Raw genomic sequence first — 922,746 nt, 5'->3', positions numbered from 1 at the left:
GAAGTTGTTCTGAATGTCAATAACTCCAACAAAGTCAGTTTTATTTCTTTCAATTACTTCAATTACTTCTCCTTCAGGACGTTTCCCTTTTCTTCTATTATAAACGTAAACTTTTACTTTATCTTTATCTAGTGCACGATTTAAATTATTTGTGGGGATAAAAACATCTTCTGTAAAATCAGGACAAATAAAATATGCTGTTTTACGACTTGTCATATCAATCGTACCTTCGTAATAATCCTGACTAATTGCTTTGATTAAATATTTACCTGGTTCTGATTCTACAATCTTATTTTGAGAAGCCAGAATCTTTAAATCTTTTATAATTTGGTTACGACTTTTAGTATCGTCTAGTTCGAGCTTCGCTCCTATTTGTTTGTAATTAAATGGTTTATTAGCATGTTGCGATAAAATTTTTATAATCTTACTTGAGAAATCTTTCTCATTCTTTATCGGTTTTCTAATTTTCTTACTCATATATCTTTTCTTATAAGGTTTAAAATTACAAAGAAGATATCAGATAATACTTTTTAGGGTACATTTTATTAAAAATATAACTTTCAAAGGGAGATATTTATTGATTTTCAAAGGTCATTTGTAATTAGCATACTTAAATTACTGTTAGCTACAAATTTTTAATAATGCTCATTTCGTATCTTTACGAAAAGACCTTTATGGAAAGCTTTAAAACTATTGCTACATTCAATTATCTGCACGAAACAGTCGTTCTAAAACACTTACTAGAACAAGAAGACATTCCATACTACCTGGAGAACGAAATGACCTTATCGGTGGCTCCTTTTTACTCAGCAGCTTTGGGCGGGATCAAACTCAATGTTCATCCAGAGGATTTCGAAAGAGTTCAGGAAATTCTTGACAACCTCAATAATCCACTTTCAATCGTATAAATTCAAATTCTCAATTTTTTTTTCTTTTCAATTTTTCAAAGTTGTCAACATATATTATATATTAAAAAAAGAAAAATTTAAATTTAATTAATTTTTGGTTGTTATTATAGTGTGTTAATATGTCATATAAATTTATTTTTAAAAGCATTGAAATGAAGTTTCTCTTAGTTATATAGAGTTATTAACATACTTATATTTTGTTAAAGGATTAATTTCTAAGACTTTTTAGATTTTAATTAACATTGGTTAACAACCTAAAATGAATTCATTTTGTAGATAACTTCATATGTTGATATTTGTTGAAAATGTACTTTTTGATATTGATAACTTTTCTAAAAATTCACCAAACTTTATTAGGTTATTAAGTTCCAGTTTTGGATTAGGTTTTTTTATGACACAACCAAAAAAAACTTCTAATTTTCTTTCTGTAGTTATTAACAAAAGATGTTAATTTAAAGTTAACTGAATATCAACGAATTAGCTTTTGCTATTAACAATATAAAATTTTAACAAAAAAGATGTTTATTTTTCATTGATTACTAGATACTTATAGCGTTGTTAATAATGTTAATAAGTGTTAAGTTTTTGATATGAAGTGAGTTATATATTAAGCTTTTTCTAATACAAATTTCATCAATAATTATCAATTACTAAAACTATGTTTTTAAAAGTTATTAAGTAAAAAATTAGGGAAAATTAGGGAAATTTGTGGCAACCATTTATTTATTAGTTAAATTTGCCCTACACAACTTAATATAACTTAATAATGAAAATTTCAATAGGAAACGATCACGCAGGACCAGAATATAAAAAAGCAATTGTTGCTATGCTTAAAGCAAAAGGACATGAGGTAACTAACTATGGTACAGATTCTGAGGATTCTGTAGATTATCCAGATTTTGGTCATCCTGTTGCTACAGATATATCTGAAGGTAAGGCAGATTTTGGAATTGTTATTTGCGGAAGCGGAAACGGAATTGCAATGACTGTTAATAAACACCCGAAAGTAAGAGCTGGCTTATGTTGGACTAAGGAGATTGCTTATTTAACTCGTTTACACAACGATGCTAATATTATTAGTATTCCAGCGCGTTTTACATCGATTCCACAAGCAGTAGAAATAGTTGAAACGTTTTTAAATACTGAATTTGAAGGTGGAAGACACCAAAATAGAGTAAATAAGATTGCTTGTCAGTAAAAAGTTCAAAAAAACGGGTGCTTCGCACCAATAAAATAGTAAGTCGGGCGGATTTTTAAATTCATCCGGCTTTTTCGTTTAAAAATATTTAGATATAATAGCTTCATAAATAGGTAATTATAGAGTTATTAACAACGAAAAAACTATACTATTTATTAATGGATTCTATATTTAAAACTGCATTTTTTTAGATTGTGATTATCAAGGACAGTTTAACTATTTTAATATAAAATATGATTTAGTTATTTGATAAATAAGTATTTATGGAGTTATTAACAACATAAAAAGAATACTACTGATTAATGGATTCTATGTTTAAAACAGCACTTTTTAGATTTTAATTATCTAGGAGAGTTCTTCCATTTATTATAAAAGAAGGTTTAGTAATTTTATGTTTATAGAATACCATTGTTAATAATGAATATTGCAGATGTAGTATTGGTAAATTCTTAAAAATGTTGAATTTAATTGTTTGATAAATAGCTATTTGTGGAGTTGTTAACAATGGAAATAACAACACTTTTTATTACTAGATTTGGTTAACAAAATAGTACTTTTTGATTGTGATTATCAAGGACAGTTCTTCTATTTATTATAAAAGAAGGTTTAGTTGTTAATACATAAACAATAGTATTGTTTATAATGTACATATTAGAAGTAGTACTACTAAATAATTAAAAATGTTAGTTTTAATTGTTTGATAAATAGTTATTTATGGAGTTGTTAACAATGTGAAAACAACATTCTTTATTAAAGGATTTGATTAAAACAACACATTTTTTTGATTGCAATTATAAAGTCAGCATTACTATTTAAAGAAAATAATATAGAGTATTTAATGACGGAAGAAAGTTTGCTTGTTTTATGTTTGAAGAATAGCATTACTAATAAGAATCTAACAAAAAAACTAGAAGTAAATTTTTTTAAAATGTTAGATTTAATTATTTGATTAATAGTTATTTGTGGAGTTGTTAACAACGTAAGAACAAACTATTTATTGGTACTTACCATAAACCAAGCAAGAGTTTCGGCATCACAGTAATAAAAAAAGAAAAGGGATGCAATCACTATCTGGAGGAGAATAATACCTGCATACTTTATCATAAAAGAAGGTTTACTCGTTTTATGTCTAAACAATAGCATTGCTAATAATAAACCAACAGAACCGCTAAGAGCAGTTATTGAAAACAGCATATTTTCGGATATTCTACGTTTATGTTTAACAGCTAAATATTTATCGTATCCGGCTAAGATAAAAGCAATACTATTTACAACAAAAAAATACACTAATAAAACTTTCATTGGCTTAAAATTAAAAACAAAGATATTATTTTAGTCCCATCAAAATTTAGGGAAAGAATATAAATAATGTAATTCATAATCAATGAGTCCAGTACAATTATTTGAGCAAAAAAAAGTAAGAAGCCATTATGATGCTGAAAAGGAAATTTGGTATTTCTCGGTAATTGATGTGATTGAGATTTTAACTGGAACTGATAGACCTAGAAAATATTGGGCAGATTTAAAAAATAAACTTTTAAAAGAGGGAAGTGAAGTGTCCGATAAAATCGGACAGTTGAAAATGGAAGCAGCAGATGGTAAACAAAGAATTACAGATGTCGCTGATACTAAACAGCTTTTACGATTAATTCAATCTATTCCTTCTCCAAAAGCAGAACCTTTTAAGCAATGGTTGGCTAAAGTAGGTTATGAAAGAATTCAAGAATTGGCTGATCCGGCTCAAAGTTTAGATCGCGCTCGTGAAAATTGGCAAAATTTAGGACGAAGCGAGAAATGGATTCAACAACGAATGACAGGGCAGGAGACTCGTAATAAATTGACTGATTACTGGAAAGAATCCGGAGTAGAAAAAGTGAACGAATTTGCGATGCTTACAAATATTATTCATCAGGAATGGACTGGATTATCTGTAAAGAAGCATAAGGAAGTAAAAGGATTAGAATCTCAAAATTTAAGAGACCATATGTCTGAAGCAGAACTAATTTTTACCGCTTTAGCAGAACTTTCTACTCGACAAATTGCTGAAAGTGATGAAGCAAAAGGACTTATAGAAAATGCGAAAGCAAGCAAAAAAGGAGGAGCTATTGCCAAAAATGCGCGTATAGCTTTAGAAGATAAAACAGGGAAAAGTGTAGTAACAGGAGAAAACTTTTTGCCTCCGGATAAAAAAAAGCTAAAGTAAATTAGAATTAAAAAATTTAGTTCAATTTTGATAACGTTAAACCAATAAATAACTAAAACCATTGCAAACTTTGTAAAACACTTTGCATCTTTGTGGTTAAAATTAAATAAGAATGACTAATATTCAATTCATTGCTAAGTCTGTTCAAACAGCAGCGATTAACATTCAAAACACAGTTAAATTATTAGAGGAAGATTGTACAATTCCGTTTATTTCAAGATATCGAAAAGATACTACAGGAAATCTTGACGAAGTTGTAATTGAGCAAATTGCAAAACTGCAAAAAGAATACGAAGTTATTGTAAAACGTAAAGAAGCGGTTTTAAAATCGATAGAAGAACAAAAATTGCTTACCCCAGAATTAAAACAAAAAATAGAACAAAGTTTTGATTTACAAGAGATAGAGGATTTTTATCTTCCGTTTAAAAAGAAGAAAAAAACAAAAGCCGATGTAGCGCGTGAAAATGGTCTTGAACCGTTGGCAAAAATCATTATGTCGCAAGGTAATGATGATGTTGATTTTATTTCGACTCAATATATTAATGACAATGTTATAAACGAAGAAGCTGCTTTGCAAGGAGCTCGTGATATCATTGCCGAATGGATTAACGAAAATATTTACGTTCGTAAGCAATTACGTAGATTATACCAACGTAAATCGACAATAGTGACCAAGGTTGTAAAGACTAAGAAAGATGATGAAAATGCGCAAAAGTTCAATCAGTATTTCGATTGGTCAGAACCATTGACAAAAGCACCATCACACCGATTATTGGCAATGCTTCGTGCTGAAAACGAAGGATTTGTAAAAATGAAAGTCGAAGTTGATATTGACGAAGCTTATGATGTTATTGATGAACTTGTTATAAAAGGACAAAATAACACCACACCACATATACAGTTAGCGATTGAGGATAGTTATAAACGGTTGTTGAATCCTGCTATAGGAAATGAGACTTTGCAAGAGGCCAAAGCTAAAGCTGATGCTAATTCTATTCAGGTTTTTGCTAATAACTTAGGACAGTTATTGCTTGCGCCACCATTGGGCGAAAAACGAATTTTAGCTATTGATCCAGGATTTAGAAGTGGTTGTAAAGTGGTTTGTCTGGACGAAAAAGGAGATTTGTTATACAATGAAACTATTTATCCGCACGCACCACAACATGAAGATGCTATGGCGATGAAAAAAATTCGCTCGATGGTAAACTCTTATAAAATAGATGCAATTTCTATTGGTAACGGAACAGCTTCACGTGAAACAGAGTTCTTTATCAAAAAAATCGCGTTTGATAAACCAGTTCAGGTATTTATAGTTTCTGAGGCTGGAGCATCGGTATATTCGGCATCTAAAATTGCTCGTGAAGAGTTTCCTGATTATGATGTTACGGTTCGTGGATCGGTTTCTATAGGGCGACGACTTTCGGATCCATTGGCAGAATTGGTAAAAATTGATCCAAAAGCAATTGGGGTAGGACAATATCAACATGATGTTGATCAATCAAAATTAAAAGAAGAACTAGACAACACCGTAATTCGTTGTGTGAACTCGGTGGGAATAAACATAAACACGGCGAGTAAACACTTATTAAGTTATGTGAGTGGAATAGGAGAGAAGCTTGCCGAGAATATTGTACAATATCGTTCGGAAAATGGTCCTTTTGAAGATCGTAAACAATTAAAAAAAGTACCTCGTTTAGGCGATAAAGCGTATCAACAAGGAGCTGCTTTTATTAGAATTACCAATGCAAAAAATCCGCTGGATAATTCGGCAGTACATCCTGAAGCATACGGTATTGTTGAAAAGATGGCTAAAGATTTAAAACTAACAGTTAATGATCTTATTGCTAATAAAGAAAGAACAGCTTTAATAAAACCAGAGAATTATATCACGCCAGAAATTGGTTTATTAACATTAAAGGATATCATCAAAGAATTAGAAAAACCAGGCTTGGATCCTAGAAAATCGGCTAAGGTTTTTGAATTTGATCCGAATGTAAAAACGATAAAAGACGTAAAAACTGGAATGATATTACCTGGAATTGTTAATAACATCACCAACTTTGGTTGTTTTGTTGACATTGGTGTTAAAGAAAGCGGATTGGTTCACATTTCTCAACTTAAAGCTGGTTTTGTAAGTGATGTAAACGAAGTAGTAAAACTACATCAACATGTAGATGTAAAAGTGACTGAGGTTGATGAGGATAGAAAGCGTATTCAGTTAACAATGATATTATAAAACAAAAAAAATTCGAAATCCCAATATATTTATTGGGATTTCGAATTTTAAGACTTGAGAACTAAAAAGTCTATTTTTTTTCTTCTTCTTCTTTTTTATCAGCAGGTTCTTTGTTATCGTCTTTTGCAGCGTTTTTAAATTCTTTAATTCCACTACCTAAACCTTTCATTAATTCTGGAATTTTTTTACCTCCAAAAAGTAATAAAACAACTGCTAATATAACAAGGATTTCTGTAACACCTAATCTTCCCATGATTGAATAATTAATTGCCGGAGCAAATTTGTATATAATAAAAGCAAAGGTATACAGAATTAGTTAATATGAATTGGTTTTATTATAAAAAATTTATTTCTTGTTAAGTTAAATATTTAATAAAAACCTATTTTAAAGGCAGTCCTATTGCATTTTGTCCGTTTTATCAACAGTATTAATTATTATATTTGTCAATTAAAGTACCACGATGTCTGAGAAAAAATTAAAACGAATCAAGTTTAGAAAGAAATTGTTTGTCAAAAACCGTTTGGTTATTTTGAACGAAGATACTTTTGAAGAAATTTTTTCTTTCAAACTTAACCTCATGAATGTTTTTGTTGTAGCCACTCTTGGAGCAATTTTTTTAATATTAATTACAACTTTTATTATAGCATTTACTCCGTTAAGAGAATTTATACCAGGATATTCATCAACAGAATTAAAGAGAAATGCAACTGAATTAGCTCTAAAATCTGATTCATTAACGGTGGCGTTAAAGAAAAATGAAACTTATATTAAATCTATTCAAAAAGTGCTAACAGGCCAATTAGAATATGCTAAATTTAATAAAGATTCAATCTTGTCGAGTGTTGAAGTAAAAGAGGAAGATGTAAACTTAGCCCCATCCGAAGAGGAATTAAAACTGCGTGAGGAAGTGGCAAACGAAGAAAAAAAAGAAAACACTAGTTCTGTTAAAAAGAATAAAAGTGATAAAAAACAAAAGTAAAGAATGTCTATAAAATCAGTCGCTGCAAAATTATTTGCCAGCAAAATTTATAACAATACGCAGGCTTGGGCCAAAAAACCTGTCGAAACTCAAATGAAGGTTTTTAAGAGTTTGATAAATGGGGCAAAAGATACTGAGTTTGGAAAAGACCATCACTTTGATAAAATAAAAACCATTCAGGATTTTAAAAACTATGTACCTGTAAGAGATTACGAAGATTTAAAGTCATATATAGATAAAGTACGAGTAGGAGAGAAAGATATTCTCTGGAAAGGAAAACCACTTTATTTTGCTAAAACATCTGGTACAACTTCGGGAGCAAAGTATATTCCGCTTACCAAAGAATCAATGCCATATCATATTGAAGCTTCAAGAAATGCGATTTTGCATTATATTCATGAAACGGGAAATGCTGATTTTGTAGATGGTAAAATGATTTTCTTGCAAGGAAGTCCTGAATTGATAGAAAAAAACGGAATAAAACTAGGCCGCTTATCTGGTATTGCTGCTCATTTTGTGCCAAAATATCTTCAAAAAAACCGTTTACCATCATGGGAAACTAATTGTATTGAAGATTGGGAAACTAAAATTAATGCAATTGTCGGTGAAACAATAGATCAGGATATGACTATTATTTCGGGAATTCCGTCTTGGGTACAAATGTATTTTGAGCGATTAGAAGAGAAAAGCGGAAAGAAAGTAGGGGATTTGTTTAAAAACTTTAATCTCTTTATTTATGGTGGAGTTAATTACGAACCCTATCGCGCGAAGTTTGAAAACCTTATAGGAAGAAAAGTAGATAGTATTGAGTTATTTCCTGCTTCGGAAGGGTTCTTTGCTTACCAGGATTCTCAAAAATCTAAAGGAATGCTTTTATTATTGAACTCGGGAATTTTTTATGAGTTTATAAAAGCAGATGAGTTCTTTAGCGAAAATCCAAAACGATTAACAATAGGAGAGGTAGAGTTAGGTATAAATTATGTCTTGATTATATCTACAAATGCCGGGCTTTGGGGTTATAATATTGGAGATACCGTTCAGTTTACATCTTTATATCCGCATCGAATTATTGTATCGGGAAGAATCAAGCATTATATTTCGGCATTTGGAGAGCATGTTATTGGTAATGAGGTCGAAAACGCTATGAAAGAAGCCATGGAAAACACCAATATACGTATAAATGAATTTACTGTTGCACCACAAATAAATCCAGCAGAAGGATTACCATATCATGAATGGTTTGTAGAATTTGAAAATGAACCAGAAAATATGTTAACTTTCGCCGAAGCAATAGATGATTCTATGCGAAAGCAAAACATTTATTACGAGGATTTAATTACTGGAAATATTTTGCAAAAGGTTGTGATAACTAAAGTTACTAAAAATGGTTTCCAGGATTATATGAAATCTCAAGGGAAATTAGGAGGACAAAACAAAATTCCGCGACTGTCTAATAACAGAGATATAGCAGACGCATTAAAAAATGAATAAAACTTAAAAGTTTCAAAAAATATATTAAGCATGAAAGAATCAAAAAACATTTCGAGATCAAGAGCACAAGAATCATCAGCTGCTATCGAAAAAATGTACATTACAATGCGCCATTTGTTTAACAGAGGTTTTTATAAACCAATGGGAATCTCGGGCGATACATTACGTGAAGCATTATTAGCTTTACGACCAGAAATTTACGGAAATATTGCCGAAGAGAAAGTAGAACTTAACGGACTTTTATATGTTATAGAACGACTTCCGGTAGGAATTGAACAATGTCGTTTTATTAATTTAACTTCAGACGAAGGATATTCTAAATCGCATTTTCAAGCAATTGTTCCTCCAAAAAGAAGAAGAAATTGCTATAGAATCGATGAGGAGCAAATGAATGTGGAAATTACTCGCGGTCGTTCTGATATCTATGATATTTTAACGCATTTGACTTTTATCTTTATCGAATCTCATAAAATCAGAAATAGAGTTTTATTAGATGATGGAGGCGAAGTTTCACGCGATTGGTTAAAACTTGAACTTGCAGTAATGCAAACCAAAAAGTTACCACTTGTAGAGAAAGAGAAAGCAATATCGCATGTTGCAAATATCTTAGGGAGAACATTTGAAGATGTTCTTAATATCTACGATGCTTTTGGATCAGAAGCTGAACCAGACAGGTTTTTACATATCATTTACTGGTTAGGAAAATTAGCAATCGAAGAAGTTGTTGAGAATAATAAACGTACAATTACATTCAGTCCTATTTTGCGAGAGCGTTTAGGACACCATATTCACGGAGAAATCTGGGCAACAAACATCAAGGAGGTTTTAAAAGCAAATGCGCTTCTTGACCGTCCTATACATGTTATAAGTGCTAATATGCATAGTGTAATGAATTCTATCTTTGCAACACCAGTTTTAAAAACTAAGTTCAAGGACAAGTCTGATTTCTTTATTTATGAAGAATTAAGTAAATCGGGGGCAAATGCAATACGTAAAGATGTTGAAGCAATTGCCTTGAAAAATGGAATGATTTCGTTACTGGATACTTCAGGAACAAATATCGACGTACAAATATTTGATACGGCTAAGATTGATTGGGCAAAAACAGCTTTTCCAAAAGCCGATTTAGGAGATAAAAAACCAGTAATCATAGTTATGGATTATGCGTTTGGAGAACAAGCTTATGAAACAATCGATGAGTTACTAAAACCTTATAAAAAAGATACGCTACTTAACGTAAAATCGGTTTCGATTATGGGTAAAGCAGGGATTCTAGAAGGAGGAAAAGGAGATATCATGATTCCTACAGCACATATAAATGAAGGAACGGCTGATAATTACTTTTTCGAGAATGAATTAAAAGGAGCAATGTTTGAAGGAAATGATATTGCAGTTTTTGAAGGGGCAATGGTTACCGTGTTAGGAACATCATTACAAAACCGTGATTTATTAAAATTCTTCCACGAATCGACTTGGAGCGTTATTGGTCTGGAAATGGAAGGATCATATTACCAAAAAGCAATTCAATCGGCTTCAAAAATTAGAAAAAGCGTTCCGCATGATATAAAAGTTAGATATGCTTATTATGCATCAGATAACCCATTAGAAACAGGAAGTACTTTGGCTTCTGGAGGATTAGGAACAACAGGTGTAAAACCAACATATTTGATTACGATAAAAATTCTAGAGCAGATTTTTAACGTAAAATAATAACATTAGTATACAAGGGTACTTTTGTACCCTTGATAAAAACAAATTTGCGATTGATGTTATCGCAAAGATTAGATTACAATATTTTAAAGAATGTAATTTATAAATTCAATTACATTTGCCACATACAAAAAATACAATGAAAAGAATACTTATTACAGGAGCAGCAGGATTTTTAGGTTCACATCTTTGCGACCGTTTTATAAAAGAAGGTTATTATGTTATCGGAATGGATAACTTAATTACTGGTGATTTAAAAAACATCGAGCATTTATTTAAACTTGAAAGTTTCGAATTTTATCATCACGATATCACAAAATTTGTACATGTTCCTGGAGATTTAGATTATATACTACATTTTGCTTCACCAGCAAGCCCGATAGATTATTTAAAAATTCCTATTCAAACCTTAAAAGTAGGTTCATTAGGAACACATAATTTACTAGGATTGGCTCGTGTAAAACAAGCAAGAATTTTGATAGCTTCAACATCTGAGGTTTATGGAGATCCTTTGGTTCACCCACAAACAGAAGAATACTATGGTAATGTAAATACAATAGGACCACGTGGAGTTTATGATGAGGCAAAACGTTTTCAGGAATCAATAACAATGGCGTATCATACTTTTCATGGAGTAGAAACCAGAATTGTACGTATTTTTAATACCTACGGGCCAAGAATGCGACTTAATGATGGTCGTGTAATTCCTGCTTTTATCGGTCAGGCACTTCGTGGCGAAGATTTAACGATTTTTGGCGATGGTATGCAAACTCGTTCATTTTGCTATGTAGATGATCAGGTAGAAGGAATTTTCAGATTACTACACTCAGATTATGTGTATCCGGTTAATATTGGGAATCCAGATGAAATCACTATTAAAGATTTTGCTGAAGAAATTATAAAACTTACAGGAACAAACCAAAAAGTAGTTTACCATCCTTTACCAATAAACGATCCATTACAGCGCCAACCAGATACTACAAAGGCAAAAGAATTACTTGGTTGGGAAGCAAAAGTAAATCGTGCCGACGGTATGAAAATCACATATGATTATTTTAAATCACTTTCTAAAGAAGAGTTATCAAAAGAAGAACATAAAGATTTTTCAAACTATATAAGATAAATGCGGACAAAAACAGGAAGATATTCAGGTTATATCCGACCCTTTTCATATTTGATAGATTTAATTATCATCAATGTATTTGCGGTTTATATAATTGATTTTCCTGTTAATCAAATAGCATTTCCTATAGCTTTAAGCGTCGCTTGGCTGTGTATCGCAGTTCATTTAGGTTTTTATGAAGTATATCGATATACCAAAGTAATTGCAATCTTAAATTGTGCACTCAGTCAGTATGTTTTATTTAGCTTAATAACATTTGCAATAGCTTATTTTTATTCTCAAAAAATAAGCTTACCTGCAGTGATTGTATTTATTAGCGCATCTTTCCTGGTGATACTAACAATTAAGTTTTCTGTTTATTTTTTCCTAAAAAAATATAGAGTTCTTTATGGAGGTAATTCCAGACGAGTTGTTTTAATGGGAAATAGCAAAAGTGTTACCCCGCTGCAAAACTTCTTCACAGAAAATCTGGATTACGGCTATAAACTGATCCATATATTTGATATTGAAAGTGAAGAGGAAGATCATATTAATAAAATGCTGGAGTTTGTTTTAGTACATAAAATAGATGAAATGTATTGCTCGATGACCGATTTATCTCAACAACAAATGAGAGATATTATTCATTTTGCAGATAATAATTTGAAGACATTAAAATTTATTCCTGACGAAAAACAAATATTTTTCAGAAATTTCATGTTCGAATATTATGACTACATACCAGTTATAAAACTAAGAGATATTCGATTAGATGATAAATTTAATAAAGTTATTAAACGTGCTTTTGATATTGTCTTCTCCTTAACAATTTTAATTGGACTACTTTCCTGGTTAACACCAATTTTAGCCATTTTAATAAAATTAGAAACCAAAGGACCTATATTTTTTAAACAAAGACGAAACGGACTTAATAATAAAGAGTTTGATTGTTATAAGTTTAGATCAATGAAATTGAATGATGTGGCCCATTTGAATCAGATTACTAAAAATGATGTTCGGGTTACTAAACTTGGTAGATTTATGAGGAAAACCAGCATTGACGAATTACCTCAGTTTTTCAATGTTCTAAAAAACGATATGTCAGTAGTTGGGCCAAGACCGCATATGGTTAGTTATACCGAAAGATATGCCGTACAGGTTAATAAATTCATGGTACGTCATTTTGTTAAGCCAGGCATTACAGGATTAGCCCAAACGAGTGGTTTTCGTGGTGAAGTCGAAACAGATAAAGACATTATCAATCGCGTAAAATACGATATCTTTTATATGGAAAATTGGTCTATTTTATTAGATATAAAAATCATTTTTGATACCGTTTATAATACGCTAAAAGGCGATGAAAAAGCATATTAATGGATTTAGTTTCTATTTTAATCCCTACCTACAATTGCGAAAATTTCATCCGCTCTACAATACAATCAGTACTTAACCAAAGTTATTCTCATTGGGAAATTATTATTGTAGATGATGCCTCGACAGATAATACAGTAGCAATAATAAAAGAATTTGCTCAAGACGATAATCGAATAAAACTAACTGAATTAGAAAAAAATTCAGGAAATGGTTTTGCCAGAAACATAGCTTTAGATAAAGCAAATGGAAAGTATATAGCGTTTCTTGATGCTGATGATTTATGGTTTCCCTTAAAATTAGAAAAACAAATACAGTTCTTAAAAGATGAGAACTTACCTTTTACTTTTAGTTTTTATGAGTGGATTGATGAAGAGGGGAATGTTTTAAACAAAAAGATAGAAGCTCCAATAAATTTAACTTACGAAGAATTGTTCTTCTGTAATTATGTGGGGAACTTAACTGCAATTTACGATGTTGAATTTTTCGGAAAAATCAGAATAGAAGCGACTCAAAAAAGGCAAGATTGGCGCTTGTGGCTTACGATTTTAAAACAAATTAAAGAAGCAAAACCTGTCCCTGAATCATTAGCATATTATAGAATAAGAAAAGATTCTATTTCATCTTCAAAGTTCAAATTGATAAAACATAATTTTGGTGTTTACAGACGATTCCATGGGTTTAATTTTGTGGTTTCCTGTATCTATATGACTCGGTTTTTGTTCACACAATTGGTAATTAAACCAAGATATATAAAGACATATTTTTTATAATTCTTTAAGGTCGCAAATTGAGGCCTTGAAGTATTATTTTTTGTTTGAAAATTGGAGACGCAATTTGTGACCTCCAATTTTTAAATTCTTTTTTAGTAAGTCTTTGAGAAAAACTTGAAGACGCAATTTGCGACATCAAGTTTTTAAGGTCACAACTTGTAAGCTTGAAGAATAAGAGAATTATTTTTTATATCCAATTTTAACTCTTTCATTTCCGTCTTCTTTTTTCTCCGTTAATTCGTCTAGATAAGAAAAAACCAATTCAATATTTTTATCATGATTCTCTAACTTCTTTTGAATCTGTAAGATATCAACCTTAATCTCTGTGGTGTCCAAAAGCATTTGTCTCACTTTCGTGAAAATACGCATGATCTGAATATTGGTTTGAATTGCTTTATCGCTTTTTAGAACGCTTGATAACATGAGAATACCATGTTCCGTAAATGCAAAAGGTAATGTTCTACTTCCTCCCCAACTTGAAGTCGCAATTTGCGACTTCAAGTTTTCAAATTCACTTTCCGTAAGTTGAAACATGAAATCTTCTGGAAATCGAGATGAATTTCTTTTTACTTGTTCATTTAATCTTTTTGTTTGAACATCGTAAAGCATTGCTAAATCAAATGCGAGCATCACTTTTTGATTACGGATAAAGTATATTTTGTTAGAAATAGTTTCTTCAGAAAGTAAAGAATGATCGTCCATGAGTTTTTAATTAAAAAAAACAAATGTAAGATTTTATTTATATTATAAATAAGATTTAAACTGTTTTAGTTTTCCGCGATTGGTTCTTTCTAAAACTGTTTTTCGGGTAAAAGTGAAGTTTAAATTAGGTTCCAGATAAAGGGCTATTGCCTCTTCTATTTTCTGAATTTGGTTTTTATCGAGTTCATTATCACTAATATATTCTATTTCAAAAGAATCTAATTGCGTTTGTTTGATTATAAACTCTTTTACATTTCCATCGTCTTCTATGATGCTTTTGGTCACATAATAAAAGGTTAATCCCGGCGATTTTTTCCCGCTTGGTAAAATGGCAATATCATTGGTTCTACCAATCAATTGTTTTAAAATAGGCTTTTGTAATGTACTTTTTTCATCCAGAATCCCCATGTCGCCAATTTCATATCTTATAAACGGATGGGCTTTATTATATAATGATGTAATTACAACTTTGCCCTCAGTTCCATTGGGAACAGGCTGATTGTTTTCATCCAAGATTTCAACAAAAAGAGTTTCGGCATTTATTTGCCATTCCCCTTCAGGATTTTCAAAAGCAATTAAATCAAGCTCAGATGCTCCATATTCATTAACAATCGGAATCCCAAATTGTTTCTTCAAAAGAATTTTATCACTTTCAAAAAGCATTTCAGATGTTACGATACAAACTTTTAAACTAGGGCAAATATCTTTTAATATGATGTTTTTCTTTTCTAAAAACTTAGCAAACATAACAATAGAACTTGTATACCCGTTGAGGTAATCGAACTTTTTGGTTTGGAATTTTTTTAAAAAGCTTTCTAAAACGGCATCAGATAAATTAAAAATCGGAAATCGATAACGGTTGCTTAAAAAATCTTTAAAACGTTCTTTTCTGTTTCCAATAAAATCCATCGGAATCCCATAAAAACGAGCCTGATAGGAAGTATTAAAATTTATTCCGTGCCAACCAAAGCGCATAATATTCGAAGCCCAGGTTAAGGCATGGCAATATTTATCTTTGGCAAAAACAAAAGGAGTTCCGCTTGACCCAGAGGTTTTGTTGAGGTAAACGTTTTTGATAGCATAACCTTTAGACAACCTCTCAGAAAGTGGTTTTTGCAAATTCTGTTTGTTCAAAACAGGTAAGTCATTCCAATTTTTGGTATTTACAGCAACAACTAATGTTGTATAAAATGAATTGTTTTGCAAATGATAAGCAACGATTTCTTCTTTTTTATGTTGAATAAATAAAGCATGTTCCTCTTCAGAAAACTGAATAATGGTATCCAATTCAGTTTTAGCTTCCTTAATCGGAAATCCATTTATAAGAAGAGAAAGATCAAAAAGTCGAAGCATTTGGAGCATAAATTTCACCAAAAATAATATTTACCAACAACTAAAGATCAACAACCAACAACTTTTTAAAAATTAATTCTGTTTTAAGGTTAAAAGCAATTATTTTTGCACCACAACTAAATACAACTATACAATGACAATTTTACTATTGGGTTCAGGAGGAAGAGAGCATGCATTTGCATGGAAAATGATTCAAAGTCCGCTATGCGAAAAACTATTTGTTGCACCAGGAAATGCCGGAACAGCTGGTATTGCCCATAATTTAAACATTAGTCCAACAGATTTTGAAGCGATAAAAACCTTAGTAATTCAGGAAAATATAGGTATGGTTGTCGTAGGCCCAGAAGATCCATTGGTAAAAGGGATTTACGATTATTTTAAAAACGACGAAAGTTTAAAACATATTCCGGTTATCGGACCATCAAAATTAGGCGCTCAACTTGAAGGAAGTAAAGAGTTTGCCAAAGAATTCTTGATGAAACATAATATCCCAACAGCAGCTTACGATAGTTTTACTGCAGAAACTGTAGAAAAAGGATGTGAGTTTCTAGAAACGCTGCAACCTCCTTATGTTTTAAAAGCAGATGGTTTAGCAGCAGGAAAAGGAGTTTTGATTATTCAGGATCTTGAAGAGGCTAAAACCGAATTAAGAAACATGCTAGTTCATGAAAAATTTGGTGCAGCGAGTTCAAAAGTTGTTATCGAAGAGTTTCTTGATGGTATTGAACTAAGCTGTTTTGTATTAACAGATGGAAAAAGTTATAAAATCCTACCAACTGCCAAAGATTACAAACGTATTGGCGAAGGTGATACAGGATTAAATACAGGCGGAATGGGAGCAGTTTCTCCAGTTCCTTATGTTGATGCTGTTTTAATGGAAAAAATCGAAACACGCATCGTAAAACCAACAATAGAAGGTTTTCAAAAAGACGGAATCGAGTACAAAGGTTTTGTATTTATCGGATTGATAAATGTTAAGAATGAACCAATCGTTATAGAATACAATGTAAGAATGGGTGATCCGGAAACTGAAGTTGTAGTTCCTAGATTAAAAACTGATTTAGTAGAATTGTTCTTGGCTGTAGCCAATGAAAAACTAGATACAATTTCTCTAGAGGTAGATCCAAGAAGTGCTACGACAATCATGGTAGTTTCAGGGGGTTATCCAGAGGATTTTGAAAAAGGAAAAGTAATTTCTGGATTAGAAAATATTTCAGATTCTATTGTTTTCCATGCAGGAACAAAGTTGGATAACAACAATGTGGTAAGTAATGGAGGAAGAGTTTTGGCAGTGACTTCATATGGAGACAACTTCCAAGAGGCCATAAAAAAATCTTATCAAAACATAGACAAGCTAAATTTTGATAAGATGTATTTTAGAAAAGATATTGGCTTCGACTTACTTTAAAAAAGAGTGAGCCGTAGTATCTTGATTTTCTGTTCCGGCTGCATCAAAAATGCGTAATTGTTTAATCCAATATACCATTGCAGCTGCACAGATAATCATGAAAATCCAGTTAATTGTATTAGCACCAAACCATGATACAAGTTCTAATGAACGTAAAAAATCAAGTGGAGCAAATAAAATGTTTACGAATAAGTACTGTATTCCTTCAAAAAAAGTTGTCATAATTTATAAAATTATTTTGTTATTTATTGTTTTGTAACACATTGAAGTTATAAATCCCGATAATCAGAATCTTTATTTCAACTTGTTGGTTTCCTTTTTAAACAAGTATTATATTTACAGTCACAAAAGTATAAAATATCCTTATGATAACAAGTGTTTTTAAAAAATCTACACCATTAAATTATTCATTGGTCGTAATTTTAATGCTGGTTTTCTTTTTCATCTATCAATTTCAAGAAATTTCTTGGGTAAAATCGCTTATTTCAGTTTCAGAAAAAATAAGTTTATTGATAGTTGTATTAGGATCTATGTTGATAACCAACTTTGTTGTCAAGAAAAACGGACTTAGTAAAGACAATGGCTACACGATATTCTTTTATTTATTGTTATCCTTGTTTTTTCCGTCGGCACTAAATAACCCTAATGTATTACTTGCCAATTTCTTTGTGTTATTAGCTCTTCGTCGATTGTTATCATTACAATCTTTAAAATCATCTAAAGAAAAAATATTTGATGCCTCATTATGGATTCTATTGGCTTCATTGTTCCAATTTTGGTGTATTTTATTTCTTATATTGGTATTTATATCAATAATTTTTCACGTTGCAGGCGATTATAGAAACTGGATTTTACCATTTATAGCTCTTTTTACTATAGCTACACTTTTTCTATTAGTGTCATTATTGTTTAATATAGATGTAATTACGTTTTTTCAAAACCGCGCAACGCTTGATTTTAGGATTAATTATTTTACGAATAATTACCAAAATGGAGCACTATCAATCTATGTAGCAGTTGCATTGTTTTTTGTAGTTTCGTTGTTGTTAACATTATCAAACAGACCTTTATTATTGCATTCTTCATACAAAAAAATCGTTGCCTATTTCTTTATAGGGATAATTGTGTTTTTAATATCTCCTAATAAAAGCAACGATTTATTATTGTTTACAGTAGCACCTTTGGCTATTATGGGATCAAGTCATATTGAGTTTTCACAAAACAAACTAAATAACGAAATCGTATATGGAGTCTTGATTTTGTGTAGTCTATTTACCTTTTTCTCTCAATTATAGTTTATTTCCATAAGCTAAATCACCGGCATCACCCAATCCTGGAACAATATAATTTTTCTCATTTAAGTTACTATCCAAGGCAGCAATCCATAAATGGCAAGAATCTGGCAGATGTTTTTCTAGATAAGCAACACCTTCTGGAGCAGCAATTACAACAGCAAGATGCATTTCTTTTGGTGCACCATTTTGTATTAATTTCTCATATACAGCAACGATCGATTGACCAGTGGCGAGCATTGGATCGATTAATAAAACGGTTTTATTATTTATACTAGATAAGGCTTGATATTCGACCAAAATAACAAATTCAGCATCATTATTAGGATGATGTCTGCATGCCGAAACAAAACCATTTTCGGCTTCATCAAAGTAGTTCAAAAATCCAATATGTAGTGGTAATCCAGCACGTAAAATAGAACATAAAATAAGTTTGTCATCAATTTCGGTAGTGCTTTTGATACCAAGCGGTGTTTCGATTTCTACGTTTTTATAAGATAGGTCTTTACTTATTTCATACGCCATAATTTCACCAATCCGCTCAATATTTCTTCGAAAACGCATACTATCGTTTTGAACTTTTATATTTCGTATCTGACCTAAAAAATGGTTTAATACGCTGTTATTTTCGGATAAATAATGAATCTGCATGATGGTATTTTTAAATTTATTTTAAAACCTAATTTGTTATAAATAGATTTATGATTTGATATTTTTTTATAAAAGTATAAAAAGTATCTTTGTATCTATAAAATTTAAAGACATGTTTTCAAAATTAGCATATTCTGTATTCGAACAAAGTATCAAAGATTATCATAAATTTGATAATGTTGATCAGCCAATAAACAATCCATATCCTAAAGATAAATTTGAACATTTATTATATTTAAAAAACTGGATTGATACCGTACAATGGCATTTTGAAGATATTATTCGTGACCCGAATATTGACCCAGTTGCTGCACTTACTTTAAAAAGAAGGATTGATGCATCTAATCAGGAACGTACTGATATGGTGGAATATATCGATAGTTATTTTTTACAAAAATACAGCAATGTAAAAGTAAAAGACGGTGCCAAAATCAATTCTGAAAGTCCAGCATGGGCATTTGATAGATTATCTATTTTGGCTTTAAAAATTTATCATATGAATGAAGAAGCTACTCGTGCAGAAGCTTCACAAGAGCATAGAGATAAATGCCAGGAAAAATTAAACGTACTTTTAGAACAAAGAAGTGACTTATCAACTGCAATTGATGATTTGTTAACTGACATTGAGAACGGTGATAAATTCATGAAAGTGTACAAACAAATGAAAATGTACAACGACGATGATTTGAATCCTGTTTTATATCAAAATAAAAAATAATTGGCAGAATTGTCCAATAAAATTAAGCATATAGCCGTCATGAGACTCTCCGCAATGGGAGATGTTGCCATGACGGTTCCTGTTTTACGCGCTTTTGTAAAACAGTATCCTGAGGTAAAATTAACGGTAATTTCACGCCCATTCTTTAAACCATTTTTTGATGGAATTCCGAATCTGACTTTCTTTGTTTTTGATGATAAAGAACGTCATAAAGGATTTTTAGGATTAGTACGTTTATATAAAGATTTAAAAAAGCTACATATTGATGCTTTTGCCGATTTGCACAACGTTTTACGCTCTAAAGTTGTTCGTACTTTTTTCGCTTTAAGCGGAAAAAAAACTGCATTTATTGATAAAGCCCGAGAAGAGAAAAAGGCATTGATGCGAGCTGAGAATAAAATCTTCAAGCCATTGCTTACTATGTTTGAACGACACAAAAAAGTGTTTGAAGAACTAGGATTTCCATTGGATTTATCGAATCCTGTTTTCCCTACAAAACCAATTTTAAGTCAGGAAATAGTTGATTTAATCGGAAATAAGTATGAAAGATTAATAGGAATTGCCCCTTTTGCACAATACGATTCTAAGGTATATCCGCTGGATTTAATGCAGGAAGTAATAGCAAAACTAGCAGAAAATAAAAATCATACCATCTTACTTTTTGGAGGAGGAAAAAAAGAAATTGAAATTCTGGATTCATTTTCTAAACCGTATGAGAATGTTGTTAATATGGCTGGGAAAATCAAATTTCAGCAAGAATTACAACTTATTAGTAATCTAGATGTTATGCTTTCTATGGATTCAGGAAATGCACATATAGCAGCAATGCTGGGTGTAAAAGTAATTACACTTTGGGGTGCTACACATCCATACGCAGGATTTTTACCATTTAATCAGAGTTTAGAAAACGCATTAACTTCAGACCGAAATCAATATCCAAAACTACCGACTTCTGTTTACGGAAATAAAATGGTAGAAGGGTATGAGGATGCGATGAGAAGTATTTCTCCAAATGAAATTGTTCAAAAAATACAGTTAAGCATATAATCCATTTAAATCATGGAGAAAATACCCAATTGTTTTCTTTTTGTTCCTATCAGCAACAATTATAATAAAATGATTTTCTTTTTCTGTAGGCAGCAAAATGTGTTCAAAATCTTCGGTTGAATTTCTATAAACTTTATGCACCAATTGAGATTCTTTAATTTTGTGGGATAGCACTTTAGCACTTTTTAATTTGCTTACGTAAGGCCAAATATTAAAGATATTGTCAAAAACTGTTATTTCAGTCATTTTGCCAAGCATTGTTGAGCTATATTTTTTTTCAGTAAGTAACTTGGGACCTTTTTTATTTCGGTGTTTTTTAATTATAAAGTAGATACAAATAAGAGCTGTTATTACAAAAATTGCTACAAATGATAAACGAAGGAAGTGATGTATTGTCATAATATTTAATATTTAAACGTGTTGACAAATTTGATTTAGCTCTACAAATCATGTAAAACATGAGGTTGCGATTACTTTAATAACACCACTAAAATAATGAAAATTTGGCAATATTTTAATAAAAATTTGTTTTTATTGTAATTTCAGCTCTAGACAAAGATTTTCATCAAGACAATGATTGTAAACATAATTATAAAACAAAAAAAAATCCAAATCCCAATTATAAAGTTGGAGTTTGGATTTTTTTTATTTGGAATTTAATCTTTTATACGTCGTCGTAATCTACATAAATAGACTCAGAGGTAGGATGTGCTTGACAAGTAAGAATTAATCCGTCAGCGATTTCTTTATCGGTTAGGATTGAGTTCTTTTTCATCTCTGCAGTACCCGAAGTTACACGAGCAAGACAGCTACTACAAATTCCGCCTTGGCAAGAATAAGGAGCATCGATTCCTTGTTTTAATGCTGCATCAAGAATTGTTTGTTTTTGAGACATTTCAAAAGAAACTTCTTCATCGTCTACTAAAACAGTAATTTTAGAATGTCCTTCTAATGAAGTATCAATTTTATTTTCTTGTGTAGAAGAAGTAAATAATTCAAATTTTATAGCAGATTCTTTTACGTTTTTCTCTTTTAAGATTCCCGAAACGGTATTAATCATTTCTTCAGGACCGCATAAATAGAATTTATCAAATTGTAATTCTTTATGCTTGTTGTTCAACACAAAATTTACTGCCGATTTATCGATTCTACCAAACAAAGCATTTTCAACTTTAGCTTGACTATAAACATAATGTACAAATAAGCGCCCTACATATTGCAATTGTAAATCGTGTAATTCTTGGTGGAAAATAGTGTCTTCGACAGTTTTGTTTCCATAAACCAATACAAAAGAGCTTTTTGGCTCACTTTTTAAAACCGATTTTAGGATAGAAAGTACAGGAGTTATTCCGCTTCCAGCAACAAATGCTGCATAGTTTTTTTGTTTTTCTGACTCGGGTTCAAATGTAAATTTACCTTCGGGTTTACCTACTTCTAGTACATCACCAGCTTTTAATCGTGTAGTTGCAAATTGCGAAAAAACTCCGTTTTTTACGGCTTTTACAGCAATGCGTAATTCACCACTTTCTGGAGATGAACAAATAGAATAAGCACGACGAAGCTCTTTATTATCTAGTGTTAATCGTAAATTGATATATTGTCCTGCAATAAAAGTATAGTTTGATTTTAGTTCTTCAGGAACATTAAAAAGTATTGAAACAGCAGTTGCAGTTTCACGTTTTACTTCTTTTATTATTAGTTTTAGGAATGAAGGCATGATATTATTTTTTTGCAAAAGTAGCAAACAGCTATTAAATGATTGGTATTAAACAGTAATATTTTACTTTGTTTGTAACGTTTTCCTACATTTACACACTTACGTATCAAACTAAACCAAAAAAAATGATTAAAAAGTTTATTTATCTCGAATGGAAATCCTTTTCAAGGTCGGCATCATTTGGTGCCAATGTTGCATTAAAAATTGTAATAGGTTTTCTGGCAATTTATTTTTCGCTTATTTTAATTGGTGCGGGAACAGGTATTTTTTACCTGCTTAAAAAGATGAATCTTGATCCGTTATTAACTATAAATAAGTTCTTGATTTATTATTTTTTATTCGATTTAGTGATTAGGCTTTTAATGCAAGCCATTCCGGTGCTTAATATCAAACCGTTATTAACATTGTCAATCCAAAAGAAAACTATTGTTCATTTTTCACTTGGCAAAACCGTCTTATCGTTTTTCAATATCATTCATGCTTTCTTTTTTATACCTTTTACAATAGTATTATTAATAGAAGGATATGATATATTGAGTGTAATCTTTTGGCATTTAGCCATAATAGCATTAATTTATATCAATAACTTCTTGAATATTTTGTTGAGTAACATCGACAAATTGTTTGTTGTTTTTCTTGGGATAATTGTTATTTTAGGAGGACTGCAGTATTATGATTTTTTTGATATTACAAACTATGCCGTTTTGCTTTTTGATGGTTTTTATAGCATAAAAGGACTCTTTCTTATTCCAGTTTTGGTTTTGGCAGGGCTTTATTACATGACTTTTATTTATTTTAAAGATAATTTATATCTCGACGCTGGACTTTCGACTAAACATGATGTTGCTACAACCGAAAACTTAACCTGGCTTAATCAATTCGGGACATTAGGAACTTTTCTTAAAAACGATATTAAACTTATAAAGAGAAATAAAAGATCTAAGATGACTATTATTATGAGTCTTTTCTTTTTGCTTTACGGATTACTGTTTTTTAGTGCAAGTACGCACCAGCCACCAGTAATGCAAATTTTAGCAGGTATTTTTGTATCAGGAGGTTTCCTTTTTACTTTCGGGCAATTTGTACCAAGTTGGGACAGTTCATATTACCAACTCATGATGACACAAAATATTCCGTACAAAGGATATATTACTTCTAAATGGTGGTTAATAGTTATTGCAACAATTATATCGACGATTATTGCTTCATTTTATCTTTATTTTGGATGGAAAGTGTATCTCACAATTGTTGTTGGAGCCATTTATAATATTGGTGTTAATTCACATTTAGTACTCCTGGGAGGAGCATTTACAAAAACACCAATCGACTTAACATCTACAAGCGGAGCATTTGGAGATAAAAAAGCTTTTAACGTAAATGCAATGTTACTTACGTTGCCTAAAATGCTGCTACCATTGGGATTATATTGGATTGGTCTTTGGCTTGGAAATCCAAATATAGGATTAGCATTAGTTGCTATAGCAGGAATAATCGGTTTTGCTTTTAAGGATAAAGTCTTTTTGCTTATCGAAAAAAGATATAAAATCGAAAAATATTCTACTATAAGTGCTTATAAACAAAAGAACTAGAGTAATTATAAAATGTGTCAATTTGATGATTTTTATCTGACCAATAATCAAAAAAATATCAAATTAACAATTAACCAGATCAACAATTAAACATTAAAAAATGATACAAGTAAATAAACTTTCAAAGACATATAACGGAACAACAGTTTTAAAAATTGATAATCTTGAAATTCCAAAAGGGCAAAGTTTTGGGTTAGTAGGGAATAATGGTGCGGGAAAAACTACTTTTTTTAGTTTGCTATTAGATTTAATTCATCCCTCTACTGGAAATATTACAACAAATTCTATTCAGGTAAATAATGACGAAAGTTGGAAAAGTTTTACAGGTTCATTTTTGGATGAAAGCTTTTTGATAGGATATTTAACTCCCGAAGAGTATTTTTATTTTGTAGGAGATTTACGAGGACAAAATAAGGCCGATGTTGATGCATTATTACTCAAACATGAGGAATTTTTTAATGGAGAAATTCTAAAAAACAAAAAATACCTGCGAGATCTGTCTAAAGGAAATCAAAAAAAAGTAGGAATTATAGCTACACTTATTGGTAGTCCCGAAGTGATTATTTTAGACGAACCATTTGCAAATTTAGACCCAACAACAGTAAGTCGATTAAAAAAAATAATAAAAGAACTAGCTGATAATCCGAATGTTACAGTTTTAGTTTCGAGTCATGACTTACAGCACACAGTCGAAGTTTGCGACCGAATTGTTGCCTTAAATAAAGGAGAAATTGTGAAAGATATTCAAACTTCTGGAGAAACACTTCAAGAACTGGAATCGTTTTTTGCCGTTTAAATATAAATATCTCAAAAAGAAGCGTATTTTTACCAGTTATTATACTAAAAAACTTTTTTAGATGTTAAATGTTAAAAATGTTTCCCATTGAAAAACAATCGACTTAAATACATATTTCTGCTCTTATTTTTTTCCCTTTTGATAGCTTGTTCTACCAAAAGAGATACATTTTTAGCAAGAAATTCTCATGCTTTGAGTACAAAGTATAATATATTATACAACGGACAAGTAGGTTTTGATAAAGGCATGAAAGCTATAGAAGCAAATTATACAGATAATTTCTGGAAATTACTGCCTATCGAAAGAATGCAAATTAACGAAGGGAATTTGGATGAAGCAAAAACTAAAAATGCTGATTTTGAACTTGCTGAGACCAAAGCCACCAAAGCTATTCAAAAACATTCGATGAATATTGGAGGTCGGGAAAAAAATAGCCAGATAGACGAAGCATATCTTATGCTTGGTCAGGCACGTTATTATGATCAGAGGTTTTTACCAGCCCTGGATGCTTTTAATTATATTTTATATAAATACCCAACAAGTAGCAACATTAATACCGCGAGAATTTGGCGAGAGAAAACCAATATGCGTTTAGGTAATGATGAGTTGGTTATAAAAAATATCTATAAATTAATAAAAGGAGTTGCATTAAAAAAACAAGTTTATGCCGATGCAAATGCTTTATTAGCAGAAGCTTTTATCAATTTAGAACAAAAAGACAGCGCAATTACAAAACTTAAAATTGCCGAAGAGTTTACCAAAAGAAATCCTGAAAGAGCTAGATATCGTTTTATTTTAGGACAATTGTATCAGGAAACACATAAAAGAGATAGTGCGCTTTATTTTTATCAATCGGTAATTGATATGAACAGAAGAGCAGAGAGAAAGTATGTAATACATGCTTACTCAAAAAAAGCTCAGTTATTTGATTATCAAACAGGTGATAGTACCGTTTTTATTAAAACATATAATAAACTAATTGCCGATAGAGAAAATAGACCATTCCTGGATGTGATTTATTATGAAATGGGAGTTTTCTTTGATAAGCGTAAAAATGAAAAATCGGCATTAGAGTTTTATAATTCTTCATTAAAACGAAAATCCTTAGATCCATATTTAACAGCATCTACTTATCGAAACATTGGTAATATGTACTTTAAGAAAGCTAGTTATACAATGGCGGCAAAGTATTATGATAGTACTTTGGTAAAAATGGATCCTAAAACCAGAGAGTATGTTTATATCCAAAAAACGCGAAAAAATTTGGATGACGTAATAAAGTACGAAGGTATTGCAAAACGTAATGATAGTATTATAACAGTAGTTGGACTTCCAGATTCAGCCAGAGTAAAATATTTTAGAGATTATATTGCCAAGATAAAAACTGAAGACGAAGCAAAACGAATTCTCGCAGAAAAAGAAAAACAGAAACTGGCTAATATTGCACTAAACACAGGTGGAGGTGGTTTGGAAACAGTAACGGCAACGGGTGCTGTACCTGGAACTCCTGAAAAAAGTGGTATTCCAACACCGCCAACAGGAAACGAAGTTGCCAGCAATTTTTATTTCTATAACCCATCTACAGTTGCTTACGGAAAGCTACAGTTTAAAAAATTGTGGGGAAATAGAGTCTTAAATAGTAACTGGAGATTACCATCTAATAAACCAAATATGACTTCGGATGATGATAAATCGACGGATGTGGTTGTAAATGATTCTATTAAAACAGAAGCAATAGTTGAAAAGTATACTATAGATTTTTACGAAAAACAACTTCCAAAAGATAAATCGGCAATAGATAGTATTGTTAAAGAACGCAATTTTTCTTACTATCAATTAGGCATTATTTATAAAGAGAAATTCAAAGAGTATGAATTGGCTAGCAATAAGTTAGAGCAATTGTTACAGAATAACCCTGAAGAAAAATTGATTTTACCATCGATGTATAATCTCTATAAAATTTATGAGATAACAAATCCAGCGAAAGCGGCAGCGGTAAAAAATGAGATTTCTTCACGTTATCCAAATTCACGTTATGCACAAATCATAAATAACAATGGTTTAGATGAAGAATCGGCAAGCAAAGCACCTGATAAAGAATATCAGAAATGGTATAAATTATTTCAGGAAGAAAAGTATGGCGAAGTCCTAAGTAATATTGATAATTTAATTAATCAATATTCCGGAGATGAAATCGTATCAAAATACGAGCTATTAAAAGCCAATACTTTAGGTAAAGCAAAAGGATTAGTTGCTTATAAAAAAGCAATAGAAAACGTGGCTGCTAATTATCCAAATAGTGAAGAAGGAAAAAAAGCTCAAGATATTTTAACAAATCAAATTCCGTTTTTAGAGAAGCGAGTTTTTACTACAACAGATACAAAAAATTGGAAAATCCTGTATAAAATTGGTATTCAGGATGAGAAAGCAAGAAAAGCAATTGAAGATATTATTAAAAAGTTTTTTGCAGATGAAAATTTCCAAAAGCTTACTTTTTCTTTCGATAAATACGATTTAGATTCAGGATTTGTTACCGTTCATGGTTTAAGATCAGAAGTTTATGCAAATGATGTTGCTAAAGTATTAAAAGAAAATAAAAAATATAACTTGATAGAATATCCTGCAGTAATAATATCAAGTGATAATTATAGTATAGTACAAATTAATAAAAATTTAGAAGCTTATTTAGCGCCTAAAACCCCGTAATCATGTTTAATAAAGCACCCAAATTTAGCACAGAGCACTTAGGAAAAACAAATAGAATAGTTGAAGGAACTATAATAACAGGAGATATTACATCGCTAGCCGATTTTAGATTAGATGGTGAATTAATAGGGAATTTTACTTCAAAAGGAAAAATTGTAATTGGCCCAGCAAGTAAAGTTAAAGGAGATATCATTTGTCAAAACGCTGATATCGAGGGAGAATTTACAGGAAAAATCAAAGTTGTAGACCTTTTAAACGTAAAAGCCACAGCTAAAATTACCGGTGAAGTTACCATAGGAAAATTATCGGTAGAACCAGGAGCCGATTTTAGTGCGACTTGTATAATGGCAACAGATTTTAAAAGTGGAGTAAAAGAGGACACAAAAAAGATTTAAATTATTTTTTTGTGTATAGAAAAAAACAAAATAATTTTAAAAAGTTGTATAGGAGCTTTTGAGACCCCTATACAGCTTAATAGTTGTTAAGGTGTAAAAGATTTATGATCACAACCACCCCAACACCATGATATAGTGTTAGTTGCACCAGCAGGTGCATTTCCACCGTTTACTTTTTTCATCTCTAAATTAGAAAGAGTTTCTTTTTTAAATTCTAATTTTTTTGCAACTTCTTTTTTTGCAACTTCTTTTTTCATAATTTTTCTTGTTAAATTAAATAGTAAATCAAATATAGACATATAAATGAAAAAAAAAAATATTGAGCTAAAATTAATTGAAATAAAAAAAAATATTGATGAAAATTGTCACCTTATTAATGAAATAGGTTTGTTATCTGGCCTTTCTGGCTTGGCATTATTTTATTATCACTATAATAAATATTTTAATATTATTGATAAAAACAATGATGCATTTAATTGCTTATCGAGAAGTGTTGATATTATTAACGAAGGAGATTTTCAATTTTCTTATTGTTATGGTGTAGCAGGTTTGGGATGGGTTTTTGAGTATCTTCATAGAGATAATTTCTTTTTAGAATCTTATGGGGATACACTATTATCTAATCTAGATGGTTTTTTAAAAGACAATATGGATTATAATTTAGATAATAAAAATATAGATTTATTGCATGGAGCAATTGGTTATGGATTATTTTTCTTAAAAAGATACTCGGGAACTAAAAATAGAAAATTAAAACATAGATATAAGCTTTATTTAATAGAGTTAATACAAAAGATTAATTTGATGGGTGAGTTTGAAAACACTGATATAGTCAAATTTAAATCAGTTAATCCTGTAACATTTAAGGAAGGTTATAATTTAAGTTTGGCTCATGGTAATAGCAGTGTTATAAATTTTTATTCGAGATTATATAAGTTTAGAGTTTTTAGAAGTTTGGTTGAAGATGTATTAAAACAAAATGTTAATTTTATTATTTCATCATATTCTCCAGAAGCTAATTCTACTTCTTTATTTCCAGATCTAATTGATTTAAATGGTGTTAGAAATAATAATACAAGATTAGCTTGGTGTTATGGAGATTTGGGAGTTGCAATTTCGCTATGGCATGCATCTTCAGTTCTAAAAAATCCAGTTCTAAAAAACTTTTCATTAGATATTTTTAAACATGCAGCAAAACGAAGAGTTTTTGAGAATACATATATTACGGATTCAGGTTTATGCCATGGTGCATTTGGCGTCTTTCAGATTTTTAAATTTATTTATTCTAAAACTAATAATGAAATATTTAAAGAAGCTGCAGATTTTTGGTTTAAAGAGGGTTTTGAAAGAGCTATATTTGATGATGGTTTTGCAGGTTTTAAAACATGGAATGGGGCAAAAAAAGTATGGGTAAATGAGATATCCCTTTTAGAAGGCATTTCAGGAATAGGTTTGGCATTAATTTCGTTACTTTCTGAAGAAAAAATCAATTGGGATGAATGCTTATTGATTAACTAAAAATAAAGATAAAAAACAGTATAATGAAAAATTATTCTTTTATAGATACAGTAATTTTAAGAACACCACTTTTTAAAAAACAAAATAACATTGATTGGGAAAATATTAAAAATATATTTTCATTTCCCCAAAACAGAGAAGCTTTGTTTTTAGGTTCTCCAAATATTTGTAATATTTTTGAAATGTACGAGAAGGATAATACCAATATTTCCAATGAAGATATTGACAAACTCAAAAAAGCACTATATAAATATACTTCGAGATTATCAAACAGAAGCACTCCTTTTGGATTATTTTCAACTATATCAGTTGTGAAAATTGATTCAAAAACAGATATAGATATTGAAAAAAGCTCAATTCAACGAATTACTAAGTTGGATATGTTGTTTTTAGGAGTGATCAAAAATAAGCTTCTAAAACAAGAAGGTGTATTAAGTAAATTGAAATTCTTTTCGAATAATTCTATGTATAAAATTTCGAACAAATACAGATATGTAGAATATTACTATAAAGAAAATAAAATATTTCATAGAATTTCAGAGGTCGAAACTTCAGAATATCTAGATTTAATAGCAGTTAAAGCAAAGAAAGGTATAGATTATGAGGAGCTAGTTTTGACTCTACTTAATGATGACGTACCATATATTGATGCTGTTGATTTTATTAATACTTTAATTGATAATCAGTTTATATTAAGTGAGTTGGAATTTACTTTGACAGGTCAGGATTTTTTGGACAGACTTATAAAAGTATTTTCCGAAGATAGATTTCAAAATGAAGGAGGAATTGCAAATAAGGATATGTTAATTAAAATTAAAAAAGAGTTAAACTCGTTTGATCAAAACATTAATGAACCCTTAAAATATGTTGAGTTATCTGATAAATTAAAACTTCTACATGACGATATTGATATATCAAAATTGTTTCAAGTTGATTCTTTTAGAAATATTAATAAAGGCACTTTAGATACAAAGACTATAAAAACTTTAAAAACAGGAATTTCTGTTTTAAATAAATTACAAGATAAATATGAAAATGAAGAACTAAATCAATTTAAGAAAAAATTCCAGAAGAGATTCGAAAATGAAGAAATTCAATTGGTAAAGGCGTTAGATACAGATTTAGGAATTAGTTATAATGTCTCATCTACTGTAGAAGCTCCTTTATTGGATAATTTGAGAATGCTTAATATGAGAGGTGATAATTATCAGATTTCATTAGGACCTAAAAAACATTTTTTATTAAAAAAACTAATTGAAGCAACAAAGAAAAATGATTATATAATTAATTTATTAGATGATGATCTAAATAAGTTTGATGAAAACAAGGAATTTTATCCAGATACTTTTTCAGTTTTTATTAATGTTTTTAATGAAAGTGGAGTAGAAAAAATTAATATTAAATCGTTATCTGGTCCTTCAGCGAATTGTTTGATAGGAAGGTTTAGCCATCTTAATAAAAATGTTTTTGATTTATGTGATAAGATTAATGCGATTGAAGCCGATTTAAATTCTGATAAAATTGTGGCAGAAATTGTTCATTTGCCAGAAAATAGAACTGGAAATATTTTGTACCGAAGTTTTCAACGTCATTATGAGATACCTTATCTAGGAAATTCATCTTTAGATATATCAAATCAAATTGCTATTGATGATCTTTATTTATCTATAAAAAATGATAAATTTTATATTAGATCAAAAACTTTAAATAAAGAAATCCTTCCTCGCTTAAGTACTGCGCACAATTTTCCAGATAGTACTTTACCTATATATAGTTTTTTATGCGCTTTACAAAATCAGGACTGTCCTGGATTTGCTTTTGATTGGGGTGGTTTACAAAATGAATTTGATTTTTTACCTCGACTATGTTATAAAAATATAATTTTTAGCAGAGCTACATGGAATATAAATGAAAAGGATATAAAAAAATTACTTTTAGATTTAGAATCTAAAGAAACATGTAATAATTTAAAAACATATTTGTTTGAAAAAAAAATACCTGAAGTAGTTTATCTTTGTGAAGGGGATAATGAAATTCTTTTTAATTTTAAAAATGAATTAAGTTGTCAAGTGTTTTATTCTATGATAAAAGGGAAAAGAAATATTCAATTAAAAGAATTTCTCTTTAAAGAAAAGAGTGTTACTAGTGATTTTTGTAACGAATTTATCCTGTCGGCATTTAGAACTTCAAAAAATAATAATCCTAATAAAGAATTAGAGGTTTCAGAAATTGAAGAGGTAGAACGATCATTTTCAATTGGAGATGATTGGCTATATTATAAATTTTATTGCGGAGAGAAGGCAGGAGAAGAGTTATTAAAAAGAGTTATTGTACCTCTTGTTGATAAGCTTACAAAAAAAGGATTTATAAAGAAATGGTTTTTTATAAGATACAACGATGAGGATGGAAATCATATTCGAGTTAGATTTTTACTTGAAAAGAGTGAGTTTATTTTAAATTGTATTCAACATATAAAGAAATCAATTTTTAATTTTGAAAAAGAGCAACTAATTTGGAAAACAACTACAGATAAGTATGTAAGAGAGCTTGAGAGATATGGTTTTAAAACAATAGAAGAAACGGAAACTCTTTTTAATAACGATAGTATTTGTTCGTTGAATTTTATAGCAACACTTGAAGGAGATATCTCCGAAAAGAATAGATGGTTGTTTGCACTATTATCAGTTCATGAATTTTTAAACGACTTTGATTTTTCAATTAAAAATAGAATAGAGTTATTTAATTATCTTAAATCTAAATTTTCAGATGAATTTAGTATTGATAGTTCAATAAACAAAGAAATAAACAAAAAATTTTCATTATATATTGTCGACATAGAAAATTTATTAATTCATAAAGAACTAAATGAAGTAACAGTTTTTGCTTATCAGTTAATAAAAGAACGTTCAATAAAAAACAGATTACCAGTTTCTCAAATTAAATCTATAATAAACAAGCAGAAAAACGATTTAACCATAGATAATTTAATTTTGAGCTATGTACATATGATTTGTAATAGAATTTTTTTAACCAAACAACGTCAACACGAAATGGTTATATACAATTTTTTACATAAATTTTATAATAGACAATTTTTTAAAAATTAATTTCAAACAAATGGACAGTAAAAATTCTCACCATAAAAAAGAAAAAAGCTGGATCGCGCTTATTAACATTCCTATACAGATGGGGGTAATTATATTTTTATTTTCCTATCTGGGTATTTGGTTAGATGAAAAATATTCAAACGGAGGTTCTTTATGGACAATCGTTTTGTCTTTGTTTTCGGTTTTCTTAGCACTTTATAATGTCCTGCGACAAGTTAAAAATTTAAATAAATAATGAATAGAACTGTTGATTTTCTTAAGTATTTTATCCCTTTTTCGATTGTATTGTTTGTCACGCAATACTTTGTTATGCAATCTCTTTCAGATAAATTAGTTTTTTTTTACTCGGCGTGGAGTATTTATATATTTAATATTCTTGCTACTTTTTTAGTTTACCTGTTTTTAATTTTTGTCAATAAAAATTTCCCAACTTATACAGGTTTTGCTTTCCTTGGCGCAAGTTTTTTTAGAATGATGTTAGCCATTATTTTTTTAATTCCGCTAATAAAAGCTCATGTAAAAGACCCAATAATAGACTTGGGTACGTTTTTTATCCCTTATTTTTTATTTTTACTTTTTGAAACATATTTCACCGTTCGTCTAATAAATAAAAGTTAATCGCTTCATTATTAGATAAATTGACTAAAATAAATGTAATTTTAAAAATTACATCTATAAATTTTCAATTTTCAATTTAAAATGTACCTTTGCAAAAAATTTTTGGAACCTAAAATTAGATAAAGATTTAATAATGATATTTTCAAATAAACCAGTTCAGTACTTATTAGTTACTTTATTAGCTTTTTCTTCGTCGATAAATTTCGCCTCTACTCCTGTTGACAGTGTTTCAGTTAAACACGAAAACGTTGCAGTAGCAGAAGGAAAAAGTCACGCAGAAAGTGTTGGTCACGAAATAGAAAAAGAATTTAATGCTAGCGAATTGATCAATTCGCACATTGGAGATTCTCATGATTTTCATATCGCTGATTGGGATGGTCATCCTATTTCTATGAGTCTGCCAATTATTTTGTGGACTAATAATGGATTAGAAATTTTTTCATCTGCAAAATTTCACCATGATAATTCAGGTGAGCATATAGTTGATATTAATGGACAGAAATTAGTTCGTTATAAAGAGATAATTTTTTACGCTGATAAATTTGAAACAATGACAGCTGATCAGAAAAACACTGGAGCTTTTGCTTTTGATGCAAGACCTTTAGATTTCTCTATCACAAAGAATGTTTTTTCAATGTTGATGTCGGCAATTGTTTTGTTCTTCTTATTTTTTGCTGTAGCAAGATCTTACAAGAAAAACCCAAATGCACCAAAAGGATTGGCTGGATTTTTAGAGCCACTAGTTACTTATGTTAGAGACGAGATTGCAATTCCAAACATTGGACCAAAAAAATACGCAAAATATATGCCGTATCTTTTAACTATCTTTTTCTTTATTTGGATTAATAACTTAATCGGATTAATTCCTTTCTTCCCATTTAGTTCAAACTTAACAGGTAATATCTATTTTACATTTGTAATGGCATTTATTACTTTCGTAGTTACAACTTTAAGCGGAAATAAAACTTACTGGGGACACATTTTTAATACACCAGGAGTTCCTGTGTGGTTGGCTCCAATTATGATTCCTGTAGAAATTATCGGAATGCTTACTAAGCCATTTGCATTGATGATTCGTTTATTTGCAAACATCACTGCTGGTCACATTATTATCTTGAGTTTAGTTTCTTTGATTTTCATTTTCAAAAGTATTGCTATCGGACCAGTTGCTGGAGCATTCGTATTGTTCATGAGCGTATTAGAAATGTTGGTTGCTGCTTTGCAAGCGTATGTATTTACATTGCTTTCAGCATTATTTATTGGTCAGGCTGTTGAAGAGCACGATCATCATTAATTAGAGTTTTATTAATTATTAACTATATAAATTTATTATTATGGTATTAGCTGGAATCGGAGCTGGATTAGCTGTAATTGGTGCAGGTCTTGGTATTGGAAAAATTGGTGGTTCTGCAATGGACGCTATTGCTCGTCAACCAGAAGCTGCTGGAAAAATTCAGACTGCTATGATTATTGCTGCTGCACTTATTGAAGGTGTTGCTCTTTTCGCAGTAGTTGTTGCGTTAATCACAAACGCATAATTAAAATTTAAAACTTCCTGTAGCGGTTGGCTCCAGGAAGTTTTTTTAAAAAAGACAAACAATTTTTAAATATATAATGTTATGCAATTAACTTCACCAGAAAGTTTAATTTTTTGGACAACAATTATCTTTATTGTTTTCTTCATTCTTTTGGCAAAATATGCTTGGAAACCTATTTTAGGAGCGGTAAAAAGCCGTGAAGAATCTATCAATGAGGCTTTAGCATCTGCTGAAGCAGCTCGTAGAGAAATGCAAAATTTAACTGCAGATAATGAGCGTATCTTAAAAGAAGCTCGTGCAGAACGTGATGCAATGTTAAAAGAAGCTCGCGAAATGAAAGAGCAAATTATAGCTGAATCTAAAAATGAAGCTCAAGAGCAAGGTCAAAAATTGATCGCTCAAGCTAAAGCAGCTATTGAAAATGAAAAAAATGCAGCTATGGCTGAATTGAAATCTCAAGTTTCAACTTTATCATTAAGCATTGCTGAAAAATTATTGAAAGAAGAATTATCTAGCAAAGAATCTCAAACTAAATTAGTTGAGAAAATGTTAGATGACGTAAAGCTAAACTAATATTATGGCAAGTACAAGAGCAGCAATTCGTTATGCAAAAGCAATTCTAGACTTAGCAAACTCTAAAGGTGTTGCCGAAGCTGTCAATAACGACATGAAATCAATTGCTTCAACAATAGGAGCAAATGAAGAATTGAGTACCTTTATCGAAAGCCCAACTATAAAAGTTGAAGTTAAAGAGAGTGCTCTTTTAGAAGTTTTTGCAAGTGTAAATGGTGTAACCAAAGGGTTATTTCATTTATTGTTTGAAAACAAAAGATTCGAAATTCTAGGAGCAATTGCACTAGAGTACAATAAATTATTTGATGAAAGCATTGGTGTTGAAGTAGCTACGGTTACAACAGCAATTCCTATGGATGCTGCTTTAGAAGCTAAAGTATTAGCTAAAATTGCAACATTATCAGATAAAAAAATTACAATAGAAAATAATGTAGATGCTTCAATTATTGGAGGATTTATTTTAAGAATAGGCGATAAGCAATATAATGCATCTGTTGCAAACAGATTACAAGTATTAAAAAGAGAGTTAAGTAATTAGTTTTATTACACATAAAAGTGTCTAAATTATAAATTTAAGATGGCGGAAATCAAACCTGCTGAAATTTCAGCAATATTAAGAAAGCAAGTAGAAGGTTTTGAATCTGGTGCTACGCTAGAGGAAGTAGGAACGGTACTTCAAGTTGGAGATGGTATTGCTCGTATTTACGGGCTATCTAATGTACAATACGGTGAGTTAGTTGAATTTGAAAACGGACTTGAAGCTATTGTATTGAACCTTGAAGAAGACAATGTTGGTGTGGTACTTTTAGGACCATCAACAGGAATCAAAGAAGGATCAACTGCAAAAAGAACACAACGTATTGCTTCTCTTAAAGTAGGTGAGCAAATGGTAGGACGTGTAGTGAACACTCTTGGTTTTCCAATTGATGGAAAAGGACCAATCGGTGGAACATTATATGAAATGCCTTTAGAAAGAAAAGCTCCTGGAGTTATCTTCCGTCAGCCAGTAACTGAGCCATTGCAAACAGGTATTAAAGCTGTTGATGCTATGATCCCAGTTGGTCGTGGACAACGTGAGCTTGTTATTGGTGACCGTCAAACAGGTAAATCAACTGTTTGTATCGATACAATCTTAAATCAAAAAGAATTTTACGATGCAGGAAAACCTGTATTTTGTATATATGTTGCAATTGGGCAAAAAGCTTCAACTGTAGCAGGAATTGCTAAAATGTTAGAAGAAAAAGGTGCAATGGCTTATACGGTTATTGTTGCTGCAAATGCTTCTGACCCAGCTCCAATGCAAGTTTATGCTCCTTTTGCAGGTGCAGCAATTGGAGAATATTTTAGAGATTCAGGTCGTCCAGCACTTATCGTGTATGATGATTTATCTAAACAAGCTGTTGCTTACCGTGAGGTTTCTCTTTTATTAAGAAGACCACCGGGACGTGAGGCATATCCTGGAGACGTTTTCTACTTACACTCTCGTTTATTAGAGCGTGCTTGTAAAGTAATTGCAGATAATGGAATTGCTAAAAACATGAACGATTTACCAGATTCTATTAAGTCTATCGTAAAAGGTGGTGGTTCATTAACTGCTTTACCAATTATTGAGACTCAAGCTGGTGACGTTTCTGCATATATCCCAACAAACGTAATTTCGATTACAGATGGTCAGATTTTCCTTGATGGAGATTTGTTCAACTCTGGAGTTCGTCCTGCTATTAACGTAGGTATCTCAGTATCTCGTGTTGGAGGTAATGCACAAATTAAATCAATGAAAAAAGTATCAGGTACTTTAAAATTAGACCAAGCTCAATTCCGTGAATTGGAAGCGTTTGCTAAATTTGGTTCTGATCTTGATGCTGTTACTTTAAACGTAATTGAAAAAGGAAAAAGAAACGTTGAAATCTTGAAACAAGGTTTAAATGATCCTTATACAGTTGAAAACCAAGTTGCTATTATTTACGCTGGTTCTAAAAACTTATTAAGAAACGTTCCTGTAAATAAAGTAAAAGAATTTGAAGCAGATTTCTTAGCATACCTAAACAGCAAGCATAAAGACACTCTTAATGCGCTTAAAGCAGGTAAACTAGACGATAACATTACAGATGTTATTGAAAAAGTAGCAAAAGAAATTTCAGCAAAATATAACTAATAAGATAATTGGATAATTAGATAATTAGAAAGATCAAAGTGTTTTTCTAATTATCTAATTGACTGATTTTCAAATTTTCTAATTAGAAAAGATGGCAAATTTAAAGGAAATCCGTAATAGAATTACTTCCGTTTCATCTACGATGCAGATTACATCGGCGATGAAAATGGTTTCTGCTGCAAAGCTTAAGAAAGCACAAGATGCAATCACAGCGATGCGTCCTTATGCCGAGAAATTAACGGAATTATTACAAAACCTTTCTGCAACACTTGATGGTGATGTAGGAGGAGATTTTACTACACAACGTGAAGTAAAGAAAGTATTAATTGTAGCAATAACATCTAATAGAGGTTTATGTGGTGCATTTAATACCAATGTAATAAAGGAAGCAAAAGTACGTTCTGAATTTTATGCCGGAAAACAAGTTGACATTTTTGCTATAGGTAAAAAAGGAAATGATGTTTTAAGCAAAACACATTCAGTAATAGACAATAAAAGTTCAGTTTTTGATGACTTGACTTTTGATAACGTAGCTGAAATTGCTGAAATTTTAACTCAACAATTCTTAACTGGAAAGTATGATAAAATTGAATTGATTTATAATCAATTTAAAAATGCTGCGACTCAAATTGTTCAAACAGAACAGTTTTTGCCTTTGGCTCCAATAAAATCAGATGTACCAGTTTCGACAGGAGATTATATCTTTGAACCTTCGAAAGAAGAAATCGTGTTAACTTTGATTCCTAAATCATTAAAAACACAATTATACAAAGGTATTCGTGATTCATTTGCGTCTGAGCATGGTGCACGTATGACTGCAATGCACAAAGCAACGGATAATGCAACTGAGTTAAGAAATCAATTGAAATTAACTTATAACAAAGCCCGTCAAGCTGCAATTACAAACGAAATCTTAGAAATCGTTGGTGGAGCTGAGGCTTTGAAAGGATAAGAAAAATTTTTAATTTTTCAAATCTTCAAAATTGCGAGGCTTTGAAAGCATAGGAAAAATTTTTAAGTATATAAAAAGAGCCAACAATTGTTGGCTCTTTTTTTATGTCTATATTTTAGAACTTGATAGGGATAAATTTTACTTTAAGAAAAGTTCTTCTTCAATTTTTGAAAATTCTTCTTTTTCATATTCTTTGATAGCTGTATTTTTTACCAGAAAAATTTTGTCGCAGTCTTTATATAGAATTTCCAGAATATGTGAAGAAATAAGGACTATACTTTTTTGAGATAACTCTCTAATATAATTCATCAACAGATAATTAGATTCTAAATCGAGACCATTAAAAGGTTCGTCAAAAATATAAATTGGATACTCTCTTTGGAATACGGCATTCATGTAAGCCTTTTTTTTCATTCCAGTCGAAAATGTCTTGATGAGTTTATCTTGTGACACATCAAATAAATTGGTTTTATTTCCAGTTTTTAGATTTAGCAATTCTTTATAAAAATTTGAAAATTCTGTTGCAGTAAGTTCATCGTATATTGGTACTTCAGTTGGGAAAAATGCTATTTCGTTATGTTTAATGGGCAAATCAATGTAGGATATTGTTCCTTCAAAATCTATTAGAGCAGTTATAATTTTAAATAATGTAGTTTTACCTTCGCCATTTTTCCCAACAACTCCATATATTCCATTTTTTGAAATTGAAAGATTTATATCCTGTAAAACAGTTTTATTTCCAAATGCTTTCTTCTTGATATTAATCTGTAACATATTTCAAATTGTTTATTGTTTTTATAGACTTATAGTATAAATAAGGTAAAATTAAAAAAGGTATCCCGATTTGGACATTTATAATAAATAAAGCGAAAAAAATCTGTTGTAATAAACTATTACTAAAAAAAGTGTATTTAAACAAGATGCTAATTATTGGAAATAAAAAAACTAATGGTACAAACAGCAGTAAATCCCATTTTTTGAATACTAATAGACATAAAATTAAAGCTGTACTCAATAGTAAGGTGTTGTATATCGCAATTTGAATTTGCTTTAAAAGATATTTCCCAGAATCGAAAGAACTTATTTTTATATGAATTATGTTCTCTCTATTAAAGGATGGTAAACAACCAATAAAAGAAACTAAAAATAAGCTGGCAAGATTTAGATTATCATTATTGTATTGGTCTCCCATTACATTAAGGAAAATAATCAAAGGTATAAAAAGGATAAGTTTATTTTTTCTAAAGCAAATATGCCAAAATGGATCAAGTAATCTGAAGGGATACTTTATGGTTTTAAGCCCTACTTTATTTAGTAGAATCAAGAAATATAGTATTAGAAAGTGTATTATAAGAATATCCCAACGTTGGTTTATAAGATAAATAATTATAAACGGTAAGCTATATATTGTGTATTCCAGGAATAATAAAAGACGATAATTTTTATTTACCCTCAATAGCTCTATGTCCTTTCTGTTCTGATGATAAAAGGCTATTTCTAAAGTTGTTATTAAAAAGAAATAATTGTATTTTGGAAATAATTGATTTAGAAAATAAATAATAACTGCGTAAAAAGCCAAGAACAATCCTATTGCTAAATAGTCATCTTTTGGTAATATTTTTCTAAATCGGATTAGGATTAAATACTTTAATATTTTTATCATTTCTTATTTTAAAAAGCAGTCATTAAGTAAAATGTAATATTATTTTCCTGCTATAAAGGCTGCAAAATAGATAAAAAAACAAAGCCGCAAATAATCAAATACAATTATTATCCTTCAAACTCTTTTTTCCAAGCTTTTAAAATACCAGAGAAATCCCATATCTTTTTTTGGTATTTTGTTATCAAAAATATTAAAACAACAACATCAAATAATAAAAACAACAATATTATGTATAAGCTCATAGCTATTAATTTAAGTAGTATTGTGTATATATTGGTAAATCTCCGAAATTTTACATATTCATAGCATAAATTATCTATTCATAAATGCATATGTAAATCTGCCCAATTCAAAACCAATATAAGTTAATATAGCTGATATCCATAATAACCATACTATGAAATTATTGGTTTCCTCTTTGGCATAAAGAGCTATTTTATTCATATACTTTTTCATGTTTTTATAGTTTAATTAGTTAGTAGTTTGAAGAGTTGTTAATGGATGAAATTATAATATGCTTTTCCTATTACGTATCCTGCAAAATATAAACTAGCCCATAATATAACTGCTGATAGGACAATCTTAGCAAGAGTGTCAATATTTATAATATTGTTTTCGTTTTTCATCATTTATGTATTTTAAGATGGTAAAAGTTTAAATATAAGGCTATTTACCATAATTATAAAATATTTTGTAAATAAAATCCGTAAAACCTTTTAATCGATTATCAACATTATAATAACCCTTGTTTATTCCATAAATCATAATATTCTCCTTTTTGCTCTAATAAATCGATATGATTTCCTGACTCTATAATAGCACCATTTTTCATTACTAATATTGTGTTGGCATTCGCAATTGTACTCAATCGATGGGCGATTACGATTACTGTTTTTCCTTGTGATTTAAAATTATCAATAACTTCTTTTACAATTGTTTCTGAGTTGGTGTCTAGTGATGATGTTGCTTCATCCATTAATAAAACTTCGGGATTTTTGTATAAAGCCCTCGCAATTGCAATTCGCTGTTTTTGCCCTCCCGAGAGCATCGTGCCATTTTCTCCTATTTGAGTTTCAAAACCATTTGATAATTTTTCTACAAATTCGGTTATTCCTAGTTGTTTAGATAAATCCAGAACACGTTGAATATTAGGAAAAGAATCTCCTAAAGCAATATTTTCAATAATATTCCCCGAGAATAAATTGAGCTGTTGTGGAACGACACCAACAAAATTCCTCAAACTTTGATAATGGATAAACTGTGTATCATATTCCCCAATATAGATTTTACCTTCTTTTATGGGATATAAATTTTGTAGTAATGAGATTAATGTGGTTTTACCACTCCCACTTTCACCAACAATTGCTGTTGTTTCATTTTTCTTGAATATGGCATTAAAGTTTTTAAACACTTCAATTCGTGAACCATAACGGAAAGAAACGTTTTCGAATTTTATATCACCTACATTTTCTCTTTGAATTTCCGTTTTGTTTTCTGTCTCTTCCCGTTCCAGATCCATTATTTCAAAAAGTCTATCGGCAGCTATTAATGCATTTTGCGCCGTTTTGTTCATGCCTATCAAGGAGGCAACTGGTGAAGTAAAATAACCTATCAAGGCATAAAAAGAGAATAGTTCTCCAGGAGTTATGGCTCTGTCAATTACATATCCAGAACCAATCCACATTAAAATAATGGTGAAACCTGAAGCTAAAAATTGAGTAGAAGTATTTGCAAAAATCCCATTTAGCCCTGATTTGTAAGTAGTAAATAATAGTTTTACGAATTTGTTTTCTGTTTTTAGATTAGAGAACTCTTCAATACCAAATTCTTTTACTGTTCTAATGTGTGTGATACTTTCAACTAGTTGCGTTTGTAGTTCGGCAGCATTTTCCATGATGTTTCGTTCTACTTTCTTGTTGAATTTATTCAAAACAAAATAGATTGCAGCATAAAAAGGAATCACAAGTAAGATTACTAAAGCCAGTTTCCAATAATAAGTAAACATTAATGCAAATGAAAAAATAACAATAAAAATGTTTACAATCATTTCGATTGCTACTTCATTTATAAACGAACGAATTTTTACAGCATCATTTATTCTGGATGTAATTTCCCCGATTTGCATAGTGTCAAAAAAACGTTGTGGTAAATGGAGTAAATGTTTATAGTATCCTAGTATTAGTTTAGCGTCTATCAATTGCCCTGTTTTCATTACAAAAACGCTTTTCTTGGAGCCAATATAAGCTTGCAATACTATAATTGCAATCATAGAAATGCTTAATAAATTGAGTAAATTCCTATTCCCATCAACCAATACATAATCGGTTATTTTTTGGATATAAATAGACATTGCCAATCCAAGAACGGTAAACAATATTGCACCAACCAAAGCTTGAATCAAAATGGTTTTGTGTGGTTGTACCAAATGCCAAAAACGTCTTGTAGGAGAAACCTTTTCATTATATGTTTTAAAATCATCATTGGGAGCAAAGAGAATCAATACACCCGACCATACTTTTTGAAAGTCTTCGAAAGTATAAGTTTCAATTTTACCAAAACCAGGATCCATTACCATTATAGCTCCCCCATTTTTGGAGGGATTAGGAGAGGATTCGACTTTATAAATTACCACATAATGATGCAATTGTTCTTTTGTGACTATATGAGCAATGGCAGGAAGTGGGATTTTATCCAAAGAATCTATGCCGCCTTTGACGCCTTTGGCGGTGAATCCCATTTTTTCGGCAGCTTCAATAATGCCCAATACATTAGTGCCTCGTTTATCGGTATAGGCATATTGTCGAATTCTTGCTATAGGAAGATTAACTTTGTAATGGTTTCCAATAGAAGCCAAACAAGCCGCACCACAATCTTTAATATCATGTTGTTTTATTTTTATTGAAGACATATTAATTACTATTTTCTAATTGTTTTGGATTAAGCCAATCATCGATTTTATCAAATAATAAATCGAATAAGCTACGACGCGTAATAATATATCTTGTTGTTAAGGTCATTCCTTTAGAAACATTAGTTGTATAACCAGATTGTAATTGCATCATTGTTGAATCTAATGCACTGCGTACTTTAAAAAAAGCTTGGTCTCCTTGCATGGTAATATTTCTATCGATATCAATTACTTTTCCTTGCAATAAGCCCCATTGATTGTAATTAAAAGCATCCAATTGAAATTTTACTTTTTGATTCATTTTTACAAGTCCTATGTCATTTGGGGAAACATTGCTTTCTACAATAAGATGATCTGCTGCCGAAATTGATGCGATGGACTGAGAAGCATTTAAATAAGAACCTATCTGAATACCCGAAAAATTCTCAATAGTGCCAGAAATAGGCGCTAAGACAATATAATTAGTAGATTCTACATTTATTTTGGCAACAGTCCCGTTCAGGTTTTTTAATCGCTCTTCTAACTCTCTTTTTTGATTTTCCCAAGTGGCTTTTTGTTGGGTGATGTAGCTTTGTAATGCCTGATTGGCAAAACGCAATTCGTAATCGTGTTTTTCAAATTCGACTTCTGCAATGATACCTTTATCAAACAAACTTTTGTTTCGGCTAAAATTAATTTGAGCCTGAGTAACTTTACTTTGCAATTCATTTTTACGTGCTTGAAATTTAAATAAATCTTCTCGTGCAGTTGATGTTGTTAAATGGGAGGTTTTATTTTGCAATAAGAAAGAAACATCTTTAAATAATGCTGATACTGAACTCGATAAAGTGTCTTGTGTTTTTTTATCACTTTCCAGGTTCTGTTTGGAGATTTTTATAAGTGTATCACCTTTTTGTACTAGAGTATTATTTTTAAGCGACAGCCAAGTAATGCGACCACTTACTATGGTTGTTATAGGTACATTATCGGTAGTACTGCGAATAATACCGCGGCTCTGACTACTAATATCAACTTTAATAATTGGTAACAGCACCAAGAAAACTATGATCGATAAAACAAGTACCAAGTATAGGGATATACTTTTGGTTTTGTTTTTTGCAATAAGATTTTCGAGTGTGTTTATAGGGTCTGAACTGAAGTTCATGATTTAATTTGGATTGGTTTATTTATACGATAGAAAGGTAAAAACAGGACGATAGATTTCCTGTCCTTCTGATAAAAGAAAGATTATAGAGTGTTATAAATAATGTAAAGATTTGTGTATTTTTCTAAAAAAGGCCAATATTATATCCTAAAAATAGAAAGTTGTTATATTAAAGTACACATATTTTATTTGAAGCAGTATTTTTAGTTGATTTTATAAATTATGCAAATTTGACATACTGATAATGTTATAGATTATATTTTCCAGCGTTGTAATTGTCAATTATTTTTTTAGCTTTTTCATAATCATCTTCAATCACATTTAATTTTACTTTATTGAGTCCTCCAACAGGAATTCCCCAAGGATTAAAGGTTCCCATTAAAGAATTATCTTGATAGACTAAAATGTTGTGACTCTCTAAGAGACTTTTTATTATTAACGATTCGGTATAATTACCACCAAAAACGCCAATTCTTTTTTTATTTTCAATCATTGTTTACAGTTTAAAAGTTAATATGTTTTTTATATCTAGTATAATGGTAAAGTATTATTGTACAAAAGAATATGATTATATTTAAAATGTTTGGCATATTTTTTTGAAAAACTGTATTTGAAAAATTATATAAATTCAAGTAATTTGACGAAGACAATAAATTATTTATTCCAATCAAAAAGCTAACTGTAGTTAAAGTCATCAGAAATAAGTCAATAAAAGAATTAACAGCCAATTTGTAATTAATTTTAGAATAGAATGATTTGATTAAAGATATTTTTCTTCCAAAATATAAAGTTCCAAGATATTCGTTAAATGATAAATTTTCTTTTTTAATCTTTTTTTCTTCTTCTATATAGAATGAATCAGTCTGAATTTTCAATAGTATGTATACTATTCCGAGTAATATAATTTCAGAGAGTAATAGTGCCCCCCATCCTAAATGGAAAACTCTAACAAGGACATTCATTTCTCCAGATAAATCACCATTACCTGCAATATAAGTTGTTAGAATATCAAAACATCTAGCACCAAGAATAAGGATAAAAAAGTTGAAATTATTTTTCGTTAGACCCAAAGATTTCATTTTGTTGTTGTTTATGATTAAAATATAACTATTAATTTAAATAAATATTCCCCTGATTTTTTGTGCGAAAATCAGGGGAATTAATTAGTCTATTTATGGACGACCGTATTCGCCTATACCATTAGAAGATTTATATATTTCTCCTCCTAAATAAATAATTGCAAGAGCAACTGGAATAAGCCATCCACCATCAACTTCTTTTACTTCTCGAGCATTAAGCTCTACTAAATTCAAACTATCTAAATTCATAATTTGTTGGTTTTTAAAGATTAAACTTTTTTGTTTCAACAAACTGTTTCTTGAGAAATTTGCTATTGCTTTTTTACATTTCTACAAGGAGTTTGTGAATTCTAATTTTTGCTTTGCTTTTTTAAGGGTTACAATATAGCTGAATCAATCCCCATAATTGGCCAAATTATAATTTATAGAAAAATAGAGTATTCTAAAGTAACGTCTTACTAAAAAACAATCTCGTTTTCTTTTGCCAAAACTATATCAAACATCATATTGAATACAAATGGTCGTTATCGGGATTCGGGAAAACCGATATAGATTTCGGGAATTTCGTGTTAAAAAATGGGTTAACTGTATGGTTTTTAGTATTTTGTGTGTCATTCGTTAAATTCGTTATTTGTTGGTTTAATTGTACAAGTTTGCTGTATTTTTGTAAGAAAATTAAATTTAATGAAGAGCTTTATCTGGAATATAAAGGTTTTATTGTTTTTATTGCCGATAATCGTATTGGGACAAACTCCAAAAAAAGAGTATACAAAACTTTCTTATGATGAGTTGCATGATTTGTATTTTGCTAATGAAAAAGATAAAACAGTGCAACAGCAATGTGCCCAAGCTTATTTGGCTAAAGCCAATAAAGAAAACATTCCTATCCAAAAAGCCAAGGCAAATTACCAATTTGCCCTTTTGTATTATGATAGAGATGTCAGTAAAGCCATTATGTATCTGGATAGTGTGATTAAATATTCTCAAAATACAGGTCATAAATTTTTTCCTGCTGCGGCTTATTGCGAAAAAGCAGATTTACTTCAAAGGCAATTTAAGTTTAAAGAAGCTTTGAATAATTATAATTTAGCCGAAAAAATAGCGCTTAAAACAAATATCGATTACTATTATGTAGTGCGGGGATATATAGCTATTACTAAATCAGAAGATTTAGGAGATTTTAAAGAAGCACTCGATATTTATAAAGAATGTTATCGGTATTATAAAAGCAAAGATGTAAGAAATCCGAAACTTGCCAGGGATTATCTAACTGTTATTTTTGGAATAGCAGATTGTTATAAATCGTTACATAATAAAGATTCAACTACTTATTACAATAAATTAGGCTACAGAGAATCATATATAACAAAAAATGAAGAATATAAGTACCTGTTTGTTTTAAATGAGGGAGCGAACCAAGTAGAAGGAAAGAATTATAAAGTAGGTTTGGACAGTATTAATAAAGCATTGCCCAAGATGATCAAATATGATAATGTTAGTAATGTATTAGCCGCTTATTTTTATTTGGGTAAAGCCTATGAGGGCTTGGGTAAAAAAGCAATAGCTGCTGAAAATTTTATTAAGGTAGATTCTATCTATAAAGTAACAAAAGAAATAAGTACCGAATTTATAGATGGATATCCGTATTTGATTTTATATTATAAAAATTTAGGAGATAAAGAAAATCAATTAAAGTACATAACTGCCTATATGACGATAGACAGTACTTTACAGAAAAATTATAGAGAATTAAATAAGTTGGTGCATAAAGAATATGATATCCCACGTTTAATTTCCGATAAAGAAAATCTTATAGAATCTCTTGGCAAGGATAAAATAAAAACATATTGGGGTTTGTTTTTTTTATTTTTAATAACCATTGGTATGGGTGGTTTTGGTATCTATCAGTATAAACTTAAGAAGAGAGATCGTTCCCGATTTGAAAAAATAATAAATGAAACGACAGGAAAAGAGGGCAATGGAATTGAGGAAAATAAAGATAAAGAAATTAAAATAGCTGTAACAAAAATTGAAGATATTGGAATAGCTGAGGATTTAGTGAACCAGATTTTGGAAAAGCTGGATGATTTCGAAAACAAAAAAGGATATCTAGAATCGAATATTACGGTACAAATGTTGTCTACCACATTTGAGACGAATACAAAATATGTATCCAAAATAGTAAATGTGTATAAGGGAAAAACTTTTACCCAATACATAAACGATTTAAGAGTTGAGTATGCAGTAACTCAACTACAAGAAAATATGAGGTTAAGAAAATATACCATTCAGGCTCTTGCTCTGGAATTTGGTTTTAACAATGCGGAATCCTTTTCGGCTGCTTTTTATAAAAAAACAGGTATCAAACCAACTTATTTTATTAAGGAGCTCGATAATGTCACATAATAGTAAAGCTTTTATTCTTATGTTGTTATAAGAATCTACAAACTCGAAATTCCCGAATTTCGATATACACTAGGTGATTGTTTAGTAGTTTTGTAAGAGAGCTGTTCTATATTTGTAAGTAAATAATAAATATAATTTATAAAAATGAAAACGAAAAGAGAAAAAAAAGAAGTTAATAAATTTGATTTAGAAAGATTTGTAATAGCAAAATTAAAGAATCCACATTTAATTAAAGGGGGAGGAAATGGCACTGAAGGTGAGCCGGTTACTAATCCAAAATTTAAAAAATCGACAGATTATTGTAAATAGGATAAAATTATTTATACTATTTATATGTAGTTAGTTATTAACTGAAATTTAATTAAGATAAATAATGACAAAAGATAAAAAAGTTTCATTTTCGAAATTATCCAAATCGGGTAAAGTTTTAAATGTGTATAATGCGATGCAACTTGCAGAAAAAGTGAGCAAAAAGAAACGATAATAGATACCATAATAACATTAAGTATAAATAAATTGAAAAAAATTATAACATTATTAGTCATTAGTTTTTCTGGAACTATATTGGCTCAGTCTCCTGCATTGGCTCCATCAATTCCAGCAACCGATGTATATCATGGAATTGAAGTTGTTGACGAGTACAGAAATTTAGAAAACCTGGAAGACCCAGCTGTTATTGATTGGATGAAAAACCAAACGATTTATACTGAAGCAACCTTGAAAAGTATTTCTAAAAGAAATGAATTTTTAAATCGAATGCTAAACATAGATAAGAAAACAGAATTTTTTTATGGTGCTATAAATACAACTACAGATGGCACTAATTTTTATACTAAAATGCGTAATGACGAAAACTATCGAAAATTGTACTGCAAAAAAGGACTTAATGGTAAGGAACAATTACTTTTTGACCCCAAGGATTTTAAACCAGAGGATAATAAAAAATATTTAATAAGTTATTATAAGCCTACCAAAGACGGTTCTAAAGTAGTTATTGCAGTTACGGAAGGCGGAAAAGAAATTGCCGAAGTTGTTATTTTTGATGTACTAAAAAATAAGATGTTACCAGAGATTATTACCAATACCTGGCCAAGTGGAATAGGAGGAATAAGTTGGTTGCCCGACAACTCGGGAATTGTTTATGTTCATATTCCTAATATCGACATGAAATCTGATGATTTTATTATGAACACAAAGTCTGTTGTTTATAAACTTGGAAGTAACGTTAATACGATAAAAGATATTTTTTCGATATCAAATAATCCTGAATTAAAATTAGACAAGGCAGATCTTCCTATTGTAACAATTCCTCAAAAATTTAATAATTACATATTTGGACGCGTGGGTGGAGCCACCAATTATAGTGATTATTTTTATGCAAATGTGGTAGATGTTTATAATGATAAAGTGATTTGGAAACCCTTTTTTAAAAAAGAAGAAAAAATTAAAAGTTTTATAATAGACGGAAACGATGTGATTTTTATTTCAGAAAACAACAACAAAAGTCAGCTATGTAAAACATCTCTTGATTCTCCGAATTTTTCAACTCCGGAGGTTATTGTTCAGCAAATAAAAGATGAAATAATAGATGATGTTGTAAAAACAAAAGATGGATTTTTCTTTACAACAGTGAAAAATGGAGTTGTAGCAAATTTTTATTTTTATAACGGAAGAAATTATAAAAAAATAATTTTGCCAACACCTTCTGGTAAAATTTACATGCAAACCATAAGTGAAGATGTATCGGATATTTGGATTTCTTGTTCAGGATGGACTCAAAATAGAAAAAGATATAAGTACGATATTAAAACAGATACCTTAAGACCGGAAGATTTTCGTGAACAGCCAGATTATCCCGAATATAAAGATATAGTAGTAGAAGAAATAGAAATAATAACACATGACGGATTAGCTTTACCTCTAACGATTATTCACAAAAAAGGATTGGATAAAAATGGTAAAAATAGAGTAATCATGGATGGATATGGTGCTTATGGGGATTCAAACGAAGCTTATTTTAATCCATATAGTTTGTTATGGATTTTAGATGGAGGTATTTTAGTACATACGCATGTGCGAGGTGGTGGAGAAAAAGGCGATGCATGGCATAAAGGCGGTTTTAAGAAAACAAAGCCAAATACATGGGAAGATTTTATTTCGAGTGCAAAGTTTTTAATCAAGGAAAAATATACTTCTCCAGAATACTTGGGTGTAGAAGGTGTAAGTGCTGGCGGCATCTTAATAGCCAGAGCGATTACAGAAAGACCAGATTTATTTAAAGCAGCAATTATCGATGTAGGATCGATAAATGCGGTTCGTGCAGAAATTGCACCCAACGGGCCAAATAATATAAAAGAATTTGGAACTGTTGAAAATGAAGAAGAGTTTAAAGCATTGCTAGAAATGGATGCATTTCATCATATAAAGAAAGGAACAAAATATCCTGCAACCTTGATAACTGCTGGTATGAATGACCCTCGTGTAATTGCTTGGATTCCGGCTAAGTTTGCAGCCAAACTTCAAGCGAATAATTCAGGTGATAACCCTATATTTTTAAATGTAGGTATGGAAAGTGGTCATGGTGGAGATGTATCTTTTGATAAATTAAATGATAAACTTGCCGATTCTTATGCTTTTTTTTATTGGCAGTTGGGGCATCCAGATTACAAATTAAAGAAGGAATAATGTGTTTAAATCAAAAGAATGAACATTTATAAAGTTCATCATTTCTCCCAGTATGTTTTACGAACGCCTTTATTTCCTATTTCTTTTTATTTAAATGTAATAGAGAATTATTCTCAGGAAGGATTATTAGAGGCGTTTGAAAATCGGTTGGTTCGGGAAGCAATTTATATCGCATCACCCGAATTGGTATTGGCTTTAGACAAATGGAAAAAAGATTCTTCTGGTCTTTCGAACAAAAAAGAGAACGGTTTAGAGATTTCATTATTAAAATACATTGCCAGAATGTCTGCAAGGTGTACTCCTTTTGGGTTATTTGCTGGTTGTACCACAGGAAAAATAGATTCGGAAACAAATTGTATTCTTAAATCGCCAGCTAGTTTTAATCGTTTTACGCAATTTGATAGACAGTTCTGGTTAGGAATGTTGCAGGAATTTGGGAAACGAAAAGAAATTAGAAATCATCTTGTATATTATCCTAATACTTCAGTTTATACTCTTGGCGATTTCTATCGCTATGTAGAGTATAAATATGTAAATACTAAAAGGGAGCATAGTATTTCGGCACTAAGAAAATCAGAACTTTTAGAAACGGTATTGCTTCATGCAAAGTCAGGAATAAGGGTTGATGAAATGGTTTTACATCTTATCGATGATTCTTCTGAAAAGGAAGACGCATTGGCTTTTATTTACCAATTAATAGATTTTCAGTTTCTTGTAAGCGAGATTGATGGTACTATAACAGGTAAAGAGGAGTGGGATAGTGTATTTACTATTTTTAATAAAATTCCCAAATTACAACATGATAATAAACAATTGCAAATTCTTAAAAAAGGGCTTTTAAAATTAGACAAGAGCTTGATTCCTGTTGAAAACAGTTATACCGAAATAAAGGAATTAATCCAAAACATAGATTTGTCTTATGATGAAAAATATCTTTTTCAGACTGATTTAAACACAGCTACCTATGTAAATGTATTAAGCGAAAAAGTTCCAGAAAAAGTAATGCAAGCGATTCGTTTTTTAAACGGAATTCAAAATTCTAAAAAGTTTACAAATCAGACCAATTTTATAAGAAGATTTACTCAAAGATATGAATCAAAAGAAATGCCACTAACTACAGTTCTGGATACAGAAACGGGTATTGGCTATCTTCAAGATTCAGATATGAATGATGTTCATGACATATTAGAACGGTTCTCTTTTCAAGGTTCAAAACCGAAAACAGAGAATCAATCTTGGAGTGTTTATGACTATATCATAGAGAAAAAATTGCAAGAGAGTGTTGTAAAAAAAGAGAAAAGCATTCTACTTTCAGAAAAAGATTTTCCTGATTTTGATGCCAATTGGGATAATGCTCCAGCTACATTTTCGGTAATGATCGAACTTTTAAAAAATGAAGAAATTAGTATTGAATCTTCAGGAAATAGTAGTGCGGCAAAATTATTAGGACGCTTTTGTAATGGAAACAAGGGGATTCATAATTTGACAAAAGAAATTATTGAAAAAGAAACAAAATATCATTCTGATAAAATCTTGGCAGAAGTGGTACATATTCCTGAATCAAGAACAGGGAATATATTACGAAGACCATTTTTAAGAGATTATGAAATTGCCTATCTTTCTATCCCTGGTGTACCAGAAGAGAAAACAATCGATTTAAATGATTTGATGATTTCTATTAAAGAGAATAGGATTTTTTTGCGATCTAAAAAGTACAATAAAGAAGTTGTTCCTTGTTTATCTAATGCTCATGATTATTCTAATAATAAATCATTACCCATTTATCATTTTTTATGTGACTTACAAAGTCAGGATTTAAAACCTATTTATAGTTTTAATTGGGGTGTTTTGGATTTGCATTATGATTATTTCCCACGAGTATTATATAAAGACGTTATTCTTTCGAAAGCAAAATGGATGGTGGATAAAAAGGAAATAAACCAGTTTTTAAAAATGGAAGAAAGCGGTTTATTTGAAGCTTTTACAATTTGGAAGAATGAACGTAATATACCCCGACTTGTAAATTGGATTAACTCAGATAATACACTTTTACTTGATTTAGAAAAAGAGATTTGTATGAAGATGTTTTTAAAATCGGTTCAAAACTATAATAAAATTACGCTGGAAGAATTTTTGTTTACTGGTGATTCTGTTGTTAAAGATGCCAATGGAGAAGATTTTACAAATCAATTTATATTGTCATTTTACAAAGAGTAAATAGACTTTGAGAATAGAGACGCAATGGACGCGGATGATACGGATTCGCTATCGCGAAAACACGGATAAAAGCGGATTTTATTTCTGTTGTCTTTACCGCAGAGCACGCTAAGAAGAAACGCAGGGGACACAAAGCTTTGCGAACTTTGGGAAAACTCTTTTAAACTTTGCGGTTAATTTTTTGCCACAAATTATACAAATAAAAATCTGTTAAATCTTTGCGGTTAAAAAAACATAAAAATGAAAAGAGATTTTTGTTTAGGGAGTGAATGGTTGTATTATAAAATATACACAGGAGTTAAAATGACCGATATTGTTTTAGTAGAAAAACTATATCCTATTATTTCATTATTAAAAGAGAAAAATTTAATAAGTAAATGGTTTTTTATACGATATAAAGACCCTGATGAACATTTGAGGATTCGTTTTTTGCTAGCTTCACCTGATAAATTATCTGAAATAATAGCAATTCTTTATCCTGTTTTGGATGAGATGTTAGAGCAAGACATTGTTTGGAAAGTAAAAACGGGTACTTATAAAAGAGAAATTGAAAGGTATGGCCAGAACACAATGATTGATTCAGAATTACTTTTCTACCAAGACAGTGAAATGGTTTTGCAATATTTAATCTTAAAATCGGGATTTGCAAATAACAACATACCATTGCTTTTTAGTTTTTGTGCGATTGATAGTTTTCTAAATTCATTTTTGTTAACAAGTGCAGATAAACTAAAGCTAATGGATGAGTTGCAATTATCTTTTAAAGAAGAATTTAATGCCAATAAGAATCTTAAAAAAGAAATGGATAAACACTATCGAGAGTTATTTCCTGAAATGAATCGATTTTTATTTGATAAAAGTATAAATGATTATCCTGAAGTTTTTGAGTTAATACAAGAAAAACAGACTAAAGTTGATAAAGTGACTTTACAGATTAAAGAAAATCTAGAAATTTCTCTATCAAGTTTTTTAAAGAGTCACATACACATGATGGTAAATAGGCAGTATACATCCAAACAAAGAATGTATGAACTATTAATTTATGATCATTTATATCGATATTATAAAACAATAGTTCATCGACAATCTGTTCTAATTGCCCCATGAATATAGCGATACCAATTATTAATCAGTTTTTTTGATTAATTTTGGCTTCTATTTTTATATCAACATGCAATTTATAATCAAAGAACTTACTACTATTAAAGAAATGGTTGCTCAAATTGCGACCATGCAGTATTTATATCCCAATCTGGATTTGGAGAAATATGAATTATACCTATCAGAAATGGTTCCTCATAGTTATACCCAAATTGCTGTTTTTGAGGATGATGTATGTTTAGGAATTACAGGATGTTGGTCATCTACAAAGCTTTGGTCCGGAAAATATTTGGAGATAGATAATTTTGTTGTGCATCCAGATCATCGTTCTAAAGGAATCGGGAAATTACTGACGGATTATATTGAGAAAAAAGCGCTTGATTTAGGGTGTTCTAATATTGTTTTGGACGCATTTACTTCTAATTTTGCCGCACATCGTTTTTATTATAATCAAGGTTATGGCCCTAAAGGATTTCATTTTGTAAAAATATTAGATGAAAATAAGTTGACTTAATATAAAATAGCATAACATTTCCTTAATGAATCGATAAAAACGATATTAAACCAAAGAATTGGTTATTTTTGTTTTATAAATTTTATTACCACAAATATTTTGGGATTATATAAAAATCTTTTTAAACAGACAGCTATTTATGGGCTTGCGACAGTATTGCCACGAATGCTGAGTTTTTTATTAGTACGATTATACACCGGAATTTTACCAACAGCAGAGTATGGTGAGGTTTCTATCGTGTTATCGTGGATGGTTTTCTTTAACGTAGTACTTTCTTACGGGATGGAAACTGCTTTTTTTAGGTTTTATAATTCCGAACCAGATAAGAAAAATGTCATTGCGACTTCTACAATTTCTATTTTTTGGTCATCGATTATTTTTCTTTTTGCAGCATTAATTTTTAGAAATACACTTGCAACTCTTGCTGAAGTCGATGTACAGTTTGTTACCTATTCGGTTTGGATTTTAGTTTTGGACGCGTTGGTTTTAGTTCCTTTTTCTAAGCTTAGAGCCAATCAGCGACCAATGGTTTATGCAGCAATAAAAATTGGAAATGTAATAGTAAATCTTGTTCTGAATATTTTCTTCTTGATGTACTTACCTAAACTTGCGGCTGATAATCCAAATTCTGTTTGGGATAATTTATATGTAGAAAATTTCCAAATTGCTTATATTTTCATTGCTAATCTTTTGGCAAGTTTGGCAACCTTTATAGTATTGTCTCCAAATTATCTTTCGCTTGGACGAAAATTTGATCCAGTACTTTGGAGAAAAATGATGAAATATGGTTTACCAATTTTGGTGGCTGGATTAGCTTTTGCAGTTAATGAGCATTTTGATAAAATCTTACTAGGTTATTTATTGCCAGAAAACATAGCAAAGTCAGAAGTTGGAGCGTATTCAGCGTGTTATAAATTGGGTTTATTTATGGTTTTATTTGCAACAGCATTTAGATTAGGAATTGAACCTTTCTTTTTTAGCCACGCTAAAAATGCAAATGCACCTCAAACTTATGCAGTAATCACGAAATATTTTGTGATTCTTGGATCATTGATTTTGTTAGGAGTGATTGTTTTTGCAGATATTTTAAAATTACTACTGTTAGAAAATAAATCTTATTGGGAAGCTATGAAAGTAGTTCCGTTAATTATCCTGGCGAACTTTTTCTTAGGAATTTATAATAATTTATCGGTATGGTATAAACTAACTGATAAGACAAAAATTGGTGCTTACATATCAATAGTTGGAGCTATACTAACTTTAGTATTAAATTATCTTTTAATTCCGAAGTATAGTTACTATGGATCAGCAATTGCAACAATTTCGGCTTACGGAAGCATGATGCTTATTTCGTATGTTTTAGGAAACAAGTATTACCCGATACCTTATGATATGAAGAAAATTGGAGCCTATTTAGGAATTTCAATTGTATTCTCGGTTATTTCTTTTTACGGATTCAGAGAAAATTACTTTGTCGGAATTCCATTGTTCCTTCTGTTTGTTTATTTCGTTTATCATAACGAAAAGGATACGATAAAAGGAATTCTTAGCAAAAAATAACAAATTCAAGATTTACATTTAGCTTTAAAAATATAAAAATGACGATTAATATTATCAACAAATCACAACACGATTTACCTAACTACGAAACAATAGCTTCGGCAGGAATGGATTTGCGTGCTAATTTATCTGAACCAATAACATTAAAACCTTTAGAAAGAACCATAGTTAAAACGGGACTTTTTATAGAATTACCAATTGGTTACGAAGCACAAGTGCGACCAAGAAGTGGATTGGCTGCTAAAAAAGGAATCACGGTTTTAAATTCTCCAGGAACTGTAGACGCGGATTATAGAGGTGAGATAGGAGTAATTTTAGTAAATTTATCCAATGAGGCTTTTGTGATTGAAAATGGAGAAAGAATTGCACAACTTATTGTTGCCAAACATGAAAGAGCCGAATGGGTTGAAGTTAACGAACTTTCGGAAACATCAAGAGGCGAAGGAGGTTTTGGTAGTACTGGGGTGAAGTAGTTTGTAGAGATTTCAAAATTCAAAATTCCAAGTTGAAAATTCAAATTTTTTTAATTTCAACTTTAAAATTAAAAAGTTGTGAAAAAATTTGATTTACATGAAAGGCTAATTGATTTTGCAGTTCAAATTATAAAAATAACAGATAATTTAAAAGGAACAAAGGCAGGAAATCATTTATCAGGTCAGATTGTACGTTCAGGAACTTCGCCATCATTAAATTATAGTGAAGCCCAAAGTGCAGAATCTAGAAATGATTTTATTCATAAAATGTCGGTTGTGTTAAAAGAGCTTCGAGAAACACATTCATGTCTGAAAATTATTTTGAGAGCTGAATTGTATTCGAAAGAAGAATTAGATTTAAATATTGCAATAAAAGAAAATGATGAGTTAATTTCAATCTTTGTAAAAAGTTTGGAAACATCAAGAAGTAAAAACAAGTAAAATAATAAGTTTGAATATTCAACTTGGAATATTCAATTTTGAAATAAAAAAACATGAAAATAATCGTTCCAATGGCAGGTCGCGGATCAAGACTTAGACCACATACATTAACTATACCTAAACCATTAATTCCGGTTGCAGGAAAATCAATTGTACATCGTTTAGTCGAAGATATTGCTAAAATTCTTAAAGAGCCTATCGAAGAAGTTGCATTTATATTAGGTGATGAAGCTTTTTTTGGTGATGATGTCGTAGCAAGTTTAAAAGAGTTAGCAAATGGGTTAGGAGCTAAAGCATCTATCTATCGTCAGGATTTACCTTTGGGGACAGGACATGCTATTATGTGTGCCAAAGAATCTTTATCAGGGCCTACGGTAATTGCTTATGCAGATACTTTAATTAGAGCTGATTTTGAATTAGATCCAGAAGCAGATGCTGTGATTTGGGTAAAACAAGTTGAGCAACCAGAAGCATTTGGAGTAGTTAAGTTAAATGCTAATAATGAAATTACGGAGTTGGTCGAAAAACCAAAAGAGTTTGTTAGTGATCTGGCTGTTATAGGAATATATTATTTTAAAGAAGTTGAAATTCTTAAAAATGAGCTTCAAATAGTTTTGGATAATAATATCCAGAACGGTGGAGAATACCAGATTAATGACGGTATTAAAGCAATGATGGCTAACGGAAAAGTTTTTAAAACCGGTAGCGTAGATGAATGGATGGATTGTGGTAATAAAGATGTTACTGTCGAAACTAATTCCAGAATGTTAGGATTCTTGCATAATGATGGAGAACATTTAGTAGATTATGATGTGAAATTAGAAAACTCGACTATTATCCCGCCATGTTATATTGGAGAAAACGTAGTATTGAAAAATGCAACTGTAGGACCTAATGTATCTTTAGGAAAAGGATGTCATGTTATTGATAGTTCAATCAAAAATAGTTTGGTGCAAACTAATGCACAAATAAAAAACGCTAATTTAGACAATGCAATGATAGGAAATCACGTTGTTTACGATGGTAAGTTTACTAGCATTAGCATAGGAGATTATTCGGTTTTAGAATAAACAAGAAGTCAAAAAGGGTTCGTTTTTACTTTAAATGTCAATAATATAAAAATGAAAAAAAGAGTTTTAATAATTGTATTTATGGCTTTGCTTGGCAATCAGGCTTCGATAATGGCTCAAACTGAACCAGAAGATATAGCTATGGCTACCGATGAATTTCAGGACTCTTTTTATGAATCGTTATTACAAAAAGGTATCGAGAATTATGACAAAGCAATAACAGCTTTGCAAAAATGCGAGAAATTGCAACCTAATGACGCAACTGTTTATTTTGAATTAGGTAAAAACTACCTGTCTTTAAAAGATTATAGAAATGCTCAAAGTTCGTTTGAAAAAGCGGTACAGATAAATCCAAAAAACAAGTGGTTTTGGTTGGGTATTTATGATGTTTCTTACCAGACTAAAAATTATCCTTTGGCGATAGAAACGATCCAGAAGATTATTCCGTTTGATGAGGAATATAAAGATGATCTGATTTCTTTGTACATGATTACAAATCAGTGGGACAAAGCACTTGCATTGATTAATGAAATGAATGACAAGTTTGGAAAATCAAGTGAAAGAGAATTATATAAGGCACAGATTTTGTCACAAGGAAAATATCAAAATGTCGAAATAGAAAGTCTTACGGATCAGATTAAGAAAAATCCGAAAGAAGAGTCTAATTATATTGCTTTGATTTCTTTGTATGCAAAGAATAATGATGCTAATAAGGTATTGGAAATTACGCAACAATTAGAGAAAGCAATTCCAACATCGGAGTGGGCACAAGTAAGTTCTTTTAAAACGTATTTAGATCAGAATCAACCTGAAAAAGCAATCCAGGCAATGGATGTTGTTTTAAAAAATTCTAAAATAGATTCGAAAATCAAACATAGAATATTAAACGAATTTCTAATTTTTGTAGGTAAGAATCCACAATATAGTCCTGATTTGGATAAAGCGATTACTTATTTTAAGAATGACCCAGATGTAGATGTTGCAAAAGAAATAGGGAAGTTTTATCATAGCAAAAATCAATTTGATCAGGCAACTAAATATTATGAGTTGTCAGTAAATTCAGCTTCGCAAGTAGATATAGAAACAAATTTACTTTTGCTTCAAGCGTACACCGAAACTAAACAATACGAACCGATGGGAAAACGTTCGCAAGTAATGATAGAAACATTCCCAACGCAACCGCAGTTTTATTTTTATTCGGGATTGGCTAATAATCAGTTGCAACAATTTAAAAAAGCAAAAGACGTTTTAGAAATGGGGCTTGATTATGTTGTAGATGATGTAACTTTAGAAGCAAATTTTAACATTCAGTTAGGAGAAGCTTATAATGGTTTAGGAGATTTGAAGAAAAAAGAAGCGTATTTTGCGAAGGCAAATCAATTATTAAGACAAAAAAAATAAGAATCTTTTATTTTAGGTAAAAGTTCAAAACAAATAAATTCTGATGAAGAAATATCTAATGTTATTGTTACTCGTTTTTATTGTTTCGTGCAAATCGAAATCGGGTGCAGTACAAGGAAATAATACAAGCAAAGAGGAAGTAAATCCAGTTTCTGCGAATAAAATTATCGACGGACATTATAATAATAAATTACAGTTTTCGACTTTATATATTAAAGCTAGTGCAAAATATTCGGATGATAAACAAAATCAGAATGTTACGGCTGAGATAAAAATAAAAAAAGACGAACAGATTTTGGTAAGCATTCGTTTTCTTGGAATTACAATGGCAAAGGCTTTAATTACACCAAATTCGGTAAGCTATTATGAAAAAATAAGCAGCACTTATTACGATGGAGATTTTAGTAGTTTGAGCAAATGGTTAGGAACAGATTTAGATTTTAATAAAGTTCAAAATCTTTTGATAGGTGAAGCAATCGACGACTTAAAAAAAGGAAAATACACTGAAACATTAATTGACAGATTATATCGTTTGGACGAGGCAAAAGAAACGGATATTAAAAAATCATTCTTTTTTGAAGCAGATAAATTGTTATTGGAAAAAGAGCAAATTTCGCAAACTTCCAAAAATATCATGATGCAAATTGCATATGGTGAGAATAGAACTTTTGATCAGGGAATACTTCCAACAAGTATTGCAATAGAAGCGATTCAACCAAAAGGAAAAACAGAAATCAATTTAAATTACAATACAATTACATTTAATGAAGAACTTTCTTTTCCTTATAGTGTCCCAAATGGATATAAAAAAATTATAATTAAGTAAGTTTGCAAAAATATATTTTAAAGATGCCAAAATTTCTCCTAAGCCTAATTCTTATTTGCACCACTTCGTTTATGTGGGCGCAAGACTCGCAACAAGAAAAACTGGAACAACGTAAAGCTCAGATTCAACAAGAAATTAGAGATAACGAAAAAATGTTGCAGTCTGTAAAGAAGAAAGAAAAATCTGCGGTGAATGTTTTTATTGTTCAGTCTAATAAAATAAAACTTAAAGAAAAACTAATCAATACTACCGAAAAGCAAACGAAGCTTTTGAGTAATGATATGTATATCAATCAATCAAAAATTAATAAGCTTAAGAAAGAGTTAGAGATATTGAAAGCTGATTATGCTAAGATGATTCTTAAATCGTATAAAAGTCGCTCAGAACAAAGTAGAGCGATGTTCTTATTATCATCAGAGAGTTTTTTGCAAGCATATAAACGTGCACAGTATATGAAACAATATACTAATTTTAGAAAAAATCAAGGAGAAGAAATTCAGTCAAAATCACTTCAATTAGCTGATTATAATTCAAAATTAGACGGACAAAGACAGGTAAAGAAAAAAATCATTGCCGAAAATGAAAAGGAAAAAGTAGCATTAGAACAAGAAAAGAAAGAACAGCAAAAACTAGTTAACTCGATTAAGAAAGATAAAAATAAGATTATTGCTGATACGAAAAGTAAACAACAGGAATCGAAAAGAATCGACAGACAAATTGATCGTTTAATTCGTGAAGCTATTGCTGCTGCCAACCGTAAAGCTGCTGCAGAAAAAGAAAAAGAAACAGGAACAAAATCTGTTGCTGCAGTATCTGATACAAAAATTGCATTAACAGCCGAAGCTAAATTATTAGCAGCGGACTTTAAAGCTAATAGAGGTAAATTACCTTGGCCAGTAGAAAAAGGATTTGTATCATTGGGTTATGGTGATCAGCCACATCCTATTTATAATACTCTGGTAATTCATAATAGTGGTGTCGAAATCACGACAGAAGCAGGTTCAAACGCAAGAGCAGTTTTTGAAGGAGTTGTATCTAGCGTTATGGTATTATCACCAATAAACAAGGCAGTAATGATCCAACATGGAGATTACTTTACAGTATATCAAAATTTAAGTTCTGTATCTGTAAGTAAAGGAGATAAAGTAAGTATCAAACAAAATATAGGTAAGATTAGAACTAGTGGAGAAACAGGAAAAACAACCATTAAGTTCTTAATACTACAAAATACAACGTACAACAATCCGCAAAGCTGGTTGTATAATATGTAATAAAAAACGGGACATTAGTCCCGTTTTTTTATGGTTATATTTTGATTTAATCGTATTGTTCTAAAAAGTATCTTACAACATCGGTTGTTGTAACAATACCTTTAAGTTCTCCATTATCGACTACAGGTAAAGCATGGAATTCTTCTTTCACAAAAATTTCTGCTAAATCTCTTATAATTGAATCCGATGATACTGTCATAGGTTTAGATGTCATTACTTGAGGAATGGTAAGCATATCCAGGATTGCTTCATCGGCACCTTCTTGTCCTTCAAATAAAGCTCCAAATGTTAATCGGTTTATATCTGTACGACTTATAATACCAATCACTTCTTTACCTCGAACGATTGGAATGTGTCTAATGGTGTTTTTTTTCAACTTTTCGACTACCATTCTTAAGCCGTCATTTTCATTTGCAGTTACTACGGTTTTAGTCATTATATGACTAATTGGTTCTCTCTTTTTCATAATAGATGTGTTGTTATATTTCTATTAAAGGTGTAAAATATTTCTGATAAAAAACATGATTTTTATCACATTGGAGAAATGAAATCGAGGAGGAATAATTATTCCAATTTTAGGCTTTTATTAAAAAAGAGTATCGAAATTTGCACTAATGAAGATAAGAATAGAAAAATCATCTTATTGTTCATTTGAAATTGTATCGATTGAAATTTAAAAATAGTATTTTTGCACTATGGAAACAAATAGACAGAAAAAAATAGGCGGTGTCATCCAAAAGGATTTGGTTGATATTTTGCAAGGTGAAGTGAGAAAAAATGGAATTAACAATTTGATAATTTCAGTATCCAAAGTTAGCGTAACTACAGATTTATCTGTGGCAACAGTATATTTAAGTATTTTTCCTCAGGATAAAGCTAAAGAAACATTGGCAGCAATTAAGTCAAATTCAACTTTGATTAAGCATGATTTATCACAACGTGTACGTTTACAATTACGTAAAGTGCCAAACTTAGTTTTCTTTATAGATGACTCATTAGATTATATTGAGAAAATAGATAATGCATTAGCAAATAGAGATAACCCAATAGAAAATCGTGATCTTTTAGAAAAAAGAAGAAAATCATAGTTTGAACTTTCCCCTTTACATAGCCAAACGGTATATTTTTAGCAAGAGTAAAAACAATGCTATCAATATCATAAATCGTATTGCCAGCCTTGGAATTATTGTTGGTACAATGGCTTTGTTTGTGGTTTTATCCGTTTTTAGCGGATTAAAAGTATTCAGTCTTTCTTTTACAAATGAGATAGATCCTGATTTAAAAATTGAAAGTACCTACGGAAAATCATTTTTGGTTACTCCAGATCAGGAAACTCAGATTAAAAAAATTGAGGGTATCGCTTCGTACACCAAAATAATCGAAGAACGGGTTCTGTTTATTTTTAATGGAAAACAACAAGTTACCTACTTAAAAGGAGTTGATCGTAATTATCCTGTTGTAAACGATATTAGAAAAAAACTCTTTAACGGACAATGGCTAAAACCCGATACGTATCAGGTTGTTGTAGGGTATGGGATTTCTAAAAACTTTTCGATGGGAATATTGGATTTCGAAAATCCATTGCAAGTATTTGCTCCAAAACCTGGAAAGGGCGCTATCGAAAATCCTGAAGAAGCTTTTAGTAAAACCGATGTATTGCCTGTTGGGATATATTCGATAAGCGAGGATTTAGATTCTAAATATGTTTTTGCAGATTTAGGGTTGGTTCAGGAATTATTAGAATATAAGCCGAATCAGATTTCGGGAATCGAGTTTAAGTTAAAACCGAATGCAAACGAATCTAATATCGATTCGCAATTGCAAAAGATTTTCAATAATAAAGTCACTACAAAAAATAGGGCTCAACTTAATGCGTCTTTGTATAAAATGCTTAATACCGAAAACATTGCGGTATATTTAATCTTTACATTGGTGATTATAGTAGCTCTTTTTAATTTAATTGGAGCATTAATCATGATGATCTTGGATAAAAAAGGCAATCTAAAAACGCTTTTTAATCTAGGAACAGAAATCAAAGATTTGCGAAAAATATTTTTGCTACAAGGAACCTTGCTTAGTGTATTTGGAGGATTAATCGGTCTTGTTTTAGGTGTTATTTTGGTCCTATTACAACAACGATTTGAACTGATCATGATTACTGCAACGCTAGCATTTCCTGTTGTTTTTACTCTCGAAAATGTATTTATTGTTTTAGGAACTATATTTTCACTTGGATTTATAGCTTCATTTATAGCAAGTAAGCGCGTTAGCGAAAAATTGCTAGATTAGAATTTTTATTCTAAAATTAAAAATATTACTTATATTTATCGTCTTAAAAAAATACGCTATGATAGTTTCTGCCTAATCCTATTTTATTTTTTAGAATAATTAGGATGCCTTCAAATTTTTTAAGTCCAGCCAATAAATAATTGGTTCTGGACAATTTTATCATATATCCTTAATTATCATGACAGAAACAACAATACAGAAAAGTTTATTTTCTCGAATTTTCTCAACAATAAAACAAGCTATCAAAGGAGATGAATCTTTTGATTACACTTCGGGCAGTATCAAAAAAGCCGTAATTCTTCTTGCTATTCCAATGGTCTTGGAAATGCTTATGGAATCGGTTTTTGCATTGGTCGATTTATATTTTGTAGGACATCTGGAGCATAGTAGTTTTGCTATTCAGGCAGTTGGACTTACAGAGTCGGTTATTACGATTGTTTACTCAATTGCAATCGGGATTAGTATGGCTGCAACAGCAGTTGTTGCTCGTCGTATAGGCGAAAAAGATCCTGTTGCCGCAGCAAAAGCAGGAATGCAAGCCATTATTATTGCTTTTGCAATTAATAGTGTGATTAGTATTTTTGGTTTTATTTATGCCAAAGACATCTTGTTACTTATGGGCGCATCTGCAGAAGCGGCAGAATATGGTTATAAATTCACCCAAATAATGATAGGCGGAAGCTTATGTGTGATGCTTTTATTTCTTATCAACGGAATATTTCGTGGAGCAGGAAATGCTGCTATAGCCATGAAAAGTCTTTGGATTGCTAATATTTGTAATATTATTTTATGTCCGATTTTAATTAACGGACTAGGACCAATTCCTGCTTTTGGATTAGTTGGAGCCGCAATAGCAACAACTTCTGGACGAAGTATTGGTGTATTATATCAATTGTACCACTTGTTTAATGGTCGTGGGGTTTTAAAGATTATTTCATCTTACTTTATTCCAGACTTTGAGCAAATCAAGGCATTGGTAAAAATTGCTGCGCCAGGAGTATTACAATTTGTTATTGCATCTTGTAGTTGGATTTTTCTGGCACAATTGGTAGCAACAACAGGTGGAGATCATGGTTCTGCAGGATATCAAACCGCATTACGTATCATGATGTTTTTTATTCTTCCGGCTTGGGGATTAAGTAATGCTGCAGCCACTTTGGTTGGGCAAAACTTGGGTGCAAAACAAATAGAACGTGCCGAAAAATCGGTTTTTACAACCGCAAAATACAATGTCATTTTTATGGCTACAATTATGCTTATCACATTCTTTTTTGCAAAATATATAGTTTCATTTTTTACCAATGATATCCTTATCCAAAACATAGCTGTCGAAGCATTACAGATTATGAGTTCTGGATACATTTTCTACGGAATCGGGATGGTATTAATTAATACTTTTAATGGTGCTGGAGATACCTGGACACCAACATTAGTAAACTTCTTTGGGTTCTGGTTATTCCAGATTCCATTAGCCTATGTATTAGCGAAACATTTTAAAATGGGACCAACAGGAGTTTTTATTGCAATTCCGGTTGCCGAAACAGCGATAACGTTAGCAAGTATAGTACTTTACAAAAAAGGAAAATGGAAACGTACTCAGGTGTAGTAATTTTAAAAGACTAACACAGATTGCACGAATTTCCACAAATTAATCCGTGGTAATTATACAAGAATGGAAAAACGAAGAATCATTTATGATTGTAAAATAAAAAAGACCGTCAATTGGCGGTCTTTTATTTTAAAACATCTTTGTCAAAGTTTTAAACTTCTCCTTTTTTTATGCTTTTTAAACAAATTCATATCCAGCATATACTTCCTGGATTTCGTTCATTACATTAAATAATCCTTGAGGATCATCGATTGTAACTAGTTTTTGTTTGTATTCTTTAAACGAGTGGATTCCTTTAAAGTAATTGGTATAATGACGACGCATTTCTACAATTCCTAAGCGTTCGCCTTTCCACTCCATCGACCATGTAAGATGGTTTCTTGCGGCTTCTACACGATCACTAACGGTTGGAGCAGGTAAATGCTCACCAGTTTCAAAAAAGTGCTTTATTTCGTTAAAAATCCAAGGATAGCCAATTGCAGCACGACCAATCATTATACCGTCGATACCGTATTCATTTTTAAATTTCAATGCTTTTTCAGGACTATCGATATCGCCATTTCCGAAGATAGGCATTGTAATTCTAGGGTTGTTTTTTACACGAGCAATATGTGACCAGTCTGAATGGCCTTTGTACATTTGAGCACGTGTTCTTGCATGAATCGTTAGAGCTTGCACTCCAATATCTTGTAAGCGTTCGGCAACTTCATCGATATTTATCGAGTTATCATCCCAACCCAAACGGGTTTTTACAGTAACAGGCAAATTAGTACTATCAATAACAGCTTTGGTTAAACGTACCATTAAATCAACATCTTTAAGAACTCCTGCACCAGCGCCTTTACAAACTACTTTCTTTACAGGACAACCAAAATTAATATCAATTAAATCAGGATTCACGGTTGTAACAATTTTTGATGACATTGCCATCGCTTCTTCGTCTCCACCAAAAATCTGAATTCCAATAGGACGTTCGTAATCAAAAATATCCAACTTCATTCGGCTTTTAATAGCGTCACGAATTAATCCTTCCGAAGAAATAAATTCCGAATACATTAAATCGGCTCCGTGTGTTTTGCACAATCTACGGAACGGTGGATCACTCACATCTTCCATAGGAGCGAGTAGTAAAGGAAATTCGGGTAATTCTATGTTGCCAATCTTGACCATCTTCATTATTTTTTGCAAAATTACAACTTTTAGTTTAATTCCTTGCTATTTAGAGATTCAAAGGGGTAGGAGAGGTGTAAAGGCTTAGAGAAGGTTCAGAGGGACAAAGGTTCAAAGGTTTTCTATAGAGGTGCGGCAGTTTATCTCTATAAAAAGATTAAAGGGTCAAAGGTTTTAAAAAAGGATCGTATTATTTCCAATTTTAAAACCTTTGGGCCTTTGTTACTCAGAGCCCCAGAACCTTCTTTAAACCCTTGCAACTTTAGACGCACTGCGGTGCGTCTCTACGGAAAACCTCTGCGCCTTTGTTACTCAGAGCCCTAGAACCTTCTTTAAACCTTTGTGGCTTTATACGCACAGCAGTGCGTCTCTACGAAAAACCTTTGTCCCTTTGAACCTCAGAACCTTTGTCCCTCTTTTTAAGAAATCCTATTATCAAAAAAACGAATCGGCTTGCGACTCATTGGGTTAAAAACCAAAGGATTTAATATTTCTTTTGAAGTAAATTCTATTTTTGGAGTTACTCTTAATTTGGCTCTAAAGTGATCTTTAATTTCTTGCAACAATTCACTCGACTGACTTTTTACGGCAATCTTAATTAGGATTTCATCTGTTCCTAAATCATTGGTGAATATCTCAATAATATGATTTTCGATTGCATCAAAGTCACTTAAAACATCATTCATCGCTGGCGGATAAAGCGTTGTTCCTTTATATTTTATCATTTGTTTTTTACGCCCGATAACTGGACCAACACGCAAAGTATTTCTTCCGCAAGCACAAGGAGTATCATGCAACTGAACAATATCACCAGTTTTAAAACGCAATAAAGGCATGGCTTCAATCCCTAAAGTGGTAAAGGTAAGTTCACCAGCTTCGCCATTTTTTACTCGATTATTATTTTCATCAAGAACTTCTACAATGATAAGTTCGGGATGATGATGTCCTCCGTTTTGATGTTCACATTCGGTAAAAGCGGTGCTCATTTCGGTTGAGGCATAAGTCGAGAATAATTTAATATCCCACTTCTCAGTAATTTTTTTAGACAAAATATTCATCGAAAAATCTTGATTTCTCAACGACTCTCCAATACAAATAGCGCCTTTTATGCTCGAATTATTATAATCGATATTATGGCTTTCGGCATATTCCATCAGTTTTAGCAAAAATGAAGGTACAGTTATTAGGTACGAAGGATTGTATTTTAAGATAGAATCCCATTGCAATTCGGGTATTCCTGCACCAACACGGATTACACCTACTTTTAATTTTCGCAATCCCAAAAAGTAAGCTAATCCAGCCATGAACTTGCGATCAATTGTAGTCATAAGTTGTACAATATCACCTTCTTTGATTCCGGCACAGTCAAAAGAAATGGCTTCGTTGTAAGCCAATCTGTCTAAATCGGCATCGGTTAAACCAAAAGTTACAGGATCACCTAAAGTTCCCGAAGTGGTTGCGAAATCGATGATTTTATTAATAGGTACACACAAAAAATCATCGTTATTATTCTGAAGATCTTCTTTGGTAGTAACAGGTAAAAGTTGAAGATCTTCCAGTGTTTTGATAGTAGAAACATCAATGTTTTTTTTCTCAAAAAGGTCTTTATAATAAGGTGAATTCTGACTTATGTAAGTCAAAAGTTCAACTAATTTTTGTTCTTGAAAAATTTTAATTTCTTCTAAAGAACCTTTTTCTATTTCTGGAATCATCTTAATTTTCTTTTGATTTTCTTAATATATTTTTCAACTTTCTGTTTTTCAGGAAGTGTGGTAATTTCTTTTGTCAATGCTTTTTCAAAGTGATTTTGTGCCAAAGCATATTCTTTTTTCTGGTAAAAATACAATCCCACTTTGTAATAAACTACCCAGTAATCAGGGTTTAAGGATTGATATTCCTGAATAAATTCAGGTGAAATTGCGTTCTTGCTTTTTAAATAAGAATTGATTTTTTCATCTTCAATTCTGAATTTTTGATAATTTTTAAATTCGGCTGAAGCCAAAAAAGGATCTTTGGCAATATTCAATTCACTCTCAGACAAAGATACAATTGTATCTGTTTGCTCTCTGTTTTTAAATATTTTATTCAAGTCGTAACAAACAAATTCTCCCAGTTGATACGGATTGGCAGAAACCCAAACTAATTTTTCTTCGGGTTTAAAAATTATGCCATGGTGCGCCATTAATTGATTTAAGGATTTTTCGTTACCATAACCCAATTTAATATTTTCCAAACCTTCTTTGTTTCTGAGTATTTCGGATGCTTTTTTAGGATTTACTTTTGGAGTTTCTTCAAAAAGTTCCACCATTCTATCGTATCGATATTTCGAATGACTGTTTAGGATTTGGTTCTCATTTCGTTTGTCATCTTTTAAGGCGTCGCTTTGAAAATGATTAGAACAAATAAGCTGATTGTTGTTTGAGACTTCATAAACTCCAAATTTGTGTGGAGAAACTTCTATTAAAACGGCTTTGTTATCATTGGCACTTCCTACCATTATAGATTCGGAAACGAAAACGGTTGTCTTTTTTGCAATAGCAATAGCTTCATCAATGTTGGTTGCATATTGTAATATTTGGCGGGTGAGAACAGAAATAGGAGTTTTGGCAATTAGCGGGATTTTCGATTTTCCGGCATTGATGGTTACTGTTAATCCTTCCTGATTCATTCCTGAAACTGCTCCAATCATTCCCGGCCAGGTTACCATCATAAACGGATGACCTGTTTTTGGTTTTATAAAGGCTACGATTTTGTCTTTCGCGAAAGCGTCATTTACATAAAAATCGAAATTGCGACCAAGGATTAAATTCCCATCTTCAGATTTTTCTCCCCAAGCAGCAAATGAGGAACAACCTACTAATGCCAAATCTTGTAATGCGTGCCCAATATCATGAGCTGCATGCAAATACAAATTGCGTAAATATTGCGATGCGATGGCATCATAATCATGCGATGTGTATTGAGAAACGCCGTAAATTTCGGTTTGATATTCTTCGGGAACATTGAGGTATAATTTTCTGTTGTACCATTTTAAAAAGTTTCTAAGCATATTTTGCTTAAACTTTGAAGGTACTAAATCTTTAATTTTTGAGAAAAATATGAGTTCTTGCTTCTTTAAAAGAGAGTCAGTTAATGCTCCAGAGTTAAGACCAATTTGATAAGCGTCGCCTTCTACATAAAGTTCCCAAAGACCTTGTTTGTTTTTTAAAAGAGAGTTCTTTCCAACTGAAAATACCGAATCGGATTGTTTTTTTACGATAGGTAAAATGGTATCATAATCTGCGATATTGGGCTGATGATGCATTGATTTTGAAGTGCCACAGGAGAGAAACACCAACAAAAAACCGATTAAGAATACAATCAGAATTCGCTTTTTCATAATCAAAATTATTCAGAGGCTTGATTGATTTTGGTTACTAGATATTCTTTCCCAACTATTTCTGAGCAAGTAACAACGGCGCCAATAGTTACGCCCAAAACGCCATGCATATTAATACTTTGTCCTGTTAAATACAGGTTGTTAAGTTTGGTCTTAGAAGCAATAAATGATTTCATAGGATTGTTAGAATCTTTAATGTAACCATACATATTACCGTTATGTCCACCAATATAATCACGATAAGAAAGTGGAGTAGAAGTGTGTATCGATTGGATACAATCTTTTATTCCGGGAAATTTTATCTCAATCTCGTTTAAAAATTTGATTGCTTTACGGGATTTAAATTCATCATAACTTTCGCCACGATCATTCTTTTCGGCAGTCGTATTAAATGTATCTACCCAAGGTAATAAATCGTCGAATTTCATGTAGGTAATAAAAGTCATTCCATCCGCCCATTCTTCATCTTTCTTAGATGCGTTCATGGATGCCATATATGCTTTTGGCCAAGAGTTTTCGTCGTACTCATGGGCTGTCCAAACATCATTACTATTTTTAAAATGATAGTAGTTATGATTGATGTATTTAAAGGTATTTGGTTTAAAAACCAAGTATAAACTAAATGCTGAGATTACGCCTTCGAGACTTTGGATTCGGCTATAAAATGATTTTCTAAAATTTTCTTCGCCAACCATTTTTAAAGTGGTTTTTGGTTCTATGTTAGAGATAAAGTACGTTGCCGAAACTTCGGTTCCATCTTTTATTTTAACATTAGTAACATTGTTGTCTTCTACATTAAAACGAACGACTTCTTTGTATTTATGAACTTCTCCTCCGTGTTTTTTTAATTGTTTGATGAGTTGTTTTGTAATCTGACTTCCGCCATTTATACATCGCCAAGAACTCTGAATGTATGAGTTTACAGATAAAGCATGTACATAAAAAGGCGATTTGTCTTCAATGCCAGCATATAAAAAATTAGAACCAGCAAGTACGGCTCTTAATTGTTTATTTTCGGTTATCTCATCGATGGTTTGTTTGGCATTTAAGGTCAAGATTTCGCTATCGTATTTCCCTTCCCAACGCAAGTTGTATAACGGGAACGAATCGCAGGTATCTTTTATTTTTTCACAATAATTCTCTATTGCTTCTTTTTCTTCTGGGAAGTGTTTTAATAATTGGGCAACGAAGTTTTCATATCCTTGCGCATGTGGATATTCTTTGTTTTCATCTTCAAATGAGATGATATCAAAACCATCTTCATCCATTTTTTTTAGTTTCAAATTATCCATGATGCCTAGATATTTGAAATATTTATACAAATTTTGCCCTTCGCTCAGTCCTCCGATGTAGTGGATTCCTGTATCAAAAATTGTTTTATCTCTCACAAATGTTTGGAGATTTCCACCGAACTGATTATTTTTTTCGAGCACACAAACGCTATATCCTTCTTTGGCAAGAATAATAGCCGAAACAAGACCGCCTAAACCGCTTCCTACGATAACAACATCATAACGTTCTTTCATGCTATTCTTTCTTTAAGACTATAATTTTGTCTTCTTCATTTGTACAAGTATAGCCAAAATTAAGCAATGTGTCCTTTAAACTTGTGCTATTTATTAAAATAAAACAAGATGTTGTCGGAATAATTTTTTCAATAATTGAGTTGTAACTTTCATCGGAAATTAAAACAACATCATATTGTTTTTGTAATGCCACATCTAGATTTTCCAGATAATGTATGGCTCTTTTCTTAACGATATAATTGGTTTGTGCAACCTCATGTTTTTCTTCATCGGTTGTATAAGAGTCCACTTTTCGTTGTGGTTCTTGTAATGTTAATAGTAAATCGAGTTGACCATAATCATTGGTAAGATGCAAGATTTTGGCTTTAGGTTTTATGTATTTATTTAATAGATAATAGGTCTCTAAATAGGTTTTTAGATTCTTTTTTACACTATTTATTATTTCCGATTCTTTATAATCAAAACTATTGATAATTATTTTTTTGAAATAATCAGGACCTTCAAGCTGCTCTCGTACTTTATGGAATTCGGCTTTAAAGAAGGTACTTATTTGCTTTGTTCTTTCGGTATAATTTTTCCCAAAAGAAAGATTATCAGGAGTAATTCGGTCAAGAATAGAAATGGTTATTGCACTATCATATATAATGAAATCTCCTTTTGGTAATGCCTCTGAAGTACCGTGGATCAGGATAGGGATAATATCCAGATTAAAATGTTCTGCAAGATAAAATGCGCCTTTATGGAATCGTTTTACCTGATTGCTTTCAGATCTTGTTCCTTCTGGGAAAACCATTAAGGAATATCCTTCGTCTATTTTTTTTCGTAAATGTTCAAGACCTCCTTCAAGACCTTCTGATACGGGATAAAAACCTGCTTTTCTTACTGTAGCTCCAAAAATAGGAGAATTGTAAACCCAGTCGCTTACCAGATAAATGATTTTAGGGCTTAGCATTCCAACTGCCAAAATATCTAAAAAGGAAGAATGGTTGGCAATAATTACAGCTGGTTTTTCAAATTTCTCGTTATGAATATTAATTACTTTTTTGCTTACAAATGGATTTGTATATAAAACGGATTTCATGAATTTTGAAATCAGATATCGGAATCCTTTTATTTTTGTCTGCTCTTTTAGAGGAAGAATTTTCATAAATGTCAGGCAAAAAAGAGACATTAAGATTCCACCAAGACCATAGTATAAAAATGACAATACGCCATGTATAAAGGAACGAAGCTGGAATGGTGCTTTTCCGTTTTTAGGGCGATTAGACAAGAATAGCTTGAATAAAATGGGGTAGAAGATAAACGTAATGATTAGCGCTGCAAAAACCCCAATTAATGAAATTGATGAAATAGATTGTAATGCGGGATGTTTGGCAAATATCAATGCACCAATTCCTAGTATGGTTGTTATTACCGCAAGTATAATTGATGTTCTGTATATCGCAATCTCATTCTTTCCGGTTGTATATTCTTTTTGTAAGGCGCTTGTCATGAAAATACTAAAATCGACACCATGACCAAAAATCAAAGTACATACAATCATGCTGAAAATATTCAATTCGATATTAAAAATTCCCATGATACCAGCGGTTACAATTCCGGTTAATGCAATCGGAATGCAACTTATAATAACCAATTCAACTCTTCTGAAAAAGAAGAACAGAATAAGAATCACGGCGACAAAAGAATAATTTACAAGAGAATTAAAATCGGTTTTTAGTGTGCTAAAGAAAGTTTCATTCATTTGCTGGCGGTCAATTGCCAATAAACCATCTTTGGCAGAAGCCGATTTTACAAATGCGTCACGTTGTTCGGGAGCAACTTTTACTAATGTTGAGATGGTGAAAAAGCCGTTTTTCTCACTAATAAATTCCTGTAGTTGTAAGGCACTTATCTTTAAATAATCCTGATAGGTTATAGGTTTAAAGCTAGCATCAAGATGGTCAAAAAATGCGGTGTAGGTTGTGGGTTTAAACCCAAGCTTTGCACCTTCGTTTATTAATTGAGATTTTAATAGTTGCTTTTTATTGGCATCCCAAAATGAATTCCATTTATCAATTTTTTGCTTTTGCTCCTTTTGCGAAAGCATAATTCCTCCTACAGAACTATAATTTAATATTTTGTTTTCCTGTTTTTCTTTTGCAAGAGCATTAAAAAGCAAGCTGTTTTTTTGCAAAACATCTTCCATACTATTTCCGTAGGATGCCAGATAAATAGTTTTAGAAGTTAAGCTTGTTGTACTTTCTTCAAGATCTTTTTCGGCAGCTTTAATTTCTTTTGGAACAAAATTAAGTTGTGATAAATCATTATTAAAACCAACATCGTTATAAGTAAAACAACAAATGATTGTTATAAGAACACAAAAGCCAATTAAGAATTTATTGTTATGAAATGAAAAATGCGCCAATTTATCAATCACATTTTTCTTGTGTTCAAAATTGTTTTCTTTTGGTTTATACAAATGCGGAACAATGAGAAGGGAGAAAAATGCGGAAGCCATTACGATTACTGCAGCAAAAATTCCTAAGTCGTTTAAGGCATCTGATTTTACAAAAAGCAAACATAAAAATGCAACGGCAGTTGTAGAACTACTCATGATTACTGGCATCGTAATGTCTTTGTACAATGTTTTTACATCGCTATTGTGCTTGTAATGTGTTAAGATATGTATGGAATAATCTATTGTGATTCCTAAAAGAATTGAACCAATACCAAGTGAAATCGCCGAAATTCTTTCCTTGACAAAGTATAAAAATGCAACGGCAAATAAAGCGCCAAAAACTGTTGGAAGAAAAATGATTAATGGGATAAATACTTTTCGATAAAACAAAATCAAGATAAGCATTAATGTAATCATTGCAATAGTTGTAGTAAGTACAATATCACTCTTAATTTGGTTGGCATTTGCAACAGCAATAAGTGCTGATCCAAAATAACTTATCGAAGCTTTTGTTTTAAATTGTTTGTTTAAATTGTCTTTTATTGTATTAAGCTTTGCTGCAAAAATGGAGTTTTGTTCTGTTTCGCTCGAAGGCAAATTAGAAGTAATAAACAACAATAATTTCTTTTTGTCTTTGGTCATTAGAAAACCATTGTCGAGGGTAAAATCATCGCCAACATTTAATTGCTGTAATTTTTTTAGGGCTATAAATGAAATCCCTAATGGATCTTGTAATATAAAATCTTTGGTAATAAATCCCGAAGGGGAGATTATCGATTTGTAATTTCCTTGCACTGTTGCCGCAATACTATCTTGTTGCAATTTTGATTGTATGGTTGCATAATCTTTATCGTCTAGAAAAAGAGGCACATTGTTGTAAACAAAATCGATAGTTTCCTGAATGTTTTCTTCATCGATTTTTCCTTGTACAGCTGTTATATAAGGCTTGCAAGTTTTTGCAATACTATCGGTAAAAACTGCTGCCATTTCTTTTAAATCTTCATCTGTTCCGTCTTTTTCAATTTGGAAAATAACGGTGATTTTATCTGCAAAATTAAGCTGCTTTAATACTTTGGCAGTAACATCTGTTTTATCGTTTGTTGGAATAAGTTTGGTGATATCTTCTTCAAATTTAATTTTTGAAGCAAAAAATCCAAATATAAAAAGCATCGCAATTGCCAAGAAAACCGATAACGATTTTCTCTTATTTACAAATAGATGTATGGCGTAGAAATAATGATGCATGCTTATAGTTTTTTTAGCCACTGATTATACTGATTCGTACAGATTACTCCCGTTGCGAATATAATTTTCTTTAATCCTTTAATATGTGGCAAAATATTTAATTTAATTATTGGTTTTATTTTTGGGTGTACTAAACAATGTTAAAAGTAAGTAGGCTATTGATCCTAATAATAATGCCATTACGGATGCTAATACTAAACTCCCAACAACATATTGTGTTACATTCTTTGATACATCTGTAAGTGATAGTGAATCATTTAGTACCAAAGGAGCTGTATTTGTTATAAAAAGACTTCCCATTTTTAAAGATCCATATATTACTAAAGGGATGAATGGTGGGAAACTAACATTTGATGCCAAAAAAGCGATGACTTTATTAAGCTTGAATAAGGTAGCAGAGAAAAGAAGTAATATGGTCTGGAATCCCCAAAATGGTGAAATCCCAATAAAAACGCCTAATGCAATTGCTGCTGATTTTTTAAAATTAGATTCATCGCTTTCCAGAATATCTTCTAGTAGGAATTTTTTAAGTCCTTTTTTTTTAATTTTCCGAACTAAATCTCTCGGTTTAATGTAAACAAGAGCAATAAAAACCAATACGGTATTTAAGATACTGATTCGGGTAAAATCCTTGAATGGACGAAAATGTGAAACTCTTTCGAGAGGGTCATACAAAACTTTGACCGGAATGTTTTTAACCGGAATGCCTTTCCAGGCAGCACGTACAATAATCTCGATTTCAAATTCAAATTTAGGCGTGAAATGTCTCTCGGGAATTAATCGTAAAGGGTACAACCGAAATCCGGATTGTGTGTCCTGAAGTCTAATTCCTGTTTCAAACCAAAACCAGAAGTTTGAAAATTTGTTTCCGAAACTACTTTTTTTAGGTACATTTTCCTGAGTCATATTACGACTTCCAATAAGCAAGGAATTTGGTTCTTTTTGGATAGCATCTATAAACGAAGGAATATCCGAAGCAAAATGTTGTCCATCGGAATCGATTGTTATCGCATATTCGTAATTTAAAGCAATCGCTTTATTAAATCCGTTTTGCAATGCAATTCCTTTTCCTTGATTTTCGGGATGGTGAATTTGTATGAGTTCTGGAAAATTTTCTAAAATTTCTCGTGTTTTATCTGTCGATCCATCATTGACTACAATAACATCTTTGGTGTAGGTTAAAATAGAATCAAGAACTTTTGCTAACGTTTTGTGGTTGTTGTACGTGGGTACAATAACACAAAAATTAGTTTGGGCAAGTTGTTCTTCTTGAGATAAAATAGGTTCCATTTTGTGGTTTTTCTTTAACTACTTTACAGTTTGCTTTTCTTCTGCAGAAAAACTTTTAGATTGTAGGATAAAGTTCTTTAGATATTCCTTTAGCGCAGTATTTTGATCTTTATAATGTGCCAGAATAAATTTTTTGTCTTCTTTGATGTTTTTTTTATAACCCGTAATTCCAGGAACATTTTCCTGAATACTTAATCGAATCATTCTAATTTCTATCGAGTTTGGCTCTTTTACGACAGTGCTTTCTAATAATTTAGCACCTTCTTTAAAACGACTCATTTTGGCCGAAACTTTCTTCTCATATTTAGAATCCAATAGGATAGAAGCGGCTTTATATGCTACCAGAATATTTTCGTCTGTGGTCGAAATGTCATTTAGTTTTGCAGTAAAATCTTTTGCACTTGTTTCAGAACCTGAAGCTGTTGGATATATTTTCCTGATAGTTGCAAGATCTGGTGTACTTACCAGACTTACTAATAAAAATAAGGATAAAAATAATTTCATGATTAAGTCTTTTTATAAACATTGCTTAGTTTTAAAGCAACCGTTTCATTAAAATAAGTCGTGTTTTTTACTTTTACCAAACCGTCTTCGGTTGTGGTAATATCCAATTCTAAACGTAATTCGGGTGTAACTTCGGGATTAATTAGCGCCATGAATTTTACATTACTTAGCGTTTGCATCATTAGGTTACTTTTGGTAATTGTTTCCGAAAGTTCTTTTATAATTTGTATCATACATACTCCCGGCATTATCGGGTTGTCTGGAAAATGACCTTTAAAAACATCGTGTTTATCATTTACTAAAATGACAGCATCGTATTTAGAATCACTTGTGTTTTCTAATGAAAGTATTTTATAAAAGTCTTTTAAAACCATAGTTACATTTTATTTCAACCCTGTTGGGTGTAGTTAATTTTAACGTATGAAATCTATGTTTTTATACGTTAAATAAAATTTTTATGACCCGAGTGAACAGATGCTGTAATTTACACCTAACAGGTTATTTTACTTTAAATGTATAACTAATCCCAATTTGGAAAACGTTATTTAATATGATGTTATCATAGTAATCATCGTATCCGTTATCAATACCATCATATCCGTAAATATCGATTAGACCTTGTTTAAATCTTGCTTCAAAAGTTAAACCATTAGGTAAAGTATATCCAAGACCAGCAACGAAAGCAACATCAACTCCAACAGGATTGTAGTCGTATGAAGGGAAATTGTCACTTGTTTTAAAATCTACAGATGGACCACCTAATATATGAAATCCACCTCCTGCAAAATGAAATTTAGCAACTGCACCTAATGAAACATAATTTAATTCGTAGGTTACTTTACTTGATCTAAATGATCCTAATGCGTATTCACGTGCTTCTGCACCTTGTCTTGTGTAGGTTAGTTCTGGCTGAAGAGTAAAATATTTATTGAATCTTATGGCTACCAAACCACCCACATAAAAATCTGTTTTAGCGTCGCTAGATCCAAAATTGGTTAAGTTCGAAATATTTAAACCGCCACGAATTCCTGGACTTACAGTTACCTGAGCTTGTGTGTTAAGGATTCCAACAAGGAATACAACTGCGATTAAGATTAATTTTTTCATTTTTGATTTAATTTTTAATGATTCGTTTAATTTTTACTCTGATTTAAAATAATTCAGCTCTATTTTTAACTTTATATTTTGATGTAAAATCTCTATTTTTTCTGCAAAAATATTGTTTTCTGAACTAAAACTAATAGTTATTTTTTCTTTTGTTTGTGAGGCATGTACTACCTTCTCTAGTTTGTTATTTTCTTTAGATAAAAATATAAAATTATATTGCTTGCCATCTTTAGTTTGATAGATGGTATTTTCTTGATTTTCAAATGATTTTTCGATTATGTAGTCCTTTTTAAGAAGTAAACGAAAATCTTTTTTTAAGGTCGAAATAAGAATTTTTCGGTCTAATTCGGATACAATTGAGTTGACTTTAAAACTAGTTTCCGAAATTTCAAAGTCTAATAATTTATTACCAAATTCAGTTGTAAATACTACTCGATGTGTAGTATCATTTATTTTCTTGGCAATAAAAATTCCTGACAGTTCATGACCATAAACGGTTATGTTTGCTTTATAGACATAATCAATTTCGGGATTAGAAAAATAAGGAGCTTCGTAAGTCGTTTTTTCTAATGGTTTTGGAGTATAATTTTTGGTAATTTTTTGACCACAAGAAAATAAGAAAATGACTAGAAAGCAATTAATTAGTAAAAACGGAGTCGTCGATTTTTGCATTTATCACTTTATTTTTAAGTACAATTCGGGTATAATCTTCAGATGATTCAAGAAGTTTTACCTGAACAACTGTTGCATCTTCTTTATCAAAAGTCAATTCTATTTGCTTGATGTATTTCTTTAAGGTTGCATCTTTTGGAATAAATTTAGCAATATTCTGATTTTTAAATTTAAAATAACTGATGCTAAATTCCTTATCATCAAACATATCGCCACTTACACTACCTACAATAAGTTTATTGATTCGACCAAAGATTTTGCTATTTCCAATATCGACCGCACTTTTTTTGCCTTCGTCATTAATCAGGATTTTACCGTTTTTAAAAACAATACTATAATTATATGGTTTTTTGTATTGCCATTGTAATAAGCTTGGCTCTTTAAAAATCATCTTTCCAGATGTTTCAATATCCTTGGATAAAAAATCCAAATGCTTGTACTGAACGAAATCAGTACTTAATGTTTTTATTTTTTTAGAAACTACATTCACAGATTGCTTGAAAGCTGCAATTTCACTATCAGACATTTTTTGTTCTTGTGCAAACGAGTTCAAGACGAACAGGTTCAGAATTATAACGGATAAGTATATTTTAGTCTTCTTCATATGCTTTAAGATTCAAAAGTTTTTCAACCGAAATCACGGTATAATTGTTTTGCTGCAGGAACTGCAAGAACTGTTCCAAGACCAAAACCGAATGCTTGGCCGTATCGTGCAAAAGTACAATTCCGCCAGGAGAAACTCGTTTTATAATGCGATTGTAAATAATCTCTTGGTCTTTAATGCCGCCATCAAGGGATCGGATATTCCAACCAATTACTTTATGGTTGCTTATTTTTAAAGCTCTTCGTATAGATGGTGTTGTTACGCCATACGGAGGCCTGAAAAACTGTATTTTTTTTGAAGTAAATTTTTCCAGCAATACATCCGTTTTCCTCAGTTCTTCGAGTATTTTTTTAGCATTGTAAAAATCAAAAAAATCAGAATGACTATAAGAATGATTCCCTACCAAATGCCCTTCGGATAAAATACGTTCTATAATTTCGGGATGTTTCTCGATGTTTTTTCCAATGCAGAAAAAGGTAGCTTTTACATCGTGTTTTTTTAAAACATTCAGAATTTCTAATGTAGTTTCGCTTGGACCATCATCAAACGTTAATGCAATTTTCTTTTTGGTTACCGACGAATTATTGCAATAAGCCTTTACATGATAATTAGAATTTATTCGTGCCGAGTTTATCGCAGCAATACTCAACCAGATTATTCCAATGATAATAAACCACCAAATATTGATTGCGATATAAAGTTTCGAAAGAAGCAGTAAAAGCAATATGATGATAAAAAACAAAGAAGTGTTTTTATGCGTTATCATTTTGAAATTAATGTAAAACTATGGTCTTTACCGTTTAATTGATTGTACAATAAAATAGTATTATATGCTGGTTTCTCTAGTGAATTAACTCTAATCAGTTCTGGGATTGTTTGTGTTTTGATAATTTTAGAACCAACCCATAATCCAAAAGATGAAGCGGTATTGTATTCTCCACATAAATGTTTGTAATAAACCTGTGGTGTATTTGCGAAAGCATTTTCGGTTAAATTGGTATAATAAGAATCGAATTCTACATCACCATTTAAGCCTAAAACAATAGCGTCAATATCCGAAATTTCTAAATTATTCGATTTTAAGAATTCAATAATTTCAGCTTCAACTTCATTTTCTTGTAACTTGTTCTTGATTTCTACATCTAGAAGTTCAGCATAAGTAGTTTCTTTTTTTTCATTTTCTAAAACAAAAAAACTAGCTCCTTCACCACAAACATATCCTTTTGTGGTTTCGTTTAAAAGTTCGTAAGGTTCATTTCTTTCTCCTTTTATGTATCCTGCTAATTTAAAAAGTGAAATAGTATAATCTCCGTTTTCATCAACTCCACCCACTAATACTGAGTTGGCTTCGTTTCCTTCAATCTGCATTTTTGCATCCAAAAGAGCCGACTCAAATGAGATTGCGCCATTTACATAAGTAAAGTTATATCCCTTGCATTGTAATGTTAAGGCTATTTGTGCTCCAACAGTATTGTGTGTTGATTGTATAAAAGCAGTAGGAGTTAAAAACTCCTCGTTATTATCGATAATTGCTTTTAGGAATTTCTCCGAATCTTCGATGCACCCCATTCCGGTTCCGGTAATAATAGCATCGATATTCGAAATATTGGCTTCTTTTAATGCATAAGCAGAAGCTACGATTCCGTTTTTGATTCCATTAGCCATTCTTCGGCTTGCAACTGGAGAAATGAAATCTTTGTAGACAGGTTTTTTTAAAAACAAAACGTTGTCATTTTTATTCCATTCAGCATCTTCTAAAAAAACAGTATCAAATGTTTTTTGAGCTGAAAGACAACCTGTACCATTTATATATGTTTTCCTCATTTGCTTTTAGAAAATATAAGAGTAGAACAATTACCACCAAACCCGAAAGAATTTGATAATACGTGTTCGATATTTTTATGTTTTAATGTTGTTTGTGGCGTCAGATTAAATTCCTGCATTGGAGTTTCAAAGTTTAAACTTGGGAAAACCACATTGTTCTGAATAGCAAGTACGCTATAAACCGCTTCGATTGCTGCTGCTGCCGCCAGTGTATGTCCTGTAAAAGGTTTGGTTGAGCTAAAATCGGGAACAGGTTTCTGGTCGTAAATTCTAAGAATTGCTCTTCCCTCAGATAAATCATTATTGGGAGTTGCCGTTCCGTGAACATTTATATAATCGATCTCGCCAGGATTTATAGCAGCAACATCAAATGCTTTTTTCATAGCAAGATAAGCACCATCTCCATTTTCGGATGAAGCAGTTTGATGAAAAGCATCATTGGCATTGCCATAACCCGAAACACGAGCGAGAACTTTTTTGTTTTCTTTTTTTACAATTTCTTCAGATTCTAAAACTAAGAACGCAGCTGCTTCGCCTAGGTTTAATCCTTTGCGTTCATCATCAAATGGTTTATTATATCCATCAGATAATATCATTAAAGTTTTAAAACCGTTGATTGTAAATTTTGCCAAAGCATCGGTTCCACCAACAATTACCCGATCCAGTTTTCCGGTTTTTATCAATCGTGCACCAAGCATAATTGCATTTGCAGCCGAAGAACAAGCCGTACTTATTGTAGTAACCATTCCTATTAATCCGAGTTCGTCGGCAATTTTTTGAGCTACATCGCCACAATTATGACAACTAATGTATTTTTCGAGTTCGGGATTATCAAAATAATCGTAATAATATTTCTCGGTCATATCCATTCCGCCAACGCTTGTTGCCGAAATTAATCCCGTTTTATATTCATTAATTGATGTAATTCCTGCATTTGCTACAGCTTCTTTGGCAGCAATTGTACCAAGCATAGCTGTTCTCGAAAAGTTGTTTTCTTCGTCAAGTTGTAATTGAGCGATTAACTCAGCATTGGTTTTTTTTATTTCACCAACCTTAATAACATCGGCATGAACTGTCGAAATGTTTTCGATAGTTGTAATAGCAACTTTGTTATTTATTAATGAAATATAATTTTCCTCAACCGAATTTCCGATTGAAGAAATTATTCCCATACCAGTTATAGCAACTCCTTTTACCATTTTTTTAGACGACTTAGATTTTTAGACTTACTTAGACTTCTTAGATTTTCTAGATAAAAATTCATGAAAAACTAGAGGATAGTTGAATAATTTAAAAATCGAACAATTTATTATTTTAAACTTTGAAAAAGCTTCTTGAAACTATTTTAGACTTTTTAGATTTTAGACAATACTTTTATCTAATCCCGTCCCGACGTTTCGGGATCGGGATAAAAATCTAAGCCAGTCTAATCAGTCTGAAAAAGTCTATTTAGTTCTATTAGCTGTTATGTAAGCAGCCATTGATTCGATTGATTGGAAAATTACTTTTCCTTCTTTTGGGTCAACTAATTTAATTCCGTAATCTTTATCAAGAATAACAATTAATTCCAAAGCATCGATAGAGTCTAAACCTAAACCATCTCCAAACAAAGGATCATTGTCATTAATATCTTCAAGCGTAATGTCTTCAAGGTTTAAAACAGTAATAATTTTATTTTTTAATTCTAATTTTAATGCTTCCATGATTATTTATTATATAATGTTTCTATCGTTTCGTTTTGGTATTTATGATTCTCGTCTTTACCAATCAGGCAAAGAAAAGCTTTATATTCTTCATTAAAAAATTCAACCCATCCACAAAGTACCTTTTCTGCTTTATTGGTATGCAAAAGTGTATTGGCATAACTGTTCATGAATTCTGGATTGAAGGCATCAAATATAAAGAAAGAATTCTCGCTTTTTAATTGATGACGTATGCTTATTTCGCCCAAGCAAATGTTTGGCAAGGTATAAACAAAAACTGCTGGACTTGGATAATAATTTTCTTTATCAGATATAGATTCCTGATACTTTACATCGGTATCTAAACTTGATGATTTATTGGCTAAAAGTAAAGCGGTATTGTTTTCTGTTTGCTTTGCCAGTTCACTATCGTTCGGGTCCGATTCTGTTTCAGATTTCAAAAGTAATTCGGCTCCTAAAAAAGCAAGTTTGCTTAAAGAATCCATTTTGAAAAACTTAGGATAATTAATCTCAAAATTGCGATAAGCTTGTTTTGAGAAATCAGCAAATAAAGTGGGTTCTGTTTTGAATACAGAAGTTCCATTCAAAACAATTTCGTTGTTTTGGATTGTGCAATAGGATTGTATGTATGTTTTGTTTTGAGTCATTTTATTTTATATAATCTTCTGCATCATAAGCATCAATAGGAAAATCTTCTTCAGTTATCGATTTATAGAAGAAAGTTCCAATACTCATTTTTAAATCAATGTAAATTTTATTTAAATCTTCAATATTTTCTTCTTCCCAAAGAATGTCATGAAAAATATATCCAACGCTCATTGTTTTTGTATTTAGAACAATTGGATCTCCGTTTGCGCCGGAACCAATAATTAATAAATCTTTTTTATAAATTTCGTTATTCTCTTCTTCAAGATTTTCTGTTTTAATTCTGTTTATGCAATTAAAATATATACTTCCAAATTTAATTTCTTCTCTAAATGAAAATGTTTTAAAAAAAATTATCAAATCTTGAGATAAGTTTAAGTTTTCAAAAAACTCAATAGTTTTATCTGTTACTTTTATTGCATTATCTTTAAAATCAAAGTTTTTAATTTTTAAAGCTTCTTTAAAAAGTGATTCGTCTAAATTCATTTCTTTAAGTTTTGAACTTGTAAGGATTACTTGCAAGTTGGATTTCAAATTTGAACTGTTCGGAATTTCCGAACAGTTCAATCTCATTTCACTTTTTCAAAAACCACAGCCGTATTACAACCTCCAAATCCAGAAGCTGTTTTTAGGAATGTCTTGATATTTTTATCTTCGTTTTTCTCAATTACATTTATCGATTGACTTACACCTAATTCATCAAAACCTAAGGAAACAAAAAGCTTGTTTTGAAGCACAGATTCAATAGCAATAACTGTTTCTAATAATCCTGATGCGCCCAATGTATGACCATAAAAACCTTTCAGACTATTTACAGGAACTGTTCCCATTTCTAATCGGTTGAAAGCGATGGCTTCCATTTCGTCATTAAAAGATGTTGCGGTTCCGTGTGCGGAAATATAATCGATATGTTCTGGTTTTATTTGTGCTTCGTTCAGGGCATTTTGAATACTTCGGTACAAACCTTCGCCTGTTCTTGAAGGACCCGAAATATGATTGGCATCGTTTATAGAACTATCTCCTGTAACTTTTATTTTTGAATTTTTGGCTTCCGCCGAAACTAAAACTGCAGCAGCAGCTTCGCCAAGACTTACACCAGTTCTGTTTAAAGAATATGGTTTGCATGGTAAACTACTCATTGCCTGAAAAGCATTAAAGCCAGATAAAACAAATTCTGAAACTTCATCGCCAGCAACGATAAAAACGTTGTCGTAAAGTTCGCTTTGTATTAATCTTTTGGCAACCGAAACGGCCAGAATTCCAGATACACAAGCATTTGATACCACGATTGGTTGGGTTTTAAATCCAAAATAATCAGCTATTGTTTGTGCCAAAGTATGTAAATGTGCATTCTGAAAACTCTCTGGCGAATCATTTTTTAATGCAGTGATATTTCCTTTTGTTGTCGAAAGTATAAAGGCTGTCTTTGAATCTAAATCTATTTTTGAGTTTTTGACAACTGGCTCTAAAGCCAAAATCATCATTTTCTCTAATCTCGAATAGTTGGTTTCGGAACTAGCTTTCGCGAAAGCGGTATTTAGTTTCTCATCATTTATAATCGATGCATAAAAAGGATTTGGCATCAAGGACACATCTTCATGCAACTGAATACCTGATTCACCACGTAGGATAGTTTCAATGTTTGATGGAACATTAAATCCTAATGGTGTGATGCAATTGGTTTGCGTGATGTATACTGCTTTTGTCATTTTTATTGTGTTATCCTAACAGGTTTTTAAAACCTTGTAGGTATATTGTATTGATTATAATATACCTACAAGGTAAAAAAAACCTTGCAGGAAAGCTTTCCTGTGATTGTATCTTGTGTTATCTAAAAAGGCACGCAGATTTTACAGATTAAGCAGATTTACACGGATTATTTTTATTTCGTGATAATTCGTGTTTGTTTTTACTTCAATAATCCTACTTTTCTCTTCCATTCTTCATAAAAAGGAGGATTGGTAAGCATTAAATTCCCTTCTTTATTTAAAAATACCTGAGTGGTTTCGCCTGTGCAGACAATCTCATCGTTGGTATTGAAAATTCTAAATCTAAAAATTATTTTTGCGGCAGGTGTATCTACAATACTTGTTTCCACCCGAATGACATCGCCATAACGCAAAGATAATTTATGTTCGCAAATAGATTTTACAATTGGGGTTGTATAGCCACTTTCGGCAACATCCAGATAGGTAAGTTTGTGTTTACGCCCGAAAGCTTCACGACCATCTTCAAAATAAGTTATGTAATAGCCGTGCCAAACGATTCCGAGTGCATCGGTTTCGTTAAAGCGAACTCTAACTTCTTCGGTAACTGTTAATGCAATAGCTTCGTTATACTGCTCTTTTCTTCTTATCATATGCTAAGGCAATTGTTGTGGTAATTATAAAAAACAGAAATAATAAACTTATTTCCGGAATGATTTCTAAGATAGATGCGTTACGTAATAACACATCGTAAAAGGCATTTAATCCCCAGTTCATCGGTGATGATTTGGCGATGATTTGCATGATTTTTGGCATTGCAAAAACAGGAACCCAAACTCCGCCAATTGCAGCTAAGATAATAACACTTGTTGCGCCAAAGGGAGCCGATTGTTCTTGTGTCTTGGCAACGGTTCCTAATAAAATCCCAAAACCTATGGCAGCAAATCCAGAGAACAACGCAACGATACTCATTAAGAATAAATGTCCTTCGATATTAAGTGGTGGCAAACCAATTTCTGGAAACAGAAATACGGCTACAGCTACCATCATATAAAACTGAATCATACAAATTACGGAATACGTAATTGTTTTGCCCAGCATTACAACACGATTTGAAACTGGATTTGTTAATAATCGAACGAAGGTTCCTTGCGTTTTTTCTTTTACAATATTAATCGAAAGCGGAATCACAATAAAGAACATAGCAAAAAGTGTCCAAGCCGGAACGTTATGTTGTGTCGAATTTGGCAACACTTCTTTGTTGTTTACTCTAGGAACTATTTCTTTGAAAGTGATAAAACTTTTTTGTTCAAAACTAGCGCTTCCTTCTCCTAATTGTTCCTGAAAGGCGGTGTATATAGAATGTGTTTCTATTTGCGAGATCATCTTATCGATAGAGTTCATGACCGCATTCTTGAAACTCATTTGTACTGCAGGGTCAAAGTATAGTTTAACCTCCTTTTGGTTGATTATTTTAGGAGTTTCAGTCTGGGCAAGTGTATCGGTTAAACCAATGCTGCTCACTATTTTTTGTACATTCTGGTCGATTTTTGCCTGTAAATCTTTACTTAAGTTTTGCGGAATTACAATCGCCAATTGATATTTTCCTTTATAAACAGCTTCTTTGGCAACAGCCTCGGTTAAAGGAATGTTGTCGATTTGAGTTACTACAGTAAACAGGTTGCTTTTTTGCAAATTATCATAAACTGTTTTGGCTACTGAACCGTTGTCGTTATTAACCAAAAGGATTTCGATTTTGGAATCGCTTACGGTTTTAAATGTACTATCCTGAATTAAGGTTACGGTAATAACAAGTACTAGAGGCATCACAAATAAAATGATTAATCCTCCTAAATCTCTTTTCAGTAAAAGAAATTCTTTCACGACGGACATCCATAGTTTATATATCATCTCTCAGTTCTTTACCAGTTAATGAAATAAAAACGTCCTCTAGGTTTTGAGCATTTTGTGTATTCGATATTAATCCTGAGGGAGTGCCTTGAGCGTAAATTTTTCCTTGGTCAAGTATTGCAATATCACTACAAAAATCTTCCGCCTCAGATAAATGATGCGAAGTATAGATTATAGTAGTTCCGTTTTGGTTGAGGTATTTTAGGTAATCAATAATAGCATTTTTAGATTGCACATCGACACCAACTGTTGGTTCATCTAGAAATATAATTTTAGGATTGTGTAATATCCCTGCAATTAAATTGATTCTTCTTTTCATTCCTCCCGAAAAGGTTTCGATACGTTTATCTGCAAATTTCAGTAAACCCAAAAGGTCTAAAGTTTCGATTACTTTGTCTTTTAAATCCTGACCTTTTAAGCCGTACATACTCCCGAAATAATGTAAATTCTCTCTTGCGGTTAGGGTAGGATATAAGGCATATTCCTGAGGAACAACGCCGATAAATTTTTTTATTTTGGTAGCATTAGTTCCATAGGTCATTCCGTTAATTGTAAAAGAACCCGAAGTAGGCTTGACTAAACCACAGAGCATAGAAATTAATGTGGTTTTCCCAGCTCCATTTGGGCCTAATAAACCAAAAATCTGACCTTCGTTTATAGTAAGCGTTAAATCGTTCAAAGAATACATTTCTGCATTTTTGTACTTTTTAGAAAGGGATGTTATTTGAATAATGGGTTGCAAAATATATTAGCTAATTGCTTTTTTTAATTTCTTAAAGAACACTTCTTCTCTATTGGCAATGTCCAAAAGTTGGTCGGCAATAGTATTGTAAGCATCATTTTTGGCACTTCGGTTTTTGTAGATTCTTGAAGCTTCTACAGCAAAATCTCGCCATAAATCTCCAATTTGGGTCATTTCTTTCGAAAGGATTTTTAAATCTTCATTGTTTAAAATAACGGCAGCTTCTTGTAAAAAAGCAGCATATATAAAACGGAAACCTCCGCCACCAGTTCCTATCTCTTCTTGCATTCGTACCATTTGCGCCAGATAATGATTGGCTTTTTTGGTTCCGTGTTTAAGAGGCCATTTGCGTATTTTTCCCGAAACTAGTTTTATTCCTTTAACACCAATAATAGGCATTGGCGCAAGCATATCGCGACAGGTATTCTTTATTCCTTTGATAATCGCACTTTTTAAATCAATGTTCTCAGGAATATGAATCGGATAATACATTTGCCCTTTTGGAGCAAAAGCACCTTTAGCAAAACGGACTTTGTCTAAGTCGTCATGTGTAAGCGTGGTAACAGTTTCCATTACGGGGTCGCTAATAAGATAATCGGTATCGGTTTTTCCGTAAACCACTAAGTTATGAGCATTGAAATGAAAGCGATATTCGTCTGGAAAATAAGTTAGGTTGTAAACACCGACTTGTAATCCTGTTGGGATATTATTTTTTAGATTTTCATCTAAAGCTTGGCTTGCTTTGGAAACGGATGAAAACTTTTGTCTTTTTATTTTTAAATATAATCTATTGGCAACTCTCCTAAAAATTTGTCCTGGTAAGGTTCTGTAACTTATTGCAGGTGCATAATTAACTTTTATAAAAGGCAGGTACACAAAAAAAAGTCCTGAGCCAATACCAAAAACCATAGGTTCACTTAAATTTAAACCGCTGTTTTTTAGCAAATTTGAAGCTACTCCATTTTCGCAATGCGCCGATTGATGATGTGTAAAAGTAGTTTGCATTAATCTGTTTTAAAATTTTTTAATTCGGATACTGAAATCGAAAAAGCATCAGCATATTTTTGTAAAATCCGGTCATTTAGTTTTGCAAAGATAGCGGGTTTAAAATGCCTTTTTACGCGCCATTTCCACAGACCAACATAATTGGAAAGGATTAACAAATCCATTCGGTTCAATTCCATAAAATAGCAAATAGGGCTTACTTCTCCGTTTTTGACTTGCAATTTTGCATCGGCGATGCGTTCGTTTATTTCATCGATAGAATTAGAAAGTGCAATAGTTTTAGGTTCCCAACCTGTACTTAGAGCTGTAGTATAATTACCGTTTTCGTCGGTTGCATATACAAGCTCTTTCATATTGTTTTTGGTTAAATTCCCTTGGTCTTGTGGTACTTTTTCTTTTTCCATGACTTATATGAATGTTAGGATGTTAAAAGCATAAGCGATTAAAAATAAAGAGGTTAGTGTTGTTAGAAAAAAAACTAAACTTTTTCTTTTCAATATTGCGAGATATATCATTTCAAAAATGAATGCTATACAAAAGGCCATAAGTATATAAATGAGCATAAGTAAAAGACCAAGGTCTCCTACATCTCCACTATGATGGCGATTCCCTAGGGTATTTTCATAGTAGGACTTATAAATAAAAAGAGAAGATCCTATTAAAAAAATTAAAATTCCAATTCGAATTAATATATGTTTTAAACCCATTTTATTATTTAAAATTAATTATTCCGGAATCGAAACTGTCTTTTGAATGAATAAATTAATTTCACATTCCAATAGTTGTGTTTCTTCATGAAAGCTTTCGCAACTCATCGTACATAATGTATAATCGTCTCCAGCAAATTTAGAAACCAAAGTTGCTCGTGTAATTATGCTTGTGTTCACTTTTGGTAATTCGTATATTTTGAGATTTTTCAGCGTACTGATAAAACCAATAACACTTACATTTTCTTCTTTGTCAGGATTAGCAAAATATTTTTGAGCTACAATAGAAGAGCAGGTTTGCGCCACATTCTCAATTAATCCGGCTTCGATAAAAATATTCTTGTCGACAAAAATATTATCTTCTTTAATTAAAAAAATGGTTTCTACACTTTGAGCATCTATCGTAAGAATCAAATCTACCATAAGCATTGGCTCACGGTGCGGGAGATAATTTCGGATGTCTACTAGAGTGTCCATTTGTTATATTATTTAGCCAAAACGGTTTTCATTTGTCCGTTGGCAATTTCTTCGTTGTTTAAGGTCGTAACAATATCTACCAATGTTATTCCGGCAAATTCTTGTATAATAGTAATCGTCGATTGAATCTCGTCGTTTACACTAGGCAATTTCTTTATATCAATTTGCTTGATAGAACCTATATATCCTGTCGGTGCTTTTTCTTGTTTTAAGAAAAAAACATATCCTGTATGTAAAGCGACAGATTGTGCCATATGTTCTATTAATCCAGCTTCTAAAAAAATCCCGTTTTCTGAGAAAATATTTTCACTTTGAATTTTTAAGCCAGCAACCAAAGAACTTTCATCAAATGAAAACATTTTGTCTACCATTACAAAAGGGAACTTTTGTGGTAATAAATTTTCGACTGCTTCTTTATCTAGAATAGGTTTTGTCATGATTTAGCAAACCGTTAAATACGCATACGCAAATGAGAATCGTCCGCTTTCGGGAACTGATAAAAGAATGCGGTCGCCTACTTTTAATTTTCCTGAGTTCATTAATTCTTCAACAGCAAGATAAATGGATGCCGAACCTACGTTTCCAACATTAGCAAGATTCATAAACCATTTTTCATCGGCTATTCCTACATTGTTTTCTTCAAGGTTTTTCTTTAAACCTTCAACAAAAAAATGAGAAGAAACGTGAGGGATAAAATAATCAATCTGGTCTGCAGTAACGGCATTTTTTGCCATTGCTTCACTCATGCTTTTTGCGCCCTTAGCCAAGATAAATTCATCTAATAATTTTACATCTTGTTTGATAGAAAATACAGATTCGTTTAACCATTCTTCAGGAGAGTAATCACTCCAAGGTTTTATTTCGCCACTTTCAAGTTTATCTCCTCCGGCATACATGCAAGTCTCTAATTCATACGCATACGAAAAAGCTTCCATCCATTCTATTTTTAAGGAAATAGGTCCTCTTGGTTTATTTTCTAATAAAAAAGCACCAGAACCATCGGATAACATCCATCTTAAAAAATCCTTTTTAAAAGCGATTATAGGAAGTTCTTCCAGATTCTTTAAATTAGAAACTTCTGGATTATATTTTTGTGATAAGAACCATGACGAAACTTTCTCAGATCCTGTACAAACGGCATTTTTTGAATTTCCTGATTTAATAGAAAGGAAACCATATTTTAGCGAATTCATTCCTGCGCAGCAAACTCCTGATGAAGAGTTCAACTCAACCGATTTGTTCTTTAGTAATCCATGAACCATAGCTGCATGGGATGGTAAAAAAAGATCTGGTGTTGAGGTTCCGCAAGAAAGGACTTCCATATCTTGTGGAGTAAAATCGTTATCAAATAATTTTACGATAGCATTATGCGTTAGCTCCGCATTATTATGCGTGCTTTTTCCATCTTTGTCTATTGCATAATACCTACTTACAATCTTGTTATTGCGCAAAATAATACGTCTCGCTTTGGAAACGGCATCGTTGATAAGGCCCAAATAGCTTTCCATTTCATCATTTGTGACAGCTTCATTTGGCAAATATTTTGCGGCTTTTGTAATATATACTTCAAACATAATATGGGTGCTAAACTCCTTGGTAATATTGAGTTTCTTTTTTTATTTTGTTTATTTTAATAGGATATGTAATAACGTGCAATATATACACTATTGGGGATATTAACCAAATCGCGAGGAATAAATAAACATTAAATACCTTAAGGAGTATCTTTCTGTTTTTATCATTTCTGGAGATTAATCCTGACCATTTGGTAAAAATTTTATTAGCAGTTTTATCTACGGTTACCAAATAAGAACTAATACGAACGGCTGAATTTGCGATTAGTTTAGGTTGTAGGTCTTTTAAATTATTTTCTTTTAGATTTGAAGCAATAATATCTCCAAATTTTGAGGATTCCTGAATGTCTTTTTCAGATACTCCTGGTAAAGGGAAAATACCCAAATACTTTTTTTTAACTCCAGAAAACATCCATTCTACAATAGTAATCACACTTATTAAATTGCCAACACGATCTACTAAAGCTACGTTTCCAACCAAATTTGCATTGGCTTCTTTTAGTAAAACTTTAATTTTTTCCTGCGCCATAATCCACATATTTCTTGAACCACTTATGGTTACTACAGGAGTATTATTTAATATTTTATGTGCTTCGGGACTTTTTAAAAAGGAGTTAATAGGGATAGAAGGGGATAAATACCAAACTTGATAGTTTAATAAAACTAAGTCGAATTTTGTATTTAATATTTCTTCGGGAACTGGTTTTAATGCTGTTGGGATTTGCCTAAATGACTCAGGAAAAGCATCAAAAAAAGAATCTTTATCCCAAGGAAAAGGAAAAGGTTTCTCTAATTGTATTTCATGAAACGTTACTTTAAACTCGTCTGAATTCAAGAAAGGTTTCGCTATATTCCGAGCTATACTTTCGAGTTGTCCAGATTGAGAGTAATAAATAAAAAGAACATTTTTCATTTTGGTTGTGGCTTTTGGTTATGGCAAAAGTAATTAATTTTATGAAACGAATTTTCTGATTTTATCGGTTCGCTTTGTGTGAATCCAATCTGGCCAAGTCGATTCATCTTCGGCATCATAAATACGAATTTCTTGATTTTTATCTTCAATAAGTAATTCGTCGGATGTGCAATTAAGAATCAAAGCGGCGGCAGCAACTCCTGAATAGGTTGCCCCTGCAACACCATGTGATAGTGTACACGCTCCACATAAAAACAAATTTTCAATCTCGGTTTTGTTTTTATAGGAGAATGGACCAACTTGATTTAATGTTTTTTCAGTTCCATATACATTGCCTTTGGTCGAATTGATATAAAACTCATTTGTTTTTGGTGTTCCTAATTCGGCTTGAACAATATTTTGTTTTGCATTTGGGATGATTTTCTCCAGATTGTTCATCAGTTTATCAATCACTTTTTCTTTGAAAACTTTATATTCTTCATTATGATAATCTTCTAATCCGTTAAAATCTTTTAAGTTGTCATAATTTACATAAGTAACGATTTCAAAATTGTGATATCTTCCGTTAAAACTTGCTGGATCTTTAAGTGTTGTGCAACTTATAAAAACGGCAGGAAATGAATCGCCAGAATCAATGTTGTTACTCATTAGGTTTTCAAAATTTTCATCGTCGTTTTCATCTTTCATCATCCATATATTTCCCGAATCAATATTAAATTGGGTAACATCCATATCTAATGTCAGGAATAAAATTAATGAGGTTACGGAGTATTTAGTTTTCTGTAGTTTCTTAATAAGTGATTTACTTAAATGTTCTTTACCTATTAAGTTTAAATAGGTAATAGACGGATCAGCATTGGAAATAATATTTTTAGCAAAAATGGTTTCTCCGTTTTCGAGTTCAACTCCTATTGCTTTTTTATTCTCAATAATTATTCTTTTGACATTTTGCTTTATGCGAACTTCTCCACCATGTTTTTTTACTCCATTTGTCATTGCTTTTACAATACCTCCACCTCCGCCCATGGGATAAAAGCCTCCATCAAAATAATGTCCCATCACGGAACAATGTACAGGGAAACAGGCTCTATTTGGCGAAAGCCCATGATCACCACATTGTATATTAAGGACAGCTTTGAGCATTGGATCTTTTATATGCCAGCCAATTACTTTTTTTAAAGGGAATAAGGCAAACTTGCCAAAATGTTTGGTTCGGAAGGGAACTGTTATTTTCTGCCACAAACCTTTTAGTTTTGGCATTAGTTGCAATTCAAAATTTACTTTCTCGACTAAGGAAAGATATTCGGTTATGTTTTTTTCTTCTTTAGGAAAATGTGATGAAAGTGTTTTTTTGAGGTTGTCGATTCCTGCTGGTAAATCAAAAGTTTGGTTTCCGATCAGGCAATGTTCGTATGCTTTTTTATTCATTCGGAAAAACACCATATCATTGGCAATTCCTAAACCGCGGTAAAGTTCATTGGTAGATGCTCCTTTATCTATAAGACCTACATAATGTACGCCAGGACTAAAACGTTGTCCCTTTAATGTAAAGCTATGACTCCAGCCACCTGGAACATAATGTTGCTCAAGGATTAAGACTTTTTGCCCAGCTCTTGCTAAACAAATTCCTGTTGCTAAGCCGCCAACTCCTGAACCAATTATGATAGTATCAAGCTCTTTCATACTTTATTTTAAGATTTGCTAAAGTATAAAAGAATTCTTACTATATGTGCGGTGGCTTGTTTTATTTTGTGTTTTTTAATTGATTCCAAAAATCAAAATAATTGAACCATTGTAGGGGATACTTTTCAAGCATGGATTCAACGTTTTCTATGTAAGCACGTAATAACCCTTTTTCGTCACGATGTTTTACAGCAGCTTCACGAGCATATAAGTGATAATGCAAGTTTGGTTCTTTCATTACATACACAAAAACTACGGGAACTTTTAATCGGGAAGCAATTAAAAATGGTCCTGCCGGGAAATTAGCTTCTTGTCCTAATAGTTTGTCTGATAATGATTTTGTTCCTTCAAAATAACGATCTCCTGTAAAACAGATAAGTTCGTTTCTGCCCAGAGCAGCATTGATTTCGAAAATATGGGACAAATCGTCTTTTATGATAATAAACTTGACAGTTGGTTTTTGGGTAACACTTTCTAAATATTTTTTTATATCCGAATGTTCCAAGTCGGTAGTAACCAAATTGATTTGAAAATTGATATCGATTTCTCCGAAGAAATGTTCTGCAATTTCAAAATTTCCAATGTGAGCACTAATTAAAACACCACCTTTTTGTTCGGCAAGTAGTTTTTTTAGTGTTTCGATTCCATCAAATTCATAGGTAAATTGTTCTCTCATTCCGGCAGAAATGGAGACTTTATCTATTATGGTTTGTCCAAAAGTATAGTAACTTTTGAAAACCATTTTTTTGGATTTAAAATAGGAGTAGCCTAGTCTTTTATTAAAGTAATAAAAGATGGCACGATTGCTTTTTTTGAGAAAAAGGAAATAATAAGATGCGACAAAGTACAGGAGAAAGTAGGCAGATCTAACACCCGCTTTTTGTATTAAAAAAACGAATATTCTATATCCTAAAACAGTTCCTTTTGATTTGCCATCCCATTTGCTCATTAAGCAGTTTTGGCTTTTAGTTTGGTTTCGATAAGGTCATAAAAGTTTTGAAAAGTAGCAATGCCAACGAAATCAACTTCAACTAATTTTACGCCAAAATTTGATTCAATAGATACTACCAAGTCTACATAATCTAAACTATCTAGTCCTAAAGTATCTTTTAAATTAGCGTTCGGTTCAATGTCATCATTATCAACTTCAAATTCATCAACCAAAAAACCATTAATCTTTTCTATTATCTCTTGCTTATTCATTATTCTATTTAAACTTTTTAACTACGAGTGCAGAATTTGTTCCTCCGAATCCGAAGGAATTGGACAAAAATATATCAATTTTTCTATTTAACGTAGTTTTAACTAAATTTAATTTAGCTGCGGCTTCGTCTGGGTTTTCTAAATTGATGTTTGGAGCTATAAAATCATTTTGCATCATTAGTATAGAATAAATGACTTCGCTTGCACCTGCCATCCAGCATTCATGCCCTGTCATTGATTTTGTGGAACTTACATAAGGATTGCTTTTTCCAAAGATTTCAAAGATTGCTTTGGCCTCATTTTCATCTCCAACAGGAGTAGAGGTAGCATGTGCATTTATGTAGTCAATGTCCGACGCATTTAATTTTGCATCATCAAGTGCTCTTTGCATTGCTATGGCTGGACCTTCGACATTTGGAGTCGAAATATGTCCTCCATTTGATGAAAATCCGTAACCGCCAACTTCGGCAATTATAGTTGCACCACGTTTTATCGCAGATTCATAACTTTCTAAGATTAAAGTTGCTCCTCCGCCACTAGGCACTAAGCCATCACGACCAGAATCAAAAGGTCTTGATGCTTTGGTAGGATCATCATCTTCGGATGCAAAAACACCTAAACCATCAAAACTGCTCATTGCGTATTTGTTGATTTCTTGTGCTCCACCACAAATTACAATATCTTGAAATCCGCTTTTTATTAAAAAATAAGCCAGACCTATGGCGTGGGATCCACTTGCACAAGCGGCGCTTATAGTTAAATTAATACCTCTTAACTTAAAGATTGTCGAAAGGTTCATTGTAACAGTAGAGTTCATGGATTTAAAAATTGCTCCAGAACCAATTAAGGCTGTATCTTTTTTTTCTCGAACAATGTCGGTTGCATCGATAATAGCTTTAGATACGCTATCATTACCGTACATAATACCAACTTCGTTATTGTCGAAAAAAGAATCATCTATTCCAGCATTTTTCAATGCTTCGATGGTAGCCATATAAGCATATTCGGTTTCTTCACCAATGCTCATACGTTGTCTTCGGGTTAGTAGACTTTTTAAATCTGGTTTTGGAACCATACCAGTTAAGGCCGATTGAAAACCAAATTCTTTTCTCTCTGCATCAAATTGTATTCCTGATTTTCCATTGTACAAGGATTCTTTTACTTCATTTAATGAAGTTCCGATACATGAGTAAATTCCCATTCCTGTAATTACAACTCTCCTATTCATCTTCTTTTTTATAGTAATTTTTTAAGAATATATTCCACCGTTTATGTTTATAACTTCACCAGTTATATAACTTGATTTATTTGAAATCAAAAAGCTTACCAAATTTGCCACTTCTTCGGCTTCGCCAAAACGATTAACAGGAATTAATTTTAATAATTCTTTTTCGTCTAACTGGCTCGTCATATCAGTTTTTATAAATCCTGGTGCAACGGCATTTACGGTAATATTTCTTTTGGCTACTTCTTGAGCCAATGCTTTGGTAGCAGCTACAATTGCGCCTTTTGCAGCAGAATAATTGGTTTGACCAGGCGTACCTTTTACTCCCGAAACTGAAACCATATTTACAATGCGTCCGTATTTATTGCGGAGCATTTTTTGAATAAAAAATTGTGTGACATTAAAAAAACCACCTACACTTGTGTTCATAACTCCATTCCAGTCTTCTTGTGACATCCACATAAACAATCCATCTTTTGTAATTCCGGCGTTGTTTACAATTGCCTCAACGATGGCTTCAGGATTTGCATCCTGCCATTTGGTTAATACATTTTGAACTTCTTCAAAATTAGAAACATCAAATTGTATAATCTCAGCAGTTGCGCCTAATTTTATTACTTCTTCAAGTGTTTGTTCGGCAGCAATTTTGTTTGAATGATAGTTAATCAGAATGTGGTACTCTGTATCTACAGCTAATTTTTTACAAATAGCACTCCCAATTCCTCGTGAACCACCAGTTACTAATGCACATTTCATATATGTAAATTTTGTTTTTTATAGGTCATATATGGTATCGCCTTTTTATTTATTGGTCTTGGTGACACAATTTTTATTAGTCTCGATTTCATATATGTAAATTTTGTTTTTTATAGTCGATTTATGTTATCGCTTTTTTTTACTTACTGGTTTTGTAACCGGTTTTGTTTTAGTTTCTGACTTTGTTTCAGTTTTTGGTTTATCAGAGGCGATTTCACTTATAGTATTTTTTTCTTTTGTTTGCGAAAATAGTTCAGCGTTTTCAAACCATTGGTTGCCTAATACAGTTCCGTCTGGTTTAAGAAATCCCCATTTTCCTTCATTTTTTACTCTTGCTAAGCCATCTATAAAACCTTTGTCTTGTTGTACAAATAGAGCAATGACAAATCCGTTTGCCGTTATGGTATATTGAGTTGGGATTACTAGTTTTCCTGATTCATTAATAAATCCCCAGTTTTTTTCTTTTACAGGAGCTAATCCATTTGTACTAAAAACTTCGGCATCACTATAAGTTGGCGGAATAACAAATTCTGCTTTAGGGTTAATATATCCCCATTTAGATCCAATACAAACCGGAGCTAGATTTTTAGAAAAGGCTTTTGCTTTATCATATATTGGCAGAATTGCCCAACTTCCTTTTAAGTCAATGAATCCGATTTTTCCATCTTTTCTGGCATAAGTCAAATCTTGAGATTCGAAATCCCAAATTTTATCAGCACCTTCTACAGGAATAAATTTCCCACCAGATACTAATCCAAAAATTTTGTCTTTTCTGGCCCAAGCCGTGTTTTTATTATAATTACCAATTTCGGCATAAGCAGGTTCTATAACCTCTTTTCCAGCAGTATTTATAATTCCCCAATTTTTATTATTTTCTACTCTTGCAAAACCATTTTCAAAAGGTTTGATAACATCATATTTTGGTTCTAAAACAACTGCCATTTTTGAATTGATTAATCCAATTTTGTTTCCTTGTTTTATAAAAGCAACACCATCTCCAAAATCATATAATTTATCCGAAGGTGGTGCAATTTGTACCTCTCCTTTGGTATTGATGTAAACCCATTTTTTATCTTTAGATACGATACAAATCCCACTATTAAAATCTTTGGCGTTATCAAAAGTAGCTGGAATTGCCCAAGCTCCTTTAGTATCGATAAACCCCCATTTTCCATTATCTTCTACAGCAGCTAAGCCTTCAGAAAAACTTCTTGCAGTTTTGTACTGAGGTTCAATACGAAATGTTCCATCTTTAGTAAGATATCCAATTTTTCCGTTTTTCTTAACTAATGCCAGTTCTTGACTATTAACAAATTGAATGCTGCACAGCAATAAAAAAATAAGTGTTTTTTTCATGATTTTAAGATTCAAGATTAATAATGTAAAATAAAAAATTAATTATTTATCAGGTAGTCTTTTACTTTCTGAACAAAAGGATACATAACCTGATCTTCTTTAAATTTAGGTATAATTGTTCTAATATCGTCATATATTTTTTTGGTCACAGACGAGATTTGATCTTTTTGTTCTAAGTAATCAATTGCCTGAACAATAGTAATCAGCTCTATAGCCAAAACTTCAAATGAATTTTCTATCACTTTTGCAGTAATAACAGCAGCATTTGTTCCCATGCTTACAATGTCTTGATTGTCATTGTTGTTTGGGATACTGTGTACATACATTGGGTTAGACAACATTTGGTTTTCAGCAGTTGTTGAGGTTGCAGTAAACTGAACGCCTTGCATTCCGAAATTAAATCCTAATGTTCCAAGATTCACAAATGGAGGAAGGATTTCGTTTATTTTAGAATTTAATAAATAATTCAATTGACGTTCTGCAAGCATTGTAAGTTTGGTAATAACAATCTTTAACTTGTCCATTTCTAGTGAAATGTAATCGCCATGAAAATTACCTCCATGATATACATGTTTGTTTTTTACATCTATAATAGGATTGTCATTTGCCGAGTTAAACTCATCTTCTAGAATCGAACCTACATTATTGATAGTCTCTAAGATTGGACCTAGAATTTGTGGCACACATCTTAAAGAATAATACTCCTGTACTTTCTCTTTAAAGATTTCTTCGGTATTTTCTCCAGTATATAAGTGATCTTCTCTTTTACGGATTAAGGTACTGTCCGAGAGGTTTTCTCTCATTCTTGCAGCTACTTCTCGTTGTCCTTTATGACGTTTTGTTTGGTTTAATTCTTCCGAAAAATGGTCGTCATAAGCCTGTACAATTTCATTAATTGCGCATGAAAACTTTAATGACCAATCTAATAATTTATTAGCGTGATGTACATTTACTACACCTATTCCCGTCATTACTGAGGTTCCGTTTATAAGCGCAAGACCTTCTCTTATTTCTACCTGAATAGGAGTTAGGTTCTCAATTTCAAAAACCTCTTTTGTAGGTCTTCTTTCGCCTTTGTAAAAAACTTCGCCTTCACCTATTAATGTTAATGCCAAGTGAGATAACTGAACCAAATCTCCACTTGCTCCAACTCCTCCATGTTCAAAAATTAATGGAGTAATATCTTTATTTATGAATTCTTTCATTAAATGAATTACTGAAGGATGTACTCCGGAATTCCCTAAAGAAAGTGTGTTTAGTCGTGCTAGAATTGCTGCTTTTACACAAGCTGCATTTAATGGTTTTCCTGTTCCTGAAGAATGGCTTCTTATTAAATTGTATTGTAATTGAATTCGGTCTTCGTCTTTGATACGGTATTGAGCCATTGGTCCAAAACCAGTATTTACACCATAGATGACTTTGTTGCCAGAGAATTCTTTTAAGAAATCAAAGCTTTCATTTACCCGGTCTAAGACAGTTTTACTAATGTCTATTTTACTATTTCCAAAGATTATGGATTCAAATTCTTTTAAACTTAAATATTCGCCAATTGTGTTCATTTAACCCTTTTTGATTATGCTAAATTAATTTTATTTATTAAAATAAATGTAGTTATTTTGATGATGGCAAATGTAAGGCAATAATTAATAACAATTCGTATATGTTAAAGGAGTTTGTAGATGTTTTAATAATAGGAGCGGGACCCTCTGGATGCGTATCAGCAGCTTATTTACGTAAGAATAATTGTAAGATAAAGGTTGTTGAGAAAACTAAATTTCCTAGAATTGTCGTTGGTGAGAGTTTAATACCACGTGTAATGGATCATTTTGCCGAAGCAGAATTATTTGATAGTCTCAATGCAATGAACTTTGAGAAAAAGTTAGGAGCGAGATTTATAAGAGGAAATGAAATTTGTGTTTTTGATTTTTCTAATAAATTTTCTGAAGGTTGGGATTGGACCTGGCAAGTTCCCAGAGCCGATTTTGACAATACGATGGCTCAGGAATTAATTCGAAAAGGAATTGATTTAGAATTTGAGTCGGAAGTTATTGAAGTTTCTTTTGAAGGAAGCAATTCAAAAACAATTGTGAAAGATGTAAATGGAAATTTAAAAGAGATTCACGCCAAATTTATTATTGATTCTAGTGGTTACGGTAGAGTTTTACCAAGACTTCTAGATTTAGACAAGCCATCGGCTTTAGATCCGCATTCTTCTATTTTTACGCATGTAAAAGATATTAACAGACCAGAAGGTGTAGAGGGAACAATGATTTCTTTTGATGTTCTTGAAACTGAAGTTTGGTTATGGGTAATTCCTTTCTCTAACGGAAATACAAGTTTAGGAGTGGTAGGCCCTACAGATTTCATCAATTCACTTTCTGAGAATAAAGACAATGCCGAAGCATTAAAAAATGCTATTCAGCTTTCAGATTATTATATTAAAAGATTTCAGGGAACAGAGTTTTTATTCGAACCAATAAAGTTAGAAAACTATTCGCGTTCGGTAAAGAAAATGTATGGTGATGGATTTGCTTTGACAGGAAATAGTACTGAATTTTTAGATCCTGTATTTTCATCGGGAGTTGCTTTTGCTACCGAATCGGGTATGCTTGCTGCAAAACTTTATTTGAAACAATCTCAAGGAATTCCTGTAGATTGGGAAGTAGAATTTACTGAATATATGAAACGTGGAATTAATGTTTTTACCACTTACGTAAAAGAATGGTACACGGGTAATTTACAAACGTTATTCTTTCATCAGCCAGAGAACCCAGATGTAAAACGTAAAATCTGTGCTGTGCTTGCTGGATATGTTTGGGATGAAGAAAATCCATTTGTAAAAAAACACGATAATGTAATTAAAAATATGGCTTACCTCTTAAATATGGAAAGTAAGAAAAAACAAAACCCTAGTGAAAACTAGGGTTTTTGTTTTTTTTGAATCTTATTTGTATGCTTTCTTCAGAATCATTTTAGAAAGTGATTTTGCTGTTTTGGCATAACCTTCTCCAATTCTTGTTTCATTATTAAAATTATTTCCCCATTGATCTCCTGGGGCTTCTTCGCTTTTTATTTCTAATAATACATTTGATTTATTAGCTGTTTCTACAAATTTTAAATTAGTAGTAACTTTTGCTGGTTGTTTCATAATTCCTGCGTCCCAGCCCGGATAAATCCATACCGTTTGTACGATTAAAGTATATGGGGTATTTAAGCCTTCCTGAAAGTTTACGTCTTTACCAGCTTTAGATAATACAATGTTTCCTATTTCTAAAAATTTTGGAGTCCAGATTTGTTCTTTGGCAACGACCCATCTTTTGTACCAAAGATTTCCGTTTCCTTTTGCTTTTTTGTCTAAATCGACTTTGTGTTCTTCAACATATTGTGCTTCTGGTTTATTTTCTTTCATCATAGTAAAGTTGCTATAATCAAATTCGGTATTAATTTCTTTTTGGTCTTTCAAGAATTTAAAATCTCCAGATACAACTTTCATGTCTTGTGCAGACATTGCGAAAGAGAGAAATAAAAAGGCAACTATTAGTTTTTTCATTTTTTGTTTATGCTTAAACGGTTGGTTTATTAATTTTTTTAGTGCTCAAATGTAATTAAAGGTTATTTGTAAAGTGTTATTTGTCTTGTTAATTTTTAAAGTTCGCTTTTTAAAAGAACTTATTCTATTTAATAAAGAAAGGATACCATTTACAGTATCCTTTCTTTATTAATTAAGCTGTATCGTATTACCAGAACTTCACATATAGAGAGGCAATAATCAATAAAGTAATTACTATTAATACAGTTGTTTGTGGTTTTAATTTAAACATTGTAGTATCTAGCTCAAATGCTTTCGGGTTTACTTTTGGACCTGCAAAACTTATAAGAATCATTGCAAGTGTAGTAAAGCAGAAAGATAATCCCATACAAATATGGAACGGAATCTCATAAGCTCCTTTTCCGTTTGGATAAGCAGTATATAACAATGTATCGTTACCAAATAATATTGGAGCATATTCATTGAATAAAATAGATAATACAAAACCTAAAATCACACCTACAATAGCTGCGGCTCCAGTAGTTCTTTTCCAGAACATACCAAGAATAAACATGGCGAAAACTCCAGGGCTTATAAAACCAGTGTATTTTTGGATGTAGGTAAAACCTCCAACGCCACCAATTCCTAAAATATCATTCCAAGTAAATAAAACAGCCAAAAGCATTGCAGCAAAAACAGCAATTCGACCGATGTTTACTTGTTGTTTTTCACCAGCTTCTTTTTGGATATATTTTTTATGAATGTCTAGCGTATAAATAGTCGAAATACTATTTACTTTACCAGCCAATGAAGCTACAATTGCTGCGGTTAATGCAGCTACTGAGAGTCCTTTTAATCCTGTTGGTAAAAAAGTTAGTACCGCAGAGTACGCTCCATCTTTTCCGCCAACAAGTTGAGGTAAATGTCCGTTTTGATATAAAACATAAGCGGCGATACCAGGTAACATAACAATTAGAGGCATTAATAATTTTAAGAAACCAGCAAATAATATACCTGTACGAGCAGTTTGCAAATCGGCACCCAAGGCTCTTTGAGTAATGTATTGGTTACAACCCCAATAGTTAAGGTTGATAATCCAGATACCAGCTACGTAAGACAATATACCAGGGAAAGTTAAGTACTTATCTATTTCTAGTTGAGAAGAAGTTGCAGTTGGTTTTGGGATAATCATTTTAAAATGTTCTGGAGCTTCTCGCATCAAAACTTTAAAACCGGCAATTGCATTTTGACCCACGCCAAAATATTGTCCTACAGTTGTTAAAGCAATATAAGAAGTTACTAATCCGCCTATGATTAATACAGCAACCTGAATAACATCTGTGTAAGCAACAACTTTCATCCCTCCTAATGAAATTATCAAAGCAAAAAGTGCCAATCCTATCATAATAACATGAAGGTATTCTCCTCCCGCCAATCCGTTGATAGCTACAGCTCCTAGGTATAAAATAGAAGTAAGGTTTACAAAAACATACAGAAACAACCAAAAAACAGCCATAATCAAAGCTGTTGATTCATTATAACGTGTTTTTAGAAACTGAGGCATAGTGTATATCTTATTTTTAAGATAAACAGGAATAAACCATACGGCTACAATTATTAAAGTGATGGCAGCAACCCATTCGTAAGCCGCAACTGCAATTCCTAAAAAGAAACCTTCGCCGCTCATTCCGATAAACTGTTCTGCCGAAATATTTGACGCGATTAATGAAGCTCCAATTGCCCACCAAGTCAGGTTTCCTTCGGCAAGGAAATAAGCTTTGGCGTCTTTTTCGTCTTTTTTACGTTTGCGATATATAGTATAACCGTAGGTAGATACTACAATAAAGTAGATTATAAAAACCGCATAATCTGCGATGGCAAGGTTTTGGTTCATGGTTAATTGTGTTTAAGGAGGTAATTAATATAAAGTATTTCGTGGTTATAGTTATTGGTTTTTTTAAATACACTGAAATTTATAGACAGTTTTATGATGGTATTTATCTTCTTTTCTTAGTATCGAATTAGGAAAACGAGATTGATTAGGCGCATCGGGATAGTTTTGAGTTTCAAAACAAATACCGCTTAAAGCATGATAAATAACGTCTTCTTTTCCTTTTATTTCGGTGGAGCAATTACCACCTACAAAAACATGTACACTTGGCTGATCTGTATAAACCGTCATTCGCAATCTGCTTGTTGGGCTATAAAGTGCAGCGGCAATATCATTTTTAGTTTCTATTATAAATGAATTATCAATAATAGGCGGACAGTTTGCAGGAGTTCTAAAATCGAAAGGATGGTTTAAAAGATTTAAGATATTTCCTGTTGGGATATTCTCAGAGGATGTTTCTAATATTTTATCCGAGTTTACAATCATTTCTTGGTCAGTAACGCTAGAACCATGTCCGTTAAGATTAAAATAACTGTGATTCGTTAAGTTTATAATGGTATCCTGTGTCGTAGTAGCATTATATTCTAATTGTAGCTCATTGTCATCAGTTAGCGTATAGGTTAGGCTTACAGACAAATCTCCGGGATAATTTTCTTCATTTGCAGGACTTAAAAGAGTCATGGTTATTGATTGATTTTCACCTTCGGTAATTGCTTCAACTTCCCACTTTTTCTGAGCAAAACCTATAGTTCCGCCATGTATAGCATGATTGTTATTGTTTTTGTTTAAAAGATAAGTCTTATCATTTAAGGTAAAAGTTCCGTTGTTTATTCTGCCGGCATATCGTCCTATTGTTGCGCCAAAATAAGGAGCGCCAGAAAAAGAGTATGATTTTAAATATTTTTCTAAGGTATCAAAACCCAAAACCACATCTATAAGATTTCCGTTTTCAAGCGGTACGATTAAGGAAGTAATCGTTGCACCATAATCGATAATAGTGGCTTGCATGCCATTTTTATTGGTTAATTTATAGGAATGAATAGCTTCGTTGTCAGGTAATATACCAAAGAATTCTTTTGTGTTTATATCTGTAAAATGTGATTTGTGTTTTATTTTCATTATTTTTTTGTGAAAAATGAAATTCAAAAATATGTATATTATTAATGTAATCCATACCAGCACCTACCAGTTTTTTGTATATTGCATGAAAATATTATCTTTTATGAATATAATTTCTATCCAGAATAATCTAGGTATTCCTAAATACAAACAGATTATAGCTTCAATCGAGAGTAGTATTAATAAGAAAAACTTAAAGAAAGGCGATAGATTGCCATCGGTAAATAAAGTGTGTTTGGCTTTTTCTTTATCAAGAGATACTGTTTTGCAGGCTTATGATGAATTAAAAAAAAGAGGGATTATTTATGCCATACCAGGAAAGGGATATTATATTAAAAGTGTCGAAATCACAATCAAAGAGCGCGTTTTTTTACTTTTTGATGAGCTTAATAATTTTAAGGAAGATATCTATATTTCCTTTTTAAGAAATATTGGAGAAGAAGTACAAGTTGATATCTTTTTTTATTATTTCAATACAAAGGTTTTTAAGAAACTAATAAATGATAATAACGGAGCATACACTAAATATATAATTATGCCAACCGATTTGGCAGATGCAGCTTCCTGTATAAATACCCTACCAGTAAATGAAGTTTATATTTTGGATCAGACGAGTGAAGCTTTAAAAGCATATCCATCAGTTTGTCAGAATTTCCCAAAAGATATTTATGATGCATTAGTTAAGGGAAAACCTAAGCTAGATAAGTACAACAAATTAATTATGATTTTTCCAGGATTTAGAGAACCTTTAGGAATGAAAATTGGATTTCTTAATTTTTGTAATGATTTTTTATTTGAGAATGAAGTGATTACTGAGTTTAGAGAAAGAGAAATTAAAGTAGGAGAAGTATATATTATTCCTAATGACAGAGATTTGGTTCGGGTTATTGAAAAAGCAAAGCGTCAGGATTTAAAACTTGGTCACGATTTCGGAATTATCTCTTACAATGAAACACCATTAAAAAAAGTGGTAGAAAACGGGATAACAACTATTTCGACAAATTTTGAAGAAATGGGAAAAATTATGGCAAAGATGGTTTTGTCTGGAAAGAAGCAAAACATCGAAAACAAATCGTCACTGATCATGCGTAACTCATTATAATCGGAAACTCAGAAGTTGCATTTTTTAACTAATAAAAAAATATGGGATTTAAACATTTATTTAAAGCAGAAGCCAAATGGTCATCAAGTAAAAACGAGAAAGGTTTCGTTTCTAAAAATCATGAGATAATAATTGAAGGAAAGCCTGTTATGAGTGTTTCTGCGGCAAAAGCTTTTAAAGGCGACGCAGAGTTATATAACCCGGAAGATATGTTGTTAAGCAGTCTGGTTTCGTGCCACATGATGTCATATCTTTATGTATGCAGTCAAAACGGAATCGAAGTTTTGGGTTATTCTGATAATGCTGAAGCAACTCTTGAAGTGGAATTTGACGGAAGCGGACGCTTTACTGAAGTTCGATTAAATCCAAAAGTTACTATCGCTAATCCTGATAAAATTCAATTAGCATTAGAACTGCACAAAAAAGCAAATCAGTTATGTTTTATAGCTAATTCTTGTAATTTCCCAATATTGCATAATGCTAGTTGTGAAGTGGTTTAGAATGCCATATTTGAGTTTCTGAATGTTATCAGTTTTTCATCCATAAAAAAAATTAAAATCCCCGACCATGATAACAATCGGGGATTAAGCTTGGATTACTGCTTGGTTAATAGAATTACATCTTTTACGACTTGATTTGACACAGGTAAAACCTGCTCTCTATTTTCCGGACATTCTCCCGGCACGCTTAAATCACTATTAGGAATAAGAAACAGCGTGATTTGTGTGGGTGTTTTGGTATCTACAATATAAACATTACCGCTTTGTCCACATTCGGGATACCTGCCCATATAATTGGATACATAATAGGAAGCTTTTTTGTCACCAAAGTAATCGCCTTCAATTACGTACGGAGCATCATTGGGTAAATTTCGGGTGTCTTCCAGAACGGCACCGTTACTTGTGGTTATTAAATAACGAATTCGTAATTCGTCTATATAAGTACCGCCTGAAAGATCCTTTTTAAATTTGGTTATTACAAAAGTGTATTTTTTTCCATTGGTACTGCCTGTCCAGGTTCCCAAGTACTTATTGAGTAAGTTATTTACATCCTTAAGATATACCCCATCAGGAATTCCATTATCTGCATGTCTGTATTCTATTAGTTTTTCTACAGGCACTATTTGTTGTGCTTTGCAGGATAATGACACTAGTAGTATGCCTGCTAAAATTATTGCTTTTTTCATCTATCAAGAATTAAAATCCCCGACCATAAATGATCGGGGATTAAACTAGAATTATTGTTTGGTTAACAAGACTTCTTCTTTTATGACTTGATTTGACACTGGTAAGAGCTGTTCTCTCTTTTCAGGGCATTCCCCCGGCATTGTTAAATCACTATCCGGTATAAAAAACAGCTTGATTTGTGTGGGTGTCTTAGTATCTACAATATAAAGACTACCACTTTGTCCGCATTCGGGATACCTGCCCATATAGTGGGACACATAATAGGAACCTTTATCGCTCCCAAAGGCGCCAGTTTTAATTACGTAAGGAGAATCATTGGGCAAGCTTCTGGTATCTTCCAGAACCGTCCCATTACTTGTGGTTATTAAATAATGAATTCGTAATTCATCTTTAGAAATACCTAAGAAATCTTTTTTAAAATTGGATATTACAAAGGTGTAATTTTTTCCATTGGTACTGCCTGTCCAGGTCCCCAAGTATTTATTAAGTAAATTATTTACATCTTTAAGATATGCTCCATCTGGGATTCCATTATTAGCATCTCTATATTCGGCAGCCTTTTCTAAAGGTATTATTTGTTGTGCTTTGCAGGATAATGACAGTAGTAGTATGCCTGCTATAATTATTGTTTTTTTCATGTTTATTTGTTTTAACATTTTATGCCACTTAGGGCTTTGTTTACATTCATTAGTTTCCTCTCGGAGGTTCCGTCTTTGTTTATTTTATACAATTCAAGATTATTTATTTTTACGATTTCACCTAGAAATTTTAAAAACCCCAATTCTACATTATCTTTTATAAAATAAGTTTTATAAACTTCATCTAAGCTTCTCCAATTAAGATCCCTCATCTCACTTATATCGTCGGAGGTAAAACGCAACTGGTAGGTTCCCGAGCTGGACACCATGGTACCATATACCTCCATGATGGGGATCTTGTTGTTATGGGCGTTTTTTACCAAGCTTAAAAAACTACCAATATCCTGGGGCGAAAATATTTTTACAGGTGCATAAATTATAGGTTCCCCATCAGGATTCACTTCCCCCGAATCATAAGGTTCTATATGCGTGTGTATATAACCTATTATATCCGGATCTGTAGGTAAATCTAATTGGTTTTTACCTATTGCTGTAAGAGGTGTAAAAGGGCCTTTTACACTCTGGGAATATCCTGTTTCAAATTTTAGATTCGTTTTACCTCTTAGTTCGTCCATTTTGGCGATAAAATTGGCATTGGCCACTAGTTTATGAATATTGTAGCAAGGGTCGTTATTGCTCCCAGGTGCCGAGGCACTGCCGCCGCTACCACCACTTCCACCAGGATTATTTGTTTGACCACCACTTCCAGTAGTTCCTCCCCCAGCAAGCGGCGGTGTATATCTTATTATAACAGATGGGTTGTGGTTTTTTCCGCTACCACTACCCGTACTTACCAAGACTTCATTTAAGTCTATAGGTGGTGCTTTGTGCGTAATAGCGAGCGTTTTGGTATCGTCATCGGTATTAATCTCTACAGATGGGACATCATAAATGTTTTCACCATTTTCGAATCCTGCTCCTTTTACAAAACCGTCTCTTAAATCCCAGGTAATAATAAAACCAGTAAAAGTATCCAGATTTTTAAATCCGTCTATTATTTTACCTCCTCTGGGAAAAGGGAATAATTCATGAATCTGGGCGATATAGCCTTTACCCCATGGATAAATGTACAACATTTTTTCCCCCATATATTCCGGGTTTTCAATAACATCCTTCAGTGGTAGTCTTACTGCCATTGTACCGTCCTGGAGTTTAATATTGGCGGCAGATTCCCATTGGTGCTCTAATTCCTGGAATAATGGGAGAAAATTTCCTTCGGCTTTGTAATCGGTAAACCAATTTCTGGAGGCATTAATAGCCTGCTGATCTGTATCAGGTTGGGTACTGGTTTCTTCATGTGCACAATTTGTGACTAACATTGCAAAAACAAAAATAAGTAAGGTTTTTACACTTTTCTTGATTTTTTTCATGTCATAATGGTTTAGTGGTTGGTTAATAAATTAATTATAAAGGCATAATCTATGACCAATCAAACCACTACATATCTGTCAAAAGTTATTATAGCAATAGAATAAGGCAAATTAATTAATATGCGAAAATTCCATAGTGTTTTCGCTTAGTCTTGATAATTAAATGAAAGAGAATAAATTTTAATTATCAAGAAAAAACCTATATTAAAAAATAAAGACTTTGAATAAGAATTTAAAAGAGGGAGTTATAAAAGCAAAAAAAATCCGTCAAGTAGAAACTACAAGACGGATTTAATATTTTGAAATCAGATAAGATTACTCTATTTCAGAAACTCTCATGGTGTTTACCATTCCTTTATCTTTAATAGGCATTGCTGCTAGGTTGATTAAGTAATCACCTTTTACAACATATCCTTTATCTTTTACGATTTGATTTACATCGGTTACAGTATCATCAGTACTTACATCTTTGTCATAGTAGAATGATTTAACTCCCCATAAAAGACTTAATTGAGTTAAGATTCTTTTGTTAGAAGTAAATACTAAAATGTGAGCAGACGGTCTCCAAGCCGAAATTTGGAAAGCAGTATAACCACTATTTGTTAATGTGCAAATTGCTTTAGCTTTAATAACGTTAGCCATAAGCGCAGCTTGCTGACAAATTGTTTTAGTAATAAAACGTTTTGTTTTTATTTGTGGTGTGTTTTGTGGAACATGAATTAGCGGAGAGTCTTCAACAGCTTCGATAATTTGTGTCATTTTTTGGATAACCTGAACAGGATAGTTTCCTGCAGCAGTTTCTCCAGATAGCATTACAGCATCAGCACCATCCATAACAGAGTTTGCAACGTCGTTTACTTCCGCACGAGTTGGAGTTAAACTAGTAATCATAGTTTCCATCATTTGTGTTGCCACAATTACAGGAATACGAGCAGTTTTTGCTCTGCGGATTAATTCTTTTTGAACCAATGGTACTTCGTGAGCAGGAAGTTCAACTCCTAAATCTCCACGAGCAACCATTAAAGCGTCGCAATAAGCAACGATTTTATCCATATTCTCTAATGCCTCTGGCATTTCGATTTTAGCTACAATCGGAATTTTATAATCAGAATGTTTATCAATTAACTCTTGTAAGTCTTGTAAGTCACGTGGTGTTTTTACAAAAGAAAGAGCTAACCAGTCTACTTTTTGCTCAATAGCAAAAATTGCATCTGCAATATCTTTTTCTGTCAATGCAGGTAAAGATATTTTAGTATTAGGAAGGTTTACACCTTTTTTAGATTTTAATTCACCACCTTGAATAACTACAGCGGTAACTTCTGTTTTTTTATCAGTTGTAAGGATCTCAAAGATAAGTTTTCCATCATCTAATAAAATACGCTCTCCAGGATTTACATCATTTGGAAAGTTTTGGTACTTCATGAAAACTTTTTTTGCAGTACCTATAATATCTTCCGCAGTAGTAAAAGTGATTACATCGCCATCGTTTACTACAACTCCTTCTTCCATTACTCCTACACGAAGTTTAGGTCCTTGTAAATCTCCGAGTATTGCCGTGGTATAACCAAACTCTTCGTTAAGTCCTCTAATAATGTTGATTTTCTCTTTTACTCCTTCGTAATCTGCATGCGAAAAATTAACTCTAAACACATTAACACCTGCTTCGATCATGTCCTTGATGATCTCTCTAGTTCCACATGCAGGCCCAAGTGTGGCTACAATTTTGGTTTTTTTGTTTGTAAGCATTTCTATTAAAAAATTAAATTGTTTTTTGATTTTATTTTATTTGTATCAACTATATAAACCGTTGAGATGGTATCAATGGTATTTAATATTTGTTGTATTTTTAATATATCGAAAGCTTCCTCACTCTTTTCAATTTTTAAAAAATAATCAACTTTTTTAAACTCAGGTAGTAGATATACTTTTGTGGCGACCTCCATCGAAGTATCTGAAAATAAATCCTGACTGTCATTTGGTGTATTCTGAATGACTTCGTTTTTATTTTGAATTAAATCCCAATAAAGTTCTTTTTCTTCATCGTAATAATCAAATCGTGAAAAATGAGTCTCACCTTCTTTCACATTAATTTGGATTTCATTTTTACTTTTACTCAAAAGAACCGGGAAGTTTTGATTGATAAAATAAGCCAGTCGATAATCTTCCATAGAAGTATGTATGGCAATCAAATTATAATCAATTTCATCAAATTCGCCTAATTCTAATTTATGAATAGCCATTTCCTGAAAAAATAAGTTGTAAATATACTATTTCTATTGCTGGTTCAATAGTTAAGATTGGTATGTTTTTGTTAATTTATAAACGAAAACGATGTAGTTTTAAGAAAACTAGTTTTATTTCTTGTCCATTTTTTCTTGAAATGCAAAATACGCACGTTGTGATGCTTTTTCTTCTGCTTTCTTTTTGGAAGTTGCTCGCGCTCTTGCGACTACTTTATCGTCAATACTTAATTTAACGCCAAATAAACGTTCTCCACCAATGCCATTATCCTCAAAAATATCATAATGGAATATCTTTTTCTCTTTCTGACACCATTCAATAACTAAGCTTTTGTAGCTTATAACTTTTCCCTCAAGTCGGGTAATATCTACATACGGACCGATTACGCTACTTTGGATAAATTTTTCACAAAAAGAATACCCTCTGTCAAGATAAATGGCTCCAATAAGCGATTCGAAAATGTTACCATGAATGTTTTCTCCAAAGTGTTGTAAAGGCACTTTGCTTTCTATAAAACGAGCCAGATTAAGATCTTTTCCAAGTTCGTTCAAATGTTCTCTACTTACGATTTTAGAACGCATCTTGGTTAGATAACCTTCATCTCCAGCAGGAGCTTTATTAAAGAGATGTGCTGCAATTACAGCACTTAGCATTGCATCTCCAAGAAATTCTAAACGTTCGTAGTTAATAGGATTTCCGTTTTCGTCCAGTCGATTAGAAGAGCGATGAGTAAAGGCTTTCTTATAAAATTGAAGCGAAATAGGTGGAAAACCAAGGATTTTTTGAATAGAATCAAAAAAAATCCCGTCTTCTTGAGAACGGGATTTTGAAAATATTTTTTTGAAAATACTCATAAGAAAATTAGTCAACTAATTTTTTAAATAAAACACAAGCATTGTGACCTCCAAAACCAAAAGTGTTACTCATAGCAACATTTACTTCTCTTTTTTGAGGTTTGTTTAGTGTTAAATTTAATGAAGGATCTATTTTTTCATCAGCAACCGTATGATTGATTGTTGGAGGAACAATACCGTGTTGCATAGCAAGTATAGAAGCAATAGCTTCGATAGCACCAGCAGCACCAAGTAAGTGTCCAGTCATAGATTTTGTAGAGTTGATATTGATGTTTTTGGCATGATCACCAAAAACAGCACTAATCGCTTTTAATTCAGCAACATCTCCAAGTGGAGTAGATGTACCGTGCGTATTAATATGATCAACATCTTCAGGTTTCATACCAGCATCACGTAATGTGTTTTTCATTACAGCAATAACACCAAGTCCTTCTGGATGAGGTGCTGTTAAGTGGTACGCATCAGATGACATTCCGCCACCGCCAATTTCGCAATATATTTTTGCTCCACGTGCTTTAGCGTGTTCGTAATCTTCAAGTACTAATGCACCAGCTCCTTCACCTAAAACAAAACCGTCACGAGTAGCGTCAAAAGGTCTTGAAGCAGTCTCAGGGCTATCATTTCTGGTTGATAAAGCATGCATAGAGTTAAAACCTCCCATTCCTGCAATTGTAATAGCAGCTTCAGATCCACCAGAGATGATAATATCACACATTCCTAAACGAATGTAGTTAAAAGCATCAATAAGTGCATTGGCAGAAGAAGCACAAGCAGAAACAGTTGTATAATTTGGTCCCATATAACCATTTCTCATAGAAATGTGTGCAGGGGCAATATCAGCAATCATTTTAGGAATAAAAAACGGATTGAATTTTGGTGTTCCGTCTCCTTTAGCGTAGTAAATAACTTCTTCTTGAAAAGTTTCTAAACCACCAATTCCAGCTCCCCAGATAACTCCAACTCTTTCTTTGTCGACGTTGTCATCAGTAAGACCAGCATCTTTTATAGCTTCGTCACTTGCGGCAACAGCATATTGAGCAAATTTATCTAGTCTACGAGATTCTTTACGATCCATAAAATCTTCGATGTTGAAGTTTTTTACTTCACAAGCAAATTTCGTTTTATGTTTCTCTGTATCGTAATACGTTATTGGGGCAGCACCGCTTACTCCATTAATAAGCGCGTTCCAATAATCCTGGATGTTATTCCCAATAGGGGTAAGTGCGCCTAATCCTGTTACAACAACTCGCCTTAATACCATAAATAATGTGTTTTATTAGCTTTAAACAAATAAAACCCACGCTTTCTTGATTGTATTATATTACAAAAGAGCCATGGGTATTACAATATAAATATATTTTTTTGATTGAAAATCAACCCAAAATTTAAATTTTTATAAAAAATAATAACACCCGATTTCTAAAAATTCCAATTTTTTGAAATTTCAAATTCCAATCTTGGAATTTGATTTTTGATTTTTGTAATTTTTAAGAGTCGGGTGGGAATTTATTATTTTTTAGCTTCTTCGATATAAGAAATAGCTTGACCTACAGTAGCAATGTTTTCTGCTTGATCGTCTGGAATTTGGATATCAAATTCTTTTTCGAATTCCATAATAAGCTCAACAGTGTCTAATGAGTCAGCTCCTAAATCATTAGTGAAGCTTGCTTCTGTTACAACTTCGTTTTCGTCAACACCTAATTTGTCTACGATAATCGCTTTTACTCTTGATGCAATGTCTGACATAATCTTTAATTTTAGAATTTAATTTGTTGGCAAAAATAAAAAACTTTATTTTAAAACCACGATTTAGTTAATAAATGTAACACTAATTTATAAAATTAATTTCAACAAAGGGGTTCGAATGTTATTTATTTTGGTTTTTTATTCCGTTTTTTGCAAAAAATAAATCAATTCGAGTATGAAAAAAATTATTGTTTTTGCTTCAGGTTCAGGGAGTAACGCCGAAAACATAATAAAATATTTCGCTGAAACACAAATTGCAAATGTGGTTTCTGTGTTTACCAATAACGCTAATGCGAAAGTAATTGAAAGAGCCAAAAACTACCAAGTTGAGGCCCAAATTTTCACCAAAACCGAATTAATTGACGGTAATGTACTACAAAAAGTAAAATTAATTGATCCAGATTTGATCGTTTTGGCTGGATTCTTACTTCAATTCCCAAAAAACATTATCGAGGCATATCCTAATAAAATAATTAACATTCATCCTGCATTATTACCTAATTATGGAGGGAAAGGAATGTATGGAATGCACATTCACAGAGCAATAGTCGAAAATAAGGAAAAAGAGACAGGAATAAGTATTCATTATGTAAATGAGAATTATGATGAAGGAGCGATTATCTTTCAGGAAAAAGTAGCTTTGATTGATACGGATACAGCAGAAGATGTGGCTGCTAAAATCCATGAATTAGAGCAAAAACACTTTCCAGAAGTGATTGATAGATTAATTAGACTGGCTTAGACTTCTTAGATTTTTAGACTTTTAATTGGAATCATAAATTTTATTCTAGATTTAAAAAAAAGAATTGAATTGATGTTTTGTTATGAATTTTTAAGTTATCATAAATGAAGCTAATTGTTTAATGATCCAATAATCGAACAGTCTAAGAAGTCTAAAAGCGAAGCAAGTCTACTGTCTAAGTAGTCTAACAATCTAAGAAGTCTAAGTAAGTCTAGATTCTAAGTAGTCTAAAATCTAATAATCTAAGCAGTCTAAAATGAATCAACACGAAGTACATATATATACAGATGGCGCGGCTAAGGGGAATCCTGGTAATGGGGGATATGGAGTAGTTATGGAATTGGTTGGAACACCACATAAAAAGGAATATTATGAAGGATTCCGTCTAACTACAAATAACAGGATGGAACTTTTGGCAGTAATAGTAGGTTTAGAAAAACTTAAAAAACCAAATATGAAAGTTCTTGTTATTTCAGATTCAAAATATGTGGTTGATTCTGTTTTAAAAAAATGGGTTTTTGGTTGGGAAAAGAAAAAGTTTGTTGGGAGAAAAAATCCTGACTTATGGAAACGTTTTTTGGTTATTTATAGAAAACACCAAGTTGATTTTAAATGGATAAAAGGACATAATAATCATCCTCAAAATGAGCGTTGCGATGAATTGGCAGTTATGGCTTCCATGCAAAAGCAACTTTCTATAGATGCTTATTATGAAAATATAGGATCTAAAGAAGCATAAAAAAACGTGTCAGGGAAATATTTCCCTGACACGTTTTTTTTAAAGAAATTGTATTGTTTTATTCTTTGTCTAAATCTTTAGATTTATTGAAACCTACAAGTAATCCAATTCCTGCCATGGTAAAAATTGTAGATGGATAAACTGCACCATCTTGCAAAGAAGTGTACGTTGTAATTAGCAAGGCAATGAAAATTCCAATTCCGCTTCCTATTAATAAAAAGGCAAAATTTAAAATAAGGACTTTCCATATTGGTGTACTATTGTTTTTTCCTTTCATGAAAATACTGGCATCGACACCTTTTTCTATGAGAGCTAATCGTTCTCTGTTTCTGGTAGAATAAATAAGATAGACAATTCCGAATATCATTAAGAAAAGGCTAATTGGCACTAAAATTTGTGGTCCCATAATTTTTATAATTTAATTGATTGATATTCCATATGACGAGATAAGTTTAACTGAGGTTACAGATTTTGTCAAAAAAAATATTTTAACTTAGTTGTAACCTTAATGAGTTTGTTGTCGTCATATGGAATATGGATAAAGTAAATGATCAGTATTATATCAATCAGGTTCTTTTAGGGGAAACTAATATGTTTGCAGTATTAGTTGATCGTTATAAAGACATGATCTTTACTATGGCTATAAAGATGGTAAAAAATAGAGAAATAGCCGAGGAAGTTTCTCAGGATACCTTTATTAAGATTTTTAATTCCTTGAATAAGTTTAAAGGAGATTCTAAGTTTTCGACCTGGATTTATAAAATAGCCTATAACACGTGTTTGGATTATTTGAAGAAGAATAAGAAAGATGAAAATCACGTTGTTATTGATGAACTTAAAGGATATTTGATTAAAACTACTGATAATGCTTTAAGTATTTTGGAAAATCAAGAACGGAAGCAAGATATCCAGAATTGTTTAAATTTGTTACCAAGTGAAGAAAGTTTTCTATTGACACTTTTCTATTTTGACGATCAGAATTTAAATGAAATAGCTAAAATCATGGATATTAGTGTCAGTAATGTCAAAGTGAAGTTATTCCGGAGTAGAAAAAAATTAGCAGTTATTTTAAAAGAGCAATTAGAACCTGAAATATTAGATTATTATGAAAGAGAGCGATGAATATTACGAAAATTTAGTAGACAAAGTTATGGCAGAAAGTGCTTTGCAAAAGCCTTCAGCTGATTTTACTTCAAAGATCATGTCACAAATTTTAATTGCAGAGAAAAGTAAAGCTATTGTGTATAAACCACTAATTTCAAAATCTGTTTGGTTTGTAATTCTGGTATGCTTAATTGCTTTTGTCGGGTATGTAATTTTTGGTGGGAACGAAACGAAACAAAACGATTTGGTTGTAAGTGATTTGCTTTATTCTAAAATTGATAATATGACTCCTTTGTTTCAGTTTTCAAAAAACACATCTTATGCAGTTTTAATTGTAGCTTTAATGGCCTTGATTCAGATACCAGTATTGAAGAATTATTACGATAAAAGATATAGATTCTAAATCGCGTTTTTTAGGTTTTTCTGATTTATTTATTCTTATAAATGTAAGAAATAATCCAATATTTGTAAGGTGTAAGTATTTGGTTTTTAGTGTATTTGGTTGATTTATTGAGTTTCGTTTTTTATGAAAATTTTGATACGATCAATCGTTGCAACTCTGAAACTTATAAAGTATCTTTGCACCTTAATTCGAAATTCATAAAATGAATAAATTACTGATTGTCGGAACAGTTGCTTTCGATGCTATTGAAACCCCTTTTGGGAAAACAGATAAAATATTAGGTGGTGCAGCGACATATATTGGTTTGTCGGCATCGTTTTTTAACCTACAATCGGCTATTGTTTCTGTAGTTGGAGATGATTTTCCTCAAGAACATTTAGATTTATTAACTTCAAGAAATATTGATATTTCTGGACTTGAAATCGTAAAAGGTGGGAAAACTTTCTTTTGGAGCGGACTTTACCATAACGATTTGAACTCAAGAGATACATTAGCGACAGAGCTTAATGTATTGGCAGATTTTCAGCCTAAAGTTCCACAAAGCTTCAAAGATGCTGATGTTGTAATGTTAGGTAATTTACATCCTCTTGTACAAAGCAGTGTTTTAGATCAAATGGAATCAAAACCAAAATTAGTAGTTTTGGATACGATGAACTTTTGGATGGATTGCGCTTTACCAGAATTATTAGACGTTATAAAACGTGTTGATGTAATTACAATTAATGATGAAGAAGCAAGACAACTTTCTGGTGAATATTCATTAGTTAAAGCGGCTGCAAAGATTCATACTCTTGGACCAAAATATGTGGTAATCAAGAAAGGAGAACACGGAGCATTATTATTTCATGATAAAGAAGTGTTTTTTGCACCAGCATTACCTTTAGAAGATGTTTTCGATCCAACTGGAGCTGGAGATACTTTTGCAGGAGGTTTTGCAGGGTTTATTGCACAGAGTGAAAATGTTTCTTTTAAGAACATGAAAAATGCAGTAATTTATGGATCAAATTTAGCTTCATTTTGTGTAGAGAAATTTGGGACAGAAAGAATGGTTGCCTTAGATAAAAACGAAGTAGTTGCGAGATTAAAACAATTTAAGTCGCTAACTCAGTTTGACATAGAACTATAAAGAATTAAAGCCTCGTTCACGGGGCTTTTTTGATTTTGTTATTACAAAGAATAGTACAAACTACAACAACAACACACAAACACAAATACAATGAGCGACGCTTTAAAACACGAATGTGGTATAGCTTTGGTTAGACTTCTTAAACCGCTTGAATATTACAAAGAAAAATACGGAACAGCTTTTTATGGGGTACAAAAAATGTACCTTATGATGGAGAAACAGCATAACCGTGGACAAGATGGTGCTGGTTTTTCAAGCATCAAATTAGATGTTGAACCAGGACAACGATACATAAGTAGAGTTCGTTCTAATCACGCACAACCAATACAAGATGTTTTTAAACAAATAAATGAGCGTATTAATGAAGAGATGACTTTGCATCCTGAATACGCAAATGATGTTGCAAAACAAAAAGAAAATATTCCGTATATAGGAGAGTTATTTTTAGGACACGTTCGTTACGGAACTTTTGGTAAAAATAGTATCGAAAGTGTACATCCATTTTTACGTCAGAGTAACTGGATGCATCGTAATCTTATTTTGGCGGGTAACTTTAACATGACAAATGTTAAAGAACTTTTCGAAAATTTAGTAGAGCTTGGACAACATCCTAAAGAAATGGCGGATACAGTTACAGTGATGGAGAAAATTGGTCACTTTCTTGATAAAGAAGTAATGTCTTTATATCAGGATTGTAAACAAGAAGGATATTCTAAAAGAGAAGCTTCTCCAGTAATTGCAGACCGATTGGATATTGGAAAAATATTAATGCGTTCAGCTAAAAATTTAGATGGAGGATATGCAATGGCTGGTTTATTAGGTCATGGTGATGCTTTTGTTTTTAGAGATCCAGCTGGAATTCGTCCTGCTTATTTTTACCAAGATGATGAAGTAGTAGTTGTAGCTTCAGAAAGACCAGTTATTCAAACAGTTTTTAATGTTCCTTTTGAAAGCGTTCAGGAAATTGAACCAGGAAATGCATTAATCATTAAGAAAAGTGGTAAAGTTTCTATGGAAGAAATTTTAACACCAACAGTTAAAAAAGCATGTTCGTTTGAAAGAATCTACTTTTCAAGAGGTAGTGATGCTGAAATATATCAAGAACGTAAAAACTTAGGTAGATTAATTTTGCCTGCAGTTTTAAATGCAATTGATAGTGATACAGATAATACTGTTTTCTCTTATATCCCGAATACAGCAGAAACCTCTTTTTATGGTTTGGTTGAAGCAGCGCAGGATTTCTTAAATCAGAGAAAAAACAATTATATAATAGCTAATAGAAATACGCTTACTGCCGAAACGTTGCAAGAATTACTTGCTGTAAAAATACGTACAGAGAAAGTAGCTATTAAAGATGCTAAATTAAGAACCTTTATTACAGAAGATAGTAGCCGTGATGATCTTGTGGCTCACGTATATGATGTAACATATGGTGTAATAAAACCAACTGATAATTTGGTGATTATCGATGATAGTATTGTTCGTGGAACTACACTTAAAATGAGCATCATAAAAATGATGGATCGTTTAAATCCTAAACGAATTGTTATAGTATCATCGGCGCCACAAATTCGTTTCCCTGATTGTTATGGAATCGACATGGCAAAACTAGAAGGATTGGTAGCTTTTAGAGCAGCATTAGAATTATTAAAAGAGCGTAATCTATATCATATTGTAGATGAAGTATATGCTAAATGTAAAGCACAAGAAAATTATTTGGATAGTGATGTTGTAAATTATGTTACAGCAATTTACGATCCATTTGAACCACAAGAGGTTTCAGATAAAATTGCTGAAATGTTGAGTTCACCAGAAATAAAAGCCGAAGTAAAAATTATTTTCCAAACCGTAGAGGATTTACATATTGCTTGTCCTAAAAATCTAGGAGACTGGTATTTTACAGGAGATTATCCTACTCCGGGAGGAAATAGAGTGGTAAACCGCGCTTTCATGAATTTTTACGAAGGAAAAGACGCCAGAGCGTATTAAAAAGCATAACAAAAGGTTAAAAAGTGCATTTCATCGGTTTTTTTTGCCGTTTATCTTGATTGTTTGGTAAAAATGCACTGCTAACATACTTTTGAAAGACCATAACATTAGTAGGTTAAGTTTATGGTAGATTTGGGGCAAAAAGGGTGGAAGCAATTCCACCTTTTTTATTGGAATCAAGTCAAGGAGAAGGACTTAAAAAGGTCTTCTAATGATGAAATAAGTCTAATCATCGATTTTATTTGTAGTTCAACAGGAATATTTGGTATAGCTACAATGTCGACATACATTTGAAGAACCATAACATTAGTAGGTTAAGTTTATGGTAGATTTGGGGCAAAAAAGGTGGAAGAGATTCCACCTTTTTTATTTTTTATTAAGTAGAGAAAAGAATAAAGAACATAGAAAAAAGATTGCAGATTTAAGACAAAGAGAATTTAAAAAATTAAACATAAAAAAAGACGGATAGCAATTAAGCCATCCGTCTTTTTTCTTTACTCTTTTTTCTATTATCTCAAGACTATTTATCTAAAGCAAATCTTCTAGCAACTTCAGTCCAGTTAATTACACTGAAAAAAGCTTCGATATAATCAGGTCTTCTGTTTTGGTAGTTTAAATAGTAAGCATGCTCCCAAACATCCATTCCTAAAATTGGAGTTCCTTCGCAACCTACTTCTGGCATTAATGGATTGTCTTGGTTTGGTGTTCCACAAACGTCTAACTTTCCTCCTTTAAGTACGCATAACCAAGCCCATCCAGAACCGAATTGTGTTGCACCAGCTTTAGCAAACTTAGCTTTAAACTCTTCAAAAGTTCCAAAAGAAGCTTCGATAGCTGCTAATAAATCTCCTGTAGGTAATCCGCCTCCGTTTGGTGACATTACTGTCCAGAATAAATTGTGATTGTAGTATCCACCACCGTTGTTACGAACTGCAGCGTTTTTTTTATCTAAATTGATTAGGATGTTCTCGATTGTTTTTCCTTCTAAATCTGTTCCTGCAATTGCTGCATTAAGATTTGTTGTGTAAGCATTGTGATGTTTTGTATGGTGGATTTCCATTGTACGAGCATCAATATGTGGTTCTAATGCGTCATACGCATAAGGTAATTGTGGTAATTCGAAAGCCATAATATTATTGTTTTACGATTTATAATTAAATTTAATCCAAATTTATACATTTAAGTTTGGAATAGAAAATACTATTTGACTATAATCAAATTAAATTAATTGATAATCTGATTTTTTGGCACTTATGTTTTCGGGGTTTCTTACTTCCCGTTATAAGTTGTCATTGTATTTTCGAGACCAGCAGTTCCGAAGGATTTGATTATTTCAGATGCTATTTCAAGACGTTCAGGTAGTTTTGCTTTTTCGGTTTCATCCCATTCGCCTAATACATAATCTACTTGTTGACCTTTTTTAAACTCGTCGCTTATCCCAAATCTAAAACGGGTATATTGTTGCGTGTTTAAAACCAAGTTAATATTCTTAAGTCCGTTATGACCTCCATCACTTCCTTTTGGTTTAATACGAATTGTTCCGAATGAAAGGTTAAGGTCATCGGTAATTACCATAATATTTTCTAACGGAATATTTTCTTTATCCATCCAATACTTCACCGCTTTACCACTCAGGTTCATGTAAGTATTTGGTTTTAAAAGCAAAAATGTTCTTCCTTTAAATTTATATTCGGCAAGTGAACCTAGTTTTACGGTTTCGAAAGAGATGCTTTCTTTTCGTGCTAAAAAGTCGACTATTTTAAAACCTATGTTATGTCTTGTGTTTACGTATTCTGCGCCAATGTTGCCTAATCCTACGATTAAAAATTTCTTCATATAATCTGATTTCTCTTCTGTTTTTGTTGATGAAAACAGGTTTGTTATCCATTTTATCATTTTACAAAAGTAAGCTTAATTAGATAATGGGGCAATTGGATAATTAGAAAATATGATAATTAGATAGCTTCCTTTTTTGTGGGTTTGTAGCACAAAGAGTGCTAAAGGGAAGGGGTGCAGATTTAAACGAATGATTTTAACCACAAAGTGTGTTAAAATTAACGCAGAGGTCGCAAGAGGAAAAAGGGAATGTAGATTTTGGTGTTTTTAGTCAGAACCTCAGGATCTTCGCGTTTTTTTAACATTTGAAAAACCAAGCGTAATTGTTAGCCCTGATAGTAGCGGCATCCTTTTATTTTCTTTTAAAATAAAAGATATAGCGAATAGCAGGAGGTCTAGGTTGTTTGAAATCGAGAAATTTCTGCTCCTGGAAAATAAAAGGCAAAAAAAAACACCAGTTTTGCAACTGATGTTTTTTTTGTAATAGTTTGAAAAAAAATTATTTTTTCTTTCCTTTTGCTGGAGCTTTTGCAGCTTTTGCAGCTTCTTGAGCAGCTTTCATAGCAGCACGAGAAATTCTTACTTGGCAAACAACTGTGTTGTCTGGGTGCATAATTTTGTATTCTGGTGCACCAACTTTAGTAACGTATAATTTGTTACCCATTTCAAGTGGAGTAATGTCTGCTTCAACAAAATCCGGAAGGTTTTTAGGTAATGCTTTTACTTTAAGTTTACGAGTGTTTAAACGTAAAACACCTCCACCAAGAACACCTTTAGATGTACCAACAACTTTTACTGGAACTTCCATAGTGATTTCTTTGTCATCAAATAATTGAAAGAAGTCAATGTGTAAGATTTTGTCAGATACTGGGTGAACTTGAATGTCTTGTAAAATTGCATTGAATGATTTTCCTTTTCCAAGCTCAATCACAACTGTGTGTGCGTTTGGAGTGTAAACCAAGTTTTTAAATGCCATAACTTCTGCTGAGAAATGAACTGCCTGATTTCCTCCGTATAATACGCAAGGAACCAATCCAGCATTACGTAAGGCTTTAGTTGACACTTTACCCACGCTTTCTCTTTCTGATCCTTTAATTGTAATCGATTTCATTGTAAAAAAAATATAGTTATTAATAAATATTCAAATTGTTATAAGCTTTAGGCACCAGGCTTTAAGCTTTTTTTTTGTAATCGTGAAACAGCTTACGGCTTAAAACCTAAAGCATATTGCATTTTTACATTATAAATTTTCCACTAATGGAATTGTTGTGGTGCACCATGTGCATAACTTCGGCAAAAAGAGGTGCACAACTCAACACTCTTATTTTCTTTGATTCCTTTTTTAGCGGGATTGAATCTGTTACGATTAACTCGCTTAATTTAGAATTCTCTATTTTCTCATAGGCATCCCCAGAAAGAATAGCATGTGTACAAATAGCTCTAACGCTCAATGCTCCTTTTTCGATCATTAAATCGGCTGCTTTTGCTAATGTACCACCAGTATCGATCATGTCGTCTACCAATATTACGTTTCTGCCTTTTACTTCACCAATTAATTCCATGGTGTCGATTATATTGGCAACTTTTCTTTGTTTGTAACAAATCACTACATCTGATTCTAAAAATTTAGAATAAGCATAAGCTCTTTTTGAACCTCCCATATCTGGAGAAGCGATTGTTAAATTTTCCAAACCTAAACTTTCTACGTATGGTAAAAAGATTGTTGAAGCAAAAAGATGATCTACTGGTTTCTCAAAGAATCCTTGAATTTGATCTGCATGCAAATCCATTGTCATAATTCTTGTTGCTCCTGCAGCATCTAATAGATTGGCTACTAATTTAGCTCCAATCGGTACTCTTGGCTTGTCTTTTCTATCTTGTCTAGCCCAACCAAAATATGGTATTACAGCTGTAATATGTCTGGCTGATGCACGTTTTGCTGCATCAATCATAAGTAACAATTCCATCAAATTATCTGCTGTTGGAAATGTCGAACAAACAATAAATACACGTAACCCTCTGATAGACTCTTCATATGATGGCTGAAATTCACCATCGCTATAAGTTGACATTGTAACCTTACCTAACGGTATCCCGTATTGTTTTGCAATTTTTTCGGCAAGATAAACACTTTTTGAACACGCAAAAATTTTAGCTTCTGGTTCTAGGTGCGACATTATAATTTGTTGTTTTGTAGTTAGTTGTGTGTGCGTCGTTTTAACGAGGTGCAAATTTATAAAATTTATTGAACACTGAAAGGAAAATTTTAAGTATTTTGTTAGAAAATGTAAAATATTTTTATAAATTTGCACCGTGTTAAAGGAACAAGAGTTTATTATAACGATAAAAATTGTTCTATTGCGTTAAAATAATTGATTTATTAATTATTTTTTCGTCTGCTAAGCCCGGATGGCGGAATTGGTAGACGCGCTGGTCTCAAACACCTGTGGGAAACCGTGCCGGTTCGACTCCGGCTCCGGGTACATAAAAACCTCGTAATCGATTGATTACGAGGTTTTTGCATTTTAAGAGGTGGTCAAAAGGGTGGCTAATATTTTTTTAATTTGCAAAATGCATTAAAATGACAAGCCCCATTAAGTTAAAGCAACATAGAACTATCCGATTTTTCGCTCTAAGTTATTCCTTTATTCTTCTGTGTAATTTTGAGTAGCGTACTCATGAACAACCAACAATATCTAAAAAATATTAGCTAAATAACAACCATCAACATCTTTACTTTCAAAAACCATAATGAATTGCTAAAATTTAATTACTATTGTAAGATAAGAATCACAACCAGACTTTACAATATTTATCAAAATTAAAATTTCACAAAAATGTACAATACCGTACCCGAACAACTAAGAAAATTAGCAATTGAAAATGTTTTTAGCACACCTACTTATCAAAAATGTTGGCAAATCTGGCAACCAGAAATTATACGCCTTTTAGGAAATAACTGTTCTGAAAATGAAATTTTAAATTTAGGAGACAATCTTTCAAATATATTCAAGTCAACCGGCGGCGGCGGACGAGGACAAGGAGAATTGTCTGCAAGCGGAACAGCCTGGGAGTCTTTAGTTTGTTGGTATATTAATCTTTGCACAGCGGGAAGCAGAGTTGTTGCTATCAAAAAAATGAGCCTTGTCCCTAAAGCAATACAAGACGCAATAACTGTGAATTATGGTAATTTTGCATGCAACACCGAATCCGACATAACAATTATTGTCTTTCCTGATTTACCAGAATACAATACAGACATAAATCAATTAAATGTTTTAAACAATCTCGGAAATCGAATTGACCCGATTGTTAAAAATAAGTTTAACTTCGAACTAACAAATCATTTAGCAGAAAGAGATTTTAATCATTTTGAAATCGGAATTATTCAATGTAAAACAAATTGGAATGATAATGCACAAATACCAATGCTTTGGGACATGATTTATTCTGCTGGCGGATTTCGAAATAGAAATATAACAATAGGAAGAAACGGTTACAATATTCAAAACGCACAAAGTTTTAGTTATTCGTTTGTAACAGTTCCCTCAAATGCAAATACGACTTACAAACCTGATGGAGTCGCAGTTAAGAGAGTTACTAACTTGTCTGGAGGGAACTATTGGGGCAATCCAAGCGTACAAAATGTTGCTAAATCATTAAAAGAAATTTTTACAAATAATTTCAGTTCTGGTTCAAGAACTGGATTAAGAACGGATATTCGCAGTGCAATTCCTCAATTAACAGCAAACAATCCGTTATCTTATTTTGGACTTTATTGAATATTCTTCAAAATTTCTAAAGCTACAGCTCTAGCCATTAGTGGGGGAACTGCATTCCCCACTAATGTAAATTGAGGAACTTCAAATTTACGTTTATTCCCGCCCGTTGAGCGTTTTCCTTGAAACACAAAAGAATCGTCAAATGATTGAAGTCTAGCCATTTCTCGAACAGTCAATGCTCTTGGATTTGAATAATGAATATAATCATCTGCAATAGTCATAATTGTAGAACTTTGCCCTTCTGGCTTTAAAACTGTATAACTTCTTTTATCTGATTCTAGCCCAATTTCTTTCAGATTAGCCTTCGCGGATTCATAATTTCCCGATTTTAAAATAACATTCAATCTTTTAATAACTTCATCGTTTTGCTTACTCGTTTTATGATTTTGTAACGGAGCAACTAAATGAGTTAAAGTATTTTCGAGCTCTTCAAAATTTCTAACATAAAAAGGATTCTTTGCATTTGCAAATCGACTATTTAATCGACCCTTTTTTGACCATTCAGAATAACTTAAACCTTCTTTTTCATTAGGTCTACCATCAACATTCCTTTTCTGAATTAACGCTTTCATTTTTTCAGTTGAACCATTATATTGTGCTTTCAAATCAATTTTTTCATAATTAAATTTTTCATCATCATTTCCGACAAAATCTAAATCATATATTGCTTCAAAAACATTAACCTTTTCACTATGCGCTACAGTTGCAGGAACATCACTTATAAGTTTTTGATCTTTTCTACATCCAATAAACAAAACTCTTTCTCGATTTTGAGGAACCCCATAGTTTGACGCTAGCGCCACGAAGGGTTGCTCTATATTATACAGCCTAATTCTCGATAAAATAGCCTCAAATTCTTTTTCTTTATTTACCTTAATAACAAAAGAACCCAATCCTTTTACACACTCATCGAATGAATAATCAAATATTTCTAGTGCCGTGATTATCTGCTGTACATCTTCCAAAAAGTTTTTATTGGGTTTTAAATTATTGAAAGCTGTATGTATTTTTTCAATAATCGTTTCGGATTCAATTGAAGTTAAAAACGAATCAAAATCATCTGCAAAAAAATCATTATCTAAATTAGAAAATGCTTTTTCATTAATAACCCTTTTTCTAATGTATTGCAATTCTTTAACACGCTTCAAAAGATTGAATCCATGACGAATAGTACTAATATTTCTATCGGTCTTACTTGTCTTGTAGTCAACAATTTTTGGTGTCAATAGCCTAAATTTATTCTCTAAATTATTGATATAACTATTCTTTAAGCCATCCAATTCTTTGTCGGTAGATCTCTCAAATTGTAAGCGTAAATTATAACATTCTAAAATAAAGGATTTTTCAATTTCTACTTTTTTGAGTTGAGCAACGAAATGAGTCAATAGACTAAATTCTTTTAAATCTACTATTGATCTAATTTCCTGCAGAATCATTTCTTTAATCTTGCCTTGCTCTTTTGTCAAAATTCCTTTGACATTTTCCATAACAAAATACTTAGGACGAAGCTGTCTTATAACTTTTAAGTAATGTGCGAATAAATCGTCTTTTTTATCAAACTTTTTTCTTTTACCCGCCAAACTAAAACTTTGACATGGTGGACCACCACAAACAATGTCTATTTCTTTCGTACCTATTTTTTTTAAGAAATTATCTAAAAAATCCGGCTCTGTAATATCTTGGCGAAGAAATTCAGCATCTAAACCAAGTTGATAATTGTATCTAGCCAAATGTGTAAGTTCGCAATTTTCATTAATATCACTTGCTAACCTAAAATCATAATATTTGTCTCCATATTCAGCTTGAAGAAAACCTTCGCTAAAACCTCCTGCTCCTGCAAACAAATCAACAAAAGTCACTTTAGATTTTGTTTCATATTCTACCGGAAGCCCAGAAACTATATTTAAGTCCGTATTTTCTCTTCTACTACTAATCAATGAGCTTAATTTTTCTTTAATTTTTTTGTCTGTAAAATTGGTATGCAATTCAGTATCGAAATATTTCTCAACTTCTTTCTTAAGGAAGTTTAAGAATTTATTTATTGAACTATATGCTTTATCCGAGCTTTTAACTAGTTGATTTTCGATATCCCAATCGTCCTTCAATATCTTTTCTCCAGTTGCGACTTTGACTTTTGAATTTTTTGAATGCAAGACAAGATGAATAGGATATCTATTGCTTTTATCAGCTTTATCAAGGTAGAATTTTACATTTATCATTTTACGGACGTTTTTACGGATACGGACAAATCTACGGACAAAATTTAAATACGCAAGAAAAAAAAGGATTTATTTTAAAAAAAATATAACTTTCAATAAGTAAATTCAATATACACAAAAGAACAACTTATAATAGCTAAGTTTTCGTTGCGTCCGAAGCACGAATAATGAAAGCTGTGTTAAACGGAACCAATTACAAAATCTTGAACCATGGAGCTATCGCTATTTACTTATCCACGTAACTAATTATTTTAGCATAATAACTGCGTATAAACCAAGGGTTATTAATGAAAGGACAATAAATACCACTAACATCCATCTTGATAGATCTTTGAAAACTTTTTCTAAATCTTCTTTAGTTGCCAAATGTCTTGTACTATATTCTACTTCTTTATCAATTTTTGATTCGATATAAGTAGTTAAATTTTCTGCTGTTTCTTTGCCCACTTTTTCAGATAATAAAAAATAAAGCTTCGTTAGGGTTATGTTACTCATTTGTTTTACCTTTTTATGTATTAGGCAATTTTGTATGGTGCAAAAACTCAATACGCTTTCTCAATTAAACAAATTTAACTGAAAAAGCGTATTTATTTATTATCACGTTTATTCAGATTCAAGATAGTACGTTACTATTCTGTTAGTATAACGTTCGTCGTAGAAACTAAATTTAAGTGCTTGTCTTCCGTCCTTGTAGCTGACAAAAACATCTGTAAGTTCTAAAAGCTCACTTTCTTTTTCTCCTTTGTGAAATATTTCCATAGAAATAGTTTTTTTTGCCTTGTCATAAATGTAATTAAAATAATCGTCGGAAGGCTCTAAGGCATTGCTACAAATATCAGAACCATCAGCCCAAATTCCTTTGTTACCATTGTTAAATGAAAAAGTATCATCAAAACGACAATATCCACGGTCTTTTTCTTTACTCATATCAGTATTAGCAACTCCATCGTTGTCTAAATCAACAGGTAGATCTGTTATAATTGATTTAATTTTGTAAGAACCTATTAGTTTTGGCTCTAAAACATCGACTTCTTTGGTACAAGCCATTAAAGAAAATGTTATCATTAACATTCCGATTTTTCTAATATTTTTTTTCATCTTTATTATAATTGTTTAATTAATCTATTTAATTGGTATAATATCTAAGTCCAATTCCTGCAAACGGAACAAATTTTCCTAAATCTGAATTAGCATGATAATACTCGTTTACTTTTATAAAAAGCGTTGTTCTATCATTAATAAGGTAGTCAAAGTCTAATCCCGCATAAGCCCCGTAAATGAATTTTGATTCGTCCAAAATCAAACTGCCATTGCTTAAATTCATGTCTTTATTATCGTTGACTATTTCGTAGCCAAGTACTACACCGCTCCCTAAGACAATCCCGAATTTTCTGTTTTGAGTAAGATACAAGGGGACAGAATATCCCAAATTAAGTGTTATGTCGTTGTAGCCGACTCTATCATCTCCGATTTTGTATTTAGCATCGGTTACTAAAATAGATGCTGAAATTGAGTTGTCTCCGTGAATAAAGTAATTATGACTTAACATTACACCATAACCGTCCTGTGTTGCCCCAATGCCAACACCAAAAGCATTTTTGTAGGTCTGGGAATAACCTTTTGTAAAAGCTGATAGTAATAATACCCCAAGAAATAATTTAGTTTTTTTCATTTGTAATTGATTTTAATTTATAAAAATTGATTTTGAATATTTGTTTTTAGCTTGATATAATTTCTTTACATTCTGCAATGATTTTAAAGTAGTTCTCTTGCATCATGCTTTCGCTTATTGGGATTTTCTGATTGATATATTTTCCTTGTATCTCGTCTCTTAAAAATTGAGTTTTTAAAAATTCTCGAGGACTTCCTTCAGCTATAATACCGTAGAACTCTCCTTGTTCTAAATTGACTATATCACTAATTTTAACACGATTTCTTTCCTGAATGTTTTCACTAGTACCCGAACTCGTATTGCTCCCCATATGCACAAACTTTCCGCTTGTTCCATCACCTGTGCTTTTAGATGTAAATACTTCATCCTTTTTACTGAATAGATTTTGAACCATTTCGGCGGTTTTGTAATTCGTAGTTCTTCCAAAGAATTGATTTCCTAAGTTTGATATAACAACTTGAGCTTTACCTTCGCCATATTTATCTGCTAATTGAGCATAATCTTGAACTCCAAATATTGTAGCTATTTTATTGCTCCTTGCAGTAGCAGGGATTTGTTCAATATTTGGGATGAAAATTGTTGGAGCTTCGTCTAATAACACAACTGATTTTTGCTGATTCGGTTGATTCATTTGCCTAAGCGCTACTGAAATAATAAGCGAGATTGCAGGAGTGTAGACAGTAGGTAACGTACTGTCATTCCCGATACATAGAAATTGAGGGTTCTTGGGATTGTTTAAATGCAAATCAACATCGTTGCTTGAGAGAATCCAAAAGACATCAGGAGCATTAAGAATAGATAAAGCATTTTGAAGGGTCGCAAGCATTCCTGCAATTGTACGGTCTGCATTTCTATCAATAGATTCCTGTAATGCAGCTAACATACCTTTTGCTTCGGGATCTTCCGATATCTTTTGAACTAAAACATCAAATGAAGTTTGTACTATAAATGATATCAAATGTGGTAACGTACATATATCGGGATGCTTTTGTCTTAACCACCAAATAACAGATACTAAAATATTTTTGGCACTACCAAGCCAAAAATCCATTTTCTTAATTGATTCAGGCAAAAGATTATTGATAATAACCTGACTATACTCATTTGCTATGGCAATTTTGGTTAAATATTTTGGATGTATAGGATTTACTCTGTCACTCAATAAAGGATACTTAAAATCAATATTCTTGACTTTGATCGAAGTGTTTTCATAATTTAAATAAACTTTATCGGTCAATTCTGGGCTTTTGAAATCGTATAGTATTCCTGTAAAACCTTTTTCTCCAATCTGTTGAATAATAGGCTCGAAAATACTAGCCGATTTTCCTGAACCAGCTCCACCTTGAATATAAATTCCCCTGTAAGGATTATCTAGGTTTATTTCTCCTTTATTTGTTTTAAAAGTGAAGCCGTCATCTTTTTTGGACTTTTCTTTAACTTTTTTGAATTTTTCAGTTTGATTTGGTTTGATTCTATTCTTAAACTTTAATAAATAAATCGCATAAAAAATAGGAGTAATACAGATTATTGCCCCAAAATCTCCGATAAGTGTGCTTAATAATTTTCCTAACAAGGCAATCAATAAAACTATCAGGATATTGTTAATGATTGTACTGATAATTACTCTAGGGAATCGTTTTTGTTTCGCATGATAGAAAGAAATGTAAATTACTGATGGTACACTTAAAAGCACTCCAAAGTTTGCCCAAAACGGCATCTTACTTGCTACGAATTTTGAAAACAGAAACAAAAAGTTGTTATACCCATTTTGAAAGTAATTTGGCTTTAATTCTTTTAATTGAAAATTATAAGAGTCCGTCCACAAATTAGTTATAGAGAACCCAAACAAGTGGGTTTCCAAAAGCATTACACTTGACACTACAGAAATAAGAAAAATTGCTTTCAAAATTTTACCAATAATACCTACAAGTGTGTTTGCTTCTCCAATGCTAAAACCATGATCTGCCATGTTATATCGTTTTAAATGTTAATATTAATAGAATTGAAAACAGTAAGATTATTGTCAAAATCATTAAAACGTATATTCCTAATCTTTGCTTTTTGTTTTCGTTATCTTGATTATGCTGTAACTCTTGAATTTGATTTTTTTGAGCTGTAAACAGCTGATTCCAGTGCGATATGATTTCTTCAAGGCGTTCAGTTCTTGGTTGTATTTCAATTTTTTCTAGCTTTTCTATAGAAATAGAAAACTCCTGTACTAAATTTGATTGCTCTGTGACTAGCTTTTGGAGCTTATCCGTTTGTTCTGCAATAACCTCTGCTATTATTTCTATATTTTTGCTCATATTCCGAAGTCTTGTTCTAATTTTGAATAATTAATTTTTGGTTCATCATTTTTATCTTGCTCAAGTTGGATTTTATCCTCTTGAAGCTTATTTAATTCATTTGCTTTTTGTAAATTATCATTATCCGTATTCATATTAATGATTAGATTAGGAGAAACTACTTCATCAAAATGCTTTTCAAATTTTTGTTTTTCTTTAAATTCCTCCTTTGTCATCTTCGGAGTTTTTACGAATGTTTTTATTAAAGATTTGGCTGTACTTTTTACTTGGAACTCTCCAATGTTTTTAACTTGTTTTAATTCGGTTTTAAGTCCATGTTTAACTTGAATTGCAGTGCTTTTACCGATTCGACTTTTTGACATCTGCTTTCCTTGTACACGCTTCAGAGTAGTATCGAGATTATAATTTAAATCGTTTTTTAAGCCCCCTTTTATTAAATTGCTAGCTGACATAGAACGGTGTATTTCGCTAGCTTTAAAATCGTTTTTTGTCGCCTTGTCTAAAATCCTAAAACCTTGAATCTGCCCTTGTTTATTTATGGTTGGTTTTACTTCTAATCCTTTTAAATCCATTTGCTTAATCCAATTTTGAAAGCTTTGAGGGTTTTGTTTTAAAACTTCCTGATGTTTTTTATAGATTTCTGTTTTTAAACTATCAGTACCTTTTTCGATGTTTTTAATATTTTCAAACATTTTTTCTTTAGCCGAGATTAACCCTTTTTCTTTTGCAATCTCGTGGGCAATCCATTGCGCTCTTTTACCGATGTGGTTATCTGAAATTAATTTACCATTTGCTTGAACTCGGTTTGCGATAATATGTATGTGTTTATGTTCTTTTTCGGTGTGTACAAAGGCTACATACTGCTGTTTTTCTGTATCTATTCCGAGTTTATTTAAATAATCCTGAGTCATTGTTTTTAACTGCTCATCAGATAAATTTTTGCCGTCTTTTATATCGGGAGATAAAACCAAACTGAAAGTTTTGTTCGTTGCTCTTTGGTTTAAATCCTGAATCATTTTCATTTCTTCTACAATTTCTTTTGGGGAGCTACCGCAGATATTATTACGGTCAAGTTCATACCCTTTGAGGTCATTCATAACGTAGTTAGATAATGCGCCTCCGCCACTGCATGCCTTTGCGAGTCCAATCATGTCATTTTAGTTTTAATAGATGTTCCCGAATTAATTTGCTTGTTGCAATAGATTCCTCTTTTACTCCAGTAGTATCTCCTAACTTAAAAAGGTTAGAAATTCGCCTAAAATTGTCGGCGTATTTTGATAATAATTGGTAACATTCTATTTCTTCAGGAGTTAGTTTATTTGATAATTTGTAATTAAAAACTAATCCTCTCATAAGTTCAGAAACTGAAACACCACTATTTGAAGCTTTCTTTTTTATAATCAGATTTTCAATTTTTGTAACTCTGAATTTGATTAATTTGTCTTTCATTAATTCTTAATTTTTAAGATTTAGATTGAAGTTTGAGTTTCCTTTTTTGCAACCATCGGGCGCAAAACAAGATTCGTCGTTGTGGTGCAAATGCGTAGCAATTTGTGACCACAATGACACATCTTGATGATTTGGACGTTTAGAGAACCTTAAAAGATTAGGCTATAAATAGGTTGTTTTCGTAAAGTTATTTTGGAAAACCTCTTCGTTTTAGTTCTTTTTTTACGGCTCCAATGAAATATCCAGCGGAGTTTTCAATTGCTTTTTCATCGACAGTACATTGCACATCAATAATAAATTTTAAAAAGTCATCCCTCATTACATCATTAGCAAATCGAATCAATTTCTCATTGTTTTTGAGTCCCTCATTCGTGAAGTTTAGATTCTCAACCAATAAAGTTTGGATGTAAATATTTATGTTCGCTAGTTCCATTTTTTCTAATATTTAATTTCTAATTCACATATCGAAAACCACTCATTTAAGTCTTTATAGCCCTTGAATATTCCTCTACAATCAATTGAATTTTGAAAAGCTTCTTTGATAATTTCTGTGTATTTATTTCCTGTGGTATCATTATCTAAATACAATTCAATGGTTTGGTAGTTTTCTAAAACCGATAAATTTTTAGTAATCAATGCGACAGAATTTAAAATGAGATAATCCGATTGCTTCAGCTTTTTATTATCTCTGATTTGACTAAATGAGAGGTAATCAAAAAAGCCTTCGAATATTCTCAATATTTGAGATTGGTTTGAAATAATAGTGATGTCTTTTTTGCCTAAACAGATTTTCGCATACTTAGAGCGAATTTCAAAACCGCCACTTCTATTTTCAAAACCTATCGCAAAATATTTTCTATCCTTGATTGTATAATGAATCTCTTTTAAAATACTTTCTGTTTGGAATTTGGTAATCCCTCTGCTTTTTAAATATTGAATTAAAGCCAAATGCTGAACTGGAATTATTTTTTTGATATAGCTCTCATTATCTTTCTCTTTCGTTGGAGTTTCAAAAACTTGCTTTTGAAAAGAAAAAAAAGTGTCAAACTTGTCTAGATAACTCAAAGCTTCAGTAACATTAAATCCGAATTTTTCAATTACAAAGTCAATTACATTACCGCCTTTTTGTTCGCCATGGTCAAACCATCGATTAATCTTTCTATTTAGTTTAAAAGAAGCTGTTTTCTCAATCCTAAACGGACTTAGATACCAAGATTCATTTTCATTAGATTTTGTCGGCTCACAGCCTAAATTTTGAAGAACTTTTTCTATTGATATTTCTTTTGCTTGGATAGTATTCATAGCTGTAATTTTTCTAGGTTTAAAAATCTTTCAAAAAGTGATGAATTGATGACAAACTGCTTTTAGCCTTTATGTACTCTAAGAATCTTCAATCATCATCTTATCATCAATTCATCACTATTCATAATGCTTCATCATTTTTTGTCATCATTATTTTTTTTGATGACAAACTGATGACAATGTAAAAGGTTGTGAATAAAGGACTAATCTCTCTTTGTCATCAAATCATCAAAATTTTTGAATAAAAATTCTCTAGAAACAGTATAGTATCTTCCTTTACTCAAATTTTGATAAAAATCTAAATCATTTGTAATAGTGATTTTTTGATATTGATTTGAATTAGATTGTTGTTGTAGCTTCCAGTCATTGCGAATGATTTTTTTTATTTCATTAGCATCGTGTTTGATTTTGAACTTGTTTAGAAAATTCAATACATCAGAGAAACAGAACTGAATTATCTCAATATCTAAGCTATCCATGGTATTAACTAAAACACTCGCCAATTCTACTTCCAACTTACTGGAGTTGAATTTTACTAATTTCTCTAAGGCATTAGTTTTAATCTGTTGTGGGGTAAACCACATTCTAGATTTATTTTCAGTGGAAAGTTTTCGATTTGACAAAAAGTATAAAAAGGCAGGTATTTCACTTATTAGTTTATCTAAAAAATTAACATCATCAAATTCTAAAACTTCTATTTTTCTTACCCAAAACCTTGTTTCTTCTGCATCTATCTTTATGAAGTTATGTTCGTTATTCGAACACATTATAAATTTCCCAAAAAAGTAAACTTCTTTTCTATCTTTACCTTTTGATTCCATTTTACTTACGTTTGTTGTAGAGAGATATTTTATGCGCTCTGTAAGCTCATCAGTTTTAAAAAGTACTTCATCGATGCATATTAGTAGTTTTGACGACCAATCAGCATTAAAATTGCTTGCAAATGAATCATTAGTAATGTAAGTAAGATTATATTCGAAAATTTCTTTTAACCATTTTAGAAACGATGATTTTCCAGTATTCCTAAATTTGGAGACCAAACATAAAATTGGAAGTATTTGCGAGGGTTTCGAGTATAACAATTGAATGTAATCTATACCAATTTCTAGTTGCTCCCGAAATAGATGCTTCATCATAATCATACTATTAGTAATATCTCCTTCTTTAGGTATTTTACTTAGAATATGATATGTATTATAGTAATCTAAAATTCTCTTTTTGTAAAATTCTCTTCTGTTCTCAGGAAGACAAACGAACCCATCATAAATTTCTACTTGAGACAGGGCATTTTTACCATGGTCTTGTCTAATCAGCTCTGGACTCCAAGGAATAAGTATTTCAATACCTTCACCTAAATTATTGGGATACAAACTTTTCTTGTAGTAGGTCGTTCCTATTCTTAAATATTGACCTTTCAATTCGTCTTTCAATTGGTCTTTCATACACAATGAGTTTTTTGTATATTTGTGATATACAATGAGTTATTGAAGCGTTATAATTTGGCAGAATTGTGACGCTTTATTTTTTTACTATTTCTCGTGAAGATTGTTGGTTATTGCTTTTCCATAAAGAATGATAACACAGCTATTAAGCAACATTACTATAGACTTTAATAACGGATAAGCCGAATAACTGAACAAGAATAATTGGTATACAGCAAGGGTCGAGAAAATGATTAGTAGAATAACTAATCGAATGTTTTTAGTTTCCATAAAAGTTTGATTTAGATTAAAAATGAGGTAACCGGTAAACAAAACCTTATTTGTGATTATGTTTTTTGCCATATTCTAGAAGCTCTTTCTCAGAATAGAAATATCTTCCGTTATAATTGTAGTGTGGTAAATCTTTCTCTTTTCTCCAGGTAATAATAGTCGGAAGAGAAATATTTAAAAATTTGCAAGCCTCTTTTTGAGAAATTAAGTCTTCTTTCTGAGACTCATTTGAAGATTTCAAAAGTTGAAAATTCTGTACTTTATTAAGAATTATTTCTACAACCTTTTCTAAATCTTGTTTACTGTGGGAATACAATTGTACAGACATAGTTTACTTATTTTTAATTAGTATTAATGATTTTATTAACACTGTAAAATTCCAAATAAGAAAAGGCTTAAATTTTAAAATCTTTAAAATTTAAGCCTAATCAATTAAAAACAAAGTAGTTATGTTGCGTTTTTCGAGTTTTAGAAAACTCTTTTTAATCTAAATTTTAGTAGTTTTCTATTGTTTTTACCTCTACTAATTCGGGAAAGGTTTGATTTAGTAATATTGATACTTCTTTATTATTGCACCTAATTGATTTATTATTTGCAACGAGGATAGATTTTATTAATTTTATATGAGTGTAGAAAAATTTTCTGTTTTTTATTTCCGAAAAAACTAATCGTTTTCCTGATGAATTTTTAAAATTCTGACTAACAAAGCTTTGTATGTCTTTTTTTTCTATATCAGATAATTTAATATTTTTAATTCCGAATCCTTCTATTAATTTATCAATTAATTTTCCAGTATTAAAATTCCCAGTTAATCTTATTCTATTAAGCTGTCCTAAAGATTCATCCTTATTAAACTGATTTGTTTTGAATTCTGTAGAATCTGAATTTTCGATCATTTCAAATATGTCATCTACAATTAAAGAGTATAGCCCAACAGCAGAATAAATAGAGAAACTCGAAAGAGACGTCTGTAATATAAAATGATTTGTATCTAACCTATTTAAAGAATCTAATAAACTGCTCATTACTATATTTTCAATATGATAAAAGCAAGTGGTTTTATATTTTTCAATGTCATTTTTCATGAATTTCACCCAGTCATCTTCTGTGCGAAATAAAAAAGGAGTAATTCCGAGTAACATCGGATTCTCAAGTATTGATTTTCTCCCAGTCTTCGTATAATCTTCTAAATTATATATCCCAAAACTTTTTCTAATCTCTTCCTTTAATGTTTGCTCTATTAACCATAAATCAGATAATAATTCTGCCTTAAGTGCTCCTTTGTCATCGTCTGTCAAATCTAACTTATCAATATCTTTTTTCAATTCCATTTCCTCAATTGAATAGTGGAAAAATCGGTCGATCATATTATATTTTCGACCCTCACGAATAATATTTTCAATTTTGAGTTCTAAATTATTGTATCTATTTTTCATTATTATTCCATTTATCCATTTGTTCATCAGTGTACTCTTCAGTAATCTTCATATACTTATCTAAAACAGCATCCTTTTTAATGTTTGCAATCTTTTTAATTGCTTTTGGCTCCATACCAAGTAATAAAGAGTTGGTTATAAATGTCTTTCGTGCAGTATGGCTAGTAATCAACTGATATTTTGGTAAGGTATTCTGAATTTTCTTTGTTCCTACGAATCCTGTTATTGTTGTAGGTTTATCAATTCCAACTATCTGACAACATTCTTTAATGTAATCATTAAATTTTTGCATCGATATAGAGGGCAATGGTTCATAGATTGTTCCTTGATATTTATCTAATATCTCTTTAGAAAACTTATTCAGTCTTATAATGTGGTTTTGAGTTTTTGTCTTTTGAATTGAGATATTAATATGAGTTTCCGTAATATTTGCTTGATGTAACTGTGACAAATCGGAAAACCGAAGTCCAGTAAAGCAACCCATACAATAAAAGTCTTTAGTGTGGTTTAGTCTTGAATTTTCAAAGTCATAATTATACAACTGCATTAATTCATCATGCGTAAGATAAATAATATCTACATCATGCTCTATTCCTTTAAACTTCTCGAATTCTCTAAGATTGTTATAACCTTTGTCTGTACACCACTTTAAAAAGGACTTTAAAACGGCTATTATCTTTGCGAAATAGTTATTCTTAATCTTCTTCTCGAAAAAAGAATATTTCATTAATTCTTCATAAAAAAAATTATCAATTTTATTAAATGAAATATTGAACCCTGTTTCATTCTGAAAAGATTGTAAATAACCTTTTATTGTTTTCTGCGCTTTTATTGTGTTATAGGCTTTGGATAATGAACCCGACAATAAATATTCATCAAAACATTCAAAAAAATCAAATTCAGAGTTTATTTTGGTTTCTTTAGATTCATACTGCTCCAAAAAAATTTCTTTTGAGAAAGGTATCTTATTTGCCCTGAAAAAGAAAAAAACATCATTTACTTTCGATTCAATTCTTTGTAATTCATCATTAATGAATTGATAATTATTAGACTCTTCCTTTTTTAGATTAGGTTTTATTCTAGAGCCTGTCCAATAGATTTCTTTAGTACTAACACCTACATTCTTTCTTATTCTAATTCCTTCCGCTCTAACAACAAACTGAATTGGGATTAGTCCATTTGATGTTATTTTCTCTTTCCTTAGTTCAAAAATCACTTTCATTCTAGCTAAAACGGATTAAATTATAATAAAGGGTGGCTAAAAAGGTGGTTTATTTTGATTTTAAAAGTTGAAAAAACTAAGAAAAAAATCCTTTCCGCACTATATCTATCTCAAATATAGCAATAAAAAGAACACTAAAGACAGGTAAAAATAACTAAAGTATTAAAGGACTCCGGCTCCGGGTACAAAAACCTCTTTGAAAGAAGAGGTTTTTTTGGTTTTAGACAGTTTTTGATAAAGCTAATTTCATCTTTTTCGAGTTTTTTAAAGTCCATATTATAGATTTAATTTGCCCTGTTTAAAACCAATTTTTATTTTAAATAGGTTCTTTGTCAGAGATATACAAAACTTTTTAACTTTGTATTTGCAAAATATAACTAGTTATTAAAATGGAAAAAATCGAGCACATCAATTATATCAAATCACCCATTGCGGATGTTTATAAGGCATTAACAACACAAGAAGGTCTTGGTGCTGTCTGGACAGAAGAATTAATTGTTAAGCCAGAATTGGGTTTTATCAATGAGTTTGATTTTGGAGATAACGATAATACAAAAATGAAAGTGTTAGAATTAGTTCCAAACCAAAGAATACTATGGGAATGTGTAGTGTCAGATCCGGAGTGGGTCGGGACGAAGATTTCATTTGACTTAACTGAAAAAAATGGAGTAACATCGGTTGTTCTTAAACATTTTGATTGGCGCGAACTGACCGAATTTTACCAATGGTGTAATTATAATTGGGCGATGTTTTTGTTAAGTCTAAAAAGTTACTGCGAAGATGGTGAAGGAACACCTTATCAAAAAAGGAAGTTTTAGAATTTATATTATTACCGATTTTTATTTTCAGCAGTTTTAATGTCTTTATATATTGCTAATATTTCTGGATAGCTCCAATAGAAAGAGGTATTGATAGAATATCTGGCGTCGTCTTCATCGATGAATTCTAAATAATAGACATACGGTCTTCTGTTTACTTGTTCTTTCAAACTAATATCGATATTCTTAATCACGAGTATTTTCTCCCAAGTTGTATTATATCTTAAGCCTTTAAGGATTATGCTTTTGTTGTTTATTTGAATTTCATTTATAAAAATAATAGCTCTTTTATATGCTTTTATGAAGCTATACAATGCTAGGGAAAAGAATAAACATGAAATTAATAATGGTATAAGAATAGGGTAATATACTTTGTCATAATTAAACATTTCAGATCCGAAGATGCGGATAAATATTCCGGAAACAATTAATAAACCTAGACTTATTAGTGTGATAAAAAAATCTAGTCGTTCTATAAAGTGTATATGTTTGTTTCTCATAAGGAATATTGAGTTAATTGTATCGGCTAATAATTATCTGGGGAAAATGAAATTTGTTATAAAAAAAATGCCCTCGATTAAGAGAGCATTTTATATATCTATAAAATAGTGTTAAGCAACTTTTTTGATTAAATCAAACATCGGGCAACGACTACAACGCTTGTTCTCGCTTTTTTTGTATTTTTCGCAACAACTCGACTTGCAATTTTCAGCACGTTTAATTTTATCAAGGATATCTTTTTTCTTCTTTTTCTTTTTATCCTTTTTTTTGTCCTTGTCTTTAACCTTATCTTTCTTGCCCAATTTTCCTGTGAATTAAAAAACTGATACAAATATAAGTTATTTTTATATATTCTAAATAAACTTTAACTATTTTGGATTAATTGCAATAGAACTTGTAACAGTTAGTTGCTTGATGTCACGGTCGAATAAGTATAAACCACCTTTATCATCGCCAATTAAGTTAATTTTATCTAAGATAGATTTTGCAGTAGCTTCTTCTTCAATTTGTTCAGAAACGTACCATTGTAAGAAGTTATGAGTAGCATAATCTTTCTCAGAGAAAGTAATATGTACTAATTCGTTGATAGATTCCGAAACAAATAATTCATGTTTGTATAATTCTTCAAACATTTCTTTAAAAGTAGCGTAACTAGTCTTAGGAGCTTTAAGATCTGTAATTGTTGTTGCTCCTCCACGTTCGTTAACATAACGAACTAGTTTTAGCATATGTGCACGCTCTTCGTCAGACTGTGTATACATGAATTCTGCAATTCCTTCCAGTCCGTGAGCTTCTGCCCAACAAGCCATAGATAAGTAAGTTTGAGAAGATTCTGCTTCTATGCGAATTTGCTTGTTTAGCGCTGTTTCTATATTTTTTGATAACATAATCGTGAGTTTTTTGTAAAGTTAAAAAAAATTAAGCAATCCAAGGAAACCTTAATCTTTATTAGAAACAATTCAGATTCAGACTAAATACAACATCGTTTCGTTATTGCTCATAATGAGTCTTATACAACTATAGTAAGATAGAGAGTGGATCATGATTAAATAAAATTTTTGAGGCATAAAAAAAGCCCTAAAAGATTTGTCTTTTAGGGCTTGAGAGTTTATTAAAAAGAATTTATTTTACTTGGAAAGTAACTCTTCTTGCCAATCTTCTAGCTTCTTCTGAGTTTTTCTCGATAGATGTATCAGCACCTTTACCAACTACATTTAATCTTGAAGATGAAATACCAGCTTTTTCAAAAATAGTTTTTACGTTATTAGCTCTTAAGTTTGATAATTTATCGTTGTAATCTGATTTACCAACTTGATCAGCATAACCAATTATGTCAAGAGTAGTTGATGGATTTTTTCTTAAATAAGTTAAAATAACATCGATAGCTGCAGTAGAATTCTCTATTGGAGTCGATTTGTTAAAATCAAAATAAACACTGTAATATTTATCGTTGATCATTTCTTTAACAAGATCCTTTTCAGGTACTATTGGAGCAATTACTGATTTTTCTACAATTACTTGTTTCTCAGGAATTTTATTTATTTGAGTTTGAAGGTCAGCTACTTTGTTTTCTAATGCAGAAACATCAGCATCTTGAGTAAGTACAACCCAGTCAGCATGTTTTTCATTTTTACCTAAGTAAATGTTTAAACCTACTGTACCAGTAAATAAAATTCCAGAAAATGATCTTGATGACTTAATAGGTGTACCGTCAAAAGTAGCATTTTGATCTGCGATAAAACTAGTCGTGAAATCTCCTGTTAAAGCAAGTCTATTAGATAATTTAATCTGACCAGTAATACCAGCCATCACATTACCTACCCAGTCTTTATAATCAGACTTGTCGCTTTCAAATCGACCTACGCCAACTCCAGCATGTCCTAATAAACCAATTGTATTAGTCCAAGTTTCAAAATTCATAATTCTACCTAAGTTTGCAACACCTTGTAAACCGAATCTGTAATATTTAGTACTAAAATCAAGTGATTGTTTACCATCCTCAAAACTGTTGTATCCTAAATCGGCTTTTAAACCAAATTTGTTATTAAACATGTATCGAGCTCCTAAATCAACTGTAAACGGACTTATTACAGAAGTAGAATAACCAGCAGCAAAAGGACGTTGCGGTTTGTTAAAACCACCATCAAATTCTATAGACCATTTATTGTAATTATTTTCAGTTGTTTTTTCTGTTTTTGTCTGTGCATGTAAGTTCGATGCACCTATTGCAAAAGCCAGAATGATTGTAATTTTTTTCATTTTAATTTGGAATTTTAAATTTGTCCAAACAAACAAAATTATCAGAAAATTCCGTATCCTAAAGAAGGTATAAAAGTAATAAGATAAGACAAAAACAAGAATCTGTAATTTAATAAAAAAGTCAGCTATATGGCTGACCTTTAGATGTTATGGTGATTTTATTCGATTATGTGTTCATTAATTCTTGAAAATAATCTATAAACTGTCCTACATGTAAGGCATCCATTAAGCCATGATGTACATGAATAGACATAGAAATAGTTCTTTTTCCGGTTTCAGAAATCATCATTTTTCCAAAGGAAACTTTTGGGCAACTATCTGGAAAAGTATAACTTCTGGCATGAGATAGAGAAGTGAAATTGATCCAGGGAATTGCCGAAAAATGAATGAGATTATCCTCACTAAATGTTCGGGTAAAAAGTCCCGTTGTATTTTGTATACGCTCGATTTCAGATAATGCAATTTGCTCAAAGATTTTAAAATCCGGATTAAACTCAATTAAAGAGAATCCAAAAGTGCCATCTTCACGACCAATTGTTGCTGAACCATTAATGCTATCGTGTATATAAACCTGATCTTCGACAATACGATACTTAAAAGGTTCAATTGCATTTATAGCAACTAATGTTTTATGCAGATAATAAATAAAAAAAGAAGAATTTAATTTCTTCGCATTCGCGTAAGCAATCGTACAATCAATCTCGACAGTTACTCCAAAAAAGGGCTCATCCATTTGCTTGAAAAACAGAAAATGTTCTTTCCTGTTCCAAGTTTCCAGATCCAAAAGGGTTTTCATTATATTAATTTATTTACTACGTCGGTTATTTTTTCAAAAGCGAAGAAGTTTTCGTGTTCTACTTTATGACTAATCTTCTCATGTTCCCAAGTTGTATGAAACGGAATATGTACCGCATATCCTCCAATTCCTAAAACAGGTAAAACATCCGATTTTAATGAATTTCCAATCATTAAGAATTCATCAGCTTTAATATCCAAACGCTTTAATAGTTTTTCATAATCAATTTCTTGCTTGTCTGACATTACTTCGATATGGTGAAAATAGTGACCCAAACCAGAACGATGTAATTTACTATGTTGATCTTTTAAGTCACCTTTTGTAGCAACAACAAGTTTGTACTTGCCATGAAGCGCTTTTAGAGTTTCTTCAACACCATCTAGCAAATCGATTGGTTTCTCGAGCAATTCTTTTCCGTACTCAATGATTTTTCCAATAACCTCGATAGAAATCGTATTATTCGAAATTTGTATTGCTGCTTCAATCATCGAAAGGATATATCCTTTAATTCCGTAACCATATAAAGATAGATTCTGAATTTCGGTTTTAAATAATTCCTGTGATAAACCTTGATGCGAAAGATAATCTTCCATCAACACACAAAATTTTTGTTCCGTTTCCTGAAAATAAGGTTCGTTTACAAATAAAGTATCATCGGCATCAAATGCGATTACTTTAAGTTTTGATATTTTGTCTTTATGTAACATTTAAAATTTTGTTTAAAGGTTGAAGTTTTGTTCGTTTAAATTCTTTTGCCACAGATTAAATAGATTTTAAGGATTAAAAATCAATCTGCTTAATCTGCCAAATCTGCGAGAACATTTTTCGTTAAAAATTAAAAAATCCGTTTTTATCTGCGTTTTCGCTTTAGCGAATCTGTTTAATCTGCGTTCTATTTTTTTGCCACAGATTAAATGGATTTTAAAGAACTAAAAAATAATCTGCTCAATCTGCCAAATCTGCGAGAAACTTTATCGTTAAAAATTAAAATCCGTTTTTATTTGTGTTTTCGCTTTAGCGAATCTGTTTAATCTGCGTTCTATTTTTTTGCCACAGATTAAATGGATTTTAAAAAACTAAAAAATAATCTGCTCAATCTGCCAAATCTGCGAGAAACTTTATCGTTAAAAATTAAAAAATCCGTTTTTATCTGTGTTTTCGCTTTAGCGAATCTGTTTAATCCGCGTTCTACTTTCGCATCCCAATTCTAATTCTTAGAAAGCAGTTTCTTAATTGAAATAGTTTTATCGTAAAACGTAATCCGAATTCCGAATAACAAAATAATTCCACCGAAAATCATCTGTAAAGTTATTTTTTCTTCTAAGAATAACCAAGCCAATATCGAAGTTAGTACCGCCTGGCTTAATAAACTTAGAGAAACTCTTGTAGCTCGCATATGTTGAGTAGCATAACTTATCGAGAGCCAAGCACACAACTGACAAATTACAGCCTGAAGGACTAATACAAACCATCCGGTATTTGAAAATCCAGTAAAAGGCTCGTTTAAGGCATAACAAAGAATCCCCAAATAAAGACTTGAAGTCAATAAACTAATAGTCATAAATGATAAAACATCAACTTCTGTAAGGACATTTTTGCTCACCAAAAGATAAATCGAATATAAAATCCCTGATAAAACAGCTAACAGAAAAGCCTGATCAAAATTCAATTCCAGGAAAAAATTAAAACCAACTAAAGTAATCATTCCAAATAATGCTACAACAGTTCCAATCCAGAAATTAGTTGCTGGTCTTACTTTCAAAAAGAAAAAAGAGCCAATCCCAACCCAAAGAGGAGATAAATTGGTAAGCAATGAAGCTTGTGTTGCACTCGATTCTTGTATGGCAATATTCCAAACAGCAACATCAGACGAGAATAATACGCCACAAAGTGCAGCTAAAAGCACAAATTTCGTTTTTGGAAGTTTAAAACTTTTAGTGATAAGCACATAAGGTAAAAGCAATATTATAGCAAACGTCATGCGATAAAAAGCCGAAATTAATCCAGGTGCTAGTTTCAATTTAACCAATATAGGAAAAATAGATATGCAGAGTATTCCACAGATTAATGCTAATCTTGGTTTTGTAATTTTCATTTTTAAAGTTTTTCAAGCTTAGTACAATATACTTAATTAAGCTTTTAAATTATGCCTTTCGGGAAGTGTTTTTTTTGGGCAAAAATACAGCAAATTAAAATTATTTGCGATGTGTTTAAAAGTAAAAAACGCGTGAATCAATTAATAGATTCACGCGGTTAGTATTCGAAATTAAAAAGTAAGAACAGAGATAGATTTTAGTCTACAAATTTTCTTATAATATATTCTTTAGTCTTATTATCATAATAGCCCAAATAATAAGAGTCAGTTTTAAATAGTGTTTGTGAGGATACATCATTATTGTCATCAAAAAAAGTTCGAATCTTATCAAATGCTAACGGTTGTAAATCTCCTTTTATGTGATTTCCTTCATTGTCGAATAGACCTTCAACTTTAACTACTTTTTTGTTAGAATAGGAATTAAAGCTTTCCATTGTCGGGCTAAAAAACACAGCTCCAGCTATTGCACCAATAAGTCCAAATTGATTCATTGCCGCTTGACCGCCAGATTGCTGTCCTGCAGATACACCTCCAAAAGTTATCAAAGTGCTTTCTCCCATATGGTAACAAGAAATAGCAGTGTTTAAATTGTTTATTTTTCGTATAAATTGAGAGCTGTTATCCAGAGTTCTTTTTCCTCCAAAAGCTCCACCTTCCTGATAAATTTCAGAATTTTTAAAGTCGATCGGATTAGCTGCATTGGCGAAGTATTCTTTTATTATATTATCGTCTAAATCTTTTATTGTAAAATAAAACAATTCAGAAGAGGTTTTTACCTGATATAGTTTATTGTCAAAAAAGAATGAGTTAGAATTCAGAAAATAGCGCTCATTCACACCTATTGAATGTTTTTTCACCATTCTTTCAGTAGCAATAAAACGATCTAAATCAATACGAATAACTTGAGTATAGTCGATATTAGCATCAAGAGTTATTACGATTTGTTTATTATCAAAATAGCATTTTCTCTTTTTTGCAGCATCGGTTAAAGAAGTTGGATTTTTAACATTGATATTTTGCAATGTAAAAGGAATTTCAAAAGGAAGCAGGTTTTCTTCAAAAACGCCATATAAATCTGTTCTGGTATAACCATATCTAAAAAAACGAAATCCATCTAAATTGATTATTTGCTCTTTATGATTACCATCTTTGTCAAAAATATGAAGCTTGAAATTATTGCTTTTTTTGATAACGCTTAAAATATAGAAATTTTCATTTCCACTAAATTTTTGCAAAATCTTTTCATTTTTAAAAAGAAGGGTATATTGTTGCGTTATTATTTTTCGACTATTAAAGTCATACAATTGAGTAAAAATATCTTCATAATCGTTTGATGCCCAAAATAATCTTGTATTATCATTACTAATATTGTTACCAATCATATTAGAGTACATCTTAGTGTTTGGTCTTTCAGTAGAAATACTGTCTATAATTTGCATTTTTTCGTTAAGACGAATAGCTTTTACCTTTACTTTATCACTAACAAATAATGTAACTTCTTTTTTATCATCATTTATAGTCTGAAAAACATCACGGTTCTTCTTTAAATCAACAGTTGTAGAGCTTACGATTTCTTGCGAGAAAGAAGCCAAACTATTTAAAAACAAATAGGTAAGGAGTAATTTTTTAAGCATTTTTAATTTATTGGAGGTTTGATTTTTGTCTGGCTAATATCTTGTTTTTCTCTTAAATATAATTAGGTAAGAAAAGTTTTTTTTTAAAGTAAAAAACGCGTGAATCAATTAAGAAATTCACGCGTTTTATTATTTTAATCTCAGACATTAACCATTTTATTACAAGCTTTTTCTATTTGTTTATCCGAAAAAGGCTCAAGTGATTTGGCGAGCATCCGACTAGTTTTTATGCAACCAATCATTTTAGTTCTGATATCGAGATTATTCCCAATTTCAGATTCTAGAATCAACCCGAATATTTCAGTTAAATATTCGGGTTGATTTCTAAATTCACCTTCAAGCCAAAGGGCAGAAAGGAAGTTTGCCACGGATGGCATTACATCATGATGTGATAGTTTTTGATTTTCTTTTGTCATAATCGAAAATATTAAACGCACGAAACCCTCGCTTTAGATGTGACAAAATACCCGTAAGGATAGATTTCCCATTGTTTCCACAGGGACATCATGGCGAGGGAATCGCTTATGTTAACTTTTAATAAAGTTTCAGGATTGCTCCTTAAGGTATTTTGTCTAGACAAACTTACAATTATAAATTCATAGCGCAGTAAAAAAATATAAGAATATGCTTTCTTTTTTTTACATTCTCACATCTGACATTTCCCAAAAAACTAATTTATCGTTTCTCCATTTGCAGCCTCGGCATCAGGATTTACAAAAACCAATTTTCCTTCAGCATTTGTAGTCATTAAGATCATACCTTGACTTTCAACGCCACGTAAAGCTCTTGGAGCTAAGTTTGCTAACACAGTTACGCGTTTTCCAACTATTTCTTCTGGCGAAAAACTCTCAGCAATTCCCGAAACAATCGTACGAACATCAATTCCAGTATCAACTTTCAGAATCAAAAGTTTATTAGCTTTCGGCATCTTTTCCGCTTCAAGGATAGTTCCTACACGCAAATCCATTTTGGCAAAATCCTCAAACTGAATCAAATCTTTCTGAGGTTCAGGTTGCTTGTTTTCAGCAAGATTAGCAGTTTTTGTAGCTTCTAGTTTATCTATTTGTTTCTGAATTTCTTCATCTTCAATCTTAGCAAAAAGTAATTCAGCTTCACCAATCTGGTGTCCAGCAGGAATTAAATCCGAAGTTTCAGCGATGTCACTCCATTTTAGTTTGCCTTCATTCTTTAATATTCTCGATAATTTAGTAGCAGTAAAAGGCAAGAACGGTTCAGATAAAATGCTCAACGCAGCAGCAATTTGTAATGCTACATACATCTGAGTTTTTACACGTTCCGGATTGTCTTTCATAACTTTCCACGGCTCCTCATCGGCAAGATATTTATTTCCTAAACGAGCAACATTCATTAGTTCACCCAATGCTTCACGGAATCTGTAACGTTCTACCGAACTAGAAATAACAGCAGGATATGCTTTTAATTCAGCTAGAGTAGCTTCGTCAATCTCCGTTAATTCATTTGGAGTAGGAATAAAACCGTCGTAATATTTATTAGTCAAAACTACAACACGATTAATAAAGTTACCAAAAACGGCAACCAATTCGTTGTTGTTTCTAGCCTGAAAATCTTTCCAGGTAAAATCATTATCTTTAGTTTCCGGAGCATTAGCTGTCAGTGCATAACGCAAAACATCTTGCTTCTCAGGAAAATCTTCTAAATATTCGTGTAACCAAACCGCCCAGTTCTTAGAAGTCGAAAGTTTGTTTCCTTCCAAATTCAAAAACTCATTTGCAGGAACGTTGTCTGGCAAAATATAACTTCCTTCAGCTTTAAGCATTGCAGGGAAAATAATACAGTGAAAAACAATATTGTCTTTTCCAATAAAATGTACCAGTTTCGTATCTTCATCCTTCCAGTACGGTTCCCAATCTTTCCCCTCACGTGCAGCCCATTCTTTGGTAGATGAGATGTAACCGATAGGAGCATCAAACCAAACATATAATTTTTTTCCTTCAGCACCTTCCACAGGAACATCAATTCCCCAGTCAAGGTCACGCGTTACAGCACGAGGTTCAAGTCCGCCATCAACCCATGATTTTACCTGACCATAAACATTAGGTTTCCAGTCGTTTTTATGTCCAACCAAAATCCATTCCGTCAGGAAATCAGTATATCTGTCTAGAGGTAAAAACCAGTGTTTAGTCGATTTTAAAATTGGAGTTTCACCAGTAATAGTCGATTTCGGGTTAATTAAATCAGTAGCATTAAGCGTCGATCCACATTTTTCACATTGATCACCATAAGCTTCCTCATTGCCACATTTAGGACAAGTCCCAACAACAAAACGATCTGCAAGAAACTGATTCGCTTTTGCATCATATAATTGTTCCGTTACTTCTTCAATAAAATCACCTTTATCATACAACGTTCTAAAAAATTCCGAAGCCGTATCATGATGAATTTTAGCCGAAGTTCTAGAATAATTATCAAAAGAAATTCCGAAATCGATAAAAGATTTACGGATAATTCCGTCATATTTGTTAATAACCTCTTGCGGAGTAATACCTTCCTTTTTAGCTTTCATAGAAATCGCCACACCGTGCTCATCGCTTCCGCAAATAAAAGCCACATCTTTCCCCTGCATACGTAAGTAGCGAGAATAAATGTCCGATGGCACGTAAACGCCCGCCAAATGGCCAATGTGTATCGGTCCGTTCGTATAAGGTAAAGCAGCAGTAATGGTATATCTCTTAGGATTTTGTAACATAAAATTGATTTTTATTTTTCTGATAAAGCCGTAATATAAGCCGACTTTAGGTTTTATTATGATAAATTCTGTGCAAAAATAAGCAATAGAATTGAGTCCCGACGCTTCGGGATATTCTTTTTTATCAGGAGCTATTTCCAGCTATCCACTTTATCTTTACTTGCCTAAAGAAGGCAAGCAAAGGATGCCGTTCCTATCTGGGCTAGAAAACACCAAGTTTTGTATATTATAAGGATAAAGACGAAGTGTAGCAGAGTCACAAAGTAACCAAACAACAAAAGTACTAAGTCGCAAACTTGTCAGACTGAGCGGAGCCGAAGTCTCATAAAAACCTTTGCGAATCTCTGTGGAGCCTTTGCGCAACTTTGTGTAATAGCTTTTCCGCAAAGAACCTCACGAAGAATTATTTAAAAAATCTTTGCGAACCTCTGCGTAGCCTTTGTGTGACTTCGTGTAATAGCTTACCTCATAAAGTAGAATTAATTTAAACTAAGCCTTCAATCCATAAAAACCACAATCTAATGCAAATCGTTCGGAATATATTTTGCAATCTTTGATGCAAAAAAAGAAAAGAACATTATGAGCAAGACTAAACTAATAATTAATAAAAACGGATCTATCAAGATAGAAGGTGATTTCGAAATATTGGATTCAGAAGGGACAGTTTACGGATTACAAGGAAGAGCAGCATTAGGGCTTTGTCGTTGTGGATTATCTGTCAACAAACCTTTTTGTGACGGTTCACACCGTAACAACTTCGAACACGATTCAAAAGCATTCGATTTGCCACCAATGAAAACGAATTAAGAATTCTATTTTCAAAAACCTAAGAAGAAGCCCTCTCATAATTATGAGAGGGCTTCTTCTTTTTATGTACCTAATATATAAGGAGTGTTTTTACCTTATATATAGGAGAGAGTTTATGCTATAATATATAGAAGTATGTTTTTCAGGAGCTATTTCCTGCTCCCGAAGCTTCGGGACGCTCCAGTGTTGCCCTTTTTAAAGGAAAAAGGCCAAGGATTTTCCCCGATGCTTCGTGGCTATCAGGGATAGGAAGCTCAAAATCTGCTCAATCTGCTAAATCTGCGAGAAACAAGAATGCGAGAAACCCTAAGAAATCCAGCAAAACCAAGGGAAAAACAGGTCAAATGCCCTAAAGTGCCCAAAGCAGATAGAAAACAACAAAAAATAACTGACCGTAAGGAGTGTGTTATCAGAGTATTAAGAAAAGAATAAAAAATAATCAAAAAATACTCTCTAAAAAGTATTGTTTAACTGAATAAAGGTGGTAGTTTTGCACCCGCAACAACGACAAACGTTCCTTTAAATACTGACAAGCAAGACGAATCAAATTAGAAATAAAATTCTAAAAAAAGATTTAGAAAAGCTTGTGAGAATGGAAAACGGATGTTACATTTGCACCCCGCAAAACAAGCAAAGTTCCTTGAAAGATTGATAAGAAAGAAGAAAACGGAGATGAAAATTTTCCAAAAAAAAACTTCACAAATTTCTTGCCAGTTAGAAAAGACTTTTCTACTTTTGCACCCGCTTTGAGAAACAAGCGATATTAAAAAAGAAGAACACGTTCCTAGACATATTGAATTGACAGCCGTTTTGAGAGAGATCTCAAAACAACAAAATAAGAGTAATAGAATCGATAGATTTGAAAAAACCGATAGAATCATTAGTCGAATATAATATTAAAATATACGATGAAGAGTTTGATCCTGGCTCAGGATGAACGCTAGCGGCAGGCTTAACACATGCAAGTCGAGGGGTATGCTTCTTCGGGAGCAGAGACCGGCGCACGGGTGCGTAACGCGTATGCAATCTACCTTTTACAGAGGGATAGCCCAGAGAAATTTGGATTAATACCTCATAGTATAATAGTTCGGCATCGAGCAATTATTAAAGTCACAACGGTAAAAGATGAGCATGCGTCCCATTAGCTAGTTGGTAAGGTAACGGCTTACCAAGGCTACGATGGGTAGGGGTCCTGAGAGGGAGATCCCCCACACTGGTACTGAGACACGGACCAGACTCCTACGGGAGGCAGCAGTGAGGAATATTGGACAATGGGCGCAAGCCTGATCCAGCCATGCCGCGTGCAGGATGACGGTCCTATGGATTGTAAACTGCTTTTGTACAGGAAGAAACAGTTCTACGTGTAGAACCTTGACGGTACTGTAAGAATAAGGATCGGCTAACTCCGTGCCAGCAGCCGCGGTAATACGGAGGATCCAAGCGTTATCCGGAATCATTGGGTTTAAAGGGTCCGTAGGCGGTTTAATAAGTCAGTGGTGAAAGCCCATCGCTCAACGGTGGAACGGCCATTGATACTGTTAAACTTGAATTATTAGGAAGTAACTAGAATATGTAGTGTAGCGGTGAAATGCTTAGAGATTACATGGAATACCAATTGCGAAGGCAGGTTACTACTAATTGATTGACGCTGATGGACGAAAGCGTGGGTAGCGAACAGGATTAGATACCCTGGTAGTCCACGCCGTAAACGATGGATACTAGCTGTTGGGAGCAATTTCAGTGGCTAAGCGAAAGTGATAAGTATCCCACCTGGGGAGTACGTTCGCAAGAATGAAACTCAAAGGAATTGACGGGGGCCCGCACAAGCGGTGGAGCATGTGGTTTAATTCGATGATACGCGAGGAACCTTACCAAGGCTTAAATGTAGATTGACCGTTTTGGAAACAGAACTTTCGCAAGACAATTTACAAGGTGCTGCATGGTTGTCGTCAGCTCGTGCCGTGAGGTGTCAGGTTAAGTCCTATAACGAGCGCAACCCCTGTTGTTAGTTGCCAGCGAGTCATGTCGGGAACTCTAACAAGACTGCCAGTGCAAACTGTGAGGAAGGTGGGGATGACGTCAAATCATCACGGCCCTTACGCCTTGGGCTACACACGTGCTACAATGGCCGGTACAGAGAGCAGCCACTGGGCGACCAGGAGCGAATCTATAAAACCGGTCACAGTTCGGATCGGAGTCTGCAACTCGACTCCGTGAAGCTGGAATCGCTAGTAATCGGATATCAGCCATGATCCGGTGAATACGTTCCCGGGCCTTGTACACACCGCCCGTCAAGCCATGGAAGCTGGGGGTGCCTGAAGTCGGTGACCGCAAGGAGCTGCCTAGGGTAAAACTGGTAACTAGGGCTAAGTCGTAACAAGGTAGCCGTACCGGAAGGTGCGGCTGGAACACCTCCTTTCTAGAGCCCTACATGTTAGCAGCAATGCACGTTAGGGAAAGAAGACGAATTGACCTATAGGTTAAATTGAAGATTATATTACTCTGCTGTTAGTTCAAATAATACAATTAAGTAAAACAGAGTCTCGTAGCTCAGCTGGTTAGAGTACTACACTGATAATGTAGGGGTCGGCAGTTCGAGTCTGCCCGGGACTACTTTTTTAGAGTTGTGAATTGATAATTATAAATTATGAATTTAAAACAAAAGAAAAGACTGTAAACTTAAAAAAAAAAGGAAATTTTAGAAGTTGAAAGATTAAGAATGATAAAGTTCATAATTTTTAATTCACGATTTTTAATTTTTAATTAAAATGGGGGATTAGCTCAGCTGGCTAGAGCGCCTGCCTTGCACGCAGGAGGTCAACGGTTCGACTCCGTTATTCTCCACTGATTTAGTTGTCAGTTGATGGTTTAAAGTTGATGGGTTTACCTAACAACTAACAACCAGATTCGAGCAACCAAATAAAAGTTCATTGACATATTGAGATAAGAAAATAATAAAAAGTAGAAAGCATTTTTTATTGAAAGTAGTGATACAGACGATAAAGAAAACGGTCTTGATTTATCAAGACTGGTACAATAAGCAAAATAAGGGCGTATGGGGGATGCCTTGGCTCTCAGAGGCGATGAAAGGCGTGATAAGCTGCGAAAAGTTACGGGGATCGGCACACACGAATTGATCCGTAAATACCTGAATGGGGCAACCCACTATGTTGAAGACATAGTACACCGATAGGTGGGCAAACCCGCTGAACTGAAACATCTAAGTAGGCGGAGGAGAAGAAAACAAAAGTGATTCCGTAAGTAGTGGCGAGCGAACGCGGATTAGCCCAAACCAATGTTGTTACGGCAATGTTGGGGTTGTAGGACCACGACATTTCTTGCACAAAGAATTAGAATCTACTGGAAAGTAGAACCATAGAGGGTGATAGTCCCGTATAGGTAATGAGTGTAAAGGATAGTGGTATCCTGAGTAGGGCGGGGCACGTGAAACCCTGTCTGAATTTGGCGGGACCATCCGCTAAGGCTAAATACTCCTGAGAGACCGATAGTGAACCAGTACCGTGAGGGAAAGGTGAAAAGAACCGTGAATAACGGAGTGAAATAGATCCTGAAACCATACGCTTACAAGCGGTCGGAGCCCTTTCGTGGGGTGACGGCGTGCCTTTTGCATAATGAGCCTACGAGTTAACGTTGCTGGCAAGGATAAGTGGTTAAGCCACGGATCCGTAGCGAAAGCGAGTCTGAATAGGGCGCTTTAGTCAGTAGTGTTAGACGCGAAACCGTGTGATCTACCCATGGGCAGGTTGAAGCTGTGGTAACACACAGTGGAGGACCGAACCGGTTGACGTTGAAAAGTCTTCGGATGACCTGTGGGTAGGGGTGAAAGGCCAATCAAACTCGGAAATAGCTCGTACTCCCCGAAATGCATTTAGGTGCAGCGTTGTGCATAAAGTTATATAGAGGTAGAGCTACTGATTGGATGCGGGGGCTTCACCGCCTACCAATTCCTGACAAACTCCGAATGCTATATAATGTTTCACAACAGTGAGGGCTTGGGTGCTAAGGTCCAAGTCCGAGAGGGAAAGAACCCAGACCATCAGCTAAGGTCCCCAAATATATGTTAAGTTGAAAGAACGAGGTTTGTCTGCCCAGACAGCTAGGATGTTGGCTTGGAAGCAGCCATTCATTTAAAGAGTGCGTAACAGCTCACTAGTCGAGCGGACGAGCATGGATAATAATCGGGCATAAACATATTACCGAAGCTATGGATTTTGACTTAGGTCAAAGTGGTAGGGGAGCATTCTAACAGGGTTGAAGGTGTGTCGTAAGGCATGCTGGACTGGTTAGAAAAGAAAATGTAGGCATAAGTAACGATAATGCGGGCGAGAAACCCGCACACCGAAAGACTAAGGTTTCCACAGCTATGCTAATCAGCTGTGGGTTAGTCGGGACCTAAGGCGAACCCGAAAGGGACAGTCGATGGACCACGGGTTAATATTCCCGTACTACTTATTACTGTGATGGGGTGACGGAGTGATGAAAGCGCCGCGAACTGACGGAATAGTTCGTTGAAGTACCTACCTATAAGCTGCGCAGGCAAATCCACGCGGCTTGGGGAAATACGATAGTACTCGGAGACTTCGGTCAAAGAGATAGTGCGCCTAAGGGCTTCCAAGAAAAACCTCTAAACTTCAGGTAATAAGTACCCGTACCGCAAACCGACACAGGTAGTCGAGGAGAGAATCCTAAGGTGCTCGAGAGATTCATGGCTAAGGAATTAGGCAAAATAGACCTGTAACTTCGGGAGAAAGGTCGCCAGCAGCAATGCTGGCCGCAGTGAAGAGGTCCAGGCGACTGTTTATCAAAAACACAGGGCTCTGCAAAATCGTAAGATGAAGTATAGGGCCTGACACCTGCCCGGTGCTGGAAGGTTAAGAGGAGATGTTATCTTCGGAGAAGCATTGAATTGAAGCCCCAGTAAACGGCGGCCGTAACTATAACGGTCCTAAGGTAGCGAAATTCCTTGTCGGGTAAGTTCCGACCTGCACGAATGGTGTAACGATCTGGACACTGTCTCAGCCATGAGCTCGGTGAAATTGTAGTAGCGGTGAAGATGCCGCTTACCCGCAGTGGGACGAAAAGACCCTGTGCACCTTTACTATAGCTTAGTATTGACCTTGGATAAATGATGTGTAGGATAGGTTGGAGACTGTGAAGTGGCGTCGCTAGGCGTTGTGGAGTCATTGTTGAAATACAACCCTTTGTTTATCTGAGGCCTAACCCCGCTCAAGCGGGGGACATTGCTTGGTGGGTAGTTTGACTGGGGTGGTCGCCTCCAAAAGAGTAACGGAGGCTTCTAAAGGTTCCCTCAGTACGCTTGGTAACCGTGCGTAGAGTGCAATGGCATAAGGGAGCTTGACTGAGAGACATACAGGTCGATCAGGTACGAAAGTAGAGCATAGTGATCCGGTGGTTCCGCATGGAAGGGCCATCGCTCAAAGGATAAAAGGTACGCCGGGGATAACAGGCTGATCTCCCCCAAGAGCTCATATCGACGGGGGGGTTTGGCACCTCGATGTCGGCTCGTCACATCCTGGGGCTGGAGAAGGTCCCAAGGGTTGGGCTGTTCGCCCATTAAAGTGGCACGCGAGCTGGGTTCAGAACGTCGTGAGACAGTTCGGTCTCTATCTACTGTGGGCGCAAGAAATTTGAGTGGATCTGATTCTAGTACGAGAGGACCGAATTGGACAAACCTCTAGTGTATCTGTTGTTCCGCCAGGAGCACCGCAGAGTAGCTACGTTTGGAAGGGATAAGCGCTGAAAGCATATAAGCGCGAAACCCACCACAAGATGAGATTTCTTTTAAGGATCGTGGGAGATGACCACGTTGATAGGCTATAGATGTAAAGGCAGTAATGTCATAGTCGAGTAGTACTAATAATCCGTAAGCTTATGTACGCTTTTCCCCACGCTTCGGCGTGGGGGAGAAACTTTCTAAAAAATACTTTTTTCTTTATCTCAGTGTGTTAAGATATTTGCTCGACGCAGAGCAGTTGATGGTTAATAGTTGATAGTTGCTGGAGAAATCCATCAACCGCCAACCAAAAACCAACAACTAACAACCTTAAGGTGGTTATTGCGGCGGGGCTCACCTCTTCCCATCCCGAACAGAGTAGTTAAGCCCGCCTGCGCAGATGGTACTGCAGTTATGTGGGAGAGTATGTCGTCGCCTTTCTTTAAAATCCTCATCAAGTATTGATGAGGATTTTTTTTTGGCTTAACTTTTTGGGATTTTGTGAAAAGTTGTTTCGCAAAAAGCGCAAAAGAAAACACAAAGGTTCGCAAAGTTTAATCAATAGCTTTTGCGAACCTTTGCGTTTTTCTCTTTCATACTCTGCGGTTAAAACCTGAAGTATTGTTTATGCTAAAAGAGCTTAGTGTCTGGTAATTTCTGAGAAACTATTTTAAGTTTTACTAGTAAAAAATCTTTGCGAGACTCTGTGTAAACTTTGTGAAGCTTTGCGGTATAATTTTAGCGCATTTATGGAGAATAAAAATTTAAATCTTACCCCTTAATTTTATTAATCTAAGTGTTGTAGTAATGAAATTGGTTCTAATAGATATAAATTTAGAGTAAACATAATTTATTTCGCTACTAACTTGTGCTTGCTGTTTTTTCTGTAAAAATAAGTTGAGATGTAGACAATTAATAGATATGGTGAGTAAATTAGAAAAAACATAAAAGCTTTAAGTGGCCAACCAATTCCTAGCGTATTTTTTTCTAGTTCTTTTACTTTATCTAAATTTTCAAGGGCTACGTTTTTAAATCTTTCAATATCGTTCATAGCATCAAAATCAAATCCATAATAAGAAAGTAGAATCTCATTTGAAAAGCTTCCCCACCATCCTACAATTAAAACGAGAATAAAAGTTGTTATGATGCTGGTGATTAAGTATGTGATGAATATGTTTTTAGTATTTCGTTTATATATTTTATTTAATATTACGATTGGTAAAACGATTAAAATTATTATTGATATAAATGTTATTGTTTTTATTATAATCTCCATGAAGTGGCTATGTTGGTAGTTGTAGGAAAGAATTAAAAAGAAATCTGATCTGGTTTGATTTTATCTAAATATAAAGTTCGCCACGCATTGTTATAGCTGAAGATCCACCAACTAAAATATCATTTTGTCTACTCATTATTTCTATTATTGAGGATTGATTTAATTTTACGCCTTGTAGAATCTTATATTCTTTGTTTGGTTGTGTATACTTATTTTTTGTCAAAAAACCGATTAGAGGGCCTGCAGCAGTTCCAGTAGCGGCATCTTCTTCTATTCCGATTATTGGATTGAAAAATCTGGCTTCAACAATATTATCTTGATCTTCATCAGTAATAGTAAAACAATAAAAACCTTCAAATTGATGTTCTTTTGAAATTTCGATTAAAAGTTTGTTGTCAGGAGTACAGCCGTTTAATAATTGGCTATTTCTAATCGGAACCATTACGTGCGAAACTTCTGTTTGTACCACAGTTGGAACGAGCATATTAACTTCTAAATCTTCTATTTTTAAACCTAATGCTATTGCTATTTTATAAGTAGGGACTTGGTGTTTTATAATAGCTTGTTTTTGATGCATTTGTACAATAGGATATTGTGTGACTGAATCAAAACTTGCTGTTACTCGTATCGGGGCATTTTTCATGATTACAAAACGATTGTTTTCATCTTGCTCATCAAATATTGGTATTTTTTTTAATAATGCACCACAAACGGCACCTAACAAATTGTGTCCAGCTCCGTCTATCTCAAAGCCTATTGGAGTAAAAGAACGCACATTAAGAGCCTTTTGTACTTTAGAATAATAAACAAATGAAGTCTCAGAATAACCAAATTCCTTTGCAATATTTTGATAAACTTCTAAGTTTAAATTTCCATCAGTAAAAACGACAGACAAAGGGTTTCCTTTGTAACTTGTATTAGAGAATACATCTAAAACATAGTATTCTAATGCTATTCTTCCCATCATTATTTATATTTTTAAATGCTTATTTTTTTGATATGTTCGCTTGTTAAAAATACAATTATAATAATTTATATCTAGTAGATTTATTCGTCTAATTCTTTCCAGCAAATGTCTATTTCTCGTTGAACTTGTTTTTCGAGTTTAGGAAGTTCATTTGTAACCCAAAACTGGCTTTCTCTAGTCAAATAATATTTGTCTTCGTTAAGTTTAAATTTCATGGTTTCTGTAATCATCGAAATCATTTCATGGACTTCTGATGTTCCATTTGCAAAATTTGGACCGACTAAATATTTTAAAATATCCTTTTCATATTTCGGTTTGTAGTATAAAATATGAGTAACTATAGGAAAATAGAAGTAAAAATAACTATAAGTATTTGAGTGATATTGGATTTTATTAAATTCGGAGATTAAAACATCAGATTGTAAATCGGGAGTTTCAGAATTCAATTCTTTTAATAATTCAAAAGTTTTTTTAGCACTTGTAGTTAAATCCCTCATTCTTTTAAGATATGAGAATGCTTTTTCAAATTCTGAGTTTTGATTGTTTATCCAATTAAAAGCGTTCAATTTAGTATTCGATTTAATGTTATGTGGTTTGAAATATGTACTAATTTAAAACAGAATACTGTAAAGTTTATATGAGATTTTGACAGTCGAGATCTATTGTTGAATACTTATTTTTAAATTACTGAAGTTGTTGATTTTTTCAAATTCAGTCATAAAAGAATTTACTTCTAGGATACTATCATTTTCTGCTTTCAATTTAAGTAAGTTAAATTCTTCTCCGCTTATTTCTCTAAAATAAGCTTGTGTTTCCATATTAGAAGCATTTGATGGATAATTTTCGGGTATTTCTTGTGCTGTTAACTTTCTTAATATTTTAGTGTAGATTTTATTTGATAGTTCAGTTTTAGAGATAGAAATTTCAATTATTAGTTGACTGTTTCTATTTAGATAATTCTGAATTCTTTCGTAAAATTCACTTTCACAATTTTTATTGGAGTCGAATAGATTTAATTTATGAAGAAGCTGAATTTTAAAATCACCAACATTTTCATAGTCTACTAATTTGATTTTTCGAGTGTCCATTTAAATCAATGTTATATAATTTTTTTAGAACAGATATAATTCTTGTATTCTGATTGAAAGTATTTAAGATGTTATCTTGTTTTGCTAGCTTAATTCTCGTAAAGTTTAAACTCTTCGATGTCATGATATCCAAAAACTGCTATTTCAGGATGCTCATTTATTAAATTTCTTATTTTATCTAAACTGTTTAATCTTAAATCATTGTTGTCTGCCCTCATTTTGGCTAACTGATTTACGGGATGCTCACTATCATTAAGTTCTAGTCTCATGTAATATGCGTCTGCAATGTAAAACATCCATTTGTTGTCTGTTTTTATTACTACGCCACAATGTCCTGAAGTATGTCCGAAAAGTGGAACAAGAAAAATTTCTGTTTCGGTATTTGTAATGACTTTTCTAGCTTCAAATCCGAACCAATTAAAGTCGGATTTTCCATAAGTTTTAATCGTTGGATTATGTGCTAATGGTGTTTTTAAGTATCTTGGATTTTCTGAATTGAAGTTTTCATATTCTTCGATTCCTACGTGAACTGTTGCATTAGGGAAATCGGCAAGGCCTCCTATGTGGTCGTTATCGAGATGGGAAATAACGCAATCAGTAACTTTTTCAGGGTCAAGTCCTAATTCCTCGATTTGCTTTATGGCGGTTTGATTTTCGTTAAAGCTATAGCCAACAATATCTATAAGTTGTTGGCCGATTCTTTCTAATGGTTTTTGGATGTCTAAAAGCCCAATGCCAGTATCAATTAAAAAGAGTTTATCATTCTCTTCAATCAATAGGCAATGTCCACAGACATTATCGTTAACTGGTGAAACAATTTTAACACAGTTTAAATGATGTATTTTTGGCATGCGGTTAATATGAAGCGTTAACTGTTTTTATAATTAAAACACCTACTCCCTCAGTATCTCCATAAAGACTAATTGCTTTTTGTCTGTCAACAGTTGTAATCTTTAGAATTTGATTTTTTGAAAATGTAAGTTTCTTTTTTTCTAAGTCTTGATAAGTATATGTTACTCCATCTACAATAAGCATTGGCTCATTTGTAATAACTTTATTAGTAGCCATTTGTATAATAGTATCTGAAAGATAGAGTCTTTCTGTTCCTTTATCTTGTAGTTCATATCGACTTTGAGAATACATTGAGAAGGATAAAAGTGAAATAGCTGCAATAAAAATTTTTTTCATAGGTATAATATTTTAATAGAATTTGGGCGATGAATAATTTTAATTCAATGCTAAAATAGTGTTTTTTGTTACATAATAATATTGTGAATTTATATTTCTTATGAAAATGGGTTTGCGTTAGGGATAGCAGCGGATAGCCCACAGCCTGACGTAGGAAGTGCGAGGACTTGTAGTGAATAGCCCGACCCGGAGGGAAACGCCCAGTAAATTATTCCCATTCAGTTTCATATCTTTGTAAGCGGAATTAAATAAGCATAGAAATCATGGCAAAAGGACCTGAAAAAAATACCAAAAACAAGGCTTTGCATACCAAATTGCTAAACCGAAAAAAGACTAAACTTCAGGAGGAGAAAAAAGCAAAAGCATTACGTTTGAAAGCTTTGGTTACAAAAATGAATGAAAAAATGGGAAAGGACGGATTAGACGGGATATAAATCAGATTGTATTTCTTTTCTGGTTTAATTTAACTGAAATTTGCAAAACAAAATCTAAACATAAAACAAGATGGAATTCGGTAGAATAATAGTTTCTGAAACGGCAATGAATAGTGAGAATCTTCAAGATATAATTCACTCTAATATTTCGGTAATTAACTTAATGCGTGAGGAAGGTATTGATGATGACTTGATTCATGAGGATGCTTTGATGAGTTATTATTTAGATTATTACACTTCGCAATGTACAGAGGGAAATTTTGCTCAATTTGTATATAATTCGAGTTGGAATGCTGAGTTAAATGAGTTAATCGAAGAAGGTTTGGCTTTGCTTGGTGCCGAAAAACACTTGGAATTATTCCAACAACAAAGCAAAAAAGTAAAATTAATGAGCAGCGTAAAACTTAATAAATTCCTTAAAGGAAAATTAGAAGGTGTAAACCCAATAAGAGATTTGCTGAATAATGATACTTTTTATGAAATAGAAGAAAACCTGGTTACGTTGAACGCTAATTTTTTAAAATCACATCCTGATTTAGAGGTTCTTTCGGTAGATGATATGTTTGCTACTTTGGAGGAATTTGTGGGTCATGAAATTAAAAGAGCTTAAAAGAAAGTTCTTAGGTTCGGAGTAGCAAAGGTTCAAAGGGTGAGTTTGTGTGAAATGGAGTTTGTGAGAAGAGAGAAGGAAGATTTAAGATGTAAGAAGAAAGAGGGATTAGAGAACAATGATATTGTAAAGTTATCAGAATTATTTTTGGTAACTATTTGATACTTAAACTCTACTCAAGAGGACAAAGTATTGTATTTATTTCTATTTAATTAAACTTTTGGGAGTCTTTGTGTCGCCTTTGTGCAACTTTGTGATTCTTTGACTCCGCTCAGGAGGACAACAGTTTCTGGAATAATATTTTTTTATAAGTAAGAAATTACCTTTCCCTATAAACTTTGTCCCATTCTTAGCAAACATTTCCTTAAATTTGCTTCCTTAATATATAAATATACAATAGTTACAAAATTTAAGCTATGTTACAAATCGCATTTATTAGAGAAAATCAGGAAAAAGTAATCACAGCTTTGGCAAAACGAAATATCGATGCCAAAAGCGCTGTTGAAGAAGTGGTGCAACTAGATGAAAAACGTCGTGCAACTCAAGTTGAGTTGGATAACATTTTGTCTGAATCTAATAAATTATCCAAAGATATTGGCGAATTGATGAAAGCGGGTGAAAAATCTAAAGCCGCAATTTTAAAAGAGAAAACAGTTGTATTAAAAGAAAAAAGTAAAGAGTTAGCAGACAAAGCTGATGTTTTGGCTCAGGATTTAACTCAAAAATTATATGCATTGCCAAACCTTCCAGCTGATATTGTACCAGCAGGGAAAACTCCAGAAGACAATTTGAATGTTTTTGAAGAGGGTGAAATTCCAGTTTTGCATGAAGGTGCACAACCACATTGGGATTTGGTAAAAAAATATGATATTATCGATTTTGAGCTTGGTGTAAAAATAGCTGGTGCTGGATTTCCTGTTTATAAAGGAAAAGGTGCTAGATTGCAACGTGCTTTAATCAATTATTTTTTAGATAAAAATACTGCCGCAGGATATAATGAAGTGCAAGTTCCGCATTTAGTAAACGAAGCTTCAGGATATGGAACAGGACAGTTGCCAGACAAAGAAGGACAAATGTATCATTCGACTATTGACGATTTATACTTAATCCCAACTGCCGAAGTTCCTGTTACGAATTTATTCCGTGATGTTATTTTGAGCGAAAGCGAATTACCTGTTTTACATACAGCATATACGCCTTGTTTCCGTCGTGAGGCGGGTTCTTATGGAGCTCACGTACGTGGATTAAACCGTTTGCACCAATTTGACAAAGTAGAAATTGTACGTGTTGAGCATCCGGATAATTCATATAAAGCGCTTGACGGAATGGTGGAGCATGTGAAAACTATTTTGCAAGAATTAAAGTTACCTTACCGAATTTTACGTTTGTGTGGTGGTGATATGGGTTTTACAGCAGCATTGACATATGACTTTGAAGTTTTCTCTACAGCACAAGATCGTTGGTTAGAGATTAGTTCAGTTTCTAACTTCGAAACTTTTCAAGCGAACCGTTTGAAATTACGTTTTAAAGATAAAGACGGAAAAAATCAATTGGCTCATACATTAAACGGAAGCTCATTGGCTTTGCCAAGAGTACTTGCGGGAATTCTTGAAAATTACCAAACACCAGAGGGAATCGTAATTCCAGAAGTATTACGACCATACTGTGGGTTTGATATTATAGACTAATCTTTTTAGTAAACAGTATTCGGTTGCAGTTTTCAGTCCAGTTTGGAAACTGAAAACTGTTACTGAGACTGAATACTAAAACTGTAACTAAAAACCGAAGATGAAAAAGCTCTTTCTATTTATTACTTTATCATTCTCGCTATTTACATTTGCTCAAAATGAACAATTAGCGCAATATTATTACGATAAAGGTGATTTTGAAAAAGCAAAAATCAGCTATCAGGAATTGTTGGATACTAATCCTTCGAACACACAATATTTTTATCGAACTATTGATTGTTATCAACAACTACAACAGTTTGATGTAGCCGAAAAAATTATCCAAAATCGATTTAATAAGTACAAACAAGGTACTATTTTAATTGAACTGGGATATAATTTTCAATTACAAAAAAATGATGCTAAAGCCAAAAACTACTACGATCAGGCTTTAGATAAAATCTCTACAAATCCTAATGAGGTATTTGGTATTGCCAATTCTTTTGAGAAAAAAGTGTTATTGGAATATGCTTTAAAAGCGTATCAAATGGCATCGAAAATTCAGCCTAGCTTTAATTTTAATTTTCAGATTGGTTTACTCTACGGACAAATGGGTAAGACTGATATGATGATTGAAACTTTGTTGACAGAATCTAATGAAAATCAACAAAACACTCCGTTAATTCAGAGTCAGTTATCAAGGTTTATGGCAGATGCTGCCGATACAAGTTTTAACGATGCATTACGAAAAGCACTTATTTTAAGAACTCAAAAAGACCAAGATGTTTTTTGGAATCATTATTTGAGTTGGTTTTATGTGCAACAAAAAGAGTTTGCAAAAGCATTTATTCAGGAAAAAGCAATTTACAAACGTGATCCCGAATCACTTTCGAGTATTGTTAATTTGGCTCAGTTTGCGATTGATGATGAAGATCCCGAAGCAGCTCAGGAGATTTTAGCTTTTGTTCTGGAGAATACAAAAGATTTAAGTTTGCTTGTACAGGCAAATACCTATTTGTATAAAATAAAAATTGACAAAGCAACCGAAAAAGAATATCCAGTAATTAATACAGGACTCCAAGAATTGCTAACAACTTACGGCATAAGTCCTTTTACCTTATCTTTGCAATTAATTCAAGCACATTTTTTGGCTTTTGATTTAAAAAAATCGGAAGAAGCAAAAACGATTGTTAAGAATGCACTCGAATTACAACTGAATGATTATCAAAAAGCAGAGGCTAAAATGGAATTAGCTGATATTTTACTTTTTGAAGAAAAATTTAATCAGGCGTTATTGTATTATTCACAAATAGAATTGGATCTTAAAAACGATGTTATGGCGCATGAAGCGAGTTTAAAAGCTGCCAAAACGAGTTATTTTAAAACCGATTTTGTGTGGGCTTTAAAACAGTTTAAAGAGTTAAAATCGGCTAATACACAGTTGATTGCAAATGATGCTTTGGAGTATTTTTTATTGATAAATGATAATACAGTTGCCGATTCTACACAAACGGCTTTGAAGCAATTTGCAAAGGGAGACTATCTTATATATCAAAATAGAAATCAAGATGCGATAGCTCAATTTCAAAATATATTAAAAACTTTTAAAGGACAAGAAATAGAAGCCGTAACTTTGCTGCGATTAGGACAAATTTACGAAGACTTAGGCGATTATAATTCGGCTTTAAGTCAATACCAATTGATTATCGATCAACATAGTGACGGAATCTATATTGATGAAGCATTGTTCTTTTCGGCAGAAATTTACAATAAGAAATTACAGGATTTTGAAAAGGCAAAAGCCTTATATGAGAAAGTAATCTTTAACCATCAGGATAGTATTTATTTTGTAGATGCCAGAAAGAGATACAGGGAATTGCGAGGCGATACCAATTTATAGCTAGGTTTAATTGGTTATTCGTTTAACCGATTAACCGAAAAAACGATTAAACAGATAAAAATGATTATTTACAACATCACCACAAACATACATGAAAGTGTGCATAACCAATGGTTAAATTGGATGCAACAAAAACATATTCCTGAAATTTTAGCAACAGGAAAATTTTCATCTGCAAGAATAGTAAAAGTTTTAGTAGATGAAGAAATGGGAGGGATTACTTATTCTGTTCAATATGTTACTGATAGTAAGGAAACGTTAGAGAAATATTACCTTGAAGACGAACCAGCTTTCAGTCAGGAAGCATTACGATTATTTGCAGATAAAATGCTTTCTTTTAGAACAGAATTAGAGTTTATCTCGGAGCATTAAATAGATTATTTGATATTTTGGAGAGTCTAACAATCTGAAAATATAAATGGAAATTAAATTTCAAACTAAGGAACAGAGCAATAAACAACAACAAGAGGATTTCTTGAAGTTGTCTAAAACGGAAAGGGTATATAGCTTTTTTCGTTTGATGGAACGTGTGAGCAAGTTTCCTGTTAAGAATAAAGAAGATAAGAATAAAGATAATTTTCTGATTGTTATAAAATCAAAGTAGGATGCTAAAATTGTGGGATCAAAACATTAACGAGTTCATTACTTTAGCTAACAAACATCAAGTTCGAATGCTTATGGTTGGTGGGGGAGCCGTTAACTTCCATGGTTATCAAAGACATTCAGCAGATGTTGATTTTTGGATAGAAACAACAGATGAAAATTTTAAAAAATTAGTTGTTGTTTTCAATGAGATGGGGTATGAAATTACTGATTTCCCTGAAAATGTAAAAAAACAAGAACAGAATATTTCAGTGAAATTTTCTCCAATTGATTTAGATTTAGAATTAATTACCAAATTTTCGGTAAATAAAACTTTTGAAGAAGCTTACAATGACAGTGAGGAAGTAACTGTAAATGACAAAACATTTTTAAGATGGAATGTTTTATCTTTAGAAGACTTGATTACAAGTAAAATTAAAGCGAATAGAGCTAAGGATTTACTAGATATTCAACAACTTCGGGAAATTAATAAAAAATAGATTATTTGATATTTGAGTGGATTGATATTTCAAAAAACTCAATAATCTAACAATCTGATAATCTAAAATAAATGGAAAAAGTAAAAGCCAAAAAACATCTCGGACAGCATTTCCTTAAGGATGAAAGCATCGCTAAGGCAATAGCAGATACGTTAAGTTTAAAAGGATATGACGAGGTTCTGGAAATTGGACCAGGAATGGGTGTGTTAACCAAATACTTGTTAGAAAAGCCAATCAATACCTATGTTATCGAAATTGATACTGAATCGGTAACTTATCTAGATGAGAATTATCCAAAATTAAAAGATAAAATTATTTCAAAGGATTTTTTGAAGTATGATATAAATGAAGTTTTTGAGAAAAAACAATTTGCTATAATTGGGAATTTCCCATATAATATTTCTACTCAGATTGTTTTTAAAACATTAGAATATCGTGATCAGATTCCAGAATTTTCTGGAATGTTTCAAAAAGAAGTAGCACAACGTATTTGTGAAAAGAAAGGGTCTAAAGCTTATGGGATACTATCGGTTTTGGCACAGGCTTTTTATGATACCGAATACTTGTTTACGGTAGATGAGAATGTATTTATTCCGCCCCCCAAAGTAAAATCGGGAGTTATGAAAATGACCCGAAAAGAAGATTACAGTTTGCCTTGCGGCGAAAAGTTATTCTTTACAGTAGTGAAAACAGCTTTCCAGCAACGTAGGAAAACGTTACGTAACAGTTTGAAAACATTAAATTTATCAGACAAGTTAAGAGAAGACACTATCTTTGATTTACGCCCGGAACAACTAAACGTGGCAGAATTTATAGCATTAACTCAGAAAATAGAAGCCGATGGAGTTTAAAATCAGCAAAGGTCTAATACAAGAATTAGAAACACTCATTCAGAGTAAAAACGACAAGCAATTGGAAGTTTTATTGAATGATATTCACCATGCTGATATTGCCGAAATCCTGGATGAACTGGATTTTGATAAAGCAACTTACATATTTAAAGTATTAGATAGCGAAAAAACCGCTGAGATTCTTCTGGAATTAGAAGATGATTTGCGTGAGAATATATTAAGCAGGCTTTCGCCAAAAGAGATTGCCGAGGAGCTTGACGAATTAGAAACAAATGATGCTGCTGATATTATTGGTGAATTATCGAAAGATAGAAAAGCCGAAGTAATATCTGAACTTCAGGACGTAGAACATGCTAAAGGCATTGTCGATTTATTACGTTACGCCGAGAATACTGCAGGGGGAATCATGCACAAAGAGTTGGTAAAAGTCAATGAAAATTGGAATGTGCTTACTTGTGTGAAAGAAATGCGAATTCAGGCAGAAAATATTTCAAGAGTACATTCTATTTATGTAGTCGATGATGAAGATAGATTAAAAGGGCGTTTGTCGCTTAAGGATTTATTAACCACTTCTACACGAACTCCTGTTAGCGAGGTTTACATTAAGAAATTACATTATGTAGATGTAGAAACTCCCGATGTTGAAGTAGGGCGTATCATGGAAAAATATGACCTGGAAGCAATTCCTGTTGTAGATGAACTGGGACGTTTGGTAGGTCGCATTACGATTGATGATGTTATCGATGTCATAAGAGATGAAATAGAAAAAAGGGATACCGAGGACATTCAGAAATTTGGGGGTTTGGAAGCTCTTGAATTACCGTATGTAGAAACTACCCTTTTTGAAATGGTTAAAAAAAGAGCTACCTGGTTGGTGGTTCTGTTTATTGGAGAAATGTTTACTGCATCTGCAATGGGCTTTTTTGAAGGAGAAATAGAGAAAGCTGTTGTCTTGGCTTTATTTGTTCCACTTATTATTTCTAGTGGAGGTAATTCGGGATCACAAGCTGCAACACTTATTATTCGTGCAATGGCCTTAAAAGAGTTAACACTAAAAGACTGGTGGTATGTAATGAAAAAAGAAATTGCATCAGGTTTTTTATTGGGTTCTATATTAGGAATTGTTGGTTTTATAAGAATCATGATATGGCAAAAAACAGGATTGTATGAATATGGAATCCATTGGTTTTTTGTTGCACTAACGGTTTCTTTTTCTTTATTATTTATTGTATTGTGGGGAACGTTATCTGGATCGATGATACCATTTATGCTAAAAAAACTTAAGCTGGATCCAGCAACTTCATCTGCACCATTTGTAGCAACATTAGTTGATGTAACAGGATTAGTTATTTACTTTACAATTGCATCTATATTATTAAAAGGCAAGTTATTATAAAAATAAAAGCATGAATTTAAATATACTTAACCACTATATTTCATGCTCTTAGAGTCTTTTTAAGACTCAAATCTATTAAACCAAAACAACCAAAAAACTATAAATTACAACCAGAATGAAAGTACACATAATAGGAGGAGGAAACCTTGGGGTTTCTATAGCCTTAGGGATTGCAAAATTCTCAAAGAATAATCAAGTTACAATTACCAGAAGAAATACAGCTAGTATCTTGTATTTGCAAGAATTAGGAATTACAGTTTCATCAGATAATAAACATAATATACAAGAAGCAGATCTTGTTATCCTGACTATAAAGCCATATCAGGTTGATACGGTTTTGACAGAAATCCTTCCTGTGATTTTTAATAAAACAATTGCTTCGGCAGTAAGTGGTCTTGCTATTGATGTGCTTCAAAACAAAACCAATCAGGAGCATCATGTAGTACGAATCATGCCTAATATTGCAGCGCAATTTGGAGAATCGGCTACGTGTATTTCATTTACCGAAAAAGATAGAGCACAAGCGTTACCAGTTGTAACTTTATTTGAAGATTTAGGAACAGCTCCAATTATTGACGAAAAGTTAATGGATGCTGCAACTGTTTTAGGGGCTTGCGGTACAGCGTATGCTTTGCGATATATTCGTGCTTCGATGCAAGCAGGAATAGAAATAGGATTTGATTCTCAAACAGCATTGGCTATAGCGGCGCAAACCGTAAAGGGAGCAGCCAAAATGTTACTAGAGGAAAAAGTACATCCTGAACAATTAATCGATCGCGTAACAACACCACAAGGCTGTACAATTGTTGGATTGAATGAAATGGAACATAATGGTTTTAGTTCATCTCTAATTAAAGGAATCAAAACTTCTTTAAAGCAAATTAAAGGATAGTTTTAAAAATAGTGTTTTTATAAAAAAAGGACTTTCAGTTTTAACCGAAAGTCCTTTTTTGTTTTTAAGTATTCTTAATACGTTTCTTTAAAGTCAATTTTAGCCAGATGAATCCCAGTAATCCTGCAATAAATGAAGCAAGCAAAATTGCTATTTTGGAAAAATTAATGACTTCTGGATCTTTAAAAGCAAGTAGGGTTATAAATATGGACATTGTAAATCCAATTCCGCCCAGCATCCCTGCACCTATAACGTAAGACCATTTAAGTTCTTTTGGTAACGTACAAATTCCTAATGCAACACCTAAGAAAGCAAATAGAGTTATTCCTAAAGGTTTCCCAACAACTAATCCTAAAATAATTCCTAGTGTATTAGGATGACTTAAACCTTCATGCCAATCAGAGTTTATAGCAATGCACGTATTTGCCAATGCAAACAATGGTAAGATAAAAAACGCAACTGGTTTATGTAAAAAGTGCTGTAGTTTATAAGAAGAAGTTTTCTTGCCGCCATCTCCAAACGGAATTACAAAAGCAAGTAAAACACCTGTTATTGTAGCGTGAACTCCAGAATTTAGCATAAAATACCACATGATAACTCCACCAATTAAATAAACATAGAGATTGTGAACTTTCATTCGATTAAAAATAAATAACACACCTAAAACAGCAAAAGCCAAAGCTAAATATAGGAACGATATAGTTGTAGTATAGAATAACGCAATAACTACAATAGCACCCAAATCATCGATTACGGCAAGAGCAGTAAGGAATACTTTTAGAGAAGATGGAACTTTGTTTCCTAAAAGAGATAGAATTCCAATTGCAAAAGCAATGTCGGTTGCCATCGGGATTCCAGCTCCGTTTTGTGTATCAGTTCCAAAATTCAGTAATAAAAATATTCCCGCAGGAATAAGCATTCCGCCCAAAGCACCAAAAATTGGTAATGAAGCATTTTTTATACTAGTTAATTCTCCTTGATAAATTTCGCGTTCTAATTCTAATCCTATCAAAAGAAAGAAGATAGTCATCAAACCATCATTTATCCAATGTGTAATAGAATGATGTCCGATATTGGTTTCCCAAAAAGCAATATAATCGTTTTGGAAAATAGAGTTTGCTAAAAAAAGAGAAAGAATAGTTACGAAAAGTAAAATCAGACCTCCTGATTTTTCACTTTGAAAAAAGGCCTTAAATGTTTTTGTTAATTTCATTTTTATATTGTTATTTCAGTGCGAGTTCTACAGCTTTTTGCGCATGAATTGCTGCTGTATTAAATAATTTGGTTGCTGTGTATTCGTTGGTAATTAGTAGTTCAATTTCGGTACATCCTAATATAATTCCTTCGGCGCCTTGGCTTATTAAATCGGTTATTATATCTAAAAAAATAGTTCTTGAATCGGTATTTATTATTCCTTTTACCAATTCTTCATATATTATTCGATGAATTTCGACTCTTTGTTCTTGATTAGGGATTATAGTTTCTATTTTATATTTGTCGAGCAAGCGACCTTTAAAGAAATCTTGCTCCATTGTAAATGAAGTTCCTAACAATCCTATTTTTCTAAAATTTTCTGCATTAATCTTCTCAGCAGTTGCGTCGACAATATGAATTAAAGGAATTGATACGCTTTTTTCTATTTCATCAGATAATTTATGCATTGTGTTTGTGCATAATATGATAAAATCAGCTCCTGCTTTTTCTAGTTGTTGAGCCGCGTCTGACATTAATATTCCTAATTTATTCCAATTGCCTTCTTTTTGCAAAGTTGCAATTTCATTAAAATCTACTGAGTACATTACGGATTTACAGGAATGAACACCACCAAGTTTTTCTTGAACACTCCTATTTATTATTTGATAATATAAAGAAGAACTTTCCCATGACATGCCACCAATCAATCCAATTGTTTTCATAAAATCGTTTTATGCGAATTTACACATTTCTTAGCGAATTCTTTTGGTTAAAACCAAAACCCGTATTTTTTTTGTTACTTTGTTTATCTAATTTAAGTCTTAATTTCATGCCAATTAAAGTTTTACATATCGATAGCAATCACCCAATTCTTTGGGAACAATTACAGGAAGCTGGATTTGAAAATCATGCCGATTTTACTTCTACTAAAGAAGAAATTGAAGCAAAAATTCAGGATTATCAGGGAATTGTAATCAGAAGTCGTTTTAAAATCGACAAACAATTTATAGATAAAGCAACAAATTTAAAATTTATAGCACGTGTTGGGGCGGGATTAGAAAGCATAGATTGTGATTATGCTCTCTCTAAAGATATCGAACTAATTGCTGCTCCCGAGGGAAATTGTAATGCAGTTGCAGAGCATACATTAGGAATGATTCTGTCTCTTTTTAATAAACTAAATCTTGCCGATAGCGAAATACGTTCGGGACAATGGAACCGAGAAAGTAATCGTGGTTATGAACTTGACGGAAAAACAGTAGGGATTATAGGTTATGGTAATATGGGTAAAGCATTTGCAAAAAAACTTAGAGGTTTTGAGGTAGAAGTTTTATGTTATGATATTCAGGATAATGTTGGAGATAAAAATGCTAAACAAGTTTCATTAAAAGAGCTTCAAGAAAAAACCGATGTATTGAGTTTGCATATTCCGTGGACTCCAGAAACAGATAAAATGGTCGATACAGCATTTATTAATGCATTCAAAAAGCCATTATGGATAATTAACACCTCAAGAGGTAAGAACATTGTTACCGCCGATTTAGTTACCGCAATGCAATCAGGGAAAGTGCTTGGAGCTGGTTTAGATGTTTTAGAATATGAAAAATTATCTTTCGAAACACTTTTTCAGGACAAAGATACTCCCGAGGCTTTTCAGTATTTATTAGATGGTCGAAAAGTAATTTTAACACCGCATATTGCAGGTTGGACATTCGAAAGTCATGAGCGTTTAGCCCAAGTAATCGTTGATAAAATTAAAGCAGTTTGTTCATGAGTAAAAAATTTTAAGACGGATTTGTGAATTTTCTCAATAAAATTTCTATTTTTATTCATTATAAATTATTTAACTAATAAAAATGGAAAATTCAAAATCTGAAGAGTGGAACAACCCACAAATTGTAAAACCAGAAAATAAAAAAGTACTTGCCGGAGTTCTAGCAATTCTGCTAGGAGGATTAGGTATTCATAAATTTATTTTAGGGTATACTCAAGAAGGTATTATTCAGTTAGTTATCGGAGTGGTAACTTGCGGAGTTGGAGGAATAATAGGTCTTGTAGAAGGAATTATTTACTTAACTAAAACTGACGAAGAGTTTTATCAAACCTACCAAGTAGGTAAGAAAGGCTGGTTTTAAGATATAAAATCTCGATTTTTCGAGATTTTTTTTTGGCTTTCATTTTTTTAATTTTAAAAACGATAGTGCTAAAATTAATTAAAAGAAGTTATTTCTTATAATTTTTTATATTTGCAAAAAATGGAGTATCCGAAAATCCATAAATAGAGTAGGGACCAATCAAAACCAAAATTTAATAATGGATACACAAAAAGTTGATATGTTTATGATGATGAATGCAAAATATTTTGAAGGGCATCATTTAAACGCAATCAGAGAAAAACTTTTAAGTTTAGACGAAAGCCAATGGCAAAGATTACAATTAACTCAATTTAAAGATCCAACAACAGCTTTGTTGATTTCTATTTTTGCTGGTGCATACGGAATTGACCGTTTTTATATTGGCGATACAGGAATGGGAGTAGGTAAATTACTTACTTGTGGAGGTTTTATGATTTGGGCTATTGTAGATTGGTTTTTAATCCAAGGAGCTACCAAAGAAAAAAATGCAATGGCATTTAACAATACATTTTTGTAAAACATGACAAAAAACAAGCTTTATGCGTTAACTTTAATTGCTTGTTTTTTAGGGTATAGTTGGTTGTTCTTTTTTGATTTTGTATCACATTTAAATTCAGATCATGATCTTACGGTCTGTCTTTTTAAAAGAATAACCACTATTCCTTGTCCTTCTTGTGGAACTACACGAGCAGTCGACAGTTTTTTTAAAGGAAATATACTCACTTCTTTATACCTAAATCCATTCGGAATTATTGTAGCAGGAATAATGCTTATTGCTCCAGGCTGGATTGCGTTTGATTACTTCACAAAAAGACAATCTTTTTACGATTTCTACATTAAAACAGAAACAATAATTAGGACAAAAAAAGTTGCAATACTGTTGATTATTTTAGTAATTATCAATTGGATTTGGAATATAAACAAACAAATATGACCGCATTAAATAAGTTTAATTACAAACCTTATGATAGTGAGTTAGAAAGAGCATCAAATAGTTATTTGATGTCACTTGTTGCTGTGCTAGGAGGTTTGCCATTGCCAATTATGAATTTATTGGCATCCGTTTTTTTTTATTTAGGAAACAGAAAAAGTACAGCTTTTGTTAAATGGCATTGTACACAAGCATTATTGGCACAACTAGGTATGTTTTTCTTTAATACCGTAGGTTTTTGGTGGACAATCTCGATTGTTTTCAAAGAAGGTCAGTTTACCAATACATATATAGCGTATATGTTAACGATAATAGGTTTTAATCTAGTGGAGTTCATATTTACCTTATATCTGGCAAGTCAGACAAGAAAAGGAAATCATATCGAAATATACTTTTTTGCCGATATTACTAATTTAATTTGCAAGACCAATGAAAACACTATTTAGAGGACTAACCATCGTAGGAGCTTTTTTTGGTATATGGTTTTTATTAGCGCAAATAGATTATATCACTTTCTTTAAAATTGACAAAGCCAAAAGCGCTACCGAAAAAGGAGTTGGCGATATGATTTGGGATCAAATTAAAAAGACAGAAGATAGAATCGTAAATGATTCTATTACTAAAACATTAGATAAATTGCTAGATCCATTATGTAAAGAAAATGGAATTGTGCGCGATAGTCTTAAAGTTCATATTATCCAAAAAGATGAGGTAAATGCATTTGCTTTGCCAGACGGACATTTGGTAATATATTCAGGTTTAATCGAAGCTTCAAAAAATGAGCAAGCATTAATAGGTGTATTAGGACATGAAATTGCTCATATAGAGAATGACCATGTCATGAAAAAGCTATCCAAAGAAATTGGTTTCTCTGTTCTTATGTCTATTACAACAGGAAACAATGGGAGCGTAATAAAAGAAGTAATGCATACATTATCTTCTACAGCTTATGATCGTTCACTCGAGAAAGAGGCAGATATTACTAGTGTAGAATATATGCTTAAAGCAAAAGTTGACCCAGCACCATTTGCAGATTTTCTTTATGATATGTCATTTGATAAAAGTTTTGGAGGAGCTTTATCTTGGATAAGCACACATCCAGAGTCTGAGGCTAGAGCCAAATATATTTTGGAATATATAAAAGGTAAAAAACTAGAGAAGAAAATGATATTGTCTCAAAAAGAATGGGATGGTTTTAAAAAAGCGGTAAACGATTATGAAAATTAATAGCTGCTATTAGTTTTATCTAATCAAACAAAAGCAGTTTAGATAAAAACAAAAATCCCGTTTCATCGAAACGGGATTTTTGTTTTTATAAGAGTAGAGAAATTAATCGTCTTTCTCTGCAAGTTTTCTTTCTAATTCTATCTGAAATTCTTCAATAACCGGTTTCATTGTGCTTTCCGGAATGTCGGCGATACGAATGTACATTAAACCATCGATAGCATTATTAAATAAAGGGTCAACGTTAAAAGCTACAACACGCGCATTTTGTTTGATGTATTTTTTAATCAAAACAGGCAAACGTAAGTTTCCTGGTTCTAATTCGTCGATGATTTTATCAAACTTGTTTAAGTCAGATTCAGCTTCATCAAAAATAAAGTCCTTATCAGCATCTTTTAGTTTTACCTTGTATGCTTTTTTCGGGTGAATGTATTGTGCAATATAAGGATCGTAATAATTAGATTTCATAAACTCAATCATCAATGATTTAGAGAAATCAGAGAATTGATTACTAATACTTACACCACCAAGCAAATACTTATGCTCAGGATAACGCAACGTTGTATGAATGATTCCTTTCCATAATAAGAAAAGAGGCATTGGTTTTTGTTGGTATTCCTTAATAATAAATGCACGACCCATTTCGATAGATTTATGCATCATATCATGAAGTTCAGGCTCGAATCTAAAAAGGTCATTTAGATAAAAACCGTCCATTCCGTATTTAGGATAAATCTCAGAACCTAATCCCATACGGTAAGCACCAGATATTTTTTTGGCATCATCATCCCATAAAAACATATGGTGATAATATTGGTCGTATTGATCAATATCAATAGGCTCATTTGTTCCTTCACCAACCTCACGGAAGGTAATTTCGCGTAAGCGGCCGATTTCATGTAGTATATTCGGAATGTTTTTCGCTTCAGCAAAAAACACTTCGTAGTTTTTACTTTGTAATAATCTGCAATCTGTGTTTCTTAAAATTTCAACCTCTGCATTTATCTTGTTTCCATTTGCAGGAGTAACAATTTCCTTAGGACTTTTAGTAATCTTTAAGTTTGCAGTATCTAGCAATTTATGTTCCTTCTCAAAAGGATTTGCCAGCATATAAGTTTTCTTTCTTAAAAACTCCGAGTATTCTTCAAAAGATTCAAGTTCGTTTTGTTCGTTAACCGAAATAGGTTTTCCGATACGTACCTTAATAACACGATCCTTTTGAGTAAGTAACTCCGATGGTAATTTTGCTGTACGCAAAGTGTCATCTATTTTAGAAAGCCAATAGAACAATTTACTGTTTTTGGCATGAAAATAAATAGGAACAACAGGCACTTTGGCTTTTCTGATTAATTTAATCGCGCCTTCTTCCCAAGGTTTATCCACCACTAGTTTCCCGTCTTTATAAGTCGAAACTTCACCAGCAGGAAAAATCCCTAAAGGCTTTCCGTCACTTAAATGACGAAACGTTTCTTTTATTCCAACCACGCTTGATTTTGCATCCTTATGATTTTCAAAAGGATTTACAGGCATGATATATTTTTTTAACGGAACAATACGGTGTAACAGGAAGTTAGCAATAATCTTAAAATTAGGCTCTCTTTCAAGCATTAATTTTAATAATAAAATGCCATCAATACCACCAAGCGGATGGTTTGAGATAGTAATATAAGCACCGTCTTTAGGTAATCGTTTTAAATCTTCTTCCGGGATTTCGAATTTTATTTGTAAATCATCCAAAACTCCATTCAAAAAAGGGAGATCTTCTAAATGTTTATTCCTATCGTAAATCTTGTTCAAGGTCGATATCTTTAGTACCTTCATAAGGACCCAGCCAGAAAAAGTACCTAACACCCCGTACTTGTCAACATTTATTGCCTTGGCAACTTCTTTCGCGGTAACTAAACCCATGTACAATTTGTTTTTTAGAGCAGGAAACAAAGATAACAAAAAACTCTACTTTTCCTTAATTCTTATTCAAACTTTCCGCTTTTTTATTACATTTGAAATACATAAAAAAAATTGTAATGAAAATTATTTCTTATAACGTAAACGGAATTCGTGCTGCAATTTCAAAAGGATTTATCGATTGGTTACAACATGCAAATCCGGATGTTATTTGTCTTCAGGAGATTAAAGCGACAGAAGATCAAATTCCAGTAGAAGATATTACCAAAGCAGGTTACCCATATCAGTATTATTATCCAGCTACAAAAAAAGGATATAGTGGTGTTGCTATCCTTTCAAAAACAAAACCAAATAACGTTGTGTACGGAACCGGAATTCAGCACATGGATTTTGAAGGAAGAAACCTTCGAGCAGATTTCGACACTTGCTCTGTAATGAGTTTATACCTTCCGTCAGGAACCAATATTCAGCGATTGGATCATAAATTCATGTTTATGGACGATTTTCAGACATATATTAATGAGCTCAAAAAAACAACCCCAAATCTTATTATTTGCGGTGATTACAACATTTGTCACGAAGCGATAGATATACATGATCCTGTTCGTAACAAAACAGTTTCAGGATTTTTACCAGCCGAACGTGCTTGGTTAGATGGATTCATGAAAACAGGATTTATAGATAGTTTCCGCCATTTTAACAAAGAACCACACAATTATTCATGGTGGAGTTACCGCGCAGGAGCAAGAGGAAATAACAAAGGATGGAGAATCGATTATAATTTAGTTAGCGATAGCTTACAACACAAACTAAAACGTGCCGTTATATTACCAGACGCAGTACATTCTGACCATTGCCCGGTTTTAGTCGAAATCGAAGATTAATGGTATCATTATTGTTAGATACACACAAGATTTAAGCAAACTCCAGTAAAGTTTTTCTTAGGAGCTATTTACTTCGTCAGTTCGCTTCGCTCGTGTCCTGCTTTCCGCTATAAATGAAATTCACTGAACACATATGTGAAATATGAACTTAGTGAAGTAATCTTTATGTTTTTAAAGGAAAAACATAAAGGATTTCCGCTATAAATGAGAATTCACTGAACTCATATAAAAATAAAAGTATAGTGAAGTAATCAGGGCTAGATCGTGCTAATACCAATAATTAAAAAAGAATAAGAAAATCTCAAATAATAAACACCACAAAAAAATGATTAAAAAAGCTTCAATCGGATTATTGATACTTGCGCTTACAACATCGTGTGTATCCAAAAAAATATACAACGATCTGGAAACGAAATTTGCCGATTTAAAAAAAGAAAATCGTTCAATCTCCGATGAAAATGCCGAATTGCTAAAAGCAAAAAATCAATTAGAGTTAGACCGTGACGGATTAAATAAAAATCTTGCTACAACTAAAGCTGAACTAGAAAAGCAAAAAGCTGATTATGCAGCTGCACAAAACAAATTAAAAGTTTTGCAAGATTCTTATGATGCATTAGAAAAAAACAGTAATGAAGCTTTAAAAAGCAACATGAATAAAAACCGTGAGTTACTAGAACAACTAGAAGCCAAAGGAAAAGCATTAGCAGCAGAACAAGCACGTTTAGACAAAACAGCAAAACGTTTAGACGAACTAGAATCTATGATAGCGGCTAAAGAAGCTGCTATGAAAAAGCTAAAAGAAACCCTATCAAAAGCACTAAACGGATTTGAAGGAAAAGGATTGACAGTAGAACAAAAGAACGGAAAAGTATATGTTTCTATGGAAAACAAATTACTTTTTAATTCAGGAAGTTGGTCAGTAGGAACAGAAGGTAAAAAAGCAGTTGTAGAACTAGGGAAAGTATTAGGAGACAATCCAGATCTTTCAGTATTGATCGAAGGACATACAGATGATGATCCCTATGTAGGTTCAGGAGTAATTACAAACAACTGGGATTTATCGACCAAAAGAGCAACAGCAATTGTAGCAATCTTGAGCGAAAACAGCAAAATCAACAAACAAAAGTTAACTGCTGCAGGTCGTGGAGAATTCTCTCCATTGGCAAGCAACGCAACTCCAGAAGGAAAAGCTAAAAACCGTAGAATCGAAATCATCCTAACACCAAGATTAGATGAAATCGCGGAAATGTTAAATAGCATTAATTAAGTTACTAAGGAACTGAGGTTCTAAGGCACAAAGAAACAAAGGTTCAGGGTTTATACTCTGGACCTTTTTTGTTTTCTGGTTATACTACAAGGTCTTTTTTACCTTTTATAGCGTATTTACTCAATTTTATTTTCAATCAATGGCGAGGAAATTAACCGCAAAGAGAGGAAAGAGTTACGCAAGGTTCGCAAAGTTTTTAGAATCCATTTAATCATTTTAATCTGTGGCAAGAAATAAAACGAACACTTTTATATTTTATCAAATAGATTAGAGCTTAGTCAATGACTTTTAGTTTTTTTGTAACTTTGTCATTCTAAATACAATAATCATGGGACTTCCGGAATTAAAAGATAAAATAAGACTTCAACTAGATTTAGCCGATGAACGAGTGCTTCGTATTGTCTCTTCTGTTTTTGATAATTATTTAAACGAAATCGTTTCTTATGATTCAAAAGGGAATCCATTAGAGTTATCCGAATATCACAATAAAGTCGAAGAAGGATTGGATGATGTTAAATATGGCCGAATAATTTCACAAGAAGATTTGAATAAAGAAATGAAAAATTGGGATAATGAGTAATCCTAATTTGGATGTTTTTTGGACTACTAGTGCAAAAGAAGATTTAAAGGATATTTATTATTCTTTAAAAGGAAAAATTTCTTTAGAATCAGCTCAAAAAATTAGAGATGAATTGTTTGATAGTCCAAATAGAATTATTTTTTCAGAGCAATTCCAATTAGATGAATATCGGATAGATTGTAGAAGAATAGTCGTAAGAAACTATAAATTATTATATCAAATTAAAGATAACTCTGTTTTTATAATTAGAGTTTTTAATACATTTCAAAATCCATTAAAAAGTTTGAAATAGATAAAATAAGTTGAACATATAAAAGGTTTAGAGTTTTTTAACTTTGAACCTTTTTCTTTTGAAATATTGCTTTGTACCTTTGAAGCTCATTAGTAATAAACGTAGTCCCAATCCCAAAATTTAGGGACAGTATAGTAACTCAATACCTTAGCACCTTAAAAAATGAAATACACTACAATTCCCAATACCGATATTAAAGTAAGTAAAATAAACCTTGGTACGATGACTTTTGGTCAACAAAACACCGAAGCCGAAGGACACGCTCAAATGGATTATGCGCTAGAACAAGGCGTTAATTTTTTTGATACTGCCGAGATGTATTCTATTCCAGCAAGTAAAGAAACTTACGGAAGCACAGAGAAAATTATAGGAACCTGGTTTAAAAAATCAGGAAAAAGAGAAGATGTGGTTTTGGCAACCAAAATCGCTGGACCAAATGATAATTTTGGCTATATGCGTGAGAAAATAGATTTCTCACCAGCAAGTTTAAAATATGCATTAGATCAAAGTTTACAAAGATTACAAACCGATTACGTAGATATATATCAATTGCATTGGCCAGAGCGTAAAACAAATTGTTTTGGACAACGCGGACTTAAAATTCAGGACGACGCTTGGGAAGATAATATCCATGAAGTTCTACAAACTATGGAAGGTTTTATAAAAGAAGGAAAGATTAAACATGTAGGACTTTCTAATGAAAATCCTTGGGGAATCATGCGTTTTCTTGAAGAGAACAAATACAATAATTTACCAAGAGTTAAAACAATTCAAAATCCATATTCATTATTAAATCGTCTTTTCGAGAATGCTTCTGTTGAGGTTTGTATGCGAGAGAATGTAGGTTTATTAGCGTATTCGCCAATGGCTTTTGGAGTATTATCAGGTAAATTTTTATCAGGTGAGAAACATCCAAACTCAAGACTTAATTTGTTTCCACAATATACAAGATATAGTAGTGAGCAAAGTACCAAAGCAGCACGTATGTATCAGGAAATTGCTAATAAACATGGTTTAAATTTTGCACAAATGTCGTTGGCATTTGTTAATCAGCAACCATTTGTAACAAGTACTATTATCGGAGCAACTACTTTGGAGCAATTAAAAGAAAATATAGATTCTATTAACCTTACATTATCAGACGAAGTTATTGCCGAAATCAATGCGGTTCACGCTGTAATTCCTGATCCAGCACCGTAGTTAAGTTTTTAGCTTCAGTCTCAGTTTTCAGTTACTACAAACTTTTATAGCATAGATTGTCTATAAAGGAACGCGGATAACACAGATTTACAAAAGTAAAGACGCGATCCCGAAGCGTCGGGACGGATTTTTTAAAAAGACTATAAATAAAATCTGTTTTTATCTGCGTTCCATATTAAGCATTACTGGAAGATATTAAAATAAAAATCCCGATACACGTTTAATTGTATCGGGATTTTATTTTGAAAGAGATTTATAAATTTAATACCTGATCTTTAGGATATCTTACTTTATAGCTAATTCGGAATTTCTTGATTTCATTAGGCTTCATTTGTAATTGCCAAGTTAGGATTCCAGTTTCAGAATTTACTTTTGCACCATCATTTTGTAATAATTCAACTTCGATTTCTTTATTCGTAGTCAAAGGATATTGATCTTTTAATAAAAGTTCAATAGCTTCTTTCTTGTTGTTTCTTACAGTGATATCGTAAGTAAAAGTTTGTTCTTTTTTAGAAGATAAAAACTTAGTTCCCGATTTGTCGGCTACTTTTTCACGTTTTATAGATACCTTTTTGTCACGGCCCATACTTAAATTTAAAGTATCGCTGGTTTGGTTTGGTTCGATAAAAGTTTTACCTACATACATCCCTTCAAAAATGATATTGGCTTCACCTCTTAACAAATTGTATTTGCTGTAATCGGCAATTTCAGCAAGAAGAAAAGCTTCATTTTCAACTCTTGGTGCAGCATAATATTTATACGATGAAGGTAGTTTTATTTCTTTAAGAGAAACACTATGTACTTTACCATTAGATAAAATATCATAAGGAATATCAATATCAAAAGAAACATTAAGTTGGTTTTCTTCTACGGTAGTGTAATTAGAAACAGATGATTCAGTTATTACAGGTGATGGAGCAGCTGCTATTTCCATATTTGCAGAAGCATCATCATTTATTGCAACTCCTGCAACTCTTCCTTGTAGTTGATTCATTACACCTTTTTGTTTATAGCCATATGCTGCCTGAACAATATTATTATTTCTCAAGAACCAAGAACTCAATATTGGTGCCTGATTGTTTTGGTTAGGATAACCACTTGATAAAGTAAGTTTTACTTTTTTCCAATCGATACCTGTATTTTGGATTACCTGAGCTTTGTACATCATATTAATAGGCGATGTGACACTTTCGGCACGTAAATCATAAAATGGAGTCCAAGTAGCATTATTTGTTAAGTACGAAATATCTAATGGAACAGCACCTGCAACTTCATTCATAACCTGAACGATTAGTTTTCCCGATGAGGTTTTCTCTTCTTTACTTGTATCAACTTCAAGTTTATTATTTAGTTTTTGAAGTGTTTCATTAAGCTTTTGTTGCTTCTCAGTAAGTGTATTAATAGTATTGGCGATTTCGATTTGCTTGTTTTTATAATACTCAACCATTTTCATTAATTCAGTAACATTCAAACCAGAATTCACACCCGAAATTTGTTGATTTTTATCTAAAAGTTGAATTGTTTTTGTTTCAGAATTTATCGTGTTATTAACTTTCTGAAGCTCTTTCTGAACCAAAACAATACTATCTCTAACTCTTTTTAAAGCGGGAGATTTAGTATCTACTTCATATTCGGAGATATAATTATTAGTAAACTGAACCGAAAGAACAGTCACTGTCGAAGGAGTTCCTATTTGTATAGAATTTTCATTTAAGTCTACAGCTACATTTTTTATCACAATCTCGCTTGTTCCTAGCGGAAGATTAGCGCTTGCAGTTTGCGAAATTTCGGCAGCATTAAAATATACTGTTGCGGCTTTTACTTTAGCCGTTGTAAAGATTGGCTTTTGTGCAAATGCAATTGCGCCAATCAATAATAAAGCTGATGTTACTATTTTTTTTATCATGAGTTTAATATTTAAATTGTTTGTTTAGGGGAATAAGGATTACAAATAACGAAAATTTGAATGGGTTTTAATAGTAGATAACGAGAATGATTTTCTTTTTAGAGTTATCAATTATGTTTTCAACTACACCAAAAAACTTTTCATTTACCATCGGACATCCATAACTGTTACAAATAGGATTTATTTGTTCTTCAAAAGGGACATCCTTATATTTATGTAAAACCACATTTCTATCAAAAGCATTATCGTTGGTTTTGTCTAATCCGTATAACTTGTAGGCCTTCCCAAAAGTGCCTTCATACGAATACCCAATCGAGTATTTTCCTAACGAGGTAGAAAGCGAATTCTTTACGTTGCTAAATTTTAACTTTCCAGGAATTCCGGTTTCCGAACCAGATCCATGACCAACCAAACCTTTGTTAAGTAGTTTATCGTTTTTTAAATCATATATAAAAAAGCGTTTCTTGCCAGAAGCAATTCCCATATCGATAAAAAAGCCAACTTCGGTATTGTATTTCGAAGATGTGTTTACAAACTTTTTAATTTCGTTTATCTGGCTTTCTAGTTTTTCTTTAGAAGAAGATTTTGAACTAGGTGTTTTAAGATTTTCTTCTTTATGGATGCATTTAAAACTAACAGAAAAAATTCCTATAAAAATCAAAAAGAGGATACTCTTTTTCATATTCTTAAATAATTTATTTTTCACACTTTATTTATTTCTCAACAGTATATCCTTTAACTTTTGCAAGAGCAACAATCGATGTGTTTATGGCATTACCCAAATCATCTTGTTTTTTTGTCTTTTTTGCTTCGGTATCTATATAGCCTTGACGTTTTTTAGCAAGTTCGCTAATTTCCTTTTGAATATTTTCTCTTTCTTTGGTTTTTTGCGCAACAATTACTTTTAATTCGGCAGTAGATTTATTCTGAAGTTCAGCAGGCAATTCTTCTTTTTTTATTTTCGAAATAGCTGTAGCGTCATCTTTTACTTTATCAACTAAATCCCAACTATCATTTTTATAAACAGCTTTAGATTTACTCACTGCACGCTCGGCATAATTAGATGCAGAAACTCCCTGAGCATTTCTGTCTTGTTTTTCCTGATTCATTTTTTTCTCTGAGCCTTTTGAACCATAACCAATATAAGTTTTATTGATTTTTTCATTGCATTTAGTAATTTCCTCATCATAAGGAGTTACTATATAACGAACCGTTTGGTTGGAATCAATATTAAAGTATTTGCCTTTTCCGTAATCGGCACCATCTTTCCATAATTCATTTACGCCTTGAGTTTTATCACCACAATAAATAGTATTTACATAAATATCATTCTTTAAAGCATTGCTAATGGCTTCTTTATAATTAATTCCACCCTGATTAAATTCTTCGTTTCCTGCAATATAAATTAGCTTCATATTGTTGTTGTCCTTTGCCCATTTTAATTGTTTGGTCGCATCCTGAATCACAGCTCCGCAGTATTCGTTACCACCATTTGTACTTAGAGAAAACAGTTTTTCCGAAATCAAATCCAAATCGGTCGAAAGTGGTGCTATTTGTCGGATATAATTAGATTGTTTCGATAAACCGTCATTGCCATATTCATACAAAGCAATTTCGATATCGGGATTTTGTCCATTGTATTTTAAAGTTGTCAAAGTGTTTACAATATTCCAAAGACGGGATTTTGCCTGATCAATTAATCCATCCATACTACTAGAAGTATCTAATAATAATGCAACTTGTATTTTGGTTTTTTCTGCAGTTATTGGTTTTTCAATTTTAGTATTCTTCTTGAAGTTTGCATTAGTATAATTGCTATTTGCAAAAGAGAATGTAGTTGCTAAAAGCGCTGAGATAAGGATTGATGTTTTCATGATTTCCTATGTTTTAGATTGTGATTATAGACCAAACTTATAAACTTAAAGAGTTCGTTTTTTGCAGAAATGGTGAAACGGTATTTTCACTTGGTGAAACGAGTTGTAAACGGAATATAAAATACTTTACTTTACAGTATTGTTTTTGAAGGTTCTGAGGTGCTAAGAAATTAAGGCACTAAGATTTAAAAAAAGATAAAATATATGAGTCGTTTAGTAGTCGTTTTTTCTTTATTTCTGATGTTGTTACTTCCGTTTGGAGTAGTGGCACAGGATTCTCTTGCCAAGAAAAAAGCAGTGTCAATTTCCAAAATGAGCAAAGTATCTAAAGAATTACAAAAATCATTGGATGTAAATGATGAAACACAAATAGGTCAAAATTATGAGCGCCTTGCGAATGAATTCCTTAATAAAGGAGATAATGCAAAAGCCGAAGAATATTATAAAAAAGCATTAGCAAGTTATACCAAACAAAATCTTGCAGATGATAAAATACGAGTAACAAGAAGTATTGCCAAAGTACAAGAGAACCAGAAAAAGTTTGATTCGGCAATAAAAAATTATGAAGCAGCAGGGGCTATTTCAGAAGATAAAAGTGAGGAAAAAATAAACCAGAATGACGCTAACCGATTGCGTACACAAGCAAGCCCGATTACGCAAGCAGGATATGTAAATTCTAATATTGAGTTACTAAAAAAAGAGAATAAAATCGATGAGGTATCTGCGGCATATGTTCAAAAAGCGGAGAATTCTCTACAACAGCAAAATAAAATAGTTGCAATCGAGAGTTACAATAAAGCGCTCGCTTACGCAAAAGATAAACCGGAAGAAGTCATTAAGATTAAAAATGAAATAGCCAAAGTATATGCTTCGGATAATCAGTTTGAGAAAGCGATTGGTATAAACGAAAGACTTTTGGCGGAAGCCAAAACCAAACAAGATTTCACTACACAAATCAAGCAATTGCAATCTTTGGCAAAACTTTATTTTAAAAAAGAAGAACCTAAGAAAGCCATTCTGTCGCTTAAAGAAGCCTATGATTTAGCATCTAAAAATGGAAATTCTACCGAGGCAAAGAAAAGTTTGTCGGCTTTAATAGCGTATTACAAAACCAAAGGAGACGATAAAGAAAGTATTGCTTTATATGAGCAGTTCTTTAAGAATTTTGATGAATTAATTCAATCTGATACTACGCTAATCGATGCAAAAACATTTCAGGTAACCGAAGATAAAATTCGTCAGTTAGAAAAAGAAAAAAACTTAAAAGATGAATTAATTACGAAGAAAAACACCTTCAATTATTTTCTTTTAGGTTCTATATTATTGCTCTTGCTTTTATTCCTATTTATTGTAAAAGCACTGTATTCGATAAAAATTAAAAATAAAGAAATTGCTTTGCAGTCGCTCAGACGAGAAATGAATCCGCATTTTATCTTTAATAGTTTGAATAGTGTGAATCAGTTTATTTCGGAAAATAAAGAATTAGAAGCCAATAAATACCTGACCTCTTATTCTAATCTAATGCGAAATATGATGGAAAACTCCAATAAAGATTTCATCACATTAGATAAAGAAATTGAACAATTAAAGAAATACCTGGACTTAGAACATTTGCGTTTTCAGGACAAATTCGATTTTAAAATTAGTGTTAGTGAAGCCTTAGATACCGAAACTGTTTTGGTTCCCAATATGATTATTCAGCCACATCTGGAAAATGCAATTTGGCACGGATTGCGTTATCTTGATAAAAAGGGATTTTTGAATCTTAATTTTGAGTTTGTAGCCGAAAAAGTTGTGGTTACTATAGAAGATAACGGTATTGGTTTAGCCAAAAGTCGTGAACTAAAAACCAGTAATCAAAAAGCACATGAGTCTCGAGGATTAAGCAATACAAAGGAACGTATTGGTTTGCTGAACGAATTGTATAAAAAGAATATTTCTTTTGAAATTATCGAAAAAGAAATACCAGAAACAGGAACGATTGTTAGAATTGTTTTTCCGTTAATAGATAAATTATGATGACTTTCCAGAAGATAAAAAGTGTAATTGTCGAAGACGAACTTGCAGCACGGGAAGTACTCAAGAATTATTTGAGTAAATATTGTCCGCAAGTTGAGGTTATTGGCGAAGCACAGAATATAAAAGAAGCTGTTCCGTTATTGCACGAACTACAACCACAATTGGTTTTTCTGGATGTAGAAATGCCTTTCGGGAATGCTTTTGATGTTCTCGAAGCGTGCAAGGATTTACACTTTGAAACGATTTTTGTTACGGCTTTTTCCGAATATTCATTAAAGGCTTTAAACCAAAGTGCTGCTTATTATTTGCTAAAACCCATTAGTATCGAAGAACTAATTGTTGCAGTAAACAAAGTGCATCATCAGGTTATGAACAATGAAATTTTTAATAGAAACAAAATTATTGTTGAGAATTTTCATGAAACCAAACCCGAAAAGCAACAAGTAATCTTGCCAACATTAGAAGGTTTTGAAGTGGTTAAAATGGAAGAAATTGTCCGATTAAAAGGCAATGGAAACTTCACCGATTTATACCTAAATAACGGAAATAAGAAAATGGTTTGTCGATTCTTAAAGCACTTTTCCGAAATTTTACCCTTACCATTTATACGAGTTCATAAATCGCACATCATTAATATGAATTGCGTAAAAGCATATAATAAAGGCGGAATCATAACGCTAAATGATGGAGCCGAAATTGAAGTTTCCCCAACGTATAAAGAAGATTTCCTGAAAAATTTCAAGTGATTTCATGCTAGAAATGGTGATGATATGTTATCCTGTAAGGTCTTTTTTTTGACCTTGTAGGTATGATAATTAATTATGACTAGTTACTATGCTAACCTTATTTTTTGCGTCGGATTTCACTCTCGAATCAGTGAAAATCTTTTGAATTTTATCTAACTCTTTTTAAAATTATATAAATCTAGGCTTGAATTTATAACTCTTGAATTGCCTTCAGCTTCAGCTGGAGGTACAAGAATTGATTATAAATGGGCTTTAGCCAAATAGCTAAGCATTTTGGCTAAAGCCCAATACACCGATTATCATATTATACTCCAGCTAAAGCTGGAGCCAATTCAATAAATGTGAATTAGTTAACAACTATTTGTCAATATCCAACCACTTTCTTAACCCGAGACTGAAAGTCGAACAGACGAAGTAAATCTGTGGCTAATTTTATTGCTTGGTTCTAGTCACGGACAGACATATAATTAATATATAAGATACCTAACAGGTTTTTAAAACCTGTTAGGATAACAATACAGCATATTGTATGTGTTAAACTTACCTACAAGGTTTTAGAAACCTTGCAGGAATAGAAGTTATAAAGAATTTTATAGATCAAACTCATCATCTATAGACATTGAGTCGACTGGAACTGCTGTAGAATCTGGAGCTTTTATTCGCAATAGCGAGCGAGCGTTTCCAGAAATATAAACAGGGAATCTATTAATAGTATCCTCGGCAGTCAAAATACCGCGACGCAACATAATATTACTTAGGAATTTTTGATTTCTGATAGCGTAATCTTTCAAGTTTCCCTGGTCATTAAATTGATAGGTGAATTTTCTTGGACTCGGTATAATCGTAGCCAGAAATAAACATTCGTTAAGACTTAAATCTGACGGACTTTTCTGGAAATAAAAACGACTTGCTTCGCCAATTCCATATACATTTGGTCCCCATTCGATGATATTAAAATATACTTCGAGCATACGTTGTTTGCTTACTACACGATTATTTTCGAGTATATAAACCAGTAAGATTTCTTCGAGTTTGCGGGATAATGTTTTTTCTCTGGTAAGGAAAACATTCTTGATTAACTGCATACTAATCGTACTTGCACCACGAGAAAACTTCTTAGTTCGGATGTTTTTTAAAATGGACTGTTTAAAAGCTTCATTAATAAAACCACGATGAGAAAAGAAAGAAGGATCTTCGGTAGTTAAAACACATTTTTGAAGATAAGGAGAGATTTGTTCAATCGGGGTATAATTTGGATTTCCTGCACCTACTAAAATTGGTCTTTGCAGTACATTTTTTATAATAGCACGATATACAAATTCACCATTTAATTTGGTAAGGTTTGCTTCGCCATATTTGGTAATTACTAGATTTTCTTTGTTTAGTTTACTATCGAAAACTAAACTGTTCGGTTTGTTTTTGTTGAATTTAAAATCAAGTTTATAATCGAAATTTCCAGTAGCTTCCATGCCTTGAAAATGAGTAAACAAACCATCTGGTAATGAAACAATAAAATCCTGCGCTTTCATTTTAGGAATAGCAACTTTAAGAGTATAAATCGTATCCGATTGGGTATTATAGGATACATAAGGATGGAACTTTATCTTGTTTAACTGAACGGTCGATGTGCTATCTATCGAAATAAAATCAGACCCCAATAGGAAACGATAATCAAAACGGGCATTTTTTATAACAACGTCTTTGCTGGCAATTCTTGCGTGGTTAATTTTTAAATTTGTGATAGAGGAATAACCATCAATATGAAGTTCGCTTCCGTCTTTTTTAATGTTCTCAATATTCAATCGTATAGAGTCAAAACTAGCTAGCATATTAAAGCGGTCATCAATGTAAGGTACTCGAATTGCTCCTGTGTCAAGATTAAAAAAGCGGATATCGGCTTTTTTATTCCTTGGGTCAGCAAATCCTTTTATGTTCCAGCGTTGATCAAATGTGTTGGTTTGAACATGTAAATTGGTCTCGAGTTCTTTATCGACTAAAACTAATTTATTTATTGCAATTTGTGCTTTCTTACCATTATCATCAATCTTAAAAATCAAATTTTCCAACTTCATATCAGTAGGAACAAGATTTAATAATTTTGATATTATCCTATAGGCATACGCTGCATATTCTCTTTTTTCGTTTTTAGAAGTATTAGTACTGTCTTTTTTTAAGAATGCATCAAAGTTCTTGATAGTTCCCTTTTTTACTAATTGTATAAAGCCTCTGTCGATTTTTAAAGTTCCAATCTGGATATCTCCCACCAATAAATGCGATAAACTAATACTGGTTTCTATATTGTGAATATTACAAAGCGTATCAGCATTTTTTGGTACCAAGATTACATTGGTTAGTTTTATCCCCGAAAGACCATCAAAAGAAGCTGTTTTTACCGAAAACGTACTGTTGTATTCTTTGTTCATTTTATCGGAGACCTTCGCTATAGCTTTATGCAAAAGGGCATCTCTAAAAAAGTAAAATCCTAAAAAAAGTACCACTAAAACTAATGCAAGTATTAGGAATGCTTTGAATATTTTTTGTTTTGGAAACTTCATAAATTGAATTGCTATTTGAAATAATTCGGCTTCTATTATCTGAATTAGAATTATCAGTCTATAAAGAAAATAAAAATCCATTAAAGAATTGGAAAAGTTGACGCAAAAGTTTCCTTATTCAGTATGTATATTTTGATTCAATTTTGCAGTTTTTTAAATAATGTATTTTTCATAGTACAAATCTTATATATTTGCAGAGTTATTAATAATTAAAACCAGTTTAAATGAAAACTTTAAAGAAATTTATGTTTATGGCTGTTGCCATCTTTTCACTAGTAGTATCATCTTCTTGCAGCAGTGACAATTCATCAGAAGATAATGTAGAGGAAAGCACAATTGCAGAAGGGTATATTAAATTTAAATATAATGGGGTTGCTTATAATTTTAACCCTGCTATAATTACTTCAGGAAGCATAAATATAATGGGGTATGAGGGAATTGATGATACTTTTAAAAGTATTTCTATATGGCTGCCTTTGGATTTTACAACAGGAAGTCATCCAATTGTATATGATTTGTCAAATCTTACAACTACCTACCAAGCAAATTTTAGTTTTAAACCTGAAATAAATAATATTAGTGCAACATCAGGAACTGTGAATATTACGGAGAAAAGTGATAAAAAAATCGCAGGGACATTTAGTTTTTCTGGATCAAGAGATGGAAAAACATTTACAATTACCGAGGGAAGTTTTAGTGCACCAAAATTTTAGTAATTGCTTTATAAAAAAAATCTCGCTCAAAATCTTATTAAATTAAGGTTCTGAGCGAGATTTTTAAAATATAAATTATTGGATTAGCCAAAAAGAATACTGGCTACATCTTCGATTTTAGCAACAAGCTCAATTTTTATTCCTGTATTTTTTAATGCAATTTTATTGTACTTAGATACAAAAATAGTCGAAAATCCTAATTTTTCTGCTTCTTGTATGCGTTGGTCAACTCGGTTTACAGGACGAATTTCACCTGATAAACCAACTTCTCCTGCAAAACAAAAACCTTTAGTTACAGGAATATCTTCATTTGAGGATAAAATAGCTGCAACTACAGCAAGATCTATCGCAGGATCATCTACAGAAATTCCTCCGGTTACATTCAGGAATACATCTTTTGCTCCCAAGCGAAATCCTGCTCTTTTTTCTAAAACAGCCAAAATCATGTTTAATCTTTTGGCATTATATCCTGTAGTACTTCGTTGAGGTGTTCCGTAGACTGCGGTACTTACTAAGGATTGTATCTCGATCATTAACGGACGCATTCCTTCGAGTGTCGAAGCGATTGCTGTTCCTGATAATTCTTCGTCTTTGTGCGAAATTAATATTTCAGACGGATTACTTACTTCTCTTAAGCCACTTCCCAGCATTTCGTAAATTCCTAATTCGGCAGTAGATCCAAAACGGTTTTTAAGTGATCGTAAAATACGATATACATGATTTCTGTCTCCTTCAAATTGTAGAACGGTATCTACCATGTGTTCCAAAATCTTAGGACCTGCTATGTTTCCGTCTTTGGTAATATGCCCAATCAGGATAACAGGAATATTGGTTTCTTTGGCAAACTTGATTAACTCAGCAGTAGTTTCTCTAATTTGAGAAATACTTCCGGCTGTTGATTCGATATAATCCGTATGAAGCGTTTGGATAGAATCGATAATTACTATTTCGGGCTGAATGGCTTCAATTTGTTTGAAGATATTTTGTGTTTTGGTTTCGGTAAGAATGTAACAATTGTCACCATTTGGCGTGATTCTTTCGGCACGCATTTTTATTTGTTTCTGGCTTTCTTCTCCCGAAACATATAGAGTTTTATAGGGTAGTTGTAATGAAACTTGAAGTAAAAGTGTACTTTTTCCAATTCCGGGTTCTCCTCCTAAAAGAGTTAATGAACCAGGAACAATACCACCACCAAGAACACGGTTTAATTCACCATCAGTTGTGTCCATACGAACTTCCTGAGTCGAATCTATTTCGTTTATTCGTAAAGGGCGAGGAGCCTTTCCACTAGGTGTAGGTTCGCTCTTCCAAGCAACTTTTTCTTGTTTTTGGATAATTTCCTCGGCTATGGTATTCCATTCTTTGCACGAATTACATTGCCCTTGCCATTTGGAATATTGGGCGCCACAATTCTGGCAAAAAAATGTTGTTTTAACTTTTGACATTATTTCTTTTTAATAAGACCGTTCATTTCATCTATTTTGTCATACATCAAGTCTTTGTTTAATTTACCAATAGGTTCCATTTGGGAAGCGTTTTGATATTTTTTTGAAGCTCTTTTTGCATCACCCATTTTTTCATACATCAATCCTAATTCATATTCGCCTAGCATTGCTTTAGGATAGCTTGTATTGGCGATTTCGGCTAATATACCCAATTCGTCGTAAGCATTGTTTTTTAAAATAGCGGTTTCTACTGCTATATAATCATTCATTCGAACAGGCATTTCTACACCTAATGTTTTTGTGATGATATCGTATTTGTTTCTTAGATAATCTACATAACCAGATTTAAGAATAACTATTTTGTCATTATACTCAGCTAAATTTATAGGTTTGTATGCATCAAAAATTTGATTTAAAGCATTTGGAATCGAGTATAAAACCACTGAATAATAAGTCGTATTTTTAAATAAATCGTATTTGTAATTTATTAAAGGATTGTTGGCTATTTTGATGTTTTGATCTAGTTTTTGAATAGGTTCTTTTGTCTTTTTAACATCTCCATCGGCAGCCGATAGATAATAAAATAAAGGTGTTTTTAATTTAGCAAATTTTTCAGGAACACGCACTTCCATTTGAGTTGCCAATTCTGGACTCATAGAGATATAGGCATTAAACAAAGGAACTTCTTTATACAAGAAAAAATTCAAATAACCTGCAGTTACACCATGACCAGCAATAATTCGGAACGGGGCTGTGCGGTATTTTCTTTCCACTAAAGGGATTACTTCTCCCGCGACAAATTCGAAAAATTCAGCTCCTTTTTCAAAAGGTAAACCATTAATTCCGTCGAAGGTAGAATCGTCTTCGCGTTCATCATTTTTATTTTGATGAATAGCTACAATAATAACTTCTGGTAAATCATCCCAATAGGTACCATATTTTAAAGCACCACTAAATGGATCAAGAAGATATTCTCCATCGAATAAATAAAGAACTGGGTAATTTCTGGTTTTATTATTTTCGTAAGAAGCAGGTAATTCTACAGTAATGGTTCTTGTTTCTCCTAATGATGTTGAATTAATTGTTTCTGTTTTTCTTTGAGAAAAAGCTGTAATTGAAATAAAAAGAAGTAGTAGGTAAACTTTTTTCATAATTTGGGATTTCTGAAATTTTAAGATTGTTAAAATAGAGTAGCAATATAGTACTTTATTTTTCTTATTTAATACTTGTTAATTGCAAATTGGCAAAGCAATGTTGTTTAGTTGGCTTATAGATACGACAAAAATCCTTTTACAAATTTTAACTTTGAAAAAGGATGATTTTATTTGTTAAGAAATGGATTTATGTCAACGAATTGTCATTTTCATTTGGGAAAACGATCCATGGTTTGAAGGTTTTGGCTTCTTCAAACTCCAATGTTGCGTAAGAAATGATTATGATGATATCATCTTTTTGTACTTTTCTTGCTGCAGGACCATTTAGGGTTATTTCGCCCGAATTTCGTTCTCCTTTAATAGCATACGTTTCAAAACGTTCGCCATTATTGATGTTCACAATTGCTACTTTTTCACCTTCAATAATATTTGAGGCGTCTAGTAAGGCTTCGTCAATAGTAATGCTGCCAATATAATTAAGATCGGCTCCAGTTACTTTTACACGGTGTATTTTTGATTTTACTACTTGAATTTGCATGCTACAAAAGTAAATTAATTTAATGAAATAGTGTCAATCAACCTAATAGAATTAACAAATACTGCTATAAATGCGCGGTAATTTTTGTCTTTATTTTTGTGTTCTATAGGTAATAATGTAGATTCATCGGCAATTACGAAATATTCTAATTCAAACTTATCATTGTCTTTGAAGGAATTTTCTACAAATTCAATTGTTTCTTCGGGACTTTTAGTCTGAAATATTTCTTTTGCTTCGGTTAAGGTTTTGTAAATTATAGCAGCTTCCTGACGTTCATCGGGTGTTAAACGTTCGTTTCTGGAACTCATTGCTAATTGGTTTGATTCTCTAAAAATAGGACAACCAACTACATTTACAGGTAAATGGTTTTTTTCGACCATTTTCTTTACAATTTGTAATTGCTGGAAATCTTTTTCTCCAAAATAAGCGTTTGTAGGAGTGATAATCTCGAATAAACGTTTTACAATTGTACCTACACCATTAAAGTGCCCAGGTCTGAATTTTCCCTCCATTTGGTTTTCTAATCCATCAAAATCAAAGGATTGAGAAACAGTATGACCTTCGTAAATATCTTCGACAGTTGGAGCGTATAAAATTATTTTATCGCTTAATGTGCGCATTTTTTTTACATCTTCGTCTAGAGTTCGGGGGTATTTTGCTAAATCTTCTTGGTTGTTAAACTGTGTTGGATTTACAAAAATACTTACAACTGTGTCATCATTTTCGTTCAATGATCGTTGCATTAATGCTAGGTGACCTTGGTGTAAAGCGCCCATGGTTGGTACGAAACCAACACTCGAATTTTCGGTTTTAATAGTTTTTAAATAAGCTATTAAAGCAACTTTACCGTAGAAAATATGCATGGTGGTATTATTAAAATTTAGTGCAAACATAATATATTAGTTAATAACTGCATAAAATTTTGTAATTTTGCATCGTTTTTATTACCAAAAATTAAGCAAATTACTATTATGAAAGATAAGAGGATATTGTATGTATCATCTGAAGTCGTGCCTTATTTGGCTGAAAATGAGGTTTCTTTAATGTCTTATGATGTGCCAAAAATGATTAACGATCAAGGTGGACAGATAAGAATTTTCATGCCAAGATATGGGAATATCAATGAAAGAAGACACCAGTTGCACGAAGTAATCAGGCTTTCAGGCATGAATTTGGTAGTGAACGACTTAGATATGCCATTGATTATTAAGGTAGCATCTATCCCAAAGGAGAGAATTCAGGTTTACTTTATAGATAACGATGAGTATTTTAAAAGGAAAGCGACCTTTGCCGATGAAGAAGGCGTGATGTATCCAGATAATGACGAACGAGCAATTTTCTTTGCAAAAGGAGTTGTTGAAACCGTTAAGAAATTAAACTGGGTTCCAGATATTATTCATGTACATGGATGGATGGCTGCAATGTTGCCTATTTATATGAAACATTATTATAAACATGAAGCGTTATTTTCTGAAACCAAAATTGTAACGTCTGTTTATACGCAATCGTTTGATGAAACATTGGACCCTGAAATGATTAAGAAAGTAAAGTTTGATGGTATTCCACATGAAGCCGTTTCAGACTTAGAGATTCCAAATTATGAAAATATTTTAAAGGCAAGTATTCTTCATTCTGATGGAGTAATTATAGCTTCAAATAACCTATCTTCAAGTTTAACAAAATTTATAGAATCTTCGGGAAAACCTTTTTTACCTTTCGCCGCAAAAGATGCATTCGCAGAAGCGTATACAAATTTTTATAAAAACGAGATTCTTTAAAATTTAACTTTTTTATTACACATGTATAATACTTCTTTTTTTAAGAAAATACTTTTAGTTGCAAGCGTTGTTCTTTTATATTCTTGCGATAAGGATTTCAATGTTATTGGTGATGATTTAATTGGTGATAATCACTTTGATTTAGCGATATATAATTCAAATGTTGTAGCTTATAATCAACAAATATTTCCAATACAATCTAATAATTTAAATATAAATCAATTAGGGATTTATGATAATCCAGCATTTGGTATTACAACGGCTAATTTTGCTACTCAGTTGACATTAGCAGCTGTGGCTCCGGTTATTGGCGCAAGCCCAGTTGCGGATAGTATTGTGTTAAGTGTTCCATATTTTAGTCATATGACGGCGCAAAATACAGATGGAAGTAGTGTTTATAAATTGGATTCAATATATGGTCCTGATTTGTCTAAAATAAAGCTAAGTATTTATGAGTCGGGTTATTATATGGCGGATTTAGATCCAAGTAATAATTTTCAAAATAAGCAGCTTTTTTATACGAATCAAAATTCTGATTTTTATAATGCTAAAGTTGCTAGTCGTTTGAATAATGCTTCAAATCCATTGAATAATGATGCATTTGTTTTTAGTTCAAGTGAAATTAGAGAAAGTACTAGTGATGCCACTGGAAAAGTGACTGTTACAAGGAGTGCTCCAGCAATGAGATTAAAATTAGATAAAACTTATTTTGAAGATAGAATTTTAAAAGCTTCAGCATCTAATTTAGCTACAAATGATGTTTTTAAAAATTATTTCAGAGGATTATATTTTAATATTGATAAATCTGGTAGCGATCCTGGAAATATGGCAATGATGGATTTTAAGAAAGGTAAAATAACAATTTATTATAAAGCAAAGACTGTTATAACAACAGATCCAGAGGAAACAATGGAGTCAAAAACGCTTGTTCTTAATTTAACTGGTAATACTGTAAATCTTTTAAATCAAAGTAATACAAGTCCTAATTATAATACTGCAATAACTACTCCTAAAGTTACAGGTGATGATAAGCTGTATTTAAAAGGAGGAGAAGGATCAATGGCAGTGTTAGAGCTTTTTGCGCCAGGAGAGTTGGATGAAATTAGAAGTAAAGGGTGGTTGATTAATGAAGCAAATTTAGTTTTTAATATTGATTCGGATGCTATGAAGAATAGCTCAGAACCAAACAGAATTTATTTGTACGATTTTAATAATAATCGACCTATTGTTGATTATTATAATGATGGAACTCCAAGTGCTTCTACTGATGTAAAAAAAGCAAAACAGATTTTTAGTGGTATTATAAATGTTGATCCAACAAGTAAAAGAGGTACCAGTTATAAAATCAGAATTACTAATCATGTTAGAAATTTGATAAAATATAAGGATTCAACTAATGTAAAGATGGGGATAGTAGTTACAGAGGATATAAATACAATCACTTCTAATAAATTAAGGGATTCAGATAAAAAATTAACTGCTAGGCCTGAAATTCCTTTTACTGCAGCTCCGAGAGCATCCGTTTTGAATCCGTTAGGGACAATTCTTTATGGAGGAACTCCTGCGGCAGCTGATAAGAGATTGAAACTTCAGATTTACTACACGAAACCAAATTAATTTAAATAGATATGTGTGGAATTGTTGGATATATAGGATATAGAGAGGCGTATCCTATTGTAATTAAAGGACTAAAACGACTCGAATACAGAGGATATGATAGTGCTGGCGTTATGTTATATGACGGAGAAGCAGTTAAACTTTGTAAAACAAAAGGTAAAGTTTCGGATCTTGAAGCTAAGGCTAAAGATAATTTTACGACAAACGGAACTATAGGAATAGGACATACGCGTTGGGCAACACATGGTGTTCCTAACGATGTGAATTCGCATCCTCATTTGTCAAACTCAGGAGACTTGGCGATAATACATAATGGTATTATTGAAAACTATGCTCCGCTTAAAGAAGAGTTGAAAAAAAGAGGGTACATTTTTCATTCTGATACTGATACTGAAGTATTGGTGAATTTGATTGAAGATGTTCAAAAACAAGAAAATCTTAAACTAGGTAAAGCAGTTCAGGTTGCATTAAACCAAGTTGTAGGTGCTTATGCTATTGCAGTATTTGATAGAAAAAATCCAAATGAAATTGTTGCTGCCAGATTAGGTAGCCCGTTAGCAATTGGTGTTGGAGAAGGTGAATATTTTATTGCATCTGATGCTTCTCCTTTTATCGAATATACTACAAATGCAGTTTATCTGGAAGATGGTGAAATGGCTAATATCAGATTGCATAAGCCTATTAAAATCAGAAAAATTAAAGATGATTCTTTGGTTGATCCTTATATTCAAGAACTTCAAATGAATTTGGAGCAAATTGAAAAAGGAGGTTATGACCATTTCATGCTTAAAGAAATATACGAACAACCAAGCGTTATAAAAGACACGTATAGAGGAAGACTTCATGCAAATGAAGGAATTGTTCAGCTAGCAGGTGTTGAAGATAATTTGGAAAAATTTCTTAATGCTGACAGAATTATTATTGTTGCTTGTGGTACTTCATGGCATGCAGGTTTAGTTGCAGAATATATCTTTGAGGAATTTGCCCGAATTCCGGTAGAGGTTGAATATGCTTCGGAATTTAGATACCGTAATCCTATCATCAATAAAACAGATGTTGTTATTGCAATCTCTCAATCGGGAGAAACTGCAGATACAATGGCTGCTATTAAATTAGCAAAAGAACATGGGGCATTTGTATTTGGTGTTTGTAATGTTGTTGGTTCATCTATTTCTAGAGAAACTCATGCAGGTGCTTATACTCATGCAGGTCCAGAGATTGGAGTTGCGTCTACAAAAGCATTTACAACTCAAATTACTGTGTTAACAATGATTGCTTTGCGTTTAGCAAAAGCAAAAGGAACATTGTCTAATCCAGATTTTCATAGATATTTACAAGAATTAGAGCTTATACCAGACAAGGTAAAAGAAGTTTTAGAAACTAATGATGTTGCTAAAGAAATTGCAGCTGTTTTTAAAGATTCTCCAAATTGTTTGTACTTAGGAAGAGGTTATAACTTTCCTGTGGCGCTAGAAGGAGCTTTAAAGCTAAAAGAAATCTCGTATATCCATGCTGAGGGTTATCCTGCGGCAGAAATGAAGCACGGACCAATTGCTTTAATAGATGAGCAAATGCCAGTAATTGTAATTGCGCCTAAGCAAGGACATTACGATAAAATTGTAAGTAATATTCAAGAAATAAAATCCAGAAGTGGAAAAATCATCGCTGTAGTTACTAAGGGAGATACACAAGTACGTGAATTAGCGGATTATGTGATTGAAATTCCTGAAACATCAGATGCTTTATCGCCATTAATTACTACAATTCCGTTGCAACTTTTATCTTATCACATAGCAGTTATGAGAGGTTGTAATGTTGATCAACCAAGAAACTTGGCTAAGTCAGTTACTGTAGAGTAAAACAAAAAATAAAACATAAGTGTTTGAAAAAGCGAGATTTATATCTCGCTTTTTTTTATGTCAAAAAATTAAGAATTCATTTTTGTAGAATATTCAATTTTTTGTTAAAAATAATATGTATGCATAGTATATTTCAATGAGTTAGGGCTTTATAGTTGTCAAAAGTTTAAAAAACAGCAATATGAAAAATGTATTTTTGTTGCTAAAAAAATAAAGAAAATTAATTTTTTTTAACAAATTTTTAGTAATATCAAAAATATTTGTACTTTGGCAATATAAACCAACTAAATCTAACCAAATGAGAATGTATTTACTTATTCTATCATTGTTCTTCTGCGGCGTTTCTTTTGCGCAGAGTACAATTTCAGGTTCCGTTACCGATAATAAAAATCAATCGATTCCAGGGGCTAATATTAACGTTGTTGGAGAGTCCAGTAGTACCTCTACTGATTTTGACGGATCATTTACTTTAAAGTCCTCAAAAATTTTTCCTTTTACAATTAAGGTTACGGCAGTAGGCTATGAAACGAAAACGGTTAATGTTATTTCGGCTTCGCAAAAAGTTATTGTGTCGTTAGCAGAAGAAAGAACAATGTTAAACGAGATTGTAGTTTCAGCTTCGAGAACTCCAGAAAGAATTATTGAGTCGCCTGTTACAATTGAGAGAATGGGGCTTCAGGAAATAAGAAATACAACCGCTCCGTCTTTTTACGAAGGATTGGAGAATATGAAAGAGGTTATTTTTAATACTAGTAGTATTTCGTTTAAATCGGTAAATACGAGAGGTTTTGCAACTGTTGCTAATACTCGTTTTATGCAATTGGTTGATGGTATGGATAATTCATCTCCTGCATTGAACTTTGTATTAGGGAACTTAATTGGTCTAAATGATTTAGATGTTGCAAGTGTAGAGCTTTTACCTGGAGCATCGTCTGCACTTTATGGAGCTAATGCTTTTAATGGTATTTTGTTTATGAATAGTAAAAGTCCTTTTACAAATCAAGGGATTAGTACTTATTTTAAATACGGTCAAACATCTCAGGATGTTGCAGGGACAAATGATTATGTTGATTTTGGGTTTAGAGCGGCTACAGCATTTACCAAACATTTTGCACTGAAGGCAAACTTTAATTATATAAGCGCTACTGAGTGGATTGCTGATGATCAAAGAAGTATGACTGGAGGTACTATTGGTCATGCAAATAATCAAAATTATGATGGATTAAATATTTATGGAGATGAGGTAACTACGTTTCTTTCTAATGTAGGGCAGGTAAGTAGAACGGGATATCATGAAAAAGATTTAAATGATAATAAATCTAAAAGTATAAAGGCAGATTTTGCTATGCATCTTAAACCATGGGAAAGTGAAACCGAGATTATACTTCAATATAAGGTAGGTGTAGGAAGTACTATTTATCAAGGAGCAAATAGATATTCTTTGAAAAATTTCTTTATGGATCAAACCAAATTAGAAATTAAAGGAAAGAATTTTTTTGCGAGAGTTTATATGACTACAGAAGATGCTGGAGATTCGTATGATATGCGTTTTGCTGGTTGGAATGTAAATAGAGCAGCTAAATCAGATACAAACTGGTTTACAGATTATGCTAAATCATTTCAATTATCATCGGCAGTATTAGGTCTTAATGCAAATGATGCTGCAAATTATGCTAGAAATTTTGCAGATTATAACGTTTCGCCAGGTTTAGGTCTATCACCAAATATTGATCCTAATAATCCAAGTGCTCCAAGATCTGCAAGATTTGAACCAGGTTCTCCTCAGTTTAAAAGTGCATTTGCTAATGTGGTAAGTAATCCAGATTTAACACAAGGAGCTAAATTTATTGATCACTCGAAATTATATCATTCAGATGTGAATTATAATTTTAAAGACCTTATCAAATTTGCTGAAATTCAAGTTGGGGGCTCTTGGAGAGAGTATTTAATGAATTCTGAAGGAACAATTTTTACAGATTATGACGGACCTTTAAATTATAAAGAATATGGTGCTTATACGCAATTGGCAAAAAAATGGATGGATGATAGATTGAAATTTACTGGATCTGTTCGTTATGACAAAAGTCAGAATTTTAAAGGGAATATATCTCCAAGGGTAGCATTTGTATATTCAGCAGGAGTAACAAGAGTTCATAATTTTAGAGTTTCTTATCAAACAGGTTTTAGAAATCCAACAACTCAAGATCAATATATTGGTCTGGATTTAGGGCCATTTGCATTAATTGGTTCTGCTGCAGAAAATCTTGATCGTTTTACAGAAATTAGAGATGTTAGTCCTGCTGGTCAAGCTGCAGGTAATCCTGCTCAGATAGAAATGAGTGGACAAAATGCTTATCATAATGCATATACTGTAGCTTCTGTACAAGCATTTGCAGCTTCGGGAAATCCTAAAGATTTACAAGTAGCTAATATTGGTTTGGTAAAACCAGAAGAAGTGCAAGCTTTTGAGGTTGGGTATCGCTCAGTAGTAAGAGATTTTTCAATTGATCTTAATGCATATTATAATATCTATGATAATTTCATGAATACAGCTCGAGTAATTAGTCCGTATTATGGAACGGTGGGAACGGATATGACTAATCCAGCGGTATTACAAAGTTACCAAGCGTTGGCATTTGGAGATAGAAGAGTTTATCAGGTTTATACAAATACAAGTGCGCAAATTACCTCTTTTGGTGTTGGTGTTGGTTTATCTAAAAAAGTATATAAAGATTTTGAGGTTGGTGTTAACTACAACTATTCACAATTTAATTTTGATCAGTCAAAAGATCCTGGATTTGTTGCAGGTTTTAATACTCCAAAACATAGAATCAAAGGTTCGTTAGGAAATTCGAAATTATTTAAAAATTTTGGGTTTAACATGAATATAAGATGGAATACAGAGTATTTATGGGAGGCATCTTTCGCAGATGGAATGGTTCCGGAGAATACGGTATTTGATGCTCAGGTAAATTACGGAATTCCTAAGTTGAAATCGGTTATCAAGGTTGGAGCAACAAATATTTTTGGAAAAGATTATATTCAGGTTGTAGGAGCAGGTTTAATAGGGCAACAATGGTTTGCTTCATGGACAATTAACCCATAAAAATTATAGATATATAATTAAGTACTTCTTGTTGAATTAAGAAGTTTTGGGAAAATGAATATTAATGTATTAAAATAACAAATCATGATAAAAAATTTTAAATGGCTACTATTGGTTTCATTAGCCTTTGTAGCATGTAATAACGATGATGAAGATACAACGCCAGCAGAAGTTCCAGTAACACCAGGTTCGGCAGTTTTTACAAAGTATGTAGCTTTGGGGGATTCATTTGCAGCAGGATATAGTGATGGAGCCTTATTTATAAAAGGACAGGGAGGCTCTTATGCTAATATATTATCTCAGCAGTTTATTGCTGCTGGGGGTGGGGACTTTAAAACGCCGTTGACTTCGGATAATGTTGGAGGGTTGTTATTTGGGGGTGTTCCAAATCCAAAATTTCCACCAAGATTTGCAATATTAGGATTTAATCCAGATGGTACGCCAAAGATTGCGCCCGTACCATTTGCTTCCACAACTGAAGTTATGGCGCACATAACGGGACCTTTTAATAACCTGGGTGTTCCTGGGGCAAAAAGCTTTCATTTAATAGCGCCAGGATATGGTAATCCTGCAGGGTTATCTTTAGGTGCAGCAAATCCATATTTTGTTCGGTTCGCTACTGTACCAGGAACTACTATTTTGAAGGATGCTACAGATCAAAAGCCTACTTTTTTCTCTTTATTTATAGGAGGAAACGATGTTTTAAGTTATGCAACATCAGGGGGAGCAGGAAAAGATCAAAAAGGGAATCCTAATCCAGCTACTTATGGTAGTGATGATATTACGGATCCTACTGTATTTGCAAATGTGTATACAGCTTTAGTTGGAGGTTTAACGGCAGGGGGAGCTAAAGGGGTAGTAGCAAATTTACCTTACGTAAATGCATTGCCTTATTTTACAACTGTTCCTTATAATCCAGCTGCGCTAACAGCTCCTTTGGTAGCACTATTAAATTCTGGATATGCTACTTATAATGCAGGTTTGTTAACGATGGTTAAAAATAAATTGCTAACTGAAGCCGAAGCGGCTCGTCGTACAGTAAAATTTGCAGCTGGAAATGGTAATGCAGTTGTTATTGTAGATAGTTATTTGACAGATCTTAGTGCATACGGGCTTCCATCTTACAGGCAAGCTACAAAAGAAGATTTCATGGTCTTGACTTCCAGAGCATTTATAGGTACTACAGTTGGTGGAGATCCAACAAAAGTAAATGGTTTGTCGGTACCGTTGGCAGATAATTGGGTGTTGTCAAAAGATGAAGTAAAAGAAGTTAGTACAGCGACAGATGCTTATAACATAACAATTGAAGCAATCGCTAAGGAAAAAGGGTTAGCTTTTGTCGATACAAGAACTGTTATGGCAAAATTATCTAATGGAGGTCTTAATTTCGGAAATTTTAATATGACATCCGCTTATGTAACAGGAGGGGCGTTTTCGCTTGACGGAATTCATCCAAGTGCACGAGGGTACGGGTTAATTGCTAATATCTTTATAGATGCCATTAATGCAAAGTATGGTTCCACATTGCGACATGTTGATTTGTCTACTTATCCAATTCAATATCCAGCAATATTACAATAAAGCCAATTTTTTTTAGTAGGAAAGCCACCCATTTTAACAATGTGGTGGTTTTTTTATCTCCTTGTAAAGATGGACTTTTATGCAATCGATGTACTTATTTTTGTAAACTGATAAAAATATAGTATTTTTCTAAAAAAAAGTTATTGATTTTATATTTTAAAAATTATCTTTGCGCTCTGAAAAAAGAGGTATTTTCGTTAAACCTAAATAGCTATTTAATAAACACATACAGTAATGTCAAAAGTAATAGGAAAAGTTGCCCAAATCATTGGACCAGTAGTTGATGTTGTTTTCAACGGTAAAGATGTTGAACTTCCAAAAATTTATGATTCATTAGAAATCACTAAAAAAGACGGAACATTGTTAGTTCTTGAAGTACAATCTCACATCGGAGAAAATACAGTTCGTACAATATCAATGGACTCAACAGATGGTTTGAGTCGTGGATATGAAGTAGTTGGAACAGGAAACCCAATCCAAATGCCAATCGGTCCAGACGTATATGGTCGATTATTTAATGTAATCGGAGATGCAATTGATGGTTTAGGGGACTTGCCAAAAACAGGAGAAAATGGTTTGTCTATTCACAGACCAGCACCAAGATTCGAAGATCTATCAACTTCATCTGAAGTATTGTTCACAGGTATTAAAGTAATCGATTTGATTGAGCCTTACTCAAAAGGAGGAAAAATTGGATTGTTTGGTGGTGCAGGTGTTGGAAAAACAGTATTGATTCAGGAGTTGATTAACAATATCGCAAAAGGTCACGGTGGACTTTCTGTATTCGCAGGAGTAGGAGAAAGAACACGTGAAGGAAATGACTTACTTCGTGAGATGTTAGAGTCAGGTATTATTAAATACGGAGATGATTTCATGCACTCTATGGAAAATGGAGGATGGGATTTATCTAAAGTAGATATGCCAGGAATGAGAGAGTCTAAAGCTACTTTCGTTTTCGGACAAATGAATGAGCCTCCTGGAGCTCGTGCACGTGTAGCACTTTCAGGATTATCTATCGCTGAGTATTTCCGTGATGGAGCAGGAACTGATCAAGGTAAAGACGTATTGTTTTTCGTTGATAACATCTTCCGTTTTACACAAGCAGGATCTGAGGTATCGGCACTTTTAGGTCGTATGCCATCTGCGGTAGGATACCAACCAACATTAGCAACAGAAATGGGTGCAATGCAGGAACGTATTACATCTACAAACAAAGGATCTATTACATCTGTACAAGCGGTTTACGTACCTGCGGATGATTTAACTGACCCGGCTCCGGCAACTACTTTTGCTCACTTAGATGCAACAACAGTATTGTCTCGTAAAATTGCTGAGTTAGGTATTTATCCTGCGGTAGATCCATTGGATTCTACTTCTAGAATCTTGACTCCACAAATTTTAGGTGATGAACACTATGATTGTGCACAAAGAGTAAAAGAAATTCTTCAAAAATACAAACAATTACAAGATATCATCGCTATTCTAGGTATGGAAGAGTTATCAGAAGAAGATAAATTATCTGTATCAAGAGCACGTCGTGTACAACGTTTCTTATCTCAACCTTTCCATGTAGCGGAACAATTTACAGGTATTCCTGGAGTTTTGGTTGACATTAAAGATACTATCAAAGGATTTAATATGATTATTGATGGTGAGCTAGATCACCTTCCAGAAGCAGCATTTAACCTTAAAGGTTCTATTCAAGATGCTATCGAAGCTGGAGAGAAAATGTTGGCAGAAGCTTAATCTAGTTTTCAGTATTCAGTCACAGTATTCAGTACTGAGACTATTAACTGAGACTGTAAACTAAAAAAAGATGATTTTAGAAATAGTATCACCAGAAGCAAAATTATTTTCAGGAGAAGTTACTTCGGTTACACTACCAGGAGTAGATGGAAGTTTTCAAATCTTAAATAATCACGCGCCGATTGTTTCTTTGTTACAAAAAGGGACTGTGAAAATTGTAGGAACAAGTTTCAATTTCTCTAAAGAAGCAGCAGATAAATTCACGAAAGTAAATGATAAGACCTATACATTAGAAATCGTATCAGGAACAATCGAGATGAAAGACAATAAAATAATTGTTTTAGCAGACTAAGACAATTCAGAATAAAGTTGAAAAAGCCAGACATAATTTGTCTGGCTTTTTTGTTTTAGATTGATATTCATTTCTTATACGATTCCCCAAAAACCGCTAGAGATATAGGCGTTAACAGTAAATCCTGAAACAATTCCCCAAAAAATAATTCCTAAAGCACTTACAGTAAAAGCTTTTGCGAATTGAAGTTTTGTGTTTTTATTTAAAAACTTATAATAGAAAACAGTAAAATAGAGAAGCTGAAAAAGAAGAAAAAGTACTGTGGAGTAATTAGATGAAAGGTGGAATAATAAGGATATTGGTAGTATTAACAATGTGTTGATTAAAATACAAAAACCTAACATATACATTCCGGCGACTAGGTGTTCTGTGTAGTTGTAGTTTTCTTTTCTGTAAAAAAGCCAAAAGAAAAAGGCAGTAAGCGGTAAGGCCATCATGGCCATTAGATTAGAATATTTTTTTATGAAATGAAGCATTTTTTCTTTTCGTTCGTAAAGATGTATCATTTTTTCTTTCTGAGCAGGATTGGAGATGCTATTTAGTTCCTGATTTTCTTTCTGAATATCTATAGGAGGCACTTCTTTTGGGATATTAGAAATAAAAACAAATATTGCCGCAATCAGGAGGAAAAAATTAAGCGGAGGGAAATATTTTTTTCTTTTTCCGTTTATGTATTCCTTAGCTACAATTCCACTTTTCAGTGTCAAATCTCTAATTAGTTGAAAAATTCCTTTATCAGCATGTGTGAAATAATGAACAGCTTCATGAAAAACCTCATGTGAATTTATGCGATGTAAATTGGCTTTTTGGCTACATTGAGGACAATAATTAAAACTAGAATAGTGTGGGGTTTCACAGTTTTTACAAATGATTTTCATTTTTTTTTCTTTTTAATGTAATATACAGATTACAGATAGTCAGTTTGTCGTTTTAAAATTAGAGAAAAAATATTTTAATTAACAAGAATTATTTAAAATTCAAATTATAATCTGCGGGGTATATATGACTCGCTGTTTATTTAATAATGATAATCAATTTCATAACTTTGCTCTATGAAATTACCAGAAAATCTTATTCAAAAATTAGTTGTACGAAAGCAAAATAACGCACTTAGGCAATTGCCATATACTAGTGTATCAATTGATTTTACTTCCAATGACTATATTGGGTTTTCAAATTCTGTAGCAATTTTTAATAAAACACATCAATATTTGCTTGATAGCAATTGTACTAAAAACGGAGCAACTGGTTCAAGATTAATTTCTGGGAATCATTCTCTCTATAAAATCACAGAAACGTTTATAGCTCAATTTCACGAGTCAGAATCGGCTCTAATCTTTAATTCGGGTTATGATGCCAATGTTGGGTTTTTTAGTGCTGTACCACAGCGTAATGATGTTATTTTGTATGATGAATTAAGTCATGCTTCTATTCGGGACGGGATTTTGATGTCGAATGCTAAATCTTATAAATTTAATCATAATGATTTTGAAGATTTAGAAAGACTTATATTAAAACACCAAAACATTGCCATTCCGAGTGGAGACAAGGAAAAGAAGATAGTTTTAAATACGATTTATATTGTAACCGAAAGTGTTTTTTCTATGGATGGCGATTGTCCAAATCTAGAGGAATTAGTAGTATTGTCTGAAAAATATAATTGTTATCTCGTTATTGATGAAGCTCATGCTTTAGGAGTTTTTGGCGAAAAAGGCGAGGGATTAGTGCAATTTTTAGGATTACATAATCGTGTTTTTGCCAGAGTAATGACTTTTGGTAAAGGTTTAGGCTGTCATGGAGCAGCAGTTCTTGGTTCAGGAGAACTAAAAGAATACCTCGTTAACTTTGCAAGAAGTTTTATTTATACCACAGGATTATCTCCACATTCCGTAGCAACTATTTTTATTGCCTATCAGCAATTGGAAATAGAAAAAGAAACCATCGAAAAACTACGCCAAAACATCGTTTACTTCAACCAACAAAAAAAACTTCTAGGATTACAACCGATGTTTGTTCGAAGCAAATCGGCTATTCAATCAGCAATTATTCCTGGTAACGAAAATGTAAAAGAAGTTGCTAAAAAAATGCTGGATAAAGGGTTTGATGTAAAAGCAATCGTATCACCAACAGTTCCGGAAGGACAGGAAAGATTGCGTTTTTGTATTCATAGTTATAATACTTATGAAGAAATTTCGGAAGTGTTGCTTTTGCTAAGTAACGTCGTATATTAGCCCACGGATAATACAGATTCTACAGACTAACACGGATTGATTATGGCTAGCTTACTTCATAAAAAAATTACAGATTCAATTTTAAAAGCATATTATGCAGTTTACAATCAACTTGGTTATGGTTTTCTTGAGAAAGTGTATCAAAACGCAATGTACTTTGAACTAAAATCGTTGGGGTACAAAGTTGAAGCTCAAAAGCAAATTAGAGTTTATTTTAAGAGTCAATTAGTTGGAGAATATTATGCAGATTTATTAGTTGAGGACAAAGTTATAGTTGAACTCAAAGCTTGTGAATTACTTATGAATGTCCATATAGCGCAATTAATTAATTATTTGAAAGCAACCGAAATAGAAGTTGGATTACTCTTGAATTTTGGAGAAGACCCAGAATTCAAGCGAATTATATATACAAACGATAAAAAATAAACTAAAAAATCTGTGATAATCAGTTAAATCTGTGTTATCCGTGTGCCAATCTATGAAATTATTTATAACAGGAATATCCACCGATGTTGGTAAAACAATTGCTTCGGCTATAATTGTAGAAGCATTAGAGGCAGATTATTGGAAACCGATTCAAGCAGGGGATTTAGAGAATTCAGATACGGCAAAAGTTCAATCAAGAATTTCAAATAATAAGTCTCAGTTTCATAAAAATGCCTATGCTTTAAATACGCCAGCAAGTCCGCACTTGGCAGCAAAAATTGATGGTGTTACTATTGATTTAAAAGAAATAGTTGAGCCAATAAGCAATAATCATTTGGTTGTAGAAGGTGCTGGAGGACTTTTTGTTCCATTAAATGATAAAGAATTTGTTATTGATTTAATTCAGTCAGATTATAAAGTAATTGTGGTTTCGAGACATTATTTAGGAAGTATTAATCATACATTGCTGACTATTGAAGCATTGAAGAATCGAAAATTAAATATTGCAGGAATTATTTTTAGCGGAAGCGAAAACAAATCTTCTGAAACAATTATTATTAATAGCACCGGAATAAAATGTATTGGTAGAATTGATGAAGAACCCTATTTTGATCAAAACGTTATTAAGGAATATGCCGATTTATTTAGAGAAAATTTACTTGGTTTATAGAAGGAGAAAATAGAGACAAGAAACATAAGCAAGAGGATTGAGAAAAGATTGTAGATGAAAGAGGATGGAATGTAGAGGCGAGATTATGGAATAAAGAAAATAGACTTTCCTATCTTTGCTAAAATCTATAGATGTTTAGTCTTTTCTTTCTAAAATCTATTTTCTATATTCTAAATAAAATGACATTATCTGAAAAAGACAGCCAATACCTTTGGCATCCTTATACCCAACATAAAACCGCAGCAGTTCCTATCGCCATTTCTAGAGGGGAAGGCGCATTACTTTGGGACGAAAACAATAAAGAATATATAGATGCGATTGCCTCTTGGTGGGTTAACCCCTTTGGGCATAGTAATCGTTTTATTGCCGATGCGATTTACAAACAATTAACTACACTGGAACACGTTTTGTTTGGCGGTTTTACACATGAACCAGCAATTGTTCTTGGTGAAAGACTCATCGAAATTTTACCAAAGAACCAACAGAAAATATTTTTTTCAGACAATGGTTCTACAGCGGTAGAAGTTGCGATAAAAGTAGCTTTACAATATTTTTTTAATAAAGGAGAAAAACGTACTACTATTATTGCTTTTGAAAATGCTTTTCATGGAGATACCTTTGCTGCAATGGCTGCAAGTGGAATTTCATTTTATACACAAGCTTTTCAGGGGATGTTTATAGATGTTGTTCGAATTCCTGTTCCTGTAAAAGGACAAGAGCAAGTAAGTTTTGATGCTTTAAAAGAAGTAATAAGAGATAAGAATTGCGCAGGATTTATTTTTGAACCTTTGGTACAAGGAGCAGCTGGAATGGTAATGTACGAGCCAGATGCATTGGCAACTTTAATCCAGATTTGTGCAGCAAATAATGTTCTTACTATTGCCGATGAAGTTATGACGGGCTTTGGTAAAACAGGAAAAACATTTGCGATGGATTATCTGGATGAAAACCCAGATATGATATGTCTTTCGAAAGCATTAACAGGAGGAACTATCCCGATGGCTATTACGACTTTTACCCAAGAGGTTTTTGATGCGTTTTACGATGATGATATTAATAAAGCATTGTTTCATGGGCATACCTTTACGGCTAACCCTACAGGATGTGCTGCTGCTCTGGCAAGTATCGATTTGCTACAAACAGAGGAAATGCAAGCTAATATTGCGCGTATAAATAAAAGCCATTTACATTTTCAGGATAAAATAAAAAATCACTCAAAAGTTATTACAACCAGAGTTTTAGGAGTTATTTTTGCATTGGAAATAAAATCTGATTCAAAAGAAAGTTATTACGGTTCGATGAGAACGAAGCTTTATAATTTCTTTATTGATAAAGGAGTTGTTCTAAGACCAGTTGGGAATATAGTTTACATTTTGCCGCCATACATTATTAGTGATGAGCAGCTTGAAAAGGTATATTCGATTATTGAAGAAGCTCTAGAAATGGTTTGATAAATTTAGACTTCTTAGATTTTTAGACTATTAGATTAGTTAGACTTTTGGATTTAATTAATTATTAAAACCTTGCGAATTTTCGATTAAATAAAATATTGACATTGAATAAAAAAATTGCCATAACAGCCTTTTCTTCTATTTCACCTTTAGGAAATAATCCAAAAGATATTTGGGAGAATTACTTAAATAACAAACATTGTTTTACTGTACAGCAACTAGATAAGCAAGAAACTCCTGTTGCTGCACTTACTACAGATTCTAAGCAAATTGTGGAACAAGTGCGTAATTCGGACATCAAATATAAATTTCTTGATAATAGTGTTTTGTTTGCTTTGGCGGCGTCTCGAGAAGCAATAAAAAATTCAGGTTGGGATTCTGATGCTGTTTTCGGGATTAATATAGGTTCTTCTCGTGGAGCTACCGATTTATTCGAAAAACATTTTCAGGAATATTTAGAAACCGGAAAAGCACAAACATTAGCTTCTCCAACAACTACATTAGGCAATATCTCTTCTTGGATAGCGCACGATTTACAAAGTTCGGGTCCAGAAATTTCGCATTCAATAACTTGTTCAACAGCTTTACACGCTTTACTAAACGGGGTGGCATGGTTAAGAGCAGGAATGGTTGATAAATTTTTGGTTGGAGGAAGCGAAGCTCCATTAACAGATTTTACGATTGCACAAATGCGAGCTTTAAAAATTTATTCTCGGGCTGATTTGAATACCGATAAATGGCCAAATCTAGCATTCGATTTAAATAAAACTCAAAATACTATGGTTCTGGGAGAAGGGGCTGCAGTATGTTGTATTGAAGCTGGAGAAAAAGAAAACGCTATTGCTTATGTTATAGGTGTGGGATATGCTACAGAAGTTTTAGAACACAATATATCGATCTCTGCTGAAGCTACTTGTTTTCAAAAATCAATGAAAATGGCTCTGGAAGGAATTAATCCAGAAGATGTAGATGTGATTGTTATGCATGCTCCAGGAACTATAAAAGGAGATTTAACAGAATATAAAGCAATCCAAAAGATATTTGCCGAGACTAAACTTCCTCTGCTTACCACTAATAAATGGAAGATTGGACATACTTTTGGAGCTTCGGGAATATTGAGTGTAGAAATGGCAATCTTAATGATGCAACACAATACATTTATAGGAGTTCCTTTTGCGGAAGCACAACAACAAATGAAACCTATAAAAAAGGTATTGATAAATGCGGTTGGTTTTGGAGGAAATGCCGTGAGTATTTTACTCGAAAGAGCCTAATAAATATGTAGACTCTGTTAGACAAATTTTACAGATTTGATGTAAGTAATTTGATGCAGATTGTCTGTTTGAACGGAGCCGAAGATTTATCTATACTTAAATATAAAAACTACTTGACATTGGTTTCAAGTTCCTTTACTTTTTCATAAACCATATTGCTTTCAAAACCTCGGCGCAATACATAATCACAAAATTTCTTGCGTTTTTTGAGTTGATTGTTTTCGTGTAAATTATCCCAACATTTTTGCGTTAATTTTTCAAATGTTTCTAGATATTCATCATTACTAATTCCTGCAAGTGCAAGGTTGATATTGGTTGATGTAATATGACGTGCTTTAAGTTCGTTTACAATTCTTATTTTTCCCCATTGCTTTATGCGATGCTTTCCTTGTGCAAAACTACAAGCAAAACGAGTTTCATTTAGAAAGTTATCTGTAATGAGTTGTACCACAATAGAGTCTATTTCGTCTGGTGTCATTTTTAGACTATATAGCTTAGATACCACCTCGTCATGACAACGTTCCTGATAAGCACAAAAATGTTCTAGTTTTTGTAATGCTTCTTTGGGAGTACAATCCGTTTTCATATAGTCTATTGTAGTTTTAGTATTGAATAAAGAACAAATGTAAAGCTTTAATTTTTTTTCAAAAACTTGTTTTGCCTCGAAAGTCTATTTCGAAATAATCTTACTTAAAAAGACTTATGTAAATCATCTAGTAGAGATAGAGATTTTTATATCAAATTGTGATAATTGAGAGGTATTACCTTGTAATTTGTTAAATATATGATAAAACCTCAATCTTAAACGTTGTAATACATGATAATATGAACATTATATGAACTTCTTTTAGGAATTTTTAGTTAAATTTAAGAATGTATTGCATAAGTATCTTTGCCCTAATAAGTTACGTTGTATGATTTTTTTTTGAGAAAAGAATATGATGCTGATAAATCTTCAATCAGTATCAACACCTTTTCAATACCACTCATAAATATTACAAAGAGTTAATTGATTTTTTTTATCATTAAAACCTACTATTATGAGACTAAAATTATCTTTGTTTTTCGTTTTTATTATTACTTATTCGTGGTCTCAGACTACAAACACATTTTCAACTGCTGGTAGTGGTACTTTTGTTGTGCCTGCTGGTGTTACCTTGCTAACTGCAGAATGCTGGGGTGCCGGAGGTGCCGGTGGAGGTAATGATGATAGTAATTCCGCAGCTGGGGGAGGAGGAGGAGGCTACAGTAAGACTACTAGTCTTAGTGTAACTCCTGGTAGTTCAATTAATTATACTGTTGGTACTGGAGGTCTAGGGTCTAAAGCAAATGGGACTAGTGGATCAGCATCCAATTTTTTAACGGTAACTGCTAATGGAGGTGCAGGAGGAACAAGTGGAAATGGTGGAGGTGGAGCTGGTATTGGTGGTACTGGAGGAGTTGGAGCAAATTTTTCTGGAGGTAAAGGAGCAAATGGAAGTTTGGTGCTTACATTATTATTTTCAGGAGGAGGAGGAGGTAGTGCTGGTACAGCTTCAAATGGTAATGATGGATCAGCAGGTGGAGGAGGCGCTGTTGTGACTGGAGGAGGTGCCGGAGGTAATGGGGCAACACTAGCAGGTAATGGACAGGTAGGACTTCCGCCAGGAGGAGGAGGAGGAGGAGGTTTAGTTTTATTAGGCCTTGGTAATAATAATGGAGGAAATGGAGCAGCTGGACAGATAAAGGTTACCTATACTTGTCCTACTTATAATATTACAGGTGCTAGCGCAACAAATGTATGTATATCTGTAGGTACAACATCTACAGTAACAGTAACAGCGAGTGCTGCGTTATTGCCTGTTGGTAATTATGTAGTTACCTACAATAGGAGTAATCCAGTTGCTGGTGGTACAGGATTAACTGCAAATATGACTGTTAGTACGGCTGGAACTGGATTCTTTACGGCTACGGGACTAACTACAGCAGGATCTAGTACTATAACAGTTACTGCGCTTACGTCAGGATCTTGTTCATCAACGGTTAATTTTGGGGCTACATTAAGTGTAAGCGCTTTGCCTACGATAACATTAGCAGCCACTGCAGCGAGTGTTTGTTCTAGTGCTAGCGTACAAAATACCACATTAAGTTATAGCGCTACAACAAATACTCCCACAACATATAGTATTACTTGGAACGCATCACCTACAAATACTTTTGCAGCTGTGACTGATGCAGCATTACCAGCAAGTCCTATTACGATTGTTGTTCCAGCAGGTACAGTTGCGGGTACTTATACAGGCACATTAACGGTAAAAAATGCTGCGGGTTGTGTTAGTAGTTCAGGCTCATCTTTTACAGTAACCGTAAATACGACACCGACTATAACATTAGCAGCAGCTACAACAAGTGTATGTCCTAGTGCAAGTGCTCAGAATACTACATTAAGTTATAGCGCTACATCGGGCACTCCCATAACATATAGTATTACTTGGAATGCATCGCCTACAAATACTTTTGCAGCAGTAACAAATGTAGCGTTACCAGGAAGTTCTATTACCATCGCTGTTCCAGCAGGTACAGTTGCTGGTACTTATACAGGCACATTGACGGTAAAAAATGCTATTGGATGTGTTAGTAGTCCTGCCTCAACTTTTACAGTAACGGTAAATCCGACTCCAACAATAACATTAGCAGCTGCTGCGGCAAGTGTATGTCCTAGTGCGAGTGCTCAGAATACTACATTAAGTTATAGTGCTACATCAGGCACTCCCACAACATATAGTATTACTTGGAATGCATCGCCTACAAATACTTTTGCAGCAGTTACAGATGCTTCTTTACCAGCGAGTCCAATTACGATTGTTGTTCCAGCGGGTACAATTGCAGGTACTTATACAGGCACACTAACCGTGAAAACTGCAGCGGGTTGTGTTAGTAGCCCTGCCTCAACTTTTACAGTAACGGTAAATCCGACTCCAACAATAACATTAGCAGCAGCTACAACAAGTGTATGTCCTAGTGCAAGTGCTCAGAATACTACATTAAATTATAGTGCTACATCAGGCACTCCCACAACATATAGCATTACTTGGAATGCATCGCCTACAAATACTTTTGCAGCAGTGACAGATGCTTCATTACCAGCAAGTCCAATTACGATAGTTGTTCCAGCGGGTACAATTGCAGGTACTTATATAGGCACACTAACCGTAAAAACTGCAGGGGGTTGTGTTAGTAGTCCTGCCTCAACTTTTACAGTAACAGTAAATCCGACTCCAACAATAACATTAGCAGCAGCTGCGGCAACAGTTTGTTCAAGTGCAAGTGCTCAGAATACTACATTAAGTTATAGTGCTACATCAGGCACTCCCACAACATATAGCATTACTTGGAATGCATCGCCTACAAATACTTTTGCAGCAGTGACAGATGCTTCATTACCAGCAAGTCCAATTACGATAGTTGTTCCAGCGGGTACAATTGCAGGTACTTATACAGGCACACTAACGGTGAAAACTGCAGCGGGTTGTGTTAGTAGCCCTGCCTCAACTTTTACAGTAACGGTAAATCCGACTCCAACTATAACATTAGCAGCAGCTACAACAAGTGTATGTCCTAGTGCTAGTGCACAAAATACTACATTAAGTTATAGCGCTACATCGGGTACTCCCACAACGTATAGCATTACTTGGAATGGATCTCCCACAAATACTTTTGCAGCAGTTACAGATGCTACATTACCAGCAAGTCCTATTACAATTGTTGTTCCAGCAGGTACAATTGCAGGTACTTATACGGGCACACTAACCGTAAAAACTGCAGCAGGTTGTGTCAGTAGTTCAGGCTCATCTTTTACAGTAACGGTAAATCCGACTCCAACAATAACATTAGCATCATCAGCAGCTAGCGTTTGCTCAAGTGTAAGCGCCCAAAATACTACATTAAGTTATAGCGCTACATCGGGTACTCCCACAACATATAGTATTGTTTGGAATGGATCTCCCACAAATACTTTTGCAGCAGTGACAGATACTACATTACCAGCAAGTCCTATTACAATTGTTGTTCCAGCAGGTACAATTGCAGGTACTTATACGGGCACACTAACCGTAAAAACTGCAGCAGGTTGTGTCAGTAGTTCAGGCTCATCTTTTACAGTGACAGTAAATCCGACTCCAACAATAACATTAGCAGCATCAGCAGCTAGTGTCTGCTCAAGTGTAAGCGCCCAAAATACAACTTTGTCTTATAGCGCTACAACAAACAGTCCCACAACGTATAGTATCACTTGGAATGCATCACCTACAAATACTTTTGCAGCAGTGACAGATGCTACATTACCAGCAAGTCCTATTACAATTGTTGTTCCAGCAGGTACAATTGCAGGTACTTATACGGGCACACTAACCGTAAAAACTGCAGCAGGTTGTGTCAGTAGTTCAGGCTCATCTTTTACAGTGACAGTAAATCCGACTCCAACAATAACATTAGCAGCAGCTGCGGCAACAGTTTGTCCTAGCGCAAGTGCTCAGAATACTACATTAAGTTATAGCGCTACATCGGGTACTCCCACAACGTATAGCATTACTTGGAATGGATCTCCCACAAATACTTTTGCAGCAGTTACAGATGCTACATTACCAGCGAGTCCAATTACGATAGTTGTTCCAGCGGGTACAATTGCAGGTATTTATACAGGAACATTAACGGTGAAAACTGCAGCGGGTTGTGTTAGTAGTTCCGCATCAACTTTTACAGTGACAGTAAATCCGACTCCAACAATAACATTAGCAGCATCAGCAGCTAGCGTTTGCTCAAGTGTAAGCGCCCAAAATACTACATTAAGTTATAGCGCTACATCGGGTACTCCCACAACATATAGTATTGTTTGGAATGGATCTCCCACAAATACTTTTGCAGCAGTTACAGATGCTTCATTACCAGCAAGCCCTATTACGATTGTTGTTCCAGCTGGTACACTTGCGGGTACTTATACAGGCACATTAACCGTAAAAACTGCAGCAGGTTGTGTTAGTAGCCCCGCTTCAACTTTTACGGTAACGGTAAATGCAACACCAACAGCTCCAGTTATTGGAGTTATTACACCACCAACATGTGCGGTTTCTACAGGAAGTGTTGCTTTAAGCGGATTACCATCTGGTAATTGGTCAATAGTAACAAATCCAGCCACTATTACTACCACAGGTTCAGGAACAAGTACTGTTATTAGTAATCTTGCACCAAATACATATACTTTTATAGTAAGTAACTTAACAACAAGTTGTACTTCTGCAGCATCTCTTCCCGCTATAGTTCCTACTTTGGTTACTAATAGTTGGAGCGGTTCCGGATGGTCTAGTGGTACACCAACGGCAAATCAAAATATTATTTTCTCAGCAGATTATACTTCGGCAATAGGACCAGCAGGTGATTTAACTGCTTGTTCTTGTCAGGTGAATTTGACAGCTAAAGTTACAATTAAGACGGGAGCAACTTTAGCTATTACTAATTCGGTTACAGTAGCTTCTACAGCTAGTTTAAAATTCGAAGACAAGGCGAGTTTATTTCAGATAAATGATAATGCGGCAAATAGTGGCAAAATTATCTATGAACGCATTTCTCCACAGATGAAAGATCAGGATTACGTTTATTGGTCATCACCCGTATTTGGTCAAAAATTTAGTACGCTAGCATTAGGAACTTTTTCTTATTTTGCTTTTGATATTGCGACAAATAGTTGGTTACATGCAGCTGATAACATGGAAACTGGTAGAGGATACATTATAAAAGCACGTAATGCAGGTCCTTTTCCGTATGATCAAAAAGTAGTTTTTGAAGGAATTCCTAATAATGGGGCACTTACTCTTAGCACTCCAACTAAATTCGATGAGTATATTTTGGTAGGAAATCCATATCCTTCGGCTTTATTTGCAGATGATTTTTTAAGAGGAAATTCTACTATTTTAGAAGGGACTTTATATTTCTGGACGCATATTACCCCACTTGGACTTCAAGGTGGTAAATTGAATTATGCATCTGAAGATTATGCAATATATAATTTTACTGGTGGAGTTACTCATGGTCAAGGAACTGGTTCAGATTCAGGAAGTGCTCCGCCATTAGGATATATTGCGGCAGGACAGTCTTTTTTTGTTAATGCAAAAATTGGAGGTGCACAAGTAACTTTCAATAATAGTATGCGTGCTTCTGGGCAAAACGGACAATTTTACAGACCAGGCAAAACTAGAAAAGCAGCAACTATAGAAAAAAATCGAGTGTGGTTAAATCTTACGAATAAAGAAGGTGCATTTAAACAAATATTGGTAGGTTATATTGAAGGAGCAACAGATGATTATGAAAGTATGTTTGACGGAATTTCTCTAAACGGAAATACTTTTATTAATTTTTACAGTGTTCTTAAAGATAAAAAACTCAGTATTCAGGGACGTGCCATACCATTTAAAGAAACCGATTTGGTGTACTTAGGATATAGTTCAGAAATAGCTGGAGATTTTACCATTGAGATAGATGATGCAGATGGTTTATTAGCAGATCATACTATTTACCTGGAAGATAAAGTAACTGGTGTTATACAAGATTTACGCCAAAAAGGATATACGTTTACCACAGCCAAAACTGATGGTGTCGATAATCGATTTGTATTGCGATATACTAATAAAACTTTAGGTACAGGAGAGTTTGAAGCAACAGAAGATATAGTCAGAATAGCTGTTGAAAATAAAGAGATTCAAATCAATACACTTAATCAAGCTATAGATGCCGTATATGTTTATGATGCATCGGGTAAACTACTTTACCAAAAAGATAAAATAGGCAACCCTAAATTGAGAATAGAAAACTTAAAATTAAGTAATCAGGTTTTAATTGTAAAAGTTGTTCTTGATAATAAACATACCGAAACCAAGAAAGTGATTTACTAAATAAAATTTAGATTAAACTTTAAAAACCATTCCGCAAAACGGAATGGTTTTTTGTTTTTTAACAAATTTATTTAGGATGAAGAGAAAAATCAAATGGATTTAGTTTCTAGTTTAATTCTTAAATATCATCAAGTTAATAAAAAGTAAGTATTTACGTCGTTAATATGCATTTTGTCTTAAAAAAGATGCATTTCAACGGGTATTTAAGTAAAATAGCGAAAACGTATTTTCCAAAAAAAAAAATCTTGTGAGAGGTTTTTTTTTGTGCTTTATTTGGTGCGCATTAACAAAAAACAAATATTTTTTAATTTTAAATGTTTAAAAATCAAGTTATTATGATTGTTTTGGAATGTGTAAAAAGGTGTGAAATCATTTAATTAAAATCACTTTATACATAAAAACTTACAATATGTTAAAATTATTTTTTAAAACAACATAAAGTTGAAAATGAAAAAATAATAAATGCTGATTTTCTGCATGTTATTAAAAAAATATTAAGTGATGCATTGTTAAAATAAAGATTGCAAAAACACAGAATATCAAATTAATTTACAAATAATTAATATACCCAAAAAAACAATTTATAATTCTAAATCCTACTTATGAATAAAAAATTACTATTAAATGTTGATTTCTTCCTCTCTCAACATTCTTCTAAATCAATAAATAAATCAAACAGCCTTACTAAATGGTTGTGTTTGGTTTTGGTTTTAGGGGCGTTTAATCAAGTTATAGGGCAAGCAGTGTTTAATTCTAGAGCTAATGGGAATTGGAACTCAGCAACAACATGGACAAGGATAAGTGGTACCGATGGAGATGGTATACCTGATTCGAATGACAATGTGAATATTATAAGTGGGCATACAATAAATTCAGGAGCTACTCCAGCCTGTGCAGCAATAGCTATTTTAGGGACACTTAATATGGCTAACACAAATACTCTTACTGTTGGCGGAGATGTTAGTGGAAATGGAAATTGGACAGGTAATACTGTTGGTGCAGTTACGACTATTTCACTTACAGGTAATTGGTCGTTTACTGGAACTTCGGCTGGAACTGGAGCAATTACAATTTTTACAGGAACAGCAAGTCAAGCCCTAACAGGGAGAATAAGTTCTGCTAACAGTGGTACTCTTCGAATAAATAAAACAGGAGGTTCAGTGATTTTGGGAAATGCCTTGACGGTAGCTACTTTTACAAATACATTAGGTATTTTTGATGCGAATACTTATCTACTGACTGCTACGACAAATACTCTTACTGCAGGAACATTAAGAGTAGGTGCGGCAAATTGGGGTGCAAATTATTCATTCACTCCTACACCTCCAACAAATTTTACTATTGATTATTACAATGCAACACCAACAATTAATGCATCAATTACGTATCAGAATCTTACTTTTTCAGGAGCAGGTACAACAGCTAATCCTAGCAGTAATTTAACAATTCAAGGTAATTTATCCAATGTAGGTGGAGGAGTAATTGATTTTAATGATAAAAATGTTACTTTAAGTGGAGGTAATGTCCAAAGCGTTGCTGGTTTTACAACAACTGGGAATGTTGCTATGACAAAAACAGGCAACAAAGCAACATTTACAGGGGCTGTAAATGGTAGTAATTTAACGATTAATGGTTCGGGTGGTAGATTAGCTTTAGGAAATTATGTACATACTTTTACAGGTACTTGGTTAATGAGCGCAGGTACTCTTGAGGGAAATACTAGTACTTTGAAGATAGGAGGTAATATAACAGGTACTGGTGGTAGTTTTCTATCGGAGACAGGAACAGTAGATCTAAATGGTATAGGACAAACTGTTAGACAATTAGATTTTTATAATCTTATTATGTCAGGAACAGGAACAAAGACTTTTACAGCAGCTACAACTATAGGGAATAATTTAGAGATTGGTTTAGGAATAAATGCAAATTTAGGAACTTTCACCCATAAAGCTAATACGTTTACATCTGGAGGAGCAGTTCAGGATTTGGGATCTTGGGGGAGTACAAGTTCTTCTGCTGATAATAAAAACGACACCTATTTTGCAACTACTAGCGGGATTGTAAATGTCGGTAAGACATATTGCACTTTTAATTTTCCTAATGTAAACCCAATTACTAATGTGGTTTTTAAGACTATTTCGAATGCGAGTTCTGCGCTTACAAGCTCTCCGAAGTATGAAAATTATATTAATTATAAAACAAATGTTACTAGAGGACAAAGTTATCCAATAACTGTACAAGGGAATACTGATGGTAATTATTGGAACTATTATACTGTTTATTTTGATTGGAATCAAGATGGTGATTTCGTCGACTCAGGCGAAGTATTTTATATAGGAACAATTATAAATTCTAATGGTATAGATGGAAAATCAGCATCTGTGTCTATTCCTATTCCTACAAATGCTTCTCTAGGTACTACCAGAATGCGCGTAATCAGTCAATATAATAATTATAATGCGACCCCATGCTCTGCTTCTTCTAGCTATGGTCAAGTTGAGGATTATAGTGTAAACATAGAAGCTGCATGTTCAGGTACTCCTAGCCCAGGAAATACCATTGCTAGTGTAAATCCTGTTTGTCCAAATGTTCCTTTTACTTTATCTGTTGAAAATCCAACTTCAGGAGGAGCAACTTATCAGTGGGAAACTTCATTAAACGGTTCAACATGGAGAGATGCAACACCCGCTCCTGTTACAATTATAAACACAAATTTTAGCACAATACCAACTAATGCAACTACAATAGGGAATAGTACGTCTATCACTAGTGGCGAGTTAATTTTAACTTCTACAGGTGTTACAAGATATTCAGGAGGGTATGTTATTAATACTACTCCTGGTTCAAACATTACACCATTTACGGCAAGTTTTGATTATAGAATTTTTGATGGTGGTGGTGCTGATGGGATGAGTTTAAGCTATGGACCAAATATAGATTCAGGAACTGTTGGCGGTGGTGAAAAAGGAGAGGGCTCTGGTTTTATCTTACAATTAGATACTTATGATAATGTTACTGGTCAAAATACGGGTAGCATGATTCGAATTTTTTATGATGGTGTTCAGATTTTTGCAAATAGCCTTAACCCTTTTAATCTTAGAAATTCTTCATATAGAAATGCTATTTTAGCAGTTGATGCTAATGGTTCTTTATCTCTTAAAATAGCGGGTACAACAATTGTTTCAGGTCTTTCAGTGCCAAGCTATGTAGCAGCAGATAAAACAAACTGGAAATTTAAATTCTCAGCTCGTGTAGGAGATATAAATGATAAACATAGTATTAATAAAATATTTATTCAGTGTGGAGATGTTTTATCAACTAATCCTACATTTACTACTTCACAAACAGAAGCTACTTATTATCGTGCTAAGGTTGCTTGTGGTGGAGCAACGGGAACTTCTTCACCTACTCAAGTTACTATGTCATCGGTTGCAATTACAACACAGCCAGTTGCACCAGTAGCTACTTGTATTGGCAGTAATGGTACACAAACTATTTCGGTTGTAGCAACTGGAGCTGGATTAGCATATTCTTGGCGTAAAGGAGGAGTTCCAGTACCAAATGGAGGTGTAATTAGTGGTCAAGGATCAGCTACACTTACATTGACAAATCCTATAGCTGCAAATGCAGGTAGTTATGATGTTGTTATAAGTGGGGGATGCTCATCAGTAATAACATCTATTCCAGTTTCAGTAACAGTTAATACACCAGTAACAATCGGTACCCAACCAGCTGATCTAACAATTTGTGAAGGTGGAAGTGGTTCATTTGCAGTAGAAACTTCCGTTCCTAGCTCAACATATCAATGGCAATATTCATCAGATGGTAATTGGACAAACGTAGATACTGCTCAGTTACCTTATGTGTCTGGATATACAACAAAAACATTAACATTAACAAATGCACCTGTAGACTGGAATGGTAATAGAGTTAGATGCGTAGTAACTAATAGTGGTTGTTCCACTAATTCTAATGCGGTTTTGTTAACAATAAAAGCATTACCAACTCCACCAACCCAAGGAACAATTACGGCAGCAACTTGTGCAGTTCCTACAGGAAGTGTTGTATTAAGCGGATTACCTTCTGGTGATTGGACAATTGTAAGTAATCCTGCTACAGTATCAACAACAGGTACGGGTATATCTACAACAATTTCAGGACTTGCTCCTAATACTTATACATTTACAGTAAAAAGTACAACTTCAACTTGTACGTCTGTAGCATCTGCAAATGTTGTGATTCCAGGTTTAGTTACTAATACTTGGAATGGTACAGCATGGTCATGGCCTGGTGGTGCGCCAACAATAGATCAGAATGTTATTTTTACAGGAAGTTATCCTGCTCCAACTACTCCTAATGTGGATATAAATAGCTGTTCTTGTGAAATAAAACCGAATGCTAATGTTGTGATTAGATCGGGTAGTACATTAAGTGTTATCAATTCGCTTACTGTTGCTCCTACTCCTACGGCTAGTTTAACATTCAAAGATCAAGCAAGCTTGTATCAGAAAAATGATAATGCAATTAATACAGGAGTAATAACTTATGAGCGTCTTACTAAAACGATGAAAGATCAAGATTATGTCTATTGGTCATCACCAGTAGTTGGTCAGAAATTCAGTAAGCTTTCATTAGGGACTTATTCTTATTTTGCATATGATATTGCAACAGACAACTGGCTACATGCAGCTGATAATATGGAAGCAGGTAGAGGGTATATAATTAAATCACGTAATGCAGGACCATTTCCTTATAATCAAACAATTGTGTTTAATGGGACTCCTAATAATGGCGCTCTTACACTTGCTATGCCAACAATGACGGACGCATATATCTTGGTAGGAAATCCATATCCTTCGGCATTATCTGCCGATGATTTCTTACTAGCCAATAAAGATATTTTAGACGGGACGTTATATTTTTGGTCACGCATTACTGCACTAAATTATGATGGGACTAAATGGAAATACGCCTCTAATGATTATGCAACATATAATCTTACTGGTGGAGTTGTGGGAAGTCCAGCTGGCGGAAAAGCTTCTGGTTCAGGAAGTGAAAAACCATCTGGGAATATAGGAGCGGGTCAATCTTTCTTTGTTAATGCTAAAACGGGTGGAGCTAATGTTAAATTCAAGAACAGTATGCGTGTAGCAGGTAAAAACACTCAGTTTTTTAGATCTAGCAAAACTAACAAAACAACAGCTTTAGAGAAAAATAGAGTATGGTTAAATCTTACCAACAAAACAGGAGCTTTTAAACAAATGTTAGTTGGTTATATTGAAGGAGCAACAAATGATTATGAAAGTATTTATGACGGTCTTACATATAATGCTAATGCTTTTGTTAATTTTTATAGTATTGATAAAGGACAGGAGTTCGCAATTCAAGGGCGTGCGTTACCATTTAAAGAAACCGATTTAGTGCCTTTAGGATATAGTTCAACAATAGCAGATAGTTTTACTATAGGTATTGATAATGTCGATGGTTCATTTACAAGTCAGGGTATTTATTTAGAAGATAAAGTTGCTGGTATAATTCATAATTTACGCGAAACAGATTATACATTTACAACTGCAAAAGGTACTTTTAATGATCGTTTTGTGTTACGATATACCAATAAAACATTAGGTACAGGAGAATTCGAATTAGCAGAAAATGCAGTTTTAGTAGCTGTTGCAAACAAAGAAATTAAAATCAATGCTTTTAGTCAAACTATAGATAAGGTATTTATTTATGATGTATCAGGTAAATTAATTTACAAGAAAGAGAAGGTAGGAAATCCTACATTGACTATCGAAAACTTAAAATCTGCCAATCAGGTTTTAGTGGTTAAAGTTGTCCTTGATAACAAACATATCGAAACCAAGAAGGTGATTTTTTAAATACAATTTAAGTTAATTTTTAAAAACCATTCCACAAAACGGAATGGTTTTTTGTTTTTAAAAGGTTTTTTAGAATTTAATAATGTAGCGTAATATTTACAAAATAGTTAAGTTTTAATATTGTGTTTTGTTTTTTAAAGATTAGTTTAGCAATAAATTCCTACTAATTAATCATTTTAGAAATAACTTTTAAAAGAAGATTATCTTGAAAACAAAACAATATTATCTGCTGGTTTTGATAAGTTTTATATTTATTACTATTTGTAATGGGCAACAAGGGAGTGTCGATGCTACGTTTAATACCTATGATGATGGGCATTCTGGGGATGGTTTTGATAATATTGTGAGAACAATAGCCTTACAACCAGATGGGAATTTAATTGTTGGTGGAGATTATTTTAATTTTAATGGAACTTCAGCACGTTACTTATGTAGGTTAAAACCAGATGGGAGTATAGACGAGGACTTTAATATAGGTATTGGATTTAATGGAAAAGTATATGCTTCACTTATACAAAAAGATGAAAAAATAATTATCGGAGGGGCATTTACAACTTATTCGGGAATAACTTCCAATCGGTTGATTCGCTTAAATCCCGATGGATCTAAAGATAATAGTTTTAATACAAATGGAGCAGGTAGCGGAATCATATATGATATTGCACAACAACCAGATGGTAAGATTATCATAGTAGGGAGTTTTACTCAATATAATGGAGTTGTAGTTAATAGAGTCGCACGAATATTAGAAGACGGAAGTTTGGATACGTCATTTTCAACAGGCTCAGGTTCTTCAAAAAATATTACAAATATTCAAATTCAATCTGATGGAAAAATTATTCTTTCGGGGAATTTTACCGCTTTTAACGGAACAGATTCAAATCATATTGTTCGCTTAAATCCTGATGGTACTATCGATACTACTTTTAATATAGGTTCAGGTTTTAACAGCGATGTTGCAGCATTGGCATTACAGACAAATGGAAAAATTTTAGTAGGAGGGAAATTCACAAGTTATAATGAAATACCTGCAAATAGAATAATTCGGCTGAATAATGATGGAACTGTAGATTCTGATTTCTTGTCAGGAACAGCATTTAGTAATGATGGTGTTACAGTTATCAAGACAGATGCAGCAAATAATATAATGGTTGGAGGTTCTTTTACGGGAAAGTATGATGGGGCATCGGTAAATAGGTTGGTTCTTTTAAATTCTGACGGAACTATGAATTCTGATTTTGATATTGGTTCAGGACCTGCATCAGCATCAGTACTTGATTTAGCAAATAATACAGATGGTTCTTGGTTTGTTGGCGGTTCATTTGCCGTTTTTGATTCCCAGAATCAAGGAAGATTGGCTAAGATAGATTCAGAAGGAGCATTAGATATAGGATATCTTGCGGCAGGAGTTGGATTTGACAATTCGGTTTCGAAGATAATTTATTTAACAGATAATAAATCGATAGCCTTTGGTAATTTTACAAAATTCAATGGAGAATCAACCCTAAGAATTGCAGGATTGCTCGAAGATGGAGCTTTGGATGTTACATTTAATCTAAATGGAATTGGAGCAAATAATGCAATTAAAACAGCTGTTTTACAATCGGATAATAAAATAGTTTTTGCAGGAGCTTTTACAAATTATAATGGAAAAGTTTGTAGCCGAATTACCAGAATTTTACCAAGCGGTAGTATTGATGAAAGTTTTACAATGGGAACAGGATTCAATAATCAGGTATATGCATTGGCAGTACATTCAGATTCCAAAATTATTGTTGGAGGGAATTTCACGAGTTATAATGGAATGTTATCTGTAGGCAGAATCATAAGATTAAATCTCGACGGAACTATAGATACAGGTTTTGTAACAGGTTCAGGAGCCAATGCAATAATAGAAACATTGTTTGTGCAACCAGATGGAAAAATCTTGGTAGGTGGAAGATTTGATACATTTAATGGACACTTATCTCCAGGTTTAGTTCGTTTAAACTCAAACGGAAGTATAGATACTAGTTTTAGTGTAGGTAATGGTTTTGATAAATATGTTTATGCAATTGCGTTACAATCTGATGGTAAAATAATCTTAGGAGGTACTTTTTTAACATACAACGGAGTTGCCCAAAAGAGAATTACAAGATTAAATCCCGACGGAAGTTTAGATGCCACTTTTACAATTGGTACAGGGTTTAGCAATGGAGATGTTCGTAGTATTTTGGTTCAAAAGGACAACCGAATTTTGGTTGGAGGAGCATTTTCGGGAACTTATAATGGAGTGCCTTCAATGCGAATGCTTCGATTATTAAAAGATGGTTTATATGATACCTCTTTTGCTGTAAACTTAAATAGTACATTATTCAGTATGAGTTTTACACCCGATTATAAACTTCTTATAGGAGGTAATTTTAATTCAGTATCAGGAGAAACTAAACATAGGATTGCACGGTTAAAATTATGTACAGATAGTTCTAGTTGGGATGGGACAAACTGGACAAATGGATTACCATCCGAAGGTAAAGAATTAATTTTTCATGATAATTATACTTTTTCAGGACAGGTTAATGCATGTAATTGTAGTATTGATTCAGGAAAAAAAGTCACGATTCCTAAGGGAAATACTTTAGGATTAAGTTTAAATTATTCAGGATTGGGAACCTTGGTTCTAGAAGATACAGCAACTTTATATCAATTGGATGATGAGGTGGTAAATACAGGAATTGTTGAAGTAAAAAGAAAGACAACTCCCATTTTAAAGCATGATTATACCTATTGGTCATCACCAGTAGAAAATCAAAACCTATTTGATGTATCTCCAAATACAACATCTAATAATTACTATTCGTATGATGCTACAAGAATAACTTGGAATAAAGAAAATGCATCAACCAATATGATAATTGGTAAAGGCTATATTATTGAAGCTCCAGGAAATTTCTCAAAAACAACTGCGACAACTTATGAAGCCAGATTTAAAGGGAGACCTACTAATGGTAAAATTTCAGTTTTATTAGATAATCAAGTTGGTTATGATTTAATAGGTAATCCGTATCCTTCTGCGATAAATGCTGATATTTTTATATCGAAGAATAGAGAGAATGTAGATGGAACGCTTTATTTCTGGACACACAATACCCCACTTGTCAACAATGATTATAATTCTGATGATTATGCAGTATATAATTTATTAGGAGGAGTTGCAACAAGACCAGCTTTATCATCGGGAATTAATCAAACGGAACCCGATGGAGTTATTGCTTCAGGACAAGCATTTTTCTTAGGTAGTAAAGGAACAGGAAAAGTCAATTTTGATAATAGTATGCGAGTAATTGGTCGTAATTCTAAATTTTTTAAACCAAGTAAAACTCAAAAACAAGACAGAGAAAGTTCAATAGAAAGGCATCGTATTTGGTTGAATCTAACAAATAAAGAAGGAGCTTTTAAACAAATTTTATTAGGTTATATAAAAGGAGCAACCAATTCGTATGACTCTTTTTTTGATGGGGAAAATTTTAACGGAAACAAATTCGTAAATTTTTATAGTATCAAAGAGGATAAAAATTTAGTAATACAAAGCAAAGGGTTACCATTTAATGAAACAGATTCAGTACCGTTAGGTTATAGTTCAGTTATAGCAGGGAAATTTGCTATTGGTATCGACAAAGCCGATGGATTATTGACAAACCAAATAGTTTATTTAGAAGATAAATTAACGAATATAATCCATGATTTGAATAAAACAGATTATTCTTTTACTACAGAAGTAGGAACTTTTAATGACCGTTTTGTATTGAGATATACTAATGAAATATTAAGGACAGGTAAATTTGAAACATCTGAAAATAGAATTTTGGTTTCAGTTGCAAACAAAGAAATTAGAATTAATTCCTTTAGCGAAACTATCGATAAAATATTTGTTTACGATTTATCGGGCAAGAAAATTTATGAAAAAAGCAAAGTAAATTCAAATCAGCTTGAAACATCAAAAATAAATATTTCGTCACAAATGGTAATCGTTAAGATACTATTACAAAATAAAACTACAGTTGTTAAAAAGGTAATGCTTTAGCAAAAACAAAAATCCCTATTAAAACTAATTAATAGAGATTTTTTATATTTCAAATTCTGATTATTTTGCTTTACCCGAAGCTTCTAAGTTTCTTTCGATAGCATGTCCTGGTCTTGACCATTTTGGTTTTTCGCCAAGTGGAGCATATTGAGAATTTTCTGCTTCTACAGTTTCAGGTTGAGAAACTTTAGTAAAAGGTTTTTGAGGAATCAAACCTAATAAATCAAACATTTTCATGTCTTCGTGTACATCCGGATTCGGAGTAGTAAGTAATTTATCACCTGCAAAAATAGAATTTGCTCCAGCAAAAAAGCACATTGCTTGTCCTTCGCGACTCATATTAGTTCTTCCTGCTGATAAACGCACTTGAGTTTCAGGCATTATAATTCTGGTTGTAGCAACCATACGAATCATTTCCCAAATTTCAACAGGTTTTTCTTCTTCCATAGGTGTTCCTTCTACAGCGACCAATGCATTAATAGGCACCGATTCAGGTTGAGGGTTTAATGTAGAAAGTGCAACTAACATTCCAGCACGATCTTCGATACTTTCACCCATTCCTATAATTCCTCCGCTACAAACAGTAACATTAGTTTTACGAACATTTTCTATAGTTTGCAAACGGTCTTCAAAACCACGAGTTGATATAACCTCTTTATAATATTCCTCAGATGTATCTAAGTTATGGTTGTAAGCATATAAACCAGCTTCGGCCAAACGTTGTGCTTGGTTTTCGGTAATCATACCAAGAGTACAACATACCTCCATATCTAGTTTATTAATGGTACGCACCATTTCTAGAACTTGGTCAAATTCAGGTCCGTCTTTTACGTTTCTCCAGGCAGCTCCCATGCATACACGAGAAGAACCACTAGATTTAGCACGCAAAGCTTGAGCTTTTACCTGACTAACCAACATTAAATCATTTCCTTCTACTCCAGTATGGTAACGAGCAGCTTGAGGACAATAGCCACAATCTTCAGGGCAACCACCTGTTTTAATAGATAACAAAGTAGATACCTGAACTACATTTGGATCATGATTTACTCTGTGAATAGATGCTGCTTCATAAAGCAAATCCATCATTGGTTTATTGTATATGGCGATAATCTCGTCTTTCGTCCAATTGTGTTTTGTACTGTTCATCTATACGATTTTTTGATGCTCAAAAGTAATTAAATTGTTCTAATGAATCAATGCAGTATTTTAATTTCAGTCTATTAAAAGTTTTTGCGGTTGTATTTTAAGACACAATTTACGAATGTAGGTTCGCAAGGACACCCAAAAAACAGTAATTTATCCTTTTGGAATTCTCAGATTTATTAAAAAAAAAATTAAAAAAAGTACTAAAACAAATTAGTCAGCAGCATATTTATTGTTCCAATACAACATTAATAGCATGGTTACAACTACAGATGAAGCGATACCTTCAAACAATAAACAAATACAGTAGGTTGGAACAGATGGGTTACCGCCAAACATAAAAGTGGCGGATAAGGTTTTTACATACGCGTCTCCACCGCGGGCATAACTGTAAATAAGTAATCCGAGAATACTAAGTGCGACTCCAATTACAGATGTTGTCATGGCCGAAACAGCATTAGAAACAGCATTGGTTTCGCCTTCAGCAAGATTCATTTTTATAGTTCTGTTTACCCCATAAACAACAAAAGCTACGTTCAGTGCACGTAAGTAAAGTATATGAGAAAGACCTAAAACATTCATTAATAAAAAATAAACACCAATACCTAGGAATATAAGAATCCCATTGTATAATTCTTTTGAAAGTTTCATAACGATTATTTTTAAGAAGTTAATAGTATTTGGTTGATATACAGTATAATGCTTATCAAATTTACTAAAAAAATCACTATGTTGTCATTATGAATGGCAGAAATAAATTAAAGGAATTATAATTTATTTGTGAAGGCTATAGTTGTTTCTTTATCTTTTTTTAATTGTTCTTTTAAAAGGTCGAAAGAGCCAAATTTTTGTTCCTCACGAACATATTGCAATAAAGAAACGGAAATTTCTAAATCGTAAATATCTTCATCAAAATCTAAGAAATGAATTTCGATAGACTGAGCCTGACCACCCACAGTTGGGTTAAAGCCAATATTCATCATACCATAAACTACTTTTTTATTGATGATAGATTTTACAATATAGACTCCATTTTTAGGAATTAATTTGTATTCCTCCTCAATTTTTAGGTTAGCAGTAGGAAAACCAATAGTTCTGCCTAGTTGTTTTCCTTTTACAACAGTACCAGTTAGGAAATAATCATAACCTAAATATTCATTGGCAAGATTCATATCGCCATCGGTTAATGCTTTTCTTATTTTGGTTGAACTTACAGATACATCTTTTATTTCTTGTGCCGAAATTTGCTCTACTTCAAAACCATATTGCTCCCCAAATGCAATTAAATCATTAATATCAGCCGTTCTGTTTCTTCCAAAACGGTGATCGTGACCAATGATTATTTTCTGGATATGAAACTGATTTACCAAAATAGAACTCACAAAATCCTCGGCAGTTAATCTAGAAAAACTTTCGTTAAAAGGGTGAATGACAAGGTTTTCTATGCCTGTGTTTTCTAGGAGTTTTGTTTTTTCGGCAATTGTATTCAGTAATTTTATTTCTGATTTCTCCTGTAATACCATTCTAGGATGAGGGAAGAAAGTAAGAACCAAACTCTCATATTTTCCGTCCTGAGTATTTTGGGTAATCTTTTCAAGTATTTTTTTATGACCAATATGTACACCATCAAAGGTGCCAAGAGTTAGTATTGTTTTCTTGGTAGATCGAAAATCGGTTATAGAATGAAAGAGCTTCAAAGCAAATAGTTTAAGATGTTGCAAATTTATACTATCTATTTTAAATCTAATAGTAAGGAGAATTGATTTTTTATAAAGTTGGGGATGATTTTGCTAAAAAAGCTTTATTTGACGATTTTATATAATTATTTGACGATTTTATATAATTATTTGACGATTAAATCTTTTTATTCACATTAATTGAATTAATTTTGAACTTTAAATATTTCTCAACATGAAAAAAACTATACTTCTTTTATTAATTATCTTTAGTTCTGTCCAAATTCAGGCACAAAGTAACGAAATGTGGAAAAAAGTTAGTCAAAGTACCACTTCGATTACCGAGAGAGGAAATGTAAAGTCAGACGATAGAGAAAAGATTATTTATAAACTAAACGAAGTTTTTTTGAAAGAAAAACTCGCTAGTGCACAACTTAAAACTGATAAAAGAACTACAGCCGAAATTACGATTCCTAATATGGATGGTGCTTTCGAAAAATATACTGTTTGGGAATCTTCTAATTTTGATCCTCAATTACAAGCAAAATACCCAGATATTAGAGCTTACGAAGGAATAAGTAGTAAAGATAAAACAGCAAAAATTCATTTTAGTGTTTCTCCAGAAGGAATCCAGACGATGGTTTTAAGAGCTGATAATGCTTCTGAATTTATCGAACCAATTACAGAAAATAGTGGAGAATATACCCTGTTTACTGCTAAAAGCAGAGATAAAGGAAGTTTGCCATTAACATGTAAGACAAAAGATATTGTATTAAATAAAGAATTAAAAGCCAAGACAGCCAAAATAGCAGCAAACAATAAAGTATTTAAAACTCTACGATTGGCATTGTCTTGTACAGGCGAATATGCGGCTTATTTTGGAGGTACAAAAGCTAACGCATTAGCAGCAATGAATGCTACGATGACAAGAGTTAATGGTGTTTTTAATAAAGACTTGGCTTTAAGATTAATCATAATAGCCAATAATGAAGCTGTTATTTATACAAATGCAGCGACAGACCCTTATTCTGATGCAGCCACAGGAGCTAAAGGAGCTTGGAATCAAGAAGTTCAAACTACTTTAACAAATGTTATTGGCGAAAATGCGTATGATATTGGTCATTTATTTGGAGCATCAGGAGGTGGCGGTGATGCTGGTTGTATTGGTTGCGTATGTGTAGATAATTCTAAAGGAAGTGGGTTTACATCTCCATCTGATAGAAAACCACAAGGAGATACTTTTGATATTGATTTTGTGTCACATGAATTTGGGCATCAATTAGGAGCAACCCATACTTTTTCTTATGATATAGAAGGAGCAGGCGTAAATGTAGAACCGGGAAGTGGTTCTACAATCATGGGATATGCAGGAGTTACAGATGATTACGATATACAAGATCACTCCGATGATTATTTTACATATGCTAGTATTTTACAAATTCAAGAAAATCTAGCGACAAAAGTTTGTCCAGTTAGTGTGCCTATAATAAATAATCCTCCAGTGATTAATGCGGGTGCTAATTACACAATTCCAGTTAGTACCGCTTTTATTTTAAAAGGAACAGGTACTGATATTGATGGTGATTCGATTACTTATTGTTGGGAAGAAAATGATACGGCAATTACAACATCAGGAAGCCTAAGTATTGCTAGCCCAGACAAACCTGATGGTCCTTTGTTTAGATCATTTCCGCCTTCGAGTTCACCGATACGTTATATGCCAAATTTAGACCTTGTTCTTTCAGGTAAAGTAACGAGTACTTGGGAGTCGGCTCCGTCAATCTCCAGAACTTTACATTTTACATTAACAGGTCGTGATAATGCTGCTGCGGGAACTGCACAAACCAATACAGCTGCAATGATTGTAAATGTAATAAAAGATATTGGGCCATTTACAGTAACATCACAAGGCACAAATGATATTGGGTGGCTTCATGGAACGAGCCAGATTATTACTTGGGATGTAAAAAGCACGAATACTTTGCCAGGATCTGCCAATGTAAATATAAAACTTTCTACAGATGGTGGTTTAACCTTTCCGATTGTCTTAGCTGCAAATACACCCAATGATGGTTCTCAAACAGTGGATGTTCCAGAGGATGTAACAGCAACAAATTGCAGAATTTTAATTGAACCTACAGCCAATATTTATTATGCAGTAAACAGTAGATCATTTGCAATTGGTTATAAAGTTGATGCAACATGTACTTCGTATCCACTTGGAGCAGCTTTTGCAATACCTAATGCATTAGCATATACAACAAGAAATATAAATGTTCCGGCCGATGCAGGGATAGTTTTAGATGTAAATGTTTCTGTAGGATTGACACATACAAGATTGTCGGATGTAGAGATGCAACTAGTAAATCCTCAAGGAGCAATTGTACGATTGTTTAATAGAAATTGTGGAGATGTAAACGCCAGTTTGTTATTAAAGTATGATGATTGGGGAACAGCTTTAGATTGCTCAATACCTACTTTACAAACTGTAACTCCTACTGATTTGCTTAACAGTTTTAATAATAAAGATGCTGTAGGAACTTGGGCATTCAAGGTAAGAGATGCTTACGTAGGGAGAGATGGTACAATAGATTCAGGCTCAATTGAGATTTGTACAAAAAAATACACTTTGCAAACAGAAGTTATTGTTATGCCAAAGGAGCTTATAGCTTATCCTAATCCTACTAAAGGAGATCTTGAAATTGCTTTTAGATGTGAATCAACAGATGGAGTTAGAGTCTTTATATACAATGATGCGGGTAAAGAAGTTTACCGTAATACATTTGAAAGTATGGCAAATTTCAAGCAAAAAATTATACTGAATAATCGTTTAGATACAGGGATTTATTTCTTGGTTGTATATGATGGAGATAGAAAAACAGTAAAAAAGATTGGTTTCGAATAAATACTAAAGCTAATTTAAGAGTGTGCCATTGCCATGCAAACAATGCTGATTTTGGCACCTGGAATTTTTAGTAATGCACGAGAACAAGCTTCAAGTGTTGCTCCAGTTGTGATTACATCATCAATAAGTAAAAAATGCTTATCGTGTTTGTCTTCGGTAAACGAGACATCAAATATTTCTTTAAGACCTTCTGATCTTCCTAAAAGATTTTTTTTAGATTGGGTTTTAGAGTATCTGGTTCTAATCAATAAAGTATCGTTGTAATCTATTTGTAAACCTTGAGAAAGAGCGCGGCCAAATGTAGTTACTTGGTTGTAGCCTCTTTCATGAAATTTCTTTCGATGCAAAGGAACTGGAATAATCATATCAAAAGGTACATCTAGTACTAATTCTTTTAAATCCTCGACATGCCATTGGCCAAGCATAGTGCCAATATTTTCGTGCCCTTTATATTTTAAGTTATGGATGAGTTCCTGCACAATTCCTTTCTTATTAAAATAAAGAAAAGCAGAAACATGTTCGACTTCAATTTTTCCATAAAATTTTTTAAAAGCTTCGTTTTTTGGATTTAAATAATATTGGGTTAGAGGCATTTCATGTCTGCAAATGGTACAAATTATGGTTTCATTTGCCATTAAAAAAGAGTGACATCCAGCACACGCTTTTGGGAAAAACAGGTTAATAATGTAATTAAACACAAATAGAAAGAATTTAGTTACAAAAATAAAGAAATTCAGGCTTCAATCTTTGCAATTTTTCTTTTTTTTACAAGGACTTTTTATATTTTTGCATTACTATGGCAAAACAAGACGATTTATTTAAGAATGTAGTTTCGCACGCAAAAGAGTACGGATTTATTTTTCCGTCGAGCGAAATATACGATGGTTTAAGTGCAGTATATGATTACGCGCAAAACGGAGTAGAGTTAAAGAAAAACATCCGTGAATATTGGTGGAAATCAATGGTTCAGATGAATGAGAATATTGTAGGCTTAGATGCCGCAATATTAATGCATCCAACAACCTGGAAAGCTTCAGGCCACGTTGATGCCTTTAATGATCCGTTAATTGATAATAAAGATTCTAAAAAAAGATATAGAGCTGACGTTCTAGTAGAAGATTATGCTGAAAAGCTAAATCTAAAAGCTAAAAAAGAAATCGAAAAAGCGAGTGCTCGTTTTGGAGATGCTTTCAACGAACAGGAATTTGTAACTACAAATGCCAGAGTAATTGAATATTTAGCTAAAGAAAAAGAAATCAGAGAACGTTTAGGACGCTCTTTAGGTAATGGAGATTTAGAAGATGTTAAAGCTTTAATCGAAGAACTAGAAATTGCAGATCCAGAAACTGGATCTAGAAACTGGACAGATGTAAAGCAATTCAACTTAATGTTTGGTACTAAGTTAGGAGCATCTGCAGAGTCTGCAATGGACTTGTATTTACGTCCAGAAACAGCTCAGGGTATCTTTGTGAATTTCTTGAATGTACAAAAATCAGGAAGAATGAAAGTTCCTTTTGGAATTGCACAAACAGGAAAAGCGTTTAGAAATGAAATCGTTGCAAGACAATTTATTTTCCGTATGCGTGAATTTGAACAAATGGAAATGCAATTTTTTGTACGTCCAGGAGATGAAATGCAATGGTACGAGCACTGGAAAACGACACGTTTAAACTGGCATTTATCTTTAGGTTTAGGAAAAGAAAACTACCGTTTTCATGATCACGAAAAATTAGCACATTATGCTAATGCAGCTGCGGATATCGAGTTTAATTTCCCTTTTGGATTCAAAGAATTAGAAGGAATTCACTCTCGTACAGATTTTGACTTAAAAGCGCATGAAGAATTCTCTGGTAGAAAACTACAGTATTTTGATGCTGAATTAAATCAAAATTATGTTCCTTATGTGGTAGAAACTTCAGTAGGATTAGATAGAATGTTCTTAGCAGTTTTTGCAACTTCATTAAAAGAAGAAACATTAGAAGATGGTTCTACAAGAACAGTCTTGAAGCTACCAGCAGTTTTAGCACCTACAAAAGCAGCAGTTTTACCATTGGTAAAGAAAGATGGCTTGCCTGAAATTTCTAAAAAAATCATCGAAGATTTAAAATGGGATTTCAATGTTTCTTATGATGAAAAAGATGCAGTAGGAAGACGTTATAGAAGACAAGATGCATTAGGAACTCCTTTTTGTATTACAGTTGATCACCAAACTATCGAGGATCAAACAGTTACAATCCGTCATAGAGATACAATGAAACAAGATCGTGTAGCTATTGCCGATTTAAGATCAATTATCGAAAATGAAGTTTCGATGAAAAATTGGTTAATGAAAATGTAAAATAAGAATCGATTATTAGTATAATCGATAATTAAAAATAAGAAAAAAGCTTCTCATTTGAGAAGCTTTTTTTGTTTAGAAAAGGTATGTTTTAAACATGCAAAAAATAGAGATAATATATTAAAGAAGACTTTATTTTGTGCATTTCATCGGATATATTTGCACTTCGTCTTAATGTGTTAACATTTGTTTAAAATATATTAACAATAAAATCTTTAAAAAAAGGAAATATGTAAATTTAATTGCTTTATTAAAGCTAAAAATAAGATTTTATTGTTGAAATTCCAATGAAGGAGATAAATTTGCATATAATTATCAGTTCGGTTCTTGTAAAATAATACCACTAAATCTACAAAAGCATTGAAAAATTATTCATACATTATTATTGATGATAATCAAGAAAGTGTTCTAAAAACCAAGGAATTAGCAGATGGTTTTTCAGAGCTAATTTTTGTTGCTATTGCAAATACATATCAGCAAGGATTAAATTTAGTTTTGGAGCATAATCCAAATATTATATTTCTTGAGATAGATCCAAAAGATAATACAAGTAATCTTTCGTTATCATTTATAAATGAGCTTTATCATTATTTGCGGATAGTTCCTAAAGTTATTATTACAACCACCAAAAAAGATTTTGCTTTTGATGCGATTAAGTATGGCGTAATGGATTATTTGCTAAAACCACTTAAACGGGCAGATTTACTCAAAACGATTTTAAAACTAGATTGGCCTAGTTATGAGGTAAATTTAATTAGCAATCAAACCGTTCAGGATTTTAAAACCTCGCTTAAAGGAGATGCTATCGAGGTACAAAAAATAAATCAATCTTTAGTGTTATGTGTCAAATCGTATGGAGATTATCGATACATTCAAGCTAAAGATATTACCTATATTCAGGCAGATAATAATTCGACAGATATTTATTTGAATACTGGAGAAATGATAACAGCTTTTAAAACATTAAAATATTTTGAAGCTATTTTATTACACCCATTTATACGCATACACAACAGTTATATCATCAACAGAAACCATATTGCGAGGATACATACTGGGAACTCAGTTTGTTACATAAAAAACTCTACAAAAAAACTACCATTTTCTAAGACTTATAAAAGAAATGTAGAGATAATAATTGCCGAGTTTGCTAACGGAAACTATATAGAGGTCTAGCAACTAAGTATTTACACGTATTTGACCTACGTACACTACCATTTGGCAGCATTCCACCATATATGCCTTTTTACAGAGTTGAAAAGGGGATTACAGTACTAATTTTACACCATGATTTAGCAATAAGCGATCATTTAAAACGTAAAAAAATACTAACAATAAAAATCCCCAGATTATGAAAACTTCAATCACAACAATCGCATTATTTTCTTTAGCATTAGTAGCAACATCTTTTACTACTCCAGAAACAACTAAAAACATTTCATTAAATGCAAAAAGTGAGATAATACCACCTATTGATGGCGGTGGATCAGCAGGAGGAGGAAGAAAACAAGATGTTTACATCGATTTATCTATTGATGGTGGTGGATCAGCAGGAGGAGGTAGAAAACAAGATAATGGTTATATGTTAGATTTGTCAGCAACTAACAGTTATAGACAGCCTATTGATGGTGGTGGATCAGCAGGAGGAGGAAGAAAACAAGACTAGAACAAAGAGTTTATATGTAAAAAAAGGCTGTCAATTTTTTGACAGCCTTTTTTTGTGTCTATAGTTTTAGTATTTTTGATAAAAGCCAAATGTACTATTGAAAAAAATCTACCCTATATTATTGTTATTAGTTTTTGTTTTTTTGGGCTGTACCAAGAAAAGCATTGTCGACAACAATGTGACTTCCTCTGTAGATAGTTTGTCTCTTTATTTGTCATTGGCAAATGATATCAACGTGCCATTTAAGTCCAAACAAGAGTATAATAAAAAAGCGTTCAATATAATTATCAATCAAAAAGATGATTCGGTTAATAGAGTAAATTTGTTTAAAGTAGCCAATCGGTATTACAATATGAATGATTGGAATGCCTATCGGGAAACAACAAAACTCATACTAGAACGATCAAAAAGTAACCTTGATACGGTTAGTATGGCTAAGGCTTATGCTTATTTAGGAGATTACTATAGTTTTAAAACAGTTCCTGATAGTGCTTTTAGGAACTACTATAAGGCAGAGAAATTGTATATCCGGATTAATGATGACTATAATCTTGCCAGAACTTTTTTGAGTAAGGCAACTCTACAATATAACATAAGCGATTTTTTTGAGAGTGAAATAATGGTTTTTAAAGCCTTGCGGCTTTTGAAGCGTCAGAAAAAAGTAAGTTATTTATTGCATGAATCCTATAATCTTTTAGGGATTTTATACAAGGAGCGAGAAGAATATGATAAGGCTTTGGAATTTAATAATAAGGCTTTAGTTATTCTTGAAGATAAATCAATCCCATTAGATCTTCAGCTAAAAGCGACTTCGCTAAATAATATTGGCTTTGTTTATTTAAGTATGAATGATTATAAAAAAGCAAAAATATATTTTCAAAAAGGATTAGAACAAAAAAACTTATTTAAGGAAAAACTTATATTATATGCTATGTTATATGATAATTTGGCTTATTCTAAATTTAAGTTGCATGAGTCTGAAGGACTTCCAGATCTATTTTATAAATCTTTAAAAATTAGAGATAGTCTAGATCTTAAGTCAGGGGTCATATCTAGTAAAATACATTTATCTGAGTATTTTGCTTATAAAAAAGATACTTCAAAAGCAATGCAATATTGTAAAGATGCACTTAAGTTATCCCGAAATTCGAATAGATTAAGAAATACTCTTGAGGCACTTAAGCAAATGGCTCTTGTAGATCCAACAAATGCATCGGTTTATTCGAAAGAATATATACAGATAAATGAAAAAGCACAAAAAGCAGAAAGAAAGATGGGAGAAAAATTTTCCCGAATAGAATATGAAACGAATGAAATAAAAGATGAAAATACGAGTTTAAATGTTCAGAACCGAACATTGATATATGTTTTTAGTATCTGTGGTTTATTAGGACTCTTTTTTTATGTTTATTTGGCACAAAAAGCCAAAAATAGAGAGCTGCTTTTTAAACAGCAGCAGCAGATAGCCAATGAAGATATTTATAACCTGATGATTTCGCAACAAAATACAATTGAAGCTATTCGGATTAAAGAGAAAAAAAAGGTAGCCCAAGATTTACATGATGGTGTTTTAGGGCGAATGTTTGGGGTTAGGATAAGTCTAGACAGCTTAGATAAAGTAGATGATGCAGCAGCAGCTGTAAAGCGCAAAAAATATTTATCAGATTTAAAAGAAATTGAGCAAGATATTCGGGAAATTTCGCATGATTTAAATAAAGAGAAATCAGAATTGATTAATAATTTTGTAATGATTCTTGATAAGTTATTGGAAAATCAAAGAGTTACTTTTAAATCAAAATTAATCTCGAGTATTGATTCAAGTATAAGATGGGATTTGGTAAGTAACTCCATTAAAATAAATCTGTACCGAATTATTCAGGAAGCATTGCAAAATTGTAATAAATATGCACAAGCAGAAACAATAAAAATAGAGCTTAAAAATGAAGTAAATCATTTGGCGTTGTTGATAAGTGATGATGGAGTAGGATTTAATGTAAATAGAACCAAAAAAGGAATTGGTTTGCAAAATATTTTCTATCGAGTAAAAGAATGCGATGGAACCGTTGATATAAAATCTAATAAAGCGGATGGAACAGTTATAGTAATTAAAATTCCAATTGATCAAAAAATAAACCTTCAGCATAATGACAACTGATAAACCTCCAGTAGAAATAATTAAGAATAACATATTTATAGTAGATGATCATCCTTTTATAATTGAAGGGTACAAAAATGCGATTACGAGATATAATCCTAAAGAATATGAATTTTTAATTACACAGGCCAAAGATTGTAAATCGGGTTACGAGGTAATTATGGATCCTGCAACAACAAATTTTGATATTGCATTTCTAGACATTAGTATGCCCGCTTATGAAGAAATGGAAATATATTCGGGAGAAGATTTAGCAAAGCTGATTATGGAACATATGCCAAATTGTAAAATAATTTTGCTAACAATGTACACCGAATTACTTAAGATAAAAACAATCATTAGAACAATAAATCCTAGAGGATTAATCATAAAAAATGATTTAACATTTGATGAGTTGTTATTTGCTTTTGATAAAGTGATGAAAAAAAAGACTTACTATAGCCAGTCGGTTGTTGAAATGTTAGAAAAATCACCAAAAGACTCCATCGAAATTGATCAGATTGACGAACAAATTCTGTTTCATTTATCCAAAGGAACTAAAACAGACGAAATGCCACATTACATTCCTATTTCTTTGAAAGCTACAATAAGAAGAATAGAAAATTTAAAAGAATTGCTAAAAGTAACAGATGGTACAGATGATGATTTAGTACACGAAGCCAGGAACAAAGGACTTTTATAAACAGCGCTTCTATAAAATAAAAAAAGACATCTGATTAGATGTCTTTTTTTATGGATATATGTAATTATTCGCTTAAAGCATCCCATCCGCGGGCTTTTAAAGCAATTTTTGTATTAGCACGAGTTACTAGATGAATCCCTTCGCTTTCTTGTGTCATATGACCAATAATTGAGAAGTTTGGATTTGCTTTTATCTTTTCAAAATCTTCCATTGCAATAGTAAAAAGTAATTCGTAATCCTCTCCACCATTAATCGCAACAGTTGTACTATCGATATTAAATTCTTCACAAACATTTATGAATTGTGGATCTAGCGGCAATTTATCTTCATATAAGTTACAACCTACTTTAGATTGTTTGCACAAATGAATAATCTCCGATGATAATCCGTCTGAAATATCAATCATAGATGTTGGTTTAATCTCCAAGGCATGTAACAAAGTACGAACGTCTTTGCGAGCTTCAGGTTTTAATTGGCGTTCTATTAAATAAGTATAGGCATCTAAATCAGGTTGCGAATTAGGATTTACCTGAAAAACTTGTTTCTCTCTTTCTAGAACCTGTAATCCCATATATGCAGCTCCAATATCGCCAGTTACAACCAATAAATCAGTTTGTTTAGCGCCATTACGATATACGATTTCATTTTCATCGGCTTCACCAATAGCAGTAATACTAATGATTAATCCTTTTTGAGATGAGGTAGTATCACCACCAATTACATCTACATTATATTCTTTTGCAGCATGCGTGATTCCTGCAAATAATTCTTCAAGGGCTTCTAATGGAAAACGATTAGAAACAGCTACAGAAACAGTTATTTGTGTTGGTTTAGCATTCATGGCACAAATGTCTGAAATGTTTACCACCACAGCTTTGTAACCTAAATGTTTTAAAGGCATATAAGCCAAATCAAAATGCACACCTTCAATTAATAAATCGGTAGAAACGACTACTTTCTTGTCTTTAAAATCTAATACAGCAGCATCATCGCCAATACTTTTTAAAGTAGATTCTTGTGTAACATCAAAGTTTCGTGTTAAGTGCTCAATTAGTCCAAATTCGCCTAATTGCGCTATGCTGGTACGTTGTGGGTTTTTATCTTCAATCATTTTGTTACGGTACTAAATTTCTTAGGTGCAAAGGTACAAAGATGCAAAGGTTTTGACTAATTAAAAAGAAGGCCATTTACGAGAGGTATTTGTTTTAAGTAAAATTTGTTTAGCCTTTTGTGTTTTTATGTCAATATAAAGATTTTTTAAAGAAAAATAACATGTAAATTTTTTGTTATATTTTTGAATAGCAATTGTTTATGTTTATTTTTTGAAATAATTTTAAAAAATAAAATCACTACTGACAAACTGTTGTCACCGACTCGATTTACTTTTGAAGTAATAAAAAATCAAAACTTTAAAATTATGAAAACACTAGCAGCACAAGTTATTACTCCAGAAGATTTATTAAAACATTGGCAAGGTCATCGCGCATTGACACGTCATGTAATTGAAGCTTTTCCTGAAAAAGATTTCTTTGAATTTTCTATTGGCGGAATGCGTCCTTTTTCAAAATTGACAGATGAACTTTTGGCGATTGCGGCACCAGCCTTAAAAAGTATTGTAAATCGAGACAGTCAGCCTTTTAAAGAAGGAGAAGAGAAATTAATTTTTAAAGCGCAATACCTTGAAAAATGGGATGAATCTACCGATGAGATTAATAAATATTGGGAGCAATTAAAGATAGAAGATTTCAATGAGAATTTCAATTTGTTTGGACAATATGAATTTCCGATTGTTCAGAATATCTTATATTTTATCGATAATGAAGTACACCACCGCGGACAAGGGTATGTTTATCTAAGAGCATTAGGTATTGAGCCTCCTTTTTTCTGGGAAAGATAATTAGAATTAAATAATCCTTTCAATCATCAATCAAATTATATTTTCAAATCAATTCTTATTCAGAAAAACTAAAATAAATTATCATGAGCTTAAAAAAAATAATGACAAATTATGCAGACTATAATTTATGGGTAAATCAGCAATTTGTTAATTGGCTTTCTGTAAAATCAGACGAACTGCTTCATAAAGAAGTAGCTTCGAGTTATTCTAGTATTATTAAAACACTCAATCATATTTGGGCAACCGAAGAATATTGGTATTCGATAATAGCAGAGACTTCTGAATTTGATAAAAGAGAAAATACAGAATTGATAACTAAGGAAATATTTGAAGGATTAGTAAATAGATCAGCTCGTTTGTCTGAATATATCAAATCACTTTCAGAAGAAGAATTATCCAGAAAAATTAAAATTGAAAGCCCTTGGTTTCAATGTGAGTTGCCAATATGTGATTATTTATTGCAGGTTGTAAACCATGGGACGTATCATCGAGGGCAGATAGTTACAATTGGTCGCAATATTGGTATTACTGATGCATCAAATACAGATTATAATTTTTATAATGTTGTTCATGCTCAGCAATAAAAATTACGAATATTTGATATAAAAAATAAAACTCCTAAAATGAAATCTCATTTTAGGAGTTTTTTTATAAAAGTCTTTGTCTGTTAATTTCTAATAACTCTAAAGTTCGTGTTTTTAATCGCTCAGGTTCCAGAATTGTAGCGTAATCTCCAAACATTAAAAACCAACGCGGGAAACCACTTTCAATATCTCGGCACATAAAAGTCATCTCGATATTCCCATCGATTTCTTTTTCGGATATAAAACCATGATATTTCCGTTCGTGTGATAAATACCTCGCTATCTTTTTATCAATCAGAATGCGCACTTTGGTAGTTGGAATAGTTTCATTTTTATTCAAATAAGTTTCAAGAGAATCATGTTCTAATGTAAAATCTTTTTCTGTTTTTTTTATACTATGTACACGGTCTGTTCTAAACTGGCGATAATCGGTGCGCAAATGGCAATATCCTATAACATACCAATTGTTGTGATCATGAAAGATACCAACAGGTTCAATATTTCTTTCTGTAATTCCGTCTGAAGTAAAAGCTTGATAAGAAAGAATAACTTGTTTTTTTTCGGCAATACTTTCAAAAAGTAAAGCGAGCGTATTTGGAGATTTATCGTTAAAAAGTTTCTCGGTAGATTGCATTAAAACACTCGATTCAATTGTAGAAACCCAATCTTTATCGTCGCTTTTAAGCACAGATTTTAATTTATACATTGCCGAAGCATAATGATTTCCCAAAGTAGTATCAGTAAATTTTTGCATCAATTTTTCAGCAGCAATAAAGCTACTAGCTTCTTCTCGGGTAAACATAACTGGCGGTAATCGATAACCATCCATCAAAGCATAACCAACGCCAGCTTCGCTATAAATAGGAACGCCAGATGCTTCTAGAGTACGAATGTCACGGTAAATTGTTCTTAAACTTACTTCGAAACGATTGGCTAGTTCTTGTGCTTTAACAATCTTTTTAGATTGTAGCTGAATAAGAATTGCAACAATTCGGTCAAACCGTTTAGGGGATTCATCGAGCATTTTTCTTTTGAGTTTTATAGATACAGAAGTTCAAAGATACAAAGGTTTAGGCTTTGAATTTTCTGAATGATTGTATCATTTCATATATTCCAAAAGCAATTACAATTTTTCCAAAGATAAATATTAACCAACTTATAGGATTTGTTAGATAGGTTCTATTACTATCCAAAGGATTGAAAAAATCTGTAACAAGGAAAAATCTAAATAAACCAGATGTAAAATGAGAGAGATTATTCCAATTAAAAAGGTCTATTTTGTATTCATAATTTTCACAAATGAAAAAGAGAAAATAAATGATAAAACCAGTTATTAAAGTGAATTTCATTGCTCTTTTCCAATCTGTTCCGTATTCAGAAACTACATCGCTAATCCATAAAATAAATTTATCTCTTCTTAGTTGTATAGGTTCTCTTACTCTATGATTTAAGTGATCTTTGTCATTTTCAAATTCCTTTAATTTTTTTTTGATATCTTTTCTATATGCGTTAAACTCGTAGACTCTAAATCTATTATAATCAATTCTATTTTCTGCTTTTTGAAGTTGTTGTTTTATGGTTCGAATTGTCCTTCGATCGCAATCATCAATTTTTTTTATTTGAATGTCATCAAAAAAAGCTCCTTTTTCAAAATTTGTTTTGTCTATTTCAATAATATCAAAATAAGTTTCTTGAAATGAAACAAAATCATGAAATTTAATTTTTTCGAATTTTAGTTTATGGATTTTAGACTTATCAAAATCAGTGAATTTATAAAAATCACAATCAGTGAATTTTAAATCGCCATTGATTTTATTTTCAATCGATTGAAAATTTGTTGTTTTGTTAAAGGTGCAGTGACTGAAATGAGTGCTGTTATTGAATTTTGTTTCAAAAAAAGTTGAAATTGGAAAATTGCAACGATTGAAAAAAATATTATTTGCTTTTAAAGTTGCCTTATTTCCGATATATTCGAAATAATCATTAAAATCACAATTTGAAATTAATGTATCATTTAATGTAGATCTTAATATGCTAAAATGGTTTGTTGATTTTAGTCCAGTAATTTTTAAAGCACCGTCGGTAAATTGAATATTTTCAAAGTAAATATGATTTATTTTTCCACGATTAATTTTAATTGTACCTGATTTGACAATAGTAGACTTTACATTACTAGTGTCTTCAATATTTTCTTCAAAAGAAAGATCATTTATATTACAATTTCTTATTTGAAAGAGTTTGTTGTTTATTACACAAGAAATAAATGCCAAAGTATAAAGATTACATGATGAGAATATAAAGTCACATAAAAAACAGCAATTTTCAAAAATGAAAGAATTGTTTTCAGGCGTTTCTTCGTTAGGAATACCACTAAAAGTAACTCGCATTCCTTTAAAAGTGATATTTTTAAATGTTAAATTTTCATTAAGAATTGTGATTGGAAAATCTATTTCCTCATTGAAATTGATTGTTATATCATTAAAATGTTTTTCTTGAGATTTAATTCTTTTTCCAAATTCTTCTCCACTTATTTCTGCCATTTTATTTTGATTATTTCATCAAATTTAAACTAAAAAGCCCAATAACTTTCGTTATTGGGCTTTTCTATATGCTGTACTTTATTTTCTAAAACTTAGAGTAGATTTCTAAACTAGTATTAAAATTTATAAAGTAATCCAAATTTAGGTTGTGCAAAAATATTATTAAATAGGTTGATGTTTAGCTCAAAACTACTAGATGAAGATCCGTTTTCAGGATTTGCATTATTGTACGTTAAGATATCAGCCAAAGCAAATGTAGCTGCCCATTTCTTGGTAAAGAAATAGTTTAGACCTACTGTTATGTTCGCCTTAATTCCATTTGTTGTGTCTTCTACATTTAATACTTCAGTTTTAACATGGCTATACCCTAATCCAGCTTCTCCAAACACTTTAAGACGTCTGGAATCCAATTCTAAGAAATAGTATCTGGCAAATGCCCCAACACCAAATCCATTGTTTTTTCTTTCAGCTGGAGTGTCTTTATCGATTGTAGAACCAAACACATCCAAGTCTAACCCGATAGCTAAATTGTCATCAAGAAGATATCCAAATTTTGGGTTTATAGAAAATGAGTTTGACTCATCTTTTACAGTACTAACCGATACACCTCCCTCAATAAACATACTCCCTTTTTCGAACCGTACTCCTTTGGCAGTGCTAACTTCTTCTTCTACTTCTTTCTGTTGTGCGTTTGCAAAACAAAATGTAAATAACGCTACAAGTGTTGTGATTTTTGTTTTCATAATCATTGCTTTTAAATTGTTTAAATAAAATCTGATTAATTCATATATGTAAAAATAATTAAAAACTTACAAATAAATACTTAATAAAGTGAGATTTTATCCATTATTTAATTAACAATGTGTTGATGTGTAGTAGTTTAGTTAGGTTTTGTGGGCTGTAGGGATTTAAAAAGAGCATAAAAAAACCCAATAACGTTAGTTATTGGGTTCATCTATATTCTATTCTCTTTCTTCTTTTATCTAAAATAAAAAAGCTAGTCGTTCAATTTTAAAACAGCCATAAATGCTTCTTGAGGAATCTCTACGTTTCCTACCTGACGCATACGTTTTTTACCTTTTTTCTGTTTTTCAAGTAATTTACGCTTACGCGAAATATCTCCACCATAACATTTTGCAGTAACATCTTTACGTAATGCTTTTATAGTTTCACGAGAAATTACTTTTACTCCAATTGCTGCTTGAATCGGAATATCAAATTGCTGACGTGGAATTAATTCTTTTAGTTTTTCACACATTTTTTTACCAATGTGGTAAGCATTATCTACGTGAATTAAAGATGATAAAGCATCAACAATTGTAGCATTTAATAAAATATCAACTTTTACTAAGCTTGAAGTTCGCATTCCAATTGGTGCGTAATCAAACGAAGCATATCCTTTTGAAACCGTTTTAAGACGATCATAAAAATCAAATACAATTTCGGCAAGAGGCATATCAAAAGTCAACTCAACTCTTTCGGTAGTTAAATATGTTTGGTTGGTAATTAAACCACGTTTTTCTATACACAAAGACATAACATTACCTACGAAATCAGATTTGGTGATGATTGTTGCTTTGATATAAGGTTCTTCTACGTGATCTAATTTTGATGGTTCTGGTAAATCAGAAGGATTGTTTACCACAAATCCTACAGTAGGTTCTTTTTTAGTATAAGCCAGGTAAGAAACGTTAGGAACTGTAGTAATTACAGTCATATTAAACTCACGTTCTAATCTTTCCTGAATAATCTCCATGTGTAACATTCCTAAGAATCCACAACGGAAACCAAATCCTAAAGCTGCAGAACTTTCAGGTAAAAATACTAATGAAGCATCGTTCAATTGTAGTTTTTCCATCGAGTTACGTAACTCCTCATAATCTTCTGTATCTACAGGATAAATCCCAGCAAATACCATTGGTTTTACATCCTCAAAACCAGTAATCATATTAGTTGTTGGCGTTTTAGCATCCGTTAGGGTATCCCCAACTTTTACTTCTTTAGCTTCTTTAATACCAGAAATTAAATAACCAACATCGCCTGCGGAAATAACACTTTTTGGAACTTGATTTAATTTTAAAGTTCCAATTTCATCAGCAAAATATTCATTACCTGTGGCCATGAACTTAATCTTTTGCCCTTTTTTAATTTGTCCGTTTTTTACACGGAAAATAACTTCAATTCCTCTAAATGGATTGTAATGAGAGTCAAAAATCAAAGCTTGTAAAGGCTCATCGATTTCTCCTTTTGGAGGAGGAATTCTTTCGATAATTGCTGCTAATATATTTTCGACACCTAAACCTGTTTTACCAGAGGCGTGAATAATTTCTTCTAGTTTACATCCTAATAAATCTACGATATCATCGCTAACTTCTTCAGGATTTGCACTTGGTAGATCGACTTTGTTTAAGATTGGAATAATTTCCAAATCGTTTTCCAGAGCCAAATATAAATTTGAAATTGTTTGAGCTTGTATACTTTGTGCAGCATCAACAATTAAAAGCGCCCCTTCGCAGGCAGCAATTGATCGTGAAACTTCGTATGAAAAGTCAACGTGTCCGGGAGTATCAATTAAATTCAGGATATATTCCTCTCCTTTATAAGTATATTCCATCTGGATGGCGTGACTCTTTATGGTAATTCCGCGTTCACGTTCCAAGTCCATATTATCAAGCAATTGCGCTTTTTCTTCACGTGCAGTAACGGTTTGTGTTGCGCCTAGTAAGCGATCGGCAAGTGTACTTTTTCCGTGATCAATGTGTGCAATAATGCAAAAGTTACGTATATTTTTCATTTTCTTTTATATCAATTCTCTATACGAGTTTAAGTATTTTTTGTTGTGATTTTATAGTATGGCTGTGCCATACAGGCGCGTCATTAATCGGCAAAGATAATGCAAACTTTTGGATTGTAGAATCTTGATGTATTATTGTTGAATCTTTAAGAAATAAAAGATGGATTCGGCTGTTTTTTACACTCTTGAATGCTTATTCTAAAATTTAAGTTTAAAGCAAAACAAGTGTTTTTATAATCTAAGAATAATTATGATTCTTTAGTTGTCGAAGACTCTTTTTCGGCATCGCTTTTCTTTAACGTATCATACCAGTTTTCTATAGATGGATAAATAAAACCAGCTATTTTTTGTATCGGATTATAAAATATCGATTTGTCTAATGTTTCTTTTTTTGCAAAAGTATGATTGAAATTTATTTTTTCGAAAAGACTAAAAACAATACTCAAAATAAGAATCGTTTTTAGAATTCTAAAAAGACCTCCGCCTAGTTTATTAAGCCATCCCAGTTGAGCAAAATCAGCAATTCCGGTTAAAAATTTAGCTAATAAATATACTGCGATAACTACTAGAATAAAGGTTAGGATAAAAGCTGTAATCTGGATTGTATTTGGGTTCCATGAAACATGTTTCATGATAATTTCTTTCATTAAAGACGAAAATTTTATCGCTAGGTAAATCCCAAGTAATAAAGAGATAAAAGAAGCAACTTCTACAAAAAGCCCGTTTTTAATACCTTGGTATAAACCGTATGCCAATAAAACACCCAAAATCATATCGAAAAAACTCATATTCCTGTTTTTGTTTAATAAAGGCGCAAATATAGAAGAATTATCTGTTTTTTAGGTTCGGAGGTTCAGAGATGCAATCCCGTCCCGATGCCCAATGTCATTAAAGTTAAGGAAAAAAGATAAAAAGATTTAAGATTTTTGACTAACGATTTTTGATTTCAGATGTGGGAAACAGCACAAAACCAAAAATTGACAATCGTTACCCGAGCCTGAAAGAGCGAACAGGCGAAGCAATTTTTAATCTAAAATTTCTTAACCTTAATGACATTGAGAATTTAGACAAGAGAAAATCCGTGTTTATCCGTGTTTTCGCTTTAGCGAATCAGTGTCATCCGCGTTCCCTTCTAGACAATCTTTGTCGAGAATACAATTAACCATAATTAGCTAAAAAAGCTTAACTTAATGACATTGCCCGACGGTTCGGGATCGGGACTGAGGCTTTAGATGTTGATGTTTTTGATTTTTCGGGATCAATAGACGAAAGTATTGTCTTAAAATGATCCTTTTTAGAACGTTAAATCTATGGATCTATACGTTTAATTTTTTAAGGTGTTTGGATTTGAAGTCCGTATCTTTGCAAACTAAATTTTATGACTTTTGAATTTATAATTCATAATTCATAATTCACACCTATAAAAATGTCAAGAGACGCACAACTTAAAGAACGCTGGGAACAGCTTGTAAATATACTTTCCGATCAATTTTCACAAGGAGAAAACCTAGATTTAGATTCCATAATTTATTTAATTGGGGTACAAGAATTAGGGAAATTACACCGTGAATTTAAAAAAGATGAAAAATTAAACCTCATGCATATTGCTATATGTAGGTTATTAGAGCCTTATGGTTTTTATGAATTTGAGTTTTTTGATGAGGAAGGTTGGCCACATTATAAGGTAAAAGAAGAATTACCACCATTAAAAGCGGGAGAACAATCGGTTTTAATGAAAGAAGCAATTGTGAGTTACTTTTTAGAAAGAAAACTTATAGAGTAGTTTTATTAGTATTCAGTGTTCAGTCTCAGTTTTCAGCGTGTGCTAAACTGTAAACCGCGACTGAACACTGAACACTGCTACTGAAAACTAAAAAAATATGTGTAGATACGCAATGGTTTCCTATAAGCCACATTACGCTTGTTTTGATTGTCGTAAGACATTTAAAAGAAGATTGATGTGTGATATAGAAAGAGGGGAGAAATCTGTTCAGGAGGCAAAGTGTCCAGAATGCGGAGAATTAATGGCTAATATGGGACTTGATTTTGAATCACCTAAAAAAGATGATGTAAAAAAATGGGAGCATATTAAAAGTCTGTATTCAGTTGGAATTGCATTTCATTCCTGTGGTTGCAGCGGACCAGGTTATATTCCTAATTCTAAAGAAAAATTAATCGAGTATTTTGAAAACCTAAGAGATACTTATCTTAAGAATATTAATTTTTGGCGTTCAAGAACAGAGCCTACCAATAAACAGGAAAGAGAGAAAGATTATCAAAAAAATTGGCATGAATTAGGTAAGGTTTCATCTAATTCTAAAAAAGAAATTGTTAAGAATCAGGAAGGAATAACTTTTTGGTTAAATAGAGTACAGGAAATTGAAAGTAAAATAAGTTTGATAAAATAGTTATAGATTAAACTTGTTTTTGCAATAGAAAATGGATTACTACTTTAATCAAGTTTATATTTTTGTCAGGCTTACTCGTTTTATTTGTTAATATTATTACGATTTGCAAAGGAAACTTTAAACTTTAGACTTTAAACTTGAAACAAATTATGTAAATTTGTATTCTCAATTACGGAATGAAAATGATAGATAAGATAAAAGAATATATTGGGGAAGCTCAAGCTTTTTCAACTGAAAATAAGGAAGAGTTAGAAGCATTCCGCATTAAATTTCTTGGAAAAAAAGGTGTTTTAAATGATTTTTTTGCTGAATTTAAAACGGTACCAAATGACCAGAAAAAGGAATTTGGACAGGTTATAAACGCTTTAAAAACAGCTGCGGAAGATAAAGTAAAAACAATAGTTGAAGCTTTAGAAAGCAAAGAAGAAATTAAAGGTATTTACGGAGATTTAACTCGTGCTGCCGAGCCAGTAATTATTGGTTCTCGTCACCCGATATCAATCGTAAAAAACCAGATTATAGATATTTTTGCAAACATTGGTTTTAACGTTTCTGAAGGTCCGGAAATCGAAGACGATTGGCATAACTTTACGGCATTAAACCTTCCGGAATATCATCCGGCACGTGATATGCAGGATACATTTTTTATACAAACAAACCCAGATGTTTTGTTGCGTACGCATACATCATCGGTACAGGTGCGTTATATGGAAAATCATAAACCGCCTATTCGTACTATTTCTCCAGGACGTGTTTTCCGTAACGAAGCAATTTCGTCAAGATCACACTGTATCTTCCATCAGGTAGAAGGATTGTATATTGATAAAGATGTTTCATTTGCCGATTTAAAACAAACATTGCTTTATTTTACTAAAGAAATGTTCGGGAAATCAAAAATCCGTTTACGTCCGTCATACTTTCCATTTACAGAACCTAGCGCCGAGATTGATATTTATTGGGGTCTAAAAACCGAAACCGATTATCGTATCACCAAAGGAACTGGTTGGTTAGAAATTGGAGGATGTGGAATGGTAGATCCAAACGTATTGAAAAATTGTGATATCAACCCAGAAGAATATAATGGTTTTGCATTTGGTATGGGAGTAGAGCGTATTGCAATGTTGTTATACCAGATTGGTGATATTCGTATGTTTTACGAAAACGACGTTAGATTCTTAGAGCAATTTAAATCAAACATATAATTTAAGTCCAAAATTTGTAAAGTCGAAAGTTTCAAAACATGAAGCTTTCGACTTTATGACTTTATAACTTTTTACAACTATGAAAAAAGATATAATTATTCCAGAAGTAGAGAATATTTTTATGGCCGTTGTTCAGGAATGGAGCGACGATTTTATGGAGAAAGTATGGTATGCTTATCTTGTAAATGACAGTGATTTTAATATTGAAAGTGTAATGGTCGTTTCAAAAGCTTTTGGAACAATTGATGGCGAAATGAAAAAAACGTCACTTTTGCGTCATGCTTTTGTTGAGGTTCCATCGGTTTCGGTAGTAAAAATCGAAATGGTAGAAAAAAGTGTATTAGCTTTAAACAATGAGTTTATGGTTACTTTTTTTATCGGAAACACATTATACGACAAGAAATATATTTTTAAAGCACATTCTATACACGAAGATTTCTCTGAAGAAGTGCCTATCTTGTTTGTAGATGGCGTTATAGTGAAGTAGAAGGTTTTAGTTCTCAGTTGCAGTTTACAGTCTCAGTATAAAAACAGTCTCAGTTTACAGTTACAGTAAAAACAGTAAATTGGTTAGAGAATAAAATATAAGAAAAGAGTCAAGACGAAATAAATTAGTCTTGACTCTTTTTTTTATTCTTTTAAAGTAGTAGATACTCTATATTTTTTATTTTTCACCGCAAACTGAGACTGAAAACCGCGACTGTAACTAAATACTAATCCAATACATCAGTAAGTTTCTTGAAAACAGTTTTAGCATCTTTACCTTCATATAAAATAGCATAAACGGCATCGATAATTGGTGTTTTTGCACCATATCCTTGGTTTAGTTTATAGGCACTTTTGGTAGCATAATACCCTTCGGCAATCATGCTCATTTCCATCATAGCGCTTTTTACAGTATATCCTTTTCCAATCATATTTCCGAACATTCTGTTTCTCGAAAAAACAGAATATCCTGTAACTAATAAATCACCCAGATAAGCAGAGTCATTAATGTTACGTTTCATTTTATGCACTTTCTTGATGAATTTCTTCATTTCGCGAATAGCATTACTCATTATAACCGATTGAAAATTATCGCCATAACCTAAGCCATGGGCAATTCCTGCAGCAATTGCATAAATATTTTTAAGCATTGCAGCATATTCAGTACCTATAATATCATCAGATATCTTGGCCTTTATATAATTTCCAGATAAGTTCTTGGCAACAACACTAGCTTTAGTAGAATCTCCGCATGCAATTGTTAAATAAGATAATCTTTCTAGAGCAACTTCTTCGGCATGACATGGTCCTGTAATAACACCAATGTTGTAATACGGAATGTCATATTTTATATGAAAATGTTCTCCAACAATTAAACTTGTTTCAGGAACAATACCTTTAATAGCCGAGAAAATAACTTTGTTATCTAAGGAAACTGTTAATTTTTCTAATTCGGCATTTAAAAAAGCCGATGGAATAGCAAAAATAATATAATCAGCATATTCTACGGCTTCATTTATATTATTAGTAAGCTTTAATTTAGTAGTATCAAACTCTACCGAACTTAAGTAATTCGGATTGTGTTTGTATTTGTTAATGTGTTCGATAGCAGCGTCATTACGCATGTACCACGAAATTTCGGAAAGATTTACACATAACATTTTTGCAATGGCGGTTGCCCAGCTTCCACCACCAATTACTGCAAATTTTAAATTTTCGCTCATTATAATTATTAATTTTTATCAAAAGTACTAATATTATACGAATAGTACGAAAAATTCATGCTAACAAACGCTTTTGGTATGAAAAATACATATCAAAATATACAGAAACTATCTCGTTTTTTATTAGTTTAAATTCTAATACGAAAAAAATAATTATTTTTTACAAAATATACAATAAGTAGCTGATTCTTACGTTGTAGTAGTTTATGAATTAGAATTTTAGTTAAATGAATTTACAAAGAATTGAGTTAGTTAGTTTTGTTTTAGTATTGTAAAAAGGCGTCCTTAATAAGTTTTAAGAACGCCTTTTTTTAGTTTTCAGTTTTTAACTGCGACTAGTAGCTCATTTCTACAATCGATTTTACTTTATCTAAAGTAACCAATTGGTTTTCTCCTAAACCTTTCCAACCTCTTTCTTCAAAACGATTTACTATAAAGTCGGCTGTTTTATCATAGTCGTTCGTATATTGAGATAGTTTAGTATCCATTCCCATAGTATGGAAAAAGGCTACTGTTTGGTTAATTGCTTCTTTTGCAACTTCATCATCAGAACCTGTTAGGTTAAAAATACGTCTTCCGTATTGTGCTAGTTTTCCCTTTTTAGTTTCAAACATTACACGATATAAGCTAGGACCAACAATTGCCAATGTTCTTGCGTGATCGATACCATACAAAGCAGTTAATTCATGACCAATCATGTGAGTTGCCCAATCGCTCGGTACACCTTTTTGTATTAATCCGTTAAGCGCCATTGTACAGCTCCACATAAAGTTTGAAGCCAGTGGATAATCAGTAGGGTTTTCAACTACTTTTGGACCAATTTCTATTAAAGTTTGTAAAATACCTTCGGCAATTCGATCTTGTAAATATCCTTCATGAGGATAAGTTAAGTATTGCTCCATTACGTGCGTATAAGCATCTACAACACCATTTTGTAATTGTCTTTTTGGTAAAGAAGCAATAACAGTTGGGTCACAAATAGAGAATTTAGGAAATAAAGCACTACCACCAAAAGCCAATTTTTCCTGAGTAGACTCTATAGTTACTACAGCACCAGAATTCATTTCGCTTCCCGTTGCAGGCAATGTTAAAACTGTCCCGAATGGCACAGCATTTTCTTTAATCAATAAACGTTTTTGAAGGATATCAATCGGGTTTCCGTCAAAATTTACAGCTGCCGAAATAAATTTAACTCCATCAATTACAGATCCACCACCAACAGCTAGAATAAAGTCTATTTTCTCAGCTTTAATAACTGCAACAGCTTTCATCAAAGTTTCAAAATGCGGATTTGGTTCAATTCCACCAAATTCTACAATATCAAATCCTTTTAGATTATTGATTACTTGCTCGTGAATTCCGTTTTTAAAGATGCTTCCACCTCCGTAAGCCAATAATATTTTAGCCCCTTGAGGAACAAGGTCTTTTAATTTTTCTATTTGTCCTTTTCCGAAAACTAGATTTGTCGGATTGTATAATTCAAAGTTTAACATTTTTTTTGTTTTTTAGTTACTAAGATACTAAGGCGCTGAGGTTCTAAGTTTTTTTTAATCTCAGCGACTTAGCGACTCAGTATCTTAGATTCTTATTTAGTTAATTTTTTTAATAATTTCTCAGCAACCAATTTTGATGATGCTGGATTTTGTCCTGTAATTAATAATCCATCTTCAACTGCGTATGGTTCCCAGTTTGGTCCTTTAGAATAAATTGCACCATCTTTTTGTAATGCCTCTTCAAGCAAGAACGGAACTATTTTTGTTAATCCTACTGCTTCTTCTTCGGCATTAGAAAAGCCAGTAAGTTTTTTCCCTTTTACTAAAAATTCCCCATTTACCTTAACATCCTTAAGAACTCCAGGAGCGTGGCAAACAAAACTTACAGGTTTGTTTTGCGTGTAAAATGTCGTGATTAAAGCTGCAGAGTTTTTGTCTTCGGCTAGATCCCATAATGGGCCATGTCCGCCAGGATAAAATACAGCGTCATAATCAGCAGGATTTACATCTGATAATTTAATGGTGTGTTTTAATTTTTCTAATAAAACTTTATCAGCATCAAATCGTTTAGTGTCTTCTGTTGCCGATGCAGGGTCTGCACTTTTAGGATCTATAGGTGGTTGACCACCAAGTGGTGTTGCTATTGTTATCTCAACTCCTTTATCTGCAAGAGCATAATAAGGCGCTGCAAGTTCTTCTGTCCAAAATCCGGTTTTTTCGCCTGTGTTACCCAGCTTATCATGACTAGTAACAACAAATAATACTTTTTTCATATTTTTTTTATTTACTTTTTGCGCAGTAGTTTTAGCACAATTTATAGTTAATGCGATAATAACAAATAGAGCGATTTTCTTCATAATGTATTTTATTTGATACAAAATTAGAGCAATTAAGGTATTAGTAAAAATAAAATAAATTATGTTTGTGATAAATATATTTATATCATGGTTAATCTAGAATGGTACAGAACGTTTAAATCGGTATATAAAAACGGCAATTTTTCTTTGGCCGCCAAAGAGCTTTTTATTAGTCAACCCGCAGTTAGCCAGCAGATATCAATGTTAGAAGCACACGTTGGTTATAAACTCTTTAACAGAAAATCAAAAGGAGTCGAACCAACGGATTACGCTAAGTTACTTAATAATTTGATTATAGATGCGCTTGACCGTCTCGAAAACGTAGAGAATGGGTTTCGCGCAAAGGCATCCGATGCAAATCGATTAATTTCTGTTGGTATTTCTAAAAACTTGTTTGCTAGCTTAGGTAGTGTCTTAATATCTAAATTTGATTTTATCGATTTTAGTTTTAATGATAATGATACTCTTTTTGAATTAGTAGATGCCAAAAAACTTGATTTTGCAATTATTACCAAGCAATTTGATACGTTTGATACTATTCAGGAAGTTGTTGGAAAAATTAAATTAGTTATGGTTTCATCACCACAACTTGAGGTAAATGAGTTTAAGCAGAAGTTAAAAACTAAAGAATCCTCAGAAATAGAACAATGGCTTAATGAGCAAAAATGGTATAGTCATGATGCAAGAATTCCTCATGTTAAATTATTCTGGCTGCATGTTTTTAATAAAAAAAGACCTTCGATGGTTGCCAATTATATTATTCCTAATGAAAGTGAAATGCTTAGAGTACTCTCTAAAAATAGCGGAATTGGGATAACCTGGAATTGCAATGCAAAAGAATTGATTGAGGAAGGTAAACTACAGTTATTATGGGATAGTAAGGAAATGCCAAGTATTGATGTTTTCTTGTTATCAGGAAAAAACAGTAACCTGAGTCCGATTTTTGAAATTATTGCTACAGAATTAAAGTTGTTTTTTAGTAAGAGATTTTAGTCGTAATCCTTTATTTTTTATTTTTAAAAGAATAATTTTGATAACGAAACAACTTAATTTTTGAAAATGAATAATTTAAAAATAATTTTAATAATGATTGCTGTAGTCTTTATGAATAATTCATGCAGTAAGAGCGAAGATGAAGCAATAATAGATTGCTTAGGAGATTCAATTTTAATGAAATTAAAACATTCCGAAGATGAAACTGATTCTAAGAAAATTAATTATTCTATAGAATATTATGGAAGTAAAACGATAAGTTCTGTAAAATGGACTTTTGGAGATGGATCTCCTTCTGAAGTTATAAGCACTACTACGGGATCAGTAGCACATACTTACAGTGCTGCCGGAACATTTGAAGTTATAGCGGAAGTAACTATTTCCAAAGACGGAGGTAGTTGTACTACAAGCCCAAAGAAAAGTATAACGGTAAATTAAAAAAGTAGGAAGAAAACATATTTAGGAGAGTCAATTTTATAATTTATTGCAATAGCATAAATTATAAAATTGACTCTCCTTTGTTATATTTGTGTAAATTTTACGCATTAGAGTTATGATAGAAAATCAAAATATTAGAGTTGCTGTTGATGCGATTGTTTTTGGATACCAGAACAATCAATTATATGTGCTTTTAATTCAGCAAAAATTTGGAACTAAAGAATCGTATTGGGCTTTACCTGGTGGTTTAGTAAAAAATGATGAATCACTAGAACAAGCTGTAAAGCGTGAGTTAAAAGAGGAAACTAATATTACGGTAAATCACTTTGAACAATTATTTACTTTCGGTGATGATGTTTTCAGGGATCCGAGAAACAGGGTAATTTCTGTTGCTTATTTTGCATTGGTAGATCCTTCGAAGTTAAAAGTTAAAGCCGATTCTGATGCAGATAATGCACAATGGTTTCAAGTGGATGCTATTCCTGCTTTGGCATTCGACCATAATTTAATTCTAAAAAAAGCGATTGAGCGTTTAAAAGCAAAACTTACTTACGAACCAATCGGATTTGATTTGTTACCAAAAGAGTTTCTATTTTCAGAACTGGAGAATTTGTATTGTACAATCCTGGAGAAAGAAATAGACAGAAGAAATTTCAGAAAAAAGATCTTAAGTTTTGGGATTATTCAGGAAACAGATAATTTTTCGCCTAATAAAACAGGAAGACCTGCAAAATTATTTAAGTTCAATCAGCAGAAATACAATGCTTTATTGAAAGAAGGATTTCACTTTGAAATTAAGTTTGCGTAAATCTTACACAAAATAATTGTTCGTATAAATATTAAATGTATATTTGCGTATAATTAACGCAAAACAAAAAACTATGATACTTAATTTAGACCCAAATTTTACCCCTTTTACAGGACAAAAAGAAATAGATTTTAAAAGCTTTACTTTTTCTGGAGGAGAACCACATATCAAAATTAATCCTGATTTTGATGTCAATCAAAAAATAACAATCACACACAGATTAAATTCATTTAACGATTTAGGATTGTTATGCCTAGCTGTTGATGCATTAAGAAGAATGGACGTAAAAGTTATTGATTTGTTTATTCCTTATTTCCCAGCAGCAAGACAAGATCGTGTAATGATAAAAGGAGAACCATTATCTGTAAAAGTATATGCAGATATTATCAATGCAATGCAATTAAACAAAGTATTTGTCTTTGATGCACATTCTGAAGTTACGCCAGCTTTGGTAAACAATTGCGAAGTAATTCCGAATCATACTTTTATAGCAGCAGTTATTAAAACAATAGGAAACGATGTAAAATTGATTTCTCCTGATGGTGGTGCTTTGAAAAAAATCTACAAAGTTTCTGAGTTTTTAGGAGGGGTAGATGTTGTAGAATGTAGCAAAAGTCGTGATGTAAAAACAGGAAGATTGTCTGGTTTTAAAGTTTATGAAGAAGACTTAAAAGGAATGGATTGTCTTATTGTAGATGATATTTGCGATGGAGGGGGAACCTTTGTAGGATTAGCAGAAGAATTAAAAAAGAAAAACGCAGGGAAATTATATTTAGCTGTAAGCCATGGAATTTTCAATAAAGGCTTTGAAGTTTTAGATTGTTTCGATAAAATATTCACAACTAACTCTTTCAAAGATTTTGAAGGTGAAAGTGTTGAAGTGATAAAATTAGAATTATGAATAAAAATTATAGAGTAGAAATAGCAAATAAAACTTTAGAAATCATAAAGGATGGTTTTTATGAATATAAAGGGAAAAAGATTGTTATAGATAAAGAACTTGGAGAATCTATAGAAAATACGTTTACAATTGAGCCAAACGATTGGGACGCAATCTTGAAAACCCCAATTGAAAATAAGTTTGAAACAGAGATTATAACGAAAAATTGTTCTACAATTGAAGCAATTGTTCAAGAGAAAAACGGCAAAATTTGCGTCTTGAATTTTGCTTCTGCAAAAAATCCAGGCGGTGGATTTTTAGGAGGTGCTTCTGCTCAGGAAGAAAGTTTAGCTAGATCTTCAAACCTTTATGAAACACAAATCAAAGACAAAGTGATGTATGATTTTAATAGAAATCAGTCTTCATTTCTATATTCAGATTACATGATTTATAGTCCGAATGTCTTGTTTTGGAATGATGATAGCGGAAATTATTTTGAAAAACCATTAGTTGCAGACATTATCACATCACCAGCGCCAAACAAAGGCGCGATGCTGCAACATAATAGGAAAGAAGAAATTGCTGTAACAGAAGAGGTTTTTAAAAACAGAATGGATAAAGTCTTGGCAATTGCTTTAAAGCAAAAAAGTGATACAATAATTTTGGGAGCTTGGGGTTGTGGTGTTTTTAGAAATGAAACCAAAGATGTAGCACATTTGTTCAAGGAAATTATTACTGAAAAATACGCAGGTGCTTTTAAAAAAATAGTCTTTGCAATATTTGATACTTCTGAAAAAAAATCAAATTTCAAATGTTTTAAGGATACTTTTAAAAAATAAATCATGAAATACATTATAGAAAACCTAACATCGGAAAGTAAGTTTTTATTTTTCTGGGGACATCAGCCCAATAAAGACGGAAGTATTTCTAAAACTTGTTTCAGTCAGTGGTGGTTAAGTTCTTTTGAAGTTGATAAAGTAGTTTACAAAACGGCTGAACATTGGATGATGGCTAAAAAAGCCGAATTGTTTAAAGACAATGAAGTTTTACCAAAAATTATTAAAGCAAATTCTCCTGCCGAAGCTAAAAAGTTGGGAAGAGAAGTAAAGAATTATAATGAAACGCTTTGGTTAGCCGCTAGATTTGAAATTGTAAAAGAAGGTAATTATCATAAATTCAGTCAAAATGAGGAGTTGAAGACTTTTCTGTTAAATACAAAAGAGAGGGTTCTAGTAGAAGCAAGTCCTGTCGATGCAATTTGGGGAATCGGGATGGCGAGCGATCATAAAGATGTTATGAATCCTGCGAAGTGGAAAGGGTTGAATCTTTTGGGGTTTGTCTTGATGGAAGTTAGAGATGAATTGAAATAGAAGACCATGAAAGATATTCAATATATAAAAGGCGATGCAACATCTCCACAATCTGAACATAATAAGATAATTGTTCACATATGTAATGACATAGGTGGATGGGGAAAAGGGTTTGTAATGGCTATTTCAAAACGATGGAAAAAACCAGAAAATCAATATAGAGAATGGTTTAAATCGAAAGTTGATTTTGAATTGGGTAAAGTTCAATTTGTCCAAGTTGAAGAAGATCTTTGGGTTGCTAATTTAATTGGTCAGCACAAAATTAATAAGAACGAGAATGGAAATGCTCCAATAAGATACGATGCTATAGAACAAGGCTTAAAAGAAGTTACTCTTTTTGCAAACAAGAATAAAGCTAGTATTCATATGCCAAGAATTGGCTGTGGTTTAGCAGGAGGAAAGTGGGAGATGATAGAACCTATTATCTTGGAAACACTTTCTGATAATAACATAGAAGTAACAGTATATGATTTTTAGATAAAATTAAAAATCAAACTGTTTTAATTAAAACAGCACAATGAACATATTGTGTGCAAAATAAAATGAAAATAGAATTAAAAAAATATGATGAGCAAATTGCAGAATGGCCAAAATCAGGTTATCACATTATGGCTCAATATGACGAGGAGGAAATAATAGTTTATCAATCATACCGAAAAGAAATAGGGGATTTTGCAGTTGAAAATCAATTTTTTGGTGGAGAGTTTAGTCTTACTAGAATGACTTGGATTAAGCCTAATTTTCTGTGGATGATGTACAGAAACGGATGGGGAACAAAAGAAGGACAAGAAGCGGTGTTGGCAATTCATCTTAAAATTTCAGCATTCAATAGGTATTTGCAAAATGCAGTTTACTCGTCTTATGATTCATCACTTGGAATAAGTCGTGAAGAATGGCAAACGCAGGTAAAAACATCATCAATAAGATTACAATGGGATCCAGATCATGATCCTTACGGAAATAAGTTAGAGAGAAGAGCCATTCAGATTGGTTTAAGAGATGACTTTATAAAATCTTTTGCAAAAGAGGATATAGTACTAATCGAAGATATTTCAGGTTTTGTAAACGAACAATATGAATTTGTTCAGAATAAACAATTAGATTATTTGATGGTTCCCGCTGAAAGACCTTTCCTTTTTGAAGATGAAGAATTAAATAAGAAATTAAAAATTTCATAGAAATCATGAATGAAAAAATAGCAAAGAGCATTAGCAAATTCCTGAGTTTAGTACTCAGACATTCGCCAGAAACCATAAATTTAAAACTAGATGAAAATGGTTGGGCAGATGTAGAAGAATTGATTGCAAAATGTTCGAAAAATGGAAATACATTAGATTCAGAACTTCTGGATTATGTAGTAGAAAATAATGATAAAAAAAGATTTGCTTTTAATGAAGATAAAACTAAAATAAGAGCAAGTCAGGGGCATTCAATTTCGGTTGAGTTAAACCTGAATGAAGCTGAACCTTCGGAGTTTTTGTATCACGGAACAGTTGGGAAGTTTATGGATAGTATCAAAAAAGAAGGACTCCAGAAAATGAGCCGTCAACATGTACATCTTAGCCAAGATAGAGAAACAGCTATTAAAGTGGGCGGAAGAAGAGGAACTCCGCAGATTTTATCTGTTAGAAGTGGCGCAATGCACAGAGACGGATTTAAATTTTATTTGTCTGAAAATAATGTTTGGTTAACAGATGCTGTTCCTGCAAAATATATAGAGTTTTAATCATGAAAAAGACTTTGGTAATTGGAGATATTCATGGCGGATTAAAGGCTTTAATTCAACTTTTGGAGCGAACCAATATCCATGTAAATGATAGGTTGATTTTTTTGGGAGATTATGTTGATGGTTGGAGCGAATCTGCAGCGGTAATTGATTTTCTTATCGAATTGAATAAAACACATAGTTGTATATTTATTAAAGGAAATCATGATATTTGGTGTCAAGAATGGTTACAATCAGGAAAGCCAAATAGTATTTGGTTGCAACACGGAGGAACGGCGACTATAAAAAGCTATGAAAATTATGCTACTGAGAAAATAATGGAGCATTTGTTCTTTTTCGAAAGTATGAAAGATTATCATGTTGATGAGCAAAATCGCCTATTTATTCACGCAGGATTTTCATCAATGCACGGTCCAGAGAAGGAACATTATTCGAGTAATTATTCTTGGGACAGAACATTATGGGAAATGGCGTTGATAATGGATAAACGAATAAAAAAAGATTCGCTTTTATACCCCAAAAGATTATTACTTTACGAAGAAATATACATAGGTCATACACCAACATTAAATTACAATATTCAAGTTCCTATGCAAGGTTGTAATGTTTGGAATATTGATACAGGAGCTGCTTTTTACGGGAAATTATCCTGTATGGATATTGAGACAAAAACAGTTTGGCAAAGTAATATAGTTCAGGAATTATATCCGAACGAAAAAGGAAGAAATAAATAATAATAACAATAAAACCATGAACCCACTATTATTAACAGATGGTTACAAAGTTGACCACAGAAGACAATATCCAACAGGAACATCATTAGTATATTCTAACTGGACACCAAGAAAATCTAGAATCGAAGGAGTTGATGAGGTTGTATTTTTTGGATTGCAATATTTTATCAAAAAATATATTATTCAGGATTTCGATTTATACTTTTTTAAACAACCAAAAGAGGAAGTTATAAAAAAATACTCTCGTAGAATCAATAATTATTTAGGCGAAAACCAAGTTGGAACCAAACATATTGAGGATTTACATGATTTAGGTTATATACCGATGGTTTTTAAAGCATTGCCAGAAGGAGCAAGCGTTCCGGTTCGTGTGCCTATGTTTACGATGTATAATACAATCCCAGAGTTTTTTTGGTTAACAAATTATTTCGAGACATTACTTTCAGCAGTAGTTTGGTTGCCTTGTAACTCTGCAACAATTGCTAAGCAGTATAGAATTGTACTTGATAAATACGCACAAGAAACTTCATCAGTTCCAGAGTTCGTAGATTGGCAAGGACACGATTTCTCTATGAGAGGAATGGGAGGAATAGAAGCTGCGGTAACTTCATCTGCGGGACATTTATTAAGCTTTACAGGTTCTGACACAATTCCTGCAATTGATTTTCTAGAGGAATATTATAACGCTAATTCCGATGTTGAACTAGTTGCTGGATCTGTAGCAGCAACTGAACATTCTGTAATGTGTATGGGAACTACTGAGGGAGAATGCGAAACTTTTAAAAGATTGATTTGCGAAGTGTATCCTAAAGGAATTGTTTCTATCGTTTCTGACACTTGGGATTTATGGAAAGTATTAACTGATTATTTGCCTCGATTAAAAGAAGAGATTCTTTCTAGAGAAGGTAAAGTAGTAATTAGACCTGATAGTGGAGATCCTGTTGACATTATTTGTGGTAACCCAAACGGAAAGACAGAACAAGAAAAGAAAGGTGTTATTGAGTTAATCTGGGATGTTTTTGGAGGAACTATAAATAGCAAAGGATATAAAGAATTAGTACCGCAAATTGGGGCAATATATGGTGATAGTATTACTGTAGCGAGAGCCACTCAAATTTGCGAAAGATTAAAAGCCAAAGGTTTTGCTTCTACAAATGTGGTTTTAGGAATTGGATCATTTACGTACCAATACAATACCAGAGATACTTTTGGTTTTGCAATGAAAGCGACTTATGGTGAAGTAAACGGAGAAGGAAGAGCAATCTTTAAAGATCCAATTACAGATGATGGAACTAAAAAATCTGCAAAAGGATTAATGAAAATTGACCTAGTAGATGGTGTATATCAATTAACAGATAATGTTTCTTGGGAAGAAGAGGGTAAAGGGGAATTAAAAGAAGTCTTTAGAGATGGAAAATTATTAATCGACCACTCATTAACTGAGATTCGAAATAATGTAAAAAAAGAAGAGCTTGCTATAAGCTAACTAGCAAAGAATAGGCCTAAATGAAATTAACATTTAGGCTTTTTTATATAATATAAAGAGTTATATGTAATTGTTTTTTAACACATAGAAACATAGCTGTTGTACTCTCAAAAAAAGGCGTTTCACTTATTTAAAATACACAGAGCCTAGCTATGTGGAAGAAATATATTTCTTTTTGTTTTCTTTTTAACACATAAAATCTATGTTTCTATGTGTTAAATAAATTTTTAGGATTACCCCAACGTGACAATATATTTACTTCTTATAAAAATTATTGTGGTCAATATATTCCCAGACTTTCTCGGGTAATAGTGGCTGAATATTTTTTCCTTCTTTAATATTGTTACGAATAAAAGTAGAAGATATTTCTACAATTGGCGCATCTATTAAATGAATTTTAGGATGATTTTTTAGTTCTAAATTTTCTACTTCAGATGAAATTCTTGGATAAACATAAATGTCATAATCTTGTAGAATCACTTCGTAGTTCTTCCATTTATGAAGCGTTTTTAAATTGTCTTCGCCCATAATCAATGAAAATTCATGATTAGGATATCTTTCTTGTAAATGAACTAATGTATTTACAGTATAATTAGGCTGAGAGAGTTTAAACTCAATATCCGAAGGTTTTAATTTATCAAAACTATCTGTAGCCAAATGAACCATTTGTAAACGATGGTAATCGTCTAGTAATGTATCCTTCTTTTTAAGAGGGTTATGAGGTGTAACTACCATCCAAACCTGGTCTAAATCGGCATGTTCTGCCATGTGATTGGCAATGATAAGATGCCCAACATGTATGGGATTGAAAGTTCCGAAATAAAGACCAATTTTCATAAAAAAGGTAATTTTTGTTTGATAGATTAAATAGCTTTAACTACATCAGTATTTTAACTGGATGAGGTTTTGTCTTTTTTACTTTCAAATTGTTCTAAAATAATAGCTGTTAAGCTTAAAAACGACTCTTTTTACTAATGAAATTGTCTATCGAGAATTTACCACTTCCTGTTACAAAAAGAAGTAAATAAAATAATAGATATAAAATCGCCATTTCTTTAACATCGATTGGGTCAGCTCCGTGAACAACAAATACAGCAACTAACATTGTTATTATTAAAGGAATCGAAGCTAATCTTGTTGCTAAACCTATTGCAATAAGAAATGAACATACAACTTCGGCAAAAACAGCAAGACCTAAAGAAAACGTACTTCCTACTCCCAGAGGATCCGGAAATTGAATTTCACCTCCGGCTAAAAGTGTATTTAACTTTGGTAAACCATGAAAAATCATCAATGTTGCAATTGATAATCGGATTATAAGAATAATAAAATCGACTTTGTTTTCGCTTCTTTTTACCTGAAATAATCTGTTCATAATAGTACTGTTTTTTATTTTTAAAATAATTGGCGTTTATATTGCTTTTAGAGCGTGATTTTATTTATTAATAAACTCTTTTACCAGTTGGTAAGCTTCTTCTTTGGCAGTATCCAAATCGTAGTTCTTGATGATTTTATCAAATTGCGGAGCAGTTGCAAGTTCTACAGATGCTTTTGCAATACGCATATTAATTTTGTCTTCACTTTCAGTCGAGCGTTTTTTCAAACGAATTTTCAACTCATCGATACTTGGTGGTTTTACAAAAACGGCAAGAGTTTCTTCAGGAAATTTATGTTTAATACGTAATCCTCCAGAAACATCAATGTCAAAAATCACATTTTTTCCTAAAGCCCAAATGCGTTCGATTTCGCTTTTTAAAGTCCCGTAAAAGTTATCACGATATACTTCTTCCCATTCCAGAAAATTCTCGGCTTTAATATGCTTTTTAAATTCTTCTAATGAAATAAAGTAATAATCAGTTCCATGAACTTCCTCTCCGCGAGGTTCACGTGAGGCTGCTGAAATAGAAAATTCTAAGTTTAAATCTTCTTTACTTAATAAATGTCTAACAATGGTTGTTTTTCCTGAACCGGAAGGTGCTGAGAATACGATTAATTTCCCTTTTTTCATTACTTATGCTTTTGGCCTTAAGCATTACGCTTTAAGCTTTTATTTAGTATATCTTTTTTGGTTTCTAGTTTTTACAAAACATTCAAAACCTGCTCTTTAATTTTCTCTAGTTCATCTTTCATCATCACGACCAATTTTTGCATTTGAGCATGATTAGACTTAGAACCCATAGTATTGATTTCACGTCCCATTTCTTGAGTTATAAAACCTAATTTTCTACCATTGGCTTCAGTACCATCGATAGTTTGAAGGAAATAATCAAGATGATTGGTTAAGCGTACTTTTTCTTCAGTTATATCTAGTTTTTCTAGATAGTAGATAAGTTCTTGCTCAAAACGATTTTCATCAACATTTACTTTAAGTTCAGAAATTGCAGTTTGCAAACGGTCTTTAATAGCCTGAACACGTTCTGGGTCTAATGCTAAAGCATCTGTCATGTACTGACGGATATTACCTATTCGTAATTGAAATTCTTTTTCAAGAGACTCACCTTCATCTTTTCTAAAATTCAAGATGTTTTGTAAAGCTTCTTCGATTACAGTTTGAATTTGCTCCCAATCATTTTCATCAATTTCTTCACGTTCCGTTTTTAATGTATCTGGCATGCGAATAGCCATTTTCATTAATTCAGTTTCATCTGCTTCAGGATAAACTTCCTTCAGTTGGTTGATGTAAATTCTCACGATAGGAACATTTACTTTCGTAGATGTTTGTTCGGAAGTACTTTCGATAAAAATAGAAAAATCGACTTTACCTCTTTCTAGTTTCAGTGCAATCTGATTGCGTAAACCCAACTCCATTTCTCTGTAAAGTGAAGGCATTCTCACATTAAGGTCTAAACCTTTACTGTTTAACGATTTTACTTCTACAGTAATTTTTTTTGTTGGTAATTGCAAAGAAGCTTTGCCGAACCCTGTCATGGATTGTATCATATAAATTGGATATAGAGGGGCAAAGATAATGAAATATTTGGTGTATTGTTGATGATGGTTATTTGGTTAAAACCTTCATTACCTGTAAGATATTTTGTTGCGAGTTGCCAATGTATATTTTTTCGTCAATAATAAAGACAGGACGACTCAAGAAAGTATAATGTTCTAATATGTATTTCTTAAAATCGGCTTCGGTCAGGGATTTGTTTTTTAAATCCATAGATTTATATAATTGAGCCTTTTTGCTAAATAAAGCCTCGTAACTACCAGATAGTTGGTGCATTTCCTCAAGCTCAGTTTCAGTAATTGGATTTTGCTTGATGTCATGAAAAAGCAAGTCATTATCTTTAGGTAATCCTTTTATAATTTTACGACAAGTATCGCAAGAAGCGAGGTAGTATATTTTGTTCATAGTATCAAAGTTTTGAGTGCAAAGAAAATTCATTTAATATTTAAATTGTTTATTTTTATAAAAAAAAAACATAATCATGAATCAAGCATTTGAAGCAACTAGAGTAAGCAGAAATTTAATTTTACAATTTTTAGATAATTATTCATTAGAGCAATTAAACAAAGTTCCTCAGGGATTTAATAATAATATAATTTGGAATGTTGCGCATATTGTTGTTACACAGCAGCTTTTGGTTTATAAATTATCAGGGTTGCCAATGATGGTATCGGATGAGTTGGTTGCAAAATATAGAAAAGACACCAAGCCTGAAGGTGATGTATCACAAGCAGAACTTCAAGAAATTAAATCTTTGCTTTTTGAAACTATAAAGAAAACTGAAGCAGATTATAATGCTAATGCGTTTAAAACATATAATGAGTTAACAACAAGTCTTGGTTTTATCTTTAAAAATATTGAAGATGCATTGTCTTTTAACAACTACCACGAAGCACTCCATGTTGGAATCATGATGAGTATTCGAAAATTTATTTAATTTTTTCTATTGTTTCAATAGTTACAGTCATTGCTCCGGCACCTTTGTGTTTAGTGATGTCCATAAAAGCACGTTTTGATAAGTCTATTTCACGTGTTCTTACAAATGGGCCTCTATCTGTGATTTCTACAATTACAAATTTTCCATTGGCTTCGTTTGTAACTTTTACTTTAGTACCAAACGGAAGTTTTTTGTGGGCAGCAGTATATTTATTGTTGTTAAAACGACTTCCGTTTGCAGTTTTTCGACCATTAAAACGATCTGAATAATAGGAAGCGTGTGCAGATTTTTTGTAAATTTTTAATTTGGAATTTTTATCTATAGTTATAGAGTCTTTTTCTGTATTAGTAGGGGAGGCAACAGTTTTATTTTTTTGGTTTTTTAAAGTATCCTGTATTACTTTAGGATCTACTGGTTTGGTTTGACTGTTTAGATATGAAAAACCACAGCTTAAAAAAGTAATGATTAGGATAGAAAGTATGATGGTTGTTTTATTACTCATAAATTTTATTTTTAAGATGGATATACTTACACAAATAATATGCCGAAATTAAAAAAAGCCCTGTAATTAGGGCTTTATTTGTGTTTTTAGAACCATAACTTCCATGGTAATCTACTTAGAATCAGTACTAATCCTAATCCGTAAAAAATTGCAAATGTTTTGAATTTTGACTCGCTTGTAGTCAGGTTTTTATGTTTTGACCATCCGATAGTTATCAAAATGATAGCTATAATATTGATTAATGGGTGTTCTAATGATGTAAGTCTAAGGTCTGCGTTTGACATTTGTCCGAAAGCAGCTTTTCCAAGAGGAGAAACGAAATAAAGGATTAATCCGATTAGTAATTGCGTATGAGTAGCGATTAATGTAAAAAGACCAATTTTACGATCTGTTGGTGTAAAATCTTTTTTTGAGGTAAAACCAATAATTGCATTTATAACTGCAACTAATAGAAGGATTAAGACAATATAGGCCCATCCTGAGTGAAATTTTTGTATGAATTCGTACATAGAACTAAAGTTTTTTAAACAAATATAAGCAAAATTATGGCATAAAAAAACGGCATTAAGCTAAAAAGCCAATACCGTTTTTGTGAATTTTATGTTGTGATTTTTTTAGAAATCGTAACGTAAAGTAAAGTTCCAAGTTCTTCCGAAACCAAAGTATACTTGGTTTCCTGTAGCTATACCATCATATGTTTTTCCAGCTGAAGCATAAGTAGGTCCGTTTTTTCCATTAACAAAATCGTCAGCAAAAAAATTGGTTCTAGACTCTGCAATATAAATTTTGTCTAAAACGTTGTTTACGTTTAATCTAAAATTCATTGATTTATCTTTGTCTTTACCTACAAGCATTTTGTATGAGAAACCAGCATCCATTATTCCGTAATTAGGTAACTCTAATGCACCTTTATTATCTGGAGATGCAAAGTTAATAGGGCTTAATCCTGCATATAAATTATCATTATAATTGTAATTAGCATCAACAGTTACTCTTGGTAAAACTTCATAAGAAGCTCCTAAAGAAGCTGTCATTTGTGCAGCATCACCTACTTTTACTTTGTCCATGTAAACTGGAACTCCTGTGAATCCTGGAACTGGAGTGTTGTCTGCTTGGAAATATGCATTAACAGTTGCGTTACCTTTGTATTCCCAAATTCCGTAAGAGAACATTGCGTTTACTTTTAATTTATCTGTAATGTTAGAATTTGCTTCAAACTCAATTCCAGAGTGAACTTCGTTTAGTCCTAAATATTCTGTGTAAGTTGTGTTACCAACAACTCCAGGAGAATCTGGAAGTGCGTTACCTTTTAAGTATCTGTCATTCCAAGTTGTGTTGTAAACGTTTACAGTAGCATTGAAGAAACGAGAACGGAATCCGTATCCTGCTTCAAAACCAGTAATTTTTTCGTTAGTAACGTTAGGGTTTACTGTAGATTTGTTATTAGGGTAAACTGAGTTAAAGAATGGTTGTTTAGAGTAATAACCTGCATTTACATACACATTATTTTTCTCGTTAATATTGTAGTTTGCACCACCTTTTACGTTACCACCTAAGATGTTTTTATAATCTGTAGAAGATAATGGATCAGAGGTTTTGTATAAGAAATCATCTTCTCTTTGGTATCCTTGTTGAGAGATTGCTCCTTGAACAAATGCAGTTAAGTTGTCTTTAGAATACTCAAGTTGAGTAAAAGCACCATACCATCTTACATTTCCAGTACTGTTGAAAGCAATTTTCTCATAATCCTTATTTTCGAAAGGATTCCATTGAACTCTTGAGTCATAAGTTGTAGTAAGGTGTCTTCCGTCTGGTTTTAAATCGGCAACACTGTTGTCGAAGAATTCTCCACCACCTAATAAGTCATTAACTACAGTAAAGTGGTATCCTTTGTAAGTTCTAGCATCAACTCCAAAATCTAAAGTTAATGTATTGCTTAATTTTTTATTCAAGTTGATTACTGCACCATACCAGTCATGAGAGTTGATAGATGAAGTTTGAGAAATTCCAGATGTTGTGTTATAAGTATAATTAGGTGCACTTCCTGATCTACCCGTAGCTGAGCTGTTTTGGAAAACACCACCAACTTGTGTTCTTGTTTGGTCAGCTCCGTTAAAATTAACTTTACCTTGACCAGAGTTCCAAGCTTGGATTCTGTTATAATCTACCATACCATTTGGTAGTAAAAAAGCTTGGTTGTTGTAACTTAAACCTCCAATTCCACCTGTAGCACTTGCTCCAGCTCCACGTCCCCATGAAGCATAAAGTACACTTGATAATTTAGTAGTTTCGTTTATTTTGTAATCCCAGTTAATAGATGCAACTGGCTTGTGGTAGTAGTTTTTTCTGATGTTATATTTCTCACCATTCAAGTATCCTGCATCAGCATTGTATCTTGTATTTGGGTTGTCAATAGAACCGTATTTTTGATAAGTTTCGATTGTAGAAACTGTACTTCTTTGGTTGTGCCATTGTGGTGCACCAGTTACAGTAAATTGAAAATCGTGTTTGTTATCTTTTGTAGCATATCCTAAAGCTACGAAATAGTTAGTTCCTTCAAATTCAGTTCCGTTAATATATCCGTCTCCCATTGTTTGAGATAATAATACAGAAGCAGAAAGTCCGTTATCTAATTTTCCAGTATTGTAAGATCCTTGTAATTTTAAATAATTTGCATTACCAAATCCAGAAGAAAATGAACCTCCTTGTTTGATGTCAGAAGATTTAGTTACAATGTTTATTGTTCCCCCTACAGATGAAACAGCAAGTTTAGAAGAACCTAAACCTCTTTGTACCTGCATTGCAGAAGTTACATCAGAAAGTCCAGCCCAGTTACTCCAGTAAACAGTTCCACCTTCCATGTCATTAATTGGCATACCATTAACCATTACGGCAATGTTTTTTTGGTCAAATCCACGAATGTTGATTCTTGAGTCTCCGTATCCACCACCACCTTTTGTAGCGTAAACTGAAGGAGTATTTCTTAAAACCTCAGGAAATTCTTGAGTTCCTAATTTTGCTTGGATTTCTGAAGCTTTAATAGTAGAAACAGCAACAGGAGTTTTTCTGTCCTTAGCGATATCAACTACAGTACTTTTTACAACAATCTCGTCTAGTTGGTTAGAGTTTGATGTTAAAACGATAGCTCCTAAATTAACAGTTCCTCCATTAGAAACAGAAAATTTAATTGTTTTAGAGTCGTAACCTAAGTAAGAAACAACTACTTCTCCAGAGGCTACTGAAGTTGTAATAGAAAATTTACCATCAAAATCGCTTGAGCCAGCGTCTGATGACCCTTTAACTACAGCATTAGCTCCAGGTAAAGAATTAGAACCATCGGTAATTGTACCTGTGATTTTTCCTTGCGAAAATACGGTTGAAACCATCATGAACAATAGTCCCGTGAGTAACCAATTTTTCATTGTCTTCATTTGTTATTTAGTTAATTGTTTTTGGCAAAATTATAACATTTTAATCGGATAATGTTATCAAAACGTTAAGAAAATATCGTTTTGCGTAATCTCTTGAGTATTAAAGTGATTTTGTTGATTTATACTAAGGAAAATGGCATTTTTTTAAATTTTATGGATGGTTTTTTGTTAAAATATCAAAAAATAAAATCAATAAAAAGCGAGCGTATGTTAATTTTAGATAAAGCGAATAACTTGAGGATTAGTATTATAAGAAAAAGCTTATTGATTGCCAGAATCAATAAGCTTTTTGTGGATTATGTACTATAAGTTTCTAGTTCTTACTTATTCTTCAAAAAATGATTTAATAAGAAAGAGGTTGAACTATCGTGATTTTTCACTGTTTTTGTATTGATCTCATCTAATATAGAATTTGCCAATTGTTTACCTAATTCTACTCCCCATTGGTCATAGCTAAATATATTCCAGATAAGTCCCTGAACAAATATTTTGTGCTCATATAAGGCAATTAATGAACCCAGAGATTTTGGAGTTAGTTTTTGTATTAAAATAGTATTTGTTGGTTTGTTACCAGTAAATACTTTAAAAGGCAATAAGAATGCGGCTTTGTCTGCAGCAAGTCCTTGTTTGTCAAATTCAGCCTGAACTTGTGCTGCCGTTTTTCCGTGTAATAAAGCTTCGGTTTGTGCAAAGAAGTTTGACATCAATTTATTATGATGATCTTCGTTACCATATAAAGGTTCTACATATCCAATAAAATCTGTTGGGATTAATTTTGTCCCTTGGTGTATTAATTGGAAGAATGCGTGTTGCGAATTTGTTCCAGGTTCTCCCCAAATAATAGTTCCTGTTTGGTAGTTAACAGGTTTTCCGTCACGACCTACACTTTTTCCGTTGCTTTCCATTGTTGCTTGTTGCAAGTATGGAGCAAGTTTTTGTAAATATTGAGTGTAAGGAATTAGTGCTTCACTTTCGGCACCGAAAAAATTATTATACCAAACACTTAATAAAGCTAGAATTACAGGTAAGTTTTGGTCAAATTCAGCTGATTTAAAATGTTCGTCAGTTTCATTAGCACCTTCTAATAATTGGTTGTAATTATCAAAACCAACTGCTAAGCTAATGCTTAAACCAACTGCACTCCATAAGGAGAAACGTCCACCAACCCAATCCCACATCGGGAAAACATTGTCAGGATTAATTCCGAATTCAGTTACTTTTTGGATGTTAGTCGACACAGCAACAAAATGTTTTGCAATATCTTCTTGTGAAGCCGATTTTAAAAACCATTCTTTAATAGTTTCAGAATTGGTTAATGTTTCCTGAGTAGTAAAAGTTTTTGAAACAATTACAAATAATGTAGTTTCAGGGTTTAGTTTCTTAATAACTTCATTTACGTGATCACCATCTACATTAGAAACAAAATGCGTAGTTAAATGATTTTTGTAAAACTGTAATGCTTCAACTGCCATAACTGGACCAAGATCTGAACCTCCGATACCAATATTAACAATATCAGTAAAAGCTTTTCCTGTAAAACCTTTTCTTTCTCCAGAAATTACTTCATGGCTAAATTTTTTGATTTTGTTTTTTACTTCGTAAACTTCTGGAATTACATTTTCTCCGTCTACTTTTATTACAGCAGATTCTGGCGCACGTAAAGCAGTGTGTAAAACAGCTCTGTTTTCAGTTTGGTTAATTATTTCACCACCAAAATATTGAGAGATCGAGTCTTTTAATCCAATAGAATTTGCTAGCTCTAATAAAAGAGAAATAGTTTCCTGATTAATATTATTTTTAGAATAATCTAGTAAAAAGTCATTCCATTGTAAATTGAATTTTTCAACACGAGTTGCATCTTGTTGAAATAATTCTTGTATCGTAGTTTCGTGAATTGTGTTATAGTGGTTTTGTAGATTTTTCCACGCTTCAGTCCCAGTTGGGTTTGTTGTGTTTAAAGCCATTTTTTTGTCTTAATTGAAAATTTGGTTATTAAAACACAAAAATACTGAAATTAGTTTTTAATAGTGTAACGCTTCACGATTATATAACAAATAGTTACGAAAACGTTTTATGTGGCTAAATACTATTGTAATGATTATTGGATTTTAATTTTCTCCCATGATGCAACTAGATTGCCTTCTATGTTGACATCTTTAATTTCGTAATACTCAAGATTATTTTTAGATGTTTTTCTGAATAGCTTTTTAAAATCTTTGTCAATGAAATATTTATCGTTTAAAACAAAAGAGAATGATTTTATTTCTTTCCACTTAGAATCTTTTAAACTATATATCGTAATTGCTTTGTATCTACTTGCGCATGATGAATAATATTCGGCTATTTCACTTTTACCATCTTCATCAATGTCTCCAATGTTTATAATACTTGAAGGATGGCAACAATTAGAGTCGGTTAAAATTCGGGGAATGCTATTATCTGTAAAATAATAAGAATCTCCTTCTTCGCAATAATTCAATGCATGTAAAACAAAAACATAATCTTCTTTTTTGTCACCATTTAAATCTCCTAGATTATTAAGTCCTTCATTATAATATTCATCAAACATTTTCTTTTTAAGTCTAAAAGGCAAGCATTCTTTTATTTTGCTTTCAGCTTCGTATTTTGAAATGTCTAATTTGAATTTTCCTTTTAAAATAGAATCGTTGATAAATTGAATGTCATTTGATAAAACAGAATCTTTTGATATGCCATTCTTAACTGCGAATAATTGCCAATCATAAGAAATTTGATTGGGCTCTAGGAATACTTTTTTTGTTCCAGTTTTTTCAACGCCATTTTTACAAGATGTGATACTTAAAATAATAATTATAAGGAGTAGTTTTTTCATCACCAAATCTTCCACCAAGGTTTTTTGTTTACTTCAATTGTTTTCTTGGCAGTATTGATTTCTATTCTTTTTGGAGATTCCGTTTTAATTTTAGAATCATCAAAGAACATTTCGCCATTGTCGTTCATCCCAATTGGAGTTTTGGTTCTTTCTTTCCAATCGTTGGTTTGTAGTTCAGGAATTAGCGGCGAGTTTCTTTTGTCAATAAATTTCCCTCTTGCTTTTTCTGTAATTTCTTCTTCCAGGTTTGAAGATGAATTTTTAAATAGTGTTAATGAATTGTCTGGAATGTTTAAAAGAAAAACTTGTGTTTTGTCATCAATTTTCTGAATATCTAATACTTTAAAATAAGCAATAGTGTCTAATAAATAGTGACCTATCTTTGCTGAATCGGGATTGAATATTGACAAATCTTTTGCGTTAGCGCTTGCAATTAAATATCTGAAATTTCCCGAAAGCCCACCGCCAAGGGTACTCATGTCAGTAAATCCTTTTTCTTGAATTATCTGTCCGACTCTATAATTTGAAATTAAATCTTCGGGCAAATTTGTATCTCTGTAAAATAGTTTTAAACCCGAAAAAGTTTCATTATAAATTGCTTTAAGACGGACATTTTTCATTGTTTCTATTTTTTAGAGAATGTGTTTCAGTAAAAATTATATATTCCCAATACTATCCAATTCTCTCTTTAAAGGCTCTATTTGTTTTATGAAACGGGTTTTCTCATTTCCTGTTAGAGATTCTCCAGTAGGTAAATTAAGTCGAAGAGCATCTACCTGAACGCCGTTTTTCCAGAAACGATAACATACGTGAGGTCCAGTTGCAAGCCCTGTACTTCCTACTAATCCGATAGTTTGTCCTTGAGTTACACGTTGCCCACGTTTTACTAATATTCGGGACATATGTAAGTATTGAGTAGAATAAGTGCCGTTGTGTTTTACTTTTACAAAGTTTCCGTTTCCTGCTGTATATCCTGTAGCTTCAACAACTCCAGAGGCTGTGGTTGAAATAGGAGTTCCAGTTGGAGCTGCATAATCAGTTCCTTTGTGTGCTTTCCAGGTATGTTGTACCGGGTGAAACCTGTTGGCAGTAAATCTAGATGTGATTCGGCTAAATTTGATTGGCGTTTTTAAGAAGAAGTTTTTCAGTGTTTTTCCTTCGTCATCATAATATTCAACTTTTCCTGAAGTTGTATCTCTTTCAAAAGGAAAGGCATATATAATTTTGCCTTTATATTCAAAAAATGCAGCTTCAAGTTCTTCAACGCCATCATAAGTTTTGCCGTTTATAAAACGTTCTGTGAAAATTAATCCGTAGCGATCTCCTTTTTTAAGTTTGAAGAAATCGATAGACCATGAGAAAACTTTGGTGATTCGGCTTGCAAGTGCGGTTTCTACACTTTCATTTCCTAAAGTTTCTGATAAGGAGCTTTTTAAAACTCCACCTATTATTTTTCGTTTAAGAGTAACAGGTTTTACTTTTTTGTATGCTTTTGCAATACTATCGCGTAAGTCGACTACGTAGTAGCTTAATGCGTCGGGTTGATATATGAAAACTTGTAAATCGTTTGTTTTGTTTTTTGATCTAAGAAGGGTGTATGGTTTATGGTATCTAATGGTTCTTACATTAAATGAATCTTTAATTTGTTCTACAATATTATAGACTTGTTTGCTTCCAATGTTTTGTCCTTGGATAATAGTCCCAAAAGTTTCACCTTTTTCTATAGTGTCATTAACCACATTGTAGTCAGCATAATTAAACCCAAAATCAACTTTTTGTGGTTTTGGTTTGGTAATTTTAGTTTCAATTTTATCCGTTGTTTTATTACATGATATTATTAAAAATAACATTATTATAATTGCTGATACTTGTTTCAAACTCTTCTTTTTTTTATTAATTATATTTCTTTTTCATTTCCCCAATCGGCCAATTCTTCTGCACTCCATAATTCTGGAAAAAATATCCTGCGTTGGTATTTAGGATGCATGTATTTTTGCCAATCACTTCCGCCTGTTGCTTCTCCATTTCCTTTTCCGCTTTCAAGAATGTATTTTCTGGCAGTATTTAAATGTTGCATTACCCAAGTAATATTTACGGTGTGGTCATAATGGCGCATTGCTTGAACTAATACTGGGTTTTTTTGATCTTCTTCGGGAAGTTGTTTGAATTTTTGCCAAATATTTTTGGTCTTGTATTCTTTCATTTGTGTTAGAAATTGAGATTTGTATTTTTTCTCAAATTCTTGAAGTAAATATGATTTTTGACCTGTTTGATAATCTTTTCCGGCTGCTTGCCAGTATAAATGTTCAAAGCTAGTTTCTAGGTCGGTATTTGCGTCAAAGCGGTCTTTGTATCTGCGATCTGTTAAATTAATTACATCTGTTGAGGAGAATTCGACTAATCGATATTGTGCGCTCTGAAAACCACTTGCAGGAGTTAATGTATTTCTAAATTTCATATACTGCTCGACTTCCATGCCGTTTTCCATAATGCTAAATGAATTAGTTAGCATATCGAAATAACGTGTGATTCTAGAAAGGCGCTCACTAAAAAAATCAGTCTGAATATTTTCTACTTCCGAAACTTGCTCAATCTCCCAAAGAATCATCTTGAAGATTAATTCGTTTACCTGATGGTACATAATAAATACCATTTCATCAGGAAGAGTTGTTCTTTGTATTTGAAGATTTAAAAGTGCATCAGTTTGGATGTAATCCCAATACGTAATAGGTTTTGACCAAAGCAGACCTTCTAATTGTACGTCTGTTTTTTGGTTAATAGCATGGTATTTTTTATCAATTTCTTTTAAAATTGATTCTGAATTATCAGTGATATTCATTATTTTTTTACTTTAAATGGATTTTTTAATCCTTTGAATGCGTCCAAATCGGCTTTTATAGAACCAACGGCAAGATCTGCTTTTATTCGGACAGGTAATTTATTATCGTCATCTGTTATCCAGAGTGTTACGCTTTCTTTTTCTTTAAAAACTCGTCCTGATTGTACCAATGGTTTAAAAATCATTGTCGGAACGGTTCCAAATTTAGTTGTAATATCCTCACGACCTACGAATTTTAACTTAAATTTTGTTGTTTCGTCGTCAAAAAACATGTCAATTGTTATCGATTCTCCTGATTTTAGTTTGTCTATATTAGGATGGTTCCTTAAATAGTAAAAGGAGGACATAATATCTTGTACGTTTTTACCAATAACAATTGTTTTCTCTGTCTTGTGTTTGTAATCTTTTACAAGAACACGCCCATCTTGGTTAAAGAAACCTTCTTGATTCTTGGTATAGCCGCCTTCGTCTATTTTTCGTACAAACTGATATGGGTTTCCAGTTTCTTTGTCAAAATAGCTTTCATATAAATCATCTACTTTAAAGAAAAAACGAGACATTCCAGTTGTGTAACCTTTACCCACGGCATGAAACACTTTTTTGTTGTTTACAGTAGCATCTTTTATTTCGAGTGTTGCATATCCAGCATTTATGATACCATAATGAATTCTGAATTTGAACCATTCGCCTACATCAAATGAGTCTTCTTTTTGAGTATCGAAGCTAAGTGTAAGGATTACGAATATGGAGAGGATTAGTTTTTTCATAAGATTCTTTGACAATTTATAAAATAAATGCAAATTCTATTCCAAATGTATTAAAACAAAAAAACTCAGTCAAGGAATGACTGAGTTTTTATGCTATTAACTAACCAAAAAACTATAAATTATGAAATTTATATCAATTTAGGAAGGAAACCACCCCCTCCTGTTTTGCGAGTGCAAAGATAGATATAAAGACATTAAAAATAATAGTAAAAAAGTGAGTTTAACATATCATTTGCAAAAAAAGCATCGGTTTAAAGAGGATTTTTTCACATAATGCATAAAAAATGCGTTTTTACAGCGTTCCTCGCAATTCTTGTTCTCTCTCAATCGACTCAAAAAGTGCTTTAAAGTTACCAGCACCAAATCCTTTAGCTCCCATTCTTTGAATTATTTCGAAAAATAGGGTAGGGCGGTCTTGAACTGGCTTCGTGAAAATCTGTAATAGATACCCATCTTCGTCAGCGTCGACCATAATTGCTAATTTTTCAATTTCGTTGATATCTTCTTTCATCATATCCATATGAACACCTAATCTTTCAGGAATTGCCTGGTAATAAGTGTGCGGAGGGGCAGATAAAAACTCAACTCCACGCGCTTTTAATTGCGATACTGTTTTTATGATGTCATCGGTTGCGATGGCGATATGCTGAATTCCTGGTCCGCCATAGAAATCTAAATATTCTTCTATTTGAGATTTTTTCTTTCCTTCGGCTGGTTCATTGATTGGGAATTTAATTCTTCCGTTTCCGTTAGACATTACTTTACTCATCAAGGCCGAATATTCTGTTGTGATTTGTTTGTCATCAAACGATAAGAAATTTACGAATCCCATAACGTCTTCGTAGAATTTAACCCATGTGTTCATTTCATTCCATCCCACATTTCCAACCATATGGTCGATATATTTTAATCCTGTTGGTTCTGGATTATAGTCTGATTTCCATTCTTTGTAACCTGGTAAGAAAACACCATTATAGTTTTTTCTTTCTACAAAAATATGAACCGTTTCTCCGTAAGTGTAAATTCCAGAACGTACTACTTCTCCAAATTCATCTTTTTCGACAGTTGGTTCCATAAATGAACGTGCACCACGTTTCATAGTTTCTTCGTAAGCGCTTCTTGCATCTTCAACCCAAAGAGCGGCAACTTTTACACCATCACCATGTTTTTTAAGGTGTTCGTGTATTGGTGAATCTTGTGTTAAAGGGGTTGTTAAAACAAGTCTTATTTTGTCTTGTTTTAAAACGTAAGATGCTTTATCTCTTACTCCTGTTTCTAATCCTGCATAAGCTAATGATTGGTAACCAAAAGCTGTTTTGTAATAATGTGCCGATTGTTTTGCATTTCCTACGTAGAATTCTACATAATCTGTTCCTAATAACGGAAGGAAATCTTGTGCTCCTTCAAAGATTTTTTCTAATCCGTATTCTACTGATTTTACTTCTTTACTCATTGTGTTTATTTGTTTAATCGGTTAATCGCTTATTAGGAAAAACCGAAGTGTTGTTTTTAAGTTTTATTTTTTTTACCGCAAAGGGCGCTAAGTAAAAGACGCAAGGTTCGCAAAGTTTGTCATGGCGATCTTTGCGTAAAATCCTTGCGAACTTTGCGGTTAGATCTAATGGACTAACTATTCCGTCCAGGATTTGTAATACTGTCCATCATCAAGACCCATTGCTTCTTCCGTGACCATAAGTGGGCGGAAAGTATCAACCATTACGGCTAATTCATGAGTTTCTTTGTGACCAATACTACGCTCCATTGCGCCTGGTGCTGGACCATGCGGAATTCCTTTTGGGTGTAAAGTGATATGACCTTGCTCAATATTATTACGACTCATAAAATCACCATCAACATAATATAGTACTTCATCAGAATCTATATTGCTGTGATTGTATGGTGCCGGAATTGCTTTCGGGTGATAATCGTAAAGTCTTGGGCAGAATGAGCAAACGACAAAAGTTGCCGTTTCAAAAGTTTGATGTACTGGTGGCGGTTGGTGTACACGACCAGTTATAGGCTCGAAATTATGAATCGAGAATCCGTATGGGAAATTATATCCATCCCAACCCACAACATCAAAAGGATGTGTGGCATAAACCACTTCGTGAATCATGCCCTCTTTTTTGATTTTAATTAAAAAATCACCTTTTTCATCATGTGTTTCCAATTCGTTTGGCAAAATAAAATCACGCTCACAAAATGGAGAATGCTCTAAATGCTGACCTGATTGGTTTTTATAACGCTTTGGGGTATAAAAAGGAGCGAAGGATTCGACATAAAAAAGGCGGTTTTCTTCGGTCTCAAATTCTATTTGATAAATAATACCTCTCGGAATGATTAAATAATCGCCATACTCAAAAGGGATATTCCCAAGCATGGTTCTTAGTTTTCCTTTTCCTTTATGGATGAAAAGCATTTCATCGGAATCGGCATTCTTGTAGTAATATTTTCTAAGGGATTCTTTTGGAGCTGCTAAACCTATAATACAGTCTTTATTGACTAACATGGCTTTGCGGCTGTCAAGAAAATCATTTTCAGGTTTAAGTTCAAAACCTTTAAAAAGTAATGATTTTATGTTTTTTCCGATTGCAATTTTTGGTTCAACCGAATAAGAATTTAAAATTTCTTTTACTTGTGTTGGTCTGTGAACATGATAAGACAATGACGAATGTCCGTGAAAACCTTCGGTTCCAAACAATTGTTCGTAGTATAACCCTCCGTTAGGTTTTTCGAATTGGGTGTGTCTTTTTTGAGGAAAATCTCCAAGTTTATGATATAATGGCATGGCTTTTCTATTAGATAATTTTAAATTAGATAATTCGAAAAATTTGAATTGTGTGAACAGATAATCAGCTCAATATTGTGTAATTGACTAATTATCTCAATTCGGTAGTTTTATTCAGGATTTCTCTTGATAAGGAATTGAAGATACTCTAATAAACCTGTCCATTTTGTTTTCATTATAACAAATGTCGTAATTTTTATGAATCAAAATTACATATTATATTATTTATAACATAAATTTTTTCTAAAAAACTAAATTAAAACACAAAACCTATTTTAAACCATGTATAGCCTTTGGTGTTTTCAGGCGACCAGGAGTATTTTATTTCTATAGGACCTATTATTGTCTCTAAGCCATAACCTACGGCATAACCTGTGTATTTTGGTACTGAAACCCACTCGACTCCTTCAAAAATATTGTTTCCAAGGTTTGCAAAGTTGGCTGTGAAATTAATATGATTTTTTTTGAATATCTCGTAATCAAAGGTTGCTTCGGCTTTTATAAGACTGTTTCCTGCAAGACTTAAAAAGTCATATCCGTAGAAATAATTAAAATTATCTAATTTATAATAACCATATCCTCCTAAAACATAATTGAAAAATGGTACACTTGTTTGACCAAAAGTAAGTCCTGCATTAGCTTTAAAAACTACAGTTGCCTTATTGAATATGGTTTTTGCTACACCAATTTCTGCTTTTGCAGTAGAGAAAGGTTCAAAGACACTTGTGTAATTTGAGGAAAATAGATAAGATTGAATATTACCTGAAAAACCCCATCCTCTTTTAGGAAAATCTTTATTATCGAAGGTGTCATAATTCATATATCCGAATAAACTAAAGTAACTGCTTTTGTCTATGTTTGGATCTATAGCGGCTAAGGTCTTTGAGTGTATTTTTAAATATTTATATTCGACTCCTCCACCTATCAGGAATTTTTGGACAAAAAGTGTTTGAAAATAGGCTTGATTAGTTATGTCGAGAAAATCAACATTAACTAAATTAGGATCTGTACTTTTAAGAAGTGGACTACTTAGTTCTTGAGTTATATTTCGATTAAATTGTGTTAGTCTTGATTTGAACCCAAAGCTTATATTAAATCCGTTCTCGATATAATAGTCAAGATTGTATCTAAAATTATCTCCTAAAATGATATCCAATGAAGTAATGTCGTTTTTAAAGAGCGTTTTTCTGTGGGTAAGATTTACTAAAATTGCACTTTTGTAAAGTCCGTCATAATGCAAACCAAATTTTAGATAGGTTTGAGTTGGGTTTTCTTTTAAAGTTAAATTTAAGTCATCACGAGTTCCATTTGGATCTAATGAATAGGAAATTGCACTAAAGTTTTGGGTGGCATTAATATTATTGACACCTTTTAAAAGGTCACTATAAGTTATTTTTGATCCTGCCTTAAAGCGTAATTTACTTGTAATATATTCGTGAGTAAAATTTTCCAGGTGATTGCAATTTATATCTTCGATTTGCAATGTGTCTGAAGCTACTTTTAACTCAGGTTTTTTGTAATAACCTTGTTTTTCGACCAATGCTTTAATTTTTTCGTAAGTCGCAAAGGTTGCATCTTCTCCTCTTCGGATAATTTGTTCTCCTTTATCAAAAGAGATTACACCATATTCTTTAATATCTGGTTTGATATAAATATCGGTGTTTTTTATTTTTCTCTTCATCTTATCGATAGATTGAAGATTGGTTATTTGTACTAATATACGAGTAGCATCTTTCAGTTTTGTGCGATCTAATAAATCATCCTGAACATCTACACCTATGATTATATCTGCGCCTAAATTCCGAACTTCTTTTATAGGGTAATTGTTTACAACTCCACCATCTACTAGTAGTTTTCCGTCTATTTCTACAGGTGAGAATAGGGAAGGGAATGCTGCGCTGGCAATCATGGCTTGTGCCAAATTTCCTTTGTTAAGTAATACTTCTTCGCCAGTTTCGATATTGGTAGCAATACATAAAAATGGTGTTGGTAGCTGATTAAAATCGCGAATGTGTCTTACGTTTCGAGTAAGGCTGCTTAATAAATTATAGTTGTACATTCCTTTAGAAAGTGCTTCGGGAATTCCAATTTTAAAATTGCTAAAAGGTAAAATTATAGCGTATAATTCGTCGTTTCTTTTTTCGTAAAAGTTTTTGGATGATCTTGGAATGTAGTCATTTATTAAATCATCAAAATTGGTTCTCTTAAAAATTGAATCAATTTGAGATGCATTGTAACCAGATGCATAAAGTCCACCAATGATGGATCCCATACTGGTACCGCCTATATAATCGATTTTGATTCCTGCTTCTTCCAGAACTTTTAATACTCCAATATGAGCAAATCCTTTGGCTCCACCGCCACTTAATACCAAACCAATTTTTGGACGGTAAGTGGGATCATTTTTATCTTTTTTTATAGTATCCTGAGCAAATATGTTCTGAGTGAAACCTAATGTTATTAAAACAACTAATGTTTTTATGCCCCAGATGGGAATGGAAAACTGCGAGTGAAGAAAAGCTATTTTTTCTTGTAGAAAAAGAGCGACCCAAGAAGCTCCTTTTTTTGCAATAGAAAAAAAGTTTTTTAATCGAGTATTTGTAATGGACAGCTGGATGAGGCTCATAGAAATAGCTGGTTTGTTCTGTAAAAGTCGGAAATATTATCGAGCTTTATATGTCATTTTTGTTTTAATAACATTATTTCTTCAATAATATAAGGTTTTTGTTTTTGTCGAATTTCCAAACATCAGTATGCCATCGTGCACCACCTCGACAACTTGATTGAATTGTTTTTTTCTTTTTGTTTATTTGGATGTCGCAAAACTCATCACATTCTGGTCCGAAGTTTCGAGGCATTCTTAATTGTTTAAACTGGCTGCTTATTGGGTCGTAAATAAAAAGTTGAAATATGGTGTAAACTCCCATTCCGTCGTCTAGATGATAGGTAGAAAAGTCTTGATAGCCATCAAAATTATAATCTTCAATCGCAAAGTGCATTTCTCTGTCTGAAATTGAAGTTTCTATGCTATCTATAATTTGTGTTTTATTATTTTTAGAAGTGGTGATTTCTAATTTTTCGAAATCATTAACCGCTTTTATTTTTATTTGGGTGTTATCTTTTTGATTAATTTCAATATTCTTTTGACTATAACTATGGTATGAAAATAAAAGAATGATGTTTAAAAGGATTATTCTCATGGGGTTATTCTTGATTGGTGTTATTGTAAAATGTTGTTATTTTTTTTGCTTTGGATGGGCCTACAACATCTGCTATTTCTTTTTCGGTTGCCAGTTTTAATCTTTTAACACTTTTAAAATGTTGTATTAATGTAAGCATGGTTTTCTCGCCTATTCCCGGAATACTTTCTATAGAGGAATTTAATGCTGCTTTGCTACGTTTGTCACGATGAAATGTGATTCCGAATCGGTGTGCTTCGTTTCGTAATTGCTGAATTACTTTTAGGGTTTCGGATCTTTTATCTAGATATAATGGAACTGAATCTCCAGGATAAAAGAGTTCTTCGAGACGTTTGGCGATACCTATTATTGTAATTTTACCACGTAATCCGAGTTCGTCGATACTTTTTAAAGCCGATGATAATTGTCCTTTTCCTCCATCGATAATTATAAGTTGTGGCAGAGGTTCGTTTTCATCTAATAATCTTTTGTAACGGCGATATACAATCTCGGTCATAGAGGCAAAATCATCTGGACCTTCGACGGTTTTTACATTAAAATGACGATAATCTTTTTTGCTTGGTTTTCCATCTTTAAAAACCACGCAGGCTGCAACGGGATTTGTTCCTTGTATGTTGGAGTTATCAAAACATTCTATATGACGTGGCTCAACTGGCAGGCGTAAATCTTTTTGCATTTGTGCCATAATACGCTTGGTATGACGGTCGGGATCTACGATTTGTAATTGTTTGAGTTGTTCGATTCGGTAAAACTTAGCGTTTCTAATCGATAAATCCAGAATCTGTTTTTTATCGCCCAGTTGTGGAACGGTAACTTTAATGTTTTCTCCCAAATCGACTTCAAAAGGAACAATGATTTCTTTGGATAATAATTGGAAACGCTCACGCAGCTCAATTATAGCAAGTTCTAGTAATTCGGCATCGGTTTCGTCTAGTTTTTTCTTGATTTCTAAAGTATGAGAACGAATAATCGAGCCATGCGAAATTTGAAGAAAATTGACATACGCCGCGCTTTCATCTGAAACTATCGAGAACACATCGATGTTGGTAATCTTAGGATTTATAATAGTCGATCTGGATTGATAATTTTCCAGAACTTCTATTTTTTCTTTTATTTTTTGTGCTTCTTCAAATCGTAAATCTTGCGCCAATTGGGTCATATGGCGCTTAAAATCTTTCATGCTTTCTTTAAAATTTCCTTTTAGGATTTCGCGAATAGCATCGATTTGTTTTTGGTAATCTTCTAGTGTTTGTAGTCCTTCGCACGGACCTTTGCAATTACCAATATGATACTCTAAACATACTTTAAACTTACCACTATCAATGTTTGATTTACTTAAATCGAAATTACAGGTTCTAAGCGGATATAGCTCTTTTATAAGATCTAGTATTGTATGTACGGTTTTAAAACTGGTATATGGGCCAAAATATTCTGAACCATCTTTGACCATTCTGCGTGTAGAAAAAATACGCGAAAAAGGTTCTCTTTTTATGCAAATCCAAGGATAACTTTTATCATCACGCAATAATACATTGTAGCGTGGTTGTAGGGTTTTTATAAGGTTGTTTTCTAATAAAAGCGCGTCGGTTTCGGTAGGAACAACAATGTGTTTTATCGTTACAATTTTCTTTACCAAAACATTGGTTTTGGCAGTATCATGAATTTTATTGAAATAAGAAGAAACTCTTTTCTTTAAATTTTTGGCTTTGCCTACATATAATATTTTTCCATCTTTATCATAATATTGATATACGCCAGGATTATCTGGTAAAGTTTGGATTTGAAGTTCGAGAGGAGTCTGCATACAACAAATTTAAACTTTTGAGTTTGAATTTTATAATTCTTTTGAGTTTCTTCCAAAAAAAGAGCCCGTTTTTTTATAGAAAACGGGCTCTTTTTTTATTTGGAATTTTTATTTAATTGTAAAGTATTCGGTTTGTAGTAAATGCGTTCTTTCATCAAATGAGAAGTCTACATATTTTGCATCGTCTTTTTTAATAGAAACCTCTAAACTGCTTCTTCCGATTTCTTTTTTATCGGCATCAAAAGCTTTTAAAACTAGATTTCCTTTAAAATCTTTTTTAGCAATTAAGTAAATTGTTACTTTCTTTTGTTTATCAGTATCTGCTCCGTATATTTTTTCGGCTTTGCATTCCTCAAAGTTTGCTTTAAAAGTGGGTTCAGAAATCACTTTGGAGGTGTTGATGCTTTCGCTCATTCCTGAGTTTATTCCTTTTATAACATCTCCAATTCCTTTAGATGCGCTTTTGGCGGCATCTTTTCCTTGTTCTTGGAGTGCTTTTCCTGCACCTTCTATTAATTTAGATTTTACAGCAACTGCTTCGTTTCCGTCAGCTTCTGCTTCTTTCATTTTCTCTTCTTTACTCATGCAGGAAACCAGAAGGGTTAATGCGCCAAATAAAACTGCTATTTTTTTCATTTTAAATTTTGATGTGGTTAGTTGGTTAAGATTATAAGTGTTAAAGTCAAAGATATAAATTTAAAATATAATTTCTATATTTAGCTTTTATTATTGAATATGAGAAATAGTAAACCATTGGTGATTTTTGGGGAATCCATTTTACCAGGTGAAAGCAAAACCGTTAACGTCGAAATTGCTCGACTGCACACTACAACCAAATTGAACATTCCTGTTATTGTAAGACGTTCGAAGATTGAAGGGCCTGTTGTACTTTTTTCGGCAGGGATTCATGGTGACGAAATTAATGGTGTCGAAATCGTACGTCAGATAATAAGCAAGAGAATTAATCGTCCGCAAAAAGGAACTATCATTTGTATTCCGGTTATAAATATGTACGGTTTTGTAAATAAAGCGCGTGAGTTTCCTGATGGACGTGATTTAAACCGAGTTTTTCCAGGAAGTAAAAAAGGCTCTTTGGCAAGCCGTTTTGCTTATCATATTGTTACCGATGTTTTGCCAATTGTAGATTATGCTGTCGATTTTCATGCTGGTGGAGCAAGCCGTTTTAATGCACCGCAGATTAGGCTCTCTGAGAATAATCATGACTTAAAGGTTTTGGCGGATGTATTTAGCGCACCATTTACTTTGTATTCTAAAAACATTTCGGGTTCGTTTAGGAGTATCAGCGAAAAATTAAAAGTAAAAATGTTGCTTTTTGAAGGTGGAAAGTCATTAGATATTAATCATGAAATTGCTAATATTGGTATTGATGGAGTAAAGCGTTTGCTGGCTTATTTAGGAATGTTAGATTCTAATCATATTGTTACAACGCCTGAAGAACCGTCTATTTATATCGAAAAATCGGTATGGCTACGAGCTAAATGCTCAGGGTTACTACATGACTACAATACAATTGGAAAGTTTGTTAAGAAAGGAACTATTCTGGCAATTATTACCGATCCTTTTGGTAAGTTTGAAAGAAAAGTAAAAGCACCGCATGATGGGTATATTATTAATGCAAACCATTCGCCAATTGTGTACGAAGGGGATGCTATTTATCATATGTCCAAAAACAATCTAGAAGAAGATGACAACTAAAAAAGAATTGCGCTTACAAAAAAAAGGGTTGAGGAAACAACTTACTGAAACTGATATTGACGAATTGAGTTTGGTTATTGCCAATAAAGTACTTTCATTACCAATTTGGGAAAAAACTTATTTTCATATTTTTTTACCAATAGTAGAACATAAAGAAGTAAATACGGAGTTTATTTTGCATTTACTTGCTGGAAAAGACAAAGAAGTTGTAATTTCTAAAAGTGATTTTGAGACCCGAGAAATGACTCATTTCTTGCTTACAGATAATACTAAAATAAAGAAGAACGAATATAATATTCCTGAACCTGTAGATGGTCTGGAAGTTCCGTCGAGTAAAATTGATGTTGTTTTTGTTCCTCTTTTAGCGTTTGATACTTCTGGAAATAGAGTAGGATATGGAAAAGGATTCTACGATAAGTTTTTATCTGAATGTAAACCAGAAACAATTAAAATAGGTTTGTCTTTCTTTGAGGCTGAAACCGAAATTACAGATGTTTTTGAAGGGGATATAAAACTTGATTATTGTGTTACGCCTGAGAAGGTATATAAGTTTTAGGTTTTGGGTTTTTACCGCAAAGTTTATTTTGGGTCTTTTTACCGCAAAGTTCGCAAAGAAATTAGGTTTAGTTTGTGGTGTATTAAGGTTCGCAAAGTTTCTCCGTTTGTTTTTTTTTACCACAAAGTTCGCTAAGAAATTATATTTAGTTTGTGTTGAATTAAGGTTTGCAAAGTTTCTCCGTTTGTTTTTTTTTACCACAAAGTTCGCTAAGAAATTATATTTAGTTTGTGTTGAATTAAGGTTTGCAAAGTTTCTCCGTTTGGTTTTTTACCGCAAAGTTCGTAAAGAGATTATGTTTAGTTTGTGGTGAATTAAGGTTCGCAAAGTTTAAGAAAACAACATTCAATTTTAAATCGTTTATTTTCATTTGTAGAAAAAATTTAAAAAATTTTTGGCATTGAATTTGAATTGGCTCAAATTGCAGATAATTTTAACTAGTACATCCGGAATGCTAGCCATTATTTGAAAGAAAAACCAATTTACTAATTCTTAAAATTTATTTAAATGAAAAATAAACATTTTTATTTGATGGCATTCCTTGTTCTTGTTTTATTTAGTTGTTGTAAAAAACGTGAGTACAGCGATGAGGCTGCGGCCGCTGATGATGTAGTAGTTTATGATACGGAAATTCCCGAAAACATACTTCCAGATTCTAATACCGAAAGTTATGTTGGTCTTGAAGAAAATCCTTTTGAATCTCCTATAAAATCACCACTTTCTACTTTTTCTATTGATGTTGATAACGCATCTTATACCAATATCAGGCGTTTTATTAACAACGGACAAAAGGTTCCTCAAGATGCTGTTCGTGTTGAAGAAATGATGAATTTCTTTAAGTATAAATATCCACAACCAGAAGGACAAAATCCATTTTCGATTAATACAGAATTAAGCGATAGTCCTTGGAATAAAAACAGTCAATTACTAAAAATTGGTTTGCAAGGAAAAGATATTCCAATGACGAATTTACCAGCATCAAATCTTGTTTTTTTAATAGATGTTTCTGGATCTATGAGTGATGATAATAAGCTTCCGCTATTAAAAGAATCTATGAAGATTTTAGTAAAAGAACTTCGTAGTGAAGACAAAGTTTCGATTGTAGTTTATGCTGGTTCTGCGGGAGTGGTATTAACGCCAACTTCGGGAGATAATAAAGAAGAGATTTTAGATGCTTTTGATAATTTAAGCGCAGGCGGAAGTACAGCTGGTGGAGAAGGAATTGAATTGGCTTATAAGTTGGCACAACAAAACTTTATTAAGGAAGGAAATAACAGGGTTGTTATTGCTACTGATGGAGACTTTAATGTAGGCGCTTCTTCAGACATGGAGATGGAAAAACTAATTGAAGATAAAAGAAAATCGGGTGTTTTTTTAACTGTTCTTGGATTTGGAATGGGGAATTATAAAGACAGCAAAATGGAAGTTTTAGCCGATAAGGGGAATGGAAATTACGCTTATATTGATAACATTCAGGAAGCTAATCGATTTTTAGGTAAAGAATTTAAAGGTTCAATGTTTGCCATTGCAAAAGATGTAAAAATTCAGATAGAATTTAATCCTAAACATGTTCAGGCTTATCGATTAATTGGGTATGAGAACCGTAAATTAAAGCCCGAAGATTTTAAAAATGATGCAATTGATGCTGGAGAATTAGGAAGTGGCCACACGGTTACGGCATTGTATGAAATTATTCCGACAGGTGTTGAAAGTGATTATATTCCTTCTGATTTAAAATATACAAAAGTAAAATCGGACAATTCGAATTATAGTGATGAGCTTGCAACTATTAAATTTAGATACAAAAAACCAGATGGTGATAAAAGTATAGAAATGGTAAGTACTATTGATAATAAGAAAGTCTCTTTGGATAGTAGTTCTTCGGATTTTAAATTTACAACAGCAGTTGCCTGGTTTGGATTAAAATTAAGAGATTCCAAACTTATTGCGAATAGTTCTAGTGCGGATATAAAAAAGTTAGCAAAATCAGGATTAGCAAATGATGACGAAGGTTATAAAGCCGAATTTATACGATTGGTAGATGCTGTAAATTAGATAGATGTAGCAAACAAAAGAAAATCCCAAATTCAATTTTATATAATATTGAATTTGGGATTTTTATTTTTTAAACAAATGAATTATTTCACCTCTTTAACAGCCGAGGATTCTATCCAACCTTCGGTTCCATCGGTTAATTCTATTTTTTTCCAGTTTTGTAATGACTGTTTTACGTATACTTTTGCTCCTTCGTGAAGGGTGAAAATTGGTGAACCAGCTTTTTGAGGTTCGCTACGTACTTCGGCAATTTCTGCAAATACTATAGCAGGTCTTTCGTTATCAAAATGACTTTTTTCTAAAAACCCTGCTGTTAAGCTTACCAGTAAAGCAAGTAATATCAAAAACATTCCGATAAAATAAACTCTTTTAGAACGTGTAAGTTGCGAAAAATAGTACCCGATAAAGCAAAGCAAGAATGTCGATGCTATCCCTACAGAAATCCATGCCCAGATATTGTAATGATATATTCCGGTAAAGTTTCGGATGAGTTTTGCAAAACCCACTTTAGGAACTTCTTTTATTTCGTCGATTGTTAGTTTTTTAGCAAATTTTAAATTGTTTAGAGCCTCTGGATGATTAGGGTTTAATACCAAAGCTTTTTCGTAATTGTATATCGCTGGAGCTACTTTATTTAGTTTGTAATAGCAATTACCTAAATTATAATATAATTCAGCCGATTGTTTTTTATCAACTTTTATAACGTTTTCATACTCTTGTACTGCTTGCTCGTATTTTGATTCTTGGTATAAAGCATTCGCTTTATCAAAGCTATTTTGAGCAAAGAAAATTTGGGATAATAATAAGAATAGGTATAAAAGAATATTTTTCATTTTATTGATATGTAATAAGAGTTTCAACTTTGCGAACCTTAATTCAGCGTAAGCTAAATTTAATTTCTTAGCGAACTTGTATGGTTAGAAACTATATTAAACAATTTGTTTTTCTAATTCTGAAATTATCAATACAGCTTTATCAAAATCTTGCTGAATAGAAGCGCTAGATGCTGGTGCATATCGTGCAAACTCACAGTTCTCGGTTAGGCTAATGAAATTTTTAACCGATTCTGGATTTGCTTTTCGAGACAATAAAAGCTCTGTGATATTATCCTTGCTCATTTCTGAAGTTTCGATATGTAATTTGGCTTTCAGGAAATTATGCATTGCTTTTTCAAGCGCAATATAAAACGGCTCTTTGTTATTGATTTGTTTTTTAGCTTCAGATAAATATTTCTTAGCCAGTTTATTGTTCATTTTAATTCTGTTTCCAGTAATGTCACCATCAATAGCTTCTTTTTTCTTCTTAGCTAAAACTATAATTGGTACAATCAGGAATGGTAAAAACAATAGGGTATAAAACAAGTTTGATCCATAAAAATCATCGTTTACGACAGAGGTAAAATTGCTTTTTAGCTTAATATACTTGAACTGTTCTGTAGCCGATATTTTGTTTTTTGCAGTTGGGCTAGAAGCCACATTTGCATCTGATGGCGTTGGACCATCAAGAACATTCACCATGATTTCTGGAGAAGTAACTGTTTTGTAACTTCCTGTATTTAAATCAAAATACGAGAACTGCATTGGTTTTATGGCATAATTCCCTTTGTATTGTGGTATAATGGTATAGGTGTCTGATATTTTTCCAGACATTCCGCTAAGTGTTGTGCTTACCTTCTCGTCATGTACAGGGTCGTACATTTCTAGCGCATTTGGTACAACTGGTTTAGGCAGGGTAAATAATTTCATATTTCCGCTACCAGCAGCACTAACAACTAACTCCAGGCTTTCTCCGTTTTTTAACGTAGTTTTAGATGGCGTTACTTTAAAGTCGAATCGACCTACAGCGCCCGAAAATCCTTCTGGTTTGCTAGATTCTGGAAGTGCTTTTACATTGATAGTTTTAGCACCTGCCGATACGCGTTTGTTGCCATCGGTAACTACAACCTGACCAAACATATTTCTTCGGTTAGTAGGTAATTGCACATCGATATCTAACGCTAAAGGTTCAATCACTAATTTACCTGATTTTTGTGGATATAATACCGTTTTTCTAAGGACTACGTAACGATATTTTTCGCCTTTAAACATACCTTCTTCAGCAACAAGTTGTTTAATATCGATATTCTGACTCCAGAAATCATTGTATTTTGGTTTGTCTAATTCTCTCCAATTTGTGATACCGATATTATAACTGAAATACAATTTGTAAACAACAGTAATTGGTTCGTTTATATATGGGTTTGTCTTAGATATATCGGCAACTAGATATAAATTATCATCGGCAGATATTTGTTGTGGATCATTTGGATCTCTTTCTTGTGCTACTGCGGCAGTAACATTTATTTTTATAGGAGATGTTTTGTAAACCTGACCATTATATTCTATTGCAGCTTGTCTTATAACAAGGCTTCCTTTTTGGTTTGGTAATAAGAAATAGGAATACACTTTCTCGAATGAACTTCTTCCGTTTACCCATGACTGACTTACTTGCTGACTTGGTCCAGCAACAATTCTAAAACCTTCAAATGTGGGCTGAACAAAGTTATCGCCATCAACATTCATAATGAAGTCAATTCGAAGTCTTTCGTTTAAACCAAGCGTAGTTTTGCTTACTCTGGCCTCAAATTGAACTTGAGCCATAAGCCCTTGGAAACTTAATAGTAATAGAATTAAATATCTTTTCATTACCTGTTTAATCGTTTTTTTTAAATCGTTTAACTGTTTAATCGTTTAACCATTTATTGTTTGTCAAATAAACAAATAAACAGTTAAACGATTCAACTTTATTTTACCAGTCTTTTTCAGTTTTTCTAGGAGCGCCTTTAACTTTTTGACCGTTTACTTTATCCTGAATTTTCTTTTCTTCATTATTTACTGCATCAAGAAGATTTTGTAAACGTTCTTTAGAGATTCCTCCTGGTGTAGGTTTTGGTTCTCCTTTATTATCATCTTTCTTAGGGTCGCCTTTATCGTCTTTTCCGTCTTTTTTATCTTTATCAGGATCTCCCTTATCATCTTTTTTATCCTTGTCCTTATTATCTCCTTTGTCGTCTTTCTTGTCTTTTTTATCGTCCTTTTTGTCGTCTTTTTTGTCCTTGTCCTTATCTTTATTCTTGTCTTTGTTTTTATCGTTTTTAGGAGGATTTTCTTTTAGCATTTTCTTAGCCAATGCAAAGTTGTAACGTGTTTCTTCATCTGTAGGGTTGTTACGTAATGCATTTTTATAAGCTTCAACAGCTTGCCCATAATCTTTCTCTTTCATAAAAACATTACCAAGGTTGTGGAGTGCTTTGTGTTTTTGAGATGGTGTTTTGGCATTCTTTAATGCTTTTGCGTAAGCAAATTTAGCTTCGCTAGCTTGGTTTTGCTTATAAATAGCATTTCCTAAGTTATAAGGTGCAACGCTACGATTTGGGAATTTAGATTGCGAGATTCTATAATCAGCTTCGGCATCTACAAATTTATTCTGTTTATATTCTTCATTAGCTTTAGGCAACGCTTTGTCCTTTTCTTGAGCCGAAACAGCCAAAGAAAGCGTTAATAAAATATATAGAAGTAAATTTCTCATTCTAATTTTTTTGTTTTTTTGTTTCAAAAGATAACTGTGTTGAAACAATTATTTTGTTTCGTTAAATAAATTCAACTCTTTAACCCAATTTGTTTTTCTTTCTAATAAGAAAAGATCAATGAATAATAATGCAAATGCAATACCAATAAACCATTGGAATTGAGACTGAAAATCTGCCATTTGCGTAGCTTCAAATTCTGTTTTCTGAATATTATCTAAAGCATTTTTTACATAATCCAAAACTTCTTTGGTATTACTGCCATAAACATAACCACCTTTGGTTGCTTTTGCAATAGCTTTTAGCCCTTCTTGATTTAATTTTGTTATAACGACTTCATTGTTATTATCTCTTTGGAAACTCTCAACAACTCCATTTTTTTTCAATGGGATTGTAGCTCCTTTTTCGGTTCCGATACCAATAGTAATGATTTTCATTCCTAGTTTATTGGCTTCTTCGGCAGCAGCTTCGGCTCCTTCAGAGTGGTCTTCTCCATCTGAGATTAAAATCAATAGCTTACTTGTTTTGCTTTTTTCGTCAAAATAAGTTGCAGATAGTTTTATAGCTTCGTCAAGTGAGGTTCCTTGCGATGAAACCATATCTGGGGTCATGCTTTGCAAGAACATTTTGGCAACGCTATAATCGGTTGTAATTGGTAAAACTGGGAAAGCACTACCTGCATAGGCTACGATTCCTATTCGGTCGTTTCCTAGCTGATTGATAATTTGCGATACTAATTGTTTACTTTTTTCTAAACGACTTGGAGCAACATCTTCGGCAAGCATACTTTTAGAAACGTCTACTGCAAATACAATATCAATTCCCTCACGTTTTACAGTTTCCATTTTTGTTCCAATTTTCGGATTTACCAATCCTAAAATTAATGCAGCTAAAGCCAAAAGGATAACTCCTAACTTTAAAAATGGTTTAAAAACAGAATGCTCCGGAGTTAGTTTTTTTACTAAATCCAAATCTCCAAATTCGCGTTGTTTTTTTCTTTTCCAATACATATTGAAAAGAAAAAGGCACACCAAAATTGGAAGCAATATAAGAAGGTATAAATATTTTTTTTCGTCTAATTCCATTTTTAAATTCTAGTTTTCAGTTTCTAGTTTCAGCTCTCAGTTATTTACTGTGACTGTAACGGAATACTGAAATATTAAATAAAGCTTCTGTAAACAGTATTTCGTAATCCAATTTCCAATAATAGCAATAAACCAGCTAATATCACAAAAGGTCTGTATTTTTCATCGTAATCATAGAATTTTAATTCTTCGATTTCGGTTGTTTCCAGTTTATTAATCTCATTATAGATAGAAGCTAATTTTTCATTACTTGTAGCTCTAAAATATTTTCCGCCAGTTTTGTTTGCAATGGTTTTCATCATTTGCTCATCAATTTCTACTTTCATCATTCTAAACAAGAACTGACCATTTGGAGCAATTGCATAAGGAAACTCTGCCATTCCGTTAGTTCCAATACCAATTGTATATACTTTAATACCGTATTGTTTTGCAATATCTGCTGCTGTATCTGGCTCAATAAATCCAGCATTATTAACACCATCGGTCATTAATATAATAACTTTACTTTTGGCTTTGCTGTCTTTAAGTCTGTTTACGGCTGTTGCCAATCCCATTCCTATTCCAGTTCCGTCAACAAGAACATTGTCATATTTTATACTTTTAATAGCCTCAAGAATAATTGCTTTATCACTTGTTACCGGAGTTTTTGTATAAGCTTCAGATGCGTATAAAACAAGTCCAATTCTGTCGTTTGGTCTTTCGCTAACAAAGTCGGCAGCCAATTTTTTAAGCGCTTGCATACGATCTGGTTTTAAATCTCGTGCAAGCATACTTCCAGAAACGTCTATTGCCATTACAATATCAATTCCTTTTGTTGTTTTTGTCTTATTACTTACATCTACCGTTCTAGGTCTTGCTAGTGCAATTATCAAAGAGCTTAAAGCTAAAATTCTAAATACACCCAAAAAAGGTTTTAGTTTTGCTAATAATGATTCTGAAGATTTAAAACCTTGCAGTGAACTCATTTTTAATGTTGCCGATTGCTGATTTCTTTTCCAGAATAACCAAGCAATTGCAATGGGAATCAAAAGAAACAACCAGAAAAACTCAGGGTTTAAAAAAGTTATTTTATCCATTAATTAGTTGCTTTTTTTAGTTCTACAGAGTTTAATATGCGGTCTGCAATATCATTGGCATAAGTATCTCCTTCTTCGTGAAAAATCATTATTTGTTGTAATCCGCCTTCTTGGCTAAATAAAAGGATTTCGTAATACATTTTGGTACTCGATTTAGTGCCTTCATCTATACTAGAGAAAGTACCGTAACCTTTAACTCCACGAATTCCTTCTTTGGTTTCGAAATCTTCTTGTTTTACAATCATATTTCGTGCTCCTTGTGCTTCGATAGTTTTTATGGTAACTTCTAGAGATTTTGATAAATCAATTTGAGTTTCTTCCTTATATTTTAAAGTAGAAATCATCAATGAGAAATTATCAACCAAGCTTCCGTATCCAAAGGATTGCATTTCTTTAATTAACGCTAAACCTTCTTTAGGGAACATTTTAGTCAAATCCATTCTTTTTAAAACTTTTGGAGTTTCAATTAAAATGCCAGGATTTCCGTATTCACTTTTTACCCATTCTCCTTCTAATAATTCTTTAGATGGATGCCCGATAATATTATCTTTTACATAAGTAAAACCTTTGGTCGCAATAAAATAACTGGTAACAAGAACAATCAAAAACAATACAGTTGCTACTGATAAGGCAATACGTTTGTTGCGTTTTTTTAGTAACTGAAGTTTTATTTGTTTCTGTCTTTGCGCTTCGTTTAATAAAGTATCTTCCTCGACAACTACTTCTACAGGAATTGCGCTGTCTAGTGTAAGGATTGCTTTTTGAATTTTATTTCTGTCTTCGGTAATTTCAAAATCTAATGGTTTAGATTTTGCAAATTTCACTAAATCGGCTTGTTTTAATACACGCTCTAAGTTCTCGACAGTTTCTGGCGTTAATGCCATTTTTTTCTTTACTGATGCAGCTCTAATTCCTTGTATTAATTCAGATGTCGTGCTTTCCATCGCTGGAATTTCGATTGCTTCCTCGATATAATTTCTGGCAATATCAGTCAACTCGCTATAATAGGCTTTAACTTCCCCTTTTTGCCAAAGTTCTTTTTTCTCTAATGTGTTAAGCAAACTTGTTGCTTTTTCGATAGGAGTTTTATAAACTTCTTCTTCAATTTTCTTTTGCTGTCTTTTTTTGATAAACCAATATACAAAAGCACCAATTCCTAAAATTAAGGCTAGAATCAAAAGGTATTTCCACCAATCTCCAATTCCATCTTCAACTTTAGTAATGTCTTTAATGTCATACATTTTTTGTTGCAACGTATCTACTTTTACATTTGCAACTTCTACTCGAATAGAATCAGATAGGTAAGGTTTTTTATCGATGAGGATTTGAATACTAGGAATAGTATATCTTCCAGAATCAAATTGAGTTAAACCATATTTTTTAATCAATTCATAACGGTCATCTTTTTTGACAGTATCAATTGGATATGATTTAATTACCTCAAGAGGACCAATATTTTTAAGTTTAGGAAAAACAACTTTCGACTTAGAATCGACAGAAGTTTTAATTGTTAACTTAAACTCAGCTCCAATTTTATTTTTAGTAGTATCTATACTAGTCTCAATCTGTTTTTGTTGCCCAAAAACAGTTGCCGATAGCAAGAATAAAAATATGTAAAGTTTTAATTTCATTTGATTTTTTAAATTTCAGCTTTTAATCTAAAACGAATGCTTAAAATTGGAACAATGATAATACAGATTTAAGCAGATTTTATTTTTATTTTTTTCTTCGAATTATGTTTAAAATCTAATTTTCTAACAATCTAAGAAGTCTAATTAATCTAATTCTCTTATCTCGATTTAAAATAGCCTAATAATTTGGTTACATAACTTTCGTCTACGCGAGTATTTACAACACCTGCTCCCGATTTGCTAAAAGTCTCTTTAAAATAAGCTACTTTGCTATGGTAGTGTTTTTCGTAATTGGCACGTATTGTTTTGGAACCTGTATTGATTAATTGTGTTTTACCAGTTTCGGCATCAAGCATTGAAACCATTCCGATATTTGGTATTTTTTCTTCTCGAATATCATATACTCGAACACCTGTAATATCGTGTTTTTTTGATGCAATTTTCAAGGTATGTTCATAATCATCAGACATGAAATCGGAGATTACAAAAACGATGGCTTTCTTTTTTTGTGTACCTGATAAAAACTTTAATGCTTGTGCAATATCAGTTTTATGACTTTTAGGTTCAAATTCTATTAATTCGCGGATAATACGCAATACGTGAGATCTTCCTTTTTTAGGCGGAATATACAATTCGACTGTATCCGAGAATAAGATTAAACCTATTTTGTCATTATTTTGAGTTGCCGAAAAAGCCATTGTGGCTGCAATCTCGGTTACAATATCTTTTTTAAACTGATTTTTAGAACCAAAACTTTCAGAACCCGAAATATCCACCATAAGCATCATGGTAAGTTCGCGTTCTTCTTCAAAAACTTTTACGTGGGCTTCATTATAACGAGCGGTTACATTCCAATCGATAGCACGTATATCATCGCCATATTGGTACTGACGCACCTCGCTAAAAGTCATACCACGACCTTTAAATGAAGAGTGATATTCTCCCGAAAAGATATGATTACTCAATCTTTTGGTTTTGATTTCTATTTTACGTACTTTTTTTAATAGGTCTTTTGTATCCATTTTTAATTTGTTTAAAGTTTAAGAGTTTAAGGTTTCAAGTTCGATATGCGACAATTTGAAACTTTAAACATTAAACAAATTTTTAAGGTACTTCAATTTCGTTTACAATTTTATTGATGATGTCTACAGAAGTGATGTTTTCAGCCTCTGCTTCGTAAGTAATACCTACTCTGTGACGTAATACATCGTGAACAACTGCACGAACATCTTCTGGAATTACATATCCACGACGTTTAATAAAAGCATAACATTTTGCGGCATTGGCTAAGTTGATACTTCCACGAGGAGATGCTCCAAAACTGATAAGTGGTTTTAAATCAGCTAATTTGTATTTTTCTGGGTAACGCGTTGCGAAAACAATATCAAGAATATATTTTTCTATTTTCTCATCCATGTAAACTTCACGAACAGCTTCTTGTGCACGTAAAATTTGCTCAACAGAAACAACTGGATTTACTTTCTCATAACTTCCTTTTAAATTTTGGCGAATTACTAGACGCTCTTCATCCATTTTTGGATAGTCAATTACGGTTTTAAGCATAAAACGGTCAACTTGCGCTTCTGGTAGTTGGTATGTTCCTTCTTGCTCAACAGGGTTTTGAGTTGCAAGTACTAAAAACGGGCGATCTAGTTTAAAAGTAGTGTCCCCAATAGTAACTTGTTTTTCTTGCATCGCCTCCAAAAGTGCCGATTGTACTTTGGCAGGAGCACGGTTAATCTCATCGGCAAGGACGAAATTGGCAAAAATTGGTCCTTTTTTGATAGAAAATTCATTTGCCTTGATGTTGTATATCATCGTACCAACAACATCGGCAGGTAATAAATCGGGTGTAAATTGGATACGGCTAAACGAACCTTGCACTGCTTGGGAGAGTGTATTTATCGCTAATGTTTTGGCTAATCCAGGAACACCTTCTAATAAAATATGACCCTGACCTAGAAGTCCGATTAATAAACGTTCGACCATATGTTTCTGACCCACAATAACTTTGTTCATCTCCATTGTGAGAAGGTCTATAAAAGCACTTTCTCTTTCAATTTTTTCATTGATCGCTCTAATGTCTAAAGTCGTTGTATTTTCTTCCATATAAATATTTTTAAAACCTTGAATTTAATGCCTTACTTTTGAGAGTGCAAATTGAATATTTTTTGAGAAGTAAGATGTTAAAGAATGGTTAAAACTTCGACCAAAGCTCTAATTTTAAGGTTGAATTGTGATTCTATTTTTATATTTTTAAGAACTTTGATGATTATGTTTTAGAAAGCAAGATTTATTACTACAAATAATGTTATATTACCATGAGCAAAACGCTATTATCGCCTATAATTGTGGGCACTATGAATTGGGGAGTTTGGGATAAAAATCTAACTCCCAAAGAAATGGAAAACCTTATCCAAATATGTTTAGAGAATAAAATAACCACCTTTGATCACGCAGATATTTACGGTTCATATACTACCGAAGCTGATTTTGGAAAAGCATTCGCAGCAAGTAAAGTTTCAAGAGAGAAATTGCAACTGATTTCGAAGTGCGGAATCCAGATGATTGCCGAAAACAGAAACAATAAAATTAAGCATTACGACTATTCTAAAGAATATATTATTTGGTCTGTAGAAAACTCTTTGAAGAATCTTAAAACGGATTATTTAGATGTTTTTTTACTACACAGACCAAGTCCTTTAATGCAAGCCGATGAAATTGCCGAAGCTGTTGAGAAATTAAGAACTGAAGGTAAAATTGTAGATTTTGGATTGTCTAATTTTACAAGTGCACAAACGGAATTAATTCGCCAAAAAATCGATGTTAGTTTTAACCAAGTACAATTTTCGGCTACAAATTATGAGCCGATGGTTGATGGTAGCTTTGATTATATGCAAATGCACGGAATTCGTCCGATGTCATGGAATCCGCTAGGGACAGTTTTTAGAGAAGACAATAAACAAACGCGAAGATTAAAGAAATTATTGGCAACATTGGTTTCTAAATATAGCTTAGGGTCAGATACTATTTTGCTAAGTTGGATTTTAAGACATCCTGCAAAAGCTCTTCCGATAGCTGGAACAGTAAACGTAGCCAGAATTCAATCTTTAATGAAAGCGGTAGAATTAGAATTAGAAAAAGAAGATTGGTTTGCTATCTGGACAGAAAGTATGGGAGACGATGTGCCTTAATAATAGTTTTAAGTGTCAGTATTCAGTTTTCAGCAGCTATTAGTGTGAAAAAATATTTGCCATAGATTAAAAGATTAAAAATATTTTTTTAATCTGTGGCTAAAAAATAAAAAACATAGAATGAAAAAAACAGTTCTAATTACTGGTGCTACAAGTGGTATAGGTAAAGCCACGGCACAATTAATGGCAAAAAATAACTATAAAGTTATTCTTTGTGGTAGAAGACAAGATCGATTATCAGAATTAGAGAAGGAACTTTCGGAATTTACAGAAGTGCATACTTTGGCATTTGATGTTAGAGATAAAGAAGCTGTTTTGGAGCGCATTAGTTCTTTGCCAGAATCATTTTCTGTGATAGATGTTCTTATCAATAATGCAGGAAATGCGCATGGATTGGATCCAATTCAAACAGGAGATTTAGACGATTGGGATGCAATGATTGATATTAATGTAAAAGGACTTTTGTATGTTTCTAAAGCGATTATTCCGCAAATGACAGAACGAAAATCGGGACATATTATCAATATTGGTTCAACTGCAGCCAAAGAAGTTTATCCTAACGGAAATGTATATTGCGGTACAAAACACGCTGTTGATGCAATAAGTAAAGGAATGCGAATAGATCTGAATCCATACGGAATTAGAGTAGGAGCTATTCATCCAGGAATGGTTGAAACTGAGTTTAGCGAAGTACGTTTTAAAGGCGATGCAGAGAGAGCTTCAAATGTTTACAAAGGGTTTGCTCCATTGCAACCAGAAGATATTGCCGATATTATTCATTTTGTGGTTTCAAGACCTTATCATGTAAATATTGCCGATTTAGTAGTTACGTGTACAGCTCAGGCATCCTCGACTATTGTTAAAAGAAATTAATTAGATTATTAGACTAGCTAGACTTCTTAGATTTTTAGACTAATAAAAATCGTTAAATGAGATAATTGAGGTTTTAATAATTGCACTAATATGAATTAAGATGGTTTTATTTATGTTGTCTTACGATAAGACAATCGAACAATCCAGTAATCAAATAATCCAACAGTCTAAGAAGTCTAAGCTAGTCTAATAATCTAAGAAGTCTAAATAATGATTAACAAACGCCTTTTAATAAAAAACCTACTCGCTCATAATGATGAGAGTAGTTTTTATGATAAAAAAAGGCAATTGAACTTGCATTCTCGCGAAGGGAAGGCAAAGTTTTTAAAGCATATCTGTGCTTTATCAAACTCGAACCCTACTAATAATTCTTATATAGTTGTAGGTGTTGAGGACCAGGATAATGAGATTGTAGGTGATGATTTTTTTGACGACAGTCGGATTCAGAATCTGGTAAATGCTTTTCTTGAAAATCCTCCAAAAATTCAATACGAAAATGTACCTTTTCCTAATCTTCCAAAAGATAAAGTAATAGGATTGGTTACAATTAAGCCTAAAAGTAAGATTTCTTATTTTAAAAAAGGAATTCACACTATTGTTGCTAATAGTGTTTTTATTAGACGAGGAAGTAATTCGGTTCCTGTTGAAGAAAGGGAAGTGGAGAAAAATTATCAAAATACTGAAACCGTAATTGGGATAGAGAATAGTTCCCGTAATAGTATAGAGTATACGCTGGATGGTGTAATCGACTTTATGAATTTTCGACATAAAGATATGTCGCCTAAGTATAAAGTTTTTAAAGAATTATTTGTTATTTGTTGGGCTGGAGTTCCTAATAAATCTCGTGATAAAACGTTTTTGTCCCGTGTCGATATCGAGCTGATAAATGAGCAAATTAAGTTGTTTTATTCTGCTCAGGATGTAGTCACAATTACTTTTGATGAAGATAGTTTTACTATTCTCGAATACGTTCCGTTGGGCTTAAATGATAAAACAAGTTATTATCCGCTGGAACAACAAACAATTCATTTTTTTGATAATGGCTACTATAAAATAGATAGAGAAATACTTTTTCAGCCGCCGGAGTTTAATCGAAAAATGCTTTATCATATATACAACTCTAATATTGCATTGCTTGGAAAATTACAAAAAGGAGTGGCCTTGTCTAATCGTGAAATGATTGATTTGGAGAATTTACCTTCGACTTTTATGATTTGTTATCTTAATGGTTTTGAAGATGCAAAACAAAAATTAATTGATGCGAAATTACTTTTAAAGCCTTTTACTCAAGTGTATTTATCTTTTAAAGAAGCTTTACGAATCTTGAGAAAGATGAAATATGATGTTTAGTGAGGAAGGTGAATTAGGCGCTAAGGTTCTGATAAGCAAAGGTTCAAAGGTTTTTTCAGACTGCATCTAATGAAAATTTTTCATGAATGTCAATAATGTGTCTCGCAAAGGTTTTTCGTAGAGACGCACCGCAGTGCGTCTAATTCTTTGTGATTGTTTTTTTGAATTGCCTCCAGTTTTAACTGGAGGAGAAATTAAGGTTTTGTGGTTGGCTTCAGCCAAATTGTTTTCGCTTCTGTATTCAAGAATTACTTGAAAATTAAGTAATCATTTACTTTATCGTAAGGCAATAATAATTCTTTTGGACCATCTGCATACGAAGCTGCTTCATACGAATTGTAATAAAGTAGTAATCCTTCTTTAGTATAAAAAATATTTAAAGGCAGGTTGAATTTTTCATTTTCAAACATTAATCCTGTTGCATTGATGCTTCCGTTGGCAGGAATTTTATATTTGTTTCTGAATTCTTTTTCGGCGAAAGCCTTAAAATCTTTTTCGCTTTTAAATAATTGATTGTTTGTAATTGTTTTTCCTGTTTTAGGATTAAACAATAAAGAACGATATCCTTGGTAACCATGTGCGCCTCCAGTAAAGGTGTAATGGTTGATTTTTATGTTTAGAATGCTATCAGATTGATATTCTACATTACCCTCAATTTTGGCCTCCCAACCAAATTTATCTTCGGGAAATTTTTTCTGCATTTCTTCGTAAGAGCTAATAAAGGATTCAGTTAAATCATTATAATCGGTAGATTGGAATGGTTTTTCTCCAAAATAAACGATTTCTTTTAAGACAGAAAATACTTTCTTATTGATGCTATCTGCTACGATTGGAACATCTTGAGCAATCGGAACTTTTAAACTAATCTGAGGACAATTGGTTTTACAAGGTAAAGCTGATTTCTTTTCGAATGTTTGTTCTTTAAAAGAAAGTTCTTTAGTGCAACTTGTTAAAAATAAAAGGCTTACGAATAAAAAGGTATATTGTCTCATCTTGAAAAATGTTAATTAAATACAAAGGTATTAACTTGTAACTTGATTAAAATAAATTAATGGGTAAATTTGTAGAGTATTTTGGAGTCTCAAAAACATAAAGGTATGAAATTGATAAGATTTCAAGCATAAAATTATAATTAAGTAAAAACAGTGCCATATTGCACTAAAAAAATAAATATTATCTACATATGAAATTCAATACAAAAGTTATACATGGTGGTCAGCATCATGACCCAAGTACAGGAGCAGTAATGCCTCCAGTGTATCAAACATCTACGTTTATCCAAACAAGCCCAGGGCAACCTCTTGGAGATTACGAATATAGTAGAGCATCAAACCCTACAAGAAGTGCTTTGGAAAATGCCTTGGCTAGTATTGAAAACGGAACACGTGGATTAGCTTTCTCATCTGGATTAGCTGCTACTGATTGTGTTTTACGCTCATTTAAAGCTGGTGATGAAATCATTGCTATGGATGATTTATACGGAGGAACATACCGTATGTTTACACGAATTTATAAAGATTCAGGAATAAAATTTCATTTTGTAGATATGAATGATATCGCAAAATTTGAGTCTTTAATAAACGAAAATACAAAATTGGTTTGGGTAGAAACACCTACAAACCCGTTGATGAAATTGGCGGACATTCAGGAAATTGCCAAAATCACTAAAGAGAAGAAAATATTATTTGCAGTCGATAATACCTTTGCGACACCATATTTACAAAAGCCTCTTGATTTAGGAGCTGATATTGTAATGCATTCTGCTACTAAATATTTAGGTGGACACTCAGATGTTATTGCGGGAGCTTTAATTGTAAAAGATGAAGCTTTGGGTGAGCAATTACATTTTCAGCAATTTGCTACTGGAGGAACTTTAGGACCAATGGATAGTTTCTTGGTTTTAAGAGGGATTAAAACGCTTTCGCTAAGAGTACAAAGACATTGTGAGAATGGAGAAAAAGTGGTTGATTTTTTAAGTAATCATCCAAAGATAAAAACAGTTTATTATCCAGGTTTACCTAGTCATCCGTTTCATGAAATTGCTAAGAAACAAATGAAAGCTTTTGGAGGAATGGTTTCCTTTACTTTTGTTTCGGGTAAAAAAGAAGATTCGATCACTTTCTTGGAAAAATTGAAAGTTTTTACTTTGGCAGAATCTTTAGGAGGAGTAGAATCTTTGGCAAATCATCCTGCTTTAATGACTCATGCTTCTATTCCTGCGGATAAGAGAGCAGAAGTTGGAATTACAGATGATTTGGTTCGATTAAGCGTAGGTATTGAAGATGCAGAAGATTTAATTGCTGATTTGAAACAAGCTTTAGAATAATAGAAAAATAAGAGAAATAAAAAACCCCAACATTTATAAAATGTTGGGGTTTTGCTTTATGTGAAAGTTTCTAATAATCTAAGTAGTATACATAACCTAATGTAAACCAAACCTGAGAATCATTGGATTTATTTTCTGTGAATACTTTCGAATTTGGGTTCAATCCATCAATCCAATCTGAGTTGTAAAATTGAGCTCTCATTTCAAACAATAAATCGTGCATAGGAGCCATTTTAAAACGTGTTCCGATACCAGCTGTTAATGATAATACAGTTCCGCTTTCGCTAGAAAACCCGTATGGGTGTCCGTCTGAAGGAACTAAGTATTTATAAAAAGTAGTTGCAGGATCTCCTAAAGGTCCAAGAGAAGAACTTACTTTGGTGTTGTAATAACTAAACTGAATTCCTCCACTTATATAGGGACTAAAACTACCTATAGTATTTTCGTAATCATGCATTTTCATAAATGGCGAATACTCTAGTTGTGTACCAAGATTAACCAATGATGTTTTTCCGCTCATGGCTTTAAGTTGGATAACTCCTATTTTATTAGGATTGCCATTAACCGTTTCACCAAAGTGGTCTAAACTTGTTTGGTTGTATGAAATTTCAGTACGTACTTTAAAGTGTTCATTAAAATACGCTTCACGTCTTGAATTGTATGAAAAATTTAAAAAGTGTACTACACCAATACCAAAACCTGTGTTTTTGGTATTTGTAGAGTTATCATTTCTTTGGCCATAGTCTGACTTGAAAGCAGAGGGGCCAAAAATAACACCAACTTCATGAGCTAGCCTAGATTGTGCCTTGGAATTGTATGAAAAAATAAACGAAATTAATAGTGAGATTACTGTGTTTTTGAGCATTAGGTTTAAATTTCTTTTCGCGACAAAGATATAAATATCCATCACAAATCATAAAATTTTCAAAAAAAATAAAAATGCTAAGGAGTATGTTGTTTTGACATTAAAACTATAACGTTTTCGTGCAAGACATTGCGTTAAAAATATCTATTTTAAAAAATATGTATTAATAATACAATTCTACTCATAATTTATAAAATATCAAGCCCAATTTCTTTATTAGGCGTATATTTGTGGAAAATAACAAAAGGATACTTTTATGTGTGTTTTTTGTTGTTTGGTTGAGTAAATAATAAAATTAATTTATTTGATAATTTTTTTAGAAAATGAAACAAAAAATAAATGAATTTATGGCTCTTGTAGAGTCAAAAAATCCAAATGAGCCTGAATTTATTCAAGCAGTTAGAGAATTTGCTGAAACAGTAATTCCATTCATTGCTGAACAAAAAAAATATGACGGTAAGAACTTGCTTCTTAGAATCGCAGAACCAGAACGTTCTATAATTTTTAGAGTGCCGTGGGTTGACGATAAAGGAGAAATTATAGTAAATAGAGGTTTTAGAATTCAGATGAATTCGGCAATCGGACCATATAAAGGTGGAATTAGATTTCACCATACAGTAAATTTATCAGTTTTGAAATTTTTAGCTTTCGAGCAAGTTTTCAAAAATAGTTTAACGACACTTCCTATGGGAGGTGGAAAAGGAGGTTCTGATTTTGATCCTGAAGGAAAATCTGATGGTGAGATTATGCGTTTTTGTCAATCGTTTATGACCGAATTATGTCGTCATATCGGACCAGACTTAGATGTACCTGCCGGAGATATTGGTGTTGGAGCTAGAGAAATTGGATACTTATTTGGTCAATACAAAAGAATCAAAAATGAGTTTACAGGAGTTTTAACAGGTAAAGGAATCGCTTACGGTGGTTCATTAATCAGACCAGAAGCTACTGGATACGGTGTTGTATATTTTACAGACCAAATGTTACGTACTATTGGACATGAGATTAAAGGAAAAAGAGTTGCGATTTCTGGTTTCGGAAACGTTGCTTGGGGTGTAGCTTTAAAGATAAATGAATTAGGAGGGAAGTTGGTAACAATTTCTGGTCCTGATGGATATATTTATGATGAAGAAGGTATTTCTGGAGAGAAAATCGAGCATATGGTAGAAATGAGAGCAAGTGGAAATAACAGAGCAGAAATGTATGTTAAGAAATATCCAAATGCTCAATTCCATAAAGGAAAAAGCCCATGGGAAGTAAAAGTGGATATCGCTATTCCTTGTGCTACTCAAAATGAATTGAACGAAGAAGATGCTAAGAAATTAATCGCAAATGGTGTTTTATGTGTTACAGAGGCAGCAAATATGCCATGTACACTTGATGCAATAAAACAATTTGTAGGTAAGAAAGTTCTTTTTGCTCCAGGAAAGGCTGCGAATGCTGGTGGAGTTGCTGCATCTGGATTAGAGATGACGCAAAACTCAATTCGTTTGAACTGGACTAGTGAAGAAGTAGATCTTAGACTAAAAGACATAATGGTAGGAATCCATAACCAATGTAAGAAATACGGAGTTGGTGCAGATGGTTACGTAAATTATGTAAAAGGAGCTAATATTGCTGGATTTGTAAAAGTAGCAGATGCTATGCTTGCTCAAGGAGTAGTATAGTTTTTTAAATACAATTAAAATGCCTCCATTCGAATTTTCGAATCGGAGGCATTTTTTATTTATATCAGAACGAAATTCAAATACTTTCGTTTGTATTATATTTGTGGAACCAATTGTATAGGTATAGATAATGGAAAAAAAGTTTCTTTACGTTTTGTTCTTATTGCTCATGCAATTTGGTTTTGCGCAAAACAAATTATTATGGCAAGGTTATTTTTCTTATAACCAAATAAAAGATGTTTCGGGTTCTCCTACAGCAATTTATGCTGCTACAGAAAATGCATTGTTTTCTAAAAATACTGCAACAAATATTGTTAAGACAATAAATACTGTTGATGGCCTTTCTGGGCAATCTATCTCGTCTTTATATCATAGTGAATCATTTCGTAAAACACTCATTGGGTATGAAAACGGATTGATGACAGTGATTAATGAAGTTGATGGAAGTATTGTAAAAGTGGTTGATATCATAAACAAACAACTTCCTGCGAATCTTAAAAAAATTAATCATTTCATGGAATATAATGGGATGGTTTATGTTTCATGCGATTTTGGAATTGTTCAGTTTAATCTCAAGACATTGCAGTTTGGAGATACTTATTTTATTGGAGACAGTGGAGCTCAAATTAATGTAAGACAAACTACGATTTACAACGGATTTATTTATGCAGCGAGTAATAGTGGTATAAGGAAAGCTAATATTACGAATCCTAATTTAGTCGATTATATTCAATGGTCATTAGTTACTGCGGGCGATTGGTCAAGTGTAGAAACAAATGACACAAAACTGATTGCAATTAATACTTCAGGTTATATTAATAACTACGATTCAGGGTCTAATACTTTTATTGGATTTATGTCGCTCCCTCTACCGTCAAAAGATATGAGAGCTAAAAATCATAATTTATTTATAACTACAGCAAGTGCAGTTTATGTATATAATAACCAAATGGTTTTACTACGCCAGATAAATAATAGTGACGTTTCGATCACAGGATTGAGTTTTACTTGCGCAACTGCTATTGGCGACAATATCTATATTGGTACAAATGAAAGTGGACTTTTTGTTTCTACGCTTTCAGGGGCTTCTATGTTTGAAAACACTATGCCGGCGGGACCATCGCGAAATAATATTTTTGCTATTAATGTTGTGCCAAATTCACTTTGGGCCGTCTATGGGGATTACAGTGTTTCTTATAATCCATATCCATTGGATAGTTATGGAATTAGTAAATTTAATAGTGCGGGATGGTTAAATATTCCGTACGAAAAATTGTTTCAGGCTAAATCTATATCAAGAGTTATTGTTAACCCTAATAATGAAAACCAAGTATATGCGAGTTCTTTTTTTTCAGGATTATTAAAAATAGATAATGAGACTCCTTCAATTTTATATAATCAATCAAATAGCGGATTAGAGACTCTTACGTTTGTGGGGCCAAATTATATAGATGTTAGGATAAACGGGACTGCTTTCGATAAATTAGGGAATTTATGGGTGACCAATAGTTTGATTAAAAATGGATTAAAAGTATTGAGAACTAATGGGCAATGGCAAACTTTTCCTATTGGTATGGTTCTTATTAAACCTGAAGATGCTAGTTTTAGCAACGTGGCTATAGATAAGAATGGGACAAAATGGATTGGTACAAATACAGATGGCGTAATTGGTTTTAATGAAAGTACAAATACAGCCAAAAAAATTGCAGTTGGTATAGATAATGGGAATTTACCAATTACAGATGTAAGGGCAGTTGCAGTAGATGCTAAAAATCAGCTTTGGATAGGTACAACAAGGGGGCTTCGTGTTTTGAGTAATGTAAATAATTTTCAGACAGAAAATCAATTAAAAACAAACCCTATTATCATAATGGATGATGGTTTGGCTCAGGAATTACTTTACGAGCAATTTATTTCGGCAATTGTTGTAGATGGGGCAAATAATAAATGGATTGGAACCACAGATTCAGGTGTTTTTTTTGTTTCACCAAATGGTCAGGAAACTAAATATCACTTTACGATAAATAATTCGCCATTGCCAAGTAATCAGATTAGCGATATTGGTATAAACAATGTTACCGGAGAAGTTTATATTGCTACAAATAAAGGAATGGTTTCGTTTAAAGGAATCGCTACCGAAGCCAATGAAAATTTAAATAATGTATATGTATATCCAAATCCTGTACGTCCAGAATTTTCGGGAACAGTAAAAATTGCAGGATTACTAGATAAAGCCAATATTAAAATTACAGATATCGAAGGTAATCTTGTGTACGAAACAACATCCGAAGGAGGAACAATCGAATGGGATACGACTGCTTTTGGAAAATATAAAGTAGCTTCTGGTGTGTATATGATTGTTGTTTCGGCTGAAGACGGAGGAGAAACCAAAGTTAAGAAAGTAATGATAATACGATAGTTTTTAGTGTCAGTCCCAGTAATCAGTCTCAGTTTCTAAAAATCTAAGAAGTCTAAGCAAGTCTAAATAATCTAAGAAGTCTATTTTGCAAGTAAAAACCAAGGCAATTGTCATTTCGGCTATAAAATTCCAAGAAAAAAGCTTGATTGCCAAGTGTTTTACGCTTTCGCATGGATTGAAAACTTATTTTGTTAGAGATGCTTTTTCAACTCGTAAATCCAGTCAGAAAATAGCCTATTTTCAGCCATTAACTATTCTTGAGATTGAGGCTGTACATAAAAATAAAGGGACATTAGAAAATTTCAAGGAAATAAAAATTGGAACCCCTTTTCAAACCATTCATACCGATATTGTAAAAAGTACGATTGTAATGTTCTTATCCGAGATTCTGCATTACTCAATTCAGGAAGAAGAAAAGAATGAATCACTTTTTATTTTCTTAGAAACAGCTTTGTTTTGGTTGGATCAACATGATGAAATTACCAATTTCCATCTTATTTTGATGTTAGAAACTACTAAGTACCTAGGCTTCTATCCCGATGTTTCTGATGCAGATCTGCCGTTTTTCGAAATGAATGAAGGTGTTTTTACTCTTTTTCATGGGTTAAGTGCCCTAACCGAACATGAAACTAATTTGTTCAAAAAACTAATAGATTTGAAGTTTGATAATGATCAAAAAGTTTTTCATGTTATTGAACGACAACTACTCCTGAAAATCTTAATAGACTATTATAGTTTTCATTTAGATGGCTTTAAAAGGCCGAAATCACTAGAGGTTTTGAAAGAAATATTTTCTTAAAAATCGAATCCTATTTTTATATATTTGCGCTGTAATTTTTATAAAATTTTGAAGTTTTCAATCTTTTATAATTAATTTCAAGAACATTATTCATTCTTAACTATAAAATTTTAAAAAACCAAACATGAAGAAAATTACGTTTTCGATTATTTTACTTTTATTAGTCAGCTTTTCGGCTATTTCCCAAAGGAAATATGACGAAATAGTTAACACAGAGAATACCGTACAAGATATGGTACAAAATGGAATTACAGGAATTGTTGTTTTTAATGAAGGAGGAACAATAAAAGGTTTAGATCCTGAAACTAAAAAAGTTGTATGGACTTTGACCAAAGATGATTTTGGAGGTAAATCAGCATTGACTATCATAGGTGATACCGATCTTACAAAGCTTTTTGATGATAAAAGTGCTTTAACTACTGTTGCCGGAAGTCCTTATGTTGAAGCTTACATCAATAACAAGTACATTATCATCAATACTGATACTGGTAAAGTGGTTTACAACTCTTCAAAAGAATCTTTTTGGGTAACACAATCAGATTTTATTCCTGAGACAAATGAGTATTTGCTTACTTTGAAAAAAGATGGCGACATGGCAATTGCATTATTGGATATGACGACTGGCGAATTAAAATGGAATACTACTGTAGATAAAGCAAAATCATTATTTAGCTTCTCTTTTAGAGAATCAGTAAACACAAACGTTGCTAAAGTACACGGATCAGTAATTTATTATTTACTGTACGGAAAATTATATTCTTTTGACAGAGCTACCGGAAAGTTAAACTGGAAAGGTGAAGAAGATTATTCAAAATTCTTCCTGACGCAAAATGATAAAAATATTGTTGTAGTAAACAACACTGGAACTTTTTCGAATAAACAATATTTAAATGTTTTGAATACAGAAAACGGAAAAAGTATCTGGAAAGAATCAATCAAAACAAAAAGGGTTGTTTATCTTGAAGATTGGGGAACAAAATTGTTAGTAGCTCACTATAGTGGTTTTAACTTTTTTGATTTAAAAACAGGTGAAAAAATCTGGAAAAAAGATGCTCGTGGAGATGGTTTGAAAAGAGTAATTCCTATCGATCAGGATTTTTTATACGTTGCTGAGAACGAAATGATGTTGATCAATAAAGACGGAGAAAAACTTTGGAAAAAATTTATTGAAATTTCAGATGATAAAGAAGATCCGATTTATTATTTAGGTAAAGTAGGTGAAAAAGTAATGTATCTTACAGGTACTTACGGAAACATGGTTGATTATAAGACCGGAGTTAAACTTTGGAAACGTAACATCAACTTTGATAAAAACCGCCCGGTCTTACCAACTTATGATGAAGCTACAAACTCGTACTTAGTATATAATGATGAGAAGTTATATAAATTTGATCCAAGTATTAAAGACAAACCAGAGCCTTTTGCTAAAGTAAATATCAAAAAAGAAAAAGACTTAAACAGCATCGAATTATTTCCTTGGGGAGTAGTGCTTTCAGGACCAGTTGAGGTAATGGGAGTTAATATGGATGGTACAATCAAATATCACCTTACTTATACACAACCAGGAGAGTCAACAAGACGCCTTCTAAAAAGTGCTGCCATTGTAGGAAGTATCGGTTTAGGAGTTGCTGCAGGAGTAAGTGATTTTAAAGGTTCAGAAGTAACAATGACATATCGTGATTCTGGCGGAAATATGAGAACTACAGTTGTGAAGGCAGAAGATCAAACGAATAAGGATCAGGCAAATGCTTATGCAGCCGGATCTGTAGCTCTTGGTATTGTAGCTGCTAAATTTAATTCTCGTTTTAATGCAATGAAACAAAATAGAGATTACTCTTATATTTTTGCAAAAGCAGAAACAGGAGAAAAAATTCTTGTAAAAGTAAGTAAAATAGACGGTGTTGAGGTTGATAAAATTATTTTTACAAACAACAAACCGGTTTATGAAGTAGATCCTGCAACACAAAATATTTTTTATGTTTCGGATAAATCTATTCAGATCTTTAATAAAAAATAAGAAAAATAAAAACCCAAAGCCATCAGGATTTATTTCTGGTGGCTTTTTTTTTTTGCCTATGAAAAAAATATTACTCTTAGTGGCTTTGCTTGTAATTGGATCAATTCAGGCACAAGAAAAAATAAGCTCAAAAACAAAGAAATTTAAAATTCCGATAATTAGATATTCTGAATTTCCAGCTCTTGATAATGTATTAACGCAAACGGCTTTTTATCAAATGGATAAATCGCTGCAGGAAGAAGAATCTAATTTAAAGAAGGATTTTTTTAATATTGATGGATTTATAAAAGATCCTGTAAACGGAAAGCTTAAGCTTTATTTAACCTTTGCGATGCCCAGATATACAGACACTCAAATAGATAGTGTGTATGATAAGGAAAAAAATCGTTGGACTTATAATGCGCACTCTAATTATATAAATAATGTAAAATTAGATGTTAAGCTTGGCGATAAAATTATATTGACTAAGGATTTTGGAGGTTCAGATTCTTATTCGGTAAGTGTGGGAAATAGTATGGGTGCTTTGAAAGTTGTAGCCTCAGAACAGGATAAAAAAGTAAAGACAGCTGTAAAGAACTCAGATTACAGTGATGTAGGGCTTGGATTTGATAATGTTGTCTACAAAGCGGCAATAAGAATCCAGGATTTTTTAAATTATAAATTTGGATATTCAACTAGTGTAGTAAAGGAAAAATTTGAGTTTGTAACTTCAAAAGGGCATTCAGAATACGCACAAATGCTTGCTTTCGAGACAGAAATTACAGCTCAGTTGGAGAAAGTAACTCTTGAGAAAGGTTTAGACGAGAAATTACTAACGCCACATTTGCAGTATTTAGAAAGTCTGTTGGTAAAATACCCACTTTCTCCGGCAAATGAAGATATTCGTTTTATTGTCACCAACAATTTGGCTGAAACTTATTTTTTACTTGAGAATAAAGAAAAAGCCCTGAAATATGCTAATTTATTAATTGAAAATGATAAACAAGATTCGAGAGGATCTACAATTATCGAAAGAGTTAATAATGGCTATTTTGCAGATAAAAAAATAAGAAGTCATACACCTCGTTTTGCAGAACTTAAAAAATTAGGTTTAAAAATTGCCGAAGAAAAAGAAGAGTTGAGATTAGCTTTTTTTGAAAAAATCGACCGTCAGGAAGCTGATTGGAATATCGAAAAAGAAAATAGAGCGGCAGCCTTAGAAAAAAGTAAAATTCAACGAGAAAATATGCTTGATTCTATTGCATATCAATCTAATCCAGATTTGTTAGCGAAGATTATCGCTAATCTTGGTGGAAGCAATATTCTAAAAAAAGTAGAGAAAACACATTTGGTGTCTAAGTTAACTTTAGAAGAAAGTAATATACCTCACACCGAAGAAAGATGGGCGACAACGACAAATTATCTTTTGAAAAAGAAAATGCCGGAAACCTATTATGAAATCGTAAATGGACCAGAAGCATGGAGTCACAGTGATCGCGAAAGCGGAGTGGAAGCCAAATGGGCAAAATTACCAATTTACAAGTATAGTAATCTTTCTGCAAATTTGGACCCTGTGAATTTCTTAACTGCTTTTAGACTTGATTTATGGAATAAGCTGGAGCTATTGCAAGACGAAATGGTTGACGGGAAATGGTGTTATCATTTTAATTATTTCGAAAAAACATTGAACACAAGTAATAGAACCATTCCTAAAACAGATTATCATCTTTTTATTGATAAAGAGGATTTTTCGATTGTTGCAACGGAAAGAACAGAATTTGATGATGGAAATAAAAGTTTTTTTGAGCGAAAGCTTTTCAAAGATTATCGCCCTGTAGCAGCTTTAAATTCAGGAAAAATTCCGCATAAGATTAATTATGAAATTGAAGATTTTTACGGAGATACTTCCTATCAGGAAAACCGCGAAAAAGTGGAAGTAAATGCCGTTTTTGGTAATAGAATTTTTATGAAAGAAGTTTATTTCGGAAGTTTTAAATAAAGATTAATACTATTAATGACGACCGTCTTTTTTGCTAATAAAAGACTGTTATATTTTCACTTTTGTAGACACTAAGAAATATTTTCTTGAAGATTGAATCCTTAGGGTTTTCAGTTTTTGAGAAAATATTTCTGTTTAAATCAATAACTATTTTTTGATAAATGCGGAATTATAAATGTATTAACAAATTTAATTAGTGAATTGGTGGCTAAAAAAATCAAAATTCCTTACTTTCGCACTTCGATTTAAGAAAAGGATAAAATGAGCACAAAATTTACTGAATACAAAGGACTTGACTTACCTACTGTAGCGTCTGAAGTACTTGACTTTTGGAAGAAAGAAAATATATTTGAAAAGAGTGTAACTACTCGCGAAGGTGCAGTGCCTTACGTATTTTTCGAAGGTCCTCCTTCGGCAAATGGATTACCAGGAATTCACCACGTGATGGCACGTGCGATTAAAGATATTTTTTGCAGATATAAAACTCAAAAAGGTTTTCAGGTAAAAAGAAAAGCTGGTTGGGATACTCACGGACTGCCTGTAGAGTTAGGTACCGAAAAAGAACTAGGAATTACAAAAGAAGATATTGGTAAAACAATTTCTATCGAAGAATATAACGAAGCGTGTAAAAAAACCGTAATGCGTTATACCGACGTATGGAATGACTTAACTGAAAAAATGGGATATTGGGTAGATATGGAAGATCCATATGTAACTTATAAACCAAAATATATGGAGTCTGTTTGGTGGCTTTTGAAACAAATTTACGATAAAGGTTTGTTGTACAAAGGATACACAATTCAGCCTTATTCTCCAAAAGCAGGGACAGGATTGTCTTCTCACGAAGTAAATCAGCCTGGAGCTTATAGAGATGTTACAGATACTACAATTGTAGCACAATTTAAAACATTGCCAGAAACATTGCCTTCGTTTTTACAAGGTTTTGGAGATGTTCATATTTTAGCCTGGACGACAACGCCTTGGACATTACCATCGAATACCGCTTTAACAGTTGGTCCAAGAATTGACTACGTTTTGGTAAAAACTTTCAATCAATATACTTTTGAACCAATCAATGTTGTTTTGGCTAAAAATTTAGTTGGAAAACAATTCGGAAAAGGATTTTTTGCAAGCGAAGATGATGCCGATTTCGACAATGTAAAAGAAGGTGACAAAAAACTTCCGTATAAAATTTTAGCGGAAGCGAAAGGAGCTGATTTGGTTGAGATTCGTTACGAACAATTATTACCATATGTATTGCCATATCAAAATGCTGAAAATGCATTTAGAGTAATAGCAGGAGATTTTGTTACTACCGAAGACGGAACGGGTATTGTACATACCGCTCCAACTTTTGGTGCTGATGATGCTAAAGTAGCAAAAGAGGCTAAGCCTGAAGTACCGCCAATGTTGGTTCTTGACGAAACTGGAACAGCAGTTCCTTTGGTAGATTTACAAGGAAAATTTACTTCGCATTTAGGTGAACTTGCTGGTAAATATGTAAAAAACGAATATTATGATGCAGGTCAGGCGCCAGAGCGTTCTGTAGATGTTGAAATTGCTATTCGATTAAAAGAAGAAAATAAAGCCTTTAAGGTAGAGAAATATGTCCACAGTTATCCACATAGCTGGAGAACTGATGAGCCGTTATTATATTATCCACTAGATTCTTGGTTCATTAAAGTAACCGATGTAAAAGATAGAATGTTCGACCTGAACGAAACTATCAATTGGAAGCCTAAGTCTACTGGTGAAGGACGTTTTGGAAATTGGCTTAAAAATGCCAATGACTGGAACTTATCTCGTTCTAGATATTGGGGTATTCCGTTGCCAATTTGGAGAACTGAAGATAAAAAAGAAGAAATTCTTATTGGTTCTGTTGAAGAATTGTACAATGCGATTGAGAAATCTATCGAAGCAGGTTTTCAAAAAGAAAATCCGTTTAAAGGATTTGAAATCGGAAATATGTCTGAATCTAATTATGATTTAATCGATTTGCATAAAAATGTAGTCGATCAAATAACTTTAGTTTCGGCTTCAGGCCAGCCAATGAAACGTGAAAGCGATTTAATTGATGTTTGGTTTGATTCAGGGGCAATGCCTTACGCACAATGGCATTATCCTTTTGAGAATAAAGATAAAATTGACGAGAATAAAGATTTTCCAGCTGATTTTATTGCTGAAGGTGTCGATCAGACTCGTGGATGGTTTTATACGCTTCACGCAATCGGAACTTTAGTTTTTGATAAAGTAGCTTATAAAAATGTGGTTTCAAATGGCTTGGTTTTAGACAAAAATGGAATAAAAATGTCTAAGAGTAAAGGAAATACAATTGATCCTTTTAAAACCATTGCAGAATACGGTCCTGATGCCACACGTTGGTATATGATTATGAATGCAAATCCTTGGGATAATTTAAAATTTGACCTTGAGGGAATTGCTGAGGTTCGTCGTAAATTCTTCGGAACATTATATAATACCTATTCATTCTTTTCGTTGTATGCAAACATCGATGGATTTAAATATGCTGAAGCAGAAATTCCGATACACGAAAGACCAGAAATTGATCAGTGGATTATTTCTGAATTGAATACACTTATCAAAGAAGTTGATGGCTTTTATGCCGATTATGAGCCAACAAGAGCTGCTCGTGCAATTTCAGACTTTGTACAAGAGAATTTGAGCAATTGGTATGTTCGTTTATGTCGTCGTCGTTTTTGGAAAGGAGAGTACGCGCATGATAAAATAGCAGCATATCAAACACTTTATACTTGTTTGTTAACTATAAGTAAACTAAGTGCTCCAATTGCTCCATTTTTTATGGATAAGCTTTACAGAGACTTAACAACTTCAACACAGTCAGAAAATTATGACAGTGTACATTTGGCAGAGTTTCCAAAATACGTTGAAAACTTTGTTAATAAAACGTTAGAAAGCAAAATGCAGAAAGCGCAGACTATCTCATCACTTGTTTTATCACTTCGTAAGAAGGAAATGATTAAGGTACGTCAACCGTTGCAAAAGGTAATGATTCCAGTACTTGACGATAATCAACGTAGTGAAATTGAGGCAGTTTCAGAGCTTGTAAAAGCAGAAGTTAACGTGAAAGAAATCGTTCTTTTAGATGATGCTTCGGGTATTTTGGTGAAACAAATTAAGCCTAATTTTAAAGCATTAGGACCTCGATTTGGTAAAGATATGGGCTTGATTTCCAAAGAGATACAGTCTTTTACCGCGCAGCAAATCAGTCAGTTAGACAAGGAAGGTTCGTTAGATATTGTTATTGCAGGAAATAGTGTAACTTTATCATTAGAAGATGTCGAAATTACATCACAAGATATCGAAGGTTGGTTGGTTGCAAATTCAAACGGAATAACAGTTGCGCTTGATATTACGATCACGGAAGAGCTGAAAAATGAGGGTATCGCAAGAGAATTGGTTAATAGAATTCAAAACATCCGTAAAGATTCTGGATTTGAAGTAACTGATAAGATAAAGGTACAGATAAAGAGAAGTGGTATATTAGAAACTGCAATTCTTAAAAATGAAGACTATATTAAGTCTGAAACATTAACAGATAGTTTGGTTTTCTTAGACGAATTAGAAAGCGGCATAGAAATTGAATTTGATGATATAAAAACAATGATATTAATTTCAAAATAATATAAAAATGGTAGATGAAATTACAAGATACTCTGACGCTGATTTAGCTGAATTCAAAGAGATCATTTTGGGTAAAATACAAAAAGCGCAAGCAGATTTAGACTTGATTAAAAGTGCTTACATGAATGATTTAAATAACGGTACAGATGATACGTCTCCAACATTTAAAGCATTTGAAGAAGGAAGCGAAACTATGTCCAAAGAAGCAAACTCACAGTTAGCTATCAGACAAGAAAAGTTTATTCGAGATTTAAAGAATGCGTTATTTCGTGTAGAAAATAAAACATACGGAGTGTGCAAAGTAACAGGAAAGTTAATCGGAAAAGAAAGATTAAAGATTGTTCCTCATGCTACAATGAGTATTGAAGCAAAAAACTTGCAACGATAGTTTTTTAAATAAATAATAAAGCGCTCCTATTTAAGGGGCGTTTTTTTTGCGTCAAAATGAAGAGAAGTAATTTAAGTGTAAAAAAGGAAGTAGTTAAATTAAAACTGTCTTTGCGCAAGACAGTTTTAATTAAGAAAGTAATGCTGTTACGCTAGATTTTTTTCCAAATCAGTTTTGTATTTTCTTAAAACAGCTCTTGTCATTCCTAAGTTGGCTTTTGTAGAGTCTGCGACTAGATAAACCATGAATTTATTATTTGGTGAAATATCAATAATGTGAATTTGATTGGTAAGCGTAATTAAGATATCCTCGATGTCTTGTTTTAAATTTAAGGCCTTTACAGCGCTTAATTTAGCTTTAACTACTTCAAGGTTATATGCAGAAGCTAATTCGGGATCAAATGTCGAATCGATGCTTAAATTACCATAACTAAGCCCTGTTTCAATCTCGGTTACAGCTACAGCTATAAAACCATTCACATTTGTTTTCATTTCAGTTAGAAAAACATTTAAAAAGTCGTTGCTCATAATTTTTGGGGATTTATTGGTTATTAATTATTTTAAAAGACTGTTTTTGTTAAGCTGAGTGGCTAGTTCATCGATATTGCGCAGAAATAATCCGAGATTGCTACCATCATTAGAGAAAACGATGATGCTATGAGAATTGTTTATTTTATTCATTACAGCGACTCCATTGGTGGTTTTAAGGTATAATTGTTTAAGTAGTCCTTTGTCTAAGTCATTAAGGAATTTGTCGCTCATAGATAGGATTGCATCGCTCATTGCGGCAACACTGTCACTATATTCTAAGTGTAAAGAGGTGATCAATTTTCCTTTTGTACCCGATATAAGTGCCGATGTTGATTTGGTCTGAATTAAAAACTCATTTAGCATGGAAGTGATTTCATTCATTGTGTGGAGATTTGGGGAGTTGTTAAAAAATAATTGATTAAGCTAATTTAATTAAAAAATCATAGCTTTATCATGTATTATCTCGTTAATTTATTTAAGAAATATAAAATTTTTGCGTATTATTGTAAGAAAGGAATGGAGGATTAAGTAAGTATTAATTTAAGATAAAACGTTATGGCTAAAGTGTTGAAGTTTAAAGATGTGAAGTCGGATGTTGATAGTAGAATAAAGGAATTTGATAAAATAAGGGTTAAGTTGAATGTTGCCAAAGCAAAAAAGGCACAGGGTAATATTGTTAAGACTACAGATGGGAAAAAAGAAGCTAAAGGATTGTTCAATTCAATCTCAAGTTTTTTTTCTGAAGGATCTAAGCCGGTTAGAAATAACGGAAAATAATAATGAAACATTTTGTTACGAAATAATTAACGCTCCTAAGGGGGCGTTTTTTTTGATTTAATTGTTACTTTTGCGCCAATAAAAAATTATAAAATGTCACTACGAAAAGCGTATTTACTTATTTTCATTATTTTACTTATTGATCAGCTTTCTAAAATTTATATAAAAACCAACTTCGTTTTAAGTGAAGAAGTGGAAGTTTTTAAGTGGTTTAAGATTCTTTTTATTGAGAATGAAGGAATGGCTTGGGGAACAAAAATTCCAGGAGAATATGGGAAATTGATTTTAACCGTTTTTAGGATTTTTGCCGTTTTTGGTATTGGGTACTGGTTGTATGACTCTATTAAAAAACAAAGCTCAACATATTTAGTTGTCGCTATTGCTTTAATTTTGGCAGGAGCTGCAGGAAATATTATAGACTCTGTTTTTTATGGTGTAATATTCGATGACAGTTATAACAATTTAGCAACACTATTTGCTCCAGAACATTATGGAACGTGGTTTCATGGTAAAGTAGTAGATATGTTGTATTTTCCTATTTGGGAAGGAAATCTACCAACTTGGTTGCCAATATGGGGTGGACAACAATTTAAATTTTTTAATGCAATTTTTAATTTTGCCGATATGGCAATTTCTACAGGTGTAGGTATTTTAATTGTTTTTAATAAAAAAGCATTTAATAAGCACTAATTAATTTTACTTTATAGAATTTTAGTTTTTTGCAACCGAATAGTTCTCGGGATGTTTTATTTTTACAGTTCGAAAAAATTAAAAAATGCAAAGACCTTCCTTTTCTATATATGATGCATCCGCAGGTTCAGGAAAGACATATACCCTAGTTAAGGAATATCTTAAAATTATACTTTCGGCTCCTAAAAATGATGCGTATCGCAATATTCTTGCAATAACTTTTACAAATAAGGCAGTTCATGAGATGAAAAGCCGAATTGTAGGTAGCTTATCTGAGTTTGCCAAAGAAGAACCTTCCGCGAAAGCGATAGATTTAATGGAGGATTTGGCGAGGGATACTGGCCTTTCAATCATTGAATTAAAAACAAAATCACAAAATATCATTAAGCATATTATTCATAATTATGCTGCTTTTGATATTTCTACAATCGATAAATTTACCCATAAGGTTATTCGTGCTTTTGCGCATGATTTAAATTTGCCCATGACTTTTGAGGTAACTCTGGATACAGAAAACTTACTCATAGAGGCAGTCGATGCAATTATTGCACAAGCGGGACAAGATGAAACTTTGACCAAGTTGCTGATTGATTTTACGATGGAGAAAACCGACGATGATAAAAGTTGGGATGTTTCTCGTGAAATTCTTGAAACAGGAAGGTTAATCTTAAATGAAAATAATCGAAATGAGATTACTCATTTTCATGATAAATCAATTGGAGAGTTTGTCGAAATAAAAAATAAGCTAAAGGATTTGTGTAAAAATCTTGAGGAAGAAAATGCTGTTTTTGCGACTGAAGCTCTTTTGTTAATTGAGAAAAACGGAATCGATTTAAAATCTTTTTCAAGAGGAACATTTCCGAATCATCTAGAAAGTATTCGAGATGGGAAGTTTAATCCCAAGAATAAAACATTTCATGAGTTTGATGATATTGCGATTAATAAAACGGCCAAAGATAAAGCCGTAATAGAAAATATTATTCCAGAATTACTTCAAATTCTGGATAAGATTTATAAAAATTTCGAAAAGAGAGATTTCTACAAAGCATTTCTTAAAAATATTACGCCATTGTCATTGCTGAATACAGTAAGCAATGAGTTAGAAAAGATTCAGAACGAACAAAATGTTTTGTCTATTTCTGAGTTCAATGCAATTATTCATCGCGAAATCCAAAATCAACCTGCGCCTTTTATTTATGAACGTTTAGGAGAAAAATACCGTCATTTTTTTATTGATGAGTTTCAGGATACTTCCGAAATGCAATGGCAGAATTTAATTCCGCTAATCGATAATGCCCTTTCTGGGCAAGATGATTATGGAGTAAAAGGAACTTTGATGATTGTGGGAGATCCGAAACAATCAATTTATCGTTGGAGAGGAGGAAAAGCGGAGCAGTTTATTGAATTAAGTAAGGATTTAAATCCGTTTAATAATCCAGATAAGAAAATAACACATTTAGATACTAATTACAGAAGTTATAGTGAGGTTATTGAATTTAATAATAGCTTTTTTAAATTAATCTCTTCAGAGTTTGAAAATGCAGACTATAAAGATTTATATGAGAATCATAGTTATCAAAAGACAAATGCAAAGAAAGGCGGTTATGTAAATATTTCGTTTCTTCCGGTAATTGATAAAAATGAACAAATTGATGATGATGCTGCTCTGGAGAAAACTGATTTGTATGTTTTAGCGACTTTAAATACAATCCAGAAAGTACTGCGTGAAGGATTTGAGTATAAAGATATTGTTATTTTGACTCGTAAAAGAGATCAGGGTATCGCTGTAGCAAATTATCTCACAGAGCAAAATATTCCGTTATTATCATCAGAAACATTGATGATTCAGAATGCAACCGAAGTTCGATTAATTATTCATTTATTAAAGTATTTGAATAACAATGCAGACTTAGAAGCTAAAGCTAATTTTTTACATTTCTTAACTAAGAATATTGAGATTAAAAGGCCTGTTCATGACTTTATAGCCGAAGGAATGGCTGAGAGAAATGAAGCTGCTTTTGAAAAATGGTTAGAGAAATTTGATATTTCGCTTTCGTTTGAAAATATTCGAAAGAAATCACTTTATGAAGCCGTTGAAACTATCGTTTCTAAATTTGTGCGTTTGGAATATAATAATGCCTATGTGCAATATTTTCTTGATATAGTTTTGGAGCGCGATATTAGGAATCAAGCAGGTATTTCGGATTTCTTAAGTTATTGGGATAAGAATGCGGGGAAATTTAGTATTCCGTCTCCTGAGGGGAATAATGCTGTTCGTATAATGACAATTCATAAATCAAAAGGATTAGAGTTTCCAGTGGTAATTATGCCTTTTGCAGAAGAAGATTATAGTCGAAAACCAAAAGATAAGTTATGGTTAAATGCGGAGGAGTCAGACTTTGGATTGCCAAAAGTGTTAATAGATAATAGTAGTGCGGTAGCTGGTTTTGGAGAAGATGCCGCTGTTGTTTTTAATTCAAAAAAACAAGAAGAACTACTAGATAATGTAAATGTTTTATATGTTGCCTTGACTCGTGCTGAAGAACAATTATATGTTATTTCTCAGGAAATAAAGCCTAGAAAAGATGGAGAATTCCCAGGTAATATGGCATCTTTTTTTATAAAATATTTAATTAATCTTGGTGTTTATGATGAGAGTAAATTGGAATATGAATTTGGAAATTCAGTAAAATTATCTTCGGGAGATAAACATTCTTCGTTCACCAAGACGATTCTGCTAGTTTCGGAAGTTTTAAATCCAAAGAATATTAAAATTGCACAACGTGAAGCATTAATGTGGGGAACGCATCAGCAAGAAGCTATATCTTATGGGAATGTGATTCATGAAATCTTAGCGTTTGTAAAATATAAATCAGATGTTGATTTGGCGATTGTAAAAGCATTAGAAGACGGGCTAATTGTATTTGAGCAAAAAGAGATAGTTTTAAAGACGATTAAGGAAATTGTAAATCATTCAGAAATCAGTATTTGTTTTGAGGAAGGTAATAGGGTTTTAAATGAGGAAACAATAATACAGAAAGCAGGAAAGACATTGAAGCCTGATAGGGTAGTTATTACTCCAAAAGGAGAAGCTTATCTTTTGGATTATAAAACAGGTTTGAGTAATCCCAAATACATACAACAGTTACAAGAATATCAGGATGCTATTGAAAATATGGGTTTCAAAGTGTTAAAAAAAGCATTGGTGTATATAGGAACCGATATCGTTGTAGTAAATTTGTGAAAAAATTAATCAGACGTTAAAGAAAAAAATCAGGATAACTTGTTAAAGTTTAACATATTAAATAAATAAAAATGTACGGAAAAATTAAAGAGCATTTGCAGAATGAATTGCAAACTATTGAAGAAAACGGAATTTTTAAAAAAGAACGAATAATAACTTCTGCTCAAGATGCTGAAATAACAATTTCTACAGGAGAGAAGGTTTTGAATTTTTGTGCCAATAATTATTTAGGATTGTCTTCGCATCCAGAAGTGGTTCAAGCTGCAAAAGACGCTATGGATACTCATGGTTTCGGAATGTCATCTGTACGTTTTATATGTGGTACGCAAGATATTCATAAAACATTAGAGAAAAAGATTGCTGATTTTTACGGAACAGAAGATACAATTTTGTATGCAGCAGCTTTTGATGCTAATGGTGGTGTTTTTGAGCCTTTATTAGGTGAAAACGACGCGATTATTTCAGATAGTTTAAATCATGCTTCTATTATAGATGGAGTTCGTTTGTGTAAAGCAGCTCGTTATCGTTATGAAAACAGTAATATGGAAGACTTGGAGCAACAGCTAATAAAAGCGAATGCTGCGGGAGCCCGTTTTAAATTAATTGTTACTGATGGAGTGTTCTCTATGGATGGACTTGTAGCTCCATTGGATAAAATATGTGACTTAGCAGATAAATATGATGCTATGGTTATGGTTGATGAGTGTCATGCTGCTGGATTTATTGGTGCAACAGGAAAAGGTACTCTTGAGGCAAAAGGAGTAATGGGTAGGGTTGATATTATTACAGGAACACTTGGTAAAGCTTTAGGTGGAGCTATGGGAGGCTATACAACTGCTAAAAAAGAGATTGTAGAGTTGTTACGCCAAAGATCAAGGCCTTATTTGTTTTCAAACTCATTAGCGCCTGCAATTGTTGGAGCTTCGATTAAAGTATTCGAGCTTTTAGAAAAAGATACTGTATTAAGAGATAGATTAGAGTGGAATACAAATTATTTTAAAGAAGGTTTAAAGAAAGCTGGTTTTGATATAATAGATGGAGATTCGGCTATCGTTCCAGTTATGTTATATGATGCAAAATTATCGCAAAATATGGCAAATGAGCTTCTAAAGGAAGGTATTTACGTAATTGGGTTCTTTTTTCCAGTAGTTCCTAAAGAAAAAGCAAGGATAAGAGTACAGTTGTCTGCAGCTCATACGAAAGACCATTTAGACAGAGCCTTAGTGGCTTTTGTTAAAGTAGGTAAAATGTTAAAAGTTGTATAATTCCCACTTTTTACATTTCTTATTGCTTTTTTTTAACATTTCATTTTGTAGTTAAAAATTTACGCATTACTTTTGTCTATAATTAACTAAATTGTAATTAAATAAAATTAAGTATGAAACATCTTAACAAACTTTTAGTTGCTGTGATGATGGCGATGGGTTTAACTTCTCACGCACAAGACAGTAACAATCCATGGGCGATCTCTTTTGGAGTTAATGCCGTTGACACTAGAACCAGTTCTGGTGCAGGGAGTGGTTTCTTTGATCAACACTTTTCTCAGCCATTCGCAGTGAAAGACAACTGGAATATTCTTCCTTCTGTATCTTATATTAGTGTATCAAGATATGTTGGTAGTAATTTTTCTGTAGGATTGCAAGGTTCTGTGAACAAAATTGATAAATTGGTTGTTTTCAATCAGCCAAGTCTTGGAGCTTCTGATTCAAGAGGTAATACTGTGTATAATCCTGGTGACTTAATGTACTACGGAATTGATGCTACTATTAGATATAGCTTCCAAGAATTAATCAAATCTAAAGTAATCGATCCTTCGTTAACTGTAGGTGGAGGTTATACTTTCTTCGGAGATAGTAGTTTTGGTACAGTTAATCCAGGTGCTGGAGTAACTTTTTGGTTTACTGAATCTATTGGTCTTGAGCTTGCTACAAAATACAAATGGGCTGTTTCTCCTAACGAAACTAAAGCTACTGACAGATCTGTTTTCCAACACACTGCTGGTATCGTTTTCAAATTCGGAGGTAAAGATACTGACGGAGACGGAATCTACGATAAAGATGATGCTTGTCCAGATGTTGCTGGTTTAAAACAATTCAACGGATGTCCTGATACTGACGGAGACGGAATCGTTGACGCAAGTGATGCTTGTCCTACTGAATTTGGTTTAGCTGCTTTAAACGGTTGTCCTGATAGAGACGGAGACGGTGTTGCTGATAAAGATGACGCTTGTCCAGACGTATTTGGTTTAGCTGCTTTAAAAGGTTGTCCAGATGCTGACGGTGATGGTATTGCTGATAAAGATGACAAATGTCCTACTGTAGCAGGTCCTAAAGAAAACGGTGGATGTCCTTGGCCAGACGCTGATAAAGATGGTGTACTTGACAAAGATGATGATTGTCCTACTGTAGCTGGTCCAGCTAGTAACAGAGGTTGTCCAGAAGTAACTACTGCTGTATTAGATGATCTTAAAGTTCAAGCTAGAGCGGTATTCTTTGACACTGGAAAAGCTACTTTCAAAAAAGGTGATGCTCAAACTCCAGTTAGATTAGATGCTATCAAAGAAATCCTTAAAGATTATCCAAATGCTAAATTCAGCATTGAAGGACACACTGATAGTACAGGTTCTGCAAAAATTAACGATAAATTATCTCAAGAAAGAGCTGATGCTGTAATGAACGCATTAATCGCTAGAGGTGTTAATCCAGCAAACTTAACTGCTAAAGGATTCGGTTCATCTCAACCAGTAGCAAGTAACAAAACTGCTAAAGGAAGAGCTGAAAACAGAAGAACTGAAATTAGACACGTAGGTTCTAAATATGAAGGTAAATTGTAATTTACTTTTCTAAATAATTTTAAAAAGCCATTCTTAATTGAATGGCTTTTTTTATTTTTATACAATGACAGAGACTTACTTTTTAGATAAGATTGCAAAGGTTATTATTGAAAACTATTCGGGTAAATTAGCCGAAACTACAATTGTGTTGCCGAATAAAAGAGCTAAAATTTTTCTTATTGAAGCTTTAAAAAAACAAATTACCAGTACAGTTATTAGCCCAAAAATAATTAGTATAGAAGATTTTATCCAAGATATAGCTTCTGTGCGTTCAATTGATTCGATTGAATTGTTGTTTGAGTTTTATGAAGTTTACCTATCTGTTACAGAGAAACAGAATCAGCAGTCTTTTGAACTGTTTGCGAACTGGGCAAAAACACTATTACAAGATTTTAACGAGATTGACAGGTATCTGCTAGATCCTTCTCATGTTCTTTCTTATCTTAAAGACATTGAGGATATCAAAAAGTGGGGAATTGAGGTTGAAAACAAAACACAATTATTAGAGAATTATATAGATTTCTGGAAACTGCTACCTAATTATTATGAATCGCTGTATACTCATTTGTTGAATAAACAAATAGGATATCAAGGATTGATTTATAGAGAGGCTGTTAATAATATAAATCACTTTACAAATTCAGTTCCGGGGAAACATTTTGTTTTTGCAGGATTTAATGCTTTAAATGCTGCGGAAGAAAAAATTATTCAACATTTAATTGCTTCTGACCAAGCTAGGATATATTGGGATATTGATAGAGTATTCTTAAATGACCCTTATCACGATGCAGGATTGTTTGTGCGACGTTTTAAACAAGACTGGAAACATTATAAAGCAAATGATTTTGAGTGGATATTTGATGATTTTTCTCAATCTAAAAATATACAAGTTATTGGAACGCCAAAAACAATTGGGCAGGCTAAAATAACAGGTAGTATAATTGAAGAAATAATTACAAATAATCCAGGTTCTTCACTAGATAAAGTTGCTGTAGTATTAGGAGATGAAAATTTATTGATTCCGCTTTTATATGCTTTGCCTTCTACAGTTGGTGCTTTAAATATTACGATGGGTTATTCTAGTAAAAACAATCCAACTCAAATTTTAATTGCAAAGTTGTTTAAAATGCATACTAATGCATTGTCTAGAAATGGAGCGTCTTATGTTTTTTATTACAAAGATGTTTTGGATATATTAACTCATCCATTAGTCGAGCCTTTTGCAAATGTAAAAGAGTTGGTAAAAAAGATAAATCAGAATAATTATACTTTTATTACTCATTCTAAAATCGTTGAACTTAATGAAAATCCATCGGATTTATTTTTATTACTTTTTCAGAAATGGGATTCAGGTTCTGTAGCTGTTTTAAATAATATTTCTACTCTCTTACTTGTAATAAAAGAGAATTTAAGTAATGATAATGAAGAAGATAAAATAGCTAAAACATTTGTTTTTGCCATTTTTAAAGTAATCAATAAATTAATTAACTATTACTCTCAACATGGACATATCGATAAGATAGAAACGCTGTATGCTATTTATAAGCAGGTTATTGATGTTGCTGAAGTTTCATTTGAAGGAGAGCCTTTAAATGGTTTACAGATAATGGGAGTTTTAGAGAGTCGTGTACTAGATTTTGATACCGTTATAGTCACTTCTATGAATGAAGGAAAATTTCCAGCAGGAAAATCTATGAATTCGTTTATTCCTTATGATGTAAAACGCGAATTAGGTTTGCCAACTTTTAAAGAAAAAGATGCTATCTATACGTTTCATTTTTATCATTTATTGCAACGTGCTAAAAATATTTATTTACTATATAATACAGAGAGTGAAGGACTAGATGCGGGAGAAAGAAGTCGTTTTATAACACAATTAGAGGTCGAAAAAAAGCCGAAACATAATTTAACTCAGGAAATTTATAATGCAGTTTTGCCTGAAACAGCTTATCAACCTATGGTTGTTCCGAAATCTGAAGCTGTAATGACACGCTTAAAAGAAATCGCAACTGCAGGATTCTCACCGTCGGCATTAACGAGTTATATTCGAAATCCAATTCAATTTTATTTTCAAAAAATATTACGAATTCGTGAAGTTGAAGAGGTAGAAGAGAATATTGCTTTAAATACGTTAGGAACCATTATTCACGAAACGCTAAAGGCGCTTTACGAGCCTTTTATTGGAAAGTTTATTTCAGAAAGTGATATTGCTAATTGTTTCAAGTTGTTAGATGATGAAGTATTGAAACAGTTTAAGTTAGTTTACAAAGAGGGAGAGATTAAAAAAGGACGTAACCTTTTAGCTTTTGAAGTTGCTAAGCGTAATGTTTCTAATTTCTTAAAAGTTGAGCTTGATAGTATTAAAGATGGTGATGCGATTAAGATTTTGGCAATCGAAGAAACTTTCGAAAGAACATTAACGCATCCAAGTTTGCCATTTCCGGTTTTAATAAAAGGAAATGTTGATAGAATTGAACAACGTAACGGAATACTTAGAATTATAGATTATAAAACTGGCAAGGTCGAAAAAGCAAATGTTGTTCTTAAGAATTGGGACGGACTTACAGCAGATATAAAAAACGACAAAATTATTCAGGTTTTAGCGTATGCTTTTATGTATGAGAATAATGCCAAAGGATTGCCTATTGAAGCAGGAATCATTTCTTTTAAGAATTTAAAATCAGGGTTTTTACCTTTTGGCTTTAAAGAAGAAAAGGATGTTAATATGATTATTAACAATGAAATAATGCATAGTTATTTGGAGCAAATCGTGTTATTGCTCAATGAAATATTGGATATTACAATTCCTTTTGAAGAGAAAATAATATGAGAATAATTAAGAAGTTAGGGAATGCTTTTGAGTTTTTTAAAGGTACAATAGCGATTAATCTGGCTGTTAGTATCTTGCCTTTGCTTTTTGGAGGATTGCTTCTCTTTAATTATTCGGTTGTGAGTTTTGGTTTTGCCATAAGTTTAGCGGTAAAAGAAATTAATTCTAAAAATGAGTATTTATTTTATTTCAATAATGGACTTTCCAAGGGTGTTCTTTGGTTTTATTCTTGGTGCTTTAATTTTATTCTTTTAATATCTGGAATTCTCATTTTTAATCTAATAAATAGATTATTTTGAAAAGACATATTTTAGAAATAGATAGTGTTAAAAAGTCTTTTGGGGAGAAAATTATTCTTTCCGATGTCTATTTGCAATGCGAAACAAATGATATTATTGGGCTTCTGGGAAGAAATGGCTCAGGTAAATCTACTTTTCTTAAAATTATTTTCGGAGTTATACCTGCGGATTTTAAGTTTGTAAGAATTGATGGAGTTATGAAAACCAAGACCAGGGAATTAATGAGTGAAATAAGTTATTTGAGTCAAGATAATTTTATTCCTAATGTTTTTTCTGTTAAAAAAGCAATTCGACTTTCGATTGCAAAAGAAAGGATTGATACGTTTTGTAATGACGAAATGATACAGGTGATAACCGACAAAAAGATTGCTCATTTATCAGGAGGAGAATTGCGTTATCTCGAAATAAAACTTGTATTAGAAAATTCTTCAAAGTTTGTATTACTCGACGAACCTTATAACGGATTATCTCCTTTGATGATTGAAAAAGTAAATCAATTAATTATCATGAATTCGTCTAAAAAGGGAATCATAATATCCGACCATAATTACAGAAATGTAATTAGTATTTCGACAAGATTGGTTTTAATCAAAGATGGAAAATTGAATCATCTAAAAGATAAAAACGAACTGATCGAAAAAGGATATTTAAGTCCTGAAATGATTTAAAACCCTTTAAAAAAATCTAATAATACAGTAGTTAATTCTGTTTCATTCTCTATGGAACTCATGTGTCCATCAGGAAAAGTAACAAGAGATACATTTGTATTTTCTATTTGCTGAATACTTTCTTCGTAGTTTAAAACAGGGTCTTTTTCTCCTAAAATTAATAACATCGGGAAAAGATTAGTATGTAGAATAATTTCCTTGTCTTTTCTTATTTTCATTCCTTCTAAGGATGCAATTATCCCTTGAAGAGGCGTTTTTAAGGCTTCTTCTTTTACGAGTTCTATATTCGTAGCAAGTCTTTCTCTATTGTTTTCGCTAAATAAATTTCCAATAGCTAAACCTATAAATGCGGCATAGTTTTGTTTAACGGCTTTAATAGCTCGATTTCGATTTAGCTTTCGTTCAGCACTATCAGGTTTAGATGTAGAATTTAATAAAACCAACCCTTCTATCTTTTCGGTATATAATTCGGCGAAAGCCAAAGCAACATATCCGCCCATAGAATGTCCTATAAAAATAGCTTTATTAATATTAAGATGAGATAAAACTTCATTAACTACATCGGCATTATCCTCCATGGTGTGAACGTAACCTAGAGGCTCAGTTTTTCCATGACCCAATAAATCAATAGTAATAACACGGTAATTTTTAGAGAATGCATCAACATAGTGGTTCCACATCGTTTTGTTTTCCAAAAAACCATGAAGTAGAACTATAGCAGTTCCTTTTCCTGTGTCTGAATAAGAAATATTGGTATTTTTAAAAAGAATATTTTTCATTATTATCGTTTGTACAAAAATAGTATTTTGAATGTTAATCGCGCAAAACAATATATTTTTGTTTTTTTTTGCATGAAATTGACTATTAAGTAAAATGTTTTTTTAACTAATCAGTTTTTTTAGTCTGTTTCTTTCATCTTGCATACATTATAAAATTGATTAGCTTTGTGAATTATAATAATTAACTTACAAACATATGAAGTCAATTTTACTTTCTGCCTTTTTTCTGCTTAATATTCAATTGGCCTTTTGTCAATGGGAGAATTTAAATACTGGATTAACGGATGATTTGTCAGGAGTCGTTTTTCTAGGAGATAACGGATTGGTGTCTGGAACACATGGACTCTATTATACTACTACTGGAGGTCATGGAGCAGCTAGTTGGAAAAAAATTGAGATAACAGATAATGCTGATAATACTACGATATATAAAAACACTAATTTTACGCATTGTTTTTCAGATACAAGTGGTTCAGTTTCTACTGGGTTTGTTTTTGCCTGTGGACAGAATACTTTGACCAAACAAGCAATTATTATGAAAATTGAGTTGCCATCACTTAAATATGAAATTATATATATTGGCGATACAAACTCAAAATTAAATCAAATTACCTATTCCTATTATAACAGATCGTATGTTGCAGTAGGTGAAAATGGATTAATTGTTACTTTTGCATCAACGGGTATTGTAAAAGCAAAAAATATTAGCGCTGATAATTTTTCTTCTGTTAGTTTTTATGACCAAAGGTGTAAGATAGCTACTACTGGCAAAATATTGTATTTTGAGTATTTTGATTCTAATTATCGTTATGAGGAAATATTAACGCCTGACTCTGATATTAAAGCAATAGCTTATGGCACTGGAAGGTTTAGTAATGGAGTAACTTTTTGTGCTGGAAATAGATTTTCACGATATGATATTTATAATTCGCTTAGTAATAATCACACCAACTTTTATAATGGGCCTTTGAATGCAAAATGTATTTCTGCTAGTTCAGATAGCGAGTATGTGGGAACGGATCATGGGATTTATTATGTTGCAAATAGCCAGGCTCTTGAATGGCAATCTACATCTTCAAATTATGGCATAAATTGTTTTTGGAAACAAATGGCAAATGAAGCTTTATATGCATGTGGAAATTCTGGTGTTATATTAAAAACCAGTAATGGAGGGGGAACAAGGGTTCCTTATGTAAGTATTTCAGAAACGATAGGTGGCTGTGTTGGAGGGACTGTATTTGTAAAGCCTATTACGGGATCTGTTAAAAGTTGTCAATGGTATGTAGATAATGTTAAGGTTGATTCGGCATGTGGTAATTTGTTATATGATTTTAAAACGGTTGGCAATCATGATATTAGGTATTCAGTTACGAATTTTTACGGAGTTGAATCTTCCGATGTTAAAACCATTTATATTAGTCCAATTCCAGCAATTAATTTACCAGTCAGTATCAGTGATAATATTTTGTGCAAAAGTGAACCGATAACTATTCAAATCCAAAATTCTGAGGCAGATGTTGTTTATACACTACGAAGTGGTGCTACCCGTTTTGGAACAAGTGGTCCTGGGAACGGACAAACTATTTCTTTTATAAGTAATCAAATAACTGAATCTGGAGATTATTTTTTAGAAGCTAAAAATAGAAACGCTGATTGTGTTGTAAGTTTTACCGATAGATTTCACATTACGGTAGAACATACAAAAGCAGAATTTCATAAAGATTTAATAAATGCTAAACCAAATGAAACTACTGTATTTTATCAAAAAGCTATAGATGCACAAAACTATAAATGGGATTTTGCGCCAAATGCCTCACTGGTGACTTCAAATGGAGTACAAGAGAACGTAAGTTTCTCAAAAGAGGGAGATACAAAAATTGATTTCGAAGTCTGGTCAAATAATGGTTGCTACGATAAAATAAAAAAAGAAGGACCTTTTATTTATGATGATCCTGGAAATTCGAATAAGTGCTGGGCTCTGATTAATGATGGGGTAGATTCTGAATGGAATGGATATGAATATGAAGGTAATAATGGATTAACACCAACAGACGACGGTTTTTTGGTTTCTGGAGGATTTAATGACCAGATATTTGATTCTAAAATTGGAGTAAAACCTAATTATAAAAATAAAAAAGGGGGCTTTCTAACAAAATATGATAGAAACGGAGTTTTAAAATGGATTGTTAGCACAGAACATGACCCTAGAATTCGCGAAAGAGATATCATATATTCTTCTGTAGTAGATCATGATGGGAACATATATATATGCGGTACTCATGAAGGTATATTTATAGATAATAAGGGCGAAAGAATAAAAGTAAGCCCAGTAATCGGCTCAAGTAGTAATATTGGCTATATCATTAAACTGGATAAGCAGGGAAAAATAATTTGGAAATTAAATAGCACTGTCGGTGGTCCTTTGGCAAAAAAACTTTATATCGACAAAGAGAATAATTTAGTCACAACAATTCAACTAAATTATGTTTATGAGGATAAATTTCAATTGTATTTTAACGGTAAGCCTTCAACCGTCATTAATCAAAAGCAAGTAACGTCGCAAGCAGATAACTTAACAATGTTAAAAATATCACCTGCGGGATCAGTAATTTGGTATGCAGGAATTACGATTAGACACGTAAATGGTGCAGGAATTGTTGATGTTGGATTTGATAAAGATAATAATATTTGCGTAGGAGGAAATTATGAGTTTGACGCAGACTTTTACTCCGCAGGTAATACGACAACACCCGAGGTTCTGAAACGTTTTGAGGGATATGGGGCTAAAATGTTTTTGGTTAAATACAATAAAGAAGGGATTTTGCAATGGAAAGTGAGAAGTAACACGAAAGATGCCTTTTTTAATGGCGTCTCTATGAGCTCAATGGTTACAGATGAAAACGGAGGTAGTTATATCACTGGAGGTAATGAATGCGATACTGCAAAAGCTGTTCATTTCTTTGAAAATAGCGATGGAACAATAACTCAAAAAAGTATTGGCGGCTTTTTTTTAGCAAAAGTTAATTCTCTAGGAAAATGTGAATGGATAACGGGAAGTCAATATGCCAGCGGTAGAGGGGCTAAAATGATTAGGGATAAAGACAAATTGCATATTATTGGAGGTATTTCTGGTACTGGTTCTTTTATTACATCTAATGGACAGAGTTATGATTTATCGATGAGTAGTTATGATTTCTTTTTGGCGACTTATGATTTATCAGGGAATTTAAAAAAGATAACTGCCAATGGAGACAATAAAAATCATGTTAATGTGCCTTACATGGAAATGTTTGATTTTTTCAAGGCTGAGGACGAATCATTTTATTTATCTAGTAATTTAAGAGCAAACAATTACAGTAGCTTTGGCAACGTATTAAGTACCAATGGCATCGATGGAACAGTTATACATTTTAATGAGAATTGTGGAATTGTTAAGTATGAAACTACGTTGTCAACGGAGGATTTTGATCAAAATTCAAAAGCTGTTATTTATCCTAATCCAACTTCGGGTAAAATTTCAGTTGATTTAAAAAATTATAGCGGAAATGTAATTGTACAGATATACGACGTAAATGGAAAAAAAATAAGTGAAGAAAAAGCTGTTGATTTAACGAAACTTGATTTGACATTAAATGGTAGTCAAGGATTATACTTTGTAAAAATTAAAGCTGGTGAAAATATACAAACCTTTAAAGTCCTTAAACAATAAATAATATCTAATAGTAATAAAAGCAAAACGGCTAACATTTCTGAAAGCCGTTTGTCTTTATTATAAAATGAACTGAATTAAACGTTCATTAAGCTTTCTATTTCATCAGCTTCGATAGGAATATTGCGCATTAAATTAAATGGTTCTCCAGTTTCTTGGATTACAACATTATCTTCTAATCGAATACCAAAACCTTCAGCAGGAATGTAAATTCCAGGTTCAACAGTAAAAACCATATTAGCTTTCATCGGTTCGTGTAATAATCCGTAATCATGTGTGTCCAATCCCATGTGGTGAGAAGTACCGTGCATGAAATATTTTTTATACGCTGGCCAATCAGGGTTTTCGTTTTGTACATCGGCTTTGTCTATTAGTTTTAAATCTAATAATTCCGAAGTCATTATTTTTCCAACCTCTACATGATATTGTTTCCAAAGTGTTCCAGGAGTAAGCATTTTTGTAGCCTCATTTTTCACACGTAAAACAGCATTATAAACCGCTTTTTGGCGAGCCGAGAATGTACCTGAAACCGGGATAGTACGCGACATATCGCTAGAATAATTAGCATATTCGGCAGCAACATCCAGCAAGATTAAATCTCCAGCTTTACATTGTTGATTGTTCTCGATATAATGTAAAACATTTGCATTATTTCCAGAAGCAATAATCGGAGTATAAGCAAAACCTTTAGAACGATTACGAATAAATTCGTGAATAAGCTCTGCTTCGATTTCATACTCGGTTACATTAGGTTTTACAAAAGACAATAATCTTCGGAAACCTTTTTCGGTAATATTACAAGCATGTTGAATCAAATCGATTTCTTCGCTTTCTTTTACCGAACGAATACGTTGTAATATAGGGTTACTTTTTGCAACCTGATGCGCTGGATATCTTTCCTTCCACCATTTTACAAAACGAGCTTCACGAGTTTCAGTTTCAACAGTTGCACGATAATGCTCATTAGTATTAATGTACATAGTATCGGCATAAGTCATCATTTCGTTCAGAATCTTATGAAAATCTTGTAACCAATAAACGGTTTTAATTCCCGAAACTTCAAATGCGCGTTGTTTAGTAAGTTTTTCCCCTTCCCAAACAGCAATATGGTCATTGGTTTCTTTTAAAAATAAAATCTCACGCTGATTTTCGTATGGAGCATCTGGAAAAAGCAACAAGACACTTTCTTCCTGATCTACACCACTTAAGTAAAAAATGTCTCTATGTTGAGCAAAAGGTAATGTACTATCGGCGCTAACTGGGTAAATATCATTTGAATTAAAAACCGCGACACTATTAGGCTTCATTTGAGCCATGAATTTTTCGCGATTTTTTATAAAAAGAGAGCTGTTTATTTGATGATATTTCATATTAATTTAGTTTTATACTTTGAATACTCAAAAATACTAATTTTAGAAATACTAGATAGATTTGATTTATTAAAATTTTCTTATTTATCTATACAATATTCACACAAACTTGTCTTTCTGAGGAACGAAGACACGAGCGATAGCGAATTGGCGAAGCAATCTCCACAAGGCACTCACACAAAGCATCTCCAGATTGTCGAGCTACTCGCGAAGATTTCTCCTCTGTCGAAATGACAATATTGAGAAAATCTTAGTAACTCAGAACCTTAGAATCTTAATAATGGCGTGTCCCTCCGGGTCGGGCTTTCGGCTATATCTTTTATTCCGCTATCGCTTCATAAAAGGATACCGCCTCTATCCCTCACGCGAACTCAGTATTGTGAAAAATTGTGTTTACAAAGATAAATGATTGAATTAATTATATGATTTTGTACATTGTCGTGGATATAAAACAGTTGTGCTAATTTGTAAAATAACAGAAGTGATAATTGAGAGTAAAGGAATAAGAACAGATAAATATTTTATACCTCCATTCGAATTAAGAATGGGCGAAATAGTTGTAATTCATATTGATGGCGGAACTGACCATTATGATATAAAAATGGAATTGGTTGATATTTTTACGGGGAAAACAAAGAATGATAATGTAAAAGTTTTTAAACCATTAACTTATGTAAAGCATTTTAAGGAGTCTAACTTTAGGAGATTGTTTTGCCCTGTTACAATTGAAGAATATTTGAGAAAAAATGCAGAATTAAAAAATAATTTTGCGTCTAAAATTTATGAAACCAAGTGGATTACTAAAAGAATAAAAGTAAATACGCTTGCAGGAAATCCAAGGAAATTACTTAGTTTATATTCGACTTTGTCAAAGACAAATAATATTGTTTTTGACTTGGCGGGACAAGATCCTCAAGGAGCAAGTGAGGCATATCAAATCATTAAAGATAAGATTAGAAATGGAGGTTCAGCTATTTTAGTTGATTGGAAAGATGATATGAGAAACGATTGTTCAAAATTCATAACAATTGAATGGCAGTAGTAATAAAAAAACACACATTTAAAATGAAAAAAAGAATTTTATATTTTATAATACTTTGTATTGCTTTTAGTTGTAATAAAAATAAAGAGAAGGAAGTATTACAAAAACAGAAAGAAGAGTTTGTAGTTCCGCTTCCGCCACCTCCACCTAAAAAAATTGATGAAAATAGTTTGGTGGGGTTTGCTTGTTATTATTCTGGAAGAAAGTCTAAACCAGTTAAAGAATTTTCGGAAATCCTCGGTAATAAAGAATATTCACGTGTCAAAGAAAAGCTTTACAGTATAAATACCGCAGAGAAATATTTAGCAACGGTTATTTGTGAAAGACTTCTGAAAAAAAGATTAATTACGTTAACTGAAAATGAATTAAATCAAATTAAAAAGAATAAAGTTAGTAATGAAAAAGTAACAATATGTTCTGGCTGTACTCATGAAGCAGAATTAACAATGAGTGAAATGTTTTCTTCAAATGAAAATTTTTTATCAAAATCGATTGAAGAATGGTTGAAAGGTATGATAAAATAAAATCAAAAGTATTGAAATAACTCCAAATCATAAGAGAGTTGAAAATGCTCTTGTTTATGAAATCAAGGTTTTAGTTTTATAAGAGATAAGTTTACTATTTATAGATTATGACAATAGAAAAAGCAAATATAACCGACCACGAAATCTTAACAGAAATAACCAAAAAGTCAAAAGCATATTGGGGATATTCGGCAGAACAGATTTTGCAATGGGATAAAAATCTAACAATTACCGAAGAGTATATTAAAGATAATTATGTGTTTAAGTTACTAAGCGAAGATTTAACCATTGGTTATTATTCCTATTTTATTGAAGAAAAAAAGAATGTAAAACTGGATAATTTATTTGTTAGACCAGAATATATTGGAAAAGGATTCGGGAAATATCTAATTGACGATTTTTTAAACAGGATTAGAGAAAATAAATTCGAAAAAATAACACTCGATTCAGAACCAAATGCAGAAGCATTTTATTCGAAAGTAGGATTTGTAAAAGTTAGCGAATTTGAAACTTCAATAAAAAATAGGTTCATGCCAATTATGGAAATGAAACTAGAAGAAAATACGAAATAGATAGTATTAATTTATTAATGCGTACGCTAGAATATATTTAAAATAAGGCAGTAAAAAATGAATAAGTTAGATTTTAAATTAATAACAATCAAAGAAGTCAAATCGCAATATCCATTTTTGATAGAGCGAGAAGGATTCGATTATTTTGAAGAATGGGAAGATCAGGATTTCTTTCTTATAGCAAACAGAAATGTAAATTTTGAGGGTAATTTTTATTTAGATCTTTATGAAGATAAAGAGAAAAAATGGCTTACAAATGTATTAAATCTACCGTTAAAAGATATTGATGCAAGAAGAATCGAAGGTATTTTAATAAACGGAGATTTCTCTACCAATGGAACAATTATAAATGCGGAAGGAGATTATGGTCCTTACATTTATATTAATGGTAATGTTACTTGTCAGAGTTTATTATTAGGAGGTTCTTATACCGAAATAACAGGAAATGTAAAAGCAAAGGAAGTTGTAATGACTTCTTATAATCATGGTAATTTTAAATGCACAGGACTTATAGAAACGCCAGTATTTATAGTCGAAGACCATTATACAACATTTGCGGAGCGTAAAAATAATTTGTTTTATTGTAATGATAAAACAGACGATTTTGATGCTAAAAACGAATGTGAATACGATGAAGTTTCAGGAGAAGGTATTATCTCAATAGAATTGCGAAAACATCTTGATAATCCGTTAATAGAAACTTTCGAAGAATTAAAACGAGAATTAGAATTTGGAGAATTGATTTTAAAACAAAATAATCCTCCTGCAAAACCGTATGAATATTGGCGCGGTCGTGTTTTATCAAATTATAGAGATCTTAAATTGGTTCCGAAAGAATTTAAAACCGAGGAACTTTGTAATCTGGCATTAAATATTTCCTATCATGCTTTGTCATTTATGGATGAGAACTTAATAACTTTTGAATTCTGCGATAAATTAGTTGACAAAGATGGTTTTGCAATTCAAGTTATTCCAGATGAATTTATAACAAAAGAGCTTTGTTTTAAAGCTGCTGAAAAGGGAACAATGTTAAGATTAATTCCAGAAGAATATTATTCTGAAGAATTGATTCTGTTAGTTTTCAAGAACGGAAAACATCAACCAGATATTAATGACGTTCCTTCAGAGTTTATTACCGAAAGTTTGCTCAAAGAATATGTAAAAATTGGAAGAGGATTATGGCTTGATAAGGCTTGTAAAGAAAATGAAATTGATAAATTATCTATTCTAAAACAAGTAGTTAAGTCTGGAATAGAATATTTGGATACTGTTTTGGGAAATCATTTCAGTAAAGAAATAGTTGATTATGCTGCGTCTATTTATAATAATGAAAAGTATAAAGAAGAGTGGCGTAATTATGTTGAGAAATACAGGGTTAAATTTGAACGTATTGGTTTAGAAGGGGACTTTCAAAAAGAATAAAAGATTATGGAGCCAAAAATCAAAATTAGAAAAATTGAAAAAAAAGACCTAGATTTTGTATATAAATCGATATGCGAACTTGAAAATGAAATATTAGATTTTGAAGTATTCAAGAAGATATTCAATGAAAATATTTCAAACCCAAACAATCTGTATTTGCTAGCAGAAAATGAGAATGTAGGTGTAGGTTTTATTAGTTTTCACACACAAAATCTTTTGCATCATTGCGGATTAGTTGGTGAAATTCAGGAATTTTTCATCAATAAAGATTATCGAGGTAAAGGAATTGGGCGACAATTAATACAAAAAATATTGGATTACGCCGATCAAAACAATCTAAAAAGCATCGAAGTTACCACTAATCGTAGAAGAGTAGAAAATGTCTTGATTTATGAAAATCTAGGTTTTGGTTTAACCCATAATAAGTTTACTATTTACAGGTGATAGTTCAAAATGAGGTAGTTGTAAAGTCATTACGAGGAACGAAGTAATCTCCCTTTGTATTTACCACTGGTTGGTTTTGTTAGGGCGGTTGCTTCGTTCCTCGCAATGACAAGATTGCGTATAAATATATCCTTTATCAAAAATTTAAACTTTGACAAAGGTTCTACACATAATTAAATTGGAATTTTAATCAACCCATTTATAATATCTCGCCCCAATTAAGTTTGGGCTTTCTTTCTCGATTCTATCCAGAACCCATTCGTTTTTGGGAGTTCGGATGCTTTGTTTTTGTTCTTTTTTGTGAAGCTTCTCGTAGGTTTCAAAATCAATTTCGGTACTTTTTTCTAAAGTTTCAAAAAGATTAGTTTCGGTAAGAGCAGATTTCCATTCAGGTTGAATTGTTCCTTCAAAAACTTTCGATTTAGATCCACTTCCGTAAGCAAGAAAACCGAATTGAGTTCCTGAAATTTCATTTTTGGTATCATAAAAATGGGCCAAAGTCGATAATAATCCCATGAAAATAGATCCTGTATAAAGGTTACCTATTAAAGAAGAAGCTAATTCAGCAGGTTGTAATTTATCAACAACAAAAGTTTTGTATGCTTCAGATTTGCTTATTTCTTTCAGTTTATTTTGATATTCAGCTGCAGATTCATCTCCCGAAATAATTTTAGTTTCGCTGTCTAAAGCATAAATTTCTGATAACATTCTGCGTCCCTGAAAAGAGTATGGTAAATGCATAATGATACTTTTCCAGGAATTGTAAACAGTTTCTGAAGTGTTTTTTAATTTCTTAAACGAAAAATAAGCATTTCGAGTACGATCCATATAACACTGATTCGAATATTGTCCGTCGAAAACAGGTTGGTCTTTATGGATTTCTATTTCGGCTTCAAGATTGTCAAACCAAGATTCATTGGTTACATTTCCTGTTATAGATTCTTTCGAAATAGTACGGTATGGTTTAAAAAAGTCGAAAACGCCTTTTGTGCTTGTTGCCCAATTATTTTCGAAAGCAATAATTCTAGGGTTTGAAGTTACAAGCATTGCAAGAGCTCCAGCTCCTTGAGTATATTCTCCAGTTGAATTTAAATCGTATTTTGCAAAATCGGTAGTAACTACAATAGCTTTTTTAGTCGGATTTAATTTTACATAATCGATACAGTTTTGCAAAGCGTCAACTCCGCCAATACAAGCAAATGTAAAATCGACAACATCGCATTCGGCTAAAGTATCTTCTCCAAATTTTTGTTCCATCAATGCAATCAGGAATGAGCTAATAGGTTTAGAACTATCAATGGCGCTTTCGGTTCCAACATAAATACGACCAATTTCGCTTAAATCTATCTTATTTTCTTCTATTAATTTGGTTAAAGCATTTGCTCCAAAAACTACAGTATCCTGATAGGTGTCTGGAAGTGTCATTTTAATTAAACCCAGACCTTTTTCTAGTTTTTCGGGTTCTATATTTCTGGCAGTTGCCAATGTTTTTATAGGTAAATGTATTTTGGCTACATCAAATGTAATAGCGTCAATTCCTGTTTTCATTCTGGTTTTTTTGAGGCGATAAAGGTAAAATTAAGCTATCAAACTTCGATTGTTTTAAAAGGATAAAATTTGGTTTCGGGGTACTTTTGAGGAAAACAAATCAAAATGTTGAAAAAAATAGCAATTTGGTAATTATATAAAAAGCAGGATTTTGTTAAAACAACCTTTGTAAAAAATCTATTTTATTGTTTTTAAATAATTTGCAATAAAATCATCCAAAACTCTTTAAACTCATTATAAATAACAACGAAATGGTTGTAGTTCATGACTATTTGAGTTATTTTTGTGTAATTTTTTAAAACAAACTACTTAACACTTATGGCACAATCTGCACTATTGAATGCTTCCATCTTAAAGAAAGTGGCTATGGCTCTTTCGGGAATATTCTTAATCACGTTTTTAGCGCTGCATGTTTCCTTAAATTTCATTTCTATTATTAGTAAAGATGTTTTTAACGAAGCTTCTCACTTTATGGGATACAATCCGCTGATTCAATATGTAATGCAACCAGTTTTGGCAATCGGAGTAATTTTCCATTTTATAATGGGATTTGTATTGACTTTGCAAAACAGCGCTGCAAGACCAATTGCGTATGCAAAATACAATGGAGCTGCTAATGCTTCTTGGAGTTCTAGAAATATGATTATTTCTGGATTGGTTATTTTAGCATTCTTAGGATTGCATTTTTATGATTTTTGGTTTCCTGAAGTTGCCTACAAATACATTGCAGGTACAGCACCAGATGCTACGAGATATTATACGGAGTTAGTTCATAAATTTCATGACCCGATTCGTACAGGGTTATATTGTATTTCATTTGTGTTATTAGGATTTCACCTTTGGCACGGATTCAGTTCTTCTCTTCAATCTATGGGAATGAACAATAAGTACTCAAGATCTTTAAGTAGATTCGGTTATGGATTTGCGGTAGTAGTACCAGCACTTTTCGTTATAATCGCATTATTTCATCATTTCAATAATTAATATAAATTATAATGGCATTAGATTCAAAAATTCCACACGGCCCAATATCGGACAAATGGACAGATTATAAAGATCATATTAATTTAGTAAACCCTGCTAACAAACGTAATTTAGATATTATCATTGTTGGTACAGGTTTGGCTGGAGGTTCAGCTGCGGCTACTTTGGCTGAGCAGGGATATAACGTAAAAGCTTTCTGTTTTCAGGATTCGCCAAGACGTGCGCACTCTATTGCGGCTCAAGGTGGTATCAATGCGGCAAAAAACTATAAAGGTGATGGTGACTCGGTTTACAGATTATTTTATGATACTGTAAAAGGAGGTGACTACCGTGCGCGTGAAGCAAACGTTCACCGTTTGGCCGAAGTTTCGGCTAATATTATTGACCAATGTGTGGCTCAAGGGGTGCCATTGGCAAGAGAGTACGGTGGTCTTTTAGATAACCGTTCTTTTGGAGGAACTTTGGTTTCTCGTACTTTTTATGCACAAGGACAAACAGGACAACAATTATTGTTAGGAGCTTATTCTGCAATGAACCGTCAGATTGGTCGTGGAAAAGTAAAAATGTACAACCGTCACGAAATGTTAGACATTGTTATCGTGAACGGAAAAGCGAGAGGTATTATCGCTCGTAACTTAGTTACTGGAGAAATAGAAAGACATTCTGCACACGCTGTAGTAGTTGGTTCTGGAGGATACGGAAACGTGTTTTTCTTGTCAACAAATGCTATGGGAAGTAATGCAACAGCAGCTTGGAAAATTCATAAAAAAGGAGCGTTTTTTGCAAATCCTTGTTACACACAAATTCACCCAACTTGTATTCCGGTTTCAGGAGATCACCAGTCTAAATTGACTTTGATGTCTGAATCGTTACGTAATGACGGTCGTATTTGGGTTCCTGCAAAACAAGAAGATGCTAAAGCAATCCGTGAAGGAAAGAAAAAAGCAACTGATTTATCTGAAGCTGATAGAGATTATTTCTTAGAAAGAAGATATCCTGCTTTTGGTAACTTAGTACCTCGTGACGTAGCGTCTCGTGCTGCAAAAGAAAGATGTGATGCTGGTTTTGGAGTTAACAAAACTGGAGAAGCTGTTTACTTAGATTTTGCTGCAGCAATTAAACGTTACGGAACTGAAGAAGCTTTTGTAAAAGGTTTAGATGATAAAGATGCTGCTTTAGTGACTAAATTAGGAGCTGAAATCGTGAAGAGTAAATACGGAAACTTATTCCAAATGTATTACAAAATCGTCGATGAGGATCCTTATACAACACCAATGATGATTTACCCAGCGGTTCACTACACAATGGGTGGAACTTGGGTTGATTATAACTTAATGACTACAATTCCTGGATGTTTCTCAATTGGAGAGTCTAACTTCTCTGATCACGGAGCAAACAGACTTGGAGCTTCTGCTTTGATGCAAGGTTTAGCTGATGGATATTTCGTATTGCCTTATACTATTGGAGATTATCTTGCTCCGGATATTAAAATGGGAGAAATTTCTACAGATTTACCAGAATTCGTAGCAGCAGAAAAAGAAGTAAAAGATCAAATCGATAGATTTATCAATAATAAAGGAACTCATTCTGTAGATTATTTCCATAAGAAATTAGGAAAAATCATGTGGGATAAAGTAGGTATGGCTCGTAATGCTAAAGGTTTATCTGAGGCTATTGTTGAGATTGCTGCTTTACGTGAAGAGTTTTATAAGGATGTAAAAGTTCCTGGAAGCGCTAACGAATTTAATCAGGAATTAGAGAAAGCGACACGTGTTGCCGATTTCTTAGAGTTAGGAGAATTGTTCGCAAAAGATGCATTACACCGTAATGAATCTTGTGGAGGTCACTTCCGTGAAGAATACCAAACAGAAGAAGGAGAAGCACTTCGTGATGATGAAAACTTTGCATACGTTGCAGCTTGGGAATACAAAGGAAAACCAAGTGATGCTGTATTACACAAAGAACCTCTAGTTTACGAAAACATTAAATTAGTTCAAAGAAGCTACAAGTAACAAGTTAAGAGTTAAAGGTTATGAGTTCATTAAAGTCGTTCGAAGATTTGGAATGCTGGAAAGCAGCAAGAGAATTGAGGATATTTGTGTCTCAAAATATAATTCCGAAATTTTCAATCGAAGAAAAATATGCCTTAACAAGTCAACTTAGACGTTCTTCAAGATCTGTTAGTGATAATATTGCCGAAGGGTATGGAAGATATCATTATCAGGAAAATATTCAATTTTGTAGAATTGCCAGAGGTTCTTTAACAGAATCATTAAATCAGGTAATAACAGCAATGGATGAAAATTATATTGAAGAAGATTTGTTGCAACAATTTAGAGAAAGGTTTGAAAGAACCAAAGCAATATTAAATGGATATATAAATTATTTAGCTAAGACAAAAATGATGTAGCGAAAGAAAATGAAATCGTAAGATTTTATTTTCTTACTTCTAACGTTTAACTCTTAACTTATAACCCATAACAGAATTATGAAACTTACATTAAAAATATGGCGTCAGAAAAACGCCCAAGATAAAGGAGGAATCGTTGATTACCCAATCGACGGAATCGAACCAGATATGTCTTTCCTTGAAATGCTTGATGTTCTTAACGAACAATTAATCAACAAAGGAGAAGAGCCAGTAGCATTTGATCACGATTGTCGTGAAGGAATCTGCGGTATGTGTTCATTATTCATCAATGGAGAAGCACACGGACCAGACAGAGGAGTAACTACTTGTCAGTTACACATGCGTATGTTTAAAGATGGTGATACGATTTTTATCGAGCCATTTAGAGCAAAAGCTTTCCCAGTAATTAAAGATTTAGTTGTTGATAGAAGTTCTTTTGACAGAATTCAACATGCTGGAGGTTTTATCTCGGTAAATACTTCAGGAAATACAATTGATGCAAATACAATTCCGATAAACAAACACGATGCAGATAAATCATTCGATGCTGCTGCTTGTATTGGTTGTGGAGCTTGTGTTGCAACTTGTAAAAACTCATCAGCAATGTTGTTTGTTGCTGCAAAAGTATCTCAATATGCTTTATTACCCCAAGGTAAGATTGAAGCTGTTGATCGTGTATTAAACATGGTACACCAAATGGATCACGAAGGTTTTGGTAACTGTACTAACACTGGAGCTTGTGAAGTAGAATGTCCTAAAGGAATTTCTCTTGAAAATATTGCACGTATGAACCGTGAGTATTTATCTGCAAGCTTGAAAGGATAAAAATAAAATGCAATTTAGTTTTTATAAAAAACGCATTCGCCACGGCGAATGCGTTTTTTTGTTTTTGCCTATTCATAATACAATTGCGAAGCACTTATTTCTTGTTTTTCTTTCCCTTCTTGTCGGATAAAGCATTGTAGTGTAGAACTTCCTGCAGCATCAAAATAACTGATGTTTATCTTATGGAATCCTTTTTCGAGTTTTGCTGCTCCAAAAGCTTCATTAATCCAATGTCTTCCGTCGTTATCAACAATAAGCTGGTTGTCTATAAATAATTTTGCACCATCGTCTACAATAGTCGAGAACTCATATTGTGCAGTTTCAGGAATATAGATATAACCTTCAAATTTTAACCCCATGTATAGGTTCTCTTTTGATTTGTATCTTTTCATTTCAATTACTCCTTCATGAATGCCTGATTTAGCAAATTTTATAGTGTCTAGTTCCAGTGTTTGTTGAACGAGTTTATTTGTATAGGAATATTTTAAACCATTTTTGGTTGGCTTAATAGCCAAAGCAGGTTGGGTTTCGGAATTTTTAACTGAAATTGTGGTAATGGAACTTCTTCTTCCGCTTGGACTTATTTGTACTACTTTGATGTTTCTAAATTCTCCTTTTGGGATATAAACCGTAACTGGTTTTGTGTAATTACTGGCTGTTTCATCTGGATTATAACCATCGATGGTATAAAAAATTTGTCCATTTTTAATTGTTGGTTGCATTTCTAGAATGAATTTTGACGCTATAACAGTGGTGTCCTGAATTCCAAATGGAGTAGGGACTTTATATAATCGTTTTTCGGATTCCAATTTTTCTATATGATGTGGGAACCTTTTTAGCATTAAATTTGAATAATTTTTATTCTTTGTCTCTGTCCAGGCTATTTCTGCAAATGGAAATAATCTTGGATAAAGCATATAATTTAGTTTTGCAGGACTAATTACATATTCCGACCAAATATTAGCCTGAACTCCATGAATGTATTTTTGTTGTTCTATGGTTAGGCTATCTACGGGAGTTGGGTTGTAGTTGTATACTTCATGAACTGTGGTTAATCGACCAACAGATAATGGTTCTTGTAAAGAATAGCCCTGATTATGGTCGAAATAAATATAATCTTCCGGAGTCATAACGACTTTATGTTTGTCTCTAGCTGCTGCAATTCCGCCAGATTCGCCACGCCATGACATAACTGCTGCATTAGGAGCAAGGCCACCTTCTAGAATTTCATCCCATCCAAAAATTTGTCTTCCGTTTGCGTTTAGAAATTTTTCCATGCGTTTAATAAAATAACTTTGTAGTTCATGTTCATTTTTTAAACCAAGGTCTTTTATTCTCTTTTGACAATTCGGACATTTTTCCCATCGTGATTTTGGACATTCGTCTCCGCCAATATGTATGTAGTTACTTGGAAAAAGTACCATCACTTCTTTTAAAACATCTTCTAAAAAAACAAAAGTTTCTTCTTTGCCTGCGCAAAATACATCTTCGAACACACCCCAGGATTCAATTACTTTTAAGTCTGTAGATGGGAAACAGGCTAAGTTTGGGTAAGCAGCTACGGCAGCAGAGGCATGTCCTGGCATTTCTATTTCGGGAATAACGTTTACAAAATGCTCTTCGGCAAATTTTACAACTTCTTTGATTTCTTCCTGTGTGTAATAACCTCCGTAGGGAGTATTGTCAAAAAATCTTGGGAATCGTTCGAATTTATTCCCAACGAGTGTTTGTGCTCTTTTGGATCCGATTTCGGTAAGCTTAGGATATTTTTTTATTTCGATTCTCCAGCCTTGATCATCAGTTAAATGCCAATGAAAATTATTTAGTTTGTAATAAGACATTTGGGCAATGAAATCTTTAATAACATCTGCCGAAAAAAAGTGACGACATACATCGAGATGTAATCCTCTATACGGATATCTAGGCTCATCGATAATTTCAATACATGGTAGTTTGATCTGAGAACTTACTGTTAAGTTATTTGGCAAAAGCTGAAGTAAACTTTGTACTGCGTAAAATAGCCCTTGCTCTTGACCTGTAACAAAAATACCTTTTTGAGTAATATTTATTTTGTAAGCTTCCTTATCTCCTTTTGCGGAAGCGGATTCGGTTGTAAATTGAACCAAAATATCAGCTTTCTTTTTAGAAGAGTTTTTGTTTATAACAGATTCAAAAATTTGAGCTGTTTTGAGTTCTTTGGGAGTGTATTTATTGTTTTTAAAAACAATTTTTATTTGTCCTTTTATAGCGATACTATCACCTGTTGCCTTATAAAAATTAGGTGCAGGAATTATAGTTGTATTGTTTGAAGTTTCTTGGGCATTCCCTAATGAATAGCACAATGTTAAAATAAATAGGAGGATTTTTTTCATGTTAGGGTTTTTGGTTGGTTAAAAACAAATTTAAAGTTTATAGTGATTTAAATTAGTTGTTTTGCAAAAAAATTGCACTGCGTGTTTTTGTGTTTAATGTATTGTAAATGATGTTTTTTGTGTTGTTTTTGTGTTAGTTTTTTATTTCTTCCAGCAATATTATTGCATTATTTGTTTACTTTTGTTATAATAAATGGAAACGCATGAATGATAACGAATTGGTAAATTACACCAAGGAAGAAAGAAAAGCTCATATTTTAAAAGAGATTAACTTACATACCCGAGTGAGTTTCGACACACTTTCTAATCAATTGTTTGTTTCTGAGGATACAATTCGAAGAGATATAAATGAACTTGAATCAGAGTCTTTACTGATTAAGGTGAAAGGTGGTGCTATGACAAAAGCATATCATCATTCTTCGGTAACAAAAACTTACGCAGGTGAATCTAAACAAATAATTGCAAAAAAAACTGTTGGATTGCTTCACGACGGAATGGTTTTGTTAATTGGTGGAGGAACTACAATTAGAGAGTTTATTCGATTAATTCCTAATGATTTAAATCTTACCATTTTTACCGTAACTGTTTTATCTGCAGTTGAACTTTTGGATAAACCTAATGTGAAAGTTATAATGATTGGTGGGAGTATTTCGCCTTATAGTCAAATGTGTGTGAGCGGAGATGTGTATCATCAGTTATCAAGTATTAAGGTTGATTTATTAATTTTAGGAACAAATGCATTAGATATTAAAGGAGGTTTTTCAGACTCTGATTGGGAAACTGTTCAGGTAAAAAAAGCAATGATTCAGGCTTCTCAAAAAACGGCTATACTTACAATATCCGAAAAATTGGATACGGTTTTAAAGATGAAAATTGCCAGCTTATCCGAAGTAGATTTTGTAATAACTGAGGTTGATCCTAATCATGAAAAACTTCAATCGTATAAGCAGGCTGTTCCAAATTTGACTTTTATTTAATCCCAATTTTTTATTAGGAAGTTTATCCAGTTTTGATGGAAGATATTTTTTAAATCTTCTTCTGAATATCCATGGCTTCTAAAGATGAAGACTAATTTTTGTAAATCGGCTATAGTGTTTAAATCATATGGTGTTTGTTCTGTACCAAATGCGCCATCTAAATCTGAGCCTACACCAATGTGATTTGCATTTCCTGCCAATTGGCATATGTGGTCCATATGTTTAAAAACGGTTTCGAGATTACATTGCATTCCTAATGGAGTAGAAACACCTCGTTCCCAGTTTGGTACCAACATCCACGCATCTAATGCGCCACCTATAACTGCTCCTCTGGAAATGAGTTCTTTGATTTGATCATCACTATATTGTCTGTTATGATTTACTAAGCTTCGGCAATTATTGTGGCTTGCCCAAACTGGACCGTTATAGTTTTCTAGCGCTTGCCAAAAAGCATCGTCACATAAATGTGTTGCATCCAGAATAATATTTAAACGTTCCATTTCTTTAAGCAATTCGATTCCGTTTGCGCCCATTTTTCCTGTAGAATCGGTTCCGTTAGCATAACGACCTGGGCCATAATGTGCAGGACCAATAGCTCTTAGTCCGTAATTGTGCGCTTTTTCTACGTATGAAACATCAATAAGGGAATCTGCACCTTCGAGACTTAAAATATAGCCAATAGGTTTTTTGTCGTTTGGAGTGCCATCATTCCATAATTCAATTTGTTTTAGTAATGATTTCTTGTCGGTAATTGCAGTCATTTCGCCTTCCTCTTCCATGCATTTGTACCAAGAGACTTGTGCTTGTGTTTGCGCCCAAGCTTGTTGTGGCGAATTCCAACCAGGAATTTTACTATCGGGTTTAACAAATCGCGCTATTTGAGTTGCTACTACAATCCCGATGTTTCCTTTTCTTAAATCGGGAAATGATACGGTAGCTTTTTCTCTATCTGGTTTGTCATTCATTCCTTTTTCTAAATGACGCAATGTAGATACATCATTTCTTAAATCTCTATTCCATTCCATAGCATTCATGCTTAGGTCTAGATGTGCATCAAATATGAACATAGTGTTGTATTTTATTTTTAAATACTTATTTTTTTATTACGGGCAAGAACAGTCCATTGATTATAAATATCTTGCTGAGAGTTTACTACTTGAACTGTTTCGTATAAAGCACAAGTAGGACAAATATGGTAGGGGATTGCATAAATGGTATCGCCTAGTTTGTATTGTTTGTTTCCTTTATTTTCGAGAACTAAATGTTCTTCGGAATGCGATATAGGAATTAACTTATCGTCATTTAAAATTGTCAAACGTTTATCTATTGGGTTTTCTGAAGCTACAGATTTATATCCGATATCGATACATAAAGTATTTTCTGTGGGTTTAGAAATAATTGTTCCCACTAAAACCGCTGCGGGTTTAAAACTCTGTTCAGGTAAATTAGTCTGATAATTAATATCCCAAAATACAAATGTACCTGGGCTAGATTCTACATTTTCCTGAGTGGCATAAAACGGAAATGTATTAGAGCCACCAGCAACAATTTTTAGTTTGTAATTGAGTTTTTGCTCAAGTGTAGAAAGTTTATCTGTTATCTGGGTAAATGAATCTGATGCTTCTTTTGTTCGTTGCTCGATAGTGCCTTTTAAATGGCCATCATAAATATGTAATCCTAAGAAATTGATATTTGGTAATTGGATTATAGCACTGGCTAAATCACTCCAATTGCTTTTAAAATTTACTCCGGTTCTATCCATTCCAGCATTTATATCAAGGTAGATGTTTAGCTTTAAATTGTAGCTTTTGCCTAACTCGGACAATTCGTTTGCTGTGTCGATATTATCAACAATAGTCGAAAAATTAAGGCGAGGATATTTATGTAGTAAGGTAATCCAGCGTTTTTGTTTTAATCCTGTGGGTTGGTAGGCTAATAATATATCAGGAACATTATGAATGGCACATAATTCGGCCTCGGCAATAGTGGCACATTTTACTTTGTTTATTTGATATTTTTTAAACAAATCGAGAATTACTCCAAGTTTATGCGTTTTTATATGTGGTCTTAATTTTTGAGTATTACCATTTACAGATTCAATTAAGTGCTCGATATTGTATCGAATACGGTCGATATAAAGCGCTAAAAAAGGAGTGTCAATACGCGTTTCTGGATTTATTTCCCACCAATTATTTTCCATGTCTTTATTTTCTGGTTTTATCAACAATAGCAATTAAATTTTTAAAAGCTTCAAATGATTTATTATAATCTAATTGAGATAGCATTTCTTTGGAGAACAAATGAGAACCAATCCCTACACAAACAACTCCTACTTTAAACCAGGATTTTAAATTGCTTTCTTCTAATGTTACTCCGCCAGTAGGCATCAGTTTTAAATTTGGAAATGGTGCTTTTATAGCTTTTACATAATCAGGACCTCCTATTTTATCTGCAGGAAAAAGCTTAACTATTTCGGCTCCTAATTTATTAGCATGAAGAACTTCGTTTAATGTAGCTGCTCCCGGAATCCAATAAAGGTTATTTTTTAAACAATAATTTCCTATTTCTAAATCTGTATGTGGGCATATAATGCAATCTGCACCAAGTTTATGGTACGTTTCGGCATCATTTAAGGTCAGGACAGATCCAACAGCTAATTTTATATCTAGGTTATTTGTGTTTCTAAAATTTACCATTTGAGCAAAAACTTCTTTTGCGTCATCAGCACGTGCAGCAAATTCAATGATTTTAATTCCTGAATCTGAAGCAGATTTTAGTATAATCTCGGCAGTTTTAATGCTGATTTGCGTGACTAAAGGAAGTACTCTTTGTGCTTTTAAAATATTATACATTTTGTAATTATGTTTTATCTATTAATTCTATTACTTGAGCCGTATTTGATGAAATGGTTTATTTCTTCGGATGTGGTTATTGCAAAGTCTCCTACTACGCTTTGTTTTATAACGCCACATGCCGTTGCCCAATCTATACATTCTTGTCCTGATAGATTGTTTTTAAGGCTGTAAAGTAATCCTGTGGTAAAGGCGTCTCCTGATCCAATCTGGTCGGTAACTAAATGTATTAGATATTGTTTTGATTCGTAAAATTTACCTTCGTGAAATAACATGCCTGAATACAAGTGGGTTTGACCTTCTGATTTTCTGAAGCTCATAGCTAATGTTTTTAGGTAAGGCATTTTTTCTTTTAGCAATTCGTATGTTTTTAGAAACCGATTAGAATCGGAATCATTTTTGTCTGTTTTAATACCAAAATATATTTCTGTCGAATCTAAATCGGCTACAGTAATTGTGCTGTAATAAAGAAGGTCGGGCATAATTTCGGAAGGACTTTTCCCATATTGCCATAGTTTTGTACGAAAGTTAAAGTCAGAGGATATTGTTAAGCCTTTATTATGAGCGGCTAATATTGCTTTCTTGCAAACTAAACCAGCCTCATTAGAAACTCCTGGGCTGATTCCAGACCAATGAAAATGGGTTGTATTTTCTAAAACTTTATCCCAATTTATTTCATCTTCGGCAATAGTTGCAAAAGCCGAATTATTACGGTCATAGATTACCTGCGATTGTCTTATCTGATTACCTGATTCGATAAAATATAAGCCAATTCTATCTCCTCCATAAATACAATCTGTGGTATTTACATTGTACTTATGGAGTTCATTTAATGCAAGCTGAGATAGGTCGTTGTTAGGTAAACGAGTTATGTAATTGGTATTTATGCCTAATTGTGAAAGTAGTACACAAACATTTGCTTCGGCTCCTCCTATATGAACCTGCATTTCTTTGGCTTGCGTAAATCGATTGCCATTGGCTATGCCCATTCGTAATAGAAGTTCTCCAAATGTTGCAATTTTTGTTTGTGAGGTATTTGTATTCATAGTTATTATTTTTTTTGCCACTCCCGATAGCTATCGGGATTCACAGACCAAACACTTAATATTTTTTTACCATTAAGATATTAAGCTTGACTTCTTAATGAAAATTAGTAGGTTAAGAAAAATTAAGCTTAGATTCTTAATGAAACTTAATTTCTTAATGGTTTAATTAAAAAAATCAATGTTAATCATTGAATCCCGATAGCTATCGGGAGTGACATAGCTTTTTTAATATAATTCGAAAATCGCTTCTACCTCAACAGGAATATTATCGGGTAAAGAACCCATTCCTACGGCACTTCTTACTCCGATTCCGTTTTCTTGTCCCCATACCTCAGCAAATAATTCGCTACATCCATTAATAACATAAGGATGACGTAAAAAATCAGAGGTACAATTTACCATTCCGAGTACTTTAATTACTCTTTTTACTGCGTTTAGGCTTTCAAAATTGGTAACAATTGTAGATAACATTGTTAATCCTACTTGTCTAGCTGCTAGTTTACCTTCTTCAATATCCATGTCTCCTCCAATTCTTCCTATGATTAAAGATTTGTCGTCTTTAACAGGACCATGACCAGATAAATATAAATATTTGCCATCGATTAAGAATGGTTTGTATATGCCTAAAGGTTTAGGAGCTGGGGGTAATGTTAGGCCAAGTGATTCAAATTTTTCTTGTGGTAATAAGCTCATAATATTAGTGTATAAAAATGTTTAATATAAAAATAAAAATAATTCCAAGGACGGATACTAATGACTCCATCACTGTCCAGGATTTAATGGTGTCTTTCATGCTGGTGCCAAAGTATTCTTTGAACATCCAGAATCCTGGATCGTTTACATGAGAGCACATCAGGCTACCTGCGCCTATAGAAAGAACCAATAAGTTGGGGTCTAATGATTTTAATTGTAATAAAGGTACTAAAACTCCGGCAGTCATTAAGCCTGCAGCAGTGGCCGATCCAACACAAATTCGTATTAATGCAGCTATTAACCAGGCAAGTAAATAAGGATGAATGTCTATTTGTATTAAAGATTCGACAATGGTTTGGCTTACGCCGCTTACCATCATTACTTCTTTTAAACTTCCGGCTCCACCAATAATAAGTACTATTAATGCAACGTCTTTTATCGCAACTGCATATTCGTCCATAATGGTTTTCATGTTTTTACCTGTACGAAAGCCTAATGTGTAGGTGCAAATGATTAATGAAATTAACATGATAATACTAGGTTCGCCTATAGTTTTGCATATTAGTTCTACTTGTTCGTTTTTCCAGACTAATGGTAATAAGGAAGTAATCGTTAAACCAAATACTGGAAATAATGAAGAAGCTATACTTGTAAAAAAACTAGGTTTTGTAGCTTGGTTTGTAGGTTCTTCGGTTGGAACAATAGTGTTTTTATCATTAGATTTAATATTCTTAAGTGTGTTAGAGAACAATAAACCTGCAATAAGAATAGTTGGTATAGAAACAATAATACCATAGGTTAAAACCAAGCCGATGTCGGCACTTAAGGTATTGCTTAAAGCCATTGGTGATGGATGGGGAGGTAAAAAACCATGTGCAACCGAAAGTGATGCAAGCATAGGAATACCTATATATACCTTGGGTAGCTTAAACTGATTGGCTACAGAAAATATTAAGGGAACCAAAAGTATAAAGCCTACACTATAAAATAAAGGGATTCCAACAATAAATCCTGTAATCATTAAGCCTAATCGTACGTATTTTTCGCCTGTCCATTCCATAACTGTCTTTGCAATTACAGATGCGGCTCCAGAAGAAACGGTAAGTTTACCAATGCAGGTACCAAATATGATAATTAGGGCAATTGAGCCCAGCATATCGCCCAAACCTTTTTGAACGGTTTGTGTTAACGTTATTATTGGCAAACCTAATAATAGGCCTGCCAATAATGATGTTATGATAAAGGCAATAAATGGGTTGATTTTAAACCAAGTTATTTGTAGCACTAAAAAAATAATGCATGCCGAAAGAATTATAATACTCATTTAATTTACTTATATTATTATTTATCCCACCACATTCTTGTTGTAAACGCATCGCTGCCCTGACGCTTAACTGCTTCTGCTAAGTTAGCAGAATTAACAGAATATTCGGCAGTTGGATATTTAAAACGTCTTGGTATTGTGCCGTTTGTCACGTTTCCAGGAAAATTTACAGGGGTTAATATTGGGTAGCCAGTTCTTCTCCAGTTTGCATAAACCTCTTGTTCATCTACAAATAAAGCAATCCAGAATTGAGTGTGTATCTGATTCATTTTTTGATCAAATGTGCCTCCAGCCAAATATGGATTTGCAGTTAAATATGGGGTTGCATCAGTTATGGCGTAAGATGGTCCATAAATCACAGCATTTAGGAAAGAGGCTTTTACCGCTTTTTCGTATAAACTTTGGTCAGATTCTCCTACATACCATCCTCTAAGAGCGGCTTCAGCCAGATATAAATTAGTTTCGGCATTGCTAATTATAATAAGAGGAGAGTCAACTTTAAGAACGGTACTTTGGTTTGGTTCAGAATAAGTAGCCTGCTCAATTGGAGTTGGTGCTATTTTAGTTCCGTTTGGAAAACCTTTTTGCACGGCAGGACTTGTGTTTTGTACCGTACCTTGCCAAACACCTGCGTATATACTAATTCTTGGATCGTTAGTAGTTTTTAGTACATCAATAAAAGTTTTACTAAGTTTTCCGCCTTCATTGTTTTTTTGTCCGAAAGATGATTTTGCAAAATCAAGATTTATTGGATCTAGAGCAGAAGGGTTGCGGTTTATATCGTTTGGCCCGTCTTTATATTCCATTATGGCATTATCGGCAGCATTAAGGATTACCCCACCTGTAATTGCCTTATTTACCCAAGTTTTAGAAAGCGCAGGGTCAACTTTAGATAATCTCATTCCTAATCGAAGCATTAATGAATATGAAAATTTCTTCCATTTATTAATATCACCATCGTATATTAAATCAGCCTCACCAAAACTAGGTTTGGATGTGGTTAATGCTGATGCTGCTTCATCTAATTCTTTCAGTAAATCTTTATATATAAATTCCTGACTATCATATTTAGGTAAAAAAAGCAGATCAGAATTTGCTTTTGCAGCTTGAGAGTATGGAACGTCTCCATATAAATCTGTAACACGGTGAAATAGGTAAGCTCTCCAAATTCTGGCAATATTATACCTGTTGATATTTTCTGGATTATCCTTTAGTGTGTTTATTACAATAGTTACTTCGTTTATTGCATTTGGATATATTCGTGCAAAAAAGGCAGAGTAATATACTTCGTTGTCAAGGTATTTGTCTCCTGCTCCTGATGCTTCTTTGTAAGTGGAATAATGTTGCATCATTTGACCACATTCAATAATTGAGGTGAAAAAATAATTATTGTTTAATCCGTCAAGCTGAGATCTGCTAAAAATGAAATTTGGAGTAGGTTTATCTACTGCGTTTGGATTTGTATTAGTTTCCTCAAAATCTTTAGTACAAGCTGATATGCTTAATAAAAGGATGCCTGCTATATATAGAGTTGTTATCTTTTTCATGTCTTTTAATTTTTATATTTTAACACTTAAGCTTAAACCAAAACTTCTGGTTCTAGGTACACCAAATTGTTCTATACCTTGAGCATTGCCAGCGCTAAAAACTGATTCAGGATCTACGTTTGGAGTTTTCTTATAAAGAATGAATAAATTTCGGGCAACAAATGAAATTGATGCTGATTGAATTACAGACAGACCTTTAATCTTATTAATAGGCAATTGGTATCCGATAATTACTTGTCTCAATTTTACAAAACTAGCATCATAAACAAATTCAGATGTTATGTTTTTTAATCCGTCATAATATGTTCTTAAGTTTTCAGGAGCAATAACCATATCTACAGTTCCTCCGTTTTTATCGACACCTTTTATTGGTAATCCATTTTCACGTCCTTCCAGAGTAAGTTTTGTAAGTCCCATACGAGTTCCGTATAAATCGGTACCAGAATATAGGCTACCTCCAAATTTTGCATCTATCAAGAAGCTAAATGTTATTGCTTTGTATCTAAATTCATTACTAAGACCTGCTCCCCAAGGATGTACACCTTGGCCTAATTCTTCAAGTGGCCCTCTTTCTGTGGTAGCCGAGCCTCCGCTTACATTATAAACAGTGTTTCCATTTGCATCTTTAAGAGGTTTATATCCTTTTATGATACTATATGGTCTGCCAACATCACTTGCAATAATTGCATAATTATTTACAGAAGATGCCATTGTTATAGAGGTTAATTCTTCGGTTAAGGCCTCTACCGTGTTTTTGTTATAAGATCCATTGAAGGTAACATCCCATGAGAAATTTTCTGAACTCATAATTTTTCCATTAATTAAAAGTTCTACACCTTCGTTTCTCATTTTTCCGAGATTTAATAAAGAAGTAGTTGCTCCAGATGCATTAGAAATAGTAGTTTCTACAATGTCGTTGGTTGTTTTACGATTGTACCAAGCAAAATCAATATTCATACGATTATTAAAAAATCCTAGATCTGTACCTATTTCAAATGTTGTTGAGGTTAAAGGGCTTAGAGTAGGGCTAGGTACTCTTGAGCTAGTTGGACCTTGGAGTTGTTGCCCATTATGTCCTCCTTGAATCATAGAGTAAGATGGATTTAATGCGTATGGGTCAGGAGTTGCTCCACCTACTTGTGCCCATGAACCTCTTAATTTTGCAAAAGAAACCCAGCTTGGCATTGTTAATATGTCTGAAACTATTACGCTAGATCCAATAGAAGGGTAGAATACGGTGTTATTATCTTTAGATAGTGTGGAGAACCAATCCTGGCGTCCTGTAAAGTTTAAAAAGAATACATTTTTATAATCTAAATCTATCGCACCGTAAACTGAGTTGGTTTTGGTTTTTCCGTAAGGGTATGTATAGCTTACAGTTTTTAAGTTTGTTAGTGAGTAAAAATCGTCTAGAACAAATCCTGTTCCATCCACTCTTACTTCGTCTCTTAGTGTCGTTCTCGAATTAACTCCTATTAATGAGCTTAAAGAAATTCCTCTGTATATGTTTTTCTTGGTGTAATTAAGTATTGCTTCAGAATTTATATTAGATAATATCATTTTTGAACCCTGAACATAACCATCAGGAGTATTTAAAGATGTTTTAGGGATGTATCCAAAAAATTCATAGTTTGTGTAATCTTGACCGATACGACCTTGTAAAAATAAATCTGGCGTAAAGTTTAATTTTACGTTTGCCATCCCCACAAAACGGTTTTTAGTATCATTATTTTTAATTCTATTCACTACAAATTGAGGATTTGTTGCAACGGGAACAGGGTTCCATGCTACTTCTTTTCCGTTTTCATCATATCCAGGAGCTAAGTTTCTAATGTCTACAGTATTTGCAATTAAGTAAGTTCCCCAGTTCGGGTTTGCTTCAGCATCGGATACAGTTGGTCTGTTGTTTGATTTTTCTAGGTTGTATTGAGTTACCACATCAAATTTTAACCAATCAGTTAGGTTTACATTACTGGCTAAATTGATTGTTTTGCGATTAAAGTCGGCATTTGGTACAATACCTTCGCTATTCATATTAGAGAATGAAAGACGACCACTTGCTTTGTCGGTACCACCAGATAACGCAATTGAGTTTATATATGTAGTTCCAGGTCTGTAGAAATTTTTAATATTATCTTTTTGTGGGCTATAAGGTCTTTTTACTCCATCAAATTGCACTACATCAGTTCCGTCCATTTTAGCTCCCCAAGACCAGCGTCCAGTAGCTATGGCTTCATTTTGAGTTAAAGGCTTTTTGCCTGCATCTCCAGCTCCGTATTCATATTGCCAATCTGGTATTACTGCGGGAGTTTCTAGAGTAAATGATGTGTTGTAGTCAATCCCGATGCCTTTTTGAGCAGAACCTCTTTTGGTTTGAATCAAGATTACTCCATTGGCAGCATTAGCACCATATAAAGCCGCAGCAGTTCCTCCTTTAAGAACTGTTATAGACTTGATGTCGTCAGGATTTATTAAAGCAGTTCCATCTCCTCTGTCAACATTTAATTTTGGTGAGCCAGGCGCATTTCCTGTTCCAGGTAAATTAAGTTGTGTGTTGTCTATCGGTAAATCATTTACAACATACATAGGTTGGTTATTTCCGTTTAAGGAACCATTTCCACGTATTACAACTCTGGTCGAACCGTTTGGTCCTGTTGCTGTACTACTAACGTTTACTCCGGCAATTTTACCTACCAAAGCATTTGAGATATTGGCTTCTTTTGCTTTGTTAAACTCAGACCCTTTTAGCTCGGTTACTGCATAGGTTAGAGATTTGCTTACTTTTTTAACACCTAACGCAGTAACAAAAACTTGTTCTAAAACATTTTCAGATGGTTTTAAACTTATAAGTAATTGGTTTGTTCCATTTATTTTGGATTCGCTTGTTCCGTATCCCATATAGTTAACGACAACAAAACTTTCACTTTCAGGAACATTTAGTTTAAAGTTTCCGTTTTCATCAGTAATCGTTGCTATTCGGTTATTGCTTTTTGCGTATACGGTCGCTCCGGCTATTGGCATTCCGTCATCTTGACCTACTACTTTACCAGTTATCTCAATTTGACTCGTGCTTTGTTCTAAGGAATGCTTTTTTATTGCATTTTCATGTGCGTTTATTGTTAGGCTCATTCCTCCAATAAATACTAAAGATAATAATTTGGTTTTCATAATTTTCTGGTTTTCATTGTTTTGTGGTTTGGTTGGTTATTTGTTTGTGGTCAAATATATATAATTTATTCTCACGATTTGAAATATTTTTGCAATATTTTGCAAAAATATTGCAATATTTTTTTGTTTAATGTTTTTTTATTCCCAAAAGTGTGGTGTTTGTTGAGTTGAATGAGTTTTAAGAAATAATCTATTTGGAGTTAAAGTCGAATGAGCTGATTTATTTTAAAAAAGAGTATTTTTACAATATGAAAATTGCATTAATTCAAACAGATCTATACTGGGAAAGCCCAGAAAAAAACCGAAATTATTTCGAACAAAAGATTCATGAAATTAGCGAAGCTGTTGATTTGATTGTGCTTCCCGAAATGTTTTCTACAGGATTTACTATGAATCCTTCTAGCGTTGCCGAAACAATGCAAGGAGAAACCGTTGAGTGGATGAGTTTATTAGCTAGAGCTACAAAAAGGGCAATTACCGGAAGTTTGGTAATCGAGGAGAATGGGGAGTTTTATAATAGATTATTATTTGTTTTTCCCTCAGGAGAAACAAAATATTATGATAAGCGACATTTATTTACTCTCGCTGGAGAAGATAAAGTGTATACCAAAGGAGATCAGAAACTAATTGTAGATTATTTAGGATGGAAAATATGTCCGCTAATTTGTTATGATCTTAGATTTCCTGTTTTTTCTAGAAATACAGAATCCTATGATTTACTATTATATGTAGCCAATTGGCCTAAAATACGCACTAATGCATGGGATACATTATTAAAAGCGCGTGCTATCGAAAACATGTGTTATTCGGTAGGAGTAAACAGAATTGGTTTAGATTATCATGGATATGAGCACATTGGGCACTCACAAGTAATAGATTTTCTTGGAGAATATTTAATTACTCCCCAAGAAATAGAAGGTGTTTTTATTACGGAATTAGATAAAGAAAAAATGTACGAAACAAGAAAAAAACTTGATTTTCTGAATGATAAAGATCAATTTGTAATCCAGGGATTATAGATTATTTCTTTTTATCGGTTTTCTTTTTGTCTGTTTTTTTATCAGATTCTGGATTATAAGGAATGCTTAGATCAAAAACTTGATCAACATCCCAATTGGCTCTAACGTCGATTTCTTTTGAGAAATAAATAACCTCTTCGGCATATCTTTTTTCTAAAAAATTTCCTGGATCATACTGCTTGTTTTTATTATCGTCATAAATCGCACGAAGAGTAAATAAGCTTGGCTCCAAGAGGTCAAATTCTATTTTAGTATTGCCTTCTGTGTATTCAGTCGCAAGTACCGTTTCTCCTTTTTGATTTGTTAATTCAATGATTATAGGGAAACGTTTTGCGTTCTGTAAATTAAGGATTAGATTTCCGTAATCAGCAGGAGCTTTTGTTGTTAAAGTATATTTTAAAGTATCATTTGTTTTTTCGTAAAAATCAATCAATGCTCCAGGTAAAAAAGTAAATGAGTATTTTTCAGAAGGTTCTTTTTTGAAGTCAAAGAATAGGCGTTGATCAAAATCATCATATTCAGTTTTAAAAGGAACTGCGACAGAATCTTTGTTTATTAGTTTTATTTTTGATTCATCAAAGCGAACCAAAGGGGTTCCGCTTTCTAATGTAAATCGGTCTCTAAAATGGATAATTCCACTTTGCAGCGCATTAATATGTAAAGTATCTTTCTTTTGATCTTTTATCTTAAAAGAGTAATTCTTTTTGTAGTTGTCTTTGGTGATTTCCATCGATAGAGAATCGACTTTTAGAGGTTTGTACCATACCTGAAGTGAATCTTTTTTAGGAAATTGAGTAACAATTGTTGGGAGAATTTCTCCGTTGTTCTTTAAGATAATCTTAGGTCTGGAGTTCTTAAAATTTTGTTTTCCATCGTAACCTACAACCAGTCTGTTTCCTGAAACCTGAGCAGGTTTATGTGTTTTTAAAGGTAGTACTTCTTTAAATAATTCTAATTCATAAATAGTATCATTAGGTATTGTAATAGGATGTTTTATAAATCCTATTTTGTCATCCTTAGGGTTGAATTTATTGTTATTTCCTTTGTCTTTTAGAGCAACCAGAAGATATTTTCCAGCCTTTAGATTCTCTAATCTAAACGTCTTTAAACTATCTAATGTGTTGGTAATATATCGTGGATTTTCCTTGTAAACAACCGAATCTTTATAAGTGTCGTTTATTTCATAAAGCATTACAGATACAAATGAGTCTGATTGTTTATCATGTGCATCTTTTATTTTTCCGCCAAGAGCCAAGGAATCTATATAGCTTCCTGTAGAAAAAATGTACTTAAATTGGTTATACGGATTTCCCTCATTATTATCAGTAATACTTTGCCCAAAATTAAAACTATAGGTAGTATTAGGTTGTAAAGTGTCGTTTATTTTTATAGTGATGTATTTGCTCGCCGTTGTAGGATTTATGAGAGGTTCATGCTTCATTGGTGGCGAAATAATCAATTGTTTATTCGCATTTTTAATTTTTACATACTCATCAAATGTCAATTTTATAGTATTGCCTTTAAATTCGGTACTAAAATTTTTAGGAACACTAGATAATAAAACAGGTGCAAGGGTGTCTTTTAATCCTCCGGTTATGCTTCCGCGTTTGGCGCAACTTACCATTAATAAGGTCAATAAAAAGAAAATATATTTTAAGTTGCTTTTCAACATAATCGGTTTAGATTTTTATTGCACAAAATAACAATTATATTTGCTTTAATCGAAATTTTTTATCGAATTATTGGGAGTTGTTACTTTGGATTAAGATAAGCTAGATTAACCTCAAATTATTTATAGATAAACTCGTTTGTATTTATTATTAAAATAAAATGTATCCTTACATTTGACAGTAAACTTAATTTAGAATATTTTGAAATTTCGCATTGTTTTTAGTGTTTTGTTTTTATTATTGATTTCATGTAATAAACAAGAAAAACCAGTTGCAGCTTTTTATTATTGGAAAACTATCTTTAAATTATCTACAGGAGAGAAAGAAGCTTTGCAGCAAAATAATATCAGTAAGATTTATATCCGGTATTTTGATGTCGATTTGCATCCAAAAACTCAAGAGGCATTTCCGCTTAGTCCAGTACATTTTGAAAGTAAAACAGAAAACTTAACAGTTGTTCCGGTGGTATACATCAAGAATAAAGTGATGTTGAAAAAAGGAATTGATGTAGATAGTTTGGCTAAAAAAACATTTGATTTTGTGGAGTTAATAAACAAAAAAAATGGAATTTCGTGTCAGGAAATCCAAATCGATTGTGATTGGACATTGGCTAGTAAATTAAATTATTTAAGATTTATAGAAACTTTCAAGAAGATATCTCATAAAAAGCTCTCAGCTACAATACGGCTGCATCAGGTAAAATATTTTGAAAAGACTAAAATTCCAAATGTTGATACTGGGGTTTTAATGTATTATAATATGGGAACAATTGCGCCTGATTCTCTTAACTCTATTTATGACAGAAGAGTTGCGCAGCGATACATAAAAAGTTTAAAAAAATATCCTTTACCGCTTGATTTTGCCTTGCCTATTTATTCTTGGGCGGTTCATATTCGAGACAATAAAGTAATAGGATTAAAAAGTAAAATAGATATAGAAGAATTGCAAAATGATACTAATTTTGTATTAAGTCGAAAAAAATACTTTACTGTAAAGAACTCCAATTATAAAAAAGGTACTTTTTACAAACAAGGTGATGTTTTAAAAATAGAGGCGATTTCTAAGGATGATTTGCTAGAAATGGCTTCCGATCTGGAGGAGAATACGGCTCAATATCCTAAAGAGATTATTTTTTACGACTTAGATGAATTCAATTTAAAAAATTATGAAAAAAATGTTTTTAAACAAGTTCTTTCTTGTTTTTAGTGGTGTTTTATTGTTTGCCTATGGTATAATTTATGCTTGCGGAGGCGGAGATGATTGGGGAATGGGGTATAGTTCTAATTTTACTCCCGAAACTTTTGTCGAAAAATCATACAGACCATTGTTTTACTCTGGAGAAGTTTTTTACGGGATTGGTTTTGATACTCAACATAATTCTAGATTTAATGATGACATCAAATCAGATTGGAATGCGTATTTAAAAACTAAGGTTGATACTGCTACGGTAAGTTATTTTTTAATTGGGGATAATACTTCAAGATATTCGTATGATAAAGAAAATGCTTCAAAATATAAGGAAGAAATTGAACAGCTTCATGTTTTTTTTAAAAACAAAAAAGGAAATCAGGCTTCTTTAAAATGGGGTAAAAAAATAAATTTGAAAGATGATAAAACGAAGGCTTTTATCGAGTTTTTATATTTAGCACAAAAGATAGAAACAGTGTCAGTTGGAGAAGATTATTGGAGTTATGAACCTAGGGTTGCTAACACCTTTGATGATTTAAAAATGATTCAATCTATCGAAAACGTGTATAATACTATATCAGATCCGTTCTTAAAAAACAGGTATTGGTTTCTTACCATGAAAGCTTATTTTTATAGTAGTAATAAGCAAAAAGCAATTACGTTTTTTAATAAAACAGAAGCAGCTGTTCCTAAAAATGTATTGTATTATCGTGCGCTTGCTTATGTGGCAGGAATAAATCATCAGCAAGGTAAATATTCGACTTCTAATTATTTATATGCGCAAGTTTTTGATAAATGTCCAGAAATGAGAATTGTTACAGCTTATAGTTTTCACCCAGAAAACGAAGCAGACTGGAATAAATCTTTGGCTATGGCCAAAAATAATAAAGAAAAAGCAGCGCTTTGGGCAATTCATGGGTATTATAAAGATGAAGCGCAAGCGATTGATAAAATTTATCAATTAGATCCAAAAAATGAACATTTAAATTATTTGCTTACAAGGTTAGTTAATCAGCAAGAGCAAGGGATTAATAATTCATTTGAGTTGGCTAGAGTCGATTCTGAGGGCTCTACGGATTATGGTGCGCCTGCAATAAAACAAACTGTTGCTGAAAACAAGAAAGGAAATCAAGCGAAAATTGATTTAAAAGCATTCGATTTAGTGTCTAAAATTGCTTCAACAGGAAATACGGAAAAGCCTTATTTGTGGGATATTGCTTTAGCGTATTTGCAAACATTAAAAGGGAATTTTGCTAAGGCTGATGAGAATTTTGCCAAAGCCGAAAAGACAATGCCTAAAACAGAGTTGGCAAATAATCAGCTTAGATTACTTCGTTTTGTAAATAATATGAGCAAGATTGATAAGTTAAATTCTAAAAATGAAAAAACAATTCTTAAAGATCTAAATTGGTTGTACAAAGAGCTTCCGAAGCAACAAGTAGGTGATTTTCGTTATGAAAACGCTTCAAGCTGGAGTAAAATGTATTTAATGACTCTTTATACAGAGCAAAAAAATTATGTAATGGCAGAGTTGTTTGCTAATACGTCGGCTTATGGTTATTGGGGAACAGGGAATTCTTTTTATGATGTCGAAAAGAATTTGTTAGGAATGAAAGCATTTTTGACTAAGCCGGATAAAACCGAAATTGAGAAAATAGGTTACAGTATTTATAATTTGAATTTAAATAACATCAATAATTTTCAAGCGATACAAGCAACATATCAAAATAAAATTCCTGAAGCAATTACTTTCATGCAACAAACGGATACATTACAAAATGCAGTTTTTTATGGAAATCCGTTTAACGGAAATATAAAAGATTGTCATGATTGTGACCATTCTGCATTCCAAAAAAAGAAATATTCTCAGATAGAATTTTTAACGACTATAAAAGCCATGCAAGATAAACTGGCTAAAAACGAAGACGTATATACAAACAGTTTATTACTAGGGAATGCATTTTATAATATCACCCATTTCGGAAACGGAAGAAGTTTTTATGAGATCGGAATTGTAGGCTATGGTTCAAGTCCGTATTCATTTAGAGATTCTATGAAAAAAATGATCACAGATTGTTCAGTGTCTAAAATGTATTATCAAAAAGCTCTGGAAGCTGCTACAACCAAAGAGCAAAAGGCAAAGTGTACTTATATGCTGGCAAAATGTGAACGAAATGAATATTACAATAAAAAGTATATTGCGGTTAAAAATTGGTGGACTGCAGATGATGATAAGATAAATTTCCTGGCATGGAATAATTTTAAAGTACTGAAAAAAGATTATTCAGATACAAAATATTATCAGGATGTTATTGCCGAATGTGGTTATTTTAATACATACGTTAATCAATAAAAAGAATCAGTGTTTTTCTAAATCAATTTGAGATGATGAATAAAATAGAACACATAGGGATTGCGGTTAAAGATTTAGAAGTTTCGAATCTTTTGTTTGAAAAGCTTTTTGGAGCTCCTGCTTATAAATCAGAAGCAGTAGAAAGTGAAGGAGTGATAACTTCGTTTTTTCAAAACGGACCAAATAAAATTGAACTTCTGGCAGCGACAAACCCAGAAAGTCCGATTGCTAAGTTTTTAGAAAAAAAAGGGGAAGGAATTCATCATATCGCTTTTGATGTAACAGATATTGTTGCGGAAGTAGAGCGGTTAAAAAAGGAAGGTTTTGTTGTTTTAAATGAAAATCCCAAAAAAGGAGCAGATAATAAACTAGTTGTTTTTTTACATCCCAAAAGCACAAATGGGGTTTTGATTGAGCTTTGTCAGGAAATTAAATAATTTTAGAGTATTTAATACGGAAATTAGAAGCTTAAGAATCAGATAGTTTTGATTTTACTGAAATTATTAACGAAATTAATGTAAAAATCATTGCCAAATATTTGCTACAAATGAAAAATAGTGGTAATATTGCAACCTCAAAACCGGTCCTATAGCTCAGCTGGTTAGAGCACCTGACTCATAATCAGGTGGTCCCTGGTTCGAGCCCAGGTGGGACCACTACTAAAATTAAGCCTTTGCAGAAATGTAAAGGCTTTTTTGTTTTTTGTGACGAACATTTGACGAGCATCAAGTGTTTTATAATCAATTAGTTTTGTTTACTTTTATAGAACTAAATTGATTATAATATGACTATTTATACCTACATCTTGTCATTTATTCTAGTTTTTGCAAAAATGGTCATTCCGGTATATCTGCTTTTTAGATTATTTTTCATTATTAAACCTTTATTAGTAAATTTATATTTTGAAGAGAAATTTAATTATTACGAAGGAACGAACAAAAGCAGATTATTGATTTTGTTGTTGCTTTTCTTTTTATCTAGTTTTATTGGGATTACCCTTAGTAATGAAATTTTGAATATTTCAGATATCTACAATTTTACATTTTATCTTTTTATACTTGTTTTTATCCAACTAGTATTGTTTTTTTTGTTTGAGATGAAAACACCTGTAAGTATTTTTAAAATAGTGAAAGATTGCTTCCAAAACCCTAAGGAGATATTTAAGCAAAGAAAAATTGTTTTTGAGGAAAGTGAAGTGATTCAATCAATAAATCTGAATGGTGTGAATTTTAAAGATATCATAAATTTGACCAATGGAGATATTATCAAACAGATTCATCGAAGAGAATTTGAGCTAATAATAGAGAAGAATATTACCATTTTTGAGAATAGTTCTTCAATCGAAAATCTTTATAAACTTTGTAATGGAATCGAAATAAAAGAAGGGTCAATTTTAATAAGTATCGATAATAAAAGAAATTCAAAACAGAACATAGTAGAAATATTAACTTCACTTTTCAATATTGAAAAAAACTGGAATTCTCAGATTAAAGATAAAACAAATACAAAAATTATTGATTTTTTGAATAAATATATCAAAATAAATGATGCCAATAAAACATTACATATTAATGATTTTACACGATTTTTTGTAAAGTCAGTTTAACCTCTTTGTAAAATGTGATTACTACAATATGTTTTTTAAAATAAAATAAGCTAAAGTGATTCATTCTACTTGAGAATTTATCATTATTGGTTATTTTAGATATGTAAATTGTTTTTACACGATTTTTTACTTCTCTAAAGCTCTGTAAACTTGTTTAATAATTCAAAAATATAGAATCATGGATACAAGTAATTTTACTTCTAAAATTGATCGATTAGAATTGATCATATTGAACTTAGCTAAGAAACAAGATGCCTTTATTGAAAAAGCATTGATGAAATTATCTTTAAATAGTAAAGATATTTACTCATCTGAAGAAGCTGCCGAATTTTTGTCAATCGAGCTTAAGTATATCTACCAACTCACTCACCAACGCAAGATTAGATATTCCAAGAAAAAAGGTCAAAAGAAAATTTATTTTAGAAAAGAAGATCTTCTTGATTATTTAAACGGGGAGATTATTAGTACTACTGAAGATCTGGAGAATGCAAATGCTATTTTGTGGAAAAAATAAGGCGTTCACCCCAGTAAAATCAACTCCTAAAAATCTTTTATTTTTTAATCAAATTTTAATCAGAATATTTTAAGAATTAAAATTCGAATCTTACGAACTTAGATATTTCTTATATCAGAGTAGGAACTTCATATTTCAAAATTATAGATAAACCTTTAATATCTGGAGATAAAGTAAAAGTAATGGTTCTATGGAATCGGGAAACAATAATTACTGATCACGGAAAAACATTTCTCACGATGGAGACTCGAGAAATTAGGAACTGACTAAGTAAAGAAAGGTCATAACTAATATCCACTTTCCTTTTTTTAATAAAAGTATAAATTAGTAAATCCAAGTGTCCCTTTAAGAATTTCAAAAAGGACATCTTGGATTTCAAAATATTCTAACTTGTAGAAGCTAATTCTGATGCGTTATTTTAAAACGCAGTAACATTTACAACTTCGTAATAATAAACTCTGAACGTCTATTAGCTGAATGTTGCTCTTCTGTACAACTTGACACATTAGTCGGTTCGCAACCGCAATCATTCACCAATTGTGATTCGCCATAACCTTTACCAGTTAATCTCTTTGGACTAATTCCCTTTTTGACAAACCAGGCAATAGTTGATTTGGCTCTTCGATCTGATAATTTCATGTTATAAGGATACGTTTGTCTACAATCCGTATGAGAACGAACATCAATTTCTAAGTTAGGATGCTGATTTAATACATCAAGTATTTTTGCTAATTCTAATTCAGCTTTCCTTGTTATATTGGCTTTATCTAAATCAAAATAAATCATTTTTATGTCAAAGCATTTCCCCAAATCATCACCAACTGTAACTCTGCATCCTTCTCCTACTGGATCCAGAATTAACGATAAATCAATTTTTTCGGTTGTCTCGGCAATAACGACGTTTTTTTCATTGGCATTGTATTCTATTTTTTCTGCTCTTGCAACATATGACTTCCCACATTCTACAGCAAAAGAATAATTACCATTATCATCTGTTATTGTTGAATTTATTTCTTTTGACAAGTTATCAAATAATGAAATTTTCACCTTCGCAAGTGGCAATCCGCTTTTTTTGTCAGTTACTATGCCAGATAATAATCGTTCGCAAGTGTATGCTATTTTCTTAGTTTCTACAAAGCTATAAATATCGTCACTTCCTTCACCGCCTTCTCGATTGGAACTTATAAATCCTGTTCTTGTCCCTTCATTAATTAAAAAAGCAAAATCATCTTTGGAACTATTCAACGGTTCCCCTACATTTATCACATCTCCAAAATTACCACTTTTGTCTAATTTAGACACAAAAACATCCAAACCTCCAAGGCCAGGATGCCCATCTGAAGCAAAGTACAATTCATTTTCTGCAGTTATCGTCGGAAAAGTCTCGCGTCCTTCTGTATTTATTCCCTTTCCTAAATTGACAGGAGTTCCAAAACTTCCATTATCATTGATTTTTACTTTAAAAATATCTGATCCTCCTAAAGTTCCAGGCATATTGGATGCAAAATACAACGTTTTATTATCTGCACTTAAAGCGGGATGTGCAACGCTGTATTCATTACTGTTAAATGGCAGCTCTTTTATATTGGTCCATTTATCACCCTGTAGTTTTGCCTGATAAATTTTCAATCGAGTAGTTCCTTCCTTATCTTTTCCTTTTTTTCTTAAATAATTGTTTCTTGTAAAATAAACAGTAGTACCATCTTTTGTAAAAACAGGTGTAGATTCATGCAATTTAGTATTAAGCATCTTTCCGTAATTTTTTACCCCAGATAGTTTTCCTTCCGAATTCATCTCAGCGGAATACAGATTTGTAAATCCTTCTCCTGTCCAGGAATGTTTTTTTGTTATGACAGTTCCAGTATCTCTTGCTGAGGCAAAAATTATTTTATCCTTATAATATGCACTCCCGTAATCTGAATGTTTTGAATTAATTCCGGCGTTTTCAATTTGATAACGGCCAGAATTCTTTTTAATTACATCTAAGTAATTTTTTTGAGATGATGCCAACACACCGCGGGAATCTAAGCTATTTATTTTATAAAATTTAGACATCATTTCATCAGCTTTTTTATAATCTTGTATTCCCTTTAATGATTGAGCATAACGATAGTAATATTCTGGTGCCACATCCTGAGTAAATGAAAATAATTCATTGTACCACTTTGCTGCATTGTTTAAATCAGCATTAAAATAATATGAGTCCCCAAGTTTTTCAAGCATATCTTGTGACTTATATCCTTTTTCATAAATACGCTCATAGGTTTTTATCGCATCAATATAGGCATATTTATCGAACTCCTTATCTCCTTTTATCTCTCTTGTTTTCTGTGAATAAGCATTCATCGAACAAACAAATATTAGTAAGAAAAAAAGTTTCATTGCTGCTGATTTTTTATAATAGTTTCTTTGAAACTTGTAAATTTTCGTTTTCATAAATAAGTAAATTTTAAAAGAATCTTGGAGAAATTATTCGATTCGTTTTGTTAGGTAATTCAAATCTCAAAAATATTTCATGAGAGCCTGAATTATAATTATTTAATTTAGTGGTTTCTAAATCGTAACCATAACCAATATACATACCATCAGTAATCTGAAAACCAGCCATAGCACTTACTGACGCACTCCATCTCCAGGCCAATCCCAAAACAAATTTATCATTAAACATGAAATTTCCTGACACATCCAATTGCAATGGAGATCCTGATACACCTTTCAATAAAAAAGCTGGTTTAAACTTTAAACTAGGAGATAAATCAAAAACATAACCTCCTATTAAATACAGGTTCATTTTCTCTTTATTAACTACTACTTCATTGTCATTATATCTATTGCTCTCAAATAAATTAGGTGCTGATAATCCTACATACAATTGATTAGAATGGAAATATATACCTGCTCCTACATTAGGAGAAAAACTATTATCAAAGTTTTGTAAAGATGGATCATTTGAGTCTTTGGGATTTAATTTGCTAGGGTCTAGACTAAAAAAATTACCACTTGCTTTCACTCCAAAAGATAATTTATAAAATGCTGAAGTTTGAATAGTGTAAGATAAATCTGCTGACAACGTATTCTCTTGAGTTGGTCCCAATTTATCACTAACGAAAGACAATCCTCCTCCAAGATTACTTCCCAAAGGGGAATTAATTGAAAAAGTACCAGTCCTTGGTGCGCCGTCTAACCCAACCCATTGGGTTCTGTACAATCCAAAAATACTCATTACCCCCCTTGATCCGGCATAAGCTGGATTCACATTAATAGTATTATACATGTATTGGGTATACTGAGCATCCTGCTGGGCATAACTCCCTAAACTTGTTAGGAGTAATATTGCGAAAAAAGTATTTTTAATTTTCATATGTAAATCCTATTTATTTGTTTTTAGAATACTATCTCTTTTTAATTAATAATCAATATAACACTGACCACACAGCTTAACATTTAGAAAAAAATTATATAAGGGGACAATAATTATATTGTCCCCTGTATATTCTCCTATTTCGTTAGATATAAATATCCTGCTTTGCTTAAAATTCTTCCTTCGAAATCTGTAAATTTCAAAATGTAATAGTAAGTCCCATCAGGTAATCCTTCTGACTGTTTTATTGTAGCTCGTCCATCAGAGAAACCTTTAAATGAAATCTCCTTATTATTATAGCCTTCTGCCGAATAGACAAGTACTCCCCAGCGATTGTAGATTTCAACCGAATTTTTAGGATAACAATCTAAACCTTCAATATGGAAGTAATCATTATCTCCATCTCCATTTGCAGAAACAAGATTAAAGACTTCAATTATGCATCCCTTTAAATCTAATACTGTTGGCTTATCTTCAGAAAAAGAACCGTTATCAGAGATGTCACTAACAATGGTGTTTAAAGGTGTGGTTCCTGTTACGGTTGCCAGATTACTTACCTTACCTGCATTAATATCGGCTTGGGTAAGTTTATAAACCCCCTTAAATTCAGTCAAATTCTTTTCTCCTACTTCTAAATTAATTGGTCCTCCTGTTAAAATTAAACCTTCCTTAGTATCGGTTACTTTTACATTTGTCAATGCCACATCACCACGATTCGCTACTTCAAAACTATAAGTCAATGTTTCTCCTGCCTGCGCTAAACCATCTTTATTATTGTCATCAAAAATTACTGTTTTAATAAGTCCAATTGAACAATTGAATAAAGTCAGACTAACTGGAGTTCTAGTTAAACTATTACATCCTGAGATTGTATTTACAGTTTCGGCATAATAAGTAACAGTTCCTAACGTATTTAATATTGGCGATGTTACAATATTTCCAGCTGTAGCTGAATTGTACCAAACTACCTTTGCTCCTTCCGTTACACTTGCCGTTGCAATTAATGTTTGTATTCCATCAGTCATACATTTTGTTTGATCACCTCCACTTATCGGAGCTGAAATTGTATTTTTGACAATTACATTTTGATTGGCTGTCGTTTTATTTCCGTGACCATCATCAAAAGTCCATGTTACAATTGTAGTTCCTTGTTTAGTAATTGGGAATACAGTTGTTGTAGTTCCTGTAATAATTCCTGAACAAGCATCATTTGTTGTTGGTGCAACTAGTGTTCCTTCACAACCTTCTAAAGTAACATCTGCTAAAGCTGGTAAAAGCGGAGCTGTTGTATCTTGTACAATTACATTTTGATTGGCTGTCGTTTTATTTCCGTGACCATCATCAAAAGTCCATGTTACAATTGTAGTTCCTTGTTTAGTAATTGGGAATACAGTTGTTGTAGTTCCTGTGATAATTCCTGAACAAGCATCATTTGTTGTTGGTGCAACTGGAGTTCCTTCACAACCTTCTAAAGTAACATCTGCTAAAGCTGGTAAAAGCGGAGCTGTTGTATCTTGTACAATTACATTTTGATTAGCTGTCGTTTTATTTCCGTGACCATCATCAAAAGTCCATGTTACAATTGTAGTTCCTTGTTTAGTAATTGGGAATACAGTTGTTGTAGTTCCTGTGATAATTCCTGAACAAGCATCATTTGTTGTTGGTGTAACTGGAGTTCCTTCACAACCTTCTAAAGTAACATCTGCTAAAGCTGGTAAAAGCGGAGCTGTTGTATCTTGTACAATTACATTTTGATTAGCTGTCGTTTTATTTCCGTGACCATCATCAAAAGTCCATGTTACAATTGTAGTTCCTTGTTTAGTAATTGGGAATACAGTTGTTGTAGTTCCTGTGATAATTCCTGAACAAGCATCATTTGTTGTTGGTGCAACTGGAGTTCCTTCACAACCTTCTAAAGTAACATCTGCTAAAGCTGGTAAAACCGGAGCTGTTGTATCTTGTACAATTACATTTTGATTGGCTGTTGTTTTATTTCCGTGACCATCATCAAAAGTCCATGTTACAATTGTAGTTTCTTGTTTAGTAATTGGGAATACAGTTGTTGTAGTTCCTGTGATAATTCCTGAACAAGCATCATTTGTTGTTGGTGCAACTGGAGTTCCTTCACAACCTTCTAAAGTAACATCTGCTAAAGCTGGTAAAAGCGGAGCTGTTGTATCTTGTACAATTACATTTTGATTGGCTGTCGTTTTATTTCCGTGACCATCATCAAAAGTCCATGTTACAGTTGTAGTTCCTTGTTTAGTAATTGGGAATACAGTTGTTGTAGTTCCTGTGATAATTCCTGAACAAGCATCATTTGTTGTTGGTGCAACTGGAGTTCCTTCACAACCTGCTAAAGTAACATCTGCTAAAGCTGGTAAAAGCGGAGCTGTTGTATCTTGTACAATTACATTTTGATTGGCTGTCGTTTTATTTCCGTGACCATCATCAAAAGTCCATGTTACAGTTGTAGTTCCTTGTTTAGTAATTGGGAATACAGTTGTTGTAGTTCCTGTGATAATTCCTGAACAAGTATCATTTGTTGTTGGTGCAACTGGAGTTCCTTCACAACCTTCTAAAGTAACATCTGCTAAAGCTGGTAAAAGCGGAGCTGTTGTATCTTGTACAATTACATTTTGATTGGCTGTTGTTTTATTTCCGTGACCATCATCAAAAGTCCATGTTACAATTGTAGTTCCTTGTTTAGTAATTGGGAATACAGTTGTTGTAGTTCCTGTGATAATTCCTGAACAAGCATCATTTGTTGTTGGTGCAACTGGAGTTCCTTCACAACCTTCTAAAGTAACATCTGCTAAAACAGGTAAAACAGGAGTTGTTGTATCTTTTACAATTACATTTTGATTGGCCGTAGTTTTATTTCCGTGACCATCATCAAAAGTCCATGTTACAATTGTAGTTCCTTGTTTAGTAATTGGGAATACAGTTGTTGTAGTTCCTGTGATAGTTCCTGAACAAGCATCATTTGTTGTTGGTGCAACTGGAGTTCCTTCACAACCTGTTAAAGTAACATCTGCTAAAACAGGTAAAACAGGAGTTGTTCTATCTTTTACAATTACATTTTGATTGGCTGTCGTTTTATTTCCGTGACCATCATCAAAAGTCCATGTTACAATTGTAGTTCCTTGTTTAGTAATTGGGAATACAGTTGTTGTAGTTCCTTGTTTAGTAATTGAGGATAGAGTTGTTGTAGTTCCTGTGATAATTCCAGAACAAGCATCATTTGTTGTTGGTGCAACTAGTGTTCCTTCACAACCTTCTAAAGTAACATCTGCTAAAGCTGGTACAACCGGAGCTGTTCTATCTTTTACAATTACATTTTGATTGGCTGTTGTTTTATTTCCGTGACCATCATCAAAAGTCCATGTTACAATTGTAGTTCCTTGTTTAGTAATTGGGAATACAGTTGTTGTAGTTCCTGTGATAGTTCCTGAACAAGCATCATTTGTTGTTGGTGCAACTGGAGTTCCTTCACAACCTGCTAAAGTAACATCTGCTAAAACAGGTAAAACAGGAGCTGTTCTATCTTTTACAATTACATTTTGATTGGCTGTCGTTTTATTTCCGTGACCATCATCAAAAGTCCATGTTACAATTGTAGTTCCTTGTTTAGTAATTGGGAATATAGTTGTTGTAGTTCCTGTGATAGTTCCTGAACAAGCATCATTTGTTGTTGGTGCAACTGGAGTTCCTTCACAACCTGCTAAAGTAACATCTGCTAAAACAGGTAAAACAGGAGCTGTTCTATCTTTTACAATTACATTTTGATTGGCTGTCGTTTTATTTCCGTGACCATCATCAAAAGTCCATGTTACAATTGTAGTTCCTTGTTTAGTAATTGGGAATACAGTTGTTGTAGTTCCTTGTTTAGTAATTGAGGATAGAGTTGTTGTAGTTCCTGTGATAATTCCAGAACAAGCATCATTTGTTGTTGGTGCAACTAGTGTTCCTTCACAACCTTCTAAAGTAACATCTGCTAAAGCTGGTACAACCGGAGCTGTTCTATCTTTTACAATTACATTTTGATTGGCTGTCGTTTTATTTCCGTGACCATCATCAAAAGTCCATGTTACAATTGTAGTCCCTTGTTTAGTAATTGGGAATACAGTTGTTGTAGTTCCTGTAATAATTCCTGAACAAGCATCATTTGTTGTTGGTGCAACTGGAGTTCCTTCACAACCTGCTAAAGTAACATCTGCTAAAACAGGTAAAACAGGAGCTGTTCTATCTTTTACAATTACATTTTGATTGGCTGTCGTTTTATTTCCGTGACCATCATCAAAAGTCCATGTTACAATTGTAGTTCCTTGTTTAGTAATTGGGAATACAGTTGTTGTAGTTCCTGTGATAGTTCCTGAACAAGCATCATTTGTTGTTGGTGCAACTGGAGTTCCTTCGCAACCTGTTAAAGTAACATCTGCTAAAACAGGTACAACCGGAGCTGTTCTATCTTTTACAATTACATTTTGATTGGCTGTCGTTTTATTTCCGTGACCATCATCAAAAGTCCATGTTACAATTGTAGTTCCTTGTTTAGTAATTGGGAATACAGTTGTTGTAGTTCCTGTAATAATTCCTGAACAAGCATCATTTGTTGTTGGTGCAACTGGAGTTCCTTCACAACCTGCTAAAGTAACATCTGCTAAAACAGGTAAAGCAGGAGTTGTCGTATCTTTTACAATTACATTTTGATTGGCTGTTGTTTTATTTCCGTGACCATCATCAAAAGTCCATGTTACAATTGTAGTTCCTTGTTTAGTAATTGGGAATACAGTTGTTGTAGTTCCTGTGATAATTCCTGAACAAGTATCATTTGTTGTTGGTGCAACTGGAGTTGCACTACATTCTCCAACTATTACATCTGTTAAAATTGGTGTTTGTGGAGCTTGTGTATCTTTAACTGTAATAGTTTGAACCAAATTAGTTGTAAGTCCACTACAATCTTTTAATGTATAAGTTCTTGTTATGATGTAAGGTGTATTGGTTCCAGACCCACCGTTATTCGTATCTGCAACTGTTGCAATTATTGTTCCGCTACAATTATCAGCTTCATCAGTAATCAGATTTACATCTGCAGCGGGAATTTCTGACATACATTGTACTGTTAGATTGGCTGGTGCCGTTCCTGTTGGAGGAATCACATCGTCAATTGTATATGTGTAAACCCAGTTGTGCGTATTTCCTTCACAATCCTTAAAGGTATAAGTATATGTTACATCTCCTTCACAAGTCGGAATTGTTGAAATAATCGGGGTATTCGCTGTCAATACATTTCCGCAATTGTCTTTTACAACCGGAACTGTTGGCGCAACAACAGCCGAAGCACAGGCAACTGTCGATTTTTGATTAGCTGGCATTGTGAAATCTGCTCTGTCAATTGTAAATGTTTGTGCAAAATTGATGGTATTTAAAACATTTTCACCATCATCCTTTACTTTATTGTTATTTGTATCTGCATATTCTGTTACTGTGTAGGTTCTGCTAACCGTTCCGTTACAGCTTGGATTTGGTTCGTTTGAAGCAGTTATATCAATTGCTCCACAAGAAGTAATTACTCCATCTGCATTTCCTAAAGCTTCAAATTCTGATTTAGTTAATGAAGTTCCAGTTGGCAATTCTGCATAACATGAAATGTTTACAGGTGCAAATGTTGGAGGAATCACTTGAAACAAACAAGAATAATCTTCTACTTCTCCGTTTTCGAAAATATTATCGTAATCTGTAAAATTTATCGGCACATTCGAAACAATTAATCTTTTAGCTGAGACTGCTTGAGCTGTTGTCGGCGGAACAGCTGAAATTGATACGTCAGTTACACCTGTTATTGTGGTACTCCCACTATAAAAAGCAGGATTACCATTTGCATCCACATCATTAGCAAAATTACCATCATTGTTCCAGTCAAACCATAAACCATAATATCCTACTGTTCCAGAAGTATTGCTGTTCAGCACTACCGTATAAGATCCTCCTGTAGTTGTTGGACTTATAAATCCATCATCAAAACTGTCGGCAGTTGCTGTTGTATTCTTTAACGGACTTGTTTCAATACTTACCCCTGAACCTGCCCATACAGCATCTTTTCCTGTAGGTACGCCCGTAACAACACAACCTAAAATCTTAGCTTGTGCTACTGGCCATGGAGAAGGTAGATCACCATAATCATAATCTTCAATCCTTTTTACTACATAACTGCGAATAGAACTACAAGCTCCATTAGCGCCTGTTAGGGTATATGTGCCTGGTGCTGTTACTGTAAGAGTATTATCGGTACCAACTTCTACATTATTGCTGTCTGTCCAACTATATGAAGCTATTCCCGTTGGCGCAGTACCTCCTGCATGAAATAACACTCCTGCAGGTATAATTATTTTATTCATATTAGGGGCTGAAGTTCTCTCATAATAAATCTTTAAAGAACCTGCACTTGTTGAACTATTAAAATAATTTAACTCAATGGTATGATAACCTGCAGAAAGTGTAAATTCAGTTGAAGCAACCTCATATGATGCATGAGCCCCATCATTACTTACACGCAATGATCCGTCTATATATAAATTACTTCCATCTTTGCTGTCAACATAAAAAATATAGTTTCCAGCTGTAGTAATATTAATGAATCCTTTATACTTCAAGCCATAAGCAGTCGATGAATCCTGCACATCAGTAAGCCCTGAAAGATTCATTTGCGCTGCCACTCCCATATTATTAGGTCGTTGATTGTAAAAACCTTGTGTAATAACACTAAAATTCGAACTGGCAAAGAGTGAATTGGCATCATAAGGACTATACGTTTCATAATCAAGCCCAGCAACATATCCTGCGGCATTAAGCGAAACAGAAGGGGTATCGCAACTTAGTTTATCGTTACCCGCTATGGTGAAGGATGATACTGTAGCTGTATCTACCGTTATGGTAATGCTTTTTGTTATTGAACAATTGTATTTATCAGTATAAGTACATGTATAAGTACCACCTTGCTCAGCAGTAATACCATTAATATCAAAATTGGCTTCGGTACTGCTAAAACCATTTGGACCTGTCCACTTAATAGTAGCCGGAACTGCTTCAGCAGGTATAGCGACAGAGGTAAATTGTACTGTAGAACCCGTACATTTTGTTGTTGAAGCAGGAGATATAATAATATCGTCTACAGGTCTATCTACTATTAAATTTTCTGTATAAGAACAACCTTCTGTATCTGTAACAGTTACTACATAGGTACCCCTCATATTTGCATTGGTATAATTAGTAATAACCGGATCTGCTACATTGCTGGTAAAACCATTAGGTCCAGTCCAGCTATAACTGATAATATTTGTGTTATAAGCAATTGCACCACTTTTCAATTCAATGCTTGTCGAACCACAAACATGATCTGCTTTAGGAAACAACATCAAATTACCAAAATCAGAGAAATTACTAAAATCTCCACCACCTATTGTGCTTATGTTTTGATAAAAATAGAATTTACCCGCTGTATTAGTTATATCTATTACACGACCCGGTGGTGAGGCAAACTTTGATGTTACATCCTTTCTGCAATAATTCCAGCCAGGCATGCCCGGAATAGGTAAAAAATCAGTCGCCTTAATAATTGTACTGTCTCCATTTAGCCTAAAGTTCCCTATTATAGCGTCTGGTGCTACAAAATTAAAACAGGTTTTAGTAGACAGAGCTGGATATTGAAAAGAAAGTGCCTTAGCTCCTTTACAAGCACTAATTGGCGTAAGAATACCTCCTCCAAATTCCGACTCTACCCCACCAATTTGGTACACCATAACAGGCTTATCTGCTTTAATACTGGCCACGTTTTTACCAGTTGGAAGATTATATCTTACAAATTCTCCTTTATTCACTACCAATATAGTCGTGGTGGTACCATCAAAAACCGTAACAGTAGTCCCATCTTGTGAACCAAAAATAAAAGTACTCTCATTAGTGGTAACTTTTAAATTTGTGCGCACTTGAACATATTCCAGCCCAAAGTTGCTAATCGGGATTAATTGGTCACCTGCGGCATCAGTACCTCCACCTTCGGAAGGAGCTACTAAATCATCACTATAAGTAACAACTACAGGAGCCGTACTAGTAACAAGGCTTCCTCCCAAATGATTCTTGTTATATGCTATTGCATTTGCAGAATAACTTTGACCTTTGTTCAAAGTAATAGTGAAAGGGACATTGGCACCATGTCCAGTTATCGCTTCACTAGGGGTTATGATCACTTCAGTGTTATCTTCGGTTGCAGTAACAGCAAATAAAGAGACAGCCCCAGCATAAGTACTTCCACCAGTGATAGCAATATTTTGTCCAGGTACAATAAAGGAAGTCCCAATTGCATTGGGACCACGCAATGGCATAGTCGCATAATTACCTCCAGATTCATTAGCATAGTATACACTCATGTTTCCATCAACCTGTATCCTTAAACCTCTGTTTACAACAGTGTTTGCCGGTTTAACAGTAATGGCATTAATATAAGAAGTCATGTCAATTATTTGAGAACCTACAGGAGGAATTGTACCTGTAATGGGGGCAAAAGTGGCATCAGCTGGCATATCTATTACATAATAGGCATCAGCTGTACTGGAAACATTGGTTAGATGTAACTTTTGAGGTGAATTTAATGAAATTGAACCAGACTTCGCAGATGACCATTCAGGCACTCCATACCAAAATTCAAAATCAGCAGGAGCGACAAACTGTGCCCTGGCAGAGAATCCCGGAATTAAAAAAAGAATCAAAAAAAATAAAAGTAAATAATTTTTTTTTTTGAAACACAAATATTCTAAAGAGCGACGAATACCCTTTTTTTTAGTGAATTTTAACATAGATGATTTATTTATGATTTCATTTTTAAGTTAATCAATAGAAACAACCGCTTTTAACAGCGGATTATATAACATTCAGTGTACCCCTATCATACAAACAAGTTTTTACAATTGTCAACGGATGTACTCTTTCTCATTGTAAGAGTAAGCACAAACGCCTACACCAGTACTACCTATAACATAAGTGTAGATAGATTTTCTAATATCATTTTTGCGATATAAAATCAGAGTAATCCAGAGACAGAAAAGTTTCCTGTGCATAAAACAACGATATAATTGATGTTTTTTTAGTGTTTTTTTTAATTCATAAGCATTTATTTTTTATTGAAATAATTTTTTAGTCATTAATAATTTATTTTGTTGCCACATTTTTTTCATTAGGCATTACAAAGATATCTTGAATAAAATCAATGCTTTATAGTACAAAAAACGGTTTAGAGTAGAATGATTTCTACAAAAAATAAATAGGAATATTTATTCATAAAAAAACAGAGACATAGATCTCTGTTTCCTAATATAAATAAAGTAAATTTTCAGATCATCATTAAGAAGAAATATCTGTTTATTGCCAATTATTCATCATAATAAAGCTGAAAAATTTAATAAAATCAACTAAATTATCAATTTTTAATTTTCAAAAATTCTGCTTTTATAAGTACTAATCGTCGTTTTTTTAAATTTAATAATTCCAGTATTTCCAGATTTCCGTATCCTTTGATTAGTAATTGTGACATTTCAGTTTCCTCATTCGACAATAGCTCTAATGCGTTGCTAGATTTTTTTGAAATATAAGAATCTAAAATTTTATCTTTTATATTGTGAGTCATATATTTTCCAGACGAAATCATTGCATTAATTGCATTTTTTATTTCATCCTCTGTGGTTTGTTTATTCAAATATCTGGATGCACCCGCAATTAAGTTCTCATGACATAAATATTTTCATCATAAGCAGAAAACATCAAAATTTTAAGATTAGGCTGAATTGCTTTAATTTCTGCCAAAACATTTATACTGTTACTATCTGAAAAATTCACAACCAGAATTAGTAAATTAAATTTAACTTCTTTCAATAATTTAAAGGCGTCTTTAAAATTTCCTGCCATATAAATTGACCCATTCGAAAATAGTTCTTTTATAATCAAAGAACCTCCTTGTCGGGCCACGCTATGGTCGTCAATAATTAAATAATTAAAACTATTTGATGATTTCATTACTATTTAAACAAATTTACTTTTTTGAGCTATTTTGGAGTTCTATACTGTTTTTAATAAGGTTTAAAATCAGATTAAATGTAATCTTAGTACCTTTCCCTTTTTACTCTCAATATTAATTTAACAGTCAAATAACTCCACAATTTCTTTACAAATATTTAGCCCTAAACCAACACCCAAATCATTGATGTTTTCTGACATTTCTCCCTGACAATAGAGGTCAAATATATTTTTTGAATCATTTTCATCAATTCTAATTCCGTTATCCTGGATTTCCAGTTTTAAATTTAATTGGTTTCCGATCATTCTTTCGTAAACGATAGAAACCGATATCAATCCATCTTTCGTAAACTTATTGGCATTACCAATGATATTGTAAAAAAGTTGATGAATTTTTGCCATATCGGAGTCTACTTCAATATATGAAAACAAAATAAAATTAATTTTCATTTCGTTACCTTTACCCTATACCAATGAACCTATTGAAGAAACAATTTGATTTAGTTCACTTTAATTCAAATTTTTATTTTTTAATGTAAGTGAACGATTTTCATCTTTTGAATATTCCAAAATTTGACTCGACAAAAGCAATCGCGAATTTGTTGTAAATTGAATTGATTTGAAAGCTTCTTTTATTTCAGGATCTTTTATCGATGAACTTATCATTTTGCTGTAAATAGAAATTATGCTAAGTGATGATCTGATTTCATGACTTAGCATACCCATAATTATGTTTTTAAAATTCAGACTTTGTCTAATTTGATTTGGGTATTAAATAACCTTTTTTCGTATCCAAATGCCATTTTTTGTAAAACTAAAAACTATAAGTGATATAATAAGCATCAATATAATTAAGATTGCAATTGTATTAGTTTTCGTTGTTTTATTCTTGTAATATCGATCCTGCAATTCTGTTTGCACATTATTCTGCAGTTTGCTTAATGATTTGTTATAATCAGGTATAATCAAAAATTCTAAATCTAACAGTCTATCATTAAGTTCGGTCAATTTCAAATCTTGTTTTTGTAAACTGGTAAATAATTTATTTAAAATTTTAAATTGATTTTCATAAAATTCATTAGTAATATTAAATACATTTTTCATCTGCTCTTCAATACTTCCTGAAATTATTTTATCATTATATTTTATTATTATAGTAGTATGTAATTGTTCTCTCCGAACTTCCATCTTTCTTGATAATGCATCTCCTAATCTCAAAAAATAGTCTCTTTTTAATGCGCCGTCTATCTTAATATAGGATTCCTTTTTTATGGTATCAAAACGTTATTGAATTCAAATTTATTAAACTTAAATACCGTTAAATCATCAAATTTATGTGTTTTAATATTGCTCTCTAAAGTAAAATCTATTTATATTTTAAAGTTGAAATATTAGATTCTGACTTGTGTTTTTCTTTCAGAATCTTTATAAATTCTTTATTATTATTATTATTATTATTATTATTATTATTGGAAATAAAACTTGAACTATCAAGTAGATATCTTATTTCATTTATCGTAGTGCTATATTTTGCCAACGAAGTCTGATATTTATTGATTTTCCTGTAAATTTTGAAATTTTATTTAATGACTTCAAGGAATCTGCTGCCTTAGATATTTCAATTTCATTTGCAGATTTATTATGCCAAATAATCATTGTGATCATTTGCAACACTATAACGCATACTAATATGATGTAATGAATTATTTTGCGATGCTTGAATTTTAGCTTTAATAAACTAAATACATGATTCATAAAATGCTTTCTGCTTAAGATTTTATATTTTGAAATGACAAAATAATGAGTTGAGATCAAGAACAATTAAATCATTAAATTGATTTGCTTGAGGATTATAAATGATATACTCCTGTTTAAAATCAGACTAACTACAACAATGACGACATACTCATTTAAAGGTCTTTTTTAAACGATTGATTTTTTTTAGATCTGACTTTTTTAGAAAACAGTTTTGAGGTACTTAAAAAAAAATCCTGCAAGATAATCTTACAGGATTTGTGAGTATTTAAGTATTAGCGAATATCTTTCTTCTAAGATTTTTTGATGCTGTTTTTGGCGAACAATAATAACAAAATCTAAAACCTTAAAAAAGCATCCTCTTTTTTAAAGTCTAGTAGTATGTTGGTCCACTATTGCCATTATCTGATTGAGAAGTCCATAAAGTTCTGCCATTTTTGCTATATAATACTAAATTCTGATCATTTTGCATAGTTAAATAGGCACCAGGATTTCCATTAGTATTAGTAGCCCAAACTGCTTTATTATTACTATCATAGGCAACTAAATTTCCGTCAGTTTGCATTTTAAGAACTTTAATAATCCCTTTTGCACGCTTTTCCCATGATAGTAAGGAACCACCTTTATCCCCCCCCGTAATTATTTGTAAAGTGTTATCTAAGATTCTAAGATAATGTTTTTTATCAGGAGAGGAAAGTCGGTTATTTACATCTATTTGCTCATTTGCTAATAAAGTTACTGATTTAGTCGATCTGTCAACACCATATTTTGAAGACCACAAAGGTATTCCGTATTTATAAATTACCAAATTCCCATCATCTTGCATAGTTAAATAGGCTCCAGGATTACGGTCAGTGCCAGTAGCCCAAACTGCTCTATTATTACTATCATACGCAACTAAATTCCCATCATCTTGCATTTTAAGAAATGTAAACCTATTCTTTGTAATGTTTTCCCATTCTAATAATTGACCCTTACCTGAAAAAGTTTTTATGATTTGCATAACCCCACCATTACTACTATGATAAGAAGCCTTAAAAAAGAACTGGTTATTAGGAGATCGGAGCTCGTCATCTAATTGTAATACTGCTCCAGGATATAACGCTCGTTTATATGTTACTGTCTTTCCCGTTAAATTCGATGTTGGCTGGGATTGTTCATTTGGAGTTAAAGTATTAGCTTGTGTTGTCGGAGTTTCCTGATCATTTGAGCAAGAAGCCAAAACAAGCATAAATAAGGGGAATAATGTTTTTTTCATAAAAATATATTAATAATTTAATTTATTTAACAAGCTCATCTTGTTAATTAAGTGCGAAATTATATTATATTTAACTGTGCGATAACAGAGTAAGCCATAAAAATATAAGAATATATCTTTTGTGAATGGCGGTTGTAATTTAGTGAAAAGCTAGCCGGATAAGAATTTTGGCAGGTAAATTTTCAATTTTCATTTACGGATGAAAACTAGAATTCTTTTATTATAGCAAAAACAAAATTTAAACTTCAATTTCTTCACCGCATATGTTTAATGTATGGTATTAGGTATAACTAACCAAATGTAATTAAGTTAATAACTCAAATACATATATACCTCACGTTTTTATCAAAAAATCAACCCTATTTCGAGTTGGATTTTTGCATTTTATCTCGTTTTTATACTCTTTAACAGCTTTAAAGTGAGTTTTTTATAAAATTTTTAAAAAACTAAATTCAATTTTTAAACAATGTTGTTGTATTTGTCATAATTCTAACTCAAAAAGTTATGATGGTTATAAAATACGACTTTGTAATTCTACTGCAATTTTCGGACTACCGTATAGCTCTTTGTATTCGTAAAATATGGAAATTATTTCTTCTTTTAATATCTGAGTTCGACGTTGCATTGGAGAAAGCACCTGATTATTCCATTTCTTATATGAGAGATGAGATAACCCTAAAACGTTACATATTTTTGTAATTGCCTGCTAATCAGAATGGTTTTTAATGAAATGATAAACAGCAAACTCTCCTCTAGAAGTATATTTACTTGCATTTTTAAAAATTTTAAGTTTTGCGTTTTTAAGCTCCTTTTTAAGTTTTCTTTTTTGCTAACAAAATCTTTTTGTCCATTGTTTAATCTTGTGAAGCCACGACCACAAAAACTTGCTTCTCCAAATTCGAGAAGTTCTTGTCTCCATCGAATCATAAGCGACGTCGATATTCTAAGTTCTCTCATACCTTTGTTGCAACCTATTTCAAATCCTAATTGGTCTGCTTTCTCTTTAAAGTCACAATCGTAAATTCTATTACCCTTTTTCATTTCCTAAAGTTCAGGTTTTATTAAGTGAATTTAAGAAATAATGACGTAGATGTATAAAATAATAAAAGATAATGAAATATTTAGTGTTTCATTATCTTTATATTAATAACTTCCTTGTTTATATCTAAAAAATTAAAGTAGTATATTGGGTATATCATTATCATAAAAACTATTGGCAACAGTTACTAGAACTGATTTGAGTAATCAGCTTAATGGAAAGTTGGTTTTGTATTTGAATGGTTTGGCAAATCCGTAAAATAAGCTTAATTTAATACAAAAACCCGCTGTAATAGTAGGACGTTAGACATCAGGTAAAAGAAAAAAACGATGAAAAAAATTGATAAAATAGCATTATAAAAGTTAAAATTGGTCAAATTTTAAGCACAAAATCGAAAGGTAAAACAAATATTATATTCCAGGAGGCAAAAGAGAAAAGAATGAAACTATCCAATATACTTTAATCAGAGAAATTCTAGAAGAATAAAGTGTTGAAATAATAAATGGAATTATTGAATATGTTGGAACGTTTAAAGCACAATCAGACGAAGCTATTGAAGGAGTAATTGTAAAAATGACTTGTTATAAAGCTAATTACATTGGAGAACCGAAAGAGAATAATGAAATAGAAGAAATTAAATGGTTAAATTATATAGATTTAGATATAATATCAGAAGTTGATAAAATTATATTGAAAGATCTGAAAGAGAACGGATTATTAATCTGAACGAAAATAGACTGAAAAATTGTAGTAAAAATGTGGAGCTAACTTAAAAAATGACCAAACGTCTAACACTTACTACTAATGATTTGACAAATCCAAATAAGGGACTTAATTTAACCTCAAATCAGTTCCCAAAGTTTTCCTATGCTGAGGCAAGTATTCCGCTCGTGAACGCAACGGAGATTTACAAAGAGCGTTAAAACAAAAAAAGCTCCAGATTTCTCTGAAGCTTTGTCTTAGTAGTCCCGCCCGAACAAATGGCGAGCTTTTTTGCGGACGATTTAGAGCGTTTATTGAATATTTCTGTAAACACAGTATTAATAAAAGAAATGTTTCTTAGTTGAAATATAAAAGTAATTTTTAAATTTAAGAAAATTGGGCATCAATACAATGACCGCATTAATTGGTGAAGTTGATTTAGAATTACAATATTAACTTTTTGATGACTTTTGTTGGGTGAAATATAAGCTTTTGGGAAGATGTAAATTTTCTGGAAAATTATGCCTTCAAATGTTTTTTGTATTTCGCGAAAAAATTGGTTTTATGTTTATAAGTTTATATGGCATCTTCTCATTAACATGTATTTTTTGGTCTTTGGATATTAGAAAAGCGAGAGTTTACCTTGTGTGATTTATAAAAAAGGTAAAACAAATATTTGATTGTGTACTGTTTGAAGAAGGAGAGCATTTATCAGAAAATGTTCAATTCGATTTATTTCAATTAAATTAGAAATCCCGAAAATAGTAAATTAAAAAGAGTATAAATCACAAGATTCTATTTTAGATAATCGACTAAAAGAAACATTATTTTCGTAATTATGCGAACTTCTTGGTACAAAATCCAAACTTATGGTTGAATATTTCGAGTTTTTAACCTAACTCATAGAGGTTTGAAAATCAAAGTATTTGGTTTCTTAAGACTTATGAAATAAAATTTAGCTAATAAAACTATAGATTTATACTCATATTTTTCTCAGCACTGTTGAGAGTTTTTTAAAGCATAATTAGTTAAAATATATTAAGATCAAAGAGTTGAAACTGTTGGTTATGTTTATAAACATGAAAACATTACAGACTCAATGTAAAATAATAAATCATGGTTTTTTCTTATGTAAATATGGCTTTTTAAAGATATAAGTATTATTGTAATTTCTTTTTTTTTGCGGTAAATTTTAAAAATGAAAAAAATATTTATAGGTACAGTTTTTCTTTTTTCTCTTTCAGTTGCCGCCCAACAATGTGGGGATTCCGTAGAGCAAAACACAGAAATTAAAAATCTTAAATTGTACAGAGAAAATGCTCATGCCTCTTATTACCATGATAAATTTAATGGAAGAAAAACGGCAAGCGGACAAAAATTTAACAATAGTAAATTGACTGCAGCTCATAAAAAATTTCCATTTGGCACAAAACTCAAAATAACAAACGAAAAAAACGGAAAATCCGTAATTGTAGTAGTTAATGATAGAGGTCCATTTGTGAATGGGAGAGAAATTGATCTGAGTAAAAAAGCATTTATGAGTATTACATCTAACAAAAGCGGTGGCGTCGTTTTTGTGAAAATAGAAATCATTGGGAAATAGATAAGTTTTTTTTTATATAGATGATATTTTTTAAGTGAAAAATACAATTAAAGTAAACTAACGATTATTGAAAACTATTTCTTGCAAGGCGTTTGAGTTGTTAATTACCTTAGCAACTTCTTGTTTTCTTAGATCATTAAAATAGCTAGTTCCTGTGATCAATAGAAGTTTTTTGGAATGATTTGTTTTTTGTTAAAATAGTAGTATAAAGTAAAATTGCTTGCATAAATCCACCACCGTTTATAAGATGAAGAGTATGTTTCCCATACCGTAAGTTGTCTTTGTTTGCGACCAAATATTTATAATCATTTTTACCATCATAAGCATCTTTAACGGTATCATCTACTCTTAATAAACCAGTATTTTTATAAATCCCAAGACTGAGATGACATTTTTGCGCATTTCATTATGATATTCTATAAAATTAGAATTTGTATAAGATAGAGGGAATATTTCCAGGTAAATGTAAACTGCAACATCTGGACTTTTTTTTATGTATTTTTCAACAATCATTTTGACATTCGCTTTATAATTTCAATTTTTTGGAGGTTTAGGATGTGTAATTTTTTTTTCAATTTTAGCATCATTTTTAGTAGAAGTATATTTATTGCAGGAAGGAAATAAAATTGCTCCAGTGCTAAAAATTAAAATATATATTTTCATTTATGCTTATTAAAAAAGAACTTTCGAATATTTTGTTTTAAAATATTTGTAGATATCTTTCAACTGATTTAAAAAAAGATCTATATGGGTTTTAAAAACAGTATTGTAAGACATTTTTTCTATTCAATAGACAAATAAAAGTGTGTTCTTTTTTAATGAGAAGAGGGTTTTTTATAATAAAAAAAGCTCTGATAGCGAGTAAGGAAAAATGATACTGAAGTAGTGCTTTTTTTCTAGTAAAACTTATTATCGTACAAATTTTTAAAAAATCGTGGCAAATTTTGAACTGGTATAATCAATTAGCATAAGGGTTTGTTATTCAATCAAAAATATCGAAAAATGTATCGAACTAAAACATATATAATCAATACTTTGCTGGCTTTTTAATTTTCTTGTGAACTCCTTGGTACAAATTCGAATCTTTTGCTTGAAGATTTACTGCTTTTTGCGAGTTGATAGAGGTTAAAAAATAAAAGTATTTGATTTTCAAAGTTAAATGAATTAAATGCAAATCTCTTAATTAAATACTCACACCAGTGGTGCGAGTCAATCGTTATTCAGGTTATACTTTTTATTATCATATCCATTAATTGACTAATCAATTTGCTTCATTTTTCAAGAAGTATAGTTCTTGTCAGATTTCATTTTTTTTTCGATTTTTTCACGAATGTCGAATATGGTGAAACCAACTTTTTAATGAATACACAGACTTTCTGTGTTTTTAGGAAATATATCAGTCAGGAAAGTCAATATGCTTTCAGCTTCAATCAAATGTATACTAGATCTGCTTAAAACAGCAAAATTTGCTCTGAACGGCATTGAAGTGAGTATGGAGAGTAATATAAATACGGAAAGATATGTTGGTAGCCTGCTTAAAATAATTGAAATGCTGATCCCATTGGAAGAAGCAGAACTACTATACAGGCTTTAACAAATACACTTATATGAAAGCAAAACAAAGTTTAAAATTAACTTGTTTCCATTTATAATTTTAATAAAACGCCGACTTCGGAGGCGTTTTCCAGCTCCCGGCAGGGCAAGTAGTTTTGTGGCACTAATCTAATTTCGAGTGCCTCAAAACACAACTTGCTGTTTTCTCTCGAAAACATTATTAAGAATAGTTTTAATTGAAAAGGGCTGATGCCCTTTTTTTATTTATCATGTATTTCTGTTTTATAATTAATTTTAAAATCAGCCTTGTTAAGGTTGAAAAATAAGATTGTTAGCAGTTCTGATTTCAATCCTCTTCAGTAAATCTGAAAGACTTAAGTGCAGTTTTTTTTTAAATTTTATTTACTTATGTAAACAAGGTTAAAAGTATAGACAGATTTACAGTTATAAATAATCCTGTGAGCAAATGTATTTGTAGAAATGTATTTATGTAGATATGCATTTACAGCTTTACTCTTTTACATATCTACGCTTTTAGGTAATGATATAAATGCTCCTGTATGTAAGTATGTAAATAAGCTTTCAGTTAAAGCCATAAATACTTATATAAAACCATACATATGTTTCCAAAAGAAAACAGAAAAACTGGAAAAAAGAAAAAGAAAGCAATTTCAAAGGACGGGATGCAGTCAGGCCAAAAGGAATCGGAATAAGTCCCGAGGGGTGGCTTGTGAGTATGCGAGCAAGGCATTATGCCGAAGTCTTTTGGCCAGACTGAATCAACCCGTCATACCTTTGTTTTCTTTTTTACTTCTTTTGGTAAAAATAAAGTAAAAAGAATCTTGCGTTTAAGTTAGTAAGCTGAACTAAATCCAGTGATAGGGTTTATCCTTGCGGTTGAGGTAGCAGTACATTTCTTCCTTTTTAAGTTCGGGAAAGAATTTTAAAGCAATGTCAATGGTATAATTGGGAAGGAAATAGATTTCATCACGAACAGCCTTGATCACTTTTTCATGTCCATAAAAACACACGATTTCATCTATTTCTTTCTGACCTCCAAGCTCTATGACACGGGCAATAATAGTTTTGTAGGCTTTCTCAAAGTCCATGACATCTATATCGAAGTCCCAAAAAAAGACCCGATCCAGATTAGGAACGCTATTGTTTTTTTTAACTCTTGCCATATAGTAAAAATATGATTTTTAATCTTGTTATTCAAACTTTTACCTTCTAAATCCACGTCTTTTATTGGGTGGAGGGATTTTATTTTTTGGCTCGGAAAAATCAAAAGAAGGATTGAAAATTGCCTTTTTTAGACGTTAGGTCATTTTGTTCCAATTGGTTTCTTTTCCTTTTCAGAAGTTTGACTTTTTCTTCTCTGTCAATATTTTCGTGATGCAGTAATGAATGTGTAACCAGTGGAGGATTTCCATCGTATTTATTTCTGTAGGCATCTAAATAGGTTTTAAGTGGATGATGTTCCAAAATAAAATACGTATCCACAAAATCTTTTATCTTTGTGCCGTTTTGAAATATAGCATGAAGGGGTATACTTATTTTAAAAAGAATCCTCTTTGTCCAGTCATACCCCCACGAAACAATTTCCAAAGTAAAGATGCTCCCATATTAGCAAGTGTAGCATTAATAAATAAATCCTATTGTTAGAGTGCTACGGTTTTGTATAAAACTACCTCAGCATCTGCAAAAAGTTGTTGTCCTTGATTGGCTGTGGTTATTACATCATTATCAAAAAGATTGACCTGCAGTCCTGCTGACCCAAAACGATAAGACTATGGTTCATCAATACAATTTATATGTAGGGACTACTTGGAATTGGTAACACTGAAAAATAATTTAAGACTGAATCTCTGACAAGCGATTACTATAAGGCTTAAAATTATACTAATTCATCATCTACCACATTAAGATAAAAATTAGCACTATTACTAAACTTTCAAGGTTTCTTTTTAAATTTTTAATTAAAAAAGAAGGCTAGTTCTATTAGAAACTGACCTTCAGCAAATGTGGTATTTATCAATCATACCTATACCTAAAAAAAAAGTTTCTCATATAAAATAATCCGAAACTAGTTTTTTAATAGAATTTTATTTAATCAACATAAATTGATATTTATGTTAATTAAATCCGTTAAATTGGCTACTAAACTTCTTTTACCTATAAAAAATATCACTTTTTAATTCTTCTTTTTACTTAGAGCCCAAAAGTATCTTTAGATTAAAAAACCAAATTACTTCTCATTTTTGCAATATTTGAAGCATCTAAGTGAGGTAATTTTGAAGAAGCGTATTCATAAACTGCATCGTTAGAATTAGCAACTTACTTGAATACGTATCACAAAAAAATATCAATTTATCTAACTGATAATCAAAACTTACAACTTTACCCATTGCTAAGACATAATCTGTAAAAGCGTTAATATTCAGGAGATTGATATTGAGATACATGAACAGAATAAAATAAGTTTCCGTAATAAGTAGGTACTGCGTATAAAGAAAATACAAGACTAAAATAACCTTTTGTAAAATTACTTTTTATATTATGGTTTATTAATTTAAAGCAAAGTTAGTCTTAACACAATTAATAGATTGTAGAACAACTAACTAAATTTATAGAAGTTTAACTACAAAAAATAGATCAAAACAAAAAAAGCATTAGTAAACTTTTGTTTACTAATGCTTGAAAATAAATATCACTATCTTTTATTAGATGATTATATCGGAATTTTTTAATTTAATCCTTAAGTGAAGCTTTAATTTTTGTAGCATTAAAATGACAAAATTTTGAAGAAGCAGTCTTATGCATTACATCCTTTGAATTATCAACATGCTTTGCTCCTAAATTATGTCCAGCCTCATGAGCAAAAACATTATCAGAATTATCACATGCTATAAATGTTGAATAAGAACTCGATGAATAACTCCCTATATACGCGAGCCCCAAGGTACCACTCTTCCAACCACCTTCGTATAATGCACATCTTGCAACTTTCCCTGATACATTACTAGGATACTTGCTACAAAAAACTCTCAATTTATCTAACTAAGTACCAGAATCTGAAACTTTAATAATTGCACCGAAATAATCCGTAAGAGCATAAGTACTTCTTGGTTCAGGTATTACATATTGAGATATATTAATATCATCATATAAAGTCTGTGCATCTTGATTCACATTAAATAATGAAAAAATTAATCCGTGGTACCCTTTTGAAAAGTTATAACTACCCTCCCTAAAAATAATTTCAATATTATAAATATTAGAACCAGATATTGACCTTTGTTTATGTAACTTTTTATAGGTATTAGACAGTAGATCTGACGAACATGTATCTTTACCTTCAGCCGATTCTCTCTTTTTAGACGGCTGTGAGGTAAAAGAAGAGAGATTAAATAACCCTCTGGTTTCTGTAAAGCCGTTTCTCAGAAGATTCCACAAAAGGCTATAGCCCAACTGTGCTAATGCACCGTTTATGAACAAATCCTGTTTTTCCCATGCCTCTGCAAGGGAGCAGCTCGGAGCGTCATCCGTGTCAGATAGTAGAGGAGTTTTCGGTATTCTTTGGTTACAAAAGGAAGATTTCCAACAAAGATATATTTTTGGGATTCATACTGTACGATCAGGATAGGCTTTAGGGGTACTCTTGTAATTTAGTTAACGAGTAATAAATTAAAAATAAGTGAGATTTAATTAAAGTTAATAATTGTAGAGGTAAAAATTATTTAAATGTGTGTTTATTGTTAGATTACTCAAATTAAATTTTAGTGAGAAAGATTTATTTTCAATATAATTCTGTGAAAAACAATTATTACATCTTCACTATTGAATCGGGATGTTGAAAATAAAGCTATTCTAAAAAAATGCTTAAGCCATCAAGAATTAGTAGAATTAAAAGGAGCGGTCAATGCAATTCCTGATGAAAGGATCTTGATAAATACCTTGTCGTTACAAGAAACAAAAGATAGTTCAGCAATTGAAAATATCGTAATTACTGATGATGAGCTTTATTAAAGTAATTTTTTATCATATGATTTCAAAATTTTAGTAGTGAAAGAAGTATATAGTTATACTAAAACTTTACAATTTGGTTTTGAAAAAGTAAAGCATCATGGACTTTTGGATAAACATAAATTATGTAGAGATGTTTATTATATAAATACTTCGTTGTATTTATTACTGAGTAATGCTAATAAAAAAAAATAAAATTAATATATATATAAAACATTATATTTATATGTATAGAAAATGAGATTATATATATATTAATAGATGTATATATAAATATGGAGATTTCTATAATAAGTAAGTTATTGAAATTTTAAATAAATGTGAGGGTTTGGATCTTAAATATCACGAATCTTATTTATCAATTGAGTTTTAAACGCCATATTATTTTGGCTGATTTATGTTTAAGTCTAAAGGCTCTTGAAACTCAATTTTAATTGTTCTTTTATCCATATTTTTTTCAAATGTAGATAAAATAATTAAGTAAGTTTATTTCTTCTTTTCAATTCTTATGACCTGGATTTCTCCACACTCATCAAATGTTGCTGCAATGAGAATATATGCGGATGTATAGGGCAACCGACAGAACCAGTTGTATGTTCAGAAAAGTGTTATCACGAATTAATAAATGAGTACAAATAGAAATCGTAGCAAAATCTATACTTGAGTTAGCTTATTTCACAGGCTTGAGATAAAAAAAAATTATGAGTGTATCAAAAATAAATGAAGAAAAAATTTTTATCTGAATGTCGGAAGTTCATTCAGCTGAATTAGAACATCAAGAATTTAAAAATAAAAAAGAGACATTAGCAAAATTCGGAAAAGGAGAAACAATCTTTCAATCAGTTTATAATTACGAATTCCTGATTACGGAAGGATTCAAAGAAAATGCCAACAATACTTTTGAATGTATTCGTAAGTGCGTAGAAATCGCAGAGGATTATCTATACATAAAAAAGCCTAACACCAAAGAGAATAGATTTCACTTAATATTAACTAAAGAGAAAAAATAGAAGAATTTTAGCTCTTATCCATAAATAAAATTTGAAAATTCATTTACAATAACTGCTATCCTGCTAGCTTTCTCCTAATAATTACAACCGTCACTCGCAAAAGATATATTCTTATACTTTTACGGCTTATTTTAGATTACACTATAGTTTAATACGATGTATTTTTGCTCTTAGTTAGTAAGAATAGGCTTGCTGATAAATTTAAAAAAATTTTTAAAAAAACATGAAAAAAGTATTATTATCATTTATGTTTATGATTGTTTTGGCTTCTTGCTCAAATGATAATCAGGAAACTCCAACAAATCAAGCTTCAAATGAAATTCAAAGAATAGAAGGCAAAACCTTCGACCCAAATGAAATTACAAAAATTGATCAACCTGAGCCAAAATCGAATTTAACAAGTAAGCATTACCCTGGATATAGAGGAGCAGCACTATACTCTGGTTCAGTATTATATGAAGGTAACTATCTTGAATCTTCTAATACGAAATACAATTTTAAGGTTGGGTGGGGATCTTGGACAATTGCGAGAGTAACCATTAATACTGCAGCCTTAATTTGGAATACCCAAAAATTGTATAATGGGGTGGGGTATACTATCATGCAATCCGATGGAAATTTAGTAGTATATGCAAATGGCAGAGCAGTTGCGGCTACTTTCACTAACGGTAATCCTGGGGCTTATTTAGTGATGCAAGATGATGGAAATTTGGTAATATATACCCGAAATGGTAGACCTATATGGGCTACTGGTACAAATGGCAGATAATGCATAAGATAGCAGACTGTAAAAAAGAATATGTTTTTTTATGTTAGAGTTTTAGGTTTTGTTATTATTGTTCACTAAAAATAGCATCAAAAAATCTTAGAAAAAGATATTAAATACATGTAAATCCCGTGAGATAATTCTCTCGGGATTTTTTTATTTTTTAGAATTTATTTTAATAGGTTAAGATTTAGATAAAGGAGAAATATTCACAAATAACCCGTAATAAGAAGAATTCAATCCTTGTGAAATTTTTGTGGAGATTTACTTAGTCATTTCGCAATTGCTCGAGTCTTAATCGTCAGAAATGGATATAAAATGATATAATGTTTAATTAGAAATAATGACAAGGTCAAATCGAATTTTTAAGTTAGATAATGGTCATATCATTATCTTAAATTATAGCGAGACTGACACAGATAAATCTGTAAACTAAACCACTTTCTTCCCAAAGTGTTTTTTTGTTTATGGTTTTTCGAGTTGAGATTTTTTATTGGTACATTTGATTAAGAATTTATGAAATAATAGTATGCTTACCAATAAAGAAATAATCAAAATAGAAAGGATATTTTCTCTAATCCAACCGAGTACTTTAAGATCAATACTAATTTTCAATTCCAAAGACGAGTTTAAGCAGTTTGTAATATTTCATAGATTTAAAAGAATATATCTTTGCATATAGTAAAAAGTCAGACTGGTAATGAATTCCATAGATCTTAAAATATTTGAATTAATAGACTTGCTAATTAATACTGGTAGGATTGAATATGTCAAAGAATTTGGAGAGGAAATTGGTGTTTTAAAACAAAACATCATGAGAATAAAACAAGGTAAAGCTCATTTCACAGCGGAGCATATTAAAGCTATTTGTAAAGTTTATAATGTTAATACTAATTGGATATGAAAAAAGAATTTGGATATTTTAAAAATCCCGTCATTTCGCAAAACAAATAGAAAAGAGGATAAAATTCAACTCATAAAACCACTGAAAAATGTTCAAGATATAAAATGGAATCTTAGCATACGGCTCATTAATAGATAGCCCGGAATAGAAATTGAACCATTAATTATCAAAAGGATAAACTGTAAAATACTATTCGAAGTTGAATTCGCGCGTACCAGTAGATCAAGAAGAGGTGCGCCAACATTAATTCCTTATGAAAAAGGTTACTTTCACTAAATCTCTAATAATTCCAAACATATATTATCTAATATCTGTTTTTTCTAAATCTGATGCAATTATTAAAGGCTTTAACTTTTTATGATATACCATATTACATACGAGACCAATTGATTTAGAAATATTATTGTTATCATAATATACTTTATTCTATTCAACGAATGACTTTAATTTATATTTGAAAATATCTTCATGGCCTATTATTTCCCAACTTGGATAATCTTGTAAAAAAAAATCTAAGAAACTAGCTCCAAATTGTAAATTAGTATTATTTTCATCGCCTTCTTATTTCAAAATTATCTGGTAAGCTATAAACATATTTATTGTAGAATAGGCCCTTAAAGTTTTTATATGAAGCTTGATTAAATCATTCTATATGAAACTAAATTCAAACTTCCAACCATCTCATTTATAAATACTCTTTCTTTCCAATTTTTATTTCTAAATATAGATTTTAATGCTTTTTCAGACATTTTTTTTGCAAAATATATCCAATATGCTGAATACCAATTGTATCTATTATTTCTTGATCTATTAAAGACGCATCATTGTTACATTTAAAACAAGAAGGAATTTTTAATAAGTTCTTCTTAAATTCACTTGGATGTGTTTTATAAAGATTTTTTGCGGGAATATGTTCTTCGTGATTTTCTTTTTTCGAAAGAGGAATGTTGCAATTATAACAATTCATTTTTTTGTTGTTAGCAGAATTCTTATAATTGTTGAAGCTGGTGTCTTTGTATATGATTTTGTAAACAGATAATTGAAAAAATAAGCCAATTTCATTAAACACAATCTTGGCAAATATCTGTTTTTTGCGATTTTTTATTATATGTTAATTTTTAAATATTCAATAATATAGTTATAATGGTATTACTTCATTCCATTTTTGAACATTTCAGCAATTTCATATATTTCCCTAATAGGAATGTAATAATCACTAAAATTAGTTCTATAACTTTTAACTTTGAACATTCCCATTAAATGAGAGTTAGAAATTAAACATAATCTTGTAATTATATCAATAATCTCCAGCTATTAAATAGCTAGAAATCAATAAATTTTTATTTATTTGTAAAATAAAAAGGTGATATTTATTTTAGCTAATATTGCAAAAACTTTAAAAATTGTATTTCAAAAGTTAAATGAGGAATTAATCAGAACTTTTCATTTTCTTAATTAGATATCCAATGCTTTCACCAGTAAGAGTGTTTTTTTGATATTGCAGGTCATCAATAAGTAATTCTTTAGGTGGGAGTTTTTCAAAAATCTGATTTCTTTTTTCTTCACCAGCAACCTTTAATCCACATCGTTCTTGTATAGCTTTTGCACTGTATTGTTTACCCAAACTACTACCGTTAAAAACATTTTTTGTTACATGGTCAATATAGGTAATACCATAAAGCAAGCCTTCTGAATTCTTTCTAAAAACGGTATCAATGCCTTCCTTTTCCAATTGTCTTGCCAGTGTTCAGTTATTGGTATTACTTTTTCTCTTAACAGAGCCATATTAATAGCATTTCTTACTCTTGATTTATCGTGCATACTTTTAGCTTTGTTACTCTTAAATTTCTCTTCTAAGAATTTTAAAGTTGGTTTAGTATAAAAACTACTCGCTTTAATTGGAACACCAATTGGTTTATCTTTTGCGTTCAATATATTACACACCAATCCTCTAGCTAAAAATATTTTTGAATTCTCACTACCAAGGTCAGCCGTTACATTGTATTGTTTAAGGACTGTATTAAGTTCAGCAAGGCTATTATATTTATAATTATTCACAACCGCATTGAGAACATTGAATATGGTTTTTTTAAATTCAATCCTTCCATATTGTACCCTACCCATTGAAATAGCCTCTAAACTAAATTCTTCTTTCTTTTTTCGTCCCTCTGCCTTGACCTGTCCAAAGAGTTCTTCAATTTCCTTTCTTACAGGTTCTGATTTTCTAATGCCTAAATGATGCAGGTCAATTCGCTTGCCATCCTTTTCGATGTTTATTGAAACTATGTTCAGAGGCTCATGTCTCGCATCGTTGTGTTAGTACACCAAATAAGGTTGCTCTCCGAAACCTATTTTCTCCATATAGGTATCTGCAATAGCAATTAGTTTTTCTTGAGAATGTTTCTCCGATGGGTCAAAATTCAAGGAAATATGTACAGCGTTACGTTTTGCATTTTCGTTTAATTCCGCTCTTTTTATAAAGCGATTGAGCTTCATGATATCGATTATTTTTTCGACATCAGAAGGATATTGCTGCTGAGTTATATTCCGCTATACCCGCCTTTACTTTGTTTTCATTGTAGTAGAAAACACTACGGATGGAGTGACTTGTTTATATGATTGCAACCATTTGTCCGTAATTTTGCAAGTGTGGCTTTCAATCTGGTCTATCTTATTATTTATAGTTCTTCTATCAATTTCAAAACTGATAATCCATACTTTGAACTCAGGAATTTGTTGCAGTGTATGAAGCCTTTTAACCGCTTGGTTTAAATTGTTTCCTATGGCATTTAATTGCTTGCGAAGTTGCACTGTTTCTTCTATAAAATTATCTAAGGATTGGTTTCTGTAGTTTGTTGTTATCGATTTATCTAATAGATGGCTACGGAGGAAGTCACTTAACTTTCGACAAGTACTGCTTTTCCATTTTTGCTCTATTTTTGTATATTCTTCTGGTGTCAGGCGCAGTGCAATTCTGCGTGTTCTGTTTGAATTTTCTCTTTCCATCATCTTTCATTTTTATTGTTTCAAACTCTTGATTATTTTAGTGTCTCCACCACTGAGTTTCGAGGTAATAGGAGGCAAGATGAACGGCTGTCCAACAACCGTTCATCTTGCCGTTAGCTTTGACGCTAACTTAAACCTTCCCCAGAGTCTTTAATTTTTTTAGATTCTTGAAGTTTTGTTTTCAATTAAAATAGTTCGTTTTAACATAAGATTGATTTGAAATTACTAATGACTGTTGGTTACACTCAGGTATGTAAAGTTCGATTTTAAAGTAATGTTGCTTTTATTGTTTTCCATAATTGACAAATATATTAAAGTGACTGTTTTTGCCCGAATATTTGAAGAGTAAACTAAAAGTATAAATAATGTACGCTAAAAGCGTAATTTATTATCTTTGTAATAATGAATAAAAATCTTTATATAATTGCAGGCTGTAATGGTGCAGGTAAAGCTACTGCTTCGTTTACAATTCTTCCTGAAATACTAAATTGTTAGGAGTTTGTAAATGCTGATGAAATAGCCAAAGGGCTCTCGCCATTTCAACCAGAAAAGGTATCTTTTGAAGCTGGTAGAATAATGCTTCACAGAATAAATGAGTTGTTAGTAAATAATGAAGATTTTGCATTTGAAACAACTTTGGCAACAAAAAGTTATAAATCAAAAGTTACTTTTGCTCAGGAAAAAGGCTATAAAGTTATGCTATTGTTCTTTTGGTTACAAGATGTTGATCTTGCAATTGAAAGAGTAAAAACTAGAGTTCGGGAGGGAGGACATAATATTGAGACGGATGTTATTAGACGACGATATGAAAATGGAATTACAAATTTATTTAATATATATTTGCCAATAGTTGATGAGGCATTGATTTTTGATAATACAGCTGTAAAGGCGGAATTAATTGCACAGAAAATATTAGGTTACGATATTGAAATTAAAAATAAAATTAAGTTCGATAAACTCAAAAACAGAGAAACATGGAAAGTCACAAAACAACAGCGACTCAGAAGAAAATTATAGACGCAATGGACAAAGTTTATGAAAATTTAATTGAGTTTAAAAAGAGAAAAAACAGTGATCTAGTTGTTATGGAAAATGGGAAGATTGTAAGAATAAAACCTACTTCACTATAGGTTATTAGTTCATTATAAACTTAAAGCTCTCAGATATGAGGTTTTTTTTATTGGTGTAAGCAAAAAAATATTAGGAAAATAATTAAACCAAATTTCCTTTCGTACTATAGAAAATGTTGCTGGACGTGCTTTATATTGAATTTTTGCAAGGAGGGGATTTTATATAAGAAGGTTTACAGGATCCTGTAAGTTTTTAATAAAAGGAATTTGGGATAATGGAATTTATGCAACGGGACATAATTCGGTTTAACAAATTCCAAATAAAGATGGATGGTATATTGCATATCATAGATTTTCATATACAACCAGAATAAAAATGAGATGTGTTCAAGGTTTTATCGTGAAGTTTATATTGATAAATTAGAACTTAATACTGATGGAACTATTAAATAAGTAACGCCAACTCACTTGGGAACCAATGCTATAAATTTGTTTTATAGAGAATACAAAAAAGCTGTTTCTTAACTGAAACAGCTTTTTTTAATGATTATGATTAGTGTTTAATTTTGAAACTTTCTTTTTCCCGCTCCTGAGCATCAATTACTGCTACAGCTGCCATATTTATAATTTCATTGACACTCGCTCCCAATTGGAGAATATGAGCAGATTTGCTAAGTCCCATAACTATTGGACCAATAGAATCTGCTTTATTGAGTTCCTTCAATAATTTATTAGTAATATTAGCTGACGCCAAATTAGGAAAAATCAAGGTGTTCACTTTTTTACCTGCCAATCTTGAAAACGGAAATTTGCTTTGCAGTAATTCTGGATTTAGGGCAAAATCGGCTTGTATATCTCCATCTACCAATAAATCAGGCTTTTTTGAATGCAAAATTTCTACCGCTTCTTTTACTTTTGATGCATGAGAATGTACCGAAGAACCAAAATTTGAATACGATAACATTGCCATAACAGGGTCAAAACCTAAGTTTGTAGCAATATTGGCAGTCATTTGGGCAATATCCGCCAATTCTTCGGCAGTGGGGTCAATATTAATTGCAGTATCTGCTAAAAACAGTGGGCCCCTTTCAGTAGTCAAAATATTAACCGAAGCAACTTTTTTTACATTCGGTGCCTTTCCGATAACTTCAAATATCGGTTTAATTACATTAGGATACGCTCTTGAATACCCAGAAATCATTCCATCTGCATCGCCAACATGAACCATCATCGCGCCAAAATAATTGCGCTCTCTTATTTTTTTTTGAGCAATGAAAAGGGTTACACCATTTCTTTTTCTGTTATTCCAAAATATTTCTGCATATTGATTTCTTACCTCTTTGGACTCTTCACCATGAGTGTCAATGATTCGAATATCTGCATCAAATTCAATTTCTTTTTTTAACTCTGATATTGTTTCTTTGTCACCCAATAATATGGGTACAGCTATACCTTCATCATAAACAAATTGAGCTGCTTTCAATACATCTAAATGGTCGGCTTCGGCAAAAACAATTTTTTTAGGATTCATTTTGGCTCTATTGTGCAGCATTCGGACTACCTTATTATCGTTGCCCGAACGTTGTAGCAATTCTTCCTTATATTTTTCCCAATCCTCAATAGGCATTTTGGCAACACCACTTTCCATGGCTGCTTTGGCAACCGCTGGAGGTATCGACGAAATAAGTCTTGGATCAAAAGGTTTTGGAATAATATAATCTTTACCAAAAGTAAGTCTAGTTTCCCCATAAGCGATATTCACTTGTTCTGGAACAGATTCTCTGGTCAAATCTGCTAATGCCTTAACCGCTGCCATTTTCATTTCCTCATTGATTTTCGTTGCTCTTACATCTAAAGCTCCTCTAAAAATGAATGGGAATCCCAAAACGTTATTTACCTGATTAGGATGATCTGAACGACCTGTAGCCATAATAATGTCTTTGCGGGTTTTGATAGCTAGGTCATAAGCGATTTCTGGATCTGGATTTGCCATTGCAAAAACAATAGGATTATTTGCCATTAAAAGTAGCATGGCTGGATTAACAATATCGGCAATAGAAAGTCCAATAAAGACATCAGCATCTACCATTGCTTCTTCAAGGGTGTCAATTTTTCTGTCGGTAGCAAATTCCAATTTTTCGCATGACAGATTTTCTCTATCCGAACGAATTACTCCTTTACTGTCAAGCATTACTATGTTATTGCCATTGGCACCAAAAGCTTTGTATAATTTAGTACAAGAAACAGCCGCAGCTCCAGCGCCACTGACAACAATACGAACTTCCCCAATTTTTTTCTTTGTTATTTCCAACGCGTTCAGTAAAGCTGCTGCCGAAATAATGGCAGTTCCATGCTGGTCATCATGCATAACAGGAATATCTAGTTCTTCTTTTAAGCGTCTTTCAATTTCAAAAGCTTCCGGTGCTTTGATGTCTTCTAAATTAATCCCTCCAAAAGTAGGAGACATTATTTTTACAGTTTCAATGAATTTATCCACATCTTTAGTGTCCAATTCAATATCAATACTATCGATATCCGCAAAAATTTTGAATAGTAAACTTTTTCCTTCCATTACTGGCTTTGATGCCTCCGGGCCAATGTCTCCTAATCCTAAAACGGCTGTACCATTAGTAATTACCGCTACGAGATTTCCTTTTGAAGTATATTTATATACGTTATCCTTGTTTTTTTCAATTTCTAAGCAAGGTTCTGCTACTCCTGGAGAATAAGCAAGTCCCAAATCACGTTGGGTAGCATAAGGTTTTGTAGGCACTATTTTTATCTTTCCAGGCTGTGGTTTGGCATGATAAATCAAAGCCTCCCTTCTTAATTTTTCTTTACTCATAATTGATAAAATTTAATTTCTAATGACTATTTAACCATCACATTTTCGATAATCATAGCGTAGTCAATTCCAATACCAATAAATATTCTACTTAATTTATATCTTTTGTTTTGCTTTTGCAGTTCCTTTATTATATGAAATCCCTAAAGTTTTATACAAATCAGTACGATATCACTCTGTATGTTTTTTTAATGTTTCATATTTGATTTTGGTTGTGGAAGACTTATTAAAGTTTCATTTAAAAATTCAACTTTTCCACTATGAATGTCATATATAGCTCCAATTATTAAAATTTCGCCGTCTGAATATTTTTTATGTAAAATTGGATCCAAATCACGCAAAACATTAACTTGGTCAATAACACTTTGTCTTACAGCATTATCTACAGGGTCGCCAACTAAATGAGATGATTTGGCTACAGCAGGTTTTATATCATTTATCAAAGTGACAATGTGTCCAGGGACATTCTCTTTTCTATGAACAGCAGCTTCAACAGCCCCGCATTTGGTATGACCTAGAACAACTATTAATTTTGTTTTTAATTTTAAAACTGCAAATTCCATACTACCATATGAAGCTGCAGCCGAAACTTGTCCGGCGGTCCGAATAATAAATAAATCGCCAAGCCCCTGATCAAAAATCATTTCATTTGGAACACGTGAATCTGAACAACCTACAATTATAGCAAATGGTTGTTGCTCTTTTTCTAATTTATTGATATAATTTATATCTTGTCTTGGTCGTATTGTCAACCCTTCAATAAATCTTCTGTTTCCACCTTGCAGTTTTTTAATTGCATACCGTGGATTTGCATATGCAGAATCTCGGTTGATTATGTAGTGTTGGGCTTTCCACTTTACTGAATCAGTAACTGTAGTTATTTTTTTAGTTGATCTTTCTTTCTGAGCAAAAAGTATGTTATGGATAAACATAAGAATCAAGGTCGTAAAAAGTATTTTTCTCATAAATTTTGGCAATTATTTTCTAGAGACATTTTATAAAGCTTTTAATCGAAAAAGAGAATTTGATGCACAAAAATTAAAATGTCTTTAACATATTCTATTTGTTATCTAAGGTTTCTTCCATAACTAAAAACTCATTTTCACTTTTTGATATTACTATTGTTGCGACACTATTGCCAAGGAAATTGGTTATTGAACGTGCTTCACTCATAAATTTATCAACACCCAACAAAAATGCCAGTCCTTCGATAGGTATCTTATGAATTGCCGTAAGAGTGGAAGCTAGTACTATAAAACCACTTCCGGTTACTCCGGCAGCACCTTTAGAAGTTATCATAAGTAAGAGTATAATGCTGATAATTTCTCCAAAAGAAAGATGCACATCATATAACTGCGCTAAAAAAATAACAGCCATTGAGAGATAAATAGATGTACCATCAAGATTGAAAGAATAACCAGTAGGAACTACCAAACCAACGACAGGTTTACTGCAACCCATTTTTTCCAGTTTTGTCATTAGGTTTGGTAGTGCCGCTTCTGAGGATGATGTCCCCAAGACAATCAGCAATTCAGTCTTTAAGTATTTGATTAAAGTAAAGATGCTCATTTTGTAATATTTTAAAATTCCTCCCAGTACAAGGAAAATAAAAAAAGCCATTGTGATATAAACAGAGAGCATTAGTTTACCCAATGGAATTAAAGAATGAAGACCGAATTTTCCAATGGAATAAGCCATAGCTCCAAATGCCCCGATAGGCGCAAGGTACATAACCCACTTTAACCCCTTAAAAACAATTCTTGAACATTTGTACAGAAAATCTACTATAGATTGTCTTTGCTGCATAAAATTTAATGCAATACCCACAATGATAGCTACTAGCAAAACCTGTAGTGTAAGGTTATCCATGAAAAATTTAAGCCATGAAAAACTTTGTGGATTAGAAGTATATTTACTTGCATCATCCATATTAAGTCCCGTTTTATTAATTTTTCCAGGTTCTACAATATAAGCAACTGCGACCCCAATGGCTAGTGCAATGGTGGAAACAACCTCGAAATAAATCAATGATTTCAAGCCTATACGACCAACTTTTTTAAGATCTCCCATACCAGCAATTCCCAATACGATGGTTAGAAATATAATAGGAGCCACAAAGAGTTTAATTATGCTGATGAAACCATCACCGATTGCTTTCATTTTTACAGCATTTTCAGGGTCATTGTGACCAAATAAAACTCCTATGATTATTGCAATTAAAACCCAAAAGGTTAAGTTGGTAAGCACTTTATTTGTAAGTCCGATATTTGGTTTTTGATTATGCATTTTTTTTAATTTAAGTTATTGAGATAATGTATTTGGTTATGACAGAAAGCGAAAATGAGATTTATTCAGTATCAAAAGAGGAGTTCCTGCGGGTATCCTTCATTGTGCTGTAAACGATCAGAGATATAAAAATGCATATCGTGACATAACCGTAAAAATAAGTTTCATGACCAGCATCTTTAACCCAAAGGGCTATGTATTCTGCCGTGCCACCAAATAATGCTACAGTAATGGAATAGGGAAATCCGACACCAAGCGCACGAATTTCCGTTGGAAATAATTCAGCTTTAACAACTGCATTTATAGAAGTATATCCACTAACAATGACCAAGGCAATCATGATGTAGCCAAAAGCCTCCCATTTTCCTGAGGCACTTGAAACTGCTGTGAGTAAGGGATATGTTGCCAGAGTCCCTAAAATCCCGAACGCTAAAAGCAATGGTTTTCGCCCGATTTTATCTGATAATAACCCAAAAAAAGGTTGAATCAAAGCAAAAATAAGTAAGGACAAGAAAGTAATTAATGTAGAATCATCCTTCGTCAGATGTACTGTGTTTACAAGAAATTTTTGCATGTATGTACTATAGGTATAGAAGGCAATTGTTCCGCCAAGAGTTAAACCAACAACAGTAGCCAATGCTTTCGGGTGGCGCATTAATTCTCGTAATGAACCATTCTTTTTCACAACATCTTCTCTTTTTTTAAATGCTGATGTTTCGTCCATATGACTTCGCAAATACAAGGCTACTATAGAAAGCACTGCTCCAATAAAAAATGGAACGCGCCATCCCCATGAGTGCATTTGCTCATCTGTTAAGAAGAGCTTTTGCATGGCAAGCTGAATTCCTAGTGCAATTAATTGCCCTCCAATCAAAGTTACATATTGAAAACTGGAGAAAAAGCCGCGATGTTTTGCCGTTGCCATTTCACTTAAATAAGTTGCTGATGTGCCATATTCTCCACCAACACTCAATCCCTGAAGCATACGTGCTACAAGCAATAATATTGGAGCCAACACACCTACAGCCTCATAAGACGGCGTGAGAGCAATTAGCAAACTTCCCAATGACATTAACAATACAGAAAGCGTCATAGAAAATTTTCGTCCTCTCTTATCTGCTAAACTCCCAAAAAGCCAGCCACCGAGGGGGCGCATCAAAAAACCTACAGCAAATATTCCGGCTGTGTTCAGTAATTGTGCTGTGCTATCGCTTTCTGGAAAAAAAACTGGAGCAAAATATATGGAAAACGCTGAATAGGCGTACCAATCATACCACTCAACAAGATTTCCTATGGAGCCGCTCATGATCGCTTTTAATCTTCGACTGGTTGTCATTTCTTCTGGTTTTACTACTGTATTTGGTTGAGACATAATCATGGTTTTTTATAAATAAATATTAACAGAAGCAATTAATTCCCCTGCTCTTTTGAAGACTCTGTTTGTTACTTTGTCATATAAAGGACGATTTGAATATTGCAATGAAATTTTGGCATTGTGTCCGTCCAGGATAAAATTTGTCCCTAGATCATAATAACTTCCACTTTCGGCAAGTGCATCAATTTTTTTTAAAGCATAGGCTGCAAAAGGTTGAATTCTAACTTTGTCGCTAAACTTTGGAAGTAAAAAGCCCGCCTGGGTATACCAAATTTTCCCGGTCCCGAAAAGATATCTTGAGTTCCCAAACCCTTCTTTGGCAATTGCTCCAGTAAAATTTGGATCAGCAGTACCAGGATTCATTATTGCAGTTGTTCGGATATAATTGGGACCAAAATTATAATCATATAAAACACTGTAAACTGTAACTGCCATGTTTTTATCCTTTGGTCCGACAGGGAGATCCCCAAAAACATCTAAACCCAAAATGGAGATATCGTGACTTTCGAAGATACCAGTTGTAGGTTGCGTCATAGTTCCCTCTTTAGTAGAATAAAATCCTGCACCAATATTTAAGACCTTCTTTTCACCTAGATAACTTCCTGCTAAAAATGGAGTAGTCCTATTCTCTTTTTCAAAAAATTGATAATCAAAATAACCGGCAAACGAAAGTTTTCCGCTCTTATTATTGTCTACAGCTCCAGTTGCTACCGTAGGAATTAAATTGGTTGCAAATGGTTTGTTAACATTTATTCTATAGGCCAATTTTTTATATTCGCCATGCGCAAAAATCCCCATTTGTCTTGAAAACTGATCAGAAACTTCGATAGTTGCAAAATTAAAAACAGGTAAATCACCGGCCAACATTTTGGTAGAACTTGCATTGGTTAAACGACTTATACCATTCCATCCGTGTAAACCTGCACCCAAATAGAGGTTAAAATTATTCCGTTTTTTTGTCTCTAAATCAATAGATTGAATAATAGCAAATTCATTATAAGCATCAAGAAAAAAGAACGGTGCTTTCTTACCAGCACCATTTGTACCAGTTCCGGTTCCACCACCAGAAATAAATGATTGGTTATTCATTCCCATTTGTACAAACATCAAATATCTAGGTGAAAGTTGTGCTGTAACAGAAATTCTCATCCTTCTGATTCCAGCATCATAGGTTGTTTCTTGTGCCACTCCATTAACGGCTGTTCCTGGGTTGTTTTCAATAACACGAAACCAGGTTTGATTTGAAAAGCCAAATTTTAAATACTTACTTCCGTCTTCATTTAATTTGATTTTTAAATCACCAATTCCTTTTAATTTCGGTTTATTCTCTATTTTAGAATTTTTTTTTGAAGCATCTGTTTCCTGACCAGACACAATACCAGAAAAGGACAATAAAAATGTAATACTGAAGATAATTGGTTTAAAACTTTTAATATAATTCATAATGTTTGCATAAAAGATTAGAAATAAATAATAATTCGTGTAGTTTCTTACGATTACAAACTAAAAATGAAATTCTGATGAAATTTTGAAGTAAACCTGAGTTAATATTGAAATTTCAATCGATTTCGTAATTGTTAGAAAATTATTCCCCATCAAAATTTATTTCCACGGTATGAAGCTCGTCAACGAAAGAATATAGGATAGAAAAATGAAAGATTTCGGTTATTTTTCTAACAATGGATAGACCAATACCAATAGAGTTTAGGGATTGATTGTTTTTTTTGAAACGTTCAAATAACTCTTCGGTGGGTACTGTAGGAACAATTCCGGTATTACGAATCGTAAATATATTCTCATTAAGATTTATAAAAATAGAGCCGTTGTGGTTATTATGTTTTAAGGCATTACTTAAAAGGTTGTCAAAAAGAATTTTGCACAATTCTTCATTAATAAGCACTGATATTCCGTCAGAAATTTCATAGAACATTTTAATTCCTTTCAAATCTGCAAGTTCAACAAACGATGAAACTGAATGTTGGAGAATTTTTGATATATCGGAAGGTGAAGTAGTATTATTTTGATAGTTTTCAAGTTTTGTGAGCAAAGTAAGAGCATGATTAATTTTTGAAAGTTTCTCCAGTTCTTCATAGATAACAGTAAGTTTTATAAGTTGCTCTTCACTTAAATCACTTTGCATTAGCAGTTCTGTTTTTGCTTTAATGACAGCTATTGGTGTTTGAAGTTCGTGTGAGGCATTTTCTGAAAACTCTTTTAATATTGTGAAATCTTTTGAAGCTTTTTCAGTCATCTTATATAAAAAAGCGTAAAGTTCTTCAAATTCATAAGTACTTGTTTTTTCAAAAACAATTGTTTCTTTTTGGTCAACATTGAAATTCCGGATAGCTTGTAAAGCCGAATAAAAGGGAGAAAGAATATATCCTGCAAAAATCTCACTTAAAACAACAACAACTGAGATAAGAAATATAAAGGTCCAGGCAAATACCATGAATATACCTTCAAGGTAAATAGTATCTGCTGTAATGATGTAGGTAGAACTTGTGATTGCAATTTTTTTATTGCTTATAAAATGTAATGTTGTCAGTCTAATGTTTGTAATGGTATCACGTAGGTCAGGACTCCACATCTTTTGGTAATTTACTACTTCTTTTTTGTTACTACTTCTATTGTTGAGCAATTGGATAGTAATGTTTTTTTGAGAATATGTTAGTGAAATTTTATCACAACTTAGTTCTTTTGCTACATGAATGTTGGTATTTCTTAATTTGCCAATAGCAGTTTGAATAGTACTTCTTTTTACTGCTGTATAAACAATAGAAAATCCGACAAGCAACGTAAAAAAAGTTATTATGGAATAGGCAATAGTATATTTGTAATTAAGCCTCATCTAATAATTACTGATTTTATATCCCAACCCATAAATTGTTTTGATATAATCTTCTCCTCCGGCATCAGTAATCTTTTTTCTTAGATTTTTAACATGTTGGTAAACAAAATCAAAATTATTAAGATTGTCAATATAGTCTCCCCAAAGATGTGATGCAATAGCTTGTCGGGACAAAACGCGGTTAGTATTGTTAAGAAAATACAATAATAGATTGGTCTCTTTTTTTGTGAGTATAATATCGATACCATTAATTTTGGTTTCCATTGAGAAAATATCCACAACTATTTCATTAAATTCAATCTTAGCATCTTTTAATCCATGTCTGCGAGTGACTGCCTTTATTCGCGAATATAATTCAGGTAGAGGAAATGGCTTAGTAATATAATCATCGGCACCTTCATCGAAGCTTTTAACTTTAAAATCTAGCGAATTTTTTGAAGAAATTATAATGATGGAACTTTCGATATTAGATTTTTTTAAAATTTTTAAAAGATCAATTCCATTACCGTCAGGAAGCAAAAGATCAAGAATAATACAATCATAAGTAAAAAGGGTAATTTTTTCACGAGCTTTATCAAAAGTTAGCGCAATCTCACATATATTATTTTCTTGCACAAGGTAGTTTGCTATGCTGTTTGTCAGTTCGACATTATCTTCAACCAAAAGTAATTTCATAATCATTCAAAATAAAAATCAAAAAAATCAAATCAAAAACAGTTTTAATTTGCTCAAAAAAGATTGTTTTTTGATAAGATGGAAAGGTTAATGTTTTATTTTTTATGAATTATATCGCTGTTATTTTTGATTTTTTTCAGTCGAAAGTAAAAATTACCGCTTTAACTAAGGTGAAGCAAATTTAAAAAATTGCACTAAAGAAGAATGGAAGAATAAGACATAAAAACAGGACGATGGAACTTTGTTGGAGATTTCACATTAGAAATCTATCTGGCAAATCATGAAAGAAATATTGAAGTATTTTAGGGAAAATTAGGTTATGAAATAGAAGTTCAAAAAAAGTGAGACTTTAAAACTCCACTTTTAATTGATTATGGATATAAATTATGTAGTTTGGTAGTTAGTAGTTACTTCGGGAACATTTTTTTTACAGATTCAATTCCGTTTATCTCTTGAAGTCGTACTTTTATACATTTCGCTCGCTAGAGTGTTTATATTTAGTAGTGCATGGGGACAATCAAGTGGATCGGTAAATATATTAATTGGTAGTTTCACGACCGTATAGAAACAACTCGAGCGGTTCATACTCTGATTGATTAGAGCCAGTGCTTTTGGAGTAATAACATCTAATTTCAATTGATTTTTAAGAGGGTTAACTAGATTATTGGTAAAAATACACTTGGATATTATATTCAATCAGGGCAATTTGAATTGCTTAAAGGGGTAAAAGATAAAAAACTCCTTTATTTTGAAATGGAAATCCGTTTTAATACGGAGTTCCCTTAGGATTATACTTATGGTCTAGACAATATTCAAAATTTGTCTACAACGAAAAACGCATTAGATTTATTGGTAGAGGAATTCTATAAATTGCTTGAACAAAAAAAGCTCTATGGAGTATTCTTCACTACTAAAAAAATAAAATTAAAAGATAAACAGATGTAAAGTAATTATCAGAAAAAGAAATAGGCGATATAGTAAAAGAATTATATTTATCAAAAATTAAGCAATTGTATCCTTTAGATGATTACAAAGTAAGAATTTATGGAAATGGTAAACTCGTTCAATTTGTAAGCAAAAACTAAAATGAAGATGGGAACAAATATCTTTTTAGATTTACTATGCAACTATTAATGTTAGGCGGAAACAATGGAGAAAGTGCCTTAAATTATTTATTCTATGTGCCTAAAGGGAAACCGAATTAGAAGTTTTTTAGGGTATATAAAATAATAATTACAGAAGAAGAGCTGTTTTTGTTAGGAAAGCTTTTAACAAGACGATTAAAAAATCTTGTGTTACTATCATTATTTTCTTTATCAATTAGCTTTAATTATTGATTATCAAAACTATATTGATCGTGATGTTACCATGCGTAGGATTCTTTTAATAGAAAAATAAGTACCTACAATATTGATCGTATAGAGAATGAATTTAAAGTTCAAAATAAGGACATCCTCACTTACACATATGATACATCTTCTAATTAAAAATATCTCAAAATATTTTTAATTAATACTTTTAATAACCAGAAGAAAAAAAATATTTGGAACAGGTAGACTATAGAAAAATTAAAGAAAAAGATTAATAAAGATTATGTGTTTTGACAAAGTTAATATTCCCTATGAAACGGTTCGTAATGATAATAAAATGAAGGAAATAAGCTTTTTTATTAATTCAAGTTGCTAGTTTATAGGTAATAAAAAACAAAGTACCAGTTCAGTAAATTTGTTTTGCGAACCAATAAATTTTACCCATGCTTTGTAAACAAAAAATTATATTAATTTTTTGTTTAATAAATGATATTTTACAAGGAATTAATCATCTTGAAGATGTAAGAAGGTGTATGAGTGATAGTGAAATTGTCCTGACAGCTATTGTATTATCAACGAGTTTTTAGGGCAATCATAGCTCAGCTATTAAGTTTATGAAAGAATATGGATTTATTCCAAAGATGTTAGATAAGAGCAGGTTCAATAGAGGGTTACATAAAATTGACAAACTTCTATATGAATTGTTTGAGATTATAACTCTCTAATTTTAAAGACTTCTATTGTGAGATGCAATATATTATCGATTCGTTTAATCTAGCCGTTTGTAAAAATATGAGAATTACAAACTCTAAGCTTCTTAAAGGTAAAAAATATAGAGACTATATATCCAAGTATGAGAAATTATTTTTATGGAGTAAAAGTTCAGTTATTGATAACTAAAAAAGGGAAATCTATACCATTTCATTTTACTCCAGGAGAAACCGCTGATATAAAAGTTTTAGGAAAAATGATTGGTAAGTTGCCTGCTGAAGCATCTATTTATGGAGATAGTGCATATACCTTTTATGGGTTAGAAGATTTTGCTCTAATGAAAAAACGTGTTTTATTGAAAATTCAAATACTAAACGAATAGATACAATAGAGCAAAAAAATGAAAAATTAAAAATGAGGAAAAGAGTAGAAAAAACCATAACTGATATTAAAAAAAATGTTTCCTAGAACGATACACGCTGTAATATTGGAAAGTTTTTTATAAAACTGACATTGATTGTCTTTGGACTCCAATTAAATAAAACAATTAACTAGCAACTTGAATTAATTATAATATTGAATTAAAATTTATTTGATTTTTAGTAAAATATTCTTTAGTATTCAAAAAATCTGATGATATTTTGAAATAGGCTTTTGGATTAATATCATTAATTTTTGCAATAGTTTATAAAACTTAGCTTTTAAAAAACTCAACCATTCAATTCAGTAAAATTTTCTTATTTATAAGATGTCTGATTTGTCGAGGGAAAAGTTCTATTTGCTCGATTTTGCATTTCTAAATATAATTCATTCAAGAAACAATTGTCTCTCGGATAACAGATTTATATGCATAATTTACTGAACTTAATGATAATTCTGTCTCGTAACTAGTTGTAGTCTTAGTCTCTTAAAAAAAACAAATCAAAATATTTTAAATCAGCCCGTTCAGATAATAATAAAAAACATTTTTATTATATTTTTTCGACTTTTTGAGGTTTTTAAACAATATTGATTCAATTATATTTGCATACCACTTCACAAAATTTTTCCCTTAAAAGTACCTTATTCGTAAGGTTTTTTTTTAAATAACATATTAAAAATGAGGTGTATCGCTAAGGGCTCAACGAATTGGGACAGGGTGAGAGAATGAGGATTTGAAGGACTACAACACCGTTTAAGCGGGATAACATAAAAGACTCTGAACTTATTTTTTTCAATTTAGAAATTCCAAAGCAAATTTATTTGATTCAAGCGATTTGCGAAAGCTATCAAAATGATATTATCTTAAATTCAAGATTTCTACTGCTTTAACTTAAAAAAAAAACTAAAATGGAAAAAAAGTTACAAAAAATAAAATTGTCTTTCCGACTACCAAAAGCATTAATGTCAGCTTTTGCTATACTTTTGATTTTATTGAATAGCCTATCAATAAATGCGAAAGAAAATATATCCAATTCAGAGTCAAATATTTCTTTTAGACAAAATAAAGTTGTTGATATAATAAAAGGTAAAGTTACTGATGAACTAGGCATGCCTTTAACAGGCGTAAGTGTACTTGTAAAAGGGACTAAAAGTGCGGCGGTCACAGATATTGATGGAAATTATACTGTGAATGCTAAGAAAGGAGATGTTTTACAATTTTCATACGTGGGTCTTGATACACAGTCAGTCATAGTAACAGGAGAAATCGTAAATGTAACATTAAAAGGAAGTGGGGAAACTTTAAAAGATATTGTAGTTTTAGGTTCTCGTAATCCAGCAAGAGTTGTAACGGAGTCGGCAGTGGCGATTGATGTTATTAGTATGAAGAAAATTGCTTCTCAGGGCGCTCAAACCAATTTAAATCAGATTTTAAATATGGTAGCTCCCTCGTTTACATCTAATACACAAACTGTTGCAGATGGAACAGATCATCTTGACCCGGCTCAGTTGAGAGGTCTTGGTCCTGATCAGGTATTAGTTTTATTGAATGGAAAAAGAAGACATACTTCCTCATTAGTTAACATAAACGGAACCCCCGGAAGAGGATCTGTAGGAACCGATTTGAATGCAATTCCTTCGTTTGCTATTGAAAAAATAGAAGTTTTAAGAGACGGTGCCTCTGCTCAATATGGTTCTGATGCAATTGCAGGAGTCATCAATCTTAGTTTAAAGAAAAATACAAAAAAAATTGATGTTAATCTTTTTTCGGGAAGTAATTTTTCTAGAAATGCCAATGATCATCGAGGAGGAAATGATGGGAATCATTACCAATTGGACGCAAATTTCGGAACAGATCTGGGCAAAGAAAAGAGTTTTATTAATTTGACAGGAAGTTTGCAATTACGAGATGCCACAAGCAGAGCTAATGATGCAACCGGAACAATATTCAATGCTTATAATGCAGTAGAGCAAAGAGCATTTGAAGACGGAATTAATATTAATTCTCTTTTTGCAAACATCAACAACACTTCAAATTCGACTCAAATTTTCAACACAATAAAAACGTATGCACCTCAAGTAGGTTATTTTACAGCTGCTCAGCAATCATCAATAAATAATGCTACAAACATTTCACAATTACAAACTGCATTAAATTTTGATGCTACTGATGGAGAGTTGGCCTACAGAAATCTTGAAAGAAAAGATTTTAATATGAGAGTTGGTCAATCTTCTTTTGAAAGTGTTCAGTTTTTCTTAAATGCCGCTTATCCAATAAATTATAAATTGGAAATGTATGTTTTTGGAGGAACAAGCTATAGAGAAGGAGAATCGGCAGGTTTTTATAGAAGACCAAATCAGTCAAGATCTTATACGGGTTTATATCTGAACGGATTTTTACCTGAAATTCATTCTACAATTAATGACATTTCTGTGGCTTCTGGATTTAGAGGTGTCTTTTTAAAAGATTGGAATTTTGATATTAGTAATACCTATGGGCGAAATGCATTTGATTATAGTATCGAGAATACAGTAAATTCAACTTTAAGAGAAGGTTCTCCTACGCAATTTGATGCTGGTGGTTTACGCTTTGCTCAGAACACAACTAATTTTGATATGAGTAAAAATTTCGATGTCTTAAAAGGATTAAACATTGCATTTGGTTCTGAATATCGTCATGAAATGTATGGAATAAATGCAGGAGTTCCAGAATCGTATAATCAATATGATATTAATGGAAATATAATCAACGCAACGACACCTGCAAACATAAGGGTTACTGATTTTTATGGGGCTTCGAGACCTGGGGGGGCTCAAGTTTTTCCTGGATATAGATCACAAAATGCAAAAAATCAATCTAGAAATAGCTATGGTCTTTATACTGATTTAGAGTTGGATGTTACAGAAAAGTGGTTACTAAATGGAGCAGCGCGCTTTGAAAATTACTCTGATTTTGGAAATACAACGAACTTCAAATTAGCGACCTTTTACAAATTAACAGACAATATTAATTTGCGTGGAGCTATTTCTACAGGGTTTAGAGCGCCATCATTACATCAGATTTATTATGAATCAACTGCTACACAATTTACCGGAGGAGTTCCGTTTGAAGTAGGGACATTCAGTAATGATTCTGAAATAGCAAAATTATTAGGGATTCCAAAACTAAAACAAGAGGAATCTATAAGTACTAGTGCCGGATTTACAGTTAAAATTCCTTCAGCAAATCTAACGTTAACTGCGGATGCTTATTTTATAAAAATTGATGACCGAATAATATTAACTGACCAATTTATTCCTACTCCGCTTATACAACCTTTATTTAATCAGGCTGGGGCAACTGCAGCAACTTTTTTCGCCAATGCAATTGATACAGAATCAAAAGGAATAGATGTAGTTATAAGTAACAAAATATGGTTAAACGAAAACCTGACATTACAAAATGATTTCTCAGCAACTTTTTCGAAAACACATCAGGTAGGTGATATACATGCATCGCCAATATTAGAAGCTTCAAATCAGGTAAACACGTATTATTCTGAATCTTCCAGAATTTATCTTGAGGAAGCAATTCCAAGGATAAAAGCAAACTTCACGAATAACCTTATCTATAAAAGACTAGATTTCTTTTTTAGAAATGTATACTTTGGTCAGGTAACCGATCCAAATGTTGCTGATATAAATGGTGATGGTCTCGTAGGTGCAATTGTTGTAAATGGAAAAGCTGTTGAAAATGAACATCCAATATTGGGAGCTAAAATCATTACCGATATGTCTGTTGGAATAAAAATTACTGATGCGACAAGAGTTGTTATTGGGGCCAACAATATTTTTGACATTTATCCGGATAAAAATCTAGGGACTCAAATGGCAAAAAGAGCTAATGGTGTTGATGCTAACGGTACTATCATCTATGCTCCTGTTGCGACTGCCATCGATTTGTCTAACCAAAACCAATTTGTTTATTCAAGAAATGTGTCTCAATTTGGTCAAAATGGACGTTTTGTTTTTGCTAGACTAAGTTTTAGCTTCTAAATTTATTTTGTAAACTATACTATTACAAAGCCGTCAAAAAATATTGACGGTTTTTTTGTTAATTTTAGATTTGATTTCATTGAGTATAATTAGTTATTAAGTTTTTCTTGTGTATTGCAATATTTTTAATTTCTGTTACTCTGTGGATTTTGACAAATTGTATTTAAAATTATTTCTTAACTGTGGAGGAAGTTTTAATTCTGATTGTTTTTTTTAGTTTGCAGTACTTCTCCATCAGGCAAATATTATTGCCTAAAATGGCAAAATAGCTTAGTATGTAATTTGACAGATTGTATAAAATGGAATTACTTTTGAACAGTAGTGAATTTTTATTTACTACCTTTTTTTTCGAAACACAAATAAGGTGTCGTGTAATTTTTTTGTTGTTAATCTATTGGTTAATTATAAAATTAGATTTTTTATAGTTTTCACTCGTTGCATTTTGTGTACCATCCGTAGTAGATATTTGATTTATTTACAGCCATTATTTTTATACGAGTGATGGTTCCGTTTAAGTGAAAGTTTACTTTACTGAAAATATGACTTTGCGGTATTATAAGCAAAAAATCATTTTTATCTGAATTAATCAAGTTAGTCTATTTACGTATTTAAAATCGAAATAATTATACTACCATGTAGCTGCTATTTTAGAAATTATGTTTTTACATGTCAATACATTTGTGGAAAGAAATAATGAAATTCAATAGAATTCTTTTCACAGTTTTAAAAGTGATTAATTTATGGAGTTATCGTTGATATGATGAATTAGCTTTAAAAATAGCTAGTTTATTAGTGATTTATATAACCGTTATATTTTATTAGAAAAAAGAAAAATATTTTGATTTATGGAAGAAACAAGCAATTTGTAGAAATTGCTTTTCGTTTTTTAAAATTTACTTTGGCTTTCAATATTAAAAATTAAAGAGGTGTAAAGCTATCTGTTTATTCAAATTACCTGTAAACTAATGTGTTTTTGATTCGTCATTCTTAATAATCAAATTATTAAATATAGTTTGCTATGTATTGACCTATTTAGTCGTTAACTGTATTCATTAATATATTTTTCAATAATCTCTTCATACGTCCTAGAGCACATAAATCTTAAGTCAAGATTTCACTTTATGAATGATTGTGTTCATACCCACAAGGCCTAATCTATTACTCTTAAAATTGAAAAGTGTAATTTCATATTTATTTAAAAAATAATATCATCAATAATTTTGTCTAAAGTGTTACTTGGAAGTGTATTTAAATAAGACATAGTGGATTTAATATCCTTGTGACCTAAAGCTTCCTTAATAATATCTATTGAAATATTATTAAATTTCAGGATCGTTGCAAATGAATGTCTTGCGCAGTAGTAGGTTATTTTTTTTTTAATGCCTAAATTAGTAATAATCCTTTTAAGAGGTGTATTTATATAAATTTTGAGATATTTTTCTTTTTTATTACTTATGTAAGTATGGGAATCTTGATTGTTGTGAATAATGTTGAATAAGTACAATGAATCATTTGGAGGTGTGTATTCTTGAATTTTTCTCTTCCAGTATTCATTTAGTTTAAAATTTACTATTACACCAGTTTTACTCCTTTTATAAGTAATTCTGTCTTTGTATAATTCTGTTTTTTTTAATTGCATTAAGTCGATGAAATTAATTCCTCGTCCGTAATAACTTAGTAAAAACATGTCTCGAGCAATGATCTCATTTTTATCGAATAGTTCGGCATTTTTTATTAGCTCAAGTTCTTCTTCAGAGAGATATTCTTTTTTTCCACTTTCTTTAATTTTAGATACTTTAAATTTGTTGAACGGATACATTGATACAGGAATGACTTCGCGTTTAATAGCTTTATTAAAGACGGCTCTTAAAGTTCTGATTCTGATGCCAATTGTACTTTGACTATTGTTATTACCGTTTAAAAAGGATTGATATTTATAAATTGTATCTACAGATAAATCTTTGAAAGATATTTCTGTTCTATTAAAAAACCGTTGAACCGATTTTAATGTTTCCTTTTCAATGTTGTAAGTTGAAAGTTTTCCTGAATTTTTTATTTCATCCATTAAGCTTTCGTGAAATGCAGTGTAGCTTAATGCATGCTGTTTTCCCGAATCCTTTTTGAATTTGTTAATAATATCCTTTAAGGTGAATGGCGTTTCATCTAATTCAAATTCATGAATAATATTGTTAACACGACTTGAATATTTTTCAATTAGATCATTAATTTGCTTGTATTCTTTGTGCGTTTTTTTAAGGCGATCCGTTTCAAATGACCAGTCTTCATGTTTGCATTTCTTCTTGATTGATAAACTAGTATTTATCCTGTCTTTAATTAATACAAGATTAATAAAATACTCACCATCTGCATTTGGCGTTGCCTTTAGAGTAAATTTGTATGATACCATTATTGAAAATATAACTTATAATTTTTGACGAACATTTGACGAGCAAAAATACAATTAAAATAAGAAATAATGATTTATTATTCTTATTTAAAATTATAAACACCTGATTATTAGGTATTGTGATGAAAAATAAGTTATGCTAAAATAAAAAAAACCTGACTCATAATCAGGTGGTCCCTGGTTCGAGCCCAGGTGGGACCACAGTTTAAATTAGAAAAGCCTTTACAGTAATTAGACTGCACCCAAAAGTTTGGACAAATTTATAATTAAGTTTGATAATAATGAGCTCGATATTTTATCGGGCTCATTTTGTTTAAATTTGATTTAATTCTTTCGTTATTGTAATATATTATATACTTATTAATTTCTTTTTTTAATTGTTCTATTGATTTGAATTTTTGGGTATAAAACATTTCAGATTTTAATATTCCAAAGAAGTTTTCAATAATTGCATTATCTAGGCAGTTTCCTTTTCTTGACATGCTTTGTTTGATTCCTTTTTGTTTTAATAAAAGTTGGTAATGATTCATTTGATATTGCCAGCCTTGGTCTGAATGAAGTATTAAATTTGTATTATCTGGTATTTTTCTAAAGGCCTTTTTCAGCATCATAACCACTTGATTAAACACTGGTCTCTCTGTGAGTTCATAGCTGATTATTTCCTGATTAAATAAGTCAATTATTGGTGATAAATATAATTTGTTTCCAGCTACATTGAACTCTGTTATATCAGTTGCCCATTTTTGATTTGGAGCTTTTGCTTTAAAATTTCGTTCTAGTATATTTGGAGCTATTTTACCATTTTCACCTTTATAAGACTTATACTTTTTTACTCTAATAACACTTTTTAACCCTAATAGATTCATCAATCTAAGAACTGTTTTATGATTGATAACCAGTCCTCTGTTTTGTAATTCATCGGTTATTCTTCTGTAACCATAACGCCCTTTATGTCTGTGATAAATGACTTTAATCAACTCTTTAATTTCTTTATATTTATCAGGTGACTTACTTTGTTTTTGATGATAATAAAAACTGCTGCGTGCCATATTTGCAAGGTTCAAAAGTAATTCCAAACCAAATTTATGCCTTAATTCGTTTATGGCTTTGGATTTTTCCTGGCTTGAATTAAGGCTTGCAGCTTTTTTAGCAATTCATTCTCACAGCGAAGTCTTTCGTTTTCTTTTAGCAGTTCTTGCTCTCTTGTCAGGGGTTTCTCTGATTTACTTTTTTTGCCTTTATTATTACTCATCGATACGGGTCTGCCTCTTTGTTTTGGTTGTAATCCTACTAGTCCAAAGTTAGCAAAATCTTTTTTCCATTTTAAAACTATGGAAATATCGGGAATATTAAATCTTATACCAGTCTGCATTAAGGTAAGGGATTCCTTTTCTATGATATTGAGCACTTTTAGCTTAAATTCGGCTGAATAGCTTTGATTCATTCGTGACAATAAACCAATTTTACCATATGCCTTATAAAAACTGACCCACTTACGAATATTCCATCTTGCAGTCTTTTTTAATTTTGAAACATATCCATCTGAATAATGCTTCTTTAAAACCAATTCTACACATTCTAACTTAAATGCATAGTCATACCTTGCTTTTCTTTCCATAAAAAATGCCCCAAATAGTGTCTAACTTTTTGGGGCATGTTCAAATGTAGAGGCTTTTTTGTTTTCATCAGTACAATATATGTATAACAAATTGCTGACCTAGTAAAGATAGTAAACTTTTCATTCTGTTTCAATTAGCTGTATTTTTTAGTATTTTTACTTTTCAATTAAAAAATAATTAGCGTTATGTCAAGAATAATTGAAAAAGTTTTTTTCTTTCTTCATCAACAAATACAAAAGGTAAATTCTAAAATAACCTCCAAAAAGGTTACACTTATTTTTGCCCCGCTATTACCTATTTTGGTAGTTATCATCACTGCTTTTCAGTTATACAATGGTGATTTAATTCCATTCAATTTAATAGTTCTATTTTTTGGAGTTATTTTTTCATTTTTACTTACAGTATCATCCATATATTTTTTAAAAGGTGATAATATTTTTAATCGATATAATAGAGAAAAGTCAAATAGTAATTTATCTCAGTTCCAAAATACATCAAAGTCTACAAACAATATATCTGAGCAAAAAGTAGCGGATTTAATTGAGGCTAATAGAGAGGTAATAAAATACTATTATATTGAATTTAAAAAGATTGAGCTATTTAACGATGACAAATTATTAATTGACTTTCAAAGTTTGATTGCTAATTGCTTAAAAAAAACTAAGAACAATTATTTTTTTAAATTAGAAATTAGTGCTCAGGAAACACACGGTTTTATCAATGAATTTATGATTCCTTTCTTGATAAAATTAGATTCAAACAGTGTAATTCCTAAAAAAAGTATAGCTTCTCTGCTACAATATAAAAAAGCAGGTAAATATATTCCGGTAAATGAAAAATCATTATCCGATAAAAATAGAATAACCGTTACCCTTTATCAAAAAAAGGTATACGAAAGTGTTCAAAAAATGTAGATTCCTCGAATTATTATGTGACCAAGTCGCAATTCCACGTTTCATCTAGTTTCATTCCAATAGTTTAGCCTCATAATTCTAAAACAAAAATTATGAACCCACAAAAAATTATTGAACAGTTAAATGAAATTAAAATGATGATTACAAAAGGTAATCAGTTCCAAAAAGAGATTTTTACTATTAAAGATCTGATGAACTATACAGGCTTTTCAGATAGTACGATTCACAAATTATCTGCTAAAAAATTAATCCCTCATAACAAGCCAACCAATGGAGCTTTATTCTTCGATCGAGTTGAGATTGTTGAATGGATTAGAAAGCACAAAGTCTATTCAGATGAGGAAGTTTTGTCTAAATTTTCCAAGCAGTTAAAAAAATAAGCGTTCAAAAAAACACTTTTGAACGCTTAGAAATTTTTATGTAACTCAAAAGAGTGTATGCAAATATAGGTATTATGCTCATTCATCAAATTATTTATGGAAGAAATAAGCGTATATGATGTGTCATCACGCAAGGATTCTGTGTATGACAAAATTCAGGAAGAATTATCTAAGTATTTTAAAATCAAGTTTAATGAAATTTCATTGGAGTATGAAATTTTTGATGCAAACTCTACATGTAAAATCGATTTTAACGAGTCCTCTTTGTTAATACATCTTCATAGAGAAAAATTAAATGTTAGTCCGCAGGTTTTTAAAACATATTTAAAGTCACATTTTGTGGAACGTATTAATCCACTGATAGAGTACTTTAAAAGTTTACCACCTTGGAACGGTAAAGATCATGTCAAAAGGTACGCCAGCTATGTAAATACTGACGATAACGAGTTGTTTAACCTCCACCTTCTTAAATGGGCAGTTCGTGCCGTTAAAACGGTATTTCTGAAGGAGGCTATAAATAAACATGTATTGGTTTTAGAAGGAGGTCAGAGTTTTGGTAAATCTTATTTTTTAAATTTTTTATGTCCCACCCAACTTGAAAAATATTTATATACAAATTTAGGAGTAGGAAGGGATGAACGTATTAAGCTAGCAAAGTCTTTGATCATTAATGTTGAAGAATTAGATGTCATGGGGAGATATGATATCAATGCTATTAAAGCACTTATAAGTCAAGTTTCTATTAATGAGCGTTTACCATATGCAGATAAATCAACTTTACTCTATCGGACTTGTTCATTTTTAGCATCAACAAATCGTGCTGAATTTTTATGTGATGATACAGGTTCTGTAAGGTGGATTATTTTTAGCGTTATCGAGAAGATTGACTTTTCCTATAGTAAAGAATTTAATATAGATGATTTTTGGTCACAAGCTTACCATATTTTTAAATATCAAAAAGAATTTAAATCAGATTTAACTCAGGAAGAAATAAAGGTCAATGAATTGAGAAATGAACGTTTTACTGTACAAACAGTAGAGAATGAATTTGTTTTAAAATACTATTCGGTTAGTGATAATATTTCAGATTTTAGGACACCATCGGAAATTGTAACAGAACTACAGGTTATGGGACATAAATTAATTGCTCAAAAAGTTGGCTCAGCACTAAAAAAATACAATTTTACCAGAATCAAGCATGCAAAACGTCAAGTATATGGCTATTTAGCAAAAACCAAATTTAGGGATTCTCCTTGGGGATTTACAGATTCTTAAATATACTTACCTAGTTACCTAATTGCACATTAATTAATTGAATTTTAGCTATTTATTTAGGTGGGTAACTTGTAATAATCAGTACTTGACTTACCCTAATTAGGTAAACTAGGTAAATCAAAAATAAAGTATCTTTTTTTTAATATGCTTATTATAGCTGTCCAATTTCTTTAGGTAACTAGGTAGGAAAAAAATCAAATTATAGTGAGCGATATAGAGAAATTAAGAAATATTCCAATGATCAATATTTTGAAAAGATTAAATATTGAAATCATTGAAAAGAAAAAAGAACAGTTTTGGTTTAAAGCTGACTGGAGAAATGAGCAAACACCTTCTGTAAAATGTGAGCATAATCTTTTTTATGACTTTGGTGAAGGTTTTGGAGGTAATACTATCGACTTTATTATGAAGTATTTTTCCATCGGGTTTTTGCAAGCAGTTAGGTGGCTACAAAATGAGGATGTTATTTTTTCTTTTGACCAGCCTAAACAAAATGTTTTTCTGGAGATGAAAAAAGAAAAGCAATATCGTGTGGAAAGAATTCAACTTTTACAAAATAAAATTTTAATTGATTATTTAAATACAAGAAAATTGAACATTGAAATATGTAAAAGATATTTAGATGAAGTGTATTATAAAATAAAGGATAGGAAATATTTTGGAGTGGGATTTAGGAATGATCAAAATCAATTTGAAATTCGAAATAAATATGCAAAATTATGTTTAGGAATAAAATGGTTTACATGGATCAACAAAAGCAATAAATCCCTAATAATCTTAGAATCATGGTCGGATTTCATTTCATTATTGACGTTGTATCCTAAATGCGAAAAGTCAAAAGATTTCTTGATTTTAAATTCTCTATCAATGCTTTCGAAAGTAGACCAAGTATTGAATGTTTATTCTGAACTTTTGTTTGCTCTGGACAACGATGTTGCGGGTTCGAATGCAACAGAAAATTGTTTACAGAAGTGGAATTCAGCGGGAGTAAGATGTAAAGATATTAGGTATCTGTTTCATGGCTCAAAAGATATAAATGATTTCTTGATTTTAAATACCAAGGCAAGTAGCTAGAGTTGTGTATGATACCTTGAAATAATTTATAATAACAGTGTATTTAGTAGCAAGTAGGACAGGGGCGGAAAAACCCCTATCCTACTTGCTCTGCGAGGCCAAAGCCTTGAAAATAAGCCTTTCTTTAGGAATGAAGTTTATAATATTTTATAATTAAAATATAATTAAACACATAACTATCTGATTAACAGTTTTAAAAATTATAATTATGACTAAAAAAAGTATTATTATAGATGAAAAAGCACATACAGAACTTGGGAAGTTATCTGAAAGTTTACGAATGAACTTAGGGGTTCTTATACAAGAAATGATTTATTATTTCAAAAAAACAGGTATCGATCCTAAAGATGCCGTAAACAAAAATCCAGCTTTAATGGTTGCCGCTTTAGATAAAAGGATAGTCTCTTTTTTAAAAGTTCAAGAAAGAGATATTTTGAAACCATTAAGACAAGATGTTTTTAATTATCAAAATGCCCAAAAAGAAGAAATATCAAAGCTAATTATTTCGATAAATAAACTCTTAGATCAACATTTAGAACGTACAACTGAAATAAAAAAAGCTCATTTGGAGAATCTGAACAAAATAAATCGCAATGATGAAGAAAGGACTAAAATGGTAATTTCTGAATTACAAAAAAACAGACAAGCTATTTTGCTTATTTGTCAACTATTAGATGACAAAAACAAATCTGGCACTTTGGGTAAAATTAAATCTCTTTTTTCATAATGCCAATATCTAAGCCACATAGTACACTTGGAGCTGACAATAAACGAAGTTGCTCCAACTTGGCTATTTACTTAGAAAAGGAAAATGAAGAATTAGATAAAATCATCAAAAAGTCTTCCACAATGAGTGAAATATCTCAGCTAGAAAACAGGAAACAAGGGTTCTTTACAGCTTCAGAGATTAATATCGGCACGATAGATGTTATTAGTGCTATCGATAATAATAAAAGAAAATTAGGAGCAAATGATGCTAAATATTTTGCTCCAACCATTAGCTTCAGCGAGAATGAATTGAATCATATTGCCTTTCTGGCTACTGGTAAAAGAGAAGTTACAAGTGTTTTTGACTTAAATTTATTTGAATTAGAGCAATTTAATAATCTTATAAGAGAATATGGGCGTAAAGTAATGGACAACTATGCTTTGAATTTTAATCGTCAAGACAAGGGAATTAAATCGGGTACTGATTTGGTTTATTTTGCAAAAATTGAACATTTTAGAAAATACAAGGGTACGGATAAAGAGGTTATTAATGGAAAGGAAATTTCTGGAGAGTATAAAAAGGGTCTGCAATCTCATATTCACATAATTGTTTCCAGAAAAGATAAAACACAGATATTAAAATTAAGTCCTACTTGTAATGAAAAACAAACCAATAGAAAAATTGGCAATAACGAATATCAAGTAGGATTTGACAGAGTGAAATGGATCAATCTGAACGAAAAAACTTTTGATGAACATTTTAATTATAAACGAAAAGAACTTGAGAAATTTCAAAATCAAAATATTTTAAAAAATGGAAGTCCTCAGGACAAGTATGAAATCAATAAAAAAATTGAAATAGAATTGGTTAATATGGATGCTATAAAAAAACAAATTATGAATGCACATTTCAATGTTTTGAGAGTAAAACCAAACAATTTAAAAGAGTATCAACAGCGAATGATAAAATTTGCCATTCAGGTTTTGCCAACAATAAATAAAGATGGTTTTCTCCGAGAGAATCACTTTTTTCACGAACAATCAGGTATGGATTTCAAAGCGAGTGAAGTGGATCAAAACTTAAAAATCCATAAATTATTTAGTGCCGATAGTAAAACAACGAAGCAAGTGCAACAAATTGAACCGTCATTAGAGGATTGGAAGATTAACACCGAAAAATTAACATCCGTTTTATCATTTCTTCCCTTTGAAATCGATTCAGGTGCTGATGATGGATTGCCAAAAAGAAAAAGAGCAATAAGAAGATGATTCAATGTAAAAAAGAAACAGTATAAAAAAAAGATAATTCTATATTACCAAAAAAGAAATCCTTACTTTATTATCTAATCTTACTACATCACCTCCTAATCTTAGTAAACTAACTGTCGGTGATGCTTACCCAAAGAGATAGTTAAAAATATATAAAGTTCCTAATCCATCAAATATGAAACCTGAATTGATCCATAATAATAATCCTCATTAATAAAACTTTTTACTTCTTTACCTTTATAAATAAAAGCATATGATAAATTAAAATTCTTTTGACCGTATTTTAATCCTATTTCAGTATTAAATCGGAATGGCATTAATATATTGGTAACGGGACTAGCTTCATTAAACAAACTCCCCTGTATTGTCGCATCATAAAGTTGATAATTAATACTGGGAGCTATATATATGTATAATTCATTAAATTTTTGTTTTGGATTAGCATTTACAGAAGCACCATGAAGATTTGAATTATATAAAGGGACTAATTTTTTAAGGCCAATTCTTGATAAAAATCCCGTCGAAACACCGGTAAAAACAGTCCCTAAATTTGCTTCGGATTGAAGGTTAAAATCTATATAATCATAGTTTTTTATAGAAAATAATTTCATTGAATAGAAATAATGCATCTGTATAGCCAGTGCATTTTTTATTTGGTTTTTCCAGCCATGAACGACTGGAAATTTAAATAAATAATGAAATTGCTCTTGTGTTTCTTTTGCAAATGATTCTTCACCAACGATTCCTAACTGAAAGCCAACTTTAAAGACTGATTCATCCTGATAAAAAGTATTTCTTAATGCTTCGGCAAAAAGATAACCTGCAAAAGGACGATCATTCAGAACTATATTACTACTACTAAGATTGGCAGGAGTATAAATATATTGCCCTAATCGGATTTCGTTAATTTTCTTATTTATTTTTTGATTATTGTTTTTTGCTAGACACCTATAAAAAAGTTCAATTCCATTAGTGTAATATTTGTCGTTTTTTAACGATGTATATAAATCATTATCTGTAATGAAACCAACTTCAACAGTTTTACTTTGCCCAAATACAAAAGGAACAGTCAAGAGTAAGAGTAACCCAATGGTAAATTCTTTCTTTGTAATCATTTCTTGCGGTTATTTAAAGGTATTATAAGATAGATTCTTGAGTATTATTTCAATTAATGATTTATTTTAAATTAGACTTTAAAAACATATTAATTCAATCATATTTTGATACTGTAAATATCAAATGTTCTGCCGTCTTCGATAACACAAATAAGACATAAAAATCAAACAATAAAGCTAAATAAGGACACTGATTTAAAATTGAGGAGTCTTTTGTCATCCGTTAAGAGATATAATCTAAAATGATTTTAGAACCGTTTCGGAAAACATCAAATCGAAATATTAAAATCCATTTTATAAATTTTATCTGCCATTTTGAATTGGAACAGAAACTATAATAAAATTTGTAAAAAAAAGTAAAGAAGAAACGTGTAATGGAGTACTAAATAAATGGCAGGAAGAGATATCAATTTAATAAAAGTTATAATCTTGATTTTGCAACAAAAATTAGAGGTGTTTTTTATTAAAAATTTTGAAATTGTAGATAATAATAATAGATTTATTTAAGCAAGTTCAAAAAAAGTATCTACCATATAATTGAAACTATATTTCCGAAGCCTTTCGATTTCTGATTTTTTTGTTTTAACAAAACCCTATTTTTAAAGAGACATAAATAAGCTCTGACAGATAAATGCGATTAATTGTTAAAAAGTTTGCGTAATAATATGCTCCTGTATATATTTTCCCTAATCGTACCAGTAGCGCTTCCCATAAGAACAGCCTTCTGGTCTTTTTTTTTATAACAACATGGCTAACAAGAGTCCAAAGACAGTAACGGAACAAATTGAATTATTAAGACAAAGAGGTTTGCTATTTCATAATGAAGAATTAGTGCCTCATTTCCTTGAAAACATTAGTTATTATCGTTTAAAAGGATATTGGTGGGAAATGCAATCTAATAAAGTAGAACACAAATTTAACGATAACAGTTACTTTGACGAAGTTATAGATTTATATAATTTCGACAGACATTTACTCCTACTGATGTATGATGCAATAGAAAGGATCGAAGTGGCTTTGAGAACAAAATTAATTTATCATTTATCACTTATTTATGGCCCATTATGGTATTTAGATTATTCCATTTTTACAGACGGAATAAATCAAATGTCAATAGCTGGTCATTTAAGTAATGAAATTACAAGAAGTAAAGAACAATTTATAATAGAGCATAAAAGTAAGCACAAAATGAATTACCCGAAGCATGGTAAGCATTGGAGGTCGCATCAATGGGGTCACTATCTAAAATATATAAAAACCTAAACCATCAATTACGAGAAAAATCCACAATTGCTTTACAATTTGGGTTTAATTCTCACAGCGATTTTTCAAGTTTTTTGGAAACAACTACAGTAATAAGAAATGTAATAGCGCATCATTCCAGGTTATGGAATAATAATATTACAATTAAATATTTGTGGCCAAAAAATTTAAAAAATAATCCTATCACTTATATTCCAGACGAAAACCAAAGAGCTAAATTATTTTCTTTATTCTCATTAGTACTTTACACATTAGAAAATGTTAGTCCAAATAGTTCTATCAAAGGTAAGTTCTATAGTTTAATAGATGAATATCCAAGCGTTCCAGTACACAAAATGGGTTTCCCGGAAAATTGGCGAACTCAACCAATATGGGCACAATAGAGAATACCTCAATCAGTACATAAAGTGGTCTCACTCCGGTCGTTCGCTTTGTTTCGTTCGGCTGTTCCAGTCGGTCGTCGGCAGAAAAAGCCTCCTCCCTCCATTCCACAGTTCACTCTTCAGCATAGCGTCGGCCAGCTCGGCAAAAGAGCAGGCCGTCACTACGCTTCCTCGCCCTCATCTTCACACGCTCTCTTCCTGCGTTCGGCGGGGCTATTACATCCACAATACAGCTTCATCCCATTTCTCTCCGCAGGCTCCGCTCCATTATATTCAGCAGTATTATTATGTCTGTCGCCCCTAGTTTTTTCGGCGGTTGCTCCTTCGCCAGCCATCGGGGTTTGCTCCGTTATCACTTTGCATTTGAATAAGGAACGCCCCGCAGAAAAAGCGGGACTGATTTTTTAGTCACCCCGCCGTTTCACGCTCATACCCGCTCCGTTTCGCTCCGTGCCTTCGCTGTACTCCCGCATCTATGGTGGCAGTTCGATTGCCGCAACCCCGCCACTGCGCTCCTCATCCGCAAAAAAAGTTCCTTGCCCCGAAAAAGGGGCGTCACTTTTTTTGCTTCTTGCGGTGCTTGGGGGTGTTTGATTGTCATTTTCATAAGAACTTTTCCGAAAAGTAAATCAAGAACATCGTGCTAAAAAAAATAAAAAAAGAAAGTAAAGCTAAGTTCCGGTTTCAAAAAGTAAAGTTCAAGCCCTGCGGGTTTTCGAAAAAATCTCCACCTGTAGATTTCATAACTACTCTTCAGTATACAATCACACTTTCTATTCTTGAAAACTATTGAGGTAGTATTTTTTCAAAAAAACTTGACTTATTTTGAAACCTCTACTAATACGAGAACTTTCTTTTTTTCTTTTTTTCTTTGTGAAAATTATAAAGGAAAAAACCATGGATCGATAATTCTTCTGATTATAAAAAAGTAAGTTTATCAGAAACTATAATTACATTCGTAAAAAATGAAGTTTTTGTATTATAAAGTTCCAATAATTTTTAGATTAAGTTCTCGAAGGCGAAATCTAAATCTGTAGTATTGAAATCTTCTAAATAAGTTTCAGTTGTTTTAATAGATTGATGACCTAAGGCTTGCTTAATCATGACGGTATTAATACCTTTTTTTAAAGATATTGTTGCGAAGGTGTGTCTAGCAGTATAAAAAGTCACTTTGTTTTTAATACCACATTGGAGTGCAATAATGTTGAGAAGTTTTCCATAATAATTTAAAACACTTTTTTTTCTATCTCTCAATTCTTCTTTTGTGTATAGCTTTTCATCTTTGTCTAAAATTGGGAAAATATAATCGGTATCAAATGGTCGATAAATTTTAAAGTAGTTTAGAATAGTTCTCGTATAATTATTATTTGGAATTTTTACATTTAATTTTACTTGCGTTTTATTTCTAATATACGAAAAACTGCTTAAATCAACATCTTCCCATTTTAACTCAGCTACATCTGTGAAATTCATGCCTCGGCAGTAAAAACTAAATAGATAAGCATACAATGCTTTCGCACCCTCTTTGTTTTCAGATATGTCATAGTCCAGTAATAGTTGTAAATCTTGTTTACTTAAAGCCTTCTTTACTTTATTGGATTTCAGTTTTGAAATTATATAATCTTTAAAAGGATAAAATTCACTAGAAACAATTTTAGATTTTATTGCTGAGTTATATATTGCTCTAATATTGCGCATGTATACGCCAATACCACCATCGTTACAGTCATGAGCTCGTAAATGAGATTCAAAAGCTATTAGAAAATCGTAATTAATTTTTGTAAAATCGTAAGTTATAATTGTTGGTCTAAATCTCATAAGAGCAGAAATGGTGTCACGATAGGAACAGCTTGAACTTATTTTTCCAGATTCTTTTAATTGAAGTTTTCTCTCCTCAAAATAAGCGATAAAGCTTAGTTTTTTAACTTCTTCAGGTCTAAATAATGAGTCAAATGATTCAAGAGAATAGTTATGACCTTCCTCGATCATTATATTTAATATTTTAGAAGCATCTTGTTTTATCGAATTTAATATTCGATTACATTGTAAATAATTTGGGAAGTTGTATCTAAATTCATTTGCTTTGTTGTTCCAAAATTTTGGTAATACATTGTAAGGGGTTTTGTAGAATTTCGATTTTCTGTTTATCGTTATTCTTAAATTAATTGGAAAAGTGCCATCATTAAGCATTGTTTTTTTTAGGATGATTTTTACACTAGCTTTCATTTTTAATATTTTTAAAAGTTCAACATACGTACAACAAATGCATACATATTGTGAAGCAGGATGAAACAAAAATATTTTTTAAAAATGATAAACAGCTATAATACAGTAGCTTTGAAGCTAAATGCAATTAAATGCAAACATTAATAGTCTATCTCATAATCAGGTGGTCCCTGGTTCGAGCCCAGGTGGGACCACAGTTTAAAATTGAAAAGCCTTTACAGTAATGTAGAGGCTTTTTTTTGTAGGTAAAAATTTTTAGGGTTCAAAAAACAACAGGGAATTTATGTAATCCTCGTATTATGTTACTGGGGCGCCATTTAAGAACTTTGGCTTCTTTATCGAATCTTAAATTTGGTAATCGGTTTAAAATAGTATTTATGGCTATTTCGCATTCTAGGCGAGCTAAGGCCGCTCCCATACAGAAATGTATTCCATGACCAAAAGCAAGATGCTTGTTGTTCTCTCGGGTTATATCAAAGCGAAGTGAATCGTTGAACATGGCTTCGTCTTGGTTTGCAGATGAGAATAATGCCAATGCTCCTTCTCCTTTTTTAATTGTAATCCCTTTGATAGTGATGTCTTCTGCGGCCAATCGCATTGTTGAAGCAAAAAGGGGGCTATTATATCGTAGCATCTCTTCGATAGCAGAATGAATTAGTTTTGGATTGTTTTTTAAAAGCTCCAACTGGTCAGGGTGAGATAATAAAGCATGCATTCCGTTGCTAATAAGGTTAAGTGTGGTTTCATGGCCAGCGATGATAAGTAGTAGGATAGAGGCGTAAAGTTCGTCTTCAGTCATATGGTCTTCGGCTTCTTCCAGTTTTAAAAAAGCACTGATAAGGTCGTTACCAGGTTTTTTTCTGCGTAAATCTAGTATGTTTTTCATGTAGTCGATAAAAGCTTCAGAGCTTTCATTCAGAGATTGTTTGTTTTTCTCAGTTATATGAGACTCAATCAAAACATCTGACCAGCGTCTAAGTTTTTCTTGGTCTTCAATCGGGATACCTAATAATTCGATAATTACTGTAAAAGGAAGTGGGTAAGCAAAATCATCAAGGAAATCCATTTTTTTGTTGTTGTAGATTTTATCTATTAGCTCATCGGTTATCTGTTGAATTCGAGGACGCATCTCGGCAACTATTTTTGGGGTAAAAGCTTTTTGTGCAAAACCTCTCAGTCGTGTATGTTGAGGTGGGTCGCTGGAAAGCATGTGCCATCTTCTTAGTATATATGCGGCTGTTGTTCGTTTGGATTTTTCTTTTGAGGATTCGTTGTTAAGTGTTTGCGAGTTGTTTAGAGATTTGACAAATCTGGGGTCGCGTAGCATGTTGGTTACGTCATCGTATTTGGAAATTAGCCATATGGGGAATTCGTCCCCCAATGTAATTTGCTGAATTGGAGCAATGTTTCTTAGTTTCTGAAACGTCAATTCAGGATTTGCAATAAATGATTCGTCGTAAAAATCAAGTGGGACGTGTGATTTCGTAGCATAAGGACAAGTGCTTTGGGTTTTGGTAAAGTCAATCTTGTTGTTGATAACGGGATTTTTCATAGTAGGTATTTTTAAAGGAGTTGTGTTTGGGTGAAACTCATTATAAAAATAAGGAAAAATCGTTCAATTTGTAGTTAAAGTATTGGTTTTTAATAAATTAATTATTTTTGTACTTCAGAAGTAAATAAGAATTTGATAATGAGGAGCGGTTTTTGGGTTTTAGCTTATGTCTTGGCAATGTTTTTTGTGTAGGATTTTTAGTTTATTAAATACTGAATTGTGTGGATGTGATAAGAAATAAAATAGCTTATAATCAGGTGGTTGTGTGTTTTTGTTGATGATAATTGTTGTGTTTTTTAGAATTTGTTTAAGCTTTTTTTATTAAGGTATTGCAGCTTTCTATTAAATTTATACATTTGTCCAGCAATTTTGTTTTGAGTTTTTTCATTGCAAGATTTAATAAAAAAAAAACGGATTTCCTTTATTTATTGTGTTGAACTCAGGTAGCTAATATTTTTATATGAAAATTATTTCAAGTAAGTTTTTAATGGTTTTTTTCTTCATGTTTAATGTTGTTACTGTTTTGGCAGGTTCGCCTCAGCCAGGGCCTCCGAAAAAAGGACCTCCAATAACGCCACCTGTGCCTATTGATGAAAATTTGGTATTGTTGCTTGTAGGGGCATTATTATTCGGAATTTATATTATATATAAGCATAAACAAAAAACTCCAGCATAGCTGGAGTTTTTTGTTTATTAATGCTTTTGTTTTTTTTAATTGTTTTTGTATAATCTCGATACATATTTCCCGATTACATCAAACTCTAGATTTATTTTAGTTCCAACTTTAAAATCTTTGAAATTAGTATTCTCAAAAGTATAAGGGATTATCGATACGCTAAATTGGTTTTTCTTAGAGTTTACAACCGTTAAGCTAACTCCGTTTACGGTAATTGACCCTTTTTCGATTGTAATATTGTTCAGATTTTCGTCGTATTCGAAAGTGTAGTTCCAGCTACCGTTGGCTTCTTCTATTGCAATACAGTTTCCTGTTTGATCTACGTGGCCTTGTACAATGTGTCCATCAAGACGGTCATTTAGTTTCATGCCTCTTTCTAGATTGATAATATCACCAGTTTTCCAATCTCCAATATTTGTCTTTTGTATTGTTTCGGCAATGGCTGTAACGGTGTAAAGTGAGTCCTGTGTATTTACAACAGTTAAGCAAATACCATTATGGGATACGCTTTGGTCTATTTTAAGTTCGTTTGTGATTGTAGAATCTACAGTTATATGAAGATTGTCTCTGTCTTTTCTTATTTCGGTTACTTTGCCAAGGGTTTCTATGATTCCTGTAAACATTTCTTATTTTATTTTACTAAATTTGCACATCAAAATTAGTAATAAATAACCTGAGGTCATGATAAAAAATGCAGAAAATATAATCGTTGGAATTTCAATAGGAGATTTAAACGGTATTGGAAGCGAAGTTGTTCTTAAAACATTCGAAGATTCTCGGATGCTTGAGCTGTGTACACCAGTTATTTTTGCAAATGTGAAAATTCTCTCTTTTATCAAAAAGAATTTTACTTCATCGGTAATGTTGCATGGAATTGATAAATTAGATCAGATTTTGCCAGGAAAAATTAATGTTTTTAATCTTTGGAGAGAAGGGATTGATATTAATCTGGGAGCTAATGATGATAAAGTAGGGGAGTACGCGATAAAGTCTTTTGTTGCAGCTACTAAAGCTTTAAAAGAAGGAATTGTAGATGTTTTGGTAACTGCACCTATCAATAAGTATAATATTCAATCGGAGACGTTTAAATTTCCTGGGCATACAGATTATTTAGATCAGGAGTTAGAGGGTAATGCCTTGATGATGATGGTTCAGGATAATCTAAGAGTTGGTTTGTTAACAGATCATATTCCGTTAAGTGAAGTTGCATCGCATCTTACAGAAGAATTAATAGAGCGTAAAATTCAAACGATTAAACAATCATTGATTCAGGATTTTAGTATCAATAAACCGAAAATTGCAGTTTTAGGAGTTAATCCGCATTGTGGAGATGGTGGTGTAATTGGTAAAGAAGATGATGCGATTTTAAAGCCAACATTAAAGAAAATATTTGATAAAGGGACATTGGTTTTTGGACCTTTTCCTGCAGATGGTTTTTTTGGAAGTGGTCAATATGAAAAATATGATGCAATTGTAGCTACATATCATGATCAGGGATTGATTCCTTTTAAAACACTAGCGTTTGGTAAAGGAGTTAATTATACAGCTGGTTTAAACAAGGTAAGAACCTCGCCGGATCACGGTACAGCTTATGATATTGCAGGGAAAGACGTTGCAGATTACAATTCATTTAAAGAGGCTGTTTATTTGGCAATAGACATATTTCGCTCTCGTAATCAATATGAGGAGATTAGCAAAAAACCTCTTAAAATAAAAGAAAAACAGTTATAAACAAAAAAAGGTGAATAAGATTATTAGTTTTACAATAATTTTATATCTTTGCACCCCGATTCAGACTTCTGTGGTTCAGAATATGAATTAGGAAAAATGATGTTGAAATGAGCAAGACAAAAGAATATTTAATTCCTTTCGTAGGATTAAAGTTAGGGAAACACCATTTTGAGTATCAAATAAATAATGTGTTCTTTGAGAACTTTGATTATGAAGAATTTCAAAATTCTGATATCAAGGTAAATGTAGTTTTAGAGAAGAAAAGCAACATGTTAGAGTTGGGTTTCAAACACAAGGGGACTGTAAATGTACCATGTGACTTAACAAGCGAAGATTTTGATTTACCATTAAAGGGTAGTATGAAGTTGATAGTGCGTTTTGGAGAAGCTTTTAATAATGACAATGAAGAATTGCTTATTCTGCCTTATGGTGAATTCGAAATAGATATAGCACAATATATCTATGAAATGATTGCACTTTCGGTTCCTCTAAAAAGAATTCATCCAGGAATTAAAGACGGAAGTTTAAAAACTGAAGCTTTGGATAAGCTGAATGAGTTAACTATAAAAGAACAAAAAGTAGAGAGTACAAAAGAAGAAGATATTGACCCTCGTTGGGACAAATTAAAGAAACTATTAACGGATAAATAATATAGTAAAATGGCACATCCTAAGAGAAAAATCTCGAAAACAAGAAGAGATAAGAGAAGAACACATTATAAAGCTACTGTAGCTCAAATCGCTACATGTCCTATTACTGGAGAAGCACATTTATACCACAGAGCTTACTGGCATGAAGGGAAAATGTACTACAGAGGGCAAGTTGTTATAGATAAATCTGTAGCTGTTGCTTAATACATTTTTGTAAATGATATTAGAACTCTCACTATGTGAGAGTTTTTTTTGTTAGTAATAATTTTCTTTATTTAAGAAAATTAAGACATTACGTTTAGAATTTTTTTTGTAATTTTCAAGTCTTTTAAAAATTTTTCAAATACCAGTATTTGGAAGGAAATAATTGAATATAATGAATACAATCACAGCCGCAATAACCGCTGTTGGAGCTTATGTTCCAGACTTTGTACTTTCAAACAAAGTCTTAGAAACTATGGTAGATACCAACGATGAATGGATTACTACCCGCACCGGAATAAAAGAAAGAAGAATTCTTAAAGATACTGATAAAGGAACCTCATTCCTTGCCATAAAAGCAGCACAAGATTTAATAGCTAAAGCTAATATTGATCCTCTGGAGATTGATATGATAATAATGGCAACCGCTACAGCAGATATGCCAGTAGCTTCTACAGGAGTTTATGTTGCTACAGAAATAGGCGCAACAAATGCATTCGCATACGATTTACAAGCAGCTTGTTCTAGTTTCCTTTACGGAATGTCTACAGCTGCAGCATACATTCAATCAGGAAGATATAAAAAAGTATTACTAATAGGAGCAGATAAAATGTCTTCGATAGTAGATTATACAGACAGATCAACTTGTATTATTTTTGGAGATGGAGCAGGAGCAGTATTATTTGAACCAAATTACGAAGGTTTAGGCTTGCAAGACGAATACTTGCGTAGTGATGGAGTAGGGCGTGATTTCTTAAAAATACCAGCAGGTGGTTCTTTAATCCCAACTACTTTAGAAACAGTTCAAAATAATAGACATAATATTATTCAAGATGGGAAAACAGTATTTAAATATGCTGTTACCAATATGGCTGATTCAAGCGAATTGATTCTTAAGAGAAATAACTTAACAAATCAAGACGTAAATTGGTTAGTTCCACATCAGGCAAATAAGCGTATTATAGATGCTACTGCACACAGAATGAATTTAGAAGACTCAAAAGTATTAATGAACATCGAAAGATACGGAAATACAACTTCGGCTACATTACCATTGGTACTTAGCGATTTTGAGCATTTATTCAAAAAAGGAGATAACATTATTTTTGCCGCTTTTGGAGGTGGATTCACTTGGGGATCTATTTACCTAAAATGGGCTTACGATAAAAAATAAATTTAAACTAAAAACGAATATTATGGATTTAAAAGAAATTCAAAACCTAATCAAATTTGTAGCAAATTCGGGAGTTGCTGAAGTAAAGTTGGAGATGGACGATGTTAAAATCACCATTAGAACAACTTTAGAGGGTAATGTAACAGAAACCACGTATGTTCAACAATTGCCTACTCAAGCAACGTTACCACAAGCTGTAGTACCACAGGCTATTCCAGTAGTAACAAATACAGAAGCTCCAGCAGCAGCTGAAAATTCTAAATTTATCACTATAAAATCTCCAATTATTGGAACTTTTTATAGAAAACCTTCACCAGACAAACCAGCTTTCGCAGAGGTAGGTTCAACAATTGCAAAAGGAGATGTTCTTTGCGTTATTGAAGCAATGAAATTATTCAATGAAATTGAATCTGAAGTTTCTGGTAAAATTGTTAAGATTTTAGTAGACGATATGTCTCCAGTTGAGTTTGATCAACCATTGTTTTTAGTAGATCCATCATAAAAATTTAGATTTTAGATTTTGGGTTTTAGAAATTTTCTATAATCTAATGATCAAACTATCTAATTATCTAATTATCTAATTTTAAAAAGATGTTTAAAAAAATATTAATTGCGAATAGAGGGGAAATTGCACTTCGTGTAATTCGTACATGTAAGGAAATGGGGATTAAAACTGTTGCAGTTTATTCTACAGCCGATGCTGAAAGTTTGCATGTTAAATTTGCAGATGAAGCGGTTTGTATAGGTCCACCTCCGAGTAACTTATCGTATTTGAAAATGTCAAATATTATTGCTGCTGCCGAAATTACTAATGCAGATGCAATACATCCGGGATACGGATTTCTTTCTGAGAATTCAAAGTTTTCTAAAATATGTCAGGAACATGGTATCAAATTTATTGGTGCTGCTCCTGAAATGATTGACAGAATGGGTGATAAAGCTTCTGCTAAAGCTACAATGAAAGAAGCAGGAGTTCCTTGTGTACCAGGTTCAGATGGTTTATTAGAATCATTCGAACAAACACAAAAATTAGCTAAAGAATTTGGTTATCCAGTAATGCTTAAAGCTACTGCCGGTGGTGGTGGAAAAGGTATGAGAGCTGTTTGGAAAGCTGAAGAACTTCAAAAAGCTTGGGATAGTGCTCGTCAAGAATCATTAGCTGCTTTTGGTAATGACGGAATGTACCTTGAAAAATTAATCGAGGAACCACGTCATATCGAAATTCAGATTGTTGGTGATGCTTATGGTAAAGCATGTCACCTTTCTGAAAGAGATTGTTCTGTACAACGTCGTCACCAAAAATTAACTGAAGAAACTCCTTCGCCATTCATGACAGATGAATTGCGTGAAAAAATGGGTGAAGCTGCTGTAAAAGCTGCTGAGTTTATTAAGTATGAAGGAGCTGGAACAGTAGAATTCTTGGTAGATAAACACAGAAATTTCTACTTCATGGAGATGAATACACGTATTCAGGTTGAGCACCCGATTACAGAACAAGTTATTGATTATGACTTGATCCGTGAGCAAATTATGGTGGCAGCTGGAATTCCAATCTCTGGAAAAAATTACTTACCACAATTACACGCTATAGAATGTCGTATTAATGCTGAAGATCCTTATAATGATTTTCGCCCTTCACCAGGAAAAATTACTACGCTTCATATGCCAGGAGGTCACGGTGTACGTTTAGATACTCACGTGTACTCAGGATATAGCATTCCGCCAAACTATGATTCTATGATTGCTAAATTAATTACTACTGCACAATCTCGTGAAGAAGCAATTAGCAAGATGAGAAGAGCTTTGGATGAATTTGTAATCGAAGGAGTAAAAACTACAATTCCTTTCCATAGACAATTAATGGATGATCCGCGTTATATCGCAGGAGATTATACAACTGCTTTTATGGATACATTTAAAATGAAAGATCCAGAATAAAACATTACTATATTATTCTAAAAGCCTCACAGCAATAGACTGCACCCAAAAGTTTGGACAAATTTATAATTAAGTTTGATAATAATGAGCTCGATATTTTATCGGGCTCATTTTGTTTAAATTTGATTTAATTCTTTCGTTATTGTAATATATTATATACTTATTAATTTCTTTTTTTAATTGTTCTATTGATTTGAATTTTTGGGTATAAAACATTTCAGATTTTAATATTCCAAAGAAGTTTTCAATAATTGCATTATCTAGGCAGTTTCCTTTTCTTGACATGCTTTGTTTGATTCCTTTTTGTTTTAATAAAAGTTGGTAATGATTCATTTGATATTGCCAGCCTTGGTCTGAATGAAGTATTAAATTTGTATTATCTGGTATTTTTCTAAAGGCCTTTTTCAGCATCATAACCACTTGATTAAACACTGGTCTCTCTGTGAGTTCATAGCTGATTATTTCCTGATTAAATAAGTCAATTATTGGTGATAAATATAATTTGTTTCCAGCTACATTGAACTCTGTTATATCAGTTGCCCATTTTTGATTTGGAGCTTTTGCTTTAAAATTTCGTTCTAGTATATTTGGAGCTATTTTACCATTTTCACCTTTATAAGACTTATACTTTTTTACTCTAATAACACTTTTTAACCCTAATAGATTCATCAATCTAAGAACTGTTTTATGATTGATAACCAGTCCTCTGTTTTGTAATTCATCGGTTATTCTTCTGTAACCATAACGCCCTTTATGTCTGTGATAAATGACTTTAATCAACTCTTTAATTTCTTTATATTTATCAGGTGACTTACTTTGTTTTTGATGATAATAAAAACTGCTGCGTGCCATATTTGCAAGGTTCAAAAGTAATTCCAAACCAAATTTATGCCTTAATTCGTTTATGGCTTTGGATTTTTCCTGGCTTGAATTAAGGCTTGCAGCTTTTTTAGCAATTCATTCTCACAGCGAAGTCTTTCGTTTTCTTTTAGCAGTTCTTGCTCTCTTGTCAGGGGTTTCTCTGATTTACTTTTTTTGCCTTTATTATTACTCATCGATACGGGTCTGCCTCTTTGTTTTGGTTGTAATCCTACTAGTCCAAAGTTAGCAAAATCTTTTTTCCATTTTAAAACTATGGAAATATCGGGAATATTAAATCTTATACCAGTCTGCATTAAGGTAAGGGATTCCTTTTCTATGATATTGAGCACTTTTAGCTTAAATTCGGCTGAATAGCTTTGATTCATTCGTGACAATAAACCAATTTTACCATATGCCTTATAAAAACTGACCCACTTACGAATATTCCATCTTGCAGTCTTTTTTAATTTTGAAACATATCCATCTGAATAATGCTTCTTTAAAACCAATTCTACACATTCTAACTTAAATGCATAGTCATACCTTGCTTTTCTTTCCATAAAAAATGCCCCAAATAGTGTCTAACTTTTTGGGGCATGTTCACAATGTGAGGCTTTTTTTGTTTCTGCTCTTTTCTAATGAATCTGTGTATACTTTTTACACACTTTTTATCTAATTTACACACTTTGTAACTGGGTAGGATATAATTTGTTCTATTTAAATAACTGATAATTAGTTAATTGGCTTGTTTTGTGGTTCGTTGAATTTTGCGGCATAATAATTTCTTTATCTGAAGTGTAAAAACAATACAAATAATTTAAAATCTATTATTATGAAAAAGTTAATCTTATCAGCCGCAATCGTATTAGGAAGTTTATCTTCATTTGCAACAACTTTACCAACTTCAGTTATAGATGTTAAAACTACATCAGTTCAAGAAGAATACACAGAAGTAAAAATCGAAGAATTGCCAGCAGCTATTACTGCAGCCTTAAAAAAAGCATATCCAGATGCAGTACTTAATAAAGCATATGTAAATGCAAACAAAGAGTACAAATTAGATGTTACTGTAGGTGATAAAGTAGGAAATCTTTTTGCTGATGCTACAGGAAATTGGATTAAAAAATAATTTAATCTAGAAACTATAAACCTAAAATAGAATAAAAACATTAAAAATATATCATTATGAAAAAGTTAATCTTATCAGCCGCAATCGTATTAGGAAGTTTATCTTCATTTGCAACAACTTTACCAACTTCAGTTTCAGATGTTAAAACTACATCAGTTCAAGAAGAATACACAGAAGTAAAAATCGAAGAATTACCAGCAGCTATCACGGCAGCTTTGAAAAAAGCATATCCAGATGCAGTTCTTAATAAAGCATATGTAAATGCAAATAAAGAGTACAAACTAGATGTTACTGTAGGAGATAAAGTAGGAAATCTTTTTGCTGATGCTACAGGAAATTGGATTAAAAAATAATTCAATCTAGAAACTATAAACCCAAAATAAAATAAAAACATTAAAAATATATCATTATGAAAAAGTTAATCTTATCAGCCGCAATCGTATTAGGAAGTTTATCTTCATTTGCAACAACTTTACCAACTTCAGTTTTAGATGTTAAAACTACATCAGTTCAAGAAGAATACACAGAAGTAAAAATCGAAGAATTGCCAGCGGCTATTACTGCAGCTTTGAAAAAAGCATATCCAGATGCAGTACTTAATAAAGCATATGTAAATGCAAACAAAGAATACAAACTAGATGTTACTGTAGGTGATAAAGTAGGAAATCTTTTTGCAGACGCTACTGGAAACTGGATTAAAAAATAATCTAACTTAGTGGTTTAAAATAAATTAAAAACATTAAAATCTATTATTATGAAAAAGTTAATCTTATCAGCAGCAATCGTATTAGGTGGTTTATCAGTTAATGCTGCAACTGTAGCGAGTACAGAACCAACAGTAAAAGTAATTAGTATTCAAGACGAATACACAGAAATTGGAGCAGATGCACTTCCTGCAGAGGTAAAAGCTACTCTGGAAAAATCTTTTCCAGGAGCAAAACTTGAAAAAGCATACAAAAATGAGAAAAATGTGTATAAACTAGAAATCGCTCATGGTGATAAAAAGTATACTATTTTCTCTGATGCATCAGGAAATTTGATTAAGAAGTAATTATAAGCCAAATAAATTAAAACATATATCATTATGAAAAAGTTAATCTTATCCGCAGCAGTTGTTTTTGGGAGTTTGTCAATTTACGCAGCAACTATAACAACTACAGAGCCAGTTGCTAAAGTTGTAACAGTGCAAGATGGTTACACAGAAGTTAGCGTAGATGTAGTACCGGTACCGGTAAAAACAGCTTTACAAAAGGCTTATCCGGATGCGAAACTTGATAAGGCATATGTGAATGAAAAGAAAGAATATAAATTAGAAATTTCAGTTGGTGACCAAAAGGCTACTGTCTATTCAGATGTCAATGGCAATTGGATAAAAATATAATTTAGGTAGATTAGTTTAGGTTTTTTTAAAAAGAGATTGCATCTGCAATCTCTTTTTTTTTGCAAAATTTTATGAGAATACAATTATTTTAGTCTTATTTTAGCATGAAAAGCCCAAACACTAATGCCAAAGATTTTATTAATAGAAGATGATATTTCGTTTTGTAAATTGTTAGATAAATTCCTGACAAAAAAGTTATACACGGTTGTGACTGCTTTTTCTGCAGCCGAAGCACGAAATATAATTAAAGAAGAATCTTTTGACCTTATTATTACCGATTTAAGACTTCCAGATTCAGATGGGATTGGGTTAATGTCTGAATTTAAAAAAATGTATCCCGAAATCCCCGTTATTTTAATGACAGGATATTCAGATGTAAATACTGCTGTAAAAGCAATAAAAAATGGAGCTTCAGATTATATTTCGAAACCATTTAATCCAGAAGAAGTTTTACTTGTAATTGCAAATGCTTTACAAACTTCACCGCAAGTTCCAGAAAAAGAACAAAAAGCTAAAGTTCAAAAAAAATCAAGCGAATTTGAATTTGTAAAAGGAATTTCTAAAGCTTCTAAAAAATTAGCAGAACATATCGAGTTGGTAAGTCCAACTAATATGTCGGTTTTAATTATTGGTGAAAGCGGTACTGGAAAAGAAATAATTGCCAAGAGTATTCATGAACAGAGCCCTAGGAAAGGCAATAACTTTATTGCGGTAGATTGTGGTGCAATACCAAAAGAATTGGCTGCAAGTGAGTTTTTTGGGCATTTAAAAGGTTCTTTTACAGGAGCAGTAACTGATAAAATAGGTTATTTTGAAGCGGCAAATGGGGGAACAATATTTCTGGATGAAATAGGGAATCTTTCGTATGAAAATCAAATACAACTTTTAAGAGCCTTACAAGAACGAAAGATAAAACCAGTAGGTAGCAATAAAGAAATTGATGTTGATATACGTATTGTAACTGCGACCAACGAAGATTTGCGAGAAGCTGTAAAAAAGGGAGATTTCCGTGAAGATTTATACCACCGAATTAATGAGTTCTCTATACATTCACCTTCATTGATTGATAGAGAAGAAGATTTAATGCTTTTTGCAGATTTCTTTCTTGAAAAAGCAAATGAGCAATTGAACAAAAATATTATTGGTTTCTCGGATGAAGTAATTACTATTTTTCAGAAATATAGGTGGCCAGGAAACTTAAGAGAACTTCAAAATTGTGTAAAGAGAGCAACGCTTTTATCACAAGGAGATTTTATAGAAAGTACTGTATTGCCAGTTGAATTTTTTCAGGTTCAGAAACAAGTTCCAAATGATTTCTCATTATCTGAAAATGAAAAAGAGGCTATTATTCATGCTTTAGCAAAAGCGAAAAATAATAAATCTGAAGCTGCAAAAATGCTTAAGATTACCCGAAAAACATTATACAATAAGCTAAAACAATACGATATAGATTAGGCTATTTCTTTTTCCAGAATTAAAAGTAGCGAATTAATCTTCGTTTTTAATGTATTGAATATTGTTTCTAAATCGGTGTCAGGGTATTTTTTTTGCTCTAGATTATCTAAAATTTTGCTGATTTCCGAAGCTTGAATTTGTTTGAACATTGGAGCAATTCTATGTGCAATAGCACTTATTTCCATGCTATCTTTCTCAGTAATATTTTTTTCTAAAATTACTAAGTTATCTTTTGTTGTTTTTATGAAAGTTTTAATTACCTCTCGCAGTGCTTCTTTATCATTGGTTAAAAATGATTTTAAAGAGTCAAGAGAGAATCCTTTTTGTAAATTAGTATTATTGCTTTCATCATCTTCGGGAGTGATTTCGGTTGAATTATCAAAGAGTGAAAGTATTATTTGTAGTAATACTTTAGGTGAGTATGGTTTTTTTACAACAGTTGTAAATCCTGCATCAGTATAAACTTTCAGATCCAAATCGTCTCTTCCTGTTAAAGCAATTATAGGTTGGTTTTTATATTGAGAATTGTTAGTTTCTTTCAGCTTTTCTAAAAACTGAAATCCATCAATTTCTGGCATTTGAATATCGGTTAAAATAAAATCAAAAGCAGTGTTCTCAATCGTTTTTAGCGCTTCATTGGCATTACCAAAAGCCAGAACCGTGTAATTATGCTGTTTTAAAACCTCAGAAGTTAAACCTAATAAATTACTATCATCATCTATTACAATTGCGGTTTTGGCCGTGATAATAGGTGTGATGTGAGGCTCTTTATTTGTTTCTTCTAGTTCTAATTCTGTGTTAGTGTCGAATACTAACGGAAGTTGAATTTCAAAAGTACTTCCTTTTCCAAAAACGCTTTTTAGATGTAAATCACCACCCAAAAGAGTTGCTATTTTTTTAGATATAGCAAGTCCCAGACCAGTTCCTCCATATTTTTTTTCAATGCCTTCATTTGCCTGAGCAAATTCTTCAAACACAAGATTTTGGTTTTTTTTCTCAATCCCGATACCTGAATCTTCTATCTTAATAAAAACAAATTCTCCATTATGATTAATTGTAGCATCGATTTTTATAAATCCTTCTTCGGTAAATTTATAAGCATTCCCGATGATATTGCTTAAGATTTGTTTTAATCGAAACGAATCTCCAATTACTCTTTGGTTTAATCTTTCATCAGTTTTAATTATAAGTTCTATATCTTTTTGCTTGTAAACAGATTGAATGTTTTTAGCAACATCAGTTATAATTTCAGGAAGTGAGAAAGGTTTTTTCTCAATTGCAATTTTCCCAGCTTCGATTTGAGAAAAATCTAGCAAATCCTGTACTAATTGCGAAATGTATTCAGATGAATTTTTGATATTTTTAATAAAATACGATTGCTTCGTATTTAGGTCAGAATTGCCCAAAAGCTCAGTATAACCTACAATTGTACTCAAAGGGGTTTTTAAATCGTGACTTACCGTAGAGATAAGTTGCTCACGACTTTTTAGGAGGTTTTTGGTCTTAAAATTGGCAATTTCTAATTGTTTCTTATACAGCTGTGTTTTAGAATAATCACTGGCGATAAGTATAGAGAAAAAGATGGTAAGCAATAAACCAACAACGGCTGCTCCAGTTACAATTTGATTAATTTTTTTTAATGATTTTTCTTTATCCGTATTGTATTTTATCGAGTTAATTATGATTTCTCGTTCAATAATTCGCAATACTTTTCGGAGTTGTTCGGATATTAAAATCTCATTTTTAAGTAGTTTGTTCTCCTGATAATTTAGAGATTCTTTTTTCTTTTCAGTTTCTCTTTTTACAGAACTTAATAATTTTTTGGATGTAGATAAAATCGAATCAGATGCTTTTTTACTTAACGTATTTGTACTATCATCTGGGATATTTTGGTTGAGATAATCAACATATTTTTGCAGAACATTACGCTGATAACTCCCCAGTTGCCCTGGGTTTTTGGTAAAATCCTCAAGTTGTAATTTACGTAATGAAAATTCTAGTTTTGTTAATTCGTCAATGGCATTGTTTACCGTAACTTCATCATTAGCCTTGCTTTTGATGGTTTTTAATTGACGAATATTTTTGGTCTTTTCTGCCAATAAATAATTTACGCTATCTAGAAGAACAATTTGTGATTGCGTAGTAACAATTTTTTTTAAAGAATCAATTCGAATTCGTAAAGAATCCGATTCTCTAATGTAATGTTCAAAGTCTGATTCCGAATTAGACTGAATTGTCTTTCGGGCAAGACTTTCAGTTTTATATACATTCGAAAAAAGCTGACTAACTTTTAAAATTTTAGTCTTTTCAAAAGCAATTTTGCTTTCTATTTTCGAATAACTGACATTTTCTGAATATAAAACCCACCCCACACTAATTACAAGCGAAGCTAATGCAATGTAACTTATAAAAACTTTAAGCGGAATGTAACTCTTCTTACTTTCCATATTGTATGGTTGAAATAATTAGTATGGGATGTGTTTTTAAATTTTAATTATAGGGTCTCGTTTAACCATTTAAAGAATTCACTTTGCCAAACTTGAGCATTTTGAGGTTTTAAAACCCAGTGATTTTCTTCAGGGAAATACAATAATCTACTTTTTATACCGCGCAATTGAGCAGCTTGAAATGCTTCTTGAGATTGTCCAATTGGTACACGGAAATCTTTTCCACCCTGAATAATCAAGATTGGTTGGTTCCATTTATCAACATGGTTTATTGGGTTAAAAGTAGTGTATGTTTTTTGAGCAATTGCATTGTCTTTTTCCCAGTATGCACCACCAAAATCCCAGTTGTTAAAGAAAACTTCTTCAGTAGTTCCAAACATACTTTGCGTGTTGAAAACACCATCATGAGCGATAAAAGTTTTGAAACGGTTGTTGTGGATTCCTGCTAGATAGAAAACAGAATAACCACCATAACTTGCACCTACGCAACCTAAACGAGCTTTGTCTACATAGTTTTCTTTGGCAACATCATCAATAGCCGATAAGTAATCGTCCATAACCTGTCCGCCCCAATCTTTACTAATTTGTTCGTTCCATTCTACACCATGACCTGGCATTCCGCGACGGTTAGGAGCAACAACAACATAACCTTTGGCAGCCATTAATGAAAAATTCCAACGGAAAGAATATGATTGTGTTAAAGCAGATTGAGGTCCGCCTTGGCAATATAAAAGAGTTGGGTATTTTTTTGATGCATCAAAATTTGGAGGTAAGATTACCCAAACCAACATTTTTTTACCATCAGTTGTAGTAACATAGCGTCTTTCTGTTTTGCTTAAAGTTAAAGTACTGTAAGTAGCTGTATTTACATTTGATAATTGTTCCCAAGTGTTTTTCTTTAAATTGAAAGAAAAAATCTCGTTTGCATGATTCATATCCGATCTTGTTACAATGATATTATCACCTACAAAACCAACGATATCATTTACATCATAATTACCATTTGTAATTTGAAGTACTTTTATAGCAATTTTAGTTAATCCAGGAAAGTTTACTTCAAATAATTGTTTTGTACCATCTATAGGAGCTGTAAAAAATATTTTTTTACCGTCTTTGCTCCACGTAAAGCTATCAACAGTTCCGTCCCAATTAGCAGTCAGGTTCATTTTAATACCTTTAAAATCAACAATAATGTCGTTTTTATCAGCCTCATAACCATCACGTTTCATTTGTAACCAAGTTAGGTTTCCGGTTGGCGAAAATTGTGGTGCCATATCATAACCTAAATTTCCTTCGGTTCTATTTGTTGTTTTACCAGTTTCAAGATTGTATTCGTAAATATCAGTATTGGTAGAAATAGCATATTGAGTTCCAGCTTTTTTCTTGCTTACATACAAGATACTTTTACCATCAGGTGACCAGATATAATCTTCGTCTCCACCAAAAGGTTTTTGAGGACTATCAAAAGTTTCTCCTTTTAAAATATCAATTCCAACAGCTCCATCTTTGTTTTCTTTGTAAAAAACATGATTAAATTTACCTTCATTCCAAGTATCCCAATGACGGTAATCCAGACCATTGTATATTTGAGCATCAGATTTATCCAGATTAGGGTAAAAATCTTTTCCTAAAACTTTATCGATTTTCACTTCTTCATTATACACCAAAAATTTCCCGTCTGGCGAAATGTTTTTATCTGCCAAAATGGTTTTTGTGTCCGAAATTTCGGTTGCATTTCCACCATTTACAGGTAAAGTATAATATTTTGATGTCGAATTATTTTCGGCAATAGATGGTGTTGTAACCTTGTAAACAACGTTTTTTCCATCTTTTGAAAGTCCAAGTGCTGTAACTCTTCCTAATTTCCACAATAATTCTGGTGACATTACATTCTGTGCCATGGTGCTTAAACTCATCATTACTAAGGTTGTAAATAGTACTTTTTTCATAAATTTAATCTAAAAATTTTAAGGTTTTAAAAGTACAAAATTAATTCCAGCAACCCAGTGATAACACAATTGGTATTGTCTTAAATAAATGATAAAAGTTACCCCATGATTAAGAGGGATGAGCTAGTTTTATTTAAAAGGTTTAACCATGTAAGTAATATAAGTTCATTTAAGTTTTATCTGTTTAAGGTCAAGTTTATATGGACTTAAATTTCTTATATGGTTTAAAAAAACATTATTTTTATAAAAAATATCGAAATGGAATTAAGCTATTGGGAACTTAAAAATTGGTTTACAAATGTAGATTTCACCATTGTAGGTAGTGGAATTGTAGGTTTGCATGCAGGATTGCGCTTACGCGAAAAATTTCCGAAAGCTAAAATTTTGATTCTCGAGAAAGGAATGTTACCACAAGGAGCCAGTACCAAGAATGCTGGTTTTGCTTGCTTCGGAAGTCTTTCGGAAATAATTGAAGATTTAAAAACACATACCGAAGAAGATGTAATCCAGCTTATCGAAAAACGCTGGAGAGGGTTACAATTATTACGTAAACGTTTAGGAGATTATGCAATCGATTTTAAACCTTATGGAGGATATGAATTATTCTTAAAGGAAGATGAAAATGGATATGACGAATGTTCAAGCAAATTATCTTTTGTAAATGAAATTCTCAGACCACTTTTTAAAACAGATGTTTTTGCTAAAGAAATAGATCGTTTTGAGTTTAAAGGTATTCATGAGTATTTGGTTTTTAATCCTTTTGAAGGACAAATTGATACAGGTAATATGATGCAAGCATTGCTAAAAGAAGCAATTGAAGCTGATATTTTAATCTTGAACCAACAAACAGTAACTTCCTATTTGGATACTGGGAATAATGTCGAAATAATGTTGAAGGATTTTACTTTTACTACAAATAAAATTCTTTTTGCTACCAACGGATTTGCTAATACACTTACAAACGGTGGAGTTAAACCTGCCAGAGCACAGGTTTTAATTACCGAACCAATTCCTGGTTTAGAAATTAAAGGCACATTTCACTTAGATAGAGGGTATTATTATTTTAGAAATGTGGGTAATAGGATTTTATTGGGAGGTGGGCGAAACCTGGATTTTGAGACAGAAACTACCACTGAATTTGGGAACACAGAAATAATACAAAATAAATTGGAAGATTTGTTGAAAAATGTAATTTTACCAAATCAAAAAACAGATATCGCTCATAGATGGAGCGGGATAATGGGAGTAGGAAATAGTAAAAATCCTATTGTAACTCAATTATCAGAAAATGTATATTGCGGCGTTCGATTAGGAGGAATGGGAGTAGCAATAGGAAGTTTAATAGGAACAGAATTAGCAGATTTAATATAATGGCAGTAACCAAAAAACCGGCACCAAAAAAACCGGCACCAAAAAAAACAACACCAAGTAAAGCAAAACCAGCAGCGAAAAAGAAAAATCGCTCGTTTGGGAGCAAAATCGCTCGTTTCTTTTTTAAGCTACTTTTATGGTTCTTTGGGCTTTCAATATTTTTTGTAGTTTTCTTTAAATATGTTCCTGTACCTTTTACACCTTTAATGGTAATTCGTGGTATTGAAAATAAGTTGGCTGGTAAAGAGAACTATTTTAGTCACGATTGGGAACCAATAGAAAACTTATCGATGAACTTGCAAAAAGCAGTTATTGCAAGTGAAGATGGAACTTTCTTAACACACAATGGTTTTGACTTTAAGGCATTGCAAAAAGCATATAAAAGTAACGAACGCGGCAGAAGAATAAGAGGAGGAAGTACGATATCGCAACAAACTGCCAAAAATGTATTTTTATGGCAAGGGAAAAGCTATTTCCGTAAAGGACTAGAAGCTTATTTTACAGTTTTAATCGAGTTGGTTTGGGGAAAAGAACGTATTATGGAGGTATATCTTAATAGTATCGAAATGGGCGATGGTGTTTATGGTGCCGAGGCTGCAGCACAACATTGGTACCGCAAGAGCGCAAAGAGTCTTACACCTATACAAGCTGCGGGAATTGCAGCTATCTTGCCAAATCCACGAAAATTTAAAGCAACTGGGTCATCTAGTTATATTAATAAAAGAAAAAATAAGATTGTTAAAGTAATGCGTAGCGTTGGTAAAATTAATTATGATGGTACCAAAAAAGGGACTTAGTATTCTGTTTATTTTAGCAACCACTTTTGTTTTTGCCCAAAGTAGAACCAGTGAAATTGGATTGATTACTGATAATGATTTATATACATCGTCTAAAAATGACATGTATTATACAAATGGTTTAGAGCTTTTCTATCGTTTTTTATCAAAGAATGAGAATGAAAAAATAAACAAGAAAATTACAGAATTTCGTCTTGGACAATATATTTATAATCCTAGATTTATTAATCAATCGGCTGTTGATAAAAATGACCGTCCTTTTACAGGATATCTTTTTGTCGAAGCAGGCCGAAGTTTTTTTTATCAAAGCGAATCGGTTTTAAAGACAGATTTTCAATTAGGTTTTATGGGCCCAAATGCTTTAGGGAAAGAAACCCAGGAAAGTTTCCACCACTTAATAGGGTATAAAAATGTATATGGTTGGGAAAATCAGCTTAGTAATGCTTTCGCCGTGCAGGCGCATGTTATGTATTCTAAGAAATTATTCCCAACGAAACATCATGATTTTATTGATCTTCATTTTCAGTCTGAAGCAAATCTTGGGACTATTTTTACGGGAGTTTCTACAGGATTATTAACTCGAATTGGTTTTAAGAGATTACTCCCAATTTATGACTCTAATTTACATGATGCTTCAGTAAGTTTCGAACCACAATTCAATATTAGAGAGTTTTACTTTTACGCAATACCAAGCGTTAATTATCAATTTTATGATGCTACGATTCAGGGTAGTATGTTTAACAATAATAGCCCAATAACTTTTGATTTAGAACCGCTTCGTTTTAATGCTGAGTTTGGTTTAAAATACCGCCACAATAATTTTAATATGTCTTATTCTTTTATTTACCGTGGCAAAGAATTAAAGGGAGACCCTTATAATACTAATACGGGTTATTTTTACGGTTCTATTCGATTTGGGTATTTGTTGCGATAGGACTTATTTTCTTAATGATATTTTTGAGTTTATCTTTTTAAAAAATTATGAATTGATTTATTTTGATTAGATTAGACTTTGTTTTGAAAAATCTAACTAAGAAAATAACCTATAAATGACTACAAACATACCTAAACAATCTATTAATCAATTAAAAAAAACTCTTGAGAATTTTAAAATTAGCGATGCAATTGAATTGTGTACTAATGAAGCTCAAACACGTAAATTTTTAATTGAACCATTTTTCGAAATGTTAAACTTTGTTTCGAATGATTTAATACCAGAATACAATGCTGATTTCGGTGAACGCATAAGTCAAAAAATTGATTATGCTATTTTGCTAAATAAAAAAGATACAATTTTAGTAGAGGCAAAAAAGTATAATAGTAGATTAAGTGATAAAGAAGCGGGTCAGCTAAACGGGTATTTTAATAATACTAAAAATTCAAGAATTGCGGTATTGACAAATGGAATTGAATATAGATTTTATTCAGATGTTTTGCAGCCAAATGTAATTGATAATAAGCCTTTTTTTATTTTTAACTTATCTAATTATTCAGATAGAGATTTAGAGACGCTAATTAAGTTTGATAAGAGGTATGTTGTTATTAATGAAATTATTAAAACTGCACAAGAAGCAGTTTTTGTCGAAGATTTTGAAAATAGTCTATTAAAAGAATTGATTGCTCCTTCAAAGGATTTATTGAAAATTATTCATAGAAATATGAATTTTAAAACTAAATTCAATGACGATACTCAAGGTAAAATGATAAGTATGATTAATTCATCTTTATTAAAATCTCTTTATGATAAAAAAGTCATTGCAGAATCAAACTCCAATACTGGTGGAATTATTACAACCGAATCTGAAATTCAAGCATATCATACAATAAGAACATTACTTATTCAAAATAAAAAAATTCCAAATGAAAGAATTTTTTATAGAGATTTTAAAAGCTTCTTTAATATTAGTATTGATGATAATGTCAAAAAAGTGATTTGTAAGTTGGTTTTTAATGATTCAAAAATGAAGATTCTTATTGAAAATAATGAGTATCTGCTAACGAGCATTGATGATGTTTTGAAATATAAAAATGAATTAACTAATAGAACACTTTCTTTGATAGAATAAATAAAAATAAATTGGAGTGAGTACGAAGTCAGGAGACTTCGTACAGCGGATTAAATAAATCATATTGTTTATTTACCATTCCATAAAAGCAATAAAATGATTATCTGGATCTTTTAGGAAAAGCACTTTTCCACCAGGAAAATCCCATGGACCTGAAAATGTGCCTGCAGGTAATTTTTCTATATCAGATTCATTACTTTGAGGGAGTTGGTTTTTTATAAGCATGTCGTATAATTGGTCTATAGATGCTTCATTTATTTCTATATTTCCTTCATTAATAGGTTTTTGTAAGGTACTTATTTTTAATTCGACATGACTGTTAATCGGTGCAAAGAAGGTTTTTGCTTTATTTGTAAAGACTTCGGTTTTGAGATCAAAAACTTTTTTATAAAAATTAAATGACACTTCGAGATTAGAACTATAAAGCCAGAAATGAATTTTCATGCAACTATTTTTAAGTAAAGTTAAATTAGAAAGTCCAGATTTGCAATTTGTATGCACCATCAATATCAAAAAAGGTTCTTGTAAAATCTAAAACCTCTAATCTAGCCCCGATGGAAACGGCATCCTTTTTATCCGTTTTTTTGCGGATAAAAAGATATAGTGCACATCGGGAAATGAGGTCTTTTGTAAATGCAGCTTTCTGCTTCTTAAAAAAATAAGCCGCAATCACATAAGAGCGATTACGGCTTTATATCTGTCTTTTCTGGAACATTTTTAATTTGTATTTAATTTCTACGTACTAATTCAGAAATATTTAAAAATGTTATATCATAAAAAAACAAATAAATTTTTATATCAATACTCAGTCGATTTATATTGAGTAGTTTGTGTTTTGTGTAACTATATTTCATAAGACTACTATAGAAACTAATTGTTACAGTGTTACAGTGTTATTTTTATCTTTTTACTTAAAAAACACAACTTACTGTAAGAAAATCGTGTTTTTGTAATAAAAATCACAAGGAGTTGTTTGTGAATTTGTACTAGTGGACATAAAAAACCGTAAATCATTTAATTTAAAAATAATTTACGGTTTTGAACTCACTTTTATTTGAGCAAGAATTTCTAGATACTTATTGTTTTATGTAATTTCCAGGCAGATGTCCTTTTGATTCCATTTTTGTATCGGATGTTTTTACAAAGTTAAATCGGATTATGGAACCTTCTTTACCTTGAGAAAAATCAGATATATATAAATTTGGGCTAGAAGAAATTTCTTGTGGTAATGTATTAGAGAACTTGGTTGTTTGTTTGCTAAAAGAAAAAGAATCACCTGTTGTGGTATATTTTATATCACGTGATGTAAAAGTTAATATTGCTCCAGAAGTTTCCTCTTTCCAAGTTCCTTGAATCCAGTTAGGGGGATTAAAAATGCCATAAGTATCTTCATCGTTAGATGAGCAAGAAGTAATAATAAGCATTAAACTAAATAATAGAATAATTTTTTTCATGTATAATAATTAAAAGATTAAATAATGGAAATATAACAAGAGGCTATGTTTTGTTATATTGCTCCTTAAATTCAAAAAACGTACCATTTATTAAGCATTAACTACGTTTTAACTCTTGTTTTATCAAGATTCAGAACAAGAAGCTTTGTTTACAATAATTAGAAAACAGAGTATTTATTTTCTTAACTTAGTTTTTTTAACAGAAATATTTAAATAATTTTAAGATATAAATAATTGTATTTCAGTTTATTGGAGTTTGTTTTTAAAATAAATGAAAAATATTTTATTTAATATGTCCAATTCTGAAAGTTCGATTGTTATTAGGGTATAACAATTAAAAATTTAAACAAAATGGAATCAAGAATTAACATTCAGGAAAAAGGACAAAGCGCATTAAAACCACTTTTTGGAATTGGGGCATATTTAAAAAAATCGGCAGTAGAAGAAATACTATTAGAATTGGTTTACTTTAGAGTATCACAAATTAATGGTTGTGCTTATTGTCTGGATATGCATTCTAAAGATTTGCGTGCCAAAGGAGAAACAGAGCAACGTATATATGGTTTGAGTGCTTGGCGTGAGACTCCGTATTATACTGAGAGAGAAAGAGCGGCACTGGCCTGGGCAGAAGCATTAACAAAATGCGAAGTACCAGATTCAGTTTACAACGAAGTAAAAAGTCAATTTTCAGATGAAGATTTAATCGATTTAACGATGGCAATTACAACAATCAATACTTGGAATCGTATTAATCTTGCATTTCCATATGGAGTAGGTACCTATCAGGTTGGACAATTTGGAGGTTAATTAAACGATTCAATAATAGTAAAATAATAAGAAATGGAAGAATTTGTATTGATATTTAGAAGAGATAGCATAACCAAAGAAATTCAGCCCTCGCCAGAAGAAATGCAATCATCTATTAAATTATGGCAAGATTGGTTAGGCGGAATCGCTGCTCAGGATAAATTGGCTAGACCACTACAACGCTGGGATGGTGAAGGTAGAGTTGTGAAGCAAAATAATAATGTAACCAATGGACCTTTTGTAGAAATTAAAGAAGCAATAGGTGGTTTAATTATGATTAAAGTAGCTAATTATGACGAGGCGGTAGAAGTTGCCAAAGGTTGCCCAATCCTTTTATGGGGCGGAAATGTAGAAATTCGTATGGCTGTTGTTTTTGAGGGTCATTAATTAAAAATTAAAAATGCTTTTGTGTTTTATAAAAGCGTCAGGATTTGATTTTATGGAAGACAATCAGCTTTTGCCACATTTATTTAGAACAGAGTATCGAAAAATAGTTTCGGTACTCTGTTATTTATTTGGGATTAATCATATCGAAATTGCCGAAGATATTGTGAGTGATACATTTCTTTCGGCTACCGAATTGTGGAGTTTAAAAGGAATTCCCGAAAACCCGACTGCTTGGCTTTATACGGTTGCCAAAAATAAAACCAAGAATTATTTAAAACGTGATGCTCTTTTCGAGCAAAAACTTTCGGTAGAGATAAAACATAATGCTCCCAAAGCCGAAGAAATCGAGATAGATTTATCTAGCAAAAATATTATAGATAGTCAGCTTGCTATGATTTTTACGGTTTGTGATCCTTGTATTTCGTCTGAATCGCAGGTTGCGCTTGCGCTAAATTTGCTTTGTGGTTTTGGAATCCAAGAGATTGCCGATGCTTTTTTGACTAATAAAGAGGTTATTTATAAACGTATCAATCGAGCGAAAGACAAGCTAAAAACGGAGCAAATAAAAATTGAACAACCCTCTTTAAATGAGATTGATAAAAGATTAGATACTGTTTTAACAACCATATATTTATTGTTTTCTGAAGGATATTATTCGACTTCCCAGAATACAATTTTGCGTAAAGATCTTTGCGTCGAAGCAATGCGATTGTGTTACTTACTTATCGAAAACGAAGGAACCAATAAACCTGCGGTAAATGCTTTATTTGCGTTGATGTGTTTTCACTCTTCGAGATTTGAAGCTAGAATGAACGAAAATGGTGAAACGATTTTATATGAAGATCAGGATGAAACGCTTTGGAATATAGAATTAATAAATAAAGGAAAAGAGTATTTAAGTAAATCTTCAACAGGAAATAAAATCTCAAAATACCATCTCGAAGCAGGAATAGGGTATTGGCATACACATAAAGAAGATACAACGGAAAAATGGGAGAACATTTTGCAATTATATAATAGTTTACTGATACTGGAATATTCGCCCATTGCGGCTTTAAATAGGACGTATGCTTTGGCAAAAACTAGCGGAAAAGCCGTTGCTATAAAAGAAGCAGAAAAATTAAATCTCTCTGATAATCATTTTTACTATTCGTTATTAGGTAATCTATACACAGATATCGATAATGAGAAAGCGTTGCAACATTTTAAAACAGCTTTAAAACTAGCCAATACAACAGCAGATAAATCGACAATTATTAAAAATATAGATAGACTTATTATTCCAGAATAATAATAAAATTAAATAGGGTTCCGCTTTAATTAAAGTGGAACCCTATTATTTTAAATATACACGATTTTAGTCTTCGTTCTTTTTGTCTAAATGTTGTTCAGGACTGTCTATTCCTTTTAAATATGTTGGTAAATTTAATCCTGCCATATTAAACAAGTCGTTTAAAGGAGGAACAGTTTTCATCATTCCTGAAACAAAGTTTGCGGTAGATGAATTACCGTTTTCATTTTGTCCGCTGCCAGAATCCCAAACAGTAATTTTATCAATTTTAATATTTTTAACAGCCTCAACTTGTATTCTTACTAGTTCTGGTAGTTTTTCTAATAACAGCAATTGGAATGCTTTGCTTGGATCTCCACCAGCTGCAGCCACAACTTCTTTGTAACCTTCTGCTTGTTTAGTTAAAATTTCAAAAAGTCCTTTTGCTTCAGCTTCCATTTTAGCAAAAATCGCATCTGCTTCTCCTTTTGCATTTTCTCTTATCGTTTCTGCAGCAGCTTGTGCTTCTATAATGGCTCTTTGTTTAGCAATTTCGGCAGGAATTACAATGTTTGCAATTTGTGTAGAACGTTCTCTTTCTGAACGTGCTAATTCGGCTATTTGTTCTGCTACATAAGATTCTTCCAGAGCTTTTGCTTGTTGTACTTTTTCGGCAGTAATTGCAATACGTAGTGATTCCGCTTCTTTTTCTCTACGAAGTGCTTCTGAATTTGCAATAGCAATTCTTGCTTGGTTTTCTCCCTCAATAGCAATCGCATTAGCCTCTGATGTTTTAACTCTGGTATCTCTGTCTGCTTCTGCTTTTCCGATGGTTTCATCTTTTGCAGCAGTTGCAATACTAATTTCTCTGTCTTTTTGGGTAATAGCAATCTTTACATCTCTGTCTCTGTGAGTTTCGGCTATTTGAGTATCTTTTTCTCTATCGGCTAATGCTTTCCCCGTTTCTCCTATTTTTTCTTGTTCAGCGACACTAATTTTGGCTTCGTTAATTGCTTTTGCGGCAGCTTCTTTTCCTAATGCTTCAATATAACCCGATTCATCTTTAATGTCGGTAACGTTTACGTTGATTAATTTTAAACCGATTTTCTTCAGTTCACTATCAACGTTTTTAGAAATGTTGTCAAGGAATTTATCACGGTCAGAGTTAATTTCTTCAATAGTCATTGTTGCAATTACCAAACGTAATTGACCAAATAAAATATCTTTGGCTAATTCCTGAATTTGTTCAGATGATAATCCTAAAAGTCTTTCTGCAGCAGTATTCATACTATCAGATTCAGTAGAAATAGCAATTGTAAAACGACAAGGAACATCTACTCTAATGTTCTGGCGGCTTAAAGCATTTGTTAAGTTTGCCTCGATTGATAAAGGCTTTAAATCTAAGAATGCATAGTCTTGGATTACTGGCCAGATAAAAGCACCTCCACCGTGAACACATTTTGCTGATGTACCTCCAGTACGCCCGTAAATGACCAATATTTTGTCAGATGGGCAACGTTTGTATCTCGATACTAATGCTGAGATTGTTGCAAATAAAACTACAGCTGCAACGACTATGATTATCATTGGTGTCATCATGTTTATTAAATTAAATTATTTCTACTATTAGGATATTGTCGTTTTCTATTTTTACGACTTTTACGACTGCACCAGATGCAATTGTATTTTTTTCGGTCATTGCTTCTAATTCGTGAAATGCACCATTTACACTAATCATAATTTTACCTTTTCCTTTCTTACTTTCGGGAATAGTTAGATAAACTTCGGCTGTTTTGTTTAATGTATTTATGATTTTAAAAGAATTGTCTTCGGCTAATTTTTGTAGTTGTTTGATAATTATGAAAAACAAAAAGACAAACACAATACCTACCAACAGTGCTAAAATGACAATTAAAGTTTTATTAGGAACGGTTGAATAAAAGGAAATTCCTGTCCAGCTAAAACCTAAGAGAAAATTAATTAAGTTCCTTAATGAGAATAAATGAAATTGTTCGTCAGTGCCTCCTAAATCAGCATCAAAATCGGCATCAAGCCCATGAAAGGAGTCAGCACCAATAAATGATAGAATAGTTTGAATAATAAAAATTACACTTGTAGGTATAGCAACAAACCAAAAGGCGCGGAGCAAAGGATCTAAGTTCTCTAACATTTCCATAATTGTGATTCTTTTTAGCTAAAAAAGCCTTTAGCTTCTTTATAAATAGATAGCATTTTGTATTTGCTATAAATTTTTTGCAAAAGTAGAGCTAGTTTAAATCAGCAAGGACCACAATAAGGTTTTAAAGTAAAAGAATAAGTTTGAATATATGTGAGTGATTTTTAGTGTATTACAAAAAAAAAGAAAACCCTTGTAAAAACTAATTTACAAGGGTTTATTGTTTTATATTGTGGAGAATACCGGATTCGAACCGGTCACCTCTTGCCTGCCAGGCAAGCACTCTAGCCAAATGAGCTAATCCCCCAAAGTGATTGCAAATAAAGTCAATTAATTATCAAAAAACAAATTTCAAATAGTATCGACTGAAAATATTCTTCAAAACCGTAACTTTACAATAAAAACAACTATATGAGTTCAGAAAATCAAAATGGTTCGCTTCATACCATAATCCAAAATAATATAGCTACTGTAGAATTTGGGCATCCAGCCAGTAATTCACTTACAAGAACATTACTTAATAAATTGATTGCCGAAATTGATAGTTTAAGTAAAAATAAAGCTATTACAGTTATCATTTTAAGAAGTGAGGGAAATGGTGTTTTTTGTGCTGGGGGATCTTTTGATGATTTTCTTGCGGTTACTAATGAGGAGGAAGGAATCGAGTTTTTCTTAGGATTTGCACATCTTATCAATGCTATGCGCAATTGTTCTAAAATAATTATAGGGCGTATTCAGGGCAAAGTTGTTGGAGGTGGAGTTGGTATTGCTGCTGCTTGCGATTATGCTTTTGCAACGCAAGATAGTTCTGCTAAACTTTCGGAACTTGCTATCGGGATTGGACCTTTTGTTATAGAACCAGCTGTTTCTAGAAAAATAGGGAAAACGGCAATGACCGAAATGACTCTTGCTGCTCACGAATGGAAATCGGCAATTTGGGCAAACCATAAAGGCCTTTTTGCCAAAGTGCTTGAAAATGAACTAGAGTTGGATGAAGAATTATCTCATTTTGCTTTAAAATTAGCAAGTTATAATCCTGATGCATTGGCAGAGATGAAGAAAGTTATTTGGGAAGGAACAGAAAATTGGGATTCATTACTTTCTGAACGCGCTCGTATTTCAGGAAAATTAGTTTTGTCTGATTTTACAAAAAAAGCCTTGGCACAATTTAAAAATTAATAAATATGAATATTGTTTTATTCGCTCTTAAAGTGGACGTTGCAGAGAAAATCAAGTCTGCTCCCGATGCAAGTTATCAAATAGGAGTAGTTATAGGTTCCTTTATTCCGTTTGTGATTTTAGTAGGAGTTGCCTATTGGATGTATAGTAGAGCCAAAAAAAGAGAAAAAAACGGTTTTTAATTTTGTAAATTTGCAATCTAAAATACAACTCGATGAGTAATATCAGAATTACAAAACAATTTAGTTTCGAAACAGGACATGCGCTTTACGGATATGATGGAAAATGTAAAAATGTTCACGGACATAGTTATAAACTGTCTGTAACCGTTATTGGTTCTCCAATTACAGACCGTGATAATGTAAAGCATGGAATGGTAATTGATTTTTCGGATCTAAAGAAAATTGTAAAAGAAGAAATCGTAGATCAGTTTGATCATGCTACCGTTTTTAATGAAACGACACCACATATAGAATTAGCAAAGGAATTAAAAAACCGTGGACATCACGTGATTTTAGTTGATTATCAGCCAACAAGTGAAAATATGGTTGTTGATTTTTCTGAAAGAATTATCAAAAGATTGCCAACAAATATCTCTCTTTTCTCTTTAAAACTTCAAGAAACTGAATCATCATTTGCTGAATGGTACGCAAGCGATAATTTGTAATCGAAATCTATTTTCATGCAATTACCCAATAATAAAAAAGTATATTTTGCTTCCGATCAACATTTTGGAGCACCAACACCTGAGTTAAGCTTTCCTCGCGAACAAAAATTTGTGGCATGGCTTGATGAGGTAAAAAAAGATGCTGAAGCAATTTTTTTATTAGGTGATTTATTCGATTTTTGGTTCGAGTATAAAACCGTTGTGCCAAAAGGATTTATTCGTGTTTTGGGTAAATTGGCAGAAATTCGCGATAGCGGAATCCCTATATATTTCTTTGTAGGGAATCATGATTTATGGATGAGTGACTATTTTCAGACTGAACTTAATATTCCTGTTTATCACGATAATAAAGAATTCTCTTTTGGTGGGAAAACATTCTTGATTGGTCATGGCGACGGAAAAGGTCCTGGAGATAAAGGATATAAAAGAATGAAAAAAGTCTTTACAAATCCGTTCTCAAAATGGATTTTTCGTTGGCTCCATCCAGATGTTGGTGTAAAATTAGCACAATATTTATCTGTAAAAAACAAATTGATTTCTGGCGACGAAGACGTGAAATTCTTGGGTGAAGAAAACGAATGGTTGGTATTGTATGCCAAACGCAAACTAGAAACCAAGCATTATAATTACTTTGTTTTTGGTCACCGTCATTTGCCTATGATTATTTCTGTAGGTGAGGATTCGAATTATGTAAACCTAGGGGATTGGATAGGATATTTTACCTACGGTGTTTTCGACGGTGAAACTTTTGAATTAAAGACATTTGAGAAATAATTATCTTGTTCGTTTAACTACTTAAGTTTGATTATAACAAGTATTCAAAAGTTTATATTCTCTTAAATTGTTTAAGTAGATTGGGTAAGAGTGAACCATTTAAGTTATGTAAGTTCATTTAATGCAAGTATTCTAAATCTTATATTTTCTTAAATGACTTATATGGTTGGAATAATTTTATTGAATTATGTTGAAGTTTTAGAAAAACTTAGATAATTAATGATATAAGTTCATTTAAGCCGAAGAGTCTAAAACTTATATTTTCTTAAATGACTTATATGTTTAAAGCTACCTAATAATTACTTTTTCTTAGTCGGATAAATAGCAATTTTATGTGTTCTTAACATATAATTGGAGTCTTTGGATGCTTTAGAAAGTCGGAAACTAATTACTCCTGATGGTTTTTTCGGCATATGACATTCTATGCAGTTATCTTTTAGTAAGTTATCTGAGATTGTTTTAATTGTTGGCGTATTGTGCTTTACTGCGTTATGGCAACTCATACATATTTTTGAGTATGTAGCTAAGTTTTTAGTTGCATTTTCATGTGGATTATGGCAAGAAATACAATCCATAGTTTCGCTTTTTGTAAAACATTTGCTTTGTAGTAATAACTTAAATTGGTTCCCGTGCACATCAAAATCGGTTGTGTCGGTTGGGCTATGCGAACTTCTAAAATACTCCGAAAGATTGTCTCCGGGTTTAAAGTCAAATCTGGATTTTATTTTCATTCCGTCATTTCCAGAATGACATAATGCACAAGCGTCTAATTTTTGTTGCCTGGTTAATGATTTATAAGTAACAATATTTTTTGCAACTTTTAAGTCTGGAAATTTCAAGTGTTGGTTAACATGTTCTTTGGCAGGTCCGTGGCAACGCTCACAATCAATACCATAAACGATTGTTTTTTTATTAATCACATCTTCTACATCCATAGACAGAAAGTTCTTGTCTTTAGAGCTTTGGTTTACATTTCTGCTGCTAATATTAGAACTATGGCAAGCATAACAATCTTTAACTACTTTTCGATCAAAATAAGGTTTTTCAGCCGAAAACCCGGGACTTGTTGCCCAACTATGAACAGATGTATAATAGGAAAGCGGCAATTCGTATGTATTGTTATTGCGCCAGAATACGGAAGTTTGAGCATGTTTGGTTCCAAAAACTATTTCGAGTTTGCGGGCTTCAACTTCTTTTCCGTTTTTGTATAAAACCTGATAAAGACTATCATTTCGTTCTTCCATGACCATCTTGGTGTTTTTATCGTAAACAAAAACATGGTCTCCAGAATTAAAATTACCTAAAACATTCCCCTTTATAGCTGCTGCGGTTGCTTTATAGTGTGAACTTTGTATTGCTTTTTGATATAAGGCTTGATGACATTGTATGCAGCTTTCGGAGCCAGCATAATCGGTTCCGCGTGGATCAATATATTCATCGGATTTATTGCTGCAGTTAGATAATAAAACAACTAAAAATAAAAGGATAAAAAGCGTACTGGTATTTTTCATTAATGTAAATATACTTTTTTTTGAATAAAATCAAAATATATTTAATTATGAAAGCATTGATGTTAAAAAATAGAGAATTTATCTTAATTTAAGCCAACTCCGTAAACATATTCTTCAAGTTCAATTTTAAATAAAGAACCTTTTACCAAATCTTCAATCGCTTTTAGTTCGTCCATAGAAACAGCTAAATCTATTTGGGTACAAGGAGTTTTTAGCAAAAACTTATGGCATTTGTTTTTTAAAGCACATTCATCACAACATGCATTTGTAAGCAAACTATCTTCGATTAAATCATCAAAGTCTTTTAGTTCAGATACTGAAAAGTAGAACCCTGTTTCTTTAAAAATCAGTTGTATTTTGTCAAAAAGGGTCTCATTATGGTTTTTCCAATAAAAGGAAATCCCAAAGTCGTTATGATATATTTGTTCTATTTCTCTCATGTTCTTCAATTATAGAAACAAATATAATTATTATTTATATTAATTCTAAATAAAAGAATCATAAAATAGGTTAATTTTTGTTAACGAAATAAATAGTCTAAAATTAGATTAGGTGAGTTTTGATCAACATTCTTAATAATTGCATTAAAAAGGGGGAATGAACCATATAAGTTATATAAGAAAATATAAGACGAAGCTTATTTGCGTAAAGCTTAAATGAACTTATATAACTTATATGGTTTTATATAACTGAACTAAATGATTTAAAAATTGCCTGATTTATTTAACCCACTTATAAATGCTATCTAGAAATTCTTTTTGTTGGTCTACAAATAAATAATGAGAGCAGTTTTCGATAGATACGAAATTTTGTTTGCCAACAATATTCTTTAAAGCAGCGATTTCTGAAACCGAAAAAATACCATCCTGCTTTCCATATATAGCATAAATAGGTATTCCTTTTATTTTTAATTTCTGTAGAATAGGCTTTGTGTTGATGTTGTTTTGCTTTTCATTTTTATAAAACAACAGAGGAGCATTTTTATTTCGAATATTCGTTTTATAAAAATCGCTTATTTCATATTGATGATATAATGCTTTAGATTCAGTTGTAGGTTTTGGCATTTTAAAGAAATTATTCTCTCCAGCCAGTTCGAAGCAACCTTTTCTATATTCAGCAGAATTTTTGTCGAGTTTTTCTATATGAGAAACTTTATCAAGCAGAGCTAAATCATTATTCTTAGTATAGATTTTTTTGACAGAATCCAGAATATGATTATATGTTTTTTGTTGTGAAAATAAAGCTCCGATAAGAATTAGAGAATTAATTTTTTCAGGATATTTTTCAGAATAAAGTGTTGCAACCAAGCCGCCAAAACTATGAGCGAGTAGTGTTGCTTTTTTTAGATTATAAGTTTTGTAAATAGCGTTTAAATCCTTGAAGGCTTCATTATAGGTAAATGTGGCATTTGGATCTGTAGATCTTCCTTCGCCTCTACGGTCATATGCAATTACATAAAATCCTCTTTTAGAAAGTGCTTCGGCAGTATTAGTGCCTTCAAAAAGAGTAGCGTTTCCACTTGGTCCACCATGGATGAATATAATTGGTGTATCAGCTTTGTTTCCGTATGTTTTTATATATAATGCTTGAGCATTCACTAAGAATGTCAAAAAAAGAAACGAGAATAAGAATGTTATTTTCATTTACTACATGTTTTGATGGTCTTCCATGTCTTTTTGTAAATCTAGTTTTCTAAAAGTCGGGGACGATATTCCAAAACCTAAAACAGTTAATAGCGTCATGCTTCCGCCAAAAACCACTGAAATTACAGGTGTCATTAATCTAGCAGTTAAACCACTTTCAAAAGCTCCCAATTCGTTAGATGAACCTACAAACATTGAGTTTACAGCAGCAACACGACCACGCATATGGTCAGGAGTTTTAAGCTGTAAAATGGTTTGTCGGATAACAACCGAAATTCCATCAGCAATACCACTTAAAAATAAAGCGGCAACCGAAAGCCAGAATATGGTAGAAACACCAAAGAGAATAATACATAGTCCAAAAACAAAAATAGCACCTAAAAGTTTCATTCCCGCTTTTTTATACAAAGGAACGTAGGCAGAGATTAGCATCGTAATAAAAGCTCCAATTGCCGGAGCGGCTCTTAATATACCAAAGCCTTCTGGGCCAACTTTTAAAATATCTTGAGCAAATATGGGTAACAAAGCAACAGCTCCACCAAACAGAACTGCGACCATATCCAGAGATAATACACCTAAGATGGTTTTGTTGTTAAACACAAACTTGATTCCTTCTTTTAAACTTTCCATGATTGGTTCACCAATTTTTGGATTTAAAATAGGTTTGGTACTTATTTGTGATAAGGCAATTAAGGCAAAAAGTGAACAGGCAAAAACGGAACACATAGACCAATGTACACCAATCCAGTTAATAGAGAAACCAGCAATTGCAGGGCCTAAAACAGAACCTACTTGCCAAACAGAGCTACTCCAGGTTGCAGCATTTGGGTATAATTTTTTGGGAACAATTAAAGATATAAGGGAGAAAATCGTAGGGCCTAGAAAAGCTCTTACTAATCCGCCTAGAAAAACCAAAAAGTAAATAGAATATAGAATAGCATCTTTAGAGAAACCACTTACTACTTTTGGCCATGTTAATAAAAATAAACCAAAACTAATAACCGAAAAGCCTAAAATACATTTTACTAATAATCCCTTTTTTTCATTTTGATCTACAATATGACCAGCAAACAGAGCCATAGAAACTGCAGGAATTACTTCCATCAAGCCTATAATTCCTAACGAAAGAGGATTCTTGGTTAAACTATAAACTTCCCATTCGATTACAATAAATTGCATAGACCAGGCAAAAACCATGGCAAAACGCAATAATAAAAAGACATTGAATTCTCTAATACGCAATGCTGCGTATGGGTCATTTTTCTTGGCTTTATCTTTCATGTTACTGGATATCTTTTAACATTAATTGGATAGAAACGGTACCATTCCATTCGTTTTCTGAGATGCAATAAGCGGCTTGAAATGGTTTTTGATTAGTTGTTAGGTCTAATTTTTTGCCTAAACCAAATCCTATTGCCGAAATTCCTTCGGTCCCGAGACTTCGGGATTGCTTTACAAAAAGTTTAAGATGGTCTTCATCTGCGCCCATTGCTTTTGCATAACCTGTATCCTTTATGTTTTTGGTCATAAAAACAGGAGTCATATTAAGAGGTCCAAAAGGTTCAAACTGTTTTAAGATTCGAATTAATTTTGGGGTAATATCTGTAAAATTGATTTCGGCATCGACCTCAATTTCGGGAGTTAGCATTTCGGGTAGAATAGTTTTTTCTACTTGTCTTTCAAAAGCTTCTTTAAAAGCAGGATAATTTTCTTCTTTTAGAGTCATTCCGGCTGCATACATATGTCCTCCAAATTGTTCTAAATGAGAGGAACAAGCATCAAGAGCATTATATACATCAAAACCTTTTACAGAACGGGCAGAAGCGGCGTATTTATCACCACTTTTTGTGAAAACAAGTGTAGGGCGATAATAGGTTTCTATTAATCTGGAAGCTACAATACCAATTACGCCTTTGTGCCAGTCTTCTTGATAAACTACTGTCGAAAAGCGATTCTGTTCCTGATTTTTTTCTATTTGCTGAAAAGCTTCTTTGGTAATTTGTTTGTCCAGATCCTTACGGTCGGCATTGTATTTTTCTATTTCGGATGCAAATTGTTGTGCTTGCTCAAAGTTGAATTCAGTTAATAATTCGACAGCGTGATTACCGTGCTTAATTCGTCCAGCTGCATTAATTCGTGGAGCTATGATAAAAACAACATCAGTAATGTCGAGCACTTTTTTCTTTACTTGGTGAACCAAAGCTTTTATTCCTGGTCTTGGATCACTATTAATAACTTGTAAGCCGTAATAAGCCAAAACTCTATTTTCACCCGTCATTGGTACAATATCTGCAGCAATTGCAGTTGCAACCAAATCTAAGTAAGGAAATAAATCATCAATAGTTTGATTACGATTTGTTCCTAAAGCCTGAATTAATTTAAAACCTACACCACAGCCACATAATTCATCATAAGGATAAAAACAATCTTCTCTTTTTGGATCTAAAACGGCAACCGCATCGGGAAGAAGTTCTCCAGGGCGGTGGTGATCACAAATAATGAAATCTATGTTTCGTTCTTTTGCGTAAGCGACATGATCGATAGATTTTATACCACAGTCTAAAGCGATAATCAATGAAAATCCATTGTCATCAGCAAAGTCAATTCCCATGAAAGAAACCCCATAACCTTCGGCATAACGATCCGGAATGTAGGTTGCTACATTCGGGTAGTATGATTTTAGGTAAGAAGAAACTAAAGAAACAGCCGTTGTACCATCGACATCATAATCGCCAAAAACAAGAATGTTTTCCTGATTGGCAATTGCAAGTTCGATTCGGGAAACAGCTTTGTCCATATCCTTCATAAGATACGGATCATGAAGATGTTCTAATGATGGACGAAAGAAATTCTTAGCATCATCAAAAGTTTCAATACCACGTTGGATTAATAAAGTTGCAACAAAATCTTCTACATTTAGAACTTGTGCCAAATGTTTGATTTTATCTTCGGAAGGTTTTCGTTTTAATGTCCAACGCATGGTTGATTTTAGATTTTAGAGTGTAGATTTTAGATTCTTGAAATCAAAAATCGTTTAATCTGATATGTTTTTTTGCCACAGATTTTAAAGATTTTAAAGGATTTTTTTAATCTGTGCTAATCTGTGAAATCTGTGGCAAAATATTTGGTTTTACCTTTGTCAAATCAATCGTCCCGACGCTTCGGGAGAAATTCTTTACGTGGTTTCGACTCCGCTCAACCTGACAATTGTAATAAATTATTTTTGTTTCAAAGCTTCACCTTCAAACTTAATTCCGTCCCAACCTAAGTTGATGAAGTTTCTAATGTTTTGATGATTGGTTCCGTTTGGATCTCCTAAAACTTCTTCAAAATAAAAAGCTCCAAAACAAGCCAAGGTTTCTTCCTTAGAAAGGTTTTGTGCTTTTGCAAAAGCAAATAATTTACAAGAACCTGAGTTTTCGCCAGCAGCGTTGTGTTGAGTTCCGTTCTGGAAAGCAGTTGGTGTAAACGTGTAATTCTCTTCGATTACAGCAATAGTTTCTGGGAAAGTTATTTCGTTTGGAGTTTGTTTTAGTTTTTCTAAAAAGGCTTGGATACTCATAATGTTGATATTTTTTTTACCACAAATTACACAAATTTCCACTAATTAAATTTGTGATAATTTGTGATAATTTGTGTAATTTGTGGTGAACATTTTTTTTAATTTATGCTAATTGGTTAGTTCATGGAGAAATTATTCTTCATCATCATCCTTAGAAAATTTACTTTTCTTAGGTTCTTTTATTATTGTTTTTCCAGCGACAACTACAACAATTTCTCCGCGTGGAGCTATTTTTTCAAAGTGTGCCAATACTTCTTGAGCAGTTCCACGAACGTTTTCTTCATGTAGTTTTGATAATTCTCTGCATACACAAACTTGTCTGTCTTCACCAAAATAAGTGATGAATTCAGCTAAAGTTTTTACTAATTTATGTGGAGAAACATACAAAATCATGGTTCGGGTTTCTTCGGCTAGAGCCAAATAACGAGTTTGTCTTCCTTTTTTATCAGGCAAGAAACCTTCAAAAACAAATTTATCATTTGGTAATCCGCTATTTACCAATGCAGGAACAAAAGCGGTTGCACCGGGTAAACATTCTACTTCGATTTTATTTTCGACACAAGCACGAGTAAGCAAAAAACCAGGATCGGATATTGCAGGAGTTCCCGCATCCGAAATCAAGGCGATAGTTTCTCCAGCTTTTAATCTTGCAATTAAACTCTCGGTAGTTTTGTGTTCGTTATGCATATGATGGCTGTACATATGTGTGCCAATCTCAAAATGTTTTAAGAGTTTGCCACTTGTACGAGTATCTTCTGCTAAAATTAAATCTACTTCTTTAAGAATGCGAATGGCTCGAAAAGTCATGTCTTCAAGATTGCCAATAGGCGTGGGAACAATATATAATTTAGACATAATTTTTTCTGAATTCTGTTTAATCAATTTTTAGTTAACACAAATGATTCTATCTAACTCTTTGCGAAAGGACGCGGATTATGCGGATTCGCTATCGCGAAAACACGGATTAAAACGGATTTTATTTTTGATTGTTTTTAAATCAGTTTTAATCCGCGGCTTTACTTTTGTAAATCCGTATCATCCGCGTCCCTTTATAGACAATTTAAGTTAGTAACTCTTTACTTCATCCGTCCTTCGCTATCGCTCGAGTGTCAAAGTCCTAAAATACTTTCTTGAAATTTGTGTTTTATTTTTTATGAGAATTTTTTCTCGATAATACTTACGAAACGTTCTGCATATTCGTCTTTTCCTTCCCAGTTGTTGTAATCTGGTTTCACCATGTTTTCAAGAAACTCATTGGCTTCGCTAAAACTATCAAATGTGATTAATTGGTTTAAAACGCGATTGTAATCTTCTGGGCTATTCCCGAAAAGATTTTTTGTAAATGCAATACGGTCGTTAAGATCAACATGAAATCCTTTTGAAAGTTTTTCGTTTAAAGAAACTGGTCTGGATTCTTCTAAAACTGCTGTTGTAGTTGTTTCTTTTGCAACTACTTCTTTCTTTTTCTCTTTAAACTCTATTGGAGCTGATGGAGTAGGAGATACGGCTTCAAAACTATCAACTTTTACAAATTGAGCATTACTATAATCAATACCTAAATCCTCAAATGAGATATGTACAACGTCTGATTTTTTTGGAGATTCTTCTTCTGTTTCAGGAGTTAGCTCAAAAGCAGGAGCAAAATCCAGAGTTGGAGTTTCTACTACTTCTTCAACTTTTTCCTCTTCGGCTTTTATTGGTTCAGGAACTTCCGCAACAACTTCTTCAGTTTCGATTATTTCTTTTAAAAATGGCTCCGGAATATCTTCGATAGATTCTTCAGTTTCCGCAATAACTTCTTCTGTAATCTCTTCCGTTTTGGTTTCAATTACTTCTTTTGCAACTGGTTCAGGAATCTCTTCGATAGCTTCTTCAGTTTCTGCAACAACGTCTTCTATAACCTCTTCCGTTTTGGTTTCGATTACAGCTTCTGCAACTGGTTCGGTAACCTCTTCGATAGGAGTTTCTATAACTTCATTTACAATGATTTCTTCTTTTGCAATCGGTTCTTCGATTACAATAGTTTTTTCTGGTTGTATTGCTTCTTCTTTTTCAAATGCAGTTGCAATGGTAGTATCTATTTGGCTACGACCAATAGTTGGTTTGGTATCTTCAAAATTTTCATCAATAAATTTCAAAACGGCCAATTTTTCATATAATTTCTGCGTTTCAAGATATAATTGATTGATATCGGACTTGTTTTTAAGTTTTAAAATTCGATGTGCAATGCTGATTAAATCGGCTTCCAATTTTTTTTTCATAACGTTTGAAAATTATAATGTGTTAGGCTTGTTTATTAATGCGTATTCTTTTTGATGAAAATCAAAAAATGAAAGAAACATTGTGCAATATTTTTTTTATTTCTTTAAATTAATGCTCCCGAATCTTTGATTTGATAAAAATTTTCTACTTTTGAAAAAACGTAAAAGTATCGAATTTTTATGTTGATTTATTACCAGTACAAAGTAATAAAAACTATTCATCTTTAAAGGTAGAAAAATACAAAATGTTTCTCGAAAATACAGTAAATCACAAAGAACAATTTGGATGGATTGAAGTTATTTGTGGGTCAATGTTTTCGGGTAAAACCGAAGAATTAATCCGCAGATTAAAACGAGCTCAATTCGCCAAGCAAAAGGTCGAAATTTTTAAACCAGCTATTGATACCCGTTATCATGACGAAATGGTTGTGTCGCATGACGCAAACGAAATTCGTTCAACACCAGTTCCTGCAGCAGCAAATATTGCTATTCTTGCACAAGGCTGTGACGTTATCGGGATTGATGAAGCTCAGTTTTTTGACGACGAAATTATTACCGTTTGTAATGACCTTGCTAATCAGGGAATTCGTGTAATTGTAGCAGGATTGGACATGGATTTTAAAGGAAATCCGTTTGGGCCAATGCCGGGACTTATGGCTACAGCCGAATACGTAACTAAAGTTCACGCTGTTTGTACAAGAACAGGAAATCTGGCTAATTATAGTTTCCGTAAAACCGACAATGATAAATTGGTTATGTTAGGCGAAACCGAAGAATATGAGCCGTTAAGCCGTGCAGCTTATTATAATGCGATGAAAAAGAATCAGGAAAAATAGACTTATTATTTTTCTGGAAACAATAACTAAATAAATAATAATGCAGGAAAAAAGCAAGAAAAGAAAAGTAATTACGCAAGTAATAATAGCAGTTGTAATTGTGGCGATTCTGGCAATTTCTGCAAATTTAATTCAGTATTATTTTTTTAAAGGACCATCTGCTGTCGATAAACATATGACAGAATTGGTTAATAAGTACAATAAAAATTGTCCATTAACGATTCAGGAAGGAATTCGTTTAGACAGCGTTAGTTTAATTCAGGAAAGAGTTGCTCAATACAATTTAACCTTAGTAAATAATGATAAAGAAACTACAGATGTTGGCGCTTTAAGCAAGAACATCGAAGAAAGTTTGCTAAGTACTGCTAAGGCAAATCCGGGACTTAAAGATTTTAGAGATAATAATTTCACTCTTATTTATAGTTATAACGATAAAAAGAATGAGTTTTTATTCAAGATAAAAATAATTCCTGAGCAGTATAAATAAAGAAATTACAAAAAAGAAACCCGACAATTATTAATTAATTGTCGGGTTTCTTTTTATGTTTAATCAATAGAAGAATTAAATCTTTAATTTTCTTAATTCCTTAATGGTAAAAAAAATAATTACATTTTTTTACGCATTCTTGCTACAGGAATATCAAGTTGCTCACGATATTTTGCAATAGTTCTTCGGGCAATAGGGTATCCTTTTTCTTTAAGAATTTCGGCAAGCTGATCATCAGGAAGAGGTTTTCTTTTGTCTTCTTCTTCGATTGTATTTTGTAAAATCTTCTTGATTTCTAGAGTTGACACATCTTCGCCCTGATCATTCTTCATTGCTTCCGAGAAAAATTCTTTTATCAGTTTTGTTCCATAAGGAGTTTCAACATATTTACTGTTTGCAACACGCGAAATTGTCGAAATATCCAACCCAACCATATCGGCAATATCTTTAAGAATCATCGGTTTTAGTTTGGTTTCGTCACCATCCAGGAAGTATTCTTCCTGATAATGCATAATCGCATTCATGGTTACAAATAATGTTTCCTGACGTTGTCTGATTGCGTCGATAAACCATTTAGCCGAATCCAGTTTTTGTTTTATAAACTGTACAGCATCTTTTTGAGCTGTCGATTTATCTCTGGAATCCTTATACGTTTGCATCATTTCCTGATAATCTTTAGAAACGTGTAACGATGGAGCATTTCTTCCGTTTAAGGTCAATTCAAGCTCGCCGTCAACAATACGTATCGCAAAATCGGGAACTACATTCTCGGTAACTTTATTGTTTCCTGTAAATGCACCACCTGGTTTAGGATTTAATTTTTCTATCTCGTGAACTGCTTTTTTAAGTTGTTCATTCGAAACATTATATTTTTGTAACAGTTTATCGTAGTGCTTTTTGGTAAAAGCATCAAATTGGTTTTCGATAATATCAATTGCCAATTCTACGTATTCTGTTGGAGTTCGGTGTTTTAATTGTAGCAATAAACATTCCTGCAAATCACGTGCACCAACGCCCGAAGGTTCTAGTTCATGAATTACATTCAGCATTTTTTCGACCATTGCTTCATCGGTATAAATACCTTGCGTAAATGCCATGTCATCTACAATATCGGGAATACTTCTTCGTATGTAACCCATATCATCGATGCTTCCTACAAGGAATTCGGCTATTTCTCGCTCTTCATCATTTAAGATAAAAGTATTTAACTGATTAATTAAATCCTGATGAAAACTAACAGGCGATGCAAATGGAGTTTCGCGTTCCTGGTCGTCATCACTATAATTATTGGCTTGCGTTTTATAATCCGGAGTATCGTCGTCGCTTAAATATTCGTCGATGTTAATGTCGTCTGCTTCGATTCTGTCCGATTCAGCATCATCATAATCATCGTATTCTTCATTAGCAAATTCGTCAGCTTCGTACTCTTCTTCTTTTCCAGCTTCAAGAGCCGGATTTTCGTTCATTTCTTCTAATAAACGTTGCTCAAAAGCTTGCGTAGGCAATTGAATTAACTTCATCAACTGAATTTGCTGAGGAGATAATTTCTGAGATAATTTTAAATTTAAAAATTGCTTTAGCATAAAAAAGTGACTAAGTTACTAAGGCTCTGAGGCACTAAGTATCATTATAGTGTTGAATTAAAATTCGTTTAAAATATTTTTCTTGTTTTAAAAACTTTGAACCTTAGTGCCTTAGCATCTTAGGAACTTTTTATTAAAACTCTGCATTTCCAGGAGTTCTTGGGAAAGGAATTACGTCTCTAATGTTTGTCATTCCAGTTACAAAAAGAACAAGTCTTTCAAAACCAAGTCCGAAACCTGCGTGTGTAGCCGATCCAAATCTTCTGGTGTCTAAATACCATGATAATTCTTCTTCGTCTATTTCTAAGGCTTTCATCTTCTCGATTAAAACGTCGTAACGTTCTTCTCTTTCAGAACCTCCTACAATTTCTCCAATTCCAGGGAAAAGGATATCCATTGCGCGAACTGTTTCTTTTCCTGGTTCAGTGTTATCATTTAAACGCATATAAAACGCTTTTATGTTGGCTGGGTAATCAAATAAAATTACCGGACATTTAAAGTGTTTTTCTACCAAGTAACGCTCGTGCTCCGATTGTAAATCAGCTCCCCATTCGTTAATGATATAGTTGAATTTTTTCTTTTTATTTGGAGTAGATTCTCTTAAGATATCAATAGCTTCAGTATAAGAAACACGTTTAAAGTTGTTCTCCAATACGAAGTTTAATTTCTCTAACAAAGCCATTTCGCTTCTGTCTGCCTGAGGTTTAGATTTTTCTTCATCTAGAAGTCTAGCTTCCAGGAATTTTAAATCATCCTTACAGTTGTCTAAAGCATATTTAATTACGTACTGAATAAAATCTTCAGCCAAATCCATGTTATCATCAAGATTATTGAAAGCAACTTCAGGCTCAATCATCCAAAATTCTGCTAAGTGACGAGAAGTATTAGAATTCTCAGCTCTAAAAGTTGGTCCAAAAGTATAAATCTGACCCAAAGCCATTGCATACGTTTCACCTTCTAATTGTCCAGAAACGGTTAAGTTTGTTTCTTTTTCAAAGAAATCTTCTTTATAGTTTACTTTTCCATCTTCAGTTCTTGGAGTATTGTCAAATGGTAAAGCAGTAACTTTAAACATTTCTCCAGCACCTTCAGCATCAGATCCAGTAATAATTGGCGTATTTACATACACAAAACCTTTTTGTTGAAAATAGCTATGAACCGCAAATGATAATACCGAACGTACACGCATAATTGCACCAAACATATTGGTACGTACACGTAAATGTGCATTTTCACGTAAGAAATCTAAACTTGGTTTATTTTTTGGTTGTATTGGGAATTTCTCAGCGTCTGAATCTCCTAAGATTTCCAGTTTTGTAACCTGAATTTCAACACTCTGACCAGCACCTTTACTTTCGATTAAATTTCCTGTTACAGAAATCGCAGCACCAGTAGTAATTCTCTTTAAAGTTTCGTCTGGTGTATTTTCAAAATCAACAACACATTGTATATTATTAATGGTAGAACCGTCATTAAGAGCGATGAACTGATTATTTCTAAAAGTTCTTACCCATCCTTTTGCATTAACCTCCTGAAGCGTCGTAGTACTGTTTAATAAGTCTTTAACTTTTGTGTGTCTCATTTTAATTTTAGAATTGATATTAAAAATTGTCTTTCAATCGAAATGCAAATATAATCGAAATGTTTGTAATTGCCATAAGGAGTTGCGAAGTAAGAAGCTATTTCCTGCTATCCGCTATATCTTTATGTTTTTAAAGAAAAAACATAAAGGATGCCGCTACTATCAGGGCTAGAAGTGGGAGTAAAATAAGGTAATTAGATAATGTGTTAATGTGAAAATTAGATAATGTACAAATCCTGCAAGGTTTCTAAAACCTTGCAGGATTATAAAAAAAACAAATCCGATAGGCTTTTAAGTCTATCGGGTTTGTAATTATCTAATTTTCTCATTGAGACATTATCCCATTAAGCAGCACCGAACCAAGTCAATAAAATAAGTAGTAATACAAGAGCACCTGTAATTATAAAAAGAACTATTGCAACTTTCTTAAAAAAATTATGAATAGGGCTCTTAGGTCTTATGCCAGCTACAACTCCGGTATTACCATTAATGTAAAGAATATTTTTTTTGCCATTATAATCATAAGTAACAACATAAAGTGGTAATAAAATATGTTTGAATTTTATGTTATGATATTGACTCTGGATAGACTTAATTGATGTATTACCGCCTATTCCAAATTGAGAGCTTACTTTTTGACGAATAGCTTCGTCAACAGCTCTTTTACCTACGTAAAAACCTTGTTTTAAACTTATTTTATATTTCTCTACAATATAATCACTCAGATATTGGTCGTTTGTATTAACAAGATTCTTGGTAATCCAAGGACCTACTTTTGTTAGCAAACTCGCATCGACAGTTCCAGAAGCAGGAACCACAACATCATCAAAAGAGAGAGAAAGATTTCCCGAAGTAGATTGCGTATAAGTATTGTTACCGTTTACTTGTTTTCTTTCCAGTGCATAATTTGTGCTGGTTTGCATATCATATGTCCAATGAGGAACATAAACCCCAGATAAATCGATAGAAGACGGTTGGATTTTTTTTGTAAACCAAGTGTCTTTTGCCCAATTATAAGCCAATAGAGATGCCTTTTGTTTGTCTATTTTAAAAGGCAATAGATATTGAGGCTTTATAGTTTTATCTTCTTTTTTATTGCCATCCATTAATGAAGTATTGCAATACGGACAATCCGAAGATTTTGAATTTATATTTATAGTCGAAGCGGCACCACAACTTTTGCATTGTAACGTTTCTTCAACAACTGAATTTTCTGATTCTAATTTTTCAAGATAAGCTACAAAATCATTTTCTTCAATAATCGTTTGTTCCTGTGGGATGTTATTTTTGGTATTACAATATTCGCATATTAAGGTAGTTGTTCCAGGCTTATATTTTAATCCAGCTCCACAATTATTACAGTCAAAAGCTTTTAATGTTTCATTTTTAATTTCGGCGTTTTCCATTTTATTAATTAAATGTTAGGTAGAGGAGGAGGAGTTTGAGAAAATAAGTTTTGTAATCCAGGAACACTCGATGCTTTTTCCCATCCCGTCATACCTTGATTCCATACCAAAGTATCTGCTAATAGTTGTCCTTTTTCAATTAAAAGCGAAATCTGACTTTCGTTAAAAGGTCCAGCTTGTGCATTATTAATAGCTACAAAATATGTTATTCCCGTTGTTGGTAAAGGCGGAGGTGCTTGAGGAGGCATCTGATGACTCGAAAAAGAAGAAAAAGAACTTGTTTGAAAAGGCTCTTCAAAAGATTGCATCATTTGTCTCGCCATATTCATACCAGTTCCAAAACTAAAGGCAGTTCCAGCTATTCCAGATGGATTTTCGGCAGCTTTTTCAATAGATTGAGCTGTTTTATACTGCGTAAACTTTTTCATGTCGATTTTGTTAAGACGACTTAATTCAAAAATCTCTTTCTTAACATCCTCTGGCATAGAAGTGTTTTCAAGTAAAAATTTGCTAAGCTCAATTCCGTAAGCAGCAAAATCATCTTTCATGATAGTAAAGACAGTAGCCGAAAGCTCACTAGTGTTGCCTACATAAGATTCTATAGGTAAGTTGGCTTCGCCTATAGCATCGGTAAAACGAGATACTATTATGCTTTTTAATTGTTCGTTAATTTCTTCGGTAGTAAAATGCCCGTCAGTACCAACAATTTCTAATATGAATTTTTGAGCATCAACAATTTTAAAAGTATAAGTTCCAAAGGCTCTAATTTCGAGCATTCCAAAACGATCATCATTTAAAATTAAAGGGTTTTTTGTTCCCCATTTTTGGTCGATGAAATTTCGAGTGTTTATAAAATAAACCTCTGCTTTAAATGGACTGTTAAAATCGTATTTCCAGCCTTTTAAAGTAGATAAAATAGGTAAGTTTTGGGTATTTAAATTGTAAGTTCCTGCGTTAAAAATATCGGCAATCTTACCTTCATTCATAAAGATGGCTTGTTGGCCTTCTCTAACAATAAGTTTACTATTGTTCTTTATTTCGTTCTGAAATCTTTCAAATCTGTAAACAAGAGTGTTATTGCTATTATCTATAAATTCGATAATATCTAGAAACTCATTTTTTAACCTATCAAATATTCCCATTTTAAATCTAATTAATTTAGAAATCAAATGTAAGAATAATTTGTTTTCTTGTTTTATGAAAAAGCACTTTTTATCCTCTTAATAAGTCTTATTTATTGGTTTTTTCCTTTGAAATTAGTTAATGCACGAATCCTGTAAGGTTTCTTTTAACCTTGCAGGACTGAAAAACAAAATCGTATAAATAAAAAAATCCGTTTTGTAAAAAACGGATTTTTTTATAGAACCTTAGAACCTTAGAACCTTAGAACCTTAGAACCTTAGAACCTTAGAACCTTAGAACCTTAGAACCTTAGAACCTTAGAACCTTAGAACCTTAGAACCTTAGAACCTTAGAACCTTAGAACCTTAGAACCTTAGAACCTTAGAACCTTAGAACCTTAGAACCTTAGTCCCGAAGCCTCGGGATCAGAACCTCAGACTAGTTTCTTCTTCCTCCCATATAAATAGAGACATAATATAATAAAGTAGCAATCGAACCAATAGCAGCTACTACATATGTTCTTGCAGCCCATTTTAAAGCATCTTTTGCACCAGCTTGTTCTTGTTGTGTAAGCATTCGTTTGCTTTCTAACCAAGCAAGAGCACGATTACTAGCATCATATTCTACAGGCAAAGTCACAATCGAAAAGATTGTAGTTGCTGCAAAAATAATAATCCCAATTAGTAATAATTGCGGAAAGCTACGAAGCATCAGGATACCTGCAAGCAAGATCCATTGCATATAAGTCGAAGCTACACTTACGATTGGTACTAATTTAGAACGCATCGTTAACCATTGATAACCTACTGCATGTTGTACTGCGTGCCCACATTCGTGTGCAGCAACAGCAGCTGCAGCGGCATTACGTTGGTTGTAAACGGCCTCACTTAAATTTACTGTTTTATCTGCTGGATTATAGTGGTCTGTTAACTGACCAGGAGTCGAAATTACTCTAACATCACGGATACCATTATCGGCAAGCATTTTTTCGGCAATTTCTGCACCGGTCATTCCGTTTTGTAATTGCAATTTCGAATATTGTTCGAATTTACTCTTTAGTCTTGAACTAACTAACCAGCTAAATAACATAATCGCTCCAGCAAGAATTAAATAACTCATTCCCATATCTTTTGTTTTTTAGTTTATTGTTTAAAGTTATGAGATAAATAGCAATTTCTGAACCAAATTAAAAAAATGTCATTTTGTCATTTTAAACCATATTTAGTTTAAAAGGTTGTTTTTAAGAAGATGCGTCATTAATTCGGCAACATTTTTCATCTTATATTTCTGCAGAATATTTCGTCTATGGGTTTGCACAGTCAAGAAACTTAAAAATAATTCATCGGCAATTTCCTGAGTCGATTTTCCTTTGGAGAGTAATACAACAATATCTTTTTCTCTGCGACTAAGACTAGGAATGTATTCTAAATCTTCGGATAATGGCTGACTAATAATTGTTTTTACTTCATCACTAAATACAATCTCGCCATCGATAGCTTTATAAATACAACGTTTAAACTCTTCGAAAGAGGCATTTTTAAGAATATAGCCATTTCCTCCGTTCTGGATAAATTGCATAACTAAGCTTCTTTCAGACTGGCTGCTCATCCCAATTATTATTACTTTTGGATGTTTTTGCTTAATTGTTTTACATAAATCGACACCATTTATTAGAGGTAAAAAAATATCCATTAAAATTAAATCGACCTTGTTGGCTCCAATATAATCAAGAAGTGTAACCCCAGATTCTAATGTCTGAACAAGTTCTATCTTGTCTAAGTCGGAGAGTAATCCCGAAACTCCTGAGATTACAATCGGATGATCATCTACAATAATAGTTTTATAAGTCTTCATGTTTCACTTTTAATTCGATGTAGGTAGAAGTTCCTTTGTTTTCCTTACTATCAATTTCTAATTTTCCGTTTAAGAATTCTACGCGGTTTTTAATATTTCTTAAACCCATTCCTATATTGTCTTTTATTTCAGATACATTAAAACCAATTCCGTTGTCTTCGACTGTAATGAAAAAAACATCTTGGTTTTGAGAACAAGAAACTAGAATTTGTGTTGCATTGGCATACTTTAAAGTATTGTTTAGTAACTCCTGAATAATCCTATAAATCATGATTTCATAATTCTTAGATAAATTCTGGTTTTGTACTAAATACTGAAATTCAATTCTGGTTTTTGAATTAGAGTTGGCTATGCATAAATCTCTTAAAGCATTTTCTAAATTTAATTTTAATAAACTTTCGGGCATTAAATTTTGAGAAATATTTCTTAGCTCTTTAATTGAGCTGTCTAATAAAGTTCCTATTTCTATTTTATTGGTAGCATTATCTTTCTCAGCCAGATTCAGATGCATTTTTAGTCCCGAAAGCATACTACCAAGACCATCATGTAAATCTCGTGCAATTCTTTTTCTCTCCACCTCTTCACCTTCTATCAAGGCATTTGAAACGGATAGTTTTTTCTGGTTCTCGAGGGCAGCTAATTCTTGTTCGTGATTAACTTCTTTCTGGAAACTTAATTTTTTTTGATTTTTGTTTAATATCCATAAAAATAAAACCGTAATAAATAAAACGAATGATAGCACACCAAAAAGTATAGAGTTTAAACGATTGTTATTTGCTAATAAAGCCGCTTTATCGTTTTGCGCTTGTAACAGTGTTATTTTCTTCTCGCTTTCGGCTTTTTTATATTTAGCTTCAAGTTCTACGATTTCATTCTGAAACTTAGATTTGTTTAGGCTGTCATTTACAGTATTGTATTTATTGGAATAGAAATAAGCTTTCTCATGATTTTTGGTTGCATTGTAAACTTTTGCCAATTCATTGTAGTAGTTTTTTTTATCTACAATAAACGGAGTATTTTCTAAAAGATATTCTAGATTTTTTTTGGCTTTTTCGTAATCTTTTAATTTAAAAAGAACCTCGTATTCTGCAAATTTTAATCGGTTTAAAGCAATGAGATTTTGATGTTTTTGGGCAGATTTAATTCCCTTTTCATAGCTTTTTAAAGCTTTTGGATGTTGGTTTTGTTTAGCATAATATATTCCTTCTGCATAAAAGTAAGAGTCATTAAGATTAGATTCCGGGTATTTTGATAATTTAGAATATGCTTTGTCTAATGTTTTTTTTGCATCATAAAAACGCTTCAATTCTACTAGATTTTCAGCATTGATAATATATGTCTCCATTTTAGACTCTGCTAGTGTAGGAGAATTTTTGGTTGCTTTTTCGATGTAATTTTGAGCTTCACTTAAATATTCACTTGCTTTTTCGCGTTCATTTGTATTCATGAAGATAATAGCAATGGCTTTGTATAAATTACTTATCAATTCGTAATCGCCACTTTTCTTTGCAAGAGGAATGGCTTCATAAACCAATATTTTCATGTAGCCTTTTTCGTTGTTTTTTCGTTGCTGCATGAGACCATAATTTTGGAGTATTATGGCACGCAATTTATAGGCTTCGGGATTGTTGTATTTTTTTAATTTGTTGTTGGCTTCAACTAATGTTTTTTCAAAACCATCAGCATCTCCTTTTTCTAGAAAACTAAAGGCATTATAATATATAGAAGCGTCATTTAAGAAAGGGAATTTAGTTTTTAGTTTATTAGCTTCTTGCAAATATTCTTTAGATTTTTTCATATCCTGAACCATCAGGTACAATTTAGATAATCTAAAGCTGTAAAGACTTTTTAGACTATCAGACTGAGCATTTTTAGTAACTCGGGCAATACTATCTATATAAACTGTATCATCATCTAAAGAAAGTATAACCTGTGAGTAAGTGGTAGTTGAGAAGAATATAAGGAATAAATAAAAGCCTATTTTGGTCATAAATTGTGTTTTATCAAAAATATTAAAATTAAATTTTTTTCAAAATTTTTTTCTGTTTTTTACCTGATATCAGGTAGAATAAATTACACTTTATCAGGTATTGTCATCTTTTTTCTTCAGGTTTATATTTGTTAAAATGATTATTAAATATAAATAAACCCAAAGAATTCAATCATGAAAACGACTTTAAAAAAAATTATGTTCTTGCTAACCTTGGTTTTTGTAGCTGCATCATGTAGTAGTAGCGATGACGATAATGAGCCAGGACAAGTAACCAAATCAAGAGATGTAAAATATGAAATAACAGGAAATTTTACTGGAGAACTTAGCGCAATTTATTTTGATAAAGGCGGAAGTCCACTAAATGAAGATGTTACCAGTTTTCCTTGGACTAAACAAATTACTGCAGATGCAGGTGTACCAGGAATAACATTCAGCGCAAGCGGTCATGGTGGCGTTAAGGACCAAACATTAACTGCTAAAATCTATGTTGGCGGAGAAGTAGTAAAAGAATCTACTGCAAAAGCAAACAATGACGGAATCATTATTGTAACTCTTGCACCTTTTCTTTTTCCACAATAATTTATATAAAACATTAAGGTTAAAAAAAAGCTTTGTAATGATACAAAGCTTTTTTTTATGATTCTAATTGATTATTAACTTCTTCAAATTTTGCAATTAGATCATTCAACTTTGATTGTTGTTTTTTAATTTGTTTTGGACGAATATAAAACCAATTAAAGCTCATCCAAAGCAAAGTTACTCCATAAGTAAAAACGGCCCATAAAGTCGCCATTCTCGATGTATATTCATAGAGATAAAAACAAATTCCAACTCCAAGTAAAAGAAAATACAAACTCAACATTTTAGATTGCATAAATTGTTGCTTCTTTTTAATTAAAATCAGTTTCTGTAAATATTCCTGATTGGTTTGAGCGGTAACAATATTTTTATACGTTGATACTAATCGATTATAAAAAAACAAATAAATAACCATTGCTAAAATCGTTAAAACGATTCCAATTTTTGTCGAAATAAATTTCGGTTGATAAGTGTACCAAACAAAAATAATGAAGACACAAGTTGTAAAAAGCAAAATATTGGTGATCCATAAAGTACGTACTCCAGCTTTTTTAAATTGCTTTAATCTTGCTAGTAAATCTTCTATATTGGGTTGACTTACGGTTTGTTTTTTCCATAAATCTTTAAAGTCTATATTATTGTCCATTTTCTTTAAATTTTTGAGTTAGTTTTTCTTTAATTCTATGAATTTTCACTCTTATATTCGCTTCCGAGAGACCTACAATTTTGGCTATTTCTGCTTGCTTTACATCTTCTAGTTCAAGCGAAATAATAATACGATCGGTTTCAGGTAATTCGGCGATGCATTTGTACAAAAATTGAATTTGTGGTTCTAGCGAATATTCTTTTTCCTCGGTAATATGTGCCGGAAGTTCTGATTTTGGAAAACGTTTTCCTTTTTCTATTTGTCTAAGGCAATTATTAGATGCAATCCTAAAAATCCAGCTTCCGATATTGGCTTCGTTTCTAAAAGTGTGGAGTTTTTCCCAAATAATAATAAATGTTTCCTGAGCGATATCCTGTGCAATGCTGTAATCATTTACGTAACCCATGCACAACCTAAAAACCTTTTCCCAATAGGATTTATATAGCTGTTCAAACTCCATTATTTCGATTTTATAAAGTTGGTTAGTTGGGTTAAATACCAATCTTTGTCATCATACATGATAAAATGTAATCCTTTGTTTGCATATTGAAGATTAGCATTTTTTAAGTTTTTATATTGAGCTTCGATTGCTGGTTTCATGTTTACAAAATAAGCTTCAAGTAATATGAGTGAAGGACATTTTATGGTTGCGATTTTATCTCTCAAATCAGTGTTAGAAAAATCACAAAACATTTCGGCAAATGTTTTTCTGTCGGATTTAACACTCCAGCTAAGTAATAAATCTTGCTTAGAGGTATCTTCTAAAAGTCTTGGAAGGTATTTTTTTTGATTTTCAGAAAATTGCTCCTCAGACATTGCTGTCATTTTATTGATTATTGGCGTACAATCATTATTTTCTTTTGCTTTAAAAGAAGGATCCATTAAAGCCGACAAACAAGGAAGAGCATCAACTACTATAATTTTACCTATCAATTCCGGATAATCTGCGGCGAGAGCTAATGCGAGTCCGCCACCCATACTATGACCTACTATAATTGGTTTTTCTATTTTGTTTGCTTTTATGTAATTAGCGATTTCTGTTTCCCAATTTATAAAAGAAGCATTTGGTTGCGGTTTTACTCCTGCAAAACCCGCCATTGTAAAAACATAACAGGTAAAATCTTTTTCGAAGTTAGATTTTGTATCGTTCCACACATCTCCAGAACTAGCAAATCCAGGTAAGAAGATTATAGATTGTTTTCCTTTTCCAGTTTTGGTAATTTCAAACGGATACGATTTTGTTTGTCCGAATACATTTAAACATAATGCTGAAAATAAAAGGGCGATAACTAAGAAGATATACTTTTTCATTTTTAATAGTTTTAAGTTGTTAAATGATAGAATTTGCCTTTTAGATACAGGAGTTGTTAAAATGTTACAACAAAAATAAAAATTTTAATAAAAAAATTTCAAATTCCAATGTTGGTGGGAATTTTAAGAATGGGAATTTTAATTTAATAAAAAAACTTTGCACAAAAAAAATTCCAAACCCCAACAAAAGTTGGAATTTGGAATTTATAAAATATTGTAAATTGAATTTATTATCCAACCAAATTAATGATTTTTCCAGGAACAATAATTACTTTGTTTGGTGTTTTACCATCCAATTGTTTTAATGTTCTTTCGTCTTTCATAATGATTTCTTCGATTTGTTCCTTGGTTAAATCCAAAGGTAATTCGATAGTGAAACGCATTTTTCCGTTAAACGAAACTGGGTATTCTTTACTGCTTTCTACCAAATATTTAGGTTCAAAAGTAGGGAAAGCAACAGCTGCAATAGATGTTGTATGACCTAATAATGACCATAATTCTTCCGCAATATGTGGTGCATAAGGCGAAATTACAATTGCCAAAGGCTCAAGTATTGCACGAGAATGACAGTTTTGTGTAGACAATTCGTTTACACAAATCATAAACTGAGAAACAGAAGTATTGAAAGAGAAACTCTCCACATCTTCTACCACTTTTTTGATGGTTTTATGTAATGATTTTAAGTTGTCTTTTGTTGGTTCGTCATTAGTAATAATTAAACCATTATCATCAAAATACAAACGACATAGTTTTTTCAAGAAACCAAATACTCCCGAAATTCCAGCAGTATTCCAAGGTTTAGCTTGCTCTAATGGACCTAAGAACATTTCGTATAAACGTAACGTATCAGCACCATATTCATTACAAATATCATCCGGAGTAACTACATTATAATATGATTTCGACATTTTTTCGACCTCGCGACCTACAATGTATTTACCGTTTTCATCAAAAATAAATTCGGCACTATTAAAATCTTCTCTCCAAGCTTTGAATTTTTCAATATCCAACTCATCCGAAGAGTTTACGAAATGAACATCAACACGAATTGGCTGTACATTTTGATCTCCAATCTTATTTTTAGAAATAAATGTATTTGTACCTTCAAGTCTATAAACATAAGCAGTAGTTCCCAAAATCATTCCCTGATTAATCAGTTTTTTGAATGGTTCTTCAGTTGGAGCAAAACCTTTGTCTTTTAAGAATTTATTCCAGAAACGAGAATACAATAAATGCCCGGTTGCGTGTTCGCTTCCGCCAATATATAAGTCAACACTTTCCCAATATGCTAATGCTTCTTTACTTGCAAATTCATTTTCGTTATGCGCATCCATATAACGCATCCAGTACCATGAACTTCCTGCCCAACCTGGCATAGTGTTCAATTCTAATGGGAAAATAGTAACGTTATCAACCAAATTAGTATTTACAACAGTATTGGTTTTAGTATCCCAAGCCCAAACGTTTGCATTTCCTAAAGGAGGCAATCCGTCTTCAGTTGGTAAATATTTCTCTACTTCTGGTAAAATAATTGGTAAATGTTGCGTGGCAATCATTTGTGGCAATCCATTTACATAATATACTGGGAATGGTTCTCCCCAATAACGCTGACGTGAGAATACGGCATCACGCAAACGGTAATTGGTTTTTCCTGTTCCTTGATTTAGTTTCTCTAATTCGGCTATCGTTTTTTGAGTTGCCTCTTTATTATTTAATCCGTTTAAGAAATCAGAATTTGCAATTTCTACATTGTCTTTTGAGCCGTAAGCCGCTTCAGAAATATCAACATTAGCAAAAATATTTTTTATAGAAGGCATCCCTTGCTCTCCTTTAAAGAAATTTGCAAAAGCATAATCTCTTTCGTCTCCACAAGGAACGGCCATTACAGCACCAGTTCCGTATCCTGCTAATACATAATCTCCAATCCAAACCGGAATTGGTTCTTTGGTAAAAGGATGTTCAGCATAAGCACCTGTAAATACTCCCGAAATAGTTTTTACATCGGCCATACGCTCACGCTCAGAACGTTTTGCAGTTTTTTCGATATAGGCTTCAATCGCTGCTTTTTGTTCTGGAGTTGTAATCTCAGCAACCAAAGGATGCTCAGGAGCCAATGTCATAAACGTAACTCCAAAAATGGTATCAGGACGAGTTGTAAAGACTTCAATATTATTAGTTTCAGGTTTAATGTTTAAAGTTGCTTCACTTTGCGACTCTGCCTGAGAACTGTAACTTAAAACTGGGAACTTTACTAACGCTCCAACCGATTTTCCAATCCAGTTACGTTGACTTTCTTTGATGCTTTCGCTCCAGTCGATATCGTTAAGACCTTGCAACAAACGTTCTGCATAAGCAGAAATACGCATGCTCCATTGTGTCATTTTTTTACGGATTACGGGATAACCACCACGCTCAGAAACACCATTTACGATTTCGTCATTTGCCAAAACAGTTCCTAAACCAGGACACCAGTTTACTTCTGTTTCTGCCAAATAAGTTAATCTGTATTGTAATAGTATTTTTTGTTGTTCATCTGATGAAAATGATGTCCATTCGCTTGACGAAAAACCTATTATATTATCATCGCAAACTGCATTTACAGTTGCATTTCCTTCTTTTTCGAAAATAGAAATTAAAGTCGAAATATCTTCGGCTTTATCAGCATCTTTATTGTACCAAGAATTAAACAATTGGATAAAAATCCATTGTGTATGCTTGTAATAATCAGGATTTGAAGTACGAACTTCTCTGTCCCAATCAAATGAGAATCCTATTTTATCTAATTGTTTTCTGTATCCAGCAATTTGCTTTCCTTCTTTATCTACACCACCATCAATATTTACACGAGTAGTATCTTCCGGGCGTTGACCTGTTTGTATAGCATATTGCTCCGCAGGTAATCCGAAACTATCGTAACCCATCGGGTGTAAAACATTAAAACCTTGGTGTCTTTTAAAACGAGAATACACATCAGAAGCAATATAACCTAGTGGGTGCCCAACGTGTAATCCCGCTCCAGATGGATAAGGAAACATATCGAGTACGTAATGTTTCGGCTTTTCGGAATTATTTTCGGCTGCAAAAGTTTTATTGTCTGCCCAATATTTTTGCCATTTGGCGTCTATTTCAATCGGATTGTACTTCATTATAAAAGATTCAAAGGTTCAGAGTGACAAAGATTCTAAGGTTTTATCACTGAATTATAAGTTGGCAAATTTACGTTTATTGTGCATTGTACCAAAGTTATTTTTTAAGATATAGGATTAATGATAAAAATCAGTATTTAAAAAAACGGGAATACATAAATTTGTGGTTTGCAGGTAGGAATGATTTTTTTGTTTTTTAAAATATTTAAGCAATTGAGAGAATAATTTTACTTAAAATTTGAGTATTTTTAGATGCGTTTTTAAAAGATAAATGGGAGATAAGAAAAAATATTCTATTGAAGTTCGACTTTGGATTGAAGAAGCCGAAGGTCCTTTTTTGGGTATTGGCAAGATTTGGTTATTGGAGAATATTAAAAAAACGGGTTCTATTACCAATGCTGCCAAAGAAATGAAAATGGCGTACAGACAAGCGTGGCAATTGGTTGAGGAGATGAACCAACGCGCCGAATCGCCTTTGGTAGAGAAACTTCTGGGAGGAAAAGGTGGTGGAGGTGCACGATTGACCGAAGCTGGAGAAACTGCAATTACAGTATTTTATGAAATCGAAAAAAGAATTAAAGATTTTGCTCAGAAAGAAGTTCAAAATTTAAAGTTCTAAAATTTTTTAATAATCAGTATTCATTTTAAAACATACTGAAAAGTGTTGATTAATTATAGTCGATTGAGCATAATGGTTTTTAACACATAGAAATATATTTCTTTCACATAGAATGGCTATGTGTATTTTAAATGAGTGAAAAGCCTTCTTTTGAGTTTACAAAGTCTATGTTTCTATGTGTTAATTTTTTTTGGAGTTATGCTTAACGAACTAATTATAGTCAAAAATAAAAATGCTAATTACCAGTATTCTTTTAAAAACATACTGAAAAAATTATTGAAAATTATGAAGCTAAAAATTATAACATTTTTACTATTTCCGCTCATTGGCTTATGCCAACAAAATAATTCAGTTGCTACAGATTCAGTAAAACCTACTAATATGTTTATGCTTGGAGAAGTTATTATAAAAAATAATAAAAGCAAGGATACACTAAACAGGATGACGACAAAAAAAATGGAGTCACAAAATAAAATGGATGTTTCTCAGGCATTAAATATGCTTCCGGGTGTGAATTTAACCGCTTCGGGACCAAGAAATGAATCTATGGTTTCGATTCGTGGGTTTGATTTAAGGCAAGTTCCAGTTTATATGGATGGTATTCCGGTTTATGTTCCTTATGATGGTTATGTTGATTTGGCTCGATTTACCACTTTTGATCTTGCAGCGATAGATGTTTCTAAAGGATTTTCGTCGGTACTTTATGGTCCGAATTCGCTTGGAGGAGCTATTAATCTCATCTCTAGAAAACCTTCGAGAATATTAGAATATGATGGTTCGCTAGGTATGATTAATTCCAATGGATATAAAGGTAATATTAATATCGGTTCTAATCTGGGGAAATTTTATGTTCAGGGAGGATATTCGTATTTGCATCGCAACTCGTTTAGAATGTCATCTAATTATATTCCTTCTAAAAATGAAGATGGAGGCGAAAGAGATAATTCCTATCGTACAGATCAGAAAATTAGTTTTAAAGTAGGGTGGACTCCAACCGAAAAAAGCGAATATGCAATAGGCTATATTAATCAGCAAGGCGAGAAAGGTAATCCTGTCTATGCGGGCGATGATGTATTGAATTCGCTTTATGCAAAACCTCGTTATTGGCAATGGCCTAATTGGGATAAAGAGAGTTATTACTTTATCTCTAATTCAAATTTTGATGATAAGAACAGTTTTAAAACTAGAATATACTACGATAGATTTAAAAATACATTGGATAGTTATGATGATAATACCTATTCTACCCAAAAGAAACCGTATGCTTTTCAGAGCAATTATAACGATTATACGTATGGAGGAAATCTGGAATACGACACACAAATAATTCCGAAAAACGATCTTAAGATTGCATTTCATTTTAAAGAAGATGTGCATCGGGAAAATAACCTTGGCGAACCTGTGCGTAATTTTATAGACAATACGATATTAATTGGGATTGAAGATGTTTATAAAATCTCGAACAAATTTACTTTGGTTCCCGGAATGAGTTATAATATTAGGAAAAACAAAGAAGCCGAAGATTATAATAGTACAACAAAAGTAATTTCTGATTATTCAACGGCAGATGCTAGTGATGCCTTTAATGCACAAATTGGATTTTTTTATCAGCTAAATGAGAATCAAAAATTAGGAGCAACCGTTTCGCAGAAAACACGATTTGCAACTATCAAAGACCGATATTCGTACCGAATGGGAACTGCAATTCCTAATCCTGACCTGAAACCTGAAAAAGCAGTGAACTATGAAATAAATTATACAGCAAATTTTTTTGGTAAAATAACATTTCAAACGGCTTTGTTTTATAGTTCGCTAACCGATGCGATTTTAAATGTAAGCAATGTTGCACCCGGTAAATCGCAAATGCAAAACTTTGGCGAAGCCGAATACATGGGAGTTGAAGCTCAACTGAATTATTCGCTTTTGCAGAATTTAGCCTTTAATGTTAATTATACTTACGTCGAAAGAAATAACCTGACGGATCCTACAATTCATTTTACCGATGTGCCGAATACTAAAGTTATGGGAACAGTAGAATATCAGCCAATAAAACTACTGAGATTAATAGCCAACTCTGAGTTTAATTCGTCTAGAATTAGTACTAGTTATGGCACGAGAGCTCCAGATTACACCCTTTTAAATCTTTATGGTTCAGGTAAAATTGCTAAAAACTTTAGTATTGAGGCTGGAGTAAATAACATATTTGATAAGAACTACAGCCTTGTAGAAGGATATCCTGAGGAAGGACGCAATTTTTTTGTGACGCTTCGTTTTTTTAATAACTAAATCAAAAATAATTTTATATGAAAACTCAAAATTACATTCTCATTCTTTTAATTGCATTTTCATGCACGATGTGTAATTCTTCTAAAAAAGAAAAAGCAGATGCCGTTTCAACTGAAAAAGTTTCAGAAACAGATAACGATAAGCATCCTGTTCTTACACCTGCAGATAGTTTAAAATTGGTAAATCATCAAATTGAAGTAAAGGGCGAAGTCGAATTTCCGTTGCAATTAACTGTAGATTCGTTACGCAAAATGAAAGTGGCAACGATAAATGATTTTAAAGTAGTTTGCCAGAGTGGAGAAGTAAAAAAAGATGATAAAACCTGTAAAGGAGTTTTGCTAAAAGATATCTTGGAGAAAGCTAAAATTAAACAAAGCGGACATAAAGACCGAAATTTTTATATTGTAGCAAGAGCTTCAGATGGGTATATGGCAACGTTTTCGTGGGCAGAAATTTTTAATAATCCAACAGGAGATAACGCGTATGTTCTTTTTGAAGAAAATGGTAAACCTGTAAAAAATGGAGAAATGATTACGATTTGTAAAAATGACATAAAAACTGGTCCACGCCACGTTTCCTGGCTTAAAAGTATCGAAGTTTATAAAGTAAAATAAGGTTTTTTTTAAGGTTCTGAGTTACTAAGGTTCAAAGTTGCAAAGGCTTTTCTAAGAATCTAAGCGACTAAGGTTCTAAGTGGCTAAGGTTTTGAAGATCTAACCGCAAAGTGCACAAAGGGGTACGCAAAGTTCGCAAAGCTTTGTGTACTTTGCGTTTTTATAAAACCATACATTTAAAATCTTTGCGGGCTTTGCGGTTAAATTAACTTTTAAGGTTCTAAGTGGCTAACATTTTCAATAAGCAAAATTGTAAAACACAAAGTTTCATCATAAAGCTTTGCGAACTTTGAAGTACTATAAAACTATGCAATTAAAAAATCTTAGCATGCTTTGCGTTTAAATCAACACAAAACTTTTAGCACTTTGTGGTTAAATCAACTTTTTATTCGATGTCTAATTGTATAATTAAAGTATAAAAGTTCGTTATTAGCTGTAAATAATGAAATTCTTTATTATTTTTACCACATAATTTAAGCAAACTATGAGTTCTAACTTTGATAAATTTCAAAAACGCAGGTTAATTTCCTCTTATTTTTCGGTTGTATTAAGTGTATTTCTGGTTTTATTCCTTTTGGGAGTACTAGGATTGTTCATTATTAATTCTAAAAAATTAGCAGATGATTTTAAAGAAAAAATCGCAATGACGGTTTTCTTTAAAAACGAAGCTAATGATAGTATTATAAAGGCATTTAATACCGAATTGAAAAAAGCTCCTTTTGCAAGATCGTTTGTTTATGTTACTAAAGAAGCTGCTGCTAAACAACATACTGATATTATTGGCGAAGATTTTCTAACGTTTTTAGGAGAGAATCCATTGTTGAATTCTTACGATATTCACTTAAAAGCCGATTATGTTGTTAGAGATAGTATTACTAAAATAGAAACGAACTTACGTAAAAACACTATGGTTTCGGATATTGTTTATGACAAACAATTAGTAAATCTGGTAAATGATAATATCAAAAAAGTAAGTATGTGGATTTTAATTATAAGCGGATTTTTAACTGTAATTGCAGTACTGCTTATTAATAGTTCATTACGATTATCAATACATTCTAATCGATTTATTATTAAAACAATGCAAATGGTTGGTGCTACAAAATCGTTTATTCGTAAACCATTTGTAATGCGAAGCATTAAATTAGGATTAATTGGTGCTGGTTTGGCAATTGTTGCTTTAATCGGACTTTTAATATATGTAGACACAAATTACCCAGGACTTGGAATATTAGATGATAAAGGCCTTATTGGGTTAGTATTATTGGCTGTTTTAGGAATCGGAGTTTTAATTACTTGGTTAAGCACACACTTTGCTACACAACGTTTCTTGAATTTAAGAACTGATGATCTTTATTAAAGTTAAAGTATTCAGTCGCAGTATTCGGTAAACATTATAACAGAATTTAATTTTAGAAATGAAAAATAAAGAAGAACAAAAACAACAGGAATTCCTTTTTGATAAAGTAAACTATAAAATTTTATTAGTTGGAATCGGAGTAATTGCATTAGGATTTATCTTAATGGCAGGTGGAGGAAGTGATGATCCAAATGTTTTTAATGAAGCTATTTTTAATTTCAGACGTATTCGTTTGGCTCCAACTACAGTCTTGATAGGTTTTGGAATCACAATTTATGCTATTCTTAAAAATCCTAAAACAGACTAATTAGACTCCTTAGACATTTTAGATCTTTAGATTATTAGATTAATCTTTTCTGAAAAATCTAAGCAGTCTAATATTCTAAACAATCTAACAATCTAATAAATGGATACTTTACAAGCTATTGTTTTAGCCATCATTGAAGGAATTACAGAATTTTTACCTGTTTCTTCAACTGGTCACATGATTATTGCCTCATCATTTTTTGGGATTGCCCATGATGATTTTACCAAACTTTTTACGATTGTAATTCAACTAGGAGCGATTCTTTCGGTTGTAGTTTTGTATTTCAAACGTTTCTTTCAAACGCTTGATTTTTACTTTAAATTATTGGTTGCTTTTATACCAGCAGTTGTTTTAGGATTACTATTAAGTGATTTTATAGATGGTCTATTAGAAAATCCAGTTACAGTTGCAATTTCACTTTTACTAGGAGGAATTATTTTATTAAAAGTAGATGAATGGTTTAGTACACCAAAAGGAGCCGAAACATCACAAGAAATCACCTATTTGCAAGCTTTTAAAATAGGGATGTTCCAGTGTTTGGCAATGATTCCTGGAGTTTCTAGAAGTGGAGCAAGTATAGTAGGAGGAATGTCGCAAAAATTGACAAGAACTACAGCCGCAGAGTTTTCATTCTTTTTGGCAGTTCCTACGATGTTGGGAGCAACAGTAAAAAAGTGTTATGACTATTATAAAGCGGGATTCGAATTATCGCATGATCAAGTTAATTTATTGATTATTGGTAATATTGTAGCCTTTATAGTAGCGCTTTTGGCTATTAAAACTTTCATAGGATTTTTGACTAAAAACGGATTCAAAGTATTTGGATATTACCGAATTATTGCAGGAATTGTATTGTTGCTAATTCATTTCTTTATTCATCCGCTTACAATTATATAATGAATACTCCCGAAGATTTTTTAAACGGACAAATTTTACTAATAGATAAACCTTTACATTGGAGTTCTTTTCAGGCAGTAAATAAGTTAAAATATGCACTGATAAACAAAGCTGGATTACCAAAGAAATTTAAAATTGGTCATGCAGGTACATTAGATCCTTTGGCAACAGGGCTATTACTTATTTGTACAGGCAAGTTTACCAAAAGAATTACCGAGTTGCAAGGTCAAGCCAAAGAATATACAGGTACTTTCTTTATTGGAGCTACCACGCCTTCGTATGATTTAGAAACCGAAATCGACCAAACTTTCCCAACGGAACATATCGATGAGGTCTTGATTCATGAAACGGTAAAACAGTTTTTGGGCGAAATAGATCAAAAACCACCAATTTATTCGGCTATAAAAAAAGATGGAGTTCGTTTGTATGAGCATGCTCGTGCAGGAGAAACTATCGAAATTGCAAGCCGAAAAACTACAATTCACGAATTTGAAATTACTAGAATCGCGCTTCCAGAAATCGATTTTAGAGTAGTTTGCAGCAAAGGAACTTATATTCGTTCATTAGCCTTTGATTTTGGAAAAGCAATGAATTCTGGGTCTCATTTAACTGCTTTGCGAAGAACCAAAATTGGTGACTACGATGTGAAAAATGCTATCGATGTTACTTTATTTGAAGCTTCTTTAGGATCGAATAAAGAGTAAATTATTTCGAAAGAAATTCGTTTTCAATTTTTTTTGCTAACTTTACTATTATGAAGACAAAAAATAATAATTCCGATAACCTTGCGATACCTGGTAAATCTATGTCTCAAAAAAAATTCGCTTCGATGATTAAAGAAGCTGAAGCAGGAACTTTTTTTACATTAGAAGAATCTAAAAAACATTTTCAAGAATGGAAATCCCAAAGAAAGAAGTAGTTACTTCTGCTCTTTTTGATTTTGTTGATCTTCCTTCAATTCATGAATACGGGACCGAAACTTTTGGTTTAAGACTTGCAGATTATTTTATTGAAGAAATATATTCTTATTTAGATAATTTATCTAAAGATTACTTACTTCATCCAGAATGTCATCACCTTAAAACTAAAACTAAGAAATACCGAAACATTATTTTGGGTTCTTATTTAATTATATACCGGATAAAATCTACTAGAATTGAAGTTTTAAGAGCTTTTCATGGAAGTCGCTCTCCTAAAACTATTGGTAAAATAAAAAAAATCAATATTAAATAATCGGTTAAATTTAGTTAAAGGACATAGTAGATAAAGTGTAAATAAAAAATTTACTCAAAATAAACTATAGAGGTAACTTTGTTTAAAGAAAGTTTACCGACTCTGAAAAAGAAAACAAAAAAGCACATTATAAATAAGATATTATAATGTGCTTTTTTTTAAGTATCGCTATTCCATAAATTGTGTTTTTTGAGGTTAATAATGAGATATGTTTTTCCCTCCAAACAAGAATCGCGAAAAAAAATCGTAGAACTTTTCAAATAACTTTTTCATAATAGTGCATTTTTTAATTGTTAGACAATAAATAGACACCAATAAAAAGAGCAAATAAAAAAGTAAATAATAGAATTGGGACTATAACAGCAAGTTACAAAAAATAAATTAAAAATAAATATTTTTTTGATGTATAATCCTTGTTTTCAGTGTTTTAGTTTGTGTTTTGTAAATATTTAAGATTTGTAGCAAAAAATACAATCAGTTATCCTTCCTGTTTTTCCATGATTTCCATGATTTCATCCTGTGTAGAAACTCCTTTATCATGAAGGTACCATAATTGTAAATTGGCCTTGATAGTTTCATCAAAAGCTCCAAATTCTTTTTTATAGTTGTTTACCAAGTCAATTGCTCCTTTTGGGCGAGGTCCCCAATCGGCAAGAACTTCAAGTTTTTCTTTATCGATTATAATTAATTTCGGAATTGCTTTTCCTCCATTTGTCAAGAACAGATTCATTAACTCAGGATTTTCATCACGAAGTACAATTTTCAGATCGATTTTGTTTTCAGATTCTGCGGCCATTTTATAAATATTAGGCAATAGTTGTGCAGCATCTCCACACCAACCTTCAGAAATAACAAGCCAAATGTAATTTTTGCGAATGTTTTCTAGCTTAGAAATCGTTGTTTCGGTAGTTTTTATTGTTTTTTCCAGCCGATTCATTCGAGTTTCGTTCAAGCTGCTATAATTTGTTAAATCTTCGGATTGTTCTAGTCCTGTCGATTTTCCTTCGGCTAATAAATCAGAAACAAGTTTTCGGTATTCGATATATGAATAGCTATTGGACAGGGCGTTGGAAATACATTTTTGCATAAATTTTATTTTTTTATGAAATACAAATTTACAGCTTTAATAGAAACCGATGCTGATTTTTGTCATGTTGTGTCCTAAATACATTATTAAAATGGACGTTTTATGCAAAAAAGAGAAGATAAATTAATTTTTTTAAAACACTATTTTTAAAAATCAGAATATGTCTATATTTGCACAAACCAACGCAACATAGAAATGAAATACAAAAGAATTCTTCTTAAATTAAGTGGAGAAGCTTTAATGGGAGATTTACAATACGGAATCGACCCAAAAAGATTGGACGAATATGCCGAAGAAATTAAGCAAATTCATGCAAAGGGAGTAGAAATTGCCATTGTAATTGGAGGAGGAAACATTTTTAGAGGAGTTTCTGGGGTAAGTTCAGGAATGGATAGAGTACAAGGTGATTATATGGGAATGCTTGCTACTGTAATTAACGGAATGGCATTACAAGGCGCTTTGGAAAATAAAGGAATGTTAACACGTTTGCAAACGGCTCTAAAAATAGAATCAATTGCAGAACCTTATATTAAAAGAAGAGCAGTACGCCACCTTGAGAAAAACAGAATTGTGATTTTTGGTGCAGGTACAGGAAATCCTTACTTTACTACAGATACAGCAGCAGTTTTAAGAGGTATAGAAATTAATGCCGATGTTATCTTAAAAGGAACTCGTGTAGATGGTGTTTACGACTCAGATCCAGAGAAAAATGCATCAGCTGTAAAATTTGATTTTATCTCTTTTGAAGATGTACTTAAAAAAGGATTAAATGTAATGGATACTACTGCTTTTACATTAAGCCAGGAAAATAAATTACCAATTGTGGTTTTTGATATGAACAAAATCGGAAATTTATTGAAAATTTGCGAAGGCGAAAATATTGGAACTGTAGTAAATATATAGTATTCAGTTACGGTTTACAGTCGCAATTGTCGACTTGAACTGAAAACTGAGATTGAAAACTGAAAACTTAAAAATATGACTGAAGAAATCGAATTTATCTTAGATAGCACTAAAGAATCAATGGCAAATTCTATTGCACATTTAGAAAAAGAATTTCTAAATATTCGTGCAGGAAAAGCATCTCCAGCAATGCTAGGAAGTGTTTTTGTAGATTATTATGGTTCAGCAACACCACTTTCGCAAGTAGCTAAAATTAGTGTTCCAGATGCAAGAACGATTACTTTGCAACCATTTGAAAAAAATATGTTGCAAACAATTGAAAAAGCAATCATGGTAGCCAACATTGGTTTTAATCCTATGAATAATGGAGATGTGATTATCATAAGTGTTCCGCCATTAACAGAAGAGCGTCGTAGAGATTTGGCAAAACAAGCAAAATCTGAAGCAGAAGATGCTAAGATTGGTGTGAGAAACGTTCGTAAGGATGCCAACACAGATATTAAAAAATTAGAAAAAGAAGGAACTTCAGAAGATGTTTGCAAAAGCGCAGAAGAAGAAGTACAAAACCTGACTAACAAATATATTAAACTTATTGATGAATTATTAGCTAACAAAGAAGCTGAAATCATGAAGGTTTAATCTTTTTATAACGATTAAAAAATCCGTCTTGTTAATTTTATACGAGACGGATTTTTTTATTCTTACTTTTGTGTATCCTAGCCAATTTATAATATTGTTTTCTGTATGAAGTTATTGTGTTTCTTGACATTGTTTTTCACGCTTTCTATACAAGCGCAATTCCAGATAAACGGAATTGTAACGGAAAACGCTACCAATAAACCACTTCCTTTTGCAACAATCGTTACAGATGATGGTATGAACACCATTACTGATGTCGATGGAAAATTTACACTCCTGTCAATTTCTAGTATCGAATATTTTTCGGTTTCTTATATAGGTTATACATCAATTACAATTTATACTTCGCCTAATAAGAAGTTTTATAAAATAAGCCTGGCCGAATCGACAGATGCTTTAAAAGAAGTTGTTATCTCAAACGAGAATCCCGCTCTTGAAATCATAAGAAAAACAATTGCGAGTAAAGACAAAAATAACCCACAAAAAAAATTAACGAGTTTTGAGTATAAAACCTATAACAAATTAATTGTAACGGCCAATCCAGATTCTATAAACTCAAGATTAGATTCTATTTTTGTGCAAGAAGCTATAGGTCGAAGATTTATAAAGGTAGATTCTGCTAATTTTAAATTCAAAGAGATTTCTAACAAACAGCATTTATTTCAAACCGAAAAAGTATCTCAATATCAATTTGGTAATAAGAAGCTAAAAGAAACCATTCTAGGAACAAAAATGGCAGGTTTCAAGCAGCCTATTTATGAAATTATAGCATTTAATCTACAATCGATTTCTATATACGATTCTAATTACGAACTTTTCGAAACCAAGTATAATAGCCCAATTGCCAAAGATGCCTTAAAAGACTATAGTTATAAGTTGCTGGATACGGTTATGATAAAAGGCAGGAAAACCTATATGGTTTACTTTAAAAACCGAATGAAGAAGTCTGAATTAGGCTTGGAAGGAGTTCTATATATTGATCAGGATAGTTATGCCATTGCAAAAGCGGTAATGCGGATAAAAGGTGTACTTGATATTAGCGGAATACATGAGTTTGATTATATACCAGAGGAAAAAATTTGGTTTCCAAAGAATACAACGTTCAAAATCGTTAAAGGGAAAAATGACGATGATATTAAGATTCTTGGAGGAACAATTCAGTTTGATGGAGATGCAGAACAAGAAGAAGATATTCATAGAAAAAAAGGAGCTTCGGATTATACATATCTAATGTCCGAAAGCAACAATTTTGATGTTCATTATAATAGACCAATAGAAATAAAAAATCCATCTATCTATATTGAGATTACAGACGATGCTATAAAAAAGCCAGAGAGTTTTTGGAATAAATATCGAAAAGATAGTTTAGATATTCGCTCGCAGAAAACGTACATGCTATTAGATAGTATTTCGTTAAAGAAAAGAGTCGAAAGCAAAATTAGGTTTGGACGAAAAATTATTAATGGCTACTTGCCGTTAAGTGTTGTCGATTTAGACTTAAGGAAACTATTTAGTTATAATAATTACGAAGGATTCCGATTTGGTTTAGGAGGAGTTACCAATGAGCAGTTTTCAAAAAAATATAAGATTGGTGGTTACACAGGTTACGGGACAAAAGACGGTAACTTTAAGTACAACCTGGATTTATCTACAAGAGTCGAAAGATTTTCGAATACATGGGTAGGAGCATCATACACCAACGATGTAAGAGAGATTGCAAGTACCGTTTTTGCAGTAGATAAAAGAGTATTTAAACTCTATGATCCAAGACCCATAAACATTAGTACTTTTTATAATTATGTGAGTTGGGCTAGTTATGTGGGTACTCGAATTGTACCGAAGACAGAAAGTATTTTTGAGCTTTCGCGTTCTTTTATCGAGCCCAAATTTGACTATGCTTACAATTTAAACGGAAGATTGTATACTAATTATGTTATGACAACGGCAATGTTATCATTGGCTTGGAATCCGTTTAGTGATTATATGCAAACCCCAAACGGGCGAATTGAAACTGAAAAAAGATTTCCGAAGTTTACCATACAATACACTCAATCATTGCCTAAAGTGATGGAAAATGATTTTAATTTCTCTAAAATAGATTTTAAAACCGAATACGAGAAAAAATATCTGAATGGGCAAAAAACAAGTTTGCTCTTGCAAGCGGGATATGCAATGGGCGATGTACCAATTACACACTTATACAATACCTCTCCGAATAATATTACCAAAGAAACAATGATTCAGAGAATAACGTTTGCAGGTAGAAACAGTTTTGAAACGATGTTTTTTAATGAATTTTTCTCCAGCGAATATGCTATTTTTCAGGTAAAGCATGGTTTTAACCGATTTAAAATCATCAAGAAAGTAAGACCATCACTAGTATTGGTTTCGCGTATGGCGTGGGGGAATATGAAAAATCCAGAACAACATGTTGGGATTGACTACAAGACGTTAAATAAAGGTTTCTTTGAATCGGGTATAGAAATTAATCAGATATTTAATGGTTTGGGATTAAGTGGATTCTATCGCTACGGACCAAATCAGTTACCTAGATTTGAAGATAATATCGCCGTTAAATTGAGTTTTGTACTTAATTTAGGTATATAAATAAAAAAAATCCCATTCTTTACGAATGGGATTTTTAAAACTATTAAGGTTTAAGAATTAAAACCGATGGCGTATTATTAAGCCATGTGCTTTGAGATTCGATTAGTTTTTTCCAGCTGTCTAAACTAATAATCATTAAATCTTGATTCTCTAAAAACTCTTTTTTTATAGTTCTATCAGACATTAGCATGATATGATTTGGGGCAATTTGTTCAATAGATCGAATAGATTCCTGCATATCTCGCGTGCTTTTTAATTCTCCGCTCGCATCTAGAATCGTAATTTGGGAACCATTGTTGTTAATTAATTTTTTTGCATATTCGATAAGGAATGCATCTTCTTTGCTGAAAATAGGCATGAAAACCTGATTTATTTCTTCTAATTCTTTGTCGATAAAAATTCCGACTGGCATTTTGCTTTTAGCGATAACGTGCCTTGTTCTTTCATCAAAAGGTGAATTTTCAAACAATCCTTCCTTTCCTGTGAATTTATCGATTAAACGGTCTGGATTTACGATTCTGGTCGTGAAACCAAGGATTTTACCTAGCAACGTTCCGTCGAAAATAGATTGTCCTAAACTAACCAATAATAAATCGTATTCACCTTGGTTTGCCGTTTCGGTTATATCAGCATCAATATCATTAGATACTTTAAAAAGGCTAATCATGTTTTGGTTTAAAACTTCAGATTCTGAAATAACTGGTAAAAGCATTTCTCTTTCATAATCTTTTACCTCAAACGAGTGTAACTCAGAGCTCAACGATAAATGCATTGCTGTTACAATAGTATTATCAGGTTGTTTTTTAGTCAGGCTATTTGCAATACGCAATAATGTTTTTCCTTTTTCGGGAGTATCAAATGAAAATAAGATTTTGTATTTGCTTTTGTTTCCTATTTCTTCTGGAATAGTCGTCTTTTTATCTTTAAAAATAAAATTGATAAAGTCTAAAGCTGGTCCAGTCATAAATGTGGTAACCAATGCCATAATTACCATCATGGTAAAAATTTCGGTAGATAAAACACCTAAATCATATCCTATGTTTAGAACTACCAGTTCCATTAAACCACGAGTATTCATTAAGGCACCGATGGCTAAACTATCTTTCCAGTTTTGTCCCACAAATTTAGCTGCAAGAGCACTTCCGAAGAATTTACCAACTACAGCCACAGCAATAATTACTCCTGTAACTTTCCATAAATAGGGGTCATTTAATAAACCTATTTGAGTACGTAATCCTGTGAAAACAAAGAATAAAGGAAGTAAAAGTATAACAGATACGTCTTCTACTTTTTCGATAAAAATATTACGGAATTTATTGTTTTCTGGCATAATCGCTCCTGCTAAAAATGCACCAAATAAAGCATGGATTCCTATTAGCTCTGAAGCGTAAGAAGAAAATAAAAGCGTTAAGAAGAAAATGGCAACTACTGGTTTGTTTAAACTTTCACGAGTTGAATTTAAATCGCCTACACGTTTTAAAAATGGGCGAACTATTTTTAGCATCACAATTACATACAAAATTGCTAATCCTATTACATATAATGAACTAGTAAATGAACCTGCTTTTACAATAGCAATTACTACGGCAAGAATACACCAGGCAGTAATATCATCGGCAGCAGCACAAGTTATGGCAATGGTACCAAGTTTGGTTTTTTGCAAGCCTCGTTCCTGAACAATTCTAGCTAAAACGGGAAATGCCGTAATACTCATGGCAATACCCATAAAGAGACCGAAAGAAGAAAATTCAACTCCTACTGGGGCAAAAGTATGATAGATAAAATATGCCAATGTTAGTCCTAATGCAAATGGAATTACAATACTTGCATGACTAATTACAACAGATTCATGTGCTTTGTTTTTAAGTACTTTTAAATCTAGTTCCATACCAATTACGAACATGAAAAGTATTAAACCAATCTGACTTAAAAATTGTAGGTTTCCTAAGGATTCTTTTGGGAATAAAGTGGCTGAAAATTCAGGAAAATACATTCCGATAAGGGATGGTCCTAAAACAATACCAGCAACCATTTCTCCAATTACTGATGGTTGACCAATTTTTCTAAAAACCCATCCAAAGAAACGTGCTACCAAAATAATTGTAATAATCTGGGCAAGTAAAATAGCAAGCGGATGTTGTAGATTTTCGATCATTGCCGAAATGAAGTCATTCCAATGGCTACTTTCTGTTTTTTTTACAACTATTTCTCTTCCTATTTCTAATGCTTTTCCTTTTGAGATTACCAAATAGATTAAAGTCGAAAATCCGCCAATAATTATTAGATAAAATAATGAGTTTTTGATGTTTTTCATATCACGTCATTTTGATTTATTGTGCAAATATGAGAAGTGACTTTTAAGGAAAAAAGAAAATCTAGAGCTAATTCCTGTTAGATGTAATAAGACGGAAAAACTTTGTAATAACTTATATTTTTACTTTAAGTAAAAAGTCAGATCGGTACGTTTCGCTTAAAGAAAGAGTAATATTCTCCCCATTTTTTCTTTGATGAAGCAATACAATTTCGTTGTGATTAAAGAATTGTATGGCGTTCATGGCTATGATTTCCTTTTTATTAACCCGACAAAAATGGGCATCAGGTAATTGCTTTAAAAGGGTATCAAAATTAATGTTTTTTAACGTAAGCAAACTACCATCTGTAAGTAGCACCGTTTTGTCCCGACTATCTGTTGTGGCTGTTTTTATGTATTGAATTTGGTTAAAATACAACAAGGTTTTGCCTTTGTCGGTATTTAAGTGCATGAATTTTTTTGTAGCCTCAGGTTTATTGAATTGCTCAAGCGCTTTGGAAATTGCTTTTTGCAAACGTTCTATTTTTACTGGCTTTGTAATATAATCTACAGCATCAATATTAAACGCTTCCGCAGCATAATCTTTGTAAGCGGTACAAAAAATAATTAATTTATTCTCTAATAAACTGGCAAGACTCAATCCGTCAATTCCTGGCATTTCGATATCCGAGATTAATAAATCGAAATCGAGATTTGGAATTTCGGCTAGTAATTTTTCGGGATTATTAAAAGTTTTTACAATCTCTAATGCTGGAATTTGCTCACAAAGCATCTTTAGATAAGTTAAACCAGGTAACTCATCATCCAGTAGTAAGCATTTGAGTTTTGTATTCAAGTAGATTAATTTTTAAATGAGCAATGTAAATATCGTTCTCTACAAATTTATCAAGTTTGAATTGATTTTTATAGATAATTTTTAATCGTTGTTCCAATGTAGTGTTTCCAATACCGCTTCGTTCTTTTTTTAATACTTTTTTATCTGATATTTTATTAGAAACGGTCAGAGAGAAATGGTTATCCTTAAATTCGAATATTACTGAAATAAAAGCATCGGCATTTTGTATGTCGGCGTGTTTAAATGCGTTTTCGATTAAATCGATAGAAATTAACGGCGCGAGTAAAGGTTGGTCGTACAATTTTTCGTCTTCGCCAATAATAGTTTTTACTTTTAATTCGAAAAGTGGACTGATCTTTATTTTATTGATTTCGATAAGATTCAGTGCAAACTCGATTTCTTCTTTTGGTGTTACTAGCTTTTTTTTGCTTTCGTAAAGAATATAATCTAACACATTTGCTAGTTTATCCAGAGCAAAATATGTTTGATACGCATGTGATTGAATCGAATTAAGAATGTTCTTGAAAAGATGTGGATTCAGTTTAGATTCCAGTGTTTCCAATTGCAAATCATTTACTTTCATCTCAAGTAAATAAAAATTCTTTTCGGCTATCTCTTTTGCTTTTCTAGATTGAATTAACTGATAAACGATATAACCAATTAAAACTACTAGCAAAAGAATTATTGCTAGTAGAGAATTAGTTATAGTATTGCTTGTTTGCATGTTATTAATGGCTAGAAACAAATTTTAACCCAATAATCGAAGCTATTAATGTTGATAAGAAAAATATTCTCCAAAATGTAGCGGGTTCTTTAAATATAAAAATCCCAACCAAAACAGTTCCTACAGCTCCAATTCCTGTCCAGACAGCATAAGCTGTTCCTATAGGTAAGACCTGAGTTGCTTTAAATAATAAAACCATACTTATAGTAAGGCATACAAAAAATCCAATCATCCAGTAGGTAGCTACCATTCCAGATGTTTCTTTGGCTTTGCCAAGACAAGAGGCAAAACCTACTTCAAATAGACCAGCTATTATAAGTAAAATCCAATTCATTTTTTAGGGTTTAATAATTAATACAGAAGGCACGTTACTTAACCAAGTGCTTCTGGAGTCGACTAATGCTTTCCAGCTTTCAAGGCTAATAATCATTAAATCTTGTTTGTCTAAAAATTCCTTTTTGATGATACGGTCGCTCATCATTGATATGTTTTTAGGGAATTTTTGCTCTAAGGTACTAATAGCACTCTTAATTACAAAATTAGACTCTATGTTTCCGTTTACATCCAGAATCATGATATGTGAATTGTTATTGAAAATTAGCTTTTGAGCATAATCTATCAAGAACGTATCTTCGACACTAAAAATTGGTATAAATACTTGATTTACATTTTGTAATTCTTTGTCGATTAAGATTCCCAAAGGCATTTTAGTTTTCGAAACAATCAAACGGGTTCTTTCGTCAAAAGGAGAATTCTGAAACAATCCTTCCTTCCCAATAAATTTGTCTATAAGTCTATCTGGGTTAATGATTCGGGTTGTAAAACCAATTACTTTCCCTAATAATGTTCCTTCAAAAATAGATTGTCCTAAACCAACCAGTAACAAGTCATAATTGCCTTGATTGGCAATGTCGGCAATATCACTTTCAATGTCTATGGTAGCTTTAAAAATAGTTGTGATTTCTTGTTTAAGAATTTTTGATTCTTCGACAAGTGGGATAAAACTATCTTTCTCTTTATCTTCAATATTAAAAGCATGCATCTCGTCGCTTAAAGATAAATGCATTGCCGTAACTTGAGAGTTATCTTGCTGTTTCTTGACCATACTATGTGCCAATCGCAAAAGAGATTTTCCTCTTTCGTTATTTCCAAACGAAATCAAGATTCGGTATTTATTGCTAATTGATGGTTCTTCGAGAACTGGGGTTTCTTTGGTTTTAAACACAAAATCGATTAAATCCAGCGCTGGTCCAGTCATAAAAGTAGTTACCAATGCCATGATAACCATCATTGTAAATACCTCGGGAGTTAGAACTTTGAGTTCTAATCCTATATTCAACACGACCAATTCCATTAATCCTCTTGTATTCATTAAGGCTCCAATGGTTAAACTGTCTTTCCAGCTTTGTCCTACGAATTTAGCTGCAAGTGCACTCCCGAAAAATTTCCCAACAACTGCAACTAATATAATCATTCCAGTTACAGTCCATAAATAAGGATCGTTTATAAGTCCGATTTCGGTTTTTAAACCAGTAAAAACGAAGAAAAGAGGTAGTAATAAAATTACGGATACATCTTCGACTTTCTCGATAAACATGGTTCGGAATTTAGGAACATCAGGCATGATTGCTCCAGTCATAAATGCACCAAAAAGGGCATGAATACCAATAACTTCGGTTGCGTATGAAGATACAATAAGAGTAAGTACAAAAATTGCCACGACAGGTTTGTCTATATTCGATTTTGCTCCATATAAATCACCAATTCTTTTTAAGAATGGTTTAACAATGTATAACATTGCCAGAACATAAATAACAGCTAGAAAAATGATGTATATCGAGCTAACAAAACTTCCAGCTTTTACAATAGCAATTACTACAGCAAGCAAGCACCAGGCAGTAATATCATCGGCAGCAGCACAAGTGATAACAATTGTACCTAATTTGGTTTTATGAATACCTCGTTCTTGAACGATTCTTGCTAAAACAGGAAAAGCTGTAATACTCATGGCTATTCCCATAAATAAACTAAAGGATAGGAATTTTACACCTTCGGGAGCAAATTGGTTGTAAACAAAATAAGCGAGCCCAATACCTAATGCAAAAGGAATTACGATACTGGCGTGACTTATTACAACGGCTTCATTTGCCTTGTTTTTTAATGCGTTTAAGTCGAGTTCCATCCCAATGACAAACATGAAAAGTATTAAACCAATCTGACTTAAAAATTTTAAGTTTCCTAAGGATTCGACAGGAAATAAGGCCATTGCAAATTCAGGAAAATACAAGCCTAATAAGGATGGTCCAAGAGCAATACCGGCAATAATTTCGCCTATTACAGATGGTTGCCCAATACGTTTGAAAATCCACCCAAAAAAACGGGCGACAAAAATAATTGTTATAATTTGGGCTAATAATATCGCTAGTGGGTCTTGAAAATTAGATTGCATCGAAGAAATAAAATCTTGCCAAGAACCTTTTCCTGTACCTACAACTTCTATTGTTTTATTTGCCTCTAAGTATTTACCTTTAGTAATGATCCAGTAAATTAAAGCTGTAAAACCTCCGGTTACCCCTATATAAAACAATGCGTTTTTGTAGTTCTTCATCCTATATTTTAAATAATGTAATTATTTTCTCAAAAATAATACAAATATGAGAAAAGGTAGCTAAGAAATCGCATCAATTTCAATTAACTTATTGTAAAAAAATGACTATAATTTATAGAAATAATAGTATAAAAGTGTACTCAAATTTTATCCTTTCCTGTGTTTTTCACTACATTTGCATCCATTTTTAATACTTTTATGAAAAAGAAATCAAATGTAGGTTTCTGGGAATCTATTGCCAGAATTATACTTAAAAATAGAATCCTAATTTTAGGGATTATTGCAGCCATAACTGTTTTTCTTGGCTTGCAATGGAGAAATCTTGGAATGACTTATACGGAAGCCAATTTACTTCCTAAAAAACATATTGTAAACCAGCAATATCAAGACTTTTTAAATAAATTTGGTGAAGAGGGAAATCTTATCGTTATCGGATTTAAAGACGAAACTTTTTTTACGCCAAAAAATTATGCTGCCTGGAATGAGTTAATGACAGGATTAAAGGGTTCTAAAGCGGTGGATTTAGTTGTTTCGCTAAATGATTTAAAGAAGCTGGAAAAAGATACTGTTGCAGAAAAATTTGTACTTGTTCCTTTTATAGATCAAAATCAAGCAGTAAATCCGGAATACCTTAAAAAAATAAAATTTGACCTTTTTAATAATTTGCCTTTTTACGAAGGTTTATTGTTTAATAAGCAATCAGGGAGTATTCGTTCAGCTGTTTATTTGAATAAGAAAATAGTAAATACTGCAGCTCGAAAAACATTTATTCTGGAAGAATTGGTTCCTAGAATTGAGAAGTTTGAAAAAACTACAGGAATAGATCTTCGCGTTTCGGGAATGCCATATATCCGAACAATTAATGCGGAGAATATGAAAGGTGAAATTGGGCTTTTCATTGGTGCGGCATTACTTATTACTTCATTGATTTTCTTTTTGTTTTTCCGTTCTTTCAGAGCTACGTTTATATCAATCTGTATTTTGTTAATTGGGGTAATGTGGTCGTTTGGGACATTAGGATTGTTTCATTATAAAATTACAATCTTAACCGCAGTAATTCCTCCATTGATTATCGTAATCGGAATAACAAATTGTATTTTCTTAATCAATAAATACCAGCAGGAAATAAAGATTCATAACAATCAGGCAAAAGCTTTACAACGTATTATTTCTAAAATTGGAGTTTCGACTTTAATGACGAACTTAACAACTGCTGTAGGTTTTGCAACGTTTATGATTACGGGTAACGATTTGTTGTTTGAGTTCGGGTTAGTGACATCTATCAATGTTATATCGGTTTACTTGCTTACACTTGTAATAGTGCCAATTGTGTATAGTTTTATGCCTTTGCCTAAAGAGAAACATTTGTATCACTTAAGTAAAAATTACATTTCGTCTTTGTTGGATTGGGTTGAGAATGTTGTAAAAAATAAACGAAAAGTAATTTATACAATCTACGGTTTAGCGCTTCTTTTTAGTGTGATAGGAGTTTCTCAAATTAAAGTTTCGGGTAGTTTAATTGGCGAAATGCCAAAAAGCGCATCGTTTTTTAAGGATATTCTTTTTTATGAAAAAGAGTTCAACGGTGTGATGCCGTTGGAGATTATGATTAACACCAAGCATAAAAAAGGTGTTATGAAATTATCGACCATGAAAAAAATGGATGAGTTGCAAGAAACAATTGCTACGATTCCAGAATTATCAAAACCAGTTTCGATAGTAAATTTAGTTAAATACTCTAAACAGGCATTTTATAATGGTAACCCAGAATATTATGAGTTGCCAACTTCACAAGAGCAAACATTTATTTTATCGTATGCTAAAAATGCTACTAAAAACAGTAAAGATAATTTGATGAAAAGTTATGTAGATTCGACTGGACAATACGCTCGAATCACGACTTTTATGAAGGATATTGGAACTCAGGAAATGGCTCGAGTAGAAGGGAAGCTGAAAAAGAAAATAGAAGAGATTTTTCCAAAAGATCGTTACGAGGTTACCTTGACAGGGAAAGCTTTAGTGTTCCAAAAAGGAACTTCATATTTGGTAGATAATCTTATAGAGTCTTTAATTTTTGCGATTTTAGTAATTGCAGCACTTATGACTTATTTGTTTAGATCAGGAAAAATGGTAATGGCATCAGTAATTACTAATATTTTGCCACTTTGTATTACATCAGGATTAATGGGGTATTTTGGTATTCCGCTTAAGCCATCAACAATATTGGTATTTAGTATTGCTTTTGGTATTTCGGTAGATAATGCGATTCAGTTTATGGCAAAATACCGTCATGATTTATTGCAAAGTAACGGGAAGATCAAGAAATCAGTATTTAGTGCTTTAAGGGAAACAGGAATTAGTACGTTTTACACTTCGATTGTATTAATTTTCGGATTCGCGACTTTTACATTGTCTAGTTTTAGCGGAACAATTGCGTTAGGAGGATTAATATCTTGTACGTTGCTATTTGCAATGTTTGCAAATTTATTAGTCTTACCAGCATTGGTCTTGACATTTGAAAAGAAGAAGGCAAAAAAAGAAGATAATATAGAAGGAGAGATTTAATCTCTCCTTTTTTATATATGATATATTCAGGTAATTATAGCTGAATTTGTCTGTCGATTTGTTGATCTAATGAGATGAAGGTTTCTGTCCTGGATACGCCTTCAATTGCTTGAATTTTGGTGTTTAGTAACTGCATTAAATGTTCGTTGTCACGACATATTATTTTAATTAATATCGACCAGTTTCCTGTTGTGTAGTGACATTCGAGAACTTCGGGTATTTTTTTTAATTCTCTTACAGCTTCCGGATTTCGTGCAGCTTTATCAAGATATACGCCTACAAATGCCATTGTATTGTATCCTAATACTTTATTGTTAACTGTGAATTTTGAGCCCGATATCACACCTGATTGTTCTAGTTTGCGTAATCGCTGGTGAATTGCTGCACCCGAAATTCCGATTTTATTAGCAATCTGTAATATTGGTTTTCGTGCATCCTCCATTAAGTGTCGTAAAATTTCTTTATCGATACCATCTATTTCTATAACGAGTGAGTTGATTTTCATGTGTTGTGATTTGAAACTAATTTGAGTAGTTTGGTTAAAGATAGAAACCAAATTTAATGATAAAACTTTAATTAAGTTCTGAAATCGAAATCTTTGTCAAAGTTTAAAACTTTGACAAAGATGAATTGGGGTGGAAGTTGAGATAAAACAAAAATTTCAAATCTATAAGTGATGTAAGGTTTTGTATTACTTGAAGTTGGGATTTGGGCATAAAAAAAGCCGCGAAATTCGCAGCTTTTTATTTATTTAGATAAAGGATTATTTTCCTTTATTTGCTTCAGCAATATATTTTTCTAATGCCATTGTCATTGATGGAGTTTCAGGAGTTGGAGCAAGAATATCTATTCTTAAACCATAATCTAAAGCTTCTTTTTGTGTTGTGCTTCCAAAAACAGCTATCCTAGTTTCGTTTTGTTTGAAGTCAGGAAAGTTTTTAAATAATGATTTTATTCCCGTTGGGCTGAAAAAAGCTAAAATGTCATAATAAACATCTGCTAAGTCAGATAAATCACTCATTACTGTTTTATAAAAAATTGCTTGAGTCCAATCAACTTTTAAGTTGTTTAAAGTAATAGGAGCATCAGCGTTTAATTGATCAGAAGCAGGTAGTAAGAATTTTTCGTCTTTGTACTTTTTGATTAATGGAGATAAATCTGCAAAATCTTTAGCACCAACATAAATTTTACGTTTTCTGTACACTACGTATTTTTGTAGGTAAAAAGCAACGGCTTCCGATTGACAAAAATATTTTAATCCTTCAGGAACTTTATAACGCATTTCTTCTGCTACTCTAAAAAAATGATCAACAGCGTTTCTGCTTGTTAAAATGATTGCAGTGTAATGATTAAGATCGATTTTTTGAAGTCGAATCTCTTTAGCGTTAACTCCTTCCACGTGAATGAAAGGTCTGAAATCAATTTTTATTTTGTGTTTCTGTTGGAGCTCAAAATAAGGGGAGTTTTCCACTTTAGGTTCAGGCTGTGACACCAAAATTGTTTTCACTTTCATAAGTTGTAATATTTTCTAAGCACTCCCTTTGGTAAACCAATAATACATAAAATAATAAGGGGCTATTTCAAGAGTGCAAAGATATAAAATAAAATAAAATAACTTACTCAATATTACGTTTTGATAGTTTTTAATTGAAATAAAATAAGAGAACAGGCTAATACATAGTGAAATAGCTAGTATTGTTAGCGGTACATTTTTTGAAATATCGTCATAATAGAACAAAATTGCATTAACTGGAAGGATTAAAATACCGATATAAGCTCTATAAGTTACTTTTTGTAAGTTAAAGTGCTCGATAAATTCTTCAATATTAAAAGAAGTAGCAACAATCTTTTCTATTAAATACTTTGATAAAATAAAAAATCCCAGCAAGGTTACAATTTGGATATAAAGAGTCCAATCAGTCTTTGATGCATGTCCAAAACTACTTAAGGTAAGTTGTATAAAGAATGCAAAAGAAATAATTTGTAAAAAAAATAAGGCAATTGTAAAACCGCTTTTTATATGGCTGCTATCTCTATATATTTTTGCATATTTATCAGAGAAAATCAATTTTGTAAAGTCTCCAAAACGGCTCTCATAGATAGACTTTGTTATAGCAATAACCGCAAAGCATAACACAAACAAAAGTGTTGCCCAGTCTTTGTTTTCAGTAATTCTTGGATGAAGTTGTTCAATCATAGCGATGCAAAATTAGTAATTTTTTATATCAATACTTTTATTATAACTTTATTATGAATGAAATGCTATAAAAAGTTTACTTTTGCGTTGAAATTACTCAGAAAAATGAATGATTGTATTGTCATAATTCCCACTTACAACGAAATTGAAAACATTGAAAGCATTATAAGAGCTGTGCTTTCTCAACATAAATCTTTTCACCTTCTTATTGTCGATGATAACTCTCCAGATCGTACTGCAGATAAAGTTGTCATGCTTCAAGAGGAGTTTGAAGGGAAATTGTTTTTAGAAAACAGAGCCAAAAAAGCAGGCTTAGGAACTGCTTATGTTCATGGTTTTAAATGGGCTCTGGATCGAAAGTATAATTATATATTCGAAATGGATGCCGATTTTTCGCATAACCCAAATGATCTCGAAAAACTTTTTGATGCTTGCCATTTTGGTGGAGCAGATCTGGCTATTGGATCTAGATATGTAACAGGGGTAAATGTTGTAAACTGGCCATTAAGCCGTGTGTTGATGTCATATTTTGCATCGGTGTATGTAAAATTCATAACAGGTATGAAAATACATGATGCCACTGCAGGATTTGTATGTTATAAAAGAGAAGTCTTGGAGGCTATTAATCTTAACAGAATAAAATTTGTTGGTTATGCTTTTCAGATTGAAATGAAATATAGAACGTATTGCAAGAAATTTGAAATTACCGAGGTTCCTATTATTTTTACTGATAGAACAAAAGGAGTTTCTAAAATGAGTAATGCTATTATAAAAGAGGCAATTTTTGGAGTTATCTCACTTCGACTAAAAAAATTAGTCAATTCATTATAAACCAATATTAAGGATGAATAGGATTTTAATAAAAAATGCTAAAATTGTAAACGAAGGGTCAATTTTTGAAGGCGATTTGCTAATCGAAAATGATATAATTGTAGAGATCTCAGATAGTATAAGTCTAAAGTCTTCTAATTGTGTCGTTATTGATGCCGAAGGAAGTTACTTAATGCCGGGAGCGATAGATGATCAAGTACATTTTAGAGAGCCGGGTTTAACACATAAAGGAGATATCGAATCTGAGTCTAAAGCAGCTGTTGCCGGAGGAATTACTTCGTTTATCGAGCAGCCTAATACTGTTCCTAATGCTGTAACTCAGGAAATATTAGAAGAAAAATACCAAATAGCTTCAAAGAAATCATATGCGAATTATTCGTTTATGATGGGAGCTACAAATGATAACTTGGAGGAGGTTTTAAAAACAAATCCAAAAAATGTAGCAGGAATTAAGATATTTCTAGGTTCTTCAACCGGAAATATGTTAGTAGATAATGAAGCTACACTCGAAAAAATATTCTCTAGTACACCAATGCTTATTGCTGTACACTGTGAGGATGAAACAACAATTCAGAATAATTTAGAAAAATATAAGGCAGAGTATGGTGAAGATGTTCCTGTGACGGTACATCATTTAATTCGTAGTGCCGAAGCGTGTTATATTTCTTCATCTAAGGCTATCGCTTTGGCGAAGAAAACAGGAGCTCGTTTGCATATTTTTCATCTTTCGACTGCTAAAGAAATGGAATTGTTTACAAACAAAATCCCTTTAGAAGAAAAGAAAATTACTGCCGAGGTTTGTGTGCATCATTTATGGTTTACAGATGAAGATTATAAAACTAAGGGTAACTTTATAAAATGGAATCCTGCTGTAAAAACTGCCGATGACCGAAAAGCTCTTTGGGAAGCATTGCTAGATGGACGAATAGATGTAATTGCTACAGATCATGCGCCACATACTAAAGAAGAAAAGAAACAATCCTATTTAAAAGCTCCTTCTGGAGGTCCTTTGGTTCAGCATGCCGTTGTAGCTATGTTTGAAGCACATCATCAAGGAAAAATTAGCGTTGAGAAAATCATTGAAAAAATGTGTCACAATCCTGCTAAAATTTTTAAGATTGAAAAAAGAGGTTTTATTAGAGAAGGTTATTATGCCGATTTGGTAATTGTAAATCCTGGTTTACCTTGGAGTGTAAATACAGATAATATTTTGGCAAAATGTAAGTGGTCTCCATTTGAGGGATATACATTTAAATCAAGAATTACTCACACTTTTGTAAATGGTCAATTGGTTTACAATGCATTTAAAGTGAAAAACGTTCACGCTGGAAAAAGATTATTATTTGATAGATAAGATATGAAAAAAATAGTCATAATTATTTCGGTATTAATGTTTGCTGTAGGATGCAAGAAAGAACTGGTTGCAAAACCAGAACGACTTGTTGAAAGAGATAAGATGATAGATATTATGTATGACTTATCATTATTAGAAGCAATAAAATACCAGAATCCAATGTCTCTTGATTCTAGCGATACTAATCCTACCAGATTTATATTGAAAAAATATAAAGTGGATAGTTTGCAATTTGTAAAGAGTAATATGTATTACGCTGCAAATTATAATGATTACAAAGACATGTTTGATGAGATTAGTGCGCGTATAGAAAAAAATAAAAAGAAGGTAGATTCTTTAATCAAAATTGAAGAAAAGAAAAAGAAGTTGCTTGAAAAAAACGGCAAAGCTGTTAAAAAAGACACTATTAAAAAACCTAAAGAAGAATTGATAAAAGTAAAGCCGGTTTCGCCTAAAATAGAGATGAAACAGAGTAATTAACTTTTTATAAAGTAGAAACCTCTTTAATATATTGATGGATATTTATGAAGTCAGTTTTTAAAGTGGTTTTTATTTTTTCATTCGAATATAAATCTTTTGTATAAGACGATTTTGCAGTCGCTTTTGTAATCTGTCTTTTCTTCAGGAAAAATGTAGATAGAAACCAATCGATTCTCCATATAATTTTCATAAGTAAAGGACTTGCATGAATTGTAGGTCTTTTTACTTTTAATGCATCAGCAATAGTATTTAGAATATCTCGAAAAACGATATTATCTGCAATTAAAGTAAATCGCTCATTTTTTATCTCGCTTTTCATTAATGTTACGGCAATTCTAACAACATCATCTACGGCAACAAATCCGGTACTTCCCAGCGTGTAGAATGAAAGCCCATTGGCTACTTTTGTATAAAGTTCAGCGCTTCCTTGTTCATCACTTTTAGATTTTGGGATAGGACCCATAATTACCCCAGGATTTATAATAACAACATCAAGGCCTTCTTGCCAACTACGCCAAACTTCCATTTCGGCACCATATTTAGATATTGCATAATCGCTATGTGGTTTTTCAGGATTCCATTCCGTTTCTTCGGTTATAATAGTTTCATGGGCTGCAAGGTCTCCAAGAGCAGCTATTGAACTTACAAAACATAATTTTTTTATTTGCTTTGCGATACAAAAATTTACAATGTTTGCAGTGCCTTCGATATTGGTTTTTCGTACTAAGTCTTCGTCCTTTGGGTCAAAAGAGATTAAGGCTGCACAATGATATACATACTCAATATCTGCAAAAGCAATTTCTAATGAGGGAACATCGAGGATATCAGCTTCAACCCATTGTATTGATTCGAATAAATGTGATTTTTTATATAAATCAAAAACTGATTTTGTTTTTTCTATTTTATTTGCGTTTCGGTAAATTGCCCGAACGTTGTCTCCATTTTCAATTAAATGAAGTAATAAATGTGCGCCAACTAAACCTGTTCCTCCTGTTACTAAAACCATTTTGTAAAGATAATACTTTCGATTTATCTACATACAAATTTCGTACGATTCAGGGTACAGATAATAAATAAGGCATATTAAAAAGTATCTTTTCAATATGCCTTATTTGTTTATAAGATCAAATGTTTTGTTTATTAGAAAATTGTGTACCCTAAAACAAAATCTATTGAGCTGTATTTTGCAGAATAAGTTAGATAATCGCGCATTAATTCTTTTTTGGTATTTAATCTTGCTTCGAAGCTAAATTTATTTTTAAAGTTATAACCAAGGCCGAAAGCAAAATTACTTCCAGAACCACTTTCATATTCTCTTGTAGTTTTATTTGTTACATCCGTGTAAGTGATGTTTGTTTTGCTTCCTGCATCAAATGCATAAGCTACGTTTATAAAAATTTTAGAGGTTTGATTTAAAAACATATAATGTCTTATTCCGATAGGGATTTGTATAGAAGTGTATTTTACTTTTGCATTGTTAGGGGTTTCCGGGCTTATTATAAATCCACTAGGAACATTATATGTTTTATCATCCTGGTATGTTTGATAAGCAGGATTTATAAAAATACTCCATTTGTTTTTATTGTATGGAAGGATGTACTCTGCCTCGACACCAAACTTGAAGTTAATTTTATTATCTAGTTGTACGTTATCGCGAAGAAAGTAATCATTTTCAGTAGATAATGATGCAATGCTTGCGCTAGGCGTTATTTTAACTAGAAAAATTCCTTTGTTTACTTTTCTTTCTTCTTTAGCTAAATTAGGTTTGATGTTATTGTATTTTATGAAATACTTAGTAAGATCTGATTTATTGTAATTAAGTTTTATAATTTCTTTTTCGGTTGTGTTTTCTGCCTTTACATTTTGAAACAGTTGTTGTTTGTATTCATTATTTTCGGCTAGTATTGTTGGGGAGCCGTTAGAATCAATCTTATAATATTTTGTATAAACAAGTTGCTCCACAGGAATCGTTTTTGTTTCGTAAAAATATCTATTAAGGTTTTGATCGGTGTAACTATATAAAGTGGCATCGCCTTTTATAAGAATTTTTAAAAAAATTACTTCTTCTTTAAAAACAGGGTTTCTGTCAGCTAATAACTTATTTGGTTCGTCGCTTGTACGATCTATTTTAATTTTAAATTTTTTAAATGTGGTTTCATTGTCGATCCCGAACTCTTGAACGTTTGCAATGGTTTCGGTTTTAAAGTCGTTGTCACTAAGTTGTGTTTTGTATTTAAAATCTGTTGGATTGTTTTTCCAGTCTATGTTTCTTATGAAACATTCTATGCGACTTCCATCGTTTAAAATATAATATCCTTTTTCAAAAGATATTTGCGCATAAGAAAAAGTAAAAAAGAATAAAAATAAAATAGTAATCAGTAATGGTTTTTTCATGGTAATTTATTAGTTTTTTTGCGAATGTAGCCATTATATATTGCTTTTATTGCATATTAAAGGTTAAAGCATGAATTGTTTATCTGGGTACAGATGAAGATAGTTTTTATAGTTTGAATTTAATGGTTAATATTTTGCAGGACAGAAATGAAAATCTTTTGTAACAGGAGTGTTTTATAGTATTTACTCCTAACAGAATTAATTATATTTGTAAAAATTATTTTAAAAGAAATGAAAAATTTTATTGAAGAAGTAACTTGGAGAGGAATGCTTCACGACGTTATGCCAGGTACTGAAGAACATTTGATGGAACAAATGAGAGTGGCATATGTGGGAATTGATCCAACTGCGGATTCATTGCATATAGGGCATTTGGTTGGAGTGATGCTATTGAAGCATTTTCAGTTATCAGGACACAAACCATTAGCGCTAGTTGGTGGGGCAACAGGTATGATTGGTGATCCATCGGGAAAATCGAATGAAAGAAATTTACTTGACGAAACAACGTTACGTCATAATCAGGAAGCTATAAAAGGACAATTGTCTCGATTTTTAGATTTTACTTCAGATGCGGCTAATGCTGCTGAATTGGTGAACAACTACGATTGGATGAAAGAATTCTCATTCCTGGATTTTATTCGTGATGTGGGTAAACATATTACGGTAAACTATATGATGGCAAAAGATTCTGTAAAGAAAAGATTGTCTTCAGAAGCTGCCGAAGGAATGTCGTTTACAGAGTTTACTTATCAGTTAGTTCAAGGATATGACTTTTTGCATTTGTATAAAAACAAACAATGTACCCTGCAAATGGGTGGAAGTGACCAATGGGGTAATATCACCACAGGAACGGAATTGGTAAGAAGAATGGAAAGCGGAAAAGCGTATGCTTTAACTTGTCCATTAATTACAAAAGCTGACGGAACAAAATTCGGAAAATCAGAAGGTGGAAATATTTGGCTGGATGCAGCAAGAACATCTCCGTACAAGTTTTACCAATATTGGTTAAATACTTCGGATGTTGATGCTGAAAAATATATTAAGATTTTTACTTTCTTATCAAAAGAAGAAATTGAATCTTTGACAATAGAACATAGAGAGACACCACATTTGCGTATTTTGCAAAAAAGATTGGCTGAAGAAATTACTGTAATGGTACATTCTGCTGCAGATTTAGAAAATGCAATTAAAGCTTCGGGTATCTTATTCGGAAATTCTACTTCAGATGATTTAAAACAATTAGATGAAGCGACTTTCTTAGATGTTTTTGACGGTGTGCCTCAAGCAGAAATTGCTAAAGCCGACCTTGAAAACGGATTAGAGATTATAAATGTTCTGAATGAGAAAACAGGATTCTTTAAATCGAATGGTGAAGCTAGACGTGCTCTAACTGCTAATTCTATTTCGGTTAACAGAGAAAAAATAACAGAGGAATTTGTTCTTTCTAATAAAGATTTAATAAACAATCAGTTTGTTTTATTACAAAGCGGAAAGAAAAATTATTTTGTGATAAGAGTGGTTTAATTGTTTAGCAGGTAATTTGTTTAATCGTAAGTTTCGGTTAACCGATTTAACAAATAAACAAATCAACTTTTTTACAAAACCATCAAATTACAACCTCTAATATCAGAGTTATCAAAACGTCCCAATACCTCGAAAGAGTTGTTGGGATATTTTTTGCCCAAATCTTGCGTAGCGATAAAGGAGCAAGAATTAATATTAGCCAAGTCAATAACGTTTATACCACCAGTTTTTCCTTCTTTTACGTAAGTTAAAGCATCTTCGGTATCACGAATAAGTACTTGAATCCACGATGGGCATTCAAAAATTCCTTCGCCTAAAGAATAAGCTTGCGATAATAATTCGGTCATACCATACTCAGAATGTATTGCAGATACTCCAAAGCCTTCACATAATTCTTTATGTAATTCTTCGCGAATCATTTCTTTGCGTTTTCCTTTCATTCCACCAGTTTCCATTATGATGGTATTTTGTAGTTTAAACGAGTTTTTTTCGATTAAATCTAATAAAGCATATGTTACACCAATTAAGATAGTATTTTGTCCTGATTGGTCTAATTCGATTAGTTTTTGGGTAAGTTCTTCGTGGTTATGTAAATAAAACCCACTTTCTGGATGGTTTGATAATTTAATTAAATCTTCGACCATGTATATTAAAGAAGATCCTTCGCGTTCTAGATAAGAAGGCAAAAGTGCTAGTACAGCATAATCTTCGATGTTACCATAAAATTCTGAAAATCCTTTGCGATAACTTTCTTCATACAAAGAAACATCGGTTACAATATGCTTGCTGGTAATCATTCCTGTTGTACCGCTACTGGTAAAAGTAACCTGTGCAGGATTAGAATTTGAGACTACATTATGGCTCTTAAAGAACTGAATTGGCAAGAAAGGAATTTGGTTAAGAGACTTTACTTTTTGAGGATCTGTTTTAAGATAATCACAGAATGTTCGATATACTACGTTGTTTTCGTATTGAAAGCGAAACACTTTCAACGCTATTTTTTCAAATTGCTTTTGATTGGAAATCGTAAATATATCGGTTGTTGTAATCAAGATCTTTTTTTTTGCAAAGGTAATTTATTTAAAAGAAAAAGCTCCAATATTACTTTGGAGCTTTTTTATGTTTTTATTTTTAAAAATTACCTGACAATTAGCTTTCTAGTTGCAGTTGCGTTCTCTTCGTTTATTTTTATGATATAAACACCTGGCGAAAGATTAGAAACATTAAGCTCTTTAGAACTTATTTGTGTCTGTAGGACTTTTTTCCCCAGTACGTCAAAAATGGTTATCTCTTTTTCTAAATCATTTTTAGACGAAATGTATACTTTACCGTTACTCACAGGGTTTGGGTACAAACTTAAGCCCTCTATAACAGTGCCGTCTTGCGGTTTTGGCAGTTGTTTACTGTCTTGTGCCGAGACACTTACAGTAAAGAAAAAAGCCAATAAGAATGTAATATAAAAGTAGTTTTTTGCCATCACTTAAATTTAGTATTAGTAAATATACAAAAAAGTTTTCAAAAACTACGCCAAAAAAAAACATCCTATAAATTTAGGATGTTTTTAACATTTTATTTCGAAGTTATTAGAAATCAACTAATCAATAAAGAATTGTGTGTTTTTCTAAAACTTTATTTAATTACTTAGTCCAGTTACCCCAAGTAGGTAATTCAGCACCAGCACCAGCACCAGTTGCACCAGTAGTTGTTCCTGATAATTTAGCACCATCAAAAACAGTTACAGAAGCTCCAAAAGTATAGTTTGTGATAGTAAAGTTACCAGCAGCGATATTTGCAGTTGCACCAGCATCAGTTGATAATTTAGTAAGGTCTTTAGGCATTCCATCAGCAACATATAAGTTTGTGTAAGCTTGTTTTCCACCACCTTCTTTATAGTTGATTGATTTTTCGTCAGCTGGGAAAGCAGCATCACCTTTAATGATAGAGATATTAATGATTTTAGCATCAGTCATTGGAACAGCTGTACTTGGATTTTTTTGATTGGTAGATCCTTCAACACCTGCTTTAGTAACACCTTTGATGTAAACGTTTGTAGCAGTACCTTGCCATCCGTCAGCAAAATCTAATGAATCATCATAAGAATTGATAATTACTAAGTTAGAAGCGTTTACTGCTCCTCCGAAGAATTCAATTCCGTCATCACCACTTTCAAAAGTGTAGATATCAGATACTATTGTTCCTGAACCTACCCCGAAGAAAGAAACTCCATTGTATTCTTTTTCAGCAGTGTATTTAGAACCTGTGTAAGAAATTTTTAAGAAGTTGATATTTCCAGAAGAATCTGCATTGTTATTACCTCCATAGCTTAAAGCACCTACTTCAGAAGTACCATTGTCTCCAGTGTTCACTTTTGCATTACCAGCGATAATTAATCCACCCCAGTCACTTTGAGCAGGAGTAGCTTTTCCAGATGTCATAATAACTGGTTTAGCAGCAGTACCATTGATGTTGATTTTAGCATTTCTCTCTACAGCAATGAATAAAGAAGTAGCTTCTGCAGTAGCAGAACTTTTAATTACCGTTCCGGCAGGAATTACTAAAGTAGCTCCACCTTTAACAACTAAACCTCCAGTTAAAGTGTAAGTTTTAGTAGGGTCTAAAGTTACAACACCTTCATTGATGTCTCCTTTTAAATCGTCAACCTTTAATACGAAATTACTTTTGTTTTCGTCCTTTTTGTTGTTGTTATCATCAGAACTACAGCTTGTTAAAGCAAGTCCTAATATTGCAGTCATCGCAAATAATGATTTTTTCATTTTGTTGTGTTTTATTGTTTTGATTTATTTAAGGCAAAGTAAACGAACATATGTTTTTGCTGAGTTAAGACCATATTAACAATATATTAAGTATATTGAGTAAAAAATAAACCCGCTTAATGTAAAATTTACATTGAATTTTGATAAATAAAAAAAAGGTGATTAGATAATACTAATCACCTTTTGAAATTTTTATGGTTTTACTTTTAGAATGTATAGCTTAAAGTAAGTCTAAAATCTGAACCTGCTTTATATGAAATTGCAGTAATATCACCAACAGATTCTTTTCCTGGTACTTTTCCTTGTTCTTGTACACGATTGAAAGCCGGGTTTAAAATATTATTGTAAATAAAGCCTAATTTTAAGTTTTTAGTCAAACTTGCATTAGCGATAAAGTCTAGTTTATTTACAGCTTTATCAACTAAGTTTCCTACTTGTCCGGTTCCAATAACAGCTAATTTATCTGAAAAATAAGAGTATGATATTGTTGTAGTTATATCCTGACCTTCTCTGAATTCATTTAAAAATGATAAGTTAGCATTGGCAAGGAAATTAGAAGCCCCTGTTAATTTACTCTCTGTAAAAGTAAAGTTTGCCCCAAAATCATTTTCGTTATTTACTTTCTCATTACTTAAATCCTGATTTGTATAAAGGTAAGACCCATTGGCATCAAACGAAAGTTTTGTCTTTAGGTTGTTACTGTTTTCAATTTCAAAAATGTCTTTTCTAAATTCTAATTCAACCCCTGCTACAGTTGCTTTGTCTCCTGTATTAGCATAAGTAATATCATTTGAAGATGAATTAAGGAACATTTCGTTGATTGGATTTTGAATAATTTTTCCAAATGCAGTAACAGAAATTAATTCGCCTGCCTTAGGAAAAAATTCCCATCCTAAATCAAAGTTATAATTTGTTGAAGCATACAAATTAGGGTTTCCTTCGTATGCTTGTGCGACATCTTCGTAAATAATAGGCACTTTTTCTTTAAACTGAGGTAACGTATATGTTTTACTTGCAGAGAATTTTAAATTCTGCTTTTCATTCAAGGTGTACTTTGAAATTAAACTTGGTAATATGTTAAACTTTGACTCATCTGAACTATCCCCATCAGGAACTGTGGTTGTGATATAGGAAACATTCTGAGTCAATTGTTCCAGTCTCGCACCTAATATCACACTCAATCTATCAGTTAAAGAGTATTGAACATTAGCGAACGCAGCATTGATATATAAATTTCCATTATACAATTGGCTAATTCTGTTTGAGTAAGATGAACCCCAATGTGCAGGGTCTAAATAGTTGTCTACGTGATGTATGTCTTCTTTAGGGAAAGAAATTGTAGTTCTGTTTGGGAAGAATGAATATTGCTCCATTTTGTAATCTACATCCTTGAACTTTCCTGAATAACCAACAGTTACTTTTCCTTTGTATGTGTCATCGCTTTTTTTGCTGAAATTATATGATAATGCAATATTAGCAGCGATTTCATTCTCTTTTAAGTCCTGAAAAAATCGGTGATTATTGATGTTTGAATTGGTGAAAAATGTATAGTCAATGCCATTAGGTGCATGTACAAAAGAGTTTTGCATACGATCTGGTATTGCGCTGTCAGACATGCTATATCCTACTCCCCAATTTAAATTCCACTGATCGTTGAATTTGTTTTTCCCTGTTAATTGGTTTACAATTAATTGAGTTCTTTCAAATGTTCCACGTTTGATAAAACCTGAAATTTGTTGATGAGCGTCTCCACCACCGTCAAAATTCTGGTTAGTTCCTTCATACTCACTGTAATCCTGATCACTTGAATTTAAGAATAAAGAAGTAAAGAAGATTGAGTTTTTATTATTGATTTTATAATCAGCCGTAGCCATAACAGTTGTTGTAGTGTTATGTTTGTATGCTGTTCTGTAAAAATCTGAAAAGATATCTCCGTCAGCACTAATCCCGCCTCTGCTATATCCTTCTGTAAATTTATTTCTTGCACTAAAAGATCCTGTAACAAAAGTTGCTATTGAGCTTTCGTCATTTATATTAAACTTCTTTCCTGCAGATAGTGTGTAGAATGCATTCAATACATTTTTGTTTTCTTGTCTGTCCCAGCTCGTTGAATAATTATATGGTTGAAGCGGAGAATTAGGAACGCCTACTTTTTTGAATCCAGTGTAAGAAGGTCCGTCTTGTAAATAGAAATGATCTTGCCCCAAGACGTTTGTATTGGCACCTGTTCCAATTGAAAAGCTGATAAAAGGTTTTCCGCTGAATTTTTTTGAACTGATGTCAATATTTGCTCCACCAAAATCAGCATAATTTTGAGCCTCAAATGTTTTACTTACTCCGATATTATCTACAATATTTGTTGTGAAAATATCTAAAAGGATATTTTTATTTGCAGGATTGTTTGATGGTAATGGAAGTCCGTTTAAAGTAGTAACATTATAACGGTCACCCAATCCTCTTACGAAAACATTTCCTGAGTCGTCATTTTTAGAAACACCACTTACTTTAGATACTGCATTCGCAACATCGTTAATTCCTTTTCTTGAAATTTCTTCTGCACCAATAGCAGATTTAAAGGCAACTGCATTTTTTTGTTCTAAAAGTAAAGCAGATTCTTTTTGTTTACTTACAGATGAAGCCTTTACTACAACATCTTTTAGCGTATAACTCCCCGAAGATAACGCTTGATTAGCAGTTGTAGTTTCATTCGATTTAACAATTACTGGAACTTCTATAGTTTCATACCCCAAGAAACTATAAATTACAGTGTAGCTACCAGGAGCTATGTTTATCGAATATTTACCATCGATGTCGGTATTTGCACTGTTGTTTGTTCCTTTAATAAGAACATTTGCAAATGGTAGTGCTTCATTATTAGTTTGTTTGTCTGTTAAAACCCCAGAAATTGTACCTTTGGTCTGAGCCATAGAAACAGCACAAATAAATAATGTAATAAATAGAAATTTTAAGTTGAATTTCATTTTCGTTTGTTGTTTGTTTATTTTTTTGCAAATAAAAGACGGCTTTGTAAAGTTCGTGTTAGCTGCTTGTTATTGTTTTGTCTCTAATATATTATGAAATTGTTATGAGATTAAATTACGGTTAACACTACTTTTTAACAGTTGATTTATTATTACCTTTACACTCGCAACTACAATCATTGAATATTATATCGTATAAGTATCAATGAGATAACCCAATTTTTGCTATTTTATGAAAAAAACACAAACTAAGATTTTACTAGTAGATGATGAACCGGATATTTTAGAAATTGTTGGATATAACCTATCTCAAGAAGGGTATCAAATAATTACAGCCTCAAACGGAAAAGATGCAATTGCAAAAGCACAAAAGGAATTGCCAGATCTTATAATAATGGATGTTATGATGGCTGAAATGGATGGTATGGAAGCTTGTGAACACATCCGAAAAATACCTGAACTAAATAACGTTATCATTACATTCCTAACTGCAAGAAGTGAAGATTACTCACAAGTAGCTGGTTTTGATGCTGGAGCGGATGATTATATCACTAAGCCTATTAAACCAAAATTACTAGTAAGTAAGGTAAAAGCATTATTGAGACGTTTAAAAGAACAAGAAGTTAGTAGTGATACATTAAACGTAGGTGGAATCGAAATTAATCGTGAAGAATATAAAATCGTAAAAGATAATATAGAAATCGCTTTACCTAGAAAAGAATTTGAATTATTCTATTTATTGGCTTCAAAACCAGGAAAAGTATTCAAGCGTGATGAAATACTTGATAAAGTTTGGGGTAATGAAGTAGTTGTAGGCGGAAGAACGATTGATGTACACATTCGAAAATTAAGAGAAAAAATTGGAGAAGATTTATTTAAAACCATCAAAGGAGTAGGTTACAAATTCGAGGTTTAAGATAAAGATTACCAACCAAAAGCATAATGCAAAGAAATCAGAATTATCTTTGTAGAAGCTATCCATTAACTAAATGAAAATAAGTTTTAAAAAAACCTATAAGTTTGCTGTAAAGTCAGCACTATATATAAGTCTCTTTGCTACAGGATTTGTAGTAATTCTAGTTTTATTATTCTTCAAAAATAGAACAGAACATTTATTACCATTCAGTCTTGTCTTTCTTGTGTCGGTATATGCGTTCTCGTTTATGGTTTTACAATACCGAGTAGAACGTTTTATTTATCGCAGAGTAAAGAAAATCTACGATGAGGTTTCGTTATTGGAATCCAGTACACTTATCAACCAGCCGATCACTACGGATATGGAAACGCTTTCGCGTGAAGTCAAAAAATTTGCAACCGATAAAAAGCTAGAAATCGAAATGCTCGAGATTCGTGAAGAATACCGTCGAGAATTTCTAGGTAATGTTTCGCATGAACTTAAAACGCCATTGTTTACAGTTCAGGGATATATTTCGACTTTATTAGATGGAGCAATGGAGGACAAAACCATTCGAAAAAAATATCTTAAACGTGCCGAAAAAGGAGTAGAAAGATTAATTTATATTGTCGAAGATTTAGACATGATCACTAAATTAGAAACAGGCGATTTAAACTTAATAATCACCGATTTTGATATTGTCGAACTTATTCAGAATGTTTTTGATTTATTAGAAATGAAAGCTGATAAAAAGAAGATTAAGTTAACTTACGAAAAGAAAATCCTTCAGCCGATTTTGGTGAAAGGAGATAAAGACAGAATTCAACAGATACTAGAGAATTTGATTGTGAATTCAATTAAATATGGTAAGCAAGGCGGAACTACAGAGGTAGGAGTTGTAAATCTTACAAAGAAAAAAGTACTTATTCGTATTAGTGATAATGGAGAAGGAGTAGAGAAACAAAATATACCAAGACTTTTTGAACGTTTTTATAGAGTAGATAAAAGTGGAGCCAGATCTGAAGGTGGTTCTGGTTTAGGACTTGCTATTGTAAAACATATTATCGAAGCCCATAAAGAGAAAGTGTATGTTGAGAGTGAGTTTGGGATAGGTTCTGAGTTTTCATTTACTCTCGAAAAAGCCCATAAAAGCACTAATCTTGAAGTTAAGTAATTGTAATTAGAGCATCTCAGATCAGCATAAAATTCTCATGATTTAACCTCGATTTAAAGTTGCCGATTCTCCCTTAATATTAAATTTTCATAATAATAACATCTTGGTAACGTTATGTTAACTTTGATGGGTGATTTTTGCACTCTGAACGAGGAGTTTAAAAAAATAAGATGAGAAAATTTTTAGTGGTAGCTTTATCTTTAGCGGCGGGCTTAACGCATGCACAAGAGGTAAACAAAGATGAGATAAAGAAAGAGGTAGTTCGTATTTTAGACTCTATTAATAAGGCAAAAGAAACTGCAATAATAACAGCACCAAAGATTGAACCTATTCTTCAAAAAGAAGAAAAAGATCATTGGTATGATAAAATCTCATTACGAGGTTATGTTCAGATAAGATATAATGGTTTGTTTTCTACCAATGATAAAGTTTCATGCGAACAGTGTGATAGATCTTGGGGGACAACATCTACAGAACCAGATGCAAAATCTAATAATGGGTTTTTTATAAGACGTGCACGATTAGTGTTTTCTGGTCAAATACATCCAAATATATATTTTTATTTCCAACCCGATTTTGCAAGTTCACCAAGCACTGGAATCAATAATTTTGTTCAAATTAGAGACATATTTTTTGATTTCTCATTTGATCCAAAAAGAGAATACCGTGTTCGTGTAGGACAAAGTAAAATTCCTTATGGTTTTGAGAACATGCAATCTAGTTCTGTCCGACTTGCTTTGGATAGAAATGATGCTATGAATAGTGCTATATTAAATGAACGTGACTTAGGAGTGTTTTTTTATTGGGCACCTAGCAAAATAAGAGAACGTTTCGAAATGTTAGTTAAAGATGGTTACAAAGGTTCTGGCGATTATGGTGTTTTTGCTTTTGGAGTTTACAACGGGCAAATCGCAAATAAGTTAGATAGCAACAGAGACTTAAATGTTGTAGCCAGAGTAACTTATCCTTTCGTAATAGGAAGCCAGATTATTGAACCAGGAATCCAGGCTTATTCAGGGAAATGGGCATTTACCAATGAAATTTCAACTGGAGTTGCAATAGATAATAAACAATATGTAAAAGATCAGCGAGTAGGAGCAACTTTTGTATTATACCCTAGACCTTTTGGGATACAAACGGAGTATAACATAGGTAAAGGACCTCGTTATGACAAGACTACTAATAGTGTCGATGTTACAAATATAAATGGAGGTTATGTTTTATTAAATTATAAATTAGATTTAGGAAAACAACTATTATATCCTTTTGCAAAATTTCAATATTATGACGGAGGAAAAAAATATGAAAAAGATGCCAGAAGTTATGTAGTTAGAGATTATGAAATTGGAATAGAATGGCAGCCTCTAAAAGCATTAGAGTTTACAGCAGAATATGTTATTGCCGATAGAACTTTTGAAGATAGCGCATTACCAATTAATCGCCAACAAGGAAATTTACTGAGATTACAAGCTCAATTTAATTTCTAAAATATAAAAAACATATAGGATGGAGTTTATTATTTTTCGAAAACAGAAAATAATGAACTCCATTTTGCTTTCTTCTTATATTGAGGTAATCCTTTGTATTCTTTAATTTTCGCAATATCCTCAATCTTAAAATCATCTTGTAATGCGTAAGGAATAAGGCCTTCTTCCTGTAGTTTCTCAGCAAGATATAATTGCTCATATTGACCAGGAGTTGGTATAAAAAAAGCTTTCTTTTCTAGTTTTACCAAATCCATTACGGTTGTATAGCCTGAGCGACATAAGATTTGCTCACTTTCGTTAAAAGTTTGTTCTAGCTGGCGTGTATTCATGAAATTGTAATACGTAACATTATCGATGATTTCCTTTTTTTGGTCTTTTTCGACAATGCCTTTTACAAAAACTACTTTTCCGTCGTAGCGAATAACTTCTTGTTTTAATTTCTCTTCGAGGTAACCACGTTGAGGTTCTGGTCCAGATAAGATAACCATTAAATCATATACTTTAGGCGTTTCCTTCTTGCGCATTCGGCTCATAGGACCTATGTATCTTAACTTGATTTTTTTTGATTTTAAATGGCCTAATTCTCCAGTTAAATTAGGATTCTTTTTTATGTCGGGAACCCAACATTCAGTATATTTCTTTATAAAATATTGATGACATTTGCTGGTAAACCAAGTCGTGTTTCCAGTCATTACATTTAATTGATGCGTAATAAAAACCGATGGTATCTTATCACTGTAAACACCCAAACGATTATCAGAAATAATCCCATCGATACCATATTTTTTAATCCAGGATTTTACCATTTTTTTTTCGTCCAAAATGGCTTCAATCATTTTAGGACAATTTTTGATTAATTTCCACTTAAAGTTTTTACCATTCTTGGCATATTCTATTTGGTAGGAAGGTAATTCGAGTGTTTGGATATATGGGAATTCTTTTCGTAATAGCTCTAAAGCAATACCATCAGAGGCAATTATTGGGATGTAATTGTTTTCCTGTAATGCTTTAATTATTGGGATGCATCTTGTGGCGTGACCTAAACCCCAATTTAATGGAGCAATTAAAATAGTTTTATTAGTTGAATCTAAATTCATATAGAATTGGGTTATGTTAAGTTAACCCTGCGAAAGTTACAAACAGTAAGTCTTTTCCTTATTTATAAATGATTACTAAAATATTAAGTTATTATTTTAGTAAAAACAAAAAGGCTAGACGCTATAAGAAGTCTAGCCTTTTTAATTGTATCAGGAAAAATTGATTAGTCTTGAATATAAGTTTTGTTTCCGTTAGAATTAATGTAGTATTTACCACCTCTAGGTCCCGTATATACTTTTTTGCCATTATATTCTCCAGTAACTTTATCTGCTACTTTAGGTGCTTTTTCATTAGTTTCTTTAACTGTTTTTGTAGCAGTTTTAGCAGTGCTTTTAGTTGTTGCTTTAGTATCTGCTTTAGCTTTATCTACTTTTTCAGTAGCAGTTTTTGTATCAGCTTTAGCCTTAGTTACTTTTTTAGTAGCATCATCAGTTGCAGTCTTAGCATCAGTTTTTGCTTTGGTAGCTTTTTTTGTAGTTGACTCTTCTGCTTTAGTGGTTTTTGCCTTAGCATCGCTTTTAGTTTTTGTAGCTTTATCTTCTACACTTTTAGTTGCTGATGCTTTTTCTTTAGTTGCTTTTTTCTCTGTAGCAGTTTTGGTGTCGGTAGCTTTTTTAGTAGCAGTCTTTTTTTCTTTAGTTGCTTCTGATTTAGCTTTGGTTTTAGTCGTCTTTACAGCAGTTTCTTGTGCGTAAAAATTACTTGAGAAAACTAACATAAAACAAAGTAATAATAATTTTTTCATGTTTTTTAAGTGTTAAAGTTTATAATAAAATTAATCAATTTATTGTAATGTTTTCGAAAATGTATCAAAAATAAGCTCTTAGCTGAACATTTCCTGTATGAATAGTTGGTCCAGTCTCGCCTTTTCTTCCTTGATAGTTTACATTAACATCCAAAAACTGAGTGATGTTTTTTTGCAATAGCAATCTCCATACCAAATTTTGTCCTGTTTGTAAACCTTCTAACATTTGAAAACCTACTGATGAAAATTCATTGCCTGTAAATTTATTCTTATAAAATGAAAATTCACCATTTAATGTGATTTTTTTATCACCAGCATAAGAAAAAGATGTTCCTAATCGGCTTTGTTCTAACGTTTCTTCCTCTCCAATTTGATTGTTCTTGTTCTGAATTTCATAGAAGAAATCTAAACTTGTACTTTTAGAAAACAAATAACTAATTTTTGGAGCAAGTTGATAACCTGTTAGCTTATAGTTTTTTTCTGGGAAACTTTCAGAGATAAGATCAGTTTGTATGGTTTTGGTGAAAAATCCGAATAACCAACTTTTATCATATAAATGAGAATATTGTAATTGATGCGAACTATTTTTAGCCTGTTGCGATCCTATTGTAAGTAAGTTTCTGCTTTTGTTTTGTAAATAGGTATAAGTTGTAGAATGTTTTTGTTTACCACGATTATAAAATAAACTGTTTCTGAAACTGGAATTTAACCCCAGCACATTTTCATCTGAAGAATTAAAAGGATTAAGTTCAAAACGATCACCATCACTTTTTACTTTTCGATCTAATATAAACGAGGTCTGGTTATAAAAATAAGATATTACCTTTTTTATTCCAGTTTCATTTAACCATTGGTTTGGATTTAATGTTACCGATTGAGAAAACTTATTCTGATTTGTTTTAATATAAATCCGGTTAGGTAAAAAGATTCGAATGTATTTTGCCTGATCAATAAATGCAGCTACTTCAAATTCCTGTAATTCCTGAATTCCATTATTGTTGTAATCGTTCCAGGTGTAAACTCCTTGTCCTGCAGGAACTTCTACGTAGGTATAATCTTGTTGCGGCATTGTTCCCGAACTGGTTTCGTAGGCAGTAGTAGTTTGGATAAATTGATTGAAAAAACGATCATTATAAAGAATTCTGGAATTTAGTGATGGTTCTCTTTTTTTAGTCACATCTTCAAAATTCAATACTCTATAGCTCGCATATACAGATAAATCACTTTTGGTAGTCTGGATTAATTTAGATCTTAAATAATAAGTCTGCGAGTTGTTTACACGTTGTAATAGTCCGTTTTGTAAACTATCATTGCTTCGTTTTAAAAAGCCTAATTCTACAAAAACCTTGGTACTATCACCACGACCTATAAATAAACCATATTCATTAAATCTTTGGCTTAAAGCCGAAAACTGATTGGTTTCCTTATTCTTTTCTTGATTATCTTCAAGTTGTACAGTACCACCAACCCAGTTTTTATTAAAATGATAACGGGCTTGAGTTTGGTTTCTTAAAAACTTAGAAGTCGATATTGTGCTGTTACTATTTAGTAAACTACCTTGGTTTTGAATCAGCCAGTTTTTTACTTTAAAAAGACCATTAACGGTATGTCGGCTTCCAGAATAATTTTCGGTAAAATCTAAGTTTTCAAATTGATAGGTTAGTAATCCTATATCTGAGGTCTTTTTTTGAGGAAATAAATCAAAATTTAATCCCGAAATTAATAAACTCTGATTCCCAAATCGATTTGCAGGAAGATTCCAATCCCGATCAAATTCGATGTTATAAAGGCGTTCTACCGATTTAAAATTGTCCTGAATAAATTGATAATTTACAAATGCATCCAGATTCCAACTTCTGGTAAATAAACGTTGCTTAGCGTTTATTTTGGATGCAATTCCTTTATTGTTTCCATCTTGTATGCTCGAAAATAGATTAGCATCATTGTTACTAACACCAACTTCAAAATCAAAACTTGTTTTTTCGGTTGGATTATATTTACCCAAAAAAGTAGCTACTTGCAGTTTTATTGGAGCAACGAGTTTAATAATTGGAGCATAATTTCCTTGCGGAATGCCATTTATAGGAGCAACATATTCATAAATTCGATCAATTGTATTTACGTTTCTAAGAATGTAATTGGCAGACTTTGCACCAATTAAATTGAATCTTACATTGTATAATTCTTCTTTTGGATCGTTGGAGAATTCATAAACTTCCGTTCCGTTTATCATTATTTTTCGGTAAAGAATTTTATTGTCCGAATAAGAATCAACGTAAGCCGAAGGAGCAATCATGGCATTTGTATCATCTCCCGCATTACTTAATATTTCTACCTGTTCTTTGGTTAGATTTTGTTGTAACGGTTGGTTTTTTAAGTCATTTTCAGAGTATAGATACCCTCCAAAACTCCATTTTTTATTTTCATGAGTAACTCCGGCATACGTTACAAATCGAGTATAATTTTGATTTGTATATTGGTACTCAACACTTATACGCATCTCCGAAGTAATTGTAAAAAGAGAAGTAAAAGTGATTTCCCCAGCATTATAATCAATAGTATAATCTTTGTTTTCGCCTCGTTTTAATAAAACACCATTTACATAAACTCTTTCAGAACCCGAAATCACCAATATGTATAACTCACCATTCTGTCCAGTTAACTTATAAGGACCTTGATTTCCTTCCTGTCCAGTAATGTTACTTTTTGCATATTGCCCCCTTACCAATGCGGCAGAAGCAAATACATTGGTTTTGCTATCTTCGTCACCAAAATTAAAATTAACGGCAAGACCTTGAACCTTTTTGTCGAAATTTAGGAACTGTGTTTTTTTATTTTCAAGAAAAATATCTCCCGCGCGTAATGCCCAATCATTACTAAAAAGCTCTATAAATATATTATCGAATTGATCTAATTTTTGAGAGTAACCACCATCTTGCAACGGAATATTATTGTCTTGTAATGATGCACGAAGACTTACTTTTTCAGATATTTTTCCTGTAATCTGTAAGTCAAGATTAGAGTTTAAAACTGTGTTTTGGTTGTTACCAATGGTAATCCCTCGGGTAATACTTCCAGAAGTATTTAATCCGTCAAAAGGAGTTACAGTTTTATTGGTTTTAGGTTGTATTTGATATAAAGATTCAGAGGTTACACCATTACTTACGATTCGGTCAGAATCATAAATTTTATACTCTTTGGTTAAAATATCTGGAAGTTTTAAATACGCAACTGTTAGAGAATCAGTATTCGAAATCATTTTTTCATTTAAAAGTAATGTTCCTTTCTGGAAATTTACTTTGTAGAAACTACTATCAATAGGTTGTTTATTGTTGTCGTATAGTTTGAAAAAACTCGAATTGATACTAACGTTTTCAAGATGAATAGTATCTCTGGAGATACCAACTTTTTTGGTTTTATAGTGCGTGTTTATTTCCTGGGCATGAAGTCCAGAACAAAAAATAATTACAATCCAAAAGAGTAATTTTTTAAACATAAATACTTTAACTCCAAAACGTCAAAAGTAGTATTTATAATTGTGAAATGTTGCGACTGGAATTTTAGTTTTACTATCAAATGTAATTGAATTTAAGAAAACTACTTTATGTGTTTTCCCAAGACACATAGTATTGCAATTATAATAATTAATATGAATACAGAATTAGGATTTGCAAAATTAGTTGTCCATCCCATTAGCTTATTTCTTTTGGGAGGAAACATTCTCTTATCTTCTTTGTTGTAATAAAAAATTCCCCAAATCCAATTGTTAGAATCATTATGCCAGTTGTCTTTGGTTTCTTTACTTGGTTTCTTGTTTCTTTCCATAATTTATTGCTTTAATTTTCATTTCAAAATATTGATAAATACTATTTTCATTATCTAGATAAAGAATAAGGGCTGCAGTCATAGGAAAGAAAAACGTAATTAAACCGTGGGTCAGCACAATACTTAAATGAAAAAAAACACCTAAAGTCAAGAACAATTTTTTAATCAGTTTATCTGTAGCTAAAATACAGGCAAATAATCCTAATTCAAGAATTATTACAGACCAACTTATTAGGGGAGTAAATGGACTAAGTGTAATAATGGATAATATTTTTTGCAGCCATAGAGGGGCTCCAAAAATATTATTAGTAAACCAATAATAAATACAAGTACCATCTTTCCATTCATCATTAAATATTTTCCCCACTCCAGCATGCAAATATATAATAGCCACCTGTAATAATATCAAAAAGTAATAAGTATTAAAAAACACATTTATTGCTTTTCTACTTTTTGTTATAATTAATTTATTATTGCTCCACTGATTGATTCGATTGTCAAAAATACAAATAGGGATAAGTAACATACTTAAATTGGATGCTATTTGGTCACCTCCTTCAATTGCAATAAAAGAATTACAAATGCTAACATGCACCCAAGTTTGCAATAAAGAAAATAGCTGTGGGAAATAACCAGTAAAAACTATTAATAAAATTGAAATTGAAATTGTTTTTGCAAACGAGGAACTAAACAAGTTGAAAAGACTAATATGTTGAAGAAAAACGTCTAATTTAAAAGAGGTTTCATTATGAATTAATAGATTCATATTTGTTACTTCATCTATATCGTTAAAGCATATAGTAAGTAAAGCCCCAAAAGCTAGCAAAGATCTGACAAAAATCAATCGATTATCAAAAATGATTTTTTGTTCTAAATGAGAGATAAATTTATTCATCTTGGTGAATATTTATAGCGTATACAATAAAGGATGAGGGATAATCAGGTTTTTGATTTAATAATGACCAAGGCAATGCATGTTTACTAACAAATAAATATTTACCTTTAAAATCGGGAACATTTTTTTTAAACACACTAATTTTATTAAATTTCAATGTGTCCAAATTTATTTTTTCAGTTATATTTTCTGCTATTTTCGCTGTTAATCTGTAACCAGTTATTGAATCTGACTTTATTTTATTTAAAATTGTACTTGCTTCTATAGTCAATATTCTATTGTGTCTTGAAAGGCCATAGTAATAATCATTAGAAAAATTTCTTAAATTTTTCATTTCAATTTTGCCATTAAAACATTCAAAAATATAGAATTCTGGTTCTTTTGCACTTTTTGTAAAAAAAGCCCAGCCTTGTGGGAATGCAGAAATAAATTTTGATTTAGCAGTATAACTATTATTAAGAGGATTGTTTCCAAAATAAATGGAAAGAATAGTAAAAAATATTACAAGAACAATACTAACTGAACTATAAAACGCTATCAGTGATGGTTTCGATGTTTTATTCATGATTGTGAATTATTAAAATAGGCAAGTCACTTTGATAATAACTTGCCATATTTAATTAAATACCAGTAAATTCTATAGTGACATCTGACTGGAATTTTTCAATTAAGTATCCCTCAGAATCTATGTAACCAGGATCCTCATAAAAATCAGGTGATGGTGGTAGTGGTGCTTCTTGCAAAAACAAGACAATTACGATGACGGCTGCAGCTGCGGCTAATAACCAAACAGCAACGGAATAGTAAGGCGCTGGATATATGACTTTATTGGTGTTTTTGTCTGATTTCATACTCTGAATAGCATTAAGCAATTCTTCTTTTGTAGATTGTTCATTAATTTTATATTTTGAAGTGAATAAACTGATAAATTTATTCATGTCATTCTCGGTGCCTCCTTTTTTACTTTCATTTAATAATCCAAAGGCAGCATCTGATATTTTATTAGCAGCATCTACAATACCATATTTTACTTGATAAAAATCGCCTGATCCTATTTTTGCTCTAAAGTTTGATAAAAACTCTGGATTGGATTCCTTAATGGTTTCTATAATTTTATTTTGAAGGACTAACATTTCATCCATTTGAGCTTTGTCATTAATAAATGTTCGAAAATTTAAATCTTTAAAATCATCTAATTTATTAGCTAGAGGACCTTCAAGAAACATAATCCCTTTAAACACATCTTCGTCAGTAAAAGAATTAGTCGCATTGTTTTTATCAATATTTGACATCTTACTTTCACGACCTATTTCATCCTTAGTACAACTAAAAAAAATAAATACAAAAGCAACTAAAGTAAAAATGTGGTGCCTTATAACGAATTCTCTAATTTTTTTCATAATGCATAGTTTAATGATTAGTAATAACTTATTTGATGACAAATCTACACGTGATTTCAAACGACTCTTATGCGAAAATCGGTTATTTCTACCCTGAATTTATATTGTTGTAAAATATTTCTTATGTTTGAATCGGTATAAAAGTTAAATTATGAATGTAATCGTAGGAAATAAGCTAAAACAGCTACGTAAAAGCAAGAATATGTCGCAAGAGCAAGCGGCAGATTGTTTGTGTATATCTCAGTCTGCGTATGCGAGGATAGAAAGAGGAGAGAGTAGTTCTTGGGCGAGCCATATTAGTAAAATATGTAAATTTTTCGAAATAACCCCAGCCGAATTGATGATGAATGAAAGTCGACTGAACAAGGAAGAGAGTAATAATTTAAATGAAAGTTTTATTATCAATCAATTGTCAGATAAAATAATAGAACAATATGAAGCACGAATAAAAGAGTTGAAAAAAATAATTAAAGATCTAAAAAGGAATGAAGGAGAGTAAATACAAAGAAATTCATTTGTTAACGAAATTTTTTATGGTTTTTTACGAATTACAATTAATTTTTATAAAAACAATTTAGTAACACTTAAATAAAATTTCTATGGTTGGTGCTAAAATTATGGAGTTAAGGAAAATTAAAAAGTTATCACAATTTGAATTATCAAACCGATTAGGGATTAGCCTGACAGCATTATGTGATATTGAAAGTGGAAAAAATAAAAAAATAGACTTTTTGTTAATAGATAAGATTTGTAATGAGTTAGATGTAGAGTTCAATTATTTTCTCGAAAACCCAAATCCAAAAGTATTTGATGATAAAAAATTTATGGAACGTTTGACGGAAATTGCGCTACTTAGTGTTTATAGAAAAATAATAAAACAATATGAAGTCGAGATTTTAGAATTGAAGCAGATAATAAAAGATTTAAAAAGAAAACAGAAACCATAAAGAAAGGCTCCACTTAAAAAATGGAGCCTTTCTTATTATATTGAATTTTGTAATTAACTTTTATAGAAAAACTAATTAGATTCCTTTGTTACTATTTGCATAGTCTCGCGGCTTACTTGTTTTAGTAAAACTACTTTGTTTTCTTCGACAGTTTCGGCAGCTTTATCATCAAAATGACGAATTGTATATAAAGTTACATTTTCGCTGAAATCAACTTTGAACTTTTTAGAAAGGATAGCATTCAAATCATTGAAATTCTCAAATTTATCTTCTACACAAACAGAAAAACTAATCGCAGAGTTTTGAATTAAATTTACTTTAATTTTAAATTCATGGAATAAAGCAAAAATCTCGCTGATGTTTTCCTCCATGATAAAAGAGAAATCTATCGATGAAAGAGAAATCAAAAGTTGGTTTCTTTTTACGATAAAACAAGGCAAATAAGGTTCTAAATCGACACCTTTAGAAACACTTGTTCCTTTTAGCAATGGGTTTATAAATGATTTTACATACAACGGAATCTCTTTTTTCTGTAAAGGTTGTAATGTTTTAGGGTGAATAACTGTTGCTCCGTAAAAGGCTAATTCGATAGCCTCACGATATGAAATTTGATTAAGCAAACTTGCATTTTCAAAATAACGTGGATCAGCATTCATAACTCCGGGAACGTCTTTCCAGATGGTAACACTTTCGGCATTTAAGCAATAAGCAAAAATTGCAGCAGTATAATCTGAACCTTCACGACCTAAAGTAGTAGTGAAGTTGTTTTCATCGGCACCTAAGAATCCTTGAGTAATGTTTAGCATTTTTCGCTTTACATTATTACCAATATTTTTTTGAGTTAATTCCCAATCAACTTCGGCATCTCTGTAATTAGCGTTGGTTTTTATAAAATTACGAACATCAATCCATTGTGTTTGGATGCCCATAAAATTCATAAAATGGCTTAAGATAGTAGTCGAAATTAACTCTCCAAAGCTTACAATTTGGTCATAAACAAAGTTGTAATTAGGAGATTTGTTATGAGCAAGAAAGTATTCTAACTCCGAAAATAATGCCTTTACAGCAGTAAAAACTTCATGTTTCTCATTTTCGAATAAATCTAATAATATCTGGTTATGGTATTTTTTTACTTCTTGAACAGATGAACTTAACTCAGAAGATTTTTCGAAATAATTCTTTATTACAACCTCAAGAGCGTTTGTGGTTTTTCCCATGGCCGAAACCACAAGCAATACATCTTCATAACCTACTTTTTGTAAAACGTCATAAACGTTTTTAATTCCTTCAGCATCTTTCACTGAGGCACCACCAAATTTGAATACTCTCATTATTTATTATATCTTAATATTATCTATTGTCTTTTAATTTTTGTTTTTCTCTAAAAAAGTATCTATTCCAGCTTCGTCCATTTGTACAACACGCCATTCTTCGATAATTTTAGCACCAGAATTTTCATAGAATTTAACTGCAGGAGTATTCCAATCGAGTACATTCCATTCAACTCTTTTTACTTTATCCTTTTTGGCCTGCTTCATTATTTCGGAGTATAAAGCAAATCCTAAACCAGATCCACGCATTTTATCTTTTACAATCAAATCCTCTAAATGTATTGTTTTTCCTTTCCAGGTCGAAAATCGGTAATAGTACAAAGCAATCCCCACTATTTCGGCATCTACCTCGGCTACAAATACATGAAAAAGAGGGTTTTCTCCAAAGCCATCACGAACTAAATCACTTTCTGTAATCAAAACAGCGTCTGGTTCTTTCTCGAATATGGCTAGTTCCTGAATCAAGCCTAAAACAGCTTTCATATCATCAGGGTTTCCTTTTCTAATATTCATAAATTCTTATTATTAATGTATTTATATCTAAAATAATGGTTTTTTTGAACTCAATTTTTACTTTTGATTAACAAATATACAATACGGACAAACTAACTAAATAATTTTTAAATCAATTTCACAAAAAAGGCGATATTTGTGACTTCAAAAAAAAAAATCTACAACGATATAGTATAATGGAAGAACGCAATAAAACACTAGGAGAGTTTATTATTGAGAACCAAAAAGCATTTCAGTATTCGTCGGGAGAGCTTTCCCGAATTATCAACTCTATACGATTGGCGGCCAAAGTCGTTAATTATAAAGTAAACAAAGCTGGTTTGGTCGACATCGTTGGCGCAGCAGGAGAACAAAACATACAAGGAGAAGATCAGCAAAAACTAGATGTGTATGCAAACGAGGTTTTTATTCAAACCTTAATTAATCGTGAAATTGTTTGCGGAATCGCTTCAGAAGAAAACGATGATTTTATCACTGTTCAAGGAAGTGACAACAGTCATAACAACAAATATGTAGTTTTAATGGATCCTCTTGACGGATCTTCTAATATTGATGTAAATGTTTCTGTAGGAACTATTTTTTCGGTTTATAGAAGAATTACGCCAATAGGAACTCCAGTTACACTCGAAGATTTTTTACAACCAGGAGTTAATCAAGTTGCGGCTGGATATGTAATTTATGGAACTTCGACTATGTTGGTTTACACAACAGGTCATGGTGTAAATGGATTTACACTGAATCCTGCAATTGGAACATTCTATTTGTCACACCCGAATATGAAATATTCTAAAGATGGAAATATTTATTCTGTAAATGAAGGGAATTATGTTCATTTTCCTCAAGGAGTAAAAGATTATATTAAATATTGCCAGCATGAAGAAGATGATAGACCTTATACTTCAAGATATATCGGAAGTTTAGTTTCCGATTTTCATCGAAATATGATTAAAGGAGGAATTTATTTATACCCTACAAGCAGCAAAGCACCAAAAGGAAAGCTTCGTTTATTGTACGAATGTAACCCAATGGCGTTTGTAGCAGAGCAAGCAGGAGGGAAAGCATCTGATGGTTTTAATAGAATCATGGAAATTAACCCAACCGAATTACACCAACGCGTTCCGTTCTTTTGCGGAAGCTATAATATGGTCGAAAAAGCAGAAGAGTTTATGCTTAAAGCGAAGTAATAAAAATAAAACCCGACTAGTAAATAGTCGGGTTTTGTTTTTTAGTACCTGTCTAGTCCTGAAATAACGATACATAAAAAAACATCGTTATGAAAGAGCACTCAAATTATGTAAAGCGTAGTCAACGCGACTACAGTATGTCATTAAAGCTTCAAATTGTTAGTGATATTGAGAAAGGATTTATATCTATTACTCAGGCAAAGAAACAATATGGTATTCAAGCCCGTTCAACTGTTGTTCAGTGGCTTATAAAATTTGGTAACTTTGATTGGGAGAACCAAACCCCAATCAAAATGATAAAAACACCCGAACAAAAGATTATGGAGCTTGAAGCTCAAGTCAAACTTTTAGAGAAACAAAAGGCATTCTTAGAGAGACAGGCTTTTGTTGCTGACAAAAAAGCGATTCTGTTTGATATGATGATTGATTTAGCTGAAAAGGAATATCATATTGATATCCGAAAAAACTCTGTGCCCGAACAATCGCCCATTTCAGACAAAGAGAACGAGAAACAATAGCATTTACCTGTTTTTTGTTCGGGATAGACAGACAGGTTTATTATCGAAAAATTAGAAGAACAACATCCAGTCAGAATAAAGCCAAAGAAGTTGTATCATTGGTTCATAATATTAGATCAGTAATGCCTAGAATTGGTACTCGAAAGCTCTATTATCTTTTATTGGATCAACTCCATTTAATGAAGATTGGAAGAGATAAATTCTTTGATATACTCAGAGCTAATCATTTGTTGATAAAGCCTAAACGGTTATATCATGTAACAACCAACTCGCATCATCGCTTTAGAAAACATGAGAATTTAATTTTAGATTTAAATATAATCAGACCCGAACAAGTTTGGGTATCTGATATCACATATATTGGAAAAAGAGATAATCCTCGTTATTTAAGTTTAATTACTGATGCTTATTCCAAGAAGATAATGGGGTATTATGTAGCTGACAATTTAAATACTCAAAGCAGCATAAAAGCTTTAAAAATGGCTCTTAAGCAAAGAAAAAATTGCAATTTACCTTTGATACATCATTCTGATAGAGGAATTCAATATTGTGCTAATGAGTATCAAAATGAACTTATTAAAAACAAGATTTTATGTAGTATGACTCAAAACTCAGATCCTTATGAAAATGCAGTGGCTGAAAGAATAAATGGAATACTAAAACAAGAATTTTGGATTGATAAGTATAATTCAAGAGATAAAATTGTAAATAAAATTATTAAGGAATCAATTGCTGTTTATAATGAACTTAGACCTCATTATTCCAACTATATGCTGACCCCTAATCAAATGCATTCTCAAAACAAAATAAACATGAGAACATATAAAGCAAAAAACAGCAGTAAAAACGTTTTTACTGCTGTTTAATATTTTAATTTTATTTAATAATTCGTATCGTTTTTTTAGGACGAGACAACCTGTTTTAGTTTTCAGTCTCAGTTTTTAGTACCAGTTTGTAAACTGAATACTGCGACTGCAAACTTTTTTAATATTAGTCTCAGTTTTTAGTCTCAGTTAGTAAACTGAATACTGCGACTGCAAACTTTTTTAGTACGAGTCTCAGTTTTTAGTACCAGTTAGTAAACTGAATACTGCGACTGAATACTGAATATTTCTATTTATTCATATTTTGCATTTCGAAAGTAAAAGTATCTAAATCTACTTTTTTATCTACTAATGAAAGTGCTTTTGCAATAATGTAGTTTACGTTTCCTGGAGTAAATCCTAGTGCAAGACCAAGTCTTCTTAGCATGATTTCCTGACTATCTCCCATGTGGTGATCTACGTGTACCATACGAGCCAAATCGTATAAACGCTCTAAACGTTGAGAATACAAATAAGGCGCATTTATAGGATGCTTCAATGGATCTGCAAGAATCTCTTTATACTCTTCGTCTGAAATTTCTAATCTAGAAGCTAGCTTGTCTAAAAAAGCTTTTTCTTCCTGATTTGTTTTTCCGTCTGCAAGAGCTACGCGAACAATAGCCGAAAAATGACCTTTATTTCTTAGTTTAAATTCGCTATCAAATAAATCTGAAAATGACATAATTAATTGGTTTTTTGTATCACAAAGATAAATCTATTTTTAAATTATTAATTTTAATTTTCTCATAATTTTTATAATTGGAGAAACTACAATTTTAACTTATTTTTATTTAATGATTTTAGAATAGCAATCTACCATTTTCAAAATTAATCGTAAGTTTACACACCCTTTATCAATTTTAAATTAAAATACCCATGTCAGATTTTTGGATTTATTTTCAAATAGGATTAAAACACGTTCTAGATATTCATGCTTACGACCACGTAATGTTTCTAATGGCTTTAACCATTCCTTATGCATTTAAGGATTGGAAAAGAATTTTGCTTCTTGTAACTATTTTTACAGTTGGGCATACATTAGCATTGTTGCTTTCGGTTTACGGAATCGTTACTATTAAAGTAAATATTGTCGAATTTTTAATTCCGATAACTATTTTAATAACAGCCTTTTTTAATTTTTTTACAGCAGGAAAATCATCCAAGACAGAGAGTATTAATTTAGTGTTTTTTATAACACTTTTCTTTGGGATAATTCATGGTTTAGGATTCTCTAATTATTTTAAAACAATATTAGGAGGCAGTCCATCATCAAAATTATTACCATTAGGAGAATTTGCATTAGGGATTGAGGCAGCTCAAATTATTGTGGTTTTTGTAGTTTTAATAATCTCATATATTGTACAGACTGTTTTTCGTTTTTCAAAACGTGACTGGACTTTGGCGATGTCGGCATTTATAATAGGTGTTGTAATCCCGATGGTTATTGAGAGCGAAATATGGAGCAGATAAAAAATGGAAAAGAAAAAATTAAATAGATACGACAAAGCCTATTTGAGAATAGCTAAAGAATGGAGTTTGTTGTCGTATTGCAAGCGCAAGCAAGTTGGTGCAATTATAGTAAAAGACCGTATGATTATTTCTGATGGTTATAACGGTACACCATCTGGGTTTGAGAACTGTTGTGAAGATGAAGAAGGATTAACGCGCTGGGATGTTTTGCATGCCGAGGCAAATGCTATTTTAAAAGTAGCGCGATCTACTCAATCTTGCGAAGGAGCAACGTTGTATATAACGCTTTCTCCATGTAAAGAATGTAGTAAATTAATTCATCAATCGGGGATAAAAAGAGTTGTTTACCAAAACGGATATCGTGATGATGCAGGTATTCAATTCTTAATAAAAGCAGGTGTAGAGGTAGAACATATTCCTGTGTTAGAAGAAGAATAAAGTTACAGTAATTTCAAGATACACGGTTACTTATGAAGAATGGCAATAATCTGTTCTCATAAATTAAATATTAACTACATATGAAATTCAATCCTAAATATTTGCCAATAGTTATTGGAGTAACTTTAGCTCTGGGAACTGTCCTTGGAGGTATGTTAAACGCTCCGGTACAGGATCAGTTTTTGGCTAAAACCAACTCTAAGAACAAACTCAACAAATTAATTGATTTCATCAATAATGAGTATGTAGATAGTGTAGATACCGATTCTATTGTAAACCTTACAGTAGATAATATTTTATCAAAACTAGATCCCCATTCCGTTTATATTCCGCCAAGCGAACAAGCAGAAGTTGCCGAAAGTATGAAAGGTGATTTTGTGGGTATTGGTGTAAATTTCTATATGTATAGAGATTCCGTTGCAATTATAAAACCTGTAGAAAATGGCCCTTCGGCAAAAGCAGGAATTCTAGCCGGCGATAGAATTTTATACGTAGGGAAAACAAAATTGTTTGGACGAAAGCTTCCTTCAGATAGTTTATTTGCTAAATTAAAAGGAGAAAAAGGAACAGAGATAGAGCTGACAGTTTATAGGAAATCAGAGCAAAAGAAATTAAAAGTCAAAATAAAGAGAGACGTTATTCCGATAAAAAGTGTTGATGTCTCAATGTTATTGGATAAAAATACCGGATATATAAAAATCAATCGTTTTGCAGAGACAACCTTTGCAGAGTTTAAATCGGGTTTAACCAAATTAAAACAAAATGGAATTGAGTCGCTTATTATCGACCTTCGTGATAATGGTGGAGGATATATGGAAGAAGCAGTTGCGATTGCAGATGAATTCCTGAAAAATAAACAACTGATTGTTTTTACCAAAAATAAAAATGGCGAAACCGAAAAAACCTTTGCTACAGGAGCCGGAAGTTTTGAAAACGGAAAAGTATCTATTTTAATCAATGAAAATAGTGCTTCGGCAAGTGAGATTCTGGCAGGAGCAATCCAGGATAATGATAGAGGAAATATTATTGGTCGCCGTTCTTTTGGAAAAGGATTGGTACAACGCGAAATGGATTTTAATGACGGTTCTGCTGTGCGATTAACTGTTGCAAGATATTACACTCCAACAGGTCGTTCTATCCAAAAACCGTATAGCCACGGAAACGAAGATTACTTTAAAGAATCGGATTCACGATTTAATAACGGAGAGTTATATAGTAAAGACAGTATTAAGGTTGTTGATACATTAAAATATAAAACACCAAAAGGTAAAATTGTTTACGGAGGTGGAGGTATAGTGCCAGACGTTTTTGTACCTATAGAAATGGAACATGGTAGCGAAGGCTCGGCTTATTTACTACAAACGGGTATCGTAGGACATTTTGTTTTTGAGCAGTTGGATAAAAACCGAAAAGCATTCACAGGACTGAACTATAAAGAGTTTATCGCCAAAATGCATGCGACGGATGATTATTTTAAATCGTTTCAAAAATATCTTTCTATTAACGGATTAGATTTAAAATTAGATAAAAATAAAGCAATCATTAGTCGTTATATTACAGCTGAATTTGCTCGACAATTGTATGGCGAAATTTACTATTACGATGTGATTCTTAAAAATGATGCAATGATTAAGGCTGTTTTAAATCAGAAGAAATAACGCTAAATTTTATCAAAATGGAAGTAAAGACTATTGTAAATGCCGAAATTGAGCTTTTAGCTGCTATTAAAAATGCAGATGTTTTAGCTCTGGAAAAGATTCTACATGATGATTTATTGTTTAACTTACCAGATGGGCAAACGATTACTAAGGAATTCGATTTAGATACCTATCGCTCTGGTAAAATTAAAATAGATGTTCTGGAAGCTTCAGATCAAATTATTAATGTAATTGATGATTCAGCAGTTGTTGGAGTTACTATTTTGCTAAAAGGGAAATATGATAATGATCCTATAGATGGTGTTTTTAGATATATTAGAGTTTGGAAACAATTTGATGACAATTTAAAAGTTATTGCAGGTAGTTGCATACAATTAAAATAGAATTAATGAGTTTAACTTAGCGAACTTCACAGTTAAATAATAAACATGAAAAATTTAAAAAGAATAAGTTTTCTGTTAGTCTTAATGGTTTTTGTAATTTCTTGTGCATGTATGAAAGATAAAAATACGATTTCAGGAAAAGTAGAATCTATCGAGTTTGGTAAAGACGGTTATACTGCAAAAGTAAAGACGGAGAAAAACGAAATTTACTATGCTACAATAAGCATTGTAAATGTGGGCGGTCCTGAAAATTATAAGAAACTAAAAGAAGGAGATGAGGTTTCTTTAAAAGGAGAAATCTGGAAAGCTGATACCGAGAAACATATAAAAGTAAAAGAGATTGTTTCTGTAAAATAAGTTAATGCTAAAGCATTAAAATTGTTGAAATATTAAGATTTTTGAACCATTAAGACATTAAGTTTATTAAGCTTAGTCTAATGGTTTTTCTTTTTTTACTATTTAAGAGATTAAGTTTAACCCGTTGGGTGCAATTAATTTTAACACATAGAAACATAGGTCTTGTACGCACAAAAAAGGCGTTTCACTTGTTTTTAAATGCACATAGCTAGCTATGTGAAAGGAATGTATTTCTTTTTGTTCTCTTTTTTACACATAAAAGCTATGTTTCTATGCGTTAAATATTTTTTTCACGACCCGAGCGAAGCGAATAGACGCAGTAATTGCACCCAACGGGTTAAGTTTATAAAGTGTCTAAAACTTAATTTTTATTAATCTCTTAATGGTTTAAAATGAAAAAACTGATGTTATAAAACTTATCGAGTACTGTCGTGAGCATGAGTTTGCACGCCGTTATTCCATACCGTTAAGATATCCGTTGCAACGGCAGCTCCACTTCCTGCAGCAATTGCAAGTTGGCTTCTCCAGCCAGCCAGAGTACCAATTACATAAATACCTTCAGCAACTTTATGGTCGATGTTTTTTAACTGAATTCGTTGTTTTTCGGGAAGCGCTTTTTTATGAGGTTCGATATATTGTATCAAGCCTTCGATAGCAAAAGTATTTGCAGAACCAATCCCTACAACTATCATTTTGGTTTTATAAGAGCTTCTGTTTGTAGTAATTAAAAATTCAGGATATTCACCTTCTATTTTTATTACTTTCTCATTTGGGATTTGCTCAATATGCGGATACGCCTGGCTTAAATGTTTGGTACTTTCAGATAATAATTCAGAACCTAATTTTCCAGGAGCAATGCCATAAGCATTATTAAAAAGAGCTTCTTGAAGAGAAGAGTTTTTTTGGTGAGTAAAAACCCCAATTTTTTTGTCAATAGCAAAAGGTTTATTTTGTGCAGATCCTAAAACAAGTGCACAGGACATGCTTGATACCCCTCCGCCAATAATTAAAACGTCAAACATATTATTGTTGATCGTTCATCTTTTCTTCTATTTTTTTAGAAACTCTAAAAATTAAAAGAATTAGTACAGCGCAAAATGAAGCAGCGATTCCAATAAAAGCTACCATGCTATCTCCTTGTAAAGGATTCTGAAAGTCAAGCAAAGTAATATTGAAAATAATCAAAGCTAATGCTAAAAGCACTAATATGGAAGTAAAAATTTTCATAGGACAATTATTTATTTCTAACTATTAAGAGAAATAGATAAATACTGAAACGTTGTTTTTTGGATCCCTAAAACGAATATTCTGGTATTTAAGTATTTCTGAGGGGGTAAATTTATGAAAATTAATTTTAGACAAACAAACCTTTAACATTAGCTGCAAATAATTTAACAGCAATGGCCAAAAGGACTACACCAAAAGTCTTACGAACTACGCCAAGTCCATTCTCACCCAGTAATTTTTCGATCTTAGAAGAAGATTTTAGAACGATATACACCAAGATAATATTAAGTATAATTGCGATAACTATATTTATAGTATGAAATTGAGAACGCAAGGATAATAAAGTTGTCATTGTACCTGCTCCGGCAATTAACGGAAATGCTAATGGAACAATTGATGCAGAGCTTGCTTCTTCGTTACGATATATATGTATACCAAGAATCATCTCTAAGGCTAAGAAGAATAAAACAAAAGATCCTGCTACAGCAAATGAGTGAACATCGATACCAATTATTTTAAGAAATCCTTCTCCGATAAAAAGGAAAATAATCATGATAAGACCAGCTACTATTGAGGCTTTTTCAGATTCGATATGCCCGACTTTTGATCTTAAATTAACAATGATTGGGATAGAGCCCACAATATCAATTACTGCAAATAACACCATCCCGACAGTGATAATTTCCTTAAAATCAATTTCTAGCATAATTTTTTGATTTAGTGTTTAAAGATGTGCAAAGTTAGATAATAAAGTTAGGGCTTTTTCATAAGAAATTAGCAATAGTGTATTTTTGTTATAAAAACACGTGTTGTTGTGTAAAATAATGATTTTTATAACAAAATTTTGTTTTTACTTCAAGGATTCGCAAAGATTATTAGTAAACTCATGAGCGAAAATGGCTGGCAGGGTTTTGAAAAGGTTTCGATATGTCTTCTAAAATTTAATTTTTCGTTGCTTTTGTTGACGAAAAAAAAACTTTGGGGTTAAATTTCAACACATTCTGCAGTAAAAATTTAATCTCATTTCATCTGTTTTCTTTGCCTATCTTTGCACTTTATAAATTTCAGTATTTTATTATCATGTTTCAATTAGGGAAAACCATCGTTTCGGAAGATATTCTTGAAAAAGAATTTGTTTGCAATTTATCAGCTTGTAAAGGTGCTTGCTGTGTTGATGGTGATGCTGGGGCTCCGCTAAGTGAAGAAGAAACAAAGATATTAGAAGAAATATACCCAAAAGTTAAACCGTTTTTACGCAAAGAAGGAATTGCAGCTATCGAAGCGCAAGGAACTTGGGTAAAAGGTACAGATGGTGATCTGGAAACACCATTAATTGATAATAAAGATTGCGCCTATGTAATCTTTGATGGTAAAACTGCGCTTTGTGGTATCGAGCAAGCCTATAATCAGGGAATCGTAACCTGGAAAAAACCAGTTTCTTGCCATTTATACCCAATCCGAGTAAAAGATTTTACCGAGTTTGCAGCAGTTAATTATGACAAATGGGATATTTGTGATGCTGCCTGTTCTTTAGGTCAGGAGCTTGAAGTTCCAGTCTATAAATTTGTAAAAGAAGCGTTAATTCGCAAGTTTGGAGAAGATTGGTATATGGAACTTGATAAAGTTGCACAAGACATGAAACGCTCTTAAAAACATCCCATTTTTTTTACAAGGAAACAATGCTGATATTGCAGTAAAAATTATTGCAAATGATCTGAAAAAAGATTTTTAAAAATTATAAAAAAGTCTTGCATTTTATTTCAAAAATCCTATATTTTACGCTTGCTAACGTGAATTTGGACAGATTTAACTGTCTAATTTTCAGAATGTTAGTAATTGTATGAAAATTATTCTGTTTTTGTCCCTTTGTTAAAAACTAGACTCGATTGTGAATAAGTTTGACTTTTATTTTAGCCAACAAATGACAATCTTTGTAGTCTACAGAAATGGATGAAAATCTATTGAAAATATTTAAAATAAAACACAACTATAATGTCACAAGTCGAACCAATTTTACAAGAAAATAAGAACCGTTTCGTAATTTTTCCTATCAAACATCATGATATCTGGGAATGGTACAAAAAAATGGAAGCTAGTTTTTGGACTGCTGAAGAAATTGATTTGCACCAAGACTTAAATGATTGGAATAATAAGTTATCTGACGACGAAAGATACTTTATCAAACATATATTAGCATTCTTTGCTGCATCTGATGGAATCGTAAACGAAAATCTTGCTGAGAATTTTGTAAACGAAGTACAATATGCAGAAGCAAAGTTTTTTTACGGATTCCAAATTATGATGGAAAACATTCATAGTGAAACGTATTCATTATTAATTGATACTTACGTAAAAGACGAAGCAGAGAAAGATGATCTATTTAATGCATTAGATGTTTTTCCAGCAATTGCCAAAAAAGCAAAATGGGCTTTAAAATGGATTGAATCAGATTCATTTGCAGAGCGTTTAATTGCTTTTGCAGCTGTAGAAGGAATCTTCTTTTCAGGAGCTTTTTGTTCTATTTATTGGTTGAAAAAACGTGGACTAATGCCAGGATTAACTTTCTCAAACGAGTTAATTTCTCGCGACGAAGGAGTTCATTGCGATTTTGCAGTGCATTTACACAACCACCATTTAATTAACAAAGTTCCTAAAGATAGAATTAAAGAAATTATCGTTGATGCTTTAAACATCGAAAGAGAGTTTGTTACAGAATCTCTTCCAGTAAGTTTAATTGGTATGAATGCTGTCTTAATGACACAATATTTAGAATTTGTTGCCGATAGACTACTTGTTGAATTAGGATGTGACCGTGTTTACGGTTCAGCAAATCCGTTTGACTTTATGGATATGATTTCACTTCAGGGAAAAACCAATTTCTTTGAAAAACGTGTTGCAGAGTATCAAAAATCAGGTGTGATGAACACAGATAGTGATGCTCAAAAAATTTCATTCGATGCAGATTTTTAGACAACAAAGCATTTTTAGCGATTACCACGACGCTCAAAAAACAAAAAATTAAGAAACGAAGGTTTCTATAACTAGACAATTTAAAAGTTGAATCTGATTTCCCCCAAATCGTAGATTCGACACTATCACTGACTAATTTTCAGCCTATATACCAGGTTGGGGAGAGGGTAACTATTGGGAATCTACTAATTTCCAAATTAATATAAAAACACGCAATGTTTAAGTATAGAGGCTTGTCCTCTATGCTTTCATTTTTTCAATAATAATTATAAAGGTAAGCTTATGTATGTAGTAAAAAGAGATGGCCACAAAGAGCCCGTAATGTTTGATAAGATTACAGAAAGAATCAAAAAATTGTGTTACGGGTTAAATGAACTTGTAGATCCTGTTAAGGTAGCTATGCGCGTTATCGAGGGATTGTATGATGGTGTTTCGACTTCGGAACTAGATAATCTTGCTGCCGAAACTGCGGCTTCAATGACGATTGCACATCCGGATTATGCTCAATTGGCTGCTCGTATTGCAATTTCAAACTTACACTCTAATACTAAAAAATCGTTCTCTGAAACGATGAAGGATATGTATAACTACGTAAATCCAAGAAATGGTCAAGAAGCACCACTTCTTTCGGATGAAGTATTTAAAGTAATTCAGGAAAATGCTGAGTTTTTAGATTCGCATATCATATACACAAGAGATTTTAATTACGACTACTTTGGTTTTAAAACTCTGGAGCGTTCGTATTTGCTTAAAATAAATGGTAAGATTGTCGAGAGACCACAACATATGTTAATGCGTGTGTCTGTAGGTATTCACCTTGATGATTTAAAATCGGTAATGGAAACATACGACTTAATGTCGAAAAAATTCTTTACCCATGCAACGCCTACATTGTTTAATGCAGGAACTCCAAAACCACAAATGTCATCTTGTTTCCTTCTTGCTATGCAAGACGATAGTATCGATGGAATTTACGATACGTTGAAACAAACGGCTAAAATCTCACAATCGGCTGGAGGAATCGGACTTTCTATTCATAATGTACGTGCAACAGGTTCTTACATTCGTGGAACTAACGGAACTTCAAACGGAATTGTTCCTATGTTGAGAGTATTTAACGATACAGCACGTTATGTAGATCAAGGAGGAGGAAAACGTAAAGGAAGTTTTGCGATTTACATCGAAACCTGGCATGCAGATATCTTTGAATTTTTGGATTTAAAGAAAAATACAGGAAAAGAAGAAATGCGTGCGAGAGATTTATTCTTCGCCATGTGGACTTCTGATTTATTCATGAGACGTGTGCAAGAAGATGCCTCTTGGACATTAATGTGTCCTAACGAATGTCCTGGATTATACGATGTTTACGGAGAAGAATTCGAAACAATGTATTTGGATTATGAATTTAGAAATAAAGGAAGAAAAACAATCCGTGCTCGTGAATTATGGGAGAAAATCCTTGAATCACAAATCGAGACTGGAACACCGTATATGTTGTACAAAGATGCAGCAAACCGTAAATCTAACCACAAGAACTTAGGAACAATTCGTTCATCAAACTTGTGTACTGAGATTATGGAGTTCACATCTAAAGATGAAATCGCAGTTTGTAACTTAGCTTCAATTTCGTTACCAATGTTTATCGAGAACGGAAAATTTGATCACGAAGCGCTTTATAACGTTACAAAACGTGTAACTCGTAACCTGAACAAAGTAATCGACAGAAATTACTATCCAGTAAAAGAAGCAGAGAATTCTAACATGCGTCACCGTCCGGTAGGTCTTGGAGTACAAGGATTAGCAGATGCTTTTATCTTGTTGCGTATGCCTTTTACAAGTGATGAGGCTAAGAAATTAAACCAAGAAATTTTCGAAACATTATACTTTGCAGCTGTAACCGCATCTATGGAAATGGCTCAGGAAGAAGGACCGTATTCTACATTTGCAGGATCACCGATGTCACAAGGAGAATTCCAATACAATATGTGGGGAATGAAAGACGAAGAATTATCAGGACGTTGGGACTGGGCTTCGTTACGTAAAGAAGTAATGGAACATGGAGTTCGTAACTCATTATTGGTTGCTCCGATGCCAACAGCTTCGACTTCACAAATCTTAGGAAACAATGAAGCTTTCGAGCCTTATACATCTAATATTTACACACGTCGTGTATTATCTGGAGAATTTATCGTTGTAAACAAACACTTACTAGAAGATTTAGTAAAACTTGGATTGTGGAACGAAACATTGAAACAAGAAATCATGCGTCATAATGGATCAGTTCAAAACATTGATATTATTCCGCAAGACTTAAAAGATCTTTATAAAACTGTTTGGGAAATGTCAATGAAAGATATTATCGATATGTCACGCCAAAGAGGTTACTTTATAGATCAATCGCAATCATTAAACTTGTTTATGCAAGATGCGAATTATTCTAAACTTACGTCAATGCACTTTTACGCTTGGCAATCAGGTTTAAAAACAGGAATGTATTACCTAAGAACTAAATCTGCGGTTGATGCGATTAAATTTACATTAAACAATGATAAAAAAGAAGAAGATGCACCAGCAGCAGCTTTGGTTCCGGAAACAGAATCAATAAGCGTTGAGGATTACAAAGCAATGTTGCTAAAAGCACAAGCAGGAGATCCAGACGATTGCGAAATGTGTGGTTCTTAATCTTTTTTTTAGAAGATAGAAAAATAGAATAAAAAGAAAAGATTTATTCTTAGTTAATAGAAAGCAGTTATCATTATGATAGCTGCTTTTTTTTTTGCCCAAACTTGCCATCTCGAAGAATGAGAGATCTCCACGAGTAGCTCGCTAATCTTGTCCTTCATCGTCAGGAAAGACAAGATTGAGGAAAAACTTTGCGATTCTTCGTGACCCTTCTTCGCGAAGCTTTGTGAAATAGCTCTCATGCCAGAAGAAAGGCAAACTTGTAGAGTATATCAATGAATATAGAGTAAATACTCAATTTACTCAAGGGCAATATTGAATCTATAAATAGCGTTTTTATCTTAGAACCTTAGCAACTAAGAATCTCAGAACCTCCCTTTTAAACCTTTAATTAAAAACAAAGTCTTATTCTCAAATAAATTCCTGCGTTATGAAAAAAAGCAATGTTTGGTCGTTACGATTGGGTTTTTCAGGTAAAGAATCTGATAAGATTGAAAAACTAGGATTAGAAAAATTTCTAAAGCATTCCTATGATTCAAAATTCGACAAACAACTTCCTGCTTTTTTAGACGATGATCCCAAAACACTTGTAGAACTTAAAGAACTACGCGAATCTATAAAAACAGCTGACTCAGAAGCTAAAAAGAAGGCTCTTAAAAAAGAAATCTATTCGGCTGTTGAATTAAAAAAATGGTGGATTGCCAAAATGCGAAACGATGAATTTCCGTTACGCGAAAACATGGTTTGTTTCTGGCACAATCACTTCGTATCTACTTCTCAAAAAGTAAAAGTTAATTACTGGATTTACCAGCACAATATGATTTTGCGTGAGCATGCTTTCGGGAACTTCAAAGAGCTCACCAAGCAAATCATAAAATCGAATGCAATGGTGAGATACTTGGATAATGTTGATAATAAAAAAGGAAAATACAACGAAAATCTAAGTCGCGAATTACTCGAATTGTTTACAATTGGGATTGGGAATTATTCTGAAAATGATGTTAAAAACGGAGCAAGAGCTTTGGCTGGACTTAATTATGGAGATGATGGTGCAGTCTACAGGCGCTTTGCAGAAGATGATACTGATAAGACGTATTTTGGGAAAACGGGAAATTGGAAAGCAGATGATCTCGTTGATATAATTTTTGAACAGAAAAGTATTCCATATTTAATTACTCGAAAAATTCTGAAATGGTTTATTTATGATAATCCGTCAGAAGAATTAGTGATTTATTATGGCGATTATTTTAGGAAAGTGAAGTTTGAAATAGAACCGTTGCTAACTAAAATTTTTACCGAAGAATATGGTAAAGATGTTTCCGGAACCAAAATAAAAGATCCGTTAGTATATATTTTACAACTCCTAGAAGAATTACATATTGATGATCTCGATGACGGTATGGTTATGTTCTTTTTGAAACAGCAAGGAATGGATTTATATAATCAGGTGAATGTAAAAGGTTGGGATGGCGGAAATTCATGGCTGACTTCTCAGGTTTATTTGCAACGAAATAACACCTCAGATTTACTTTGTAACGGAAGAAGTATTACGAAAAAAGTACTGAATACAATGAGTGGTGAAAGTGAGAAGCCGAAGGCAGAATTTGATAAAATTGATGTCAAAATAGATTTTGATTCTAATGGGAGTAATAAAACAATTATCACCGAATTGTCTAACAGGTTATTATTTAAAGTAGATGAATCGGTACAAAAAGACATGGAGGATTTACTTAAATATGATTTTGATCCAAAGGATTCTCATGCCAATTATGCAGTAATCAGACTGTTTAATTACATTACAAAGTTGCCAGAATATCAATTAATCTAGAAGTTTAAAGTTATGAACAGAAGGAATTTTATATCGATAACAGGAACGTTTACTGGTGGAATGCTTTTGCTTCCTGATTTTTTGCATGCTTATGGTTCTCAAAACAGTTTGGTAATTGGGGAGCAATGTGTTGTATTTGTTCAGCTTAATGGAGGAAATGACGGATTGAATACTTTTATTCCGTACGATAATCCGTTGTATTATGATTTGAGAACAAAAATTGCTTTGGGTAAAGATGTAGTAGTTGGGAAGAATAAAGGAATGGCGTTTCATCCTTCTTTAAAAGATTTTGCTCAAATGCAGCAAAATGGAGATTTAACTGTAATTCAGAATGTAGGTTATCCAGAGCCGATTCGGTCGCATTTTCGTAGTCAGGAAATTTGGCAAACAGCAACAGATTCTAATAAATATATAAATGAAGGATGGTTGGGACGATATTTGGATTTGCAATGTAAAGACCATCAGGCAACGGCTGGGATTAATCTTGACACAATAGACAATCTGGCTTTGAAAGGGGTAGAGCCCAATTCAATCACGGTTAAAGATCCAAACCGATTTAAGGTAAAATCAGATAAGGAAGAGAATGTAACATTGTCGAATAATCCGCAATTAGATTTTGTTCGAAAAATAGCTAATTCAGTTATTGAAGGATCCGATGAAATTCAGAAAGCATTGGCAAAATCTAAAACGGAAATAAGTTATCCTAAAACAGATTTATCTAAAAATCTGGAATGGATTGGTAGATTAATAAAAGGAAATTTAAATTCAAAAGTGTATTATACATCGCTTGGAGGATTTGACACACATGATAATCAGCTTGCTATTCATGAGAAAAAGTTATCCGATTTGAATGATGCTTTGTATGCTTTTTATCAGGATTTAAAACAGGCGCAATTACTTCAAAATGTTACGGTTGTTGTGTTTTCGGAATTTGGAAGAAGAGTAAAAGACAACGGAAACGGAACCGATCACGGAACAGCAGCGCCGATGTTTATTATAGGTGGGAATAATAAAGGAACAATTTTAGGGAATAATCCAGATTTGTCTAATTTGGATAACGGGGACTTAAAATATGAAATTGATTTTAGAAGTGTATATGCCTCCTTGTTACAGCAAAAAATGAATTTTGATTATTCTAAAATTGGGATTAGGAATGCGCCTCTTTCTGGGTTGTTTAGTTAAACACAAAATCAAGGTTTTGTTTGAGTTGCCTCCCGCTTTAGCTGGAGGTTTTAATAGAGATAGGAAAAACAGGCTTTAGCCAAAACGCTTTAGAAATTTTGGCTAAAGCCTAAAAGATGTGAATCTCTTTAACCTCCAGCTAAAGCGGGAGGCAATTCAGAATATATCTCATGTATTTATTTTTACTAAATTTGTATATTCAATTCTAATAATAAAAATATGGAAATCAAAAATTTATCTAAATATAGTGATGCAGAAAAAATTGTTTTGGCTGAACAACTATGGGATAGTGTTTCTAAAGAGAATTTAGAAGTTTCTGATGATGTGAAGAGGGAATTAGATATACGTATTCAAAATTTAGAAGAGGGGAAAACGGAACTATATACTTGGGATGAGGTTAAGGCTCATTTAAGATCGATTAGATAATGCATAGAATTAGGTTCGTTAAAGAAGCGTTATTTGATATTGAAGATATAGTCTTGTGGTATGAAGAACAAAGAATAGGGCTTTCGTATGATTTTGAACTTTGTCTGGAAGCGGGACTTGATGAAATCTCAAGAAACCCGAATGCTTTTCAAAAGAAATATAAAAATGTAAAAATCAGATTTATTTCAAGATTCCCTTATGGGATTCATTATCGATTTGAGAAAGATGAAATTGTTGTTATAGGCGTATTTCATACATCGCGTTCTCCTAAAAACTGGTCGAAGAAATTAAACTTATAGATGAAATCTTAGCATCTTAGTAACTTAGTCCCGAGGCTTCGGGATAGCAGCTCCTTAAAAACCAATTAGCTATATCTCATTTTTGGGGTTGTTTTTTAAAATATCATACAAAAAAAAGCAAATTTGTTAAGAAATCCTTTTTTGTTTCATAAAATGCAATATTTTTTTTGGTGCACTGAAATTAATTTATACATTCGCAGAGAATTTATTGAAAAACACAAACAAAATGTCAAGCAACCGTTTTTATTTTAGCAACTCTTTTTATTTCTTCTTTAGTAGAAGTGAGGATTGTGCTATGGTTATTTGAGAAAATTTAAAAGACAAATAAAACTAATATACAATCCTGATGAAAATCAGGATTTTTTTTTGAGTATATGACAACAAAAATTGCAATACAAGGTATTAAAGGTTCATTTCATCATCAGGTAGTGAATGAGTATTTCTCTGAAAACGTGGATATTGACGAATGTTTATCATTTGAAGAATTAATTGATAGCGTACTTTCGGGAAAATCAGATCAGGCTGTAATGGCTATCGAAAACTCGATTGCGGGACCAATTATTCCGAATTATGCCTTGATAGATAAGAACAATTTGCACATAATTGGCGAGCATTATTTAAATATATCTCAGAATTTAATGGCATTAAAAGGCCAAAAAACGGAAGATATTACAGAGGTTCATTCGCATCCAATGGCATTGTTACAATGTATGGATTTCCTGAAAAAATATCCAAATATTAAATTGGTAGAGGATAAAGATACTGCCGAAACTGCAAGAAGAATCCAAGAGAAACAATTAAAAGGGATTGCGGCAATTGCAAGTAAAGCGGCTTCGGTAATGTATGATTTAGAAATTCTGGCACCAGAAATTCAAACTATCAAAAACAACATGACCCGTTTTGTGATTATCAAGAAAGAGAATTCGTTTTTGCCTACAACTGAGATCAATAGAGCGTCGATTAAATTCGAGCTGAATCACAAAAGAGGAAGTCTGGCAGCAGTTTTAAACGTAATGAGCGATTGCAAACTGAATTTAACAAAGATTCAATCATTGCCAAAAATTGAGACACCTTGGAAATATTCGTTTTTTGTAGATGTAACTTTTGAGGATTACGAAGATTATGCAAAAGCAAAAACATTAATAGCAATTATGGCTGAGTATTTTAAAGTTTTGGGAGAATATAAGAATACGAAACCTTAATTAGTCATAAAGTTAGAAAGTCGAAAGTTAGAAAGTCAACAAAGAAAAGCATAAAGCTTACGGCTTTAAGCCTAAAGCAAAAACAAAAGAACCATGATAACAACAGCAAAAAGATTAGATGTCGTAGAGGAATACTACTTTTCTTCGAAGCTTAGAGAAGTAAGACAATTACAATCTGAAGGAAAGCCAATCATTAATATGGGAATTGGAAGTCCAGATTTAAACCCTTCTAAAGCAGTTGTCGAAGCAGTAGTTTCGGCAATGCAGGATGAAAATGCACATCAATATCAAAGTTATCAGGGGTTGCCAGAATTGAGAAAAGGAATGGCCGATTTTTATCAGCATAATTATGGTGTTGCTTTAAACCCAGCTAATGAGATTTTGCCATTAATGGGTTCAAAAGAAGGAATTATGCATATTTCGTTGGCTTTCTTAAATGAAGGTGACCATGTTTTAATTCCGAATCCAGGATATCCAACGTATACTTCGGTTACAAATTTAGTTGGTGCAGTTCCTGTTTATTATGACTTGAAAGAAGATAATAATTGGGAGCCAGATTTTGAAGCTTTAGAGCAATTAGATCTTTCGAAAGTAAAGATTATGTGGTTAGGTTATCCGCATATGCCTACTGGGGCAAGAGGTAGTTTAGCGTTATTTGAAAAATTGGTTGCTTTTGCTAAAAAACATAACATTTTATTGATTAATGATAATCCGTATAGTTTTGTTTTGAATGATAAACCAATGAGTTTATTACAAGTAGAAGGAGCAAAGGATGTAGCATTAGAGCTTAATTCGTTGAGTAAGACCTTTAACATGGCAGGCTGGAGAGTTGGAATGGTTTTAGGAAATCCTGAAATTATAGATGCTGTTCTGAAAGTAAAAAGCAATATGGACAGCGGTATGTTCTACGGAATCCAAAAAGGAGCAGTTGCAGCATTAAATTGTGATAAATCATGGTTTGAAGAGCAAAATGTAATTTATAGACGCCGTCGTGAATTGACCAATAAACTGGCTGAAAAACTAGGTTGTAAAGTATATGCTGAGGGAGTTGGATTATTTGTTTGGGCAAAGTTACCAGAAGGTATAGCATCGGCAGAAGATTTTATCGACCAGATATTATATGAGAAGCATATTTTTATTACGCCGGGAACTATTTTTGGTAGTAATGGCGAAGGATACATAAGGTTTGCACTTTGTGTAAAAGAAGAAAAAATACAAGAGGCAATAGAGAGATTTTAAATTGTCATTGCGAGGAACGAAGCAATATCTGATACTGAATCAATTGCTAGTGTGATTGTTTCGTTCCTCGCAATGACAAACGTCTTGAAAAAACGAAAAGTTTAGCCCTGATGGAAGCGGCATCCTTTTTCTTGCTTCTTTAGAAAGAAAAAGATACAGCGGACAGCAGGATTAGCTTTAAATAAAAAATAAAAATGAACATACACGTAATAGGAATAGGGTTAATAGGAGGTTCAATGGTTTTAGATATCAAAGAATTATATCCGGAGGCTACTATTTACGGAATTGATAATAACGAAGCGCACTTACAAGAAGCAATCGCGTTGGGTGTTATCGATAAAGCGTCGACTTTTGATGATTTGGTAACCGCCGATTTTGTAATTGTTTCGGTTCCTGTAGATGTTGCGCTTACTGTTTTGCCTAAAGTTCTGGATGTGATTGGTGAAAATACAATTGTTTTTGAAGTAGGTTCTACTAAAAAACCAATTTGTGAAGCGGTTGCAAATCATCCGAGAAGAAGAAACTTTATAGCAACTCATCCGATTGCGGGAACGGAATTCTCTGGACCTTCGGCGGCGATAAAAGGTCTTTTTAAAGGGAAAACGAATATAATTTGTGAGGTGGAAAAAACCACTTTTAAATTACAGGAAAAAGCTTTGCAACTTTTTACTGCGATCGGAATGCGCATACGATATATGGAGCCAAAATCGCATGATAAACATATTGCTTATGTATCGCATTTATCTCATATAAGCTCATTTATGCTTGGTAAAACGGTAATAAATAAGGAGAAAGACGAACAGGATATTTTTGATATGGCGGGAAGTGGATTTGAAAGCACTGTACGTTTAGCAAAAAGTTCTCCAGCAATGTGGACGCCGATTTTTAAACAGAATAAAAAACAGGTAATCGAAACCCTGGAAGAATATATATCAAATCTTACCCAGTTTAAAGATTTGCTGGCTGCAGATGATTATAATGCCATTTATGAGGAAATGGAAAGCGTGAATAAAATAAAAGAAATCTTAAACGGAATAACAATAAAAAAATAAAAAAAATGGAAAACAAGAAAGAAATGAGAAATTGGTTAAATGATTTCAATTTAACTCATCCGCTTGTAATTGCAGGACCTTGTAGTGCTGAAACTGAAGAACAAGTATTGAAAATTGCTCATGAATTAAAAGACTCTGACGTAAGCATTTTCAGAGCTGGAATCTGGAAACCAAGAACGCGTCCGGGAGGATTTGAAGGTGTTGGAGAAATTGGTTTGAAATGGTTACAAAAAGCTAAAAAAGAAACTGGTTTATTAATGGGAACTGAAGTTGCGACTGCTGCTCATTGTAAATTGGCTTTGGAACATGATATTGATGTTTTATGGGTTGGTGCTCGTACTACAGCAAATCCATTTGCAGTTCAGGAAATTGCAGATACTCTTAAAGGAACTGATAAAATCGTTTTGATTAAAAACCCTGTTAACCCAGATTTATCTTTGTGGTTAGGTGGTGTTGAACGTTTACATATGGCGGGAATCGAGAAACTAGGTGTAATACACAGAGGATTTTCGACTTACGAAAAAACTAAATACAGAAACATTCCAGAATGGCAGATTGCTATCGAATTACAAAATAAATTCCCTGATTTACCATTAATCATTGATCCATCTCACATTACTGGAGATCGTAAAATGATTCTTGAAGTAACGCAAGAAGCTTTAGATTTAAATTATGATGGTATGATTATCGAAACTCATACTGATCCTGATAATGCTTGGAGTGATGCTGCACAACAAGTTACTCCAGACGCTTTGAAACAAATCTTTAAAGATTTGAGAGTAAGAAAGACTGATGACAAGACTGATGAATACAGCCAAAAAATGTCTAAATTAAGAGCTAATATCGATGTTCTTGATGCTAACTTGTTAGACTTATTAGGAAAACGTATGAAGGTTGCTGACGAAATTGGTCAGGTGAAAAAAGACGCAAACGTTGCTATTCTTCAAAACAATCGTTGGAACGAAATTCTTGGTAAAATGATCCTAGAAGGAGAGAAAAAAGGATTGTCGGAAGAATTTGTACTTAAAATGTTTAAAGCAATTCACCAGGAAAGTATTAGTCACCAAGAAAGAATTCTTAACGCATAATTCGTTTTAGACCATATAAGAGGTATAAGTTTGTATTAGGGTTTGTAAGCATTACCGTTAAATGTACTTATTGTTACTTAAATGGATAATATTTCTTGAGAATAGAATCTCCATCGCTTTTAATTAAGAGATGGGGATTTTTTAATTTATAGAGAATGTCAAAAATTTTGAACTTTAAACTTTAAACGAAAAACAATCATTTATCTTTGCAGAGATTTAGATTTTGAAACTAAAAGCTAAAATCAGATATTTAAAATTAAAAAATGACAGGAACCGTTTACAAATCTACAGGAAGTTGGTACACCGTAAAATCTGAAAAAGGAGATTTTATTGAGTGTAGAATGAAGGGAAAGTTTAGGATTAAGGGTATTAAAAGTACAAATCCTATAGCTGTAGGTGATGTTGTAGATTATGAACTGGAAGAAAGTTCGGATACTGTAACAGGAACGATTCATAATATTCATGAGAGAAAGAATTACATTGTTCGTAAATCAGTAAATTTATCTCACCAGATGCATATTATTGCATCTAATATTGATTGCGTTTTTTTATTGGTAACCATCAATAATCCACCAACGACATTTAATTTTATTGACCGTTTCTTGGTTACGGCTGAGGCATATGGTATTGAAACAGTTTTGATTTTTAATAAAATCGATACTTTTGATGAAGCTACGCTTGATGAGCAATTGTATATGCAACATGTGTATCAGGAAATAGGATATAAATGTTTGCGTATTTCATCGACTGAAGGAAAAGGTGTTGAGGAATTAAAAGATATGATGATTGGTAAGGTAACGATGTTCTCAGGACATTCTGGAGTTGGTAAATCGACTCTTGTAAATGCAATGGAACCTAGTTTACATCTTAAAACCAAAATGATTTCGACAGCCAGTAAACAAGGACAACATACAACAACATTTGCAGAAATGTTTGATTTGTCTTTTGGTGCTCGTATTATTGATACGCCAGGAATTAAAGGTTTTGGTATTGTCGATATGGAGAAAGAGGAAGTTAGTGGTTATTTCCCTGAGTTTTTTAAATTAAAAGACCAGTGTAAATTTAACAACTGTTTACATAAAGACGAACCTCATTGTGCTATTAAAGCTGCTCTGGAAAGAGATGAAATTGCTTGGTCACGTTATAATAGTTATCTTAAAATCCTAGAAGGAGAAGACGAACATTACCGTACAGATATTCATAATGAAGATCGCGCAGCAAGCGATGAGACGAGGAAATAATTGTTAATTATTAATTGTTAATTGTGAATTATGGCAGAGAATATAATAAAGACAAAGTCATTTAGCTTTGCCCTAAGAATTATTAAATTATTTCAATTCTTAAATCAAGAAAAGAAAGAGTTTATTTTGAGTAAACAATTACTTCGTAGCGGTACATCAATTGGAGCATTAGTTCGAGAATCGGAACAAGCAGAAAGCAAAAAAGATTTTATTCATAAGCTTGCAATAGCTCAAAAAGAAGCTAATGAAACAGATTATTGGTTAGAATTGTTGTTTCAGTCAGATTATTTAAATGAAACTCAATTTAAATCTATAAAATTTGATATTGTAGAAATAAATAAAATTTTAGCTTCTATAATAATAACTACTAAACAAAAAATAGAAGCGAAATGAATTCACAATTAACCATTTATAATTCACCATTATTTTGAGAGTTGTTCTTCAAAGAGTTTCTTCAGCCTCGGTAGTGGTTGATGGTAATAAAGTAGCCGATATCCAAAAAGGGTTGCTTGTTTTTGTTGGTATTGAAGATGCCGATACACAGGAAGATATTGACTGGTTGGCTGGGAAAATAACCAAAATCCGAATTTTTGGTGACGAAAATGATGTCATGAACTGTTCTGTTCAGGATATTAAAGGCGAAATTATAGCCGTAAGCCAGTTTACACTTCATGCTGGGACGAAAAAAGGTAATCGTCCGTCTTACATAAAAGCTTCAAAACCAGATATTGCAATTCCGCTTTATGAAAGTTTTGTGGCAACGCTGGAAAAGGAATTTGGAAATAAAATTCAGACAGGAATTTTTGGTGCTGATATGAAAATCAGTCTATTAAATGATGGTCCTGTAACAATAATAATAGATAGTAAAAATAGAGAGTAAAAAGAACGAACATTTGTTAAAGATTTCTAAAAATGATATATATTTGGCGAAATTACTTATAAAATGAAATCGATTTTCTGTTCTCTATTTTTTATTTTGTTTACTTTTTCTTCAACTGCTCAAAAAGGAGAATATATTGCTGCAAGTATTTCTGATAGTCTTAAAGAAAATGCAGAAGCTGTTATTCGTTTAAATCAAATAGATATTGTAATTGCTTCTCAGAGAAGTATGAAAACGAAGCATAAAAGAGTTATAACAGTATTTAATAAAAAAGGGTTAAGTGCAATTGATGCTACTGAATATTACGATAAATCGGTAACGGTTAAAAATATTGAAGCTACTGTTTTTGATGCCTTAGGCAAAGAAATAAAGAAAATAAAACGTAAAGATTTTCGAGATCAGAGTGTTATAAGTGGCGGGACATTGTTCTCTGAAAGTCGCTACATCTATTTAGATTATACTCCTGTTCAATATCCGTTTACTTTAGTATACGAAAGCGAAGTTGAAACTTCTACAACTGCTTTTATTCCAAAATGGTTACCTCTTGATAATTATTACACGAGTGTAGAAAAAAGTATCTTAAATGTAACTTATCCAAACAATTTAGGATTTAAGAAAAAAGAACTTAATTTCTCGGGGTTTGATGTAAAGAAAACAAAAGATACCGATACGCAACTATCTTATGTAGCGACTAATATTCTGGCTCAAAAAAAAGAAGATTATAGTCCTGCATTTAGCAATATCTTTCCTTGTGTTATGATGGGGTTAGAGAATTTTCATCTCGAAGGTGTAGATGGAAGTGCAACAACATGGGAAGCTTTTGGGAAATGGTATGCCGATAAAATTTTATTAGGTACGATAGATTTGTCTGATGAAACAAAAGCAAAAATTAAAGCCCTTGTTGGAACGGAAAAAAATCCTGTTAAAAAAGCTAAAATAGTATATGACTATGTACAGAAAAAATCAAGATATGTAAATATTGCGATTGGTATTGGTGGATGGAAACCGATGTTTGCAAATGATGTAGATAGATTAGGATATGGAGATTGTAAAGCATTAACTAATTATACAAAAGCACTTCTGGAAGCTGTTGACGTTCCTTCTTATAATACAATTTTATATGGAAATCCATATAAAATGAATATAGATTCAGACTTTGTTTCTATGCAGGGAAATCACATGATATTATCTATTCCGAACGGAGATAAATATATTTGGCTTGAATGTACAAGTCAAGACGACCCTTTTGGGTATCAAGGTACTTTTACAGATGATAGAGATGTATTAATAATTAAACCAGAAGGAGGAGTAATTGTTAGAACAACTATTTATGATGATAAAAATAATACGCAGATAAGTAAAGGGAATTACGCTTTATCCGATGAAGGTAATTTATCTGGAGCAATAGCAATAGTTTCAGGAGGTTCTCAGTACAGTAAAAAAATGGGAGTTGAGAAGATGCCACCTACAGATAAAGATGCACATTATAAAGATTACTGGGATAATATTAATAATCTGAAAATAAATAAGAGCGTTTTTTCTAACGACAAAGAGAATGTAAAATTCACTGAGGATGTTCAAATAAATGCTTCTAATTATGGTGTTATTTCAGGAAGTAAAATGATGTTTGTGGTAGATGCTTTTAATCAATACACAGGAAGTATAAAGAGAATTAGAAATCGAAAAAGTCCATTAGAAATACAAAGAGGTTATTTTGATACTGATGAAATAGAAATTAATTTACCAGCAAGTTTTACAATCGAATTTTTACCAGCAAGTTTTGAACTGAAAGGTAAATTTGGAGAATATAAAACGGAAATAATTAAAAAGGAGAATAATAAGTTGCTCTATAAGCGTTCCATGCTTCTAAATAAAGGAAAATATTCGGCTAAAGAATACGATGAATATCGCCTTTTTATGGAGCAGATTAATAGAAATGATAATGCCAAAATTATACTAACCAAGAACTAAAACCAATGAAATTTAACCAACTAACAATCGTTTTATTTGTTGTGCTTTCCTTTTCAAAAATTGCAGCACAAGAATTTAAATTAGGGAAAGTATCCATTCCAGAATTACAGGAAAAAGTACATGCCAAAGATACTTCAGCTTCAGCTGCAATTTTATTCAGAAAAGGGACCTCTTATTTTGAATATGATCCGGTTGATGGTTTTGTAATTATAACTGAGGTTGAAAGCCGAATTAAAATCTATAAAAAAGAAGGTTACGAATGGGCTAATCAAGGGGTAAGGTATTACATAGGTGATTCTAATACAAAGGAAAGTGTTTCGTTTTCTGATGCGGTTACTTATAATCTTGTTGATGGAAAAATAGAGAAAACTAAACTTAAAAGTGATGGGACTTTTGATGAGAATTTTAATAAATATTATAATAAGAAAAAGATAACAATGCCTAATGTAAAAGAAGGTTCTGTTATTGAATATAAATATAGAATAAAAGCTTTGACAATTGGTTCCATGAGGGATTGGTATTTTCAAACTTCTATTCCGGTTAACTATTCTGAATTTATAACCCGAATTCCAGAATATTTTGTTTACAATAATAAGCAAAAAGGGTATATTTTTCCTAAAGTTAATAAAGAAACAAATACGAAGTATATTGTATTTAATAATAAAGAAAGATCAGGAGGGGATGTTTCGACAACCAGTTATTCTCAGAATAAACGAGAATATCAGGAAGAGAAAACTACTTATACAGCAGAGAATTTGCCAGCGATGAAAGAAGAGGCGTATGTTAATAATATTAATAATTATACCTCAAGTCTGGAGCTAGAATTGTCTATGACAAAATATCCTAATCAACCAATAAATTTATATTCAACTGATTGGAATTCAGTCGTAAAAACAATATATAACTATGAAAGTTTTGGCCCGGAATTAAATAAAACAGGTTATTTTGAAGATGATTTAAAAGTATTGCTTGCAGGCGTAGATACGCAAGACGAAAGAATTAATAAAATATTAAACTTCGTAAAAACAAGAGTTAAATGGAATGGTTATACTGATTATGGATGCGATAATGGGGTAAAAAAAGCTTATAAAGAAAAAACAGGAAATGTGGCTGATATAAATCTTATGCTAACAGCGATGTTGAGGCATTCAGGATTAACAGCAAATCCTGTTTTAGTAAGTACACGTTCTAACGGAATTGCAATTTCGCCTAATAGAACGGCTTTTAACTATGTAATTGCGGCTGTTGAAACTCCTAATGGAATTATTTTACTAGATGCTTCAGATAAGTATTCAATCCCAAATATTTTGCCATTTAGAGCTTTAAACTGGATGGGTAGATTAATACGAAAAGATGGGACTTCTGAGGAGATTGATTTAATGCCTAAAATAGTATCTGCCAACAATGTGTCTATGATTTATAATGTAGATGCTAGTGGGAATGTGAGCGGAAAAACTAGAAAGCAGTATACAAATTACAATGCCATGATGTTTAGGGATAATATTGGTGATGTGAAAGAAGATGCATATCTTGAAAAATTAGAAAATGATAATAATAAAATTGAGATAAGCGAGTATTCCAGAACAAATGAAAAAGATTTATTATTGCCTGTAATCGAGACCTTTTCGTTTTCGGGTAATAACCTTTGCGAAATAATTGGTGATAAAATTTATATAGATCCAATGTTGTTTCTTACCGATAAGAAGAATCCTTTTACACAAGAGAATCGTGAATATCCTGTAGATTATGGTTTTCCATCTTCTGATAAGTATAGTATTAATATCACTATTCCAGAAGGGTTTGCAGTTGAAACTTTGCCAGCTTCGGGAGGATTTGCTATGGAAAATGATTTAGGTTTATTTAAGTTTATTAGTTCTGTAAACGGAAACATTTTACAAGTTGTAATAACACACCAGATAAATGAGCCAGTAATACTACCAGATGATTACTCAGTTTTAAAAGAGTATTACAAAGGGATGATTGCTAAAGAGAATGAAAAAATAGTTTTAAAAAGAATATAAAATGGATTTAAAAAATGCCCAACTAGATGTCGATACCTGGATAAAAGAACATGGAGTTCGTTATTTTAATGAATTGACAAATATGGCACAACTTACAGAGGAAGTAGGGGAAGTTGCCAGAATTATTGCGCGTCGTTATGGAGAGCAATCGGAGAAAGAAAGCGATAAGAATAAAGACCTTGGCGAAGAATTAGCCGATGTAGTTTTTGTGGTTTTATGCTTAGCAAATCAAACAGGAATTGATTTGCAGTCTGCATTTGATAAAAAAATGGATTTGAAATCTGTTCGAGATAAAGACCGTCATAAAAACAACGATAAACTAAAATAATGTGATAAGTTAGGGTAAAGCTTTGGAGTATCCTTTTTTTAAAATAAATTTGCAAAAACGCACAAAACAATTACCCTATAATGAATTTACTATTAAAAACATCTCAAGCTAATTTACAAGGACAAATTGCAGTAACTGGCTCAAAAAGCGAAACCAATCGATTATTATTATTGCAAGCATTGTTTCCGAATATTACTTTGGCAAACACATCAAACTCTGATGATAGCGAAGTAATGCAAAAAGCATTAGTTGGTAATGAAGAAATAGTAGATATTCATCATGCAGGAACAGCAATGCGTTTTTTAACAGCCTATTTTGCGGTTAAGGAAGGTAGAGAAGTTGTAATGACGGGTTCTAGTAGAATGCAAGAGCGTCCGATTAAAATTTTGGTAGAAGCTTTAGCTCAGTTAGGGGTAGAGATTTCATATTTAAAAGAAGAAGGATATCCGCCAATTCGCATTAAAGGGAAAAAAATCACAGCATCAAAAGTTACCTTGGCTGCCAATGTAAGTAGTCAGTATATTTCGGCATTATTACTTGTGGCTTCTAAATTAGAAAATGGTTTAGAGTTAACATTAGAAGGAGAAATTACTTCTATTCCATATATCAAAATGACTTTGGCTTTGCTTAATGATTTAGAAATTCAAACTAGCTTTGAAGGAAATGTAATCAAAGTATATCCAAAAGCTGAGGTGGTTGCAAAAGAAATGGTTGTAGAGTCTGATTGGAGTTCGGCTTCTTACTTTTTTAGTTTAGCAGCACTTGCAGATACAGCTTCGATAACACTTAGTAGTTACAAAGAAAATAGCCTACAAGGAGATTCAGCTTTAATATCACTTTATGAGAAAATGGGTGTTGAGACTACGTTTCAGGGAAATAAAATGACTTTGGTTAAGCAGCCAAATTTTAAATTTGAAATGGTAAATTTTGATCTGAACAATACTCCAGACATTGCACAAACTATTGTAGTTACTTGTCTTGGTTTAGGAATAGGTTGTCATTTAACAGGTTTGCACACTCTAAAAATTAAAGAAACAGATAGATTGGAAGCTTTAAGAATTGAGTTGACTAAATTAGGAGCTAATATTTCGGTTACTAATGATAGTTTAACGCTTGTTGCTACAAATGAAATAAGTTCTAATGTAAAAATTGCTACTTATAATGATCACCGTATGGCAATGGCATTTGCTCCATTGGCATTAAAAGTGCCAATAATAATCGAACATGCAGGAGTAGTTTCTAAATCTTATCCAGATTTTTGGAAAGATTTAACAAATTTAGGTTTTGAGACAACAGAAATAGGTGCATAATAATCAATGTTTACGGCTAAAATCAGGAATAAATTTTGAAGTTTGCAATTTTCTAACTAAATAAAAGCCAAAACACTTGACAACGCCTATCTCACAATCGTATATTTGCACTCTAAATAAATAGACTACATGAAATTATCTCATTTTCAATTTAATTTACCAAAAGAACTTTTAGCTGAATTCCCTGCTGAAAACAGAGATGAGTCTCGTTTGATGGTAATTGATCGTAAAAAACAAACTATAGAGCACAAAATGTTCAAAGATGTAATCAATTACTTTGATGATGGTGATGTTCTTATATTAAATAACACTAAAGTTTTCCCTGCTCGTTTGTACGGAAACAAAGAAAAAACTGGAGCAAGAATTGAAGTTTTCTTATTAAGAGAACTAAATTCAGAGCAACGTCTTTGGGATGTTTTGGTAGATCCAGCTCGTAAAATCCGTATCGGAAATAAATTATATTTTGGTGATGACGATTCGTTAGTTGCTGAGGTTATCGATAATACTACTTCTCGTGGTAGAACATTGCGTTTTCTTTATGATGGTTCTTACGAAGAATTCAGAAATAAACTAACAGAACTTGGAGAAACTCCAATTCCTAAATATATCAGCAGAGAGGTAACTCCAGAAGATGCTGAAAGATACCAAACGATTTATGCTAAAGAAGAAGGAGCTGTTGCAGCACCAACTGCTGGATTGCATTTCTCGAAACACCTTTTGAAAAAATTGGAAATTAAAGGAGTAAACTTTGCAGAAGTTACACTTCACGTAGGTTTAGGAACTTTTAATCCAGTTGAGGTTGAAGATTTATCAAAACACAAAATGGATTCAGAAGAGTTAATCATTACTGAAGAAGCTTGTGAAATTGTAAATCATGCAAAACAAAACAAGAAACGTATCTGTGCTGTAGGAACAACTTCAATGCGTGCTATTGAAAGTTCAGTTTCATCACAAAATACATTAAATCCTTTTGAAGGTTGGACTAATAAATTTATTTTCCCTCCTCATGATTTTAGTATTGCAAACTGTATGATTACAAACTTCCATACACCAAAATCAACATTGTTAATGATGATTTCTGCATTCTGTGGACATGATTTAATGAAAAGAGCATATGAAGAAGCTATAAAAGAAGGATACAAATTCTACTCTTATGGTGATGCAATGCTTATCATCTAAGAAATATAAAATAAGGTTAATTCAAAAATCTCGCTAGTAATAGCGAGATTTTTTTTTGAAATCTAGTTAACCTGATAGACTAGTTTTACGGTAATATTAGCCGTTTTGTTTTTAGAGGTTGTATTAAATGATCCTCCATAAGAAAAGTCTTCAGATGAATTTTGCCCAGTAATTTGGAAAACTCCCATGTCTGATTTTTTTAATTTTCCTAAAGAAGCATCAGCATTTTCAGCAATGCTTTTGGCTCTGGAACTAGCATCTTTAGTTGCCTCAGCAATCATTTTTATTTTAAGTTCAGCTAGTTTGGTATAATAATACTCAGGAGGATTAGAATAGAATTCGACTCCAGAATTTATTAATTCACTAGATTGTCTGGAAATTTCCTCAATTTTATTTACTTCTTTAGATTGAATAGTTACACTTTGGGTTAATGTAAATCCCGTAAAAACTTGTTGTTTTGGTGTTCCATTTTCATTGTACGAAGTGTCAAAATCTTTATTGAAGTTTACTGCAGAGAAAACCATTTCTGAAGCTTTGATTCCTTTGCTAGCCAAATAGTTTTTTATTTTCTCTCTATCGCTGTCTAATGATGCATAAGCTTCTTTTAGCGTAAGACTCTTTTTAGAGAATGAACCACTCCAGACAATTAAATCCGAAACAAAATCTTTTTTCCCAAGACCTGTAACACTAATAGTATCATTATTTTTATTTCTATTTTGGAATGCATTAGAAAACAAATAGGCAGAGATAATCACTGCTAAAGAAATAATAATAACATTTAAATTGTTTTTGAACATGGCATATAATTTTAAATTCAATCAAATATATCGAATTAATTGTGTTCATTTTTAACACAGGCTTATATTTTTCTCCTTTTGTCTTCGTTGTTTTTTTTCTACATTTACCAAACAAAATTCAAACAATGACTTTCGAAAACACACGTGAATTTGCACAAAAACTTGATTCACAAGATATATTGCATAAATACCAAGACGAATTTATTTTTCCTGAAGTAAATAATAAAAAGGTTATTTATTTTACAGGAAATTCTTTGGGATTACAGCCAAAGCGTACAAAATCCTATGTTGATGAAGTAATGGCAGATTGGGCAAATCTTGCTGTTGAAGGGCATTTTTATGCCGAAAAACCTTGGTGGGATTATCAGGAACGTTTTGCCAAACCACTTAGTAAAATTGTTGGTGCTTTGCCAAGCGAAGTTACCGTGATGAATACATTAACGGTTAACCTTCATTTATTGATGGTGTCTTTTTACAGACCAACTGCAACCAGATATAAGATTATTTGTGAGGAAAAAGCATTTCCTTCAGATCAGTATATGTTTCAGAGTCAGGTACATTTTCATGGTTATAAAAAAGAAGATGCTATTGTAGAGATCAAGCGTCGCGAAGGAGAACACAATATTCGACTAGAAGATGTTTTGGCCAAAATTGAAGAAGTTGGAGATCAATTGGCTTTAGTCTTAATAGGTGGAGTGAATTATTATACAGGACAAGTTTTTGATATGAAAACCATTACTGCGGCTGGACAAAAAGTAGGAGCCAAAGTAGGTTGGGATTTAGCGCATGCAGCAGGAAATATAAAATTAGAATTGCACGATTGGAATGTTGATTTTGCTGCTTGGTGTAGTTATAAATACATGAACTCAGGACCAGGAAATGCATCTGGTTGTTTTGTGCACGAAAAACATCATAATAACCCCGATTTACCTCGTTTTGCAGGTTGGTGGGGACATAATAAGGAACGCCGTTTTAAGATGGAACCTAATTTTGACCCAGTTCATGGAGCTGATGGGTGGCAAATAAGTAATTTACCAGTGCTTTCTTTAGCGCCTTACCTAGCATCAGTAGAAATGTTTGATGAAGTAGGAATGGATGCCTTGATTACCAAAAGAGATAAAATAACAGCATATCTGGAGTTTATCTTACATGAAATAGATAAAGAAGTAAAAGGTAATTTTGAAGTTATTACTCCAGCAGATCCTAAGGAAAGAGCTTCGCAATTATCTGTGTTTTTACATGGAGAAGGACGTAGTTTATTCGATTATTTAATGAAGAATGGAGTCATTACAGATTGGCGCGAACCTAATGTTATTCGTTTAGCTCCTGTTCCTTTGTATTGTTCTTTTGAAGATATGTATGAGTTTGGACAAATTTTAAAAAGAGGAATTTTAGAATAGTCTAAACGTAAATAAATAAATAAAATATTTTAAAGTCAGCTAATTCAGATTGTTATGAATTGGCTGACTTTTTTGCGTAGTTTAATTTTGTAACGATCTCTTAAAATTATGTAATTCCAGACAAAAGTTTAGGCTTTACTTTGTTATGTTATAAATACCTAAAATTTACAATCATGAAAACATTATATTTAGTATTATTTTCTTTTGCGATTATCTCGTGTCAGAATCAAGGGAAAATAGATATTCAAAAAGCCAAGCAAGCGAGTATTGACTCTATGAAAGTTGAAATTAATAAGCAAAAAGTTATTGATTCAATGAAAACAGAGATGGCAAAAGTTCAAGAAGAAAAAGAACAAGTTCAAGCTCAAGCAGAATTAGCACCTCAAAAAGTGGTTGTTGTAAATCAGCAAGCGCCAGCTGCTGCCGCGCCAAAGAAAAAAGGATGGAGTTCGACCGCAAAAGGAGCTGTAATAGGTGCTGGAGTTGGAGCAGTTACAGGAGCAATTATCAGTAAGAAAAAAGGCGAAGGAGCAATAATAGGAGGATTAGCAGGTGCTGGTGTTGGTGCAGGAACTGGAGCAATTATAGATGGAAAAAAGAAAAAAGAATAGAGTAGACCGCTATTCTTCGAATAAATGTTAGTTATATTCAAATTAGAAAAACCACCTCAAATTAATTTTAGAGGTGGTTTTTTGCATAATAAAGAAATGTGGTATTATTGTCTTATGATGGAATAGCTATAGCAATAAGCTTAGTTCTATAATCATTAAATTGATTTTGAATTTCTACTTTATCATTCTTAAAATAAGAAGAAGCTGCAAGCAGATTTTCGTAATATGCAATTCCGCTTAAAAGATTGTCTTTAAAAGCTTGTAATTTTTTAGTTTGTGCAGCTGTTATTTCTGCCGAAATATTCTCGATATCTTTCTTAAAATAATCCAGATACATCTTTAATTCTTTTACGAATAAATTCGGACGATTTTTAACGCGTATAACCGACTTGTTTCCGTAAATGTGCTGTACCATATCGTTCAGAGATACTTCTTGATCAAAATAGGCCATATTTGGACCTGGGCATATAACAACACCTTGCGCTTGTCCTTTTATTTTAATATCGTTCTCTATATAAGATGCATTTGCGAGTCCTACACATAAACATGATTTTTCGGTAATAGCAGCTTTTGATCTTTCAAAAGATTCAGGTGAAACAGTATCTTTTATAGTTTCTAATTCGGCTAATTTTAAATCTTGGTATTTTTTTGAAGCCGAACAAGTTCCTTTTGGATCATATTCTTTGCTTAACGCCAAAAATTTCTTCGGGCAAGAACTTCCTGCTTTATTATCGTGAATACGTTTTTGTTTCAGGATTTCGTTAGAGGTTCCTCTTAAGGTATTAAAAGGTACGCCTAAAGGAGAAATATGACTTAAATATAAATCCTCTTCTTGAGCTTTCATTAATAAGTTACGAGTAGGCTGATCTACAGATGTCGCTTCTGGAACTAATAAAAAAGGAGTTCCCCAACCTACAGAATCTACACTGTAATTATCTAATAAAAACTCGTGTTCTTCGGCAGTTCCTACACCACCTTGTACGGTAATTTTAAGAGGTAAAGGATTTTCGGGAACTAGAAATTGTTTTTGCTGTAACGCTTTTACCATTAAATCATGAGCAGATTGAATCAATTGATCTTTTTTCTGCTTAAATTCTTCTAAGATAGGACCTAATAATAAACCTTCGGTTGCAAATGCATGTCCACCACAGTTTAATCCTGATTCTATACGATACTCAGAAACCCAAAGTCCTTTTTTTGCCAAGAAGTTACCTTGAATCATGGCTGATCTAAAATCACTTACTTTTAGTATAATTTTCTTTTTAAGCTCATTATTACTATTTGGAAAAAAGTCTGGGAAATTCTCAAAGTAACTATATAGTCTAGGATTCATTCCGGCAGAAAGAACTAAAGAAGATTCTAGATTACTGTTTGCAAAACCACGAAGAGCTGCATGAGCATCATTAAATTCAATAGGTAATTGTTCGTCTTTGATAAAGTTATCTTTATCAAGTTTTGTCATAATATTTACATCAATTGCTCCTGCAGAAAGATGTGATTCGATATAATTTTGGATGTTTTCTTTAAACGAAATACCATCTTCCATTAAGTTTAAAAAACCTTTTTTTATCTCAGAACTATTAGGCAGCATCGAGATATAGTTTTCCAGTGCTTGTTTGCTCTCAGATAATTCGGTTTTAAAATTTTCAAATTTTTGTTTTACGATTTTATCTACTAAGTTTAAGTAGGTTGTAATACGTTTGGCTCTGTAATCGTGAATTTTTTGGCTTATTTCCTGATAAGAAGAATTGAATTTTTCAGAATAAAAAGCGGTCATCTTTTCAATTAACTCATCATCTGCAATCGAGATTACCGATGAAATACCATATTTAGCTACTCGAATCGGGCTGTCAATAGTATAAGCGAGTCCCATTACAGGGATATGAAAAGAGTGTATGGGGGTTTTTGTCATTTGAGATTATTATAAAATTTAATAAATGACAAATGTTGTGAAATCATTTTATAAAAAAACTGATATATATCATGTTTATAGCGGATTAAGTTTGTTTTTTGGTGTGATTAAATTAAAATTTTCTTAAAAGATTCAGCTATACTTCTCCATAAAAAATTATAAAAAGACTTTTCCTGAATTCGTTCTAATTCTATTTCAGTTTTTTTAGCTTCATTATCAGAGTCTTTTTTAAGGATTAAATTAGCTAAAGAAGTTTTTAATTTTGCCTTTTTTTCAGGATCTTTCTTTTTGTATAAAGTAACTTTTAAGTCCTTGTATTTTAAGCTTGCATTTCCTGTAGCCTTTTTGTCGTTTCCATTAATATCAAAATGGTAATCATCAAAAGTACCTTTAAACGAAGTATTAGTATATGGTTTTGTGAAAGCATACATGGCCTGAACATCAAATTTGGCAATACTCCCTTTTATACGGAAACCATCGTTTTTGTCTAGTACATTTAATGTCCAATGCACTTTTAAAGGAGAGTTTTTCATAAAAAGGCAATTGATTTTAATATCTAAATCGGGTGCTTTTTTTAATCCAAAACCACTCTGCAGATTTGTAGCGTTTAAGTTAAAACGACTGAAAGTTAATATTGCAGGTCCTTTCTGGAAATTGATTTCTTCTTCATATACTAATTTTGAATTTCGGATAGAAAGGGTGTCAATTTTTAGTGGAAACGGAATCTTTCGGAGTAATGCATTATACAATGGTTTTTTGCTTAAATCATCTGCGGGTATTTTATTTCGATAGATATTTGCATCTAAATCATCAAAAACAATAGAATTTGCATTAAAGAAAAACACATCATTTTTAAATCCCCAATTCATCGAATTGATATTTATATCAGTTGCCTTTATGGTAAAAAGATCTTTTTCTTTAGCTAACTTCTGTACAAATTGATGACGAGAATATAAAGGGATATAACTGAAGTTTTTTACTTTTAAAGAATGATTATTAGTTGTTATTTGCGACGCATTAATGGTGTAAAAGGGGTTTGGCTTGTAATATATACTATCACAATTTAGGGCGTATTTTTGATACGAAAAAGGGATTTTCTGTTTAAGAATTTCATCATTAATTACAATTCCTTCTAATACAATAGCGATATTTCGAGTGTATAAAATAGGCTTATTTGTTTTGGTAGACATGATGTCTAAACTTGCTTCATTGAGATAAATATTAGAAACAACAATAATTTTTTGGAAAGGTTCAATTACTTGTGTACGAATACTATTGCTGTTGTCAATTGCATTTTCATCTTTTTTATACAAGATTACTCGCGCATGATCTATGGTGATGCTTTTTGCACGTAACACATCATTAAATACAAGATTCCAGATGCTGAAATCATTTATGGCAACTGTTTTTATTTTAGAATAAATCCCAATTTTGGTAGTGTCGTTTTTTGGTGTATTTTTAGGATTAATAACAATATTAGATGCATAAATATCTGCTGCCCAAAGATCGATTTTTATTGTTTCGTATGTAATTTGATACGGCGTTTTATTATTGTCCTGAATGATTTTTGGGAGTTGTTTTTTTACCCAAAAATTTAGCCCTGAATTTATTAAAAACAAGAGGGCTAAAAACGAAATGATTCCTATGATTATTTTTTTATTTAAAGACATTTAGTGCATATTTTATTTTAAATATATAAATTTAAAGACTTAAAAGGAATAACTTTTGGATACAATTGTGATTTTGATAACAATACATTTCATTAAAATATTTATTTATACAATTTAGAAACATGAAAAAAATCAAAAAAATACTGCTTGTTTTGTTCTTGATACTTGTTGTTTTAGGAATCGGTTTATGTACTTATATTTTTCATTTAAAACCAAAATATGAAGGAGAAGTAAAACTGAAAAACATTCAAAAAGAGACAACGGTATATTTTGATGATTTTGGAGTGCCACATATTTATGCAAATTCACAAAAAGAAGCCATGACAGTTTTGGGTTATGTACATGCTCAGGATCGTTTGTGGCAAATGGAGTTGATGCGTCGTATTGCATCTGGGAGATTGTCGGAAATTTTTGGTTCGGTAATGCTAAAGAATGATAAGTTTTTTTCGGGATTAGGAATAGAAGAAGCTTCGGCGAAAGCAATTGCGCAATTGGATAAAAATAGCCCGAGTTATCAATTAACGATGGCTTATCTGGACGGAATTAATCAATATTTGGAAGAAGGTGTTACGCCAATAGAATTTCAGTTGGTTGGAGTGAAAAAAGAAAAATTCACGATAAAAGATGTTTATAATATTTTTGGGTATATGTCTTTCAGTTTTGCAATGGCACAAAAGACAGATCCTTTAATGACTGATATTCGTAATAAATACGGAAATGAATATTTAAAAGATTTTGGTTTAAATGGCGAATTTAATACGACTCAGATAAGAAATGCAAAAGAGAATCCAGAAGAATTTGCAGTGATTTCAAAATCTGTTGCTTCGCTTCTTGAAAAATCTCCAATTCCCCCTTTTATAGGAAGTAATAGTTGGGTGGTTTCACCTCAGAAAACGAAAAACGGAAAGGTTATTTTTGCTAATGATCCGCATATCGGATTTTCTCAACCAGGAACTTGGTATGAGGCACATTTAATAACTCCGGATTTTGAATTATATGGTTGTTATCTTGCTGGAACGCCATATCCTTTATTAGGTCATAATCGTGATTATGCATACGGATTAACAATGTTTGAAAATGATGATATCGATTTTTATCAAGAAGAAAATAAATCGGGAGATGCTAATGAATATAAAACGCCAAATGGTTTTGAAAAATACGAAACCAGAAAGAAGGTTATAAAGGTTAAAGATTCATCGGATGTTATTGTAGATGTAAAAATAAGCCGTCATGGTCCTGTTATGAATGGCTTGATCGAAGATTTAAAGAATAGTAATAAACCTATAGCAATGTCTTGGGTTTATACGCAACAGCCTATAAAAATTCTAGATGCTGTTTACGGACTTTCGCATGCAAAGAATAAAAATGATTTTAAGAAAGCAGTTTCACTAGTTGCTGCTCCGGGCTTAAATGTAATGTATGGTGATGCAAAAGGGAATGTAGGATGGTGGGCAACCGGAACTTTATATAAGCATAATAAAGGTGTAAATCCTAATTTTATTCTGGATGGTGCAAGTGGTAAAGATGATATTGCCGAATATTTGGATTTCTCCAAAAATCCATCGGCAGAAAATCCAAAATGGGGTTATGTATATTCTGCGAATAATCAGCCAGAAGCTATCGATGGGTTTTTATATCCTGGATATTATTTGCCAGAAGATCGTGCTAAAAGAATTACGCAATTGCTTGATGCAAAATCTGATTGGGATAAAGAAGCGATTAGTAAAATGATTTTTGATAATACATCTCCAGTTGCTCCAACGGTGGTTCAGAATTTACTTTTGAATGTGAAAAATGAATCGCTTACAGCAAATGAAAAACAGGCATTATCTATTCTTAAGGATTGGAAAGGAACTAATAATGTGGAAGATGTTGCGCCTACGATTTACAATAAATGGGTATATGCATATTTAAAAAACACTTTTGAAGATGAATTGAGAGAGGGAAATTTTAAAAATTTCTTAGAAACACATCTTGTAAAACAAATTATAGCGAAACAAATACAAAACGAAAATTCGGTTTGGTGGGACAATATATTGACCAAAAATGTAAAAGAAACTAAGAAAGATATTTTAACAAAATCATTTCATGAAGCAATTGCGGGACTTGAGAAGCAATTAGGGAATACGGTTCAAGACTGGAAATGGGAGAAAGTACATACTGTAGAGTATCATCATCCTTTAGGACAAGTGGCTGCTTTAAGAGGAATCTTTAATGCTGGACCTTTTGCAGTTTCGGGCTCAACAGAAGTAATTAATAATCAGTTTTTTGATTTTACTGATAAAGGAGTTTATAATGTAAAAGGCGGACCATCGACAAGAAGGATTATTGACTTCTCGGATATAGAAAATAGTTGGAGTATTTTGCCAACAGGACAATCTGGGAATCCATTTAGTAAACATTATAAGGATCAAGCCGAGCTTTATAATGCAGGAAAGTTCCGAAAAATGAAATTAAATAAGGAGGAGATTGTTAAAACTTCGACTAAACTGGTTTTTAAACCTAGATAGAAAATGGAAGGTTTTATATCAGGATTTATTTCATTATCTAACTGATTGCGTGAAGGATTGAAGTGAAAATCCTTTTTTGAGGAACGAAAAAAAGATTGTAGCGAAAAGCCTGACCCGACCTTTTTGGGAGGGGCACGCCCAAATATTTCTTTGATTTATAGCCTATTCTATAGATTATATACTTATTTTTACGAGCGTATAATCACATTTTTTTTTGATGCAAACTCCACTTAAAATTGCTATTGTAGGTTCTGGATTGGTTGGCTCATTGTTGGCAATTTATCTTAAAAAGGAAGGTCATGAAGTTCATGTTTATGATCGAAGCCCAGATATTCGTAAAATTAATTTTTCGGGACGATCGATAAATTTGGCAATGTCTAATCGAGGTTGGAAAGCACTAGATGGTGTTGGTGTAGGAGATGCTGTTCGTGAAATTGCTATTCCGATGGATAAGCGAGCCATACATTTGGTTGATAAACTTAATTTTCAGAATTACGGACAAGAAGGCGAAAGTATTTATTCGATTTCGAGAGGAACCTTAAATCGTAAAATGATTGATTTGGCAGAAAATGCCGGAGCCGATTTTTTCTTTGAGCAAAAGATATGGGATGTAACTTTAAGCGATGCTACATTACATATTGGTGATACGGAAAGAGGGGAGTGGGAAGAGAAAAAATACGATATGGTTTTTGGAGCCGATGGTGCTTTTTCTAGAATTCGTCATCGTATGCAACGCCAAAGCATGTTTAATTATTCGCAGGAATTCTTGAATATGGGATATAAGGAATTGAATATTCCGGCAAATCCTAATGCTACTCATAAACTAGATAAAAACTCATTTCATATTTGGCCACGTGGGGAATATATGCTTATTGCATTGCCTAACTTGGATGGTAGTTTTACGTGTACTTTGTTTATGCCTTTTGAAGGAGAAAATTCTTTTGATTCGCTAACGGATAGAAAACAGGTTGAAGACTTTTTTGAAAAAAATTTCCCGGATTCTATTGAGGTTATACCAAAATTAGCCGAAGATTTCTTTAATAATCCTACAAGTACATTGGTAACTATGAAATGTTTTCCTTGGACTTATAGTGATAAGATTGCTTTAATCGGCGATGCGTGTCATGCTATTGTTCCTTTTTATGGACAAGGAATGAATGCTGGTTTTGAAGATATCACGGTTTTGTACGAAATGATTCTTAAATATGGAGATGATTGGAAAAAGATCTTCTCTGAGTATGAAATTTCACGTAAACCAAATGCGGATGCAATTGCAGAACTTTCGTATCGCAATTTTATGGAAATGAGTACGAAAACGGCTGATGAAAAATTCTTGTTACAAAAAAAGATAGAAAAAGCTTTTTCGGATAAACATCCAGATAAATGGATTCCGCTTTATAGTCGTGTTACTTTTAGTGATCGCCCTTATGCCGAAGCATTGGCAATAGGAGATTTTCAGAATACGATTATGGAAGAGGTTTTAAGAATGGAAAATATAGAAGCTATTTGGGATAGTCCAGTTGTCGAAAATAAAATACTTGAATTGTTGAAATAAGAATCTTTAGATATTTATAAAAACAAGAAACCCTTTTAATACAACATTAAAAGGGTTTCTTGTTTTTTAGAATTTACTTCTTGAACATTTTTGATAAAACGCCAAACACACCTCTTATAAAAGTAGCACTGGTTACTACTTTTAGTACCGATTTGCCAACTACGCTTGCAGTACTTGGTTCATTACTCGTTTTCTGAGAAGTTTTCTCTTCTTGTCGAGAAGAAGCTTCTTGTTCGGCATCGCTAATTTTTTTGGTTAATATTTCGTAAGCACTTTCACGGTCGATTACCTCGCTATATTTTTTAACCAATTTTGATTTTTGGTTAATTTCCTGAATTTCACTTTCTGTTAATACATCCATTCTGCTCATTGGTGCTCGCATCATAGTGGCTACTAATGGTGTTGGAACTCCTTTTTCGTTTAAGGCTGTAACCAGAGCTTCTCCTATCCCTAAACTCGTAAGTAGTTCGTCAGTCTTATAATATTTAGATGTAGGGTAGTTGTCGGCAGTTTTCTTGATGGCTTGCCTGTCATTTGCTGTAAAAGCTCTTAAAGCATGCTGAATCTTTAAACCTAACTGTGCTAAAACTCCACTTGGCACATCCATTGGGTTTTGAGTTACAAAATAAACCCCAACTCCTTTTGAACGGATAAGTTTTACAATAGTTTCAATTTGCTCTAGCAATACTTTACTAGCTTCGTTGAAAATTAAGTGCGCTTCATCTATAAAAATGACTAATTCAGGTTGATCAACATCTCCCTTTTCGGGCATTTGTTGGTATATTTCGGCAAGTAAACTCAACATAAAAGTCGAGAATAATTTAGGTTTATCCTGAATATCCGTTAAACGAATGATATTTACGTATCCTTTTCCGTTTTCGTCGATGCGCATTAAGTCATCAATTTCGAATGATAATTCACCAAAAAAGATATCTGCTCCTTGTTGTTCCAGTTCGATTATTTTTCGGAGAATTGTTCCAGTTGTGGCTGTAGATATCTTGCCATAACTGGCTGCGATTTCATCTTTTCCTTCTTCGGTAATATAATTAATGACCTTTTTAATATCCTTTAAGTCTAATAAAGGCATTTTATTATCGTCACAATATTTAAAAATTACCGAAATAACACCCGATTGAGTATCATTTAAACCTAATATTCTAGAGAATAAAACGGGTCCAAATTCTGAAACTGTAGCACGTAATCTAACTCCGCTTTGTTCAGAAAGAGACATTAATTCTACAGGAAATTGGGATATATTATAAGGTATATCGATTTTTGCATGACGTTCGGTAATAAAAGACTTTTCTTCTCCTTCTTTGGCAATACCACTAAAATCTCCCTTAATATCCATCATTAAAACAGGGATTCCTGCTAATGAAAGTTGCTCAGATAGTACCTGAATCGTCTTAGTTTTTCCAGTTCCAGTCGCTCCAGCTATTAATCCGTGACGGTTTAATGTTTTTAATGGGATTTTTACGTGTGCATTTAGAGGTTCCCCATCGAAAATTGCTCCACCAAGAATAATACTTTCTCCTTTGGTTTGATAACCGTCATTTATACTTTGAATAAATTCGTCTTTTTGGCTCATATTTATGTAACATTAATTCAGTTGCAAGGTATAGATTTTTTCTTAAAACGTTTAATTTAGCTATGTTAGCGTAAAAAAAAACTAATTTTGTTAAAAATAATAATAAAAAATATTTTCTTAACACATTATGAAGATTTTGAGAGATTGCATTGCTTTTTACTAAATCGTTGTAAATTTTATCATAAATAATTATTTTTTTACTTCGATTTTATTTAAAATACAATTAATTCAATTAGATATTTTTTGTTTTAAGGTTAAATTAATTGGAATTAAATTGAAAAAAGTTTTTTTATTTAAACTAAAAATATAAATTTGCTGCACTACAAGTTTATTATAACTAAAAAATAAAAATTATTTAAAACTATTAAAATTAAAAAAAATGGCAAACGTTAAAGTTAAAAAGGAAAGTACTTCAAATGGCGGAGGAATGGTGTCAGGATTGATTATTGCAGCATGTATTTTTGTGGGTTGGTGTATTTGGAATTTCCTAATGGGTTCTCCATCGAATTTTGAAGGTGGTACAGTTGAAGGGCACCCGTTGAATATATTAGGTATGGTTTACCATGGAGGTATTATCGTTCCTGTTTTGTTAGGTATGTTATTAATGGTTATCGTATTTTCTATTGAAAGATTTACAGTTATCTCTAAAGCTGCTGGAAAAGCAAACTTAGATAAATTCATGAAAAGTGTACAAGGAAGCATTAAAGAAGGAAACATTGATGCAGCTATCGCTTCTTGTGACAAACAACAAGGTTCAGTTGCAAATGCAATTAAATCAGCTTTAATTAAATATCAAGAAGTTAAAAAAGAAGGTTTCAACAGTGAAGAAGCTTCTGAAACTATCCACAAAGAAATCGAAGAGATTACTTCATTAGAAATGCCAATGTTAGAGAAAAACATGACAATCATTTCTTCATTAGTATCTTTAGGTACATTAGGAGGATTGTTAGGAACAGTATCTGGTATGATTAAAGCATTTAGCGCGTTAGCTTCTACAGGTTCTCCTGACCAAGCTGCACTTGCAAATGGTATTTCTGAGGCACTTGTAAATACTGCAACTGGTATTAGTACTTCTATCTTTGCTATTATTGCTTACAACTTCTTTACATCTAAAATTGATGATTTAACTTATTCTATTGACGAAGCAGGTACTACAATCGTAAATACTTACAGACACTTTAGAGGAAGTTTAAAACAATAAATAATTTTTTAGCATGATTATTGTGCTAAATTTAAAATAAAAGATAATGGCAAAAATAAAAATGAAAAAAAAGTCAACGTCTACGGACATGACTGCCATGTGTGATGTTGCATTTCTTTTGTTGACATTCTTTATTTTGACTGCTACTGCAAAAGTGCCTGAGGCACTTCCTGTAGACACGCCTTCATCTACTGTACAAACTAAATTACCTGAAACGGATTTAGCTACACTTACAATAGGAAAAGGAAAAGTATTTTTTGATTTAAAAGGAAGAGAAGTTCGTAAAAGAACTTTGGAGCTAATGGGTGAGAAATACGGTGTTGCTTTTTCTGACAATGATAAAACTGAATTTGCTCTAATGGAAGGATTTGGAGTTCCAATTACAAGTTTAAAGCAAATCATTGACATGAAAGCGGCTGATAGAAGTAAAGCTGATCAACCTGGTATTCCTAAAGATTCTTTAGATAATCAGTTAAAAGAATGGATTTACAATGCGCGTATTGCAAATATTGAAATTGCTGATAAAGAATTACAATTTGCAATAAAAGGTGATGCTAAAGAAGAGTATCCTGCGATTCATAAAGTAATGGACATCTTGCAAGATCAAAAAATCAATACCTTTAGCTTAGTTACTGGTTTGAGAGGAAAAGACTTTTAATTAAAAAACATACACTAAAATGGCTGAATTAAATACCGACGGCGGTGGAGGCGGAAAAGGTGGTAAAGTAAGAAGTAAAAAGCAAAACTCAAAAGTAGATTTAACTGCGATGGTAGATTTGGCTTTCTTACTAATCACATTCTTTATGCTTACCACAACGTTGTCAAAGCCTCAATCGATGAACTTGGGGTTGCCAGATAAAGAGAAGGATCCTAATGAAAAGAATGATATTAAAGTAGATGAAAATCGTACAATGACTTTATTATTAGGCCCAGATAATAAATTAACTTATTATATGGGATTGTTAGCAACTCCTATCGCTGGACCTAAAGATATTGCTTATGGGAAAGACGGAATCCGTAAAGAATTAGTAAGCAGAAAAAAATCTGTTTTAGAATATTCTGCTGGAATTGGGAAACCAAAAAACGGAATTATCGTAATTATAAAACCTACGAAAAAATCTAGTTACCGTAATTTGGTTGATATCTTGGACGAAATGGCTATTACTGGCGTAGAAACCTATGCAATCGTTAATGAGTTTTCGCCAGAGGAAACAAAATTGGTAGAGAAAAAATAAGAGCAATCTTATCTTTTAACACCCTAATAATCAAGAAAAATGAAATTAGATATTATAAAAAACCAGTGGCTTGATATCGTATTCGAAGGGCGTAATAAGATATATGGTGCATATGAGTTAAGAAAATCTAACACAAAAACTACGGTAAGAGCACTTATCGTTGGGTCAGTTATTTTTTCAATTGCTGTTGCTGCGCCTGTTATTGCAAGCCTTTTGCCGGATTCTAAAGCAGATGAGGCAAGTAAGGATATTAAGATTACCACTGTAAAATTACCACCTAAAAAAGAGGAGGTAAAACCAAACCTTCCGCCTCCACCACCTCCACCTCCAAAAGTGGATCAAGTGAAGTTCGTGAAGCCAGTTGTAGCAAAAGCTGATGAAGTAACTGAAGAACCACCAAAATTAGTGGAGCTTAAAGAGAAAAAAATTGGTGCTGAAACTATTAAAGGAGATCCTGATGCAGTATTAACTGTTGAACCAGTAGGTACAGGAACAGCTGCAGTAGTTGAAGAAGATACACAAATTTACAACACAGCAGGTATCGAAGTAAAACCTGAATTCCCTGGAGGGATTGAGAAATTCTACAAGTTCGTAGGTAATAACTACAAAACTCCAGAAGAAGAAGGATTGAAAGGTAAAGTATATGTTACTTTCGTAGTTGAAAAAGATGGATCATTAACAGACATTAAAGTTTTAAGAGATATTGGTTATGGAACAGGAACCGAAGCTATTAGAGTTTTAAAGAAATGTCCAAAATGGAATCCAGGTGAGCAAAATGGTAAAAAAGTTAGGGTATTATACTCTCTTCCTATTACTATTCAATCTGCAGACTAATGTTGAAGAAACTGCTTGATAATATTAAGAAGAAATCGCTAAAAGAGCGATTTCTTCTTGTTTTAGGAATGTTCTTCTTTCTAATGTATTTTGTAATAGGTTTAGTAATTATTTTTTGGAAAGCTTTACCAATTGCAATGGAATTTAAATATAGAGTTGCTTTTGGTATATTATTAATCGTATATTCGTTTATAAGATTTGTGAGGTTTTTTAATTCAAACACTGATTAGTTATGCTAAAGAATAGTAAAGTTTTGTTTTTAGTATTGTTTGGTTTGTTGTTTATTACTTGTAATCAGAAAGATAAAAGTAAAGTAGACAAAGAATCAATACTAAAAGGATCTATGGATATTACTGTAGATGAAACGTTGGTTCCTATTGTTGAGGATCAGGTGCTTATTTTTGAAAGCACTTATGATGCAAAAATTGCTATAAAGCCAAAATCAGAAGCGGAACTTATTAATGATTTATTAAATCAAAAAGCTACTGTTGCTTTTACAGCAAGAGATTTGACAAAAGAAGAGAGAGAAGTTTTTAATAAAAAGAAAATTGCCCCTAGAGTAACGCCAGTTGCTACAGATGCAATTGCATTTATTTCAAACAAAGACAATAATGATACTTTAATTGCGTTGAAAACAGTGATTAATTTAATGCAAGGTAAATCCGAAGCAAGTATCAAAGGATTAGTTTTTGACAATCCAAACTCTAGTACAGTGCGCTATTTAAAAACTTTGGCAGGAACTAAAGATATTCCTAAAGAAGGAGTTTTTTCATTTAAAACGAATGAAGAAGTAATTAAATTTGTATCTGAGAATAAAGGAATGGTAGGAGTTGTAGGAGTAAATTGGTTGTCACAACCATCTCCTAAAATGAAAGATTTTGTTGCTAAAGTTAATGTATTGAGCGTAAAAGGTCTTACTAGTGATAAATTTGTTGCTCCAACTCAAAACAATATAGCAGAGGGTACTTATCCTTTGGCACGTGATTTGTATATTATCAATTGTCAAGGATACTCAGGATTAGGTATTGGGTTTGCTTCTTTTGTAGGAGGCGATATTGGACAAAGAATAGTTTTAAAATCTGGATTGTTACCAATACGTGTTCCTGGAAGAAAACTCAATGTTAGAAGTGAAATTATTAACGAAAAAGAATAAATTAATTACAACAGAGATGAATAAATTTAAAATTTTTAGTGTTGCGTTAATGGCTACAGCTGCTGGAACTTATGCACAAGACATAAGTCAAGCTAAAAAAGCTATCGATGCAGAGCAATTTGAAAAAGCGAAATCAGTTTTACAATCAATTATAAAAGCAAAACCAACAGATGGTGAAGCTCCATTTATATTGGGTAATATTTATTTAAGTCAACAAGTTGCTGACTCTGCAAAAATATATTACCTTAATAGTACAGCTGCATCTAGCCGTGCTAATCTTGGTTATATTGGTTTAGGTCAATTAGATTTAGATAATAAAAATACAACTGCAGCTCAGGCTAATTTTGCTTCAGCTATAAAGCCAATGAAAAGAAAAGATGTAGAGGAATTTATCTATATCGGTAAAGCATACATGAATTCTGTTAATCCAGATTACAAAAGTGCTATAACTTCTTTAAATCGTGCGGTAGCAGTAGATCCACAAAATGCTCAAGTACTTTTAGCACTTGGAGATGCATATTATGGAGATAACAATCAAAACGAAGCTTACAAATCATATCGTAATGCATTCCAAGCAGATCCAACATTGTTGAGAGCAAAAATGCAACTTGGAGTATTATTAAAAGGAGCTAAATCTTACGATGAAGCTATTAAATCTTTTAATGAAGTTATTGCATTAGATGCTAATTATGGTCCTGTTTACAGAGAATTAGCTGAAACATATTACAAATGGGGAAGAAACAAGCCTTCTAAGTCAGAAGAGAATATGCAAAAAGCTATTACTAGCTATGAAAAATATTTAACGCTTACGGATTATTCTATACATTCAAGAATGCGTCATGCAGACTTTTTAATTCTTGTAAAAGATTATAAAGCTTTAGAAGTTGAGGCAAACAAAATGATCGAATTGGATAAAGTAAACCCTAGAATCTTCAGATATTTAGGATATGCTGCATATGAAAATGGTAATGTAGATGTTGCTATCAAATCATTAGAGGATTATGTAAAAAATCCTAAAAATAAAATTATTGCAAAAGATTATTTGTATTTAGGTTTTGCTAAAATCAAAAAAGGAACAAATGCTGAAGGTACTTCAGTTGATCCAGCTGCATTCGAAGCAGGTTTGGTAGAGATTAGAAAAGCTATTGCAATGGAGCCTTTAGCGGTTCAGGATTTAGGTGATCTTGGAAAAGTATTGTTTGGTAAAAAATTATACAAAGAATCGGGAGCACTTTTTGAATTTGGTACAAAAGTTCCTGAGTCTGCAACTTATTTAGATGATAATATTTATTATGGTTTATCAATATACTATGATAACAACAAAGCTAATACTAAGCCAGACGCAATTGCTTTACAAAAAGCAGATGCTGCATTTGTAAATGTGATTACAGCTTCACCAACTTATCAAGAGGCTTACCTTTATAGAGCAAGAACAAACAGATTGCTTGAGAATGATGAGGCAATGACTAAAAACTACGAAGATTATATTGCAAAATCTACTGAAAAAGGAGCTGAAGAAATTGCTAAACCAGCAGTTAAAGCTAAATTCGTAGAGGCTTACAATAACATCGCAGCAAGTTATGCAAATACAGATAAAGTGAAAGCAATTGAGTATTTCAACAAAACTTTAGCATTGGATCCTACTAATGCTTATGCTACACAATCTTTGAATACTTTAAAATAATATAAAAATTCTTAATATTTTAAAACCGATAGTTCTTTGAATTATCGGTTTTTTTATTGTTCCATTTTTTATTGACTATCTTTGCACTTTAAAATTTAGTAATGTTATCAAAAGAAATACAATTAGAAGTAAATAAAGGTGCAATGTTACCCTTAATGGAAGAGTTTTACACGATTCAGGGAGAAGGATTTCATACAGGTACAGCAGCTTATTTTATCCGTATTGGAGGGTGTGATGTAGGTTGTCATTGGTGTGATGTTAAAGAAAGTTGGAATGCAGAATTGCATCCGCCTACAAGTGTTGATTTAATTGTAAATAATGCAAGTAAATATGCTGATACAGTTGTTGTTACAGGCGGAGAACCATTAACATGGGATATGACTGTACTTACGACAGAATTAAAAAATAAAAATCTAAAAGTCCATATCGAAACCTCAGGAGCTTATCCGCTTACAGGAACGTGGGATTGGATTTGTCTTTCTCCAAAAAAGAATAAATTGCCAACGCAAACAGTTTATGATAATGCACATGAATTAAAAGTAATTATTTACAATAAGCATGATTTTATCTTTGCCGAAGAACAAGCCGAACTAGTAAACGGAAAAGCAATATTGTTTCTTCAGCCAGAATGGAGTAAAAAAGAAGAAATGACTCCTCTTATTGTAGAGTATGTCATGAATAATCCGAAATGGAGAGTTTCACTTCAAACACATAAATATTTGAATATTCCTTAATCTAGGATACTCATATGTTACAAAAACAAAAGCCTCTTCATGCATGAAGAGGCTTTTGTTTTTATGGCTAATTATGTATGATAACCAATATGTATAAATAGTATACAAGCTGTGTAAAGTGTTTTCATTTTGAGTTTAGCTAGGAAAACAAATATAATTACCATCCCTTATGTTTCTTTAGAGCTGTAATGTGAGCTAAATGATGATTGCCGTGCCAGGCATACGTTCCTATCATTTGCTTGATAGAAACTATTGAATTATTTTCGGGGTGAATAAAAGCTTTTTCAAGTTCTGCTTGAGATAAGCTCTTCATGATGTATCCTAAACGAAAATGCAAACCATCCAGTAAAGACAAAGTTGGTTGTATAGGCATTGTCAAATTATCAGGTAATTCAGCCCAAAGGTCCTCGTGGTAAGCTTTTATTATTGGCTTGTCTTCGGTCAAAGCCCATTTTATTCGTATAAAACAATTCATATGGCTTTCGGCGCAATGATGAATGAGTTGTCTTACCGTCCAACCTTCCGGCCGATAAGGAGTGTCAAGTTGTTCGTCGGATAAACTAATCACTTCTTTTTTTAGTCTTTCGGGGAAAGAAGAGATTTCTTCAATTTTATTTAAGATATAATCAGGAGAATAATTTTCAGGAGCTATAAATTTTCCGATAGGATATTTTAATTTTTCTAAATCTGAATTTTCCATGTTATGTGTTTTGTTTTTTAAATAGAAAGTTTGGCTAGATAATCATAATGTTCGCCTTCTAGAACAAGTTCACATTTAAAGCCATTAGCGACAGCTGCATTTTGGAGCGTATTGTAATCTAAGTATAACCAGTCAAAAGCAGATTCTTTATCGCCTTTATAAGATATATTAAAAACCAGTTCGCCATAATACTCAGTATCCGATGGAATCCATTTTCCTCCATCTTCATCTTCGTCAAACATATATATAATGTCCGAACTATCCAGTAAGATTTGGCCACCAGGATTTAGAAGAGACTTTAGCTTTGATAAAAATTTATTGCAATTTTGAAGTTTTCCAAAAATACCAACACCATTCATTAATAATATAATTGTATCGTATTTTTCGCCATCTAGAGTTAGTATATCTTGTGCTTTGGCATTTTTTACACCACGGAGATTACAGGTTTCAATTGCTTTTTCCGAAATATCTATAGCGGTTACGTCTAGATTTCTTTCGTTCTGTAAATACAAACTATGACTTCCGGCTCCACAACCTACGTCAAGTATTTTTCCGTAGGCAAGTTCTAATGCTTTTTGCTCCAGTTTAGGCATTTCTTTAAAAGAGCGAAACAAATAAGCAACGCTCATTTCGTCAGCTTCAGAAATAGTGGTTTCGGTAATTAAATCCTCAGGCGAATTGTTGGTCTGGAAATCTAGCATTGCTTTCCCAAAAAGGTCTTTCATTGTATTTTAGTTCAAAGTTTAAGGTTTCGAGTTTAAAGTTGTTTAATTTTGCAAATCAACTTTAAAAATTAAACTTGAAAGAAATTTTAAACAACTTAAATAAGTTAGCCAAAGATAAGCATATCGAAAACAAAAAGTATTTCGATAAGCTTAAAAAGAAACAACCTAAGAATTTAGATTATGTAATGCAGGAATTACATGACGCAGAATTCAAAAAAACAGATTGCTTAAAATGTGCTAACTGTTGTAAAACGACAGGGCCATTATTTACGGATGCTGATATCGAGCGTATCTCAAAACATTTGCGACAAAAGCCGCAACAGTTCATCGAGCAATACTTGCGTATAGATGAAGATAAAGATTATGTTCTGCAAAGTGTTCCGTGTACATTCCTGGATAATGAAAATTATTGTATGATTTACGATGTACGCCCAAAAGCCTGCCGTGAGTTCCCGCATACAGATCGTAAAAAATTCCAGCAAATTTCTGACTTAACGCTTAAAAACGTCGCAATGTGTCCAGCGGCATTTAATATTGTCGAGGCAATGAAAAAGCGTTTACCTTTATAAGAGTGTTTTTAGGCTTAAATATTTCGTAATTGTTTTTACGAGTAATTTATGTTTGTTTATTAAACCGTATTTTTGAACTTATTATAAGACAACCCTATCAATTTTGAATCTAGAATATTTTATAGCCAAAAGACTTATTACTGCAAAGGATTATAAAAGCAGTATATCAGCACCAATTATAAAAATTGCAATCTCGGCTATTGCAATCGGAATAATAATGATGTTGGTTTCAGTAGCAACCGGAATTGGATTGCAACAAAAAATCCGCGAAAAAGTCTCCGCTTTTAATGGTCAGGTAATTATTTCTAATTACGATAATAACCAATCCGAGGTAACGTTAAGTCCGATTTCCAAAAAGCAAGACTTTTATCCTAAGTTTACTTCTGTTCCAGAGGTAAGTCATATCCAGGCAATAGCTAGTAAAGCTGGGATAATAAGAACTGAAACTGCATTCGAAGGAATAATATTCAAAGGGGTTGGTGCCGATTATGATTGGAATAATATAAAAGAGTATTTAGTCGACGGAAGACTTCCTGATTATTCTAAAGCAATTAATCAAGAAGTGTTATTATCGAGATTTCTTGCAGATAGATTAAATCTAAAAGTAGGAGATGAGTTTAATACCTTCTTTATAAAAGAAGATCAGAATAAATTACCAAATGTTCGTCGATTCAAAATCGCAGGAATCTTCAATTCAGGATTTCAGGATTTCGATGCTACCTACATAATAGGAGATATTCGCCATATACAACGTATTAATAAATGGACTCCAAACGAAGTTGGAGCATTTGAGGTTTTCTTAAAAGACTTCGATAATATAAAAACGACAGGAGACGAAATCTATCAGCAAACATCATCAACGCTAGATACTAAAACCATAATCGAAAAATACAGTTATATATTTGATTGGTTACAACTCTTCGATTTTAATATTATAGTTATTCTTGCTATCATGATCATTGTAGCAACAATAAATATGGTAGTAGCATTATTGGTGTTAATACTAGAGCGCACACAAATGATCGGAATCCTAAAAGCATTAGGAGCTAATAATTGGGTCATTCGTAAAATCTTCCTTTATAATGCGCTTTACCTTATATTAAGAGGATTGTTCTGGGGGAATCTTATTGGGATTTCGCTATTGTTGATACAACAGCATTTTGGAGTGATTCAGCTTAATCCAGAAAACTACTATGTTAACCAAGCGCCAGTTTATCTCAACTGGGGGTATGTATTGTTGGTAAATCTGCTTACAGTAACAGTTTGTTTTTTGGTGTTATTAATTCCTTCCTATATAATAACGAAGATTTCTCCAGTCAAAGCAATACGATTCGAATAGTTTTCAGGAGCTGTTTCCTGCTCCCGAAGCTTCGGGACGCTCCAATCTTGTCCTTTTTAAAGAGAAAAGGCCAAGGATTTCCACTACTATCAGGGCTATCAAGGCTGGTAAGTTCAAAAATCTGCTCAATCTGCTCAATCTGCGAGAAACAAAAATGCAAGAAGCTCCACGAAACCCAGCAAAACCAAAGGAAAAACGGGGTAAACGCCGTAAAGTGCCTAAAGTATATAGAAAACAATAAAAAATAACAGACCGTAAGGAGTGTGTTATCAGAGTATTAAGAAAAGAATAAAAAATAAACAAAAAATACTCTCTAAAAAGTATTGTTTAACTGAATAAAGGTGGTAGTTTTGCACCCGCAACAACGACAAACGTTCCTTTAAATACTGGCAAGCAAGACGAATCAAATTAGAAATAAAATTCTAAAAAAAAGATTTAGAAAAGCTTGTGAGAATGGAAAACGGATGTTACATTTGCACCCCGCAAAACAAGCAAAGTTCCTTGAAAGATTGATAAGAAAGAAGAAAACGGAAACGAAAATTTTCCAAAAAAACTTCACAAATTTCTTGCCAGTTAGAAAAGACTTTTCTACTTTTGCACCCGCTTTGAGAAACAAGCGACATTAAAAAGAAGAATACGTTCCTAGACATATTGAATTGACAGCCGTTTTAAGAGAGATCTTAGAACAACAAAATAAGAGTAATAGAATCGAGAGATTTGAATAAAACCGATAGAATCATTAGTCGAATATAATATTAAAATATACGATGAAGAGTTTGATCCTGGCTCAGGATGAACGCTAGCGGCAGGCTTAACACATGCAAGTCGAGGGGTATGCTTCTTCGGGAGCAGAGACCGGCGCACGGGTGCGTAACGCGTATGCAATCTACCTTTTACAGAGGGATAGCCCAGAGAAATTTGGATTAATACCTCATAGTATAATAGCTCGGCATCGAGCAATTATTAAAGTCACAACGGTAAAAGATGAGCATGCGTCCCATTAGCTAGTTGGTAAGGTAACGGCTTACCAAGGCTACGATGGGTAGGGGTCCTGAGAGGGAGATCCCCCACACTGGTACTGAGACACGGACCAGACTCCTACGGGAGGCAGCAGTGAGGAATATTGGACAATGGGCGCAAGCCTGATCCAGCCATGCCGCGTGCAGGATGACGGTCCTATGGATTGTAAACTGCTTTTGTACAGGAAGAAACAGTTCTACGTGTAGAACCTTGACGGTACTGTAAGAATAAGGATCGGCTAACTCCGTGCCAGCAGCCGCGGTAATACGGAGGATCCAAGCGTTATCCGGAATCATTGGGTTTAAAGGGTCCGTAGGCGGTTTAATAAGTCAGTGGTGAAAGCCCATCGCTCAACGGTGGAACGGCCATTGATACTGTTAAACTTGAATTATTAGGAAGTAACTAGAATATGTAGTGTAGCGGTGAAATGCTTAGAGATTACATGGAATACCAATTGCGAAGGCAGGTTACTACTAATTGATTGACGCTGATGGACGAAAGCGTGGGTAGCGAACAGGATTAGATACCCTGGTAGTCCACGCCGTAAACGATGGATACTAGCTGTTGGGAGCAATTTCAGTGGCTAAGCGAAAGTGATAAGTATCCCACCTGGGGAGTACGTTCGCAAGAATGAAACTCAAAGGAATTGACGGGGGCCCGCACAAGCGGTGGAGCATGTGGTTTAATTCGATGATACGCGAGGAACCTTACCAAGGCTTAAATGTAGATTGACCGTTTTGGAAACAGAACTTTCGCAAGACAATTTACAAGGTGCTGCATGGTTGTCGTCAGCTCGTGCCGTGAGGTGTCAGGTTAAGTCCTATAACGAGCGCAACCCCTGTTGTTAGTTGCCAGCGAGTCATGTCGGGAACTCTAACAAGACTGCCAGTGCAAACTGTGAGGAAGGTGGGGATGACGTCAAATCATCACGGCCCTTACGCCTTGGGCTACACACGTGCTACAATGGCCGGTACAGAGAGCAGCCACTGGGCGACTAGGAGCGAATCTATAAAACCGGTCACAGTTCGGATCGGAGTCTGCAACTCGACTCCGTGAAGCTGGAATCGCTAGTAATCGGATATCAGCCATGATCCGGTGAATACGTTCCCGGGCCTTGTACACACCGCCCGTCAAGCCATGGAAGCTGGGGGTGCCTGAAGTCGGTGACCGCAAGGAGCTGCCTAGGGTAAAACTGGTAACTAGGGCTAAGTCGTAACAAGGTAGCCGTACCGGAAGGTGCGGCTGGAACACCTCCTTTCTAGAGCCCTATATGTTAGCAGCAATGCACGTTAGGGAAAGAAGACGAATTGACCTATAGGTTAAATTGAAGATTATATTACTCTGCTGTTAGTTCAAATAATACAATTAAGTAAAACAGAGTCTCGTAGCTCAGCTGGTTAGAGTACTACACTGATAATGTAGGGGTCGGCAGTTCGAGTCTGCCCGGGACTACTTTTTTAAAGAATTTCAATTAAAAATTGAGAATTAAAAATTAAAAAAGACTGTAAACTTAAAAAAAAGGAAATTTTAGAAGTTGAAAGATTAAGAATGATAAAGTTCATAATTTTTAATTCACGATTTTTAATTTTTAATTAAAATGGGGGATTAGCTCAGCTGGCTAGAGCGCCTGCCTTGCACGCAGGAGGTCAACGGTTCGACTCCGTTATTCTCCACAAAAAGCTATAAGCCGTAGGCTAAAAGCTTAATGCCTAAAGCGTAAAGCCTAAAGCATAATAAAGTTCATTGACATATTGAGATAAGAAAATAATAAAAAGTAGAAAGCATTTTTTATTGAAAGTAGTGATACAGACGATAAAGAAAACGGTCTTGATTTATCAAGACTGGTACAATAAGCAAAATAAGGGCGTATGGGGGATGCCTTGGCTCTCAGAGGCGATGAAAGGCGTGATAAGCTGCGAAAAGTTACGGGGATCGGCACACACGACTTGATCCGTAAATACCTGAATGGGGCAACCCACTATGTTGAAGACATAGTACACCGATAGGTGGGCAAACCCGCTGAACTGAAACATCTAAGTAGGCGGAGGAGAAGAAAACAAAAGTGATTCCGTAAGTAGTGGCGAGCGAACGCGGATTAGCCCAAACCAATGTTGTTACGGCAATGTTGGGGTTGTAGGACCACGACATTTCTTGCACAAAGAATTAGAATCTACTGGAAAGTAGAACCATAGAGGGTGATAGTCCCGTATAGGTAATGAGTGTAAAGGATAGTGGTATCCTGAGTAGGGCGGGGCACGTGAAACCCTGTCTGAATTTGGCGGGACCATCCGCTAAGGCTAAATACTCCTGAGAGACCGATAGTGAACCAGTACCGTGAGGGAAAGGTGAAAAGAACCGTGAATAACGGAGTGAAATAGATCCTGAAACCATACGCTTACAAGCGGTCGGAGCCCTTTCGTGGGGTGACGGCGTGCCTTTTGCATAATGAGCCTACGAGTTAACGTTGCTGGCAAGGATAAGTGGTTAAGCCACGGATCCGTAGCGAAAGCGAGTCTGAATAGGGCGCTTTAGTCAGTAGTGTTAGACGCGAAACCGTGTGATCTACCCATGGGCAGGTTGAAGCTGTGGTAACACACAGTGGAGGACCGAACCGGTTGACGTTGAAAAGTCTTCGGATGACCTGTGGGTAGGGGTGAAAGGCCAATCAAACTCGGAAATAGCTCGTACTCCCCGAAATGCATTTAGGTGCAGCGTTGTGCATAAAGTTATATAGAGGTAGAGCTACTGATTGGATGCGGGGGCTTCACCGCCTACCAATTCCTGACAAACTCCGAATGCTATATAATGTTTCACAACAGTGAGGGCTTGGGTGCTAAGGTCCAAGTCCGAGAGGGAAAGAACCCAGACCATCAGCTAAGGTCCCCAAATATATGTTAAGTTGAAAGAACGAGGTTTGTCTGCCCAGACAGCTAGGATGTTGGCTTGGAAGCAGCCATTCATTTAAAGAGTGCGTAACAGCTCACTAGTCGAGCGGACGAGCATGGATAATAATCGGGCATAAACATATTACCGAAGCTATGGATTTTGACTTAGGTCAAAGTGGTAGGGGAGCATTCTAACAGGGTTGAAGGTGTGTCGTAAGGCATGCTGGACTGGTTAGAAAAGAAAATGTAGGCATAAGTAACGATAATGCGGGCGAGAAACCCGCACACCGAAAGACTAAGGTTTCCACAGCTATGCTAATCAGCTGTGGGTTAGTCGGGACCTAAGGCGAACCCGAAAGGGACAGTCGATGGACCACGGGTTAATATTCCCGTACTACTTATTACTGTGATGGGGTGACGGAGTGATGAAAGCGCCGCGAACTGACGGAATAGTTCGTTGAAGTACCTACCTATAAGCTGCGCAGGCAAATCCACGCGGCTTGGGGAAATACGATAGTACTCGGAGACTTCGGTCAAAGAGATAGTGCGCCTAAGGGCTTCCAAGAAAAACCTCTAAACTTCAGGTAATAAGTACCCGTACCGCAAACCGACACAGGTAGTCGAGGAGAGAATCCTAAGGTGCTCGAGAGATTCATGGCTAAGGAATTAGGCAAAATAGACCTGTAACTTCGGGAGAAAGGTCGCCAGCAGCAATGCTGGCCGCAGTGAAGAGGTCCAGGCGACTGTTTATCAAAAACACAGGGCTCTGCAAAATCGTAAGATGAAGTATAGGGCCTGACACCTGCCCGGTGCTGGAAGGTTAAGAGGAGATGTTATCTTCGGAGAAGCATTGAATTGAAGCCCCAGTAAACGGCGGCCGTAACTATAACGGTCCTAAGGTAGCGAAATTCCTTGTCGGGTAAGTTCCGACCTGCACGAATGGTGTAACGATCTGGACACTGTCTCAGCCATGAGCTCGGTGAAATTGTAGTAGCGGTGAAGATGCCGCTTACCCGCAGTGGGACGAAAAGACCCTGTGCACCTTTACTATAGCTTAGTATTGACCTTGGATAAATGATGTGTAGGATAGGTTGGAGACTGTGAAGTGGCGTCGCTAGGCGTTGTGGAGTCATTGTTGAAATACAACCCTTTGTTTATCTGAGGCCTAACCCCGCTCAAGCGGGGGACATTGCTTGGTGGGTAGTTTGACTGGGGTGGTCGCCTCCAAAAGAGTAACGGAGGCTTCTAAAGGTTCCCTCAGTACGCTTGGTAACCGTGCGTAGAGTGCAATGGCATAAGGGAGCTTGACTGAGAGACATACAGGTCGATCAGGTACGAAAGTAGAGCATAGTGATCCGGTGGTTCCGCATGGAAGGGCCATCGCTCAAAGGATAAAAGGTACGCCGGGGATAACAGGCTGATCTCCCCCAAGAGCTCATATCGACGGGGGGGTTTGGCACCTCGATGTCGGCTCGTCACATCCTGGGGCTGGAGAAGGTCCCAAGGGTTGGGCTGTTCGCCCATTAAAGTGGCACGCGAGCTGGGTTCAGAACGTCGTGAGACAGTTCGGTCTCTATCTACTGTGGGCGCAAGAAATTTGAGTGGATCTGATTCTAGTACGAGAGGACCGAATTGGACAAACCTCTAGTGTATCTGTTGTTCCGCCAGGAGCACCGCAGAGTAGCTACGTTTGGAAGGGATAAGCGCTGAAAGCATATAAGCGCGAAACCCACCACAAGATGAGATTTCTTTTAAGGATCGTGGGAGATGACCACGTTGATAGGCTATAGATGTAAAGGCAGTAATGTCATAGTCGAGTAGTACTAATAATCCGTAAGCTTATGTACGCTTTCCCAGCCCCTAACCCCCGAAGGGGGAACAAAGGGGCTGGGAGAAACTTTCTAAAAAATACTTTTTTCTTTATCTCAGTGTGTTAAGATATTATTTTTAATTATGAATTATCAATTGTTAATTATTAATTAAAAAAGTTACCTCAAGTAACAACGACCTTAAGGTGGTTATTGCGGCGGGGCTCACCTCTTCCCATCCCGAACAGAGTAGTTAAGCCCGCCTGCGCAGATGGTACTGCAGTTATGTGGGAGAGTATGTCGTCGCCTTTCTTTATAATCCTCATCATTTACTTGATGAGGATTTTTTTTTGTGCCCTACTTTTTTAAAAAACTAAAAAGGTTTTACCGCAAAGGGCGCAAAGGATTACACAGAGGTTCGCAAAGTTTAATTAATAGCTTGGCGAACCTTTGGGGCTTTTTATCTTTGCGCTCTTTGCGGTAAAACTATTATGTGTAAAGAGGGTTTTGTCTAAGAAAGACTATTGTGTTATATCATGATCGTTTTATGCTTAAACAGTCTTTTGCGTCTTAGCGACTTTGCGAGAAACAATTGTATTGCTTAATAAAAAAGGGTCTCTGTCTTAACCTCTGTGCAATTTCTTGAAATAGCGTTACAAACGCTACGGAACAAACTTTCGGATAATGTATTCTGTTGTTATCTTGAATGAAGTATATATTAAGGCTTACAAATAATAATTTTGAATAGCTTTAACCTCTTATGTCGTTTTTATTGTAATGATTGAAATTATAGTCTTAAAAGAAGTAATAGTAATATCTAAAAAGGGTTGCTTGAATAAGTCGAATGAAATTTTATCTCATATATAAGCATAAAAAAACCTGCTCGATTGAGCAGGTTTAGTAATAATTGTGAGATTTCAGAGATTTGTTAGTCTTCTGTATCTTGAGTTTCTTCTAAATCATCTGATTTTCTTCCTATTTTTATTTTTGGATTGTCTTTGTTTCCTGTTATTATTAACGGAACTCCTAAAATTCCTAATGGAGGTAAGCCTAATCTCATTTTTATGTTTAGTTTGCCATCCAAACTTGTTGTTCCTTCTATTCTAGGTCTGAAGCCTGCAAATTTAAATTTGAATCGTTCTAGAGTAATTATATTGTTTTTAATACTACTCTTAATATCTACTTTTGAAATTTCAGGATTTTTTATTCCCTCATGGCTTGTTGTTTTACTTACAGCATTAAACATTTTCATGCCATACAATTTGATATCTTTTACAGATACAACTCCTTCACCAACTAAGGAAGGATAGACAGGTTCCATTTTGGCGTTAAGCCTTCCTTTTAATTTGTAATCTAAAGAAATAGTTCCTTGTGCTTTTTCTGCAGCACTAGCCATTTTTCTAAATATCTCAATCTCATTATAGGCCTTTTTAACGTCAAAATCTGTTGCTTTAATGGTATAGTCGAACAAAGCTTTTTTCATTGTTAGAGCCTGGTATGTTGCGTCCATAGCAACTTCACAACCTATTAAATTAAAACCTGTATTCTGCATGGTAAGAATGCCTTTATTCATCTTAAGATTTCCTTTGGCATTATTTAAAGCAAGTTTATTAAAGTTTACCTTCTGTGCATTTGCTTGAAATTGTAAATTAAAATTCTTTGGAATTATAATTACACCAGTTTGTACTACTTCATTTTTTGGAGCTTCAGTACTTGTACTAGAAGTAGCTGTCGTACTATTTGTTTGAGTAGTAGTTGTCGACATAAATTCATCGGCATTAATGTATCTTGAATTTATGACAAATGAACCTTTTAAAACTCCAGTTTTGGTTGTTGCAAAATTGATAACATTTTGTAAATAGCCATTCATTTTAAAATCTGATTGTCCGTATGTAGACAAAAAGTTTTTAAAGAACATTTTGTCTTGGTTTATTTTAAAAAGACCTTCTTTAATAATGAACTTCTTAGGTAGGTATTCAGAAACTATTCCGATGTTTTTAATTTCTAGCGTTCCTTTATTATGGAGTTTGCTATAATTTCCTTTTTCGGCATCGCTTTGTTTTCCTTTTAAAACTAAATCTGCTTTAATAGAACCATCTAAATCTAGCCCTTTTTGAGAAAATACTCTATATATTTTGCTTATGTCCAGTTCCCCTTTGGCTTTTACATCATAAGTAAGGTCATCAAAATTATATAAGTCAGCATCTATATAAAAAGGTTTTCCTTCAAATGTTATTTGTGCAGGTGATAATTTTACTTTTAAATCATCAAAAGTCCCTTTCTGATTTTTAATTTCTGAAACAATAGTTATGTCTGTAATTGGATTCGGATAATATTGAGTTTTTAAATATCCATTTTTTAGGTTAATTGTTCCAGAAGTTACAGGGAATAATTTGTTTTTTAAATCAAATACTCCTTTTGCTTTAATATCTCCAATAAGATTTCCTTTTATTTCGATATCAGGAATTCCAAATGCCTGGATTAGTTTCTCTAAATCAATCTGACTGGTTAAATCTATATTTAAGTCAGGTGTATTTACTCCTTTTACATAGAATTTAGATTTTAAATAATCTTTATTAATATTCAAGGCTAAATTTTTCCCGTCAACAACTAATAAATCTGGATTTAATGAAGGTAGCTTTGTGTTTATGTCTAGATTTAGATTTGAGATAGGGAATGAACTTTTATTATAGTTTACATATCCATCATTTATTTTTAAATCTAAGTCTAAATCTGGTGCTATATTTTGAGAAGCAATATATTTCCCTTTTAGGGTAAGTAATAAATTGGTATTACCCTTTAAATCTGTTTTTGATAACCAGGTAACAAATTTTGGAGGAAACGCTGTAAAGACATCATGTAATTGGCTATTATTTGACTTTATTATAAAATCGATATTATAACCATCTTTTAAAAAGTCAAATTTTCCTTTAAAATCAACTATCAGCTGATTTATTTTTAAATTGTTTTGCTCAAAAAAGAATGATAAGGAGTTTACATTTACTTTAGTGATTAAATCGGCGTCAACCTTTTTATTCATTAAGTACGGTTCGTTCTCATATAAAATATTAAGTTTTTCGATTTTAGCTTTTGAATATAAATCGAAAATATCTTTGCTTAAATCTCCTTTTCCAGAATAATTAAAGCCAAATACATCTAGATGTACATTGGTTGATTTGTCATCGTAAATAATTTTACTGTTTAAAATCTCAATTTTTTCTAGTTTTAAAGAAGTATCGCTACTGTCTGTTGCTTTTTCAGCTTCGACAGATGATGATTTATAAACGTTATAATTTGCTTCTCCATTTTTGTTAACTTTTACATTGATAAAGGAATCTGATAAGTAAATCTGATCAATACTTACTGTCTTACCAAATATTAAGCTGCTAATGTTTATTCCGAAGGAAACCTCTTTTGCTGAAACAAAATTCTCTTTCTCGAATGGAGCAGATCCATTTAGTTTTAAATCGTTTAAAGTTAAAGTTAATGATGGGAAATGATGAAAGAAGGAGATATTAGCGTCTGAATAATTTAATTCAGCATTAAGTTTCTTGTTTGCTGTTTTCTTTATCTCTTCTTTTATTTTATCCGAAAAAACATAAGGCGTTATAAAAAGTAGCGCTAAAATAACGACTAGCACTATTCCAATATATTTTACTATTCTATATAAAATGGATTTTATATTCCCTTTTGCCATAAGTATAATTATTAGTTGTTTTTATCCGTGTACAGTTTCGCTTTTTCCATAATTGGTAATAATAGAACCTTCGTATTCAATCCATTCTTTCCAACGTTTATCAATGTCAATATTGTCTGTATATTTTCGGGCAAACCCTAAAAAAGTGGTATAATGGCCTGCTTCCGAAATCATTAAATCGCGATAAAACTTGGCTAATTCTTGGTCTTTAATGTTTTCTGAAAGAACTTTAAAACGTTCGCAACTTCTAGCTTCAATCATAGCTGAAAATAATAAACGATCACAGAGTGCATCTTTTCTACTACCATCTTTTTTCATGAATTTAAAAAGCTCATTTACATAGTGGTCTTTTCTTTCGCGACCAAGTGTCAAGCCTCTTTGCTTGATAATGTCATGTACCATTTGTAAATGCTCTAATTCTTCTCTGGCAATAATCAACATTTCGGTTACTAATTCCTCTAATTCTGAATTGTATGTTATTAAGCTAATTGCATTTGAGGCTGCTTTTTGCTCACACCACGCATGGTCGGTAAGAATTTCTTCGATATTCGATTCGACAATGTTTACCCAACGTGGGTCTGTAGCTAATTTTAATCCTAACATGATATTTTATTTATAACCTACAAAATTAGTGTTTTATTCCCGATTTTTGGATTTAATGATGATATTGCCGCTTAAATAGTATTATTTTGTAGTAGAAATAGAAGAGAATATGAGTGAGCCTAAAAAGCTTTTAATAATTGGTTTTGTATGGCCTGAGCCAAATTCATCGGCGGCAGGGGGGAGAATGATGCAATTAATTTCAATTTTTCAAGAACAAGATTTTGAAATCACATTTGCTAGTCCAGCTTTGGATAGTGATTTTATGATTGATTTACGAGCGTTAGGGATCGAAAAAAAATCGATTGCTTTAAACTGTTCTAGTTTTGATGATTTTATAAAAGAGCTGAATCCATCTATTGTTTTGTTTGATCGATTTATGATTGAAGAACAGTTTGGTTGGCGTGTCTCTGAAAATTGTCCTGACGCATTGCGTATTTTAGATACTGAGGATTTGCATTGTTTACGTCAAGCTCGTCAAAAAGCATTCAAAGAAAATAGAAATTTTGTAGTTAGTGATTTATTTTCAGAAGAAGTTGCAAAGAGAGAAATTGCTAGTATTTTGCGTTGTGATTTGTCTTTGATGATTTCTGAGTTTGAAATGGAATTATTAAAATCTGTATTTAAAATTGATACAGCTTTATTATATTATTTACCTTTTTTATTGAATCCAATTTCTGAAGATATATTAAAGGAATTACCTTCTTTTGAGGAAAGGACAGGTTTTGTTTTTATTGGTAATTTTCTGCATGAGCCTAATTGGAACACTGTTCAATATCTGAAAGAAGTTATTTGGCCTTTGATAAAAAAACAATTACCAGATGCAGTTTTAAATATCTATGGAGCATATCCTTCACAAAAAGTTTTGCAATTGCATCAACCTAAATCTGGTTTTTATATTATGGGTCGTGCTGATAATGCTCAGGAAGTAGTGCAGAAATCTAGAATAGTATTAGCTCCGATACGTTTTGGTGCGGGATTAAAAGGGAAATTAGTTGAAGCAATGCAATCTGGAACACCAAGTGTAACTACAACAATAGGTGCGGAAGCTATGAATGGTGATTTGCCTTGGAATGGTTTTATTGTTGATGATGCCGAAGATTTGGCTAAAGCAGCAGTAACGTTATATCAAGATCGAAATCTGTGGAATGAAGCTCAAATAAAAGGAATTGAAATTATTAATACGCGTTATTTAAAAGATAATTTTTCGGCAGATTTTATTGAAATGATTTCATATTTGCAATCTAATTTAGAATCTCATCGTAATAATAATTTTATAGGCAGTATGTTGCAATTTCATACAATGAGAAGTACAAAATATATGTCTAAATGGATTGAGGCAAAAAATAAAAATTAAGCCTCCATTTTTCCAAAGCCTACTGTTTCCCTATAAATTTGAGGTGAAACATCAGCATTGGTTTTAAAAAATCGGCTGAAATAATGTTCGTCTTCATAACCTAATTCGTATGCAATTTCTTTGACTGTTTTGTTGGTCATGTATAATTCTCTTTTGGCTTCGATTATTATTCTTTCGGCAATTAAATCGGTTAATGTTTTATTGAAATAAGTCTTAGATAATTTTGCCAGCGCTTTTGGGGAGATATTAAGTAATTCGGCATAATTTCCTGCGGAATGTTTGGTTTTAAAATTGAGTTCAATAGCATCTTTCAGATTCTGAAGAATAAATGGTTCTTTAGAATTAGGTAATGATTTCATTTCTTCTAATTGTTCATTCTTTAGTCGTGAAGCGGTAATTAAAAATATTTTCAGATAGGAAATCAATAATTCATATTGTGCCAATTCAGCATTTTGAATTTCGGTTTTCATTTGTTCTAAAACCATTCTAAAAGTTGCTGCAGCTTGTTCTGTAATAATTGTAAAAGGCGGTTGGTAAACATTGTTGAATAAAATACCATTGCAAGAAACTTCCTTTTGATGCATGTGAATACAGTAGAAGTCTGGATGAAAATGAATTGCAATTCCTTCAATTGGTTCACTTACACATAGCATAAAGGGTTGATAAGGAGAAAAGGCTAGGAGTGAGTTTTCTTCAAAATGATGTTCGGCAAAATCAGCTTTTACTTTTCCTTTTCCTTTGGTTACCCAAATTAAGGAAAAATAATTATTACGCTGCAAATGGTCAAAATGAATATTATTATCAAAAGGAAGAAGCTTAAAAGCTAAATTGCCATTTTGTGGATTAATTAAAGTGAAAACATTCTGAGTACTCATGATTTTTTTTTGTTTTTGAAATATAAAGATAGTCATGAAAAGAACTCACAACTATCTTTATAAAGTGTTTTTGCATGAATTAATTTAAACTCGAAACAGCTGGGAAATCAATTTCTGTATTTGCTGTATTGTTAAAGTAGTTTGTTAAAATATTTAAAGCTACATGTCCAATAGTTTCTGCAATTTCAGCATCAGTAACTCCTGCATTTTTTACTTTGTTTACGTCTTCATCATTTACTAAGCCATTTTTACTAATTAAGGTTTTAGCAAATTGTAAAACAGCTTCGATTTTTGCATCAGTTGAGTTTCCTGTTCTTGCTGCTTGTAAAACGGCTGGATCTGCTTTTACCAGTTTTTCTCCAATAAAGGTATGAGCTGCTAAGCAGTAATCGCATGAATTACTTTCTGAAACTGCTAAGGCAATTAGTTCTCCTGTTTTTGCACCCAATTTTCCATGACTTAGAGCGCCACTTAAATTTAAATATCCTTCTAGAACTGCTGGAGAATTCCCCATTGTTCTCATCATGTTCGGAACAACTCCCAATTTTGCTTGTACAACGTTGAATAAATCTTTAGTTTTTCCTGTTACTTCTTCTGGGTTTAATGCTGTTAATCGTGTCATCGTATTTAATTTTTATGTTATTTATTTGTTGTTGTCTTTTGATATTACAAAGGTGTGACGATTACAGAATCTAGAACATGGAGGATTTACGCTATGTGATGGACAATTTTCCCGGAGGTGTTTTTTTAGAAGCTAATCCCGCTATTCGTTACAATCTTTTGCTTTTTAAAGAAAAAAGCAAAAGGATTTTCACTTCTATCGGGGCTAGGGCAATTGTTTTCATAAGAATATTTTTCGTTTATTAGGTCAGGAATGACAAATAAGAATAAAAAAAATCCCCGATTACAAGGTGTAACTGGGGATTTTTTGCTTTGCAGTTTTCAGTTGCAGTCTTCGGTCAGATTGTAAGCTGAAAACTGCAACTGAAAACTGAAACAGAATACTATTTTAAAATGCTTTCAACAGCTTGAACGGTTGTTGCGTGATAACCAGATTTAGCTTTGTCAAAAATTTGTTTTGCCCAAATTTTTCCTTCAGGAGTTTTTGCCATTTCTTTATAAAGCATCATTACCGATCCGGTTCTGCTGCTTGAAATCAAAAATTGTTCAATCGCAGGATTAGCAGCCGTGTATTTATAGCGAATCGATGGAATAAACCATTGACGTTTGATAACGAAATTACCTCCTTTTGTAAAATTAAATTCAGCATCAAGTGCTTCCATTTCTTTTGCAGTGATGTCTGTTGGCAGATTATCTATAAAATGTTGTTTTTCTGCAGTTGTTGTGATTTTTTTACTTAATCCTTTTACGCCAGTTTCTCTCCAGCTTTTCTGAATTTTGTCTATTGCATCAAAATCTGCAGAACTTACTGGGGTAATATTTGATGGAATTCCAGGTTTGTAAATCCAATCTTCGGCTTTTATTTTATCAGCAAGTACTTTGTCTCCTTTTATAAGGTTTTCATTGTAGTATTTAATAAAATCATCAGTTGTAATAGATTTAAAAGCGTGTGCATCGAAATAGTTTTTAATGAAAACGTCAAATTTTTCACGTCCAACGGCATTTTCAATAACTCTTAAAAAAGCATATCCTTTTACATAAGGAATCATGCTGATTCCGTCATCAGGATTTCTTCCTGTAAGGCTTACTTTTAATCTTGTGTCAGGATTTGTATCTCCATATTCAGCTACATTATCAACTAATTCTTTACGGATGATAACGTTTTGCATTTCAAATTCTTTCTTTCCAAAAATAGCTTCACCAATTCTATGTTCTACATAAGTGGTGAAACCTTCGTTTAACCAAATATCATCCCATGTTGCATTGGTCACTAAGTTTCCGCTCCAGCTATGTCCTAATTCATGCGCTAATAAGCTAGTTAAAGAACGGTCACCAGCGATAACACCTGGAGTTAGGAAAGTTAAATTAGGATTTTCCATTCCGCCATAAGGGAAACTTGGTGGTAAAACCAATACATCATAACGTCCCCAACGGTATGGGCCATAAAGTTTTTCGGCAGCAACTACCATTTTTCCAAGCTCAGCAAATTCCCAAGCTGATTTTTTTAGCATTGATGGTTCTGCGTAAACACCTGTTCTATCATCGATTGATTGAAATTCGATGTCTCCAACTGCAATTGCCATTAAATAAGATGGTATTGCTTTGTCTTGTTTAAAAGTATAAACTCCGGTATCATTTTTCTTTTGAGGGTTAACAGCACTCATTACGGCCATTAAGTCTTTAGGAACAGTAACTTTTGCATTATAAGTAAATCGAATTGATGGAGAGTCTTGACACGGAATCCAGGTACGTGACCAAACACTTTCTCCTTGAGAGAATAGGAATGGTTTCTTTTTGTCTGCTGTTTGTGCAGGGGTAAGCCATTGTAAAGCTACAGCATCTTTACTAGTGCTGTAGTAAATATTTACTTTGGTTGTATTTGGTTCAATTGTAATATGAAGAGGTTTTCCGTGGAATTCAACTTCTTTGCCTAGCTTAAATTTGGTTTCTTTTTCATCATCACCTAGAGTTACTTTAGTGATGTTAAGGGTGTTTTCATCAAAGATTATTTCGTTGCCTTTGCTAATGTTGTCAATTTCCCAAGATGCTTTTCCTGTAATGGATTGTGTCTCAAAATCAACTTTAATGTCAAGGTCTAAGTGTTTTACAACAGCAAGTTCAGGTTTAGAATAACTGTGTTCATCTGTAACAACAGCTACTTTTTCGGTTTGTTCCTTTTTCTGACAGGCAATTACGGTCAGGAATAAAGTAGCAAGGATTAGTTTTTTCATTTTATGAAGAATTGAATTAGTGAAGGGAAATTAAACAAAAAATCCCGTTTTGAATAAACAAAACGGGATTTTATTATAAATAACCATCTTCCGTCCCGAAGTTTCGGGATTGGGATGCTCAGGCTGACATTAAAATTATGCCAACATTGTAACTGGGCTTTCGATGTATTGTTTTAATGTTTGTAAAAATTGAGCTCCAGTTGCACCGTCAATTGTTCTGTGGTCACACGCTAATGATAACATCATTGTGTTTCCTACTACAATCTGACCGTTTTTAACTACTGGTTTCTCTACAATTGCACCTACAGAAAGGATGGCAGAGTTTGGTTGGTTTATGATAGAATTAAATTCTGTAATACCAAACATTCCAAGGTTAGATACTGTAAAAGTACTTCCTTCCATTTCTTGTGGTCCAAGTTTTTTGTTTTTAGCTCTTCCAGCAAGATCTCTCACGCTAGCACCAATTTGAGATAAACTCATAGCATCTGTAAATTTCAATACAGGAACTACTAATCCATCTTCAACAGCTACAGCAACACCAATATTTACATGGTGGTTGATGATGATAGCATCTTCTTTCCACTGTGAGTTAATTTTTGGGTGCTTTTTCAATGCCAAAGCACAAGCTTTGATCACCATATCGTTAAAAGATACTTTTGTATCTGGAACGCTATTTATTGTAGCTCTAGATGTCATTGCTTCGTCCATGCTTACTTCGATCACTAAGTTATAGTGAGGAGCTGTAAACAATGATTCGGCTAAACGTTTAGCAATGATTTTTCGCATTTGCGAGTTTTTGATCTCTTCTGTGAAAACTTCACCAGCAGGAACAAAAACTTTTGGCGCAGCAGCAGTAACTTCAGGAGTTTTAGCTGGAGCCGCGGTAGCAACTGGTTGTGTAGTTGTTGCTGCAGCAGGTGTAAAGTTTTCGATATCGCTTTTTACGATACGTCCGTTTTCACCAGATCCTTTTACTTGAGATAATTGGATTCCTTTATCTGAAGCAATTTTCTTTGCTAAAGGTGAAGCTAAAATTCTTTTTCCGTCGCTAACTACTTCAACAGTTTCTGCTGTTTCTTGTGCAGGAGCTGCTTTAGTTTCTTCTGTTGCTTTTGCAGGAGCACCACCAGCAGTATAGTTTTGGGCAATACCAGAAATATCAGTTCCAGCAGGTCCGATGATAGCTAATAAACTATCAACAGGAGCTGTGTTTCCTTCTTGAATACCAATGTATAATAATGTTCCTTCATTGAAAGACTCAAATTCCATTGTTGCTTTGTCAGTTTCGATTTCAGCAAGAATATCACCTTCAGCAACAGCATCACCAACTTTTTTAAGCCAAGTTGCAACTGTACCTTCAGTCATAGTATCACTTAATCTAGGCATAGTTACTACAATAACACCTTTTGGCAATTCAGTTGCAGCTTTTGCAGGAGCAGGTGCTTCTGTTTTTGCTTCTGGATTTGCAGCTTCAGCTTTCGGAGCTGCAGCAGGAGCGTCTCCTCCAGCGATTAATGCCGTAACATCTTCGCCTTCGTTTCCTATAATTGCTAATAATGAATCTACTGGAGCAGTTTCTCCAGCAGGTATTCCTATATATAAAAGAGTTCCTTCATTGAAAGACTCAAATTCCATTGTTGCTTTGTCAGTTTCAATTTCAGCAAGGATATCTCCTTCGCTAATTTTGTCTCCTACTTTTTTAAGCCAAGTTGCTACCGTTCCTTCCGTCATAGTATCGCTCAAACGAGGCATTGTTACTTTTATCGCCATGATTTATAGTTTATGAGGTGTAAATGGATAGTCTTCTTGTGCGTATACTACATCGTAAAGTTGTTGTAATTCCGGATATGGAGATTCTTCAGCAAATTTCACACACTCTTCAACCAAGTCTTTTACTCTTTGGTCAATTTCTTCAATTTCTTCTTCAGTAGCAAATTTTTGATCTTTTATTACATCAAGAACTTGTGTAATTGGGTCAATCTTTTTGTATTCTTCTACTTCTTCTTTAGAACGATATAATTGTGCATCAGACATTGAGTGTCCTCTGTAACGGTATGTTTTCATTTCTAGGAATGTTGGACCATCACCACGACGAGCTCTTTCAACAGCTTCATACATAGCTTCAGCAACTTTCACTGGATTCATTCCGTCAACTGGTCCACAAGGCATTTCGTAACCTAAACCAAGTTTCCAGATATCAGTATGATTTGCGGTTCTCTCTACAGAAGTTCCCATTGCATATCCATTGTTTTCAACAATAAATACAACTGGAAGTTTCCATAACATAGCCATATTAAAAGCTTCGTGTAAAGAACCTTGTCTTGCTGCACCATCACCAAAATAGGTCATAGTTACACCACCTGTTTCAAAATATTTATCTGCAAAAGCTAAACCAGCTCCTACAGGAATTTGTCCACCTACAATTCCGTGACCTCCGTAAAAACGGTGTTCTTTTGAGAAAATGTGCATAGATCCACCCATTCCTTTAGATGTTCCTGTTACTTTTCCTAAAAGTTCAGCCATTACACGTTTTGGGTCCACACCCATACCAATTGGTTGTACGTGGTTTCTGTATGCAGTTATCATTTTATCTTTTGTCAAATCCATGACATGCAATGCACCAGCTAGTACAGCTTCTTGACCATTGTATAGGTGAAGAAAACCTCTTACTTTCTGTTGGATGTACAATGCTGCTAGTTTGTCTTCAAACTTTCTCCAAAGTAGCATGTCTTCATACCACTTTAAATATACCTCTTTTGTAACTTCTTTCATCTGAATTCTTTCTTTTGCTAAAGTGTTTCTGTTATCAATTGTTGCCTATAACGCAAAATAGTTTCCTCCCACAAATTTGCGCCCGAAGGGTCGGGATGCAAAAATAAGACATTCCTACTAAGAAGTAAAATTTAAAAGCTAATTTTTGGTTTTTTTTACAAGAACTTTTTATCAAACATGAATGGAAGTAAATTTTTTAGGGATGCCGATTGATAAATTACACCTATTTCTCCCATGAAATAAATTTCGATAGGGGTCTCTTGTTTTATTTCATATTCTGCAATTGATTGTCTGCAAGATCCACAAGGAGGGATTGGAGCTTTTGTTTGATTCGTATCTGAAGCTGCTGTAATGGCAATTTTTAAAATTTTGGCATCAGGATAAATTGCTCCTGCATGAAAAATTGCTACTCGTTCTGCACAAAGCCCCGATGGATAAGCTGCGTTTTCTTGATTAGAACCTAAAACAATTTGGCCATTATCTAAAAGTAATGCAGCTCCAACTCTAAATTTAGAATAAGGGGCGTATGCTTTTTTGCGAATAGCGATTGCTTCGTTCATTAAGTCTTGAGTGTCTTTTGAAAGTTCTTCGATAGATTCAAAAACAGAAAATTGCGTTGTAATAGATATTTCTTTCATTATGTATTTAGGAAAAAAAATCCAAATTTCACGAAAGTGAAATTTGGATTGTTATAATTGTGAATTTTATTTATTAATATACTTCGTATTTGTCGCCAAAGTTAAAGGTTAGTGAGAAACGAAGTGTGTTTTCTAATGGATTTTTTACGTTTGAAGTAGAGAATAAATACGAAACATCTACTTTTACTACATTGTACTTGAAGCCTGCTCCTAAAGAAAAGAATTTTCTAGCTCCTTTTTCTGGGCTTTCATGAAAATATCCTAATCGGAATGCAAATGCATCTTGGTACATATATTCGGCACCAATACTATAAGTAATCTCTTTTAACTCTTCGCTAAAACCACCTGGAGCATCACCAAAAGATTGGAAAATTCCAGATACCCAACCTATTGATCGGTAGTCTTCATTGTTTTGCATTCTTTCTTGCAGAGTAACTGTACCATCGCCATCTAAATCTGGATCTTGAGGTGTAGGAACTAATAATTTACTAAATTCTACGCCTACAGCTAGTTTGTTGTAATCGTCTAGGATAAAATCAAATCCTCCACCTACTTTTAAATTAGCTGGTAGGAAGTTAGCATTGAGTTCATCACTATCATATTTCATCTTAGGTCCTAAATTCTGAATATTAAAACCACCTCTCCATCTTCCGTTAAAGCTGTTATAAGCAATTTCTTCAGATTGATAAAAACCAGCTACATCTACTGCAAATGAACTTGCAGGTTTAGCATCTATTTCTTCAGAAGCTATTTTTAGGTTGGAACGTATGTACCTTCCTGCTACAGCCATCGAGAATTTTTCGCTAAGCTTTAGTGAGTAAGAACCGTCAAAAGCTAGTTCGTTAGGCGATACAATGTTTACTGGCTCATCAGGACTATCGGTTCTTCTTAATTCGATATCACCAAATCCAAAATAACGGAAACTTGCTGCAAATGCATTTCGGTCGTTTATTTTGTTATAATAGGTTATTTGTCCTAAAGAGACATCATTTACCAAATCGGTAAGATACGGAGTGTAACTAACAGAAAACCCTTGTTTGTCTTCGGAGAAGGCGTATTTTGCGGGATTCCATTGTTGAGAGAATGCATCTACAGATGTGGCGACACCTTGGTCGGCCATACCTGCTGCTCTAGCGTCGGCAGCTACTAATAAAAAAGGTACTGCAGTTGTAATAGTTCTTTCTTGTGCCTTTGCTAATGAAATAACAAAAAGGCAAATTAAAATGAGGGTAGGTTTTTTCATCTAGGTTTTAAAATAGTAAACAAATATAATATTTAATTAAAGTATGACAAGTTTTTCAATTTTTTCTGCTTTTTTATTTGTTGTGTTCGATTTTACAGTTAGTTTATAAATATAAACACCTTTGCCAATTCGATCGCCAAAATCGTCTCTTCCATTCCAAGTTATATCCCGAGATAAAAAACCTTCGGTAGTAATAATTTGATTTTTTGTCCAAACAACCTTTCCGGTAATTGTCATTACTTGTACTTGAACTTCTAAGGGTTCATAAGGTTTGTTGTGTGAAAACCAAAACTCAGTATAGGTTGTGAACGGATTCGGATAATTTAAAACATGCGTTAATGTTATTGAGTCATCACCTGAAACAATAAATTGAATTTCGGTTGTAACGGGGTTGTTGTATACATCCCATGCTGTAACCGAAACGGTGTGCAATCCTACTGCTAAATTACGGAATGGAAAACGTAATGTTCCATGCGTGTAATCGTCTAACTTGGTTTGATAATAATCGTTTAATATATAAGGATTACTAACGTCTCCGTCTAAAATTGCAACTATGTCATGTCCTATTCCACTTGCGGTATTTATCCCGTTTTCATCTTCAAGATTTGCAAGTAAAAAAGGAGATTCATTTGTAACCCCTCCTGATACAAATGTTTCATCGTTCATATATAACTGCACTTTTGGACTATTATTGTCTTGAGGTGCATTTTCGTTTATTCCACCTATTTTTATTGTTGTATCGTAACCCGTTTGGTTCTCAAGAAGTTGTTGTTTTTTGGCGTAAAAGCTAATTCTTCCGTTCCCTACAGGGATTCGGATGTCTCTTGGTACTACAAAACTAAACTCAAATAAACCATTGGTTACTGATGCACTTCCTCTAAAAATAGTTTCTCCCAAAGTGTTAAATTGCATTGGGGGACTAAAGCCATCATTATTGAGTGTCGAAGATATAATTAATTTATCAAATATCGCAGTAGTTAATTCACCATTATAGTTTGTTAATAAATTATTGTTTTCATCTGTTATTTCTCCCGATAATTTAATTTTTGACAGCGATTTTAAATCATCAATTGGTTGGGAGATAACAACATCATTTACTTTGGTGAGTTTTACTTTTGGTTTTGGGATAGCAAGCATTAAAGCTGGGTCACCTATATATACAATAACATTGCTAGAAGAGCTTGGATTGCTGTTTTTGGATAGTCGTAATGATTCGGAAATGGTTGTGTATTGGTTGGATCCGTATGACAATAAGTTTTTTGATAAAATGTCATTGAAGTTTTCAGCGCTAAATTGTCCGATAGATCTTATAGTTGTAAGCATAGCGATAGCGCCTCCCTTAGGATTCCAATATGTATATTCACCGGCAGTAGGTCTCGTTGGGTCATCAAATCTTGAGAACTCGCAGGTTATGGTTATAAATAATGGATACTTGTATTGATTGTTTAGATTTTGCCCATCAGCTTTGCTCCAAATACGTTCGCCTGCTAATCCATCTTCACCGCCATGTCCTAGATAGTTAAAAACGAGCGCGCCTTTTTCGAAAGCATCAAATAAGTCAGTTCGTGCTTTGGGATATCTTGATCCTCCTGCTGAAGCTTCTTGTGTATAGGAATCTAAGAGGATTTTATCAATATTGAAAAAAGGTTTTTCGGTACCTATAACATCAGCTAATTTATTTTGTCGGCTTTGTAATGTAGCATCCGAAGCTTTATCGGAATCATCTGCAACTAGTACGAAGTTATTTTTCCAGTTTCCGTAAGATTTAATGTCATGGTATTCTAGTACTTTATTAACCATTTCGTCAGCTTGTTTAGTGTCATTAACAAGCATTCTTCCTACTGCGAGATCTATTCCTCCAAAAAAAGAAACTACATTGCCTTCGTCATTATCCATTAATCCATAAAAATCATCAGATGCAAATGAAGCTTCTCCTGTACTATTACTTCTTAAGGAGTAATATATAGGTACAATGTTTCCGTTATTATTGATTCTGTTTTTATAATCGAAAGAAGCATCTCCAAAAAGATTAACGTATTTAATTCTTTTATCAGGAGTAGAGGCATTGTCATATATGTATTTAATGCAGTTTCTGATGGCGGCTATATCTTGTTTTCCAGATGAGAATTCCTGGTAGATAGATTCAGTTGAAATTACTTTTACGCTTAAGTTAGAATGAGATCTGTGGAAGGATGCTAGTCTTTCGGCTTGATTCATTAAAAAAGAGGGAGCGATAATTACATAATCAATGTCTTGAAAAGCGCCTTGATTGTTTTTTAAAAGTGTTCCTTTTAAGTTCTGGTTAGGAATTTTGGTTTTGTTATCTTTAAAAGGGATGTAGTAGTCGGAAGGATCGAGGGCTACATATTTTCTTATTTCTCCTAATTGTGCTTTAAAACTTATTGTGTTTTGATTAGAGTTTTCAATAGTGCTTACATTATATATATCAGTGACATCCCAAATTTGGGCAATGCTGGTTGTGTTTGTGATATCGTAACTGGCAATTCCGATGCTTGAACTAGCTAAGTCGTATTGAAAAAGAAATTGTTTTCCGTAGCCTTGTAGTTTTCGTTTAGCAATTAATTTAATTTGATCTAAGTATCCCTTTGATCCGGGAACACCACTATTATTGTAGTTAAGTTTTATTTTAATGTTTTCGGATCCTGTAAATGTTTTGTTGGAAGGTAATGAGTCGGTATAAAATTTAATTTCTGAATTGGGTGTTATTGCGGGAAAATTTGTAGTAGCTATATCTTGTCCGTTTGCAGCAACTTTAAAAGACGTGTTTGTGTATGAAGCAGAAGCTGTCTTGACTTGTATTTTTACAGGAACTGAAGTGTCGATATTCGGAAAGCTAAACTCAAACTCTTGTTCGTTGTCGATTTCAAAAGATTCGCCATACCATTCTCTACCAAGATGTGTTATGTTTATCAGGTCTTTTTCGTGATATTGATGGTCATCAAATGTTGAGAGGTTTATGGTACTGCTTCCTGATGGTGGTTGCATTTGGGTGATTCTTTTTCCGTCACCTCCCTGAGTCGTTATATAATAGTATGATTTGTTATCGTATAAGTTACTATAGGTTCTGCTTTCATCGTTCCAAGTATCGACTCCTTCGGCATAAAATAAGATGTAGTCGTCGTTATCAAAACTTCCGTCATTTTCGCCAATGATCTGAATTGCATTTTCTGTTAAGTCATTAGGATAATAAGATGAGTTGGATAAAGGAAGCATTCTACCACCATTTCCGAATATTTTTATCTTTTTTGGGTTGACTTTTGTCAAATCTGAGTTTAAATTTTGCAAGAAGCTTTTGGAGATTTTATATACACCGGATTTTTCAATGTAAATTCGATACCAATCTCCAGATGATAAAACAGAATTGGTGATGTTTGCATTCTTTCTGGTTAATGATGCTCTTGAGGTAGTATTGTTTTGAGAATTGGTTATTATATTATAGGTAAAAGATTTTACTCTTTTGTATCCTGTTCCGTTATTGATTATTGGTGACAGGGTTAGTAAAGCTTGATTGATTCCTCTCGCAGAAGAGATTTTTAACGTTTCATTAATAGTTTTTGGGATGTTTTTTAATGTTAAATCACCCAGTTCATTTTCAGAAATTGTTTCGTAAACAATATTAGATAATTGGACGGTGCTGTTCTCAGAATAATTGAATTGCGTAAGGTTTAAAGCGTAAAAAATTGTCTTTGTATCGGAGTTTAAGTGGTAGCTATTACCCGAAAACAGGGGGGCATTGACTTTAAACTCTCCAAAATACATGTCTTTTTTATCGAGCCAATTTATAATAACGTCATCTTTCGTCTGCGCGAAAGAGCTGATATATAGTAAGATAAAACAGGTTAATAAGGTCTTTTTCATTGCGCGCTTTGACAAAAATGATATAGTTGTATTATACCAAGTAAAAATATAGTATTTAGTGTTATAGTAAATAATAAAAAGTATATTTTTGCGTTCAAGTTATGTGAGATGATTTTACAAGAATCAGGTACATGAAATTTTTATAATTGTTTTATAATTGATGTTGCGAATTAATTTTAATTATTATATTGCAGCACCTAAATTATTACCTACTAAAGAGTATGAAAGTAAACAAAATTATGGCCTTACAGTTAATGTTATCTATGACATTGGTTCTGGGAATGGCTAGCTGTAGTAAAAAATCTAGTTCGAGTGCATCAAGAGCTACGGGTTGGGACGTTAATAGTATTAATGGAACGGCACAAAATGTTTCTAACAAAAAACAACAAGCAGGACCTGGATTAGTTTTTGTAGAAGGAGGAACGTTTACCATGGGTAAGGTTCAGGATGATGTAATGCATGATTGGAACAATACTCCAACGCAACAACACGTACAGTCTTTTTATATGGATGAGACTGAGGTGACTAACATGATGTACTTAGAATACCTTGAGTGGTTGAAAAAAGTATTTCCACCAACAGAAGAAAATTACAAACATATATATGAAGGAGCTTCGCCAGATACTTTAGTTTGGAGAAATCGTTTAGGTTATAATGAAACTATGACCAATAACTACTTAAGACATCCTGCATATGCCAACTATCCTGTAGTAGGTGTGAACTGGATTCAAGCAGTTGAGTTTAGTAAATGGAGAACTAACCGTGTAAACGAAGCAGTTCTTGAAAAAAATGGATACCTTAAAAAAGGTGCTAAAACAGATGATGTTAATGCTGAAAGCAACTTTAATACTGAAACATATTTAATCGCTCCTACATCTACATTTGGAGGAAACGAAGAAATTGTTTTAAAAGAAGGTAAAAAAGTAAGAAGAACTAAAAAAGGAGATGCTGCTGAAGAGCCTAAAAATGTTTATGCACAGCGTTCTTCTGGAATTATCTTACCAGAATATAGATTACCAACTGAGGCAGAGTGGGAATATGCTGCTGCTGCAGATGTTGGACAAAGAGAATACAACATTTATAAAGGACAAAAGAAATACCCTTGGTCTGGAGATTATACTCGTTCTGGAAAAAGAGCAACAAGAGGTGATCAATTGGCTAACTTTAAACAAGGTAATGGAGATTACGGAGGTATAGCTGGATGGTCTGATGACGGTGCAGATATTACAAATGAAGTGAAAAAATATCCTGCAAACGATTTTGGATTGTATGATATGGCTGGAAACGTAGCCGAATGGGTTGCCGATGTTTACAGACCTCTTATCGATAATGAAGCAAATGACTTTAACTACTTTAGAGGTAACTTGTATGCTAAGAATAAAATTGGCAAAGACGGTAAAGTAGAAATCGTTACTAAAGAAACTATCAAATATGATACTTTAAGCAATGGTAAAATTGTAGCAAGAAATTTCCCTGGAGATATTGCACAAGTACCTGTTGATGAGCAAGAGACTTATTTGAGACAAAACTTCTCTACAAGTGATAATATCAATTATAGAGATGGAGATAAGCAATCATCTAAATATTATGATTTCGGAGCTTCAGAAGAAGAGCAAACTGCTGCTGATAAAGCAAAACAAGCAATGTACAATTCTCCTAAGCATAATGTTACCACAGATAGTTTAGGTAACATGGTTAGAAAATATGATAAGTCTAGCAAAAGAACAACTTTAGTAAATGATAATGTTAGAGTTTACAAAGGAGGTTCTTGGAGAGATAGAGCATATTGGTTAGATCCAGCTCAAAGAAGATATTTCCCTCAAGATATGGCAACTGATTACATTGGTTTCAGATGTGCAATGTCAAGAGTAGGACCTAAATCTGAAAAAAGAAAATCACCTAGAAATTAAGAAATTTAATAATAGTAATAAAAGCCCTTTGATTAGGGCTTTTATTGTTTTAAATCTGTTTTAAAATGGATATTGCTCACATTCATAATTTGTTTTTACAATGCCAGTCAGTTTCGACAGATACTCGTAAAATTGAATTAAATTCAATGTTTTTTGCTATAAAAGGAGATAATTTTGATGCAAATACATTCGCAGAAGAGGCTTTGCAAAAAGGAGCGTTATTTGTAGTTATCGATAATGCATCTTACTTTATTGATCAAAGAACTATTTTGGTCGAAAACAGTTTGATTGCATTACAAGAATTAGCAAAATTTCACCGTGCTTATTTACAATTGCCTATTATTGCTTTGACAGGAAGTAATGGGAAAACGACAACCAAGGAGCTGATTAATGTTGTGCTTTCTAAAAAGTACAATACTAAAGCAACTGTTGGAAATTTAAACAATCATATTGGTGTTCCTTTAACGCTATTGACGTTTACTAAAGAAACTGAAATTGGAATTGTAGAAATGGGAGCTAATCATAAAAAAGAAATAGAGTTTTTATGCGAATTAGCTCAGCCGGATTTTGGATATGTGACCAATTTTGGGAAAGCACATCTTGAAGGTTTTGGAGGGATTTTGGGAGTTATAGAAGGGAAAAGTGAATTGTATACTTATCTTTCTGCTCATGATAAAGTTGCGTTTGTCAATCTGGATGATTCTATTCAGGTAGAAAAAACAAGTGCGATAAAGAAATTTTCATTCGGATATAAAAATACTAGTGGTGATGTTGTTATAAGCACCATTACAGCAAATCCTTTTGTGGTTTTAGGTTTTGGCAATGAAACTATTACTTCGCATTTAATTGGACTGTATAATGCCAATAACATAAGTGCAGCACTGGGAATAGGAAAGTATTTTAAGATAGAAGATTCTGCTATAAAAGAGGCTTTAGAGAGTTATATACCCGAGAATAATCGTTCGCAATTATTAGTAAAGGGAACTAACGAAATTATTTTGGATGCATACAATGCAAACCCAAGTAGTATGGCTGTTGCAATCGAGAATTTCATTCAATTAGAGAAGCAAAATAAAGTCATGATTTTGGGAGATATGTTTGAGCTTGGTTCAGAAAGTGATCAAGAACATAAGTTTATTGTAACATCACTTTTGAATGAGAATAAAACAAATTGTTATTTCATAGGACCTTCTTTCTTTAAGCATAAAGCTGATAAAGAGAATTTCCATTTCTTTGATTCGTTTGACGCTTTTGCTACTTATTTAGGAACTATAGCTTTTAATGAGCAAACAATACTTATTAAAGGGTCTAGAGGTATGGCTCTGGAAAGAGTTTTAAATTTTATTTAAAAAATATCTTTAAACTATAACAAAAAACCATCCGATGTATCGAGGGCACTGAAAAACATCACTTATTTTGATTGGGATTGTTTTTAGACAATAAAAAAACGCTTATAACAGGACTTCTAAATATCTGTTATAGGCGTTTTTCATTTTTAAACTATTTTTTAATTTAAGCTATATGAGTCTATTTTTGATTTACATAAGAGGCATTTTTGATAAGGCACATTTAGTTTGTAATTTCCTATATTAATTTGAGTATTCTTTTTAAGTTGACCGTAAAAATAGCTATTGCGCCTTGCATTTGCATATTGGTAATGCCATACGATATAGCTCTATCATAACCATGTACATTTTTTAACTCACTGTTTTTGGCTTCTATTTTGTATCGGTGTTTTGCTTTCTCTTTATAGTAGTCGGTTTCTTGAAAAGCAAGCTGTTCTTGGTGTAATTCAGATTTTATTGATACTGAATATGTTTTTGTCTTGGCTCCCTCTTTGTAACATCCCTCTTTTAAAGGGCATAACTTGCATTTTTCAACATCAAAATAATAGGTTTGTACTTGATTTTTTCCAACATTTTTTTTCCCTTGTTTCGATTTTCGGATAGCCATATGCCCCGCAGGACATACAAATCTATCAGCATCTTTATTGTAATCAAATTTATCTTCTTCTTTTCTAGCTCCCTGACCTATTGTGATATTTAGTTTGGCTACCACTTTAATATTTTGAGCGTTTGCACGCTTTAGGTTTTCTGTTCCTGTATAGGCTCCATCTCCAATAATAGTATCTACATCAATTCCGTTTTCTTGGCTAATCTCTAAAAGTTTCGGTAATTCCGGTCCATCTCCTTTTTCGCCTGAAGTCACTACAGCTGCTGTAATGATGCGCTCTTGGGTCATCGCTAAATGAGTCTTGTATCCAAAAAAAGAGCTCTCGGCAGATTTATGACCTGTTTTAGCATCTGTATCTTTTGATAAAGTAAAATTTTCCTGAGTATCTTCTATAGTTTCTTTAAGCAGATTTAGCTTTTCTTTCACAGCTGGTATAGAACTCAAAGACTGTTCTTTCTCTATACGTTTTTCGAGCTCTTTACAATAGGCTAATTCTTTTTCTAATTCATTGGTATTGTTCTTCTCGGGCATATGCTCTTTGAATTGGTCATCAAATAAATATACTGTTCTTCGTAGAAGTTTAGAGCGCTCTCTTAATACATCAATTGCTGCAAATGGATTTGATCTTGATAAAGTGTGTGTAGCATCAACTATAATAGACCTGGATCTGATGATTCCCTTTTCGACGGCTATAGATACTGTTTTGCCAATGAGTAGATTTAATAAGTCCGTATCCTTCAGGCGAAGTTTACGAAATTTCGTTAAAGAACTTGGATTAATAACACTCTCCTCTGGTGTCATTTCTAAGAAATACTTAAAAGACATATCAAAACGTGAACGTTCTACTACATCAACATCCGAGACATCATAAATTGTTTTTAGAAGTAAATACTTAAACATACGCACTGGGCTTTCTGCTGTGCGACCATTAGTGGTGCAATATTTATTTAGCAACTCATCGTAGATGAATGAGAAGTCGATGAGTTCGTTGATTTTTCTAAGGAGATTATCCTTAGGAACGATTAAATCATACAATGAAGAATAGGGGCTAAACTGAATTTGCTGCTGCTGAATTAACATCTAAAAGGCCTTATGATTACACTGAAAAGATACAAAAAAAAAGGAGCAGAAAACTTTTAGTTTCTACTCCTTTTAATTAACAATTATTCATGAAAAGGACTTTTTCAGTGCCCTCGATGTATCGGATGGTTTTTTGTTTAAATACTCATTAAGAATCCTATAAGGTTTTCTTTTTTGTTTAATTCTAGTTTTTTTCTTAATCTATAACGAGCAAGTTCAACTCCTCCATTTGAGATGTTCATGATTTCTGCAATTTCTTTAGTCGACATATTCATCAATAAATAAGTTGCTAAATCTAGTTCTCTAGGTGAAATTTTTGGGTATTTTTCTTTTAAGCGTTTCAGGAATTCAAAATGGACATTCTTTATATGCTTTTCTAAATCTTTCCAGCTTTTATCTGTATTTACTTCTTTAACGATACTTTTGTTGAGTTTGTTGAATTGAAATTTAGTAGACTCGTCAAATGTTTCAATGTCAATTTCTTTCAGTTTATGTATAATTCCGTTTAGGATTTTGTTCTTTTTTACTACTTGCAAAGAATTATTAACTAGTTCTTTGTCTTTTGTAAGTATTTTTATTTGTAGTTTGTCATTTTTTAATTTTTCAATTTCCTTTTCTAATTGATATTGTTCTTGCCTTATTTTAGATTCTTTTTCTAAGTAAAGTCTTCGTTGTTCGATTGTCTCGTAATATTTATTTTTTCTAATCTTCATTTTTATGCGATAGGAGATAGAGTAAATAGCAACCAATACAAGCATAAAATAAAATATATAAGCAAGAATATGTCTGTACCAAGGTGGTGAAATGGTAAAAGGGATGACATCAACCTCAGATTGTATCCCGTAACTATTTCTCACTTTAACTCTCATTTTGTAATTGCCTTCTCTTAAATTGGTATATTCCTTTACTGAAATTGTTGACCAATTACTCCATTTTTCATCAAAAGGATCTAATTGATAAGAGTATTCTACATTTTCAAGATTCTCATAAGTAGGAGATGAGAAAGTGAATTTTACATGATTTGACGCATATGGAATTAAATATTTTTCCGAAATTTTCTTCTGATTTCCGAATGTCAAGGTATCATTTGTAAAAGTAAAAGTTCGGATGAATACGTTTGGTTTGGTTACAATGTTATTTATTAATTGAGAATCATAATGCGCCAGACCATCTGTTAATCCGATAAAAATATTTTGAGGATCAATAGTGTTAACCGAAAGATAGTTGGTTACTAAGTTTCCTGTTAAGTTTGAAAATGGGGCAACGACATTTGTGTAATTTCCATCTGGAGATTTAACTAGTTCTCCCAAAGATTCATTAAATACGTACCAAAGATTTCCTTTTGAATCTTCATAAAGAGAATTTATTACGGGTAAATCTTTAAAAACGGCAGTCATTTTTTTATCCTTATAGAAAACTTCTTGTTCTTTAGAATATTTATAAAAATGATTATTTGTTTGAAAATAAACGCTGTTATTTATTTTTTGAATACTTCCAATGCCTTTCTCTTTTGATAAATTGTGAATTATTTTTATTGATTTGAATTTTTTTAAATCATCAGATAATTTCATTTGATATAAAAATTCATCTTTTTTTAACCATAAATAGTCATTGTCTAGCTCGAATAAAATAGAAGATTTATTAAATCCTGCAATTTGATTTCTAAACTCTAAACCATTTGCAGTTTTTTCAAACAATGCAAATCCATTATAGTTTGATCCTACTACAAAATTTGGATGGTTGGGGACTGTTCTAAAACCGAAATAACCATTCTTATCCAATAGTTTTACAGCCTTATTTCCTTTTATAATTATTGCGCCTCTATTGTTGGCACATATTAATTCGTTACCAATAACCTGAATATTCCATGTTTGCGTATTTGTTCCTTCTACAAGCGAGAAAGCCCCTTCTTTAAAAGCAGTATTCCAAGCATGGTAAAAAACACCTTGATTTGTTGCTACATATAAATACCCATCATGAATTACAGAAGCATATACGGTACTAATATCATAACTAAAGCCAAAGTATGTAAATGGAGAACTTTCATTGATAAATGCAATCCCATTATCTAGCCCAAGCCAAAGATTGTTTTTGCTATCTATAAAAGAAGTAAGTACGGTATTGTTTTGTAAGCCCTTTTTGCGGTCAATATGTTGAATAATTTTTCCGTTTAGGTCGGATATGATAATACCGTTTAAAACGGAATTTAATACAATGAATTTGTCTTTGATAGAAACACCTCCTAATGAACTATTTTTTTTGATAAAAGCATTGGCTTCAGTGTTCCAAGGAGTCAGTGTTTGATTACTATAGATAAAAAGTCCATTTTCTAAAGTTGCTATCAAGAGTTCATTGTTAGGCATTTTAAACATTGCCCAGACTTCGGTGTTGTTTAATGTTGTCGTACCTTTTAAAGGATATAATTTCCCGTCTTTATATATTAGTATTCCTAATGAATTGTCTTGAACATAGATAGTGTTGTCAATTTGAAAAGAAAACTGAAAACGTTTGGGAGCTTCTATTGTTTTAAGTTTATTGTCTTTAAAGATATAAATTCTGGCAAAAGATTGAAAAATTACCTCATCCTTAACAATATGTATTCTCCATACAAAATCTAATTCTTGAGCGCTTTTTGATTTGATGAGTTTTGATAAAGAGGTATATTTTAATTTTCCTTTAGAGTCGGCATCAAAATAGCCGAGTTCTTTATAGCCACCTACATATATTCTGTGAGAATTATCAACTTTTACTGATCGTACCGATGTTGAGTTGGGTAAGAGGTACTTGGTCCATGATGAACCATCAAATTGTATAAGGCCGCTATTGTTGGCAAAATATAAATTTCCATTCTCATCTTGATCAATACTCCAGTTTTGAGTTGCTCCTTTGTATTCTGCCCGTTTATAGTTTCGGATGTCTGGAACTCCGATATTTTTAACTTGTGCTGATAATAGGATCGAAAAGAATAAAAAACAAACGGTTATGATGTTAAATCTTGTAAAATTCATAATTACATTATAATAGGCTCAACGATTTACTTAGCTTTTACGTGGCTTTAAAATCCTTAAAATATTAGACTTAATATTGTTTTGGTTTTGAAAAAACACCTTGTAAAAGCTAAAGTAATCGATTTATATAGAATGTAGTGTTTATTTTAATTTTATATTTTTTTTAAATACCATAATTTAATTTTTAAAACAATGTAAAACAGTTAATTATATTTTTTTTGATGTGTTTTTGACTAGTGTTAATTTTGATTTTGATGTGTTTTTGTAGTGATTATTAATTGCGTATACTTAAAAAAACTTATTATTATTGTTGCGAATTACTAATTAATTAACCAAAATTTTTAGAAAAATGAAATTAACAAAATTACTTATTTTTTGTTTTTCATCTATTCTATTCTCAGTTTATGCTCAAGCGCAAGACGTTACAGTAAACGGAATAGTTAATGATGAAAGTGGTATGCCAGTACCAGGAGCATCTGTTTTAATAAAAGGAACGGGGAAAGGGACATCTTCTGACTTTGATGGGAAGTTTCAACTTCAGGCACCTTCTAATGGTGTTTTAACAATTACGTTTATAGGTTATGCAACTATTAATGAACCAATAAATGGTAGAAATAAAATAGTTGTACAATTACGTCCAGAATCACAAACGTTAAATGAGGTTGTTGTTGTAGGATATGGTACTCAAAAGAAAAGTGTAGTTACAGGAGCAATTTCTAAAGTAAAATCTTCGGATATCGAAAACTTACCGATATCCAGAGTTGAACAAACTTTACAAGGAAGGGTTTCTGGAGTTACTGTTGCTGCGAGTTCTGGACAACCAGGATCAGCATCTACGATTCGTGTGCGTGGTATAACTACTCTGGGAAACAATGACCCGTTATGGGTTGTAGATGGTGTAGTGGTTGATGCTGGTGGCATTGGGTATTTAAATCAGTCTGATGTTGCATCTATCGAGGTATTAAAAGATGCGGCTTCTCAAGCAATTTACGGAGCAAGAGCTGCAGCTGGGGTAATTATTGTTACTACCAAAAAAGGGAAATCAGGAAAAATGAGTGTTAGCTATAATGGCTATACAGGTTTTTCTTCGGCAGCAAGAAAACTAGATCTTTTAAATGCGACTGAATATGCTACTTTAAGAAATGAGAAGTATGCAAACGGATATGCTAAAAAATCTCCAACAGATACTTTTGCATTGCCTTTTCAAGATCCTAATGCATTAGGTGCAGGTACAGATTGGCAATCGGTTATTTTTAATGATAGTGCAGCACGTATTGGTCAAGAGTTAAGTTTATCAGGAGGAAATGATGTATCTACTTTTTATGCCTCTTTTGGTCTTTTGGATCAGGAGGGTATTGTAACAACAGATATTTCTAATTATAACAGAAAAAACATTCGTTTAAACTCTACTCACAAAATATCTAAATGGGTAACTTTTGGTCAGACATTAGGTTTTTCCAGAGAGAAAACGATGGGGATAGGAAACACAAATAGTGAGTTTGGAGGACCATTAAGTTCTGCAATAAATTTAGATCCGATTACTCCTGCTATCGTAACAGACCCAGGGATGGCTGCATTGCCTCCTTATTCTGTCGGTATTGATGGTCATGGTAAAGGAATTTTAAGAGATCCTTACGGAAATCCATATGGTGTTTCGACTATGGTTACACAAGAAATGTCTAATCCATTGGCTTATACTCAAACTAGATTAGGAAATTACAACTGGTCAGATAATTTTGTTGGAAATGCTTACTTAGAAATTGAGCCAATAAAAGGATTAAAATTCAGAACTACATTAGGAGGTAAACTTGCTTATTGGGGTGTTGAAAGCTTTACACCAGTTGCATATTTAAACTCAACTAATATGACACAAGTAAATAACCTTTATAGAGAAACAAATAAAGGTTTTGGATGGAATATAGAGAATACTGCTTCTTATACAAAAAGTATAGGTGATCATAATTTTAGCGTATTAGTAGGTCAGGGAGCTTATGTAGATAACAGAAATAGTGGTACAAAAATTACATATACTAATTTACCAGTAGATAATCATGATGATGCCTCTTTTAATTTTGACCTTCCAAAAGATCAAATAAATGCTACAGCAACTACAGGAAATGAGCACAGAGTAACTTCTTTATTCTCTAGATTAACTTATGATTTTAAAGAAAAATATTTAGTAACAGGTATTATTCGTAGAGATGGATCTTCAAGATTTGGAGCAAATAATAAATATGGAACTTTCCCTTCATTCTCATTAGGATGGGTTCCATCAAAAGAAGCATTTTGGGTTGAAAACAAAGTAGTAAACCAATTGAAATTTAGAGGTGGTTACGGTGTAACTGGTAATGATAATATTGGAGATTTTAAATATCTGGCAACTGTAGGAGATGGTCGTAACTATACTATAGGGACATCTGGATCTGTAACTATTGGTAACAGCCCGAATGCACCTTCAAATCCAGATTTAAAATGGGAAGAAACTAGCCAGACAAATATTGGTTTAGATGCTACTATTTTTTCTGATTTCAGTTTATCTGTAGACTGGTATATTAAAAAAACTACAGGAATCCTTCAGGAAATTATGTTACCAGGTTATGTTGGTTCAGGAAATCCAACTGGAAACGTTGCTGATATGCAAAATAAAGGTGTCGATTTAGAATTAGGATACCGTAAAAAATTAGGACAGGTTAATATGTCTTTAAGTGCAAACGTATCTTATCTGGAAAATGAAGTAACATATTTAGGACGTGGAGTTGATTTTCTTGCAACAGGAGAGCAATTTAAAGCGATGACATATGATATTACAAGAACTCAAGTTGGGCAGCCTTATGGATCTTTCTACGGATTTAAGACAGCAGGAATTTTCCAAAACCAAAACGAGATTAATGCTTATAAAAATGCTGCAGGAGGATTAATTCAACCAGATGCTAAACCCGGAGATTTCCGTTGGCAAGACATTAATGGAGATGGTCAAATTAATTCAGATGACAGAACAAATATTGGTAGCCCAATACCAAAATACACTTTTGGATTTACGGTAAATCTAGATTATAAAAATTTCGATTTAATGATTTTTACGCAAGGAGCTGCTGGAAATAAAATTTTCCAAGGATTACGTAGGTTAGATATTGAAAACTCTAATTACCAAACCACTGCTTTAAGTCGTTGGACAGGAGAAGGTACATCTAATACGTACCCAAGATTAACATCTGATGATACAAACAAAAACTTTAATAACCCTTCTGATTTTTATCTTGAAAAAGGAGATTACGTAAGAATAAAAACAATTCAGATAGGATATTCATTGCCAGTTAAGACTATTGGACAAATTGGTTTAGAAAAAACCAGAGTTTATTTAACAGGAGAGAACTTATTGACTTTTACTAAGTATACTGGATATGATCCTGAAATTGGAGCAAATAGCGCTACAGGAAATGTTATGGGTATAGATAGAGGTATTTATCCTCAAGCCAGAACTATAATGTTGGGAGTTAATTTACAATTTTAATAAAAACGAGAATCATGAAACTAAAAAATATAAAATATTCACTTGTTGTTTGCGGAGTACTTTTTACTGTCCTGTCGTGCGGTGAGGATTTTTTAACTGTAGAACCAAAAGGAACTGTTCTAGAGGATAAATATTACCAAAATGAAAGCCAGGCTTATGCAGGATTAGTAGCTGTTTATGATATACTTGGTAAGCAGTCTAAAGGATTTGAAAACATGATCTGTATGCTAAATGCAGGTTCAGATGATTTTAATGCAGCAGGTGGTGGTGCTACAGATGGTGCCGGAATACACGCATTTGGAGATTATTCACTTAGTCAATCAACAATCCCAGGTAGTTTTTGGGGAGATTTTTATCAAGGGATTTTTAGAGCAAACGTATTGCTTGAAAAATTACCAGCGGTACCAATGGATGAAGCTAAAAAAGCAAGATTTGCAGCTGAAACAAAAGCGTTACGTGCTTATTATTATTTTGAATTGGTTCGTACTTTCAGAAATATCCCATTGATATTAGAGCCATTAAAAACACCAGATATTTTTAATGTAGTTCAAGCGACACCAGAAGCGGTATACGCACAGATTGAAAAAGATTTAAAAGAATCACTTCCTGGATTACCTGTTATAATTACAAATAAGGGAGATGAAGCAGGACGTTTATCTCAGGGTGCAGCAAAGGCATTGTTAGGGAAAGTTTATTTATACGAAGGGAAAAATGCATTATCAGCAGCAGAATTTGCTGATGTAAATGGTACTCCAGGTGGTACAAGTATGTACGGATATAAATTGGTAGCTGATTTTGCAGATTTATGGAAGATAAGCAACAAGTTTAATTCAGAATCGATTATTGAAATTGTACATACTGATAAAAGTAATGCCGATTGGGGCTTTTGGGGTGGAGGAAAAGATGAAGGAAACTCTGTTTGTATTATGGTAGGACCTAGAGGATACAATAGGTCAGAAAATTCTACAGCACCAGATTATGTTTCGGGATGGAGTTTTAGTACCGTAAGACAAAGTTTATATGATGTGCTAAAAGGAGATCCTCGTTTTGATGCTACTATTCTTGATATGAAAGCATTGAAAGCTGCTAAACAAGCAGATTGGGCTCCTAATTATGATGATACAGGTTATTTCCTTAAAAAATTCATGCCATTAAATTCCGATACATCTACAGGTAGTGGATCAACAGCTTTAAATTACAAACAAGATGTTTACGCGATCCGTTTAGCAGATACATATTTAATGGAAGCCGAAGCATTAGGTGGTACAGGAACAAGAGCGCAAGCTTTACTAGATGCTGTAAGAGCACGTGTAGGTTTAGGATCAACTCCGGTTTCTTTGGATGCAATTGCGTTAGAAAGAAGAAAAGAATTAGCTGGAGAAGGACACCGTTGGTTCGATTTAGTAAGAACAGGAAAAGCTGCTGCTGCATTGGCATCTAAAGGATTTCAAGCAGGTAAAAATGAAATTTGGCCAATTCCTTTTAAAGAATTAGAAAACACTAAAATTGTTCAGAACCCTAATTATAACGATTAAATAAAGATCATATGAATTTAAATATAATTTTTAAAAAGACTATATACCTAATGTTTGTTTTAGGAACACTAACAAGTTGTGAACCTGATGCACCAGGAGCTGGCAACGGATTAACTGTTGCAAGTGTAGATCCTTCATTTACAATTACCCCGGTAGAAGGAAAGAATAATACATATTTATTAGTATCAGGTACAGACAATGTGCTGAATTCTTACTGGAAAGTAGGCAAGGCAGAGTTTTATGGAAAAATGAATTTGGAGATTTTTTTGCCAGATAAAGGAACGTATAAAGTAGTGCATACTGCTGTAGGCCGTGGAGGAACTACTGATTTTGCTACCAAAGAAATTATTATTGCTGCAAATGATCCTGACAGAGGAAATTTAGTTAAAGGAACCAGTTTCTTAGATGCTGCTGACCAAGCACAATGGACCAACTTGCACCTTAATACTAACGGATTAGCCGCATGGACTTTCACTCCGGGATTTGCAACTATAAACGCAAGTGGAAACACCTCTAATCAGGAAGGAATTTATCAGGAAATAGATGTTGTAGCAGGTAAAGAATATATAATAGATATGCAGGTATCTGCAAAAAGCGGATCTCCGGATTTTTGGTTTGAAGTATATGCTGGAAAAACAGTTCCAACTTCTGGAGTTGTATATACAGACAACAAAGTTATGGGATTAAGCTCTGAAGACGGTTGCGGGAAAGGAGCATTTGATGGAAAACTATCTGCTGTAGGATGTGTAAAAAATAGTGTTACAGACAAAGTAGGTAATGTTGTAAAGTTTACAGAAACGGGTAAAGTCTATTTAGTAATAAGAGCTGGTGGTAACGGATTTACTCCAACTGGAATAACAATTACAGAAGTAGAGTTTAGAGGAAAATAATTAAGAATTGAGTTAAATAAGTTTAAGTTAGGTTGTAGAATAGCCCATATTCTTTATGACTATGGGCTATTTTTAAACTACTTAGACATTAAAGCTATGTTTTATAGACATTGAAAATGTTGTTAGAATTTGCACATTAAAAATTAAATAATGAAAAAAAACAGCTATAAGATTCTTTGCTTATTATTTACGTTGACGGCTTTTTCGCAGCAGCAAAAAAACAAGCAAGAGTTTACCACAAATGGAAAAAAAATTGCAGTTTACACAACAGCAGATAATTCAAAATTAAGAATAACACCAACAGATAATCTAGTTTTTTCGGCATCAAAACAACCATTAGAAACTGAAATATCGGTTTTTGTAGAACCTAAAAAAACTTTTCAAACCTTTATGGGAATTGGCGGAGCAATTACAGATGCAAGTGCAGAGGTTTTTGCCAAATTATCAAAAGAAAAGCAAGCAGAATTTTTAAAAGCGTACTACGATACCAAAACAGGAATAGGCTATTCATTGCTAAGAACCACAATACACAGTTCTGATTTTAGCAGTGGAAGCTATACTTATATCGAAGAAGGAGATAAAGATTTAAAAACTTTTAATATTGATCATGACAGGCAATATCGCATACCAATGATTAAAGAAGCGATGAAAACCGCTAATAATAATCTGGTATTATATGTCGCTCCCTGGAGTCCGCCAGCATTTATGAAAAGTAATAAAGACATGCTAAAAGGTGGTACACTATTACCAGAATACAATCAGGCTTGGGCAGATTATTATGTAAAATTTATAAAAGCTTACGAAAAAGAAGGAATGCCTATTTGGGGAACATCGGTTCAGAACGAACCAATGGCAACGCAAACATGGGAATCTTGCATTTACTCTGCAGAAGCAGAAAGAGATTTTATAAAAAACTTCCTGGGGCCAACAATGAAAAAAGCAGGCTTGGGAGATAAAAAAATTATTGCTTGGGATCATAATCGTGATTTAATGAACCAAAGAGCCAATGTAATTTATTCCGACCCAGAAGCTTCTAAATATGTTTGGGGAATGGGGTTTCATTGGTACGAAACATGGACAGGCGGAGCGCCAATGTTTGATAATGTAAAACAAGTGTACCAAGCCTATCCAGATAAAAAATTAATGTTTACCGAAGGTTGTATCGAAAAATTTGATGCTGCGAAATATCAATTTTGGCCAAATGCCGAAAGATATGGAATTTCTATGATTAATGATTTTAATAACGGTACGGTTGCCTGGACAGATTGGAATATTCTTTTAGATCAAAATGGTGGGCCAAATCATGTGGGGAATTTTTGTTTTTCGCCAATTCATGCCGACACCAATACAGGTGAATTAATTTATACACCATCGTATTATTATATTGGGCATTTCTCAAAATTTATTCGACCGAATGCAAAAAGAGTAAGTACAGCAGTAAGCAGAAGCTCTTTGTTAAGTACATCATTTCTTAATACTGATGGTAAAATGATTACAGTTGTAATGAACCAAACCGATGTAAGTGTGACTTATAATTTAATTATAGCATCAGAGAAAACGGTTGTTACAATACCAGCTCGCGCAATTCAAACTTTAGTCTATTAATTATAATAAAAGCCAAGAGTTAAATATGTTCAGTCATTTTTAATTCTTGGTTTTATTTAAAAACAACAAACTACTTAGATGAACAACACTATAAAACTGATAAAAAATATTTCACCAATACTGATAACGGTTTTTACATTAAGCTGTTCATCATCAAATGTCACAGACAAAAAATCAAAAAACGAACACAATCAAAATCATCAAAAAATTGAAATCTTTACAACAGCCGAGAATACAAATTTTAAATTATCCAAAACAGCTAATTTAATTCTCGCTTCTGCAAATGAGAATTCAAACAATACAATCTCAATTACAGTAAATCCTCAAAAAACAGATCAAACCTTTTTAGGAATCGGAGGAGCAATTACAGATGCAAGTGCCGAGGTTTTTGCTAAATTAAGTACTAAGAAACAACAAGAATTTCTTAATGCTTATTATGATAAAGACAAAGGAATAGGTTATTCATTGGCAAGAACAACAATACATAGTTCCGATTTTAGTAGTGGTAGTTATACCTATATACAAGAAGGAGATAAAGATTTAAAAACCTTTAGCGTTGAGCATGACCGTAAATATCGTATTCCGTTATTAAAAAAAGCGATCGCAACAGCAGGAGGAAAATTAACACTTTTTGCCAGTCCGTGGAGTCCTCCGGCATTTATGAAAAGCAATAATAACATGCTAAGAGGAGGTACATTACTACCAGAATATGCGCAATCATGGGCTAATTATTATGTGAAATTTATTCGGGAATACGAAAAAGAAGGTATTCCTATTTGGGGATTGTCTATTCAAAATGAACCAATGGCAAGCCAGAGTTGGGAATCTTGTATTTATAGCCCAGAAGCCGAAAGAGATTTTTTAAGAGATTATCTAGGACCAACAATGACAAAAGAAGGATTAGAATCTAAAAATATTATAATCTGGGATCATAACCGTGGTGAAATGTTAGAGCAAAGAGCTCGCCTTGTTTTTTCAGATTCCGAAGTTTCAAAATATGCTTGGGGAATAGGATTTCATTGGTATGAAACCTGGGCAGGAGGACCGCCTAAATTTGAATCCGTTGGTGATGTACATGCCGCTTACCCAAATAAAAACTTATTATTTACCGAAGGTTGTAATGAAAAATTCGACGCTGCAAAATATCAATTTTGGGGAAATGCAGAACGATACGGAATTAATATGATTAATGATTTTAATAACGGAACAGTTGGCTGGACAGATTGGAATATCCTTTTGGATCAGAACGGAGGTCCAAATCACGTAGGTAATTTTTGCTTTGCCCCGATTCATGCTAATACAAATACTGATGAATTAATATACACACCGATGTATTATTATATAGGACACTTTTCAAAATTCATTCGTCCTAATGCCAAAAGAATCATAACCGAAATAAGTACAGATGCTTTATTGAGTACATCATTTATTAATACAGATGGAAAAATTGCAACAGTAGTAATGAACAAAAGTGATAAAGAGATAACATATAATTTAATACTTGCATCCGAGAAAAAGACAATTACGATTCCAGCACATGCAATGCAAACTTTGGTTTATTAAGAAATTATAAAAAGAAATAAAATGAAACAGTATTTAAGTAAGATTATAAAAGTTGCATTTTTTGCTGCACTAGTCGTATTGCAGGTAAAATGCTCTTCATCTAGCGATACTGTCGATCCTGCTCCAAAACCACCAGTAAAACCAGATCCGCCCACTGTTGTTACTAATGATGTAGATTTTTGGTTAACCAAAGGGGATCAGACAGTATTGCTTACCAAACAAAATGGAGTTCTTGGGTTTAATACCACAGCAAATTCATATACAAATATTGAAGTAAACGAAGCTCAAAAATACCAAACCATCGATGGATTTGGATATACCTTAACAGGAGGAAGTGCACAGGTAATTAATCAATTAACTACCCAGAAAAAAAATGATTTATTGCAGGAATTATTTGGCTTGACCGAAACTTCTATTTCAATAAATTATATAAGAATAAGTATTGGAGCATCCGATTTAAACGAGAAAGCATTTACTTATAATGATTTACCAAAAGGTGATACTGATCTTGATTTGGTTAGGTTTAGTTTAGACCTTGATAAAAATGGAGTAATTGCACTTTTAAAAGAAATTCTGGCAATTAATCCAAACATTAAGATATTGGCAACGCCTTGGTCAGCGCCACTTTGGATGAAAGACAAAGATAGTTTTGTTGGCGGAAGTTTGCAAACTCAATATTATGATGTGTATGCAAAATACTTTGTAAAATACATTCAGCAAATGAAAAATGAAGGGATAACAATTGACGCTGTTACTCCGCAAAACGAACCCTTGCATGGCGGTAATAACCCGAGTATGGTTATGACAGCTTTAGAGCAAACAAATTTCATCAAAAACAATTTAGGCCCAGCATTTAAGGCAGCTAATCTTACAACCAAGATCATTGCTTACGATCATAATTGCGATAATACACAATATGCTATGGCGATTTTAGGAGATCCTATTGCAAGTCCTTTTGTAGATGGATCGGCATTTCATTTATATGCAGGAAATATTAATGCACTTTCGACAGTTTATAATGCTTTTCCAAATAAAAATCTGTATTTCACTGAGCAATTTACCTCTTCGACAGGCGATTTTAAAGGCGATTTAAAGTGGCATCTTAAAAATGTAATTATTGGTTCAATGCGCAATTGGAGCAAGAATGCATTAGAGTGGAACTTGGCTAATAATGGTTCTTTTGAGCCACATACACAAGGAGGTTGTAATACGTGTAAAGGAGCATTAACGGTAAATTCTAGCGATAGCTTTAATCGTAACGTAGCCTATTATATTATAGCTCACGCTTCTAAATTTGTTCCAGTAGGTTCCATAAGAATTTCTAGTAATATAAGTGGGAATTTGCAAAATGTAGCTTTTATAACCCCAACTGGAAAAAAAATATTGATAGTAGAAAACGATGGCGATACAACTGAGATATTCAATATAAAATTTAATGGTAAGTGGGTTACAACCTCATTAGATGGAGGCTCTGTAGGAACTTATACTTGGAAATAATAAACAATAAGATTTGATCTAGAGTTTATATAAATAAAATAGATATATGAGAAAAATAGTTTTGCCATTACTTGTATTGTTTTCATTGACCTCTTTTGGTCAAGGGTTTTTGCACCAAAACGGACAAAATATTGTAGATGGAAAAGGTAAAAATATAGTATTAAGAGGATTAGGATTAGGAGGATGGATGGTTCAGGAAGGATACATGATTCAGACCGAACCATTTGCAAGTCCGCAATATGTGATAAAACAAAAAATTACAGATTTAATCGGAGCCGAAAAAACCGAAAAGTTTTATGAAGCATATAGAGCCAACGGAATAACCAAAAGAGATGTTGACTCATTAGCAGCTTGGGGATTTAACTCCATACGTTTGCCAATGCATTATAATTTATATACACCGCCAATAGAAACAGAGAAGAATGGTGAAATTACTTGGATAGAAGAAGGTTTTACAATGACCGACAACTTACTAAAATGGTGTGCCGAAAATAAAATGTACCTCATTTTAGACCTTCATGCTGCTCCTGGTGGACAAGGAAAAGATGCCGCAATTTCGGACTATGATACTACTAAACCATCTCTTTGGGAAAGCGAAACCAATCGTAAAAAAATGACCGAATTATGGAAAAAATTAGCGTTGCGTTATAAAGACAATCCATGGATTGGAGCTTATGATATTATAAATGAACCCAATTGGAATTTTACAGGAACAAATAAAAATGGTTGTGATGAAAATTCGAATGCGCCTTTGCGTGAGCTTTTAGTTTCTATTACAAAAGCAATTCGCGAAGTCGATAAAAACCACATGATTATTATTGAAGGAAATTGTTGGGGAAATAATTATAACGGAATGTTTCCGCTATGGGATGATAACATGGCAATGAGTTTTCATAAATATTGGAATTACAATACCACAGCATCAATCCAGAAAATGCTAGATTATAGAAAACAATATAATGTACCAATCTGGATGGGAGAAGGTGGAGAAAACTCTAATGTTTGGTTTAAAGATGCTATTTCATTATTCGAAACAAATAATATAGGTTGGGCATTTTGGCCAATGAAAAAAATCGAAAATATTGCAGGAATTGCTTCAGTTACCAAAACACCCGAATACGAAAAGTTGCGTTTATACTGGAAAGATGGAGGCGAAAAACCAAGCCCAGATTTTGCAGAAAAAGCATTGATGCAATTAGCCGAGAATTTTAAGTTAGAGAATACCACAATAAAGGCAGATGTACTTGACGCAATGTTTCGTCAAGTACAAACAAATGAAACAAAAAGTTATAAAAAACGAGTTTTGCCGACAAAAATATTTGCAACCGAATATGACTTGGGAACAAACGGATTTGCATATTCTGATAAAGATTTTGTGAATTATCGTGTAGAAACTGGAACATTCGAAGAATGGAACAAAGGGAAAACAATGCGAAATGACGGAGTTGATATTCTGCCCTGCAAAGACGATTTCTCAAATGGATATCAGGTATCATTTATCGAAAATGCTGAATGGTTACAATTTACAGCAACAAGCAAATCGGCAGCAACGTATGATGTAGCCATTAGATACTCAAGCGAAAAAGTAGAAGGTAAATTACATTTAGAGAACGAAACAGGAAAAATCTCAGAGACAATTACTCTTCCAGCAACAGGAAATGATACAACTTGGAGAACAATTATACTCTCGGGCGTAAAGCTGAAAAAAGGAGAAAACAAAATTAAAGTTGTTTTTGATAAAGGAGGATTTAATTTGAATTACATGGATTTTGCAACTACAAAGAAGTAAGTTGTTAAAAAAACGTAAAGTAAAACCTATAATAGTGTTTGTAATTAATATTTTGTTAGATTAGTTTTCTCCATTAAAAGCTTCAGATAAAACGGGAGCTTTAATGGATTAAAACCTTTAATTATGAAAAAAATAAACCAACTAATTGCCCTTGTAATGTTTTTGTCTTTTAATGGAATTTATGGGCAAAATTTAAAAATCATGACGTATAATATCCGTTTAGATATTGCTTCAGATGGAGAAAATGCATGGCCGAACCGTAAAGACTTTTTCACATCACAAATACAATTTTACACCCCGGATATTTTTGGCGTACAAGAAGCAATGCCCAATCAAGTTAATGATATTGCAACGGCATTACCAAGTTATAATCATATAGGTATTGCTCGCGAAGGAGAAGGAAAAGGAGAATCATCTTCTATATTTTATAAAAAAGATAGATTTTCAGTACAACAAGTCAATACCTTTTGGCTCTCACAAACCCCAGATGTAATTTCAAAAGGTTGGGATGCAGCTTATAATAGAGTTTGTACATATGCACTTTTTAAAGACTTAAAAACTAAAAAAACATTTTGGGTTTTTAATACACATTTAGATCACATAGGCGAAGAAGCAAGAACCAAAGGACTAGAACTAATTCTTTCTAAAATGGCAGCAGTAAATACCAAAGGATATCCAGTATTTCTTATGGGAGATTTTAATTCAGAACCCAATGAAGAGCGCATTATTTCTTTGAAAAAAGTAATGACCGATACTCGTGAAATTTCAGAAGAAAAACCATTTGGCCCATCTGGAACCTTTAATGAATTTAAGCATGACAAACCAGTCACGCTATTACTAGATTATATTTTTATTTCTAAAAACAGCAATCTAAAAATAAAAAAACATGCAGTTTTAAGTGATTCAATAGATTTAAAATACCCATCGGATCATTTCCCTGTTTTAATTGAAATTAACTAAACCATGAAAAAAATAAACAATACAATGCAAATTTTGATTTTGCTACCACTTATTGCAATGCAAATAAAGTGTGGCTCAACAAAAAATGCAACTACAACTACAACATCCAAAACAGATAAAGTGGAATATTGGGTTACCAAAAGTGACCAATCGGTAAAGCTTCAAAAACAAGCCGAAGCATTAGTTTTTACTACTGCAACAAATACAAACCCAACTATTGAAATAGATGCTTCGAAGAAATTCCAGACTATTGATGGTTTTGGATTTTCATTAACAGGAGGAAGTCCCGAAGCTATTAATAAATTAGAGAAATCGAAAAAAGCAGCATTATTACAAGAACTGTTTGGTTCAAAAGATAATTCGGTAGGAATTAGTTACCTCCGTATTAGTATCGGAGCGTCAGATCTTAATGCTGAGGTATTCTCTTATGATGATATGCCTGCCGGAAAAACCGATTTAAAACTAGAACATTTTAATCTGGGTCCAGACGCAACAGCGCTAGTTCCGCTTTTAAGAGAAATTATTGCTATAAATCCTAGTATTAAAATCATGGGATCGCCTTGGTCACCACCAGTTTGGATGAAAGATAGCGGAAGCACAAAAGGAGGAAGTTTGCAACCACAGTATTACGAAGTATATGCCAATTATTTTGTGAAATACATTCAGAAGATGAAAGAAGAAGGGATTATAATTGATGCAATAACTCCTCAAAACGAACCATTACATCCAGGAAATAACCCAAGTTTATTAATGCTTGCAGAACAACAAGCAGTTTTTATCGGGAATCATTTAGGTCCCGCTTTCGCGAAAGCAAAAATCAAAACCAAAATTGTGACTTACGACCATAATTGCAACAAACCCGAATATCCCTTAACGATTTTAAATGATCCAAAAGCATTGCCATTTGTAGATGGTTCGGCTTTTCATTTATATGAAGGAGATATTAGTGCACTATCAACAGTTCATGACGCATATCCAAACAAGAATATTTATTTTACAGAACAATATACAGGATCAGGCAGCAGTTTTGAGACAGATTTAAAATGGAATGTAAAAAACGTTGTAATAGGTTCTATGCGCAATTGGAGTAAGAATGCACTTTCTTGGGGCTTAGCCAATGATGAATTTTATAAACCATTTACACCAGGCGGATGCAGTACCTGTAAAGGCGCTTTGATGATTGATAAAGATGGAGTAATTAAGAGAGAAGTAGGATATTATATTATTGCACACGCATCCAAATTTGTACCCGAAGGTTCTGTACGAATTGCTAGTAATGTAAGTGGTAATATATATAATGTAGCTTTTAAAACTCCAAAAGGGAATATTGTTCTAATAGTTGAAAATGATGGCGAAACAGTCGAAACATTTAACATTAAATACAATCAAAAACAAATAGCAACTTCATTAGACGCAGGTTCGGTGGCAACTTACGTTTGGTAGAAAAATCAATACCAATTTAATATTTATTTCATGAAAAGAATTACCACATTAACTTGTTTGATGATTTCGTTTTTTGCGATAGCACAACAGCAAACAATAGATCAGAAAGTAGATGCGTTGTTAAAAAAAATGACGTTAGAGGAAAAAATAGGACAGCTTAACCAATATACAGGTAACAATGCTGCAACAGGACCTATTACAATAAACCCGAACAAACAAGCCGAAATAAAAGATGGTTTAGTGGGGTCAATGCTTAATGTAGTTGGAACAAAATACACCCGACAATATCAGGAATTGGCAATGCAATCGCGTCTTAAAATACCATTGTTATATGGTCAGGATGTAATACATGGTTTTAAAACCACATTCCCGATTCCGTTAGGAGAAGCAGCAAGTTGGGATTTGGCAGCGATAGAACTTTCGGCTAGAGTTGCTGCGACCGAGGCAGCTGCAAGCGGAATCCATTGGACATTTGCCCCAATGGTAGATATTGGTCGTGACCCACGTTGGGGGCGTGTAATGGAAGGAGCAGGAGAAGACACCTATTTAGGTTCAAGAATAGCTTATGCCAGAGTAAAAGGATTTCAAGGAGATAAACTAGGAAATCTAAATTCAGTAATGGCATGTGTAAAACATTTTGCTGCTTATGGAGCTGCAATTGGAGGTAGAGATTATAACTCAGTAGATATGAGTGAGAGAATGTTGTGGGAAACTTATTTGCCACCTTTCAAAGCCGCGCTAGATGCTGGAGCAGCTACATTTATGAATTCATTTAATGACATTAACGGAATTCCAGCAACAGGAAATGCGCATTTACAAAGAGATATTTTAAAAGGAAAATGGAACTTTCAAGGATTTGTAGTTTCAGATTGGGGATCAATAGGAGAAATGGTTGCACATGGCTATTCTAAAGATAATAAAGAAGCCGCACTAGCTGCAATCACAGCTGGTAGCGATATGGATATGGAAAGTAATGCATACAGATATAACTTGGCAGCATTGATAAAAGAAAACAAAGTTTCGATAGACTTAGTTGATGATGCAGTAAAAAGAATTTTGCGCAAGAAATTTGAGTTAGGATTATTTGAAGATCCATACAAATACTCTAATCCAGATAGAGAGAAAAAAGAATTAAATAATCCAGAGCACCGTAAAGCAGCACGTGAAGTTGCAGCAAAAAGTATCGTTTTATTAAAGAACGATAATGCAATTTTACCACTTTCTAAAAACACAAAAACAATTGCGTTTATAGGACCAATGGTAAAAGAATATAAAGCCAATATGGGTTTTTGGGCGGTTGAATTACCAGAAGTCGACTATAACAAATGGGTGGTTTCTCAATGGGATGGATTACAAAATAAAGTAGGGAAGAATACCAAATTATTATATGCCAAAGGTTGTGAGGTAGAAGGCGATAACAAAGATGGTTTTGCAGAGGCAATTGCAACAGCAAAACAAGCTGATGTAGTAATCTTGAGTATTGGAGAAAGGCATGATATGAGCGGTGAGGCCAAAAGCCGAAGCAATATTAATTTACCAGGAGTTCAGGAAGAATTAGTAAAAGCGATTCAGGCAACAGGAAAACCAGTTGTAGTTTTAGTTAATGCCGGAAGACCACTTGTTTTTAATTGGACTGCCGATAATGTTCCAGCTATTCTTTATACTTGGTGGTTAGGTAGCGAAGCAGGAAATGCTATTGCAGATGTTTTATTTGGAGATTATAATCCGTCAGGAAAATTGCCAATGACATTCCCGAGAGAAGTGGGGCAAATTCCTATTTACTATAACCATTATAGTACAGGAAGACCAGCACAAGATGATAATGCAAAAGGATATGTTTCTGCTTATACAGATCTAAAAACTAGTCCTAAATTCCCTTTTGGGTTCGGATTAAGCTATACTAAATTCGATTATTCCGATCTAAAATTATCTACAACTAAAATGAAAAGCAATGAGAAAATTCAAGTTTCTTTTCAGTTAAAAAATGCTGGAAAAGTAGCAGGAGAAGAAGTGGTTCAATTATATTTAAAAGATAAATTTGGATCAGTTGTAAGACCAGTTTTAGAACTTAGAGATTTTCAGAAAGTGAAATTAAATGCAGGAGAAACCAAAACGATTCAGTTTACAATAGATAACGAAAAACTATCTTTCTATAATGACAAGATAGAGTGGGGTTCAGAACCAGGCGATTTTGAATTGATGATTGGATCATCTTCGGCAGATATTCGTGTAAAATCTGATTTTGAATTGGTGAAATAGTAACAGCAATTTTCAAATAACAAAAAACGGGCAAAATATATATTTTGCCCGTTTTTTATTTTAAAGTATTCATAAAATCCATAACTCCAATTCCTTTATAGGATTCGTTTATGGCTTGTTCATATGCATCTTTTTTTGCTTTTTTGTCTTTTGAATCAACATTACTCAAAAGTTGATCGGAAATTTTTTCCTGCTTAATGCTATATTTTAACGATTCTTCTAAAAGGTCGTTTTTTGATACTAATCCGAAAGAAGAACATATTTTTCTAATAAGCTTCTTGTTCAGTTTTTCTAGAGTTGGGATGCTCATAATACAATTAGTTATGTTTTCAATTAATTATATGACTGCCTTTTTATTTTTTTGTTACAGAACAGTAATTTTTTTAACTGGACATTAATACCTTATAATTAGCTTATTAATTGTTTTTTTGAAGAAAAATAACAAGCGAAGTATTAAATGTGTTATTATGACGCAATGTACTTATTTTTTTTAAGTCGTTTTATATTTGATTGTAAATTTGACATTAATTTATGATTTTTTAAAGCATAAAAAATTGGTGCTATAGCCTGCTTTAATTGCAAAAACGGTGTTAGAAAATAAGATTGATTTTCGTTTATTGAAAATAAGCTAAATTGCACATTTATTTTATGTCGGATAAAATTTGAACAAATAATAAATGCATGATAAATACCACTATATATACTCATGAAGACTATCAGCCAGGACTTTCTATAGATTGTGTAATTTTTGGATTCCATGATAATCAGCTTAAAGTTTTGCTAATTAAAACCCCGTATGAAAATAAATGGTCATTACCCGGCGGATTTGTCCCTATAAATGAAGATATAGATGATGCAGCAGTAAGAGTACTTAAAATCAGGACAGGAGTAGAAGGTATTTTTTTGAGACAATTTGCTACTTTTGGTAAAGTAAAAAGAAACGATAAGCATTTTGGTAATGCAATTTTAGACCATCTAAAAATTCCCAGAGAGGCAGGAAAATGGCTTTCGCAACGATTTGTAACCGTAGGATATTATGCCTTGGTCGATTTTTTACAAACGGTTCCACAACAAAGTAAAAAAGAAGAATTAATAGAGTGGGTTGATCACAAAGAAGTTCCAGAATTAATCTTGGATCACAAAGAAATTCTAGATAAAGCTTTGATTACACTCCGAAATGAGTTGAATTTAATACCAGTAGGATATAATTTGTTGCCTGAAAAATTTACGATTCCCGAGCTTCAAAAATTATATGAAACGATTTTGGATAGAAAACTCGATAGAAGAAACTTTCTCCGAAAAATAACCAATATCGGAATCTTGAATAAGCTCGACGAAAAGAAAAGTAATGTAGCGCACAAAGCTCCAAATTTATATACTTTTGATAAAGATAAATATGATGAGGTTCTTAAAAATGGACTAAATCAAGGTTGGTAAAAATTAGAGTTTAACTTTAAAATAAGCTATCATGGTATCGATTGAAACATTTAGAAAGTTAGCTCTATCATTCTCAGAAGCAACCGAAGAACCACATTTTGAAAAGACTTCTTTTCGAGTGAAGAAGAAAATATTTGCAACACTCGATGTAAATAAAAACCAAGGAGTATTGAAGTTTAATGAAATCGAACAATCTGTTTTTTGCGCTTCAAGCGAAAAATTCTTTTATCCCGTACCTAATAAATGGGGACAACAAGGCTGGACAATTGTAGATCTTGCCAAAGTTCCAGAGCCAATGCTACAAGATGCATTGTCAGTTTCCTATAATAATGTTTTCCCCAAGAAGCGTTAATAACCAATTATTATATTTGCAAAAAATTGCTATATGATAGGTGCTGAAAATTGGAATATAATTGTCGTTCCGTACAATCCTAATTGGGCGGATGAATTTAAAAAAATCGAAAGAGAATTACTCGTTGTTTTAAAAGATGAGGTATTATCAATTGAACATGTAGGTAGTACATCTGTAGAAGGTTTGCACGCAAAACCGATTATAGATATAGATATTGTAATCGAAAACGATAGGTTTCTGATTGTAAAACAGAAACTAAAAAAGATAGGTTATGAACATGTAGGTAATTTAGGTATTGATGGCCGAGATGCCTTTAGTTATAAAAATAAGGAACACCTTATGGAGCATCATTTATATGTATGCAACAAAGAGTCGAATGAGTTAAAACGCCATGTCACTTTTCGGAATTACCTACGCACACATGCAGATGAAAGGGACAGATATAGCCAGATAAAAATAGAAATGGCCGAAAAATTCCCTCACGATATAGATAATTATCTTTTAGGGAAAGAATCAGTTATATTAGATATCTACAAAAAATGTGGGTTATAATTTAGTATTATGAGATTAAGAATTTATGCTTAATACAAAACCCAATCCTTGATTCACATACTTAATGAATCTTAATCTTTTAATGGTTCAAAAAATTACTCAACAATAGTTCTAAAAGTCAAGTTTACTCTAGGTTTAGATATTGTTTTAGTTGGAGGTAATCGATGTAACCAATGGGTTTGAGTAGTATCTTTCATGACCAATAAACTACCATGCTCTAAGATTAAAGAAACGGTTTCTTTAGTATCTTTATGTTTAAAGGCAAACTTTCGTTCCGCTCCAAAACTTATCGAAGCAATAGCACCATTCTTTTTCAAATCTTTTTCGGCATCGCTATGCCAAGCCATTCCTTCATCGCCAGAATGATATAAATTAAGCAAACAAGAATTAAAGGTTTCTCCGGTTTTTTCTTCGATAACAGTTTTTAATTCTAATAATTCTTTAGTCCACGGAAGTGCCTTTTTTGTAGTGTTAGAATAAGTGTATTCAAAAGGAGAATCGCCATACCAAGCCACTTTACGTTTTGTAATTATTAATTTCCCAAAGATAATTGCTTCGTCATTTCTCCATTCGATAGTATTGAGTAATATATCTCGATAGTGATTCGAATTTTCTCTGGAAAATAGTTTACCATAATAATTTACAGTTCCGTCTTTAGGTAATAAATTGGTCGTTTCGTCTATTTCGGGATTAAATAAGTCCATCTTTCCAGTTTTTATATTCAGCTTTCATACAATGTCCACAAGGTCTAAAGTTATTTTGTTTAGCTTCATCTTCGGATAAAAAGAAAACTCGATTTTCACGTTTCATTCTTTTACCAGAAGAACATTTTAAAGTTCCGTAAATTTTTAGCTTTCGGTTTCCACCAAAGCAAATTTCTGCATTTTTAATTTTATTCCGGAGATCTGAATCGGAAATTTTATTGTGTTGAATCATTTCTTTTATACGTTTGTTTTACTGTAGAGACGCACCGCAGTGCATCTCCCGTAAAGATTGTCATATTTTTTGCCACAGATTAAAAGGATTAGAATGATTTACAAATCTGCCATATCTGCTAAATCTGCGTGAAAAAAATTATGTATTATATTTTACCGCAATTTTTATCCTGTAGAGACGTACCGCAGTGCGTCTACACGAAGATTGTCCTCATGGATTAATTTACGTGATGTTAGACGCACTGCGGTGCGTCTCTACAGATATACTGTGTGTTAAAACCTTTGTGCCTTAGTACCTCAGCACCTTTGTACCTTAACTCAACGCATCATGAAAAATAATCCCAAGCGTGTGTCGTTCCCCAGAATGAATCTCACTAACACCATGTTTCATATTAACGCGGTAATAACCTTTAGAACCTTTTACGGGTCTAAAATTGGTGGTAAAAACTAGAATATCTCCTTTTTTGGGTTTCAGAACAATGGCTTTCGATTGTGCTCTGGGAGTTTGTTGTGTTAATACAAATTCGCCACCAGTAAAATCTTCATCGGGTTCGTTTAGAAAAAGTACAATCTGAATCGGAAAATAAACATCGCCATATAAATCCTGATGTAAGGTATTAAAACCGCTTTTGCCATATTTTAAAATTAAAACAGTTGCTTTTAATTGATTATTGGCGTGACATTGTTCGAGTAATTTCTCGTGCGTTTCGGGGAAAATAGTATTGATATTTAATACTTTCATCCAGGCGTTTGCAATTGGAGCGAGTTTAGGATAAATAGCTGTTCGAATTGTTTGGATTAAATCTGGCAATGGATAATTAAAATATTTGTATTCGCCTAAACCAAATCGATAACGTTCCATAACGACCGTTTTTCGGTATAAATTAGGATTTGAATAGTCAAATTTTAAATCTTCACATTGATCGTTATTAAGCACATTCGGAATTATTGCAAATCCATTTTCGTGCATAGATTCGGTGATGCTTTCCCAATTAAGAGAAGCAATTTTTGATTGTATATTTTGCATGGTAATTTTAGATGTTATTGAATTTATTATGAAGAATCATTCACATACAGTTTGTCTGTAGAGATGCACCGTAATACGTCTACGCAAAGATTATCCTATTTTTTACCACAGATTAAAAGATTAAAATGATTTATAAATCTGCCATATTTGCTAATTCTGCGTGAAAAAATTATGTATTATATTTTACCGCAATTTCCATCCTGTAGAGACGCACCGCAGTGCGTCTACGCAAAGATTGTCGACAAAGATTCTCTCGTGGAAATACGAAACGTTAGACGCACTGCGGTGTGTCTCTACATGTATATGTTGTGTAGTTTTATATTATTGGATTTACTTGTACGCCTTCCCAACCGATAATAGCAGTTTTTCGGGTATTTCCCCACATATATCCGCCAAAAGTTCCAGAAGCTTGAATCACACGATGACAAGGAATAAGAAAAGCTACAGGATTACTGCCAATCGCAGTTCCTACTGCACGCGAAGCATTAGGCTTTTCTATTTGTTGTGCGATAGAACCGTAGGTGGAGAGTTGTCCCATTGGAATTTTTAGTAGCGTTTCCCAAACTTTTAATTGGAAATCAGTTCCTTTTAAATGCAGTTTTATTTCGGATAATTTACTCCAATCATTCTGAAAAATAAACAACGCATTTTGTTGTACTAAATCTAGTTTTCGGGAGAATGTTGCATTTGGGAATTTGTGTTGTAAATTTTCAAAACCAGTTTCTTCATTTTCGGCGAAAGCCATAAAACAAACACCTTTACTAGTCGAAGCAACAATAATATTCCCAAACGGACTTTCGGCAAAACTGAAATTAATTTCCAGGTTTTTACCTCCGTTTTTATATTCGGCTGGCGTCATTCCTTCGATGTTTACAAATAAGTCATGAAGGCGACTTGTACCCGAAAGACCAGTATCGAAAGCGGCATCAGATAAAGTTGCCTGATTGTTTTCTTTGAGGATTTTTTTTGCGTGTTCGACACTAATATATTGCAAGAATTTCTTCGGACTTGTTCCTGCCCATTCGGTAAATAAACGTTGAAAGTGAAACGGACTTAAATGCACTTTTTCGGCAACCTCATCTAAGTTGGGTTGCTCCTTAAAGTTAGCTTTGATATAATCTATTGCATCGGCAATGCGATTATAATTAATGTTTTCCTGTGTATTCATTTCGTTCAATTTTATAATACAAATATCGACAGGATTCTTCGGTCATAAAATCCGAAACTTGCTGTGTTTTTTTAACTGCAAAGTGCGCTAAGGTTTTACGTAAAGAACGCGATGTTTTTTACTCGAAAACTCAAAAGGGCGTAAATTTATTTTCGCAATATTGGCATCCTGAGCGAAGTCGAAGGAGCATAAAGGACATCGACAAAGATTGGCATAAATTTTAAAATTAAAACTTTCCGAGATTATAAAGTTCGCTATAAATCTTTTTCCATTTTGTAATTAATCAGTTCTACGCCTAATCTTATATTTCGTTGTTCGGCTTTTACTATAAAGCCTTTCTTTTCGAAGAATGGTTTTGCTGTTATACTTATGTCAGATGTTATGGTTTTTTGTCCCAAAGCGTTGGGATATTTTTTTGCTTCAAGTTCTAATTCGGTTAAGATTCTATCAGCGATTCCTTGTCGTTGATACTCTTTATGAATGTAAAAGAAGTCGATGTAATTTCCATCTTTTAAAGTTCCAAAACCAGTAATTTTATTTGCTATAATTGCTAATAAAACAAATTGTGTATTAATAACTTCAATCCAGCGTTCGGTATTATCAACTCCCGAAATCCATGCATCAATTTGGGCTGGATTATAATCGTCTTTGCAAACATGTTTTATAGTTTCGATATACAATTCCTGCATTTCTTTTAAATCGGAAATAGTAGCTTTTCGGAAGTTCATTGTATTTGTAATTAGATGATAAAGAAATTCAATTTATAGTAAAATGTACTTTGTTTTATTTTGATTTCCTTCAATTTTAAAAATCTTAAGTTCCACTCCTTTTTTTAAATCCCTACTTGCTGTAGCAGATGATATTTCTTTAAAAACATTCATGTAATCTTTTCTTGTAAATTCACGAACTCCTAGCATCGAAAAGTAATCCAGGCGGTCTATATCTCTTATTGTTCTATTGTTGTAGTTCAATAAATTCTCCAACGATGTATTTATGACCCCAAGCATATACTCAATAAAGTGAGTTGATTTTCCAGTATTGTCGCTTGTTTCAAGTGATTTGTAATATTCTTTTTGGGTCTGGCTAATTAAAGATTCAAAAGGTAAAAATTCAAAAACGGGATATTCATTCATTAAAATTAAGGTTTGCCATAATCTTCCCATTCTACCATTTCCATCTAAAAAAGGATGAATGAACTCCATTTCATAATGAAAAACACAACTTTTTATTAGAGTTAATTCATCTTTATCTTTTAAATAATCAAATAAATCATTCATTAAATGAGGAACATTGTCATGTGGCGGGGCAACATGTGTAACTTTTGAACCTTTTACTATTCCAACACCTTGTTGTCGGTATTTTCCAAAATCAGGAATTAAACCTTTCATTAATGTAGAATGTGCATCTAAAAAGCTTTTAGATGATGTTGATTTGTACTGATCTAATTTTTCATATACCTTAATGGCATTAAGAACTTCAAGGACATCTTTTTCAGGACCAATGACACGTTTGTTTTCTATTAAAGCTGTAATTTGTTCTTCTGTCAAAGTATTTCCTTCAATTTGTAAAGAAGAATGAATTGTTTTTATTCTGTTTTGTTTTCTTAACTGAGGAGATTGTTTGTCTAAATTAACGGCGTTTAGTGCTCCAATTTTTTCAGAAATAGAACTGATAAGTTTTAATATAATTGGAGTAATGTCATATGGAGGCTTCATGATAGTATCATTTGATACTATCAAAAGTACTATTTTTTAATCTAATGTGTTGTAGTTTTAGAAAAAACATTGATAACAACAACACCTATAATAATTAATGCCAATCCTATTATTGCAGGTAAATCGGGAGTTTGTTTAAAAAATACTGCCCCGATGATAGTAATTAAAATGAATCCTGTATGTTTTTAAAATTTGTTGGATAACATTAATTTGCTAATCTTAATTCCTTATTTAAAAGTTTAAAGTTCATCTTTCGATACTACTACAATTTTAATAGAAAAGATATTCCACTCAATATGAAAATCTAAATTTAGTCGATAGATATTGTCTGTTCGTTGACTTGTTTTAAGAGTACGTCGAATGTATTTGCAATGGTAAAGCAAAAACGGTTTATTTGTAAGAAAATATTTTAAAAATATACTATTATGAAAACAAAAACATTCTTAATCATTTTTCTTGGAATGATTCCTTTTTTTTTCACCGCATGTAGTAGTGATGATGCAGTAAAAGAAGAAGATGTAAATTCTGAAATTATTGTCGACGACGATTTTAAGGTTATTGGAACTGATATTACACTTGAGAATAGTGTAACTATTGCTTTTTCTGGAGACCAAGCTGTAATTAATAACCCGTTTGCTGACAAAGGTGTAAGTATAATACAAAGTGGTGGTAAGGTTGTGGTGACATCTACCATAACTGATACTGAAGTAAATTATGTTTTGTCAGGAACAACAAAAGTTGGTTCCTTCAAGATTTACAGTGAATATAAATTTGGATTGGCTTTGAACGGTGTTGACATTGTTAGCACGGATGGACCAGCTGTGAATATACAATCTGGCAAAAAAGTATCAGTTAATTTACTGGCGGGTTCTTCTAACCGTTTGGTAGACGGAACAACTTACATGACTTCTGGTGATGAAGATATGAAAGGAACGCTATTTAGTAAAGGGCAATTGATATTTGGAGGTTCAGGAAATCTACTTGTTCAGGCAAGAAATAAGCATGCAATTTGTAGTAACGACTATATTCGTATAGATGATGGAACTATCACTATAGCTGGAACTGTAAAAGATGGTATTCATGCCAATGATTATTTCCGTATGGAGGGAGGAACACTGAATATTACCTCTGCAAGCGATGCTATTGAATGCGAAAAAGGATATATTCAGATAAATGGTGGAACCATTATTACGCAAAGTGTGGGCGATGGTCTAAAAACATCATACACAGGAACTGATATAACAATTGTTCCTTACATCAACATCACTGGAGGAACGATGAACTTAGCCGTTTCTGGCAACGGAGCCAAAAGCATTAAGAGTAAAGGTAACGTAACAATAAGTAACGGAAATCTCACGCTAACAACAACGGGTAGCGCTTATTATGATACTGAGGATAAAGATATTTCATCTTGTGCAGGAATCAAATGTGCAGGAAATATGATTGTTTCAGGCAATAGTATTATTACAATTAATAGTTCGGGAGCAGGAGGGAAAGGAATTAATGTAGATGGTACGCTTATTTTTGATGGTGGGACAACAACGGTTACTACGACTGGAGATCAATTTAAATATGGTACTAATGATACAGCTGCAAAAGGTATTAAAAGTGAAGGAGATCTTACAGTTAATGCTGGTACAATTACAGTTAAAACAAGTAAAACAGAAGCTGAGGGAATGGAAAGCAAAGCGACAATCATTATTAACGGAGGAACAATTGAAATTGAAGCGTATGATGATGGTATAAATGCGGCAAAACATATTGCAATCAACGGTGGTTACGTTTACTCTTATAGTGCTACAAACGATGGTATAGATTCTAACGGGACAATGACCATTACTGGTGGAACGATTATTTCGTCAGGAACAGATGCTCCAGAGGAGGGATTTGATTGTGATGATAATACTTTTAAGATTACTGGAGGGACATTGGTTGGTATTGGTGGAGCGACCAGTAACCCGACAGCAAATGTTTCAACTCAACATTCTTTAGTGTACGGTACAAGCAGCATTACAGCAGGACAATTAATTAATATACAGTCTACCACTGGAAATAAGGAAGTATTGACTGTGAAAATGCCACGTACTTATCAACGTGAAATGGTATTATTGTTTAGTAGTCCAGATTTGCAAGCAAACACCAACTATACAATTTATAAAGGGGGGAATACATCGGGCGGAACAGATTTCCATGGTTTGTACCAAAATAGTTCTTTTAGCGGAGGTACTTCCGCCGAAATATTCACTACAAGTACTATGGTAACAAGTGTAGGAACTTTTTCAAGTGGTGGTCCTGGAGGTGGTGGCGGACCTGGCCCTCGACCATAAATAATTTTAAGGATTAGAATAGAAACAGGAAAAACAGATTCATAAAATGTTTTCCTGTTTTTTTTAACTAATTTTTTAATCTAAGTAGCAACCATTGTATAATGTCGTGTTTCAAAATTTGACAAAATAACACAACAAATTGATTTCAAGCTATTATTCCCAATATTGATTCTTTTGACTTTACGACATTTAAACTTTTGACTTACTTAATGTGATGCAGTTTTAGAAAAAACATTGATAACAACAACGCCAATAATGATTAATGACAATCCGATTATTGCTGGTAAATCGGGAGTTTGTTTAAAAAATATAGCTCCAATAATAGTAATTAATACAATCCCAACTCCAGACCAAATAGCATAGGCAACACCAACAGGAATTGTTCTTATAGCAAAACTAAGGAAATAAAATGCACCTGCATATCCTATAAAAGTTATTATGCTTGGAATAAGTTGAGTAAACTGTTCTGATTTTTTTAATGCCGATGTGGCGATAATTTCAAATATAATAGCAATTCCTAAAAAGAAGAAGTTTTTCATAATTCACGTTTTTACAAAGTTAACCTTTGTGTTTTAGTGAAAAGAAGAATTTATTGAATATTGTTTTATTTCATTCAAATCTACTTTTTGGATGAGTTTTTCAGAAATTGGATCATAATAGCGATAGGGAATACTAGGTCCTAACCCACGAAAAGGACCATCCTTATGATTTAAAAAAGCCGAGTATCTTCCGCAGCACTCTAATGTTATGTAGCTAAAATTTGAATCACAACTATTAACCTGAACATTAATCCATTGTGGGACTTTACCATTTCGCCATAAATAATCAATTACAGTCGATTTTGTAGTAGGATTAATCGAGCTTGATTCATCGATTTTATTATCAGGATAAATTTCTTCATCATTTTCTAATTCATTTCCATCGTATGAACAATTAGTTTTAATTATGAATTTACAATCGTATGGTAATTTGTTTATTACCATTTCCTGTGTAAAATCTATAAGTCCGTCAAGGGCTTTTTCCAGACTGATTTTAAAATCTTCTTTTGTCATGATTTATTTTGTGAGAAGGATTTAAAAATCTATTTAAGTTTCCCTTTACGGATAGAAACACTTATTAATTGATACCCATTTTCGGTTCTCAGGAAATCAAAATGATCCTGCGTGGAATCTTTTTTATCACGGTGATTAATAATAATACTCTTCATTGGATATTTCCAGTCTTTGGATTCATTACAATTATTAAAGTACTGATTGTATTTGTCTGCTTCGTAGATAAATTGATTTAGGCCATCTGTCGTAACAAAGTAATCACAAGTAGGATTGCTAAGTTCTAGCAATTTATCTTTTATGAGTTTGTAGTTTTTATTAATGAACTTAGTTTTTGGTTCATTTATCCAGCCAACTGGTTCTTTCCAATAGAAAAATTCTTCATAGGAATGTTTTAGTAAATTCTCTTTGGATAAATCTGTGAGTAAATTGTTTTTTAGCCACAATTTAAATTCTTTATCATAATTTATAAATGAATAGTATTGTCCATCAACACCAAGGAAATTTTCTCTTATCGGGTCTAAGCTTGGTTCTTTTGATTTTTGCAAAGAATAAAAATTCAGCTCATCATTATATACAAAATTCTCGATAAAGATTTTGTTATTAGTATCAATAAGATAGTCATTTCCACCAGCCCAACTAAAATGATTGCAACCTCCACCATGATTATCATTTACTTTTTCGGCGCCTTTTAATGCTATAATCATTCCGTTTGTAACTTTGGTTAGGCTGCTATATTCGGCAGGAATTACAATTTTGCCATCACCATTAAACACCCCCATTTTATCAGTTTTTGGGTCTCGAAATCTAATAAAACCTTCGTTTTCGCAATCAGGACCATTGTCGAATATATACAAACTATCTCGACCAACTATTTTTCCAGTCTTTGTTAGATAATAGTTTTTCCAACTTTCATTTTCTTCTTCGGAAACAACAATAATATCATCAAATTTATTGGCAATTGTCATTCCCATAAATTTAGGTTCGATTTTTATAATGTCGTTTTTATCTTTATATCCGGTATGCGTCGTGTCTTTGTCCCAGAATGCAGTCCATGTATCATTATTTTGTGCAAATGACATACAGTTTATAAGGAGAAATATATAGAGGAAGAAAATGCGTTTCATTGCTGTTTATCTATTTAAAATCGTATTCGTAATTTATTTCTTTTAAATCTTCTTCTAGTAATTCCCAATCTTCAATTTCGTCTACAATAGACAAAACCATTTCTTTGGTCAAGATTTTACCTTGATAAATTTCGGTTACAGTTTTTAATGGAATTCCAGTTTCTTTATAAGATTCATCAAAATACTCGCTTGCCCAATCGATATATGTTTGCGGATTTCCATCAAAAATAGTTAGTAATTCTGCTGAGTTGTCATTATAATCTTCAATAGTTCCAACTTCCCAATTCTCGGTTTCGTTTGTCCACAAACAAAATGTTGTTCCAAAGGATGCAACAGGCTCACCAAAAATAAAGTCATTATAAATCTCAGGAAGGTTTCTAGTCAGATCACTTTTCGCGTTATGCTGATATTCGTGTGCAAAACCATTTATTACGCAATGATTTTCGAGAAAAAGAATATTCATTAAATCTCCAGATCCGTCTCTCATTCCGCAATACTCTTCTCCTTCTCCCCATTTAGAGTTGTAGGAGTAATATCGATATTCCCATTCTTGGCAAATAATAGCGTCCAGAACTGAAATTGCTTTGCAGATATTCTGGAGTGAATTTTTATTAGGTAATAATTTAAAGTCTTTTGTAGAAATCATGTTTGTTTATATTTTATCAGTTCCGAACTGTATTTCTTTGGCTTCGTCATAACAATCGGAGCATAATATTTTGAAATCGGCTAAATTTTCAAATGCTTCATTCCACTCTTCGCCGTTATCGAGTAACCATTGCTCACATGATCCACACCAAGCAATTTGCGGAAGATTTTCTTCGGCTTCAGAATAAAAAAAGCCAACTTTTTCTTTTTTGTCTATTGCCATTGCAAGATGAATACAGGCAAAAGACATATCTTTTGAACCATGTAGTTCACATATAACTTTTTCAATCATATTTTTAATCGTAATTAATCTAATCGGGTTTGTTTACATTATAGATAGTTGAGGTTTTAAAATATTCAAGTTCATTACGTTGATATCATCAACTAGTTCTTGATTTGATTTTAAAACATTTTCTTTATCCCAATAATGTTTTATAGCTAATATATAAATATAATCTAGGAGTTACTTCCTGAATGTAAAAAGAAAGGTCTTAAATTAATTTGATGATTTTGTTTGCGTGAGGGATAGGAGGTAGCTACCAAAGTAGCCCGGATAGCCCGACAGCGTTAAAAAAAATACCCAATGAACGTAATGCTTATTGGGTATTTTTTTTAATGGTGGCACGCCCAAATTATAAAATTTAGATTTATGTCCCAAGGCTTCGGGATAGATTTAAGATTTAAAAAAGAAATCCGATTTTTCTTAAGGATTTAGTGATAATCCGACACTAAAAAACAATCTTACTTTATCGATATTATTTATCCAGGAAGTATCAAAATGGATTGGGCCCAAAATGGATTGATAGGAAATCGCGGCACCTCCAGATATTACAAGGCTAGGGTCGAAGCCATCATCCCATTTTCCTTTTGGACTAAATGCCTTATTAATGTATTTATCAAAAGATTCAAACCCAACAGTTGCAATATTAAAATGGGGAGTAAGATAGATTTTTCCCATAAGATTTATTTGAGAAGCAATTTTTAAGCCCATATATTGTGAAACATTGAGTTCGTCTTCATGTAGGCCAGGAAATGAAAAACGATTGCTACCAGAACTTGGTATAATTCCTCCTAAGAAATATTTTGAAGCATAACCAAAATCTGAATATGAAATTTGATCGTCTTTAAGTTTATCCTCAAAAATAAAATAAGAATCAAACGCAATGATTCCTGTGATTTTCTTTCTTATAAGAGCTCTTTTTTCAAAGCTGAAACCAAATTTTGTATAACCATTGGTTGCACCAGATATGCTTGTTTGATCTGGGTCGTTAAAAGAGGTGTAGACATCTGTTAACAATGAGCGGGTTACATTTGCTTTTATAATTGTTCCATTTTCGGCAAAGAAAACTTTATCCATATTATTGTAGGCATAATGCATGTTTACTTCGATACTGTTTAAGGAGTAATCGGTGATGTCGATTGAGTTAGGATTGTATTCTCTGTCGTATTTTGGTTTTAAATTGGCATATTGATAGTGTAAACCATAGCCAAAATAACTTTTTAATGAATTTAAATTTCTGTTAATCTCATTATTAAATTCAAAATAATTATAAAGTACATTATCTGAAGCTTTACCATCAAAATAAATTTCTTGCCTTAAAAATGCTCCATAAAGTTCAGATGACCACCACCAGTCTCTGTTTTTTCCGAAGTTTTTCTGAAAATTGATCCTTGCTTTTGGCTGCTCTGCAATATCCACTGTTACAAGAAGACGAGATGCTCTGGCAAGAACATTTCTTGCGGTGTAATTAAAAATGATTCCAACGCCTCGGTAAGTATCGTAATGTACGGATGTGTTGAGTTGGTTTTTGGCGCGTTCATGTCCAAATAGAGTAACTCCTAGTTTGTCGCCATCTTTGATGAAATAACTGTATGTAATTTCATCAAAAAGATTGGTACCCATGGCTCTGTTAATGCCTGCTATTAAATCTTTGGTGGTATATTTTGTATTTGTTTTAAGATTTGTTCTTCCTAATACCAAAGCAAGGTTTTCGGGACTAATTTTTTTGTAAACAATTGTGTCAAGAACAAATTCTGGAGGCATGTTTGGTAATTCGTGAATTCGTTGTGTGTATCCTTTTAATTTTTCGGATAATGCAATTAAAGCGGGAAGATTTTCTGCTGTTGCGATTTTACCATCTTTGTAGATTTCATCACTATCTGCAAAATCAGCGGTAGAAAAACGTAAGTTCGGCAAATGATCAACTAAGATAGTACAGAGTTTTCGGTTTGCTGGATTCTTAATATTACTCGGGAACATACTGGTTTGTGTCAATATAGTCACAAGATTGTTCAGTTTGTCTATTGGCTCCAATCCACCACCTACATCACTACCAATAATAATATCGGCACCCATTTGTTTAGCAACATCTGTAGGGAAATTATTCATTACACCACCATCAACTAATACTGTTTTTTCATATGCCATGGGTTTAAAAATAGCAGGCAGAGACATACTGGCTCTCATGGCATAAGCAAGATTACCTTTGCTTAGAATAACTTCTTTTCCTTCGGATAAATCGGTAGCCATGGCTCTAAACGGTATTGGCAGACTGTCAAAATCTTTAACATTATATACAGGATAGGTCAATTCAGCAAGGTATTCTCTTAAATTTTGATCATTTAACAGAGAGCCAACGCTGTTTAGTTTTTTATCTTTAATTCCTATTCCAACTAAATAGCGCTGAAATTCTCTTTTTTCCTCTACACTTACAGATCTTAACGACTGGCCTCCGCCAAGTAATTTATCCCAATTAATGTTTTTGGTTAATTTTTCGATACTATCGCCAGAATATCCCATGGCATATAAGCCTCCTATAACGCTTCCCATACTATTCCCTACAATAAGATCGGGAACGATGTGTAGAGAATCTAGTTTTTGTAAAAGCGGAATATGCGCAATTCCTTTTGCTCCGCCACCACTTAAGACTAAAACGACTTTAGGTTTCTTTTCCTGAGAAAAAATAATTTGCGGGAGAATAAGTAAAAATAAGAAGATGATTAAAAAAGTTGTTTTTTTCAAGTTTGTACTATTTAAGTATTTGAGAAATAGATTCTTATTTTAATTATTAAAAGTAAGTAGATATTTATAAACGTGCAATTTTTTGAGTGAAATGTTTTTTATGCCTGGTTGGGTGAGATTTTGATAAATTGTAGAGATAAATTATTGTAACTTAAAATATTGAAAGTGAGAATTACCGCATATCATCTCAGAAACTCCATTTTCTGTTTCAAAACCGATAAAATAAGCATTTAAAATCCCTGAATTTTCATCAATAGAATATCGCCAAACTTCTTTATTTTTATACACAAATTCTGTAAAGTTAGAATCATAGTCGATGTAAGTCGCAATTTCTGCTTTTTTACAAAAAATCACTGGCTCAGTTTTTATGAAACACCATTCTTTCGATTTTTTGTAAAGCTCAAAAAATAATATTTCATTGGAATTAATTGTTAACATTTCTCCGATCAAACCATTTTCATCGGGCATAACCCAATTTAAATCGGTGCTAATTTTTTTCCAATTTCCAGATATGTTTTTCAACAAATTTTCTCTGACGATTGATTTTAAGGAATCGTATTTTTTATATGCAATTTGTCCTAGTTCGTTGTCGGGAATAATATGATGGGCAAAAAAAAATAATTGGATTGCTTTTTCATTTTGCCCTTTTTGTAAAAAAGATTCTCCTAAATCAAATCTGTCTTTTTGAAATTCATATTTAGAATTGCCTTGGGCGGTTAATTCAATAGACACAATTAAAAAAATAATGATAAAAATATAATTTTTCATGTTTTTTAGATTGTTACAATAATACAAAAACCCTCACATTTCTGCAAGGGTTCTAATATTCAGTTAATTTTAAAAATCTATCCCGAAGCTTCGGGACTATAATCTTAAATCTAAAATTAATCTAGTATCTGTAGTATTCTGGTTTGAATGGACCTTCAACTGGAACACCAATATAAGCAGCTTGATCGTCACGTAAAGTTTCCAATTCAACTCCTAATTTAGCTAAGTGCAAAGCAGCAACTTTTTCATCTAAATGTTTAGGTAACATGTAAACGTCATTGTTGTAAGCAGCACTGTTTTTCCATAATTCGATTTGTGCCAAAGTTTGGTTTGTAAATGAGTTACTCATTACAAAACTTGGGTGACCTGTAGCACAACCAAGGTTTACTAAACGTCCTTCAGCAAGAACGATGATATCTTTTCCAGCAATAGTATATTTGTCAACCTGAGGTTTGATTTCGATTTTAGATGCACCGTGGTTTTTGTTCAACCAAGCCATATCAATTTCGTTATCAAAGTGTCCGATGTTACAAACAACAGTTTTGTCTTTCATTTGCTCGAAGTGCTCTCCAAGAACGATATCTTTATTTCCAGTAGTTGTAATGATGATATCAGCATTAGCAATTACAGTGTTTAATTTTTTAACTTCATAACCGTCCATTGCAGCTTGTAAAGCACAAATTGGGTCAATTTCAGTAACTGTTACAATAGATCCTGCACCTCTGAAAGAAGCAGCAGTTCCTTTTCCAACATCACCGTATCCACAAACGATAACTCTTTTTCCAGCTAACATTAAGTCAGTTGCACGACGTACAGCATCTACAGCAGATTCTTTACACCCGTATTTGTTATCAAATTTAGATTTAGTAACAGAGTCATTTACGTTAATTGCAGGCATTGGCAAAGTTCCAGCTTTTACTCTTTCGTAAAGTCTGTGTACACCAGTTGTAGTTTCTTCAGACAAACCTTTAATTCCAGCAACCAATTCAGGGTAACGGTCAATAACCATATTAGTTAAATCTCCACCATCATCAAGAATCATGTTCAATGGTTTTCTGTCTTCACCAAAGAATAAAGTTTGCTCGATACACCAGTCAAAATCCTCTTCGTTAAGACCTTTCCAAGCATAAACCTGAATTCCAGCAGCAGCAATAGCAGCAGCAGCCTGATCTTGAGTAGAGAAAATGTTACAAGAACTCCAAGTAACTTCAGCACCAAGAGCAATTAAAGTTTCGATTAAAACTGCAGTCTGGATAGTCATGTGTAAACATCCTGCAATACGAGAACCTGCAAGAGGTTGTTCGTCTTTATATTCAGCACGAAGCGCCATTAAACCTGGCATTTCAGCTTCAGCTAGTTCAATTTCTTTTCTTCCCCAAGCCGCTAGAGAGATGTCTTTTACTTTGAAAGCCACAAAAGGCATAGTTGTAGTACTCATTTATAGTATATTTGTAATTGTAAAATTTTTTGCAAATTTACGGAATAACTTTATAATTTAACTAATTTCTAAAAGATTTGTGAAATGTTTAATCACTTAATCTTTTGAACATTAGCTGAATAATTTAAATACCCATCAAAGTATAGTAAGAGTGAGAAGCTAATCCCGCTATTCGCTATATCTTTTTCCATGCAAAAAAAGCATGAAAAAAGGATGCCGCTACTATCGGGGCTAAAAACATTAGATATTACGAGTTTATACAAACTCCTAATTTTTTAAAATATAGTAAAAGAGTAAATTATAATGTTTGGTTTCAGGGTATTTTCGACAGAAGCAAAATTTATAATTCATAATTTATAATTCACAATTAAAACAAATGCCTTTACATCAAACAATACAGTTTAACCCAACAACACAAATTTTAATTTGGAAGATAACCGAGTCTTTCGAAGAGTTGCTTGATAAAGTAGTTTTAAAAGAAAAAACACAACTTCGTTTAAACGGAATGAAATCTGATTTGCATAAACGAGGATTCTTAAGTGTGCGTATGCTTATGCAAGAAGCAGGTTTTACCGATCTGGATTTGCATTATGACCAATTCGGAAAACCGTATTTAAGTTGCCACAATCATATATCAATTACACATTCGCATAATTTTTCGGCAATAATTATTAGCGAAGAAACCGTAGGAATCGATATCGAACTTCAACGCGAAAAAATCTTAAGAATTGCTGATAAATTTGTCGATAGAGAATTCGATTATTTAGACCCAAATGCATTAGAAGAATACATAAAAAAACTCACCGTAATTTGGGGCGCAAAAGAAGCCATCTTCAAAATCCGAAATGAAAAAGGAATCAGTTTTAAAGACCATATTCGTGTAAATTCTTTCTCTCTGGAGGAAAACAAAACATTGGCAAGCCTACATTTTGATGATTTGGTAAAAGACTTTGTAGTCTACTATGAAGAAATAGAAAACTTTACTTTAGTCTACGCGCTGGAGAAGTAGTTTCTAGCAATTAGTATTCAGTCGCAGTTTTCAGTTTCAGTGAAAAGTCTCGGTTTTCAGTTGCAGTATTCAGTAAAATCAAAATAATAATCTGCTAAATCAGCCAAATCTGCGTGGTAAAAAATAGTCGCAGTATTTAGTTTCAGTAATCAGTGCGAACCGTTGTGTAATAATCCGCGTAATATTATCTAGGCTTTCGAGCGGTTTTCAAACATATTCAAATAAAGAAACGTACTCATTTTTCGAGCTCTTCGTTTAAGAGTTTCTACATTTTCTCCTTCAAAAAGTTCTTCCAGGGTTTCAAACCACACATTTAGCCAGATTCCAAACTCATGCGATGAAATCTGATGGTTAAAATGATCATCAACTTTATTGTGCGCTTCAATAGGATTGCCCTTGTATTTTTTGACAGCGAATAAATTGGTTTCCCAAAAATCAGTTAGTTTCTCCAGGTGTTCATCCCAATCTTTAATCATATCATTAAAATAAAAGCCAATCTCAGTATTGGCTCTTATTTTTGTATAGAAAGTGTTTACCAGAAGCGATATATCTTCTCTGTTTTCTATTTGTTTTTTCATAACTAAATGTTATTTATAATAATAAACAAGATACTAAAAAAGACGCTTGTTATAATTAGGTTAAAAACCGTTTTATGGCTCATTTGTGCCAGGATAGAAGTATTAGCAATGATATTAGCAAAAACAATTATAGCAAGCTGAATCATTTGTGTTACCGATGTTCCATTAGCCAGAACAAACATTGCTGCAGCTGCACCAAGACAGCTTTGTCCAATAATTGCCATAGTTGCAGAGCCAATGTAACTTTTATTAAAATTTTCGAATGTTGAGTTATAAAGTGTCATGATATATAATTTTAGAGTAACAAAGTTACGGTTCACATATATCTTACATTTATGACTCAAATCATAAAGCAAAAACTATCGGTACACTTTCCGGTTTATAATTTTTAATTCGCCTTTTTTCTCCAAAGATTTTATAGCACGTATTACGGTTTCAACCCGAAGTCCAGATAAATCACCAATTTGTTGTCGCGTAAAATTGATGAGGTGTCCATTTGCATCTTTCTTAAAATTAAAATTTGCAATAGCATAGTCAATCAATCGTAATACACGATGTTCGGGTTCATGAGTAGATATTTCGGCAGCCATTACCGATTTGTAATACAATCGTTGTGCTAAGTTTTCGATAATTTTAATACTTATTGCAGGGTTTTCATTTAATAATTTCATGAAACTTTCCTTAGGAACACAAAGTATTTCGGCATCTTCTACAATAACAGCACTAGCAGGATACTTTTGATTTAAGAATAAAGGAGGTTCTCCAAATGATTGACCTTTATAGAAAATTCACTGAATAAATTCCCGACCATCATCATTATAATTATTCATTTTTACTTCGCCCGAAAGAATCTGATAATAGTACGCAGGCAACTTACCTTCTTTAAAAACAACAGTTGTTTTTGTGAATTTTTTCTGTATTGCGTCGTATTTTTCAAGTAATTCAATAGCAATCATAGGTTTGTTTCTTTCGTTAGTTAAAGCGAATACACAAATATAATTGATTCGAAATAGTTCTCTTGCATAAAAAAACTTTTACTTTTACGCTCGCTATGGGACAAAAATTACAAAACATATATAAAGAAATACGTTTGGCCAAAGTTGAGAATCGAAAATTACTTGCGATTCTTTTGGATCCAGATAAAATTACTTGGCAAAACCTTGATAGCTTATTGCAAAAAATTAATCAATCACCAGCAACACATATTTTTGTAGGAGGTAGTTTGGTCGAAAGTACTGTTTTGGAAGATTTAGTTTTTCAGTTAAAATTAAAAACTAATTTGCCAGTTATGATTTTTCCTGGAGACCCATCGCAAATTTCACCACAAGCAGATGCAATTTTGTTTTTATCATTATTGTCGGGTAGAAATCCGGATTATTTAATCGAATATCAGGTTCAGGCAGCGCCAATCTTAAAAAAAATGAATCTGGAGATTATTTCAACAGGATATATTTTAATTGAAAGCGGCAATGAAACTGCGGTTGCACGAGTAAGCAAAACAAAACCATTAGATAGAACAAATCTTGATTTGGCATTAGCAACAGCTCTGGCAGGCGAAATGTTAGGGAATAAATTAATTTACTTAGAAGCAGGAAGTGGAGCAAAGCAAGCTGTTCCGTTAGAAATGATTCAGCTGATTTCTCAAAATGTAAATATTCCAGTAATTGTTGGCGGTGGAATTGTAGCTTTGTCACAAATTCAGAAAGTGTATGAAATGGGAGCAGACCTTGTAGTTGTAGGAACAGCTTTTGAAAACGATATTCATTTTTTTGAATCCTAAATTCAATTTAAGTAATAAAACAGACAAGCTCAATGATTGATTTTTTTCTTAATGCGTATAAAAATGTTCCGCTTTGGCATATTGGCTTAGAATTTCTTGTTTTTGTGTTTGGAATTTTAAGTGTTTGGTTTGCCAAAAAAGAAAATATTTGGGTATATCCTACAGGATTAATAGCCACAGTAATTTCGGTTTATTTACTTTATATAGCAGGTTATTTAGGCGATATGATGATTAATGGATATTTCTCTATTATGAGTATTTACGGTTGGTACAACTGGGCAAAAGGAACAAATCAAGAAGATAATTTACCAATTACACGTACAAATAATCAAGAAAAAATAATAGGCATAGGCTTATTCTTTATTACAATTTTTGTAGTTTTCGGCATCTATAAATTTTTCGATTACGAGTTACATAAAGATAATTATATTGATATTCTTGCCTCTGGCATATTCTTTACAGGAATGTGGTATATGGCAAAGAAAAAGATAGAAAATTGGACCCTTTGGATTATCGGCGATATTATTGTAGTGCCTTTATATGCTTATCGTGGGTTAGGAATGTTATCATTCCAATATTTAATTTTTACAATTTTGGCTATTTCAGCTTATTTAGAATGGAAGAAAATCTTAAACAACAAGATACAAGAATATTAAAATTTGCTTTGTTCGGTCCGGAGAGTACTGGTAAAACAACTTTAGCCAAGCAACTTGCCTCGTATTATGAAACGGAGTGGGTTCCTGAGTTTGCACGTGATTATCTTCAGGAAAGATGGGAAGAGAATCAGCATATTTGTGTTGAAGAAGATATGATGCCAATTGCTTATGGACAAACAAAATTAGAAAACGAAAAATTAGCTTTAGCAAATAAGTATTTATTTTGCGATACCAATCTTATGGTAACCAAGGTATTCTCAGAGATGTACTATGGTTTTTGTAATCCATTATTAAATGAAGCTGCACTAGAACACGAATACGATTTGTTTTTCCTTACCGATATAGATGTTCCTTGGGAAAAAGATGATATTCGGGATAGTCCAAAAGAACGAGAAAGTGTTTTCTCCGTTTTTAAAGAAACAGTAATCAATACCCAAAAACCGTATATAACCCTATCAGGAAATAAAAAATCACGCTTGGCCAAAGCAATAGAAATAATTAATGATTTGACGATTGCTAAAGAATTAGGTTTTTCTTCGGCCGATTTTGTACAAATTTACGAGCACGGAATTCCTTTTGAAAAAATTAAAAAGCAATTAACGATTTTTAAAAACGGAATAGGCAAAAGTATTTTAATAAGCCCAGCGACAGTTTTAAACGGGATTTTGAATTTATCAGAGGCTGATTTTGAAATAAAAGCGGCTATGTTTGATGCTAATAAATCGAATTTAAAATTAAAAAAATTCGTTCCGGCTTCTGGGGCAGCAAGCAGAATGTTTAAATTCTTGAATGCATTTCTAAATGATTTTAATATCGAAAAGGAAAGCATTAATGCCTATATCAACAGAAAAAAAGAAAGTCAATTATCTCTTTTTATTATAGGGATGGATAAGTTTCCTTTTTTTGAAGCTGTAGATAAAAAATTAAGGGAAGTATATCCTGATTTTGATTCTTTAAACACAGATTATAAAAATTATTATTTTATAAAAATGTTATTGGCTTCGGATTGTTTTGATTTTGCAAATAAACCAAAAGCGGTCTTACCTTTTCATCAATATAAAACTCATATTGCAAATCCTATCGAGGAACATTTGCATGAATGTGCTTATTATGCCAGTTCAAATTCTGTTTCTAATTTGCATTTTACAGTTTCAGAAATTCATCAGAGTCAATTTGAAGAGTGTGTTGCTGCTGTTAAAACAAAAATTGAGAAAGAGTCAGGGACAAAAATTGGTATCAGTTATTCTTATCAAAATAAAAGTACCGATTCAATTACAGTTGATTTAGAAAATCAACCAGTAAGAACGGATGACGGACAATTGGTTTTTAGACCAGGCGGACATGGTGCTTTAATAGAAAATTTAAATAATCTGGATGCTGATGTTATTTTTATCAAGAACATCGATAATGTAATCCAGAATCATATAGAGAAAATTGCTTTGTATAAAAAAGCATTAGCAGGTATTTTAATAGAATTACAAAATAAAGTTTTTGGTTACCTAAACGATATTGAAAATCAACAAATAACTGAAGGGAAAATCGCTGAGGTAGTTTTGTTTTTAAAACAAAATCTAAATATAGAAGTAGCTATTGAAAAACTCACTTTTGAAAATAAAATAAATCGAATAAAAGAAGTTTTGGATAGGCCAATTCGCGTATGCGGAATGGTGAAGAATGAAGGGGAACCAGGAGGAGGACCATTTTGGGTTCAGGACGAAGAGGGAGTAATTTCGCTTCAGATTGTAGAAGCTTCTCAGGTAGATTTAGCAGACAAAAACCAAGCAGCTATTTTAGCAAATGCAACTCATTTTAATCCAGTTGATCTAGTTTGTGGGATTAAAAATTATAAAAGCGAAAAGTTTGATTTAACAAAATTTATAAATCATAATGCAGGTTTTATAGTCGAAAAAAGTGCTGGCAAAAATACTGTAAAAGGATATGAATTACCAGGATTATGGAATGGTGCAATGGCAAAATGGTTAACCGTTTTTGTTGCAGTACCGATAATTACTTTTAATCCTGTAAAAACGGTAAACGATTTATTAAAACCAGCACATCAACCACAATAATGGAAATAGAAAAGATTGTTACAGAACTAACCTATAAAGCTGTTCGTAGTAGTGGTGCTGGCGGACAGAATGTAAACAAAGTATCCTCGAAGGTTGTTTTGAGCTTTGATTTGCGAAATTCGCAAGCTTTATCTGAAGAAGAGAAAATACTTTTGGAAATAAAATTAGCAACAAGATTGACATTAGATACAATTTTAATCTTGAATTGTGATGAAGATAGAAGTCAGCTAAAAAACAAAAGTATCGTAACAAAACGATTTTTGGAATTGATTAAAAACGCTTTAATAATCCAGAAACCTCGAAAAGCGACTAAGATTCCAAAATCAGTAATTCGTAAACGTATCAAGGATAAAAAGAACATTTCGGAGATTAAGCAATCTCGAAAGAAACCAAATTTAGAATAAAATTCCAAAAATAAAATTCCAAATTCTAATAAAGATGACAGTAAAAACGAGTTTTTGGAATTTGGAATTTAATTTTTGGAATTTGTTTTTTAACACTACATTTGCACTGTCTCAAAGGGGTGCTCTAAATAACGAGCTGAGATCATACCCAAAGAACCTGAGCGAGTAATGTCGCTAAGGGAAAAAACGACAAGTCATAGCGTGCACACTATATTTTGTCGTGAAACATTTATTAATTTAACAAAAAGAATAATTCCCCCTTTTATTCGTAATTTTTTTACGGATGAAAACTATTATTAAAGGTGCTTTTATAGGCAAGAAGGTTCAAAGGCACAAAGGTTCAAAGTTGAGCCGAAAATTTATTTCCTTTCTTCTATTCTCTTTTTTCTATTCTCTTTCTTCTTTCGCACAAGTACAAGATACTACCAAAGTAAATCAATTAGATAATGTGTTGGTTTCAGCAGTACGTGTTACTACGAAAACCCCTGTAAGTTTTAGTAATTTAACTAAAAAAGACATTAAATTCAGAAATTTAGGTCAGGATATTCCTGTTCTTATGAATTATATGCCATCGGTTGTTACGACTTCAGATGCTGGAAACGGAGTAGGTTATTCAGGAATACGCGTACGAGGTAGTGATGCTACGAGAGTAAATGTTACCATAAACGGAATTCCGTATAATGATGCCGAGAGCCAAGGAACATTTTGGGTAAATATGCCTGATTTTGCTTCTTCTGTAGAGAGCTTACAGTTACAAAGAGGTGTTGGTACCTCAACAAACGGTTCGAGCGCTTTTGGAGCAAGTTTAAACTTATTGACAGATAATTATGCTACAAAAGCTACAGGAGAAATTGCTACTTCATTTGGTTCATTCAATACATTAAAAAACACAGTTAAGTTTAGTACTGGTTTATTAAATGACCATTTCGAAATTGCAGGACGTTTATCGACCATAAAATCAGATGGATATATAGATAGAGCAAGCACAGATTTAAAATCCTATTTCTTGCAAGGAGCGTATGTGGGTAAAACAACCTTAATTAAAGCGTTGGTTTTTGGAGGAACCGAAAAAACGTATCAAGCCTGGAACGGAATCGATGCAGAAACTCTAAATACTAACAGAACCTACAACTCTGCAGGAAAGTTTAAAGATGCATTAGGGAATACTCGTTTTTATGATAATGAAACCGATAATTATAATCAAAACCATTATCAGTTACATTGGAGTGAATTTGTGTCCGAAAAATGGAGTACAAACCTTGCAGCACATTATACAAAAGGAAAAGGGTATTATGAAAATTATAAATATGATGAACCCGTTGAAGGTTATGGTGGGATTGAGCCTACTAAATTAGTATATAATGATTTAGGAGAATTAGTTCCGGGAACAGATTTAATTCGCCAAAAATGGTTGGATAATGATTTTTATGGAACTACATTTTCTGCAAAATATGTTACAGATAAACTAGATGTAATTTTAGGAGGAGGCTGGAATAGGTATGAAGGCGATCATTTTGGTAAAGTCATTTGGGCAAGAAATGCTTCTCAAACAGAACTTGGAGATCATTATTATGATGATCATTCGGTTAAAACAGACGGGAACATTTTTGCGAAAGCAAATTATCAATTAACCGATAAATTTAGTTTTTATGGTGATTTACAATATAGAAGCGTACAGTATAAAGCCAATAGCAAAGAAACTGGTTTGGTCGATGATAATTTTAATTTCTTTAACCCAAAAGCAGGATTAAATTATGAAATAAACTTAAAAAACACCTTGTATTTCTCTTATGCAAGAGCCAATCGTGAGCCAAATAGAACAGATTACGAAGGAGGAAATGTAAAACCAGAGAAATTAAATGACTTTGAATTAGGATGGAGATATAATTCAGAGAAAGTGCAATTGACTTCAAATGTGTATTATATGGCATACAAAAATCAATTGATTTTAACAGGAAGGTTAGATGATGTTGGTGCTTCAATTCGTGCTAATACCGAAAAAAGCTACCGTTTAGGGCTAGAAGTAGATGCAACGATTGCCTTGTCGGAGAAGTTTATAATAAGACCTAATTTTACATTAAGTAGTAACAAAAATGTTGATTTGGCTGTAGATGGGGAGTATTATGGAACTACAAGTATTGCCTATTCTCCAGAAGTAATAGTAGGGAACATTATTGTTTATAAACCAATCGAAGGGTTATATGTTTCGTTATTGCAAAAGTACGTTGGAGAGCAATTCATGAATAATATAGAATTGCCAGCTGCAAAACTAGCAGATTATTTTACAAACGATTTGAATATTGCTTATGAGATAAAACCAAAATCTATATTTAAATCGATTACTATAACTGGTTTAGTAAATAATATTCTGGATAAAAAATATGTTTCAAACGGAGCTATGTGGGATATCTATCCGTCTTATTATCCACAAGCAGGAATTAATTTCTTAGCTGGATTAACGCTCAAGTTTTAAATCGACTTACTTTTATATTTAAAAAGCCTGAAAGTTTAAACGAGGGCACTGAAAAACATCCCTTATTTTGATTGGGATTGTTTTTAGACAATGAAAAAACGCTTATAACAGGATTTAAAAATATCCGTTGTAAGCGTTTTTCGTTTTATATCTGTTTTTTATTTGCAGCTATATGAATCGATTTTTGATTTATAGGGGGCATTTTGTGTAGGCATACTTATTTTATAAATTTCTTACATTAATTTCAGTATTCTTTTTAAGTTGACTGTAAAAATAGCCATTGCTCCTTGCATTTGCATATTGGCAATGCCGTACGATATTGCTCTATCATAGCCATGTACGTTTTTTAACTCACTATTTTTAGCCTCTATTTTGTATCGATGTTTTGCTTTTTCTTTGAAATAATCCGTTTCTTGAAAGGCGATTTGTTCTTGGTGTAAGTCTGATTTTATCCTTACACAGTAGGTTTTTGTTTTTGCCCCTTTATAACACCCCTGTTTTAAAGAACAAGATTTGCATTTTTCGACATCGAAATAGTAGGTATATGTTTGATTTTTCCCAACATTTTTTTTGCCCTGTCTAGCTTTTCGTATAGCCATATGTCCTGCAGGACAAACCATTCTATCGGCATCTTTATTATATTGAAATTTATCTTCCTCTTTTCTTGTCCCATTTGCTACTGAAACATTTAACTTAGCTACAACTCTAATATTTTTCCCGTTTGCTCGCTTGAGATTTTCTGTTCCTGAATAAGCTCCATCACCAATAATGGTATTTACATCAATTCCGTTTTGCTGACTAATCTCTAAGAGTTTTGGTAACTCTGGACCATCTGCTTTCTCTCCTGAGGTAACTACAGCCGCTGTGATGATTCGCTCTTCGGTCATCGCTAAATGAGTCTTGTATCCAAAGAAAGAGCTATCTGCGGATTTATGACCTGTTTTAGCATCTATATCTTTTGATAAGATAAAATTTTCCTGAGTATCTTCTATAGTTTCTTTAAGCAGATTTAGCTTTTCTTTTACAGCAGGTATAGAACTCAAAGATTCTTCTTTTTCTATGCGCTGCTCCAGTTCTTTACAATAGGCTAATTCTTTTTCCAATTCATTGGTATTGTTCTTCTCGGGCATATGCTCTTTGAATTGGTCATCAAATAAATATACTGTTCTTCGTAGAAGTTTAGAGCGCTCTCTTAATACATCAATTGCTGCAAATGGATTTGATCTTGATAAAGTGTGTGTAGCATCAACTATAATAGACCTGGATCTGATGATTCCCTTTTCGACGGCTATAGATACTGTTTTACCAATGAGTAGATTTAATAAGTCCGTATCCTTCAGGCGAAGTTTACGAAATTTCGTTAAAGAACTTGGATTAATAACACTCTCCTCTGGTGTCATTTCTAAGAAATACTTAAAAGACATATCAAAACGTGAACGTTCTACTACATCAACATCCGAGACATCATAAATTGTTTTTAGAAGTAAATACTTAAACATACGCACTGGGCTTTCTGCTGTGCGACCATTAGTGATGCAATATTTATTTAGCAACTCATCGTAGATGAATGAGAAGTCTATGAGTTCGTTGATTTTTCTAAGGAGATTATCCTGAGGAACAATTAAATCATATAATGAGGAATAGGGACTAAACTGAATTTGTTGCTGTTGAATTAACATCTAAAAAGCCTTATGATTACACTCAAAAGATACAAAAAAAGGAGCAGAAACTTTTAGCTTCTACTCCTTTTAATTAACAATTTATTCGTGAAAAGGACTTTTTCAGTGCCCTCGTTTAAACTTTCAGGCTTTTTGTTTTTTAGTTATATATACGTAATGTACTTCCGGCTACATCTACACGATATTGTTTCATAGGATACTCTTTATCCCCTAGTCCTGTAAATAAACTATAAACGCTTTTGTCACAAGAACAAATAGCATTTATGCCATCGATAGTCATGGCTACACAACTTGATATCGCTTCATTAGGACAAGCAGCATCAAAAACATTATATGAGGTTTCGCCAACTTTCATTACAATTAAACCTTTTGCTCCATAGTTAGGAATATATACAGGGTTGCTTATAAATTTAAGATTAGAATAGGCAGGCAAATTCGTATCAATGGTAAGATTTACCGAATAATTTGGAATATTAGGATTTTTACTTCTGTCACGACTATCACTACAAGACATGAGCAGAACAACAAACAGGGATAAAAGCCAGAATTTTTTCATTATTATAAAAAGAATTAGTGAAACAAAATTAATTTAATTAGATTTGAAATCTATATGATTAACATATAATTATGTACTATTAAAAATAATAGTATCTTTGTAATAAGAAATCCCGTCCCGATGGGATTTTTTCTATTTATATAAACGATGAAGTTATGAGTAAAGTATCTTATTATACAGCAGAAGGATTAAAAAAATTAAAAGATGAATTGGAGCACTTAAAAAGTGTAATGCGTCCAAAGGCATCTCAAGATATAGCCGAAGCAAGAGATAAAGGTGATTTATCTGAAAACGCCGAATATGATGCAGCCAAAGAAGCACAAGGCCTACTTGAAATGCGAATTTCTAAGATGGAAGAAGTGTATTCGAATGCAAGATTAATAGATGAATCGCAATTAGATGTTTCTAAAGCGTTGGTGCTTTCTAATGTAAAAATTAAAAATCAAAGCAACGGTATGGAAATGAAATATACGCTTGTTGCAGAAAGTGAAGCAGATTTAAAAACCGGAAAAATATCAGTTACTTCTCCAATAGGAAAAGGGTTACTTGGAAAATCAGTTGGTGAAGTTGCAGAAATCACAGTACCAAACGGAGTTTTGAAATTTGAAATTCTTGAAATTACAAGAGACTAAATTTTTAGTTTAACTGTTTAATCGTTAAATCGGTTAAACGATTAACCAAATAAACGAATAAACAATGTCAATATTTACCAAAATAGTAAACGGAGAAATTCCAAGTTATAAAATTACCGAAGATGATAATTTTTTGGCGTTTCTGGATGTAAATCCAAATGCCAAAGGACACACGCTTTGCATCCCGAAGAAAGAAATCGATAAGATTTTTGATATGGATGATGAATTATATCTAGGATTAATGCAGTTTTCTAAAAAAGTTGCAATTGCTCTGGAGAAAACAGTTCCATGTAAAAGAGTAGGAATGGCAGTAGTAGGACTTGAAGTTCCTCATGCACATGTACATTTGATTCCGCTTAACGAAATGGATGAAATGCGTTTCCATAATAAAGTATCACTTAGTAAAGAAGAATTTGAGACTTTAGCCAAAAGTATTCAGGCTAATTTATAGGTCTTAAATAAGTATCTTTTAAATAAAATAAAACCACAAATTCAATTCATGAGTTTGTGGTTTTTTATTTTTAAGATGGAGAATTTATTTTGTAATTAAGTTGGATGATTGTTCCTTTTCCTATTTCAGATTGTAAAACCCTTATCTTTCCGCTATGATATTCCTCGACAATTCTTTTTGTTAATGAAAGACCTAATCCCCAACCTCTTTTTTTGGTTGTAAAACCAGGTTCGAATATGGTTTTAAATTGTTTTTTAGGAATCCCGATTCCAGTGTCCGAAACATTTATTTTTACTAAGTTTCCGTCTTGCTCGATTTTCAATGACAAATTGCCTTTTCCTTTCATAGCATCAATGGCATTTTTTACCAAATTCTCAATAGTCCAACTATGAAGAATCGGATTAATCATAACCATAATTGGATTCTCAGGCGTCTGGCAAGAAAAATTTACTTGTTTAGAGAAACGAGATTGTAAATAATCATAGGTATTTACTGTTTCCTGTACAATATCTTTATTTTCAAGAACTGGAGTAGATCCTATTTTAGAGAAACGATCGGTAATAGTTTGTAAACGCTCAATATCTTTCTCAATCTCTAAAGTAATTGATTGGTCAATATTTTCAGTCTTTAAAAACTCGACCCAACCAATCAGAGATGATAGTGGAGTTCCTATTTGATGAGCTGTTTCTTTTGCCATTCCTGCCCAAAGTTTATTTTGGGTAGCCATTTTGGTACTTCTGTAAAAGTTATAAACCAAGCCTCCAAACAAAAAGATAATCAATAATAAAGCAATTGGATAATACTTAAGTTTATTTAATAATTCGGAGTTACCATAATATAGTTCCTGATGTTTTCCAGGAGCATACTCAATTACAATTGCCTCATTCTCCCGTTTTAGTTTGTTTAAAAAAGAACTAGCCTTTTGTTTATCTTTTATAACGGTTTCATCAATATTTACTGCACTTATAATACTATCTTTCTCAGTTAAAATAATAGGAATCGAAGTGTTGTTGCTAAATATCTGTAATGGTAATTCGACATCGGTATTTTCATCAGCATTAATCAATGTTTTTTGAGCATTAGCCCAAAGATTCATTTTTAAGCGTTCCTCATTTTTAAAAATCTGAAAAAAGGTATAAGTGTTCCAAAGAATTAAGGAAATAATCAAAAAGGAAGCACAAATAATGATCCATCGGGTTGTATTTCTTCTTTCTGAAAAAAACATAAATTAAATTTTGAGGTATAAATATAACGAAATAAACATAGTATATATTTTGTACGGGCACAAAGATTTTTATTTTTAAAATGAATAGACTTCTTTCGAAACTTAAACGATTTATGTACTTTTGTTGTCTTCTAAAAATGATTAGAAAAATAAAAGTATGATTAGTATTGATCCAAAGGAAATTCCGACCGCAAAAGTGCAAGGTTATTTACAAAGTGCAGTTGGACCAAGGCCTATTGCTTTTGCAAGTACTATAGATAAAGACGGAAATCCGAATTTATCACCATTTAGTTTCTTCAATGTTTTTAGTGCTAATCCGCCAATTTTAGTTTTTTCACCCTCTCGAAGAGTACGTGACAATTCTATAAAGCATACTTTAATAAATGCCGAAGCTACACGCGAAGTCGTTATTAACGTGGTTAATTATGATATTGTGCAGCAAACATCGCTTGCTAGTACTGAATATGCCGATGGTGTAAACGAATTTATAAAATCGGGATTAACACAAATTCCATCGGATATTGTAAAACCGTATAGAGTAAAAGAGTCGCCAGTACAGTTTGAATGTAAAGTAACTCAAATTATTCCGTTAGGAACAGAAGGAGGAGCAGGAAATCTGATTCTTTGTGAAGTGGTAAAAATTCATATTCACGAAGCAATTTTGGATGAGAACGGAGCAATAGATCAACATAAAATTGATTTGGTTTCTCGCTTAGGAAATAATTGGTATTCAAGGTCGAATCAAGGACTTTTTGAAGTCGAAAAACCGCTTACAACTCTAGGAGTAGGAGTAGATGCGATACCTGATTATGTAAAGGAAAGTTCTGTTTTTGATGGGAATGATTTAGGTAAATTAGGGAACGTTGAAGCCTTGCCTACAACAGAAGAAGTTAGTATATTTGTGAAAGAAAACTTTTCTGTGAAGGGAGTATTGAGCTCAGATGATGATGTAAAAGTGCATCAAAAAGCTAAAAAGTATCTTGATGAAAACGATGTAATATCGGCTTGGAAAGTACTTTTGGCTAAGAAAATAAAAAAATAAATAACAATTAAATAAAAACGGAGATGGAAGTTACAGGAAAAGTAAAAGTTGTTAATCCAGAACAACAAGTTAGTGCATCATTCAAAAAAAGAGAACTTGTAGTTACTACAGAAGAGCAATATCCTCAACACATCATGATCGAATTTACTCAAGATAAATGCGATTTGTTGAGTAGTTATAAAACAGGAGATCCTGTAAAAGTTTCAATTAACTTAAGAGGAAGAGAATGGGTTAATCCACAAGGAGAAACTAAATACTTTAATAGTATCCAAGGATGGAGAATCGAAAGATTAGATACAGCTGCTCCAGCTCAAACTCCACCAATGCCTGCTGCAGAAGCTTTTGCTCCAGCAACAAACTTAAATGAAGACGAACCAGACGATTTACCATTTTAATCAATAGGTTTTGATTTTATAATAAACAAACCCGGCAATTTTTTCAAATTTGTCGGGTTTTATATTTTACTTAAAAATGTATCATTTATCCGAAGTTTTATTTTTTCCGCCAGTTTCAGAAGCTAATTATGATGGTATTTTGGCAATTGGAGGTGATTTATCTCCAGAACGATTACAGCTAGCTTATCGAAGCGGAATCTTTCCTTGGTTTAATGAAGGTGAACCAATATTATGGTGGTCGCCAAATCCTAGAATGGTTTTGTTTTTGGATGAATTGATTGTGACCAAAAGCATGCGCAATATTCTTAATCGAAACATCTTTAAAGTTACTTTCAATCAGAATTTTAGAGACGTAATTTCAAATTGCCAGAAGATAAAACGTGATGGTCAAAACGGAACATGGATTTCTAATAACATGATTGAATCCTATTGTAAACTTCATGAGATGGGTTTTGCAAAATCAGTTGAAGTATGGGAGAATGATGTATTGGTAGGTGGTTTATATGGTGTAGATTTAGGACATGTTTTTTGTGGAGAAAGTATGTTCTCTAAAGTGTCTAACGCATCCAAAGTTGCTTTTATAGCTTTAGTAAATAAATTAAAAAATGAGAATTATAAACTCTTAGATTGTCAGGTTTATAATCCGCATCTTGAAAGTTTAGGATGTCGGGAAATTGAACGTGATGTTTTTATGCAAATTTTAAATAATGATGAGTACTAGTTACATTGTAAAGGAACTTTATATCTATCCTATCAAAAGTTTGGCAGGAATTAGTTGTAAAAGCGCTAGGGCAGAAGAAATGGGGTTTGAAAATGACCGCAGATGGATGCTTGTTGATGAATTTAATCAATTTATTACTCAAAGAGAATATCCTTTTTTAAGTCAGTTCTATCCACAAATTTTGGATGGAAAAATGACAATAACATATCTAGATAAAAAACATGAGTTTTTTATTGATGAAAATTTAGGAACACCTATTTCTTCGATGGTATGGGATGATAAAAGCGAAGTTGTTGAGGTAAATAAAACAACTTCTGAATGGTTTACTGCTCAGTTAGGATTTACTTGTAAACTAGTCAAAATTATTAATAGCGGAGATAGAAAACATACAAATTCAAAACTAGATACCACATTTAATGTTAGTCTTGCCGATGGTTATCCGTACTTATTAATCGGAAGCGAAAGCTTGGATAATTTAAATGAAAAACTCGCAGAAAAAATAACTGTTTTAAGGTTCAGACCTAATATTGTAATTAGTACAGCAGTTGCACATGAAGAAGATACTTTCGAAGCTTTTCAGATTGGAAATGGCAAATTCAAAAATATAAAACCTTGCGGAAGATGTATTATGGTAAATAATGATCCTAGTAAAGGTGTTGTGAAAAAAGAACCGTTAAAAACATTAAGCAAGTATCGTAAAGTTGATAATTCTGTTTTCTTTGGTACAAATTTAGTATGCCTGGAAAATGCTATTATTAATGTTGGAGATGCTATTGTTTTCTAAAAATTAAGTTTAGTAAAGTTCCAATTTATTGTATCAAAAAGAACTAATTCATTTTTTAATGTAGGTAAATCCAGAATTAGTTTTAATGTTTCGTGTGCCATCATTGTGCCGATTATTCCAGGTAATGTTCCAAGAACACCGTTGAGGTTACAATTAGGCACATCCTTTGGATCGGGCATTTCAGGGAATAAATCGCGTAAGTTTTTACTACTATTATGATTAAAAACAGCTATTTGTCCTTCAAATTTTAGAATACTTCCGTAAACCAATGTTTTGTTTAAATTCACACAAGTGTCGTTAACTAAATAACGGGTTTTGAAATTATCGGAACCATCTACCACAATATCAAAATCCTGAATAATTTGAGATGCATTTTCTGGAGTTAATTTTTCTTCAAAAGCGATAACAGTAATTAATGGATTTAGTTTTTCGACTACAGTTTTAGCAGTCAGAGTTTTGGCTTGACCAACAGCTTCTTCGGTATATAAAATCTGGCGATGTAGATTATGAATTTCTATTATATCAAAATCTACAATACCAATAGTTCCTATTCCTGCAGTTGCTAGATATTGCAAAATAGGACAGCCCAAACCACCTGCACCGATAACCAATACTTTTGCTTGTTTTATTTTTTCTTGCCCAATATCACCAATTTCAGGTAACATCATTTGGCGGTTATAACGTAAAAAATCTTGGATAATGCTCATTAAATTTTAGATTATTGATTTTAGATTGTTGAAACCAGAATCTCGACTCCGCTCGATTTGACACATGAATCTTAATATGTTTATTCTAAAGTAAAGTTGAGGATTTTAGTACTTTTGACTATATGACATTTGACTATATGTTCTATCCCAATCTTTCCAAACTGGCTCATAACCTGATTCTTTGATGATTTTAGCGATTTCCTGAGCCGAACGTTCATCGCTAATCTCGAATTGCTCTAATGATTGTGGATCAACGACATATCCGCCAGGATTAGTTTTTGAACCTGCACTCATACTCGTCGTTCCAATTGGGATAATATTATTTCGGAATTTTTCATTTTCACGTGTCGATATAGAAATTTCTAAATCTTCATTCCATAATCGGTACGCACAAATAAGTTGCGTTAAATCTTTATCATCCATAATAAAATTAGGTTCGATAATTCCTTCGGCAGGACGTAATCTGGGAAAAGAAACGGAATACTTAGTTTGCCAATATTTTTTCTGGAGATAATCGATGTGTAAAGCATTAAAAAAACTATCGGTGCGCCAATCTTCCAATCCTAAAAGAACTCCTAATCCGATTTTGTGAATGCCTGCTGTTCCAATTCTGTCAGGAGTTTCCAGTCTAAAATCGAAATTTGATTTTTTGCCTTTTGTATGGTACTTTTTATAAACTTCCTGATGATACGTTTCCTGATATACCAAAACAGAGTAAACTCCAGCTTCATGAAGTTTTTCATATTCTTCAGTAGAAAGCGGCTGAACTTCGACAGAAATAATCGAAAAATGTTCTCTTATTTGATTAATTGCATTCAGGAAATAATTAATATTTACAGTATAATTTGCTTCGCCAGTTACCAACAAAACATGGTCGAATCCAACATTTTTTAAAGCTTCAACTTCCAGTTTAATCTCAGGGTCCGAAAGTGTTTTTCGTTTGATTTTATTGTTCAAGCTAAAACCACAATAGGTACAAATGTTCTGGCATTCGTTACTTAAATAAAGTGGCGCGTACATCTGAATCGTTTTACCAAAACGTTTCTTAGTAAGTTCATGGCATTCTTGTGCCATTTGTTCTAAATAAGGCAAAGCTGCTGGTGAGATAAGTGCCAGAAAATCATCAAGATTTCGTTTGTTTTTGGTCAATGCGCGTTCTACTTCCTGTGGGGAGGTTTGGTATATTTTGGATTGGATAGTATTCCAGTCGTATTGATTAAAAACAGATTTGAATGTGTTCATTTGAATTTTGTTTGTTTCACGCAGATTTTACAGATTTAAGCAGATAAAAAATGATTTAATTTTTAATTGAATTTTACTGAATCTTATATCTGTTGATGTTTTTATATTTTATTAGCAATTCTTTTGATATCATTTAAAATGTTTAAAGTGTTGAAATTAACTAATAATCCTAGTTTTTTATTTGTGAGCCTTAGATAAGTGGCAAGCTGTTTATAATGTATTGGAGCTATTTCTTCAACTGATTTTAATTCAATTATCACTTTGTCTTCTACCAAAAGATCTAGTCTAAAAGCAGGTTCTAGTGTTATTTCTTCATAAAGAATTGTAACTTCAACTTGTTTCTGGACTTGTAAATTAATTTTTGTCAATTCATAAAACAAAGCGCTTTCATAAACAGATTCAAATAATCCTGGGCCTAAATTATTATATACTTTAAAAATTGCTCCTCGCACTAGATATGATATTTCATTCTCTGTCATTATCCTTTAATTTAAATTCGATTCAAAATTAAAGAATTTTCTTTCTTTTTTAAGATTTTACTTTTCAAGTAGATTTTAGCAGATAAATAAATAATAATCATTTTAAATCAGCTTAAATCCCCTTAAATCTGCGTGAAATAACTTTGTTAGTATAAAAAAGAAGTCAATGGGCTCGAAGCTACAGCTTGATTATATTGTTTTCCTAGTTTAGCCTCAAATGCTTTTCGACCTGCAATTACAGCTTCTCTAAAAGCTTGAGCCATTAATTCAGGATTTCCGGCTACAGCAATCGCAGTATTGACTAAAACAGCATCAGCACCTAATTCCATTGCTTTTGCAGCATCTGATGGAGCTCCGATTCCAGCATCTATAATTACAGGAACGTTGCTTTGTTCTATTATAATTTCTAGGAAATCGATTGTTTTTAAACCTTTATTACTGCCAATAGGAGAGCCCAAAGGCATTACAGCTGCTGTTCCTGCATCTTCCAATCGTTTGCATAAAACGGGGTCTGCATGTATGTACGGCAGAATAATAAAACCTAGTTTTGCTAATTCTTCGGTAGCTTTTAAAGTTTCGATCGCATCTGGCATTAAGTATTTTGGATCAGGATGAATTTCGAGTTTTAGCCAATTGGTTTCAAGAGCTTCACGGGCTAATTGCGCTGCAAATATTGCTTCTTTTGCATTTCTTGCTCCCGAAGTATTTGGTAATAAATTAATCCTCGGATGTTTTAAATGGGATAAAATAGCATCGGTTTCAGTTTCTAAATCAATACGTTTTAAAGCAACAGTAACTAATTCACTTCCCGAGGCCAAAATAGCTTTTTCCATTTCCAGATTTGAGCCAAATTTTCCTGTCCCCAAAAACAAACGGGATTCAAGAAGTTTATCGCCTATTTTAAATAATGACGTTTGCATATAATTTTTCGTTAAGTTGTGTAATAAGTTTTCCTTTCTCGGGACTTTTGGTAATTATTCCAGAAACAGCAATACCATGAATTCTGGTTTCTATTAATTGATCAACGTTTTCTAATGTGATTCCGCCAATAGCATAAATAGGAATTTCGAGATTGTTGGATTTGATTTTTTGTATGATTTCATGATATCCTTCTAAGCCTAGAATCGGACTTAATTTCTCTTTGGTTTCTGTGAACTGAAATGGACCAAGACCAATATAATCACAACCATTTTTTATGTGATTGGTGATATCTTCGAATGTATTGGCTGTTCCGCCAATAATTTTTGTATTTCCTAATATGGCTCGTGCTTCGTCTATTTTTGTGTCCGAAAGCCCTAGATGTACTCCATCTGCGGCAATTTGTTGAGCCAGATAAACATTGTCATTGATGATGAAATTGGCGAGATATTCTTCACATAAAAACTTTACAGCTTCTGCTAAAGCGAAAGAATTCTTTGCTGTTTGATTTTTAAATCGCATTTGTACCCAATCACAGCCATTATCTAACGCCTGATGAATATTGTACAATTGTGCCTCGATTGTATTTCCTTGTGAGATGTATTGTAGTTTATTATACATAGTGATAGCCGATTAAGGTTGAAGTTGAATTCAAGTATTTTTCGATATAATTTTTGGCATTTATACAGGCTGATTTTAAATCTTGGTCCAAAGCCAAATTAGCAGCAATAGCCGATGATAATACACAACCTGAGCCATGTTTTGCGTAGCATTTGGTGTTATTTGGCGTAAGCACGAAAACTTCATTTTGGTTATATAAATAATCAGTTCCGATAGCTTTGTTATTATGTCCGCCTTTTAATAAAATAGCCGTTGGGATTTGTTTGTTTAATTGACTTGCGTCAAAATCGAAATCAGGAAATAGCTTTTTTACTTCATTATAATTTGGTGTAATCAAATCAATTTTGGAAAGTATCTCGTTTAAATCTGATTTGTTTTCGATGGTAATAAAATCAAATTCGGTTGTAGATTTTAAAACTGTATCCCAGACTATTTGAGTTTTAGGAGAAAGTTCTTTTATATTAAAAACAATTTCTTTTAAATAATGGAGAGAAGGAACAATCCCGATTTTCACCACCTTTATGTCATAATTTTCAAAAAGTGTTTTTATGGAACGTAACACAAAATCAAGAGATGTCCATTCTATTTGAAAGAATTCTTTTTCTGTCTGAATTGTATTTCCTGTATTGATGGCAAGTCCAGCAACTTGATGTTGTTCAAAAGTTTTGCAATCTGCTAAAACTCCTGCACCACCAGATGGGTCAAAACCAGCTATTGTAAGGACGAAAGGGCGATTTTCTGACATGATTTAAAATTTTTAATTGGATTTTCTGCATTCCAAATACTACCTAATAAAGCAACATTATCAAAGCCACTTACCAGTGTTTTTTCTATGTTTTCAGTATTAATTCCTCCCAAAGCAATTAGTTTAGTTTTTACATTAGTTCTGTTCTTTATGGCTTCAAATAAATCTGTTTTAGGGAGATAATTCTCTTTAGAAATACTAGGATAAACTGGACTCAAAAAGGCATATTCAAATTCGGGAGCTAATGAATTAAAATCGTGAATTGAATGTGTCGATGTTGATAAAACTATATTTTTAGACCTACATGGTTTTGTAAATCTTGCAGGAAAACCAAGATTGTTTTTTCTTTTTTCCTCTGTAAAATGAATTCGGTTAATCTTAAAGTTTTCTATCGATTCATGATGACTATGTAATACCAATCGAGATCGGAATTCGGGACTTATCTGTTCGACAAACGAAATCATTTCCTTTAGCGAATAATATGGTTTTCGCACATGAAACAATTGTAATCCTTCCTCAAAAAGAGAATGGATTACATTGATTTCATTTGCTATAGCAGTTGGATTTGATAGAACTATCATAATCTTTCTTCTTTCCTCTATTTCTTGACTTTCTTTTCTCTTGCTTCTTTATTCTGAAATTAAATATAAATCTCTTTTCCTTGCTCAATAAACTCTTCCGATTTCTCTTGCATTCCTTTTTCGGCTGCAGCCACATCACGTATTTCCTGAGATATTTTCATGGAGCAGAATTTTGGACCGCACATCGAACAGAAATGAGCGATTTTGGCACCTTCGGCAGGAAGTGTTTCATCGTGAAATTCTCTTGCTGTGTCTGGATCTAGTGATAAATTAAATTGATCTTCCCAACGGAATTCGAAACGGGCTTTGCTCAATGCATTGTCACGATATTGTGCTCCCGGATGCCCTTTGGCTAAATCGGCAGCATGAGCTGAGATTTTATAAGTGATAACTCCATCTTTTACATCTTTTTTATTAGGTAAACCAAGATGTTCTTTTGGGGTAACATAACAAAGCATTGCGCAACCGTACCAACCAATCATAGCAGCTCCAATTGCAGATGTAATGTGGTCGTAACCCGGTGCAATATCTGTAGTTAATGGTCCAAGAGTATAAAACGGAGCTTCGTTACAATGCTCTAATTGCTTGTCCATGTTTTCTTTTATCATGTGCATTGGCACGTGACCAGGACCTTCTATAAACACTTGAACATCGTGTTTCCAAGCAATTTTTGCTAATTCTCCAAGAGTTTCCAGTTCGGCAAATTGTGCAGCATCATTGGCATCGGCAATAGAACCTGGGCGTAAACCATCGCCTAGAGAAAATGCTACATCATATTGTTTCATGATTTCGCAAATTTCTTCAAAATGAGTATATAAAAAGTTTTCTTTGTGATGAAACAAACACCACTTTGCCATTATCGATCCGCCACGGGAAACGATTCCTGTAACGCGTTCGGCAGTAAGATGAATGTAACGCAATAAAACACCAGCATGAATAGTGAAATAAGAAACTCCTTGTTCGGCTTGCTCGATAAGTGTATCGCGGAAAACTTCCCAAGTTAAATCTTCGGCGATTCCTTTTACTTTTTCTAAAGCCTGATAAATAGGTACTGTCCCGATTGGTACTGGCGAATTACGAATAATCCATTCTCTGGTTTCATGAATGTTCTTTCCAGTAGATAAATCCATTATGGTATCTGCTCCCCAGCGACAAGCCCAAACAGCTTTTTCAACTTCTTCCTCAATGGTCGATGTTACAGCGCTATTACCAATATTAGCATTTATTTTCACTAAGAAATTACGCCCTACAATCATAGGTTCGCTTTCGGGATGGTTAATGTTGTTCGGGATAATAGCACGACCAATTGCTACTTCACTACGTACAAATTCTGGAGTTATCTTGCTTTTTGGAGTATTAGCACCAAAACTATGTCCAGCATGTTGGCATTGCATGGCTTTAGTTTGTTCATTTAATAACTCAATACGTTGGTTTTCACGAATCGCAATATATTCCATTTCGGGAGTAATAATTCCTTGTTTAGCGTAATAAAGTTGCGTAACATTTGCGCCTTTTTTGGCACGTTTTGGTTGGTGTAAATATTCAAAACGTAAATGATTTAAATTCTCGTCGTTTAATCGCATTTGTCCGTAATCTGAGCTGATTTCGTCTAGAATTTCTACATCGTTTCGTCCTAAAATCCATTCTTCTCTTAGGCGAGGTAACCCTTTTCGAATGTCTATTTCGATATTTGGATCTGTGTAAGGGCCTGATGTATCATAAATAGTTACGGAAGGATTTTTTTCGATACCACCATTAGAAAGTCTGGTGTTGCTAAGTATTACCTCGCGCATGGCTACTTTTATAGGATGTATTTCTCCGTTAACATATACTTTATTGGAGTTAGGGAAAGGAGTTCTGGATATTTTTTCTTCGTTAGTCATTGGGAGGAAGTTTAAAGTTTTTAACTTGATTGTAAATTTTGTTAGTTGTGAGATGTTTTGTAGATATGCACATGTACAGGTACACCGCAGTGCTTCTTCAATTGGGATTTGAATTTTTTTATTGGGATTTATCCCGATAGCTATCGGGACTATCCTCCTTGCGTAGCAGAAATAATTAAAATATCGTCGGTTTCGTTTAGGATATGTGTATTCCAGATGGGTTTTGGAATAACAGTGTTGTTTATGGCAATGGCAATGCCATTTTGTTTGTTGGGAATTTCGAGATCGAGCAATGCCTGAACGCTAAGAGATTCAGCATTGAATTGTTTGGTTTGTTGGTTGATTTTTAGTTCCATTCCTCTAGAATTTAGTATATAGTTATACTTTAGGAATGGCTACAATGGCATATAGATATGCACGGAAGTCATCTTACTTTTCCCTACGCTAGTATGAACTAGATCAGGTTCAGAGGGTAAAATCTCAGCCTACTTTATTGTAGACACCCCTAAAGTGTGAAGCAAATGTAATAATTTTTTGTTTAAACGTTTAATGTTTAACGTTTAAAGTTGAAGAACTGTTTTTGTAGTTTAAAAAAAGTTACAAAAATATTTTTTGAACCATTAAGAAATATAAGAGGAATTAAGTTTTTCTGAAACTGAAAACTGTGACTGCAAACTGTAACTATGACTGCAAACTATTTTTTTCTTGTCCAGCAATCTTCGATATGATCATTGACCATTCCTGTGGCTTGCATTTGAGCGTAAATAACGGTTGAACCAACAAATTTAAATCCTCTTTTTTTTAAATCTTTACTAATTGTGTCAGAAAGTGGAGTAGTAGCGGGAACATCTTTTAGTGTTTTTGGATTATTGATGATGGGTTTTCCATCAGTAAATTTCCAGATATAATCAGAAAAACTTCCAAATTCTTCTTGTATTTTTATAAATGCCTGTGCGTTGCTAACTGCCGAACGTATTTTTAATTTGTTTCGGATTATTCCAGTATCTTGAAGCAAAGATTCGATTTTCTCTTCGGGATATTGAGCTATTTTTTTGTAATCGAAATTGTCAAAAGCAGTTCTAAAATTTTCTCTTTTGTTTAAAATAGTAATCCAACTTAATCCTGCCTGAAAGGTTTCGAGAGTTAGAAACTCAAATAATGATGCATCGTCGTAAACAGGAATCCCCCATTCTTCGTCATGGTATTTTTTGTATAAATCGCTTGCTGAGCACCAGCCACATCGTATAGGTTCCATCTTTTATTTCAAATGTATAAAAAATCCTCATTTCGGGATGAAATGAGGATTTAAATTTATGTAATTTTAGGTGTTATTTCCTTTTATATTCACTTAAAGCATAAATAGAACTGTTGTCATTACCTTGAGTTATCTTTAATCTCAATGTTGTATTGCTTAATTCTAATATTTCATAGATGGTTGTATTGCCTTGAATATCTTTTACTGTTAGAGTTTTATTCGCTGTTGACCATGTTCCTTCATCACTGTATAGTTTACATTTTGAATTAACATACTCATATTCCAATTCGGTATATTTTGCATTATCTAATAATTCTATGACATTGTTATTACATCCACCTTCTTGTGTAAAAGGAAGTAATAGTTGTGTGCCATTTAAAATGTTTCCTACTTTCGTTAGTTCCCATTGACCTATAATTGAAGCTTCTTTGTTATTATTGTCATCATCGCTACTACTCCCACTACATGATGATACAGTTAATCCCAATACAATTGCAAAAGCAAACAGAATTTTAATTTTTTTCATTACGAAATTTTTAAATTATTAATACAAAGTATCAAACATATGTATATAATTTAGCAAACCAAGTTTTTTCTTGTTAAAATAATAATTTTCTTACTATTTTAGAATCATTATTCTTTACTTTCCAATTTTCCAATGGTAACCTTTTACTGAAGGAATATAGGCAGAGGTTCCAATGATGATTAAGTCGTTATAAATTCTCTTATTGTATTTTATTCCGATAGCTTTCCCTGAAGTATACATTTTGTTTGCTTCAAATTTAATTTTCATTCGAGCATCAGCAAATTTAGCATCCGAAATTTTCTCAATAAACCAAGTAGAATTCCATTTGATATCGATTTCATCTTCGGCAGTTTTAGTTATGCTTTTTATTAATTTAACTCCTTCTTTTGGGATGTTATGGTCTTCAATTAATTCTTTTTGGGTTAGTGTTTCTCCTGTTTTGCATACAGAAAGTAATTTTTTAAAATAGGTAAAACCTTTAAGTTTTTCAGTTTCTAAGTTTTCTATCCTTATGCTATCTTTTATAACAGAACCTTCTTCTGTAATGGTTTCGTTATTTTTTGTTTTGTTAGGCGTGAATATAGTTTTTGTAATGGAATCTTTAGCCGAAGTTATAGTTTCTATTGTACTTTTTGAGATGTCCTTTATTTTTTCGGAAACAGTTGTTGTTGACTCTAATAATTGATCTCTGTCATTTTTATTACAACTAGACAAGCAGCATAAAATTAAAATCAATAAAAATATATTGTGATGTTTCATGCGGTATGGTTGTTTTTCTTTTCTTCGGAATTATCTTCTTCCAGATATTTTTTAATCAAATGATGACCAGCATATATCAGTGGAGTTAATACTATTGCCAAAGTAAGTTTGAATGTATAGCCAGTTAAAGCTGATGATATAAAAGTATCGAAATTTATTTTTCCAGGTAACCAAAAAGCAATTCCTAAAACAATAAAAGAGTCAAATAGTTGAGAAATTACAGTTGATCCGGTAGTTCTAAGCCAAATTTTATTTTCTCCTGTTCGTCTCTTAAAGAACCAAAACATCCATACATCTATTAACTGAGATACCATAAATGCGATAATACTACCTACAATAATCCACATACTTTGTCCGAAAACAGCTTGAAATTGTTCGTCATTGACAGGGCTAATGCCTTTTGCTGCAGGAATTACGATTGACATAAATAATATTAGAAAAGCATAAGCGATTAAACATGCTGTTATAAAAGATAGTTTTTTAACTCCTTTTTCTCCAAAATACTCATTAATCAAGTCGGTCGTTAAAAAAACAATAGGCCAAGGTAGGATTCCGATACTCATTACAAATGGGCCAATTTGGATTAATTTCCCTCCAATTAGCTCTGCTACAACTGCATTGGTAATAAAAATTCCGGCGAGGATAACAAAAACAATTTCTTTCTTGGTTTTAAACATAGATAAATTTTAATATGCCAAATTTAAGATATTATTCGGAGTATTTATTTTTATAAAAAACATTGTTGAGATGTATTTAAGATGTGGCTTTTTTCTTCGTTAGCTATTCTAATTATTGGCTATATTTGGGAATTGCATTTATTTTATAAAATATTAAATAACGTACATGAAAAAAATTGTCACTATTCTAATTATGGCTACATCTTTAACTTCTGTTCAGGCACAAACAAATTTACAAAATCCATTATTGCAAAAATGGATTGGTCCTTATGGTGGTGTACCTGCTTTTACAGAGTATAAAATAGCCGATTTTAAGCCCGCTTTTGATGTTGCTATCAAACAAAAAAGTAATGAGATTGATGCTATTGCTAATAATACAAAACCTGCTACTTTTGATAATACAATTGCCGAATTGGAACGTTCTGGTAAAACGTTGTCGAGAATTATGACGGCTTATGGAATTTATTCTTCAAATATTAGTACTCCTGAATTTGCATTGATACAAAAAGATATTGAGCCATTACTTGCTGCTCAATCTACTGAGTTTTATCAAAACAGAAAACTATTTGGCAGAATAGAAAAGTTATATAATTCTCCAGATAAAAAGAAACTAACCGGAGAACAACAAAGACTTATTTGGGTTTATTATACGGAGTTTAATAAACAAGGGGCAAATTTAAGTGATGCCGATAAAGCTAAAGTTGGAGAAATCAATAAGCAATTATCAACGTTATTTTCTAAGTTTAGCCAGAATTTATTAGCAGAAGAAAATAATCAATATGTAGCTTTGGTAACCGATGCAGATTTTGATGGTTTGCCTGACGGAATAAAAAAAGCTGCTATGGCCGATGCTAAAGAAAGAAAACTTTCGGCATTAGGTTGTATTGCTAATACACGTTCTTTTGTAGAGCCTTTTTTAACTTTTTCTACCAATAGAGCGTTGAGAGAAAAAGTTTGGAGAATGTTTATAAACAGAGGAGATAACGGAGATGAATATGATAATAAATCGACTTTGGTTGAAATTTTACAGCTTCGTGCTGCTAAAGCAAAACTTTTAGGTTATCCTACTTTTGCTCATTGGAATTTAACTAACAGAATGGCTAAAACTCCTGAAAGAGCGATGGCTTTAATGGAAGCTGTTTGGGAGCCAGCTGTAAATCAGGTTCACAAAGATGTAGCTGATATGCAGAAGATTGTTGTTGCTGAGGGAGGAAAATTTCAGATTGAACCTTGGGATTATCGTTATTATGCTGAAAAAGTTAGAAAAGCAAAATATGACTTAGATCAAAATGTGGTTAAGGAATATCTTCAATTAGAAAAATTACGCGAAGGAATGTTTTGGGTTGCGGGAGAATTATTTGATTTAAAATTTAAACAAATAACAGATGTTCCTGTATATCATTCAGATGTTAGAGTTTGGGAAGTTTCTAATATAAAGACTGGTAAAGTAGTAGGTTTATGGTATTTTGATCCTTACGCCCGTAAAGGAAAGCGTTCTGGAGCATGGATGAATGCGTATAGAAAGCAACAAAAACTAGACGGAAATGTTCTCACGATAGTTTCTAATAATAGTAATTTTATAAAAGGAAATGATAATGAGCCAGTTTTGATTTCATGGTCAGATGCAACTACTTTGTTTCATGAATTTGGGCACGCATTACATGGTTTATGTTCGGATGTTACCTATCCTACATTATCAGGAACTGCAGTTGCAAGAGATTATGTAGAGTTTCCATCTCAAATCTTAGAGCGTTGGTTAGAAACTCCTGAGGTATTGAATAAATTTGCTTTAAATTATAAAACAGGAAAGCCTATTCCTAAAGATTTGGTTGAGCGTATTGCAAAAGCAGCAACATTTAATGAAGGATTTTCTACTGTTGAGACAATTTCAAGTTCACTTATTGATATGAAATTACATTTAGCAGGAGATTCTGTTATTGATCCTACAATTTTTGAGAAAGAAACATTGACTAAGCTTAATATGCCTAAAGAAATTGTAATGCGTCATCGTATTCCTCAATTTGGGCACATTTTTTCTAGTGATGGGTATGCGAGCGGATATTATAGTTATTTATGGGCAGATGTTATTAGTGCCGATGCTTACGAGGCATTTACAGAGGCAAAAGGACCTTATGATAAAGATGTTGCTAAAAGATTACACGATAAGATATTTAGTGTAGGTAATACAACAGATCAGGAGGAAGCTTATAAATCTTTTAGAGGACATAATCCTGAGATTAATGCTTTAATGAAAGCTAGAGGTTTTGAAACTCCAGTAACAAAATCAAACAAATAGTTATAATAAAAAAGAGAGACCGTTAAGTCTCTCTTTTTTTTATATGCGAATCTAGAATATAGATTATCCTAAAGTAACTCTTTTGAAACCTGTAATTTCAACGTTGAATCCTTTAACATAATCACCAACTTTTTTACTATCATCTTTGATGAAGTTTTGATCCAATAAAGCTTTTTCTTGATCTAAAGTAGTATTGTCAGAGATGAAACGTTGAACTTTTCCTGGAATAATTTTATCCCAAATTTGTTCTGGTTTACCTTCAGCTTTTAATTCAGCTTTAGCATCTTCTTCAGCTTGTTTTATAACTTCTTCAGTTAATTGAGAGAAAGAGATATATTTAGGAACATTTTTTAAAGTTTTTCCTAAACGTTTTGCTTCTTCATTTTCTTTTTCGATTACAGCAATACGAGCAGCAAGTTCAGAAGCAACGAAAGCAGGATCAAAATCTTTGTAAGATAATGTATCAGCTCCCATAGATGCTACTTGCATAGAGATGTCTTTAGTTAAAACTTCAGCGTTATCAATTGGTGCAGAAATTGCAGTTAATGCAGCAATTTTGTTAACGTGAACATAAGATCCAACGAAAGCCCCTTCTAAAATTTCAAAACCACCGATTTCGATTTTTTCACCAATAACACCAGTTTGCTCAATTAACTTTTCAGCAACAGTCATTCCGTTGAAATCTGAAGCTAAGAATTCTTCTTTAGAAGAGAAGTTTATTGCTTTTTCAACTAATTCTTTAGCTAAATTTACGAAGTTTTCATTTTTACCTACGAAATCTGTTTCGCAGTTTAAAGTGATGATAGCTCCTTTAGTTTTGTCAGCATTAATAAAAGAAACAGCAGCTCCTTCAGAAGACTCACGGTCAGAACGATTAGCAGCAACTTTTTGACCTTTTTCTCTAAGGTTTTGTATAGCTTTATCGAAATCTCCTTCAGCTTCAACTAAAGCTTTTTTACAGTCCATCATTCCGGCACCTGTAGTTTGTCTTAATTTATTTACGTCTGCAGCAGTAATTGTTGCCATATTGTATGATTTTTTATGAGTTAAAAGTAAAAATTCCAATCTTTAAATCTCAAATTCCAGTTTTATCAAATTATCAACTTAACGTTTCTAATTTTTTATGGGATTTGGAATTTAAAAATTGGAATTTAAATGTTTATTTATTCTTTTGTTTCAGCAGGAGCTTCAACAGCCTCAGCAGCTGGAGTTGCTTCTTCTGTAGCAGGTAACAATGATTCAGCCTCTTTGTCAGAACCTCTGTCAGAAAGACCTTCAACGATTGCAGCTGTAACTAAAGATAAAATTTTATCAATTGATTTAGAAGCATCATCATTTGATGGGATAACATACTCTACTTCTCTAGGATCAGAGTTAGTATCTACCATTGCAAAAACTGGAATGTTTAATTTTTGTGCTTCTTTTATTGCGATATGTTCAGCTTTGATATCTACTACGAACAATGCTGCAGGTAGTCTAGACATGTCTGCGATTGAACCTAAGTTTTTCTCTAATTTAGCACGAAGACGATCTACTTGTAAACGCTCTTTCTTAGAAAGTGTCATGAAAGTACCGTCTTTCTTCATTTTATCAATAGTAGCCATTTTTTTAACAGCTTTACGGATAGTTACGAAGTTAGTTAGCATTCCACCAGGCCATCTTTCAGTGATATAAGGCATGTTTGCAGCTTTTGCTTTATCAGCAACGATGTCTTTAGCTTGTTTTTTGGTAGCAACGAATAATATTTTTCTACCTGATGCAGCGATTTTTTTCAAAGCTTCATTAGCCTCTTCAATTTTTGCTGCAGTTTTATATAGATTGATAATGTGAATACCATTACGCTCCATATAAATGTAAGGAGCCATGTTTGGATCCCATTTTCTAGTCATGTGTCCAAAGTGAACACCTGCTTCTAGTAATTCTTTTACTTCTACTTTGTTTGCCATTTTTGTACTAGTTTACGTTCTGTTGATTAGCAATGCATAAATGGCGATTTTGTCGGCTTTATACATTTAGATGCTAAACTATTTCCTACCTCGATAGGAGAGCAACAACAACTGTGTTTTTTAAATTCAATAATAATTGATATGCCTTGTTCCAAATGAACAAGACAGGTAATATTAACGTTTAGAGAATTGGAATCTCTTACGAGCTTTCTTCTGACCGAATTTCTTACGTTCAACCATTCTTGGATCTCTTGTTAATAAACCTTCTGGTTTCAAGATAGCTCTGTTTTCAGCATTTACTTCACACATAACACGTGCTAATGCCATTCTTACAGCTTCTGCTTGACCAGTTGAACCACCTCCGTAAACGTTTACTTTTACATCAAAGTTGTTTACATTTTCTGTCATAGACATTGGTTGTAAAACTTTGTACTGTAAAGTTGCAGTTGGGAAATAGGTTGCGAATTCTTTTTTGTTTACAGTGATTTTTCCTGTTCCTTCTGAAACATAAACACGTGCAACAGCGGTTTTTCTTCTACCGATTTTGTGAATAACTCCCATTACTTAAGATCGTTTAGGTTAACAGTTCTAGGTTTTTGAGCTCCTTGTTTGTGCTCAGATCCTACAACAACATTTAAATTTCTGAAAAGTTCAGCTCCTAATTTGTTCTTAGGTAACATTCCTTTTACTGCTTTCTCTACTAATAATGCAGGGTTTTTTGCTTGCAATACTTTAGCAGTTAAAGTTCTTTGACCTCCTGGGTAACCTGTATGACGCATGTAAATTTTGTCATCCATTTTTGTACCTGTAAGGTTAATTTTTTCTGAGTTGATAACAATTACGTTATCTCCACAGTCAACGTGCGGTGTGTAACTTGGTTTGTACTTACCTCTTAAGATCATTGCAACCTTTGAAGCAAGACGTCCTAAGTTATGACCTTCAGCGTCAACAACAATCCACTCTTTAGTTACAGTGGCTTTGCTAGCTGAAACTGTTTTGTAGCTTAATGCGTCCATAATATTATTTTAATTAAACATTCCATCCCCAATAAAGGGGTTGCAAAAGTACAATTAATTATTTTAAAACCAAATACCTTAAAAGATTATTTTAACTACTGAAAATCAGGAGATATCTTTTTATTTAAAAGAATAAAAAAACCATCTTTACAATTAAGTAGAGATGGTTTGGATTTTTGCGACTATATTTTGTTACACAATAAACAAATTTGCTATGTCTACAACCTGTTGCGTAGTAAGTGGTTCATCATAGGCTTCTGAGCCTGCTGCGGCTCCAAATAAGGTTGCGGTATTGTATCCTGCCTGTACAGTTAATTCTTCTCCATTATATACAGCTTGGGTCGCAGATGGCATTCCTGCGCCTCTCTCGTTACCGCTTATCCATCCTTTAAGGCCGCGTAATCGTCGTACTTCGGATGCGTGACGCGCTTCTACCGAATGTATTTGCAGTGCAGCTGTTAGTAAATCTGGCGTAGAAATTAAATTTCCTGCCTGACCTTTATAGGCTCTTACTCCTGTATCTTCAAAGGCTTGTGCCAAAGCTAAAAACGTTGGGTAATCACCAAATGGATCAAAAGCGCCACCAACAGTAAAGTCAAAAGTAGGTTTAGGAACAAAGTTTGCACTTGCTGTTCCTCCCAATCCTGCAATTAAAAAATTTACATGGCTTGATTCGTGAGCAGCAATTTGTTGAAAAACTTTTAAATCGCGTCCGCCATTTTCAGATGCTGGAATAACTCCTGAATCTAATGCCATAGCATAAAATTCGTTTTCAAGATATTCTAAGGTTAATGCAAATTGTAATGCTCCAATTGGTGTTGCTGGAGTTGCAGTTATATCTTTGGCTAAAGCTTTATTGGCTAATGAAGATAATCCGAACGGAATTGAGGCTATTGCCAAAGTCTTTCCGATATTTCCAAATTGTGTAAAGCTATCTCTTCTTGAGCCCGTGCTTCTCATTGCGCTTTCGTCGGCAAAGGTTTCTATAAATTTTAATATATTCATAATTTCTAGATTTTATGGGTTGTGGTTATGGTAAATATTTTGCTGTGAATGGAGTTGTTATAAATCCTCCCGCAACAGCTAAGATTTTAGATGGATCTTTCGCTACATCTAAACCAGTTGTGGCATTTACCACATCATCGCCCGCAAAATCTTTAGAATTTGGGTTTATTAAACTTCTAATTGCCGCAGCATGCCTTGCTTCTACAGAAACAATTTTCCCTGCCAACACCAAATAATCGGCACTTTTAATTAGTTTTCCTGCACCATTATATGCGGCAACTCCTGTATCTTCAAGAGCTTTAGCAGTTGCAAGTACTTCTGTACGACTGTTAAAATTCATAGATCCGTAATTAAATGCCAAGCTAGGAAGTAATTGTGTGCTTGGGTTAGGAAGTGCTCCGCTTAAAGCTGCCTTAAAAAAATCTCTGTGAATCACTTCGTGATGATATAAATCAGTAAGAACCTGACGTTCGATATCACTAAAAACACTATTAAAGTTTGATGCATTTACAACCTTAGTGTAAAAGTCGGCTTCTAGTTGTTCTAAGGCATATGCATAGGTTAATACGCCGAAATCTCCAGAGCCTAAATCGAAGACGCCATTTCTAATTCCAGGTAGTGAAGTGTCGTCAACAGGCATATTTTCATCATCGTCATCGTGATTACATCCTGCCAAAAGTAAGCCAGTGCCAACAATGGTTAAGCCACTGATCTTAAGAAAACTCCTTCTGTTGTTAAGTAAGGGGTTAACTTCATGGATTTTAACTTCGTTTTTCATAATTCAATTTCTTTAAGTGGTTGTTAATAGCAAATTATAATTATATGTAAATAGGTATAAACGAAATTTTTTGATGGGCGGTTTTGGATTTTGGCTTTTTTTTAATTTTTTGTTTAAATTATTTTAAGAAGGAGATGTAATTACTTGAAAATTTAAAGCATGTTTTGACTTGTTTTTGTTTTAATTTCCTTAATTCTACTATATTTGTATTAATTCAATAAAATTATCTTAAATGAAAGCTAAAGCAACTTTAAAACAAATCGCAAAAGAACTTAACGTTTCTGTGTCTACAGTTTCTAAGGCACTTAATGATAGTCCTGAAATTAGTGAGCAAACTAAAATTAAAATTAAAGAGTATGCTAAACTAAAAAACTATAAGCCGAATGTTATTGGTTTGAATTTAAAGAACCGTAAAACAAAAACTATTGGAGTTATTATACCTAATATATTAAACTCCTTTTTTGCTAAAGTTTTTAGTGGTATCGAGAAAGTAGCAGATAAAAAGGGATATAATGTTATTACATGTATTTCTAATGAGTCTTTGGAAAAAGAAATTCATACGCTAGAAATGTTGAGTAATGGAACTATTGATGGTTTTATATTATCGGTTTCTGAAGAAGCTCAGAAATTACAAGAATATAATCACTTTAAAGAAATTATAAACGACGGAACGCCAATTGTAATGTTTGACAGGATTGCAGAAGGTGTAGAGTGTGATAAAGTGGTAGTAGATGATTTTGATTCAGCTTTAAATTCAACACAACATTTAATTAATTTAGGATGTAAAAATATAGCCTTGATTTCATCTGTAGATAATTTAAGTGTTGGAAAATTGAGAGCAGATGGATATCTAAAAGCTTTAAATGACAATAATATTCCTGTAAACGAAAATATTATTCTTCGTACAGATTCTGAAGAGGATATGAAAAGTAAAATAGATGCCATTTTTGATCATAAAATTGATGCAATTTTTGCTTTAGACGAAAATGATTCTGTTGCAGCTTTAAGAGTTAGTTTGAAAAAAGGATATAAAGTTCCAGAAGATATATCGATAATAGGTTTTGCAGACGGAATTTTGGCTTCGAGACGTTTATCACCAAGTTTAACCACAATAAGCCAACACGGAATAGAAATTGGTGAAGTTGCTGCCAAACGATTAATCTCAAGATTAGAAGAAAAAGAAGGGGAGAGCAGCGATTACGAAACCATAGTAATCAAAACTAAGCTGAAAGAAAGAGAATCATCAAGAAAAGTTAAATAATAAAAATATAACCGATAAAAAAAGGACTGTTCGAAAGAACAGTCCTTTTTTTATGTATAATTTGTGTCATAAATGACAAGATTGTGTTGATTTTTGATTTAGAAATCTAAATTCAGCATCTTTTTTAATTTCTAAGAAAACAATAATTCAAATAGAGTCCGATTCCAATATTAAATCAAAGATGAAATCTAAAATGTTATAACTTTCATTAGTTGTTTTTCGTATTGCTGTTCTCTCTCTGTTATTTGCAGATCTAATTACCTTTTTTATTTCTTTAGTTTCGATACCTCTATTTAATAATTCGGTTTTCGCTAATGTAAGTGCGTCTGGATTCCATTTTTTTGGAGAACCAGCTATTTTTAATAATTCTGATGTTGTTCTGCTTTTTATTGGTGGCTTAAAATTGTCTGTCATCAATTTTTTTCTTTTTTCTAATATGATAATAAGGATATAATTAATGTGCCTCTAGTCAATCTTTACCCAAACCAAGTTCGATATCTAAATGAACGCTCATTATAATTGGCTAAAATTGTTTTAAACTCAATGTCTTTTTCATAATTACATTGTAAATTTTATTTAAGAATTTCTTCCAATTATAATTAATCCCAATATAAAAGGGAGGGCATAAAAAGCTAATATGACATAATTAGTATTTCTCAGATATATTTTATTCTTCTTATTAAGGTTAGAAGTCTCAATTAAAAGGGCAACAATTATTAAAAAAAGAATAAAAAGAGAGATAAAAAAAACTATATATGCTATTCCTATGTTGCCTGAATAATCTACAATCGAGTATAATAGAAAAAATACAAAAAGTGGAATAACTATTCTGATCACGAAGTGAACAATTATGTTGAATAGATCTGAGTCTGTATCTTCTTCTGGTTGAGTATTTTTAATCTCAAAAAGTTTATTTAATTCTTCATTCATGATGATTTTTATTTATTGTTTTTTGTATAATGCTACAAAAAAAGGCAATAATCCGGCATACGCTATAAGCTCTAGAAACCCTATGATTTGTGATAACCGATAGTGTACTTCTGGATCTATTGATATTGATGCAGTAGATTGTATAAACCAAAATAAATTTACTGTTATAAGTATGCAAATTGATATTATTGCTAATAAGGTATTTTTTTTCATTTTTATTTTAGAGAAGGTTAGTCTTATTATTTTATATTTTTTTGCAATGTATGAATTTTCTTGTTCATTATTTTGGTTTTTTAATGAAGAGACTCAATTGAGAAATAAATGTAATAAACATTTTTTTGTTTTTTAATGTGCCTCTAACCAATCTTTCCCTAAACCTAATTCTACTTCTAGTGGGACTGCCATTATAAATGCGTTCTCCATTTCGTGTTTAATCATTGGTTGGATTTTTTCAAGTTCAGAGTTGTGTACATCAAACACAAGCTCATCATGTACTTGAAGCAACATTTTAGATTTCCAATTTTCAGATGTTAGTTTCTTGTGGATATTAATCATCGCAATCTTAATAACATCGGCAGCGCTTCCTTGTATTGGTGCGTTTACGGCATTTCTTTCGGCTCCACCACGAACAACTGCGTTTTGCGAATTAATATCTTTTAAATAACGACGACGACCCAGAATAGTTTGTACGTAACCATTTTCTCTCGCAAATTCTATTTGTTCCTGAATGTATGATTTTAATCTTGGGTATGTTTTATAGTATGCTTCAATCAATGTAGCGCTTTCGCTTCTTGATAATGAAGTTTGGTTACTTAATCCAAAAGCCGAAACACCATAGATAATACCAAAGTTTACTGTTTTGGCATGGCTACGTTGTTCACGAGTTACTTCTTCTAATGCTACATTAAATACTTTAGAAGCGGTAGATTTATGAATGTCTTCATGATTCTGGAATGCTTTTATCATATTCTCTTCACCACTTAAAGCAGCGATGATTCGTAATTCTATTTGAGAATAATCGGCAGAGATTAAGGTATAATTTTCGTCGCGAGCAATAAAAGCTTTACGTATTTGTCTTCCTCTTTCGGTACGAATTGGGATATTCTGTAAGTTAGGATTGTTTGAACTTAAACGACCAGTTGCAGCTACAGTTTGCATATAATCGGTATGAACTCTTTTAGAAACTGGATCTACTTGTAATGGTAAAGCTTCTACATAGGTATTTTGTAGTTTTACAAGAGAACGCCAATCTAGGATTGCAGCAACAATCTCATTGTCTTTGGCTAAATAGCTTAAGATTTCTTCGCCCGTTGCGTATTGACCAGTTTTGGTTTTCTTTTGCTTTGCTCCGCCAATTTTTAATTTATCAAATAAGATATCTCCTAATTGTTTAGGTGATGCAAGGTTAAATTGTTCTCCTGCGATTTCGTAAATTTTAGCTTCTAATGTTTTAATATCCTTACCTAATTCTTCAGATAATGATTTTAAAAAGTCAACATCAAGTCTAATTCCTTCAGTTTCCATCGCAGCCAAAACACTAACCAACGGAATTTCGATTTCGTCGAATAATTTTTTAGTTCCGGTTTTGTCTAATTCTGTGGTGAATATCTCTTTAAGTTGCAACGTTACATCGGCATCTTCAGCAGCATATTCCTTTATATCTTCGAGTGCAACATCGCGCATCGATTTTTGATTCTTTCCTTTTTTGCCAATTAAATCTTCAATTGATTTTGGAGAATATTTTAAATATGTTTCTGATAAAATATCCATATTATGACGCATGTCTGGATTAATCAGGTAATGCGCAATCATAGTGTCAAATAATTTTCCTTTTACAGAAACACCATAATTCAATAATATTTTTAAATCATATTTTAAATTCTGCCCAATTTTTTCGATTGCTTCATTCTCAAAAAACGGAATAAATTTTTCAATCAATGCTTTTGCTTCTTCTTGGTTTTCTGGAAACGGAACATAGAATCCTTTTCCTTTTTCGTAAGAAAATGAAATTCCAACCAATTCGGCGTGTAAAGCATCTAATCCTGTAGTTTCGGTATCAAAACAAACAGAAGTTTGGTTTTGTAAATTTTGTAAAAGCAATTTTAAACCTAAATCTCCTTGAATAATTTGATAAGAGTGAGGCGTGTTTTCTAGATTATTGTAAAAAGAAGTTCTTTGCGCTTCTGGATTTTCTTCATCAGTAGTAGCACTTCCAAAAAGATCAAATTGATCATCGTTTTTCGGTTGTGGTTTTTTGTATAGTTTAGCATCAGGAGCAGCTGCAGTAGCTGTTAATCCGCTTCCATCTGCTTTAAAAAGATTGTCAAATTGTTCTGCCATTCTTCTAAATTCCAATTCTTGGAAAATAGCATCCGTTTTTTCGATATCAGGACGAGTTAATTCGTAATCAGATTCGTTAAAAGTTACAGGACAATCTAGTAGGATAGTTGCCAATGTTTTAGATAGTAAGCCTTTCTCAGCGTTAGCCTCGATATTCTCTTTCATTTTTCCTTTTAGCTTGTCAGTATTTGCTAGAAGGTTTTCCATTGAACCATATTCTTTCAATAGTTTTTTGGCAGTAACTTCTCCAACTCCTGGAAGCCCCGGGATATTATCGGCAGCATCGCCCATCATACCAAGAAAATCAATTACTTGTTCCGGACGTTCGATTTCAAATTTTGCCAATACTTCAGGAACACCCCAAATTTCTATTCCATTACCCATTCGGGCTGGTTTGTACATAAATATATTCTCAGATACTAATTGTGCAAAATCCTTATCTGGCGTTACCATAAATACTTTATAGTTTTCTTTTTCGGCTTGCTTTGCAATAGTTCCAATTAAATCATCGGCTTCAAAACCCGCAACTTCTATAATCGGGATATGCATTGCTTTTAATAATTCATGTATATAAGGTACAGCAATTTTTATAGCTTCGGGAGTTACATCACGATTGGCTTTGTACTCAGGGAATATCTCATTACGCAAAGCACTTCCTCCTTTATCAAAAGCTACGGCTAAATGATCTGGTTTTTCTCTTTTTATCACATCCAAAAGTGAGTTCATGAACCCCATAATTGCAGAGGTATCCATTCCTTTGGAGTTAATTCGCGGGTTTTTTATAAAAGCATAATAGCCACGAAAAATTAAAGCGTAAGCATCAAGAAGAAAAAGGCGTTTTTGAGTTGACATAAAAAAAATATTAGTCTGTAAAAATAAACAATTGGGTTTTAAAAACGATTCGGTTCTTGAAAATTTAATCTGGATAAACTCAAATTAGAATTGAAATGTTTTATTAGAGATGCTTTTTTACTATCTGTAGAATCGTACAGCAGTGCGTCTATGGTAATGCTATTGTATTACTTTGTTCGTAAATGCAGTGTAAGATTGAATATTAAGTATAAATAGTTAATGTCAAGTTAAAATTTTCAGATGATTGTTTTCTTCATTTTGTCTTCATATTACAGATGTAAATTTGGTGTATAAAATAAGAGATAATTAACTTTTAAATATTAGAAATCATGAGAAATTTAGTAATGTTATTAGTAGCAGTTTTAGGAACAAGTGCAATGGTTAGCGCAGCTACAACTCCGGTTAAAGCAACTCCAACAAAAGAAGTTAAAGCAACCAAACACCCAAAAGCAAAAACAGATAAAAAAACAAAATCTGAAAAAAAAGCAGCTCCAAAAGCAGAACCAATGAAAGCTAAAAAATAAATGTCGTTTTTGTTTTGCTTTAAATGAAGGTTGATAGCGGTAGGCAAAACAAAAAGGATAATTATTGATAAGGCTGATAAAGAAATTTATCAGCCTTTTTTGTTCGTACAGGCGTTAAATTTTTAATAATTAAAAAATTACGTTTTCATTATTTGCTTACTTTTAATTTATAAAATACAGTTTATGAATATTCTTATTGTCGAAGATAATAAAGAGCTTGCCATTGAGGTTAAAGATTTTTTGAGTGATGGTGGTTATGTATGTAAAATTGCTAATACGTGTAATGAAGCATTAGATGAAATTGGCGGAAATGATTATGATGCCATGCTGCTTGATTTAGGTTTGCCAGATGGAGATGGTTTTGATGTTTTAAAAGCAGTTCGAAAAACCAAATCCAAAATTGCAGTAATTGTTATTACCGCTCGTGGAGAATTAGATGACAGGATTGATGGGTTGCATCTTGGTGCCGATGATTATCTTACCAAGCCATTTGCGCTAACAGAGTTAAGTGCACGTTTGTTTGCTGTTATTCGTAGAATGCATGGGTATACTTTAAATGATTTAAAAATACATGGATTTTCGTTGCAATTACAAGATTACAAAGTAAGTTATGATGGAACACCGATTAATTTGACCAAGAAAGAATTTGATATTTTTCAATATTTAGTATTGAATAAAAATCGTGTAATTACCAGATTACAATTAACAGAACATATTTGGGGAGATATTCTGGAGATAAATTCAGATTCAAATTTTATTGATGTTCACGTTCGTAACCTTCGAAAAAAATTAGACAAACACACTACTATTGATTGGTTTGAAACAGTAAGAAATGTTGGATATAGAATTAATACCTAGATAAACTAATATGAAAATAAAGCATCAATTAGCCATTTTTAATGCACTAACGCGATTGTTAGTGATTTTGATTTTATGGTTAATGCTGCCTATTTTAGTTCAGAATGTGGTTTATAGACACATTAATAATGGACTTATCGAAAAAAAGAAAAAGTTTATTGAGCATTTAAATCAAAATGAAATTGATGATTTTATCGAAAATGCAGATGATTCTACTGAAACTTATTCGCAATTTTCGACTTTACATAGTGAGTTTTTGGTACTATCGAGATTACCAAAATTACCAAATCTAGAAAAGACCACTTTTGTTAATGAGAATAGGATTATCGAAGGTGAAGAAAATGAGTATAGGATATTACGATATCATTTTACTTATGAAAATATAGGATATCAGTTAGAGATAGGAAGCAGTTTGGCAGAAATAAAAGATCTTACTTTTATTATTAAGCTCTTTATTATTATTGTTTTAGTTGTAATTGTTTTGATAACATTCTTGGCAGATACTTTTTATATAGAGTATTTACTCAAGCCTTTTTATAAAATAATAGATACTAAAATACGTAGAGTAAATGAACCCGAAGCTTTTGATCACACTCCGATTAAAGCGCATTCGGCAGATTTTAGAGAATTAGATTCGGTTTTAAACCAAATGATGGATAGGATAGGAGAGCTTTTTAAAAAAGAAAAGCAATTTATATCCAATGTTTCTCATGAACTTTTAACCCCGATTGCGTTATTAAAAAATAAATTCGAGAACTTATTGCAAAATGAATCTTTGGATGATAATGCAGTTGATAAAATTGCAGGCTCACTCAGGACTTTGGATATGCTGAAGAAAATAATCAATAACTTATTGTTAATTTCCAGAATCGAGAATAATCAATATGCCGCCAATGAAGCTATCGATTTTTATGAAATCGTAAGCGGATTGTACGATGATTTACAAGATAGGATTGATGATAAAGGATTGCAGTTCTCTAATAAAATGGAGCATGATTTTAATTTTATGGGTAACAATACGCTCATGCATATCCTATTGTATAATCTAGTTACCAATGCAATAAAATATAATAAAGAGAACGGAAGTATTACTATTAGCGATGGGTTTTTAAATCAACATTACTATTTGTCTATTTCTGATTTGGGAATAGGAATGAATGAAACCCAAGTCGAAAAGATATTTAATCGATTTACCCGAATTAGCTCTGATCAGGATGGTCAAGGTTTAGGCTTGGCTATAGCCGATAGTATAGCTTCTTTTCATCATATAGAGATTAAGGTAACCTCGACTCCTAATGAGGGTACTACGTTTTTGTTATTGTTTCCAAATAGCGTCAAAGCTTAATTAAAAGTTAAAATTTTTAGGCAAGGTAAATCTTCATTTAATCTTCATTTAGCAGATATATCTTTGACCTATAAATAATGAAATAATAATAATCATAAAACTAACAATCATGAAAAAAGTATTAATGCTAGCTATAGCAGTTTTAGGAACTACAGCAATGGTAAATGCTCAAACAACTCCAGCTCAAACGACTCCAACAAAAGAAGTGAAAGCTACTAAACATGCTAAAAAGAAAGCAGATAAAAAAGCTGAAGCTACAAAAACTGAAGTAGCTAAACCAGAGGCTGCAAAAGCTAAAAAATAAGGGTTTGATTAATATTCTACTTACTATAAATTAGGGTTAATAATTTATATAAGGGGGTAGGTAGGATAATAGTTTTAGTAGGTGGAAAGCTGGTGAGTAAAATCACCAGCTTTTTTTGTTATTGTTTGCGTTAAAATTTTGATAACAAAAAGTTTTCACATATTCATTCTTTGTTACTTTGCTTAAAAATTTTTCCAATGGTCATTCGTTTTATAATTATTTGTGCTCTTTTTTTATTTATAGAGTTTTATTCTTTTCAGGCTGTTAGAACATTAATTAAGCTAAGATGGCTCCTGATAAGTTACCAAATAATAAGTTTACTACTTTTTATATTTATAATATATTCCTTTACGCAATTTGACCGTTCTATTGGGCAAACTAAGCAAACCATGTTTACAATGGGGCTGATGTTGGTCGTTTATGTACCAAAAATTGTAATAACATTAGTGCTTTTAGGCGAAGACATTTTTCGTGTAGGAGCTGGATTAGTTAACTATTTTATCGAGAATCCTAACTTAACGAAAGATAGTGTAATTCCTAGCCGAAGAAAATTTGTGAGTCAATTGGCAGTTGGTTTGGCAGCAGTTCCTTTTCTGTCTTTAATTTATGGAATTTTTGAAGGAAAATATAATTTTAAAGTAATCAGGCAAACTGTATTTTTTCCAGATTTACCAGATGCTTTTGATGGATTTACGATTACACAAATATCTGATGTGCATTCGGGAAGTTTTGATAATCCAGAGAAAATAAGTTATGCTATCGATTTAGTAAATGAACAAAACTCGGATATGATTTTGTTTACGGGAGATATTGTTAATACGCATGCTACCGAAATGCATCCTTGGTTAGAGACTTTTAATAAAATAAAAGATCCTAAATTTGGTAAATATGCGGTTTTAGGAAATCATGATTATGGCGAATATGTTACTTGGCCATCTGAACAAAAGAAAGATGAAAACTTTGAAGCTATAAAAAACTTATACGGACAAATTGGTTTTCAATTATTATTGAATGAACATACTTACATTCAAAAAGGAGAGGATAAAATCGCTTTGGTAGGTGTTGAAAATTGGGGACATAATTTTAAAAAAGCGGGTGATTTAAATAAAGCTTCGCAAGGTGTTCAACAAGATGATTTTAAGGTGTTAATGAGTCATGATCCTAGTCATTGGGAGTATGAAATAAAAAATCATCCTAAGAATTTTCACCTTACTTTGTCAGGACATACTCATGGAATGCAGTTTGGGATTGAAATTCCGGGCTATTTTAAATGGAGCTTGGCACAATATGTGTATAAACAATGGGCTGGCCTGTATGAAAACGCAGGTCGCTATGTATATGTAAATCGTGGTTTTGGATTTCATGCTTATCCAGGACGTGTAGGGATTATGCCCGAAATAACTGTGATTGAACTAAAAAAAGGGAAGGATGTGGCATAATTCGTTAAAAATGCTACATTTGTATATAATAATCTCTTTTTAGTAGATTTAAAAAGATTAAATAGTTGATTTTATGTCAAAATTTGGAGAACTTATAAATGCTCAAGTTCCAGTGTTAATTGATTTTTACACCGATTGGAACGAATCATCAGTGTCAATGCATCCTGTAATAAAAGATGTTGCAGCTGCGCTAGGCGATAAAGCCAAAGTCATTAAAATTGATGTGGATAAAAATCAGGAATTGGCTGATGCACTAAGAATAAAAGGACTACCTACTTTAATGATTTATAAAGAAGGTCAAATGATTTGGAGGCAATCCGGCGAATTGGATGCAAATACTATTATAGGGATTGTACAAGAACAATTCTAATTTCTTCTGGATACTAAACTTGTAGTATTCTTTATATGTTTTATTAAATGACCGTATGTTTAATAAATAACATCAAATATAAAATTGTTTTCCTTTAAATAATCTAATGTTTTTGGTAATGCAAATTTAAGGTTTTGCGATGCTTTAATGCTATCGTGAAAAACAATTACGCTTCCTGATTTTACATTTTTTATTACATTCTGTAAGCACTTTTCCGGAGATATGCTTCGGTCAAAATCTGCGCTTAAAACATCCCACATTATTATTTTATACCCCAATTGGCGTAATTGTGTCGATTGTGATTTGGTGATTTTGCCATAAGGAGGACGAAAAATCTTAGGCTGAAGATTTTCAGTAGAAGATTTCTGGATTTGTTTGCCGCATAAAAGACTATTGTCTAAATACGTTTTAGTGGTCGTTTTCCAGCCTTTTAAGTGATCATAAGTATGATTTCCTATCGAATGACCTTCGGTGATTACTTTTTTGAAAATTTCGGGGTGTTTTTCGATGTTATTGCCAATGCAAAAGAAAGTGGCTCTGGCATCGCGTTTTTTTAGTTCAGATAAAACCCATTCTGTGATTTCGGGAGTTGGACCGTCATCAAAAGTTAAATAAACTTTATTCTCCTTATTAGGAATGTCCCAATAATAGTTAGAGAAGAATCGTTTTATCAGCTTGTTCGTCTTAATCCAGTAAAAACTCATTTTCTGAAATTTTAGTTTATGTAAAAATAAAAAATGTAGCGGTATTTTTCAATAGCGCTACATTTTTTAATTATTATATTTTTAGAATATTATTTATTCTTTTTCACGACCAAATCGCTCGAAAACATTTACATAAGTATTGAAAATTGCTTTTTGCTTGTTGTAAAAAGGTAAATCTTTACTTTCCTTCATTACTTGCAATAAGCTTCTGTATCTTTCGATATCAGTAATTATATCAATAGCCAGACTTGTTTGTTCAGATGGATCTAAATGGCTGTAATAATCTAGATTTTCTTTGTATTTATTTATTAACTTTTCTAGTAAATCATGTGCTTTTGCTTTTTCGCCAACATCATAATATCCTTTAGCAAAAGGCTCAACTAATGAGTAATAACCAAATTTATCCAATGGCATTTTTGTCATAGCTAAATTGATAATGTTTTTGGCTTTGTCAATTTTACCTTCAGTAATTAATTGTTTCATTAATCTGGAAAGATTAGTACGATACGTGATACTGTTTCGTCTTGTTTCTGGATCGTGATAAATTTTATCACTTTCGCTATTACCCCAATCCCATTTCATTACGATATCATACATTTTATCGGCATCAATTTGCCCCATGTCCATTGGTCCGCCATCTTTATTAGGAACGGTTTTAATTGGTACAAGTTTATACACCATTCCGTCTAATTGTAGATAGTTTTTTAGCCATAAATAATCTTCATCGTCAAAAGCACCACCACTAAAATAAATTGGTCTTTTCCAATCGTTATTAGCTAATATATCAAGCATCATCAAACGATTTTTGTATAAAGCACTTCCTTTAATATCAATGTCGATATAAGGAACAATAGAGTCGTAATACTTAGGAGCAACTACTTTATTCTTGATAATATTATCCTTGTTTATAGTAAGACGGAGTTTATTAGTTGGATAAAAGTGAATCGTTTGTCCGTTTTGCATTTCAACTGTTGACTTAGGGTTTTTTATAAAATCAATAAAACCTTTAATGTCCCAACGACTATCTATTTTTGGAATATGCGCCACATAATCTAATTTATCACCTACATATTGTTCGTGAACAAAAGATATTGGTAATGCATTTGATTCGTATGTTTTTGTTTTCATCTGATCGATATACCAATCGGTCATGAATAGACTTGTATTTACGATTTTAACATCGGTTCTTATTTTCTCTATTTCCTGAGCGTACCATAAAGGGAAGGTATCATTATCTCCAATGGTATATAAAATGGCATTAGGATCACATGAGTTTAAATACGCTTTAGCCATTGCTACAGCAGTATATTTATTAGATCTATCATGATCATCCCAGTTTTGAGAAGCCATAAGTATCGGAGCAGCAAGTAAGCTACCTGCAATAACTATAGGTCCGGCAATTCTTGGTGTTATATATTTCTGCAGGGTTTCATAGAGTGCGTAGACCCCGAATCCTATCCAGATTGCAAATACATAAAAGGATCCGACTAATGCATAATCTCTCTCTCGAGGTTCAAAAGGTCTTTCGTTTAGGTAAATTTTTAATGCTAAACCAGTAAATAAGAATAAAGCTAATAGGACATAGAAACTTTTTAAATCTTTATTTGCATGGTACATTAAACCGATTAAACCAAGGATGAAAGGCAAGAAAAAATAAACATTTCTTCCTTTATTATTTAATACATCCGATGGTAAATTGTCTTGAGAACCTAAATGAATTGAATCCATAAATTTGATTCCGCTAATCCAGTTTCCATCTAAATTATCATATTTCCCTTGAGTGTCACTTTGGCGACCTACAAAGTTCCACATTAAATATCTCCAGTACATATATCCGAATTGGTATTCGAACATAAAGCTAAAGTTGTCTGCAGTTGTTGGTTTTTCAACAATTAAATAATCGCCATAACTTCTTAAGAATTTCACATAACCCTCATTATCAATTTGTTTTTGAGCGTATGCTTTTCTGAATTCAGTAATTGTTTTTTCAACTTCATGTCTAAGTTGAGCAGTTGCTTTGTTAAACTCATCTTCAGATAATTGACTTGGGTCGATACCGTATTTTTGCAAATCATCTTCATAAGGATAATTTGGGTTTATCTTAAATGCAGGAGGGTTAGTAAAGTTAATGTAGTTTTCTACATGCTCAGTACTCCACATTCTTGGTAAAAAAGCTTTTTGTGCATCGTCAGTATTTTGTACTGCATTTTTATAATTGTTGGTAATAATATATTTACCAGTTTTGTAGTCTCTTTCGTAATTCGGTTTTTTGTCTAGATAAGGAGTGTTTTTATCTAATCCTGCAAAAACTTCCGTGTATTGAGGTCCGTAAAACAATGGGTTTACACCGTATTGTTCACGGTTGTAATATGCAAGTACTTCGGTCGCATCCGAAGGTTTGTTCTCGTTAATTACAGTATTAGCATTTGCTCTGATAGGTAGCATTAACCAAGTAGAGAATCCAATTAAAATGAATAAGATACAAAGAATTATAGTGTTGTAAAAAACAAGTCCTTTTTGTTTTGTGTAACGTAATCCAAAATAAAAGAAAGCGATAAAAGCTAAGGCAACAAATATAGTTCCTGAGTTAAAAGGTAATCCCATTTCGTTAACCATGAAAATCTCGGTTTTACCAAAGAAAGCCATCGTTAAAGGAAGTAATAATATGAAGATAAATAATAAGACAGCTACAACTACTATATTGGCAACAATGAAGTTTTTGATAGTAACTTTTTCGTAATTTTTAAAGAAATAAAGAAATCCAATTGCCGGAATTGTAAGTAATGCCATGAAGTGTACTCCAAATGAAAGACCTACAACTAATGAAATAATTAGTAACCATTTATTTCCTCTTGGAGTATTCATGTCTTGTTCCCAACGTAATCCCAGCCAAAAAAGTAAAGCGATTAATAAGGATGCCATAGCATAAACCTCTGCTTCGACAGCATTAAACCAGAAACTATCAGAAAAAGTATAGGCTAGAGCCCCTACAAAAGAACTTCCTAAAATTACAATAGCGTTATTTTGATTTACTTCGGCAAAACGACCAACTAATTTTTTAAGGATAATAGAGGACGACCAGAACATGAATAATATTGTAAAGGCACTTGAAAAAACAGACATCATATTAACCATTAATGCCACATGCTGGTTATCTATTGCAAACATTGCAAAGAAAGCACCCATCATTTGGTATAAAGGGGCACCAGGAGGGTGACCAACTTCAAGCTTTGCTGCTGTAGCGATGTACTCGCCACAATCCCAAAAACTCATGGTAGGTTCGACAGTTAGGGTGTAAGTTATTAAAGCGATTGTAAATGTTAACCAACCAATAATTGTATTCCATTTATTAAAGTTGAATTGTGCCATATTTAGGTATTAAAAATTTGTCCTTATTTTATCTTACAAAGAAAATGTTTTTTTATGTAATCAAACTAGCATTAACAAATTTTTCTAAAAAAGTAATTACAAAAACTAACATGTTGTTTTTGAATAGGTTTCGAGAAACGGCGGAGCTTTGTTCGAAAAAAAATCAATTTTTTTTCAAATTTTTGTTCAAAAAGTTTGCGCAAACTAAAAAAAGCTTTAAATTTGCACTCGCTTAACAGCACTGCTGGTCTATGGTGTAATGGTAACACAACTGTTTTTGGTGCAGTCTTTCAAGGTTCGAGTCCTTGTAGACCAACATAAGAAGCCTCTCAATCGAGAGGCTTTTTTTATGCAATAAAGTCAGATGTCTTAGGAGATTTTAAAAAAAAAATAAAACTTCATGGTAGATTATGATATGTTTAAAAAGAGAGATTGCTGTTTAGTAATCTCTCTTTTTATTTAATTTTTCTTTGATTTGGTTTTTTTGTAAAAAGGTTTTGTTGTATGGGGTTGAATAAAAAATTTGCACAAACTAAAAAAAGTTTTAAATTTGCACTCGCTTAGCAGCATTGCTGGTCTATGGTGTAATGGTAACACAACTGTTTTTGGTGCAGTCTTTCAAGGTTCGAGTCCTTGTAGACCAACATAAAAAGCCTCTCAATCGAGAGGCTTTTTTTATGCGATAAATTTAAGTGTTTTTAATCTAGTTGTTTTTATAAGGTAATTTCTTTTTGTTTAGATTTTAAAAGTTATTACAGGGCGTACGGCATGATTTACTAAGTCTTCGCTGATGCTTCCGTTAAAAAAGTGTGAGAATCCAGTTCTTCCATGAGTACACATTCCTATTAAATCGGCATCAACACTATTAGAGAAGTTTATTATACCATTTTCTATATTAGTGTCGTTATAAATATTGGTTGAATAATTGTTAAGATTAAAAGGTGCGATAAAATCAGTCATTATTTTCTCGGCAACATGAGTCGGTTTGAAACTATTTGGAGTGCAAATCATGACTAAATGTAGTTTAGAATCGAAGAATTTGGTAAATTCAATCAATTTTTTAAAAGGTTTTTCAGTTTCTTTTGAGAAATCTGAAGCAAAAACAAAATTTGTAGTTTTGAAAGTTTCCATGTGTTTTTTAATGACCAAAACTGGAATTTCAGAATGGCGAACTACTTTTTCAGTATTCGATCCTATAAGTAATTCTTCAAATCCAGAAGAGCCATGTGAACCCATAACTATTAAGTCGATTTCGTGTTCATTACTTACTTTTGCAATTCCTTCAGCTGGTCTGTCGAGTTTTACCATCTCAGTTATTGTAAGTCCGTCTAGGTAGGGTCTCTCGGTGATTTTAGAAAGCATTTCGTTGGCTTTTTTCATAAATAACATGGTCTCAGGGATGCTGATTCCGCCAGTAATTGCATCATTCATTTGGCTAGGTAATTCTAGTGTATGAAGTATGATTATCTCAGAGTTATTTTTTTTAGCGATTTGTGCAGCGGCTTTTAAAGCGTCTTCTGCATGCTCAGAAAAATCGGTAGGAACTAAAATGCGTTTCATAACTTTGTGGTGTTAAATTATGTGAAAAATCATTTATTTTAATGCTTTAATAAAGATAAGAAATATTTTTACAGCAATCAATTTATTTTGATTTATAAAAAAACACTATATTTGCACCGTTATTTATTAAAATCTAAATAATGAGGGGACTAAATGTCCCCTCTTTTTATAAAAGTATGACATTTAAAGAAAAAGTAAACGTATTAATAGCTGAAGGTCTCTTAGAAAAACCATCAATTTTTTTAATAGACTTAACCATTACCGATGCTTTCAAGATAATTGTATCTTTGGATGGAGATAATGGTGTGCTCTTGCAAGACTGTATTGATGTTAGCCGTGCTATTGAGAATAATTTGGACAGAGAAGAACAAGATTTTTCTTTGGAAGTGGCTTCGGTAGGAGTTGGTTCACCATTAAAAATGGTTAGACAATACAAGAAGAACATTGGTAGAACATTGATTGTGAATACTAATAGTGAAAAAATTGAGGCTGAATTAGTTGATGCTAATGAAGATTTCATAATTTTGTCTTGGGAAGCAAGAGAACCTAAGAAAATAGGAAAAGGAAAAGAAACAGTTCAAAAAGAGCAACAAATACCTTATACAGAAATTAAAGAGGCAATTGTTACAGTAACATTTTAATTAAAGAATTCGCATGGAAAATTTAGCATTAATCGATTCATTCTCAGAGTTTAAAGATGATAAACTTATTGATCGTGTAACGCTTATGGCAATTTTAGAAGATGTATTTAGAAATGCATTGAAGAAAAAATACGGTTCAGATGATAACTTCGATATTATCATAAATCCTGATAAGGGAGATATGGAAATTTGGAGAAGAAGAGTAATCGTTGCCGACGAAGATCTAGATTTTGAAAATGAAGAAATTACTTTGACTGAAGCAAGAAGAATTGAAGCGGATTTTGAAATTGGTGAAGAAGTTTCTGAAGAAGTAAAATTAATTGATTTAGGTAGAAGAGCTATTTTAGCTTTGCGTCAAAACCTTATTTCTAAAATACATGAACACGATAATACAAATCTTTACAAGCAATTTAAAGATATTATTGGAGATATTTATACTGCCGAAGTGCATCATGTTCGCCCAAGAGTTGTAATTTTGGTGGATGATGAAGGAAATGAAATTGTTTTACCAAAAGAAAAACAAATTCCATCTGACTTTTTCCGTAAAGGAGATAACGTTCGTGGTATTATTGAAAGTGTTGAATTAAAAGGGAATAAACCTCAAATTATTATGTCTAGAACTTCTGAGAAGTTTTTAGAGAAATTGTTTGAACAAGAAATTCCTGAAGTTTTTGACGGTTTAATTACAGTTAAAAATGTAGTTAGGATTCCTGGTGAAAAAGCAAAAGTAGCGGTAGATTCTTATGATGACAGAATTGACCCAGTTGGAGCTTGTGTAGGTATGAAGGGATCTCGTATTCACGGAATTGTACGTGAGTTAGGAAACGAAAATATAGATGTTATTAATTATACTAGTAACATTCAATTATATATTACTAGGGCTTTAAGTCCTGCAAAAGTATCTTCAATTAAGATTAATGAAGAAACAAAAAGAGCCGAAGTTTTCTTGAAATTAGAAGAAGTTTCTAAAGCTATCGGTAGAGGTGGTCATAACATTAAACTAGCTGGCCAATTAACAGGTTATGAGCTTGATGTTATTAGAGAAGGTGATGTAGCAAGCGGTGAAGACGATGACGTAGAATTAACTGAGTTCTCTGATGAAATCGAAGATTGGGTTATCGAAGAGTTTGCTAAAATAGGATTAGATACTGCAAAAAGTATTTTAAAACAAGAAGTAGAAGATTTAGTAAGAAGAACAGACCTAGAAGAGGAAACGATTTTAGATGTAATGCGAATACTAAAAGAAGAGTTTGATAGTTAGTCTATCTTTCTCACAACACAACGAATAGGTAATAATAAAAAGGTTTTATGTCTGAAGAGAGAGTAATAAGAATAAACAAGGTTTTAAGGGAATTAAATATTTCATTAGAAAGAGCTGTGGATTATCTAAAAGATAAGGGAATTGCTATTGATGCAAATCCAAACGCAAAAATTTCTAATCAGGAATTTAATATCCTACAAAGCCAATTTGCGGGCGATAAGGGAAATAAGGAGGCTTCTAAAGAAGTTGGTGAGGAAAAGAGAAAAGAGAAAGAAGCATTGCGTGTAGAACGCGAAAAAGAAATTGAAGACAAACGCAAACAAGACGAAGAGCGCCAAAAACAACAAGAGGTTATAAAAGCGAGAGCTGTAGTAACTGGTCCAGTTCAAGTTGGTAAAATTGATTTAAATCCGAAAAAGCCTGCAATTATTCCAAACACTCCTTCAGTAGCAGAGCCAGAAAAAGTTGAAATACCTAAGGAAGTTGTAAAGCAAGAAAAACCTATTCAAAAAGAGGTAGTTCAACCTGTACAACCACCAGTTCCTGTTGCTGAGAAAAAAGAAGAAAAACCTGTTGTTGAGAAAGTTGTTGAGAAAAAAGAGTCTAAGCCAGTTGTAGTTGCTCCAGTAAAGGAACCTGTTGTAAAAGCAGAACCTGTTGCTCCAGTTACGCCTCCTGTTGAAGAATCGATAACAACACAATATCAAAAATTATCTGGTACTACTCTTACTGGTCAAACAATTGATTTATCTCAATTTAATAAGCCTAAAAAGAAGAAAGAAGATCCAAAGATAACTCCTAATAAACCAGGAGCTCCAGGAGCAGCTGCAAATAACGCTAATAAAAATAAGCGTAAAAGAATTGCTCCTAAGCCAGGTGCGCCTAGACCGGCAACGCCACCAGGAACACCAAATCCTAATAAAATTACTCCAAATACAGGAGGAGCTGGAGGAGGATTTAATGCTAACAGAAGTGCAAGACCAGGTTTTGTAAAAGGAAACCGTCCTGCAATTGTAGCAAAAGTAGAGCCTACTGAAGAGGAAGTAAAAAACCAAATTAGAGAAACGCTTGAAAAACTACAAGGTAAAGGTGGAAAATCAAAAGCTGCTAAATACCGTAGAGATAAGAGAGACACGCACCGTCAGAAATCTGATGATGAGCAAAGAGCTTTAGACGAAGGAAGTAAAACTATTAAAGTTACTGAGTTTGTTACTGTAGGTGAAATTGCAATTATGATGGATGTGCCAATTACTAAAGTTATTGGTACTTGTATGTCACTTGGTATCATGGTTACCATGAACCAGCGTCTTGATGCAGAAACATTAACTATTGTAGCCGATGAGTTTGGTTATGAAGTTGAGTTTATTACTGTAGATATCGAAGAAGCTATCGAAGTAGTTGCAGATAAAGAAGAAGATTTAGTTGTAAGAGCGCCAATTGTTACTGTAATGGGTCACGTCGATCACGGTAAAACATCTTTACTGGATTATATCCGTAAAGAAAATGTTATCGCTGGTGAGTCTGGAGGAATTACACAACACATTGGAGCATACGGTGTAACATTGGATAATGGTCAAAAAATTGCATTTTTAGATACACCAGGTCACGAGGCGTTTACTGCGATGCGTGCACGTGGAGCTCAAGTTACCGATATTGCTATTATTGTAATTGCGGCGGATGATGATATCATGCCACAAACAAAAGAGGCAATTTCTCACGCACAAGCTGCTGGAGTACCAATTATATTTGCTATAAATAAAGTTGATAAGCCAAATGCTAACCCTGAGAAAATTAAAGAAAGATTAGCAAGTATGAATTTACTTGTAGAAGATTGGGGAGGAAAAATCCAATCGCATGATATTTCTGCAAAAACAGGATTAGGTGTTAAAGACTTATTAGAAAAAGTATTGTTAGAGGCTGAGATTTTAGATTTAAAATCAAACCCTAATAAAGCAGCACAGGGAACTGTTGTTGAGGCTTTCTTAGATAAAGGAAAAGGATATGTTTCGACTATCTTAGTACAACACGGAACGCTTAAAATTGGAGATTATATGCTAGCTGGAAAACATCATGGTAAAATTAAAGCCATGCATGATGAAAGAGGGCACACAGTTCTAGAAGCTGGTCCGTCAACTCCAGTATCTGTTTTAGGTTTAGATGGTGCGGCAACTGCAGGTGATAAGTTTAATGTATTTGAAGATGAAAAAGAAGCAAAACAAATTGCATCTAAACGTTCTCAATTAATGCGTGAACAATCTGTACGTACACAAAGACATATTACATTAGACGAAATTGGTCGTCGTATTGCTCTTGGTCAATTTAAAGAATTGAACGTGATCCTTAAAGGTGACGTGGATGGTTCTGTTGAAGCATTATCTGATTCGTTCTCTAAATTATCTACTGAAGAAATTCAAATTAATATTATCCATAAAGGAGTTGGAGCGATTACTGAAACTGACGTTATGTTGGCTTCTGCATCAGATGCGATTATTATCGGATTTAATGTTCGTCCAGCAGGAAATGCAAGACAGTTAGCAGATAAAGAAGAAATCGATATCCGTTACTACTCTATTATTTATGCTGCTATCGATGACTTAAAAGATGCAATGGAAGGAATGTTAGCTCCTGAAATGAAAGAAGAAATTCTTGGAACTGCAGAAATTAGAGAGATATTCAAAATTTCTAAAGTTGGATCTATTGCAGGATGTATGGTAATGGATGGTAAAATTGCAAGAAACTCTAAAATCAGAATTATTAGAGAAGGTGTTGTAGTATTTACTGGAGAGTTATTGGCATTGAAACGTTTCAAAGACGATGTTAAAGAAGTTTCTAAAGGATACGATTGTGGTATTCAAATTAAGAACTTCAATGATATCGAAGAGCGTGATGTGATCGAGGCTTACCATGAAGTAGCAATCAAAAAGAAATTGAAATAGAATTTTATATTTTCAAAAAAAAATCCCGACTTGTCGGGATTTTTTTGTTATGTGCTAGAATTTCTTTTTACCAAAAGAATAAGATACGGTTAAAGAAGGTCCGTTATATCCCCATTTTAAATAACCTTGTGCTCTGTTTTTTTCTGCATCTACAGTGAAGTTTAGTCCTGTATAACCTAAAGCGAGATCTAAGTTCTTTACGACTTCATACATGAGGGAGAAATTGTAACTAATGATTTTTCCGTCTATGTTATCTATTTTTACAGAAAGATAACTAACATTACCATTGAGAGCTAATCTATCTGTAAAAGCATATCCACCCCATATTCCTATATCTGGTAGAGGAGCGGTAAAACCAAAGCTATCTTCATAGCCAATACTTGCGGTATTTCCTTCGAAGTTGATACCGACATCACTTTTTAAGACATGGATTCCAAGCATTAAACCTAATTCATATTTCGGACTAGTAAGAAATGCATACCCATATGAAATCATATAGATATTCGTATCAAAAAAGGCTGTAATATCTGAATTAACCGTATAGGTGTGATCTTTAAACTCGATATCTTTTTGTAGTGTATGATGAGAATCACGATTTAGGTTAAAGTAACTGAGGTCTAATCTTGATCTGCGAGATATTCGCCATTGTAAATTAGCTAAGAAAGTTGTTGTTGATTCGCGGAAGCCTAAATCATCTTCAAAATCTATTGTTGTTCCAAAAGTGTGATTTTGATTTCCTACTTCAACCTTAGTGTTGTTTATAGGAAAAAAAATACCAGCAGTAACCTTAAAGCGCTTAACAAACCATGGCGGAGTAGGTTTTTGTTTTTTGAAGGAATTGAAATCATTAATGGATCCTTCTTCTATTGTTAAATCTTGAGGGTCTAGACTATAAAGAGAGCTGTTAAAAGGCTCATTTGGCAGACTAGCGACTTCTTCTTGTGAACATGCTAGAATTGGCAGTAATAACATTCCAAATAACAGTGCGCTTGTTGAAAAAACTTTTGATTTCATGATTATGTTTTTTTAAGATGTTGGCTTAGTTGTATTAGGTAAAAGTTAATTATGTGAATGTGACTACAAAATTCAGTAGTTTATTGATATAAAACGTAAATATTAAGAATGGATAGGTTGCAAATTAGAATATGAAACAGAAAGATGAAATATGTTTAGATGCGACAAAAGTATTATTCCGTCCTTTATATAAGTGTTACTTGTTATTTGTACTCTAAATTACAAGAGTATTGGTAATCTAATGTGTTTTGTTTTATATGGTATAAATTAAAAAGGGTTAAGGAATTTTTATCATGAAAATGCTTTTGTTGTGTTAAAGGAGCTTTTGTGGTGTAAATGTTTTTAATCAAGTTTTTTATGAGGTTTAAAATATTTCATATTATTAAGGGATTAACGTCTTTTAAAGTTAATTCAAAAAATGTTGCTTACAATTTTACAAATGTTGAGCAGCTAAGAGAAGTTATGCCAGGTTTGTTACAGGGGTATTTGTCTGAGGAAGAAATGCCAAATAGTTTAATGTTGTTGCCGCCACCTCCAGAATATACTTCTGCGTCTTTTTCTATTGATTTAGAATATGCAAAAAGAGCAGCTGAATCTTATGATGATATGCGATTCATGCAAGCTAAGAAGGATGCTAACCTCTCTTTTCCCGCAGCGGCAAAATCTTTTGAATCAACTTTAGGGATTGAAATTAGTGAAGAAAAGACGCCTAAGCTTTATATACTTATGCGTAGAATAATGACAGATGCAGGTTTGTCAACCTATGCGGCTAAAAATCATTATAACAGAGAGCGTCCATTTGTGATGAATAATGTCAAAACTTGTACTCCGGAGCAAGAGGAAGTTCTTCGTAAAGTTGGTTCATTTCCTTCTGGTCATACTGCTGTAGGGTGGGCGTGGGCATTAGTATTTAAAGAAATTTTCCCTGAGAATGAAAAAATGATTTTGGAACGAGGGTATGATTTTGGCGAAAGCCGTATTATTTGTCATGCGCATTGGTATAGCGATGTAGAAATGGGTAGGGTGATGGGTAAGGTAACTGTGGATAGGCTTAGAGATAATGCAGATTTTCAAAAAGATTTGGCTGCGGCTAAAAAAGAAGTGAGGCAATACAAGAGTAATATGCTTTAAGAATGGAGTTTGTTTTTAATGGGAGAAAATAATAATTGTGCCTAAGAATTGGGCGAGAATGAGGATGGTTGGTATTTGGAAATAATGAGCTTAAAGTAAAGGTTGTATTGATTAAGAATTTTAGATTTTTAAGTTTTATCTATTTGAATATGTGTGATTTGGGAAGTTTTTTAGAGCTATTTGGTAAAATAAAACCGCCTTTAGTTAAGGCTAATAAAAAAGACAAAATCTATTCAAGTTGAATGGATTTTGTCTTTTTCTTATGTGTTAAAATGATGATTTTATTTGCCTGGTTTGATAAGAAATACATTTTTATATCTCTTTTTTATGTCGGCTAAATTTCTCTCAGCTTCAATTTTACTTTTAAAATTTCCAACCATAACTTTATAGTTTGGGGTGTTGAAAATTATTGTTCCATCGATGTTTTTGAACTCTTGTTTGAAGTCAATCAGTGTTTTTTTTGCTTCTTCACTCTTGCCGCTAAAAATCTGGATTTTGTAACTGTCGTTAACGCTAATTGACGGGTTAATTTTACGTTTTTCATTCAATAATTGCTCAAATTTGGGGTCTTGGTTTAGTGCAATGTTTTGATCTTGTGCGTTAATGTTATATGCCAAAACTAGTAGTAATGATGTGTAAAGTGTTTTCCTTCTAGGGGTTAAAATTCTCATAATGTGATGGTTTTTATGCAAAAATAGTATTTAATATATAAATGGATATTAGAAAAATTATTTAGAATTGATATAAATTGGTATTTAAGACTATTTTAAGGTTTTGAGAATAGTTCTTAAATTGTATTTTTGTGCAAGTTTTAAAAGAAGGTATTCTTTTTTGTGTAATTCGTATACAGAAAAAACCGTACCAAATTTTAGTAGATAATCATTATACAATATGGAAAAGGTGGGTAACCATAATTCGATCTCAAGGAAATTATTTTTAAGCTTAGGGCTAACGTTAATTTTCTCGCTAACTTCATTTGCACAAGATGCTGCTGCTCCAGCAGCGCCTGATGCTGCTGCTACTGTAGCAACTCAGGGAGGTGATCCGGTAAAGGGTAAAGAACTTTTTAATGCAAATTGTGCTGCATGTCATAAACTAGATGGGAAATCGACAGGTCCTGAATTAAGAGGCGTGTCGGCAAAACATGATAAAGCTTGGTTGTACAAGTGGATTCATAATAGCTCTGATTTGATTAAATCAGGTGACCCAGTTGCTGTGAAGCTTTTTGCTGATCACAACAAAGCAGTGATGACTCCATTTCCTCAATTATCAACAGGGGATATTGATAACATTATTGCTTATACTTCTGAGCCTAAGGCTGAGCCTAAAACTCCAACGGCAACTGCTGCTGTTCCGGGTACAGGAGGTGAAAGTGGGGCTATTTCTAATAGCGTAATCCTAGGGGCGCTTGCTCTAGTAATGGGTATGCTAGTAGTGATGCTTTACTTAGTAAACAATGTATTAAGAAAAGTTGCGAAAGCAAATGGAATCGATGTTGCTCCAAAAGAGCCAAGAGTTTCATTATGGAAAGCGTTTGCTAGAAATCAATTTTTGGTTTTAGTTGCTTCTATATTCTTGTTATTGGCAAGTGGTTATTTTGTGTATGCTTACTTAATGCAAGTAGGTGTAGATCAGAATTATGAGCCAATTCAGCCAATTCACTATTCTCACAAAATTCATGCTGGAGATAACGAGATCAATTGTAAATATTGTCACTCTGCTGCTCGTGTAAGTAGGACTGCTGGTATTCCTTCTTTGAATGTTTGTATGAACTGTCATAAAAACATATCAGAGGTTGCTGAATCTACTGCTACTCCTGAGTACAGCAAAGCATTCTATGATGAGCAAATCCAAAAATTGTATAATGCAGTTGGATGGGATAAAGCTACTCAAACATATACAGGGAAAACACAACCAGTAAAATGGGTTCGTATTCATAATTTACCTGATTTTGTATACTTTAATCACTCACAACACGTTTCGGTTGCTGGTATCGAATGTCAAACTTGTCACGGTCCAGTACAAGAGTATGAAATCATGAAACAGTATTCTAAATTAACAATGGGATGGTGTATTGATTGCCATAGAAAAACTGATGTTAAGATGGAAGGAAACGAGTATTATGCTAAAATACATGAAGAGCTTTCTAAAAAATACGGTGTAGAGAAATTAACTGCAGCGCAAATGGGAGGTTTAGAGTGTGGTAAATGCCACTATTAATCAAATTATTAAGATTTTAATATTTATATACAATGTCATCAAACAAAAAATACTGGAAAAGTGTTGAAGAGCTAGACGAAAATAGTTCTATTGTTGAGGCGCTTAGAAATAACGAATTTGTTGAAGAAATTCCTACTGATGAATTTTTAGGAAATGCAGATGCATTAGCATCGTCTTCAACTTCACGTCGTGACTTTTTAAAGTACGTTGGGTTTAGTACTGCAGCAGTTACGCTTGCAGCTTGCGAAGGCCCTGTTCACAAATCGATACCTTATGTACTGCAACCAGAACAAATCATACCAGGTGTAGCTGATTATTATGCAACAACTGTTTTTGATGGTTTCGATTTTGCTAATCTTTTAGTAAAAACACGTGAAGGGCGTCCTATTAAAATTGACAATAACACAATTTCAGGAGCGAAATTTTCAGCCAATGCTAGAATCCATGCGTCTATATTATCATTATATGATAGTATGCGTTTGAAAGAACCTAAATTGGAAGGAAAAAATTCAACTTGGTCTGCTGTTGATTTAAAAATTAAATCTAGTATTGCTGAGGCGAATGCTAAAGGTGGTCAAATTGTATTATTAACAAATACTTTGGCAAGTCCATCTACTGAAAAATTAATTGCTGAGTTTATAGCTAAAAACCCTAATGCAAAACATGTTGTTTATGATGCGGTATCGTCATCATCTGCTTTGGATGCATTTGAAACAGTTTATGGTGAAAGAGCTTTAGTTAATTACGATTTCTCAAAAGCTTCACTTATCGTTTCGGTAGGAGCTGACTTCTTGGGAGATTGGCAAGGAGGAGGGTATGACTCAGGTTATGCACAAGGACGTATTCCTAGAAATGGAAAAATGTCTCGTCACTTCCAATTAGAAGCAAATATGACTTTGTCTGGTGCTGCTGCTGATAAGCGTTTACCTATGTCGACTGCAAATCAAAAACAAGCATTAGTTCATATATATAATGTTGTAACAGGTTCTTCTGTAGCTGTTAATTTAGACAGTCAGTTTAAAGCAGAAGTAACTAAAGCAGCTCAACAATTAAAAGCTGCTGGTTCAAAAGGAGTATTAGTATCAGGAATTCAAGATAAAAATGCTCAGTTATTAGTTTTAGCTATCAACCAAGCGTTGGTGAGTGAGGCTTTTACAACTTCTGAAACAAGACAAATAAGAAAAGGATCTGATGCTAAAGTAGCTCAATTAATTAATGATATGAAAGCAGGTAGCGTTCATACATTACTTATGAGTGGAGTTAATCCAGTTTATACATTAGCAGATAGCGAATCTTTCGTTGCAGGATTGAAAAAAGTAAAAACATCTGTTGCTTTCTCTTTAAAACAAGATGAAACTGCTGAGCTTGCAACAATTGCTGCTCCAGTTCCTCATTACTTAGAGGCTTGGAACGATGTATCTATTACAAAAGGAACTTATGGTCTTACTCAACCGACTATTCGTCCTATATTTGATACAAAACAATTTCAAGATGTTTTGTTATCTCTAACAGGAAATTCTGGAACATTCTACGATTATATCAAAGCAAATGCTTCTGGAATAATTGCAGGTTCTACTTGGAATAAAGTTTTACACGATGGTATTTTTGTTGGAACTGCTTCGGCACTTTCTGCAGGTTCTGTTGATTATAGTGCTGCTGCAAATGCAGTATCACAATCTAAAGCTTCTGGTGATTTCGAATTAGTATTATATACTAAAACAGGAATGGGAGATGGACAACAAGCAAACAATCCTTGGTTGCAAGAGTTTCCAGATCCAATCACTAGAGTTTCTTGGGATAATTATGTAACTGTTTCTAATGCTGATGCTAAGAAGTTACAAATGTCTAATGAAATTGTTGCTAATGGAGGTTTAAACGGAAGTTATGCTACTATTACAACTGCTGATGGAGTAAAATTAGAAAACGTACCAGTAATTGTTCAACCAGGACAAGCGGTAGGTACTATTGGTTTAGCTTTAGGTTATGGACGTAAAGCTGCTCTAAAAGAAGAAATGATTGTAGGTTTAAATGCTTACTCTTTATATAAAGGTTTTAATGATGTACAATCTGTTAAGCTTGCAAAAGCTAGTGGAGAGCATGAGTTTGCTTGTGTTCAAGGTCAAAAAACTTTAATGGGAAGAGGGGATATTATAAAAGAAACTTCTCTTGAAATATTTAATACTAAAGATGCTGAATTTTGGAACGAACAACCAAAAGTATCTTTAGATCACAATGAAGTAGCAGCTACATCTGTCGATTTATGGGATTCATTTGATCGTTCTACAGGACATCACTTTAATCTTTCAATTGATTTAAATGCTTGTACAGGATGTGGGGCTTGTGTTATCGCTTGTCACGCTGAAAATAATGTACCAGTTGTAGGTAAAGACGAGGTAAGAAGAAGTCGTGATATGCACTGGTTGCGTATCGATAGATACTACTCTTCTGAAAGTACTTTTGCTGGAGACAACGAAAGAAAAGAAAATATAGCAGGATTGTCAAGTTCATTGTCTACATTTAACGAAATGGAAAAAGCTGGAGATAATCCACAAGTTTCTTTCCAGCCGGTTATGTGTCAACATTGTAATCATGCACCTTGTGAAACTGTTTGTCCAGTTGCTGCAACTTCACATGGTCGTCAAGGACAAAACCAAATGGCTTATAACAGATGTGTTGGTACTCGTTACTGTGCAAACAACTGTCCATATAAAGTACGTCGTTTTAACTGGTTCTTGTATAACAAAAACAGTGAATTCGATTATCACATGAATGATGATTTAGGTCGTATGGTATTGAATCCAGACGTAAACGTTCGTTCTCGTGGAGTTATGGAAAAATGTTCTATGTGTATTCAAATGACACAAGCTACAATATTAAATGCTAAGAAAGAGGGTAGAGCTATCGTTGATGGAGAATTCCAAACAGCTTGTTCTAATGCTTGTTCTTCTGGTGCTATGGTATTTGGAGATGTAAATGATACAGAAAGCAAAGTTACTAAACTAGCTGCTGATGATAGAATGTATCACTTATTAGAGCATGTAGGAACAAAACCTAATGTGATTTATCACGTTAAAGTTAGAAATACTTAGTACAAAAAATTATTAATTAAGAAACAATATAAAGGATTATGTCGTCTCACTACGAAGCACCCATTAGAAAACCTTTAGTTATAGGTGATAAATCTTATCACGATGTAACTGTAGATGTAGCTGCACCTGTTGAAGGTAAAGCAAATAAACATTGGTGGATTGTATTTACAATCGCATTAACAGCTTTCCTTTGGGGATTAGGCTGTATAATTTACACCGTATCTACAGGTATCGGAACATGGGGATTAAATAAAACAGTTGGTTGGGCTTGGGATATCACAAACTTTGTTTGGTGGGTAGGTATTGGTCACGCCGGAACTTTGATTTCTGCAGTATTATTACTTTTCCGTCAACGTTGGAGAATGGCGATTAACCGTTCTGCCGAAGCAATGACAATTTTCTCTGTTGTACAAGCAGGTTTATTTCCAATTATTCACATGGGACGTCCATGGTTAGCATACTGGGTATTACCTATACCAAATCAATTTGGTTCATTATGGGTAAACTTTAACTCACCATTACTTTGGGACGTTTTTGCAATCTCTACGTATCTTTCAGTATCATTAGTTTTCTGGTGGACTGGTTTACTACCTGATTTTGCTATGCTACGTGATAGAGCAATTACTCCTTTTAATAAAAGAGTTTATTCTATCTTGAGTTTTGGATGGAGCGGTAGAGCAAAAGACTGGCAACGTTTTGAAGAAGTATCTTTAGTACTTGCAGGTTTAGCTACTCCACTTGTACTTTCTGTACATACAATTGTATCTATGGACTTTGCTACATCTGTAATTCCAGGATGGCATACTACAATTTTCCCTCCTTACTTCGTTGCAGGAGCGGTTTTCTCAGGATTCGCAATGGTAAATACCTTGTTGATCATTATGAGAAAAGTTTCTAATCTTGAAGCTTATATTACAGTTCAACATATCGAATTAATGAATATCGTAATCATGATTACGGGTTCTATTGTAGGTGTTGCTTATATTACTGAGTTATTTGTAGCTTGGTATTCAGGAGTAGAATACGAACAATATGCATTCTTAAACAGAGCTACTGGACCTTACTGGTGGGCATATTGGTCAATGATGACATGTAACGTTTTTTCTCCACAGTTCATGTGGTTCAAAAAATTAAGAACGAGTATCATGTTCTCATTTATAATTTCAATTGTTGTAAACATTGGAATGTGGTTTGAAAGATTCGTAATTATTGTTACTTCTTTACATAGAGATTACCTTCCATCTTCTTGGACAATGTTCTCACCAACATTTGTTGATATTGGAATTTTCATCGGAACAATTGGATTCTTCTTCGTATTGTTTTTACTTTACTCTAGAACATTCCCAGTTATTGCTCAGGCAGAGGTGAAAACTATTTTGAAAGGAACAGGAGATAATTACATTAGAGAAAGAGCAAATAAAGATTCACACCATGAGTAATAAAGTAATATACGCCATTTATAATGACGATGATATTTTGATGGATGCTGTAAAGAAAACTAGAGCTGCACATCATCATATTGAAGAAGTATTTACTCCATTTCCGGTACACGGATTGGATAAAGCAATGGGCTTAGCGCCAACAAGATTAGCAATATGTTCTTTTATATATGGATGTATTGGTATAACAGTTGCGACTACGATGATGAGTTATATTATGATTCACGACTGGCCTCAAGATATTGGTGGAAAACCAAGTTTCAGTTTCATTCAAAACATGCCTGCATTCGTGCCGATTATGTTTGAAATGACTGTGTTTTTCGCAGCTCACTTAATGGTAATCACTTTTTATATGAGAAGTAGATTATGGCCATTCAAAGAAGCAGAAAATCCTGATGTAAGAACAACAGATGATCATTTCCTAATGGAAATCGCTGTTAATGATAATGAAGAGGAATTAGTTTCTTTTTTCCAAAACACGGGAGCTGTAGAAGTTAAAGTAATAGAAAAGAATTAATTGTAGCTATGAAAAGTATATATAAAATAACACTTTTAGTTGGTATAACTATTTTAGTTTCATCTTGCCACAATAATTCGGCACCAAACTATCAGTACTTCCCTAATATGTATGAATCTTTAGCGTATGAACCATATGCAGAGGCTAATATTTTTAAAGGAGGAAAGGAAGGACAACTTCCAGTAAAAGGAACTATTAACAGAGGTTTTGAACCTTATGAATATGAGAATTCTACAGCAGGTTATGAATTAGCGAAAGCTAATTTGAAATCACCTTTAGATTCTTTAGATAGAAATTCAGAAAAAGGAAAAGAACTTTTTGAAATCTATTGTATGAGTTGTCATGGTGCAACTGGAAATGGAAAAGGTAAATTGGTAGAAAGAGAAAAATTTCTTGGAGTTCCTAGTTATAAAGACAGGGTAATTACTGAAGGAAGTATTTTTCATGTTGAGACTTACGGATTAAATGCAATGGGTTCTCATGCAAATCAATTAAGTACTCACGAACGTTGGTTAGTTGCTGACTATGTTCTAAAACTAAAAAGCCAATTATAATAATTGTTGAACAAACTGATCGTATTAGATATGTATACATTTTCAAGTAAATTAAAAACTTTTTCTTTCATCTTAATGGCTGTAGGTCTTTTGGGTATTGGGTATGGTTTTTTAAATGCACCTAAAGATATTCAAGAAGTTGAAAAAATACTAGCTGCTGAGTCTCATGGTGGTCATGGAGAAGCGACTCATGAAACTGCTGAGCCAGCTCATGAAGCACATGCTGAAGGAAAAAAAGAACACGCTCAAGTTGGTGCTGCAGATGAGCATACAAAACATTTAAACCATGTTTTACACCAATTGCAAAATAAACCATGGTCAGCATTATATGTTGCTTGTATTTTCTTTTTGCTACTTTCTATGGGAGTTCTTGCATTTTACGCTATTCAACAAGTTGCGCAAGCAGGATGGTCTCCTGTATTGTTTAGAGTTATGCAAGGTATAACTGCTTACTTACCTGTAGGTTCTGTAATATTTTTTATAATTTTAGTATTTTGTGGACTGCACTTCAACCATATGTTTGTATGGTTAGGAGATGGAGTAACAGATCCTAAAAGTCCAAATTACGATGCAATCATTGCTAATAAAGCAGGATATTTAAATTTTCCTTTTTGGATTATTAGAGCTGCAATATTCTTGATTGGATGGAATTTGTATAACTACTATACTAGACAAAGATGTCTTGCACAAGACGAAGCTAAAGATGATTTGAACTACAAAAAGAATTTCAAAATGACTGCTGGATTCTTAGTGTTCTTTATCGTTTCTGAGTCTATTATGTCTTGGGATTGGATTATGTCTATCGATCCACACTGGTACAGTACATTGTTTGGATGGTATGTGTTTGCTAGTTTCTTTGTAAGTGGTATCACTACAATTGCATTAGTGACTGTATACTTGAAATCTAAAGGATATTTAGAGCATGTTAATACAAGCCATATTCATGACCTTGCTAAATTTATGTTTGGTATTAGTGTTTTCTGGACTTATTTATGGTTCTCACAATTCATGTTGATTTGGTATGCAAATATTCCTGAAGAGGTAACTTATTTTGTTACAAGAATTCAACTTTATAACCTTCCTTTCTTTGGAGCTGTTGTTATGAATTTTCTTTTCCCATTGTTGATTTTAATCAATACTGATTTCAAGAGAATTAGCTGGGTAATTGTTATGGCTGGAATTGTAATTTTATTAGGACATTATCTTGATTTCTTCAATATGATTATGCCTGGTACAGTAGGTGATAGATGGTTCATTGGTGTTTCAGAAATTGCATCAGTACTTTTCTTCTTAGGTTTATTTATTTTTGTAGTTTTCACTGCATTAACTAAAGCTCCTTTGTTACCAAAAAGAAATCCATTTATAGAAGAAAGTAAACATTTTCATTATTAATATTTAAAGAAATAAACAGATGACAAGTTTGTTGGTAATTATAGTTTTAGTTTTATTAGCTGTAGCATTATGGCAATTGACCAAGATATTTGATCTTACTCAGGTAGGAGCAAAATCGGACGATTCTCAGGTTGCATCTGATAATGATAATAATGTTCAAGGGTATTTAATGTTCGGATTTTTAGCATTCATTTATATTTTTACAATATATGGATTGTTAAAATGGGGGCCATTAGTATTACACACGCCAGCTTCTGAGCATGGTAGTTTGGTTGATAGCCTTATGAACATTACTTGGGTTTTGATTTTTGTAGTTCAATTTATAACTCAAGGATTACTTTATTATTTTTCTTTTAAATATAAAGGAGAAAAAGATAAGAAAGCATTATACTTTGCTGACAATAATAGATTAGAGGCACTTTGGAGTGTTATTCCAGCAGTTGTTTTGGCAGGATTAATTCTTTACGGATTATATGCTTGGAATAATATTATGTTTGTTGACAAAGATGAAGATACAGTTGTTATCGAATTATATGCTCAACAATTTAAATGGACTGCAAGATATGCTGGACCTGATAATGTTTTAGGTAAAGCTAACGTAAGATTAATCGAAGGTGTAAATACTTTAGGAGTTGATATGTCTGATCCATATGCACAAGATGATATTGTGGTTTCAGAATTACATATACCAAAAGGAAAGAAAGTACATTTCAAGATGCGTTCACAAGACGTATTACACTCAGCTTACATGCCTCACTTTAGAGCGCAAATGAACTGTGTTCCTGGTATGGTTACAGAATTTGCTTTCACGCCAGTTTACACAACTGCAGAATATAGAGACTTAGAGTACATGGTAAAGAAAGTTGCTCATATTAATGAACTACGTTCTAAGAAAAGTGTTGAGCTAGTTGCAAAAGGAGAAACAGCTCTTGACCCTTATACTTTTGATTATTTATTACTTTGTAATAAAATTTGTGGAACATCTCACTATAACATGCAAATGAAAATAGTTGTTGATACGCCAGAAGAGTATAAAAAATGGTTAAGCGAAAAAGCTACATTAGCTCAGGATATTAAAGCAGCAGTTGCTCCAGCTCCAGCAGAAGGTGCAGCAGGAAGCACTGATACTACCAAAGTTGATACTACTGCTAAAGTAGAAGCTCCTAAAGTAGCTATGAAATAATATTTATTTAAGAAATTTAAAGTATACATATATGTCAGCAGAAGGTCACGATCACGGACAAGATCACGAACACGAACACCACCATAAAGAGACATTCATTACTAAATATATCTTTAGTATTGATCACAAAATGATTGCCAAACAATACCTTATAACAGGTATTATTATGGGGGTAATTGGTATTGCAATGTCCTTGCTTTTTAGAATGCAATTAGCATGGCCTGAAGAGTCTTTTAAAATATTTAATGTTTTATTAGGAGATAAATTTGCACCAGATGGAGTAATGACTAATGATGTTTATCTTGCATTAGTTACCATACACGGAACCATCATGGTATTCTTTGTATTAACGGCTGGTTTGAGTGGTACTTTTAGTAACTTATTGATTCCGCTTCAAATTGGTGCAAGAGATATGGCCTCTGGATTCATGAATATGATTTCATACTGGTTATTTTTCTTATCAGCAGTTATAATGTTAAGTTCTTTATTTGTTGAAGCTGGACCTGCTTCATCTGGTTGGACAATTTATCCTCCATTAAGTGCTTTACCACAAGCAATTCCTGGTTCAGGAACAGGTATGACATTATGGTTAGTTTCTATGGCAATCTTTATTGCTTCATCATTGATGGGGTCATTAAACTACATCGTAACTGTTATTAACTTAAGAACAAAAGGTATGTCTATGACAAGATTACCTTTAACTATATGGACATTCTTCGTAACTGCTGTTATTGGAGTTATTTCATTCCCAGTATTATTATCTGCTGCATTATTATTGATTTTTGACAGAAGTTTTGGTACTTCTTTCTTCTTATCTGATATTTATATTGCTGGAGAAGTTTTACATTACCAAGGAGGTTCACCAGTTTTATTCGAACACTTATTTTGGTTCTTAGGACACCCTGAAGTTTACATTGTAATCTTACCAGCGATGGGACTTGTTTCGGAAATTATGGCTACGAATTCTCGTAAACCAATTTTCGGATACAGAGCGATGATTATGTCAGTTTTAGCAATTGCATTCCTTTCAACAATCGTTTGGGGACACCACATGTTCGTTTCTGGAATGAATCCATTTTTAGGATCTGTATTTACATTTACAACATTATTGATTGCAATTCCTTCTGCTGTAAAAGCATTTAACTGGATTACAACTTTATGGAAAGGTAACTTACAATTTAATCCTGCAATGTTATTCTCTATAGGAATGGTTTCTACTTTCATCACTGGAGGTTTAACAGGGATCATCTTAGGAGATAGTACTTTAGATATTAACGTTCACGATACATACTTTGTAATTGCTCACTTTCACTTAGTAATGGGTATCTCTGCACTTTATGGAATGTTTGCTGGTATTTACCACTGGTTCCCTAAAATGTATGGTAGAATGTTAAACAAAAACTTAGGATATATTCACTTTTGGGTAACTGCAGTTTGTGCTTACGGAGTATTCTTCCCAATGCACTTTATCGGATTAGCAGGTTTGCCAAGACGTTACTATACTAATACAAACTTCCCGTTATTTGATGATTTACAAAACGTAAACGTTTTAATAACTGTGTTTGCTTTAGTTGGAGGAGCTTTCCAATTAGTGTTCTTATACAATTTCTTTAGTAGTATTTTCTACGGTAAGAAAGCAGTACAAAACCCATGGAAATCTACAACTTTAGAGTGGACTACACCAGTTGAGCATATTCACGGTAACTGGCCAGGAGAAATCCCTCACGTTTACCGTTGGCCATATGACTATAGTAATCCAAACTATGACGTTGATTTTGTACCTCAAAACGTACCAATGAAAGAAGGAGAAGAAGTTCTTCATCACTAAAAATATTTAAAACCTCTACTCATAGTAGAGGTTTTTTTTTGACTTCCTTTTTCTTTCTCTATCTTTGCTAAATGAATGAAAATTTAGATCCAACAACGAACCGCTATAACTCTGAAGAGTTTGATCTTGAAAAAAAATTAAGACCGCTTTCTTTTGATGATTTCGCGGGTCAAGATCAGGTTTTAGAAAACCTGAAAGTCTTTGTTGCGGCAGCTAATCAGCGTAACGAAGCATTAGATCATACGCTTTTTCATGGTCCTCCCGGACTTGGAAAAACTACTTTGGCAAACATACTTGCTAATGAATTAGAGGTTGGTATAAAGATTACATCAGGGCCAGTTCTGGATAAACCTGGTGACTTAGCTGGATTACTTACTAATCTCGAAGAAAGAGATGTACTATTTATAGATGAAATCCATCGTTTGAGTCCTATTGTCGAAGAGTACTTATATTCGGCAATGGAAGATTTTAAGATAGATATCATGATAGAGTCTGGGCCTAATGCAAGAACAGTTCAGATTAATTTAAATCCATTTACCTTAATCGGAGCAACAACACGTTCAGGTTTGTTAACTGCACCTATGCGGGCTCGTTTCGGTATCTCGTCACGACTACAATATTACACTACAGAGCTTTTAACTTCAATTGTAGAAAGAAGTGCTTCGATATTAAAAATGCCAATTTCTTTAGATGCTGCAATCGAGATTGCAGGCCGTAGTCGTGGAACACCTCGTATCGCAAATGCATTATTGCGTCGTGTTCGTGACTTTGCACAAATTAAAGGAAATGGAACTATCGATTTGGCTATTGCACAATATGCACTAAAGGCATTAAATGTCGATGCACATGGTTTAGACGAGATGGATAACAAAATCCTTCTTACCATTATTAGTAAATTTAAAGGAGGGCCAGTTGGATTGTCTACATTGGCAACAGCAGTTTCCGAAAGTAGCGAAACCATCGAAGAAGTATATGAGCCATTCCTAATTCAGGAAGGTTTTATTATGAGAACTCCACGAGGACGTGAAGTTACCGACAAAGCATACAAACATTTAGGTAGAATAAATACCAATATTCAAGGCGGATTATTTTAATTTTTTTGAAGCTATTTCCTGCTGTCCGCTATATCTTTTTCTGGCTAAAAAGCCAAAAAAAGGATGTCGCTCCCATCAGGGCTAAAACCGTTTCATATTAAATTTACATTGATAAATTCAAAAAGTACATATTCACAATTTATTAAATCCGAAGCCAAAAGGCTTGGGTTCTTATCTTGTGGAATTTCTAAAGCAGGATTCTTGGAACAAGAAGCCCCAAGGTTAGAAAATTGGCTTAATAAAAACCATAATGGTCAAATGGCCTATATGGAAAATCATTTTGATAAGCGGTTAGATCCTACTTTATTGGTTGATGATGCCAAAAGTGTAGTGTCGTTATTACTTAACTATTACCCTTCCGAAACTCAGGAAAATGATAGCTTTAAGATATCGAAGTACGCATATGGACAAGATTATCATTTTGTAATAAAAGAAAAACTCAAAGAATTACTTTTTTCCATTCAAGAGCAAATAGGTGATGTTTCTGGTCGCGTATTTGTTGACTCCGCTCCAGTTTTGGATAAAGCTTGGGCTGCCAAAAGTGGTTTAGGCTGGATAGGCAAAAACAGTAATTTAATTACACAAAAAGTAGGCTCTTTTTACTTCATTGCCGAACTTATTCTCGATTTAGACTTAGAATATGATTATGCCACTACAGATCATTGCGGTTCATGTACAGCTTGTATCGATGCTTGTCCCACACAGGCAATTGTTGCTCCTTATGTAGTTGATGGGAGTAAGTGTATTTCCTATTTTACAATTGAACTCAAAGAAAATATTCCACAAGAAATGAAAGGGAAATTTGATGATTGGGCATTTGGTTGCGATACCTGTCAAGATGTTTGTCCTTGGAATCGATTTTCTAAAGCACATTCAGAACCACTGTTTAATCCTAACCCAGATGTTATGGCAATGTCGAAAAAAGAGTGGTTAGAGATTACTGAAGAAACCTTTCGAGTGGTATTTAAAAACTCCCCTTTAAAAAGAACAAAATTTGATGGTTTAAAACGAAATATCAATTTCTTGAAATAGCCTTTTTATTTTGGATAATTTGTTAATTAGGGGTAGATGTTCTGTTTTAATTGTTAATAAAATTATTTTTTAAAGTAAAATTTGCAATAAAATTGAGTATAAGTTACTCGTAAAAGTATAAAATACGCAACCCTACGTTGCGTATTTTTTTATTCTATTATTTGAACTTTAATAAGTTATGAATTTTTGCGTTGAAGTTAGTGCGCGAAATGACTTTTATTGTTGTTATAAAAACTTTTAGTTGCTAAATTGTTAATTTTTTTCTCGATAAAATCTACATTTATTCGAAAAAAAGAGTACTTCAACGATAAAACAGGTAGTTCGACGAGTTATATAGTTATTATTTTACCCTTTATATACTTTCGCCCCACCAAACTACCTATTTCTATAATCTTAAAGACGAATTTGAGTCGAAGCTAATTTATTTATGGTCCTTATTTTATTTTTCTTTTATAAAATTTTGAAAGATCTTTTCCTTAGATCTTCGGTAGAACAATCCCTCTTATTTAATTTATTCTCTTCGAATTCATTCATCGGGTTTTCGAACAATTATAGTATTACCCAAAACAAAACTGTTTATGCAAAATTGTACTCTTAAAATGCTTAATTTTTTTAGACTAACTTCTTTTATTGTATTTTTTTTATTCTCAACTAGTCTGTTTTCACAAATTTGTGGAACACCTGGTGGAGATGGTCCTGTTACAGTATCAAGTTCTGTAAATACGTATTATCCTGTTGATGGTAATATCACCTTGAATAAAGGAGCTCAATCTATATTATTAGGAGCCGTACCAACAATGGATGCTCATAAAAATAATTTTGGAACAACTCAAATTTCTGCAGGGGATTTGATTTTGATTATCCAAATGCAGGATGCTATTATTGATTTTAGGAATGATGCTAATTATGGTTCAGGAACTTCAAGTAGTGGCCCGGATAAATTAGGAGGTACAGGATTCACAGCTATTGGTAATACAGGTATTTTTGAATATGTTATTGCAACAAATGATGTTTCATTAAAGGGAGGAAATCTTACGTTTAAAGGTACCGGTCCAAATGGAGGTACTTTTAATAGTTTTTTTAATGCGGATGCAACACCTACGAGAGGGAAGAGAACATTTCAAATTGTTAGAGTACCGCAATATTCTAATTTAAAGCTTACCTCTAAGATAACGACACCACCATTTAATGGTATAGCAGGTGGAGTTATTGCTTTTAATGTTTCTGGAACTTTCGATTTTAATGGATTTTCTATTGATGGAACAGCAAGAGGATTTAGAGGAGGATATAGCCCTATAGCTTTTTCAGGTGTAAATGATGCGAGTTCTTATGTTGGTGATGCTTCAAAAACTTATATTTCAGGGAAAGGAGAAGGAATCGCAGGAACGCCTAGATATATGTGGGATGGTTATAACCAGGTAGATAATAAAGTTGAAGGTATGCCAGCAGGTTCTTCAGGTAGAGGAGCTCCTGCCAATGCTGGTGGTGGTGGTAATGACCACAACACCGGTGGCGGTGGCGGTGGTAATGGTGGTTTTGGTGGTTTAGGTGGTTACGGTTGGCAAGGAATTGGAGGACAAACTTGGCCAACTTATACTGGGGGAGGAAGACCTGGTTTTAGATCCTACCTAGATGCTACACCAGAATTAACAAGACTTATAATGGGAGGTGGCGGTGGCGCTGGAGATGCTAATAATGCTATCGATGGTGTAAAAGGAGGTGTCGGAGGAGCTATTGTGCTTATTAATGCAGGAACAGTTCAAGGTACTGGGTTAATTGAAGTTAATGGAGGAAATGGTGCTCCGGGTGCATATGGTGGTACACCAGATGGAGCTGGAGGAGCTGGAGCTGGAGGGACAGTATTGTTGAATATTTCTAATACCAGTACTGGAGATATTACAATTAATGCAAAAGGAGGAAATGGAGGGAATACAGAAAATGATACTAAAAACGAGCACGGACCAGGTGGTGGTGGTGGTGGTGGAATCATTAGACATAATCTTGAGGGGACTGTAAAAATTACTACCAATGTAACTGGTGGTTTGGCAGGTAAAACTAATAAAGGAAGTGGAACTGGTTCTAATGTCCATGGTGCTAATGAGGGAGTAAATGGACATGTATCGACTTTTATCTCTAAAGATCTACCGCCAAATTTACAGGTTAACTCAAATTGTTTTCCTATTCTGGATACCAAAGTAAAATCGTTACCTAAAGCATCAGCTTGTAATTCGATTGGAGAGAAGGTTTCTTATGAAATACAAATAAAAAATACAGGGGTAGGAAATGCTGCCGGGGTCGATTTAGACTTTTATTTTCCAACAGGTATCGAATTTGATTCTGCTACGGCAACATATTCAGCAGATACTACTGGTCCTTCTGGTGCTTTAAGTAATACAGTTACATCTAAGAATAATCCTGTGTTTGGAGGGTTTAATATTGCTCAAAATGGAGTGGTTACGATAATCTTGGTTGGGAAAGTTATAGCGCCTATTGCTGCTGGTACATATAGTTCTAATGCACAAGCTTTATACTTTGATCCTACACGTACAACTGCCAATCCTACTAGAAAAATTACGGCAGCTGTAAACGCGTATGGTACAACTATAAATAAAAAATATGAAGGAGTTAACCAAATCGATGTGCCGGGAACGAACTTTAAAGGCGATGGCGCAACTGTAACAGAAGATGATATAAAAATATTTGCTTTGCCAGATGTTCCTACAGCTGAAGTGGTACAATCAACTTGTGATACACCAACAGGAACAATAACGGTAAAAACTCCTGCAAATGGTGAAGGAATAAGTTATACATTAAAAGGAACTAATCCTGTAACAGCACCAGTAATTAATACAACAGGAATCTTTTCGGGCTTAGTGCCAAATAACTATATAGTGACAACTACAAATGCTAATGGATGTACTTCGGTTTCTACTGATATTATAACTATTAATGCAGTTGCTGGGGCGCCAACAACTACAGGAGTTTCTACTTGCCAAGGAGTAAAAGGATCATTAAAGGCTACTTCTACATGTTCAGGTACTATACAATGGTATACATCGGCTTCGGGCGGTACTAAAGTAGGTAGCGGAGCATCTTTTGATCCAACTACAGTTACAGGCTTAATAGATATAAATAAGGCAGGAACTACAGTTTTTTATGCAGCTTGTGGTAGTGGCACAGGTTGTAGAACTGCTACTAATTTTGTTATTAATGCAATACCAACAATTACAGGAACAACACCTGCGGGACGATGTGATACTGGAGAAGTGATTTTAGGCGCTACAGCCTCTTCAGGAACAATTAATTGGTATTCTGCAGCAACTGGTGGAGCATCATTAGGAACAGGTACAAGTTTTACAACACCAAGCTTAACAACTACTACAACTTATTATGTTGATGCAACCGATAACGGATGTGCTACAGCAACAAGGACTGCAGTTAAAGCATCGATAAATACTAGGCCAACAATAACTTCAACAACAGAAGCCTCTAGCTGTGGTACGGCAGCATTAACACTAAAGGCAACTGCATCAACAGGAGCTGATACTATCAGATGGTATGCGGATCCGGTAAGTGAACAGGTATTAGGAACGGGAGTAGAATTTATTACTCCAAACTTATCAACTACGACTACTTATTATGTAGGTGCTACTACGACCGAAGGTTGTACTACAACATCGAGAATTGCGGTTGCAGCAGTTATAAATGATGCCTCGACAATTGTGCTTACTAGTGGTACGCAAAATCCTGTAGTTTGTACAGGAACAGCAATTCCTACTACGGTTTATACATTTGGCGGAAGCGCAAAAAATGCAATAGTAACAAATTTGCCAACAGAGTTAAAGTCCGTTGTCGATTTAACAGCAAGAACAGTAACTATTTCAGGAACTCCAACAGCAAATGCTAATTATACGATAACAACAGTTGGACATACAATGCCGTGTCCAGCAGCTACAATAAATGGAACGATAACGATGAACGCATCGATTCCAAAACCAACATTAACTACATTAACGCAACCAACTTGTACGACTGCCACGGGAAGTTTTGAGATTACTAATTATAATCCAACGTATACTTATACGGTATCGCCGTCAACAGGAGTTACGCGAAATGGAGCTACGGTAACAGCGCCAGCAGGAAGTTATACTGTAAAAGCTACCTCTGGAACTTGCGCATCTGTAGAATCGGTTGCTGCAGTAATTAATGCACAACCAGCTACACCAGCTATGCCAACAGTAAGTGCTGTAACTCAACCAACTTGTGCAACGGCTACAGGAAGTTTTACAATTACGAATTACGACCCAACTTATACTTATACAATCACGCCGTCAACAGGAGTTAACCGAAATGGAGCTACAGTAACAGCACCAGCAGGAAGTTATACTGTAAAGGCAACATTAGGGACTTGCGTATCAGCTGAATCAGTTGCTGCAGTAATTAATGCACAACCAGCTACACCGGATATGCCAGCAGTAAGTGCTGTAACACAACCAACGTGTGCAACAGCTACAGGGAGTTTTACAATTACAAATTATGCCCCAACTTATACCTATACAATCACGCCGTCGGCAAATGTTGTTCGAAATGGAGCTGCAATAACAGCGCCAGCAGGAAGTTATACTGTAAAAGCGACATTAGGGACTTGCATATCAGCTGAATCAGTTGCTGCAGTAATTAATGCACAACCAGCTACGCCAGCTATGCCAACGGCTACAGAGCAAAATTTTTGCTTTGTAGATGCTAAAAAAATTAAAGATTTAATTGCTACAGGATCAGGTATTCAATGGTATAATGCTCTAACGGGTGGTATTTTGTATAAAGAGACTGACTTATTGGAATCAAATACATATTATGCTAGTCAAACAACTAATGGATGTGAGAGTGAAAGAATCGCAGTAAAAGTTATTGTAACAGAAACTCCTATTGCAGGAACGTTATCAGGAAATCAAAATATTTGTATAACAGAAAATACTGCTTTTTCATTATCAGGAGGTACTGCTGGAGGAAGATGGAGTAGTAGTAATACGGCAGTAGCTACAGTAAATGCATCAACAGGAGCAATTGCTGGAGTTGGAACTGGGGTAGCAACAATTAAGTATACAGTAACTGGAACTGGAGGTTGTGATGATGCTACTGCAGAAAGAGTTGTAACTGTTAGCTCTTTGCCTACAGCGACAATAACAGGAACATTAGAAGCTTGTTTAACTACTACACTAACAGCGGTTACCAATGCGGTTTCTCCTAGTTATGTTTGGTACAAAGATAATTCAGTTATCAATGGGGAGACAGCTTCGACATTAGTTGTAACCTCAAATGGAGATTATAAAGTAAAAATCATAAGTGGTTCTACTTTTTGTGAAGAAACTTCTACTGCTTCGACAGTAGTTGTAGCTGATACAGAAAAGCCAGTTATCACATGTCCAACAGCTATTAGCCAAGTTGCAGATGCTAACAAATGTGGCGCAACCGTTTCTATTGTAGATCCAACAGCAACCGATAATTGTTCAACAACATTCACCTTTGCAGGAGTTCGTTCAGACAGTAAATCATTGACAGATTTATATCCGGTAGGAACAACAAAAATAGTTTGGATAGCTACCGATGCTTCAGGAAATACCTCATTATCATGTGAGCAAACAGTTACTATTACTGATGCAGAAAAGCCAGTTAAACCAGTTTTAGCAGATGTTGTAGCACAATGTTCAGCAACAGTGCCAGTTCCAAGCACAACAGATAATTGTAAAGGAACAATAACAGGAACAACAGCAGATCCACTTACTTATACAGTACAAGGAAATTATACAATTACTTGGAGTTTTGATGACGGAAATGGAAACGTAGAAAGCGCAATTCAGAACGTAATAATAAAAGATACAGAAAAACCAGTTATCACTTGTCCAGCAACTATTAGCCAAGTTGCAGATGCTAACATGTGGCGCAACCGTTTCTATTGTAAATCCAACAGCAACTGATAATTGTTCGACAACATTCACCTTTGCAGGAGTTCGTTCAGATAGTAAATTATTAACAGATTTATATCCAGTAGGAACAACAAAAATAGTTTGGACAGCTACCGATGCTTCAGGAAATACCTCATTATCATGTGAGCAAACAGTTACTATTACTGATGCAGAAAAGCCAGTTAAACCAGTTTTAGCAGATGTTGTAGCACAATGTTCAGCAACAGTGCCAGTTCCAAGCACAACAGATAATTGTAAAGGAACAATAACAGGAACAACAGCAGATCCACTTACTTATACAGTACAAGGAAATTATACAATTACTTGGAGTTTTGATGACGGAAATGGAAACGTAGAAAGCGCAATTCAGAACGTAATAATAAAAGATACAGAAAAACCAGTTATCACTTGTCCAGCAACTATTAGCCAAGTTGCAGATGCTAACAAATGTGGCGCAACCGTTTCTATTGTAAATCCAACAGCAACTGATAATTGTTCGACAACATTCACCTTTGCAGGAGTTCGTTCAGACAGTAAATTATTGACAGATTTATATCCGGTAGGAACAACAAAAATAGTTTGGATAGCTACCGATGCTTCAGGAAATACCTCATTATCATGTGAGCAAACAGTTACTATTACTGATGCAGAAAAGCCAGTTAAACCAGTTTTAGCAGATGTTATAGCACAATGTTCAGCAACAGTGCCAGTTCCAAGCACAACAGATAATTGTAAAGGAACAATAACAGGAACAACAGCAGATCCACTTACTTATACAGTACAAGGAAATTATACAATTACTTGGAGTTTTGATGACGGAAATGGAAACGTAGAAAGCGCAATTCAGAACGTAATAATAAAAGATACAGAAAAACCAGTTATCACTTGTCCAGCAACTATTAGCCAAGTTGCAGATGCTAACAAATGTGGCGCAACCGTTTCTATTGTAAATCCAACAGCAACTGATAATTGTTCGACAACATTCACCTTTGCAGGAGTTCGTTCAGACAGTAAATCATTGACAGATTTATATCCGGTAGGAACAACAAAAATAGTTTGGATAGCTACCGATGCTTCAGGAAATACCTCATTATCATGTGAGCAAACAGTTACTATTACTGATGCAGAAAAGCCAGTTAAACCAGTTTTAGCAGATGTTGTAGCACAATGTTCAGCAACAGTGCCAGTTCCAAGCACAACAGATAATTGTAAAGGAACAATAACAGGAACAACAGCAGATCCACTTACTTATACAGTACAAGGAAATTATACAATTACTTGGAGTTTTGATGACGGAAATGGAAACGTAGAAAGCGCAATTCAGAACGTAATAATAAAAGATACAGAAAAACCAGTTATCACTTGTCCAGCAACTATTAGCCAAGTTGCAGATGCTAACAAATGTGGCGCAACCGTTTCTATTGTAAATCCAACAGCAACTGATAATTGTTCGACAACATTCACCTTTGCAGGAGTTCGTTCAGACAGTAAATTATTAACAGATTTATATCCAGTAGGAACAACAAAAATAGTTTGGACAGCTACCGATGCTTCAGGAAATACCTCATTATCATGTGAGCAAACAGTTACTATTACTGATGCAGAAAAGCCAGTTAAACCAGTTTTAGCAGATGTTGTAGCACAATGTTCAGCAACAGTGCCAGTTCCAAGCACAACAGATAATTGTAAAGGAACAATAACAGGAACAACAGCAGATCCACTTACTTATACAGTACAAGGAAATTATACAATTACTTGGAGTTTTGATGACGGAAATGGAAACGTAGAAAGCGCAATTCAGAACGTAATAATAAAAGATACAGAAAAACCAGTTATCACTTGTCCAGCAACTATTAGCCAAGTTGCAGATGCTAACAAATGTGGCGCAACCGTTTCTATTGTAAATCCAACAGCAACTGATAATTGTTCGACAACATTCACCTTTGCAGGAGTTCGTTCAGACAGTAAATTATTAACAGATTTATATCCGGTAGGAACAACAAAAATAGTTTGGACAGCGACCGATGCTTCAGGAAATACCTCATTATCATGTGAGCAAACAGTTACTATTACTGATGCAGAAAAGCCAGTTAAACCAGTTTTAGCAGATGTTATAGCACAATGTTCAGCAACAGTACCAGTTCCAAGCACAACAGATAATTGTAAAGGAACAATAACAGGAACAACAGCAGATCCACTTACTTATACAGCACAAGGAAATTATACAATTACTTGGAGTTTTGATGACGGAAATGGAAACGTAGAAAGCGCAATTCAGAACGTAATAATAAAAGATACAGAAAAACCAGTTATCACTTGTCCAGCAACTATTAGCCAAGTTGCAGATGCTAACAAATGTGGCGCAACCGTTTCTATTGTAGATCCAACAGCAACCGATAATTGTTCAACAACATTCACCTTTGCAGGAGTTCGTTCAGACAGTAAATCATTGACAGATTTATATCCGGTAGGAACAACAAAAATAGTTTGGATAGCTACCGATGCTTCAGGAAATACCTCATTATCATGTGAGCAAACAGTTACTATTACTGATGCAGAAAAGCCAGTTAAACCAGTTTTAGCAGATGTTATAGCACAATGTTCAGCAACAGTACCAGTTCCAAGCACAGCAGATAATTGCAAAGGAACAATAACAGGAACAACAGCAGATCCACTTACTTATACAGCACAAGGAAATTATACAATTACCTGGAGTTTTGATGACGGAAATGGAAATATAGAAAGTGCAATTCAGAACGTAATAATAAAAGATACAGAAAAACCAGTTATCACGTGTCCAGCAGCTATTAATAAAAACGCTGATGCTAACAAATGTGGCGCAACCGTTTCTATTGTAAATCCAACAGCAACTGATAATTGTTCAACAACATTCACCTTTGCAGGAGTTCGTTCAGACAGTAAATCATTGACAGATTTATATCCTGTGGGAACAACAAAAATAGTTTGGACAGCTACCGATGCTTCAGGAAATACCTCATTATCATGTGAGCAAACGATCACTATTGCCGATGCAGAAAAACCAGTTATTAGTTGCTCAACAGCGGTTATAGCTAAAACAGACATAGGTTCATGTACAGCAATAATTGTTCTGAGTTTACCAACTGTTTCTGATAATTGTGGAATCGCTTCAGTAACGAATGATGCTCCTGTAGTATTCCCAATTGGAATTACAACTGTAACTTGGACAGTTACTGATAATAATGGTAATATTTCTACTTGTACACAAACGGTAACTGTGTTTGGTCCTATTAAATCTAACGATGATTTAAGGGTTTCAATAAATAGTTATGTAGGAGGTATTGCAGTTTCAAACGTTTTGAATAATGATTTATTGAATTGTGTTAGTGTGGTATCAAATCAAGTAAAAATTACTTTAGCAAGTACGTTACCGTCTGGAGTAAATTTTGATACAACTACTGGTGAAGTAAGTGTAAATCCACATACGCCATCTGGAACTTATACATTTGATTATACTATTTGTGATCTTTCAAATATTACAAATTGTAGTACATCTACAGTTAAAATAACCGTAGATAATCCATTAATCGAAGCTATCACCGAAACGACTTCACCAATCAATGGAAACACAGGAGGCAAAACACCACCATTAACAGCTAATGATAAATTAAATGGAGTAGATGTAGTAATTGGAACCAACCCAGGTGAAGTAAAACTAACGCCAGTAACAGTACCAACAGGACTCACACTAAATCCTGACGGAACTGTAACCGTATCTCCAAATACACCGGCAGGAAACTACGATGTAACCTACAAAATATGCGAAGTGACCAATCCGACAAACTGTGATGAAGTAACTTCAGTAGTTGTAGTAGGAGCAGCGATTATAGATGCAACAGATGATAACGTACTCTTTGCAGACGGAATAAACGGAACACTAGAAGCAATCAATGTATTAGACAATGATAAATTAAACGGAAGCAGAATAAACAACCCAGCCGTTGTAACTATAAAAAGCCTAACCGTATTATCAGGAATCACATTAAACGAAGACGGAACAATAGATGTAGCGCCAAATACGCCAGGAGGTACCTATACACTAAACTACCAAATTTGTGATGTGATAAACAAAACAAATTGCGTAAGCGCCAAAGTAACCATTTTTGTAGCCGTACCATCGATAGCCGTGATAAAAACAGCAATATTCAATGACGAAAACAAAAGCGGTTATGCCAATGCAGGAGAAACCATCACCTATACCTTCAAGATAACCAATACTGGAAACACCCCGCTGACAAACGTAACAGTTAGCGACCCACTTCCAGGACTAGTTATGACAGGAGGTCCAATCACATTAGGCGTAAATGAAACCGATGAACACACCTTTATAGGCGTATATGTAATCAAACAATCCGACATCAATGCCGGAAAAATAAGCAACCAGGCCACCGCATTTGGAACCAGTGCCAACGGAATCACAGTAGAAGACAAATCCGATTACACCAGTAATGTAGACGACAACCCAACAGTATCCCCAATAGAAGGCTGCGTAATAAAAGTCTTCAATGCCATCTCACCAAACGGAGATTCAATGAACGAAAGATTCTACATCCAAGGGCTAGAATGTTATCCAGAGAACACCGTAGAGATATATAACCGATGGGGAGTTTTAGTATTCGAACGCGAACACTACAACAACGAAGAGCGTGCCTTTAGAGGAATGTCCGAAGGACGCACCACCGTAAAACAATCCGATGGACTGCCAGTAGGAACATACTACTACGTACTAAAATACAAAGACAGCGAGTCCAATGCCCACCAGGAAGCAGGATATTTATACATCAATAAATAAAAGTAAAAAACAAATAGAAACGGCTTAGCCCTAAAAAGCTAAGCCATTCTTAAAAGAAAAATAAATGAGAAAATTAGTAATCGTTTTTATGTTTTTTTCCGCAGTAAGCCATGCACAACAAGATGCCCAGTTTACACAATACATGTACAATACCATCAATATAAACCCAGCCTATGCCGGTTCCAGAGGAGCCATGAGCATTTTTGGACTATACCGTACCCAATGGGTAGGACTCGATGGAGCACCTGAAACCAGCAGCTTCTCCCTAAACACCCCGTTAAACAATAGCAACCTGGGACTTGGAGTATCCCTGGTAAACGATAAAATAGGACCAACAAACGAAAACACATTCTCGGCCGATTTATCCTATACCATACCCACATCCGAAACCTTCAAGCTATCCTTCGGGATCAAAGCCACCGCAAATTTGTTCAATTTAGACATAGGAAAGCTAAACCCAGAACAACAAGGCGACCCACAATTTCAAGACCTAAACAGCAAATTCACCCCCAACATAGGAGCAGGAGTATACTGGCATTCCGATAAAGCCTACATCGGATTATCCGTACCCAATTTTATCGAAACCAACAGATACAACGATAACGACATCGCCATCTTCAAAGACAAAATCAACTACTACCTAATAGCCGGATACGTATTCGATCTAGACCCCTATATCAAATTCAAACCAGCCGTACTCACCAAAATGGTCGAAGGTTCCCCACTACAAGTCGACCTGTCAGCCAACTTCATGTTCAATGACAAATTTGTAGCCGGAGTCGCCTACAGATGGAGTGCAGCCCTAAGCGCCATGGTAGGATTCCAGGTAAGCGACGGATTATACCTAGGCTACGCCTACGACCGCGAAACCACCCGCCTGAACAACTACAACTCAGGTTCCCACGAGATATTCCTGCGATTCGAATTCTTTAATAATTACAGCCGAATAACCTCACCAAGATTCTTCTAAATCCATCAAAGATGAAAAAAAACTATATAGCCATCACCTTCACCCTCCTTTTAGTACTGATAACACTAAACGGAAGAGCACAAAGCGCAAGCCAGCACAAAGCCGATAAAGACTATAACCAATACGCCTATATCGATGCCATTGCCACCTACGAAAGAGTAGCCGAAAAAGGATACAAAGACCAGGAAATGTTCCAAAGACTAGGTAACGCCTACTACTTTAATGGCGAACTAACCAAAGCAGCCAAATGGTATCAGTCCCTTTTTGAAATGAATCCAGAACAAGAACCCGAGTACTACTACCGCTACGCACAAACCCTAAAAGCCACAGGAGATTATGCCAAAGCAGATAAAACCCTCGAGAGCTTCAACAAAAAAAAGACAGCCGATAAAAGAGGAGAACTATTCGAAAACAATAAAAACTACCTCGAGCAAATAAAAGCCAACTCAGGACGATACGAAATAGCCGACGCAAAAATCAACTCCACCCAAACCGATTACGGAAGCGCCTATTACGACAACAAACTCGTATTTGCATCCGCCAGAGATACCGGAGGCATAGCCAAAAAAACATTCAAATGGACCAATAAATCCTTCACCAACTTATACACCGCCGAAATAAAAGCCGATGGAACACTAGGAACACCAGAGCGATTTCAAAAGAACATCAATTCCAAATTCAATGAATCCACACCCGTTTTCACCAAAGACGGAAAAACAATGTACTTTACAAGAAACAACTACCTGGAAGGAAAAAGAGGCAAAGACAACCAAAAAATCACCCTGTTAAAACTCTATAAAGCAGAACAAATCGATGGCAAATGGACCAACGTAAGCGAACTACCATTTAATAGCGACCAGTACAGCACCGCACATCCAGCACTAAGCAATGACGATAAAAAACTATACTTCGCCTCCGATATGTCAGGAACCCTGGGCCAATCCGATTTGTATAGCGTAACAATAAACAGCGACAAAAGCTTTGGAAAACCAGAAAACCTAGGAAAAACAATCAATACCGAAGGCAGAGAAACCTTCCCGTTTATAGCAAACGACAACCAGCTATATTTTGCCAGCGACGGACGACCAGGACTAGGCGGACTTGATGTATACGTTACCAAAATCAATGATAACAACAACGATAAAAACAACAACGATAACACCTTTACAACAGTACAAAACGTAGGCGCACCAATAAATAGCAAACAAGACGACTTTGCATTTATCATCGATAGCGAAACCCAAAAAGGATACTTTACCTCCAACAGAGAAGGAGGAAACGGCAACGATGATATTTACAAACTAACCCAAACAAGAAAACTAAACTGCGAGCAAACCCTAAAAGGAATAGTAAGCGACAAAGAAACCAACGCTATACTAGACAATGCCAAAGTAACCCTGCTCGATGAGCAATTTAAAACAATAGGCGAGATTACAACAGCAGCAAACGGAACATACAGTTTTAAAGTAGATTGTAACAAAACCTATCATGTAAGAGTAGCCAAAGAAGATTACGAAACGATAGAAACTTCAGTAATCATAAAAGAACAATCAGGAGAAACAAAGCTAAATATAAAATTAGAAAAACGCATCAAGCCAATCACAGTAGGAACCGATTTAGCCAAAACGCTAAACATACCTATCATCTATTTTGATTTAGATAAATCCATCATCCGCAAAGATGCCGCCTTCGAACTAGAGAAAATCCTGGCGGTAATGCAGCAATACCCGAAGATGAAAATCGATATCCGCTCCCATACCGATAGTCGTCAAACAGCCAAATACAACCTGGCATTATCAGACAGAAGAGCCAAATCAACCCAACAATGGTTGATAAAAAACGGCATTAAATCTAATCGATTAACCGCCAAAGGATATGGCGAGAGTCAGTTAGTAAACCACTGTTCCGATGGAGTTCCTTGCACCGAAGCTGAACACCAATTGAACAGAAGAAGTGAATTTATCATCATCTCGATGGAATAATATTCAGTACATCTAAATAATAAATACCATATTTAAAAGCAATGCTCTTTTTGAAATTTCAGAAAGGGCATTGTTTGTTTTGTATTCAGATGGTTGGTGTTGAGTAAATATTTATTAAATGTGTTATAAAAATAAATAAAACTCTTTATTTTTCTGGTTTTGACAGCTGATTAAATATTTTTTTAAGTTAAAAAGATAGAATAATGTTATTCGTAACTTGTTTTTTTTTAAATTTATAGTTCTTAAAAATATCAGATATGACTGTTAATCAAATACTAAGCACGAAAGGAAAAGAAGTTTATTCTGTCCTTTCATCGACTACCGTTTACGAGGCTTTAAAAGTAATGGGAGAAAAAAACATTGGTGCCATCTTAGTAATAGATGGAACAGAGCTAAAAGGTATATTGTCAGAAAGAGATTATGCACGAAAAATTGTCTTAAAGGATAAATCTTCAAAAGAGACATTTGTTCATGAAATCATGGAAAGCAATGTGATTACAATAAGTTTGTCGGATAATTTAGACTCCTGTATGGAGTTAATGAGTAGTAAAAGAATTAGACATTTGCCTGTTGTAGATAATGGTATTGTGGTAGGAATTATTTCTATAAGTGACGTTGTGAAATCAATAATAGAAATTCAAAAGGACACCATTAATCACTTAAATTCCTATATATCACAATAGAATATGGTATGAAAGAATAGCAAAAAATAGCCTAATTAATTTCAGGTTATTTTTTTTGGATTAAAAATAAAGCTGGTTTTTTGAAAAAAGAGTAATATAAAAGAATAAAAGAATAATATAAAAGCTTCCTTTTTAAGCCAAGTCTTATATCTTTGTAAGCTAGAATAAAATCTAAAAACAATGAATAAAGATAGTAAAAGAAGCGAGGCGTTATTGTACCATTCAAAGCCTACTCCAGGTAAGATTCAAGTAGTTCCAACCAAAAAATATGCAACCCAAAGAGATTTATCTTTGGCATATTCACCAGGTGTTGCCGAACCATGTTTAGAAATTGCAAGAGATGTAAACGAAGTATATAAATACACTGCAAAAGGGAATCTTGTTGCTGTAATCACTAATGGAACCGCGGTTTTAGGCTTAGGAGATATTGGTCCTGAAGCATCAAAACCAGTAATGGAAGGGAAAGGATTGTTATTTAAAATATTTTCTGATATCGATGTTTTTGATATTGAAATTGGAACAAAAGATATTGAAGAATTCATTCAAACCGTAAAGAATATTGCTCCAACTTTTGGAGGTATTAACCTAGAAGATATTAAGGCACCAGAATCTTTTGAAATAGAAAGAAGATTGGTAGAAGAGCTTAATATTCCAGTAATGCACGATGATCAACACGGAACTGCAATTATATCTTCGGCAGCTTTGATAAATGCTTTAGAGTTAGCAGATAAAAAAGCAGAAGATGTAAAAATGGTAGTTTCAGGCGCAGGATCTGCTGCTTTGGCTTGTGCTGATTTGTATGTTTTATTAGGAGTAAAAATTGAGAATATCTTAATGTATAACAGTAAAGGGCTTTTAACTAAAAATAACCCTGCATTATCTGCTTTACAATTAAAGTATGCTAAAGATATTGAACCAATTGGTTTAGAAGAAGCTTTAAAAGGAGCGGATATATTTTTAGGATTATCGTCAGGAGATATCATGACAGCTGATATGTTATTAGGAATGGCTGAAAATCCAATCGTTTTTGCAATGGCAAATCCTGATCCGGAAATCAATTATAACCTAGCTATTACAACTCGTAAGGATGTTATTATGGCTACGGGACGTTCTGATTATCCTAACCAAGTAAATAATGTATTAGGATTTCCTTATATTTTTAGAGGAGCTCTTGATGTAAGAGCGACTAAAATTAACGAAGCAATGAAAATGGCTGCTGTTAGAGCATTAGCTTCATTAGCAAAAGAGTCAGTTCCAGAGCAAGTAAATGTTGCTTACGGAGCGACTAAATTAGGATTCGGAAGAGAATATATAATTCCAAAACCTTTTGACCCAAGATTAATTACCGTAGTTGCACCGGCAGTAGCCAAAGCAGCAATGGAGTCTGGAGTAGCTTTAAATCCAATAACTGATTGGGAAAAGTATGAAGAAGAACTTTTGGCTCGTTTAGGAAATGACAATAAAATGGTTCGTTTGATTACAAACAGAGCAAAAATGGATCCAAAAAGAATCGTTTTTGCCGAAGCAGATCATTTAAATGTATTAAAAGCGGCTCAAATTGTACATGAAGAAGGTATTGGTTTTCCAATCTTATTAGGAAATAAAGAAATTATTCTAGAGCTTAAAGCTGAATTAGGATTTGATGCAGATGTTGAGATTATTGATCCTAAAACGAAAGATCAAGAAGAAAGAAGAAACCAATTTGCATCTTCTTACTGGTCAACAAGAGAGAGACGCGGAATATCTTTGCTAGATGCTCAAAAATTAATGCGCGAAAGAAACTATTTTGCTGCAATGATGGTTAATGAAGGAGAGGCAGATGCATTGGTAACAGGTCATTCTAGAAGTTATCCATCGGTTGTAAAACCAATGTTACAGCTTATAGAGAAAGCACCAGGAGCTTCACTTGTAGCTACGGCAAACATGATGATGACGAATCGTGGGCCAATGTTCTTATCAGATACTGCGATTAATATCAATCCATCAGCAGATGATTTGGCTAAAATAGCAGTTATGACAGCTAAAACAGCTAAAATGTTTGGAGTAGAGCCTGTAATTGCAATGGTTTCATATTCTAATTTTGGTTCTTCGACAAATCCAGGAGCTGCCAAAGTGAGAGAAGCAGTAGCTTACTTGCATAAAAATCATCCTGAATTAGTTATCGACGGAGAAATTCAAGCTGATTTTGCTTTGAACCCAGAAATGCTACAGGAAAAATTTCCTTTTTCTAAATTAGCAGGAAAGAAAGTTAATACACTTATTTTTCCTAACTTAGAATCGGCAAATATTACTTATAAATTATTGAAAGAATTGAATAAAGTAGATTCAATAGGACCAATAATGTTAGGTATGGGTAAACCAGTACATATTTTCCAATTAGGGGCAAGTGTAGAAGAAATGGTTAATATGGCAGCTATTGCTGTTATTGATGCTCAGGAAAAAGAAATTAAAAAGAATAATTTGATTAAATAATTTCAGGTAAAAAAGTATTGTTTAAAAATTGTGGTATTTTTACTTCAAATTTTACTATATTTGGCGCTGTTAACATTATATTATGATTGCACATTTGCAAGGAAAATTAGTTGAAAAGACGCCTACCGAAGTTGTTATCGATTGTGGTGGAGTAGGATATCATGTAAATATATCTTTACACACTTATTCGTTAATACCAAATAGTGATTTTATAAAATTGTATACGCATCTTCAAATAAAAGAAGATGCGCATACATTATTTGGTTTTATAGAAAAATCCGAAAGAGAAATCTTCAGGATGTTGTTATCGGTTTCTGGAATTGGAGCTAATATTGCCAGAACAATGTTATCTTCATTAGATCCGAAACAAATTATTAATGCAATAGCATCGGGAGATGTGGGTGTAATTCAGTCAATAAAAGGAATTGGGAACAAAACTGCTCAACGAGTAATCCTTGATTTGAAAGAAAAAATTGTTAAATTGTACGATTTAGATGAAGTTTCAATGCTTCAAAACAATACAAACAGAGATGAAGCGTTATCTGCTTTAGAAGTTTTAGGATTTGTCAGAAAAACATCTGAAAAAGTGGTTGAAAAAATCATAAAAGAAGATCCTGAGGCGACTGTTGAGTCAATAATTAAGAAGGCTTTAAAAAGTTTATAAAAAAAAACGTACTTTAAAACACACGGACTATATGCATAAAATTTGTATTTTTTTGCTGGTTTTATTTTGTGGGTTTGTATCGGAAGCTCAGGTAAAACAGGAAGCTCAAGATACAACTAAAACAGGGTATTCTGTTGGTAAAATACAAATAAAAGATCCACAAAGTATTCTTTCCGCATATACTTACGACCCTATTACAGATCGCTATATCTATACTAATAGCGTAGATGATTTTTCGATTAATTATCCTATTATTTTAACGCCAGAAGAATACGAAGCTTTAATATTAAAAGAGTCTAGAAGAGATTATTTTAAGAAAAAAGCAGATGCTATTGATGGTAAAAAAGATGGAAGTGAATTAGCCAAAAAAGATTTACTACCTAGATATTATATTAGATCTGGACTTTTCGAATCTATTTTTGGAAGTAATACCATCGATGTAAAACCAACTGGTTCTGTCGAAATAGATTTAGGAGTTCGTTATACCAAACAAGACAATCCTTCCTTTTCTCCTAGAAACAGATCAAATCTTTCTTTTGATTTTGATCAGCGTATCAGTATGAGTTTACAAGGGAAAGTAGGTACTCGATTAAATGTAAATGCTAATTATGATACCCAATCAACGTTTGCATTCCAAAATTTAATAAAATTAGAATACACACCATCAGAAGACGATATCATTCAGAAAATTGAAGTTGGTAACGTAAGTATGCCGCTTAATAGTACTTTAATAAGAGGAGCACAAAGTTTATTTGGGGTAAAAGCCCAATTACAATTTGGTAAAACTACAATTACGGGAGTTTTCTCAGAGCAAAAATCTCAAAGTAAAAGTGTAGTAGCCGAAGGTGGAGGTACAGTTCAGGATTTTGATTTGTATGCTTTAAATTATGATAATGACAGGCACTTCTTTTTATCTCAATACTTTAGAGGTAAATATGATTCGTCTTTAAGAAAATACCCTTTTATAGATAGTAGAGTTCAAATAACAAGATTAGAAGTTTGGATTACTAATAAACAAAATAGAGTAAGTACTACAAATAACAATTTAAGAAACGTTATAGCACTTCAGGATTTAGGTGAGGCACAATTATCAGGAGTTCCAGATAGTGAAGTTGTGGTGCTTAATCCTTCAGCGGGAATGTTTCTTAATCCAATAAATTCACCAGCGAATAATAGTAATAATAAATATGATCCAAAATTAATAGCAGGAGGAACAGGTTATTTGAATAGTAATATTCGTGAAATTGTTACTTCAAGCTCAGGATTTAATGGTATTACAGTAAGTGAAGGACAGGATTATTCGAAATTAGAAAATGCAAGAAAATTAAATTCTAATGAATATACTTTTAATCCACAATTAGGATATTTATCGTTACAACAACGATTGGCAAATGACGAGGTTTTGGCAGTTGCTTATGAATATACAATGGGAGATCAGGTATTCCAAGTAGGGGAATTTGGTAATGATGGTGTAGATGGTACAGTAGTAACAGGTAACAATCCTTCAAATCAAGCAATCATAACGCAAAGTTTGATTTTGAAAATGCTTAAAAGCAATTTGACAAATGTTAAGAATCCGGTTTGGAATTTGATGATGAAAAATATCTATCAAATTCCTGGAGCATATCAAATAAAACAAGAAGATTTCAGGTTTAATATTTTATATACAGATCCGTCTCCTATAAATTATATCACGCCAGTTTCAGGAACACCATTTCCTCCAAATCCTACACCAGATAATAAAGTAGAAGAAACACCTTTGCTTAAAGTGTTTAATTTGGATAAATTAAACTACAATAATGACCCACAAACGGGTGGTGATGGTTTTTTTGATTTCTTACCGGGATTAACAATGGATGCTCAAAATGGTAGAATTATATTTACAACTAAAGAGCCTTTTGGAGAATTGTTATTCTCTAAATTATCAAATAGTACAGGAGAAGACTATCGTAATACAAGTACTTATAATGCAAATCAAAGCAAGTATGTATTCCGTAATATGTATGCTAGTACACAATCTGCAGCTTTACAGGATAGTGATAAAAATAAATTCTTATTAAGAGGTAAGTATAAATCTACAGGAGGTGACGGAATTCCTATAGGAGCTTTTAACGTTCCTCAAGGTTCTGTAGTTGTTACTGCTGGAGGACGTGTTTTGGTTGAGGGGATTGATTATAGTGTAAACTATCAATTAGGAAGAGTTCAGATTTTGGATCCTTCGCTTCAGGCATCAAATACACCAATAGAGATTTCATTAGAGAATAATTCTATTTTCGGACAACAAACCCGAAGATTTATGGGAATAGATGTACAACATAAAATTTCAGAGAATTTTACTGTTGGAGGTACTTTTTTACAAATGACAGAGAAACCGTTTACACAAAAATCGAGTTATGGACAGGAATCTGTAAATAATATGATTTATGGTTTTAATACAAATTTCTCTACCGAGATTCCTTTCTTTACCCGATTAGTAAATAAATTACCATTTATAGATACAGATGTTCCTTCTAATCTTTCGTTAAGAGGAGAAATAGCCTTCTTAAAACCAGGTACTCCAAAAGCAGATAATTTTGAAGGAGAATCAACTATTTACGTAGATGATTTTGAAGGGTCGCAATCAACAATAGATATGCGTTCGGCATATGCATGGAGTCTTGCATCTACGCCAGAGGAGAATGCTGTAAGTGCCTATAATTTTAATGCCAAAGCCAATGATATGAGTTATGGTTTTAAAAGAGCAAAACTAGCATGGTACACAATTGATCCAGTTTTTTATTCTTCTAAACCATCAGGGATAAGTAATGATGATTTATCATTAAACTCGACCCGTAGAATTTATAGTGATGAGTTGTATCCATTAACTGATATTGCACAAGGACAATCGCAAGTGGTAAACACATTGGATTTAACTTACTACCCATCAGAAAGAGGACCTTATAATAATAATTTAAATTATGCCACAAACCCAAAAGATAATTTTGGAGGGATAATGCGTGCTTTGAGCTCAACCGATTTTGAACAAGGAAATGTTGAATATATTCAGTTTTGGGTATTAGATCCATTTGTGGGAGCAGGAGAAACAGATCAAACCAATACAGGTAAGGTTTACTTTAACTTAGGAGAGATTTCAGAAGATATTTTAAAAGATGGAAGAAAACAATATGAAAATGGTTTAGGACCAGGTCAGATTGTGGTTAATCCTCAGCCTATGTGGGGAGATGTTCCAGCATCGCAATCTTTAATTTACGCATTTGACAACGATAGTGGTAATAGAGCCAATCAGGATGTAGGTCTTGATGGTTTGCCAGATGCTAGAGAAGGGGCAGTTTATAATAATTTTGCCACAACAAATGACCCAGCTGCAGATAATTATACCTATTACTTAAATGCTGATGGTGGTGTTTTAGATCGTTACAAGAATTATAACGGTGTTGAAGGAAACTCGAATGTAAATATAAACGATGCAAATAGAGCTTCGACAACACTTCCTGATGTTGAGGATATCAACAGAGATAATACCATGAATACGATTAATGCTTATTATGAGTATAGCATCGATATTAAGCCAAATATGGAAATAGGGCAAAATTATATTACAGATATAAAAAATACCCAAGTGACTATGGTAAATGGAGCAGTAACTGCTGCTAGATGGATTCAGTTTAAAATTCCAGTTTCGCAACCTCAAAATACGATTGGTAATATATCAGATTTTAGATCAATCCGTTTCATGAGAATGTTTATGACAGGATTTGAAAGTGATGTTACAGTTCGTTTTGGAGCATTAGATTTGGTAAGAGGAGAGTGGAGAAGATACACAAATACATTAGATCCTGCTGATGTTAATGTAGAAGATGATAATACGACTTTCGATGTTTCTGCTGTAAATATTGAAGAAAATAGTACTAGATGTCCAGTAAATTATGTTTCTCCTCCAGGAGTAGCGCGTGAGCAATTATATAATAATAATACAATTATTAATCAAAACGAACAGGCATTAGCATTACGAGTTGCTGGAAATGGATTGCAACCAAAAGATTCCAGAGCTGTATTTAAAAACGTAAGTGTTGATATGCGTCAATACAACAGATTAAAAATGTTTTTGCATGCTGAATCATTACCAAATGAACAGGTGTTGCAAAATGGACAAATGGTAGGTTTTATTCGCTTTGGAAATGACTTTACTCAGAATTTCTATCAAATAGAAATTCCTTTAAAAGTTACTATTCCAGTTTCTACGTCAGGTTCAGATTGTTCTCCTTTAAGCCCTGAAGTTGTTTGGCCAGAAGAAAATAATATTGATTTGGCTTTGTCATTATTGACACAAATGAAAATTGAGGCGATGAAAATTGACCCAAATACACTTCCGCTTGATGGAATTTATTATCCGGATGATGATATAACCAAGCCAGATGGTGATGGAGATAGTACTTTGCGATTAGGGATAAAAGGAAATCCGAATTTTGGATTGGTTAGGAATTTAATGGTTGGTGTGAAGAATACAGAAACACATCAGGATATTAAAGGAGAAGTTTGGTTTAATGAGTTGCGTCTTGCCGAGATGGACAATAAAGGAGGTATGGCCGCAATCTTAAATTTAGATACTAATTTTGCCGATTTTGCTACGGTTTCTGCAACAGGTAGAAAAAGTACTATAGGATTTGGATCTCTGGAACAAGGACCGAATGAAAGAAGTAGAGAGGATATACAACAATACAATATCGTAACTAATTTGAATTTAGGTAAGTTATTACCGCCTAAATGGGGAATTAATTTACCATTTAATTATGCTGTTGGAGAAGAAGTAATTACGCCAGAATATGATCCGTTTAATGAAGATATTAAATTGAAACAGTTATTGGATGTAACGACAGATGCTGCCGAAAGAGATAATATAAAAAACCGTGCAATTGATTATACAAAGCGTAGAAGCATCAACTTTATTGGAGTTAGAAAAGATAGAGCGCCAGAGCAAAAACAACACGTTTATGACCCTGAAAACTTTACATTCTCGCAATCATATAATGAAGTGCAACGTCATGATTATGAAATTGCGAGTTACCGAGATCAACAGTCTAGTACAACTGTAAATTATGCATACAGCTTTCAGCCAAAGACAATTGAACCGCTTAAGAAAAATAAATTCTTTAAGAAGAGTGACTATTGGAAATTGTTAAGCGATTTTAATTTTAATTATTTGCCATCTAATATCTCGTTTAATACTAATATTATAAGACAATATAATCGTCAGGAATTTAGACAAGTAGAAAATGTTGAAGGTATTGGATTGGATCCAATGTATAGAAGAAACTTTGCTTTTAATTATCAGTATGGTTTTAATTTTAATCTTACGAAGTCATTAAAAATAAATTATACAGCATCATCTAATAATATAGTTAAAAATTATATGAATGCAGATAATGAGCCAATTGAGAACTTTAGTATTTGGGATAGCTATTGGGACATGGGTACGCCAAATCAGCATATGCAACAATTGATTTTAAATTACGAAATTCCATTATATAAGATTCCTGTATTAGGATTCTTAAAAGCAAATTATTCTTATACGGGTGATTATAGCTGGCAACGTACTTCAGAGGCATTGTCTAGTTATGAGGATGGAAGTGGTAATTTTTATGATTTAGGGAATACAGTTCAGAATGCAAATTCGAATACATTTACGGCGACCATGAATATGAATACGCTTTATAAATATTTGGGACTTAATAATAAGGGAGGTGCAAAAGTTCCTAAGGCTAAACCAACTGTACCAAAACCAGGAGAGAAAGTAGTAAATACAAACCAACCATTGGTTGTAAATAGTGCATTTCATGATGGTTTAATGGGAGTACTAACAAGTATAAAAAATATTCAGGTAAACTATACTGTTAACAGCGGAACTGTTTTACCAGGGTATACACCAAGCGTTGGATTCTTAGGTTCATCTCGACCATCTTTAGGTTTTATTTTCGGAAGTCAGGATGATGTACGTTATGAAGCTGCTAAAAATGGTTGGTTAACAAATTATCAGGATTTTAATCAGAACTTCTCGCAAGTAACAAACAAGATGTTTAAAGCTACTGCGAATATTGATTTATTGCCAGATTTAAAAATTGATTTGAGTGCAGATCGTGCTTATTCAGCAAATTTCTCTGAACAATATGATGTTGATGAAACTGGATTGTATCATGCGAGATCGCCATACAATTATGGTATTTTCTCAATCTCGACGATTTTAATAAAAACATCATTTGCTACAAGTGATGAAAATTCATCATCGGCATTTGATGATTTTAGAAGCAATCGTTTGGTAATTGCAAATCGTTTGGCAGAGGGGTACTATGGGTCAGGAGTTGAAATTCCAAGATATGGTGATGTAAATAATCCTATTCCAGGGCCAACAGATCCAAAATATAATTTATTTGTTTCAAATCAAGGGTACCCAATAGGATATACAAAAAGTAATCAGGCAGTTTTGCTTCCATCATTTTTGGCAGCCTATTCAGGAGCAGATGCATCAAAAAGCTCGACGGGTATTTTTAGAAACTTTCCGCTTCCAAACTGGAGTATTAAATATAATGGATTGATGCGTTATAAATACTTTAAAGATAAATTTAAGCGTTTCTCTTTGCAGCATAATTATAGAGCATCTTATACGATTAACCAGTATCGTTCTAATTTTAAATATGATCAGAGTCCAGGAGGATTGGATCCGGATAGTGGTAATTTCTATAATGCGACAATCATGTCTAATGTCAATTTAGTAGAGCAATTTAGTCCGCTTATTAGAATGGATTTCGAGTTGAAAAGTTCGTTGAAAGTACTTACAGAAATTAAAAAAGACAGAGCATTGTCGATGAGTTTTGATAACAATCTATTGACCGAAGTTAAAGGGATGGAGTATATAATAGGTTTAGGATATCGTATTAAAGATGTGATTTTTTCATCGACATTGGCTGATAGTCCTACAGGAGTTATAAAAAGTGATATTAATATAAAAGGAGATTTATCATATCGAAATAACCAAACTATGGTGCGTTATCTAGATTATGATAATAACCAACTTGCTGCAGGACAAAACATTTGGTCTGTGAAAATTACAGCAGATTATTCATTTAGCAAGAATCTAACGGCAATTTTTTATTACGATCATTCATTTTCTAAAGCAGTTATTTCGACTACGTATCCTTTAACGAACATTCGATCAGGATTTACAATTAGATATAATTTTGGAAATTAAATTTCAGATTCTAAAGTGGATTTGATTAGAAGATTGTTACATTTGCCCTATTAAAATTCAATTATCAATTATCAATAAGTATTTATTATGAATATACCAACAAGTTTAAAGTACACAAAGGATCACGAATGGGTTAGCATTGAAGGTGACGTTGCAACAGTAGGAATTACTCATTTTGCTCAAAAAGAATTAGGAGACATTGTTTATGTTGAAGTAGAAACTTTAGATCAAACGCTTGATAAAGACGAAGTTTTTGGAACAGTTGAAGCTGTAAAAACAGTTTCGGATTTATTTTTGCCATTATCAGGAGAGATTATTGCTTTTAATGACAGTTTAGAAAGTGCTCCAGAAACAGTAAATTCAGATCCTTACGGAGCTGGATGGATGATTAAAATTAAAATTTCGAATACATCAGAATTAGATTCTCTATTATCTGATGAAGCTTATAAAGAATTAATAGGTGCTTAAACAAATATTTTTTTTATGTTTGGCTTTATTGTGGACAGGGATTATCGTTTTTCTTTGTTTAACAGAGTCAAGTAATATTCCAACAATAAAAATTCCTTACATAGATAAATTAGTTCATTTTTGTTTTCATTTTGGTTTTACAATACTATGGTTTTTGTTTTTTAAAAAACAATTTAATAGCATAGATAATTATAAGCCGTTACTTGTTTCTTTTGTTTTTTCGATTTTTTTCGGACTTGCAATAGAGATTTTGCAAAGTAGATATACTTTAACAAGAAGTGCTGACATGATGGATTTTTTAGCGAATGCAATAGGAGCAACATCAGCAATAATTGCGGTGCTACTATTTAATAAGCTAATCTCTAAAATAGTAAATTAATAAATCCCACTTCGGTGGGATTTTTTGTTTTTAATATTTTTGGTAATGTAATATTTATGTTAGTGATTGTACTTTGTTTAGGCTTAATTAAAAGTAACAGGTTATATCAAACTTATCTCAATATAAAATGTATTTTTGCCAACCAGGATTTAATACAATTAATTTATTATACCCATGAATATTAGACAATACTTAGATTCAACATATTTAAAAACTGCTGAGCAAGCTAATTTGAATGAAGCAGAAAATACACAGATAGTTAAAGATGCAATTGAAGAGGCTATAACTGAGCGTTTCAAATTGATAATGATTCGTCCGGATAAAGTTAGTTTGGCGAAAGAAATGATCTCGAAGGCAGAATCAAATCTCTTGATAGGTACTGTGATCGATTTTCCTGAAGGGAAATCAAATTTAGAAGCAAAGCTTGCGGAAGCAAATGTAGCAATACAAAATGGAGCTGATGATTTAGATTTTGTATGTAATTATGAAGCTTTTAAAAACGGGGAAATTGATTTAGTAAAAAATGAGATTTTGCAATGTACACGTTTGGGATTATTGACTAATAAAAAAGTTGTGAAATGGATTATAGAAGTCGCAGCACTTAACGATACCGAAATTATACAGCTGTCAGCATTAATAAAAAACATAATCATTCAAAATTTTGATGAAAATGATTATTTTTCTGTTTTTGTAAAATCATCAACTGGCTTTTATAAAACAGAAAATAATTTGCCAAATGGAGCAACAGTTCCAACAATTATAATGATGCTTGAAAATGCTTCGCCGCTTCCTATAAAAGCTGCTGGTGGGGTAAGGTCATATAATGAGGCTGTCGAAATGATTAATCTTGGAGTGAAGCGTATAGGAACTTCAAATGCCAAAGCAATTGCAAACGGAGAAACTTCACAAAACCAATATTAAATTCACAACCAAAACCACCGTATGAACAAAGGTTTTTTGACTTTTATTATAGCATTTTACTCTTTAATGGCTGCTTCTCAAGAAGCAAATAATTTAACTGTTAAGTCTAGTTTTACTTCTGAAGAATTTCCAATTTTTCCAACTTGCGAGAATTTAAAATCAAAAGCTTTAGAAAATTGTTTCTATAGCGAGGTTCAGGATTTTGTATTTAAAAATTTTCAAATTCCTTCAAGTTTAAAACAGAACAATTATAAAGGTGATGTAAAAGTCCTTTTTGAAGTGGACAGAAATGGAGAATTTAAGGTTATATATGTTAATGCTAATAATGATGAATTAGTTCAGGAAACAAAACGTGTTTTTGCCACATTTCCTAAAATTAAGCCATCTACTTATGATGGAAAGCCAACGTATTCTAAATATACGATCGTAATTAATATACCATTAAAAACGGCAGGACAAATTTCTGAGGAAGCGATAGCAGCGTCAAAGATCATTAAACCTGATACTGCACCTATGACAGAATTGGATAGTATTGTTTATAAAAAATATACAAATCCAGAGTTTGAAAGTAATTTAAATATTCCTTTTTCTCATAGTTATTACGCTCAATTTGATGGTGCTTTAAATAAAGTGGGGAGTAATAATCACACAGCTTCAAAGCCATATACGTATGCAGAAGTTTCAAAATATTATAATCTTAAAGCGGTGAATGAATCGCTTAAAAAGAATGTTTCAGGTTGGTGGGGGCGCAAGCTTTGGAATGAAAGTTTAGTTGAAATAGAAGGAGAGGGATATTGGTTTACATTAAATGCTATTGTAGATTTACAAGTAGGTAAGGATACAAAAAGTGATATTTCTTATACTTATGTAAATACAAGAGCGCTTAATTTTAGAGGTGGTCTAGGTAAGCATCTTAATTTTACTACGACAGTTTTTGAAAGTCAGGGAAGATTTGCAGATTATTATAATAGTTATGCTGAATCAATAAAGCCTTCGGGTGGGAATCCTGCTGTAATTCCTGGAATTGGAATTGCTAAAGCTTTTAAAACAGATGGCTATGATTTTCCTTCTGCGGAAGCAAATTTGACTTATAAACCAGGTAAAATTTTTGATTTTCAATTAGGTTATGGAAGAAATTTTATAGGAGATGGATATCGTTCTTTATTAGAGAGCGATGGGGCAAGTCCGTATCCGTACTTTAAAATGAATACTACTTTTTGGAAAATAAAGTATACCAATACTTATATGTTTCTTAAGGATGTTAGACCCGATGCAACAGTAGATAAAACTTATGCCAGTAAATATATGGCAAACCATTATTTAAGTTTAAATGTTACAAATAGATTAAACTTAGGTTTCTTTGAGTCAGTAATCTGGACCAATAGTAATGACCGAGGTTTTGATATGGCTTTTGCTAATCCGATTATTTTTTACAGATCGGTTGAGTTTGCTTCTTCTTCTAGAAGCGGTAATGCTTTACTTGGTTTAACTGCAAAGTATAAATGGAATAATCAAATTAATTTGTATGGACAATTTCTTCTAGATGAATTTTCAGTTGGTGATATGGGAAGTGGAGAAAAAAGCTGGAAGAATAAATTTGGATATCAGTTAGGAGCTAAGTATTATAATGCATTTCATGTGCCTAATTTATTGATGCAATTAGAGTATAATCATGTGCGCCCGTATGTGTATTCTCATAGTGCTGTTATAACAAATTATGGTCATAATAATCAAAGTATTGGACATCAATGGGGAGGTAATTTTAGCGAATTTATAGCTATTGCTCGTTATCATAAAGGAAGGTATTTTGCAGATGCAAAAATTACGGTTGGAACCAGAGGTTTGGATTTTGATACTGCGGAAGATTCATTTAATTATGGGTCGGATATTTATAAGAGTTATGATGTAAAAAGACCTTATAATACAGGTGTAGAAGTTGGGCAAGGGAATAAAACATCGGTTTTTATTACCGACATTCAGGCGGGTTATTTAGTTAATCCAGCTACAAACTTAAAATTCTTTGGAAGTTTAATTTATAGAAACTTTGATCCGACTAAAGATACTGCGGCAAATTTTAAGCAAAGTACAACATGGTTTACTTTAGGATTAAGAGCAGATGTCTTTAATTGGTATTTTGATTATTAAAATATTTAGTAAGATTTTTTGCAGATGATTCGGTTTTATCGTGAAATTGAAGCATGTTTAGTGCTTTCTATTGAAAAAATGTAATTTTATCGTCCTAAATTCTGCAATCTAATTTGTACATTTGCACCAGTTTTGAAAAAACCAAAATAACAACGCATTGGACGCAACACAAAATACACTTTCACTCAAATCTATTTTTAATGATTTCAAAGAAATCACAAAAGCAGGACTCGCCGTAAGTGTTTTGTTCTCTTCGATAGCTGGTTACCTACTTGGTTTTGATGATCAACATCCATTTCAATGGTCGGTACTTTTAGTTTTAGCAATTGGAGGATATTGTATGGTAGGAGCTTCAAATGCTTATAACCAAGTTATCGAGAAGGACCTTGATGCTTTAATGGACAGAACAAAGAATCGTCCAGTTCCTTCAGGAAGAATGTCGCCTAAAGTTGCTTTGCTTGTAGCGTCTTTACTTACAATTATTGGATTAACTTTACTTTATACAATCAATCCTAAAACAGCAATGTTTGGTGCGATTTCAATTTTTTTATATACCAGTGTTTATACACCATTAAAAACAGTGACTTCTTTGTCTGTTTTTGTAGGTGCTTTTCCAGGAGCGATACCATTTATGTTAGGATGGGTTGCAGCTACAGGAGATTTTGGTATTGAAGCAGGAACATTATTTCTAATTCAGTTTTTTTGGCAATTTCCTCATTTTTGGGCTATTGGTTGGTTCTTGTATGAGGATTACGAAAAAGCGGGATTTTTTATGCTTCCAACAGGGAAGAAAGACAAAGGAACTGCATTACAGGTTATATTATATACGATTTGGCTTATTATAGCATCGCTTTTGCCATCTTTAGGATATACAGGTAAATTGTTTATTACGCCAATAGCGGCAATTTTAGTGTTCTTATTAGGGCTTTGGATGTTGTTTTATGCAGTTCGTCTGTATAAATTAAGAACGGCTAAAGCAGCTAGAACATTGATGCTGGTAAGTGTTTCTTATATTACCTTGTTGCAGTTGATTTTTATATTTGATAAATTTTTAAGATAGTTATGGAAATGACAATGACAAAAGATGAAGATAGAGCAAGAAGCGCTAAGTCATCTAAATTGATTTTATTGTTCGCAATGGTTAGTATGACCATGATGTTTGCTGGGCTTACCAGTGCGTTTGTGGTTAGTAAGTCAAGAACCGACTGGTTGAAGGACTTTCAGCTACCTTCAGCGTTTTATTATAGTACTTTAGTGATTATTGGTTGTAGTGTTACTTTTTATTTAGCTAAAAGAGCTATTCAAAAAGACAATAGAAAAGCGACAACTAACTTACTTTTGACTACTTTAGCATTAGGAATTTTATTTGTGGTTTTACAGTTTGCAGGATTTGAACAAATCGTTGCAGATGGCTATTATTTTACAGGAGCGGAGAGTTCTATAACGACTACTTTTCTTTATGTTGTAACGGTTACACACTTGTTTCACCTAGCTGGAGGGATTATTTCTCTTTTAGTTATTATTTATAATCATTTTAAACAGAAATACAATTCGACTCAAACTCTTGGAATAGAACTAGGTGCAATGTACTGGCACTTTCTTGATTTCTTGTGGGTCTATTTATTTTTATTTTTATATTTCTTTAAATAAGAAAAAAACGTAAATTTGGGAACTTTTTAACGAATATCTTTTATGGAAGCGACAGTTACTACTGCAAATAACGAAGAAAAAACTTGGGGAGGCGGCAATGAGCCATTAGGAGCAAGTTATGGTAAAATGATGATGTGGTTTTTTATCGTATCGGATGCCTTAACGTTCTCTGGATTTCTTGCGGCTTATGGTTTTTCTAGATTTAAATTTATTGAAACTTGGCCATTGGCTGATGAAGTGTTTACTCACTTCCCTTTTATGCATGGTGTTCCTGCACCTATGTATTATGTCGCATTAATGACATTTATTTTGATTTTTTCATCTGTAACAATGGTTTTGGCTGTTGATGCAGGACATCAAATGAAAAAAAGCAAAGTTGCAGTATATATGTTTTTAACTATTATTGGAGGTTTGATTTTCGTTGGGTCACAAGCTTGGGAATGGAAAAATTTTATCAAAGGTGAATACGGAGCTGTTGAAACAAAAGGAGGAAGTTTACTTCAGTTTGTTGATAAAGACGGAAAACGTGTTGCTCTTGCAGATTTTGCAGTAAAATTACCAGAAGGTAGAGAAGCATTAACTAGAGACAAAGGAAAATGGTTTATGAGCGATGCAGAAACATTGCCAACATATTCTGTTGCCGAAGTTCAAGCTGGTTTTAAAGCACATCCTGAATTATTAGTAAGAACAGAAGTCCTTACTAAGGAAAAGAAAAAAACTATTCTTTCTAGAGAAGATTCAGAATTAAGATTAAGTCAAGCGCATTACGTTGTAGAAGGTGCTAATTTGGTTAGAAACGAATACGGAAATAAATTATTTGCTGATTTCTTTTTCTTTATTACAGGTTTCCACGGATTTCACGTGATTTCTGGGATTATCATCAATATCATTATCTTTTTTAATGTATTGTTAGGTACTTATGAAAAAAGAAAGAGCTATGAAATGGTAGAGAAAGTTGGTTTATACTGGCACTTTGTCGATTTAGTTTGGGTATTTGTATTCACAGTTTTCTACTTAGTTTAATTTTAGATCTATATTATTATGTCACACGAATATGTATCACATACAAAAAGAATCTGGTTCGTTTTTGCACTATTATCTGCTGTAACAACAGTAGAGGTTATTTTAGGAATCTACAAGCCAGGAATATTAGAGTTTAATCATTTTATAGGTTTAAATTTATTGAATTGGATATTTTATATCCTGACAATATATAAAGCTTATTATATAGTATGGGCATTTATGCACATGGAAGGTGAAAAAAGCAGCCTAAGATGGTCTGTAGTTTCAACGGTTATTTTCCTAGTTTTATATTTATTGTTTATTCTTTTAACTGAAGGACATTATATTTATGGGGTTTTTAAAGATTCTACTATTAAATGGAATTTTTAACATGATATTAATTCAAAAAGAGGGTACGCATTGCGTACCTTTTTTTATTTTTGTACTTTAAATTTTTCCCTTCTATAATGAAAAAAAATATAGTCCTTTTCGTTCTCTTCGTTTTGCCTATAGTTGCTTATCTCTTTTTTGCTTCTGGCGTGAATGGTTTTACTACTTTGCCTGTTATAACACCTAAAGTTGCCGACTTAGGAAACTGGGAATCCTTGAGAGGTGAAAAAGTAAGTCTGGATAACAAAATAACAATACTCGGTTTTTCTGGAACTGAGATTTTAAAAAATCGTGGAAATTATTTTAATTTAAACGAAAAAATTTACCAACGCTATCACACTTTTCAAGATTTACAATTTGTTGTAATTTGTCCTTTGGGAACTGAAGAAGATACTCGTAAAGTAGTAGATGCTTTAGCTGCTTTTACAGACGTATCACAATGGCATTTTGTTTTTGCTTCACCAGACGAAATCAATACGTATTATAATCAATTGCATTTAGTTGGAAAACTAGATCAGCATCTAGGTACGCCTAATGTCTTTATTGTTGATAAGGGACGTAATTTAAGAGGTAGAAAAGAAAAGAAAGATTACAAGGAAGGATATAATACTTTTCATCCATCTGAACTAAGTAACGAAATGCTCGATGATTTTAAGATAATCCTTTACGAGTATCGTGCGGCCCTTAAGAAGAATCATAATGCAACCAAACAACTTTAAAATTATATTGCCATGTTTAAAAACAAATCATATATCGGAATCTCATTTATAATATTGATTTTTGGTATTTATGCTATTCCTAAAATTATCGATAGAGTAAAAAATGATACTGTTGTAAAAGGGAGTCGTTTGGATAGTGTTAATTCAAAAGATGCCAAGGATGATGGGGAATTAGTAAAAATTGGACCAGCTCCTAAATTTGAATTAACAAATCAGGATAACGTTAAAATCTCAAATGAAACTTATAAAGGAAAAGTATATGTTCTGGAGTTTTTCTTTACAACGTGTCCTTCTATTTGTCCTAAGATGAATTTGAGTATGTTAGAAATCGAGAAAAAGTTTTTCGGGAATCCTAACTTCGGAATTGTATCTATAACTATTGACCCTGCTCATGATACGCCACAAGTATTAAAAGATCATGCTAAAATGCTAGGAGTTAAATCTTCTAATTGGAATTTTTTGACCGGAGATAAAAATGTTATCATGGATTTATCTAATAAAGGATTTAATTTATATGCTGGTGCAAATAGTAAAGTAAGCGGAGGATTTGAACATTCTGGTTTATTTGCTTTGATAGATAAAAACGGTAATATTCGTTGTCGTAAAGATGATTTTGGAAACCCAATTCTTTATTATGACGGATTAGATAAAAAAGGAGTTAGAGATATACAACAAGATATAAATATATTATTAGAAGAGTAAGATGGAGGATAATTCATTAGAAAAAAAATACAATAAGTACATCATACTTGTTTCAATCGTAATTCCAGTTGTAGTTGCTATTTTATTTGGAGTTAAACTTAAAGATTTTGGATATAATGTTGAGCCGCTTTCTTTCTTGCCGCCTATTTATGCTACAATAAATGGTATTACAGCATTAGTTTTGATTATTGCTGTAATGGCTATCAAAAAAGGAAATCGCAAGCTTCACGAACGCTTAATGACTACGGCAATTGCACTTTCGTTAGCGTTCCTGGTAATGTATATTGCATATCATATGACATCAGATTCTACCAAATTCGGCGGAGAAGGTGCAATTCGATATGTATATTTCTTTATTCTGATCTCACATATTTTATTATCTATTGCAATTGTTCCATTGGTTTTAATAACGTATGTTCGTGCAATCGCAAATACATTTGACAAGCACAGAAAAATTGCAAGAATCACATACCCGCTTTGGTTATATGTTGCTATTACCGGAGTAATTGTTTATTTAATGATTTCCCCTTATTATGTTTAATATAAATACAAACAACAAGAAACAAGGTGTTTCTAGACTGGCAAAGATTAGTTTCTTGTTGGTTATTTTTTTCTTTAATTTATCTGTCAATGCACAATGCGCAATGTGTCGCGCTGCTCTGGGCGGAGATGAAAATACTAAGCAAGCCGAAGCAGTAAATGATGGAATTGTTTACCTTATGGTAGTTCCTTATTTACTTGTTGCTGTAATTGGCTATTTGATTTTTAGAATGTATCAGTCTAAAAAGAAGAACGCGTAAACTAGGATTTATTTTAATCCGTTTACCGAAACATTCACTGTTCCATTAACTTTTATAAAAGCAATAATGGCTTGATTTGTTAATTCTACTTTTTGGAATTCTATGTCTTCCATTTTTCCATTTACATAAACACCAGGCATAGGCGAATAGTTCTTAAGATAATTAAGCATACTTTGTTTTCCTTCTTCTAAATTAGGTTGAATAGAATAACGGCAGCTTTCTTTCATTTTGTTTAAAATAAATCCTTGTAAAAGCCAGTTGGCAGTACGGGTTAGTCTGCTTTTTGTATCAAGAACATAGTCTAGTTGGTCAAAATAAAGTTCCTTAGTTTGCGGGTTGTATTTAGGGAAACCATTTAGATATAAAGTTCCATTTACAGCACCTAGGACATCTAAGGCAATAATCATTTTACCATCTTTGTGCCAGATTTCAACATTCTTAACAGTTATTTTTTTGCTTCCAGTACCAAACTCTTGCCCTGCAAAATTTTTAGTCATTATTTTAGATGCGTCTTTGTAACTAGACACGGCAGCGATATTAGCTGTAATTTGTTTTGGGATTTTAGATACTGGTTTCAAAACTATTTTAGAAGCACTAAATTTTGTTTCAGGTTGTTTACCAATTATAGTCTCCATATTACATTTCATTCCCATTTCTAGTAAAAAAGAATCATTTTTCAGCTTAGCATCAGAAGAATATATTTCGATAGGTACAATTCTTAGCCAGCTGTCATATTCTTGATTCATCTGGAATGGAGTACATATTTTTTCTAAGGCAGCCAAAACATTTGGTTTAAAGTCCATTGACTTTTCTATTGCAGCATCGATACTTTTTTCTAATTTTGATTTGAAAATAGAAATGGCTGGATTTATAAGATAAGTTACAGGCATATTCTTTCCAAAAACACTCATAGTTGGGCTCTCATTCCAATCTAATGATTTTAATTCGGTTTTAGTGTTCAATTTCCAATTGGTCAGCCCCACTGAGCTAACTAATGTAATTACTCCATTTAAATTAAATTCTCTGGTATCGTATAGCTCTACGCCTAATTGTTTGGTTCCTATTCTATATTTTACAAGTGCTTTTAGAGGTAAAATAGTCTTGATTTTCTTGTCAGGATTGGCTGGATCATTCTCAATTCTTATAGGAGCCAATTTCCATATTTTGATTTCGATATCGTCATCTTCAATATTGTTGTCTTCGTAAATTAAACCAGTAAGTAAAGTATTAGTTTGGTTTTCAATGTCTTTTAGCTTTACGGTAATAGGCAAGTTTATGAATGAAGGAGTGTTGTCGTATATTAATGGGCTAGCATCATCGGGCTCAGGCTTTAATGTTGCTAATTTTTGAGAAGAAGAACAGCTAGTTATAAAAGTGATAACTATTGAGAGGGCTAGAAACGATATTAATTTCTTCATTATATTTTTTTTAAGATGCAAAATTAAGAAAACAAATATATTTTAAGATTAAAGTGTAACATTTTGATAGAGATTTAGTCTTATTAGTGTAATAGGTTAAAACTATTAACATTTCATTATATTGAATTACTTGGCAAAATAAGTATTATTGTTTTAAAATTAACAAACCATGATTGAAATTAAAGACTTGCATAAATCCTACAAAATGGGAAAATCTGAATTACATGTGTTGAAAGGAATTAATTTCAATATTAAAGAAGGAGAGTTGGTTGCTATAATGGGGTCATCTGGTTCGGGAAAATCAACATTGCTAAATATTTTAGGAATATTAGATGAAGCCGATTCGGGAGAATATATTCTGGATAATGTGCCAATTAAAAATCTTAATGAAACAATTGCATCTAGATACAGAAATAAATTTTTAGGTTTTGTTTTTCAATCCTTTAATTTAATTAATTATAAAACGGCATTAGACAATGTTGCTATGCCATTATATTATCAGGGTATAAAAAGAAAAGAACGTTATGAAATTGCCTTGGCTTATTTAAAAAAAGTTGGTTTGGATTCGCATTCACACCATTTACCAAGCGAACTTTCAGGAGGGCAAAAACAGCGTGTGGCAATAGCCAGAGCATTGGCTTCAAACCCTAAAGTATTATTGGCAGATGAACCAACCGGAGCTTTGGATACAAAAACATCATATGAAGTAATGGAACTGATTCAGGGAATCAATGACGAAGGAAAAACAATTTTGATTGTAACACACGAGCCAGATATTGCAGCAATGTGTAAAAGGAATGTAGTCTTGAAAGATGGACTAATTATCGATGATAAATACGTAGAACAAGTAAGAGCATCAGCTTATGTTTAATATTGAGCGTTGGCAGGAAATATTTGAAGCAATTTCCAAAAACAAATTAAGAACCTTTCTTACAGGGATTTCTGTTGCTTCAGGAATTTTTATATTGGTTATTCTTCTAGGTGCAGGTAAAGGACTTCAGAACGGAATCGAAAAACAATTCGAACGTGATGCTGCAGGTATTATAGAGGTTTGGACAGGTGTTACTACAAAACAATATAAAGGACTAAACCCAGGAAGACAAATTCAGTTTAGAAATAGCGATTATTCACAATCAGTTCAAAAATTTGAAAATCAGTTAGATAAACGAGCTTCAACTTATAATTTTTGGGGTGCATCTGTAACTTATGGTAAAGAATCTTCAAGTTATCAGTTTAGAGGTGTAGATCCGGATTATTTAGGAATCGAAAATGCTACCATTGTAATGGGAAGATTCATAAATAGCAAAGATTTGGCTAATTATGAAAAAGTCGCAGTAATTGGGATGAAAATAAAAACAGACTTATTTAAGGATAAAAACCCGCTTGGAGAACAAATTTCTATAAACAATATCAATTTTAAAGTTGTTGGAGTTTTTACTGATCCGGCTGGAGAAAGAGAGGAAACCAGAGTTTATTTGCCAATGACTACAACTCAAAGAGCTTATGGAATTGGTGACAAAGTAAGTAATTTGTTTTTTACATTAAACAAAAAAGCTTCATATGAAGAAGCATTGGCAGAATCTGAAAAATTTACTGCGGATTTAAAGCAACTTTTAAAGACTAAAAATGTTGTAGCTCCAGATGATGATAATGGTATTGGGGTTTACAACTCAGTTAAAGATGCAAAACAAGTTTATGACTTGAATCTTTATATCAGACTGTTTTTTTGGTGGGTAGGGATTTGTACTATAATAGCAGGTGTTGTGGGAGTTAGTAATATTATGCTAATTATTGTAAAAGAAAGAACGAAAGAAATTGGGATAAGAAAAGCACTTGGAGCTTCGCCAATATCGATAGTTGGAATGATATTACATGAGTCTATTTTTATCACTACAATTGCAGGTTTTATTGGTTTATTGGCAAGTTTATTATTACTAGAAGTAGTAGGGCCAATGATAAAAAGTGAATTCTTTTTAAATCCAGAAGTTGATTTTAATGTGGCGTTGACCACTTTAGTTTTGCTCGTATTTGCGGGAGCAATGGCTGGTTTTTTTCCAGCATACAGAGCAGCAAAAATAAGACCTATTGTAGCACTTAGAGACGAATAATTATGTTTGATAGAGATAATTGGGAAGAGATTTTAGAAGCTTTAACGGCTAATGTGTTTAGAACAGTGCTTACCGCTTTTGGTGTGTTTTGGGGAATATTCATTTTAGTAATCTTACTCGCAGCAGGAAATGGTTTAGAGAATGGTGTTAAAAAAGGATTTGATGGTATTGCAACAAATACCATGTTTATGTGGAGTCAAACTACATCAAAACCCTACAAAGGATTGCCTAAAACACGACGTTATGATTTTAAAAATAGTGATGTCGCAGCTTTAAAAGAAGCTTTGCCAGACTTATTATATGTGTCTCCTCGTAACCAATTAGGAGATTCTAATGATGGTGTTAATAATGTTGTTCGAGGTACTAAAACTTCGGCTTTTACTATTTTTGGTGATTATCCTGAGCTTATTAAACAACAGCCTATGGATATTATAAAAGGGCGTTTTATAAACCAACAAGATATTAAAGAAAATAGAAAAATTGCCGTTATCGGGAAAGGTGTTATAAGTGGACTTTATGGAAAAGCCGAAGAAGTTATAGGAACATATATTAAGGTGAATGGCGTAAATTTTATGGTCGTAGGAGTTTATCATTCTAAAAATCAAAATAATGGAAACGCTGAAGCGGAACAAAAAAATATATTTGTTCCTTTTACAACCTTTCAGCAAGCCTTTAATTACGGAGATAAAGTAGGATGGATGGCGCTTACCGCAAATGATAAAGCTTCTATAACCGATTTAAAGCCAAAGATCATAGAAATAATAAAAGAAAGACATTCTATTAATCCTATTGATGATAGAGCAGTTGGGAATTTCGATTTGTTTGAACGATTTAATCAAGTGCAAGGATTGTTTACAATCTTAACATTCATTGCTTATTTTGTAGGTACCTTAGTTTTAATTTCTGGAGTTATCGGAATTTCTAATATTATGCTTATCGTGGTAAAAGAGAGAACCAAAGAAATAGGAATTCGTAGAGCATTGGGAGCAACACCTGGAGCTATTCGCAGACAAATACTTTCGGAATCTATATTCTTAACTATTATATCTGGAATGTTAGGTATTGCTGTTGCAACTGGAGTTATTGCAATTCTTAATATGGTATTGGCTTCGATGCCTCAAGAAGGAGAAACGATGTTTGCGAATCCAACGGTAGACTTAAGAGTTGTTTTTGTAGCATTATTAATATTAGTAGGGTCAGGTTTGCTGGCAGGATTTATTCCGGCACAAACTGCAATAAATGTAAAGCCAGTAGATGCTTTGCGAGCAGAATAAATTATCAATCAATAAAATAATCGATTAAACAAAAAACAAAATGAAAAAAGGAGTAACCATAACCGTTTTAATTTTTATCGCAGTAGTTTTCTTCGGGGCTTTGTATTACTTGTATGCAAAAAATCAAGAGTCGCCAATTGTTTATCAAACAGAAAAAGCTGAGATAAAAACGATAGTTAAAAATACAATTGCGACAGGGAATATTCAGCCTGATGAAGAGGTACTTATCAAACCTAATATTTCGGGAATTATTGAAGCTGTTTATATAAAAGCAGGAGAGACTATAAAAGCAGGAGACATGATTGCTAAGATTAAAGTTGTTGCAAATGTTTCGAATGTAAGTAACACTCAAAATCAAGTTCAGACAGCTAAGATTGCATTAGATAATCAAGAAAAATTATATCAAAGACAAAAAACATTGTTTGATAAAGGGGTAATTTCTGCAAATGATTTTGATGCTGCGCAAGTAGCTTACAAACAAGCAAAACAAACTTATTTATCTTCTAAACAAAGTTTTGATATTGTAAAAACAGGAACTACATCTGGATTAGGAAATTATGCTAATACTTTAATTCGTTCAACAGTAACGGGAATGGTACTAGATGTACCTGTAAAAGTAGGTAATCAGGTTATCGAAAGTAATAATTTTAACGAAGGAACTACAATTGCGAGTGTGGCAGATGTGGGAAGAATGATTTTTGTTGGAAAAATTGATGAATCTGAAGTTGGAAAAATCAAAGAAAAAATGCCAATTGAAATTACTGTTGGAGCCATAGAAAACAAAAAATTTGATGCAATTTTACGTTATATTGCACCAAAAGGAGTGGTAGAAAATGGAGCAATTCAGTTTCAAATAAAAGGGTCGCTTGAAAATAGAGATGATACATTTATTAGAGCAGGTTTAAGTGCAAATGCATCGATTATATTAGATAAAGCAGAAAAAGTTTTGGCTATAAAAGAATCATTGGTACAATTTGATAAAAAAACTCAAAAGCCATATGTTGAAGTAGAAACTGCACCACAAAAATTCCAGAGAAAAGACCTTGTTTTAGGTGTTAGTGATGGAATTTATGTTCAGGTGAAAAGTGGTATTACAGCTACAGATAAAATAAAAATTTGGAATCAAGGATTGATAAAAGAAGAAGAGAAAAAATAAGTAGCAGTTAGAAAAAAAGAATTTTTGGTTTTTAAAGAATGTTAAATTTGTATAGTATCTTTGCTATGCTTTGATTCAAAGTTTATGAAAAATAATAAATATATTTATTTTGTTTTTGTCTTGCTATTTGGAGCGTCAATTCAGGCGCAATCTAAAAAATGGACGTTAGAAGAATGCGTAAAGTATGCATTGGATAACAATATTTCGATTAAACAATCGGAATTAGATACCAGAAGTGCTACTATTGATAAAAAATCTGCTATAGGAAATTATTTGCCTACAGTAAATGCCAATGCTTCACACTCCTGGAACGTTGGTTTAAATCAGAATATTACAACGGGATTACTTGAAAATCAAACCACACAATACTCTTCTGTTGGAGCAAGTGTAGGAGTTGATATCTATAAAGGATTACAAAATCAGAATACATTACGAAAAGCTAATTTATCTATTGTAGCATCAAAATATCAATTGCAAAAAATGCAAGAAGATATTTCGCTTAATGTAGCAAATGCATTTTTGCAAGTACTTTTTAATAAAGAAAATTTAAAAGTACAACAAGAACAACTTGCAATTAGTGAGAAACAATATACACGTTCAGACGAATTGGTAAAAGCAGGAACAATCCCAAGAGGAGATTTATTAGATATTAAAGCTACTGTTGCAACTGGTAAACAAAATGTTATCATTGCAGAGAATACGTTGCTAATTTCTAAATTAAGTTTGGCACAGTTGTTACAACTAAAACAATTTGAAGATTTTGATGTTGTTGACGATACCAATATAAATGATGGAAATTCTATTTTGTCACAGTCGGCAAGTACAATTTATGAAAAAGCAAAAGAAGAAAGAACAGATTTAAAAATTGCTAAAACGAATCTGGAAATTGCAGAGAAAAATGTTTCTATTGCCAGAGGTGCTTATCAGCCTACTTTAAGTGCGTTTTATAATTTTAATACCAGAGCAAGTTACTCAGATATTGTTACAGGCGCAGTTCCGGATGCAAATAATCCTACCAAGCAAATTGGTTTTGTACAAGGGACAAATCAAAGTGTATTGCAAAATAATTTTTCGCCAGTTTTAGGAAATGCAGCGCCAATTTTGGATCAGTTTAAAGATAATAAAGGACAGTCGTTTGGTTTCCAGTTATCAGTGCCAGTTTTTAATGGTTTCTCTGCAAGAAATAACGTAGAACGTTCAAAAGTAAGTTTAGAGAAATCTAAGATCGAATTAGAACAAAAAAACTTAGATTTACAGCGTAATGTTTATACTGCTTTTACAGATGCAAAAGGAGCGTTAAATGCACATGAAGCATCGGTTGTGGCATTAGAGTCAAGACAAGGAGCTTATGATTATGCTAAAGAAAAATTTGCAGTAGGATTAATGAATGCATTTGATTTTAATCAATCACAAACATTACTTACTAATGCACAGTCGGAAGTTATTAGAACGAAGTACGACTATATATTTAAAATTAAAATATTAGAATTCTATTTTGGAATTCCGATTGTTAAAAACTAGTTCATTATGTCAAAAAAAACAATTTATTTCTTATTAGGCGGCGTAATAGTTGTCATTGCAGCATTAGTTTGGTTTAAGAAAGAAGGTGTAATAGGAAATAAAGATGCTGGTACAGAAATAGAAGTTGCAAAAGTAATGGCATCGACTATTGTAGAAACTGTTTCGGCAACAGGAAAAATTCAGCCAGAAATTGAAGTGAAAATTTCATCAGAGGTTTCAGGAGAAATTATTGCACTAAATGTAAAAGAAGGGCAAGTTGTTAAAAAAGGAGATTTATTGGTAAAAATAAATCCGGATTTATATACATCAAGTTATGATCGTACTGTTTCTAATTTGTCTGGAGCCAAAGCTGGTTTAAGTCAATCAGATGCTTCTTTTAAAGAGGCAAAGGCTAGTTATGAAAGAAATAAAAAGTTATTTGAAAAAGGAATTATTTCCAAGTCAGATTGGGATAAAGCAATAGCTTCTTTTGAAGTCGCCAAAGCAACCAAGCAAAATTCTTATTTTGCTGTACAAAGTGCTTCAGCATCTGTAAATGAAGCTAAAGATAATTTAAGACGTACTACTATTTATGCTCCTGCAGATGGAACAATTTCTGTGCTTAATGTAGAGCTTGGAGAGCGTGTTTTAGGAACCCAACAAATGGCTGGAACTGAAATTTTAAGAGTTGCCAACCTGAACAATATGGAAGTTGAAGTTGATGTAAACGAAAATGATATTGTAAAAATAAAAGTTGGAGACGAAGCAAATGTTGAAGTTGATGCTTATTTAAAAAAGCAATTTAAAGGTATCGTAACAAGTATCTCTAATTCAGCGAGCAGTACATTAACATCTGATCAGGTAACAAACTTTAAAGTTAAAGTAAGAATTTTAAAAGAATCATATCAGGATTTATTGGAAGGGAAGCCAGAAGCATATTCACCTTTTAGACCAGGAATGACAGCTACAGTTGACATTATAACAAATACAAAAAAGAATGTGTTAGCGGTGCCAATAAGTGCCGTAGTTGTAAAATCGGATACTACAGCTGTAAAAGAAATTAAAATTGAAGATCCAAATGATAAAAAAGTAGCTCCTAAAAACGACAAAAAATTCGAATGTGTTTTTGTAAAAGTAGGAGATAAAGCTAAAATTAGAATTATAAAGACAGGAATTCAAGACGATACAAACATCGAAGTAATGTCTGGACTGAAAGCCGGAGATGTGGTAATTACAGGGCCATACACAACAGTTTCGAAAGATTTGAATTCGGGAGATAAGGTTAGCCTTAAATCCGATAAAGAAAAAAAATAATAATGACAAGACAATCTAGTTCTATAGTAGAATTAGATTGTTTTTTGTTTCCATAAAATATAAAATTAGTTTGGCTTACATTCTTAATATTGAAACCGCTACAAAGAACTGTTCTGTTGCTTTAGCAAAAGAAGGAAAAATTATTCTGCACAAAGAAATCTCTGAAGAAGGCTATTCTCACGCCGAAAGATTACATGTTTTTATCGAAGAATGTATTCTGGAAGCTGGAATTACTTATAAGGATTTATCTGCAATTGCAGTTAGTCAGGGACCTGGATCTTACACAGGATTGCGTATAGGGGTTTCGGCTGCAAAAGGGTTATGTTTTGCATTGAATATCCCATTAATAGCTGTAGATACATTACAAACATTAGCTTCTCAGGCAAATGTTACAAATGGTTTAATTGTTCCGATGCTGGATGCTAGACGAATGGAAGTGTATAGTGCTGTGTTTAACTCAAAGTTAGAAAAGCAAAGAGAAATTTTGGCTGAAATTATTACCGAAAACTCTTTTGAAGAATATACCGAAACAATTTATTTTGTTGGAGATTGTGCAGAAAAATGCAAACCAGTTTTAACAAAAGAAAATTTTATTTTTCTAGAAGAAGTTAAATACCCATCGGCAAAAGAAATGAGCACCATAAGTTTTGATAAATTCAAAATAAACGACATTGTAGATGTCGCTTATTTTGAACCTTACTATTTGAAAGATTTTATGGTTACAACTCCCAAAAAGCAATAAAAACTATTTTATTTTTGAAGAGTATAAGGCTGAACAGAAATTCCTGCTTCGTCTAAAGCAATTTTGCAATTTTCTAAAGTCTGAGAAATAACAGTTCCGAAATTTTCATTTTTTGCCCAAGGACGCACTGCAAATTCTACAGAACTAGTTGTTAAGTTTTTTACGAAAACTTCTGGCGCAGGATTCTTAAGCACATTAGGATTGTCTACTAATATTTTTTCAAGAATATCTTTTGCCTTTTTTATATCAGCATCATAAGCAATTGCAAATGTTAAGTCGGCTCTGCGCTGTCCTTGCATAGAATAATTAATAATTGTGCCATTAGATAAAGCTCCATTTGGTACAAATACAGTTTGATTGTTTGCGGTAAGCAACTTAGTTACAAATATTTGTATTTCAGAAACGGTTGCAATAATACCTTGTGCTTCAATTGTGTCACCAACTTTAAAAGGTTTAAATACAATTATAAGCATACCTCCGGCAAAGTTAGAAAGTGAACCTTGTAGAGACAAACCTACTGCAAGACCCATGGCACCAAGAATAGCAACAAATGATGATGTTTCAATTCCTAGTTTAGAGATAAATGATACAAATAGTAATATTCGTAATGCCCACAATAAAATATCTGCAAGGAATTTAGATAAGGTAGGGTCGAGGTTACGTTTTACCATTATTCGACGCATTACTCTATTTACAACACGAATAATGTAGAGTCCTACAAATAAAATAAGAAAAGCTGAAATTAGTTTCGGAGAATAATCAACTAATATTTTTATAAATTGATTAACGTACTCACTAATTTGTTCTGGATTTAGATTCATTTTTTTTTAATATAAAAAAACCTTCTCATAGAGAAGGTTTGAATTAGTTTGACAAAGATAAAAATTAATTATTTTATTAATTAAAAATCGAGATCATCTTTAACTATTTATTTAATGCTTTATCCGAAGCTTCATCGGCAGCGTCAGTTGCATCGGCTGCAAGAGATTTTGTTTCTTCAGTAACAGTTTCAGCTGTTGTTGAAGCAGTTTCTTTAACAGAATCAACTGCTTTTTCGATAGCATCCGAAGCTTTTCCAGCATATTCGCTCACAGTATCTTTTGCTTGATTTACATAATCTTCAGCGCTGTCTAATATTGGGGTAGAAACTTCTTTAACCTTTTCGAAAGTTTCTCCAGCAAATGTTTCCGCTTTTTCAAGATATGGAGCCGATGCTTCTTTAACCTTGCCTATGGTTTCTTCGGCAAATGTTTCGGCTTTTTCAAGATAAGGAGCAGCAGCTTCTTTTGCTTGTTCAAATGTACTTTCGGCTTGGTCTGCTAATTCTGTAGCAGACTCCTTGGCAGTGCCGAACAAATTCTTAAAAAATGTTGATAATCCCATAATAGTTCTTGTTGATTAATTTAGATTACAATATTAATCTTTTTTTTAAGAAATATATTATTTGCGGAGTAATAATTTATTGATAATAAGTAGTTTGTGTTTTTGGTTTTGTTTTTTTGCGACAATAAAAAAGCGCTCCGATTGAAGCGCTTTTTTAAATTTTTTATAGAAGTGAAGGGTTATGCATTTACAGCTTCTACTTTTATGTTATCATCATTTAGCATACTTTTTAGCATATTTTCGATACCACTTTTAAGTGTAAACGTTGATGACGGACAACCGCTACAAGCTCCTTGTAAAATCACTTTTACAGTTTTATCCGTTTCATTATAAGAATCAAAAGCAATATTTCCACCATCGGCAGCTACCGCAGGTTTTACATACTCTTCTAATATATTGATGATTTGTTGTGATGTTGTATCCAGTTTATCAAAAGCTTCATCTTTAGTAACATCATTTTTAGTTGCTACTTCGATTAGACTTTCGTCTAAAACAGTTCCTCCGTTTTCAATATATTGTTTAATGAAAGTTCTTAGCTCAAGAGTAATTTCTTGCCAATCATTAATTTCATATTTAGTTACCGAAATATAATTTTCATCTATAAAAATCTCTTTTACATAAGGAAATTTAAATAATTCTTGTGCTAATGGAGAAGATGCAGTTTGGTCAATATTTTTGTATTCTATTGCATTTTTAGTCAACATTCTGCTTACTACAAATTTTAGGGCTGCAGGATTAGGAGTCGATTCACCATAAACAGTTATTGGCTGCTTTTTAGGTTTATTTTCGTCAATACTTATTATTACTCCACCATCGTTTACAAAAGCTTCGATTTGTTCCGCTACAGCATCTTTTACATCATCCCATTCAACAATGCTATATCTTTCGATAGCAATAAAATTACCTGAGATATATACAGTTTTTACAAATGGTAAATGAAAAAGTTTTTGAGCTAATGGAGAGTTTTTAGCTTCATCAATATTTTTAAATTCAAAGCTCTCATTCTTAGTTATAAAGTCAGGAAATTCGAATTTTAGTATAGTAGGATTTTGTGTTTCTTTTATAGTGAGTTTTGTCATGATTTAGTAATTTTTTACAAATTTACTAAAGTTATTTTCTACTAATAGTTATATTTGATATTTAATATGAAAATAGCGTATTATTTCCTCAATCTTAGGAATTTTTACCATATTTTAATACTAAAATAAAATTTTAACACCTACTTTAATAAACCTGCCCCCAATGTATAGTAAAATTAAATATTCAGTTTTTCTATTATTTATATTTTCTTATTCATACTCTCAAGAAGGGATTCCTGTTTATTCAGATTATTTATCGGATAATTATTATTTGATACATCCTTCGATGGCTGGTGCGGCAAATTGTGCAAAACTTAGATTAACAGCGCGTAAACAATGGTTTGGTCAAGATGATGCACCAACATTGCAAACTTTAAGTTTTAATGGTCGAATTGGAGATAGTAGGTCAGGAGCTGGAATTATAGTTTTTAATGATAAAAATGGTTACCATTCTCAAAAAGGAGTTAAACTTACTTATGCGTATCATATTCTTTTTTCTAGAGATGAGATTGATTTAAATCAGCTTTCATTTGGTATGAATGTAGGTGTAATTCAGAATCAGTTAGACGAAACAGCTTTTGAAGCATTTGATCCAATTGTTGTTGGGGATATTCAAAAGGATACTTATTTTAATGTAGATTTTGGAGCATCATATAACTATCTTAACTTTTATGCCCATGCTACAGTTCAAGGAGCTGTTGAATCCAGACGAGAAATATATACAGAATTTGAAAGTGATAATCTGAGAAAATACCTTTTGAGTGCAGGATATGTCTTTGGAAATAAAAAGAAATTATTGTGGGAACCTTCAGTTCTTTTTCAATTATTTGATAAAACAAAAGAGAAGTTAGTCGATTTTAATCTGAAAGCATATAAGAATATGGATTTTGGTAGTCTTTGGGCTGGATTATCATATAGAAGAAGTTTTGATGGAGCTCAATATTATAATGGTTCCGGAATATCTACTCAAAAATTACAATACATAACTCCTATCTTAGGGGTTAATTATAAAAACTTCATGTTTGCTTATACATATTCGCAAGTTACGGGTAATGTAAAGTTTGATAACGGAGCATACCATCAAATTACTTTGGGACTTAACTTATTCTGTAAGCGTGAACGATATGATTGCGATTGTCCTGCAATAAACTAATTATAATTCATTTTAAAAATAAATTTCATGTTGATAAAATCTGTAAACGGAAAAACACCTAATATTCCAGAGGATTGTTATGTAGCCGAAAATGCTACGATTGTAGGAGATGTTTCTTTTGGAGATTCATGCAGCGTTTGGTTTAATGCTGTGATTAGAGGAGACGTAAATTTTATTAAAATAGGGAATAAAGTAAATATTCAGGATGGTGCTGTTATTCATTGTACTTACCAAAAGCATCCAACGATTATAGGAAATAATGTTTCAATAGGGCATAATGCAATTGTACATGGTTGTACGATACATGATAATGTATTAATAGGAATGGGAGCAATCGTAATGGATAATTGCGTTGTCGAGAGCAATGCTATTGTAGCTGCTGGCGCTGTAGTAACACAAAATACAGTTGTAACCTCTGGTAGTATTTATGCTGGAGTTCCTGCAAAGAAAGTAAAAGATATAGACCAATCTGATTTTGCTGGCGAAATAGAACGTATTTCTAATAATTACGTAATGTATTCCAGCTGGTTTAAAGAAGAGTAGAGGTAGTTACAAATTTATTTTTTCGAAGAAAGCATTTTTATAGCTTTCGCTGATAGGAATTCTTTTATCTCCAATCAAAGCTTTATTTTTTTGAATTGATTTTACGTGTTTGATATTAATAATGTACGATCGGTGAATTCTGGAAAAACCTTTATTCGAAAGTAAATTTTCAAGCTTTATAAGGCTTATTAATGTTAAGGTGTACTTATTGTCTGTGGTATAAATTTTTACATAATCTTTTAATCCTTCGATAAATAAAATATCCGAAAAGTTTAGTTTTACATTCTCATATTCGGCTCTTACAAACATGAAATCATGGTTAATTTCGGGAGCCGAAATAGGATTTACACTTGCAGGAATATGCAACGGATTAAATAATTGTTGTGCTCTTACAACCGATTTTAAAAAACGATGAAACGGAATTGGTTTTACTAAATAATCTACAGCACCAAGATTAAATCCTTCAACAGCATAATCAGAATAAGCTGTTGTAAAAATGACTAAAGGTTTCTTTTCGATGGCATTTAAAAAATCTATTCCTGAAAAATGAGGCATTTCAATATCCAGAAATATCAAATCAATACTCGTTTGATTTATAATAGAAATAGCATCAATTGCGTTATTGAAAGTACTTACTAACTCTAAAGAATCGACTTTACTCACAAAATCCTTAAGTAACTCGACTGCCAGAGGTTCATCATCTATAATTACACATTTCATTTGTCGTCTTTTTTAGATAAATTTATGATGCGAAAATATAACTTGACCTCTAAAGACAAGTTAAAATTAGATTTTCAATAGTTAATTTCCTGTTATAGTTTATTGCTATCTAGACCATTATTAACTTAATCTTAAGTGATAGCAGTTTGTATTTCGTCTAGTTTTAAGTTGAGATGTACGTTATAAAATTTCTTTGTTTCGGTTATTTTAAGTTCGTGTGCATCTGGATAAAGAAGGTTCAGGCGACTCTGAATATTAGTTAATCCAATTCCAGAATTTTCAGGGTCTTTTTTATAGTTTTCTACTTTGTTTTCTACCCAAAAATCCAAGCTGTTTTGTCCGATAACTATTCTAATTTTTACAAAAGCAGCTCCTTTATAATCTGTTCCATATTTAAAAGCATTCTCTACAAATGAGATTAACAATAATGGTTCTATAAATTTGTTTTTGGGTTCACCATGTACATTAATAGTAATGTTCTCGATGTTGTTTAGTCTTAATTTTTGTAACTCAATGTAATTCTGAATGTAGTTTATCTCTTTCTCGAGAGCTACCGTTTTATTGTCAGTCTCATACAACATATAGCGCATCAATTCAGACAATGTTACGATTGCATCTGGAACTAAATCTGATTTTTTATGTGCTAGAGAATAAATACTATTTAATGAATTGAACAAAAAATGAGGATTTGTCTGTTTTCGCAAATAAATCAACTCAGTAGTTGTACGATGTGTTTCGGCTATTAATTTATTTTGTTGGTTATTATAAAACTCTGATAATGTCTTAATAATGGCACTTATAGTTACTATTAAAATATAAAAAAACGAAGGAGCTATTTTAAAAAACAAGGGCTGAGTAACCATTGTAGTTCTAAATTTAATATTCTTAAAATGCACAGGAGGTCCTTCACTAGGAACTGTTTTCATCGGAGGCATTCTCCTGGCTAGTTGTATATCGGGTATGAAATAACTATCCCGAATGATTATAAAAGTGACAATTAGAGCTATAATAAATACGGAATAGAGCCAGTACTTTTTTTGTAAAAGCAACGCTGGAACTAAATAGAAATAGTTTAGATAAAATAATATAATTCCAGTAATCCATTGTACATAAAAATCAGGCGTTATCTGGAACGGGCTTTCGTAAAATTGAATCAATGAGGTTAGGATAAAGAAAGTCCATATAACACTATGAAATAGTATTTTGTTAGAACTAGTATTCTTGATTATTTCGACGTTCATTTAGATAGTTATATCTAATAAAATTAAATCTTTTTTTGTTACCGTTGGTGATAAATTAGCTTCAAGCTTTTTTACTACCAAATTCCCAGTTTTTAAGGCTTCTTTTTCGGTAGTAAAGCTCTTGTTATTATCAATAACAGGAATTATGGTTTGCTTGATTATGATTTTTTCATCATTAGCAATTGTGTATCCCCAACCAGTAGCGGTTTTTATAGATTCTACATGATATTTCTCTTTTTTATTGCAAGCTACAAGTAATAAAATAGTAATTACTGCAATGATTTTTGAGACCGAAGAATAAGAATTCTTCTGGATTTTTGCCCAGAAGAATCGATTTTTGATATTAATTGTCATCATCATTTTGTTCTTCCAGAGGTTTAAATTCCCATGCATCATCATAATAAGACGAACCAGATCTGCCTAATAAAACAAACCCTCTATCATTAATAGCGAAACCAACAGCGTCAGTTCTTGAGGCACCTTCTAGCGAGGTTCTTTCTTGCCATAAATCAGTAATTGGGTTGTATTCCCAGATTGTTTTTGAGCCTTCTCCACAAACAATATATCCTAAACCATTCATAGTAAAACTAGAGGAATTTGAGCGCATTATTGAGTATGTTTCATGGTCATCTTCGCTATCGTCGAGATTTCTTTTTTTAGTCCAAAGATCAGTGCTTGGATCAAACTGCCAGAAATCATTTTGATTCGAACCGCTATTTACTCCTGTTCCTAAATATGCTTTGTTATTAATTACAAAAACAGTTGCATTTCTTCTTTTGTTTCCACTAAAGCCATTTACTTGAGTCCAGGTATTAGAGTTTTGATTGTACTGATAAAAATCTTTTAGATAATTACCATCGTAACCTGTACCGAAATAGGCTTTTCCGCCAACTTGAAATCCTACTGCCGAATAACGTGCCGTACCTGCAAATTCTGCTTTTTGTTCCCAAACATTCGTTGCGGGGTTGTACTCATAAAAGTCTTTTAATTTATTGGTACCATCATAACCAAGACCAATGTAGCCTTTTCCGTTTAACTCAAAAGCAGATGCAGAGCTTCTGGCAACTCCTGGAAATTGTGCTTTTTGCTCCCAATAATCTCCTATAGAATTGTACACCCAAAGATCCTTTAGATACTCATCTCCAGTATATCCTGTTGCCACATAAGCATATGCTCCAATTACAAAACTTGCAGCACTAGATCTTGCAGGACCATCAAAAGCAGATTTTTTGATCCAGTTTCCCATTAATTCGTCATCGGAATTATCATTACTACAGCCTACAAAAGAGAGACTCGTAATAAATGTTGCGAATAATATTCCTTTTTTTAAACTATTCATAATGTATTATATTTATTAGTGTTTGTATTTTATACCAATGTTAAGAATGTAGCTGTTGCCGATATTAAAATCATAAACGTTATCGTTATCATGATTTGATAATTGGTATTTTTTATTAAAATCATACCCGGCTTTAAAATTCACAAACCAATTTCCATCCATGTTTCTCTCATATTCTAATGCAGTAGTAATTTGAGATAAACTCGCTTTTGTGGCTGTATTACCGTCTAAATATTTAGTGTTATCCAGATTAAAAAAATCTCCATTAAAACTATTTGTCAGCCTAAATACATTTCGCTCATTGTTAGAATATGTTATTGCTGAATTAGGAAAGCCAATAGTCATTGTAGCAGCTTCACTTATTTTATGATAAAAAGAAAATGTTGGAGTTATTTTGGGTAATCCTAAGGCATTAGTCCTTTTTACTCCAATATTTATTGTGTTGTTTTTATCAATAATCGTATTAATCTCTAATCCTCCTAAAACCGATAAATCTGAAAGATTAAGGTTTTCCTGAAAATTTAATGTTGGTTCTATTTCTAGGTTCAACGTTGTTTTTTGTGTTAATAGATGAGTAACTACTAATGTGTTTTTAATACTGTTATATGGACTATAATTGTACTTAAAATCATAGTTTTCTATGTCATACTTAACTCCGATATTTTTGTATTGTAATGTATTTGTAATCTTGTTTTTGGTATCAATGTTTTTATAAACCGAAATTCCGATGCTTGTTTCGTTTAATGTGATTTTATCTGCGGGTTCAGTCTTTATATTCATATCTACGCTATAGCCATTTTGAGCATAAATTGTAAACATCGGAACCATAATAAGTAAGGATAGTAAAGTTTTTATTTTCATTATTTATTTATTGGTTCAAAAGTAGTTATGATATTATTTTTAAAAAAAGAAGATATATATATCGGCACTTCCAATAGACTAAATGGCAAATTTTAGTGCCGAATGATGTATTTGTTAGCGCTTAGTACTTATAGATTGTTTTGTTCTATTTATAGATACAAAAGCCTAGACTGTATATGTTGTGATGTTCTCTAGAAAAGTGCATTTTATATTTGTTCAAAAAATATTTATGTACAAGTTATTGTTACCGTTGTTTCTGGGAGTTTTTATGACTTCCTGTAATTCGGATAGAGATGCCGGAGAATTTGTAGTAGGGTCGGATTATTTATCGATAGGGAATAAAGTAATTTTAATCGATACCTTGACTGTTGATATGTCTACTATCAATTTTGATTCATTGGTTACATCTAGTCAAAAAAGGATTTTGGTAGGGAACTATGTAGATCCTATTTTTGGGAAGGTAAAATCGGATAGTTACCTCCAATTAATTGCAAATAATTATAACTTAAATACAGGAGGTTCAGATACGAATTTGCCAAATTATGTATTTGATTCCATTGCAATGGTTCTGAGATATGATAACTATTTTTTTGGAGATACAACCCAAACTCAGACATTCGATATTCATCGATTAACTCAAAAAGTAAAGCCAAATAAGGAGGATAAAAATTTCTACAATAATTCGACTTTAACTTATGCTCCTGAAAGTTTGGGGATGATTTCATATAAACCCCGACCAACTGAAAAAGATTCTATTAATATAAGAATGAGTGATGTTTTTGGTTCAGAGCTCTTTCAGAAATTAAAGAAAAAGGAAGTTACCAATTTTGATGAATTTACAGAATACTTAAAAGGAATTGTTCTTACATCATCTACTGCAAATTCATCGAGTGTTATCGGGTTCAATCAAGCAACAAGTGTAGTGCGGCTTTATTACTCAATATATCAAGGGCAATCTGAAACTTCTCTAATAAAAGATTTCTCTATTCTGGATGCTTCCAAGCAGTTTAATAATATCTCATTAGATAGGACCGGTACACTTATTGAAAACTTGCCAGTTTCTTCGAGTAAATTACCAAGTTCCCAAACGGAGAATAAGGGCTTTATTCAGTCAGGAACTGGAATTGCCTGTAGAATTGATTTTCCAGGTATAAAGAAACTTAAATATATAGCCGAAAAAGGAGCAATTGTAGATGCTCAGTTAATAATAAAACCAGTTGCCAATTCCTATTCTAAGATATATCCATTGGCTGATTCATTACGTGTGTATGTAGGTGATAATTTAAACAGAATTAGTGGTACACTTAATAATTCGTCGGGTGCGGCCATGTATGCCTTATTAAATAAAGCTAGTGATGAGTTTAATGAAAATGTAGCATACAAAATTGCGATAGGAGGTTTTTTACAAAAAGAAATGTTGAAACAGTCTGATCTGAAATCCTCATTAATCATTACGCTGCCTAATATAAATAAAGCAGTTAATCGACTTGTTTTGGGAAATCAGAAATTACAAAGCAATAAAATGGAATTGAAAATTTATTACATCACTTATTAAATGAAAAATAAAATAGCGTTTGCAAGTTTACTAGTTTTAATGTCGTTGACATCGTTTTCTCAAAGTATTTCTAGTTCTCCATATTCACTTTACGGATTGGGTAGTTTGTATGATTCAGATTTTGGGTCAATTCCTTCTATTGGCTCTTCGGGAATTGCATTACCATCCAATGAATTTATTAATAATCTTAATCCAGCTTCATTAGGATTTATGTATCAAAACCATTTTTTGTTTGATGTTGGAGGTAAATTTATTGAAACTACATATCAAAATAATTCAAAATCCGAGAATCGTAATAATGCTCAGTTTTCTCATATTGCATTTGCTTTTCCACTTACACAAAAGTCGGCTTTTAGTGTAGCTCTACGGCCTTATTCGAGTGGAGCATTTAAAATTTCAAATTTAAAAATTCCGATAGAAAATAGTCAGGATAAGTATAATTTAGATGTAACAGGAACTGGAGGTTTAAATAATTTTGATTTCTCGTATGCCTACAAAATCAATAAAAAACTGTCTTTGGGGCTTTCTGCGGCTGTACTTTTTGGTAGCACTACAGATGATAGGTATTATACGGTAATGAACTCTATTACTAACATTAACAAAAAAACTAATTACAACGGGCTAAGACCAACTCTTGGAGTTCAATATCAAATAGATTCTACATTAACAATTGGCTCAACTTTTAAATCACCATCAAGAATAAAAGCTTCTAAAGTACAAAGTGTAACAATAGTTGGAGATTCGGGCACGATAACCACAGATTCTGATACGGTTTCAGACGTTGATGATTTTTATTTGCCTACAGAAATTGGAGTAGGGGTTAGCAAGGTTTTTAAAAATAATTTGACCATGTCTTTTGATTATGAAAAGAGCCTTTGGAATGACACTAAGCAATCAGAATTGTATGGGGATTTTGTAAATCAAGACCGATTTGCATTCGGGGTTTCTTATAAGAGTAAAAAGAATGCTCGTAAATACGTAGATCGTATTGGGTATGGATCGGGAATAAATTATGATACTGGTTATCTGGAAGTCGATAATCAGAGGGTTAAAAACGTGTCTTTTTCGCTTGGTTTAACGCTTCCTTTAGAGAGTAACTCTTTTTCTACTTTAAATATTTCGTACTCTTACGGACAAAAAGGAAAAATTGGCGATGGGCTTATAAAAGAGAATTACCATAAAATATCTCTCAATTTATCATTGGATGGTTTATGGTTTGTTAAGAGAAAAATTGATTAATAGTTAAAAATATTTCTCTTCAACTTTATATTTATTCTCTAGTATATCCGATAAAACTTTTGGATTACCATTGGTATAAAATATAGGTTCATCTACAGGGCCATTATTAAATCCTGTTTTTTCGCGTAATATATTTTGCGTTTGTTTTGCAACAGCTTCTCCTGAATCTATAATATGAATGTGTTCGGGTAATATTTTTTTTATCTGAGGTATTAAATATGGATAATGGCTACATCCTAATACCAAATAATCAATATTAGCCTCAATCATTGGTCTGAGGTAAGATTCAAGAAGTTGAGCCATCTCAGGAGAATTTAAATCTCCATTTTCAATTAATTGTACTAAACCATGACCTACTTGTTCAATAATTTTGGTGTCTTGATACATTTCGGTTGCTTTGTTAAAAAGCTCACTGTTTAAAGTACCTTGAGTAGCCAGGATTCCAATAGTTTGCGTTTTTGAATTTGTCGCAGCTGGTTTTATAGCAGGCTCTATTCCTATAAATGGAACAGTGTATTGTTCTCTTAATTCTTTAATAGCATTTGTAGTTGCTGTATTGCATGCAACAACAATTAGTTTACAACCCATATCTAGTAAAAAATCTACATTTTTTTTACTTAAGTCCACTATTTCCTGTTTAGTCTTTTGACCATAAGGAGCATTTTTAGTATCTGCTAAATAGATTGTCTTTTCGTTAGGGAGTAACTGATGAATTGCAGTCCAAATAGAAGTGCCACCAATGCCTGAATCGAAAACGCCTATGGGATTATTGTTTGTCATAAAAACAAAGTTAAGTATTTTTTGGAATCAAAAAAAAGCCTTTAACTAGGATTTTTGAGTGGAATAAAATTAATTTTTATGTATAAAAAAAAACTGCTCGAACCATTTTATTGGCGAGCAGTTTTTTATTTTTTATAAGACAGTTTTTTAGAAACCTAAGTCTTTTTTTACATCAGCAGTTACGTTTGGACCGTCAGCTAACAAAAGAGTAGAACCATCTAAAACATATTGGTATCCTTTTGCTTTTCCAACTTTTTGGATAGAAGCTCTCACTTTTTCCATTAATGGTTTAACGATATCAGATTCTTTTTGTTGTAATTCTTTTTGAGCGTTATCTCTAAAGTCTACAATTCTTTTTTGCATGTCTTGAACTTCTTTAGAACGTTCTCCGTTAACTGCATCAGTAACTGTAGCTGATTCAGCTTCGTATTTTTTTAATTTTGCTTGGTATTCTTCTACCATTTTTTTGTAATCTGCATCATATGTACCGCTTAATTTCTCAAGTTGTTTTTGTGCGTCTATCATTGCTGGCATTTTAGACATAATTTCGCTTACATCAACGTGAGCTACTTTTGCTTGAGCATTCATTTGGTTTGCTCCTAAAACTAGTATTGCAGCAATTAGTAAAGTTTTGATTTGTTTCATCATCATTTTAAAATATTAATTAATTATTGGTCGTATTTCCTTGTTTTTCTTTGTCCTCTTTAGCCTTTTGCTCTCTTGCTTTTTTGGCAGCTTCTCTTTCTTCTAAAATCTTATTTCTTCTTTCTTCTAAAGCTTTTTTGCGTTCGTCATACAGTTTTTGTCTGTCATCAACCATTTTCTGTTTGTCTTCGGCTAATCTTTGTTTGTCTTTAGCTTCATCAGTTGCAGCTGTTTTTGCAGCTTCTGTTGTAGGAGTCGCAGTTGTTGAAACACCTTCTTTTTTTACTGTTTCAGAAACCGTGCCATTTTTTTTAGCTTCTCTTGCGTCTCTAATTGCTTTCTTATTCTCTTCGTATACTCTTATTTTTTCTTCCTGAGCTGCTTTCCTGTCTTCCAGTATTTTATCTCTTGCAGCTTTTCTTTCATCTAAGACTTTTTGTCTTTCTTGTAAAGCTGGACTTTCATCGATTGCAGCTTCTTTATTCTCTTTCGCTTCTTCTATAGCGAGTTGTTTTTTCGTAAGTTGTTCTCTTTTGTCCGTTCTGGTAATAACTCGTAAAACCTGATCGCTAACATCGTATCGCTTTGCTGCAAAAAGCATCGTTAAATCAGATGATCTATCAAAGATAAAATCATATTTTTTAGCTTCAGCAATATCTTGAACAGCAGTAAAAACTTGATCTTGTATTGGTTTTGCCAACGACGATTTTTGTCTAATTAAATCACCATTAACACCAAATCGTTGTTGTTGATAATTTAACATTTCAGTTTCAAGAAACTTAATCTCTGTTTCTCTTTCGTCAATTAGCTCATTCGTTAATAAAGCTTTTTCGGCTTTTAAAGCGTCTTTAAGTTTATTGATATCTAATTTCTTAGTCTCAATTTCTTGCTTCCACTTTTCTGCTTTTTGCTCTAGTTGTGTTTGAGCCTCTTTATAGTCAGGGACATTTTGTAAAATATACTCCATGTCGATGTACCCTATTTTTGTCGATTTGGTTTGTGCCTGACTTGTAATTCCTACAATCAGGGCCAAAAATATAAATAAAAATTGTTTTCTCATAACATTAATTTATTTGAAATTTTTAACCAATACGATTAAAATTGTTGTCCAATAATAAAGTGTGTACGTAAACCGCTTGGTTTTGTTTGTCCTGGCAATGCATCAAATCCGTAACCAAAGTCAATTCCTAATAATCCAAATGCAGGCATAAATACACGTAAACCAGCACCAGCAGAACGACTTAAGTCAAAAGGATTATAATCTTTAAATGTTGGATAAGATGAACCTGCTTCAGCAAATGTAAGCACGTAAATCGAAGCCGATTGTTTTAATGTAATTGGGTAACGCAATTCTAATGAGAATTTGTTGTAAATCGTTGCTCCAATTTGTTCTCCATTACTATTTACTGGCGTTAATGAGTTATTTTCATATCCTCTTAATGCTATTGTTTCTCTACCATCCATAGAGTAATTAGCCATACCATCACCTCCTAAATAAAATCTTTCAAAAGGAACTACACCTCTAGCTTGGTCATAAGCTCCTAAGAAACCAAATTCAGTTAGCGTTCGCAGTACTAATTTACCATAAATTTTCGTGTACCAATCAGCTTTGAACTTAATTTTGTAGTATTCTAGCCAATTAAATTTCTTTTGATCCACTTTTCCTTGGTCTGTAGCGGCAAGAGTATAGTCGCTAACCTTGTTTCCGTTTGCATCAATATAGTCACCTATTTGTACAATGTTTCCATTTGCATCAGGAACATTTGATCTATCAACAGTATTTTGTAATTTGTATTCTTTCTCATTTCCTAAGTTAGCATAGTCAATTCCGTTGAATAAAGAATAAGGCGGAGTTACTTTTGCCGAAATACTAAATTCAGAACCGTATGTTGGGAATATTGGGTTAACCCCTTTATTACTTCTTGTTAGTCCAATAGTATATGCTAAGTTTCTTGATGTTCCGTTACCGAAAGTAAATAATCCAGTGTTGTAATTATGTAAATCATAATGTTGGTAACTTACCGATTGTGATAGTACAAAGAAATCATCTGGGACAGATAATCTTTTGGCTTTACCAACAGATAACGTCAAGATGTTAAAACTCTTGCTCTTATCTACTTTTTGTGTAACATAGTTATTTAAAAACTGTGTACTGTAAGATATCGATGTGCTAAATTGTACTGGTTTTTTTCCTCCAAACCAAGGCTCAGAAAACGATACACTATAAGTCTGGAAATAAGTACTTCCTTGTAAACGAAGGGCTACTTTTTGTCCATCACCCATTGGTAGTGGTTTGTAAGCGCTTTTGTTAAATAAATTTCTAGCAGAGAAGTTGTTGAATGAAAGTCCTAAGGTTCCAATAAAACCTCCACCACCGTAACCTCCTTGAAGTTCTATCTGGCTAGATCCTTTTTCTACAAGATGATATTCAATGTCTACAGTTCCTGCAGCAGCATCAACATTTTTGAATTTTGGGTCGATTGCTTCTGGATCAAAGAATCCTAATTGTCCAATCTCACGAATAGTTCTTACTAATAAGTCTTTGCTGTATTTTTCACCTGGCTTAGTTCTTAGTTCACGGTAAATTACTTTATCGTTTGTTTTGTCGTTACCTACAACTGAGATTTTATTAAAATATGCAATTGGACCTTCAGTAACTCTAATTTCAAAATCAATAGTGTCATTTACGGTTTTTACCTCTACAGCATTAATGTTAGAAAATAAATACCCATTGTTTTGGTATAAATTGGTGATGTCTTCTGCATCAGGTTTCGTCTTATCGGCAATCCTTTTTTCTAAAAGTACGCCATTATAAGTTTCTCCTTTTTTAATACCTAAATAACGATTTAATTGTTGGTCAGAGTAAACGGTATTTCCTAAGAATTTGATATCACCAAAGTAGTATTTGTTACCTTCTTCAATATCTACTTTTATCGCTAATGTGTTTTTCTTTTTATCGTACGTAATAGAGTCATGCAATATCCTTGCATCTCTATATCCTTTTTCTTTGTAGTTAGCGATAACTTTATCTAAATCAGCTTTGTATTTGTCTTTAATGAATTTTGAAGCTTTAAAAATACGGATAGGATTTTTTTGCTTGGTGTCTTTCATTGCACCGCGTAAAGACGCATCAGATAATGCTTTATTGCCTTCAAATTCGATTTTGCTAATTTTTACCTTATCACCTTTATCTACACGAACAAGCATGTTCACTTGGTTTGTTGAGGTTGTATCGGCAGTAGTAGTAATAGTTACTTTTGTATTAAAGTAACCTTCTTTTTTGTATTTATTTTCAATATAATTCTTGGTTGTCGTAATTAAATTTTCGTTTACAATTTTGTTTTTTGTTAAACTGTTGTCTTTAATTAATGCTTCGACTTTACCTTTCTTAATACCAACAAATTTTACTTCGTTTAATTTAGGAAGCTCTACAATGTCTAAGTCTAGGTATATGCTATCGTTTTCTATCCTATTTACATAGAATGAAATTTCATCGAAAAGACCAAGCTTTCCCAGCTTTTTGATGGCTCCACTTATTTCTTCTCCAGGAACTGTTATTTCCTGTCCTTTCTGTAGGCCAGAAAAGGTAACAACTGTTTGTTCATTGAAACTTATTTTACCAATTACAGATACGTCGGCAAGAATATATTTTTTCCCTTGGTCAAAAGGAATTCTTTCTTGCGCTTTTATTTGTGAAAAACTACCAAAAACCAATAGGGTAAGTACTATTTTTATTCTTTTTTGTAACACTAAAAAATCATTTAATTTGTTCACTTGTTTTTCCAAATCTACGTTCTCTTTTTTGATAACTAATGATAGCCTCATATAAATCCTTTTCTTTAAAGTCTGGCCATAAGACATTAGTAAAATATAATTCTGCATAGGCAATTTGCCACAACAAAAAGTTACTTATTCTATGTTCTCCACTTGTTCGTATTAATAAATCTACATCTGGTAAATTTTGCGTGTAAAGATGCTCATTTATAATTGAATCGTCAATAGTGTCTATTGAAATTATATTATTTTTAACTTTATTACTGATGATTCTAACAGCGTTTACAAGTTCTTCTCTAGAACCGTAACTCAAAGCTAATGTGAGCGTAAGCCTTGTGTTGTTTTTTGTTTTATCAATAACATCCAAAAGTTCTTTTTGAGCAGATTGAGGTAACTTTTCTAAGTTTCCAATTGCATTAAGTTTGATGTTGTTTTTTTGTAATGTGCCAAGTTCTTTCTTTAATGAGTTTATAAGTATCTTCATTAAAGTTTCGATTTCTAACTTAGGTCTGTTCCAGTTTTCTGTAGAAAAGGCGTATAATGTTAAATATTCGATTCCTAGCTTGGCGCAAGATTCAATGGTTTCTTTTACTGATTTTGTTCCGTTTTCATGACCAAAAGCTCTTAGGAAACCTTGTTGTTTTGCCCAGCGTCCATTTCCATCCATAATAATGGCTAAATGTCGTGGTAAGTTTGTTTTATCTAATGTGTCTAAATTCATTTTTTTTAATAAGGGCAATAGCAAGGTTTGTTTCCAAAGGTATACGTTAAAGTTACTCCCGAGAAAACATACCAGTCATTATTATTTAAGTTTCCAAAACGTAATGATTTTAAATTATCATTATCTGGATTACTACCATCAAGGTTGTCTGTAAAGGTATATCGCGCTCCAAGCTCTAATCCTAAGATAAAATTAGTGGTTAAATTTGTTTTTACACCTAATATCATAGGAATTGCAAATGAACCTGAATTCTTTTCTTTTTCTGTTTCCCCCGATTGAATGTATAACTGTTCGTATCTAAAATAGTTAATTCCTGAAAACACATACGGAGTAACCTTTCTTTTGGAATCATGTAAATTGAAGTCAAAAAAATTGAATTCAAGTCCCGCAGAAAGTTCTCGGATTGTGTTATCAAAACGATATCCTCTTTGTTTTCGACCACCTTCTTTTGAATCTGAATCATTTCCAGTGATTGTTGATTGTGTGTACGAAAAGCGATATGCATGTCTCGGACTTTGATTCCATCGGTACAATACGCCAAAGGCAAGCTTTTCTGGCGCAATATACGTCGTGCTTCCCACATCTCCAACATAGTTACTACCTCCTAAAAAAACACCTACCTCATGTATCTGAGCGTTCATGCTTACAAAGGAGAAGAAACATAACAATAAATTAAAAATTTTGTTCATTTAATTAAAAATTGCGTGCAAATATAATAATTATCAATACGAATCAATGCTGATTAAGTTAAATCTGTCTTTTTTTGAATTAAAGATGAAATATCTCAACAATTACTGGATATTCGATACTTGCAAAACGAGAAAAAAACTACAAAAGTATGTCGTATGTTTAAAAAGAACTTAATTTCTTTTGTCTTCGCCCCAAAGTAGTTTGTTACGTAAGGTCTTCAAAAAGGTTTCTCCTGGGATTTCGACCATATTTATTTTAAAATCTGTTTTCTTTATTGTTAGAATAGATTCGTTTTTAACCGATGCTATTCTTGAATCTAAAGATATAAGATAATGATCCTCTCTTCCTGATACTCGAAGTTTAATTTCGGTATTATCTGGAATTATAAGCGGTCTGGCTGTTAAATTATGAGGTGCAATAGGCGTAATTACAAGACTGTTTACATCAGGAGTTAATATCGGGCCACCACAACTTAGTGAATATCCTGTTGAACCTGTTGGTGTTGATATAATTAATCCGTCTGCCCAATAAGAATTTAAGTATTCACCATTTAAATAAGTGTCTACTGTTATCATCGAAGTAGTGTCTTTTCTGCTTACTGTTACTTCATTCATTGCAAAATTAAGTTCTTCGATAGCTTCATTTCTTGGCTCAGTTGTTAAACTTAATAAAGTTCTTTCGGATACAGTGTATTTTTTGTCGATTACAAATTGCATAAATGCAGCTATGTTTTCTTTTTGTACAGTAGCTAGAAATCCTAATCGTCCTGCATTAATTCCTAAAATAGGAACTCCAGAATTACGAATTAAGGTTGCTGCTCTTAAAATAGTTCCATCACCACCAATGCTTATAAGCATTTCAAAACTACTGTCTAATTCTGTATGAGATGAAAAAGTTTTGTATTCTTTTTCGATTATCTTTTTTTCGTGAAGCATCTTCAGGAAATTGGCTTCGATAATCATTTCGACATTATTAGAAGTAAAAAAAACAAATATGTCTTTAATAATTGGGTCTGTACTATTTAGATAGTATTGTCCGTAGATAGCTACTTTCATTTGTTGCGTGGTCTTTATTGTCTTATCGTAAACGATTTTAGGTCTAATTTCTTTGTGCAAATTTCTATTAAGTGATCTTGATTAGGGTCTAAATAAAAATTTAAATTATTGTAGACTAAGATATAGCTGTCAATCGCATAGTCAAAACCTCCATGAGATAAATCATCAATTAATTCGTAATCCGGTTTTCCGTGATACTTAATTATATTTTCTCGATTAAAATTAATTATTGGCTCAATGTATTTTTTTGTTAATGTAAAATTCGAAATTTTTTGATCTTTAACACTGCAAGAAAGTCCGCCAGCAAAATGTATGTATCCGTTTAGTGTTTTGAATTTTTCTAATCTTTCTTTAAATGTAAGATTTGAATTTTCAAAATTATAACCTTCAATGCTAGGGTCATTAATGTAAATTTCGATGATTTCAAAAATGTCAATAGTACTGTAATGATTTCCTAGTTTTATAAAGTCAATTTCTAATTCTTCAACCGAAATTTCATTTTGCACTAGTTTTGTTAGTTGGCTATTGTCAAATGCTATCATCCCGCTTTTTTCTATAGCTATATATTAAGGTACTTGTCTAAATAATCAGAGCGTTCCTTTAAATTATTGATATATGTGTCTTCTTGGTGTTCTGATATAATTTCGTAATTGTATCTTCGGAAGGTTTGAATAATTTCATTCATCGCTCCTAAGCTAATTTTAATGGTTATCTGAACACTATCTGCACTAGCATCAGAAACAAATATACCTAAAAGCCTGCCGTTGTTACTTTCTACAATTTGAGTAATCTCACTCATAGAGTAATCCAGAAGTCCTTTTTTTACAATTATAATTCCTCCTGGTTCTTTTAAAAAAGGGGTTTCGTGAAAAAACTTAATGATATCGGTTATTTCATAAAAACCAAGATAGGTGTTGTTTTCGTCTAAAACAGGAATTAAATTGGTGTGGTTTTTAGCAAAAACTTCCAATACATCTAGCCAGATCATATTACTTCGAGCAAAAAAATGTTCGAGAGTATATTTATAATCAATTACTTTCTTGTCGCTATCAAAGGTTTCAATATCGTCGGATGCAATACTACCAATGTAAACACCATCTTCCAGAACTGGAAAATGAGAGAAACTCAAATCGGCAAAGAAATCCTGAACCGAAGCTATGGTTTCCTGGCTATTGATTGCTCTAAAGTCATTGGTAATATAATTTGTAATGTCTGTCATAAATTAATCAGCAATATTTGATGCAAAATAATCAAAAAATAGCAAAAACTCCTAAGTTTTACTTTGTATTTTTGTCGTAACAAATATAGTGTTACTAGAATTAATATCCATTTATATGACAAAGTTAAGTGTAAATATCAATAAAATTGCAACGTTGCGTAATGCGCGAGGAGGAAATGTACCTGATTTATTAAAAGTTGCTACCGATATTCAGAAGTTTGGAGGAGAAGGAATCACAATACATCCTCGTCCAGATGAACGCCATATCCGTTATCAGGATGCACGTGATTTAAAAGCGATTGTATATACCGAATATAATATTGAAGGGAATCCTCAACATAATTTTATCGATTTGGTTTTAGAATGTAAGCCAACACAGGTAACATTAGTTCCTGATGCTATTGGAGCAATTACATCTTCTGCAGGTTGGGATACTATAAAAAATCAATCATATTTAACAGAGGTTATTCAGGAATTTCAGCGTAACGGAATCAGAACGTCGATTTTTGTTGATCCAGTTTTAGAAATTATTGAAGGTGCTAAGAAAACAGGAACGGATAGAATTGAATTATATACCGAAGCTTTTGCACATCAATACAGTTTAGGGAATAACAATGGAATAGATCCATATGTTGCTGCTGCAAAACTGGCAAACGAACTTAATTTAGGGATTAATGCAGGCCATGATTTAAGTTTGGATAATATTGAGTTTTTTAAACAAAACATCCCAGGTTTATTAGAAGTTTCTATTGGACATGCTTTGATTTCTGAAGCTATTTATCTTGGTTTAGATAATGTAGTTAATATGTACTTGCGTAAATTGAAGTAATTATGTTATACTCAAAAATAGAAGGCGAAGGCAAGCCATTATTGATTCTTCATGGATTTTTAGGGATGTCTGATAATTGGAAAACGTTAGGGACACAATTTGCTGCCGATGGTTTTCAGGTTCATATTTTAGATTTACGTAACCACGGGCGCAGTTTTCATTCGGATGTATTTACTTATGAGGCGATGGTGCAAGATGTTTTAGAATATTGTGAAGCCAATAATTTAGATAAAGTCGATATCATTGGACATTCGATGGGAGGTAAAACGGCTATGTTCTTTGCAGGAACACATCCTGAAAAAGTAAATAAATTAATTGTTGCCGATATTGCTCCTAAATATTATCCCCAGCATCATCAGGATATTTTGGCGGGATTAAATGCAGTCGATTTTTCGGTAAAACCAAGTCGTAATGATGTCGAAGCTATTTTGGCAGAGTATATTTCTGATTTTGGAACAAGACAATTCTTAATGAAAAATTTGTATTGGCTTGAGCCAGGACAATTGGCATTTCGATTTAATTTGCCAGTTTTTAATACAAACTTAGAAGCTATTGGTAAAGAATTAGATGTTAATTTAGTTTTTAATAATCCTACATTGTTTATTAGAGGAGGAGTTTCGAGATATATTTTAGATTCGGATTTTGAGAATATCAAACAGCATTTTCCAAATTCTAACATCGAGACAATTCCTAACGTTGGACATTGGCTACATGCCGAAAATCCTAAGATGTTTTACGAACTATCCACTGAGTTTTTGAAGAAATAATTATTCTTTTGATAAAAATTTTATTACTTTTAAATGAATTTTAAAACGAAAAAATATGAAATTACTACTCAGAATATTGATTACCGCAGGTTTAGTATTACTAATTGCTCATTTTATGCCAGGCGTTCACGTAGCTAGTTTTACTATTGCTTTAATTGTTGCTGTGGTATTAGGATTGCTTAACGTTTTTATAAAACCACTGTTGGTATTGTTCACATTACCAGTTACTTTACTTACGTTTGGGTTGTTTTTATTAGTTATCAATGCGCTGATTATTTTGCTGTGTACTAAAATTGTTGGCGGGTTTACAGTCGACTCATTTTGGACAGCATTAATTTTTAGTATCGTACTATCTATACTACAGTCGATTACATATAAAGTGTTAGGAGAGGATAAATAAATGAGTAATAAGAAAGTGTATTAAAAAGCACTTCTTATCAATATATTAAAAAGCTTGGTTGGGTTGCAAAAATTTTATAATTTTGCAACCCAATTTTATTATGTAAATTAAAGAAGAAGATGGATATTAAAAGAGTCGCAATAAACGCAGTAAATGAGACAATTGTATTGAACGTTGTTCATATGGATTACAAAGGTCAAGTAGCAAAAAGAATAAACGAAAAAATGCCATTGGCAACTGTAAAAGGTTTTAGAAAAGGTCAGGTACCAAAAGACCTTGTTGAAAAACAATACGGGAAATCTATTAAACAAGAAGAAGTTAAAAAAGTAGTTGATTTGGCTTTGGAGCGTTATATTCAATCTGAAAGATTAAATCTTCTTGGAACTCCACTTGCTAAAGAAAATGAAAATTTTGATTGGGATGCTGAAGAATTAGTATTCGAATACGAAATTGGTTTAGTACCAAACTTTGAAATTAATCTTGAAGCTAAAAATGATATCGTAAAATATATCGTTACTGCAGATGATAAATTAATTGATGGTCAAGTTGAGCGTATCCAAAAACAATTTGGAAAAGCAATTCCTCAAGATGTAGTTGTAGCAGATTCTGATATTACAGGAACTTTTACAAACGAAGAAAAAGGAATCAACAATACTACAACAATCTCACTTTCTATCTTTAAAGACAAAAAAACTGCTGATAAATTCATCGGGAAAAAAGTTGGAGATGTTGTAACTGTAAACACTAAAGGTTTATTTGAAGACGATCACCAATTAATGGATTACTTAAAAGTAAGTCATGATGATGTTCATGGTCTAGAAGTAGATGTTAACTTTACTATCGAAGCTATCAACGGTGCAGAATTGGCAGAATTAAACCAAGAATTGTTTGATAAACTTTTTGGTGAAGGTAAAGTAGCTTCATTAGAAGATTTGAAAGCAAAAATTAAAGAAGATGCAGAGCTTCAATTTGCACAACAAGCAGATCAAAAATTATTATTAGATGTTCAGGATTTCTTAATCGAGAGCACTAAATTTGAATTGCCAGCTGAATTCCTTAAAAAATGGTTGCAAACTGTAGGTGAGAAAAAATTATCTCCAGAAGAAGCAGAAGTTGAATACACAAGATCAGAAAAAGGATTGCGTTTTCAATTAATTGAAGGAAAAGCAATGGCCCAAAGTAATATCCAAATTACATTTGAAGACTTGAAAGCATTTACAACAAACGCTATCAAACAACAAATGGCTCAATTTGGACAAACAAATCCAACTGACGAAGAAGTTCAGGCAATTGTAGCAAGAGTATTATCAAACCAAGAAGAAGTAAAAAGACTTTCTGAGCAAGTTGTTGCAGAGAAGTTATTGGTATTGTTTAAAGAAAAAGCAAACCCAACAACTAAAGAAGTAACTTATGAAGAATTTATTGCAGCTTCTTACGGAGAATAATTTCTAAAAAAAATAAGTATATTTGAGCGTCAAAAGAATATTTTTCTTTGACGCTCTCTTTTTTTAGATTTCAAATTTAAAATAAGACATATTGGCATTGTTTATAAAGAGGTATGACCTTTGATGAAATAAAATATACAATATAGTAACGTACAACTTAGAACAAATAAATATGAACTACGGTAAAGAATTTAAGAAATTTGCTACAAAGCACCAAGGAGTGAATGCTATGTATTACGATAAAATCGTAAGTGCAATGAATCCAACTAATATGACTCCATATATTATTGAAGAACGTCAGTTGAATATTTCACAGTTAGACGTTTTTTCAAGATTAATGATGGATAGAATCATTTTCCTGGGAACAGGAATTGATGATCAAATTGCAAATATCGTTCAGGCACAATTGTTATTTTTAGAAAGTGCAGATGCGTCTAAAGATATTCAGATTTACTTAAACTCTCCAGGAGGAAGCGTTTATGCAGGATTAGGAATTTATGACACAATGCAATACATCAAGCCAGATGTAGCTACAATTTGTACAGGAATGGCTGCTTCTATGGGAGCTGTTTTATTGTGTGCAGGAGCAGCAGGAAAACGTTCGGCTTTACCACATTCAAGAGTAATGATTCACCAACCATCAGGAGGAGCTCAAGGAGTTGCTACAGATATGGAAATCAATTTACGTGAAATGTTGAAATTGAAAGATGAATTATACAACATCATTTCTCAGCATTCAGGGCAAACTTTTGATAAAGTACATAAAGATAGCGAGCGCGATTACTGGATGATTGCTGATGAAGCTAAAGAGTACGGAATGATTGATGAAGTTTTGAGAAGAGGATAAATTTTTAAGGTTCAAAGTTGCAAAGGCACTAAGTTACAAAGTGCATTGTTTTGTGAATTTGAAGATGAAAATTTAGGTTAAATAAAATCAGTTTACAGTTTTACAGTCGCAGTTTTCAAAACTGAGAACTGAGAACTGATACTGAAAACTAAATATAGATGGCAAAAGTAGTATTAGAGTGTTCGTTTTGTGGGAGAAAAAAGCCAGAGACCAATTTATTAATTGCTGGTATTAATGCACATATTTGTGATAAGTGTATCGAACAAGCACACGGAATTGTTTTAGAAGAATTAAAATCAAGCGGAAGCGCTAAACTAGTTGGTGATTTAATATTAAAGAAACCAAAAGAAATTAGAGCATTCTTAGATCAATATGTAATAGGTCAGGATCAAACCAAAAAAGTAATGTCTGTTGCGGTTTACAATCACTACAAACGTTTAATGCAACAACAGTTGGATGACGAAGTAGAGATAGAAAAAAGTAATATCATTATGGTTGGTCAAACAGGAACAGGAAAAACATTAGTAGCGAAAACCATTGCAAAAATGTTAGACGTTCCTTTGGCAATTGTTGATGCTACCGTTTTAACCGAAGCAGGATATGTTGGAGAAGACGTAGAGAGTATTTTGACACGTTTGCTTCAAGCTGCCGATTATGATGTGGCCAAAGCCGAAAGAGGAATCGTTTTTATTGATGAAATAGATAAAATTGCTCGTAAGAGCGATAATCCATCAATAACACGTGATGTTTCGGGCGAAGGAGTTCAACAAGCATTATTGAAACTTTTAGAAGGAACAGTTGTAAACGTACCACCAAAAGGAGGACGTAAGCACCCAGACCAGAAATTTGTTGAGGTAAACACACAAAACATTTTGTTTATAGCTGGAGGAGCTTTTGATGGAGTAGAACGTATTATTTCAAAACGTTTAAACCGTCAGGCAGTTGGTTATAGTACATCAAAAAATGTGGATAATATCGACAAAGACAATTTATTGCAATACATCATTCCAAAAGATATAAAAGACTTTGGATTGATTCCTGAAATCATTGGTCGTTTACCAGTTTTAACGCATATGGATCCTTTAGATAGAGAAACATTGCGTGCAATTCTTACTCAGCCTAAAAATGCATTAATTAAACAATATCAAAAATTGTTTTTAATGGATGAGGTAGAGTTTACAATTACCGATGAAGCTTTAGATTTTATTGTTGATAAAGCTTTAGAGTATAAATTAGGAGCACGTGGATTGCGTTCGTTATGCGAAGCAATCTTAACCGATGCGATGTATGATTTACCAAGTTCAGATGTTAAAACATTAGAAATTGATCAAGATTACGCTAAAGAAACATTGAATAAAAATTTATTGAAACGATTAGAAATCGCTTCGTAAATCTTGAAATATTTTTGACGAAGTTAAAACCTTTGTCAAAGATTCATTTTAACCTGCTCCTTTATTTGAGCAGGTTTTTTATTTTATGTGAAGTGTAGAAATTTAAAGCTAAAAAAACTAATTTAGCTAAAAATATATTTTACAATGAAAGTATCAAGATTAGAGATAAATAATTTTCGTCATTTAGAAGATCTTACATTTGATTTTACTTATCAATCAGGTCCTAAAAAAGGACAATCTTTAGATAGAATTTGTTTTATTGGACAAAGTGCTACAGGAAAAACTTCTTTATTAGAGTTGATTAAAATGTATGTAATTAAGACAAATGAAATTAAAACTGAAGGCAATCTTATTTTGGAATTTGATAAAAAAGAAATAAGAATTAATTTAGGAAATGTAGAGGATGATACAACAAAGGATCAAACATTAATAGATGCTATTGTAAATAGAAAAATGTATTACTTTTCTTCAGATCAATTATCTCCAAATAATTTTGAGAATATAAGTAAAGATTCGAATCAAATAAAAACGGAACTTGAAAATTTAAAAATTAACTATGCTGACTATAGAAAAATTGAACAAGAGGAAGTTAAAACATTATTAAAGGCAACGATTTTAGAGTTTAATTATCAAACAAATAGTATGATTTGGAGATATATTCTTGATGAAATATCAGTTTTTAGGGCTAAATTAACTCAAAAAGGTTCAGATTTAATAAATAAAGGTCTTCATCAAGATTTTTCGAGATTAGGAAAGGAAATGGAAAAATGGAAAAAAGAAAATCCAAATCCTCTAACTAATTTATCTGAAAAATGTTTAAATCCTATTTTAAAAAAATTAAACCTTGAAGTTGATCTGGCAGATACCTCTTCACTTATTCCATTGAAACCTATAAATTCAGATGTAGCAATACCTTCTAATGCTTTGAGTACAGGAACTAAACAATTGATGCTTAATTCATTACCGTTATATAGGCTAAGCACGGAAAAGTCTATGGTAATCATTGATGAACCTGAAAGATCTTTGTTTCCAGATGTTCAAATGGAATTAATTCCGTTTTATCAGAGTTTAGCTCCAAATGCACAATTCATAGTTGCTACACATTCTCCTTTTATAGCTGCTTCTTTTGAACCTGAAGAAAGATTTATTTTATATTTTGATAAAAAAGGAAAAGTACAAGTTCGTAACGGAGTTTCTCCTATTGGAGATGATCCGAATGATATTCTAAAAAATGATTTTGGATTAGAGCATTTAATGAATGCTTCCGGAATAAAAGCTTATAAGGATTATTTAAATCTCAAGCAAAAAATGGCTTCTGAAGATGATGAAAAAAAGAAGAAAGAATTATTGAAAGAAGTTGTTTCATTGGGAGATAAATATAAGTTTTAATGAAAAGAGTTTTAAAATTAGATGATTCTAAAATTACTGAGGAGGGATTAAAATATATTTTAAAAGGGAATAATTCTAAAATAAGTGATTATTTGTTTGAAGAGCAAAAGGGATTTTGTGCTTATACTGAAACTTTTTTAGGACGATCTGATAAACAAGAAATCGATCATTTTGATCCAACCTTAAAAGGAAAAGATGAAGATGGATACCATAATTGGTTTTTAATTAAAGCCCAATGGAATTCTGAAAAATCTAACAAATGGATTAACTATCAACCTATTTTACATCCTGCTTCGGATGACTTTGATAAAAGGATTATATATTCCAATGGAGATTATTTAGTATCTGATTCTAGTGATTATGAAGCTAAAAATTTAGTCGCCTTATTGAAATTAGATAACCCAGATTTAGCAATTGAAAGAAAACGTTATATTAATAGAAAGCGTGATGAAATTAAAATTTTCGGATGTTCGGAAAATGAATATTTCAAGATTCTTATAGGTCAGGATTTAAACTCTATACGTTTTATAAGAGCTATATATGAAGAGTTTGGTATAGATGTTTTAGAGATGATAGATTAATTTTTATCTCACTCTAAACTTCTCCCGATATTCTATCGGTTTCATTCCGACCATTTTATAAAATACTTTTCTAAAAGATTTAGGGTCATTATAGCCAGTTTTTTCGATAATCTCCGATATAGAAAGCTGTGTTTGCTCGAGATACTTCTTCGAACTTTCTACACGAATGTTCTGCAAATACTCTATAGGAGGAATTCCAACTACTTGTTTAAATCTTCGAGTCATATTACGGTTACTAGTTGGGATATCTTTAGTGACCTCTTCCAGTTTTTCTATTGTACTGTATTCGTTTTCTATCTTATGCTGTAATTGGGCAACAAGAGTATCATTGTGTAAATGATTAGGTCTAAAAGTGCTAAAATAACTTTGTTTGTGGCGGTTTAAATCAATAGCAAATATCTTGGCAATTTGTACAGCAACTTCATTTCCGCAATATTTCTGAACCAAAAGAATCAGTAAATGAAAAGACGAAGTAGATCCGCCACTAGTATAAAGAGTTCCATCGGCGGTTAATGTTTCCTCAGGTTTTAAATTTACTAAAGGAAAGGATTGATTAAAAGCACTACAAGCATCAACATGAGTTGTTGCCAGCTTTTCATCTAATAATCCCGAAGCACCAAGCAAGAAAGCACCAGTACAGAAACTAGCTATTTCTGCTCCAAGCAAATGTTGTTTTTTTAGCCAAGGAATAAAATGGCTGTTTTTTGCAATCATTCCCTTCATATCATCTGTGGTAAATGCAGGAATTAAAATCAATCCAAGTTTTTCTTCGGAAGATTGGATAGAATTAACTTTATAATTAAATAATTTTTCTTGCTCCATTTGTTCAGATGATTGAAAAACGAATATTTCAAACGGTTTTTCACCTTCAGGATGCAATTTATTAGCAGTTTCAAAAACTTCAAGAATAGCTGCAATACTCAATAATTTATAGTCATGCGGAACGATTAACCCAACTTTTTTGCTCATTATTTCTCTTTTTTAATGAAAATGACTTATACAAAAATAGTTTTTTTGTCTTAAATGACCCCAAAAATGACTTTTATTGTGGTCTAAAGGCTAGACGATTACTTTAAATTTGCTTTAAATAATTTGTAAATTTATATAAAAATGAAAACAGAAATTTTTTTAAATCTTCCAGTAAAAGATTTAAATCGCAGTATGGCTTTTTTTACAGCATTAGGTTTTACATTCAATTTAAATTTCACAGATGATAAAGCAGCTTGTTTAGAAATCGGAGAAAATATATTTGCAATGCTTTTGACAGAAGAGTTTTTTAAAACTTTTACTAAAAAACAAATTTGTAATACAGCAACAACAACCGAAATCTTAATGGCGTTATCTGTTGATAGCCGGGAAAAAGTAGATGAAATAATTACAGCAGTAGTAAAAGCTGGCGGAACCGAATATATGGAAGCCAAAGATTACGGTTGGATGTATCAAAAAGCTTTTTTAGATATAGACGGACACCATTGGGAAATATTTTTCATGGATGAAAGTCAAGCACCAAAAAAATAAAAATCAATTTATAAAGTATAATTTAAATCAATTGAATATGATAACAGTTCAAAGTACAGTAAAAGCTCCAATAGCAAAAGTTTGGGAAATATGGACAACACCAAAACATATACAGGAATGGAATAATGCTTCCCCAGATTGGCATACACCATATGCCGAAAATGATTTAAAAGCAGGAGGTAAATTTAAATCGACAATGGCAGCCAGAGACGGAAGTATGAGTTTTGATTTTGAAGGAGAATATACCTTGGTAAAAGAAAATGAAGCTATTAAATACGCAATGGCCGATGGAAGAAAGGTCGAAATTAGTTTTAATGAAACACCAAACGGAGTAGAAGTAATAGAAAGTTTTGATCCTGAAACACAAAATCCAGAAAACTTCCAACAACAAGGATGGCAAGCAATTTTAGATAATTTCAAAAGTTATGTAGAGAGTAATTAAGGAAGGGGCAAAGGAGCAAAGGTTCAAAGAGACAGAGGTTTCTCTCAAATATGAATAAAAAAACTTTGAGACTTAACGCTTTTGCAGCAAATATATAAGCATAGCTTAAATGAGCTTACCTTACTTATATGGTTTAAAAATAATAACTTAAAATATTAAAAATGACAAGACAAATATGGCTTAATCTGCCAGTAAAAGATGTAGCAAAATCGAAAGCCTTTTTCTCAAAAATTGGATTTTCATTTAATGAAGAACACGACACACCAAACTCAACTTGCATGCTTGTTGGCGATGGTAAATTTGTAATAATGCTTTTTGAAGAGAATATGTTTACAGATTTCTCTCAAAATAAATTAACAGATACAAAAACAAGTTCAGAGGTTTTAATTTCTATAGATGCCGAAAGTAAAGAAGAAGTAGATGCACTTGCTCAAAAAGTTCAGGAAGCTGGAGGAAATGTTTTTGCAGCTCCTGCAGAAAGTCGTGATTGGATGTATGGTTGTGCTTTTGCAGATTTAGATGGACACCGTTGGAATTCTTTATTTATGGATTTTAGCAAAATACCAAAATAAAATCTCATGGAAACTTTAGAGTTTGCAATTAGAATTAAAGCTCCAGTCGAAAAAATCTGGTCAGTTTTATGGGATGACGAAACCTACAAAAAATGGACAAGTGTTTTTTGCGAAGGTTCACACACTATAAGTGATTGGAATGAAGGCGATAAAATACATTTCATGTCGCCTAACGGAGAAGGAATGTATAGTGTTATCGAAACTAAAATTCCAAATGAATATATGGCTTTTAAGCATTTGGGTGAAATAAAAGACTTTAAAGAATTACCCATCGATGAAGCAACAAAAAAGTGGAGTGGAGCAATGGAAACCTATCGATTGACCGAAGAAGATGGTTTTACAGTTCTCGAAGCTAAAGTTGATACGCTCGAGAAATATATAGATTATTTTAAAGAAGTTTTTCCGAAAGGATTAGAAATGGTAAAAGAATTATCAGAAGAAAAATAATAAAAACACTAACAATAAAAATAAAATATCATGGCAGCAGTAAATCCCTATTTAATATTTAATGGAAATTGCGAAGAAGCATTTCTATTTTATAAATCAGTTTTTGGAGGTGAATTTGCATATATTGGAAAATTCAAAGATATGCCTGCAGACGAGAATTGTTCTCAAGTATCAAAAGATAGTGAAGAAGCAGAAAAAATTATGCACGTTAGTTTACCAATCGGACAAACCATTTTAATGGGAAGCGATAGTACCGAACAATCAGGAAAGGTGACTTTTGGAGGGAATTTTTCGGTTTCAATTAATGTCGAAAGTGCACAAGAAGGTGACAGAATCTTTAACGGACTCTCAGCAGGAGGAAATCCATTTATGCCAATGGGTAAAACTTTTTGGGGAGCTTATTTCGGAATGTTTACCGATAAATTTGGAGTAAACTGGATGGTGAATTTTGATGAAAATATGCCAAGTAGCTAAATTAAATTATTACCTCGAGGTAATTAATTCAGGAGATTATTTAGAATAATTTTAGAACAAGACTTGCTTGTTTTTTCAGTTGTTCTAAATAATCTTTTTTTATTAAAAGTTACTTCTATATAAGTTATTTTAAGCATTAGAACAGAACATTAAATTATTTAAATAAATCATATCGATTTGTGTTTTTTCTTTACAAGAAAACAAAGCATATTCTTTTTTATCAACAATAGATTGCCGATTTTTGTCACTTCTAAATCAATAAAGATAAAATGACAACAGAAGATAAAGAGATTATTTTATTAAAAGTTTCAGGTCATGATAAACCAGGAGTTACAGCAGGATTAACAGCAGTGTTGGCAACTTATGATGCCGTTATTCTAGATATAGGTCAAGCCGATATTCATGACACACTTTCTCTGGGGATTTTGTTCGAAATCCAAGCTGGTTCAACTTCAGGACCAGTTCTAAAAGATTTGTTGTTTAAAGCTTATGAATTAGAAGTTAAGGTAAAGTTTATCCCAATCTCTATCGAAGATTATGAAAAGTGGGTAAAAACACAATCTAAGCAACGTTATATTGTTAATATTCTAGGAGAGGAATTAGCTGCTTCGCAGTTGGCAGCAGTAGCTAAATTATTATCCGATCAAAATTTAAATATAGTTTCTATAATAAGATTAACTGGTAGAACATCAGTAGTCGAAAAAGAAGAATATCCTCGCTCATGCATACAATTATCACTAACGGGAGATGTTGTAGATAAGATTGCCATGACGGCAAGTTTCATGGAAATTTCCAGAACCTTAAATGTAGATATCTCATTTCAGGAAGACAATATTTATAGAAGAAACCGACGTTTAGTTTGTTTCGATATGGATTCAACATTAATCCAAACTGAAGTAATTGACGAATTGGCAGAGCTTAATGGAGTAGGAGAGCAAGTAAGAGCAATTACAGAATCGGCTATGAATGGCGAGATAGATTTTAACGAAAGCTTTAAGCAACGCATGGCATTGTTAGAAGGTTTGAGTGAAGACGTTTTACAATCCGTTGCCGAAAAATTACCAATCACCAAAGGAGCACATCGCTTAATGAAAGCCCTAAAATATTACGGATATAAAACTGCTATATTATCAGGGGGATTCACCTATTTTGGAGATTATTTACAAAAAGAATTAGGTATCGATTATGTTCATGCCAACCGATTAGAGATTAAAGACGGTAAATTAACTGGTAAATATTTAGGCGAAATTGTAGATGGCCAAAAGAAAGCAGAATATTTAAGAGCCATCGCCGAAAAAGAAGGAATCCACATTAATCAAACCATAGCAGTAGGAGATGGAGCAAACGATTTACCAATGCTAAACTTAGCAGGTCTAGGAATCGCCTTTCATGCAAAACCAACAGTAAAAGAAAGTGCATCAACCTCTATTTCCAGCCTAGGACTCGATGGAGTTTTGTACCTATTAGGATACCATGACCGCTATATCGATATGATTGTTTAGATTATTACAATAATGTCATCCTGAGCGGAGTCGAAGGCTTATGAGTAGGAATGGGCTTCGACTCCGCTCTGCCTGACAAAAAAACAAACCTTAGTTTTAATTTAAGCTGAGGTTTTTTTATGGGCATGTCCCGCAGAAAAAGCGGGTCGGGCTATACATTCCACCCGAGCGAAGCGAATTGACGAAGTAATCTTTTTATTTTTTAAAGAAAAAAACAAAAAGGATTTCCATTGCTATCCCTCATGCGATCTAATCGTGAATAAAATTATAAAGCTCTAACAGGTTTTTACTCAATCTTGTCTTTCTGAGGCAGGAAGAATCTTAGTAAGAAACCCCTCAGCGCTAGTGCGAGCGTCTCGCTCGTACCCGCAAGATATATATTTATAGTTTATTGTGTTCACGAGCGGGACGCTCGCGCTAGCAGCGGTGTTTTTATATTGTCGAGCAGCTAACAGAGATTCTTCGTGCCTCAGAAAGACAAGATTATGGTTAGGTTTGAGTTAAAGATACTGTTAATTATCGCTCTATGTGCTAGTGCGAGCGTCTCGCTTGTGCCCGCAAAGAATATAATTTAAAGTTGATTGTGTTCACGAGCGAGACGCTCGCGATAGCTGTGAGGATAATTATGGTTTAGTTTCTATTTCAAAGTTTTTGTTATACCTAATCGTACCTTCATTCTCATTTATTTCTAGCATATTAAGTTCAATCAACTTCTGTAATATGTCTTTTAAGAAATCATTGTATTTGTTTTCTGTCCATTGAATCCACAAGTATCCAGGGAAGTTGTCAGTTTCAAATAAACTTAATTCAACGGCAATGTGATGAATAGCTATATCCATATCCGTCCATTTATTTAGTTTCTCTTTTAAATTCATTTTAAATTTTATCTTTGAACTATAATTTGTCCAGTTAAAAAAAATGAATGCCAAGTTGCAAACGATAAAACGAATTTGTCAGTTTGTGATTGATTTTTATTGTGGTTAAAACTTGTGTTCATTTCAATTTTATAAAGTTGATTTGAATTTGTTAATTTAGTTTTCCAGCATTCAATAATTTTATATGCTACTTCTCTTGGTTGTAAATCTTTGTTAATGAGTTTGCATTTTATCAACATCATGCACTCTAAATTTCCAGTCATTTCAAACTCAATGTTTTTAATTATTTCTGTTTTGATTAACCAACTTTCAAGGTTATTACGAAACTTAAGAAAATCATTGGTATCAGAATATGGTTTAATACTTTTATCAAGTGATTTTAGAAAGGTAGAACCATCCCAGTAATTAAAGTCTGGTCTTATTATACGGGTAATTTTTCCTTTACCAACTATTTTTGCACCCTCTCTGGTTTCAAATTCCTGTCCAACAAAAAATTGCCCAATATGAAAGTCAGTACTTAATGTTTGTAAATAAACTTTTACTGTCTCACCTAGATTACAAGTTTCTTTGTCTATGAATTGTTGTGGAGCATCCCAGTCTTTTCCGTTATAGTAGAATTGACCACGATATCCATTGTTAACAGCAGTTTTGCGTCCACCCTCTTGTTCAGTTAAGTAGTAAATCTCGGCTTCAAGTTGAGGTTCTCTAAGTTCGTATTTATTGATGTTGCTCATCACATCCCTTTCAACTGCTCCAAATAATCCCTTTGATTCGAAAGTCTCGGAATTTTATGTTGTCCGCCTAATTTGTCTTTTTCTTTTAACCAATCGTAGAATAAATTTTCTCTTGCAACATTAATCACCAAAGGATTTAGTGTCATATTATTGTAACGTTTGGCTTCGTAATCGGAGTTTAGGGATTGTAAGGTTTCGTCAAGAGCTTTTTGAAATTGCGAAATATCAGCAGGTTTTTTCTTAAACTCAATCATCCATTCGTGTGCACCTTTTTCTTTGTCTTGCATAAATATTGGAGCTACAGTATAATCTATAACTTCAGTATTTGTTAACTGGCACGCTTTGGCAATAGCCTGATCGGTATTTTCGACCATAAGTTCTTCACCAAAAACATTAATATGATGTTTAGTTCTTCCTGTAACACGAATTCTATAAGGGTCTAATGAAGTAAAACGAACCGTATCACCAATTAAATAACGCCATAAACCAGAATTGGTAGTAATTACGATTGCATAATTTTTATTCAATTCGACATCTGCCAATCGAATAACTTTTTGCTCTGGTTTCCCAAAAGTCTCCATCGGGATAAATTCATAGAAGATTCCGTAATCTAGCATTAGCAATAAATCACTGGAATTATTCAAATCCTGAATGGCAAAGAAACCTTCAGAAGCATTGTATATTTCGTAGTATTTAAAATCTTTTTTAGGTAATATGTTTTTGTATTGTTCTCTGTAAGGAGAAAAACTTACACCTCCATGAAAGTAGACTTCCAGATTTGGCCAGATTTCAAATAAATTTCCTTTTCCAGAATCTTCCAGAACACGATTCATTAAAACCAACATCCATGAAGGAACACCAGCAAAACTGGTTACGTTTTCATTTTTAGTTTCATTTATAATAGCAGCAATTTTGGTTTCCCATTCGCTCATAAGCGAAGTTTTATTGCTAGGTGTGCTACTAAATTCTGCCCAAATAGGCATATTCTCAATCAAAATAGCCGATAAATCTCCGAAGAAAGTATTGTTGTTTTCATAAATCTGAGAACTTCCGCCTAAGCGAAGACTCTTGCCCAGAAACAATTCTGAATCTTCATTATTATTCAAATACAAACATAATAAATCCTTACTTCCTTTATAATGACAATCCTCCAGAGCTTCATTACTTACAGGGATAAATTTGCTTTTAGCATTTGTAGTTCCGCTAGATTTTGCAAACCATTTTATTGGAGTCTCCCAAAAAACATTTTGCTCACCTTGACGAGTGCGTTCAATTAAAGGTTGTAATTCTTCGTAGGTTGCAATAGGTAATCTTTCAGAAAAAGTTTTGTATGAGTTTATCGAAGCAAAATCATATTGTTTTCCAACAATGGTATTTTCGGCAGCCAATAATAAATTATGAAGGAGTTCTTCCTGAACTTCATTTGGATATTTAAGAAAAAGTTCTATTTGATGAATTCTTTGTTTAAGAACCCAAGAGGCAAATGAATTGATTATTGATAGAGGCATGGAGAAATCTTAGATTTTAGATTGTTGATTTTAGATTTTAAATTTCAGATAGTACAATGGGTGTAAAATCAAGAAATTTAAAATTTGAATATCGACGCACAAATATTAACTTTGTCGTTGTATCAAAAATAGTGTTTTTTTATAAATGACAATTCTATTTATGGCAAAGATTCCACTTCAAAAATGGAGTTTTAACAGTATCGAGATTTAAATTCTTGTGAACGAATCTAAAATCTAAAATCAACTTCCGATAGCTTCGGGACTAAAAATTAAAATCTAATGCAATATCAGGGCGTACTTACAAAGATGCAAACCGAAATGGGGAATCCAATTCAATATTATTTGGTTTTTGAGGACAGTTTTATCAACGTTAATCAATTATTGAATAAAGAAATTGAGATTAGTTTTGTAGGCTTTCAATGTTTGAATTGTGGTAAGAAGAAAAAAATATTCCGTCAGGGATTTTGCTATGATTGTTTTTATTCAAGTCCAGCTGTTGGAGATTGGATTATGAAACCAGAATTAAGTACGGCACATTTAGGAATTCAGGATCGTGATTTGGTATACGAAGAAAAAGTACAATTACAACCACATATTGTATACCTGGCTTTATCTAGCGAAGTAAAAGTTGGAGTGACCAGAAAGACACAAGTACCTACACGTTGGATAGATCAGGGAGCGACACAAGCCTTATCGATAGTAGAAGTTCCGAATCGTTATTTAGCAGGAATTACCGAGGTAGCGTTAAAGAATCATTATGCTGATAAAACAAATTGGAGAAAAATGCTTCAGAATAATATCGAAGCCGTTGATTTGATTCTTGAAAAATCTAAAGTAGAAAGTTTGATTCCTGACGAAGTTCGCGAATATTTTTATCCTGAGAAAAATGATTTGTACGAACTACATTATCCTGTTCTTGAATATCCGAAAAAAGTAGCAAGTTTAAGTCTGGATAAAACACCAACTTTTCAAGGAAAGCTTACTGGTATAAAAGGACAGTATTTATTGTTTGAAGACGGAACCGTTTTTAATATCCGTGGATCCGAAGGATATGTAGTGACAATAAATGTATAATTCTAAAATTGATATTTAACACATAGAAACATGGATTTAAAATTTAAAGAATTTCTAGAAAATCATGATTTTTTCACATAGTGCTATGTGGTTTATTTTGAGTGAAACGTCTTTTTTATACTTCGAAAGTTAAGCTATGTTTCTATGTGTTGAAATAATTGAGATTAATGGGTAATCATTAGTTTCTTATTGTCGATTCCCTCTCTATAATGAGTGTTGGGAGTTCGATAGTTTGATGAATAACAGGAAGATGTTCTTTAATTTGAGCAATTTCATTTATTAATATAGCAGCTGCACGTTGACCAATATCATAACCAGGTTGGTCAATCGTGGTAAGCTTTGGCGAAATTACGGTAGACATAAACCAATTGCTAAAACCAAAAACGGCAATTTGCTCCGGAATCTTAATATGCATATCGTTGAGGTATTTTATAATACCAATAGCTACCAAATCGGTGATGGCAAAAACTGCATCAACATCTTTATGCTCCTCAACTAGTTTTTGAGCATTGGCATAACCATCTTCAAAATCGGAGTTGTGATCACATAAATAAACCAGCGTAGGGTCATAAGGAATATTATGATCTTCGAGTGCTTTTTTATACCCAAGAAAACGGTCAATAGAATTTTGTGGAGTATAAGAACCTCTAAAATGGGCAATTTTTTTATATCCCTTATTTATTAGATACGTTACTGCATCATAAGCAGCTTTTCGGTCATTGATAATCACTTTTGAACAATCGACTAATTTGGCTATTTTATCAAATAAAACTACAGGAGTATTCTTTTTTATAGCATCGTTTATGTGAGAGAAATCATCAGTTTCATTTGATAGCGAAATCAGAATTCCATCAACTCTTTTTTGCTGCAGCAAAGCAATCTGCTTTTTTTCAAGCTCATACTTTTCATTAGATTGCAAAATAATTACAAGATAACCTCTGTTTTCGGCCTCGTCTATAATTCCGTTTAAAACACTCGAAAAGAAATGATGTACCATCGTAGGAATAACAACACCAAGAGTTTTGGTTTCGTTAGTTCTAAGGTTTACCGCATTGGCATTGGGTTTGTAATTCATTGTTTCTACCATTTCAAGAACCCTTGCTCTGGTATTTTCGCTAATATCAGTGTACCCTTTTAACGCTTTTGAAACTGTTGTAACAGAAATTCCTAAAGCGGCAGCAATGTCTATAAGTCTGGTATCATTCATTGAATAAATGTAATAAAACTAATTGATAATTAATTAAATTTAATTAATCGAAAACGTTTTCGGTAAAATCGAAAACGTTTTCGGCGAAAATCTTCATTGATATAAATAAATAGGCAATAGTTTTACTCTAACTAATAACCTAACCAAATAATAAATCATGAAAAAGTTTAATTCTAGCTCAATAATGTCGTTCTGGATGTTATTGCTATTTATTCTTCCAGCAATGGTTTTTTCGCAAGAAAAAAGCAGTATTTCTGGACAAGTATTCGATGAAAACGGACAAACAGCACCGGGAGCAAATGTTGTTATTCAAGGCACTTCACAAGGAGTGAGCACAGACGTAGATGGAGGATATACATTCCAGAATCTTATTGCAGGAAGTTACATTATTCTAGTTACAAACGTAGGATATAAATCAACTCAAAAGAGCATTACAATTAAGGACGGAGAAAATTCAAAAGTCGATTTTCATTTAGAGGCCGAATCACAAAGTTTGAAAGAAGTTGTCGTTACTGGATCATCAAACCCAAGGTCAAAACTAGAATCGAGTATTGCAATTACTACTTTAGGAGCAAAAGCAATCGAGAGCAGAGCGCCAATAAGTACAGCAGATATTCTCCAGACTATTCCGGGATTTGTTGTAGAAACATCGGGAGGAGAAGTAGGAAATAACCTTTTTGCAAGAGGAATTCCATCGGCAGGAGCCTATGAATATGTGCAAATACAGGAAGATGGTTTAGCCGTTTTTGAAGATGGAGCTCTACAATTTGCAAATGCAGATAATTGGTATAGACTTGACGAAACAGTAAGCAAAATGGAAGCAGTTCGAGGAGGTTCAGCATCGATTTTTGCATCGAATGCACCAGGAGGAATTGTCAATTTTATTTCGAAAACAGGACAAAATGAGTTTCAGGGAAAAGCAAAACTTACTGTTGGAGATTATGGATTATTCCGTACCGATCTTAATTTAGGTGGAGCATTGGTTAAAGATAAATTGTTTTTTAATGTAGGAGGGTTTTATAGAGCCGATGACGGAATAAGAAAAACGGGTTTTACCGCAAACAAAGGAGGACAAGTAAAAATGAACCTTACTTATAAGTTTGATGACGGAGGATATTTAAGATTAAATTACAAAAAACTAGATGACAGAAATACATTCTATTTACCAATTCCATTAAAAAGCAATAATGGAAAAGTAGAAGGAGTAGCTGGATTTAATCCAAATTATGGAACGTTAACTTCTGCCAACTTTTCTCATTTAAGCGTGCCACAATATGGAGGAGGAACTTTTAATGCCGATTTAGAAGATGGAGTTCACCCAGTTGTAGATGCTATTGGAGCCGAATTTAAAAAGAAAGTAGCCGATAAAGTTACCCTAAAAAACGCATTCAGAAATACTAAAATAGACTTGAATTACAATGCAATTTATAGTAGCGGCGGACCTTGGACACAAGATGGCTACGCAACAGATGTACAAAAATTAGCTCCAGCAAACACAGGAGATTTGAGTTATACTTACGTAGATAATAATACAGCATTAGATCCAAATGCATTAATAATGAGAGCAGACCATTGGTATATTCACAAGCAAATGGAAAATTTTGCCAATAATTTGTCTTTTAATTTCGATTTAAAACCTGTTAATCTTACTGTTGGGTATTATTACTCTAACTGGAAATCGAAACAATACTGGAACTGGAGTAACTATCTGGTAGATGTTACCGATAATCCAAGATTAGTAAATGTAAATAATACGGCAAGCGGAATTGCACATACTTGGAACGGGATTGAAAGAATTACCTGGCTTGAAAGAGATGCAGAGACAAAAGGAAAATTAAATGATTTTTATGTTGATGCCGAAATCCAAGCTACAGATAATCTAACGTTTAACGCTGGCGTGAGATACGATAAAAATGTGTATTCAGGATATAGAGATAATGCACGTTTTGGAGCAGAGAATCTAGGAGTTCTAGATAATAATACTGCCGATGATGCGGTAACTACAATACAAGGAAATCCTTATACATACTGGAAATATGATGTAAGTGAGTTTTCATATACAGCAGCAGGGAATTATAAGTTTAATGAAAACATGGCATCTTACATAAGATATAGCCACGGTTTTAGATCACCAATCGAAGAGTCATTTTATGACAATGCTAAAGATTTGAGCAAACTAGAAAATACTTTTGTAAACCAATTAGAGTTGGGGTATAAATATGCTAATTCATTCCTTTCGGTAAATGCCAATTTATTTCACATGAATTTAAAAAACGTTGCCTTTACAGATATATTGGCAGACGGAACTTCTGAAAATAAATTCGCCGATGTAAACAATTTAGGTTTAGAAGTAGAAACTAATTTAAGATATAGTATTGCAAGATTGAATTTTAATTTTACAGTTCAAAATCCGGAGTATGATAATTTTACAGGTCAAAATGCCGATGGAAGTACGTTTAATTTTAACGGAAACACGGCTCGTAGAATCCCTAAATTCTTTTGTGTAATAAGACCAGAAGTTGATATAACCAAAAGATTATCAGGATATGTTCAGTATTCTTATTTTGATAAGAAATATACAAATCAGGATAACGAACAAGTTTTACCAGCTTTTAAAGAAGTTGGAGCAGGTTTAAGCTACGTAGTCAACAATTTAAGATTTGCTGTTGATGGAACTAATTTATTCAATGAAATTGGGTTAACAGAAGGAAATCCAAGACAATCAACATCAGATACAGATGTGTTTTTGGCAAGACCTATTTTAGGACGCGCTTTCAGATTTTCTGTAGCAATCAACTTTTAGTTTATGTATTAATTAGTTCAGCCAAATGCTGTTTTAATAACGGCATTTGGTTTTTTGTTACATTCGTTAGTAAATCAATATGTTAAGATGAAAAAAGCAGGAATAACAGCAGTATTATATCTCAATTACTTTGTATTTGCAATATTACTAAACAGCGTAGGGATAGTAATTTTAAAAGCGCAAAAAAATTATGGCGTAAATGAATTACAAGCTAGTATTCTAGAGGCTTTTAAGGATTTGCCTATTGCAATTGTATCGTTTTTAATAGCTTCATTTTTACCAAGAATAGGCTACAAAAAAGCAATGCTTATCGGGTTAGGATTGGTAACTTTTGCCTGTATTGCCATGTATTATGGCAACTCTTTTAATTATGCTAAATTGCTTTTTGCAACCGTAGGAGTTTCTTTTGCTTTGATAAAAGTATCCGTTTATTCGCTTATTGGTACAGTAACCAATAATCAGAAAGAGCACAATGCTTTGATGAGTAGTGTCGAAGGTGTTTTTATGATAGGAATTGCGCTGGCATATTTTTTATTTCCAGCTTTTAATAATGATACTAATCCCGATTCCTGGCTTAATGTATATTGGTTTTTAGCTTTATTGACATTACTATCATTTGGCTTTTTATTCTTTATCAAAATAGAAAAACCTGTAGAAATTCCAGGAGCTAATCTTGCAGATGATTTTGTGCAAATGATAAAACTAATGGCAAAATCATTAGTTATAGTTTTTGTAGTAAGTGCTTTTTTATTCGTAATGATTGAGCAAGGAATCATGTCTTGGTTGCCAACGTTTAATGATAAAGTGCTTCACCTATCAGAGAATAATAGTATAATGATGGCAAGTATTCTGGCTATTTCATTGGCAATAGGAAGAATCTTGGCGGGAGAAATCACCAAAAAAATAAACTGGATTTGGGTATTGAGTTTCTGTATTATATGCGCTATGCTCATTGTAATTTTTGTATTGCCAAAAGCAGTAGGACTAGAGGTAAAAACAATTCATTCCTTTAGCGAAATTCCATTAATAGGTTTTGCATTTCCGCTCGTAGGATTATTTATTGCACCTATTTATCCGTTGCTCAATTCGGTTATATTAAGTGCTTTGCCTAAAAAGTTACATAGCTCCATGACCGGATTAATTGTAGTGTTTTCTGCATTGGGAGGAACGATAGGCTCAAGAATAATAGGATGGTTATTCCAAAATCAAGGACCACAAAATGCATTTTATTACACATTGATTCCGATGTCATTATTATTGGTGTCATTCTTTATATTAAAAAAAATAACGACTAAAAATGAAATTTAAACTAAACATAAATCAGACGCTTCAGAGATTATTGGCACAAGAAGACACGGATGGTGATAAAAAAATTACGATAGACGATAATGGGCCAAAAAGTTTTTTATTGGAAGACGAAAATGGAAATTCTCTAAACGTTGAAGGAACTTATTATTTATCTAATTTATTACAGGAATTGGCATTGGCTAAAAAAAGCAATTCAGAATTTGCAGAAATAGATAGTGCCGAAATAATAGAGAATCCTGTAAGTCGCATTTCCAGAAAAATAAAAGATTTATATTGGAATGGATTAACGAGAACTATCGATGCAAAAGGTGTTGCGAAAATTGTAGAAGATGAAAAAATAGAAAATGCAATTTCTTATTTATATGTTCCCGCAACAGATGCTGTAGCTTTTGAGTATTTTAAAAATTTAGAAGCATCTATTCCGAAGTTAAAAGTGGTTCAGCTAGCCGAAGACATTTCATCAGAATATGTTTTGACTTTAAATAAAAAACCTGGGATTTTGGCTTTGGCATTACAACAAGATAATAACGAGATAAAAGGTATTCCGTTTGTAGTTCCAGGAGGCAGGTTTAACGAAATGTATGGTTGGGATAGTTATTTTATAGCTATTGGACTTTTGCTAGACAATAAACCAGAACTTGCGGTAGGGATTGCCGAGAATTTTAAATACCAAATAGATCATTATGGTAAGATTCTTAATGCCAATAGAAGTTATTATTTAACGAGAACACAACCTCCATTATACACTTCTTTAATTGTTGCGATTACAGAAAATTCTAAGCCAGAAAAAAACTGGATTACAAGACATCTTCATACAGCAATAAAAGAATATCAAACCGTTTGGATGCAAGAAGGGAAGAGGCTTACGCCAAATGGACTAAACCGATATAAAGCAGAAGGAATTGGACTTCCGTTTGAAGTTGAGGTAGGACATTTTGATGATGTTCTGGAAAAATACGCATTGTTATATAATTTATCATTAAGAGAATTTGAAAAGAAATATCTTGATAGAGAAATTATCGATGCAAGTCTGGATGCTTATTTTGTTCACGATCGCAGCATGCGAGAAAGTGGTCATGATACCACCAATCGATTTGTAAATGTTTGTGCCGATTTAAACACGATAGATTTAAATAGTTTGCTTTATAAATATGAAACGGATATTGCTTTCCTGATTGAAACAGAGTTTGATAATCAATTTAAAGACGAGAAACACACAACATATTCTAGTGAATATTGGAAAGAAAAAGCAGCTTTAAGAAAAGAGAAAATTAATGAATTGCTTTGGGATCAGAATGCAGGGATTTATTACGATTATAATTTTATAAAAAATGAACCGCATCCATTTGATGCAGCAGCAACATTTTATCCGCTTTGGGCAAAATTATGTAGCAAAGAGCAAGCGGAAGTTTTGGTAAAAAAGGTGTTGCCTAAATTTAAATTAAAAGGAGGAATCGCAGGAAGTACCAAAGAAGCAATTGATGATCTTGATGTAAACTCACCACAACGACAATGGGATTACCCTTTTGGGTGGGCGCCACATCAAATGTTTTTATGGGAGGGATTACTGAACTATAATTATATAGATGAAGCTCAGGAAATGGTTTATAGATGGTTATGGCTTATTACTCGAAATGCGGTAGATTATAACGGAACTATTCCAGAGAAATTTAATTTAGAAACCAGTTCCCTTAAAATATTTGCCGAATATGGGAATGTAGGTACAGCATTCGATTATATTACCGAAGAAGGTTTCGGTTGGATGAATGCTTCATATCAGCTTGGATTGAGTATTTTAAAAACAGATTTAAAAGGGGAGTTAGATAAACTAACAGATCCAGATACATTGTTTTAGAACAAATAACAAAGAGGCTGTCCGAAAAATAATTTTCAGATAGTCTCTTTGTTTATTGAGATAATGCCTATTTTTTTAAAATTATTGATGAAGAAAGTCCCAGCGGGACGTTATATTTATAGTAATTTTAATTGTAATCAAAAGAAACCCCATCGGGGTGACATATATAGCAATCTAAAGGAAAATCAAAATATCGCTACGCTGTAGCAATTATCTATCATATCTTCTGAAAATTTCAAAAAAATAAAGAGCCTAAGAATTAATATTCTTAGGCTCTTTTTTAATGTAATAATGAAATTTTATGGAGTCGTTGCAGGCTCTTCTTTTTTCTTTTTCTTAAACAAACCGTTTAATAAATCACTCGCTTTATTAGTTACTTCTTGAGTGGTTTTTTCTTTATTTGCAGCACCCGCTTTTGTTGTATCTTTTGATTTGGTGTTTTTATTAATCAAATCGGTTAAGGCTGTTGTTCCTTGTTTTGTGAGCTTATCTTTTTGCTGATTTACCAATTGAGTGGTTAAACTCGTAACGGCACTTTTCATATCAGTAGAAACTTTCGGGTTAGAAAAATTCCCAGTCAATAATGCGTTAATCGGAATGTTTTGCAATTTAGCAGCATCGGCAGGAGACATTTTAGCAATAAAAGCATTTGCCTCAGATCCAAGATATTTTGCAGGAACATCTAATTTGATATTGTAGTTCATCGTTTGGTCAAAACCATGAGTTCCGCCAACAGTGATTTTAATGTCTTGATATTTAATGTCAAATGGTTTTACATTTACTTTTCCATTGTCAAAAGTTAGCGCTGCTTTAATATCATTCAAATTCACTTTGTTCATATCAATGAATTTAATATTTGAAGTTAAAGCATTTAATACAGTTGAATTTTTAGAGTTTATAGTAGTTGAAAGTAATTGTCCTAATAAATCTCCTGAAATCGAATTTAAGTCGGGAGTTAATTCCTTCGCATCTAGATTTCCGTTAAGTTTAATAGTCGAATTTAATTTACCGTTGATGATTCCTGCTATAGGAGCTATTTTTTTCATCATATCCAGTTGCGTAAAAGTCTGCGCAATATCAACCTGATTAAAACCTAAATTCATATCAAAAGTAGGAACTTTGGCTTTTGTAGAAACAGTTCCGTTTACACCAATTGTACCTCCAAAAATAGATGTTTTAAAGTTCTCCAAAGTTGCTTTTTCATCCTTTACAATTATCTTCCCAGATACATCTTTTAGTTTTAAATTATCATACACAACCGTATTTGCTTTAGCAGTTAATGAACAATTTAAGAAAGCCGGAATTTTCATTGCTTCAGCTGGTTTTGCCTTAGCTTTAGTATCAGTTTCTGTTTTAGCCGGAGCAGGTTCTCCAGTAGTCATGAAATCATCAACAACTAATTGATTCGAACTCATATTGAAATTCCCTCTTAGCTCTTGTTTCTTAAACATAAAACCGTAGAAGTTTTCAAGAACACCATTAATGCTAATATCACTTTTTCCAGTTGTAGCATCAAATTGTTTTAAGTTAATCGTACTTGGATTAAACTGAACCAATGCAGTACTAATATTCATCGATTTGTTGTTCTCATCTGTATATTTAAAACCAGATAAGCTCATTGTACCAGCATTTTTTATGTTTTGGTATTGACTTTTTTCAACCGAAGCCATATCAAAATTAGTAGTTACATCGGCTTTTAAAATTCCAGCCAATGGTTTATCCATTTTTATAGGATACGCTTTAGAAAGGTTGGCTAAGTTAATAGTTCCTTTTAATGCCGCATCTACAATAGGATTTACAGTAATGTTTTTGATATTTGCTTTAGCATTAAAAACATCCTGATCAATCTTGAACGAAAGTTTATCTAAATTTACATAAGTATCATTTAAAATCCCCGTTTCGTTTATAATCTTAGTATCGATTACAATGTTCTGAACCGATTTTGGTAAGTTTGGATATTTAAAAGAAGCATTGTTGGATGCAATTGCAACATTAAATTTAGGAACCGTAGTGTCAGATAATAATCCTTTAGCAAATCCTGCAACAGTAAAATCTCCTGTAGTTTTTACACCATCTAATCCAGATGCATATGCAGAAGGGATTAAACCTAAGAAGTTTGTAAACGATGAGGTTGGAGTTTTAAACTTCAAATCATATTGTTGGCCTTCTTTAACCATTTGGATAAAACCATCAAATTCTAATGGTAATTGATTAATTAAAGCTTTGTTCTCTTTAAAGGTATATTTACTTTTTTCTAAATCGATACCTAGAACTGCATCAAGAGTTAATGATACATTTTTCATGTAATTTATCTTGTCCATATCCAAAGATACTTTTGCAGTCGATTTTGTTGTTAAGTCCAATTGCGAAGCTGTGAAATCTCCTTTTCCTTCGTGGTTTAAACTATCGATAACCATTTTAATTTTAGAACCCTGATCAAAATATCTAAAAGTAAAATTTTCGATTTTATACCCTTTTATTTTTAAAGAAAGAGGCTTGCTATCTGTTTTGTCTTCCTTTTTAGAGTTGTCTTTTATAGCAATGTCAAAATTCCCAACACCATTTTTGTCGAATATAATATTCACTAATCCGTTTTTGGTATCAATTCCTTGAATGCTCAAAGGTTCGTCTTTTCCTTTGAAAAGTTCTTTGATGCTCATTTTTAAATTCAACTCACCTAAAGAAATAAGTGTATCTCCCTCAAAAGGAGCTTTGTTTATAATCACTAATTTTTCGATAGAAACGTTAGCATTCGGGAAGTTTTTAAATAAACTCAAATCGGCATCAACAAAACTAACTTTAGCGTCAACACTCTCATTGATAGCTTCGGATATTTTGGCTTTTATCTGATCTTTAAAAAAATACGGAATGGCAAATAGTGTTGCAATCAGTAAAACAATTACTATTCCTGCGATTTTTAGAATTTTCTTTACATTCATATACTGAGTTATTTGGATTCAATTATTGCAAGCAAATTTTATGCCTGCTTCTTGCAAAAATAGACTTTTATGCGTAATCCTCTTTGTAATTTTTTCATAAAATGGATTTTCCGCATAATTATTTGTGGGATTTATCTGTTTTTTAACTGCAAAAAAAATAGCCTACTGCATATCGAGGGGCGACTATGAGTAAGCTATTCAAAAAAATAAACAGGTTATATTCGTTAAGAACTTTACCTGCGTAAAGTGTCTTAAATACTTGTATAAGTATACTTCTAATATTTTGCTAAAGTAGCTACAACATATACTTACATGTGTTACCGGTAAATTAAACCTGAGTTAACTTTAAGCGGTTTATGTAAAATAAAAAATCCGTTTAAGTTAGACTCAAACGGATTGTAATTATAATGAAGTTGTAATTATTGAATGGTAATTTGAAACGGAATCATGGCTTGTACGCCTTTCTTGTTTTGTAACCTTTTTATTTGTTCAATAATAACATAATTATCTTCGCCTATTTCTTCTTTAAGGAAAGCTTCTTTAGATTTTGCAAAAGGTAAATTTTGCAACATATCATTAAATTTCTTATCGTATTCTGGATAGTTTTGTGTACTGAAACTTTTTATTTTAGCCAGACTTGCAGCTTCGGCAATAGCATCATTTAAACCACCAATTTTATCTACAAGACCAATTTTTACAGCCTCAGAACCAGACCAAACTCTTCCTTGTGCAATAGCATCTACTTGCTCAAAAGTCATTTTTCTTCCTTCGGCAACATGAGATACAAATGTTTTGTAAATATGTTCAACGCTTTCTAGTGTTACGGCTTTAAAGTTTTCATCCATAGGAACAAACGGACTATATCTGGCTGAGTTTTCGTGAGTTTTTACTTGTTCAGTATTAATTCCTAGTTTAGTTGCTAGAGGAGTAAAGTTTGGTAACACGCCAAAAACTCCGATAGAACCAGTTATTGTATTGCTTTCGGCAAATATTTTATTAGCGTTACATGCAATATAATATCCTCCAGATGCTGCGTAATTACCCATAGAAACCACTACTGGTTTTACTTTTTTTGTTAATTCTATTTCTCTCCAAATCAAATCAGAAGTTAAGGCACTTCCACCTGGACTGTCGATTCTTAATACAATTGCTTTCACATCTTCATTTTTGCGAGCTTCTTGCAAAGAACGACGCATAGATCCTTCGCCAATAACGGTAACATCACCCTCGCCACTTTGTATTTCTCCTTGTGCATAAATAATCGCTATTTGGTCGCCAGAAGTGTCTGAACTCATTGCAGTAGTAATAATGTTTTGAGTATAATCAGAAATAGAGATTTTATTATAATCATCATCACCAGTTACTTTTAATGCTTTTTTGATGGCATTATGATATACATCTTCGTAAGCGATAACATCTATAAGACGTTCTGCTTTTGCCATTTCTGGAGTTCTGGCCAAAAGACCATTTGCGATTTCATTTAATCGCGTAACTGGAATGTTTCGGCTTTTAGAAATATCAGCAACTACAGAGCTCCATATTGAGTTTAATAAAGCGCCAGTTTGTTCTCTGTTGGCATCACTCATTTTATTTTCAAGAAATGGTTCAACAGCACTTTTATATTTTCCATGACGAATTACTTCCATATGGATACCTGATTTATCCTGAAAATCTTTAAAGAACATAATTTCTGATGATAGTCCTTTAAAATCTAAATCTCCAACAGGATTTAAATAAATAGTATTTGCAACTGAGTTTAAATAATATTCTTTTTGCGAATAAGCATTAGAATAAGCCATTACAAATTTCCCTGATTTTTTAAAGCTTTCAAGAGCATTACGTAATTCTTTACTTTGTGCCATTCCTAAAGAAGATACATCATTAAGGATAGAGATTCCTTTTATGTTTTCATCCGTTTTTGCAACTTCTATAGCATTAATAATATCTGTTAAGCCAATGCTTTTTTGCTCTGAAAAAATAGTAACCCAAGGGTCTTTATATTTCCCTGCATAATCATTTTGTATTTTTCTTAAATCGAGCTCAATTACAGAGTCACTTTTTATTGTAACAGCATTACTGTCGCCACCAAAAACTGCGGCTAATAACATTATTCCGAAAAAGGATAGCATGAAAAAAACAAAAATACCGATTACGGTAGCTAGTACATTTCCTAAAAATTTCATAATTACATTTTTTTTATAAGTAGCAAAAAAGCTAAAATGTTACAAATCGCGACTTTATATTTTTTTATTTTGTTATTAGTCGTTACACAAATATATTGCTATTTCTAAAATACTTTTAGTTAATTTGCATCTAATTATGAAATCACAGCATCAGGTCGTTTTATCACTAGGAAGTAACCAGGGAAACAGGTTAGAAAATATCGAAAACTGCATTAATTTGATACATCAGGAAATTGGAACTGTTGTTCAGGTTTCGAGATTATATGAAACACCTGCTTGGGGTTTTGAGAGTGATGCGTTCTATAATTGCGCTTTGGTTTTACATACAAATACATCGGCACAAAAAATATTAAATCAGGTTTTAAAAGTCGAAAAGCAATTAGGGCGTATTCGTTCAGAACAACAAGGATATCAATCCAGGCTTATAGATATTGATGTGATTATTTTTGAAGATGAAGTTATTGATACTGATAAACTTCAGATTCCTCATCCTTTGATGCAAAACCGAAATTTTGTTTTGTTGCCTATTCAGGATTTAAACTTAAACTGGAAACATCCGATTCTTCAAAAAACAATTCCAGAATTAATTGCAATAACACCCGACGATAGTGTTTGTACGGTTGTTCAGAATCTGAAAAATCCATTACAGGAAATTCCGATGCAGCGATTTAATTATATTGCTTTTGAAGGAAATATTGGTGCAGGAAAAACAACTTTGGTTCATAAAATAGCCGACGATTTTAATGCTAAAACAGTATTAGAGCGTTTTGCAGATAATCCCTTTTTACCTAAATTCTACAAAGATCAAAACCGATATGCTTTTCCGCTCGAAATGTCTTTTCTTGCAGATCGTTATCAGCAATTATCAGATGATTTAGCTCAGTTTGATTTGTTTAAAGATTTTATCGTAGCCGATTATCATATTTTTAAATCATTAATTTTTGCCAAAATTACACTTGCGGAAGATGAATATCGCTTGTATCGCAACTTGTTTGATATTATCTATAAGGAAATGCCAAAACCAGATTTGTATGTTTATTTATATCAAAATACAGAGCGGTTACTGCACAATATAAAAAAACGTGGCAGAAGTTACGAGCAAAATATTTCGGCAGATTATTTAGATAAAATCAATAATGGATATTTAGAATATATTAAATCACAACCCGATTTAAATGTACTGATTATTGATGTTTCAGATCGTGATTTTGTAAAAAGACATGAAGATTATCTTTTTGTTTTGGAAGAAATTCAGAAAAAAATAGGATAGTTATTCTTTTCTTAACCAACCCAAAATTCGATCATTGCCAATTATCCATTTGCCTTCTTTTTCAATTAAAGAAAAAACTTCTCTCGATTTGCTAAACGGACCTGGATTTTGCTGTATTATTTCAATCTCATTATCAGTAACATTCGAAACAATTGCAACGTGCCCAAATCGGTTAAAGATGGTTCCGCTATAAATTAAAAGATCATCAGCTTTTGGTTTGCTCACACTAGGGTTGGTATATTGTACCAAATCTCTCTTTTCGTTTCTTTGGCCATCTTTAAGATCTGCATTAAAAAAGTCTTTGGCATGACCATAACTATCAGGCATTTTATGATTAAAATGTTCGTAATAATATCTTTTTACAAATTCTACACATTGGTATTTTAAGCCAAGATTGTAATTGTCTGTAGTAAGATTTCTATCAGTAACATTATTTACTCCACCATTGTAATATACGCGAACACCATTTAAACTGTCCAGAGGTTGACCTATGGTGTGTTCTGTGTTAAAATTAAATTTTTTAAAAGCCCATATTCCTGAGAAAAGAAATATCAATACCCCAATTAAGATATAAGTTCTGCGTTTAAGTTTCATTGTAATAGTAATGTCGTTGTTTTTATTTTGGCCAATTCATTTTTTGGAATAAATCCCAAACAACGATCCCTGCACTTACAGATATATTAAGGGAATGTTTAGTTCCTAATTGCGGAATTTCGATACAACCATCGCAAATGGCAACGGCTTCCTGAGCTACGCCATATACTTCGTTTCCAAAGACCAAAGCGTATTTTTTACCCTTTTCAACTTCAAAATCTTGTAGAAAAATGGCACTTTCTACTTGTTCGATAGCCAGAGTTGTAACGTTTTCTTTTTTTAGATTTTCAATTACTTCCAATACATTTTCATGATGTTCCCAAGTAACAGTTTCGGTTGCTCCAAGTGCCGTTTTATGGATTTCTTTGTTTGGTGGTGTGGCTGTAATACCGCACAAGATTATTTTTTCTATCAAAAAAGCATCAGCAGTACGAAAAACAGAACCTATGTTGTGTAAACTACGAATGTCGTCTAATACTAATATAAGAGGTGTTTTGTCTGAATTTTTAAAGTCGGCAATGGTTTTTCTTTCGAGTTCGCTGTTTTCGAGTTTTCTCATAATTGTTTTAAATTCTAGTAATAAAAAAAGCTTCCAAATATTAAGGAAGCTTTTCGTTTATTTTGTGTTGTTTTACGATTTAGCTTTTTGGAGCTTCATCTGCTAAAACTGTACCTTTAATAGTAAGTATTTTAGTTGGCTGTCCAGCTGCATTAGATGTAACTGTTACAGTTTTTGTAAATGCACCAACTCTGTCAGTAGCATATTTTACACCAATAATACCTTTAGCTCCTGGAGCGATAGGCTCTTTTGGAGAAGTTGGTACTGTACAACCACAAGAACCTTGTGTGTTAGTGATGATTAATGGTTTGTTACCGTTGTTAGTAAAAACAAATTCACGTTTTCCATCTGCATTGTGTGCAATTGTACCGTAATCTATAACTTCATTAACGAAAACCATTCCAGCACCATCAACTTTAGCAGCCTTAGCTTTAGCTTGAGCGTTAGATGTAGCAACACTTAACACTGTAAACATTGCAAGTAAAATTATTTTTTTCATTTTTAGTTTTATTTTTTAATTATTAACAAATTTATATAAAATAATGAAAACGAAACTTAAAATTGCCTTAAAAATATTTTAATTTTTTCAGGGATTCTTTATTCGCTTTAAAATTTATAAATTCGCTGTCATAAAATTTCATTTAAAAACATAGTAATTTGGCAGCGAAAGAGAAAGTGGTGAAAGAAACACCCTTAATGAAACAGTACAACGAAATCAAGAGAAAATATCCTGATGCATGTCTGCTTTTTAGAGTTGGCGATTTTTACGAAACCTTTGGGGAAGACGCTATTAGAGCTTCTAAAATTCTAGGAATAACATTAACGAAACGTGGTGCGGGTTCAGAAACCGAAACAGCTTTGGCTGGTTTTCCGCATCATTCTATTAATACATATTTACCAAAATTGGTAAAAGCAGGACTTCGTGTAGCGATTTGTGATCAGCTGGAAGATCCTAAAATGACCAAAACAATCGTAAAAAGAGGGGTTACAGAACTGGTAACTCCGGGAGTTTCTCTTAACGATGAAGTATTGCAGTCGAAAACTAATAATTTTTTGGCATCGGTTTATTTTACTAATAAAAATATCGGTGTTTCATTTCTGGATGTTTCTACAGGAGAATTTCTTACTGCGCAAGGAAATGCGGAGTACATAGATAAGTTATTGCAAAATTTTAATCCAAGTGAAGTTTTAGTTCCAAAGCATAATAAGAGTGATTTTAAAGATGCCTTTGGAGAAGATTTTCATAGTTTTTATTTAGAAGATTGGATTTATAAGGAAGATTACGCTTTTGAGATTTTGACGAAACATTTTCAAACCGTTTCCTTAAAAGGTTTTGGAATCGAAGAATTAAAAGAAGGAATCATTGCTTCGGGAGCAATCTTGTATTATTTATCCGAAACACAACATAATAGAGTACAACATATAACTGCAATTCAACGTATCGCCGAAGATGCTTATGTGTGGATGGATCGTTTTACGATTCGTAATCTGGAATTGTATCATAGTTATAATCCAAATGCAGTTACGCTTCTGGATGTTATCGATAGAACGCTTTCGCCAATGGGTGGGCGTTTGTTAAAACGATGGCTGGCATTACCTCTTAAAGATAGTAATAAGATAAAAAGTCGTCATGAAGTAGTAACGTATCTAAAGGAGAATCAGGAAGTACTACATGATATTCAGTATCAAATTAAGCAAATATCCGATTTAGAACGTTTGATTTCCAAAATTGCAGCGGGGAAAGTTTCTCCTCGTGAGATTGTTTATTTAAAGGAATCTCTGGATGCTATAATTCCGATAAAAGAACTTGCGCTTAAAAGCCCGCAAGAAGCAGTAAAAGTAATAGGAGATAGTTTGCATAGTTGTGAATTATTGCGTGAGAAAATTAAAACGACCTTAAATCAGGAATCAGCACCAGTATCTATTAATAAAGGAAACGCTATTGCAAAAGGGATTAGCGAAGAACTGGATGATTTACGAGCAATATCGACTTCAGGAAAAGAATATTTAGAAGGGATTGAAACCAGAGAATCGCAAAGAACAGGAATTACTTCTTTGAAGATATCATTCAATAATGTTTTTGGATATTATATAGAAGTTCGAAATACGCATAAAGACAAAGTACCTGCAGAATGGATTCGTAAACAAACATTGGTAAATGCAGAGCGTTATATAACTGAGGAATTAAAAGAATACGAAACTAAAATTCTAGGAGCCGAAGAGAAAATTCATAAAATAGAGTTGGAGCTTTTTGAACAATTAGTTTCTTGGATTACAACATATATCAAGCCCGTGCAAATGAATGCAAGCTTGGTAGCACAATTAGATTGCTTGTGTTCGTTTACGCAACTAGCAATCGAGAATAAATACGTTTGTCCGGAAATAGATGAATCTTTCGAATTAGAAATTAAAAACGGAAGGCATCCTGTTATCGAAAAACAATTACCAGTTGGAGTACCTTATATCGCTAATGATGTTTTCTTAGATAGAGAAACGCAACAAATAATAATGATTACTGGACCCAACATGTCTGGTAAATCTGCTATTTTGCGTCAAACAGCTTTAATTGTATTGCTGGCTCAAATGGGGAGTTTTGTTCCTGCGGACAGTGTTAGGATGGGAATGGTTGATAAGATATTTACCAGAGTAGGAGCTTCGGATAATATTTCGATGGGAGAATCGACTTTTATGGTCGAGATGAACGAAACTGCTTCTATCCTGAATAATATCTCAGACAGAAGTTTGGTCTTGTTAGATGAGATAGGAAGAGGAACTAGTACTTATGATGGGATTTCGATTGCGTGGGCAATTGCTGAGTTTTTACATGAGCATCCGTCAAGACCTAAGACTTTATTTGCTACGCATTATCATGAGTTAAATGAAATGACTGATTCGTTACCAAGAATCCAGAATTATAACGTTGCAGTAAAAGAATTAAAAGATACCGTTCTTTTTATCCGAAAACTGGTAAAAGGAGGTAGCGCGCATAGTTTTGGTATTCATGTGGCAAAAATGGCTGGAATGCCTCAAATTGTAATCTTGAAAGCACAGAAACTTTTAAAGAAACTAGAGAAGGATCATTCGAGCGATGCGCTAAACGGAGTTAAATCAGATAATGACGAGATGCAAATGAGTTTCTTTAATCTGGATGATCCGTTATTAGAAGAGATAAAAGAAGAGATTCTAAATCTTGATATAAATGCGATAACCCCAGTAGAAGCACTGATGAAGCTTAATGAGATAAAAAGAATGATTACGAGGAAATAATTTCAATTTTTAAAGAATACGTTATCAGAATGTTATGTTTTTTGTGTAATTTTTTTTCAAAAAAGGCTTGTTTAATTCAATAAATGTCCTAAATTTGCACTCGCAATACAGAACAATTCAAGTGTTGTAGTTCTTAAATAAAAATGAAATGCGAAAATAGCTCAGTTGGTAGAGCGCGACCTTGCCAAGGTCGAGGTCGCGGGTTCGAGCCCCGTTTTTCGCTCAACACCACATAATGCTCGGATGGTGAAATTGGTAGACACGCTGGACTTAAAATCCAGTGAACAGCAATGTTCGTGCGGGTTCAAGTCCCGCTCTGAGTACTAAAAACCTCTTCTTTTTGAAGGGGTTTTTTTATTTTACAAAAGTTTGTAATCTTAAAAGTAAACTTAATAATACTTGATTATGAGCTTTGAATAAATCTTCGTTGGTTTTGAAATCAATAATCTAGAAGTCTGGGGGTTTTGTAATCAACAATCTAAAAATTTAAAATATAAATGGGTGCTTTCGTGATAAGTAAGAGGTTTAATGATGAGTATAAATTTGTGTTTACTTCCAGGAAAGGGAAGGTCATCTTTACGAGTTTGAGTTATGAGTTGAAGTTTGAGGGTGAAGAGGATATTGAGAAGTTTAAGACGAATATTGATCAGGCTAGGTTTTTGAAATTTAAAGGTTCTGGTGGTAAGTATTTTTTTAAATTGATGTTGGGTGAGGTTCATTTTGCTACAAGTCGAAAATACACTACAGAATTGCTTTTGCAGAAAGGGGTTAAGGAAATAGTAACTTATGCTGCGAGGTCTGAAACTTTGGATTTTTCATCAAGTGAATCTATTTTTGAAGATGAAGTTTTTGAGGAGGAGATGGAAGATTAGGAAAGTGATAAATTTCAATAAAAAGAAATCCCAAATTCCAATACTGTAAAAGGTTGGGATTTGGGATTTTTTTTTGCTTTTTAAATTCTATTGCTTGAATTTGGACCTGGGCGATAGCGAACAGGCGAAGCAATTTTAAAATATTAGAATTTCAAAAATTATAAGCACAAAAAAAAAACCATCTCAAGGATGGTTTTAAAAATTTTAGAATCTAGGTTCTAATTATTTTTTTGCAGCTTCAGTTGCAGTTTTAGCAGCATCAGTAGCAGTAGCAGCAGCAGAATCAACTACAACAGCAGCAGAATCAACTACAGCAGCAGCAGAATCAACAACAACAGCAGCAGAATCAACTACAGCAGCAGCGTCGTCAGCAGGAGCAGCGTCAGCTTTTTTACAAGATACAACAGTTAAAACAGCAACAACAGCTAAACTTAAAAATACTTTTTTCATCTTACTTTATTATAAAAGGTTAATTATTAATTCGTGGCAAAGATATAAATTTTTTAATATGTAAAATATTTTTTTATTTTTTTTTTAAAATATTCTTCGTTGCCTACGTTTATCTTATTATCAATTAACGTGCCAAAAACGTTAAAAAGCTTTTAGAGGTAATGAATTAATGTTTAAAGGGGTGTTTTTTAGTAAAAGGTACTCGGCAAGACTAGTAAATACGGTACTTTTTTATTTTTTATTGGATTAATCTCTGTAGAAATGGATTGATATTGGTTGTGAAAATTTGAAATTCTAAATTTATTTTATCTGGAAACAGTCGAAAAATTATGATTTGAATAACATGTTTTATGATAATTTAGGGAGAGAGATTAAATAGTACTCATAATTTTATCAGTAGCACCCTTCTTGTTTTGAACGTAAGACTTGCAAATTAATCCTTTCTCGTTAAGGTGGTTTTTATCTGTAATAAGGTTGTTGAATTCAGTTTTCAGTTCTTCCGTAGTAGTAATAGATATGCAGCCTCCTAATTGTACAAGTTCTGTGGCTTCGGCAAAATGAGAATAATTTGGTCCAATTATAATAGGAAGACCAAAAGTTGCAGGCTCGAGAATATTATGAACGCCAGGATTTCCGAAACCACCGCCTACATAAGCAATCGTTGCGTAGCTATATATCTTGGTTAGTATTCCAACAGTATCAATTATAAATACATCATAATCTGCTAGGTTTTTGCCTTCTTTTTCAGAAAACAGAATTGTCTTCTTAGTAATAGATTGTTGCAGACTTGTAATTTGTTCTGGTTTGATATTATGTGGAGCGATAATAAATTTTACACGCTCTTGGGTAGTATTGATATATTCAGTAAGTAGAACTTCGTCTTTAGGCCATGAACTGCCAATAACAATAGTAGTTGTGTTGTTTTTAAATTCAGCAATAAAATCTAAAGTATTATCACGTTCTAAAATAGCAACAACACGATCAAATCGGGTATCACCCGAAATAATTACGTTCTTATATCCAATAGATTCGATTTTGTTTTTGGAGCTTTCGTTTTGAACAAAAAAATAAGTAAAGGCATCAAGCGCTTTTTTATAAAAACCACCATACCATTTAAAGAATATCTGATTGTCTCTAAAAATTCCCGAAACTAAATAAGTAGGGATATTGTTTTTCTTTAGTTCATTAAGGTAGTTTAGCCAGAATTCATATTTGATAAAGAATACCATTTCTGGGTGAGCAAGTTTTAGAAATTGCTTAGCATTATATTTAGTGTCCAATGGCAAATAAAGCGTTACATCAGCAACAGTATTATTCTTTCTGACTTCATAACCTGAAGGAGAAAAGAAAGTAACAATGATTTTATGAGAAGGGTATTTTTCTTTTACTTTTTCAATAACGGGTAATCCTTGCTCATATTCGCCTAGTGAAGCAGCGTGAAACCAAATCGTTTTGTCTGAGGGTTTTATCTTTTCTTTAAGGATAGTAAAAACATCTTTTCTTCCGTTTACAAAAAGTCTGATTTTTGGACTAAAAAGGGCTACTATTTTTAATAAAAAGGCTACAACAAAAACGATTAGATTGTATAGAAAAAGCATAGTTAAATATTTGGGGCTAAAATACGTTTCTTTCAATTATTTTCATTGGTTTAAACTCATTAAATAACTATTTTTGTTGCTCGTTTTCGGAAGTATTATTTTGAAGGTCAATAGAAATGTGGCTTTCTTTATTCGGGAACGCAAACTTTAAATTAGAATATCGAAATGAAAAAAATTCAAATGGTTGACTTAAAAAGTCAATATGATAAAATAAAAGTAGCTGTAAATGCTTCAATTCAAGACGTTTTAGATACAAATACATATATTAATGGGCCATTAGTTCATGAATTCCAAAAAAATCTTGAAGCCTATTTAGGAGTAAAACATGTTATTCCTTGTGCAAACGGTACAGATGCATTGCAAATCGCAATGATGGGGTTGGATTTAAAACCAGGAGATGAAGTTATTACTGCCGATTTTACTTTTGCTGCTACTGTAGAGGTGATTGCTTTGTTGCAATTAACTCCAGTTTTAGTAGATGTTGAGATGGATAGTATGAACATTTCTATCGATGCAATTAAAAAAGCAATTACTCCAAAAACTAAAGCAATCGTTCCGGTACATTTGTTCGGACGTGCTGCTAATATGGATGCAATTATGGATCTTGCCAAGGAACATAATTTGTATGTAATCGAAGATAATGCACAAGCAATAGGAGCTGATTATGTTTCTAAATCTGGTGCTAAAACTAAAGTAGGAGTTATGGGGCATGTAGCTGCAACTTCTTTCTTTCCATCTAAAAATTTAGGTTGTTATGGAGATGGTGGAGCAATTTTTACAAATGATGATGCCTTGGCACACATTATTCGTGGAATTGTAAATCACGGAATGTATGAGCGTTACCATCATGATGTTGTGGGTGTAAATTCACGTTTAGATAGTATTCAGGCAGGAGTTTTAAATGTAAAACTTCCATTATTAGATGAATATAATAAAGCACGTCGTGAAGCAGCAACTAAGTATAATGCTGCATTAGCAGGTCACGCTAACATTATTACGCCTTCATTTAATGCTAACGAAAACGACCACGTTTTTCATCAATATACTTTGCGAATTATAAATGCAGACAGAAACGGATTGTTGCAACATTTACAGGATAAAGGAATTCCTTGTGCAATTTATTATCCAATTCCGTTGCATTCACAAAAAGCCTATGTTGATGTTCGTTATAAAGAAGAATATTTCCCAGTAACTAATCAATTGGTACAAGAAGTATTGTCGTTGCCAATGCATACTGAGCTTGACGATGAGCAAATTAAATTCATTACCGATAGTGTAATTGAGTTTTTAAAATAAACCAGACTAAATAAATAGCCAAAAAATAACCAAGAAATGAAAGTATTAGTAACAGGGGGATTAGGATTTATCGGTTCGCATACCGTAGTCGAATTGCAAAATGAAGGCTTTGAAGTTGTAATAATTGATAATCTTTCTAATTCTTCAGAAGATGTTTTAAAAGGTATTGTAGCCATTACAGGTAAAACGCCTTTATTCGAAAAATTAGATTTAAGAGAAAAGGCTGCAGTGCAAAACTTCTTTAAGAAATATAATGATGTTACTGGGGTAATTCATTTTGCGGCATCAAAAGCTGTTGGAGAAAGTGTTGAAAATCCACTTTTGTACTACGAAAACAATATTAGTAGTTTGGTATATCTTTTACAAGAGTTACAGCAAAAACCTGAAGCTAGTTTTATATTTAGTTCTTCTTGTACGGTTTACGGTCAAGCCGAAAAAATGCCAATTACAGAAGATGCTCCTGTGCAACAACCAATATCTCCTTATGGAAATACCAAGAAAATTGGTGAAGAAATTATTAGAGATACTGCAAAAGCAACTAATATCAATGCTATTTTATTGCGTTATTTTAATCCGATTGGAGCACATCCATCAACAGAAATTGGAGAGTTACCGATTGGAGTTCCTCAAAATTTAGTTCCTTTTATTACACAAACCGGAATCGGATTGCGTCAGGAGTTATCAGTTTATGGAGATGATTATCCTACAACTGATGGTACTTGTGTTCGTGATTATATTCATGTCGTTGATTTAGCAAAAGCGCATGTTGTGGCTCTGCAAAGATTATTGACTAAAAAGAATCTGGATAAAGTAGAAATATTTAATCTGGGTACAGGAAAAGGAAGTTCTGTTCTTGAGGTGATTACAAGCTTTGAAAAGGTAAGCGATAAAAAATTACCATACAAAATTGTAGCGCGAAGAGAAGGTGATATTACTGAGGCCTATGCAAATACAGCAAAAGCTAATGATGTGCTGGGATGGAAAGCTCAATCAACGCTTGATGAAGCGATGAAGAGCGCTTGGAAATGGGAAGAAAAGATAAGAAATAAAGTTTCTTAATTTAAAATAGATAGTATTTTAAAAGTCCCAAATTATAGCATTATAATTTGGGACTTTTTTATTTAAAAGACATAGTATTAGCGATGCAACAAAAGCCAGATTATAAATTATATCTCTGCATGGCAACAGTAGGGATTGTGTGGGGAACAACTTTTTTAGGAATCAGGGTTGCGGTAGAAACAATTCCGCCATGGTTTGTAACTTCTATTCGTCAGGGGTTAGCAGGATTAATAGCGATGACTATTTTATTGTTTAAAAAAGAATTAAAATGGATTGGTTGGGAGAACTTTAAACACCAATTAATTCCAGCTTTATTAATGATTGTTATTGCAAATGGTTTTACTACAGTTGCGGAACAAACTTTACCGAGTGGGTTAGCATCTATAATGAGTGCTTTATCACCAGTACTTATTTTTATAGGAAGTGTTTTGTTCGGATTGCAAAAACCAAGCTTAAAAGGTGTTATAGGAGTAATAATTGGTTTTACAGGAGTTGTTTTTATTTTTAAAGATGGACTTGGTTCATTTTTAGATTCTAATTATCAACATGGACTTATATTTATGAGTTTAGCAATTTTAGGTTGGGCGGCAGGTACAATTTATACAAAGACTCACGCTCATAAATCGAATAATATTACGCTGAATTTATTTTATCAGTTTACTATCGCTACTTTGGTTCAGTTGGTTTTGGCATTTATTTTTTCTCCAAATCCAGATGTGAGTTTATGGAGTACGAGAAGTATTTTGGCAGCTTTGTATTTGTCTGTTTTTGGGTCTATACTTGCTTTTTTCTCCTATCATTATGCTTTAAAACGAGTAACGGCTATTCAGGTTTCTATTTTGTCTTACTTTAATACTATAATTGCAGTTTTTTTAGGTTGGTTGTTGTTGGACGAAGTAATCACTGTCGATTTTATTATTGCTACGGCACTTATTATATCAGGCGTTTTTATTATTAATTATAAAAAGAAAGAAAAAAAGATTGTATAAAAATCTTATTTCTAATTAAATAGAAATCCCAAATTATTATTTATGATAGTTTGGGATTTTTTGTTTGGTGTAAAATGTTGTAAATTTGACTGTTAAAAAATTTATCATGAATGCTAAAAAAGAAAACTCCAAAATAAACAAAGTCGAAGAGCCTTCGGTTGAATATGAGATTTCTAAAGCTAAATTTAAGGGAATCGACAAGACTACTTTTGATTTTGATGAAGAGATGAAAAAAGGGTATACGACCGAAGAAGCAAAAGCAGAATCTATTAAACGAATACGTGAGTGGTGGGGAAAATAAAGCTTGCTTACACATCACATGTAATTAGTTATTTAGATGATTTGGTTCGTGTTTTATATAAAAATGACTATTTTGGTTTTATAGAAACAGCTGAAGAGTATGTTTTGAATATTTATGATTTTGTTTCTGGAAATATTAAATCAAGTCAGCATAGAATAACTCCTAAAAGAATACAATATTTAGGTTCAAATTACATTTTTTATAAAGTAAATAAAAGAACTACATGGTTTATTTTCTTCGAAAAGCAGAATGAAAACTTCTTGATTACGGGAATTTTAAATAATCATTGCGAAGAAGCAAATGTTTTGTGAATTTATTTTTATTGTAAAATTATATAACTGATACTTAACTCAGTGCTAACGTTTGTTGAGTGAAAATGGCATTTATTTGCTAAAAATATAAACTATGAACTCATTTCAAATTTTAAAAAGTACAATTTTCTTAAGTGCTGTAATTTTGTTATTGGCTTGTGATATGAATGATGATAATCAAACGCCCGAAAATGGAAAATATCCAACTTTAACAGGGGCAAATCCTATTGTAGTAGCTCATCGTGGTGCATCGGGTTATTTGCCAGAGCATACAATCGAAGGATATACAAAAGCTATAGAAATGGGAGCCGATTTTATAGAGCCCGATTTAGTAATGACGAAAGATGGACAACTAGTAGTGCGTCATGAACCAATGTTATCTGGAACTACAAATGTGTCAGAAATTCCAGCTTTTGCTTCTAAAAAAACTACCAAAAATATTGATGGTGCAATGATTACCGATTGGTTTGTTTCTGATTTTACTTTGGCGGAAATAAAACAATTAAAGGCGAAACAAGCTTTTGCGGAGCGTTCTCAAGCGTATAATAACAAATATTCGATTCCAACATTTGCAGAGGTTATTGCTTTAGCGAAACAAAAAACAGCACAATCAGGACGTGTTATAGGGATTTATCCTGAAACAAAACACCCTTCTTTTCATGAAGCATTAGGTTTAAAAATCACAGATAAATTATTAGAGATGTTAACTGCCGAAGGTTGGAACAGTGCTTCATCTCCAGTTTATATTCAGTCGTTTGAAGTTTCTAATTTGCAATATATCAGAAGTAAATCAACAGTTAAAATTATCCAGTTGTTAAGTTGCTATGATGTGGCTTTAAATGGTGATTTGATTTTTACAGTTCCCGAAGGAGAGATTATTTCTGATGGAAAACCGTATGATTGGCATTTAAAAGGAGACACTAGAGATTACGGATTTTTTAGAACTCAGGAAGGTTTGGATTTTGTTAAAACCTACGCAACAGGAATTGGTCCTTGGAAACCTTTTATTATTCCTTATAAAGGAACAGATGTAAATAAAGATGGAAAGGCTGATGATATAAATGCCGACGGAAAAGTAGATGATGCAGATAAAGAAGCTTTGTCGCCTACAACTTTAATTTCAGATGCGCATAAAAAAGGATTACTGGTACATGCTTATACGTTTAGAAATGAAGGAAAACGATTGTTGAGTAATTATAAGAATAACCCAACTTTAGAATATCAGGCTTTCTATAAATTAGGATTGGATGGTGTGTTTTCTGATTTTACAGATACAGCCGCTCAGGCGAGATAATTTGCTTTTTGATATGAACTCTAATTCTGCAAGGTGTTTTTTAAGTCTTGTAGGTATGATATAATGTATATTCTAATATCCTAACAGGTTTTTAAAACCTGTTAGGATAATGTAGAGTTGTTATTTCGGATCGAAAGTTTGCGGAATTTTTTGGTTTTCTTTTTCTTTATCAAAAATCCAAGATATAATCCACCATCTTCCTTCGTCATAATAAAGTTGTATGCTGTTAATGCCTCTTCGGGCAACAGGACCGTTTTTTACTAATCGAGTTTCGTAAGTGCTCCAAACGTGCGCAATATTTCCAAACACACGAACTTCTCTGTTTATTTCATTTTCATAGAAAGCTGTTTTCGCAACCATATCATCCGTTTCTTTGTGGAACTCTTTAAGAATCATAGTAGTATGTTGTAGTTTTCCTGCGGCGTTTTCTAATGGAAAAGAATAGATAGCATTTGCGTCATGAAGCGAAAGGTCGCGTTCCCATTGTCTTTTTTCGCCAGCTTCTCCAGAAACTGCCTCATAAGTAGCTTTCATAATTCCATTAATAGTAGCTACATCTTCCTTTAGAGGATATTTTTGTGCATTCGAAATTTGTGTAGTCATAATAATAGTAAATGTGATTTTTAAAATTGCTTTAATCATTACTGAATTGTTTAATTTTCAGGCAAATGAAAACAAAGTATAAAGCACATGAAACTATTTTATACAGTAGTGTGTAAATACTACACATACTGCTTGTTTTTTTATGTAGATGGTTATAGCATAAATTTATCGAGAGCAGTATTTAGACATTCTTTGTAGGTTTTGCCAATGGTGATTTTGTTTCCCTTGGCAATAATCTGATTATCTTCTATGCTGTCGATATTAGTTAAATTGACTATTGATGAATTATGAACTCTCATAAATTCTTTGGGTAATACATCTATTAATTCTTTTAGAGATTTGTAATAGGTGTATTTTGTGTTATCTACAGTTATTATTTGTACATAATTCCCTAAACCAGTAATGACAGCGATAGTATCAAAGTATAGTTTAATTATCTTTTTATCGGTTTTTATGAAAGTAAATTTTTCAGATGTCATTGTGGTTTTGTGATTTGTGTGGATTTTCAAAATTACATAAATACTGTTGTATTGATGGTGTGGATAATAAAAAAATCCCCACAAACATATGCTTGTGAGGATTCTATTTGTATTGACAATTTTTAGACTGACTACTTAAAACTGTAACTGCGACTTAAAATTATGCATTCGCCGTAACAGCTTCTTTATCAATTTTTCCAATTAATCCAGCTAAAACTTTTCCAGGGCCTACTTCTGTAAATAAAGTAGCACCATCAGCAATCATTTGTTGTACAGATTGTGTCCATTTTACTGGAGCTGTAAGCTGAATGATTAAATTCTTTTTTATTTCGTTTGCATCAGAAACTGCACTTGCAGTTACGTTTTGATATACTGGGCAAATAGGAGTAGAGAAAGTTGTTGCTTCTATCGCAGCAGCTAATTCTTCTCTTGCAGGCTCCATCATTGGTGAGTGAAAAGCTCCACCAACAGGTAATATTAAAGCACGTTTTGCACCAGCAGCTTTCATTGCTTCACAAGCTTTTTCAACAGCAGTAGTTTCTCCAGAGATTACTAATTGTCCAGGACAGTTATAGTTTGCAGCAACTACGATTCCGTCTATCGAAGCACAAACTTCTTCCACTACATTATCTGCTAATCCTAAAACTGCAGCCATTGTAGATGGAGTAATTTCGCAAGCTTTTTGCATTGCCAAAGCACGTTGAGAAACTAATTTTAATCCGTCTTCAAAAGACAAAGTACCGTTTGCAACTAGAGCAGAAAATTCTCCTAAAGAGTGACCTGCTACCATTTCTGGTTTAAAATCTTCTCCCAAAGTTTTGGCTAAAATAACCGAATGCAAGAATACAGCAGGCTGAGTTACTTTGGTTTCTTTTAGTTCTTCGGCAGTACCTTCGAACATGATATCTGTGATTCTGAAACCTAATATTTCATTAGCTCTTTCAAATAATTCTTTGGCTAAAGCCGAATTTTCATATAAGTCTTTGCCCATTCCTGTAAATTGTGCGCCTTGACCTGGAAATACGTATGCTTTCATTTCTTTTAATTTAAAAATTTAGTGATTCTAAGATTGAAAAATTAGTTTCAATTGAAAGACAAAAATACTATTTTTTTTAGCTTGAATAATTCTTAAACATATAAATCCACAACAATCTCGAAAGTCGGATATTAAAGAAAGAAAAAGCAATAATCACTACGGCAATAATTGGAATGATTCTTAAATCGAAATTTTTTTCAAAGAAAAATTGAGCAATGCAATAAGTAGCAATACCTTGTGCTACAGTTAGTCCATAGCTCATATACATGGCGCCAAAAAAGAAACCAGGTTCTTTCTCGAATTTAAAACCACATTCACTACAAGTTTTGTGCATTTTTGGAAATTTGAATGTGAAAAATATATTTTTCTCATCTAGAACTTTTCCTTTGTGACAATTAGGACATTCATTTCTTAAAACATGGGTGATCATATATGACATAATTGATTCATTTTTTATTATATACAAAGATACCGCGCTGGTTTTCAATTCTGTTTTTATATCTTCGCTTATTATAGCACAATAAAGACATTTGTAGCCATGAAAAAGTACCCAATTTATAGCGTTACCAATTTTAGTTGTAATGATACGAGGAGTGATTTTTATGTTAATTCGTTTACCGAACATTTAAAAACGCACAGTTTTGTCGAGAAGCCACATCGTCATGATTCCTATTTAATGGTTTTGTTTACGGATGGTTCTGGAATTCATGAGATTGATTTTGATAGATTTGATATAAAAAAAGGAAGTTTGTTTTTGCTTCAGCCAGGACAAATCCATTTTTGGGGTTTAGCACAAGATATTGAAGGATATGTTGTAATCTTCTCTCAGGAAATGTACAACCTGTATTTTGGTCAAAAAAAAATCAATGATTATGCTTTTTACAGTTCGATAAATAATAAACCTCAAGTTTATTTTGATGCCGATTCTATAAAAGGAATTACACCTTATTTTGAGTTGTTAATGCGAGAAAGTAAGCAGAAGAATAAATACCAGTTGGATAAAATGCTTAATCTTTTAGATTCAATTCATATAGAAATTGCAAGGAAATATGATGATTCTGATGTTCATGAAGTACATCCTTATAACATAAAAATAAAGAAGTTTGAAGAGCTTTTGGAACTTCATTTTAAGACTAATAAATCGCCTTCATTTTACGCCGAACAATTACATATTACCTTAAAGCATCTTAATAGAATATGTAATGATATTTTAAAAAAAACTGCAACAGAAGTAATTACAGACCGAGTTGTTTTGGAGATAAAAAGAATGCTAATTGATAAACAACTAGCGGTAAATGAAATTGCCGAAGAAGTTGGGTATGATGATTATTCGTATTTCTCCAGAGTCTTTAAAAAATATACCAACTTATCGCCAACTGAGTTTAGGAATTTGAAGAAGTAGCTTTTTTTGAGAGAGGTGAGAAGTAAGATGTTAGAAGCAAGATGAGGGATGTGAGATGAAAACGGTTGTCAGGCTGAGCGTCCCGATCCCGAAACTTCGGGACGGGAGAAGCCCCGCAAACATTCGGTGTTGTTTAGAAAAGAAAAAAAACAAAACCCTATACTTCTTTCAAAGCATAGGGTTTTAACCAAATTAAATACTAAAATTTATGTAGGGGTAATTATTGTTTTGCAAATTGCAATTCAATGTTCAAACGAACATCATCGCTTACTAAAACTCCACCTGCTTCTAATGCTGAGTTCCAGTTTAATCCCCAATCTTTACGATTGATTTTTCCTGTAATATTCAAACCAACTTTTGTGTTTCCCCATGGGTCAGTCATGATTCCGCTAAATTCTACCGGAAGTTTAACTTGTTTTTCAACACCTCTGATGTCTAAATTACCAGTAAGTTCGTAATTACCATCGTCTATTTTTGTAAAAGCGGTAGATTTAAAAGTCATTTTTGGACTGTTTTCTATATCAAAGAAATCAGCACTTCTTAAATGATTGTCTCTATCTGTGTTTCCAGTATCAATAGATTTGATGTCTGCAGAAAAAGTAATCGCTGCGTTCTCAAAGTTATTCTCGTTGCTTGCAATAGTAGCTTCATAGTCATTAAATTTACCTGAAACATTAGTAAACATCATGTGTTTTACTTTAAAACCAATTTCTGAGTGTGTTGGGTCAATTGCCCATTTTGTAGTTGCCATAATTTTTTGTTTTTATTTATTAAATAATAGTTTTATATAATGTTGAATTAATAATTTACTTGCATCGGAATTTCCATTAATAAAAATTCCGCATCGGTATTTGCTGTAATAGTTGCTGTTTTAAAATCTTTGATTCCTATAGCATCACGAGTATTTAATTCTTGCCCGTTGATGGTTACGTTTCCTTTTAAAATGAAAGCATATAAACCGTTTCCTTCTTTTTTAACCGAATATTCTGTTGTGGTTCCAGTGTCAAAATTCCCCATATGAAACCAAGCGTCTTGATGAATCCAAACTCCAGCATCATCAGGATTCGGAGATAATACTTGCTGTAATTTATTATGTCTGTCTTCTGTTTTTAAAGAAATTTGTTGGTAACGTGGAGTTACATTGCGTTTGTTTGGGAACAACCAAATCTGTAATAATTTAGTTTGTTTATCTGCGTTTGGATTAAACTCACTATGTTGGATCCCTGTTCCGGCACTCATTACCTGGATATCTCCATGTTTAATGATTTCGGTATTTCCCATGCTGTCTTTATGAGCCAAATCTCCTTCTAGCGGAATGGTAATAATCTCCATATTATCGTGAGGATGCGTGCCAAAACCCATTCCTGCTGCAATAGTATCATCGTTTAAAACTCGAAGTGCTCCAAATTGTATGCGCTCTGAATCGTAATAGGTTGCGAAACTAAAACTGTGATATGCATTTAACCAACCGTGGTTTGCATTTCCACGAGTTTCGGCTTTGTGTATTACTATATTTTCCATGATTGTTTGTGTTTGTTGTTATTTGATAGGGCAAATTTACAACCAAAGGAAAGGGAGAGCACTTAACCTAGATTAAGAAATGAATTTTTTTGAGGTTCAAAGGTTTTTTTTGAGGTTCAGAGGTTCAAAGGGACAAAGAAGCAAAGGTTCTGAGTGATAAAGAAACAAAGACTTATTTTATCGTATAAAACAGATACAAGCTAACCGCAACATTGTCATTCTGAGCGAAGTTGAAGGGCCACAAAGTAATATTCCCAATCCTTGCCGAGCTACTTACGTTGGACGGTTTTTTATCCATTCTATGCTTGCAATATTGCTAATCTTTGTCGAGTTTCTCGCGGAGATCTCTCCTTCGTCGGGATGACAAGATTGTGTGAAAATCTAAGGAGTCTAATGTCTAAGAAGTCTAATGTCTAGTGTCTAAGAAATCTAGAAATCTAATTTAACTATATTTCGCTATATACTGTTGTACAACTAAATCGGTGTTTTCGTGGCGTTTTTTGTTTTCAAGTTGTGTTGGAGGTGAGGCTCTTTCTAAGCAGTTTTTTACAGCGCAAGTTTCGCAAGTAACACCAACTATTTGTTTTACGATTGGTTTAGCTTCTATAAACTTGAATTTCTTTTTCATGGCTGGAGTAATCAAAATTCCAACCGAAATACTTCGGATACAGTTTTCTACAAAAGGATCTTTGGTAGCCGATGAAAAAACCAAATATTCGTTTCCGCTATTCTCATAACTCGAAATTTGAGCGTCAAAGAAATGTACTTTGTTTTGTTTAATCGCTTCGTCAATGGTTTTAATAGAAACCCATCGGCGGCAATAATGCTCATTCATTTCATTGGCATGAGGTTCTTGCTGATTGGTAATATGAAGTTCTTTTTTTATTTGATACGTTCCCGAGCCTATATGATGGGACATTCTAAGGAAAAATAAATTCTTTAAATGAAAATCCTTTGGTAAAAGATTGGTTAATCTCTGGTAAAATGATTCAGGCGAAACATTGAATTTCTCGATTAAAGCAACAAACTCTTCAGGTCTTGGATGCTCTTTGGTTAAGAAAAGATTAATGTCATCTATTAATAATTTTCTAGGTAATAATAATGCTCCAGCAAAATAGGAAGCGTAAAAATTATGCAAGACCTGATCAAAATTGTCAAACTTTATCCAGCTGAAGGTCAGTAATCTGTCGGTTATTTCTAAGTAGTTATAAGCTATTTCTTTGGCTAATATAAAAGCTCTTTGCGGATCATCTATTTCTTTAGAAAGTAATAAAGTTTTGCTTTTAGGAACATAAATAGATCGTAAATCGCCCAAAGCTTCCTGATCTTTAAAGAAGAGTTCTTTAATTGTATAACCGTATTCTTCTTTTAGAATGGCACTTAATTCCAAAGTTGAAATTTGATTCTCAAGATTAATCTGGAATGATTTTGAGAAAGCAACTACTTTATTTTCTAAATCTTCAAAGTAATTTGTGTGTGCTTCTTGGTAGGAACGCAAGGATGCCAAGAAAAAACTTTCCCGACTTAAATTATAGTGTTGTGCAATTTCTATTATGGTGCTAATAAAGGCATTGACTTTTGCAGGAGCATTAGCAATAATATCAATTAAATCATTTTCATGGATTCCAAAAAGCTCTAACGGAATTTCTTTTAAAATACCAGATTTTAAAATTTCGCCTATCGGTGCTAAGTTGTTATCTAGTTTCAAAGAAACCATTTGATCATAACTTATGTCAAGATTTTCGCACAAGAGTAAAATCTTATCAGTCTTCGGATATTTCTTTCCTTTTTCTATTTCGTTCAAATAGGATTTAGAAAGGTTCGTGAGTTTGGCCAAGCCAAATAACGAAAGGTTTTTTTGCGTACGAACCTGTTTTAATTTAAGTCCGAAAATAAGCTTGATATAGTCTTTTTCAATGTCCATAACTCAAAAATACGCATTATAAAAATAATCGCCAAAAAAATATTTTTAATATTTAGCGAACGTTCGCTTGTTTTGTGTTAAACTTTTTTATAACATTGTCGTATAAAATGTATTAGCTATGAAAAACCAATTGGAAATTACAGAGACGGCAATGGAGTTTTTAGCCGAAAAAAACAATTCTTATACTGCTATCTGGACAGATGAAGCAGTAGCTTTTATAACAGAATTGCATCGAAAATTTGATTCTCAACGTAAACTATTACTGTTTCAGAGAGAGCAGAAACAAATTTTATTTGATCAAGGCGTCATGCCAACTTTTCCAGTTGAAACTAAATTAGTCAGAGAAGATAATTGGACAGCAGGATCCATTCCTAAAGATTTATTGGATAGGAGAGTAGAGATTACAGGGCCAGTTGATAGAAAAATGATTATCAATGCCCTTAATTCTGGTGCGAAGACATTCATGGCCGATTTTGAAGATAGTACTTCTCCAACATGGGGAAATTTAATGAGCGGACAAGTAAACTTAATCGATGCTGTAAATAAAACTATCAGTTTGACTGATGAGGTTAAAAACAAAACCTATCAGTTAAATGAAAATATCGCGACTTTAATTGTTCGACCTAGAGGAATACATCTTAATGAGAAACATGTTCTGGTAGAAGGTCAGGAAGTTTCGGGATCATTGGTAGATTTTGGTTTGTATGTTTTTCATAATCATAAAAAATTACTTGAAAACGGAACAGCTCCTTATTTTTATATTCCAAAATTAGAACATTATCTAGAAGCGCGTTGGTGGAATAACGTGATTGAATTTACTCAGAACTATTTAAGAATTCCTCAGGGAACGATTAAAGTTACGGTTCTTATAGAAACGATAACAGCAAGTTTTCAGCTGGACGAAATTATATTCGAATTAAAAGAGCATATCGTTGGGTTAAACTGTGGGCGTTGGGATTATATCTTTTCATACATAAAGAAATTCCATAAACATCCTTCGTTTTTGGTTCCAGACAGAGATCAGGTAAATATGACTTCGCCTTTTATGAAAGCGTATTCTAATCTGGTAATTCAGAGATGTCATAAAAGAGGTATCCACGCAATTGGAGGAATGGCAGCTCAAATTCCGATTAAGAATAATGATGAGGCTAATGCTATCGCTTTCGCGAAAGTAAAAGCCGATAAAGAGCGTGAGGTTCGTAACGGTCACGACGGAACATGGGTAGCACATCCAGATTTGGTTTCATTAGCAAAAGAGATATTTGATGCAGGAATGCCAACACCAAATCAGATTCATATAGCAAGACCGCATCTTACAATTACCGAGCAAGATTTGCTTGAAGTGCCAAATGGTACTATAACTGAAGAAGGAGTTCGAAAAAATATTAATGTAGTAGTTTTGTATCTGGCTTCCTGGCTTAACGGACAAGGTGCAGCGGCTATACATAATTTAATGGAAGATGCGGCAACAGCAGAGATTTCGAGATCGCAATTGTGGCAATGGTTATATAACAAAGTGGTTTTGGATAATGGAAAGCAGTTGAATCTGGCCTATTATCACAAATTAGCTTTAGATGAATTCAGTAAAATTAAAAAGGAATTGGGCGAAGAAAACTATGAAAAACGCTGGTTTCCTTTGGCTGAAAAAGTACTGGAAAGGTTGGTTGTAACGCTCGACTTCGAAAACTTTCTTACTATCCCATGTTACAAATATCTATAATGAATTAAAAATTGAGAATTAAAAATATTTTTTCACGCAGATTTAGCAGATAACGCAGATTTTTAATTTAAAATCTATGGATTTAAAAAAAAATCAGAGTAGCAATAAAATTTTTTTTTTTGAGACTCTGTAGAAAACTGCAAACTGCAACTGCAAACTTTTTTGCTTACTAACAACCCAAATAACTATACTATGAAAACAACAGAAGACAGAATTCAGGAATTGATCAACGATTGGTTAACAAACCCGAGATGGGCAGGAGTAGAGAGACCTTACACAGCAACTGAGGTGGTTACTTTACAAGGGTCTTACGAAATAGAACATTCTATTGCCAAAATGGGCGCTCAAAAATTATGGAGAAAACTTAAAAGTCAAGATTTTGTAGCAGGATTAGGTGCTTTAACCGGTAATCAGGCGATACAAGAAGTTGATGCAGGTTTAGAAGCTATTTATTTGAGTGGATGGCAAGTCGCTGCAGATGCTAATTTGGCTGGCGAAATGTATCCTGATCAATCTCTTTATCCTGTAAATAGTGTGCCTATGGTGGTTAAGAAAATAAACAATGCTTTATTAAGAGCTGATCAAATTCAGGTTGTTAATGGAGTTCAGGATAAAAAAGATTATTTAGTGCCTATTGTTGCTGATGCCGAAGCTGGTTTTGGAGGAAACTTAAATGCATTCGAACTAATGAAATCTATGATTGAGTCTGGAGCTTCTGGAGTTCATTTTGAAGATCAATTGAGTTCTGCAAAAAAGTGTGGACATCTTGGAGGGAAAGTTTTAGTGCCAACTCAGGAAGCGATTAATAAACTGGTAGCAGCAAGATTAGCAGCAGATGTTATGGGAACACCAACTCTTATTGTTGCAAGAACAGATGCTGATGCAGCTAATTTATTAACGAGTGATGTAGATCCTAGAGATGCTCCGTTTATTACTGGCGAAAAAACTAATGAAGGTTTCTTTTATGTAAATAGCGGAATTGATCAGGGAATTGCGAGAGGTTTAAGCTATGCGCCTTATGCCGATTTAATCTGGATGGAAACCAGTAATCCGGATTTGGTATATGCTAAAAAGTTTGCTGATGCTATGCGTGAACAATTTCCTGATAAAATGCTAGCTTATAACTGTTCTCCATCATTTAATTGGGCTGCTAAATTATCTGTTGCCGAGATGGAAACTTTTAGAGAAGACTTGGCTGCAATGGGATATAAATTCCAATTTATTACGTTGGCAGGATTCCATGCTTTAAATACAAGTATGTTCGAATTGTCTAAAGCATATAAAGAAAGAGGAATGGCAGGATATTCTGAATTACAGGAAAAAGAATTTGCTTTACAAAGTAGCGGATTTAGAGCTGTAAAACATCAGGCTTTCGTAGGGACTTCTTACTTTGATGCTGTACAAAATACAGTAACGATAGGTAAATCAACAACTACTGCAATGAAACATTCTACTGAAGTTGAGCAGTTTTAACTCAATAAAACTAGTTCAATATTAAGAGGATTTTAAAATTTTAACCATTAAGATATTAAGAAAAATTAAGCTTTGGCCTTAATAAAACTTAATGTCTTAATGGTAAAATAAAAACTATTTCTTTAAAAGTCTTGCTTTCATTTTGCTAAAAAATTCGGGTGTAACTCCGATGAAAGAAGCAATTTGTTTTTGAGGTACTTTCTGGATTAGTGTTGGATATTTGGCGCAGAATTTTTCAAAACGTTCTTCGGCAGATAAACTTAGATTATCCATTAAGCGTTGCTGATTGGCAACCAATGAATTCTCAGTTAAAATCCTGAAAAAACGTTCTAATTTTGGAATATCAAAATACAGTTGTTCTTGGTTTTCTTTGCTAAGAACGACAACTTCGGCATCTTCTACAACTTCAATAAATAGTTGTCCTGGTTTTTGAGTAATAAGGCTATACATATCGCTTATCCACCATCCTTGACAAGAAAAACTCAATACATGTTCTACAATATTGTCATTGATATTAAAACTTCGAATGATTCCTGAGTTTATAAAATAAGATTCTTTGCAAACATTTCCTGCGTTTAATAAAATCGTTTTGGCTTTGTAGAAACGGGTTTCAGTTTTGGATAAAAAATGAGCTTGTTCTTCGGGGGTTAGTGAAACATGTTTGGCAATGTTTTCTAGAATTAATTCCATTATTTTTCTTTTACCAATGTAAACGTAGTTACTTTATAACGGTTGTTTTCTATTTTTCCAGTTACTGCTGCTTTACGGATTGTATTACAAAAACCATCTTTTGCATGTGCATCGCCATGTTCGTCTATAGTAGTTCCATCTACGAAATAAGATTTTCCGTCTATGCGAACAGCTAAATCACAGCTATTTCCTTTCATCCCAAATTGACATTCTCCACAAGCTGTTTCTACAATTTGAGGTTTTTCGGTGGTTTTTTTGTCTTGTGCATTGATTGTGATACTTAAGAATAGAAATGCTAAGAATACTAATTTTTTCATCTTTTATAAAATTACAGTTATTAATTGTGCGGTTTTTTTTGCTCTTTCGACCACTTCTTCAATCGGTGTTTCCAGAATGTCGTTTGATAAAACAACTCCCATACGACGGTAAGGTCTTGAAGTTGGTTTCCCAAAGATACGGAAGTCGGTTTTAGGTAATGCAGCAACTTTTTCGATTCCGATATAAGTTGGATTGTTTGATTCTCCAGAGGCTAGAATTACTGCGCTTGCTCCAGCTTTTTCTAAGGTTATTTCGAAAATTGGCAAACTTAAAATAGCACGTAAATGCAATTCAAATTCGTTGAAGTTTTGTGTTCCTGCTAAAGTTACCATTCCGGTATCGTGTGGGCGAGGAGAAAGTTCAGAGAAATAAACTCCTTCGTTGGTTAAGAAAAATTCTACTCCAAAAAGACCTGCGCCTCCCAAAGCTTCGGTTATTTTCTCGGCCATATCTTGGGCTTCGTATAAATCCTTATCGGATACTCGGGCGGGTTGCCAACTTTCCTGATAATCGCCACGTTCTTGGCGGTGACCTATTGGTGCACAAAATAGGGTTGGGTTGTTATTTTGAGTAATTGTTAAAAGTGTAATCTCTGAATCGAAGTTTACAAATGCTTCTACAATTACTTCGATAACATCTCCGCGTGAACCTGCTACAGCATAATCCCAGGCTTTTAGGATGTCATCTTGGGTTTTTATAGTCGATTGCCCTTTTCCTGAAGAAGACATTAAAGGTTTTACAACACATGGCATTCCTACTTCCTGAACCGCTTTTTGTAGTTCTTCGGCTGAGGTCGCATATTGATATTTGGCAGTTTTAAGTCCTAGTTCTTTGGCTGCTAAATCACGAATGGCTTTGCGATTCATGGTGTAGTTTGCCGCTTTCGCAGATGGAACTACTGTAATGCCTTGTTTCTCGTAATCGTAAAATCGTTCGGTACGAATGGCTTCTATTTCGGGAACTATAAAATCGGGTTTGTGTTTGGCTACGATTTTGTCAAGGGCTTCGCCATCGAGCATATTGATTACTTCAAAGCCATGTGCAACTTGCATTGCCGGAGCATTTTCGTAACTATCTACAGCAATTATGGTTTGTCCGATGCGTTGTGCAGCGATGGTAAATTCTTTGCCTAATTCGCCTGAACCTAGAAGTAGTATTTTCATTGTGTTTTATTTAATGTTTGAGGGTCTTGACTTAGTTTTACAATTATCAAACTACTAATAAAAGTCATTATCATTAATAAAAAAGATAAAAATAATATCATTAGTATCGAAAGAACAACTTGATCATAGATCTGGGAATGTAATACAACCGAAATTCCATTAACAAACTGTCCAATTATATAAAGTGTAAAAAGTGCTATTATGATTTTTAAGCTTACAGCAAATGAGAATTGTGAGCAAGCTTGAAAGTATGTTATTTGATTTAATGAATGGCTTATTTTTTTACCAGAACTCCAGAATAGAAAAACGAGGAATAACGGAAATAATACTCCCCAAAAGATAGGATTCCAAAAAGCACCAAAATCGGATATTTTGATACAAAGGTCAACAAAATAGCTTTCTGAAAATATTAGTAACGGAAATATAGCACACACACAAACTCCAGCAATAATCGAATGTTTTGTTATGCTATTGTTTAATGCCATTTGGATTTAGTTTTGAGAGTAAAGATAAAAAAATGGAATTTATTCTCACGCAGATTTTGCAGATTCGATAGATTTAATTGTTGGTTGTATTGTAATACTGTGTGTAGACGCACTGCGGTGCGTCTCTACAGTTGGAACGTGAAGATAGATGGTTTTAATTATTGACAATCAATGAGTGTAGAGACGCACCGCAGTGCGTCTACGCAATCTATATCTATAATCTATATTTTTGGATTGCGTTGATTTAACCGCAAAGTTCGCAAAGGTGTAGGCGAAGGGCGCAAAGTTTTGTTTTAGTTAAAATAAGGTCCGCAAAGGTTTCACGCAGATTTTGCAGATTCGGCAGATTTAATTGATGTTTGTGTTGTAATACTGTGTGTAGACGCACTGCGGTGCGTCTCTACAGTTGGAACGTGAAGATAAATAGTTTTAATTATTGACAATCGATCGCTGTAGAGACGCACCGCAGTGCGTCTACGTAATCTGAATCTATAATCTATATTTTTGGATTGTGTTGATTTAACCGCAAAGTTCGCAAAGTTGTAGGCGGAGAGCATAAAGTTTTTGACGGGAAGTTAAAATAAGGTTCGCAAAGGTTTCACGCAGATTTTGCAGATTCGGCAGATTTAATTGATGTTTGTGTTGTAATACTGTGTGTAGACGCACTGCGGTGCGTCTCTACAATTGGAACGTGTAGCTAGATGTGTTTTGTATGTGTTTTAATTATTGACAATCAATTTGTGTAGAGACGCACCGCAGTGCGTCTACGTAATCTGAATCTATAATCTATTTTTTTGGATGTATTGATTTAACCGCAACGTTCAGAAAGGTTTCATGCAGATTTTGCAGATTCGGCAGATTTTTATTTAATTGGAAATTTAATTTTTAGATAAAGAAAGTATACAGTTTGTCATTTCAGAAATGACAAGATTGTGGGAACATAAAGTGTAATTATAAATGTAAAAGTTCTTGTTTTACGGTTTGCGTGAGGGATAGAAGCGGATAGCCCACAGCCTGACGAAGGAAGTGCGAGGACTTGTAGCGAATAGCCCGACCCTTGTGGTCACGCCCAAGTTTAAAGCCTTTTATGGAGTAATTATTTGTTAATAATTATGGTTATAACTTCTTGTTTGACTAATAAGGAACTTCCTTTAAAGCGATACTATATTTATATATTTGCCGGCTTACAAATAATAATTATAATTTAAAATAATGAAAGTAAAATTTTACTTAATAGTAAGTGCTTTATTAATGTCGGCATTAGTACATTCTCAGTCTGGTGGGATTACATTTAACTTGGGAATGGGAGAGCAAAAAGCTGATGCAATTGTTTTTAAAAAAGACAAACAAAAAATTAGTGGAGTAGTTAAATTTCCTGGGGTTGCTGATAAAAAGATAAAAATTAAAGTAGGAGATGAAAATGAAAAATATGCAAGTAAAGACATAGATTCAATTCAGATTTTTGACCAGAATAAAAAACTGTCTTATGTTTTTGTATGGACAAAGACAAAAGTGTACAAAAAAAAGGGTACGGAGTTTAAGGTTATTGATGAAAGCTGGATATGTAAAATAATTAATGGAAATGTATCTTTATATTTAGGAGGTGAGGAATACGGGATAAAAGAAGTTAAGGTTGAAGATGAAAAGACTAAAGAGAAGATAAAAGAGAATAAAATGAAAATTGTCTCTAAAGATGTTAATCATTACATGAAAAGGAGTAAGGAGGATTATCCGGTATTGGTTTCTATGAGTTCAAATGCTCTTTCTGCAGGATACAATGCTTTTTTTAGAGAGTATGGAGTTTATTACTTTAGTGATGATTCTGAAATTGCTAAGAAAATAGAAGATAAAGAATATAAATATTATGATATTGAGGTTGTTGTAAATTTGTATAACAAAAAACGAGAGCCGAAAATTGAGCCAAAAGTTGAGCCAAAAACTACGAAAACTACAAAACCAAAGACAACTAAAAAAACTACCAAGAAAAAATAAGCAATAAAAAAAGCGATACTTTATTTAAAAAAGTATCGCTTTTGTGTTTTTAATGAAAATGGTCTTCTTCGATTTCAAATTCGGCATCTTTCTCCCAAATTTCCATTTCGCAAGGTTTACAGTTGAATTTTAGTTTGTATTCAAGTTCACCTTGTTTTAATACCAATGGTTCTTTTACTTTTACACCCATTATGTCTTTTTGGTGTATTGGGCATTTTTTTAATTCGTATTTGATGCAATATTTAGTAGTCATTACACGAGATTTTCCTGGATCCCATTGTAATTCAAATGCTTTTTCGATTTCGGTTACGCCGTGACGTTCGTAGAATTTACGAGCTGTTTTGTTCGAAACGTTGTACATGAAATCCAATTTGGTTTCTGGATACGGATGTGAAGTTTTTACCAATTGGTGCTCTTCACGTTTGTAATTTGCCAAACGAATTTCGGTTAACTGATCGTAAACAGTTCTTCGCATTTCGTTGATTTTAGAAATAGGAAGGAACCAGTTTTGGGTAAACATCACATTAATTTCATCGGCTGTATAAGGTGTAAATCCTGTTTTTGCCAATTGTGTTTTGATGTTTTCTTCGATTGATTCACCAGTTTTAGTTTGCTCTTTAGAATGTTCTAAAGTAACAATACTAACATTTCCGTCTTCGTCGGTTGCTATTAACTCAAAACCAGTTTCGTTTTCTGTAAGTAGTAAAGTGGTGCTTAGTTTACGTACGGCACTATCTTCTCTTTCTACAATTTTGATGAAAGCTGCATCGTTATTACGGTAGATAAAAGTTCCGTCTTTTACTTCTTTTAAAACGTTTGGATAAATTTTACCGTTTTCAGCTTTGTTTACATAGATTCCATCGGCTTCGTTGTTTTCATTGATAAAACAAAGTCCGTCACCGTTGTTTAATAATTCGCCATTTTCGATTTCGTAAGCATTTCCAACAGTTCGGATTAATTTACCAATATATTGTCCTTTTGATTTTGGGCTTTCCCAAGATCCAATACTATGATTTCTATCGTTTACAAAATAGTCGGTATATCCACGATTGAAAGTTCTGTTTAAAGAAGAATCAAAAGTATAGGTACATTTTCCAGAAGAAGCTTTCGTGTATTTATCATTTCCTTCTGCTTCTAAGAAACTATCTAATTTTTGACGTAAAAACGATACGTTGTTTTTAACATAAACAACATCTTTTAGTCGCCCTTCGATTTTAAAAGAAACGATTCCTGCTTCAATTAAATTAGGGATTTGGTCTGAAATATCTAAATCTTTAATCGACAGTAAGTGACTGTTTTTGATTAATGTTTCTCCGTTTCCGTCGATTAAGTTATAAGGTAAACGACAGTTTTGAGCGCAAGAACCACGATTGGCGCTGCGTTCTCCGTTTGCCACACTCATATAACAGTTTCCACTGAAAGAAACACATAAAGCTCCGGTTACGAAAAACTCTAATTCAACATCAGCCTCGTCGTATATTGTTTTAATTTGATGCAAATTCAATTCACGGGCCAAAACCACACGTTTTATTCCGGCATCTTTTAGGAATTTAATTTTATCAGCATCACGATTATTAGCTTGTGTGCTGGCATGAAGTACAATAGGAGGTAACTCCATCTCCATGATAGCCATATCCTGGATAATTAGTGCATCTACACCAATATCGTATAATTCATAAATCATTTGACGACACGTTTCTAGTTCGTTGTCGTACAAAATGGTATTCATTACCACAAAAACCTGAGCATTAAATAAGTGAGCATATTTTACTAATGCAGCTACATCTTCTAGTGAATTGTTGGCATTAGAACGTGCTCCAAATTGTGGTGCACCAATATAAACTGCATCGGCTCCACTATTTATAGCTGCCATTCCTCCGATTAAATCTTTAGCAGGAGCTAATATTTCGATTTTTTTCTTCATCGAGTTGATGATAAATTATTTATTTCTAAAACTTTATGCTTTTTGGCTTTCGCCTAAAAAAGTTTGCAAAGTTCTTATAAATAATCTGAGTTTGCTAATACTGAAGTGACTTTTTTTAAAATAGTTAGATAATAGAAGATGTTTGGCTTTTTTATTTAATCAGTAATAAAATCATATTCAGATTTAGGAAGCAATGTGGCAAATTGCAACATTTCATTGAAAGATTCTTTCATTATTGACCCTCTCATCCCTTTGTTAATTATTTTTTCATAGTTGCTTTCGGTCGTAATGCTTCCAAAATTTATAGATATATTCATTTTTGACATTCCAGATAAAATTATTAAACTGTCTTTGAAAGTAAAATTCAGGAAATATGAAGCGTTTAATTTTTGCAAATTCTTTGGAGATGTTTGAATGAATAAAAATTCCTTGTCTTTTTTCTCAATTGAATAATTATTTTCTATTAATGTTTGTCCAATCATTTTGAAATTTTCTTCGGCAGTTTTATTATTCTTAACTAAAATTTTCCAAGTTTTTTTCGGGGGATCTTGAATTAAAGTTGATTGAGCAAATGTAAGTTGAATCACAAAAAATAAAGAAAGTAATAAAGTTGAAATTTTCATGATATACTATTTAAGTTGGTTTAAAATTAATCTATAGGAAATGTATATCCTGCTGTAAATGCACCGAAACCTTGTTCACCTGATAGATTTCCGTAAAAGGTAACTCCAATTTCTATGTTGTTTTTTGGGCCCAATGCAAGTCCTAAGCTAATTGGAATATGTGGAACTACACCGCTTTTTTTTTCATTGACTTGATTAGTGTAGGTTTCAAATGAACCGATAGAAGCGCCAATACCAGTTTCTATAAATGGTGCAACCCAAGGAATTGGTGCGCAAAGACGAACTTTTGCTCCTAGTAAAAATGCATTAGTTTCTACTTTGTAGCCTTGTGGGTTTTTAACGGCATCTTCGCTAGTTGAGGTAAAAATAACGCCAGCATAAGGTCTTACGCTAAACCATTTGGTAACTCCTATTATATATTCTCCTTGGGCAAAAAAACCAGAACCATCGATGATTTCGGGATTTTCTTCTTCATAATTTGAAGTACTAGATCCATAGCCTATTGAGACTTTGATAAAATTTCCTTCTGTTTGGGCTTTTGCCAGATTAGATGAAATTATTGTAAAAATAATAATGATAAAGATTTTCCGAAATACAGAATTCATAATTGGTTGGTTATTTGGTTTGTAATGTTTTTATAGCTTTAACCCGTTGGGTGCAATTAATTTTAACACATAGAAACATAGGTCTTGTACGCACAAAAAAGGCGTTTCACTTGTTTTAAATGCACATAGCTAGCTATGTGAAAGAAATATATTTCTTTTTGTACTCTTTTTTACACATAAAATCTATGTTTCTATGTGTTAAGTAATTTTTTTACGAATTGCACCCAACGGGTTAGCTTTATTTAAATTTAATGTCCGTAACTAATTACTTTTGAAATTTTCCAGCCTGTAGGTGTGTTTTTCCAAATATGAGTAAATTTATAAGTGCCACAATTTATAAGTTCTCCGTTTTCGAGTCGGCAGAATTTATGCACTCCTGTTTGTATGGCTCCATAATCTTTAATTGGGTAAACTTCGATGCTTCCTTCTACAAGAATTCTTCTGGTGTATCCGTAATTGGTGAAAATTCGCTGAAAGTTTTCTATTGTTTTTGTGTAGTTGTCTAGTCCTCCTGTATCATGAAAGAATTCAAGATCTTCGGCAAATAAAGTTTTTAATTTTTCTAAATCACCTTTATTAGCAGCATCAAAAACAACTCCGTCCATTTTTACAATTGTATCAAATAATTCCTTAGATACGGGTACATAAGGTTTCGACTCATTTGATGTTACGCTTTTTTGGGCATTACATGGTATTGCTAAAACTCCTATTGTTAGCACTAGTAAAATAATAGAGATTATATTCTTCATGTTTCTTGTTTTATGAGAATCGTATAAAAAATGATAATTATATAAAAGTTTTTATTTAAGTGCTAAAAATAGTAATAAAATAATATAAAAAGTAATGTTTGTTTGGTGAGTAATAATACAAGGGTGTAAGGAACTTGGTTTCGTGTATTTAATATCAGCATGCAGACAGGAGTATTAATAGAAAACAAAGTTCATTATGTTTTTCATTTTTTAAATTCTATCCTGTTTTAATTATAGCTCACGGTTTCAACCGTGTGATGCGGATTGCGATAATACATTGTGCTCCAACGGTTGAAACCGTTGGCTATGTTTACAATATGTTATTTGTGCTTGCAATCTGTTGTTTATTAGTAAAGTTGATAGTGATTAGTTTTTGGGTTAGGGATAGGAGCGATATCCTTTTATTTTTTCTTTAAAAAATAAAAGATATAGTCGGATAGCCCGACCGGAGGAAACCCCATAAAAAAACAGCTTAAAGTATAAAGTGATGAAACTTTAAACCTTAAGCCGTTTTAATAAACTTATTTTATGTTGTTATGCAGCCAAAGCTTCTTTGATTCTGCGTAATGCTTCTTTTAGGATATCGTCGCTTGTTGCGTAAGAGAAACGAATACAATTTGGGTTTCCGAATGCATCTCCTGTTACTGTTGCAACATTTGCTTCGCCAAGAAGATACATTGATAAATCATTAGCATCTTTGATGTGTGTTCCTTTTAATGTTTTTCCGAAGAAAGAAGATACGTCTGGGAAAACGTAAAATGCTCCTTCTGGAACGTTGATTTTTACTCCTGGAATTTCTTTTAATAATCCAACCACTAAATCTCTACGTGTGTGGAAAGCCTGTACCATGTGGTTTAATACACTTGGGTCAGCATCTACAGCTGTAATTGTAGCGCGTTGTGCCACAGAATTTGCTCCTGATGTTACTTGCCCTTGAATTTTTGTACACGCTTTTGCGATGAATTCTGGAGCTCCAATATAACCAACTCTGTATCCTGTCATGGCAAATGCTTTTGCAACTCCGTTTACAGTAATTGTTTTTTCTAACATTCCCGGAATTGAACCAATACTGCAGAATGTTCCTGAGAAATTAATGTGCTCATAAATTTCGTCGGCAACTACGTATATATTTGGATGTTTTTCTAACACTTTTGCAAGTGCAGTTAACTCTTCTCTGCTGTAAACTGAACCTGAAGGGTTACAAGGAGAACTGAACCACATCATTTTTGTTTTTGGTGTAATTGCTGCTTCTAATTGTGCTGGTGTAATCTTGAAATCTGTATCTACAGATGTTGGAACTTCTACTGGAACTCCTCCTGAAAGTTTTACGATTTCGAAATAAGAAACCCAGTATGGTGCTGGTAAAATAACCTCGTCACCTTCGTTTAACATTACTTGTGCAATGTTGTATAATGATTGTTTTGCTCCTGTAGAAACTACAATTTGAGTTGGTTTGTAGTCTAATCCGTTATCTCTTTTGAATTTTCTGCAAATTGCTTCTCTCAATTCTAAATAACCTTCTACTGGAGAATATGTACTGTAATTTTCGTCGACTGCTTTTTTAACTGCTTCTTTAATAAAGTCTGGCGTGTTAAAATCAGGTTCACCTAAACTTAAACTGATAATGTCTTTTCCTTGTGCTTTTAGTTCGCGTGCCAAAGCTGCCATTGCTAGAGTTTGTGATGTCGCAAGGTTGTTGATTCTGTCTGAAAGAATATGGTTCATTATAAAATTTTTGAATGTCCTTAATTTCAACTTTAATTAAGGATGGTTAATTATTAATAGATTTTTTTTAGTTTAAACGGATAATCCAGGTTTCATCCCTAATTCACGTAAATGTTTGAAGTGAGCAATAATAGCACTTCCCATTGTTTTGTATTCGTAATATGGTAAATCGCATTCTTTTGCAGTTTCTTTCACGATTTTTGCAATTTTACCATAATGAATGTGACTTATATTTGGGAAAATATGGTGTTCGATTTGGTGATTTAATCCTCCAGTGTACCAGTTTACAATTGCGCTTTTTGGAGCAAAATTGGTTGTAGTAAATAATTGGTGAATAGCCCACGTATTGTCCATTTCACCTAATTCGTTTGGAGAAGGGTTTGTAGTTTCTTCAACAACGTGTGCCAACTGAAATACAACACTTAGGATTAATCCGGCTGTATAGTGCATTACGAAGAATCCGATTAGTACTTTCCACCATGTAATCCCAATTACGATTGGTAAAACAATCCAGATTGAAACATAAATAACTTTTGTTATAATAAGTGTTGTCCAAAGAATCTTTGGGCTTTTTGGCTCACCATAAGATAATTTTCTTTTTAGGTAGTTTCGCATTTGCTTAAAATCGGTTGTAATTGCCCAATTAAATGTCAATAAACCATATAAGAATACAGAATAATAATGCTGAAAACGGTGAAAACTATGCCATTCTGCATGTTTTGTAAAACGAATAATTCTTCCTGCATCCAGATCTTCATCATGTCCAGGGATATTAGTATAAGTATGGTGTAAAACATTATGTTGTACTTGCCAGTTGTAAACGTTTCCTGCAAGAACATAAATAGTTCCTCCCATGAATTTGTTAATCCAGTTTTTAGTCGAATAAGAACCATGGTTTCCATCGTGCATTACGTTCATTCCAACACCTGCCATCCCGATACCAATTACGATTGATAAAAGTAACATTACCCAAAAAGGCATATTAAGTGTAAGGATTAAAAAATATGGTGTTAAAAAAACAGCAAAAAGAATAACGGCTTTTAAGTGTAACTTCCAGTTTCCGGTTTTCTGAATATTATTCTCTTTGAAGTAATTGTTTACTCGAGAGTTAAGTGTTCTGAAAAACTTCAGATTGTCTTGCTTTGCAAATATAGGAGCAGTCTTATTCATAATTAATTTAAATAGTTTTCAAAGGTAATTATTATAAATTTTCAATTTGCAAAATTGAGTTAAATATTTCAATCGTAAAGTAGTACTTTTGTTAAAAATTTAAAGCAATGGACGAGATATTGAAATATTTTCCTGATTTGACCGATCTTCAAATCGAACAATTTCAAAAATTAGACTTTTTATACCACGATTGGAATGAAAAAATCAATGTAATTTCTAGAAAAGACATTGATTCCTTATATACAAAACATATTTTACATTCGTTAGGGATTGCAAAAATCATGAAATTTGAACCTGGAGCAACAGTTTTAGATGTTGGAACTGGAGGTGGTTTTCCTGGAATTCCTCTAGCGATTCTTTTTCCTGAAACACGATTTTATTTAATTGATGTAATTGCCAAAAAAATAAAAGTGGTTCAAGGTGTTGTTGATGCATTAGAATTAAAGAATGTGAAGGCTGAACAAAAGCGTGCTGAATTGGTTAAAGGAGATTTTGATTTTATTGTAAGTCGTGCCGTAACCAATATGCCGGATTTTGTTTCGTGGGTGAAAGAAAAAATTAAGAAACAACACAAGCATACTCTAAAAAACGGAATCCTATATCTTAAAGGAGGAGATTTAGCAGAGGAACTAAAAGATTTCCCTAAAGCTACGTTGTATGATTTAGCAGAAATATTTGATGATGAATTTTTTGAAACTAAAAAAGTGGTTCATCTTCCTTTGAAGTTTACAGTTTAAAACATATCGAATACAATTTATAAAACCCTGTCTGGATTAGATGGGGTTTTTGCTTTTTAGATTGGTATGGTTTGTTGCTCTATTGGCTGGATGTGAATACAAGAAAGAAATAAGAATTTACTTCGTCTGTTCGACTTTCAGTCTCGAGTCACGAATTTGCTCAAATTTTAATGAGATTAACGTTGTTTGTGGAATTAATTTCACAAACAAATTAGTGACAATTAGTGAAATTAGTGTTCAAAATTGTTTAAATCGATAGTATCATAACAGAAAGATAATTTTGTTACTAAGTGTATTTTTTTATCTTTGAAATACTTACAAAAACAAAGTAATGATGGATAGAAGGAAGTTTTTTAGAAATGGCTCTTTATTTACAATTGGAGCTGCTGTAATGAATCCTTTTCAGGGTTCTGCAAATATTTTAGATCTAGAATCGGTTAATAAAAATAAGAAAGCTAAAAATATTATTCTTTTAGTTAGCGACGGAATGAGCACAGGAACTCTAAATATGACAGATTTGTTCCTGAACAGAAAAACAGGAAAAGGTTCTAATTGGATTCAGTTATATAAAGACAATCGTGTTTCGAGAGCCTTGATGGATACGGCTTCGGCTAGTTCTATAGTAACCGATTCGTCGGCTGCGAGTTCTTCTTGGGGTGGTGGTTTCAGAGTAAATAATGGAGTGCTTAATGTAAGTCCTCAAGGTGAGCCACATTTACCTATTTGGCAAAAGTTCAAGAAATCGGGTAAGATGGCTGGTTGTGTAACTACTGTTCCTATTACTCATGCAACTCCTGCTGGGTTTTGTGTAAATAGTAAAAGCCGAAATGCTCAGGATGATATTGCCGAACAATATCTAGATCTTGGTTTTGATGTTATGATGGGTGGAGGTTCAAACTATTTTAACTCGGGGGTAAGAAAAGATAAAAAGGATATGTATGCTGCTTTTAAAGCAAAAGGATATCAGGTGGTAAAAACGCGTTCTGAGATGGATGCAGCTTCTAATTCTCAGCCTATTTTAGGTGTGTTTGCAGAAGATGGCCTTCCTTATTATGTAGATAGAAATAGCGACGATAATTTAAAACAAACAGTTCCAAGCCTTGGAGAGATGGCTCAGAAAGCTATTGATAGAATGAAAGGTCATAAAAACGGTTTTGTTTTACAAATAGAAAGCGGAAAAGTGGATTGGGCTGCACACGGAAATGATATTGCGGGTTTAATTAATGACCAAATTGAGTTTGACGAAGCAGTAAAAATTGCCATAGATTTTGCCGAGAAAGACAAAGAAACTTTAGTGATAATTACAACTGACCACGGAAATGCAAATCCTGGGATTATTTATGGTAAATACGCTAATGAGAATTTTGATAGCATCCAGAAATATACACAGACTAACGAGTGGGTTTTAAATCAGATAAAACCAGATTCTTCGGTTGCTCAAGTAAAGGAAATTATCGAAAAGGCTAATGGACATTCGGTTTCGGATGAAGATGCCAAAACGGTTTTGAGTTATTATGATGGTTTGCATAAGGAAGACGGATTGTACAACTACAAGAAATTGCCTTATAAAGCTTTTGCCGAAATGCAAGGAAAAATAAATTCTGTAGGTTGGATTAGTATGGATCACTCTGCCGATTATGTAGAGCTGGCAATGTTCGGTCCTGGAAGTGAACTTTTAAAGCCTTTTGTAAAAAATACCGATTTACATTATTTGATGTTGCAAGCTGCAGAAGTAGAAAATAAATTTTAGTTTACTTCACTCGTTAGTTTGAATTAATTTTAATACATAGTGACATAGGTTTTGTATGCTTTAAAAAGGCGTTTCACTTATTTTGAATACACATAGTTTGCTATGCGAAAGAAATGTATTTCTTTTTGTGTTCTTTGTTTAGAGATTAAATCTATGTCACTATGTGTTAAATGAAATCGAATTCTGGTTTATTGGGTTTTACTATTTGATAGTTTTTAAATACGTTAGCCAGTTTTCTTTATAACTACTACCTATTGGGATTTCTATTGCGTTTATTTCGACTTCGTTTTTAGAATAAGCTGTTAGTTTTTTTGTCTGAATGATAAAAGAACGATGAACGCGAACAAAATTTGAATCTAATAACTTTTCGAAAGCTGAAATGTTCTGTTTAAGATGATGTGATTTTCCGTTTTCTAAATGTATAGTGATATAATCTTTTAGACTTTCGATGTATAAGATTTCTTCAAAAATTATTTTGATATTTCTATTCCCGCTTGATACAAAAATATGATTTTCGGCAACTGCTTTTTCTTCTTTTTTGGGTGTTTGTAATTGTTTGAATTTTTCGATCGAAACAAAAAAACGATCAAACGTAATTGGTTTTAAAAGGTAATCTATAACATTGAGTTCATATCCTTCGATAGCATATTCGCGATAAGCGGTTGTGAAAATTACCTTAGGTGGATTCTTTAATTTTTTTAAAAAATCATTTCCTTTTAATAAAGGCATTTCGATATCCAGAAATAGTAAATCGACTGTATTTGTTTCTAAAAAAGTATATGCTTTTAATGCATTTTCAAATGAATCAACTAGTTCAAAATTGTCAAAATTACCTAGATGAGATGCAATTAACTCTCTAGCCAATGGTTCGTCGTCGACGATAATGCATTTATATTTCATTTGAAAAAAATATTTTTTGTTGTTTTTTCCGATATGTCAAAACCACAGTTTTGCGTTTAATTTTAGTTCACTTTTTTGGCAATTACATCACTTCCCATATTTAATGTAAGACTATCAATTTTTCCGTTTTCGCCTTTATTAAATGTAAATTGTGCGGTTATTATTTTACTATAAAACCTATTTTGAGATATCGGAAACACTGTTGTTATAGCTTCCCCAGACCCTTGAATAAATAATTGTTCATCTTTTGAAGTAACAGTGAAAAAATAATTTTTATTCAACTGATATTTGCCTTCATAAGTTTTAAGAATTTCTGACGGAACTATGATTTCTCGAGTCAGTTCATCAGAAGCAATTCCTAATTTAGTTAGAACTTTTATTGCATTAGAATTATTCGGATCCAGTTCAACGGATTTCTTATAATTTTCTACTGCATTTATGGTATCGTTTAAAACCAAATAAATTTCTCCTAAGCTATCGTATGCATTTGAAGATTTTGGATTTAATTCAAGATTGAATTTAAATAGGGATAATGCATCGTTTATTTTCTTTTCTCTTAAATATTTATATCCTAATTCATTAATACCATCACCGTTAAAAGCAAATTCATTAGCATTTTCTTTTATTGCTTTTTTTGTGATTTCTATAGCTGTTTCCACAGAATTATTATCTATGGTTTCTTTAAGCTTAGAAAAAACAGGAATTTTGGGAAGTACATAAGGATTTGACGATAAAATATTATCGATGGCAAGATTTATTTCATTCAATGCAATCGCATCGCCATAATTAGTAAGTAAAATATAAGAATTGTTTTTAGTCAAATCTCTCTTTATAAAAGTACGGTATCCAAACTGCCTTCCTGAATGTTCTACTGATTTTTGTTGTTTATCTTTGCTTATTCTCCATCCAAATCCATAATTTGATACAGAACCATTTTTTAAAGTTGTTGCGGTAAATGCTTCATCTATTGTTTTCTTAGATACTAGCTTTTGAGTATACAATGATTGTTCCCATAAAAATAAATCATCTACATTTGAAAATATACCAGTGGAACCTATGTGCGAAATTTTAAAATCATCTATTTCACCAATCCTGTTATAACCAATGGCTCTATTTTTTATTTTAAATCCAGGATCATTACACACAGATGTATTTTTCATCTTCAACGGATTAAATATGTTTTCTTTTGTAAATGTTGCAAAGGATACACCAGAAACTTTTTCTATGATTAAAGCCAACATTACATAACCACCATTATTATAAGCATATTTTTCGCCTGGCTTAAAACTTAATTGGTTTCTCTCTATTAGTATTTTAAATACCTCAGAATTTGTCAAATTATCTTTATCTGAAAAATCGTCATAATGTGGTAAGCCCGATGTATGATTCATTAAATTTCGTATAGTAATATCATTTGCATAAGCAGGAAATTCTGGAAAATACTTTATGAGTTTATCATCATAAGAAAGTTTATTCTTCTCTTTTAAAATCATAATTCCCATTGCGGTAAATTGCTTAGAAACAGAAGCAAGATTAAAACATGATTCGGGTGTTAATTGTTGTTTGGTTTCATTATTTGCATAACCAAAAGCATTACGATAAATCACTTTTCCATTTTCAGAAACTAGAATAGTTCCGTTAAAAATACCATTTGTATGATAATGTTTCATTAACTTGTCTAGTTCTGCTGATTTATTTTGTGCTCCAATATTACACAAAGCAATCATTTGAATGATAATGCTTAAAACGATTCCTTTTAATAAAGAATGAGTTGATTTTTTTTTCATAAAGGTTTTTTGAATTTTAATTTTTTAGCTAAAATGAAGGTAAACAATATTATTTGTGCAGTTTTAGTATAATCAAAATTGATTTTTTGAAATTTATAGATAAAGAGAAAGTTGAACCTTATAAAGGGTTTGTGTTTCTTCCATTTCTAATTGATGTTTTTTTGGATATAATAAATCTAATTGTTTTCGGACATTTTCTAATCCAATTTTTGATTTATCCGAAATTGTTAAAATGCCATTTTGAGGTTTTGTATTCTCAATACCAAAAATGATTTGTCCTTTTTTACTCTCTAAATTTAGTTTGATAGTGGCTTTTTCTGTTTCGTTAATTACTCCGTGTTTAAAAGCATTTTCTATAAAAGTCAATATGATTAGAGGTGAAATTTTATTGCTTTCCTGAATGTCTTTGGTAAACGAAATATCCAATCTGTTTTCGCTATAGCGAAGTTTTTCTAAAGCAATGTAATTCTCAATTAAGGCAATTTCTTTTTCGATAGAAACATAATCTTCATTACAGCGGTATAATACAAAGTCCAGAATTTCGGATAGTTTCGCAATTACTTCGGGTGCTTTGTCGTCTTTTTTAAGAGTTAATGTGTATAAATTATTCAGCGTATTAAAGAGAAAATGAGGATTTAATTGATTCTTCAATACTTTTAATTCCATCGATTTTTTCTCTTCTTCCAGTTTTAAAAGACGTTGCTGCTTGCGATTAAAGCTGATAAAACCCAATATGATAATTGGATAAGTGATAAAAGAAAACTCTCTGAATATTAATTTAAAAGAAGTTAATCTTTCGGGAACAGACATTTTATGTCCAAGCCAATCATCAAAGAAACCAGGAAATTTAGGTTCTAGATAATAGTATTTAAAAATCATTAGAAAAGCAAAAACAAGATAAAGCCAGCTTAAAGCTGAAAATATAAAAAGCAAGTATTTTTTTTTGTTCAGAGTTTGAGGAATTATCCAATAAATTAATCCGTAAGCGGCGATTGCCTGAGCAATAACTTTCCAGGTATAAACAAAAGTAAAGTCATAAGAGCTAGTATCATTAGACTTGCCAGAGATGTATAATAACAAAAAGGAAATCCAATAGATACAATGAAATAGAATTCTTTTTAGGTCGATGTTTTTTAAAAAACTCATTATAACGGTTTAAGAGGGACAAGATAATAAAATATCGAAGTATGCTTTGTTCGTAGGGTTAAATAAAGGCTTTTTGCTCCTAAAAATAGTATTTGGGCATACGAATGCATTATTCTTTTTAAATAGATTATTTGAATGCTAAAGTTGTGTTTTTGATTGCGCATAAAATAGGGAATTGACTCTAAAGCTATATTCGCTTTAAATATATAAATCATGATAAAATTGATTCTTCTATTCGCATTATTTTTAGTAAATGAACTAAAAAGTATTCTCTATTAAACGATCAAAAAATAATTAAACCTAAACAAAATGAAGACAACGATTAAAAGCGTAATTGGTATTCTGATTTTCATGAATACTGTAAATTTATTTTCGCAAGAGAGCAAACAAGAAATTACTTATAGTGAAGTTTCAAAAACAATTAAACCAACTTTGTTTGCCGATTTAGGCGAAACTTGCCAAACTCCCGACGGAATGGCTTTGGATAAAAAAGGGAATCTTTATTTGTCAATCACTAATCCAGTTACGTTTGAAAAGCACGGAAGTAAGATTCTAACATTTGATAAAAATGATAAACCCGTAACTTGGTTTGATAAATTACCTGTACATCCCATAACGAAGAAAGTACATCCTATGGGAATGGAATTTGGCCCTGACGGAAATCTGTATTTAATGGATAATCAGTTTTTTACGGATAACGAAAATTTTTCCAGATTGATAAGAGTTGTAGTCGAGAATGGTAAACCTAAATATGCTGAGGTTTTGGCAGAAGGTTTCAACTTTGGCGAAGCTGTAAGGTGGTATAAAAATCGAGTTTATATAACTGATGCTCTTTTTGAGAATAGACGAGAAAGTGGGATTTATACTTTTTCATTGGAGGAATTAAATAAAGGCAAAATAATTTTGGATAAGAATACGAAACCGAATCATTTAGTAACAACATTTACTCTTAAGCCTGAAGTAACAAAAAGAACTATTGGAATTGACGGTATTGCTTTTGATAAAAAAGGAAATCTATATGCAGGAAATTTTGGAGATGGAGTGATTACAAAACTGGAATTAGCAAAAGATGGTAAGCTAAAATCTAAGAAAGTAGTTTTTGACTCGGATAAATTAAAATGTTGTGATGGCTTTTTTTACGATGAGAAAAGGAATTCTATTTTTATTGCCAGTTATGACTATAATAGCGTTCATCAATTGGATTTAAATACGAATACAATTCATTTAATTTGGGAAAATGGTAATGCTGATGGTTCTGACGGACAATTAGATAATCCTTGTGAAACGATAATTTATAAAGGAAAATTATTGGTTGTAAACTACGATACTTTTAAAGGGGAGAAGAATACTGAGATAGATTCTTTTCATACTATTTCTAGTTTTGAATTAGCTAAATAGACTTAATTCATAACAAAAAAGAATCCCCACGAGTTTTAAAAACATTTTAAACTTGTGGGGATTTCTCTAAAAATATATTGAATTAACTAGCCTCTTTTGGGAAACATAAAAAAGGATTTGTTTCGTAGTTTAAACTCGCAACAAAATCTTTTATGGAAGTTTCCGAAGATTTTTCACTGTATATATAAAAAGGATCAAAGAAAAAATCACGGCTGATTAGTGGTTCTGCCGATGGATTATAAACTTCTTCATCTGTAGCTTTTATATTGTCATACGTATATTGACAAGGAAAGATATGTTTAAGTTCTTTTAAAGTATTTTTAAGCCATTTATTAAATATTTTTTTCTTCGGAGAAATGTGGCGTGCAAGTAATGCTAAACCTACGATTTCACTTTGTAGATAATAAGATCCTTTTCTGCGTAGTACATCTACCATTCTTACATTCATAAGAGCAACCCATAAAGGACCATCTATAGGGCCAGTTGCAGGAGCATCCATGTTAAGGTCAAAAACTAAAGGTTTGGTATACTCAGGATTTGATATAGAACACCAAAGAGCTTCAATGCGAAGCTTCATTTCTTGAGATGATTCGGTATGGCTTTTATAACGCCAGTATATCCATTCAAGTAATGCAGCCGTTAATCCTAAAGAAGCCTTGTAACTAATACTTTCTAAAGCATTTTCTAGTTTATTATGATTCTCTGCCGGATCAATAAGTTTCTCCATGATTTTTTCATTCCACTTAAAATCAATTACGTGACCAACACTTTTTGCTTCACGGATTATTTCAGGTACTTTCTCTAAACTTTTCATAAGTCATTTTAATTTAATTCCATATTTATGTGCGAACATCCTATTCTTTTCCTTTGAGTTTATTTACTAGGTTAAGAAAGTTCAAATTTACGGGTGCGCTTATTTTTTTTATGTCAGGAAAGGTTTTAAAAGTAACATTATAAGGTTTTTGGAAAAGGTATGTTTTTGATAACCAACTACGTACGAAAACGATTACAAATAATCATCAGGCAAGATGTTTTTATCTTTTATAAAAGTAAAAACCCACAAGATTCAAATAGTTTTGAAACCTGTGGGTTTTAATTGTTTTTAAACTTTAGAGATTATTCTCCTAAAAACGGATATCTGTAATCTTCTGGAGTTACAAATGTTTCTTTTATTGTTCTTGGAGATGCCCAACGCAATAAGTTTAATGCAGAACCTGCTTTATCATTTGTTCCAGATGCTCTTGCACCACCAAATGGTTGCATTCCTACAACAGCTCCTGTTGGTTTGTCATTAATATAGAAGTTACCTGCAGCATTTTGTAATTTTGTTGTAGCTACTTCGATAGCATAACGATCTTGACTAAATACAGCACCAGTAAGAGCATATTCAGAAGTAGTATCAACTAATTCTAAAGTCTCTTCCCATTTTGCATCTTCATATACATATATAGTAATAACTGGTCCGAATAATTCGGTTTCCATTGTAGTATATTTTGGATTTGTAGTTACAATAACTGTAGGCTCAATAAAGTACCCAACAGATTTATCGTAGTTTCCACCAACGATTATTTCAGCATCAGCATCTTTTTTAGCTTGATCAATAAAACTAGCTAATTTATCAAAAGATCCTTCGTGAATAACTGCAGTAATAAAGTTACCAAAATCTTCTGGTGAACCCATTTTCATAGATTTCACATCAGTGATTATTTGCTCTTTTACAGCTGGCCATAAACTTTGTGGAATATATGCTCTTGAAGCTGCCGAACATTTTTGACCTTGAAATTCAAATGCACCACGTACAATTCCTGTAGATACTTGCTTAGCATTAGCACTTGGATGTGCAATGATGAAATCTTTACCACCAGTTTCTCCTACGATTCTTGGGTAAGTTCTGTAGTTGTGAATGTTTGCACCAATTTTAGCCCAAATATCTTTAAATACATGAGTTGAACCTGTAAAGTGTACTCCAGCAAAATCACGACTTGCCAATACAGTATCGGTAATCATTAAAGCATCACCAAAAACTACGTTGATAACACCGTCTGGAACTCCAGCTTCTTTAAAAACTTCGATGATAATTTGAGTAGAGAATACTTGGCTATCACTTGGTTTCCAAATAACAACATTCCCCATCATTGCAGCACTTGCAGGAAGATTTGCAGCAATAGCAGTAAAGTTAAAAGGAGTAATTGCGTATACAAAACCTTCTAAAGGTCTGTACTCAAGACGGTTCCATGTTGTGGAATCAGATTTTGGTTGGTCTGCGTAAATTTGAGTCATGAACTCAACATTGTAACGTAAGAAGTCAATCAATTCACAAGAAGCATCAATCTCAGCTTGGTGAATGTTTTTTGATTGTCCAATCATTGTAGCTGCGTTTATTCTGGCTCTGTAAGGACCAGCAATAAGTTCGGCAGCTTTTAAGAAAATAGCAGCACGTTGTTCCCATGCCATATTTGCCCATGCATCTTTTGCTTCAAGCGCATTAGCAATCGCTTTTTCTATATGTTTTTTTTCGGCTAGGTGGTAAGTTCCTACTACATGTTTGTGGTCATGAGGAGCCGTGATGTTTCTTGTGTTCCCAGTTTTAATTTCTTCACTTCCAATGTATAACGGAACATCAATTTTAGAGTTCCACATTGTAGTATAAGCTGCTTGTACTGCTGCTTTTTCTGGTGAGTTTGGCGCATATCCTTTTACGGGTTCGTTTACCGCTTTAGGTACATGAAAAAATCCTTTTAGCATATTGTTTAGAATTAGATAATTAGACAAATTAACAGTTGGATAATTCATTTTATACGAATTATCTAACGCTGTACAAAAGTACGAAGGTTAAACTAATAATTTGATAATTTTAGTATAAGATAACTATAAAAAATTTCTATAGAAAAGAGATTAGTTTAATGCAAATGGGGCGCACATTCTAAATGTAGGAACAATAACTTTGAAAATTTTTGTAGTAGTAAAATTAACCATGTTAAAATATCCTTTCATTGCACCATAAGGAGATGACAATAAACAGCCTGAACTATAGGTATGAAATTCGCCTGGTTTTAAAACTGGTTTTTTTCCAATTACGCCTTCGCCATCTACTATTTCGATATCGTTTAATGAATCAAAAATTTCCCAATGACGAGAAGTAAGTTGTACAGAATCCTTGCTATGGTTCTCTATAGTAACCACATAGCTAAAGGCAAAGTGAATCTTGTAGTTCTTGAAGTAGGTACCTTCAAAACTAGTTAAAACGGATATTTTTATGCCTCTTGTTATTTGAGAAACCATACTAAAGTGGTATATATGTGCGTAATAGAAGCAAATTTACAAAAAAAAATGATTCAAAAAAACCATTTCTAAAATGTTTTTAATTGATGATGTTCAGGGAGTTTGCATATCCTTTACCAATTACACGATCATAACGGTCTCTATTCTCTCGATAATAAACCAATATAGTGTATTCATTTTCGGTTTGGAAAAAATTACCATCGATTGAATTTTCATAATCAATTGCTCCTTTTTTATCGGCTATCTGATATTGGTAATTAGTAAATCCTTGTTTTATCATTATGGCTTTTTCGTATACGCCTTTCTCAGTATTATAATCCATTTTATTCTCGGGAGTTAAACCGTAATTGTTGAACATTCCGTTAATGTAAATGTCTTTGTTGAGACGGAAGGCTGGTGCCGAAAGCGAGAAATAAACCCAAGCATAGTCAGCTTCGACTTCATTATTTGTTGCATTCATGTTTTTTACAACAAAGTTTCCATTTATATCCTGATAGTTTGTGTAAGGAAAGTTTCCTCTGGCGCTATTGGTGTATAAATAAGAATTATAAATGTCTTTGCTAGAATCGACTCTTCCTACATTGTTACCAGCGTTACGAATATCTTTATTTTCAAAATATAAAAATTCATTTCCAGCCCAGAATTGGGTTTCATTATTGTATTTATATATTAAATCATTTCCAATTGTGTATTGTGGTGGAACGTTTTTAATTCCAGTATTAAAGTTCCCATTTTGTATTAAAAACACTTTTACACTTTGTAATGGAGTCTGAAAAAGAAAAGAGTTAGATTTTATAGCAAAATCCAAATTATGCTTGTATTCGATATCGCTTACTGTTCGGCTTCTTCTTACCTGAGCAGGAACAGTAACTAAGTTTTCATATACAATGAACTTTCTGGAAAAGATAACTTCTTTATCTTCATTTAGAATCTTAATAATATAATTACCTGTAATCAACAATTGGGTATATTGATTTGGGAAAGATACTTTATAGTGTGAATATATCTGTAAGGTGTTAAATGAATTGGTATAATTGGTGATTCTCTGACCGTCAAATCCTTGTAAATAATCAGTTTTTGGAATATCGGACGGAATCCAATTATAATCGCAATGTGTAATTTCGTAATAATAATCAGCTTCATTACCAAATAAATCATCAAACTGGAGTTGAAAACTATTTCCTAATTCAAATATCGGAACAACATTTTGTCCTCCTTGTTCAAACGAAACTGTTTTGATATTATATGGTGGAGTGATTTCTGATTGTACTTGGGCTGTAGCTGAAGTAAAAACAAGAATAAAAATTAATTTTCGGAAGAATGAATTTGGCATAATATATTATGTTGCAAGATTGTAAATATAACAATTTTATATAACGAAAAATGTACCAATTTATTAGGAACCTAATATATACTCCAAATTAACTTCGATTTCATCGTTAACAAAGCTTTCTTCTAAAAGCGAATCAGATAATAGTTTTTTGTTTTCTTGCAGTTTGATTATTTTTTCTTCAACCGTATTTTTCGAAATAAACCTTACAACGTTTACTTTGTTTAATTGTCCAATTCGGTGCGCTCGCCCAACTCCTTGTTTTTCTGCAAAAGGATTCCACCATGGATCTAAAAATAGAACATAAGATGCTTTGGTGATATTTAAACCAACGCCACCTGCTTTAAGCGAAATAAAAAATAACAATGGATTTTCGTTTTCCTGAAATAAATTTACTTGTTGCTCTCTTTTCTTGGCAGGAGTGTCACCTGTAATCTCACAAAAAGCTATTTTGTTTTCTTTACACCAAGTCGTGTAGAAACTCAAATTAGTAACAAATGAACTAAAAATGATAGTTTTTTGTTTCTCTTTTACTAAAGTTTCCAGGTAATTAGTGACCGCAATATATTTTCCGGAATCAATCTCTGATTCCTGATCTACCATTTTTGGGTGATTACTCAGTTGTCTTAACTTCATCAATGTATTGATAATGCTAATTTTGTCTGGGCCGGATCCATCAGTTTTTAGTAAAAAATTACGAGCTTTTGATTTCTCTTTTTCATATAATTTTTCCTGTTCAGGATCCATATCGCAATAATAAATCTGCTCTGTCAATTCTGGTAAATCCTTTAAAACCTGCTCTTTGGTTCTTCTTAATATATAAGGCTGAATAAGATTTTTTAGTTCTGCTAAACTATCTTCATCTTGCTTTTTCTCAATTGGAATTTTAAAATTTTCGGCAAAGAAATTATAACTGCCCAAAATATCTGGATTTATAAATTGCATTTGCGACCATAAATCGTCCAAAGAGTTTTCGATAGGCGTACCACTTAAAGCTATTTTATGTTCCGTGTTTATTTTAGTAATAGCTTTGAAAATTTTAGAATTTTTATTTTTAATGTATTGACTTTCGTCTAAAATTAAATAGCGGAAATTGTATTTTTCTAAAATTGAAATATCGCGATGAATGATGCTGTAACTGGTAAAAATTAAATCTGATGATTCTAATCTACTCGCTAATAATTTTCTGTCGTTACCAACATACTGCATTTTCGAAAAATGTGGTGTAAATTTTCCTGCTTCGTTGTACCAGTTAAAAACCAATGAAGAAGGTAAAACAATCAATGTTTTTAAAGGTTCCCTTTCAATAATGGTTTCATTTTGAAATAAATCAAAATTTGTGGTTTTGGTTGTAAAGCCTAACTGTTCCTGTACGGCAACCAATACGGCTAAGGTTTGTAAAGTCTTACCAAGACCCATATCATCAGCCAGACAAGCACCCAAGTTGGAATTAAAATGTCCCAAAAGCCATTTTACACCATCAATTTGATAAGGTCTCAAAGTTGCTTTTAGTAAATCAGAAGAGGTGTATTCAGCTTCGCGAATTGGATTTACGTCATTTTTGATTTCTGGAATTGCATCTAATGCGGCAAAATTACTTTTGCGCAAAAGCAGATTCCCATTCTCTGTTTTTGCCAGTTTTGCCAGCGAACTATATTTACTGAGCCATTCTAAAGGAATTAAAAAATAGTTTCCGTCGGGCAATAAAAACAGTCTTTCTTTGCTTTTTATATTCGGAATAATTTCGCTGAAATTGATTGTATATGCTCCAATCGAAATGATTATTTTAATGTCAAACCAATCTTCTTTAGTTTCTCCTTTTGAAAATAAAACGGTATGGTTTTCTGTAATGATTGCTTTGCTTTCCAGTTGCAAATTTTGGATTGTAAAACCTAGATTTTCTAACTCTTCTTTACGATTAATAACCAATTGAATATTGGTATAAGGATCTGGAGTTTCTGTATCTGAATTCCATCCAAACAATTCATTTTTGATTTTTATAAAACCAATTTCCAGCAATTTGTTTGTATATAAATCTTCATCACGACTTCGTTTAAACTGAATTATTTTTGGTTCATTGGCAACACTAAAATCTACAAACGTATGTGTTTTTTTAGTTTTACTAGCGTCAAATGAATATCCGTTATAATCGAAGTGAAGGTTGAGATAATAACAGTTTTTAAAGAAATCATGAACAGGTTGAATCGTGCAGGAGATAATTTTATCACGAAGTTCAATTTCAAAACCAGTTGCTTCAATGTCGGTTTTTTTAGCTATTTCGGGAATGAAATTTTTAAAATAATCGTCAACTAATCTTGAAGGTATTTCGATTGATTTTTTCTTTAAAAAAGGCGTAAGTTTTTTAGAATTCAACTCTTTTAACTGTCCTAGTTTTTTATTGATAATTAACCAGCCTGGAGCATCCAGTAGTATATCGATACTACTATTCATGGGTAGAAATGTAGTTTCGTTTTCTTTTAACGATAGTGTATATGTAATTCCTTCTGCGTGTTTGTCAAATTGAATTTGAGGCTCAAAATCTAGGGGATTAGTACTAACTCGTGTACGATAAAAATCTTTTTCAATTCCCATGTTAATAGATAACGGAAATTGTTCTTTTACAATTAGTGTGTAAAAGGAACTTAAATGTAGTTGTAGATGCTGGCGAATTGCAAAATCAATTTTGGAATCTTTTTGCAGATCAGTAATTGTTTTTGCCGATTTGATTTTTGCGCTAAATTTCTTGAAAATAAATTCAGGCTTTAAAAATTCACAAGCCGTCAGTATTTTTTTTGCATTAGTATCTAAATGTTCAAATATAATTCCAAAACTCTCAAGAACGTCTGCACTTGCTTTTTTGTTTAAATATTTAATGTCATTATCATTAGCGTCTTCAACGATATAAGCTGTTGGGATATAAACATTCAGATTTTTTTCAAAACTGATGTCAAAACAAAATTGAAATGATTTCGAAGGTTCCAAGATTAAGGGTTTGGTTTGGTTGTAATTTGGGGAGTTGTCTAATTCAAAAAAAACTAAAAAGTAACGCTGATAAAACGGATTGCTAAAGCAAAACGCTGATAAAAACGGATTTTTTGTTTTAGTTATTAATTTAAATCAAAAAAATATTATTCCAATGATGAACCTAACAGGTTTTTAAAACCTGTTAGGTTTCGAATGATTATCATATTTTATAATTCAGTCTGATTGTATTATTGCTCAATAGCTTTTTAAATGAACTCATATCACTTATATGGTTCGAAAAAGCGTTTAGTTTTCCTGTTTAAAACAAAGTGGGATAATTTCTCCTTTGGCCAAACAATATTTTTCTACCAGTTCTGGAGCTATTTTGTTGGTGTAATCTTCTTCGATTACTATAAAGCCAATGCTTCTTAATTTATCAAAATAATCGCGACCGTAAATACGTACGTGGTCATATTGTCCGAATATTTTAGCACGTTCTTTTTGGTCGGTAATAGTATCATCGGCAAAAGTAACTTCTCTTGATAAATCTTGTGGGATTTGCAAAATAGCCATTCCGCCTGGTTTTAAAACGCGAAATAATTCCTGCATAGCTTTTGTGTCATCAGGAATATGTTCTAAAACGTGATTGCATAAAATAACATCATATTCATTATCCTTAAAAGGCAAATTACAGATATCTGCTTTTACATCTGCTAAAGGAGAGAACAAATCAGTTGTTGTATAGTCAAGGTTTTTTTGCTTGCGGAATAGTTTGTAAAAAGCTTGTTCCGGAGCAAAATGTAATACTTTTTTTGGTGCTGTAAAAAAATCAGTCTGATCATTAAGGTATAACCATAACAAGCGGTGTCTTTCTAAAGAAAGTGTGCTTGGTGATAATACATTGTTACGTTGAGTTCCATAACCATAAGGCAAAAACATTTTGAAACTTTTACCATCGATAGGATCAGTAAATTTATCTCCTTTTAATGTAAAGGCTAAAATAGGACGCGCCACATAACTCAAACGAATTAATAATGGACGTGGAATAGTATTAAGTACTAGTTTGAAAAGTTTCTTCACGGTTTTATAGATTTGAACACGAATTTCACAAATTTACACGGATTAATGCAATGTGAAATTTCACGAATCTTAGGCTTGGGTTAAAGTATTATTCTTTTATATTTAAGGCTGTCTTCTCCAAAATTAACTAGTAAACCCAGTTTGTTTTTTGAGGCAGCCAGATAATTTAATGTTTGTTTAATTTCACTACTCGAAAGAGCTGTAATAGCTTTCAGTTCCAAAATGATTTTATCAAAAATTACAAAATCTGCAAAATAGTAACTGGATAAAATAATGTCTTTGTAAGCTATATTATATTTTAATTCACGACTATATGGTATTTCGTTTTTTTGAAACTCATATTCCAATGCATCACCGTAAACTTTTTCACTATGTCCTTTGCCTAAAATTTTATGGACTTCCATGCAGATTCCTATAATTTTGTAAGACTCGTCTTTTAGATATAACTCATTCATTAGTGAAATTTTCAGTAATCCATTAATTCGTGTAAATTAGTGAAATTAGTGTTACAGGACTAATGGCACTTTTCTAAACTCATCCTCTTCATTACTTTCGATTCCTAGTGCTTTATAGATGTATTGGAAAGTTGATAAGATTTCTGGTTTACCATCGATTAAAGCTACATCGTGTTCAAAGTGTGCACTTGCTTTACCATCGGCAGTTGTAATTGTCCAGCCATCTTTATGTTGTTTTATGTTTTTTGTACCAAGATTAATCATTGGTTCAATGGCAACAACCATTCCTTCAATAAAAAGTTTTCCTCTACCTTTTTTACCATAGTTAGGCATTTCGGGATCTTCGTGCATTTTTTGTCCAAGTCCATGACCAACTAGTTCACGAACAACACCATATCCATGTGCTTCGGTATATTTTTGTATTGCGTTTCCAACATCTTCTACGCGGTTTCCAGCTTTAAATTCGCGGATTCCAACATATAAAGATTCTTTGGTAACTTGTAATAGTTTTTTAACTTCTGGAGCAACTTCTCCAATTTCAAAGCTATAAGCATGATCTCCGTGATACCCATTTTTGTATGCACCACAATCTACTGAGATAACATCACCACTTTTTAGAGGTGTATTATTCGGGATACCGTGAACAACTTGCGAGTTTGGACTCATACAAAGTGAGTTTGGGAAGTCGTACAAACCTAAGAAGCTTGGTACAGCACCGTGATCACGAATAAATTCTTCGGCTAGTTTGTCAAGATATAATGTGGTGACTCCTTCTTTTATTTCAGAAGCAATCATTCCTAATGTTTTAGATACGATTAAGGCACTTTCGCGCATTAATTCTATTTCTTCACGTGATTTTACAATAATCATAATTTCGGATTTTCAGTTGGCAAAAGTACAATTTTAATATTATTTTTTTTAAATAGCTTTTGTATTTAATTATAACAATAATAATTAGGTCAAATAGCTATGATAAATATATAGAAAGTTTGTAAAATTATCTTGTTAAAATGAAAACAGTTGTAGAAACAGTTGTAGAAACAATTGAATAAATTAGCTTATTAATTAACTCGTTACATTATGAAAAGTAGTAATAACCAAGAAGGCATAAGCAAAGCGGCTGGTTTGATTAAGATGAAGAGATTTGCTTTGGGAGTATTGGGTGTAGCTGTAGTTCTTTTTTTGATAGCAATTTATTTTAAAATAGGTTGGCTAAAAGCTTTTAGCGAGGCGGCTATGGTGGGGGGAATTGCAGATTGGTTCGCTATAGTAGCCTTATTCAGGCATCCTCTGGGATTACCAATTCCGCATACAGCTTTAATTCCTAATAATAAAGATGCTATTGGGCAAAATCTCGGCACTTTTGTTTCTGATGAGTTTTTAATCAAAGAGAAATTAGAAGTAAAAATCGAGCAATTTAATTTTGCTGAAAAGGCTGCAAACTGGCTATCTGAAAAAAGTAATGCAAATACAATCGCTTCATTAATTATTGAAGATATTATACCAGGGATTTTAAAAACAATTGTTGATGAAGATGTTCAGAGGTTTATTCAAGCCAAATTTGAAACCAAATTAAGGGAAATAAATTTTGGAGAATGGATTGCGGTAGGGTTAGAGTCTTTAACTAAAAGCGAAAAACAAGAGCAGTTAATTACTAATGTTTTAAAGATACTTACGGAAGAATTGCAGAATAACAGAGATGTGATTCGCGAAAAAGTAAATAAATCAACGCCTTGGTACACGCTTGGTGTGGCCGATAAAAAAATTGCAGACGGTATTTTTAATGGACTTTATGAATTTATCGATGAAGCAAAACATTCTAACAGCAGTATCAGGAGGAAAATAAATGCTTATGTTCTTGATTTTATTACAGAGCTAAATAGTTCACCAGAGCTTCAGCAAAAAGTAAATGATTTAGTGATAGAGTTTGCTCATAAAAGTGAAGTGAAAGAGTATATCAATGATATTTGGAGTCAGATAAAAGTTGCGATTTCTGCCGATTTAGAAAAGAAAGATGATTCTAAAATAAAAAATAAAATCATCAGCATGATTCAGAATTTTGGAGTCAGTATAAAAGGGGATGAAATTATGTTGAGCAAAATCAATAATTTTATAAAAATAGATTTGCTAGGAATCCTTTTGAAGAATAAGCAGATGATTGGAGATTTAATTGCTTCATCGGTAAAGAGTTGGGATAAGGAAGAAATCTCTAATAAGTTAGAATTAGAAATCGGGAAAGATCTCCAGTTTATCCGAATTAACGGAACCGTAGTAGGAGGGTTTGTAGGTCTTTTTATTTATTTTATTGAGCATATTATCACCTAGAAAAACGGTTGTTTTCAAGAAACGAAAAAGAGACAAATTCTAAAACGTATCTCTTGTCTGAAATATTTTTAACTTCCTTTTTTAATTCTATCGTATAGATACAAATTTGGTAAATAAATTTCGAACACGAATTTCACTAATTTGCACAAATTTTAATGGCTAAATTAGTTTGTGAAATTAATTTCACAAACTAATTCGTGTCAATTTGTGAAATTCGTGTTTACTTTTTATACTTATGTCCAGACGGTAGGTTTTTAATCAGGGTTTGCCATAATTTTAAAGAGTTCCGAATTAGAAATATAAAATCTGTTTTCTAAAGCAATAGCAGCAAGTTTAGCACTTACTAAATTATTCTCTCGAGTATTAATTAAGAATAACGAACTTTCTCCAAACGAAAATAAACGTTCTTCGGAGTTGAGCATTGTAACATTGTTTTCGACCAAATCTTTCGCCAGTTTCTTTTGTTTTAAGAGTGAGGTGATTTCTGTTTTTTGCGCGCTTATTTTATTGGTTAATTGTGTTTTTTCTAAAGCCAAAGCAAATTCATTCTCCTGAAGTTTATATTTCGCCAGTTTTAAGCTCCCTCGTTCCTTTCTTAAAAATAAAGGGAAATAAAATTCTAGTCCTATTTTGTAATCTTCAAAACGATAATTATCAATGTAACCTGGTTCTGATAAATAGGAGTAACCCACATTTATTTTGGGTAACAGCATATTTTCTTTTAGCTTTTTTTCTACATTCAAAATCTCTATTTTATTTTGTAATGCATTTATTTTTGGGTGAGTTTCTAAGCTAAAATCATTTTGTAATAAGTCATTGGTCTTTAAAGTTTCTTGCAATGAGTTTTCTAGCGCTGTTTCAGGAATAAGACTATCGGACATCTCTAGAGGAATATTATTTTCTAACCAAAGAAAATTAGATAGTTCTAGTTTTGATTTGGCAAGTTTTAGTTTAGAATCCTCAAGACTTAATTCTCTATTTTTTAAACTAATTCCAGCTTCAATACTATCAATTGCAGGTTTGTCTCCTTGACTTATTAATGCTTTGATTCCTGTTAGGCGTATTTGCGCATTATTATTGTACGTTTCGTAAAGCTTCATTTCGTCAAAATTCTTCTTCCAGTTAAAATAAGCAATCGAAGCATCGTACAATACAGCAATGGCTTGAAGTTTTCTTTCGGATTCGCTTAGTTTTATCTGAATCTTTGCTTTTCGAACATCCGCCATTCTTTGGTTTATGAATAATCCTTGTCCAATAGGTACACTAATTCCAAAAGAAGTTAATCCTTTATTAGGAGTTGTATTTTCGGGATTAAGATAAACACCTTCGTTATTATCGAATCCTGCTTTTAACTCAATTCCGTACCAAGTCGGAATTTTAAAACTGCTGTTTAAAATGGAGTAGTATTCTTTGTCTTTAAATTGTTTTTGGCTAAAATCGACTTCAATTTTTGGATCAAAACCACCTCGGGCCATCATTAAATTGGCTTGGGCTTCACTGACTTCCAAATTAGCACTTTTAACCAAAGGATGGTATTTTTTTACATATCCAAGAAATTCATTATAGCTGAATTCTTTAGCTATTGGTTCTTGACCAAAAACGGTAAAACCAATAAAAAGAAAGGCAAAAAGTAGTGGTTTCATTATTTTTTTTCTTTTGTGGTTTTTGTTTCGCTCTTATAATAATTGGGAGGGAATCCGTTAAGGGTTCTCCAAATCTCAAACCAAATTGGTACAGTATCTAACAAAGCAATTGTTTGTGCGCCAGAACCAACACTAAGTTGTTTAGGCCATTTAGCTTCGGATGGGTCTGGGGCAATCAGGATTCTGTATTTACCATTGTCGCTAATAAAATTTTCTATAGCTACAACTTGCCCTCCAAATGTTCCGTAAGATATATCAGGCCAGCCCGAAAATACTATCGTAGGCCAACCATCAAACCAAACACGTACTTTTTCTCCCTTTTTTATCAAAGGCAAATCAATAGGATTTATAAAGGTTTCGACCGCAATATCATATTCAGATGGCATTATGGTTACTATCGGAGTTCCCTCTTTTATAGTTTCTCCAATACCTGCTAGTAAAGCTCTGTTAATGTAACCATTTTGAGCTGCTTTGATGTAATACATACCATTACGCACACTATAATTTACATATTGATTTTCTAGTTTATTAACTTGTGCTTCAGTATCAAATTTATTACTCAAGGTTGTATATTGATCACTTTTTGCTTTAGCTGCTTTTTCAGAATATTCGGCAGTGATTCTGTTAATCTCTACTTTAGCATTTATGTATTCATTTTTGCTGGTTAAATATTTATTTTCCTGAGTTACAATTTTAGCATCAACATCTTGTAATTTTAAGCGTTTTTCCTCAACATCGGTCATCGGTTTTAAACCTTCTTTGTTTAGTTGCAAGGCACGATTATATTGTGTGTTTGCAATTTTTAGCTGCGTTTTAACTGCAACAAGATCTATGCTGTCGCTTTTTATTTTTAAAAGCGATTGTTTTACTTTATTTCTTGCTTGCTCTAATTTTAATTTCTTCTCGTTTTCTATAAATTCTATTTGCTTAGAAAGTGTGTTTACTTTTTCTCCATAGGATTCTAGAGATTGCTTTTTAGCATCAACTTGGTTTTTAGTGTTTTCTACTAAATTTGGATCCATGTAATCTTCTTTTATCTCAGAAATAAACATGATTGTATCTCCTTTTTTTACAAAATCCCCTTCTTGTACATACCATTTCTCAATTCGACCCGAAATAATACTCTGGATAGATTGTGGTCTTTGGTTGGGCTTTAAGGTCGTTACAGATCCTGAACCAGAAATATTCTGTGTCCATGGCAAGAAAAGCGATATTATTACGAAGATTGCGGTGCCTATTATTATTTTATTCAGGATTTTATAATGAGGCCTATTGCTTAGGTCTTTTATAGTTTTATATTTGTCAAGAGGCTGTAACTTTGTTTTATTGTCGGAAATGTTTAGCATGGCGTATTGTTTTTTTGATCAAGTATAATAAGGCCGTTTTGCATGGTTATTTTTCGAGTCGATTTTGTTTTCCAATAAGGATTTTTAGAGGAAACAATAATGGTCCATTTATTCTTGTCGGAAGTTATAAAATCAATAATTTCATTAGCAACATCATCATCCATAGTATCTGTTGGATCCTCATAAAAAAGGATTTTTGGTTTATGAATAATACTTCTTGCTAATAAGATTTTTTGAGCATTAGAGGAAGATAATTGTCTTCCTTCCGGGTAAATATGTGTGTCTAAACCTTTTGGTAATAATTTAATAAATGGGCTAAGTTGAACTCCATCTACGGCCCACTTTAAATCTTCAGAGCTTATCGATGGGTCATTAAAAGTAATGTTTTCTAAAATGGTTCCTTCAAATGGTGTTTCATTGTGAATGATACTGCCTATTTGTGAGCGATATTGTTTTAGGTTTATTTTCTTAAAGGTGTCATCATTGATATAAAAAGCGCCAGAACTTTGTTTAAGTACGCCCGATAGTAACCTGATAAGAGTAGTTTTTCCAGAGCCATTTTGACCATCAATTACTATTTTTTCTCCCTGATTTATTTTAAGGGTAATAGAATCTAAGGCGTTCTTTTGAGAATCTGGAAACTTTACACTTAAGCCTTCTGTTTCTAAAGTGATGTTATTATAGCAACGGTCATTTTGTGAATCTGAATTTTCTTCTAATTCTAAATCTGTTACTTGTCCTATTTTTTCAACAGAAGTTAAAACATCATAAAAACTTTCGAGTCCCAGAATGATTTTCTCAACAGAGTTAATAACTAATAAGATGATAATTTCTGCAGCAACAAACTGTCCAATATTCATTTCCTGACTTAATACTAAATACCCTCCAATAGATAGTAAACTGGCAGTTATAATGATTTTAAAAAGAATCAATTGTGTAAATTGTCTTTTGATAACGCTAAAATGTTTTTCGCGATACGTAAGATAACCACTTACTATTGAGTTGTTTTTCTGAAGTGCAAAATCATAATTAAGTTCGTTCCTGAAACTATAATTATTACGCGCCATTTCTTGTAACCAGCTTGCAACTTTATACTTGAATTTCGATTCTTTTAAACTAGTTTCTAAACCTGATTTGTACGAAAATTTAAAAATGAAGTATAAAAGAAGAAACAATAAGAGTCCAAATACTATAAAATAGGGATGGTATAAGGACAGCAGGATGATTCCAAAAGTGATTTGGAGTAAGGCTGCCGAAAAATCAGTCAATAATTTTGAAGTTCCTTTTTGGATGGTCATGGTATCAAAAAAACGATTTGTTAATTCTGGAGGATATGTACCATACAATTCTGATTGTTTTATTTTTGGTAAACGAGCTGCAAATTCAAATGAAGCGCGAACAAATATTTTTTGTTGCAAATTTTCTGTAATTCGCAATTGCATAAAAGATAAAATACCAACAAGCGCAACTCCGGCAACAACTAAGATGATAAGAACAATCCAGGATGCACTTACCCTGCCAGATTGTATAAAAGTAATAATGGCTTGGATTCCTAACGGAAGCGACAAACTTATTAATCCTGCAAAAATAGCATAGAAAAAGATTTGATAAATGTCTTTTTTATCTAGCTCAAGTAAATTGTAAAATCGTTTTATTGGAGTCATAATTGGTTGTTTTTAGCGCAAAACGTTTTCTGCAAGATTTAAATAAAATTGAGTAGTTGTTACAGTTTCATTGCAATCAGTGATTGTCTTTAAATGATCGGTTAAGAAATGTTGGTGTAAACTTCCTTCTACAATAGTCGATACTAGAGATTTTGCAAAAGGGTAGTCCGGATTTACTTCCTTTACAATAGAAACAATCCGATTAATAACTCTTTTATATATTAAAAAAAAGCCTTCTTTGTTTTCCTGATCAACCTCTTTAGTATGGAATGTTTTAGTGAATTCGGCAATTATAATTTTGTTTAAAATCGCTTCATTAATATGTTCTGTAGAGGCATCATCGGTAACTTTTTCGGTTACTATAGTAATCGCTTTATTGAGCTTTTCTTTTTTATCTGTAATGTTAGTAGTAGAGAAAACAAGTTTGTACTCCATCCAGCTCCAGTACCAAGAGGAGAGGTAGACTAATAATTTGTGTTTGTTTTCAAAATAACGATAAATCGAACTTTCGTTAGATCCTATTTCTACGCCTAATTTTTTAAATGTAAAATTATCAAACCCAATTGCATCGATGAGAAGAATACTTTGTTCAATAATTTTTTTTCCTAAGGTAGATGTTTCCGGATCCTTTACATAGATCTTTTCATTGACTTGGATTTTTAAATTTGATAGTATAGTCTCCATAAAAGTTATTTTAAATGCAAATATAATAGTATTACTTTCAATTTTGAGTATTTAACTTTTATTTGTGCAAAAAAAAAGCTGTTCTTAAATCAAGAACAGCTTTTTTTTAAAATAGGTTTCAGTCGCAGTACCAGTTTTCAGTGATGATTGCAACTGAATACTGTTACTGTAAGCTAAAACGAATGCTTTTACAACAATGAATGACAAGTCATTGCAGCAGGTTGTGGAATTCCCATTAACTCAAGAATAGTAGGAGCAATGTCACCCAGAACACCATCGTGTATTGTTTTTAATTCTTTGTCAACTAAAATAATCGGCACAGGATTAGTTGTGTGTGCTGTATTAGGACTTCCGTCAGGATTAATCATAGTTTCGCAATTTCCATGATCGGCAATTACAATTGTAGTATAATCATTTGCAAGAGCAGCTTCGATAACTTCTTTTACGCAAGCATCAACAGCTTCACAAGCTAATATTGCAGCGCTCATAATTCCTGTATGTCCTACCATGTCTCCATTGGCAAAATTTAAACATACAAAATCTACTTCACCTTTATTTAATTCAGGCACTAATGCATCTTTTAATTCAAATGCACTCATTTCTGGTTGTAAATCGTAAGTTGCTACTTTTGGAGAATTTCTTAAGATTCTGCTTTCGCCTTCAAAAGGAACTTCTCTTCCGCCAGAAAAGAAAAAAGTTACGTGAGGATATTTCTCCGTTTCGGCAATACGAATTTGTTTTTTATTCGCTTTCTCTAAAACTTCACCTAATGTTTCGGTAATGTTGTCTTTGTTGTAAACAACTTTTACGTTTAGGTATGTTTCGTCGTAATTAGTAAGCGTTACATAATACAATTTTAGTTTATGCATGTTTTGCTCGTGAAAATCTTCTTGCGAAAGAGCTTCAGTAAGTTCACGACCTCTATCGGTTCTAAAATTGAAGAAAATAACAACATCATCTTCTTTGATAGTTGCTAGTGGTTTATCATTTGCATCAACCATAATGATTGGAGCGATAAACTCATCAGTAATGTTATTTTCGTAGCTTTCTTTAATAGAAGCTACGGCATCTTTTGAGTGTGTACCCAGTCCGTTTACTATTAAATCGTAAGCTAGTTTTACACGTTCCCAACGTTTGTCACGATCCATAGCATAATAACGACCTATTACAGATGCTATTTTTACTGGAGTATTTGCAATATGGTTTTCTAAATCTTGTATGTAAGTTGCTCCAGATTTAGGATCAACATCACGACCATCGGTAAAGGCATGAACAAATACTTTGTCCAAACCGTATTCTTGAGTAGCATCAATTAATCCTCGTAGGTGAGAAGTGTGTGAGTGAACACCACCATCAGAAACAAGACCTAAAAAATGTACTTTTTTATTGTTTTCTTTTGCATAAGTAAACGCATCTACAAGTACTTGCTCTTTGGCTAAAGTATTGTGAGCTACAGCAAGGTTTATTTTTGCTAAATCCTGGTAAACGATTCTTCCCGCACCAAGGTTCATGTGTCCAACTTCACTATTTCCCATTTGCCCTTCTGGTAAACCTACATTTAAACCATCGGTACGAAGTTGTGCGCTTGGGTAGTTTTTGTAAAGGCTATTTATAAATGGAACATTTGCATTGTCTATTGCAGATACTTTAGGGTCAGGAGATTTCCCCCAACCATCTAAAATCATAAGGATTACTTTTTTGTTCATCAGAATTTATTTTGCACAAAGATAAGCCATTTGTAAAATGTTTAAGAAAGACTTAGGTACAATTATGCTTTATAAAGGGAACGGTATAAAAAAATAATAATTTAATTATAGAAGGTGTAATTTTTTAAAATAAATGCAGATTAGGTTTTGTTTTTGATGCCATTATAGCCAATGAAATGATGAATGCTTACCGATAAAATATGGTTTATTATATTCATGAATAAGTAAGTTGTTTATGTTATTAAAGAATAAAGTATTTGAGATAATCAGGAAGAGCTTAAAAAAGTCTATTTACTTTAAAATGATGTAATTAATTAGTGTAGCTAAATGTGGTATAATTGATTAATTTGCTTTTCTAATATGTAGGTTTTGGCTTATAGTTTACTGTGTTTCAATAAGTTTTGTTATAATTTCATTAAGAGAATACAATAAATATTAGGTTGTATTCGTTAAAAAATGATTAAAAAGTACTTCGTTTCTACTGTAAAATTTTGGGAGCTACATATTTTTTATATATTTGCGAACCACGAAACAAATTATAACCTAAACGCATTCAATGATTTATAAGATTTGTCCCATATTGTTAATGTTGTTTTTGTCATTTACCACGGATACAAAAACAACTACAGAAGTTAAAAAAGTTGAAAAGAAAAATATCGCTAGTACAGTAACTGCAAGCTTAGATTTAAGAATCAAAGCGGTTTATAGTACACTTAATGCAAATAATTTTGATTTACCTGAACTTAAGAGTTTTACAGAGGCTTTAAAAGGTTTTTATTTATTAAAGGAAAAAGGACTTATTCAAAAAGATCTTTTGACTTTGGTAGATTTTAGTTTGTCTTCTAATCTGAAACGTCTTTGGGTTATTGATCTTTCTACCAATACCGTATTGTTTCAATCTCTGGTTGCTCACGGAAGAAATACAGGTGAAGAATTCGCATCAGATTTTTCAAATACAAATTCTTCCTATAAAAGTAGTCTTGGTTTTTATGCAACAGGTGAGGTGTATAGAGGAAAACACGGAATCTCGTTACGTTTAGATGGATTAGAAAGAGGAGTTAATGATAATGCGCGCGAAAGAGCAGTAGTAATTCATGGAGCTGATTATGTTTCGGAATCATTTATTAGAAACAATAAAAGGTTAGGTCGTAGCCAAGGTTGTCCTGCTATTCCTGTAGAATTAACTAATGCAATTATCGAAGCAATAAAAGATAAATCGTGTTTATATATCTATCATCCATCAAGAACTTTTACGATGGAAGAAAAGCTAATTTCTTAATTTAACATATAAATCGGTGTCTAGATTGTAGATGTCATTTCTAAATTGTAAAGAATTATCTTCGCTCCATGCGGTCCAATACCATTGATACATAGCGTATTTTTTGGCAATTCTTACATTGGTAGTTTTTTTAGTAACTATAAGAGAATCTATTTTTTCTTTCGACCAGTTATTAGAGTCCAATATATGTTGTGCTAATTCCAAAGGATTTTCGACACGAACACAACCAGAACTTAAAGAACGATTGTTTCTTCCGAATAAGTTACGGTGATTGGTATCATGTAAATAGACGCTATGGTTATTTGGAAACAAGATTTTCATTAATCCCAATGAGTTACTACTTCCAGGACTTTGTACATAGCGATAACTACCAGGAGAATTTTCATTCCAGTCACTAGGTTCTACAACAGAGTTGTCTTTACTGTAAATCGTAATGTTTTTATTTTTTAAATAATTTCGATTGCGTTTCATTGCAGGAACAATATCTTCTTTTAATATAGTTGGCGGAACAGTCCATGTTGGGTTAAAGACAACAGTTTTAAGAGTTGAGGTTAGAATAGGTGTTTTTCGGCTATTAGTACCCACAACAATTTTTCGAACAACAGTAGTGTCTTTGTTTTCAACAACATGTAGGCTGTAATCAGGAATGTTTATTATAAAATAATTTTCGGCAAGCGTATCTGCAAACCATCTCCAGCGCTCAATGTTGCTGATAATTTGATGTTTTCGTCTGATTTTAGAAAAATTCAAAGCATTAACAGTTCCTTTACCAATAACACCATCGGCAGCTAAGCCATGACGAGTTTGGAATTTTTTAATAGCTTCAAATGTCTTATTGTCGTAAGTAGATGTTAAACTGTCCCTTCCTGTTAGATCTTTCCAGTATAAAAGGCGTTTTTTAATTGTAATCATTGCGTTATTAGTGTCGTGCAACGTTACTTTATCTTCAACTTCAATGGTTTTAATGTTGTCGTCTGGAAATTCATTTAGTAATTCTAGTGCTTTTAGTAACCTTTTATAGGTATATGTTTTTGGCTGACTTTTTTCGATAGCAAGTGTTAAATCATTATCATTAAAAGCTTTTATAAGAATGGTGTTTACATTAAAAGGTTTGTCATTTAAATCCCAATCATTATATAGTTTTTTAGGATTCAGTTTTCCTTTATGTAAATGCGTTAAGTATTTCTGAAAATTATAAGTAAGCAAAACGTCATATAGAGCCAAGTCGGTATCGTTTAACTTACTTATTTTACTTTCAAAATTTTCTATTCTTTTTATGCTATAATCGTTTGGTTCTAAACCAAGAGATTCAGATTTTTTTAATTCATCAATAATGAAGGTTCTTTTTTCAAGATTTCCCCAAACGGTCTCATTATGAGATGCGATGTAAAATTTTTTAAGATCTTCACTTTTAAAAGAGCCTATCACCGATGTGTCCAACTGAATTTTTCGTTCATCAGTTTGAACAATTGCAGGAAGAGGTTCTGCTTTTTTTTCAGGAATTGCTTTTTCTTCTTTTTTGCAACTTATAAAGATTGATAGTAATATTAAAAAGTAAAGTTTATTCATTTTAAAGTTTTTTATACATTAACAGGTGTTTCCCAACATCTTTTATTTCAAAAATTGCACCAGTCTTTTGGTAGCCCATTTTTTCATAAAATCCAACAGCTTCAGTTCTGGCGTTAAACCATATTAGTTTACAATTATTGTTAATACAATATTCTTCACAGTAAATAACCAAAGCTTCCCCCAATCCTTTTTTTCTAAAATCGTCCAAAACGGCCATTCCTCGAATCTGCGATTGGAAATTTTCCGCAAAGGTAATATTAGAATTTCGGAATAGCGAAATAATTCCTACTAAATTTTTATCTTCATATAAACCAAAGTGATGCGTTGTAGGTAAATCATCACCATCAAAGTGGCAGCTTTCTATAGGTTTTCCTTTTCGTAGAACAGGATTGCGTACTAAATAAGTTTCTTGGGCAGATATTTCTTGTATGTTTGACATAATTTTTAAAGAATAGTAAAGTTATAACTTTTTAGTTTTAAATATATTAAAGAATTTGTTTAAGATTTTTTGAAATTTTTGTAAAAAAAACTTGTTTTTAACTGGAGTTATTATCTATATTTGCACCACAGTAATGCGAAAGTAGCTCAGTTGGTAGAGCTCCAGCCTTCCAAGCTGGTTGTCGCGAGTTCGAGCCTCGTCTTTCGCTCTAAAGAAACCGAAATTGCAAATGTTTCGGTTTCTTTTAAAAAGAAAAAATTTTTGATTTTTATTTTTTAGAATGATTTAATTTTTTTATATTTGCACCCTGTTAATGCGAAAGTAGCTCAGTTGGTAGAGCTCCAGCCTTCCAAGCTGGTTGTCGCGAGTTCGAGCCTCGTCTTTCGCTCTTTAAAAAGCCGAAACTTAATAGTTTCGGCTTTTTTATTGCACATAACTCAAATCTGTTTGAGGTTCTAATTCTTCAGGCTCTTGATTTTGTCTAAAAAGACGAGCAGATAAATCCCCTTTCAAAATAATTTGATCTCCTTTTACGTCTAACCAGCTTCCTTCACGCAATCCTAAAACAGGAAGTGTATTAAAAGCATGGAATTCTTTTATTCTTGTTTCGCGAGTTTCACCCATATGTTTAGACTGAGAATCTGGATCTAAATAATGAGGGTTTAAGTTAAACGGAATTAATCCTAAAGTCTGGAAACTTGGCGGGTAGATAATTGGCATATCATTAGTAGTTTGCATCGATAGTCCGCAAATGTTGCTTCCTGCGCTAGTTCCTAAATAAGGAGTCCCGTTTTTAACAGCTTCAGCAAGAACCGTCATAATGTTGTTTTTGTATAGTTGTGTTACTAACAAAAAAGTATTTCCGCCACCAGTAAAAATTCCTTCGGCATTGTTAATGGCTGTTGTAGCATCTTCAAATTGGTGAATTCCTTTTACTTTAATGTTTATTTTTTCAAAAGCTTGAGAAACAGTATTAGTGTATTGTTCATGCGAAATTCCTCCAGGTCTTGCAAAAGGGATAAAAAGAAGTGTTTTGCAGTTCTTAAAGTGCACTTGCAATTCGGGTAATAAATAATCTAAATAGCTGCCACCGTGAAGGGTAGAGGTGCTGGCAATAATGACATTTTTCATAGATTTTGTAATGTTTTTTTGTTAAGTTAAAGATATTAAATAGTGTGTTTTAAAGCCGTAAAATAAAGGTTTAATTAACATATTTTTACCAAGTCGTTAATATTAAATTTAGATGACATTAAGATACTTTTACAGCTTATCCTTATAATGTTTTGATGAACAAGGTAGTATGTGTGTTTTTTATTTTCCTGGCTAATAATCTTTTGGCTCAAGTTACTGTTTCTCCTGTTTTAAAAGGAAAAATTGATGCTAATACAATGGATTTGGAGGGAATTTATGTGGTTAATTTAAGGACAGAAGCTTCTGTAGTTACAGATAAGGAAGGTTCTTTTTCGATACCAGTCCAAACAGGTGATACGCTTGTTTTTTCGTCGGTACAGCTTAAAGAACGTCGAATTGTTTTGACAGACGAAGATTTGGCATCGGCAAAGTTTGTGGTAAAATTGGAAACACTAGTGAATCAGTTGCGAGAAGTCATTATAAAAAGATACGATAATATTAATGCAGTTGCCTTAGGGATAATTCCTGCGGGGCAACGTTCTTACACAACTGCAGAGCGTAGGTTAAAAGGAGGAACTGATCTGGATGCTTCAGTAGGATTAGGAGGTTCAGTTGGTCTGGATCCTATAATAAATATGTTTTCAGGCAGGTCAAAAATGCTTAAAAAAGAACTTGCTGTAGAGAAAAAAGAAATCTTCATGAAGCTTTTGGAAAATATGTTTGATACAGATCACTTTGTACGAAAGCTTAGTATTCCGTTGGATTATGTGAAGGGATTTGAATATTTTGCAGTAGAAAATGAAAGTTTTACAAAGATTTTAAGCTCTAAAAACAAAACGACTACCGAATTCTTGCTAGGAGAACTAGCAGAGAAGTACAAAGAAATAATAGCACGTGAAAATAATTAATACTTTACTTTTATTTATTGTATCTTTATTCTTTCAAATTAGTTTTGGGCAAACTGTTGTTACAAAAGAAATTTCCGGAAGAATTACCGCCGACTCAAGTTCGGTCGAAGCTATAACAATAGTCAATAATACCACTCAGGAAACTACTATTTCGGATAATAAAGGACAGTTTTCTATCGTTATCAAAGAAGGAGATGTGTTGGTTTTTTCGGCAGTAAATCTAGAACCACTCCGAAAAAGAATTACAGCTAATGATTTGAAATTAGACTTGTTACTGGTAAAAATGGTTCCCAAAAACATAGAGCTAAAAGAGGTTGTTATAAATGAATTTTCAAACATAAATGCCGAAAATTTAGGAATCATACCTTATGGACAAAAGAAATACACACCAGCAGAACGAAAATTATACACGGCCAAGTCTACTATGACAGATGCGCTCTTAAATAAGATATCTGGTCGGACCGCTATGTTGAAAAAAGAAGTAGCTGTAGAGAAAAAAGAGATGTTGTATTCAAAAATTGAATATCTTTTCGAAGAGAATTATTATACTGATAGATTAAAGATTCCGCTAGAGCATATAAAAGGGTTCCAGTTGTATTGCATAGATGATCCAGAGTTTGTAACTTCGTTGAATGCCAAAAACAAAACAATGAGTATGTTTTTAATAACAGGTTTGGCGCAAAAATATTTAACAATTATCGAAAATGAGAAATAAAATTGGAATATTGATCTTGAGTTTATTTTGTCAGTTGTGTATCGCGCAAACTGGAACAAGAATGTCTTTACATGGAAGAGTAGTAAATGACTCGGTTGCCCTGGAAAGTGGTTATGTTTTGAATGTTAATACAAAAACAAGAACCTTTATTTCTTCAAACGGATTGTTTGATATACTGGCACAGCCAAAAGATACTTTGTTGTTTTCGAGTTTGGCTTTTCAAACAAGAAAAATGGTGCTGACAGAAAAGGAGTTTGCTGAACGCCTTTTAGTAGTGCGATTGGGGCTTAAAAATAATCAGTTAAAAGAAGTGGTTATTCCAAAAGGATTAAAAGTAAAATCACTGGATAAGAATACCCAGAAATATGTTGATATGCAATTTGAGGATGATAAACAGTCAACCCCAGAAAATAGTGTTTCTTATTCAGATCAAACCATAAAATACGGTACAGATTTCGTAAGGATATTTAAAGATGTTAAAAAGCTCTTGAATAAATCAGGCGAAAAAGAAGTTCCTGTAGACGATGTAGCTTTTACGCAATATGTAAGAGCAAATTTCAGTCCGTCATTCTTTGCTAAAACTTTAGAATTACAAGATGATGAGATTGATTTGTTCCTGATGTATTCTTCTAATGATCCTGTTTCAAAACAATATCTAAAACCAGAAGATAGATTTCAGTTAATGGATTTTTTAATTAATAAAAGTAAAGAATTCAAAAAAGTGAATGATATTAAAAAATGAGAAAAATTGTAGCTTACTCTTTAATAGGGTTATTGTTCCTATCATTATCATCATTTGCTTTTCATAAATTTTATGTTGGGGTATATCAAATAAATTATGCTCCCGAAAAAAAAATGCTTCAAATTACATCTCGAATTTTTATCGATGATCTGAATAATGGAGTAGAAAAAAAATATAAAATCAAGTCCAACATCGGCACAGAAAAAGAAACTGAAGCCGATGTTGCCCTTTTGAAAAAATATCTTGCTGAAAATTTTACTATTAAAGTAAATGGTCAGTCACGACCAATCACGTTTTTATCGAAAGAAGTTGAATCAAATGATGTTTTGGTTTGTTATTCCAGAATAAAAGATGTTGATAAAATTAAAAGCTTAGAAATTTCGAATACAATTTTGGTAGACTGGAATACCGAGCAACAAAATATTACACATGTTTCGGTATTAGGGAGCAAAAAGAGTGTGCTTTTTACAGAATCTTCAAGGAAAGAATTGTTAAAGTATGAATAAATGGAGATGAATATTTTTTTAATTGTTATTTTCACACCCTGACAAAAACTCCAAAAAACCAGTTTATGAGAAGAATATCATTTTTATTGTTTTTTCCTGCAATCATGTTTGCGCAGGAAAAAAATACCACACCAATAAAGCAACAAGGGAAGTACGATACTAACAAATTTAGTCAAATGTATGACTTATTGGCTACTCCCAATATGTTTCGTACAGCATCTGGAGCGCCAGGACCAGCATATTATCAGCAACAAGCCGATTATAAAATTGATGTTGAGTTAGATGATAAAAACGCAAAATTAAGCGGGTCAGAAACAATTACATATTCTAATAATTCTCCAGATAATCTAGAGTATTTATGGTTGCAACTAGATCAAAATCAAGCTAAAAAAAATACACAAACTACATTAGCCGAGAGCGATAAAATTAATCAAGTTTTAGCAGTTGAAGGTTTTTCGAACAAATATTTAAAAGACGGACTTGAGCGAGGTTTTAATATTGAGTCTGTAAAAGATGCAAAGGGAAATCCGATGTCTTATACAATTAATGAAACCATGATGAGAATTAATTTACCTGCGCCTTTAAAAGCTGGTGAAAAAATTTCATTTTCTATTAAATGGTGGTATAACATTAATAATTATAGAAAAGACGGAGGACGTTCAGGATATGAATTTTTTGAAAAAGACAAAAATAGATTATATGTAATTGCGCAATTCTATCCAAGAATGGCAGTTTATAATGATGTAGAAGGATGGCAGAACATGCAGTTTTGGGGAGGTGGAGAATTTGCTTTACCATTCGGAAATTTTGATGTTAATATTACCGTTCCAGCAGATCACGTAATGGAAGCCACAGGAGAATTAACAAACAGAAGTGAAGTGTTTACTCCAGAACAGGTAAAAAGATACGAGCTTGCTCAAAAATCATATGATAAGCCAGTTGTTATTGTTACACAGGCAGAAGCAGAGGCAACAGAAAAAGGATTTTCTGAAAAGAAAAAAACATGGAAATTTAGTGCTAAAAACGTACGTGATTTCGGGATTGCAACATCAAGAAAATTCATTTATGATGCAATGGCAGTAAAGCTTGGAGGTAAAACAGTTATGGCGGCTTCAGTATATCCAAAAGAAGCAAACCCACTTTGGGGAGAAACGTCAACAATAACAGTTGCACATACATTAAAAAGTTATTCATCACACACATTTGATTATCCTTATCCAAAAGCAGTTTCAGTTTCGGCAGAAGATCAAGGGATGGAATATCCAATGATTTGTTGGAATTTTGGTCGTCCTGATGAAAACGGAGTAACGAGCAAAGAAATAAAAAACGGAATGATTGGTGTAGTAATACACGAAGTAGGGCATAACTTTTTCCCTATGATTGTAAATTCCGATGAGCGCCAATGGAGCTGGATGGATGAAGGTTTGAATTCATTTTTAGAGTACTTGGCAGAGCAGGAGTTAGATCCTAATTTCCCATCAAGACGTGGTCCTGCAAAAAACATTGTTCCTTACATGAGTGGAGATCAAAAGTTTTTAGAACCAATTATGTCAAACTCTGAGACGATTCACCAATTTGGTAATAATGCTTACGGAAAACCAGCTACAGGTCTTAATATTTTAAGAGAAGTAGTTATGGGAAGAGAATTGTTTGACTATGCTTTTAAAACATATGCAAATAGATGGAAATTTAAGCACCCAACACCAGAAGATTTCTTTAGAACGATGGAAGATGCTTCGGCAGTCGATCTTGATTGGTTTTTTAGAGGGTGGTTTTACTCCACAGATTTTGTAGATATCGGAATTAAAGATGTAAAACAATATTATGTTAGCGAAACTGCTACAGCAGAGCTAAAAGATACTAAGATTAGAAAAGGACGTTTTGGTTTTGAAAAAGGACCTTTTGTATATTTAATTGCAAGCGATAACAAAGAATTAAAAGGATCTGATAAAAAAGCCTTAAAGGTTGATGATGTAAAATTATTATCAGATTATGTTGCGCAAACATTTAATGCAGAAGAAAAAGCAAATTTAAAATCACCTAAATATTTTTACGAAGTAGAGTTTGAAAAGCCGGGAGGAATGATCATGCCTATTCTTGTAGAGATTACTTATGAGGACGGAAGTAAAGAAGAATTTAAATATCCAGCACAAATCTGGAGAAAAAATAATGATACAGCCAAAAAAGTATATGCAACAGAGAAAGCTATAAAAAGCATTCAAATTGACCCAAAATTACTTACTGCAGATATTGATGTAACTAATAATGCATGGCCAAAAGTAGAGGTAAAATCAAAATTTGATTAAGCATAAAAAGATAAGAGACTCGCAAGGGTCTCTTTTTTTAAGTAAATTTTAAAACAGTAGGCTACAAAATTTAATATCTTTGTGGCACATAAAATAAAAAAGATATGTTTGGTATAGGAGGAGGAGAATTAGTTTTTATACTATTTGTAGTACTTATGCTTTTTGGTTCAGATAAAGTACCAGAAATTGCTCGTACTATGGGGAAAGCAATGGCGCAACTTAAAAATGCGACCAATGACATTAAAAGCGAAATTCAAAAAGGCGCAGAAGCTAACGGTTTTGATGCGAAATCATTAGACAACATAACAGGCAATATTAATTCTGAAATAGAAAAAGCCAAAACTAATTTGTTAGGAGATGCTACAACGCAATTCGAAAAAACAAAAGAAGACATTGATACAATTACAGGCCCAATAAAACGTCAGATATAATGCTTGAAAAATTACAAGAACTCGATACTAATTTATTTGTTTATCTTAACGGTTTAGGTTCCGAAACTTACGACAAACTTTGGCTCGTAATTACGAATCAGGTAAATTGGATTCCACTTTTTTTGTTATTATTTTATTTCATTTATAAAAAATTAGGAACAAAACAGACCTTGTATCTATTACTTTTTATAGCAATTTTAATAACCTGTACAGACCAATTAACAAATTTGGTTAAAAATAATGTACAACGTTTAAGACCTTGTAATAACCCCGATATTAATTCGTTTATTCGAATTGTACAAGTTCGCTCATCATTCAGCTTTTTCTCAGGACATGCTGCTAATACAATGGCAGTAGCTACATTTTTGTATTTATTACTTAACAAACACTTTAAATATTTTGGACTCCTGTTTTTATGGCCATTAGTTTTTGCTTATAGCCGTATTTATTTAGGATTGCACTATCCGTTGGATATCCTTTGCGGATATTTAGCAGGAGCAACAATGGGATTCTTGCTGTTTAAAATATACCAAAAAGTAAGAGCAAGGTACTTTCCAGTTTAAATTTTAGGAGCTTTTTCCAGCTGTACACTCTATCTTTTCCTGGTTAAAGGAGCCAGAAAAAGGATGCCGTTTCCATCTGGGCTAGAATTGCGTTTAAAAATTTAAAAGCTTTGATTAATTAAGCTTTGTTTTTTCGCTCCATTCCAATCCATTTGGTAATTCCAGATTACTAAATTCGATATGAATAACGCGTCTTCTTTCATTATTAGTAGTCTTGTTAGAAGCATGAAAAAGCAATGGTTTCATAATCATTATACCGCCTTTTTCGATTTCGCAAATTGTTTCCGTTTCATTCTTCAAGTCCATGTTTTCGACTCTCAAAATTCCTTTAGAATGAGAATTGTTAATCACTTTTAAAGCACCATTGTCTTTAGTAGTTTTGTCGATATGTATTCTTATTGTAAAATTATTTTCGAGAACTTCTTTGGGAGGTTGTACTGCAAACTGATTTTGTTTGGTAGTCCAATTTTCAAAATTTTCTATATCTAATTTTTTATCTACCGAAATAGTCAAATCTTGATGGTAAGCAACAAACCAATTTGATTTTTCGGGTTTGTCAAAATATATTGATTTCGTTATAAAATAATTCTCCCCAAAGTTAGATTTGATAATATCCTTTAAGTTCTGATTAAAGATATAATCTAATGTCTCAGGAATTTCTTTGTGGAATTGTCTAATAGCAAATAAATCTTCAGATTTCCTAAAGGTTGTTTTATCCGTTTTGTTCTCAGTAACGTTTTCAATTATCGAAATCAATTTTTTAATTTCGTTTTCATCATAAACATTATCAATAATTGCAAAACCTTCCGAGTTTATTTCATTGCTGTAATTCATTTATTGCTGTTTTTTTCTGAATTACCTCTAGCTAAAGTAGAAGGTAATTGAGTCTTTGTTTAATAAAAAACTTAAAATCTTAGTGCTTCAATAACTTAGTAACTTTCTTAAAGTACTCGACTTACAGTTAGACCATCACGAATAGGTAATAAAACAGTTTCTACCCTTGGATCGTTCTTTAAGAGTAAGTTGTATTCTAAAAGTATTTTTGTACTAATATCGTTTGGTTGTAATGGTTCTAAAACTTTACCACTCCATAAAACATTATCAGATAAAATGATACCTCCTTTATTCATTTTAGGAACAATCATTTCGTAATAATTAAGGTAGTTTTCTTTATCAGCATCGATAAAAACCAAATCAAATTTTACATCAATCGTAGGGATAATAGTTGTTGCTTCGCCCAAATGTTGGAAAATTTGTTTTCCCCAAGGCGATTGGTCAAAATATTTTCGTTGAAAATCGATTAATTCTTCTTTAATATCGATGGTGTGTAATTGCCCGTTTTCTTGCATGCCTTCGCATAAACATAAAGCAGCATAACCAGTATAAGTACCAATTTCGAGAATATTTACAGGACGTATTAACTTAGATAACATACTTAAAACACGCCCCTGAAAATGCCCGCTTAACATACGTGGTAATAATATTTTTTGGTAAGTTTCTTTGTTTAAACGTGCTAGTAATTCAGGTTCTCTTTCTGAGTGTTGTTCGATATAATCTTCTAAGTCTTGTGATATAAAATGCATGATGAGTAAAGTCTAAATTTTTGAAACACAAAAATACAAAAATATCTACTACACTTTTTAGCATAAAAAAAACCATTCGCCGTGACGAATGGTTTTAATTTTCATGACAATGAAAATTATTTTTTTAAAGCATCATTAACTTCTTTGGCTGTTTTTACAGTTCCGTCTTTTGCAGCTTTTGCAGCATTTTCTACTTTTTTAGCTCCTTTTTCTGTAGCGTCTTTTACATCTTCAGCAGCTTTTTTAGTAGCATCTTTTACATCTTTGGCAGCATCTTCAACTTTAGTTACGGCTGTATCTTTTACTTCTTTAATGTCAGTAGTTAATGAGTCTACTTTGTTTCCAAGCGTTAATTCATCTTCAGTAGGTTTTGGCTCTTCTTTTTTACATGACTGAACAGCTAAACTTAATAAGGCAACTAATGCTAAACTTAAAATTTGTTTTTTCATAATGAATTAATTTTTTTAGGTTGATAAAATTTAACGTTTATAGAGCTGAAAAATAAAGATACACATTTTAAAATGATTGCGCGCTTTGTAATATTATTTTCCCTTTGATAGAAAAACAATTCTCGTGCCAAGTTTTATATTCGGAAAGATTTAGTAGAAAGATTTTTAAAATCAAAAAGGTACCCATGTAGAGTACCTTTAAAAAAAAACATGATAATATTTTAAAAAGAAATGATGAGTTTTTCCACTCACTTAGTTTTTGTACAAACTAAAATTAATAACAATGTCATCTTTTACTTTAATTAAACCAGCCATCTTTACGGGTGGTGCTAATTCAATATCTGAGAACTTTAAATTAAGTGATCCTTCGATTTTTTTATCAGTAGTATATAATATGAAATCTTTGTATATCAGGGTTTTATTTGTGATGTAAAAAGCCAGCGTACATTTGTAATTTTTGCCACTAGGTTTTATGTCTGTAATATACACAATACTGTTAGGGAAGGTTTTTATCTTTACAGTTCCTTGTAAATCTTTTGTCATTATTTTGTTTCCGCAATCAAAATTTGACATCTTGATTTCAGTATTAAATGCATTTTTTTTTGTTGAATTTAAATAAATGGTATCTTTTTTAAGGAAGATATTGGAGCAATTGTAATTGCCGACAGTTGATACTCCTGTAATTTCTATTTTTATTTTATTTATTATTAAAACAGTATCATCTGTTAAAAAAGTGGGTTTAGCACTTCCCAGGGAAAGAAAAATGACTAAACCCAAAATTAAAATTAGAAATCTATTTTTCATTTTATTTAGAATGAAATTGTTGCTTCAAACATTAGTCCTTCAAATTTTCCTCCGTAAAAGTCATTTGGCATTGAAACTCCGCCTACATTTCCAAATTGTTGGTAGTTTTTGTAGTTCTGTTGCACGTATGAAAGTTTTGCTAAAATGTTTTTAGTCATAAACCAACCTGCAGCAGCTTCAAATCTATTTACTTGTACAGCATCAGCATCAGAGTTACGTAGTTTTCCGTCGACTAAATTGTATTTAGCACCAACATATAGATTTTCATGATTTCCAAAACGATAAACTAAATCTCCAACATATTGATTGACATTACGAGTATCATCTGTTCCTTTATAGTCACCTCCTGAAGCAAATTCTAAAGTACCAAAGAATTCAAATCCTTTATATTTTATAAACGGGTTAATCATGTAAGAAGTGGCCCAGTTTCCGAATCCCGGATTAAATCTACCAGTGTCTTTATTGCTCTCTGAATCTAAAATATTTGAACTTGGGTAACCTATCGTTCCAGCGTGCGTCATTACGCTATAAAAACGACTTCCTGCTCTATCAGAACTATATAAGTTTCCGCTAGAATTTGCTGTATGATAGTAAGATCCGGTAAGTCTGATTCTTAAATCACTGTCAATTTGTTTGTCCCAACCTAGTTTAGCTAAGATTGTAGGGCTAATAGTTGTATTTTGATCTGGAGCAAGTTCTGTAGCTGTTCCAGGAATAACTTCTTGTACGTTTTGATTTAATTTAGAGTTTGTTACTCCAATCATACTTACAAAACCGCTTCTGTTATAATATATTTCAGCTCCCATTTCGGTAGTAAAAGCATCCATGATATTGTTTCCAATAAAAGGGTTTGTTATCGTATAAGCATTGTTACTTCTTCTAAAATGCGCATCACCATAGTTGTTTTCCATTTGACCTATTTTGATGGTGGTATATTTCATAACATCTTCAAGAAGCCCTTTTTTAATGAAATCTAATTTGTCAATTTGCAAGTATCCACCTTGTACCCAGGTTTCATGGTGGTGTCTGGAAGCAAGATATATGTCTAAGTTTACACGTACCCCATCTGCTAATTGTGCACCTATTGTCATATTAGCATTTGGTAAATTAAAGTCGTTAGTTAGATTGTTTAATCTGTACTCGGCATTCGCTCCGGTTAAGTTTCTTTGGTCATTGAACGAATTCAAGGCTTGAAATTGCAAGGCAAATGCACCGCCCAGATCAACACTAATGCCTTTGTAAGCAGTGGTATCTTTTTTGACATCAAATACATTGATGGCTCTCTGGTCACGAGGAATTTGATTCTGCATATGTCCAAAACTTAGCTGTGCATTTGCAGCAACCGTGCTTGCTAATGCTATAAATAGTAGATAGATTTTTTTCATGATTATTATAAATTAAAGTTTAAATTGAATTTTATGGTTAAGTTTTCTCCAGTTTTAATTGTTCCTAATAATGCAGTTGGAGATTTCATTCCAAATTCAGTAAAAGTGATTTTGTTGCTGCCTTGTAAGGATGCCGCATCTTTGGTAACTGTAGTTTTTACTTGTGTTTTTATTACTTTGCTTACTCCGGCTATGGTGTAAGTTCCAGTAAGTTCCCATGTAGTTTCATTAATCTTTTCGGCAGATTTTAAAACATATTTAATGTTTTTGAATTTGTCTGTTTTTAAAGTTTTGTACGCCACCTTATCCATACTAGTTTTCTCGCTTTTAATGCTCTCTGCAGGTAGGGTAATATCAATACTGTTGATGCTAACTAATTTTGAATCTGCGATAGTGAAATTAGCTGTTCCTGTTTTTGAGTCAGATTTCATTTCCCAGTCATGCATTGTAGATGTTCCAGAAACTGAGTAACTAGTTTTTGCGTCTAGTGTGTAGTTTTTTTGAGCATTTGAAGACAATACGATTCCGAAGAAAAGTACTGTTGAAAGGAATAATTTGTTTTTTGGTAATTTCATTTTTCTGAGTATTAAATTGTTATCGAAAAGTTTGATTTGTAGCTTTTAAATTATATTTATCAGCAGCTAATCGTGGTATTTGTTTGAGTCAAATTTAACACACATAAAGAGCTCTTGAGATGATATAAATCATTGTTAAAATTTTATTAAAGCCCTATCTATAGCTACAACGATGTAGTATAATCGATGTTTTTTAGGGTAAGAAATTACATGGTTTTTTACGGATATAATTGCCTTTATTTTAGATTCTATTATCGGTTTTAGATTATATATGATAGTCGATTAAAAATGAGCAAATACTTTAGTAACTTTGCAGCATGCAAATGGAGAAAAAAGATATACGAGCCTTATCAAAAGAGGAATTGCGCGATTTTTTTGTCGCTAATAATGACAAAGCTTTTCGCGGAAATCAAGTTTACGAGTGGTTATGGAGTAAAGGAGCACATAGTTTTGATGATATGACCAATGTTGCTAAGGCAACACGTTCTATGCTCGAAGATAATTTTGTTATCAATCATATTAAGGTTGATACAATGCAACGCAGTAGCGATGGTACAGTAAAGAATGCTGTACGCTTACATGACGGATTAGTTGTAGAGTCGGTTTTAATACCAACCCAAACAAGGACTACGGCTTGTGTATCTAGCCAGGTAGGTTGTAGCTTAGATTGTAATTTTTGCGCAACAGCGAGATTAAAAAGAATGCGAAATCTAGAACCTGCAGAGATTTATGATCAGGTAATAGCTATAGATAAAGAAAGTCGTTTGTATTATAATCATCCGCTATCGAATATTGTGTTTATGGGAATGGGAGAACCACTCATGAATTATAACAATGTTATGAAAGCAATTGATATGATTACCTCTACAGAAGGATTAGGAATGTCACCAAAACGTATTATGGTATCGACATCGGGAATTCCTAAGATGATTAAAAAAATGGCCGATGATGATGTTAAATTCAAATTGGCGGTTTCATTACACTCGGCAATCGATGAAATCCGTTCTCGAATTATGCCTTTTAGTAAAAACTTTCCTTTGGCAGATTTACGAGAATCATTAGAATATTGGTACAGAAAGACTAAATGCAAAGTTTCATACGAATACGTAGTTTGGAAAGGAATTAACGACGATAAAGCATCGATTGATGCCTTGGTAAAGTTTTGTAAATACATACCATGTAAGGTCAACCTTATTGAATATAATCCAATCGATGATGGAGAGTTTCAGCAAGCTTCAGAAGAATCGATTAATGCGTACATAAAAGCATTAGAAAATATAGGGATTGTGGTAAAAGTACGCAGAAGCAGAGGAAAAGATATTGATGCTGCTTGTGGGCAATTGGCCAATAAAGAAGCAGAAGTTTAGAATTACTTTAGTATAAAAATAAAAAAGCATTAAAAACGAGATCACCACTTGTTTTTAATGCTTTTCTCTTTATAAATCAGCTTATTTTTTTAAATGAATTTCTTCCGAAACGCCATCTCTTGTAACAACAGCAAGGTCATCACAATCACCATTTCCAAAATCAATTAAAGCCTTAGCCTCATTTTTAGTAATAGAAATAGAACCTTTTACAGGGAATGGTTTTTTGCATGCCATAGAGAATTCTAGAGGAAGTATAATTTCGGTCGAAATTTTATCACCATTAGGGAACGTAGTTTCTCCAGTACCAGTGATAATAAAAGTGTTATCGTCCCAATTAAACCAAGTGTCGAAACCAGCAATCATTTCCTTTGTTAAAGTACCAGTTCGTTTGTAGATTTTCCCATCTTCAAATGTAATTGTCATGTCGATTGCCGAAGTAGATACAGGGTGAACAGTTGCTAATAAAGCAGTTGCTTTTTGTGTTAGGCTTATGCTTTTGCTACCTTGTATTTTATTACCATTGTGGTAAAAGTTCTCAAAACTGTATGTGATTGTATGTTCAGAGCTTGAGAAATCATTTGTAAACGAAATGGTAATTTTTCCTTTCAATGTATTTCCGTTAGATAAGGTACAACCTTCAGTGCCAAAATCGATAGTTCTTGTCCATGTATTGTCTGTTAATACAGTTGTAATGACGGCGCATTCTGGTAAAAAGCTTTTAATAACTCCAGTTGCTTTTCGGGAACTGTTTTGTTGTGCGCCAAATTGGTCTTCTGCAATATTTGAAACATCATCAATCGATGCATCAATTTTTGAGTTTGTAGCTATTTCATCGTTTGAAATAGTTTTAGATGAAACATCTTGTCTTGTTTCATCTGAATTACAACTAATGAAAAACGAAAAAGTTGCAATGGCTCCCAATAATAAAATCTTTGTTTTCATAATAAGTAATTTAGATTTCTTGTAATTAATGAATTAAATTAAAGTGGAGATTATATTGTAGATTTTGAGTTAATGCTATTTTATAAAGGAGAAATAAAATAGTAACGACACAATTAGACTATGCTAATAATGAGCTTTCGAGTAAATAAGGTTTACTTGAATGTGAATAGTGTATAAAAAGTTACAAATGTTGATATACTTCTATAAAATAGACAACGTTTTTTTATTTAAAATAGTATATTTGGAATCGAAATGAATATTACCTCACAAATAAAGCAGCCCATTTTTAACGAAATGGAACTTTTTGAAAAAAAGTTCCATGAATCGATGACTTCAAAGGTGGCTTTGCTTAACAGAATTACCTATTATATCGTAAATCGAAAAGGAAAACAAATGCGACCTATGTTTGTTTTCTTGACAGCAAAAATGGTTTCAGAAGGAATCGTGAACGAACGTACTTATCGAGGAGCATCGGTTATAGAGTTAATTCATACTGCTACTTTGGTTCATGATGATGTTGTAGATGATAGTAACCGTCGTCGTGGTTTTTTCTCTATCAATGCACTTTGGAAAAATAAAATAGCTGTTCTGGTTGGAGATTATTTACTATCAAAAGGATTGTTACTTTCTATAGATAACGGTGATTTTGATTTACTTAAAATAATATCTGTTGCTGTACGCGAAATGAGCGAAGGCGAATTACTTCAGATAGAAAAAGCAAGAAGACTAGATATTACCGAGGATGTTTATTATGAAATTATCCGAAAAAAGACAGCGACACTTATTGCTGCTTGTTGTGCACTTGGCGCAAAATCGGTTATAGAAGATGAAGTTCAGGTAGAGAACATGCGTAAATTTGGAGAGCTTATAGGAATGGCTTTTCAGATAAAGGATGATTTATTCGATTATAGCGAAGAAGCTATAGGTAAACCTACCGGAATAGATATTAAAGAGCAAAAAATGACTTTGCCTTTAATTCATGTTCTAAATAACTGTACCTCTAAAGAAAAAAGCTGGCTTATTAATTCTATCAAAAACCATAATAAAGACAAAAAGCGTGTAAAAGAAGTTATTGCTTTTGTAAAAGATAATAATGGTTTGGCTTACGCCGAAAATAAAATGGTAGAATTTCAGCAAGAAGCACTCTCACTACTCAACAATTATTCAGATTCAGAATTCAAAGCAGCCTTGACTTTGATGGTGAACTACGTTATCGAAAGAAAAAAGTAAGGATTAAATTTTATTTTTTCTTTGTTTTCTTTTTCGATGGAAGTGAAAATTCTTGTGCTGGTACCGTTATATATTCGACTATATTTATTCTTGATCCCAGATTTAAATTAATTTCCTGAATTTGGCAATCGCTAAGATCGATTTTTTCAATTTTGAATTTCCCATAAGATCTTTTTGAAAATAATATGGAGTAAACACCTCTTTCAATATTAATATCGAAAAGCCCGTCATCATTTGTTTCATAAAAGCTTGTGATTTTAGAAGATAAATTTGTCAAAGATATCTCTACGCTTTCAACGCTGCGTAATTGACGATCAAAAGTTTTACCTTTAATTTTAGCCAAACCAGTATTCGAATATCCAATGCTTTTATTCTCCACTTTTATTGAATCTGCTTTTTCTTCTTTAGAAAAGCCAGTGATTGCTTTATTCTCATTTTGAGAAAAAAGTAATACTGAAAAAAGACAAAAAATTGAGCTTAATATTATTTTCATTGTAATTTGGTTTCTTGCTAAAATAGGAAATATAATCTATTCAGAAATTAACTAAGTATATGCGGACCAGGAAATAGAGGTTGGTCTGAAATACTTGCTATCTTTAATTCTCCTTAAGTTTGTATCAAATAAAAAATAATTAGAAAATTAACTAAATAAAAAAAAAACAAGTTTATTTGTTTGTAAATCAGTGTTTTGTTTGTTTTTTTTGGAATTTGTAATTTATTTTTTGATTTTTTTTCAACCCAGATGCAACCATTTCGAAACGACAATCGTCTATGCTAATAGAAGACCATTGCAAAACCAAAAACCGAAAGCTTATTAATGAAAATTATCCATTTACATCAAGAAGAAACTGAAATCATTCAGTTGGCTATCGATAATAATCGACAGGCTCAGCAGCAGATATACAGTAAGTTTTCTTCGAAAATGTTAAGTGTTTGCCGACAGTATATTAAAGACATTCAACTAGCAGAAGATGTAATGATAACATCATTTATGAAAGTCTTTGTAAACCTTAATAAATTTGAAAATAAAGGAAGTTTTGAAGGATGGATTCGAAGGATAATGGTAAACGAATGCATCTCATATCTCCGGGTTCAAAAAAAGGTGAAATTTATAGAAGATGAAAATTATACTGAAGAGAGTTTTAATGGCATCGAAAGTCAATTATCTACAGATCAAATTCAGTTTTTAATAGACAGCTTACCAGATGGTTATAAGATGGTTTTTAACCTTTATGCTATCGAAGGATATAAGCACAATGAAATTGCAACGATGCTGGGGATTAATGAAGGAACGTCAAAGTCACAATTATCACATGCTCGTAAAATGCTGCAAAAGCAAATTATTATATTAAAAAAACAAGAAAATGGAACCGAATAAAATAGAAAAAGAGTTTCGTGAAAAACTAAATGAAAGAGAAATCAACCCTAGCAATAATGCTTGGGATAGATTAGATGCGATGCTGAATGTTGCCGAAGAAACTAAGCCAAAACGAAAATATACCTGGATGTATGTTGCGGCAGGTTTTATCGGTTTCTTATTGATAAGCACGATTTATTTTAGTCAAAGAGAGGCTCCAGTTAATAACCTGAATGTTACAGTAGTTGTTAAAGAAGAAGTAAAAGATTCAGTCGCTAAACCAAATAAGCCAGAAGATAAAATAATCTTGAACCCTTTAAATACAGATGCAGTTGTAATAAAGGAGACAAAGAAAAATAGTGAAGAAAAAAATGAAAAAGTAAATCAAAATAAAATAAATCAAAATCAAGTAGCGGAGCGTTCAATCATCAAAGAAACCAATAACGAGAATTGGAAAAACAATCAAAAAACAGAATCAAAAATTAATCAAACAACAATCGCAGACAATTCAAAAAGTGCAACTGTAGATCAATTACTGACATCAGCAGAAAAAACTTTAGTAATGGGGAAAACAGATCAGCAAAAAGCTAAAGTTAAGGTAAATGCTAATGAGTTACTTTCTCAAGTCGATGGAGAGTTAGAGCTTTCATTTAGAGAAAAAGTAATTAATAAAGTCAATAAAAATTACCAAACTGTAAAAGTAGCTTTGGGAAACAGAAATGCTGAAGAATAGCTATTGCAATAATCAAAATTAAAATCATCATCAATCAAAAAATCAATCAATTTTTAAAAAAATCACCATGAGAAATTTTACCATTTACTTAGTCCTCATTCTATTTTTATTTGTTAGCAAAATGATAGGGCAAGAGACATTTGAATCCAGAGCAAAATCTATTGCAAACAAAATCGAAAAAATAACTAAAGATGAAAAAGCTGCTTTGAAAGAAGAAGTAGAAGTTGTAAATGTTCAACTTTCTGAAGGGAAAATAACCAGAGAAGAAGCTGATAAAAAGAAAAAACAATTAGCGGAAGCAAGAGCGATTATAATAGAAGAGAAAATTACGGTTGTACAAAATGAATTAAATGATTTAGTACAACAAAAAGTAGATGGAAAAATAAAAGAAAGAGATTCTGTAAAAAAGTATATGATTAGGCTTTGCAAAGGATGTGGAAAAGGAAAAGATTCGATTTACAGAGAAAAGAGAACTACTTCACAATTTGTGTTTGCAGCAGGAATAAATAATTTAGTAACCGATGGAAGTTTAAAAAACTCCGATTACAAATTTATGGGTTCGCATTTTTACGAATGGGGATTTACATTTAATTCCAGGATTTTAAAAGATCATAATTTGCTTCATGCTAAATACGGATTGTCATTAATGTATAATAATATTAGACCTACAGAGAACCGTAATTTTGTGGTAGACGGGGATAAGACCGTTCTGGAAGTTAATCCTGTAAATCTAGATGAATCCCGTTTTAGAAATGTTTATTTAGTTATACCAGCGCACTTAGAGTTTGATTTTTCGGGAAGTAAACGCGATAGTAATGGAGGTACTTATTTTAGAACTCACAGAAGTTTTCGTTTTGGGCTTGGAGGATATGCGGGGATTAATGTTAAGTCCAAACAAATTCTAAAATATGATCAAGATGATATAAAAGAAAAAGTAATATCAAAAGGCGATTATAATGTAAATAATTTCATTTACGGAGTAAGTGGTTATATGGGATATAGAGATATAAGTTTGTATTTAAAATATGACCTTAACCCTTTGTTTGCTGACAATGATATAAAACAAAACAATGTTTCATTAGGATTACGTTTAGATTTGAATTAAAAAAGTTAGGTTAGTTTTATAGTAATGAAGCACTTCGAGAGAAGTGCTTTTTTTGTTTCATATAATTCAAAATATCAAGTTTGATTTGTGTAATTTTGCAAGCTTCAATCTTTAAAAAAGTAATACGTTTTGATTTCACAAAATACCATAAATACCGTTTTTGAAACTGCTCGAGTAGAGGAGGTAATTGGCGATTTTGTACATTTAAAACGAGCAGGAAGTAACTTTAAGGGATTGAGCCCATTCTCGGATGAGCGCTCGCCATCGTTTATGGTATCGCCTGCAAAAGGTATCTGGAAAGATTTTAGTTCTGGAAAAGGAGGTAACTCTGTTGCTTTCTTGATAGAGCATGAACATTTTACTTACCCAGAAGCCATTCGATATTTGGCAAGAAAATATAATATCGAAATTGAAGAAACCGAACAGACAGATGCTGAAAAAGCGATTACAGATGTTCGTGAAAGTATGTATCTTGTTTCTGAGTTTGCCAAAAAGTATTTTCATAATGTACTTTTAAATACAGATGAAGGTCAGGCAATAGGGCTTTCATATTTTAAAGAAAGAGGGTTTACAAACGAAACAATTAAAAAATTCGAACTAGGATATTCTCCTGAAACTTGGGATGCTTTAACTAAAGAAGCACTCGGTCAGGGATATAAACTTGAATTTCTTGAAAGTACAGGGTTAACAATTCCTAGAGATGACCGTCCGTTTGATCGATTTAAAGGACGTGTTATGTTCCCAATACAAAGTATGTCGGGACGTGTACTTGGTTTTGGAGGACGTATTTTAACCAATGATAAAAAAGCCGCAAAATATTTAAATTCACCAGAGAGTGATATTTACCATAAGAGTAAAGTGTTGTATGGTATTTTTCAGGCCAAACAAGCTATTGCTAAACAAAATAATTGTTTTTTAGTTGAGGGTTATACTGATGTAATTCAGTTTAATCAAGCAGGGATAGAAAATGTAGTTGCATCTTCTGGAACGGCATTAACACCAGATCAGATTAGACTGGTAAATAGATTGACAAAAAACATCACTGTACTTTTTGATGGTGATGCTGCGGGATTACGAGCGTCTATTCGAGGAATCGATTTGATTCTGGAAGAAGGTATGAACGTAAGAGTATGTACTTTCCCTGATGGTGATGACCCGGATAGTTTTGCCAGAAAAACTTCGTATGATGACTTAGTAGCGTACTTAGAAAATAATGCTAAAGACTTTATTCAGTTTAAGGCTTCGTTATTAATGAATGAAGCAAAAAATGATCCTATAAAGAAAGCCGATTTGATTCGGGATATGGTTACGAGTATTTCTAAAATTCCAGATAGAATTCAGCGTGAAGTTTACGTTCAGGAATGTGCCAGAATTATGGATATTTCTGAGCAGGTACTTGTGAGTACTTTAGCTCAGTTGATTCAAAAAGATATTGCAGAAGTTGGTAAAAAGCAAAAGCAGGAGCAAAAACCTTTTGAAGTTTATAGAAACCAAAAACCAAAACAAACAGGGTATTCAGGAGGAGATCCAGAAGACCCAAGAAACGGACCACCCGATGATTATCCAGGTGAGCCAGGATATCCAGTAGAACAGCAAGCAGAAAAAATTGATATTTTATATCATTTAGAACGTAAAGTAATTGAAATTTTATTGCTTTATGGAGATAAGACAGAACTGTTTGAAGATGTTTTCCTGAGAAGTAATGGAGAAGGAGAAATAGAAACTGTTACCGAAAAGAAAGAATACAAAGTTTTTCAGCGAATTTATTTGAGTTTGCAGGAAGATGAGGTAGAGCTTTCTAATAATCTGTTTCGAGATATTTTTACAGACTTAATTGCATTCTATCATCAGAATGAAAAATTTAGTTTGGAGCAATATTTAATGCGTTTGCAGCCTGAATTTGCTCAGGAGGTAACAGATATTCTGATGGAAGATGAAAAAGTTACACTTCATGATTGGGAGGGACAAAATATTTTCGCAAAAGAAAAATCAGAATCTATAAGTCAATACGTAACCGAGACAATTTTGTCTATGCGTTGGTTTTTGGTCGATAAAATAATTGAAGAATTAAAAAGCTCCATAGTATCAGACCCTAAGGAAGATAATATGGAGCTCTTGTTAATGGTGGTAGATTACTCTAAATTAATTAATTCGTTTTCGAGAAAACTTGGGAGGGTAATGTCCCGTTATCATAATTAAATAATCTCTAGTGTTTTGGCTTTATTAACCAAATCTACTAAATTGGTAACGTTTAATTTTGTTAGTAATCTTAGTTTATAAGTACTAATTGTTTTTTCGTTAAGATTTAGAATTTTAGAAATTTCGTTGTTTTTCTTACCATCGCTTAAGTAACGTAATACCTCAATTTCTCTGTTAGAAAGTTTTCGATACAAACGTTCGCTTTTGCTTTGTTTTGCGATCAATGCCATGTTTTTACGTACAGTTTCATTGATGATAATTTTTCCTTCGTGTACTTTGATAATCGAAATCCCCAGAGTTTCTAATTTTTCTGTTTTGTGAATGTATCCCGAAACACCAGCTTTTATGGCATTTGGAGCATACATTTGTTCAGAAAGATTACTGAAGATGATGATTTTTGTTTTTGGAAAGTTTTTCAGAATAGACTTAACTTCAAAAATACTGGCAAGACCTTCTAATTCTAAATCTAAAATTAGAATGTCGATGTCCTTAGTTTGAAGGATGTCTTTTACCATCGTAAAGTTGCCTACATTTGCAACAATTGAAATGTCATCATGGTCTTTAAAATACGACTTAACGCCAAAGTGCGTCACAGGGTGGTTGTCTGCTAAACATACTTTAATCATAGTTTTACCTTTTTAAGAATTGTTCATTTTTTTTGGAACTGTAAAATTAATAAATAAATTCTGTAATTTATTGCAAATCAGTATAAAAATGATTATTTTAACTTTTTAGGTATCGAGCACACAGGTATAGGATTCATTTTGTGTTGATTGGCTGTGTTTAATTTCTTGTATATTTCGAAAACAATTTTTTCTCTTCCTACAAAGTCAGCAGCCGATTTTCCTAGCTCATCGGCTAACATTGCCGCTTCTAATTCGTCATAACTTGCACCCAATTGGTCTTCATCTGTTCTATTATCTCCAAATAAACCATCGGTTGGGGCAGCTGTTAAAATTGTGTTAGGAATTTCAAGAAATAGCCCTAAAGCATACACGTCAGATTTCATTAAATCGGCAATTGGACTCAAATCTACGCCACCATCACCGTATTTTGTATAAAAACCTACTCCAAAATCTTCAACTTTGTTTCCTGTTCCAGCAACCAATAATCCGTAAATTCCAGCCAAATAATACAAACTTGTCATGCGTAAACGAGCACGAGTGTTGGCAAGCGATAAATTTACTTTTGCAATATCGGCATCATGTGGAGTTGAGGCTTTAAAAGCTTCAAAAGTACTTGTTAAGTCAGTTTCGATATTAGAGACATTTGGGAATCGTTTTTTTAGTTGTTCAATGTGTTCTCGTCCTCTGGAAACTTGATTTGGAGCTTGATGTATTGGCATTTCTACACATAAAACCTTTAATCCTGTTTGAGCGCATAATGTTGAGGTTACAGCTGAGTCGACACCACCAGAAATTCCTATAATAAAACCATTCACTTTAGCATTGTTAGCATAATCTTTTAACCACTCTACAATGTAGGTATTTACTTTTTCTGTTTGAATAGTGCTTTTTTTAGCCATAATAGTTTAAGTTTTAAAATGCAGGAATGTATATTTGCACAATTATATTTAAGTAGTCTTTACTTAGATAATTTTGCAACACAAACTTAATTAAAATAAAATGAAAATATATCGGTTTGCTATCGCTCTATCTGTCTTTTTTTTGTCCTGTGACCAAAAAAGCAAAATTGAAAAAGCGGTAGAAGAAATTCCTGTTGATATTAAAGTAGAACGCTTTGATAAAGTGTTTTTTGAGACCCAGCCAAAAGATTTGGGTAAAGTAAAAAAAGAATACCCGTATTTTTTTCCTGCAGGAAATGATGATGCGGTTTGGATAGAGAAAATGCAGAATCCGCTTTGGAGAGAATTGTATACCGAAGTTCAGAAAAAGTATGGAGATTTTGAGCCAGTTCGAAAAGAGTTTAATACTTTATTCCAACATATAGAGTACTATTTTCCTAAAACTAAAACGCCAAAGGTTATTACTATAATATCTGAGATGGATTATAATAATAAAGCAATTTATGCCGATAGTCTGGTTGTTGTAGCGCTAGAGTTGTATTTAGGAAAAGAACATAAGTTTTATCAATTCCCAAATTATATAAAAGAGAATTTTGAAGAGAAACAAATTATGCCAGATGTGGTTTCTAGTTTTTCGATGAAGAAAATCTCACCAGTTACCGATAAGAATTTAATTAGCAAAATGGTATATTATGGAAAGCAATTGTATTTAAAAGATTTGCTTTTGCCAGATTATACCGATGCAGATAAGATAGGATACACACCAGAACAAATAAAATGGTGTGAAGAGAATGAAGGATATATGTGGCGTTATTTTATAGAGAAAGAAATGTTGTATAGTGATGATGCAAAACTTACAACACGATTTATAAATACAGCACCATTTTCTAAATTTTACCTAGAAATAGATAACGAATCTCCAGGACGCGTTGGAACCTGGATTGGTTGGCAGATTGTACGTTCATACATGAAAAACAATGATGTGTCGATAGAACAATTATTAAAAACCAACGCAAAAGAAATTTTTGAAAAGTCAAAATATAAACCTAAGAAGTAATGTCAGATAATAAACAACAAACCTCAGAAATTAAATTCCTTATAGAATTAGACGAAAACCGTGTGCCAGAAAAATTAAAATGGTCGGCAAAAGATGGTGGAGTTGAAGCTCAGGATGCTAAAGCAATTATGCTTTCTATCTGGGATAGTAAGGTGCAGGAAACAATGCGTATTGATTTATGGACTAAAGATATGCCTGTGGATGAAATGAAAATTTTCTTTCACCAGACTTTAGTAGCTATGGCAGATACTTTTAAACGTGCTACAGACGATGAAAAAATGTCGGATACAATGAAAGATTTCTGTGATTATTTCGCTGAAAAGCTAGAATTGAAAAAATCGTAATTGAATACAAAATAGAAAATCCCATTCGCCGCGGCGAGGGCACTGAAAAAGTCCTTTTCACGAATAAATTGTTAATTAAAAGGAGTAGAAGCTAAAAGTTTCTGCTCCTTTTTTTGTATCTTTTGAGTGTAATCATAAGGCTTTTTAGATGTTAATTCAACAGCAACAAATTCAGTTTAGTCCCTATTCCTCATTATATGATTTAATTGTTCCTCAGGATAATCTCCTTAGAAAAATCAACGAACTCATAGACTTCTCATTCATCTACGATGAGTTGCTAAATAAATATTGCATCACTAATGGTCGCACAGCAGAAAGCCCAGTGCGTATGTTTAAGTATTTACTTCTAAAAACAATTTATGATGTCTCGGATGTTGATGTAGTAGAACGTTCACGTTTTGATATGTCTTTTAAGTATTTCTTAGAAATGACACCAGAGGAGAGTGTTATTAATCCAAGTTCTTTAACGAAATTTCGTAAACTTCGCCTGAAGGATACGGACTTATTAAATCTACTCATTGGTAAAACAGTATCTATAGCCGTCGAAAAGGGAATCATCAGATCCAGGTCTATTATAGTTGATGCTACACACACTTTATCAAGATCAAATCCATTTGCAGCAATTGATGTATTAAGAGAGCGCTCTAAACTTCTACGAAGAACAGTATATTTATTTGATGACCAATTCAAAGAGCATATGCCCGAGAAGAACAATACCAATGAATTGGAAAAAGAATTAGCCTATTGTAAAGAACTGGAGCAGCGCATAGAAAAAGAAGAATCTTTGAGTTCTATACCTGCTGTAAAAGAAAAGCTAAATCTGCTTAAAGAAACTATAGAAGATACTCAGGAAAATTTTATCTTATCAAAAGATATAGATGCTAAAACAGGTCATAAATCCGCAGATAGCTCTTTCTTTGGATACAAGACTCATTTAGCGATGACCGAAGAGCGAATCATCACAGCGGCTGTAGTTACCTCAGGAGAGAAAGCAGATGGTCCAGAGTTACCAAAACTCTTAGAGATTAGTCAGCAAAACGGAATTGATGTAAATACCATTATTGGTGATGGAGCTTATTCAGGAACAGAAAATCTCAAGCGAGCAAACGGGAAAAATATTAGAGTTGTAGCTAAGTTAAATGTTTCAGTAGCAAATGGGACAAGAAAAGAGGAAGATAAATTTCAATATAATAAAGATGCCGATAGAATGGTTTGTCCTGCAGGACATATGGCTATACGAAAAGCTAGACAGGGCAAAAAAAATGTTGGGAAAAATCAAACATATACCTACTATTTCGATGTCGAAAAATGCAAATCTTGTTCTTTAAAACAGGGGTGTTATAAAGGGGCAAAAACAAAAACCTACTGTGTAAGGATAAAATCAGACTTACACCAAGAACAAATCGCCTTTCAAGAAACGGATTATTTCAAAGAAAAAGCAAAACATCGATACAAAATAGAGGCTAAAAATAGTGAGTTAAAAAACGTACATGGCTATGATAGAGCAATATCGTACGGCATTGCCAATATGCAAATGCAAGGAGCAATGGCTATTTTTACAGTCAACTTAAAAAGAATACTGAAATTAATGTAAGAAATTTATAAAATAAGTATGCCTACACAAAATGCCCCCTATAAATCAAAAATCGATTCATATAGCTGCAAATAAAAAACAGATATAAAACGAAAAACGCTTACAACGGATATTTTTAAATCCTGTTATAAGCGTTTTTTCATTGTCTAAAAACAATCCCAATCAAAATAAGGGATGTTTTTCAGTGCCCTCGCCGCGGCGAATGGGATTTTTTTATTTAACAGAGGCTTTGTTTAGATTCTTAAATATTCGTTTTAAGGATCCAACCATTAATTTGTCTGAGCTTCTGTAGAATGTTATGTTGTCTATAAGTTTATCTGACTTTTCTGTTTCCCACATAGATTTAGTTTCCTTTTTGTGAGCTGTACCTACCACTTTTTGTGAGAAAATAATTTCCTGTAAGTTTAAGTCATATATCTCTAGGGTTACAGCGCTTTCGTTTTTGCCTAAATCATTTTCGTCTTGATAAAGTTCAACGGAAGAGAAGTCGCTTTTGTTTTTTGTGGAAACAATATTAATAAAGAAATCAAAACCAGTTCCGTCTTTAAGTTCTTTTAATTTTGTTTTGTTGGGATCTAAATGAATTTTTCTGGTAATTAGTAATCCATTTACGTCATTGATATAAGATATTCGTTCGCCTAAATTTTTCTTGAAATAGTCTAGAGTTTCAGCGGTTAATTTGTCTCTAGAGTTTTTTGGACAATCTAATTCGTTTAACAGCCATTTTCCAGATGTAAAGTCAACGCCAGTTTTTGGTCCAGGCATAGTAACATACGATGATGATTCGCATGATGAAAATATAAACAGAAAAATGAGTGGTATAAACTTTAAGCTTTTCATAACTATATATTGATTGGTTTCAAATGTAGTTTAAAAAAATATTTTTTTTAAAGATTTTAACTACAAAATAGAAAATCCCAAAACCGATTAAGTTTTGGGATTTTTTATTTTATCTGAAAAGGATATTTTAAAACTGACTGTTGTTTTTGAATACCTCTTGGTTTACTTCGTCAATGTATTTTAAAACATCATCTTTACCAGTAGCTTCTGTTGCCGATGTTACAAAATAATGAGGCATTTCGGCCCAGTTATTAGCAAACATTTTCTTTTTGTAAGCTGCGATATGAGAATCGATTTTTACTTTACTGATTTTATCTGCTTTGGTGAAAATGATACAAAACGGAATTTCACTTTCTCCCATGTACGACATAAATTCAATGTCGATGGTTTGAGCTTCGTGACGAATATCGATTAATACGAAAGCGCAAACTAATTGTTCGCGAGTTTCAAAATAATCAGTAATGAACTGTTGGAAAACAGATTTTGTTTTTTTAGAAACTTTAGCGTAACCATATCCTGGTAAATCGACAAGGAACCAATTGTTATTAATCAGGAAATGATTTATCAATTGTGTTTTTCCAGGGCGACCAGAAGTTTTTGCTAAGTTTTTATGATTGGTCAACATGTTGATCAAAGAAGACTTTCCTACGTTTGATCTTCCTATAAAAGCATATTCTGGCAAGAAGTCCTTAGGACATTTGCTTACATCAGAATTACTAATTATAAATTCGGCGGTATTTATTTTCATATCTATACTATTTCTAAAACCTCCTCAAATTCGAAAGCGTTTATTATAAATTGGTTTTTTGCAACCATTCTTCAAGAATTTTGTTAAACTCTTCTGGATGTTCCATCATGGCAGCATGTCCACATTTGTCTATCCAATATAAAGAAGAGTTAGGAAGTAATTTGTTAAACTCTTCGGCTACGTCCGGTGGAGTTACTTTGTCGTTTTTACCCCAAATGATACAAGTTTCAACTTGCATTTTAGGTAAATCTTTTGCCATGTTATGGCGAATAGCGCTTTTTGCTATAGTAAGCGTTTTTATTAATTTTATTCGATCGTTTACCGAAGCGTAAACTTCATCGATAAGTTCGGGAGTTGCAATTTTTGGGTCATAAAATACATCTTCAGCTTTTCTTCTTATGTATTCGTAATCTCCTCTTTTTGGGTAACTGTCGCCCATTGCACTTTCGTAAAGACCAGAACTTCCTGTTATAACAAGCCCAATTACTTTTTCAGGGTATAATTTGGTATGGTATAAAGCAATATGTCCACCTAATGAATTCCCTAGTAAAATAACTTTATCGAATCCTTTGAAGGTGATAAAGTCCTTAACATATTTGGCAAAACTTTTTACGTTGGTTTTTAGTATGCTTTGTGTGTATATCGGTAAGTCAGGTATTACTATTTTATATCCTCTATTTGAAAAATATTCGGCTACGGCATCGAAGTTACTAAGTCCTCCCATGAGTCCATGTAAAATAACAATAGGTGTCCCTTCTCCAGCTTCATAATAGCTGTATCTGCCTTCTTTTTTGTAATGTTTATCCATCTAACTAAATACCGATTTCAATTTGGACAAATATAGGGTTTAATACATAAATATGGATTTTTGAAAACATTTTTTAACTAGATAATTTTAGTAGAAGAAATAAAAGGCTAAAAATCAGTTGCTAGTTGTTTTAATTTTTTTCTTTTTTCTAAAGAAAATTAGCAAAAACAGATTGGAATTTTATGACAATATCATTTCATTTTTTGTTATGTAGAACCATTCTTACAAACTATTTTAAAATGGCTAACGATCTGACTCTGCATAATTTAAGGCTTTTGGGATAAAAGTGGTTAAACTTATCAACAAAGTGGTATATAGTGGTAAATTGTGGTAATATTTTTTATATTTTTGCTGTGTAACATAACCATACATTTTTTTGAACACAATTGTCGGGACATATGAGTGTAAAGTCGATGCAAAAGGGAGGCTGCTAATGCCAGCTCCTTTAAAAAAGCAGTTGGCGACCTCTCTTCAAAACGGATTTGTTTTGAAGCGTTCCGTTTTTCAGACCTGTCTGGAATTGTATCCAATGGAAGAATGGGATTTGATGATGCAGAAAATTAATAAACTGAATCGTTTTGTAAAGAAAAACAATGATTTTATCAGAAGGTTTACCGCTGGAGTTAAGATTGTTGAGATTGATGCATTAGGACGTTTATTGGTTCCGAAAGATTTAATGACATTTTCTGGTATTTCAAAAGACGTGGTGTTTTCATCTGCGGTAAATATTGTTGAAATATGGGATAAAGAGTTATACGAAAAATCAATTAGCGGCGAAGATATGGATTTTGCAGATTTAGCCGAAGAAGTAATGGGAAATATAAATGACGACGACAATGGAATATCATAATCCGGTTTTGCTTCATCCGACAGTAGATGGCTTAAATATTAAGCCCGACGGCATTTATGTAGATGTGACGTTTGGTGGTGGGGGACATTCAAAAGAGATTTTAAACAGGCTAGGGCCAAACGGAAAATTATTTGCTTTTGATCAAGACGAAGATGCTTTGGCAAATGCTTTGCCTGACGAAAGGTTTACTTTGATAAATGAGAATTTTAGATTTATAAAAAGGTTCTTGCGTTTTCATGGTGTAAGAGGAGTAGATGGAATTTTGGCAGACTTAGGTGTTTCATCACACCAGTTTGATGTTGCTGAAAGAGGATTTTCTACTCGTTTTGATGCTGATTTGGATATGAGAATGAGTCAGAAGAATGATTTGAACGCATATCGTGTGGTAAATGAATACGACGAGCAGGATTTACGCCGAGTTTTTCTGGATTATGGAGAATTGAAAAATGCACCAGTTTTGTCAAGAACAATTGTAGAGGCGAGAGAGCACAGACCAATCAAAACTACAGATGAATTAAAAGAAGTTTTGGCGAAATATTTACCAGAAAGAGTTAAAAATAAAATATTAGCTCAGATTTATCAGGCTATTCGTATTGAGGTAAATCAGGAAATGGATGTATTGAAAGAGTTCATCGAGCAATCGTTGGAGATTTTAAACCCAGGCGGAAGATTAAGTGTTATTTCTTATCACTCATTAGAAGACAGATTGGTAAAGCGTTTTATTAAAAACGGAATGTTTGAGGGAGAGCCAGAACGTGATTTTTATGGAAACTTCACAGTTCCATTTAAGACTATCGGAAAGCTAATAGTTCCAGATGATGCAGAGATTAAAATTAACAATAGGGCTAGAAGTGCAAAGCTAAGAATAGCTGAAAAAATATAGTACTATAATAAGGTATAATGAAACACGGAGTATTTGACATATTAAAAGCAAGATTTCTTATAAATGATGACGCTATTAAAAATTGGCGTTTTATCGTTTTTATCATTTTGCTAGCAATAATAATGATTGCAAATACACAACGATACGAACAAAAGGTTTTTGAAATTGCAAAATTGAATAATGAAGTAAAGGAATTGCGATCGGAGTTTGTAGACAGACGTTCGGAATTGATGAAGTTAAAGATGGAATCGACAGTATCGGAAAAAATGCTTGCTAAAGAAATTTATCCATCAACAGTTCCGCCAATTAAGATTGAAGTGAAGAAAGAAAAAGAAAAAAGCTTTTTTAAACGCATATGGCAGTAGACGATAAAAATATATCCTACAGAATTTATCTGGTAGCAGTTTTCATCTTTTTGATGGCAATTGGTATTGTCGTAAAGTTAACCAACATTCAGTGGGTTGAGGGGGATTATTACAGGAAATTAGCCAAGCAACGTACTGTAAAAAACTTCGTTATTCCTGCAAATAAAGGGAATATTTATTCTGCCGATGGAAGTCTTTTGGCAACCTCTATTCCTAATTACGAAATTAGATTTGATGCTGTTACACCAAAAACTGAAGTATTCGAGAAAAATGTAAAATTGCTTTCGGATTCTTTGTCTTTTGTTTTAGGAAGACCAAGTGGTTATTATCAAAATGAATTAAGAAAGGCAAGAGCCAATAAAAACAGATATTTTTTGATAGCTCGAAAATTGAGTTATACAGATTATATGAAAATAAAAGGGTTCCCATTATTTAATTTGGGAGCTTATAAAGGTGGGATTATCGTAGAGCAAGAAACGGTAAGAGAGCATCCTATCGGGAAAATTGCCGAACGTACTATTGGTTATGACAAAGGTGGTGTGAACGGAGAATCGATGGGTAAAGGAATCGAATGGGCTTTTAGAAAATACCTGAATGGAAAGGATGGTAAAATTCTAAAACAAAAAATTGCAAAAGGGCAGTGGAAACCTATTCGTGATGTAAACGAGGTAGACCCTCAAGATGGTTATGATGTAATATCGACAATAGATGTTTTTATTCAGGATATTGCGCATCATGCATTGTTAAAACAAGTAGAAGATTACCAAGCAGATCATGGTTGTGTGGTAGTAATGGAAACAGAAACCGGACATGTTAAAGCAATTTCTAATTTAGGAAGAGCAGATGATGGTTCTTATTATGAAACAACAAATTATGCTATAGCCGAATCTCATGAGCCGGGATCAACTTTTAAACTAGTTGATTTAATGGCAATTTTAGAAGATAAAGTAGCGGATACCAGTACTGTTTATGACACTAATGGCGGAACAATAAAGTATTATGGTCGTTCTGTTAATGATTCGCATAGAGGGGGGTATGGTAAAGTTTCATTAGCTAGAGGGTTTGAACTTTCGTCAAATACAGTAATGGCTCAGGCAGTTTATGATAATTATAAGAGTAACCCATCCAAATTTGTAAATCATATTAACGGATACGGATTAAATAAAAGATTGGGATTGCCTTTTGAAGGAGAAGGAAGACCATATATTCCACAACCAGGAGACAAGCATTGGTCGGGAGTTTCATTGCCATGGATGGCTTTTGGATATGGAGTTTCGGTAACGCCATTGCAAACGTTGACTTATTATAATTCGGTTGCAAATAATGGAGTAATGGTTAAGCCACAATTTGTTTCGGAGATAAAAGAATGGAATAGAACGATTAAGAAATTTGATGTCGAAGTTTTAAATCCTAAAGTGTGTTCGCAAGAAACAGTTAAGAAGCTAAAAGCTGTTTTGGCAAACGTGGTTAAAAAAGGAACTGGGTCTAAGTTGTATTCGAAAGATTTTTCGATGGCAGGAAAAACAGGAACGGTTAAGGTGAATTACGGAAAAGGTGACAAAGGAAATTTTTATTACGCTTCTTCGTTTGTAGGGTATTTTCCAGCAGATCATCCTAAATATTCTTGTATTGTAGTCGTTCATAAACCAAATACATCTAAGAATAATTATTACGGAGCCGATGTTGCAGGGCCTGTTTTTAAAAGAATAGCACAAAAGATATTTACAGATGCACCATCTGCAAATACGATTAAAAAAATAGACGGTAAGATACCAAAACAAGAGAACAATTATAACGCATATTATACCCAGGTACAAAAGAAACAGTCTATTCCAGATGTAAAAGGAATGGCGGGAATGGATGCAATTGCTTTGCTTGAAAATTTAGGTCTTAAAGTAAAAGTTAACGGAATAGGAAAAGTGAAAAATCAATCACTTCAGGCAGGGCAGAATATAGCCAAAAACACAATTATAGTATTAGAATTATCGTGAATATATTAAAAGACATATTATACAAAGTAGCTATTGAATCGGTAACGGGTTCAACAGATATTGCTATTCATAAAATAGATTTCGATTCTAGAAAAATAGAAGCGAATGATGTTTTTGTTGCCATTAGAGGATCACTTTCTGATGGACATGATTATATCCAAAAAGCAATTGAGCTTGGTGCAACGGCTATTATTTGCGATACATTACCAGAGGTTTTAGCAAAAGAAGTTACTTATATCAAGGTTAAAGATACCAATTCGGCTTTGGCTTTTATGGCAGCTAATTATTTTGATAACCCATCAGAAAAAATAAAATTAGTTGGTATTACAGGAACAAACGGAAAAACTACGATTGCTTCATTGTTGTATCAATTATTTAAAAAAGCTGGATTTAAAGTAGGTTTGTTATCTACAGTAAAAATATTAGTTGATGAGACGGAATATAAAGCAACTCATACAACACCAGATTCTATTACAATCAATCATTATTTAAATGAAATGATTGAAGCTGGAGTAACGTATTGTTTTATGGAAGTGAGTTCACACGGAATTCATCAAAAACGTACTGAAGCATTGCATTTTGTGGGTGGGATTTTTACAAATTTATCACATGATCATTTGGATTATCATCCAACTTTTGCAGAATATAGAGATGTAAAAAAGTCGTTTTTTGATTCATTACCAAAAACAGCATTTGCATTATCAAATATTGATGATAAAAATGGGCCTGTAATGTTACAAAATACAGTTGCTAAAAAACGCACCTATGCTTTAAAATCGTATGCGGATTATAAAGCGCAAATTTTAGAAAACCAATTATCAGGATTGTTATTAAAAATTAATGATAATGAGGTTTGGGTAAAATTAATAGGAACATTTAATGCTTATAATTTATTAGCTATCTACGGAACAGCTATTGAATTAGGGATTGATAGCCTTGAGGCTTTACGTTTATTATCGGATTTAGAAAGTGTTTCTGGGCGTTTTCAATTTATCGTTTCAGATTCTAATATTACAGCGATTGTAGATTACGCACACACACCAGATGCGTTAGAAAACGTATTGAAAACCATAAATGATATTCGTACTAAAAATGAGCAATTAATTACGGTTGTAGGTTGTGGAGGAAATAGAGATAAAACCAAGCGTCCGATTATGGCACAAATTGGTTCAGAACTAAGTGATAAAGCAATATTTACATCGGACAACCCTAGAAATGAAGATCCAGAAACTATAATTAGTGAAATGGAAAAAGGTGTTGAACCTCAAAATTATAAAAAAACATTGGCAATTACAGATCGAAAACAAGCTATAAAAACAGCTTGTCAACTAGCTCAGCCTAACGATATTATTTTAATAGCAGGTAAAGGACACGAAACGTACCAAGAAGTAAATGGAGTACGTCATGATTTTGATGACATGAAGATAGTTAAGGAAATTTTAGCACAACTAAACAAATAAAACCAGATATATGCTATACTATTTATTTGAATATTTAGACAAAACATTAGATGTGCCAGGAACAGGAGTTTTTCAGTACATCACATTTAGATCGGCTTTAGCTTTCTTGCTTTCGTTGCTTTTATCAACAATCTACGGAAAGAGAATTATCAATTTCCTTAGGAATCAACAAGTAGGAGAAACTGTTCGTGAGCTTGGACTTGCTGGTCAAAATGAAAAAGCTGGTACACCAACAATGGGAGGTTTAATTATCATATTTGCTACCCTTGTACCTGTTTTGTTATTTGCTAAACTGCATAATATTTATATCGTATTACTAATTGTAACCACACTTTGGATGGGAGTAATTGGTTTTGTAGATGATTATATCAAGATTTTCAAAAAAGATAAACAAGGACTTAAAGGAATTTTTAAGGTTATTGGTCAGGTAGGTTTAGGTTTAATCGTAGGGTCTGTACTTTATTTTAGCCCAAATGTTACCGTAAGAACCGATACTGGTAATAGTGATATTTAT

The 922,746-nt window shown here is 32.6% G+C and carries 802 protein-coding genes, 13 tRNA genes, 6 rRNA genes, 4 pseudogenes and 1 riboswitch (2 of these 826 cut by a window edge); of the genes and pseudogenes, 423 read left to right on the top strand and 402 right to left on the bottom strand.

The genetic code is table 11. The features are described 5' to 3' along the window. Positions 1 to 477, bottom strand: partial view of a ribonuclease R gene (gene rnr / locus AC3IPI_RS05465; RefSeq protein WP_039113298.1) — the start only. The gene continues 1,704 nt to the left of window position 1, outside the view; 477 of the gene's 2,181 nt are visible here — the first part of the coding sequence; the start codon lies at positions 475 to 477; its stop codon lies beyond the left edge, outside the window. A gap of 197 nt (positions 478 to 674) precedes the next feature. Between rnr and AC3IPI_RS05460 the strand changes: the two genes are divergently transcribed. Next, positions 675 to 908 (top strand): putative signal transducing protein, encoded by a 234-nt coding sequence (locus AC3IPI_RS05460; RefSeq protein ID WP_039113299.1) that lies wholly within the window; start codon positions 675 to 677, stop codon positions 906 to 908. 766 nt (positions 909 to 1,674) lie between these two features. Beyond that, positions 1,675 to 2,106, top strand: a complete 432-nt coding sequence (gene rpiB / locus AC3IPI_RS05455) for a ribose 5-phosphate isomerase B (RefSeq protein WP_039113300.1) — start codon at positions 1,675 to 1,677, stop codon at positions 2,104 to 2,106. A gap of 990 nt (positions 2,107 to 3,096) precedes the next feature. Here the strand turns inward: rpiB and AC3IPI_RS05450 are convergent. Continuing rightward, positions 3,097 to 3,408 carry a DUF1294 domain-containing protein gene (locus AC3IPI_RS05450; protein ID WP_489157639.1) on the bottom strand — a complete coding sequence of 104 codons (312 nt, stop codon included), beginning with the start codon at positions 3,406 to 3,408 and terminating at the stop codon, positions 3,097 to 3,099. Positions 3,409 to 3,490: 82 nt separating this feature from the next. On the opposite strand from AC3IPI_RS05450, the gene AC3IPI_RS05445 reads away from it, so the two are divergent. Continuing rightward, complete coding sequence (locus AC3IPI_RS05445) at positions 3,491 to 4,309, top strand: BRO family protein (RefSeq protein WP_489157637.1); 819 nt, start codon at positions 3,491 to 3,493, stop codon at positions 4,307 to 4,309. 112 nt (positions 4,310 to 4,421) lie between these two features. Further along, positions 4,422 to 6,545, top strand: coding sequence for a Tex family protein (locus tag AC3IPI_RS05440; protein ID WP_489157635.1), 2,124 nt, complete (start codon positions 4,422 to 4,424; stop codon positions 6,543 to 6,545). A gap of 70 nt (positions 6,546 to 6,615) precedes the next feature. On the opposite strand, the gene tatA is transcribed toward AC3IPI_RS05440, so the two are convergent. Beyond that, positions 6,616 to 6,798: a twin-arginine translocase TatA/TatE family subunit gene (tatA, locus tag AC3IPI_RS05435; protein WP_035620201.1), complete on the bottom strand. Its 183-nt coding sequence runs from the start codon at positions 6,796 to 6,798 to the stop codon at positions 6,616 to 6,618. 208 nt (positions 6,799 to 7,006) lie between these two features. Between tatA and AC3IPI_RS05430 the strand changes: the two genes are divergently transcribed. From AC3IPI_RS05430 to AC3IPI_RS05405, 6 genes are all read left to right on the top strand, one after another. After that, positions 7,007 to 7,525: a hypothetical protein gene (locus AC3IPI_RS05430; RefSeq protein WP_039118620.1), complete on the top strand. Its 519-nt coding sequence runs from the start codon at positions 7,007 to 7,009 to the stop codon at positions 7,523 to 7,525. A 3-nt stretch (positions 7,526 to 7,528) separates the two neighbouring features. Continuing rightward, positions 7,529 to 9,016 (top strand): GH3 auxin-responsive promoter family protein, encoded by a 1,488-nt coding sequence (locus tag AC3IPI_RS05425; protein WP_489157632.1) that lies wholly within the window; start codon positions 7,529 to 7,531, stop codon positions 9,014 to 9,016. A 30-nt stretch (positions 9,017 to 9,046) separates the two neighbouring features. Then, on the top strand, positions 9,047 to 10,726 hold the full coding sequence (locus tag AC3IPI_RS05420; RefSeq protein WP_039118619.1) for a DUF6909 family protein: 1,680 nt from the start codon (positions 9,047 to 9,049) through the stop codon (positions 10,724 to 10,726). Positions 10,727 to 10,865: 139 nt separating this feature from the next. Then, positions 10,866 to 11,849 (top strand): UDP-glucuronic acid decarboxylase family protein, encoded by a 984-nt coding sequence (locus tag AC3IPI_RS05415; RefSeq protein ID WP_035620191.1) that lies wholly within the window; start codon positions 10,866 to 10,868, stop codon positions 11,847 to 11,849. Beyond that, positions 11,850 to 13,202, top strand: coding sequence for an exopolysaccharide biosynthesis polyprenyl glycosylphosphotransferase (locus AC3IPI_RS05410; protein ID WP_489157629.1), 1,353 nt, complete (start codon positions 11,850 to 11,852; stop codon positions 13,200 to 13,202). After that, on the top strand, positions 13,202 to 13,972 hold the full coding sequence (locus tag AC3IPI_RS05405) for a glycosyltransferase family 2 protein (RefSeq protein ID WP_489157627.1): 771 nt from the start codon (positions 13,202 to 13,204) through the stop codon (positions 13,970 to 13,972). Before AC3IPI_RS05410 ends, AC3IPI_RS05405 begins: the two co-directional genes overlap by 1 nt. Positions 13,973 to 14,152: 180 nt before the next feature. On the opposite strand, the gene AC3IPI_RS05400 is transcribed toward AC3IPI_RS05405, so the two are convergent. Further along, positions 14,153 to 14,674: an ORF6N domain-containing protein gene (locus tag AC3IPI_RS05400; RefSeq protein ID WP_489157625.1), complete on the bottom strand. Its 522-nt coding sequence runs from the start codon at positions 14,672 to 14,674 to the stop codon at positions 14,153 to 14,155. 42 nt (positions 14,675 to 14,716) lie between these two features. Further along, positions 14,717 to 16,027 carry a phenylacetate--CoA ligase family protein gene (locus AC3IPI_RS05395; RefSeq protein WP_489157623.1) on the bottom strand — a complete coding sequence of 437 codons (1,311 nt, stop codon included), beginning with the start codon at positions 16,025 to 16,027 and terminating at the stop codon, positions 14,717 to 14,719. A gap of 133 nt (positions 16,028 to 16,160) precedes the next feature. On the opposite strand from AC3IPI_RS05395, the gene purD reads away from it, so the two are divergent. Beyond that, positions 16,161 to 17,435 (top strand): phosphoribosylamine--glycine ligase, encoded by a 1,275-nt coding sequence (gene purD / locus AC3IPI_RS05390; protein ID WP_489157621.1) that lies wholly within the window; start codon positions 16,161 to 16,163, stop codon positions 17,433 to 17,435. Here purD and AC3IPI_RS05385 read toward each other — a convergent pair. Beyond that, positions 17,427 to 17,657 (bottom strand): DUF6341 family protein, encoded by a 231-nt coding sequence (locus AC3IPI_RS05385; protein ID WP_035620182.1) that lies wholly within the window; start codon positions 17,655 to 17,657, stop codon positions 17,427 to 17,429. The two genes, purD and AC3IPI_RS05385, sit on opposite strands and share 9 nt — an antisense overlap. 143 nt (positions 17,658 to 17,800) lie before the next feature. Between AC3IPI_RS05385 and AC3IPI_RS05380 the strand changes: the two genes are divergently transcribed. Continuing rightward, on the top strand, positions 17,801 to 18,730 hold the full coding sequence (locus tag AC3IPI_RS05380) for a DUF6427 family protein (RefSeq protein WP_409417738.1): 930 nt from the start codon (positions 17,801 to 17,803) through the stop codon (positions 18,728 to 18,730). Here the strand turns inward: AC3IPI_RS05380 and upp are convergent. Beyond that, positions 18,725 to 19,378, bottom strand: a complete 654-nt coding sequence (upp, locus tag AC3IPI_RS05375; RefSeq protein ID WP_086895504.1) for a uracil phosphoribosyltransferase — start codon at positions 19,376 to 19,378, stop codon at positions 18,725 to 18,727. The two genes, AC3IPI_RS05380 and upp, sit on opposite strands and share 6 nt — an antisense overlap. Positions 19,379 to 19,490: 112 nt before the next feature. Between upp and AC3IPI_RS05370 the strand changes: the two genes are divergently transcribed. Continuing rightward, positions 19,491 to 20,096, top strand: coding sequence for a DUF4254 domain-containing protein (locus AC3IPI_RS05370; RefSeq protein ID WP_039113313.1), 606 nt, complete (start codon positions 19,491 to 19,493; stop codon positions 20,094 to 20,096). 39 nt (positions 20,097 to 20,135) lie between these two features. Further along, positions 20,136 to 21,143, top strand: a complete 1,008-nt coding sequence (locus AC3IPI_RS05365) for a glycosyltransferase family 9 protein (RefSeq protein WP_489157617.1) — start codon at positions 20,136 to 20,138, stop codon at positions 21,141 to 21,143. Here AC3IPI_RS05365 and AC3IPI_RS05360 read toward each other — a convergent pair. Both AC3IPI_RS05360 and AC3IPI_RS05355 read right to left on the bottom strand, forming a co-directional pair. Further along, positions 21,132 to 21,389 carry a hypothetical protein gene (locus tag AC3IPI_RS05360; RefSeq protein WP_489157615.1) on the bottom strand — a complete coding sequence of 86 codons (258 nt, stop codon included), beginning with the start codon at positions 21,387 to 21,389 and terminating at the stop codon, positions 21,132 to 21,134. The genes AC3IPI_RS05365 and AC3IPI_RS05360 overlap by 12 nt on opposite strands. Before the next feature lie 418 nt (positions 21,390 to 21,807). Continuing rightward, positions 21,808 to 22,860 (bottom strand): ferredoxin--NADP reductase, encoded by a 1,053-nt coding sequence (locus tag AC3IPI_RS05355; protein ID WP_039113315.1) that lies wholly within the window; start codon positions 22,858 to 22,860, stop codon positions 21,808 to 21,810. Between the two features lie 125 nt (positions 22,861 to 22,985). Between AC3IPI_RS05355 and AC3IPI_RS05350 the strand changes: the two genes are divergently transcribed. The 4 genes from AC3IPI_RS05350 (at position 22,986) to AC3IPI_RS05335 (ending at position 28,346) form a co-directional block, all read left to right on the top strand. Further along, a complete protein-coding gene (locus AC3IPI_RS05350) occupies positions 22,986 to 24,449 on the top strand; it encodes a DUF5687 family protein (protein ID WP_489157613.1) in 1,464 nt (487 codons plus the stop codon). A gap of 100 nt (positions 24,450 to 24,549) precedes the next feature. Next, positions 24,550 to 25,245 (top strand): ABC transporter ATP-binding protein, encoded by a 696-nt coding sequence (locus tag AC3IPI_RS05345; protein ID WP_489157611.1) that lies wholly within the window; start codon positions 24,550 to 24,552, stop codon positions 25,243 to 25,245. Positions 25,246 to 25,332: 87 nt separating this feature from the next. Further along, the gene (gene porW / locus AC3IPI_RS05340; RefSeq protein WP_489157609.1) at positions 25,333 to 27,951 is read left to right on the top strand and encodes a type IX secretion system periplasmic lipoprotein PorW/SprE; all 2,619 of its coding nucleotides are present in this window, start codon (positions 25,333 to 25,335) and stop codon (positions 27,949 to 27,951) included. Positions 27,952 to 27,953: 2 nt separating this feature from the next. After that, the gene (locus tag AC3IPI_RS05335) at positions 27,954 to 28,346 is read left to right on the top strand and encodes a bactofilin family protein (protein WP_039118608.1); all 393 of its coding nucleotides are present in this window, start codon (positions 27,954 to 27,956) and stop codon (positions 28,344 to 28,346) included. 86 nt (positions 28,347 to 28,432) lie between these two features. Here AC3IPI_RS05335 and AC3IPI_RS05330 read toward each other — a convergent pair whose 3' ends face one another. Beyond that, entirely contained in the window at positions 28,433 to 28,603 is a 171-nt protein-coding gene (locus tag AC3IPI_RS05330) for a hypothetical protein (protein WP_165572301.1), read from the bottom strand. A 46-nt stretch (positions 28,604 to 28,649) separates the two neighbouring features. Between AC3IPI_RS05330 and AC3IPI_RS05325 the strand changes: the two genes are divergently transcribed. From AC3IPI_RS05325 to atpG, 9 genes are all read left to right on the top strand, one after another. Next, the gene (locus tag AC3IPI_RS05325; protein WP_039118606.1) at positions 28,650 to 29,864 is read left to right on the top strand and encodes a lanthionine synthetase C family protein; all 1,215 of its coding nucleotides are present in this window, start codon (positions 28,650 to 28,652) and stop codon (positions 29,862 to 29,864) included. Positions 29,865 to 29,887: 23 nt separating this feature from the next. Continuing rightward, the gene (locus tag AC3IPI_RS05320) at positions 29,888 to 32,971 is read left to right on the top strand and encodes a lantibiotic dehydratase (RefSeq protein WP_039118605.1); all 3,084 of its coding nucleotides are present in this window, start codon (positions 29,888 to 29,890) and stop codon (positions 32,969 to 32,971) included. Between the two features lie 10 nt (positions 32,972 to 32,981). Beyond that, entirely contained in the window at positions 32,982 to 33,206 is a 225-nt protein-coding gene (locus tag AC3IPI_RS05315; RefSeq protein WP_039118604.1) for an AtpZ/AtpI family protein, read from the top strand. A gap of 516 nt (positions 33,207 to 33,722) precedes the next feature. After that, entirely contained in the window at positions 33,723 to 34,883 is a 1,161-nt protein-coding gene (gene atpB / locus AC3IPI_RS05310) for a F0F1 ATP synthase subunit A (protein WP_489157605.1), read from the top strand. A gap of 40 nt (positions 34,884 to 34,923) precedes the next feature. Beyond that, positions 34,924 to 35,127, top strand: coding sequence for an ATP synthase F0 subunit C (atpE, locus tag AC3IPI_RS05305; RefSeq protein ID WP_039113322.1), 204 nt, complete (start codon positions 34,924 to 34,926; stop codon positions 35,125 to 35,127). Between the two features lie 81 nt (positions 35,128 to 35,208). Further along, positions 35,209 to 35,700, top strand: a complete 492-nt coding sequence (locus tag AC3IPI_RS05300; RefSeq protein WP_039113324.1) for a F0F1 ATP synthase subunit B — start codon at positions 35,209 to 35,211, stop codon at positions 35,698 to 35,700. Positions 35,701 to 35,704: 4 nt separating this feature from the next. Continuing rightward, complete coding sequence (gene atpH, locus AC3IPI_RS05295; RefSeq protein ID WP_039113325.1) at positions 35,705 to 36,238, top strand: ATP synthase F1 subunit delta; 534 nt, start codon at positions 35,705 to 35,707, stop codon at positions 36,236 to 36,238. Between the two features lie 39 nt (positions 36,239 to 36,277). Next, on the top strand, positions 36,278 to 37,855 hold the full coding sequence (atpA, locus tag AC3IPI_RS05290) for a F0F1 ATP synthase subunit alpha (protein WP_035620159.1): 1,578 nt from the start codon (positions 36,278 to 36,280) through the stop codon (positions 37,853 to 37,855). Between the two features lie 91 nt (positions 37,856 to 37,946). Further along, positions 37,947 to 38,807 (top strand): ATP synthase F1 subunit gamma, encoded by an 861-nt coding sequence (atpG, locus tag AC3IPI_RS05285; protein ID WP_039113326.1) that lies wholly within the window; start codon positions 37,947 to 37,949, stop codon positions 38,805 to 38,807. A gap of 138 nt (positions 38,808 to 38,945) precedes the next feature. Here the strand turns inward: atpG and AC3IPI_RS05280 are convergent, their stop codons facing one another. From AC3IPI_RS05280 to AC3IPI_RS05250, 7 genes are all read right to left on the bottom strand, one after another. Further along, positions 38,946 to 39,581, bottom strand: a complete 636-nt coding sequence (locus tag AC3IPI_RS05280) for an ATP-binding cassette domain-containing protein (RefSeq protein ID WP_489157601.1) — start codon at positions 39,579 to 39,581, stop codon at positions 38,946 to 38,948. A 996-nt stretch (positions 39,582 to 40,577) separates the two neighbouring features. Then, on the bottom strand, positions 40,578 to 40,712 hold the full coding sequence (locus AC3IPI_RS05275) for a hypothetical protein (RefSeq protein WP_489157599.1): 135 nt from the start codon (positions 40,710 to 40,712) through the stop codon (positions 40,578 to 40,580). A gap of 491 nt (positions 40,713 to 41,203) precedes the next feature. After that, positions 41,204 to 43,378 carry a peptidase domain-containing ABC transporter gene (locus tag AC3IPI_RS05270; RefSeq protein WP_489157597.1) on the bottom strand — a complete coding sequence of 725 codons (2,175 nt, stop codon included), beginning with the start codon at positions 43,376 to 43,378 and terminating at the stop codon, positions 41,204 to 41,206. 1 nt (position 43,379) lies between these two features. Then, complete coding sequence (locus AC3IPI_RS05265; protein ID WP_489157595.1) at positions 43,380 to 44,522, bottom strand: HlyD family secretion protein; 1,143 nt, start codon at positions 44,520 to 44,522, stop codon at positions 43,380 to 43,382. 247 nt (positions 44,523 to 44,769) lie between these two features. Next, complete coding sequence (locus AC3IPI_RS05260) at positions 44,770 to 45,015, bottom strand: putative signal transducing protein (protein WP_489157593.1); 246 nt, start codon at positions 45,013 to 45,015, stop codon at positions 44,770 to 44,772. A gap of 10 nt (positions 45,016 to 45,025) precedes the next feature. Beyond that, positions 45,026 to 45,601: a hypothetical protein gene (locus AC3IPI_RS05255; protein WP_489157591.1), complete on the bottom strand. Its 576-nt coding sequence runs from the start codon at positions 45,599 to 45,601 to the stop codon at positions 45,026 to 45,028. Between the two features lie 93 nt (positions 45,602 to 45,694). Next, positions 45,695 to 45,850 (bottom strand): class IIb bacteriocin, lactobin A/cerein 7B family, encoded by a 156-nt coding sequence (locus AC3IPI_RS05250; protein WP_489157589.1) that lies wholly within the window; start codon positions 45,848 to 45,850, stop codon positions 45,695 to 45,697. Between the two features lie 435 nt (positions 45,851 to 46,285). Here AC3IPI_RS05250 and AC3IPI_RS05245 point away from each other — a divergent pair, with 435 nt between their 5' ends. The 13 genes from AC3IPI_RS05245 to AC3IPI_RS05185 all read left to right on the top strand — a co-directional run bounded on the left by AC3IPI_RS05245 (position 46,286) and on the right by AC3IPI_RS05185 (position 61,566). Further along, a complete protein-coding gene (locus AC3IPI_RS05245; protein ID WP_489157587.1) occupies positions 46,286 to 48,007 on the top strand; it encodes a helix-turn-helix domain-containing protein in 1,722 nt (573 codons plus the stop codon). Positions 48,008 to 48,151: 144 nt separating this feature from the next. Then, a complete protein-coding gene (locus AC3IPI_RS05240) occupies positions 48,152 to 48,316 on the top strand; it encodes a hypothetical protein (protein WP_165763180.1) in 165 nt (54 codons plus the stop codon). A 207-nt stretch (positions 48,317 to 48,523) separates the two neighbouring features. Further along, the gene (locus AC3IPI_RS05235; protein WP_489157585.1) at positions 48,524 to 50,692 is read left to right on the top strand and encodes a prolyl oligopeptidase family serine peptidase; all 2,169 of its coding nucleotides are present in this window, start codon (positions 48,524 to 48,526) and stop codon (positions 50,690 to 50,692) included. 18 nt (positions 50,693 to 50,710) lie between these two features. Continuing rightward, on the top strand, positions 50,711 to 52,909 hold the full coding sequence (locus AC3IPI_RS05230) for a lantibiotic dehydratase family protein (protein WP_489157583.1): 2,199 nt from the start codon (positions 50,711 to 50,713) through the stop codon (positions 52,907 to 52,909). 240 nt (positions 52,910 to 53,149) lie between these two features. After that, the gene (locus AC3IPI_RS05225; RefSeq protein WP_489157581.1) at positions 53,150 to 54,016 is read left to right on the top strand and encodes a thiopeptide-type bacteriocin biosynthesis protein; all 867 of its coding nucleotides are present in this window, start codon (positions 53,150 to 53,152) and stop codon (positions 54,014 to 54,016) included. A 64-nt stretch (positions 54,017 to 54,080) separates the two neighbouring features. Further along, positions 54,081 to 54,524 carry a GNAT family N-acetyltransferase gene (locus AC3IPI_RS05220; protein ID WP_489157579.1) on the top strand — a complete coding sequence of 148 codons (444 nt, stop codon included), beginning with the start codon at positions 54,081 to 54,083 and terminating at the stop codon, positions 54,522 to 54,524. Positions 54,525 to 54,623: 99 nt separating this feature from the next. Further along, the gene (locus AC3IPI_RS05215) at positions 54,624 to 56,084 is read left to right on the top strand and encodes a lipopolysaccharide biosynthesis protein (RefSeq protein WP_489157577.1); all 1,461 of its coding nucleotides are present in this window, start codon (positions 54,624 to 54,626) and stop codon (positions 56,082 to 56,084) included. A gap of 38 nt (positions 56,085 to 56,122) precedes the next feature. Then, a complete protein-coding gene (gene dut / locus AC3IPI_RS05210) occupies positions 56,123 to 56,557 on the top strand; it encodes a dUTP diphosphatase (RefSeq protein WP_086893896.1) in 435 nt (144 codons plus the stop codon). 78 nt (positions 56,558 to 56,635) lie between these two features. Then, positions 56,636 to 56,998: a four helix bundle protein gene (locus AC3IPI_RS05205; RefSeq protein ID WP_323490028.1), complete on the top strand. Its 363-nt coding sequence runs from the start codon at positions 56,636 to 56,638 to the stop codon at positions 56,996 to 56,998. 53 nt (positions 56,999 to 57,051) lie between these two features. Then, complete coding sequence (locus AC3IPI_RS05200) at positions 57,052 to 58,068, top strand: sugar phosphate nucleotidyltransferase (RefSeq protein ID WP_489157574.1); 1,017 nt, start codon at positions 57,052 to 57,054, stop codon at positions 58,066 to 58,068. A gap of 51 nt (positions 58,069 to 58,119) precedes the next feature. After that, a complete protein-coding gene (locus tag AC3IPI_RS05195; RefSeq protein ID WP_039113345.1) occupies positions 58,120 to 59,469 on the top strand; it encodes a tetratricopeptide repeat protein in 1,350 nt (449 codons plus the stop codon). A 43-nt stretch (positions 59,470 to 59,512) separates the two neighbouring features. Beyond that, positions 59,513 to 60,295: a lipoprotein insertase outer membrane protein LolB1 gene (gene lolB1, locus AC3IPI_RS05190; RefSeq protein ID WP_489157572.1), complete on the top strand. Its 783-nt coding sequence runs from the start codon at positions 59,513 to 59,515 to the stop codon at positions 60,293 to 60,295. A gap of 23 nt (positions 60,296 to 60,318) precedes the next feature. Further along, the gene (locus tag AC3IPI_RS05185; RefSeq protein WP_039113347.1) at positions 60,319 to 61,566 is read left to right on the top strand and encodes a murein hydrolase activator EnvC family protein; all 1,248 of its coding nucleotides are present in this window, start codon (positions 60,319 to 60,321) and stop codon (positions 61,564 to 61,566) included. A 46-nt stretch (positions 61,567 to 61,612) separates the two neighbouring features. Here AC3IPI_RS05185 and AC3IPI_RS05180 read toward each other — a convergent pair whose 3' ends face one another. Then, complete coding sequence (locus tag AC3IPI_RS05180; RefSeq protein ID WP_039113349.1) at positions 61,613 to 62,032, bottom strand: CBS domain-containing protein; 420 nt, start codon at positions 62,030 to 62,032, stop codon at positions 61,613 to 61,615. 229 nt (positions 62,033 to 62,261) lie between these two features. Between AC3IPI_RS05180 and rbfA the strand changes: the two genes are divergently transcribed. The 3 genes from rbfA to AC3IPI_RS05165 all read left to right on the top strand — a co-directional run bounded on the left by rbfA (position 62,262) and on the right by AC3IPI_RS05165 (position 65,461). After that, on the top strand, positions 62,262 to 62,654 hold the full coding sequence (gene rbfA, locus AC3IPI_RS05175; RefSeq protein WP_039113350.1) for a 30S ribosome-binding factor RbfA: 393 nt from the start codon (positions 62,262 to 62,264) through the stop codon (positions 62,652 to 62,654). A 1-nt stretch (position 62,655) separates the two neighbouring features. Beyond that, on the top strand, positions 62,656 to 63,855 hold the full coding sequence (locus AC3IPI_RS05170) for an ABC transporter permease (protein ID WP_086893895.1): 1,200 nt from the start codon (positions 62,656 to 62,658) through the stop codon (positions 63,853 to 63,855). 178 nt (positions 63,856 to 64,033) lie between these two features. Further along, a complete protein-coding gene (locus tag AC3IPI_RS05165) occupies positions 64,034 to 65,461 on the top strand; it encodes an MATE family efflux transporter (protein ID WP_489157569.1) in 1,428 nt (475 codons plus the stop codon). A gap of 180 nt (positions 65,462 to 65,641) precedes the next feature. Here AC3IPI_RS05165 and dusB read toward each other — a convergent pair whose 3' ends face one another. From dusB to flxA, 34 genes are all read right to left on the bottom strand, one after another. Beyond that, on the bottom strand, positions 65,642 to 66,634 hold the full coding sequence (gene dusB / locus AC3IPI_RS05160) for a tRNA dihydrouridine synthase DusB (RefSeq protein WP_489157567.1): 993 nt from the start codon (positions 66,632 to 66,634) through the stop codon (positions 65,642 to 65,644). Between the two features lie 419 nt (positions 66,635 to 67,053). Beyond that, complete coding sequence (gene flxY, locus AC3IPI_RS05155; protein ID WP_489157565.1) at positions 67,054 to 68,346, bottom strand: flexirubin biosynthesis putative acyl-CoA ligase FlxY; 1,293 nt, start codon at positions 68,344 to 68,346, stop codon at positions 67,054 to 67,056. Continuing rightward, positions 68,343 to 70,013, bottom strand: coding sequence for a C45 family autoproteolytic acyltransferase/hydrolase (locus tag AC3IPI_RS05150; RefSeq protein WP_489157563.1), 1,671 nt, complete (start codon positions 70,011 to 70,013; stop codon positions 68,343 to 68,345). Before AC3IPI_RS05150 ends, flxY begins: the two co-directional genes overlap by 4 nt. Before the next feature lie 8 nt (positions 70,014 to 70,021). Further along, positions 70,022 to 71,539 (bottom strand): phytoene desaturase family protein, encoded by a 1,518-nt coding sequence (locus AC3IPI_RS05145; protein ID WP_489157561.1) that lies wholly within the window; start codon positions 71,537 to 71,539, stop codon positions 70,022 to 70,024. Between the two features lies 1 nt (position 71,540). Further along, the gene (locus AC3IPI_RS05140; protein WP_489157559.1) at positions 71,541 to 75,224 is read right to left on the bottom strand and encodes an MMPL family transporter; all 3,684 of its coding nucleotides are present in this window, start codon (positions 75,222 to 75,224) and stop codon (positions 71,541 to 71,543) included. 102 nt (positions 75,225 to 75,326) lie between these two features. Then, complete coding sequence (locus AC3IPI_RS05135) at positions 75,327 to 76,514, bottom strand: DUF2062 domain-containing protein (RefSeq protein WP_489157557.1); 1,188 nt, start codon at positions 76,512 to 76,514, stop codon at positions 75,327 to 75,329. A gap of 18 nt (positions 76,515 to 76,532) precedes the next feature. Continuing rightward, positions 76,533 to 77,018, bottom strand: coding sequence for a hypothetical protein (locus AC3IPI_RS05130; protein WP_035620114.1), 486 nt, complete (start codon positions 77,016 to 77,018; stop codon positions 76,533 to 76,535). 2 nt (positions 77,019 to 77,020) lie between these two features. Further along, on the bottom strand, positions 77,021 to 77,392 hold the full coding sequence (locus AC3IPI_RS05125; RefSeq protein ID WP_409417718.1) for an ApeI family dehydratase: 372 nt from the start codon (positions 77,390 to 77,392) through the stop codon (positions 77,021 to 77,023). Positions 77,393 to 77,516: 124 nt separating this feature from the next. Beyond that, on the bottom strand, positions 77,517 to 78,125 hold the full coding sequence (locus AC3IPI_RS05120; protein ID WP_039117435.1) for a porin family protein: 609 nt from the start codon (positions 78,123 to 78,125) through the stop codon (positions 77,517 to 77,519). A gap of 33 nt (positions 78,126 to 78,158) precedes the next feature. Continuing rightward, positions 78,159 to 78,797 carry a flexirubin biosynthesis protein LolB2 gene (lolB2, locus tag AC3IPI_RS05115; protein ID WP_489157554.1) on the bottom strand — a complete coding sequence of 213 codons (639 nt, stop codon included), beginning with the start codon at positions 78,795 to 78,797 and terminating at the stop codon, positions 78,159 to 78,161. Next, on the bottom strand, positions 78,763 to 79,401 hold the full coding sequence (gene lolA2, locus AC3IPI_RS05110) for a flexirubin biosynthesis/transport protein LolA2 (protein ID WP_489157552.1): 639 nt from the start codon (positions 79,399 to 79,401) through the stop codon (positions 78,763 to 78,765). Before lolA2 ends, lolB2 begins: the two co-directional genes overlap by 35 nt. Beyond that, positions 79,388 to 80,167, bottom strand: coding sequence for a polysaccharide deacetylase family protein (locus AC3IPI_RS05105; protein ID WP_489157550.1), 780 nt, complete (start codon positions 80,165 to 80,167; stop codon positions 79,388 to 79,390). The genes lolA2 and AC3IPI_RS05105 overlap by 14 nt, the downstream gene beginning before the upstream one ends. Beyond that, the gene (locus AC3IPI_RS05100; protein ID WP_489157548.1) at positions 80,164 to 81,225 is read right to left on the bottom strand and encodes a beta-ketoacyl synthase N-terminal-like domain-containing protein; all 1,062 of its coding nucleotides are present in this window, start codon (positions 81,223 to 81,225) and stop codon (positions 80,164 to 80,166) included. The genes AC3IPI_RS05105 and AC3IPI_RS05100 overlap by 4 nt, the downstream gene beginning before the upstream one ends. Then, positions 81,222 to 82,424 (bottom strand): beta-ketoacyl-[acyl-carrier-protein] synthase family protein, encoded by a 1,203-nt coding sequence (locus AC3IPI_RS05095; protein ID WP_039113369.1) that lies wholly within the window; start codon positions 82,422 to 82,424, stop codon positions 81,222 to 81,224. Before AC3IPI_RS05095 ends, AC3IPI_RS05100 begins: the two co-directional genes overlap by 4 nt. Positions 82,425 to 82,670: 246 nt before the next feature. Next, on the bottom strand, positions 82,671 to 82,928 hold the full coding sequence (locus AC3IPI_RS05090; protein WP_489157546.1) for a phosphopantetheine-binding protein: 258 nt from the start codon (positions 82,926 to 82,928) through the stop codon (positions 82,671 to 82,673). A 2-nt stretch (positions 82,929 to 82,930) separates the two neighbouring features. Next, positions 82,931 to 83,575, bottom strand: a complete 645-nt coding sequence (locus tag AC3IPI_RS05085; RefSeq protein ID WP_489157544.1) for a 3-oxoacyl-ACP synthase — start codon at positions 83,573 to 83,575, stop codon at positions 82,931 to 82,933. Between the two features lies 1 nt (position 83,576). Then, positions 83,577 to 84,059: a hypothetical protein gene (locus AC3IPI_RS05080; protein WP_489157542.1), complete on the bottom strand. Its 483-nt coding sequence runs from the start codon at positions 84,057 to 84,059 to the stop codon at positions 83,577 to 83,579. Positions 84,060 to 84,142: 83 nt separating this feature from the next. Beyond that, the gene (locus AC3IPI_RS05075) at positions 84,143 to 85,282 is read right to left on the bottom strand and encodes a beta-ketoacyl-[acyl-carrier-protein] synthase family protein (protein WP_489157540.1); all 1,140 of its coding nucleotides are present in this window, start codon (positions 85,280 to 85,282) and stop codon (positions 84,143 to 84,145) included. 200 nt (positions 85,283 to 85,482) lie between these two features. Then, positions 85,483 to 85,932 carry an acyl-CoA thioesterase gene (locus tag AC3IPI_RS05070; protein ID WP_039117444.1) on the bottom strand — a complete coding sequence of 150 codons (450 nt, stop codon included), beginning with the start codon at positions 85,930 to 85,932 and terminating at the stop codon, positions 85,483 to 85,485. Continuing rightward, complete coding sequence (locus tag AC3IPI_RS05065; protein ID WP_489157538.1) at positions 85,907 to 87,190, bottom strand: ABC transporter permease; 1,284 nt, start codon at positions 87,188 to 87,190, stop codon at positions 85,907 to 85,909. Before AC3IPI_RS05065 ends, AC3IPI_RS05070 begins: the two co-directional genes overlap by 26 nt. Further along, complete coding sequence (locus tag AC3IPI_RS05060; RefSeq protein ID WP_039113377.1) at positions 87,180 to 87,878, bottom strand: ABC transporter ATP-binding protein; 699 nt, start codon at positions 87,876 to 87,878, stop codon at positions 87,180 to 87,182. Before AC3IPI_RS05060 ends, AC3IPI_RS05065 begins: the two co-directional genes overlap by 11 nt. A 60-nt stretch (positions 87,879 to 87,938) precedes the next feature. Beyond that, the gene (gene darH, locus AC3IPI_RS05055; RefSeq protein ID WP_489157536.1) at positions 87,939 to 88,937 is read right to left on the bottom strand and encodes a BtrH-related acyltransferase DarH; all 999 of its coding nucleotides are present in this window, start codon (positions 88,935 to 88,937) and stop codon (positions 87,939 to 87,941) included. Continuing rightward, positions 88,937 to 89,341 (bottom strand): flexirubin biosynthesis protein DarG, encoded by a 405-nt coding sequence (gene DarG / locus AC3IPI_RS05050; protein ID WP_489157534.1) that lies wholly within the window; start codon positions 89,339 to 89,341, stop codon positions 88,937 to 88,939. The genes darH and DarG overlap by 1 nt, the downstream gene beginning before the upstream one ends. 321 nt (positions 89,342 to 89,662) lie before the next feature. Beyond that, positions 89,663 to 90,121 carry a hotdog family protein gene (locus AC3IPI_RS05045; RefSeq protein WP_489157532.1) on the bottom strand — a complete coding sequence of 153 codons (459 nt, stop codon included), beginning with the start codon at positions 90,119 to 90,121 and terminating at the stop codon, positions 89,663 to 89,665. An 8-nt stretch (positions 90,122 to 90,129) separates the two neighbouring features. Further along, positions 90,130 to 90,558 carry a hotdog family protein gene (locus tag AC3IPI_RS05040; protein WP_369827343.1) on the bottom strand — a complete coding sequence of 143 codons (429 nt, stop codon included), beginning with the start codon at positions 90,556 to 90,558 and terminating at the stop codon, positions 90,130 to 90,132. 3 nt (positions 90,559 to 90,561) lie between these two features. Then, complete coding sequence (darB, locus tag AC3IPI_RS05035; protein WP_489157529.1) at positions 90,562 to 91,695, bottom strand: dialkylresorcinol biosynthesis protein DarB; 1,134 nt, start codon at positions 91,693 to 91,695, stop codon at positions 90,562 to 90,564. A 10-nt stretch (positions 91,696 to 91,705) separates the two neighbouring features. Continuing rightward, on the bottom strand, positions 91,706 to 92,608 hold the full coding sequence (locus tag AC3IPI_RS05030) for an NADPH-dependent FMN reductase family protein (RefSeq protein WP_489157527.1): 903 nt from the start codon (positions 92,606 to 92,608) through the stop codon (positions 91,706 to 91,708). Between the two features lie 39 nt (positions 92,609 to 92,647). After that, positions 92,648 to 94,291 carry a phytoene desaturase family protein gene (locus AC3IPI_RS05025; RefSeq protein ID WP_323490008.1) on the bottom strand — a complete coding sequence of 548 codons (1,644 nt, stop codon included), beginning with the start codon at positions 94,289 to 94,291 and terminating at the stop codon, positions 92,648 to 92,650. A gap of 61 nt (positions 94,292 to 94,352) precedes the next feature. Continuing rightward, the gene (locus AC3IPI_RS05020) at positions 94,353 to 95,240 is read right to left on the bottom strand and encodes a lysophospholipid acyltransferase family protein (RefSeq protein WP_086893875.1); all 888 of its coding nucleotides are present in this window, start codon (positions 95,238 to 95,240) and stop codon (positions 94,353 to 94,355) included. Then, positions 95,240 to 95,494 carry an acyl carrier protein gene (locus AC3IPI_RS05015; protein ID WP_035620058.1) on the bottom strand — a complete coding sequence of 85 codons (255 nt, stop codon included), beginning with the start codon at positions 95,492 to 95,494 and terminating at the stop codon, positions 95,240 to 95,242. The genes AC3IPI_RS05020 and AC3IPI_RS05015 overlap by 1 nt, the downstream gene beginning before the upstream one ends. 4 nt (positions 95,495 to 95,498) lie before the next feature. Beyond that, positions 95,499 to 96,722: a beta-ketoacyl-[acyl-carrier-protein] synthase family protein gene (locus tag AC3IPI_RS05010; protein WP_039117453.1), complete on the bottom strand. Its 1,224-nt coding sequence runs from the start codon at positions 96,720 to 96,722 to the stop codon at positions 95,499 to 95,501. A gap of 21 nt (positions 96,723 to 96,743) precedes the next feature. Then, on the bottom strand, positions 96,744 to 97,475 hold the full coding sequence (gene flxB, locus AC3IPI_RS05005) for a flexirubin biosynthesis SDR family reductase FlxB (protein ID WP_039113391.1): 732 nt from the start codon (positions 97,473 to 97,475) through the stop codon (positions 96,744 to 96,746). A 126-nt stretch (positions 97,476 to 97,601) separates the two neighbouring features. Continuing rightward, positions 97,602 to 98,831 carry a WG repeat-containing protein gene (locus AC3IPI_RS05000; protein WP_489157523.1) on the bottom strand — a complete coding sequence of 410 codons (1,230 nt, stop codon included), beginning with the start codon at positions 98,829 to 98,831 and terminating at the stop codon, positions 97,602 to 97,604. A 38-nt stretch (positions 98,832 to 98,869) separates the two neighbouring features. Continuing rightward, on the bottom strand, positions 98,870 to 100,390 hold the full coding sequence (gene flxA / locus AC3IPI_RS04995; protein WP_086893872.1) for a flexirubin biosynthesis tyrosine ammonia-lyase FlxA: 1,521 nt from the start codon (positions 100,388 to 100,390) through the stop codon (positions 98,870 to 98,872). A gap of 101 nt (positions 100,391 to 100,491) precedes the next feature. Here flxA and AC3IPI_RS04990 point away from each other — a divergent pair, with 101 nt between their 5' ends. Beyond that, positions 100,492 to 101,754: an NAD(P)/FAD-dependent oxidoreductase gene (locus AC3IPI_RS04990; RefSeq protein ID WP_039113394.1), complete on the top strand. Its 1,263-nt coding sequence runs from the start codon at positions 100,492 to 100,494 to the stop codon at positions 101,752 to 101,754. 21 nt (positions 101,755 to 101,775) lie between these two features. Here the strand turns inward: AC3IPI_RS04990 and AC3IPI_RS04985 are convergent, their stop codons facing one another. The 3 genes from AC3IPI_RS04985 to AC3IPI_RS04975 all read right to left on the bottom strand — a co-directional run bounded on the left by AC3IPI_RS04985 (position 101,776) and on the right by AC3IPI_RS04975 (position 105,370). Continuing rightward, positions 101,776 to 102,381 carry a hypothetical protein gene (locus tag AC3IPI_RS04985; protein ID WP_039113397.1) on the bottom strand — a complete coding sequence of 202 codons (606 nt, stop codon included), beginning with the start codon at positions 102,379 to 102,381 and terminating at the stop codon, positions 101,776 to 101,778. Between the two features lie 187 nt (positions 102,382 to 102,568). Further along, positions 102,569 to 104,254 (bottom strand): sodium/sugar symporter, encoded by a 1,686-nt coding sequence (locus AC3IPI_RS04980; protein WP_039117457.1) that lies wholly within the window; start codon positions 104,252 to 104,254, stop codon positions 102,569 to 102,571. Between the two features lie 63 nt (positions 104,255 to 104,317). After that, positions 104,318 to 105,370 carry an aldose epimerase family protein gene (locus tag AC3IPI_RS04975; RefSeq protein WP_489157520.1) on the bottom strand — a complete coding sequence of 351 codons (1,053 nt, stop codon included), beginning with the start codon at positions 105,368 to 105,370 and terminating at the stop codon, positions 104,318 to 104,320. A 103-nt stretch (positions 105,371 to 105,473) separates the two neighbouring features. Between AC3IPI_RS04975 and AC3IPI_RS04970 the strand changes: the two genes are divergently transcribed. Together AC3IPI_RS04970 and AC3IPI_RS04965 are read left to right on the top strand one after the other, a co-directional pair. Then, positions 105,474 to 106,472, top strand: coding sequence for a GntR family transcriptional regulator (locus AC3IPI_RS04970; RefSeq protein ID WP_039113400.1), 999 nt, complete (start codon positions 105,474 to 105,476; stop codon positions 106,470 to 106,472). A 41-nt stretch (positions 106,473 to 106,513) separates the two neighbouring features. Beyond that, entirely contained in the window at positions 106,514 to 106,972 is a 459-nt protein-coding gene (locus AC3IPI_RS04965; RefSeq protein WP_489157517.1) for an OsmC family protein, read from the top strand. A gap of 95 nt (positions 106,973 to 107,067) precedes the next feature. Here AC3IPI_RS04965 and AC3IPI_RS04960 read toward each other — a convergent pair whose 3' ends face one another. From AC3IPI_RS04960 to AC3IPI_RS04925, 8 genes are all read right to left on the bottom strand, one after another. After that, positions 107,068 to 107,658 (bottom strand): DUF6705 family protein, encoded by a 591-nt coding sequence (locus tag AC3IPI_RS04960; protein ID WP_489157515.1) that lies wholly within the window; start codon positions 107,656 to 107,658, stop codon positions 107,068 to 107,070. Between the two features lie 51 nt (positions 107,659 to 107,709). Then, on the bottom strand, positions 107,710 to 108,297 hold the full coding sequence (locus AC3IPI_RS04955) for a DUF6705 family protein (RefSeq protein ID WP_489157513.1): 588 nt from the start codon (positions 108,295 to 108,297) through the stop codon (positions 107,710 to 107,712). A gap of 11 nt (positions 108,298 to 108,308) precedes the next feature. Continuing rightward, the gene (locus AC3IPI_RS04950) at positions 108,309 to 109,667 is read right to left on the bottom strand and encodes a hypothetical protein (RefSeq protein WP_489157511.1); all 1,359 of its coding nucleotides are present in this window, start codon (positions 109,665 to 109,667) and stop codon (positions 108,309 to 108,311) included. Positions 109,668 to 109,982: 315 nt separating this feature from the next. Continuing rightward, a complete protein-coding gene (gene pyk / locus AC3IPI_RS04945) occupies positions 109,983 to 111,413 on the bottom strand; it encodes a pyruvate kinase (protein ID WP_086893866.1) in 1,431 nt (476 codons plus the stop codon). A gap of 5 nt (positions 111,414 to 111,418) precedes the next feature. Further along, positions 111,419 to 111,907 carry an IPExxxVDY family protein gene (locus tag AC3IPI_RS04940; protein WP_035620033.1) on the bottom strand — a complete coding sequence of 163 codons (489 nt, stop codon included), beginning with the start codon at positions 111,905 to 111,907 and terminating at the stop codon, positions 111,419 to 111,421. Positions 111,908 to 112,021: 114 nt separating this feature from the next. Next, a complete protein-coding gene (locus tag AC3IPI_RS04935; RefSeq protein WP_039113406.1) occupies positions 112,022 to 112,762 on the bottom strand; it encodes a ribonuclease III family protein in 741 nt (246 codons plus the stop codon). 7 nt (positions 112,763 to 112,769) lie between these two features. Beyond that, positions 112,770 to 114,023, bottom strand: coding sequence for a beta-ketoacyl-ACP synthase II (gene fabF / locus AC3IPI_RS04930; protein ID WP_039113407.1), 1,254 nt, complete (start codon positions 114,021 to 114,023; stop codon positions 112,770 to 112,772). 248 nt (positions 114,024 to 114,271) lie between these two features. Next, positions 114,272 to 114,508: an acyl carrier protein gene (locus AC3IPI_RS04925; protein WP_007137004.1), complete on the bottom strand. Its 237-nt coding sequence runs from the start codon at positions 114,506 to 114,508 to the stop codon at positions 114,272 to 114,274. Positions 114,509 to 114,683: 175 nt separating this feature from the next. Between AC3IPI_RS04925 and purN the strand changes: the two genes are divergently transcribed. Continuing rightward, positions 114,684 to 115,250, top strand: a complete 567-nt coding sequence (gene purN, locus AC3IPI_RS04920; RefSeq protein WP_039113409.1) for a phosphoribosylglycinamide formyltransferase — start codon at positions 114,684 to 114,686, stop codon at positions 115,248 to 115,250. Positions 115,251 to 115,506: 256 nt separating this feature from the next. After that, on the top strand, positions 115,507 to 115,989 hold the full coding sequence (gene rnhA / locus AC3IPI_RS04915; RefSeq protein ID WP_035620021.1) for a ribonuclease HI: 483 nt from the start codon (positions 115,507 to 115,509) through the stop codon (positions 115,987 to 115,989). 58 nt (positions 115,990 to 116,047) lie between these two features. Here rnhA and AC3IPI_RS04910 read toward each other — a convergent pair whose 3' ends face one another. Continuing rightward, positions 116,048 to 116,395, bottom strand: coding sequence for a DUF6249 domain-containing protein (locus AC3IPI_RS04910; protein ID WP_039117460.1), 348 nt, complete (start codon positions 116,393 to 116,395; stop codon positions 116,048 to 116,050). Between the two features lie 128 nt (positions 116,396 to 116,523). On the opposite strand from AC3IPI_RS04910, the gene AC3IPI_RS04905 reads away from it, so the two are divergent. The 4 genes from AC3IPI_RS04905 to AC3IPI_RS04890 all read left to right on the top strand — a co-directional run bounded on the left by AC3IPI_RS04905 (position 116,524) and on the right by AC3IPI_RS04890 (position 120,611). Continuing rightward, entirely contained in the window at positions 116,524 to 117,111 is a 588-nt protein-coding gene (locus AC3IPI_RS04905) for an RNA polymerase sigma factor (protein ID WP_086896222.1), read from the top strand. Continuing rightward, the gene (locus AC3IPI_RS04900) at positions 117,095 to 117,496 is read left to right on the top strand and encodes a hypothetical protein (RefSeq protein WP_039113412.1); all 402 of its coding nucleotides are present in this window, start codon (positions 117,095 to 117,097) and stop codon (positions 117,494 to 117,496) included. The genes AC3IPI_RS04905 and AC3IPI_RS04900 overlap by 17 nt, the downstream gene beginning before the upstream one ends. Before the next feature lie 202 nt (positions 117,497 to 117,698). After that, positions 117,699 to 118,622, top strand: coding sequence for a PfkB family carbohydrate kinase (locus tag AC3IPI_RS04895; RefSeq protein ID WP_039113413.1), 924 nt, complete (start codon positions 117,699 to 117,701; stop codon positions 118,620 to 118,622). Positions 118,623 to 118,712: 90 nt separating this feature from the next. Further along, positions 118,713 to 120,611, top strand: coding sequence for an amidophosphoribosyltransferase (locus AC3IPI_RS04890; RefSeq protein ID WP_039113415.1), 1,899 nt, complete (start codon positions 118,713 to 118,715; stop codon positions 120,609 to 120,611). A 520-nt stretch (positions 120,612 to 121,131) separates the two neighbouring features. On the opposite strand, the gene AC3IPI_RS04885 is transcribed toward AC3IPI_RS04890, so the two are convergent. The 4 genes from AC3IPI_RS04885 to AC3IPI_RS04870 all read right to left on the bottom strand — a co-directional run bounded on the left by AC3IPI_RS04885 (position 121,132) and on the right by AC3IPI_RS04870 (position 124,624). Then, a complete protein-coding gene (locus AC3IPI_RS04885) occupies positions 121,132 to 121,740 on the bottom strand; it encodes a superoxide dismutase (protein WP_039113419.1) in 609 nt (202 codons plus the stop codon). 140 nt (positions 121,741 to 121,880) lie between these two features. Beyond that, positions 121,881 to 122,507 (bottom strand): aminoacyl-tRNA hydrolase, encoded by a 627-nt coding sequence (gene pth, locus AC3IPI_RS04880; protein WP_039117465.1) that lies wholly within the window; start codon positions 122,505 to 122,507, stop codon positions 121,881 to 121,883. Positions 122,508 to 122,946: 439 nt separating this feature from the next. Beyond that, positions 122,947 to 123,558 (bottom strand): 50S ribosomal protein L25/general stress protein Ctc, encoded by a 612-nt coding sequence (locus AC3IPI_RS04875; RefSeq protein WP_039113422.1) that lies wholly within the window; start codon positions 123,556 to 123,558, stop codon positions 122,947 to 122,949. Positions 123,559 to 123,682: 124 nt separating this feature from the next. Further along, entirely contained in the window at positions 123,683 to 124,624 is a 942-nt protein-coding gene (locus AC3IPI_RS04870; protein ID WP_039116638.1) for a ribose-phosphate pyrophosphokinase, read from the bottom strand. Between the two features lie 226 nt (positions 124,625 to 124,850). On the opposite strand from AC3IPI_RS04870, the gene AC3IPI_RS04865 reads away from it, so the two are divergent. Together AC3IPI_RS04865 and AC3IPI_RS04860 are read left to right on the top strand one after the other, a co-directional pair. Continuing rightward, positions 124,851 to 124,930: transfer RNA gene (locus AC3IPI_RS04865), tRNA-Leu, on the top strand. A 354-nt stretch (positions 124,931 to 125,284) separates the two neighbouring features. Continuing rightward, positions 125,285 to 126,229, top strand: a complete 945-nt coding sequence (locus tag AC3IPI_RS04860) for a hypothetical protein (protein WP_489157501.1) — start codon at positions 125,285 to 125,287, stop codon at positions 126,227 to 126,229. Here the strand turns inward: AC3IPI_RS04860 and AC3IPI_RS04855 are convergent. The 15 genes from AC3IPI_RS04855 to AC3IPI_RS04785 all read right to left on the bottom strand — a co-directional run bounded on the left by AC3IPI_RS04855 (position 126,223) and on the right by AC3IPI_RS04785 (position 139,547). After that, positions 126,223 to 128,448, bottom strand: coding sequence for a DNA cytosine methyltransferase (locus AC3IPI_RS04855; RefSeq protein ID WP_489157499.1), 2,226 nt, complete (start codon positions 128,446 to 128,448; stop codon positions 126,223 to 126,225). The genes AC3IPI_RS04860 and AC3IPI_RS04855 overlap by 7 nt on opposite strands. 246 nt (positions 128,449 to 128,694) lie before the next feature. After that, complete coding sequence (locus AC3IPI_RS04850; RefSeq protein WP_489157497.1) at positions 128,695 to 128,943, bottom strand: hypothetical protein; 249 nt, start codon at positions 128,941 to 128,943, stop codon at positions 128,695 to 128,697. 108 nt (positions 128,944 to 129,051) lie between these two features. Next, complete coding sequence (locus AC3IPI_RS04845; protein WP_489157495.1) at positions 129,052 to 129,546, bottom strand: hypothetical protein; 495 nt, start codon at positions 129,544 to 129,546, stop codon at positions 129,052 to 129,054. A 28-nt stretch (positions 129,547 to 129,574) separates the two neighbouring features. Next, complete coding sequence (locus AC3IPI_RS04840; RefSeq protein WP_489157493.1) at positions 129,575 to 130,120, bottom strand: conjugal transfer protein TraO; 546 nt, start codon at positions 130,118 to 130,120, stop codon at positions 129,575 to 129,577. Between the two features lie 46 nt (positions 130,121 to 130,166). Beyond that, positions 130,167 to 132,089: a type IV secretory system conjugative DNA transfer family protein gene (locus AC3IPI_RS04835; protein WP_489157491.1), complete on the bottom strand. Its 1,923-nt coding sequence runs from the start codon at positions 132,087 to 132,089 to the stop codon at positions 130,167 to 130,169. Position 132,090: 1 nt separating this feature from the next. Further along, positions 132,091 to 132,426: a hypothetical protein gene (locus AC3IPI_RS04830; protein WP_489157489.1), complete on the bottom strand. Its 336-nt coding sequence runs from the start codon at positions 132,424 to 132,426 to the stop codon at positions 132,091 to 132,093. After that, on the bottom strand, positions 132,423 to 133,523 hold the full coding sequence (locus AC3IPI_RS04825) for a relaxase/mobilization nuclease domain-containing protein (RefSeq protein WP_489159216.1): 1,101 nt from the start codon (positions 133,521 to 133,523) through the stop codon (positions 132,423 to 132,425). The genes AC3IPI_RS04830 and AC3IPI_RS04825 overlap by 4 nt, the downstream gene beginning before the upstream one ends. Before the next feature lie 55 nt (positions 133,524 to 133,578). Continuing rightward, positions 133,579 to 133,875 carry a plasmid mobilization protein gene (locus AC3IPI_RS04820; RefSeq protein WP_489157487.1) on the bottom strand — a complete coding sequence of 99 codons (297 nt, stop codon included), beginning with the start codon at positions 133,873 to 133,875 and terminating at the stop codon, positions 133,579 to 133,581. Positions 133,876 to 134,062: 187 nt separating this feature from the next. Beyond that, a complete protein-coding gene (locus AC3IPI_RS04815; RefSeq protein ID WP_489157485.1) occupies positions 134,063 to 134,308 on the bottom strand; it encodes a hypothetical protein in 246 nt (81 codons plus the stop codon). A gap of 5 nt (positions 134,309 to 134,313) precedes the next feature. Continuing rightward, complete coding sequence (locus tag AC3IPI_RS04810) at positions 134,314 to 135,177, bottom strand: DUF8464 domain-containing protein (RefSeq protein ID WP_489157483.1); 864 nt, start codon at positions 135,175 to 135,177, stop codon at positions 134,314 to 134,316. A 203-nt stretch (positions 135,178 to 135,380) separates the two neighbouring features. Then, positions 135,381 to 136,619, bottom strand: coding sequence for a primase-helicase family protein (locus AC3IPI_RS04805; RefSeq protein WP_489157481.1), 1,239 nt, complete (start codon positions 136,617 to 136,619; stop codon positions 135,381 to 135,383). Between the two features lie 87 nt (positions 136,620 to 136,706). Beyond that, entirely contained in the window at positions 136,707 to 136,889 is a 183-nt protein-coding gene (locus AC3IPI_RS04800) for a hypothetical protein (protein WP_285224704.1), read from the bottom strand. Between the two features lie 46 nt (positions 136,890 to 136,935). Further along, positions 136,936 to 137,217, bottom strand: coding sequence for a helix-turn-helix domain-containing protein (locus tag AC3IPI_RS04795; protein ID WP_489157479.1), 282 nt, complete (start codon positions 137,215 to 137,217; stop codon positions 136,936 to 136,938). 166 nt (positions 137,218 to 137,383) lie between these two features. Beyond that, complete coding sequence (locus AC3IPI_RS04790) at positions 137,384 to 138,325, bottom strand: hypothetical protein (RefSeq protein WP_489157477.1); 942 nt, start codon at positions 138,323 to 138,325, stop codon at positions 137,384 to 137,386. After that, a complete protein-coding gene (locus AC3IPI_RS04785) occupies positions 138,315 to 139,547 on the bottom strand; it encodes a site-specific integrase (protein WP_489157475.1) in 1,233 nt (410 codons plus the stop codon). The genes AC3IPI_RS04790 and AC3IPI_RS04785 overlap by 11 nt, the downstream gene beginning before the upstream one ends. Before the next feature lie 389 nt (positions 139,548 to 139,936). On the opposite strand from AC3IPI_RS04785, the gene AC3IPI_RS04780 reads away from it, so the two are divergent. Next, positions 139,937 to 140,365 (top strand): SRPBCC family protein, encoded by a 429-nt coding sequence (locus AC3IPI_RS04780; protein ID WP_489157473.1) that lies wholly within the window; start codon positions 139,937 to 139,939, stop codon positions 140,363 to 140,365. A gap of 11 nt (positions 140,366 to 140,376) precedes the next feature. Here AC3IPI_RS04780 and AC3IPI_RS04775 read toward each other — a convergent pair whose 3' ends face one another. The 9 genes from AC3IPI_RS04775 to metG form a co-directional block, all read right to left on the bottom strand. Continuing rightward, on the bottom strand, positions 140,377 to 140,865 hold the full coding sequence (locus AC3IPI_RS04775) for a hypothetical protein (protein WP_489157471.1): 489 nt from the start codon (positions 140,863 to 140,865) through the stop codon (positions 140,377 to 140,379). A gap of 369 nt (positions 140,866 to 141,234) precedes the next feature. Further along, positions 141,235 to 141,753: a ferritin gene (locus AC3IPI_RS04770; RefSeq protein ID WP_035620004.1), complete on the bottom strand. Its 519-nt coding sequence runs from the start codon at positions 141,751 to 141,753 to the stop codon at positions 141,235 to 141,237. 235 nt (positions 141,754 to 141,988) lie between these two features. Then, positions 141,989 to 143,125, bottom strand: coding sequence for an OmpA family protein (locus AC3IPI_RS04765; RefSeq protein ID WP_489157469.1), 1,137 nt, complete (start codon positions 143,123 to 143,125; stop codon positions 141,989 to 141,991). Between the two features lie 166 nt (positions 143,126 to 143,291). Then, the gene (locus AC3IPI_RS04760) at positions 143,292 to 143,921 is read right to left on the bottom strand and encodes a CatA-like O-acetyltransferase (protein ID WP_489157467.1); all 630 of its coding nucleotides are present in this window, start codon (positions 143,919 to 143,921) and stop codon (positions 143,292 to 143,294) included. Beyond that, positions 143,921 to 144,628 carry an HAD family hydrolase gene (locus tag AC3IPI_RS04755; RefSeq protein WP_039116599.1) on the bottom strand — a complete coding sequence of 236 codons (708 nt, stop codon included), beginning with the start codon at positions 144,626 to 144,628 and terminating at the stop codon, positions 143,921 to 143,923. Before AC3IPI_RS04755 ends, AC3IPI_RS04760 begins: the two co-directional genes overlap by 1 nt. A 500-nt stretch (positions 144,629 to 145,128) precedes the next feature. Further along, entirely contained in the window at positions 145,129 to 146,016 is an 888-nt protein-coding gene (locus tag AC3IPI_RS04750) for a DMT family transporter (RefSeq protein WP_489157464.1), read from the bottom strand. A gap of 197 nt (positions 146,017 to 146,213) precedes the next feature. Continuing rightward, the gene (locus tag AC3IPI_RS04745) at positions 146,214 to 147,650 is read right to left on the bottom strand and encodes a hypothetical protein (protein WP_489157462.1); all 1,437 of its coding nucleotides are present in this window, start codon (positions 147,648 to 147,650) and stop codon (positions 146,214 to 146,216) included. Positions 147,651 to 147,790: 140 nt separating this feature from the next. After that, on the bottom strand, positions 147,791 to 148,066 hold the full coding sequence (locus AC3IPI_RS04740; protein WP_489157460.1) for a hypothetical protein: 276 nt from the start codon (positions 148,064 to 148,066) through the stop codon (positions 147,791 to 147,793). Between the two features lie 254 nt (positions 148,067 to 148,320). Then, positions 148,321 to 150,378: a methionine--tRNA ligase gene (gene metG / locus AC3IPI_RS04735; RefSeq protein WP_039116590.1), complete on the bottom strand. Its 2,058-nt coding sequence runs from the start codon at positions 150,376 to 150,378 to the stop codon at positions 148,321 to 148,323. Positions 150,379 to 150,957: 579 nt separating this feature from the next. On the opposite strand from metG, the gene AC3IPI_RS04730 reads away from it, so the two are divergent. The 6 genes from AC3IPI_RS04730 to rrf (AC3IPI_RS04705) all read left to right on the top strand — a co-directional run bounded on the left by AC3IPI_RS04730 (position 150,958) and on the right by rrf (AC3IPI_RS04705) (position 157,381). After that, complete coding sequence (locus AC3IPI_RS04730; protein ID WP_039116640.1) at positions 150,958 to 151,185, top strand: CDGSH iron-sulfur domain-containing protein; 228 nt, start codon at positions 150,958 to 150,960, stop codon at positions 151,183 to 151,185. 905 nt (positions 151,186 to 152,090) lie between these two features. Beyond that, positions 152,091 to 153,604 (top strand): 16S ribosomal RNA (locus AC3IPI_RS04725). Between the two features lie 120 nt (positions 153,605 to 153,724). Beyond that, positions 153,725 to 153,798: transfer RNA gene (locus tag AC3IPI_RS04720), tRNA-Ile, on the top strand. Positions 153,799 to 153,955: 157 nt separating this feature from the next. Further along, a tRNA-Ala gene (locus tag AC3IPI_RS04715) sits at positions 153,956 to 154,029 on the top strand. A gap of 190 nt (positions 154,030 to 154,219) precedes the next feature. Beyond that, positions 154,220 to 157,104 (top strand): 23S ribosomal RNA (locus tag AC3IPI_RS04710). A 167-nt stretch (positions 157,105 to 157,271) separates the two neighbouring features. Then, a 5S ribosomal RNA gene (gene rrf / locus AC3IPI_RS04705) occupies positions 157,272 to 157,381 on the top strand. Together the 16S, 23S and 5S rRNA genes with 2 tRNA genes alongside form the textbook arrangement of a ribosomal RNA operon. Positions 157,382 to 157,790: 409 nt before the next feature. On the opposite strand, the gene AC3IPI_RS04700 is transcribed toward rrf (AC3IPI_RS04705), so the two are convergent. From AC3IPI_RS04700 to AC3IPI_RS04675, 6 genes are all read right to left on the bottom strand, one after another. Continuing rightward, positions 157,791 to 158,216 carry a hypothetical protein gene (locus AC3IPI_RS04700; RefSeq protein ID WP_489157457.1) on the bottom strand — a complete coding sequence of 142 codons (426 nt, stop codon included), beginning with the start codon at positions 158,214 to 158,216 and terminating at the stop codon, positions 157,791 to 157,793. Positions 158,217 to 158,280: 64 nt separating this feature from the next. Next, positions 158,281 to 159,183: a PhzF family phenazine biosynthesis protein gene (locus tag AC3IPI_RS04695; RefSeq protein ID WP_489157455.1), complete on the bottom strand. Its 903-nt coding sequence runs from the start codon at positions 159,181 to 159,183 to the stop codon at positions 158,281 to 158,283. 80 nt (positions 159,184 to 159,263) lie between these two features. Beyond that, on the bottom strand, positions 159,264 to 159,749 hold the full coding sequence (locus AC3IPI_RS04690) for a hypothetical protein (protein WP_489157453.1): 486 nt from the start codon (positions 159,747 to 159,749) through the stop codon (positions 159,264 to 159,266). Positions 159,750 to 159,842: 93 nt separating this feature from the next. After that, positions 159,843 to 160,271: a hypothetical protein gene (locus AC3IPI_RS04685; RefSeq protein ID WP_489157451.1), complete on the bottom strand. Its 429-nt coding sequence runs from the start codon at positions 160,269 to 160,271 to the stop codon at positions 159,843 to 159,845. A gap of 89 nt (positions 160,272 to 160,360) precedes the next feature. Continuing rightward, positions 160,361 to 161,122 carry an MBL fold metallo-hydrolase gene (locus AC3IPI_RS04680; RefSeq protein ID WP_489157449.1) on the bottom strand — a complete coding sequence of 254 codons (762 nt, stop codon included), beginning with the start codon at positions 161,120 to 161,122 and terminating at the stop codon, positions 160,361 to 160,363. 4 nt (positions 161,123 to 161,126) lie between these two features. Next, positions 161,127 to 161,459 carry a hypothetical protein gene (locus AC3IPI_RS04675; RefSeq protein ID WP_039118121.1) on the bottom strand — a complete coding sequence of 111 codons (333 nt, stop codon included), beginning with the start codon at positions 161,457 to 161,459 and terminating at the stop codon, positions 161,127 to 161,129. Between the two features lie 263 nt (positions 161,460 to 161,722). Between AC3IPI_RS04675 and AC3IPI_RS04670 the strand changes: the two genes are divergently transcribed. The 9 genes from AC3IPI_RS04670 to proC all read left to right on the top strand — a co-directional run bounded on the left by AC3IPI_RS04670 (position 161,723) and on the right by proC (position 170,291). Beyond that, on the top strand, positions 161,723 to 161,893 hold the full coding sequence (locus AC3IPI_RS04670) for a hypothetical protein (RefSeq protein WP_165572136.1): 171 nt from the start codon (positions 161,723 to 161,725) through the stop codon (positions 161,891 to 161,893). A gap of 70 nt (positions 161,894 to 161,963) precedes the next feature. Further along, a complete protein-coding gene (locus AC3IPI_RS04665) occupies positions 161,964 to 162,503 on the top strand; it encodes a DMP19 family protein (protein ID WP_039118122.1) in 540 nt (179 codons plus the stop codon). Positions 162,504 to 162,919: 416 nt separating this feature from the next. Further along, positions 162,920 to 164,191 (top strand): serine--tRNA ligase, encoded by a 1,272-nt coding sequence (gene serS / locus AC3IPI_RS04660; protein ID WP_039118123.1) that lies wholly within the window; start codon positions 162,920 to 162,922, stop codon positions 164,189 to 164,191. 100 nt (positions 164,192 to 164,291) lie between these two features. Beyond that, a complete protein-coding gene (locus AC3IPI_RS04655; protein WP_489157446.1) occupies positions 164,292 to 166,070 on the top strand; it encodes a tetratricopeptide repeat protein in 1,779 nt (592 codons plus the stop codon). A 60-nt stretch (positions 166,071 to 166,130) separates the two neighbouring features. Continuing rightward, complete coding sequence (locus AC3IPI_RS04650; RefSeq protein WP_039116568.1) at positions 166,131 to 166,442, top strand: DUF4286 family protein; 312 nt, start codon at positions 166,131 to 166,133, stop codon at positions 166,440 to 166,442. A gap of 233 nt (positions 166,443 to 166,675) precedes the next feature. Continuing rightward, on the top strand, positions 166,676 to 167,152 hold the full coding sequence (locus tag AC3IPI_RS04645; protein WP_039118127.1) for a nucleotidyl transferase AbiEii/AbiGii toxin family protein: 477 nt from the start codon (positions 166,676 to 166,678) through the stop codon (positions 167,150 to 167,152). Between the two features lie 71 nt (positions 167,153 to 167,223). Next, a complete protein-coding gene (gene rsmA, locus AC3IPI_RS04640; RefSeq protein WP_086895766.1) occupies positions 167,224 to 168,003 on the top strand; it encodes a 16S rRNA (adenine(1518)-N(6)/adenine(1519)-N(6))-dimethyltransferase RsmA in 780 nt (259 codons plus the stop codon). Next, positions 167,993 to 169,399, top strand: coding sequence for a magnesium transporter (gene mgtE, locus AC3IPI_RS04635; RefSeq protein WP_039118128.1), 1,407 nt, complete (start codon positions 167,993 to 167,995; stop codon positions 169,397 to 169,399). The genes rsmA and mgtE overlap by 11 nt, the downstream gene beginning before the upstream one ends. Before the next feature lie 115 nt (positions 169,400 to 169,514). After that, a complete protein-coding gene (gene proC / locus AC3IPI_RS04630; protein ID WP_039116562.1) occupies positions 169,515 to 170,291 on the top strand; it encodes a pyrroline-5-carboxylate reductase in 777 nt (258 codons plus the stop codon). Between the two features lie 64 nt (positions 170,292 to 170,355). On the opposite strand, the gene nhaA is transcribed toward proC, so the two are convergent. Together nhaA and AC3IPI_RS04620 are read right to left on the bottom strand one after the other, a co-directional pair. After that, positions 170,356 to 171,504, bottom strand: coding sequence for a Na+/H+ antiporter NhaA (nhaA, locus tag AC3IPI_RS04625; RefSeq protein ID WP_489157442.1), 1,149 nt, complete (start codon positions 171,502 to 171,504; stop codon positions 170,356 to 170,358). A 10-nt stretch (positions 171,505 to 171,514) separates the two neighbouring features. Then, a complete protein-coding gene (locus AC3IPI_RS04620; RefSeq protein WP_039118131.1) occupies positions 171,515 to 172,207 on the bottom strand; it encodes an aspartate/glutamate racemase family protein in 693 nt (230 codons plus the stop codon). A gap of 107 nt (positions 172,208 to 172,314) precedes the next feature. Between AC3IPI_RS04620 and AC3IPI_RS04615 the strand changes: the two genes are divergently transcribed. The 6 genes from AC3IPI_RS04615 to AC3IPI_RS04590 all read left to right on the top strand — a co-directional run bounded on the left by AC3IPI_RS04615 (position 172,315) and on the right by AC3IPI_RS04590 (position 175,778). Continuing rightward, positions 172,315 to 173,259: a 2-hydroxyacid dehydrogenase gene (locus AC3IPI_RS04615; RefSeq protein ID WP_489157440.1), complete on the top strand. Its 945-nt coding sequence runs from the start codon at positions 172,315 to 172,317 to the stop codon at positions 173,257 to 173,259. A gap of 82 nt (positions 173,260 to 173,341) precedes the next feature. Further along, positions 173,342 to 173,620: a TM2 domain-containing protein gene (locus AC3IPI_RS04610; protein WP_039116557.1), complete on the top strand. Its 279-nt coding sequence runs from the start codon at positions 173,342 to 173,344 to the stop codon at positions 173,618 to 173,620. Positions 173,621 to 173,798: 178 nt separating this feature from the next. Continuing rightward, positions 173,799 to 174,137 carry a TM2 domain-containing protein gene (locus AC3IPI_RS04605; RefSeq protein ID WP_039116556.1) on the top strand — a complete coding sequence of 113 codons (339 nt, stop codon included), beginning with the start codon at positions 173,799 to 173,801 and terminating at the stop codon, positions 174,135 to 174,137. A 3-nt stretch (positions 174,138 to 174,140) separates the two neighbouring features. Then, positions 174,141 to 174,554 (top strand): DUF2752 domain-containing protein, encoded by a 414-nt coding sequence (locus AC3IPI_RS04600; RefSeq protein WP_039116555.1) that lies wholly within the window; start codon positions 174,141 to 174,143, stop codon positions 174,552 to 174,554. Then, positions 174,551 to 174,997, top strand: a complete 447-nt coding sequence (locus AC3IPI_RS04595; RefSeq protein ID WP_039116553.1) for a magnetosome magnetite crystal formation protein family — start codon at positions 174,551 to 174,553, stop codon at positions 174,995 to 174,997. Before AC3IPI_RS04600 ends, AC3IPI_RS04595 begins: the two co-directional genes overlap by 4 nt. Then, the gene (locus AC3IPI_RS04590) at positions 174,981 to 175,778 is read left to right on the top strand and encodes a M48 family metallopeptidase (RefSeq protein WP_489157436.1); all 798 of its coding nucleotides are present in this window, start codon (positions 174,981 to 174,983) and stop codon (positions 175,776 to 175,778) included. The genes AC3IPI_RS04595 and AC3IPI_RS04590 overlap by 17 nt, the downstream gene beginning before the upstream one ends. Before the next feature lie 102 nt (positions 175,779 to 175,880). Here the strand turns inward: AC3IPI_RS04590 and AC3IPI_RS04585 are convergent, their stop codons facing one another. Continuing rightward, entirely contained in the window at positions 175,881 to 177,683 is a 1,803-nt protein-coding gene (locus AC3IPI_RS04585; RefSeq protein WP_039116549.1) for a GNAT family N-acyltransferase, read from the bottom strand. Positions 177,684 to 177,799: 116 nt separating this feature from the next. Here AC3IPI_RS04585 and AC3IPI_RS04580 point away from each other — a divergent pair, with 116 nt between their 5' ends. From AC3IPI_RS04580 to AC3IPI_RS04560, 5 genes are all read left to right on the top strand, one after another. Next, positions 177,800 to 178,564, top strand: coding sequence for an exodeoxyribonuclease III (locus AC3IPI_RS04580; protein WP_323491196.1), 765 nt, complete (start codon positions 177,800 to 177,802; stop codon positions 178,562 to 178,564). A gap of 325 nt (positions 178,565 to 178,889) precedes the next feature. Then, the gene (locus AC3IPI_RS04575; RefSeq protein WP_039116547.1) at positions 178,890 to 179,831 is read left to right on the top strand and encodes an OmpA/MotB family protein; all 942 of its coding nucleotides are present in this window, start codon (positions 178,890 to 178,892) and stop codon (positions 179,829 to 179,831) included. Positions 179,832 to 180,159: 328 nt separating this feature from the next. Next, positions 180,160 to 180,411, top strand: coding sequence for a hypothetical protein (locus tag AC3IPI_RS04570; protein WP_489157433.1), 252 nt, complete (start codon positions 180,160 to 180,162; stop codon positions 180,409 to 180,411). After that, entirely contained in the window at positions 180,404 to 180,703 is a 300-nt protein-coding gene (locus AC3IPI_RS04565) for a type II toxin-antitoxin system RelE/ParE family toxin (RefSeq protein WP_489157431.1), read from the top strand. Before AC3IPI_RS04570 ends, AC3IPI_RS04565 begins: the two co-directional genes overlap by 8 nt. 162 nt (positions 180,704 to 180,865) lie before the next feature. Beyond that, entirely contained in the window at positions 180,866 to 181,903 is a 1,038-nt protein-coding gene (locus tag AC3IPI_RS04560; RefSeq protein WP_039118137.1) for an NADP(H)-dependent aldo-keto reductase, read from the top strand. Positions 181,904 to 182,156: 253 nt separating this feature from the next. Here the strand turns inward: AC3IPI_RS04560 and AC3IPI_RS04555 are convergent, their stop codons facing one another. From AC3IPI_RS04555 to AC3IPI_RS04545, 3 genes are all read right to left on the bottom strand, one after another. Beyond that, on the bottom strand, positions 182,157 to 183,809 hold the full coding sequence (locus tag AC3IPI_RS04555) for a DUF4139 domain-containing protein (protein WP_086894970.1): 1,653 nt from the start codon (positions 183,807 to 183,809) through the stop codon (positions 182,157 to 182,159). 67 nt (positions 183,810 to 183,876) lie between these two features. Beyond that, positions 183,877 to 184,491: a murein L,D-transpeptidase catalytic domain-containing protein gene (locus tag AC3IPI_RS04550; protein ID WP_489157428.1), complete on the bottom strand. Its 615-nt coding sequence runs from the start codon at positions 184,489 to 184,491 to the stop codon at positions 183,877 to 183,879. Positions 184,492 to 184,522: 31 nt separating this feature from the next. Next, positions 184,523 to 185,683, bottom strand: coding sequence for a vWA domain-containing protein (locus tag AC3IPI_RS04545; protein WP_489157426.1), 1,161 nt, complete (start codon positions 185,681 to 185,683; stop codon positions 184,523 to 184,525). A 204-nt stretch (positions 185,684 to 185,887) separates the two neighbouring features. Between AC3IPI_RS04545 and AC3IPI_RS04540 the strand changes: the two genes are divergently transcribed. Next, on the top strand, positions 185,888 to 187,702 hold the full coding sequence (locus tag AC3IPI_RS04540; protein ID WP_489157424.1) for a tetratricopeptide repeat-containing sensor histidine kinase: 1,815 nt from the start codon (positions 185,888 to 185,890) through the stop codon (positions 187,700 to 187,702). Next, a complete protein-coding gene (locus AC3IPI_RS04535; RefSeq protein ID WP_039118141.1) occupies positions 187,699 to 188,448 on the top strand; it encodes a LytR/AlgR family response regulator transcription factor in 750 nt (249 codons plus the stop codon). The genes AC3IPI_RS04540 and AC3IPI_RS04535 overlap by 4 nt, the downstream gene beginning before the upstream one ends. Before the next feature lie 590 nt (positions 188,449 to 189,038). Here the strand turns inward: AC3IPI_RS04535 and AC3IPI_RS04530 are convergent. Continuing rightward, the gene (locus AC3IPI_RS04530; protein WP_489157421.1) at positions 189,039 to 191,003 is read right to left on the bottom strand and encodes a biosynthetic peptidoglycan transglycosylase; all 1,965 of its coding nucleotides are present in this window, start codon (positions 191,001 to 191,003) and stop codon (positions 189,039 to 189,041) included. A gap of 224 nt (positions 191,004 to 191,227) precedes the next feature. Here AC3IPI_RS04530 and AC3IPI_RS04525 point away from each other — a divergent pair, with 224 nt between their 5' ends. Further along, positions 191,228 to 191,716, top strand: coding sequence for a DUF6252 domain-containing protein (locus tag AC3IPI_RS04525; protein WP_489157419.1), 489 nt, complete (start codon positions 191,228 to 191,230; stop codon positions 191,714 to 191,716). A gap of 83 nt (positions 191,717 to 191,799) precedes the next feature. Here the strand turns inward: AC3IPI_RS04525 and radA are convergent, their stop codons facing one another. The 4 genes from radA to panC form a co-directional block, all read right to left on the bottom strand. After that, complete coding sequence (radA, locus tag AC3IPI_RS04520; protein WP_039113245.1) at positions 191,800 to 193,161, bottom strand: DNA repair protein RadA; 1,362 nt, start codon at positions 193,159 to 193,161, stop codon at positions 191,800 to 191,802. Continuing rightward, positions 193,161 to 194,312, bottom strand: coding sequence for an alpha/beta hydrolase (locus AC3IPI_RS04515; protein WP_489157417.1), 1,152 nt, complete (start codon positions 194,310 to 194,312; stop codon positions 193,161 to 193,163). Before AC3IPI_RS04515 ends, radA begins: the two co-directional genes overlap by 1 nt. A 190-nt stretch (positions 194,313 to 194,502) precedes the next feature. Beyond that, the gene (gene panD, locus AC3IPI_RS04510; RefSeq protein ID WP_035623468.1) at positions 194,503 to 194,853 is read right to left on the bottom strand and encodes an aspartate 1-decarboxylase; all 351 of its coding nucleotides are present in this window, start codon (positions 194,851 to 194,853) and stop codon (positions 194,503 to 194,505) included. A 14-nt stretch (positions 194,854 to 194,867) separates the two neighbouring features. After that, complete coding sequence (panC, locus tag AC3IPI_RS04505; RefSeq protein WP_086894966.1) at positions 194,868 to 195,746, bottom strand: pantoate--beta-alanine ligase; 879 nt, start codon at positions 195,744 to 195,746, stop codon at positions 194,868 to 194,870. A 78-nt stretch (positions 195,747 to 195,824) separates the two neighbouring features. Here panC and AC3IPI_RS04500 point away from each other — a divergent pair, with 78 nt between their 5' ends. From AC3IPI_RS04500 to AC3IPI_RS04470, 7 genes are all read left to right on the top strand, one after another. After that, entirely contained in the window at positions 195,825 to 196,631 is an 807-nt protein-coding gene (locus tag AC3IPI_RS04500) for a glycogen/starch synthase (protein WP_039113242.1), read from the top strand. 21 nt (positions 196,632 to 196,652) lie between these two features. Continuing rightward, positions 196,653 to 198,248, top strand: coding sequence for a BamH family beta-barrel-assembly machinery protein (bamH, locus tag AC3IPI_RS04495; protein ID WP_489157414.1), 1,596 nt, complete (start codon positions 196,653 to 196,655; stop codon positions 198,246 to 198,248). Between the two features lie 11 nt (positions 198,249 to 198,259). Beyond that, positions 198,260 to 200,107 carry a glutamine--fructose-6-phosphate transaminase (isomerizing) gene (gene glmS / locus AC3IPI_RS04490; RefSeq protein ID WP_039113239.1) on the top strand — a complete coding sequence of 616 codons (1,848 nt, stop codon included), beginning with the start codon at positions 198,260 to 198,262 and terminating at the stop codon, positions 200,105 to 200,107. A gap of 298 nt (positions 200,108 to 200,405) precedes the next feature. After that, entirely contained in the window at positions 200,406 to 203,213 is a 2,808-nt protein-coding gene (locus AC3IPI_RS04485; protein WP_489157412.1) for a TonB-dependent receptor domain-containing protein, read from the top strand. Positions 203,214 to 203,297: 84 nt separating this feature from the next. Next, a complete protein-coding gene (locus AC3IPI_RS04480; RefSeq protein WP_489157410.1) occupies positions 203,298 to 204,794 on the top strand; it encodes an SGNH/GDSL hydrolase family protein in 1,497 nt (498 codons plus the stop codon). 234 nt (positions 204,795 to 205,028) lie between these two features. Continuing rightward, a complete protein-coding gene (atpD, locus tag AC3IPI_RS04475; RefSeq protein ID WP_039113236.1) occupies positions 205,029 to 206,540 on the top strand; it encodes a F0F1 ATP synthase subunit beta in 1,512 nt (503 codons plus the stop codon). Positions 206,541 to 206,610: 70 nt separating this feature from the next. Then, a complete protein-coding gene (locus tag AC3IPI_RS04470) occupies positions 206,611 to 206,892 on the top strand; it encodes a F0F1 ATP synthase subunit delta/epsilon (RefSeq protein ID WP_039113235.1) in 282 nt (93 codons plus the stop codon). A gap of 74 nt (positions 206,893 to 206,966) precedes the next feature. Here the strand turns inward: AC3IPI_RS04470 and AC3IPI_RS04465 are convergent, their stop codons facing one another. After that, positions 206,967 to 207,770, bottom strand: coding sequence for a DUF3667 domain-containing protein (locus tag AC3IPI_RS04465; protein ID WP_489157407.1), 804 nt, complete (start codon positions 207,768 to 207,770; stop codon positions 206,967 to 206,969). 174 nt (positions 207,771 to 207,944) lie between these two features. Here AC3IPI_RS04465 and AC3IPI_RS04460 point away from each other — a divergent pair, with 174 nt between their 5' ends. The 5 genes from AC3IPI_RS04460 to AC3IPI_RS04440 all read left to right on the top strand — a co-directional run bounded on the left by AC3IPI_RS04460 (position 207,945) and on the right by AC3IPI_RS04440 (position 212,944). Continuing rightward, positions 207,945 to 209,123: an aminotransferase class I/II-fold pyridoxal phosphate-dependent enzyme gene (locus tag AC3IPI_RS04460; protein ID WP_489157405.1), complete on the top strand. Its 1,179-nt coding sequence runs from the start codon at positions 207,945 to 207,947 to the stop codon at positions 209,121 to 209,123. Positions 209,124 to 209,165: 42 nt separating this feature from the next. Then, positions 209,166 to 209,549 (top strand): GxxExxY protein, encoded by a 384-nt coding sequence (locus AC3IPI_RS04455; RefSeq protein WP_489157403.1) that lies wholly within the window; start codon positions 209,166 to 209,168, stop codon positions 209,547 to 209,549. Between the two features lie 52 nt (positions 209,550 to 209,601). Continuing rightward, positions 209,602 to 210,219 (top strand): dethiobiotin synthase, encoded by a 618-nt coding sequence (bioD, locus tag AC3IPI_RS04450; protein WP_489157401.1) that lies wholly within the window; start codon positions 209,602 to 209,604, stop codon positions 210,217 to 210,219. Positions 210,220 to 210,398: 179 nt separating this feature from the next. Next, positions 210,399 to 211,670 carry an adenosylmethionine--8-amino-7-oxononanoate transaminase gene (gene bioA, locus AC3IPI_RS04445; protein ID WP_489157399.1) on the top strand — a complete coding sequence of 424 codons (1,272 nt, stop codon included), beginning with the start codon at positions 210,399 to 210,401 and terminating at the stop codon, positions 211,668 to 211,670. A gap of 104 nt (positions 211,671 to 211,774) precedes the next feature. Then, positions 211,775 to 212,944: a beta-ketoacyl synthase N-terminal-like domain-containing protein gene (locus AC3IPI_RS04440; RefSeq protein ID WP_489157397.1), complete on the top strand. Its 1,170-nt coding sequence runs from the start codon at positions 211,775 to 211,777 to the stop codon at positions 212,942 to 212,944. 109 nt (positions 212,945 to 213,053) lie between these two features. Here the strand turns inward: AC3IPI_RS04440 and AC3IPI_RS04435 are convergent, their stop codons facing one another. Further along, positions 213,054 to 213,530 carry a regulatory protein RecX gene (locus AC3IPI_RS04435; protein WP_039118152.1) on the bottom strand — a complete coding sequence of 159 codons (477 nt, stop codon included), beginning with the start codon at positions 213,528 to 213,530 and terminating at the stop codon, positions 213,054 to 213,056. A gap of 454 nt (positions 213,531 to 213,984) precedes the next feature. Between AC3IPI_RS04435 and AC3IPI_RS04430 the strand changes: the two genes are divergently transcribed. From AC3IPI_RS04430 to AC3IPI_RS04420, 3 genes are all read left to right on the top strand, one after another. Continuing rightward, on the top strand, positions 213,985 to 219,867 hold the full coding sequence (locus AC3IPI_RS04430; RefSeq protein WP_489157395.1) for a DUF8693 domain-containing protein: 5,883 nt from the start codon (positions 213,985 to 213,987) through the stop codon (positions 219,865 to 219,867). 602 nt (positions 219,868 to 220,469) lie between these two features. Next, positions 220,470 to 225,749, top strand: a complete 5,280-nt coding sequence (locus AC3IPI_RS04425; protein WP_489157393.1) for a DUF8693 domain-containing protein — start codon at positions 220,470 to 220,472, stop codon at positions 225,747 to 225,749. A 205-nt stretch (positions 225,750 to 225,954) separates the two neighbouring features. Then, positions 225,955 to 229,812, top strand: a complete 3,858-nt coding sequence (locus AC3IPI_RS04420; protein WP_489157391.1) for a DUF8693 domain-containing protein — start codon at positions 225,955 to 225,957, stop codon at positions 229,810 to 229,812. Positions 229,813 to 229,872: 60 nt separating this feature from the next. Here the strand turns inward: AC3IPI_RS04420 and bioB are convergent, their stop codons facing one another. The 3 genes from bioB to AC3IPI_RS04405 form a co-directional block, all read right to left on the bottom strand. Next, positions 229,873 to 230,958: a biotin synthase BioB gene (gene bioB, locus AC3IPI_RS04415; protein ID WP_489157389.1), complete on the bottom strand. Its 1,086-nt coding sequence runs from the start codon at positions 230,956 to 230,958 to the stop codon at positions 229,873 to 229,875. Between the two features lie 210 nt (positions 230,959 to 231,168). Further along, positions 231,169 to 231,606, bottom strand: coding sequence for a hypothetical protein (locus AC3IPI_RS04410; RefSeq protein WP_039113227.1), 438 nt, complete (start codon positions 231,604 to 231,606; stop codon positions 231,169 to 231,171). Between the two features lie 116 nt (positions 231,607 to 231,722). Next, positions 231,723 to 232,652, bottom strand: coding sequence for a bifunctional riboflavin kinase/FAD synthetase (locus tag AC3IPI_RS04405; protein ID WP_039113226.1), 930 nt, complete (start codon positions 232,650 to 232,652; stop codon positions 231,723 to 231,725). A 214-nt stretch (positions 232,653 to 232,866) separates the two neighbouring features. On the opposite strand from AC3IPI_RS04405, the gene AC3IPI_RS04400 reads away from it, so the two are divergent. Further along, the gene (locus AC3IPI_RS04400) at positions 232,867 to 235,536 is read left to right on the top strand and encodes a reprolysin-like metallopeptidase (protein WP_489157388.1); all 2,670 of its coding nucleotides are present in this window, start codon (positions 232,867 to 232,869) and stop codon (positions 235,534 to 235,536) included. Positions 235,537 to 235,550: 14 nt separating this feature from the next. Here the strand turns inward: AC3IPI_RS04400 and AC3IPI_RS04395 are convergent, their stop codons facing one another. Further along, positions 235,551 to 236,234 carry a ComF family protein gene (locus AC3IPI_RS04395; protein WP_039113223.1) on the bottom strand — a complete coding sequence of 228 codons (684 nt, stop codon included), beginning with the start codon at positions 236,232 to 236,234 and terminating at the stop codon, positions 235,551 to 235,553. 98 nt (positions 236,235 to 236,332) lie between these two features. Here AC3IPI_RS04395 and AC3IPI_RS04390 point away from each other — a divergent pair, with 98 nt between their 5' ends. The 5 genes from AC3IPI_RS04390 (at position 236,333) to AC3IPI_RS04370 (ending at position 242,377) form a co-directional block, all read left to right on the top strand. Continuing rightward, positions 236,333 to 237,874, top strand: coding sequence for a glycine--tRNA ligase (locus AC3IPI_RS04390; protein WP_039113222.1), 1,542 nt, complete (start codon positions 236,333 to 236,335; stop codon positions 237,872 to 237,874). A gap of 360 nt (positions 237,875 to 238,234) precedes the next feature. After that, on the top strand, positions 238,235 to 239,050 hold the full coding sequence (locus AC3IPI_RS04385) for a LytR/AlgR family response regulator transcription factor (protein ID WP_323491171.1): 816 nt from the start codon (positions 238,235 to 238,237) through the stop codon (positions 239,048 to 239,050). 175 nt (positions 239,051 to 239,225) lie between these two features. Next, positions 239,226 to 239,540: a hypothetical protein gene (locus tag AC3IPI_RS04380; RefSeq protein ID WP_052250000.1), complete on the top strand. Its 315-nt coding sequence runs from the start codon at positions 239,226 to 239,228 to the stop codon at positions 239,538 to 239,540. 97 nt (positions 239,541 to 239,637) lie between these two features. After that, positions 239,638 to 241,695 carry a tetratricopeptide repeat-containing sensor histidine kinase gene (locus AC3IPI_RS04375; protein WP_489157384.1) on the top strand — a complete coding sequence of 686 codons (2,058 nt, stop codon included), beginning with the start codon at positions 239,638 to 239,640 and terminating at the stop codon, positions 241,693 to 241,695. Beyond that, entirely contained in the window at positions 241,685 to 242,377 is a 693-nt protein-coding gene (locus AC3IPI_RS04370) for a response regulator (RefSeq protein WP_489157382.1), read from the top strand. Before AC3IPI_RS04375 ends, AC3IPI_RS04370 begins: the two co-directional genes overlap by 11 nt. Before the next feature lie 64 nt (positions 242,378 to 242,441). On the opposite strand, the gene thiL is transcribed toward AC3IPI_RS04370, so the two are convergent. Next, positions 242,442 to 243,488 (bottom strand): thiamine-phosphate kinase, encoded by a 1,047-nt coding sequence (thiL, locus tag AC3IPI_RS04365; RefSeq protein WP_039113218.1) that lies wholly within the window; start codon positions 243,486 to 243,488, stop codon positions 242,442 to 242,444. Between the two features lie 306 nt (positions 243,489 to 243,794). Between thiL and AC3IPI_RS04360 the strand changes: the two genes are divergently transcribed. Then, positions 243,795 to 244,274: a DinB family protein gene (locus AC3IPI_RS04360; protein ID WP_409417663.1), complete on the top strand. Its 480-nt coding sequence runs from the start codon at positions 243,795 to 243,797 to the stop codon at positions 244,272 to 244,274. A gap of 83 nt (positions 244,275 to 244,357) precedes the next feature. Beyond that, entirely contained in the window at positions 244,358 to 244,858 is a 501-nt protein-coding gene (locus tag AC3IPI_RS04355) for a DinB family protein (protein WP_039113216.1), read from the top strand. A 64-nt stretch (positions 244,859 to 244,922) separates the two neighbouring features. Here AC3IPI_RS04355 and AC3IPI_RS04350 read toward each other — a convergent pair whose 3' ends face one another. The 5 genes from AC3IPI_RS04350 to AC3IPI_RS04330 all read right to left on the bottom strand — a co-directional run bounded on the left by AC3IPI_RS04350 (position 244,923) and on the right by AC3IPI_RS04330 (position 250,980). Further along, positions 244,923 to 245,882, bottom strand: a complete 960-nt coding sequence (locus tag AC3IPI_RS04350) for a helix-turn-helix transcriptional regulator (protein WP_489157379.1) — start codon at positions 245,880 to 245,882, stop codon at positions 244,923 to 244,925. A gap of 46 nt (positions 245,883 to 245,928) precedes the next feature. After that, positions 245,929 to 247,398: a hypothetical protein gene (locus tag AC3IPI_RS04345; protein WP_489157377.1), complete on the bottom strand. Its 1,470-nt coding sequence runs from the start codon at positions 247,396 to 247,398 to the stop codon at positions 245,929 to 245,931. Positions 247,399 to 247,514: 116 nt separating this feature from the next. After that, on the bottom strand, positions 247,515 to 248,141 hold the full coding sequence (locus AC3IPI_RS04340) for an outer membrane beta-barrel protein (RefSeq protein WP_039117944.1): 627 nt from the start codon (positions 248,139 to 248,141) through the stop codon (positions 247,515 to 247,517). Between the two features lie 254 nt (positions 248,142 to 248,395). Continuing rightward, positions 248,396 to 250,192: a translation elongation factor 4 gene (lepA, locus tag AC3IPI_RS04335; RefSeq protein ID WP_489157375.1), complete on the bottom strand. Its 1,797-nt coding sequence runs from the start codon at positions 250,190 to 250,192 to the stop codon at positions 248,396 to 248,398. A gap of 248 nt (positions 250,193 to 250,440) precedes the next feature. Then, on the bottom strand, positions 250,441 to 250,980 hold the full coding sequence (locus AC3IPI_RS04330; protein ID WP_489157373.1) for a CvpA family protein: 540 nt from the start codon (positions 250,978 to 250,980) through the stop codon (positions 250,441 to 250,443). A 638-nt stretch (positions 250,981 to 251,618) separates the two neighbouring features. Between AC3IPI_RS04330 and AC3IPI_RS04325 the strand changes: the two genes are divergently transcribed. The 4 genes from AC3IPI_RS04325 (at position 251,619) to AC3IPI_RS04310 (ending at position 254,289) form a co-directional block, all read left to right on the top strand. Continuing rightward, positions 251,619 to 251,975, top strand: coding sequence for a hypothetical protein (locus AC3IPI_RS04325; RefSeq protein ID WP_039113210.1), 357 nt, complete (start codon positions 251,619 to 251,621; stop codon positions 251,973 to 251,975). 175 nt (positions 251,976 to 252,150) lie between these two features. Further along, positions 252,151 to 252,600, top strand: a complete 450-nt coding sequence (locus tag AC3IPI_RS04320; RefSeq protein ID WP_489157371.1) for a hypothetical protein — start codon at positions 252,151 to 252,153, stop codon at positions 252,598 to 252,600. Positions 252,601 to 252,782: 182 nt separating this feature from the next. After that, positions 252,783 to 253,802, top strand: a complete 1,020-nt coding sequence (gene pheS / locus AC3IPI_RS04315) for a phenylalanine--tRNA ligase subunit alpha (RefSeq protein WP_039113263.1) — start codon at positions 252,783 to 252,785, stop codon at positions 253,800 to 253,802. A 79-nt stretch (positions 253,803 to 253,881) separates the two neighbouring features. Further along, positions 253,882 to 254,289, top strand: a complete 408-nt coding sequence (locus AC3IPI_RS04310; RefSeq protein ID WP_039113207.1) for a hypothetical protein — start codon at positions 253,882 to 253,884, stop codon at positions 254,287 to 254,289. A 226-nt stretch (positions 254,290 to 254,515) separates the two neighbouring features. On the opposite strand, the gene AC3IPI_RS04305 is transcribed toward AC3IPI_RS04310, so the two are convergent. The 3 genes from AC3IPI_RS04305 to AC3IPI_RS04295 form a co-directional block, all read right to left on the bottom strand. Then, entirely contained in the window at positions 254,516 to 255,511 is a 996-nt protein-coding gene (locus AC3IPI_RS04305; RefSeq protein ID WP_039113205.1) for an NAD(P)H-dependent glycerol-3-phosphate dehydrogenase, read from the bottom strand. Positions 255,512 to 255,846: 335 nt separating this feature from the next. Beyond that, on the bottom strand, positions 255,847 to 257,004 hold the full coding sequence (locus tag AC3IPI_RS04300) for an iron-containing alcohol dehydrogenase (RefSeq protein WP_489157368.1): 1,158 nt from the start codon (positions 257,002 to 257,004) through the stop codon (positions 255,847 to 255,849). A gap of 92 nt (positions 257,005 to 257,096) precedes the next feature. After that, complete coding sequence (locus AC3IPI_RS04295; RefSeq protein ID WP_489157366.1) at positions 257,097 to 257,861, bottom strand: type 1 glutamine amidotransferase domain-containing protein; 765 nt, start codon at positions 257,859 to 257,861, stop codon at positions 257,097 to 257,099. 87 nt (positions 257,862 to 257,948) lie between these two features. Here AC3IPI_RS04295 and AC3IPI_RS04290 point away from each other — a divergent pair, with 87 nt between their 5' ends. The 11 genes from AC3IPI_RS04290 (at position 257,949) to AC3IPI_RS04240 (ending at position 266,296) form a co-directional block, all read left to right on the top strand. Then, positions 257,949 to 258,854 carry a LysR family transcriptional regulator gene (locus AC3IPI_RS04290; RefSeq protein WP_489157364.1) on the top strand — a complete coding sequence of 302 codons (906 nt, stop codon included), beginning with the start codon at positions 257,949 to 257,951 and terminating at the stop codon, positions 258,852 to 258,854. 66 nt (positions 258,855 to 258,920) lie between these two features. Then, the gene (locus tag AC3IPI_RS04285; protein ID WP_489157362.1) at positions 258,921 to 259,292 is read left to right on the top strand and encodes a PKD domain-containing protein; all 372 of its coding nucleotides are present in this window, start codon (positions 258,921 to 258,923) and stop codon (positions 259,290 to 259,292) included. Positions 259,293 to 259,407: 115 nt separating this feature from the next. Next, complete coding sequence (locus AC3IPI_RS04280) at positions 259,408 to 260,100, top strand: NUDIX hydrolase (protein WP_039113199.1); 693 nt, start codon at positions 259,408 to 259,410, stop codon at positions 260,098 to 260,100. Positions 260,101 to 260,173: 73 nt separating this feature from the next. Further along, positions 260,174 to 261,001 carry a ribose-phosphate diphosphokinase gene (gene prs / locus AC3IPI_RS04275; RefSeq protein ID WP_489157360.1) on the top strand — a complete coding sequence of 276 codons (828 nt, stop codon included), beginning with the start codon at positions 260,174 to 260,176 and terminating at the stop codon, positions 260,999 to 261,001. Beyond that, complete coding sequence (locus AC3IPI_RS04270; protein WP_489157358.1) at positions 260,998 to 261,819, top strand: TIGR02452 family protein; 822 nt, start codon at positions 260,998 to 261,000, stop codon at positions 261,817 to 261,819. The genes prs and AC3IPI_RS04270 overlap by 4 nt, the downstream gene beginning before the upstream one ends. Positions 261,820 to 261,822: 3 nt before the next feature. Beyond that, positions 261,823 to 262,350, top strand: a complete 528-nt coding sequence (gene ybiA, locus AC3IPI_RS04265) for a riboflavin biosynthesis intermediates N-glycosidase (RefSeq protein WP_489157356.1) — start codon at positions 261,823 to 261,825, stop codon at positions 262,348 to 262,350. A 6-nt stretch (positions 262,351 to 262,356) separates the two neighbouring features. Beyond that, on the top strand, positions 262,357 to 262,827 hold the full coding sequence (locus tag AC3IPI_RS04260; protein ID WP_489157354.1) for a macro domain-containing protein: 471 nt from the start codon (positions 262,357 to 262,359) through the stop codon (positions 262,825 to 262,827). Positions 262,828 to 262,892: 65 nt separating this feature from the next. After that, on the top strand, positions 262,893 to 263,528 hold the full coding sequence (locus AC3IPI_RS04255) for a DUF4291 domain-containing protein (RefSeq protein WP_489157352.1): 636 nt from the start codon (positions 262,893 to 262,895) through the stop codon (positions 263,526 to 263,528). Between the two features lie 5 nt (positions 263,529 to 263,533). Continuing rightward, on the top strand, positions 263,534 to 264,076 hold the full coding sequence (locus AC3IPI_RS04250) for an RNA 2'-phosphotransferase (RefSeq protein ID WP_086894940.1): 543 nt from the start codon (positions 263,534 to 263,536) through the stop codon (positions 264,074 to 264,076). Between the two features lie 2 nt (positions 264,077 to 264,078). After that, positions 264,079 to 264,810, top strand: coding sequence for a metallophosphoesterase family protein (locus AC3IPI_RS04245; RefSeq protein WP_489157350.1), 732 nt, complete (start codon positions 264,079 to 264,081; stop codon positions 264,808 to 264,810). Between the two features lie 16 nt (positions 264,811 to 264,826). Next, positions 264,827 to 266,296 carry a nicotinate phosphoribosyltransferase gene (locus tag AC3IPI_RS04240; protein ID WP_489157348.1) on the top strand — a complete coding sequence of 490 codons (1,470 nt, stop codon included), beginning with the start codon at positions 264,827 to 264,829 and terminating at the stop codon, positions 266,294 to 266,296. Positions 266,297 to 266,551: 255 nt separating this feature from the next. On the opposite strand, the gene nadD is transcribed toward AC3IPI_RS04240, so the two are convergent. The 5 genes from nadD to AC3IPI_RS04215 form a co-directional block, all read right to left on the bottom strand. Next, complete coding sequence (gene nadD / locus AC3IPI_RS04235; protein ID WP_039113189.1) at positions 266,552 to 267,133, bottom strand: nicotinate (nicotinamide) nucleotide adenylyltransferase; 582 nt, start codon at positions 267,131 to 267,133, stop codon at positions 266,552 to 266,554. 115 nt (positions 267,134 to 267,248) lie between these two features. Beyond that, positions 267,249 to 267,671 carry a DoxX family protein gene (locus AC3IPI_RS04230; RefSeq protein WP_039113188.1) on the bottom strand — a complete coding sequence of 141 codons (423 nt, stop codon included), beginning with the start codon at positions 267,669 to 267,671 and terminating at the stop codon, positions 267,249 to 267,251. A gap of 60 nt (positions 267,672 to 267,731) precedes the next feature. Then, positions 267,732 to 268,304 (bottom strand): guanylate kinase, encoded by a 573-nt coding sequence (gene gmk, locus AC3IPI_RS04225; protein ID WP_409417647.1) that lies wholly within the window; start codon positions 268,302 to 268,304, stop codon positions 267,732 to 267,734. Between the two features lie 71 nt (positions 268,305 to 268,375). Then, the gene (locus AC3IPI_RS04220; RefSeq protein WP_039113187.1) at positions 268,376 to 269,236 is read right to left on the bottom strand and encodes a YicC/YloC family endoribonuclease; all 861 of its coding nucleotides are present in this window, start codon (positions 269,234 to 269,236) and stop codon (positions 268,376 to 268,378) included. A gap of 58 nt (positions 269,237 to 269,294) precedes the next feature. Further along, positions 269,295 to 269,648 carry an arsenate reductase family protein gene (locus AC3IPI_RS04215; RefSeq protein ID WP_489157345.1) on the bottom strand — a complete coding sequence of 118 codons (354 nt, stop codon included), beginning with the start codon at positions 269,646 to 269,648 and terminating at the stop codon, positions 269,295 to 269,297. A gap of 76 nt (positions 269,649 to 269,724) precedes the next feature. Between AC3IPI_RS04215 and AC3IPI_RS04210 the strand changes: the two genes are divergently transcribed. Then, on the top strand, positions 269,725 to 270,180 hold the full coding sequence (locus AC3IPI_RS04210; protein WP_086894936.1) for a DinB family protein: 456 nt from the start codon (positions 269,725 to 269,727) through the stop codon (positions 270,178 to 270,180). Here the strand turns inward: AC3IPI_RS04210 and AC3IPI_RS04205 are convergent. The 15 genes from AC3IPI_RS04205 to AC3IPI_RS04135 all read right to left on the bottom strand — a co-directional run bounded on the left by AC3IPI_RS04205 (position 270,173) and on the right by AC3IPI_RS04135 (position 288,998). After that, a complete protein-coding gene (locus tag AC3IPI_RS04205) occupies positions 270,173 to 270,682 on the bottom strand; it encodes a septal ring lytic transglycosylase RlpA family protein (RefSeq protein WP_323491153.1) in 510 nt (169 codons plus the stop codon). The genes AC3IPI_RS04210 and AC3IPI_RS04205 overlap by 8 nt on opposite strands. An 86-nt stretch (positions 270,683 to 270,768) precedes the next feature. Then, positions 270,769 to 271,191: a hypothetical protein gene (locus AC3IPI_RS04200; RefSeq protein ID WP_039113183.1), complete on the bottom strand. Its 423-nt coding sequence runs from the start codon at positions 271,189 to 271,191 to the stop codon at positions 270,769 to 270,771. A 105-nt stretch (positions 271,192 to 271,296) separates the two neighbouring features. Further along, positions 271,297 to 274,113, bottom strand: a complete 2,817-nt coding sequence (locus AC3IPI_RS04195) for a TonB-dependent receptor (protein WP_323491152.1) — start codon at positions 274,111 to 274,113, stop codon at positions 271,297 to 271,299. Between the two features lie 320 nt (positions 274,114 to 274,433). Then, the gene (gene pgi / locus AC3IPI_RS04190; RefSeq protein ID WP_489157340.1) at positions 274,434 to 276,077 is read right to left on the bottom strand and encodes a glucose-6-phosphate isomerase; all 1,644 of its coding nucleotides are present in this window, start codon (positions 276,075 to 276,077) and stop codon (positions 274,434 to 274,436) included. Positions 276,078 to 276,211: 134 nt separating this feature from the next. Then, positions 276,212 to 276,964: a hypothetical protein gene (locus tag AC3IPI_RS04185; RefSeq protein WP_489157338.1), complete on the bottom strand. Its 753-nt coding sequence runs from the start codon at positions 276,962 to 276,964 to the stop codon at positions 276,212 to 276,214. After that, positions 276,964 to 277,584 carry a hypothetical protein gene (locus AC3IPI_RS04180; RefSeq protein WP_489157336.1) on the bottom strand — a complete coding sequence of 207 codons (621 nt, stop codon included), beginning with the start codon at positions 277,582 to 277,584 and terminating at the stop codon, positions 276,964 to 276,966. The genes AC3IPI_RS04185 and AC3IPI_RS04180 overlap by 1 nt, the downstream gene beginning before the upstream one ends. Before the next feature lie 36 nt (positions 277,585 to 277,620). Next, entirely contained in the window at positions 277,621 to 278,814 is a 1,194-nt protein-coding gene (locus AC3IPI_RS04175; RefSeq protein ID WP_489159215.1) for a M23 family metallopeptidase, read from the bottom strand. 47 nt (positions 278,815 to 278,861) lie between these two features. Beyond that, positions 278,862 to 279,803, bottom strand: coding sequence for a tryptophan 2,3-dioxygenase family protein (locus AC3IPI_RS04170; RefSeq protein WP_489157334.1), 942 nt, complete (start codon positions 279,801 to 279,803; stop codon positions 278,862 to 278,864). Continuing rightward, positions 279,803 to 280,570, bottom strand: coding sequence for a DUF3108 domain-containing protein (locus tag AC3IPI_RS04165; protein WP_039113174.1), 768 nt, complete (start codon positions 280,568 to 280,570; stop codon positions 279,803 to 279,805). Before AC3IPI_RS04165 ends, AC3IPI_RS04170 begins: the two co-directional genes overlap by 1 nt. 292 nt (positions 280,571 to 280,862) lie before the next feature. After that, a complete protein-coding gene (gene hppD / locus AC3IPI_RS04160) occupies positions 280,863 to 282,023 on the bottom strand; it encodes a 4-hydroxyphenylpyruvate dioxygenase (RefSeq protein ID WP_489157332.1) in 1,161 nt (386 codons plus the stop codon). A gap of 177 nt (positions 282,024 to 282,200) precedes the next feature. Beyond that, positions 282,201 to 283,358 carry a homogentisate 1,2-dioxygenase gene (locus AC3IPI_RS04155; RefSeq protein ID WP_489157330.1) on the bottom strand — a complete coding sequence of 386 codons (1,158 nt, stop codon included), beginning with the start codon at positions 283,356 to 283,358 and terminating at the stop codon, positions 282,201 to 282,203. A 256-nt stretch (positions 283,359 to 283,614) separates the two neighbouring features. Beyond that, entirely contained in the window at positions 283,615 to 285,984 is a 2,370-nt protein-coding gene (locus AC3IPI_RS04150; RefSeq protein WP_489157328.1) for a patatin-like phospholipase family protein, read from the bottom strand. A 73-nt stretch (positions 285,985 to 286,057) separates the two neighbouring features. After that, a complete protein-coding gene (locus tag AC3IPI_RS04145; RefSeq protein ID WP_489157326.1) occupies positions 286,058 to 286,558 on the bottom strand; it encodes an XAC2610-related protein in 501 nt (166 codons plus the stop codon). A 4-nt stretch (positions 286,559 to 286,562) separates the two neighbouring features. Further along, positions 286,563 to 288,362, bottom strand: a complete 1,800-nt coding sequence (gene uvrC, locus AC3IPI_RS04140) for an excinuclease ABC subunit UvrC (RefSeq protein WP_489157324.1) — start codon at positions 288,360 to 288,362, stop codon at positions 286,563 to 286,565. 108 nt (positions 288,363 to 288,470) lie between these two features. Beyond that, a complete protein-coding gene (locus AC3IPI_RS04135; RefSeq protein ID WP_052250002.1) occupies positions 288,471 to 288,998 on the bottom strand; it encodes a hypothetical protein in 528 nt (175 codons plus the stop codon). Between the two features lie 99 nt (positions 288,999 to 289,097). Between AC3IPI_RS04135 and AC3IPI_RS04130 the strand changes: the two genes are divergently transcribed. From AC3IPI_RS04130 to AC3IPI_RS04120, 3 genes are all read left to right on the top strand, one after another. Continuing rightward, a complete protein-coding gene (locus AC3IPI_RS04130) occupies positions 289,098 to 290,078 on the top strand; it encodes a succinylglutamate desuccinylase/aspartoacylase family protein (RefSeq protein ID WP_489157322.1) in 981 nt (326 codons plus the stop codon). Beyond that, entirely contained in the window at positions 290,068 to 290,634 is a 567-nt protein-coding gene (locus AC3IPI_RS04125; RefSeq protein WP_489157320.1) for a 5-formyltetrahydrofolate cyclo-ligase, read from the top strand. Before AC3IPI_RS04130 ends, AC3IPI_RS04125 begins: the two co-directional genes overlap by 11 nt. 507 nt (positions 290,635 to 291,141) lie before the next feature. After that, the gene (locus tag AC3IPI_RS04120) at positions 291,142 to 292,689 is read left to right on the top strand and encodes a vWA domain-containing protein (protein ID WP_489157318.1); all 1,548 of its coding nucleotides are present in this window, start codon (positions 291,142 to 291,144) and stop codon (positions 292,687 to 292,689) included. 83 nt (positions 292,690 to 292,772) lie between these two features. On the opposite strand, the gene AC3IPI_RS04115 is transcribed toward AC3IPI_RS04120, so the two are convergent. From AC3IPI_RS04115 to AC3IPI_RS04080, 8 genes are all read right to left on the bottom strand, one after another. Continuing rightward, on the bottom strand, positions 292,773 to 293,522 hold the full coding sequence (locus AC3IPI_RS04115; RefSeq protein ID WP_489157316.1) for a tetratricopeptide repeat protein: 750 nt from the start codon (positions 293,520 to 293,522) through the stop codon (positions 292,773 to 292,775). Positions 293,523 to 293,618: 96 nt separating this feature from the next. Then, positions 293,619 to 295,373, bottom strand: coding sequence for a BatD family protein (locus AC3IPI_RS04110; RefSeq protein WP_489157312.1), 1,755 nt, complete (start codon positions 295,371 to 295,373; stop codon positions 293,619 to 293,621). 103 nt (positions 295,374 to 295,476) lie between these two features. Beyond that, positions 295,477 to 296,256, bottom strand: coding sequence for a tetratricopeptide repeat protein (locus tag AC3IPI_RS04105; protein WP_039113162.1), 780 nt, complete (start codon positions 296,254 to 296,256; stop codon positions 295,477 to 295,479). Positions 296,257 to 296,304: 48 nt separating this feature from the next. Further along, complete coding sequence (locus tag AC3IPI_RS04100) at positions 296,305 to 297,339, bottom strand: VWA domain-containing protein (RefSeq protein ID WP_489157309.1); 1,035 nt, start codon at positions 297,337 to 297,339, stop codon at positions 296,305 to 296,307. A gap of 74 nt (positions 297,340 to 297,413) precedes the next feature. After that, positions 297,414 to 298,415, bottom strand: coding sequence for a vWA domain-containing protein (locus AC3IPI_RS04095; RefSeq protein WP_039113160.1), 1,002 nt, complete (start codon positions 298,413 to 298,415; stop codon positions 297,414 to 297,416). Beyond that, the gene (locus AC3IPI_RS04090; RefSeq protein ID WP_039113158.1) at positions 298,415 to 300,046 is read right to left on the bottom strand and encodes a hypothetical protein; all 1,632 of its coding nucleotides are present in this window, start codon (positions 300,044 to 300,046) and stop codon (positions 298,415 to 298,417) included. Before AC3IPI_RS04090 ends, AC3IPI_RS04095 begins: the two co-directional genes overlap by 1 nt. Before the next feature lie 158 nt (positions 300,047 to 300,204). Further along, positions 300,205 to 301,068, bottom strand: coding sequence for a DUF58 domain-containing protein (locus AC3IPI_RS04085; RefSeq protein WP_039113156.1), 864 nt, complete (start codon positions 301,066 to 301,068; stop codon positions 300,205 to 300,207). An 82-nt stretch (positions 301,069 to 301,150) separates the two neighbouring features. Then, positions 301,151 to 302,155 (bottom strand): AAA family ATPase, encoded by a 1,005-nt coding sequence (locus AC3IPI_RS04080; RefSeq protein ID WP_039113153.1) that lies wholly within the window; start codon positions 302,153 to 302,155, stop codon positions 301,151 to 301,153. A 212-nt stretch (positions 302,156 to 302,367) separates the two neighbouring features. On the opposite strand from AC3IPI_RS04080, the gene AC3IPI_RS04075 reads away from it, so the two are divergent. From AC3IPI_RS04075 to AC3IPI_RS04065, 3 genes are all read left to right on the top strand, one after another. Next, the gene (locus tag AC3IPI_RS04075) at positions 302,368 to 303,240 is read left to right on the top strand and encodes an aldo/keto reductase (protein ID WP_489157306.1); all 873 of its coding nucleotides are present in this window, start codon (positions 302,368 to 302,370) and stop codon (positions 303,238 to 303,240) included. Positions 303,241 to 303,360: 120 nt separating this feature from the next. Continuing rightward, the gene (locus tag AC3IPI_RS04070) at positions 303,361 to 304,113 is read left to right on the top strand and encodes an SDR family NAD(P)-dependent oxidoreductase (RefSeq protein ID WP_489157304.1); all 753 of its coding nucleotides are present in this window, start codon (positions 303,361 to 303,363) and stop codon (positions 304,111 to 304,113) included. A 210-nt stretch (positions 304,114 to 304,323) separates the two neighbouring features. Then, entirely contained in the window at positions 304,324 to 305,463 is a 1,140-nt protein-coding gene (locus tag AC3IPI_RS04065) for an ATP-binding protein (RefSeq protein WP_086893796.1), read from the top strand. Positions 305,464 to 305,711: 248 nt separating this feature from the next. Here AC3IPI_RS04065 and AC3IPI_RS04060 read toward each other — a convergent pair whose 3' ends face one another. After that, positions 305,712 to 306,455 carry a DUF3298 and DUF4163 domain-containing protein gene (locus tag AC3IPI_RS04060; RefSeq protein WP_489157301.1) on the bottom strand — a complete coding sequence of 248 codons (744 nt, stop codon included), beginning with the start codon at positions 306,453 to 306,455 and terminating at the stop codon, positions 305,712 to 305,714. 191 nt (positions 306,456 to 306,646) lie between these two features. On the opposite strand from AC3IPI_RS04060, the gene AC3IPI_RS04055 reads away from it, so the two are divergent. Next, the gene (locus AC3IPI_RS04055; RefSeq protein ID WP_039113148.1) at positions 306,647 to 307,789 is read left to right on the top strand and encodes a cystathionine gamma-synthase; all 1,143 of its coding nucleotides are present in this window, start codon (positions 306,647 to 306,649) and stop codon (positions 307,787 to 307,789) included. Between the two features lie 70 nt (positions 307,790 to 307,859). On the opposite strand, the gene AC3IPI_RS04050 is transcribed toward AC3IPI_RS04055, so the two are convergent. Then, complete coding sequence (locus AC3IPI_RS04050; protein ID WP_489157299.1) at positions 307,860 to 308,654, bottom strand: THC0290_0291 family protein; 795 nt, start codon at positions 308,652 to 308,654, stop codon at positions 307,860 to 307,862. 323 nt (positions 308,655 to 308,977) lie between these two features. Between AC3IPI_RS04050 and gdhA the strand changes: the two genes are divergently transcribed. The 7 genes from gdhA to AC3IPI_RS04015 all read left to right on the top strand — a co-directional run bounded on the left by gdhA (position 308,978) and on the right by AC3IPI_RS04015 (position 321,585). Beyond that, entirely contained in the window at positions 308,978 to 310,321 is a 1,344-nt protein-coding gene (gene gdhA / locus AC3IPI_RS04045; protein WP_039113147.1) for an NADP-specific glutamate dehydrogenase, read from the top strand. A 130-nt stretch (positions 310,322 to 310,451) separates the two neighbouring features. Then, positions 310,452 to 312,740, top strand: coding sequence for a type IX secretion system anionic LPS delivery protein PorZ (gene porZ, locus AC3IPI_RS04040; protein ID WP_489157297.1), 2,289 nt, complete (start codon positions 310,452 to 310,454; stop codon positions 312,738 to 312,740). Between the two features lie 85 nt (positions 312,741 to 312,825). Further along, entirely contained in the window at positions 312,826 to 313,539 is a 714-nt protein-coding gene (recO, locus tag AC3IPI_RS04035; RefSeq protein ID WP_039117984.1) for a DNA repair protein RecO, read from the top strand. Positions 313,540 to 313,663: 124 nt separating this feature from the next. After that, complete coding sequence (locus tag AC3IPI_RS04030; RefSeq protein ID WP_039113144.1) at positions 313,664 to 315,556, top strand: outer membrane protein assembly factor BamB family protein; 1,893 nt, start codon at positions 313,664 to 313,666, stop codon at positions 315,554 to 315,556. Between the two features lie 58 nt (positions 315,557 to 315,614). Beyond that, the gene (locus AC3IPI_RS04025) at positions 315,615 to 317,534 is read left to right on the top strand and encodes a hypothetical protein (protein ID WP_489157294.1); all 1,920 of its coding nucleotides are present in this window, start codon (positions 315,615 to 315,617) and stop codon (positions 317,532 to 317,534) included. 261 nt (positions 317,535 to 317,795) lie between these two features. Further along, a complete protein-coding gene (gene ileS / locus AC3IPI_RS04020; RefSeq protein WP_489157292.1) occupies positions 317,796 to 321,197 on the top strand; it encodes an isoleucine--tRNA ligase in 3,402 nt (1,133 codons plus the stop codon). Positions 321,198 to 321,204: 7 nt separating this feature from the next. Next, complete coding sequence (locus AC3IPI_RS04015; RefSeq protein ID WP_082001802.1) at positions 321,205 to 321,585, top strand: TraR/DksA family transcriptional regulator; 381 nt, start codon at positions 321,205 to 321,207, stop codon at positions 321,583 to 321,585. Between the two features lie 146 nt (positions 321,586 to 321,731). Here AC3IPI_RS04015 and AC3IPI_RS04010 read toward each other — a convergent pair whose 3' ends face one another. Both AC3IPI_RS04010 and AC3IPI_RS04005 read right to left on the bottom strand, forming a co-directional pair. Then, positions 321,732 to 322,112, bottom strand: a complete 381-nt coding sequence (locus AC3IPI_RS04010; protein WP_489157289.1) for a hypothetical protein — start codon at positions 322,110 to 322,112, stop codon at positions 321,732 to 321,734. Between the two features lie 27 nt (positions 322,113 to 322,139). Next, positions 322,140 to 322,496 (bottom strand): roadblock/LC7 domain-containing protein, encoded by a 357-nt coding sequence (locus tag AC3IPI_RS04005; protein WP_039113139.1) that lies wholly within the window; start codon positions 322,494 to 322,496, stop codon positions 322,140 to 322,142. Between the two features lie 174 nt (positions 322,497 to 322,670). Between AC3IPI_RS04005 and AC3IPI_RS04000 the strand changes: the two genes are divergently transcribed. From AC3IPI_RS04000 to AC3IPI_RS03965, 8 genes are all read left to right on the top strand, one after another. Beyond that, positions 322,671 to 322,892 (top strand): hypothetical protein, encoded by a 222-nt coding sequence (locus AC3IPI_RS04000; protein ID WP_039113138.1) that lies wholly within the window; start codon positions 322,671 to 322,673, stop codon positions 322,890 to 322,892. A gap of 93 nt (positions 322,893 to 322,985) precedes the next feature. After that, positions 322,986 to 323,582, top strand: coding sequence for a lipoprotein signal peptidase (locus AC3IPI_RS03995; protein WP_039113137.1), 597 nt, complete (start codon positions 322,986 to 322,988; stop codon positions 323,580 to 323,582). Positions 323,583 to 323,667: 85 nt separating this feature from the next. Further along, a complete protein-coding gene (locus AC3IPI_RS03990; RefSeq protein WP_489157287.1) occupies positions 323,668 to 326,826 on the top strand; it encodes a UvrD-helicase domain-containing protein in 3,159 nt (1,052 codons plus the stop codon). 71 nt (positions 326,827 to 326,897) lie between these two features. Beyond that, positions 326,898 to 328,091: a glycine C-acetyltransferase gene (gene kbl / locus AC3IPI_RS03985; RefSeq protein WP_489157285.1), complete on the top strand. Its 1,194-nt coding sequence runs from the start codon at positions 326,898 to 326,900 to the stop codon at positions 328,089 to 328,091. Between the two features lie 113 nt (positions 328,092 to 328,204). Continuing rightward, entirely contained in the window at positions 328,205 to 329,659 is a 1,455-nt protein-coding gene (locus AC3IPI_RS03980) for an OmpA family protein (RefSeq protein WP_409417621.1), read from the top strand. 64 nt (positions 329,660 to 329,723) lie between these two features. Beyond that, complete coding sequence (locus AC3IPI_RS03975; protein ID WP_489157283.1) at positions 329,724 to 332,489, top strand: PD-(D/E)XK nuclease family protein; 2,766 nt, start codon at positions 329,724 to 329,726, stop codon at positions 332,487 to 332,489. Continuing rightward, positions 332,486 to 332,788, top strand: coding sequence for a hypothetical protein (locus AC3IPI_RS03970; protein WP_409417619.1), 303 nt, complete (start codon positions 332,486 to 332,488; stop codon positions 332,786 to 332,788). Before AC3IPI_RS03975 ends, AC3IPI_RS03970 begins: the two co-directional genes overlap by 4 nt. After that, complete coding sequence (locus tag AC3IPI_RS03965) at positions 332,785 to 333,456, top strand: ATP-binding cassette domain-containing protein (RefSeq protein ID WP_489157281.1); 672 nt, start codon at positions 332,785 to 332,787, stop codon at positions 333,454 to 333,456. The genes AC3IPI_RS03970 and AC3IPI_RS03965 overlap by 4 nt, the downstream gene beginning before the upstream one ends. Here AC3IPI_RS03965 and AC3IPI_RS03960 read toward each other — a convergent pair. Further along, on the bottom strand, positions 333,453 to 334,235 hold the full coding sequence (locus AC3IPI_RS03960; protein ID WP_489157279.1) for an alpha/beta fold hydrolase: 783 nt from the start codon (positions 334,233 to 334,235) through the stop codon (positions 333,453 to 333,455). The genes AC3IPI_RS03965 and AC3IPI_RS03960 overlap by 4 nt on opposite strands. A 196-nt stretch (positions 334,236 to 334,431) precedes the next feature. On the opposite strand from AC3IPI_RS03960, the gene AC3IPI_RS03955 reads away from it, so the two are divergent. Then, positions 334,432 to 337,944, top strand: coding sequence for a T9SS type A sorting domain-containing protein (locus tag AC3IPI_RS03955; RefSeq protein ID WP_489157277.1), 3,513 nt, complete (start codon positions 334,432 to 334,434; stop codon positions 337,942 to 337,944). Between the two features lie 77 nt (positions 337,945 to 338,021). Here AC3IPI_RS03955 and AC3IPI_RS03950 read toward each other — a convergent pair whose 3' ends face one another. Continuing rightward, on the bottom strand, positions 338,022 to 339,314 hold the full coding sequence (locus AC3IPI_RS03950; protein ID WP_489157275.1) for an aminopeptidase P family protein: 1,293 nt from the start codon (positions 339,312 to 339,314) through the stop codon (positions 338,022 to 338,024). A 481-nt stretch (positions 339,315 to 339,795) separates the two neighbouring features. On the opposite strand from AC3IPI_RS03950, the gene AC3IPI_RS03945 reads away from it, so the two are divergent. The 5 genes from AC3IPI_RS03945 to AC3IPI_RS03925 all read left to right on the top strand — a co-directional run bounded on the left by AC3IPI_RS03945 (position 339,796) and on the right by AC3IPI_RS03925 (position 343,318). Then, positions 339,796 to 340,356, top strand: coding sequence for a hypothetical protein (locus AC3IPI_RS03945; protein ID WP_489157273.1), 561 nt, complete (start codon positions 339,796 to 339,798; stop codon positions 340,354 to 340,356). Then, a complete protein-coding gene (locus AC3IPI_RS03940) occupies positions 340,347 to 340,880 on the top strand; it encodes a hypothetical protein (protein ID WP_489157271.1) in 534 nt (177 codons plus the stop codon). The genes AC3IPI_RS03945 and AC3IPI_RS03940 overlap by 10 nt, the downstream gene beginning before the upstream one ends. Positions 340,881 to 340,987: 107 nt before the next feature. Next, a complete protein-coding gene (locus AC3IPI_RS03935) occupies positions 340,988 to 341,452 on the top strand; it encodes a GNAT family N-acetyltransferase (RefSeq protein ID WP_489157269.1) in 465 nt (154 codons plus the stop codon). A gap of 57 nt (positions 341,453 to 341,509) precedes the next feature. Next, a complete protein-coding gene (locus tag AC3IPI_RS03930; protein ID WP_489157267.1) occupies positions 341,510 to 342,874 on the top strand; it encodes a bactofilin family protein in 1,365 nt (454 codons plus the stop codon). A 6-nt stretch (positions 342,875 to 342,880) separates the two neighbouring features. After that, the gene (locus AC3IPI_RS03925; protein WP_489157265.1) at positions 342,881 to 343,318 is read left to right on the top strand and encodes a GNAT family N-acetyltransferase; all 438 of its coding nucleotides are present in this window, start codon (positions 342,881 to 342,883) and stop codon (positions 343,316 to 343,318) included. A 186-nt stretch (positions 343,319 to 343,504) separates the two neighbouring features. Here AC3IPI_RS03925 and AC3IPI_RS03920 read toward each other — a convergent pair whose 3' ends face one another. Next, complete coding sequence (locus AC3IPI_RS03920; RefSeq protein WP_489157263.1) at positions 343,505 to 344,866, bottom strand: hydroxymethylglutaryl-CoA synthase family protein; 1,362 nt, start codon at positions 344,864 to 344,866, stop codon at positions 343,505 to 343,507. Positions 344,867 to 345,184: 318 nt separating this feature from the next. Between AC3IPI_RS03920 and AC3IPI_RS03915 the strand changes: the two genes are divergently transcribed. From AC3IPI_RS03915 to AC3IPI_RS03900, 4 genes are all read left to right on the top strand, one after another. Continuing rightward, positions 345,185 to 345,850, top strand: a complete 666-nt coding sequence (locus tag AC3IPI_RS03915) for a succinate dehydrogenase cytochrome b subunit (protein WP_489157261.1) — start codon at positions 345,185 to 345,187, stop codon at positions 345,848 to 345,850. 11 nt (positions 345,851 to 345,861) lie between these two features. Then, positions 345,862 to 347,862, top strand: coding sequence for a fumarate reductase/succinate dehydrogenase flavoprotein subunit (locus AC3IPI_RS03910; protein WP_039118006.1), 2,001 nt, complete (start codon positions 345,862 to 345,864; stop codon positions 347,860 to 347,862). A 20-nt stretch (positions 347,863 to 347,882) separates the two neighbouring features. Further along, entirely contained in the window at positions 347,883 to 348,260 is a 378-nt protein-coding gene (locus AC3IPI_RS03905; protein WP_039118007.1) for a four helix bundle protein, read from the top strand. A gap of 78 nt (positions 348,261 to 348,338) precedes the next feature. Continuing rightward, complete coding sequence (locus AC3IPI_RS03900) at positions 348,339 to 349,085, top strand: succinate dehydrogenase/fumarate reductase iron-sulfur subunit (protein ID WP_035617551.1); 747 nt, start codon at positions 348,339 to 348,341, stop codon at positions 349,083 to 349,085. A 68-nt stretch (positions 349,086 to 349,153) separates the two neighbouring features. Here the strand turns inward: AC3IPI_RS03900 and AC3IPI_RS03895 are convergent, their stop codons facing one another. Continuing rightward, positions 349,154 to 351,457 carry a family 20 glycosylhydrolase gene (locus AC3IPI_RS03895; protein WP_489157258.1) on the bottom strand — a complete coding sequence of 768 codons (2,304 nt, stop codon included), beginning with the start codon at positions 351,455 to 351,457 and terminating at the stop codon, positions 349,154 to 349,156. Between the two features lie 203 nt (positions 351,458 to 351,660). On the opposite strand from AC3IPI_RS03895, the gene AC3IPI_RS03890 reads away from it, so the two are divergent. Beyond that, positions 351,661 to 352,434: a DeoR/GlpR family DNA-binding transcription regulator gene (locus AC3IPI_RS03890; protein WP_039113114.1), complete on the top strand. Its 774-nt coding sequence runs from the start codon at positions 351,661 to 351,663 to the stop codon at positions 352,432 to 352,434. Here AC3IPI_RS03890 and AC3IPI_RS03885 read toward each other — a convergent pair. The 8 genes from AC3IPI_RS03885 to AC3IPI_RS03850 all read right to left on the bottom strand — a co-directional run bounded on the left by AC3IPI_RS03885 (position 352,431) and on the right by AC3IPI_RS03850 (position 363,064). Further along, positions 352,431 to 353,501: a dipeptidase gene (locus AC3IPI_RS03885; protein WP_489157256.1), complete on the bottom strand. Its 1,071-nt coding sequence runs from the start codon at positions 353,499 to 353,501 to the stop codon at positions 352,431 to 352,433. The genes AC3IPI_RS03890 and AC3IPI_RS03885 overlap by 4 nt on opposite strands. Before the next feature lie 17 nt (positions 353,502 to 353,518). Continuing rightward, a complete protein-coding gene (locus tag AC3IPI_RS03880; protein WP_489157254.1) occupies positions 353,519 to 354,634 on the bottom strand; it encodes a D-TA family PLP-dependent enzyme in 1,116 nt (371 codons plus the stop codon). 4 nt (positions 354,635 to 354,638) lie between these two features. Then, positions 354,639 to 355,286, bottom strand: coding sequence for a bifunctional 4-hydroxy-2-oxoglutarate aldolase/2-dehydro-3-deoxy-phosphogluconate aldolase (locus AC3IPI_RS03875; protein WP_039118011.1), 648 nt, complete (start codon positions 355,284 to 355,286; stop codon positions 354,639 to 354,641). Positions 355,287 to 355,300: 14 nt separating this feature from the next. Then, complete coding sequence (locus AC3IPI_RS03870) at positions 355,301 to 356,332, bottom strand: PfkB family carbohydrate kinase (protein WP_489157252.1); 1,032 nt, start codon at positions 356,330 to 356,332, stop codon at positions 355,301 to 355,303. A 225-nt stretch (positions 356,333 to 356,557) separates the two neighbouring features. Then, a complete protein-coding gene (locus tag AC3IPI_RS03865; RefSeq protein ID WP_489157250.1) occupies positions 356,558 to 357,025 on the bottom strand; it encodes a RidA family protein in 468 nt (155 codons plus the stop codon). Between the two features lie 4 nt (positions 357,026 to 357,029). Next, positions 357,030 to 358,349, bottom strand: a complete 1,320-nt coding sequence (locus AC3IPI_RS03860) for a GntP family permease (RefSeq protein WP_489157248.1) — start codon at positions 358,347 to 358,349, stop codon at positions 357,030 to 357,032. A gap of 17 nt (positions 358,350 to 358,366) precedes the next feature. Then, on the bottom strand, positions 358,367 to 359,896 hold the full coding sequence (locus tag AC3IPI_RS03855) for a SusD/RagB family nutrient-binding outer membrane lipoprotein (RefSeq protein ID WP_489157246.1): 1,530 nt from the start codon (positions 359,894 to 359,896) through the stop codon (positions 358,367 to 358,369). Positions 359,897 to 359,908: 12 nt separating this feature from the next. Next, positions 359,909 to 363,064 carry a SusC/RagA family TonB-linked outer membrane protein gene (locus AC3IPI_RS03850; protein ID WP_489157244.1) on the bottom strand — a complete coding sequence of 1,052 codons (3,156 nt, stop codon included), beginning with the start codon at positions 363,062 to 363,064 and terminating at the stop codon, positions 359,909 to 359,911. A gap of 248 nt (positions 363,065 to 363,312) precedes the next feature. On the opposite strand from AC3IPI_RS03850, the gene AC3IPI_RS03845 reads away from it, so the two are divergent. After that, a complete protein-coding gene (locus AC3IPI_RS03845; protein WP_489157242.1) occupies positions 363,313 to 364,083 on the top strand; it encodes a nitrilase family protein in 771 nt (256 codons plus the stop codon). A gap of 1 nt (position 364,084) precedes the next feature. Here AC3IPI_RS03845 and AC3IPI_RS03840 read toward each other — a convergent pair whose 3' ends face one another. After that, positions 364,085 to 365,755 (bottom strand): Ig-like domain-containing domain, encoded by a 1,671-nt coding sequence (locus tag AC3IPI_RS03840; protein WP_489157240.1) that lies wholly within the window; start codon positions 365,753 to 365,755, stop codon positions 364,085 to 364,087. Positions 365,756 to 365,954: 199 nt separating this feature from the next. On the opposite strand from AC3IPI_RS03840, the gene AC3IPI_RS03835 reads away from it, so the two are divergent. From AC3IPI_RS03835 to AC3IPI_RS03810, 6 genes are all read left to right on the top strand, one after another. Further along, positions 365,955 to 366,959, top strand: coding sequence for a hypothetical protein (locus tag AC3IPI_RS03835; protein ID WP_489157238.1), 1,005 nt, complete (start codon positions 365,955 to 365,957; stop codon positions 366,957 to 366,959). Further along, the gene (locus AC3IPI_RS03830; RefSeq protein WP_489157236.1) at positions 366,919 to 369,294 is read left to right on the top strand and encodes a hypothetical protein; all 2,376 of its coding nucleotides are present in this window, start codon (positions 366,919 to 366,921) and stop codon (positions 369,292 to 369,294) included. Before AC3IPI_RS03835 ends, AC3IPI_RS03830 begins: the two co-directional genes overlap by 41 nt. A gap of 35 nt (positions 369,295 to 369,329) precedes the next feature. Continuing rightward, a complete protein-coding gene (mce, locus tag AC3IPI_RS03825; protein ID WP_039118019.1) occupies positions 369,330 to 369,731 on the top strand; it encodes a methylmalonyl-CoA epimerase in 402 nt (133 codons plus the stop codon). A 145-nt stretch (positions 369,732 to 369,876) separates the two neighbouring features. After that, positions 369,877 to 369,950: transfer RNA gene (locus AC3IPI_RS03820), tRNA-Ile, on the top strand. Positions 369,951 to 370,078: 128 nt separating this feature from the next. Then, positions 370,079 to 370,900, top strand: coding sequence for a hypothetical protein (locus tag AC3IPI_RS03815; RefSeq protein WP_489157234.1), 822 nt, complete (start codon positions 370,079 to 370,081; stop codon positions 370,898 to 370,900). 178 nt (positions 370,901 to 371,078) lie between these two features. Further along, positions 371,079 to 371,414: a helix-turn-helix domain-containing protein gene (locus AC3IPI_RS03810; RefSeq protein ID WP_489157232.1), complete on the top strand. Its 336-nt coding sequence runs from the start codon at positions 371,079 to 371,081 to the stop codon at positions 371,412 to 371,414. Between the two features lie 435 nt (positions 371,415 to 371,849). Here the strand turns inward: AC3IPI_RS03810 and AC3IPI_RS03805 are convergent, their stop codons facing one another. The 10 genes from AC3IPI_RS03805 to AC3IPI_RS03760 form a co-directional block, all read right to left on the bottom strand. Further along, complete coding sequence (locus AC3IPI_RS03805; protein WP_489159214.1) at positions 371,850 to 373,796, bottom strand: OmpA family protein; 1,947 nt, start codon at positions 373,794 to 373,796, stop codon at positions 371,850 to 371,852. A gap of 67 nt (positions 373,797 to 373,863) precedes the next feature. Then, positions 373,864 to 374,775, bottom strand: a complete 912-nt coding sequence (locus tag AC3IPI_RS03800) for a PorP/SprF family type IX secretion system membrane protein (RefSeq protein ID WP_489157230.1) — start codon at positions 374,773 to 374,775, stop codon at positions 373,864 to 373,866. A 137-nt stretch (positions 374,776 to 374,912) separates the two neighbouring features. After that, positions 374,913 to 383,543 (bottom strand): HYR-like domain-containing protein, encoded by an 8,631-nt coding sequence (locus tag AC3IPI_RS03795; protein ID WP_489157228.1) that lies wholly within the window; start codon positions 383,541 to 383,543, stop codon positions 374,913 to 374,915. A gap of 707 nt (positions 383,544 to 384,250) precedes the next feature. Continuing rightward, on the bottom strand, positions 384,251 to 384,526 hold the full coding sequence (locus AC3IPI_RS03790; RefSeq protein WP_489157226.1) for a hypothetical protein: 276 nt from the start codon (positions 384,524 to 384,526) through the stop codon (positions 384,251 to 384,253). 20 nt (positions 384,527 to 384,546) lie between these two features. Beyond that, the gene (locus AC3IPI_RS03785; RefSeq protein WP_489157224.1) at positions 384,547 to 384,843 is read right to left on the bottom strand and encodes a response regulator; all 297 of its coding nucleotides are present in this window, start codon (positions 384,841 to 384,843) and stop codon (positions 384,547 to 384,549) included. A gap of 120 nt (positions 384,844 to 384,963) precedes the next feature. Then, positions 384,964 to 385,293, bottom strand: coding sequence for a sensor histidine kinase (locus tag AC3IPI_RS03780; protein ID WP_489157222.1), 330 nt, complete (start codon positions 385,291 to 385,293; stop codon positions 384,964 to 384,966). Between the two features lie 60 nt (positions 385,294 to 385,353). Continuing rightward, a complete protein-coding gene (locus tag AC3IPI_RS03775) occupies positions 385,354 to 385,563 on the bottom strand; it encodes a histidine kinase dimerization/phospho-acceptor domain-containing protein (RefSeq protein ID WP_489159213.1) in 210 nt (69 codons plus the stop codon). Positions 385,564 to 385,614: 51 nt separating this feature from the next. After that, positions 385,615 to 386,061: a hypothetical protein gene (locus AC3IPI_RS03770; RefSeq protein WP_489157220.1), complete on the bottom strand. Its 447-nt coding sequence runs from the start codon at positions 386,059 to 386,061 to the stop codon at positions 385,615 to 385,617. Between the two features lie 910 nt (positions 386,062 to 386,971). Continuing rightward, entirely contained in the window at positions 386,972 to 387,856 is an 885-nt protein-coding gene (locus tag AC3IPI_RS03765; RefSeq protein WP_489157218.1) for a hypothetical protein, read from the bottom strand. Positions 387,857 to 388,531: 675 nt separating this feature from the next. Beyond that, positions 388,532 to 388,897, bottom strand: a complete 366-nt coding sequence (locus AC3IPI_RS03760) for a hypothetical protein (protein WP_489157216.1) — start codon at positions 388,895 to 388,897, stop codon at positions 388,532 to 388,534. A 571-nt stretch (positions 388,898 to 389,468) separates the two neighbouring features. Here AC3IPI_RS03760 and AC3IPI_RS03755 point away from each other — a divergent pair. The 3 genes from AC3IPI_RS03755 to AC3IPI_RS03745 all read left to right on the top strand — a co-directional run bounded on the left by AC3IPI_RS03755 (position 389,469) and on the right by AC3IPI_RS03745 (position 391,200). Beyond that, positions 389,469 to 389,621, top strand: coding sequence for a hypothetical protein (locus tag AC3IPI_RS03755; protein WP_489157214.1), 153 nt, complete (start codon positions 389,469 to 389,471; stop codon positions 389,619 to 389,621). A gap of 50 nt (positions 389,622 to 389,671) precedes the next feature. Then, positions 389,672 to 389,818, top strand: coding sequence for a hypothetical protein (locus tag AC3IPI_RS03750; RefSeq protein WP_489157212.1), 147 nt, complete (start codon positions 389,672 to 389,674; stop codon positions 389,816 to 389,818). A gap of 977 nt (positions 389,819 to 390,795) precedes the next feature. Further along, positions 390,796 to 391,200 carry a septal ring lytic transglycosylase RlpA family protein gene (locus AC3IPI_RS03745; protein ID WP_489157210.1) on the top strand — a complete coding sequence of 135 codons (405 nt, stop codon included), beginning with the start codon at positions 390,796 to 390,798 and terminating at the stop codon, positions 391,198 to 391,200. 2,420 nt (positions 391,201 to 393,620) lie between these two features. On the opposite strand, the gene AC3IPI_RS03740 is transcribed toward AC3IPI_RS03745, so the two are convergent. From AC3IPI_RS03740 to AC3IPI_RS03730, 3 genes are all read right to left on the bottom strand, one after another. Then, a complete protein-coding gene (locus AC3IPI_RS03740; RefSeq protein WP_489157208.1) occupies positions 393,621 to 393,938 on the bottom strand; it encodes a DUF6922 domain-containing protein in 318 nt (105 codons plus the stop codon). Positions 393,939 to 395,505: 1,567 nt separating this feature from the next. Beyond that, the gene (locus AC3IPI_RS03735) at positions 395,506 to 395,805 is read right to left on the bottom strand and encodes a M12 family metallo-peptidase (protein WP_489157206.1); all 300 of its coding nucleotides are present in this window, start codon (positions 395,803 to 395,805) and stop codon (positions 395,506 to 395,508) included. A gap of 9 nt (positions 395,806 to 395,814) precedes the next feature. Continuing rightward, positions 395,815 to 395,946: a hypothetical protein gene (locus tag AC3IPI_RS03730; protein WP_489157204.1), complete on the bottom strand. Its 132-nt coding sequence runs from the start codon at positions 395,944 to 395,946 to the stop codon at positions 395,815 to 395,817. A gap of 648 nt (positions 395,947 to 396,594) precedes the next feature. On the opposite strand from AC3IPI_RS03730, the gene AC3IPI_RS03725 reads away from it, so the two are divergent. From AC3IPI_RS03725 to AC3IPI_RS03705, 5 genes are all read left to right on the top strand, one after another. Further along, positions 396,595 to 396,783, top strand: coding sequence for a Fic/DOC family N-terminal domain-containing protein (locus AC3IPI_RS03725; protein WP_489157202.1), 189 nt, complete (start codon positions 396,595 to 396,597; stop codon positions 396,781 to 396,783). 36 nt (positions 396,784 to 396,819) lie between these two features. Continuing rightward, positions 396,820 to 396,975 (top strand): hypothetical protein, encoded by a 156-nt coding sequence (locus tag AC3IPI_RS03720; RefSeq protein WP_489157200.1) that lies wholly within the window; start codon positions 396,820 to 396,822, stop codon positions 396,973 to 396,975. Between the two features lie 548 nt (positions 396,976 to 397,523). Then, a complete protein-coding gene (locus AC3IPI_RS03715) occupies positions 397,524 to 397,790 on the top strand; it encodes a hypothetical protein (RefSeq protein WP_489157198.1) in 267 nt (88 codons plus the stop codon). Positions 397,791 to 398,013: 223 nt separating this feature from the next. Beyond that, positions 398,014 to 398,559: a hypothetical protein gene (locus tag AC3IPI_RS03710; RefSeq protein ID WP_489157196.1), complete on the top strand. Its 546-nt coding sequence runs from the start codon at positions 398,014 to 398,016 to the stop codon at positions 398,557 to 398,559. A gap of 697 nt (positions 398,560 to 399,256) precedes the next feature. Next, on the top strand, positions 399,257 to 399,460 hold the full coding sequence (locus AC3IPI_RS03705) for a helix-turn-helix domain-containing protein (protein ID WP_489157194.1): 204 nt from the start codon (positions 399,257 to 399,259) through the stop codon (positions 399,458 to 399,460). 730 nt (positions 399,461 to 400,190) lie between these two features. On the opposite strand, the gene AC3IPI_RS03700 is transcribed toward AC3IPI_RS03705, so the two are convergent. From AC3IPI_RS03700 to AC3IPI_RS03680, 5 genes are all read right to left on the bottom strand, one after another. Further along, a complete protein-coding gene (locus tag AC3IPI_RS03700; RefSeq protein ID WP_489157192.1) occupies positions 400,191 to 400,427 on the bottom strand; it encodes a hypothetical protein in 237 nt (78 codons plus the stop codon). Positions 400,428 to 400,889: 462 nt separating this feature from the next. After that, positions 400,890 to 401,084: a hypothetical protein gene (locus tag AC3IPI_RS03695; protein WP_489157190.1), complete on the bottom strand. Its 195-nt coding sequence runs from the start codon at positions 401,082 to 401,084 to the stop codon at positions 400,890 to 400,892. Between the two features lie 26 nt (positions 401,085 to 401,110). After that, positions 401,111 to 401,584 carry a hypothetical protein gene (locus AC3IPI_RS03690; RefSeq protein ID WP_489157188.1) on the bottom strand — a complete coding sequence of 158 codons (474 nt, stop codon included), beginning with the start codon at positions 401,582 to 401,584 and terminating at the stop codon, positions 401,111 to 401,113. Between the two features lie 192 nt (positions 401,585 to 401,776). Continuing rightward, positions 401,777 to 401,956 carry a relaxase/mobilization nuclease domain-containing protein gene (locus tag AC3IPI_RS03685; protein WP_489157187.1) on the bottom strand — a complete coding sequence of 60 codons (180 nt, stop codon included), beginning with the start codon at positions 401,954 to 401,956 and terminating at the stop codon, positions 401,777 to 401,779. A 66-nt stretch (positions 401,957 to 402,022) separates the two neighbouring features. Then, the gene (locus tag AC3IPI_RS03680; protein ID WP_489157186.1) at positions 402,023 to 402,469 is read right to left on the bottom strand and encodes a plasmid mobilization protein; all 447 of its coding nucleotides are present in this window, start codon (positions 402,467 to 402,469) and stop codon (positions 402,023 to 402,025) included. Positions 402,470 to 402,868: 399 nt separating this feature from the next. Here AC3IPI_RS03680 and AC3IPI_RS03675 point away from each other — a divergent pair. After that, positions 402,869 to 403,483: pseudogene (locus AC3IPI_RS03675) on the top strand (ATPase). A 606-nt stretch (positions 403,484 to 404,089) separates the two neighbouring features. Here AC3IPI_RS03675 and AC3IPI_RS03670 read toward each other — a convergent pair. The 7 genes from AC3IPI_RS03670 to AC3IPI_RS03640 form a co-directional block, all read right to left on the bottom strand. Further along, positions 404,090 to 406,381: an NADP-dependent malic enzyme gene (locus tag AC3IPI_RS03670; protein ID WP_489157183.1), complete on the bottom strand. Its 2,292-nt coding sequence runs from the start codon at positions 406,379 to 406,381 to the stop codon at positions 404,090 to 404,092. A gap of 188 nt (positions 406,382 to 406,569) precedes the next feature. Continuing rightward, positions 406,570 to 407,346 carry a carbonic anhydrase gene (locus AC3IPI_RS03665; RefSeq protein WP_489157181.1) on the bottom strand — a complete coding sequence of 259 codons (777 nt, stop codon included), beginning with the start codon at positions 407,344 to 407,346 and terminating at the stop codon, positions 406,570 to 406,572. Positions 407,347 to 407,440: 94 nt separating this feature from the next. Beyond that, positions 407,441 to 408,667, bottom strand: coding sequence for a cation:dicarboxylate symporter family transporter (locus AC3IPI_RS03660; protein WP_489157179.1), 1,227 nt, complete (start codon positions 408,665 to 408,667; stop codon positions 407,441 to 407,443). A 61-nt stretch (positions 408,668 to 408,728) separates the two neighbouring features. Then, positions 408,729 to 410,039 carry an MFS transporter gene (locus tag AC3IPI_RS03655; protein WP_489157177.1) on the bottom strand — a complete coding sequence of 437 codons (1,311 nt, stop codon included), beginning with the start codon at positions 410,037 to 410,039 and terminating at the stop codon, positions 408,729 to 408,731. A 12-nt stretch (positions 410,040 to 410,051) separates the two neighbouring features. Beyond that, positions 410,052 to 411,485 carry a porin gene (locus tag AC3IPI_RS03650; RefSeq protein WP_489157175.1) on the bottom strand — a complete coding sequence of 478 codons (1,434 nt, stop codon included), beginning with the start codon at positions 411,483 to 411,485 and terminating at the stop codon, positions 410,052 to 410,054. Between the two features lie 142 nt (positions 411,486 to 411,627). Then, the gene (locus tag AC3IPI_RS03645) at positions 411,628 to 412,836 is read right to left on the bottom strand and encodes a sensor histidine kinase (protein ID WP_489157173.1); all 1,209 of its coding nucleotides are present in this window, start codon (positions 412,834 to 412,836) and stop codon (positions 411,628 to 411,630) included. A 54-nt stretch (positions 412,837 to 412,890) separates the two neighbouring features. Next, a complete protein-coding gene (locus AC3IPI_RS03640; protein WP_489157171.1) occupies positions 412,891 to 413,565 on the bottom strand; it encodes a response regulator transcription factor in 675 nt (224 codons plus the stop codon). Positions 413,566 to 415,318: 1,753 nt separating this feature from the next. On the opposite strand from AC3IPI_RS03640, the pseudogene AC3IPI_RS03635 reads away from it, so the two are divergent. Both AC3IPI_RS03635 and AC3IPI_RS03630 read left to right on the top strand, forming a co-directional pair. Next, positions 415,319 to 416,141: pseudogene (locus AC3IPI_RS03635) on the top strand (transposase). A 774-nt stretch (positions 416,142 to 416,915) separates the two neighbouring features. Beyond that, the gene (locus AC3IPI_RS03630; protein WP_489157169.1) at positions 416,916 to 420,041 is read left to right on the top strand and encodes a TonB-dependent receptor; all 3,126 of its coding nucleotides are present in this window, start codon (positions 416,916 to 416,918) and stop codon (positions 420,039 to 420,041) included. Positions 420,042 to 421,236: 1,195 nt separating this feature from the next. Here the strand turns inward: AC3IPI_RS03630 and AC3IPI_RS03625 are convergent. The 3 genes from AC3IPI_RS03625 to AC3IPI_RS03615 form a co-directional block, all read right to left on the bottom strand. Next, positions 421,237 to 422,448: a phage integrase SAM-like domain-containing protein gene (locus AC3IPI_RS03625; protein ID WP_489157167.1), complete on the bottom strand. Its 1,212-nt coding sequence runs from the start codon at positions 422,446 to 422,448 to the stop codon at positions 421,237 to 421,239. Positions 422,449 to 422,714: 266 nt separating this feature from the next. Then, positions 422,715 to 423,551 carry an IS3 family transposase gene (locus AC3IPI_RS03620; protein WP_489159212.1) on the bottom strand — a complete coding sequence of 279 codons (837 nt, stop codon included), beginning with the start codon at positions 423,549 to 423,551 and terminating at the stop codon, positions 422,715 to 422,717. Beyond that, positions 423,548 to 424,066, bottom strand: coding sequence for a transposase (locus AC3IPI_RS03615; RefSeq protein ID WP_489153903.1), 519 nt, complete (start codon positions 424,064 to 424,066; stop codon positions 423,548 to 423,550). The genes AC3IPI_RS03620 and AC3IPI_RS03615 overlap by 4 nt, the downstream gene beginning before the upstream one ends. 186 nt (positions 424,067 to 424,252) lie before the next feature. Between AC3IPI_RS03615 and AC3IPI_RS03610 the strand changes: the two genes are divergently transcribed. The 6 genes from AC3IPI_RS03610 (at position 424,253) to AC3IPI_RS03585 (ending at position 429,687) form a co-directional block, all read left to right on the top strand. Then, a complete protein-coding gene (locus tag AC3IPI_RS03610) occupies positions 424,253 to 424,981 on the top strand; it encodes a hypothetical protein (protein WP_489157165.1) in 729 nt (242 codons plus the stop codon). Between the two features lie 92 nt (positions 424,982 to 425,073). Beyond that, a complete protein-coding gene (locus AC3IPI_RS03605) occupies positions 425,074 to 425,361 on the top strand; it encodes a helix-turn-helix transcriptional regulator (RefSeq protein ID WP_143376224.1) in 288 nt (95 codons plus the stop codon). A 96-nt stretch (positions 425,362 to 425,457) separates the two neighbouring features. Next, on the top strand, positions 425,458 to 426,636 hold the full coding sequence (locus AC3IPI_RS03600) for a VapE domain-containing protein (RefSeq protein WP_489157163.1): 1,179 nt from the start codon (positions 425,458 to 425,460) through the stop codon (positions 426,634 to 426,636). Positions 426,637 to 426,840: 204 nt separating this feature from the next. Next, positions 426,841 to 427,710, top strand: coding sequence for a DUF8464 domain-containing protein (locus tag AC3IPI_RS03595; protein ID WP_489157161.1), 870 nt, complete (start codon positions 426,841 to 426,843; stop codon positions 427,708 to 427,710). A 208-nt stretch (positions 427,711 to 427,918) separates the two neighbouring features. Continuing rightward, the gene (locus tag AC3IPI_RS03590) at positions 427,919 to 428,437 is read left to right on the top strand and encodes a BfmA/BtgA family mobilization protein (protein WP_489157159.1); all 519 of its coding nucleotides are present in this window, start codon (positions 427,919 to 427,921) and stop codon (positions 428,435 to 428,437) included. Then, positions 428,437 to 429,687 carry a DUF5712 family protein gene (locus tag AC3IPI_RS03585; protein WP_489157157.1) on the top strand — a complete coding sequence of 417 codons (1,251 nt, stop codon included), beginning with the start codon at positions 428,437 to 428,439 and terminating at the stop codon, positions 429,685 to 429,687. The genes AC3IPI_RS03590 and AC3IPI_RS03585 overlap by 1 nt, the downstream gene beginning before the upstream one ends. A gap of 161 nt (positions 429,688 to 429,848) precedes the next feature. Here AC3IPI_RS03585 and AC3IPI_RS03580 read toward each other — a convergent pair whose 3' ends face one another. After that, a complete protein-coding gene (locus AC3IPI_RS03580; RefSeq protein WP_489157155.1) occupies positions 429,849 to 430,802 on the bottom strand; it encodes a lipid A deacylase LpxR family protein in 954 nt (317 codons plus the stop codon). 747 nt (positions 430,803 to 431,549) lie between these two features. Between AC3IPI_RS03580 and AC3IPI_RS03575 the strand changes: the two genes are divergently transcribed. From AC3IPI_RS03575 to AC3IPI_RS03565, 3 genes and pseudogenes are all read left to right on the top strand, one after another. Continuing rightward, positions 431,550 to 432,065 carry an Abi family protein gene (locus AC3IPI_RS03575; protein ID WP_489157153.1) on the top strand — a complete coding sequence of 172 codons (516 nt, stop codon included), beginning with the start codon at positions 431,550 to 431,552 and terminating at the stop codon, positions 432,063 to 432,065. Next, a pseudogene (locus AC3IPI_RS03570) lies at positions 432,032 to 432,136 on the top strand (hypothetical protein); the annotation flags it as partial. The gene AC3IPI_RS03575 and the pseudogene AC3IPI_RS03570, both read left to right, overlap by 34 nt. A gap of 3 nt (positions 432,137 to 432,139) precedes the next feature. Beyond that, positions 432,140 to 432,448: a hypothetical protein gene (locus tag AC3IPI_RS03565; protein ID WP_489159258.1), complete on the top strand. Its 309-nt coding sequence runs from the start codon at positions 432,140 to 432,142 to the stop codon at positions 432,446 to 432,448. Between the two features lie 999 nt (positions 432,449 to 433,447). Here AC3IPI_RS03565 and AC3IPI_RS03560 read toward each other — a convergent pair. Both AC3IPI_RS03560 and AC3IPI_RS03555 read right to left on the bottom strand, forming a co-directional pair. Next, complete coding sequence (locus AC3IPI_RS03560; RefSeq protein ID WP_489157151.1) at positions 433,448 to 434,674, bottom strand: phage integrase SAM-like domain-containing protein; 1,227 nt, start codon at positions 434,672 to 434,674, stop codon at positions 433,448 to 433,450. Between the two features lie 262 nt (positions 434,675 to 434,936). Then, positions 434,937 to 436,226 carry a cytochrome P450 family protein gene (locus AC3IPI_RS03555; protein ID WP_489157149.1) on the bottom strand — a complete coding sequence of 430 codons (1,290 nt, stop codon included), beginning with the start codon at positions 436,224 to 436,226 and terminating at the stop codon, positions 434,937 to 434,939. Positions 436,227 to 436,686: 460 nt separating this feature from the next. Between AC3IPI_RS03555 and AC3IPI_RS03550 the strand changes: the two genes are divergently transcribed. Next, complete coding sequence (locus tag AC3IPI_RS03550; RefSeq protein WP_489157147.1) at positions 436,687 to 436,902, top strand: hypothetical protein; 216 nt, start codon at positions 436,687 to 436,689, stop codon at positions 436,900 to 436,902. Positions 436,903 to 436,937: 35 nt separating this feature from the next. Here the strand turns inward: AC3IPI_RS03550 and AC3IPI_RS03545 are convergent, their stop codons facing one another. Continuing rightward, positions 436,938 to 437,525: a riboflavin synthase gene (locus tag AC3IPI_RS03545; RefSeq protein WP_039113099.1), complete on the bottom strand. Its 588-nt coding sequence runs from the start codon at positions 437,523 to 437,525 to the stop codon at positions 436,938 to 436,940. A 58-nt stretch (positions 437,526 to 437,583) separates the two neighbouring features. Here AC3IPI_RS03545 and pdxA point away from each other — a divergent pair, with 58 nt between their 5' ends. From pdxA to accC, 6 genes are all read left to right on the top strand, one after another. Then, positions 437,584 to 438,633 carry a 4-hydroxythreonine-4-phosphate dehydrogenase PdxA gene (gene pdxA, locus AC3IPI_RS03540; protein WP_039113098.1) on the top strand — a complete coding sequence of 350 codons (1,050 nt, stop codon included), beginning with the start codon at positions 437,584 to 437,586 and terminating at the stop codon, positions 438,631 to 438,633. Positions 438,634 to 438,740: 107 nt separating this feature from the next. Continuing rightward, positions 438,741 to 439,283 carry a YceD family protein gene (locus AC3IPI_RS03535; protein WP_039120573.1) on the top strand — a complete coding sequence of 181 codons (543 nt, stop codon included), beginning with the start codon at positions 438,741 to 438,743 and terminating at the stop codon, positions 439,281 to 439,283. A 9-nt stretch (positions 439,284 to 439,292) separates the two neighbouring features. After that, positions 439,293 to 439,487: a 50S ribosomal protein L32 gene (gene rpmF, locus AC3IPI_RS03530; RefSeq protein ID WP_007137315.1), complete on the top strand. Its 195-nt coding sequence runs from the start codon at positions 439,293 to 439,295 to the stop codon at positions 439,485 to 439,487. 172 nt (positions 439,488 to 439,659) lie between these two features. Then, positions 439,660 to 440,658: a beta-ketoacyl-ACP synthase III gene (locus AC3IPI_RS03525; protein ID WP_039113096.1), complete on the top strand. Its 999-nt coding sequence runs from the start codon at positions 439,660 to 439,662 to the stop codon at positions 440,656 to 440,658. A 22-nt stretch (positions 440,659 to 440,680) separates the two neighbouring features. Further along, the gene (gene accB / locus AC3IPI_RS03520; RefSeq protein ID WP_035617503.1) at positions 440,681 to 441,160 is read left to right on the top strand and encodes an acetyl-CoA carboxylase biotin carboxyl carrier protein; all 480 of its coding nucleotides are present in this window, start codon (positions 440,681 to 440,683) and stop codon (positions 441,158 to 441,160) included. 89 nt (positions 441,161 to 441,249) lie between these two features. After that, positions 441,250 to 442,596 (top strand): acetyl-CoA carboxylase biotin carboxylase subunit, encoded by a 1,347-nt coding sequence (gene accC, locus AC3IPI_RS03515; RefSeq protein WP_489157142.1) that lies wholly within the window; start codon positions 441,250 to 441,252, stop codon positions 442,594 to 442,596. A 69-nt stretch (positions 442,597 to 442,665) separates the two neighbouring features. On the opposite strand, the gene AC3IPI_RS03510 is transcribed toward accC, so the two are convergent. Together AC3IPI_RS03510 and AC3IPI_RS03505 are read right to left on the bottom strand one after the other, a co-directional pair. Then, a complete protein-coding gene (locus AC3IPI_RS03510; RefSeq protein ID WP_489159212.1) occupies positions 442,666 to 443,502 on the bottom strand; it encodes an IS3 family transposase in 837 nt (278 codons plus the stop codon). Next, positions 443,499 to 444,017, bottom strand: a complete 519-nt coding sequence (locus AC3IPI_RS03505) for a transposase (RefSeq protein ID WP_489153903.1) — start codon at positions 444,015 to 444,017, stop codon at positions 443,499 to 443,501. Before AC3IPI_RS03505 ends, AC3IPI_RS03510 begins: the two co-directional genes overlap by 4 nt. A gap of 272 nt (positions 444,018 to 444,289) precedes the next feature. On the opposite strand from AC3IPI_RS03505, the gene AC3IPI_RS03500 reads away from it, so the two are divergent. The 6 genes from AC3IPI_RS03500 (at position 444,290) to AC3IPI_RS03475 (ending at position 447,422) form a co-directional block, all read left to right on the top strand. Beyond that, positions 444,290 to 444,586: a hypothetical protein gene (locus tag AC3IPI_RS03500; RefSeq protein WP_086895680.1), complete on the top strand. Its 297-nt coding sequence runs from the start codon at positions 444,290 to 444,292 to the stop codon at positions 444,584 to 444,586. 56 nt (positions 444,587 to 444,642) lie between these two features. Further along, on the top strand, positions 444,643 to 444,939 hold the full coding sequence (locus tag AC3IPI_RS03495; protein ID WP_489157140.1) for a hypothetical protein: 297 nt from the start codon (positions 444,643 to 444,645) through the stop codon (positions 444,937 to 444,939). A 56-nt stretch (positions 444,940 to 444,995) separates the two neighbouring features. Then, positions 444,996 to 445,292 carry a hypothetical protein gene (locus AC3IPI_RS03490; RefSeq protein WP_035617491.1) on the top strand — a complete coding sequence of 99 codons (297 nt, stop codon included), beginning with the start codon at positions 444,996 to 444,998 and terminating at the stop codon, positions 445,290 to 445,292. A 48-nt stretch (positions 445,293 to 445,340) separates the two neighbouring features. Continuing rightward, a complete protein-coding gene (locus AC3IPI_RS03485; RefSeq protein ID WP_039115474.1) occupies positions 445,341 to 445,637 on the top strand; it encodes a hypothetical protein in 297 nt (98 codons plus the stop codon). Positions 445,638 to 445,670: 33 nt separating this feature from the next. Beyond that, positions 445,671 to 445,967, top strand: a complete 297-nt coding sequence (locus tag AC3IPI_RS03480) for a hypothetical protein (RefSeq protein WP_039115472.1) — start codon at positions 445,671 to 445,673, stop codon at positions 445,965 to 445,967. A 123-nt stretch (positions 445,968 to 446,090) separates the two neighbouring features. Further along, on the top strand, positions 446,091 to 447,422 hold the full coding sequence (locus AC3IPI_RS03475; protein ID WP_039115471.1) for a sigma-54-dependent transcriptional regulator: 1,332 nt from the start codon (positions 446,091 to 446,093) through the stop codon (positions 447,420 to 447,422). On the opposite strand, the gene AC3IPI_RS03470 is transcribed toward AC3IPI_RS03475, so the two are convergent. Together AC3IPI_RS03470 and AC3IPI_RS03465 are read right to left on the bottom strand one after the other, a co-directional pair. Next, positions 447,419 to 449,869: an ATP-binding protein gene (locus AC3IPI_RS03470; protein WP_489157137.1), complete on the bottom strand. Its 2,451-nt coding sequence runs from the start codon at positions 449,867 to 449,869 to the stop codon at positions 447,419 to 447,421. The two genes, AC3IPI_RS03475 and AC3IPI_RS03470, sit on opposite strands and share 4 nt — an antisense overlap. Positions 449,870 to 449,916: 47 nt before the next feature. Next, positions 449,917 to 451,818 carry a S9 family peptidase gene (locus AC3IPI_RS03465; RefSeq protein ID WP_489157135.1) on the bottom strand — a complete coding sequence of 634 codons (1,902 nt, stop codon included), beginning with the start codon at positions 451,816 to 451,818 and terminating at the stop codon, positions 449,917 to 449,919. Between the two features lie 258 nt (positions 451,819 to 452,076). Between AC3IPI_RS03465 and AC3IPI_RS03460 the strand changes: the two genes are divergently transcribed. The 4 genes from AC3IPI_RS03460 (at position 452,077) to AC3IPI_RS03445 (ending at position 456,052) form a co-directional block, all read left to right on the top strand. Continuing rightward, on the top strand, positions 452,077 to 453,189 hold the full coding sequence (locus tag AC3IPI_RS03460) for an NAD(P)/FAD-dependent oxidoreductase (protein WP_489157133.1): 1,113 nt from the start codon (positions 452,077 to 452,079) through the stop codon (positions 453,187 to 453,189). Further along, entirely contained in the window at positions 453,189 to 453,986 is a 798-nt protein-coding gene (gene mtgA / locus AC3IPI_RS03455; protein WP_039115465.1) for a monofunctional biosynthetic peptidoglycan transglycosylase, read from the top strand. Before AC3IPI_RS03460 ends, mtgA begins: the two co-directional genes overlap by 1 nt. After that, positions 453,961 to 454,920: a lipid A deacylase LpxR family protein gene (locus AC3IPI_RS03450; protein WP_489157131.1), complete on the top strand. Its 960-nt coding sequence runs from the start codon at positions 453,961 to 453,963 to the stop codon at positions 454,918 to 454,920. Before mtgA ends, AC3IPI_RS03450 begins: the two co-directional genes overlap by 26 nt. A 115-nt stretch (positions 454,921 to 455,035) precedes the next feature. Next, a complete protein-coding gene (locus AC3IPI_RS03445) occupies positions 455,036 to 456,052 on the top strand; it encodes a type I restriction enzyme HsdR N-terminal domain-containing protein (RefSeq protein ID WP_489157129.1) in 1,017 nt (338 codons plus the stop codon). Positions 456,053 to 456,124: 72 nt separating this feature from the next. Here the strand turns inward: AC3IPI_RS03445 and AC3IPI_RS03440 are convergent, their stop codons facing one another. Both AC3IPI_RS03440 and AC3IPI_RS03435 read right to left on the bottom strand, forming a co-directional pair. Then, positions 456,125 to 456,496, bottom strand: coding sequence for a hypothetical protein (locus AC3IPI_RS03440; RefSeq protein ID WP_489157127.1), 372 nt, complete (start codon positions 456,494 to 456,496; stop codon positions 456,125 to 456,127). Positions 456,497 to 457,128: 632 nt separating this feature from the next. Continuing rightward, positions 457,129 to 457,506, bottom strand: a complete 378-nt coding sequence (locus AC3IPI_RS03435; RefSeq protein ID WP_489157125.1) for a membrane lipoprotein lipid attachment site-containing protein — start codon at positions 457,504 to 457,506, stop codon at positions 457,129 to 457,131. Between the two features lie 351 nt (positions 457,507 to 457,857). Between AC3IPI_RS03435 and AC3IPI_RS03430 the strand changes: the two genes are divergently transcribed. The 3 genes from AC3IPI_RS03430 to AC3IPI_RS03420 are packed head-to-tail and all read left to right on the top strand — an operon-like array spanning position 457,858 to position 459,991. After that, the gene (locus tag AC3IPI_RS03430) at positions 457,858 to 458,313 is read left to right on the top strand and encodes a carboxymuconolactone decarboxylase family protein (RefSeq protein ID WP_489157123.1); all 456 of its coding nucleotides are present in this window, start codon (positions 457,858 to 457,860) and stop codon (positions 458,311 to 458,313) included. Between the two features lie 33 nt (positions 458,314 to 458,346). Next, a complete protein-coding gene (locus tag AC3IPI_RS03425) occupies positions 458,347 to 458,700 on the top strand; it encodes a YciI family protein (RefSeq protein WP_035617460.1) in 354 nt (117 codons plus the stop codon). 52 nt (positions 458,701 to 458,752) lie between these two features. Then, the gene (locus AC3IPI_RS03420) at positions 458,753 to 459,991 is read left to right on the top strand and encodes an RNA polymerase sigma factor (RefSeq protein ID WP_489159211.1); all 1,239 of its coding nucleotides are present in this window, start codon (positions 458,753 to 458,755) and stop codon (positions 459,989 to 459,991) included. Positions 459,992 to 460,057: 66 nt separating this feature from the next. Here AC3IPI_RS03420 and AC3IPI_RS03415 read toward each other — a convergent pair whose 3' ends face one another. The 3 genes from AC3IPI_RS03415 to AC3IPI_RS03405 form a co-directional block, all read right to left on the bottom strand. Further along, entirely contained in the window at positions 460,058 to 461,566 is a 1,509-nt protein-coding gene (locus tag AC3IPI_RS03415) for a flotillin family protein (RefSeq protein WP_489159210.1), read from the bottom strand. Positions 461,567 to 461,579: 13 nt separating this feature from the next. Beyond that, entirely contained in the window at positions 461,580 to 462,146 is a 567-nt protein-coding gene (locus AC3IPI_RS03410) for an NfeD family protein (RefSeq protein ID WP_489157121.1), read from the bottom strand. A 233-nt stretch (positions 462,147 to 462,379) separates the two neighbouring features. Beyond that, positions 462,380 to 462,453, bottom strand: a tRNA-Ala gene (locus tag AC3IPI_RS03405). Between the two features lie 104 nt (positions 462,454 to 462,557). Here AC3IPI_RS03405 and AC3IPI_RS03400 point away from each other — a divergent pair. The 4 genes from AC3IPI_RS03400 to AC3IPI_RS03385 are packed head-to-tail and all read left to right on the top strand — an operon-like array spanning position 462,558 to position 464,766. After that, a complete protein-coding gene (locus AC3IPI_RS03400; protein ID WP_489157119.1) occupies positions 462,558 to 463,325 on the top strand; it encodes an enoyl-CoA hydratase/isomerase family protein in 768 nt (255 codons plus the stop codon). A gap of 5 nt (positions 463,326 to 463,330) precedes the next feature. Next, positions 463,331 to 463,507 (top strand): hypothetical protein, encoded by a 177-nt coding sequence (locus AC3IPI_RS03395; protein WP_165572296.1) that lies wholly within the window; start codon positions 463,331 to 463,333, stop codon positions 463,505 to 463,507. Positions 463,508 to 463,539: 32 nt separating this feature from the next. Then, positions 463,540 to 463,992 (top strand): 6-pyruvoyl trahydropterin synthase family protein, encoded by a 453-nt coding sequence (locus tag AC3IPI_RS03390; protein ID WP_039115454.1) that lies wholly within the window; start codon positions 463,540 to 463,542, stop codon positions 463,990 to 463,992. Positions 463,993 to 464,007: 15 nt separating this feature from the next. Further along, complete coding sequence (locus AC3IPI_RS03385) at positions 464,008 to 464,766, top strand: UDP-2,3-diacylglucosamine diphosphatase (protein WP_489157116.1); 759 nt, start codon at positions 464,008 to 464,010, stop codon at positions 464,764 to 464,766. A gap of 299 nt (positions 464,767 to 465,065) precedes the next feature. On the opposite strand, the gene AC3IPI_RS03380 is transcribed toward AC3IPI_RS03385, so the two are convergent. From AC3IPI_RS03380 to AC3IPI_RS03345, 8 genes are all read right to left on the bottom strand, one after another. Continuing rightward, complete coding sequence (locus AC3IPI_RS03380; RefSeq protein ID WP_489157114.1) at positions 465,066 to 466,277, bottom strand: cytochrome c3 family protein; 1,212 nt, start codon at positions 466,275 to 466,277, stop codon at positions 465,066 to 465,068. Between the two features lie 83 nt (positions 466,278 to 466,360). Next, positions 466,361 to 466,717, bottom strand: coding sequence for a PH domain-containing protein (locus AC3IPI_RS03375; protein ID WP_039115449.1), 357 nt, complete (start codon positions 466,715 to 466,717; stop codon positions 466,361 to 466,363). Positions 466,718 to 466,996: 279 nt separating this feature from the next. Beyond that, positions 466,997 to 467,920 carry an alpha/beta hydrolase gene (locus AC3IPI_RS03370; protein ID WP_489157112.1) on the bottom strand — a complete coding sequence of 308 codons (924 nt, stop codon included), beginning with the start codon at positions 467,918 to 467,920 and terminating at the stop codon, positions 466,997 to 466,999. A gap of 3 nt (positions 467,921 to 467,923) precedes the next feature. Beyond that, positions 467,924 to 469,201, bottom strand: coding sequence for an MFS transporter (locus AC3IPI_RS03365; RefSeq protein WP_039117914.1), 1,278 nt, complete (start codon positions 469,199 to 469,201; stop codon positions 467,924 to 467,926). A gap of 1 nt (position 469,202) precedes the next feature. Further along, the gene (gene recJ / locus AC3IPI_RS03360; protein WP_489157109.1) at positions 469,203 to 470,900 is read right to left on the bottom strand and encodes a single-stranded-DNA-specific exonuclease RecJ; all 1,698 of its coding nucleotides are present in this window, start codon (positions 470,898 to 470,900) and stop codon (positions 469,203 to 469,205) included. Between the two features lie 237 nt (positions 470,901 to 471,137). Then, the gene (locus AC3IPI_RS03355) at positions 471,138 to 471,482 is read right to left on the bottom strand and encodes a HopJ type III effector protein (RefSeq protein ID WP_489157107.1); all 345 of its coding nucleotides are present in this window, start codon (positions 471,480 to 471,482) and stop codon (positions 471,138 to 471,140) included. A gap of 132 nt (positions 471,483 to 471,614) precedes the next feature. Further along, on the bottom strand, positions 471,615 to 472,337 hold the full coding sequence (gene rsmI / locus AC3IPI_RS03350) for a 16S rRNA (cytidine(1402)-2'-O)-methyltransferase (RefSeq protein ID WP_489157105.1): 723 nt from the start codon (positions 472,335 to 472,337) through the stop codon (positions 471,615 to 471,617). 296 nt (positions 472,338 to 472,633) lie between these two features. Continuing rightward, complete coding sequence (locus tag AC3IPI_RS03345; protein WP_489157103.1) at positions 472,634 to 473,743, bottom strand: DUF8457 domain-containing protein; 1,110 nt, start codon at positions 473,741 to 473,743, stop codon at positions 472,634 to 472,636. 245 nt (positions 473,744 to 473,988) lie between these two features. Here AC3IPI_RS03345 and AC3IPI_RS03340 point away from each other — a divergent pair, with 245 nt between their 5' ends. Beyond that, a complete protein-coding gene (locus tag AC3IPI_RS03340; RefSeq protein WP_039115440.1) occupies positions 473,989 to 474,579 on the top strand; it encodes a thymidine kinase in 591 nt (196 codons plus the stop codon). A gap of 40 nt (positions 474,580 to 474,619) precedes the next feature. Then, on the top strand, positions 474,620 to 475,066 hold the full coding sequence (locus AC3IPI_RS03335) for a DUF8479 domain-containing protein (RefSeq protein WP_086894733.1): 447 nt from the start codon (positions 474,620 to 474,622) through the stop codon (positions 475,064 to 475,066). 119 nt (positions 475,067 to 475,185) lie between these two features. Here AC3IPI_RS03335 and rpoN read toward each other — a convergent pair whose 3' ends face one another. From rpoN to AC3IPI_RS03300, 7 genes are all read right to left on the bottom strand, one after another. After that, entirely contained in the window at positions 475,186 to 476,649 is a 1,464-nt protein-coding gene (gene rpoN / locus AC3IPI_RS03330; RefSeq protein ID WP_039115436.1) for an RNA polymerase factor sigma-54, read from the bottom strand. A 133-nt stretch (positions 476,650 to 476,782) separates the two neighbouring features. Further along, complete coding sequence (gene asnS / locus AC3IPI_RS03325; protein ID WP_489157100.1) at positions 476,783 to 478,231, bottom strand: asparagine--tRNA ligase; 1,449 nt, start codon at positions 478,229 to 478,231, stop codon at positions 476,783 to 476,785. Between the two features lie 344 nt (positions 478,232 to 478,575). After that, positions 478,576 to 479,637 carry a TFIIB-type zinc ribbon-containing protein gene (locus tag AC3IPI_RS03320; RefSeq protein ID WP_489157098.1) on the bottom strand — a complete coding sequence of 354 codons (1,062 nt, stop codon included), beginning with the start codon at positions 479,635 to 479,637 and terminating at the stop codon, positions 478,576 to 478,578. A gap of 8 nt (positions 479,638 to 479,645) precedes the next feature. Beyond that, the gene (locus tag AC3IPI_RS03315) at positions 479,646 to 480,779 is read right to left on the bottom strand and encodes an SPFH domain-containing protein (RefSeq protein ID WP_039115431.1); all 1,134 of its coding nucleotides are present in this window, start codon (positions 480,777 to 480,779) and stop codon (positions 479,646 to 479,648) included. A gap of 418 nt (positions 480,780 to 481,197) precedes the next feature. After that, complete coding sequence (locus AC3IPI_RS03310; RefSeq protein WP_489157095.1) at positions 481,198 to 481,884, bottom strand: zinc metallopeptidase; 687 nt, start codon at positions 481,882 to 481,884, stop codon at positions 481,198 to 481,200. A 96-nt stretch (positions 481,885 to 481,980) separates the two neighbouring features. Further along, positions 481,981 to 482,613, bottom strand: a complete 633-nt coding sequence (locus tag AC3IPI_RS03305) for a response regulator (RefSeq protein ID WP_489157093.1) — start codon at positions 482,611 to 482,613, stop codon at positions 481,981 to 481,983. Next, positions 482,600 to 484,603: a tetratricopeptide repeat-containing sensor histidine kinase gene (locus AC3IPI_RS03300; protein ID WP_489157091.1), complete on the bottom strand. Its 2,004-nt coding sequence runs from the start codon at positions 484,601 to 484,603 to the stop codon at positions 482,600 to 482,602. The genes AC3IPI_RS03305 and AC3IPI_RS03300 overlap by 14 nt, the downstream gene beginning before the upstream one ends. A 174-nt stretch (positions 484,604 to 484,777) precedes the next feature. Between AC3IPI_RS03300 and AC3IPI_RS03295 the strand changes: the two genes are divergently transcribed. Beyond that, positions 484,778 to 485,185, top strand: coding sequence for an MmpS family transport accessory protein (locus tag AC3IPI_RS03295; protein ID WP_039117906.1), 408 nt, complete (start codon positions 484,778 to 484,780; stop codon positions 485,183 to 485,185). A gap of 55 nt (positions 485,186 to 485,240) precedes the next feature. On the opposite strand, the gene AC3IPI_RS03290 is transcribed toward AC3IPI_RS03295, so the two are convergent. From AC3IPI_RS03290 to leuS, 4 genes are all read right to left on the bottom strand, one after another. Further along, positions 485,241 to 485,831, bottom strand: a complete 591-nt coding sequence (locus tag AC3IPI_RS03290) for a hypothetical protein (RefSeq protein WP_039117905.1) — start codon at positions 485,829 to 485,831, stop codon at positions 485,241 to 485,243. Then, positions 485,821 to 486,291 (bottom strand): RNA polymerase sigma factor, encoded by a 471-nt coding sequence (locus AC3IPI_RS03285; RefSeq protein ID WP_039117904.1) that lies wholly within the window; start codon positions 486,289 to 486,291, stop codon positions 485,821 to 485,823. The genes AC3IPI_RS03290 and AC3IPI_RS03285 overlap by 11 nt, the downstream gene beginning before the upstream one ends. After that, positions 486,291 to 487,142: an alpha/beta fold hydrolase gene (locus tag AC3IPI_RS03280; protein ID WP_489157088.1), complete on the bottom strand. Its 852-nt coding sequence runs from the start codon at positions 487,140 to 487,142 to the stop codon at positions 486,291 to 486,293. The genes AC3IPI_RS03285 and AC3IPI_RS03280 overlap by 1 nt, the downstream gene beginning before the upstream one ends. A gap of 230 nt (positions 487,143 to 487,372) precedes the next feature. Then, positions 487,373 to 490,288 carry a leucine--tRNA ligase gene (gene leuS, locus AC3IPI_RS03275; protein WP_489157086.1) on the bottom strand — a complete coding sequence of 972 codons (2,916 nt, stop codon included), beginning with the start codon at positions 490,286 to 490,288 and terminating at the stop codon, positions 487,373 to 487,375. 271 nt (positions 490,289 to 490,559) lie between these two features. Here leuS and AC3IPI_RS03270 point away from each other — a divergent pair, with 271 nt between their 5' ends. The 9 genes from AC3IPI_RS03270 (at position 490,560) to AC3IPI_RS03230 (ending at position 497,604) form a co-directional block, all read left to right on the top strand. Beyond that, positions 490,560 to 490,907, top strand: coding sequence for a winged helix-turn-helix domain-containing protein (locus AC3IPI_RS03270; protein WP_086895879.1), 348 nt, complete (start codon positions 490,560 to 490,562; stop codon positions 490,905 to 490,907). Positions 490,908 to 491,192: 285 nt separating this feature from the next. Next, on the top strand, positions 491,193 to 493,193 hold the full coding sequence (locus tag AC3IPI_RS03265) for a TonB-dependent receptor plug domain-containing protein (RefSeq protein WP_489157083.1): 2,001 nt from the start codon (positions 491,193 to 491,195) through the stop codon (positions 493,191 to 493,193). A 17-nt stretch (positions 493,194 to 493,210) separates the two neighbouring features. After that, the gene (locus AC3IPI_RS03260; RefSeq protein ID WP_489157081.1) at positions 493,211 to 493,807 is read left to right on the top strand and encodes a molybdopterin-dependent oxidoreductase; all 597 of its coding nucleotides are present in this window, start codon (positions 493,211 to 493,213) and stop codon (positions 493,805 to 493,807) included. Between the two features lie 484 nt (positions 493,808 to 494,291). Further along, positions 494,292 to 495,167 carry a cell division protein FtsX gene (locus tag AC3IPI_RS03255; protein WP_489157079.1) on the top strand — a complete coding sequence of 292 codons (876 nt, stop codon included), beginning with the start codon at positions 494,292 to 494,294 and terminating at the stop codon, positions 495,165 to 495,167. 58 nt (positions 495,168 to 495,225) lie between these two features. Continuing rightward, on the top strand, positions 495,226 to 495,474 hold the full coding sequence (locus tag AC3IPI_RS03250) for a DUF3098 domain-containing protein (protein ID WP_489157077.1): 249 nt from the start codon (positions 495,226 to 495,228) through the stop codon (positions 495,472 to 495,474). 99 nt (positions 495,475 to 495,573) lie between these two features. Beyond that, entirely contained in the window at positions 495,574 to 496,371 is a 798-nt protein-coding gene (locus AC3IPI_RS03245) for an undecaprenyl-diphosphate phosphatase (RefSeq protein WP_039115413.1), read from the top strand. Then, positions 496,371 to 497,075 (top strand): tRNA pseudouridine(55) synthase TruB, encoded by a 705-nt coding sequence (gene truB, locus AC3IPI_RS03240; protein WP_489157075.1) that lies wholly within the window; start codon positions 496,371 to 496,373, stop codon positions 497,073 to 497,075. Before AC3IPI_RS03245 ends, truB begins: the two co-directional genes overlap by 1 nt. 50 nt (positions 497,076 to 497,125) lie before the next feature. Then, complete coding sequence (locus AC3IPI_RS03235) at positions 497,126 to 497,290, top strand: hypothetical protein (RefSeq protein ID WP_489157073.1); 165 nt, start codon at positions 497,126 to 497,128, stop codon at positions 497,288 to 497,290. After that, positions 497,266 to 497,604 (top strand): type II toxin-antitoxin system RelE/ParE family toxin, encoded by a 339-nt coding sequence (locus AC3IPI_RS03230; RefSeq protein ID WP_086895885.1) that lies wholly within the window; start codon positions 497,266 to 497,268, stop codon positions 497,602 to 497,604. Before AC3IPI_RS03235 ends, AC3IPI_RS03230 begins: the two co-directional genes overlap by 25 nt. Positions 497,605 to 498,082: 478 nt before the next feature. Here AC3IPI_RS03230 and AC3IPI_RS03225 read toward each other — a convergent pair whose 3' ends face one another. Next, a complete protein-coding gene (locus AC3IPI_RS03225) occupies positions 498,083 to 498,691 on the bottom strand; it encodes a thioredoxin family protein (protein WP_489157070.1) in 609 nt (202 codons plus the stop codon). Positions 498,692 to 498,886: 195 nt separating this feature from the next. Here AC3IPI_RS03225 and pyrH point away from each other — a divergent pair, with 195 nt between their 5' ends. The 3 genes from pyrH to AC3IPI_RS03210 all read left to right on the top strand — a co-directional run bounded on the left by pyrH (position 498,887) and on the right by AC3IPI_RS03210 (position 502,840). Then, entirely contained in the window at positions 498,887 to 499,594 is a 708-nt protein-coding gene (gene pyrH / locus AC3IPI_RS03220) for a UMP kinase (protein WP_086896117.1), read from the top strand. 75 nt (positions 499,595 to 499,669) lie between these two features. Beyond that, a complete protein-coding gene (gene frr / locus AC3IPI_RS03215; RefSeq protein WP_039117895.1) occupies positions 499,670 to 500,233 on the top strand; it encodes a ribosome recycling factor in 564 nt (187 codons plus the stop codon). A gap of 105 nt (positions 500,234 to 500,338) precedes the next feature. Then, the gene (locus AC3IPI_RS03210) at positions 500,339 to 502,840 is read left to right on the top strand and encodes a DUF5686 family protein (protein ID WP_489157067.1); all 2,502 of its coding nucleotides are present in this window, start codon (positions 500,339 to 500,341) and stop codon (positions 502,838 to 502,840) included. A gap of 43 nt (positions 502,841 to 502,883) precedes the next feature. Here the strand turns inward: AC3IPI_RS03210 and AC3IPI_RS03205 are convergent, their stop codons facing one another. From AC3IPI_RS03205 to AC3IPI_RS03185, 5 genes are all read right to left on the bottom strand, one after another. After that, positions 502,884 to 505,154 (bottom strand): cation:proton antiporter, encoded by a 2,271-nt coding sequence (locus tag AC3IPI_RS03205; RefSeq protein ID WP_489157065.1) that lies wholly within the window; start codon positions 505,152 to 505,154, stop codon positions 502,884 to 502,886. Positions 505,155 to 505,266: 112 nt separating this feature from the next. After that, positions 505,267 to 505,986: a LytR/AlgR family response regulator transcription factor gene (locus AC3IPI_RS03200; RefSeq protein WP_039115869.1), complete on the bottom strand. Its 720-nt coding sequence runs from the start codon at positions 505,984 to 505,986 to the stop codon at positions 505,267 to 505,269. Next, positions 505,952 to 506,710, bottom strand: a complete 759-nt coding sequence (locus AC3IPI_RS03195; protein ID WP_039115872.1) for a sensor histidine kinase — start codon at positions 506,708 to 506,710, stop codon at positions 505,952 to 505,954. Before AC3IPI_RS03195 ends, AC3IPI_RS03200 begins: the two co-directional genes overlap by 35 nt. Before the next feature lie 4 nt (positions 506,711 to 506,714). Then, positions 506,715 to 507,044, bottom strand: a complete 330-nt coding sequence (locus tag AC3IPI_RS03190) for a DMT family transporter (protein WP_039117892.1) — start codon at positions 507,042 to 507,044, stop codon at positions 506,715 to 506,717. 3 nt (positions 507,045 to 507,047) lie between these two features. Then, positions 507,048 to 509,318, bottom strand: coding sequence for a cation:proton antiporter (locus tag AC3IPI_RS03185; protein ID WP_409417558.1), 2,271 nt, complete (start codon positions 509,316 to 509,318; stop codon positions 507,048 to 507,050). 198 nt (positions 509,319 to 509,516) lie between these two features. Here AC3IPI_RS03185 and AC3IPI_RS03180 point away from each other — a divergent pair, with 198 nt between their 5' ends. Beyond that, entirely contained in the window at positions 509,517 to 511,883 is a 2,367-nt protein-coding gene (locus AC3IPI_RS03180) for an efflux RND transporter permease subunit (protein ID WP_039117890.1), read from the top strand. A gap of 34 nt (positions 511,884 to 511,917) precedes the next feature. On the opposite strand, the gene AC3IPI_RS03175 is transcribed toward AC3IPI_RS03180, so the two are convergent. The 3 genes from AC3IPI_RS03175 to AC3IPI_RS03165 all read right to left on the bottom strand — a co-directional run bounded on the left by AC3IPI_RS03175 (position 511,918) and on the right by AC3IPI_RS03165 (position 514,080). Then, positions 511,918 to 512,388: an Lrp/AsnC family transcriptional regulator gene (locus AC3IPI_RS03175; RefSeq protein ID WP_035617352.1), complete on the bottom strand. Its 471-nt coding sequence runs from the start codon at positions 512,386 to 512,388 to the stop codon at positions 511,918 to 511,920. Between the two features lie 258 nt (positions 512,389 to 512,646). Beyond that, positions 512,647 to 513,396 (bottom strand): uroporphyrinogen-III synthase, encoded by a 750-nt coding sequence (locus AC3IPI_RS03170; protein WP_039115878.1) that lies wholly within the window; start codon positions 513,394 to 513,396, stop codon positions 512,647 to 512,649. Between the two features lie 15 nt (positions 513,397 to 513,411). Next, the gene (locus tag AC3IPI_RS03165) at positions 513,412 to 514,080 is read right to left on the bottom strand and encodes a DUF4271 domain-containing protein (protein WP_039115880.1); all 669 of its coding nucleotides are present in this window, start codon (positions 514,078 to 514,080) and stop codon (positions 513,412 to 513,414) included. Between the two features lie 105 nt (positions 514,081 to 514,185). Here AC3IPI_RS03165 and AC3IPI_RS03160 point away from each other — a divergent pair, with 105 nt between their 5' ends. Genes AC3IPI_RS03160 through AC3IPI_RS03150 form a run of 3 tightly spaced genes read left to right on the top strand, consistent with a single transcriptional unit; the run spans position 514,186 to position 516,745 of the window. Continuing rightward, a complete protein-coding gene (locus AC3IPI_RS03160) occupies positions 514,186 to 514,911 on the top strand; it encodes a polyprenol monophosphomannose synthase (RefSeq protein ID WP_039115882.1) in 726 nt (241 codons plus the stop codon). A gap of 13 nt (positions 514,912 to 514,924) precedes the next feature. Continuing rightward, positions 514,925 to 516,265, top strand: a complete 1,341-nt coding sequence (locus AC3IPI_RS03155; RefSeq protein ID WP_039117888.1) for a dihydroorotase — start codon at positions 514,925 to 514,927, stop codon at positions 516,263 to 516,265. A 3-nt stretch (positions 516,266 to 516,268) separates the two neighbouring features. Further along, on the top strand, positions 516,269 to 516,745 hold the full coding sequence (locus tag AC3IPI_RS03150; RefSeq protein ID WP_489157061.1) for a DUF4296 domain-containing protein: 477 nt from the start codon (positions 516,269 to 516,271) through the stop codon (positions 516,743 to 516,745). 4 nt (positions 516,746 to 516,749) lie between these two features. On the opposite strand, the gene AC3IPI_RS03145 is transcribed toward AC3IPI_RS03150, so the two are convergent. Together AC3IPI_RS03145 and AC3IPI_RS03140 are read right to left on the bottom strand one after the other, a co-directional pair. Further along, positions 516,750 to 517,751, bottom strand: a complete 1,002-nt coding sequence (locus AC3IPI_RS03145) for an NAD-dependent epimerase/dehydratase family protein (RefSeq protein ID WP_489157059.1) — start codon at positions 517,749 to 517,751, stop codon at positions 516,750 to 516,752. A gap of 134 nt (positions 517,752 to 517,885) precedes the next feature. Continuing rightward, positions 517,886 to 519,139, bottom strand: coding sequence for an outer membrane beta-barrel protein (locus AC3IPI_RS03140; protein ID WP_489157057.1), 1,254 nt, complete (start codon positions 519,137 to 519,139; stop codon positions 517,886 to 517,888). Between the two features lie 231 nt (positions 519,140 to 519,370). Here AC3IPI_RS03140 and tyrS point away from each other — a divergent pair, with 231 nt between their 5' ends. Continuing rightward, a complete protein-coding gene (gene tyrS / locus AC3IPI_RS03135) occupies positions 519,371 to 520,663 on the top strand; it encodes a tyrosine--tRNA ligase (RefSeq protein ID WP_323491373.1) in 1,293 nt (430 codons plus the stop codon). A gap of 71 nt (positions 520,664 to 520,734) precedes the next feature. Here the strand turns inward: tyrS and AC3IPI_RS03130 are convergent, their stop codons facing one another. The 4 genes from AC3IPI_RS03130 to AC3IPI_RS03115 all read right to left on the bottom strand — a co-directional run bounded on the left by AC3IPI_RS03130 (position 520,735) and on the right by AC3IPI_RS03115 (position 526,418). Then, positions 520,735 to 521,715 carry a LuxE/PaaK family acyltransferase gene (locus AC3IPI_RS03130; protein ID WP_039117884.1) on the bottom strand — a complete coding sequence of 327 codons (981 nt, stop codon included), beginning with the start codon at positions 521,713 to 521,715 and terminating at the stop codon, positions 520,735 to 520,737. A gap of 86 nt (positions 521,716 to 521,801) precedes the next feature. After that, positions 521,802 to 522,140 (bottom strand): T9SS type A sorting domain-containing protein, encoded by a 339-nt coding sequence (locus AC3IPI_RS03125; protein ID WP_039115888.1) that lies wholly within the window; start codon positions 522,138 to 522,140, stop codon positions 521,802 to 521,804. A 160-nt stretch (positions 522,141 to 522,300) separates the two neighbouring features. Further along, positions 522,301 to 523,437 (bottom strand): hypothetical protein, encoded by a 1,137-nt coding sequence (locus AC3IPI_RS03120; RefSeq protein WP_323491375.1) that lies wholly within the window; start codon positions 523,435 to 523,437, stop codon positions 522,301 to 522,303. 206 nt (positions 523,438 to 523,643) lie between these two features. Further along, on the bottom strand, positions 523,644 to 526,418 hold the full coding sequence (locus tag AC3IPI_RS03115; protein WP_489157053.1) for a TonB-dependent receptor: 2,775 nt from the start codon (positions 526,416 to 526,418) through the stop codon (positions 523,644 to 523,646). A gap of 232 nt (positions 526,419 to 526,650) precedes the next feature. Here AC3IPI_RS03115 and AC3IPI_RS03110 point away from each other — a divergent pair, with 232 nt between their 5' ends. The 3 genes from AC3IPI_RS03110 to AC3IPI_RS03100 all read left to right on the top strand — a co-directional run bounded on the left by AC3IPI_RS03110 (position 526,651) and on the right by AC3IPI_RS03100 (position 529,974). Continuing rightward, the gene (locus AC3IPI_RS03110) at positions 526,651 to 527,334 is read left to right on the top strand and encodes a response regulator transcription factor (protein ID WP_035617332.1); all 684 of its coding nucleotides are present in this window, start codon (positions 526,651 to 526,653) and stop codon (positions 527,332 to 527,334) included. A 73-nt stretch (positions 527,335 to 527,407) separates the two neighbouring features. After that, complete coding sequence (locus AC3IPI_RS03105) at positions 527,408 to 528,487, top strand: sensor histidine kinase (RefSeq protein WP_039115894.1); 1,080 nt, start codon at positions 527,408 to 527,410, stop codon at positions 528,485 to 528,487. 170 nt (positions 528,488 to 528,657) lie between these two features. Next, entirely contained in the window at positions 528,658 to 529,974 is a 1,317-nt protein-coding gene (locus AC3IPI_RS03100; protein WP_039115896.1) for a porin, read from the top strand. A gap of 29 nt (positions 529,975 to 530,003) precedes the next feature. Here AC3IPI_RS03100 and AC3IPI_RS03095 read toward each other — a convergent pair whose 3' ends face one another. The 7 genes from AC3IPI_RS03095 to AC3IPI_RS03065 form a co-directional block, all read right to left on the bottom strand. Beyond that, positions 530,004 to 531,071 carry a glycosyltransferase gene (locus tag AC3IPI_RS03095; protein WP_489157050.1) on the bottom strand — a complete coding sequence of 356 codons (1,068 nt, stop codon included), beginning with the start codon at positions 531,069 to 531,071 and terminating at the stop codon, positions 530,004 to 530,006. 164 nt (positions 531,072 to 531,235) lie between these two features. Then, complete coding sequence (locus AC3IPI_RS03090; RefSeq protein WP_489157048.1) at positions 531,236 to 531,817, bottom strand: hypothetical protein; 582 nt, start codon at positions 531,815 to 531,817, stop codon at positions 531,236 to 531,238. A 64-nt stretch (positions 531,818 to 531,881) separates the two neighbouring features. Further along, the gene (locus AC3IPI_RS03085) at positions 531,882 to 535,313 is read right to left on the bottom strand and encodes a DUF8818 domain-containing protein (RefSeq protein ID WP_489157046.1); all 3,432 of its coding nucleotides are present in this window, start codon (positions 535,311 to 535,313) and stop codon (positions 531,882 to 531,884) included. A gap of 101 nt (positions 535,314 to 535,414) precedes the next feature. Then, positions 535,415 to 535,642, bottom strand: coding sequence for a DUF5808 domain-containing protein (locus AC3IPI_RS03080; RefSeq protein ID WP_039117878.1), 228 nt, complete (start codon positions 535,640 to 535,642; stop codon positions 535,415 to 535,417). After that, positions 535,617 to 536,537 carry an HTTM domain-containing protein gene (locus AC3IPI_RS03075; protein WP_039115904.1) on the bottom strand — a complete coding sequence of 307 codons (921 nt, stop codon included), beginning with the start codon at positions 536,535 to 536,537 and terminating at the stop codon, positions 535,617 to 535,619. Before AC3IPI_RS03075 ends, AC3IPI_RS03080 begins: the two co-directional genes overlap by 26 nt. Then, positions 536,530 to 537,102, bottom strand: a complete 573-nt coding sequence (locus AC3IPI_RS03070; protein WP_039115906.1) for an SdpA family antimicrobial peptide system protein — start codon at positions 537,100 to 537,102, stop codon at positions 536,530 to 536,532. The genes AC3IPI_RS03075 and AC3IPI_RS03070 overlap by 8 nt, the downstream gene beginning before the upstream one ends. Positions 537,103 to 537,157: 55 nt before the next feature. Beyond that, positions 537,158 to 537,937: a sporulation delaying protein family toxin gene (locus tag AC3IPI_RS03065; RefSeq protein ID WP_489157043.1), complete on the bottom strand. Its 780-nt coding sequence runs from the start codon at positions 537,935 to 537,937 to the stop codon at positions 537,158 to 537,160. A gap of 151 nt (positions 537,938 to 538,088) precedes the next feature. On the opposite strand from AC3IPI_RS03065, the gene AC3IPI_RS03060 reads away from it, so the two are divergent. Together AC3IPI_RS03060 and AC3IPI_RS03055 are read left to right on the top strand one after the other, a co-directional pair. Next, positions 538,089 to 538,436, top strand: a complete 348-nt coding sequence (locus AC3IPI_RS03060) for a helix-turn-helix domain-containing protein (protein WP_039115908.1) — start codon at positions 538,089 to 538,091, stop codon at positions 538,434 to 538,436. 100 nt (positions 538,437 to 538,536) lie between these two features. Then, complete coding sequence (locus AC3IPI_RS03055) at positions 538,537 to 538,884, top strand: helix-turn-helix domain-containing protein (protein WP_039115909.1); 348 nt, start codon at positions 538,537 to 538,539, stop codon at positions 538,882 to 538,884. A 71-nt stretch (positions 538,885 to 538,955) separates the two neighbouring features. On the opposite strand, the gene AC3IPI_RS03050 is transcribed toward AC3IPI_RS03055, so the two are convergent. Both AC3IPI_RS03050 and AC3IPI_RS03045 read right to left on the bottom strand, forming a co-directional pair. Then, a complete protein-coding gene (locus AC3IPI_RS03050; protein ID WP_039115910.1) occupies positions 538,956 to 540,215 on the bottom strand; it encodes an aspartate kinase in 1,260 nt (419 codons plus the stop codon). 33 nt (positions 540,216 to 540,248) lie between these two features. Then, positions 540,249 to 540,728 (bottom strand): GNAT family N-acetyltransferase, encoded by a 480-nt coding sequence (locus AC3IPI_RS03045; protein ID WP_086895211.1) that lies wholly within the window; start codon positions 540,726 to 540,728, stop codon positions 540,249 to 540,251. A 176-nt stretch (positions 540,729 to 540,904) separates the two neighbouring features. On the opposite strand from AC3IPI_RS03045, the gene fbp reads away from it, so the two are divergent. From fbp to AC3IPI_RS03030, 3 genes are all read left to right on the top strand, one after another. Continuing rightward, positions 540,905 to 541,912 carry a class 1 fructose-bisphosphatase gene (gene fbp, locus AC3IPI_RS03040; protein ID WP_039115912.1) on the top strand — a complete coding sequence of 336 codons (1,008 nt, stop codon included), beginning with the start codon at positions 540,905 to 540,907 and terminating at the stop codon, positions 541,910 to 541,912. Positions 541,913 to 542,001: 89 nt separating this feature from the next. Continuing rightward, the gene (locus AC3IPI_RS03035; protein ID WP_489154864.1) at positions 542,002 to 542,430 is read left to right on the top strand and encodes a transposase; all 429 of its coding nucleotides are present in this window, start codon (positions 542,002 to 542,004) and stop codon (positions 542,428 to 542,430) included. A 14-nt stretch (positions 542,431 to 542,444) separates the two neighbouring features. Next, positions 542,445 to 543,296, top strand: coding sequence for an IS3 family transposase (locus tag AC3IPI_RS03030; protein WP_489154862.1), 852 nt, complete (start codon positions 542,445 to 542,447; stop codon positions 543,294 to 543,296). A gap of 247 nt (positions 543,297 to 543,543) precedes the next feature. Here the strand turns inward: AC3IPI_RS03030 and AC3IPI_RS03025 are convergent, their stop codons facing one another. Continuing rightward, on the bottom strand, positions 543,544 to 543,975 hold the full coding sequence (locus AC3IPI_RS03025) for a TerB family tellurite resistance protein (protein WP_035617301.1): 432 nt from the start codon (positions 543,973 to 543,975) through the stop codon (positions 543,544 to 543,546). Between the two features lie 194 nt (positions 543,976 to 544,169). Between AC3IPI_RS03025 and AC3IPI_RS03020 the strand changes: the two genes are divergently transcribed. The 5 genes from AC3IPI_RS03020 to AC3IPI_RS03000 all read left to right on the top strand — a co-directional run bounded on the left by AC3IPI_RS03020 (position 544,170) and on the right by AC3IPI_RS03000 (position 547,599). Further along, complete coding sequence (locus AC3IPI_RS03020) at positions 544,170 to 544,763, top strand: HupE/UreJ family protein (RefSeq protein ID WP_409417548.1); 594 nt, start codon at positions 544,170 to 544,172, stop codon at positions 544,761 to 544,763. 3 nt (positions 544,764 to 544,766) lie between these two features. After that, positions 544,767 to 545,201, top strand: coding sequence for a deoxycytidylate deaminase (locus AC3IPI_RS03015; protein ID WP_039115914.1), 435 nt, complete (start codon positions 544,767 to 544,769; stop codon positions 545,199 to 545,201). An 80-nt stretch (positions 545,202 to 545,281) separates the two neighbouring features. Then, positions 545,282 to 546,859: a S41 family peptidase gene (locus tag AC3IPI_RS03010; RefSeq protein ID WP_409417547.1), complete on the top strand. Its 1,578-nt coding sequence runs from the start codon at positions 545,282 to 545,284 to the stop codon at positions 546,857 to 546,859. A 17-nt stretch (positions 546,860 to 546,876) separates the two neighbouring features. After that, complete coding sequence (locus AC3IPI_RS03005; RefSeq protein WP_039115917.1) at positions 546,877 to 547,242, top strand: nuclear transport factor 2 family protein; 366 nt, start codon at positions 546,877 to 546,879, stop codon at positions 547,240 to 547,242. Positions 547,243 to 547,287: 45 nt separating this feature from the next. Further along, complete coding sequence (locus AC3IPI_RS03000; protein WP_039115918.1) at positions 547,288 to 547,599, top strand: hypothetical protein; 312 nt, start codon at positions 547,288 to 547,290, stop codon at positions 547,597 to 547,599. A gap of 416 nt (positions 547,600 to 548,015) precedes the next feature. On the opposite strand, the gene AC3IPI_RS02995 is transcribed toward AC3IPI_RS03000, so the two are convergent. From AC3IPI_RS02995 to AC3IPI_RS02985, 3 genes are all read right to left on the bottom strand, one after another. Then, positions 548,016 to 548,621, bottom strand: coding sequence for an FAD-dependent oxidoreductase (locus AC3IPI_RS02995; protein ID WP_086896197.1), 606 nt, complete (start codon positions 548,619 to 548,621; stop codon positions 548,016 to 548,018). 1 nt (position 548,622) lies between these two features. Further along, a complete protein-coding gene (locus tag AC3IPI_RS02990) occupies positions 548,623 to 548,826 on the bottom strand; it encodes a hypothetical protein (RefSeq protein WP_039115920.1) in 204 nt (67 codons plus the stop codon). A 127-nt stretch (positions 548,827 to 548,953) separates the two neighbouring features. Further along, on the bottom strand, positions 548,954 to 549,532 hold the full coding sequence (locus AC3IPI_RS02985) for a MarC family protein (RefSeq protein ID WP_039115921.1): 579 nt from the start codon (positions 549,530 to 549,532) through the stop codon (positions 548,954 to 548,956). A 374-nt stretch (positions 549,533 to 549,906) separates the two neighbouring features. On the opposite strand from AC3IPI_RS02985, the gene AC3IPI_RS02980 reads away from it, so the two are divergent. The 19 genes from AC3IPI_RS02980 (at position 549,907) to queA (ending at position 571,724) form a co-directional block, all read left to right on the top strand. Continuing rightward, positions 549,907 to 550,476, top strand: a complete 570-nt coding sequence (locus tag AC3IPI_RS02980; protein WP_039115922.1) for a DUF3109 family protein — start codon at positions 549,907 to 549,909, stop codon at positions 550,474 to 550,476. Positions 550,477 to 550,818: 342 nt separating this feature from the next. Then, positions 550,819 to 551,796 carry a ribonucleotide-diphosphate reductase subunit beta gene (locus AC3IPI_RS02975; protein ID WP_039115924.1) on the top strand — a complete coding sequence of 326 codons (978 nt, stop codon included), beginning with the start codon at positions 550,819 to 550,821 and terminating at the stop codon, positions 551,794 to 551,796. Positions 551,797 to 552,078: 282 nt separating this feature from the next. Next, positions 552,079 to 554,478, top strand: coding sequence for a ribonucleoside-diphosphate reductase subunit alpha (locus AC3IPI_RS02970; RefSeq protein ID WP_489157035.1), 2,400 nt, complete (start codon positions 552,079 to 552,081; stop codon positions 554,476 to 554,478). Between the two features lie 430 nt (positions 554,479 to 554,908). Further along, complete coding sequence (locus AC3IPI_RS02965) at positions 554,909 to 556,306, top strand: DUF1800 domain-containing protein (RefSeq protein ID WP_489157033.1); 1,398 nt, start codon at positions 554,909 to 554,911, stop codon at positions 556,304 to 556,306. 12 nt (positions 556,307 to 556,318) lie between these two features. Further along, positions 556,319 to 557,488, top strand: coding sequence for a DUF1501 domain-containing protein (locus AC3IPI_RS02960; RefSeq protein ID WP_489157031.1), 1,170 nt, complete (start codon positions 556,319 to 556,321; stop codon positions 557,486 to 557,488). A gap of 219 nt (positions 557,489 to 557,707) precedes the next feature. Then, positions 557,708 to 557,914: an addiction module protein gene (locus tag AC3IPI_RS02955; protein WP_230715475.1), complete on the top strand. Its 207-nt coding sequence runs from the start codon at positions 557,708 to 557,710 to the stop codon at positions 557,912 to 557,914. After that, a complete protein-coding gene (locus AC3IPI_RS02950) occupies positions 557,914 to 558,213 on the top strand; it encodes a type II toxin-antitoxin system RelE/ParE family toxin (protein ID WP_489157029.1) in 300 nt (99 codons plus the stop codon). The genes AC3IPI_RS02955 and AC3IPI_RS02950 overlap by 1 nt, the downstream gene beginning before the upstream one ends. A 374-nt stretch (positions 558,214 to 558,587) precedes the next feature. Further along, positions 558,588 to 559,415 carry a prephenate dehydratase gene (locus AC3IPI_RS02945; RefSeq protein WP_489157027.1) on the top strand — a complete coding sequence of 276 codons (828 nt, stop codon included), beginning with the start codon at positions 558,588 to 558,590 and terminating at the stop codon, positions 559,413 to 559,415. A gap of 93 nt (positions 559,416 to 559,508) precedes the next feature. Then, entirely contained in the window at positions 559,509 to 560,654 is a 1,146-nt protein-coding gene (locus tag AC3IPI_RS02940) for a pyridoxal phosphate-dependent aminotransferase (RefSeq protein ID WP_489157025.1), read from the top strand. Positions 560,655 to 560,848: 194 nt separating this feature from the next. After that, a complete protein-coding gene (locus AC3IPI_RS02935; protein WP_039117860.1) occupies positions 560,849 to 561,706 on the top strand; it encodes a prephenate dehydrogenase in 858 nt (285 codons plus the stop codon). 5 nt (positions 561,707 to 561,711) lie between these two features. Next, positions 561,712 to 562,794 carry a bifunctional 3-deoxy-7-phosphoheptulonate synthase/chorismate mutase type II gene (locus tag AC3IPI_RS02930; RefSeq protein WP_039112909.1) on the top strand — a complete coding sequence of 361 codons (1,083 nt, stop codon included), beginning with the start codon at positions 561,712 to 561,714 and terminating at the stop codon, positions 562,792 to 562,794. A 263-nt stretch (positions 562,795 to 563,057) separates the two neighbouring features. Further along, a complete protein-coding gene (gene rsgA / locus AC3IPI_RS02925; RefSeq protein ID WP_489157022.1) occupies positions 563,058 to 564,035 on the top strand; it encodes a ribosome small subunit-dependent GTPase A in 978 nt (325 codons plus the stop codon). Between the two features lie 30 nt (positions 564,036 to 564,065). Further along, positions 564,066 to 564,428 carry a four helix bundle protein gene (locus AC3IPI_RS02920; RefSeq protein WP_039112911.1) on the top strand — a complete coding sequence of 121 codons (363 nt, stop codon included), beginning with the start codon at positions 564,066 to 564,068 and terminating at the stop codon, positions 564,426 to 564,428. A gap of 34 nt (positions 564,429 to 564,462) precedes the next feature. Beyond that, on the top strand, positions 564,463 to 564,915 hold the full coding sequence (gene dtd / locus AC3IPI_RS02915) for a D-aminoacyl-tRNA deacylase (protein ID WP_039117859.1): 453 nt from the start codon (positions 564,463 to 564,465) through the stop codon (positions 564,913 to 564,915). A gap of 63 nt (positions 564,916 to 564,978) precedes the next feature. Further along, positions 564,979 to 566,886 carry a DUF3858 domain-containing protein gene (locus AC3IPI_RS02910; protein WP_489157019.1) on the top strand — a complete coding sequence of 636 codons (1,908 nt, stop codon included), beginning with the start codon at positions 564,979 to 564,981 and terminating at the stop codon, positions 566,884 to 566,886. 5 nt (positions 566,887 to 566,891) lie between these two features. Continuing rightward, the gene (locus tag AC3IPI_RS02905) at positions 566,892 to 568,907 is read left to right on the top strand and encodes a DUF3858 domain-containing protein (RefSeq protein WP_489157017.1); all 2,016 of its coding nucleotides are present in this window, start codon (positions 566,892 to 566,894) and stop codon (positions 568,905 to 568,907) included. A 1-nt stretch (position 568,908) separates the two neighbouring features. After that, complete coding sequence (locus AC3IPI_RS02900) at positions 568,909 to 569,235, top strand: nucleotide pyrophosphohydrolase (RefSeq protein WP_039112916.1); 327 nt, start codon at positions 568,909 to 568,911, stop codon at positions 569,233 to 569,235. An 80-nt stretch (positions 569,236 to 569,315) separates the two neighbouring features. After that, a complete protein-coding gene (aroA, locus tag AC3IPI_RS02895) occupies positions 569,316 to 570,545 on the top strand; it encodes a 3-phosphoshikimate 1-carboxyvinyltransferase (protein WP_489157015.1) in 1,230 nt (409 codons plus the stop codon). Positions 570,546 to 570,674: 129 nt separating this feature from the next. Beyond that, positions 570,675 to 571,724, top strand: coding sequence for a tRNA preQ1(34) S-adenosylmethionine ribosyltransferase-isomerase QueA (gene queA / locus AC3IPI_RS02890; RefSeq protein WP_039112918.1), 1,050 nt, complete (start codon positions 570,675 to 570,677; stop codon positions 571,722 to 571,724). Between the two features lie 62 nt (positions 571,725 to 571,786). Here the strand turns inward: queA and AC3IPI_RS02885 are convergent, their stop codons facing one another. Further along, positions 571,787 to 572,521, bottom strand: coding sequence for an SIMPL domain-containing protein (locus tag AC3IPI_RS02885; RefSeq protein WP_489157012.1), 735 nt, complete (start codon positions 572,519 to 572,521; stop codon positions 571,787 to 571,789). 125 nt (positions 572,522 to 572,646) lie between these two features. Between AC3IPI_RS02885 and kynU the strand changes: the two genes are divergently transcribed. Together kynU and AC3IPI_RS02875 are read left to right on the top strand one after the other, a co-directional pair. Next, positions 572,647 to 573,921, top strand: coding sequence for a kynureninase (kynU, locus tag AC3IPI_RS02880; protein WP_489157010.1), 1,275 nt, complete (start codon positions 572,647 to 572,649; stop codon positions 573,919 to 573,921). Between the two features lie 173 nt (positions 573,922 to 574,094). Next, positions 574,095 to 574,532 (top strand): glycine zipper family protein, encoded by a 438-nt coding sequence (locus AC3IPI_RS02875; RefSeq protein ID WP_039112921.1) that lies wholly within the window; start codon positions 574,095 to 574,097, stop codon positions 574,530 to 574,532. Positions 574,533 to 574,644: 112 nt separating this feature from the next. Here AC3IPI_RS02875 and AC3IPI_RS02870 read toward each other — a convergent pair whose 3' ends face one another. Beyond that, positions 574,645 to 576,444, bottom strand: coding sequence for a hypothetical protein (locus AC3IPI_RS02870; protein WP_489157007.1), 1,800 nt, complete (start codon positions 576,442 to 576,444; stop codon positions 574,645 to 574,647). Positions 576,445 to 576,551: 107 nt separating this feature from the next. Then, positions 576,552 to 578,114, bottom strand: a complete 1,563-nt coding sequence (locus AC3IPI_RS02865; RefSeq protein ID WP_489157005.1) for a hypothetical protein — start codon at positions 578,112 to 578,114, stop codon at positions 576,552 to 576,554. A gap of 122 nt (positions 578,115 to 578,236) precedes the next feature. Between AC3IPI_RS02865 and AC3IPI_RS02860 the strand changes: the two genes are divergently transcribed. After that, entirely contained in the window at positions 578,237 to 580,624 is a 2,388-nt protein-coding gene (locus AC3IPI_RS02860) for a penicillin acylase family protein (protein ID WP_489157003.1), read from the top strand. 217 nt (positions 580,625 to 580,841) lie between these two features. After that, on the top strand, positions 580,842 to 582,179 hold the full coding sequence (locus AC3IPI_RS02855) for an FAD-dependent oxidoreductase (protein WP_489157001.1): 1,338 nt from the start codon (positions 580,842 to 580,844) through the stop codon (positions 582,177 to 582,179). A 73-nt stretch (positions 582,180 to 582,252) separates the two neighbouring features. On the opposite strand, the gene AC3IPI_RS02850 is transcribed toward AC3IPI_RS02855, so the two are convergent. Beyond that, positions 582,253 to 583,767 carry a helicase HerA-like domain-containing protein gene (locus AC3IPI_RS02850; protein WP_039112926.1) on the bottom strand — a complete coding sequence of 505 codons (1,515 nt, stop codon included), beginning with the start codon at positions 583,765 to 583,767 and terminating at the stop codon, positions 582,253 to 582,255. Between the two features lie 379 nt (positions 583,768 to 584,146). Here AC3IPI_RS02850 and AC3IPI_RS02845 point away from each other — a divergent pair, with 379 nt between their 5' ends. The 7 genes from AC3IPI_RS02845 (at position 584,147) to AC3IPI_RS02815 (ending at position 590,608) form a co-directional block, all read left to right on the top strand. Continuing rightward, positions 584,147 to 584,968 carry a MotA/TolQ/ExbB proton channel family protein gene (locus tag AC3IPI_RS02845; RefSeq protein WP_035617242.1) on the top strand — a complete coding sequence of 274 codons (822 nt, stop codon included), beginning with the start codon at positions 584,147 to 584,149 and terminating at the stop codon, positions 584,966 to 584,968. A gap of 46 nt (positions 584,969 to 585,014) precedes the next feature. After that, complete coding sequence (locus AC3IPI_RS02840; RefSeq protein ID WP_039112927.1) at positions 585,015 to 585,626, top strand: ExbD/TolR family protein; 612 nt, start codon at positions 585,015 to 585,017, stop codon at positions 585,624 to 585,626. A 19-nt stretch (positions 585,627 to 585,645) separates the two neighbouring features. Next, complete coding sequence (locus AC3IPI_RS02835) at positions 585,646 to 586,203, top strand: ExbD/TolR family protein (protein WP_039112928.1); 558 nt, start codon at positions 585,646 to 585,648, stop codon at positions 586,201 to 586,203. 39 nt (positions 586,204 to 586,242) lie between these two features. After that, complete coding sequence (locus tag AC3IPI_RS02830) at positions 586,243 to 587,037, top strand: energy transducer TonB (protein WP_035617235.1); 795 nt, start codon at positions 586,243 to 586,245, stop codon at positions 587,035 to 587,037. Positions 587,038 to 587,269: 232 nt separating this feature from the next. After that, the gene (locus AC3IPI_RS02825) at positions 587,270 to 588,190 is read left to right on the top strand and encodes a PstS family phosphate ABC transporter substrate-binding protein (RefSeq protein ID WP_489156997.1); all 921 of its coding nucleotides are present in this window, start codon (positions 587,270 to 587,272) and stop codon (positions 588,188 to 588,190) included. Positions 588,191 to 588,206: 16 nt separating this feature from the next. After that, the gene (locus AC3IPI_RS02820; protein WP_489156995.1) at positions 588,207 to 589,874 is read left to right on the top strand and encodes a tetratricopeptide repeat protein; all 1,668 of its coding nucleotides are present in this window, start codon (positions 588,207 to 588,209) and stop codon (positions 589,872 to 589,874) included. A 101-nt stretch (positions 589,875 to 589,975) separates the two neighbouring features. Next, a complete protein-coding gene (locus AC3IPI_RS02815; protein WP_039112931.1) occupies positions 589,976 to 590,608 on the top strand; it encodes a 7-carboxy-7-deazaguanine synthase QueE in 633 nt (210 codons plus the stop codon). Between the two features lie 157 nt (positions 590,609 to 590,765). Here AC3IPI_RS02815 and AC3IPI_RS02810 read toward each other — a convergent pair whose 3' ends face one another. Both AC3IPI_RS02810 and AC3IPI_RS02805 read right to left on the bottom strand, forming a co-directional pair. After that, positions 590,766 to 591,308, bottom strand: a complete 543-nt coding sequence (locus tag AC3IPI_RS02810) for a YfiT family bacillithiol transferase (RefSeq protein WP_489156992.1) — start codon at positions 591,306 to 591,308, stop codon at positions 590,766 to 590,768. Positions 591,309 to 591,325: 17 nt separating this feature from the next. Next, positions 591,326 to 592,033, bottom strand: coding sequence for a class I SAM-dependent methyltransferase (locus AC3IPI_RS02805; RefSeq protein ID WP_489156990.1), 708 nt, complete (start codon positions 592,031 to 592,033; stop codon positions 591,326 to 591,328). Positions 592,034 to 592,107: 74 nt separating this feature from the next. On the opposite strand from AC3IPI_RS02805, the gene AC3IPI_RS02800 reads away from it, so the two are divergent. From AC3IPI_RS02800 to rrf (AC3IPI_RS02770), 7 genes are all read left to right on the top strand, one after another. After that, entirely contained in the window at positions 592,108 to 592,602 is a 495-nt protein-coding gene (locus AC3IPI_RS02800; protein WP_039112934.1) for a YkgJ family cysteine cluster protein, read from the top strand. 103 nt (positions 592,603 to 592,705) lie between these two features. Then, positions 592,706 to 593,941 (top strand): ABC transporter permease, encoded by a 1,236-nt coding sequence (locus AC3IPI_RS02795; protein WP_489156988.1) that lies wholly within the window; start codon positions 592,706 to 592,708, stop codon positions 593,939 to 593,941. A 764-nt stretch (positions 593,942 to 594,705) separates the two neighbouring features. Further along, positions 594,706 to 596,219: ribosomal RNA gene (locus tag AC3IPI_RS02790) — 16S ribosomal RNA — on the top strand. Between the two features lie 120 nt (positions 596,220 to 596,339). Continuing rightward, positions 596,340 to 596,413: transfer RNA gene (locus AC3IPI_RS02785), tRNA-Ile, on the top strand. A gap of 147 nt (positions 596,414 to 596,560) precedes the next feature. Next, positions 596,561 to 596,634 (top strand) — tRNA-Ala (locus tag AC3IPI_RS02780). A 174-nt stretch (positions 596,635 to 596,808) separates the two neighbouring features. Then, positions 596,809 to 599,693, top strand: a 23S ribosomal RNA gene (locus AC3IPI_RS02775). Between the two features lie 163 nt (positions 599,694 to 599,856). Continuing rightward, positions 599,857 to 599,966, top strand: a 5S ribosomal RNA gene (gene rrf / locus AC3IPI_RS02770). A gap of 616 nt (positions 599,967 to 600,582) precedes the next feature. Here rrf (AC3IPI_RS02770) and AC3IPI_RS02765 read toward each other — a convergent pair. Together AC3IPI_RS02765 and AC3IPI_RS02760 are read right to left on the bottom strand one after the other, a co-directional pair. After that, positions 600,583 to 603,351 carry an AsmA family protein gene (locus AC3IPI_RS02765; protein WP_489156986.1) on the bottom strand — a complete coding sequence of 923 codons (2,769 nt, stop codon included), beginning with the start codon at positions 603,349 to 603,351 and terminating at the stop codon, positions 600,583 to 600,585. Positions 603,352 to 603,372: 21 nt separating this feature from the next. After that, on the bottom strand, positions 603,373 to 603,954 hold the full coding sequence (locus AC3IPI_RS02760; RefSeq protein ID WP_035623806.1) for a MiaE family protein: 582 nt from the start codon (positions 603,952 to 603,954) through the stop codon (positions 603,373 to 603,375). A gap of 109 nt (positions 603,955 to 604,063) precedes the next feature. Between AC3IPI_RS02760 and AC3IPI_RS02755 the strand changes: the two genes are divergently transcribed. Beyond that, positions 604,064 to 605,308, top strand: a complete 1,245-nt coding sequence (locus AC3IPI_RS02755) for a glycosyltransferase (RefSeq protein ID WP_489156984.1) — start codon at positions 604,064 to 604,066, stop codon at positions 605,306 to 605,308. On the opposite strand, the gene AC3IPI_RS02750 is transcribed toward AC3IPI_RS02755, so the two are convergent. The 8 genes from AC3IPI_RS02750 to porU form a co-directional block, all read right to left on the bottom strand. Next, complete coding sequence (locus AC3IPI_RS02750) at positions 605,305 to 606,183, bottom strand: helix-turn-helix domain-containing protein (protein WP_489156982.1); 879 nt, start codon at positions 606,181 to 606,183, stop codon at positions 605,305 to 605,307. The two genes, AC3IPI_RS02755 and AC3IPI_RS02750, sit on opposite strands and share 4 nt — an antisense overlap. A 79-nt stretch (positions 606,184 to 606,262) precedes the next feature. Beyond that, complete coding sequence (locus AC3IPI_RS02745) at positions 606,263 to 606,805, bottom strand: carboxymuconolactone decarboxylase family protein (RefSeq protein WP_489156980.1); 543 nt, start codon at positions 606,803 to 606,805, stop codon at positions 606,263 to 606,265. A gap of 382 nt (positions 606,806 to 607,187) precedes the next feature. Further along, a complete protein-coding gene (locus AC3IPI_RS02740) occupies positions 607,188 to 609,035 on the bottom strand; it encodes a hydrolase/aminopeptidase (protein WP_489156978.1) in 1,848 nt (615 codons plus the stop codon). A gap of 135 nt (positions 609,036 to 609,170) precedes the next feature. Continuing rightward, on the bottom strand, positions 609,171 to 610,805 hold the full coding sequence (locus AC3IPI_RS02735) for a dihydrolipoamide acetyltransferase family protein (RefSeq protein ID WP_489156976.1): 1,635 nt from the start codon (positions 610,803 to 610,805) through the stop codon (positions 609,171 to 609,173). A 3-nt stretch (positions 610,806 to 610,808) separates the two neighbouring features. Then, positions 610,809 to 611,807 carry a pyruvate dehydrogenase (acetyl-transferring) E1 component subunit alpha gene (gene pdhA / locus AC3IPI_RS02730; protein WP_489156974.1) on the bottom strand — a complete coding sequence of 333 codons (999 nt, stop codon included), beginning with the start codon at positions 611,805 to 611,807 and terminating at the stop codon, positions 610,809 to 610,811. Positions 611,808 to 611,962: 155 nt separating this feature from the next. Next, positions 611,963 to 612,445 carry a cytidine deaminase gene (cdd, locus tag AC3IPI_RS02725; protein ID WP_039120156.1) on the bottom strand — a complete coding sequence of 161 codons (483 nt, stop codon included), beginning with the start codon at positions 612,443 to 612,445 and terminating at the stop codon, positions 611,963 to 611,965. Positions 612,446 to 612,518: 73 nt separating this feature from the next. Next, complete coding sequence (gene porV, locus AC3IPI_RS02720) at positions 612,519 to 613,688, bottom strand: type IX secretion system outer membrane channel protein PorV (protein WP_489156972.1); 1,170 nt, start codon at positions 613,686 to 613,688, stop codon at positions 612,519 to 612,521. Positions 613,689 to 613,724: 36 nt separating this feature from the next. Then, a complete protein-coding gene (gene porU / locus AC3IPI_RS02715) occupies positions 613,725 to 617,567 on the bottom strand; it encodes a type IX secretion system sortase PorU (protein ID WP_489156970.1) in 3,843 nt (1,280 codons plus the stop codon). A 221-nt stretch (positions 617,568 to 617,788) separates the two neighbouring features. Here porU and gldJ point away from each other — a divergent pair, with 221 nt between their 5' ends. After that, positions 617,789 to 619,477, top strand: a complete 1,689-nt coding sequence (gldJ, locus tag AC3IPI_RS02710; protein WP_039111810.1) for a gliding motility lipoprotein GldJ — start codon at positions 617,789 to 617,791, stop codon at positions 619,475 to 619,477. A 65-nt stretch (positions 619,478 to 619,542) separates the two neighbouring features. Then, positions 619,543 to 620,826, top strand: coding sequence for a UDP-N-acetylmuramoyl-tripeptide--D-alanyl-D-alanine ligase (locus tag AC3IPI_RS02705; RefSeq protein ID WP_489156967.1), 1,284 nt, complete (start codon positions 619,543 to 619,545; stop codon positions 620,824 to 620,826). Between the two features lie 235 nt (positions 620,827 to 621,061). Here AC3IPI_RS02705 and AC3IPI_RS02700 read toward each other — a convergent pair whose 3' ends face one another. Both AC3IPI_RS02700 and AC3IPI_RS02695 read right to left on the bottom strand, forming a co-directional pair. Beyond that, positions 621,062 to 622,510: an IS1182 family transposase gene (locus AC3IPI_RS02700; protein WP_489156965.1), complete on the bottom strand. Its 1,449-nt coding sequence runs from the start codon at positions 622,508 to 622,510 to the stop codon at positions 621,062 to 621,064. Between the two features lie 137 nt (positions 622,511 to 622,647). Beyond that, the gene (locus AC3IPI_RS02695) at positions 622,648 to 625,518 is read right to left on the bottom strand and encodes a triple tyrosine motif-containing protein (protein ID WP_489156963.1); all 2,871 of its coding nucleotides are present in this window, start codon (positions 625,516 to 625,518) and stop codon (positions 622,648 to 622,650) included. Positions 625,519 to 625,867: 349 nt separating this feature from the next. On the opposite strand from AC3IPI_RS02695, the gene AC3IPI_RS02690 reads away from it, so the two are divergent. The 10 genes from AC3IPI_RS02690 (at position 625,868) to bglX (ending at position 642,570) form a co-directional block, all read left to right on the top strand. Next, positions 625,868 to 629,029 carry a SusC/RagA family TonB-linked outer membrane protein gene (locus tag AC3IPI_RS02690; protein ID WP_489156961.1) on the top strand — a complete coding sequence of 1,054 codons (3,162 nt, stop codon included), beginning with the start codon at positions 625,868 to 625,870 and terminating at the stop codon, positions 629,027 to 629,029. 14 nt (positions 629,030 to 629,043) lie between these two features. Further along, the gene (locus tag AC3IPI_RS02685) at positions 629,044 to 630,564 is read left to right on the top strand and encodes a RagB/SusD family nutrient uptake outer membrane protein (RefSeq protein ID WP_082001763.1); all 1,521 of its coding nucleotides are present in this window, start codon (positions 629,044 to 629,046) and stop codon (positions 630,562 to 630,564) included. An 11-nt stretch (positions 630,565 to 630,575) separates the two neighbouring features. Then, positions 630,576 to 631,454, top strand: a complete 879-nt coding sequence (locus AC3IPI_RS02680; RefSeq protein WP_489156958.1) for a hypothetical protein — start codon at positions 630,576 to 630,578, stop codon at positions 631,452 to 631,454. 150 nt (positions 631,455 to 631,604) lie between these two features. Next, the gene (locus AC3IPI_RS02675; RefSeq protein ID WP_489156956.1) at positions 631,605 to 633,059 is read left to right on the top strand and encodes a glycoside hydrolase family 30 protein; all 1,455 of its coding nucleotides are present in this window, start codon (positions 631,605 to 631,607) and stop codon (positions 633,057 to 633,059) included. Positions 633,060 to 633,137: 78 nt separating this feature from the next. Further along, positions 633,138 to 634,622, top strand: a complete 1,485-nt coding sequence (locus tag AC3IPI_RS02670) for a glycoside hydrolase family 30 protein (RefSeq protein WP_489156954.1) — start codon at positions 633,138 to 633,140, stop codon at positions 634,620 to 634,622. Positions 634,623 to 634,643: 21 nt separating this feature from the next. After that, a complete protein-coding gene (locus AC3IPI_RS02665) occupies positions 634,644 to 636,119 on the top strand; it encodes a glycoside hydrolase family 30 protein (RefSeq protein ID WP_489156952.1) in 1,476 nt (491 codons plus the stop codon). A gap of 46 nt (positions 636,120 to 636,165) precedes the next feature. Further along, the gene (locus AC3IPI_RS02660; protein WP_489156950.1) at positions 636,166 to 637,908 is read left to right on the top strand and encodes a cellulase family glycosylhydrolase; all 1,743 of its coding nucleotides are present in this window, start codon (positions 636,166 to 636,168) and stop codon (positions 637,906 to 637,908) included. 123 nt (positions 637,909 to 638,031) lie between these two features. Further along, positions 638,032 to 638,868 carry an endonuclease/exonuclease/phosphatase family protein gene (locus AC3IPI_RS02655; RefSeq protein WP_489156948.1) on the top strand — a complete coding sequence of 279 codons (837 nt, stop codon included), beginning with the start codon at positions 638,032 to 638,034 and terminating at the stop codon, positions 638,866 to 638,868. 3 nt (positions 638,869 to 638,871) lie between these two features. Continuing rightward, positions 638,872 to 640,311 (top strand): glycoside hydrolase family 30 protein, encoded by a 1,440-nt coding sequence (locus AC3IPI_RS02650; protein WP_489156946.1) that lies wholly within the window; start codon positions 638,872 to 638,874, stop codon positions 640,309 to 640,311. Between the two features lie 30 nt (positions 640,312 to 640,341). Beyond that, the gene (gene bglX, locus AC3IPI_RS02645; protein WP_489156944.1) at positions 640,342 to 642,570 is read left to right on the top strand and encodes a beta-glucosidase BglX; all 2,229 of its coding nucleotides are present in this window, start codon (positions 640,342 to 640,344) and stop codon (positions 642,568 to 642,570) included. A 55-nt stretch (positions 642,571 to 642,625) separates the two neighbouring features. Here bglX and AC3IPI_RS02640 read toward each other — a convergent pair whose 3' ends face one another. Beyond that, on the bottom strand, positions 642,626 to 642,880 hold the full coding sequence (locus AC3IPI_RS02640; protein ID WP_039111822.1) for a hypothetical protein: 255 nt from the start codon (positions 642,878 to 642,880) through the stop codon (positions 642,626 to 642,628). A 371-nt stretch (positions 642,881 to 643,251) separates the two neighbouring features. Here AC3IPI_RS02640 and AC3IPI_RS02635 point away from each other — a divergent pair, with 371 nt between their 5' ends. The 3 genes from AC3IPI_RS02635 to AC3IPI_RS02625 are packed head-to-tail and all read left to right on the top strand — an operon-like array spanning position 643,252 to position 644,911. After that, positions 643,252 to 644,007 (top strand): NUDIX hydrolase, encoded by a 756-nt coding sequence (locus AC3IPI_RS02635; RefSeq protein WP_086896402.1) that lies wholly within the window; start codon positions 643,252 to 643,254, stop codon positions 644,005 to 644,007. A 31-nt stretch (positions 644,008 to 644,038) separates the two neighbouring features. After that, entirely contained in the window at positions 644,039 to 644,359 is a 321-nt protein-coding gene (locus AC3IPI_RS02630; protein WP_489156942.1) for an MmcQ/YjbR family DNA-binding protein, read from the top strand. 33 nt (positions 644,360 to 644,392) lie between these two features. Then, complete coding sequence (locus tag AC3IPI_RS02625; RefSeq protein WP_489156940.1) at positions 644,393 to 644,911, top strand: GrpB family protein; 519 nt, start codon at positions 644,393 to 644,395, stop codon at positions 644,909 to 644,911. A gap of 95 nt (positions 644,912 to 645,006) precedes the next feature. Here AC3IPI_RS02625 and AC3IPI_RS02620 read toward each other — a convergent pair whose 3' ends face one another. The 6 genes from AC3IPI_RS02620 to AC3IPI_RS02595 form a co-directional block, all read right to left on the bottom strand. Beyond that, positions 645,007 to 645,615 (bottom strand): alpha-ketoglutarate-dependent dioxygenase AlkB family protein, encoded by a 609-nt coding sequence (locus AC3IPI_RS02620; RefSeq protein WP_489156939.1) that lies wholly within the window; start codon positions 645,613 to 645,615, stop codon positions 645,007 to 645,009. Continuing rightward, on the bottom strand, positions 645,602 to 645,847 hold the full coding sequence (locus AC3IPI_RS02615) for an Ada metal-binding domain-containing protein (RefSeq protein ID WP_489156937.1): 246 nt from the start codon (positions 645,845 to 645,847) through the stop codon (positions 645,602 to 645,604). The genes AC3IPI_RS02620 and AC3IPI_RS02615 overlap by 14 nt, the downstream gene beginning before the upstream one ends. 312 nt (positions 645,848 to 646,159) lie before the next feature. Further along, a complete protein-coding gene (locus AC3IPI_RS02610) occupies positions 646,160 to 646,873 on the bottom strand; it encodes a 2OG-Fe(II) oxygenase (protein ID WP_489156935.1) in 714 nt (237 codons plus the stop codon). Positions 646,874 to 647,189: 316 nt separating this feature from the next. After that, positions 647,190 to 648,041 (bottom strand): methylated-DNA--[protein]-cysteine S-methyltransferase, encoded by an 852-nt coding sequence (locus AC3IPI_RS02605; protein ID WP_086894839.1) that lies wholly within the window; start codon positions 648,039 to 648,041, stop codon positions 647,190 to 647,192. A gap of 254 nt (positions 648,042 to 648,295) precedes the next feature. Beyond that, positions 648,296 to 648,769 carry a GNAT family N-acetyltransferase gene (locus tag AC3IPI_RS02600; protein WP_489156933.1) on the bottom strand — a complete coding sequence of 158 codons (474 nt, stop codon included), beginning with the start codon at positions 648,767 to 648,769 and terminating at the stop codon, positions 648,296 to 648,298. A gap of 33 nt (positions 648,770 to 648,802) precedes the next feature. Continuing rightward, positions 648,803 to 649,756: a Fic family protein gene (locus AC3IPI_RS02595; RefSeq protein ID WP_489156931.1), complete on the bottom strand. Its 954-nt coding sequence runs from the start codon at positions 649,754 to 649,756 to the stop codon at positions 648,803 to 648,805. A gap of 425 nt (positions 649,757 to 650,181) precedes the next feature. On the opposite strand from AC3IPI_RS02595, the gene AC3IPI_RS02590 reads away from it, so the two are divergent. Then, a complete protein-coding gene (locus AC3IPI_RS02590) occupies positions 650,182 to 652,083 on the top strand; it encodes a carbohydrate-binding domain-containing protein (protein ID WP_489156929.1) in 1,902 nt (633 codons plus the stop codon). 206 nt (positions 652,084 to 652,289) lie between these two features. Here AC3IPI_RS02590 and AC3IPI_RS02585 read toward each other — a convergent pair whose 3' ends face one another. The 8 genes from AC3IPI_RS02585 to ahcY form a co-directional block, all read right to left on the bottom strand. Then, a complete protein-coding gene (locus tag AC3IPI_RS02585; protein WP_489156927.1) occupies positions 652,290 to 652,622 on the bottom strand; it encodes a DMT family transporter in 333 nt (110 codons plus the stop codon). 33 nt (positions 652,623 to 652,655) lie between these two features. Continuing rightward, positions 652,656 to 653,135, bottom strand: a complete 480-nt coding sequence (locus AC3IPI_RS02580) for a hypothetical protein (protein WP_489156925.1) — start codon at positions 653,133 to 653,135, stop codon at positions 652,656 to 652,658. A 29-nt stretch (positions 653,136 to 653,164) separates the two neighbouring features. Beyond that, complete coding sequence (locus AC3IPI_RS02575; RefSeq protein WP_489156923.1) at positions 653,165 to 654,214, bottom strand: hypothetical protein; 1,050 nt, start codon at positions 654,212 to 654,214, stop codon at positions 653,165 to 653,167. 55 nt (positions 654,215 to 654,269) lie between these two features. Further along, entirely contained in the window at positions 654,270 to 654,905 is a 636-nt protein-coding gene (locus AC3IPI_RS02570) for a hypothetical protein (protein WP_489156921.1), read from the bottom strand. Positions 654,906 to 654,911: 6 nt separating this feature from the next. Next, positions 654,912 to 655,196 carry a hypothetical protein gene (locus tag AC3IPI_RS02565; RefSeq protein ID WP_039111834.1) on the bottom strand — a complete coding sequence of 95 codons (285 nt, stop codon included), beginning with the start codon at positions 655,194 to 655,196 and terminating at the stop codon, positions 654,912 to 654,914. 411 nt (positions 655,197 to 655,607) lie between these two features. Beyond that, entirely contained in the window at positions 655,608 to 657,926 is a 2,319-nt protein-coding gene (locus tag AC3IPI_RS02560; RefSeq protein ID WP_489156919.1) for a patatin-like phospholipase family protein, read from the bottom strand. Between the two features lie 141 nt (positions 657,927 to 658,067). Further along, complete coding sequence (locus AC3IPI_RS02555) at positions 658,068 to 658,694, bottom strand: hypothetical protein (RefSeq protein ID WP_489156917.1); 627 nt, start codon at positions 658,692 to 658,694, stop codon at positions 658,068 to 658,070. A gap of 121 nt (positions 658,695 to 658,815) precedes the next feature. Next, a complete protein-coding gene (ahcY, locus tag AC3IPI_RS02550; protein ID WP_489156915.1) occupies positions 658,816 to 660,132 on the bottom strand; it encodes an adenosylhomocysteinase in 1,317 nt (438 codons plus the stop codon). 376 nt (positions 660,133 to 660,508) lie between these two features. Between ahcY and AC3IPI_RS02545 the strand changes: the two genes are divergently transcribed. Beyond that, the gene (locus AC3IPI_RS02545) at positions 660,509 to 661,141 is read left to right on the top strand and encodes a 4'-phosphopantetheinyl transferase family protein (protein WP_489156913.1); all 633 of its coding nucleotides are present in this window, start codon (positions 660,509 to 660,511) and stop codon (positions 661,139 to 661,141) included. Positions 661,142 to 661,329: 188 nt separating this feature from the next. Here AC3IPI_RS02545 and AC3IPI_RS02540 read toward each other — a convergent pair whose 3' ends face one another. The 3 genes and pseudogenes from AC3IPI_RS02540 to AC3IPI_RS02530 form a co-directional block, all read right to left on the bottom strand. Beyond that, on the bottom strand, positions 661,330 to 661,719 hold the full coding sequence (locus tag AC3IPI_RS02540; protein ID WP_489156911.1) for a group III truncated hemoglobin: 390 nt from the start codon (positions 661,717 to 661,719) through the stop codon (positions 661,330 to 661,332). Positions 661,720 to 661,721: 2 nt separating this feature from the next. Continuing rightward, complete coding sequence (locus AC3IPI_RS02535; protein WP_039111840.1) at positions 661,722 to 662,003, bottom strand: hypothetical protein; 282 nt, start codon at positions 662,001 to 662,003, stop codon at positions 661,722 to 661,724. Between the two features lie 75 nt (positions 662,004 to 662,078). Beyond that, a pseudogene (locus tag AC3IPI_RS02530) lies at positions 662,079 to 662,675 on the bottom strand (Crp/Fnr family transcriptional regulator). A 95-nt stretch (positions 662,676 to 662,770) separates the two neighbouring features. Here AC3IPI_RS02530 and AC3IPI_RS02525 point away from each other — a divergent pair. The 5 genes from AC3IPI_RS02525 (at position 662,771) to AC3IPI_RS02505 (ending at position 669,101) form a co-directional block, all read left to right on the top strand. After that, positions 662,771 to 663,499: a phosphoglycerol geranylgeranyltransferase gene (locus AC3IPI_RS02525; protein ID WP_489156909.1), complete on the top strand. Its 729-nt coding sequence runs from the start codon at positions 662,771 to 662,773 to the stop codon at positions 663,497 to 663,499. A 32-nt stretch (positions 663,500 to 663,531) separates the two neighbouring features. After that, positions 663,532 to 664,155: a nicotinamide riboside transporter PnuC gene (pnuC, locus tag AC3IPI_RS02520; RefSeq protein ID WP_323491496.1), complete on the top strand. Its 624-nt coding sequence runs from the start codon at positions 663,532 to 663,534 to the stop codon at positions 664,153 to 664,155. Continuing rightward, the gene (locus tag AC3IPI_RS02515) at positions 664,116 to 666,224 is read left to right on the top strand and encodes a DUF4301 family protein (protein ID WP_489156906.1); all 2,109 of its coding nucleotides are present in this window, start codon (positions 664,116 to 664,118) and stop codon (positions 666,222 to 666,224) included. The genes pnuC and AC3IPI_RS02515 overlap by 40 nt, the downstream gene beginning before the upstream one ends. Continuing rightward, a complete protein-coding gene (arfB, locus tag AC3IPI_RS02510) occupies positions 666,224 to 666,628 on the top strand; it encodes an alternative ribosome rescue aminoacyl-tRNA hydrolase ArfB (RefSeq protein ID WP_409417498.1) in 405 nt (134 codons plus the stop codon). The genes AC3IPI_RS02515 and arfB overlap by 1 nt, the downstream gene beginning before the upstream one ends. A gap of 283 nt (positions 666,629 to 666,911) precedes the next feature. Beyond that, positions 666,912 to 669,101: a TonB-dependent receptor gene (locus tag AC3IPI_RS02505; RefSeq protein WP_489156904.1), complete on the top strand. Its 2,190-nt coding sequence runs from the start codon at positions 666,912 to 666,914 to the stop codon at positions 669,099 to 669,101. Positions 669,102 to 669,334: 233 nt separating this feature from the next. Here AC3IPI_RS02505 and AC3IPI_RS02500 read toward each other — a convergent pair whose 3' ends face one another. After that, positions 669,335 to 670,780 carry an IS1182 family transposase gene (locus AC3IPI_RS02500; RefSeq protein WP_489153512.1) on the bottom strand — a complete coding sequence of 482 codons (1,446 nt, stop codon included), beginning with the start codon at positions 670,778 to 670,780 and terminating at the stop codon, positions 669,335 to 669,337. A 139-nt stretch (positions 670,781 to 670,919) separates the two neighbouring features. Then, positions 670,920 to 671,336, bottom strand: coding sequence for a Rieske (2Fe-2S) protein (locus tag AC3IPI_RS02495; protein WP_489156902.1), 417 nt, complete (start codon positions 671,334 to 671,336; stop codon positions 670,920 to 670,922). A gap of 155 nt (positions 671,337 to 671,491) precedes the next feature. On the opposite strand from AC3IPI_RS02495, the gene greA reads away from it, so the two are divergent. Together greA and AC3IPI_RS02485 are read left to right on the top strand one after the other, a co-directional pair. Then, positions 671,492 to 671,968 carry a transcription elongation factor GreA gene (gene greA / locus AC3IPI_RS02490; protein ID WP_039111852.1) on the top strand — a complete coding sequence of 159 codons (477 nt, stop codon included), beginning with the start codon at positions 671,492 to 671,494 and terminating at the stop codon, positions 671,966 to 671,968. A 64-nt stretch (positions 671,969 to 672,032) separates the two neighbouring features. Further along, on the top strand, positions 672,033 to 672,419 hold the full coding sequence (locus AC3IPI_RS02485; protein WP_489156900.1) for an HIT family protein: 387 nt from the start codon (positions 672,033 to 672,035) through the stop codon (positions 672,417 to 672,419). Positions 672,420 to 672,489: 70 nt separating this feature from the next. On the opposite strand, the gene AC3IPI_RS02480 is transcribed toward AC3IPI_RS02485, so the two are convergent. Further along, positions 672,490 to 673,644, bottom strand: coding sequence for a sensor histidine kinase (locus AC3IPI_RS02480; protein ID WP_086894861.1), 1,155 nt, complete (start codon positions 673,642 to 673,644; stop codon positions 672,490 to 672,492). 157 nt (positions 673,645 to 673,801) lie between these two features. Between AC3IPI_RS02480 and AC3IPI_RS02475 the strand changes: the two genes are divergently transcribed. The 4 genes from AC3IPI_RS02475 to AC3IPI_RS02460 all read left to right on the top strand — a co-directional run bounded on the left by AC3IPI_RS02475 (position 673,802) and on the right by AC3IPI_RS02460 (position 676,586). Then, positions 673,802 to 674,686, top strand: coding sequence for a flavin reductase family protein (locus tag AC3IPI_RS02475; protein WP_489156898.1), 885 nt, complete (start codon positions 673,802 to 673,804; stop codon positions 674,684 to 674,686). Positions 674,687 to 674,709: 23 nt separating this feature from the next. Beyond that, positions 674,710 to 675,081 (top strand): DUF3127 domain-containing protein, encoded by a 372-nt coding sequence (locus tag AC3IPI_RS02470; protein WP_039111856.1) that lies wholly within the window; start codon positions 674,710 to 674,712, stop codon positions 675,079 to 675,081. 76 nt (positions 675,082 to 675,157) lie between these two features. Beyond that, positions 675,158 to 675,802 (top strand): leucyl/phenylalanyl-tRNA--protein transferase, encoded by a 645-nt coding sequence (gene aat, locus AC3IPI_RS02465; protein ID WP_409417496.1) that lies wholly within the window; start codon positions 675,158 to 675,160, stop codon positions 675,800 to 675,802. Next, the gene (locus tag AC3IPI_RS02460) at positions 675,789 to 676,586 is read left to right on the top strand and encodes an MOSC domain-containing protein (protein WP_489156895.1); all 798 of its coding nucleotides are present in this window, start codon (positions 675,789 to 675,791) and stop codon (positions 676,584 to 676,586) included. The genes aat and AC3IPI_RS02460 overlap by 14 nt, the downstream gene beginning before the upstream one ends. Here the strand turns inward: AC3IPI_RS02460 and AC3IPI_RS02455 are convergent. The 13 genes from AC3IPI_RS02455 to AC3IPI_RS02395 form a co-directional block, all read right to left on the bottom strand. Then, positions 676,583 to 677,293, bottom strand: a complete 711-nt coding sequence (locus AC3IPI_RS02455; RefSeq protein ID WP_489156893.1) for a HesA/MoeB/ThiF family protein — start codon at positions 677,291 to 677,293, stop codon at positions 676,583 to 676,585. The genes AC3IPI_RS02460 and AC3IPI_RS02455 overlap by 4 nt on opposite strands. Before the next feature lie 105 nt (positions 677,294 to 677,398). After that, a complete protein-coding gene (thiH, locus tag AC3IPI_RS02450; protein WP_489156891.1) occupies positions 677,399 to 678,535 on the bottom strand; it encodes a 2-iminoacetate synthase ThiH in 1,137 nt (378 codons plus the stop codon). Between the two features lie 101 nt (positions 678,536 to 678,636). After that, the gene (locus tag AC3IPI_RS02445; RefSeq protein ID WP_489156889.1) at positions 678,637 to 679,014 is read right to left on the bottom strand and encodes a GxxExxY protein; all 378 of its coding nucleotides are present in this window, start codon (positions 679,012 to 679,014) and stop codon (positions 678,637 to 678,639) included. A 146-nt stretch (positions 679,015 to 679,160) separates the two neighbouring features. Next, positions 679,161 to 679,934, bottom strand: a complete 774-nt coding sequence (locus AC3IPI_RS02440) for a thiazole synthase (RefSeq protein WP_489156887.1) — start codon at positions 679,932 to 679,934, stop codon at positions 679,161 to 679,163. Then, positions 679,915 to 680,553: a thiamine phosphate synthase gene (locus AC3IPI_RS02435; RefSeq protein ID WP_489156885.1), complete on the bottom strand. Its 639-nt coding sequence runs from the start codon at positions 680,551 to 680,553 to the stop codon at positions 679,915 to 679,917. The genes AC3IPI_RS02440 and AC3IPI_RS02435 overlap by 20 nt, the downstream gene beginning before the upstream one ends. Next, entirely contained in the window at positions 680,546 to 681,298 is a 753-nt protein-coding gene (locus AC3IPI_RS02430; RefSeq protein WP_489156883.1) for a hydroxymethylpyrimidine/phosphomethylpyrimidine kinase, read from the bottom strand. The genes AC3IPI_RS02435 and AC3IPI_RS02430 overlap by 8 nt, the downstream gene beginning before the upstream one ends. Then, positions 681,265 to 681,879, bottom strand: coding sequence for a thiamine phosphate synthase (locus AC3IPI_RS02425; RefSeq protein WP_489156881.1), 615 nt, complete (start codon positions 681,877 to 681,879; stop codon positions 681,265 to 681,267). Before AC3IPI_RS02425 ends, AC3IPI_RS02430 begins: the two co-directional genes overlap by 34 nt. 59 nt (positions 681,880 to 681,938) lie before the next feature. After that, entirely contained in the window at positions 681,939 to 683,762 is a 1,824-nt protein-coding gene (thiC, locus tag AC3IPI_RS02420; RefSeq protein WP_489156879.1) for a phosphomethylpyrimidine synthase ThiC, read from the bottom strand. Between the two features lie 149 nt (positions 683,763 to 683,911). After that, the gene (thiS, locus tag AC3IPI_RS02415) at positions 683,912 to 684,118 is read right to left on the bottom strand and encodes a sulfur carrier protein ThiS (RefSeq protein WP_489156877.1); all 207 of its coding nucleotides are present in this window, start codon (positions 684,116 to 684,118) and stop codon (positions 683,912 to 683,914) included. Positions 684,119 to 684,181: 63 nt separating this feature from the next. Continuing rightward, a riboswitch (TPP riboswitch) is annotated at positions 684,182 to 684,279 on the bottom strand. A gap of 177 nt (positions 684,280 to 684,456) precedes the next feature. Next, positions 684,457 to 685,017 (bottom strand): DNA-3-methyladenine glycosylase I, encoded by a 561-nt coding sequence (locus AC3IPI_RS02410; RefSeq protein WP_489156875.1) that lies wholly within the window; start codon positions 685,015 to 685,017, stop codon positions 684,457 to 684,459. Positions 685,018 to 685,090: 73 nt separating this feature from the next. Further along, positions 685,091 to 685,543, bottom strand: coding sequence for a lipocalin-like domain-containing protein (locus AC3IPI_RS02405; protein WP_086894871.1), 453 nt, complete (start codon positions 685,541 to 685,543; stop codon positions 685,091 to 685,093). Positions 685,544 to 685,657: 114 nt separating this feature from the next. Further along, the gene (locus AC3IPI_RS02400; RefSeq protein WP_323491513.1) at positions 685,658 to 686,302 is read right to left on the bottom strand and encodes a hypothetical protein; all 645 of its coding nucleotides are present in this window, start codon (positions 686,300 to 686,302) and stop codon (positions 685,658 to 685,660) included. Further along, positions 686,299 to 686,979 carry a queuosine precursor transporter gene (locus tag AC3IPI_RS02395; protein ID WP_489156872.1) on the bottom strand — a complete coding sequence of 227 codons (681 nt, stop codon included), beginning with the start codon at positions 686,977 to 686,979 and terminating at the stop codon, positions 686,299 to 686,301. The genes AC3IPI_RS02400 and AC3IPI_RS02395 overlap by 4 nt, the downstream gene beginning before the upstream one ends. A gap of 166 nt (positions 686,980 to 687,145) precedes the next feature. Here AC3IPI_RS02395 and AC3IPI_RS02390 point away from each other — a divergent pair, with 166 nt between their 5' ends. Beyond that, on the top strand, positions 687,146 to 689,275 hold the full coding sequence (locus tag AC3IPI_RS02390) for a M3 family metallopeptidase (protein ID WP_489156870.1): 2,130 nt from the start codon (positions 687,146 to 687,148) through the stop codon (positions 689,273 to 689,275). Positions 689,276 to 689,338: 63 nt separating this feature from the next. Here the strand turns inward: AC3IPI_RS02390 and tsf are convergent, their stop codons facing one another. From tsf to AC3IPI_RS02360, 6 genes are all read right to left on the bottom strand, one after another. Further along, on the bottom strand, positions 689,339 to 690,301 hold the full coding sequence (gene tsf, locus AC3IPI_RS02385; protein ID WP_039111871.1) for a translation elongation factor Ts: 963 nt from the start codon (positions 690,299 to 690,301) through the stop codon (positions 689,339 to 689,341). A gap of 137 nt (positions 690,302 to 690,438) precedes the next feature. Then, positions 690,439 to 691,221, bottom strand: a complete 783-nt coding sequence (gene rpsB, locus AC3IPI_RS02380; RefSeq protein ID WP_039111872.1) for a 30S ribosomal protein S2 — start codon at positions 691,219 to 691,221, stop codon at positions 690,439 to 690,441. A 174-nt stretch (positions 691,222 to 691,395) separates the two neighbouring features. Next, positions 691,396 to 691,782 (bottom strand): 30S ribosomal protein S9, encoded by a 387-nt coding sequence (rpsI, locus tag AC3IPI_RS02375; protein ID WP_007808909.1) that lies wholly within the window; start codon positions 691,780 to 691,782, stop codon positions 691,396 to 691,398. Then, entirely contained in the window at positions 691,782 to 692,237 is a 456-nt protein-coding gene (rplM, locus tag AC3IPI_RS02370; RefSeq protein ID WP_039111873.1) for a 50S ribosomal protein L13, read from the bottom strand. The genes rpsI and rplM overlap by 1 nt, the downstream gene beginning before the upstream one ends. A 192-nt stretch (positions 692,238 to 692,429) precedes the next feature. Further along, positions 692,430 to 693,242, bottom strand: coding sequence for a ferritin-like domain-containing protein (locus AC3IPI_RS02365; protein WP_039111874.1), 813 nt, complete (start codon positions 693,240 to 693,242; stop codon positions 692,430 to 692,432). 25 nt (positions 693,243 to 693,267) lie between these two features. Beyond that, positions 693,268 to 694,020, bottom strand: coding sequence for a ferritin-like domain-containing protein (locus tag AC3IPI_RS02360; RefSeq protein ID WP_039111875.1), 753 nt, complete (start codon positions 694,018 to 694,020; stop codon positions 693,268 to 693,270). Positions 694,021 to 694,252: 232 nt separating this feature from the next. Here AC3IPI_RS02360 and AC3IPI_RS02355 point away from each other — a divergent pair, with 232 nt between their 5' ends. Then, the gene (locus tag AC3IPI_RS02355; RefSeq protein ID WP_489156865.1) at positions 694,253 to 695,281 is read left to right on the top strand and encodes a LacI family DNA-binding transcriptional regulator; all 1,029 of its coding nucleotides are present in this window, start codon (positions 694,253 to 694,255) and stop codon (positions 695,279 to 695,281) included. Positions 695,282 to 695,428: 147 nt separating this feature from the next. Here the strand turns inward: AC3IPI_RS02355 and AC3IPI_RS02350 are convergent, their stop codons facing one another. The 3 genes from AC3IPI_RS02350 to polA form a co-directional block, all read right to left on the bottom strand. Further along, positions 695,429 to 695,695, bottom strand: coding sequence for a hypothetical protein (locus AC3IPI_RS02350; RefSeq protein ID WP_489156863.1), 267 nt, complete (start codon positions 695,693 to 695,695; stop codon positions 695,429 to 695,431). 162 nt (positions 695,696 to 695,857) lie between these two features. After that, positions 695,858 to 696,211 carry a hypothetical protein gene (locus AC3IPI_RS02345; RefSeq protein ID WP_489156861.1) on the bottom strand — a complete coding sequence of 118 codons (354 nt, stop codon included), beginning with the start codon at positions 696,209 to 696,211 and terminating at the stop codon, positions 695,858 to 695,860. A 345-nt stretch (positions 696,212 to 696,556) separates the two neighbouring features. Beyond that, entirely contained in the window at positions 696,557 to 699,403 is a 2,847-nt protein-coding gene (gene polA, locus AC3IPI_RS02340) for a DNA polymerase I (protein ID WP_086894874.1), read from the bottom strand. 329 nt (positions 699,404 to 699,732) lie between these two features. Between polA and AC3IPI_RS02335 the strand changes: the two genes are divergently transcribed. The 6 genes from AC3IPI_RS02335 (at position 699,733) to AC3IPI_RS02310 (ending at position 704,243) form a co-directional block, all read left to right on the top strand. After that, positions 699,733 to 699,927 carry a hypothetical protein gene (locus AC3IPI_RS02335; protein WP_039117512.1) on the top strand — a complete coding sequence of 65 codons (195 nt, stop codon included), beginning with the start codon at positions 699,733 to 699,735 and terminating at the stop codon, positions 699,925 to 699,927. A gap of 183 nt (positions 699,928 to 700,110) precedes the next feature. Next, on the top strand, positions 700,111 to 700,785 hold the full coding sequence (locus AC3IPI_RS02330; RefSeq protein WP_489156858.1) for a response regulator transcription factor: 675 nt from the start codon (positions 700,111 to 700,113) through the stop codon (positions 700,783 to 700,785). A gap of 10 nt (positions 700,786 to 700,795) precedes the next feature. Then, positions 700,796 to 702,130 carry a sensor histidine kinase gene (locus AC3IPI_RS02325; RefSeq protein ID WP_489156856.1) on the top strand — a complete coding sequence of 445 codons (1,335 nt, stop codon included), beginning with the start codon at positions 700,796 to 700,798 and terminating at the stop codon, positions 702,128 to 702,130. Between the two features lie 109 nt (positions 702,131 to 702,239). Beyond that, positions 702,240 to 702,434, top strand: a complete 195-nt coding sequence (locus AC3IPI_RS02320) for a hypothetical protein (protein ID WP_039117514.1) — start codon at positions 702,240 to 702,242, stop codon at positions 702,432 to 702,434. Positions 702,435 to 702,631: 197 nt separating this feature from the next. Then, entirely contained in the window at positions 702,632 to 703,873 is a 1,242-nt protein-coding gene (locus tag AC3IPI_RS02315; protein ID WP_489156854.1) for a metallophosphoesterase, read from the top strand. A gap of 73 nt (positions 703,874 to 703,946) precedes the next feature. Beyond that, complete coding sequence (locus tag AC3IPI_RS02310; RefSeq protein WP_035623602.1) at positions 703,947 to 704,243, top strand: thioredoxin family protein; 297 nt, start codon at positions 703,947 to 703,949, stop codon at positions 704,241 to 704,243. Between the two features lie 59 nt (positions 704,244 to 704,302). Here the strand turns inward: AC3IPI_RS02310 and AC3IPI_RS02305 are convergent, their stop codons facing one another. Then, entirely contained in the window at positions 704,303 to 704,947 is a 645-nt protein-coding gene (locus tag AC3IPI_RS02305; protein WP_039111883.1) for a polysaccharide deacetylase family protein, read from the bottom strand. Between the two features lie 93 nt (positions 704,948 to 705,040). After that, positions 705,041 to 708,316, bottom strand: a complete 3,276-nt coding sequence (locus AC3IPI_RS02300; RefSeq protein ID WP_489156851.1) for a glycosyltransferase family 117 protein — start codon at positions 708,314 to 708,316, stop codon at positions 705,041 to 705,043. A gap of 245 nt (positions 708,317 to 708,561) precedes the next feature. Between AC3IPI_RS02300 and AC3IPI_RS02295 the strand changes: the two genes are divergently transcribed. Further along, positions 708,562 to 708,632 (top strand) — tRNA-Gln (locus AC3IPI_RS02295). A gap of 257 nt (positions 708,633 to 708,889) precedes the next feature. After that, a tRNA-Gln gene (locus AC3IPI_RS02290) sits at positions 708,890 to 708,960 on the top strand. A gap of 91 nt (positions 708,961 to 709,051) precedes the next feature. Here the strand turns inward: AC3IPI_RS02290 and AC3IPI_RS02285 are convergent. Next, positions 709,052 to 709,876 carry a universal stress protein gene (locus AC3IPI_RS02285; RefSeq protein WP_039119294.1) on the bottom strand — a complete coding sequence of 275 codons (825 nt, stop codon included), beginning with the start codon at positions 709,874 to 709,876 and terminating at the stop codon, positions 709,052 to 709,054. Positions 709,877 to 710,052: 176 nt separating this feature from the next. Between AC3IPI_RS02285 and rimP the strand changes: the two genes are divergently transcribed. Genes rimP through infB form a run of 3 tightly spaced genes read left to right on the top strand, consistent with a single transcriptional unit; the run spans position 710,053 to position 714,714 of the window. After that, a complete protein-coding gene (gene rimP / locus AC3IPI_RS02280; RefSeq protein WP_489156848.1) occupies positions 710,053 to 710,517 on the top strand; it encodes a ribosome assembly cofactor RimP in 465 nt (154 codons plus the stop codon). Between the two features lie 13 nt (positions 710,518 to 710,530). Continuing rightward, a complete protein-coding gene (gene nusA, locus AC3IPI_RS02275; RefSeq protein WP_035623592.1) occupies positions 710,531 to 711,778 on the top strand; it encodes a transcription termination factor NusA in 1,248 nt (415 codons plus the stop codon). A gap of 47 nt (positions 711,779 to 711,825) precedes the next feature. Beyond that, positions 711,826 to 714,714, top strand: coding sequence for a translation initiation factor IF-2 (gene infB, locus AC3IPI_RS02270; protein WP_489156846.1), 2,889 nt, complete (start codon positions 711,826 to 711,828; stop codon positions 714,712 to 714,714). A gap of 54 nt (positions 714,715 to 714,768) precedes the next feature. Here the strand turns inward: infB and AC3IPI_RS02265 are convergent, their stop codons facing one another. Further along, positions 714,769 to 715,728: a hypothetical protein gene (locus tag AC3IPI_RS02265; RefSeq protein WP_489156844.1), complete on the bottom strand. Its 960-nt coding sequence runs from the start codon at positions 715,726 to 715,728 to the stop codon at positions 714,769 to 714,771. Between the two features lie 357 nt (positions 715,729 to 716,085). Between AC3IPI_RS02265 and AC3IPI_RS02260 the strand changes: the two genes are divergently transcribed. Further along, positions 716,086 to 716,859, top strand: a complete 774-nt coding sequence (locus AC3IPI_RS02260) for an acid phosphatase (protein WP_489156842.1) — start codon at positions 716,086 to 716,088, stop codon at positions 716,857 to 716,859. Positions 716,860 to 717,140: 281 nt separating this feature from the next. Here the strand turns inward: AC3IPI_RS02260 and AC3IPI_RS02255 are convergent, their stop codons facing one another. Further along, the gene (locus tag AC3IPI_RS02255) at positions 717,141 to 717,530 is read right to left on the bottom strand and encodes an SPOR domain-containing protein (protein ID WP_039111889.1); all 390 of its coding nucleotides are present in this window, start codon (positions 717,528 to 717,530) and stop codon (positions 717,141 to 717,143) included. 220 nt (positions 717,531 to 717,750) lie between these two features. Here AC3IPI_RS02255 and AC3IPI_RS02250 point away from each other — a divergent pair, with 220 nt between their 5' ends. The 30 genes from AC3IPI_RS02250 to AC3IPI_RS02105 all read left to right on the top strand — a co-directional run bounded on the left by AC3IPI_RS02250 (position 717,751) and on the right by AC3IPI_RS02105 (position 765,191). Then, the gene (locus tag AC3IPI_RS02250) at positions 717,751 to 719,079 is read left to right on the top strand and encodes a c-type cytochrome (protein ID WP_039111890.1); all 1,329 of its coding nucleotides are present in this window, start codon (positions 717,751 to 717,753) and stop codon (positions 719,077 to 719,079) included. A 32-nt stretch (positions 719,080 to 719,111) separates the two neighbouring features. Next, positions 719,112 to 722,168: a TAT-variant-translocated molybdopterin oxidoreductase gene (locus AC3IPI_RS02245; RefSeq protein ID WP_086894884.1), complete on the top strand. Its 3,057-nt coding sequence runs from the start codon at positions 719,112 to 719,114 to the stop codon at positions 722,166 to 722,168. A 38-nt stretch (positions 722,169 to 722,206) separates the two neighbouring features. Next, complete coding sequence (gene nrfD / locus AC3IPI_RS02240; protein ID WP_039111892.1) at positions 722,207 to 723,607, top strand: NrfD/PsrC family molybdoenzyme membrane anchor subunit; 1,401 nt, start codon at positions 722,207 to 722,209, stop codon at positions 723,605 to 723,607. Beyond that, positions 723,600 to 724,124, top strand: a complete 525-nt coding sequence (locus AC3IPI_RS02235; protein WP_039111893.1) for a DUF3341 domain-containing protein — start codon at positions 723,600 to 723,602, stop codon at positions 724,122 to 724,124. The genes nrfD and AC3IPI_RS02235 overlap by 8 nt, the downstream gene beginning before the upstream one ends. Positions 724,125 to 724,132: 8 nt before the next feature. Then, complete coding sequence (locus tag AC3IPI_RS02230; protein WP_039119291.1) at positions 724,133 to 724,678, top strand: c-type cytochrome; 546 nt, start codon at positions 724,133 to 724,135, stop codon at positions 724,676 to 724,678. Positions 724,679 to 724,708: 30 nt separating this feature from the next. Next, positions 724,709 to 726,070 carry a cation-translocating P-type ATPase gene (locus AC3IPI_RS02225; RefSeq protein WP_086894885.1) on the top strand — a complete coding sequence of 454 codons (1,362 nt, stop codon included), beginning with the start codon at positions 724,709 to 724,711 and terminating at the stop codon, positions 726,068 to 726,070. 19 nt (positions 726,071 to 726,089) lie between these two features. Beyond that, a complete protein-coding gene (locus tag AC3IPI_RS02220; protein ID WP_039111896.1) occupies positions 726,090 to 727,253 on the top strand; it encodes a cytochrome c oxidase subunit II in 1,164 nt (387 codons plus the stop codon). Positions 727,254 to 727,284: 31 nt separating this feature from the next. Continuing rightward, positions 727,285 to 729,081 carry a cytochrome c oxidase subunit I gene (locus tag AC3IPI_RS02215; protein ID WP_039111897.1) on the top strand — a complete coding sequence of 599 codons (1,797 nt, stop codon included), beginning with the start codon at positions 727,285 to 727,287 and terminating at the stop codon, positions 729,079 to 729,081. Positions 729,082 to 729,152: 71 nt separating this feature from the next. Beyond that, positions 729,153 to 730,175: a Holliday junction branch migration DNA helicase RuvB gene (gene ruvB, locus AC3IPI_RS02210; protein ID WP_039111898.1), complete on the top strand. Its 1,023-nt coding sequence runs from the start codon at positions 729,153 to 729,155 to the stop codon at positions 730,173 to 730,175. 108 nt (positions 730,176 to 730,283) lie between these two features. Further along, positions 730,284 to 731,207 carry a tRNA epoxyqueuosine(34) reductase QueG gene (gene queG, locus AC3IPI_RS02205; RefSeq protein WP_489159257.1) on the top strand — a complete coding sequence of 308 codons (924 nt, stop codon included), beginning with the start codon at positions 730,284 to 730,286 and terminating at the stop codon, positions 731,205 to 731,207. A gap of 578 nt (positions 731,208 to 731,785) precedes the next feature. Next, complete coding sequence (locus AC3IPI_RS02200; protein ID WP_489156836.1) at positions 731,786 to 737,182, top strand: Ig-like domain-containing protein; 5,397 nt, start codon at positions 731,786 to 731,788, stop codon at positions 737,180 to 737,182. Next, a complete protein-coding gene (locus AC3IPI_RS02195) occupies positions 737,133 to 742,001 on the top strand; it encodes an HYR domain-containing protein (protein ID WP_489156834.1) in 4,869 nt (1,622 codons plus the stop codon). The genes AC3IPI_RS02200 and AC3IPI_RS02195 overlap by 50 nt, the downstream gene beginning before the upstream one ends. A gap of 64 nt (positions 742,002 to 742,065) precedes the next feature. Then, positions 742,066 to 742,971, top strand: coding sequence for a PorP/SprF family type IX secretion system membrane protein (locus AC3IPI_RS02190; RefSeq protein ID WP_409416421.1), 906 nt, complete (start codon positions 742,066 to 742,068; stop codon positions 742,969 to 742,971). Between the two features lie 11 nt (positions 742,972 to 742,982). Beyond that, the gene (locus tag AC3IPI_RS02185) at positions 742,983 to 744,953 is read left to right on the top strand and encodes an OmpA family protein (protein ID WP_489156832.1); all 1,971 of its coding nucleotides are present in this window, start codon (positions 742,983 to 742,985) and stop codon (positions 744,951 to 744,953) included. Positions 744,954 to 745,210: 257 nt separating this feature from the next. Then, positions 745,211 to 745,636: a CBS domain-containing protein gene (locus AC3IPI_RS02180; protein ID WP_039114892.1), complete on the top strand. Its 426-nt coding sequence runs from the start codon at positions 745,211 to 745,213 to the stop codon at positions 745,634 to 745,636. Between the two features lie 180 nt (positions 745,637 to 745,816). After that, positions 745,817 to 748,108, top strand: a complete 2,292-nt coding sequence (locus AC3IPI_RS02175; protein WP_489156830.1) for an NADP-dependent malic enzyme — start codon at positions 745,817 to 745,819, stop codon at positions 748,106 to 748,108. 82 nt (positions 748,109 to 748,190) lie between these two features. Next, entirely contained in the window at positions 748,191 to 748,772 is a 582-nt protein-coding gene (gene ruvA, locus AC3IPI_RS02170; RefSeq protein WP_035617819.1) for a Holliday junction branch migration protein RuvA, read from the top strand. A gap of 31 nt (positions 748,773 to 748,803) precedes the next feature. Next, positions 748,804 to 756,015 carry a T9SS outer membrane translocon Sov/SprA gene (sov, locus tag AC3IPI_RS02165; protein WP_489156827.1) on the top strand — a complete coding sequence of 2,404 codons (7,212 nt, stop codon included), beginning with the start codon at positions 748,804 to 748,806 and terminating at the stop codon, positions 756,013 to 756,015. Positions 756,016 to 756,102: 87 nt separating this feature from the next. Then, on the top strand, positions 756,103 to 756,483 hold the full coding sequence (gene gcvH, locus AC3IPI_RS02160) for a glycine cleavage system protein GcvH (protein ID WP_039114886.1): 381 nt from the start codon (positions 756,103 to 756,105) through the stop codon (positions 756,481 to 756,483). Further along, positions 756,476 to 756,862 (top strand): VanZ family protein, encoded by a 387-nt coding sequence (locus AC3IPI_RS02155; RefSeq protein WP_240474753.1) that lies wholly within the window; start codon positions 756,476 to 756,478, stop codon positions 756,860 to 756,862. The genes gcvH and AC3IPI_RS02155 overlap by 8 nt, the downstream gene beginning before the upstream one ends. 174 nt (positions 756,863 to 757,036) lie before the next feature. Beyond that, a complete protein-coding gene (deoC, locus tag AC3IPI_RS02150) occupies positions 757,037 to 757,783 on the top strand; it encodes a deoxyribose-phosphate aldolase (RefSeq protein ID WP_489156824.1) in 747 nt (248 codons plus the stop codon). Positions 757,784 to 757,804: 21 nt separating this feature from the next. After that, positions 757,805 to 759,928, top strand: a complete 2,124-nt coding sequence (locus AC3IPI_RS02145; RefSeq protein ID WP_489156822.1) for an energy transducer TonB — start codon at positions 757,805 to 757,807, stop codon at positions 759,926 to 759,928. Between the two features lie 157 nt (positions 759,929 to 760,085). Next, positions 760,086 to 760,988: a heme o synthase gene (gene cyoE, locus AC3IPI_RS02140; protein ID WP_039118367.1), complete on the top strand. Its 903-nt coding sequence runs from the start codon at positions 760,086 to 760,088 to the stop codon at positions 760,986 to 760,988. 2 nt (positions 760,989 to 760,990) lie between these two features. Further along, complete coding sequence (locus AC3IPI_RS02135; protein WP_039114879.1) at positions 760,991 to 761,578, top strand: cytochrome c oxidase subunit 3; 588 nt, start codon at positions 760,991 to 760,993, stop codon at positions 761,576 to 761,578. Between the two features lie 42 nt (positions 761,579 to 761,620). Then, on the top strand, positions 761,621 to 762,601 hold the full coding sequence (locus tag AC3IPI_RS02130) for a cytochrome c oxidase subunit 3 (protein WP_489156819.1): 981 nt from the start codon (positions 761,621 to 761,623) through the stop codon (positions 762,599 to 762,601). An 18-nt stretch (positions 762,602 to 762,619) separates the two neighbouring features. Next, a complete protein-coding gene (locus AC3IPI_RS02125) occupies positions 762,620 to 762,970 on the top strand; it encodes a cytochrome C oxidase subunit IV family protein (RefSeq protein ID WP_489156817.1) in 351 nt (116 codons plus the stop codon). 77 nt (positions 762,971 to 763,047) lie between these two features. Further along, the gene (locus AC3IPI_RS02120; RefSeq protein ID WP_039114876.1) at positions 763,048 to 763,689 is read left to right on the top strand and encodes a hypothetical protein; all 642 of its coding nucleotides are present in this window, start codon (positions 763,048 to 763,050) and stop codon (positions 763,687 to 763,689) included. A 12-nt stretch (positions 763,690 to 763,701) separates the two neighbouring features. Then, positions 763,702 to 764,391 (top strand): SCO family protein, encoded by a 690-nt coding sequence (locus tag AC3IPI_RS02115; protein WP_489156815.1) that lies wholly within the window; start codon positions 763,702 to 763,704, stop codon positions 764,389 to 764,391. Between the two features lies 1 nt (position 764,392). Further along, positions 764,393 to 764,932: a DUF420 domain-containing protein gene (locus tag AC3IPI_RS02110; protein ID WP_086894632.1), complete on the top strand. Its 540-nt coding sequence runs from the start codon at positions 764,393 to 764,395 to the stop codon at positions 764,930 to 764,932. Next, positions 764,925 to 765,191, top strand: coding sequence for a hypothetical protein (locus AC3IPI_RS02105; RefSeq protein ID WP_039114872.1), 267 nt, complete (start codon positions 764,925 to 764,927; stop codon positions 765,189 to 765,191). The genes AC3IPI_RS02110 and AC3IPI_RS02105 overlap by 8 nt, the downstream gene beginning before the upstream one ends. 8 nt (positions 765,192 to 765,199) lie before the next feature. Here AC3IPI_RS02105 and AC3IPI_RS02100 read toward each other — a convergent pair whose 3' ends face one another. Beyond that, a complete protein-coding gene (locus AC3IPI_RS02100) occupies positions 765,200 to 766,609 on the bottom strand; it encodes a DUF4403 family protein (protein WP_323488661.1) in 1,410 nt (469 codons plus the stop codon). Between the two features lie 169 nt (positions 766,610 to 766,778). On the opposite strand from AC3IPI_RS02100, the gene AC3IPI_RS02095 reads away from it, so the two are divergent. The 7 genes from AC3IPI_RS02095 (at position 766,779) to tsaB (ending at position 774,703) form a co-directional block, all read left to right on the top strand. Continuing rightward, complete coding sequence (locus AC3IPI_RS02095) at positions 766,779 to 767,480, top strand: ABC transporter ATP-binding protein (RefSeq protein ID WP_035617842.1); 702 nt, start codon at positions 766,779 to 766,781, stop codon at positions 767,478 to 767,480. Further along, on the top strand, positions 767,473 to 768,717 hold the full coding sequence (locus AC3IPI_RS02090; protein ID WP_039114869.1) for an ABC transporter permease: 1,245 nt from the start codon (positions 767,473 to 767,475) through the stop codon (positions 768,715 to 768,717). Before AC3IPI_RS02095 ends, AC3IPI_RS02090 begins: the two co-directional genes overlap by 8 nt. A gap of 2 nt (positions 768,718 to 768,719) precedes the next feature. Next, positions 768,720 to 769,991, top strand: a complete 1,272-nt coding sequence (locus tag AC3IPI_RS02085) for an ABC transporter permease (RefSeq protein ID WP_409417462.1) — start codon at positions 768,720 to 768,722, stop codon at positions 769,989 to 769,991. A gap of 40 nt (positions 769,992 to 770,031) precedes the next feature. Next, positions 770,032 to 771,147: an efflux RND transporter periplasmic adaptor subunit gene (locus tag AC3IPI_RS02080; protein WP_039114865.1), complete on the top strand. Its 1,116-nt coding sequence runs from the start codon at positions 770,032 to 770,034 to the stop codon at positions 771,145 to 771,147. 84 nt (positions 771,148 to 771,231) lie between these two features. Continuing rightward, entirely contained in the window at positions 771,232 to 772,668 is a 1,437-nt protein-coding gene (locus AC3IPI_RS02075; RefSeq protein WP_039114863.1) for a TolC family protein, read from the top strand. Between the two features lie 6 nt (positions 772,669 to 772,674). After that, entirely contained in the window at positions 772,675 to 773,961 is a 1,287-nt protein-coding gene (locus tag AC3IPI_RS02070) for an efflux RND transporter periplasmic adaptor subunit (RefSeq protein ID WP_323488662.1), read from the top strand. A gap of 70 nt (positions 773,962 to 774,031) precedes the next feature. Further along, on the top strand, positions 774,032 to 774,703 hold the full coding sequence (gene tsaB, locus AC3IPI_RS02065) for a tRNA (adenosine(37)-N6)-threonylcarbamoyltransferase complex dimerization subunit type 1 TsaB (protein WP_039118372.1): 672 nt from the start codon (positions 774,032 to 774,034) through the stop codon (positions 774,701 to 774,703). 8 nt (positions 774,704 to 774,711) lie between these two features. Here tsaB and AC3IPI_RS02060 read toward each other — a convergent pair whose 3' ends face one another. The 3 genes from AC3IPI_RS02060 to AC3IPI_RS02050 form a co-directional block, all read right to left on the bottom strand. Further along, positions 774,712 to 775,524 (bottom strand): mechanosensitive ion channel family protein, encoded by an 813-nt coding sequence (locus AC3IPI_RS02060; protein WP_039114858.1) that lies wholly within the window; start codon positions 775,522 to 775,524, stop codon positions 774,712 to 774,714. Between the two features lie 103 nt (positions 775,525 to 775,627). Further along, the gene (locus AC3IPI_RS02055) at positions 775,628 to 776,086 is read right to left on the bottom strand and encodes a YtxH domain-containing protein (protein ID WP_489156809.1); all 459 of its coding nucleotides are present in this window, start codon (positions 776,084 to 776,086) and stop codon (positions 775,628 to 775,630) included. Positions 776,087 to 776,265: 179 nt separating this feature from the next. Next, complete coding sequence (locus tag AC3IPI_RS02050) at positions 776,266 to 777,165, bottom strand: NifU family protein (protein ID WP_086894638.1); 900 nt, start codon at positions 777,163 to 777,165, stop codon at positions 776,266 to 776,268. A 163-nt stretch (positions 777,166 to 777,328) separates the two neighbouring features. Between AC3IPI_RS02050 and AC3IPI_RS02045 the strand changes: the two genes are divergently transcribed. After that, complete coding sequence (locus AC3IPI_RS02045) at positions 777,329 to 778,318, top strand: PorP/SprF family type IX secretion system membrane protein (protein ID WP_039118374.1); 990 nt, start codon at positions 777,329 to 777,331, stop codon at positions 778,316 to 778,318. 27 nt (positions 778,319 to 778,345) lie between these two features. After that, positions 778,346 to 778,861: a gamma carbonic anhydrase family protein gene (locus AC3IPI_RS02040; RefSeq protein WP_039114849.1), complete on the top strand. Its 516-nt coding sequence runs from the start codon at positions 778,346 to 778,348 to the stop codon at positions 778,859 to 778,861. Between the two features lie 6 nt (positions 778,862 to 778,867). Here AC3IPI_RS02040 and AC3IPI_RS02035 read toward each other — a convergent pair whose 3' ends face one another. The 5 genes from AC3IPI_RS02035 to AC3IPI_RS02015 form a co-directional block, all read right to left on the bottom strand. Next, on the bottom strand, positions 778,868 to 779,581 hold the full coding sequence (locus AC3IPI_RS02035) for a LytR/AlgR family response regulator transcription factor (protein WP_039114847.1): 714 nt from the start codon (positions 779,579 to 779,581) through the stop codon (positions 778,868 to 778,870). Between the two features lie 131 nt (positions 779,582 to 779,712). Continuing rightward, entirely contained in the window at positions 779,713 to 780,822 is a 1,110-nt protein-coding gene (locus AC3IPI_RS02030) for a sensor histidine kinase (protein WP_039114845.1), read from the bottom strand. Next, a complete protein-coding gene (locus AC3IPI_RS02025; RefSeq protein ID WP_489156805.1) occupies positions 780,823 to 781,179 on the bottom strand; it encodes a DUF4907 domain-containing protein in 357 nt (118 codons plus the stop codon). After that, the gene (locus tag AC3IPI_RS02020) at positions 781,166 to 782,161 is read right to left on the bottom strand and encodes a Kelch repeat-containing protein (protein WP_039114843.1); all 996 of its coding nucleotides are present in this window, start codon (positions 782,159 to 782,161) and stop codon (positions 781,166 to 781,168) included. Before AC3IPI_RS02020 ends, AC3IPI_RS02025 begins: the two co-directional genes overlap by 14 nt. A gap of 15 nt (positions 782,162 to 782,176) precedes the next feature. Continuing rightward, positions 782,177 to 783,022 (bottom strand): DUF6268 family outer membrane beta-barrel protein, encoded by an 846-nt coding sequence (locus AC3IPI_RS02015; RefSeq protein ID WP_489156803.1) that lies wholly within the window; start codon positions 783,020 to 783,022, stop codon positions 782,177 to 782,179. A gap of 229 nt (positions 783,023 to 783,251) precedes the next feature. Here AC3IPI_RS02015 and AC3IPI_RS02010 point away from each other — a divergent pair, with 229 nt between their 5' ends. Next, positions 783,252 to 784,577 (top strand): DUF4270 family protein, encoded by a 1,326-nt coding sequence (locus AC3IPI_RS02010; RefSeq protein WP_489156801.1) that lies wholly within the window; start codon positions 783,252 to 783,254, stop codon positions 784,575 to 784,577. Next, positions 784,578 to 785,816, top strand: coding sequence for a BamG family beta-barrel-assembly machinery protein (gene bamG / locus AC3IPI_RS02005; RefSeq protein WP_489156799.1), 1,239 nt, complete (start codon positions 784,578 to 784,580; stop codon positions 785,814 to 785,816). It begins immediately after the preceding gene. A gap of 3 nt (positions 785,817 to 785,819) precedes the next feature. Here the strand turns inward: bamG and murI are convergent, their stop codons facing one another. The 9 genes from murI to AC3IPI_RS01960 form a co-directional block, all read right to left on the bottom strand. Next, on the bottom strand, positions 785,820 to 786,596 hold the full coding sequence (gene murI / locus AC3IPI_RS02000) for a glutamate racemase (protein ID WP_489156797.1): 777 nt from the start codon (positions 786,594 to 786,596) through the stop codon (positions 785,820 to 785,822). Between the two features lie 147 nt (positions 786,597 to 786,743). Further along, a complete protein-coding gene (locus AC3IPI_RS01995; protein WP_035617878.1) occupies positions 786,744 to 787,241 on the bottom strand; it encodes an OmpH/Skp family outer membrane protein in 498 nt (165 codons plus the stop codon). A gap of 19 nt (positions 787,242 to 787,260) precedes the next feature. Beyond that, the gene (locus AC3IPI_RS01990) at positions 787,261 to 788,301 is read right to left on the bottom strand and encodes an OmpH/Skp family outer membrane protein (protein WP_039114835.1); all 1,041 of its coding nucleotides are present in this window, start codon (positions 788,299 to 788,301) and stop codon (positions 787,261 to 787,263) included. 35 nt (positions 788,302 to 788,336) lie between these two features. Continuing rightward, entirely contained in the window at positions 788,337 to 791,066 is a 2,730-nt protein-coding gene (gene bamA, locus AC3IPI_RS01985) for an outer membrane protein assembly factor BamA (RefSeq protein WP_489156794.1), read from the bottom strand. After that, the gene (gene uppS / locus AC3IPI_RS01980) at positions 790,999 to 791,736 is read right to left on the bottom strand and encodes an undecaprenyl pyrophosphate synthase (RefSeq protein ID WP_039118383.1); all 738 of its coding nucleotides are present in this window, start codon (positions 791,734 to 791,736) and stop codon (positions 790,999 to 791,001) included. Before uppS ends, bamA begins: the two co-directional genes overlap by 68 nt. A 5-nt stretch (positions 791,737 to 791,741) precedes the next feature. Next, positions 791,742 to 792,425: a type IX secretion system protein PorG gene (gene porG / locus AC3IPI_RS01975; RefSeq protein ID WP_489156792.1), complete on the bottom strand. Its 684-nt coding sequence runs from the start codon at positions 792,423 to 792,425 to the stop codon at positions 791,742 to 791,744. A 171-nt stretch (positions 792,426 to 792,596) separates the two neighbouring features. Then, positions 792,597 to 793,481 carry an NAD kinase gene (locus AC3IPI_RS01970; protein WP_039114827.1) on the bottom strand — a complete coding sequence of 295 codons (885 nt, stop codon included), beginning with the start codon at positions 793,479 to 793,481 and terminating at the stop codon, positions 792,597 to 792,599. Between the two features lie 14 nt (positions 793,482 to 793,495). After that, on the bottom strand, positions 793,496 to 794,023 hold the full coding sequence (locus tag AC3IPI_RS01965; protein ID WP_489156790.1) for a hypothetical protein: 528 nt from the start codon (positions 794,021 to 794,023) through the stop codon (positions 793,496 to 793,498). Between the two features lie 17 nt (positions 794,024 to 794,040). Next, positions 794,041 to 794,700 (bottom strand): CBS domain-containing protein, encoded by a 660-nt coding sequence (locus tag AC3IPI_RS01960; RefSeq protein WP_039114823.1) that lies wholly within the window; start codon positions 794,698 to 794,700, stop codon positions 794,041 to 794,043. 115 nt (positions 794,701 to 794,815) lie between these two features. Here AC3IPI_RS01960 and AC3IPI_RS01955 point away from each other — a divergent pair, with 115 nt between their 5' ends. The 8 genes from AC3IPI_RS01955 (at position 794,816) to AC3IPI_RS01920 (ending at position 802,349) form a co-directional block, all read left to right on the top strand. After that, complete coding sequence (locus tag AC3IPI_RS01955; RefSeq protein ID WP_489156788.1) at positions 794,816 to 795,529, top strand: pyridoxine 5'-phosphate synthase; 714 nt, start codon at positions 794,816 to 794,818, stop codon at positions 795,527 to 795,529. A 2-nt stretch (positions 795,530 to 795,531) separates the two neighbouring features. Next, a complete protein-coding gene (locus tag AC3IPI_RS01950; RefSeq protein ID WP_489156786.1) occupies positions 795,532 to 796,296 on the top strand; it encodes an alpha/beta fold hydrolase in 765 nt (254 codons plus the stop codon). A 55-nt stretch (positions 796,297 to 796,351) separates the two neighbouring features. After that, on the top strand, positions 796,352 to 796,696 hold the full coding sequence (locus AC3IPI_RS01945; RefSeq protein WP_086895011.1) for a phage holin family protein: 345 nt from the start codon (positions 796,352 to 796,354) through the stop codon (positions 796,694 to 796,696). A gap of 119 nt (positions 796,697 to 796,815) precedes the next feature. Then, entirely contained in the window at positions 796,816 to 798,141 is a 1,326-nt protein-coding gene (locus tag AC3IPI_RS01940) for a trigger factor (RefSeq protein WP_039114815.1), read from the top strand. Between the two features lie 172 nt (positions 798,142 to 798,313). Beyond that, positions 798,314 to 798,988 (top strand): ATP-dependent Clp endopeptidase proteolytic subunit ClpP, encoded by a 675-nt coding sequence (gene clpP / locus AC3IPI_RS01935; RefSeq protein WP_039114814.1) that lies wholly within the window; start codon positions 798,314 to 798,316, stop codon positions 798,986 to 798,988. Between the two features lie 158 nt (positions 798,989 to 799,146). Further along, positions 799,147 to 800,379, top strand: coding sequence for an ATP-dependent Clp protease ATP-binding subunit ClpX (gene clpX, locus AC3IPI_RS01930; RefSeq protein ID WP_039114812.1), 1,233 nt, complete (start codon positions 799,147 to 799,149; stop codon positions 800,377 to 800,379). Between the two features lie 144 nt (positions 800,380 to 800,523). Continuing rightward, entirely contained in the window at positions 800,524 to 801,768 is a 1,245-nt protein-coding gene (locus tag AC3IPI_RS01925) for an AAA family ATPase (protein WP_489156782.1), read from the top strand. Further along, a complete protein-coding gene (locus AC3IPI_RS01920) occupies positions 801,768 to 802,349 on the top strand; it encodes a hypothetical protein (RefSeq protein ID WP_489156780.1) in 582 nt (193 codons plus the stop codon). The genes AC3IPI_RS01925 and AC3IPI_RS01920 overlap by 1 nt, the downstream gene beginning before the upstream one ends. A gap of 3 nt (positions 802,350 to 802,352) precedes the next feature. Here AC3IPI_RS01920 and AC3IPI_RS01915 read toward each other — a convergent pair whose 3' ends face one another. Beyond that, positions 802,353 to 803,318, bottom strand: coding sequence for a GlxA family transcriptional regulator (locus tag AC3IPI_RS01915; protein ID WP_489156778.1), 966 nt, complete (start codon positions 803,316 to 803,318; stop codon positions 802,353 to 802,355). Between the two features lie 141 nt (positions 803,319 to 803,459). On the opposite strand from AC3IPI_RS01915, the gene AC3IPI_RS01910 reads away from it, so the two are divergent. The 6 genes from AC3IPI_RS01910 (at position 803,460) to serB (ending at position 807,304) form a co-directional block, all read left to right on the top strand. Then, positions 803,460 to 803,867 carry a VOC family protein gene (locus tag AC3IPI_RS01910; protein WP_086895014.1) on the top strand — a complete coding sequence of 136 codons (408 nt, stop codon included), beginning with the start codon at positions 803,460 to 803,462 and terminating at the stop codon, positions 803,865 to 803,867. Positions 803,868 to 803,904: 37 nt separating this feature from the next. Beyond that, positions 803,905 to 804,309 (top strand): SRPBCC family protein, encoded by a 405-nt coding sequence (locus AC3IPI_RS01905; RefSeq protein ID WP_489156776.1) that lies wholly within the window; start codon positions 803,905 to 803,907, stop codon positions 804,307 to 804,309. Positions 804,310 to 804,470: 161 nt separating this feature from the next. Further along, the gene (locus AC3IPI_RS01900; RefSeq protein WP_489156774.1) at positions 804,471 to 804,881 is read left to right on the top strand and encodes a VOC family protein; all 411 of its coding nucleotides are present in this window, start codon (positions 804,471 to 804,473) and stop codon (positions 804,879 to 804,881) included. 6 nt (positions 804,882 to 804,887) lie between these two features. Next, positions 804,888 to 805,328 (top strand): SRPBCC domain-containing protein, encoded by a 441-nt coding sequence (locus AC3IPI_RS01895; protein ID WP_489156772.1) that lies wholly within the window; start codon positions 804,888 to 804,890, stop codon positions 805,326 to 805,328. A gap of 30 nt (positions 805,329 to 805,358) precedes the next feature. Next, positions 805,359 to 805,802, top strand: coding sequence for a VOC family protein (locus tag AC3IPI_RS01890; RefSeq protein WP_086895015.1), 444 nt, complete (start codon positions 805,359 to 805,361; stop codon positions 805,800 to 805,802). Positions 805,803 to 806,071: 269 nt separating this feature from the next. After that, the gene (gene serB, locus AC3IPI_RS01885) at positions 806,072 to 807,304 is read left to right on the top strand and encodes a phosphoserine phosphatase SerB (RefSeq protein ID WP_039114802.1); all 1,233 of its coding nucleotides are present in this window, start codon (positions 806,072 to 806,074) and stop codon (positions 807,302 to 807,304) included. Between the two features lie 623 nt (positions 807,305 to 807,927). On the opposite strand, the gene AC3IPI_RS01880 is transcribed toward serB, so the two are convergent. From AC3IPI_RS01880 to AC3IPI_RS01870, 3 genes are read right to left on the bottom strand one after another with little or no spacing between them, the layout of a single operon-like run. Next, positions 807,928 to 808,179 (bottom strand): hypothetical protein, encoded by a 252-nt coding sequence (locus tag AC3IPI_RS01880; protein ID WP_039114801.1) that lies wholly within the window; start codon positions 808,177 to 808,179, stop codon positions 807,928 to 807,930. Positions 808,180 to 808,187: 8 nt separating this feature from the next. Then, positions 808,188 to 808,913, bottom strand: coding sequence for an EF-Tu C-terminal domain-related protein (locus AC3IPI_RS01875; RefSeq protein ID WP_489156769.1), 726 nt, complete (start codon positions 808,911 to 808,913; stop codon positions 808,188 to 808,190). After that, positions 808,913 to 810,421, bottom strand: a complete 1,509-nt coding sequence (locus tag AC3IPI_RS01870; RefSeq protein ID WP_039114800.1) for a GH3 auxin-responsive promoter family protein — start codon at positions 810,419 to 810,421, stop codon at positions 808,913 to 808,915. The genes AC3IPI_RS01875 and AC3IPI_RS01870 overlap by 1 nt, the downstream gene beginning before the upstream one ends. A 279-nt stretch (positions 810,422 to 810,700) precedes the next feature. Here AC3IPI_RS01870 and AC3IPI_RS01865 point away from each other — a divergent pair, with 279 nt between their 5' ends. Then, a complete protein-coding gene (locus tag AC3IPI_RS01865) occupies positions 810,701 to 811,495 on the top strand; it encodes a DUF2797 domain-containing protein (RefSeq protein ID WP_409417435.1) in 795 nt (264 codons plus the stop codon). A 178-nt stretch (positions 811,496 to 811,673) separates the two neighbouring features. On the opposite strand, the gene AC3IPI_RS01860 is transcribed toward AC3IPI_RS01865, so the two are convergent. Next, positions 811,674 to 812,702 carry a LacI family DNA-binding transcriptional regulator gene (locus AC3IPI_RS01860; protein WP_039114797.1) on the bottom strand — a complete coding sequence of 343 codons (1,029 nt, stop codon included), beginning with the start codon at positions 812,700 to 812,702 and terminating at the stop codon, positions 811,674 to 811,676. 157 nt (positions 812,703 to 812,859) lie between these two features. Between AC3IPI_RS01860 and AC3IPI_RS01855 the strand changes: the two genes are divergently transcribed. From AC3IPI_RS01855 to AC3IPI_RS01845, 3 genes are all read left to right on the top strand, one after another. After that, on the top strand, positions 812,860 to 815,505 hold the full coding sequence (locus AC3IPI_RS01855) for a TonB-dependent receptor (protein ID WP_489156766.1): 2,646 nt from the start codon (positions 812,860 to 812,862) through the stop codon (positions 815,503 to 815,505). Positions 815,506 to 815,592: 87 nt separating this feature from the next. After that, positions 815,593 to 816,813 carry an MFS transporter gene (locus AC3IPI_RS01850; protein ID WP_039114794.1) on the top strand — a complete coding sequence of 407 codons (1,221 nt, stop codon included), beginning with the start codon at positions 815,593 to 815,595 and terminating at the stop codon, positions 816,811 to 816,813. After that, positions 816,803 to 818,668, top strand: a complete 1,866-nt coding sequence (locus AC3IPI_RS01845; RefSeq protein WP_489156764.1) for a trehalase family glycosidase — start codon at positions 816,803 to 816,805, stop codon at positions 818,666 to 818,668. The genes AC3IPI_RS01850 and AC3IPI_RS01845 overlap by 11 nt, the downstream gene beginning before the upstream one ends. 299 nt (positions 818,669 to 818,967) lie before the next feature. Here the strand turns inward: AC3IPI_RS01845 and AC3IPI_RS01840 are convergent, their stop codons facing one another. Continuing rightward, a complete protein-coding gene (locus AC3IPI_RS01840; RefSeq protein WP_489156762.1) occupies positions 818,968 to 821,607 on the bottom strand; it encodes an AsmA family protein in 2,640 nt (879 codons plus the stop codon). Positions 821,608 to 822,026: 419 nt separating this feature from the next. Then, positions 822,027 to 823,790: a signal peptide peptidase SppA gene (sppA, locus tag AC3IPI_RS01835; RefSeq protein WP_039114790.1), complete on the bottom strand. Its 1,764-nt coding sequence runs from the start codon at positions 823,788 to 823,790 to the stop codon at positions 822,027 to 822,029. A 136-nt stretch (positions 823,791 to 823,926) separates the two neighbouring features. On the opposite strand from sppA, the gene folK reads away from it, so the two are divergent. Further along, complete coding sequence (gene folK, locus AC3IPI_RS01830; RefSeq protein WP_323488690.1) at positions 823,927 to 825,060, top strand: 2-amino-4-hydroxy-6-hydroxymethyldihydropteridine diphosphokinase; 1,134 nt, start codon at positions 823,927 to 823,929, stop codon at positions 825,058 to 825,060. Here folK and AC3IPI_RS01825 read toward each other — a convergent pair whose 3' ends face one another. The 3 genes from AC3IPI_RS01825 to AC3IPI_RS01815 all read right to left on the bottom strand — a co-directional run bounded on the left by AC3IPI_RS01825 (position 825,061) and on the right by AC3IPI_RS01815 (position 826,712). After that, positions 825,061 to 825,654, bottom strand: coding sequence for a CHAP domain-containing protein (locus tag AC3IPI_RS01825; protein ID WP_409417430.1), 594 nt, complete (start codon positions 825,652 to 825,654; stop codon positions 825,061 to 825,063). It abuts the gene before it with no gap. Between the two features lie 22 nt (positions 825,655 to 825,676). After that, the gene (locus AC3IPI_RS01820) at positions 825,677 to 826,213 is read right to left on the bottom strand and encodes an RNA methyltransferase (protein WP_039114787.1); all 537 of its coding nucleotides are present in this window, start codon (positions 826,211 to 826,213) and stop codon (positions 825,677 to 825,679) included. A 79-nt stretch (positions 826,214 to 826,292) separates the two neighbouring features. Further along, a complete protein-coding gene (locus tag AC3IPI_RS01815; protein ID WP_039114786.1) occupies positions 826,293 to 826,712 on the bottom strand; it encodes a DUF1573 domain-containing protein in 420 nt (139 codons plus the stop codon). Positions 826,713 to 826,870: 158 nt separating this feature from the next. Here AC3IPI_RS01815 and mutS point away from each other — a divergent pair, with 158 nt between their 5' ends. From mutS to AC3IPI_RS01795, 4 genes are all read left to right on the top strand, one after another. Next, complete coding sequence (gene mutS, locus AC3IPI_RS01810; protein ID WP_489156758.1) at positions 826,871 to 829,480, top strand: DNA mismatch repair protein MutS; 2,610 nt, start codon at positions 826,871 to 826,873, stop codon at positions 829,478 to 829,480. Positions 829,481 to 829,630: 150 nt separating this feature from the next. After that, positions 829,631 to 829,703, top strand: a tRNA-Gly gene (locus AC3IPI_RS01805). Between the two features lie 14 nt (positions 829,704 to 829,717). After that, a tRNA-Leu gene (locus tag AC3IPI_RS01800) sits at positions 829,718 to 829,803 on the top strand. A gap of 174 nt (positions 829,804 to 829,977) precedes the next feature. Further along, on the top strand, positions 829,978 to 830,352 hold the full coding sequence (locus AC3IPI_RS01795; RefSeq protein ID WP_489156756.1) for a DUF1508 domain-containing protein: 375 nt from the start codon (positions 829,978 to 829,980) through the stop codon (positions 830,350 to 830,352). 222 nt (positions 830,353 to 830,574) lie between these two features. Here the strand turns inward: AC3IPI_RS01795 and AC3IPI_RS01790 are convergent, their stop codons facing one another. Together AC3IPI_RS01790 and AC3IPI_RS01785 are read right to left on the bottom strand one after the other, a co-directional pair. After that, positions 830,575 to 830,802 carry a hypothetical protein gene (locus tag AC3IPI_RS01790; RefSeq protein ID WP_035617948.1) on the bottom strand — a complete coding sequence of 76 codons (228 nt, stop codon included), beginning with the start codon at positions 830,800 to 830,802 and terminating at the stop codon, positions 830,575 to 830,577. 371 nt (positions 830,803 to 831,173) lie between these two features. Further along, positions 831,174 to 832,400 (bottom strand): 3-deoxy-D-manno-octulosonic acid transferase, encoded by a 1,227-nt coding sequence (locus tag AC3IPI_RS01785; protein WP_489156754.1) that lies wholly within the window; start codon positions 832,398 to 832,400, stop codon positions 831,174 to 831,176. A gap of 165 nt (positions 832,401 to 832,565) precedes the next feature. Here AC3IPI_RS01785 and AC3IPI_RS01780 point away from each other — a divergent pair, with 165 nt between their 5' ends. The 6 genes from AC3IPI_RS01780 (at position 832,566) to AC3IPI_RS01755 (ending at position 837,650) form a co-directional block, all read left to right on the top strand. Then, on the top strand, positions 832,566 to 833,696 hold the full coding sequence (locus AC3IPI_RS01780) for a DegT/DnrJ/EryC1/StrS family aminotransferase (RefSeq protein ID WP_039118508.1): 1,131 nt from the start codon (positions 832,566 to 832,568) through the stop codon (positions 833,694 to 833,696). A 36-nt stretch (positions 833,697 to 833,732) separates the two neighbouring features. Continuing rightward, positions 833,733 to 834,755 (top strand): UDP-glucose 4-epimerase GalE, encoded by a 1,023-nt coding sequence (gene galE, locus AC3IPI_RS01775; RefSeq protein WP_489156752.1) that lies wholly within the window; start codon positions 833,733 to 833,735, stop codon positions 834,753 to 834,755. 83 nt (positions 834,756 to 834,838) lie between these two features. Continuing rightward, positions 834,839 to 835,744 carry a DMT family transporter gene (locus AC3IPI_RS01770; protein WP_039114780.1) on the top strand — a complete coding sequence of 302 codons (906 nt, stop codon included), beginning with the start codon at positions 834,839 to 834,841 and terminating at the stop codon, positions 835,742 to 835,744. A 106-nt stretch (positions 835,745 to 835,850) separates the two neighbouring features. Then, positions 835,851 to 836,045 carry a hypothetical protein gene (locus AC3IPI_RS01765; RefSeq protein ID WP_323488696.1) on the top strand — a complete coding sequence of 65 codons (195 nt, stop codon included), beginning with the start codon at positions 835,851 to 835,853 and terminating at the stop codon, positions 836,043 to 836,045. Continuing rightward, the gene (locus tag AC3IPI_RS01760; RefSeq protein WP_323488697.1) at positions 836,030 to 836,356 is read left to right on the top strand and encodes a hypothetical protein; all 327 of its coding nucleotides are present in this window, start codon (positions 836,030 to 836,032) and stop codon (positions 836,354 to 836,356) included. Before AC3IPI_RS01765 ends, AC3IPI_RS01760 begins: the two co-directional genes overlap by 16 nt. A 94-nt stretch (positions 836,357 to 836,450) precedes the next feature. Continuing rightward, positions 836,451 to 837,650: a glycerophosphodiester phosphodiesterase gene (locus tag AC3IPI_RS01755; RefSeq protein ID WP_489156749.1), complete on the top strand. Its 1,200-nt coding sequence runs from the start codon at positions 836,451 to 836,453 to the stop codon at positions 837,648 to 837,650. 120 nt (positions 837,651 to 837,770) lie between these two features. Here the strand turns inward: AC3IPI_RS01755 and AC3IPI_RS01750 are convergent, their stop codons facing one another. The 4 genes from AC3IPI_RS01750 to AC3IPI_RS01735 form a co-directional block, all read right to left on the bottom strand. After that, the gene (locus AC3IPI_RS01750; protein WP_489156747.1) at positions 837,771 to 838,292 is read right to left on the bottom strand and encodes a hypothetical protein; all 522 of its coding nucleotides are present in this window, start codon (positions 838,290 to 838,292) and stop codon (positions 837,771 to 837,773) included. A 113-nt stretch (positions 838,293 to 838,405) separates the two neighbouring features. Further along, positions 838,406 to 838,732 carry a LytR/AlgR family response regulator transcription factor gene (locus tag AC3IPI_RS01745; RefSeq protein WP_039118502.1) on the bottom strand — a complete coding sequence of 109 codons (327 nt, stop codon included), beginning with the start codon at positions 838,730 to 838,732 and terminating at the stop codon, positions 838,406 to 838,408. A 160-nt stretch (positions 838,733 to 838,892) separates the two neighbouring features. Next, positions 838,893 to 839,768, bottom strand: a complete 876-nt coding sequence (gene fabD, locus AC3IPI_RS01740; RefSeq protein WP_039114774.1) for an ACP S-malonyltransferase — start codon at positions 839,766 to 839,768, stop codon at positions 838,893 to 838,895. A gap of 76 nt (positions 839,769 to 839,844) precedes the next feature. Beyond that, entirely contained in the window at positions 839,845 to 840,102 is a 258-nt protein-coding gene (locus AC3IPI_RS01735) for a DUF983 domain-containing protein (protein ID WP_489156744.1), read from the bottom strand. 204 nt (positions 840,103 to 840,306) lie between these two features. Here AC3IPI_RS01735 and AC3IPI_RS01730 point away from each other — a divergent pair, with 204 nt between their 5' ends. Next, a complete protein-coding gene (locus AC3IPI_RS01730) occupies positions 840,307 to 841,170 on the top strand; it encodes an AraC family transcriptional regulator (RefSeq protein ID WP_489156742.1) in 864 nt (287 codons plus the stop codon). A 220-nt stretch (positions 841,171 to 841,390) separates the two neighbouring features. On the opposite strand, the gene AC3IPI_RS01725 is transcribed toward AC3IPI_RS01730, so the two are convergent. From AC3IPI_RS01725 to AC3IPI_RS01715, 3 genes are all read right to left on the bottom strand, one after another. Next, a complete protein-coding gene (locus AC3IPI_RS01725) occupies positions 841,391 to 841,921 on the bottom strand; it encodes a YceI family protein (RefSeq protein WP_039118501.1) in 531 nt (176 codons plus the stop codon). Positions 841,922 to 841,968: 47 nt separating this feature from the next. Then, positions 841,969 to 842,691, bottom strand: a complete 723-nt coding sequence (locus AC3IPI_RS01720) for a pirin family protein (RefSeq protein WP_489156740.1) — start codon at positions 842,689 to 842,691, stop codon at positions 841,969 to 841,971. 442 nt (positions 842,692 to 843,133) lie between these two features. Further along, a complete protein-coding gene (locus AC3IPI_RS01715) occupies positions 843,134 to 844,615 on the bottom strand; it encodes a helix-turn-helix domain-containing protein (protein WP_489156738.1) in 1,482 nt (493 codons plus the stop codon). A gap of 118 nt (positions 844,616 to 844,733) precedes the next feature. On the opposite strand from AC3IPI_RS01715, the gene aceB reads away from it, so the two are divergent. Together aceB and aceA are read left to right on the top strand one after the other, a co-directional pair. After that, positions 844,734 to 846,335 (top strand): malate synthase A, encoded by a 1,602-nt coding sequence (aceB, locus tag AC3IPI_RS01710; protein WP_489156736.1) that lies wholly within the window; start codon positions 844,734 to 844,736, stop codon positions 846,333 to 846,335. Between the two features lie 192 nt (positions 846,336 to 846,527). Next, positions 846,528 to 847,808 carry an isocitrate lyase gene (gene aceA, locus AC3IPI_RS01705; RefSeq protein WP_039114763.1) on the top strand — a complete coding sequence of 427 codons (1,281 nt, stop codon included), beginning with the start codon at positions 846,528 to 846,530 and terminating at the stop codon, positions 847,806 to 847,808. A 114-nt stretch (positions 847,809 to 847,922) separates the two neighbouring features. Here the strand turns inward: aceA and AC3IPI_RS01700 are convergent, their stop codons facing one another. Genes AC3IPI_RS01700 through AC3IPI_RS01685 form a run of 4 tightly spaced genes read right to left on the bottom strand, consistent with a single transcriptional unit; the run spans position 847,923 to position 850,464 of the window. Continuing rightward, entirely contained in the window at positions 847,923 to 848,498 is a 576-nt protein-coding gene (locus AC3IPI_RS01700; RefSeq protein ID WP_039114761.1) for a Crp/Fnr family transcriptional regulator, read from the bottom strand. Next, positions 848,498 to 848,815 carry a DUF6370 family protein gene (locus AC3IPI_RS01695; protein WP_489156733.1) on the bottom strand — a complete coding sequence of 106 codons (318 nt, stop codon included), beginning with the start codon at positions 848,813 to 848,815 and terminating at the stop codon, positions 848,498 to 848,500. Before AC3IPI_RS01695 ends, AC3IPI_RS01700 begins: the two co-directional genes overlap by 1 nt. A 3-nt stretch (positions 848,816 to 848,818) precedes the next feature. After that, the gene (gene purT, locus AC3IPI_RS01690; protein WP_489156731.1) at positions 848,819 to 849,979 is read right to left on the bottom strand and encodes a formate-dependent phosphoribosylglycinamide formyltransferase; all 1,161 of its coding nucleotides are present in this window, start codon (positions 849,977 to 849,979) and stop codon (positions 848,819 to 848,821) included. Further along, the gene (locus AC3IPI_RS01685) at positions 849,976 to 850,464 is read right to left on the bottom strand and encodes a hypothetical protein (RefSeq protein WP_489156729.1); all 489 of its coding nucleotides are present in this window, start codon (positions 850,462 to 850,464) and stop codon (positions 849,976 to 849,978) included. Before AC3IPI_RS01685 ends, purT begins: the two co-directional genes overlap by 4 nt. 1,212 nt (positions 850,465 to 851,676) lie before the next feature. Between AC3IPI_RS01685 and AC3IPI_RS01680 the strand changes: the two genes are divergently transcribed. Next, positions 851,677 to 852,456 carry a hypothetical protein gene (locus tag AC3IPI_RS01680; RefSeq protein WP_489156727.1) on the top strand — a complete coding sequence of 260 codons (780 nt, stop codon included), beginning with the start codon at positions 851,677 to 851,679 and terminating at the stop codon, positions 852,454 to 852,456. 49 nt (positions 852,457 to 852,505) lie between these two features. Here the strand turns inward: AC3IPI_RS01680 and AC3IPI_RS01675 are convergent, their stop codons facing one another. The 6 genes from AC3IPI_RS01675 to AC3IPI_RS01650 all read right to left on the bottom strand — a co-directional run bounded on the left by AC3IPI_RS01675 (position 852,506) and on the right by AC3IPI_RS01650 (position 859,252). Then, the gene (locus AC3IPI_RS01675; protein ID WP_039116428.1) at positions 852,506 to 854,380 is read right to left on the bottom strand and encodes a peptidase U32 family protein; all 1,875 of its coding nucleotides are present in this window, start codon (positions 854,378 to 854,380) and stop codon (positions 852,506 to 852,508) included. Positions 854,381 to 854,535: 155 nt separating this feature from the next. Further along, positions 854,536 to 855,003 (bottom strand): hypothetical protein, encoded by a 468-nt coding sequence (locus AC3IPI_RS01670; RefSeq protein ID WP_489156725.1) that lies wholly within the window; start codon positions 855,001 to 855,003, stop codon positions 854,536 to 854,538. Between the two features lie 26 nt (positions 855,004 to 855,029). Then, entirely contained in the window at positions 855,030 to 855,608 is a 579-nt protein-coding gene (locus tag AC3IPI_RS01665) for a hypothetical protein (RefSeq protein WP_039116432.1), read from the bottom strand. A 248-nt stretch (positions 855,609 to 855,856) separates the two neighbouring features. Then, the gene (locus tag AC3IPI_RS01660) at positions 855,857 to 856,357 is read right to left on the bottom strand and encodes a nuclear transport factor 2 family protein (RefSeq protein ID WP_489156722.1); all 501 of its coding nucleotides are present in this window, start codon (positions 856,355 to 856,357) and stop codon (positions 855,857 to 855,859) included. 534 nt (positions 856,358 to 856,891) lie between these two features. After that, a complete protein-coding gene (locus tag AC3IPI_RS01655; RefSeq protein ID WP_039116426.1) occupies positions 856,892 to 858,082 on the bottom strand; it encodes a pyridoxal phosphate-dependent aminotransferase in 1,191 nt (396 codons plus the stop codon). A gap of 72 nt (positions 858,083 to 858,154) precedes the next feature. Then, positions 858,155 to 859,252 (bottom strand): fatty acid desaturase family protein, encoded by a 1,098-nt coding sequence (locus AC3IPI_RS01650; protein WP_086893505.1) that lies wholly within the window; start codon positions 859,250 to 859,252, stop codon positions 858,155 to 858,157. Positions 859,253 to 859,359: 107 nt separating this feature from the next. Here AC3IPI_RS01650 and rsmG point away from each other — a divergent pair, with 107 nt between their 5' ends. After that, complete coding sequence (gene rsmG / locus AC3IPI_RS01645; protein WP_035618001.1) at positions 859,360 to 859,989, top strand: 16S rRNA (guanine(527)-N(7))-methyltransferase RsmG; 630 nt, start codon at positions 859,360 to 859,362, stop codon at positions 859,987 to 859,989. Between the two features lie 334 nt (positions 859,990 to 860,323). After that, complete coding sequence (locus AC3IPI_RS01640) at positions 860,324 to 861,739, top strand: alkaline phosphatase (RefSeq protein WP_039118489.1); 1,416 nt, start codon at positions 860,324 to 860,326, stop codon at positions 861,737 to 861,739. A 201-nt stretch (positions 861,740 to 861,940) separates the two neighbouring features. Here AC3IPI_RS01640 and AC3IPI_RS01635 read toward each other — a convergent pair whose 3' ends face one another. The 3 genes from AC3IPI_RS01635 to AC3IPI_RS01625 form a co-directional block, all read right to left on the bottom strand. Further along, positions 861,941 to 862,639 carry a LytR/AlgR family response regulator transcription factor gene (locus AC3IPI_RS01635; protein WP_489156719.1) on the bottom strand — a complete coding sequence of 233 codons (699 nt, stop codon included), beginning with the start codon at positions 862,637 to 862,639 and terminating at the stop codon, positions 861,941 to 861,943. Between the two features lie 62 nt (positions 862,640 to 862,701). Next, positions 862,702 to 864,426, bottom strand: a complete 1,725-nt coding sequence (locus AC3IPI_RS01630; RefSeq protein ID WP_489156717.1) for a serine hydrolase — start codon at positions 864,424 to 864,426, stop codon at positions 862,702 to 862,704. A gap of 93 nt (positions 864,427 to 864,519) precedes the next feature. Further along, positions 864,520 to 865,572, bottom strand: coding sequence for a sensor histidine kinase (locus AC3IPI_RS01625; protein ID WP_489156715.1), 1,053 nt, complete (start codon positions 865,570 to 865,572; stop codon positions 864,520 to 864,522). Between the two features lie 309 nt (positions 865,573 to 865,881). Between AC3IPI_RS01625 and AC3IPI_RS01620 the strand changes: the two genes are divergently transcribed. Then, positions 865,882 to 866,970 (top strand): NHL repeat-containing protein, encoded by a 1,089-nt coding sequence (locus AC3IPI_RS01620; RefSeq protein ID WP_489156713.1) that lies wholly within the window; start codon positions 865,882 to 865,884, stop codon positions 866,968 to 866,970. 82 nt (positions 866,971 to 867,052) lie between these two features. On the opposite strand, the gene AC3IPI_RS01615 is transcribed toward AC3IPI_RS01620, so the two are convergent. The 8 genes from AC3IPI_RS01615 to map all read right to left on the bottom strand — a co-directional run bounded on the left by AC3IPI_RS01615 (position 867,053) and on the right by map (position 876,951). Continuing rightward, the gene (locus tag AC3IPI_RS01615; protein ID WP_489156711.1) at positions 867,053 to 867,784 is read right to left on the bottom strand and encodes a hypothetical protein; all 732 of its coding nucleotides are present in this window, start codon (positions 867,782 to 867,784) and stop codon (positions 867,053 to 867,055) included. Positions 867,785 to 868,086: 302 nt separating this feature from the next. After that, complete coding sequence (gene pruA / locus AC3IPI_RS01610) at positions 868,087 to 869,715, bottom strand: L-glutamate gamma-semialdehyde dehydrogenase (RefSeq protein ID WP_489159256.1); 1,629 nt, start codon at positions 869,713 to 869,715, stop codon at positions 868,087 to 868,089. 150 nt (positions 869,716 to 869,865) lie between these two features. Beyond that, positions 869,866 to 870,252 (bottom strand): Co2+/Mg2+ efflux protein ApaG, encoded by a 387-nt coding sequence (gene apaG / locus AC3IPI_RS01605; protein ID WP_035618015.1) that lies wholly within the window; start codon positions 870,250 to 870,252, stop codon positions 869,866 to 869,868. A gap of 79 nt (positions 870,253 to 870,331) precedes the next feature. After that, the gene (locus AC3IPI_RS01600; protein WP_039116419.1) at positions 870,332 to 871,585 is read right to left on the bottom strand and encodes a type IX secretion system plug protein; all 1,254 of its coding nucleotides are present in this window, start codon (positions 871,583 to 871,585) and stop codon (positions 870,332 to 870,334) included. A 63-nt stretch (positions 871,586 to 871,648) separates the two neighbouring features. Next, a complete protein-coding gene (locus AC3IPI_RS01595; RefSeq protein WP_489156708.1) occupies positions 871,649 to 874,564 on the bottom strand; it encodes a DEAD/DEAH box helicase in 2,916 nt (971 codons plus the stop codon). A 288-nt stretch (positions 874,565 to 874,852) separates the two neighbouring features. Next, positions 874,853 to 875,626 (bottom strand): class I SAM-dependent methyltransferase, encoded by a 774-nt coding sequence (locus AC3IPI_RS01590; protein ID WP_035618021.1) that lies wholly within the window; start codon positions 875,624 to 875,626, stop codon positions 874,853 to 874,855. An 80-nt stretch (positions 875,627 to 875,706) separates the two neighbouring features. Next, positions 875,707 to 876,081: a GxxExxY protein gene (locus AC3IPI_RS01585; RefSeq protein WP_489156706.1), complete on the bottom strand. Its 375-nt coding sequence runs from the start codon at positions 876,079 to 876,081 to the stop codon at positions 875,707 to 875,709. A 51-nt stretch (positions 876,082 to 876,132) separates the two neighbouring features. Beyond that, positions 876,133 to 876,951, bottom strand: a complete 819-nt coding sequence (gene map / locus AC3IPI_RS01580; protein ID WP_489156704.1) for a type I methionyl aminopeptidase — start codon at positions 876,949 to 876,951, stop codon at positions 876,133 to 876,135. 210 nt (positions 876,952 to 877,161) lie between these two features. On the opposite strand from map, the gene AC3IPI_RS01575 reads away from it, so the two are divergent. Beyond that, a complete protein-coding gene (locus tag AC3IPI_RS01575) occupies positions 877,162 to 878,406 on the top strand; it encodes a DUF445 domain-containing protein (protein WP_489156703.1) in 1,245 nt (414 codons plus the stop codon). Positions 878,407 to 878,660: 254 nt separating this feature from the next. Here AC3IPI_RS01575 and AC3IPI_RS01570 read toward each other — a convergent pair whose 3' ends face one another. The 5 genes from AC3IPI_RS01570 to gpmI form a co-directional block, all read right to left on the bottom strand. After that, on the bottom strand, positions 878,661 to 880,049 hold the full coding sequence (locus tag AC3IPI_RS01570; protein WP_489156701.1) for a TolC family protein: 1,389 nt from the start codon (positions 880,047 to 880,049) through the stop codon (positions 878,661 to 878,663). After that, complete coding sequence (locus AC3IPI_RS01565; RefSeq protein ID WP_489156699.1) at positions 880,049 to 881,395, bottom strand: HlyD family secretion protein; 1,347 nt, start codon at positions 881,393 to 881,395, stop codon at positions 880,049 to 880,051. The genes AC3IPI_RS01570 and AC3IPI_RS01565 overlap by 1 nt, the downstream gene beginning before the upstream one ends. After that, positions 881,389 to 883,059 carry a peptidase domain-containing ABC transporter gene (locus AC3IPI_RS01560; protein ID WP_323488724.1) on the bottom strand — a complete coding sequence of 557 codons (1,671 nt, stop codon included), beginning with the start codon at positions 883,057 to 883,059 and terminating at the stop codon, positions 881,389 to 881,391. Before AC3IPI_RS01560 ends, AC3IPI_RS01565 begins: the two co-directional genes overlap by 7 nt. Before the next feature lie 12 nt (positions 883,060 to 883,071). Then, positions 883,072 to 883,743, bottom strand: coding sequence for a TetR/AcrR family transcriptional regulator (locus AC3IPI_RS01555; RefSeq protein ID WP_489156696.1), 672 nt, complete (start codon positions 883,741 to 883,743; stop codon positions 883,072 to 883,074). 188 nt (positions 883,744 to 883,931) lie between these two features. After that, positions 883,932 to 885,449, bottom strand: a complete 1,518-nt coding sequence (gpmI, locus tag AC3IPI_RS01550; RefSeq protein ID WP_489156694.1) for a 2,3-bisphosphoglycerate-independent phosphoglycerate mutase — start codon at positions 885,447 to 885,449, stop codon at positions 883,932 to 883,934. A 556-nt stretch (positions 885,450 to 886,005) separates the two neighbouring features. Between gpmI and AC3IPI_RS01545 the strand changes: the two genes are divergently transcribed. Next, positions 886,006 to 886,728 carry a murein L,D-transpeptidase catalytic domain family protein gene (locus AC3IPI_RS01545; RefSeq protein ID WP_039116409.1) on the top strand — a complete coding sequence of 241 codons (723 nt, stop codon included), beginning with the start codon at positions 886,006 to 886,008 and terminating at the stop codon, positions 886,726 to 886,728. Here AC3IPI_RS01545 and AC3IPI_RS01540 read toward each other — a convergent pair. Next, positions 886,717 to 888,297 (bottom strand): L,D-transpeptidase family protein, encoded by a 1,581-nt coding sequence (locus AC3IPI_RS01540; RefSeq protein ID WP_489156692.1) that lies wholly within the window; start codon positions 888,295 to 888,297, stop codon positions 886,717 to 886,719. The two genes, AC3IPI_RS01545 and AC3IPI_RS01540, sit on opposite strands and share 12 nt — an antisense overlap. A 1-nt stretch (position 888,298) precedes the next feature. Beyond that, complete coding sequence (locus AC3IPI_RS01535) at positions 888,299 to 888,736, bottom strand: GNAT family N-acetyltransferase (RefSeq protein ID WP_489156690.1); 438 nt, start codon at positions 888,734 to 888,736, stop codon at positions 888,299 to 888,301. A gap of 135 nt (positions 888,737 to 888,871) precedes the next feature. Between AC3IPI_RS01535 and AC3IPI_RS01530 the strand changes: the two genes are divergently transcribed. Together AC3IPI_RS01530 and AC3IPI_RS01525 are read left to right on the top strand one after the other, a co-directional pair. Continuing rightward, positions 888,872 to 888,944, top strand: a tRNA-Gly gene (locus AC3IPI_RS01530). Positions 888,945 to 889,051: 107 nt separating this feature from the next. Beyond that, positions 889,052 to 889,124 (top strand) — tRNA-Gly (locus AC3IPI_RS01525). A gap of 35 nt (positions 889,125 to 889,159) precedes the next feature. Here AC3IPI_RS01525 and pepE read toward each other — a convergent pair. After that, a complete protein-coding gene (pepE, locus tag AC3IPI_RS01520) occupies positions 889,160 to 889,867 on the bottom strand; it encodes a dipeptidase PepE (RefSeq protein ID WP_489156689.1) in 708 nt (235 codons plus the stop codon). 155 nt (positions 889,868 to 890,022) lie between these two features. On the opposite strand from pepE, the gene AC3IPI_RS01515 reads away from it, so the two are divergent. From AC3IPI_RS01515 to AC3IPI_RS01485, 7 genes are all read left to right on the top strand, one after another. Beyond that, positions 890,023 to 890,775 carry a hypothetical protein gene (locus AC3IPI_RS01515; protein ID WP_489156687.1) on the top strand — a complete coding sequence of 251 codons (753 nt, stop codon included), beginning with the start codon at positions 890,023 to 890,025 and terminating at the stop codon, positions 890,773 to 890,775. Next, entirely contained in the window at positions 890,762 to 891,490 is a 729-nt protein-coding gene (locus AC3IPI_RS01510) for a carboxypeptidase-like regulatory domain-containing protein (RefSeq protein WP_039114446.1), read from the top strand. The genes AC3IPI_RS01515 and AC3IPI_RS01510 overlap by 14 nt, the downstream gene beginning before the upstream one ends. Then, positions 891,480 to 892,232, top strand: coding sequence for a BamP family beta-barrel-assembly machinery protein (gene bamP, locus AC3IPI_RS01505; protein ID WP_489156685.1), 753 nt, complete (start codon positions 891,480 to 891,482; stop codon positions 892,230 to 892,232). The genes AC3IPI_RS01510 and bamP overlap by 11 nt, the downstream gene beginning before the upstream one ends. Then, entirely contained in the window at positions 892,229 to 892,738 is a 510-nt protein-coding gene (locus tag AC3IPI_RS01500; RefSeq protein WP_039114448.1) for a DUF6702 family protein, read from the top strand. The genes bamP and AC3IPI_RS01500 overlap by 4 nt, the downstream gene beginning before the upstream one ends. Before the next feature lie 65 nt (positions 892,739 to 892,803). After that, positions 892,804 to 895,044, top strand: coding sequence for a M1 family metallopeptidase (locus tag AC3IPI_RS01495; protein WP_489156683.1), 2,241 nt, complete (start codon positions 892,804 to 892,806; stop codon positions 895,042 to 895,044). Between the two features lie 104 nt (positions 895,045 to 895,148). Beyond that, on the top strand, positions 895,149 to 895,475 hold the full coding sequence (locus AC3IPI_RS01490; RefSeq protein ID WP_039114450.1) for a Sec-independent protein translocase subunit TatA/TatB: 327 nt from the start codon (positions 895,149 to 895,151) through the stop codon (positions 895,473 to 895,475). Further along, positions 895,475 to 896,038: a phosphatase PAP2 family protein gene (locus AC3IPI_RS01485; protein ID WP_039118472.1), complete on the top strand. Its 564-nt coding sequence runs from the start codon at positions 895,475 to 895,477 to the stop codon at positions 896,036 to 896,038. The genes AC3IPI_RS01490 and AC3IPI_RS01485 overlap by 1 nt, the downstream gene beginning before the upstream one ends. Positions 896,039 to 896,152: 114 nt before the next feature. Here the strand turns inward: AC3IPI_RS01485 and AC3IPI_RS01480 are convergent, their stop codons facing one another. The 6 genes from AC3IPI_RS01480 to AC3IPI_RS01455 form a co-directional block, all read right to left on the bottom strand. After that, complete coding sequence (locus AC3IPI_RS01480; protein WP_039114452.1) at positions 896,153 to 896,872, bottom strand: phytanoyl-CoA dioxygenase family protein; 720 nt, start codon at positions 896,870 to 896,872, stop codon at positions 896,153 to 896,155. Positions 896,873 to 896,979: 107 nt separating this feature from the next. Continuing rightward, the gene (locus AC3IPI_RS01475; protein ID WP_039114454.1) at positions 896,980 to 897,621 is read right to left on the bottom strand and encodes an O-methyltransferase; all 642 of its coding nucleotides are present in this window, start codon (positions 897,619 to 897,621) and stop codon (positions 896,980 to 896,982) included. A 116-nt stretch (positions 897,622 to 897,737) separates the two neighbouring features. Next, positions 897,738 to 898,070, bottom strand: a complete 333-nt coding sequence (locus tag AC3IPI_RS01470; RefSeq protein WP_039114456.1) for a hypothetical protein — start codon at positions 898,068 to 898,070, stop codon at positions 897,738 to 897,740. Between the two features lie 252 nt (positions 898,071 to 898,322). Further along, positions 898,323 to 898,874 carry a hypothetical protein gene (locus AC3IPI_RS01465; RefSeq protein ID WP_489156679.1) on the bottom strand — a complete coding sequence of 184 codons (552 nt, stop codon included), beginning with the start codon at positions 898,872 to 898,874 and terminating at the stop codon, positions 898,323 to 898,325. A 5-nt stretch (positions 898,875 to 898,879) separates the two neighbouring features. Continuing rightward, positions 898,880 to 900,259 carry a hypothetical protein gene (locus tag AC3IPI_RS01460; RefSeq protein WP_489156677.1) on the bottom strand — a complete coding sequence of 460 codons (1,380 nt, stop codon included), beginning with the start codon at positions 900,257 to 900,259 and terminating at the stop codon, positions 898,880 to 898,882. A 5-nt stretch (positions 900,260 to 900,264) separates the two neighbouring features. Continuing rightward, positions 900,265 to 900,834 (bottom strand): YceI family protein, encoded by a 570-nt coding sequence (locus AC3IPI_RS01455; protein ID WP_489156675.1) that lies wholly within the window; start codon positions 900,832 to 900,834, stop codon positions 900,265 to 900,267. Positions 900,835 to 901,151: 317 nt separating this feature from the next. Here AC3IPI_RS01455 and rlmN point away from each other — a divergent pair, with 317 nt between their 5' ends. Further along, positions 901,152 to 902,201 carry a dual-specificity RNA methyltransferase RlmN gene (rlmN, locus tag AC3IPI_RS01450; RefSeq protein ID WP_039114462.1) on the top strand — a complete coding sequence of 350 codons (1,050 nt, stop codon included), beginning with the start codon at positions 901,152 to 901,154 and terminating at the stop codon, positions 902,199 to 902,201. Between the two features lie 81 nt (positions 902,202 to 902,282). Here rlmN and AC3IPI_RS01445 read toward each other — a convergent pair whose 3' ends face one another. Then, positions 902,283 to 903,143 (bottom strand): hypothetical protein, encoded by an 861-nt coding sequence (locus AC3IPI_RS01445; RefSeq protein ID WP_489156672.1) that lies wholly within the window; start codon positions 903,141 to 903,143, stop codon positions 902,283 to 902,285. Between the two features lie 252 nt (positions 903,144 to 903,395). Between AC3IPI_RS01445 and AC3IPI_RS01440 the strand changes: the two genes are divergently transcribed. Beyond that, entirely contained in the window at positions 903,396 to 904,373 is a 978-nt protein-coding gene (locus AC3IPI_RS01440; protein ID WP_039114464.1) for a polyprenyl synthetase family protein, read from the top strand. Positions 904,374 to 904,383: 10 nt separating this feature from the next. Here AC3IPI_RS01440 and AC3IPI_RS01435 read toward each other — a convergent pair whose 3' ends face one another. Further along, complete coding sequence (locus AC3IPI_RS01435) at positions 904,384 to 904,866, bottom strand: carboxypeptidase-like regulatory domain-containing protein (protein ID WP_409417391.1); 483 nt, start codon at positions 904,864 to 904,866, stop codon at positions 904,384 to 904,386. 324 nt (positions 904,867 to 905,190) lie between these two features. Between AC3IPI_RS01435 and AC3IPI_RS01430 the strand changes: the two genes are divergently transcribed. The 4 genes from AC3IPI_RS01430 to dnaG all read left to right on the top strand — a co-directional run bounded on the left by AC3IPI_RS01430 (position 905,191) and on the right by dnaG (position 909,767). Then, positions 905,191 to 905,751 carry an RNA polymerase sigma factor gene (locus tag AC3IPI_RS01430; RefSeq protein WP_489156670.1) on the top strand — a complete coding sequence of 187 codons (561 nt, stop codon included), beginning with the start codon at positions 905,191 to 905,193 and terminating at the stop codon, positions 905,749 to 905,751. Further along, a complete protein-coding gene (locus AC3IPI_RS01425) occupies positions 905,738 to 906,463 on the top strand; it encodes a hypothetical protein (RefSeq protein WP_489156668.1) in 726 nt (241 codons plus the stop codon). The genes AC3IPI_RS01430 and AC3IPI_RS01425 overlap by 14 nt, the downstream gene beginning before the upstream one ends. 67 nt (positions 906,464 to 906,530) lie before the next feature. Then, the gene (locus tag AC3IPI_RS01420; RefSeq protein ID WP_489156666.1) at positions 906,531 to 907,568 is read left to right on the top strand and encodes a F0F1 ATP synthase subunit B family protein; all 1,038 of its coding nucleotides are present in this window, start codon (positions 906,531 to 906,533) and stop codon (positions 907,566 to 907,568) included. A 129-nt stretch (positions 907,569 to 907,697) separates the two neighbouring features. Further along, complete coding sequence (dnaG, locus tag AC3IPI_RS01415; RefSeq protein ID WP_323488740.1) at positions 907,698 to 909,767, top strand: DNA primase; 2,070 nt, start codon at positions 907,698 to 907,700, stop codon at positions 909,765 to 909,767. On the opposite strand, the gene AC3IPI_RS01410 is transcribed toward dnaG, so the two are convergent. Next, positions 909,764 to 910,393, bottom strand: a complete 630-nt coding sequence (locus AC3IPI_RS01410) for a LuxR C-terminal-related transcriptional regulator (RefSeq protein WP_035618090.1) — start codon at positions 910,391 to 910,393, stop codon at positions 909,764 to 909,766. The two genes, dnaG and AC3IPI_RS01410, sit on opposite strands and share 4 nt — an antisense overlap. Before the next feature lie 92 nt (positions 910,394 to 910,485). Then, positions 910,486 to 911,292: an NAD(+) synthase gene (gene nadE, locus AC3IPI_RS01405; RefSeq protein ID WP_489156663.1), complete on the bottom strand. Its 807-nt coding sequence runs from the start codon at positions 911,290 to 911,292 to the stop codon at positions 910,486 to 910,488. A 100-nt stretch (positions 911,293 to 911,392) separates the two neighbouring features. Here nadE and gldB point away from each other — a divergent pair, with 100 nt between their 5' ends. The 3 genes from gldB (at position 911,393) to AC3IPI_RS01390 (ending at position 914,287) form a co-directional block, all read left to right on the top strand. Beyond that, positions 911,393 to 912,349, top strand: coding sequence for a gliding motility lipoprotein GldB (gene gldB / locus AC3IPI_RS01400; protein ID WP_039114472.1), 957 nt, complete (start codon positions 911,393 to 911,395; stop codon positions 912,347 to 912,349). Then, the gene (gene gldC, locus AC3IPI_RS01395) at positions 912,349 to 912,693 is read left to right on the top strand and encodes a gliding motility protein GldC (protein ID WP_039114473.1); all 345 of its coding nucleotides are present in this window, start codon (positions 912,349 to 912,351) and stop codon (positions 912,691 to 912,693) included. The genes gldB and gldC overlap by 1 nt, the downstream gene beginning before the upstream one ends. Before the next feature lie 148 nt (positions 912,694 to 912,841). Further along, positions 912,842 to 914,287 carry an IS1182 family transposase gene (locus AC3IPI_RS01390; protein WP_489153512.1) on the top strand — a complete coding sequence of 482 codons (1,446 nt, stop codon included), beginning with the start codon at positions 912,842 to 912,844 and terminating at the stop codon, positions 914,285 to 914,287. A 213-nt stretch (positions 914,288 to 914,500) separates the two neighbouring features. Here AC3IPI_RS01390 and AC3IPI_RS01385 read toward each other — a convergent pair whose 3' ends face one another. From AC3IPI_RS01385 to AC3IPI_RS01375, 3 genes are all read right to left on the bottom strand, one after another. Then, complete coding sequence (locus AC3IPI_RS01385; protein WP_489156660.1) at positions 914,501 to 915,127, bottom strand: hypothetical protein; 627 nt, start codon at positions 915,125 to 915,127, stop codon at positions 914,501 to 914,503. A gap of 127 nt (positions 915,128 to 915,254) precedes the next feature. Continuing rightward, positions 915,255 to 915,875, bottom strand: a complete 621-nt coding sequence (gene yihA / locus AC3IPI_RS01380) for a ribosome biogenesis GTP-binding protein YihA/YsxC (protein WP_039114475.1) — start codon at positions 915,873 to 915,875, stop codon at positions 915,255 to 915,257. 43 nt (positions 915,876 to 915,918) lie between these two features. Next, on the bottom strand, positions 915,919 to 916,683 hold the full coding sequence (locus AC3IPI_RS01375; RefSeq protein WP_035627608.1) for an alpha/beta fold hydrolase: 765 nt from the start codon (positions 916,681 to 916,683) through the stop codon (positions 915,919 to 915,921). Positions 916,684 to 917,059: 376 nt separating this feature from the next. On the opposite strand from AC3IPI_RS01375, the gene AC3IPI_RS01370 reads away from it, so the two are divergent. The 6 genes in view from AC3IPI_RS01370 to mraY are tightly spaced (at most 17 nt apart) and all read left to right on the top strand, a layout consistent with a single transcriptional unit that may run on beyond the window. Continuing rightward, positions 917,060 to 917,533, top strand: coding sequence for a division/cell wall cluster transcriptional repressor MraZ (locus tag AC3IPI_RS01370; protein ID WP_035627611.1), 474 nt, complete (start codon positions 917,060 to 917,062; stop codon positions 917,531 to 917,533). Continuing rightward, positions 917,508 to 918,416, top strand: coding sequence for a 16S rRNA (cytosine(1402)-N(4))-methyltransferase RsmH (gene rsmH, locus AC3IPI_RS01365; protein WP_409417385.1), 909 nt, complete (start codon positions 917,508 to 917,510; stop codon positions 918,414 to 918,416). Before AC3IPI_RS01370 ends, rsmH begins: the two co-directional genes overlap by 26 nt. 17 nt (positions 918,417 to 918,433) lie before the next feature. Further along, on the top strand, positions 918,434 to 918,781 hold the full coding sequence (locus tag AC3IPI_RS01360; RefSeq protein WP_039114480.1) for an FtsL-like putative cell division protein: 348 nt from the start codon (positions 918,434 to 918,436) through the stop codon (positions 918,779 to 918,781). Further along, a complete protein-coding gene (locus tag AC3IPI_RS01355; protein ID WP_489156656.1) occupies positions 918,772 to 920,772 on the top strand; it encodes a penicillin-binding protein in 2,001 nt (666 codons plus the stop codon). Before AC3IPI_RS01360 ends, AC3IPI_RS01355 begins: the two co-directional genes overlap by 10 nt. Further along, complete coding sequence (locus AC3IPI_RS01350) at positions 920,769 to 922,232, top strand: UDP-N-acetylmuramoyl-L-alanyl-D-glutamate--2,6-diaminopimelate ligase (protein ID WP_489156654.1); 1,464 nt, start codon at positions 920,769 to 920,771, stop codon at positions 922,230 to 922,232. The genes AC3IPI_RS01355 and AC3IPI_RS01350 overlap by 4 nt, the downstream gene beginning before the upstream one ends. A 10-nt stretch (positions 922,233 to 922,242) precedes the next feature. After that, positions 922,243 to 922,746, top strand: partial view of a phospho-N-acetylmuramoyl-pentapeptide-transferase gene (gene mraY, locus AC3IPI_RS01345; RefSeq protein ID WP_039114483.1) — the 5' portion only. 729 nt of this gene lie beyond the right edge of the window; 504 of the gene's 1,233 nt are visible here — the first part of the coding sequence; its start codon is at positions 922,243 to 922,245; the stop codon falls past the right edge of the window.

It is taken from the genome of Flavobacterium sp. GL_143 (genome assembly GCF_057834355.1).
Note: the sequence above shows the minus strand (reverse complement) of the source record. Positions and strands in the feature narration are given on the sequence as shown.

Excerpts from the sequence above, each read along its gene's own strand:
- AC3IPI_RS02225 (WP_086894885.1), top strand. The coding sequence starts at position 724,709 with ATGTATACATTTTCAAGTAAATTAAAAACTTTTTCTTTCATCTTAATG.
- AC3IPI_RS04095 (WP_039113160.1), bottom strand. The coding sequence starts at position 298,415 with ATGGATAAAATAACTTTTTTAAACCCTGAGTTTTTCTGGTTGTTTCTT.
- gdhA (WP_039113147.1), top strand. The coding sequence starts at position 308,978 with ATGAAACAAAAAATAAATGAATTTATGGCTCTTGTAGAGTCAAAAAAT.
- rimP (WP_489156848.1), top strand. The coding sequence starts at position 710,053 with ATGACATTTAAAGAAAAAGTAAACGTATTAATAGCTGAAGGTCTCTTA.
- AC3IPI_RS04605 (WP_039116556.1), top strand. The coding sequence starts at position 173,799 with ATGGATACACAAAAAGTTGATATGTTTATGATGATGAATGCAAAATAT.
- AC3IPI_RS03450 (WP_489157131.1), top strand. The coding sequence starts at position 453,961 with ATGATGGTACCAAAAAAGGGACTTAGTATTCTGTTTATTTTAGCAACC.
- AC3IPI_RS02940 (WP_489157025.1), top strand. The coding sequence starts at position 559,509 with ATGATAACAACAGCAAAAAGATTAGATGTCGTAGAGGAATACTACTTT.
- AC3IPI_RS02135 (WP_039114879.1), top strand. The coding sequence starts at position 760,991 with ATGGAAATGACAATGACAAAAGATGAAGATAGAGCAAGAAGCGCTAAG.
- DarG (WP_489157534.1), bottom strand. The coding sequence starts at position 89,341 with ATGGAAAAAGAAAAAGTACCACAAGACCAAGGGAATTTAACCAAAAAC.
- AC3IPI_RS04790 (WP_489157477.1), bottom strand. The coding sequence starts at position 138,325 with ATGAAAAATAGATACAATAATTTAGAACTCAAAATTGAAAATATTATT.
- AC3IPI_RS03395 (WP_165572296.1), top strand. The coding sequence starts at position 463,331 with ATGAATATTGTTTTATTCGCTCTTAAAGTGGACGTTGCAGAGAAAATC.
- AC3IPI_RS02145 (WP_489156822.1), top strand. The coding sequence starts at position 757,805 with ATGAACAAAGGTTTTTTGACTTTTATTATAGCATTTTACTCTTTAATG.
- AC3IPI_RS01920 (WP_489156780.1), top strand. The coding sequence starts at position 801,768 with ATGAAAAGAGTTTTAAAATTAGATGATTCTAAAATTACTGAGGAGGGA.
- AC3IPI_RS03190 (WP_039117892.1), bottom strand. The coding sequence starts at position 507,044 with ATGAATTGGATTTTACTTATAATAGCTGGTCTATTTGAAGTAGGTTTT.
- aat (WP_409417496.1), top strand. The coding sequence starts at position 675,158 with ATGTATCATTTATCCGAAGTTTTATTTTTTCCGCCAGTTTCAGAAGCT.
- AC3IPI_RS03125 (WP_039115888.1), bottom strand. The coding sequence starts at position 522,140 with ATGGCAAAAAACTACTTTTATATTACATTCTTATTGGCTTTTTTCTTT.
- AC3IPI_RS03425 (WP_035617460.1), top strand. The coding sequence starts at position 458,347 with ATGGAAGAATTTGTATTGATATTTAGAAGAGATAGCATAACCAAAGAA.
- AC3IPI_RS04760 (WP_489157467.1), bottom strand. The coding sequence starts at position 143,921 with ATGAAAACCCTTTTGGATCTGGAAACTTGGAACAGGAAAGAACATTTT.
- AC3IPI_RS02125 (WP_489156817.1), top strand. The coding sequence starts at position 762,620 with ATGTCACACGAATATGTATCACATACAAAAAGAATCTGGTTCGTTTTT.
- AC3IPI_RS04990 (WP_039113394.1), top strand. The coding sequence starts at position 100,492 with ATGTTAAAGGAGTTTGTAGATGTTTTAATAATAGGAGCGGGACCCTCT.
- AC3IPI_RS04620 (WP_039118131.1), bottom strand. The coding sequence starts at position 172,207 with ATGAAAACAATTGGATTGATTGGTGGCATGTCATGGGAAAGTTCTTCT.
- AC3IPI_RS02930 (WP_039112909.1), top strand. The coding sequence starts at position 561,712 with ATGGAAAACAAGAAAGAAATGAGAAATTGGTTAAATGATTTCAATTTA.
- AC3IPI_RS04305 (WP_039113205.1), bottom strand. The coding sequence starts at position 255,511 with ATGAGCGAAAATTTAAAATTTGCAGTAATTGGTGGTGGAAGCTGGGCA.
- AC3IPI_RS03235 (WP_489157073.1), top strand. The coding sequence starts at position 497,126 with ATGAAGACAAAAAATAATAATTCCGATAACCTTGCGATACCTGGTAAA.
- AC3IPI_RS03560 (WP_489157151.1), bottom strand. The coding sequence starts at position 434,674 with ATGAAAGCTAGTGTAAAAATCATCCTAAAAAAAACAATGCTTAATGAT.
- AC3IPI_RS04185 (WP_489157338.1), bottom strand. The coding sequence starts at position 276,964 with ATGAAAAAACTACTCCTTATAATTATTATTTTAAGTATCACATCTTGT.
- AC3IPI_RS01570 (WP_489156701.1), bottom strand. The coding sequence starts at position 880,049 with ATGAAACCACTACTTTTTGCCTTTCTTTTTATTGGTTTTACCGTTTTT.
- bamP (WP_489156685.1), top strand. The coding sequence starts at position 891,480 with ATGAGAAATAAAATTGGAATATTGATCTTGAGTTTATTTTGTCAGTTG.
- AC3IPI_RS02300 (WP_489156851.1), bottom strand. The coding sequence starts at position 708,316 with ATGGCACAATTCAACTTTAATAAATGGAATACAATTATTGGTTGGTTA.
- aceA (WP_039114763.1), top strand. The coding sequence starts at position 846,528 with ATGAAAACAACAGAAGACAGAATTCAGGAATTGATCAACGATTGGTTA.
- purD (WP_489157621.1), top strand. The coding sequence starts at position 16,161 with ATGACAATTTTACTATTGGGTTCAGGAGGAAGAGAGCATGCATTTGCA.
- AC3IPI_RS04935 (WP_039113406.1), bottom strand. The coding sequence starts at position 112,762 with ATGAGTATTTTCAAAAAAATATTTTCAAAATCCCGTTCTCAAGAAGAC.
- AC3IPI_RS02500 (WP_489153512.1), bottom strand. The coding sequence starts at position 670,780 with ATGTTAATTCAACAGCAACAAATTCAGTTTAGTCCCTATTCCTCATTA.
- polA (WP_086894874.1), bottom strand. The coding sequence starts at position 699,403 with ATGTCAACTCAAAAACGCCTTTTTCTTCTTGATGCTTACGCTTTAATT.
- AC3IPI_RS02090 (WP_039114869.1), top strand. The coding sequence starts at position 767,473 with ATGTTTAATATTGAGCGTTGGCAGGAAATATTTGAAGCAATTTCCAAA.
- AC3IPI_RS02080 (WP_039114865.1), top strand. The coding sequence starts at position 770,032 with ATGAAAAAAGGAGTAACCATAACCGTTTTAATTTTTATCGCAGTAGTT.
- AC3IPI_RS02585 (WP_489156927.1), bottom strand. The coding sequence starts at position 652,622 with ATGAAAAACTTCTTCTTTTTAGGAATTGCTATTATATTTGAAATTATC.
- AC3IPI_RS04330 (WP_489157373.1), bottom strand. The coding sequence starts at position 250,980 with ATGAGTTTTTTCGATATGATTTTGGGTGTTTTATTGGCATACGGTTTA.
- AC3IPI_RS04380 (WP_052250000.1), top strand. The coding sequence starts at position 239,226 with ATGAAAACTTCAATCACAACAATCGCATTATTTTCTTTAGCATTAGTA.
- AC3IPI_RS03860 (WP_489157248.1), bottom strand. The coding sequence starts at position 358,349 with ATGAGTATTATAATTCTTTCGGCATGCATTATTTTTTTAGTGCTACAA.
- AC3IPI_RS03250 (WP_489157077.1), top strand. The coding sequence starts at position 495,226 with ATGAAAAATAAAGAAGAACAAAAACAACAGGAATTCCTTTTTGATAAA.
- AC3IPI_RS02835 (WP_039112928.1), top strand. The coding sequence starts at position 585,646 with ATGGCTGAATTAAATACCGACGGCGGTGGAGGCGGAAAAGGTGGTAAA.
- AC3IPI_RS03285 (WP_039117904.1), bottom strand. The coding sequence starts at position 486,291 with ATGGAGTTTGAACAGCTATATAAATCCTATTGGGAAAAGGTTTTTAGG.
- AC3IPI_RS02400 (WP_323491513.1), bottom strand. The coding sequence starts at position 686,302 with ATGAAACATCACAATATATTTTTATTGATTTTAATTTTATGCTGCTTG.
- AC3IPI_RS01670 (WP_489156725.1), bottom strand. The coding sequence starts at position 855,003 with ATGAAAATTTCAACTTTATTACTTTCTTTATTTTTTGTGATTCAACTT.
- AC3IPI_RS03525 (WP_039113096.1), top strand. The coding sequence starts at position 439,660 with ATGAATACAATCACAGCCGCAATAACCGCTGTTGGAGCTTATGTTCCA.
- AC3IPI_RS01820 (WP_039114787.1), bottom strand. The coding sequence starts at position 826,213 with ATGAGAAAACTCGAAAACAGCGAACTCGAAAGAAAAACCATTGCCGAC.
- AC3IPI_RS02845 (WP_035617242.1), top strand. The coding sequence starts at position 584,147 with ATGGCAAACGTTAAAGTTAAAAAGGAAAGTACTTCAAATGGCGGAGGA.
- AC3IPI_RS02695 (WP_489156963.1), bottom strand. The coding sequence starts at position 625,518 with ATGAATTTTACAAGATTTAACATCATAACCGTTTGTTTTTTATTCTTT.
- AC3IPI_RS03665 (WP_489157181.1), bottom strand. The coding sequence starts at position 407,346 with ATGAGAAAAATACTTTTTACGACCTTGATTCTTATGTTTATCCATAAC.
- AC3IPI_RS04285 (WP_489157362.1), top strand. The coding sequence starts at position 258,921 with ATGAATAATTTAAAAATAATTTTAATAATGATTGCTGTAGTCTTTATG.
- AC3IPI_RS04900 (WP_039113412.1), top strand. The coding sequence starts at position 117,095 with ATGAAAGAGAGCGATGAATATTACGAAAATTTAGTAGACAAAGTTATG.
- folK (WP_323488690.1), top strand. The coding sequence starts at position 823,927 with ATGAAATCACAGCATCAGGTCGTTTTATCACTAGGAAGTAACCAGGGA.
- AC3IPI_RS03490 (WP_035617491.1), top strand. The coding sequence starts at position 444,996 with ATGAAAAAGTTAATCTTATCAGCCGCAATCGTATTAGGAAGTTTATCT.
- AC3IPI_RS01445 (WP_489156672.1), bottom strand. The coding sequence starts at position 903,143 with ATGAAAACAAAGATTTTATTATTGGGAGCCATTGCAACTTTTTCGTTT.
- AC3IPI_RS05440 (WP_489157635.1), top strand. The coding sequence starts at position 4,422 with ATGACTAATATTCAATTCATTGCTAAGTCTGTTCAAACAGCAGCGATT.
- AC3IPI_RS01720 (WP_489156740.1), bottom strand. The coding sequence starts at position 842,691 with ATGGAAAATATAGTAATACACAAAGCCGAAACTCGTGGAAATGCAAAC.
- AC3IPI_RS01480 (WP_039114452.1), bottom strand. The coding sequence starts at position 896,872 with ATGAATTACAGCAATGAAATAAACTCGGAAGGTTTTGCAATTATTGAT.
- atpD (WP_039113236.1), top strand. The coding sequence starts at position 205,029 with ATGTCAAAAGTAATAGGAAAAGTTGCCCAAATCATTGGACCAGTAGTT.
- AC3IPI_RS03955 (WP_489157277.1), top strand. The coding sequence starts at position 334,432 with ATGAAGTCAATTTTACTTTCTGCCTTTTTTCTGCTTAATATTCAATTG.
- AC3IPI_RS04345 (WP_489157377.1), bottom strand. The coding sequence starts at position 247,398 with ATGGCAGAAATAAGTGGAGAAGAATTTGGAAAAAGAATTAAATCTCAA.
- AC3IPI_RS02120 (WP_039114876.1), top strand. The coding sequence starts at position 763,048 with ATGAAAAAAAATATAGTCCTTTTCGTTCTCTTCGTTTTGCCTATAGTT.
- AC3IPI_RS03655 (WP_489157177.1), bottom strand. The coding sequence starts at position 410,039 with ATGTCTCAACCAAATACAGTAGTAAAACCAGAAGAAATGACAACCAGT.
- AC3IPI_RS01715 (WP_489156738.1), bottom strand. The coding sequence starts at position 844,615 with ATGGACATTGAAAAAGACTATATCAAGCTTATTTTCGGACTTAAATTA.
- AC3IPI_RS02410 (WP_489156875.1), bottom strand. The coding sequence starts at position 685,017 with ATGGAACCTATACGATGTGGCTGGTGCTCAGCAAGCGATTTATACAAA.
- AC3IPI_RS03930 (WP_489157267.1), top strand. The coding sequence starts at position 341,510 with ATGAATAAGTTAGATTTTAAATTAATAACAATCAAAGAAGTCAAATCG.
- AC3IPI_RS04355 (WP_039113216.1), top strand. The coding sequence starts at position 244,358 with ATGAGCTTAAAAAAAATAATGACAAATTATGCAGACTATAATTTATGG.
- AC3IPI_RS01635 (WP_489156719.1), bottom strand. The coding sequence starts at position 862,639 with ATGAAATATAAATGCATTATCGTCGACGACGAACCATTGGCTAGAGAG.
- AC3IPI_RS02745 (WP_489156980.1), bottom strand. The coding sequence starts at position 606,805 with ATGACACGATTAACAGCATTAAACCCAGAAGAAGTAACAGGAAAAACT.
- recJ (WP_489157109.1), bottom strand. The coding sequence starts at position 470,900 with ATGCGTTGGACATTAAAACGAAAACCTTCCGAAGATAAAATCAAACAT.
- AC3IPI_RS03865 (WP_489157250.1), bottom strand. The coding sequence starts at position 357,025 with ATGAGCTTATTACCACAAGAAAAATTTGAATCACTTGGCCTAACATTA.
- AC3IPI_RS04390 (WP_039113222.1), top strand. The coding sequence starts at position 236,333 with ATGGCAAAACAAGACGATTTATTTAAGAATGTAGTTTCGCACGCAAAA.
- AC3IPI_RS04645 (WP_039118127.1), top strand. The coding sequence starts at position 166,676 with ATGCTAAAATTGTGGGATCAAAACATTAACGAGTTCATTACTTTAGCT.
- AC3IPI_RS01620 (WP_489156713.1), top strand. The coding sequence starts at position 865,882 with ATGAAGACAACGATTAAAAGCGTAATTGGTATTCTGATTTTCATGAAT.
- AC3IPI_RS05400 (WP_489157625.1), bottom strand. The coding sequence starts at position 14,674 with ATGGACGATCATTCTTTACTTTCTGAAGAAACTATTTCTAACAAAATA.
- gldB (WP_039114472.1), top strand. The coding sequence starts at position 911,393 with ATGAAAATATATCGGTTTGCTATCGCTCTATCTGTCTTTTTTTTGTCC.
- AC3IPI_RS02360 (WP_039111875.1), bottom strand. The coding sequence starts at position 694,020 with ATGAAAAACGAAGTTAAAATCCATGAAGTTAACCCCTTACTTAACAAC.
- AC3IPI_RS02060 (WP_039114858.1), bottom strand. The coding sequence starts at position 775,524 with ATGAATCTAAATCCAGAACAAATTAGTGAGTACGTTAATCAATTTATA.
- AC3IPI_RS01915 (WP_489156778.1), bottom strand. The coding sequence starts at position 803,318 with ATGAGCAAAAAAGTTGGGTTAATCGTTCCGCATGACTATAAATTATTG.
- AC3IPI_RS02545 (WP_489156913.1), top strand. The coding sequence starts at position 660,509 with ATGCCTTTACATCAAACAATACAGTTTAACCCAACAACACAAATTTTA.
- serB (WP_039114802.1), top strand. The coding sequence starts at position 806,072 with ATGACAACAGAAGATAAAGAGATTATTTTATTAAAAGTTTCAGGTCAT.
- AC3IPI_RS05280 (WP_489157601.1), bottom strand. The coding sequence starts at position 39,581 with ATGTTACAGATTAATATCAAGAAGAAAGCATTTGGAAATAAAACTGTT.
- AC3IPI_RS05360 (WP_489157615.1), bottom strand. The coding sequence starts at position 21,389 with ATGACTGAAATAACAGTTTTTGACAATATCTTTAATATTTGGCCTTAC.
- ruvA (WP_035617819.1), top strand. The coding sequence starts at position 748,191 with ATGATTGCACATTTGCAAGGAAAATTAGTTGAAAAGACGCCTACCGAA.
- AC3IPI_RS02425 (WP_489156881.1), bottom strand. The coding sequence starts at position 681,879 with ATGATAGTTCTATCAAATCCAACTGCTATAGCAAATGAAATCAATGTA.
- AC3IPI_RS04700 (WP_489157457.1), bottom strand. The coding sequence starts at position 158,216 with ATGGAGATTATAATAAAAACAATAACATTTATATCAATAATAATTTTA.
- AC3IPI_RS05125 (WP_409417718.1), bottom strand. The coding sequence starts at position 77,392 with ATGGTTTTAAAAGACTTTTATAAAATACTTTCATTAGAAAACACAAGT.
- AC3IPI_RS02335 (WP_039117512.1), top strand. The coding sequence starts at position 699,733 with ATGAGAAATTTAGTAATGTTATTAGTAGCAGTTTTAGGAACAAGTGCA.
- AC3IPI_RS03170 (WP_039115878.1), bottom strand. The coding sequence starts at position 513,396 with ATGAAAGTGAAAACAATTTTGGTGTCACAGCCTGAACCTAAAGTGGAA.
- upp (WP_086895504.1), bottom strand. The coding sequence starts at position 19,378 with ATGCAGATTCATTATTTATCCGAAAATAACAGCGTATTAAACCATTTT.
- AC3IPI_RS05330 (WP_165572301.1), bottom strand. The coding sequence starts at position 28,603 with ATGAAAAAAGAAGTTGCAAAAAAAGAAGTTGCAAAAAAATTAGAATTT.
- AC3IPI_RS05090 (WP_489157546.1), bottom strand. The coding sequence starts at position 82,928 with ATGGAAGCATTAAAATTAGAATTAAAAAATAAAATTATTACTGTTTTA.
- AC3IPI_RS02685 (WP_082001763.1), top strand. The coding sequence starts at position 629,044 with ATGAAACTAAAAAATATAAAATATTCACTTGTTGTTTGCGGAGTACTT.
- AC3IPI_RS04055 (WP_039113148.1), top strand. The coding sequence starts at position 306,647 with ATGAAATTCAATACAAAAGTTATACATGGTGGTCAGCATCATGACCCA.
- AC3IPI_RS01730 (WP_489156742.1), top strand. The coding sequence starts at position 840,307 with ATGAAAAAGTACCCAATTTATAGCGTTACCAATTTTAGTTGTAATGAT.
- panD (WP_035623468.1), bottom strand. The coding sequence starts at position 194,853 with ATGCAAATTCAAGTAGTAAAATCAAAAATACACCGTGTAAAAGTAACT.
- AC3IPI_RS03055 (WP_039115909.1), top strand. The coding sequence starts at position 538,537 with ATGGTTGGTGCTAAAATTATGGAGTTAAGGAAAATTAAAAAGTTATCA.
- AC3IPI_RS02650 (WP_489156946.1), top strand. The coding sequence starts at position 638,872 with ATGAAAAAAATAAACAATACAATGCAAATTTTGATTTTGCTACCACTT.
- AC3IPI_RS01390 (WP_489153512.1), top strand. The coding sequence starts at position 912,842 with ATGTTAATTCAACAGCAACAAATTCAGTTTAGTCCCTATTCCTCATTA.
- AC3IPI_RS04680 (WP_489157449.1), bottom strand. The coding sequence starts at position 161,122 with ATGCCAAAAATACATCATTTAAACTGTGTTAAAATTGTTTCACCAGTT.
- AC3IPI_RS02945 (WP_489157027.1), top strand. The coding sequence starts at position 558,588 with ATGACAACAAAAATTGCAATACAAGGTATTAAAGGTTCATTTCATCAT.
- AC3IPI_RS04025 (WP_489157294.1), top strand. The coding sequence starts at position 315,615 with ATGAAAAAAATATTACTCTTAGTGGCTTTGCTTGTAATTGGATCAATT.
- AC3IPI_RS04460 (WP_489157405.1), top strand. The coding sequence starts at position 207,945 with ATGAAATTACCAGAAAATCTTATTCAAAAATTAGTTGTACGAAAGCAA.
- AC3IPI_RS05335 (WP_039118608.1), top strand. The coding sequence starts at position 27,954 with ATGTTTAATAAAGCACCCAAATTTAGCACAGAGCACTTAGGAAAAACA.
- AC3IPI_RS04825 (WP_489159216.1), bottom strand. The coding sequence starts at position 133,523 with ATGAATGACCTCAAAGGGTATGAACTTGACCGTAATAATATCTGCGGT.
- sov (WP_489156827.1), top strand. The coding sequence starts at position 748,804 with ATGCATAAAATTTGTATTTTTTTGCTGGTTTTATTTTGTGGGTTTGTA.
- AC3IPI_RS03435 (WP_489157125.1), bottom strand. The coding sequence starts at position 457,506 with ATGAAAAAAATTATTCTATTATTTAGTTTAATGCTTATTATTACTTCT.
- AC3IPI_RS03990 (WP_489157287.1), top strand. The coding sequence starts at position 323,668 with ATGCAAAGACCTTCCTTTTCTATATATGATGCATCCGCAGGTTCAGGA.
- flxY (WP_489157565.1), bottom strand. The coding sequence starts at position 68,346 with ATGATTCCAGAAATAGAAAAAGGTTCTTTAGAAGAAATTAAAATTTTT.
- AC3IPI_RS03710 (WP_489157196.1), top strand. The coding sequence starts at position 398,014 with ATGAAAAAAGTATTATTATCATTTATGTTTATGATTGTTTTGGCTTCT.
- cdd (WP_039120156.1), bottom strand. The coding sequence starts at position 612,445 with ATGAAAGAAATATCTATTACAACGCAATTTTCTGTTTTTGAATCTATC.
- AC3IPI_RS03000 (WP_039115918.1), top strand. The coding sequence starts at position 547,288 with ATGAAAAATTTAAAAAGAATAAGTTTTCTGTTAGTCTTAATGGTTTTT.
- AC3IPI_RS03590 (WP_489157159.1), top strand. The coding sequence starts at position 427,919 with ATGACTAAAAAAAGTATTATTATAGATGAAAAAGCACATACAGAACTT.
- ruvB (WP_039111898.1), top strand. The coding sequence starts at position 729,153 with ATGAATGAAAATTTAGATCCAACAACGAACCGCTATAACTCTGAAGAG.
- AC3IPI_RS03305 (WP_489157093.1), bottom strand. The coding sequence starts at position 482,613 with ATGAAGACTTATAAAACTATTATTGTAGATGATCATCCGATTGTAATC.
- AC3IPI_RS04115 (WP_489157316.1), bottom strand. The coding sequence starts at position 293,522 with ATGAAAAATATTCTTTTATACCTATTCTTATTATTATCCCAAATTTTC.
- AC3IPI_RS02070 (WP_323488662.1), top strand. The coding sequence starts at position 772,675 with ATGTCAAAAAAAACAATTTATTTCTTATTAGGCGGCGTAATAGTTGTC.
- AC3IPI_RS04925 (WP_007137004.1), bottom strand. The coding sequence starts at position 114,508 with ATGTCAGACATTGCATCAAGAGTAAAAGCGATTATCGTAGACAAATTA.
- AC3IPI_RS04875 (WP_039113422.1), bottom strand. The coding sequence starts at position 123,558 with ATGAAATCGATTACAATTAAAGGATCAGAAAGAGAAAGCGTGGGTAAA.
- AC3IPI_RS04755 (WP_039116599.1), bottom strand. The coding sequence starts at position 144,628 with ATGTTACATAAAGACAAAATATCAAAACTTAAAGTAATCGCATTTGAT.
- pruA (WP_489159256.1), bottom strand. The coding sequence starts at position 869,715 with ATGCTAAAAGGATTTTTTCATGTACCTAAAGCGGTAAACGAACCCGTA.
- AC3IPI_RS01925 (WP_489156782.1), top strand. The coding sequence starts at position 800,524 with ATGAAAGTATCAAGATTAGAGATAAATAATTTTCGTCATTTAGAAGAT.
- AC3IPI_RS02255 (WP_039111889.1), bottom strand. The coding sequence starts at position 717,530 with ATGAGAATTTTAACCCCTAGAAGGAAAACACTTTACACATCATTACTA.
- AC3IPI_RS03155 (WP_039117888.1), top strand. The coding sequence starts at position 514,925 with ATGAATAGGATTTTAATAAAAAATGCTAAAATTGTAAACGAAGGGTCA.
- gldJ (WP_039111810.1), top strand. The coding sequence starts at position 617,789 with ATGAAAGTAAACAAAATTATGGCCTTACAGTTAATGTTATCTATGACA.
- greA (WP_039111852.1), top strand. The coding sequence starts at position 671,492 with ATGAGTAAAGTATCTTATTATACAGCAGAAGGATTAAAAAAATTAAAA.
- AC3IPI_RS02805 (WP_489156990.1), bottom strand. The coding sequence starts at position 592,033 with ATGAAAGACCTTTTTGGGAAAGCAATGCTAGATTTCCAGACCAACAAT.
- AC3IPI_RS04890 (WP_039113415.1), top strand. The coding sequence starts at position 118,713 with ATGAGCGACGCTTTAAAACACGAATGTGGTATAGCTTTGGTTAGACTT.
- yihA (WP_039114475.1), bottom strand. The coding sequence starts at position 915,875 with ATGAAAATAAATACCGCCGAATTTATAATTAGTAATTCTGATGTAAGC.
- AC3IPI_RS02085 (WP_409417462.1), top strand. The coding sequence starts at position 768,720 with ATGTTTGATAGAGATAATTGGGAAGAGATTTTAGAAGCTTTAACGGCT.
- AC3IPI_RS05200 (WP_489157574.1), top strand. The coding sequence starts at position 57,052 with ATGAAAATAATCGTTCCAATGGCAGGTCGCGGATCAAGACTTAGACCA.
- AC3IPI_RS01890 (WP_086895015.1), top strand. The coding sequence starts at position 805,359 with ATGGCAGCAGTAAATCCCTATTTAATATTTAATGGAAATTGCGAAGAA.
- AC3IPI_RS04240 (WP_489157348.1), top strand. The coding sequence starts at position 264,827 with ATGAACCCACTATTATTAACAGATGGTTACAAAGTTGACCACAGAAGA.
- AC3IPI_RS05385 (WP_035620182.1), bottom strand. The coding sequence starts at position 17,657 with ATGACAACTTTTTTTGAAGGAATACAGTACTTATTCGTAAACATTTTA.
- AC3IPI_RS03680 (WP_489157186.1), bottom strand. The coding sequence starts at position 402,469 with ATGATGGAAAGAGAAAATTCAAACAGAACACGCAGAATTGCACTGCGC.
- AC3IPI_RS05040 (WP_369827343.1), bottom strand. The coding sequence starts at position 90,558 with ATGACAAAACCTATTCTAGATAAAGAAGCAGTCGAAAATTTATTACCA.
- AC3IPI_RS04175 (WP_489159215.1), bottom strand. The coding sequence starts at position 278,814 with ATGTTATTTTTAATAATATCATGTAATAAAACAACGGATAAAATTGAA.
- AC3IPI_RS05145 (WP_489157561.1), bottom strand. The coding sequence starts at position 71,539 with ATGAAAGAACGTTATGATGTTGTTATCGTAGGAAGCGGTTTAGGCGGT.
- AC3IPI_RS04340 (WP_039117944.1), bottom strand. The coding sequence starts at position 248,141 with ATGAAAACAAAAATCACAACACTTGTAGCGTTATTTACATTTTGTTTT.
- AC3IPI_RS04830 (WP_489157489.1), bottom strand. The coding sequence starts at position 132,426 with ATGAGCAAAAATATAGAAATAATAGCAGAGGTTATTGCAGAACAAACG.
- AC3IPI_RS04400 (WP_489157388.1), top strand. The coding sequence starts at position 232,867 with ATGAAAAAAACTATACTTCTTTTATTAATTATCTTTAGTTCTGTCCAA.
- AC3IPI_RS02580 (WP_489156925.1), bottom strand. The coding sequence starts at position 653,135 with ATGACAAAAGAAGATTTTAAAATCAGTCTGGAAAAAGCCCTTGACGGA.
- AC3IPI_RS04615 (WP_489157440.1), top strand. The coding sequence starts at position 172,315 with ATGCCAATTAAAGTTTTACATATCGATAGCAATCACCCAATTCTTTGG.
- AC3IPI_RS03850 (WP_489157244.1), bottom strand. The coding sequence starts at position 363,064 with ATGAAAACCAAATTATTATCTTTAGTATTTATTGGAGGAATGAGCCTA.
- AC3IPI_RS04610 (WP_039116557.1), top strand. The coding sequence starts at position 173,342 with ATGGAAAATTCAAAATCTGAAGAGTGGAACAACCCACAAATTGTAAAA.
- AC3IPI_RS02900 (WP_039112916.1), top strand. The coding sequence starts at position 568,909 with ATGGATTTAAAAAATGCCCAACTAGATGTCGATACCTGGATAAAAGAA.
- AC3IPI_RS03935 (WP_489157269.1), top strand. The coding sequence starts at position 340,988 with ATGACAATAGAAAAAGCAAATATAACCGACCACGAAATCTTAACAGAA.
- AC3IPI_RS04665 (WP_039118122.1), top strand. The coding sequence starts at position 161,964 with ATGGAATTCGGTAGAATAATAGTTTCTGAAACGGCAATGAATAGTGAG.
- AC3IPI_RS05265 (WP_489157595.1), bottom strand. The coding sequence starts at position 44,522 with ATGAACTTCAGTTCAGACCCTATAAACACACTCGAAAATCTTATTGCA.
- AC3IPI_RS02635 (WP_086896402.1), top strand. The coding sequence starts at position 643,252 with ATGATAAATACCACTATATATACTCATGAAGACTATCAGCCAGGACTT.
- AC3IPI_RS02010 (WP_489156801.1), top strand. The coding sequence starts at position 783,252 with ATGTACAAGTTATTGTTACCGTTGTTTCTGGGAGTTTTTATGACTTCC.
- AC3IPI_RS03700 (WP_489157192.1), bottom strand. The coding sequence starts at position 400,427 with ATGAATTGTTATAATTGCAACATTCCTCTTTCGAAAAAAGAAAATCAC.
- aceB (WP_489156736.1), top strand. The coding sequence starts at position 844,734 with ATGAAAAACCAATTGGAAATTACAGAGACGGCAATGGAGTTTTTAGCC.
- AC3IPI_RS01460 (WP_489156677.1), bottom strand. The coding sequence starts at position 900,259 with ATGAAAAAAATCTATCTACTATTTATAGCATTAGCAAGCACGGTTGCT.
- AC3IPI_RS01860 (WP_039114797.1), bottom strand. The coding sequence starts at position 812,702 with ATGAATGATACCAGACTTATAGACATTGCTGCCGCTTTAGGAATTTCT.
- hppD (WP_489157332.1), bottom strand. The coding sequence starts at position 282,023 with ATGAGTAAAGAAGTAAAATCAGTAGAATACGGATTAGAAAAAATCTTT.
- AC3IPI_RS03535 (WP_039120573.1), top strand. The coding sequence starts at position 438,741 with ATGAGCAAGACAAAAGAATATTTAATTCCTTTCGTAGGATTAAAGTTA.
- AC3IPI_RS04515 (WP_489157417.1), bottom strand. The coding sequence starts at position 194,312 with ATGAAAAAAGTTTACCTACTACTTCTTTTTATTTCAATTACAGCTTTT.
- AC3IPI_RS04010 (WP_489157289.1), bottom strand. The coding sequence starts at position 322,112 with ATGAGCAACGACTTTTTAAATGTTTTTCTAACTGAAATGAAAACAAAT.
- AC3IPI_RS03545 (WP_039113099.1), bottom strand. The coding sequence starts at position 437,525 with ATGTTTACAGGAATCATAGAAACCCTTGGCAAAGTAACCGAAATAAGA.
- AC3IPI_RS01630 (WP_489156717.1), bottom strand. The coding sequence starts at position 864,426 with ATGAAAAAAAAATCAACTCATTCTTTATTAAAAGGAATCGTTTTAAGC.
- AC3IPI_RS02955 (WP_230715475.1), top strand. The coding sequence starts at position 557,708 with ATGGAAATCAAAAATTTATCTAAATATAGTGATGCAGAAAAAATTGTT.
- AC3IPI_RS03685 (WP_489157187.1), bottom strand. The coding sequence starts at position 401,956 with ATGAAGCTCAATCGCTTTATAAAAAGAGCGGAATTAAACGAAAATGCA.
- rpsI (WP_007808909.1), bottom strand. The coding sequence starts at position 691,782 with ATGGGAGTTATTCACAAAATCGGTAGAAGAAAAACCGCTGTTGCACGT.
- AC3IPI_RS01425 (WP_489156668.1), top strand. The coding sequence starts at position 905,738 with ATGGAACCGAATAAAATAGAAAAAGAGTTTCGTGAAAAACTAAATGAA.
- fabD (WP_039114774.1), bottom strand. The coding sequence starts at position 839,768 with ATGAAAGCATACGTATTTCCAGGTCAAGGCGCACAATTTACAGGAATG.
- AC3IPI_RS02905 (WP_489157017.1), top strand. The coding sequence starts at position 566,892 with ATGAAATTTAACCAACTAACAATCGTTTTATTTGTTGTGCTTTCCTTT.
- AC3IPI_RS03445 (WP_489157129.1), top strand. The coding sequence starts at position 455,036 with ATGACTACAAACATACCTAAACAATCTATTAATCAATTAAAAAAAACT.
- AC3IPI_RS02630 (WP_489156942.1), top strand. The coding sequence starts at position 644,039 with ATGGTATCGATTGAAACATTTAGAAAGTTAGCTCTATCATTCTCAGAA.
- AC3IPI_RS05250 (WP_489157589.1), bottom strand. The coding sequence starts at position 45,850 with ATGAATTTAGATAGTTTGAATTTAGTAGAGCTTAATGCTCGAGAAGTA.
- rsmA (WP_086895766.1), top strand. The coding sequence starts at position 167,224 with ATGGAAAAAGTAAAAGCCAAAAAACATCTCGGACAGCATTTCCTTAAG.
- AC3IPI_RS02095 (WP_035617842.1), top strand. The coding sequence starts at position 766,779 with ATGATTGAAATTAAAGACTTGCATAAATCCTACAAAATGGGAAAATCT.
- AC3IPI_RS04525 (WP_489157419.1), top strand. The coding sequence starts at position 191,228 with ATGAAAACTTTAAAGAAATTTATGTTTATGGCTGTTGCCATCTTTTCA.
- AC3IPI_RS01865 (WP_409417435.1), top strand. The coding sequence starts at position 810,701 with ATGCAATATCAGGGCGTACTTACAAAGATGCAAACCGAAATGGGGAAT.
- AC3IPI_RS03345 (WP_489157103.1), bottom strand. The coding sequence starts at position 473,743 with ATGAAAAAAAAATTGGAAGCCGATTTAATCAGCATTGCACATCGAATT.
- AC3IPI_RS03740 (WP_489157208.1), bottom strand. The coding sequence starts at position 393,938 with ATGGCAAGAGTTAAAAAAAACAATAGCGTTCCTAATCTGGATCGGGTC.
- AC3IPI_RS03415 (WP_489159210.1), bottom strand. The coding sequence starts at position 461,566 with ATGACACCAATGATAATCATAGTCGTTGCAGCTGTAGTTTTATTTGCA.
- AC3IPI_RS04575 (WP_039116547.1), top strand. The coding sequence starts at position 178,890 with ATGATTAAAAAAGCTTCAATCGGATTATTGATACTTGCGCTTACAACA.
- AC3IPI_RS04565 (WP_489157431.1), top strand. The coding sequence starts at position 180,404 with ATGAGTAATCCTAATTTGGATGTTTTTTGGACTACTAGTGCAAAAGAA.
- AC3IPI_RS02485 (WP_489156900.1), top strand. The coding sequence starts at position 672,033 with ATGTCAATATTTACCAAAATAGTAAACGGAGAAATTCCAAGTTATAAA.
- AC3IPI_RS03095 (WP_489157050.1), bottom strand. The coding sequence starts at position 531,071 with ATGAATTTAGATTCAACTAATAAAACTATTTTAATTGCTCCATTAAAT.
- AC3IPI_RS03390 (WP_039115454.1), top strand. The coding sequence starts at position 463,540 with ATGAGTAATATCAGAATTACAAAACAATTTAGTTTCGAAACAGGACAT.
- fabF (WP_039113407.1), bottom strand. The coding sequence starts at position 114,023 with ATGGTATTAAGGCGAGTTGTTGTAACAGGATTAGGCGCACTTACCCCT.
- AC3IPI_RS03610 (WP_489157165.1), top strand. The coding sequence starts at position 424,253 with ATGTCAAGAATAATTGAAAAAGTTTTTTTCTTTCTTCATCAACAAATA.
- nusA (WP_035623592.1), top strand. The coding sequence starts at position 710,531 with ATGGAAAATTTAGCATTAATCGATTCATTCTCAGAGTTTAAAGATGAT.
- AC3IPI_RS03555 (WP_489157149.1), bottom strand. The coding sequence starts at position 436,226 with ATGAAAAATCCCGTTATCAACAACAAGATTGACTTTACCAAAACCCAA.
- AC3IPI_RS04425 (WP_489157393.1), top strand. The coding sequence starts at position 220,470 with ATGAATAAAAAATTACTATTAAATGTTGATTTCTTCCTCTCTCAACAT.
- AC3IPI_RS03075 (WP_039115904.1), bottom strand. The coding sequence starts at position 536,537 with ATGAATAAATTTATCTCTCATTTAGAACAAAAAATCATTTTTGATAAT.
- AC3IPI_RS01815 (WP_039114786.1), bottom strand. The coding sequence starts at position 826,712 with ATGAAAAAAATAATTTTACTTGCAATGTTTACAGTGTTAAGTGTTGCT.
- AC3IPI_RS03920 (WP_489157263.1), bottom strand. The coding sequence starts at position 344,866 with ATGAAAACAGGAATTGACGCTATTACATTTGATGTAGCCAAAATACAT.
- mce (WP_039118019.1), top strand. The coding sequence starts at position 369,330 with ATGAATAAAATAGAACACATAGGGATTGCGGTTAAAGATTTAGAAGTT.
- AC3IPI_RS04050 (WP_489157299.1), bottom strand. The coding sequence starts at position 308,654 with ATGCTCAAAAACACAGTAATCTCACTATTAATTTCGTTTATTTTTTCA.
- AC3IPI_RS01470 (WP_039114456.1), bottom strand. The coding sequence starts at position 898,070 with ATGAAAAAACAAATTTTAAGTTTAGCATTAGTTGCCTTATTAAGTTTA.
- AC3IPI_RS03070 (WP_039115906.1), bottom strand. The coding sequence starts at position 537,102 with ATGAATAAAACATCGAAACCATCACTGATAGCGTTTTATAGTTCAGTT.
- AC3IPI_RS05180 (WP_039113349.1), bottom strand. The coding sequence starts at position 62,032 with ATGAAAAAGAGAGAACCAATTAGTCATATAATGACTAAAACCGTAGTA.
- AC3IPI_RS02825 (WP_489156997.1), top strand. The coding sequence starts at position 587,270 with ATGCTAAAGAATAGTAAAGTTTTGTTTTTAGTATTGTTTGGTTTGTTG.
- AC3IPI_RS04105 (WP_039113162.1), bottom strand. The coding sequence starts at position 296,256 with ATGAGAAATTTACTTCTATATATTTTATTAACGCTTTCTTTGGCTGTT.
- AC3IPI_RS03550 (WP_489157147.1), top strand. The coding sequence starts at position 436,687 with ATGAAAATTATTTCAAGTAAGTTTTTAATGGTTTTTTTCTTCATGTTT.
- AC3IPI_RS03585 (WP_489157157.1), top strand. The coding sequence starts at position 428,437 with ATGCCAATATCTAAGCCACATAGTACACTTGGAGCTGACAATAAACGA.
- AC3IPI_RS05165 (WP_489157569.1), top strand. The coding sequence starts at position 64,034 with ATGACAGAAACAACAATACAGAAAAGTTTATTTTCTCGAATTTTCTCA.
- pepE (WP_489156689.1), bottom strand. The coding sequence starts at position 889,867 with ATGAAAAATGTCATTATTGCCAGCACCTCTACCCTTCACGGTGGCAGC.
- porV (WP_489156972.1), bottom strand. The coding sequence starts at position 613,688 with ATGAAAAAACCTACCCTCATTTTAATTTGCCTTTTTGTTATTTCATTA.
- AC3IPI_RS03185 (WP_409417558.1), bottom strand. The coding sequence starts at position 509,318 with ATGAAGAACTACAAAAACGCATTGTTTTATATAGGGGTAACCGGAGGT.
- deoC (WP_489156824.1), top strand. The coding sequence starts at position 757,037 with ATGAATATTAGACAATACTTAGATTCAACATATTTAAAAACTGCTGAG.
- AC3IPI_RS01780 (WP_039118508.1), top strand. The coding sequence starts at position 832,566 with ATGAAAAAAATTCAAATGGTTGACTTAAAAAGTCAATATGATAAAATA.
- tyrS (WP_323491373.1), top strand. The coding sequence starts at position 519,371 with ATGAAAAATTTTATTGAAGAAGTAACTTGGAGAGGAATGCTTCACGAC.
- AC3IPI_RS02050 (WP_086894638.1), bottom strand. The coding sequence starts at position 777,165 with ATGACAAAACTCACTATAAAAGAAACACAAAATCCTACTATACTAAAA.
- AC3IPI_RS02195 (WP_489156834.1), top strand. The coding sequence starts at position 737,133 with ATGCTAACATGTGGCGCAACCGTTTCTATTGTAAATCCAACAGCAACT.
- AC3IPI_RS03460 (WP_489157133.1), top strand. The coding sequence starts at position 452,077 with ATGGAATTAAGCTATTGGGAACTTAAAAATTGGTTTACAAATGTAGAT.
- AC3IPI_RS04540 (WP_489157424.1), top strand. The coding sequence starts at position 185,888 with ATGAGTCGTTTAGTAGTCGTTTTTTCTTTATTTCTGATGTTGTTACTT.
- ileS (WP_489157292.1), top strand. The coding sequence starts at position 317,796 with ATGAGCACAAAATTTACTGAATACAAAGGACTTGACTTACCTACTGTA.
- AC3IPI_RS04795 (WP_489157479.1), bottom strand. The coding sequence starts at position 137,217 with ATGTCTGTACAATTGTATTCCCACAGTAAACAAGATTTAGAAAAGGTT.
- AC3IPI_RS03465 (WP_489157135.1), bottom strand. The coding sequence starts at position 451,818 with ATGAAAAAAGTACTATTTACAACCTTAGTAATGATGAGTTTAAGCACC.
- AC3IPI_RS03480 (WP_039115472.1), top strand. The coding sequence starts at position 445,671 with ATGAAAAAGTTAATCTTATCCGCAGCAGTTGTTTTTGGGAGTTTGTCA.
- AC3IPI_RS04090 (WP_039113158.1), bottom strand. The coding sequence starts at position 300,046 with ATGAAATTAAAACTTTACATATTTTTATTCTTGCTATCGGCAACTGTT.
- AC3IPI_RS02440 (WP_489156887.1), bottom strand. The coding sequence starts at position 679,934 with ATGCAAACGTCATTATTTAAAATAGGCGATAAACTTCTTGAATCCCGT.
- AC3IPI_RS02860 (WP_489157003.1), top strand. The coding sequence starts at position 578,237 with ATGAAAAAAATCAAAAAAATACTGCTTGTTTTGTTCTTGATACTTGTT.
- apaG (WP_035618015.1), bottom strand. The coding sequence starts at position 870,252 with ATGGTTTCTCAAATAACAAGAGGCATAAAAATATCCGTTTTAACTAGT.
- AC3IPI_RS02995 (WP_086896197.1), bottom strand. The coding sequence starts at position 548,621 with ATGTTTGACGTTTTAATTATTGGCGGAGGGGTATCAAGCATGTCCTGT.
- lolA2 (WP_489157552.1), bottom strand. The coding sequence starts at position 79,401 with ATGAAGAAGACTAAAATATACTTATCCGTTATAATTCTGAACCTGTTC.
- AC3IPI_RS01900 (WP_489156774.1), top strand. The coding sequence starts at position 804,471 with ATGACAAGACAAATATGGCTTAATCTGCCAGTAAAAGATGTAGCAAAA.
- AC3IPI_RS03110 (WP_035617332.1), top strand. The coding sequence starts at position 526,651 with ATGAAAAAAACACAAACTAAGATTTTACTAGTAGATGATGAACCGGAT.
- AC3IPI_RS02130 (WP_489156819.1), top strand. The coding sequence starts at position 761,621 with ATGGAAGCGACAGTTACTACTGCAAATAACGAAGAAAAAACTTGGGGA.
- AC3IPI_RS01765 (WP_323488696.1), top strand. The coding sequence starts at position 835,851 with ATGAATGCTAAAAAAGAAAACTCCAAAATAAACAAAGTCGAAGAGCCT.
- AC3IPI_RS02815 (WP_039112931.1), top strand. The coding sequence starts at position 589,976 with ATGTTATCAAAAGAAATACAATTAGAAGTAAATAAAGGTGCAATGTTA.
- AC3IPI_RS01905 (WP_489156776.1), top strand. The coding sequence starts at position 803,905 with ATGATAACAGTTCAAAGTACAGTAAAAGCTCCAATAGCAAAAGTTTGG.
- AC3IPI_RS03355 (WP_489157107.1), bottom strand. The coding sequence starts at position 471,482 with ATGAGTATCCAAGCCTTTTTAGAAAAACTAAAACAAACTCCAAACGAA.
- AC3IPI_RS03580 (WP_489157155.1), bottom strand. The coding sequence starts at position 430,802 with ATGATTACAAAGAAAGAATTTACCATTGGGTTACTCTTACTCTTGACT.
- darB (WP_489157529.1), bottom strand. The coding sequence starts at position 91,695 with ATGTTTGAAGTATATATTACAAAAGCCGCAAAATATTTGCCAAATGAA.
- AC3IPI_RS04835 (WP_489157491.1), bottom strand. The coding sequence starts at position 132,089 with ATGGCAGATCATGGTTTTAGCATTGGAGAAGCAAACACACTTGTAGGT.
- AC3IPI_RS04955 (WP_489157513.1), bottom strand. The coding sequence starts at position 108,297 with ATGAAAAAAACAATAATTATAGCAGGCATACTACTACTGTCATTATCC.
- metG (WP_039116590.1), bottom strand. The coding sequence starts at position 150,378 with ATGTTACAAAATCCTAAGAGATATACCATTACTGCTGCTTTACCTTAT.
- AC3IPI_RS02740 (WP_489156978.1), bottom strand. The coding sequence starts at position 609,035 with ATGAAAAAACTAATCCTTGCTACTTTATTCCTGACCGTAATTGCCTGT.
- AC3IPI_RS03430 (WP_489157123.1), top strand. The coding sequence starts at position 457,858 with ATGGAATCAAGAATTAACATTCAGGAAAAAGGACAAAGCGCATTAAAA.
- AC3IPI_RS03470 (WP_489157137.1), bottom strand. The coding sequence starts at position 449,869 with ATGGAAAGTAAGAAGAGTTACATTCCGCTTAAAGTTTTTATAAGTTAC.
- AC3IPI_RS03150 (WP_489157061.1), top strand. The coding sequence starts at position 516,269 with ATGAAAAAAATAGTCATAATTATTTCGGTATTAATGTTTGCTGTAGGA.
- AC3IPI_RS04435 (WP_039118152.1), bottom strand. The coding sequence starts at position 213,530 with ATGAAAACGGATTGTACTCCCAAAGAAGCATTACAAAAACTAGAACAT.
- AC3IPI_RS03940 (WP_489157271.1), top strand. The coding sequence starts at position 340,347 with ATGGCAGTAGTAATAAAAAAACACACATTTAAAATGAAAAAAAGAATT.
- AC3IPI_RS01490 (WP_039114450.1), top strand. The coding sequence starts at position 895,149 with ATGTTTGGTATAGGAGGAGGAGAATTAGTTTTTATACTATTTGTAGTA.
- rpiB (WP_039113300.1), top strand. The coding sequence starts at position 1,675 with ATGAAAATTTCAATAGGAAACGATCACGCAGGACCAGAATATAAAAAA.
- AC3IPI_RS01465 (WP_489156679.1), bottom strand. The coding sequence starts at position 898,874 with ATGAAAAATAGATTTCTAATTTTAATTTTGGGTTTAGTCATTTTTCTT.
- AC3IPI_RS01540 (WP_489156692.1), bottom strand. The coding sequence starts at position 888,297 with ATGAATAAACTTTACTTTTTAATATTACTATCAATCTTTATAAGTTGC.
- rpsB (WP_039111872.1), bottom strand. The coding sequence starts at position 691,221 with ATGGCAAACAAAGTAGAAGTAAAAGAATTACTAGAAGCAGGTGTTCAC.
- AC3IPI_RS04260 (WP_489157354.1), top strand. The coding sequence starts at position 262,357 with ATGAAAGATATTCAATATATAAAAGGCGATGCAACATCTCCACAATCT.
- AC3IPI_RS02570 (WP_489156921.1), bottom strand. The coding sequence starts at position 654,905 with ATGATTTCTACAAAAGACTTTAAATTATTACCTAATAAAAATTCACTC.
- panC (WP_086894966.1), bottom strand. The coding sequence starts at position 195,746 with ATGTTTGCACTAAATTTTAATAATACCACCATGCATATTTTCTACGGT.
- lolB2 (WP_489157554.1), bottom strand. The coding sequence starts at position 78,797 with ATGCAAAAATCGACGACTCCGTTTTTACTAATTAATTGCTTTCTAGTC.
- glmS (WP_039113239.1), top strand. The coding sequence starts at position 198,260 with ATGTGTGGAATTGTTGGATATATAGGATATAGAGAGGCGTATCCTATT.
- AC3IPI_RS03890 (WP_039113114.1), top strand. The coding sequence starts at position 351,661 with ATGAATGATAACGAATTGGTAAATTACACCAAGGAAGAAAGAAAAGCT.
- AC3IPI_RS04215 (WP_489157345.1), bottom strand. The coding sequence starts at position 269,648 with ATGAACAAAATATACTACCTCGCTTCTTGCGATACTTGTCGTAAAATT.
- AC3IPI_RS03605 (WP_143376224.1), top strand. The coding sequence starts at position 425,074 with ATGAACCCACAAAAAATTATTGAACAGTTAAATGAAATTAAAATGATG.
- AC3IPI_RS01495 (WP_489156683.1), top strand. The coding sequence starts at position 892,804 with ATGAGAAGAATATCATTTTTATTGTTTTTTCCTGCAATCATGTTTGCG.
- AC3IPI_RS03640 (WP_489157171.1), bottom strand. The coding sequence starts at position 413,565 with ATGAAATTACTTTTGGTTGAAGATAATGTCGAACTGACAAACAGCATA.
- AC3IPI_RS05315 (WP_039118604.1), top strand. The coding sequence starts at position 32,982 with ATGGACAGTAAAAATTCTCACCATAAAAAAGAAAAAAGCTGGATCGCG.
- AC3IPI_RS04650 (WP_039116568.1), top strand. The coding sequence starts at position 166,131 with ATGATTATTTACAACATCACCACAAACATACATGAAAGTGTGCATAAC.
- AC3IPI_RS03380 (WP_489157114.1), bottom strand. The coding sequence starts at position 466,277 with ATGAAAAATACCAGTACGCTTTTTATCCTTTTATTTTTAGTTGTTTTA.
- AC3IPI_RS03195 (WP_039115872.1), bottom strand. The coding sequence starts at position 506,710 with ATGCAAACAAGCAATACTATAACTAATTCTCTACTAGCAATAATTCTT.
- AC3IPI_RS01790 (WP_035617948.1), bottom strand. The coding sequence starts at position 830,802 with ATGAAAAAAGTATTTTTAAGTTTAGCTGTTGTTGCTGTTTTAACTGTT.
- AC3IPI_RS03750 (WP_489157212.1), top strand. The coding sequence starts at position 389,672 with ATGACCAAACGTCTAACACTTACTACTAATGATTTGACAAATCCAAAT.
- AC3IPI_RS04145 (WP_489157326.1), bottom strand. The coding sequence starts at position 286,558 with ATGAGAATAATCCTTTTAAACATCATTCTTTTATTTTCATACCATAGT.
- AC3IPI_RS01575 (WP_489156703.1), top strand. The coding sequence starts at position 877,162 with ATGAAAAGTAGTAATAACCAAGAAGGCATAAGCAAAGCGGCTGGTTTG.
- infB (WP_489156846.1), top strand. The coding sequence starts at position 711,826 with ATGTCTGAAGAGAGAGTAATAAGAATAAACAAGGTTTTAAGGGAATTA.
- AC3IPI_RS01880 (WP_039114801.1), bottom strand. The coding sequence starts at position 808,179 with ATGAATTTAAAAGAGAAACTAAATAAATGGACGGATATGGATATAGCT.
- AC3IPI_RS03205 (WP_489157065.1), bottom strand. The coding sequence starts at position 505,154 with ATGAAAAACATCAAAAACTCATTATTTTATCTAATAATTATTGGCGGA.
- AC3IPI_RS01950 (WP_489156786.1), top strand. The coding sequence starts at position 795,532 with ATGTTATACTCAAAAATAGAAGGCGAAGGCAAGCCATTATTGATTCTT.
- AC3IPI_RS03855 (WP_489157246.1), bottom strand. The coding sequence starts at position 359,896 with ATGAAAAAGATAACAACTCTATATATAGCAGGCATCCTTTTATTAAGC.
- AC3IPI_RS02035 (WP_039114847.1), bottom strand. The coding sequence starts at position 779,581 with ATGAAATGTGTAATTATAGATGATGAACCTCTGGCAGTCGAGTTACTT.
- AC3IPI_RS04840 (WP_489157493.1), bottom strand. The coding sequence starts at position 130,120 with ATGAAAAAAACTAAATTATTTCTTGGGGTATTATTACTATCAGCTTTT.
- AC3IPI_RS02610 (WP_489156935.1), bottom strand. The coding sequence starts at position 646,873 with ATGCAAAATATACAATCAAAAATTGCTTCTCTTAATTGGGAAAGCATC.
- AC3IPI_RS02105 (WP_039114872.1), top strand. The coding sequence starts at position 764,925 with ATGTTTAATATAAATACAAACAACAAGAAACAAGGTGTTTCTAGACTG.
- AC3IPI_RS03755 (WP_489157214.1), top strand. The coding sequence starts at position 389,469 with ATGACTTGTTATAAAGCTAATTACATTGGAGAACCGAAAGAGAATAAT.
- AC3IPI_RS03870 (WP_489157252.1), bottom strand. The coding sequence starts at position 356,332 with ATGAATACAAATACCTCACAAACAAAAATTGCAACATTTGGAGAACTT.
- AC3IPI_RS04205 (WP_323491153.1), bottom strand. The coding sequence starts at position 270,682 with ATGAGTAATAAAACAACCATCATACTTTCTATCCTAATCATTACTTTT.
- AC3IPI_RS05025 (WP_323490008.1), bottom strand. The coding sequence starts at position 94,291 with ATGAAAGAGCTTGATACTATCATAATTGGTTCAGGAGTTGGCGGCTTA.
- AC3IPI_RS03335 (WP_086894733.1), top strand. The coding sequence starts at position 474,620 with ATGCAGGAAAAAAGCAAGAAAAGAAAAGTAATTACGCAAGTAATAATA.
- thiH (WP_489156891.1), bottom strand. The coding sequence starts at position 678,535 with ATGAACACATTCAAATCTGTTTTTAATCAATACGACTGGAATACTATC.
- AC3IPI_RS04775 (WP_489157471.1), bottom strand. The coding sequence starts at position 140,865 with ATGAGAAACAAACATATACACTTTATAGAACGACTAGATTTTTTTATC.
- clpX (WP_039114812.1), top strand. The coding sequence starts at position 799,147 with ATGGCAAAAGTAGTATTAGAGTGTTCGTTTTGTGGGAGAAAAAAGCCA.
- AC3IPI_RS03300 (WP_489157091.1), bottom strand. The coding sequence starts at position 484,603 with ATGACCAAAATAGGCTTTTATTTATTCCTTATATTCTTCTCAACTACC.
- AC3IPI_RS01995 (WP_035617878.1), bottom strand. The coding sequence starts at position 787,241 with ATGAAACAAATCAAAACTTTACTAATTGCTGCAATACTAGTTTTAGGA.
- AC3IPI_RS04370 (WP_489157382.1), top strand. The coding sequence starts at position 241,685 with ATGACAACTGATAAACCTCCAGTAGAAATAATTAAGAATAACATATTT.
- AC3IPI_RS02495 (WP_489156902.1), bottom strand. The coding sequence starts at position 671,336 with ATGAAAAAATTCTGGCTTTTATCCCTGTTTGTTGTTCTGCTCATGTCT.
- AC3IPI_RS03100 (WP_039115896.1), top strand. The coding sequence starts at position 528,658 with ATGAGAAAATTTTTAGTGGTAGCTTTATCTTTAGCGGCGGGCTTAACG.
- AC3IPI_RS03980 (WP_409417621.1), top strand. The coding sequence starts at position 328,205 with ATGAAACATCTTAACAAACTTTTAGTTGCTGTGATGATGGCGATGGGT.
- AC3IPI_RS02395 (WP_489156872.1), bottom strand. The coding sequence starts at position 686,979 with ATGTTTAAAACCAAGAAAGAAATTGTTTTTGTTATCCTCGCCGGAATT.
- AC3IPI_RS04530 (WP_489157421.1), bottom strand. The coding sequence starts at position 191,003 with ATGAAGTTTCCAAAACAAAAAATATTCAAAGCATTCCTAATACTTGCA.
- AC3IPI_RS01420 (WP_489156666.1), top strand. The coding sequence starts at position 906,531 with ATGAGAAATTTTACCATTTACTTAGTCCTCATTCTATTTTTATTTGTT.
- AC3IPI_RS04985 (WP_039113397.1), bottom strand. The coding sequence starts at position 102,381 with ATGAAAAAACTAATAGTTGCCTTTTTATTTCTCTCTTTCGCAATGTCT.
- dut (WP_086893896.1), top strand. The coding sequence starts at position 56,123 with ATGACGATTAATATTATCAACAAATCACAACACGATTTACCTAACTAC.
- AC3IPI_RS05450 (WP_489157639.1), bottom strand. The coding sequence starts at position 3,408 with ATGAAAGTTTTATTAGTGTATTTTTTTGTTGTAAATAGTATTGCTTTT.
- AC3IPI_RS04885 (WP_039113419.1), bottom strand. The coding sequence starts at position 121,740 with ATGGCTTTCGAATTACCACAATTACCTTATGCGTATGACGCATTAGAA.
- AC3IPI_RS02840 (WP_039112927.1), top strand. The coding sequence starts at position 585,015 with ATGGCAAAAATAAAAATGAAAAAAAAGTCAACGTCTACGGACATGACT.
- AC3IPI_RS04570 (WP_489157433.1), top strand. The coding sequence starts at position 180,160 with ATGGGACTTCCGGAATTAAAAGATAAAATAAGACTTCAACTAGATTTA.
- AC3IPI_RS04545 (WP_489157426.1), bottom strand. The coding sequence starts at position 185,683 with ATGAAAACATCAATCCTTATCTCAGCGCTTTTAGCAACTACATTCTCT.
- AC3IPI_RS02705 (WP_489156967.1), top strand. The coding sequence starts at position 619,543 with ATGGATATTGCTCACATTCATAATTTGTTTTTACAATGCCAGTCAGTT.
- AC3IPI_RS02260 (WP_489156842.1), top strand. The coding sequence starts at position 716,086 with ATGAGGTTTAAAATATTTCATATTATTAAGGGATTAACGTCTTTTAAA.
- AC3IPI_RS02435 (WP_489156885.1), bottom strand. The coding sequence starts at position 680,553 with ATGTATAATAAACTACAATACATCTCACAAGGAAATACAATCGAGGCA.
- AC3IPI_RS05355 (WP_039113315.1), bottom strand. The coding sequence starts at position 22,860 with ATGCCTTCATTCCTAAAACTAATAATAAAAGAAGTAAAACGTGAAACT.
- uppS (WP_039118383.1), bottom strand. The coding sequence starts at position 791,736 with ATGAATTTAGACACATTAGATAAAACAAACTTACCACGACATTTAGCC.
- AC3IPI_RS01685 (WP_489156729.1), bottom strand. The coding sequence starts at position 850,464 with ATGGCATTAAACAATAGCATAACAAAACATTCGATTATTGCTGGAGTT.
- arfB (WP_409417498.1), top strand. The coding sequence starts at position 666,224 with ATGGAAATAGAAAAGATTGTTACAGAACTAACCTATAAAGCTGTTCGT.
- AC3IPI_RS04820 (WP_489157487.1), bottom strand. The coding sequence starts at position 133,875 with ATGAAAGACAAATTAATCAAATTCAGAGTTACAAAAATTGAAAATCTG.
- AC3IPI_RS01965 (WP_489156790.1), bottom strand. The coding sequence starts at position 794,023 with ATGATAGCATTTGACAATAGCCAACTAACAAAACTAGTGCAAAATGAA.
- AC3IPI_RS02245 (WP_086894884.1), top strand. The coding sequence starts at position 719,112 with ATGTCATCAAACAAAAAATACTGGAAAAGTGTTGAAGAGCTAGACGAA.
- atpE (WP_039113322.1), top strand. The coding sequence starts at position 34,924 with ATGGTATTAGCTGGAATCGGAGCTGGATTAGCTGTAATTGGTGCAGGT.
- asnS (WP_489157100.1), bottom strand. The coding sequence starts at position 478,231 with ATGAGACACACAAAAGTTAAAGACTTATTAAACAGTACTACGACGCTT.
- AC3IPI_RS02935 (WP_039117860.1), top strand. The coding sequence starts at position 560,849 with ATGAACATACACGTAATAGGAATAGGGTTAATAGGAGGTTCAATGGTT.
- bamG (WP_489156799.1), top strand. The coding sequence starts at position 784,578 with ATGAAAAATAAAATAGCGTTTGCAAGTTTACTAGTTTTAATGTCGTTG.
- atpH (WP_039113325.1), top strand. The coding sequence starts at position 35,705 with ATGGCAAGTACAAGAGCAGCAATTCGTTATGCAAAAGCAATTCTAGAC.
- AC3IPI_RS03375 (WP_039115449.1), bottom strand. The coding sequence starts at position 466,717 with ATGAGAGAAATAGAACAAATATATCATAACGACTTTGGGATTTCCTTT.
- AC3IPI_RS04250 (WP_086894940.1), top strand. The coding sequence starts at position 263,534 with ATGAATGAAAAAATAGCAAAGAGCATTAGCAAATTCCTGAGTTTAGTA.
- AC3IPI_RS02700 (WP_489156965.1), bottom strand. The coding sequence starts at position 622,510 with ATGTTAATTCAGCAGCAGCAAATTCAGTTTAGCCCCTATTCTTCATTG.
- AC3IPI_RS04195 (WP_323491152.1), bottom strand. The coding sequence starts at position 274,113 with ATGAAGACAATGAAAAATTGGTTACTCACGGGACTATTGTTCATGATG.
- AC3IPI_RS01560 (WP_323488724.1), bottom strand. The coding sequence starts at position 883,059 with ATGACTCCAATAAAACGATTTTACAATTTACTTGAGCTAGATAAAAAA.
- AC3IPI_RS02475 (WP_489156898.1), top strand. The coding sequence starts at position 673,802 with ATGATTAGTATTGATCCAAAGGAAATTCCGACCGCAAAAGTGCAAGGT.
- AC3IPI_RS02850 (WP_039112926.1), bottom strand. The coding sequence starts at position 583,767 with ATGAGCCAAAAAGACGAATTTATTCAAAGTATAAATGACGGTTATCAA.
- AC3IPI_RS02555 (WP_489156917.1), bottom strand. The coding sequence starts at position 658,694 with ATGAAAAATTATATTTTTATCATTATTTTTTTAATTGTGTCTATTGAA.
- porU (WP_489156970.1), bottom strand. The coding sequence starts at position 617,567 with ATGAAAAAGACCTTATTAACCTGTTTTATCTTACTATATATCAGCTCT.
- pth (WP_039117465.1), bottom strand. The coding sequence starts at position 122,507 with ATGATAAAATGGATAACAAACCTGTTTTCATCAACAAAAACAGAAGAG.
- AC3IPI_RS03650 (WP_489157175.1), bottom strand. The coding sequence starts at position 411,485 with ATGAATTATATTAAAAGTTTTAAACCAATTATCTTCAGTATTACATTT.
- AC3IPI_RS02045 (WP_039118374.1), top strand. The coding sequence starts at position 777,329 with ATGTATAGTAAAATTAAATATTCAGTTTTTCTATTATTTATATTTTCT.
- uvrC (WP_489157324.1), bottom strand. The coding sequence starts at position 288,362 with ATGCAGACTCCTCTCGAACTTCAAATCCAAACTTTACCAGATAATCCT.
- flxA (WP_086893872.1), bottom strand. The coding sequence starts at position 100,390 with ATGAACACAATTGGCGAATATTTAAGTTTAAAAGAATTTGAATCCATA.
- bglX (WP_489156944.1), top strand. The coding sequence starts at position 640,342 with ATGAAAAGAATTACCACATTAACTTGTTTGATGATTTCGTTTTTTGCG.
- kbl (WP_489157285.1), top strand. The coding sequence starts at position 326,898 with ATGTACGGAAAAATTAAAGAGCATTTGCAGAATGAATTGCAAACTATT.
- AC3IPI_RS05080 (WP_489157542.1), bottom strand. The coding sequence starts at position 84,059 with ATGAATTTAGACGAATCACTTTTTAAAGAAGCTTTAAAAATTAAAAAC.
- AC3IPI_RS02920 (WP_039112911.1), top strand. The coding sequence starts at position 564,066 with ATGGCAGAGAATATAATAAAGACAAAGTCATTTAGCTTTGCCCTAAGA.
- AC3IPI_RS02985 (WP_039115921.1), bottom strand. The coding sequence starts at position 549,532 with ATGCTAGAAATTGATTTTAAGGAAATTATCACTGTCGGGATGGTGTTA.
- nadD (WP_039113189.1), bottom strand. The coding sequence starts at position 267,133 with ATGAAAATTGGTCTTTATTTCGGAACTTTCAATCCCATACATGTTGGG.
- AC3IPI_RS04230 (WP_039113188.1), bottom strand. The coding sequence starts at position 267,671 with ATGAACAGATTATTTCAGGTAAAAAGAAGCGAAAACAAAGTCGATTTT.
- pnuC (WP_323491496.1), top strand. The coding sequence starts at position 663,532 with ATGATTGATTTTTTTCTTAATGCGTATAAAAATGTTCCGCTTTGGCAT.
- AC3IPI_RS05100 (WP_489157548.1), bottom strand. The coding sequence starts at position 81,225 with ATGAGGAAAACATATATAAATGGTACAGGTTGTCTTTCAGCTCAAAAA.
- AC3IPI_RS04965 (WP_489157517.1), top strand. The coding sequence starts at position 106,514 with ATGGGATTTAAACATTTATTTAAAGCAGAAGCCAAATGGTCATCAAGT.
- AC3IPI_RS04220 (WP_039113187.1), bottom strand. The coding sequence starts at position 269,236 with ATGATACAATCCATGACAGGGTTCGGCAAAGCTTCTTTGCAATTACCA.
- AC3IPI_RS01435 (WP_409417391.1), bottom strand. The coding sequence starts at position 904,866 with ATGAAAATAATATTAAGCTCAATTTTTTGTCTTTTTTCAGTATTACTT.
- AC3IPI_RS01515 (WP_489156687.1), top strand. The coding sequence starts at position 890,023 with ATGAACAAGGTAGTATGTGTGTTTTTTATTTTCCTGGCTAATAATCTT.
- AC3IPI_RS04905 (WP_086896222.1), top strand. The coding sequence starts at position 116,524 with ATGGATAAAGTAAATGATCAGTATTATATCAATCAGGTTCTTTTAGGG.
- AC3IPI_RS02640 (WP_039111822.1), bottom strand. The coding sequence starts at position 642,880 with ATGAGCATCCCAACTCTAGAAAAACTGAACAAGAAGCTTATTAGAAAA.
- queA (WP_039112918.1), top strand. The coding sequence starts at position 570,675 with ATGAAATTATCTCATTTTCAATTTAATTTACCAAAAGAACTTTTAGCT.
- nadE (WP_489156663.1), bottom strand. The coding sequence starts at position 911,292 with ATGGCTAAAAAAAGCACTATTCAAACAGAAAAAGTAAATACCTACATT.
- rplM (WP_039111873.1), bottom strand. The coding sequence starts at position 692,237 with ATGGACGCATTAAGCTACAAAACAGTTTCAGCTAGCAAAGCCACTGTA.
- murI (WP_489156797.1), bottom strand. The coding sequence starts at position 786,596 with ATGACAAACAATAATCCCATAGGCGTTTTCGATTCAGGCATTGGTGGC.
- AC3IPI_RS03600 (WP_489157163.1), top strand. The coding sequence starts at position 425,458 with ATGGAAGAAATAAGCGTATATGATGTGTCATCACGCAAGGATTCTGTG.
- AC3IPI_RS04550 (WP_489157428.1), bottom strand. The coding sequence starts at position 184,491 with ATGAAAAAGAGTATCCTCTTTTTGATTTTTATAGGAATTTTTTCTGTT.
- AC3IPI_RS02040 (WP_039114849.1), top strand. The coding sequence starts at position 778,346 with ATGTTGATAAAATCTGTAAACGGAAAAACACCTAATATTCCAGAGGAT.
- AC3IPI_RS02865 (WP_489157005.1), bottom strand. The coding sequence starts at position 578,114 with ATGTCTTTAAATAAAAAAATAATCATAGGAATCATTTCGTTTTTAGCC.
- AC3IPI_RS04750 (WP_489157464.1), bottom strand. The coding sequence starts at position 146,016 with ATGAAAATTACAAAACCAAGATTAGCATTAATCTGTGGAATACTCTGC.
- AC3IPI_RS04015 (WP_082001802.1), top strand. The coding sequence starts at position 321,205 with ATGGTAGATGAAATTACAAGATACTCTGACGCTGATTTAGCTGAATTC.
- AC3IPI_RS02540 (WP_489156911.1), bottom strand. The coding sequence starts at position 661,719 with ATGAAAAAACAAATAGAAAACAGAGAAGATATATCGCTTCTGGTAAAC.
- AC3IPI_RS04255 (WP_489157352.1), top strand. The coding sequence starts at position 262,893 with ATGAAAATAGAATTAAAAAAATATGATGAGCAAATTGCAGAATGGCCA.
- bamH (WP_489157414.1), top strand. The coding sequence starts at position 196,653 with ATGTATAATACTTCTTTTTTTAAGAAAATACTTTTAGTTGCAAGCGTT.
- AC3IPI_RS01955 (WP_489156788.1), top strand. The coding sequence starts at position 794,816 with ATGACAAAGTTAAGTGTAAATATCAATAAAATTGCAACGTTGCGTAAT.
- rsmH (WP_409417385.1), top strand. The coding sequence starts at position 917,508 with ATGACGACGACAATGGAATATCATAATCCGGTTTTGCTTCATCCGACA.
- AC3IPI_RS03715 (WP_489157198.1), top strand. The coding sequence starts at position 397,524 with ATGTCGGAAGTTCATTCAGCTGAATTAGAACATCAAGAATTTAAAAAT.
- thiL (WP_039113218.1), bottom strand. The coding sequence starts at position 243,488 with ATGATTGAAGATAAAAACCCACAACGTACCAGCATAGCGCAATTAGGC.
- AC3IPI_RS05325 (WP_039118606.1), top strand. The coding sequence starts at position 28,650 with ATGAAAAAAAAAAATATTGAGCTAAAATTAATTGAAATAAAAAAAAAT.
- AC3IPI_RS04125 (WP_489157320.1), top strand. The coding sequence starts at position 290,068 with ATGACAACTAAAAAAGAATTGCGCTTACAAAAAAAAGGGTTGAGGAAA.
- AC3IPI_RS05015 (WP_035620058.1), bottom strand. The coding sequence starts at position 95,494 with ATGAATAAGCAAGAGATAATAGAAAAGATTAATGGTTTTTTGGTTGAT.
- AC3IPI_RS03175 (WP_035617352.1), bottom strand. The coding sequence starts at position 512,388 with ATGAAAATCAACTCACTCGTTATAGAAATAGATGGTATCGATAAAGAA.
- AC3IPI_RS03065 (WP_489157043.1), bottom strand. The coding sequence starts at position 537,937 with ATGAAAAAAATTAGAGAATTCGTTATAAGGCACCACATTTTTACTTTA.
- AC3IPI_RS03485 (WP_039115474.1), top strand. The coding sequence starts at position 445,341 with ATGAAAAAGTTAATCTTATCAGCAGCAATCGTATTAGGTGGTTTATCA.
- AC3IPI_RS03230 (WP_086895885.1), top strand. The coding sequence starts at position 497,266 with ATGGAAATCCCAAAGAAAGAAGTAGTTACTTCTGCTCTTTTTGATTTT.
- AC3IPI_RS01600 (WP_039116419.1), bottom strand. The coding sequence starts at position 871,585 with ATGCCAAATTCATTCTTCCGAAAATTAATTTTTATTCTTGTTTTTACT.
- prs (WP_489157360.1), top strand. The coding sequence starts at position 260,174 with ATGATACTTAATTTAGACCCAAATTTTACCCCTTTTACAGGACAAAAA.
- AC3IPI_RS02605 (WP_086894839.1), bottom strand. The coding sequence starts at position 648,041 with ATGAATACACAGGAAAACATTAATTATAATCGCATTGCCGATGCAATA.
- AC3IPI_RS02960 (WP_489157031.1), top strand. The coding sequence starts at position 556,319 with ATGAACAGAAGGAATTTTATATCGATAACAGGAACGTTTACTGGTGGA.
- AC3IPI_RS04555 (WP_086894970.1), bottom strand. The coding sequence starts at position 183,809 with ATGATAAAAAAAATAGTAACATCAGCTTTATTATTGATTGGCGCAATT.
- AC3IPI_RS04120 (WP_489157318.1), top strand. The coding sequence starts at position 291,142 with ATGAAAAATAAACATTTTTATTTGATGGCATTCCTTGTTCTTGTTTTA.
- AC3IPI_RS03210 (WP_489157067.1), top strand. The coding sequence starts at position 500,339 with ATGAAGTTATTGTGTTTCTTGACATTGTTTTTCACGCTTTCTATACAA.
- AC3IPI_RS03035 (WP_489154864.1), top strand. The coding sequence starts at position 542,002 with ATGAAAGAGCACTCAAATTATGTAAAGCGTAGTCAACGCGACTACAGT.
- AC3IPI_RS05445 (WP_489157637.1), top strand. The coding sequence starts at position 3,491 with ATGAGTCCAGTACAATTATTTGAGCAAAAAAAAGTAAGAAGCCATTAT.
- AC3IPI_RS02885 (WP_489157012.1), bottom strand. The coding sequence starts at position 572,521 with ATGTTCAAAAACAATTTAAATGTTATTATTATTTCTTTAGCAGTGATT.
- AC3IPI_RS03045 (WP_086895211.1), bottom strand. The coding sequence starts at position 540,728 with ATGAATATTAGAAAAGGAAACCCTGATGATATGAAAGCTGTTTTAGGC.
- AC3IPI_RS03085 (WP_489157046.1), bottom strand. The coding sequence starts at position 535,313 with ATGTTTAAAAAATTACTCTTTTGGATTGTAATTATTTTTTGTTCTGGA.
- rnhA (WP_035620021.1), top strand. The coding sequence starts at position 115,507 with ATGAATCAACACGAAGTACATATATATACAGATGGCGCGGCTAAGGGG.
- AC3IPI_RS02875 (WP_039112921.1), top strand. The coding sequence starts at position 574,095 with ATGAAAACATTATATTTAGTATTATTTTCTTTTGCGATTATCTCGTGT.
- AC3IPI_RS02870 (WP_489157007.1), bottom strand. The coding sequence starts at position 576,444 with ATGACAAAAACCCCCATACACTCTTTTCATATCCCTGTAATGGGACTC.
- AC3IPI_RS02565 (WP_039111834.1), bottom strand. The coding sequence starts at position 655,196 with ATGATTGAAAAAGTTATATGTGAACTACATGGTTCAAAAGATATGTCT.
- AC3IPI_RS02180 (WP_039114892.1), top strand. The coding sequence starts at position 745,211 with ATGACTGTTAATCAAATACTAAGCACGAAAGGAAAAGAAGTTTATTCT.
- AC3IPI_RS03005 (WP_039115917.1), top strand. The coding sequence starts at position 546,877 with ATGGAAGTAAAGACTATTGTAAATGCCGAAATTGAGCTTTTAGCTGCT.
- AC3IPI_RS02675 (WP_489156956.1), top strand. The coding sequence starts at position 631,605 with ATGAAAAAAAACAGCTATAAGATTCTTTGCTTATTATTTACGTTGACG.
- AC3IPI_RS04455 (WP_489157403.1), top strand. The coding sequence starts at position 209,166 with ATGGCTAGCTTACTTCATAAAAAAATTACAGATTCAATTTTAAAAGCA.
- AC3IPI_RS05140 (WP_489157559.1), bottom strand. The coding sequence starts at position 75,224 with ATGCATCATTATTTCTACGCCATACATCTATTTGTAAATAAGAGAAAA.
- AC3IPI_RS04320 (WP_489157371.1), top strand. The coding sequence starts at position 252,151 with ATGTGTGATATAGAAAGAGGGGAGAAATCTGTTCAGGAGGCAAAGTGT.
- AC3IPI_RS05405 (WP_489157627.1), top strand. The coding sequence starts at position 13,202 with ATGGATTTAGTTTCTATTTTAATCCCTACCTACAATTGCGAAAATTTC.
- AC3IPI_RS02345 (WP_489156861.1), bottom strand. The coding sequence starts at position 696,211 with ATGAATGAAGAATTAAATAAACTTTTTGAGATTAAAAATACTCAACCA.
- mgtE (WP_039118128.1), top strand. The coding sequence starts at position 167,993 with ATGGAGTTTAAAATCAGCAAAGGTCTAATACAAGAATTAGAAACACTC.
- AC3IPI_RS03280 (WP_489157088.1), bottom strand. The coding sequence starts at position 487,142 with ATGAAAAAGTATATCTTCTTAGTTATCGCCCTTTTATTTTCAGCATTA.
- AC3IPI_RS01360 (WP_039114480.1), top strand. The coding sequence starts at position 918,434 with ATGAAACACGGAGTATTTGACATATTAAAAGCAAGATTTCTTATAAAT.
- AC3IPI_RS05415 (WP_035620191.1), top strand. The coding sequence starts at position 10,866 with ATGAAAAGAATACTTATTACAGGAGCAGCAGGATTTTTAGGTTCACAT.
- AC3IPI_RS04350 (WP_489157379.1), bottom strand. The coding sequence starts at position 245,882 with ATGCTCGATGAATCCCCTAAACGGTTTGACCGAATTGTTGCAATTCTT.
- AC3IPI_RS03400 (WP_489157119.1), top strand. The coding sequence starts at position 462,558 with ATGAGTTCAGAAAATCAAAATGGTTCGCTTCATACCATAATCCAAAAT.
- AC3IPI_RS03615 (WP_489153903.1), bottom strand. The coding sequence starts at position 424,066 with ATGGAAAGAAAAGCAAGGTATGACTATGCATTTAAGTTAGAATGTGTA.
- accC (WP_489157142.1), top strand. The coding sequence starts at position 441,250 with ATGTTTAAAAAAATATTAATTGCGAATAGAGGGGAAATTGCACTTCGT.
- AC3IPI_RS02515 (WP_489156906.1), top strand. The coding sequence starts at position 664,116 with ATGGAAGAAAATCTTAAACAACAAGATACAAGAATATTAAAATTTGCT.
- AC3IPI_RS03340 (WP_039115440.1), top strand. The coding sequence starts at position 473,989 with ATGTTTCTCGAAAATACAGTAAATCACAAAGAACAATTTGGATGGATT.
- AC3IPI_RS03905 (WP_039118007.1), top strand. The coding sequence starts at position 347,883 with ATGAGTTCATTAAAGTCGTTCGAAGATTTGGAATGCTGGAAAGCAGCA.
- mtgA (WP_039115465.1), top strand. The coding sequence starts at position 453,189 with ATGGCAGTAACCAAAAAACCGGCACCAAAAAAACCGGCACCAAAAAAA.
- AC3IPI_RS04745 (WP_489157462.1), bottom strand. The coding sequence starts at position 147,650 with ATGCTTAAAAAATTACTCCTTACCTATTTGTTTTTAAATAGTTTGGCT.
- AC3IPI_RS03105 (WP_039115894.1), top strand. The coding sequence starts at position 527,408 with ATGAAAATAAGTTTTAAAAAAACCTATAAGTTTGCTGTAAAGTCAGCA.
- sppA (WP_039114790.1), bottom strand. The coding sequence starts at position 823,790 with ATGAAATTTTTAGGAAATGTACTAGCTACCGTAATCGGTATTTTTGTT.
- AC3IPI_RS05320 (WP_039118605.1), top strand. The coding sequence starts at position 29,888 with ATGAAAAATTATTCTTTTATAGATACAGTAATTTTAAGAACACCACTT.
- nhaA (WP_489157442.1), bottom strand. The coding sequence starts at position 171,504 with ATGAAATTAACAAAAACATTTAAGGCCTTTTTTCAAAGTGAAAAATCA.
- darH (WP_489157536.1), bottom strand. The coding sequence starts at position 88,937 with ATGCAAACTACTTTTACACATCATCAATCGGCGCATTGCGAAAATGGA.
- ahcY (WP_489156915.1), bottom strand. The coding sequence starts at position 660,132 with ATGAGTACTACAACTATGCCTTTTGTGGCTTTCAAAGTAAAAGACATC.
- AC3IPI_RS03970 (WP_409417619.1), top strand. The coding sequence starts at position 332,486 with ATGAGAATAATTAAGAAGTTAGGGAATGCTTTTGAGTTTTTTAAAGGT.
- AC3IPI_RS05420 (WP_039118619.1), top strand. The coding sequence starts at position 9,047 with ATGAAAGAATCAAAAAACATTTCGAGATCAAGAGCACAAGAATCATCA.
- bioA (WP_489157399.1), top strand. The coding sequence starts at position 210,399 with ATGACATTATCTGAAAAAGACAGCCAATACCTTTGGCATCCTTATACC.
- AC3IPI_RS03840 (WP_489157240.1), bottom strand. The coding sequence starts at position 365,755 with ATGTTGAAAAGCAACTTAAAATATATTTTCTTTTTATTGACCTTATTA.
- AC3IPI_RS01855 (WP_489156766.1), top strand. The coding sequence starts at position 812,860 with ATGAAAAAGTTTAATTCTAGCTCAATAATGTCGTTCTGGATGTTATTG.
- AC3IPI_RS04485 (WP_489157412.1), top strand. The coding sequence starts at position 200,406 with ATGAGAATGTATTTACTTATTCTATCATTGTTCTTCTGCGGCGTTTCT.
- AC3IPI_RS05395 (WP_489157623.1), bottom strand. The coding sequence starts at position 16,027 with ATGCTTCGACTTTTTGATCTTTCTCTTCTTATAAATGGATTTCCGATT.
- AC3IPI_RS03705 (WP_489157194.1), top strand. The coding sequence starts at position 399,257 with ATGAATTCCATAGATCTTAAAATATTTGAATTAATAGACTTGCTAATT.
- AC3IPI_RS04180 (WP_489157336.1), bottom strand. The coding sequence starts at position 277,584 with ATGAAAAATGTCCGTCTTAAAGCAATTTATAATGAAACTTTTTCGGGT.
- AC3IPI_RS01910 (WP_086895014.1), top strand. The coding sequence starts at position 803,460 with ATGAAAACAGAAATTTTTTTAAATCTTCCAGTAAAAGATTTAAATCGC.
- AC3IPI_RS02330 (WP_489156858.1), top strand. The coding sequence starts at position 700,111 with ATGAATATTCTTATTGTCGAAGATAATAAAGAGCTTGCCATTGAGGTT.
- AC3IPI_RS04070 (WP_489157304.1), top strand. The coding sequence starts at position 303,361 with ATGAAAAAAACAGTTCTAATTACTGGTGCTACAAGTGGTATAGGTAAA.
- AC3IPI_RS02970 (WP_489157035.1), top strand. The coding sequence starts at position 552,079 with ATGTATGTAGTAAAAAGAGATGGCCACAAAGAGCCCGTAATGTTTGAT.
- rpoN (WP_039115436.1), bottom strand. The coding sequence starts at position 476,649 with ATGCTAAAGCAATTTTTAAATTTAAAATTATCTCAGAAATTATCTCCT.
- AC3IPI_RS03625 (WP_489157167.1), bottom strand. The coding sequence starts at position 422,448 with ATGGTATCATACAAATTTACTCTAAAGGCAACGCCAAATGCAGATGGT.
- lepA (WP_489157375.1), bottom strand. The coding sequence starts at position 250,192 with ATGAAAAATATACGTAACTTTTGCATTATTGCACACATTGATCACGGA.
- AC3IPI_RS01585 (WP_489156706.1), bottom strand. The coding sequence starts at position 876,081 with ATGAATGAGTTATATCTAAAAGACGAGTCTTACAAAATTATAGGAATC.
- AC3IPI_RS02445 (WP_489156889.1), bottom strand. The coding sequence starts at position 679,014 with ATGACAGAGAATGAAATATCATATCTAGTGCGAGGAGCAATTTTTAAA.
- AC3IPI_RS03050 (WP_039115910.1), bottom strand. The coding sequence starts at position 540,215 with ATGAGAGTATTCAAATTTGGTGGTGCCTCAGTGAAAGATGCTGAAGGA.
- AC3IPI_RS04535 (WP_039118141.1), top strand. The coding sequence starts at position 187,699 with ATGATGACTTTCCAGAAGATAAAAAGTGTAATTGTCGAAGACGAACTT.
- AC3IPI_RS04800 (WP_285224704.1), bottom strand. The coding sequence starts at position 136,889 with ATGGAAACTAAAAACATTCGATTAGTTATTCTACTAATCATTTTCTCG.
- AC3IPI_RS01500 (WP_039114448.1), top strand. The coding sequence starts at position 892,229 with ATGAGAAAAATTGTAGCTTACTCTTTAATAGGGTTATTGTTCCTATCA.
- AC3IPI_RS02990 (WP_039115920.1), bottom strand. The coding sequence starts at position 548,826 with ATGAAAATTTTTACTTCCATATTAGTGCTTTTAGCATTAGCTTTGATT.
- AC3IPI_RS04500 (WP_039113242.1), top strand. The coding sequence starts at position 195,825 with ATGAAAGATAAGAGGATATTGTATGTATCATCTGAAGTCGTGCCTTAT.
- dusB (WP_489157567.1), bottom strand. The coding sequence starts at position 66,634 with ATGGTCAAGATTGGCAACATAGAATTACCCGAATTTCCTTTACTACTC.
- lolB1 (WP_489157572.1), top strand. The coding sequence starts at position 59,513 with ATGAAGAAATATCTAATGTTATTGTTACTCGTTTTTATTGTTTCGTGC.
- AC3IPI_RS04170 (WP_489157334.1), bottom strand. The coding sequence starts at position 279,803 with ATGAATATCACTGATAATTCAGAATCAATTTTAAAAGAAATTGATAAA.
- AC3IPI_RS03495 (WP_489157140.1), top strand. The coding sequence starts at position 444,643 with ATGAAAAAGTTAATCTTATCAGCCGCAATCGTATTAGGAAGTTTATCT.
- AC3IPI_RS01455 (WP_489156675.1), bottom strand. The coding sequence starts at position 900,834 with ATGAAATTACCAAAAAACAAATTATTCCTTTCAACAGTACTTTTCTTC.
- AC3IPI_RS02830 (WP_035617235.1), top strand. The coding sequence starts at position 586,243 with ATGAAATTAGATATTATAAAAAACCAGTGGCTTGATATCGTATTCGAA.
- AC3IPI_RS04845 (WP_489157495.1), bottom strand. The coding sequence starts at position 129,546 with ATGAAAAAAAATATTAGAAAAATCGGAATGTTAATGATAACATTTTCT.
- AC3IPI_RS02265 (WP_489156844.1), bottom strand. The coding sequence starts at position 715,728 with ATGAAATCAAAAGTTTTTTCAACAAGCGCACTGTTATTTGGAATGTTA.
- AC3IPI_RS02950 (WP_489157029.1), top strand. The coding sequence starts at position 557,914 with ATGCATAGAATTAGGTTCGTTAAAGAAGCGTTATTTGATATTGAAGAT.
- AC3IPI_RS01755 (WP_489156749.1), top strand. The coding sequence starts at position 836,451 with ATGAACTCATTTCAAATTTTAAAAAGTACAATTTTCTTAAGTGCTGTA.
- nrfD (WP_039111892.1), top strand. The coding sequence starts at position 722,207 with ATGTCGTCTCACTACGAAGCACCCATTAGAAAACCTTTAGTTATAGGT.
- AC3IPI_RS05105 (WP_489157550.1), bottom strand. The coding sequence starts at position 80,167 with ATGATAACGCATAAAAACACTTCTTTGTTTTTTATCATCATATTGCTT.
- AC3IPI_RS05065 (WP_489157538.1), bottom strand. The coding sequence starts at position 87,190 with ATGATATATAAACTATGGATGTCCGTCGTGAAAGAATTTCTTTTACTG.
- AC3IPI_RS02350 (WP_489156863.1), bottom strand. The coding sequence starts at position 695,695 with ATGACAGACAATTTTAAGCCACCAATAAAAAGCAGAACAACATCAGAA.
- AC3IPI_RS01615 (WP_489156711.1), bottom strand. The coding sequence starts at position 867,784 with ATGAAAAGTTTAGAGAAAGTACCTGAAATAATCCGTGAAGCAAAAAGT.
- AC3IPI_RS04670 (WP_165572136.1), top strand. The coding sequence starts at position 161,723 with ATGGCAAAAGGACCTGAAAAAAATACCAAAAACAAGGCTTTGCATACC.
- AC3IPI_RS02190 (WP_409416421.1), top strand. The coding sequence starts at position 742,066 with ATGAGAAAATTAGTAATCGTTTTTATGTTTTTTTCCGCAGTAAGCCAT.
- AC3IPI_RS03015 (WP_039115914.1), top strand. The coding sequence starts at position 544,767 with ATGGAAAAGAAAAAATTAAATAGATACGACAAAGCCTATTTGAGAATA.
- AC3IPI_RS01870 (WP_039114800.1), bottom strand. The coding sequence starts at position 810,421 with ATGCCTCTATCAATAATCAATTCATTTGCCTCTTGGGTTCTTAAACAA.
- AC3IPI_RS03260 (WP_489157081.1), top strand. The coding sequence starts at position 493,211 with ATGAAAACTCAAAATTACATTCTCATTCTTTTAATTGCATTTTCATGC.
- proC (WP_039116562.1), top strand. The coding sequence starts at position 169,515 with ATGAAAGTACACATAATAGGAGGAGGAAACCTTGGGGTTTCTATAGCC.
- AC3IPI_RS02185 (WP_489156832.1), top strand. The coding sequence starts at position 742,983 with ATGAAAAAAAACTATATAGCCATCACCTTCACCCTCCTTTTAGTACTG.
- clpP (WP_039114814.1), top strand. The coding sequence starts at position 798,314 with ATGAACTACGGTAAAGAATTTAAGAAATTTGCTACAAAGCACCAAGGA.
- AC3IPI_RS02660 (WP_489156950.1), top strand. The coding sequence starts at position 636,166 with ATGAGAAAAATAGTTTTGCCATTACTTGTATTGTTTTCATTGACCTCT.
- AC3IPI_RS04655 (WP_489157446.1), top strand. The coding sequence starts at position 164,292 with ATGAAAAAGCTCTTTCTATTTATTACTTTATCATTCTCGCTATTTACA.
- AC3IPI_RS05300 (WP_039113324.1), top strand. The coding sequence starts at position 35,209 with ATGCAATTAACTTCACCAGAAAGTTTAATTTTTTGGACAACAATTATC.
- AC3IPI_RS01565 (WP_489156699.1), bottom strand. The coding sequence starts at position 881,395 with ATGCTAAACATTTCCGACAATAAAACAAAGTTACAGCCTCTTGACAAA.
- fbp (WP_039115912.1), top strand. The coding sequence starts at position 540,905 with ATGGAAGAACGCAATAAAACACTAGGAGAGTTTATTATTGAGAACCAA.
- AC3IPI_RS02980 (WP_039115922.1), top strand. The coding sequence starts at position 549,907 with ATGTTTCAATTAGGGAAAACCATCGTTTCGGAAGATATTCTTGAAAAA.
- AC3IPI_RS02250 (WP_039111890.1), top strand. The coding sequence starts at position 717,751 with ATGGAAAAGGTGGGTAACCATAATTCGATCTCAAGGAAATTATTTTTA.
- rbfA (WP_039113350.1), top strand. The coding sequence starts at position 62,262 with ATGGAAACAAATAGACAGAAAAAAATAGGCGGTGTCATCCAAAAGGAT.
- AC3IPI_RS02075 (WP_039114863.1), top strand. The coding sequence starts at position 771,232 with ATGAAAAATAATAAATATATTTATTTTGTTTTTGTCTTGCTATTTGGA.
- AC3IPI_RS03885 (WP_489157256.1), bottom strand. The coding sequence starts at position 353,501 with ATGTTCATATTTGATGCACATCTAGACCTAAGCATGAATGCTATGGAA.
- AC3IPI_RS03690 (WP_489157188.1), bottom strand. The coding sequence starts at position 401,584 with ATGGGTAGGGTACAATATGGAAGGATTGAATTTAAAAAAACCATATTC.
- AC3IPI_RS05230 (WP_489157583.1), top strand. The coding sequence starts at position 50,711 with ATGAACATTTATAAAGTTCATCATTTCTCCCAGTATGTTTTACGAACG.
- pyrH (WP_086896117.1), top strand. The coding sequence starts at position 498,887 with ATGAAATACAAAAGAATTCTTCTTAAATTAAGTGGAGAAGCTTTAATG.
- porZ (WP_489157297.1), top strand. The coding sequence starts at position 310,452 with ATGGAAAAAAAGTTTCTTTACGTTTTGTTCTTATTGCTCATGCAATTT.
- AC3IPI_RS04695 (WP_489157455.1), bottom strand. The coding sequence starts at position 159,183 with ATGATGGGAAGAATAGCATTAGAATACTATGTTTTAGATGTATTCTCT.
- AC3IPI_RS05130 (WP_035620114.1), bottom strand. The coding sequence starts at position 77,018 with ATGAAATTATTTTTATCCTTATTTTTATTAGTAAGTCTGGTAAGTACA.
- AC3IPI_RS04590 (WP_489157436.1), top strand. The coding sequence starts at position 174,981 with ATGAAAACACTATTTAGAGGACTAACCATCGTAGGAGCTTTTTTTGGT.
- AC3IPI_RS04430 (WP_489157395.1), top strand. The coding sequence starts at position 213,985 with ATGAGACTAAAATTATCTTTGTTTTTCGTTTTTATTATTACTTATTCG.
- AC3IPI_RS03315 (WP_039115431.1), bottom strand. The coding sequence starts at position 480,779 with ATGGGAATATTTGATAGGTTAAAAAATGAGTTTCTAGATATTATCGAA.
- AC3IPI_RS04770 (WP_035620004.1), bottom strand. The coding sequence starts at position 141,753 with ATGTTATCAAAAAATATAGAAACAGCGCTAAACAAGCAAATTCGCATA.
- gldC (WP_039114473.1), top strand. The coding sequence starts at position 912,349 with ATGTCAGATAATAAACAACAAACCTCAGAAATTAAATTCCTTATAGAA.
- AC3IPI_RS02100 (WP_323488661.1), bottom strand. The coding sequence starts at position 766,609 with ATGAAGAAATTAATATCGTTTCTAGCCCTCTCAATAGTTATCACTTTT.
- AC3IPI_RS05030 (WP_489157527.1), bottom strand. The coding sequence starts at position 92,608 with ATGAAAAATGTTCTTTTTATTTATTACTCTCAATCTGGACAACTCGAA.
- leuS (WP_489157086.1), bottom strand. The coding sequence starts at position 490,288 with ATGAAGTACAATCCGATTGAAATAGACGCCAAATGGCAAAAATATTGG.
- thiC (WP_489156879.1), bottom strand. The coding sequence starts at position 683,762 with ATGACTAACGAAGAAAAAATATCCAGAACTCCTTTCCCTAACTCCAAT.
- AC3IPI_RS02020 (WP_039114843.1), bottom strand. The coding sequence starts at position 782,161 with ATGAATAGTTTAAAAAAAGGAATATTATTCGCAACATTTATTACGAGT.
- AC3IPI_RS02055 (WP_489156809.1), bottom strand. The coding sequence starts at position 776,086 with ATGGGATTATCAACATTTTTTAAGAATTTGTTCGGCACTGCCAAGGAG.
- AC3IPI_RS01770 (WP_039114780.1), top strand. The coding sequence starts at position 834,839 with ATGCAACAAAAGCCAGATTATAAATTATATCTCTGCATGGCAACAGTA.
- AC3IPI_RS02470 (WP_039111856.1), top strand. The coding sequence starts at position 674,710 with ATGGAAGTTACAGGAAAAGTAAAAGTTGTTAATCCAGAACAACAAGTT.
- kynU (WP_489157010.1), top strand. The coding sequence starts at position 572,647 with ATGACTTTCGAAAACACACGTGAATTTGCACAAAAACTTGATTCACAA.
- AC3IPI_RS04465 (WP_489157407.1), bottom strand. The coding sequence starts at position 207,770 with ATGAAAATCATTTGTAAAAACTGTGAAACCCCACACTATTCTAGTTTT.
- pgi (WP_489157340.1), bottom strand. The coding sequence starts at position 276,077 with ATGGCTTTAAACACAACAAACCCAACTGGGACTGAAGCGTGGAAAAAT.
- AC3IPI_RS02030 (WP_039114845.1), bottom strand. The coding sequence starts at position 780,822 with ATGAACGTCGAAATAATCAAGAATACTAGTTCTAACAAAATACTATTT.
- AC3IPI_RS02855 (WP_489157001.1), top strand. The coding sequence starts at position 580,842 with ATGCAAACTCCACTTAAAATTGCTATTGTAGGTTCTGGATTGGTTGGC.
- AC3IPI_RS05075 (WP_489157540.1), bottom strand. The coding sequence starts at position 85,282 with ATGACAAAAGCAGTATACATCACGCAAACCAATTGCATCACACCATTA.
- AC3IPI_RS03575 (WP_489157153.1), top strand. The coding sequence starts at position 431,550 with ATGGCTAACAAGAGTCCAAAGACAGTAACGGAACAAATTGAATTATTA.
- AC3IPI_RS04910 (WP_039117460.1), bottom strand. The coding sequence starts at position 116,395 with ATGGGACCACAAATTTTAGTGCCAATTAGCCTTTTCTTAATGATATTC.
- AC3IPI_RS02235 (WP_039111893.1), top strand. The coding sequence starts at position 723,600 with ATGAGTAATAAAGTAATATACGCCATTTATAATGACGATGATATTTTG.
- AC3IPI_RS03815 (WP_489157234.1), top strand. The coding sequence starts at position 370,079 with ATGACTATTTATACCTACATCTTGTCATTTATTCTAGTTTTTGCAAAA.
- AC3IPI_RS03760 (WP_489157216.1), bottom strand. The coding sequence starts at position 388,897 with ATGAAAAAGGGTAATAGAATTTACGATTGTGACTTTAAAGAGAAAGCA.
- AC3IPI_RS04765 (WP_489157469.1), bottom strand. The coding sequence starts at position 143,125 with ATGAAAAAAATTACAATCATTCTGGCTTTTGCAATAGGTGCATCGAAC.
- bamA (WP_489156794.1), bottom strand. The coding sequence starts at position 791,066 with ATGAGGCTATCATTAGTTATCAAAAAAGAGAACGTAGATTTGGAAAAA.
- AC3IPI_RS02505 (WP_489156904.1), top strand. The coding sequence starts at position 666,912 with ATGAAAACTATTATTAAAGGTGCTTTTATAGGCAAGAAGGTTCAAAGG.
- AC3IPI_RS02525 (WP_489156909.1), top strand. The coding sequence starts at position 662,771 with ATGGGACAAAAATTACAAAACATATATAAAGAAATACGTTTGGCCAAA.
- AC3IPI_RS04245 (WP_489157350.1), top strand. The coding sequence starts at position 264,079 with ATGAAAAAGACTTTGGTAATTGGAGATATTCATGGCGGATTAAAGGCT.
- AC3IPI_RS01375 (WP_035627608.1), bottom strand. The coding sequence starts at position 916,683 with ATGGATAAACATTACAAAAAAGAAGGCAGATACAGCTATTATGAAGCT.
- AC3IPI_RS04030 (WP_039113144.1), top strand. The coding sequence starts at position 313,664 with ATGAAGAAAATTACGTTTTCGATTATTTTACTTTTATTAGTCAGCTTT.
- AC3IPI_RS03775 (WP_489159213.1), bottom strand. The coding sequence starts at position 385,563 with ATGCTAAGTCATGAAATCAGATCATCACTTAGCATAATTTCTATTTAC.
- AC3IPI_RS02305 (WP_039111883.1), bottom strand. The coding sequence starts at position 704,947 with ATGAGTTTTTACTGGATTAAGACGAACAAGCTGATAAAACGATTCTTC.
- AC3IPI_RS04325 (WP_039113210.1), top strand. The coding sequence starts at position 251,619 with ATGTCAAGAGACGCACAACTTAAAGAACGCTGGGAACAGCTTGTAAAT.
- AC3IPI_RS02455 (WP_489156893.1), bottom strand. The coding sequence starts at position 677,293 with ATGAGCATTATCCAAGATTTTTTACGTTATAACCGCCAAATGATGTTA.
- map (WP_489156704.1), bottom strand. The coding sequence starts at position 876,951 with ATGATTATTGTAAAATCACGTGAAGAAATAGAATTAATGCGCGAAAGT.
- AC3IPI_RS01650 (WP_086893505.1), bottom strand. The coding sequence starts at position 859,252 with ATGAATAAGACTGCTCCTATATTTGCAAAGCAAGACAATCTGAAGTTT.
- AC3IPI_RS05350 (WP_489157613.1), top strand. The coding sequence starts at position 22,986 with ATGATTAAAAAGTTTATTTATCTCGAATGGAAATCCTTTTCAAGGTCG.
- AC3IPI_RS02405 (WP_086894871.1), bottom strand. The coding sequence starts at position 685,543 with ATGAAAAAAATTAAAATTCTGTTTGCTTTTGCAATTGTATTGGGATTA.
- AC3IPI_RS03475 (WP_039115471.1), top strand. The coding sequence starts at position 446,091 with ATGCCAAAGATTTTATTAATAGAAGATGATATTTCGTTTTGTAAATTG.
- AC3IPI_RS01960 (WP_039114823.1), bottom strand. The coding sequence starts at position 794,700 with ATGACAGACATTACAAATTATATTACCAATGACTTTAGAGCAATCAAT.
- AC3IPI_RS05185 (WP_039113347.1), top strand. The coding sequence starts at position 60,319 with ATGCCAAAATTTCTCCTAAGCCTAATTCTTATTTGCACCACTTCGTTT.
- AC3IPI_RS04810 (WP_489157483.1), bottom strand. The coding sequence starts at position 135,177 with ATGAATACTATCCAAGCAAAAGAAATATCAATAGAAAAAGTTCTTCAA.
- AC3IPI_RS05425 (WP_489157632.1), top strand. The coding sequence starts at position 7,529 with ATGTCTATAAAATCAGTCGCTGCAAAATTATTTGCCAGCAAAATTTAT.
- AC3IPI_RS01785 (WP_489156754.1), bottom strand. The coding sequence starts at position 832,400 with ATGCTTTTTCTATACAATCTAATCGTTTTTGTTGTAGCCTTTTTATTA.
- AC3IPI_RS02655 (WP_489156948.1), top strand. The coding sequence starts at position 638,032 with ATGAAAAAAATAAACCAACTAATTGCCCTTGTAATGTTTTTGTCTTTT.
- AC3IPI_RS03420 (WP_489159211.1), top strand. The coding sequence starts at position 458,753 with ATGGAAGACAATCAGCTTTTGCCACATTTATTTAGAACAGAGTATCGA.
- AC3IPI_RS02025 (WP_489156805.1), bottom strand. The coding sequence starts at position 781,179 with ATGATGACAATTAATATCAAAAATCGATTCTTCTGGGCAAAAATCCAG.
- AC3IPI_RS04975 (WP_489157520.1), bottom strand. The coding sequence starts at position 105,370 with ATGAAAATAAAACACAAATCACATTTTACAGATATAAACACAAAAGAA.
- AC3IPI_RS02765 (WP_489156986.1), bottom strand. The coding sequence starts at position 603,351 with ATGGCAAAAGGGAATATAAAATCCATTTTATATAGAATAGTAAAATAT.
- AC3IPI_RS04815 (WP_489157485.1), bottom strand. The coding sequence starts at position 134,308 with ATGGAACTAGCGAACATAAATATTTACATCCAAACTTTATTGGTTGAG.
- AC3IPI_RS02320 (WP_039117514.1), top strand. The coding sequence starts at position 702,240 with ATGAAAAAAGTATTAATGCTAGCTATAGCAGTTTTAGGAACTACAGCA.
- AC3IPI_RS01385 (WP_489156660.1), bottom strand. The coding sequence starts at position 915,127 with ATGAAAAGCTTAAAGTTTATACCACTCATTTTTCTGTTTATATTTTCA.
- AC3IPI_RS04060 (WP_489157301.1), bottom strand. The coding sequence starts at position 306,455 with ATGAGACAATATACCTTTTTATTCGTAAGCCTTTTATTTTTAACAAGT.
- AC3IPI_RS03145 (WP_489157059.1), bottom strand. The coding sequence starts at position 517,751 with ATGGTTTTAGTAACAGGAGGAACAGGTTTAGTTGGCGCACATTTATTA.
- AC3IPI_RS03975 (WP_489157283.1), top strand. The coding sequence starts at position 329,724 with ATGACAGAGACTTACTTTTTAGATAAGATTGCAAAGGTTATTATTGAA.
- AC3IPI_RS02665 (WP_489156952.1), top strand. The coding sequence starts at position 634,644 with ATGAAACAGTATTTAAGTAAGATTATAAAAGTTGCATTTTTTGCTGCA.
- AC3IPI_RS05240 (WP_165763180.1), top strand. The coding sequence starts at position 48,152 with ATGAAAACGAAAAGAGAAAAAAAAGAAGTTAATAAATTTGATTTAGAA.
- AC3IPI_RS01945 (WP_086895011.1), top strand. The coding sequence starts at position 796,352 with ATGAAATTACTACTCAGAATATTGATTACCGCAGGTTTAGTATTACTA.
- AC3IPI_RS01745 (WP_039118502.1), bottom strand. The coding sequence starts at position 838,732 with ATGACATCTGAAAAATTTACTTTCATAAAAACCGATAAAAAGATAATT.
- AC3IPI_RS02965 (WP_489157033.1), top strand. The coding sequence starts at position 554,909 with ATGAAAAAAAGCAATGTTTGGTCGTTACGATTGGGTTTTTCAGGTAAA.
- AC3IPI_RS02215 (WP_039111897.1), top strand. The coding sequence starts at position 727,285 with ATGTCAGCAGAAGGTCACGATCACGGACAAGATCACGAACACGAACAC.
- AC3IPI_RS03310 (WP_489157095.1), bottom strand. The coding sequence starts at position 481,884 with ATGGGAATGAGTTATTTAATTCTTGCTGGAGCGATTATGTTATTTAGC.
- AC3IPI_RS03830 (WP_489157236.1), top strand. The coding sequence starts at position 366,919 with ATGAAAAAAATGTTTTTAAACAAGTTCTTTCTTGTTTTTAGTGGTGTT.
- AC3IPI_RS01410 (WP_035618090.1), bottom strand. The coding sequence starts at position 910,393 with ATGATTAAAGTATGTTTAGCAGACAACCACCCTGTGACGCACTTTGGC.
- AC3IPI_RS04110 (WP_489157312.1), bottom strand. The coding sequence starts at position 295,373 with ATGAAAAGATATTTAATTCTATTACTATTAAGTTTCCAAGGGCTTATG.
- AC3IPI_RS05255 (WP_489157591.1), bottom strand. The coding sequence starts at position 45,601 with ATGAAATCTTTGGGTCTAACGAAAAATAATTTCAACTTTTTTATCCTT.
- AC3IPI_RS02110 (WP_086894632.1), top strand. The coding sequence starts at position 764,393 with ATGGAGGATAATTCATTAGAAAAAAAATACAATAAGTACATCATACTT.
- pdxA (WP_039113098.1), top strand. The coding sequence starts at position 437,584 with ATGATAAAAAATGCAGAAAATATAATCGTTGGAATTTCAATAGGAGAT.
- AC3IPI_RS04000 (WP_039113138.1), top strand. The coding sequence starts at position 322,671 with ATGGCTAAAGTGTTGAAGTTTAAAGATGTGAAGTCGGATGTTGATAGT.
- AC3IPI_RS02820 (WP_489156995.1), top strand. The coding sequence starts at position 588,207 with ATGAATAAATTTAAAATTTTTAGTGTTGCGTTAATGGCTACAGCTGCT.
- AC3IPI_RS01700 (WP_039114761.1), bottom strand. The coding sequence starts at position 848,498 with ATGGAATTAATTCTAGAAAACATTGCCAAACATGTTTCACTAACCCCC.
- AC3IPI_RS03320 (WP_489157098.1), bottom strand. The coding sequence starts at position 479,637 with ATGGAAAACGCCGAAATTAAAAATGAAACATTAAAAGCTTTTGACTGT.
- AC3IPI_RS03245 (WP_039115413.1), top strand. The coding sequence starts at position 495,574 with ATGGATACTTTACAAGCTATTGTTTTAGCCATCATTGAAGGAATTACA.
- atpG (WP_039113326.1), top strand. The coding sequence starts at position 37,947 with ATGGCAAATTTAAAGGAAATCCGTAATAGAATTACTTCCGTTTCATCT.
- AC3IPI_RS01850 (WP_039114794.1), top strand. The coding sequence starts at position 815,593 with ATGAAAAAAGCAGGAATAACAGCAGTATTATATCTCAATTACTTTGTA.
- serS (WP_039118123.1), top strand. The coding sequence starts at position 162,920 with ATGTTACAAATCGCATTTATTAGAGAAAATCAGGAAAAAGTAATCACA.
- rsmG (WP_035618001.1), top strand. The coding sequence starts at position 859,360 with ATGGACGAGATATTGAAATATTTTCCTGATTTGACCGATCTTCAAATC.
- AC3IPI_RS01640 (WP_039118489.1), top strand. The coding sequence starts at position 860,324 with ATGGATAGAAGGAAGTTTTTTAGAAATGGCTCTTTATTTACAATTGGA.
- AC3IPI_RS03895 (WP_489157258.1), bottom strand. The coding sequence starts at position 351,457 with ATGAAAAAAATCCTCCTATTTATTTTAACATTGTGCTATTCATTAGGG.
- AC3IPI_RS05275 (WP_489157599.1), bottom strand. The coding sequence starts at position 40,712 with ATGAGCTTATACATAATATTGTTGTTTTTATTATTTGATGTTGTTGTT.
- AC3IPI_RS04780 (WP_489157473.1), top strand. The coding sequence starts at position 139,937 with ATGGAAAAAATCGAGCACATCAATTATATCAAATCACCCATTGCGGAT.
- AC3IPI_RS02535 (WP_039111840.1), bottom strand. The coding sequence starts at position 662,003 with ATGACACTTTATAACTCAACATTCGAAAATTTTAATAAAAGTTACATT.
- AC3IPI_RS03290 (WP_039117905.1), bottom strand. The coding sequence starts at position 485,831 with ATGGACAATAATATAGACTTTAAAGATTTATGGAAAAAACAAACCGTA.
- AC3IPI_RS05380 (WP_409417738.1), top strand. The coding sequence starts at position 17,801 with ATGATAACAAGTGTTTTTAAAAAATCTACACCATTAAATTATTCATTG.
- AC3IPI_RS05225 (WP_489157581.1), top strand. The coding sequence starts at position 53,150 with ATGAAAAGAGATTTTTGTTTAGGGAGTGAATGGTTGTATTATAAAATA.
- flxB (WP_039113391.1), bottom strand. The coding sequence starts at position 97,475 with ATGAAATGTGCATTAGTAACTGGTGGTTCACGAGGAATTGGGAGTGCT.
- purT (WP_489156731.1), bottom strand. The coding sequence starts at position 849,979 with ATGAAAATACTACTTCTAGGTTCAGGCGAATTAGGCAAAGAATTTACC.
- AC3IPI_RS05430 (WP_039118620.1), top strand. The coding sequence starts at position 7,007 with ATGTCTGAGAAAAAATTAAAACGAATCAAGTTTAGAAAGAAATTGTTT.
- AC3IPI_RS03925 (WP_489157265.1), top strand. The coding sequence starts at position 342,881 with ATGGAGCCAAAAATCAAAATTAGAAAAATTGAAAAAAAAGACCTAGAT.
- AC3IPI_RS02755 (WP_489156984.1), top strand. The coding sequence starts at position 604,064 with ATGAGTGAGCCTAAAAAGCTTTTAATAATTGGTTTTGTATGGCCTGAG.
- AC3IPI_RS02680 (WP_489156958.1), top strand. The coding sequence starts at position 630,576 with ATGAATTTAAATATAATTTTTAAAAAGACTATATACCTAATGTTTGTT.
- AC3IPI_RS02220 (WP_039111896.1), top strand. The coding sequence starts at position 726,090 with ATGACAAGTTTGTTGGTAATTATAGTTTTAGTTTTATTAGCTGTAGCA.
- AC3IPI_RS04165 (WP_039113174.1), bottom strand. The coding sequence starts at position 280,570 with ATGAAAAAACTAATCCTCTCCATATTCGTAATCCTTACACTTAGCTTC.
- AC3IPI_RS03270 (WP_086895879.1), top strand. The coding sequence starts at position 490,560 with ATGGGAGATAAGAAAAAATATTCTATTGAAGTTCGACTTTGGATTGAA.
- AC3IPI_RS01895 (WP_489156772.1), top strand. The coding sequence starts at position 804,888 with ATGGAAACTTTAGAGTTTGCAATTAGAATTAAAGCTCCAGTCGAAAAA.
- AC3IPI_RS04785 (WP_489157475.1), bottom strand. The coding sequence starts at position 139,547 with ATGAAAGTGATTTTTGAACTAAGGAAAGAGAAAATAACATCAAATGGA.
- AC3IPI_RS04100 (WP_489157309.1), bottom strand. The coding sequence starts at position 297,339 with ATGGAATTAGACGAAAAAAAATATTTATACCTTCTTATATTGCTTCCA.
- AC3IPI_RS01845 (WP_489156764.1), top strand. The coding sequence starts at position 816,803 with ATGAAATTTAAACTAAACATAAATCAGACGCTTCAGAGATTATTGGCA.
- AC3IPI_RS02735 (WP_489156976.1), bottom strand. The coding sequence starts at position 610,805 with ATGGCGATAAAAGTAACAATGCCTCGTTTGAGCGATACTATGACGGAA.
- AC3IPI_RS02355 (WP_489156865.1), top strand. The coding sequence starts at position 694,253 with ATGAAAGCTAAAGCAACTTTAAAACAAATCGCAAAAGAACTTAACGTT.
- AC3IPI_RS04150 (WP_489157328.1), bottom strand. The coding sequence starts at position 285,984 with ATGAGCCTCATCCAGCTGTCCATTACAAATACTCGATTAAAAAACTTT.
- AC3IPI_RS02810 (WP_489156992.1), bottom strand. The coding sequence starts at position 591,308 with ATGGAAAATTCAGATTTAGAAAAATTAAAATATCCTATCGGAAAATTT.
- AC3IPI_RS03960 (WP_489157279.1), bottom strand. The coding sequence starts at position 334,235 with ATGAAAAATATTCTTTTTAAAAATACCAATATTTCTTATTCAGACACA.
- AC3IPI_RS04410 (WP_039113227.1), bottom strand. The coding sequence starts at position 231,606 with ATGAAACTTTCAAAAGAATTATACAATGGGATTCTTATATTCCTAGGT.
- AC3IPI_RS04480 (WP_489157410.1), top strand. The coding sequence starts at position 203,298 with ATGATAAAAAATTTTAAATGGCTACTATTGGTTTCATTAGCCTTTGTA.
- AC3IPI_RS05460 (WP_039113299.1), top strand. The coding sequence starts at position 675 with ATGGAAAGCTTTAAAACTATTGCTACATTCAATTATCTGCACGAAACA.
- aroA (WP_489157015.1), top strand. The coding sequence starts at position 569,316 with ATGAATTTACTATTAAAAACATCTCAAGCTAATTTACAAGGACAAATT.
- AC3IPI_RS01990 (WP_039114835.1), bottom strand. The coding sequence starts at position 788,301 with ATGAGAAAACAATTTTTATTTATATTTTTGGCCCTGATTGTAGGAATT.
- AC3IPI_RS01555 (WP_489156696.1), bottom strand. The coding sequence starts at position 883,743 with ATGGAGACTATACTATCAAATTTAAAAATCCAAGTCAATGAAAAGATC.
- AC3IPI_RS04940 (WP_035620033.1), bottom strand. The coding sequence starts at position 111,907 with ATGGCTATTCATAAATTAGAATTAGGCGAATTTGATGAAATTGATTAT.
- AC3IPI_RS04860 (WP_489157501.1), top strand. The coding sequence starts at position 125,285 with ATGTACAATACCGTACCCGAACAACTAAGAAAATTAGCAATTGAAAAT.
- AC3IPI_RS05270 (WP_489157597.1), bottom strand. The coding sequence starts at position 43,378 with ATGTCTTCAATAAAAATAAAACAACATGATATTAAAGATTGTGGTGCG.
- AC3IPI_RS01795 (WP_489156756.1), top strand. The coding sequence starts at position 829,978 with ATGGGTGCTTTCGTGATAAGTAAGAGGTTTAATGATGAGTATAAATTT.
- AC3IPI_RS04685 (WP_489157451.1), bottom strand. The coding sequence starts at position 160,271 with ATGGACACTCGAAAAATCAAATTAGTAGACTATGAAAATGTTGGTGAT.
- AC3IPI_RS04065 (WP_086893796.1), top strand. The coding sequence starts at position 304,324 with ATGATTAACAAACGCCTTTTAATAAAAAACCTACTCGCTCATAATGAT.
- AC3IPI_RS04310 (WP_039113207.1), top strand. The coding sequence starts at position 253,882 with ATGAAAAAAGATATAATTATTCCAGAAGTAGAGAATATTTTTATGGCC.
- AC3IPI_RS01485 (WP_039118472.1), top strand. The coding sequence starts at position 895,475 with ATGCTTGAAAAATTACAAGAACTCGATACTAATTTATTTGTTTATCTT.
- AC3IPI_RS01535 (WP_489156690.1), bottom strand. The coding sequence starts at position 888,736 with ATGTCAAACATACAAGAAATATCTGCCCAAGAAACTTATTTAGTACGC.
- AC3IPI_RS03385 (WP_489157116.1), top strand. The coding sequence starts at position 464,008 with ATGCAATTACCCAATAATAAAAAAGTATATTTTGCTTCCGATCAACAT.
- AC3IPI_RS02620 (WP_489156939.1), bottom strand. The coding sequence starts at position 645,615 with ATGGACTTATTTAATCCCGAAATAGACGAAACGACCAATTTATTACCT.
- AC3IPI_RS04210 (WP_086894936.1), top strand. The coding sequence starts at position 269,725 with ATGAATCAAGCATTTGAAGCAACTAGAGTAAGCAGAAATTTAATTTTA.
- pyk (WP_086893866.1), bottom strand. The coding sequence starts at position 111,413 with ATGCTTACAAACAAAAAAACCAAAATTGTAGCCACACTTGGGCCTGCA.
- AC3IPI_RS02310 (WP_035623602.1), top strand. The coding sequence starts at position 703,947 with ATGTCAAAATTTGGAGAACTTATAAATGCTCAAGTTCCAGTGTTAATT.
- bioD (WP_489157401.1), top strand. The coding sequence starts at position 209,602 with ATGAAATTATTTATAACAGGAATATCCACCGATGTTGGTAAAACAATT.
- AC3IPI_RS04740 (WP_489157460.1), bottom strand. The coding sequence starts at position 148,066 with ATGACAAAAGAAAATCAAAAACTATCACATCATGATGTAATGCCATCC.
- AC3IPI_RS03845 (WP_489157242.1), top strand. The coding sequence starts at position 363,313 with ATGAAAATTGCATTAATTCAAACAGATCTATACTGGGAAAGCCCAGAA.
- AC3IPI_RS05195 (WP_039113345.1), top strand. The coding sequence starts at position 58,120 with ATGAAAAAAAGAGTTTTAATAATTGTATTTATGGCTTTGCTTGGCAAT.
- AC3IPI_RS03805 (WP_489159214.1), bottom strand. The coding sequence starts at position 373,796 with ATGAAACTTTTTTTCTTACTAATATTTGTTTGTTCGATGAATGCTTAT.
- atpA (WP_035620159.1), top strand. The coding sequence starts at position 36,278 with ATGGCGGAAATCAAACCTGCTGAAATTTCAGCAATATTAAGAAAGCAA.
- AC3IPI_RS03880 (WP_489157254.1), bottom strand. The coding sequence starts at position 354,634 with ATGGAAAATAATTGGTGGGAAATAAATCCAGAAACGCGTATTGACACT.
- rlmN (WP_039114462.1), top strand. The coding sequence starts at position 901,152 with ATGCAAATGGAGAAAAAAGATATACGAGCCTTATCAAAAGAGGAATTG.
- AC3IPI_RS03900 (WP_035617551.1), top strand. The coding sequence starts at position 348,339 with ATGAAACTTACATTAAAAATATGGCGTCAGAAAAACGCCCAAGATAAA.
- AC3IPI_RS02285 (WP_039119294.1), bottom strand. The coding sequence starts at position 709,876 with ATGAAACGCATTTTAGTTCCTACCGATTTTTCTGAGCATGCAGAAGAC.
- AC3IPI_RS04855 (WP_489157499.1), bottom strand. The coding sequence starts at position 128,448 with ATGATAAATGTAAAATTCTACCTTGATAAAGCTGATAAAAGCAATAGA.
- AC3IPI_RS03115 (WP_489157053.1), bottom strand. The coding sequence starts at position 526,418 with ATGAAATTCAACTTAAAATTTCTATTTATTACATTATTTATTTGTGCT.
- gmk (WP_409417647.1), bottom strand. The coding sequence starts at position 268,304 with ATGAAAAAAGGGAAATTAATCGTATTCTCAGCACCTTCCGGTTCAGGA.
- AC3IPI_RS03295 (WP_039117906.1), top strand. The coding sequence starts at position 484,778 with ATGAAAACGACTTTAAAAAAAATTATGTTCTTGCTAACCTTGGTTTTT.
- AC3IPI_RS01545 (WP_039116409.1), top strand. The coding sequence starts at position 886,006 with ATGATTTATAAGATTTGTCCCATATTGTTAATGTTGTTTTTGTCATTT.
- pheS (WP_039113263.1), top strand. The coding sequence starts at position 252,783 with ATGATAGATAAGATAAAAGAATATATTGGGGAAGCTCAAGCTTTTTCA.
- AC3IPI_RS04270 (WP_489157358.1), top strand. The coding sequence starts at position 260,998 with ATGAATAAAAATTATAGAGTAGAAATAGCAAATAAAACTTTAGAAATC.
- AC3IPI_RS03370 (WP_489157112.1), bottom strand. The coding sequence starts at position 467,920 with ATGAAAATAACATTCTTATTCTCGTTTCTTTTTTTGACATTCTTAGTG.
- AC3IPI_RS01655 (WP_039116426.1), bottom strand. The coding sequence starts at position 858,082 with ATGAACCATATTCTTTCAGACAGAATCAACAACCTTGCGACATCACAA.
- AC3IPI_RS05220 (WP_489157579.1), top strand. The coding sequence starts at position 54,081 with ATGCAATTTATAATCAAAGAACTTACTACTATTAAAGAAATGGTTGCT.
- AC3IPI_RS02625 (WP_489156940.1), top strand. The coding sequence starts at position 644,393 with ATGATAGGTGCTGAAAATTGGAATATAATTGTCGTTCCGTACAATCCT.
- AC3IPI_RS02015 (WP_489156803.1), bottom strand. The coding sequence starts at position 783,022 with ATGAAAATAAAAACTTTACTATCCTTACTTATTATGGTTCCGATGTTT.
- radA (WP_039113245.1), bottom strand. The coding sequence starts at position 193,161 with ATGTCAAAAGTTAAAACAACATTTTTTTGCCAGAATTGTGGCGCCCAA.
- AC3IPI_RS05060 (WP_039113377.1), bottom strand. The coding sequence starts at position 87,878 with ATGTATTCTTTGAACGATTTAACGCTTACTATAAACGAAGGTCAGATT.
- AC3IPI_RS03505 (WP_489153903.1), bottom strand. The coding sequence starts at position 444,017 with ATGGAAAGAAAAGCAAGGTATGACTATGCATTTAAGTTAGAATGTGTA.
- gpmI (WP_489156694.1), bottom strand. The coding sequence starts at position 885,449 with ATGAACAAAAAAGTAATCCTTATGATTTTAGATGGTTGGGGGAAATCT.
- AC3IPI_RS01475 (WP_039114454.1), bottom strand. The coding sequence starts at position 897,621 with ATGCATTTTATATCACAAGACTTAGAAGATTATATCGAACAACACTCA.
- AC3IPI_RS03440 (WP_489157127.1), bottom strand. The coding sequence starts at position 456,496 with ATGAAAATTCATTTCTGGCTTTATAGTTCTAATCTCGAAGTGTCATTT.
- AC3IPI_RS01725 (WP_039118501.1), bottom strand. The coding sequence starts at position 841,921 with ATGGCAACTACAAAATGGGCAATTGACCCAACACACTCAGAAATTGGT.
- AC3IPI_RS02390 (WP_489156870.1), top strand. The coding sequence starts at position 687,146 with ATGAAAAAAATTGTCACTATTCTAATTATGGCTACATCTTTAACTTCT.
- AC3IPI_RS03875 (WP_039118011.1), bottom strand. The coding sequence starts at position 355,286 with ATGTATAATATTTTAAAAGCACAAAGAGTACTTCCTTTAGTCACGCAA.
- AC3IPI_RS03025 (WP_035617301.1), bottom strand. The coding sequence starts at position 543,975 with ATGTCATTTTCAGATTTATTTGATAGCGAATTTAAACTAAGAAATAAA.
- AC3IPI_RS01940 (WP_039114815.1), top strand. The coding sequence starts at position 796,816 with ATGGATATTAAAAGAGTCGCAATAAACGCAGTAAATGAGACAATTGTA.
- tsf (WP_039111871.1), bottom strand. The coding sequence starts at position 690,301 with ATGGCAACAATTACTGCTGCAGACGTAAATAAATTAAGACAAACTACA.
- AC3IPI_RS03780 (WP_489157222.1), bottom strand. The coding sequence starts at position 385,293 with ATGAAAATTAATTTTATTTTGTTTTCATATATTGAAGTAGACTCCGAT.
- AC3IPI_RS03785 (WP_489157224.1), bottom strand. The coding sequence starts at position 384,843 with ATGAAATCATCAAATAGTTTTAATTATTTAATTATTGACGACCATAGC.
- AC3IPI_RS04080 (WP_039113153.1), bottom strand. The coding sequence starts at position 302,155 with ATGGAAGAAAATACAACGACTTTAGACATTAGAGCGATCAATGAAAAA.
- AC3IPI_RS02590 (WP_489156929.1), top strand. The coding sequence starts at position 650,182 with ATGAAAACAAAAACATTCTTAATCATTTTTCTTGGAATGATTCCTTTT.
- AC3IPI_RS04980 (WP_039117457.1), bottom strand. The coding sequence starts at position 104,254 with ATGAACCAAAACCTTGCCATCGCAGATTATGCGGTTTTTATAATCTAC.
- AC3IPI_RS01625 (WP_489156715.1), bottom strand. The coding sequence starts at position 865,572 with ATGAGTTTTTTAAAAAACATCGACCTAAAAAGAATTCTATTTCATTGT.
- AC3IPI_RS04005 (WP_039113139.1), bottom strand. The coding sequence starts at position 322,496 with ATGAATGAAATCACTTCCATGCTAAATGAGTTTTTAATTCAGACCAAA.
- AC3IPI_RS02760 (WP_035623806.1), bottom strand. The coding sequence starts at position 603,954 with ATGTTAGGATTAAAATTAGCTACAGACCCACGTTGGGTAAACATTGTC.
- AC3IPI_RS05150 (WP_489157563.1), bottom strand. The coding sequence starts at position 70,013 with ATGAAAAAGCGAATTCTGATTGTATTCTTAATCGGTTTTTTGTTGGTG.
- AC3IPI_RS03800 (WP_489157230.1), bottom strand. The coding sequence starts at position 374,775 with ATGAAAATTAAAAATACTTTTTTCGCAATATTACTCCTAACAAGTTTA.
- AC3IPI_RS03165 (WP_039115880.1), bottom strand. The coding sequence starts at position 514,080 with ATGATTGAACAACTTCATCCAAGAATTACTGAAAACAAAGACTGGGCA.
- AC3IPI_RS01750 (WP_489156747.1), bottom strand. The coding sequence starts at position 838,292 with ATGATTAAAGCAATTTTAAAAATCACATTTACTATTATTATGACTACA.
- AC3IPI_RS02315 (WP_489156854.1), top strand. The coding sequence starts at position 702,632 with ATGGTCATTCGTTTTATAATTATTTGTGCTCTTTTTTTATTTATAGAG.
- AC3IPI_RS02325 (WP_489156856.1), top strand. The coding sequence starts at position 700,796 with ATGAAAATAAAGCATCAATTAGCCATTTTTAATGCACTAACGCGATTG.
- AC3IPI_RS02480 (WP_086894861.1), bottom strand. The coding sequence starts at position 673,644 with ATGTTTTTTTCAGAAAGAAGAAATACAACCCGATGGATCATTATTTGT.
- AC3IPI_RS04675 (WP_039118121.1), bottom strand. The coding sequence starts at position 161,459 with ATGAAAAAAATTTTTATTGCAGCTATTTCACTTTTATCCTTCTCAATG.
- AC3IPI_RS03265 (WP_489157083.1), top strand. The coding sequence starts at position 491,193 with ATGAAGCTAAAAATTATAACATTTTTACTATTTCCGCTCATTGGCTTA.
- AC3IPI_RS03160 (WP_039115882.1), top strand. The coding sequence starts at position 514,186 with ATGAATGATTGTATTGTCATAATTCCCACTTACAACGAAATTGAAAAC.
- AC3IPI_RS05135 (WP_489157557.1), bottom strand. The coding sequence starts at position 76,514 with ATGGAACCTATTTTATCTCAAGAAGAACAACTTGCCCAAACTAATTTT.
- AC3IPI_RS04280 (WP_039113199.1), top strand. The coding sequence starts at position 259,408 with ATGATAGAAAATCAAAATATTAGAGTTGCTGTTGATGCGATTGTTTTT.
- AC3IPI_RS04850 (WP_489157497.1), bottom strand. The coding sequence starts at position 128,943 with ATGAGTAACATAACCCTAACGAAGCTTTATTTTTTATTATCTGAAAAA.
- AC3IPI_RS03670 (WP_489157183.1), bottom strand. The coding sequence starts at position 406,381 with ATGAGTAAAGAAAAATTAAGAAGGGAGGCTTTGATTTATCATGCCAAA.
- thiS (WP_489156877.1), bottom strand. The coding sequence starts at position 684,118 with ATGGAACTAAAAATCAACCAACAAACCAAACAATTCAATGCTGAATCT.
- AC3IPI_RS05345 (WP_489157611.1), top strand. The coding sequence starts at position 24,550 with ATGATACAAGTAAATAAACTTTCAAAGACATATAACGGAACAACAGTT.
- AC3IPI_RS03365 (WP_039117914.1), bottom strand. The coding sequence starts at position 469,201 with ATGAAAGATAAAGCCAAGAAAAATGACCCATACGCAGCATTGCGTATT.
- AC3IPI_RS05410 (WP_489157629.1), top strand. The coding sequence starts at position 11,850 with ATGCGGACAAAAACAGGAAGATATTCAGGTTATATCCGACCCTTTTCA.
- AC3IPI_RS05000 (WP_489157523.1), bottom strand. The coding sequence starts at position 98,831 with ATGAAAAAAACACTTATTTTTTTATTGCTGTGCAGCATTCAATTTGTT.
- AC3IPI_RS03090 (WP_489157048.1), bottom strand. The coding sequence starts at position 531,817 with ATGAAAAAATTATTATTACTTTGTTTTATGTTAGTTTTCTCAAGTAAT.
- AC3IPI_RS02615 (WP_489156937.1), bottom strand. The coding sequence starts at position 645,847 with ATGATTCAACACAATAAAATTTCCGATTCAGATCTCCGGAATAAAATT.
- AC3IPI_RS02975 (WP_039115924.1), top strand. The coding sequence starts at position 550,819 with ATGTCACAAGTCGAACCAATTTTACAAGAAAATAAGAACCGTTTCGTA.
- AC3IPI_RS03810 (WP_489157232.1), top strand. The coding sequence starts at position 371,079 with ATGGATACAAGTAATTTTACTTCTAAAATTGATCGATTAGAATTGATC.
- AC3IPI_RS03660 (WP_489157179.1), bottom strand. The coding sequence starts at position 408,667 with ATGCATAATCAAAAACCAAATATCGGACTTACAAATAAAGTGCTTACC.
- AC3IPI_RS01440 (WP_039114464.1), top strand. The coding sequence starts at position 903,396 with ATGAATATTACCTCACAAATAAAGCAGCCCATTTTTAACGAAATGGAA.
- AC3IPI_RS04950 (WP_489157511.1), bottom strand. The coding sequence starts at position 109,667 with ATGAAAAAAATCAAGAAAAGTGTAAAAACCTTACTTATTTTTGTTTTT.
- AC3IPI_RS05260 (WP_489157593.1), bottom strand. The coding sequence starts at position 45,015 with ATGATTGAAAATAAAAAAAGAATTGGCGTTTTTGGTGGTAATTATACC.
- AC3IPI_RS04895 (WP_039113413.1), top strand. The coding sequence starts at position 117,699 with ATGAATAAATTACTGATTGTCGGAACAGTTGCTTTCGATGCTATTGAA.
- AC3IPI_RS03180 (WP_039117890.1), top strand. The coding sequence starts at position 509,517 with ATGAAAAAGAAATCAAATGTAGGTTTCTGGGAATCTATTGCCAGAATT.
- frr (WP_039117895.1), top strand. The coding sequence starts at position 499,670 with ATGACTGAAGAAATCGAATTTATCTTAGATAGCACTAAAGAATCAATG.
- rsmI (WP_489157105.1), bottom strand. The coding sequence starts at position 472,337 with ATGTCTAAATTATATATTGTTCCCACGCCTATTGGCAATCTTGAAGAC.
- tatA (WP_035620201.1), bottom strand. The coding sequence starts at position 6,798 with ATGGGAAGATTAGGTGTTACAGAAATCCTTGTTATATTAGCAGTTGTT.
- AC3IPI_RS03910 (WP_039118006.1), top strand. The coding sequence starts at position 345,862 with ATGGCATTAGATTCAAAAATTCCACACGGCCCAATATCGGACAAATGG.
- rpmF (WP_007137315.1), top strand. The coding sequence starts at position 439,293 with ATGGCACATCCTAAGAGAAAAATCTCGAAAACAAGAAGAGATAAGAGA.
- AC3IPI_RS04805 (WP_489157481.1), bottom strand. The coding sequence starts at position 136,619 with ATGAAAGACCAATTGAAAGACGAATTGAAAGGTCAATATTTAAGAATA.
- AC3IPI_RS01825 (WP_409417430.1), bottom strand. The coding sequence starts at position 825,654 with ATGAAACTTAAACGCAGAACTTATATCTTAATTGGGGTATTGATATTT.
- AC3IPI_RS02595 (WP_489156931.1), bottom strand. The coding sequence starts at position 649,756 with ATGAAGCCTCCATATGACATTACTCCAATTATATTAAAACTTATCAGT.
- AC3IPI_RS03915 (WP_489157261.1), top strand. The coding sequence starts at position 345,185 with ATGGCACAATCTGCACTATTGAATGCTTCCATCTTAAAGAAAGTGGCT.
- AC3IPI_RS02175 (WP_489156830.1), top strand. The coding sequence starts at position 745,817 with ATGAATAAAGATAGTAAAAGAAGCGAGGCGTTATTGTACCATTCAAAG.
- AC3IPI_RS04560 (WP_039118137.1), top strand. The coding sequence starts at position 180,866 with ATGAAATACACTACAATTCCCAATACCGATATTAAAGTAAGTAAAATA.
- AC3IPI_RS03995 (WP_039113137.1), top strand. The coding sequence starts at position 322,986 with ATGTCACTACGAAAAGCGTATTTACTTATTTTCATTATTTTACTTATT.
- AC3IPI_RS05120 (WP_039117435.1), bottom strand. The coding sequence starts at position 78,125 with ATGAAAAAATTAATCTTAATCGCAGTTGTATTCCTTGTTGGAATCCTT.
- AC3IPI_RS03020 (WP_409417548.1), top strand. The coding sequence starts at position 544,170 with ATGTCAGATTTTTGGATTTATTTTCAAATAGGATTAAAACACGTTCTA.
- AC3IPI_RS02575 (WP_489156923.1), bottom strand. The coding sequence starts at position 654,214 with ATGTCATTTGCACAAAATAATGATACATGGACTGCATTCTGGGACAAA.
- AC3IPI_RS04290 (WP_489157364.1), top strand. The coding sequence starts at position 257,949 with ATGGTTAATCTAGAATGGTACAGAACGTTTAAATCGGTATATAAAAAC.
- AC3IPI_RS01840 (WP_489156762.1), bottom strand. The coding sequence starts at position 821,607 with ATGAATGTAAAGAAAATTCTAAAAATCGCAGGAATAGTAATTGTTTTA.
- AC3IPI_RS01355 (WP_489156656.1), top strand. The coding sequence starts at position 918,772 with ATGGCAGTAGACGATAAAAATATATCCTACAGAATTTATCTGGTAGCA.
- AC3IPI_RS03080 (WP_039117878.1), bottom strand. The coding sequence starts at position 535,642 with ATGGAAAGAAACAAGAAACCAAGTAAAGAAACCAAAGACAACTGGCAT.
- AC3IPI_RS04580 (WP_323491196.1), top strand. The coding sequence starts at position 177,800 with ATGAAAATTATTTCTTATAACGTAAACGGAATTCGTGCTGCAATTTCA.
- AC3IPI_RS01695 (WP_489156733.1), bottom strand. The coding sequence starts at position 848,815 with ATGAAAAAATTAGTATTCTTAGCATTTCTATTCTTAAGTATCACAATC.
- AC3IPI_RS01660 (WP_489156722.1), bottom strand. The coding sequence starts at position 856,357 with ATGAAGAATATAATCTCTATTATTTTACTAGTGCTAACAATAGGAGTT.
- AC3IPI_RS04600 (WP_039116555.1), top strand. The coding sequence starts at position 174,141 with ATGACAAAAAACAAGCTTTATGCGTTAACTTTAATTGCTTGTTTTTTA.
- AC3IPI_RS04295 (WP_489157366.1), bottom strand. The coding sequence starts at position 257,861 with ATGAAGAAAATCGCTCTATTTGTTATTATCGCATTAACTATAAATTGT.
- AC3IPI_RS04130 (WP_489157322.1), top strand. The coding sequence starts at position 289,098 with ATGAGAAATAGTAAACCATTGGTGATTTTTGGGGAATCCATTTTACCA.
- AC3IPI_RS04595 (WP_039116553.1), top strand. The coding sequence starts at position 174,551 with ATGACCGCATTAAATAAGTTTAATTACAAACCTTATGATAGTGAGTTA.
- AC3IPI_RS02430 (WP_489156883.1), bottom strand. The coding sequence starts at position 681,298 with ATGTCAGAAAATCGCCCTTTCGTCCTTACAATAGCTGGTTTTGACCCA.
- porG (WP_489156792.1), bottom strand. The coding sequence starts at position 792,425 with ATGAACAAAATTTTTAATTTATTGTTATGTTTCTTCTCCTTTGTAAGC.
- AC3IPI_RS03950 (WP_489157275.1), bottom strand. The coding sequence starts at position 339,314 with ATGAAATATCATCAAATAAACAGCTCTCTTTTTATAAAAAATCGCGAA.
- pdhA (WP_489156974.1), bottom strand. The coding sequence starts at position 611,807 with ATGAAAGAAGTTACAAAAGAGGTATATTTAAAGTGGTATGAAGACATG.
- AC3IPI_RS01970 (WP_039114827.1), bottom strand. The coding sequence starts at position 793,481 with ATGAAAGTAGCTATCTACGGACAATACTATCTAAATAGTACAGACCCA.
- AC3IPI_RS05070 (WP_039117444.1), bottom strand. The coding sequence starts at position 85,932 with ATGATAAGAAGAAAAGAGCAGTATAACGAAGCTATTGCATTAACAGTT.
- AC3IPI_RS03410 (WP_489157121.1), bottom strand. The coding sequence starts at position 462,146 with ATGGAAATGTTAGAGAACTTAGATCCTTTGCTCCGCGCCTTTTGGTTT.
- AC3IPI_RS05010 (WP_039117453.1), bottom strand. The coding sequence starts at position 96,722 with ATGAATAGGAGAGTTGTAATTACAGGAATGGGAATTTACTCATGTATC.
- AC3IPI_RS04155 (WP_489157330.1), bottom strand. The coding sequence starts at position 283,358 with ATGCCATTATATCATAAACTTGGAGATTTTCCTCAAAAAAGACACACC.
- AC3IPI_RS03630 (WP_489157169.1), top strand. The coding sequence starts at position 416,916 with ATGGAAAAAAAGTTACAAAAAATAAAATTGTCTTTCCGACTACCAAAA.
- AC3IPI_RS03120 (WP_323491375.1), bottom strand. The coding sequence starts at position 523,437 with ATGAAAAAATCATTATTTGCGATGACTGCAATATTAGGACTTGCTTTA.
- AC3IPI_RS02230 (WP_039119291.1), top strand. The coding sequence starts at position 724,133 with ATGAAAAGTATATATAAAATAACACTTTTAGTTGGTATAACTATTTTA.
- AC3IPI_RS01675 (WP_039116428.1), bottom strand. The coding sequence starts at position 854,380 with ATGAAGAAAAAAATCGAAATATTAGCTCCTGCTAAAGATTTAATCGGA.
- ybiA (WP_489157356.1), top strand. The coding sequence starts at position 261,823 with ATGAAATACATTATAGAAAACCTAACATCGGAAAGTAAGTTTTTATTT.
- AC3IPI_RS05245 (WP_489157587.1), top strand. The coding sequence starts at position 46,286 with ATGAAGAGCTTTATCTGGAATATAAAGGTTTTATTGTTTTTATTGCCG.
- AC3IPI_RS04970 (WP_039113400.1), top strand. The coding sequence starts at position 105,474 with ATGAATATAATTTCTATCCAGAATAATCTAGGTATTCCTAAATACAAA.
- AC3IPI_RS05365 (WP_489157617.1), top strand. The coding sequence starts at position 20,136 with ATGAGACTCTCCGCAATGGGAGATGTTGCCATGACGGTTCCTGTTTTA.
- purN (WP_039113409.1), top strand. The coding sequence starts at position 114,684 with ATGAAAAAAATTATTGTTTTTGCTTCAGGTTCAGGGAGTAACGCCGAA.
- AC3IPI_RS04870 (WP_039116638.1), bottom strand. The coding sequence starts at position 124,624 with ATGTCGCACCTAGAACCAGAAGCTAAAATTTTTGCGTGTTCAAAAAGT.
- AC3IPI_RS05370 (WP_039113313.1), top strand. The coding sequence starts at position 19,491 with ATGTTTTCAAAATTAGCATATTCTGTATTCGAACAAAGTATCAAAGAT.
- AC3IPI_RS03225 (WP_489157070.1), bottom strand. The coding sequence starts at position 498,691 with ATGCAAAAATGTATTTCCAACGCCCTGTCCAATAGCTATTCATATATC.
- AC3IPI_RS01680 (WP_489156727.1), top strand. The coding sequence starts at position 851,677 with ATGAAAGTAAAATTTTACTTAATAGTAAGTGCTTTATTAATGTCGGCA.
- AC3IPI_RS02670 (WP_489156954.1), top strand. The coding sequence starts at position 633,138 with ATGAACAACACTATAAAACTGATAAAAAATATTTCACCAATACTGATA.
- AC3IPI_RS03140 (WP_489157057.1), bottom strand. The coding sequence starts at position 519,139 with ATGAAAAAACCATTACTGATTACTATTTTATTTTTATTCTTTTTTACT.
- AC3IPI_RS02460 (WP_489156895.1), top strand. The coding sequence starts at position 675,789 with ATGATGAGTACTAGTTACATTGTAAAGGAACTTTATATCTATCCTATC.
- AC3IPI_RS02600 (WP_489156933.1), bottom strand. The coding sequence starts at position 648,769 with ATGAACTTCCGAAAAGCTACTATTTCCGATTTAAAAGAAATGCAGGAA.
- AC3IPI_RS03255 (WP_489157079.1), top strand. The coding sequence starts at position 494,292 with ATGAGTTCTAACTTTGATAAATTTCAAAAACGCAGGTTAATTTCCTCT.
- AC3IPI_RS04135 (WP_052250002.1), bottom strand. The coding sequence starts at position 288,998 with ATGAAAAAAATAGCAGTTTTATTTGGCGCATTAACCCTTCTGGTTTCC.
- atpB (WP_489157605.1), top strand. The coding sequence starts at position 33,723 with ATGATATTTTCAAATAAACCAGTTCAGTACTTATTAGTTACTTTATTA.
- AC3IPI_RS02750 (WP_489156982.1), bottom strand. The coding sequence starts at position 606,183 with ATGAGTACTCAGAATGTTTTCACTTTAATTAATCCACAAAATGGCAAT.
- AC3IPI_RS02115 (WP_489156815.1), top strand. The coding sequence starts at position 763,702 with ATGTTTAAAAACAAATCATATATCGGAATCTCATTTATAATATTGATT.
- AC3IPI_RS02200 (WP_489156836.1), top strand. The coding sequence starts at position 731,786 with ATGCAAAATTGTACTCTTAAAATGCTTAATTTTTTTAGACTAACTTCT.
- AC3IPI_RS03500 (WP_086895680.1), top strand. The coding sequence starts at position 444,290 with ATGAAAAAGTTAATCTTATCAGCCGCAATCGTATTAGGAAGTTTATCT.
- AC3IPI_RS04360 (WP_409417663.1), top strand. The coding sequence starts at position 243,795 with ATGAAAACACTAGCAGCACAAGTTATTACTCCAGAAGATTTATTAAAA.
- AC3IPI_RS01665 (WP_039116432.1), bottom strand. The coding sequence starts at position 855,608 with ATGAATTCTGTATTTCGGAAAATCTTTATCATTATTATTTTTACAATA.
- accB (WP_035617503.1), top strand. The coding sequence starts at position 440,681 with ATGGATTTAAAAGAAATTCAAAACCTAATCAAATTTGTAGCAAATTCG.
- AC3IPI_RS04200 (WP_039113183.1), bottom strand. The coding sequence starts at position 271,191 with ATGTACGAATTCATACAAAAATTTCACTCAGGATGGGCCTATATTGTC.
- AC3IPI_RS01430 (WP_489156670.1), top strand. The coding sequence starts at position 905,191 with ATGAAAATTATCCATTTACATCAAGAAGAAACTGAAATCATTCAGTTG.
- bioB (WP_489157389.1), bottom strand. The coding sequence starts at position 230,958 with ATGAACAGTACAAAACACAATTGGACGAAAGACGAGATTATCGCCATA.
- AC3IPI_RS02365 (WP_039111874.1), bottom strand. The coding sequence starts at position 693,242 with ATGAATATATTAAAATTTATAGAAACCTTTGCCGACGAAAGCGCAATG.
- AC3IPI_RS04085 (WP_039113156.1), bottom strand. The coding sequence starts at position 301,068 with ATGGATACAAAAGACCTATTAAAAAAAGTACGTAAAATAGAAATCAAA.
- truB (WP_489157075.1), top strand. The coding sequence starts at position 496,371 with ATGAATACTCCCGAAGATTTTTTAAACGGACAAATTTTACTAATAGAT.
- AC3IPI_RS02910 (WP_489157019.1), top strand. The coding sequence starts at position 564,979 with ATGAAATCGATTTTCTGTTCTCTATTTTTTATTTTGTTTACTTTTTCT.
- gcvH (WP_039114886.1), top strand. The coding sequence starts at position 756,103 with ATGAATATACCAACAAGTTTAAAGTACACAAAGGATCACGAATGGGTT.
- AC3IPI_RS04470 (WP_039113235.1), top strand. The coding sequence starts at position 206,611 with ATGATTTTAGAAATAGTATCACCAGAAGCAAAATTATTTTCAGGAGAA.
- rsgA (WP_489157022.1), top strand. The coding sequence starts at position 563,058 with ATGACAGGAACCGTTTACAAATCTACAGGAAGTTGGTACACCGTAAAA.
- AC3IPI_RS03765 (WP_489157218.1), bottom strand. The coding sequence starts at position 387,856 with ATGAAAAAAACATTATTCCCCTTATTTATGCTTGTTTTGGCTTCTTGC.
- AC3IPI_RS04075 (WP_489157306.1), top strand. The coding sequence starts at position 302,368 with ATGAGCAAAACGCTATTATCGCCTATAATTGTGGGCACTATGAATTGG.
- AC3IPI_RS04300 (WP_489157368.1), bottom strand. The coding sequence starts at position 257,004 with ATGTTAAACTTTGAATTATACAATCCGACAAATCTAGTTTTCGGAAAA.
- AC3IPI_RS03060 (WP_039115908.1), top strand. The coding sequence starts at position 538,089 with ATGAATGTAATCGTAGGAAATAAGCTAAAACAGCTACGTAAAAGCAAG.
- AC3IPI_RS05095 (WP_039113369.1), bottom strand. The coding sequence starts at position 82,424 with ATGGTAAAAGGAGTTGCTATAACTGGTATGGGAATAATTTCTTCAATC.
- AC3IPI_RS01875 (WP_489156769.1), bottom strand. The coding sequence starts at position 808,913 with ATGAGCAACATCAATAAATACGAACTTAGAGAACCTCAACTTGAAGCC.
- AC3IPI_RS04585 (WP_039116549.1), bottom strand. The coding sequence starts at position 177,683 with ATGGGTTTAGTTACCGCGAAAGAAGTTGCCAAGGCAATAAATGTTGAC.
- galE (WP_489156752.1), top strand. The coding sequence starts at position 833,733 with ATGAAAGTATTAGTAACAGGGGGATTAGGATTTATCGGTTCGCATACC.
- AC3IPI_RS05085 (WP_489157544.1), bottom strand. The coding sequence starts at position 83,575 with ATGACTCAAAACAAAACATACATACAATCCTATTGCACAATCCAAAAC.
- AC3IPI_RS01735 (WP_489156744.1), bottom strand. The coding sequence starts at position 840,102 with ATGCACAAAACTTGTAGTGAATGTGGTTTTAAATTCGAGAAAGAACCT.
- AC3IPI_RS05045 (WP_489157532.1), bottom strand. The coding sequence starts at position 90,121 with ATGGACACTCTAGTAGACATCCGAAATTATCTCCCGCACCGTGAGCCA.
- AC3IPI_RS04730 (WP_039116640.1), top strand. The coding sequence starts at position 150,958 with ATGAGCAAGACTAAACTAATAATTAATAAAAACGGATCTATCAAGATA.
- AC3IPI_RS03745 (WP_489157210.1), top strand. The coding sequence starts at position 390,796 with ATGAAAAAAATATTTATAGGTACAGTTTTTCTTTTTTCTCTTTCAGTT.
- AC3IPI_RS05020 (WP_086893875.1), bottom strand. The coding sequence starts at position 95,240 with ATGAGCAAATGGGATGGCAAATCAAAAGGAACTGTTTTAGGATATAGA.
- AC3IPI_RS02690 (WP_489156961.1), top strand. The coding sequence starts at position 625,868 with ATGAAATTAACAAAATTACTTATTTTTTGTTTTTCATCTATTCTATTC.
- AC3IPI_RS04960 (WP_489157515.1), bottom strand. The coding sequence starts at position 107,658 with ATGAAAAAAGCAATAATTTTAGCAGGCATACTACTAGTGTCATTATCC.
- AC3IPI_RS03010 (WP_409417547.1), top strand. The coding sequence starts at position 545,282 with ATGAAATTCAATCCTAAATATTTGCCAATAGTTATTGGAGTAACTTTA.